The organism is Citrobacter europaeus (assembly GCF_037482245.1).
Lineage (GTDB): Bacteria > Pseudomonadota > Gammaproteobacteria > Enterobacterales > Enterobacteriaceae > Citrobacter > Citrobacter europaeus.
This window is the reverse complement of record NZ_CP148084.1, coordinates 2,646,750-3,569,495: the sequence shown is the minus strand read 5'-3', so window position 1 is coordinate 3,569,495 and position 922,746 is coordinate 2,646,750. Positions and strand designations below refer to the sequence as shown.

At 51.6% G+C, this 922,746-nt stretch carries 857 protein-coding genes, 20 tRNA genes, 3 other RNA genes, 16 pseudogenes, 2 riboswitches and 1 other annotated feature (2 of these 899 running past the window's edge); of the genes and pseudogenes, 468 read left to right on the top strand and 428 right to left on the bottom strand.

The window, feature by feature from the left end; all coding sequences use genetic code 11:
* On the bottom strand, positions 1-738 hold the 5' portion of the coding sequence (locus tag WHR59_RS16905) for a PhoH family protein (protein WP_003022776.1). It extends 309 nt beyond the left edge of the window; 738 of the gene's 1,047 nt are visible here — the first part of the coding sequence; it begins with the start codon at positions 736-738; the stop codon falls past the left edge of the window.
* Positions 739-944: 206 nt separating this feature from the next.
* The gene (gene miaB / locus WHR59_RS16900; protein WP_338843318.1) at positions 945-2,375 is read right to left on the bottom strand and encodes a tRNA (N6-isopentenyl adenosine(37)-C2)-methylthiotransferase MiaB; all 1,431 of its coding nucleotides are present in this window, start codon (positions 2,373-2,375) and stop codon (positions 945-947) included.
* A 145-nt stretch (positions 2,376-2,520) separates the two neighbouring features.
* Here miaB and ubiF point away from each other — a divergent pair, with 145 nt between their 5' ends.
* Entirely contained in the window at positions 2,521-3,696 is a 1,176-nt protein-coding gene (gene ubiF / locus WHR59_RS16895) for a 3-demethoxyubiquinol 3-hydroxylase (RefSeq protein ID WP_087051566.1), read from the top strand.
* A gap of 120 nt (positions 3,697-3,816) precedes the next feature.
* Here the strand turns inward: ubiF and WHR59_RS16890 are convergent.
* From WHR59_RS16890 to nagB, 12 genes are all read right to left on the bottom strand, one after another.
* Positions 3,817-3,891: transfer RNA gene (locus tag WHR59_RS16890), tRNA-Gln, on the bottom strand.
* 36 nt (positions 3,892-3,927) lie between these two features.
* Positions 3,928-4,002, bottom strand: a tRNA-Gln gene (locus WHR59_RS16885).
* 43 nt (positions 4,003-4,045) lie between these two features.
* Positions 4,046-4,122, bottom strand: a tRNA-Met gene (locus WHR59_RS16880).
* Between the two features lie 21 nt (positions 4,123-4,143).
* Positions 4,144-4,218, bottom strand: a tRNA-Gln gene (locus WHR59_RS16875).
* Between the two features lie 37 nt (positions 4,219-4,255).
* Positions 4,256-4,330: transfer RNA gene (locus WHR59_RS16870), tRNA-Gln, on the bottom strand.
* A gap of 23 nt (positions 4,331-4,353) precedes the next feature.
* A tRNA-Leu gene (locus tag WHR59_RS16865) sits at positions 4,354-4,438 on the bottom strand.
* An 8-nt stretch (positions 4,439-4,446) separates the two neighbouring features.
* A tRNA-Met gene (locus tag WHR59_RS16860) sits at positions 4,447-4,523 on the bottom strand.
* Positions 4,524-4,746: 223 nt separating this feature from the next.
* Positions 4,747-6,411 carry an asparagine synthase B gene (gene asnB, locus WHR59_RS16855; protein ID WP_003835552.1) on the bottom strand — a complete coding sequence of 555 codons (1,665 nt, stop codon included), beginning with the start codon at positions 6,409-6,411 and terminating at the stop codon, positions 4,747-4,749.
* 300 nt (positions 6,412-6,711) lie between these two features.
* Positions 6,712-7,464, bottom strand: a complete 753-nt coding sequence (gene nagD / locus WHR59_RS16850) for a ribonucleotide monophosphatase NagD (RefSeq protein WP_338843317.1) — start codon at positions 7,462-7,464, stop codon at positions 6,712-6,714.
* Between the two features lie 166 nt (positions 7,465-7,630).
* Positions 7,631-8,851 carry a DNA-binding transcriptional regulator NagC gene (gene nagC, locus WHR59_RS16845; RefSeq protein WP_043015581.1) on the bottom strand — a complete coding sequence of 407 codons (1,221 nt, stop codon included), beginning with the start codon at positions 8,849-8,851 and terminating at the stop codon, positions 7,631-7,633.
* Between the two features lie 8 nt (positions 8,852-8,859).
* Positions 8,860-10,008, bottom strand: a complete 1,149-nt coding sequence (nagA, locus tag WHR59_RS16840) for an N-acetylglucosamine-6-phosphate deacetylase (RefSeq protein WP_043015582.1) — start codon at positions 10,006-10,008, stop codon at positions 8,860-8,862.
* 60 nt (positions 10,009-10,068) lie between these two features.
* Entirely contained in the window at positions 10,069-10,869 is an 801-nt protein-coding gene (gene nagB, locus WHR59_RS16835; RefSeq protein WP_003022803.1) for a glucosamine-6-phosphate deaminase, read from the bottom strand.
* Between the two features lie 342 nt (positions 10,870-11,211).
* On the opposite strand from nagB, the gene nagE reads away from it, so the two are divergent.
* The 4 genes from nagE to chiQ all read left to right on the top strand — a co-directional run bounded on the left by nagE (position 11,212) and on the right by chiQ (position 17,365).
* Positions 11,212-13,161: a PTS N-acetyl glucosamine transporter subunit IIABC gene (gene nagE / locus WHR59_RS16830; protein WP_047412672.1), complete on the top strand. Its 1,950-nt coding sequence runs from the start codon at positions 11,212-11,214 to the stop codon at positions 13,159-13,161.
* Positions 13,162-13,348: 187 nt separating this feature from the next.
* Positions 13,349-15,016 carry a glutamine--tRNA ligase gene (gene glnS / locus WHR59_RS16825; protein ID WP_043015584.1) on the top strand — a complete coding sequence of 556 codons (1,668 nt, stop codon included), beginning with the start codon at positions 13,349-13,351 and terminating at the stop codon, positions 15,014-15,016.
* 560 nt (positions 15,017-15,576) lie between these two features.
* Positions 15,577-16,983 carry a chitoporin ChiP gene (gene chiP / locus WHR59_RS16820; protein WP_047412667.1) on the top strand — a complete coding sequence of 469 codons (1,407 nt, stop codon included), beginning with the start codon at positions 15,577-15,579 and terminating at the stop codon, positions 16,981-16,983.
* 49 nt (positions 16,984-17,032) lie between these two features.
* Positions 17,033-17,365, top strand: a complete 333-nt coding sequence (gene chiQ, locus WHR59_RS16815) for a ChiQ/YbfN family lipoprotein (protein WP_047412664.1) — start codon at positions 17,033-17,035, stop codon at positions 17,363-17,365.
* Positions 17,366-17,416: 51 nt separating this feature from the next.
* On the opposite strand, the gene WHR59_RS16810 is transcribed toward chiQ, so the two are convergent.
* The 9 genes from WHR59_RS16810 to ybfF all read right to left on the bottom strand — a co-directional run bounded on the left by WHR59_RS16810 (position 17,417) and on the right by ybfF (position 25,059).
* Positions 17,417-18,712: an MFS transporter gene (locus tag WHR59_RS16810; RefSeq protein WP_043015587.1), complete on the bottom strand. Its 1,296-nt coding sequence runs from the start codon at positions 18,710-18,712 to the stop codon at positions 17,417-17,419.
* A 53-nt stretch (positions 18,713-18,765) separates the two neighbouring features.
* The gene (tcuB, locus tag WHR59_RS16805; RefSeq protein ID WP_043015588.1) at positions 18,766-19,905 is read right to left on the bottom strand and encodes a tricarballylate utilization 4Fe-4S protein TcuB; all 1,140 of its coding nucleotides are present in this window, start codon (positions 19,903-19,905) and stop codon (positions 18,766-18,768) included.
* Positions 19,892-21,295, bottom strand: coding sequence for an FAD-dependent tricarballylate dehydrogenase TcuA (gene tcuA, locus WHR59_RS16800; RefSeq protein WP_075144990.1), 1,404 nt, complete (start codon positions 21,293-21,295; stop codon positions 19,892-19,894). The genes tcuB and tcuA overlap by 14 nt, the downstream gene beginning before the upstream one ends.
* A gap of 97 nt (positions 21,296-21,392) precedes the next feature.
* Positions 21,393-22,319 (bottom strand): tricarballylate utilization LysR family transcriptional regulator TcuR, encoded by a 927-nt coding sequence (tcuR, locus tag WHR59_RS16795; protein WP_043015590.1) that lies wholly within the window; start codon positions 22,317-22,319, stop codon positions 21,393-21,395.
* Positions 22,320-22,447: 128 nt separating this feature from the next.
* Positions 22,448-22,894 carry a ferric iron uptake transcriptional regulator gene (gene fur, locus WHR59_RS16790; protein ID WP_003022836.1) on the bottom strand — a complete coding sequence of 149 codons (447 nt, stop codon included), beginning with the start codon at positions 22,892-22,894 and terminating at the stop codon, positions 22,448-22,450.
* A complete protein-coding gene (locus tag WHR59_RS16785) occupies positions 22,887-22,973 on the bottom strand; it encodes a ryhB-regulated fur leader peptide (protein WP_049259739.1) in 87 nt (28 codons plus the stop codon). The genes fur and WHR59_RS16785 overlap by 8 nt, the downstream gene beginning before the upstream one ends.
* Before the next feature lie 210 nt (positions 22,974-23,183).
* Entirely contained in the window at positions 23,184-23,714 is a 531-nt protein-coding gene (fldA, locus tag WHR59_RS16780; protein ID WP_003022839.1) for a flavodoxin FldA, read from the bottom strand.
* Positions 23,715-23,869: 155 nt separating this feature from the next.
* Entirely contained in the window at positions 23,870-24,157 is a 288-nt protein-coding gene (ybfE, locus tag WHR59_RS16775; protein ID WP_043015591.1) for a LexA regulated protein, read from the bottom strand.
* A gap of 128 nt (positions 24,158-24,285) precedes the next feature.
* Positions 24,286-25,059, bottom strand: coding sequence for an esterase (gene ybfF / locus WHR59_RS16770; RefSeq protein WP_043017865.1), 774 nt, complete (start codon positions 25,057-25,059; stop codon positions 24,286-24,288).
* Positions 25,060-25,252: 193 nt separating this feature from the next.
* On the opposite strand from ybfF, the gene seqA reads away from it, so the two are divergent.
* On the top strand, positions 25,253-25,795 hold the full coding sequence (gene seqA / locus WHR59_RS16765; protein ID WP_016152261.1) for a replication initiation negative regulator SeqA: 543 nt from the start codon (positions 25,253-25,255) through the stop codon (positions 25,793-25,795).
* A 24-nt stretch (positions 25,796-25,819) separates the two neighbouring features.
* Positions 25,820-27,460, top strand: coding sequence for a phosphoglucomutase (alpha-D-glucose-1,6-bisphosphate-dependent) (gene pgm, locus WHR59_RS16760; protein WP_338843316.1), 1,641 nt, complete (start codon positions 25,820-25,822; stop codon positions 27,458-27,460).
* A 97-nt stretch (positions 27,461-27,557) separates the two neighbouring features.
* On the opposite strand, the gene potE is transcribed toward pgm, so the two are convergent.
* The 9 genes from potE to kdpF all read right to left on the bottom strand — a co-directional run bounded on the left by potE (position 27,558) and on the right by kdpF (position 39,616).
* Complete coding sequence (gene potE, locus WHR59_RS16755; RefSeq protein WP_043015592.1) at positions 27,558-28,877, bottom strand: putrescine-ornithine antiporter; 1,320 nt, start codon at positions 28,875-28,877, stop codon at positions 27,558-27,560.
* Positions 28,874-31,072, bottom strand: a complete 2,199-nt coding sequence (gene speF, locus WHR59_RS16750) for an ornithine decarboxylase SpeF (protein ID WP_338843315.1) — start codon at positions 31,070-31,072, stop codon at positions 28,874-28,876. Before speF ends, potE begins: the two co-directional genes overlap by 4 nt.
* Positions 31,073-31,452: 380 nt before the next feature.
* A complete protein-coding gene (gene speFL, locus WHR59_RS16745) occupies positions 31,453-31,557 on the bottom strand; it encodes a leader peptide SpeFL (RefSeq protein ID WP_114149115.1) in 105 nt (34 codons plus the stop codon).
* A gap of 277 nt (positions 31,558-31,834) precedes the next feature.
* Positions 31,835-32,512: a two-component system response regulator KdpE gene (gene kdpE, locus WHR59_RS16740; RefSeq protein WP_043015594.1), complete on the bottom strand. Its 678-nt coding sequence runs from the start codon at positions 32,510-32,512 to the stop codon at positions 31,835-31,837.
* Positions 32,509-35,193 (bottom strand): two-component system sensor histidine kinase KdpD, encoded by a 2,685-nt coding sequence (kdpD, locus tag WHR59_RS16735; protein ID WP_338843314.1) that lies wholly within the window; start codon positions 35,191-35,193, stop codon positions 32,509-32,511. The genes kdpE and kdpD overlap by 4 nt, the downstream gene beginning before the upstream one ends.
* Before the next feature lie 10 nt (positions 35,194-35,203).
* Positions 35,204-35,770 carry a potassium-transporting ATPase subunit KdpC gene (gene kdpC, locus WHR59_RS16730; RefSeq protein WP_043015596.1) on the bottom strand — a complete coding sequence of 189 codons (567 nt, stop codon included), beginning with the start codon at positions 35,768-35,770 and terminating at the stop codon, positions 35,204-35,206.
* An 8-nt stretch (positions 35,771-35,778) separates the two neighbouring features.
* Positions 35,779-37,827 (bottom strand): potassium-transporting ATPase subunit KdpB, encoded by a 2,049-nt coding sequence (gene kdpB / locus WHR59_RS16725; RefSeq protein WP_043015597.1) that lies wholly within the window; start codon positions 37,825-37,827, stop codon positions 35,779-35,781.
* Positions 37,828-37,847: 20 nt separating this feature from the next.
* On the bottom strand, positions 37,848-39,527 hold the full coding sequence (gene kdpA, locus WHR59_RS16720; protein ID WP_338843313.1) for a potassium-transporting ATPase subunit KdpA: 1,680 nt from the start codon (positions 39,525-39,527) through the stop codon (positions 37,848-37,850).
* Positions 39,527-39,616 (bottom strand): K(+)-transporting ATPase subunit F, encoded by a 90-nt coding sequence (gene kdpF / locus WHR59_RS16715; protein WP_072033319.1) that lies wholly within the window; start codon positions 39,614-39,616, stop codon positions 39,527-39,529. Before kdpF ends, kdpA begins: the two co-directional genes overlap by 1 nt.
* Before the next feature lie 308 nt (positions 39,617-39,924).
* On the opposite strand from kdpF, the gene WHR59_RS16710 reads away from it, so the two are divergent.
* Positions 39,925-40,131 carry a YbfA family protein gene (locus WHR59_RS16710; RefSeq protein WP_043015600.1) on the top strand — a complete coding sequence of 69 codons (207 nt, stop codon included), beginning with the start codon at positions 39,925-39,927 and terminating at the stop codon, positions 40,129-40,131.
* 55 nt (positions 40,132-40,186) lie between these two features.
* Here WHR59_RS16710 and WHR59_RS16705 read toward each other — a convergent pair whose 3' ends face one another.
* On the bottom strand, positions 40,187-40,849 hold the full coding sequence (locus WHR59_RS16705; RefSeq protein ID WP_338843312.1) for a LuxR C-terminal-related transcriptional regulator: 663 nt from the start codon (positions 40,847-40,849) through the stop codon (positions 40,187-40,189).
* A gap of 333 nt (positions 40,850-41,182) precedes the next feature.
* On the opposite strand from WHR59_RS16705, the gene WHR59_RS16700 reads away from it, so the two are divergent.
* The 8 genes and pseudogenes from WHR59_RS16700 to WHR59_RS16665 all read left to right on the top strand — a co-directional run bounded on the left by WHR59_RS16700 (position 41,183) and on the right by WHR59_RS16665 (position 52,113).
* Positions 41,183-43,783 carry a BapA/Bap/LapF family prefix-like domain-containing protein gene (locus tag WHR59_RS16700; protein WP_338843311.1) on the top strand — a complete coding sequence of 867 codons (2,601 nt, stop codon included), beginning with the start codon at positions 41,183-41,185 and terminating at the stop codon, positions 43,781-43,783.
* A gap of 83 nt (positions 43,784-43,866) precedes the next feature.
* Entirely contained in the window at positions 43,867-45,318 is a 1,452-nt protein-coding gene (locus WHR59_RS16695; protein WP_338843310.1) for a TolC family protein, read from the top strand.
* 13 nt (positions 45,319-45,331) lie between these two features.
* The gene (locus WHR59_RS16690) at positions 45,332-47,500 is read left to right on the top strand and encodes a type I secretion system permease/ATPase (protein WP_051642627.1); all 2,169 of its coding nucleotides are present in this window, start codon (positions 45,332-45,334) and stop codon (positions 47,498-47,500) included.
* Positions 47,497-48,783 carry an HlyD family efflux transporter periplasmic adaptor subunit gene (locus WHR59_RS16685; RefSeq protein WP_338843309.1) on the top strand — a complete coding sequence of 429 codons (1,287 nt, stop codon included), beginning with the start codon at positions 47,497-47,499 and terminating at the stop codon, positions 48,781-48,783. Before WHR59_RS16690 ends, WHR59_RS16685 begins: the two co-directional genes overlap by 4 nt.
* Before the next feature lie 34 nt (positions 48,784-48,817).
* A complete protein-coding gene (locus WHR59_RS16680) occupies positions 48,818-49,279 on the top strand; it encodes a phage tail assembly chaperone (RefSeq protein ID WP_087053017.1) in 462 nt (153 codons plus the stop codon).
* A gap of 205 nt (positions 49,280-49,484) precedes the next feature.
* Positions 49,485-49,610 (top strand): annotated as a pseudogene (locus WHR59_RS16675) (DUF1722 domain-containing protein); the annotation flags it as partial.
* A gap of 21 nt (positions 49,611-49,631) precedes the next feature.
* Positions 49,632-51,050: a deoxyribodipyrimidine photo-lyase gene (gene phrB / locus WHR59_RS16670; protein ID WP_087053016.1), complete on the top strand. Its 1,419-nt coding sequence runs from the start codon at positions 49,632-49,634 to the stop codon at positions 51,048-51,050.
* A 160-nt stretch (positions 51,051-51,210) separates the two neighbouring features.
* Positions 51,211-52,113, top strand: coding sequence for an Rpn family recombination-promoting nuclease/putative transposase (locus tag WHR59_RS16665; protein ID WP_075144981.1), 903 nt, complete (start codon positions 51,211-51,213; stop codon positions 52,111-52,113).
* Positions 52,114-52,163: 50 nt separating this feature from the next.
* Here the strand turns inward: WHR59_RS16665 and dtpD are convergent, their stop codons facing one another.
* Positions 52,164-53,645, bottom strand: a complete 1,482-nt coding sequence (gene dtpD / locus WHR59_RS16660; RefSeq protein ID WP_181633972.1) for a dipeptide permease DtpD — start codon at positions 53,643-53,645, stop codon at positions 52,164-52,166.
* 289 nt (positions 53,646-53,934) lie between these two features.
* Between dtpD and ybgI the strand changes: the two genes are divergently transcribed.
* The 8 genes from ybgI to nei are packed head-to-tail and all read left to right on the top strand — an operon-like array spanning position 53,935 to position 60,226.
* A complete protein-coding gene (ybgI, locus tag WHR59_RS16655) occupies positions 53,935-54,678 on the top strand; it encodes a radiation resistance protein YbgI (RefSeq protein ID WP_338844084.1) in 744 nt (247 codons plus the stop codon).
* Positions 54,679-54,693: 15 nt separating this feature from the next.
* Positions 54,694-55,350 (top strand): 5-oxoprolinase subunit PxpB, encoded by a 657-nt coding sequence (pxpB, locus tag WHR59_RS16650; protein WP_075144979.1) that lies wholly within the window; start codon positions 54,694-54,696, stop codon positions 55,348-55,350.
* The gene (pxpC, locus tag WHR59_RS16645; RefSeq protein WP_338843308.1) at positions 55,344-56,276 is read left to right on the top strand and encodes a 5-oxoprolinase subunit PxpC; all 933 of its coding nucleotides are present in this window, start codon (positions 55,344-55,346) and stop codon (positions 56,274-56,276) included. The genes pxpB and pxpC overlap by 7 nt, the downstream gene beginning before the upstream one ends.
* Entirely contained in the window at positions 56,266-57,000 is a 735-nt protein-coding gene (gene pxpA / locus WHR59_RS16640; protein WP_043015612.1) for a 5-oxoprolinase subunit PxpA, read from the top strand. The genes pxpC and pxpA overlap by 11 nt, the downstream gene beginning before the upstream one ends.
* A 51-nt stretch (positions 57,001-57,051) precedes the next feature.
* Positions 57,052-57,774 (top strand): DUF969 domain-containing protein, encoded by a 723-nt coding sequence (locus WHR59_RS16635; RefSeq protein ID WP_075144978.1) that lies wholly within the window; start codon positions 57,052-57,054, stop codon positions 57,772-57,774.
* A complete protein-coding gene (locus WHR59_RS16630) occupies positions 57,771-58,766 on the top strand; it encodes a DUF979 domain-containing protein (protein ID WP_043015614.1) in 996 nt (331 codons plus the stop codon). The genes WHR59_RS16635 and WHR59_RS16630 overlap by 4 nt, the downstream gene beginning before the upstream one ends.
* 9 nt (positions 58,767-58,775) lie before the next feature.
* Positions 58,776-59,420, top strand: coding sequence for a pyroglutamyl-peptidase I (gene pcp, locus WHR59_RS16625; protein WP_047412626.1), 645 nt, complete (start codon positions 58,776-58,778; stop codon positions 59,418-59,420).
* 14 nt (positions 59,421-59,434) lie between these two features.
* The gene (gene nei / locus WHR59_RS16620) at positions 59,435-60,226 is read left to right on the top strand and encodes an endonuclease VIII (RefSeq protein ID WP_193144664.1); all 792 of its coding nucleotides are present in this window, start codon (positions 59,435-59,437) and stop codon (positions 60,224-60,226) included.
* 2 nt (positions 60,227-60,228) lie between these two features.
* Here nei and WHR59_RS16615 read toward each other — a convergent pair whose 3' ends face one another.
* Positions 60,229-61,077, bottom strand: a complete 849-nt coding sequence (locus tag WHR59_RS16615; RefSeq protein ID WP_043015617.1) for an AraC family transcriptional regulator — start codon at positions 61,075-61,077, stop codon at positions 60,229-60,231.
* 191 nt (positions 61,078-61,268) lie between these two features.
* Here WHR59_RS16615 and WHR59_RS16610 point away from each other — a divergent pair, with 191 nt between their 5' ends.
* The 4 genes from WHR59_RS16610 to WHR59_RS16595 all read left to right on the top strand — a co-directional run bounded on the left by WHR59_RS16610 (position 61,269) and on the right by WHR59_RS16595 (position 66,421).
* Complete coding sequence (locus WHR59_RS16610) at positions 61,269-63,050, top strand: DUF2264 domain-containing protein (protein ID WP_075144976.1); 1,782 nt, start codon at positions 61,269-61,271, stop codon at positions 63,048-63,050.
* Positions 63,051-63,074: 24 nt separating this feature from the next.
* Positions 63,075-64,340 carry an oligosaccharide MFS transporter gene (locus WHR59_RS16605; protein ID WP_075144975.1) on the top strand — a complete coding sequence of 422 codons (1,266 nt, stop codon included), beginning with the start codon at positions 63,075-63,077 and terminating at the stop codon, positions 64,338-64,340.
* A gap of 21 nt (positions 64,341-64,361) precedes the next feature.
* Positions 64,362-65,552, top strand: a complete 1,191-nt coding sequence (locus WHR59_RS16600) for a glycoside hydrolase family 88 protein (RefSeq protein ID WP_043015619.1) — start codon at positions 64,362-64,364, stop codon at positions 65,550-65,552.
* A gap of 80 nt (positions 65,553-65,632) precedes the next feature.
* Complete coding sequence (locus WHR59_RS16595; protein ID WP_043015620.1) at positions 65,633-66,421, top strand: oligogalacturonate-specific porin KdgM family protein; 789 nt, start codon at positions 65,633-65,635, stop codon at positions 66,419-66,421.
* A gap of 7 nt (positions 66,422-66,428) precedes the next feature.
* On the opposite strand, the gene WHR59_RS16590 is transcribed toward WHR59_RS16595, so the two are convergent.
* From WHR59_RS16590 to WHR59_RS24510, 3 genes are all read right to left on the bottom strand, one after another.
* Complete coding sequence (locus WHR59_RS16590) at positions 66,429-67,478, bottom strand: AbrB family transcriptional regulator (protein WP_075144974.1); 1,050 nt, start codon at positions 67,476-67,478, stop codon at positions 66,429-66,431.
* 175 nt (positions 67,479-67,653) lie between these two features.
* Complete coding sequence (locus WHR59_RS16585; protein WP_087053009.1) at positions 67,654-68,937, bottom strand: citrate synthase; 1,284 nt, start codon at positions 68,935-68,937, stop codon at positions 67,654-67,656.
* A gap of 206 nt (positions 68,938-69,143) precedes the next feature.
* Positions 69,144-69,197, bottom strand: coding sequence for a hypothetical protein (locus WHR59_RS24510; protein WP_418135082.1), 54 nt, complete (start codon positions 69,195-69,197; stop codon positions 69,144-69,146).
* A 437-nt stretch (positions 69,198-69,634) separates the two neighbouring features.
* Here WHR59_RS24510 and sdhC point away from each other — a divergent pair, with 437 nt between their 5' ends.
* The 8 genes from sdhC (at position 69,635) to sucD (ending at position 79,432) form a co-directional block, all read left to right on the top strand.
* Positions 69,635-70,039 (top strand): succinate dehydrogenase cytochrome b556 subunit, encoded by a 405-nt coding sequence (gene sdhC, locus WHR59_RS16580; RefSeq protein ID WP_047412583.1) that lies wholly within the window; start codon positions 69,635-69,637, stop codon positions 70,037-70,039.
* Positions 70,033-70,380, top strand: coding sequence for a succinate dehydrogenase membrane anchor subunit (gene sdhD / locus WHR59_RS16575; RefSeq protein WP_005122550.1), 348 nt, complete (start codon positions 70,033-70,035; stop codon positions 70,378-70,380). The genes sdhC and sdhD overlap by 7 nt, the downstream gene beginning before the upstream one ends.
* On the top strand, positions 70,380-72,146 hold the full coding sequence (gene sdhA, locus WHR59_RS16570) for a succinate dehydrogenase flavoprotein subunit (RefSeq protein ID WP_003831409.1): 1,767 nt from the start codon (positions 70,380-70,382) through the stop codon (positions 72,144-72,146). Before sdhD ends, sdhA begins: the two co-directional genes overlap by 1 nt.
* A 15-nt stretch (positions 72,147-72,161) precedes the next feature.
* Complete coding sequence (sdhB, locus tag WHR59_RS16565; RefSeq protein WP_032948848.1) at positions 72,162-72,878, top strand: succinate dehydrogenase iron-sulfur subunit SdhB; 717 nt, start codon at positions 72,162-72,164, stop codon at positions 72,876-72,878.
* A gap of 388 nt (positions 72,879-73,266) precedes the next feature.
* Positions 73,267-76,068: a 2-oxoglutarate dehydrogenase E1 component gene (sucA, locus tag WHR59_RS16560; RefSeq protein ID WP_043015623.1), complete on the top strand. Its 2,802-nt coding sequence runs from the start codon at positions 73,267-73,269 to the stop codon at positions 76,066-76,068.
* A gap of 14 nt (positions 76,069-76,082) precedes the next feature.
* Positions 76,083-77,306, top strand: a complete 1,224-nt coding sequence (gene odhB / locus WHR59_RS16555; RefSeq protein WP_043015624.1) for a 2-oxoglutarate dehydrogenase complex dihydrolipoyllysine-residue succinyltransferase — start codon at positions 76,083-76,085, stop codon at positions 77,304-77,306.
* Between the two features lie 90 nt (positions 77,307-77,396).
* A complete protein-coding gene (gene sucC / locus WHR59_RS16550) occupies positions 77,397-78,563 on the top strand; it encodes an ADP-forming succinate--CoA ligase subunit beta (protein ID WP_003022927.1) in 1,167 nt (388 codons plus the stop codon).
* Positions 78,563-79,432 (top strand): succinate--CoA ligase subunit alpha, encoded by an 870-nt coding sequence (gene sucD, locus WHR59_RS16545; RefSeq protein ID WP_003022929.1) that lies wholly within the window; start codon positions 78,563-78,565, stop codon positions 79,430-79,432. The genes sucC and sucD overlap by 1 nt, the downstream gene beginning before the upstream one ends.
* Positions 79,433-79,530: 98 nt before the next feature.
* Here the strand turns inward: sucD and WHR59_RS16540 are convergent, their stop codons facing one another.
* Genes WHR59_RS16540 through otnK form a run of 8 tightly spaced genes read right to left on the bottom strand, consistent with a single transcriptional unit; the run spans position 79,531 to position 86,285 of the window.
* The gene (locus WHR59_RS16540; RefSeq protein ID WP_043015625.1) at positions 79,531-80,184 is read right to left on the bottom strand and encodes an aspartate/glutamate racemase family protein; all 654 of its coding nucleotides are present in this window, start codon (positions 80,182-80,184) and stop codon (positions 79,531-79,533) included.
* A complete protein-coding gene (locus WHR59_RS16535) occupies positions 80,181-80,600 on the bottom strand; it encodes a GlcG/HbpS family heme-binding protein (RefSeq protein ID WP_043015626.1) in 420 nt (139 codons plus the stop codon). The genes WHR59_RS16540 and WHR59_RS16535 overlap by 4 nt, the downstream gene beginning before the upstream one ends.
* A gap of 5 nt (positions 80,601-80,605) precedes the next feature.
* Complete coding sequence (locus WHR59_RS16530) at positions 80,606-81,952, bottom strand: bile acid:sodium symporter family protein (protein WP_087051545.1); 1,347 nt, start codon at positions 81,950-81,952, stop codon at positions 80,606-80,608.
* Between the two features lie 21 nt (positions 81,953-81,973).
* Positions 81,974-82,786, bottom strand: a complete 813-nt coding sequence (locus WHR59_RS16525; RefSeq protein ID WP_043015628.1) for a 3-keto-5-aminohexanoate cleavage protein — start codon at positions 82,784-82,786, stop codon at positions 81,974-81,976.
* Positions 82,787-82,814: 28 nt separating this feature from the next.
* Positions 82,815-83,591, bottom strand: a complete 777-nt coding sequence (locus WHR59_RS16520) for a hydroxypyruvate isomerase family protein (protein ID WP_199994122.1) — start codon at positions 83,589-83,591, stop codon at positions 82,815-82,817.
* The gene (locus tag WHR59_RS16515; RefSeq protein ID WP_338843307.1) at positions 83,572-84,381 is read right to left on the bottom strand and encodes a DeoR/GlpR family DNA-binding transcription regulator; all 810 of its coding nucleotides are present in this window, start codon (positions 84,379-84,381) and stop codon (positions 83,572-83,574) included. Before WHR59_RS16515 ends, WHR59_RS16520 begins: the two co-directional genes overlap by 20 nt.
* Positions 84,382-84,387: 6 nt before the next feature.
* A complete protein-coding gene (locus WHR59_RS16510; protein ID WP_047412567.1) occupies positions 84,388-85,032 on the bottom strand; it encodes an aldolase in 645 nt (214 codons plus the stop codon).
* On the bottom strand, positions 85,029-86,285 hold the full coding sequence (gene otnK, locus WHR59_RS16505) for a 3-oxo-tetronate kinase (RefSeq protein WP_338843306.1): 1,257 nt from the start codon (positions 86,283-86,285) through the stop codon (positions 85,029-85,031). The genes WHR59_RS16510 and otnK overlap by 4 nt, the downstream gene beginning before the upstream one ends.
* Positions 86,286-86,656: 371 nt before the next feature.
* Here otnK and WHR59_RS16500 point away from each other — a divergent pair, with 371 nt between their 5' ends.
* Positions 86,657-87,550 (top strand): PocR ligand-binding domain-containing protein, encoded by an 894-nt coding sequence (locus WHR59_RS16500; RefSeq protein ID WP_087053001.1) that lies wholly within the window; start codon positions 86,657-86,659, stop codon positions 87,548-87,550.
* Here WHR59_RS16500 and cobA read toward each other — a convergent pair.
* Positions 87,529-88,317, bottom strand: a complete 789-nt coding sequence (cobA, locus tag WHR59_RS16495; RefSeq protein WP_338843305.1) for a uroporphyrinogen-III C-methyltransferase — start codon at positions 88,315-88,317, stop codon at positions 87,529-87,531. The genes WHR59_RS16500 and cobA overlap by 22 nt on opposite strands.
* 405 nt (positions 88,318-88,722) lie before the next feature.
* Here cobA and WHR59_RS16490 point away from each other — a divergent pair, with 405 nt between their 5' ends.
* Positions 88,723-89,625, top strand: a complete 903-nt coding sequence (locus WHR59_RS16490) for a LysR family transcriptional regulator (protein WP_043015635.1) — start codon at positions 88,723-88,725, stop codon at positions 89,623-89,625.
* Positions 89,626-89,698: 73 nt separating this feature from the next.
* Here WHR59_RS16490 and cobO (WHR59_RS16485) read toward each other — a convergent pair whose 3' ends face one another.
* The 10 genes from cobO (WHR59_RS16485) to glmS all read right to left on the bottom strand — a co-directional run bounded on the left by cobO (WHR59_RS16485) (position 89,699) and on the right by glmS (position 100,887).
* Entirely contained in the window at positions 89,699-90,301 is a 603-nt protein-coding gene (gene cobO, locus WHR59_RS16485; RefSeq protein ID WP_043015636.1) for a cob(I)yrinic acid a,c-diamide adenosyltransferase, read from the bottom strand.
* Positions 90,302-90,310: 9 nt separating this feature from the next.
* Positions 90,311-91,963 carry a class I fumarate hydratase gene (locus WHR59_RS16480; RefSeq protein WP_043015637.1) on the bottom strand — a complete coding sequence of 551 codons (1,653 nt, stop codon included), beginning with the start codon at positions 91,961-91,963 and terminating at the stop codon, positions 90,311-90,313.
* A 93-nt stretch (positions 91,964-92,056) separates the two neighbouring features.
* A complete protein-coding gene (gene glsA / locus WHR59_RS16475; protein ID WP_075144968.1) occupies positions 92,057-93,058 on the bottom strand; it encodes a glutaminase A in 1,002 nt (333 codons plus the stop codon).
* Positions 93,059-93,183: 125 nt separating this feature from the next.
* Entirely contained in the window at positions 93,184-94,488 is a 1,305-nt protein-coding gene (locus tag WHR59_RS16470; RefSeq protein WP_016152302.1) for a dicarboxylate/amino acid:cation symporter, read from the bottom strand.
* A 168-nt stretch (positions 94,489-94,656) separates the two neighbouring features.
* On the bottom strand, positions 94,657-94,974 hold the full coding sequence (locus WHR59_RS16465; protein ID WP_043015639.1) for a DUF4387 domain-containing protein: 318 nt from the start codon (positions 94,972-94,974) through the stop codon (positions 94,657-94,659).
* A complete protein-coding gene (locus WHR59_RS16460) occupies positions 94,971-96,341 on the bottom strand; it encodes an acyclic terpene utilization AtuA family protein (protein ID WP_047412553.1) in 1,371 nt (456 codons plus the stop codon). The genes WHR59_RS16465 and WHR59_RS16460 overlap by 4 nt, the downstream gene beginning before the upstream one ends.
* Positions 96,342-96,344: 3 nt before the next feature.
* Positions 96,345-97,586, bottom strand: a complete 1,242-nt coding sequence (locus WHR59_RS16455) for a methylaspartate ammonia-lyase (RefSeq protein ID WP_043015641.1) — start codon at positions 97,584-97,586, stop codon at positions 96,345-96,347.
* Positions 97,586-99,031: a methylaspartate mutase subunit E gene (locus tag WHR59_RS16450; protein WP_003022957.1), complete on the bottom strand. Its 1,446-nt coding sequence runs from the start codon at positions 99,029-99,031 to the stop codon at positions 97,586-97,588. The genes WHR59_RS16455 and WHR59_RS16450 overlap by 1 nt, the downstream gene beginning before the upstream one ends.
* An 18-nt stretch (positions 99,032-99,049) precedes the next feature.
* A complete protein-coding gene (gene glmL / locus WHR59_RS16445; protein ID WP_286518487.1) occupies positions 99,050-100,438 on the bottom strand; it encodes a methylaspartate mutase accessory protein GlmL in 1,389 nt (462 codons plus the stop codon).
* Complete coding sequence (glmS, locus tag WHR59_RS16440; protein ID WP_003022963.1) at positions 100,438-100,887, bottom strand: methylaspartate mutase subunit S; 450 nt, start codon at positions 100,885-100,887, stop codon at positions 100,438-100,440. Before glmS ends, glmL begins: the two co-directional genes overlap by 1 nt.
* Positions 100,888-102,106: 1,219 nt before the next feature.
* Here glmS and cydA point away from each other — a divergent pair.
* From cydA to pnuC, 18 genes are all read left to right on the top strand, one after another.
* On the top strand, positions 102,107-103,675 hold the full coding sequence (gene cydA, locus WHR59_RS16435; protein WP_003022965.1) for a cytochrome ubiquinol oxidase subunit I: 1,569 nt from the start codon (positions 102,107-102,109) through the stop codon (positions 103,673-103,675).
* 15 nt (positions 103,676-103,690) lie between these two features.
* On the top strand, positions 103,691-104,830 hold the full coding sequence (gene cydB / locus WHR59_RS16430; RefSeq protein ID WP_043015643.1) for a cytochrome d ubiquinol oxidase subunit II: 1,140 nt from the start codon (positions 103,691-103,693) through the stop codon (positions 104,828-104,830).
* A gap of 14 nt (positions 104,831-104,844) precedes the next feature.
* Entirely contained in the window at positions 104,845-104,958 is a 114-nt protein-coding gene (cydX, locus tag WHR59_RS16425) for a cytochrome bd-I oxidase subunit CydX (RefSeq protein ID WP_003022970.1), read from the top strand.
* Positions 104,958-105,251, top strand: coding sequence for a cyd operon protein YbgE (gene ybgE, locus WHR59_RS16420; protein ID WP_043015644.1), 294 nt, complete (start codon positions 104,958-104,960; stop codon positions 105,249-105,251). Before cydX ends, ybgE begins: the two co-directional genes overlap by 1 nt.
* A gap of 275 nt (positions 105,252-105,526) precedes the next feature.
* On the top strand, positions 105,527-105,931 hold the full coding sequence (gene ybgC, locus WHR59_RS16415; protein ID WP_003831439.1) for a tol-pal system-associated acyl-CoA thioesterase: 405 nt from the start codon (positions 105,527-105,529) through the stop codon (positions 105,929-105,931).
* Positions 105,928-106,620: a Tol-Pal system protein TolQ gene (gene tolQ / locus WHR59_RS16410; protein ID WP_003022976.1), complete on the top strand. Its 693-nt coding sequence runs from the start codon at positions 105,928-105,930 to the stop codon at positions 106,618-106,620. Before ybgC ends, tolQ begins: the two co-directional genes overlap by 4 nt.
* Positions 106,621-106,623: 3 nt before the next feature.
* Positions 106,624-107,052 (top strand): colicin uptake protein TolR, encoded by a 429-nt coding sequence (tolR, locus tag WHR59_RS16405; protein WP_003022978.1) that lies wholly within the window; start codon positions 106,624-106,626, stop codon positions 107,050-107,052.
* A 64-nt stretch (positions 107,053-107,116) separates the two neighbouring features.
* The gene (gene tolA / locus WHR59_RS16400) at positions 107,117-108,373 is read left to right on the top strand and encodes a cell envelope integrity protein TolA (protein WP_043015645.1); all 1,257 of its coding nucleotides are present in this window, start codon (positions 107,117-107,119) and stop codon (positions 108,371-108,373) included.
* 128 nt (positions 108,374-108,501) lie between these two features.
* On the top strand, positions 108,502-109,794 hold the full coding sequence (tolB, locus tag WHR59_RS16395) for a Tol-Pal system beta propeller repeat protein TolB (protein ID WP_003022981.1): 1,293 nt from the start codon (positions 108,502-108,504) through the stop codon (positions 109,792-109,794).
* A 34-nt stretch (positions 109,795-109,828) separates the two neighbouring features.
* Positions 109,829-110,347: a peptidoglycan-associated lipoprotein Pal gene (gene pal, locus WHR59_RS16390; RefSeq protein ID WP_003022983.1), complete on the top strand. Its 519-nt coding sequence runs from the start codon at positions 109,829-109,831 to the stop codon at positions 110,345-110,347.
* A gap of 9 nt (positions 110,348-110,356) precedes the next feature.
* On the top strand, positions 110,357-111,145 hold the full coding sequence (gene cpoB / locus WHR59_RS16385; RefSeq protein ID WP_043015646.1) for a cell division protein CpoB: 789 nt from the start codon (positions 110,357-110,359) through the stop codon (positions 111,143-111,145).
* 165 nt (positions 111,146-111,310) lie between these two features.
* Positions 111,311-111,386: transfer RNA gene (locus tag WHR59_RS16380), tRNA-Lys, on the top strand.
* Between the two features lie 26 nt (positions 111,387-111,412).
* Positions 111,413-111,488: transfer RNA gene (locus tag WHR59_RS16375), tRNA-Val, on the top strand.
* Between the two features lie 3 nt (positions 111,489-111,491).
* Positions 111,492-111,567, top strand: a tRNA-Lys gene (locus tag WHR59_RS16370).
* Between the two features lie 147 nt (positions 111,568-111,714).
* A tRNA-Lys gene (locus WHR59_RS16365) sits at positions 111,715-111,790 on the top strand.
* Between the two features lie 132 nt (positions 111,791-111,922).
* Positions 111,923-111,998, top strand: a tRNA-Lys gene (locus WHR59_RS16360).
* Positions 111,999-112,274: 276 nt separating this feature from the next.
* Entirely contained in the window at positions 112,275-113,318 is a 1,044-nt protein-coding gene (gene nadA / locus WHR59_RS16355) for a quinolinate synthase NadA (protein ID WP_043015647.1), read from the top strand.
* A gap of 29 nt (positions 113,319-113,347) precedes the next feature.
* Positions 113,348-114,067: a nicotinamide riboside transporter PnuC gene (pnuC, locus tag WHR59_RS16350; protein ID WP_003831446.1), complete on the top strand. Its 720-nt coding sequence runs from the start codon at positions 113,348-113,350 to the stop codon at positions 114,065-114,067.
* On the opposite strand, the gene zitB is transcribed toward pnuC, so the two are convergent.
* Both zitB and WHR59_RS16340 read right to left on the bottom strand, forming a co-directional pair.
* A complete protein-coding gene (gene zitB / locus WHR59_RS16345; protein ID WP_338843304.1) occupies positions 114,064-115,005 on the bottom strand; it encodes a CDF family zinc transporter ZitB in 942 nt (313 codons plus the stop codon). The two genes, pnuC and zitB, sit on opposite strands and share 4 nt — an antisense overlap.
* Positions 115,006-115,118: 113 nt before the next feature.
* Positions 115,119-115,493 carry a YbgS-like family protein gene (locus WHR59_RS16340; protein ID WP_043015649.1) on the bottom strand — a complete coding sequence of 125 codons (375 nt, stop codon included), beginning with the start codon at positions 115,491-115,493 and terminating at the stop codon, positions 115,119-115,121.
* Positions 115,494-115,810: 317 nt separating this feature from the next.
* Between WHR59_RS16340 and aroG the strand changes: the two genes are divergently transcribed.
* Positions 115,811-116,863 carry a 3-deoxy-7-phosphoheptulonate synthase AroG gene (gene aroG, locus WHR59_RS16335; protein WP_047412543.1) on the top strand — a complete coding sequence of 351 codons (1,053 nt, stop codon included), beginning with the start codon at positions 115,811-115,813 and terminating at the stop codon, positions 116,861-116,863.
* 69 nt (positions 116,864-116,932) lie between these two features.
* On the opposite strand, the gene gpmA is transcribed toward aroG, so the two are convergent.
* From gpmA to modE, 7 genes are all read right to left on the bottom strand, one after another.
* Entirely contained in the window at positions 116,933-117,685 is a 753-nt protein-coding gene (gene gpmA / locus WHR59_RS16330) for a 2,3-diphosphoglycerate-dependent phosphoglycerate mutase (RefSeq protein WP_003022999.1), read from the bottom strand.
* Between the two features lie 232 nt (positions 117,686-117,917).
* Positions 117,918-118,958, bottom strand: a complete 1,041-nt coding sequence (gene galM, locus WHR59_RS16325) for a galactose-1-epimerase (protein WP_100194114.1) — start codon at positions 118,956-118,958, stop codon at positions 117,918-117,920.
* Positions 118,952-120,100 (bottom strand): galactokinase, encoded by a 1,149-nt coding sequence (gene galK / locus WHR59_RS16320; RefSeq protein WP_338843303.1) that lies wholly within the window; start codon positions 120,098-120,100, stop codon positions 118,952-118,954. Before galK ends, galM begins: the two co-directional genes overlap by 7 nt.
* Before the next feature lie 3 nt (positions 120,101-120,103).
* Positions 120,104-121,150 carry a galactose-1-phosphate uridylyltransferase gene (gene galT, locus WHR59_RS16315; RefSeq protein WP_047412540.1) on the bottom strand — a complete coding sequence of 349 codons (1,047 nt, stop codon included), beginning with the start codon at positions 121,148-121,150 and terminating at the stop codon, positions 120,104-120,106.
* 9 nt (positions 121,151-121,159) lie between these two features.
* The gene (gene galE, locus WHR59_RS16310; protein WP_047412537.1) at positions 121,160-122,176 is read right to left on the bottom strand and encodes a UDP-glucose 4-epimerase GalE; all 1,017 of its coding nucleotides are present in this window, start codon (positions 122,174-122,176) and stop codon (positions 121,160-121,162) included.
* A 217-nt stretch (positions 122,177-122,393) separates the two neighbouring features.
* Complete coding sequence (gene modF / locus WHR59_RS16305) at positions 122,394-123,866, bottom strand: molybdate ABC transporter ATP-binding protein ModF (protein ID WP_338843302.1); 1,473 nt, start codon at positions 123,864-123,866, stop codon at positions 122,394-122,396.
* 67 nt (positions 123,867-123,933) lie between these two features.
* Positions 123,934-124,722 carry a molybdenum-dependent transcriptional regulator gene (gene modE, locus WHR59_RS16300; RefSeq protein ID WP_043015656.1) on the bottom strand — a complete coding sequence of 263 codons (789 nt, stop codon included), beginning with the start codon at positions 124,720-124,722 and terminating at the stop codon, positions 123,934-123,936.
* Between the two features lie 130 nt (positions 124,723-124,852).
* Here modE and WHR59_RS16295 point away from each other — a divergent pair, with 130 nt between their 5' ends.
* The 4 genes from WHR59_RS16295 (at position 124,853) to modC (ending at position 127,725) form a co-directional block, all read left to right on the top strand.
* Positions 124,853-125,002: an AcrZ family multidrug efflux pump-associated protein gene (locus WHR59_RS16295; protein WP_003023026.1), complete on the top strand. Its 150-nt coding sequence runs from the start codon at positions 124,853-124,855 to the stop codon at positions 125,000-125,002.
* Between the two features lie 199 nt (positions 125,003-125,201).
* Positions 125,202-125,975 carry a molybdate ABC transporter substrate-binding protein gene (gene modA, locus WHR59_RS16290; protein WP_032942749.1) on the top strand — a complete coding sequence of 258 codons (774 nt, stop codon included), beginning with the start codon at positions 125,202-125,204 and terminating at the stop codon, positions 125,973-125,975.
* Positions 125,975-126,664, top strand: coding sequence for a molybdate ABC transporter permease subunit (modB, locus tag WHR59_RS16285; protein WP_032942750.1), 690 nt, complete (start codon positions 125,975-125,977; stop codon positions 126,662-126,664). The genes modA and modB overlap by 1 nt, the downstream gene beginning before the upstream one ends.
* A gap of 2 nt (positions 126,665-126,666) precedes the next feature.
* Positions 126,667-127,725 (top strand): molybdenum ABC transporter ATP-binding protein ModC, encoded by a 1,059-nt coding sequence (modC, locus tag WHR59_RS16280; RefSeq protein ID WP_043015657.1) that lies wholly within the window; start codon positions 126,667-126,669, stop codon positions 127,723-127,725.
* Here the strand turns inward: modC and WHR59_RS16275 are convergent, their stop codons facing one another.
* Positions 127,726-128,544, bottom strand: a complete 819-nt coding sequence (locus WHR59_RS16275; RefSeq protein ID WP_043015658.1) for a pyridoxal phosphatase — start codon at positions 128,542-128,544, stop codon at positions 127,726-127,728.
* Positions 128,545-128,709: 165 nt separating this feature from the next.
* Here WHR59_RS16275 and pgl point away from each other — a divergent pair, with 165 nt between their 5' ends.
* Positions 128,710-129,705 carry a 6-phosphogluconolactonase gene (pgl, locus tag WHR59_RS16270; RefSeq protein WP_043015659.1) on the top strand — a complete coding sequence of 332 codons (996 nt, stop codon included), beginning with the start codon at positions 128,710-128,712 and terminating at the stop codon, positions 129,703-129,705.
* An 82-nt stretch (positions 129,706-129,787) separates the two neighbouring features.
* Here pgl and WHR59_RS16265 read toward each other — a convergent pair whose 3' ends face one another.
* Positions 129,788-131,071 (bottom strand): putative acyl-CoA thioester hydrolase, encoded by a 1,284-nt coding sequence (locus tag WHR59_RS16265; protein ID WP_200000337.1) that lies wholly within the window; start codon positions 131,069-131,071, stop codon positions 129,788-129,790.
* A gap of 224 nt (positions 131,072-131,295) precedes the next feature.
* Between WHR59_RS16265 and hutI the strand changes: the two genes are divergently transcribed.
* From hutI to hutH, 5 genes are all read left to right on the top strand, one after another.
* Positions 131,296-132,519, top strand: a complete 1,224-nt coding sequence (gene hutI, locus WHR59_RS16260; protein WP_087051524.1) for an imidazolonepropionase — start codon at positions 131,296-131,298, stop codon at positions 132,517-132,519.
* Entirely contained in the window at positions 132,516-133,457 is a 942-nt protein-coding gene (gene hutG / locus WHR59_RS16255; protein WP_338843301.1) for a formimidoylglutamase, read from the top strand. Before hutI ends, hutG begins: the two co-directional genes overlap by 4 nt.
* Before the next feature lie 87 nt (positions 133,458-133,544).
* Positions 133,545-134,264 (top strand): histidine utilization repressor, encoded by a 720-nt coding sequence (locus WHR59_RS16250; protein ID WP_338843300.1) that lies wholly within the window; start codon positions 133,545-133,547, stop codon positions 134,262-134,264.
* 212 nt (positions 134,265-134,476) lie between these two features.
* A complete protein-coding gene (gene hutU / locus WHR59_RS16245) occupies positions 134,477-136,162 on the top strand; it encodes a urocanate hydratase (RefSeq protein ID WP_338843299.1) in 1,686 nt (561 codons plus the stop codon).
* A gap of 1 nt (position 136,163) precedes the next feature.
* Entirely contained in the window at positions 136,164-137,684 is a 1,521-nt protein-coding gene (gene hutH, locus WHR59_RS16240) for a histidine ammonia-lyase (protein ID WP_338843298.1), read from the top strand.
* 95 nt (positions 137,685-137,779) lie between these two features.
* On the opposite strand, the gene WHR59_RS16235 is transcribed toward hutH, so the two are convergent.
* Positions 137,780-138,256 carry a kinase inhibitor gene (locus WHR59_RS16235; RefSeq protein ID WP_043015665.1) on the bottom strand — a complete coding sequence of 159 codons (477 nt, stop codon included), beginning with the start codon at positions 138,254-138,256 and terminating at the stop codon, positions 137,780-137,782.
* Positions 138,257-138,313: 57 nt separating this feature from the next.
* Positions 138,314-139,603 (bottom strand): adenosylmethionine--8-amino-7-oxononanoate transaminase, encoded by a 1,290-nt coding sequence (gene bioA / locus WHR59_RS16230; protein ID WP_047412508.1) that lies wholly within the window; start codon positions 139,601-139,603, stop codon positions 138,314-138,316.
* Positions 139,604-139,679: 76 nt separating this feature from the next.
* Here bioA and bioB point away from each other — a divergent pair, with 76 nt between their 5' ends.
* Genes bioB through bioD form a run of 4 tightly spaced genes read left to right on the top strand, consistent with a single transcriptional unit; the run spans position 139,680 to position 143,304 of the window.
* Complete coding sequence (gene bioB / locus WHR59_RS16225; protein WP_043015667.1) at positions 139,680-140,720, top strand: biotin synthase BioB; 1,041 nt, start codon at positions 139,680-139,682, stop codon at positions 140,718-140,720.
* On the top strand, positions 140,717-141,874 hold the full coding sequence (bioF, locus tag WHR59_RS16220) for an 8-amino-7-oxononanoate synthase (protein ID WP_181633958.1): 1,158 nt from the start codon (positions 140,717-140,719) through the stop codon (positions 141,872-141,874). Before bioB ends, bioF begins: the two co-directional genes overlap by 4 nt.
* The gene (gene bioC / locus WHR59_RS16215; protein WP_338843297.1) at positions 141,858-142,613 is read left to right on the top strand and encodes a malonyl-ACP O-methyltransferase BioC; all 756 of its coding nucleotides are present in this window, start codon (positions 141,858-141,860) and stop codon (positions 142,611-142,613) included. The genes bioF and bioC overlap by 17 nt, the downstream gene beginning before the upstream one ends.
* The gene (bioD, locus tag WHR59_RS16210) at positions 142,606-143,304 is read left to right on the top strand and encodes a dethiobiotin synthase (protein ID WP_047412497.1); all 699 of its coding nucleotides are present in this window, start codon (positions 142,606-142,608) and stop codon (positions 143,302-143,304) included. Before bioC ends, bioD begins: the two co-directional genes overlap by 8 nt.
* Here bioD and WHR59_RS16205 read toward each other — a convergent pair.
* On the bottom strand, positions 143,270-143,992 hold the full coding sequence (locus WHR59_RS16205) for an ABC transporter ATP-binding protein (RefSeq protein WP_043015671.1): 723 nt from the start codon (positions 143,990-143,992) through the stop codon (positions 143,270-143,272). The genes bioD and WHR59_RS16205 overlap by 35 nt on opposite strands.
* A 769-nt stretch (positions 143,993-144,761) precedes the next feature.
* Between WHR59_RS16205 and uvrB the strand changes: the two genes are divergently transcribed.
* Positions 144,762-146,783, top strand: a complete 2,022-nt coding sequence (uvrB, locus tag WHR59_RS16200) for an excinuclease ABC subunit UvrB (protein WP_043015673.1) — start codon at positions 144,762-144,764, stop codon at positions 146,781-146,783.
* A gap of 154 nt (positions 146,784-146,937) precedes the next feature.
* On the opposite strand, the gene yvcK is transcribed toward uvrB, so the two are convergent.
* A complete protein-coding gene (yvcK, locus tag WHR59_RS16195) occupies positions 146,938-147,846 on the bottom strand; it encodes a uridine diphosphate-N-acetylglucosamine-binding protein YvcK (protein ID WP_043015674.1) in 909 nt (302 codons plus the stop codon).
* A 329-nt stretch (positions 147,847-148,175) separates the two neighbouring features.
* Positions 148,176-148,321: riboswitch (molybdenum cofactor riboswitch) on the top strand.
* On the opposite strand from yvcK, the gene moaA reads away from it, so the two are divergent.
* The 6 genes from moaA (at position 148,309) to WHR59_RS16165 (ending at position 151,756) form a co-directional block, all read left to right on the top strand.
* A complete protein-coding gene (gene moaA / locus WHR59_RS16190; RefSeq protein WP_043015675.1) occupies positions 148,309-149,298 on the top strand; it encodes a GTP 3',8-cyclase MoaA in 990 nt (329 codons plus the stop codon). It overlaps the preceding riboswitch by 13 nt.
* A gap of 19 nt (positions 149,299-149,317) precedes the next feature.
* On the top strand, positions 149,318-149,830 hold the full coding sequence (gene moaB / locus WHR59_RS16185) for a molybdenum cofactor biosynthesis protein B (protein WP_043015676.1): 513 nt from the start codon (positions 149,318-149,320) through the stop codon (positions 149,828-149,830).
* 2 nt (positions 149,831-149,832) lie between these two features.
* Positions 149,833-150,318, top strand: coding sequence for a cyclic pyranopterin monophosphate synthase MoaC (gene moaC, locus WHR59_RS16180; RefSeq protein WP_003035188.1), 486 nt, complete (start codon positions 149,833-149,835; stop codon positions 150,316-150,318).
* Positions 150,311-150,556 (top strand): molybdopterin synthase sulfur carrier subunit, encoded by a 246-nt coding sequence (moaD, locus tag WHR59_RS16175; protein WP_043015677.1) that lies wholly within the window; start codon positions 150,311-150,313, stop codon positions 150,554-150,556. The genes moaC and moaD overlap by 8 nt, the downstream gene beginning before the upstream one ends.
* A 1-nt stretch (position 150,557) precedes the next feature.
* A complete protein-coding gene (gene moaE, locus WHR59_RS16170) occupies positions 150,558-151,010 on the top strand; it encodes a molybdopterin synthase catalytic subunit MoaE (RefSeq protein WP_043015678.1) in 453 nt (150 codons plus the stop codon).
* 41 nt (positions 151,011-151,051) lie between these two features.
* Complete coding sequence (locus tag WHR59_RS16165; protein WP_003831536.1) at positions 151,052-151,756, top strand: Bax inhibitor-1/YccA family protein; 705 nt, start codon at positions 151,052-151,054, stop codon at positions 151,754-151,756.
* Positions 151,757-151,846: 90 nt separating this feature from the next.
* Here the strand turns inward: WHR59_RS16165 and WHR59_RS16160 are convergent, their stop codons facing one another.
* From WHR59_RS16160 to WHR59_RS16150, 3 genes are read right to left on the bottom strand one after another with little or no spacing between them, the layout of a single operon-like run.
* The gene (locus WHR59_RS16160) at positions 151,847-152,809 is read right to left on the bottom strand and encodes a lysylphosphatidylglycerol synthase domain-containing protein (protein ID WP_193144679.1); all 963 of its coding nucleotides are present in this window, start codon (positions 152,807-152,809) and stop codon (positions 151,847-151,849) included.
* A complete protein-coding gene (clsB, locus tag WHR59_RS16155) occupies positions 152,809-154,050 on the bottom strand; it encodes a cardiolipin synthase ClsB (RefSeq protein WP_043015680.1) in 1,242 nt (413 codons plus the stop codon). Before clsB ends, WHR59_RS16160 begins: the two co-directional genes overlap by 1 nt.
* Complete coding sequence (locus WHR59_RS16150) at positions 154,047-154,808, bottom strand: endonuclease/exonuclease/phosphatase family protein (protein WP_047412486.1); 762 nt, start codon at positions 154,806-154,808, stop codon at positions 154,047-154,049. The genes clsB and WHR59_RS16150 overlap by 4 nt, the downstream gene beginning before the upstream one ends.
* Before the next feature lie 131 nt (positions 154,809-154,939).
* On the opposite strand from WHR59_RS16150, the gene WHR59_RS16145 reads away from it, so the two are divergent.
* Entirely contained in the window at positions 154,940-155,350 is a 411-nt protein-coding gene (locus WHR59_RS16145; protein ID WP_016152353.1) for a YbhQ family protein, read from the top strand.
* Here WHR59_RS16145 and WHR59_RS16140 read toward each other — a convergent pair.
* The 5 genes from WHR59_RS16140 to cecR are packed head-to-tail and all read right to left on the bottom strand — an operon-like array spanning position 155,312 to position 160,953.
* The gene (locus WHR59_RS16140; protein ID WP_008784194.1) at positions 155,312-156,418 is read right to left on the bottom strand and encodes an ABC transporter permease; all 1,107 of its coding nucleotides are present in this window, start codon (positions 156,416-156,418) and stop codon (positions 155,312-155,314) included. The genes WHR59_RS16145 and WHR59_RS16140 overlap by 39 nt on opposite strands.
* Before the next feature lie 10 nt (positions 156,419-156,428).
* Entirely contained in the window at positions 156,429-157,562 is a 1,134-nt protein-coding gene (locus WHR59_RS16135) for an ABC transporter permease (protein WP_043015682.1), read from the bottom strand.
* Positions 157,555-159,291, bottom strand: a complete 1,737-nt coding sequence (locus tag WHR59_RS16130) for an ATP-binding cassette domain-containing protein (protein ID WP_338843296.1) — start codon at positions 159,289-159,291, stop codon at positions 157,555-157,557. Before WHR59_RS16130 ends, WHR59_RS16135 begins: the two co-directional genes overlap by 8 nt.
* Entirely contained in the window at positions 159,284-160,279 is a 996-nt protein-coding gene (hlyD, locus tag WHR59_RS16125) for a secretion protein HlyD (protein ID WP_193144681.1), read from the bottom strand. The genes WHR59_RS16130 and hlyD overlap by 8 nt, the downstream gene beginning before the upstream one ends.
* Positions 160,276-160,953, bottom strand: a complete 678-nt coding sequence (gene cecR, locus WHR59_RS16120; protein WP_003035216.1) for a transcriptional regulator CecR — start codon at positions 160,951-160,953, stop codon at positions 160,276-160,278. The genes hlyD and cecR overlap by 4 nt, the downstream gene beginning before the upstream one ends.
* A 221-nt stretch (positions 160,954-161,174) precedes the next feature.
* Between cecR and rhlE the strand changes: the two genes are divergently transcribed.
* Positions 161,175-162,518: an ATP-dependent RNA helicase RhlE gene (gene rhlE, locus WHR59_RS16115; protein WP_043015685.1), complete on the top strand. Its 1,344-nt coding sequence runs from the start codon at positions 161,175-161,177 to the stop codon at positions 162,516-162,518.
* Between the two features lie 67 nt (positions 162,519-162,585).
* Here the strand turns inward: rhlE and WHR59_RS16110 are convergent, their stop codons facing one another.
* Positions 162,586-163,320, bottom strand: a complete 735-nt coding sequence (locus WHR59_RS16110; protein WP_172862846.1) for a GntR family transcriptional regulator — start codon at positions 163,318-163,320, stop codon at positions 162,586-162,588.
* Positions 163,321-163,522: 202 nt separating this feature from the next.
* On the opposite strand from WHR59_RS16110, the gene WHR59_RS16105 reads away from it, so the two are divergent.
* The 5 genes from WHR59_RS16105 to WHR59_RS16085 all read left to right on the top strand — a co-directional run bounded on the left by WHR59_RS16105 (position 163,523) and on the right by WHR59_RS16085 (position 170,908).
* Positions 163,523-164,875 carry a class-II fumarase/aspartase family protein gene (locus tag WHR59_RS16105; protein ID WP_043015686.1) on the top strand — a complete coding sequence of 451 codons (1,353 nt, stop codon included), beginning with the start codon at positions 163,523-163,525 and terminating at the stop codon, positions 164,873-164,875.
* A 33-nt stretch (positions 164,876-164,908) separates the two neighbouring features.
* Positions 164,909-166,330, top strand: coding sequence for a DASS family sodium-coupled anion symporter (locus tag WHR59_RS16100; RefSeq protein ID WP_043015687.1), 1,422 nt, complete (start codon positions 164,909-164,911; stop codon positions 166,328-166,330).
* A 181-nt stretch (positions 166,331-166,511) separates the two neighbouring features.
* On the top strand, positions 166,512-168,662 hold the full coding sequence (gene dinG, locus WHR59_RS16095; protein ID WP_213733473.1) for an ATP-dependent DNA helicase DinG: 2,151 nt from the start codon (positions 166,512-166,514) through the stop codon (positions 168,660-168,662).
* Positions 168,663-168,691: 29 nt separating this feature from the next.
* Positions 168,692-169,660, top strand: a complete 969-nt coding sequence (gene ybiB / locus WHR59_RS16090) for a DNA-binding protein YbiB (RefSeq protein WP_043015689.1) — start codon at positions 168,692-168,694, stop codon at positions 169,658-169,660.
* A 162-nt stretch (positions 169,661-169,822) separates the two neighbouring features.
* Positions 169,823-170,908, top strand: coding sequence for a malate/lactate/ureidoglycolate dehydrogenase (locus WHR59_RS16085; protein ID WP_338843295.1), 1,086 nt, complete (start codon positions 169,823-169,825; stop codon positions 170,906-170,908).
* A gap of 97 nt (positions 170,909-171,005) precedes the next feature.
* Here the strand turns inward: WHR59_RS16085 and ybiJ are convergent, their stop codons facing one another.
* The 5 genes from ybiJ to mcbA all read right to left on the bottom strand — a co-directional run bounded on the left by ybiJ (position 171,006) and on the right by mcbA (position 175,470).
* Positions 171,006-171,266, bottom strand: a complete 261-nt coding sequence (ybiJ, locus tag WHR59_RS16080) for a DUF1471 family protein YbiJ (RefSeq protein ID WP_003831561.1) — start codon at positions 171,264-171,266, stop codon at positions 171,006-171,008.
* A gap of 300 nt (positions 171,267-171,566) precedes the next feature.
* Positions 171,567-171,833: a DksA/TraR family C4-type zinc finger protein gene (locus tag WHR59_RS16075; protein WP_003035233.1), complete on the bottom strand. Its 267-nt coding sequence runs from the start codon at positions 171,831-171,833 to the stop codon at positions 171,567-171,569.
* Positions 171,834-171,908: 75 nt separating this feature from the next.
* Positions 171,909-172,586 carry a PKHD-type hydroxylase YbiX gene (gene ybiX, locus WHR59_RS16070; RefSeq protein WP_338843294.1) on the bottom strand — a complete coding sequence of 226 codons (678 nt, stop codon included), beginning with the start codon at positions 172,584-172,586 and terminating at the stop codon, positions 171,909-171,911.
* A 43-nt stretch (positions 172,587-172,629) separates the two neighbouring features.
* Positions 172,630-174,915 (bottom strand): catecholate siderophore receptor Fiu, encoded by a 2,286-nt coding sequence (locus WHR59_RS16065; RefSeq protein WP_043017870.1) that lies wholly within the window; start codon positions 174,913-174,915, stop codon positions 172,630-172,632.
* A 294-nt stretch (positions 174,916-175,209) separates the two neighbouring features.
* On the bottom strand, positions 175,210-175,470 hold the full coding sequence (gene mcbA / locus WHR59_RS16060; RefSeq protein ID WP_043015692.1) for a DUF1471 family periplasmic protein McbA: 261 nt from the start codon (positions 175,468-175,470) through the stop codon (positions 175,210-175,212).
* A gap of 210 nt (positions 175,471-175,680) precedes the next feature.
* Between mcbA and rlmF the strand changes: the two genes are divergently transcribed.
* The gene (rlmF, locus tag WHR59_RS16055) at positions 175,681-176,607 is read left to right on the top strand and encodes a 23S rRNA (adenine(1618)-N(6))-methyltransferase RlmF (RefSeq protein WP_043015693.1); all 927 of its coding nucleotides are present in this window, start codon (positions 175,681-175,683) and stop codon (positions 176,605-176,607) included.
* Here rlmF and ybiO read toward each other — a convergent pair.
* From ybiO to rhtA, 6 genes are all read right to left on the bottom strand, one after another.
* On the bottom strand, positions 176,604-178,841 hold the full coding sequence (gene ybiO, locus WHR59_RS16050) for a mechanosensitive channel protein (RefSeq protein WP_043015694.1): 2,238 nt from the start codon (positions 178,839-178,841) through the stop codon (positions 176,604-176,606). The two genes, rlmF and ybiO, sit on opposite strands and share 4 nt — an antisense overlap.
* Before the next feature lie 116 nt (positions 178,842-178,957).
* A complete protein-coding gene (gene glnQ, locus WHR59_RS16045) occupies positions 178,958-179,680 on the bottom strand; it encodes a glutamine ABC transporter ATP-binding protein GlnQ (RefSeq protein ID WP_003035246.1) in 723 nt (240 codons plus the stop codon).
* On the bottom strand, positions 179,677-180,336 hold the full coding sequence (gene glnP / locus WHR59_RS16040; RefSeq protein ID WP_043015695.1) for a glutamine ABC transporter permease GlnP: 660 nt from the start codon (positions 180,334-180,336) through the stop codon (positions 179,677-179,679). The genes glnQ and glnP overlap by 4 nt, the downstream gene beginning before the upstream one ends.
* 139 nt (positions 180,337-180,475) lie before the next feature.
* A complete protein-coding gene (gene glnH, locus WHR59_RS16035) occupies positions 180,476-181,222 on the bottom strand; it encodes a glutamine ABC transporter substrate-binding protein GlnH (RefSeq protein WP_016152370.1) in 747 nt (248 codons plus the stop codon).
* Between the two features lie 365 nt (positions 181,223-181,587).
* Complete coding sequence (gene dps / locus WHR59_RS16030; RefSeq protein WP_043015696.1) at positions 181,588-182,091, bottom strand: DNA starvation/stationary phase protection protein Dps; 504 nt, start codon at positions 182,089-182,091, stop codon at positions 181,588-181,590.
* A gap of 303 nt (positions 182,092-182,394) precedes the next feature.
* Positions 182,395-183,282 (bottom strand): threonine/homoserine exporter RhtA, encoded by an 888-nt coding sequence (gene rhtA, locus WHR59_RS16025; RefSeq protein WP_003035255.1) that lies wholly within the window; start codon positions 183,280-183,282, stop codon positions 182,395-182,397.
* A gap of 410 nt (positions 183,283-183,692) precedes the next feature.
* Here rhtA and ompX point away from each other — a divergent pair, with 410 nt between their 5' ends.
* Positions 183,693-184,208 (top strand): outer membrane protein OmpX, encoded by a 516-nt coding sequence (gene ompX, locus WHR59_RS16020; RefSeq protein ID WP_003035257.1) that lies wholly within the window; start codon positions 183,693-183,695, stop codon positions 184,206-184,208.
* A gap of 63 nt (positions 184,209-184,271) precedes the next feature.
* Here ompX and WHR59_RS16015 read toward each other — a convergent pair whose 3' ends face one another.
* Together WHR59_RS16015 and mntS are read right to left on the bottom strand one after the other, a co-directional pair.
* Positions 184,272-185,858, bottom strand: a complete 1,587-nt coding sequence (locus WHR59_RS16015; RefSeq protein ID WP_338843293.1) for a phosphoethanolamine transferase — start codon at positions 185,856-185,858, stop codon at positions 184,272-184,274.
* A gap of 276 nt (positions 185,859-186,134) precedes the next feature.
* Complete coding sequence (gene mntS, locus WHR59_RS16010; protein ID WP_003831584.1) at positions 186,135-186,263, bottom strand: manganase accumulation protein MntS; 129 nt, start codon at positions 186,261-186,263, stop codon at positions 186,135-186,137.
* 186 nt (positions 186,264-186,449) lie between these two features.
* Here mntS and mntR point away from each other — a divergent pair, with 186 nt between their 5' ends.
* Positions 186,450-186,923 (top strand): manganese-binding transcriptional regulator MntR, encoded by a 474-nt coding sequence (gene mntR, locus WHR59_RS16005; RefSeq protein ID WP_003035264.1) that lies wholly within the window; start codon positions 186,450-186,452, stop codon positions 186,921-186,923.
* The gene (locus WHR59_RS16000) at positions 186,920-188,029 is read left to right on the top strand and encodes an anion transporter (RefSeq protein ID WP_181633954.1); all 1,110 of its coding nucleotides are present in this window, start codon (positions 186,920-186,922) and stop codon (positions 188,027-188,029) included. Before mntR ends, WHR59_RS16000 begins: the two co-directional genes overlap by 4 nt.
* Before the next feature lie 64 nt (positions 188,030-188,093).
* Here WHR59_RS16000 and ldtB read toward each other — a convergent pair whose 3' ends face one another.
* On the bottom strand, positions 188,094-189,014 hold the full coding sequence (gene ldtB / locus WHR59_RS15995) for a L,D-transpeptidase (protein WP_003035268.1): 921 nt from the start codon (positions 189,012-189,014) through the stop codon (positions 188,094-188,096).
* Positions 189,015-189,246: 232 nt separating this feature from the next.
* Here ldtB and WHR59_RS15990 point away from each other — a divergent pair, with 232 nt between their 5' ends.
* Both WHR59_RS15990 and WHR59_RS15985 read left to right on the top strand, forming a co-directional pair.
* Complete coding sequence (locus WHR59_RS15990; RefSeq protein ID WP_047412459.1) at positions 189,247-190,839, top strand: ABC-F family ATPase; 1,593 nt, start codon at positions 189,247-189,249, stop codon at positions 190,837-190,839.
* Between the two features lie 97 nt (positions 190,840-190,936).
* Positions 190,937-191,791 carry a hypothetical protein gene (locus tag WHR59_RS15985; protein ID WP_233614059.1) on the top strand — a complete coding sequence of 285 codons (855 nt, stop codon included), beginning with the start codon at positions 190,937-190,939 and terminating at the stop codon, positions 191,789-191,791.
* Positions 191,792-191,858: 67 nt separating this feature from the next.
* Here the strand turns inward: WHR59_RS15985 and WHR59_RS15980 are convergent, their stop codons facing one another.
* Positions 191,859-193,121, bottom strand: a complete 1,263-nt coding sequence (locus WHR59_RS15980) for a YbiU family protein (RefSeq protein WP_200007473.1) — start codon at positions 193,119-193,121, stop codon at positions 191,859-191,861.
* A 264-nt stretch (positions 193,122-193,385) separates the two neighbouring features.
* On the opposite strand from WHR59_RS15980, the gene WHR59_RS15975 reads away from it, so the two are divergent.
* Positions 193,386-195,317 carry a M48 family metallopeptidase gene (locus WHR59_RS15975; RefSeq protein ID WP_338843292.1) on the top strand — a complete coding sequence of 644 codons (1,932 nt, stop codon included), beginning with the start codon at positions 193,386-193,388 and terminating at the stop codon, positions 195,315-195,317.
* Between the two features lie 37 nt (positions 195,318-195,354).
* Here the strand turns inward: WHR59_RS15975 and WHR59_RS15970 are convergent, their stop codons facing one another.
* The 3 genes from WHR59_RS15970 to WHR59_RS15960 form a co-directional block, all read right to left on the bottom strand.
* On the bottom strand, positions 195,355-196,170 hold the full coding sequence (locus tag WHR59_RS15970) for a Cof-type HAD-IIB family hydrolase (protein ID WP_043015703.1): 816 nt from the start codon (positions 196,168-196,170) through the stop codon (positions 195,355-195,357).
* Between the two features lie 166 nt (positions 196,171-196,336).
* A complete protein-coding gene (locus WHR59_RS15965; RefSeq protein WP_172862854.1) occupies positions 196,337-198,769 on the bottom strand; it encodes a glycyl radical protein in 2,433 nt (810 codons plus the stop codon).
* A 5-nt stretch (positions 198,770-198,774) separates the two neighbouring features.
* On the bottom strand, positions 198,775-199,674 hold the full coding sequence (locus WHR59_RS15960; protein ID WP_043015705.1) for a glycyl-radical enzyme activating protein: 900 nt from the start codon (positions 199,672-199,674) through the stop codon (positions 198,775-198,777).
* Between the two features lie 131 nt (positions 199,675-199,805).
* Between WHR59_RS15960 and fsa the strand changes: the two genes are divergently transcribed.
* Entirely contained in the window at positions 199,806-200,468 is a 663-nt protein-coding gene (gene fsa / locus WHR59_RS15955) for a fructose-6-phosphate aldolase (protein ID WP_338843291.1), read from the top strand.
* 85 nt (positions 200,469-200,553) lie between these two features.
* Here the strand turns inward: fsa and moeB are convergent, their stop codons facing one another.
* Together moeB and moeA are read right to left on the bottom strand one after the other, a co-directional pair.
* Positions 200,554-201,303 (bottom strand): molybdopterin-synthase adenylyltransferase MoeB, encoded by a 750-nt coding sequence (gene moeB / locus WHR59_RS15950; RefSeq protein WP_338843290.1) that lies wholly within the window; start codon positions 201,301-201,303, stop codon positions 200,554-200,556.
* Positions 201,303-202,538 carry a molybdopterin molybdotransferase MoeA gene (gene moeA / locus WHR59_RS15945; protein ID WP_043015708.1) on the bottom strand — a complete coding sequence of 412 codons (1,236 nt, stop codon included), beginning with the start codon at positions 202,536-202,538 and terminating at the stop codon, positions 201,303-201,305. Before moeA ends, moeB begins: the two co-directional genes overlap by 1 nt.
* A 200-nt stretch (positions 202,539-202,738) precedes the next feature.
* Here moeA and iaaA point away from each other — a divergent pair, with 200 nt between their 5' ends.
* The 5 genes from iaaA to gsiD are packed head-to-tail and all read left to right on the top strand — an operon-like array spanning position 202,739 to position 209,010.
* The gene (gene iaaA, locus WHR59_RS15940) at positions 202,739-203,704 is read left to right on the top strand and encodes a beta-aspartyl-peptidase (RefSeq protein ID WP_080625514.1); all 966 of its coding nucleotides are present in this window, start codon (positions 202,739-202,741) and stop codon (positions 203,702-203,704) included.
* Entirely contained in the window at positions 203,691-205,562 is a 1,872-nt protein-coding gene (gene gsiA / locus WHR59_RS15935; RefSeq protein ID WP_220771714.1) for a glutathione ABC transporter ATP-binding protein GsiA, read from the top strand. The genes iaaA and gsiA overlap by 14 nt, the downstream gene beginning before the upstream one ends.
* 28 nt (positions 205,563-205,590) lie before the next feature.
* On the top strand, positions 205,591-207,129 hold the full coding sequence (gene gsiB / locus WHR59_RS15930; RefSeq protein ID WP_043015711.1) for a glutathione ABC transporter substrate-binding protein GsiB: 1,539 nt from the start codon (positions 205,591-205,593) through the stop codon (positions 207,127-207,129).
* 46 nt (positions 207,130-207,175) lie between these two features.
* The gene (gsiC, locus tag WHR59_RS15925) at positions 207,176-208,096 is read left to right on the top strand and encodes a glutathione ABC transporter permease GsiC (protein ID WP_032942797.1); all 921 of its coding nucleotides are present in this window, start codon (positions 207,176-207,178) and stop codon (positions 208,094-208,096) included.
* A 2-nt stretch (positions 208,097-208,098) separates the two neighbouring features.
* Positions 208,099-209,010, top strand: a complete 912-nt coding sequence (gene gsiD, locus WHR59_RS15920; protein WP_043015712.1) for a glutathione ABC transporter permease GsiD — start codon at positions 208,099-208,101, stop codon at positions 209,008-209,010.
* A gap of 93 nt (positions 209,011-209,103) precedes the next feature.
* Here the strand turns inward: gsiD and rimO are convergent, their stop codons facing one another.
* Positions 209,104-210,411: a 30S ribosomal protein S12 methylthiotransferase RimO gene (gene rimO, locus WHR59_RS15915; RefSeq protein ID WP_003831616.1), complete on the bottom strand. Its 1,308-nt coding sequence runs from the start codon at positions 210,409-210,411 to the stop codon at positions 209,104-209,106.
* Positions 210,412-210,642: 231 nt separating this feature from the next.
* Between rimO and WHR59_RS15910 the strand changes: the two genes are divergently transcribed.
* A complete protein-coding gene (locus WHR59_RS15910; protein ID WP_226791845.1) occupies positions 210,643-210,828 on the top strand; it encodes a glycine cleavage system protein T in 186 nt (61 codons plus the stop codon).
* A 52-nt stretch (positions 210,829-210,880) separates the two neighbouring features.
* The gene (gene glgP / locus WHR59_RS15905; RefSeq protein ID WP_338843289.1) at positions 210,881-213,331 is read left to right on the top strand and encodes a glycogen phosphorylase; all 2,451 of its coding nucleotides are present in this window, start codon (positions 210,881-210,883) and stop codon (positions 213,329-213,331) included.
* A gap of 31 nt (positions 213,332-213,362) precedes the next feature.
* On the opposite strand, the gene WHR59_RS15900 is transcribed toward glgP, so the two are convergent.
* Positions 213,363-214,289 carry a LysR family transcriptional regulator gene (locus WHR59_RS15900; RefSeq protein WP_047412423.1) on the bottom strand — a complete coding sequence of 309 codons (927 nt, stop codon included), beginning with the start codon at positions 214,287-214,289 and terminating at the stop codon, positions 213,363-213,365.
* Between the two features lie 220 nt (positions 214,290-214,509).
* Between WHR59_RS15900 and bssR the strand changes: the two genes are divergently transcribed.
* Both bssR and WHR59_RS15890 read left to right on the top strand, forming a co-directional pair.
* On the top strand, positions 214,510-214,893 hold the full coding sequence (gene bssR / locus WHR59_RS15895) for a biofilm formation regulator BssR (protein WP_006685335.1): 384 nt from the start codon (positions 214,510-214,512) through the stop codon (positions 214,891-214,893).
* Positions 214,894-214,995: 102 nt separating this feature from the next.
* Positions 214,996-216,093, top strand: a complete 1,098-nt coding sequence (locus WHR59_RS15890; RefSeq protein ID WP_181230597.1) for a PQQ-dependent sugar dehydrogenase — start codon at positions 214,996-214,998, stop codon at positions 216,091-216,093.
* A gap of 5 nt (positions 216,094-216,098) precedes the next feature.
* Here WHR59_RS15890 and WHR59_RS15885 read toward each other — a convergent pair whose 3' ends face one another.
* Positions 216,099-216,725 carry a glutathione S-transferase family protein gene (locus WHR59_RS15885; RefSeq protein WP_075144939.1) on the bottom strand — a complete coding sequence of 209 codons (627 nt, stop codon included), beginning with the start codon at positions 216,723-216,725 and terminating at the stop codon, positions 216,099-216,101.
* A 328-nt stretch (positions 216,726-217,053) separates the two neighbouring features.
* On the opposite strand from WHR59_RS15885, the gene dacC reads away from it, so the two are divergent.
* Positions 217,054-218,256 carry a serine-type D-Ala-D-Ala carboxypeptidase gene (gene dacC / locus WHR59_RS15880; RefSeq protein WP_032944358.1) on the top strand — a complete coding sequence of 401 codons (1,203 nt, stop codon included), beginning with the start codon at positions 217,054-217,056 and terminating at the stop codon, positions 218,254-218,256.
* A 45-nt stretch (positions 218,257-218,301) separates the two neighbouring features.
* Here the strand turns inward: dacC and deoR are convergent, their stop codons facing one another.
* Together deoR and ybjG are read right to left on the bottom strand one after the other, a co-directional pair.
* Positions 218,302-219,060, bottom strand: coding sequence for a DNA-binding transcriptional repressor DeoR (gene deoR / locus WHR59_RS15875; protein ID WP_047412413.1), 759 nt, complete (start codon positions 219,058-219,060; stop codon positions 218,302-218,304).
* A gap of 64 nt (positions 219,061-219,124) precedes the next feature.
* The gene (gene ybjG / locus WHR59_RS15870; RefSeq protein WP_043015719.1) at positions 219,125-219,733 is read right to left on the bottom strand and encodes an undecaprenyl-diphosphate phosphatase; all 609 of its coding nucleotides are present in this window, start codon (positions 219,731-219,733) and stop codon (positions 219,125-219,127) included.
* Between the two features lie 297 nt (positions 219,734-220,030).
* Between ybjG and WHR59_RS15865 the strand changes: the two genes are divergently transcribed.
* Positions 220,031-221,263, top strand: coding sequence for an MFS transporter (locus WHR59_RS15865; RefSeq protein WP_043015720.1), 1,233 nt, complete (start codon positions 220,031-220,033; stop codon positions 221,261-221,263).
* Between the two features lie 28 nt (positions 221,264-221,291).
* Here the strand turns inward: WHR59_RS15865 and WHR59_RS15860 are convergent, their stop codons facing one another.
* The 3 genes from WHR59_RS15860 to WHR59_RS15850 form a co-directional block, all read right to left on the bottom strand.
* Positions 221,292-221,573, bottom strand: coding sequence for a hypothetical protein (locus WHR59_RS15860; RefSeq protein ID WP_043015721.1), 282 nt, complete (start codon positions 221,571-221,573; stop codon positions 221,292-221,294).
* Positions 221,574-221,680: 107 nt separating this feature from the next.
* Positions 221,681-222,496 (bottom strand): Cof-type HAD-IIB family hydrolase, encoded by an 816-nt coding sequence (locus WHR59_RS15855; protein WP_043015722.1) that lies wholly within the window; start codon positions 222,494-222,496, stop codon positions 221,681-221,683.
* The gene (locus WHR59_RS15850; protein WP_047412405.1) at positions 222,496-223,704 is read right to left on the bottom strand and encodes an MFS transporter; all 1,209 of its coding nucleotides are present in this window, start codon (positions 223,702-223,704) and stop codon (positions 222,496-222,498) included. Before WHR59_RS15850 ends, WHR59_RS15855 begins: the two co-directional genes overlap by 1 nt.
* Positions 223,705-223,789: 85 nt before the next feature.
* On the opposite strand from WHR59_RS15850, the gene WHR59_RS15845 reads away from it, so the two are divergent.
* Positions 223,790-224,350: a TetR/AcrR family transcriptional regulator gene (locus WHR59_RS15845; RefSeq protein ID WP_043015724.1), complete on the top strand. Its 561-nt coding sequence runs from the start codon at positions 223,790-223,792 to the stop codon at positions 224,348-224,350.
* Here the strand turns inward: WHR59_RS15845 and WHR59_RS15840 are convergent.
* Positions 224,337-225,134, bottom strand: coding sequence for an SDR family NAD(P)-dependent oxidoreductase (locus WHR59_RS15840; protein ID WP_087051497.1), 798 nt, complete (start codon positions 225,132-225,134; stop codon positions 224,337-224,339). The genes WHR59_RS15845 and WHR59_RS15840 overlap by 14 nt on opposite strands.
* Positions 225,135-225,402: 268 nt before the next feature.
* Positions 225,403-227,088, bottom strand: coding sequence for an aspartate:alanine antiporter (locus tag WHR59_RS15835; RefSeq protein ID WP_043015726.1), 1,686 nt, complete (start codon positions 227,086-227,088; stop codon positions 225,403-225,405).
* Positions 227,089-227,358: 270 nt separating this feature from the next.
* On the opposite strand from WHR59_RS15835, the gene WHR59_RS15830 reads away from it, so the two are divergent.
* Positions 227,359-227,739: an inner membrane protein YbjM gene (locus WHR59_RS15830; protein WP_043015727.1), complete on the top strand. Its 381-nt coding sequence runs from the start codon at positions 227,359-227,361 to the stop codon at positions 227,737-227,739.
* Between the two features lie 34 nt (positions 227,740-227,773).
* Here WHR59_RS15830 and WHR59_RS15825 read toward each other — a convergent pair whose 3' ends face one another.
* The gene (locus WHR59_RS15825) at positions 227,774-228,037 is read right to left on the bottom strand and encodes a GrxA family glutaredoxin (protein WP_016152408.1); all 264 of its coding nucleotides are present in this window, start codon (positions 228,035-228,037) and stop codon (positions 227,774-227,776) included.
* A 172-nt stretch (positions 228,038-228,209) separates the two neighbouring features.
* On the opposite strand from WHR59_RS15825, the gene WHR59_RS15820 reads away from it, so the two are divergent.
* The 10 genes from WHR59_RS15820 (at position 228,210) to rlmC (ending at position 237,203) form a co-directional block, all read left to right on the top strand.
* Positions 228,210-228,500, top strand: a complete 291-nt coding sequence (locus WHR59_RS15820; protein ID WP_080625477.1) for a YbjC family protein — start codon at positions 228,210-228,212, stop codon at positions 228,498-228,500.
* Positions 228,484-229,206 (top strand): nitroreductase NfsA, encoded by a 723-nt coding sequence (nfsA, locus tag WHR59_RS15815; protein WP_043015729.1) that lies wholly within the window; start codon positions 228,484-228,486, stop codon positions 229,204-229,206. The genes WHR59_RS15820 and nfsA overlap by 17 nt, the downstream gene beginning before the upstream one ends.
* Positions 229,207-229,265: 59 nt before the next feature.
* Positions 229,266-230,168 (top strand): 30S ribosomal protein S6--L-glutamate ligase, encoded by a 903-nt coding sequence (rimK, locus tag WHR59_RS15810; RefSeq protein ID WP_043015730.1) that lies wholly within the window; start codon positions 229,266-229,268, stop codon positions 230,166-230,168.
* A gap of 90 nt (positions 230,169-230,258) precedes the next feature.
* On the top strand, positions 230,259-230,735 hold the full coding sequence (locus tag WHR59_RS15805; protein ID WP_047412390.1) for a YbjN domain-containing protein: 477 nt from the start codon (positions 230,259-230,261) through the stop codon (positions 230,733-230,735).
* A 433-nt stretch (positions 230,736-231,168) separates the two neighbouring features.
* On the top strand, positions 231,169-232,281 hold the full coding sequence (gene potF / locus WHR59_RS15800; RefSeq protein ID WP_043015732.1) for a spermidine/putrescine ABC transporter substrate-binding protein PotF: 1,113 nt from the start codon (positions 231,169-231,171) through the stop codon (positions 232,279-232,281).
* A 138-nt stretch (positions 232,282-232,419) separates the two neighbouring features.
* On the top strand, positions 232,420-233,553 hold the full coding sequence (gene potG / locus WHR59_RS15795) for a putrescine ABC transporter ATP-binding subunit PotG (protein ID WP_043015733.1): 1,134 nt from the start codon (positions 232,420-232,422) through the stop codon (positions 233,551-233,553).
* A gap of 9 nt (positions 233,554-233,562) precedes the next feature.
* Positions 233,563-234,516 carry a putrescine ABC transporter permease PotH gene (potH, locus tag WHR59_RS15790; protein ID WP_338843288.1) on the top strand — a complete coding sequence of 318 codons (954 nt, stop codon included), beginning with the start codon at positions 233,563-233,565 and terminating at the stop codon, positions 234,514-234,516.
* Positions 234,513-235,358 carry a putrescine ABC transporter permease PotI gene (gene potI, locus WHR59_RS15785; RefSeq protein WP_003831669.1) on the top strand — a complete coding sequence of 282 codons (846 nt, stop codon included), beginning with the start codon at positions 234,513-234,515 and terminating at the stop codon, positions 235,356-235,358. The genes potH and potI overlap by 4 nt, the downstream gene beginning before the upstream one ends.
* Before the next feature lie 59 nt (positions 235,359-235,417).
* Positions 235,418-235,906, top strand: a complete 489-nt coding sequence (locus tag WHR59_RS15780) for a YbjO family protein (RefSeq protein WP_043015735.1) — start codon at positions 235,418-235,420, stop codon at positions 235,904-235,906.
* A gap of 166 nt (positions 235,907-236,072) precedes the next feature.
* Complete coding sequence (gene rlmC, locus WHR59_RS15775; RefSeq protein WP_200007436.1) at positions 236,073-237,203, top strand: 23S rRNA (uracil(747)-C(5))-methyltransferase RlmC; 1,131 nt, start codon at positions 236,073-236,075, stop codon at positions 237,201-237,203.
* Between the two features lie 319 nt (positions 237,204-237,522).
* Here the strand turns inward: rlmC and WHR59_RS15770 are convergent.
* The 3 genes from WHR59_RS15770 to WHR59_RS15760 all read right to left on the bottom strand — a co-directional run bounded on the left by WHR59_RS15770 (position 237,523) and on the right by WHR59_RS15760 (position 239,314).
* Positions 237,523-237,610 (bottom strand) — tRNA-Ser (locus WHR59_RS15770).
* A gap of 149 nt (positions 237,611-237,759) precedes the next feature.
* Entirely contained in the window at positions 237,760-238,437 is a 678-nt protein-coding gene (locus WHR59_RS15765) for an isochorismatase family protein (protein ID WP_043015737.1), read from the bottom strand.
* A 16-nt stretch (positions 238,438-238,453) separates the two neighbouring features.
* Positions 238,454-239,314 carry a pirin family protein gene (locus WHR59_RS15760; RefSeq protein WP_047412377.1) on the bottom strand — a complete coding sequence of 287 codons (861 nt, stop codon included), beginning with the start codon at positions 239,312-239,314 and terminating at the stop codon, positions 238,454-238,456.
* A 108-nt stretch (positions 239,315-239,422) separates the two neighbouring features.
* Here WHR59_RS15760 and WHR59_RS15755 point away from each other — a divergent pair, with 108 nt between their 5' ends.
* Positions 239,423-240,334: a LysR family transcriptional regulator gene (locus WHR59_RS15755; protein ID WP_087051494.1), complete on the top strand. Its 912-nt coding sequence runs from the start codon at positions 239,423-239,425 to the stop codon at positions 240,332-240,334.
* A gap of 79 nt (positions 240,335-240,413) precedes the next feature.
* Here the strand turns inward: WHR59_RS15755 and infA are convergent, their stop codons facing one another.
* From infA to trxB, 5 genes are all read right to left on the bottom strand, one after another.
* The gene (gene infA / locus WHR59_RS15750) at positions 240,414-240,632 is read right to left on the bottom strand and encodes a translation initiation factor IF-1 (RefSeq protein ID WP_002211347.1); all 219 of its coding nucleotides are present in this window, start codon (positions 240,630-240,632) and stop codon (positions 240,414-240,416) included.
* 283 nt (positions 240,633-240,915) lie between these two features.
* The gene (aat, locus tag WHR59_RS15740; RefSeq protein ID WP_075144931.1) at positions 240,916-241,620 is read right to left on the bottom strand and encodes a leucyl/phenylalanyl-tRNA--protein transferase; all 705 of its coding nucleotides are present in this window, start codon (positions 241,618-241,620) and stop codon (positions 240,916-240,918) included.
* Between the two features lie 44 nt (positions 241,621-241,664).
* Complete coding sequence (cydC, locus tag WHR59_RS15735; protein WP_213733483.1) at positions 241,665-243,386, bottom strand: heme ABC transporter ATP-binding protein/permease CydC; 1,722 nt, start codon at positions 243,384-243,386, stop codon at positions 241,665-241,667.
* Positions 243,387-245,153 carry a heme ABC transporter permease/ATP-binding protein CydD gene (gene cydD / locus WHR59_RS15730; RefSeq protein ID WP_172862863.1) on the bottom strand — a complete coding sequence of 589 codons (1,767 nt, stop codon included), beginning with the start codon at positions 245,151-245,153 and terminating at the stop codon, positions 243,387-243,389.
* 114 nt (positions 245,154-245,267) lie between these two features.
* Positions 245,268-246,236: a thioredoxin-disulfide reductase gene (gene trxB / locus WHR59_RS15725; RefSeq protein WP_016152427.1), complete on the bottom strand. Its 969-nt coding sequence runs from the start codon at positions 246,234-246,236 to the stop codon at positions 245,268-245,270.
* 547 nt (positions 246,237-246,783) lie between these two features.
* Here trxB and lrp point away from each other — a divergent pair.
* The 8 genes from lrp to WHR59_RS15685 all read left to right on the top strand — a co-directional run bounded on the left by lrp (position 246,784) and on the right by WHR59_RS15685 (position 259,145).
* Positions 246,784-247,278 (top strand): leucine-responsive transcriptional regulator Lrp, encoded by a 495-nt coding sequence (gene lrp, locus WHR59_RS15720; RefSeq protein ID WP_002439523.1) that lies wholly within the window; start codon positions 246,784-246,786, stop codon positions 247,276-247,278.
* A 134-nt stretch (positions 247,279-247,412) separates the two neighbouring features.
* Positions 247,413-251,510: a DNA translocase FtsK gene (gene ftsK, locus WHR59_RS15715; RefSeq protein WP_338843287.1), complete on the top strand. Its 4,098-nt coding sequence runs from the start codon at positions 247,413-247,415 to the stop codon at positions 251,508-251,510.
* Between the two features lie 111 nt (positions 251,511-251,621).
* Positions 251,622-252,233 carry an outer membrane lipoprotein chaperone LolA gene (gene lolA, locus WHR59_RS15710; RefSeq protein ID WP_043015744.1) on the top strand — a complete coding sequence of 204 codons (612 nt, stop codon included), beginning with the start codon at positions 251,622-251,624 and terminating at the stop codon, positions 252,231-252,233.
* A 10-nt stretch (positions 252,234-252,243) separates the two neighbouring features.
* Positions 252,244-253,587, top strand: coding sequence for a replication-associated recombination protein RarA (gene rarA, locus WHR59_RS15705; RefSeq protein WP_048212145.1), 1,344 nt, complete (start codon positions 252,244-252,246; stop codon positions 253,585-253,587).
* A gap of 92 nt (positions 253,588-253,679) precedes the next feature.
* Entirely contained in the window at positions 253,680-254,972 is a 1,293-nt protein-coding gene (gene serS, locus WHR59_RS15700; RefSeq protein WP_003831902.1) for a serine--tRNA ligase, read from the top strand.
* Positions 254,973-255,207: 235 nt separating this feature from the next.
* Positions 255,208-257,652 carry a dimethylsulfoxide reductase subunit A gene (dmsA, locus tag WHR59_RS15695; RefSeq protein WP_080625462.1) on the top strand — a complete coding sequence of 815 codons (2,445 nt, stop codon included), beginning with the start codon at positions 255,208-255,210 and terminating at the stop codon, positions 257,650-257,652.
* 10 nt (positions 257,653-257,662) lie between these two features.
* Positions 257,663-258,280 (top strand): DMSO/selenate family reductase complex B subunit, encoded by a 618-nt coding sequence (locus tag WHR59_RS15690; RefSeq protein WP_003035741.1) that lies wholly within the window; start codon positions 257,663-257,665, stop codon positions 258,278-258,280.
* A 1-nt stretch (position 258,281) separates the two neighbouring features.
* Positions 258,282-259,145, top strand: coding sequence for a dimethyl sulfoxide reductase anchor subunit family protein (locus WHR59_RS15685; protein ID WP_043015747.1), 864 nt, complete (start codon positions 258,282-258,284; stop codon positions 259,143-259,145).
* 108 nt (positions 259,146-259,253) lie between these two features.
* Here WHR59_RS15685 and ycaC read toward each other — a convergent pair whose 3' ends face one another.
* Positions 259,254-259,880 (bottom strand): isochorismate family cysteine hydrolase YcaC, encoded by a 627-nt coding sequence (gene ycaC, locus WHR59_RS15680; RefSeq protein ID WP_043015748.1) that lies wholly within the window; start codon positions 259,878-259,880, stop codon positions 259,254-259,256.
* Between the two features lie 385 nt (positions 259,881-260,265).
* On the opposite strand from ycaC, the gene WHR59_RS15675 reads away from it, so the two are divergent.
* On the top strand, positions 260,266-261,414 hold the full coding sequence (locus WHR59_RS15675) for an MFS transporter (protein ID WP_043015749.1): 1,149 nt from the start codon (positions 260,266-260,268) through the stop codon (positions 261,412-261,414).
* Between the two features lie 252 nt (positions 261,415-261,666).
* Here the strand turns inward: WHR59_RS15675 and WHR59_RS15670 are convergent, their stop codons facing one another.
* From WHR59_RS15670 to WHR59_RS15650, 5 genes are read right to left on the bottom strand one after another with little or no spacing between them, the layout of a single operon-like run.
* Positions 261,667-262,104, bottom strand: a complete 438-nt coding sequence (locus WHR59_RS15670; RefSeq protein ID WP_338843286.1) for a PTS sugar transporter subunit IIA — start codon at positions 262,102-262,104, stop codon at positions 261,667-261,669.
* 51 nt (positions 262,105-262,155) lie between these two features.
* On the bottom strand, positions 262,156-263,067 hold the full coding sequence (locus WHR59_RS15665; protein WP_047412354.1) for a transketolase family protein: 912 nt from the start codon (positions 263,065-263,067) through the stop codon (positions 262,156-262,158).
* A complete protein-coding gene (locus tag WHR59_RS15660) occupies positions 263,064-263,864 on the bottom strand; it encodes a transketolase (RefSeq protein ID WP_047412351.1) in 801 nt (266 codons plus the stop codon). The genes WHR59_RS15665 and WHR59_RS15660 overlap by 4 nt, the downstream gene beginning before the upstream one ends.
* A gap of 12 nt (positions 263,865-263,876) precedes the next feature.
* The gene (locus WHR59_RS15655) at positions 263,877-265,142 is read right to left on the bottom strand and encodes a PTS ascorbate transporter subunit IIC (RefSeq protein WP_042309469.1); all 1,266 of its coding nucleotides are present in this window, start codon (positions 265,140-265,142) and stop codon (positions 263,877-263,879) included.
* 17 nt (positions 265,143-265,159) lie between these two features.
* Positions 265,160-265,435 carry a PTS sugar transporter subunit IIB gene (locus WHR59_RS15650; protein WP_042309466.1) on the bottom strand — a complete coding sequence of 92 codons (276 nt, stop codon included), beginning with the start codon at positions 265,433-265,435 and terminating at the stop codon, positions 265,160-265,162.
* Between the two features lie 121 nt (positions 265,436-265,556).
* Between WHR59_RS15650 and WHR59_RS15645 the strand changes: the two genes are divergently transcribed.
* Positions 265,557-266,405: a MurR/RpiR family transcriptional regulator gene (locus WHR59_RS15645; RefSeq protein ID WP_042309464.1), complete on the top strand. Its 849-nt coding sequence runs from the start codon at positions 265,557-265,559 to the stop codon at positions 266,403-266,405.
* Positions 266,406-266,410: 5 nt separating this feature from the next.
* On the opposite strand, the gene WHR59_RS15640 is transcribed toward WHR59_RS15645, so the two are convergent.
* From WHR59_RS15640 to ycaO, 6 genes are all read right to left on the bottom strand, one after another.
* The gene (locus WHR59_RS15640; protein ID WP_338843285.1) at positions 266,411-267,205 is read right to left on the bottom strand and encodes a hypothetical protein; all 795 of its coding nucleotides are present in this window, start codon (positions 267,203-267,205) and stop codon (positions 266,411-266,413) included.
* An 11-nt stretch (positions 267,206-267,216) separates the two neighbouring features.
* Positions 267,217-267,951, bottom strand: coding sequence for a hypothetical protein (locus WHR59_RS15635; RefSeq protein ID WP_043015753.1), 735 nt, complete (start codon positions 267,949-267,951; stop codon positions 267,217-267,219).
* 25 nt (positions 267,952-267,976) lie between these two features.
* Positions 267,977-268,717 (bottom strand): pyruvate formate lyase 1-activating protein, encoded by a 741-nt coding sequence (pflA, locus tag WHR59_RS15630; RefSeq protein WP_003035751.1) that lies wholly within the window; start codon positions 268,715-268,717, stop codon positions 267,977-267,979.
* A 185-nt stretch (positions 268,718-268,902) separates the two neighbouring features.
* Positions 268,903-271,185 (bottom strand): formate C-acetyltransferase, encoded by a 2,283-nt coding sequence (gene pflB / locus WHR59_RS15625; protein WP_043015754.1) that lies wholly within the window; start codon positions 271,183-271,185, stop codon positions 268,903-268,905.
* A gap of 59 nt (positions 271,186-271,244) precedes the next feature.
* Entirely contained in the window at positions 271,245-272,102 is an 858-nt protein-coding gene (gene focA / locus WHR59_RS15620; protein ID WP_140389852.1) for a formate transporter FocA, read from the bottom strand.
* A 404-nt stretch (positions 272,103-272,506) separates the two neighbouring features.
* Positions 272,507-274,267, bottom strand: coding sequence for a 30S ribosomal protein S12 methylthiotransferase accessory factor YcaO (gene ycaO / locus WHR59_RS15615; RefSeq protein WP_338843284.1), 1,761 nt, complete (start codon positions 274,265-274,267; stop codon positions 272,507-272,509).
* Between the two features lie 136 nt (positions 274,268-274,403).
* Between ycaO and WHR59_RS15610 the strand changes: the two genes are divergently transcribed.
* The 14 genes from WHR59_RS15610 to WHR59_RS15545 all read left to right on the top strand — a co-directional run bounded on the left by WHR59_RS15610 (position 274,404) and on the right by WHR59_RS15545 (position 290,276).
* Positions 274,404-275,096, top strand: a complete 693-nt coding sequence (locus WHR59_RS15610; RefSeq protein ID WP_172862867.1) for a DUF421 domain-containing protein — start codon at positions 274,404-274,406, stop codon at positions 275,094-275,096.
* A 212-nt stretch (positions 275,097-275,308) separates the two neighbouring features.
* The gene (gene serC, locus WHR59_RS15605; RefSeq protein ID WP_172862868.1) at positions 275,309-276,397 is read left to right on the top strand and encodes a 3-phosphoserine/phosphohydroxythreonine transaminase; all 1,089 of its coding nucleotides are present in this window, start codon (positions 275,309-275,311) and stop codon (positions 276,395-276,397) included.
* 69 nt (positions 276,398-276,466) lie between these two features.
* Positions 276,467-277,750, top strand: coding sequence for a 3-phosphoshikimate 1-carboxyvinyltransferase (gene aroA, locus WHR59_RS15600; protein WP_087052624.1), 1,284 nt, complete (start codon positions 276,467-276,469; stop codon positions 277,748-277,750).
* Between the two features lie 139 nt (positions 277,751-277,889).
* Positions 277,890-278,651 (top strand): M48 family metallopeptidase, encoded by a 762-nt coding sequence (locus WHR59_RS15595; RefSeq protein ID WP_338843283.1) that lies wholly within the window; start codon positions 277,890-277,892, stop codon positions 278,649-278,651.
* Positions 278,652-278,822: 171 nt separating this feature from the next.
* On the top strand, positions 278,823-279,506 hold the full coding sequence (gene cmk, locus WHR59_RS15590) for a (d)CMP kinase (RefSeq protein ID WP_005123561.1): 684 nt from the start codon (positions 278,823-278,825) through the stop codon (positions 279,504-279,506).
* Between the two features lie 113 nt (positions 279,507-279,619).
* Positions 279,620-281,293, top strand: coding sequence for a 30S ribosomal protein S1 (gene rpsA / locus WHR59_RS15585; RefSeq protein WP_003035776.1), 1,674 nt, complete (start codon positions 279,620-279,622; stop codon positions 281,291-281,293).
* Positions 281,294-281,453: 160 nt separating this feature from the next.
* On the top strand, positions 281,454-281,738 hold the full coding sequence (ihfB, locus tag WHR59_RS15580) for an integration host factor subunit beta (protein ID WP_003035780.1): 285 nt from the start codon (positions 281,454-281,456) through the stop codon (positions 281,736-281,738).
* Between the two features lie 206 nt (positions 281,739-281,944).
* Entirely contained in the window at positions 281,945-284,209 is a 2,265-nt protein-coding gene (locus WHR59_RS15575) for a ComEC family protein (RefSeq protein WP_172862870.1), read from the top strand.
* A 36-nt stretch (positions 284,210-284,245) separates the two neighbouring features.
* Positions 284,246-285,994 (top strand): lipid A ABC transporter ATP-binding protein/permease MsbA, encoded by a 1,749-nt coding sequence (msbA, locus tag WHR59_RS15570; protein WP_043015761.1) that lies wholly within the window; start codon positions 284,246-284,248, stop codon positions 285,992-285,994.
* The gene (lpxK, locus tag WHR59_RS15565; RefSeq protein WP_087051461.1) at positions 285,991-286,968 is read left to right on the top strand and encodes a tetraacyldisaccharide 4'-kinase; all 978 of its coding nucleotides are present in this window, start codon (positions 285,991-285,993) and stop codon (positions 286,966-286,968) included. Before msbA ends, lpxK begins: the two co-directional genes overlap by 4 nt.
* Before the next feature lie 41 nt (positions 286,969-287,009).
* On the top strand, positions 287,010-288,242 hold the full coding sequence (locus WHR59_RS15560; protein ID WP_338843282.1) for a winged helix-turn-helix domain-containing protein: 1,233 nt from the start codon (positions 287,010-287,012) through the stop codon (positions 288,240-288,242).
* 51 nt (positions 288,243-288,293) lie between these two features.
* Positions 288,294-288,476: a protein YcaR gene (gene ycaR / locus WHR59_RS15555; protein ID WP_003035793.1), complete on the top strand. Its 183-nt coding sequence runs from the start codon at positions 288,294-288,296 to the stop codon at positions 288,474-288,476.
* Positions 288,473-289,219 (top strand): 3-deoxy-manno-octulosonate cytidylyltransferase, encoded by a 747-nt coding sequence (kdsB, locus tag WHR59_RS15550; protein WP_043015764.1) that lies wholly within the window; start codon positions 288,473-288,475, stop codon positions 289,217-289,219. The genes ycaR and kdsB overlap by 4 nt, the downstream gene beginning before the upstream one ends.
* A 163-nt stretch (positions 289,220-289,382) precedes the next feature.
* Positions 289,383-290,276, top strand: a complete 894-nt coding sequence (locus WHR59_RS15545) for a YcbJ family phosphotransferase (protein ID WP_043015765.1) — start codon at positions 289,383-289,385, stop codon at positions 290,274-290,276.
* A 93-nt stretch (positions 290,277-290,369) separates the two neighbouring features.
* Here the strand turns inward: WHR59_RS15545 and elyC are convergent, their stop codons facing one another.
* The gene (gene elyC, locus WHR59_RS15540) at positions 290,370-291,134 is read right to left on the bottom strand and encodes an envelope biogenesis factor ElyC (protein WP_100194155.1); all 765 of its coding nucleotides are present in this window, start codon (positions 291,132-291,134) and stop codon (positions 290,370-290,372) included.
* A 135-nt stretch (positions 291,135-291,269) separates the two neighbouring features.
* Here elyC and cmoM point away from each other — a divergent pair, with 135 nt between their 5' ends.
* The 7 genes from cmoM (at position 291,270) to WHR59_RS15505 (ending at position 301,934) form a co-directional block, all read left to right on the top strand.
* A complete protein-coding gene (cmoM, locus tag WHR59_RS15535; RefSeq protein ID WP_047412311.1) occupies positions 291,270-292,049 on the top strand; it encodes a tRNA uridine 5-oxyacetic acid(34) methyltransferase CmoM in 780 nt (259 codons plus the stop codon).
* Between the two features lie 3 nt (positions 292,050-292,052).
* On the top strand, positions 292,053-293,375 hold the full coding sequence (mukF, locus tag WHR59_RS15530) for a chromosome partition protein MukF (protein WP_043015768.1): 1,323 nt from the start codon (positions 292,053-292,055) through the stop codon (positions 293,373-293,375).
* Positions 293,356-294,060 carry a chromosome partition protein MukE gene (mukE, locus tag WHR59_RS15525; protein ID WP_016152457.1) on the top strand — a complete coding sequence of 235 codons (705 nt, stop codon included), beginning with the start codon at positions 293,356-293,358 and terminating at the stop codon, positions 294,058-294,060. Before mukF ends, mukE begins: the two co-directional genes overlap by 20 nt.
* A complete protein-coding gene (mukB, locus tag WHR59_RS15520) occupies positions 294,060-298,520 on the top strand; it encodes a chromosome partition protein MukB (protein WP_338843281.1) in 4,461 nt (1,486 codons plus the stop codon). The genes mukE and mukB overlap by 1 nt, the downstream gene beginning before the upstream one ends.
* A 260-nt stretch (positions 298,521-298,780) precedes the next feature.
* Positions 298,781-300,532, top strand: a complete 1,752-nt coding sequence (gene ldtD, locus WHR59_RS15515) for a L,D-transpeptidase (protein WP_043015770.1) — start codon at positions 298,781-298,783, stop codon at positions 300,530-300,532.
* 177 nt (positions 300,533-300,709) lie between these two features.
* Positions 300,710-301,258, top strand: a complete 549-nt coding sequence (locus tag WHR59_RS15510) for a YcbK family protein (RefSeq protein ID WP_003831948.1) — start codon at positions 300,710-300,712, stop codon at positions 301,256-301,258.
* Positions 301,259-301,286: 28 nt separating this feature from the next.
* On the top strand, positions 301,287-301,934 hold the full coding sequence (locus WHR59_RS15505) for an MBL fold metallo-hydrolase (protein WP_003035823.1): 648 nt from the start codon (positions 301,287-301,289) through the stop codon (positions 301,932-301,934).
* 52 nt (positions 301,935-301,986) lie between these two features.
* Here the strand turns inward: WHR59_RS15505 and aspC are convergent, their stop codons facing one another.
* From aspC to pncB, 4 genes are all read right to left on the bottom strand, one after another.
* Positions 301,987-303,177 carry an aspartate transaminase gene (gene aspC / locus WHR59_RS15500; RefSeq protein ID WP_043015771.1) on the bottom strand — a complete coding sequence of 397 codons (1,191 nt, stop codon included), beginning with the start codon at positions 303,175-303,177 and terminating at the stop codon, positions 301,987-301,989.
* Between the two features lie 183 nt (positions 303,178-303,360).
* A complete protein-coding gene (gene ompF, locus WHR59_RS15495) occupies positions 303,361-304,437 on the bottom strand; it encodes a porin OmpF (RefSeq protein WP_075144922.1) in 1,077 nt (358 codons plus the stop codon).
* Positions 304,438-305,036: 599 nt separating this feature from the next.
* On the bottom strand, positions 305,037-306,437 hold the full coding sequence (gene asnS / locus WHR59_RS15490) for an asparagine--tRNA ligase (RefSeq protein WP_043015773.1): 1,401 nt from the start codon (positions 306,435-306,437) through the stop codon (positions 305,037-305,039).
* Between the two features lie 166 nt (positions 306,438-306,603).
* Positions 306,604-307,806, bottom strand: a complete 1,203-nt coding sequence (gene pncB / locus WHR59_RS15485; protein WP_043015774.1) for a nicotinate phosphoribosyltransferase — start codon at positions 307,804-307,806, stop codon at positions 306,604-306,606.
* 265 nt (positions 307,807-308,071) lie between these two features.
* On the opposite strand from pncB, the gene pepN reads away from it, so the two are divergent.
* Entirely contained in the window at positions 308,072-310,684 is a 2,613-nt protein-coding gene (gene pepN / locus WHR59_RS15480) for an aminopeptidase N (protein WP_338843274.1), read from the top strand.
* Positions 310,685-310,780: 96 nt separating this feature from the next.
* Here the strand turns inward: pepN and ssuB are convergent, their stop codons facing one another.
* From ssuB to ssuE, 5 genes are read right to left on the bottom strand one after another with little or no spacing between them, the layout of a single operon-like run.
* Positions 310,781-311,548 carry an aliphatic sulfonates ABC transporter ATP-binding protein gene (gene ssuB / locus WHR59_RS15475; RefSeq protein WP_043015776.1) on the bottom strand — a complete coding sequence of 256 codons (768 nt, stop codon included), beginning with the start codon at positions 311,546-311,548 and terminating at the stop codon, positions 310,781-310,783.
* On the bottom strand, positions 311,545-312,336 hold the full coding sequence (gene ssuC, locus WHR59_RS15470) for an aliphatic sulfonate ABC transporter permease SsuC (RefSeq protein ID WP_043015777.1): 792 nt from the start codon (positions 312,334-312,336) through the stop codon (positions 311,545-311,547). The genes ssuB and ssuC overlap by 4 nt, the downstream gene beginning before the upstream one ends.
* 10 nt (positions 312,337-312,346) lie before the next feature.
* Positions 312,347-313,492, bottom strand: coding sequence for an FMNH2-dependent alkanesulfonate monooxygenase (gene ssuD, locus WHR59_RS15465; RefSeq protein ID WP_043015778.1), 1,146 nt, complete (start codon positions 313,490-313,492; stop codon positions 312,347-312,349).
* A complete protein-coding gene (locus WHR59_RS15460) occupies positions 313,489-314,463 on the bottom strand; it encodes a sulfonate ABC transporter substrate-binding protein (protein ID WP_043015779.1) in 975 nt (324 codons plus the stop codon). The genes ssuD and WHR59_RS15460 overlap by 4 nt, the downstream gene beginning before the upstream one ends.
* The gene (gene ssuE, locus WHR59_RS15455; RefSeq protein ID WP_043015780.1) at positions 314,456-315,031 is read right to left on the bottom strand and encodes an NADPH-dependent FMN reductase; all 576 of its coding nucleotides are present in this window, start codon (positions 315,029-315,031) and stop codon (positions 314,456-314,458) included. The genes WHR59_RS15460 and ssuE overlap by 8 nt, the downstream gene beginning before the upstream one ends.
* A gap of 243 nt (positions 315,032-315,274) precedes the next feature.
* On the opposite strand from ssuE, the gene pyrD reads away from it, so the two are divergent.
* Positions 315,275-316,285: a quinone-dependent dihydroorotate dehydrogenase gene (gene pyrD / locus WHR59_RS15450; protein ID WP_043015781.1), complete on the top strand. Its 1,011-nt coding sequence runs from the start codon at positions 315,275-315,277 to the stop codon at positions 316,283-316,285.
* Between the two features lie 165 nt (positions 316,286-316,450).
* Positions 316,451-316,993, top strand: coding sequence for a cell division protein ZapC (gene zapC / locus WHR59_RS15445; RefSeq protein WP_016152473.1), 543 nt, complete (start codon positions 316,451-316,453; stop codon positions 316,991-316,993).
* Here zapC and WHR59_RS15440 read toward each other — a convergent pair.
* On the bottom strand, positions 316,990-318,096 hold the full coding sequence (locus WHR59_RS15440; protein WP_075144920.1) for a YcbX family protein: 1,107 nt from the start codon (positions 318,094-318,096) through the stop codon (positions 316,990-316,992). The genes zapC and WHR59_RS15440 overlap by 4 nt on opposite strands.
* A gap of 98 nt (positions 318,097-318,194) precedes the next feature.
* Between WHR59_RS15440 and rlmKL the strand changes: the two genes are divergently transcribed.
* From rlmKL to rmf, 6 genes are all read left to right on the top strand, one after another.
* Complete coding sequence (gene rlmKL, locus WHR59_RS15435) at positions 318,195-320,303, top strand: bifunctional 23S rRNA (guanine(2069)-N(7))-methyltransferase RlmK/23S rRNA (guanine(2445)-N(2))-methyltransferase RlmL (RefSeq protein ID WP_016152475.1); 2,109 nt, start codon at positions 318,195-318,197, stop codon at positions 320,301-320,303.
* 12 nt (positions 320,304-320,315) lie between these two features.
* Positions 320,316-322,223 carry an ABC transporter ATP-binding protein gene (locus WHR59_RS15430; protein ID WP_338843269.1) on the top strand — a complete coding sequence of 636 codons (1,908 nt, stop codon included), beginning with the start codon at positions 320,316-320,318 and terminating at the stop codon, positions 322,221-322,223.
* Positions 322,224-322,238: 15 nt separating this feature from the next.
* Positions 322,239-323,492: a membrane integrity-associated transporter subunit PqiA gene (gene pqiA / locus WHR59_RS15425; protein WP_043015785.1), complete on the top strand. Its 1,254-nt coding sequence runs from the start codon at positions 322,239-322,241 to the stop codon at positions 323,490-323,492.
* Between the two features lie 4 nt (positions 323,493-323,496).
* Positions 323,497-325,137: an intermembrane transport protein PqiB gene (gene pqiB / locus WHR59_RS15420; RefSeq protein WP_043015786.1), complete on the top strand. Its 1,641-nt coding sequence runs from the start codon at positions 323,497-323,499 to the stop codon at positions 325,135-325,137.
* Positions 325,134-325,697, top strand: a complete 564-nt coding sequence (gene pqiC / locus WHR59_RS15415) for a membrane integrity-associated transporter subunit PqiC (protein ID WP_043015787.1) — start codon at positions 325,134-325,136, stop codon at positions 325,695-325,697. Before pqiB ends, pqiC begins: the two co-directional genes overlap by 4 nt.
* Before the next feature lie 257 nt (positions 325,698-325,954).
* Complete coding sequence (gene rmf / locus WHR59_RS15410) at positions 325,955-326,122, top strand: ribosome modulation factor (RefSeq protein WP_003035871.1); 168 nt, start codon at positions 325,955-325,957, stop codon at positions 326,120-326,122.
* Between the two features lie 117 nt (positions 326,123-326,239).
* Here the strand turns inward: rmf and fabA are convergent, their stop codons facing one another.
* A complete protein-coding gene (gene fabA, locus WHR59_RS15405) occupies positions 326,240-326,758 on the bottom strand; it encodes a bifunctional 3-hydroxydecanoyl-ACP dehydratase/trans-2-decenoyl-ACP isomerase (protein WP_003035875.1) in 519 nt (172 codons plus the stop codon).
* 68 nt (positions 326,759-326,826) lie between these two features.
* Positions 326,827-328,587, bottom strand: a complete 1,761-nt coding sequence (locus tag WHR59_RS15400) for an AAA family ATPase (RefSeq protein ID WP_181230579.1) — start codon at positions 328,585-328,587, stop codon at positions 326,827-326,829.
* Between the two features lie 185 nt (positions 328,588-328,772).
* Between WHR59_RS15400 and matP the strand changes: the two genes are divergently transcribed.
* The gene (gene matP / locus WHR59_RS15395; protein WP_043015789.1) at positions 328,773-329,225 is read left to right on the top strand and encodes a macrodomain Ter protein MatP; all 453 of its coding nucleotides are present in this window, start codon (positions 328,773-328,775) and stop codon (positions 329,223-329,225) included.
* Positions 329,226-329,320: 95 nt separating this feature from the next.
* On the opposite strand, the gene ompA is transcribed toward matP, so the two are convergent.
* Both ompA and sulA read right to left on the bottom strand, forming a co-directional pair.
* Positions 329,321-330,379: a porin OmpA gene (gene ompA / locus WHR59_RS15390; protein WP_016156137.1), complete on the bottom strand. Its 1,059-nt coding sequence runs from the start codon at positions 330,377-330,379 to the stop codon at positions 329,321-329,323.
* Between the two features lie 357 nt (positions 330,380-330,736).
* Entirely contained in the window at positions 330,737-331,246 is a 510-nt protein-coding gene (gene sulA, locus WHR59_RS15385) for an SOS-induced cell division inhibitor SulA (RefSeq protein ID WP_043015790.1), read from the bottom strand.
* 216 nt (positions 331,247-331,462) lie between these two features.
* Between sulA and WHR59_RS15380 the strand changes: the two genes are divergently transcribed.
* Positions 331,463-332,077 (top strand): TfoX/Sxy family DNA transformation protein, encoded by a 615-nt coding sequence (locus tag WHR59_RS15380; RefSeq protein ID WP_043015791.1) that lies wholly within the window; start codon positions 331,463-331,465, stop codon positions 332,075-332,077.
* Here WHR59_RS15380 and yccS read toward each other — a convergent pair.
* A complete protein-coding gene (yccS, locus tag WHR59_RS15375; RefSeq protein WP_043017873.1) occupies positions 332,055-334,208 on the bottom strand; it encodes a YccS family putative transporter in 2,154 nt (717 codons plus the stop codon). The two genes, WHR59_RS15380 and yccS, sit on opposite strands and share 23 nt — an antisense overlap.
* A gap of 18 nt (positions 334,209-334,226) precedes the next feature.
* Positions 334,227-334,673: a YccF domain-containing protein gene (locus tag WHR59_RS15370; RefSeq protein WP_016152485.1), complete on the bottom strand. Its 447-nt coding sequence runs from the start codon at positions 334,671-334,673 to the stop codon at positions 334,227-334,229.
* A gap of 125 nt (positions 334,674-334,798) precedes the next feature.
* On the opposite strand from WHR59_RS15370, the gene helD reads away from it, so the two are divergent.
* On the top strand, positions 334,799-336,853 hold the full coding sequence (gene helD / locus WHR59_RS15365) for a DNA helicase IV (RefSeq protein WP_172862878.1): 2,055 nt from the start codon (positions 334,799-334,801) through the stop codon (positions 336,851-336,853).
* 32 nt (positions 336,854-336,885) lie between these two features.
* Here helD and mgsA read toward each other — a convergent pair whose 3' ends face one another.
* Positions 336,886-337,344 carry a methylglyoxal synthase gene (mgsA, locus tag WHR59_RS15360; RefSeq protein ID WP_016152487.1) on the bottom strand — a complete coding sequence of 153 codons (459 nt, stop codon included), beginning with the start codon at positions 337,342-337,344 and terminating at the stop codon, positions 336,886-336,888.
* A gap of 93 nt (positions 337,345-337,437) precedes the next feature.
* Positions 337,438-338,100 carry a curli synthesis inhibitor gene (csgI, locus tag WHR59_RS15355; RefSeq protein WP_043015793.1) on the bottom strand — a complete coding sequence of 221 codons (663 nt, stop codon included), beginning with the start codon at positions 338,098-338,100 and terminating at the stop codon, positions 337,438-337,440.
* Positions 338,101-338,271: 171 nt separating this feature from the next.
* Here csgI and WHR59_RS15350 point away from each other — a divergent pair, with 171 nt between their 5' ends.
* The gene (locus tag WHR59_RS15350; protein WP_006685217.1) at positions 338,272-338,685 is read left to right on the top strand and encodes a CoA-binding protein; all 414 of its coding nucleotides are present in this window, start codon (positions 338,272-338,274) and stop codon (positions 338,683-338,685) included.
* A 67-nt stretch (positions 338,686-338,752) separates the two neighbouring features.
* Here the strand turns inward: WHR59_RS15350 and hspQ are convergent, their stop codons facing one another.
* Positions 338,753-339,070, bottom strand: a complete 318-nt coding sequence (gene hspQ, locus WHR59_RS15345; RefSeq protein ID WP_043015794.1) for a heat shock protein HspQ — start codon at positions 339,068-339,070, stop codon at positions 338,753-338,755.
* A 57-nt stretch (positions 339,071-339,127) separates the two neighbouring features.
* Positions 339,128-340,339, bottom strand: coding sequence for a 23S rRNA (cytosine(1962)-C(5))-methyltransferase RlmI (rlmI, locus tag WHR59_RS15340; protein WP_075144916.1), 1,212 nt, complete (start codon positions 340,337-340,339; stop codon positions 339,128-339,130).
* A gap of 214 nt (positions 340,340-340,553) precedes the next feature.
* Between rlmI and WHR59_RS15335 the strand changes: the two genes are divergently transcribed.
* The 3 genes from WHR59_RS15335 to yccX are packed head-to-tail and all read left to right on the top strand — an operon-like array spanning position 340,554 to position 342,235.
* Positions 340,554-341,105, top strand: a complete 552-nt coding sequence (locus WHR59_RS15335) for a YbhB/YbcL family Raf kinase inhibitor-like protein (protein WP_075144915.1) — start codon at positions 340,554-340,556, stop codon at positions 341,103-341,105.
* Positions 341,106-341,118: 13 nt separating this feature from the next.
* Positions 341,119-341,907 carry an AraC family transcriptional regulator gene (locus WHR59_RS15330; RefSeq protein ID WP_043015797.1) on the top strand — a complete coding sequence of 263 codons (789 nt, stop codon included), beginning with the start codon at positions 341,119-341,121 and terminating at the stop codon, positions 341,905-341,907.
* Between the two features lie 46 nt (positions 341,908-341,953).
* A complete protein-coding gene (gene yccX, locus WHR59_RS15325) occupies positions 341,954-342,235 on the top strand; it encodes an acylphosphatase (protein ID WP_020996508.1) in 282 nt (93 codons plus the stop codon).
* Here the strand turns inward: yccX and tusE are convergent.
* The 6 genes from tusE to WHR59_RS15295 all read right to left on the bottom strand — a co-directional run bounded on the left by tusE (position 342,232) and on the right by WHR59_RS15295 (position 348,467).
* Entirely contained in the window at positions 342,232-342,561 is a 330-nt protein-coding gene (gene tusE / locus WHR59_RS15320; protein ID WP_043015798.1) for a sulfurtransferase TusE, read from the bottom strand. The genes yccX and tusE overlap by 4 nt on opposite strands.
* Before the next feature lie 69 nt (positions 342,562-342,630).
* Positions 342,631-343,182, bottom strand: a complete 552-nt coding sequence (locus tag WHR59_RS15315) for a LuxR C-terminal-related transcriptional regulator (protein WP_338843265.1) — start codon at positions 343,180-343,182, stop codon at positions 342,631-342,633.
* Between the two features lie 10 nt (positions 343,183-343,192).
* Positions 343,193-344,350 (bottom strand): CfaE/CblD family pilus tip adhesin, encoded by a 1,158-nt coding sequence (locus tag WHR59_RS15310; RefSeq protein ID WP_172862879.1) that lies wholly within the window; start codon positions 344,348-344,350, stop codon positions 343,193-343,195.
* Between the two features lies 1 nt (position 344,351).
* Positions 344,352-347,069: a TcfC E-set like domain-containing protein gene (locus tag WHR59_RS15305; RefSeq protein WP_172862880.1), complete on the bottom strand. Its 2,718-nt coding sequence runs from the start codon at positions 347,067-347,069 to the stop codon at positions 344,352-344,354.
* Between the two features lie 72 nt (positions 347,070-347,141).
* Complete coding sequence (locus WHR59_RS15300) at positions 347,142-347,648, bottom strand: CS1 type fimbrial major subunit (RefSeq protein WP_338843263.1); 507 nt, start codon at positions 347,646-347,648, stop codon at positions 347,142-347,144.
* Positions 347,649-347,723: 75 nt separating this feature from the next.
* Entirely contained in the window at positions 347,724-348,467 is a 744-nt protein-coding gene (locus tag WHR59_RS15295; protein ID WP_075144912.1) for a fimbrial protein, read from the bottom strand.
* A gap of 308 nt (positions 348,468-348,775) precedes the next feature.
* Here WHR59_RS15295 and WHR59_RS15290 point away from each other — a divergent pair, with 308 nt between their 5' ends.
* Positions 348,776-349,531 carry a winged helix-turn-helix domain-containing protein gene (locus tag WHR59_RS15290; protein ID WP_338843259.1) on the top strand — a complete coding sequence of 252 codons (756 nt, stop codon included), beginning with the start codon at positions 348,776-348,778 and terminating at the stop codon, positions 349,529-349,531.
* Positions 349,528-350,004: a hypothetical protein gene (locus tag WHR59_RS15285; RefSeq protein ID WP_043015805.1), complete on the top strand. Its 477-nt coding sequence runs from the start codon at positions 349,528-349,530 to the stop codon at positions 350,002-350,004. The genes WHR59_RS15290 and WHR59_RS15285 overlap by 4 nt, the downstream gene beginning before the upstream one ends.
* Positions 350,005-350,061: 57 nt before the next feature.
* On the opposite strand, the gene yccA is transcribed toward WHR59_RS15285, so the two are convergent.
* Positions 350,062-350,721, bottom strand: coding sequence for an FtsH protease modulator YccA (gene yccA / locus WHR59_RS15280; protein WP_043015806.1), 660 nt, complete (start codon positions 350,719-350,721; stop codon positions 350,062-350,064).
* A 270-nt stretch (positions 350,722-350,991) separates the two neighbouring features.
* Between yccA and WHR59_RS15275 the strand changes: the two genes are divergently transcribed.
* The gene (locus WHR59_RS15275) at positions 350,992-352,620 is read left to right on the top strand and encodes an ABC transporter substrate-binding protein (RefSeq protein ID WP_087050460.1); all 1,629 of its coding nucleotides are present in this window, start codon (positions 350,992-350,994) and stop codon (positions 352,618-352,620) included.
* Positions 352,621-352,763: 143 nt separating this feature from the next.
* Positions 352,764-352,851, top strand: a tRNA-Ser gene (locus tag WHR59_RS15270).
* 95 nt (positions 352,852-352,946) lie between these two features.
* On the opposite strand, the pseudogene WHR59_RS15265 reads toward WHR59_RS15270, so the two are convergent.
* The 3 genes and pseudogenes from WHR59_RS15265 to ybtA form a co-directional block, all read right to left on the bottom strand.
* Positions 352,947-353,221: pseudogene (locus WHR59_RS15265) on the bottom strand (restriction endonuclease subunit M); the annotation flags it as partial.
* Between the two features lie 101 nt (positions 353,222-353,322).
* A complete protein-coding gene (gene fyuA, locus WHR59_RS15260; protein ID WP_338843254.1) occupies positions 353,323-355,344 on the bottom strand; it encodes a siderophore yersiniabactin receptor FyuA in 2,022 nt (673 codons plus the stop codon).
* A gap of 201 nt (positions 355,345-355,545) precedes the next feature.
* Positions 355,546-356,505 carry a yersiniabactin transcriptional regulator YbtA gene (gene ybtA, locus WHR59_RS15255; protein WP_338843253.1) on the bottom strand — a complete coding sequence of 320 codons (960 nt, stop codon included), beginning with the start codon at positions 356,503-356,505 and terminating at the stop codon, positions 355,546-355,548.
* Positions 356,506-356,761: 256 nt separating this feature from the next.
* Here ybtA and ybtP point away from each other — a divergent pair, with 256 nt between their 5' ends.
* The 4 genes and pseudogenes from ybtP to WHR59_RS15235 form a co-directional block, all read left to right on the top strand.
* Positions 356,762-358,474 (top strand): yersiniabactin ABC transporter ATP-binding/permease protein YbtP, encoded by a 1,713-nt coding sequence (gene ybtP, locus WHR59_RS15250; RefSeq protein WP_338844083.1) that lies wholly within the window; start codon positions 356,762-356,764, stop codon positions 358,472-358,474.
* The gene (ybtQ, locus tag WHR59_RS15245; RefSeq protein WP_338843251.1) at positions 358,461-360,263 is read left to right on the top strand and encodes a yersiniabactin ABC transporter ATP-binding/permease protein YbtQ; all 1,803 of its coding nucleotides are present in this window, start codon (positions 358,461-358,463) and stop codon (positions 360,261-360,263) included. The genes ybtP and ybtQ overlap by 14 nt, the downstream gene beginning before the upstream one ends.
* The gene (ybtX, locus tag WHR59_RS15240; protein WP_338843249.1) at positions 360,256-361,536 is read left to right on the top strand and encodes a yersiniabactin-associated zinc MFS transporter YbtX; all 1,281 of its coding nucleotides are present in this window, start codon (positions 360,256-360,258) and stop codon (positions 361,534-361,536) included. Before ybtQ ends, ybtX begins: the two co-directional genes overlap by 8 nt.
* Positions 361,537-361,569: 33 nt before the next feature.
* Positions 361,570-361,750, top strand: a pseudogene (locus tag WHR59_RS15235) (salicylate synthetase); the annotation flags it as partial.
* Here WHR59_RS15235 and WHR59_RS15230 read toward each other — a convergent pair.
* From WHR59_RS15230 to WHR59_RS15210, 6 genes and pseudogenes are all read right to left on the bottom strand, one after another.
* Positions 361,745-361,918 (bottom strand): annotated as a pseudogene (locus WHR59_RS15230) (IS66 family transposase); the annotation flags it as partial. The pseudogenes WHR59_RS15235 and WHR59_RS15230 overlap by 6 nt on opposite strands.
* A 48-nt stretch (positions 361,919-361,966) precedes the next feature.
* Positions 361,967-362,899: a VirK/YbjX family protein gene (locus WHR59_RS15225; RefSeq protein WP_075144880.1), complete on the bottom strand. Its 933-nt coding sequence runs from the start codon at positions 362,897-362,899 to the stop codon at positions 361,967-361,969.
* Positions 362,900-363,604: 705 nt separating this feature from the next.
* The gene (locus WHR59_RS24505) at positions 363,605-363,847 is read right to left on the bottom strand and encodes a DUF2442 domain-containing protein (protein WP_043015815.1); all 243 of its coding nucleotides are present in this window, start codon (positions 363,845-363,847) and stop codon (positions 363,605-363,607) included.
* 64 nt (positions 363,848-363,911) lie between these two features.
* A complete protein-coding gene (locus WHR59_RS15220; RefSeq protein WP_338843246.1) occupies positions 363,912-364,211 on the bottom strand; it encodes a hypothetical protein in 300 nt (99 codons plus the stop codon).
* Positions 364,212-364,434: 223 nt separating this feature from the next.
* Positions 364,435-365,595 (bottom strand): cyclopropane fatty acyl phospholipid synthase, encoded by a 1,161-nt coding sequence (gene cfa, locus WHR59_RS15215; RefSeq protein WP_338843245.1) that lies wholly within the window; start codon positions 365,593-365,595, stop codon positions 364,435-364,437.
* Between the two features lie 3 nt (positions 365,596-365,598).
* Positions 365,599-365,937: a hypothetical protein gene (locus tag WHR59_RS15210; protein ID WP_043015817.1), complete on the bottom strand. Its 339-nt coding sequence runs from the start codon at positions 365,935-365,937 to the stop codon at positions 365,599-365,601.
* A 488-nt stretch (positions 365,938-366,425) separates the two neighbouring features.
* Here WHR59_RS15210 and WHR59_RS15205 point away from each other — a divergent pair, with 488 nt between their 5' ends.
* Positions 366,426-366,833 (top strand): hypothetical protein, encoded by a 408-nt coding sequence (locus tag WHR59_RS15205; protein ID WP_047412240.1) that lies wholly within the window; start codon positions 366,426-366,428, stop codon positions 366,831-366,833.
* Positions 366,834-366,947: 114 nt separating this feature from the next.
* On the opposite strand, the gene WHR59_RS15200 is transcribed toward WHR59_RS15205, so the two are convergent.
* Positions 366,948-367,175 carry a cation transporter gene (locus WHR59_RS15200; RefSeq protein WP_231130593.1) on the bottom strand — a complete coding sequence of 76 codons (228 nt, stop codon included), beginning with the start codon at positions 367,173-367,175 and terminating at the stop codon, positions 366,948-366,950.
* A 121-nt stretch (positions 367,176-367,296) separates the two neighbouring features.
* Between WHR59_RS15200 and WHR59_RS15195 the strand changes: the two genes are divergently transcribed.
* Complete coding sequence (locus WHR59_RS15195; RefSeq protein ID WP_230586291.1) at positions 367,297-367,581, top strand: hypothetical protein; 285 nt, start codon at positions 367,297-367,299, stop codon at positions 367,579-367,581.
* A 222-nt stretch (positions 367,582-367,803) separates the two neighbouring features.
* Here the strand turns inward: WHR59_RS15195 and WHR59_RS15190 are convergent, their stop codons facing one another.
* The 3 genes from WHR59_RS15190 to WHR59_RS15180 all read right to left on the bottom strand — a co-directional run bounded on the left by WHR59_RS15190 (position 367,804) and on the right by WHR59_RS15180 (position 370,697).
* The gene (locus tag WHR59_RS15190; RefSeq protein WP_043015819.1) at positions 367,804-368,586 is read right to left on the bottom strand and encodes an ABC transporter ATP-binding protein; all 783 of its coding nucleotides are present in this window, start codon (positions 368,584-368,586) and stop codon (positions 367,804-367,806) included.
* Positions 368,587-368,615: 29 nt separating this feature from the next.
* Positions 368,616-370,334 carry an ABC transporter permease subunit gene (locus WHR59_RS15185; RefSeq protein WP_043015820.1) on the bottom strand — a complete coding sequence of 573 codons (1,719 nt, stop codon included), beginning with the start codon at positions 370,332-370,334 and terminating at the stop codon, positions 368,616-368,618.
* Between the two features lie 141 nt (positions 370,335-370,475).
* Positions 370,476-370,697 carry a hypothetical protein gene (locus WHR59_RS15180; RefSeq protein ID WP_043015821.1) on the bottom strand — a complete coding sequence of 74 codons (222 nt, stop codon included), beginning with the start codon at positions 370,695-370,697 and terminating at the stop codon, positions 370,476-370,478.
* Positions 370,698-371,950: 1,253 nt separating this feature from the next.
* Here WHR59_RS15180 and WHR59_RS15175 point away from each other — a divergent pair.
* Together WHR59_RS15175 and WHR59_RS15170 are read left to right on the top strand one after the other, a co-directional pair.
* Positions 371,951-372,376: a hypothetical protein gene (locus WHR59_RS15175; RefSeq protein WP_181230567.1), complete on the top strand. Its 426-nt coding sequence runs from the start codon at positions 371,951-371,953 to the stop codon at positions 372,374-372,376.
* A gap of 272 nt (positions 372,377-372,648) precedes the next feature.
* Positions 372,649-376,986, top strand: a complete 4,338-nt coding sequence (locus WHR59_RS15170; protein WP_338843239.1) for an Ig-like domain-containing protein — start codon at positions 372,649-372,651, stop codon at positions 376,984-376,986.
* A 298-nt stretch (positions 376,987-377,284) separates the two neighbouring features.
* On the opposite strand, the gene WHR59_RS15165 is transcribed toward WHR59_RS15170, so the two are convergent.
* From WHR59_RS15165 to WHR59_RS15125, 9 genes are all read right to left on the bottom strand, one after another.
* On the bottom strand, positions 377,285-378,088 hold the full coding sequence (locus WHR59_RS15165) for a cytochrome c1 (RefSeq protein WP_075144873.1): 804 nt from the start codon (positions 378,086-378,088) through the stop codon (positions 377,285-377,287).
* Between the two features lie 2 nt (positions 378,089-378,090).
* Complete coding sequence (locus WHR59_RS15160) at positions 378,091-379,251, bottom strand: cytochrome b (RefSeq protein ID WP_080625427.1); 1,161 nt, start codon at positions 379,249-379,251, stop codon at positions 378,091-378,093.
* 1 nt (position 379,252) lies between these two features.
* Positions 379,253-379,804: a ubiquinol-cytochrome c reductase iron-sulfur subunit gene (petA, locus tag WHR59_RS15155; protein ID WP_051642642.1), complete on the bottom strand. Its 552-nt coding sequence runs from the start codon at positions 379,802-379,804 to the stop codon at positions 379,253-379,255.
* A gap of 27 nt (positions 379,805-379,831) precedes the next feature.
* Positions 379,832-380,272, bottom strand: coding sequence for a pseudoazurin (locus WHR59_RS15150; RefSeq protein WP_043015827.1), 441 nt, complete (start codon positions 380,270-380,272; stop codon positions 379,832-379,834).
* Between the two features lie 10 nt (positions 380,273-380,282).
* The gene (locus tag WHR59_RS15145) at positions 380,283-381,098 is read right to left on the bottom strand and encodes an ABC transporter ATP-binding protein (RefSeq protein ID WP_338843237.1); all 816 of its coding nucleotides are present in this window, start codon (positions 381,096-381,098) and stop codon (positions 380,283-380,285) included.
* Entirely contained in the window at positions 381,095-382,162 is a 1,068-nt protein-coding gene (locus tag WHR59_RS15140; RefSeq protein ID WP_075144871.1) for a FecCD family ABC transporter permease, read from the bottom strand. The genes WHR59_RS15145 and WHR59_RS15140 overlap by 4 nt, the downstream gene beginning before the upstream one ends.
* Before the next feature lie 66 nt (positions 382,163-382,228).
* Positions 382,229-383,284 carry an ABC transporter substrate-binding protein gene (locus tag WHR59_RS15135; RefSeq protein WP_087052647.1) on the bottom strand — a complete coding sequence of 352 codons (1,056 nt, stop codon included), beginning with the start codon at positions 383,282-383,284 and terminating at the stop codon, positions 382,229-382,231.
* Positions 383,285-383,505: 221 nt separating this feature from the next.
* Positions 383,506-383,729, bottom strand: a riboswitch (cobalamin riboswitch).
* Positions 383,730-383,939: 210 nt separating this feature from the next.
* Entirely contained in the window at positions 383,940-384,479 is a 540-nt protein-coding gene (locus WHR59_RS15130) for a GNAT family N-acetyltransferase (protein ID WP_179947228.1), read from the bottom strand.
* Between the two features lie 198 nt (positions 384,480-384,677).
* On the bottom strand, positions 384,678-385,562 hold the full coding sequence (locus WHR59_RS15125; protein WP_043015831.1) for a LysR family transcriptional regulator: 885 nt from the start codon (positions 385,560-385,562) through the stop codon (positions 384,678-384,680).
* Between the two features lie 85 nt (positions 385,563-385,647).
* On the opposite strand from WHR59_RS15125, the pseudogene WHR59_RS15120 reads away from it, so the two are divergent.
* From WHR59_RS15120 to WHR59_RS15095, 6 genes and pseudogenes are all read left to right on the top strand, one after another.
* Positions 385,648-386,280, top strand: a pseudogene (locus WHR59_RS15120) (MFS transporter); the annotation flags it as partial.
* 405 nt (positions 386,281-386,685) lie between these two features.
* Entirely contained in the window at positions 386,686-387,495 is an 810-nt protein-coding gene (locus tag WHR59_RS15115; protein ID WP_338843234.1) for a CatB-related O-acetyltransferase, read from the top strand.
* 36 nt (positions 387,496-387,531) lie between these two features.
* Positions 387,532-387,846, top strand: coding sequence for a YcgJ family protein (locus tag WHR59_RS15110; protein ID WP_227093100.1), 315 nt, complete (start codon positions 387,532-387,534; stop codon positions 387,844-387,846).
* A 175-nt stretch (positions 387,847-388,021) separates the two neighbouring features.
* On the top strand, positions 388,022-388,729 hold the full coding sequence (gene deoD / locus WHR59_RS15105) for a purine-nucleoside phosphorylase (protein ID WP_172862898.1): 708 nt from the start codon (positions 388,022-388,024) through the stop codon (positions 388,727-388,729).
* Positions 388,730-388,767: 38 nt separating this feature from the next.
* On the top strand, positions 388,768-389,931 hold the full coding sequence (tsgA, locus tag WHR59_RS15100; protein WP_172862899.1) for an MFS transporter TsgA: 1,164 nt from the start codon (positions 388,768-388,770) through the stop codon (positions 389,929-389,931).
* An 86-nt stretch (positions 389,932-390,017) separates the two neighbouring features.
* On the top strand, positions 390,018-390,854 hold the full coding sequence (locus tag WHR59_RS15095; protein ID WP_047412218.1) for an outer membrane protein OmpK: 837 nt from the start codon (positions 390,018-390,020) through the stop codon (positions 390,852-390,854).
* A gap of 47 nt (positions 390,855-390,901) precedes the next feature.
* Here the strand turns inward: WHR59_RS15095 and WHR59_RS15090 are convergent, their stop codons facing one another.
* The 4 genes from WHR59_RS15090 to dsbA all read right to left on the bottom strand — a co-directional run bounded on the left by WHR59_RS15090 (position 390,902) and on the right by dsbA (position 393,751).
* Positions 390,902-391,588 (bottom strand): Crp/Fnr family transcriptional regulator, encoded by a 687-nt coding sequence (locus WHR59_RS15090; protein ID WP_043015838.1) that lies wholly within the window; start codon positions 391,586-391,588, stop codon positions 390,902-390,904.
* A gap of 121 nt (positions 391,589-391,709) precedes the next feature.
* Complete coding sequence (gene cbpM, locus WHR59_RS15085; RefSeq protein WP_043015839.1) at positions 391,710-392,003, bottom strand: chaperone modulator CbpM; 294 nt, start codon at positions 392,001-392,003, stop codon at positions 391,710-391,712.
* Positions 392,003-392,923 (bottom strand): curved DNA-binding protein, encoded by a 921-nt coding sequence (gene cbpA / locus WHR59_RS15080; RefSeq protein WP_003832035.1) that lies wholly within the window; start codon positions 392,921-392,923, stop codon positions 392,003-392,005. Before cbpA ends, cbpM begins: the two co-directional genes overlap by 1 nt.
* A gap of 204 nt (positions 392,924-393,127) precedes the next feature.
* The gene (gene dsbA, locus WHR59_RS15075; RefSeq protein WP_213732564.1) at positions 393,128-393,751 is read right to left on the bottom strand and encodes a thiol:disulfide interchange protein DsbA; all 624 of its coding nucleotides are present in this window, start codon (positions 393,749-393,751) and stop codon (positions 393,128-393,130) included.
* A gap of 375 nt (positions 393,752-394,126) precedes the next feature.
* Here dsbA and WHR59_RS15070 point away from each other — a divergent pair.
* The 17 genes and pseudogenes from WHR59_RS15070 to agp form a co-directional block, all read left to right on the top strand.
* Positions 394,127-394,231, top strand: a pseudogene (locus WHR59_RS15070) (VOC family protein); the annotation flags it as partial.
* A gap of 70 nt (positions 394,232-394,301) precedes the next feature.
* Positions 394,302-394,664, top strand: a complete 363-nt coding sequence (locus WHR59_RS15065; protein WP_075144867.1) for a copper resistance protein — start codon at positions 394,302-394,304, stop codon at positions 394,662-394,664.
* A gap of 48 nt (positions 394,665-394,712) precedes the next feature.
* Positions 394,713-396,593 carry a protein-disulfide reductase DsbD domain-containing protein gene (locus WHR59_RS15060; RefSeq protein ID WP_338843229.1) on the top strand — a complete coding sequence of 627 codons (1,881 nt, stop codon included), beginning with the start codon at positions 394,713-394,715 and terminating at the stop codon, positions 396,591-396,593.
* Entirely contained in the window at positions 396,590-397,213 is a 624-nt protein-coding gene (locus WHR59_RS15055) for a DsbA family protein (RefSeq protein WP_043015843.1), read from the top strand. The genes WHR59_RS15060 and WHR59_RS15055 overlap by 4 nt, the downstream gene beginning before the upstream one ends.
* Positions 397,203-397,709, top strand: coding sequence for a protein disulfide oxidoreductase (locus WHR59_RS15050; protein WP_043015844.1), 507 nt, complete (start codon positions 397,203-397,205; stop codon positions 397,707-397,709). Before WHR59_RS15055 ends, WHR59_RS15050 begins: the two co-directional genes overlap by 11 nt.
* Positions 397,710-397,903: 194 nt before the next feature.
* Positions 397,904-398,656: an NADH:ubiquinone reductase (Na(+)-transporting) subunit C gene (gene nqrC / locus WHR59_RS15045; RefSeq protein ID WP_075144864.1), complete on the top strand. Its 753-nt coding sequence runs from the start codon at positions 397,904-397,906 to the stop codon at positions 398,654-398,656.
* Between the two features lie 274 nt (positions 398,657-398,930).
* Positions 398,931-400,880, top strand: a complete 1,950-nt coding sequence (locus tag WHR59_RS15040; RefSeq protein ID WP_075144863.1) for an FTR1 family iron permease — start codon at positions 398,931-398,933, stop codon at positions 400,878-400,880.
* A 29-nt stretch (positions 400,881-400,909) separates the two neighbouring features.
* A complete protein-coding gene (locus WHR59_RS15035; RefSeq protein ID WP_003035987.1) occupies positions 400,910-401,437 on the top strand; it encodes an iron transporter in 528 nt (175 codons plus the stop codon).
* Between the two features lie 201 nt (positions 401,438-401,638).
* Positions 401,639-403,018 carry a Fe-S-containing protein gene (locus tag WHR59_RS15030; protein WP_075144862.1) on the top strand — a complete coding sequence of 460 codons (1,380 nt, stop codon included), beginning with the start codon at positions 401,639-401,641 and terminating at the stop codon, positions 403,016-403,018.
* 2 nt (positions 403,019-403,020) lie between these two features.
* Complete coding sequence (locus WHR59_RS15025; RefSeq protein WP_043015848.1) at positions 403,021-404,304, top strand: ABC transporter permease; 1,284 nt, start codon at positions 403,021-403,023, stop codon at positions 404,302-404,304.
* A complete protein-coding gene (locus tag WHR59_RS15020) occupies positions 404,294-405,424 on the top strand; it encodes an ABC transporter permease (protein ID WP_075144861.1) in 1,131 nt (376 codons plus the stop codon). The genes WHR59_RS15025 and WHR59_RS15020 overlap by 11 nt, the downstream gene beginning before the upstream one ends.
* Positions 405,425-405,428: 4 nt before the next feature.
* Positions 405,429-406,124 (top strand): ABC transporter ATP-binding protein, encoded by a 696-nt coding sequence (locus tag WHR59_RS15015; protein WP_075144860.1) that lies wholly within the window; start codon positions 405,429-405,431, stop codon positions 406,122-406,124.
* A complete protein-coding gene (locus tag WHR59_RS15010; protein ID WP_047412195.1) occupies positions 406,111-406,596 on the top strand; it encodes a TlpA family protein disulfide reductase in 486 nt (161 codons plus the stop codon). Before WHR59_RS15015 ends, WHR59_RS15010 begins: the two co-directional genes overlap by 14 nt.
* A 24-nt stretch (positions 406,597-406,620) precedes the next feature.
* Positions 406,621-407,109, top strand: a complete 489-nt coding sequence (locus tag WHR59_RS15005) for a hypothetical protein (protein WP_043015852.1) — start codon at positions 406,621-406,623, stop codon at positions 407,107-407,109.
* An 86-nt stretch (positions 407,110-407,195) separates the two neighbouring features.
* The gene (locus WHR59_RS15000) at positions 407,196-407,951 is read left to right on the top strand and encodes a sulfite exporter TauE/SafE family protein (RefSeq protein WP_047412191.1); all 756 of its coding nucleotides are present in this window, start codon (positions 407,196-407,198) and stop codon (positions 407,949-407,951) included.
* A gap of 69 nt (positions 407,952-408,020) precedes the next feature.
* On the top strand, positions 408,021-408,728 hold the full coding sequence (locus WHR59_RS14995) for an ArsR/SmtB family transcription factor (protein ID WP_047412189.1): 708 nt from the start codon (positions 408,021-408,023) through the stop codon (positions 408,726-408,728).
* Positions 408,729-408,815: 87 nt separating this feature from the next.
* Positions 408,816-410,057, top strand: coding sequence for a bifunctional glucose-1-phosphatase/inositol phosphatase (gene agp, locus WHR59_RS14990; RefSeq protein WP_043015855.1), 1,242 nt, complete (start codon positions 408,816-408,818; stop codon positions 410,055-410,057).
* Between the two features lie 38 nt (positions 410,058-410,095).
* On the opposite strand, the gene WHR59_RS14985 is transcribed toward agp, so the two are convergent.
* Both WHR59_RS14985 and wrbA read right to left on the bottom strand, forming a co-directional pair.
* On the bottom strand, positions 410,096-410,323 hold the full coding sequence (locus WHR59_RS14985; RefSeq protein ID WP_003036015.1) for a YccJ family protein: 228 nt from the start codon (positions 410,321-410,323) through the stop codon (positions 410,096-410,098).
* Positions 410,324-410,343: 20 nt separating this feature from the next.
* Complete coding sequence (gene wrbA, locus WHR59_RS14980; protein WP_003036019.1) at positions 410,344-410,940, bottom strand: NAD(P)H:quinone oxidoreductase; 597 nt, start codon at positions 410,938-410,940, stop codon at positions 410,344-410,346.
* 386 nt (positions 410,941-411,326) lie between these two features.
* On the opposite strand from wrbA, the gene WHR59_RS14975 reads away from it, so the two are divergent.
* The 3 genes from WHR59_RS14975 (at position 411,327) to rutR (ending at position 413,277) form a co-directional block, all read left to right on the top strand.
* Complete coding sequence (locus WHR59_RS14975; RefSeq protein WP_003036022.1) at positions 411,327-411,500, top strand: general stress protein; 174 nt, start codon at positions 411,327-411,329, stop codon at positions 411,498-411,500.
* Positions 411,501-411,665: 165 nt separating this feature from the next.
* Positions 411,666-412,580: a DMT family transporter gene (locus WHR59_RS14970; protein ID WP_047412186.1), complete on the top strand. Its 915-nt coding sequence runs from the start codon at positions 411,666-411,668 to the stop codon at positions 412,578-412,580.
* Positions 412,581-412,638: 58 nt separating this feature from the next.
* Positions 412,639-413,277 carry an HTH-type transcriptional regulator RutR gene (gene rutR, locus WHR59_RS14965; protein ID WP_043015857.1) on the top strand — a complete coding sequence of 213 codons (639 nt, stop codon included), beginning with the start codon at positions 412,639-412,641 and terminating at the stop codon, positions 413,275-413,277.
* Here rutR and WHR59_RS14960 read toward each other — a convergent pair.
* Positions 413,274-413,669 carry a lysozyme inhibitor LprI family protein gene (locus WHR59_RS14960; protein ID WP_075144857.1) on the bottom strand — a complete coding sequence of 132 codons (396 nt, stop codon included), beginning with the start codon at positions 413,667-413,669 and terminating at the stop codon, positions 413,274-413,276. The two genes, rutR and WHR59_RS14960, sit on opposite strands and share 4 nt — an antisense overlap.
* Before the next feature lie 59 nt (positions 413,670-413,728).
* Positions 413,729-417,691 (bottom strand): trifunctional transcriptional regulator/proline dehydrogenase/L-glutamate gamma-semialdehyde dehydrogenase, encoded by a 3,963-nt coding sequence (putA, locus tag WHR59_RS14955; protein ID WP_338843225.1) that lies wholly within the window; start codon positions 417,689-417,691, stop codon positions 413,729-413,731.
* A 422-nt stretch (positions 417,692-418,113) separates the two neighbouring features.
* Between putA and putP the strand changes: the two genes are divergently transcribed.
* The 5 genes from putP (at position 418,114) to phoH (ending at position 425,192) form a co-directional block, all read left to right on the top strand.
* Positions 418,114-419,622: a sodium/proline symporter PutP gene (gene putP, locus WHR59_RS14950; protein WP_032936247.1), complete on the top strand. Its 1,509-nt coding sequence runs from the start codon at positions 418,114-418,116 to the stop codon at positions 419,620-419,622.
* A 950-nt stretch (positions 419,623-420,572) separates the two neighbouring features.
* Positions 420,573-421,406 carry an iron uptake transporter permease EfeU gene (gene efeU, locus WHR59_RS14945; RefSeq protein ID WP_043015860.1) on the top strand — a complete coding sequence of 278 codons (834 nt, stop codon included), beginning with the start codon at positions 420,573-420,575 and terminating at the stop codon, positions 421,404-421,406.
* A 58-nt stretch (positions 421,407-421,464) separates the two neighbouring features.
* A complete protein-coding gene (efeO, locus tag WHR59_RS14940; RefSeq protein ID WP_087052680.1) occupies positions 421,465-422,592 on the top strand; it encodes an iron uptake system protein EfeO in 1,128 nt (375 codons plus the stop codon).
* Positions 422,593-422,597: 5 nt separating this feature from the next.
* Positions 422,598-423,881: an iron uptake transporter deferrochelatase/peroxidase subunit gene (gene efeB, locus WHR59_RS14935; protein ID WP_043015862.1), complete on the top strand. Its 1,284-nt coding sequence runs from the start codon at positions 422,598-422,600 to the stop codon at positions 423,879-423,881.
* 522 nt (positions 423,882-424,403) lie between these two features.
* Positions 424,404-425,192 carry a phosphate starvation-inducible protein PhoH gene (gene phoH, locus WHR59_RS14930; RefSeq protein WP_047412174.1) on the top strand — a complete coding sequence of 263 codons (789 nt, stop codon included), beginning with the start codon at positions 424,404-424,406 and terminating at the stop codon, positions 425,190-425,192.
* Between the two features lie 174 nt (positions 425,193-425,366).
* Here phoH and WHR59_RS14925 read toward each other — a convergent pair whose 3' ends face one another.
* The 6 genes from WHR59_RS14925 to WHR59_RS14900 are packed head-to-tail and all read right to left on the bottom strand — an operon-like array spanning position 425,367 to position 431,621.
* The gene (locus WHR59_RS14925; protein WP_043015863.1) at positions 425,367-426,584 is read right to left on the bottom strand and encodes an amino acid deaminase; all 1,218 of its coding nucleotides are present in this window, start codon (positions 426,582-426,584) and stop codon (positions 425,367-425,369) included.
* A complete protein-coding gene (locus tag WHR59_RS14920) occupies positions 426,581-428,065 on the bottom strand; it encodes a sodium:solute symporter family protein (protein ID WP_047412169.1) in 1,485 nt (494 codons plus the stop codon). The genes WHR59_RS14925 and WHR59_RS14920 overlap by 4 nt, the downstream gene beginning before the upstream one ends.
* Before the next feature lie 36 nt (positions 428,066-428,101).
* On the bottom strand, positions 428,102-428,494 hold the full coding sequence (locus tag WHR59_RS14915) for a RidA family protein (RefSeq protein WP_043015865.1): 393 nt from the start codon (positions 428,492-428,494) through the stop codon (positions 428,102-428,104).
* A gap of 12 nt (positions 428,495-428,506) precedes the next feature.
* Positions 428,507-429,946 (bottom strand): D-aminoacylase, encoded by a 1,440-nt coding sequence (locus WHR59_RS14910; protein ID WP_338843224.1) that lies wholly within the window; start codon positions 429,944-429,946, stop codon positions 428,507-428,509.
* A complete protein-coding gene (locus tag WHR59_RS14905; RefSeq protein WP_338843223.1) occupies positions 429,943-430,587 on the bottom strand; it encodes a 2-dehydro-3-deoxy-6-phosphogalactonate aldolase in 645 nt (214 codons plus the stop codon). Before WHR59_RS14905 ends, WHR59_RS14910 begins: the two co-directional genes overlap by 4 nt.
* Positions 430,584-431,621: a 2-dehydro-3-deoxygalactonokinase gene (locus WHR59_RS14900; protein WP_338843222.1), complete on the bottom strand. Its 1,038-nt coding sequence runs from the start codon at positions 431,619-431,621 to the stop codon at positions 430,584-430,586. The genes WHR59_RS14905 and WHR59_RS14900 overlap by 4 nt, the downstream gene beginning before the upstream one ends.
* Before the next feature lie 249 nt (positions 431,622-431,870).
* Here WHR59_RS14900 and WHR59_RS14895 point away from each other — a divergent pair, with 249 nt between their 5' ends.
* A complete protein-coding gene (locus WHR59_RS14895) occupies positions 431,871-432,641 on the top strand; it encodes an IclR family transcriptional regulator (protein WP_043015867.1) in 771 nt (256 codons plus the stop codon).
* A gap of 130 nt (positions 432,642-432,771) precedes the next feature.
* Here the strand turns inward: WHR59_RS14895 and WHR59_RS14890 are convergent.
* Positions 432,772-432,859, bottom strand: a tRNA-Ser gene (locus tag WHR59_RS14890).
* 235 nt (positions 432,860-433,094) lie between these two features.
* On the opposite strand from WHR59_RS14890, the gene ghrA reads away from it, so the two are divergent.
* The 4 genes from ghrA (at position 433,095) to WHR59_RS14870 (ending at position 436,143) form a co-directional block, all read left to right on the top strand.
* Positions 433,095-434,033: a glyoxylate/hydroxypyruvate reductase GhrA gene (ghrA, locus tag WHR59_RS14885; protein WP_047412167.1), complete on the top strand. Its 939-nt coding sequence runs from the start codon at positions 433,095-433,097 to the stop codon at positions 434,031-434,033.
* A 211-nt stretch (positions 434,034-434,244) separates the two neighbouring features.
* On the top strand, positions 434,245-434,982 hold the full coding sequence (locus tag WHR59_RS14880) for a phosphatase (protein WP_043015869.1): 738 nt from the start codon (positions 434,245-434,247) through the stop codon (positions 434,980-434,982).
* A 23-nt stretch (positions 434,983-435,005) separates the two neighbouring features.
* On the top strand, positions 435,006-435,560 hold the full coding sequence (locus tag WHR59_RS14875) for a TorD/DmsD family molecular chaperone (protein ID WP_047412164.1): 555 nt from the start codon (positions 435,006-435,008) through the stop codon (positions 435,558-435,560).
* Positions 435,561-435,660: 100 nt separating this feature from the next.
* Entirely contained in the window at positions 435,661-436,143 is a 483-nt protein-coding gene (locus tag WHR59_RS14870; RefSeq protein ID WP_047412162.1) for a DUF1097 domain-containing protein, read from the top strand.
* A 45-nt stretch (positions 436,144-436,188) separates the two neighbouring features.
* Here the strand turns inward: WHR59_RS14870 and csgG are convergent, their stop codons facing one another.
* The 4 genes from csgG to csgD are packed head-to-tail and all read right to left on the bottom strand — an operon-like array spanning position 436,189 to position 438,534.
* Positions 436,189-437,022 (bottom strand): curli production assembly/transport protein CsgG, encoded by an 834-nt coding sequence (gene csgG / locus WHR59_RS14865; RefSeq protein WP_003036082.1) that lies wholly within the window; start codon positions 437,020-437,022, stop codon positions 436,189-436,191.
* Between the two features lie 25 nt (positions 437,023-437,047).
* Positions 437,048-437,461: a curli production assembly/transport protein CsgF gene (csgF, locus tag WHR59_RS14860; RefSeq protein ID WP_043015872.1), complete on the bottom strand. Its 414-nt coding sequence runs from the start codon at positions 437,459-437,461 to the stop codon at positions 437,048-437,050.
* A 25-nt stretch (positions 437,462-437,486) separates the two neighbouring features.
* A complete protein-coding gene (gene csgE, locus WHR59_RS14855; protein ID WP_043015873.1) occupies positions 437,487-437,879 on the bottom strand; it encodes a curli production assembly/transport protein CsgE in 393 nt (130 codons plus the stop codon).
* A gap of 4 nt (positions 437,880-437,883) precedes the next feature.
* Complete coding sequence (gene csgD, locus WHR59_RS14850; protein ID WP_003036091.1) at positions 437,884-438,534, bottom strand: biofilm master transcriptional regulator CsgD; 651 nt, start codon at positions 438,532-438,534, stop codon at positions 437,884-437,886.
* A 758-nt stretch (positions 438,535-439,292) separates the two neighbouring features.
* Here csgD and csgB point away from each other — a divergent pair.
* From csgB to WHR59_RS14820, 6 genes are all read left to right on the top strand, one after another.
* A complete protein-coding gene (csgB, locus tag WHR59_RS14845; protein ID WP_043015874.1) occupies positions 439,293-439,748 on the top strand; it encodes a curli minor subunit CsgB in 456 nt (151 codons plus the stop codon).
* A gap of 40 nt (positions 439,749-439,788) precedes the next feature.
* The gene (gene csgA / locus WHR59_RS14840) at positions 439,789-440,238 is read left to right on the top strand and encodes a curli major subunit CsgA (protein WP_043015875.1); all 450 of its coding nucleotides are present in this window, start codon (positions 439,789-439,791) and stop codon (positions 440,236-440,238) included.
* A 61-nt stretch (positions 440,239-440,299) separates the two neighbouring features.
* Positions 440,300-440,632, top strand: a complete 333-nt coding sequence (csgC, locus tag WHR59_RS14835; protein WP_043015876.1) for a curli assembly chaperone CsgC — start codon at positions 440,300-440,302, stop codon at positions 440,630-440,632.
* A 151-nt stretch (positions 440,633-440,783) separates the two neighbouring features.
* The gene (locus tag WHR59_RS14830; protein WP_043015877.1) at positions 440,784-441,104 is read left to right on the top strand and encodes a type 1 fimbrial protein; all 321 of its coding nucleotides are present in this window, start codon (positions 440,784-440,786) and stop codon (positions 441,102-441,104) included.
* A 100-nt stretch (positions 441,105-441,204) separates the two neighbouring features.
* Positions 441,205-441,747 carry an O-acetyl-ADP-ribose deacetylase gene (gene ymdB, locus WHR59_RS14825; protein WP_047412151.1) on the top strand — a complete coding sequence of 181 codons (543 nt, stop codon included), beginning with the start codon at positions 441,205-441,207 and terminating at the stop codon, positions 441,745-441,747.
* Entirely contained in the window at positions 441,731-443,170 is a 1,440-nt protein-coding gene (locus tag WHR59_RS14820) for a phospholipase D family protein (RefSeq protein WP_087050875.1), read from the top strand. Before ymdB ends, WHR59_RS14820 begins: the two co-directional genes overlap by 17 nt.
* A 24-nt stretch (positions 443,171-443,194) precedes the next feature.
* Here WHR59_RS14820 and mdoC read toward each other — a convergent pair whose 3' ends face one another.
* Positions 443,195-444,355 (bottom strand): glucans biosynthesis protein MdoC, encoded by a 1,161-nt coding sequence (gene mdoC, locus WHR59_RS14815; RefSeq protein WP_199994865.1) that lies wholly within the window; start codon positions 444,353-444,355, stop codon positions 443,195-443,197.
* 271 nt (positions 444,356-444,626) lie between these two features.
* Here mdoC and mdoG point away from each other — a divergent pair, with 271 nt between their 5' ends.
* From mdoG to WHR59_RS14800, 3 genes are all read left to right on the top strand, one after another.
* A complete protein-coding gene (gene mdoG, locus WHR59_RS14810; protein WP_087050897.1) occupies positions 444,627-446,162 on the top strand; it encodes a glucans biosynthesis protein MdoG in 1,536 nt (511 codons plus the stop codon).
* Entirely contained in the window at positions 446,155-448,683 is a 2,529-nt protein-coding gene (gene mdoH, locus WHR59_RS14805) for a glucans biosynthesis glucosyltransferase MdoH (protein ID WP_087050873.1), read from the top strand. The genes mdoG and mdoH overlap by 8 nt, the downstream gene beginning before the upstream one ends.
* Before the next feature lie 99 nt (positions 448,684-448,782).
* Positions 448,783-448,986 (top strand): YceK/YidQ family lipoprotein, encoded by a 204-nt coding sequence (locus WHR59_RS14800; RefSeq protein ID WP_233592435.1) that lies wholly within the window; start codon positions 448,783-448,785, stop codon positions 448,984-448,986.
* Here WHR59_RS14800 and WHR59_RS14795 read toward each other — a convergent pair whose 3' ends face one another.
* Positions 448,987-449,364: a MysB family protein gene (locus tag WHR59_RS14795; protein WP_043017882.1), complete on the bottom strand. Its 378-nt coding sequence runs from the start codon at positions 449,362-449,364 to the stop codon at positions 448,987-448,989.
* 692 nt (positions 449,365-450,056) lie between these two features.
* Between WHR59_RS14795 and WHR59_RS14790 the strand changes: the two genes are divergently transcribed.
* Positions 450,057-451,388 (top strand): sensor domain-containing diguanylate cyclase, encoded by a 1,332-nt coding sequence (locus WHR59_RS14790; RefSeq protein ID WP_080625402.1) that lies wholly within the window; start codon positions 450,057-450,059, stop codon positions 451,386-451,388.
* A gap of 61 nt (positions 451,389-451,449) precedes the next feature.
* Here WHR59_RS14790 and mdtG read toward each other — a convergent pair whose 3' ends face one another.
* Both mdtG and WHR59_RS14780 read right to left on the bottom strand, forming a co-directional pair.
* Positions 451,450-452,670 (bottom strand): multidrug efflux MFS transporter MdtG, encoded by a 1,221-nt coding sequence (mdtG, locus tag WHR59_RS14785; RefSeq protein ID WP_043015885.1) that lies wholly within the window; start codon positions 452,668-452,670, stop codon positions 451,450-451,452.
* 155 nt (positions 452,671-452,825) lie between these two features.
* Entirely contained in the window at positions 452,826-453,746 is a 921-nt protein-coding gene (locus tag WHR59_RS14780) for a Kdo(2)-lipid IV(A) acyltransferase (protein WP_043015886.1), read from the bottom strand.
* Between the two features lie 220 nt (positions 453,747-453,966).
* On the opposite strand from WHR59_RS14780, the gene WHR59_RS14775 reads away from it, so the two are divergent.
* Positions 453,967-455,019, top strand: coding sequence for a rhodanese-related sulfurtransferase (locus tag WHR59_RS14775; RefSeq protein ID WP_043015887.1), 1,053 nt, complete (start codon positions 453,967-453,969; stop codon positions 455,017-455,019).
* 45 nt (positions 455,020-455,064) lie between these two features.
* Here the strand turns inward: WHR59_RS14775 and WHR59_RS14770 are convergent, their stop codons facing one another.
* The 7 genes from WHR59_RS14770 to pyrC form a co-directional block, all read right to left on the bottom strand.
* A complete protein-coding gene (locus tag WHR59_RS14770; RefSeq protein ID WP_043015888.1) occupies positions 455,065-455,640 on the bottom strand; it encodes a YceI family protein in 576 nt (191 codons plus the stop codon).
* A 1-nt stretch (position 455,641) separates the two neighbouring features.
* Positions 455,642-456,208 (bottom strand): cytochrome b, encoded by a 567-nt coding sequence (locus WHR59_RS14765; RefSeq protein WP_338843218.1) that lies wholly within the window; start codon positions 456,206-456,208, stop codon positions 455,642-455,644.
* A gap of 261 nt (positions 456,209-456,469) precedes the next feature.
* The gene (locus WHR59_RS14760; protein WP_003846814.1) at positions 456,470-456,583 is read right to left on the bottom strand and encodes a YceO family protein; all 114 of its coding nucleotides are present in this window, start codon (positions 456,581-456,583) and stop codon (positions 456,470-456,472) included.
* 51 nt (positions 456,584-456,634) lie between these two features.
* Positions 456,635-457,753: an N-methyl-L-tryptophan oxidase gene (solA, locus tag WHR59_RS14755; RefSeq protein WP_338843217.1), complete on the bottom strand. Its 1,119-nt coding sequence runs from the start codon at positions 457,751-457,753 to the stop codon at positions 456,635-456,637.
* A gap of 114 nt (positions 457,754-457,867) precedes the next feature.
* Entirely contained in the window at positions 457,868-458,122 is a 255-nt protein-coding gene (gene bssS, locus WHR59_RS14750) for a biofilm formation regulator BssS (protein WP_003036154.1), read from the bottom strand.
* Between the two features lie 340 nt (positions 458,123-458,462).
* Positions 458,463-458,708, bottom strand: coding sequence for a DNA damage-inducible protein I (gene dinI / locus WHR59_RS14745; RefSeq protein ID WP_043015891.1), 246 nt, complete (start codon positions 458,706-458,708; stop codon positions 458,463-458,465).
* A gap of 65 nt (positions 458,709-458,773) precedes the next feature.
* A complete protein-coding gene (pyrC, locus tag WHR59_RS14740; RefSeq protein WP_100194191.1) occupies positions 458,774-459,820 on the bottom strand; it encodes a dihydroorotase in 1,047 nt (348 codons plus the stop codon).
* A 275-nt stretch (positions 459,821-460,095) separates the two neighbouring features.
* Here pyrC and tssK point away from each other — a divergent pair, with 275 nt between their 5' ends.
* The 6 genes and pseudogenes from tssK (at position 460,096) to tssJ (ending at position 465,505) form a co-directional block, all read left to right on the top strand.
* Positions 460,096-460,761, top strand: coding sequence for a type VI secretion system baseplate subunit TssK (gene tssK / locus WHR59_RS14735; RefSeq protein ID WP_338843214.1), 666 nt, complete (start codon positions 460,096-460,098; stop codon positions 460,759-460,761).
* Positions 460,762-460,802: 41 nt separating this feature from the next.
* Positions 460,803-461,774, top strand: a complete 972-nt coding sequence (locus WHR59_RS14730) for a type VI secretion IcmF C-terminal domain-containing protein (RefSeq protein WP_338843213.1) — start codon at positions 460,803-460,805, stop codon at positions 461,772-461,774.
* Positions 461,775-461,900: 126 nt separating this feature from the next.
* A pseudogene (locus tag WHR59_RS14725) lies at positions 461,901-462,167 on the top strand (PAAR domain-containing protein); the annotation flags it as partial.
* 23 nt (positions 462,168-462,190) lie between these two features.
* Positions 462,191-463,954, top strand: coding sequence for a type VI secretion system baseplate subunit TssF (gene tssF, locus WHR59_RS14720; RefSeq protein WP_338843212.1), 1,764 nt, complete (start codon positions 462,191-462,193; stop codon positions 463,952-463,954).
* Complete coding sequence (tssG, locus tag WHR59_RS14715) at positions 463,918-464,988, top strand: type VI secretion system baseplate subunit TssG (RefSeq protein WP_043015903.1); 1,071 nt, start codon at positions 463,918-463,920, stop codon at positions 464,986-464,988. Before tssF ends, tssG begins: the two co-directional genes overlap by 37 nt.
* A 1-nt stretch (position 464,989) precedes the next feature.
* Positions 464,990-465,505, top strand: a complete 516-nt coding sequence (tssJ, locus tag WHR59_RS14710; RefSeq protein ID WP_181634733.1) for a type VI secretion system lipoprotein TssJ — start codon at positions 464,990-464,992, stop codon at positions 465,503-465,505.
* Between the two features lie 39 nt (positions 465,506-465,544).
* Here tssJ and WHR59_RS14705 read toward each other — a convergent pair whose 3' ends face one another.
* Positions 465,545-466,105: a lipoprotein gene (locus WHR59_RS14705; protein ID WP_043015904.1), complete on the bottom strand. Its 561-nt coding sequence runs from the start codon at positions 466,103-466,105 to the stop codon at positions 465,545-465,547.
* 114 nt (positions 466,106-466,219) lie between these two features.
* Positions 466,220-467,428 (bottom strand): multidrug efflux MFS transporter MdtH, encoded by a 1,209-nt coding sequence (gene mdtH / locus WHR59_RS14700; protein WP_003036166.1) that lies wholly within the window; start codon positions 467,426-467,428, stop codon positions 466,220-466,222.
* A 259-nt stretch (positions 467,429-467,687) separates the two neighbouring features.
* Between mdtH and rimJ the strand changes: the two genes are divergently transcribed.
* The 4 genes from rimJ to murJ all read left to right on the top strand — a co-directional run bounded on the left by rimJ (position 467,688) and on the right by murJ (position 471,638).
* A complete protein-coding gene (gene rimJ, locus WHR59_RS14695) occupies positions 467,688-468,272 on the top strand; it encodes a ribosomal protein S5-alanine N-acetyltransferase (RefSeq protein WP_006685101.1) in 585 nt (194 codons plus the stop codon).
* 34 nt (positions 468,273-468,306) lie between these two features.
* Complete coding sequence (locus WHR59_RS14690; protein ID WP_043015906.1) at positions 468,307-468,954, top strand: YceH family protein; 648 nt, start codon at positions 468,307-468,309, stop codon at positions 468,952-468,954.
* Position 468,955: 1 nt separating this feature from the next.
* Entirely contained in the window at positions 468,956-469,879 is a 924-nt protein-coding gene (locus WHR59_RS14685) for a Gfo/Idh/MocA family protein (RefSeq protein ID WP_087052663.1), read from the top strand.
* Positions 469,880-470,102: 223 nt separating this feature from the next.
* A complete protein-coding gene (gene murJ, locus WHR59_RS14680) occupies positions 470,103-471,638 on the top strand; it encodes a murein biosynthesis integral membrane protein MurJ (RefSeq protein WP_200007293.1) in 1,536 nt (511 codons plus the stop codon).
* 85 nt (positions 471,639-471,723) lie between these two features.
* Here murJ and flgN read toward each other — a convergent pair whose 3' ends face one another.
* The 3 genes from flgN to flgA form a co-directional block, all read right to left on the bottom strand.
* Entirely contained in the window at positions 471,724-472,146 is a 423-nt protein-coding gene (flgN, locus tag WHR59_RS14675) for a flagella biosynthesis chaperone FlgN (protein WP_043015909.1), read from the bottom strand.
* Positions 472,147-472,149: 3 nt separating this feature from the next.
* Positions 472,150-472,443 carry a flagellar biosynthesis anti-sigma factor FlgM gene (gene flgM, locus WHR59_RS14670; RefSeq protein WP_003832153.1) on the bottom strand — a complete coding sequence of 98 codons (294 nt, stop codon included), beginning with the start codon at positions 472,441-472,443 and terminating at the stop codon, positions 472,150-472,152.
* 93 nt (positions 472,444-472,536) lie between these two features.
* Positions 472,537-473,196 carry a flagellar basal body P-ring formation chaperone FlgA gene (flgA, locus tag WHR59_RS14665; RefSeq protein ID WP_043017885.1) on the bottom strand — a complete coding sequence of 220 codons (660 nt, stop codon included), beginning with the start codon at positions 473,194-473,196 and terminating at the stop codon, positions 472,537-472,539.
* Between the two features lie 157 nt (positions 473,197-473,353).
* On the opposite strand from flgA, the gene flgB reads away from it, so the two are divergent.
* From flgB to flgL, 11 genes are all read left to right on the top strand, one after another.
* Positions 473,354-473,770: a flagellar basal body rod protein FlgB gene (gene flgB, locus WHR59_RS14660; protein ID WP_338843206.1), complete on the top strand. Its 417-nt coding sequence runs from the start codon at positions 473,354-473,356 to the stop codon at positions 473,768-473,770.
* Positions 473,771-473,773: 3 nt separating this feature from the next.
* Positions 473,774-474,178 (top strand): flagellar basal body rod protein FlgC, encoded by a 405-nt coding sequence (gene flgC, locus WHR59_RS14655; RefSeq protein ID WP_006685091.1) that lies wholly within the window; start codon positions 473,774-473,776, stop codon positions 474,176-474,178.
* 11 nt (positions 474,179-474,189) lie between these two features.
* Complete coding sequence (flgD, locus tag WHR59_RS14650; RefSeq protein WP_043015910.1) at positions 474,190-474,888, top strand: flagellar hook assembly protein FlgD; 699 nt, start codon at positions 474,190-474,192, stop codon at positions 474,886-474,888.
* A 26-nt stretch (positions 474,889-474,914) separates the two neighbouring features.
* The gene (gene flgE, locus WHR59_RS14645) at positions 474,915-476,192 is read left to right on the top strand and encodes a flagellar hook protein FlgE (RefSeq protein ID WP_043015911.1); all 1,278 of its coding nucleotides are present in this window, start codon (positions 474,915-474,917) and stop codon (positions 476,190-476,192) included.
* 20 nt (positions 476,193-476,212) lie between these two features.
* Positions 476,213-476,968, top strand: coding sequence for a flagellar basal body rod protein FlgF (locus WHR59_RS14640; RefSeq protein ID WP_016156188.1), 756 nt, complete (start codon positions 476,213-476,215; stop codon positions 476,966-476,968).
* A 13-nt stretch (positions 476,969-476,981) separates the two neighbouring features.
* Positions 476,982-477,764 carry a flagellar basal-body rod protein FlgG gene (flgG, locus tag WHR59_RS14635; protein ID WP_003036202.1) on the top strand — a complete coding sequence of 261 codons (783 nt, stop codon included), beginning with the start codon at positions 476,982-476,984 and terminating at the stop codon, positions 477,762-477,764.
* Positions 477,765-477,821: 57 nt separating this feature from the next.
* Positions 477,822-478,520 carry a flagellar basal body L-ring protein FlgH gene (gene flgH, locus WHR59_RS14630; RefSeq protein ID WP_043015912.1) on the top strand — a complete coding sequence of 233 codons (699 nt, stop codon included), beginning with the start codon at positions 477,822-477,824 and terminating at the stop codon, positions 478,518-478,520.
* A 33-nt stretch (positions 478,521-478,553) separates the two neighbouring features.
* A complete protein-coding gene (locus tag WHR59_RS14625) occupies positions 478,554-479,630 on the top strand; it encodes a flagellar basal body P-ring protein FlgI (RefSeq protein WP_338844082.1) in 1,077 nt (358 codons plus the stop codon).
* Positions 479,630-480,580, top strand: coding sequence for a flagellar assembly peptidoglycan hydrolase FlgJ (flgJ, locus tag WHR59_RS14620; protein ID WP_043015914.1), 951 nt, complete (start codon positions 479,630-479,632; stop codon positions 480,578-480,580). The genes WHR59_RS14625 and flgJ overlap by 1 nt, the downstream gene beginning before the upstream one ends.
* A gap of 64 nt (positions 480,581-480,644) precedes the next feature.
* Positions 480,645-482,303, top strand: a complete 1,659-nt coding sequence (gene flgK / locus WHR59_RS14615) for a flagellar hook-associated protein FlgK (RefSeq protein ID WP_087050399.1) — start codon at positions 480,645-480,647, stop codon at positions 482,301-482,303.
* Positions 482,304-482,317: 14 nt separating this feature from the next.
* Entirely contained in the window at positions 482,318-483,271 is a 954-nt protein-coding gene (flgL, locus tag WHR59_RS14610; RefSeq protein ID WP_080625389.1) for a flagellar hook-associated protein FlgL, read from the top strand.
* Between the two features lie 77 nt (positions 483,272-483,348).
* Here flgL and WHR59_RS14605 read toward each other — a convergent pair whose 3' ends face one another.
* Positions 483,349-484,548 carry an MFS transporter gene (locus WHR59_RS14605; protein ID WP_338843204.1) on the bottom strand — a complete coding sequence of 400 codons (1,200 nt, stop codon included), beginning with the start codon at positions 484,546-484,548 and terminating at the stop codon, positions 483,349-483,351.
* 96 nt (positions 484,549-484,644) lie between these two features.
* On the opposite strand from WHR59_RS14605, the gene WHR59_RS14600 reads away from it, so the two are divergent.
* Entirely contained in the window at positions 484,645-485,589 is a 945-nt protein-coding gene (locus WHR59_RS14600) for a LysR family transcriptional regulator (protein WP_338843203.1), read from the top strand.
* Positions 485,590-485,635: 46 nt separating this feature from the next.
* On the opposite strand, the gene rne is transcribed toward WHR59_RS14600, so the two are convergent.
* Positions 485,636-488,914: a ribonuclease E gene (gene rne, locus WHR59_RS14595; RefSeq protein ID WP_338843202.1), complete on the bottom strand. Its 3,279-nt coding sequence runs from the start codon at positions 488,912-488,914 to the stop codon at positions 485,636-485,638.
* A 574-nt stretch (positions 488,915-489,488) separates the two neighbouring features.
* Here rne and rluC point away from each other — a divergent pair.
* Positions 489,489-490,442 carry a 23S rRNA pseudouridine(955/2504/2580) synthase RluC gene (rluC, locus tag WHR59_RS14590; RefSeq protein WP_167394270.1) on the top strand — a complete coding sequence of 318 codons (954 nt, stop codon included), beginning with the start codon at positions 489,489-489,491 and terminating at the stop codon, positions 490,440-490,442.
* Positions 490,443-490,524: 82 nt separating this feature from the next.
* On the opposite strand, the gene WHR59_RS14585 is transcribed toward rluC, so the two are convergent.
* Complete coding sequence (locus WHR59_RS14585; RefSeq protein WP_043015921.1) at positions 490,525-491,109, bottom strand: Maf family protein; 585 nt, start codon at positions 491,107-491,109, stop codon at positions 490,525-490,527.
* A 197-nt stretch (positions 491,110-491,306) separates the two neighbouring features.
* Between WHR59_RS14585 and yceD the strand changes: the two genes are divergently transcribed.
* The 8 genes from yceD to fabF all read left to right on the top strand — a co-directional run bounded on the left by yceD (position 491,307) and on the right by fabF (position 497,661).
* The gene (gene yceD, locus WHR59_RS14580) at positions 491,307-491,828 is read left to right on the top strand and encodes a 23S rRNA accumulation protein YceD (RefSeq protein ID WP_003036239.1); all 522 of its coding nucleotides are present in this window, start codon (positions 491,307-491,309) and stop codon (positions 491,826-491,828) included.
* 16 nt (positions 491,829-491,844) lie between these two features.
* The gene (gene rpmF, locus WHR59_RS14575; protein ID WP_003036242.1) at positions 491,845-492,018 is read left to right on the top strand and encodes a 50S ribosomal protein L32; all 174 of its coding nucleotides are present in this window, start codon (positions 491,845-491,847) and stop codon (positions 492,016-492,018) included.
* A gap of 122 nt (positions 492,019-492,140) precedes the next feature.
* Positions 492,141-493,220 (top strand): phosphate acyltransferase PlsX, encoded by a 1,080-nt coding sequence (gene plsX, locus WHR59_RS14570; RefSeq protein ID WP_072033327.1) that lies wholly within the window; start codon positions 492,141-492,143, stop codon positions 493,218-493,220.
* A gap of 77 nt (positions 493,221-493,297) precedes the next feature.
* On the top strand, positions 493,298-494,251 hold the full coding sequence (fabH, locus tag WHR59_RS14565) for a beta-ketoacyl-ACP synthase III (protein WP_016152639.1): 954 nt from the start codon (positions 493,298-493,300) through the stop codon (positions 494,249-494,251).
* Positions 494,252-494,266: 15 nt separating this feature from the next.
* Entirely contained in the window at positions 494,267-495,196 is a 930-nt protein-coding gene (gene fabD / locus WHR59_RS14560; protein ID WP_043015923.1) for an ACP S-malonyltransferase, read from the top strand.
* Positions 495,197-495,208: 12 nt separating this feature from the next.
* Entirely contained in the window at positions 495,209-495,943 is a 735-nt protein-coding gene (fabG, locus tag WHR59_RS14555; RefSeq protein WP_016149936.1) for a 3-oxoacyl-ACP reductase FabG, read from the top strand.
* A gap of 154 nt (positions 495,944-496,097) precedes the next feature.
* Complete coding sequence (acpP, locus tag WHR59_RS14550; RefSeq protein WP_000103754.1) at positions 496,098-496,334, top strand: acyl carrier protein; 237 nt, start codon at positions 496,098-496,100, stop codon at positions 496,332-496,334.
* An 85-nt stretch (positions 496,335-496,419) separates the two neighbouring features.
* Positions 496,420-497,661, top strand: a complete 1,242-nt coding sequence (gene fabF / locus WHR59_RS14545; protein WP_087052656.1) for a beta-ketoacyl-ACP synthase II — start codon at positions 496,420-496,422, stop codon at positions 497,659-497,661.
* 62 nt (positions 497,662-497,723) lie between these two features.
* Here the strand turns inward: fabF and WHR59_RS14540 are convergent, their stop codons facing one another.
* The 6 genes from WHR59_RS14540 to WHR59_RS14515 all read right to left on the bottom strand — a co-directional run bounded on the left by WHR59_RS14540 (position 497,724) and on the right by WHR59_RS14515 (position 503,667).
* Positions 497,724-498,248 carry a fimbrial protein gene (locus WHR59_RS14540; protein ID WP_100194200.1) on the bottom strand — a complete coding sequence of 175 codons (525 nt, stop codon included), beginning with the start codon at positions 498,246-498,248 and terminating at the stop codon, positions 497,724-497,726.
* Positions 498,249-498,262: 14 nt separating this feature from the next.
* Positions 498,263-498,784 (bottom strand): fimbrial protein, encoded by a 522-nt coding sequence (locus WHR59_RS14535; RefSeq protein WP_047412086.1) that lies wholly within the window; start codon positions 498,782-498,784, stop codon positions 498,263-498,265.
* 12 nt (positions 498,785-498,796) lie between these two features.
* The gene (locus tag WHR59_RS14530; protein WP_200007281.1) at positions 498,797-499,792 is read right to left on the bottom strand and encodes a fimbrial protein; all 996 of its coding nucleotides are present in this window, start codon (positions 499,790-499,792) and stop codon (positions 498,797-498,799) included.
* A gap of 13 nt (positions 499,793-499,805) precedes the next feature.
* Entirely contained in the window at positions 499,806-502,346 is a 2,541-nt protein-coding gene (locus WHR59_RS14525) for a fimbria/pilus outer membrane usher protein (protein ID WP_338843198.1), read from the bottom strand.
* Between the two features lie 24 nt (positions 502,347-502,370).
* Positions 502,371-503,039 carry a fimbrial biogenesis chaperone gene (locus WHR59_RS14520; RefSeq protein ID WP_220771822.1) on the bottom strand — a complete coding sequence of 223 codons (669 nt, stop codon included), beginning with the start codon at positions 503,037-503,039 and terminating at the stop codon, positions 502,371-502,373.
* Between the two features lie 79 nt (positions 503,040-503,118).
* Positions 503,119-503,667, bottom strand: a complete 549-nt coding sequence (locus WHR59_RS14515) for a fimbrial protein (protein WP_100194203.1) — start codon at positions 503,665-503,667, stop codon at positions 503,119-503,121.
* Positions 503,668-504,224: 557 nt separating this feature from the next.
* On the opposite strand from WHR59_RS14515, the gene pabC reads away from it, so the two are divergent.
* The 6 genes from pabC to ptsG all read left to right on the top strand — a co-directional run bounded on the left by pabC (position 504,225) and on the right by ptsG (position 510,349).
* On the top strand, positions 504,225-505,034 hold the full coding sequence (gene pabC / locus WHR59_RS14510) for an aminodeoxychorismate lyase (RefSeq protein WP_220771821.1): 810 nt from the start codon (positions 504,225-504,227) through the stop codon (positions 505,032-505,034).
* A 2-nt stretch (positions 505,035-505,036) separates the two neighbouring features.
* Positions 505,037-506,059, top strand: coding sequence for a cell division protein YceG (gene yceG / locus WHR59_RS14505; RefSeq protein ID WP_075146320.1), 1,023 nt, complete (start codon positions 505,037-505,039; stop codon positions 506,057-506,059).
* Positions 506,049-506,690, top strand: a complete 642-nt coding sequence (gene tmk, locus WHR59_RS14500) for a dTMP kinase (RefSeq protein ID WP_043015927.1) — start codon at positions 506,049-506,051, stop codon at positions 506,688-506,690. Before yceG ends, tmk begins: the two co-directional genes overlap by 11 nt.
* A complete protein-coding gene (holB, locus tag WHR59_RS14495) occupies positions 506,687-507,691 on the top strand; it encodes a DNA polymerase III subunit delta' (RefSeq protein WP_338843197.1) in 1,005 nt (334 codons plus the stop codon). Before tmk ends, holB begins: the two co-directional genes overlap by 4 nt.
* Before the next feature lie 10 nt (positions 507,692-507,701).
* Positions 507,702-508,499, top strand: a complete 798-nt coding sequence (locus WHR59_RS14490) for a metal-dependent hydrolase (RefSeq protein WP_003036276.1) — start codon at positions 507,702-507,704, stop codon at positions 508,497-508,499.
* A 416-nt stretch (positions 508,500-508,915) separates the two neighbouring features.
* Positions 508,916-510,349 carry a PTS glucose transporter subunit IIBC gene (gene ptsG, locus WHR59_RS14485; RefSeq protein WP_003036277.1) on the top strand — a complete coding sequence of 478 codons (1,434 nt, stop codon included), beginning with the start codon at positions 508,916-508,918 and terminating at the stop codon, positions 510,347-510,349.
* A gap of 55 nt (positions 510,350-510,404) precedes the next feature.
* Here the strand turns inward: ptsG and WHR59_RS14480 are convergent, their stop codons facing one another.
* The 4 genes from WHR59_RS14480 to WHR59_RS14465 all read right to left on the bottom strand — a co-directional run bounded on the left by WHR59_RS14480 (position 510,405) and on the right by WHR59_RS14465 (position 515,380).
* Positions 510,405-512,183 (bottom strand): aminopeptidase P family protein, encoded by a 1,779-nt coding sequence (locus tag WHR59_RS14480; RefSeq protein ID WP_087050404.1) that lies wholly within the window; start codon positions 512,181-512,183, stop codon positions 510,405-510,407.
* 15 nt (positions 512,184-512,198) lie between these two features.
* On the bottom strand, positions 512,199-513,653 hold the full coding sequence (locus WHR59_RS14475; RefSeq protein ID WP_043015931.1) for an AMP nucleosidase: 1,455 nt from the start codon (positions 513,651-513,653) through the stop codon (positions 512,199-512,201).
* 118 nt (positions 513,654-513,771) lie between these two features.
* Positions 513,772-515,088: a shikimate transporter gene (gene shiA / locus WHR59_RS14470; RefSeq protein ID WP_043015932.1), complete on the bottom strand. Its 1,317-nt coding sequence runs from the start codon at positions 515,086-515,088 to the stop codon at positions 513,772-513,774.
* 216 nt (positions 515,089-515,304) lie between these two features.
* Positions 515,305-515,380, bottom strand: a tRNA-Asn gene (locus WHR59_RS14465).
* Positions 515,381-515,706: 326 nt separating this feature from the next.
* Between WHR59_RS14465 and nac the strand changes: the two genes are divergently transcribed.
* Both nac and cbl read left to right on the top strand, forming a co-directional pair.
* Positions 515,707-516,624, top strand: coding sequence for a nitrogen assimilation transcriptional regulator NAC (nac, locus tag WHR59_RS14460; protein WP_087051065.1), 918 nt, complete (start codon positions 515,707-515,709; stop codon positions 516,622-516,624).
* A 101-nt stretch (positions 516,625-516,725) separates the two neighbouring features.
* Positions 516,726-517,676 carry an HTH-type transcriptional regulator Cbl gene (gene cbl, locus WHR59_RS14455; RefSeq protein ID WP_043015934.1) on the top strand — a complete coding sequence of 317 codons (951 nt, stop codon included), beginning with the start codon at positions 516,726-516,728 and terminating at the stop codon, positions 517,674-517,676.
* A gap of 144 nt (positions 517,677-517,820) precedes the next feature.
* Here cbl and WHR59_RS14450 read toward each other — a convergent pair whose 3' ends face one another.
* The 6 genes from WHR59_RS14450 to WHR59_RS14425 form a co-directional block, all read right to left on the bottom strand.
* A complete protein-coding gene (locus WHR59_RS14450; RefSeq protein ID WP_075146317.1) occupies positions 517,821-518,504 on the bottom strand; it encodes a helix-turn-helix domain-containing protein in 684 nt (227 codons plus the stop codon).
* A 416-nt stretch (positions 518,505-518,920) separates the two neighbouring features.
* Complete coding sequence (locus WHR59_RS14445; protein ID WP_338844081.1) at positions 518,921-520,045, bottom strand: radical SAM/SPASM domain-containing protein; 1,125 nt, start codon at positions 520,043-520,045, stop codon at positions 518,921-518,923.
* 118 nt (positions 520,046-520,163) lie between these two features.
* Complete coding sequence (locus tag WHR59_RS14440; protein ID WP_338843194.1) at positions 520,164-521,777, bottom strand: bifunctional UDP-sugar hydrolase/5'-nucleotidase; 1,614 nt, start codon at positions 521,775-521,777, stop codon at positions 520,164-520,166.
* Positions 521,778-521,798: 21 nt separating this feature from the next.
* Entirely contained in the window at positions 521,799-522,680 is an 882-nt protein-coding gene (locus WHR59_RS14435) for a nucleoside-specific channel-forming protein Tsx (RefSeq protein ID WP_075146314.1), read from the bottom strand.
* 70 nt (positions 522,681-522,750) lie between these two features.
* Entirely contained in the window at positions 522,751-524,313 is a 1,563-nt protein-coding gene (locus WHR59_RS14430) for a bifunctional metallophosphatase/5'-nucleotidase (protein WP_172862922.1), read from the bottom strand.
* Positions 524,314-524,497: 184 nt separating this feature from the next.
* Positions 524,498-526,054 (bottom strand): bifunctional metallophosphatase/5'-nucleotidase, encoded by a 1,557-nt coding sequence (locus WHR59_RS14425; RefSeq protein ID WP_075146312.1) that lies wholly within the window; start codon positions 526,052-526,054, stop codon positions 524,498-524,500.
* 131 nt (positions 526,055-526,185) lie between these two features.
* Between WHR59_RS14425 and WHR59_RS14420 the strand changes: the two genes are divergently transcribed.
* Positions 526,186-527,301 (top strand): cytoplasmic protein, encoded by a 1,116-nt coding sequence (locus WHR59_RS14420; protein WP_075146311.1) that lies wholly within the window; start codon positions 526,186-526,188, stop codon positions 527,299-527,301.
* A 160-nt stretch (positions 527,302-527,461) separates the two neighbouring features.
* Here the strand turns inward: WHR59_RS14420 and WHR59_RS14415 are convergent, their stop codons facing one another.
* The 3 genes from WHR59_RS14415 to WHR59_RS14405 all read right to left on the bottom strand — a co-directional run bounded on the left by WHR59_RS14415 (position 527,462) and on the right by WHR59_RS14405 (position 529,748).
* A complete protein-coding gene (locus WHR59_RS14415; protein WP_123914909.1) occupies positions 527,462-527,659 on the bottom strand; it encodes a hypothetical protein in 198 nt (65 codons plus the stop codon).
* Between the two features lie 426 nt (positions 527,660-528,085).
* Positions 528,086-528,161 (bottom strand) — tRNA-Asn (locus tag WHR59_RS14410).
* A 99-nt stretch (positions 528,162-528,260) separates the two neighbouring features.
* Positions 528,261-529,748 carry an EmmdR/YeeO family multidrug/toxin efflux MATE transporter gene (locus WHR59_RS14405; RefSeq protein WP_226791866.1) on the bottom strand — a complete coding sequence of 496 codons (1,488 nt, stop codon included), beginning with the start codon at positions 529,746-529,748 and terminating at the stop codon, positions 528,261-528,263.
* A gap of 160 nt (positions 529,749-529,908) precedes the next feature.
* Between WHR59_RS14405 and WHR59_RS14400 the strand changes: the two genes are divergently transcribed.
* A tRNA-Asn gene (locus WHR59_RS14400) sits at positions 529,909-529,984 on the top strand.
* A 97-nt stretch (positions 529,985-530,081) separates the two neighbouring features.
* Here WHR59_RS14400 and WHR59_RS14395 read toward each other — a convergent pair.
* The 5 genes from WHR59_RS14395 to WHR59_RS14375 are packed head-to-tail and all read right to left on the bottom strand — an operon-like array spanning position 530,082 to position 535,931.
* Positions 530,082-531,230: an MFS transporter gene (locus WHR59_RS14395; RefSeq protein WP_075146310.1), complete on the bottom strand. Its 1,149-nt coding sequence runs from the start codon at positions 531,228-531,230 to the stop codon at positions 530,082-530,084.
* 17 nt (positions 531,231-531,247) lie between these two features.
* Positions 531,248-531,967 (bottom strand): HAD family hydrolase, encoded by a 720-nt coding sequence (locus WHR59_RS14390; RefSeq protein WP_043015969.1) that lies wholly within the window; start codon positions 531,965-531,967, stop codon positions 531,248-531,250.
* A gap of 31 nt (positions 531,968-531,998) precedes the next feature.
* Entirely contained in the window at positions 531,999-534,323 is a 2,325-nt protein-coding gene (gene hypF, locus WHR59_RS14385; protein WP_196770169.1) for a carbamoyltransferase HypF, read from the bottom strand.
* The gene (gene hypE / locus WHR59_RS14380; RefSeq protein WP_100194254.1) at positions 534,298-535,335 is read right to left on the bottom strand and encodes a hydrogenase expression/formation protein HypE; all 1,038 of its coding nucleotides are present in this window, start codon (positions 535,333-535,335) and stop codon (positions 534,298-534,300) included. Before hypE ends, hypF begins: the two co-directional genes overlap by 26 nt.
* On the bottom strand, positions 535,332-535,931 hold the full coding sequence (locus tag WHR59_RS14375; protein WP_075146309.1) for a cysteine hydrolase: 600 nt from the start codon (positions 535,929-535,931) through the stop codon (positions 535,332-535,334). Before WHR59_RS14375 ends, hypE begins: the two co-directional genes overlap by 4 nt.
* Before the next feature lie 147 nt (positions 535,932-536,078).
* Here WHR59_RS14375 and WHR59_RS14370 point away from each other — a divergent pair, with 147 nt between their 5' ends.
* Positions 536,079-536,969: a LysR family transcriptional regulator gene (locus WHR59_RS14370; RefSeq protein WP_075146308.1), complete on the top strand. Its 891-nt coding sequence runs from the start codon at positions 536,079-536,081 to the stop codon at positions 536,967-536,969.
* Between the two features lie 74 nt (positions 536,970-537,043).
* On the opposite strand, the gene fhuE is transcribed toward WHR59_RS14370, so the two are convergent.
* Entirely contained in the window at positions 537,044-539,230 is a 2,187-nt protein-coding gene (gene fhuE / locus WHR59_RS14365) for a ferric-rhodotorulic acid/ferric-coprogen receptor FhuE (RefSeq protein WP_075146307.1), read from the bottom strand.
* Between the two features lie 348 nt (positions 539,231-539,578).
* Between fhuE and hinT the strand changes: the two genes are divergently transcribed.
* The 8 genes from hinT to WHR59_RS14325 all read left to right on the top strand — a co-directional run bounded on the left by hinT (position 539,579) and on the right by WHR59_RS14325 (position 546,365).
* On the top strand, positions 539,579-539,938 hold the full coding sequence (gene hinT, locus WHR59_RS14360) for a purine nucleoside phosphoramidase (protein WP_016156204.1): 360 nt from the start codon (positions 539,579-539,581) through the stop codon (positions 539,936-539,938).
* Between the two features lie 2 nt (positions 539,939-539,940).
* Positions 539,941-540,315 carry a YcfL family protein gene (locus WHR59_RS14355; RefSeq protein WP_043015973.1) on the top strand — a complete coding sequence of 125 codons (375 nt, stop codon included), beginning with the start codon at positions 539,941-539,943 and terminating at the stop codon, positions 540,313-540,315.
* Positions 540,316-540,328: 13 nt separating this feature from the next.
* Positions 540,329-540,970 (top strand): penicillin-binding protein activator LpoB, encoded by a 642-nt coding sequence (gene lpoB / locus WHR59_RS14350; RefSeq protein ID WP_047412030.1) that lies wholly within the window; start codon positions 540,329-540,331, stop codon positions 540,968-540,970.
* Positions 540,951-541,775: a thiamine kinase gene (thiK, locus tag WHR59_RS14345; RefSeq protein WP_047412027.1), complete on the top strand. Its 825-nt coding sequence runs from the start codon at positions 540,951-540,953 to the stop codon at positions 541,773-541,775. Before lpoB ends, thiK begins: the two co-directional genes overlap by 20 nt.
* Before the next feature lie 10 nt (positions 541,776-541,785).
* The gene (gene nagZ / locus WHR59_RS14340) at positions 541,786-542,811 is read left to right on the top strand and encodes a beta-N-acetylhexosaminidase (protein WP_043015976.1); all 1,026 of its coding nucleotides are present in this window, start codon (positions 541,786-541,788) and stop codon (positions 542,809-542,811) included.
* Positions 542,812-542,832: 21 nt separating this feature from the next.
* On the top strand, positions 542,833-543,375 hold the full coding sequence (gene ycfP, locus WHR59_RS14335; protein ID WP_043015977.1) for an alpha/beta hydrolase YcfP: 543 nt from the start codon (positions 542,833-542,835) through the stop codon (positions 543,373-543,375).
* A gap of 978 nt (positions 543,376-544,353) precedes the next feature.
* Positions 544,354-545,658 carry an NADH-quinone dehydrogenase gene (gene ndh / locus WHR59_RS14330; RefSeq protein ID WP_047412019.1) on the top strand — a complete coding sequence of 435 codons (1,305 nt, stop codon included), beginning with the start codon at positions 544,354-544,356 and terminating at the stop codon, positions 545,656-545,658.
* 167 nt (positions 545,659-545,825) lie between these two features.
* Positions 545,826-546,365 carry a glycine zipper 2TM domain-containing protein gene (locus WHR59_RS14325; RefSeq protein WP_003030814.1) on the top strand — a complete coding sequence of 180 codons (540 nt, stop codon included), beginning with the start codon at positions 545,826-545,828 and terminating at the stop codon, positions 546,363-546,365.
* A gap of 57 nt (positions 546,366-546,422) precedes the next feature.
* On the opposite strand, the gene WHR59_RS14320 is transcribed toward WHR59_RS14325, so the two are convergent.
* Together WHR59_RS14320 and comR are read right to left on the bottom strand one after the other, a co-directional pair.
* Complete coding sequence (locus WHR59_RS14320) at positions 546,423-548,603, bottom strand: TonB-dependent siderophore receptor (RefSeq protein ID WP_338843189.1); 2,181 nt, start codon at positions 548,601-548,603, stop codon at positions 546,423-546,425.
* A 254-nt stretch (positions 548,604-548,857) separates the two neighbouring features.
* Entirely contained in the window at positions 548,858-549,493 is a 636-nt protein-coding gene (gene comR / locus WHR59_RS14315) for a TetR family copper-responsive transcriptional repressor ComR (protein ID WP_043015980.1), read from the bottom strand.
* Positions 549,494-549,736: 243 nt separating this feature from the next.
* Between comR and bhsA the strand changes: the two genes are divergently transcribed.
* Positions 549,737-549,994, top strand: coding sequence for a multiple stress resistance protein BhsA (bhsA, locus tag WHR59_RS14310; RefSeq protein ID WP_338843187.1), 258 nt, complete (start codon positions 549,737-549,739; stop codon positions 549,992-549,994).
* Positions 549,995-550,080: 86 nt separating this feature from the next.
* Here bhsA and ldtC read toward each other — a convergent pair whose 3' ends face one another.
* The 3 genes from ldtC to WHR59_RS14295 all read right to left on the bottom strand — a co-directional run bounded on the left by ldtC (position 550,081) and on the right by WHR59_RS14295 (position 555,822).
* Entirely contained in the window at positions 550,081-551,046 is a 966-nt protein-coding gene (gene ldtC, locus WHR59_RS14305) for a L,D-transpeptidase LdtC (RefSeq protein ID WP_043015981.1), read from the bottom strand.
* Positions 551,047-551,192: 146 nt separating this feature from the next.
* A complete protein-coding gene (gene mfd, locus WHR59_RS14300; RefSeq protein WP_213732961.1) occupies positions 551,193-554,639 on the bottom strand; it encodes a transcription-repair coupling factor in 3,447 nt (1,148 codons plus the stop codon).
* Between the two features lie 118 nt (positions 554,640-554,757).
* Complete coding sequence (locus tag WHR59_RS14295) at positions 554,758-555,822, bottom strand: acyltransferase family protein (RefSeq protein ID WP_043015983.1); 1,065 nt, start codon at positions 555,820-555,822, stop codon at positions 554,758-554,760.
* A 261-nt stretch (positions 555,823-556,083) separates the two neighbouring features.
* Between WHR59_RS14295 and lolC the strand changes: the two genes are divergently transcribed.
* From lolC to cobB, 5 genes are all read left to right on the top strand, one after another.
* Complete coding sequence (lolC, locus tag WHR59_RS14290; protein WP_003030806.1) at positions 556,084-557,283, top strand: lipoprotein-releasing ABC transporter permease subunit LolC; 1,200 nt, start codon at positions 556,084-556,086, stop codon at positions 557,281-557,283.
* Positions 557,276-557,977 carry a lipoprotein-releasing ABC transporter ATP-binding protein LolD gene (gene lolD / locus WHR59_RS14285; protein ID WP_003832278.1) on the top strand — a complete coding sequence of 234 codons (702 nt, stop codon included), beginning with the start codon at positions 557,276-557,278 and terminating at the stop codon, positions 557,975-557,977. The genes lolC and lolD overlap by 8 nt, the downstream gene beginning before the upstream one ends.
* The gene (gene lolE, locus WHR59_RS14280; RefSeq protein ID WP_043015984.1) at positions 557,977-559,221 is read left to right on the top strand and encodes a lipoprotein-releasing ABC transporter permease subunit LolE; all 1,245 of its coding nucleotides are present in this window, start codon (positions 557,977-557,979) and stop codon (positions 559,219-559,221) included. The genes lolD and lolE overlap by 1 nt, the downstream gene beginning before the upstream one ends.
* Before the next feature lie 89 nt (positions 559,222-559,310).
* Entirely contained in the window at positions 559,311-560,222 is a 912-nt protein-coding gene (gene nagK, locus WHR59_RS14275; protein ID WP_043015985.1) for an N-acetylglucosamine kinase, read from the top strand.
* A 15-nt stretch (positions 560,223-560,237) separates the two neighbouring features.
* Positions 560,238-561,059, top strand: a complete 822-nt coding sequence (gene cobB, locus WHR59_RS14270) for a Sir2 family NAD+-dependent deacetylase (RefSeq protein WP_003832281.1) — start codon at positions 560,238-560,240, stop codon at positions 561,057-561,059.
* Between the two features lie 21 nt (positions 561,060-561,080).
* On the opposite strand, the gene WHR59_RS14265 is transcribed toward cobB, so the two are convergent.
* The 5 genes from WHR59_RS14265 to potA form a co-directional block, all read right to left on the bottom strand.
* The gene (locus tag WHR59_RS14265) at positions 561,081-561,587 is read right to left on the bottom strand and encodes a methyltransferase family protein (RefSeq protein WP_047412000.1); all 507 of its coding nucleotides are present in this window, start codon (positions 561,585-561,587) and stop codon (positions 561,081-561,083) included.
* A gap of 135 nt (positions 561,588-561,722) precedes the next feature.
* Positions 561,723-562,769 (bottom strand): spermidine/putrescine ABC transporter substrate-binding protein PotD, encoded by a 1,047-nt coding sequence (gene potD, locus WHR59_RS14260; protein WP_003030797.1) that lies wholly within the window; start codon positions 562,767-562,769, stop codon positions 561,723-561,725.
* A gap of 27 nt (positions 562,770-562,796) precedes the next feature.
* Positions 562,797-563,576: a spermidine/putrescine ABC transporter permease PotC gene (gene potC, locus WHR59_RS14255; protein WP_003030794.1), complete on the bottom strand. Its 780-nt coding sequence runs from the start codon at positions 563,574-563,576 to the stop codon at positions 562,797-562,799.
* The gene (gene potB / locus WHR59_RS14250) at positions 563,573-564,430 is read right to left on the bottom strand and encodes a spermidine/putrescine ABC transporter permease PotB (protein WP_043015988.1); all 858 of its coding nucleotides are present in this window, start codon (positions 564,428-564,430) and stop codon (positions 563,573-563,575) included. The genes potC and potB overlap by 4 nt, the downstream gene beginning before the upstream one ends.
* Complete coding sequence (potA, locus tag WHR59_RS14245; protein ID WP_043015989.1) at positions 564,414-565,550, bottom strand: spermidine/putrescine ABC transporter ATP-binding protein PotA; 1,137 nt, start codon at positions 565,548-565,550, stop codon at positions 564,414-564,416. The genes potB and potA overlap by 17 nt, the downstream gene beginning before the upstream one ends.
* Positions 565,551-565,800: 250 nt before the next feature.
* On the opposite strand from potA, the gene pepT reads away from it, so the two are divergent.
* A complete protein-coding gene (gene pepT, locus WHR59_RS14240) occupies positions 565,801-567,027 on the top strand; it encodes a peptidase T (RefSeq protein ID WP_338843185.1) in 1,227 nt (408 codons plus the stop codon).
* Positions 567,028-567,129: 102 nt separating this feature from the next.
* On the opposite strand, the gene roxA is transcribed toward pepT, so the two are convergent.
* The 8 genes from roxA to rluE form a co-directional block, all read right to left on the bottom strand.
* On the bottom strand, positions 567,130-568,251 hold the full coding sequence (gene roxA / locus WHR59_RS14235) for a [50S ribosomal protein L16]-arginine 3-hydroxylase (protein WP_003030786.1): 1,122 nt from the start codon (positions 568,249-568,251) through the stop codon (positions 567,130-567,132).
* A 92-nt stretch (positions 568,252-568,343) separates the two neighbouring features.
* Entirely contained in the window at positions 568,344-569,807 is a 1,464-nt protein-coding gene (phoQ, locus tag WHR59_RS14230; protein ID WP_043015991.1) for a two-component system sensor histidine kinase PhoQ, read from the bottom strand.
* Positions 569,807-570,478, bottom strand: coding sequence for a two-component system response regulator PhoP (gene phoP, locus WHR59_RS14225; protein WP_003846709.1), 672 nt, complete (start codon positions 570,476-570,478; stop codon positions 569,807-569,809). The genes phoQ and phoP overlap by 1 nt, the downstream gene beginning before the upstream one ends.
* A gap of 196 nt (positions 570,479-570,674) precedes the next feature.
* The gene (purB, locus tag WHR59_RS14220; protein ID WP_016153410.1) at positions 570,675-572,045 is read right to left on the bottom strand and encodes an adenylosuccinate lyase; all 1,371 of its coding nucleotides are present in this window, start codon (positions 572,043-572,045) and stop codon (positions 570,675-570,677) included.
* A gap of 3 nt (positions 572,046-572,048) precedes the next feature.
* Positions 572,049-572,690, bottom strand: coding sequence for a high frequency lysogenization protein HflD (hflD, locus tag WHR59_RS14215; protein ID WP_016153409.1), 642 nt, complete (start codon positions 572,688-572,690; stop codon positions 572,049-572,051).
* Between the two features lie 34 nt (positions 572,691-572,724).
* Positions 572,725-573,831, bottom strand: a complete 1,107-nt coding sequence (gene mnmA, locus WHR59_RS14210) for a tRNA 2-thiouridine(34) synthase MnmA (RefSeq protein ID WP_100194261.1) — start codon at positions 573,829-573,831, stop codon at positions 572,725-572,727.
* 53 nt (positions 573,832-573,884) lie between these two features.
* Positions 573,885-574,346, bottom strand: a complete 462-nt coding sequence (locus tag WHR59_RS14205; protein WP_338843184.1) for an NUDIX hydrolase — start codon at positions 574,344-574,346, stop codon at positions 573,885-573,887.
* Positions 574,347-574,359: 13 nt separating this feature from the next.
* Entirely contained in the window at positions 574,360-574,983 is a 624-nt protein-coding gene (rluE, locus tag WHR59_RS14200; protein WP_043015994.1) for a 23S rRNA pseudouridine(2457) synthase RluE, read from the bottom strand.
* A gap of 202 nt (positions 574,984-575,185) precedes the next feature.
* On the opposite strand from rluE, the gene icd reads away from it, so the two are divergent.
* Entirely contained in the window at positions 575,186-576,436 is a 1,251-nt protein-coding gene (icd, locus tag WHR59_RS14195) for an NADP-dependent isocitrate dehydrogenase (RefSeq protein ID WP_003030769.1), read from the top strand.
* Between the two features lie 50 nt (positions 576,437-576,486).
* Here icd and WHR59_RS14190 read toward each other — a convergent pair whose 3' ends face one another.
* Entirely contained in the window at positions 576,487-577,860 is a 1,374-nt protein-coding gene (locus WHR59_RS14190) for an MFS transporter (RefSeq protein ID WP_338843183.1), read from the bottom strand.
* A 174-nt stretch (positions 577,861-578,034) separates the two neighbouring features.
* Between WHR59_RS14190 and kdgR the strand changes: the two genes are divergently transcribed.
* Positions 578,035-578,826, top strand: coding sequence for a DNA-binding transcriptional regulator KdgR (gene kdgR / locus WHR59_RS14185; RefSeq protein WP_003833778.1), 792 nt, complete (start codon positions 578,035-578,037; stop codon positions 578,824-578,826).
* A gap of 112 nt (positions 578,827-578,938) precedes the next feature.
* Here kdgR and WHR59_RS14180 read toward each other — a convergent pair whose 3' ends face one another.
* Positions 578,939-579,178, bottom strand: coding sequence for a YobH family protein (locus WHR59_RS14180; protein ID WP_221922386.1), 240 nt, complete (start codon positions 579,176-579,178; stop codon positions 578,939-578,941).
* 164 nt (positions 579,179-579,342) lie between these two features.
* Here WHR59_RS14180 and mgrB point away from each other — a divergent pair, with 164 nt between their 5' ends.
* From mgrB to rlmA, 6 genes are all read left to right on the top strand, one after another.
* Complete coding sequence (gene mgrB / locus WHR59_RS14175) at positions 579,343-579,486, top strand: PhoP/PhoQ regulator MgrB (RefSeq protein WP_003034977.1); 144 nt, start codon at positions 579,343-579,345, stop codon at positions 579,484-579,486.
* A 74-nt stretch (positions 579,487-579,560) separates the two neighbouring features.
* Entirely contained in the window at positions 579,561-579,845 is a 285-nt protein-coding gene (locus WHR59_RS14170; RefSeq protein ID WP_043016039.1) for a YebO family protein, read from the top strand.
* Between the two features lie 635 nt (positions 579,846-580,480).
* Positions 580,481-580,624, top strand: a complete 144-nt coding sequence (locus WHR59_RS14165; RefSeq protein WP_006684179.1) for a DUF2627 domain-containing protein — start codon at positions 580,481-580,483, stop codon at positions 580,622-580,624.
* Positions 580,625-580,636: 12 nt separating this feature from the next.
* Entirely contained in the window at positions 580,637-580,846 is a 210-nt protein-coding gene (cspE, locus tag WHR59_RS14160; protein WP_001062678.1) for a transcription antiterminator/RNA stability regulator CspE, read from the top strand.
* Positions 580,847-581,065: 219 nt separating this feature from the next.
* Complete coding sequence (gene ftsI, locus WHR59_RS14155; protein ID WP_043016040.1) at positions 581,066-582,811, top strand: peptidoglycan glycosyltransferase FtsI; 1,746 nt, start codon at positions 581,066-581,068, stop codon at positions 582,809-582,811.
* Between the two features lie 63 nt (positions 582,812-582,874).
* Positions 582,875-583,684 (top strand): 23S rRNA (guanine(745)-N(1))-methyltransferase, encoded by an 810-nt coding sequence (gene rlmA / locus WHR59_RS14150; RefSeq protein WP_338843181.1) that lies wholly within the window; start codon positions 582,875-582,877, stop codon positions 583,682-583,684.
* Here the strand turns inward: rlmA and mntP are convergent.
* The 5 genes from mntP to manX form a co-directional block, all read right to left on the bottom strand.
* Positions 583,681-584,247 carry a manganese efflux pump MntP gene (gene mntP, locus WHR59_RS14145; RefSeq protein WP_043016042.1) on the bottom strand — a complete coding sequence of 189 codons (567 nt, stop codon included), beginning with the start codon at positions 584,245-584,247 and terminating at the stop codon, positions 583,681-583,683. The genes rlmA and mntP overlap by 4 nt on opposite strands.
* A gap of 432 nt (positions 584,248-584,679) precedes the next feature.
* A complete protein-coding gene (locus tag WHR59_RS14140; protein WP_338843180.1) occupies positions 584,680-585,138 on the bottom strand; it encodes a DUF986 family protein in 459 nt (152 codons plus the stop codon).
* 60 nt (positions 585,139-585,198) lie between these two features.
* A complete protein-coding gene (locus WHR59_RS14135) occupies positions 585,199-586,050 on the bottom strand; it encodes a PTS mannose transporter subunit IID (RefSeq protein ID WP_003833769.1) in 852 nt (283 codons plus the stop codon).
* A gap of 12 nt (positions 586,051-586,062) precedes the next feature.
* Positions 586,063-586,863 (bottom strand): PTS mannose/fructose/sorbose transporter subunit IIC, encoded by an 801-nt coding sequence (locus WHR59_RS14130; RefSeq protein WP_003021004.1) that lies wholly within the window; start codon positions 586,861-586,863, stop codon positions 586,063-586,065.
* Positions 586,864-586,921: 58 nt separating this feature from the next.
* The gene (manX, locus tag WHR59_RS14125) at positions 586,922-587,884 is read right to left on the bottom strand and encodes a PTS mannose transporter subunit IIAB (RefSeq protein WP_005122176.1); all 963 of its coding nucleotides are present in this window, start codon (positions 587,882-587,884) and stop codon (positions 586,922-586,924) included.
* Between the two features lie 262 nt (positions 587,885-588,146).
* Here manX and WHR59_RS24500 point away from each other — a divergent pair, with 262 nt between their 5' ends.
* Complete coding sequence (locus tag WHR59_RS24500; RefSeq protein WP_008785027.1) at positions 588,147-588,356, top strand: protein YoaL; 210 nt, start codon at positions 588,147-588,149, stop codon at positions 588,354-588,356.
* Positions 588,344-589,903 (top strand): CNNM family cation transport protein YoaE, encoded by a 1,560-nt coding sequence (gene yoaE, locus WHR59_RS14120; RefSeq protein WP_043016044.1) that lies wholly within the window; start codon positions 588,344-588,346, stop codon positions 589,901-589,903. The genes WHR59_RS24500 and yoaE overlap by 13 nt, the downstream gene beginning before the upstream one ends.
* Before the next feature lie 6 nt (positions 589,904-589,909).
* Here yoaE and WHR59_RS14115 read toward each other — a convergent pair whose 3' ends face one another.
* The 4 genes from WHR59_RS14115 to pabB all read right to left on the bottom strand — a co-directional run bounded on the left by WHR59_RS14115 (position 589,910) and on the right by pabB (position 595,133).
* Entirely contained in the window at positions 589,910-591,511 is a 1,602-nt protein-coding gene (locus tag WHR59_RS14115; RefSeq protein ID WP_043016045.1) for an EAL domain-containing protein, read from the bottom strand.
* A 130-nt stretch (positions 591,512-591,641) separates the two neighbouring features.
* A complete protein-coding gene (gene sdaA, locus WHR59_RS14110) occupies positions 591,642-593,006 on the bottom strand; it encodes an L-serine ammonia-lyase (protein WP_338843178.1) in 1,365 nt (454 codons plus the stop codon).
* 183 nt (positions 593,007-593,189) lie between these two features.
* Positions 593,190-593,768 carry a CoA pyrophosphatase gene (locus WHR59_RS14105; RefSeq protein WP_005122183.1) on the bottom strand — a complete coding sequence of 193 codons (579 nt, stop codon included), beginning with the start codon at positions 593,766-593,768 and terminating at the stop codon, positions 593,190-593,192.
* A gap of 3 nt (positions 593,769-593,771) precedes the next feature.
* Entirely contained in the window at positions 593,772-595,133 is a 1,362-nt protein-coding gene (gene pabB, locus WHR59_RS14100; protein WP_100194264.1) for an aminodeoxychorismate synthase component 1, read from the bottom strand.
* Between the two features lie 83 nt (positions 595,134-595,216).
* Here pabB and WHR59_RS14095 point away from each other — a divergent pair, with 83 nt between their 5' ends.
* The gene (locus WHR59_RS14095) at positions 595,217-595,396 is read left to right on the top strand and encodes a YoaH family protein (RefSeq protein WP_003020986.1); all 180 of its coding nucleotides are present in this window, start codon (positions 595,217-595,219) and stop codon (positions 595,394-595,396) included.
* A 6-nt stretch (positions 595,397-595,402) separates the two neighbouring features.
* Here WHR59_RS14095 and WHR59_RS14090 read toward each other — a convergent pair whose 3' ends face one another.
* Entirely contained in the window at positions 595,403-595,747 is a 345-nt protein-coding gene (locus WHR59_RS14090; protein ID WP_042307863.1) for a RidA family protein, read from the bottom strand.
* A 140-nt stretch (positions 595,748-595,887) separates the two neighbouring features.
* On the opposite strand from WHR59_RS14090, the gene WHR59_RS14085 reads away from it, so the two are divergent.
* The 5 genes from WHR59_RS14085 to rnd all read left to right on the top strand — a co-directional run bounded on the left by WHR59_RS14085 (position 595,888) and on the right by rnd (position 602,322).
* A complete protein-coding gene (locus WHR59_RS14085; RefSeq protein ID WP_043016048.1) occupies positions 595,888-597,798 on the top strand; it encodes an ATP-dependent DNA helicase in 1,911 nt (636 codons plus the stop codon).
* A 59-nt stretch (positions 597,799-597,857) separates the two neighbouring features.
* On the top strand, positions 597,858-598,553 hold the full coding sequence (gene tsaB / locus WHR59_RS14080; RefSeq protein WP_043016049.1) for a tRNA (adenosine(37)-N6)-threonylcarbamoyltransferase complex dimerization subunit type 1 TsaB: 696 nt from the start codon (positions 597,858-597,860) through the stop codon (positions 598,551-598,553).
* A gap of 94 nt (positions 598,554-598,647) precedes the next feature.
* A complete protein-coding gene (locus WHR59_RS14075; RefSeq protein ID WP_043016050.1) occupies positions 598,648-599,232 on the top strand; it encodes a Slp family lipoprotein in 585 nt (194 codons plus the stop codon).
* 204 nt (positions 599,233-599,436) lie between these two features.
* A complete protein-coding gene (fadD, locus tag WHR59_RS14070; protein WP_123915245.1) occupies positions 599,437-601,122 on the top strand; it encodes a long-chain-fatty-acid--CoA ligase FadD in 1,686 nt (561 codons plus the stop codon).
* Positions 601,123-601,206: 84 nt separating this feature from the next.
* Positions 601,207-602,322: a ribonuclease D gene (rnd, locus tag WHR59_RS14065; RefSeq protein WP_193145529.1), complete on the top strand. Its 1,116-nt coding sequence runs from the start codon at positions 601,207-601,209 to the stop codon at positions 602,320-602,322.
* Between the two features lie 48 nt (positions 602,323-602,370).
* On the opposite strand, the gene WHR59_RS14060 is transcribed toward rnd, so the two are convergent.
* From WHR59_RS14060 to WHR59_RS14045, 4 genes are all read right to left on the bottom strand, one after another.
* Positions 602,371-603,336: a PDR/VanB family oxidoreductase gene (locus tag WHR59_RS14060; protein WP_338843174.1), complete on the bottom strand. Its 966-nt coding sequence runs from the start codon at positions 603,334-603,336 to the stop codon at positions 602,371-602,373.
* A 71-nt stretch (positions 603,337-603,407) separates the two neighbouring features.
* A complete protein-coding gene (gene yeaW, locus WHR59_RS14055; RefSeq protein WP_043016054.1) occupies positions 603,408-604,532 on the bottom strand; it encodes a carnitine monooxygenase, oxygenase subunit YeaW in 1,125 nt (374 codons plus the stop codon).
* A gap of 45 nt (positions 604,533-604,577) precedes the next feature.
* Positions 604,578-606,179: a BCCT family transporter gene (locus WHR59_RS14050; RefSeq protein ID WP_043016055.1), complete on the bottom strand. Its 1,602-nt coding sequence runs from the start codon at positions 606,177-606,179 to the stop codon at positions 604,578-604,580.
* A 251-nt stretch (positions 606,180-606,430) separates the two neighbouring features.
* Positions 606,431-607,513: a tartrate dehydrogenase gene (locus WHR59_RS14045; protein ID WP_338843172.1), complete on the bottom strand. Its 1,083-nt coding sequence runs from the start codon at positions 607,511-607,513 to the stop codon at positions 606,431-606,433.
* Between the two features lie 103 nt (positions 607,514-607,616).
* On the opposite strand from WHR59_RS14045, the gene WHR59_RS14040 reads away from it, so the two are divergent.
* Positions 607,617-608,534 carry a LysR family transcriptional regulator gene (locus tag WHR59_RS14040; RefSeq protein WP_338843171.1) on the top strand — a complete coding sequence of 306 codons (918 nt, stop codon included), beginning with the start codon at positions 607,617-607,619 and terminating at the stop codon, positions 608,532-608,534.
* An 86-nt stretch (positions 608,535-608,620) separates the two neighbouring features.
* Here WHR59_RS14040 and minE read toward each other — a convergent pair whose 3' ends face one another.
* From minE to minC, 3 genes are read right to left on the bottom strand one after another with little or no spacing between them, the layout of a single operon-like run.
* Positions 608,621-608,887: a cell division topological specificity factor MinE gene (gene minE, locus WHR59_RS14035; RefSeq protein ID WP_001185666.1), complete on the bottom strand. Its 267-nt coding sequence runs from the start codon at positions 608,885-608,887 to the stop codon at positions 608,621-608,623.
* A gap of 3 nt (positions 608,888-608,890) precedes the next feature.
* Entirely contained in the window at positions 608,891-609,703 is an 813-nt protein-coding gene (gene minD / locus WHR59_RS14030; RefSeq protein WP_003020956.1) for a septum site-determining protein MinD, read from the bottom strand.
* Positions 609,704-609,726: 23 nt separating this feature from the next.
* Positions 609,727-610,434, bottom strand: coding sequence for a septum site-determining protein MinC (gene minC / locus WHR59_RS14025; RefSeq protein WP_043016058.1), 708 nt, complete (start codon positions 610,432-610,434; stop codon positions 609,727-609,729).
* 126 nt (positions 610,435-610,560) lie between these two features.
* Between minC and WHR59_RS14020 the strand changes: the two genes are divergently transcribed.
* From WHR59_RS14020 to WHR59_RS14010, 3 genes are all read left to right on the top strand, one after another.
* Positions 610,561-610,854 (top strand): YcgL domain-containing protein, encoded by a 294-nt coding sequence (locus tag WHR59_RS14020; RefSeq protein WP_043016059.1) that lies wholly within the window; start codon positions 610,561-610,563, stop codon positions 610,852-610,854.
* A 69-nt stretch (positions 610,855-610,923) separates the two neighbouring features.
* Positions 610,924-611,583: a fumarylacetoacetate hydrolase family protein gene (locus WHR59_RS14015; protein ID WP_043016060.1), complete on the top strand. Its 660-nt coding sequence runs from the start codon at positions 610,924-610,926 to the stop codon at positions 611,581-611,583.
* A gap of 92 nt (positions 611,584-611,675) precedes the next feature.
* The gene (locus WHR59_RS14010) at positions 611,676-612,122 is read left to right on the top strand and encodes a YcgN family cysteine cluster protein (protein ID WP_003020944.1); all 447 of its coding nucleotides are present in this window, start codon (positions 611,676-611,678) and stop codon (positions 612,120-612,122) included.
* Between the two features lie 29 nt (positions 612,123-612,151).
* Here the strand turns inward: WHR59_RS14010 and WHR59_RS14005 are convergent, their stop codons facing one another.
* The 3 genes from WHR59_RS14005 to nhaB all read right to left on the bottom strand — a co-directional run bounded on the left by WHR59_RS14005 (position 612,152) and on the right by nhaB (position 614,820).
* Entirely contained in the window at positions 612,152-612,493 is a 342-nt protein-coding gene (locus tag WHR59_RS14005) for a DUF1971 domain-containing protein (protein WP_016153372.1), read from the bottom strand.
* Positions 612,494-612,603: 110 nt separating this feature from the next.
* Entirely contained in the window at positions 612,604-613,134 is a 531-nt protein-coding gene (gene dsbB, locus WHR59_RS14000) for a disulfide bond formation protein DsbB (protein ID WP_338843169.1), read from the bottom strand.
* Positions 613,135-613,275: 141 nt separating this feature from the next.
* Positions 613,276-614,820, bottom strand: coding sequence for a Na(+)/H(+) antiporter NhaB (nhaB, locus tag WHR59_RS13995; protein WP_043016062.1), 1,545 nt, complete (start codon positions 614,818-614,820; stop codon positions 613,276-613,278).
* 236 nt (positions 614,821-615,056) lie between these two features.
* Here nhaB and fadR point away from each other — a divergent pair, with 236 nt between their 5' ends.
* Positions 615,057-615,776: a fatty acid metabolism transcriptional regulator FadR gene (fadR, locus tag WHR59_RS13990; protein WP_043016063.1), complete on the top strand. Its 720-nt coding sequence runs from the start codon at positions 615,057-615,059 to the stop codon at positions 615,774-615,776.
* A 31-nt stretch (positions 615,777-615,807) separates the two neighbouring features.
* Here the strand turns inward: fadR and WHR59_RS13985 are convergent, their stop codons facing one another.
* A complete protein-coding gene (locus WHR59_RS13985; protein WP_043016064.1) occupies positions 615,808-617,340 on the bottom strand; it encodes a SpoVR family protein in 1,533 nt (510 codons plus the stop codon).
* Between the two features lie 322 nt (positions 617,341-617,662).
* Here WHR59_RS13985 and WHR59_RS13980 point away from each other — a divergent pair, with 322 nt between their 5' ends.
* The 3 genes and pseudogenes from WHR59_RS13980 to WHR59_RS24495 all read left to right on the top strand — a co-directional run.
* Positions 617,663-618,961, top strand: a complete 1,299-nt coding sequence (locus WHR59_RS13980) for a D-amino acid dehydrogenase (protein ID WP_338843168.1) — start codon at positions 617,663-617,665, stop codon at positions 618,959-618,961.
* Positions 618,962-618,973: 12 nt separating this feature from the next.
* Positions 618,974-620,044: a catabolic alanine racemase DadX gene (gene dadX, locus WHR59_RS13975; RefSeq protein ID WP_338843167.1), complete on the top strand. Its 1,071-nt coding sequence runs from the start codon at positions 618,974-618,976 to the stop codon at positions 620,042-620,044.
* Positions 620,045-620,128: 84 nt separating this feature from the next.
* Positions 620,129-620,203, top strand: a pseudogene (locus WHR59_RS24495) (hypothetical protein); the annotation flags it as partial.
* On the opposite strand, the pseudogene WHR59_RS13970 reads toward WHR59_RS24495, so the two are convergent.
* Both WHR59_RS13970 and ldcA read right to left on the bottom strand, forming a co-directional pair.
* A pseudogene (locus WHR59_RS13970) lies at positions 620,204-621,838 on the bottom strand (potassium/proton antiporter); the annotation flags it as partial.
* A gap of 130 nt (positions 621,839-621,968) precedes the next feature.
* A complete protein-coding gene (gene ldcA / locus WHR59_RS13965) occupies positions 621,969-622,883 on the bottom strand; it encodes a muramoyltetrapeptide carboxypeptidase (protein ID WP_087052770.1) in 915 nt (304 codons plus the stop codon).
* A 98-nt stretch (positions 622,884-622,981) separates the two neighbouring features.
* Here ldcA and emtA point away from each other — a divergent pair, with 98 nt between their 5' ends.
* Positions 622,982-623,593 carry a membrane-bound lytic murein transglycosylase EmtA gene (emtA, locus tag WHR59_RS13960; protein ID WP_338843166.1) on the top strand — a complete coding sequence of 204 codons (612 nt, stop codon included), beginning with the start codon at positions 622,982-622,984 and terminating at the stop codon, positions 623,591-623,593.
* An 11-nt stretch (positions 623,594-623,604) separates the two neighbouring features.
* Here emtA and ycgR read toward each other — a convergent pair whose 3' ends face one another.
* Positions 623,605-624,339 carry a flagellar brake protein YcgR gene (gene ycgR / locus WHR59_RS13955; RefSeq protein WP_043016069.1) on the bottom strand — a complete coding sequence of 245 codons (735 nt, stop codon included), beginning with the start codon at positions 624,337-624,339 and terminating at the stop codon, positions 623,605-623,607.
* Between the two features lie 201 nt (positions 624,340-624,540).
* Between ycgR and WHR59_RS13950 the strand changes: the two genes are divergently transcribed.
* The gene (locus tag WHR59_RS13950; RefSeq protein WP_003020908.1) at positions 624,541-624,795 is read left to right on the top strand and encodes a GlsB/YeaQ/YmgE family stress response membrane protein; all 255 of its coding nucleotides are present in this window, start codon (positions 624,541-624,543) and stop codon (positions 624,793-624,795) included.
* Between the two features lie 780 nt (positions 624,796-625,575).
* Here WHR59_RS13950 and WHR59_RS13945 read toward each other — a convergent pair.
* The 17 genes from WHR59_RS13945 to WHR59_RS13865 all read right to left on the bottom strand — a co-directional run bounded on the left by WHR59_RS13945 (position 625,576) and on the right by WHR59_RS13865 (position 646,265).
* On the bottom strand, positions 625,576-627,546 hold the full coding sequence (locus tag WHR59_RS13945; protein ID WP_043016070.1) for a TonB-dependent receptor plug domain-containing protein: 1,971 nt from the start codon (positions 627,544-627,546) through the stop codon (positions 625,576-625,578).
* A gap of 22 nt (positions 627,547-627,568) precedes the next feature.
* Complete coding sequence (gene modD, locus WHR59_RS13940; protein ID WP_043016071.1) at positions 627,569-628,426, bottom strand: ModD protein; 858 nt, start codon at positions 628,424-628,426, stop codon at positions 627,569-627,571.
* Positions 628,423-629,235, bottom strand: coding sequence for a class I SAM-dependent methyltransferase (locus WHR59_RS13935; RefSeq protein ID WP_172862945.1), 813 nt, complete (start codon positions 629,233-629,235; stop codon positions 628,423-628,425). The genes modD and WHR59_RS13935 overlap by 4 nt, the downstream gene beginning before the upstream one ends.
* A 9-nt stretch (positions 629,236-629,244) precedes the next feature.
* Positions 629,245-630,006 (bottom strand): ABC transporter ATP-binding protein, encoded by a 762-nt coding sequence (locus WHR59_RS13930; protein WP_338843165.1) that lies wholly within the window; start codon positions 630,004-630,006, stop codon positions 629,245-629,247.
* The gene (locus WHR59_RS13925) at positions 630,003-630,962 is read right to left on the bottom strand and encodes a FecCD family ABC transporter permease (protein WP_370638285.1); all 960 of its coding nucleotides are present in this window, start codon (positions 630,960-630,962) and stop codon (positions 630,003-630,005) included. The genes WHR59_RS13930 and WHR59_RS13925 overlap by 4 nt, the downstream gene beginning before the upstream one ends.
* A gap of 26 nt (positions 630,963-630,988) precedes the next feature.
* Entirely contained in the window at positions 630,989-632,011 is a 1,023-nt protein-coding gene (locus WHR59_RS13920; protein ID WP_172862946.1) for an ABC transporter substrate-binding protein, read from the bottom strand.
* Between the two features lie 208 nt (positions 632,012-632,219).
* The gene (locus tag WHR59_RS13915) at positions 632,220-633,938 is read right to left on the bottom strand and encodes an alpha,alpha-trehalase (protein WP_338843164.1); all 1,719 of its coding nucleotides are present in this window, start codon (positions 633,936-633,938) and stop codon (positions 632,220-632,222) included.
* Between the two features lie 172 nt (positions 633,939-634,110).
* On the bottom strand, positions 634,111-635,541 hold the full coding sequence (gene dhaM / locus WHR59_RS13910) for a dihydroxyacetone kinase phosphoryl donor subunit DhaM (RefSeq protein WP_043016077.1): 1,431 nt from the start codon (positions 635,539-635,541) through the stop codon (positions 634,111-634,113).
* A 10-nt stretch (positions 635,542-635,551) separates the two neighbouring features.
* On the bottom strand, positions 635,552-636,184 hold the full coding sequence (gene dhaL, locus WHR59_RS13905) for a dihydroxyacetone kinase subunit DhaL (protein WP_043016078.1): 633 nt from the start codon (positions 636,182-636,184) through the stop codon (positions 635,552-635,554).
* Positions 636,185-636,195: 11 nt separating this feature from the next.
* Positions 636,196-637,266, bottom strand: a complete 1,071-nt coding sequence (gene dhaK / locus WHR59_RS13900) for a dihydroxyacetone kinase subunit DhaK (protein WP_043016079.1) — start codon at positions 637,264-637,266, stop codon at positions 636,196-636,198.
* A gap of 327 nt (positions 637,267-637,593) precedes the next feature.
* Positions 637,594-638,868, bottom strand: coding sequence for a Glu/Leu/Phe/Val family dehydrogenase (locus tag WHR59_RS13895; protein ID WP_043016080.1), 1,275 nt, complete (start codon positions 638,866-638,868; stop codon positions 637,594-637,596).
* A 322-nt stretch (positions 638,869-639,190) separates the two neighbouring features.
* Complete coding sequence (locus tag WHR59_RS13890; RefSeq protein WP_043016081.1) at positions 639,191-640,159, bottom strand: Csu type fimbrial protein; 969 nt, start codon at positions 640,157-640,159, stop codon at positions 639,191-639,193.
* A gap of 13 nt (positions 640,160-640,172) precedes the next feature.
* Positions 640,173-642,458 (bottom strand): fimbria/pilus outer membrane usher protein, encoded by a 2,286-nt coding sequence (locus WHR59_RS13885; protein ID WP_338843163.1) that lies wholly within the window; start codon positions 642,456-642,458, stop codon positions 640,173-640,175.
* 55 nt (positions 642,459-642,513) lie between these two features.
* On the bottom strand, positions 642,514-643,236 hold the full coding sequence (locus WHR59_RS13880) for a fimbrial biogenesis chaperone (RefSeq protein ID WP_043016083.1): 723 nt from the start codon (positions 643,234-643,236) through the stop codon (positions 642,514-642,516).
* Between the two features lie 14 nt (positions 643,237-643,250).
* A complete protein-coding gene (locus tag WHR59_RS13875) occupies positions 643,251-643,781 on the bottom strand; it encodes a Csu type fimbrial protein (RefSeq protein WP_003833507.1) in 531 nt (176 codons plus the stop codon).
* 319 nt (positions 643,782-644,100) lie between these two features.
* Complete coding sequence (locus tag WHR59_RS13870; protein ID WP_338843162.1) at positions 644,101-644,832, bottom strand: MerR family transcriptional regulator; 732 nt, start codon at positions 644,830-644,832, stop codon at positions 644,101-644,103.
* A 221-nt stretch (positions 644,833-645,053) separates the two neighbouring features.
* Positions 645,054-646,265 carry a diguanylate phosphodiesterase gene (locus WHR59_RS13865; RefSeq protein ID WP_043016085.1) on the bottom strand — a complete coding sequence of 404 codons (1,212 nt, stop codon included), beginning with the start codon at positions 646,263-646,265 and terminating at the stop codon, positions 645,054-645,056.
* Between the two features lie 316 nt (positions 646,266-646,581).
* On the opposite strand from WHR59_RS13865, the gene ycgZ reads away from it, so the two are divergent.
* The 5 genes from ycgZ to WHR59_RS13840 all read left to right on the top strand — a co-directional run bounded on the left by ycgZ (position 646,582) and on the right by WHR59_RS13840 (position 648,363).
* Entirely contained in the window at positions 646,582-646,818 is a 237-nt protein-coding gene (gene ycgZ / locus WHR59_RS13860) for a regulatory protein YcgZ (protein ID WP_043016086.1), read from the top strand.
* 44 nt (positions 646,819-646,862) lie between these two features.
* The gene (locus tag WHR59_RS13855) at positions 646,863-647,135 is read left to right on the top strand and encodes a hypothetical protein (RefSeq protein WP_043016087.1); all 273 of its coding nucleotides are present in this window, start codon (positions 646,863-646,865) and stop codon (positions 647,133-647,135) included.
* A 34-nt stretch (positions 647,136-647,169) separates the two neighbouring features.
* The gene (locus tag WHR59_RS13850; protein WP_043016088.1) at positions 647,170-647,436 is read left to right on the top strand and encodes a biofilm development regulator YmgB/AriR family protein; all 267 of its coding nucleotides are present in this window, start codon (positions 647,170-647,172) and stop codon (positions 647,434-647,436) included.
* A 130-nt stretch (positions 647,437-647,566) separates the two neighbouring features.
* Positions 647,567-647,782: a hypothetical protein gene (locus WHR59_RS13845; protein WP_043016089.1), complete on the top strand. Its 216-nt coding sequence runs from the start codon at positions 647,567-647,569 to the stop codon at positions 647,780-647,782.
* A 29-nt stretch (positions 647,783-647,811) separates the two neighbouring features.
* Positions 647,812-648,363: a LuxR C-terminal-related transcriptional regulator gene (locus WHR59_RS13840; RefSeq protein WP_043016090.1), complete on the top strand. Its 552-nt coding sequence runs from the start codon at positions 647,812-647,814 to the stop codon at positions 648,361-648,363.
* A gap of 37 nt (positions 648,364-648,400) precedes the next feature.
* Here the strand turns inward: WHR59_RS13840 and WHR59_RS13835 are convergent, their stop codons facing one another.
* On the bottom strand, positions 648,401-649,168 hold the full coding sequence (locus tag WHR59_RS13835; RefSeq protein ID WP_338843160.1) for an SDR family oxidoreductase: 768 nt from the start codon (positions 649,166-649,168) through the stop codon (positions 648,401-648,403).
* Between the two features lie 147 nt (positions 649,169-649,315).
* On the opposite strand from WHR59_RS13835, the gene WHR59_RS13830 reads away from it, so the two are divergent.
* Positions 649,316-650,209, top strand: a complete 894-nt coding sequence (locus WHR59_RS13830) for a LysR family transcriptional regulator (protein ID WP_043016092.1) — start codon at positions 649,316-649,318, stop codon at positions 650,207-650,209.
* Between the two features lie 24 nt (positions 650,210-650,233).
* On the opposite strand, the gene WHR59_RS13825 is transcribed toward WHR59_RS13830, so the two are convergent.
* From WHR59_RS13825 to WHR59_RS13805, 5 genes are all read right to left on the bottom strand, one after another.
* Positions 650,234-651,223, bottom strand: a complete 990-nt coding sequence (locus WHR59_RS13825) for an aldo/keto reductase (protein ID WP_338843159.1) — start codon at positions 651,221-651,223, stop codon at positions 650,234-650,236.
* A gap of 26 nt (positions 651,224-651,249) precedes the next feature.
* Positions 651,250-652,101: an aldo/keto reductase gene (locus WHR59_RS13820; protein WP_043016094.1), complete on the bottom strand. Its 852-nt coding sequence runs from the start codon at positions 652,099-652,101 to the stop codon at positions 651,250-651,252.
* A gap of 278 nt (positions 652,102-652,379) precedes the next feature.
* Positions 652,380-652,886 carry a hypothetical protein gene (locus WHR59_RS13815; RefSeq protein ID WP_063411115.1) on the bottom strand — a complete coding sequence of 169 codons (507 nt, stop codon included), beginning with the start codon at positions 652,884-652,886 and terminating at the stop codon, positions 652,380-652,382.
* A gap of 133 nt (positions 652,887-653,019) precedes the next feature.
* Positions 653,020-653,928, bottom strand: a complete 909-nt coding sequence (locus WHR59_RS13810) for a LysR family transcriptional regulator (RefSeq protein ID WP_043016096.1) — start codon at positions 653,926-653,928, stop codon at positions 653,020-653,022.
* Between the two features lie 226 nt (positions 653,929-654,154).
* The gene (locus WHR59_RS13805; RefSeq protein ID WP_043016097.1) at positions 654,155-655,039 is read right to left on the bottom strand and encodes a LysR family transcriptional regulator; all 885 of its coding nucleotides are present in this window, start codon (positions 655,037-655,039) and stop codon (positions 654,155-654,157) included.
* A gap of 264 nt (positions 655,040-655,303) precedes the next feature.
* Between WHR59_RS13805 and WHR59_RS13800 the strand changes: the two genes are divergently transcribed.
* Entirely contained in the window at positions 655,304-656,362 is a 1,059-nt protein-coding gene (locus tag WHR59_RS13800) for an alpha/beta hydrolase (protein WP_155762300.1), read from the top strand.
* A gap of 141 nt (positions 656,363-656,503) precedes the next feature.
* Entirely contained in the window at positions 656,504-657,631 is a 1,128-nt protein-coding gene (locus WHR59_RS13795; RefSeq protein WP_043017892.1) for an MFS transporter, read from the top strand.
* Here the strand turns inward: WHR59_RS13795 and WHR59_RS13790 are convergent.
* Positions 657,628-658,128 (bottom strand): Lrp/AsnC family transcriptional regulator, encoded by a 501-nt coding sequence (locus WHR59_RS13790; protein ID WP_087050470.1) that lies wholly within the window; start codon positions 658,126-658,128, stop codon positions 657,628-657,630. The genes WHR59_RS13795 and WHR59_RS13790 overlap by 4 nt on opposite strands.
* An 84-nt stretch (positions 658,129-658,212) precedes the next feature.
* Between WHR59_RS13790 and WHR59_RS13785 the strand changes: the two genes are divergently transcribed.
* Complete coding sequence (locus WHR59_RS13785; RefSeq protein ID WP_043016100.1) at positions 658,213-659,385, top strand: MFS transporter; 1,173 nt, start codon at positions 658,213-658,215, stop codon at positions 659,383-659,385.
* Positions 659,386-659,458: 73 nt separating this feature from the next.
* Here WHR59_RS13785 and WHR59_RS13780 read toward each other — a convergent pair whose 3' ends face one another.
* From WHR59_RS13780 to WHR59_RS13755, 6 genes are all read right to left on the bottom strand, one after another.
* Positions 659,459-660,523, bottom strand: coding sequence for an alpha/beta hydrolase (locus tag WHR59_RS13780; RefSeq protein ID WP_043016101.1), 1,065 nt, complete (start codon positions 660,521-660,523; stop codon positions 659,459-659,461).
* A gap of 107 nt (positions 660,524-660,630) precedes the next feature.
* Entirely contained in the window at positions 660,631-661,215 is a 585-nt protein-coding gene (locus WHR59_RS13775) for a flavodoxin (RefSeq protein ID WP_043016102.1), read from the bottom strand.
* 9 nt (positions 661,216-661,224) lie between these two features.
* On the bottom strand, positions 661,225-661,986 hold the full coding sequence (locus WHR59_RS13770; protein ID WP_338843156.1) for a carboxymuconolactone decarboxylase family protein: 762 nt from the start codon (positions 661,984-661,986) through the stop codon (positions 661,225-661,227).
* The gene (locus tag WHR59_RS13765) at positions 661,964-662,440 is read right to left on the bottom strand and encodes a (R)-mandelonitrile lyase (protein WP_338843155.1); all 477 of its coding nucleotides are present in this window, start codon (positions 662,438-662,440) and stop codon (positions 661,964-661,966) included. Before WHR59_RS13765 ends, WHR59_RS13770 begins: the two co-directional genes overlap by 23 nt.
* Positions 662,441-662,504: 64 nt before the next feature.
* On the bottom strand, positions 662,505-663,962 hold the full coding sequence (locus tag WHR59_RS13760) for a heavy metal sensor histidine kinase (protein WP_338843154.1): 1,458 nt from the start codon (positions 663,960-663,962) through the stop codon (positions 662,505-662,507).
* A gap of 15 nt (positions 663,963-663,977) precedes the next feature.
* Entirely contained in the window at positions 663,978-664,658 is a 681-nt protein-coding gene (locus tag WHR59_RS13755; protein ID WP_199994768.1) for a heavy metal response regulator transcription factor, read from the bottom strand.
* 257 nt (positions 664,659-664,915) lie between these two features.
* Between WHR59_RS13755 and WHR59_RS13750 the strand changes: the two genes are divergently transcribed.
* On the top strand, positions 664,916-665,926 hold the full coding sequence (locus WHR59_RS13750) for an alpha/beta hydrolase (protein WP_373870754.1): 1,011 nt from the start codon (positions 664,916-664,918) through the stop codon (positions 665,924-665,926).
* Between the two features lie 255 nt (positions 665,927-666,181).
* On the opposite strand, the gene ychF is transcribed toward WHR59_RS13750, so the two are convergent.
* Both ychF and pth read right to left on the bottom strand, forming a co-directional pair.
* Entirely contained in the window at positions 666,182-667,276 is a 1,095-nt protein-coding gene (gene ychF, locus WHR59_RS13745; protein ID WP_043016108.1) for a redox-regulated ATPase YchF, read from the bottom strand.
* Between the two features lie 115 nt (positions 667,277-667,391).
* Positions 667,392-667,976 carry an aminoacyl-tRNA hydrolase gene (gene pth, locus WHR59_RS13740; RefSeq protein WP_003020814.1) on the bottom strand — a complete coding sequence of 195 codons (585 nt, stop codon included), beginning with the start codon at positions 667,974-667,976 and terminating at the stop codon, positions 667,392-667,394.
* A gap of 274 nt (positions 667,977-668,250) precedes the next feature.
* Between pth and ychH the strand changes: the two genes are divergently transcribed.
* Positions 668,251-668,532 carry a stress-induced protein YchH gene (ychH, locus tag WHR59_RS13735; protein ID WP_003833480.1) on the top strand — a complete coding sequence of 94 codons (282 nt, stop codon included), beginning with the start codon at positions 668,251-668,253 and terminating at the stop codon, positions 668,530-668,532.
* A gap of 108 nt (positions 668,533-668,640) precedes the next feature.
* Here ychH and lysC read toward each other — a convergent pair whose 3' ends face one another.
* Entirely contained in the window at positions 668,641-670,002 is a 1,362-nt protein-coding gene (gene lysC, locus WHR59_RS13730) for a lysine-sensitive aspartokinase 3 (protein ID WP_043016109.1), read from the bottom strand.
* A 608-nt stretch (positions 670,003-670,610) separates the two neighbouring features.
* On the opposite strand from lysC, the gene WHR59_RS13725 reads away from it, so the two are divergent.
* On the top strand, positions 670,611-671,996 hold the full coding sequence (locus WHR59_RS13725) for a diaminobutyrate--2-oxoglutarate transaminase (RefSeq protein WP_087050475.1): 1,386 nt from the start codon (positions 670,611-670,613) through the stop codon (positions 671,994-671,996).
* Positions 671,997-672,011: 15 nt separating this feature from the next.
* Positions 672,012-673,475 carry a pyridoxal phosphate-dependent decarboxylase family protein gene (locus WHR59_RS13720; RefSeq protein WP_043016112.1) on the top strand — a complete coding sequence of 488 codons (1,464 nt, stop codon included), beginning with the start codon at positions 672,012-672,014 and terminating at the stop codon, positions 673,473-673,475.
* A gap of 97 nt (positions 673,476-673,572) precedes the next feature.
* Here WHR59_RS13720 and dauA read toward each other — a convergent pair whose 3' ends face one another.
* The 4 genes from dauA to lolB form a co-directional block, all read right to left on the bottom strand.
* A complete protein-coding gene (dauA, locus tag WHR59_RS13715; protein ID WP_047410715.1) occupies positions 673,573-675,228 on the bottom strand; it encodes a C4-dicarboxylic acid transporter DauA in 1,656 nt (551 codons plus the stop codon).
* 151 nt (positions 675,229-675,379) lie between these two features.
* A complete protein-coding gene (gene prs / locus WHR59_RS13710; protein WP_001518537.1) occupies positions 675,380-676,327 on the bottom strand; it encodes a ribose-phosphate diphosphokinase in 948 nt (315 codons plus the stop codon).
* A gap of 266 nt (positions 676,328-676,593) precedes the next feature.
* Positions 676,594-677,445: a 4-(cytidine 5'-diphospho)-2-C-methyl-D-erythritol kinase gene (gene ispE / locus WHR59_RS13705; protein WP_286524650.1), complete on the bottom strand. Its 852-nt coding sequence runs from the start codon at positions 677,443-677,445 to the stop codon at positions 676,594-676,596.
* Positions 677,442-678,065 carry a lipoprotein insertase outer membrane protein LolB gene (gene lolB, locus WHR59_RS13700; protein WP_286524652.1) on the bottom strand — a complete coding sequence of 208 codons (624 nt, stop codon included), beginning with the start codon at positions 678,063-678,065 and terminating at the stop codon, positions 677,442-677,444. The genes ispE and lolB overlap by 4 nt, the downstream gene beginning before the upstream one ends.
* Before the next feature lie 211 nt (positions 678,066-678,276).
* On the opposite strand from lolB, the gene hemA reads away from it, so the two are divergent.
* The 6 genes from hemA to kdsA are packed head-to-tail and all read left to right on the top strand — an operon-like array spanning position 678,277 to position 683,581.
* Positions 678,277-679,533, top strand: coding sequence for a glutamyl-tRNA reductase (hemA, locus tag WHR59_RS13695; protein WP_003833420.1), 1,257 nt, complete (start codon positions 678,277-678,279; stop codon positions 679,531-679,533).
* A gap of 41 nt (positions 679,534-679,574) precedes the next feature.
* On the top strand, positions 679,575-680,657 hold the full coding sequence (gene prfA / locus WHR59_RS13690; RefSeq protein WP_003020786.1) for a peptide chain release factor 1: 1,083 nt from the start codon (positions 679,575-679,577) through the stop codon (positions 680,655-680,657).
* Positions 680,657-681,490, top strand: coding sequence for a peptide chain release factor N(5)-glutamine methyltransferase (gene prmC, locus WHR59_RS13685; RefSeq protein WP_075146267.1), 834 nt, complete (start codon positions 680,657-680,659; stop codon positions 681,488-681,490). The genes prfA and prmC overlap by 1 nt, the downstream gene beginning before the upstream one ends.
* Positions 681,487-681,879, top strand: coding sequence for an invasion regulator SirB2 (sirB2, locus tag WHR59_RS13680; RefSeq protein WP_043016117.1), 393 nt, complete (start codon positions 681,487-681,489; stop codon positions 681,877-681,879). The genes prmC and sirB2 overlap by 4 nt, the downstream gene beginning before the upstream one ends.
* A 2-nt stretch (positions 681,880-681,881) precedes the next feature.
* Positions 681,882-682,691, top strand: a complete 810-nt coding sequence (gene sirB1, locus WHR59_RS13675; protein WP_003020775.1) for an invasion regulator SirB1 — start codon at positions 681,882-681,884, stop codon at positions 682,689-682,691.
* Between the two features lie 35 nt (positions 682,692-682,726).
* The gene (gene kdsA, locus WHR59_RS13670; protein ID WP_003020772.1) at positions 682,727-683,581 is read left to right on the top strand and encodes a 3-deoxy-8-phosphooctulonate synthase; all 855 of its coding nucleotides are present in this window, start codon (positions 682,727-682,729) and stop codon (positions 683,579-683,581) included.
* 115 nt (positions 683,582-683,696) lie between these two features.
* Here the strand turns inward: kdsA and chaA are convergent, their stop codons facing one another.
* Positions 683,697-684,797, bottom strand: coding sequence for a sodium-potassium/proton antiporter ChaA (chaA, locus tag WHR59_RS13665; protein ID WP_003020769.1), 1,101 nt, complete (start codon positions 684,795-684,797; stop codon positions 683,697-683,699).
* A 276-nt stretch (positions 684,798-685,073) separates the two neighbouring features.
* Here chaA and chaB point away from each other — a divergent pair, with 276 nt between their 5' ends.
* Entirely contained in the window at positions 685,074-685,304 is a 231-nt protein-coding gene (gene chaB, locus WHR59_RS13660) for a putative cation transport regulator ChaB (protein WP_043016118.1), read from the top strand.
* Positions 685,305-685,500: 196 nt separating this feature from the next.
* Entirely contained in the window at positions 685,501-686,196 is a 696-nt protein-coding gene (locus WHR59_RS13655) for a gamma-glutamylcyclotransferase (RefSeq protein WP_016156738.1), read from the top strand.
* Between the two features lie 54 nt (positions 686,197-686,250).
* Here the strand turns inward: WHR59_RS13655 and WHR59_RS13650 are convergent, their stop codons facing one another.
* Both WHR59_RS13650 and WHR59_RS13645 read right to left on the bottom strand, forming a co-directional pair.
* Positions 686,251-686,496 (bottom strand): DUF1883 domain-containing protein, encoded by a 246-nt coding sequence (locus tag WHR59_RS13650; RefSeq protein ID WP_003020763.1) that lies wholly within the window; start codon positions 686,494-686,496, stop codon positions 686,251-686,253.
* Between the two features lie 262 nt (positions 686,497-686,758).
* Positions 686,759-687,112: a DsrE/DsrF/TusD sulfur relay family protein gene (locus WHR59_RS13645; protein WP_047410733.1), complete on the bottom strand. Its 354-nt coding sequence runs from the start codon at positions 687,110-687,112 to the stop codon at positions 686,759-686,761.
* 73 nt (positions 687,113-687,185) lie between these two features.
* On the opposite strand from WHR59_RS13645, the gene nasR reads away from it, so the two are divergent.
* From nasR to WHR59_RS13610, 7 genes are all read left to right on the top strand, one after another.
* Complete coding sequence (nasR, locus tag WHR59_RS13640) at positions 687,186-688,367, top strand: nitrate regulatory protein NasR (RefSeq protein WP_338843152.1); 1,182 nt, start codon at positions 687,186-687,188, stop codon at positions 688,365-688,367.
* Positions 688,368-688,590: 223 nt separating this feature from the next.
* On the top strand, positions 688,591-689,850 hold the full coding sequence (locus WHR59_RS13635; protein WP_338843151.1) for a CmpA/NrtA family ABC transporter substrate-binding protein: 1,260 nt from the start codon (positions 688,591-688,593) through the stop codon (positions 689,848-689,850).
* A gap of 1 nt (position 689,851) precedes the next feature.
* Positions 689,852-690,727 carry a nitrate ABC transporter permease gene (gene ntrB, locus WHR59_RS13630; RefSeq protein WP_080625295.1) on the top strand — a complete coding sequence of 292 codons (876 nt, stop codon included), beginning with the start codon at positions 689,852-689,854 and terminating at the stop codon, positions 690,725-690,727.
* Between the two features lie 9 nt (positions 690,728-690,736).
* A complete protein-coding gene (locus tag WHR59_RS13625) occupies positions 690,737-691,525 on the top strand; it encodes an ABC transporter ATP-binding protein (RefSeq protein WP_043016122.1) in 789 nt (262 codons plus the stop codon).
* Between the two features lie 10 nt (positions 691,526-691,535).
* A complete protein-coding gene (nirB, locus tag WHR59_RS13620) occupies positions 691,536-695,600 on the top strand; it encodes a nitrite reductase large subunit NirB (protein ID WP_338843150.1) in 4,065 nt (1,354 codons plus the stop codon).
* The gene (locus WHR59_RS13615) at positions 695,597-698,197 is read left to right on the top strand and encodes a nitrate reductase (RefSeq protein WP_338843149.1); all 2,601 of its coding nucleotides are present in this window, start codon (positions 695,597-695,599) and stop codon (positions 698,195-698,197) included. Before nirB ends, WHR59_RS13615 begins: the two co-directional genes overlap by 4 nt.
* 84 nt (positions 698,198-698,281) lie before the next feature.
* Positions 698,282-699,685 (top strand): YchO/YchP family invasin, encoded by a 1,404-nt coding sequence (locus WHR59_RS13610; protein WP_087050676.1) that lies wholly within the window; start codon positions 698,282-698,284, stop codon positions 699,683-699,685.
* Between the two features lie 21 nt (positions 699,686-699,706).
* Here WHR59_RS13610 and narL read toward each other — a convergent pair whose 3' ends face one another.
* Both narL and narX read right to left on the bottom strand, forming a co-directional pair.
* On the bottom strand, positions 699,707-700,357 hold the full coding sequence (narL, locus tag WHR59_RS13605) for a two-component system response regulator NarL (RefSeq protein ID WP_003020756.1): 651 nt from the start codon (positions 700,355-700,357) through the stop codon (positions 699,707-699,709).
* Positions 700,350-702,146, bottom strand: a complete 1,797-nt coding sequence (narX, locus tag WHR59_RS13600) for a nitrate/nitrite two-component system sensor histidine kinase NarX (protein WP_043016124.1) — start codon at positions 702,144-702,146, stop codon at positions 700,350-700,352. Before narX ends, narL begins: the two co-directional genes overlap by 8 nt.
* A 340-nt stretch (positions 702,147-702,486) precedes the next feature.
* Here narX and WHR59_RS13595 point away from each other — a divergent pair, with 340 nt between their 5' ends.
* The 5 genes from WHR59_RS13595 to narI all read left to right on the top strand — a co-directional run bounded on the left by WHR59_RS13595 (position 702,487) and on the right by narI (position 710,936).
* The gene (locus WHR59_RS13595; RefSeq protein ID WP_003833390.1) at positions 702,487-703,878 is read left to right on the top strand and encodes a NarK family nitrate/nitrite MFS transporter; all 1,392 of its coding nucleotides are present in this window, start codon (positions 702,487-702,489) and stop codon (positions 703,876-703,878) included.
* 395 nt (positions 703,879-704,273) lie between these two features.
* On the top strand, positions 704,274-708,017 hold the full coding sequence (locus WHR59_RS13590; protein ID WP_080625293.1) for a nitrate reductase subunit alpha: 3,744 nt from the start codon (positions 704,274-704,276) through the stop codon (positions 708,015-708,017).
* Positions 708,014-709,552 (top strand): nitrate reductase subunit beta, encoded by a 1,539-nt coding sequence (narH, locus tag WHR59_RS13585; RefSeq protein ID WP_003833388.1) that lies wholly within the window; start codon positions 708,014-708,016, stop codon positions 709,550-709,552. The genes WHR59_RS13590 and narH overlap by 4 nt, the downstream gene beginning before the upstream one ends.
* Complete coding sequence (narJ, locus tag WHR59_RS13580; RefSeq protein WP_008784959.1) at positions 709,549-710,259, top strand: nitrate reductase molybdenum cofactor assembly chaperone; 711 nt, start codon at positions 709,549-709,551, stop codon at positions 710,257-710,259. The genes narH and narJ overlap by 4 nt, the downstream gene beginning before the upstream one ends.
* Positions 710,259-710,936 carry a respiratory nitrate reductase subunit gamma gene (narI, locus tag WHR59_RS13575; protein ID WP_003833386.1) on the top strand — a complete coding sequence of 226 codons (678 nt, stop codon included), beginning with the start codon at positions 710,259-710,261 and terminating at the stop codon, positions 710,934-710,936. The genes narJ and narI overlap by 1 nt, the downstream gene beginning before the upstream one ends.
* 186 nt (positions 710,937-711,122) lie before the next feature.
* Here narI and WHR59_RS13570 read toward each other — a convergent pair.
* The 7 genes from WHR59_RS13570 to WHR59_RS13540 all read right to left on the bottom strand — a co-directional run bounded on the left by WHR59_RS13570 (position 711,123) and on the right by WHR59_RS13540 (position 713,359).
* Positions 711,123-711,253, bottom strand: a non-coding RNA gene (locus WHR59_RS13570) — RtT sRNA.
* Between the two features lie 43 nt (positions 711,254-711,296).
* Positions 711,297-711,427, bottom strand: a non-coding RNA gene (locus WHR59_RS13565) — RtT sRNA.
* 43 nt (positions 711,428-711,470) lie between these two features.
* Positions 711,471-711,555: transfer RNA gene (locus WHR59_RS13560), tRNA-Tyr, on the bottom strand.
* Positions 711,556-711,590: 35 nt separating this feature from the next.
* Positions 711,591-711,722: non-coding RNA, RtT sRNA (locus WHR59_RS13555), on the bottom strand.
* A gap of 43 nt (positions 711,723-711,765) precedes the next feature.
* Positions 711,766-711,850, bottom strand: a tRNA-Tyr gene (locus WHR59_RS13550).
* 155 nt (positions 711,851-712,005) lie between these two features.
* Positions 712,006-712,848: a formyltetrahydrofolate deformylase gene (gene purU, locus WHR59_RS13545; RefSeq protein ID WP_006684274.1), complete on the bottom strand. Its 843-nt coding sequence runs from the start codon at positions 712,846-712,848 to the stop codon at positions 712,006-712,008.
* A gap of 55 nt (positions 712,849-712,903) precedes the next feature.
* The gene (locus tag WHR59_RS13540) at positions 712,904-713,359 is read right to left on the bottom strand and encodes a YchJ family protein (protein WP_043016127.1); all 456 of its coding nucleotides are present in this window, start codon (positions 713,357-713,359) and stop codon (positions 712,904-712,906) included.
* Positions 713,360-713,470: 111 nt separating this feature from the next.
* Between WHR59_RS13540 and rssA the strand changes: the two genes are divergently transcribed.
* The 3 genes from rssA (at position 713,471) to galU (ending at position 716,600) form a co-directional block, all read left to right on the top strand.
* Positions 713,471-714,382 carry a patatin-like phospholipase RssA gene (rssA, locus tag WHR59_RS13535; protein WP_043016128.1) on the top strand — a complete coding sequence of 304 codons (912 nt, stop codon included), beginning with the start codon at positions 713,471-713,473 and terminating at the stop codon, positions 714,380-714,382.
* 91 nt (positions 714,383-714,473) lie between these two features.
* Entirely contained in the window at positions 714,474-715,487 is a 1,014-nt protein-coding gene (rssB, locus tag WHR59_RS13530; protein ID WP_043016129.1) for a two-component system response regulator RssB, read from the top strand.
* A 204-nt stretch (positions 715,488-715,691) separates the two neighbouring features.
* Complete coding sequence (gene galU / locus WHR59_RS13525; protein ID WP_016153274.1) at positions 715,692-716,600, top strand: UTP--glucose-1-phosphate uridylyltransferase GalU; 909 nt, start codon at positions 715,692-715,694, stop codon at positions 716,598-716,600.
* A 137-nt stretch (positions 716,601-716,737) separates the two neighbouring features.
* On the opposite strand, the gene hns is transcribed toward galU, so the two are convergent.
* The gene (gene hns, locus WHR59_RS13520; protein ID WP_003020723.1) at positions 716,738-717,151 is read right to left on the bottom strand and encodes a histone-like nucleoid-structuring protein H-NS; all 414 of its coding nucleotides are present in this window, start codon (positions 717,149-717,151) and stop codon (positions 716,738-716,740) included.
* Between the two features lie 622 nt (positions 717,152-717,773).
* On the opposite strand from hns, the gene tdk reads away from it, so the two are divergent.
* Positions 717,774-718,391, top strand: a complete 618-nt coding sequence (gene tdk / locus WHR59_RS13515; RefSeq protein WP_043016130.1) for a thymidine kinase — start codon at positions 717,774-717,776, stop codon at positions 718,389-718,391.
* Positions 718,392-718,616: 225 nt separating this feature from the next.
* On the opposite strand, the gene adhE is transcribed toward tdk, so the two are convergent.
* A complete protein-coding gene (adhE, locus tag WHR59_RS13510; protein ID WP_043016131.1) occupies positions 718,617-721,295 on the bottom strand; it encodes a bifunctional acetaldehyde-CoA/alcohol dehydrogenase in 2,679 nt (892 codons plus the stop codon).
* A gap of 487 nt (positions 721,296-721,782) precedes the next feature.
* Here adhE and ychE point away from each other — a divergent pair, with 487 nt between their 5' ends.
* The 7 genes from ychE to WHR59_RS13475 all read left to right on the top strand — a co-directional run bounded on the left by ychE (position 721,783) and on the right by WHR59_RS13475 (position 729,707).
* Positions 721,783-722,430 carry an NAAT family transporter YchE gene (gene ychE, locus WHR59_RS13505; RefSeq protein ID WP_047413468.1) on the top strand — a complete coding sequence of 216 codons (648 nt, stop codon included), beginning with the start codon at positions 721,783-721,785 and terminating at the stop codon, positions 722,428-722,430.
* Positions 722,431-723,202: 772 nt separating this feature from the next.
* Positions 723,203-724,834 (top strand): oligopeptide ABC transporter substrate-binding protein OppA, encoded by a 1,632-nt coding sequence (oppA, locus tag WHR59_RS13500; RefSeq protein WP_047410770.1) that lies wholly within the window; start codon positions 723,203-723,205, stop codon positions 724,832-724,834.
* 121 nt (positions 724,835-724,955) lie between these two features.
* Positions 724,956-725,876, top strand: a complete 921-nt coding sequence (oppB, locus tag WHR59_RS13495; protein WP_003020708.1) for an oligopeptide ABC transporter permease OppB — start codon at positions 724,956-724,958, stop codon at positions 725,874-725,876.
* 14 nt (positions 725,877-725,890) lie between these two features.
* The gene (oppC, locus tag WHR59_RS13490; RefSeq protein WP_003020701.1) at positions 725,891-726,799 is read left to right on the top strand and encodes an oligopeptide ABC transporter permease OppC; all 909 of its coding nucleotides are present in this window, start codon (positions 725,891-725,893) and stop codon (positions 726,797-726,799) included.
* An 11-nt stretch (positions 726,800-726,810) separates the two neighbouring features.
* Positions 726,811-727,824 carry a murein tripeptide/oligopeptide ABC transporter ATP-binding protein OppD gene (oppD, locus tag WHR59_RS13485; RefSeq protein WP_043016133.1) on the top strand — a complete coding sequence of 338 codons (1,014 nt, stop codon included), beginning with the start codon at positions 726,811-726,813 and terminating at the stop codon, positions 727,822-727,824.
* Positions 727,821-728,825, top strand: a complete 1,005-nt coding sequence (oppF, locus tag WHR59_RS13480; protein ID WP_003020696.1) for a murein tripeptide/oligopeptide ABC transporter ATP-binding protein OppF — start codon at positions 727,821-727,823, stop codon at positions 728,823-728,825. Before oppD ends, oppF begins: the two co-directional genes overlap by 4 nt.
* A 45-nt stretch (positions 728,826-728,870) precedes the next feature.
* The gene (locus tag WHR59_RS13475; protein ID WP_043016134.1) at positions 728,871-729,707 is read left to right on the top strand and encodes an ion transporter; all 837 of its coding nucleotides are present in this window, start codon (positions 728,871-728,873) and stop codon (positions 729,705-729,707) included.
* A 37-nt stretch (positions 729,708-729,744) separates the two neighbouring features.
* Here WHR59_RS13475 and WHR59_RS13470 read toward each other — a convergent pair whose 3' ends face one another.
* The gene (locus WHR59_RS13470) at positions 729,745-730,074 is read right to left on the bottom strand and encodes an HI1450 family dsDNA-mimic protein (RefSeq protein WP_043016135.1); all 330 of its coding nucleotides are present in this window, start codon (positions 730,072-730,074) and stop codon (positions 729,745-729,747) included.
* 34 nt (positions 730,075-730,108) lie between these two features.
* A complete protein-coding gene (gene cls / locus WHR59_RS13465; RefSeq protein ID WP_003020687.1) occupies positions 730,109-731,569 on the bottom strand; it encodes a cardiolipin synthase in 1,461 nt (486 codons plus the stop codon).
* Positions 731,570-731,711: 142 nt separating this feature from the next.
* Here cls and WHR59_RS13460 point away from each other — a divergent pair, with 142 nt between their 5' ends.
* Positions 731,712-731,885 (top strand): YciY family protein, encoded by a 174-nt coding sequence (locus WHR59_RS13460; protein ID WP_003020684.1) that lies wholly within the window; start codon positions 731,712-731,714, stop codon positions 731,883-731,885.
* 50 nt (positions 731,886-731,935) lie between these two features.
* Here the strand turns inward: WHR59_RS13460 and WHR59_RS13455 are convergent, their stop codons facing one another.
* Positions 731,936-732,232, bottom strand: coding sequence for a YciI family protein (locus WHR59_RS13455; protein ID WP_003020675.1), 297 nt, complete (start codon positions 732,230-732,232; stop codon positions 731,936-731,938).
* Between the two features lie 224 nt (positions 732,233-732,456).
* Here WHR59_RS13455 and tonB point away from each other — a divergent pair, with 224 nt between their 5' ends.
* Positions 732,457-733,173 (top strand): TonB system transport protein TonB, encoded by a 717-nt coding sequence (tonB, locus tag WHR59_RS13450; RefSeq protein ID WP_043017896.1) that lies wholly within the window; start codon positions 732,457-732,459, stop codon positions 733,171-733,173.
* An 83-nt stretch (positions 733,174-733,256) separates the two neighbouring features.
* Here the strand turns inward: tonB and yciA are convergent, their stop codons facing one another.
* The 4 genes and pseudogenes from yciA to WHR59_RS13430 form a co-directional block, all read right to left on the bottom strand.
* Positions 733,257-733,658: an acyl-CoA thioester hydrolase YciA gene (gene yciA / locus WHR59_RS13445; protein ID WP_003020670.1), complete on the bottom strand. Its 402-nt coding sequence runs from the start codon at positions 733,656-733,658 to the stop codon at positions 733,257-733,259.
* A 164-nt stretch (positions 733,659-733,822) separates the two neighbouring features.
* Complete coding sequence (locus WHR59_RS13440; protein WP_043016136.1) at positions 733,823-734,362, bottom strand: septation protein A; 540 nt, start codon at positions 734,360-734,362, stop codon at positions 733,823-733,825.
* Between the two features lie 53 nt (positions 734,363-734,415).
* Positions 734,416-735,159 (bottom strand): YciC family protein, encoded by a 744-nt coding sequence (locus WHR59_RS13435; RefSeq protein WP_003020663.1) that lies wholly within the window; start codon positions 735,157-735,159, stop codon positions 734,416-734,418.
* 28 nt (positions 735,160-735,187) lie between these two features.
* Positions 735,188-735,274, bottom strand: a pseudogene (locus tag WHR59_RS13430) (YkgJ family cysteine cluster protein); the annotation flags it as partial.
* 283 nt (positions 735,275-735,557) lie between these two features.
* On the opposite strand from WHR59_RS13430, the gene ompW reads away from it, so the two are divergent.
* Positions 735,558-736,196, top strand: coding sequence for an outer membrane protein OmpW (gene ompW, locus WHR59_RS13425; RefSeq protein WP_087053395.1), 639 nt, complete (start codon positions 735,558-735,560; stop codon positions 736,194-736,196).
* A gap of 45 nt (positions 736,197-736,241) precedes the next feature.
* On the opposite strand, the gene WHR59_RS13420 is transcribed toward ompW, so the two are convergent.
* The 6 genes and pseudogenes from WHR59_RS13420 to WHR59_RS13400 all read right to left on the bottom strand — a co-directional run bounded on the left by WHR59_RS13420 (position 736,242) and on the right by WHR59_RS13400 (position 739,220).
* Positions 736,242-737,369, bottom strand: coding sequence for a phage integrase Arm DNA-binding domain-containing protein (locus tag WHR59_RS13420; RefSeq protein WP_338843145.1), 1,128 nt, complete (start codon positions 737,367-737,369; stop codon positions 736,242-736,244).
* On the bottom strand, positions 737,362-737,595 hold the full coding sequence (locus WHR59_RS13415) for an excisionase (protein WP_172862973.1): 234 nt from the start codon (positions 737,593-737,595) through the stop codon (positions 737,362-737,364). Before WHR59_RS13415 ends, WHR59_RS13420 begins: the two co-directional genes overlap by 8 nt.
* 51 nt (positions 737,596-737,646) lie before the next feature.
* On the bottom strand, positions 737,647-738,153 hold the full coding sequence (locus WHR59_RS13410; RefSeq protein WP_338844080.1) for a 3'-5' exonuclease: 507 nt from the start codon (positions 738,151-738,153) through the stop codon (positions 737,647-737,649).
* A pseudogene (locus WHR59_RS13405) lies at positions 738,143-738,340 on the bottom strand (Rrf2 family transcriptional regulator); the annotation flags it as partial. The pseudogene WHR59_RS13405 and the gene WHR59_RS13410, both read right to left, overlap by 11 nt.
* A 45-nt stretch (positions 738,341-738,385) precedes the next feature.
* A pseudogene (locus WHR59_RS24490) lies at positions 738,386-738,526 on the bottom strand (hypothetical protein); the annotation flags it as partial.
* Between the two features lie 304 nt (positions 738,527-738,830).
* Positions 738,831-739,220, bottom strand: coding sequence for a helix-turn-helix domain-containing protein (locus tag WHR59_RS13400; protein WP_057068814.1), 390 nt, complete (start codon positions 739,218-739,220; stop codon positions 738,831-738,833).
* Between the two features lie 168 nt (positions 739,221-739,388).
* Between WHR59_RS13400 and WHR59_RS13395 the strand changes: the two genes are divergently transcribed.
* From WHR59_RS13395 to WHR59_RS13365, 7 genes are all read left to right on the top strand, one after another.
* Complete coding sequence (locus WHR59_RS13395) at positions 739,389-739,577, top strand: PerC family transcriptional regulator (protein ID WP_338844079.1); 189 nt, start codon at positions 739,389-739,391, stop codon at positions 739,575-739,577.
* Positions 739,553-739,885, top strand: a complete 333-nt coding sequence (locus tag WHR59_RS13390) for a DUF977 family protein (protein WP_338843143.1) — start codon at positions 739,553-739,555, stop codon at positions 739,883-739,885. The genes WHR59_RS13395 and WHR59_RS13390 overlap by 25 nt, the downstream gene beginning before the upstream one ends.
* Before the next feature lie 344 nt (positions 739,886-740,229).
* Positions 740,230-740,661, top strand: coding sequence for a hypothetical protein (locus tag WHR59_RS13385; protein WP_338843142.1), 432 nt, complete (start codon positions 740,230-740,232; stop codon positions 740,659-740,661).
* 169 nt (positions 740,662-740,830) lie between these two features.
* Entirely contained in the window at positions 740,831-741,109 is a 279-nt protein-coding gene (locus WHR59_RS13380; RefSeq protein ID WP_003832349.1) for a phage holin, read from the top strand.
* Positions 741,081-741,620 carry a lysozyme gene (locus WHR59_RS13375; protein WP_071684701.1) on the top strand — a complete coding sequence of 180 codons (540 nt, stop codon included), beginning with the start codon at positions 741,081-741,083 and terminating at the stop codon, positions 741,618-741,620. Before WHR59_RS13380 ends, WHR59_RS13375 begins: the two co-directional genes overlap by 29 nt.
* The gene (locus WHR59_RS13370) at positions 741,617-742,132 is read left to right on the top strand and encodes a DUF2514 family protein (protein ID WP_198432231.1); all 516 of its coding nucleotides are present in this window, start codon (positions 741,617-741,619) and stop codon (positions 742,130-742,132) included. The genes WHR59_RS13375 and WHR59_RS13370 overlap by 4 nt, the downstream gene beginning before the upstream one ends.
* Positions 742,129-742,359, top strand: a complete 231-nt coding sequence (locus WHR59_RS13365; RefSeq protein WP_000990801.1) for a hypothetical protein — start codon at positions 742,129-742,131, stop codon at positions 742,357-742,359. Before WHR59_RS13370 ends, WHR59_RS13365 begins: the two co-directional genes overlap by 4 nt.
* A gap of 75 nt (positions 742,360-742,434) precedes the next feature.
* Here the strand turns inward: WHR59_RS13365 and WHR59_RS13360 are convergent, their stop codons facing one another.
* On the bottom strand, positions 742,435-742,584 hold the full coding sequence (locus WHR59_RS13360) for a YnfU family zinc-binding protein (RefSeq protein ID WP_230133456.1): 150 nt from the start codon (positions 742,582-742,584) through the stop codon (positions 742,435-742,437).
* 165 nt (positions 742,585-742,749) lie between these two features.
* Here WHR59_RS13360 and WHR59_RS13355 point away from each other — a divergent pair, with 165 nt between their 5' ends.
* The 6 genes from WHR59_RS13355 to WHR59_RS13330 all read left to right on the top strand — a co-directional run bounded on the left by WHR59_RS13355 (position 742,750) and on the right by WHR59_RS13330 (position 744,613).
* The gene (locus WHR59_RS13355; protein ID WP_338844078.1) at positions 742,750-742,947 is read left to right on the top strand and encodes a hypothetical protein; all 198 of its coding nucleotides are present in this window, start codon (positions 742,750-742,752) and stop codon (positions 742,945-742,947) included.
* Positions 742,948-742,984: 37 nt separating this feature from the next.
* Positions 742,985-743,140 carry a DUF2514 family protein gene (locus tag WHR59_RS13350; protein ID WP_100194312.1) on the top strand — a complete coding sequence of 52 codons (156 nt, stop codon included), beginning with the start codon at positions 742,985-742,987 and terminating at the stop codon, positions 743,138-743,140.
* 379 nt (positions 743,141-743,519) lie between these two features.
* Positions 743,520-743,732, top strand: coding sequence for a transcription antiterminator/RNA stability regulator CspE (gene cspE, locus WHR59_RS13345; protein WP_100194313.1), 213 nt, complete (start codon positions 743,520-743,522; stop codon positions 743,730-743,732).
* 10 nt (positions 743,733-743,742) lie between these two features.
* Positions 743,743-743,931: a hypothetical protein gene (locus tag WHR59_RS13340; protein ID WP_057069020.1), complete on the top strand. Its 189-nt coding sequence runs from the start codon at positions 743,743-743,745 to the stop codon at positions 743,929-743,931.
* Positions 743,932-744,004: 73 nt separating this feature from the next.
* Positions 744,005-744,235, top strand: coding sequence for a hypothetical protein (locus WHR59_RS13335; RefSeq protein WP_338843140.1), 231 nt, complete (start codon positions 744,005-744,007; stop codon positions 744,233-744,235).
* A 204-nt stretch (positions 744,236-744,439) separates the two neighbouring features.
* Positions 744,440-744,613 carry a GnsA/GnsB family addiction module toxin gene (locus WHR59_RS13330; protein ID WP_001100119.1) on the top strand — a complete coding sequence of 58 codons (174 nt, stop codon included), beginning with the start codon at positions 744,440-744,442 and terminating at the stop codon, positions 744,611-744,613.
* Positions 744,614-744,984: 371 nt separating this feature from the next.
* Here WHR59_RS13330 and WHR59_RS13325 read toward each other — a convergent pair whose 3' ends face one another.
* Positions 744,985-745,524 carry a cytochrome b gene (locus tag WHR59_RS13325; protein ID WP_338843139.1) on the bottom strand — a complete coding sequence of 180 codons (540 nt, stop codon included), beginning with the start codon at positions 745,522-745,524 and terminating at the stop codon, positions 744,985-744,987.
* Between the two features lie 276 nt (positions 745,525-745,800).
* Between WHR59_RS13325 and WHR59_RS13320 the strand changes: the two genes are divergently transcribed.
* The 6 genes from WHR59_RS13320 to WHR59_RS13295 all read left to right on the top strand — a co-directional run bounded on the left by WHR59_RS13320 (position 745,801) and on the right by WHR59_RS13295 (position 751,363).
* Positions 745,801-746,163 (top strand): HNH endonuclease signature motif containing protein, encoded by a 363-nt coding sequence (locus tag WHR59_RS13320; protein ID WP_338843137.1) that lies wholly within the window; start codon positions 745,801-745,803, stop codon positions 746,161-746,163.
* A gap of 335 nt (positions 746,164-746,498) precedes the next feature.
* On the top strand, positions 746,499-746,933 hold the full coding sequence (locus tag WHR59_RS13315) for a phage terminase small subunit P27 family (RefSeq protein WP_080625271.1): 435 nt from the start codon (positions 746,499-746,501) through the stop codon (positions 746,931-746,933).
* Complete coding sequence (locus WHR59_RS13310) at positions 746,933-748,666, top strand: terminase large subunit (protein ID WP_338843136.1); 1,734 nt, start codon at positions 746,933-746,935, stop codon at positions 748,664-748,666. The genes WHR59_RS13315 and WHR59_RS13310 overlap by 1 nt, the downstream gene beginning before the upstream one ends.
* A 9-nt stretch (positions 748,667-748,675) precedes the next feature.
* Positions 748,676-749,920, top strand: a complete 1,245-nt coding sequence (locus WHR59_RS13305) for a tail fiber domain-containing protein (protein ID WP_338843135.1) — start codon at positions 748,676-748,678, stop codon at positions 749,918-749,920.
* Between the two features lie 351 nt (positions 749,921-750,271).
* Positions 750,272-750,718: a DUF3290 domain-containing protein gene (locus WHR59_RS13300; protein WP_172862995.1), complete on the top strand. Its 447-nt coding sequence runs from the start codon at positions 750,272-750,274 to the stop codon at positions 750,716-750,718.
* Between the two features lie 9 nt (positions 750,719-750,727).
* Positions 750,728-751,363, top strand: a complete 636-nt coding sequence (locus WHR59_RS13295) for a DUF421 domain-containing protein (protein WP_080625255.1) — start codon at positions 750,728-750,730, stop codon at positions 751,361-751,363.
* A gap of 186 nt (positions 751,364-751,549) precedes the next feature.
* Here WHR59_RS13295 and arsC read toward each other — a convergent pair whose 3' ends face one another.
* From arsC to WHR59_RS13280, 3 genes are read right to left on the bottom strand one after another with little or no spacing between them, the layout of a single operon-like run.
* Positions 751,550-751,975: a glutaredoxin-dependent arsenate reductase gene (gene arsC / locus WHR59_RS13290; RefSeq protein WP_075146259.1), complete on the bottom strand. Its 426-nt coding sequence runs from the start codon at positions 751,973-751,975 to the stop codon at positions 751,550-751,552.
* 12 nt (positions 751,976-751,987) lie between these two features.
* Positions 751,988-753,277: an arsenic transporter gene (locus WHR59_RS13285; protein ID WP_338843133.1), complete on the bottom strand. Its 1,290-nt coding sequence runs from the start codon at positions 753,275-753,277 to the stop codon at positions 751,988-751,990.
* A 44-nt stretch (positions 753,278-753,321) separates the two neighbouring features.
* Positions 753,322-753,642 (bottom strand): transcriptional regulator, encoded by a 321-nt coding sequence (locus tag WHR59_RS13280; protein ID WP_047052019.1) that lies wholly within the window; start codon positions 753,640-753,642, stop codon positions 753,322-753,324.
* A gap of 85 nt (positions 753,643-753,727) precedes the next feature.
* Here WHR59_RS13280 and arsH point away from each other — a divergent pair, with 85 nt between their 5' ends.
* Entirely contained in the window at positions 753,728-754,426 is a 699-nt protein-coding gene (arsH, locus tag WHR59_RS13275) for an arsenical resistance protein ArsH (RefSeq protein ID WP_075146256.1), read from the top strand.
* A gap of 146 nt (positions 754,427-754,572) precedes the next feature.
* Here arsH and WHR59_RS13270 read toward each other — a convergent pair whose 3' ends face one another.
* From WHR59_RS13270 to WHR59_RS13255, 4 genes and pseudogenes are all read right to left on the bottom strand, one after another.
* Positions 754,573-754,836, bottom strand: a complete 264-nt coding sequence (locus WHR59_RS13270; RefSeq protein ID WP_373870755.1) for a DinI family protein — start codon at positions 754,834-754,836, stop codon at positions 754,573-754,575.
* Positions 754,837-754,870: 34 nt separating this feature from the next.
* Entirely contained in the window at positions 754,871-756,001 is a 1,131-nt protein-coding gene (locus WHR59_RS13265; RefSeq protein ID WP_338843132.1) for an acyltransferase, read from the bottom strand.
* 241 nt (positions 756,002-756,242) lie between these two features.
* Positions 756,243-756,485: a DinI family protein gene (locus WHR59_RS13260; protein ID WP_075146253.1), complete on the bottom strand. Its 243-nt coding sequence runs from the start codon at positions 756,483-756,485 to the stop codon at positions 756,243-756,245.
* A gap of 95 nt (positions 756,486-756,580) precedes the next feature.
* Positions 756,581-756,682 (bottom strand): annotated as a pseudogene (locus WHR59_RS13255) (hypothetical protein); the annotation flags it as partial.
* Positions 756,683-756,688: 6 nt separating this feature from the next.
* On the opposite strand from WHR59_RS13255, the pseudogene WHR59_RS13250 reads away from it, so the two are divergent.
* The 3 genes and pseudogenes from WHR59_RS13250 to WHR59_RS13240 all read left to right on the top strand — a co-directional run bounded on the left by WHR59_RS13250 (position 756,689) and on the right by WHR59_RS13240 (position 759,603).
* Positions 756,689-757,186: pseudogene (locus WHR59_RS13250) on the top strand (S24 family peptidase).
* Positions 757,187-757,555: 369 nt separating this feature from the next.
* Positions 757,556-758,368: a hypothetical protein gene (locus tag WHR59_RS13245; protein ID WP_286523538.1), complete on the top strand. Its 813-nt coding sequence runs from the start codon at positions 757,556-757,558 to the stop codon at positions 758,366-758,368.
* Positions 758,369-758,946: 578 nt separating this feature from the next.
* Positions 758,947-759,603 carry a hypothetical protein gene (locus WHR59_RS13240; protein ID WP_286523536.1) on the top strand — a complete coding sequence of 219 codons (657 nt, stop codon included), beginning with the start codon at positions 758,947-758,949 and terminating at the stop codon, positions 759,601-759,603.
* 200 nt (positions 759,604-759,803) lie between these two features.
* On the opposite strand, the gene WHR59_RS13235 is transcribed toward WHR59_RS13240, so the two are convergent.
* Complete coding sequence (locus tag WHR59_RS13235; protein ID WP_338843131.1) at positions 759,804-760,475, bottom strand: SOS response-associated peptidase; 672 nt, start codon at positions 760,473-760,475, stop codon at positions 759,804-759,806.
* A gap of 186 nt (positions 760,476-760,661) precedes the next feature.
* Here WHR59_RS13235 and WHR59_RS13230 point away from each other — a divergent pair.
* The 3 genes and pseudogenes from WHR59_RS13230 to WHR59_RS13220 form a co-directional block, all read left to right on the top strand.
* Positions 760,662-760,784 (top strand): annotated as a pseudogene (locus WHR59_RS13230) (OmpW family outer membrane protein); the annotation flags it as partial.
* Between the two features lie 133 nt (positions 760,785-760,917).
* Positions 760,918-761,193 (top strand): hypothetical protein, encoded by a 276-nt coding sequence (locus WHR59_RS13225; RefSeq protein ID WP_047410825.1) that lies wholly within the window; start codon positions 760,918-760,920, stop codon positions 761,191-761,193.
* A 185-nt stretch (positions 761,194-761,378) separates the two neighbouring features.
* Positions 761,379-762,851 carry a GGDEF domain-containing protein gene (locus tag WHR59_RS13220; protein WP_075146247.1) on the top strand — a complete coding sequence of 491 codons (1,473 nt, stop codon included), beginning with the start codon at positions 761,379-761,381 and terminating at the stop codon, positions 762,849-762,851.
* Between the two features lie 32 nt (positions 762,852-762,883).
* On the opposite strand, the gene trpA is transcribed toward WHR59_RS13220, so the two are convergent.
* From trpA to trpL, 6 genes are all read right to left on the bottom strand, one after another.
* Positions 762,884-763,690 (bottom strand): tryptophan synthase subunit alpha, encoded by an 807-nt coding sequence (gene trpA / locus WHR59_RS13215; protein ID WP_080625251.1) that lies wholly within the window; start codon positions 763,688-763,690, stop codon positions 762,884-762,886.
* Positions 763,690-764,883 (bottom strand): tryptophan synthase subunit beta, encoded by a 1,194-nt coding sequence (gene trpB / locus WHR59_RS13210; RefSeq protein ID WP_043016140.1) that lies wholly within the window; start codon positions 764,881-764,883, stop codon positions 763,690-763,692. Before trpB ends, trpA begins: the two co-directional genes overlap by 1 nt.
* A gap of 10 nt (positions 764,884-764,893) precedes the next feature.
* Positions 764,894-766,252, bottom strand: coding sequence for a bifunctional indole-3-glycerol-phosphate synthase TrpC/phosphoribosylanthranilate isomerase TrpF (gene trpCF / locus WHR59_RS13205; protein WP_100194939.1), 1,359 nt, complete (start codon positions 766,250-766,252; stop codon positions 764,894-764,896).
* Positions 766,253-766,255: 3 nt separating this feature from the next.
* The gene (trpD, locus tag WHR59_RS13200; protein ID WP_043016141.1) at positions 766,256-767,851 is read right to left on the bottom strand and encodes a bifunctional anthranilate synthase glutamate amidotransferase component TrpG/anthranilate phosphoribosyltransferase TrpD; all 1,596 of its coding nucleotides are present in this window, start codon (positions 767,849-767,851) and stop codon (positions 766,256-766,258) included.
* Positions 767,851-769,413: an anthranilate synthase component 1 gene (locus tag WHR59_RS13195; protein WP_047410834.1), complete on the bottom strand. Its 1,563-nt coding sequence runs from the start codon at positions 769,411-769,413 to the stop codon at positions 767,851-767,853. Before WHR59_RS13195 ends, trpD begins: the two co-directional genes overlap by 1 nt.
* Before the next feature lie 23 nt (positions 769,414-769,436).
* Positions 769,437-769,531: a sequence feature (Trp leader region), on the bottom strand.
* On the bottom strand, positions 769,508-769,552 hold the full coding sequence (gene trpL / locus WHR59_RS13190; RefSeq protein ID WP_191229385.1) for a trp operon leader peptide: 45 nt from the start codon (positions 769,550-769,552) through the stop codon (positions 769,508-769,510). Its footprint overlaps the feature before it by 24 nt.
* A 135-nt stretch (positions 769,553-769,687) precedes the next feature.
* Here trpL and rnm point away from each other — a divergent pair, with 135 nt between their 5' ends.
* The 3 genes from rnm (at position 769,688) to rluB (ending at position 772,159) form a co-directional block, all read left to right on the top strand.
* Positions 769,688-770,566, top strand: a complete 879-nt coding sequence (gene rnm / locus WHR59_RS13185; protein WP_047410842.1) for an RNase RNM — start codon at positions 769,688-769,690, stop codon at positions 770,564-770,566.
* Positions 770,563-771,183, top strand: a complete 621-nt coding sequence (locus tag WHR59_RS13180; protein ID WP_003020628.1) for an L-threonylcarbamoyladenylate synthase — start codon at positions 770,563-770,565, stop codon at positions 771,181-771,183. The genes rnm and WHR59_RS13180 overlap by 4 nt, the downstream gene beginning before the upstream one ends.
* 100 nt (positions 771,184-771,283) lie before the next feature.
* On the top strand, positions 771,284-772,159 hold the full coding sequence (gene rluB / locus WHR59_RS13175; RefSeq protein WP_003020625.1) for a 23S rRNA pseudouridine(2605) synthase RluB: 876 nt from the start codon (positions 771,284-771,286) through the stop codon (positions 772,157-772,159).
* A gap of 82 nt (positions 772,160-772,241) precedes the next feature.
* Here the strand turns inward: rluB and cobO (WHR59_RS13170) are convergent, their stop codons facing one another.
* Positions 772,242-772,832, bottom strand: coding sequence for a cob(I)yrinic acid a,c-diamide adenosyltransferase (cobO, locus tag WHR59_RS13170; protein WP_043016144.1), 591 nt, complete (start codon positions 772,830-772,832; stop codon positions 772,242-772,244).
* A complete protein-coding gene (locus WHR59_RS13165; protein WP_043016145.1) occupies positions 772,829-773,590 on the bottom strand; it encodes a YciK family oxidoreductase in 762 nt (253 codons plus the stop codon). The genes cobO (WHR59_RS13170) and WHR59_RS13165 overlap by 4 nt, the downstream gene beginning before the upstream one ends.
* A gap of 220 nt (positions 773,591-773,810) precedes the next feature.
* Between WHR59_RS13165 and sohB the strand changes: the two genes are divergently transcribed.
* Complete coding sequence (sohB, locus tag WHR59_RS13160; protein WP_286523394.1) at positions 773,811-774,857, top strand: protease SohB; 1,047 nt, start codon at positions 773,811-773,813, stop codon at positions 774,855-774,857.
* A 53-nt stretch (positions 774,858-774,910) separates the two neighbouring features.
* Here sohB and WHR59_RS13155 read toward each other — a convergent pair whose 3' ends face one another.
* A complete protein-coding gene (locus WHR59_RS13155; RefSeq protein WP_043016147.1) occupies positions 774,911-775,162 on the bottom strand; it encodes a YciN family protein in 252 nt (83 codons plus the stop codon).
* A 398-nt stretch (positions 775,163-775,560) separates the two neighbouring features.
* Between WHR59_RS13155 and topA the strand changes: the two genes are divergently transcribed.
* From topA to acnA, 5 genes are all read left to right on the top strand, one after another.
* Positions 775,561-778,158, top strand: coding sequence for a type I DNA topoisomerase (topA, locus tag WHR59_RS13150; RefSeq protein ID WP_338843128.1), 2,598 nt, complete (start codon positions 775,561-775,563; stop codon positions 778,156-778,158).
* Positions 778,159-778,366: 208 nt separating this feature from the next.
* On the top strand, positions 778,367-779,341 hold the full coding sequence (gene cysB / locus WHR59_RS13145; RefSeq protein WP_043016149.1) for an HTH-type transcriptional regulator CysB: 975 nt from the start codon (positions 778,367-778,369) through the stop codon (positions 779,339-779,341).
* Positions 779,342-779,654: 313 nt separating this feature from the next.
* On the top strand, positions 779,655-779,795 hold the full coding sequence (locus tag WHR59_RS13140) for a YmiA family putative membrane protein (RefSeq protein ID WP_213732144.1): 141 nt from the start codon (positions 779,655-779,657) through the stop codon (positions 779,793-779,795).
* Between the two features lie 3 nt (positions 779,796-779,798).
* Positions 779,799-779,975, top strand: a complete 177-nt coding sequence (locus WHR59_RS13135) for a hypothetical protein (RefSeq protein ID WP_167394267.1) — start codon at positions 779,799-779,801, stop codon at positions 779,973-779,975.
* 288 nt (positions 779,976-780,263) lie between these two features.
* Positions 780,264-782,939 carry an aconitate hydratase AcnA gene (gene acnA / locus WHR59_RS13130; RefSeq protein ID WP_043016150.1) on the top strand — a complete coding sequence of 892 codons (2,676 nt, stop codon included), beginning with the start codon at positions 780,264-780,266 and terminating at the stop codon, positions 782,937-782,939.
* A 49-nt stretch (positions 782,940-782,988) separates the two neighbouring features.
* Here acnA and ribA read toward each other — a convergent pair whose 3' ends face one another.
* A complete protein-coding gene (ribA, locus tag WHR59_RS13125; protein ID WP_043016151.1) occupies positions 782,989-783,579 on the bottom strand; it encodes a GTP cyclohydrolase II in 591 nt (196 codons plus the stop codon).
* Positions 783,580-783,781: 202 nt separating this feature from the next.
* On the opposite strand from ribA, the gene pgpB reads away from it, so the two are divergent.
* From pgpB to yciH, 5 genes are all read left to right on the top strand, one after another.
* Positions 783,782-784,546, top strand: coding sequence for a phosphatidylglycerophosphatase B (gene pgpB, locus WHR59_RS13120; protein ID WP_043016152.1), 765 nt, complete (start codon positions 783,782-783,784; stop codon positions 784,544-784,546).
* 149 nt (positions 784,547-784,695) lie between these two features.
* Positions 784,696-785,004, top strand: coding sequence for a LapA family protein (locus WHR59_RS13115; RefSeq protein WP_006684318.1), 309 nt, complete (start codon positions 784,696-784,698; stop codon positions 785,002-785,004).
* A 6-nt stretch (positions 785,005-785,010) separates the two neighbouring features.
* Positions 785,011-786,180, top strand: a complete 1,170-nt coding sequence (gene lapB / locus WHR59_RS13110; protein ID WP_043016153.1) for a lipopolysaccharide assembly protein LapB — start codon at positions 785,011-785,013, stop codon at positions 786,178-786,180.
* A gap of 190 nt (positions 786,181-786,370) precedes the next feature.
* Positions 786,371-787,108 carry an orotidine-5'-phosphate decarboxylase gene (gene pyrF / locus WHR59_RS13105; protein WP_105179604.1) on the top strand — a complete coding sequence of 246 codons (738 nt, stop codon included), beginning with the start codon at positions 786,371-786,373 and terminating at the stop codon, positions 787,106-787,108.
* The gene (gene yciH, locus WHR59_RS13100) at positions 787,109-787,435 is read left to right on the top strand and encodes a stress response translation initiation inhibitor YciH (RefSeq protein WP_043016155.1); all 327 of its coding nucleotides are present in this window, start codon (positions 787,109-787,111) and stop codon (positions 787,433-787,435) included.
* A gap of 91 nt (positions 787,436-787,526) precedes the next feature.
* Here the strand turns inward: yciH and osmB are convergent, their stop codons facing one another.
* The 7 genes from osmB to fabI form a co-directional block, all read right to left on the bottom strand.
* Complete coding sequence (gene osmB, locus WHR59_RS13095) at positions 787,527-787,745, bottom strand: osmotically-inducible lipoprotein OsmB (protein WP_043016156.1); 219 nt, start codon at positions 787,743-787,745, stop codon at positions 787,527-787,529.
* 268 nt (positions 787,746-788,013) lie between these two features.
* Complete coding sequence (locus tag WHR59_RS13090) at positions 788,014-788,766, bottom strand: DNA-binding transcriptional regulator YciT (protein ID WP_043016157.1); 753 nt, start codon at positions 788,764-788,766, stop codon at positions 788,014-788,016.
* Between the two features lie 95 nt (positions 788,767-788,861).
* Positions 788,862-789,044, bottom strand: coding sequence for a hypothetical protein (locus WHR59_RS13085; RefSeq protein WP_047410865.1), 183 nt, complete (start codon positions 789,042-789,044; stop codon positions 788,862-788,864).
* Positions 789,045-789,226: 182 nt separating this feature from the next.
* Positions 789,227-791,218 carry a cyclic di-GMP phosphodiesterase gene (gene pdeR, locus WHR59_RS13080; RefSeq protein WP_043016159.1) on the bottom strand — a complete coding sequence of 664 codons (1,992 nt, stop codon included), beginning with the start codon at positions 791,216-791,218 and terminating at the stop codon, positions 789,227-789,229.
* Between the two features lie 265 nt (positions 791,219-791,483).
* Positions 791,484-793,418: an exoribonuclease II gene (locus WHR59_RS13075; protein WP_047410868.1), complete on the bottom strand. Its 1,935-nt coding sequence runs from the start codon at positions 793,416-793,418 to the stop codon at positions 791,484-791,486.
* A gap of 89 nt (positions 793,419-793,507) precedes the next feature.
* Positions 793,508-794,653, bottom strand: a complete 1,146-nt coding sequence (locus WHR59_RS13070; RefSeq protein ID WP_338843125.1) for a CMD domain-containing protein — start codon at positions 794,651-794,653, stop codon at positions 793,508-793,510.
* A gap of 200 nt (positions 794,654-794,853) precedes the next feature.
* On the bottom strand, positions 794,854-795,642 hold the full coding sequence (fabI, locus tag WHR59_RS13065) for an enoyl-ACP reductase FabI (RefSeq protein ID WP_043016162.1): 789 nt from the start codon (positions 795,640-795,642) through the stop codon (positions 794,854-794,856).
* 407 nt (positions 795,643-796,049) lie between these two features.
* On the opposite strand from fabI, the gene WHR59_RS13060 reads away from it, so the two are divergent.
* On the top strand, positions 796,050-796,739 hold the full coding sequence (locus WHR59_RS13060; protein ID WP_043016163.1) for an EAL domain-containing protein: 690 nt from the start codon (positions 796,050-796,052) through the stop codon (positions 796,737-796,739).
* A gap of 38 nt (positions 796,740-796,777) precedes the next feature.
* Here the strand turns inward: WHR59_RS13060 and sapF are convergent, their stop codons facing one another.
* The 6 genes from sapF to WHR59_RS13030 all read right to left on the bottom strand — a co-directional run bounded on the left by sapF (position 796,778) and on the right by WHR59_RS13030 (position 802,793).
* On the bottom strand, positions 796,778-797,584 hold the full coding sequence (sapF, locus tag WHR59_RS13055) for a peptide ABC transporter ATP-binding protein SapF (protein ID WP_043016164.1): 807 nt from the start codon (positions 797,582-797,584) through the stop codon (positions 796,778-796,780).
* 1 nt (position 797,585) lies between these two features.
* The gene (gene sapD / locus WHR59_RS13050) at positions 797,586-798,578 is read right to left on the bottom strand and encodes a peptide ABC transporter ATP-binding protein SapD (protein WP_043016165.1); all 993 of its coding nucleotides are present in this window, start codon (positions 798,576-798,578) and stop codon (positions 797,586-797,588) included.
* Positions 798,578-799,468: a peptide ABC transporter permease SapC gene (gene sapC / locus WHR59_RS13045; protein ID WP_043016166.1), complete on the bottom strand. Its 891-nt coding sequence runs from the start codon at positions 799,466-799,468 to the stop codon at positions 798,578-798,580. Before sapC ends, sapD begins: the two co-directional genes overlap by 1 nt.
* The gene (gene sapB, locus WHR59_RS13040) at positions 799,455-800,420 is read right to left on the bottom strand and encodes a peptide ABC transporter permease SapB (RefSeq protein ID WP_043016167.1); all 966 of its coding nucleotides are present in this window, start codon (positions 800,418-800,420) and stop codon (positions 799,455-799,457) included. The genes sapC and sapB overlap by 14 nt, the downstream gene beginning before the upstream one ends.
* The gene (sapA, locus tag WHR59_RS13035; protein WP_047410878.1) at positions 800,417-802,060 is read right to left on the bottom strand and encodes an ABC transporter substrate-binding protein SapA; all 1,644 of its coding nucleotides are present in this window, start codon (positions 802,058-802,060) and stop codon (positions 800,417-800,419) included. Before sapA ends, sapB begins: the two co-directional genes overlap by 4 nt.
* A gap of 340 nt (positions 802,061-802,400) precedes the next feature.
* On the bottom strand, positions 802,401-802,793 hold the full coding sequence (locus WHR59_RS13030; RefSeq protein ID WP_043016169.1) for a YdeI family stress tolerance OB fold protein: 393 nt from the start codon (positions 802,791-802,793) through the stop codon (positions 802,401-802,403).
* A gap of 249 nt (positions 802,794-803,042) precedes the next feature.
* On the opposite strand from WHR59_RS13030, the gene WHR59_RS13025 reads away from it, so the two are divergent.
* A complete protein-coding gene (locus WHR59_RS13025; RefSeq protein WP_043016170.1) occupies positions 803,043-803,951 on the top strand; it encodes an SDR family oxidoreductase in 909 nt (302 codons plus the stop codon).
* 91 nt (positions 803,952-804,042) lie between these two features.
* Here the strand turns inward: WHR59_RS13025 and WHR59_RS13020 are convergent, their stop codons facing one another.
* Positions 804,043-804,687 (bottom strand): QnrB family quinolone resistance pentapeptide repeat protein, encoded by a 645-nt coding sequence (locus WHR59_RS13020; RefSeq protein ID WP_338843123.1) that lies wholly within the window; start codon positions 804,685-804,687, stop codon positions 804,043-804,045.
* Positions 804,688-804,783: 96 nt separating this feature from the next.
* Entirely contained in the window at positions 804,784-805,773 is a 990-nt protein-coding gene (pspF, locus tag WHR59_RS13015; RefSeq protein WP_167373448.1) for a phage shock protein operon transcriptional activator, read from the bottom strand.
* Between the two features lie 155 nt (positions 805,774-805,928).
* On the opposite strand from pspF, the gene pspA reads away from it, so the two are divergent.
* From pspA to WHR59_RS12940, 15 genes are all read left to right on the top strand, one after another.
* Positions 805,929-806,597 (top strand): phage shock protein PspA, encoded by a 669-nt coding sequence (gene pspA, locus WHR59_RS13010; protein WP_043016172.1) that lies wholly within the window; start codon positions 805,929-805,931, stop codon positions 806,595-806,597.
* A gap of 54 nt (positions 806,598-806,651) precedes the next feature.
* On the top strand, positions 806,652-806,876 hold the full coding sequence (gene pspB / locus WHR59_RS13005; protein WP_003020509.1) for an envelope stress response membrane protein PspB: 225 nt from the start codon (positions 806,652-806,654) through the stop codon (positions 806,874-806,876).
* Positions 806,876-807,235: an envelope stress response membrane protein PspC gene (gene pspC / locus WHR59_RS13000; protein WP_087053389.1), complete on the top strand. Its 360-nt coding sequence runs from the start codon at positions 806,876-806,878 to the stop codon at positions 807,233-807,235. The genes pspB and pspC overlap by 1 nt, the downstream gene beginning before the upstream one ends.
* Before the next feature lie 8 nt (positions 807,236-807,243).
* Positions 807,244-807,474 carry a phage shock protein PspD gene (gene pspD, locus WHR59_RS12995; protein ID WP_043016174.1) on the top strand — a complete coding sequence of 77 codons (231 nt, stop codon included), beginning with the start codon at positions 807,244-807,246 and terminating at the stop codon, positions 807,472-807,474.
* A gap of 164 nt (positions 807,475-807,638) precedes the next feature.
* Positions 807,639-809,345, top strand: coding sequence for a sugar phosphorylase (locus WHR59_RS12990; protein ID WP_051642659.1), 1,707 nt, complete (start codon positions 807,639-807,641; stop codon positions 809,343-809,345).
* A gap of 16 nt (positions 809,346-809,361) precedes the next feature.
* Positions 809,362-810,654 carry an ABC transporter substrate-binding protein gene (locus tag WHR59_RS12985; RefSeq protein WP_047410938.1) on the top strand — a complete coding sequence of 431 codons (1,293 nt, stop codon included), beginning with the start codon at positions 809,362-809,364 and terminating at the stop codon, positions 810,652-810,654.
* A gap of 20 nt (positions 810,655-810,674) precedes the next feature.
* Positions 810,675-811,556, top strand: coding sequence for a carbohydrate ABC transporter permease (locus WHR59_RS12980; protein WP_003840754.1), 882 nt, complete (start codon positions 810,675-810,677; stop codon positions 811,554-811,556).
* Complete coding sequence (locus tag WHR59_RS12975) at positions 811,543-812,385, top strand: carbohydrate ABC transporter permease (RefSeq protein WP_003020474.1); 843 nt, start codon at positions 811,543-811,545, stop codon at positions 812,383-812,385. The genes WHR59_RS12980 and WHR59_RS12975 overlap by 14 nt, the downstream gene beginning before the upstream one ends.
* A gap of 27 nt (positions 812,386-812,412) precedes the next feature.
* Complete coding sequence (locus WHR59_RS12970; RefSeq protein ID WP_075146238.1) at positions 812,413-813,465, top strand: zinc-dependent alcohol dehydrogenase; 1,053 nt, start codon at positions 812,413-812,415, stop codon at positions 813,463-813,465.
* Positions 813,466-813,481: 16 nt separating this feature from the next.
* Entirely contained in the window at positions 813,482-814,270 is a 789-nt protein-coding gene (locus tag WHR59_RS12965; RefSeq protein WP_075146237.1) for a sugar phosphate isomerase/epimerase family protein, read from the top strand.
* Between the two features lie 10 nt (positions 814,271-814,280).
* Complete coding sequence (locus WHR59_RS12960; protein WP_043016179.1) at positions 814,281-815,336, top strand: Gfo/Idh/MocA family protein; 1,056 nt, start codon at positions 814,281-814,283, stop codon at positions 815,334-815,336.
* The gene (locus WHR59_RS12955) at positions 815,333-817,609 is read left to right on the top strand and encodes a glycoside hydrolase family 65 protein (RefSeq protein ID WP_338843119.1); all 2,277 of its coding nucleotides are present in this window, start codon (positions 815,333-815,335) and stop codon (positions 817,607-817,609) included. Before WHR59_RS12960 ends, WHR59_RS12955 begins: the two co-directional genes overlap by 4 nt.
* The gene (gene pgmB, locus WHR59_RS12950) at positions 817,606-818,274 is read left to right on the top strand and encodes a beta-phosphoglucomutase (protein WP_338843118.1); all 669 of its coding nucleotides are present in this window, start codon (positions 817,606-817,608) and stop codon (positions 818,272-818,274) included. Before WHR59_RS12955 ends, pgmB begins: the two co-directional genes overlap by 4 nt.
* Before the next feature lie 10 nt (positions 818,275-818,284).
* Positions 818,285-819,367 carry an ABC transporter ATP-binding protein gene (locus tag WHR59_RS12945; protein ID WP_338843116.1) on the top strand — a complete coding sequence of 361 codons (1,083 nt, stop codon included), beginning with the start codon at positions 818,285-818,287 and terminating at the stop codon, positions 819,365-819,367.
* 67 nt (positions 819,368-819,434) lie between these two features.
* Positions 819,435-820,340: an OmpG family monomeric porin gene (locus WHR59_RS12940; protein WP_047410968.1), complete on the top strand. Its 906-nt coding sequence runs from the start codon at positions 819,435-819,437 to the stop codon at positions 820,338-820,340.
* Positions 820,341-820,369: 29 nt separating this feature from the next.
* Here WHR59_RS12940 and WHR59_RS12935 read toward each other — a convergent pair whose 3' ends face one another.
* Entirely contained in the window at positions 820,370-821,380 is a 1,011-nt protein-coding gene (locus WHR59_RS12935) for a LacI family DNA-binding transcriptional regulator (protein WP_043016184.1), read from the bottom strand.
* 228 nt (positions 821,381-821,608) lie between these two features.
* On the opposite strand from WHR59_RS12935, the gene pspE reads away from it, so the two are divergent.
* From pspE to tyrR, 4 genes are all read left to right on the top strand, one after another.
* On the top strand, positions 821,609-821,926 hold the full coding sequence (gene pspE / locus WHR59_RS12930) for a thiosulfate sulfurtransferase PspE (RefSeq protein ID WP_075146235.1): 318 nt from the start codon (positions 821,609-821,611) through the stop codon (positions 821,924-821,926).
* A 142-nt stretch (positions 821,927-822,068) separates the two neighbouring features.
* A complete protein-coding gene (locus WHR59_RS12925; protein ID WP_338843114.1) occupies positions 822,069-823,466 on the top strand; it encodes a YcjX family protein in 1,398 nt (465 codons plus the stop codon).
* A complete protein-coding gene (locus WHR59_RS12920) occupies positions 823,463-824,524 on the top strand; it encodes a YcjF family protein (RefSeq protein WP_087050502.1) in 1,062 nt (353 codons plus the stop codon). Before WHR59_RS12925 ends, WHR59_RS12920 begins: the two co-directional genes overlap by 4 nt.
* Before the next feature lie 146 nt (positions 824,525-824,670).
* Positions 824,671-826,215 carry a transcriptional regulator TyrR gene (gene tyrR, locus WHR59_RS12915; RefSeq protein ID WP_043016187.1) on the top strand — a complete coding sequence of 515 codons (1,545 nt, stop codon included), beginning with the start codon at positions 824,671-824,673 and terminating at the stop codon, positions 826,213-826,215.
* A 53-nt stretch (positions 826,216-826,268) separates the two neighbouring features.
* Here the strand turns inward: tyrR and tpx are convergent, their stop codons facing one another.
* Positions 826,269-826,775, bottom strand: a complete 507-nt coding sequence (gene tpx / locus WHR59_RS12910; protein ID WP_003020437.1) for a thiol peroxidase — start codon at positions 826,773-826,775, stop codon at positions 826,269-826,271.
* Between the two features lie 115 nt (positions 826,776-826,890).
* On the opposite strand from tpx, the gene ycjG reads away from it, so the two are divergent.
* Positions 826,891-827,856: an L-Ala-D/L-Glu epimerase gene (gene ycjG, locus WHR59_RS12905; RefSeq protein WP_200000629.1), complete on the top strand. Its 966-nt coding sequence runs from the start codon at positions 826,891-826,893 to the stop codon at positions 827,854-827,856.
* On the opposite strand, the gene mpaA is transcribed toward ycjG, so the two are convergent.
* On the bottom strand, positions 827,831-828,559 hold the full coding sequence (mpaA, locus tag WHR59_RS12900) for a murein tripeptide amidase MpaA (RefSeq protein WP_043016189.1): 729 nt from the start codon (positions 828,557-828,559) through the stop codon (positions 827,831-827,833). The two genes, ycjG and mpaA, sit on opposite strands and share 26 nt — an antisense overlap.
* Positions 828,560-828,743: 184 nt before the next feature.
* Between mpaA and mppA the strand changes: the two genes are divergently transcribed.
* Together mppA and WHR59_RS12890 are read left to right on the top strand one after the other, a co-directional pair.
* Positions 828,744-830,357: a murein tripeptide ABC transporter substrate-binding protein MppA gene (mppA, locus tag WHR59_RS12895; RefSeq protein WP_043016190.1), complete on the top strand. Its 1,614-nt coding sequence runs from the start codon at positions 828,744-828,746 to the stop codon at positions 830,355-830,357.
* 564 nt (positions 830,358-830,921) lie between these two features.
* Positions 830,922-831,494, top strand: coding sequence for a GNAT family N-acetyltransferase (locus tag WHR59_RS12890; protein WP_199994746.1), 573 nt, complete (start codon positions 830,922-830,924; stop codon positions 831,492-831,494).
* A 52-nt stretch (positions 831,495-831,546) separates the two neighbouring features.
* Here WHR59_RS12890 and WHR59_RS12885 read toward each other — a convergent pair whose 3' ends face one another.
* Together WHR59_RS12885 and WHR59_RS12880 are read right to left on the bottom strand one after the other, a co-directional pair.
* Complete coding sequence (locus tag WHR59_RS12885) at positions 831,547-831,924, bottom strand: hypothetical protein (protein WP_338843112.1); 378 nt, start codon at positions 831,922-831,924, stop codon at positions 831,547-831,549.
* A gap of 53 nt (positions 831,925-831,977) precedes the next feature.
* On the bottom strand, positions 831,978-832,559 hold the full coding sequence (locus WHR59_RS12880; protein ID WP_199994744.1) for a nuclear transport factor 2 family protein: 582 nt from the start codon (positions 832,557-832,559) through the stop codon (positions 831,978-831,980).
* Positions 832,560-832,670: 111 nt separating this feature from the next.
* On the opposite strand from WHR59_RS12880, the gene WHR59_RS12875 reads away from it, so the two are divergent.
* The gene (locus WHR59_RS12875) at positions 832,671-833,576 is read left to right on the top strand and encodes a LysR substrate-binding domain-containing protein (protein ID WP_338843110.1); all 906 of its coding nucleotides are present in this window, start codon (positions 832,671-832,673) and stop codon (positions 833,574-833,576) included.
* 23 nt (positions 833,577-833,599) lie between these two features.
* Positions 833,600-833,869 carry a Rho-binding antiterminator gene (locus tag WHR59_RS12870; RefSeq protein WP_075146233.1) on the top strand — a complete coding sequence of 90 codons (270 nt, stop codon included), beginning with the start codon at positions 833,600-833,602 and terminating at the stop codon, positions 833,867-833,869.
* Positions 833,870-833,906: 37 nt separating this feature from the next.
* Here WHR59_RS12870 and WHR59_RS12865 read toward each other — a convergent pair whose 3' ends face one another.
* Entirely contained in the window at positions 833,907-834,677 is a 771-nt protein-coding gene (locus tag WHR59_RS12865; RefSeq protein ID WP_043016192.1) for a DeoR/GlpR family DNA-binding transcription regulator, read from the bottom strand.
* A gap of 119 nt (positions 834,678-834,796) precedes the next feature.
* Here WHR59_RS12865 and WHR59_RS12860 point away from each other — a divergent pair, with 119 nt between their 5' ends.
* The 3 genes from WHR59_RS12860 (at position 834,797) to WHR59_RS12850 (ending at position 836,895) form a co-directional block, all read left to right on the top strand.
* Positions 834,797-835,180 carry a VOC family protein gene (locus WHR59_RS12860; RefSeq protein WP_043016193.1) on the top strand — a complete coding sequence of 128 codons (384 nt, stop codon included), beginning with the start codon at positions 834,797-834,799 and terminating at the stop codon, positions 835,178-835,180.
* A 211-nt stretch (positions 835,181-835,391) separates the two neighbouring features.
* Positions 835,392-835,799, top strand: a complete 408-nt coding sequence (locus WHR59_RS12855; RefSeq protein WP_172626132.1) for a cupin domain-containing protein — start codon at positions 835,392-835,394, stop codon at positions 835,797-835,799.
* A 43-nt stretch (positions 835,800-835,842) separates the two neighbouring features.
* Positions 835,843-836,895, top strand: coding sequence for an NAD(P)-dependent alcohol dehydrogenase (locus WHR59_RS12850; RefSeq protein WP_100194339.1), 1,053 nt, complete (start codon positions 835,843-835,845; stop codon positions 836,893-836,895).
* 39 nt (positions 836,896-836,934) lie between these two features.
* On the opposite strand, the gene WHR59_RS12845 is transcribed toward WHR59_RS12850, so the two are convergent.
* On the bottom strand, positions 836,935-837,966 hold the full coding sequence (locus tag WHR59_RS12845; RefSeq protein ID WP_043016196.1) for a mechanosensitive ion channel family protein: 1,032 nt from the start codon (positions 837,964-837,966) through the stop codon (positions 836,935-836,937).
* A 244-nt stretch (positions 837,967-838,210) separates the two neighbouring features.
* On the opposite strand from WHR59_RS12845, the gene WHR59_RS12840 reads away from it, so the two are divergent.
* A complete protein-coding gene (locus WHR59_RS12840) occupies positions 838,211-838,471 on the top strand; it encodes a DUF2534 family protein (protein ID WP_003020403.1) in 261 nt (86 codons plus the stop codon).
* Between the two features lie 48 nt (positions 838,472-838,519).
* On the opposite strand, the gene uspE is transcribed toward WHR59_RS12840, so the two are convergent.
* The 3 genes from uspE to ogt form a co-directional block, all read right to left on the bottom strand.
* Positions 838,520-839,470 carry a universal stress protein UspE gene (gene uspE, locus WHR59_RS12835; protein ID WP_100194340.1) on the bottom strand — a complete coding sequence of 317 codons (951 nt, stop codon included), beginning with the start codon at positions 839,468-839,470 and terminating at the stop codon, positions 838,520-838,522.
* Between the two features lie 151 nt (positions 839,471-839,621).
* Complete coding sequence (fnr, locus tag WHR59_RS12830) at positions 839,622-840,374, bottom strand: fumarate/nitrate reduction transcriptional regulator Fnr (RefSeq protein WP_003020397.1); 753 nt, start codon at positions 840,372-840,374, stop codon at positions 839,622-839,624.
* Positions 840,375-840,568: 194 nt separating this feature from the next.
* Positions 840,569-841,084 carry a methylated-DNA--[protein]-cysteine S-methyltransferase gene (gene ogt / locus WHR59_RS12825; RefSeq protein ID WP_043016198.1) on the bottom strand — a complete coding sequence of 172 codons (516 nt, stop codon included), beginning with the start codon at positions 841,082-841,084 and terminating at the stop codon, positions 840,569-840,571.
* A 213-nt stretch (positions 841,085-841,297) separates the two neighbouring features.
* Between ogt and smrA the strand changes: the two genes are divergently transcribed.
* A complete protein-coding gene (gene smrA, locus WHR59_RS12820; RefSeq protein ID WP_043016199.1) occupies positions 841,298-841,861 on the top strand; it encodes a DNA endonuclease SmrA in 564 nt (187 codons plus the stop codon).
* A gap of 13 nt (positions 841,862-841,874) precedes the next feature.
* On the opposite strand, the gene WHR59_RS12815 is transcribed toward smrA, so the two are convergent.
* Together WHR59_RS12815 and WHR59_RS12810 are read right to left on the bottom strand one after the other, a co-directional pair.
* Complete coding sequence (locus WHR59_RS12815) at positions 841,875-843,107, bottom strand: GGDEF domain-containing protein (protein ID WP_047411008.1); 1,233 nt, start codon at positions 843,105-843,107, stop codon at positions 841,875-841,877.
* Positions 843,108-843,174: 67 nt separating this feature from the next.
* Complete coding sequence (locus tag WHR59_RS12810) at positions 843,175-845,289, bottom strand: putative bifunctional diguanylate cyclase/phosphodiesterase (protein ID WP_080625236.1); 2,115 nt, start codon at positions 845,287-845,289, stop codon at positions 843,175-843,177.
* 410 nt (positions 845,290-845,699) lie between these two features.
* Between WHR59_RS12810 and WHR59_RS12805 the strand changes: the two genes are divergently transcribed.
* The 4 genes from WHR59_RS12805 to dbpA all read left to right on the top strand — a co-directional run bounded on the left by WHR59_RS12805 (position 845,700) and on the right by dbpA (position 849,794).
* Complete coding sequence (locus tag WHR59_RS12805) at positions 845,700-846,809, top strand: methyl-accepting chemotaxis protein (RefSeq protein ID WP_075146228.1); 1,110 nt, start codon at positions 845,700-845,702, stop codon at positions 846,807-846,809.
* Between the two features lie 155 nt (positions 846,810-846,964).
* Complete coding sequence (zntB, locus tag WHR59_RS12800) at positions 846,965-847,948, top strand: zinc transporter ZntB (protein ID WP_043016203.1); 984 nt, start codon at positions 846,965-846,967, stop codon at positions 847,946-847,948.
* Between the two features lie 276 nt (positions 847,949-848,224).
* Positions 848,225-848,392, top strand: coding sequence for a hypothetical protein (locus WHR59_RS12795; RefSeq protein ID WP_087050510.1), 168 nt, complete (start codon positions 848,225-848,227; stop codon positions 848,390-848,392).
* A 28-nt stretch (positions 848,393-848,420) separates the two neighbouring features.
* Entirely contained in the window at positions 848,421-849,794 is a 1,374-nt protein-coding gene (gene dbpA, locus WHR59_RS12790; RefSeq protein WP_338843107.1) for an ATP-dependent RNA helicase DbpA, read from the top strand.
* A 78-nt stretch (positions 849,795-849,872) separates the two neighbouring features.
* On the opposite strand, the gene ttcA is transcribed toward dbpA, so the two are convergent.
* The 7 genes and pseudogenes from ttcA to nifJ form a co-directional block, all read right to left on the bottom strand.
* Positions 849,873-850,808 carry a tRNA 2-thiocytidine(32) synthetase TtcA gene (gene ttcA, locus WHR59_RS12785; protein WP_075146227.1) on the bottom strand — a complete coding sequence of 312 codons (936 nt, stop codon included), beginning with the start codon at positions 850,806-850,808 and terminating at the stop codon, positions 849,873-849,875.
* Positions 850,809-850,857: 49 nt separating this feature from the next.
* Positions 850,858-851,127 (bottom strand): annotated as a pseudogene (locus WHR59_RS12780) (tyrosine-type recombinase/integrase); the annotation flags it as partial.
* A 314-nt stretch (positions 851,128-851,441) separates the two neighbouring features.
* Complete coding sequence (locus tag WHR59_RS12775) at positions 851,442-851,684, bottom strand: DinI family protein (RefSeq protein ID WP_003840850.1); 243 nt, start codon at positions 851,682-851,684, stop codon at positions 851,442-851,444.
* Positions 851,685-851,870: 186 nt separating this feature from the next.
* Positions 851,871-852,305 (bottom strand): universal stress protein UspF, encoded by a 435-nt coding sequence (uspF, locus tag WHR59_RS12770; protein ID WP_338843105.1) that lies wholly within the window; start codon positions 852,303-852,305, stop codon positions 851,871-851,873.
* An 81-nt stretch (positions 852,306-852,386) separates the two neighbouring features.
* Positions 852,387-852,599 (bottom strand): KTSC domain-containing protein, encoded by a 213-nt coding sequence (locus WHR59_RS12765; protein ID WP_043016208.1) that lies wholly within the window; start codon positions 852,597-852,599, stop codon positions 852,387-852,389.
* Between the two features lie 145 nt (positions 852,600-852,744).
* Positions 852,745-853,860 carry a porin OmpC gene (gene ompC, locus WHR59_RS12760; RefSeq protein ID WP_043016209.1) on the bottom strand — a complete coding sequence of 372 codons (1,116 nt, stop codon included), beginning with the start codon at positions 853,858-853,860 and terminating at the stop codon, positions 852,745-852,747.
* 366 nt (positions 853,861-854,226) lie between these two features.
* Positions 854,227-857,751, bottom strand: a complete 3,525-nt coding sequence (gene nifJ / locus WHR59_RS12755; RefSeq protein WP_043016210.1) for a pyruvate:ferredoxin (flavodoxin) oxidoreductase — start codon at positions 857,749-857,751, stop codon at positions 854,227-854,229.
* A gap of 274 nt (positions 857,752-858,025) precedes the next feature.
* Here nifJ and WHR59_RS12750 point away from each other — a divergent pair, with 274 nt between their 5' ends.
* On the top strand, positions 858,026-858,292 hold the full coding sequence (locus WHR59_RS12750) for a DUF333 domain-containing protein (RefSeq protein WP_045442854.1): 267 nt from the start codon (positions 858,026-858,028) through the stop codon (positions 858,290-858,292).
* A gap of 13 nt (positions 858,293-858,305) precedes the next feature.
* Here the strand turns inward: WHR59_RS12750 and hslJ are convergent, their stop codons facing one another.
* Positions 858,306-858,725 carry a heat shock protein HslJ gene (hslJ, locus tag WHR59_RS12745; RefSeq protein ID WP_047411022.1) on the bottom strand — a complete coding sequence of 140 codons (420 nt, stop codon included), beginning with the start codon at positions 858,723-858,725 and terminating at the stop codon, positions 858,306-858,308.
* Positions 858,726-858,836: 111 nt separating this feature from the next.
* Positions 858,837-859,826: a 2-hydroxyacid dehydrogenase gene (locus WHR59_RS12740; protein ID WP_003833196.1), complete on the bottom strand. Its 990-nt coding sequence runs from the start codon at positions 859,824-859,826 to the stop codon at positions 858,837-858,839.
* A 255-nt stretch (positions 859,827-860,081) separates the two neighbouring features.
* Here WHR59_RS12740 and WHR59_RS12735 point away from each other — a divergent pair, with 255 nt between their 5' ends.
* The 11 genes from WHR59_RS12735 to WHR59_RS12685 all read left to right on the top strand — a co-directional run bounded on the left by WHR59_RS12735 (position 860,082) and on the right by WHR59_RS12685 (position 869,666).
* Positions 860,082-860,294 carry a hypothetical protein gene (locus WHR59_RS12735; protein ID WP_003833193.1) on the top strand — a complete coding sequence of 71 codons (213 nt, stop codon included), beginning with the start codon at positions 860,082-860,084 and terminating at the stop codon, positions 860,292-860,294.
* Positions 860,295-860,516: 222 nt separating this feature from the next.
* The gene (locus WHR59_RS12730) at positions 860,517-863,156 is read left to right on the top strand and encodes a YdbH family protein (RefSeq protein WP_100194342.1); all 2,640 of its coding nucleotides are present in this window, start codon (positions 860,517-860,519) and stop codon (positions 863,154-863,156) included.
* Positions 863,153-863,344 carry a YnbE family lipoprotein gene (locus tag WHR59_RS12725; protein WP_003020350.1) on the top strand — a complete coding sequence of 64 codons (192 nt, stop codon included), beginning with the start codon at positions 863,153-863,155 and terminating at the stop codon, positions 863,342-863,344. The genes WHR59_RS12730 and WHR59_RS12725 overlap by 4 nt, the downstream gene beginning before the upstream one ends.
* 7 nt (positions 863,345-863,351) lie before the next feature.
* On the top strand, positions 863,352-863,675 hold the full coding sequence (locus WHR59_RS12720; RefSeq protein WP_043016213.1) for a YdbL family protein: 324 nt from the start codon (positions 863,352-863,354) through the stop codon (positions 863,673-863,675).
* A gap of 112 nt (positions 863,676-863,787) precedes the next feature.
* Positions 863,788-864,393: a CDP-alcohol phosphatidyltransferase family protein gene (locus WHR59_RS12715; RefSeq protein WP_100194343.1), complete on the top strand. Its 606-nt coding sequence runs from the start codon at positions 863,788-863,790 to the stop codon at positions 864,391-864,393.
* Positions 864,390-865,307 (top strand): phosphatidate cytidylyltransferase, encoded by a 918-nt coding sequence (locus tag WHR59_RS12710; RefSeq protein ID WP_043016215.1) that lies wholly within the window; start codon positions 864,390-864,392, stop codon positions 865,305-865,307. The genes WHR59_RS12715 and WHR59_RS12710 overlap by 4 nt, the downstream gene beginning before the upstream one ends.
* A 6-nt stretch (positions 865,308-865,313) precedes the next feature.
* On the top strand, positions 865,314-865,952 hold the full coding sequence (locus WHR59_RS12705; RefSeq protein WP_422388593.1) for a lysophospholipid acyltransferase family protein: 639 nt from the start codon (positions 865,314-865,316) through the stop codon (positions 865,950-865,952).
* Positions 865,945-867,705 (top strand): bifunctional alpha/beta hydrolase/class I SAM-dependent methyltransferase, encoded by a 1,761-nt coding sequence (locus tag WHR59_RS12700; protein WP_100194345.1) that lies wholly within the window; start codon positions 865,945-865,947, stop codon positions 867,703-867,705. Before WHR59_RS12705 ends, WHR59_RS12700 begins: the two co-directional genes overlap by 8 nt.
* Complete coding sequence (locus WHR59_RS12695) at positions 867,695-868,999, top strand: phosphatase PAP2/dual specificity phosphatase family protein (RefSeq protein ID WP_232620987.1); 1,305 nt, start codon at positions 867,695-867,697, stop codon at positions 868,997-868,999. The genes WHR59_RS12700 and WHR59_RS12695 overlap by 11 nt, the downstream gene beginning before the upstream one ends.
* Entirely contained in the window at positions 868,975-869,376 is a 402-nt protein-coding gene (locus WHR59_RS12690) for a hypothetical protein (RefSeq protein WP_100194346.1), read from the top strand. Before WHR59_RS12695 ends, WHR59_RS12690 begins: the two co-directional genes overlap by 25 nt.
* Positions 869,377-869,474: 98 nt before the next feature.
* A complete protein-coding gene (locus tag WHR59_RS12685) occupies positions 869,475-869,666 on the top strand; it encodes a hypothetical protein (protein ID WP_043016219.1) in 192 nt (63 codons plus the stop codon).
* Between the two features lie 43 nt (positions 869,667-869,709).
* Here the strand turns inward: WHR59_RS12685 and azoR are convergent, their stop codons facing one another.
* Positions 869,710-870,315, bottom strand: a complete 606-nt coding sequence (azoR, locus tag WHR59_RS12680; RefSeq protein ID WP_043016220.1) for an FMN-dependent NADH-azoreductase — start codon at positions 870,313-870,315, stop codon at positions 869,710-869,712.
* 201 nt (positions 870,316-870,516) lie between these two features.
* Here azoR and hrpA point away from each other — a divergent pair, with 201 nt between their 5' ends.
* The 3 genes from hrpA to aldA all read left to right on the top strand — a co-directional run bounded on the left by hrpA (position 870,517) and on the right by aldA (position 876,937).
* Complete coding sequence (gene hrpA, locus WHR59_RS12675) at positions 870,517-874,419, top strand: ATP-dependent RNA helicase HrpA (RefSeq protein WP_100194347.1); 3,903 nt, start codon at positions 870,517-870,519, stop codon at positions 874,417-874,419.
* A gap of 80 nt (positions 874,420-874,499) precedes the next feature.
* Positions 874,500-875,297, top strand: coding sequence for a YdcF family protein (locus WHR59_RS12670; protein ID WP_338844077.1), 798 nt, complete (start codon positions 874,500-874,502; stop codon positions 875,295-875,297).
* Positions 875,298-875,497: 200 nt separating this feature from the next.
* Complete coding sequence (aldA, locus tag WHR59_RS12665) at positions 875,498-876,937, top strand: aldehyde dehydrogenase (protein ID WP_338843103.1); 1,440 nt, start codon at positions 875,498-875,500, stop codon at positions 876,935-876,937.
* A 41-nt stretch (positions 876,938-876,978) separates the two neighbouring features.
* On the opposite strand, the gene WHR59_RS12660 is transcribed toward aldA, so the two are convergent.
* The 7 genes from WHR59_RS12660 to gap all read right to left on the bottom strand — a co-directional run bounded on the left by WHR59_RS12660 (position 876,979) and on the right by gap (position 884,573).
* Positions 876,979-877,902: an alpha/beta hydrolase gene (locus tag WHR59_RS12660; protein ID WP_043016224.1), complete on the bottom strand. Its 924-nt coding sequence runs from the start codon at positions 877,900-877,902 to the stop codon at positions 876,979-876,981.
* A gap of 98 nt (positions 877,903-878,000) precedes the next feature.
* Positions 878,001-878,585: a hypothetical protein gene (locus WHR59_RS12655; protein ID WP_087050523.1), complete on the bottom strand. Its 585-nt coding sequence runs from the start codon at positions 878,583-878,585 to the stop codon at positions 878,001-878,003.
* Positions 878,585-880,957, bottom strand: a complete 2,373-nt coding sequence (locus WHR59_RS12650) for a fimbrial biogenesis usher protein (RefSeq protein ID WP_338844076.1) — start codon at positions 880,955-880,957, stop codon at positions 878,585-878,587. The genes WHR59_RS12655 and WHR59_RS12650 overlap by 1 nt, the downstream gene beginning before the upstream one ends.
* Positions 880,958-881,014: 57 nt before the next feature.
* Complete coding sequence (locus WHR59_RS12645) at positions 881,015-881,719, bottom strand: fimbria/pilus chaperone family protein (protein ID WP_338843102.1); 705 nt, start codon at positions 881,717-881,719, stop codon at positions 881,015-881,017.
* A 102-nt stretch (positions 881,720-881,821) separates the two neighbouring features.
* The gene (locus WHR59_RS12640) at positions 881,822-882,499 is read right to left on the bottom strand and encodes a DUF1120 domain-containing protein (RefSeq protein ID WP_338843101.1); all 678 of its coding nucleotides are present in this window, start codon (positions 882,497-882,499) and stop codon (positions 881,822-881,824) included.
* 73 nt (positions 882,500-882,572) lie between these two features.
* Entirely contained in the window at positions 882,573-883,268 is a 696-nt protein-coding gene (locus tag WHR59_RS12635; protein WP_338843100.1) for a DUF1120 domain-containing protein, read from the bottom strand.
* A 303-nt stretch (positions 883,269-883,571) separates the two neighbouring features.
* Positions 883,572-884,573 (bottom strand): type I glyceraldehyde-3-phosphate dehydrogenase, encoded by a 1,002-nt coding sequence (gap, locus tag WHR59_RS12630; protein WP_043016230.1) that lies wholly within the window; start codon positions 884,571-884,573, stop codon positions 883,572-883,574.
* A gap of 189 nt (positions 884,574-884,762) precedes the next feature.
* Between gap and cybB the strand changes: the two genes are divergently transcribed.
* From cybB to WHR59_RS12615, 3 genes are all read left to right on the top strand, one after another.
* Positions 884,763-885,293: a cytochrome b561 gene (gene cybB, locus WHR59_RS12625; RefSeq protein ID WP_003020322.1), complete on the top strand. Its 531-nt coding sequence runs from the start codon at positions 884,763-884,765 to the stop codon at positions 885,291-885,293.
* 871 nt (positions 885,294-886,164) lie between these two features.
* The gene (locus WHR59_RS12620) at positions 886,165-886,584 is read left to right on the top strand and encodes a translesion error-prone DNA polymerase V autoproteolytic subunit (RefSeq protein ID WP_043016231.1); all 420 of its coding nucleotides are present in this window, start codon (positions 886,165-886,167) and stop codon (positions 886,582-886,584) included.
* A gap of 2 nt (positions 886,585-886,586) precedes the next feature.
* Positions 886,587-887,855 carry a Y-family DNA polymerase gene (locus WHR59_RS12615; protein WP_043016232.1) on the top strand — a complete coding sequence of 423 codons (1,269 nt, stop codon included), beginning with the start codon at positions 886,587-886,589 and terminating at the stop codon, positions 887,853-887,855.
* A gap of 99 nt (positions 887,856-887,954) precedes the next feature.
* Here the strand turns inward: WHR59_RS12615 and fdnI are convergent, their stop codons facing one another.
* The 3 genes from fdnI to fdnG are packed head-to-tail and all read right to left on the bottom strand — an operon-like array spanning position 887,955 to position 892,551.
* Entirely contained in the window at positions 887,955-888,608 is a 654-nt protein-coding gene (fdnI, locus tag WHR59_RS12610; protein ID WP_338843098.1) for a formate dehydrogenase-N subunit gamma, read from the bottom strand.
* Entirely contained in the window at positions 888,601-889,488 is an 888-nt protein-coding gene (gene fdxH, locus WHR59_RS12605; protein WP_043016234.1) for a formate dehydrogenase subunit beta, read from the bottom strand. The genes fdnI and fdxH overlap by 8 nt, the downstream gene beginning before the upstream one ends.
* A 12-nt stretch (positions 889,489-889,500) precedes the next feature.
* The gene (gene fdnG / locus WHR59_RS12600) at positions 889,501-892,551 is read right to left on the bottom strand and encodes a formate dehydrogenase-N subunit alpha (protein WP_072033335.1); all 3,051 of its coding nucleotides are present in this window, start codon (positions 892,549-892,551) and stop codon (positions 889,501-889,503) included.
* A gap of 354 nt (positions 892,552-892,905) precedes the next feature.
* Between fdnG and WHR59_RS12595 the strand changes: the two genes are divergently transcribed.
* The 3 genes from WHR59_RS12595 to WHR59_RS12585 all read left to right on the top strand — a co-directional run bounded on the left by WHR59_RS12595 (position 892,906) and on the right by WHR59_RS12585 (position 896,190).
* Positions 892,906-893,181, top strand: a complete 276-nt coding sequence (locus tag WHR59_RS12595; protein WP_003833178.1) for a metal/formaldehyde-sensitive transcriptional repressor — start codon at positions 892,906-892,908, stop codon at positions 893,179-893,181.
* A 32-nt stretch (positions 893,182-893,213) separates the two neighbouring features.
* Positions 893,214-894,332 carry an S-(hydroxymethyl)glutathione dehydrogenase/class III alcohol dehydrogenase gene (locus tag WHR59_RS12590; protein ID WP_338843096.1) on the top strand — a complete coding sequence of 373 codons (1,119 nt, stop codon included), beginning with the start codon at positions 893,214-893,216 and terminating at the stop codon, positions 894,330-894,332.
* 169 nt (positions 894,333-894,501) lie between these two features.
* Positions 894,502-896,190, top strand: coding sequence for a methyl-accepting chemotaxis protein (locus tag WHR59_RS12585; protein WP_043016236.1), 1,689 nt, complete (start codon positions 894,502-894,504; stop codon positions 896,188-896,190).
* 40 nt (positions 896,191-896,230) lie between these two features.
* Here the strand turns inward: WHR59_RS12585 and pcaQ are convergent, their stop codons facing one another.
* Entirely contained in the window at positions 896,231-897,154 is a 924-nt protein-coding gene (gene pcaQ / locus WHR59_RS12580) for a pca operon transcription factor PcaQ (RefSeq protein ID WP_043017902.1), read from the bottom strand.
* A 230-nt stretch (positions 897,155-897,384) separates the two neighbouring features.
* Between pcaQ and WHR59_RS12575 the strand changes: the two genes are divergently transcribed.
* The 5 genes from WHR59_RS12575 to rimL all read left to right on the top strand — a co-directional run bounded on the left by WHR59_RS12575 (position 897,385) and on the right by rimL (position 902,629).
* Positions 897,385-898,287 carry a manganese-dependent inorganic pyrophosphatase gene (locus WHR59_RS12575; protein ID WP_043016237.1) on the top strand — a complete coding sequence of 301 codons (903 nt, stop codon included), beginning with the start codon at positions 897,385-897,387 and terminating at the stop codon, positions 898,285-898,287.
* Positions 898,288-898,407: 120 nt separating this feature from the next.
* Positions 898,408-899,751: a 2-oxoadipate dioxygenase/decarboxylase HglS gene (locus WHR59_RS12570; protein ID WP_338843094.1), complete on the top strand. Its 1,344-nt coding sequence runs from the start codon at positions 898,408-898,410 to the stop codon at positions 899,749-899,751.
* 193 nt (positions 899,752-899,944) lie between these two features.
* Positions 899,945-901,600, top strand: a complete 1,656-nt coding sequence (locus WHR59_RS12565) for a glucan biosynthesis protein D (protein ID WP_047411098.1) — start codon at positions 899,945-899,947, stop codon at positions 901,598-901,600.
* Between the two features lie 167 nt (positions 901,601-901,767).
* A complete protein-coding gene (locus WHR59_RS12560) occupies positions 901,768-901,992 on the top strand; it encodes a YdcH family protein (RefSeq protein ID WP_043016240.1) in 225 nt (74 codons plus the stop codon).
* A 91-nt stretch (positions 901,993-902,083) separates the two neighbouring features.
* The gene (gene rimL, locus WHR59_RS12555) at positions 902,084-902,629 is read left to right on the top strand and encodes a 50S ribosomal protein L7/L12-serine acetyltransferase (RefSeq protein ID WP_043016241.1); all 546 of its coding nucleotides are present in this window, start codon (positions 902,084-902,086) and stop codon (positions 902,627-902,629) included.
* Here the strand turns inward: rimL and ydcK are convergent.
* Positions 902,621-903,601 carry a YdcK family protein gene (gene ydcK, locus WHR59_RS12550; protein ID WP_200007059.1) on the bottom strand — a complete coding sequence of 327 codons (981 nt, stop codon included), beginning with the start codon at positions 903,599-903,601 and terminating at the stop codon, positions 902,621-902,623. The two genes, rimL and ydcK, sit on opposite strands and share 9 nt — an antisense overlap.
* Before the next feature lie 113 nt (positions 903,602-903,714).
* Between ydcK and tehA the strand changes: the two genes are divergently transcribed.
* The 3 genes from tehA to WHR59_RS12535 all read left to right on the top strand — a co-directional run bounded on the left by tehA (position 903,715) and on the right by WHR59_RS12535 (position 906,139).
* A complete protein-coding gene (tehA, locus tag WHR59_RS12545) occupies positions 903,715-904,716 on the top strand; it encodes a dicarboxylate transporter/tellurite-resistance protein TehA (RefSeq protein WP_047411105.1) in 1,002 nt (333 codons plus the stop codon).
* Entirely contained in the window at positions 904,716-905,312 is a 597-nt protein-coding gene (gene tehB, locus WHR59_RS12540) for a tellurite resistance methyltransferase TehB (protein ID WP_043016244.1), read from the top strand. The genes tehA and tehB overlap by 1 nt, the downstream gene beginning before the upstream one ends.
* Before the next feature lie 155 nt (positions 905,313-905,467).
* Positions 905,468-906,139 (top strand): DUF3313 domain-containing protein, encoded by a 672-nt coding sequence (locus WHR59_RS12535; protein WP_043016245.1) that lies wholly within the window; start codon positions 905,468-905,470, stop codon positions 906,137-906,139.
* A gap of 40 nt (positions 906,140-906,179) precedes the next feature.
* On the opposite strand, the gene WHR59_RS12530 is transcribed toward WHR59_RS12535, so the two are convergent.
* Positions 906,180-907,088: a DMT family transporter gene (locus WHR59_RS12530; RefSeq protein WP_338843091.1), complete on the bottom strand. Its 909-nt coding sequence runs from the start codon at positions 907,086-907,088 to the stop codon at positions 906,180-906,182.
* 183 nt (positions 907,089-907,271) lie between these two features.
* Here WHR59_RS12530 and WHR59_RS12525 point away from each other — a divergent pair, with 183 nt between their 5' ends.
* Entirely contained in the window at positions 907,272-908,141 is an 870-nt protein-coding gene (locus tag WHR59_RS12525; protein WP_338843090.1) for an AraC family transcriptional regulator, read from the top strand.
* On the opposite strand, the gene WHR59_RS12520 is transcribed toward WHR59_RS12525, so the two are convergent.
* Positions 908,124-909,290 carry a benzoate/H(+) symporter BenE family transporter gene (locus WHR59_RS12520; RefSeq protein ID WP_338843089.1) on the bottom strand — a complete coding sequence of 389 codons (1,167 nt, stop codon included), beginning with the start codon at positions 909,288-909,290 and terminating at the stop codon, positions 908,124-908,126. The genes WHR59_RS12525 and WHR59_RS12520 overlap by 18 nt on opposite strands.
* A gap of 105 nt (positions 909,291-909,395) precedes the next feature.
* Here WHR59_RS12520 and WHR59_RS12515 point away from each other — a divergent pair, with 105 nt between their 5' ends.
* Both WHR59_RS12515 and WHR59_RS12510 read left to right on the top strand, forming a co-directional pair.
* Positions 909,396-909,932, top strand: coding sequence for a helix-turn-helix domain-containing protein (locus tag WHR59_RS12515; protein ID WP_043016249.1), 537 nt, complete (start codon positions 909,396-909,398; stop codon positions 909,930-909,932).
* A gap of 79 nt (positions 909,933-910,011) precedes the next feature.
* Positions 910,012-911,973 carry a peptidase U32 family protein gene (locus WHR59_RS12510; protein ID WP_047411114.1) on the top strand — a complete coding sequence of 654 codons (1,962 nt, stop codon included), beginning with the start codon at positions 910,012-910,014 and terminating at the stop codon, positions 911,971-911,973.
* 3 nt (positions 911,974-911,976) lie between these two features.
* Here WHR59_RS12510 and WHR59_RS12505 read toward each other — a convergent pair whose 3' ends face one another.
* From WHR59_RS12505 to WHR59_RS12490, 4 genes are all read right to left on the bottom strand, one after another.
* The gene (locus WHR59_RS12505) at positions 911,977-912,207 is read right to left on the bottom strand and encodes a DUF2554 family protein (protein WP_043016251.1); all 231 of its coding nucleotides are present in this window, start codon (positions 912,205-912,207) and stop codon (positions 911,977-911,979) included.
* 189 nt (positions 912,208-912,396) lie between these two features.
* Positions 912,397-912,522 (bottom strand): DUF2474 domain-containing protein, encoded by a 126-nt coding sequence (locus tag WHR59_RS12500; RefSeq protein WP_003020230.1) that lies wholly within the window; start codon positions 912,520-912,522, stop codon positions 912,397-912,399.
* Positions 912,522-913,532 carry a cytochrome d ubiquinol oxidase subunit II gene (cydB, locus tag WHR59_RS12495; protein WP_043016252.1) on the bottom strand — a complete coding sequence of 337 codons (1,011 nt, stop codon included), beginning with the start codon at positions 913,530-913,532 and terminating at the stop codon, positions 912,522-912,524. Before cydB (WHR59_RS12495) ends, WHR59_RS12500 begins: the two co-directional genes overlap by 1 nt.
* Positions 913,532-914,935, bottom strand: a complete 1,404-nt coding sequence (locus WHR59_RS12490) for a cytochrome ubiquinol oxidase subunit I (RefSeq protein WP_043016253.1) — start codon at positions 914,933-914,935, stop codon at positions 913,532-913,534. Before WHR59_RS12490 ends, cydB (WHR59_RS12495) begins: the two co-directional genes overlap by 1 nt.
* Positions 914,936-915,198: 263 nt before the next feature.
* Between WHR59_RS12490 and WHR59_RS12485 the strand changes: the two genes are divergently transcribed.
* From WHR59_RS12485 to patD, 8 genes are all read left to right on the top strand, one after another.
* A complete protein-coding gene (locus WHR59_RS12485; RefSeq protein WP_043016254.1) occupies positions 915,199-915,375 on the top strand; it encodes a type II toxin-antitoxin system HicA family toxin in 177 nt (58 codons plus the stop codon).
* 46 nt (positions 915,376-915,421) lie between these two features.
* Positions 915,422-915,838, top strand: coding sequence for a type II toxin-antitoxin system HicB family antitoxin (locus tag WHR59_RS12480; protein WP_123915356.1), 417 nt, complete (start codon positions 915,422-915,424; stop codon positions 915,836-915,838).
* 92 nt (positions 915,839-915,930) lie between these two features.
* Positions 915,931-917,340 (top strand): PLP-dependent aminotransferase family protein, encoded by a 1,410-nt coding sequence (locus tag WHR59_RS12475; RefSeq protein WP_200000658.1) that lies wholly within the window; start codon positions 915,931-915,933, stop codon positions 917,338-917,340.
* 329 nt (positions 917,341-917,669) lie between these two features.
* Positions 917,670-918,815 carry a putative ABC transporter substrate-binding protein YdcS gene (ydcS, locus tag WHR59_RS12470; protein ID WP_043016257.1) on the top strand — a complete coding sequence of 382 codons (1,146 nt, stop codon included), beginning with the start codon at positions 917,670-917,672 and terminating at the stop codon, positions 918,813-918,815.
* A gap of 16 nt (positions 918,816-918,831) precedes the next feature.
* Entirely contained in the window at positions 918,832-919,848 is a 1,017-nt protein-coding gene (locus tag WHR59_RS12465) for an ABC transporter ATP-binding protein (RefSeq protein ID WP_003833135.1), read from the top strand.
* Positions 919,849-920,793, top strand: coding sequence for an ABC transporter permease (locus WHR59_RS12460; protein WP_043016259.1), 945 nt, complete (start codon positions 919,849-919,851; stop codon positions 920,791-920,793).
* A complete protein-coding gene (locus tag WHR59_RS12455) occupies positions 920,783-921,589 on the top strand; it encodes an ABC transporter permease (protein ID WP_043016260.1) in 807 nt (268 codons plus the stop codon). Before WHR59_RS12460 ends, WHR59_RS12455 begins: the two co-directional genes overlap by 11 nt.
* A 21-nt stretch (positions 921,590-921,610) precedes the next feature.
* Positions 921,611-922,746, top strand: the 5' portion of a protein-coding gene (gene patD, locus WHR59_RS12450) for an aminobutyraldehyde dehydrogenase (RefSeq protein WP_043016261.1). It continues 292 nt past the right edge of the window; 1,136 of the gene's 1,428 nt are visible here — the first part of the coding sequence; its start codon is at positions 921,611-921,613; its stop codon lies off the right edge, out of view.

Below are 922,746 nucleotides of genomic sequence, written 5' to 3'. Positions count from 1 at the left end.
GTTCTGGCTTTCATCAAGAATGATGAACGCATCATTTAACGTACGACCGCGCATATAGGCCAGCGGCGCAACCTCAATGACGTTACGCTCAATCAGTTTTTCGACCTTCTCAAAACCGAGCATTTCGAACAGCGCGTCATACAGCGGTCGTAAATACGGATCGACTTTCTGGCTGAGATCCCCCGGCAGGAAACCGAGTTTTTCACCCGCTTCAACTGCCGGACGGGTCAGCAGAATTCGACGGATCTCCTGACGCTCAAGCGCATCGACCGCAGCGGCAACCGCGAGATACGTTTTACCCGTACCCGCAGGGCCAACGCCAAAGGTGATGTCGTGGTCGAGGATATTCGCAATGTACTGTGCCTGGTTTGGCGTACGCGGCTTGATTACCCCGCGCTTGGTTTTGATATTCACCGCTTTGCCAAATTCCGGCACGCTGTCAGCGCTTTGCTCAAGCACACGCGCTTCTTTAATTGCCAGATGAATTTGTTCAGGCTCAATGTCCTGCGTCTGACCGCGCATTGGGGCGGTATCGACATACAGGCTGCGTAAAATATCTGCCGCTGCGGTGACGCAAATTGGGCGACCGGTCAGCTTAAAGTGGTTATCACGACGGTTAATTTCGATGCCGAGACGACGTTCCAGCTGTTTGATGTTGTCATCAAAGGGGCCGCAAAGGCTCAACAGGCGGGCGTTGTCTGCGGGTTCAAGGGTGATTTCGCGAGTGTCTATGTTCAAACTGTTCCTCTTATGCATGTCTCGCCGGACGCTGAACATTTACCGGCATCTAAGGAAATTATTCACGCCATGGGGGAAAGGCGCAAGCATTGCAATAAATATGGGGATGACAGGGCTGATTACAAGGCCCGCTGGAGCAGCGAGCCTGGGAGTGTTGGCCCGATAAGCATAGCGCCATCGGGCCTTGTTTACGTTTTTCAGCAGGATTAAGGCTGATAAATACCGACGCCCAGATCGTTTTCTTTGCGGGTACGCGCAATAACCGACTCAGGGGATTCTGCGATGCGCAGGCCCATTTCGTCCTCGGTGCGCACCACTTTACCGCGCAGGGAGTTAGTCCAGACATCGGTAATTTCTACATCAACAAACTTACCGACCATCTCCGGAGTGCCTTCAAAGTTCACCACACGGTTATTTTCGGTACGGCCTGACAGTTCCATGATGCTCTTACGCGATGTGCCTTCAACCAGAATGCGCTGGGTCGTGCCGACCATACGACGGCTCCAGGCCATGGCTTGCTGGTTAATACGCTCCTGCAGAATATACAGACGCTGTTTTTTCTCTTCTTCCGGCACGTCGTCAACCATATCGGCAGCAGGGGTGCCAGGACGCGCAGAGAAGATAAAGCTGTAGCTCATGTCAAAGTTGACGTCAGCGATAAGCTTCATGGTCTGCTCGAAATCCTGCGTGGTTTCACCCGGGAAACCAACAATGAAGTCAGAACTAATCTGGATATCCGGACGCGCTGCGCGCAGTTTGCGGATGATCGCTTTATATTCCAACGCGGTATGGGTGCGCCCCATCAGATTCAGCACGCGATCTGAACCGCTCTGTACCGGCAGGTGCAGGAAGCTCACCAGTTCCGGCGTATCACGATAAACTTCAACGATATCATCGGTGAATTCGATCGGATGGCTGGTGGTGAAGCGGATACGGTCAATGCCGTCGATCGCCGCGACCAGACGCAGCAGATTGGCAAACGATCCTGTCGTGCCGTCGTAGTTCTCACCACGCCAGGCGTTCACGTTTTGCCCCAGCAGGTTCACTTCACGCACGCCTTGCGCCGCAAGCTGGGCAATTTCAAACAGGATATCATCCGCCGGACGGCTGACTTCCTCACCGCGGGTGTATGGCACCACGCAGTAAGTACAATATTTATTACAACCTTCCATGATGGACACAAACGCGCTTGGGCCTTCAGCACGCGGCTCCGGCAGACGGTCGAACTTTTCGATCTCCGGGAAACTGATATCAACCACCGGGCTACGGGTGGTGCTTCCACGCACTTTGTTGATCATTTCCGGCAGACGGTGCAGGGTTTGCGGGCCAAAAATAATATCGACATAGTGGGCGCGCTGGCGAATGTGGTCGCCTTCCTGAGACGCAACACAACCACCGACACCGATGATGAGCTTGGGATTCTTCTCTTTTAACAGCTTCCAGCGACCCAACTGATGGAAGACTTTTTCCTGAGCCTTCTCACGGATAGAGCAGGTATTCAGCAGCAGCACATCCGCTTCTTCGGCCACGTCGGTCAGTTGATACCCATGAGTGGCATCCAGCAGATCGGCCATCTTCGATGAATCGTATTCGTTCATCTGACAGCCCCAGGTTTTAATATGGAGTTTTTTGGTCATCGACTTGCTCTTGCGAAATTGTGGCTGAAATGCAGGGCGCATAGTGTACTGCTTTGGCGCGGTTGTGACCAGTATGACGGATGTCAGCCTCAAGGGGTAAAAAATCCTGTAAACTTACGCAATACATGTAACAGGATAATTGACCATGACAAATCAACCAACGGAAATTGCCATTGTCGGCGGGGGGATGGTCGGCGGCGCGCTGGCGCTGGGACTGGCGCAGCATGGATTTGCGGTAACGGTCATTGAACATGCCGTTCCTGCGCCGTTTGTGGCAGACGGACAGCCTGATGTCAGAATTTCGGCCATCAGTTCCGCCTCCGTGTCGCTGCTGAAGGGGCTGGGCGTCTGGGATACGGTTCAAGGGATGCGCAGCCATCCTTATCGTCGTCTGGAAACGTGGGAATGGGAAAATGCCCATGTGATGTTTGATGCCGCCGAGCTTAAGCTACCCTTGCTGGGTTATATGGTGGAAAACACGGTTCTGCAACAGGCACTCTGGCAGGCGCTGGAAGCCCACCCTAAAGTCACGTTGCGCGTGCCTGCGTCGCTTCTCTCTTTGCATCAACATAACGATCGACATGAGCTTGAACTGGCAGGCGGTGAAAAGATCAGCGCCAGGCTGGTCATCGGTGCGGATGGCGCAAATTCTCAGGTGCGGAAAATGGCAGGGATTGGTATCCATGCCTGGCAATACGCGCAGTCCTGTATGTTGATTACCGTGCAATGCGAGAATTCACCGGGAGACAGCACCTGGCAGCAATTTACCCCAGACGGTCCGCGCGCGTTTTTACCGCTGTTCGATAACTGGGCCTCGCTGGTGTGGTATGACTCACCGGCGCGAATCCGTCAGTTGCAGGGGTTAAGCATGTCGCAACTGCAGGCGGAGATCGCCAAACATTTCCCTACACGACTCGGTAACGTAACGCCTGTGGCTGCGGGGGCATTCCCGCTTACGCGCCGTCACGCGCTGCAATATGTGCAGCCAGGCCTTGCGCTGGTAGGTGATGCCGCGCATACCATTCACCCGCTGGCGGGGCAGGGCGTTAATCTGGGGTTCCGTGATGTGGATGCGCTGATTGATGTGCTGGTGAATGCGCGCAGCTATGGCGAGTCCTGGGCTAGTCAGCCGGTGCTGAAGCGTTATCAGAACCGTCGTATGACTGACAATTTCATCATGCAAAGCGGCATGGATCTGTTTTACGCCGGATTTAGCAACAACCTGCAGCCGCTACGTATCATGCGTAATCTCGGGTTAATGGCCGCAGAGCGCGCAGGCGTGCTGAAGCGTCAGGCGCTGAAGTATGCGTTAGGATTGTAGCTCGAGTGGTGCCTGATGGCGCTACGCTTATCAGGCCTACGAGTCATGTAGGTCGGGTAAGGCTTGCCGTCACCCGGTGTTAGAAAAGCAAAAAGCTCGCCGAAGCGAGCTTTTTTAATATGGCTGGGGTACGAGGATTCGAACCTCGGAATGCTGGTATCAGAAACCAGAGCCTTACCGCTTGGCGATACCCCAACGGGCGCACCCACTGAGTGGATGACTTTTTGAAATTGGCTGGGGTACGAGGATTCGAACCTCGGAATGCTGGTATCAGAAACCAGAGCCTTACCGCTTGGCGATACCCCAACAATTTTTTGGATTTACCGAACGAGTCGATACGTCCTTAATATGGTGGCTACGACGGGATTCGAACCTGTGACCCCATCATTATGAGTGATGTGCTCTAACCAGCTGAGCTACGTAGCCAAATACTAACATATTCTTCGATGGCTGGGGTACCTGGATTCGAACCAGGGAATGCCGGTATCAAAAACCGGTGCCTTACCGCTTGGCGATACCCCAATGACCGTTGCGGTGAACCGCTATATCGAAGAAAAAATGGCTGGGGTACCTGGATTCGAACCAGGGAATGCCGGTATCAAAAACCGGTGCCTTACCGCTTGGCGATACCCCATCCGTGCAACGCTTACGGGTGAATGGTGCGGGAGGCGAGACTTGAACTCGCACACCTTGCGGCGCCAGAACCTAAATCTGGTGCGTCTACCAATTTCGCCACTCCCGCAAAAAAGATGGTGGCTACGACGGGATTCGAACCTGTGACCCCATCATTATGAGTGATGTGCTCTAACCAGCTGAGCTACGTAGCCATCTTTTTTTCGCGTAACCTTATCGGCGTTGCGGGGCGCATTATGCGTATTGAGCCTTGAAGCGTCAACCCCTTTTTCATTGAAAATAGCTGTAATGTGACTGTTTGGTTAGGTTGCGAACAGCATGGCGCAATATTCGGCAATTATTAGTTATTAATTGTTTTTTTGCACATAAAACAGACATAAAAAAAGAGCCCCGCAGGGCCCTTTTCTAAGGATTGACTTATTTATACGCGGACTGATGCACGCCAACCGCACGACCAGATGGATCGTTCATGGTTTTAAACGCCTCATCCCATTCGATCGCTTTGGCAGAAGAACAGGCAACCGACGGCCCGCCCGGTACGCATTCCGCAGCGCTCGCAACCGGGAACAGCTCTTCGAAAATCTCACGGTACAAATACGCTTCTTTCGACGATGGCGTGTTGTAAGGGAAGCGGAAGCTGGCGGTTTCCAGTTGTTGGTCAGAAACTTGCTCAGCAGCCACCTCTTTCAAGGTATCAATCCAGCTGTAACCGACACCATCAGAGAACTGCTCTTTCTGACGCCATGCGACGCTTGCCGGCAGGTAGGACTCAAAACATTCGCGCAGAACGTGTTTTTCCATTTTACCGTTGCCGCACATTTTATCCTGTGGGTTGATGCGCATCGCCACATCAAGGAATTTCTTATCCAGGAAAGGCACGCGAGCTTCAACCCCCCAGGCTGACATCGCTTTGTTGGCTCGGGCGCAGTCGAACATATGCAGCGCCTGCAGCTTGCGCACGGTTTCTTCGTGCAGTTCTTTTGCATCTGGCGCTTTGTGGAAATAGAGATAGCCGCCAAATACTTCGTCAGAGCCTTCACCCGACAGCACCATTTTAATGCCCATCGCTTTAATTTTACGCGACATTAAGTACATTGGCGTCGAGGCGCGAATCGTCGTGACATCGTAAGTTTCGATGTGATAAATCACGTCGCGGATAGCATCCAGGCCTTCCTGCACGGTGAAGTGGATCTCATGGTGCACGGTACCCAGATGGTTCGCTACTTCCTGTGCGGCTTTCAGATCCGGTGCGCCTTCCAGGCCGACTGCGAAGGAGTGCAACTGTGGCCACCAGGCTTCGCTACGTTCCTGATCTTCAACACGGCGCGCCGCGTATTTTTTAGTGATCGCGGAAATGACGGAGGAATCCAGACCGCCGGACAGCAGTACTCCATAAGGAACATCTGACATCAGGTGGCTTTTCACCGCATCTTCCAGCGCCTGACGCAGCTCGTTTTTATCGGTAACGTTGTCTTTTACCGCATCATATTCAAACCAGTCGCGCTGGTAGTACTGACGAATTTCGCCGTCTTTACTCCATAAATAGCTACCGGCCGGGAATTCTTTGATTGTGCGGCACACGGGAACCAGGGCTTTCATTTCAGACGCGACGTAGAAGTTACCGTGCTCGTCGTAACCCATATACAGTGGGATGATCCCGATATGATCGCGACCGATCAGATAAGCGTCTTGCTCGCTGTCATACAGGGCAAAAGCAAACATGCCTTGCAGGTCATCCAGAAACTCTGGGCCTTTTTCCTGATATAGCGCGAGGATAACTTCGCAGTCGGAACCCGTCTGGAACTGATAGCGATCGCCGTACTCAGCGCGCAGCGCCTGGTGGTTATAAATTTCGCCGTTAACCGCCAGGATATGCGTTTTCTTCACGTTGTACAGCGGCTGAGCACCGGCGTTGACGTCGACGATGGACAGACGTTCGTGTGCCAGAATGGCGTTATCACTGGCGTAAATACCCGACCAGTCCGGGCCGCGATGGCGCATCAGACGAGACAATTCCAGGGCTTTTTTACGCAGTTCAACTGCGTCAGTTTTAATATCGAATACGCCAAAAATAGAACACATAACCTTCTCCGTTAACCTGTTGCGTGATGCTTTTTATGTTTGCTTGATAAAGAAAATGCCGCAAAGCTGGAGAGGGCGCAAGCGAATTACGGGTCAGAAAATAAAAAACGCAATGGTCATTGTGGATTGGTGAAAAAAGATTACATAATAGACGTGTTTATTAACGAATCGGTATTTTTATGGCTGTTTTATTAAATGGAAGGGTTTCCGTATGCCGGATAAGGTGTTGATACTGCCTACCGGCAATAACGCCGCAAATTTGCCGAACAAGACGAACTCATGTCTTATCCGGCCTGCGAATCAAATCACATCAATTTCAGCGACGGACGGGTAAATCCAGCTTGGTCTGAACGGCATGTTGTCAATGTCGTCGAGCGTCGAAACGCCAGACAATACCAGGATGGTTTCCAGACCGGCCTGGAAGCCCGCCAGAATGTCGGTACGCAGGTTGTCGCCAACGATAACGGTCTCTTCCGAGTGCGCCTGCATTTTATTGAGCGCCGCGCGAATAATCCACGGGCTGGGCTTGCCGACATAAAACGGCTTGCGGCCAGATATTTTTTCGATACCCGCGCACAGTGCACCGCAGGCGGGATAAAAGCCGCGACCGTGAGTATCCGGGTTTGTGGCAATGAAACGCGCGCCGTTGGCCACAAAATATGCCGCTTTATGCATCATGTCCCAGTTATAGGAACGCGTCTCGCCAACAATCACAAAATCGGGGTTCACGTCGGTAATGGTAAATCCGGCTTTATACAGTTCGTGAATTAACGCGCCTTCACCTACCACATAGGCTTTTTTCCCTTCCTGGCGGCGTAGAAAGTCAGCGGTAGCCATGGCGGAAGTATAAAAGACGCTATCAGGGACATTTACACCCGCGGTGGCGAAGCGGTTCGCCAGATCTTGCCCGGTCTGTGAAGGGTAATTGGTCAGCAGAACTAACGGCAGGCCTTTTTCCAGGATCCCAGTCAGAAATTCTGCCGCACCTGGTACGGCAACATTGTCGTGCATCAGCACGCCGTCGATATCACAAATTACATTCTTAATGGCCATGGACAATCCGACATTAAAAAAAGAAGGCATTACTATACACAAAATACACTACATCATTCGAGTTGCATCAAGGCGGCAAGTCTGCGAACCCCTGGAGCTTACTGAAGTAAGTGACCGGGGTGAGCAGATGCAGCTAACGCAGAGTCAGCTCGAAGGATGACGTGTATTAGTTTTCCAGCAAACGTTGCAGCAGTGTACCGTTGAGCATCGCACGCTTCACCAACGCAAAGGCGCCAATGGCAGAGCGGTGATCCAGCGTGGAACGAACCACCGGTAAATTGTGGCGAAACGCTTTCAACGCCTGCGTGTTGATACAGCTTTCTATTGCAGGCAGCAGCACTTTATCAGCCTCGGTAATTTCGCCCGCAATGACGATTTTTTGTGGGTTAAACAGGTTGATAGCGATGGCGATGGTTTTACCCAGGTGGCGACCAACGTGCTCAATGACTTCTGCTGCCAGATTATCGCCTTTATTTGCCGCCTTACAGATAGCTTTAATGCTGCAATCATCCAGCGTGAGCCGGCTTGGATAACCCTGTTTCAATAAGTTCTGCACGCGGTGTTCGATGGAGGCATTGGCGGCAATGGTTTCCAGACAGCCGAAGTTACCGCAGTGACAGCGCTCACCCAGTGGTTCAACCTGAATGTGACCAATCTCGCCCACGTTGCCATTGCGACCGATGAAAATTCGGCCATTGGAAATAATTCCCGCCCCGGTTCCGCGGTGAACTCGCACCAAAATGGAGTCTTCGCAATCCTGGCTTGCCCCGAAATAGTGCTCAGCCAGCGCCAGACTGCGGATATCGTGACCGACAAAGCAGGTAACCTTGAAGCGTTTTTCGAGCGCTTCGACCAGCCCCCAGTTTTCGACCTGAATGTGCGGCATATAGCGGATGACGCCGCTTTCAGGATCAACCAGGCCAGGCAGAATGACGGAAATCGCAATCAGCTCACGGATTTTCCGCTGGCAGCTCTCAATAAACGTTGCAATGGTGTTGAGCAGGGCATACTCCAGCGTTTCCTGGGTGCGCTCCGGGAGAGGGTAATGCTCTTCGGCGACCACTTTACTGCTCATATCATAGAGCGTGAGCGTCGTGTCGTGACGGCCCAGGCGTACGCCGATGGCGTGGAAGTTGCGGGTTTCGGTGACGATAGAGATAGCGCGGCGGCCTCCGGTGGAGGCCTGCTGATCGACTTCTTTGATCAGCCCGCGTTCGATCAACTGACGCGTAATTTTGGTTACGCTGGCGGGGGCAAGCTGGCTTTGCTCGGCAATTTGAATTCGCGAGATTGGCCCATGCTGGTCAATCAGGCGATAAACCGCCGCGCTGTTAAGCTGTTTTACGAGATCAACATTACCTATTTGAGCTTGTCCGCCTGGTGTCATTCTTTCTCTTACTCAGTAACGACCTCGTTGCCATTAACGATGGTCTTGATGATTTTAAAGTCGTGCGTGAACGCAGTCAGGTTGGCTACTTTGCCTGGCGCGATGCTGCCGAGTTGTTTGTCGACGCCAATGGCGCGAGCAGGGTAGAGCGTTGCCATGCGTAAGACTTCGTCGAGAGCGATATTCGCATGTTCGACCAGATTGCGTACGCCTTCAATCATGGTTAATGATGAACCGCTCAACGTACCGTTCTCATCAACGCACAATCCATTCCGGTAGTATATTGTTTTACCAGCGAAAATGAACTGTTCAATGTTTGCACCTGCCGGCGCGGTCGCATCGGTGACCAGGCACAGCTTGTCGCCTTTCAGGCGTTTGGCATTACGAATGTTAACGTAGTCAACGTGCAGGCCATCGGCGATGATACCGCAATAGATATCGGCTTCATCAAGAATCGCACCCGCCAGACCGGGCTCACGGCCGGTAATATACGGCATCGCGTTGAACAGATGTGTCGCAAAGGTGATGCCTGCGCGGAAGCCGATTTTTGCTTCTTTTACCGTCGCATTTGAGTGACCTGCAGAAACAACAATACCTGCATTTACCAGTTTGGTGATGACCTCGACCGGGACCATTTCTGGCGCCAGCGTCACTTTGGTGATCACATCGGCATTATCGCACAGGAAATCGACCAGCGCAGCGTCCGGCTGACGGACAAATCCCGGATTATGAGTACCTTTTTTCACCAGATTCAGCCACGGACCTTCAAGATGAAGCCCTAATGCCTGATTTGGGTGTTTCGCCAGGTATTCACGCATGACGCGAACGCCTTGTTTCATCAGGTCATCGCTGGTGGTAATAAGCGTTGGCAGGTAGCTGGTGCAGCCGGATTTTTCATTGGCTTTCTGCATGATTTCCAGCGTTTCAACGGTCACGGCCTCTGCCGTATCGTTAAACTGTACGCCGCCGCAGCCGTTTAGCTGTACATCAATAAAACCGGGGGAAACAATGGCCCCATTCAGTGAGCGCTGTTCAATTCCTGACGGTAACTCAGCCAGTGGGCAAACGCTGTCAATCAGGCCATTGGCGACAACAATCGCATGGTCATCAAGAATTTCGTGACCGGTAAAGATCCGGCCCTGGGTTAAAGCATACATTCCGACCCCCGATTTCAAAAAATGCCGCCCTGCAACTTATCGACAGGGCGGAGACATCAATTACAGACCTTTAATATTTTCCGCTTCTAACTCGTTAAAGTATTTCAGCGTTTTCACTTTCAGTTCCATGGTGGAAGGCTCATCGCACACCACAACGGCTTTCGGATGCAGCTGCAGACAGCTGATGGTCCACATGTGGTTAACGTTGCCTTCAACGGCAGCTTGCAGCGCCTGCGCCTTCTGGTGACCCAGTACCAGGATCATCACTTCTTCGGCATCCAGCAGGGTGCCCACGCCAACGGTCAGGGCGTATTTAGGCACCTGGCTTACGTCGCCGTCAAAGAAGCGTGAGTTAGCAACACGCGTGTCGTGAGTCAGCGTTTTGATGCGAGTACGGGAAGCCAAAGAGGAGGCCGGTTCGTTGAACGCGATGTGACCATCGTTGCCTACACCGCCCATAAACAGGTGGATTTTACCGTAAGAACGAATTTTTTCTTCATACTGGCGGCATTCTGCATCAATATCGGGCGCGTTACCATTGAGGAGGTTGATGTTTTCTGCTGGAATATCAACGTGATCAAAGAAGTTGCGATGCATGAAGCTATGGTAGCTTTCCGGATGTTCTTTCGGCAGGCCAACATATTCATCCATATTGAAAGTTACAACATGTTTGAAGCTCACCTGGCCCGCTTTGTGCATTTCAACCAATGCTTTATAAGCTGTCAGCGGAGTACCGCCAGTCGGCAGGCCCAGAACGAACGGACGATCTGCCGTTGGTTTGAACGCGTTAATACGGTTAACGATATGGCGAGCAGCCCATTTGCCGACTTGTTCAGCGGTATTCAGGGGGATCAGTCTCATTCTTCACCTCAAAAGTAAATGTAAGCAGTTGGCGGATTGAGTCTCTGTGCAGTATTAAGCGTAACCTGGTTTTGCATCGGTAAGGATCAATCCGTTTCGATTTTTTGAATGATAAAATAAGTTTTCGTAGTTAGCCAGTAGAAGGGAGGCTTAATAACGATATTTGGTGACTGAAATCACAAAAAACACGCGTTTAATTTGCGATACGAATTAAATTTTCACACACTCTGAATGTAGATGAATGGTTAATATCGTTGCTCCAGAATCTTGCTGTCAGGAATGGTCGCACAATAAAAATATGGCTTCAAAGAAGCCTAATCGGGGTCTCGTAGGGGGAATAAAATGAATATTTTAGGTTTTTTCCAGCGGCTGGGTAGGGCGTTACAGCTCCCCATCGCTGTGCTGCCAGTCGCGGCACTGCTGCTGCGATTCGGCCAACCAGATTTACTTAACGTACCCTTCATCGCGCAAGCGGGTGGGGCCATCTTTGATAACCTCGCGTTAATTTTCGCTATCGGTGTGGCTTCCAGCTGGTCAAAAGACAGCGCGGGCGCGGCAGCGTTGGCGGGTGCGGTCGGTTATTTCATATTGACCAAAGCAATGGTTACCATTAACCCGGCCATCAATATGGGTGTGCTGGCGGGTATCATCACCGGTCTGGTCGGCGGTGCGGTGTATAACCGTTGGTCTGGTATCAAACTGCCTGACTTCCTGAGCTTCTTTGGCGGCAAACGCTTTGTGCCGATCGCCACTGGCTTCTTCTGTCTGGTGCTGGCTGCTATCTTCGGCTACGTGTGGCCACCGGTGCAGAACGCCATCCATGCGGGTGGTGAGTGGATTGTGGGCGCAGGCGCACTGGGTTCCGGTATCTTTGGTTTCATCAACCGTCTGTTGATCCCAACCGGTCTGCATCAGGTTCTGAACACCATCGCCTGGTTCCAGATTGGCGAATTTACTAACGCCGCTGGTACCGTATTCCACGGTGACATCAACCGCTTCTACGCGGGTGACGGCACTGCGGGTATGTTCATGTCTGGTTTCTTCCCGATCATGATGTTTGGTCTGCCGGGTGCGGCGCTGGCGATGTACTTCGCGGCTCCGAAAGCACGTCGTCCGATGGTTGGCGGTATGCTGCTGTCCGTTGCGATCACTGCATTCCTGACCGGTGTTACCGAGCCGCTGGAATTCCTGTTCATGTTCCTGGCTCCACTGCTGTACCTCCTGCACGCACTGTTAACAGGTATCAGCCTGTTCGTTGCAACACTGCTGGGTATCCACGCAGGCTTCTCCTTCTCCGCAGGTGCTATCGACTACGTGTTGATGTACAACCTGCCGGCAGCAAGCCAGAACGTCTGGATGCTGGTGGTGATGGGTCTGGTGTTCTTCGTTATCTACTTTGTGTTGTTCAGCGCGGTTATCCGTATGTTTAACCTGAAAACGCCGGGCCGCGAAGATAAAGAAGACGACATCGTTACTGAAGAAGCCAACAGCAACACTGAAGAAGGTTTGGCTCAACTGGCAACCAGCTACATTGCAGCGGTTGGCGGTACCGATAACCTGAAAGCAATTGATGCCTGTATCACTCGTCTGCGTCTGACCGTTGCCGACTCCGGTCGCGTAAACGATGCGATGTGTAAACGTTTAGGTGCTTCTGGAGTGGTTAAGCTGAACAAGCAAACTATCCAGGTCATTGTGGGTGCGAAAGCTGAATCCATCGGCGACGAAATGAAAAAAGTTGTCGCGCGTGGTCCGGTGGCGGCAGCGTCTGGCGAAACTGCGCCAGCAGCAGCGACTCCGGTTGCAAAACCGCAGGCTGTAGCAAACGCAGCAACCGTTGAAGCGCTGGTTTCTCCGATTACCGGTGACGTCGTTGCGCTGGAGCAGGTTCCTGATGAAGCCTTCGCCAGCAAAGCGGTAGGCGACGGCGTGGCGGTAAAACCAACGGATAAAATCGTGGTTGCTCCGGCTGCGGGCACCATCGTGAAAATCTTCAACACTAACCATGCGTTCTGTCTGGAAACCGTGAAAGGCGCGGAAATCGTGGTCCATATGGGTATCGATACCGTCGCGCTGGAAGGTAAAGGCTTTAAGCGTCTGGTTGAAGAAGGCGCGGAAGTGACTGCAGGCCAACCGATTCTGGAAATGGACCTGGAGTACCTGAACGCCAACGCACGTTCCATGATTAGCCCGGTTGTGTGCAGCAACAGCGATGATTTCGGCGCTCTGGTCATTAAAGCCGAAGGTCATGTGGTTGCTGGTCAAACACCACTGTATGAGATTAAAGGTAAATAACTGCTCCTGAGTAAAGTGAGTTAAGTGCCTTAAGCGGCGGGGGATCTTCCTCCGCCGCTTTTTTTTGCAGCAAATACCCTCATATATCCTGTTGAAACACCTTTTTTGTGCAACTAATAGTTGTCTCCTGACGTCGCTTATAAGATCATGTTCCGTTATACGTTGTTTACGCTTTGAGGAATCCACGATGAGTGAGGCTGAAGCCCGCCCGAGTAACTTTATTCGTCAGATCATCGATGAAGATCTGGCCAGTGGTAAGCACACCACTATCCATACACGTTTTCCGCCGGAGCCAAATGGCTATCTGCACATTGGCCACGCGAAATCCATTTGTCTGAACTTTGGCATTGCGCAAGATTACCAGGGCCAGTGCAACCTGCGTTTTGATGATACGAACCCGGTTAAAGAAGATATCGAGTACGTTGAGTCGATTAAAAACGACGTTGAATGGTTAGGTTTCCACTGGACTGGCGATATTCGCTACTCTTCGGATTACTTCGATCAGCTTCACGCCTATGCGGTAGAGCTTATTAATAAAGGTCTGGCATACGTTGACGAACTGTCAGCGGACGAAATCCGCGAATACCGTGGCACGTTGACTCAGCCTGGCAAAAACAGCCCGTACCGCGATCGTAGCGTCGAAGAGAACCTGGCGCTGTTCGAAAAAATGCGTACCGGGGGTTTTGAAGAAGGTAAAGCCTGCCTGCGCGCGAAAATCGATATGGCTTCGCCGTTTATCGTAATGCGCGATCCGGTGCTGTATCGTATTAAATTCGCCGAACACCACCAGACCGGCAACAAGTGGTGCATCTACCCGATGTACGACTTTACCCACTGCATCAGCGATGCGCTGGAAGGCATTACGCATTCACTGTGTACGCTGGAGTTCCAGGATAACCGTCGTCTGTACGACTGGGTGCTGGACAACATCACTATTCCGGTTCATCCGCGCCAGTACGAATTCTCGCGCCTGAATCTGGAATACACCGTGATGTCCAAGCGCAAGCTGAATCTGCTGGTGACTGACAAGCACGTTGAAGGCTGGGACGATCCGCGTATGCCAACGATCTCTGGTCTGCGTCGTCGTGGTTACACCGCCGCCGCTATCCGTGAGTTTTGCAAACGTATTGGCGTGACCAAGCAGGACAACACCATTGAGATCGCTTCTCTGGAATCCTGTATTCGCGAAGATCTGAATGAAAACGCCCCGCGCGCGATGGCGGTTATCGATCCGGTGAAACTGGTTATCGAAAACTACCCGCAGGGCGAGAGCGAACTGGTCACCATGCCTAACCATCCGAATAAACCGGAAATGGGCAGCCGTGAAGTGCCGTTCAGCGGTGAAATTTGGATCGATCGCGCAGACTTCCGTGAAGAAGCCAACAAGCAGTACAAGCGTCTGGTGATGGGCAAAGAAGTACGTCTGCGTAACGCTTACGTGATCAAGGCCGAGCGTGTAGAGAAAGATGCGGAAGGGAATATCACCACCATTTTCTGCACTTACGATGCGGACACTCTGAGCAAAGATCCAGCCGATGGTCGTAAAGTAAAAGGCGTTATTCATTGGGTAAGCGCGTCCCATGCGCTGCCGATTGAAATCCGTCTGTACGACCGCCTGTTTAGCGTACCAAATCCAGGTGCGGCGGAAGATTTCCTGTCCGTCATCAACCCGGAGTCGCTGGTCATTAAACACGGCTACGGCGAGCCATCACTGCAGGCCGCGGTTGCAGGCAAGGCGTTCCAGTTTGAACGTGAAGGCTACTTCTGCCTCGACAGCCGCTATGCAACGGCTGACAAGCTGGTGTTTAACCGCACCGTTGGTCTGCGTGATACGTGGGCTAAAGTGGGCGAATAAGCTGCCTCATATCCTGTCTAAACGCCGCTTCATGCGGCGTTTTTTTTCGCAAAAAAACCGTGCGCCAGGCTCCGTTTGCGGAGCGAATTAATTACATGCCTGTAATAATGGATTGGCTGAATGTTTTTGCGTTTAAATAACTTACCTCAATATGAAATGGGCTGAAACCGATTTCATCTCCATGGAAAACAAGCCTTTTTTTCATTTTCTCAACGCTTTTTTATCTCCCAATGAAAATGTAACAGAAAGCAATGAAATATGTGCGGTTGCTCATACTATTACATACTCGTTACAGAAAGAGATTGATAATTCGCGTCGCGAAAAATAGTCTATTCATTGTAGTCACTGAGGTTTTCTTAGCGCTACTTTTTTAATTTTTGTTTTTTCGCTGACCGCTTTTATCGGCAGCATTTAATACCCAATGGATTTCGAGTTGCATCAAGGCGGCGACGCAGCGAATTCCCGGGAGCGTACATCAGTACGTGACTGGGATGAGCGAGGAAAGCCAACGCAGATGCGGCTTGAAAGACGAAGGGTTATACGTCAAAGAGGATTAACATATGCGTACGTTTAGTGGCAAACGTAGTACGCTGGCGCTGGCTATCGCCGGTATCACAGCAATGTCGGGTTTTGTTGTTGCTCCCCAGGTACACGCCGAAGGTTTCATTGATGATTCCACTTTAACCGGCGGCATCTATTACTGGCAGCGTGAGCGTGACCGTAAAGATGTGACCGATCATGACAAATACAAAACCAACCTTTCTCACTCCACCTGGAACGCTAACCTCGACTTCCAATCCGGTTATGCGGCCGATATGTTTGGTATTGATATCGCAGCATTCACCGCTATTGAAATGAACGAAAGTAGCGAAAGCGGCCATCCAAACGAAATCGCATTCTCTTCAAAAAATAAAGGCTATGACGAAGATTACTCCGGCGATAAAAGCGGAATTAGTCTTTATAAAGCAGCAGCCAAATTTAAATACGGCCCAACCTGGGCGCGTGCCGGTTACATTCAACCAACCGGACAGACTCTGTTGGCTCCGCACTGGAGCTTTATGCCAGGGACCTATCAGGGTGCTGAAGCCGGCGCCAACTTCGACTATGGTGATGCGGGTGCACTGAGCTTCTCCTATATGTGGGCCAACGAATATAAAGCACCGTGGCACACCGAAGTCGATAAATTCTATCAGGCTGATAAAAAGACCAGCGTAGATTACCTGCACTCAATCGGCGCGAAATATGACTTCAAAAATAACCTGTTGCTGGAAGCGGCATTTGGTCAGTCTGAAGGCTACGTCGATCAGTACTTCGCAAAAGCCAGCTACAAATTCGATTTAGGCGGTAACCCGTTTACCACCAGCTACCAGTTCTACGGCGCGCGTGACAAAGTTGATGACCGCACCGTGAACGATATTTATGACGGTACGGCCTGGCTGCAGGCGTTGACCTTCGGCTACAAAGTGGCGGAAGTGGTTGACCTGCGTCTGGAAGGGACCTGGGTTAAAGCGGACGGGCAGCAGGGTTACTTCCTGCAACGTATGACGCCGACCTACGCCTCATCCAACGGTCGCCTTGATGTCTGGTGGGATAACCGTTCCGACTTCAACGCCAACGGCGAAAAGGCAGTCTTCTTCGGCGCAATGTATGACCTGAAGAACTGGAACCTGCCGGGCTGGGCAGTGGGCGCGTCCTACGTTTACGCATGGGATGCCAAACCTTCTACCTGGCAGCTCAACCCGGATGCGTACTACGACAAAAACCGGACTATCGAAGAGTCTTCTTACAGCCTGGATGCGGTTTATACCCTGCAGGACGGTCGTGCGAAGGGCACCATGTTTAAACTGCACTTCACCCAGTACGACAACCATTCAGATATTCCGAGCTGGGGCGGTGGTTACGGCAACATCTTCCAGGATGAGCGTGACGTGAAATTCATCGTTATTGCTCCGTTCACCATCTTCTAATGCCAACAGCGGCAGGCCTGGCGCCTGCCGCATCGTTGAGGAAAGTGCTATGAAAAAACTGATACTCATCGCCGTTATGGCATCAGGGCTGGTGGCTTGTGCACAATCCCCTGCGCCGAAAGAAGACAGCCGTCTGAAAGAAGCCTACAGCGCGTGTATTAATACCGCGCAAGGATCGCCGGAGAAAATAGAAGCCTGCCAAAGCGTGTTGAATGTGCTGAAGAAAGAAAAGCAGCACCAGCAGTTTGCCAATGAAGAAAGCGTACGCGTACTGGATTATCAGCAGTGTATCCAGGCCACGCGCACGGGTAACGATCAGTCTGTTAATGCTGATTGCAACAAAGTCTGGCAGGAAATTCGTAGCAAGAATACTGCGCAGTAAATCGAAAAATGAAAATACAACGGGCGGAGAATTTTTCCGCCCGTTTGCTTTTCAGAGCTTATGTTCCACCGGTTGATAACCCCGACTAAGCCGCACAAACAGCATTGCCGTGGCGGCGAGTCCGCAAAGTGCCGCGCACATCAGCCACCATCCCGGTGAGCTTTTATCCCCGGTGAGCTGAACCAGCGCCGTGGATATGACCGGCGTTAGGCCGCCAAAAATCGCCGTGGCAAGACTGAATGCCAGTGAAAAGCCCACCGTACGCACATAGACCGGCATCACCTCGGTGAGTGCGGCTACCATTGCCCCGTTATACATCCCAAAAAAGAACGAGAACCAAAGCAGGACCAACGTCATGCGCGTAAAATCTGGCGCGGCGGTGAGCCAGTGCATTACCGGCCAGGTGGTGATCAGTGCGAGTACGGTAATCCCCATCAACACCGGACGACGACCAATTCGGTCAGAAATTGCCCCGCCAATCGGCAGCCAGATAAAGTTAGAAATACCGACCAGCATGGTGACTACCAGGCTATCGCGCGCGCTCAGGTGGAGTACAGCCCTGCCGTAGGTCGGGGTGTAGACGGTAATGAAATAGAACGTCGTAGTGGTCATCGCCACCAGCAGCGTACCCGCAGCAATGAGGCGCCAGTTTTTGATGATAGTGGTGAAAATTTCCCTGGTGTCGGGCCGATGTGTTCGTTGTAAAAATGCGTCGGTCTCCTGAAGCGAACGGCGCAGGACGAAGATCAAAGGAATAATCATGCAACCAATAAAGAAAGGAATGCGCCAACCCCATTCAGAGATCTCATCGTGCCCCAGCGTGGCGTTCAGGCCGTAACCAATCAATGCAGCTACCACAATCGCGACCTGTTGGCTGGCGGACTGCCAGCTTGTGTAAAAGCCTTTATTGCCAGGCGTGGCGATTTCAGACAGATAAACCGAGACGCCGCCCAGCTCCACGCCCGCAGAGAAGCCCTGTAATAATCGACCAACTAATACCAGCACAGGAGCCAGCAGGCCAATACTTTGATAACCGGGAACAAGGGCAATCAGCAGGGTACCGCAGCCCATAATCGCCAGCGTCACCATCAGTCCCTTACGGCGACCAATTCTGTCGATGTAAGCGCCCAGCACGATTGCCCCAACCGGTCGCATTAAGAAACCCGAGCCGAATACCGCGAAGGTCAACATGAGCCCGGCAAATTCACTCTCCGCAGGAAAGAAAGTCCTGGCGATATAGGTGGCGTAAAAACCGAACAGAAAAAAGTCGAACTGTTCGAGAAAATTACCGCTGGTTACCCGCAGTATTGCGCCGAAAGTTCCGGCGCGCGATGGTTGTTGTGTCATTGGGTTTGCTCCACTGTCCTATCATAATATTTATAGAGGTAAGAGTTTGCGGGTTAGTCGCCTGTGACCCCCGCCTGTTTGCCGCGCCGTTTCTCAATCGCCCACTTGAGTAAGGCTGCGCAGCGGTAAAATCCATGGGCAAATTTTCCGTAAGGAATGGTCAGAAAAAGCGCCATGACCACACCGAGATGAATGGCCAGTAAAATAGCCATCCATGAAGTGTCTCTTCCCGCCAGCAGCGCCAGACCGGTCAGACTGGTCAGCAGCAGCAGCAAAATAAAACCGCGATCCATCGGTTTCTGCCTTGCGTCGCCATGTAGCGGTGAGCGTTTGAGATTGAGCCATAGCAAGCCAGCCGGGCCGACAACCAGGCCAATGCCACCCAACGTGCCCAGCATCACCGGAACGCTGAAGAACGGATAGGGAGCTTCTATGCCTGCAAAGTAGTGATAGCCCGTTGCGACCACGGTGGCGGCAAAGCAGAGCATAAAACCGTAGAAGGTAAAGTGATGGAAGCGGCGGCGCATCAGGGTGAAGGCATCATCCGCTTCGTTACACCCTTTGCCGTGGCCACCATCGAGATATTTCAGCGTCAGTGCATCGTGTGAGGCTTCAGCAATCTCGGCGGAACGCGGCATACCCGGAGAGATCTCGCGCCAGAAGCGGATCACGCCCGCCATCAGCAAACCGATCGCCAGAATAAAGACCGAACCAAACATCCAGGCCAGCAGGTTATGCGGGAAAATTTGATAGAAATCCCCGGCCAGCGGAGGATGGAATAGTGAACCTTTCAAACCGATGGCGAGGAGTAAAAACAGGATCAGACCGAAAACCAGCGCCAGCGTCACGGTGACACCTGCGCGACGATAAAGCGCGCCAAAGGCGGCGGGTTGCGCGTAGTGCTGATAGGTTTCGAGCCGGACTTCCGCCATCGCTTTCGGTACGTTGATGGCAAATTCATGAGGTGGGGCGTACTGACACGCGTGCAGGCAAGCGCCGCAGTTATGGCACAAGTTTGCCAGATAATTGATATCCGCTTTACCGAATTCCAGGCGCTGCGTCATGGCCGGGAACACGGCGCAAAATCCTTCACAATAGCGACAGGCGTTGCAGACCTGCATCACGCGTTCAACTTCCGCTTCCGGTTCAGTGATAATTTGCGCTTCGATAATCAGTTTCTCAAGCTGCCTCATGACGAGTCTCCTTACGTGCGGCCAGCGCGGCTTCTTTTCCGGCAATACGGCCAAAGGTTGTGCCGATTGACATGCCCACACCTGCGGTGTAGCCCTTGCCCAGCACGTTGCCTGCCATCATCTCTCCGGCGACGAACAGGTTACGGCTTGGCTGCCCGGCAAAGTGAACGGCAGCGCGCTCGTTCACTTTTAACCCGAGATAGGTGAAGGTGATCCCTGGTCGCAGGGCATAGCCGTAGTATGGCGGTTGGTCCAGCGGTCGTGCCCAGTGCGTTTTCGCGGGTAGCAAATCTTTGGTGGCGCAGTTATCCAGAACGGTATGGTCGAACTGGCCGGGCTGGCAGGCGTTGTTGTACTCCGTCACGGTGTGGGTAAAGCGTTCACCATTCAGCCCCAACTGATGAGCCAGTTCTGCCAGCGTATTGGCCTGTGCGCCAGGAAAGACCGGAGGCATGAAGTGGCCGATGGCTTTACTGTCGATGATGGAGTAACCAATCTGCCCTGGCTGTTGAGCGACCAGACGTCCCCAGATGGCGTAGCGTTTCGGCCAGAAATCTTCGCCCTCATCATAAAAACGCTCAGCGTCACGGTTGACGACTATGCCGAGCGAAACGCAGTCCACGCGGGTGCAAATTCCGCCGTCATATAATGGCGCTCTGGCGTCAATGGCTACGCAGTGTGACTGGGAGGGTTCGCCGATAATGTCGGCTCCGGCATCCATCATAAATTTGAGCAGTACGCCCTGGTTAAAGCGCGTACCGCGAATCAGGAAGTTATCCGCAGGCCACTCGCCGCGCTCGTTCTCTCCCCACGCTTCTCGCAGCCATTCGCGGTTAGACTCAAACCCGCCCGCGGCAAGCACGCAGGATTTCGCTGTGATACGCTCGTTGCCTGACAGCGCCGCCACGAACTCGCCATTGTGCAGTTCAAGCGCCTGCACCGGTGTGTTATAGCGGATTTGTACGCCCAGCTTTTCTGCGCTGCGATAATAGGCATTCACGAGAGCTTTACCGCCCCCCATAAAAAAAGCGTTGGTTCGCGCCACGTGTAAAGCGCCAGAGAGTGGAGGCTGAAAATTGACGCCGTGCTGGCGCATCCAGTCGCGGCAATGTGATGAGGTACGGATCACCAGACGCGCCAGGGCTTCGTTGGTATTTCCTTCTGTTACGCGCTGCAGGTCTTGCCAGAACTCCTCTTCCGGATAGCTTTCTACCAGCACATCCTGCGGCGCATCATGCATACAGCGCAGATTACGCGTGTGTTGGGAATTTCCCCCACGCCATTCCCGGGGAGCCGCTTCGAGTAGTAAAACGGAAGCGCCTTGCTCCCGGGCGGTAAGGGCAGCGCATAAGGCAGCATTGCCACCGCCAATCACCAGAACATCAACCATCGTATACTCCATTACCATTTAACTAATTGTTAAATTTGTAATTGAAATGTATACGTGCGGCTTGTGCGGGCGCTATGACGTAGCGCTAAAGAGGGCTTTAGTTATTGTAAAGGATGGCACCTGGCCAGCTTCCTGCTTCTACCAGTTGATGCATCACTTTCGTCAGTACCACGCGGGCAGCGAGGCCCGCCGGGGTGAGCTCATCGTCAGATAGGCTCACCAGAAAATTGGGGCGGCTAAGTATCGGATTATGGACGCCGATCACTCTTAGCGTCTCTTTATCGAGATGGGAAATCGCCGCTCCGGGTTGAAGAGTGGCGCCAATGCCACTGCGCACGGCGCGCATCAGCAGCGCCAGACCATCAATTTCTGTAGCGATCTCAATGTTCAGCGCGTGTTCCTGACTAATTGCCTCCAGCCTGCCGCGCAGACCGTGGCCTGGGCTTGGCATTATCAATGGAATACTCGCCAGTTGGGCAGGCGCAATATTGTCATCGGCAATATCAGCCAGTAGGGCATGGGTCCCAATCAAAAACAGCCGTTCTTCGAGAATCGGTCTGGCACTCCAGCGCAGGATCTTTTCTTTTTGAAACACCACAGCCAGATCAATCTGGCGGGTATTAATCATCCGTTCCAGATTACCAGAGAGACTTTCCACCACGTGCAGGCGAACATCGCTATAGCTTTCCCGCATGGCGTGAATAAAAGGCATACCGAGAACGGAAGCGGTACTGGGAGCCATACCGACGCTGACGTGCCCGGAAAGCCGGGACTCTCGTGCGGCGAGGATCGCATCGTCTGCGTGACGGAGCGCCAGCTGCGCCTGGGAGTAAAAAGCCAGTCCGGCGCTGGTCGGCGTCACGCCTCGCGAGGTGCGCTGCAGCAGGCGAATAGCGAGTTCGTTTTCCAGACGCGACATTTGCTGGCTGAGTGCCGAAACCCCGATATTGAGATCGAGCGCCGCGCTACCCATGCTGCCGGTTTCTACAATGCGCACAAAATAGCGTAGCTGGCGAAGTTCCATTTCGACTCTCCGGAAGGGGCAATTGATTTTTACATTAAAGCAACACAGGAGCGGAGGGAAGGGGAAAAGGGCAGGTAACGCCCATAAAAAAAGCCAACCGGAGGGTTGGCTTTTCAGAAAGCATTACATTATTTGCCGTCGTGGGCGTGCTCATCTTCGCGGCAATCGCCTTCGGCGCAGTGACCGTAAAGATAGAGGCTATGGTTAGTTAAGCGAATGCCATGTTTAGCCGCAATCTCACGCTGGCGGGCTTCGATGGAATCATCGCTGAACTCGACCACTTTGCCGCAGTCAAGGCAGATGAGGTGATCGTGATGATGCTGTTGAGTCAGTTCGAAGACGGATTTACCACCTTCAAAATTATGGCGGGTCACGATACCGGCATCATCAAACTGGTTCAGCACGCGATACACGGTCGCCAGACCAATTTCTTCACCCATATCGATCAGGCGTTTGTATAAGTCTTCCGCACTGACGTGATGGTTATCCGGTTCCTGAAGAACTTCCAGAATTTTTAAACGAGGAAGCGTTACTTTCAGGCCAGCCTTCTTTAATGCGGTATTGTTGTCAGTCATGCGGAATCTGTCCTGTAGCTAAACGATTCACTTCATTAACAGAAGTGACAGAAATTGCACTTGAGATAATGCGATTCATTATAGAACTGCCATGGCTAAATGAAAACTGCAAGTCTCTGGCATATATTGTTAATCAAAACGTGGTATCGCCGACAAACACACTGTGCAACACCCGATTGGCATCCAGCCATTGTACAGGGTCAGACGAAAAAGTTACAAATTTGTAGCAATTATTTTGATTGGTTTTATCTATTGATGCGGCGCAGATGGAAATCTGCGCCGCACGAAATCAGGCATTGATGATTTCGTCGAGGTGCAGCTCTTCAGAGATCTGCTTAACCCATTTTTCTACGCGCTCAGCGGTCAGTTCAGGCTGGCGATCTTCATCGATAGCCAGACCGACAAAGTGGTCGTCGTCAGCCAGACCTTTGGACGCTTCAAAGTGATAACCCGCTGTCGGCCAGTGACCAACGATGGTTGCGCCGCGCGGTTCGATGATGTCGCGAATTGTGCCTAACGCATCGCAGAAATATTCTGCGTAATCTTCCTGGTCGCCGCAGCCGAACAATGCAACCAGTTTGCCGTTAAAATCAATGTCTTCGAGGGTTGGGAAGAAATCGTCCCAGTCACACTGCGCTTCACCGTAGTACCAGGTTGGGATGCCGAGTAGCAGAATGTCATACCCTTCGAGGTCTTCTTTGCTGCTTTTTGCAATGTCATGAACATCGGCAACGTCTTTACCAAGCTGTTTTTGAATCATTTTTGCGATGTTTTCGGTGTTACCGGTGTCGCTGCCGAAAAAGATGCCAGTGATTGCCATGAGTAAAATAACCTCTTGAAACTTATTGAAATGGTGGTGGCGCATTGCCCACGGATAAGGGCAATCATAGCAGAACAGTCAGGCATGCGGAAACAGCAAACACGCAGGACTGCACTCTGTGCTACACGATTTATGATTTAGAGCAGAAATTCAGACTAAGCCTGACCGCGCAATGCGCTGAGTTGGGCCATCAGCATCTCTTCGATGAGTTCACTGCGACTCATATTGCGCGCCTCGGCCAGCTCGTTCAGAGCGTCAACGGCATCAGCGTTCAGTTTCAGTTCGACACGCTTAAGCCCGCGAACTTTATCGCGTTTAAGCTGATTACGTTTGTTAATACGTAACTGTTCATCACGCGAGAGCGGATTAGTTTTGGGTCGTCCCGGGCGACGCTCCTGCGCGAACAGATCTAATGTCGTACGGTCCGTTTGTTCTTTGGCCATGATCTTGGTGACTTCGGGGAAACAATCAGCCAGGCGTCTGCCCGGATGGATAGCGCGCCATAATACATCAGCAGGGGGGACACGCCAACGCCCACGCGCGTAATCGCGCGCAGACGCTGAGTTTTTAATCAGTTAGCCTGCTCGTCCAGATAACGACGGATGGCGCGCAGCACCGCCTCCGGTTTTTCTGCATGCACCCAATGACCCGCGCCAGCAATAACGTGCGCCCGAGCCTGCGGGAATTGCGCCAGCAGCTGTTCGCGATACGCTTCGGTAACATACGGTGAGTTGCCGCCAGGGATAAACAGCGCCGGGTGCTCCCACGGCGGAATGGTCTCCCAACCGACGATATGGGGATATTGATCCCACAGCACGGGAACGTTAAAACGCCACTCGCCGTCGACAAATGATTTCAGCAGAAATTGGATAACGCCTTCTTCTTGCAGATGTTGACGCATGACGCTCGCCGCCTGCTGACGCGAAGTGGCCTGCGCATCGGTTACAGCATTGATTGCCGCAAAAATCTCATCGTGACGGCGCACATGATAGTCAACGGGGGCGATGTCGATGGCCACCAGCCGTTCGACACGCTCCGGGGCCAGTGCGGTCAACGCCATGACGGCTTTACCCCCCATCGAGTGACCAATAAAGATCGCTTTATCTATCTGCCGATCGTCCAGAGTATCCAGCAGATCTTGCGCCATGGCCGGATAATTCATCTCAGGCGAGCGAGGGGAGAGTCCATGGTTTCGCATATCAACCTGGATGATATCGTGATCGGCTACCAGGGAGCGCGCCAGGATCCCCAGGTTATCCAGACTGCCAAACAGGCCGTGAACCAGGACGATGGGAGAATTATTGTGCAGGTTTTGCGCAGATTGCGCTCGGATATTCAATTTCATGGCAAAGTTCTTTTTTTCACACTCACGGGTTAGGGTATCATGTTGACCATTCTGCCACATGGCTGCAACAACTACGGTTACTCCGAGTTTTGCCCGCCACCAGGCTTGACGCTATCCGCTGTTGGGATTTGTCTTTACACTACGCGTGTTGACCCAACAACTTGTATTCAGCTAAACACTGCACTGGATTAAGATGAAAACGATTGAAGTTGATGATGAACTCTATAGCTATATTGCCAGCCACACCAAGCATATCGGCGAGAGCGCATCCGACATTTTACGGCGTATGTTGAAATTTTCCGCCGCATCACAGCCTGTCACTCCGGTAGTTAAAGAAGTCCGCGCTGTGCAAGCCGTCGTGGAAGCGAAGCCGGTTAACCCCGTAAAAGATAAAGTGCGCGCCATGCGTGAACTGCTGCTGTCCGACGAATACGCGGAGCAGAAGAAAGCAGTAAATCGCTTTATGCTGGTGCTGTCTACACTCTATTCACTGGATCAAAACGCGTTCGCCGAAGCAACAGAATCGTTGCATGGTCGTACGCGCGTTTATTTTGCAGCGGATGAACAGACGCTGCTGAAAAATGGTAATCAAACCAAACCAAAACACGTGCCAGGCACGCCGTACTGGGTGATCACCAATACCAATACCGGCCGTAAATGCAGCATGGTTGAGCACATCATGCAGTCAATGCAATTCCCTGCGGAATTGATTGAAAAGGTTTGCGGAACAATTTAATCCTTGCATTAGAAGGACCAGGCAATGGCAATCCACAACCGTGCAGGTCAACCTGCGCAACAGAGTGATTTGATTAACGTCGCCCAACTGACGGCACAGTACTATGTACTGAAACCAACGGCAGGGAACGCTGAGCACGCCGTCAAGTTCGGTACGTCCGGACATCGCGGTAGTGCAGGTCGTCATAGTTTTAACGAGCCGCATATTCTGGCTATCGCTCAGGCGATTGCTGAAGAACGTGCGAAGAACGGGATTACTGGCCCGTGCTATGTGGGCAAGGATACCCACGCGCTGTCTGAACCGGCTTTTATCTCTGTACTGGAAGTGCTGGCGGCGAACGGCGTTGAAGTCATCGTGCAGGAAAATAACGGCTTTACGCCAACCCCTGCCGTGTCGAACGCTATCCTGGTCCACAACAAAAAAGGCGGCCCTCTGGCGGATGGCATTGTGATTACGCCGTCCCACAACCCACCGGAAGATGGCGGCATTAAATACAACCCGCCAAACGGTGGTCCGGCAGATACCAACGTCACCAAAGTGGTGGAAGACAGGGCTAACGCCCTGTTGGCTGACGGTCTGCAAGGTGTGAAGCGTATGTCGCTGGACGCTGCGCTGGCATCGGGTCATGTCAAAGAGCAGGACCTGGTTCAGCCGTTTGTTGAAGGACTGGCTGACATCGTCGACATGGCGGCAATCCAGAAAGCTGGCCTGACCTTGGGTGTCGATCCGCTGGGCGGTTCCGGTATCGAATACTGGAAACGTATTGCTAAGCACTACAACCTGAATCTGACTATCGTTAACGATCACGTTGATCAAACTTTCCGTTTCATGCATCTCGACAAAGATGGCGCAATCCGTATGGACTGCTCCTCCGAGTGCGCGATGGCGGGCCTGTTGGCGCTGCGCGACAAGTTCGATTTGGCTTTTGCTAACGATCCGGACTACGACCGTCACGGTATCGTCACCCCGGCAGGGCTGATGAACCCGAACCACTACCTGGCGGTGGCGATCAACTACCTGTTCCAGCACCGTCCGCAATGGGGCAAAGACGTTGCCGTCGGTAAGACGCTGGTGTCATCGGCGATGATTGACCGCGTGGTGAATGATTTAGGGCGTAAACTGGTCGAAGTTCCGGTTGGCTTTAAATGGTTCGTTGATGGTCTGTTTGACGGCAGCTTTGGCTTTGGTGGTGAAGAGAGCGCGGGGGCTTCTTTCCTGCGCTTCGACGGTACACCGTGGTCGACCGACAAAGACGGTATCATCATGTGCCTGCTGGCGGCAGAAATTACCGCTGTGACCGGTAAGAACCCGCAGGAGCACTACAATGAGCTGGCTGCTCGCTTTGGCGCGCCAAGCTACAACCGCCTGCAGGCGAGCGCGACCTCCGCGCAGAAAGCGGCGCTGTCTAAGCTGTCTCCGGAAATGGTGAGCGCCAGCACGCTGGCGGGCGACCCGATCACTGCGCGTCTGACGGCGGCACCGGGCAACGGTGCTTCTATCGGTGGTCTGAAAGTGATGACTGAAAACGGCTGGTTTGCCGCGCGTCCATCAGGTACGGAAGACGCTTATAAAATCTACTGCGAGAGCTTCCTGGGTGAAGAACACCGCAAGCAGATCGAAAAAGAAGCCGTTGAGATCGTCAGTGAAGTGTTGAAGAACGCATAAGTACAATTTGTGTGCCGGGCGGTGCTACGTTTGCCCGGCCTACAAAAGCGATCGTAGGCCCGGTAAGCGCTAGCGCTACCGGGCTTTTTATCGGGCTTTAACTGTGATTATTTTTCAGTTCAAAGCGCGGTGATACCAGGCCATACAGCGTCCAGCCGAGGAAGGTCACGATAGAACCGTAAAGCATTGCTTCTTCGCCGGAGGAGTAGAGCGCATAGAAGCTGTACAATGCGCCAATAAACGCCACAAAGTTTGCCGGTTTCGCTTTCGATGACGGAACATTCGCCATCTTCTGAATAATAACCAGTGCGGCCATCGACAGAATATACGGAATGATGTTCGTCACGACCGCCAGATTGACCAGCACGTTGAACTGACTGTTCAGCGACGGGCTGATAGTCATCAGCGATAAACCACTCTGGATTATTACGATTGCCAGCATCCCCTGAACCGGCGCGTCTACTTTGGTCACGCGGGAGAAGATTTTAGGGAAGTAACCACCATCAGCCGACGATTTGAATACCTGGGCGATAGTGAACTGCCAACCCAGCAGTGAACCGCAGCAGGACATCACCATCAGCGCCATGATCACTTTACCGACTTCCGGGGTGAACATTTGTGCAAAGGCTAAACCGAACGGCGCAGTAGAGTTAGCCAGAGCCATATTCGGCACAATCCCCGCTATCACGTTGGTTGAGACGATATAAATCACAGCAGCTCCTAGCGTACCGCCCAGTACTGCGATAGGCACGTTGCGTTCCGGGTTTTCGACCACTTCGGCGTTGGCGCAGGCTGATTCCAGACCCAGGAAAGCCCACAACGTCATCGCAATGGAAGAACCTACCGCCGTGAAGAATGGTACGTGATGCGGATTCCAGGAGTTAGCATACAGTGTCGGACTGAACCAGAACCAGCCGATGATACACAGACCGACAACCGGAATAATTACGCCCCAGACGGTGATGCTGCTGATTTGTCCGGTAATACGCGCACCGCCAAAGTTGGCGACGGTGCAGATCCACAGCACGCCGATGGTTGCCAGGCCAATCTGCACAGGTGTCAGTGTGGCGCCAAACAGTTCGGTACCGTAACCCACGGCAGAGATTGCGATGGCTACGTTGGCAATTAATAGTGAAACGCCATAGGTGTAGTTCGCCATAAAGTTACCGGATTTGCCAAAGGCGTATTCCGCGTAACCGCCCATACCGCCGGATTTGCGACTGAACATACCGCATTTTGCGAAGGCCCAGGCCAGCGCCATTGAACCGACAGCAGTAACCAGCCACGATATGATCGAGATGGTGCCGACTTCCGCAAGTTTGGTGGGCAGCATGATTATTCCCGATCCCATCATATTAACCATGGTCAGGATGGTGAGCTGGACGACGCCCATTTTATTGGATTTGGCTTTGCTCATAACATTTCCCCTTTCAACAGAGCGTGTTGCGCGCTTTGTTGCTTAATTACGTAGCACCACACCTGTTTACGACCATCGTGCTCTTCGATGTAGACCCCCTGGAGTTCAGGCGCAAAACCCGGTAGCAAATTGATCCCTTCTTCCAGCGCACTGAAGTAACGTAATACTGAACCTCCCCAGATTTCACCCGGAACTACACACAGCACACCCGGAGGATAAGGAAGCGCGCCTTCCGCTGCGATGCGACCTTCAGCGTCAGGTAGACGCACCAGTTCAACTTCACCACGCAGATATGCATAGTTGGCATCCTGGGGATTCATGCTGACGTGCGGGAAATGTGCCTTACGGAACATCTCTTTCTGTAACTGCTTCACGTTGTGGCGGGCGTACAAATCGTGCATTTCCTGACACAGTTGGCGCAGGCTGTAACCGGCGTAGCGGGCTTCGTGCTGTTTGTAGATAGAAGGCAGAACGTCGGCCAACGGAGCATCGGCTTCCAGCAGTTTTTCAAAACGCACCAACAGAGCGACAAGCTGCTGTAGCTTCGCCATATCTTCTGCTGGGGTCAGCAGGAACAGGATGGAGTTGAGGTCACATTTTTCGGGCACTACACCATTTTCTCGCAAGAAGTTAGCCAGAATAGTGGCCGGAACGCCGAAGGTGTCATACTCGCCATCACGTGCATTGATCCCTGGTGTGATAAGCAGCAATTTGCATGGATCCACAAAATACTGGTGTTCGGCATAACCTTCAAAGGCATGCCAGTGTTCTCCAGGGACAAAGTGGAAGAAACGGAGGTCGCTGGCGATTTCAGTCGTGGGATAAGCTTGCCACGGTTTGCCCGAGACCATTTCAGGTACAAATGGGCGGATATGGTGGCAGTTTTCCAGGATCAGTTTACGAGTATCAATCCCGTTGACGACGCAATCCATCCACATGTTGCGTCCGCTGACGCCTTCATGCATTTTGGCGTTAATGTCCAGCGCGGCAAACAGCGGATAAAACGGGCTGGTGGAGGCGTGCATCATGAACGCATTATTCATTCGTTTATGGGGCACATAGCGAGACTGGCCTTTGATGTGGCTGTCTTTTTTGTGGATTTGCGAAGTCTGAGAGAAACCCGCCTGTTGTTTGTGCACCGACTGGGTGACCAGAATGCCGGGGTCGTTTTCGTTGAGATCCAGCAACAGCGGAGAGCAATCGGCCATCATTGGGATAAACTGCTCGTAGCCAACCCACGCGGAGTCGAACAGGATGTAGTCGCACAGATGACCTATCTTATCGACCACCTGACGGGCGTTATAGATCGTGCCATCGTAGGTACCTAACTGAATCACGGCCAGACGGAATGGACGCACATCTTTCGAACGTTGAGGCGCAACTTCGCTCACCAGTTCACGTAGATAGCTTTCTTCAAAGCAGTGTGCGTCAATCCCGCCGATAAACCCGTACGGGTTGCGTGCAGTTTCCAGATATATCGGCGTAGCCCCAGCCTGTAACAACGCGCCGTGGTGGTTTGACTTGTGGTTGTTGCGATCGAATAACACCAAATCGCCAGGGGTGAGCAGCGCGTTAAGTACGACTTTATTTGATGAGGAAGTTCCGTTTAGTACGAAGTAGGTCTTATCTGCGTTGAAGACTTTGGCAGCATGCTGTTGTGCAATGCAGGGGGCACCTTCATGGATCAGTAGGTCACCCATTGCGACATCGGCGTTACACAAATCGGAGCGGAAAAGCGCTTCGCCGAAATATTCGACAAACTGATTACCCGCGGGATGGCGACGGAAAAACTCGCCACCCTGATGACCAGGGCAATCAAAGGCGCTGTTACCTTGATTTACGTAGTCGACAAGTGCACGAAAGAATGGCGGACGTAACTGCGTTTCATAATGGCTGGCGGCGGTTTCTAACTGCCGACCATAAAAGGCGGTACGGGCTTCATTACATTCGAATACCCCGGAGATGCGCGGCAGATGTTCAGGTGGAACACGTTCTTCATTTTCGGTGGCGATAAAAACAGGAATGCCGTAGCCGGTGGCGTCAATTTCATCGAGTTTTCCACGTTCAACATCATTGATGGATAACACGATGGCAGCAACATCAATAAAATTACTTTCATCGATATTTACGCAGGAACGTTGCGTGTAAAAACAATCAGGACAGGAACGGCTTACGGCAATTTTTAATTCTGACATTTTCATCTCTTTATTTTTAGGTAATAGCAGGTCCTCAATTTCTCAAATGAGAAATTGATAACTCCGGAAAAAAAGCAAAGTCATACCGCTGATAAATAAATCAGTAAATTGCTTTTTTGAAGATGCAATAAACCCTAACCGGTCCGGTCACAGGTAATACAGGGTTATGCAGGGAGAGCACTGTCGATACAGGCGTTATACCCGTCGTCTTTCAAGCTGCATCTGTGTTGGCTTTACTCGCTTATCCCAGTCACGTACTGATGTACGCTCACGGGCTTTGCTGCGTCGCCGCCTTGATGCAACTCGAAATCCATTGGGTATATATCTGCGATACAGAGAGTCAGGAAGACCTGTATGCTGGAGTGCCCTTAGTCGAGTGACTAACGGGCATTAAAGAAGTGAAAGTCAAAGCTATTACGGTGGGCAAACATCATAATATGCGTTGTTCGCCTTATGTGGGGCATTGTTCGACTATTATTTTCCATTTTAGTTACCTTTACTGGATTAGTGGAAGGTGCGGGTATTTTATCCAGGAAATGGCTGTAAACCGTGAAGATGATCAATAAAAAATGATCATTTCCAAAATATTTAGTCGTCAATTATGCATATCATGAGATAAGATGCTTTTTTGTTTATTAAATGTTGCGTGTTTGTATTTTGTTATTTTTGGCAATATTTGATTGGCTGCATAATAAGTATTATGCAGCAGAGAGAGTTATGAAAATTATAATTGTTAGTTAATCAAAAAAAATGAATAATCATTCATGGCATAAACCGATAACCGATCCCAGTTTCGGTCAGAAAATGACGCGGGCGGGCCGGATCCAGTTCCAGCTTCTGGCGCAAGTGTCCCATGTAAATTCGCAGATAATGACTGTGTTCGACGGCGTTTGGCCCCCAAACCTGATTTAACAACTGGCGTTGTGTTAGTACCTTCCCGGCATTATTCAGCAGTACCGCTAACAGACGAAATTCAATCGGCGTCAAATGAATTTCCTCGTCATCTCGGTGTACGAGGCGGGCGGCGAGATCCACTTTTACATTGGCAAAATGCACCACCGGTTCGGGAGATGCGCCGCTGGCGTGACGACGCAATGCCACGCGTAATCGTGCCTGTAGCTCGCCAATACCAAAGGGTTTACTGAGATAGTCATCGGCACCGGCATCCAGGGCGGCGATTTTATCGCTCTCTTCGCTGCGGGCAGAGAGCACAATTACCGGGATTGCGCTCCATTGTCGCAGGTCGCGAATAAAATCAATACCGTCGCCGTCCGGCAGGCCGAGATCGAGAATGATGAGATCGGGTTTTCGCGTGGCAGCTTCCAGCAGACCACGTTGCAGCGTTTCCGCTTCATATACACGCAGGCCATCAGCTTCCAGCGCGGTGCGCAGAAAACGGCGGATGGCCTGTTCATCTTCAACAATCAGTACGTTCGTCACATATCCTCATGAAAATCTTCAAGTTCAGGGGGAATTTCCTGGGGCAGTGTAACACGAAAACTCGCTCCTCCCTGGGCACGATTATGGGCGGAAATCGTACCGCCGTGCACGTCCACAATCGCCTGGCAAATTGCCAGTCCCAGTCCAACGCCCGGTACCGATGACTCTTTGTTTCCCCGGGAAAACTTGTCAAAAACTTGTTGTTCCATACCCGACGGAATACCCGGCCCATTATCCCAGACGTCCAGCTGCAGGTGTTCACCATCGACGCTGGCATCAATACCGATTTGCGCCTGTGGACCCGCATATTTGACGGCGTTTTCCAACAGGTTAATCAGCACCCGTTCAAAGAGCGGGCCATCGACGTGGATAAGCGTCAGCGGTTCAGGTAACGACAGATTAATCGGGGCAGAAAGTCCAGGCTCCAGCATCTGCAGGGCGCTGCCGACCACTTCTTCCAGCGTTAACCACTCTTTCTTAAGATTAAAGCCGCCAGACTGAATTCGCGCCATATCGAGCAGGTTATTAACCAGTCGGGTTGTATTCAGGACGTGCTGGCGAATCTCACTGGCCTGGCGTGCGTGCGGCGATCCATCGCTGGCCAGATCCAGCGTTAAGATCTCTGCCTGACCGAACAGCACCGTCAGCGGCGTGCGTAAATCGTGGGAGAGGGCAGCGAGCAAGGCATTGCGAATACTTTCGCGCTCGCTGGCAAACCGGGCCTGCTCTTCGCTGGCGGTTAGCGTCAGGCGCTCCAGCGCGCTGGCAACAAGCAAGGTGAAAGTTTCCAGCAGGCGTTGCTGTTCGGGAATCATTAGCTGGCGTAAATTTCCCGGTTCCACCACCAGCAGCCCATGCGTTTTATCAGCACTTTTTAGCGGTAAAATTTGATAGGGCACGCCCGGTAAGGTGTCAGTACCTGCGCCAGCCGGTTGCCCTTTATCAAAGCTCCATTGGGCAATGGCATCATCCCACGGCGTCATGCCCTGTTGGTGGGTGAGAGGGGCCAGCTTTCCATTCTCGTCGGGCAGTAAAACCTGGCTGCGGGCCTGAAACGTTGACGCAATAAACTGTTCGCTGGTGGCGGCGATATCTGTTTGACTCCGCCCGACTGCCAGCGCTTTCGACATCTCATATAAATGACGCGTACGCTGTTCACGATAACGCGCCACCCGTGCCTGATAACGCACTCCGGCGGTGAGATTACCGATAACCAGCCCTACCGTGAGCATCACGGCAAAAGTGAGCAGATACTGAACGTCGGAAACGGCCAGCGTTCCGCGTGGCGCTATAAAGAAGAGATCGAAGCTGGCGACGTTAATAAAGGTTGCCAGCACTGACGGCCAGCGTCCGTAAAAGAGGGCGATAACCACCACGCCCATTAAGTAGAGCATCACCAGGTTGGCGGCGTCAAAGGCCATCAGCCATTGCATGGCAATCACTGTAATAATGGCGCACAGCGCGACGGCAACCACGCAACCCTGAATTTGTACCCGCCATTTATCCTTAAATGTACGGCTATCTGCAGTTTGCGGCACAGAGCGCGAAGGTGGCTCATCGAGCGCAACAATCATCAGGTCGAGATCCGGTGCGCGATGGGCCAGTTTGTCGGCAAAAGAGTCGCTGCGCCACCAGCGACGCGTAGTTGGACGTCCGAGGACAATTTTTCCCAGATTATGCTCACGGGCGTAGCGGATCACTGCTTTGTCTTCGGCGGGGTCGGAAAGGGTGGCGGTTTCTGCGCCTAACTCCTGAGCCAGCCGCAGGGCGCTTAAAATTGCGCGGCGCTGTTTTTCCGGCAACCGGTGCAGCGCGGGCGTTTCGACATACACCGCATGCCATACGCTGCCAAGACGCGCCGCCAGACGTGCGGCGGCACGTACCAGTTTTTCGCTGCCGGTATTGTGTCCTATGCACAGTAAAATGGCGTCGCGGGTATGCCAGACTTTCTCCTCTCCCGGACGTCCACGCCAGGCGCGCATCTGATCGTCTACCCGATCGGCCGTGCGGCGCAAGGCCAGTTCACGGAGCGCGATCAGATTACCTTTGCGAAAGAAATGCTCGATGGCTCTTTCTGCCTGACCGGCGATATAGACCTTGCCTTCATTCAAGCGCTGGCGCAAATCATCGGGGGGAAGATCGACCAGCACGACATCGTCGGCGGCATCGAAAAAAGGATCGGGGACGGTTTCGCGCACCTGAATACCGGTAACGCCGCTGACCACATCATTGAGACTTTCCAGATGCTGCACGTTGACGGTAGTAAAAACGTCAATACCGGCTTCCAGCAGCTCTTCAATGTCCTGCCAGCGTTTTGGATGACGCGAGCCTGGCGCATTACTGTGCGCCAGTTCATCCATTAAAATGAGCGCCGGACGGCGGGCCAGCGCCGCGTCGAGACCGAACTCGCTGATATGACGACCATGGCGCGCCTGTCGCTTTAGCGGCAGGATGCTGAGACCGTCCAGTAGCGCGGCGGTCTCTTTACGTCCGTGGGTTTCCACCACGCCAATCAGCACATCTAACCCCTGCGCCCGCAGCCGCTGGGCCTCTGCCAGCATGGCCCAGGTTTTGCCGACGCCCGCGCAGGCGCCGAAGAAAATTTTCAGTTTTCCGCGGTGCGGGGCGGTAGTCTGCTCCAGCAGGCGATCGGGATCGGGGCGTAAGGGTTCGCTATGCATGTCCTTTTTCTCAGTGCTTATCCAGCGCTAAATTAAGTTCCACCAGGTTCACCACCGGCTGGCCGATAAAACTGACCAACGGCTTTTGCGTATATTGTGCAACCAGGCGCGTGACCTCTTCAACGCTGAGGTTGCGAGCCTGCGCCACGCGGGGGATTTGCCAGGCTACCGCGGCTGGCGTCAGGTTGTTGTCCAGCCCGCTGGAAGATGCCGTTACCAGCTCTACCGGAACGGCAGGATTTGCCTGCGGGTTGGCGGCACGCAGCGCGGCTATCCGGCTTTGCAGCTGTTTATCCAGTTCCGGGTTGCTGGCTGCCAGGTTACTGCCGCCTGAAGCCATTGGATTATAGGGCATTTCTGCCGTGGCAGACGGGCGTCCCTGAAAATAACCGGCCGCGGTAAAATGTTGCCCAATGAGCGCAGAGCCGCGGACTGTCTGACCTTCACGCAGAAGCGAACCGTTAGCCTGGTGGGGAAACCACCATTGCCCCAGCGCGGTGGTCAACAGCGGGTATGCCCCGCCGGTGATAAGCATCAGGAAAATCAAAGTTGATAATGCAGGACGTAATCCACTCATCAGAAACCTCACACCAGACCCAGCAGGGTCAGCAGTAAATCAATTGCTTTGATACCGATAAACGGCACAACCAGACCACCCAGACCATAGATCCACAAATTGCGGCGCAGCATCGCCGAGGCGGATAATGGTTTGTAGCTCACGCCCTTAAGCGCCAGTGGGATCAGAAAGACGATAACCAGTGCGTTAAAGATAACCGCGCTGAGGATCGCCGAGTCCGGCGAATGCAGACTCATCACGTTAAGCGCATTGAGCTGCGGGTAGGTGGCGGCGAACGCGGCCGGGATAATGGCGAAATACTTCGCCACGTCGTTGGCGATACTGAAGGTGGTCAGCGAACCGCGCGTCATCAGCATCTGTTTACCAATGTGCACCACTTCAATCAGTTTGGTGGGATTGGAGTCAAGATCCACCATGTTGCCTGCTTCTTTCGCCGCCTGGGTTCCTGAGTTCATGGCGACTGCCACGTCGGCTTGCGCCAGCGCCGGGGCGTCATTGGTTCCATCGCCGGTCATCGCTACCAGACGACCTTCCGACTGATACTGACGAATCAGCGCCAGCTTGGCTTCCGGCGTGGCTTCAGCTAAGAAGTCATCCACCCCGGCTTCTGCGGCAATTGCCGCGGCGGTCAGGCGGTTGTCGCCGGTGATCATCACCGTTTTAATCCCCATTTTGCGCAGTTGGGCAAAACGTTCTTTAATGCCGCCTTTAACGATATCTTTCAGGGCAATCACGCCCAGTACACGGGAGCCTTCGGCCACCACCAGCGGCGTAGCGCCAAGGCGGGCAACGTTCTCGACCTTCTGCTCCACGTCGGCGGGGAAATGGCCGCCGTTGGCTTCGACGTGACGACGGATGGCATCAACCGACCCTTTGCGGATCATTCGGTTGTCGATGTTGATCCCGCTCATCCGGCTTTGGGCGGTAAATGGAACAAAGGTAGCGTGCAGCGATTGCACGTCGCGGATACGCAGATTGAAGCGCTGTTTAGCCAGGATAACGATGCTGCGGCCTTCCGGCGTTTCATCGGCCAGCGATGAAAGCTGAGCGGCGTCGGCCAGCGTTTTTTCATCCACGCCGTGGGCAGGCAGAAAATCCGAAGCCTGGCGATTACCCAGCGTAATGGTGCCGGTTTTATCCAGCAGCAGTACGTCCACGTCACCCGCGGCCTCTACTGCGCGTCCGCTGGTGGCGATAACGTTCGCACCCAGCATGCGGCTCATCCCGGCGACACCAATCGCAGAGAGCAGCCCGCCTATCGTGGTGGGAATCAAACACACTAACAGGGCAACCAGCACCGTGACGCTGACCGCGCTCCCGCCCCAGGCGGAGAACGGCCACAGGGTGGCGGTCGCCAGTAAAAAGATAATGGTCAGGGCAATCAGCAGGATCGTCAGGGCGATCTCATTGGGCGTTTTACGCCGCTGCGCGCCTTCAACCATGGCGATCATCCGGTCGAGGAACGTTTCGCCGGGGTTTACGCTGCATTCGATTACCAGCCAGTCGGAGAGGATGCGGGTCCCGCCGGTGACGGAGGCGAAATCGCCACCGGATTCACGAATCACCGGCGCGGACTCACCGGTAATGGCGCTTTCATCTACCGACGCGCCACCTTCGATCACCTCGCCGTCACACGGGATAATATCGCCCGCTTCCACCAGCACGATATCGCCTTTACGTAAATCATCGGCAGGAACGTGATCCATGGCCGAGCCGTATTTAGGTTCGCGAAGTTTGCGGGCAAAGGCGGTTTTTTTAACACCTTTCAGACTGTTAGCCTGCGCCTTACTGCGTCCTTCCGCCAGCGCCTCAGCAAAGTTGGCGAACAGAACGGTAATCCACAGCCACAGACTTATCGCCCCGGTAAACCACGGATTGCCCTGCATATGGCCCGTTGCCATCGCCACTGTTAACAAGGTCGTTAACAGACTGCCCAGCCAGACGATAAACATCACCGGGTTACGCCATTGGGTATGGGGGCTTAATTTTTTTACGGCGTCCATCAGCGCCTGTGCGACCAGAGAGGGTTCGAACAGCGCCAGTTGCTTGCGACTCATAGTAATGTGCTCCGCATCACTCAGTGTAATGACAGGTATTCTGCGACCGGGCCAAGCGCCAGGGCAGGAACAAAGGTGAGAGCGCCAACCAGTAACACCGTACCGATTAACAACCCGACAAACAGTGCGCCGTGGGTAGGTAGCGTGCCCGGGCTTGCTGGCTGGATCTTTTTACTGACCAGCGACCCGGCGATAGCCATCACGGGAACGATCACGCCAAAGCGACCGAAGAACATGCACAGAGCCAGCAGGCAGTTCCAGAACGGGCTATTGGCGCTTAATCCGGCAAAGGCGCTACCGTTGTTGTTGGAAGCAGACGACACGGCATACAACACTTCACTAAAGCCGTGTGGACCTGGGTTAAGCATGGCGCTGCGCCCGACATCGCTCATCATGGCGATCGCCGTACCGAGCAGTACCAGCGCAGGGGTGACCAGAATCGCCAGCGCGGTCATTTTCATTTCGCGCACATCAATTTTCTTACCCAGATACTCCGGCGTACGACCAATCATCAGCCCGGCGATAAATACCGCCAGTAGCACAAACAGCAGCATGCCGTACAGACCTGAGCCGACTCCGCCGAAGACGACTTCGCCAATCTGCATTAGCCACATCGGCACCATCCCGCCCAGCGCGGTAAAGGAGTCATGCATCGCATCGACAGCGCCGCAGGAGGCGGCTGTCGTGACGACGGCAAACAGACTCGTGGCCAGCACGCCAAAGCGGCTCTCTTTGCCTTCCATGTTGATATTGCTGTCTGCACCGAATGTCATCAGGTGCGGGTTGCCCTGAACTTCAGCCCACATTACTACGGCCACACAGACCACAAATATCAGCGACATGGCCCACAGCAGGGTCCGGCCCTGGCGACGATCGCCCACCACATCACCAAAGGCAAAACACAGCGCGGTGGGAATTAAGAAAATAGCCAGCATCTGCACCAGGTTGGTCAATGCGGAAGGGTTTTCAAACGGATGCGATGAGTTGGCATTAAAGAAACCGCCCCCGTTAGTGCCAAGCATCTTAATAGCTTCCTGGGAAGCGACAGGCCCCATCGGCAGCAGTTGTTTTACCCCTTCGAGAGTGGTGATGGGCTGATAGGGCAATACGTTTTGCAACGTGCCTTGCTGAATGAAGAACAGCGCAATGAGTAACGCAACAGGGACCAGGATCCACAGCGTAATGCGAACCAGATCGACCCAGGCGTTGCCCAGCGTGTTGATACTCTGACGCGAAAAGGCGCGGGTCAGGGCAAAAATCACCGCTATCCCGGTCGCCGCTGACAGGAAGTTCTGCACGGTCAACCCGGCCATCTGGCTGAAATAGCTTAAGGTGGTTTCGCCAGCGTAGGATTGCCAGTTGGTATTAGTGACAAAACTCACCGCCGTGTTGAGCGCCAGATCCCATGAAAGCCCCGGTAGCTGCTGAGGGTTGAGCGGCAGCAGATTTTGCGCCATCAGCATCGAAAACAGGACCAGCAGACCCAGCACATTGAGCGCGAGGATTGCCAGCAGATACTGCCGCCAGTTCATCTCCTGCTGCGAGATGCCCAGACCACGCCAGAGCCAACTCTCCACGCCAGCGAGGCCCGGCAGGGACGTATTATTGATGAGTCGAGCCAGCCCAAACCCCAGCGGTCTGGCAATGACAAACAGCACCAGCAAGAAACTGGCAATGAGTAAAAATCCTTGTGCCGCCATCAGAACGCCTCCGCATTAATCAGGGCATACACCAGGTAACCTAATAAGAAAATGACCAGCACAATGCCGGTTATCACGCCTGCACTCACAGTGCACCTCCAGTGGCATAAATGTGATAACCAGAGCGTAGATTTTTGCTTGCAAAGATTTCGCAAAAATCAGCGGGCGGGGTGTAAAAAAAGTATAAAAATGGCAAAGACCATTATTTAACTAATGGTTAGTATTAATTTAACTTTTATGTAACTTAATTACGATTTTAAGCTAAACGGAGCATCAATAGACAAAAATAAGTGGTCGGATGAGTAGCAAAATTACACACAAGGCGGTATTATTTTCATCAGTTAACCAAGTTTATTTTTCCGGTGCCATTCACCGAACAGATATATGGGAGAGGATTATGGACCTTTATAAAGAGTATCCAGCACACATTGTTTTCTTACGCCGTACCTTTGCCGTTGTGGCGGGCGTGCTGGCGCTACCGGTCATGCTGTTCTGGAAAGACCGCGCCCGTTTTTACAGCTATCTGCACCGCGTCTGGTCCAAAACCAGTGATAAACCGGTGTGGATGGAACAGGCTGAAAAAGTTAGCTGCGATTTCTACTGACAGTTTGCTAAGCCCAAAAAGCCGCTGATATCAGCGGCTTTTTTGTGCACTGAAACTAGAGATAGTTGCTGCGGCGTTCTCTGAGCAAGAGGGGAGAAGCCGTTGGTTGTCTGCTGTCCGGCATGCGGATGGACTTCAGATACAGTGAAAGTACCGAGACGGACTTTGGGGTATTAGGCATTCCCATTTTCTTCATCAGGTTACATTTGTGACTACTGATGGTTTTGCAGTTTTTATTTTTAATTTTCGAGATTTCTGAAACCGTAAAGCCCTCGGAAAGCATCATCAGAATTTGCGACTCGAGTCCGGTTAGCTGAGGTTTCAACCCATAGCTTTCTTCATCATTATTGTGCAGTAACGTGTTTACGATTACCGGATGAAGTTCCTTTAAAGTTATATTTCGTGGCAAGTATAAGCATGAGATGTTAAACACAGAATAAAGGACATTCATCATTATCAGATCGCTGAGGATGATTAAGTTTTTAGCGCCACTTTTCAACATTCTATTCTTCAGATAAAAAATGTCATCATAGATGATATCTTTCTCATCTATCGCAGCAATCGTGAGTAACTCATTGCTGTTTTCTTTGATTTCACTGAAACGTCGATAAAAAACAATTTTACTGTAAAAGAAACAGTCAAGAAGAGAGGCAATGCCCAGCGATGTATACTGGCATGTTCCAACTATTATAATTGTGTTTGTAGTCTTTTTATTCATAAATTACCCCATCCATAGATAAATTTTATCAGCATTTGCAGATTACAATAAACCTACTAAATTATTCCAGTGATAAGCATGTTGAGATAATCCAGGCGTAGACTTTTGGTGCTTGATTTTGCAGTGAATCCAGGATTAGTCTTAAAAGGATGTTTATGTAACTCTTTGAAAGATAATGGTGCCTGTTGAGATTTGTTTCGTATTTTGAATGATTTCTTATTTAATAATTCACGTATATTATTTATCGATTTATTACGTTACCATTTTTATCGGTCTTTAATCGGGCCATTTTTGCTTTTTACGAAATTAAAAATGGATAAAGGGAGGCTGCATATGCAGAAAATGGCAATCATTACCGCATCTGGGAAAAGTTCGTCTGTGCCTGCTGGGAGGAATCACGTTAAAATTATTCAACCAGGAACGACGGTTAAAATTACTGTGGCAAAGGAGATGATTAGCGGGTCACAGAAAGAGGGTAACAATCTTGTTTTGGTGGAGAAAAACGGGTCGAAGATAACAATTGAAGATTTCTTTAAAACGGACGGCACTTTAAAAAATAAGCTGATTCTTGAGGATGGTGGCAAAGCGTATGAAGCAAAATACAATGCCGAAAATTTTGCCGGGCTGGCTTTCTTCCCGGTAAAACAAGCAACAGATGAAAATACTGATAGTGGGGAAATGAATACAGCCGTCTGGCTGGTGCCACTGCTGGTCGCCGCCGCCGCAGGTATTGGTATCGCCATTTATAATAACAAGGATGATGGTAATTCGCACGATAACAAATCCAGTGACAGCAAAGAAAAGCAGGCATTAAGCGATGCGCAAAAAGATGTTGTGAATAAAGACAGCACGTTTATCAATGCGCAAAAGACGCTTGCTGAAGCGGTGAAAGCGATGCAGGCTAATCCATCAACTGCAACCATCAAACCGGTTGAGGAGGCAAGCGCGGCGGTGAAAACCGCGATGGATGCAATGAATAAGGCGAATACAACGCTGAAAACGGCGGTTGATGCGGCAAAAGCCAAAGGGATTGATACTACTGCGGCAGAAAAAATCCAAAAACAGGCGGCAGAGGATGCGATCAGTGCGAAAAACGCCATCGACAAAGCGGCTGAACTGGTCAAAACGGCGATCGCCTTAATCGATGAAAGTGCGCAAGCTATTGCCGGACAGGTCAAACTTGACTATCAATCTGCCAGTGATGCAGCCACGATTGCCAACAAACAGCCAGCTCAGAGCGCCATAGAAGTATCGAAAGCTAAGTTGACCGCTGCCGATGCCATGCTGGGTAAACTGTATACACAGATTGAGCAATTATCGCAGCTAATTGCGAACGCGAAAGAGCAAGGGTTTAACGTTGATAATGCCGCTGCGCGTCTGAAGGATTTACAGGAACAATACGCTTCGTTCAGGAAGGAGAGTACAGCGCTGGCTGACTCTGTTGCTCAGGCGGAGCAAAGTCTGCTGGATCTGAATGCGGCGCGTATGACCGTTGACGCGGCAAACGAAGCGCTGAAACAGGCGGTAGCGCAGAAGTCGCAGGCCGCAGAGAAACTGGCCTCTGCCCTGGCGTTGAAAGAAGAAGTCCTGAAAAACAATCAGCTTGATCGCGTTGATGAAGTGAATAAGGCTATCGCTGCGGCAAATAAAAGCCTGGAGGTGGCGCGTCAGGCTACAGAAGCAGCTAATGCCGCAGCGACAAAGGCGAATGCTGATATTAATAAGCTCAATCCTGCGATTGATCCTGCGATAAAACCGCAGAACGTTACGCCGCTTGATATGCCTGATGTGAAACCGATTGATAAAGGCCTGCAGGTTGATGATAACAAAACGTTTGTTGAGTCCGTACAGGCCTTTATCAAGAGCCTGGTTGATTCGGTTAACAGCGTCTGGACGACAATTGCGAATTCAAAATCACTGGCATTTCTCAGTAATGTCATTTCTGAGATTACCGCCGGATTTAAAACCGTTAGTGAAGTCCTGGGTGAAAAAGTTGTCTCTGCCGTAAAAGCGATCAAAACAATAGAAAAAGCTTTAGTCGAAATCTTCATCAATAAACCAATTGAATTTATTAAAGATATACTGAAAGTTACCGGGCAGAAGATTGCTGAGGCTATCGGTGAAACGGTCTCGGCGATTAAAACAGGGTTCGAGAACCTCGTTTCGAATGTGGGTAAAAATATCGCCGATGCTTTAAAAGGTATGAGCCTGACTGATTGGGTCAATCCGCTCAAATGGAACGCTCTGGTTGGTGAAGTGATTTCTAAGACCGCAGGCAATATCGTAAAAAGCATAGCCGATTTGGTGATGTCGTTACCGACAAAAATTATTGATTTCTTTACTGATGCCATCACTAAATATGCCGGGATCATTAGTGATAAAATTAAGAGTGAACTCAGTATCGCTAAAGAAGCGATAACTAATGTTCTGAAAACGTTATTTGATGGATTTATTAAAAATCCAATCGATAAACTGCTCACGCCAGTCCTTGATAAAATTAAGGAATTCATCAGTCATCCCGTTGAGTCGATTCAAAAATTGCTGTCAACGATTACCGATCTGGCGAAGGATGCTTTTAATATTATCAAAGATATCATTAAATTACCTGGTGAGTGGCTTAAGGATTCCTTCCAGTTGATTAAGGATATCTATAACTCATTTAAAGGCGATAGCGTTAAAAATGGCGATGGCAGTGAATTGTATAAATTAATGGACAAGATACTTCACGATCAACAATCTGACGCTGCAAAGGTTGTCAGCGCATTACTGAAATCTGACGCCAGCAGCGGCGACATTAACTTAAGCAAACTGCTCCCGGAATCTTTAACGAATAAGATCCAGTCCGCACCAGAGTCCAGTTCGTCTTCAGTAACCCATTATCACACAGCCTCAGCAATGGATGACATGCACTCGTCACTTCCTGTCGCTGCGTAATAAAAGGTATGCGTGTTTCAACTAATGTAACACGCAATACCTTGCGGTTACTCAATTCGTACTGAATAAGGGAAACAACATTCATGGAAACTCGCCATTTACCGCGAGCGGCATTGCTGTTGGCGATCGTCACGTCATGTGTATTCAAAAGCCATAGTGCGCAGGTGGCGACATGGCCCGTTATATTTGAGGATGCTGCAGAACCCAATACGTCAGAAACCCAACCTGAGCCTCTGTCTCGCCCTGCGGTAGGGGTCGTGGAAAAACGTAGTGGTGAAAGACAAAAAAACGCAGTGGCTTCTTCCGGTGTACCGGTTAAAGGGCATGACATAACGCTTGCCGAGGCGGTGCAACTGGCAATGGGCTGGCATCCGGTGATTAAACGTGCAGAGCGCGAATATGTGCAGAGTAAAGAGTCAGTCAATGAAGCAAAGGCCGGGTGGTATCCCTCTCTTAGCGCCAGAGTTAAATCCGGCCGCGAGCAGGATAATTACAGGCGAGAAGATAGCAAATCGAATACGTTAGCGCTGAACGCCAGCCAGACGCTGTTTGATTTTGGGAAAATCGCCAGCAAAGTCGATCTCGCGGATGCGACGACACAGCATTCGGGGTCTAACCTTGAGAAAAGTATTAATGATATTGCTTATGAGACGGCGACCAGTTTTACCCAGGCAATTCGTTATCAGCAGTTAACTGAAATTGCCCAGGGACAGGTTGCAGGTCTCCAGCTTATTAACCGTCTGGCTGAAAAAAGAGCCTCATTAGGGGCTAGCGCGGAATCTGACTATTCCCAGTCGAAGGTCCGGCTGGCAGCCGCTATTGCCCTGCAACATGATTATGAGGCGCAAGCCCGGCGTTGGAATGCGAACCTGGATATCGTCACCAACGCTTCTGTTTCTACTGCCCTGAATATGCACATGCCGCAGACGATGGACACAGCTTGCCATCGTGTTGATATCGAAGAGTTAACCTCGCCTGCTATCGAACTGGCGCAGGCGCAAATTAAGATGGCGAAACAGCAGGTTAATACCTTTAAAGCGGAATATTATCCGACGATTTCACTTAACCCAGTCTGGGAATATGAGCTGGAAAACCAGAACGATAATCGTGGGAATCGGGCTAAAAAGGGCGAGTGGGGGATCTTTGTTAACGTGAGTGCGCCATTGTATGAAGGCGGGGCACGTATATCGCGTACTCAACAGGCGGAACAGGCGTTGCTCGCGTCACAATTTAATCTGGATACCGAAAAGACGGAGGCCCGGCGTAAAATTGTCGAGTCGACCAGCCAGATTTCCAGCCTGTATGAAAGTATGAAGGCTAAGCAAGTACGGGAGAAAGAGGCTATCCGCACGCGTGACCTCTATAAATTACAATATCTGGAACTGGGTAATCGTTCATTTTCCGATTTACTTAGCGCCGAATCTGAAATTCATCAAACCAGAATGGATATATTAAACAGCCAATTTACCGTGTCGTCGCTGTCAATTGAATGTCTCTATTATTCCGGAAATCTGGTGCGTTATTTTTCTCAATAAGAGGCTCAATGGAATGACATCATCCAGTACCGTTGATATGTCTTGTACAAGTAAAGACAAAGACGTTGAATATTATTATTTCCAGTTGTGGCAAGAAGCCATTGTACAGATTGCCCATCATTATCGTCTTGATATTTCAGAACAGAATATTTTAGTTGCCTCGCAGTGGTACCAGGAGTGTAAGAAAGAAGATGTATTAAAAACGATGGCCAGACAAGCTGGACTGATGATGAAGTGCACGCCAGTGACGCAATTCCAGTTCAGCACCTGGCTGTTGCCTGTGGTTATCGAAATGCGTGATGGACGCTTTGCGTTGGTTAAAAATATTGAAGATAACCAAAACGTTACTTGCGCATACGTTGACGAACAAGGGTTGTTGACGACCTTCACCCGTGAGGAGTTTCTCGAGGCCGGCCTGCGTGTGATATTGCTGCGACCGTTAACTAATTCGGCCGATCCGCGCGTCGATGACTATATCCGCCCTGTGGAAAAACATTGGGCGTGGCAGATTATTTTTCAGGACATGCGTCCCTATTATTACGTTATTCTGGGGTCACTTTTTATAAATATTCTAGGTCTGGCTGGGATTACCTACTCAATGCAGACCTATGACCGTATTATTCCAGCGCAGTCCTGGCCTACGCTGTGGGTGCTTTTTTCTGGCGTTATATTAGCGTTTGTTTTTGATCTGATATTACGCCTGATGCGCTATAGCATTATTGATATCGTGGGTAAACGAGCAGACCTGCGTATTGCCGATCGAGTATTTGGTCGCGTATTGCGTATTCATTCCGCCCATCGTCCGCAGTCTACCGGAACATTTATTTCGCAGGTGCGTGAATTGGATCAGATCCGGGAGATGATTACCTCCACGACCGTGGTTGCGATGGCCGATCTACCCTTTTTCTTTCTGTTCTTAGTGGTGATCTATCTGTTGGGAGGCATTCTGTTTCTGGTCCCGTTGGCTGGAATGATCCTGATGGTGCTGCCGGGTTTTTTATGTCAGAAAAAACTCGCATTGCTGGCGCGTAGTGCAATGCGTGAATCAAACCTGCGTAGCGCGATGCTAGTCGAAAGCATTCAAGGGCTGGATGATGTGAAATCCCTGCAGGCGGAATATCGTTTTCAGCAGCAATGGTTGAATTATACCGCAACCACGGCCAGCAGCAGTCTGGAACTCAAACACCTGACGCACAAACTTACCTCGTGGTCTTATCTGATTCAAAACGCTGTGTTTGTTTGTGTTGTTGCTGTGGGGACGCCTTTGGCGATGAATGGTGAATTGTCTACCGGTGCGCTGGTTGCCGCGTCAATCCTCAGTTCACGGATGATGGCGCCTGTCGCACAGGTCGCCAATATCCTGACGCGCTGGCAGCAAACAAAGGTCGCTATTGTCGGATTAGACAGTATCATGAAATTACCAACGGATGACGCCCGTGGCGGCAGGCGGGTACACAAACCCTATTTACGTGGCCATTTTGTGCTAAAGGATACGGCGTTTCGTCATCACACCACTAGTCGTCAGAACGCGATCGCTATTGACGATCTGGAGATTAAGGCTGGCGAGAAGATTGCTCTGTTGGGACGAAATGGTTCCGGAAAATCTTCACTATTGAATGCGCTGGCAGGAAATATGTTGTGTGTTAACGGCGTAACGACGCTGGACAACATTCGGCTTGATAACCTCGATCCCGGAGATTTACACCGTGACATCGGTATGTTGTCCCAACGCTCACGCTTGTTTCACGGTTCAATTCGGGAAAATCTGGCGCTCGGAATGCCGCTTGCCAGCGATGAAGAGCTTGAAGCGGCGCTGGAGAAAACAGGGGCGCTCGCTTTTATCAATCAGCTTGCGGATGGGCTGGATCATCTGATAGCCGAAGGCGGAATAGGTTTGTCCGGAGGACAGCAGCAGGCGCTGTTGCTCAGTCGTCTGATTCTCCGCGATCCGCAGATCGTATTATTGGATGAACCCACAGCCGCAATGGATGAAGAGACCGAAGCCGAGTTTATCCGTCGAATGAAACCGTGGATGGCCGGGAAGACGGTTATCATCGCCACCCATCGAAAAAGAGTGCTTGAACTGATCGAGCGCACCATCGTTATGTCGCAAGGAAGCATAGTAATAGACGCCCCTCGCGAGCAGTTTTTTGGTGAGTATTCCCAGGAGGCTGAAGCATGAACAAGGGTAACAAAAGGGGGATCCGTGGTTTGTGGCGACAGGTTGCTGACGGTGTTGTCTTCACCCGGCGCATTCTTCTGCAACATAAATCAGATCCTTCGGATGCTGTAATTGACAATGCTCTCTCGCTGGATCATGAGAACGAACTGACGCTCAGTGGCGCGAAATGGATAGTATTTTGCGTAGTATTTTTTTTGCTGCTTTTTGCATTGTGGGCCTCATTTTTCAGCATTGAAGAAGTCACCAAAGGCAATGGAAAAGTTATTCCCAGTTCACGAGAGCAGATTATTCAGTCGCTGGATGGCGGTATTCTGCAACGCATTCATGTTAAAGAGGGGCAAATTATCCAGGCGGGGGAAGTATTGGCGCAACTGGATAGCGTGCGGACCGCCTCCAGCCTGAAAGAATTTGAAGCTAAATACCGCGCAATGCTGGCCCAGCAGGCGCGACTGAATGCGGAAGTGAATGACAATGAACTGGTATTTTCTGACGAGCTGGATCTGTATCCTGAGTTAATGACGGCGGAAACTCGCTTGTATACCTCACGTAAAACACAGTTTGCTGATGCGATTAAAAATATTCAGGATGCGCGTCGATTAATTAACAATGAGTTGTCGATTAATTCCCGCCTGGCTCAGGAAGGCGCTTCCAGCACCGTTGATGTTATTCGTTTGAAACGTCAATTGGTGGATTTGAATATGAAAGAGGAAGAGCTGCGCGGTAACTATTATTTGCGGTCACGCGAAGAACTGGCAAAAGTGTCAGCGGAGATTGCCTCGCTAAAGCATGCTCTGCGTGGTCGCTCCGACTTAGTGGCTAAATCAACGCTGCGTTCACCCGTTCGTGGCATCGTGAAAGATATTCAAAATAATACTGTTGGTGGTGTTATTCCGCCTAACGGTGTTTTGATGCATATCGTTCCACTGGATGACACGTTACTGATTGAGGCGCAAATATTGCCGCATGACATTGCGTTTATTCATCCAGACCAGAAGGCGAAAGTTAAAATCACCGCTTATGACTATGCCATTTATGGTGGTCTGGATGGCAAGGTAGTGACTATTTCTCCCGATACTATTAAGGATGAACGCAAGCCGGATTTAGTTTACTACCGGGTTTTAATTAGAACCGACCGCGATCATCTTCTTAATAAACGTCAGCAGAAATTGTTTATTTCTCCAGGTATGGTGGCTTCCGTTGACATTGTTACCGGTAGTAAAACGGTCGCCCGCTATTTAATTAAACCATTCAATAAAGTAAATGAAGCTTTGCGGGAAAGATAATTGACCTGCAGATACTAATATAAGGATGACTAAAATGACGACAACAGCAAAAGAGGTGATGGTTGGTGATAAGACGCTTACCGTTGTGCAACTGGAGCCCTGGCAGCGTCTGGCGTTTATTGCTGATTTACAGAAAGATTTCCTGGCACCTCTGCTTAAAAATGCAGAAACAAACGATCTGAATATGCTTTTTTCTGGGGGTAAAAATGGCGATTTTGACGTGATGGCATTGATTTCAGCGTTTTCTGGTTCTCTTGACGGTCAGCGTATTGAGAAATGGACCCGCCGTGTGCTGACGGAGGGCATGGTCATCTATACGCGCCCTGACGGTCAGCGGGCAAAGCTCAGCTTTGGCGAACTGAATAAGTTTTTCACCCACCCCAGCCAAATTATTCTGCTACTAAAAGAGGTTATCGTCTGGAATCTGGCCGATTTCAACCAATTGATGGGCACCTTCACGCCGAAAGCGACCACGGTGGTGAAAGAGAGGGAATAACCGTTAAAAACCCTTTTTGCTCATGATAGCTACACTTAACTCAGTAATGAGAGAAGGGTTGTCATGAGCGAGACAATCCCTGTTGGCATCAGGGATTGTTTGTCGTGGGGTGATTTTGAACCTGCATTGCCTGAAATGGGAAGAGGGTGACAGATACCCCCCCGACAAGAGGAGTGACTTTCAGTCTGCGACAGTAACTGTGGTCCAACCGCTGCTTGCACCATTAACATTACTCAAACACTATATGGCGCAATAGCCGGGTGCTTATCTTTCAGGACTGCGCTATTTCAATCCCTGGCCAGAGGTAATGGGTCTGCGCTACGGGCGTTAAGTCTTTTTCTTCAGGAGTATTATGACCACGCATCTGGTCTGGTTTCGACGTGATTTACGTCTGCATGACAACCTCGCGCTGGCGGCGGCTTGTCGGGATCGTTCTGCACAGGTTTTGGCGCTATATATCTCGACGCCTGAACAGTGGAAGGCACACGAAATGGCCCCACGTCAGGCGGCATTTATCAGCGCCCAGCTAAATGCGTTGCAAACGGCGCTGGCAGAAAAAGGCATTCCGCTTTTGTTTCATGAAGTCGCCGATTTTGCGGGCAGCGTGGAAATCGTCAAAAACGTCTGCGCAGAGCATGGCGTTAGCCGATTATTTTATAACTATCAGTACGAAATTAACGAACGCCAGCGTGATGCTGCCGTCGAGAAGTCATTACCTCATGCGGTGTGTGAAGGGTTTGACGACAGCGTGATCCTGCCTCCGGGGGCGGTCATGACCGGCAATCACGAGATGTATAAAGTTTTTACGCCGTTTAAAAATGCCTGGCTGAAGCGGATTAAAGACGGTGTTCCAGAATGCGTTAGCGCGCCGACGGTGAGAGAAAAAGGCGCTCTTGATGCTCCGTTAACACCTATAACACTGGGCTACCCGCAGCAAGATTTTGATGCGCAGCTGTTTGCGGCGGAAGAAAAATTGGCTATCGCGCAATTACGCCAGTTTTGCCTGCAGGCTGCGGGAGAATATGAGCAGTTGCGTGATTTCCCGGCGGTTGAGGGCACCAGTCGATTATCTGCGAGCCTGGCGACGGGAGGATTGTCGCCGCGCCAGTGTCTGAATCGACTGCTTACAGAGCAACCTCAGGCGCTTGAGGGCGGGGCTGGCAGCGTCTGGCTGAACGAGCTTATCTGGCGTGAATTTTATCGTCATCTGATGACTTACCATCCGGCGCTGTGTCGGCATCAACCCTTTATCCGCTGGACCGAACGCGTGCAATGGCAAAATAACCCTGCGCATTTGCAGGCCTGGCAAACGGGAAAAACGGGGTATCCGATTGTGGATGCGGCGATGCGCCAGCTCAACGCCACGGGCTGGATGCATAATCGTTTACGCATGATTGCGGCCAGTTTTTTGGTGAAAGACCTGCTGATCGACTGGCGTAAAGGCGAACAGTATTTTATGTCGCAACTGATAGATGGCGACCTGGCGGCCAATAACGGCGGCTGGCAGTGGGCTGCCTCAACCGGAACCGACGCTGCGCCGTATTTCCGTATCTTTAACCCCACAACTCAGGGCGAAAAATTTGATCGTGACGGTGAGTTTATCCGCCAGTGGCTGCCGGAACTGCGCGACGTGCCGGGTAAAGCTATTCATGACCCGTGGACGTGGGCTGAAAAAACGCAGGTGACGCTTAACTATCCTCGTCAGATTGTCGATCATAAACAAGCCAGACTGGCGACGCTGGCGGCATATGAGACGGCGCGTAAAGAGTAAAGGCATGGTGGATTTTGCGTAATGCCTTCCAGCAGAATGAATGTGTTGCGGTCTGGGGCTTTTAGCGCTGAAGCGTGCGCGCAAGGTTGATAATGCCCTGATGCAGATGCTTTTATCTGGCAGTAAAGTTCCGTCATCTTCATTCAGGTGATGGAACTTGATGACAATGCCAACAACCTCCACGCCGCACGATGCGGTGTTTAAAACGTTTTTACATCATCCCGAAACCGCGCGGGATTTTCTCGACATTCACCTGCCAGCTGAACTGCGGACGCTTTGCGATTTGAATTCGCTGAAGCTGGAGTCAGAAAGCTTTATTGAAGCGGATTTACGTTCGCGCTACTCCGACGTGCTCTGGTCTTTGCACACACGCAACGGCGACGGTTATGTCTATGTGGTGATAGAGCATCAAAGTTCAGCCGAGCCGCATATGGCTTTTCGTCTGTTGCGTTATGCGATGGCGGCGATGCAGCGCCATCTGGACGCAGGGCATAAGGAACTGCCACTAGTGATACCGATGCTCTTTTATCATGGCTGCCGAAGCCCCTATCCGTACTCATTGTGCTGGCTGGATGCCTTTGCCGACCCCGTGGCGGCAAGACAGCTTTATTCCAGCGCATTTCCGTTGGTAGACATAACGGTGGTACCCGATGATGAGATCATGGCTCACAGACGAATGGCGCTGCTGGAATTAATGCAAAAACATATCCGTCAGCGGAATTTGCTGGGGCTGGTAGAGCAACTGGCCACGCTGCTCCTTACTGGATGCGCTAATGACACGCAATTACAGTCGATGTTTAATTACATCCTACAATCTGGCGACGAATCTCGTTTTAATGAATTTATGCAGGAGATAGCGCAACGGATCCCCCAACATAAGGAGAGGCTGATGACTATTGCAGAGCGGTTACGGTTAGATGGATTACAGGAAGGGTTACAGCAGGGTAAACAAGAAGCCGCATTACGTATAGCGCAAACCATGCTGGAACAAGGTATAGATCGCACAATGGTGCTACTGGTTACAGGTCTTACTGAAGAGGAACTCGCAGCCATTCATGCATAATTACCTGAAAAAACAGGCCCGAATCTTATCACATCATCGGGCCTGTAAACTCAGGACTCTACCGCTAACGCACGGTTTCTGAATTTCAGCGACTGGTACAGCCAAATCAGCAGCACCAGTACCACACAGGCCAGTGCGCCCCAGGTAATTTCGCTAAAGACGTCAATATAGGCATTGATGGAATAGTTGATAGCGCCCGCAGCGTCAAACGAACCTTGCGAGGTCTGATCGGCGATAACGCCTGCCAGGTAGTTGGCGATGGCGCCGGAAAGCAGCATATAAATGCCGGTTAACACGCCGGTTACACCAGGGATCTCAATACGCGTAATTTGCGACATTGCCACCGGGTCAATAAACAGTTCGGCAAAGCCCATGACCGCCAGTCCCAGTACCATCAACGGCATGGAAGAGTGGCCGTAAGCCGCGGACCAGCGAGCGCTCAAGGTCAGAATACAGAAGCCTGCGCTCATTAAACCGAGGCCGAGAGCAAATTTACCCCAGATACGTACGGTACGATTGCCGCCAACGCTTTCTTTGACCACCCAGGCCAGCACGATACCGCAGAGCATCACGGCAAAAGCGTTAACCGACTGGAACATCGCGGTAGGGACGGAATACCCCAGAATATCGCGGTTAACGAAGCGGTCGATATACAGGCTGATCGAGCTGCCGCCCTGTTGAGCAAAGGCCCAGAACAACAGGCTGAAGAAGGTCAGTGTGACGATAAGCCCCAGCTCTTTGCGCTGCTTCTGAGTCTGCGCCTGGCGATAAATCTTTGCCAGAACAGCGAGGCCAATAACAGTGGCAACGATCAGTGCGTAAACGGACCACTCTTTCCAGAACAGGACAGTAATCAGCAGCGGTGCTGCAACCAACAGAACTAACAGCCAGGCCCAGTTTGGCAGCATATATTTTTTCGCACACAGGACGGCCTTGTTGACACCGGTAGTATGGGCGAAATGGCGATTACCGCATAAGAAAATCACCAGGCCCGCCAGCATACCAATCGCGGCCAGCGCAAAACCCATCGCCCAACTGTACTCTTCCTGCACGTAGCCGCAGGCAATGGGCGCGATGATTGAACCAATATTCCCGGCAGCGTAGAGCAGAGAGAATCCACCGTCGCGGCGCGGATCTTCAGGTTGATACAATTCGCCCAGCAGGCAACTGATGTTGGATTTAAACAGACCATAGCCGCAGACAATTATCGCCAGAGACAAATAGAGGAACGCCGGAGCCATTTCGCTGGCGCCCAATACCAGATGCCCCACCGCCATTAAAAATGCGCCTATCATTACCGCCATCCGGTTGCCGAGCACTTTATCGGCCAGGTATCCCCCAAGAATCGGCGTGACGTAGACCAGCGAGCAGTAGGCGCTGAACAGTTCATAAGCGTGATTATCGTCGTACTTAAGCTGGTTAGTGAGATACAGGATCAGTAGCGCACGCATACCGTAAAAACTGAAGTATTCCCAAATTTGTAGCGCGACGACGTAATAAATCGCCCGTGGTTGAGATGCTTGTTTATTCATTATTTTCTCGAAGTAAATGCCTCACGACAGGCTGAACGTGCTGCGCGAGTGTGTTTCCTTAAAGTTGTAACTTTGATACAGATCTGATTATTTTTGCAATATGCTGTCTGATTGCATAAATATACATGAATTAGATCGCGTAGTGGTAAGCAAATCACGTTCAAAGCAGGTGTGATTGTTTCTTGATGTGTCAGTGAAATGGCTATCGACGAACGCAGGCGAGGACGCTATTTTAACCTAAGCTGTGTAGCTGTTTGAGCAAGCAGAATTTATGACTACGAGGACGATGATGAAAAACACCGAACTGGAACAACTGATCAACGACAAACTGAACAGCGCCGCCATTAGCGACTACGCGCCGAATGGTTTGCAGGTTGAGGGCAAAGAGACGGTGCATAAAATCGTGACCGGCGTGACCGCAAGTCAGGCGTTGCTGGACGAGGCAGTGCGCCTTGAGGCGGATGCGGTCATCGTTCATCACGGTTATTTCTGGAAAGGCGAATCTCCGGTAATTCGCGGCATGAAGCGGCATCGTCTGAAAACGCTGTTGGAAAATGATATCAACCTGTATGGCTGGCACCTGCCGCTGGATGCCCACCCGGAACTGGGGAATAACGCGCAGTTGGCCGCGCTGTTGGGGATTACCGTAATGGGTGAAATCGAGCCGTTGGTGCCATGGGGGGAACTCTCCATGCCGGTTCCGGGACTGGAACTGGCATCGTGGATTGAAGCGCGTTTAGGCCGTAAACCGTTATGGTGTGGTGATACCGGGCCGGAAAAAGTTCAGCGCGTCGCCTGGTGTACAGGCGGCGGTCAAAGTTTTATTGATAGCGCAGCCCGATTTGGCGCCGATGCCTTTATCACCGGTGAAGTCTCAGAGCAAACCATTCACTCAGCCCGCGAGCAGGGGCTGCATTTTTATGCTGCCGGTCACCATGCGACCGAACGCGGCGGCATTCGCGCTTTAAGCGAGTGGCTGAATGAAAACACCGATCTGGACGTAACCTTTATCGATATTCCTAATCCAGCCTAATAAAGAGGGACGAAAGTGCAGCGAGCGCGTTGTTATCTGTTAGGTGAAACGGCGGTGGTTCTTGAGCTGGAACCGCCCATTACGCTGGCGACTCAGAAACGCATCTGGCGTCTGGCCCAGCGTCTGGTTGATGCCCCGAATGTGCTTGAAGCTATTCCGGGCATGAACAATATCACGGTGACCTTGCGCGACCCGCAAACGCTGGCGCTGGATGCGATTGAACGCCTGCAGCGCTGGTGGGAAGAGAGTGAGGCGTTGGAACCGGATTCGCGCTTTATAGAAATTCCCGTGACCTATGGCGGTGAGTTTGGCCCCGATCTGGCTGAGGTCGCCCGGCACAGCGGATTAAGCGACAAGCAGGTTGTGGAACTTCATGCATCGGTTGATTACGTGGTGTGGTTTATCGGCTTTCAGCCGGGATTTCCCTATCTTGGGAGCTTACCTGAACAACTCCATACCCCAAGGCGTGCGGAACCTCGCCTGATTGTTCCGGCAGGTTCAGTGGGTATTGGCGGATCCCAAACGGGCGTTTATCCGCTTTCCACGCCAGGCGGATGGCAACTGATTGGTCGTACCCCCGTTGCGTTATTTGATCCAAAACGAGAGGAACCAATTCTGTTACGGGCTGGCGATACCGTGCGTTTTGTCCCGCAGAAGGAGGGGATATGTTAAACATTATTCGCGCGGGCATGTATACCTCAGTACAGGACGGGGGACGCCATAGTTTTCGTCAATCCGGAATCAGTCACTGTGGCGCACTGGATAAACCGGCGCTGAACGTCGCTAACCTGCTGGTGGGTAATGAAGCGAATGCTGCAGCGCTGGAAATTACGCTGGGGCAACTGGTGGTGGAATTTGAAACCGATGGCTGGTTTGCCCTGACCGGTGCGGGATGCGAAGCGCATCTGGATCATACTCCCGTGTGGAGCGGATGGCGGCTACCGATGAAAGCCGGCCAGCGCCTGACGCTAAAACGGCCGCATCACGGTATGCGCAGCTACCTGGCGGTTGCGGGCGGCTTTGATGTCCCCGAAGTCATGGGCTCGCGCAGTACCGATCTTAAAGTTGGCATTGGCGGGCTGGAAGGGCGTTTGCTGCGCGATGGCGATCGGCTGGCAATTGGCGTATCTACCCGGCAATTCAGCGGACCGCAGGGTGTAAAACAGCTGATGTGGGGCAACCATATTCGTGCGCTTCCCGGACCTGAATATCAGGAGTTTGACGAGGTATCACAGGCTTCTTTCTGGCGCTCGCCGTGGCAGCTTAGCCCACAAAGTAACCGTATGGGGTACCGCCTGCAGGGGCAGCCGCTGACGCGCATGACCGATCGCGAACTGCTGTCACATGGTTTGCTCCCCGGCGTGGTACAGGTTCCGCACAATGGTCAGCCGATCGTGCTGATGAATGATGCTCAGACGACGGGCGGCTATCCGCGCATCGCCTGTATCATTGAGGCGGATATGTATCATCTGGCGCAGATCCCGCTCGGCCAGCCGATTCATTTTGTGCAGTGTTCGCTGGAGGAAGCGCTTAAGGCGCGACATGAACGGCAGCGTTACCTGGAACAATTAACATGGCGACTTAACAATGAAAATTGATCTCAACGCGGACCTCGGTGAGGGATGCGCTAACGATGCGGCGCTGCTGCAACTGGTGTCTTCAGCCAATATTGCCTGTGGGTTTCACGCCGGAGATGCGCAAACCATGCTCTTAAGCGTGCGCGAGGCGCTAAAAAATGGCGTGGCGATAGGCGCGCATCCGAGCTTTCCGGATCGGGAAAATTTTGGCCGTAGCGCCATGACCCTGCCCGCACAAACGGTGTATGCGCAGACGCTGTATCAAATTGGCGCGCTGGCTGCCATCACGCAGGCGGAGGGCGGCGTAATGCGTCATGTCAAACCGCACGGTATGCTTTATAACCAGGCGGCGAAAGATCCTCAGTTGGCTGATGCGATTGCGAAAGCGGTTCATGCCTGCGATCCATCGCTGGTTCTGGTAGGGCTGGCAGGAAGCGAACTGATTCGTGCCGCAGAACACTATGGCCTGGTAACGCGTCAGGAAGTTTTTGCCGATCGGGGTTATCAGGCCGATGGCAGTCTGGTGCCGCGTAACCAGCCGGGCGCACTGATTGAGGATGAAGAGCAGGCGCTGGCGCAAACGTTAGAAATGGTGCAATCCGGCAGAGTAAAAAGCCAGAGTGGAACATGGGCGAGCGTGACGGCCCAGACGGTATGCATTCATGGGGATGGCGAGCACGCACTCGCTTTTGCCCGTCGCTTGCGTAGCGCCTTTAATGCATGCAATATTCAAATTAGCGCATAAATTTTTATATAAAACAATAATATATTACACAACAACATAAGGGATTTAATTATGGGAGAGGCTATTTCTCTCTGGCCATTGACGGGTATCGCCGTCATTGTGGTCGGATTTCTTTTACGTTTTAACCCGGTATTGGTGGTCATTATTGCCGGGATCGTCACGGGACTGGCGGCGCATATGCCGGTAGCCACCATCCTTGAGAAACTGGGTGAAGGTTTTCTTAACACCCGCAACCTGCCGTTTATCCTGCTGATCCCGCTGGCGGTTATTGGCCTGCTGGAACGTCACGGACTCAAAGAGCGCGCTCAGGCGTGGATTGCAAAAATCCGCAGCGCCACCAGTGGCCGTCTGCTTATTGTCTACCTGTTCATACGCGAAGCGACCGCCGCGTTAGGACTGACCAGTTTGGGGGGGCATCCACAGATGGTGCGTCCGCTGCTGGCGCCGATGGCGGAAGGGGCCGCTGAAAAAAATCATGGTGAGATACCGGGCGCGGTACGCTATCGCCTGCGCGCAATGTCAGCTGCGACCGATAACGTTGGGCTGTTTTTTGGGGAAGATATCTTTGTTGCCTTCGGTGCCATCATATTCATGCACAACTTTATGCTGGAGTCTGGTGGGATCCAGACCGAACCGTTGCATATCGCCTTGTGGGGGATCCCAACGGCAATTTGTGCCTTCCTGATCCACGGCACGCGTCTGTGGCGTCTGGATAGCTATTTGCAACGTGAGGTGGCGAAAGCGAATGCCGCAGCGAAAGGAGAAGCGAAATGAATTTTCAACAAAGCTATCTCTATTGGCTGGCGGGAGCGGTATTACTGATTGTGGCGCTGATGTCGTGGCAGGACAAGGCGAACCCTCGCCGCTTCACGACAGGCCTGTTTTGGGGCATATACGGTGTATTGTTTTTGCTTGGCGACTGGACATACTCGCTGTTTGGCGACAAACGCGCGGTGCATATTGCCGTTGGTGTTGCGGTGGTCGTTCTGGCCCTGATCGCCGGTTTTGGCGGCGTGAAGCTGGGAAGCTACCATCAACGGACGCCACAACAGCGCGAAGAAAGCGCCAGTCGCCTGGGCAACCGCCTGTTTTTCCCGGCGCTGGCGATTCCGGTAGTAACGGTGATCGGCGTACTGATGTTCAACCATATTCCGGGCTTACAGGATGCGCTGTTTGGGCCGGGTAATCACGCCACGCTGGTGACGCTTTTTTCCATGACAGCGGGCTCGTTGATTGGTCTGGCGATGGCGATAAAAATGACCCATGAGCGGGTGCATCAGCCGATTCAGGAGGCGCGCCGTCTGCTGGATTCCATCGGCTGGGCGTTCATCCTGCCGCAAATCCTCGCCACGCTCGGGCTGTTGTTTACGGCGGCTGGCGTAGGCAGCGGCATTTCATATCTGACGCAGGAATATCTGGCGGTAGACAGTCGCTTTATCGCGGTGGCGGTCTACACCATCGGCATGGCATTGCTGACCATGGTGATGGGCAATGCATTTGCTGCTTTCCCTATTGTGACCGCTGGGATTGGTATTCCGATCCTCGTACTGCAACACGGCGGCAATCCAGCGGTAATGGCGGCGATTGGTATGTTCTCCGGCTATTGCGGGACACTGATGACGCCGATGGCGGCGAACTTTAACATTGTCCCTGCTGCGCTGCTGGAGCTGCCGGATAAAAACGCGGTGATTAAAGCGCAGGTGCCAACCGGCATACTGCTGCTGTTGGTCAACGTGTTCCTGATGTATTTCCTGATGTTCTTGTAAGGTGACAGGATGAAAACAGTACTCATCACGGGATTTGAACCCTTTGGCGGCGAGTCAGTTAACCCTTCCTGGGAAGTGGTCTCGGGACTCGACAATGCTATTATCGGTGGATGCCGCGTCGTTGCCCGCCAGCTGCCGTGCGTCTTTGGCGAATCTCTTGCCGTACTCAATGGCGCGATTGATGCGCTGTCGCCATCGTTGGTGCTGGCTGTGGGGCAGGCGGGCGGGCGCTCGGATATCACCGTGGAGCGCGTGGCGATCAACGTTGATGATGCACGTATTGCGGATAACCAGGGACAACAGCCGGTAGATGTGCCGATTGTCGTCGATGGTCCTGCGGCATGGTTTAGTACGTTGCCGATCAAAGCGATGGTTGTGGCTATGCGCAACGCGGGAATTCCGGCCTCGGTTTCCCAGACCGCAGGTACCTTTGTGTGTAACCACGTAATGTATGGTCTGCTGCATAAATTACGCGACGTGCCGGCGGTGAAGGGCGGTTTTATTCATATCCCTTATCTGCCGCAACAAGCTGCACAGCATCCCGGAGCGCCAAGTATGGCGGCTGAAACCGTTCGCCGGGCGCTGGAAGTCGCCATTGCCACCGCCTTGCAGGTGGAAAGCGATATCACAGTGACGGGCGGCGCAACACATTAACAAAGGACAGTATTATGCCTGAAGGCCCGGAGATCCGCCGCGCGGCGGATAACCTGGAGGCGGCAGTCAAAGGCAAACCCCTGACGGATGTCTGGTTTGCCTTTGAGCAGTTAAAACCGTATCAATCTCAACTAATTGGGCAGAGTGTTACTCAGCTTGAAACGCGAGGGAAAGCACTGCTGACTCATTTTTCTAATGGTCTGACGCTGTACAGTCACAATCAGCTCTACGGCGTGTGGCGAGTCGTGGATACTGGCAACATTCCGCAGACTTCACGGGTTCTGCGTGTCAGGCTGCAAACAGCCGATAAAACCATCCTGCTCTATAGCGCGTCTGATATCGAAATGCTGACGCCAGAGCAGCTTACCACCCATCCGTTCCTGCAACGAGTTGGGCCGGATGTGCTGGATTTACGTTTAACGCCCGATGAGGTTAAAGCGCGTCTGTTATCTCCGCGTTTTCGTAATCGCCAGTTTTCTGGCCTGCTACTGGACCAGGCGTTTCTGGCGGGATTAGGTAACTACCTGCGGGTAGAGATCCTTTGGCAGGTAGGGTTGACCGGGCAGCATAAAGCGTCTCAGCTTAGTGACGAACAGTTGGATACGCTGGCGCGAGCGCTGCTTGATATTCCTCGTCTGTCCTATAATACCCGTGGGCTGGTGGATGAGAACAAACACCACGGTGCGTTGTTTCGCTTTAAGGTCTTTCACCGGGACGGTGAAGCCTGCGAGCGCTGTGGTGGAATCATCGAAAAAACGACGCTCTCTTCGCGCCCTTTTTACTGGTGTCCGGGATGTCAGAAGTAGATCTATACCGAAGCATACGTTTTGCGATATTGCAGCGGGGTTTTACCCATGTTTTTGCGAAAACAGGTAATAAACCAGGCGTATTCGGAGAAACCAACCTGAGCAGCAATATCGCGTACCGAGCTATTGGTATGTAACAGCAGTTCGCAGGCCTGACGAATGCGGCGCATCATCAGGTATTCCTGAATCGTACCGCCGGTTTCTTCGTGAAAACGGCGGGAGGCATGGCCCCGCGAGCACCCCATCTCGCTGGCGATATCTTCCAGCGAGCAGCGCTGGTGAAAGTGTGTTTCGATCCAGCGGATAATGCTGACCGAAAATGTATTTTGTCCCGTGGCCTGCGCCTGATGTGGCAGCAGGCTAATGAGCTGCATCACCAGAAATGCGCTGTCGCTGATGCTGAAGGTCTGACTTTTGAGCTGTTCTTCAAAACGGCTCAGCAACGTTTCAATCACCGGTTGAACGTCACCGACGTCAAACACCCGTGCTTTCTCTCCCCTGGCGCACAGCTGACGCAGTAGCATTTGCTGCCGAGGAAAATCCCGCAGGTACTGCTCAATTTGTGGAGCATTAAAGTGCAGCGTTGTGCGGTGATAAATATTACGTGCATCCTGTTCGACAAACACTTTATGCAACTTTCCCGGCGGGAAAATAAAAATACGCCCGGGTTTGACGGTGTACTGTTGGTGCTCCATAAGCGCGATGCCTACTCCCTGAGAAACCGACAATATCTCCACACACTGGTGCCAGTGATAGTAGTTGGCTGGCATATCCTTCATACGATTAAAGTAAATCGACTTGTCGTTGAGGTTTATATGCTCAAGATAACTACTGTCTTCCGTCCGCTGCATTTATGTCTCGCCTGTTCATGTGAACATACTTAAGTTTTTATCACTGTAATCGAATTTTCTCCGCAAAATGCAGATGAATGTTGTACTTCATCACCAGCGTTGTGTGGAAATACGACGATTATCACATTTGTATGTCAGCTCAAATCCTTATTATGCGCCCAATACTTCATCAAATGAAACGAGGTTTCATTATGCGAGCAAGGCAAGAGTATGCAGAAAAGGCGCGGCAATGGTTGGCATCAGCCATTCCTCATCTCTCATGCGATAACACGCGTTTGGACGTGGGCGAAACGTCCGCACAATATCCAATGGACATCGCCGGTATGGAGGGGTTTGCACGTCTATTATGGATCCTTTCACCGCTGTTAAGCGCAGGAGACGCGGGTGAGTATCGTGAGGCTTTTATTCGCGGTATTCGCCATGGCTGTGACCCCGAAAATCCAAACTATTGGGGTAATCTGGTCGATAACGATCAGCGCTGCGTGGAAATGGCTGCCTTTGGCGTAGCGCTGGCGCTGCCGAATACCGGATTATGGGATGCGTTAACCGCCGATGAGCAGGATAATCTGGAGCGCTGGTTACGACAAAGTGCTGATATCCAAATCCCGGATAATAACTGGCACTTCTTCCCGGTATTGGTGCAGGTCGGTCTTAAATGTGTCGGACGCCACTATGACATGATGGTCATTGATAAGCATCTGAACGCGATTGAGCCATTCTGGCTTGGTAACGGCTGGTATTCCGACGGTGCAGGTAAACCGCGCGATTACTATATCTCCAGCGGGTTTCATTTTTACAGTTTGCTGTACAGCCATCTTATGCAGGACGCTGATCCTGAACGTTGCCTGCGCTATCGCCAGCGCGCGCGTCAATTTGCCAGGGATTACATCTATTACTTTACCTGTGACGGGGATGCAATTCCGTTTGGCCGCAGCCTGACTTACCGTTTTGTTCAGGTTGCGTTCTGGAGCGCCGTCGTCTGGACAGGATTGGATGTCTTTACGATCCCTGTCGTCAAAGGCGTGATTTTACGCCACCTCGACTGGTGGTTAGCGCAGCCTTTCATTGGCCCGGATGGTTTATTCACGCTGGGATATACCTACCCGAATCTGGTGATGACCGAAGACTACAACAGCCCATGCTCACCCTGGTGGGCATGTAAGGCGTTGCTGATTCTGGCGCTGCCGGAACAGAGCGCATTCTGGCAAGCCGAGTCAGCCCCGTTGCCTGAACCTGAGCCGATTCATCCGATAAAGGAAGCCGGACAATTTATCGTTCATGATGATGCAAACCGACACGCCTGGATGCTGATGTCCGGGCAGTACGACCGCAATAACTTTGTCAATTTCGATGCCAAATACGGCAAATTTGCTTACTCCAGCCACTTCGGTTTTACCCTGGAGCGCGGTCATTATGGTCTGAACCATGCTGCCTGTGATTCGATGCTGGTGTTCAGCGAACAGGATAACTACTGGCGTGGACGTCGTGAGTGCGACGCTGTTGAAATGACGGATGCGTTAATCCGAAGCCGTTGGCACCCGTGGTCAAACGTCGTCGTCACGACCTGGCTAATCCCGTTTCAGCAAGGACATATTCGCATTCATCGCGTTGAAACTGCGCGCCAGCTTGACTGTGTCGAGGGGGGATTCGCGCTTAACCGGCATCAACTCATCGATACCAAAACTGCACCGCACGGGGTCACGCTTCGTGCCAGCTCCGGCGTATGCCAGATAACCGATCTGTTGGCAGAGCGTCAACCGGAGATCGTCACAACGCCACCCAACAGCAACATTCTGTATGCATCACCGGGGGAGATCCCCTGTCTTCGTAGCACGCTTACGCCGGGCACGCACTGGCTGGCCTGCGTCGTCAACGCCACATCGTTTTCCTCGCTGTCACCTGCGGCAGCAATGGCGTTCGACCGTGAGAATCAGGTGCTAACGCTGGGTGTGAAAACGCTGGAAATCATATAACTGACGCATGTGCGGAGAAAAATAATGACTAACCCTGTTCAGTCGACGCGCTCGGCTTACATCAAACTGAGTCTGTTTGTATTTCTGTTTACCTTTACCTGGGCGGCCAGTTTTGGCCTGTATGCTATCTGGCTGGGAGATAAAGCCGGGTTGGATGGTGTGGAGATCGGCACGGTATTTGCCGTGAACGGCGTTTTTGCGGTAGTTATCAAACCTGTTTACGGTTACATCATGGACAAAATGGGCATGAAAAAACATCTGCTCTATTTTGTCTGCCTCGTTTCGGCCCTGATGGCGCCATTTTTCATCTGGTGTTACCTGCCGCTATTACAAACGCATTTTATCAGCGGGATGATCGTCGGTGCGCTTTTTTTCAGCCTCGGCTGGTATGCGGGGGTGGCGGCGGAAGAGTCCTATGTTGACCGTTTCAGCCGTTTGTACGCGATGGAGTTTGGCCGGATCCGCATGTGGGCCGCGCTGGGATGGGCAACGGCGTCTTCATTCTCTGGGTATCTCTACAATATTTCGCCCAAAATCAACTTTGTAATCAGTAGCGTTTCCGCGCTGTGCATGTTTGCGGTTCTGCTGACGCTGAAAGTTGATCACTTTGGCCAGGAAGAGAATGACGTCCTGTCGAAAGAGAAGATTGTCATTGGCGATGTGTTCGAGTTGCTGCGCAATAAGAAATTCTGGACCTTTGCGCTGTATATCGCGGGAGTGGCATGGATGATGTTTATTGCCGAACAGCAGTTCTCTCGCTATTTCGTCACCTTCTTTAGCACTAAAGAAGAAGGCAACGCCATGTTTGGCTACATGAGTACCGCGCAGTCAGCCGCAGAGTTTTTCGGCATGATGCTGGTGCCTGCCATTATTAACCGCATTGGCGCTAAGCAGGGGATGATCCTGACCGGTCTTGTGATCAGTCTGCGTTTGATTATTTCCGGATTAACTAACGATCCGCTGATCATCTGCCTGGTGAAGCCTTTGTATGGGATTGAAATCGCCCTGATTCTGGTGTCGGTTTTCAAATACATTGCCGAACATTTCGACAAACGCGTTAACGCCACGATGTACCTGCTGGGCTATCAGGCCATGATTTACGTCGGTTCTATTGTCGTGGCACCGCCTGCCGGCTATGCCTACCAAAAAATTGGTTTTGAGCATACCTATCTGATTATGGGAGTGGTTGCTCTGGTATTTACCGGAATCTCCGCCATCACGCTTTCTACTTGCTATCAGCACAAAAAAAACACTGCAGCCCCTGTCCATGGGCAAGAAGCCACCCATTAAAGTGAAGAAAACGAGAGAATTATGTCTGTGACTATCCGTAAAGAACCGATCGTTCCTGTTGTCCTGCGAAGCGGCGAGCGCGCTGCTATTGCGCAGAAGATTCGCCGCGCTTTACCGGTCATTTTATCTGCTATCGATCGTAACAGCGATTATTTTGGCACGCGTTTTCCGGATGCGGCATGTGAAAATGGTCGCTACCCAATTATCGATAATCAGGAATGGACCACCAGTTTCTGGACTGGCCAGCTGTGGCTGGCGTGGGAATGGACGCGTAATGATGCGTATCGTACGTTGGCCGAACAACATGTCCGTTCTTTTGGCGAACGTATTGCCAGTAGGGATCATACCAATCACCACGATCTGGGTTTTCTGTACAGCCTTTCATGTATAGCGGCCAATAAACTAACCGGCAATCGCGAGGCGACTTATATCGCGCAGCAGGCGGCAGAAGTGCTGATGGAACGCTATCACGAGAAATGCGGCATTATTCAGGCGTGGGGCGAACTGGATAATCCGGAGCAGCAGGGCAGGATGATTATAGACTGCAATATGAATCTGCCCTTGCTGTATCAGGCAAGCGCCAGCACCGGCGATCCACGCTATGCTGAAGCGGCGAAAAATCATATAGAGCAGGCGCGACGTTATATTGTGCGCGAGGACGGCTCAACGTTTCATACGTACTATATGGATGTGCGCACCGGGGAACCGCGGTTTGGCAATACGCATCAGGGTTTTTCCGATGATTCCTGCTGGTCGCGCGGGCAGGCATGGGGTGTTTATGGCTTTCTGCTGAATTATCTCTATACCGGAGATGAGCGGCTTCTGGAACTGAGCCAGACGCTGGCAAATTACTTTATTAATCGTTTGCCGGAAGATCTTATCTGTTATTGGGATTTGGCGCTTACCGATCCCAACAGTGAAAGGGATAGCTCTGCCAGCGCGATTCTCGCCTGCGCGCTGCTGGAGCTGGTAAAACAGCTACCGGCAACCCATCCGGAACGTGAAAGTTATGAAGCGTTGGCATTAAGGATGATTGCGCGAATGCTTGATGATTATCTAAATGCTGCGCATGAAGCAGGCGAAGGATTATTAAAACACTCTGTTTATTATTTTAAAGGTAACGTCGGTGTGGATGAGTGCTGCGCGTGGGGGGATTATTTCCTGATGGAAGCGATGACCCGTGCAATATCCTGCTGGAAAAGTTACTGGTAATATTCCGCTCCCTCGGTTAAATATTCAGGCTATTGATTTAGCAGGGGGGGATTTTATCTCTGTACGGCGAGGAAAATATAATGAAAAGCAATAATATTAATGCAGCCATATTAATGGCTGCACTGGTCATGCCTGTAACTGGCGCTATGGCCACGGAAAATAATACGACTACTGCCCCTCAGGCGAAATCGACACCCTTTACTACCGTGTATTTTGCACCGCGTACGCAGTACCGTACGGCCAGCAAAGGTTTTTTGCAGCGATTAATGTTAACCGGGGTGGTACAGGACTCAGACAGTATATTTAAAAGCATGTACTGGAGTTTTGAAACCGATGCCGATCTTGGTAAAAATATGGACCAGTGGAAAAGCAGCTATCAGGAAGCCGAGTTTAACAAGCCTTTTGCTCTGGGTGATAGTGACTTCTGGCTTGAGCCCGGCGTGGTGTTTCACTGGGAGTCTGCAGGTTCACGTGTCGACCCTTATATTGGTATTGGCTATCATTTTGACCCAACGCTGGGGGCTGTACTACGCTACCGATATAACCATCAAAACCATGACAGCGAAACGTTGCAAGGCGACTGGGATGACTCTTCAGAGCACCGCGTTGATATTTATTTAACCAAGTATTTTACGCCAAACTTCTGGGTGCAATATAATCCAACGTATTACAGTAAAACCCATGGCGATAAATTTGAGTATGCTAACGGCAAGAATCATACTCTGCAGCATAACTTTGTATTTAATTTCCATGCCACACCGCGGTTTTATCCATTTTTTGAATTAGGCTATCTTGATAAATACAAAGATGGTGATGATACAAAAAATGAATATCAAATCAGGGTAGGGTTTAAATATAACTTAAACTAATTCCGGCTTACGATGATAATTGCTTTGGCGCGTGCACTGAAATAAACCGCGCCACCGCCGGGCCGGTTAATAAAATGCTGAACAGCCGCAGGGTTTGCATCGCCATGATCAACGCCATATCGGCGTGACTCCCTGCGGCAATCACCGCAACAGAATCCACCCCACCGGGACTGGTCGCCAGATAGGCGGTGAGAAAATCTATCTGCATGTAATGCGCCAGCCCCCAGGCCATAGCGGCGCAGATCGCCATCAGTGAAAAAATGGACAACAGGATCTGCGGTAAGGGGCGCAACGCCGTTAAGAAAATCTGCTTGTCAAAGCCAAGGCCGATTTGCCAGCCGATGGCCATATAAGCTATTGCCAGCAGCCATTCCGGCAGTTCAATCACCATTACGCCACTGGCATTCAGCAGTGCGCCTGCCAGCATAGGCAGCAACATCGCGCCTGAGGGGATGCGCAGTAAGCGCCCGGCTATACCGGCAACGGCGGCCAGCGCCAGGGTACTGAACAGATTACCGCTCAGTGGCGGAAACCAGACGATTTGTTCACTGACCGCCTGCGCCTGATCGCCCATCATCAATCGGGTGACCAGCGCTGCTGCCCCGACCACCAATAGCACGCGCAGATACTGCATAAACGCCACCAGCCGGATGTCGGCGCCAAATTCCTGGGCCATCGCGACCATCGCCGCCGCGCCGCCAGGTGAAGAACCCCACGCGCCGGTGTTCCCCGGTAGATTACTGTAGCGCACCAGCAGCCAGCCGATTACCGCGCTGCTGATAAGGGTCGCCAGCAGGACAACAATCACCATCGGCCAGTGGGCCGCAAGGGTTGTGAAGATTGAACCGGTCAGATTTTGGGCAATCATGCAGCCGAGAATCGCCTGCGCGCCAAGAAATGTGCAGCGGGGAGGGTGCAGCGAAATGCCGCGCATACTGAAGATGATGCCGACGATCATCGAACCGAGCAGCAATGGTCCTGGAAGATGGATAAACAGAAAGAGCAGGGAAAGAAGGAGCGATAGCAGAAACAACAGGCTCCACTGCAAAACAGGCATCCCATGCTCCTGAGTGAAATGACGGAAATCTCAGTAAATCATAGAGAAAGCGCGATGAGAATAAAATAATGTGGATCAAGAAAAAACAGGTCGGATTCTGGCGTTACTGCCTTATCCGACCCGGGAGAATTAATAGCTGAAAGCCGGACAGGCGTTGGTGCCGTCCGGCAGACAATTAACGCTTAATTGCAGATTTAAAATCGCGCTTGTCGTAGCCGGTGTACAGCTGACGAGGACGGGCGATTTTCATGCCGTCGGTGTGCATTTCGTTCCAGTGCGCAATCCAGCCAACGGTACGCGCCATGGCGAAGATAACGGTGAACATGGAGGACGGAATACCCATCGCTTTCAGGATGATGCCGGAGTAGAAGTCTACGTTCGGGTAGAGTTTCTTCTCGATGAAGTACGGGTCGTTGAGCGCAATGTGCTCAAGTTCCATCGCCACTTCCAGCAGATCGTCTTTGGTGCCCAATTCTTTCAGCACTTCGTGGCAGGTTTCACGCATGACGGTAGCGCGCGGGTCATAGTTTTTGTAAACACGGTGACCAAAGCCCATCAGGCGGAAGGAATCATTCTTGTCTTTCGCGCGGCGAACAAATTCCGGAATGTGTTTAACAGAGCTGATTTCTTCCAGCATTTTCAGTGCAGCTTCGTTTGCGCCGCCGTGTGCCGGTCCCCACAGGGAAGCAATACCGGCCGCGATACAGGCAAACGGGTTAGCGCCAGAAGAACCCGCGGTACGTACGGTAGAGGTTGAGGCGTTCTGTTCGTGGTCAGCGTGCAGGATTAAGATACGGTCCATTGCGCGTTCCAGAATCGGATTGACTTCGTATTTTTCGCACGGCGTGGAGAACATCATGTTCAGGAAGTTACCGGCGTAAGAGAGGTCATTACGCGGGTACACGAACGGCTGTCCAATGGAATATTTATAACACATTGCTGCCATGGTTGGCATTTTGGACAGCAGACGGAAAGCGGCGATTTCACGGTGACGTGGATTATTCACATCCAGCGAGTCGTGGTAGAACGCAGCCAGCGCCCCGGTAACACCGCACATAACGGCCATCGGGTGAGAGTCGCGGCGGAAACCGTGGAACAGACGGGTGATCTGCTCGTGGATCATGGTATGGCGAGTGACTGTGGTTTTGAACTCGTCGTACTCTTCCTGCGTCGGTTTTTCACCGTACAGCAGGATGTAACACACTTCCAGATAGTTAGACTCGGTCGCCAACTGATCAATCGGGAAGCCGCGATGCAGCAAAATACCTTCGTCACCATCAATGAAAGTAATTTTGGATTCGCAGGATGCGGTAGAGGTGAAACCTGGGTCAAAAGTAAACATCCCTTTTGAGCCAAGGCTACGAATATCAATAACATCTTGACCGAGCGTACCTTTCAGCACATCCAGTTCAATAGCAGCGTCACCATTTAGAGTGAGTTTTGCTTTAGTATCAGCCATTTACGGTCTCCTTAGCGCCTTATTGCTTAAGACTGCCGGAACTTAAATCTGCCTTCGTACATCAATAAACCGTTACCAGTTTGTTATTTGGCTCGCCGCTCTGCGAAAGAGGGGATGACCTGGGTACAGAGCTATGGGCGCTTGCAGGTAAAACGGTCTTTTCATGGCGAATAAACTGCAAATCAAGAACTTAGCAATCCGAATTATTAAACCTGTCTATCACTAATAACTGTCCTGACGGTATTGGTCAATACTTCCACACTGTTACATAACTAAATCTCCGGTGAAAGAGTGACCCCATAACTTTTACGCATTATATGCTTTTTCTGGTGTCGTTTGTAACAACTTTGTTTAATGATTGTCAAATCAGATGATTAAAAATTAAAATAATGTTGTTATCGTGACCTATGTCACTGTTCGGGATAAAACCCGACAAACTATATGTAGGTTAATTGTAATGATTTTGTGAACGTCCTATACTGCCGCCAGGTCTCCGGAATACCCTGCAATCCCGAGCCAACCAGCGTTGTATCGTGTCGTTTTAGCATCTGGAAGCAGTGTTTTATATGACGCGTAGTTATAGTAAGGACGCTGTCTGACCCGCACGCAGACCGGAGGAAGGAAATCCCGTCGTCTTTCAGGCTACAGGTGTCTTCATCTTCTGTACCCGAAGTCCAAAGGGAATAATAAGAACAGCATGTGGGCGTTATTCATGATAAGAAATGTGAAAAAACAAAGACCTGTCAATCTGGATCTGCAAACGATCCGGTTCCCAATCACGGCGATAGCGTCCATTCTCCATCGCGTATCCGGAGTGATCACCTTCGTGGCGGTCGGGATTCTGTTGTGGTTATTGGGTACCAGCCTTTCCTCCCCTGAAGGTTTCCTCATCGCGTCATCCATTATGAATAACTTCTTTGTGGAGTTAATTCTGTGGGGGATCCTGATTGCGCTGGCATATCACGCCGTAATGGGCATTCGCCATCTGTTGATGGATTTTGGCTATATCGAAGAAACCCTCGAAGCAGGGACACGCTCCGCCAAAATTTGTTTCGTTATCATTGTCGTGCTTTCACTTCTCGCAGGAGTCCTCGTATGGTAAGCAACGCCTCCGCATTAGGACGCAACGGCGTACATGACTTCATTCTGGTCCGTGCTACCGCTATCGTTCTGACGTTATACATCATCTATATGGTCGGCTTCTTCGCCACCAGCGGCGAGCTGACGTTTGAAGTCTGGACCGGTTTCTTCTCATCGGCATTCACCAAAGTCTTCACCCTGCTGGCACTTTTCTCCATCTTGATTCATGCCTGGATCGGCATGTGGCAGGTGTTGACCGACTACGTTAAACCTCTGGCTGTGCGCCTGATTCTGCAACTGGCTATCGTCGTTGCGCTGGTGGTTTACGTCATTTATGGATTTGTTGTGGTGTGGGGTGTGTAATGAAACTGCCAGTCAGAGAATTTGATGCTGTTGTGATTGGTGCCGGCGGAGCAGGTATGCGCGCGGCGCTGCAAATTTCCCAGAGCGGTCAGACCTGTGCGCTGCTCTCCAAAGTGTTCCCAACCCGTTCCCATACCGTATCCGCACAAGGTGGCATCACCGTTGCGCTCGGTAATACCCATGAAGATAACTGGGAATGGCACATGTACGACACCGTTAAAGGGTCGGACTACATTGGTGACCAGGACGCTATTGAATATATGTGTAAAACCGGTCCGGAAGCGATTCTGGAGCTGGACCACATGGGGCTGCCGTTCTCTCGCCTCGACAATGGCACAATTTATCAACGTCCGTTTGGCGGCCAGTCGAAGAACTTCGGCGGCGAGCAGGCGGCACGTACCGCGGCAGCGGCAGACCGTACCGGTCATGCGCTGTTGCACACGCTGTATCAGCAGAACCTGAAAAACCACACCACAATTTTCTCCGAGTGGTATGCGCTGGACCTGGTGAAAAACGCCGATGGCGCCGTTGTCGGTTGTACCGCGCTGTGTATCGAAACCGGTGAAGTGGTTTACTTCAAAGCCCGCGCAACCGTGCTGGCGACCGGCGGTGCTGGCCGTATTTATCAGTCCACCACCAATGCCCACATCAACACCGGTGACGGCGTGGGTATGGCTATCCGCGCTGGCGTGCCGGTGCAGGATATGGAGATGTGGCAGTTTCACCCAACCGGCATCGCCGGCGCAGGCGTTCTGGTAACAGAAGGCTGCCGTGGTGAAGGTGGCTACCTGCTGAACAAACACGGCGAGCGCTTTATGGAGCGTTATGCCCCGAACGCGAAAGACCTGGCGGGTCGTGACGTGGTGGCGCGTTCCATCATGATCGAAATCCGTGAAGGTCGCGGCTGCGACGGCCCGTGGGGTCCGCATGCCAAATTGAAACTCGACCACCTGGGTAAAGAAGTGCTGGAATCCCGTCTGCCGGGCATTCTCGAACTGTCTCGTACCTTTGCTCACGTTGACCCGGTCAAAGAGCCGATTCCGGTTATCCCAACCTGCCACTATATGATGGGCGGTATTCCGACCAAAGTGACTGGCCAGGCGCTGACTGTAAACGAACAGGGCGAAGATGTGGTGATCCCGGGGCTGTTTGCTGTCGGCGAAATCGCGTGCGTGTCGGTTCACGGCGCCAACCGTCTGGGCGGCAACTCGCTGCTGGACCTGGTGGTATTTGGTCGTGCGGTGGGGCTGCATCTGCAGGAATCTATCGCTGAGCAGGGTGACCTGCTGGATGCGACCGAAGATGAAATCGATGCTTCTCTGGCGCGTCTGAATCGCTGGAACGGTAACCGCAACGGTGAAGACCCGGTGGCAATTCGCAAAGCGCTGCAGGAATGTATGCAGCACAACTTCTCGGTATTCCGCGAAGGCGATGCGATGGCGAAAGGTCTGGAAGAGCTGAAAGCGATCCGCGAACGTCTGAAAAATGCCCGCCTGGACGATACCTCCAGCGAGTTCAACACCCAGCGCGTTGAGTGTCTGGAGCTGGATAACCTGATGGAGACCGCGTACGCCACTGCAGTATCTGCAAACTTCCGTACCGAAAGCCGTGGCGCGCATAGCCGCTTCGACTTCCCGGAACGTGATGATGAAAACTGGCTGTGCCATTCCCTGTACCTGCCAGAGTCGGAATCCATGACGCGACGTCAAGTCAATATGGAACCGAAGCTGCGCCCGGCATTCCCGCCGAAGATTCGTACTTATTAATGCGGAGACAGGACAATGAAACTCGAGTTTTCAGTTTATCGCTATAACCCGGATGTTGACGACGCTCCGCACATGCAGGATTACACCCTGGAGGCAGAAGAAGGGCGCGACATGATGCTGCTGGATGCATTGATGCAGCTGAAAGAAAAAGATCCGTCGCTGTCGTTTCGTCGCTCCTGCCGTGAAGGGGTTTGTGGCTCCGACGGTCTGAACATGAACGGCAAAAATGGACTGGCCTGTATCACACCTATTTCTGCGCTGAATCAGCCGGGCAAGAAAATTGTCATTCGCCCGCTGCCAGGTTTACCGGTTGTGCGCGATTTGGTGGTAGACATGGGGCAATTCTACGCACAGTATGAGAAGATTAAGCCTTACTTGTTGAATAATGGGAAAAATCCGCCGGCTCGTGAGCATTTACAAATGCCTGAGCAGCGTGAGAAGCTCGATGGGCTGTATGAATGTATTTTGTGTGCATGCTGCTCAACGTCCTGCCCATCATTCTGGTGGAACCCGGACAAGTTTATTGGCCCGGCAGGGCTGCTGGCAGCGTATCGCTTCTTAATTGATAGCCGCGATACCGAGACCGACAGCCGCCTGGAAGGTTTAAGTGACGCTTTCAGCGTATTCCGCTGCCATAGCATCATGAACTGCGTCAGCGTATGTCCGAAAGGGCTGAACCCGACGCGCGCCATCGGCCATATTAAGTCGATGCTGCTCAAACGTAGTGCGTAAGTTGTTGTAGTGGTTGCCGGATGGCGACGTAGCGTCTTATCCGGCCTACAGGTGAAATCCCGTAGGCCTGATAAGCTAAGCGCCATCAGGCAATATAAGTGCAGGAAACCTCTAAAAACTGCCTCTTATCTCTGACAGTTTTTAAAGGTTCCTTCGCGAGCCAAATAAAAAGAGCTCGCAAGTGAACCCCGGCACGCACATCGGTGTGCGTGGTAGTATCCACGGCGAAATACTCGTCATAGATCACGTTGCATGTGCGTTGGCTGCACTTGCTCACCCCGGTCACTTACTGGATGTAAGCTCCCGGGGATTCGCAAGCTTGCCGCCTTCCTGAAACGTGATCTATTTAGAGTATTAAATAAGCAGAAAAGATGCTTAAGGGATCACGATGCAGAACAGCGCTTTGAAAGCCTGGTTGGACTCTTCTTACCTCTCTGGTTCTAACCAGAGCTGGATAGAACAGCTCTATGAAGACTTCTTAACCGACCCTGACTCGGTAGATGCTAACTGGCGTTCGACGTTCCAGCAGTTACCTGGTACCGGAGTCAAACCGGATCAACTCCACTCAAAAACACGTGATTATTTCCGTCGACAGGCGTTGATTACCCCACGTTACTCTTCTTCTATTTCCGACCCTGATGCCAATGTGAAGCAGGTTAAAGTCCTGCAGCTCATTAACGCCTATCGTTTCCGCGGTCATCAGCATGCGAATCTCGATCCGCTGGGACTGTGGCAACAAGAAAATGTGGCCGATCTGGACCCGTCTTTCCACGATCTGACCGATGCGGATTTCCAGGAAAGCTTTAACGTAGGTTCTTTTGCCGGCGGCAAAGACACGATGAAGCTGAGCGACCTGGTTGTCGCGCTGAAACAAACCTACTGCGGCCCGATTGGCGCCGAGTATATGCACATCACCAGCACCGAAGAAAAACGCTGGCTTCAGCAGCGTATCGAGTCTGGCCGTGCCGCGTTCAGTAGTGAAGAGAAAAAACGCTTCCTTAGCGAATTGACCGCAGCAGAAGGTCTGGAACGCTACCTGGGCGCTAAGTTCCCGGGCGCAAAACGCTTCTCGCTGGAAGGCGGTGATGCGTTAATCCCAATGCTCAAAGAGATGATCCGCCACGCTGGTAACAGCGGTACCCGTGAAGTGGTGCTGGGCATGGCGCACCGTGGTCGTCTGAACGTGCTGGTTAACGTACTGGGCAAACGCCCGCAGGAACTGTTCGACGAATTTGCGGGCAAACATAAAGAACACCTCGGCACTGGCGACGTGAAGTACCACATGGGCTTCTCATCGGATATCGAAACCGAAGGCGGTCTGGTGCATCTGGCGCTGGCGTTTAACCCATCGCACCTGGAAATCGTTAGCCCGGTGGTTATCGGTTCCGTACGCGCACGTCTGGACAGGCTGGACGAGCCGAGCAGCAATAAAGTCCTGCCAATCACCATTCACGGTGACGCGGCAGTTACCGGGCAGGGCGTAGTTCAGGAAACCCTGAACATGTCGAAAGCGCGTGGTTACGAAGTGGGCGGTACCGTTCGCATCGTCATCAACAACCAGGTGGGCTTTACTACCTCTAACCCGCTGGATGCGCGTTCCACACCATACTGCACCGACATCGGTAAGATGGTTCAGGCGCCTATTTTCCACGTCAACGCAGATGACCCGGAAGCGGTCGCTTTCGTGACGCGTCTGGCGCTGGATTTCCGTAATACCTTTAAACGCGATGTCTTCATCGATCTGGTGTGCTACCGCCGTCACGGCCACAACGAAGCTGACGAGCCGAGCGCAACCCAGCCGCTGATGTATCAGAAAATCAAAAAGCATCCGACCCCGCGTAAAATCTACGCTGACAAGCTGGAAGCGGACAACGTCGCCACACTGGAAGATGCGACCGAAATGGTCAATCTGTATCGTGACGCGCTGGATGCTGGTGAATGCGTGGTGAAAGAGTGGCGTCCAATGAATATGCACTCCTTCACCTGGTCGCCGTACCTCAACCATGAGTGGGATGAAAACTACCCGAACAAAGTTGAGATGAAGCGTCTGCAGGAGCTGGCAAAACGCATCAGCACCGTGCCTGAAGCGGTTGAAATGCAGTCGCGTGTTGCCAAAATTTACGGCGACCGTCAGGCCATGGCCGCAGGCGAGAAGCTGTTCGACTGGGGCGGCGCAGAGAATCTGGCCTACGCCACGCTGGTCGACGAAGGCATTCCGGTTCGTCTGTCGGGTGAAGATTCCGGTCGCGGAACCTTCTTCCACCGTCACGCGGTGATTCACAACCAGGCGAACGGTTCAACCTACACGCCGCTGCAGCATGTGCATAACGGACAGGGCACGTTCCGCGTATGGGACTCAGTACTGTCTGAAGAAGCCGTGTTAGCGTTCGAGTACGGTTATGCCACCGCAGAACCGCGTACGCTGACCATCTGGGAAGCGCAGTTTGGCGACTTCGCCAACGGTGCGCAGGTGGTTATCGACCAGTTCATCTCTTCCGGCGAGCAGAAATGGGGCCGTATGTGTGGTCTGGTTATGCTGCTGCCGCACGGCTATGAAGGTCAGGGTCCGGAGCACTCCTCCGCGCGTCTGGAACGTTATCTGCAACTTTGCGCTGAGCAAAACATGCAGGTTTGCGTCCCGTCTACCCCGGCACAGGTTTACCACATGTTGCGTCGTCAGGCGCTGCGCGGTATGCGCCGTCCGCTGGTGGTGATGTCACCGAAGTCGCTGCTGCGTCATCCGCTGGCGGTGTCTACGCTGGACGAACTGGCAAATGGCGCCTTCCTGCCAGCCATTGGCGAAGTCGATGAACTTGATCCTAAAGGCGTGAAGCGTGTCGTGATGTGTTCTGGTAAGGTTTATTACGACCTGCTGGAGCAACGCCGCAAAAACGACCAAAAAGATGTCGCCATTGTGCGCATCGAACAGCTCTATCCGTTCCCGCATAAAGCGGTGCAGGAAGCGCTGAAACCGTTTGCTCATGTACATGATTTTGTCTGGTGCCAGGAAGAGCCGCTCAACCAGGGCGCATGGTACTGCAGCCAGCATCATTTCCGTGAAGTAATTCCATTTGGGTCAGCTCTGCGTTATGCAGGTCGCCCGGCCTCTGCCTCTCCGGCAGTAGGATATATGTCTGTTCACCAGAAGCAGCAGCAAGATCTGGTTAATGACGCGCTGAACGTCGATTAAATAAAGGATAAATAATGAGTAGCGTAGATATTCTTGTTCCCGACCTGCCTGAATCCGTAGCGGATGCAACGGTTGCAACCTGGCACAAAAAACCGGGCGATGCAGTACGTCGTGATGAAGTACTGGTAGAAATCGAAACTGACAAAGTGGTACTGGAAGTACCGGCATCAGCGGACGGTATTCTTGATGCGGTTCTGGAAGATGAAGGGACGACCGTCACTTCTCGCCAGATCCTCGGTCGCCTGCGTGAAGGCAACAGCACCGGTAAAGAGACCAGTGCCAAGTCTGAAGAAAAAGATTCTACCCCGGCGCAGCGCCAGCAGGCATCTCTTGCTGAGCAGAATAACGATGCCCTGAGCCCGGCGATCCGTCGCCTGCTGGGTGAGCATAACCTCGAAGCCAGCGCTATCAACGGCACCGGCGTTGGCGGTCGTATCACCCGTGAAGATGTTGAAAAACATCTGGCCAAAGCTCCGGCTGCGAAAGCAGAAGCAAAAGCACCGGCAGCCGCACCAGCCGCACAGCCTGCGCTGGGCGCTCGTGGTGAAAAACGTGTTCCGATGACCCGTCTGCGCAAACGCGTAGCCGAGCGTCTGCTGGAAGCGAAAAACTCCACCGCCATGCTGACCACGTTCAACGAAGTCAACATGAAGCCAATCATGGATCTGCGTAAGCAGTACGGCGACGCGTTCGAAAAACGCCACGGTATCCGTCTGGGCTTTATGTCTTTCTACGTGAAAGCGGTCGTTGAAGCGCTGAAACGCTATCCGGAAGTGAACGCGTCCATCGACGGCGATGACGTGGTTTACCACAACTACTTTGATGTCAGCATGGCGGTTTCCACGCCGCGTGGCCTGGTCACGCCGGTCCTGCGTGATGTGGATCTGCTGGGTATGGCTGATATCGAGAAAAATATCAAAGAACTGGCAGTTAAAGGTCGCGACGGCAAGCTGACGGTCGAAGATCTGACGGGCGGTAACTTCACCATCACTAACGGTGGCGTGTTCGGTTCCCTGATGTCTACGCCGATCATCAACCCACCGCAGAGCGCCATCCTGGGTATGCATGCCATCAAAGATCGTCCGATGGCCGTAGACGGCAAGGTTGAAATCCTGCCGATGATGTATCTGGCGCTGTCTTATGACCACCGTCTGATCGATGGTCGTGAGTCAGTGGGCTTCCTGGTAACCATTAAAGAGTTGCTGGAAGATCCAACGCGTCTGCTGCTGGACGTGTAGTTAATAAGAGTATCACCTGCCCCGTAGGTCTGGACGCTTATCAGGCCTACGGGTAAAAGATAACGATTACCTGAAGGATGGACAGAACACATGAACTTACATGAATATCAGGCAAAACAACTTTTTGCCCGCTATGGCTTACCGGCACCGGTGGGTTATGCCTGTACTACTCCGCGTGAAGCCGAAGAAGCTGCATCAAAAATTGGCGCAGGCCCGTGGGTAGTGAAATGTCAGGTTCACGCTGGTGGCCGTGGTAAAGCGGGCGGTGTGAAGGTGGTAAACAGCAAAGAAGACATTCGCGCTTTTGCTGAGCACTGGCTGGGTAAACGTCTGGTTACTTACCAGACAGACGCCCATGGTCAACCGGTAAATCAGATTCTGGTTGAAGCCGCGACCGACATTGGTAAAGAACTCTACCTCGGCGCAGTTGTTGACCGTAGCTCCCGTCGCGTGGTCTTCATGGCCTCCACCGAAGGCGGCGTGGAAATCGAAAAAGTGGCGGAAGAAACCCCGCACCTGATCCACAAAGTGGCGCTCGATCCGCTGGCAGGTCCGATGCCTTACCAGGGCCGTGAGCTGGCGTTCAAACTGGGCCTGGAAGGTAAGCAGGTTCAACAGTTCACCAAGATCTTCATGGGTCTGGCGACTATCTTCCTGGAGCGCGACCTGGCGCTGATCGAAATTAACCCGCTGGTGGTGACCAAACAGGGTGACCTGATCTGCCTCGACGGCAAACTGGGCGCTGACGGCAACGCGCTGTTCCGCCAGGCTGATCTGCGTGAAATGCGCGACCAGTCTCAGGAAGATCCGCGTGAAGCGCAGGCTGCACAGTGGGAACTGAACTACGTCGCACTGGACGGCAACATCGGTTGTATGGTTAACGGCGCGGGCCTGGCAATGGGCACCATGGACATCGTTAAGCTGCACGGCGGCGAACCGGCTAACTTCCTCGACGTGGGCGGCGGCGCGACCAAAGAGCGTGTAACCGAAGCGTTCAAAATTATTCTCTCTGACGACAATGTTAAAGCCGTACTGGTTAACATCTTCGGCGGTATCGTACGTTGCGACCTGATCGCTGACGGTATCATCGGCGCGGTAGCAGAAGTGGGCGTTAACGTTCCGGTCGTGGTCCGTCTGGAAGGTAACAACGCTGAACTCGGCGCGAAAAAACTGGCTGATAGCGGCCTGAATATTATTGCAGCGAAAAGTCTGACGGATGCAGCTCAGCAGGTTGTTGCCGCAGTGGAGGGGAAATAATGTCAGTTTTAATTAATAAAGATACCAAGGTTATCTGCCAGGGCTTCACCGGTAGCCAGGGGACATTCCACTCTGAACAAGCGATTGCTTACGGTACACAAATGGTCGGCGGTGTAACGCCTGGCAAAGGCGGCACCACGCACCTGGGGCTGCCGGTGTTTAACACCGTACGTGAAGCGGTAGAAGCGACCGGTGCCACCGCCACCGTTATCTACGTTCCGGCACCGTTCTGCAAAGACTCCATTCTGGAAGCGATTGATGCGGGCATTAAGTTGATTATCACCATCACCGAAGGCATCCCGACGCTGGATATGCTGACCGTGAAAGTGAAGCTCGATGAAGCCGGCGTGCGCATGATCGGCCCGAACTGCCCAGGCGTTATCACCCCGGGCGAATGCAAAATCGGCATCATGCCGGGCCACATTCATAAGCCGGGTAAAGTGGGCATCGTTTCCCGTTCCGGTACGCTGACCTATGAAGCGGTTAAGCAGACCACCGACTACGGTTTCGGCCAGTCTACCTGTGTGGGCATCGGCGGCGACCCGATCCCTGGCTCTAACTTCATCGACATCCTGAAGCTGTTCCAGGAAGATCCGCAGACTGAAGCGATCGTCATGATCGGTGAGATCGGCGGCAGCGCGGAAGAAGAAGCGGCGGCTTATATCAAAGATCACGTGACCAAGCCGGTTGTGGGCTACATCGCTGGCGTTACCGCGCCGAAAGGCAAACGTATGGGCCACGCGGGGGCAATCATCGCAGGTGGTAAAGGTACGGCGGATGAGAAATTTGCTGCGCTGGAAGCCGCAGGCGTGAAAACTGTTCGTAGCCTGGCCGATATCGGCGAAGCGCTGAAAACCGTTATTAAGTAAGAACTAAAAAAAACAGCCCTGACTTTCTGCATAGTCAAGGGCTGGTCCCGTTTCGACATGGTTGGCCATCTGATGATGGCCTTTTTTTTGCCCGTAACTCAGCTTTCCGCCAGCGCCTTCAGCCAGCGAATGCCGCTTTCCGGTGAGGTCATTACCGGTACCGGCGGGGCAGGGAGCTGCCGTAACACCCGCGCCATCGAGGCCTGCGCCAGCATCACGACATCTGCCTGGCTAAAGGCGCTCTGTAATCCTTCACTGACGATACGGTCATGGGTGTCCATATCTCCCGCTAACAGCGCATGGAAGGCGTCTTCCATTAATATCGGCGTGATAGTGCGCTGCTGACCGCTCTGTTGGACTTTGCGCTGCACGTAATCCAGCGTCGGCTTCAGCGTGGTGGCGACGGTAGCCAGCACGGCGATCCGCTCGCCTTTTTCAATCGCCTCTTCCACCATCGCGCAGTCAATGCGCGCGAGCTGGAGTGGGGTCATAAACTGGCATTGTTCCACCGCAGTACCAATTGAGGAACAGGCGGTAATAAAGATATCGCAGTCCGCCTTTTCAGCAATATGCACATAGTCGGCGATACGAGCGGCAATATCTGGCGTCACGCCCTGGGCCTTCATTACCTGCTTGATCATGGATTCTTCAACCAGGTGCATAACTTCCACGTCCGGCATAATGTCGGCGATCAGTTGTTGCATCATCGCAAGCGTGGCTGCACTGGTATGCAGCATGGCGACTTTTTTCATTGGGCAATCTCCTTGAGTAACGTTTCCGCGACGGCCAGCGCCGCATCATGATCTTCCTGTGCGGATAAACCGCCTACCGCGACGGCTCCGAGGCATTTCCCCTGGTGCAGAATCGGGATCCCGCCCGGCAGCGCTGTAAAACGCGGGTCGGCAAAATAGCCAATATCCAGTTGCTCTTTCTGCAGACGCTGTAAAAATGCCTGCGTGGTGCAGCCCAGGCGGCTACTGGTGCGCGCTTTACGCTGGGTTAACTCGATGGTTAACAGTTTGGCGTTATCCATCCGCGCAAAGCTAAGCAGTTCTCCATTGGTATCGCATACGGCGACGCTTAATGGGCGATTTGCGTAACATGTTTCGGCGAGCTCTAGCGCACAGGTTACGGCGCGCAGGGCGTGTCCCAGAGTGAGAGTTTTCATCGTGATTATCCTTTCGACAGATTTTCGCAAGCGGGTTGAACGGGATCTTTGGCTGCAGCTGCCTGCGCCTGTCTGGCGTCTTTTTTGCGCCAGTAGTTGGCGAGCAGCGAGCCGCTAACGTTGCCCAGCGGTGTCATCACCGCTGATGCGAGGCCAACGGTTGCCAGTTTGCCCATCGCCGCGGCAAGCCCGGACGCCATACCACCGTTTTGCAGTCCGACTTCAAAGGCCACGGTACGGGCAGACTGCACGTCCATGCGGAAGATCCAGCGACTCATCAGATAGCCAATCAGGAAACCACCGAGGTTGTGCATCAACATGGCGAAGCAGAGCAGGAAGCCGACCTGTACCAGGTTGTCGCGTCCGGCTGCGGCTGCGGTGGTGGTAAAGAAAATGATCCCCATCATTGAGATGGTTGGCATGACCTTCTTCACGCCCGCCACGCGGCCATACAGCCAGTTGTAGAACAATGCCCAGACGAGACCGCCTGCCATGAAGTTGAGGACTACCGCGTACATCTGCGCTTCGGCGCTGGCGTGACCAAACAGCGCGTCCCAGCCGCCGGCAATCATATACAGCAGCCAAAGTGCGCCGATCCCGGCAAGCACCTGCACAACACGGCGACCGCGTACGCCTGCATAGGTTTTCAGATAGTCATGCAAAATTGCCGCGCCGATGGGAATTAATACGATTTTCACCACGTCCATCACCATCGCGGTGAGCTGGATATCGATCATCGAACCCGCCAGCAGATTAACCCACAGCGGCGTCATCACCGTTGCCGCCAGCGTTGAGACGGCGGCGATTGACACCGCCAGCGCGAGGTTGGCGTTGGCGATGTAAACCATCACCGTCGACGAGAGACCGCTGGGGCAAGCGCCAATCAATAAAATGCCTACCGCGACTTCAGGCGGAAAATTGAATACCAGAGTGATGGTCAGGCCGAGCAGGGGCATGATCACGAAATGGCAGAAGGTACCGATAAACACGGCCCACGGCATTTTGGCGACATCAATAAAATCCTGGATCGTTAGCTTAGTGCCCATGCTGAACATGGTGGCCTGAATCACGAGGAACACGATCCATTTATGGGTGATATTGAAACCGCCCCAGACGATCAGATCCGTAGACCAGGTCATGGCGGCAACAAAACCGGCGATAATCCACAGCGTAAACTGATAGCTGCGTAAACCAGGCCAGTAGCCTGCACCGGCGGCGAATCCGGCGGTGAACATCACCAGCCCCGGCTGCCACAGGGCCGCGGACTGGATGAGTGCGCCGATAATCGCCAGCGCCGCGCCCGCAACGCTGACGCCGAGTCCGGTTTTGTGAATAACAGTGGTCATAGTCATGTTGAAATGTCCTTGCTGTTGTTATTGCTGCCGGGGAGGAATAGATAACATGCGCCGCGCAATTTCCGGTGTTGCGACTTTTTTATCCATACTCTGAATGAGCGTAGCGAGTTTGGCGACCTGCTGATAATTATGCTGCGCTTTTTCTTCGGTGCTTAAATAATAACTATCTTCAAAGCCGATTCGCACTTCACTGGCCCCCATAGCGACGGCAGCAGCGATAATATCGAAATTTTTTCTGCCAAAATGGGTAATTCCCCATAAGGCGTCTCGTGGGATCATGCTACGCAGAGCAATTAATGCGTCAACGGTAGCAGGCGTACTGCCGCGGTGACCGAGAACGATATTAAAGAGCATGGGTTTTTGAAATTTAATTTTATCTTCAAGCGTCAGGATGTTATTAATCATGCCGATTTCAAAAACTTCAAACTCTGGAATAATATGGCGTTCGGTTATTTGCTGGGAACAATATTCCACATCCGGAGCGGGATTAAAGTACACCGCATCACCAAGGTTGACGGAACCGACGTTCAGCGAAGCCATTTCCACGCCGGGGCAGTCCAGTGGCGCGCAGCGTTCGGCGATGGACATTGAAGAGACGCCGCCGGTAGAAGCCTGAATAATCAGGTCCGAATGGCGCATTACGCGGTCGATGGTTGCCTGAAAGTCGGTAGTATCTGGTGTCAGGCGTCCTTGTTTATCGCGAACGTGTAAATGCACGATGGACGCGCCATGTTCTACGCTGGCGAGTATTTCCTGCGCCAGTTCTTCGGGTATAACTCTGGGGCAATCCGCGGCAACAGGTGCCAGCGAAATAATAACAGTATCCGACATTTTTTCCTCCGGTACAGAGATATTAAAATTATAGGTAAGGCGTCATCCAGTTTAATGAGTCGGGCCCTGATGTTGACGGTTGATATTCACAGCCAATCCAGTCCTGGTAATTCATTTTTCTTATAAAATCAAATAACCATGTTTCATTTAATTCTCCGGTTCCCGGTTCATGACGATAAGGAACAGAAGCGATTTGAAAATGTTTAATAAGGGTAAAATAGCGTTCGATATTTTTCGCCACGTTGCCATGAATTTTCTGACAGTGGTAAATATCAAACTGTAAGCCGATATTTTTCCTGGCAACTTCGTGAATAATTGACTCGACCAGCGGAAAGCTGTCAATAAAATAACCGGGCATATCCTGCGAATTTAATGGTTCAATCAGTACATCGATTTCCGCGTCTGCCATCACATCGCAGGCGATGCGCAGCCGGTTCGTCAGGAGATCGCGCTGGGCGTGTAGCGTCAGGTCGTCGCAGCGCAAGCCGGCCATAACGTGAACCCGGCGACAGCCCAGCGCCGTGGCATAATCGCGCGCTACGTTCAGGCTATGGCGAAATTCTTTGTCTCGATCGGGCTGTGCGGCCAGCCCTCGTTCACCTTGCGCCCAGTTGCCAGCCGGGGCGTTCATCAGCACCACCGGCAGGGATGTTTCCCGCTGAGCGGCTCGCAAATGCTCCAGCGGGTGCTGCCAGAGAAACAGCCCTTCTACGCCGCGAAAACCGGCCGCCTGCGCCGCCGCAAATCGCGCCGCTATCGGTAAATCTGTAAACAACCAGTCTAGATTAGCCGCTAACTTCAGCATGGCGCGCACCCTCCCGGCCATCAACCAGATGCAGCTTAACGCCCTGACTGGCAATAGTTTGCTGAGCGTTTTCCGGTAACCGGTTATCAGAAATAATGTCGGTCAACTGCTGCAGACCGCAGATGTGAAACATGCCGTATTTGCCAAACTTACTGCTGTCGCAGACCAACACCCGACGCCGGGAGACGGTGAGCACCGCTTCTTTGACCGAGGCTTTCCCTTCACTCGGTGTCGACATACCGCGTTCGGTATCCCATGACGAGGAGCTCAGAAACGCCACGTCAATATTAATGGTACGCAGAAAACTGGCGGCGCTTTTTCCAAGACATGAGCGGTTACGTTGATCCACCAGACCGCCGGTGTGATAGAGCGTAATGTGCGACATATCCATCAAATAGTGGCTGATGGAAAAATCGTTGGTGACTACCGTCAGATTGAAACAGTGGCTGGCGGCGACCGCTTTCGCCACTTCAAACAACGACGTTCCGGCATCCAGATACAGCGTTTGTCCGGGCTCAATGAGCATTGCGGCAAGCTGGCCCATTTTGCGCTTCACGTCATGATTCAACTCGGCTTTTTCCCGCCATGGCAGTTCCGATTTCAACAGGTTGTTGAGCTTCACACCGCCGTTAATGGCGATAACTTTGCCTTCTTCTTCCAGCAATTGAATGTCGCGGCGCACGGTCATATGCGACACGCTCATCAAATCTGCCAGTTCATTAAATGAGGCGGCATTTTTTTCGTGCACGTAGCGGTAGATAAAATCACGTCGTTGCTCGGGGATCATCATCTCACCTCACGCTTGTCGGGAATGTTCAAGTTCGGCCACCGCCTCTTCTGAGAGCGGAACATAGCCGAGCGGTTTTAACGTCAGCCAGATGCGGGCGCTGTCTTCCAGCTCCTCGGCGTTAAACACTGCCTCACGCAGCGAGCGACCGCTTACTACCGGCCCGTGATTGGCCAGCAGCGCTGCCGTATGGTCTGCTGCAATTTCACTCAGTGCGCTGGCAATACCTTCATGGCCTGGCTTGAAATAAGGCAGCAGCGGCAACTGCCCGACGCGCATCACGTAGTACGGCGTTAATGGCGGCAGACAGTTTTTCGGCGTGGTGCACGGCAGACAGGAGAGCGCGGTCAGCCATGGAGAATGCAGGTGCACGACCGCGCCGCAGGATGGGCGATGCCGATACCACGCCAGATGCATGGGCACCTCTTTTGAGGGTTTGTCACCGCTTAGATGAACGCCGTTGGCATCAAGCCGACTTAGCGTGGCCGGATTAAGCTCGCCCAGACAGGAGTTGGTCGGGGTCACCAGATAGCCGCCATCCGGCAGTTTGGCGCTGAGATTGCCGGAACCGCCGCTACTGTAGCCGCGCATAAACAGGGAACGGCCATAATGGACGAGTAGTTCGCGCAGTTGGTGTTCACTCACCGGATTCATAATGCGTACTCCTGGGCAGTAAAAAAGAAATCTTCGTCACCAAAGTTGCCTGACTTCAGCGCCAGCGCCAGACCGGAAGAAAAGACCCACGGCACGCCTGGCGCGATGGCTTTGCCAACGGAAAGACGCTTCACCTGCAAGGCTTCCACCACGGTGCCGGATGTTTCTCCGCCTGCGACAATAAAGGTGTTTACACCTGCAGCCTGTAGCCTGGCGCTCAGTCGGGCAAAAGCGTGTTCGATTGCCTGGCTGGCAGCCTGTTCGCCGTACTCCTGTTGAATGCGTGTGAGTACGTCTGGCGGTTGGGTGGCGTATATCATCGGCGCGAATGGGTCGTTGATATGCGTCATCGTCCAGGCACACAGTTCATCGGTGTAGCGTTCTGCATCAGACAGGCAGCGAGCGACATCGAGTACTCGAGATGCTGCCGCGGCCTTATAACGAGTAACCTGACGATTGCTCATCGCCGAGCAACTACCGGAGAACACCACCGTTTTGGCAGGCAGTGGAAAAGCGTCCGACGGCTGGGGTTGCTGACCTTTGGCGCAGGCGGCCAGCGCGCCGCCAAGCCCGGAGCCCCCGGCTAACAGAGGACTGGCATGGAGTGCTTGCGCCAGCGTGTTGAGATCTGCTTCATCCAGCGTATCGACGATAACGTGACGCATACCTTCAGCCTGAAGTTGGGCCAGAGCGTTAGTGACCGCTTCCACACCTTGATGCAGCGTCCTGAGGTTGATGCAGCCAACCATGCCTGGCGTTTGCGCGCTCAGCAGGCGCGGCAGGCTGGCATCGGTCATGGGATTGAGCGGATGCTTTTCCATTCCGGACTCGTTAAGCAGTACGCCGTTTACAAAAAGATGGCCGTGCACCACCGTGCGCCCGTTTTGCGGCAGGGCGGGGCAGTGGACGATCACAGGAGTCTGCAGGTCGTTCATCAACGCATCGCTGACTGGTCCAATGTTGCCTGTTGGCGTGGAGTCAAACGTTGAACAATATTTAAAATAGATCTGGCGGACACCTGCCTTTTGTTTCAGCCAGCGGGCACAGGACAGAGACTGTGCGACGGCCTGTTCTGCGGGTAAAGAGCGGCTTTTTAGCGAGATGACGATAGCGTCAACCTCTTCATTCCAGCATTGAGCGGGATCAGGCATTCCGGGCAATAGCGCAACGCGCCACCCCTGCTGCGCCATAAAGCTTGCAATGTCCGTTGCGCCGGTGAAATCGTCGGCGATAACGCCTGTGGTGACGGCCATGGATCAACTCCGTTCAGATTGTTTGCTAATTGAACATATTATTCAGGAGGGCCTTTCACATTCACATGATGATTATCACAAATAAGCACATCATTGATTCACAGTAAAAATGAGTAATCTATTGAAAATAATAGAGATAGATGTTGAGTGTTGCGAAAAGAGTCTCACAAGAGAGTGTGAAGATTCGTTAATCTTTGAGAAAGTGAAGTCAGCGGTGTGCAACGGAGTATTATCGTGGTCGCATAATTCTCTTGCCAATTGATCATAATCATCTGCATAAATGAGATTATTTTTTGCGGTGAGCATCATTCTTTCTTGAGACTAAATTTTGCATATTAGCGGCTTAAATATTGTTAATGCCGGAGGATAACGTGCCGCTGAAAATCCAGGATGACTATTTACAACGTTTTTTCTCTATCGCAGAACTCTTCTCCCGTGCAACCGGGTTGGCTACGGTCGTCGTTGATATTAATGGTAAGGCGGTGTCTAAGTGTCATAATTTTAATTCGTTTTGCTCATTAATGCGTGCGGATGAACGCTATCGAGCGGGTTGCCAAAAATGCGACAAGTATTGTGCTTTTGAGGCGTTAAAACAGCTTAAACCCAGAATACTCACCTGTCATGCGGGACTAAGCCTGTTCTCGATGCCATTAATTCGAGAGGGGCATCTTTACGGTTTTATTATCTGCGGGCAGGTGCGGGTAAAGTTTCAGGAATATAAAGCTATCGTTATTGATAATAAATTCTCATGGGTTGATAACCCCATGCTTAAAGCTGAGTGGGGCCAGTCTGCGGTAGTAGATAATAATGCGCTGGCGGCAGCAGCAAATTTGTTAAGTTTTATTGTTGATAATTTTGAGAAACAACAGTTGATTACTGAGGAGATTTCAGTTCCGCCAACCCGTTACGCTCGTCATTATTTTACTGAACCTTCGCGTCACGAGAAAAAACTTATGGCGGCGCTACGTTACATTGATGAAAATCTGTATGGTGAATTGTCTTTGGAAGCCGTCGCTGCTCATGTTTGTTTAAGCGCAAACTATTTCAGCCGGTTTTTCAAGAAACGCCAGGGCGTTAATTTTAAAACCTGGGTAAGTCAGAAAAGAATGCAAAAAGCGGGGGAGTTATTACACGATCCGGTTCATTCTATAGACAGTATTGCGCGGAAACTGCAATACGCACAAACCAGCTACTTTTGCCGCGTTTTTCGGGCGGCGCATCAAACGTCGCCCCAGTCTTTTCGTCACGCCAGACTTTCGCAGTAAAGGTTTTCTGGCAGTGTGATGGCTTCAGGTATAAAAGAGAGCCGATCGCTCAGGGTCACTACATCACCGATGACAATCAGCGCCGGTGGAAGGATGTTCGCTTCCTGAGCTTTACTCAGTAATGAACCGAGCGTACAGGTCAGGCGGCGTTGATTTTCTCGGGTCGCGGACATAATTAGCGCGGCGGGCGTGTCTGCTGATTTCCCACCCATCAACAGCTCTTCACAGATAAACGCCAGATTGGCGATACCCATGACGATGACCAACGTACAGTTAAGCTTCGCCAGTTGACGCCAGTCCTGCTGCTGATTGCCTTCCCGTGTATGACCCGTTACCACGTGAAAGCCGGAGGCAAAATCGCGATGTGTCACTGGGATCCCGGCATAGGTCAGGCCACCAATAGTAGAACTAATACCCGGTACGACTTCGAAAGGGATGCCAGTCTCAACCAGGTCCTCTGCCTCTTCAGCCCCACGGCCAAAAACATAGGGATCACCACCTTTGAGGCGCACGATGTTGTGATGCGTGTGGGCATACTGGACCAGCAGGGCATTGATTTCATCCTGGGGAACACAATGGAAGCCTGGGTTTTTGCCGACATTCACGAGCAGGCAATCAGGTAATGCCCATTCCAAAATTTTAGGATTGACCAGCCGATCGTAAATAATGACGTCAGCCTGTTTAATGCACATCATCGCTTTGAGAGTCAGTAATGAAATATCACCGGGACCTGCTCCAACGAGCCAGACCTTTCCGAAAGTTTTCACAGTGTGTCCTTTATCACGTCTATCAAAAAGTGGCAGAAACTACATCAAGGAATGATTAAAAGCAGTCGTTTGCCCGTAAGTTATAACGTGAAATTATCCAGAATTATCGCATGGATAATATTGATTAATCTCGCAAAGTTTTTTCTGCAATAAACAAGATGACTTGAAAAATTATTAAGAACTTATTGGCACTATTTACTTAGGTTTAACCTTATTTAAATTGTGTTTATTGTTGTGCTTGAGTATTATTGGTTAATATTTATCCGCCATCAGTGTGAGTAAATCATGGATTGGATCAATGACATCAATGGATAAAATAAAATATAACTCTCGATGCTTATCTGGGTGTCTTGAATTATTTTTTATTTATTAAACTATTTTTGTACGCTGCATATGGAAGAGGTTATGAGAGGAAAAATACCCAAGACGGAGTTGCTGGTAACTTTTGAAGTGGTTGCGCGTCACGAAAGTTATACCCGGGCAGCCGAAGAGTTGGCTTTAACACAAAGTGCTGTTTTCCGCCAGGTGAATGCGCTGGAGGATTTTCTTAATACCGCGCTATTTAATCATGCGAAAAAACGTATTTTTTTAAATGCGGCCGGCAAACATTATTTAAATATCGTTAAGGAAACGTTAAATAAGCTCGAGCGCGATACGACCACAATAATGACCTGGCAGCCGACCGTACAGGTTATTGAGCTGGCGGTGAATCCGACGTTCAGTACGCACTGGCTGATCCCAAACCTGCGCGAGTTTAACAAACTCAATCCAGATATTATCGTAAACATCCATTCGCTGGCGAATAAGGGTGATTTTCTCAATCGTGAGTATGACGCGGCAATTATGCGCGAAGACTTCTACTCGCCGTGGTCAGGGGTTGAGTATCTGTTTGAAGAGGAAATTCTGCCGGTATGCAGCCGCTGTCTGCTGGCCGAACCGGAACGGAAACTGGCTGTTGAAGAGCTGCTGAACGAATACCCGCTCTTGCACCAGAGCACACGAATCAAAGGCTGGCAGGAATGGTTTGCGCTGTCCGACGTCAGCAGCCCGCTGGTCAATAAAGGCCCGAGATTTGATCTGTTGTCGATGCTGATTGCGGCGGTCCGTTCTAATCTTGGGGTTGCGCTGCTTCCCCGTTTTGCCATTCAGCACGATCTGGATAGTGGTGATATGGTCATTCCTTGCGATGTTCCGATGCGCACCGGGAACCGTTTCATCATGACGTGGCGTGAAGAGAAATCGGAGTCCGCGCATTTACAGATCTTCCGCGACTGGCTGTTGAATAAATCCGTGGTATCGGCTGCCTGATGGTGGCTTATCAGGCCTACAAGATTGGTAGGCCGGATAAGATGCCTTAGCATCGTCTCCGGCAAAAGAACAACTACCAGTCGATCCCAACCTGTGCCTGAATTCCACTGTCAAACGCGTGCTTGACCGGGCGAATTTCACTGACCGTATCGGCCAGCTCCAGCAACAGCGCATGGCATCCGCGCCCGGTAACGATAACGCTTTGCTCCGCAGGGCGATTTTCGATAGCGCTGATGACCTCCTGGGTATCCAGATAGTGGTAAGCCAGCATGTAGGTGAGCTCATCCAGCACCACCAGATCGTACTGCGCATCAGCCAGCATGCGCTTACTTTCCTGCCAGACTACCGTCGCCGCCTCAATATCCGCTTGCCGATTTTGGGTTTCCCAGGTAAATCCGGTGCCCATAATATGAAATTCGACGCCGAGAGGTTGCAGCGTGTTGTACTCGCCATTATCCCACTGGCCCTTAATAAACTGCGCGATGCCAACGGTTTTTCCGTGACCAACCGCGCGTGTTGCTGTGCCAAAGGCTGCGGTGGATTTGCCTTTACCGTTGCCAGTGAAGACAATCAGGATCCCTTTTTTCTCCGTTGCCGCCGCCACGCGGGTATCAACTTGTTCTTTCAGTTTCTGCTGACGCTGGCGGTGCCTGTCATTATTGGCTCGCGCTTCCATGATGACTCCTTAATGTCCTGCCGGACAGGTTGCGCAGCGATGCTGCTGTTCAAACTGGCTAAAGAAATTATTGCCTTTGTCATCCACCAATACGAAGGCAGGCATATTTTTAACTTCCATCATCCACACCGCTTCCATTCCCAGCTCGGGATACTCAAGGCACTGCAGGCTTTTCACGTACTGCTGAGCCAGCAGGGCTGCGGCACCGCCAATGCTGCCGAGGCTAAATCCACCGTGTTTGTGGCAGGCATCAGTGACCTGCTGGCTGCGGTTACCCTTGGTGAGCATAATGAGGCTGCCGCCTTGCGCCTGGAAAGCATCGACATACCCATCCATACGCCCGCCGGTGGTGGGACCCATTGAGCCACAGGCCTGATTTTCCGGGGTTTTGGCGGGACCTGCGTAATAAACGATATGCTTTTTCATGTATTCCGGCATCGGTTCGCCGTTATCCAGTCGCGCTTTGATGTTAGCGTGGGCGATATCGCGAGCGACAACAATCGGGCCGCTTAACGACAAACGCGTGCCTATTGGCAGGGTGGAGAGATCATGCAGGATCTCGCGCAGCGGACGATTCAGATCCAGTTGTACGGTCTGGGCACCGTTTTCTACTCGCTGTGAATCAGGAATGAATTTGCCCGGATTATGCTCGAGTTTCTCCAGCCAGATTCCGTGTTTGTTAATTTTGGCCTTGATGTTGCGGTCGGCTGAGCAGGAGAGGGCCATCGCGATAGGGCAGGATCCGCCGTGACGTGGCAGGCGAATAACGCGGATATCGTGGGCAAAGTATTTGCCGCCAAACTGCGCGCCGATGCCAAATTCACGGCTGGCATTGAGCAGCTCGGCTTCCAGTGCTGTATCGCGGAATGCCTGACCCAGTTCGTTGCCGCTGGTGGGCAGGTTATCGTAATATTTGGTTGAAGCCAGTTTGGCAACCTTGAGCGCCTGGTCGGCGGACAAGCCGCCAACGACGAAAGCGATGTGATACGGCGGGCAGGCGGCTGTGCCCAGTGATTTCATTTTTTCGATCAGAAACGCGGTGAGTTTTTCCGGCTGCAGAATGGATTTTGTTTCCTGGTACAGCGCCGCTTTGTTGGCAGAGCCACCGCCTTTGTTGACGAACAGGAAACGGTATTCGTTGCCCGGCGTGGCGCTAATGTCGATTTGTGCCGGCAGGTTAGTCTGGGTATTGACCTCGGTATACATGTCCAGCGGGGCATTTTGCGAATAACGCAGGTTGTTTTCGATGAAGGTGGTGTACACGCCTTTGCTTAATGCTTCTGCGTCATCGCCGCCAGTCCAGACATGTTGTCCTTTGCAGGCCACAATGGTTGCTGTCCCGGTATCCTGACAGTTGGGCAGGACGCCTTTGGCCGAAACTTCAGCATTGCGGAGCAGTTGTAATGCGACGTACTTATCGTTACTGCTGGCCTGAGGGTCGTGCAGAATGCTGGCAATCTGTTTTAAATGTCCGGCGCGCAGGAAAAATGAAGCCTCATAAAACGCCTGCTGTGCTAATAAGGTTAACGCTTCTGGCGCAACCTTAATCACTTCCTCTCCGTCTAACTCCGAGACCGTTACGTGCTGGTTACTCAGTAATTCATATTCTGTATTATCTTTACTCTGAACAAAGAGTTCCTGCCAGACAAATGGTTTAGACATGTTTACTTCTCACCTCTTCATTTTTGCCGCATCACGGCGTAAATAAATGCGCTACTCGTAGGCCGGATAAGCGAAGCGTCATCCGGCATCAAGTTATTTTGCTAAAAAGACATTGGCCTGCGTCGCTTCAGCGACGTATTCAATTGTTTTCTGGGCGCGAACGCTGTTACCGGCTTCATCCAGCGGCGGAGAATAGACGGCAATCGCATATTCCCCCGGGACAATGGCCACCATTCCGCCGCCGACGCCGCTTTTCGCCGGGATGCCAACGGTGTACAGCCATTTACCGCTGCCGTCGTACAGTCCGGCAATCGCCATTTCTGCCAGCACCTGTGGAACATATTTTTCATTCAACAACTGCTTGCCGTTGAATGGAGATTTGCCTTTGTTCGCCAGTACAGCACCCATTTTGGCCAGTTGCTCAACGGTGATATCTACCGAGCACTGGCGGGTATAAATTTCGACGGCTTCGTCAGTGTTGCCATAGAAGCTGTTATAGGATTCCATCAGCTTCGCCAGCGCCTGATTGTGCTGGTTGGTTTCCATCTCGGATTGGAAAACCGGCTCGTTAACCGTGAGTTTGGCATCGGCCCAGACGTTCAGGTTGTCGAGGATTTTGTTCCAGCGATCGGTTTTGTCTTTGGCTTCAATCAGGCTTACGGCGCTCATCGCCCCGGCGTTAACCAGCGGGTTCTCTGGCGCGCCTTTGGTTAGCTCAACCGCTAAACCGGAGTTGAAAGGCATGCCGGTGGCATTGGCCCCGAGTTTATCCAGCACGACCTGAGGACCGTGCTGTTCCATGGCGAGCGCCATGGTGAAGACTTTACTCAGGGATTCCATTGGGAAGGGTTTGTTAACATCGCCAACCTGATAGATCTTGCCGTCCACCGTGGCAATGGTGATGGCAAAATTATTCGGGCTGTAGGTCGCCAGGGCAGGGATGTAGTCGGCGACTTTACCATCGTTGTTACTTTTATATTTTTGATGCGCCTGGTCGATAAGCTTTGCGTAATCCGGCGTGGTTTGCGCGAGAGTCGTTGCGCTAAACAAAACGCTGAAGGAAAAAATACTCACGCCGAGAAGAGTTTTAGTCATGGTGCTTTCCTGTTGGTGTGCTCATCTTGGTGCCGGATGGCGGCGTACCGTCTTATCCGGCCTACGGATAGTTAAACGTTATGTAGGCCGGATAAGCGCAAGCGCCATCCGGCATTAACGTAGTATCAGGACAAAGCGACTTCTGTTTCGGTAACCGGGCGTTCCTGCTCCGGGGTCTTCACTGGCGCTGTTCCACGGCAACCCTGGCCGAAGTGTTCACCTTCCCAACGGCCCACGATGGCAGCACCCATTGCGTTACTCATGACGTTGGTGGCGGAACGACCCATATCGAGGAACGGATCGACGCCCATCAGCAGGATCAGACCGGCTTCCGGGATATTGAACTGATTCAGGGTTGCGGCGATAACCACCATGGATGCACGCGGTACGCCCGCCATCCCTTTAGAGGTCAGCATCAGGATTAACAGCATGGTAATTTGCTCGCCCATGCTCAGTTCGATGTTGCACGCCTGGGCAATAAAGACGGTAGCAAAGGAGCAGTACGCCATGGATCCGACCAGGTTAAAGGAGTAACCGATAGGCAGAACGAAGCTGGCGATTTTTGAAGAAACACCGAATTTTTCCAGCTTGTCCAGCGTGCCCGGGAAGGCGGCTTCAGAACTGGAGGTCGTAAAGGCCAGCAGCGCCGGCTCGAGGATTGATTTCGTTAAACGTGCGATGCAAGGCCCGACTATCATAGTTGACAGGCCAATCAGGATCGCCCACAGCATACCCAGCGTCAGGTAGAACTCACCCATAAAGATCCCGGCGCTGACCATCACGCCCAGACCACGTTCGGCAATCAGACCTGAAATAGCGGCAAAAACGGTCAGTGGCGCAAACAGCATGACGTAGCCAGTCAGTTTCAGCATGACGTGCACCAGTGAATCCAGAACCTTCACAATCGGTTCGGCTTTTTCACCAATTGCGGCCAGGCTGCAACCGAGGAAAATTGAGAACACCACGATCTGCAGAATTTCGTTACGCGCCATTGCGTCGACAATACTGGTCGGCACTGCGTGCGAGATGAACACTTTCAGCGTAAACGGCTCTGATTTAACGGCGGCAACAGCTCCGACGTCATGCGGAACAAAGTTGATGCCAGCGCCTGGCTGGAAAATATTAACGATAACCAGACCCAGTGCAATTGACACCAGAGAGGCGCAAATAAACAGGAAGAAGGTTTTCGAAAATATACGTCCCAGCGTTTTGGCATCGCCCATTTTGGCAATACCAACAACCAGAGTTGAAATAACCAATGGCGCGATAATCATTTTCACCATGCGTAAAAATATAGTGGTGAAAATGGAAATATCTGCTGCATAGGATTTTGCTGTTTCAGCCGCGGCCATATTATTTATGGCCACCCCGGCAATCATGCCGAGTATCAGGCCTAATATGATCATCTTCGTTAAACTTATTTTCTTCATGTGTACTCCATCGGATAAAGGCTGGTAATTGGAATTGTGTAGGGTGGTGCGCGCCTGAGCCTGGACAGCAGCTCAGACGCACGCCTGTTGTGACCAACCGCATGAATAATTCGAAGCACTGTGATACCGCTGAATTCTGTGCTCCAATGGTTGTTATTGTGTTTTTTGTTACAAGTCGAACTCAATACTTAATAATGGGGCGTGTTGCTGCGCACCATAAACATCATTGTCACCAACGTTGCCGGAAATAATATCGCGCGGCATGACTATTTTTACGGCATTCGCCGGATCGAACCACACAATATTATGAATAAAGTCTGGTTCAACGTTATATAAACCGGCAATCAGCTGCGGCGTTAATTGCTCGCAGGCTTTTACCCGCTGATAGTCTTCCCTGGTTTTAAATAAAATATCTAAAACCAGTTCGTACGGTCCGGCGTTTTTGGAGCGAATAACCTGCGCCAGTGAACAAATTGAGTGTTTCATGCCTGAACTCCTTCTGGCGTCACCTGTTCAATGTGGAAATCAAAACGCAGCGCATCGCTCGCTTCAATCAGGTGATAGATCGAGAACTCATACACCGGTCCACTTTGAATATCAGATGGCGAGAACGGGAAGGCGAGGTTGCCCGCAGTCGCAATACGATTTTCATAGCCGTAATGCAGCAGGGTAGAGCGCACCAGCGAGCAAACGCTGTTGGCGATATCCTGCGTCGGCGCAACGACATCCAGTAAAATCCCCAGTTCATGACCGGCGGTTTTCATTGGTTCATGGTTGCCCATCACGCCGTTCTTACCATACAGGTGGAACGTCATGCGGATACTGTCGTCATTCAGTGAGAGGTTACGCGCAACGCTTGCCTGTACCTCTTCGAGAATGGTGTCAATCCCGGCAATCATAATCGGGTCGCGCGTTCCGGCGATGGTCAGGCAGCGGAAGCCAACCTGACGCGCGCCTTCCAGTTTCAATGCATACGGTGTTTCTTCATGACGTGAACCGCTGACATACACCTCACCCTCGTTAACCTGGGTAAAGGTGCACGCTTTCAGGTTTAGTACGCCGCCTGGTCCTGGCAGGAAGTACGGATCGGACTTCTCATACAGCGTGTGCGCCGCCGCGGACGTTTCTGTGAACTTACGCTTGGGATTGAACGCCTTCAGCGTAAAGCCGTTGTCGTCAATGATCCCCATCGCACAATCTGAGCCAGAGCCTGGGGTGGCAGCAATGGCAGCACACTCAAGGATCTTACCGCAATGAAGCGCCAGACCTTCATCAAAGCCCTGCATTATCGGCAGCGCGGCGAAGCAGGCGGGATCGTAGGCGCGTCCGCCCAGGACCACCTGCGCGCCAGCTTCTAGCGCACGCTGAAAAGGCTCGACGCCCATCTGCGCGACAATGTAGGTGCTCTCTTCAATTGCCTCGTGAGTTAATTCAGGCACAAAATCGAGCGCAGTAATCTTGCCGTTATCCAGTGCCTGATGGACGATTTCTTTGTCGACATCAGACGGGATCAGCGCCATTGAGAAGGTCAGTTTTTCTTCCTGTGCGATCTCATGGATTATCTGGCGACACCACTCCAGATGCGGAGCTGCGCCAGAACCACCGGCGGTGCCGATCACGACAGGGATGTTGTTCTTAACGCCCGCCACAATCATATAGCGCAGATCGCGTTTCACGCCGGCCCGGTCGGTAAAGGGTTTACCTGCCCCCAGGTAGTGGGGGCCTGGATCGGAGGAACCTGCGTCAACAGCAATAAGATCCGGTGACTCTTCCATGGCTTTACGAAAACTTTCTTCCGGGAAGCCATAACCCAGGATAGCCGTAGGCGATAAGATCTTAAATGTGCGTGCCATCTCTTAATCCTTAGTTTGCAACAACGCGATGGTGCGATTCATCTCGTTAAACACGATGTTGAGACCTTCATCGAAACCCATACCCGGTTTAACCAGCATGCGCATTGGACGCGCGGCAAGTGCCACGTGTACGCAGGTGCGGGCACTGATTTCCGTTTCGTTACAGGTACCGCCCTGATAGGCTTCCATGGCGTGTTTGTTGCAGTACAGCACTGCATCAACAATGTTATGAATGCCGCCAAGATCTGGAGTCTTGATCTGTACCATGTGGCAGCTGCCCGCATCGGTAAAGTCCACGATATCCTGATAGGTGTTACACCATTCGTCGGCGACAATTTTCACGCCGGAACCCAGACGAGTCAGCTCTTTGGTGATGGCGGTCAACATGCGGATCTGATCCGGCTTGTTACCGGCATCAACCGGACCTTCGATATACAGCGGCAGACCCTGGGCTTCGACTTCCAGGCTGGCGATGTATTCAGCGCAGCGCACCGGATCCATATCGAAGATCAGACCGATCGTGCCGTACACATCAATGTGCAGCGTCGGGTGATAACGTTCGCTGGTGCGCAGGCTTAAGATGCGGTCGGATAACCAACGTACATACTCACGCAGTTTTTCGCCTTTAAAGCCCAGCTTCTCTTCCACGTTGTTGATCAGCGCATGCGGCAGGACGTCCACACCTTTAAGGATCATCTTATCAACGGCGATATAACGGTCGTCGCCGCTCTGACCAAATAATGGAATGGCTTCCGGCACGCACGGCAGTTGCCATTCATCGCAAACCACTTCAGTTTTCAGACGACCGGTAGCCAGCGCCGCAGCGTCGAGCAGCGCCTGAGACAAACCATAGCGGACGGCGGTATGCAGCAGATGACCGTCAATACGCAGTTGGTCAAAGAAACGGGCGTTTGGCAGGAACGCATCAACGTCACGGCCTTCCAGCAGCGGTTTGATGTGATCGTTGAGGAACGGAATAAAGTTTTCAGCCAGGAACAGCGGGTCACGACCGCCTGCGCCTGAATATTGCACCGCTGCGCAATCGCCCACCGCTACCGCGCCATTTTCCAGAATCAGCTGCACGGAAACGCATTCACCCGCCTGACGAACAGAGGTAAATCCAGGCGTTACCGGATCGCCGGTATAGATAAACCCGTCATGACCGGCGCCATTTTTGATGGCCTGCTGATCGTCAAAATAAAATGAGGAGTAGCCAGCGGTGAAAAGGGCCTTTTTGATTTTCATTATGGTCTTCCTATTAATTTACTGTGGGATACGGCGTTGATGTCATCAATGACCATCTGGAAAGAAGGCTTGCGGCCTTCAAAATGTGCGCGCTCTGCGACATAGTCGTGGTGCAGGGCGAGAATATCTTTCGGCAGCGGAACGGCACCGGCTTCAAGAATACGGATTGCGCCTGTGTTATCGCGAACAGGCAGGATCTTACCGGCGTTACAGGCGGCAGGAGCGAAAGGTACATCCAGCACGCCAGCTTCAAAGGCCAGCACCGTGCCGCGCGCAATGTCGCCATTGCCCAGCTCGAAGACTTTTTTCAGTACCGCGCGGACTTCGCTCTTAATCAGATCTACTTCCTGTTCCACGGCAGCGCACTGCGGGAATTTCTGGTCGCTGACCATGTTGAGCATCTGGCGTGACGCTTTCAGGCCCTGAGCGTTAGCTGCTGCCGTTGGGATACCGAACGCTTCGTGCGGGCTTTTGGTGATCACTTTTGTAGCGCCCGACATACCTGCAACCGCTGCGCCCCAGGCGATAACGGAGAAGGCTTTCGCTTCATCTTCCGGGAATCCGCCCATCCACTGGTGGAAAACGGTGCTCAGTTCGTAATCGTCGAAGCCGTGGTTATGGAAGTATTCGTGAGACAGTTCGCGCAGCGCCTGAATAGCGGCGATATCCTGCGTCAGGCTGCCGACCTGGCCGTAGCCGACGGTAATTGACTTCACGCCTTGTTCCAGCGCCAGAAGACCTTCGATAATGGCCACCGAATGGGACATAAACGGCGGGATCAGAGTGCCGGTCAGCGGGCCAAACGGTTCACGGTTGATGCGAATGCCGTTCTCTTCATACAGGCCCATCAGGCGGTCGCAGTACTGCCAGTCGCGGATGGATTTTTCCAGGGTGACGCGTTTAGCGTAAGGGATGTTGTAGGAGATACCGCCGCCTTCGTAGCTGGTAAAGCCACTGGCCATTGCGATTTCTGCCAGCAGGCGCGCATCCGGCGTACCGTGGCGAACCTGGATCGGTTTTTCCAGCGATTCAGTCATCCGGCGGCAGGCAGCAACCCCGTGATTGACGACCGGTAAACCATTCAGTTTGGAAGTACCTGCTTCGATAGATTTCTGGATCCCGACAGCGGCTTCTTCATAGCGGTTCAGACGGGTATAGGCATCGATTGTGCTCGGCAGGAGGTCGCACTCTTCCTGCAGTGTTTTGAGCAGCGCAATATGCTCATCCATTAATGCTACGCCTGCGCGCGGCTGGCTCAGGGTTTTTCCTTCCTGATCGGCCTTCAGCAAGGCAAGGGAAAAGCGCTTTTTATCTGGAATTGATTGCTGGTACTTCACGCCATCTTCGAAGTTCTCAACGTCTTTGCCGGTTTCCCAGGTTTGCAACACCTGATGCCTTTCGGTCATGAATTCGTCATGGGTCAATTTTTTATTTCGAAGTTCCATTCGTAGCTGCCTTAAGTTTTATAGGGTTAAACACTGAATGCTGGTGCGAGCAGCGGCTTGCGGGTACAGCCTGGCGACGTTTGCCAGTAGCGGGAGCAGGCCATTTGAATCGCGGTAATACTCAAACTGATTCGGTAACAGAATTCTTTTACCCTGGTCGTCCAGCTCCCGGTATTTGAGCCAGTTATGGATATCGAACTGGCTGGCGCGAGAGAGCCATCCCCCTGAACCGACGACTTTGCGTACGGTGGTGAGATCGCGACCCATCTGTAAATCCACGTTACCCACGCAGGTGCAAACCTGCTTTTTAGTGCCCGCGTGGCGCTCAGCGGCATAGCCCACGCACAAACCTGCCAGCAGGGTGTCGAAATATTTCTCCTCCTCGCTGAGTGGCAGGTAATCCGGTTGCCCAACCAGGTGACGCAGGTAGCGGTAAAACGATTCCTCGCGCTGCGGTTGTTGGGCGAAGATGACTTTCACCATTTCCTGCGTGCTTTCTCCCACCACGACGGCGGAAACGCGCATTCCCAGGTCGCCTTCAACGGTACGTTTAACGAACGGTTCAGGAACACCATGCAGGACGGTATCGGGGGAGAGGGTATTCGCGCTGGCCGAATAGACATCCGTGGTGGCTCCGCCCATATCAATCAGCATGAATTCCTTCCATGCGCTGTCGTAATCGCTAATGGCTTTAACTAACTCATATACCGTCCATGGCGTCGGCATTGGCTCTTCGCCTGTTTCGCCGACAATGACGTCCAGGCCTTTGCCTTTGACAATGCGTGACAAGAACACATCGCAAATCGCCTGGCGCGCGGCAAACGGATTCGGGTGATCGAGGTCTGGCAGAATGTTGTCTACCGTGGTCAGATCCTTATGTCCGAGAATCGTTTGTATTTCGTCCTGAATGTCCCGGTTTCCGGCGTAGATAATGGCGCAATCAAGCTTTGAGCCTGCCAGCGCGTGCGCATTCGCCAGGCCATAGCTTTCTTCGCCACCGTCTGTACCGCCGGTAAATAGCAGAATGTCTGGGGGGGAAGATTCCAGCTCCTGAATGTCATGACGGTTCAGCTTGTACGAATAATATTGCGCGATTTTCGCTCCTGCCGAATGGGCGGTAACTTTGGCCGATTCCAGCGTAATGGAAGGCACCAGCCCCATTGCTGCAACGGCGAGTCCACCTTTGGCCGAAGAAGAGTATTTCAACTGCACTTCACCACTTTTCAGTAACGGGCGAGCATCGGCAACGTTCAGCACCTGATTCAGGCTGGCAAAAAAACCGTCTGCCAGATGATGTGTGGTGGTTGGGGTCAGGACATGGTTTACCAGGGTTAATTCTTCGCCTTCATGGGCGAAGAGGGCAGCCTTGGTCCATGTCGAGCCGATATCGACAGAAACTGTTTGCATCAGATAGCCTCTTCCAGGCAACGCTGCTCAAGGCCATTGTGTTGGTGAATATCATTAGTGATAAGCGCGCAGACATCTTCCAGGTCATGGCTTGGTGCGAAGACGCGGTTAAATCCCATCTCTTTAAACTTCACTTCCACATCAGCGAAGTCATGTTTACCGACGACCAGGTTGCCGCCGACGTACAGCAGAATGTCGCCGAGGCCACGTTCTATGCAGCGCTCACGTAACCCGAGGCAGTCAATGTCGCCGTGACCGTAGATAGAGGACACCACGATGGCATCGGCGCCTGTTTCAATCGCGGCATCAATATATTCATCCTGGCTCACCATCACCCCGAGGTTGATTACGTGAAAATCATGAGCTGTAAAAACGCGATCCAGAACTTTATTACCTACTGCATGGCAGTCAGCACCGATGACGCCAATAACAAGTGTAGATTTCTTCATGGGTAATCCTCTGTAGGGCTGATGGTCAATAAGTGAAAATTGTTTTCTAATATTTAGAACATGGATTGTGGCAACCTCTTAATAGGGTTGGAGTTTCTGTGGAAGCGGAAAAGGAAGCAATTGATCTATTTTCAAAATATCCTGCGCAAAATGATTGTTATATTATTTTTTTATAAAATCACTTTACTATCAGTGTCTTATGATTTGTTTTTTGCGATGATTTTTAATTTGTTAGGAAATTGGGTAATAAATAACTTGCCATGTTTGTGATCGAAATCTTATTTTGTTGCGCGCCTCGTTTATGCACCATTTTTAATAATTTAAAAAATCACATTTACTAAATAACTTGTGAACGGGATAACGGTTTTTTATTTTTTAATCTTATATGTCATAATTATTTTTTGTTAAATTTAGGATAAAAATGATAATGAATTGTTTGTGGCATATTTAAACATTGCCATATAAGAGAAGAAGAGAGGTGAATGATAACTTTAAGTGATGATTTAAGCGGAACGGCTGCGCTCTGCGGGAGAAGGCCAAACGCAATGCGTCTGTCAATGAGCGACGCTTTCGCTTCAATTTGAGATAGTTACATCTTGGTGTTAATTATAAGTAAAATTTAAATGAACAATTTGTATGAAATAACAAATCCATGACTTGCTAAACAAAAAACTGTGAGCTACCCAGCAATAGTGACTCTTTATCTGCGGACAATTTTGTCAGCCAGGCGAGTTAAAAGATCGTGTAGATTTAAATAAATAACCTATCATTTGTAGTAACGGCAATTACTCATTGAAAAACATGTTGTTAACATGATGTTCACTAGTCATCTTACTGCTAAACACTATTAACATTAAATTTGAAAATTGATTTAAATCAATGTTTAAAACTTGGTAAACGGCATCAAAAGAGGTTAAATTGCTGCAGATCAAATTGGTCTGAAGGTGGTAAATTAGCTATAAATTGATCACTATCGAAAAATGCAAATTTACCTCGATAAAAACCTGTTTATTGTAAGGATTTTACGGCGTAATATAATTGCGGGATCAATTTGAGTGTTTTATTAACATGTTTGTAACCTTTCATCATTGTCCTTTCTTCAAATGAGAGGAAAGGGCAGCGGCGGGGGGAAGCAGATAAATTTGTATTGGGGCATGCGTGTGACCCTTTCTAACGGGGTTCACTCTCGGAGTCTTCATGCGATGAGCAAGGAGTCATGATGTTAGATATAGTCGAACTGTCGCGCTTACAGTTTGCCTTGACCGCGATGTACCACTTCCTGTTTGTGCCACTGACGCTCGGTATGGCGTTCTTGCTGGCCATCATGGAAACGGTCTACGTCCTTTCCGGCAAACAGATTTATAAAGATATGACCAAGTTCTGGGGCAAGTTGTTTGGTATCAACTTCGCTCTGGGTGTGGCAACCGGTCTGACCATGGAGTTCCAGTTCGGGACTAACTGGTCCTACTACTCCCACTATGTAGGGGATATTTTCGGTGCGCCGCTGGCGATCGAAGGTTTGATGGCCTTCTTCCTCGAATCCACCTTTGTAGGTCTGTTCTTCTTCGGCTGGGACCGTTTGGGTAAAGTCCAGCATATGTGCGTCACCTGGCTGGTAGCTCTGGGTTCTAACCTGTCCGCGCTGTGGATTCTGGTTGCGAACGGCTGGATGCAAAACCCAATCGCCGCGGATTTCAATTTCGAAACCATGCGTATGGAGATGCTGAGTTTCTCTGAACTGGTGCTCAACCCGGTTGCACAGGTGAAATTTGTTCACACTGTGGCATCTGGTTATGTCTGTGGCGCGATGTTCGTTCTGGGGATCAGCTCCTACTATATGCTGCGCGGTCGTGACTTCGCGTTCGCTAAACGTTCTTTTGCCATCGCCGCCAGCTTTGGTATGGCTGCAATTCTGTCTGTTATCGTTCTGGGTGATGAATCCGGTTACGAAATGGGCGACGTGCAGAAAACCAAACTCGCTGCGATTGAAGCAGAATGGGAAACTCAGCCTGCACCGGCTTCCTTTACGCTGTTCGGTATTCCGGACCAGGATGCGCAGGAAAACCATTTTGCGATTCAAATTCCTTATGCGCTGGGCATCATTGCCACCCGCTCTGTTGATACACCGGTCATTGGTCTGAAAGATCTGATGGTGCAGCACGAAGAGCGCATCCGTAACGGGATGAAAGCGTATCAACTGCTGGAAGAGCTGCGTGCTGGTACGACCGATCAGGCCGTTCGCGATCAGTTCAACAGCATGAAGAAAGACCTGGGTTATGGTCTGCTGCTGAAACGCTATACGGATAACGTCACCGACGCGACCGAAGCGCAAATTCAGCAGGCAACGAAAGATTCTATTCCTCGCGTTGCGCCGCTGTACTTCGCATTCCGTATCATGGTGGCATGCGGCATTCTGATGCTGGCAATCATCGCTGTGTCCTTCTGGACCGTACTTCGTAACCGTATCGGTGAGAAAAAATGGCTGCTGCGCACTGCGCTGTATGCGATTCCTCTGCCGTGGATTGCGATCGAATCCGGTTGGTTTGTCGCAGAGTACGGTCGTCAACCGTGGGCGATTGGTGAAGTATTACCAACAGCCGTAGCGAACTCTTCGCTGACCGCTGGCGACCTCATCTTCTCGATGCTGTTGATTTGCGGCCTGTATACCCTGTTCCTGGTGGCTGAACTGTATCTGATGTTCAAGTTCGCACGCCTTGGGCCGAGTAGCCTGAAAACCGGTCGTTATCACTACGAGCAGTCCACTGTGACTTCTCAGCCGGCACGCTAAGACAGGAGTCGTCAAATGATCGATTATGAAGTATTGCGTTTTATCTGGTGGCTGCTGGTTGGCATTCTGCTGATTGGTTTCGCGGTCACTGATGGCTTCGACATGGGGGTGGGCATGCTCACCCGTTTCCTCGGTCGTAATGATACCGAGCGTCGAATTATGATTAACTCCATCGCCCCACACTGGGACGGTAACCAGGTTTGGCTCATCACCGCAGGCGGCGCACTGTTCGCAGCCTGGCCGATGGTGTATGCCGCTGCGTTCTCCGGCTTCTATGTGGCGATGATTCTGGTACTGGCGTCGTTGTTCTTCCGTCCGGTCGGTTTTGATTACCGCTCCAAGATTGAAGACATGCGCTGGCGCAACATGTGGGACTGGGGCATCTTCATTGGTAGCTTCGTTCCACCGCTGGTTATTGGCGTGGCATTCGGCAACCTGCTGCAAGGGGTTCCGTTCCACGTAGACGACTACATGCGTCTGTACTACACCGGTAACTTCTTCCAGTTGCTGAATCCGTTTGGTCTGCTGGCGGGTGTCGTGAGCGTTGGGATGATCATCACCCAGGGCGCGACCTATCTGCAGATGCGTACGGTAGGTGAGCTGCATCTGCGTGCACGTGCAACTTCGCAGGTTGCGGCGCTGGTGACTCTGGTCTGCTTCGCGCTGGCCGGTGTATGGGTGATTTACGGTATTGACGGTTATGTTGTGACCTCCGCACTGGATCACCATGCCGCCTCAAACCCGCTGACCAAAGAAGTGGCTCGCGAGGCTGGCGCATGGATGGTGAACTTTAACAATGCACCTATTCTGTGGTTGGTTCCTGCACTGGGCGTCGTTCTGCCGCTGTTGACCATCCTGACTTCTCGTATGGAGAAAGGGGCATGGGCGTTCGTCTTCTCCTCACTGACGTTAGCCTGCATCATCCTGACTGCCGGTATCGCAATGTTCCCGTTTGTGATGCCATCCAGCACCATGATGAACGCAAGCCTGACTATGTGGGATGCCACCTCCAGCCAGCTTACATTGAACCTGATGACCTGGGTCGCGGCGGTGTTTGTACCGATCATTCTGTTGTACACCGGCTGGTGCTACTGGAAGATGTTCGGTCGCATCACTAAAGAAGATATTGAAAGCAACACCCACTCTCTGTACTAAGTAAGGAGCTTAAAATGTGGTATTTCGCATGGATTTTGGGAACGCTTCTTGCCTGTGCATTTGGGATAATCACAGCGCTGGCGCTTGAGCACGTTGAATCAGGCAAAGCCGGACAAGAAGATAGCTGATGACCAACATTATCGCGATGGTATACAACGCGATGGACAAGCGCCCCCTGCGGGCGCTTTCCTTTGTGCTGGCAATCGTGTTGGCTGGCTGCATATTCTGGGATCCGTCACGTTTTGCGGCCAAAACCAGTGAGCTTGAAATCTGGCATGGTTTCCTGCTGATGTGGGCGGTCTGCGCAGGCATTATTCACGGCGTTGGCTTCCGTCCTCGTGCCGTACACTGGCAGGGTATCTTCTGCCCGCTGATCGCGGATATCGTCCTCATTGTTGGACTGTTTTTCTTCTTCTTTTGAATAAGAAACATCCTTAAATATTTATGGGCTTGCATAAGCCCATAATTTTTTACTCTCCGTTTACTTTCCCCCATTCCAAAGCACCATTCCCGCGCGTATAGTAGCGAAGTTTGAAAGCACTAACCTTTTGTTGCATTACCGGGATGTACAGTGAAGACAGCGCGATATACAACGACATTCTTGATGCATCGCGGCGGCAAGAACGCGAGTCACCAGGCGCTTACCAGGGTAAGCAACTGGTGTGAGTGGGCGAAGCCAACAAAGAGGCAGTAGGAATGAATAAGTATATGTTTCGATGGCCGGTTCGTGTCTACTATGAAGATACCGATGCCGGTGGGGTGGTTTACCACGCCAGCTACGTCGCTTTTTATGAAAGAGCTCGTACAGAGATGCTGCGTCATCATCACTTCAGTCAGCAGGTCCTGTTGGCCGAACGTGTAGCCTTTGTGGTGCGCAAGATGACCCTCGAGTATTTTGCGCCTGCCCGGCTCGACGATATGCTCGAAGTTCAAACCGAAATTACGTCAATGCGTGGCACCTCATTGGTTTTCACGCAACGCATTGTCAACGCAGAGAACACCGTGCTGAATGAAGCCGAAGTTCTGATCGTTTGCGTTGATCCACTCAAAATGAAGCCTCGTGCGCTTCCCAAGTCTATTGTCGCGGAGTTTAAGCAGTGACTGACATGAATATCCTTGATTTGTTCCTGAAGGCAAGCCTTCTGGTTAAACTTATCATGTTGATTTTGATTGGTTTCTCAATCGCATCCTGGGCCATTATTATCCAGCGGACCCGTATTCTTAATGCTGCTTCACGTGAAGCCGAAGCATTTGAAGACAAGTTCTGGTCTGGCATTGAATTGTCGCGTCTGTATCAGGAAAGCCAGGGGCGTCGTGATAATCTGGCGGGCTCAGAGCAAATTTTCTATAGCGGATTCAAAGAGTTTGCGCGTCTGCATCGGGCGAATAGCCATGCGCCGGAAGCGGTCGTTGAAGGAGCATCCCGTGCGATGCGTATCTCGATGAACCGTGAACTGGAAACGCTGGAAACGCATATTCCATTCCTCGGCACCGTCGGCTCCATCAGCCCGTATATCGGTCTGTTCGGTACCGTTTGGGGGATCATGCACGCATTTATCGCGCTGGGCGCGGTAAAACAGGCCACGCTGCAAATGGTCGCGCCGGGTATCGCGGAAGCGTTGATCGCCACGGCTATCGGTCTGTTTGCGGCAATCCCGGCGGTTATGGCTTACAACCGACTGAATCAGCGCGTGAACAAGCTGGAACTGAATTACGACAACTTTATGGAAGAGTTCACCGCGATTCTGCACCGCCAGGCGTTTACCGTTAGCGAGAGCAACAAGGGGTAAGCCATGGCCAGAACGCGTGGACGAGGTCGTCGCGAACTCAAGTCCGAAATCAATATTGTACCGCTGCTCGACGTACTGCTGGTGCTGTTGCTGATCTTTATGGCAACCGCGCCGATCATTACGCAGAGTGTGGAAGTCGACCTGCCGGATGCGACCGAATCGCAAGCCGTCAGCAGTAACGACGAACCGCCGGTCATTATTGAGGTTTCCGGTATTGGGCAATACAGCGTGGTCGTTGAGAAAGACAGGATGGATCAACTGCCGCCGGAGCAGGTTATCGCGGAAGCGAAAAGCCGCCTGCAAACCAATCCGAAAACGGTCTTTTTAATCGGTGGTGCGAAAGACGTGCCTTATGATGAAATAATTAAAGCGCTGAACTTGTTACACAGTGCAGGCGTAAAATCGGTTGGCTTGATGACGCAGCCAATCTGATGACCGCGTTTTGCTGGCTTGAAAGATAGCGCGTAACAGGCGAACAGTTTTTTGGGAACCGAGAGTGTCAAAGGCAACCGAACAAAACGACAAGCTCAAAAGGGCGATAATTATTTCAGCGGTGCTGCATGTCATTTTATTTGCAGTACTGATCTGGAGTTCGTTCGATGAGCACATTGATGCTTCAGCTGGCGGCGGTGGCGGTTCGTCCATCGACGCCGTTATGGTCGATCCTGGCGCCGTTGTGCAACAGTACGACAGGCAGCAGCAGCAGCAGGCAAGTGCGAAACGTGCAGAAGAACAGCGTGAAAAACAGGCGCAGCAGCAAGCTGAGGAACTTCGCGAGAAGCAGGCGGCTGAGCAAGAGCGACTGAAGCAGCTGGAAAAAGAACGTTTAGCCGCGCAGGAAAAAGTGCGCGAACAGGCGGAACAGCAAAAGCAGGCCGAAGCCGCCGCCGCGAAAGCGCAAGAGCAACAGAAACAGGCTGAAGAAGCTGCGGCGAAGGCTGCTGCAGATGCGAAGGCCAAAGCTGATGCTCAGGCGAAACAAGCGGCAGATGCTGCGAAGAAAGCCGCTGCGGACGCACAGAAAAAAGCTGAGGCTGAAGCCGCTAAAGCCGCCGCTGATGCGAAGAAAGCTGCAGAAGCACAAGCTGCTAAGGCAGCAGCAGACGCTGCGAAGAAAGCGCAGGCTGAGGCCGCTAAGCAAGCTGCAGCCGAGAAAGCTGCCGCTGAGAAAGCAGAAAAAGCCGCCGCCGCGAAAGCTGCCGCTGCTGAAAAAGCGGCGGCTGATAAGAAAGCCGCGGCTGAAAAAGCAGCTGCAGATAAAAAAGCTGCAGCCGAGAAAGCCGCTGCCGATAAGAAAGCTGCGGCTGATAAAGCGGCTGCTGCGAAAAAGGCTGCGGCCGAAAAAGCCGCAGCAGCCTCTGGCGTTGACGACTTGTTAGGTGACCTAAGCTCCGGTAAGAATGCACCGAAATCGGGTGGTGGAGCGAAAGGAAGCGGTCAACCGGCGAAAGATAGTGGTACAAGTGGTGCTAATGGCGGTGCATCTGGCGCTGATATCAGTGCTTACGCATCTCAAATTCGTAATGCGATCCAGAGTCGTCTGTATGGTGCCGATTTGTATGCAGGTAAATCTTGCGTATTACATATCAAGTTAGCACCCGATGGTCTGTTACTGGATGTGACCGAAGAGGGCGGAGATCCGGCATTGTGCCAGGCTGCGCTGACGGCTGCGAAAACAGCCAGAATTCCTAAACCGCCTAGCCAGGCTGTTTATGAAAAAGTAAAAGATGCCAAACTGGACTTTAAACTGTAATAACGCCCCCTGAGAATTCAGGGGAAACGGTCTAAGGTTGAGACAGAGTTCTGGTAGTTTTGTGTATTTGAGTTTGTTAACATTCTGCTAAATTATCGTGGGCTTTCCGTCCAGATAAGGGAGATATGATGAAGCAGGCATTACGAGTAGCATTTGGTTTTCTGATGCTGTGGGCAGCGGTGCTGCACGCAGAAGTACGTATCGAGATCACCCAGGGGGTGGACTCGGCACGCCCGATTGGTGTTGTCCCCTTCCAGTGGGCAGGGCCGGGTGCTGCACCTGAAGATATCGGTGGCATCGTAGGCGCTGACCTGCGTAACAGCGGTAAATTTAATCCGTTAGACCGCTCTCGTCTGCCTCAGCAGCCGGGTACCGCGCAGGAAGTTCAACCTGCCGCATGGTCTGCGCTGGGTATTGATGCCGTGGTCGTCGGTCAGGTTACACCGAATCCGGATGGTTCCTACAGCGTCGCTTATCAACTGGTAGATACCGGTGGCGCGCCGGGTACCGTACTGGCGCAGAATACTTATAAAGTGAACAAGCAGTGGCTGCGTTATGCGGGCCATACTGCCAGTGACGAAGTGTTTGAAAAACTGACCGGTATTAAAGGTGCATTCCGTACCCGTATCGCTTATGTTGTTCAGACTAACGGCGGTCAGTTCCCGTACGAATTACGTGTGTCTGACTACGATGGTTACAACCAGTTCGTGGTACACCGTTCTCCGCAGCCGCTGATGTCACCGGCGTGGTCTCCGGACGGTTCAAAACTGGCATACGTCACTTTCGAAAGCGGTCGTTCTGCACTGGTTATTCAGACGTTGTCTAATGGCGCGGTTCGTCAGGTAGCGTCGTTCCCACGTCACAACGGTGCACCTGCGTTTTCACCGGATGGCAGCAAACTGGCGTTTGCCCTGTCTAAAACCGGTAGCCTGAACCTGTATGTTATGGACATTGGTTCCGGTCAGATCCGTCAGGTTACGGATGGTCGTAGTAACAACACGGAACCTACCTGGTTCCCGGACAGCCAAAACCTGGCCTTTACCTCTGACCAGGCCGGTCGTCCGCAGGTATATAAAGTTAACGTCAACGGCGGTGCTCCGCAGCGTATTACCTGGGAAGGTTCGCAAAACCAGGATGCAGATGTGAGCAGCGACGGTAAGTTTATGGTAATGGTAAGCTCTGCCAATGGTCAGCAGCACATTGCCAAACAAGATCTGGTAGCGGGTGGCGTACAAGTCCTGTCGTCAACGTTCCTGGATGAAACGCCAAGTCTGGCACCTAACGGCACTATGGTAATCTACAGCTCTTCTCAGGGGATGGGATCCGTGCTGAATTTGGTTTCTACAGATGGGCGTTTCAAAGCGCGTCTTCCGGCAACTGATGGTCAGGTTAAATTCCCTGCCTGGTCGCCGTATCTGTGATAATAAATAATTGATTAATAAAGGAATCATTGAAATGCAACTGAACAAAGTGCTGAAAGGGCTGATGATTGCTCTGCCTGTTATGGCTATTGCAGCGTGTTCTTCTAACAAGAACGCCAGCAATGACGGCAGCGAAGGCATGCTGGGTGCCGGCACTGGTATGGATGCAAACGGCAGCGGCAACATGTCTTCTGAAGAGCAAGCGCGTCTTCAGATGCAACAGCTGCAGCAGAACAACATCGTTTACTTCGATCTGGACAAGTACGATATCCGTTCTGACTTCGCTGCAATGCTGGATGCTCACGCTAACTTCCTGCGTAGCAACCCGTCTTACAAAGTCACCGTAGAAGGTCATGCGGACGAACGTGGTACGCCTGAGTACAACATCTCCCTGGGTGAGCGTCGTGCGAACGCCGTTAAGATGTACCTGCAGGGTAAAGGCGTTTCTGCTGACCAGATCTCCATCGTTTCTTACGGTAAAGAAAAACCTGCAGTACTGGGTCATGACGAAGCGGCTTACGCCAAAAACCGTCGCGCCGTACTGGTTTACTAAGAGAATTGCATGAGCAGTAACTTCAGACATCATCTGTTGAGTCTGTCGTTACTGGTTGGCATAGCGGCCCCCTGGGCCGCTTTTGCACAGGCGCCAATCAGTAGTGTCGGCTCTGGCTCGGTCGAAGACCGTGTCACTCAACTCGAGCGTATTTCTAACGCTCACAGTCAGCTTTTAACCCAACTCCAGCAACAACTCTCCGATAATCAGTCCGATATTGATTCCCTGCGTGGTCAAATTCAGGAAAATCAGTATCAACTGAATCAGGTTGTTGAGCGCCAGAAGCAAATATTGCTGCAGATGAATAATCTTGGCAGCGGTAGTGCGCCTGCGGCACAGTCTACGAGTGGCGATCAGAGTGGGGCGGTAACTCCTACACCTGATGCGGGAGCTGCGGCAACGTCAGGGGCTCCCGTGCAAACTGGCGATGCGAATACCGATTACAATGCAGCAATTGCCCTGGTACAGGATAAATCCCGCCAGGATGACGCGATTGAAGCATTCCAGAACTTCATCAAAAAGTACCCAGACTCTACTTACCTGCCAAATGCGAATTACTGGCTGGGTCAGTTGAATTACAACAAGGGTAAAAAGGATGATGCTGCGTTCTATTTTGCTTCGGTAGTTAAAAACTTCCCAAAATCACCTAAGGCTGCAGACGCGATGTATAAAGTCGGCGTTATCATGCAGGACAAAGGTGACACAGCAAAAGCTAAAGCGGTTTATCAGCAGGTTATCACTAAATATCCTGGCACTGATGGCGCGAAACAAGCGCAAAAACGCCTTGGCGCGATGTAATGACCACCATGCGACCAGAAATCGTGTTATTTCTGGTCGTGTCGTGTGATTCCTAAGCAGTTGAGTTATTTACATCGAAATTTTTGTTGCGCTAAAATCTGAAATCAGTAATATATGCCGCCGTTGCCAAGGGATATCAAACAGCCCGAAAGCGGCGAAAAAAGTGGGTCGTTAGCTCAGTTGGTAGAGCAGTTGACTTTTAATCAATTGGTCGCAGGTTCGAATCCTGCACGACCCACCACTTAATGCAGTATCCAGCGTAGTATCGGGTGATTAGCTCAGCTGGGAGAGCACCTCCCTTACAAGGAGGGGGTCGGCGGTTCGATCCCGTCATCACCCACCACTCGGGGCGTTAGCTCAGTTGGTAGAGCAGTTGACTTTTAATCAATTGGTCGCAGGTTCGAATCCTGCACGCCCCACCAACTTTAACATCGCACTCAGATGTTAAACGTGAAGGATAACGTTGCTTTAGCAACGGCCCGTTAGGGCGAGACGAAGTCGAGTCATCCTGCACGCCCCACCACTATTTTGGTGGTTCCGAGTAAAAATTTTTCAGGTTGCATCCGAGCGGGTCGTTAGCTCAGTTGGTAGAGCAGTTGACTTTTAATCAATTGGTCGCAGGTTCGAATCCTGCACGACCCACCAATGTTTCTGGTGAAAGCAATAGTAAACCGTGAAGGATAACGTTGCGTAAGCAACGGCCCGTAGGGCGAGGCGAAGCCGAGTAATCCTGCACGACCCACCATCCTGAATAATTGAAGTAGTACACCCCATATGGGGGCGTTAGCTCAGTTGGTAGAGCAGTTGACTTTTAATCAATTGGTCGCAGGTTCGAATCCTGCACGCCCCACCAGTGTAAAAAGGCGCCCTAAAGGCGCCTTTTTGCTATCTGCGATTTATAAGATTCGAACCTGCTTGCCTGATGCGCTTCGCTTATCAGGCCTACGGGTGCCAAATGTAGGCCGGATAAGACGTCAGTCGCCATCCGGCATTCCTCATACGCAATTATTGTGACTTTTCTGCGCCAATCCGCTATCTTGTTTAGCATATAAAACAAATCAAACCGAATATGGCGTGCGTCACGCTTTTAATCGGTTATTTCGTTAAGCCAGTAAAACGAGAAAGCAAGATGAGCGTGATGTTTGATCCAGAAGCAGCAATTTATCCGTTTCCGCCGAAACCAGCGCCGCTGAGTGTGGATGAAAAGCAATTTTATCGTGAAAAAATTAAGCGCCTGCTGAAAGAGCGTGATGCCGTTATGGTCGCGCACTATTACACCGATCCTGAAATTCAGCAGTTGGCAGAAGAGACCGGCGGCTGTATCTCCGATTCTCTGGAGATGGCGCGGTTTGGTGCAAAACATTCTGCCTCTACGCTGCTGGTTGCCGGCGTGAGGTTTATGGGAGAAACCGCCAAAATTCTCAGCCCAGAAAAGACTATCCTGATGCCGACCTTACAGGCGGAATGTTCATTAGATCTGGGCTGTCCGATTGACGCGTTCAGCGCATTTTGCGACGCGCATCCGGATCGTACCGTGGTGGTTTACGCTAATACCTCAGCCGCCGTTAAAGCACGTGCGGACTGGGTTGTCACTTCCAGTATCGCAGTAGAACTTATTGAGCATCTTGATAGTTTAGGTCAAAAAATCATCTGGGCCCCGGACAGGCATCTGGGCAACTACGTGCAAAAACAGACCGGTGCAGACGTTCTTTGTTGGCAGGGAGCTTGTATCGTCCACGATGAGTTTAAAACCCAGGCTTTAACACGCATGAAAGGGCTTTACCCTGATGCCGCTGTGCTGGTGCACCCGGAGTCTCCTCAGTCTATCGTAGATATGGCTGATGCGGTTGGCTCAACCAGCCAGCTAATTAATGCAGCAAAATCGTTACCGCACAAGCAGCTGATTGTGGCGACTGACCGGGGCATTTTTTACAAAATGCAGCAAGCCGTTCCGGATAAAGAGCTACTTGAAGCTCCGACGGCCGGTGAGGGGGCAACTTGTCGCAGCTGCGCGCATTGTCCGTGGATGGCGATGAACGGCCTCAAGGCGATTGCTGAGGGCCTGGAGGAGGGTGGTGCGGCTCATGAGATACATGTTGATGCCGCACTGCGAGAAGGGGCGTTGTTGCCGTTAAACCGTATGTTGGAATTTGCGGCTACACTTCGAGCTTAATTATTTATTTTTTTGCTCTGGGGGAAAAGATGGACTTTTTTAGCACGCAGAACATTCTGGTACATATTCCGATTGGCGCGGGCGGTTACGATCTGTCATGGATCGAAGCCGTGGGGACTATCGCCGGGTTGCTGTGTATTGGCCTGGCGAGTCTTGAGAAAATCAGCAATTACTTCTTTGGTCTGATAAACGTCACGTTGTTTGCGATTATCTTCTTTCAGATCCAACTCTATGCCAGCCTGTTGCTGCAAGTTTTCTTCTTTGCCGCCAACATCTACGGCTGGTATGCCTGGTCCCGGCAAACCAACCAGCATGAAGCGGAACTGAAAATTCGCTGGCTGCCGTTACCAAAAGCGATCGGCTGGCTGGCGGCTTGCGTGGTGGCGATTGGCCTGATGTCGGTCTATATCGATCCGGTCTTTGCGTTCCTGACCCGTATCGCGGTGAACATCATGCAGGCATTGGGATTGCAGGTTGTTGTGCCTGAACTGCAACCCGATGCATTCCCGTTCTGGGACTCCTGCATGATGGTGCTGTCGATTGCGGCGATGATCCTGATGACGCGTAAATACGTTGAAAACTGGCTGCTGTGGGTGATCATTAACGTCATCAGCGTGGTGATATTTGCCCTGCAAGGCGTATATGCCATGTCGCTGGAATATGTGATCCTGACGGTTATCGCCCTGAACGGTAGCAGGATGTGGATTAATAGCGCGCGTGAGCGGGGTTCCCACGCGCTGTCCCATTAATGGTGGTGATGTGAATGGCCGGACACGCCCTGATACAGGTGGCAGTCCGGCCCATTGCACGGCTGATACTCCATCTGGATCGTCGCATGCTCAATCTGGTAGTGATGGATAAGGAAATGTTGAATACGCTCCAGCAGCGCATCGTGATCGTGCGGCGGGATCACCTGCACATGCAGCGTCATCACCGGTTTTTCACCCACCATCCAGACATGGACATGGTGTACGTTGCGCACTTCAGGGATGTCCCGGCTGAGATGGCGCTGTAGTGCGGCGATATCCAGCGCCAGCGGGGCGCCTTCCAGTAATTCATTAACACTATCTTTTAATAATCGCCAGGCACTGCGCAGCACCAGCACGGAAACCAGGATCGACAGGATCGGATCCGCAGGCGTCCAGCCCGTCCAGATGATAATCAGTGCCGCGATAATTGCCCCAACAGAACCGAGTAAATCGCCCATCACATGCAGCGCTGCGGCGCGGACGTTCAGGTTTTTCTCTTCACTGCCGCGATGTAAAATCCAAAAAGCGAGCACGTTGGCCAGTAGGCCTGCGACAGCTATAACCATCATCATGCCGCCAGCCACGGGGCGAGGCGTCTGGAAGCGTTCAACCGCCTCCCAGACGATTAAAATGGTGATAACGACCAATGCGATGGCATTAACAAATGCAGCCAGCGTCGTGAGCCTCAGCCAACCGAAGGTGTGGCGGATTGTGGGTGGGCGGCGGGAAAACTGGACCGCCAGCAACGCGAAAAGGAGCGCCGCGGCATCCGTGAGCATATGCCCGGCGTCGGCCAGCAAGGCCAGCGAGCCGGAGAGTATTCCCCCCACCACTTCAACCAACATAAATCCGGCTGTAATGCAAAATGCGAACATCAGTCGGCGGGCATTATTGTCCTTCGGTTGCTCAGAGGAAGTATGAGTATGTGCGTGCGCCATTATGCCATCCCTTTGTTATTCTCATCTTTACTGTATGCCATCATACCGTTTTTGGGATGATAAAATTAAAAAGGAGAGCTATTGCTCTCCCGTTATTAGCTTTATTTTCAGCGTTACTGGGTGGTGCCGTCAGTTTTGGTATCAACATCATTATTGATGCCGTTTCCGGTCTCAACCTTCTTATTCACATCGGGGCAGCGGCCGTCTTTACACATGGTATTTTTGTGCACCTCGTCTTTGGTCATCCCCTCATGGTTCATTGACGAACCGTCCGGGTGAAGCATTGTGCCACCTGAATTCACGTTACTGTTGTCGACATTATTTGGCGCTACGTTTTCGCGGGCGTCAGGGGCGACTTGTCCGGCGTCAGCCGAGGAATTTGCCTGGCCGTTATTGGACTGAGCGTTGGTGTCCGCAGCCAGCGCCGCGCCGCTGGCGAGGCTGAGTGTAGCGGTAAGAAAGAGTGAAGCGAGCTTTGTCATATGCATAATATGCTCCTGTTAAGGTCGATATGTCGGATAACGTCTTCCAACAGTGCATGTGGCAGATACATCATCAATATGTGGTTAATAGTTTTGCTGTTGAAATTAAAACCAGCATAGAATCTTGAAAATTATGAAAATTAAAGCTGTTACAGTTATAAATTGTAGATTGGATCTCGTTTTTCGCTACTTTATTGCGTTTTTTTGGCCAATTCCAGGATTAATCCGTCCAAAGTGTAAAACCCCGTTTACACTTTATGACTGAAGATATAGATTGGAGGGATTGCATTCATTTATATAAGTATGGCAACGCTGGAATAATCATGAATTATCAGAACGACGATTTACGCATCAAAGAGATCAACGAGTTATTACCGCCAGTCGCACTGCTGGAAAAATTCCCCGCTACTGAAAATGCCGCAAATACGGTGGCTCATGCCCGTAAGGCGATTCATAAAATTCTGAAAGGAAGCGACGATCGCCTGCTTGTGGTGATTGGACCGTGTTCAATTCATGATCCGGCCGCTGCCAAAGAGTATGCCGCTCGCCTGCTGGCGCTGCGCGAAGAGTTAAAAGGCGAGCTTGAAATTGTCATGCGCGTCTATTTTGAAAAGCCACGTACTACCGTTGGCTGGAAAGGGCTTATCAACGATCCGCACATGGACAACAGCTTCCAGATCAACGATGGGCTGCGCATTGCGCGTAAACTGCTGCTGGATATCAACGACAGCGGATTGCCGGCTGCGGGTGAATTCCTCGATATGATCACCCCGCAATATCTCGCCGACCTGATGAGCTGGGGCGCGATTGGGGCACGAACTACTGAATCTCAGGTGCACCGTGAACTGGCATCTGGTCTGTCTTGCCCGGTTGGTTTTAAAAACGGTACCGATGGCACCATCAAAGTGGCGATTGATGCAATCAACGCCGCAGGAGCGCCACACTGCTTCCTGTCGGTGACCAAATGGGGTCATTCGGCGATCGTGAATACCAGTGGCAATGGCGATTGCCATATCATTCTGCGCGGCGGCAAAGAGCCGAACTACAGCGCTCAGCATGTTGCCGAGGTGAAAGAAGGTCTGATCAAGGCAGGACTCTCAGCGCAAGTGATGATCGACTTTAGCCATGCCAACTCCAGCAAGCAGTTCAAAAAGCAGATGGATGTTGCGAAAGATGTTTGCGGGCAAGTCGCCGGTGGCGAAAAAGCGATTATCGGCGTGATGATCGAAAGCCATCTGGTAGAAGGCAACCAGAACCCGGATAGCGGCGAACCGCTGACCTACGGTAAGAGCATCACCGACGCCTGCATTGGCTGGGAAGACACCGATGCGGTGTTGCGCCAACTGGCGGATGCGGTAAAAGCGCGCCGCGGTTAAGTTTTAATGCCTCTCTCATAGGCAAAAAAAAGCGCGGATAATCCGCGCTTTTTGTATTCTGCGAAGAAATTACTTCGCTTTACCCTGGTTCGCCACGGCGGCGGCTTTTGCTGCGATCTCGTCAGCGTTACCCAGATAGTAGTGTTTGATCGGCTTGAAGTTTTCGTCGAACTCATACACCAGCGGTACGCCGGTCGGGATGTTCAGTTCAAGGATCTCATCTTCACCCATGTTATCCAGATATTTCACCAGCGCACGCAGAGAGTTGCCGTGAGCGGCAATAATCACACGCTCACCGCTTTTCATGCGCGGCAGAATGGTTTCATTCCAGTAAGGGATAACGCGATCGATGGTCAGCGCCAGGCTTTCGGTAACCGGTAACTCTTTGTCGGTCAGCTTCGCATAACGCGGATCGTGACCCGGATAACGCTCGTCGTCTTTGGTCAGTTCTGGCGGGGTAACCGCAAAGCCGCGACGCCATTGCTTAACCTGCTCATCACCGTATTTTTCTGCGGTTTCCGCTTTGTTCAGACCCTGCAGCGCGCCGTAATGACGTTCATTCAGTTTCCAGGATTTCTCAACCGGCAGCCACGCCTGATCCAGTTCGTCCAGTACGTTCCACAGGGTGTGGATGGCACGTTTCAGCACAGAGGTATAAGCAAAATCGAAGCTGTAGCCTTCCTCTTTCAGCAGTTTACCTGCCGCTTTTGCTTCGCCTACACCTTTCTCGGACAGATCAACGTCATACCAACCGGTAAAACGGTTCTCGTTGTTCCACTGACTTTCACCGTGACGTACCAGAACCAGCTTAGTTACAGCCATACACTCACTCCTATAAATCATATTGAATGATAATAATTCTCATTATATTGCCGTAATTCGTCAGCGGCAATGCTTACGCATAACCATAGCGAAAATAGCGCCACAGTGTAAGGTTCTTGTGAATTCAAGGTTGCGATTTTGTCTTTGAGTGGTGGGGATTTGAGCGGGTCTGTTGTGATAAACAGGCAACAGGCCCGATACGTTACGTCATCGGGCCTGTGACGGGGAAGGCTCAGACGGGAATAAACTGATATTCCGTTACGCTGGCATACTCGTCCCCCGGACGCAGGAAGCAGTCCGGCTGCGGCCACTCTGGATGGTTCGGGCTGTCAGGCAGAAACTCACTTTCCAGCGCCAGACCTTGCCAGTCTTCGTAGGCGTCTGGCCCACGAGATGGCGTACCGCCGAGGAAGTTGCCGGAGTAAAACTGCAATGCCGGGGCCGAGGTGTAGACCACCATTTGCAGTTTTTCATCCTGTGACCATAACTGAGCCACCGGTGTACGTGCATTACCCTGAGCCTGAAGCAGGAAGGCATGATCGTAACCTTTCACCTTGCGCTGATCGTCATCGGCCAGAAATTCACTGCTGATGATTTTAGGCGTGCGAAAATCGAAAGTGCTACCGGCGACGGATTTCAGTCCATCATGCGGGATGCCCATTTCGTCCACCGGTAAGTACTCGTCCGCCAGAATTTGCAACTTATGCTGGCGCACATCCGTTTTATCGCCGTCGAGATTAAAGTAGACGTGATTTGTCAGATTTACCGGGCAGGGCTTATCGACCGTGGCGCGGTAGGTTATCGAAATACGATTATCGTCAGTCAGGCGATACTGCGCGGTAGCGCATAGATGGCCAGGGAAGCCCTGATCGCCATCTTCAGACGTTAAGGCGAACAGTACCTGACGGTCATTCTGATTGACTATCTGCCAGCGGCGTTTGTCGAAACCATCCGGCCCGCCGTGCAGTTGGTTGTCGCCCTGACTTGGTATTAATTCGACGGTTTCGCCGGCAAAGGTATAACGACTGTTGGCGATACGGTTAGCGTAGCGACCAATCGAGGCCCCCAAAAATGCAGCCTGTTCCGGGTATTGTTCCGGGCTGGCGCACCCGAGTATGGCTTCGCGCACGCTACCATCGCTAAGCGGAATACGCGCAGAGAGCAGGGTTGCGCCCCAGTCCATGAGCGTGACCACCATCCCTGCGTCATTGCGCAGGGTGAGCAGGCGAAACGGCTGACCGTCCGGAGCCTGCACAGGGATTTCGTTTAACATTGTCCAGCTCCTTGAGAAGGTTTGCAGACGTAGAATGTTTCTTTGATACCGGTTTTTGCTTCGTACTGCTCGGCGACAGCCTGCTGAACGGCAGGTACCAAATCTTGCGGGATCAGCGCCACGATGCAGCCGCCGAAGCCGCCGCCAGTCATACGTACACCGCCTTTATCGCCGATGGTCGCTTTGACAATCTCTACCAGAGTATCAATTTGCGGCACGGTAATTTCAAAGTCATCGCGCATTGAGGCGTGAGATTCCGCCATCAGTTGGCCCATACGCAGCAGGTCGCCTTTTTCCAGCGCCTGCGCGGCTTCAACGGTACGCGCATTTTCTGTGATGACGTGGCGGACGCGTTTGGCGACAATCGGATCCAGTTCGTGGGCGACGGCGTTAAACGCTTCAAGGCTGACATCACGCAGCGCTGGTTGCTGGAAGAAACGCGCGCCGGTTTCACACTGTTCGCGACGAGTGTTGTATTCGCTGCCGACCAATGTGCGTTTAAAGTTGCTGTTGATGATTACCACCGCGACACCCTCAGGCATCGAAACGGCTTTAGTGCCCAGCGTACGACAGTCGATCAGCAACGCATGATCTTTCTTGCCAAGCGCAGAGATCAACTGATCCATAATGCCGCAGTTACAACCGACAAACTGGTTTTCAGCTTCCTGACCATTCAGGGCAATCTGCGCGCCGTCGAGCGGCAGATGATAGAGCTGCTGGAATACCGTACCAACAGCGACTTCCAGCGAGGCGGAAGAGCTTAAACCCGCACCCTGCGGGACGTTACCGCTAATCACCAGATCCGCGCCGCCAAAAGCATTATTGCGCTTTTGTAGATGTTTCACCACGCCACGCACGTAGTTTGACCACTGCTGGGTGTCATGGGCGATAATCGGCGCATCGAGAGAGAACTCATCAATCTGATTGTCGTAATCAGCGGCGACTACGCGGACTTTTCGATCGTCGCGCACCGCACAGCTGATGACGGTCTGATAGTCGATGGCGCAGGGCAGAACGAAGCCGTCGTTATAATCGGTATGTTCGCCGATCAGGTTTACGCGACCCGGCGCCTGAATAATATGGGTGGCAGGGTAGCCAAACGTTTCTGCAAACAGAGATTGTGTTTTATCTTTCAGACTCATTATTTAAACTCCGGATTCGCGAAAATGGATGTCGCTGACTGCACGCAGTCGCTCAGCCGCTTGTTCTGCCGTCAGGTCACGCTGGGTCTCCGCCAGCATTTCATAACCGACCATAAATTTACGCACGGTCGCGGAACGCAGCAGCGGCGGGTAAAAGTGTGCGTGCAACTGCCAGTGTTCGTTTTCTTCACCGTTAAACGGTGCGCCGTGCCAGCCCATAGAATAGGGGAATGAGCACTGGAACAGGTTGTCGTAACGACTGGTCAGTTTTTTCAACGCCAGCGCCAGGTCAGTACGCTGTTCATCGGTCAAATCAGTAATACGCAGCACGTGCGCTTTCGGCAGCAGCAGCGTTTCGAACGGCCACGCGGCCCAGTAAGGTACAACTGCCAGCCAGTGCTCGGTTTCTACGACCGTACGGCTGCCGTCCGCCAGTTCACGCTGGACGTAATCAACGAGCATCGGCGCGCCTTGTTCGGCGAAGTACGCTTTCTGCAGGCGATCTTCACGTTCGGCTTCATTAGGCAAAAAGCTGTTGGCCCAAATTTGTCCGTGTGGGTGCGGGTTCGAGCACCCCATCGCTGCGCCTTTATTCTCAAAGACCTGCACCCAGGGATAGGTTTTGCCTAAGTCTTCAGTCTGCTCCTGCCACGTTTTTACGATTTCTGTCAGCGCAGGGACGCTGAGTTCCGGCAGCGTTTTGCTGTGATCGGGTGAGAAGCAAATCACGCGGCTGGTACCGCGCGCGCTCTGGCAGCGCATCAACGGATCGTGACTGTCCGGCGCGTCCGGGGTATCGGACATCAGCGCCGCAAAGTCATTGGTAAAGACATAGGTCCCGGTGTAATCCGGGTTTTTGTCACCGGTAACGCGCGTATTACCAGCGCACAGGAAGCAGTCCGGGTCATGCGCAGGCAGTACCTGCTTAGACGGGGTTTCCTGCGCCCCTTGCCAGGGGCGTTTGGCGCGATGCGGTGATACGAGGATCCACTGCCCGGTGAGTGGGTTAAAACGACGATGTGGATGATCGACAGGATTGAATTGCGTCATGATTGGTCCTTAATCCGAATATCCTTGTGGGTGGCGCGACTGCCAGTGCCAGGTGTCTTGTGCCATTTCATCCAGAGTGCGGGTCACGCGCCAGTTGAGCTCGCGATCGGCTTTGCTGGCATCAGCCCAGTAGGCCGGAAGATCGCCATCACGGCGCGGAGCGAAATGGTAATTAATGGGTTTACCGCAGGCTTTGCTGAAGGCGTTGACCACGTCCAGCACGCTGCTGCCGATGCCTGCCCCAAGGTTGTAAATATGTACACCCTGTCTGCCAGCCAGCTTTTCCATGGCGGCAACGTGGCCGTCGGCGAGATCCATCACGTGAATGTAGTCGCGAACGCCGGTGCCATCTTCAGTGGGGTAGTCGTTGCCAAATATGGCAAGGGATTCGCGGCGACCTACGGCAACCTGTGCGATGTATGGCATCAGGTTGTTTGGAATACCTTGCGGATCTTCCCCCATATCTCCCGACGGATGAGCGCCAACCGGGTTGAAGTAGCGCAGCAAGGCGATGCTCCAGTCGGGCTGTGCTTTTTGCAGGTCGGTGAGGATCTGTTCCACCATCAGCTTACTTTTGCCGTACGGACTTTGCGGCGTGCCGGTGGGGAAGCTTTCAACATAAGGAATTTGCGGTTGATCGCCATAGACGGTCGCGGAGGAGCTGAAAATGAAGTTTTTCACGTTGGCGGCGCGCATTGCATTCACCAGACGCAGAGTGCCGTTGACGTTGTTGTCATAATACTCCAGCGGCTTGGCAACGGATTCTCCCACGGCTTTTAAACCAGCAAAGTGGATGACCGTGTCAATGGCATGATCGTGCAGAATTTCGGTTATCAGCGCCTCGTTACGGATATCTCCTTCCACGAAAGTTGGATGCTTGCCGCCTAAACGCTCGATGACGGGCAGAACGCTACGCTTGCTGTTGCAGAGATTATCCAGAATCACTACTTCGTGACCGTTTTTCAGCAACTGCACGCAAGTGTGGCTTCCAATGTAACCGCTACCACCTGTAACCAATACTCTCATAATTCGCTCCGTTAAGCCTATGGTATGCAATAACCATAGCATAACAAAGATGCGAAAAGTGTGACATGGAATAAATTAGTGGAATCGTTTACACACTGGCATTTTCAGGTGTACGTAGTGGTTATTATATTTTAAATCATTACGTTAGATTGTTTTCTCAGCGTTTGTCTGAAAAAAAGGCCAGAAAAAGGGCGTATTCAACGCCCTGGTATGAAAATTAACGCAGAGAGGTTTGTCGATAGGCGTAGATATCGCCCTCGGGGACAAACTCCAGTCGATGGGTAATACAGGCTGGGGCATCTTCGGCATGATGAGAGACGAACAGCAGTTGAGTTTCACCTTCACCGATTAGCACATCCACAAACCGACGAATCAGTTGGCGATTGAGAGGATCTAATCCTTGCAAGGGCTCATCAAGAATCAACAACGTAGGGTGTTTAACTAATGCGCGAACAATCAATGCCAGCCGCTGCTGTCCCCAGGAAAGACTATGAAACGGCGCATCCGCGGTACGCTTATCAATTCCCAGGATTTCCAGCCACTGTTGTACCAGCTTGTGCTGCCTGTCGGAGACGGCCTGATAAATGCCGATTGAATCAAAATAACCAGAGAGAATAACGTTGCGTACCGTCGTACTTACCCGGTAATCCAGATGCAGGCTGCTGCTGACGTAGCCGATGTGTTTTTTGATATCCCAGATAGTTTCACCGCTGCCCCGACGGCGGCCAAACAGGGTCAGGTCGTTGCTGTAACCCTGGGGATGATCGCCGGTGATTAAACTGAGCAAGGTTGATTTTCCCGCACCGTTGGGGCCGACAATTTGCCAGTGTTCCCGCGGATTTACCCGCCAGCTCAGATGATGAAGGATAGGGCGATCGTTATACGAGACGGTGCCATCGTTAAGCACAATTCGCGGCTCGTTTTCTGACAATGTGCGCCGCACCGAAGGCTCATCCGGCTCGGGTAACTGAATGCCTTCCAGCCGCTCGCTATGGGCAAGCTGAGCGATTAATGCTTGTTGCAGAAGGTCGGTTTTTGCGCCGGTGTCCGTCAGCGTGCAATCGGCAAGTACGCCAGCAAACTGCACGAATTCGGGAATTTCATCAAAACGATTAAGCACCATCACCAGCGTTAAACCGGCCTGGTGCAGTTCAGCGAGCAGTTCTGCTAACTGCCGACGGGACGCCACGTCCAGCCCGTCAAAGGGTTCATCCAGGATCAGTAAATCTGGCGAGGACATTAACGCCTGGCAGAGCAGGGTTTTGCGTGTTTCACCGGTCGAAAGGTATTTGAAACGTCTGTTAAGCAAAGCTGAAATGCCAAACTGCTGCGCCAGCGCAGCGCAGCGGGCGGGATCGTTGACCTCATCCTGAATGATTTCAGCGGTGGTGCGCCCGGTGTCATCTTCACCGGGGCTGAGAAGGTCGGTGTTGTTTCGCTGCCATTCGTCGCTGACCAGCTTTTGGAGTTGCTCAAAAGAGAGTCGGGTAATACGCGCGAACTGACAGTGGCGCTCGCCTTTCAGGAGCGGCAATTCTCCTGCCAGCGCGCGGGCCAGGGCGGATTTCCCGCTACCGTTAGAGCCAACAAACGCCCAGCTATCACCTGCGTTTAACGTTAAGGCATCTAACTGGAGCGTTTTTGTGTCGCTAAGACGAAACGTGCCTTGCGAAATTTGCAATGATGACATTTTGTATCCCATTATTTGCAGCGATTAATAACAGGGATACGTGTTCTGCAGGCTGATGTCAATTAACTCAGCACAGTGTGGCGATAATCACCCGGTCAGCATTAAACCATGCGGTGACGTTAGCGCCTTCTTGCAGCGTTGTGGCGTCCTGGGCCGGGACAGTGGCGCACAGCGTCTGGCCGTCTGGTAACGTCATCAGCACTTCACACTGTTCCGCTCCGCGTTCTATATGGCTGATCGTACCCTGCAACTGGTTATCGGCGGCCTGGGCAATGGCGTCGTCCTGAGTAATTCCTACCCATGGTGCTTTCAGCAGAATCAACACTTCTTTGCCTTCCTCCAGGCCCAGACGCTCGCCGCTTTGCGCAGTGATCGCGACTTTCAGGCGCGTTTCGCCATCGGCCAACAGCACGTCGACATGCTGTTGAACCTGATCGTGGTCGCGGGCGGTTATTGTGCCAAACCACTGGTTACGGGCGCTGGTTTGCAGTGAAAAACGAGAGATAGCCGCCAGCAGGCTATTGAGCGGCAGCGCATCGTCATCGCTCAAAACATCAAAGGCTTTTTGTTGGATTTGCGCCAGTAAATCGTACAGCTGGATTAAGCGTTGGCCGTAGCGTGTTAACACCGCGCCGCCGCCGCCTTTGCCGCCTGTGGCGCGCTCAACCAGCGTCTGCTCGCTGAGCTGGTTCATTTCATTAATCGCATCCCAGGCGCTCTTGTAGCTAATACCTGCATCCTTCGCGCCCTGACTGATGGAGCCGGAAAGCGCAATGTGCTTAAGCAGAGAAATGCGACGGGGATCGGCAAACAGTTTTTGCTGAAGTTTCAGCGTAAGAAGGATTTCGGCCTGCATCACAAGCTCCTGGCAAAAAAGGGTATTGTGACGGAAAACCGCGCCTGAGCAAAGCCGACCGCACAAAAGGGGAGTGCTTTTCTGTGTTATGTGGTTAGAATACAACTAAGGACTATATCTGGAGTTGACCATGTTAGAGTTATTGAAAAGTCTGGTATTCGCCGTAATCATGGTACCTGTGGTAATGGCCATCATTCTGGGTCTGATTTACGGACTGGGTGAAGTGTTCAACATTTTCTCCGGTATCGGTCAGAAAGACCAGTCCAGACAGAATCATTGATTCCCCAAACGCCCGCTCAGTCGGGCGTTTATATTTTTCGCCTGCCAATCCGTTTTCGCTGACTACAGTTTCTCAAGATCCTGCTTTCCCTGCCGATATTTTCTTTGTCTAACCTCTAATTGGTATCAATAACCTCTGGGAAAATCCTGATTTACTCGTTATATTTGCGCCTACATAACGAAACGCAAAGGAGTTACAGATGGCACGTACATGGTTACGCTTGTTTGCAGGGGCAACACTTTCTCTTACCGTTGCCGGGCATGCGCTGGCGGATGAAGGCAAAATTACGGTGTTTGCCGCGGCTTCACTGACCAACGCGATGCAGGACATTGCGACGCAATACAAAAAAGAGAAGAACGTTGATGTTGTCTCCTCTTTTGCCTCTTCATCCACACTGGCGCGTCAGATTGAAGCAGGCGCACCGGCCGATCTGTTTATTTCTGCCGATCAGAAATGGATGGATTACGCGGTAGACAAAAAGTCGATTGATACCGCAACGCGTGCAACGCTGTTAGGTAACAGCCTGGTGGTGGTCGCGCCGAAAGCCAGTGCACAGAAAGACTTCACTATTGACAGCAAAACCAACTGGACCAGCCTGTTGAACGGTGGACGTCTGGCCGTTGGCGATCCGGAACATGTTCCGGCGGGCATTTATGCCAAAGAAGCGCTGCAAAAACTGGGTGCATGGGATACCCTGGCCCCGAAACTGGCACCTGCTGAAGATGTGCGCGGTGCGCTGGCGCTGGTAGAGCGTAACGAAGCGCCGCTGGGTATCGTCTATGGTTCCGATGCCGTCGCCAGCAAGGGCGTAAAAGTCGTTGCGACTTTCCCGGAAGATTCGCACAAAAAAGTGGAATACCCTATCGCGATTGTTGATGGGCACAAAAACGCAACGGTTAGCGCGTTCTATGATTACCTGAAAGGACCGCAGGCTGCTGAAATCTTTAAACGTTATGGATTTACGACCAAGTAATGATACTGACCGATCCTGAATGGCAGGCCGTCATACTGAGCCTGAAAGTTTCTTCCCTGGCCGTCTTGTTTAGCCTGCCGTTTGGGATCTTCTTTGCCTGGCTGCTTGTGCGATGCAAGTTCCCGGGCAAAGCACTGCTCGACAGCGTTCTGCATTTGCCGCTGGTTCTGCCGCCGGTGGTGGTGGGCTATCTGCTGTTGATTGCTATGGGGCGGCGCGGATTCATTGGCGAATGGCTGTACGACTGGTTTGGCATCACCTTTGCCTTTAGCTGGCGCGGTGCGGTGCTGGCCGCAGCGGTGATGTCTTTCCCTCTGATGGTAAGGGCTATTCGTCTGGCGTTGGAAGGTGTTGACGTCAAGCTGGAGCAGGCGGCCCGCACGCTGGGAGCCGGACGCTGGCGCGTATTTATGACCATTACGCTACCGCTGATGCTACCCGGCATTATTGTCGGTACGGTGCTGGCGTTTGCGCGTTCCCTCGGGGAATTCGGCGCAACAATTACCTTTGTCTCCAATATTCCTGGCGAAACCCGCACTATCCCTTCGGCGATGTATACCTTGATCCAGACCCCCGGCGGCGAAAGCGCGGCGGCAAGGTTATGTATTATTTCTATTGTGTTAGCGCTGATTTCACTGCTGATCTCTGAATGGCTGGCGCGTATTAGCCGTGAACGGACGGGGCGATAACCATGCTGGAACTTAATTTCTCTCAGACGCTGGGAACGCATTGCCTGACGCTCAACGAAACGCTGCCAGCCAGCGGGATCACCGCTATTTTCGGTGTTTCCGGCGCGGGAAAAACCTCACTGATTAACGCCATCAGCGGTCTGACCCAGCCGCAGTCCGGGCGTATCGTGCTCAACGGTCGGGTCTTAAACGACGTCGAGAACGGTGTCTGTTTAACGCCTGAAAAACGCCGGGTGGGCTATGTTTTCCAGGATGCGCGCCTGTTCCCGCATTATAAAGTACGCGGTAACCTGCGTTATGGAATGGCGAAAAGCATGGCCGGACAGTTTGACAAGCTGGTGGCGCTGTTGGGCATTGAGCCGCTGCTTGACCGTCTGCCCGGCGGTCTTTCTGGTGGCGAAAAGCAGCGCGTCGCGATCGGCCGGGCGTTGCTTACCGCGCCGGAACTGTTGCTGCTTGATGAGCCCTTAGCCTCGCTGGATATTCCGCGTAAGCGCGAACTGCTGCCTTATCTGCAACGCCTGGCGCGAGAAATCAATATTCCGATGCTGTACGTCAGCCACTCGCTCGATGAAATCTTGCACCTGGCGGACAAAGTGATGGTACTGGAAAACGGGCAGGTCAAAGCGTTTGGTTCGCTGGAAGATGTCTGGGGCAGCAGCGTGATGCACCCCTGGCTGCCTAAGGAACAGCAAAGCAGCATTCTGAAAGTCAGCGTGCTGGAACATCATCCACACTACGCGATGACCGCGTTGGCGCTTGGCGATCAGCATTTGTGGGTCAATAAGCTGGATCAACCGCTGCAAACCGCGCTGCGTATTCGTATTCAGGCATCTGATGTTTCACTGGTGCTCCAACCGCCGCAGCAGACCAGTATTCGTAACGTTCTCCGGGCGAAAGTCGCGCAGTGCTATGACGATAACGGCCAGGTGGAAGTTCAGCTTGAAGTGGGCGGCAGGACGCTGTGGGCGAGGATTAGCCCATGGGCCAGGGATGAACTGGGTATCAAACCTGGCCTGTGGCTGTACGCGCAAATTAAGAGCGTGTCGATTACCGCCTGATTACAGCAGGTGCGAGTAAATAAATTTCGCGATGCTGTCGGTGGTGTTGTCACCAATCACGATGTTGGCGCGGGCTTTTACCGCGTCATCCGCATTGCCCATCGCCACGCCAGTGCCTGCGGCTTCCAGCATGCTGATATCGTTGAAGTTATCACCAAAGGCAATCACGTTTTCCATTGATCCGCCCTGTGCTTCAATCCATTGGGTCAGGCGTCGTCCTTTGCTGTTGCCTTTACGGGCAATGTCGACCTGATCGTGCCAGGACCATTCACACTCCAGCCCCAACTGTTGCTCGACGTACTGACCAAACTGCTGCAGTTTCGGAATATCTTCGTCGGTCAGCGCAAATTTCCAGACGGCGTTAACGTCATGTGCGGCCTGTGCCAGCGAAGGCACCTGGGTGAAGGTTGGGCGCTGTTCCGGCGGCAGAGTTTGCGCCCAGTTAGCGGTACGTACTACATGCCCGGTCGGGCGCTCATACAGCATGGCCTCATCGACATACATCAGCCCGTGGATCTGATGTTCATCCAGCATTTCGATCAGCTGTAATGCCTGGTCTACCGGAAGAGGATCGGAATCCAGTACCTTTTTTGCCTGATAATCATACAAGTAGGTGCCGTTACAGCAAATTGCAGGTGTATCCAGCGCCAGTGCCTGATAAAAAGGATGAATAGCAACGTGATGGCGACCTGTGACAATGATAAGTTGGTATCCTGCTTCTCTGGCGCGCGAGAGCGCTTCCAGAGAGGATGGCAGCAAGGTTTTTTTCGGGGTCAACAGGGTACCGTCTAAATCCAGGGCAATCACGCGTGCGGTCATAGTTTTTTCCAGATTAAGGTTGAGAATTTCGTCTGCTGGAATGGTACACCGAGACGGGAGCCGGACAAAATTCTGAGCCTTAATTAAGCATTCACCGTTAAAAGCGTCTACCTTAGGCGTGTGTCAGGCAATTGCAGCCACCTGCCAAAAAGCAAAGGAGTATTCATGAAGCAAACCGTTTATACCGCCAGCCCTGAAAGTCAGCAAATCCACGTCTGGAGCCTGAATCACGATGGTTCTCTGACGCTGACGCAGGTGGTTGATGTGCCGGGTCAGGTACAGCCGATGGTCGTCAGCCCGGATAAGCGCTACCTGTATGTAGGCGTGCGCCCGGAGTTTCGCGTGTTGGCTTACCGTATTGCGCCTGATGACGGTGCGCTGACTTTCGCGGCGGAGTCTGCGCTGCCGGGCAGCCCGACGCATATTTCTACCGATCATCAGGGACGTTTCGTGTTCGTTGGCTCTTATAACGCTGGCAGCGTGAGCGTCACGCGTCTGGAAGATGGTCTGCCGGTGGAACTGGTTGACGTGGTTGAAGGTCTGGATGGCTGTCACTCGGCCAACATCTCTCCGGATAACCGTATTCTGTGGGTTCCTGCGTTGAAGCAGGATCGTATCTGCCTGTTTGAGGTAAGCGATGATGGTCATCTGGTCGCGCAGGAACCGGCTGAAGTAAACACCGTTGAAGGTGCGGGCCCACGTCATATGGCGTTCCATCCGAATAAACAATATGCCTACTGTGTGAATGAACTGAACAGCTCCGTTGACGTCTGGGAGCTGAAAGATCCGTACGGTAAGATCGAGTGCGTGCAGACGCTGGATATGATGCCTGCTGATTTCGCTGATACCCGTTGGGCCGCAGATATTCACATCACGCCGGATGGGCGTCATCTGTATGCCTGCGATCGCACCGCCAGCCTGATTACGGTCTTTAGCGTGTCTGAAGATGGCAGCGTGCTGACCAAAGAGGGTTTCCAGCCTACCGAAACTCAGCCGCGCGGTTTTAATGTCGACCACAGTGGTAAATACCTGATTGCCGCCGGGCAAAAATCGCACCATATCGCGGTGTACGAGATTGCAGGCGAGCAAGGGCTGCTGACAGAGAAAGGACGTTATGCGGTAGGTCAGGGCCCAATGTGGGTCGTGGTTAACGCGTATTAATTCTGCGTCGAATGCCGGATGAGCATCCGGCATACTGCCCGGCAGAGCATGATTCTGCCGGGTTTACATAAGAGAATGACGTTTACTTCTTAGGTTCAGCAACCACTTTACTACCGATACCGCGGTTGTTGTATTCCCACATGCGGTTGAAGTTGGTGTCGTTCAGGTTACGCTGGATTTCACCTTTATCATCTTTTGCACCCGTGTTTCCGGCAAACGGGTGTTTTGCGATAACGCTGTCAGCCCATGGTTTTGCCATGTTAAAGCCTTCGTTAATTACGCTGTCACGAATCACGACCTGACCGTTAGTGTTGGAATCGACATCCAGCGAACGGCCCAGTTGCGCCACGCCATCACCACTTGCCGTGAAGCGGCTATTGATAGCCAGGAAACCGTAGTAGATGTTTGACAAGGTAGCCGGTGCGAACACATAGGCTTCCTGCTGGGTACGGGAATTCACTACACGGAATTCGGTGTTATCGAACACCACTGCACCGCGACCGGACACAATATCCACATCGCCTTCAATGTAGCTGTTGGTAACCAGCGTACGCGGCTGACGATCGTTTTCCAGACGGTTTTGCACGCCGCTGTTGGTCACGAAGAAGGTATTCTGGCGGCCCAGGATGTTAACCTTGTTAATCTGCACTTTATCGCCATCGGTACGCAGCGCAACGGCCGGGTGGTTGCCCGCATCAACGCTGTCACCGAGGTTGTTCTCGATGGTCAGGTTTTGCAATTGCAGACCGTTATTTTGCGACCAGACGACGGCGGAACACATCACGCCAATATTTGCGCCACGTTTGTTCTGGCAATTATCAAACATATACCACGCAGGTTTACCCGGCATGTATTTACCGCCCGGGTTCACCGTACGACGCCAGTCTGCGGTGCTCATGTCACCGTCAATGGCCTGGCCGATTTTTACATCCAGCGGTTTTTCGCCCATACCGTACAGCGTCAGGCTACCCGTTGCTGCCGGAATGTATACCGTACCCTGATACTCGCCCGGCATAATCGCGATGTACTGACGTTTGTTAGTACGTTTGATGATTGCCGCATCAACCGCAGCCTGAATGCTGGTATGGGTGACGCCCTGAGTGCCTGCCGGGCCAACGACGAAGTCAGGCTGCGCAGGCAAAGAAATAGCAGAAGGGCTCCACGGCGCGGTGTTTGGCGTCAGTGCGGAAAAATAGTGCGCAGCAACGAAGTTTTTCGCTTCATTGGCCGACAGGATCGGGCGCGAAGAGGTGCCTGGCGCGGTCTGATCGGAAGGAATTTGATCGGGCGGCGTAGAGCTACAGGCGGTCAGCGTCACGCCAAAAGCCATAGCCAGCGCCAGACGGGAAACTGATGATATGTTCACAGGTTGCTCCGGGCTTTGAAAAGTTATCCATTGAAGCCTGCTTTTTTATACTAAGTTGAGCGAAACGGGAAGGTTAAAAGGTAAAAAGTTGTTTTTATCACCACAAAGCCCGGCGCGGAGAGTCCTTATATCACAAATACATAACAATTACGGTCCTTCAGGTTGACAACATCCCTATAATCAAAAATAAATGTCTATACAACCTATGACAAGTGGTGAGTCGAATGCAGCAATTCTTCCCTGATGATGTTATCTGGCGCAATGTTCGTCTGGCGACTATGGATCCTGAACGAGGCACCCCGTATGGGCTGGTGGATGGTCATGCGCTGATCGTCCGCCAGGGTAAGATTCGCGATATCGTCCCGGAGTCATCGTTATATCTGACTCATGATAATACCTTTGATATGCAGGGCAGATTGATTACGCCTGGCCTGATTGACTGCCATACGCATCTGGTTTTTGGCGGAAACCGCGCAGGTGAATGGGAGCAACGGCTAAACGGTGTCTCCTACCAGCAGATAAGCGCCGAGGGCGGGGGGATTAATGCCACCGTGTCGGCGACCCGCAGCGCCACGGATGAACAACTCTTACACGTAGCCCATCAGCGGATGGAACAGTTGATCAAAGAAGGCGTTACGCTGCTGGAAATAAAATCGGGTTACGGCCTGGATTTACAGACAGAAGAGAAAATATTGCGCGTGGCGGCGGCGCTGGCGGCAGAGAATATCGTTGAAATCAGCCCGACGCTGTTGGCTGCGCATGCGACTCCAGCGGAATACCGTGATGACCCTGACGGCTATATTACGCTGGTTTGCGAGACCATTTTGCCGCAGTTGTGGGAACAAGGGCTTTTCGAGACCGTCGACCTGTTCTGTGAAAGCGTTGGTTTTTCGTTGGCGCAGAGTGAGCGGGTGTTTCAGGCTGCGCAGGCGCTGGGCATCCCGATTAAAGGTCATGTCGAACAACTGTCATTGCTTGGTGGTGCGCAATTGGTAAGCCGCTACCACGGGCTATCCGCCGATCATATTGAATACCTCGATGAAGCGGGCGTGGCGGCGATGAGCCAAAGCGGTACGGTCGGCGTGCTGCTGCCCGGCGCGTTCTATTTCCTCAAAGAGCAGCAGCGCCCACCGGTAGCGTTGCTGCGACAATATCAGGTACCGATGGCGGTAGCGACAGATTTTAACCCCGGTACCAGTCCGTTTATCAGCCTGCACTGGGCGATGAATATGGCCTGTGTTCAGTTTGGCCTAACGCCGGAAGAAGCATGGGCGGGCGTAACCCGTCATGCGGCCCGGGCACTGGGGCGTCATGCCACTCACGGTCAATTGAAGGCCGGGTTTGTGGCCGATTTTGTGGTGTGGGACGCAACTCTCCCGGTCGAGATCTTGTATGAACCCGGACGCAACCCGCTCTACCAACGCATATTCAAAGGACAAATAGCATGACTAACTGGCAACCTGCTTCACCTGCGCTGTGGCAGGGACGTGATGACCGCGCCGAATCGCCGAATGCGCTGCGCCTGTTTCAGACTATCACCCTGAGCCCGACGTTTAGCCCGGAAATGTATCGCGAGCAGATAGCGTTGCTCGGGTTTGCCTGCGACGAAGGCGTGAAACGTAATCAGGGGCGCACGGGAGCCGCCGGTGCGCCCGATGTGCTGCGCAAGGCGCTGGCAAATTTAGCCAGCCACGATGGGCATCATCGGCTGGTGGATCTGGGAAATATTGTGGCGCAGGCTCCCGATCTTGAGGGCGCGCAGCAGGCGTTACGCAATGCGGTACAGCGCTGTCAGCAGGAGAACATGCGTACCTTCATTCTGGGTGGAGGACACGAAACCGCCTTTGCGCACGGCGCTGGCGTACTGGATGCGTTCCCGCAGGCGAAAGTGGGGATAGTCAACTTCGATGCGCATCTCGATTTGCGCCATGCCGGGCAGGCCACGTCCGGTACGCCGTTTCGCCAACTGGCGCAACTGTGCGACGAACAGCAGCGTGAATTTCACTATGCCTGTATCGGCGTCAGCCGGGCGGCAAATACCCAGGCGCTATGGGATGAAGCCCAGCGACTCGGTGTGACCGTAGTGGAGGATCTGCATTGTGATACGGCGCAGGCTCAGCTGGCGCAGTTTGCCGCCAACCTGGATGTCGTCTATCTGACTATCGACCTCGACGTGATGCCAGTGTGGGAAATGCCCGGCGTGTCGGCCCCCGCCGCGCTTGGCGTACCGTTGGCGACGCTGCTGAGACTGATTGAGCCCCTGTGCCGTAGCGGTAAACTACAGGCGGTGGATATGGTTGAATTTAATCCACGCTTTGACGATGATGGCAGGGCGGCGCGGGTTTCGGCGCGATTAGGCTGGCAAATCGCACACTGGTGGCACTGACATACCTGATGGCGTTGCGCTTATCAGGTTCGGGTAATGCCTGTAAACTGTACCCACTCACATTCTCAGCTTAAGGAAGGCTCACGCATGCTCCCATCCCATTCTGCTCCGGCTCCTTTTTACGAAAAGGTCAAACAGGAGATCAGCGAAAAAATTGCCGGTGGTATCTGGCAACCTCACGATCGCATTCCGTCTGAGGCTGAGCTGGTGGCGCAGTATGGTTTCAGCCGCATGACCATCAACCGGGCGCTGCGTGAGTTAACGGATGAAGGTCTACTGGTGCGTTTACAGGGCGTGGGGACGTTTGTCGCCGAACCAAAAGGCCAGTCCGCGCTGTTTGAAATCCGCAGCATCGCGGATGAAATCAACGCCCGTCAGCATCAGCACCGGTGCGAAGTGCTGACGCTGGAAAGAACCCAGGCAAACGCGCAGCAGGCTTTGGTGTTAAACGTCAAAGAAGGCACCTCCATTTTTCACTCTGTCATGGTGCACTTCGAGAACGATTTGCCGGTGCAGATTGAGGATCGCTGCGTGAATGCCGAAATTGTGCCGGAGTATCTGGCGCAGGATTACAGCCAGACCACGCCGCACGCTTACCTGTCGCTGATAGCCCCTTTAACGGAAGGTGAACATATTGTTGAAGCGGTGCGTGCCAGCGCCGAAGAATGTGTACTGCTGAATATCAAAGAACACGATCCCTGCCTGCTGATCCGTCGTAAAACCTGGTCTGCGTCATCCATTGTATCTCATGCCCGTTTGCTGTTCCCGGGTTCCCGCTATCGTCTGCAAGGGCGCTTCATGTCCTGAAAATCGTGATTGCTGCCGCAGTATGGCAAAAATGTAGCTCAGTTGTTAACTGCGATCTTGCGTTTAATTGTATAGACAAGTATATACTTTTAGCTAATGTGACCGTTAATCGTAGGCCTGATAAGACGCGTTAGCGTCGCCATCAGGCGCTGTGCCGGATGGCGGCGTACACGCCTGATCCGGCCTACATTCAGCCTGAGGAGTTTTCTGTCATGTCCCATAGCAAATATCGTCAGCAGGATATTCGTGCCCCACGTGGCACTGCCTTAACGGCCAAAAGCTGGCTGACCGAAGCGCCATTGCGCATGTTAATGAACAATCTCGATCCCGACGTGGCGGAAAATCCCCATGAGTTGGTGGTTTACGGCGGGATCGGTCGTGCGGCGCGGGACTGGGAGTGCTATGACGCCATCGTCAACGCGCTGACCAAACTGGAGAGCGATGAGACCCTGCTGGTCCAGTCCGGTAAACCGGTTGGCGTGTTCAAAACTCATGACAATGCGCCGCGCGTGCTGATTGCTAACTCCAACCTGGTGCCGCATTGGGCTACCTGGGAACACTTCAACGAACTGGACGCCAAAGGGCTGGCGATGTACGGCCAGATGACCGCCGGAAGCTGGATCTACATCGGCAGCCAGGGCATCGTGCAGGGGACGTATGAAACCTTCGTTGAGGCCGGGCGTCAGCATTATCAGGGGAATCTGAGCGGACGCTGGGTACTGACCGCCGGACTGGGCGGTATGGGCGGGGCGCAGCCGTTAGCCGCTACGCTGGCAGGCGCTTGTTCGCTGAACATTGAATGCCAGCAAAGCCGAATCGATTTCCGTCTGCGTACCCGCTACGTGGACGAGCAGGCGACATCGCTTGACGACGCGCTGGCGCGTATCGACAAGTATACCCGTGAGGGTAAAGCGGTCTCTATTGCGCTGTGCGCTAACGCCGCCGACGTTGTACCGGAAATGGTGAAACGCGGTGTGCGCCCGGATATGGTCACCGACCAGACCAGCGCCCACGATCCGCTGCATGGTTATCTGCCGTCCGGCTGGAGCTGGGAAGAATACCAGGCGAAAGCGGTGTCCGATCCTCAGGGCACGGTACTGGCGGCGAAACGTTCAATGGCAACGCACGTCGAGGCGATGCTGGCTTTCAGCAAAATGGGCGTGCCGACGTTTGATTACGGCAACAACATTCGCCAGATGGCCAAAGAGATGGGCGTGGAAAACGCCTTTGATTTCCCCGGCTTCGTACCTGCTTATATTCGCCCCCTGTTCTGTCGCGGCATAGGGCCATTCCGTTGGGTGGCGCTGTCCGGCGATCCGCAGGATATTTATAAGACAGATGCCAAAGTGAAAGAGATCGTGGCTGATGATAAGCATCTTCATCACTGGCTGGATATGGCGCGTGAACGGATTAACTTCCAGGGCTTACCGGCGCGTATCTGCTGGGTCGGCCTGGAGTGGCGTCAGAAACTGGGGCTGGCGTTTAATGAAATGGTGCGCAGTGGTGAAGTATCTGCGCCGATTGTTATTGGTCGCGATCATCTGGACTCCGGCTCTGTTGCCAGCCCAAACCGCGAAACCGAAGCTATGCGCGACGGGTCAGACGCCGTATCCGACTGGCCGCTGCTGAACGCGCTGCTTAACACCGCCAGCGGTGCGACCTGGGTATCGCTGCATCATGGCGGCGGGGTCGGCATGGGCTTCTCCCAGCATGCCGGGATGGTCATTGTTTGCGATGGCACCGATGAAGCCGCCGCGCGTATCGCCCGGGTATTGCATAACGATCCGGCCACTGGAGTAATGCGTCACGCTGACGCCGGGTATGATATTGCGGTTGAGTGCGCCGTCGAAGAAGGGCTGAATTTGCCGATGGTTGCTGCGACGCAGGAGAAACGCTGATATGAACGCCATGACACTCACGCCGGGCCATCTGAGTTTTACCCAGCTACGCGACATCTGGCAGCAGCCGGTTAAACTGAGCCTGGATGCCGGAGCGATTGATGCTATCAACGCCAGCGTCGCCTGCGTCAATAATATTGTCGCTGAAGGCCGTACGGCATATGGCATTAATACCGGCTTTGGCCTGCTGGCCCAAACCCGTATCGCCACGGAAGATTTACAGAATTTACAGCGTTCGCTGGTGCTTTCCCATGCGGCAGGCGTTGGCGAGGCGCTGGACGACGCGATGGTTCGCCTGATTATGGTGCTGAAAATCAACAGCCTGGCGCGTGGTTTTTCCGGTATTCGCTTGAGCGTGATTGAGGCGCTGATTGCGCTGGTAAATGCTGAGGTGTATCCGCTGATCCCGGCGAAAGGATCGGTGGGCGCTTCAGGCGATTTGGCCCCGCTGGCGCATATGTCTCTGACGTTGCTGGGTGAAGGTAAAGCGCGCTGGCAGGGGGAATGGCTCCCGGCGACCGAAGCGCTGAAAAAGGCCGGGCTGGAGCCGATAACGCTGGAAGCGAAAGAAGGGCTGGCACTGCTCAACGGAACTCAGGCGTCCACCGCCTTTGCCCTGCGCGGGTTATTTGAAGCTCAGGAGCTGTTCGCGTCTGCGACGGTGTGTGGGGCGTTAACCACCGAAGCTGTGCTCGGTTCCCGCCGCCCGTTTGATGCCCGCATTCATGCGGCGCGAGGACAGCGTGGACAGATTGATGCCGCAGCACTTTATCGCCATGTGTTGACCGACACCAGCGCGCTTTCCCAGTCGCATCATAACTGTGAAAAAGTGCAGGATCCGTATTCTCTGCGCTGTCAGCCGCAGGTGATGGGGGCGTGTCTGACGCAAATGCGCCAGGTATTGGATGTCCTGCTGGTGGAAGCTAACGCGGTTTCCGACAACCCGCTGGTGTTTGCCGAAGAGGGCGATGTGATTTCAGGCGGCAACTTCCATGCCGAACCGGTGGCGATGGCGGCAGATAACCTGGCGCTGGCGATTGCGGAAATCGGCGCGTTATCAGAGCGGCGCATTGCGCTGATGATGGACAAACATATGTCGCAGTTGCCGCCGTTCCTGGTGAAAAACGGTGGGGTTAACTCCGGCTTTATGATTGCTCAGGTAACCGCCGCCGCGTTGGCGAGCGAGAACAAAGCGCTGGCGCATCCGCACAGCGTGGACAGCTTGCCGACCTCCGCCAACCAGGAAGATCACGTATCTATGGCGCCTGCGGCGGGTCGCAGATTGTGGGAGATGGCGGCGAATACGCGCGGCGTGATTGCCGTGGAGTGGCTGGCGGCGTGCCAGGGGATCGACCTGCGCGAAGGGTTAACCTCAAGTCCGCTGCTGGAGCAGGCGCGTCAGGCATTACGTGAACAAGTTGCCCACTATACCCAGGACCGTTTTTTCGCCCCGGATATTGAGTGCGCGACCGAACTGTTAGCGCAAGGAAAGTTGTTGAAATTGTTGCCTGAATTTCTGTAGAAAATTGCCTGATGGCGACGCTGACGCATCTTATCAGGCCTACTGTCTGCTTTGTAGGCCGGATGAGGCGAAGCCGACATCCGGCACAACAAAGCTTAGCTAAACATCGCCGTAATCGAGGCGCTGGCGAGCGAATGGAAGTGAACGTTAAATCCGACCATCGCGCCGCTGGCGTCTTCATCGACATCAATACGCTCCACATCCAGCGCGTGAACCGTGAAGATATAGCGATGGGTTTCCCCCTTCGGCGGGGCAGCTCCACCATAACCGGCTTTACCAAAATCCGTACGGGTCTGAATCACGCCATCCGGCACTGCAACCAGCCCGGAGCCGAATCCTTGCGTCAGTACGCGGGTATCAGCCGGCAGATTTACCACCACCCAATGCCACCAGCCGGAGCCAGTTGGCGCATCAGGATCAAAGCAGGTCACGACAAAGCTTTTGGTTCCTGCGGGCACGTCATCCCACGCCAGATGTGGGGAAATATTATCCCCGTCATACCCCATGCCGTTAAAGACGTGGCGATGTCCAAGCTTATCGCCATCGCGCAGATCGTTACTGATTAGTTTCATGCTGACTCCTCTCGTTAGCCAAAAAGTGTAGCCAGAAACCGTGGAGCTTACCGCTGATTAATCGCTAAAAAATGTTGCACTGCGCACAGCATCGTTCACGGCCAGGGTCAGGCGACGCAACTGATCGGGCTTGATAATGTACGGCGGCATCAGATAAATCAGTTTACCAAATGGTCGTACCCAGACGCCCTGTTCGACAAAGAACTTCTGTAACGCCGCCATATTCACCGGATGGGTGGTTTCGATGACGCCGATGGCGCCGAGTACGCGTACGTCCGCTACCCAACTGGAATCCGCCGCCGGGGCAAGTTCTGCCCGCAGCTGCGCTTCAATGGCCGCGACCTGCGAGCGCCACTCGCCGGTTTCGAGTAATGACAGGCTGGCGGAGGCGACGGCGCAGGCCAGCGGATTGCCCATAAAGGTTGGGCCGTGCATGAAGCAGCCCGCTTCGCCGTTGCTGATGGTTTCTGCGACCTGACGCGTGGTCAGGGTTGCTGAAAGAGTCATTGTCCCACCGGTTAACGCTTTACCCAGGCACAAAATGTCCGGAGTGATGTCGGCGTGCTCGCAGGCAAACAGCTTACCTGTACGGCCAAATCCGGTGGCGATTTCATCAGCAATCAGCAGGATCCCTTCACGGTCGCACATTTTACGAATGCGCTTTAACCATTCGGGATGATACATCCGCATACCGCCAGCGCCCTGTACGATTGGCTCAAGGATCACCGCCGCAATCTCGTGGCGATGCGCGGCCATCAGGCGGGCAAAAGGCACCATATCCAGTTCGTCCCACTCGCCGCCCATGCGGCTTTGCGGGGCGGGTGCAAACAGGTTTTCCGGCAGATATCCCTTCCACAGACTGTGCATCGAGTTGTCGGGATCGCAGACCGACATCGCGCCGAAGGTATCGCCATGGTAGCCGTTACGAAACGTCAGGAAACGCTGACGGGATTCGCCTTTAGCCTGCCAGTATTGCAGCGCCATTTTCATTGCGACTTCTACGGCGACCGACCCTGAATCCGCGAGAAAAACACACTCCAGCGCCTCTGGCGTCATCGCCACCAACTGACGGCACAGCGCAATGGCCGGGGCATGGGTAATGCCGCCAAACATCACATGCGACATGGCATCAATCTGCGTTTTCATCGCGGCGTTCAGCTGTGGGTGATTGTAACCGTGGATAGCCGCCCACCAGGACGACATGCCGTCAATCAGCTTCTCACCGCTGGCTAAAATCAATTCACAGCCTTCGGCACGCGCCACCGGATAAACCGGCAGCGGGGAGGTCATGGAGGTATAAGGGTGCCAGATATGGCGTTGGTCAAACGCAAGATCGTCCGTTGTCATAATCGACTTGTAAACCAAATTAAAAAGATTTAGGTTTACGAGTCTACACCAAACTAACAACGAAACGTATACCAATATGGCTCATTCTTCTCGCTGGACAATGTCGCAAGTCACCGAATTATTTCAAAAACCGCTGCTGGATCTGCTATTTGAAGCGCAGCAGGTTCATCGCCAGCACTTCGATCCGCAGCAGGTTCAGGTCAGTACGCTGCTGTCGATTAAGACCGGCGCTTGCCCGGAGGACTGCAAATACTGCCCGCAAAGTTCCCGCTATAAAACCGGTCTGGAAACGGAGCGTTTGATGGAGGTTGAACAGGTACTGGACTCGGCGCGTAAGGCGAAACAGGCCGGTTCAACGCGGTTTTGCATGGGCGCGGCGTGGAAGAACCCTCACGAACGCGATATGCCTTACCTGGAACAGATGGTTCAGGGCGTGAAAGCGTTGGGGCTGGAAGCCTGTATGACGCTGGGCACGCTGGACGAAACTCAGGCCCAGCGCCTGGCCAATGCGGGTCTGGACTACTACAACCACAACCTCGACACCTCGCCGGAATTCTACGGCAATATTATCACCACCCGTTCGTACCAGGAGCGCCTGGATACGCTGGATAAAGTGCGTGAGGCGGGCATTAAAGTCTGTTCCGGCGGAATTGTGGGGCTGGGGGAAACGGTGACCGATCGCGCGGGTTTACTGCTGCAATTAGCTAATCTGCCGACGCCGCCGGAAAGCGTGCCGATCAATATGCTGGTAAAAGTGAAGGGCACGCCGCTCGCCGATAATGACGACGTAGATGCCTTTGATTTCATTCGTACTATTGCCGTGGCGCGCATCATGATGCCGACCTCGTACGTGCGTCTTTCTGCCGGGCGCGAGCAAATGAACGAACAAACCCAGGCAATGTGCTTTATGGCCGGGGCCAACTCGATTTTCTACGGCTGCAAACTGCTTACTACACCCAATCCGAACGAAGACAAAGATTTACTGTTGTTTCGCAAGCTGGGCCTTAATCCGCAGCAAACGGCGGTACTGGCGGGCGATAACGAACAGCAGCAACGCCTGGAGCAGGCGCTGCGTACTCCGGATACTGACGATTACTACAACGCGGCAACCGTATGACCTGGCAGCAAAAAATAGACGATGCGCTAACGGCGCGTCGTCGTGCTGATGCGTGGCGTCAGCGCTATGCGGTGACGCAGGGCGCCGGTCGCTGGCTGCAGGCTGATGGTCGCCAGTATCTGAATTTCTCCAGCAACGACTACCTTGGCTTGAGCCACCATCCGCAGATTATCTGCGCGTGGCAGCAGGGTGCTGAGCGTTTTGGCGTCGGTAGCGGCGGCTCGGGCCATGTCAGCGGTTATTCCGTTGCTCATCAGGCACTGGAAGAAGAGCTGGCGCAGTGGCTCGGCTACTCCCGGGCGCTGCTGTTTATCTCCGGTTTTGCCGCTAATCAGGCGGTCATTGCCGCATTGATGGGAAAAGAGGATCGGATTGTTGCAGACCGGCTCAGCCATGCTTCGCTGCTGGAAGCTGCCAGCCTTAGCCCCGCCGTGTTACGTCGCTTTACCCATAACGACTCGCAACATCTGGAGCGTCTGCTGACTACTCCCTGTCCGGGGCAGCAGCTCGTGGTGACTGAAGGCGTGTTCAGCATGGACGGCGACAGCGCGCCGCTGGCTGAAATTCACGCGGTGGCGAAACGACATAACGCGTGGCTGCTGGTGGATGACGCACACGGAATCGGCGTGTGCGGCGAGGAAGGGCGCGGCTCCTGCTCTCGACAGCAGGTAAAACCTGAGCTGTTAGTGGTGACGTTTGGCAAAGGGTTTGGCGTTAGCGGCGCAGCAATCCTGTGTTCCGATAGCGTAGCCGATTATCTGCTGCAGTTTGCCCGGCATCTGATCTACAGCACCAGTATGCCCCCGGCACAGGTTCAGGCCTTGCGCGCCGCGCTGGCGGTGATCCGCAGCCGCGAAGGCGATGAGCGCAGAGAAAAGCTGGCGATGCTGATCCAGCGTTTTCGTGCTGGGATTAATACGCCGGACTTAACGCTGGCGCATTCAGACAGCGCTATTCAGCCGCTGATCGTTGGCGATAACCATAAGGCCTTGCAACTGGCACAGACGTTACGGCAACAGGGATGCTGGGTGACGGCGATTCGTCCACCGACGGTGCCGGCGGGTACGGCCAGGCTGCGGCTTACGCTGACCCAGGCGCATGAAGCCCAGGATATCGACAACTTACTGGAGGTGCTGCATGGCGCAGGTCAATAAGCAGGCGATTGCCGCGGCGTTTGGTCGTGCGGCCACGCACTATGAGCAACACGCTGAGCTTCAGCGTCAGAGCGCCGATGCGTTACTGGCGCGACTCGATGGTCGGGTGTTCTCTCAGGTACTGGATGCGGGCTGTGGGCCAGGCCGTATGAGTCGTTACTGGCGGGAGCAGGGGAGTGAGGTCTGCGCGCTGGATCTGTCGGCGCAAATGCTGACGCAAGCGCAGCGTCATGATGTCGCCCACCGCTATCTGCTGGCGGATATTGAAGCCATTCCGCAGGCCGCCGGTTCTTTCGACCTGGCCTGGAGCAATCTGGCCGTACAGTGGTGCAGCGACTTTCGAGGCGCATTAAGCGAGCTTTACCGTGTGGTGCGCCCTTGCGGGGTGGTGGCGTTTAGTACTCTGGCGCAGGGTTCAATGCCGGAGCTTCGTCAGGCCTGGCAGGCGGTTGACGATCGGGAGCATGCCAACCGTTTTTTGCCCGTGGAACAACTGGAAAACGCGCTGCATGGCTGGGATGCGGAATACCAGTCTCATGCCGTCACGCTGTGGTTTGATGATGCGCTGAGCGCCATGCGCTCGCTAAAAGGCATCGGCGCGACGCATTTGCATGATGGACGCGAGCAGCGCGTGCTTACCCGTTCGCAGCTTCGTCAGCTACAGCTAGCCTGGCCCTGTCAGCAGGGGAAATATCCGCTGACTTATCAACTATTTTTGGGAGTGATTCAACGTGACTAACACCTATTTTGTCACCGGGACGGATACTGAGGTGGGTAAAACTATCGCCAGCTGTGCGCTGCTTCAGGCGGCGGGACAGCTGGGGTTACGAACCGTTGGTTATAAACCCGTGGCGTCAGGCAGTGAAATGACGACTGAAGGTCTGCGTAATAGCGATGCCCTGGCATTACAGCGCAACAGCGTTGTGCCGGTGGATTATGCGGCTATCAACCCCTATACCTTCGCAGAACCTACCTCACCGCATATCATCAGCGCTGACGAAGGCCGCCCGATTCAGGCCTCAGTGATGTCTGCAGGTTTACGCGCGCTGGAAGAGCAGGCTGAGTGGGTGCTGGTGGAGGGCGCTGGCGGGTGGTTTACGCCGCTTTCGCCAACGCTGAGTTTTGCTGACTGGGTAACAGCAGAGCAACTGCCGGTGATTCTGGTGGTTGGCGTTAAGCTCGGGTGCATCAACCACGCTATGCTGACCGCCCAGGCGGTGCAGCAGGCCGGACTGAAACTTGCCGGATGGGTTGCCAATGATGTGACGCCACCCGGCAAGCGTCATGCTGAATATATGGCAACGCTCAGACGTGTACTTGCGGCTCCAATGCTGGGGGAAATTCCCTGGCTGGCAGAAGAGCCGGAGCAGGCATCGACAGGGCGTTATATCGATCTTAGCGTTTTATCTCTGGCGTCCCCCAGTCATTGATTAACGGGTCGCCGAACGGTGTTATTTCCCCCTGAGCCACGTTGCGCCCCCGGTGTAACAAGCAGTAGCAGTCGGCGACCCGACGAATAAACGGCAGGCTCTGCTCCGCGAGCATAATGGCGATGCCAAGCTCCTGGCTTAGCCTCACAATCAGGTTTCCCAACTTGTGGATATACGCCTGGCCACTGCCTCGCGTGGGCTCATCGAGGATCAGCAGGCGCGGGCGAGTGACCAGCGCGCTGGCGAGCGCAAGCTGGTGCTGATTATCCTCTGATAATGCCGCTCCTTTGGCCTGACGTAGTACAAACAGCTGTGGAAACAGGCGGTAAATGTCGCTACTGTTCATCGTTTCGCTTTCTTCAACAGCCTGGCGGGCAATATGCAGATTTTCCTCGACCGTCAGTTGCGAAAAAATCCGTCTTTCTTGTGAAACGGAGTTAATACCCAGCGCAATGCGATTTGCCGCCGGGATCGGACTCAGATCGCGTGGCGGCGCGCCTGCCTGATGCCAGAACATGGTGCCGCTTTCGATCGGTAGGTTGCCGATGATGCAATTGGCCAGCGTAGTCTTTCCCATCCCCGGAAGCCCCAGCACGCCGGTACATTTGCCGGGCAGCAGGTCGAGATCCACATCCCACAATGAGTGCTGATTGCCGTAATAGTGATTCACTGCGCGAAGACTCAACATAGATTTCTCCATCATGATGTTATCCGGCACACGGACAGGTCGTCGGAAGAAAACTGCAATTCTCTTGCCAGAAGAGGGCTTCGGGACAAAAACAGTGGGATAACATGCTAAGTGGGTCGAAATATCTGGTTTGTCAGAAGGAGAGCGCTGTTTTGTGCACATTACCAGTGCCTGGCGGTGCCGTGATGGTGCAGGCAGGAAAATGATGAAAATGCGAGCAAGATCCCGGCCATTCCAGGCCGCTTCGTTAGCTGATAAATATCAAAAAATAGCGATAATTTTTTTTTATGCCACCGGAAAAGGGAGTAAGGGCGTTTTTGCCAGGCTACAGTCCATACGGGCTGGAGGCAGTTATCCACTATTCCTGTGGATAACCTTGTGTATTAGAGTTAGAAAACACAATGTAAGCGAGAGAAGACGCGGCCTGCGACTAAATTGGTGCGAAAGACGGCTCGGGATAATAGTCATTAAATTACAGGATGTTAGATAAAATCAATGGCTGTCGCAGAAGTGTCATGCGTTGCCACAAAACTTTCATCGAGTGGCTTGACAAATGTTAAAAAAGTCATTGCTTTGGGGATAACGCATTTTTACTGGTGTTTTATCTCGCCTGAGGCCAAATTTTAGTCGCCCGTCACGGCCGTTCTGATGGCGTATCAGAAATATTATGGCGCGTTACTGTTTTTTCATCCAGTATATTTTACTGGCAAAATATACCACTGCGAGTAAAATTACACACCTGCCCGCCCATTGCTTCAGGTAGCTGCTCATGAGTAAACCGTTCAAACTAAATTCCGCTTTTAAACCCTCTGGCGATCAGCCTGAGGCAATTCGTCGTCTGGAAGAAGGGCTGGAGGATGGTCTGGCGCATCAGACGCTGCTGGGGGTGACAGGGTCGGGGAAGACATTCACCATCGCTAACGTGATTGCGGACTTGCAACGTCCTACCATGGTGCTGGCGCCCAATAAGACGCTTGCCGCGCAGCTGTATGGAGAGATGAAAGAATTCTTCCCGGATAACGCGGTTGAGTATTTCGTCTCCTACTACGACTATTATCAGCCGGAAGCCTACGTGCCAAGTTCTGACACCTTCATCGAGAAGGATGCCTCGGTCAACGAACACATTGAGCAGATGCGTCTGTCGGCGACCAAAGCGCTGCTGGAACGTCGTGACGTCGTTGTTGTGGCGTCGGTTTCCGCTATCTATGGTCTGGGTGACCCGGATCTGTATCTGAAAATGATGCTGCATCTGACGGTGGGGATGATTATCGACCAGCGCGCGATCCTGCGCCGCCTGGCGGAACTGCAGTATACCCGCAACGATCAGGCATTCCAGCGCGGAACCTTCCGCGTGCGCGGTGAAGTGATCGACATTTTCCCGGCAGAATCCGACGACATCGCGCTGCGTGTGGAACTGTTTGATGAAGAGGTCGAACGTTTATCGCTGTTTGACCCGCTAACCGGGCAGGTCGAATCCACTATTTCGCGCTACACCATTTATCCTAAAACGCACTATGTGACGCCGCGTGAACGTATCGTGCAGGCGATGGAAGAAATCAAAGTTGAACTGGCAGAGCGGCGTAAAATTCTGCTGGCAAATAACAAACTGCTCGAAGAGCAGCGGCTCAGCCAGCGTACGCAGTTCGATCTGGAAATGATGAACGAGCTGGGTTACTGCTCGGGGATTGAAAACTATTCCCGCTATCTCTCCGGGCGTGGCCCCGGCGAGCCGCCGCCGACGCTGTTTGATTACCTGCCTGCCGATGGTCTGCTGGTGGTGGATGAATCCCACGTCACTATTCCGCAAATTGGCGGCATGTACCGCGGTGACCGGGCGCGTAAAGAGACTCTGGTCGAGTACGGTTTCCGTCTGCCGTCGGCGCTGGATAACCGTCCACTTAAATTTGAAGAGTTCGAGGCGTTGGCACCGCAGACCATCTACGTCTCAGCGACACCGGGCAACTATGAGCTGGAGAAATCCGGTGATGAAGTGGTCGATCAGGTCGTACGACCGACCGGCCTGCTGGATCCGGTTATTGAGGTGCGTCCGGTGGCGACGCAGGTCGACGATCTGCTGTCTGAGATCCGCATTCGTGCGGCGATTAACGAACGTGTGCTGGTCACCACGCTCACCAAACGGATGGCGGAGGATCTCACCGAGTACCTCGAAGAGCACGGTGAACGGGTGCGCTATTTGCACTCTGACATCGATACCGTGGAACGTATGGAAATCATTCGTGACCTGCGTCTGGGTGAGTTTGACGTGCTGGTGGGTATCAACCTGTTACGTGAGGGTCTGGACATGCCTGAGGTCTCACTGGTGGCGATTCTGGACGCAGACAAAGAAGGGTTCCTGCGTTCTGAACGTTCGCTTATCCAGACCATCGGTCGTGCGGCGCGTAATATCAACGGTAAGGCGATTCTCTACGGCGATAAAATTACCGCCTCAATGGCCAAAGCGATTGGTGAAACCGAACGTCGTCGTGAGAAACAGCAACTCTACAACGAAGAACATGGTATTACGCCGCAGGGCCTGAACAAGAAAGTGGTCGATATTCTGGCGTTGGGTCAGAATATCGCGAAGACCAAAGCGAAAGGCAAAGGGAAGTCACGCGCAGGCGCGAAGCCTGAAGTTGTCGAGCTGGATATGACGCCAAAAGCGCTGCAGCAGAAGATTCACGAGCTGGAAGGGCAGATGATGCAGCACGCGCAGAATCTCGAATTTGAAGAGGCAGCGACGATCCGCGACCAGTTGCATCAACTGCGCGAGTTGTTTATTGCGGCATCGTAAGGCGGTGTCGGATGCGGGGTGGATAGCATTCGTAGGCCGGATGCCGGAGCAAATCGTTTTGTAGGCCTGATAAGCAAAGCGCATCAGGCATTGTTTGATGCCGGAGCAATTCGTTTTGTAGGCCTGATAAGCGCAACGCATCAGGCAAATACGTTCAACCTAACGCCTGTACCGCTTTCTCCAGCGCGTTGTGCAATAGCTGGCGGTCATGGCGGTAGGGAATATCGCTGGCTTCCAGCACCTCCTGAATAACCACGCGGTCGGAAACGGTGGATACATCTACTTTCGGGCCCACAACCACCGCATCAATCACTTTTCTGCCAACATACTGTTCAATGATTGCCAGCTTATCGTTAAGTGTCAGGCCGGCTGCTGGCAGGCTTAACTCGCGGCCCAGATTGCCGATGTACACCATCGGAGCGGGAGTGCGACGTAATGCCTGCGCCAGTTCGTCGAGCAGCAGGAGCGGCATCAGGCTGGTGTAAAAACTGCCGGGACCTATCAGAATCAAATCCGCTTCAGCGATAGCTTCTACCGCCTCCCGCGTGGTGGGAACTTTTGGCGACAGCATCAGTTCCTGAGGTGGGATGGTAAGCTGATCGATATTCACTTCGCCATAAACTTCATGCCCCTGATCGTCGATAGCCATCAGATCTACCGGCAGCTCCGACATCGGAATTAAATGCGCGTCAACTTTCAACAGACTACGAATTAAATTGATAGCCTCCAGAGGCCGCACGCTGAGGTGATCGAGCGCCTTTAACATCAGGTTTCCGAGGTTATGCCCGGAAAGTTCGCCATTACCGCCAAAACGATACTCAAACATGGCGGATGCAACGCTGGGTTGAGTGATTAACTGGTTCAGACAGTTACGCATGTCTCCCCAGGCAATCCCGCCTTCAGAGCGGCGAATACGACCTGTCGACCCGCCGTTATCGGTCGTGGTGACGATACCCGTCAGGCGCGAACCTAAAGGGGAAAGAGAGGAGAGAACGCGTCCCAGTCCATGCCCTCCGCCGAGAGCGACAACGCGGTCCAGATCTGCCAGCGTGCGAGTGCGCATAAATTTTCCTGATATCAATTAATCGGCGCTACAGTAACGTAAATAGCGTGTTTTCAGCAATTATCCAGTCGACATCTGCCGTAATTTTTTTCTGCCATCTACTCCTTTCTGACGAGATCCACCTGACGGCAAGATGATGTATATCAATGCAAAACTGTGGTTTTTGCTTATTCTGTAGCGAAATTGCACGATCATGTCGTTATGCATGTATTTATATAGCGAAAGTGTACATGGCAAAAACGTCATTTACACGCTAGTATCGGCATAACCACTAAGTACTCTAAATAATTTGAGTTGCCGAAAGCCAACGCATCTGCAACACGAAGTATGACGAGTATAAACACTCTAGCCTCTGCACCTGGGTCAAATGATACGGTGCTTTGGCCGTGACAATACTTGAAAAAGTTTGTCACCAGGGCGCAGGAAGAAATGACTACGTCTCCCGTATTTGGAAAGGTGTACATGGGCTCTCAACTTACCGATGCTTTCGCACGTAAGTTTTACTACTTACGTTTGTCGATTACCGATGTGTGTAACTTTCGTTGCACCTACTGCCTGCCGGATGGCTATAAGCCCGGTGGGGTCACCAATAACGGCTTTCTGACCGTTGATGAAATTCGCCGCGTTACGCGCGCATTCGCCAGCCTGGGAACGGAAAAAGTGCGTCTGACGGGGGGCGAACCGTCTCTTCGTCGCGACTTCACTGACATTATCGCCGCCGTGCGCGAAAACGACGCCATCCGTCAGATTGCGGTAACCACCAATGGTTATCGTCTGGCGCGCGATGCTGCTGCCTGGCGCGATGCCGGACTGACCGCGCTTAACGTCAGCGTCGACAGCCTCGATGCCCGCCAGTTTCACGCCATTACCGGGCAGGACAAATTTCAGCAGGTGATGGCGGGCATTGACGCCGCCTTTGAAGCCGGTTTTGAAAAAGTGAAAGTCAACACCGTGCTGATGCGCGACGTGAATCATCATCAACTGGACACCTTCCTGGCGTGGGTTCAGCCCCGTCCTATCCAACTGCGCTTTATTGAACTGATGGAAACGGGCGAGGGCAGTTCTCTCTTCCGTAAACACCATATTTCAGGCCAGGTACTGCGCGATGAGCTGCTGCGTCGCGGCTGGATCCACCAGATTCGACAGCGCAGCGACGGCCCGGCTCAGGTTTTCTGTCATCCTGACTATGCCGGCGAAATTGGTCTGATCATGCCTTATGAGAAAGACTTCTGCGCCACCTGCAACCGTCTGCGCGTTTCATCTGTCGGCAAGCTTCATCTGTGTTTATTCGGTGAAGGCGGCGTAAGCCTGCGAGATTTGCTGGAAAACGACGCTCAGCAGCCAGCGCTGGAAGAACGCATTTCAGCCGCGCTGCTGGAGAAAAAGCAGACCCATTTCCTGCATCAGAACAATACCGGTATTACGCAAAACTTATCTTACATTGGCGGCTGATCGCTAAAAGGAGTTTTTCATGAGTCAGGTAAGCGCTGAATTTATCCCGACACGCATTGCTATTCTTACCGTTTCAAGCCGTCGCGGCGAAGAGGATGATACCTCCGGCCATTATCTGCGTGACTCGGCGCAAGAAGCGGGTCATCAGATTGTCGACAAGGCGATTGTCAAAGAGAACCGCTACGCCATCCGTGCCCAGGTTTCTGCCTGGATTGCCAGTGACGATGTTCAGGTGGTGCTTATTACCGGCGGCACCGGGTTAACCGAAGGGGACCAGGCGCCAGAAGCGCTGCAGCCGCTGTTCGACAGAGAAGTCGAAGGGTTTGGTGAAGTATTCCGTATGCTGTCGTTTGAAGAGATTGGCACCGCGACGCTGCAATCCCGGGCGATTGCCGGAGTAGCCAATAAAACGCTGATTTTCGCCATGCCAGGGTCGACGAAAGCGTGTCGTACCGCCTGGGAAAATATCATTGCGCCGCAGCTCGATGCCCGTACGCGTCCGTGTAATTTCCACCCACATTTGAAGAAATAAGTATGTCGCAACTGACTCATATTAACGCCGCTGGCGAAGCGCATATGGTGGATGTCTCCGCCAAGGCGGAAACCGTACGCGAGGCGCGTGCAGAAGCATTCGTGACCATGCGTAGCGAAACGCTGGCGATGATTATCGACGGCAGCCACCATAAGGGCGACGTTTTCGCCACGGCGCGTATTGCCGGTATCCAGGCTGCCAAACGCACCTGGGATCTTATCCCGTTGTGTCATCCGCTGATGCTGAGCAAGGTTGAAGTCAATCTGCACGCTGAACCGGAACATAACCGCGTACGCATTGAAACGCTGTGTCGCCTGACCGGTAAAACCGGCGTTGAAATGGAAGCGTTAACGGCGGCCTCCGTGGCGGCGTTGACCATCTACGATATGTGCAAAGCGGTGCAAAAGGATATGGTGATTGGACCGGTGCGTCTGCTGGCAAAAAGCGGCGGAAAATCGGGCGATTTTAAGGTGGATGCGCATGATTAAGGTTCTTTTCTTTGCTCAGGTACGGGAACTGGTGAACACGGATGCGTTAGAGGTTGCTGCCGGGTTTGCAACGGTAGAAGCCCTGCGCCAGCATCTGGCAGCGCAAAGCGATCGCTGGGCGCTGGCCCTGGAAGACGGTAAGCTGCTGGCGGCGGTAAACCAGACGCTGGTCAGTTTTGACCATCCCCTTAACGCGGGTGACGAAGTGGCTTTCTTCCCGCCGGTAACCGGAGGCTAAGATGGCTGAAACGCGAATTGTTGTTGGCCCTGCGCCGTTCAGCGTTGGGGATGAGTATCCCTGGCTGGCCGAGCGTGATGAAGACGGCGCGGTCGTCACTTTCACCGGTAAAGTGCGCAATCACAATCTCGGTGATAGCGTGCGGGCGTTAACGCTGGAACACTATCCGGGAATGACTGAAAAAGCGCTGGCGGAGATTGTCGACGAGGCGCGTTCGCGCTGGCCGCTGGGTCGGGTGACGGTAATTCATCGCATTGGCGAACTGTGGCCGGGTGACGAAATCGTTTTTGTTGGCGTGACCAGTGCGCATCGCAGCAGCGCGTTTGATGCCGGGCAGTTCATTATGGATTACCTGAAAACTCGCGCGCCGTTCTGGAAGCGCGAGGCTACGCCGGAAGGTGAGCGCTGGGTTGATGCCCGCGACAGTGATAAGCTAGCAGCAAAACGCTGGTAGAGTACAATTGTTGTAGGCTCATACTGATTCAGGAGATTGTCATGGACCGATTCCCACGATCCGATTCTATTGTACAGGCCCGTTCCGGCCTGCAAACGTATATGGCGCAGGTGTACGGCTGGATGACCTGCGGACTGTTGCTGACGGCGTTTATCGCCTGGTATGCGGCAAATACGCCCGCGGTGATGATGTTTGTCTTCTCCAGCAAAATCACCTTCTTTGGCCTGATCATCGCTCAACTGGCGCTGGTGTTTGTCCTGTCCGGCATGGTGCAAAGGCTCAGCGCAGGTATGGCGACAACGCTGTTTATGCTCTATTCGGCATTAACTGGTTTGACGCTATCAAGCATTTTTATCGTCTATACCTACTCGTCTATCGCCAGCACCTTCGTGGTCACCGGCGGGATGTTCGGGATCATGAGTCTGTATGGCTACACCACCAAACGCGATTTGAGCGGCTTCGGCAATATGCTGTTCATGGCGCTGATCGGTATTGTGCTGGCCTCGCTGGTTAACTTCTGGCTCAAGAGCGAAGCGCTGATGTGGGCGGTAACCTATATCGGGGTGATTGTATTTGTTGGTTTGACCGCCTATGACACGCAGAAGCTGAAAAATATCGGTGAGCAGATCGACCTGCGCGACAGCTCCAATCTGCGTAAATACGCGATTCTTGGAGCCCTAACGCTGTATCTGGACTTCATCAACCTGTTCCTGATGCTGCTGCGTATTTTCGGCAATCGTCGTTAATCGTCTGTTGCCGGATGGCGCTGCGCTTATCCGGCCTACAGTTGTGTATCGAAAGTAGGCCGGATAAGGCGTTAAGCCGCATCCGGCAAATCATTTCGCCATCGCCTTCTCGTTTTTTACCCGCAGCTTTTTCGCCCGACTCTCCAGCAGCAAATAACACACCAGCGCTAGCAGTAGCGGAATAAAATAGTACAGTACGCGATACGCGAGCAGTGCGGCAATGATCGTGCCCTGAGACGTGTCCTCTCCTGCCAGCAGCGCCATAAACACCGCCTCCAGCACGCCAATTCCCGCCGGAATATGTACGATAACGCCGGCAATACTGCTCACCAGTAGCACGCCCAGCACGAAGAAATAGTTAATATTCTGACCCAGCAACAACCAGATAATCGCCCCCATTACCATCCAGTTAGCCCCGGATATCGCCATTTGTGCGAGGGCAAATTTCCAGGAGGGTAGCACCAGTTTTTGGCCCTTGATGGTGATGTGGCGATGTTTAGCGAAGGCGCAAAACCACAGATAAACGCCAATTATCAACAGCAGCGCAATGCCTAAGATACGCAGCGTACCTTCATCGATATACCAGTGCGCGGGCAGTTCGACGACGCCGAAAGTAAAAATAAAACCGCCCAGCAGAATATAGCCCAGCCAGTTGGTGGTAATGCTCAGTGAAAAAATTCGGGTAATTGTGCTCCCCGGCAACCCGAGACGCGAGTAGAGCCGATAGCGCATCCCAATACCGCCCACCCAGGTGCTTAACGTCAGGTTGAAGGCGTAACAGATAAACGACACCAGCATGACCTGGCGTTTTGCCAGCTTGTGCCCACAGTAGTAGCGCCCGAGCAGGTCATAACAGCCGTAAAGTAAATAACTGACGATCACCAGCCCCACGGCACTGAGCAGGGCAATCCGATTATAATCGCGGATTACCGTCCACACTTCCTGCCAGTTGACCTTGCTGGCATAAACGACCAGCAACACGATCACCGCAATAAAAAAAAGCCATGTGAGGATCTTTTTCGCTAACCGCCAGCGTCGGTGGTTTTTTGTCATCAGGTTTTCCCTCCTGCATCCTCAGTTTGTATACGGTCCTGGGTTTCCAGAGCGGGCTGTGCGGGCGGCTCTACCTCGGCCAGAAGCGGGGTATGCGCCGGCAGCCAGCCGACCAGCGCCGGGAAGTGGCGTAAGAAGTGGAAGGCCAGTACGCTCTTGGTCAGGTTCCACCAGGTGCGTTTTGGCAGCATAGATTCGTCAACCCGCTTGCAGTCCTTGGCAATAATGGGATTCAGGTTGTCACGCAGGGTCTGGTTAAATGTGCGGTCATGAATAATCAGATTTGCTTCCAGATTCAGCGACAGGCTCAGCGGATCGAGATTGCTGGAGCCCACCGTCGCCCAGTGATCGTCCATCAGCGCTACTTTGCCATGCAGAGGTTTACGACGGTATTCATAGACATGGACGCCGCCCTTGACCAGATAGTTATACAACAGGCGGGCGCCCACTTTTACAATCGGCATGTCCGGTTCGCCCTGCACGATGAGTTTTACCCGAACGCCGCGCCGCGCTGCTTTACGCAGGGCATGCAGCAGGCGATATCCGGGAAAGAAATAGGCATTGGCGATAATCACTTCCCGCCGGGCCTGGGTCAGCATTTTCAGATAATGGCGTTCAATATCATCGCGATGCTCTTCGTTGTCGCGCCAGACAAACAGCGCCTGCGCTTCGCCGGGACGATGATTGTCGATTGCCCGGTGATGACGTCGCCACCAGCGGCGTACGGCGCTTTGCCCGGGCAGGTTTTCCAGTGCAAAATTCAGAATGTCAGCAACGACTGGACCTTCAACACGCACGGCGTAATCCTGCTTGGCCTCAGGGCCGTAATCAGACATATGTTCAGCGGAGTAATTGATGCCGCCGACAAAGGCAACACGATCATCAATGACCACAATTTTGCGATGCATACGGCGAAAGAGATTGGTGCGCATTCCAAACAAACGTGGACGCGGATCGTAGTAGCGGAAAACAACGCCGGCTACGGTGAGCTCTTCGACAAAACTGTCGCTAAGATCCGGAGAGCCGTAGCCATCCAGCAGCACCTCTGCTTTGATTCCTCGCTGGGCGGCCCCGAGTAGCGCGGCATGCAGCTGTTTTCCGACCGCATCCTCAAACCAGATAAAGGTTTCGAGGATAATTTTTTGCTGCGCCTGCTCAATGGCCTCAAAGACGGCGGGATAAAATTGATCGCCGTTTTCCAGCAGTTGTATTTGATTGCCTTCACGCCAGCCATATTTCATAAATGAATCTCCGCACTCAGGGGGGCATGATCGGACAAATGTCGCCAGTGGCGCAGCGCCAGCGTCGTTGGGGTACTGGCATTGGCGTTTTTCACATAGATCCTGTCCAGACGCAGCAGGGGAAACTGCACCGGAAAGGTTCGCGCCGGGCGACCGTGGGCGCGGGTAAAAATCTCATCAAGGCCGGCCCTGGCTTTCAACGGGCGATTGGCCGTTTGCCGCCAGTCATTAAAATCTCCGGCGATCACCACGGGCTCCGTGTCGGGCAGGGCGTTGACCCAGTCTGCCAGCATAGCGAGCTGGGCCTGGCGGTGAGCTTCACGCAAACCGAGATGCACGCACATCACATGGATGGGGTGGGAGAGCATTGGCGGTACGATTCGGCAGTAAAGGACCCCGCGCTTTTCACTCGCGCCGACGGAAACATCACGATTTTCATAATGCTCAATTGGATACCGCGACAGCACCGCATTACCGTGATGTCCCTGCGGGTATACGGCGTTACGCCCGTAGGCGAAGTCGCTCCACATCGTGTCCGCCAGAAATTCGTAGTGGCTGGTATCCGGCCAGTTCTCAATATGCAACGAATGAGCTTCGTGCGCGCCCATGACTTCCTGCAGACACACAATGTCTGCACCAACCGTTCTGACAGCCTCCCGTAGCTCAGGCAAAATAAAACGCCGGTTGAAGGCGGTGAACCCTTTGTGAGTATTAATGGTGAGCACATTGAATGAAAATTGAACTCCCGATCCGCTCATGAGCCTCCCGATGGCGTCACTTCCTAAATAAAATAGTGTAGTCGTCGTCACAAAAAGATGCGGTGTTGCGGAATTTTCCGTAAAGTCCGGTACTCTGAACAATTAGTCGAAAATCCTTCAGGAGAATAGCCATGAGGTGGCAACAACGTGTTCGTGTCGCAACGGGTCTAAGTTGCTGGCAGATAGTGTTGCATTTACTGGTAGTGGCGTTGCTGGTAATGGGCTGGATGAGCGGCACGCTGGTGCGCGTCGGCCTGGGATTATGCGTCGTTTACGGCGTAACGGTTTTATTAATGCTGGCCTTGCAACGTCACCATGAACAGCGCTGGCGCGACGTCGCTGACGTGCTGGAAGAGCTGACTACCACGTGGTATTTCGGTGCCGCAATGATCGTACTGTGGCTGCTGTCGCGTGTGTTGCAAAATAACGTCTTGCTGGCACTGGCGGGGCTGGTGATCCTTGCCGGACCCGCCGTGGTCTCGCTGCTGGCGAAAGACAAAAAGCTACATCACCTTGCGTCTAAACATCGCATACGCCGCTGAGCCGGTCGTGGCCGCTATCACTAATAGCGGCCACAAACTTCCCCAGACAATCTGCAGACTCGCATCCTTCAGGTAAATTTGTTTGGTGATGTCCGTAAAATGACGGATTGGGTTTATCCACGTCAGATTCTGCAACCAGACCGGCATGTTTTCGACCGGTGAAACATAGCCTGAGAGTAAAATCGCTGGCATCATAAACACAAACACCCCGATAAATGCCTGCTGCTGGGTGGCGCACAGCGATGAAATCAGCAGACCAAAGCCGACCAGCGACAGCCCGTAAATTACCATCGTGAAATAGAACAACCCCAGTGAACCGGCAAATGGGATGTGATAAGCCCAGATGCCGATCGCCAGCACAATGGTGGCCTGAAAAGTTGCCACAATTAACGCAGGCACCGCTTTGCCGATGAAAATCTGCCAGGTGGTAAGCGGGGAAACCAGCAGTTGATCCAGCGTGCCTTGCTCGCGCTCGCGGGCAACCGAGAGCGAGGTGACGATCATTACGCCGATAGTGGTGATCATGGCGATCAGCGACGGAACCACAAACCATTTATAATCCAGATTCGGGTTATACCAGTTACGCACTACCAGCTCGCTGTTGTTCGGCTTCGGCTTGCCGTCCATCAGCTCCTGCTGATACTCCTTAACGATTTGCTGCAGGTAATTCGCGGCAATTTGCGCGCTGTTGGAGTTACGTCCGTCGAGGATAATTTGCATGGGAGCCTGCTGGAAGGTATCCAGATTACGCGAAAAGTTAGCCGGGAAACGCACCAACAGCAGGGCTTTTTGCGTGTCGATGGTGGGCTGGATCTCCTGCGGACTTTTCAGCAGCAGAACATGCGTAAAGGCGCTGGCGCGGGCGAAGCGCTGGGTGAGCTCCACCGAATGTTTACCGTTATCTTCGTTATAGATAGCGATAGTCGCGTTGGTGACTTCCAGCGTTGCCGCGAACGGGAACAGGATAACCTGAATCAGCACCGGTAAAATCAGAATGGCTCGCGTCTGCGGTTCGCGTAACAGCGATTGCAGCTCTTTGCGAATTAATGTCCATAATCGATGAAACATGCCCGTCCCCTTAATCCAGCCGACGTTTGGTTTTAAGCCACGTCAGGCCGATAAACATTACTGCCGAAGCGATTAAAAACAGCACGTTGACAATCAGCACTACCGGAATATTTCCCGCCAGAAACAGGCTTTGCAGGGTGCTGACGAAATAACGAGCCGGAATAATGTAGGTCACCGCCCGAATAATCGCGGGCATGCTGTCTATCTGGAAGATAAAACCCGACAGCATAATCGAGGGCAGGAAGGCGGCATTCAGCGCGACCTGCGCGGCGTTAAACTGGTTGCGAGTGATGGTGGAAATAAGCAACCCCATGCCGAGCGTACTGAGCAGAAACAGGCTGGTAATAAAAAACAGGATCAGCAACGAGCCACGATAGGGCACGCCAAGAATAAACACCGATACCAGCATACACAGCAGCATCGCCAGCATGCCCAGAAAGTAATAGGGGATCAGTTTGCACAGTAGGAGTTCGACGCGGGTGACTTCGGTAGACAGCAGCGCTTCCATGGTTCCGCGCTCCCATTCGCGTGCCACCACTAATGAGGTGAGGATGGCGCCAATGACCGTCATTATGATGGTTACTGCCCCAGGAATAATAAAGTGCTGGCTGATGGCCGCCGGGTTAAACCAGTAGCGGGTCTGCACATCGATCAATGGCTTGAACGATTCTCCACGATCTTCCGCCCGCTGTTGCTGCCAGATTTGCCAGATGCCTTCGACATAACCCTGCACAAAGTTGGCGGTATTCGGCTCACTGCCGTCGGTAATCACCTGGATCGGCGCCACGTCGTTGGGCCGCGCCATCTGCTGGGCGAAATCCACCGGGATCACCACCAGCCCGCGAATGCGCCCGGCCTGCATTTTCTCAATCAGTTCCTGACGGTTATCGCTGATGGTGGCGTCAATATAGGGCGAACCGGTCATAGTATGGGTAAAATCCAGCGCCTCTTCGCTTTGCTGTTCGAGCAAAATCCCTACCCGCAGCTTGCTGGAGTCGAGGTTGATCCCGTAGCCGAAGATAAACAGCAGCAGCAGCGGGATCACCACCGCAATCAGCCAACTGCTGGGATCGCGGACGATCTGGCGCGTCTCTTTTACGCACAGCGCACGTACGCGACGCCAGGAGAGAGCGGAGTTACTCATGCGTATGCTCCTTATCCCAGTCATTGATTAGCGTAATAAACGCCTGCTCCATGGTCGGATCCGGCGTGTCGCTGTCGGCAGCCTGAGCTTTCAGGTCGTCCGGCGTACCGCTGGCAATCAGTTTGCCGCGATACACCAACCCGATGCGATCGCAGTATTCCGCCTCATCCATAAAGTGGGTGGTCACCATCACCGTGACGCCTTTTTCCACCATGCTGTTGATATGCAACCAGAACTCGCGGCGGGTGAGGGGATCGACCCCGGAAGTGGGTTCATCAAGGAACAGAATGTCGGGTTCATGCATCAGTGAGCAGGCCAGCGCCAGACGCTGCTTAAAGCCCAGCGGCAATTCGTCGGTGGCGTGGGAGGCGATGCTTTTCAGGCCGAATGCCTCGCTCATACGGTCAATTTTCTCTTTCTGCGCCCGACCGCGCAGGCCGTAGACACCGGAGAAAAAGCGCAGATTCTGTTCAACCGTCAGGTTGCCATACAGGGAGAATTTCTGCGCCATATAGCCCAGATGCTGACGCGCTTTGCCGGAGCTGACTTTCAGATCCATATCCAGCACCAGCGCTTTGCCGGAAGTGGGGACCAGCAGGCCGCACATCATTTTAAACGTGGTAGACTTACCGGCGCCGTTGGGTCCTAACAGACCAAAAATCTCGCCGCGCTGCACGGCAAAGTCTACGTGGTCGGTAGCGGCAAAATCGCCAAATTTCTTGGTCAGCGCTTTGGCCTCGATCACCGTTTCGCCAGGCGTGCCTTCCACGGTATGCAGGATAGCCCCCAGCGGGGACTCTGATGTTCCGGCCCCACCGAGTAAATCGATAAAAGCATCTTCGAAGCGCGGCGCAGTTTCGTTGATGGTTATCTCCGGCATGCCGTCAGCGCGTTGAATCTGCTGAGCTGTAGCCTCTTTTTTCAGGATTAAACGGACTGATTTCCCCTGAATCATCCCATCGCTGACCTGCGGCAGTTTTAATGTGCGTTGCAGCAGCCGGCGGTTGTTTTCCTGCGGGCTGCTCATCAGGAAGCTGCGACCTGCCATGGTTTGCGTAAGCTGAGTGGGATCGCCCTGGTATAATAATTCCCCTTCGTTCATCAACAGCACATCACGGCTTTGTTCAGCCTCATCCAGATAGGATGTACTCCAGAGGATCAGCATGCCGTCCCCGGCCAGTTCGTGGACCATTTGCCACAGTTCGCGACGGGAAATAGGGTCGACGCCGACGCCTGGCTCATCCAGCAGCAACACTTTGGGTTCGCCGACCAGCGTACAGGCAAGCCCTAGCTTCTGTTTCATGCCACCGGAAAGCTTGCCAGCCAGTCGTCCGGTAAACGGCCCCAGCGAGGTGAATTCCAGTAGCCGGGCAAAGGTTTTTTCTCGCGTTTCACCGGTGACGCTGCGCAAATCAGCATAGAGATTGAGGTTCTCCATGACCGTCAAATCTTCATACAGACCAAATTTCTGCGGCATATAGCCGAGCACTGCATGCAGCGCGCTGTCGTCTCTGATGGGATCAAAACCAATCACCGCAGCACTTCCGGCATCGGGTTTTAACAACCCTGCCAGCATTCGCATCAGCGTAGTTTTGCCCGCGCCGTCGGGTCCGACAAGTCCGGTCACGTAGCCCGCATGGACGGTGCAGTCGAGTGGGGCGACGGCCGGTTTTTCCATTCCGGCAAAGTTTTTCGTCAGCCCTTTAAGCGTAATGACGGCGTCATTCATGCCGTGCCTCATCGGCAAACTTAATTGTTACCGGCATTCCCTGGCGTAGCGCATCGTCCGCGTCGGTGACGACAATTCGCAGTCGATAAACCAGGTCGGTGCGCAGGTCAGGGGTCTCAACCGTTTTCGGCGTAAACTCGGCGGTAGGGGATACGAAGCCGATTTTACCGTGATACGGTTTGTCCGGGCGACCATCGGTATAGAGCTGGATTTCTCGTCCTGGCTGCGCCTGGCTCAGATTTCGTTCGTCAACGTAGGCGCGAACCCATACCGGACGCGTGAGCGACAGCGTCAGTACCGTGCCCCCTTCGTTCAGCATGCTGCCGGGTTCAACCGCACGGGTGAGAAGCGTGCCATCTGACGGCGAGGTCAGCGTGGTGTCATGCAAATTAAGCGCTGCCTGCGCCAGCTCGGCCTGGGCCTGTTCGAGCGCGGCTTTTGCCTGTTCGATGTCCTGTACACGATTACCGCTGCGATATTGCGTGAGCTTATCCTGCGCGGATTTCAGTGAGGCCAGCGCCTGATCCCGTGATGAACGGGCGTTTTCCAGATCGTTGGCGGAAATGGTGCGGCTTTTCCACAATCCTACCTGCCGATTGTAAAAGTTCTGCGCGTAATCATAGGCCGCCTGCGCCTGTTTGACAGCCGCCGCGGTTTGCGCGATCTCTTCTTCGCGATATCCTGCCAGCATCAGATCGTATTGCGCCTGCGCAGCGGCAACATTGGCTTTTGCCTGCATTAATGCGTTTTCATACGGCGCGCGATCCAGTTCGCCCAGCACCTGACCGGCGGTAATCGCATCGCCTTCGTCAACAGCCAGCGAGGCCAGCCTGCCGCCGACGCGAAAACTCAGGTTGACGCTACGGATGTCGACATTGCCGTACAGCGTCAGGCCGTTATCTTGCCGGCTTTGATACCACCACGTTCCACCGGCAATCACGGCAACGAGGGCCGCGATGACCAGCCCGAGAACGACAGGTTTTTTCATGACTCCAGACTCCTTTGCGTTAAACCTTGCAGAATAAGATCGATGTGACAGGTGATCGTTTGGTCAATCAGCGCGGTTTTATCCTCATCAAATTGTGACCAGCCCGTACGCAACAGAATGGTTTCTTTCCCCAGACGAAAAGCCAGCACTTCGCCGAGTATGGCGTGGGTGTGCAGAATCATTTGGGTATCGTTGGCATCGCCGCCGGTATAGGCGGCAATCAGGCGTGTCAGGTGTGTATGCAGCGGATTGATAACCTGGTCGTGCACCAGTTGATAAGCCGCGGTGGGGGAAAGCTGTTCACGCGAGATAAATTTGCTCAGGTTAACGGTGTCGTCCTGAGTTAACAGCATGATCATATTTTTGCAGGCGCGCAGGATCAGTTCGCGCATCGCGCCGCGATCAGGCTCCGGCTGCGCAAACAGACGCTCGGCTTCTTCAGCGTGCGGGCGAAACTGTGAGCCGATAAAATCTGCAATCCACTGGGCGCAGGCGAGATATAAATCCTCTTTTGATCCAAAATAGTAGGTGATGGCCGCAATATTTTGCCCGGCCTGCGCGGCGATATCGCGCGTGGTGGCATGCAGACCATACTCGCCAAACTGCGCCAGCGCGGCGGCAATGAGCTGATTTTTCGCCTGTTCACCTTTGGTTGTCATGGTGGGTGTATTCATGGCCCAACTCTAATCTTAATCAATCGATTGATTAAGATTATGACTGATGTGCAACCTTGTCCAGCCCAGACCGTTATTTTCCTGCACAGGGATAATTTATGCGGCACATCACAAAAACTGCTACACTCCGCCCCTTCATGACATTGTGGTTTTTGTCATCTCTATTATATGTATCTCCCTGAAAACGACACCGGTAACGGTCAGGGTGGTTCGGAGTTGTTATGTCTTTTGATTCCCTTGGTTTAAACCCTGATATTTTACGTGCCGTTGCCGAGCAGGGTTACCGTGAACCTACCCCTATTCAGCAGCAGGCGATCCCTGCCGTGCTGGAGGGCCGCGATCTGATGGCCAGCGCCCAGACTGGCACGGGGAAAACGGCAGGTTTTACCCTGCCGCTGTTGCAGCACCTGATTACTCATCAGCCGCATGGTAAAAGCCGTCGTCCGGTTCGTGCGCTGATCCTTACGCCAACCCGCGAACTGGCAGCCCAGATTGGCGAAAACGTCCGTGATTACAGTAAGTATCTGAATATTCGCTCGCTGGTGGTCTTCGGCGGCGTCAGTATTAACCCGCAGATGATGAAGCTGCGTGGCGGCGTGGATGTGCTGATTGCCACTCCGGGTCGTTTGCTCGATCTGGAGCACCAGAATGCGGTGAAACTGGATCAGGTTGAAATCCTGGTGCTGGATGAAGCTGACCGCATGCTGGATATGGGCTTTATTCACGACATTCGTCGCGTTCTGGCGAAATTGCCGGCAAAACGTCAGAACCTGCTGTTCTCAGCAACGTTCTCTGACGATATCAAGTCGCTGGCCGAAAAGCTGCTGCACAATCCGCTGGAAATCGAAGTGGCGCGTCGTAATACCGCGTCCGAGCAGGTGACTCAGCACGTTCATTTCGTAGATAAGAAGCGTAAACGCGAACTGTTGTCGCAGATGATAGGTCAGGGCAACTGGCAGCAGGTGCTGGTGTTTACCCGTACCAAACACGGTGCGAACCATCTGGCGGAACAGCTGAATAAAGACGGTATCCGCAGCGCGGCGATCCACGGTAACAAATCTCAGGGAGCGCGTACGCGTGCGCTGGCTGATTTTAAATCCGGTGATATTCGCGTGCTGGTGGCGACCGACATTGCCGCGCGCGGCCTGGACATTGAAGAATTGCCGCATGTGGTGAACTACGAGTTGCCAAACGTCCCGGAAGATTACGTGCACCGTATTGGTCGTACCGGTCGTGCGGCCGCTACTGGCGAAGCGTTGTCTCTGGTGTGCGTCGATGAACATAAGCTGTTGCGCGACATCGAGAAGCTGCTGAAAAAAGAGATCCCGCGTATTGCAACGCCAGGCTATGAGCCAGACCCGTCCATCAAAGCCGAGCCGATCCAGAATGGTCGCCAGCAGCGTGGCGGCGGCGGCCGTGGTCAGGGTGGAGCAGGGCGTGGCCAACAGCCGCGTCGTCAGGATGGCGGTGCGCCAAAAGCGAAACCGCGTAGCGGCGAAGGCAAACCGGCAGGCGACAAGCCTCGTCCACCGCGCCGTCCGCGCAAACCGTCTACAGCGCAGTAATTCCCTTACTGTATGGCTGTATAAACACGCTATCCGGTCTACACACTGTGTAGGCCGGATAGGTCAATCACTCCCCCGAACTTTGCGATTTCAGCACGATCGAGCAGGTATATCGTCCTGCCGGGTGAATCGAAATCGTCGTCTCAAATACTTTCCCGTCCCTGTCCAGATAACGACGCACAATTCTCATCGCTGGCGAATCAGGCGCTACATTGAGAATCTTTGCCACCTTTTTGGGCACTCCGACAGCCGTAATGGTCTGATGCACCTCATGACTTTTGATACCGTAATGCGTTTCGATCAAATCGCTGATTAATGAGTGTGGATCGTCACGGATGTACGTGCGCAACTTGGCGTAATCCGTGCTGGCATAGCTGTCCGTCCAGCAGATTGGCGCGTCGGGGTTGTGCGCATCTTCGCGAGTGCTGGCAATGTGCAGCCATCGAGAACCTGGCGGGCAGCCAATCATCTGGGACAACTCTATGTCCGCCACAATCTCATCGATTTTCTTGATGACGCGCAGATTGTTTTTGGCCAGCAGCAACAGATCCTCAAGATGCGATAGCGGGTGATTGACGCCGTTCGCCTTAGGTTCGCAAACGCGAGTACCCGCACCTTTACGCCGTGAAATCAGACCTTGCTCTGATAATTCCCTTAACGCCTCACGCATGGTGTGGCGGCTGACCTGCCATGTTTCGCACAGTTCCATTTCCGTAGGAAACAGCGAGCCGGGGGCGAAGCTTCCCACCGCAATTTGCTGCGCCAGTTCACGTGCTATTCGCTTGTACAGAGATTCTTTCATCGCAGTTTCATCAAAATATTAGTGATCTTTATCACGAAAATTTGTACGGACTATTCCCTACATTTCTTATGAATACTATAAATGTCCGTACATTTAAATGTACGGACATTTTGTTATGTCTGGACATTGTGGCGGCGTTTGGGCATTCAACAAACTGCCGTAAACACGCATCTTATCATTATCAGATTTTCCAGGGGGATTTATGGCTTCGAATGTACTTGATTCTGTTCTGTTCAGGGATTCTTTCGGTACACCGGCGATGCGCGCGGTGTTTGACGATCGCGAACTGGTGCGCAAATACGTGGAAGTGGAAGTGGCATTAGCCAAAGCCCAGGCACGCTGCGGTGTGATACCCGAGGCTGCTGCGGTGGAAATTGCTGAAAAATGTAATGCCGACACGCTCGATTTTGATTTATTGCGCCATGAAACCGAAATTGTGGGTTATCCGATCCTACCGCTGGTCCACCAGATTTCTAAACAGGCTGGCGAGTCCGGCGGTTATGTGCACTGGGGGGCAACCACTCAGGACATTATGGACACCGCAGTGGTCCTGCAAATTCGTGATGCTTTTGCGCTCATTGAATCCGATATGGACAAACTCCGCGCCACGCTGGCCGATCTTTCACGCCGCTACCGTGATACGCCGATGGCCGGGAGAACCCATTTACAACAGGCTTTGCCGGTGACATTCGGTTACAAAGCGGCCATCTGGCTGGATATGTTTGAACGCCACGCGGAACGTCTTACCCAGGCGCGTCCTCGTGTATTGGTTGGCGAATTTGCGGGGGCGGCCGGTACGCTGGCATCGCTGGGGGATAAAGGGTTGGCGGTACAAAAAGCGATGATGGAAGAGCTTGGTCTGAATGTTCCAACCTCCACCTGGCACGTCGCGCGTGATGGTTTTGCCGAAGCGGTGAACCTGTTAGCGGTGATTACCGGGTCGCTGGGTAAGATTGCCTACGACGTAATGCTGCTGGCAGCTAACGAGTTTGGTGAGCTGTATGAGCCGTTTGTTAAAGGGCGTGGCGCCAGCAGTACCATGCCGCAGAAACGCAACCCTATTTCCAGCGAGCTGATGCTGGCGTGTGCCAAAGGTGTTCGCCAACAGGCAGGGTTGATGCTTGATGCGATGGTACAAGATCTGGAGCGTGCAACCGGGCCGTGGCATGCCGAATGGATTGCTATCCCGGAAAGTTTCGTTCTCAGCGCGGGGGCGTTGCATCAGGCCAATTTTATGCTGGCGGGGCTGGTGGTCGATGAAGCGGCGATGAAACGTAACCTCGGTATGACCAACGGATTGATTGTGGCTGAGGCAGTCATGATGGGATTGGCCCCGTACATTGGTCGTCAGGATGCACATGACGTGGTGTACGACGCCTGCCGTATCGTCAACGAACAGGGTGGGCGATTGGCTGATGTGCTGAATGCGATGCCCTCTGTCTCTGAACGACTGGACCCACAGTTGATTGAAAAACTGACCGACCCGGCAAATTACCTTGGAATGGCACCGGCGATGGTGGATCAGGTATTAGCAAGATATATGTCGCGGAAATGAACTTTCTCGGGCTAACGGAATAAGGATATTTTTATGTCAACGAATTCTGTCACGGGAAAATCCATTCTGTCGTTCCTGATACCGCTGGCGATAGGCGCGATCGTTTGGTTTTATCCCGTACCTGATGGTCTGACGCCTCAGGCCTGGCATATGTTCGCGATATTTGCCGCGACCATTGCCGCCATTCTTACTCAGCCGCTCCCTTCGGGGGCGGTGATGTTGGTTGCACTTTGTGTGGTTATTTTCACCAAAACATTACCAGAGGCAAAGGCGCTGTCAGGGTTTGCGTCCGGTACGGTATGGCTCATTTTCTGTGCTTACGTCTTGTCTCTGGGGTTTGTAACGTCAGGACTGGGGAAACGTATCGCGTATAAAATGTTATCGCTCTTTGGTGGTAGCAGCCTGGGTATCGCTTACTCACTGGGGGTTTCCGATCTGATTATGGCCCCGGCAATGCCGTCAGTAACCGCGCGGTCCGGGGGCATTATTTTTCCCATCACTCGTTCCATCAATGATGTATTGGGTTCCGCACCAGGGGTTACTGGCAAGCGCATTGGCGATTTCTTAACCATGGTGTGCTTCCAGTTTACGCCGATTACCGGGGCGATTTTCCTCACCGGGATGGCGGCGAATCCGCTGGTAGCCAGTCTGGCTAAATCGTCATTGGGTATAGAGATAACCTGGGGCGGATGGTTTATTTCCGCAGTGGTCCCTGCGATGGTCTGTTTCTGCCTGATGCCACTTCTGGTTTACAAGTTATTGGATCCCGAGCTTAAGCGTACGCCAGAGGCAAAAGCGATGGGTAAACAGGCGCTCGGTGAACTCGGTTCGATGAGCAGCAATGAGAAAAAGGTTGCATTTGGGTTTGTGCTGGCGCTGGTTGGCTGGGGCACTAGCTTGATTACTGGATTGTCTGCCACATCTGTCGGACTGGGGCTGGCTGCTTATCTGTTCGCCTCGGGTGCCGTTAGCTGGAAAAGCCTGCTTAATGACCATGCGGCATGGGATACGGTAATCTGGTTTAGCGTCATAATTAGTCTGGCGACCGGACTTGCCGATCTGGGCTTTATTAAATGGATGACCGTAAAGCTAGGCAGCGGTATTCAAGGGTTTGGCGCGATCGAGTCCTTTATTGTCCTGGGGATCCTTTACATTTACGTCCATTATCTCTTTGCTACGGCTACCGGGCACGTGGCTGCGCTGTATGCCCCTTTCGCGGCCACGGCGATCGCTGCAGGTGCGCCGCCGATGATGGTCGCTATTTGCTTCGGTATCTTTAGTAACCTGATGTGGGGGAATACCGAGTATGGCGGCGGACCTGGCCCTATTTATTTTGCCCAGGGCTATTTTGAACGACCGCGCTTTTACAAGATTAACCTCTGCGTGGTGACGGCAAATGTGATCATCATTTTTGCCGTGGGCATGCTGTGGTGGAAGCTGCTGGGGTACTATTAATTAATCGACACGTTTATTCGGCCTGCAATGAACCTGGCTGTAGGCCGGATAGCATGTAAGCCGCCATCCGGAAATTTAAGTCAAAGCTGCGAAGCGCTTTCCAGAATGGGGGAAAAAGGTACATTCAACGACTGAAATGTGCCACAATAGTGGCTGTTTATACAGTACTTCAGGTTTTCTCATGGCACTAACGGCTGCGTTAAAAGCGCAAATCGCCGCCTGGTATAAGGCGCTTCAGGAACAGATCCCCGACTTTATCCCCCGTGCGCCGCAGCGGCAGATGATTGCTGACGTTGCGAAAACACTCTCCGGGGAAGAAGGGCGACATCTGGCGATTGAAGCGCCGACCGGGGTGGGGAAAACTCTGTCTTATCTGATTCCCGGTATTGCCATAGCGCGTGAAGAACAAAAAACGCTGGTGGTTAGTACCGCCAACGTCGCTTTGCAGGATCAGATCTACAGCAAAGATTTACCGCTGCTACGCAAAATTATCCCTGACCTGCGTTTTACCGCCGCGTTTGGTCGCGGACGCTATGTCTGTCCGCGTAACTTAGCGGCGCTGGCCAGTACCGAACCCAATCAGCAGGATCTACTGGCCTTTCTCGACGACGACCTGACGCCCAATAACCAGGAAGAACAAAAGCGCTGCGCCAGGCTAAAAGGCGATCTCGACAGCTACAAGTGGGACGGGCTGCGCGATCACACCGATATCGCTATCGACGACGGACTCTGGCAACGCCTGAGCACTGATAAAGCCAGCTGCCTGAACCGTAACTGTCACTACTATCGTGAATGCCCTTTTTTTGTTGCCCGCAGGGAGATTCAGGAAGCCGAAGTGGTGGTTGCCAACCACGCGCTGGTGATGGCGGCCATGGAAAGCGAAGCCGTTTTGCCGGAGCCGAAAAACCTGCTATTGGTGCTTGATGAAGGCCACCATTTGCCCGACGTCGCGCGCGATGCGCTGGAGATGAGCGCAGAAATCAGCGCCCCCTGGTACCGACTGCAGTTGGATCTGTTTTGCAAATTAGTGGCTACCTGCCTGGAGCAGTTTCGGCCAAAAACCACGCCTCCGTTGGCGAATGCCGAGCGTCTGAATGGTCACTGTGAGGAACTGTATGAGCTGATTTCCTCGCTCAATAACATTCTTAATCTGTACATGCCGGCTACCCAGGAAGCGGAACACCGCTTCGCGATGGGGGAGCTACCTGCGGAAGTGATGGAGATTTGTCAGCGTCTGGCAAAACTAACGGAAATGCTGCGCGGTCTGGCCGAACTGTTCCTCAACGATCTCAGCGAAAAAACCGGCACTCACGATGTTGTGCGTCTGCATCGGGTTATTTTGCAGATGAATCGGGCGCTGGGCATGTTTGAGGCACAAAGCAAATTGTGGCGGCTGGCATCGCTCGCGCAATCATCGGGCGCGCCGGTGAGTAAATGGGCGACGCGCGAGGTGCGTGACGGGCAGATCCACGTCTGGTTTCACTGCGTGGGGATCCGCGTGAGCGATCAGCTCGAACGACTGCTGTGGCGCAGCGTACCGCATATTATTGTCACTTCCGCCACGCTACGCTCGCTCAACAGCTTCTCGCGTCTGCAGGAAATGAGCGGCCTGAAGGAAAAAGCAGGGGACCGGTTTGTTGCGCTGGATTCACCGTTTAATCACGTTGAACAGGGCAGAATCGTCATTCCGCAGATGCGCTACGAACCGCTAATTGAAAACGAAGAGCAGCATATCGCGGAAATGGCCGCCTATTTCCGCGAACAGCTGGAAAGCAAGAAGCATCAGGGGATGTTGGTACTCTTTGCCAGCGGCCGGGCGATGCAGCGTTTTCTGGAGCACGTTACCGATCTGCGCCTACTGTTGCTGGTTCAGGGCGACCAGCCGCGCTATCGTCTGGTGGAGCTGCACCGCAAGCGGGTGACCAACGGCGAGCGTAGCGTGCTGGTTGGGCTGCAATCTTTTGCCGAAGGTCTGGACTTGAAAGGCGACCTGCTGACTCAGGTGCATATTCACAAAATTGCTTTTCCGCCTATCGACAGCCCGGTGGTGATCACCGAGGGCGAGTGGTTGAAAAGCCTGAACCGCTACCCCTTCGAGGTGCAGAGCCTGCCCGCGGCGTCGTTCAATTTGATCCAGCAGGTAGGGCGACTCATCCGTAGCCATAGTTGCTGGGGAGAAGTGGTTATTTATGATAAGCGTTTATTGACCAAAAACTATGGCAAGCGTTTACTGAATGCGTTACCCATATTTCCGATAGAGCAACCTGCTGTGCCAGACGTTATAGTAAAACCAAAAGAAAAAGCGAAACCCACACGCCGCCGTCGGCGTTAACGACGCGAGCAACAGGCAAGGAGTTAACGATGGATTACCGCAAAATCATTAAAGAGATTGGGCGAGGAAAAAATCACGCGCGTGACCTGGATAAGGATACTGCTCGCGGATTGTATACCCATATGATGAACGGCGACGTACCTGACCTTGAAATGGGCGGGGTACTGATTGCGCTACGTATTAAAGGCGAAGGCGAAGCGGAGATGCTGGGCTTTTACGAAGCGATGCAAAACCACACCATTCGCCTGACTCCGCCGGTAGCGAAACCCATGCCGATTGTCATTCCCAGCTATAATGGCGCGCGCAAGCAGGCGAATTTGACTCCGCTGCTGGCAATTTTACTGCATAAGCTCGGCTTTCCGGTGGTGGTTCACGGCGTCAGCGAGGATCCAACCCGCGTGCTGACAGAAACCATTTTCGAGCTGATGGGAATTGCGCCGACGCTGCATGCCGGGCAGGCGCAGGCAAAGCTGGATGGTCATGAGCCGGTGTTTATCCCGGTGAGCGCGCTGTGTCCTCCGCTGGAGAAACAGCTGGCGATGCGCTGGCGAATGGGCGTGCGTAACAGTGCGCACACGCTGGCTAAATTAGCCACGCCGTTTGCTGAAGATGCCGCGCTGCGTCTTTCCAGCGTGTCCCACCCGGAATACGTTTCGCGCGTGGCGAAGTTCTTCGGCGATATCGGTGGGCGTGGCCTGTTGATGCACGGTACCGAGGGCGAAGTGTATGCCAACCCGCAGCGCTGCCCGCAGATAAGTCTGATAGATTCATCCGGTGTGCGAGTGTTACAGGACCGACAGAGCGAGATGCCTGATGAGCCGGTACCGCTACCGGTAGCAAAAGACCCGGAAACCACCGCGCGCTGGATTGAGCGTTGTCTGGCGGGCAGTGAGCCTGTTCCGGCATCGTTGAAAATCCAGATGGCCTGTTGCCTGGTGGCAACCGGTGAATCCGCCTCACTGGCTGAAGGACTTGCCCGCGTCGAGCAAAGTTTCTAATTAATTTGTTATCCCGACGGGCCATTTACCTGGCCTGTCGGTTCTCTCATTTTAACAACGTGAAATTTCTGCACGTTTATTGACCTCCTGAGCGCCGTGGCGCAGCATAGTTTGTTGAAAAATAAGAAACACAACAAACACGCGACACAACAGGAGATAACAATGAACAGTGGACATCGCTTCCATGTGCCAACGTTGCACGCCTTTATCCAGGCCGTTTTTCATCAGATGGGAAGCAATGAGCAGGAGGCGCGGCTGGTGGCAGATCATCTGATAGCCTCTAACCTTGCTGGTCACGACTCCCACGGCATTGGCATGATCCCAAGCTATATTCGCTCATTCTCACAAGGGCACCTGCAGATCAACCGTCATGCCAAAGTGGTCAAAGATGCGGGAGCGGTGATAACGTTTGACGGCGACTGTGCGTTTGGTCAGGTGGCGGCGCACGAGGCAATCACGCATGGAATCGAAAAAGCGCGCCAGTACGGTATCGCCGCCGTGGCATTACATAATTCGCACCATATTGGACGCATTGGCTACTGGGCGGAACAATGTGCGGCGGCAGGTTTTGTTTCGGTGCACTTTGTGAATGTGGTAGGTATCCCGATGGTCGCACCGTTTCATGGCCGCGATAGCCGTTTTGGCACCAATCCCTTCTGCGTTGTGTTCCCGCGTAAAAATACTTTCCCGTTGTTGTTGGACTATGCGACCAGCGCCATCGCGTTTGGCAAAACCCGTGTGGCATGGCATAAGGGCGAACCGGTGGCACCTGGATGCCTGATTGACGCAAATGGAGTGCCTACGACCGCTCCTGCCGTAATGCAGGTTTCTCCGCTGGGGTCGTTACTGACATTCGCCCAACATAAGGGTTATGCGCTGGCGGCGATGTGCGAAATTATGGGCGGGGCGCTTTCTGGCGGTAAAACAACACATGAAGAAAGCCTGCAGACCAGCGCGGATGCCATCATTAACTGCATGACGACCATCATTATAAATCCTCAACTGTTCGGCGCGCCGGACTGTGATAACCAGGTTGCGGCATTTGCTGAGTGGGTGAAAGCGTCTCCGCATGCTGAAGGTGCCCCGATCCTGTTACCAGGGGAGTGGGAGGTGAATACGCGTGAGGAACGGCTGGAGCAAGGTATTCCGCTGGATGCCGGGAGCTGGAAAGCGATTTGCGAGGCGGCGCTGCAAATAGGGATGCCAGACGTCGTGTTACAGGAGTTCCGTCAACGACTGGAACACTAAGCAAAAAAAAGCCCGTCCAGTGGCGGACGGGCAAACAAAGGGTAACAAACAGGGTCAATGAGGGTTGGAGCATTGGGTCGTACAGGTAATTTCTCGGTTATTTATAGATAACCGCGGTGCCGCTCATTTTATCTTTGCCGATAGCGGAAGTTATGCTGTATCCCGTTGCGCCAGCAGCATTTGCTTTCTCAGCGAGTTTGGCTTCCAGGCCGTCCAGCGTAGTGGCGCCGTCAGCAGATACCACACCAATTTTGTTCATGTTTTGTGCCTGAGTAGAGGAAACCGGCTCGGCAGCGAAAACGCCAAATGACAGGGTAGACAGAGCGATGGCGGCAACAGCAAATTTGATATTTTTCATGATTAATTTCTCGCAGGGTTGTTCTGTTAGTCAGTATTCTTTAAGAAGACGTTGTTTCGTCGATGTGAGAAGTATCACGTTTTTTTATGCGAGATAAAATCGAATAGAATTGACGACATCAATCAAAAAAATTGAATGACAAATAACTTATTGAATATTAATAAATTCGAAAGAGGGATTTACAGTTCTTGTCATTGCGCTTTACAGAGACACCGACAACGGCACATTTTGCTACACAGAGTGCAAAAAAGCGTGCTCGTAAAGGAAATTGTATACGCTAAAGCTTTTGGTAAAGATAAGTCAACGTAGCTGGCTGTCTTTTGAACCTCTGCGATTATATCCTGAAAATGCCGCGCTATGTGAATCTTTATCCTGTTGGCATGTGATGCACAAGCGTACGCCTGGCACGGCCTCACGTCTGGCCTGAGGGATAGGGTTGCCACATTCTTCGCATTCATACAGACTTTCCCCCGTCGGTAATTCACCGCGGGCGCGGGCTACAGCATCTTCAATAGTATTGTTGATCTGTTCGTTAACCGCGTCGTCATTTGCCCATCCGGATGCCATGCTTACCTCCTGCTGATGTCTACAGAATAAGTATAGCGAATGTGATGGCTGAAAAACGACCACGCGTTACCACTATCAGATTTCAGACCATTCGCGCAGCAGGTTATGGTAGAGATTGAGAAGCGAGAGGATCTCGCTACTCTCCCCATGACGTGTTTTCAGGGACTGGATGTTTTTATCCAGTTCAAAAAGCATGGCGCGATTTTTGTCGTCACGGATCATCGACTGGATCCACATAAATGACGCCACACGAACGCCTTGGGTCACCGGCGTGACGCAGTGCAGGCTGCTGGAAGGGTAAAGCACCAGATCGCCCGCCGGCAGCTTTACCGCATGCTGGCCGTAGGTATCATTGACCAGCAGCTCTCCTCCTTCATAATCATCAGGATTACTCAGGAATAAGGTGGCGGAAAGATCTGTGCGCATCCAGCCGTTTTGCGGATGGCTACGCACCGCGCCGTCAACGTGAAAACCGTAAGTCTCGTTGTCCTGGTAGCGATTAAACAGAGGTGTGGAGAGTGTTTTCGGTAATGCTGCGGCGAAGAATAGTGCGCTGCTATTCACCGCAGTTTGTACCGCCTGTTGTAAAACGCCATAACGCGCACTTTGCGTATCCACCTGCTGGTTGTTTTTAACCTGTGCGCCCTGAGCGCCGGTGGTTGCACGGCCATCAACCCAGTCGGCAGCGTCCAACTGTTCGCGAAACCAGGCAACATCCTGCGCTGTCAGAACGCCGGGAATGTGGTACATCATCAGTGTTTCTCCTGAAAGTGGGGCTGACGCCCCACGTAAAAGATCAGAAATGCATATTTGCAGTGAGCAGGAAGGTTCTTGGCTCGCCCGGATGGTAACGGTATCCGCTCTTGTTAATGGAGGATACGTAATCGGTGTCGAACAGGTTATAGACGTTTAGCTGGAAATCGAGATTGCGATTCACGCGATAGCCCAGTTTGGCGTCGGCGACCCAGTAACCTTCAGTGTAGGATGGCGTACCGACCGCACCGTCGGAACCGCGATGCATGCTGCCCACGTAACGAGCGCCCGCGCCAACAGAGATATCATCGGTAGCCTGATACTGGTTCCACAGCGTGAACGCATGTTCAGGCGTATACGGCAGGGATGAAGACCCATCCTGAGCAACGTTTTTACCATTGTGGATGGTAGCGCGTTGCTGGGTGTAGCCACCAATAACCTGCCATGCGGGGGTGATGTTGCCTGCTACCGAGAGCTCGTAGCCTTCAACGCGTTTCTCTCCGTACTGGGAATATGTTCCGTCGTCGTTCTGCTCAACTTCGTTTTCAATATCCGTGCGGAAAATCGCGGCGGTTAACAGCAGGCGCTTATCCAGCACCTCCCATTTGGTGCCGATCTCGCTGGTTTTCGCTTTCTGCGGTTTGAAATCGGTACGGTTCGCACTGTTACCGCTGCCGCCCTGGGCAAGAGCAAAGTTGCTGCCGCCTGGCGGTTGCTGAGAAACGGCATAGTTGATGTACACGTTACCATTATCGGTCAGGTGATACAGCGCACCCGCTTTCCAGTTAACCAGATTGCCTGATTTGGCTGTATCCACAGTGGTGACCGGGGAACCTTTGACCACACCTGTCGGGCACGCGACAGCGCCACGCCCGGAGGCGCCGCAAGCGGTGGCGCTGTCATATTCAGTGCGGTAATTGTCGAGGCGAATACCACCGTTTAGCTCAAACTCACGGGTAACTTGTAGCGTATCAAAAGCGTATATACCGAAGGTATCGGTTTGTCCGTTAGCGTTGGCGCCGTTACGCGACAATCCGCCGATATTCACATTGCTGTCGGGATGATAGATATTCACCGGTGGTGGGGTGATCGGCGCCACGCCATAATTGGTTTGCGTTTCGCGCGTTAGCTCCACGCCGGTACTGATGTCGTGACCGATGGATCCCGTGTAAAACTTTGAGGTCAGATTAGTCTGGTTGGTGAGGATTTTATTGCTGACATCTTTGGTATTTGCCAGGCGTGACCAGGTCCAGGTATCGACACTACTGGTTGGTTGAGTGATGTTAGACGCGCCGCCCATCACCGCCGTCATCAGATAATCTTGTTTAATACGCGACCAACGGGTGGTGTTGCGAATAGTGGTGCTGTCGTTCAGGTCATGTTCAAAACGCATCGTTGCGGTATCGGTCGTCGAATCGTCGTAATCCGAGTTGGTGCCGTAGAAGTTATGCGTATCTACTTTTCCTGAATGATTCAGTGCAGAAGTCCCCGCGGATGGTGCGGAATACCCCGGCAGGCCAATGGTAGGGATACCGCCATCCGGCGTGTTGTGCTGGGTGACATGAAGATAGTTCAGGTACAGTCGGTTCTCAGTCCCTAAGCCAAAAGCGAGAGAGGGGGCCACACCATAACGTTCATTCTTAACATTATCGCGACCCGCATCATGGGTTTTTTCACCCATCAGGTTTAAACGTGCGGCGGTGGTCTCGCCGATGACCTGGTTAATGTCCAGCGTACCACGACGGAACCAGGCGCTACCGACGCTGGCTGACGCATCGATCCCGGAATCGGTGCGCGGCTGTTTGCTGATCATATTGATGGAACCCGTCGGCGCGCTACGTCCATAGTCGGTACCGGAAGGACCTTTGATCACTTCCACCTGTTCTGTATTGAAGGTGTCGCGCGTGACGCTGCCAATATCACGAACACCGTCGATATAAATACTGTTCGAGGTATCCGCACCACGCATGTAAACCGCGTCGCCTGTGCTGGAGTTTCCGTTCTCACCGGCAAAAAATGCGCCAACGCCCGGTACGTTTTTCAGCGCATCGGTCAGATTTGTTGCGCCTTGATCCTTAATCACCTGTTCAGAAATCACCGTCATGGTGCGGGTGGTATCCGCCACCGGGCGGGAGAATTTAGGATCGGCAGACTGCGTTGGGGCGTACAGCGAAGGTTTGGCCGCTTCAACAACCAGAGTGTCTTCTTGTTTTTTATCCTGATTGCCCGCGGCGACAGCCTGAGCTACCGGGGACAGACCAATGCACAGACCGGCAAAAAAAGTCAGTGAGTGAAAACTACTGGACGGCAAGTTGCGATTTTTATCCATGTTAATGAGTGACTTATTATTGTTTGAGTAAACGGTTTCACTCGCGCGAAGGGACATCTCTATGGATGTTATACCCTGCAGGCCTCGCGGAAGTGGACTTGTAATTGATAATGATTTTGATAAGCATTACTAATCAGTGCGACGTTTTAGCATTCATTACTTCAAAAATAAATACATTTGTTTACATTGGATTCAAAATTACTACACGGTGATTACAATTCGCACCGGGAATGACGTAAATTGCGGACAGCAAACTGCATTCGGGATGAATGCAGTTGGGCTAAGGTGAGGGGGTTACTTATAGATAGTTGCGGTGCCGTACATCTGGTTTTTACCACCCGCAGAATTGACGACAAAGCCTTTGGCGCCTTGCTCTTTCGCTTTCTCAGCCAGCTTGTCTTCGAGATCGCTCAGGTTAGAGGCGCCGGTAGCGAAAACTGTGCCGGAAGCCTGTAGCTGACCGGTAGCAGGGCTGGTGTAGGGCTGTGCAGCAAAGGACGCAAATGTCATGCCGGTCAGGACGGTAGCGGCAAGTAATGTGAGGCATTTCTTCATAGTGATATCCTCTGAAAAACAACAGGTGTGCCTGATAAGTTTAGGTCGTCAGCACAGGACATTTACCGCAAAAAACTGGTGAAGACCTGTCTGTTTTTTGAACAAATGGCAAGGCATTAAACAGGCGTGAAAAATCAAATTTCCTTGTTGCATGTGTTTACCGCGTGGCGTTATGCGGGTATCTTACGCCGCTGTTAAAAGGAGAATGCTATGTCCGCCCAGAAACCGGGATTACACCCACGCAACCGCCACAACGGCCGTTATGATCTTGCGACTTTATGCCAGGTTACGCCCGAGCTGACGCAATTTCTCACCCTCACGCCCGGCGGCGAGCAGAGTGTTGATTTCGCGAATCCGCAGGCAGTGAAGGCGCTCAATAAAGCACTGCTGGCGCATTTTTATGCGGTGAAACACTGGGATATTCCAGACGGTTTTCTGTGCCCGCCGGTTCCTGGTCGTGCAGACTATATCCACCATTTGGCCGATCTGTTAGGTGAAACCAATGGAACCATTCCGGCAAATGCGAGCGTACTGGACGTGGGAGTAGGGGCCAACTGTATTTATCCGCTGATCGGCGTGCATGAATACGGCTGGCGATTCACCGGGAGTGAGACCAGCAACGAAGCGTTTAACAGCGCTCAGGCGATCGTAAATGCCAATCCGGGGTTAACCCGTGCTATTCGCCTGCGTCGCCAGAAAGATGTTACGGCAATCTTCAACGGTATCATTCACAAAAATGAGCAGTATGAAGCCACATTGTGTAACCCGCCATTCCATGATTCTGCGGCCTCAGCCCGCGCCGGAAGCGAGCGCAAGCGCCGTAACCTGGGCCAGGATAAAGATGATGCGCTGAACTTTGGTGGACAGCAGCAGGAGCTGTGGTGTGAAGGCGGCGAAGTGGCGTTCATCAAAAAAATGATCGCCGAAAGCCAGGCCTTTGGACGTCAGGTGATGTGGTTCACCACGCTGGTTTCGCGCGGTGAGAATTTGCCGCCGTTGTACCATGCATTAACGGATGCGGGCGCGGTGAAAGTCGTCAAGAAAGAGATGGCCCAGGGGCAAAAGCAGAGCCGCTTTATTGCCTGGACCTTTATGGATAACGATCAGCGCCGACGTTTTATGGCGCGTAAACGCTAAAGCGTGGGCTCGGTTGGCGGCAGCGGTTCGCTTGCCGTCGATACAGGGCCATTCACCGGTGCAGGCAAGACCTGATACGTTTGTACCGGGGCGCGTATGTTGGCCAAATCGAAGTATTTCTTCACCTGGCTGTCAAGGGCAAAACGTACCGTCCACTGCTTCAGCGGTAAAGTAGTAAACGAGACCCTGAGCGTGAAAGCCGTATTGGTTAATCCCACGATCCCGGCAAACGACGGTTCGCCGATAATAAGCCCGCGGATATCTTCTTTTTCCATCACCGCAGCAACCGCGTCTTTCAACGCCTGATTCGCTTTATCCGCATCCTCATGACGGTCTACGTCGTAATTGGCGACGACCGATCCAATTCCACGCACAAAGTTGGCGAAGGTCGTTATCGATGACCAGGGAATGATATGGTACGCCCCGGTGTCCTGACGCACGCCCACAGAGCGGATGGACATTCGTTCAACCGTACCGGTGAGTGGGCCGATGGTCACCAGGTCGCCGGTGTTCATACCATTTTCGAACTGAATAAAGATCCCGGTAATAATATCTTTTACCAGCGTTTGCGAGCCGAAAGAGATAGCCAGCCCCAACGCCCCGGCCCCGGCCAGTAAGGGGGCGATATTGACGCCAATTTCGGACAGCACAATCATGATGGTGATCGTGCTGATTATTACCGCCAGCGCATTGCGAAACAGCGTCAGCAAAGTGCGGGTTCTGGCGCTGGGTAGCGGGCGGCCATGAATATCGGAAGCCAGACGATTTTCAATCAGGCTGGCAAGGATCGTCCAGCCGATGGCGGAGAAGAATAAAATCAGCGCGATACGGATCAGAATATCCACCGTTTTTTCTCCTGCGCCGTAATGCAGCCAGTTCCAGAAGTCGAACAGTCCCCAGGCATTCAATAGCAGCATCACCGCAACGCACACCGTCAGGATCCTGGCCACGCTTAACGCCGTCGACAGCCAGCCATTCAGTCGTTTTTGTAATTCCGGATAGCTGCGCTGGGTGTGTGGCGAAAGGGTAATAGTCTTGGCTATCCAGCGGGAAAACATGCCGGACACAAAGGCAGCAATCCCGATAATCACGAGGCTGCGCAGCGTAGCGCCCATCATGAATTTCAGGCTGTTGCCAGGATCAAATAGCGAGAAGAAAAACAGCACAATGAAGTAGGCGCTGGCCAGCCAATGCCACACCAGCGCAAAAGCGCGGATAAACAGGCTGAAGAAAGCTAATGATCTTTCCGCCAGATTCTGTAAATGCTGTGTTATCTCTTTCTTGTTTCTGAAAATCAGGTACAGCGCCCATAGCGTAATACACAGCATGATGATGACGTTTGCCATCGCGCCGACCTGCACGTTGACCTGATTGGAGATAATGGGAACGGCAACGATCAGTCCGTAACCAATCAGACTGCTCAACGAACTCAAACGGCGATTCCAGTAGCGAGCACCAGCATCCTGAATGTTAAACGGGCGCAGTTCGGCCACCGTTGGGCAAAATATCAGACGTAGAATGGCTTTGAAGAATTCAATCAGGGCAAAGGCATTGAGAAACAGGCTTTGCTGAAAGGCGATCGTGCGACTGCCGGCGTTCATTCGGTCACTCAGTATTTGCCCGACAAACAATGTCAGCGCCAGCAGAAGCAAATCGATAATGAATGCGCCGATTATCATCGCCGGAAGCTGGAGCCAGTTGCTGCGTTCACGGTTTTTCCGTCGTGCCCATTGCCCCATTTTGCGATACAGCGGAAGCGCGCACAGGCGAATCAACCAGAAAAAACCGAACACTGACGCCGCCAGCATTAAAAAATGGGTCAGGGCATTGGTGAAAGTTTGTGGGTTAAAACTCTTATGCGGTGCGTCGGTAATATTACGGTAAAGTTGGGCAAAGCGGCTGGAGAGCGCCTCACCGTAGTGCCGTGTGACATCCGTGACGTTTTCCAGCACCGTTTTTTCTTCTGTTAATGTGGGTGGAACAATGGTTGGCACAGGCTCGGCAGGGGGCGCTGTCGCCACTTTGCGTAACTGATCGATCAGTTCCTGACGTGAGGCGTCATTTTCCAGCACATCCGCCAGTGCGCCGTAGGCCGCTTTCTTCTGTTCAACATCCGGCTCTTTCGTTGGCGCGGTTTGTGCGTTGGTTGACGTTGGCGAGGTGACGCCAGGTATCGTCACCGCCTGAGCCGGAATACTCAGCAGACAAACAAAGATGAACAGGATCCAGCGCATGACTCCTCCCATGAGAAAATAAATTCAAAAGGATAAGTATAGATGTCAGGGCGGGGGAGAAATGAAATGAGAGGATTCTGGTGAAAAACCTCCCTTCGGGCGAAGGGAGGCTGATATCAGGAAACGTGCTGCAAAAATTCCTGTAAGCGTTGGCTGGGCGGATTTTCAATCAGGGCCTGCGGATTACCGTCTTCGGCAATACGTCCCTTATCAATGAAAATCAGGCGTGAAGCCACTTTTTCGGCAAAGCCGATTTCGTGGGTTACAATCACCATGGTCATCCCTTCTTCCGCCAGATCCTGCATAACTTTCAGAACTTCATGACGCAGTTCCGGGTCCAGCGCTGAGGTTGGCTCATCAAACAGCATCATTTTCGGCTTCACCGCCAGCGCACGGGCGATAGCCACACGCTGTTGTTGACCACCGGACAGTTCAGAAGGGTAGTGATGCGCACGCTCAGCCAGACCCACTTTCGCCAGCAGCTCTTTAGCCAGTTTCTCAGCCTGCTCTTTATTCGCCCCGCGTACGCGCTGCGGTCCGAACATGACGTTTTCCAGCGCCGTCAGATGCGGGAACAGATAGAACTGCTGAAACACCATCCCGGCTTCCTGGCGGATTAACCGCTCGTCTACCTTCGGATCGTTTACTTTCAGACCATCGACGATCAAATCGCCGGAGGTGATTTCTTCCAGTTTGTTAATACAGCGCAGCAGGGTAGATTTACCGGACCCGGACGGACCGATAATCACCACCACTTCGCCCTGCTGAATGTTCAGGTCAATATTGTGCAGCACCTGAGTTGGACCAAAGTGCTTAGAAACGTTTTTAAATTCAATCACAGGATTTTCATCCTTCTTTCCAGACGACGCAGAATGAAGCTCAGCACCAGCGTAATGATCAGATAGAACACCGCAACGGCGCTCCAGATTTCCAGTGCGCGGAAGTTACCGGCAATGATTTCCTGGCCCTGACGGGTCAGTTCAGCGACGCCAATGACAATAAACAGCGAGGTATCTTTTATGCTGATTATCCACTGGTTACCCAGCGGTGGCAGCATACGACGCAGCGCGAGAGGCAAAATTACGTGGCGGATAGTCTCTGTGCGTGAAAGTCCAAGCGCCAGTCCGGCTTCGCTGAATCCTTTATGGATTGAGAGCACCGCACCGCGGGTGATTTCCGCAATATAGGCCCCGGAGTTGATCATGATGGTGACAACGGCGGCGCTAAAGGGATCAATGCGTAAATCGTTAAATGCCATTGGCAGGGCGAAGTAAATAAACATCACCTGCACAACGATTGGCGTACCGCGAATGACTTCGATAAACACCAGCGCTACGTGGTTGGCTATCCAACCGCCGAAAGTACGTGCAAACCCCGCTGCAAGCCCGATTACCAGACCGCCAGCCAGACCGAGGACCGAAATCCACAGGGTCATTTTGGCGCCTTCAATCAAAAGCGGGATGGCGGGCCAGATGGCACTCCAGTCAAACTGCATATGTCGTTCCTGTTACCGTGGTGTAAATATACAAATGCCTGTTTTACCGGATTCACCGTGTGGTTATTCGGCCTACAGGTCTCAAAAATCCCGGCGTAAGCCCGGTAAGCATCGCGCTACCGGGCAACGCTGCCGGTTATTATTTAGGTTCAGTACCGAACCATTTTTTGTAGATTTCGTTATACGTGCCGTTCTCTTTCAGCGTTTTCAGCGCGCCGTTCACTTTCTCGCGCAGTTCATCGCTGCCTTTCGGGAAGGCGATACCGTACTGCTGGGCTTCCAGGGATTCACCTACGGCTTTGAACTGGCCGTTACCCGCAGTTTTGATGAAGTAAAGAATGTTTGGCGTGTCGTGCAGCACGGCGTCTGCGCGGTTGGTGCCCAGTTCCATATACGCGTTATCGATATTCGGGAACTGACGCAGGTCTTTGGTTTTGATGTTAGCTTTTGCGTAATCAACGGAACCGGTGCCGCTCTTCACAGCGACGACTTTACCATCCAGATCTTTCACGCTTTTCACGTCGTTATTATTCGCTTTGACCATCACTAACAGACCGCTTTTGTAGTAGCCGTCAGAGAAGTCGATCGCTTTTTTACGCTCATCAGTGATGGTGATACCCGCCAGTGCCAGGTCGATATTTTTGGTTTGCAGAGCCGGGATGATGCCGCTGAAATCCATTGGTTTCAGTTCATAATCCAGCTTCAGTTCTTTGGCCACGGCAGCCCACAGATCCACATCAAAACCAACGTATTTGTCACCCTGTTTGAATTCGAACGGTACAAACGCGGTGTCGGTTGCGACAACCAGTTTCTTATCTGCGGCATGGGAGGACACCGCAAAAGCCAGGGTAAGTGCAGCCAGTGAAACTTTTAATACAGACTTCATAGGATTTCCTTTTATATCCACGGGGCGATCCCCTGCGAGAACATATGGCTTAATGAAAAAATCGTGCCAATTTTGCAACTCATTGTTTTAACAAGAGGGTGTCTTGTTTCTCTGCACAATAAGTAGGGCAAAGCGGGCGATCTGCACTATTTTGGGGCACTCATTTGGTGCGTACCTGACACGGTGCAAACGGTATGACTATTTAGCGTAAAAATTGTTGATAAAACAATCTTTCGTTAACGATTGTGTGAGGTGATTATTACAATTAATTTACTTTGGAGTGACGAATGATCAAAGTTATGCACCATAGAAGTGCAAAACCCCCGCCAGGGCGAGGGTTATATAGGTAATTCTTATGTCTGCTGTTATTCAATATTGGCTTCGATAAACCACAGGAATTTGTCGAGATCGCGTGACGCGGCGGTGAAGATATCTGCAGTATCTTCGTCTTTAGCTTCGCTAATGGCTTTACGTACGCTATTCGCGACGACGGCATAACGATCGGCCAGCTCTTTTAAGTGGTCCTGCACGCTATGGATATCCAGCGGGTAGCTTTTCAGAGGCGTTTTGCTGTTAATCACCTGGGTTGTACCCAGTGCGACTCCGCCCAACTGTACGGCGCGCTCGGCCATGGTGTCGAGGTGATCGGTCAGGGCTGTGCGGAAGCCATCCAGCATTTCATGTACGGCAATAAAGTTGGTGCCGCGCATGTTCCAGTGAGCCTGTTTGGTGATCAACGACAGGTCGATGAACTGGATCACTTGCTGATTCAGCAGCTCTACGGTCGCTTTCTTTTCGCTATCTGTCACATCGTTGCGGGTATATAGGAGGGCAGATGCTTTTGTTTTTACCAATTTTGCGGTACTCATATTTTCATATCCTCTTGATATTTATGTCCCAGCTCTTCAACGGGATTAAGTATAGCGCTAAATTTGGATTTGTTTTTCCGATCTTGCCTATCACTTTAATAGCGAAGAGAGAGGTTGGTATAAAATAATTAATGAAATCATAGTGATATGATGGTTGTTGCCGGGGTGATGTTATTTTTATGTTAATGTAAAAAGTAAAAGAAATATGTGGATGAGAAAAATATATTTATTAGAATAATTATCACGCAGATTTACAATTGGATATTCTGCATGATTATGCAAACCATGCAGAATATTAAGTGGTTAATTCACGTCAACTTGCTTAATTTGCGGTTCTTTGCGAATAGTGAGCGTAGACCCCATTGATGCGACGATAATGGCGCCCAAAGCGAGCGTCTGGATAAGCGTCAGCGTTTCACCGAGGAAGATCATTCCGGAAACCGCTGCCAGTGCGGGCTCCATGCTCATCAGCGTCCCAAAAGTACGGGTTGGCAGCCGCGTCAATGCAATCATCTCCAGCGAGTAGGGAAGCGCAGTGGAGAGGACCGCAATGGCGAGGCCTAACGGCAGAATGGACCAGTGCCACAGGGCATCTCCAGCCTGGATCGCGCCGATGGGGACAAAAACCAGCGCCGCAATTAATGACCCAACCGCAACGGTCGCCGGACCATGTTCCGCGCCTGCACGCTGCCCGGTAAGAATATAGATTGCCCAACAGGCGCCAGCCCCCAGCGCCAGCGCGGCGCCGGTTAAATCCACGTGAGAAACGTCCTGACCTAACGGCAGCAGGAACCACAGCCCGAGAACAGCCAGTGCAACCCAGATGAAATCCACCGGACGCCGGGATGAAAACAGCGCTACCGCGAGCGGACCGGTAAACTCCAGCGCCACGGCAATTCCCAATGGCACGGTCTGGATTGACAGGTAGAAGAGATAGTTCATCCCGCCCAGAGACAGGCCATAAAACAGCAGGGGCAGGCGCTGTTCTTTGGCGAATCGCAAACGCCAGGGTTTAAAGAAGGCGATAAGGATGAGGGTGCCCAACGCAAGGCGCAACGCGGTAACGCCCGGCGCGCCAACGAGCGGGAACAGCGATTTCGCCAGAGATGCTCCGCTTTGAATGGATGACATAGCAATGAGCAAAACCAAAATAGGCAACCAGACTGGCGCTTTACGTGACGACCCCGGCATCCTTTCTCCTGTCAATGATGATTACACGCCTTCATCTGCGCGACGTTGCAGTTTTGCTACGACACGGATGACTTTATGTATAGAAAAGTAAAACAGCGAGTGTAATGGAAATACACATCGCTGGTTGACTATTCGTTGAAAAAAAAATTGCTCAGTTCCGTACAATGGCATGAAAATGATGGATTAATAATCTGTGTGATTAGGATTAATCTGGATGAATGTGCCATATTGTGCGCGCAATAATGGCATTTTACGTTAGAAAAGTGATGTTAATTGAAAGAGATAGCGGGTTTCTGAAATGTTCTGTTACATGAAAGACCCCGTTAGACATCGCGAATCGCAAAGAGTTTCCCATCAATTTTTGGTATATTTAAAACTTAAGATTTACTTGAAGCACATTTGAGGTGGTTATGAAAAAAATTGCATGTCTTTCAGCACTGGCCGCTGTTCTGGCTTTCTCCGCAGGTACTGCAGTAGCTGCTACTTCTACCGTTACCGGTGGTTACGCTCAGAGCGATGCTCAGGGCGCAGCGAACAAAATGAACGGTTTCAACCTGAAGTATCGCTACGAGCAGGACAACAACCCGCTGGGTGTTATCGGTTCCTTCACTTACACTGAAAAAGATCGTACCGATGCTTCTGGCGACTACAACAAAACCCAGTACTACGGCATCACTGCTGGTCCGGCTTACCGTCTGAACGACTGGGCAAGCATCTACGGTGTAGTGGGTGTTGGTTACGGTAAATTCCAGAACGCAGCATCCCCGGCTGACAACCACACCACCAGCGACTACGGTTTCTCTTACGGTGCTGGTCTGCAGTTCAACCCGATCGAAAACGTTGCTCTGGACTTCTCCTACGAGCAGAGCCGTATTCGTAGCGTTGACGTTGGCACCTGGATCGCTGGCGTGGGTTACCGCTTCTAATCACTCCGGTGATATGAAAAATCCGCCTTTTAGGGCGGATTTTTTTTGCGTGTAATTTAGAGATTAACGAGATTTGGTCTCAAAGATATCGGTACCAAGATGGTTGTAATCCACCTTCTGCAGTTTGAAGTTGGTGATGTACACCGGGCCGGCCTTTTTCTCTGAAATAAAGCGGTAGCTGTTGGTAATTTCCTTTGCGCTTATCCCTGTCCACTGTGAGAAAAAGCTGAGGAAATCATTCGCAGAGCGACGGGCTTTAATCACCCGATGCGCTTTATCATCGCTCGACAGCACCATGAAAGGCACCTGGAAATTCTGCTGGAACTGATCGTCATGCGCCAGGTACTGCACCTCTTTTCCTCGCTCTTTAAACGCGAGGCCATGATCGGAAAAATAGACCATCGAGAAGCTGGTACCGCTGTTACGTAGCTGATCGTATAGCTGACGCAGCAGGTCATCCGTCTGAGTCATGGTGTACAGGTAGCAGGATGTCTCTTTTGACTGGACGAAGGTCTCGTATTTACCCTGCGTACGGTCGCAGGCCTGTGGATGTGAGCCCATTAAATGCAGCACGATGAGCTGTGGCTGGGTGCGCTCGGTTGCCAGCACCTGGGCGGTCATCTTCAACAGCGCTTCGTCACGGGTGTTTTTATCCGCTTCGAAATCACCGCTTTTGAGAAACTGAACTTCATCAGCGCGTTTCGCGATGCTGGCGATGGCCGTATCGTATTCACCAATCTGTCCCTGATTGGAAAACCACCACGTCTGGAATCCCGCTCGGTTGGCCAGGGTGACAAAGTTATCCTGGAACTGGGGCTTATTGTCGACCACCCGATTCAGCGTCAGGCCGAGTGATTTTTGCGTCGAACCGCTTGCCGCAATGTAATCCGCGAAGATGTAGCCGTTAACGGAGCTGGCAAACGGGGTGTTATCCCAGTGGCCGCCAAACGCGCCTAACGCATCGCGGCGGGCGCTTTCGCCGATCACCACGACGTAGGTGTGATACTTCGGCTTGACGGCGGTTACCGTCCAGCTGTCTTTTACGCTCGACAGTTTCGCCATACGCTCTTGTTCATCGAGCACTTCGTTGTTATTGACGATAACGTCCTTGGCAAAGCGGAAAACCGGATAGCCAGTGTCTTTCAGCTTGAACACGCCGCCCCAGGCCAGGTTTTGCACTGGGGTAACAAAGAACGCGACAACGCTGAACAGCAAACAAACGCTGTCGAACTTGTTCCAGCCACGTTGCTGTACATCTTTTTTACGGCGTATGGCGATAACGCCGAGGGCGAAAATAAATACCCCAACCAGATAACTGTACCAGGGGAAGATGGTCAGGATTTCAGTAGACTCTTCCATATTGGTTGAGTGCAGCGCCAGCAAGGTATTGAAGTTCGGCGCACCATAAGCCTGGCCGAACGGAAAGTACATTGCCGCAATGAATGAACAAATGCCAATCAGTGCTTTCTGCACGCGCGGCGCGCTACGCCACAGCAGCATCAATATACAGGTGAAAGCAACGCTATAGAGCAGGCTAAGTGGATAGCCCAGCGCAAGGTTGATCAGCAGAGACTGTAAGAAATAGAGGCCAGTCCACGGACTAATTGCCCGGCTACGAGCAATGATTGAATCTTTGAGGGTTAAATTCATATGCCACTGTTACAAAAACGCCATGTGCTTACCCTGGCGCTAAGGGTCATTGCCTGCCTGAGAGAGCGAGAAGAGGGATAGGGTCCGCATCCGCGAGCCGCAATATACGCAGGGCTGCGAAAAGATAGAGTGTGCGCAGGAGAAGGTCAACTACTACAAAGAAATTGTTTTGCGAGGGACGTGGCAAAACTGACAAAAAGAAGGGTTATTGGCAGGAAAACGATCGCCGTATCCGTGTTACGGCAGGAAAAAGAAGCGGCGTACCGCGACGCCGCATTATTTTTCTGAAGGTTTATCCTGCTCTGGTTTGCTGTTAATCATGTCGCACAGCATAGAGATAAGCATTAACCGTACTTTAAAGGGAGAGTGGCTAAACACGCGTATACACCTCTTAAATTCATTCATATAAACCTCCTGACTTCACGATCCCATCAGTCCTTGAGGGATGTCTTTATTATATACAGATATAGCACAGGCTATATTATATAGCTATTGCTAAAACGTTAATTTTTTGTGCCCACGCAACTCTGGTTTACAATGAGCGCTCTCTAATCAGATGCCGTTAACGCGTCACAGGAACGAGGAAGCATAATGAGTCGTCGCGCAGGTACGCCAACAACAAAAAAAGTGACGCAATTGGTGAATGTCGAAGAACACGTTGAAGGATTTCGTCAGGTCCGGGAGGCACATCGCCGTGAGCTGATTGATGACTACGTAGAGCTGATTTCCGATCTCATTATTGAGGTTGGTGAAGCGCGCCAGGTAGATATGGCCGCGCGGCTTGGGGTTTCCCAGCCGACGGTTGCTAAAATGCTTAAGCGTCTTGCTTCAGTCGGATTGATTGAAATGATCCCCTGGCGAGGCGTGTTTTTAACCGCAGAAGGTGAGCGACTGGCTCAGGAGAGTCGGGAGCGTCATCAGATTGTAGAGAATTTCCTGTTGATGTTAGGTATCAGCCCGGAAATTGCCCGTCGCGACGCTGAGGGAATGGAGCACCACGTCAGTAAGGAAACGCTGGAAGCTTTTAGCCGGTTTACGCAACAGCAAGGAACAGGCTCTGAATGAGTTTTCCTTTATTACGCGCCCTACAGCGCGATCGTTTTTTTCAGTTGTTAATCATCGTCGGGATTGTACTAAGCCTGTTTACGCCATTTGCGCCCCGGTCGTGGCCGGGGGCGATTGACTGGCACACGATTATCACGCTTAGCGGGCTGATGTTACTGACCAAAGGGGTGGAGCTAAGCGGTTACTTCGATGTGTTAGGGCGCAAGATGACCCGCCGCTTCAATACTGAACGCCAATTGGCGATATTTATGGTGCTGGCGGCGGCGCTGCTGTCGACGTTTCTGACCAACGATGTTGCGCTGTTTATTGTGGTTCCGCTGACCATCACCCTGAAAAAATTGTGCGCCATTCCGGTGAATCGCCTGATTATCTTTGAGGCGCTGGCGGTAAACGCCGGATCGTTACTCACGCCAATAGGCAATCCACAAAACATTCTGATGTGGGGACGCTCAGGCTTATCGTTTAGCGCGTTTATCTGGCAAATGGCACCGCTTGCGGGGGCCATGATGCTGACGCTGGTGGTGCTGTGCTGGTTCAGTTTCCCACACAAAGCCTTGCACTATCATACCGGTACGTGCGCGCCTGACTGGCAACCGCGCCTGGTGTGGGGCTGTCTTGCGTTGTATATCATCTTCCTGACGGCACTGGAGTTAAAACATGGGCTGTGGGGCCTGGCGGTTGTGGCGGCAGGTTTCATGGTGCTGGCTCGCCGCGTGATCCTCAGCGTGGACTGGACGTTGCTGTTGGTGTTTATGGCGATGTTCATTGATGTGCATTTGCTGACGCAGCTCCCGGCCTTACAGGGGATGACCCATCAGATTGGCACCCTCTCAGCGCCGGGGCTTTGGTTGACCGCCATTGGCCTGTCGCAGTTTATCAGTAATGTTCCCAGTACGATTTTGCTGCTGAACTACGTCCCGCCAACGCTGCTGTTAGCCTGGGCGGTCAATGTGGGCGGCTTTGGGCTGTTGCCGGGGTCGCTGGCGAATCTTATTGCTTTACGGATGGCAAACGACCGACGGATCTGGTGGCGTTTTCATTGGTATTCGGTGCCGATGCTGATATGGGCGGCGCTGGTGGGATATGGTTTGTTGTTACTAATGTAATAGCGGCATTGAGGCAATAAAAAAGGCGGATGAATTATCCGCCTTTTTCGTGTCAGGTATGTGCTTAGTTCAGACGAACCGGCATACCTGAACGGTTCTGAACCGCCTGCTCAACGACGGCCTGATCGACGTCAGACTGACCGGTGATGCTGGTAATGCTCTTGTTCAGCGTAATCGGTACGATTTCCCCGCCCTCAAACTGTGCTTCAGTAGTAGACAGTGGGTTATGTACCTCGATGTAACGGCTGCCGTCTGGTTCGGTAGTGGCTTTTACCGGCTCATCGATAAACTGTACGCGGGTGCCGACTGGTACATTTTCAAACAGGAATTTGATGTCATCGTTACGCAGACGCACGCAACCGTGGCTGACGCGTAAGCCGACGCCGAAGTTAGCATTGGTGCCGTGGATGGCATACAGACGACCAATATACAGCGCGTACAGACCCATCGGGTTATCCGGACCTGCTGGAACAACGGCTGGCAGCGGTTCACCCGCAGCGCGGTATTCCGCATGCATTTTCGCCGTTGGCGTCCAGGTTGGACCCGCTTTTTTACGTTCTACTTTAGTAGTCCAGTTGATTGGCGTGTCTTTGCCCAACTGGCCGATACCAATCGGCAGAACAATAACGGTGTTGGTGCCTTTCGGGTAATAGTACAGGCGCATTTCAGCGCTGTTGATAACAATACCTTCATGCACGGTATCCGGCAGGATCAACTGCTGAGGAATGTTCAGCACCGTGCCGCCTTTCGGCAGGAAGGTATCCACGCCCGGGTTGGCTTCCAGCATGTTAGACAGACCCATCTGATACTCCGCCGCAAAATATTCCAGCGGTTGGGTGTTGCCTTCAGGAATCGTGATGACCTGGTTTTGCCCAATTAAACGGCTGCCATCGGTAGGCAGCGGGTACGTGACGGCAGAAGCTGTGTTACAAAAACCAACTATTGCGAGTGCCGCCGCGAAAAGCGTTGTTAATTTCATATTCATGTTCATGTGTGCGAGATTCAGTGCCAGGCAGGCTAGTGGGTTGAGATTTATGTAGTGTTGGGCACGCATTATATGTGCAATCTGAGCAACAAGGAATTCGGATGTGTACTAAATCACATTTTTTTCCTTTTACTCTCATTTTAGCCCTTCAGCATCAGGGGGCGATCTTATTGCGGACTTATGGCATAATAAGCGGTTTGTCACATATTTCTTTCTCTTTCAGGATACGCCAGTGTTAGTTTCCAGCAACGTCACCATGCAGTTCGGCAGTAAGCCGCTGTTTGAAAATATTTCCGTCAAATTTGGCGGCGGCAACCGTTACGGCCTGATTGGCGCGAACGGTAGCGGTAAATCTACTTTTATGAAAATTCTCGGCGGCGACCTCGAACCGACGCTGGGCAACGTTTCCCTCGATCCGAACGAGCGCATCGGTAAGCTGCGTCAGGATCAGTTCGCCTTTGAAGAGTTCACCGTGCTTGATACCGTGATCATGGGTCACGGCGAACTGTGGGAAGTGAAGCAGGAGCGCGATCGCATTTACGCCCTGGCTGAGATGAGCGAAGAAGATGGCTACAAAGTTGCTGACCTTGAAGTTCAGTACGGCGAAATGGACGGCTACTCTGCGGAAGCGCGTGCGGGTGAACTGCTGCTGGGCGTCGGTATTCCGGTAGAACAGCATTACGGCCCGATGAGCGAAGTCGCGCCCGGCTGGAAGCTGCGTGTGCTTCTGGCGCAGGCGCTGTTCTCTAACCCGGACATTCTGCTGCTCGACGAACCAACGAACAACCTGGATATCGACACCATCCGCTGGCTGGAGCAGACGCTGAACGAGCGTGACAGCACCATGATCATCATTTCGCACGACCGTCACTTCCTGAACATGGTCTGCACGCACATGGCGGATCTGGACTACGGTGAACTGCGCGTTTATCCGGGTAACTACGACGAATACATGACGGCGGCAACCCAGGCGCGTGAACGTCTGCTGGCTGATAACGCCAAGAAGAAAGCACAGATTGCCGATCTGCAATCCTTCGTCAGCCGCTTTAGCGCCAACGCGTCTAAATCTCGACAGGCGACTTCTCGTGCGCGTCAGATTGATAAGATTAAGCTCGACGAAGTGAAAGCGTCCAGCCGTCAGAACCCGTTCATTCGCTTCGAACAGGATAAGAAACTGTTCCGTAACGCGCTGGAAGTGGAAGCGCTGGCGAAAGGTTTTGATGAAGGCCCGCTGTTTAAAAACTTCAATCTGCTGCTGGAAGTGGGGGAGAAGGTTGCCATCATTGGCGCCAACGGCGTGGGTAAATCCACCATGCTGAAAACGTTAGTTGGCGATTTGCAGCCGGACAACGGTACCGTTAAGTGGTCTGAAAACGCCCAGGTCGGTTACTACGCGCAGGATCATGAATACGAGTTCGAAAACGATCTGACCGTTTTCGAATGGATGAGCCAGTGGAAACAAGAAGGCGATGATGAGCAGGTTGTGCGCAGCTTCCTTGGCCGTCTGCTGTTCAGCCAGGACGATATCAAGAAACCTGCGAAAGTGCTCTCCGGTGGTGAAAAAGGCCGCATGCTGTTCGGTAAACTGATGATGCAGAAACCGAATATCCTGGTCATGGATGAACCAACCAACCACCTGGATATGGAATCTATCGAGTCGCTGAATATGGCGCTGGAAATGTACCAGGGCACGCTGATCTTCGTTTCTCACGACCGTGAGTTTGTCAGCTCGCTGGCCACCCGCGTGATTGAAATTACGCCGGAACGCGTGATCGACTTCACCGGTAACTACGAAGATTATCTGCGTAGTAAAGGCGTCGAATAAGTCTCTTCCCCCCGCACTTTTCTGAAAAAAAGTTCTGCTGATTAATCTTAGCCACAATTGTGGCTAAGATACTTTCCATAACGACCTACATAAGGAAATGAGTCAGATGGAACCGCTTTCTTTAGCTAATCTTAAATTAAAATTACTGAGTTTAAACAGCAGCAACGAGCATCCTTTCATTTTACGTGAAGATGGTGATGATATTGTTGCATCCTGGAATATCGTTGATGCTAAGTGGATAGATTATTTCAGTCAACACGGATTGCAGCAACAATATGAGCTAAGACTGTTTTTCAATGAAAGTAAAAAGCAGATTAGCTATCGGGAAAAAAAGACCGATGTGGAGTGGGATGCAGATTTGGGTGGGTTCAAAATGAGCAAATCTGTCCAGGTCGGGAAGAGTCTTGAGTTTTCTGCAGGGGGCTCCTGGGGTAAAAAAGAAGATGGTAGCTTCGGTAAAATTGATGGCTATAAATTTATATCAACGGAAATTACTGACCCTATTTTTGATATGGCTCGTGAAGCGGGTTGGCAGATTCGTGGTTTGTTAGCAGACAAGAAGAAAAGGAAATTTGTTATAGCGGGGGCGGTGATTGCCGCACTGATTGTTTTTATTGGCCTGGGCTCTTTCCTTTTTTCTACAATGGGTGATTTGAAGGATGCTGCGCGAACAGAGATAGACTTGCTCCGTAATGGACAATATGTTCAGGCTTATCAGGCAAGCTCCTCTTCTCTGCAAAGAAAAATGAACAACGAGGACTTTAAGCTTGTAACTGAGTCTATTCATTTTGATGATATTAGTGATTACAGTTTCGATAGCTTCAACGTAGAAAATAATGTTGGTTCTTTGTCTGGAAGCGTTGAGTTTAAAAACGGGGAGTCTGGTGAAATTAACGTTACTATGCTCAAAGAAAATGATAAATGGAAACTGGCGGCAGTTTCAGTAGAATAAAAAATATCCGGTTTTTATCATTTAGTGAAGAAAACCGGACTGTTTAAAAGTGATGCAAGGGGAAGGGTTATTCCATCCCCAACGCGCGTTTACCGTGGATATTCAAATCCTCCAGCGTGAAGCGTCCTTCCCAGTTAGTTTCATAATCCTCACGCGGGAAATCACCCGGCGACGCGCCTTTTTCCAGTGCGGCTTTCACTTTGTGGGCATAAGCCAGATTCTTTTCGCACATTGGTGCGGCAGGAATGTACATCACGTTGCCCCAGCCCTGCTGATTTTCCACCGGGGCGACGGAGTGAATCACGTCGCAATGCCACCAGACGGAGTCTCCGGCGTCCAGTTGCGGAATGCTGGTCAACGCCTCAATCAGTAGCGGATGCCATTGTGTGGAAATCGGCAGGACTCTGCCGGGCGCGACGCCGCAAAGTTCATCTTCCGGCACATCATCAAGCAATGGGCGTAACAGCACATATGCCATCGCTTCAGGAATAGGGACCACGTGCAGCAATCCCTGACCCGGCAGCATATCGGACAGTGCAGTCCAGCCCTGGAAGGTACGGAAGACCGAACATTTGGTGGTGTTATCCACCGTGTACTCTTCTACCTCGGTGCGATGCGCCGCCTGCCATGGATCATAATCTTCCAGCTTACCATTGAAAACATTAGCAAAGACCTGCTGATACGCCGGAAGAAGCCAGCGCTCCAGCGCGCCGGAATCCGTATGAGCGCCCAGCCCTTTAGACGTGGTTCCCGGCGGGCGACGGCGTATCCGGTCAGGGTAGATAACGCTGACATCCGGGTTAAACCATTGCTTACCTGCGCTTGAAAATGTCCAAAGACGATTAAGGAAAGACTGTGCATTGGCCATTTCTTCACTCTGACGGGCCTGCATCTGCGCCTGGGACCAGTAGATGGGGTAGATTTCAGGCCGCGATGCGCTCAGGGTACCAAAGAAATTATCGCCCGGTCCTTTATAGACATCGTCAAAATGGTTGCGGTCCAGATAGTCCAGCATTGACCGATCCCAATCGAGGGCCTGTTCTCGAGGGAAATGGCCTTTAATCACCGCGCATCCGCGACGCTTAATTTCTTCACGCTGCTCTGCACTTACGCGACCCGCGTTGATATCTGCATAAGACACCACGGGCCAAACCGGGGAGCCTTGCGCTTTGAGGGCGTTGATTTCCGCCACGCGATTGGCAATGGCATCGCTCAACTGATTGAAAATCAACTGAACATCTCCAAGCTGTTCACGCAGTTGCTGTTTCATCTGCCGGATTGTCGCTTTGTGATCGGCGGGCAACGTGTCGCTGGTAAAAGTAAAAGTCATATCCACCTCACATTAACTTTCATTCGAAACTAATTTAACTTACAGATGATAATATAAGTTAAAATTTAGTTAACGCAAGTTTAATTAATGGTGCTCTGACCGGCTGGGACGATGCTGCATTGTCCGAATTGCAGGGAGTTATGAGTATTACGCGTAAAAACGTTAGCCTGGCGTAAGTGGGGTTCTTTATAATTTGATTCGCAACTGATTCGACCGCTAAAAAATAGGGCGCAAGGACACAGCACGATTTCAAGGAAAATTGCTATGGAAAGAAAAGGAATTCTTTACCTCTTTACCGTCCCGGTGAGCCTCTTTTTTTATGCGCTTTGGCTGTGTTGGCGCGTGGGGGATGCTCCCATTAGTGATAACGTGGAGATGTTTCGCTGGGCGTTGGCCTGGTCGGCAATATTACTTACGGGTGGTGCGCTGCTGGTTGTTGGCACCGCAATTTGCGTATGCACAACCAGTGCACGCGCTTCGCATCATTCTCAGACCATCCTGATTAACAAATTTACGCTCTGTCGACGCCTGCTGCCTGTCTTGATGGTGGGGGAAATAGTGGCTTGCGGTCTGGCGACCATATGTTTGGTGTTATCGGAAGTTATCTGGACTCTCTCGCATATTGGCGGAGCCGGGGGCTTCAAGCTTGTGGTGATACTCCTGCTCGCCGTCGGCGTCATTTTCTGGATGTTAATAAAAAGCCTGGCCTCCATCAAAAGATGCTTTGCAATTTTTAAGCAAGAAGATACGGATAGCTACGGGATAAATATCACAGAGGCCTGCAATCCGATGTTATGGCGTTGGGTTCGCGATCTCACCGAGCGTGGTCGACTCACCGTACCCGATAACATTGTGGTGGGTTTTTTTGAATGCTTTTACGTCACGGCCAATGCCGTAAACACTGTCGATGGTGAACGTCTGACGGGGAATACCCTCTATTTGCCGCTAACCTATATGGCGCTACTGGATGAAAACGAAGTCGCCGCCGTGATTGGTCATGAACTGGGGCATTTTACCGGGGAAGATACCCAGTACAGCCTACGTTTTGCTCCACTGTATGCTGGTATAGAAAATAGCCTTGAGCATATGGCAAATAGTTCACAGGGTTTTTCCTGGCTGGACCGCATAGTACTGCGTCCCTCTTTGGATATGGGCGTCTGGTTTTTACAGTCGTTTCACGAGACGGTGAGTTACTGGAGCCGAGTTCGTGAACATGCGGCTGATAGTATGGGCGCTGAGGTCTCTTCTCCTATGGCAATGGCTTCGGCGTTATTGCGTATGTCGGTACTTGATGAACCGGTTTCCCGGTTTCTCGACGACATGATTCGCAAACAGATTGTTAGCGATTGCTGGCTTGCCAGTCTGGTGACTGCATTGCAAAGCGTTAACCCATTTGAGTTGCATAACGCTATCGACAGTGAAATTGCGCATCCAATGGATAGCCATCCTACGACGCGAGCTCGCATTGCTCTACTGGCAGTAGAACTGGATGATCAGCTTCAGACACGAGCTGTGCGGCCGGTTACGGCAAGTGACGGTGATTTTATTCGTAAATTGTTCAGCGATGTGGATGCTTTATGTTCGTCACTTACGCAAAAGCTATTGGGCCACATTGTTCCACAACGTGAGGCGTATCGTCAGGCGCTTGAAACTGAGGCCGTTCTGGCAACGGAGTCGGTTGCACTGTGGACCAGCAAAAAAGAACCATGGTATATGATTGTGCTGGGTTTTTTGATGTTGCTGGGGGGAGGGTATTTAGTTCTGTTCTGCACCGTCAGTGCATGGTTCTGGATGCTTCCCTTCGCAGGTACTGCCTCAGGGATACTGGGGGTCATCACATTACGACGAACGCGGCAGCCGCTGTTAGTGTTCACGTCGGACAGCATTACCAGCTCCTGGCTACCTCAACCATTACCGCTAAAATACGTTTCTAATGGTGAATTGACGATCGTCTCCAGTTCATTGACCATCAAGCTCTTCCTGAATGAAGAGTATCAACCCAACGTCACCACAAAGCGGTTTATGCAGGCGATTCGTTTTAATCCTCGGCAGCATGCGATTATAATTGTGGTGTCCGGCAGCCTGCTACGCCAGCAGGAAATGAAAAAGGTTAAGCTGGATGCGCAAGCCTTGATGACGCTTATCGGCCAATACATTGGCTCAGCCCACGCGCGGGCTGAGTTAGCGGATTTCTGAGCATAGTAAAAACCGGAGCCAGCACTCCGGTTATCTGTCAGACGTTAAAAGGCGAAGTGTTATCCAGCACCGCCTGAATCACGTTCAGCGCGCCCTGATGGTTGTTGTCGTCGGTCTGATAGCGAGCAATCGCTTTGATACTCTCTGCAGCGTTGGCCATAGCGAAAGAGTAGCGTGCCATTTTCAGCATTTCCGCGTCATTACCGCTATCGCCAATCGCGACCACGTTTTGCGGTGACAGGTTCCAGCGCTTTAGCAGACGGCTGATCCCGTTGGCTTTATGTAAACCAGGAATGATCAGGTCGATAAACCCAAAGCCGCTGGTAACGGGCTTCATAATACCGTCAAGGGCTGAATGAAGGTGATCGATAACTAATGGGATCTGTTGGTCAGGTAGATTTAGCGAGAACTTGAACAGTACATCGTCGATGTCCTGATAATCCTTCACGGGTTTCAGGCGATGATAGTGTTTTGACATCAACGCGACAAAGGACTCTGGGGCATTTTCGCTAACGTAGGCGCTTTGCAGGCCGCAAGCCACAAAATTGAGATGCTTATCTTTTAGCAGTTCGCCAATGACAATGCGGGATTCGTGGCGGGTTAGCTCACCGTGAAACAGCTGTTTGCCATGTTCAAAGACTAACGCCCCGTTCTCGGCGACAAAAGAAATCTCATCTTTGAGCTCCGGGAAAAAAGAGATCAACTGGTAATACTGGTTGCCGCTGGCCACGACAAATTCGATATCTCGTTTTTTTAGTTCCTGATACTGCGCCATAAAACGTGCACGATCGTATTGCTTGGCATCGTCGAGAAAAGTTCCGTCCATATCGGTGACGATAACTTTGATGGTCATATTTGCTCCTGGCTTATAACTGCAACCAGAAACATTCTAATAACAATGTGACCTGTGGCACAAATTTAATTTCGAATGAAAGTAAAAGGCCGGGTGACAGCTTCGCCTTACCCGGCTAAGGGGAGAGATGAAGGCCCGGTAAGCGCAGCGTCACCGGGCGGGGGTTTTACAACATGTGTTCAGTACGGGCGATGATATCGTCCTGCGCATCCGGAGACAGCGCGGTGAAGAAGGCGGAATAACCTGCTACACGGACCACCAGGTCGCGGTACTGATCCGGGTGTTTTTTGGCTTCCAGCAGCGTTTCACGCGAGACAATGTTGTACTGAATATGCCAGCCTTTGTGCTCTTCAAAGAAGGTACGCAGCAGGATCATCAGCTTTTGCTTATCGGATTCATTCTCCAGCGTGGCCGGGTTCAGTTTCTGATTTAACAACACGCCGCCGAGGATTGAACCGGTCGGCAGTTTTCCCACCGAGCCAATTACCGCCGTTGGGCCGAGATGGTCCGTCCCGGAGGCCGGACTTGCGCCTTCCGCCAGCGGGGTGTGCGCCTTACGGCCATCCGGCGTTGCCATGGTTGCCGCGCCAAACGGCACGTTTGCGGAGATAGACGAGGTGCCGGCGTAGTAATTGCCGCCAACCGGACCGCGACCATAACGTGGATTATGATACTGTTTCAGTTCACTGATATAGGTCTGATAAGCGCGGGCCAGCAGCGTATCAACGCTATCGTCATCGTTGCCGTATTTCGGCGCGCCGTTGATCAGTCGCTGGCGTAATTGCTCATGGGTCAGACCGTCAAAATCGTCGGCCAGCGCGGCGGCCAGCTGTTGCTGACCGATAGCACCTTGTTCAAAGACCAGTTTCTTCACAGCCGCCAGACTGTTGCCGAGGTTGGCGATACCCACTTGCAAACCTGATACCCAGTCATACTTAGCACCGCCTTGCTTAATGCTTTTCGCGCGCTCGATGCAGTCGTCTACCAGCGCGGAGCAGAGAATATCATGTACATTCTCTTCCAGCATGGTGTCGACGACATACTCGATTTCGATAGATTTACGCGTGTAGTAGCGAATCTGCGCATCCCAGGCGTCCATCACTTCGTCGAAATTGTTGAAGTTACCGGCTGAGAGCGCTTTTTCCTGTGGCAGGAAGACTTTGCCGCTGGTGGCATCACGACCACCTTCCAGCGCCGCCAGCATTACGCGGGCAAAGTTAATAAAGCTCATGCCGGTGCAGCGGTAGCCCCATTTGCCGCCAACGGCGGTTTCGATGCAACCAATAGCTGCATAGTCATAGGCGTCCTGCGGTTCAATGCCAAGCTTAATGAATTCCGGGATGACGATTTCATCGTTGTTAAAGGCTGGCATCCCGAAGCCGCAGCGGATCACCTGCACGCAGGCATCCAGGAAGTCATTACTCATCCCTGCGTGATAACGCACGCTCAGGTTGGGCTGCGTAGAACGCAGTCGGCCGCAGGATTCCAGAATCGCGTAGGAGAGCGGGTTGACGGCATCCATCGCCTGACCGTTAACCAGATTCTGTCCACCAATGGTCACGTTCTGATACAGCGGGCTGCCCGCCGATGCTTTGGAGTGGGAACCGGAGCGGATTTTGTTCACTTCCAGCAGCTTCAGCCAGCAGCTGTGCAGCAGCTCAATAGCGTGCTCGCGATCGAGGCTCAGGTTCAGTTCTACGTCACGACGATAGAACGGATAGAGATACTGATCCATACGACCAAACGACACCGAGTGACCGTTAGATTCAATTTGCAGGATCAACTGAATGAAATAGCACAACTGCAGCGCCTGCCAGAACGTTTTTGGCGGCTCATGGGCGATCACATCGCAGTTTTCCGCAATGGTCAGCAGTTCATCACGACGGCTGGCGCGAGTTTCTGTGGACGCCATTTTACGTGCCAGCATGGCAAAGCGCTCAATGTGCAGGCTGACGGCCTCCAGCACGATATCTATCGCTTTCAGGAACTGATCGCCATGGAGGTCTTCCAGACATGTCAGATTGATGCGGGAACGACGTTCATCGACTTTGTGGCGTAGGCCGTCGAGACCTTTTTCCAGCAGCAGCGGGAAGTTTACCGCCAGGTGTGCGTCGCCGGAGGTCATGTTACCTTCGGCTTTGATAATACCGGTTTCCAGCAGCCCTTTCTGTTCGTCGGTAAACATCCCGTAGCAGCGATCCTGCACGGTCTGACCACGCCACCACGGACACACCTCGTGCAACACACGTTTATTCTCCTCGCTTACCGAGAAGCCTGCGCCCGGCCTATCGGCGAGGTCGTCGATCTCTTTTTCAATCCAGGAGACGGTGTATTCCGGGAAGATAGGCGCAGCACGTACTTCACTCGCCTGGTTGCCAACGATCAGCTCGTCATGCTTAATCCAGATGGTACGTTCCGCCAGATGATGGGCCAGCGCCAGCGCGCGGCGAACCGGGATGGGTTTATCCAGATGCTGTTGGTACATCTCGGTATAGTGCTGGGCGCGCTCGGTACAAACCGGCGGCTTTACGATGTGGATCAGGGCCGTTTTATGCGCTTTGATACGGTCGCTGAGTGTGTCCAGTTTCAGTGTGGTCATGGCGATTATCCTCGTAGGGTCGCGGTTAAACCTTTAAGGCTGGCGTACTGCTGGGCAAATTCGAGCAGTGCAGGCGCATCAAGCGGTTTATCCGGTGCGTTGTAGGGTTGACTGAGTAAGTGGTATTTGTTGATGCCCAGGGTGTGGTAGGGCAAAAAATGGATCTCACCGACGTGAAGCTCGTCGGCGGCAAAATCGGTAATGGCTTGAATAGCGGCTTCGTTAGCGTTGAATCCCTGAATCAGCGGTACGCGGATGATCATTTTTTTACCAGCGGCGGCCAGTTTTTTTAGATTTTCCAGTACGCGAGAGGCACGCCCATCGGTCCACTGTTTAAACGGGGCGTCGGCCACATGTTTTAAATCGGCCAGGAACAGATCGACGTCAGGTAATGACGGTTCAATATACTTCCACGGAACATGCAGACACGTTTCTACCGCCGTATGAATGCCGGCATCGTGGCTGGCTTTGAGCAACGCTGCCGCCAGTTCTGGCTGCATAAACGGTTCACCGCCGGATAAGGTGAGGCCCCCTCCGCTGCGGTCGTAAAACGGTTTGTCACGCATTACGGTCGCCATGATCTCGTCCACACTTTTTATCTCTCCGCAGACGGTCAGTGCCTGCGTCGGACAGCAGTGGGTCAACGCGGTAAGCGCGTCATCGGTCAGTTTTTCGCGATGAATCAGCAATCCGCTTAGCGCCCGTTCAATCACCTCCGGTGCTGCCTGAGCACAAAGATCGCAACCCTCGAGGCACAAACGCGCGTCATAGAGCAGATCCTGCGTGCGGGCGCGGCTTTCCGGATTCTGGCACCACCGACAGCCCAGGGAGCATCCCTTAAGGAACACCACGGTACGGATCCCGGGACCATCATGCGTGGAATAGCGCTGGATATTGAAAATCATAAGCGGCCTCTTTTCTTTCGTATAAAGATTAAATTACTTTCGAATGAAAGTTATATTGACGTGCGTCAACTAACTGTGAGGTTTCGCCGTGCTACCTTTTATCCATGCAATTATTCGTTTGAGGAAAGGTTATGGAACTCTATTTAGATACGTCTGACGTTGCCGCGGTAAAAGCGCTGGCGCGTGTTTTTCCGCTGGCAGGGGTGACCACTAACCCAAGCATTGTGGCGGCAGGTAAGCAGACGCTGGAGGTGTTACTGCCGCAACTGCAGGAGGCGATGGGAGGGCAAGGACGACTGTTTGCTCAGGTAATGGCGACCACCGCCGAAGGTATGGTCAGCGATGCGCGTAAACTGCGGGCAATCATCGCGGATATCGTAGTTAAAGTGCCGGTGACGGCAGAAGGTCTGACGGCCATTAAATTGCTGAAAGAAGAGGGCATCCCGACGCTGGGTACCGCCGTATACGGCGCCGCTCAAGGGCTATTCGCTGCGCTGGCGGGGGCGGAATACGTGGCGCCCTACGTTAACCGCGTGGATGCGCAGGGGGGAGACGGCATTCAGACGGTGAACGATCTGCAGGCCTTATTGAAAATGCATGCCCCACACGCCAAAGTCCTGGCAGCCAGTTTCAAAACACCGCGTCAGGCGCTGGATTGCCTACTGGCGGGTTGCGAGTCCATCACGCTGCCGCTGGATGTCGCTCAGCAGATGATTAGCTCTCCGGCCGTTGATGCTGCCGTAGCGAAGTTCGAGCACGACTGGCAGAATGCATTCGGTCGTACATCGATCTGATGCTGTTGCCGGGTGGCGCTAACGCTTACCTGGCCTACGTTCGAGCCGTTGTAGGTCGGGTAAGCGTTAGCGCCACCCGACTTTATTACCGACTACAAACCTCACACCCCGGGTTACGCATCAGCTTCATTTCGCGAAACTGGCAGGTCATGGCGTCGTACATGACGATTTTTCCCGACGCCGGTTTACCGTAGTTTGCCAGCAGCTTAATGGCCTCCATCGCTTGTAATGAGCCGATCACGCCGATCAGCGGGGCCATCACTCCGGCCTCGACGCAGGTCAGGGCATTTTCACCGAACAGACGGCTCAGGCAGCGGTAGCAGGGCTCCCCTTCCTGATACGTAAATACGGTAATTTGTCCTTCCATGCGTATTGCCGCCCCGGAAACCAGCGGAACCTTTGCGCTAAAGCATCCGACATTCAGCTGATTGCGGATACTGACGTTATCCGTACAGTCCAGCACCAAATCGTGCCCGGCAATAAGCGCGTGAATCTCGCTATCTTCCAGCAGCGCATTCACCGGCGTAATGGCGATGTATGGATTAATCCGCGTCAGTGCGTCGCGGGCGGAGAGCACCTTTGGCTGTCCAACGGTCGCATCGCTGTGCAGTGTCTGGCGCTGGAGGTTCGACACGGAGACCGTGTCAAAGTCGAGCAGGGTTAAATGCCCGACGCCAGCGCCCGCAAGGTACTGGGTTGCTGCACATCCCAGTCCCCCCAGACCAACGACCAGTACCCGCGCCTCCTTGAGCGCTTCCTGACCTTCGAAATCGAAGCCGCGCAAAATGATTTGCCGGTTATAGCGCATCATCTCCTGGTCGCTGAGTTCCGCCATTACAGGCCTCCAAACAGTGCGTTAAACGGCTCGACCTCAACCCATTCTCCGGCTTCGACGTTACCGCGATCGCGCTCCAGTACGATAAAGCAGTTGCCCATGCTAAAGGAGCTAAAAATATGCGAGCCCTGATGTCCGGTGGTGGTGACTTCCAGTTCGCCTTCTGCGGTGCGCTGCAACACACCGCGCTGAAAATCCAGACGGCCAGGCGTTTTCTTCAGGCGTGATGCGGTACGTACGCGCTGGCGCGCAGGCAGCCCGCAGGCGGTGTTGCCGCTGAGTTTTGCCAGCAGCGGTTGTACCAGTTGATAAAAGGTGAGGGCCGCAGACACCGGGTTACCCGGCAGGCCGCAAAACCAACTGTTGCTCAGTTTGCCAAAGGCGAACGGTTTGCCCGGTTTGATGGCCAGCTTCCAGAAGGCAATTTCTCCCAGCTCTTCCAGAATGGTTTTGGTGTAATCCGCTTCGCCTACGGAAACGCCGCCGGAGCTGATGACGACATCGGCCTGGCTGTCGGCTTCGATAAACGCGGCGCGTAGCGCGTTGGGATCGTCGCGAATGATCCCCAGGTTGATCACTTCACAGCCCAACTGCTGCAGCATCAGGTGAACGGTCAGACGGTTGGTGTCATAAATCTGTCCGTCTCCCAGCGGCTGACCCGGCAACTGCAGCTCATCGCCTGTAGAGAACAACGCCACGCGGACTTTACGCACAACGGGGACTTCGGCAATACCGAGCGAAGCCAGCACGGGAAGCTCGGCGGTGGTCAGGCGCGTCCCGGAGGGAAACACCACAGCGCCATTGGCAATATCTTCGCCGCGCAAACGAATATTTTGTCCGCTGCGGACCTCGGCGGTAAAACGCACACCGTCGTCGGTTTGTTCCGTTTGCTCCTGCATCACCACCGCGTCACAACCGACAGGCACCGGGGCGCCAGTCATAATGCGGATGCAGGTTCCCGCAGGCCACTCGCCATGGAAAGGCTGACCGGCAAAAGCTTTGCCTGCCACAGCCAGAGGCTGGTCAGACTGTAAATCGGCTAATCGCACCGCATAGCCATCCATTGCCGAGTTATCGAATCCCGGCACATCGATCGGGGAGACGACATCGGTGGCCAGAATGCGGCCAAAGCATTGAACCAGCGGCAGCGTTTCAACAGCGGTAAGCGGGGTAATACGCGACAGCATCTGAGAGAGAGCCGTTTCAAGCGGCATCAGTCCGGCGGTAAATTCCATGAGAAGACTCCTGCGGGGCAAAATCGAATCCGCTCATTATGTCAGAAAATGGACGCGGACAGTATGCCACCTCAGTCTTAGGTGCTGGCCTTTACCTTTACATGACGTCTGCATCTTTCTATATTCAAAAATCGAATCAATAAGTCACAGAAATTCTGATATTTATAACCCCGGTATCTGCCACCTGATGGACGAAAAAAATGGGTAAAGCAGTCATTGCAATTCACGGCGGCGCAGGGGCTATCACCCGTTCGCAACTGAGCCAGGAGCAAGAGTTGCGTTATATACAGGCGCTGTCGGATATCGTTGAAACCGGCCAGCGGATGCTTGAGGACGGTCGTAACGCACTGGATGTAGTGACCGAAGCCGTGCGCTTGCTGGAAGAGTGTCCGTTGTTTAATGCCGGAATTGGCGCGGTATATACCCGTGATGAAACCCATGAACTGGACGCCTGCGTGATGGACGGTAATACGCTGAATGCGGGAGCCGTCGCCGGGGTCAGTCATCTGAGAAATCCGATTCTCGCGGCGCGCCTGGTGATGGAACACAGCCCGCACGTCATGATGATCGGTGAAGGGGCTGAAAAATTTGCCATTGCGCACGGTATGGAGCACGTATCGGCGGATATTTTCTCGACGCCAGAACGCTATGCTCAACTGCTGGCGGCGCAAGCGGCAGGTGAAACGCTACTGGATCATAGCGCGAGCCCACTGGATGAAAACACCAAAATGGGTACCGTGGGGGCGGTCGCGCTGGATATGTATGGCAATCTGGCGGCGGCAACATCGACCGGCGGAATGACCAACAAATTACCCGGTCGGGTGGGGGACAGTCCACTGGTCGGCGCAGGCTGTTATGCCAATAATGCAAGTGTGGCTGTCTCCTGCACCGGAACTGGGGAAGTCTTTATTCGTGCGCTGGCGGCCTATGATATTGCGGCGTTGATGGACTACGGCGGCCTGAGTTTATCGGAGGCGTGTGAACGCGTAGTAATGGAAAAATTACCGGCGCTCGGCGGCAGCGGCGGTTTAATTGCCATCGACCACGAGGGCAACGTCGCCCTGCCATTTAACAGCGAAGGCATGTACCGCGCCTGGGGATACGCAGGCGATACGCCAACCACCGGTATTTATCGGGAAAAAGGAGATACCGTTGCCACACAGTGATGAGCTTGACGCCAGCGACGTGCTGGCAGTCAACAATCTGAATATTGCCTTTGAACAGGAGCAGCAGCGCGTCAGTGCGGTGCGCAATCTGTCATTTCGCCTGAAGCGTGGCGAAACGCTGGCGATCGTGGGCGAATCCGGTTCAGGAAAATCGGTAACAGCCTTGTCGCTGATGCGTCTGATTGAACAGGCAGGCGGCGAGGTGAGTTGCGATGAAATGCTGCTACGACGCCGTAACCGACAGGTTATTGAGCTGGGTGAGCAGAGCGCGTCGCAGATGCGTCACGTACGCGGCGCGGATATCGCCATGATCTTCCAGGAGCCGATGACATCGCTCAATCCGGTATTCACCGTGGGTGAGCAGATTGCCGAGTCAATCCGTTTGCATCAGGGGGCCAGTCACGAAGAGGCGATGGTGGAAGCTAAACGGATGCTCGATCAGGTCCGTATCCCTGAGGCGAAGGCGATTTTATCGCGTTATCCGCACCAGCTTTCCGGCGGCATGCGTCAGCGGGTGATGATCGCCATGGCGCTGTCTTGTCGCCCTGCGGTTTTAATTGCCGATGAGCCGACCACCGCGCTGGATGTCACTATCCAGGCGCAGATCCTGCAACTGATAAAAGTGTTGCAGCAGGATATGTCGATGGGCGTGATTTTTATTACTCACGATATGGGCGTCGTGGCGGATATTGCCGATCGCGTGCTGGTGATGTATCAGGGTGAGGCGGTAGAAACCGGCAGCGTTGAGCAGATTTTTCATTCTCCCCAGCACCCCTATACCAAAGCGCTGTTGGCCGCGGTGCCGCAGCTTGGCGCGATGTGTGGACAAGAGTATCCGCGCCGTTTCCCACTTATATCATTACACGATCCCAGTCATGTAGAACCGCAGACCGAGCAGGACACCGTGGTTGAAGGCGAGCCTATTCTGCAGGTACGTAATCTGGTAACGCGTTTTCCTTTGCGCAGCGGCATTCTTAATCGGGTGACTCGCGAGGTGCATGCGGTTGAAAACGTCAGCTTCGACCTGTGGCCAGGAGAAACGCTCTCGCTGGTGGGGGAGTCGGGTTGCGGGAAATCCACCACCGGGCGGGCGCTACTGCGTCTGGTAGAGTCTCAGCGTGGAGAAATCATCTTCAACGGCCAGCGTATCGATACCCTGGCCGCCAGTAAGCTACAGCCGCTGCGTCGGGATATTCAGTTTATCTTCCAGGACCCCTATGCTTCGCTCGATCCGCGTCAGACCGTAGGATATTCCATTTTAGAGCCGTTGCGCGTGCATGGATTACTGCAAGGGGATGCGGCGGCAAAACGAGTTGCCTGGCTGCTGGAGCGCGTAGGATTGCTCCCTGAGCATGCCTGGCGCTATCCGCACGAGTTTTCCGGTGGTCAGCGTCAGCGTATCTGCATTGCCCGGGCGCTGGCGCTCAATCCCAAGGTGATCATTGCCGATGAATCCGTTTCGGCGCTGGATGTCTCGATTCGCGGGCAAATTATCAACCTGTTGCTCGACCTCCAGCGTGAGCTGGGGATTGCATACCTGTTTATTTCCCACGATATGGCGGTGGTGGAGCGGATCAGTCACCGTGTGGCGGTAATGTACCTTGGGCAGATTGTCGAGATCGGCTCCCGGCGCGCGGTGTTTGAAAATCCGCAGCACCCATACACCCGCAAACTGATGGCGGCGGTCCCGGTTGCCGATCCATCGCATCACCGGCCCCAGCGCGTGCTGTTGTCGGATGATATCCCCAGTAATATCCGCAAACGCGGCGAAGAGATTCCCCCCGTTTCACTACAGTTAGTTGGCCCGGGGCATTATGTCGCGCGTGGGCAACCAGAAAATGCGCTTTCGCGTTTATAACAGGCAGGCAGGGTTTAAGGAGAATAACATGACAAAAATTGTTGCTCGAAAATGGCTGGTTGCTGTGGGTGTGGCCTCTGCGCTGGCCGCAACACCTGGCTGGGCCGCCAAGGATGTGGTGGTGGCGGTAGGATCTAATTTCACCACGCTCGACCCCTACGACGCGAACGACACGCTGTCGCAGGCGGTAGCGAAGTCGTTTTATCAGGGGCTGTTTGGCCTTGATAAAGAGATGAAGCTGAAAAACGTGCTGGCGGAGAGCTATACGGTTTCTGATGATGGCCTGACTTACACCCTTAAGCTGCGTCAGGGCGTGAAGTTTCAGGATGGCACTGACTTCAACGCCGATGCGGTTAAAGCTAACCTCGACCGGGCCAGTAATCCGGAAAACCATCTGAAACGTTACAATCTGTATAAGAATATCGATAAAACCGAAGTCGTCGATCCGTCGACGGTGAAGATTACGCTCAAACAGCCGTTCTCTGCCTTTATCAATATTCTGGCGCATCCGGCAACGGCGATGATTTCTCCCGCCGCGCTGGAGAAATACGGTAAGGAGATAGGTTTCCACCCAGTGGGGACCGGGCCGTACCAGCTTGATACCTGGAATCAGACGGATTTTGTGAAGGTTAAGAAGTTCGTGGGCTACTGGCAGCAAGGGCTGCCAAAGCTGGATACGATTACATGGCGTCCAGTGACCGACAACAACACGCGTGCGGCCATGCTGCAGACCGGGGAAGCGCAGTTTGCTTTCCCGATCCCTTACGAGCAGGCGGCGTTACTGGCGAAGAACAAAAACCTGGAACTGGTGGCCAGTCCGTCTATCATGCAGCGTTATATCAGCATGAACGTCACGCAAAAACCGTTCGATAACCCGAAGGTACGTGAGGCGCTGAATTATGCCATCAACCGTCAGGCGCTGGTTAAAGTCGCTTTTGCCGGGTACGCGACGCCTGCCACCGGTGTTCTCCCGCCATCGATTGCCTATGCGCAAAGCTATACGCCATGGCCATACGACCCGGCGAAAGCGCGGGAACTGCTGAAAGAAGCTGGTTATCCGAACGGTTTTACCACCACGTTATGGTCTTCGCATAACCACAGTACGGCGCAGAAAGTGCTGCAATTTACCCAGCAGCAGCTGGCGCAGGTGGGTATTAAGGCTCAGGTAACAGCGATGGATGCCGGACAACGCGCCGCGGAAGTTGAAGGAAAAGCGCAGAAAGAGAGCGGAGTACGGATGTTCTACACCGGCTGGTCTGCGTCTACAGGTGAAGCTGACTGGGCGTTGTCACCGCTGTTTGCATCACAAAACTGGCCGCCGACTCTGTTTAATACGGCGTTCTACAGCAACAAGCAGGTGGACAGTGATTTAGCGGCAGCGTTGCAAACCAACGATCCTGCGCAGAAAGCGAAGCTGTACAAGGATGCGCAGGATACTATCTGGAAAGAGTCGCCGTGGATCCCGCTGGTAGTGGAAAAACTGATTTCGGCGCACAGCACCAGGTTGACCGGGTTCTGGATTATGCCGGATACCGGATTTAGCTTTGATGATGCGGATTTAAAATAAGCTATTCATTCGGCCCCGCAGCCCAGGGGCCGACGAAGGGAGTGTGATGCTTAACTATGTTTTCAAGCGCCTGCTGGGGTTGATTCCAACTCTGTTGATTGTTGCGGTGCTGGTGTTTTTATTTGTTCACCTGCTACCCGGCGATCCGGCCCGGCTGATTGCCGGACCGGAAGCTGACGCCGAGGTGATTGAACTGGTGCGCAAGCAACTGGGTCTGGACCAGCCGCTGCATGTTCAGTTCTGGCATTACATGACCAATGTATTGCAAGGCGATTTTGGGACCTCGATGGTTTCTCGTCGCCCTGTTTCAGAAGAGATAGCCAGTCGTTTTATGCCATCGCTATGGCTGACTATTGCCAGTATGGCGTGGGCGGTGTTATTTGGCATGACGGCAGGGATTATTGCCGCGGTATGGCGCAATCGCTGGCCGGACAGATTGAGTATGACGCTGGCGGTCACCGGGATCTCGTTCCCGGCATTTGCGCTTGGCATGCTGCTCATGCAGATATTCTCCGTTGAGCTCGGTTGGTTACCCACCGTTGGTGCTGACACCTGGCTGCACTATATCCTCCCGTCTATTACGCTGGGCGCGGCGGTGGCTGCGGTGCTGGCCCGGTTTACCCGCGCGTCGTTTGTCGATGTGCTCAGTGAAGATTATATGCGGACCGCGCGGGCTAAAGGAGTGAGTGAAACCTGGGTGGTGTTAAAACATGGTCTGCGTAATGCGATGATCCCGGTGGTCACCATGATGGGGCTACAGTTTGGCTTTTTGCTCGGCGGATCTATTGTGGTTGAGAAGGTATTCAACTGGCCAGGGCTTGGGCGGCTGTTGGTGGACTCAGTTGAAATGCGCGACTACCCGGTGATTCAAGCCGAGGTGCTGTTGTTTTCTCTGGAGTTTATTCTTATTAACTTAGTGGTGGATGTGCTCTACGCCGCCATTAATCCGGCTATCAGGTACAAGTAAGGATGCGATTTTTTAACTGGCGCCGACAGGCGATTTTAAATGCGATGCCCCTTGTTAAGCCTGAGCAGATCCGCACGCCGTGGCATGAATTCTGGCGTCGTTTCCGCCGTCAGCGCATGGCGATGTTTGCGGGACTGTTTGTCCTGTTGCTGATAGCGGTGGCGATTTTTGCGCGCTGGCTGACGCCATTTGATGCCGAGAACTACTTCGATTATGACCGTCTGAATGACGGACCGTCGATGCTGCACTGGTTTGGGGTTGACTCACTGGGACGGGATATCTTTAGCCGCGTGCTGGTTGGCGCGCAAATCTCGCTGGCGGCAGGGGTCTTTGCCGTGTTTATTGGTGCGGCGATTGGCACGGTGTTGGGTCTGCTGGCAGGATACTATGAAGGCTGGTGGGACAGACTGATTATGCGTATCTGCGACGTGCTGTTCGCTTTTCCGGGGATTTTGCTGGCGATAGCCGTCGTCGCCGTGTTGGGCAGCGGCATTGCGAACGTGATCATTGCCGTGGCCGTTTTCTCCATTCCTGCCTTCGCACGCCTGGTGCGCGGAAATACGCTGGTGCTGAAGCAGCAGACCTTTATTGAGTCTGCGCGCAGTATTGGCGCCAGCGATGCGACCATCATTTTTAACCATATCCTGCCGGGTACGGTTTCATCGATCGTGGTCTTTTTTACCATGCGAATTGGCACGTCGATTATCTCTGCCGCGAGCTTGTCATTTCTGGGATTGGGCGCGCAGCCGCCGACCCCGGAGTGGGGGGCCATGCTCAATGAAGCACGCGCTGATATGGTGATCGCGCCGCACGTGGCGATTTTCCCCGCAGTGGCGATATTCCTGACAGTGCTGGCGTTTAACCTGCTGGGAGATGGTCTGCGCGACGCGCTGGACCCGAAAATTAAAGGGTAAATCACAGGCCTGATAAGACGCATTAGCATCGTCATCAGGCCTTACCGGATGCGGCGAAACGCCTAATCCGGTCTGCAGTTGGCTTACGCTTATTTAAACGCGGGTGCCCCACAGATCGTATTCATCTGCGTTTTCGACTTTCACGCGGATGATATCGCCAGGTTTCACCTTAGTTTCGCCATTCAGGTATACCGCGCCGTCGATTTCCGGGGCGTCAGCCATACTGCGACCAATCGCGCCTTCTTCGTCAACTTCATCAACGATAACCAGAATTTCGCGGCCCACTTTCTCCTGCAAGCGTTCAGCAGAGATCTGCTGTTGCAACTGCATAAAGCGGTTCCAGCGTTCTTCTTTCACCTCTTCCGGGATTTGGTCCGGAAGATCATTGGCGCCAGCGCCTTCTACCGGGCTGTATTTAAAGCAGCCCACGCGATCCAGACGTGCTTCCTTCAGGAAGTCGAGCAGCATCTGGAAGTCTTCTTCCGTTTCACCCGGGAAACCGACAATGAAGGTGGAGCGCAGCGTCAGTTCAGGGCAGATTTCACGCCACTGCTTGATGCGCGCCAGCTGTCTGTCCACGGAACCTGGGCGTTTCATCAGTTTAAGAATACGCGGGCTGGCATGCTGCAGCGGGATGTCCAGATACGGCAGAATTTTCCCTTCCGCCATCAGTGGGATCACGTCATCAACGTGCGGGTAGGGATAGACGTAATGCAAACGCGTCCAGATCCCCAGTTTTGATAACTGCTCGCACAGATCAACCATGCTGGTTTTGACCGGCTCGCCGTTATGGAAACCGGTGCGATGCTTCACATCCACGCCGTAGGCGGAGGTATCCTGAGAAATGACCAGGATCTCTTTTACGCCTGCATCCACCAGACGTTTGGCTTCGCTGAGGACGTCGCCAATCGGGCGGCTCACCAGATCGCCACGCATCGACGGAATAATGCAGAACGTGCAGCGGTGGTTGCAGCCTTCAGAAATTTTCAGATAGGCATAATGGCGCGGAGTCAGCTTGACCCCCTGCTCAGGAACCAGACTCTGGAACGGGTTGTGCTTAGGTTTTGGCACATAGTGGTGAACGTGCTCCAGAACCTGTTCGTAGCTGTGCGGCCCGGTGATTTCCAGCACCTTTGGGTGAACTTCACGGATCTGATCGACTTTCGCGCCCAGACAGCCGGTGACGATCACCTTGCCGTTTTCGTTCAGCGCTTCGCCGATTGCTTCCAGAGACTCCTGAACCGCGCTGTCGATAAAACCGCAGGTGTTAACGATAACCATATCCGCGTCGTCGTAGCTTGGCACAACATCATAGCCTTCGGTACGAAGTTCGGTCAGGATGCGCTCAGAATCGACGAGGTTTTTCGGACAACCTAGTGATATAAAACCAATTTTTGCCATTTTCTTATACTGTACATTGCTCGTAATCGGGCGATTATACAGATGCCTTCACGGTACATCTATATCTGATCAGCATAAGGCCGGGAGAATAAGGACCAATACCCAGAAATAGTGGATCGGTTAGCGGAAGGTGTTTAGCGAGTCTAATTTCGGCTTTAAGTGCCACTTCTTGGCTGTAGAAATTAATTATCGTAAATTTTATCTCGTCGAGCGTTATTAATGAGGTTAAATTTGAAAGATATTGTTTTGCAGTCGAAACTTGAAATGGCGAAAACTCTTTATGCTAATGGTGTGAGTTTATATTATATCTCACTTGCCACGGGCTTAAGTTGGCGCGTATTAATGGCAGAATTAACGTTTATCGCCAGTCATGAAATTATTCGACAAAAAACTGACGCTCGCAAACCCAGAGTTTAAATAATTCATCTGTCTATTACCCATCCTGCAAAATTTGAAAGGTAACGTTAATATGTATATTTCGCCACTGCCGCTTGCGACGGACTCTGATGTTGATAAACTGAGAGACGATATTGCTAATAAGCTCTTATTTACTATTGGCAAAGATCCCGCCATCGCGACGAAGCGGGAGTGGCTTAACGCGACGTTATATGCGGTTCGCGATCGAATGGTCGAGCGTTGGCACCGTTCTAATCGGGCTCAATTCTCTCAGGATGCACGCCAGGTTTATTATCTGTCGATGGAGTTTTTAATTGGCCGTACGCTGTCGAATGCGCTGCTGTCGTTAGGTATTTACGATGAAATCAGAAGCGCGCTGGAGGCAATGGGACTTGAACTGGAAGAGTTGATTGACGAAGAAAACGATCCCGGACTTGGGAATGGCGGTCTTGGTCGTCTGGCGGCTTGTTTCCTTGATTCTCTGGCAACGCTTGGCCTGCCGGGATGTGGATACGGCATTCGCTATAACTACGGTATGTTTAAACAAAATATCGTCAACGGCGTACAAAAAGAGTCGCTGGACTATTGGTTAGAATACGGTAATCCGTGGGAATTCAAACGTCATAATACACATTATAAAGTGCGTTTTGGTGGGCGACTGCAACAAGAAGGGAATAAAACCCGCTGGCTTGAAACTGAAGATATTCTGGCGGTGGCCCATGACCAAATTATTCCCGGCTATGCGACGGATACCACCAACACATTACGGTTGTGGAACGTTCAGGTAAATAGTGAGGTTAATGCAGGCAAACTAAATCAGCAGGAAGACTTTGCTACGGAAGTGGAAAACAAATACCACTTTGATCGGATCTCGCGAGTACTGTACCCGGATGATTCGACCGATGCAGGACGTGAGCTGCGTTTACGCCAGGCCTATTTCCTGGCATCGGCTACGATTCAGGACATCCTGAGCCGTCATTATCAGTTGCACCGCACATACGATAATCTGTGCGATAAAATCGCGATTCACCTCAATGATACGCATCCAGTGCTGGCGATCCCTGAGCTGATGCGTTTGCTGATTGATCATCACCAGTTTAGTTGGGATAACGCGTTTGACGTGACCTGTCAGATTTTTTCTTATACCAACCATACATTGATGAGTGAGGCGCTGGAAACCTGGCCGGTAGAAATGTTAAGTCGAATTTTGCCGCGTCATTTGCAGATTATTTTTGAGATAAACGATCGCTTCCTGAAGACGTTACAGGAGCGCTATCGCGATGACAGCGAACTGTTGCAGCGCGTATCGCTGATTGATGAATCTAATGGGCGCGTGGTGCGCATGGCCTGGCTGGCGGTGGTTGTCAGTCATAAGGTAAATGGCGTGTCGGCGTTGCATTCAAAGCTGATGACCGACTCCCTGTTTGCTGACTTTGCGCGTATCTTTCCTTTGCGTTTCACCAACGTAACCAACGGTGTTACGGCGCGGCGTTGGTTGGTGCTGGCAAACCCTGCGCTAGCCAATGTACTGGATGATAATATTGGTGAAAGCTGGCGGACCCAATTAATGCAATTAGGCGAGTTGAAGCAGTATATAGACTATCCGACGGTGAATGAGGCGGTACGCCGGGCGAAGCATGAAAATAAGCAGCGACTGGCGCAACATATTGCCAGCCATTACGGCGTGGTGGTGGATCCAAATGCGCTGTTTGATGTGCAGGTGAAACGTATTCACGAATACAAGCGGCAGCTTATGAATGTGCTTCACGTGATCACGCGCTATAACCGGATTAAAGCCGCGCCGGATGCCAATTGGGTTCCACGTGTCAATATTTTTGCCGGAAAAGCCGCCTCGTCTTACTATATGGCGAAGCAAATTATTCGCTTAATCAACGATGTGGCGCAGCTAGTTAATAATGACCCGCAAACAGGCGGCAAACTGAAGGTAGTCTTTATTCCGGATTACAGCGTTAGTCTTGCTCAGCTAATTATTCCGGCAGCCGATCTGTCAGAACAAATTTCCCTGGCTGGGACGGAAGCCTCCGGGACCAGCAATATGAAATTTGGTATGAATGGCGCGTTGACCATTGGCACGCTCGACGGTGCGAATATTGAAATGCGCGAATATGTTGGGGAAGATAATATCTTCATCTTTGGTAACACGGCTAATCAGGTTGAAGCCTTACGATGTGATGGCTATGACCCGCGACGGATCTTTGAAAGTGATGAAGAACTGCACCAGGCGCTGACGCAAATCGGTACAGGTATGTTCAGCCCGCAGGAGCCTGGACGTTACAGAGACGTGCTGGATTCATTGATCAACTTTGGTGACACCTACCAGGTGTTGGCGGATTACCGCAGCTATGTGAACTGCCAGGATGCGGTGGATGAGTTGTATCGAACTCCTCGCGAGTGGACGACAAAGACGATGCATAATATTGCCAACATGGGGTATTTCTCATCGGACAGAACGGTGCAGGAATATGCCGACCATATCTGGCGCATAGCTAAAATTCGCGTATAGCAATTTCCCTAACGCTGGGCCTCCCTGGATTTTATAACAGGGAGGCAGTTTGCAAATCGGCGAGAATGGGGGAGAGGATCTTATGGGTATTGCTGTCTTTGCGCGATGAAGCAAACACACTAAATTGCGGCAGGGGAAACGGCGTGTTTATTTTTTTCAGCCCATACAGATGAGCATGTGTTGCAAATACCTTTTCCGGGATCACCCCTATACAATGGGTATTGGAGACAATCGTCAGTATCGCCGTAAATGATGAGGTAAGCAGGCAGCGCTCCCCGGTTCTGAATTTTTTATCCACAATGCTGCGATGGTAAATGATTTTTTCATTCTTGGTATTATAACCCACCAGGTTCGCGTTTCTGAATTGCGCTTCACTAATGGTGCTGCCGTATAAAGCGTTATTTTTTGATGCCGCCAGTACCAGCCGCATATCGCATATTTTCTGGCATGAAAGGCTTGCTGACTCAACGGAAAAAGTTGAAAAAACGGCATCTGCCTGGCGCATATTCAATAACTCAATAATGCTCTGTTCATTCAGGTCGGCGGTGAGGTGCAGGAGACTGATATCGGCGTCGGTATCGATTATCCTGGCGGTAACTTCGGGAATGACGATAGGGGAAATAAAAGATTCCGTGTAGAGCGTTAGCCTTTTTTTGGCGGCAGGCGTGGAAAGCGGCATCAGCGACGACAGTTTGTCGATAATTGGGATTGTATTATCATAAAGCTCATCAGAGTAGACCGTCGGTAACAGCGCATTTCCGCTGCGGACGAACAGATTATCCCCCATCATTTCTCGCAGTTTTCTCAGGGACTGGCTGACGGCAGAGGGCGAAATGTTCAACATGTCCGCGACCCTGGAAATGCTGCCGACGCTATAGATCAAGCAGAAAATCGTCAGTAGATTGAGATCAATTTTTGATAGCGTGCGAATTTTCTCTGCATCATTTGCTTTCGACATACACCCCTCATAATCAGCGCCACGGCAGTAATCACATCAGGTATAGCAAAAAATGTCAGGCCAGTCAGACACTGACCATTTTCGCTGAGCACACCGTCTGGAGTTGTAACATTGTAAATTATGTTAATCAATTGAGCTTTGTTGATGTAGGACATCTATTTGTTCAAAAAACAACCATACTATTAAGTTGCACCATGGTTGGAAAGAGGAGGAACAAAGTATGGTTGTTGACAGACTGAGAACCGATCTTCTCAACAAATTGATAAACGCCCGTATCGAACTTGCCGCTTATCTGCTGTTGAGAAAAGCGAAAGGCTACATGTCAGTTAGCGAGAGCGATCGTCTGCGTGATAATTTTTTTGTGCTGAATCGCGAATTGCACGAACAATCACAGCTTCACGGTATGCATCTTGATCAGGAAGAGTGGAATGCCCTTCATCGTGCTGAAGGGGCGTTAGCCGCCGCCGCTGTTTGTCTTATGAGTGGACATCACGATTGTCCAACCTTCATCGCCGTTAACGCAGAGAAACTGGAAAACTGCCTGACAACGCTGACGCTGAGTATCCAGTGTTTGCAATCTTATCCAACGCTGGAACACGTCTGAATCAGGGGGAGGGCGCTCCCCCTTTTCGTTAAGATTATGTAAATATGGCAGGATAATTCCCCTTGCTGGCTACGCTTTATGCAGAGCTATTCAGGAGGTGTTATGCGTCGACTCTTTCTCTGTGCTATTCCACTTGCGCTATTTTCCACTTATGCCGCCGCGGTAAAAGTGGAAGTGCTGCAAACCAAACTCGATCACCCGTGGTCGCTGGCTTTTTTACCCGACAATCGCGGTATGCTCATTACGCTCAAAGGCGGCCAGCTTCGACTCTGGCAGCCAGAGAAGGGGGTTTCCGACCCACTGACCGGCGTGCCCAAAGTCTGGGCAAATGGTCAGGGAGGACTACTTGATGTGGCGTTAGCACCGGATTTTGCACAATCTCGCCGGGTATGGCTGAGCTTTGCTGAAGCTGATAGTGAAGGTAAAGCCGGCACGGCGGTAGGTTACGGGCGGCTGAGCGACGATCTCAAACATCTGCAAGGATTCCAGACCGTTTTTCGCCAACAGCCGAAGCTCTCTACCGGAAACCATTTTGGCGGACGTATGGTATTTGATGGTAACGGCTATCTGTTTATTGGCCTCGGTGAGAATAACCAACGAGCCAGCGCACAGGATCTGGATAAGCTGCAGGGTAAGGTGGTACGACTGACCGACGAGGGGAAAATTCCGCCGGATAATCCGTTTGTGGGCAAGACAGGGGAGCGGGCAGAGATCTGGTCATATGGTATCCGCAATCCGCAGGGGATGGCGATGAATCCCTGGAGCGATACCCTGTGGCTCAATGAGCATGGTCCACGCGGGGGCGATGAAATCAATATCCCGGAGAAAGGGAAAAACTACGGCTGGCCGATCGCGACCTGGGGTGTTAACTACAGCGGTCTTAAAATTCCGGAAGCAAAAGGTCAAATTGTTGCTGGCACTGAGCAACCCATCTTTTACTGGGAAAAGTCACCGGCAGTCAGCGGAATGGCTTTTTATAACAGCGACGCCTTCCCTCAGTGGCGGCAGAAGTTGTTCATCGGCGCGTTGAAAGATAAAGAACTGATTGTGCTGAGCGTCAAAGGGAATACGGTCACCGAAGACGGTCGTCTGTTACAGGAACGGGGGCAGCGGATCCGTGATGTCCGCGTCGGACCAGACGGTTATTTATATGTATTAACCGACGAGTCCGACGGGGAATTACTAAAAGTGAGTCCCTGACCTGGTTAGCTGACCGGGATCATCACGACTTTTTGAAACGCCGGACGCTCGGTCAGTTGTTGATACCAGCGCTCCAGATGTGGGCGCGGGGTCCAGCTCAGGCCAACATTGAACAGGTTGTAGATGAACGGCGCAACGGCGATATCTGCGGTACCAAATTCAGCTCCGGAGAACCATGACTGGTCCGCCAGCGCGTTATCCAGAATGGCAAACAGGTTATCGCAAACCTGAGCGCCCGCCTCGATGGCCGCCGTGTCGCGCTGATCGGCAGGTGTTCTGACCAGACCAAATAAGATAACCCGATGCGCAGGGCTTAGCGTCTGGTTCGCCCAGTCCATCCATTTTTCACCGACAGCGCGCGCAGCCGGAGCATCAATCCACAAACGCTTTTGTCCGTACTGAGCGGCCAGATAGCGGACAATGGTATTGGATTCCCACAGAACAACGCCCGTTTCATCATCGCGTAGCAGCGGGACAAGTCCGTTGGGGTTCAGTGCCAGATAGTCGGCATCGCGGTTACCGCCATGCTGTCCGCCCGCCAGAATTTGGTTATACGGCAGTTCCAGTTCTTCGAGTGTCCACAATACTTTTTTTACGTTGGTCGAGTTATTGCGACCCCACAGTGTAATCATAGTAACCCCGCAAATTAATTGAGCAGCTTTATGGCTGCAGATGCCATCTGACGAGCTCACATGGTGGGGTAAACCTAATATTTACGCAACAAAGTCTAAAAAAATCGTGCCAGGAGCAGCGCAGCGTGGCGTTATTGCATAAACTTTAAAAACTTTACCAACTTACGGTTTCTTTAAGCTCGTTAGTGCGTTATTACTCACCGCACTTATTTTACACGTCATCCATCAGACCTTTTCTGCATGGGTTGGCCGAGGTCGTTTGGCCGGTTTTGTGTAAACACGGTGTGGTATGACGTGGTTTTTTGGAATGGATACTCGGGTGGCATTTATGACGCAATACTTCTCTTCACTTCGCAGCTTTGCTGCAGGTTCTGCACTCTTAATCCTCTTGGCGCCGACCGTACAGGCGGCGGAGCAACCGACGGCCCCACCGAGCGTGGACGCGCGCGCGTGGATCCTGATGGATTACGCCAGCGGCAAAGTACTGGCGGAAGGTAATGCTGATGAGAAACTGGATCCTGCCAGTCTGACCAAAATCATGACCAGCTATGTGGTCGGTCAGGCGCTAAAGGCCGGGAAAATTAACCTCAACGACATGGTCACGGTGGGCAAAGACGCCTGGGCGACCGGTAACCCGGCCCTGCGCGGTTCGTCGGTCATGTTCCTCAAACCTGGCGATCAGGTTGCGGTGTCCGATCTGAACAAAGGCGTTATTATTCAGTCCGGGAACGATGCCTGTATCGCACTTGCTGATTACGTTGCCGGTAGTCAGGAATCCTTCATTGGCCTGATGAACGGCTACGCAAAAAAACTGGGGCTGACCAACACCACTTTCCAGACGGTGCATGGCCTGGATGCCGCAGGACAGTTCAGTACCGCACGTGATATGGCGCTGCTCGGGAAAGCACTCATCCACGATGTACCGGAAGAGTATGCAATCCACAAAGAGAAAGAATTTACCTTTAATAAAATCCGCCAGCCGAACCGCAACCGTCTGTTGTGGAGCACCAACCTGAACGTAGACGGTATGAAAACCGGGACCACTGCCGGGGCGGGATACAACCTGGTGGCTTCCGCAACTCAGGGCGATATGCGCCTGATCTCCGTGGTGCTGGGAGCGAAAACCGACCGCATTCGTTTTAATGAGTCAGAAAAGTTGCTGACCTGGGGCTTCCGCTTCTTTGAAACCGTTACGCCGATCAAGCCGGATGCGACTTTCGTGACCCAGCGCGTCTGGTTTGGCGATAAGAGCGAAGTTAATTTGGGCGCTGGAGAAGCGGGTTCGGTGACCATCCCGCGTGGTCAGCTCAAAAACCTGAAGGCCAGCTTTACCCTCACCGAGCCACAGTTAACCGCGCCGCTGAAGAAAGGTCAGGTTGTGGGCACTATCGACTTCCAGTTGAACGGGAAATCCATCGAGCAGCGTCCGCTGATGGTGATGGAAGACGTTGAAGAGGGCGGATTCTTTAGCCGCATGTGGGACTTTGTGATGATGAAATTCCACCAGTGGTTTGGTGGCTGGTTCTCTTAATCTTCGCGTTTGCCGGGTGACGCTATCGCCATCCGGCAGCATCTCTTAATAAATCAGCTTTATACGTTGCGCTTTCGCGTACTCAACAAATGCCTCGTCAGGACGGCTGTCGCTGATGATGGTATCAAAGCATTTTACTTCACCCATCCTCGCAGGGCGCACCTTACCAAATTTGCTGTGATCGACCACCAGCACGTGATGCTGCGCCATCGACATCGCCCAGTGTTTCACCGGCAGCTCTTCCAGGTTAAAACAGGTCGCGCCTTTCTCAATATGAACGCCTGCCGCGGAATAAAAGGCGATATCCGGACACAGATTGTTCAGCGTTTCCTGGAAATCGAGCGGTTTGAAAATCGCGTTGCTGGCATGGAATTCGCCACCACACAGAATAACGCGGCACTGCGGTTTTTCCTGCAACACCAGAAACGTATTTAACGAGTAGCAGATTGCGGTGAAAGGCAATTCATTGTCGATGGCTTCAATGATCCACGGCGTAGTGGTGCCACAGTCGAAAAAGATGGTCTGGTGCGCCTGAACGAGGCTTGCCGCCTGTTGGGCGGCGCGGCGTTTTTCATCAACCAGCCGGGATTTTTGATCGCTGATTAAATAGTGATTTGCGCTGCGGGGTTCCAGAACAATATAGCCCCCGAGCAGGACGACGGGAGCATCGTTATTATTCAGGTCGCGACGAATGGTCATCTCGGATACACCCAGCAGCGTCGCGGCTTCTTTGAGGTGTAATTTATCGCTGCGTTTCAGCGCCTGCAGTAATTGACCAATACGCTCATCGCGTCGAGTTTCCATAGTTCCCCTGGAGAGTAGAATAAGTGCTCTGTGCCGCGCTTAATATTACTCTTTTTACCGTGGGTTAGTCACGCACCCAGCCTTTACGGATGGGCAGAGCGAAGCAGGCGCGATAGCAATTTTGCAAGCCGAGATACAGGGTTGCGCCAAAGCGCTGCCAGATCATCTGGGCACTCAGACAGCCAATCAGTCCGGCGAGTAATCCTCCCAGCATATCCAGCGGCCAGTGTACGCCAAGGTAGACCCGCGACCAGGCAATTGCTACGGCAACGCCCATCAGCAGAGCGCCCGTCCAAAGGCGATGCCAGAACAGGAAAGCGAGGGCAAAGGTAAAGATAACCGTACCGTGATCGCTCGGGAAAGAGTCATCCGCTGCATGATGCAGGAAGTTGTAACCGATGTGGTTAACAAACGGACGATCGTGGGGGAACAGATGTCCCATCAGCCATGAAATCGTCAGCCCGACGATGAGCGCAATCGCCATTTTGATGACCAACTGACGCTGGAGCATAACCTGGTCGCGTGGCCCCCAAAGCCAAAGTACAACGGCTAACAATGGCACGATGCTAATCAGGTCTTTGGCAATAAAAATCGCCAGCGATATCATCCATTGCGCAGAGTCCGGCGTGGCATTGATGAGATAAAAAAGTGAGTTGTTCAGATTTTCCAGCATAACGTCCAGACTCAGTGTAATCGTTTAAAGGCCCATAGGGGGGAGAGCATAAAATTGCTTTCACGGAATAAAAAGCGGTCTTGTCTTATTTGTCTGCTAAATGACTATTTTTAAGACAGTTAATGAGACTTATTGAGCATGATAGCGGCCTCAACTTAAATTAACCTTAAAGCCAAATCTTCGTGAGCAAATGAGTGTAAAAATGTGCGCATTTTGCTTTCAAATCACATAATTCACTATCACCAGTACGGCGCATTTATTACACTTTGCGCGATTTTTCTATAGTTAAGAGATTGCATGCAGAACCGTTTATCTTCAGGCGCCCGTTTGGGGCGTCAGGCATTACTTTTCCCTCTCTGTCTGGTGCTTTACGAATTCTCTACTTATATCGGCAACGATATGATCCAGCCCGGAATGTTGGCGGTGGTGGAGCAATATAACGCCGGATTAGATTGGGTACCCACATCGATGACCGCCTATCTGGCTGGCGGCATGTTTTTGCAGTGGTTGTTAGGACCGCTGTCGGATCGTATTGGACGTCGCCCGGTGATGTTAACCGGTGTGCTGTGGTTCATTGTGACCTGCCTTGCGACCCTGCTTGCGCAGAATATTGAGCAGTTTACCTTCCTGCGTTTTTTACAAGGGATAAGCCTGTGCTTTATTGGCGCGGTGGGTTACGCCGCAATTCAGGAATCCTTTGAAGAAGCGGTGTGCATAAAAATAACCGCGTTGATGGCAAACGTAGCGCTGATTGCGCCACTTCTGGGTCCGTTGGTCGGCGCAGCCTGGGTACATATTCTGCCGTGGGAAGGGATGTTTATCCTGTTTGCCGCTCTTGCCGCCATCTCCTTTTTTGGTCTGCAACGGGCGATGCCGGAAACGGCAACCCGACTTGGCGAAAAGTTATCCATTAAAGAGCTGGGCAAAGATTATAAGTTGGTGCTGAGGAATGTGCGCTTCGTGGCTGGCGCGTTGGCATTGGGGTTTGTCAGCCTGCCGTTACTGGCGTGGATTGCGCAGTCGCCGATTATCATCATTAGCGGTGAACATCTCAGCAGCTACGAATATGGCCTGTTGCAGGTGCCGATTTTTGGCGCGCTGATTGCCGGTAACCTGGTTCTGGCGCGCCTGACTTCGCGCAAAACCGTACGTTCGCTGATTATCATGGGCGGCTGGCCAATCGCCGTCGGGCTGGTGATTGCCGCAGCGGCCACGGTGGTATCATCCCATGCATATCTATGGATGACGGCAGGTTTGAGCATCTATGCGTTTGGCATTGGCGTGGCGAATGCGGGACTGGTACGTCTGACGCTGTTCGCCAGTGAAATGAGTAAAGGTACGGTTTCCGCCGCCATGGGGATGTTGCAGATGCTGATTTTTACCGTTGGTATCGAGCTGAGTAAACACGCTTATCTGCTGGGAGGGAACGGTTTGTTCAGCCTGTTCAATCTGGCAAGCGGCGTACTGTGGCTGATTCTGATGGTTATCTTCCTGAAAGATAAACGGGTAGGGGATTCACGGGAAGGTTAAAGCCCGGTTGCCCGGGCCTGGCGACAACTTAGTGGTGATCGTCAATCTGATGTTCGATAACCATCCCTTCACCAACGCTTGCAACATGTCGCGCATAAGGATGTGCGCGATAAACAGGAGCCGGGGCAGGTGCCGGAGCAACATACACCGTTTGCGGCGCGGAAGTCACGCTGACCGCCTGCGGAACGCTGACGGAAGAGGGTACAACCACCACCTTGTAACCGCTGGGAACATCAACAGTAACGCTTTGCGCAAATGCTGTTCCCGCAAAACCCAGCAACAATGTCGCCATCAGTATACTTTTCTTCATAATCCGCTCGCCTGAAATATTCACCGGAAGTAATAATCCAGTGGGTTAATTTGAGGCGGATTATGAATAGATCATGCCATTATTTTGTTGCCGTCTGTGCTGAGGCATTAATGCGTAAACGGTGCTTCATTCTTTAACACGCGGTCGATAATATCCAGCACAGCCTCTTCGTTGTTCGACCCCGCGCGATATTTAGCCGCCTGGATAACCGGCTCATGGGCGTTGGCCATTGCAAAACTAAATCCTGCCTGACGCAGCATCTCAATATCATTTCCGCCATCGCCAAACACAACAACCTCATCGTCGTTAATATTCCAGCGGTGTTGCAGCAGGCGCAGACCATTTGCCTTATGCACGCCGGGAATAATTAAATCGATACTGCCGTAGCCGGTATGCACCGGCACCATAATGTCGCCAATGGCTTCATGCAGATCAGCCTGCACCTGCGGGATACGGTCGTCGGAAATATTCAACCCGAACTTGAAGAAAACGTCGTTAAGATCGTCAAAATTATCTACAAATTCAAGACGATGATAATACATGGCGGAAACAGTTTTATGCTCGTCGCTGTACTGCTTCAGCGTATAGGCGCTGCTTTTACCACAGGCGATAATGTCGATGTCCGTGCGGGTCAGCAGATGTTGCACGATGGCATGAAAATCGTCTTTCGCCAGCTCGCCGTTAAAAACATCTTCGCCTTCACTGACCACCCAACCGCCATTTTCGGCAACAAAAGAGATTTCACTGGCCAGTTCAGGGAAAAAGGAGATGAGCTGGTAATACTGGTTGCCGCTGGCGACCACGAAGCGGATCCCTTGTTCTTTCATCTGACGATATTGCGCCATAAAGCGCTCACGGTTATAGGTTTTTTGGTCGCTTAAAAATGTGCCGTCCATGTCGACCGCAATTAATTTGATACTCATTAGCTGTTCTCCATCACAGTGGTATTTTTGAGATCTGGTTTCGCCACCGCTTTTGCGACGATGGCGGCGACAAGCACCAGCGCCAGCACCACCAGCATAGCGCTGCGCAGGCCGTAGTGTTCACCCAGGTAGCCCAGCAGTGGCGGTCCTACCAGGAACGCCAGATAGCCGGTCGTTGCGACAACGCTGACGCGGGTTGGCGCATCGGGGCCGGTGTCGCTGGCAGCCGAAATGGTCAACGGGAAGCCCAGTGATGCGCCGAGTCCCCACAGAATAACGGAAACACCTGCCACCCAGGAGCTGTCGACAAAAATAATCAGGCTAATTCCGAGTGCGCCCATCAGCGCACTGGCACGCACCACCGCGACGCGGCTATAGCGGTCGATGAACCAGCCGCCGGTAAATCGTCCAACGGTCATACCCAACGTAAAGCCGGCATAAATCAGCGAGCCTGATGTCGGGCTAAATCCATGTCCGTCCACCATTAGCAGCGGAAGCCAGTCGTTGGCGGAACCCTCAGCAAATGCCATCGCCAGCACCACGACGCCAATCAGCAATAGCTGGATATCGCGATAAAAAGGCAACCCTTTTTCGCCGGAGTGAGTTCCGTCAGCGGCATTTTTACCCGTGCCGTCAGGAATCGCTTTGATAGCGATGAAGATAGGGGTGATTGCAACCATCGCCGCCAGCAGAATATGCGCGGTCGCCGGGACGCTGAAGGCGGTAAGCATCATTCCGACCCCTGCCCCTGCCAGCGTTCCCAGGCTGTAAAAACCGTGCATCATCGGCAGCACGGTTTTATTCATTTCGCGCTCAACTGCCGCACCTTCGACGTTGATGGCGACTTCTGCCGCGCCAAAACTGGCACCAAATACGCCCAGGCCAAACGCGAAAAGCCAGGCGGAATGCAGCCAGAGCGCCCCGCTGAGGATTGCCATTCCGAGAACTGCGCAAGACATGGTGGTGCGGATCACTTTACGCGTGCCAAATCGTTTCACCAGCCAGGCCGAACAAAGAATGCCACTCATCGAACCGATAGAGAGTCCAAATAGCACCGCGCCCATTTCGGCGGTGGAGATGGAGAGAATATCTCTGATGGCAGGGGTACGCGTTGCCCAGGAGGCCATTAATAATCCTGGTAAAAAGAAGAACGTGAACAGCGCCCAGGTACGACGTCTTAAGGCTTTGCGTGATGAGATGCCAGTCATGAATTCGAGCCAAAGAAAAGAGGAAAGAAGACAACATTAGCAAGGTTGTGTACATTTGTACACAAATGCAAGAAGAGGTAATGCAGTGCGACGTGCGAACGATCCGCAGCGGCGGGAAAAAATAGTTCAGGCAACTCTGGATGCGGTAATAGCCCATGGTATTCATGCGGTTACACATCGCAAGATTGCGACAATTGCTCAGGTGCCCCTAGGGTCTATGACCTATTACTTTTCGGGTATCGATGAGCTTTTGATGGAGGCGTTTGGCCGTTTTACTGACAGGATGCTGCTGCAGTATCAGGCCTTTTTTGCCGACGTTAAGGATGCGTCGCAGGCTTGCCAGGCTATTACCGATATGATTTACAGCTCTCAGGTCACCACGCCTGACAACATGGAGCTCATGTATCAGTTATATGCCTTCGCCAGCCGTAAACCGGCGCTAAAAACGGTGATGCAAAACTGGATGCTACGCAGCCAACAAACGCTGGAGCAGTGGTTTGACCCGGTGACGGCGCGGGCGCTGGATGCGTTTATTGAAGGGATGACGCTGCATTTTGTCACGGACAAAAAACCGCTGCAGCGAGAAGATATTTTGCTGATGGTGGAGCGTATAGCGGGCTTGTCCGCGACAGTCAGCTCTGGGTAGCGCCCCCGGTAATATTCACCACCGTGGCGGTGATTGCTGCTGCATGGTCTGAAGCCAGAAAGGTCATTACCTCAGCAATTTGAGCAAGCGTAGGCAGGCGCCCGAGCATGGTGCTTTGCGCCGCGCCCGCTAACCATTGATCGACGGTTATACCCATTGATTGCGCTTTTGCGGAGAAAATCTCTCCGGTATACGAGCCGGCCGCTACCGCGTCCACAATCGCATGTGATCGCACGCCGACGACCCGAACATTTGCCGGCCCCAGTTCGCTGGCGAGCGCTTTAATAAATGCCTCTGTTCCCGCACAGCCGACGATGTGACCCAGATGTCCAGGCATCGCCATCGGGGCCGCGGGCGCGACAACGGTGAGAATGACACCCGCTCGATCGCCGCCCATGTGCGGCGTTACAGATTTTGCGATATTGAACTGCGCCGAGAGGAAAGGGGTGATACCGCCCATAAACTCAGGGAGGGATAATGCCTCAATGCGCTTACCCTGCTCATGCATAAAGCCGGTCGCGTTAACTACCACATCTATTCCACCGGTTTGCTGCGCAAGTTGAGTAATTTGTTTTGATGCGTCGTGTTCGTCGAGTACTTCGGTGATAAAGGTATCGACGGTACCGCCTGCTGTTCGAAGGCGACTGGCCGTCCAATCCAGCTTTTCCTGACTGCGCGCGCCCAGGTACACATGGGCACCTTCGCGCGCCATGGCCTGCGCAACCGCACTACCAATAGCCCCGCTGCCACCGAAGATCACCGCGACTTTGCCTGCGAGCAACATAGCTTACTCCCGTCACCATTAAGCACCGAGTAAAAGTATGTGCCATAACCGGCGTGCTGCAAATATAGGGCGACATTTCCGGGGTGGAAGGAGGGAGGCAAAATACAGGCAACAAAAAACCCATCAACCTTGAACCAAAACGGCGGGGTTGATGGGCTCCACAAATTGGGGACATCAAAGAAAAGCAGTGGCAATAGTTATGACTGACGCCTTGAAGAAAAGTTCTGCTTACCTGCAAAAAATTTTCGTTAAAGGGTAAATCTCAGCGCTAACCAAGGCCAGGCCAGACAATGACGATGAGTGTCCCCGCTAATGTCAGCAGAACGTTGGCAATCGCGTAGGTCCCGGCATAGCCTAATGCGGGGATGTTACTGCGAGCCGTGTCGCTGATGATTTCCATTGCCGGAGCGCAGGTACGCGCGCCCATCATGGCGCCAAACAGCAGGGCGCGGTTCATACGTAATACGTAAGCACCGAACAAGAAACAGATGACAACCGGCACCAGGCTGACCACCAGACCGGCAATCAGCATTTGACCACCGACAACGCCAAGGCCATTGCCAATGCCGCTGCCCGCGCTTAAACCGACGCCTGCCATAAATACCATCAGGCCAAACTCTTTGACCATGTTCAACGCCCCCTGCGGGATATAGCCAAACGTTGGGTGGTTGGCACGCAGGAAGCCCAGCATGATCCCGGCGAACAGCAGTCCAGCCGCATTCCCGATGCCGAAGCTGAAATTACTGAACTGGAAGGTGATCATCCCGATCATCAGACCGATGATAAAGAAGGCGCAGAAGGCCAGGAGATCGGTCACCTGACTGTGAATGGAAATGAAGCCGATACGGTCGGCAATGGTTTTCACGCGGCGGGCATCCCCACTGACCTGTAGCACATCACCTTTATTAAGCACGACGTTGTCATCGATAGGCATTTCAATCTGGCTACGGATCACGCGGTTGAGGAAACAGCCGTGGTCGGTCAATTTCAACTGGGCCAGGCGACGGCCAACGGCATTGTGGTTTTTCACCACAATTTCTTCAGTGACGATGCGCATATCGAGCAGATCGCGATCGAACACCTCTTTCCCATTACGGAAGCTGGGGTCGAGGCGGGCATGTGCGTCCGGATAACCCACCAGGGCTATTTCATCGCCCATTTGCAGTACCGCGTCGCCATCCGGGTTGGCCAGGATGCCGTTGCGACGGATGCGTTCAATATAACAACCGGTCTGGCGATAGATACCCAGTTCGCGCAGATTTTTGCCATCGGCCCATGCCACCAGCTCCGGACCAACGCGATAGGCGCGGATCACCGGCAGATACACTTTGCGGTTGGCGTCTGTGTCCAGACCCCGTTCACGTGCGATTTGTTGGGCGCTGGTTTGCAGGTCCTGATGCTGAAGTTTTGGCAAGTAACGCGCACCAACAATCAGACTGACCAGACCAATCAAATAGGTGAGGGCGTAGCCGAGGCTCAGGTTATCAAGGGCAGTTGAAAGCGATGTTCCCGACATTCCCGAATGGCGCAAGGTGTCACCTGCGCCGACCAGCACCGGCGTGGAGGTCATCGAGCCAGCCAGCATACCCGCCGTCAGGCCGATGTCCCAGCCAAACAGCTTACCCAGCCCCAGGGCGATCAGCATTGCGCTACCGACCATCACCAGAGCAAGCATTAGATAATTTTTCCCATCGCGAAAAAAAATCGAAAAAAAGTTGGGGCCGGCTTCGACGCCGACACAAAAAATAAACAGCATAAAGCCGAGATTTAATGCGTCAGTGTTAATACTAAAGTGCTGCTGACCTAATAATAGGGACACCACTAAAACGCCAATGGAATTACCGAGTTGGACTGAACCCAGGCGTAATTTACCCAGACACAGGCCCAGTGCCAGGACCACAAATAATAACAGGATGTAATTCCCATTTAACAAATCTGCGACGTTTATATTCACGGAGACTAACTTCTTGTTTACTAGTAAGCTATTGAAAGAAATGGCAATTTACGCTAATGTTTTTGCCAGAAATTAAGGGGGCGACAGCTTCGTACACAGCCCCGAATAATGCAGCGTAACAATATATGCGGCTAGTTTAATCTCATTACGTATCAACGGCTATAAGAATCGTGTGAGTGTGTTTTTGGCATGGAATGCCAGGTTACTTTATCTGACTGGACGCCTGCGGGCGAAAAGAGTGTTCGATAGAGAATGTGTCAGGAGGAACGATTGAAACATAAGCAAAGTTGGGCGGGTGCGGTCTGCTGCTTTGTGCTCTTTATTGTGGTGTGTCTTTCATTAACGCTGAACGTGAAAGGGGCATTCAGGGCGGCAGGGCATCCTGAGGTCGGATTGTTGTTTTTTATCCTGCCTGGTGCTGCAGCAAGTTTTTTCTCCCATCGTCGGGAGGTGCTCAAACCCCTTCTTGGTGCCATGTTGGCGGCGCCGTGCTGTCTGTTACTGATGCGGTTCGTTTTTATGCCGACGCGTTCATTGTGGCAAGAGCTGGCGTGGTTGTTTAGTGCGGTGTTTTGGTGCGCGCTTGGCGCATTATGTTTTTTGTTTATCAGTAGCCTGTTCAATCAGCATCAACGACGGAAAAAGAACTGATGACGCCCTCCAGCGGAGGGCGTAGAAACAGCTATCAGGCGAACAGATTCATGTTCTCTTTTGCCCACGCTTCAAAATCCGTGCAGCCGCCGATGTGTTTTTGATCAACAAAAATCTGCGGAACGGTTTCGACTGGCTTACCTACCGTCTTTTCCAGATCGGCTTTCGTAATACCTTCGGCATGGATATCAATGTAGCGGAAGTTAAAATCGTCATGCTCATTGCTTAATTTTTCTGCTAATTCTTTTGCGCGCACGCAATACGGGCACCCTGGACGACCAAAAATAACGGCAAACATCTCTCTCTCCTCGAACTTATCAGGCCGGATGGCAATACTGTTTATGATGCCGCGATTTGTGACGGATGAAAAGCAGGTTCAGCCTGTTGCTTTGATATCCTCAAGCTATAACTGTTAAACACGACAAGCCGGAACGTTTTATAATGAAAGCCATTTTGCCGGGAGGCCGCTTATGCGCACAATTGGTACATTACCCAAAAGCGTATTGATGCTGGAAATCATAGGGATGGTTTTGTTATCGCTGGCGTTGCTATCGCTTAACGATTACCTCTCTTTACCCGCGCCGCTTAGCAGTCCGTTAGCCTGCGTGGTGATGATATTTCTGGGTGTGCTGCTGATGCTCCCCGCTGCGGTGGTATTAACGTGGCGTATTGCTCAACGGCTTGCGCCGCAGCTGATGTCACGAGCCCCCGGCGATTCTTCCCGTTCAGACAGAGAAAAAAGAGATGACGCCAACCATTGATCTACTTCGTAGCCATCGTTCCATTCGCCATTTCACCGATGATACCATTTCGGATGCGCAGCGAGAGGCGATAATTGCCGCCGCTCAGGGTACATCAAGTTCCAGTTTTTTACAGTGCACGACGATTGTTCGCATAACGGATAAAGCCCTGCGTGAATCACTGGCTACTTTATCCGGTGGACAAAAACATGTGGCGCAGGCCGCTGAATTCTGGGTATTTTGCGCTGATTTTAATCGCCATTTGCAGATTTGCCCTGACGCGCAACTCGGGTTGGCGGAACAACTGCTGCTGGGCGTGGTTGATACCGCGATGATGGCGCAAAACGCGCTAACAGCTGCAGAGTCTTTGGGGCTTGGCGGCGTGTTTATTGGCGGCCTGCGTAACAACATTGAGCCAGTCACCGAACTGCTGAAGCTTCCGCAACACGTTCTGCCGCTGTTTGGGCTGTGTCTCGGCTGGCCTGCCGATAACCCGGATATCAAGCCGCGTCTGCCCGCATCGCTTGTGGTGCACGAAAACCAGTATCAGCCGCTCAATAAAGAGGCTTTGTCGCAATATGATGAGCAGCTCGCGCAGTACTACCTGACCCGAGGCAGTAATACGCGCCGTGACACCTGGAGCGACCATATTCGCCGTACCATCATTAAAGAAAGTCGCCCCTTTATCCTGGAATATTTGCATAAACAGGGATGGGCCACGCGCTAAAGATTTTAACCCAGTGTATGATACGCCAGCTTTTACCAGGTCATTCAGAGAGGTGCAGGGTGAAAATTGCCATTTTATCCCGGGACGGAACGCTCTATTCTTGTAAACGCCTGCGTGAAGCGGCGATGCATCGCGGTCACCTGGTAGAAATTATCGATCCCCTTTCTTGCTATATGAACATTAGCCCGGCGGCGTCCTCTATTCATTACAAGGGCCGGCAGCTTCCCCATTTCGACGCGGTGATCCCAAGGATTGGTTCAGCGATTACCTTTTACGGTACGGCGGCGTTGCGCCAGTTTGAGATGCTGGGTAGCTATCCGCTGAATGAATCAGTAGCGATTACGCGGGCGCGCGACAAGCTGCGTTCGCTGCAGTTGCTGGCGCGTCAGGGCATCGATTTACCCATCACCGGGATCGCCCACTCTCCGGACGATACCAGCGATATGATTGATATGGTTGGCGGCGCGCCGCTGGTGGTGAAGCTGGTTGAAGGCACGCAGGGGATTGGCGTGGTACTGGCGGAAACGCGCCAGGCCGCAGAAAGCGTGGTGGATGCCTTTCGTGGGTTGAATGCCCATATTCTGGTTCAGGAATATATCAAAGAAGCGAAAGGGCGAGATATTCGCTGTTTCGTGGTAGGTGACGAGGTGGTGGCGGCCATTGAGCGCCGGGCGAAAGAGGGCGATTTTCGTTCTAATCTCCATCGCGGCGGGGTTGCCACGATTGCGAACATTACGCCGCGCGAAAGAGAAATTGCGCTCAAAGCCGCTCAGACAATGGGCCTGGACGTTGCAGGCGTTGATATTCTGCGCGCTGAACGTGGGCCGCTGGTTATGGAAGTCAACGCGTCTCCCGGACTTGAAGGGGTGGAGAAAACCACCGGAATAGATATTGCCGGCAAGATGATCCAGTGGATCGAGCGTCACGCTACGCCTGAATTTTGCCTTAAAATCGGCGGCTAAGCACAATATCGATTTCGATCGTGGTATGACACGATCTTTTTGCGTAAGCTGTGCCGGTATTTTTTTCATCAATAGAGGTCGCACATTATTATGACATCACTGGTCGTTCCCACTCTGGATACGTTGCGTCAATGGCTCGACGACCTGGGCATGAGTTTTTTTGAATGCGATACCTGTCAGGCGCTGCATTTGCCGCATATGCAGAATTTTGACGGCATCTTTGATGCAAAAGTTGATTTGGTCGATAACGTCATTCTGTTTTCCGCGATGGCGGAAGTCAGACCTTCTGCACTGCTGCCACTGGCCGCCGACCTGTCTGCGATTAATGCCAGTTCACTGACGGTGAAAGCCTTTCTGGATATGCAGGATGATAATCTGCCAAAGCTAGTGGTTTGCCAGTCTTTATCCGTTACGCCAGGCGTGACGTTTGAGCAGTTTGAATATTTTGTTCGCCAGAGTGAAGAGCAAATATCGATGGTGATCCTCGAAGCCGGTGCGCATCAGCTGTTATTTAACGCTGAAGAAGATGCGCAAAACAGCAGCGCTGAAGTTCATTTCCTCCATTAATTCTTCCTGAATCTGGACATATATTGCGCAGCCGCTGCCAGAGCGGTTGCGTATTGCCCGTTTTTATTCTGCGTTTAACCTTTCATTAAAGAATTATTCACCTCGATTCAGCGCGTTCCGCTTTATGTCATAGACAATTCTTGCATAAAAAATTGATAAAAGACGTTTTTTAATCTGGGCTATATCCACAATTCCTGGCTAAAGTTATTCTTGCGAAGCTTACCAACGCCATCATTTAAACAGCCCCTTGTGACCTGAGCTGCGGCCACAATGTATGTTGAATGCATAGGCGGATGCCAGCGAGCAATAGCGGCGTGAGGAGAGGCCTCTCTTTTCATTGGTGCCGCATGAAAGAATATGCACGTTTCTTGCATATGATTAGAGTGTGACATTTTTGTTCGTTTGTTAACGAACTTTCAGAAGGAAAGAGATTATGACCGCCTTAAATAAAAAATGGTTATCAGGCCTGGTTGCGGGCGCTCTGATGGCTATCTCTGCCGGTACGCTCGCTGCTGAACAAAAAACGCTGCATATTTATAACTGGTCTGATTATATTGCCCCGGATACGGTGGCTAATTTTGAAAAAGAGACCGGAATTAAGGTTATCTATGACGTATTTGATTCCAATGAAGTGCTGGAAGGTAAGCTCATGGCTGGCAGTACCGGCTTTGACCTTGTTGTTCCATCCGCCAGTTTCCTTGAGCGTCAACTGACTGCAGGCGTCTTTCAGCCGCTGGATAAGAGCAAATTGCCGGGCTGGAAAAACCTCGATCCTGAACTGCTAAAGCTGGTGGGTAAACACGATCCGGACAACAAGTTTGCGATGCCGTACATGTGGGCCACGACCGGCATTGGCTATAACGTGGATAAAGTCAAAGCGGTGCTGGGGCCGGATGCGCCGGTTGATAGCTGGGATTTGATCCTCAAGCCAGAAAATCTGGAAAAACTCAAAAGCTGCGGCGTCTCTTTCCTTGATGCTCCCGAAGAGGTGTTCGCCACGGTGCTGAACTATTTGGGTAAAGACCCAAACAGTACCAAAGCGGATGATTACACCGGGCCGGCAACGGATCTGCTGCTAAAACTGCGTCCGAATATTCGCTATTTCCACTCCTCGCAGTACATCAACGACCTGGCAAACGGTGATACCTGCGTCGCGATCGGCTGGGCCGGGGACGTATGGCAGGCAGCAAACCGTGCGAAAGAAGCGAAAAATGGCGTCAATATCTCATTCTCCATTCCTAAAGAAGGTGCAATGGCGTTCTTTGACGTGTTCGCGATGCCAGCCGATGCGAAAAACAAAGATGAAGCCTATCAGTTCCTTAACTACCTGCTGCGCCCTGATGTGATTGCGCATATTTCCGACCACGTGTTCTATGCCAATGCCAACAAAGAAGCGACAGCACTGGTCAGCCAGGAAGTTCGTGACAACCCGGGCATTTACCCGCCTGCGGATGTTCGCGCCAAGCTGTTCACGCTGAAAGTTCAGGATCCGAAGATCGATCGTGTCCGTACTCGCGCCTGGACGAAGGTAAAAAGCGGAAAATAACCTGATGTACGGGACGTGACCCGGCAGGATTTACGCCTGCCGGGCAGTATCGATCCCGGACACACAAAACCCGGCAATACGCACCACCGTGGTGCGTTATTTGCACCGTTTCTTTGTTTTATGCCGGAGAGCACCTGAGTGAATGATGCAACCCCACGCCCACAAGCGAAAATCCGCAAGGCGCTGACCCCGCTGCTTGAAATTCGCAATCTGACCAAGTCATTTGACGGTCAGCACGCCGTTGATGACGTCAATCTTACTATCTACAAAGGTGAAATATTTGCTCTGCTCGGCGCGTCCGGATGTGGCAAATCGACCCTGCTGCGGATGCTGGCGGGATTTGAACAGCCGACAACCGGGCAAATTATGCTTGATGGCGTCGATTTAGCGCACGTTCCGCCTTATCTACGTCCGATTAATATGATGTTTCAATCCTATGCCTTGTTTCCGCATATGACGGTAGAGCAAAACATTGCCTTTGGCCTCAAGCAGGACAAACTGCCGAAGGCTGAAATCGCCAGCCGGGTGAATGAGATGCTGGGCCTGGTGCATATGCAGGAGTTTGCCAAACGTAAACCGCATCAGCTTTCTGGCGGTCAACGCCAGCGTGTGGCGTTGGCGCGTAGCCTGGCGAAAAGGCCGAAGCTGCTGCTGTTGGATGAACCGATGGGAGCGCTGGATAAAAAGCTCCGTGACCGCATGCAACTGGAAGTGGTGGATATTCTTGAACGCGTCGGCGTGACCTGCGTGATGGTGACGCACGATCAGGAAGAAGCCATGACGATGGCGGGGCGCATTGCGATCATGAACCGTGGCAAATTTGTCCAGATCGGCGAACCGGAAGAGATCTACGAGCATCCGACCACGCGTTACAGCGCAGAGTTTATCGGTTCGGTTAACGTCTTTGAGGGGCTGCTGAAAGAACGGCAGGAAGATGGTCTGGTTATTGAGTCTCCAGGTCTGGTGCATCCACTGAAAGTTGACGCCGATGCTTCTGTTGTCGATAACGTCCCGGTGTATGTTGCGCTGCGCCCGGAAAAAATTATGCTCTGCGAAGCTCCTCCGCCAGAGGGATATAACTTCGCGGTAGGCGAAGTGGTGCACATTGCCTACCTGGGTGATTTGTCGGTGTACCACGTACGTTTGAAAAGTGGCCAAATGCTGAGCGCTCAGCTACAAAATGAACATCGTTATCGCAAAGGATTACCAACCTGGGGTGACGAAGTCCGTTTATGTTGGGATGCGGACAGTTGTGTGGTGTTGACGGTTTAAGGAGCGAAGATGAGTACACTTGAACCTCCGGCACGCGTAGATAAAGCGGGGCGATTCACGCTGTTTATGTCGCGGCTGCAAATGAAGCACGGGCGCAAGCTGGTGATCGCGCTGCCGTATGTGTGGCTATTGCTCCTGTTCCTGCTGCCGTTTCTGATCGTCTTCAAAATCAGTTTGGCTGAAATGGCGCGCGCTATTCCACCGTATACCGACCTCGTTTCATGGGCTGATGGTCAGCTCTCCATCACGCTCAACTTAGGCAATTTCCTGCAACTGACGGACGATCCGCTCTATTTTGATGCGTACCTGCAATCGTTGCAGGTGGCGGGAGTTTCGACTGTCTGTTGCCTGCTGCTGGGGTATCTGCTGGCATGGGCGGTCGCGCACAGCAAGCCCTCGACGCGCAATATTCTGTTGCTGCTGGTGATCCTGCCGTCCTGGACGTCGTTTTTGATTCGTGTTTACGCCTGGATGGGGATCCTGAAAAATAACGGCGTGTTGAACAACTTCCTGATGTGGCTGGGTGTTATCGACCAGCCGTTGACGATCCTGCATACCAATCTGGCGGTTTATATCGGTATTGTTTACGCCTATTTGCCCTTTATGGTGCTGCCGATTTATACCGCGCTGACGCGTATTGATTACTCGCTGGTGGAAGCGGCGCTTGATTTAGGCGCCCGACCGTTGAAAACCTTCTTTAGCGTGATCGTGCCGTTGACCAAGGGCGGGATTATCGCAGGGTCAATGCTGGTGTTTATTCCGGCTGTTGGGGAGTTTGTGATCCCGGAACTGCTGGGTGGCCCGGACAGCATTATGATTGGCCGTGTACTTTGGCAGGAGTTTTTCAATAACCGCGACTGGCCGGTGGCTTCTGCCGTCGCCATTATTATGTTGTTGCTACTGATTGTGCCGATCATGTGGTTCCACAAATATCAGCAAAAAAGCGTGGGGGAACACGGATGAATAACTTACCGGTCGTTCGCTCGCCGTGGCGTATTTTTATCCTGGTGCTGGGCTTTACCTTCCTGTACGCGCCGATGCTGATGTTGGTCATCTATTCGTTTAACAGCTCGAAGCTGGTGACGGTATGGGCGGGTTGGTCAACCCGTTGGTATGGTGAGCTTTTCCACGATAGCGCGATGATAAGCGCCGTCGGCATGAGCTTAACGATTGCCGCGGGCGCTGCAACGATGGCGGCAATCCTCGGTACCATAGCCGCCGTGGTCATGGTGCGCTTTGGTCGTTTTCGTGGTTCGAATGGTTTCGCCTTTATGATCACCGCGCCGCTGGTTATGCCAGATGTCATTACCGGTTTGTCGCTGCTGCTGCTGTTTGTGGCACTGGCGCACGCCATCGGCTGGCCTGCGGATCGCGGTATGTTGACCATCTGGCTGGCGCACGTCACCTTCTGCACGGCCTATGTCGCGGTGGTCATCTCTTCACGTTTGCGCGAACTGGATCACTCCATTGAAGAAGCGGCAATGGACCTTGGTGCCACGCCGCTGAAGGTCTTTTTCGTCATCACGCTGCCGATGATTATGCCGGCGGTGATCTCCGGGTGGCTGCTGGCCTTTACGCTGTCGCTCGATGACCTGGTTATTGCCAGCTTTGTCTCTGGTCCTGGCGCCACAACGTTACCGATGCTGGTGTTCTCCAGCGTACGTATGGGGGTTAATCCGGAGATCAACGCGCTGGCGACGCTGATACTTGGCGTGGTAGGAATTATCGGATTTATCGCGTGGTATCTGATGGCGCGAACAGAAAAACAACGGATTCGCGATATCCAACGTGCAAGACGTGGCTGAAAAAACTAAAATCTGCCAACCTGTCTATACGGCGCAGCTGTGGTGGCTGCGCCGTTTTCATGGAAGACGACGCGTTGGGATTTTTTAAGAAATCATCCACATCACATGCCCGCTTAAACGTCCCTGCTTTGGTGCAGGTGGCGGCGCTGGCTATTATTATGATCCGCTGTCTCGATCTGTTGATGATTTTTAATACGCTCGGGTTTCGCGGAACCAGCGAATTTATTCATCGCAGCGTACAGACCTGGAATTTGACGCTGGTGTTTCTGGGTAGCCTGGTGCTGCTGTTTGTCGAAATTTACTGCGCATTTTCGCTGGTCAAAGGACGAAACTGGGCGCGCTGGATCTATCTGCTGACCCAGATTATCGCTAGCGTCTATCTGTGGGCGGCTTCGTTGGGCTACGGATACCCGGAACTGTTCAGTATTGCGGGGGAGTCCAGGCGTGAAATCCTGCATACGCTGGTGATGCAAAAATTGCCGGATATGCTGGTGTTACTACTGCTGTTTGTTCCTGCGTCCAGCAGACGGTTCTTCCGTTTGCAATAACGTTAATACCCTAAATAATTCGAGTTACAGGAAGGCGGCAAGAGAATGAATCCCCAGGAGCTTACATAAGTAAGTGACTGGGGTGAGTGAGCACAGCCAACGCACCTGTAACTTGAAGTATGACGGGTATATAATCTTGGCCCCCTGTTAATTTGTAGGTTTTTGTATGCAGTGCGCACTTTATGACGCCGAACGCTGTCGCTCCTGTCAGTGGATAACACAGCCAGTCGTCGATCAACTCCTCTCAAAAACAGCCGATCTGCAGAATCTACTGGCTGATTATCCGGTCGGAGAATGGTGCGCGCCGGTCAGCGGCCCGGAAAGCGCTTTTCGTAATAAAGCCAAAATGGTGGTCAGCGGCAGCGTGGAAAAACCGCTGCTGGGGATGCTGCATCGTGACGGTACGCCGGAGGATTTGTGCGACTGTCCGCTCTATCCTGCGTCTTTTGCGCCCGTATTTGCCGCGCTCAAACCGTTTATCGCCCGTGCGGGGTTAACGCCCTATAACGTGGCGCGTAAACGCGGGGAGCTGAAGTATCTGCTGTTAACGGAAAGCCGGTTCGATGGCGGCATGATGCTGCGTTTTGTCCTGCGTTCCGAGGCAAAACTGGCCCAACTGCGCGCGGCGCTGCCATGGTTACAGGCACAGCTGCCGCAGTTAAAAGTGATCACCGCCAATATTCAGCCTGTGCATATGGCGATTATGGAAGGGGAGAGTGAAATCTTCCTGACGGAACAACAGGCGCTGGCGGAACGCTTTAACGATGTGCCGTTGTGGATCCGCCCGCAGAGCTTTTTCCAGACCAACCCGGTGGTGGCGGGGCATTTATACGCCACGGCGCGCGATTGGGTGCGTCAGCTTCCGGTTAATCATATGTGGGATCTGTTTTGCGGCGTCGGGGGCTTTGGTCTGCACTGCGCCACACCGCAGATGAAACTGACGGGGATTGAAATTGCACCAGAGGCGATTGCCTGTGCGAAACAGTCTGCGCAGGAGCTTGGGTTGCAGAATCTGCATTTTCAGGCGCTGGATTCGACCCAGTTTGCTACCGCCCAGGGCGAAGTGCCTGACCTGGTGCTGGTGAATCCGCCGCGTCGGGGGGTTGGAAAGCCGCTGTGTGATTTTCTTTCCCGCATGGCGCCGCGTTTTATCGTTTATTCCAGCTGTAATGCCCAAACCATGGCGAAGGATATTCGCGAGTTGTCTGGATATCGCATTGAACGTGTCCAGCTTTTCGATATGTTTCCACACACCGCGCACTACGAAGTATTAACGCTTCTCAGCCGACAAAACTAACTTGCCTGATGGCGCTTCGCTTATCAGGCCTACAGGCTGTTCGTCATTTGTAGGTTTGTTAAGCGAAGCGCCGAATCCGGCAAATGCAACATGCGAAAAAAAAGCCCGTACTTGCGTACGAGCTCTTCTTAATATATGGCGGTGAGGCGGGGATTGACTCGCTTCGCTCGCCCCTTTGGGGCAGCCCGTTCGCTGCGCTCCCGGTCTGTCCAACTGGCTACGCCAGTAGTCGAACCCCGGTCGGGGTTTCTCATCCCCCCGCAGATGTGCAACATGCGAAAAAAAAGCCCGTACTTGCGTACGAGCTCTTCTTAAAATATGGCGGTGAGGCGGGGATTCGAACCCCGGATACGTTGCCGTATACACACTTTCCAGGCGTGCTCCTTCAGCCACTCGGACACCTCACCATATTGTATTGCTGCCTGACCGCTTGGGGGGCAACGGGGCGCTACTATAGGGAGTTGCGCTAAAACGGTCAAGCAGAATTTACGTGTTCACTCTCGTTTGGTTACGCAATGTACATATTCCTCCGCCCGGGCTGGCGCGGAGGAGAGGATTAGCGCTGAGAGTCCAGTTTTTCGCCGTTAGTCACGACTTCCTGAGCTTTGCCGTAGCTCTCGATCAGCAACTGATAAGCCGGGAAGACTTTGGTATACACTTCCGCCCATTCGGCGGCGTCTTCACGGTTCCATGTGCCCTGAATTTCAGAAGCGACGGCGGCAGTATCCATTGGCACGACACCAGCCTGAACAACGCGAGCCAGGGTGATTTCCTGCGCCATTTTGCTGTAAGTACCGGAAGCGTCTATCACAGCGAAAACCTTGTAGCCTTCCGCAACCGCGCTGATGGCCGGGAAAGCCATGCACACGCTGGTAATCGTACCGGCGATAATCAGCGTTTTACGCCCCGTCGCTTTGACCGCTTTCACGAAGTCCTCGTTATCCCAGGCGTTGATTTCACCTTTACGCGCCACGTATTGGGCATGCGGCGCATTGGCGTGGATCTCTGGAATCAACGGACCGTTAGGCCCCTGTGGTACGGATGCCGTGGTAATCACCGGCATCTTTGCCAGGGTCGCCATTTTAGCCAGCGCGGCGGCACGCGCACGCAGTTCTGGCATTGGCATATCGCCGACGGTCTGGAACAGCCCGCTCTGATGATCGATAAGCAGCATGACGGAATCATTCACATCGATGACCGGACGTGAGCCATTAAAGTTTGCAGGACTGGACATATTCTTCTCCTTCGATTCAGATTTGGCCAAAGCGGCCGGAGTTAAAATCGCGTACGGCTTCAGCGATTTCTTGTTTCGTGTTCATCACAAACGGACCGTAACCCACAATCGGCTCGTTCAACGGCTCGCCAGACAGCAGCAGCACGCTGGCGTCGCTGGTGGCTTCAATGTGTAGCGTCTTGCCCTGCTGGCTTAGCACCACCAGTTGCGCTTCGCTGGCAGACGTGGTGCCGTTTACGGTGATATTGCCTTTTAATACCACCAGGGCGGTGCTCCATCCTTCAGGCTGGGACAACGTAAGCTGATGATTACGTTGCAGGCGCATATCCCAGACGTTCAGCGGCGAAAAGGTATGTGCCGGGCCTTTCGTATCCTGATAGCTGCCTGCAATCACACGAACGCTGCCTGCTTCATTGGGCAGGGCGACGGTCGGAATAACATCGCTGCTGATGCCCTGATAACCCGGTACGGCCATTTTGTCTTTTGCCGGTAGATTGACCCACAGTTGCACCATTTCCAGTTCGCCACCCTGACGGGTAAATTCAGGTGAATGGAACTCTTCGTGTAATATTCCTGCACCGGCAGTCATCCACTGCACGTCGCCGGGGCCGATAATGCCGCCGCGACCGGTTGAATCACGGTGTTCAACTTCGCCGCTGTAAACGATGGTCACCGTCTCAAAACCACGGTGCGGGTGTTCGCCTACGCCGCGTTTTTCGTTACCCGGAGTGAATGTATGCGGACCGGCGTAATCCAGCAGCAGGAACGGGCTTAGCTGCTCAGCATGAGACTGGTAAGAGAACATCGAGCGGACCGGAAATCCATCGCCAACCCAGTGTGGGCGAGGTGCGGTGTAGACGCCTGTTACTTGTTTCATATGTGTCTCCTCTATGGCGTTGTCATGATGTGAATAAGCTTATATTCATGACAGCGAGCTGAGTAGTAGCTAAAATAATCCTCACTGTCTCATTAATAGGACAATAAAATGACGAAGCCGGATCTCAATGATTTTGCATGGTTTGTGCATGTTGTAGAGGAAGGGGGATTTGCAGCGGCGGGTAGGGCGCTTGATGAACCAAAATCAAAACTGAGCCGACGTATAGCGCAACTGGAAGAGAGGCTGGGAGTCCGACTGATTCAGCGAACCACCCGCCAGTTTAACGTGACGGAAGTTGGGCAAACCTTTTACGAACACTGTAAGGCGATGTTGGTTGAAGCGCAGGCGGCGCAGGATGCCATCGCCGCGTTACAGGTTGAACCGCGTGGGATTGTGAAGCTGACTTGTCCTGTTACGTTGCTGCATGTGCATATCGGGCCAATGCTTGCCCGTTTTATGGCGCGTTATCCTGACGTATCCGTACAACTGGAGGCCACTAACCGCCGCGTGGACGTTGTTGGAGAAGGCCTGGACGTGGCGATCCGCGTCAGGCCCCGGCCATTTGAGGATAGCGATCTGGTGATGCGCGTGCTGGCGGACAGGGGACATCGTTTATATGCCAGTCCGCAGTTAATTGAGCAAATGGGGGCGCTACACTCTCCGGCGGAGCTGACACGCTGGCCGGGCCTGAGTCTGGCCTCGGGTAAACATGTGCATCGGTGGGAGTTATTTGGCCCGCAGGGTGCGCGGGCAGAGGTACATTTCACGCCGCGAATGATTACCACCGATATGCTGGCGTTACGTGAAGCCGCAGTCGCTGGCGTAGGTGTTGTGCAACTTCCGCAGTTGATGGTAAAAGATCAATTAGCCGAGGGTGAACTGGTCGCGTTGCTTGATGGCTGGGAACCTAAGCGAGAAATTATTCACGCCGTCTTCCCATCACGCAGGGGATTATTACCTTCAGTGCGCGCATTAGTGGATTTCTTAACGGAAGAATATGCGCGGATGATTGAGGATTAAATACCTGACCTCAGCCCACAAAAAAGGCCGGTTAAACCGACCTTTTATAATCTGGACGCCATTCGGGCGTTAAAAACAATCAGCGACTACGGAAGACAATGCGGCCTTTGCTCAGGTCGTACGGGGTCAGCTCAACAGTCACTTTGTCGCCCGTCAGGATGCGGATATAGTTTTTACGCATTTTACCGGAGATGTGTGCAGTAACCACGTGACCGTTTTCTAACTCTACGCGGAACATGGTATTAGGTAACGTATCGAGAACGGTACCCTGCATTTCAATATTGTCTTCTTTGGCCATCTAATCCTCTGGGGTATCACTACCGTAATTTGAACCGGCAAGATAATGCCGAAGTTCTTTTAATAAGTAAAGATTTGTGCGTTTAAAACACAGCAAATCGGGTTTGGCGCATTACTCTAACCACACAGCAAAGCTGCACTTAAAGCGCAACGTGTAAGGGAACGAGGAGATAAACGATAGGCGTTGCCTGACGCGAACTGTTCCTTAACGGCGGCGGGGTAATGGGCTAAACCAACTCTGCGCGACAATTATAACACCCCGACAAAAAATGTGCCGAAAACATTCACCTCTGAGGTAAAAATAACGTCCTGGGAACCCAGAAATGGCTCGGTAGCCGCTGCTGACGCAGTCTGCTCAGGTGCTCAAGGTACTCCCGACGCGGTGTTTCGACCGCCCCCAGCGAAGCTGTGTGGCTATTTAATACCTGGCAGTCGATTAATTTTCCGCCCTGACGGATAAATTCAGCGCAAAAAACAAGCAGTGCGGTTTTGGACGCATTTTCCTGACGGCTGAACATCGATTCGCCACAAAACAACGTGCCTTGCGCCACACCATACATACCGCCCACTAATTCATTGTGTCGCCACACTTCAATAGAGTGCGCATGCCCCAGTTCGTGCAGGCGATGGTATGCGTCCACCACATCATGCGTTATCCAGGTGCCTTCCTCCCGGTCATTCGCGCAGCCTTCAATCACCTGACCAAACGCGTAATTGAGCGTCACGCGATAAGGCGAATTTTTATGAAAGCGTTTCATGCTGCGGCTGAGGTGAAATTTCTCGGGCCAAAGAATAGCGCGCGGATCGGGCGACCACCAGAGGATGGGGTCGCCGGGTGAAAACCATGGGAAAATACCGCGCTGGTAGGCCATCAGCAGGCGGGCGGGACTGAGATCGCCGCCAAGCGCCAACAAACCGTTAGGCTCGCGTAAAGCGCCTTCCGGTGACGGGAAGGCTATAGAATGGCGGGACAGTTGCACCAGGCGCATGACAGCGAAACTCCACTACGCGAGTTTGATCGTTCAATAATAGCTTACAGACGTTGCTTAAACTGGTAATAACGCCCCTGCCTGGCTAACAGATCTGCGTGATTACCTTGCTCAATAATTTGTCCGTTGTCCATTACTATTATTTGATCAAAACGCGACAACCCGCGCAGGCGGTGTGTCACCATCATTACGGTTTTATTGCGCATGACATCGCTAATTAATTCAAGCATTTGGCTTTCCGTTGTGGCATCAAGCCCTTCGGTAGGTTCATCCAGCAGCATTAGCGGAGCATCGTGCAATAAGGCGCGGGCGATAGCCAGACGACGGAGCTCACCGCCAGAAAGCTGACGACCGCCTTCACCCAGCCAGGCGTTGAGTCCATCATCCTCAAGCAGTTTGTCCAGACCGACGCGGCACAACATCGCGGCTAATGCGTCATCCTCGGCGTGCGGTGCCGCCAGCAGCAGGTTATCGCGAAGCGTTGCGCTGAACAGGTGTACGCGCTGCGGCACGACGCTGATGCACTGGCGCAGCGTGGCTTCACTAAAGGTAGCAATCGGCTGCTCGTTAATCAGGATTTCGCCACCCTGCGGATCCCATGCGCGGGTCAACAATTGCAGCAGCGTTGATTTGCCGCAGCCGGTACGACCAAGAATCGCAATGTGTTCACCGGGTGAGGCCTGCAGGGAAAGGGTATCGAGCGCTTTTTGTGCCTGACCCGGGTAGCTGAATGACACATCGCGTAGCGTAAGGGTGACCTGCTCAGGAACCGGAGAGCCGGCATCCGGGAAGGTAACTTCTGGCTGCTGTTCGGTTAACTCGGTGATGCGCAGCGCGGAGGCAATGACCTGACCGAGATGCTGAAACGCACCGGTGACTGGCGCCAACGCTTCGAACGCCGCCAGCGCACAGAAAACAAACAGCGCGATCAGTGCGCCTGGCTGGGTGTTGCCGCCCACGCCGCCTGAGGCCATCCATAACATCATTATTACCGCCAGCGCGCCAACTAACAGCATGACCGCCTGTGACAGCGCGGTTAATTCAGACTGACGTCGCTGGGCTTCGTGCCACTGTAACTCGGTGGCTTCCATTTGAGCGCGGTAGCGTTCACTGGCGCCAAAAATGGTCAATTCAGCCTGGCCTTGCAGCCAGGACGTTAACTGCTGACGATATTGTCCACGCAGATGCGTCAGACTTTGTCCGGTGCTCTTGCCTGCCTGATAAAAGAGCGGGGGCAGGATAAATAAGGTCAGCAGCATAATACCGCCGAGAGTGATAGCCAGCGTGAAATCGAGAACGCTTAGCCCCAGTGTAACCACCATAATGACGACAAAAGCGCCCACTAGCGGAGAGAGTACGCGTAAGTACAGATGATCGAGCGTGTCGACATCTGCTACGATGCGGTTGAGCAATTCCCCCTGTCCATAACGAGACAGGCCAGCAGGCGAGAGCGGCAAGAGTTTGCTGAAGGTATAAATACGCAAATGTTGCAGCACGCGGAACGTGGCGTCGTGGCTGACCAGGCGCTCGAAATAACGCCCCGCGGTACGGGTGATTGCTGCACCACGTACGCCTGCGGCAGGAAGCATATAGTTAAAGCTGTAAATCCCGGTGACACCAACCACCGCAGAAGCCGACAGGAACCAACCTGAAAGCGTCAGCAAACCAATACTTGCCAGCAGCGTGACGATCGCCAGAACGATCCCCAGCGTTAACATCCATTTGTGACGTTTATACAGCGTCAGATAAGGTAGCAAAGCGCGCATTCAGATATCCTCCTGACGATGAGCCAGTAATGTCGCAAAAGCCCCGTTGGCTGAGCTAAGTTCGGTCCAGGTGCCTTGTTCAACGATCTGCCCGTCCTGCATCACCCAGATAGCGTCCCAGTCGGTAAGATCTTCCAACTGGTGTGTCACCATCAGCGTGGTCTGGCGGCGTGATGCCGCGTTCAACGCCTGCATCACGCGTTGTTCGCTGTGCGCATCAAGGCTGGCGGCGGGTTCGTCCAGCAGCAGTAACTGACAGGGATTGAGTAAGGCGCGAGCCACGGCAACGCGTTGCGCTTGTCCGACGGAAAGTCGAGCCGCCTGATCGCCTACTGGCGTATCCACGCCCTGCGAAAGCAGGGGTAAAAACTCGCTGACCCAGGCGCTGTCGAGTGCGGCCTGTAGCTGCTCCTCGCTGGCATCGGGGCGAGCCAGCAGCACGTTTTCACGTAACGTGGCGGCTGGAAGCTGCGGGTTTTGCCCGACCCATGACAGTTGTTTACGCCAGCAATCAGGCGACAAATCACGCAGCTCAAAGCCGTTAATTCGCAGCGATCCCTGATAAGAGAGGAAACCAGACAGGACATTGAGCAGCGAACTTTTGCCGGAACCGCTGCGTCCAACCAGCACAGCGCGTTGACCGGCTGCCAGGGTAAAGTTGAGCGGCCCGGCCAACACTTTGCCTTCCGGAGAGGTGATGACCAGATCTTGCGCTTCAATTGAAACGGCGTCTTTCGTCGCCAGCTCAATGTCGCCACGCTCTGGATGAGCCAGCGGGGTTTCCATAAAGGTTTTCAGGCTGTCTGCTGCACCAACGGCTTGCGCTTTGGCGTGATAAAAGGTGCCCAGATCGCGCAGTGGCTGGAAAAATTCCGGCGCAAGAATGAGCGCGAGGAAGCCAGCAGCCAACGTGACGCCCGTCCCGTAGTGGCCGAAATCGAGCTCTCCGAGGTAGGAAAAACCGAAGTAAACCGCGACCAACGCAATAGAAAGCGATGTAAAGAACTCAAGGACACCGGATGACAGGAATGCCAGGCGCAGGACTTCCATGGTGCGCTGGCGGAAATCCTGTGACGCAGCGCGGATGCTTTCCGTTTCGGCTTCACCACGACCAAATATTCTTAGCGTCTCCATGCCCCGCAGACGATCAAGGAAATGGCCGCTGAGACGAGCAAGAGCCTGAAAATTGCGGCGGTTAGCATCGGCTGCGCCCATACCGACCATTGCCATAAACAATGGGATCAGCGGAGCTGTTCCGAGCAGTATAAGAGCGGCCACCCAGTTTGACGGGAACACCGCAGCCACAATCAATAACGGGACGCATACGGCCAGCGCCATTTGCGGCAGATAACGCGCATAGTAGTCATGCATATCGTCAATCTGCTCCAGGATAAGCGTAGCCCAGCTCCCGGCTGGTTTACCCTGTATCCAGGCAGGACCTGCCTGTTGCAGACGGTCAAGCACCTGGCGGCGAATTTCAAAGCGAATATGCTGCCCTGCGTGAAACCCGACCCGCTCGCGTAACCAGACGACCCATGCCCGCAGGATGAAAATCAATACCAGCACGATGAAAGGAAGCAGAAGCGCCTCTCGGGGAATATTGGCCATTATCATATGGTCCAGAATTCGGGCCATGAGCCAGGCCTGAGCGACGATTAACAGACCGCTCACGAATCCCAACAGGCGTGAAATGTTCAGCCATCGTTGGGAAATTACACTTTGCTGTTTTAACCAGCGGGTCAGCTCTTTTTGACGGGTTTTATTCATTGCACGCTTAGCAGGTGAGTTATTGGAATTTTTGGGCAGGGCAATGTTACAACGAGGCAAAAATAAAGGCGACTTATAGTCGCCTTTTTTACTTTTGTTACTGATTTGTAAAACTTATTTGCAAGCGTCCGCCAGACCGTCGAGATAACGTTCGGCATCAAGCGCGGCCATACAGCCCGTGCCCGCAGAGGTGATCGCCTGGCGATAAATATGGTCCATCACGTCACCGGCTGCGAAGACACCCGGAATGCTGGTTTGTGTGGCATTACCGTGAATACCGGACTGAACTTTGATGTAGCCATTTTCCAGCTCAAGCTGACCGTCGAAAATGGCGGTATTCGGGCTGTGACCGATAGCGACAAACAAACCGGCAACGTCCAGTGACTCCACGTTGTCAGTGTTTTGCGTATCGCGCAGACGCAGTCCGGTAACGCCCATTTGATCGCCGGTCACTTCTTCCAGCGTGCGGTGGGTGTGCAGCACGATGTTGCCGTTTTCAACTTTATCCATCAAACGCTTGATGAGAATTTTTTCGGCGCGGAAGCTGTCGCGGCGGTGAATCAAATGCACTTCAGATGCGATATTCGCAAGATACAGCGCTTCTTCAACAGCGGTGTTGCCGCCGCCGATCACCGCAACTTTTTGGTTACGGTAGAAGAAACCGTCGCAGGTCGCGCAGGCGGAAACGCCACGGCCTTTGAATGCTTCTTCCGAGGGTAGACCCAGATAACGCGCTGAAGCGCCGGTAGCGATGATCAACGCGTCACAGGTGTATTCACCGCTGTCGCCGGTCAGACGAAAAGGACGATTTTGCAGATCAACTTTGCTGATGTGATCGAAAATGATTTCAGTATCAAATTTGGTCGCATGTTCGTGCATACGCTCCATCAGCAGGGGGCCCGTGAGATCGTGCGGATCGCCAGGCCAGTTTTCCACTTCTGTCGTTGTGGTCAACTGACCACCTTTTTCCATACCGGTAATCAGTACCGGTTGCAGGTTAGCGCGAGCAGCGTAGACCGCAGCGGTATATCCTGCAGGGCCAGAGCCCAGAATAAGAAGTTTACTGTGTTTGGTTGCGCCCATGAGATCCCCATAGTTGTTGGCAGGCAATGAGCAGGATTGTAGGGAATTTGCAGGCGTAAAAAAAGAGTATGGCGATTTTGTTAACAATATGTGTAATAGCAGAAACCGATGAGCGGGTTAATTAGGCGTAATACTATAACGATTTCTACTTAAAATCGGTCAGTTATAAGGTGATAAAATGACGATTTTCCATCACTGCGAATGAATAACTGGCATGTTGTACTAAAAATCGATGTTTTGCTTTGACAATCACCTGCTGTTTTGCGAAAACATTCAAGGAAGAAAAAAACTGTGTCATGTATATGCTGCATAATCATGCATGTAGATACCATGTTTACCGTGTTAGCGAAATCTACGCATGGTGTGGACAGATGCCATTCGTGATGTCGATAGCCGCCGACAGGCAACGGTCTTCTCACCATAAGCCCAGGCATTGCGAACCGAAAATCCCTCTGGGTTGCGGTTTATTTTGATGGGTAGCGGCTCTGAACAGTGATGTTGGTAGAGTCAGGCAGGAGTAGGGAAGGAATACAGAGAGACAATAATAATGGTAGATAGTAAGAAGCGCCCTGGCAAAGATCTCGACCGTATCGATCGTAACATTCTTAATGAGCTGCAAAAGGATGGGCGTATTTCTAACGTCGAGCTTTCTAAACGTGTGGGACTTTCACCAACGCCCTGCCTTGAGCGTGTGCGTCGGTTGGAAAGACAGGGTTTCATTCAGGGCTATACAGCGCTGTTAAACCCACATTATCTGGATGCATCACTTCTGGTTTTTGTTGAGATTACTCTGAATCGTGGCGCCCCGGATGTGTTTGAACAATTTAACTCTGCGGTACAAAAACTTGAAGAAATTCAAGAGTGTCATTTGGTTTCCGGTGATTTCGACTATTTGCTGAAAACACGCGTACCGGATATGTCGGCATATCGTAAGCTGTTGGGGGAAACCCTGCTGCGTCTGCCTGGCGTGAATGACACACGTACCTATGTAGTAATGGAAGAAGTCAAACAGAGCAATCGTCTGGTAATTAAGACGCGCTAACACGGAACAGGTGCAAAATCGACGCAGTTTGATTACACTCCTGTTAATCCATACAGCAACAGTGCCGGGGTGACCCGGTGCTGTTGTCCGTTTTAGCATCGGGCAGGAAAAGCCTGAAACCTGGAGAGCCGTTTTTGAGCCAGGAATACACTGAAGACAAAGACGTCACATTGACGAAGTTAAGCAGCGGGCGCCGACTTCTGGAAGCGCTACTGATTCTTATTGCCCTTTTTGCCGTCTGGTTGATGGCTGCCTTACTCAGCTTTAACCCTTCGGATCCCAGTTGGTCGCAAACCGCGTGGCACGAACCTATCCATAATCTGGGCGGAATACCCGGAGCATGGCTGGCGGACACGCTGTTCTTTATTTTCGGCGTCATGGCCTACACCATTCCCGTCATCATTGTCGGCGGCTGCTGGTTTGCATGGCGACACCAGGCCAGCGACGAATACATCGATTATTTTGCCGTTTCGCTGCGCATTATTGGCGTTTTGGCACTGATTCTCACCTCCTGCGGGCTTGCCGCAATCAATGCCGATGACATCTGGTATTTCGCCTCTGGCGGCGTGATCGGCAGTCTGCTCAGTACGACGCTGCAACCCTTACTGCACAGCAGCGGCGGTACGCTGACGCTATTGTGCATTTGGGCTGCGGGATTAACGCTGTTTACCGGCTGGTCGTGGGTGAGTATTGCGGAAAAACTGGGCGGTTGGTTACTCAATATCCTGACCTTTGCCAGCAACCGTACCCGCCGCGACGATACCTGGGTCGATGACGAAGAATATGAAGATGAAGACGAGTCTGTCGATGCCGCTGATGGCAAACCCCATGAATCGCGCCGGGCTCGTATTCTGCGCGGTGCGTTAGCGCGTCGTAAGCGTCTGGCGGAGAAATTTACCAACCCGCTTGGCCGTCATACCGATGCGGCGCTGTTCTCCGGCAAACGCATGGATGATGAAGACGAAATTGAATACAGCGCCCGTGGCGTTGTTGCCGATCCTAACGATGTGCTGTTTTCTGGTAATCGCGCGACGCTGCCTGAATATGACGAACTCGATCCACTGCTGAATGGTCATTCGGTGACAGAGCCAGTAGCCGCCGCCGCGGCAGCTACAACGGCCGCGCAGGCCTGGAGCGCGCCGGTTGATCCGCTGCTGCAAACATCGCCCGTGACCAGCACTGTTCTGGAACAACAGGCCCCAGCCGTAGCCTGGCAAACCGCGCCTGGCCCGCAAACCGGTGATGCGGTGATTGCACCAGCGCCAGAAGGTTATCCGCAGCCATCCCAGTACGCGCAGCCACCGGTACAACAGCAGTATGAGCCATGGCAGCAGCCGGTTGTGGAGCAGAATCCGCAGCCGCAATATTACGCGCCACAGACCGCTGAACCCGCTTATGCGCAACCCGTTGCGCCGCAACCGCAGGCGTTCACCACGGAGCAAAACTGGCAACCTGAATCCACTTTTCAGCCGGAACCTGTGCAACAACCTGTGTATCAGCAGGAAGCAACCTTTCAACAAAATTCCACGCTCCAGCAGCCTGTTTATCAGCCGGAGCCCGTGCCGCAACCTGTGTATCAGCAGGAATCAACTCTTCAACAGAACAATACGTTCCAGCAGCCTGTAGTTGAACAACCACCTGTGGTGGAATCTGAACCGCTGGTAGAAGAGGTTAAACCGACTCGTCCGCCGCTCTACTATTTTGAAGAAGTGGAAGAGAAACGTGCGCGCGAGCGCGAGCAACTGGCTGCCTGGTATCAACCGATACCAGAGCCTGTTCAGGAGCCTGAACGTATTAAGCCGTCTATGCCATCTATGCCGACGGCTGCATCCATTCCGCCCGTTGAGTCTGTTGCTGCCGTTGCGCCGCTGGCTGCCGGTGTAAAAAACGCCGCATTAGGAGCGGGGGCCGCTGCCGCAGCACCTGTCTTTAGCCTTGCGGGTAGCGGTGCGCCGCGTCCACAGGTGAAAGAGGGTATTGGTCCGCAGTTACCGCGTCCGAATCGTGTGCGCGTACCTACTCGTCGGGAATTGGCGTCGTATGGCATCAAATTGCCGTCACAGCGTATGGCTGAAGAGAAAGCGCGCGAAGAGCAGCTTGATACAGATGCGTACAGTGACGATGAAATTGATGCGATGCAGCAAGATGAGCTGGCGCGTCAGTTTGCCCAATCGCAGCAGCACCGCTATGGCGAAGAGTATCAGGATGATACCAATCACACTGATGACGAAGATTCAGCCGCAGAAGCGGAACTGGCTCGCCAGTTTGCCTCTTCCCAACAGCAACGCTATTCCGGTGAACAGCCTGCCGGGGCAAATCCGTTCTCGCTCGATGACTTTGAATTTTCGCCGATGAAAACGCTGGTGGATGAGGGCCCGCATGAGCCGTTGTTTACGCCAGGCGTAATGCCGGAGTCTGCGCCACAGTACCAGGAACCTGTCGCACCGCAGCAGCATTATCAGCAACCGACGCAGCCAGTCGCACCACAGCAGCATTATCAGCAACCGGCGCAGCCAGTCGCACCGCAGCAGCAATATCAGCAACCGGCGCAGCCAGTCGCGCCGCAGCAGCATTATCAGCAACCGGCGCAGCCAGTCGCACCGCAGCAGCATTATCAGCAACCGGCGCAGCCAGTCGCAGCGCAGCAGCATTATCAGCAGCCAGCACAGCCGGCTACACCGCCAACGCAGGATAGTCTGATCCATCCGCTCCTGATGCGTAATGGCGACAGTCGTCCGGCGCACCGTCCAAGTACGCCGCTGCCATCGTTAGATTTGCTCACACCGCCGCCGAGCGAAGTTGAGCCGATAGATACTTTCGCGCTGGAGCAAATGGCACGTCTGGTGGAAGCGCGTCTGGCGGATTTCCGCATTAAAGCCGATGTGGTGAACTACTCTCCAGGCCCGGTGATTACCCGCTTTGAGCTTAATCTGGCTCCTGGGGTTAAAGCGGCGCGTATTTCTAACCTGTCGCGAGATCTGGCGCGTTCGTTGTCCACCGCGGCGGTACGTGTGGTTGAGGTTATACCAGGCAAACCGTATGTCGGACTGGAGTTACCGAATAAAAAACGTCAAACCGTTTATCTGCGTGAAGTGCTGGATAACGCTAAATTCCGTGATAACTCATCTCCGCTGACCGTGGTGCTGGGTAAAGATATTGCGGGCGAACCGGTGGTGGCCGATCTGGCAAAAATGCCGCACCTGCTGGTAGCAGGGACAACCGGATCCGGTAAGTCTGTTGGGGTGAACGCCATGATCCTCAGCATGCTGTACAAGGCGCAGCCGGAAGACGTTCGCTTTATCATGATTGACCCGAAAATGCTGGAACTGTCGGTTTATGAAGGCATTCCGCATCTGCTGACCGAAGTCGTGACCGACATGAAAGATGCTGCTAACGCCTTGCGCTGGAGCGTCAATGAAATGGAACGTCGCTACAAGCTGATGTCAGCGCTTGGCGTGCGTAACCTTGCTGGTTATAACGAGAAAATCGCCGAAGCCGCCCGCATGGGACGTCCGATTCCGGACCCGTACTGGAAGCCGGGCGACAGCATGGATGTTCAGCATCCGGTGTTGGAAAAACTGCCGTATATCGTTGTGCTGGTGGATGAATTCGCCGACCTGATGATGACAGTTGGCAAAAAGGTGGAAGAACTGATTGCTCGTCTGGCGCAAAAAGCGCGTGCGGCGGGGATCCACCTGGTGCTGGCAACCCAGCGGCCGTCGGTTGACGTTATCACCGGTCTGATTAAAGCAAACATCCCGACGCGTATCGCTTTTACCGTGTCGAGCAAAATTGACTCGCGTACCATCCTTGACCAGGGCGGAGCGGAATCGCTGTTGGGTATGGGTGACATGCTTTATTCCGCACCGAACTCGACGATCCCAGTGCGTGTTCACGGCGCCTTTGTCCGCGATGAAGAAGTTCACGCAGTGGTTCAGGACTGGAAAGCGCGCGGTCGTCCACAGTACGTCGACGGCATTACTTCTGACAGCGAAAGCGAAGGCGGCGGTGGCGGCTTTGATGGTGGCGAAGAGTTGGATCCGCTGTTCGATCAGGCGGTAAACTTTGTGACCCAGAAACGCAAAGCCTCAATCTCCGGCGTCCAGCGTCAGTTCCGTATCGGATACAACCGAGCGGCGCGCATCATCGAGCAGATGGAAGCGCAGGGTATTGTCAGCGAACAAGGGCATAATGGTAATCGTGAAGTGCTGGCTCCGCCGCCCTTCGAATGATTGCAAAGTTAAGTAATTCAGTATTTTCTACTTTCCTCATGCTGATTTTTGGCCTGAAATGGATAGCGGAGGGATCTCCCCGTTGGGAGTGACGTATTTTGAGGAATAACGATGAAAAGAATCGCAATCACCTGTGCATTACTGTCGAGTTTTATGGTGAGCAGCGTCTGGGCTGACGCTGCCAGCGACCTGAAAAGTCGCCTGGATAAAGTCAGTAGCTTCCATGCCAGCTTTACTCAGAAGGTCACGGACGGTAGCGGCGCGGCGGTGCAGGAAGGTCAGGGTGACTTATGGGTTAAACGTCCTAATCTGTTTAACTGGCATATGACGCAACCTGATGAGAGCATCCTGGTTTCCGATGGTAAAACGCTGTGGTTCTTCAACCCGTTTGTTGAGCAGGCGACTGCGACCTGGCTGAAAGACGCTACGGGCAATACGCCATTTATGCTGATTGCGCGTAACCAGGCAAGTGACTGGCAGCAGTACAACATTAAGCAAAACGGCGATGATTTCGTGCTGACGCCAAAAACCAGCAGCGGCAACCTGAAGCAGTTTACTATCAATGTTGGGCGTGACGGGACTATCCACCAGTTTAGCGCCGTTGAACAAGACGATCAGCGCAGCAGCTATCAGCTGAAATCTCAGCAGAATGGTGCGATTGAACCCTCTAAATTCACCTTTACCCCGCCGCAAGGTGTAACGGTTGACGATCAACGTAAGTAGAGGCGTGTGAGTGAGCAATCTGTCGCTCGACTTTTCTGATAATACTTTTCAGCCACTGGCCGCGCGTATGCGGCCAGAAAATTTAGCGCAGTATATCGGCCAGCAGCATCTGCTGGCTGCGGGTAAGCCCTTGCCGCGCGCTATCGAGGCCGGACATCTGCACTCCATGATTTTATGGGGGCCGCCGGGGACGGGGAAAACCACGCTTGCCGAAGTTATTGCCCGTTACGCTAACGCCGATGTCGAACGAATTTCGGCAGTGACCTCTGGTGTAAAAGAAATTCGTGAAGCGATTGAGCGTGCGCGTCAGAATCGTAACGCGGGCCGGCGTACGATCCTGTTTGTGGATGAAGTTCACCGTTTTAATAAAAGCCAACAGGATGCGTTTTTACCGCATATTGAAGACGGTACCATCACGTTTATTGGCGCAACCACTGAAAACCCCTCGTTTGAGCTGAACTCGGCGCTGCTGTCGCGTGCGCGCGTTTACTTACTGAAATCGTTAACCACCGACGATATTGAACAAGTGCTTGACCAGGCGATGTCAGACAAAGCGCGGGGTTACGGCGGCCAGGATATCGTACTGCCTCCAGAGACGCGTCGGGCGATTGCTGAACTGGTCAATGGTGACGCGCGTCGGGCGCTGAATACGCTGGAAATGATGGCCGATATGGCCGAAGTTGATGATTCTGGCAAGCGCGTATTGAAGGCCGAGTTGCTCACTGAAATTGCCGGTGAACGCAGCGCGCGTTTCGACAACAAAGGCGATCGCTTTTACGATCTCATCTCCGCATTACACAAGTCAGTACGCGGCAGCGCCCCGGATGCGGCGCTTTATTGGTATGCGCGAATCATCACCGCTGGCGGCGATCCGCTGTACGTTGCCCGTCGCTGTCTGGCGATTGCCTCTGAAGATGTCGGCAACGCAGATCCGCGCGCCATGCAGGTGGCGATTTCCGCATGGGATTGCTTTACCCGTGTGGGACCCGCAGAAGGTGAACGGGCCATCGCTCAGGCGATTGTTTATCTGGCCTGCGCGCCGAAAAGTAATGCGGTTTACACCGCCTTCAAAGCTGCGCTGGCTGATGCCCGTGAACGTCCGGATTACGACGTGCCGGTTCACCTGCGCAACGCGCCAACGAAGCTGATGAAAGAGATGGGCTACGGTCAGGAGTATCGTTATGCCCATGATGAGCCTAATGCCTATGCCGCCGGAGAAGAGTACTTCCCGCAGGAAATGGCACAAACGCGCTATTATCACCCCACAAACAGAGGTCTTGAAGGCAAGATTGGCGAAAAGCTCGCCTGGCTCGCCGGACAGGATCAAAATAGCCCTATAAAACGCTACCGTTAGTGTTATCGTTGCGGTAATGTTGTTTCTGTATCCCTGTGACCGCAGGCTGTGGTCACTTTCTCCTATTTTAATTCGATAAGCACAGGATAAGCATGCTCGATCCCAATCTGCTGCGTAATGAGCCAGACGCAGTCGCAGAAAAACTGGCAAGCCGGGGCTTTAAGCTGGATGTAGATAAGCTGCGCGCTCTTGAAGAGCGTCGTAAAGTTCTGCAGGTACAAACTGAAAACCTGCAGGCAGAGCGTAACTCTCGATCGAAATCCATCGGCCAGGCAAAAGCGCGCGGGGAAGATATCGAGTCTTTACGTCTGGAAGTGAACAAACTGGGCGAAGAGCTGGATGCCGCGAAAGCTGAACTTGATACCTTACAGGCCGAGATCCGCGACATTGCGCTGACCATTCCTAACCTGCCAGCGGACGACGTTCCGGTGGGTAAAGATGAAAATGACAACGTCGAAGTCAGCCGTTGGGGTACGCCGCGTGAGTTTGATTTTGAAGTGCGCGATCACGTTACCCTGGGTGAAATGCACACGGGTCTTGATTTCGCTGCAGCAGTTAAGCTGACCGGCTCTCGTTTCGTCGTCATGAAAGGGCAGATCGCGCGTATGCACCGTGCGCTGTCTCAGTTCATGCTGGATCTGCACACCGAACAGCATGGCTACAGCGAAAACTACGTTCCGTATCTGGTTAACCATGACACGCTGTACGGTACAGGCCAACTGCCGAAATTCGCGGGCGATCTGTTCCACACGCGTCCGCTGGATGAAGAAGCGGACAGCAGCAACTATGCGCTAATCCCAACGGCGGAAGTGCCGCTGACCAACCTGGTACGTGACGAAATCATTGACGAAGATGCGTTGCCGATCAAAATGACCGCGCATACGCCGTGCTTCCGTTCTGAAGCCGGTTCTTACGGTCGTGACACTCGTGGTCTGATCCGTATGCACCAGTTCGATAAAGTTGAGATGGTGCAGATCGTTCGCCCGGAAGACTCGATGGATGCGCTGGAAGAGATGACCGGTCATGCCGAGAAAGTCCTGCAATTGTTGGGTCTGCCATACCGTAAGATCATCCTGTGCACAGGTGACATGGGCTTCGGCGCATGCAAAACTTACGATCTGGAAGTGTGGATCCCGGCGCAGAACACCTATCGCGAAATTTCTTCTTGCTCCAACGTGTGGGATTTCCAGGCTCGTCGCATGCAGGCGCGTTGCCGTAGCAAATCCGACAAAAAGACCCGTTTAGTGCATACGCTGAACGGTTCCGGTCTGGCGGTTGGGCGTACGCTGGTTGCGGTGATGGAAAACTATCAGCAGGCTGATGGCCGTATTCAGGTTCCTGAAGTGTTACGTCCGTACATGAATGGCCTGGAATTCATCGGCTAAGCTACCTTTCTCTGCTAAAAAAGCGCCTCAGGGCGCTTTTTTTATGCCCGTTTGACGTCGGACAATAACGACTACTCCCATAGGAGTAATACTGCCTTCGAATGAAAGTCAGTATTTATCTCTGTCTTTTAGCAAATTCAGTATTTAACAGCCTGTATATCGATATTAACGTTATATAAAAAACTATACAGCGAGTGTTTGTATTTTTTTATTGTGAGCAGCAGAGTGAGCCACTATGAAAACTAAAATCCCCGATGCCGTGCTGGCAGCTGAGGTTAGTCGCCGCGGTTTGGTGAAAACGACGGCAATAGGCGGACTGGCGGTGGCCAGTAGCGCGTTTACCCTGCCATTTACCCGTATTGCAAATGCCGCAGAAGCCCTTAATCCGTCACAGATTAATGAGAAGGTGATCTGGAGCGCATGTACGGTGAACTGCGGTAGCCGCTGCCCGCTGCGTATGCATGTGGTCGATGGTGAAATAAAGTATGTCGAAACCGACAACACCGGCGATGACAACTATGACGGTCTGCACCAGGTGCGCGCTTGTCTGCGTGGTCGCTCCATGCGTCGTCGCGTCTATAATCCCGATCGGCTGAAATATCCGATGAAACGCGTCGGCAAACGTGGAGAAGGCAAATTTGAGCGCATCAGTTGGGATGAAGCCTACGACATCATTGCCAGCAATATGCAGCGTCTTATTAAAGACTACGGCAACGAGTCTATCTACCTGAACTACGGCACCGGTACGCTGGGCGGCACCATGACGCGCTCGTGGCCGCCGGGTAAAACGCTGGTGGCACGGCTGATGAACTGCTGCGGCGGCTACCTTAACCACTACGGTGACTACTCTTCAGCGCAAATCGCTGCCGGGTTGAACTACACCTACGGCGGCTGGGCTGACGGTAACAGCCCGTCAGACATTGAAAACAGCAAGCTGGTGGTTCTGTTCGGGAATAACCCTGGTGAAACCCGTATGAGCGGGGGTGGGGTAACCTATTACCTTGAACAGGCGCGACAAAAATCCAATGCCCGCATGATCATTATCGATCCCCGCTACACGGATACCGGCGCTGGTCGTGAGGATGAATGGATCCCGATCCGTCCAGGAACCGATGCGGCGCTGGTCAATGGTCTGGCGTATGTCTTGATCACCGAAAACATGGTTGACCAACCGTTCCTCGATAAGTACTGCGTAGGTTACGACGAGAAAACCTTACCGGCCGATGCGCCGAAGAACGGTCACTACAAGGCGTATATTCTAGGGCAGGGCAAGGACGGTATTGCCAAGACTCCGGAGTGGGCGGCGCAGATTACTGGTATTCCCGCTGATCGAATCGTCAAACTGGCGCGTGAAATCGGTAGCGCTAAACCAGCATACATCAGCCAGGGATGGGGACCGCAGCGTCACGCCAACGGTGAAATAGCGACCCGCGCCATTTCTATGCTGGCTATCCTGACCGGTAACGTAGGGATCAACGGCGGCAACAGCGGGGCGCGTGAGGGCTCATACAGTTTGCCATTTGAACGTATGCCTACGCTGGAAAACCCTGTTGAAACCAGCATTTCGATGTTCATGTGGACGGACGCGATTGAGCGAGGCCCGGAGATGACGGCCCTGCGTGACGGGGTACGCGGTAAAGACAAGCTTGATGTTCCTATTAAGATGATCTGGAACTATGCCGGTAACTGCCTGATTAACCAGCATTCTGATATCAACCGTACGCATGAAATCCTGCAGGATGAGAACAAATGCGAGATGATCGTCGTCATCGACTGCCATATGACTTCCTCGGCGAAATACGCGGACATTTTGCTGCCGGACTGCACCGCATCTGAGCAGATGGACTTCGCGCTGGATGCCTCCTGCGGCAACATGTCCTATGTGATTTTCACCGATCAGGCGATCAAGCCGCGATTCGAATGCAAGACTATTTACCAGATGACCAGCGAGCTGGCGAAGCGCCTTGGCGTCGAGCAGCAGTTTACAGAAGGTCGTACTCAGGAAGAGTGGATGCGCCATCTCTACGAGCAGTCGCGCAAAGCGATTCCTGAACTGCCAACGTTTGAAGAATTCCGTAAACAAGGGATCTTTAAACAGCGCGATCCGCAAGGGCATCACGTGGCGTATAAGGCATTCCGTGAAGATCCTAAAGCTAATCCGCTGACCACGCCGTCAGGTAAGATCGAAATTTATTCGCAGCAGCTTGCTGAGATCGCGGCAACCTGGGAGCTTCCTGAAGGTGATGTGATCGATCCCCTGCCGATTTACACCCCTGGCTTTGAGAGCTTAAACGATCCGCTGGTGGAGAAATTCCCTCTGCAGTTGACCGGCTTCCACTATAAGTCTCGCGTCCACTCGACCTATGGCAACGTAGATGTTCTGAAAGCATCCTGCCGCCAGGAAATGTGGATCAACCCGATGGATGCGCAGCGACGCGGCATTAACAACGGCGACAAGGTGCGCATCTATAACGACCGCGGTGAAGTGCATATCGAGGCGAAGGTCACACCACGTATGATGCCCGGCGTGGTGGCATTAGGAGAAGGCGCCTGGTATGACCCGGATGCAAAACGCGTGGATCAGGGCGGGTGCATTAACGTTCTGACGACCCAGCGCCCGTCTCCTCTCGCGAAGGGGAACCCGTCACACACGAACCTTGTTCAGGTTGAAAAGGTGTAAGGAGTAGCCGATGACAACCCAGTATGGATTTTTTATTGATTCCAGTCGTTGCACCGGTTGCAAAACCTGCGAACTGGCCTGCAAAGATTTCAAAAATTTAACCCCTGAAGTCAGCTTCCGCCGCATTTATGAGTACGCAGGCGGTGACTGGCAGGAGGACAACGGCGTCTGGCATCAGAACGTCTTTGCCTATTACCTCTCCATTGCCTGTAACCACTGTGAAGATCCGGCCTGTACCAAGGTATGTCCGAGCGGTGCGATGCACAAACGTGAAGATGGCTTTGTCGTAGTCGATGAAGATGTGTGCATTGGCTGTCGGTATTGCCACATGGCCTGTCCTTACGGCGCACCGCAGTACAACGCTGAAAAAGGGCACATGACTAAATGTGACGGCTGCCATGAGCGCGTCGCTGAAGGCAAAAAACCTATCTGCGTGGAGTCCTGCCCACTGCGTGCGCTGGATTTTGGTCCGATTGAAGAGTTGCGCAAAAAACACGGTACTTTAGCAGCGGTCGCGCCACTGCCGGGCGCGCACTTTACCAAACCGAGTATTGTCATCAAACCTAACGCCAATAGCCGCCCGACCGGGGATACAACAGGTTATCTGGCTAATCCGAAGGAGGTGTAAGATGGGAAGTGGATGGCATGAATGGCCGCTGATGATCTTCACGGTCTTCGGACAGTGTGTGGTTGGCGGCTTTATCGTTCTGGCGCTGGCATTGATGAAAGGCGACTTACGCCCAGAATCGCAGCAGCGCGTGATTGCCTGCATGTTCGGGCTGTGGGTATTAATGGGCATTGGCTTTATTGCTTCCATGCTCCATCTGGGCTCGCCGATGCGCGCTTTTAACTCACTCAATCGCGTAGGATCTTCTGCATTAAGTAATGAGATTGCCAGTGGCTCAATTTTCTTTGCTGTTGGCGGTATCGGCTGGTTGCTGGCTACGTTGAAAAAAATGTCGCCCGCATTACGTAATCTGTGGTTAGTTGTCACCATGGTGCTGGGCGTGGTTTTTGTCTGGATGATGGTACGCGTGTATAACACCATCGATACCGTGCCGACCTGGTACAGCGTCTGGACGCCGCTGGGCTTCTTCCTGACGATGTTTATGGGCGGGCCGCTGCTGGGATATCTGTTACTCAGAATTGCTGGCGTGGATGGTTGGGCAATGCGCCTGCTGCCGGCTATCTCAGTGCTTGCTCTGGTCGTGAGCGCCATCATGTCTGTCATGCAGGGGGCTGAACTGGCGACGATCCACAGTTCGATTCAACAGGCTTCTGCGCTGGTTCCGGATTACGGATCGCTGATGGCGTGGCGGATTGTGGCGCTGGCATTAGCGCTGTGCTGCTGGATTGTGCCGCAGGTGAAGGGCTACCAGCCTGCCGTTCCGCTGCTTTCCGTGGCGTTTATTTTGCTTCTGGTCGGTGAGCTGATTGGTCGTGGCGTGTTTTACGGTTTGCATATGACCGTTGGTATGGCGGTGGCGGGTTAATTTATAGTATCCCGGATTAACTCAAGTCTTATCAGGCCTGCACGATCTGTAGGCCTGATAAGTGAAGCGCCATTAACAATACATCAGGCCAGGGGGGTCGCCCTGGTTTTACTTCTGCTTGGTCAACGTGTCGTAGCTGGTCATCAGATTGCGATAATCCGGAATGTGATTCGAGAACAACGTCGCCAGACCTTCGACATCGTTACGCCAGTCGCGGTGCAGCTCACATGCGACGCCGAACCATGTCATCAATTGAGCACCGGCCTGCGACATCCGATCCCATGCTGAATGGCGGGTAATTTCATTAAATGTGCCTGAAGCATCGGTGACAACAAAGACGTCAAAACCTTCTTCAATCGCCGAGAGCGCAGGGAAGGCAACGCAAACTTCCGTCACGACACCGGCGATAATCAGCTGCTTTTTGCCGGTCGCTTTTACTGCTTTCACGAAATCTTCGTTATCCCACGCGTTAATGTTTCCGGGGCGAGCAATATAAGGCGCATCGGGAAATTGAGCTTTTAGTTCCGGCACCAGCGGCCCATTTGGTCCAGTCTCAAAACTGGTTGTCAGAATCGTCGGGAGTTTGAAGTATTTTGCTAAGTCACCGAGAGCAAGCACGTTGTTTTTAAATTTATCGGGATCGATATCCCGAACCAGAGAGAGCAGGCCAGCCTGATGGTCGACCAGCAGTACTGCCGCATTATCTTTATCAAGTCTTACGTAAGGTTTAGTCATGGTATTTCTCCTGTTCTGCATCGGTGGGGGAAATTTGATGAGTTTAAGTCTACGAAAAGAACGATATTTGGATTAGATAGATAAATAAGAACTCACTGTTCTATTTTGAAGACAATGCAGCTCTGTATCCCGCATAGAGTTTAGTAAGAAATAAAAGTAAGGGGAGTCCATGAAATTTTTCGACTGAACGCAACGCGAGATTTTTGTTTTAGATCAATAAAAACAAGAAGATGTGTTTTTGTGCTTTTTATCTATTCACATTAAGAATCAGTAATGCAAATCGATCGTCCAGAAAGCGCCTCAGCCCTCTGATTACGCCGATTGACAATGTTTTTGGCAGTGGCATGATGCGCATGAAATTTGAACTTGCTCACGGTTTTTATTCATGTCCACCTATACCCGTCCCGTCATGCTATTGCTATGCGGGCTGCTTCTGTTGACCCTGGCGATCGCCGTGTTAAACACGCTCGTCCCGCTTTGGCTCGCCCATGAAAATCTGCCCACATGGCAGGTAGGCGTGGTGAGCTCGTCCTATTTTACCGGTAATCTGGTAGGGACGTTGCTGACCGGGTATTTAATAAAACACCTTGGTTTTAATCGCAGCTATTACATCGCCTCGCTTATTTTTGCCGTAGGTTGTGTCGGGCTGGGGATTATGGTGGGATTCTGGAGCTGGATGACATGGCGCTTTATTGCCGGTGTTGGCTGCGCCATGATTTGGGTGGTAGTGGAAAGTGCGCTGATGTGCAGTGGGACTTCGCGTAATCGCGGACGTTTGCTTGCCGCTTATATGATGATCTATTACGTGGGGACGTTTTTAGGCCAGTTGCTGGTTAGTAAAGTATCAACTGAATTGATGAACGTTCTGCCGTGGGTGACGGGTACAATCCTGGCTGGCGTTTTGCCACTGCTCTTTACGCGCATTGCCAATCAGCAGGGTGATGAACAGCAGTCTACGCCTATTGTCTCCATGCTGAAGCTGCGACAGGCGCGTCTGGGCGTTAACGGCTGTATTATTTCCGGGATTGTATTGGGGTCCTTGTATGGCCTGATGCCGCTGTATCTCAACCATCAGGGGGTGAGCAACGCCAGCATTGGTTTCTGGATGGCGGTTCTGGTTAGCGCCGGTATCCTGGGGCAATGGCCGATTGGCCGTCTGGCGGATAAGCTGGGACGCCTGCTGGTTTTACGCGTTCAGGTTTTCGTGGTAATCGTCGGGAGTATTGCCATGCTGAATCAGGCGGCGATGGCGCCCGCGTTGTTTATGTTGGGGGCGGCAGGTTTTACTCTCTACCCGGTAGCGATGGCCTGGGCCTGTGAAAAGGTGGAACACCATCAACTGGTCGCCATGAATCAGGCATTGTTATTAAGCTATACCGTGGGCAGCCTGCTTGGTCCCTCATTTACCGCGATGCTGATGCAGAATTATTCAGATAGCTTGCTGTTTATCATGATCGCCAGCGTATCGTTTATTTATTTACTGATGCTGTTGCGTAAGACGGGCCATACGCCCAATTCTATTGCGCATATTTGACCTGATTTAACAGAATACGAACAGGTTCCCATACATACTGTTTATGTATGCTTTATGGGAACCTGCATTATTTAATCACACGCTTTTGCTCTGAAAATAAAGTGTGCAGAAGATTATAGTTTTACACCCTGCCGTTTCCGCTCGCTCATTTTACCGCGCATAATCCCACGCCTGATTTTATCGTGACGCCGTTTGTGCTGGTAGGATAGGGGCTGATTTTCCCGCTTCTGGCGCGCAGGAAACAGTAATGCGTTAACTCACTTCAAGAATAGAGAGAAGCTGCGCCAGGCTGGTGGTATGGGATAACTGGTGTAAGCGCTCCGCTTCATCCAGCCAGCACACCAACTGTTGGATCATTTCGATATGTTGAGTGCTGTTGGCTGCGGCAAGAACAATGATTAACCGCACATCCGGGTGTCCGGGAAACAGGACTGCTTCTTTCAGGCTCAATAGCGACAGATGTGTTTTACTGCCAATCACGCCTTCATCCGGTCGAGCATGAGGCAGGGCAAATTCTGGACTTAATATATACCATGGGCCATGTTTTTCTGTTTCATGGATGATTGCCTGAGTATAACTATGTGTAATTACGCCTTGCTCTTCGAGAGGGTGACAGGCCAACTGCACGGCTTCCTGCCAGGTGCCGCATTGTTCGCGAAACTGCCAGGCTGAAAATAGCGTAGATAGCATTGTTTTATCCCTATTGTAGTTGGCAGACCGTGTAACGGTCTGCCAACCAGATTATTTGAGTGCTTCACAGATTGCAGAGGCTGAAATTCCGTATTTCTCTTTCAACTGCCGGCTGTTGCCCGATTCGGTGAATGTGTCCTGAGTACCAAGCCGACACAATCGTGAGTTGATTCCTTCTTCAGCCAGCACTTCAGCAATCAGGCCACCCAGTCCGCCATTAATCGTATGATTTTCAATCGTGACGATACGTGGGCAATTGGCAATGAGGTGCAGGAAACGCTGACGATTGAACGGTTTTAGCGTTGCCACATGAATCAGTTTGCCCCTTTTCCCCTGCGCACTGAGCTGGGCGTAACCCGTACTCGCTTGTTCAAGAACTGTTCCTTCATAAACAATGGCGAAGTCGTTGCCTGAACTCTCCACGGCCTCGATATCGGATACTCGGGGGACGACTGATTTATCGCGTACGGGCATCGGTTCCCGGGCAACACGAATGTAGACAGGGCCGGGGATGTTTACTGCCTGCTCAAATGCAGCCTCAACTTCTTCGGCATCTGCCGGAGTCAGAATCGTGATTCCTGGCAATACACGAGTCAGGGCTAGATCTTCCAGCGCATGGTGCGAAGCGCCATCTGGGCCGTCATCCATACCTGGATGGCTACCGACCAGCTTAATGTTGGCCTTTGCGTAACAAGCCTGACGAAGCTGTGTCCATGCTGTACCAGTCACGAACATCGCGAAGTTAACGTAAAAAGGAATGTTACCTTCCAATGCCTGACCTGTGGCGAAACTCATCGCGGAGCCTTCGGCAATTCCCATTTCAAAGAATGCTTCAGGCCAGATCTTCTGAAACTGATCGGTGCGGGTGGAGCTCGCCAAATCGCTGTCGATAACGACAACTGGATAGCCTTTCTCCCTCAAAGCGAGCAGGGCATTACCAATCTCATCGCGTGGTGCTCTCATGACTGTAATTCCTCCATAGCTTGCTGGTATTGTTCCGCACTGGGTGTTTTAGAATGCCATTCGCCGTTATTTTCCATATAGCTCACGCCGCTGCCTTTGGTGGTGCGGGCGATAATAGCTACCGGCTTGCCTTTCAGATAACGAGATAGCTGCAAAGTGTCGGCAACCTGGCGCATGTTGTTACCATCCTGTAGCTCAAGTACGTGCCAGCCAAAATTACGGATTTTGTCGGCCAGTGGCTCGAGATTGATGACGTCATTGACCGGATCGTGTGAGGAAAAACCGTTGTAGTCGATGATGGCGACCAGATTGTCCATCCGCATATGAGCGGCCTGTTGCAGTGACTCCCATATTTGGCCTTCGTGCATCTCACCATCGCCGATGATTGCGAAAACGCGGTTGGGATCCCCCGCGCGATTTTTGGCAGCAGCCATCCCCAAGGCAATTGACAGACCCTGGCCAAGCAGTCCAGTCGTTGCATCCACATCGGGAAGTGATTTCACGCTCGGATGTCCCTGCAGACGCGAGTTAATCTGACGAAAGGTGCTAAATTCGCTGCGGGATATTTTCCCCAATTGATACAGCATGGCGTACTGTGCCGCGACGGCGTGGCCTTTACTCATCACCACCCGGGCACGAGGTGTTTCATTCAGACGAACTTCTTCATGATAAATCCAGGTCAGAATATCAATAATGGAGAGTGCGCCGCCGGGATGACCAATACCGGATTCGTAAATAATGGTGACAATATCGCGGCGGGCAACTCGCGCATGAGATTTCAATTCATCAATATTCATGTTTACTCCTTATCAGGGCAGCATTTTGCCGATGTAATACACCACCAGACCAAGCGCGACGAAATCGGTTTCCGGGAAGCTGGTACCGGAAAGTCCTACCGATTCCATAATTGGGTAGATAAGTGCGGGACCAATGCCGATGAGAATGCCTGTAATAAAGCTTCCCACCACTGCGCCTTTCCAGCCTCCTGAAGCGTTGCCAAAGACGGCAGCCGTTGCCCCAATGAAGAAATAGGGGATCGCGACGGGGATGATTACCGTCTGACCAATCAGCGCAAGTATCCCCATCACCACCAGTCCGCCGACGAACGAAGAGATAAAACCAAGTACGGTAGCGGTTGGCGCGTAAGGGAATACAACCGGGCAGTCGAGCGCCGGTTTGGCATTAGGAATGAATTTTTCCGAGATCCCGAGAAATGCCGGAACGATCTCTGAAAGCAGTAAGCGAACACCGGTAATAATGATGTAAAGCGAGGCGGTAAAGGTCAGTGACTGAAAAAGCGGGTAGACCAACCAGTGCATGCCACCTGCTACCGCGGTAACCGCTGTTTTCCCTGCTGCCAGTGCGGCGATGTAATAGAAAATACTGACCGAAATAGAGACTGAGACAATGTAGTCTTTAAAAATCCCCAGCCATCCGGGGAGATTCAGTTTCTCCGTCGACTCTTTGGGATCGCCGACCTTCGAGCCAATCCAGCCTGAGGCCGCGTAAGCCAGTGTGACGTAATGACCCATGGCGATTTCATCATTGCCGGTGATCTTACGCATCCACGGTTGGGCAATGGCCGGGTAGATGCAGGCAGCAAGGCCTAACAATACAGAACCAACCATAATCGTAACGCCATCGCTGTAACCGAGCGCTTTCAGCGTGACGGTGAGCAATGCCGAGAGATACAGATTATGTTGGCCGGTCAAAAAAATGTATTTAAACGGTGTAATACGGGCAAAAAGTAAGTTCCAGCCAAAGCCGATAACCATGATGAGTGATACGCACATGGCAAATTTGGTTTGGGCCAGGCCGGTTAGCGCCTCCGCCAACGGCATCACTCCTTTGAGTCCAAATCCATCGCTAAACAATGTCTGGAAATTACCCAGAGATGTCACTGCCAGCCCCGCGCCACCTGCAAAGACCAGAAATCCAACGATGGTTTTGAAGGTGCCGGATAATACTTTTTCAATCGGCTTGCGTTGAATGAGCAGACCGATTAATGCAATAAATCCAACTAAAAGTGGGGTTACACCCAAAATGTCGAATACAATAAACCTGAGGAGATCCATATTGCCTCCGGGAGAGGTTAGTTGCCCTGAATTACGCTGGTGAGCGCAGTTTCCATTTCTTCGCTATTCATCAAGTCGGTTATACCGATGGCTCTGAATCCAGCAGCTTCGATTTCATCGGTGAGGTCGCGCATGGTGATAACAAAATCAATCCCTTGCCAGGTGGCAAGACCGGACAATACGTCATGTTCGAGTTCAATATCCCAGCCATGCTTGTCGATGATTTTTTGCGCTTTGATTTTGAGCATTAAGGAACTGCCCATACCGGTACGACAGACAATGAGACCTTTCATTTATTTTTCTCCTGTTTTGTAAAAATAATTATTTTCATTGCTCTTGTTGTAAAAAAAATTATTATCTTAACGTGGGCAGAAAGATGTGACTGTGTTTGCATTTTGAGCAAAAAGGCGAAAAATGAGTCAGATTGACACTAACTTACTGATAAACATCAGAAATGAGGCTGGCGGGTTAAGCCCAATTCTGGAAAAAGTGGGCCGTTTTGTGACGGAGAACCCTGATTTTGTGATGAGACATACGATCACGGAGTTAGCGGATTCTATTGAAACCAGTGAAGGGAGTATTACCCGTTTTTGCCGCGCATTTGGTTTTAAAGGTTTTTCTGATTTCAGAACTGCGCTTGCGCTGGAGCAGGGAGCTGCGCGTCCTGAAGAGCAGGAAAATGATGAGGTCTCTGCCGTAGTGGCGAGTATTCGTGACAGCCATGCCATCATTAATACGCAAGAATTACAGGCTGCTGCGGCGTGGATCAACCAGGTTAATTCTGTCGCGATATACGCTGTTGGTACGGCGGTGCCCGTCGCGCTGTTCTTACAAATGAACCTGATTAAAATGGGTAAGGCGGCAAGTTTTGTCGATCGTTTTTACCTCACAACCTCATCCATGATGGTTGAACCGCAGAGCCAGGGAATCATTGTGGTGCACACTGAGCAGGCATCGGCTGATATGATGCAAGCGCTGGCGTTGGCGAAGCAGCATGGCGCGCGGATCCTTTCGCTGACCCGCGGCACCTTTGCGCCGCTTAGCCGTCTTTCGGACTGGAATCTACAGGCCGCCGTAGCCCTGAAGGGTGAGGGGGAGTATGGTTTCGCAGAAATCGCCGGTGCAATGATGGTGGCGGACAAATTACTCAATGCGCTGGAGGAGCAAGATGAGCGCTATGCGGAGTGCCGTAAAGCGCATCAGAAGAGCATTTTCTCAATTGAAAGCGTGGCGAATAAGCTCTCGGAATATTTTATGTCCTGAACCGTTTACTCAAGCGGCGCCAGATTTTTGGGGACGACATACTGTTTTCCATTATAAAGCAGGGTCCAGCTCGTCTTGCTGGACTTATCTTTTGAGGTACACTCAGCATCAGCCTGAAGATTGGCGTTGGATGCTACACTTTTCTCGCTTACACGAATATCAACGTATCCATTATGCGAGTCAGGCGTAAGTGAGAGGGTACGAGTAATATCGTTGAATGTTCCGTCACAGTTCCCGTCCCATTCCCCGGTACTGTTTTCAAGGACGATACCGTTTAATATCGTTCGTAGTTGGTTATTTTCAATAACAAACAGCGATAGCACATCTTCACTAAACGGATTTACACGGGAACTGCCGGTGCGGGCTATCCGCAAGCCAAATGCGGTTTGGTTAGTGGCGACTTTCCAGCGAGCGGTATCCAGCATCAGACCGGAAATTCGAATAGCGTCGTCACTCATCCTTTCGGGCAGGCGTAATCGTTGTTTAACGTTGAGGCTCGCGGAGTCCAGTACCAAAAGTTCCAGATCGCCAGTATGATCGTAATCGTTATCCTGTTGTGCCATCAGCGGAATCGCCGCCAATGTCAGTTCCGGGTGAGCGGGCCAGACGCGGCAAATTACGCTTTGCGCTGAGTTGCCCGTGATATCGATAACCTGATTGCTTTTGGTGAGCATCTGACCTTCCGCTGCTGGTTTTGCCTCCGGCCACGCATGCTGCACAATGGCGTTGATATCACAGGTGCCGGCGGCATTCGTACTCTGAGCGAACAGCAAAAAAAATGCTGAAACAAGTACTCTCATCGTGAAATCCTTTAGTGGCCTGAGAGGTAGAAGTGGGCAGCAACCAGCTCACTGTCGGTTAAATCAATGATTATTGGTACATGACCAGGGCGGTATAACAAGGAATCAATGGGCAAGCCATCGTTACCTTTTTGCATATCTACCGTGATTTTCAGCCCATTATCAAGGGGAAAAACCAGGTAACGTTTTTCGGTATCAACAATCTGGAGCTTATATTTTTCAAGAGATTCCATGGTTTGCGCGACGTAGTAAGCGTGGTCGGCGCTGGTTTCATTACCGTCTTCTTCACTGACTGACGGATCTAATTGGAACCTGGCGGTTATCAAACTGGCTTGTGTAATTTCCTGTTTTTGCGCTGCGGGTAATTTATTGTTATCTAACTGATAGTCAGGTGTGTCAGCAACCCAACGATAATCAATTATCTTCCAGGGGGACTCTTTTGGAATCTTTAATGGGAGAGGGAAACACTCTGCTGCGTTGATGCAGATTTTGTTATCAGCGACTTTATAAATATTGCCCATTCGGGTATCGAACGGCGTTGAGCGTAGCGCATCAATATCACTTTGACTGTACGGATTGCATTCGGCACAGCGAGCAAAGGAGTTATCGTAGAAGAAAGCGACTGTTTCTTCGGTAGTGTCATCGTTATACAGATAACGAATCTTCGGTCCGGAATCTGACCGGACCGAAGCTGTATGGAATATAAAGAGCAGTGCGAATATTCCGTATCGCAAAAATCTATCCATGATTTACTTCCTTAATGCATAAACATTAATACATCACTTTATGTCCATATTGCTCGAGAATGCCTTTCACGCGCTCCATGGTCTCTTTCTTTGGTGGCTTGACGCCATCCAGTTTGTACTCTTCGCCCATTGCCACCCATTTGTGTTTGCCCAGCTCGTGATATGGCAGCAGCTCGATTTTTTCAACGTTGCCCATATCGCGGGTAAACTCACCCAGGCGGTGCGCAGAGTCGTCATCGTCAGACCAGCCAGGCACGACAACGTAGCGGATCCACACTTTGATGTCTTTATTGGACAGGTAACGCGCGAACTCCAGCGTACGATGGTTCGATACGCCGACCAGATTTTGATGGATTTCATCGTTCATCTGTTTGAGATCGAGCATGACCAGGTCGGTGACTTCCAGCAATTCATCGATAACCGGATCGTAGCGGCGAACAAAGCCGTTGGTATCCAGACAGGTATGAATACCTTCTTTTTTACAGGCCCGAAACCAGTCACGTACGAATTCAGCTTGCAGAATAGCTTCGCCGCCGGACGCCGTCACACCGCCACCGGATGCGTTCATAAAGTGGCGGTAGGTCACGACTTCTTTCATTAACTCGTCGACGGTGACTTCTTTGCCGCCGTGCGTATCCCATGTGTCACGGTTATGGCAATACAGGCAGCGCATCAGGCAGCCCTGGAAGAAGGTAATAAAACGGATGCCCGGGCCATCAACAGTGCCACAGGATTCAAAGGAGTGAATGCGACCAATAACTGACATTGCGGTGTATCTCCAGGTGTGGCCCATCCGGGGCCTGTGTTAGTGCACAGTTATTAACTGTGTCGAGTCTGTTTTGGCTGCTATCCATAAGTATAGATAGCAGCCAAAGCAGGCTATTAAAAAGGCCCCACTTACGTGGAGCCTTTATTGTACGCTTTTTAAAGTACGATTTCAGTCAAAACCAATTACATGGTCTGAGTGAAGGTACGAGTAATAACGTCCTGCTGCTGTTCTTTAGTCAGGGAGTTAAAACGTACAGCGTAGCCAGAAACACGAATGGTCAGCTGCGGATATTTTTCCGGATGTTCCATCGCATCCAGCAGCATTTCACGGTTCATGACGTTCACGTTCAGGTGCTGACCACCTTCGATGGACGCTTCATGGTGGAAGTAACCATCCATCAGACCAGCCAGGTTGGTCTTACGAACTTCGTCGTCTTTACCCAGTGCGTTCGGAACGATAGAGAAGGTGTAAGAGATACCATCTTTAGCGTAAGCAAACGGCAGTTTAGCAACGGAGGTCAGAGAGGCAACAGCACCTTTCTGGTCACGACCGTGCATTGGGTTAGCACCCGGTCCGAACGGCGCGCCAGCACGACGACCATCTGGGGTGTTACCGGTTTTCTTACCATAAACCACGTTAGAGGTGATGGTCAGAACAGACTGAGTCGGGATAGCGTTACGATAAGTAGTCAGTTTCTGAATTTTCTTCATGAAACGTTCTACCAGGTCAACCGCCATATCATCAACGCGAGGGTCGTTGTTACCAAACTGCGGGTATTCGCCTTCGATTTCGAAGTCTACAGCCAGACCGTCTTCATCACGAATCGGTTTAACTTTCGCATATTTGATTGCAGACAGGGAGTCAGCAGCAACGGACAGACCAGCGATACCACACGCCATGGTGCGGATAACGTCACGGTCATGCAGCGCCATCAGAGAGGCTTCGTAGCTGTACTTGTCGTGCATGTAGTGGATAACGTTCAGCGCGGTGACATACTGTTTAGCCAGCCAGTCCATGAAGTGATCCATGCGGTCCATAACTTCGTCGAAGTTCAGAACGTCGCCTTTGATCGGTTCAGATTTAGGACCAACCTGCATTTTCAGTTTTTCATCAACGCCGCCGTTGATTGCGTACAGCATGGTTTTCGCCAGGTTTGCACGCGCACCGAAGAACTGCATTTGTTTACCAACAACCATCGGGCTTACGCAGCAAGCGATAGCGTAATCGTCGTTGTTGAAGTCCGGACGCATCAGGTCATCGTTCTCGTACTGCAGAGAAGAGGTGTCGATGGACACTTTAGCGGCGAATTTCTTGAAGTTCAGAGGCAGTTTTTCAGACCACAGAACGGTGATGTTCGGCTCCGGAGAAGGACCCATGGTGTACAGGGTGTTCAGGAAGCGGAAGCTGTTTTTGGTAACCAGAGTACGGCCATCAACGCCCATACCACCGATAGATTCAGTTGCCCAAATCGGGTCACCGGAGAACAGTTCATCATATTCAGGAGTACGCAGGAAACGAACCATACGCAATTTCATGACCAGGTGGTCAATCATTTCCTGAGCGTCTTGCTCGGTGATTTTGCCTGCTTTGATATCACGTTCGATGTAAGCATCCAGGAAGGTGGATACGCGACCGAAGGACATTGCTGCGCCGTTCTGAGATTTAACAGCGGCCAGGTAGCCGAAGTAAGTCCACTGGATAGCTTCCTGAGCGTTGGTAGCCGGACCAGAGATATCGCAGCCATATTTAGCAGCCATTTCTTTGATCTGACCCAGTGCGCGGTGCTGTTCAGCAATTTCTTCACGCAGACGGATAGTTGCTTCCAGGTTTACGCCGTTTTCCAGATCGGACTGCAGAGAGACGAACTGAGCGTATTTGTCTTTCATCAGGTAGTCGATACCGTACAGCGCAACGCGACGGTAGTCACCGATGATACGGCCACGGCCATACGCATCTGGCAGACCAGTCAGAACACCGGATTTACGGCAGTTCAGAATGTCTTTGGTGTAAACATCGAATACGCCCTGGTTGTGGGTTTTACGGTATTCGGTGAAGATTTTTTTCAGCATCGGGTCCAGTTCGCGATTGTACGCTTTGCAGGAACCTTCAACCATTTTGATGCCGCCAAACGGAATGATTGCACGTTTCAGCGGAGCTTCAGTCTGCAGACCAACGATTTTCTCGAGCGCTTTGTTGATGTAGCCAGCGTCGTGAGAAGTGATGGTAGAAGCAACGGAGGTGTCAAAGTCAACAGGCGCGTGAGTGCGGTTTTCCTGTTTAACGCCTTCCATCACGCTGTCCCACAGTGCAGTGGTCGCATCAGTTGCGCCAGCCAGGAAGGACTCGTCACCCTCATACGGAGTGTAGTTTTTCTGAATGAAGTCACGGACGTTTACTTCATTCTGCCAGTCACCTTTGGTAAAACCTTCCCAGGCTGTGGCTAACTTTTCATTAAGCTCGGACATGTAACACCTACCTTCTTAAGTGGATTTTTTATTTACTGCGTGTAATGGGCATCATCAGATTAATGATGATCGTTACCACGCAGATAAATGACCCAGTATGTCAACCCGACCAACAAACCGCCGCCGATAATGTTACCGATCGTAACCGGAATCAGGTTATCGGTGATGAAGTTCATCACGGTCAGGTGAGAAAAATTCTCCGGAGAAGACCCAACAGCGGCCCAGAATTCCGGGGTGGCGAAATCGCGTATTACAATACCCATAGGGATCATAAACATGTTTGCGATACTGTGCTCAAAACCGCTGGCAACAAACATTGCGACCGGTAATACCATGATAAACGCTTTGTCCATCAGGCTGCGGCCCGAGTAGCTCATCCATACCGCCAGGCACACCATCAGGTTAGCCAGGATGCCAAGACTTACCGCCTCAACAAAAGTATGGTGCACTTTGTGGTCGGCTGTCTGCAGGACGTTGAGCCCCCACGCGCCGTTGGCGGTCATGTATTCGCCGGAAAGCCACATCAGTAGTACGAAGAGCAAGCAACCAACCAGGTTACCGACATAAACGTTAAGCCAGTTTTTAGCCAATTGGCCCCAGGTAATACGACCACTGGCTTTTGCTACGACAATCAATACGGTTGAGGTAAAGAGGTCTGCGCCGCAGACAACACAAAGAATCAGCCCCAGGGAAAAGCAGATACCACCTACTAATTTTGCCATGCCGAAAGGCATAGCTCCGGTACCGGTTGTGGCGGTGATATAGAAAACAAAGGCAATTGAAATGAATACACCGGCAGTAATTGCCAGATAGAACGTCTTAAGCGGATGTTTCGTTGCTTTATAGACGCCTGCTTCTTCGGCAACTTTGGCCATTGCAGCAGGAAGAATAAGATCAAAAGGGTTGTCAGCTTTCACACTAACTCTCTCTTTATTAAGTCGGCGACGAGATACTAACAAAGCATTATAGATGAGAATTTGATATAGATCATATCTCGCCTGGCTTATAGGCCCGTAAGACGCATGGTTTTTATGCGATTACGGAGTAACTTGTTGATTATCCATATAAAAATAAATTTTAAAAATTATAAAGTGAGTTGAATTTTTTCTTTTTGTCTCCTGTCAGATGGTTAATTAAAATGGAGTAATTGAGATAAAAAACCACATTAATAAGCTAATTTTTTTAATATCAACTACTAATATTTAACCTTGTTTTTACATTTATTTTTTGATTTGACCAAAATAAAAAACAGGGCGCATAAAGCGCCCCGTAATATAGCCCAGACAATACCTTTAGCCTACTCAGCGCAGGTTGATTGTCACTATTTTGACCAGTGTGCAGCTTTCGCGCGCTGCAGTTTTTCGTAGGCTTTCAGCAGAGACTGATGCGCCGGGAAAGCCTGCAGATCGCTATCAACGGGTTGCAGCCCGTAGAACGGCGCTTCGCCACTTAATGCCGCACTTGCCGCTTCAACCGCATCGGCTCCGTACATGCGAACGAATGCGTTCAGATATTGCAGCGGTTGGCGATCTTCTTCCTGAGATAGCAGTAGCAGCGTTTGCAGGCAGCGGTAGTAGTTGGCTCGTTCAGCGCTAAAGACAGATGCGTTGAATTCCATCGTCCATTCAGTCCAGATCAGCGCCTGTTCCAGGTCGCCACCAGCCAGCGCCAGCATCACTTTAAGCTCGCCAATGCGCAGGGTATACCAACCGTTATCCGCGCCGGTCGCCAGACCAAGCAGTTCACGTACACGGGTGAAGTCGTCAAAGCCTTCTTCGTCCAACTGTTCGATCAGATTGAGATAGTCTTCTTTATCCCATTCACTGCCTGGCAGAGAGAGGATGGTGTCACGCAGATGGGCACCCATGGCGTTGTTGGCTAACCACAGATCTTCTGCCGGATAGATGTCAGACATTCCCGGAACAATAATACGGCAGGCGTAAACGCTCAGATGCTCATAGTCGGCGATATACACTTCTTTATCTTCAGCATTGAAGATAGCCATCAGGGTGGTGAACTCTTCTTCCGTAGTGCCGGAGAAATTCCAGTCAACGAACGGATAGTCGGCATCCTGCTTGAACAGATCCCAGGAGATCAGGCCGCTGGAATCAATGAAGTGGGTTTCAAGGTTAGTGTGTTCCGCCACTTCTTCATCGTCGAACGTCGGCGGGGTGAAGACATCAAGATCTTTCAGACCACGGCCCTGCAACAGTTCAGTGACGGTACGCTCCAGCGCAACACCGAAATCTGGGTGCGCGCCGAAGGAAGCAAAGCAGGTACCGTTGGCCGGGTTGAACAAGACAACGCAAATCACCGGGTACTTGCCGCCCAGCGAGCCATCGTAGGCGAAAATTGGGAAACCTTCCGCTTCCAGTTTGGCAATGGACTCCACCACTGCTGGATAGCGCGCCATCACTTCAGCCGGGATTTCCGGCAGGCTGATGCTTTCCGCGATAATGCGGTTCTTCACATGACGTTCAAAGACTTCAGACAGGCCCTGAACACGCGCTTCGTTACGCGTATTACCCGCAGACATGCCGTTAGAAACATACAGATTGCCGATAATGTTCATCGGAATATAGACAGTCTGGTTATCCGACTGGCGGGTAAACGGCAGACCGCAGACGCCACGTTCTTCATTACCAGACTGTAGATCGATAAGCATGCTGCCGGTCAATTCGTTATCTGGATCGTAAAACGCACGCAGACGTGTATCCAGCAGACCTTCTGGTACGTCGTCATTTTCAGTCAGCGGGAACCATTTTTCGTTCGGGTAATGTACGAACGGGCCGTTGGCGATAGTTTCACCCAGCCAGAAATCCGCAAAGAAATAGTTAGTCGACAGACGCTCAAAATATTCGCCCAGCGCGGAAGCCAGCGCCGCTTTTTTCGTCGCACCTTTACCGTTGGTGAAGCACAGCGCGCATTCTTTGTCGCGAATATGTACCGACCAGACGTTAGGAACGGGATTCAACCACGAGGCTTCTTCAATTTGAAAACCGAGGTCGAGCAATTTTTGCTGGAAGCGAGCGATGGAGTCTTCCAGAGCGGCATCTTTGCCGGGGATAAATGTTTGCGTCATGAAAATCACTTTTGTCGTACGGAAAGCGCGCAATGATACGGGTTTTCAATGGACGGCGCTATCGTCGCCGGAGTTCAGGCGTAAATAAAAGTATTAGCTATGCTTTCCTACAGCCAACCACGTTTAGAGCATAATAATGAAAGCTTTCGATTTACACCGTATGGCGCTTGATAAGGTGCCCATGGATTTTCTGGGAGAAGTCGCGCTACGCAGCCTCTATACCTTTATATTGGTTTTTCTGTTTTTAAAAATCACCGGACGTCGCGGCGTACGCCAGATGTCGCTTTTTGAAGTCTTGATAATCCTTACGCTGGGTTCTGCGGCGGGAGACGTGGCATTTTATGACGATGTTCCAATGTTGCCGGTGCTGGTGGTCTTTATTACTCTTGCCGTGCTGTATCGGCTGGTGATGTGGCTGATGGCGCATAGCGAAAAAATGGAGGATTTGCTGGAGGGTAAACCCGTCGTGATCATTGAGGACGGAGAGCTGGCATGGTCAAAGCTCAGTAGCGCCAATATGACGGAATTCGAATTCTTTATGGAACTGCGTTTGAACGGTGTGGAGCAACTGGGGCAGGTGAAACTGGCTATTCTGGAGACGAACGGGCAAATCAGCGTCTACTTCTTTGCCGATGAAGACGTAAAGCCGGGGCTCAGTATTCTGCCTAAACGCTGTACGCAACGATTTAAAGTCATACCTGAAGCAGGGGACTATGCCTGCATACGTTGTAGCGAAGTGGTGTATATGAACGCTGGAGATCACCAATTATGTCCGCGCTGTGCAAATCCAGAATGGTCGAAGGCCAGTCGGGCAAAACGGGTCACCTGACAGCGAAAATCTCGGTTTTTACCCGTCAATCCGATAGATTCTGTTGTGTGACGGATGACACATTTTTACCCTGGTCAGTTTTACCCATTGCGGCGCGTGTCACTGAATGATAAAACCGATATCCACAGGAATAACTTATACCAATGTCTGTCACCGGATTATCGTCAATGACAGGATGTTGATTGGACAACAACACAACGTGGTGAGGGGAAATGGCTCAGGTCTTCAATTTTAGTTCAGGTCCGGCAATGTTACCGGCAGAAGTTCTTAAACTGGCTCAACAGGATCTTCGCGACTGGAACGGTCTTGGCACGTCGGTGATGGAAATTAGCCATCGTGGCAAAGAATTCATCCAGGTCGCTGAAGAAGCGGAGCAGGATTTTCGCGATCTTCTCAGCATCCCCTCCAACTATAAAGTGTTATTCTGCCATGGCGGTGGTCGCGGACAATTCGCCGGTATCCCGTTAAATATTCTCGGTGATAAAACAACTGCGGATTACGTCGATGCCGGTTACTGGGCCGCCAGCGCAATTAAAGAAGCGAAAAAGTACTGCACGCCAAACGTTATCGATGCCAAAGTTACCGTTGACGGACTGCGCGCTGTTAAGCCAATGAGCGAATGGCTGCTTTCTGACAACGCGGCGTATCTGCACTATTGTCCGAATGAAACCATCGATGGTATTGCGATCGAAGAAACGCCGAATTTTGCCAGCAATGTGGTGGTCACGGCGGATCTGTCCTCTACCATTCTTTCCGCACCGCTTGACGTTAGCCGCTATGGCGTAATTTACGCCGGGGCGCAGAAAAACATCGGCCCGGCCGGGCTGACAATTGTTATCGTACGCGAAGATTTGCTGGGTAAAGCCCATGTGTCCTGCCCGTCAATCCTCGACTATACCGTGCTGAACGACAACGACTCCATGTTCAATACGCCGCCAACCTTTGCCTGGTATTTATCTGGCCTGGTCTTTAAATGGCTGAAAGAGCAGGGCGGTGTTAACGCGATGGATAAAATTAACCAGCAAAAAGCAGAACTGCTGTACGGCGTCATTGATAACAGTGATTTCTATCGTAACGATGTGGCGAAATCCAACCGTTCACGCATGAACGTCCCGTTCCAGTTGGCTGACAGCGCACTGGATAAACTCTTCCTGGAAGAGTCATTTGCTGCGGGTCTGCACGCGTTGAAAGGGCACCGTGTGGTCGGCGGTATGCGCGCGTCCATCTACAATGCAATGCCGCTTGAAGGTGTAAAAGCGTTGACTGATTTCATGGTCGATTTCGAGCGTCGCCGCGGTTAATCTGCTGTATTTTTCATCCCCACAGCCTGTCTGTGGGGTTTTTATGTCTGTTTTTGAGAGTCGAGTTTCATGGAATCCCTGACGTTACAACCCATTGCGCGGGTGGATGGCACCATCAATCTGCCTGGATCCAAAAGTGTTTCTAACCGCGCTTTGCTGCTGGCTGCATTAGCAAATGGCACCACTGTCCTGACCAACCTGCTGGACAGCGATGATGTCCGCCATATGCTTAATGCTCTGAATGCGTTAGGGATCAGCTATACCCTTTCCGCCGATCGCACGCGTTGCGAGATAATCGGTAATGGCGGTGCGCTGCACGCAGAAGGTGCAGTAGAGCTGTTCCTTGGCAATGCCGGAACCGCAATGCGCCCGCTGGCCGCAGCGTTATGTCTGGGCGCCAATGACATCGTGTTGACGGGTGAACCGCGCATGAAGGAGCGCCCGATTGGTCATCTGGTTGATGCGCTGCGCCAGGGCGGAGCGAATATTGAATACCTGGAGCAGGAAAACTATCCGCCTTTACGTTTGCGCGGTGGCTTCGCCGGGGGACAGGTTGAGGTAGACGGTAGCGTATCCAGCCAATTCCTGACTGCGCTGTTGATGACTGCGCCGCTGGCGCCGCAGGATACGACGATCGCAATCAAAGGCGAACTGGTATCCAAACCTTACATTGATATCACACTGAACCTGATGAAAACGTTTGGTGTTGAAATTGAGAATCAGAACTACCAGCGCTTTGTCGTACAAGGGCAGCAGCAGTATCAGTCTCCTGGGGCATATCTGGTCGAAGGCGATGCTTCTTCCGCTTCCTATTTCCTCGCGGCGGGGGCCATTAAAGGCGGTACGGTAAAAGTAACCGGGATTGGTCGCAACAGTATGCAGGGCGATATTCGCTTCGCTGATGTACTGGAAAAAATGGGGGCGACTATTACCTGGGGCGATGACTTTATTGCCTGTACCCACGGTGAACTCAATGCGGTAGATATGGATATGAACCATATTCCTGATGCGGCGATGACTATTGCCACGGCTGCGCTATTCGCAAAAGGGACGACCACACTGCGTAACATCTACAACTGGCGCGTCAAAGAGACCGACCGCCTGTTCGCGATGGCGACTGAGCTGCGTAAAGTAGGCGCGACCGTTGAAGAGGGCGAAGACTATATTCGCGTCACGCCGCCAGTGACGTTACAGTTTGCAGATATCGCGACCTACAACGATCACCGCATGGCGATGTGTTTCTCGCTGGTGGCGCTCTCTGACACGCCGGTGACCATTCTGGATCCGAAATGTACGGCCAAAACCTTCCCGGATTATTTCGAACAGCTGGCGCGTATTAGTACTCCTGCCTGATTCTCCCGGAACGCCGGTCCTCCAGACTGGCGTTCCGAGGTCCGTAACCGCACTGTTTTTATGCTTTCAACTAATGCTAATTTGTTGATGATTTAACTTATTTATTTGTTTTTACTATAAATATCAACGGAAGATTAGCATGAAGCATAAATCACTCTTTTTGGCGTTAGCAGTTTCCGCCACGTTGCTGGCTGGTTGTAAAAATGGTGTGAATGGCGACCTTGTTGCCAGTTCCGGTATGGCTGCTTATAAAGCAGCGACACTTTCTGATGCTGATGTCAAAGCCCTCTCTAACAGTTCATGTAAGCAGATGGATAGCGAAAATCAGCTGGCGGGTGCGAAAAGCAAGTACACTAAGCGCCTGAATAAAATTGCGAAAGCGTTGGGTAATAACATTGATGGAACGCCGGTTAACTATAAAGTTTATATGACCAGTGATATCAATGCCTGGGCAATGGCGAATGGATGCGTACGTGTTTATTCGGGCTTGATGGACCTGATGACCGACAATGAAATAGAAGGCGTGCTGGGTCATGAGTTGGGCCATGTTTCTTTAGGACACTCGCGTAAAGCAATGCAGACCGCGTATGCCACTCTGGCTGCGCGTGATGCTATTTCTGCGACCAGCGGCGTCGCTTCTCAGCTTTCCCAGTCTCAGTTGGGCGATTTGGCAGAAGGCGTGATTAATTCAGCGTTCTCCCGTAGTCAGGAATCAGATGCGGATGACTTTTCCTATGACTTGCTGAAAAAACGCGGTATTGACCGTCAGGGCTTAGTGACTGCGTTTGATAAGTTTACCACGATGGACGCAGGCCATGCCAAATCGCTGATGGATTCTCACCCAGCATCTGACGATCGCGCTCAGCATATGCGTGAACGCATCGCTGCAGATAAAAAGTAAATCAGTGTCATCTTCCGGGCTGGTTTCTCACCAGCCCGCTATAATTGCGCAATTCTTCCTCATATCGTTACAGACTAATCGGGTTTTTACACTCTGTGTTAACGATTATTTGCGTTGGCGCGTATAATGCGCGGCGTTCACGTTAACGTATGCCCGTTTAAGGAGAAAAAGATGACGGCAATTGCCCCGGTTATTACCATTGATGGCCCAAGCGGTGCAGGTAAAGGCACCTTGTGCAAGGCAATGGCGGAAGCATTGCAGTGGCATCTGTTAGATTCAGGCGCGATCTACCGCGTACTGGCGCTCGCAGCGTTGCATCACCATGTTGATGTCACATCTGAAGATGCCCTGGTACCGCTTGCCTCACACCTGGATGTGCGTTTTATCTCAACGGACGGCAACCTGGAAGTCATTCTGGAAGGTGAAGATGTCAGCGGCGAAATCCGCACCCAGGAAGTGGCGAATGCCGCCTCTCAGGTCGCTGCGTTTCCTCGCGTACGTGAAGCGCTGTTACGCCGTCAACGCGCGTTTCGTGAAGCGCCTGGTCTGATCGCCGACGGACGTGACATGGGAACCGTGGTGTTCCCGGATGCGCCAGTGAAAATTTTTCTGGACGCCTCCTCGCAAGAACGTGCGCACAGACGTATGCTACAGTTGCAGGAAAAGGGCTTTAGTGTTAACTTTGAACGCCTTTTGGCCGAGATCGAAGAACGCGATTATCGCGATCGTAACCGTGCTGTAGCGCCGCTGGTTCCCGCTGCTGATGCTTTAGTTTTGGATTCAACCCGATTAAGCATTGAGCAAGTGATTGAAAAAGCGTTACAATACGCGCGCCAAAAACTGGCACTCGCTTAAGTGCGACCGAATTTGCAGTACCCCCGTTGCAATGGATTGACAGCGGGTATGTTAAACAACCCCATCCGGCATGGAGCCAGGTGGACGTTAAATATGAAACCTGAAGATTAAACATGACTGAATCTTTTGCTCAACTGTTTGAAGAATCCTTAAAAGAAATCGAAACCCGTCCGGGTTCCATCGTTCGTGGTGTTGTTGTTGCTATCGACAAAGACGTAGTACTGGTTGACGCTGGTCTGAAATCTGAGTCCGCCATTCCGGCAGAGCAGTTCAAAAACGCCCAGGGCGAGCTGGAAATCCAGGTTGGTGACGAAGTTGACGTTGCTCTGGATGCAGTAGAAGACGGCTTCGGTGAAACCCTGCTGTCCCGTGAAAAAGCTAAACGTCACGAAGCTTGGATCACGCTGGAAAAAGCTTACGAAGAAGCTGCAACCGTTACTGGTGTTATCAATGGCAAAGTCAAGGGTGGCTTCACTGTTGAGCTGAATGGTATTCGCGCGTTCCTGCCGGGTTCCCTGGTAGACGTTCGTCCGGTCCGCGACACGCTGCACCTGGAAGGCAAAGAGCTTGAATTCAAAGTAATCAAGCTGGATCAGAAGCGTAACAACGTTGTTGTTTCCCGTCGTGCCGTTATCGAATCCGAAAACAGCGCAGAACGCGATCAGCTGCTGGAAAACCTGCAGGAAGGCATGGAAGTTAAAGGTATCGTTAAGAACCTCACTGACTACGGTGCATTCGTTGATCTGGGTGGCGTTGACGGCCTGCTGCACATCACCGACATGGCATGGAAACGCGTTAAGCATCCGAGCGAAATCGTAAACGTTGGCGACGAAATCACTGTTAAAGTGCTGAAGTTCGACCGCGAGCGTACTCGTGTATCTCTGGGCCTGAAACAGCTGGGCGAAGATCCATGGGTAGCTATCGCTAAGCGTTATCCAGAAGGTACCAAACTGACTGGTCGCGTGACCAACCTGACCGACTACGGCTGCTTCGTTGAAATCGAAGAAGGCGTTGAAGGCCTGGTTCACGTTTCCGAAATGGATTGGACCAACAAAAACATCCACCCGTCCAAAGTTGTTAACGTTGGCGATGTAGTGGAAGTTATGGTTCTGGATATCGACGAAGAACGTCGTCGTATCTCCCTGGGTCTGAAGCAGTGCAAAAACAACCCATGGCAGCAGTTCGCGGAAACCCACAACAAGGGCGACCGTGTTGAAGGTAAAATCAAGTCTATCACTGACTTCGGTATCTTCATCGGCCTGGACGGCGGCATCGACGGCCTGGTTCACCTGTCTGACATCTCCTGGAACGTTGCAGGCGAAGAAGCAGTTCGTGAATACAAAAAAGGCGACGAAATCGCAGCAGTTGTTCTGCAGGTTGACGCAGAGCGTGAGCGTATCTCTCTGGGCGTTAAACAGCTCGCAGAAGATCCGTTCAACAACTGGGTTGCACTGAACAAAAAAGGCGCAATCGTAAACGGTAAAGTCACTGCAGTTGACGCTAAAGGCGCAACCGTAGAACTGGCTGACGGCGTTGAAGGTTACCTGCGCGCTTCTGAAGCTTCCCGCGACCGTGTTGAAGATGCAACTCTGGTTCTGAGCGTTGGCGACGACGTTGAAGCTAAATTCACCGGCGTTGATCGTAAGAACCGCGCAATCAGCCTGTCTGTTCGTGCTAAAGACGAAGCTGATGAGAAAGATGCAATCGCAACTGTTAACAAACAGGAAGATGCTAATTTCTCTAACAACGCAATGGCTGAAGCTTTCAAAGCAGCTAAAGGCGAGTAATATCGAGTGCTCCTAAATCCTTTGTGCTGTTAACAGCACAAAGGGTGACGAGTAGCTTGACAGATTACAGGATTCGTCCTGTAATCAATGACAAAGGGCGGCTAAGGCCGCCCTTAATCAATGCAGCAGCTAATTATGCCTTTAAGGAACCGGAGGAATCATGACCAAGTCAGAATTGATTGAAAGACTTGCAACCCAGCAACCTCATATTCCCGCGAAAGCGGTTGAAGATGCAGTGAAAGAAATGCTGGAACATATGGCCTCGACTCTTGCGCAGGGCGAGCGTATTGAAATCCGCGGTTTCGGCAGCTTCTCTTTGCATTACCGCGCACCGCGCACCGGACGTAATCCGAAGACCGGTGATAAAGTGGATCTGGAAGGAAAATACGTTCCGCACTTTAAACCAGGTAAAGAACTGCGCGATCGCGCCAATATTTACGGTTAAGTTTTTAGCGAGACTTAACGCCGAGAAAAGCACCCGCATGGGTGCTTTTTTCATTTCTGCCTGCCCATCCTGGAATCCTCCTCCCAGTTAATTTGTACGTTACATGCGCTGTTAAATACCAGCGGAACACACGCCGTATAACGCTAAATTGGCACCAGACAACCGGCGCATATTACCGCACACTTCCTGTTACAGGGAGGTGACTGATGAAAATAACAACGGTTGGTACGTGTGCATTATTCGGCATTCTCCCGCTTATGCTCTTACCTGGGCTACCTGACATGCTGTGCATCAGCGTCGTATTTTGCCTGTCATGCTTGCTCTGTCTTATTTCTCGCAGGCCTGTACGTTTCGCCGGTGTAATCCTGCTGTTTTTTCTTTGGGGCGTTCTCGCTGCGAAAGATACGCTGTGGGCCGGTAATACGCTGCCTGCGAAAACCCAGCAGGCTATCGTGCGGATAACCGCAACCGATAACATGACAACGCACTACGGCCAGATCACGCATCTGCAGGGGAAGCGGATATTTCCCGCCATCGGAATTATTCTGTATGGACAGTACTTACCCGACGACGTTTGCGCGGGTCAGACATGGGCGATGACGCTGAAGGTTCGTGCTGTACATGGCCAATTGAACGAGGGCGGGTTTGATAGCCAGCGTTACGCGTTGGCGCAGCACCTGCCGCTGACGGGAAGATTTTTGCAGGCTTCGGTTATCTCACCACAATGCAGTTTGCGTTCGCGGTATCTCTCCTCGTTGAAAACTGCGCTCGCCGATTATCCCTGGCAGCAAGTCATATTGGGTCTGGGAATGGGGGAGCGTTTATCGGTGTCACAAGAGGTGAAAACCATTATGCGTGATACCGGTACGACCCATTTGATGGCGATTTCCGGGCTGCATATTGCGTTTGCCGCACTTCTGGCTGCAGGGTTAGTTCGCGCGGGTCAATTTTTTATGCCAGCCAGTTGGATTTGCTGGCCGGTTCCTTTAGTGGGTGGGGTTGTCTGTGCAATATTCTATGCCTGGCTAACGGGACTACAGCCCCCGGCATTACGGACGGTTGTTGCGCTGCTGGTCTGGGGGGCGCTAAAACTCAGTGGCAGGCAGTGGAATGGATGGTCGGTTTGGGTCTGCTGTCTGGCAGCCATTCTGGTGGTGGATCCTGTCGCCGTTCTTTCACAGAGTCTGTGGTTGTCTGCTTTTGCCGTTGCGGCACTGCTGTTCTGGTATCAATGGGTTCCAATGCCAGATTGGCCGCTATCGCGCGTTGGACGCCAATTTCTGGCGCTTGCTCATTTGCAATTGGGAATTACGCTTCTGCTTCTGCCAGTGCAAATCGCGATGTTTCATGGTTTCAGCCTGACCTCATTTCTGGCGAATTTATTTGCCGTACCTCTGGTCACCTTTGTTTCCGTACCGTTGATATTAGCAGGTATGATCGTGCATTTAACCGGGCTGGCGATGATTGAATCGGGCTTGTGGTATTTAGCAGATCGCTCGCTGGCGCTGTTATTTTGGGGGCTCAGGAGCCTGCCTGAAGGGTGGATCAATATTGATGCACGTTGGCAATGGCTTGCATTTTTACCCGCACTCCTGCTCGTCTTATATCGATTGAACGTCTGGCGAACGCTACCGGTAGTTTGTGTCACAGTGCCCCTTTTATTGAGCAGCCCATTCTGGCGAACGTCACGCACTGACGTGTGGCAAGTGCATATGCTGGATGTCGGGCAGGGGCTGGCGATGGTGATTGCGCGTAATGGGAAAGCGCTGCTTTACGATACTGGTCTGGCATGGCCTGAAGGCGATAGCGCGCAACAGCTGATTATTCCCTGGCTACGCTGGCACAATCTGGAGCCGCAAGGGGTAATTTTAAGCCATGAGCATATGGATCATCGGGGCGGGTTGCGCTCGCTGCAGCAAGCCTGGCCGTCGTTATGGATAAGAAGTCCGTTAGGTTGGGAAGGGCATCTTCCGTGCTTTCGTGGGGAGCGCTGGCAGTGGCAAGGGTTAACCTTCACTGCGCACTGGCCGGTACGTGGAAGCACAGATGCGGGGAATAACCACTCCTGCGTGGTAAAGGTCGATGATGGGAATCAGAGTATTCTGCTGACCGGCGATATTGAGTCTCCCGCTGAACAAAAAATGCTAAGTCACTATTGGCAGCATCTGCAGTCTACGGTGGTGCAGGTTCCGCATCATGGCAGCAATACCTCATCATCACTGGCGCTGATTCAGCGGGTGGGCGGACAGGCCGCGTTAGCCTCTGCATCCCGTTATAATGCCTGGCGTCTACCGTCCTGGAAAGTGGAGCAACGTTATCGACAACAAAATTATCAATGGCTGGATACACCACATCAGGGGCAGATTACGCTGGATTTTTATCCAAAAAACTGGCGAGTACGTAGCTTGCGGGATCAGATTTTACCTCGTTGGTATCATCAGTGGTTTGGCGTGTCGGATGATAACGGGTAGAATATGCGGCTATTCTAACAAATGCTGGTTTTTTGAATGCATAACGATAAAGATCTCTCTACGTGGCAGACGTTTCGCCGACTATGGCCAACCATAGCGCCTTTTAAATCGGGTCTGATCGTGGCGGGTATAGCGTTAATACTTAACGCGGCCAGCGATACCTTCATGCTATCGCTCCTTAAGCCATTACTGGATGATGGTTTTGGTAAAACGGATCGCTCGGTGCTGCTGTGGATGCCGCTGGTGGTCATTGGACTAATGGTTCTCCGCGGCTTTACCAGCTATGTTTCTAGTTACTGCATCTCATGGGTGTCAGGCAAAGTGGTCATGACCATGCGTCGCCGCTTGTTTGGTCATATGATGGGTATGCCGGTCTCCTTTTTTGATAAGCAGTCTACAGGTACGCTGCTGTCACGTATTACCTATGATTCAGAGCAGGTAGCGTCCTCGTCTTCCGGCGCGCTGATCACCGTGGTACGTGAAGGGGCTTCAATTATTGGCCTGTTTATCATGATGTTTTATTACAGCTGGCAACTGTCGTTGATCCTGATTGTACTGGCGCCAATTGTTTCAGTGGCTATTCGTATAGTTTCTAAGCGCTTTCGTAGCATCAGTAAAAACATGCAAAACACCATGGGGCAGGTTACGACCAGTGCGGAGCAGATGCTAAAAGGGCACAAAGAAGTTCTGATTTTTGGTGGTCAGGAAGTCGAAACCAAGCGCTTCGATAAAGTCAGCAACAAGATGCGCTTGCAGGGCATGAAGATGGTTTCTGCCTCTTCTATCTCCGATCCTATCATCCAGCTGATCGCGTCTCTGGCGCTGGCCTTCGTGTTGTATGCAGCCAGCTTCCCAAGCGTGATGGAAAACCTGACAGCAGGGACAATTACGGTTGTCTTCTCGTCAATGATCGCGCTGATGCGTCCATTGAAATCGCTGACCAACGTCAACGCGCAGTTCCAGCGCGGTATGGCGGCATGCCAGACCTTATTTACGATTCTGGATAGCGAGCAGGAAAAAGACGAAGGTACACGCGTAATCGAACGTGCTACCGGTAATCTTGAGTTCCGCAACGTGACTTTCACCTATCCAGGACGTGAAGTGCCTGCGCTGCGCAATATCAACCTGAACATTCCAGCGGGCAAAACCGTTGCTTTGGTTGGGCGTTCGGGTTCAGGGAAATCCACCATCGCCAGCCTGATTACGCGCTTCTACGATATTGATGAAGGGCAGATCCTGATGGACGGACACGATCTACGCGAATATACCCTGGCATCCCTGCGCGATCAGGTTGCATTGGTTTCGCAGAATGTGCACCTGTTTAACGATACGGTTGCCAATAACATCGCCTATGCGCGTACCGATTTGTACAGCCGCGAGCAGATCGAAAAAGCGGCGCAAATGGCCTACGCCATGGATTTCATCAACAAGATGGACAATGGCCTCGATACGGTGATTGGCGAAAACGGCGTCCTGCTTTCCGGTGGTCAGCGCCAGCGTATCGCTATCGCACGCGCCTTGTTGCGTGACAGTCCGATTCTGATCCTTGATGAAGCAACGTCGGCACTCGATACCGAATCTGAACGCGCGATTCAGGCTGCTCTGGATGAGTTACAGAAAAACCGTACTTCTCTGGTGATTGCCCACCGCCTTTCTACCATCGAACAGGCGGATGAAATCATCGTGGTGGAAGACGGTATTATTGTTGAGCGCGGAACCCATAGCGAGCTGATTGAGCAGCGTGGGGTGTATGCGCAATTACACAAAATGCAATTCGGTCAATGATCGCACGAATCTGGTCTGGTGAGTCGCCGCTGTGGCGACTGTTACTCCCACTCTCCTGGTTGTATGGCCTGGTGAGTGGCGGGATCCGTTTATGCTACAAGCTTGGGATTAAACGCGCATGGCGTGCGCCAGTGCCGGTTGTGGTGGTCGGAAACCTAACCGCCGGCGGCAATGGCAAAACACCGGTGGTGATTTGGCTGGTTGAACAACTACGGCAACGTGGGATCCGCGTGGGCGTGGTGTCGCGTGGTTATGGCGGGAAAGCGCCTGCTTATCCGCTGTTGCTGACCGCTGATACTACTACCGCAGAAGCGGGCGATGAACCGGTGCTGATCGCCCAACGTACCGGCGTGCCGGTGGCGGTATCCCCGGTAAGATCGGATGCGGTAAAAGCCATTTTGGCCCAACATGACGTGCAGATTATTGTGACAGACGATGGTCTACAGCACTATCGTCTGGCGCGAGATGTTGAAATCGTGGTTATTGATGGCGAACGTCGGTTTGGCAATGGCTGGTGGCTTCCCGCTGGTCCTATGCGGGAGCGCGCAGGTCGGCTTAAATCGGTTGATGCGACTATCGTTAACGGTGGCGTTGCGCAGCCAGGGGAAATCCCTATGCGACTTGAACCGGGGCTGGCCGTTAATTTACGCACGGGTGAACGCCGCGATGTGGCGCAGTTGACCAATATTGTCGCCATGGCGGGCATTGGCCACCCACCGCGTTTTTTTGCCACGCTGCAAGCGTGTGGTGCCAGCATACAAAAAAGCATTGCGCTGGCAGACCATCAGTCTCTGACCTACAGTGACGTCAGTGCGTTTGTAGACGCCGGACAAACGCTGGTAATGACGGAAAAAGATGCGGTTAAGTGCCGGGCATTTGCCGATGAAAACTGGTGGTATTTACCTGTTGACGCTCATTTGTCAGGCGATCGGCCTGATGTGTTGTTGGATAACTTAATCTCGCTGACTCGCTAACTGATTCACGCTGCGGCAGCGAATCATTTATGAGGCCATAAATGTCGTTGCCGCGTCTTTCTTTGACGGATGCCCGTCATCTTCACCTTGCCGCTCAAGGGCTGCTGAAAAAAATACGCCGTCGGGCAACCCCAGCAGATATTCTTACCACCATTTCTCGCATGTCGTTACTGCAAATCGATACCATCAATATTGTGGCGCGCAGCCCTTACCTGGTGCTGTTTAGTCGTTTGGGCGATTATTCCCCCCAGTGGCTGGATGACGCATTGCAGCAGGGCGCATTGATGGAATACTGGGCGCACGAGGCCTGCTTTTTGCCGCGCAGCGACTTTATGCTGATACGCCACCGCATGCTGGCCCCGGAGAAAATGGGCTGGAAATATAAAGCGGAATGGATGAAAGAACATGCGCATGAAATTGAGCAACTGCTCCAGCACATCCAACATAACGGACCAGTACGCTCTGCCGATTTTGAGCATCCGCGCAAGGGGGCCAGCGGCTGGTGGGAATGGAAGCCGCATAAGCGTCATCTTGAAGGGCTGTTCACTGCCGGGAAAGTCATGGTGGTGGAAAGGCGTAATTTCCAGCGAGTGTATGATCTAACCCATCGCGTCATGCCGCACTGGGATGATGAACGCGACCTGCTTTCGCAGGAGGATGCTGAAAGCGCCATGCTGGATAACAGCGCCCGTAGCCTGGGGATTTTTCGCGAACAGTGGCTGGCAGACTACTACCGTCTCAAGCGCCCGGCGCTAAAAAACTGGTGTAACGTGCGCGCGCAGCAGCAACAAATTATTCCTGTCGACGTCGAAGGGCTGGGAACCCTGTGGCTGCACAGTCACTTTCAGCCGCTGCTGGAGCAGGCGCTGGCGGGTAAATTAACGGCGACCCATAGCGCAGTATTATCGCCCTTTGATCCGGTGGTTTGGGATCGTAAACGGGCAGAACAGCTATTCGATTTTAGCTACCGGCTGGAATGTTATACACCGGCGCCGAAACGTCAGTATGGTTATTTCGTCTTGCCGTTGCTGCATCGCGGGCAATTAGTTGGGCGGATGGATGCCAAAATGCACCGCAAAACGGGCGTGCTGGATGTGATTTCATTGTGGTTACAGGATGGCGTCAAACCTGGGGTTACTCTGCAAAAAGGATTGTTTCAGGCGATTGATGATTTTGCCCGCTGGCAGCAGGCAACACGCGTGACGCTGGGACGCTATCCTGAAGGTTTATTTGCTGATGTACGCCATGGTTGGGAAATAGACCCAGCCCTTTAAGCGATTATGTTAATATTTACGGATTCACAATCCGGTCCATCTGGAGGAACTATGGATCATCGTCTGCTTGAAATCATTGCCTGCCCGGTATGCAATGGCAAACTCTGGTTTAACCAGGAAAAACAGGAACTGATTTGTAAACTGGATAACCTTGCTTTCCCACTGCGTGATGGTATTCCCGTTTTACTGGAAACCGAAGCCCGCGTTCTGACTGCTGATGAGAGTAAATCATGAGTTTTGTGGTCATTATTCCTGCGCGATATGCGTCCACACGTTTGCCGGGCAAGCCGCTGTTGGATATCAACGGCAAGCCGATGATCGTGCATGTTCTGGAGCGTGCGCGTGAATCTGGCGCTGAACGTATTATCGTTGCGACCGATCACGAAGATGTCGCTCGCGCGGTAGAAGCGGTGGGTGGCGAAGTATGCATGACTCGCGCCGATCACCAGTCCGGTACGGAGCGTCTGGCGGAAGTCGTCGAGAAATGTGGTTTTAGCGACGATACCGTTATTGTGAATGTACAGGGTGATGAGCCGATGATCCCGGCGGTCATTATTCGCCAGGTCGCAGAGAATCTGGCGCAGCGCCAGGTCGGTATGGCGACACTTGCGGCTCCGATTCACAGTGCGGAAGAGGCATTTAACCCGAATGCGGTAAAAGTCGTTCTGGACGCCGAAGGGTATGCGCTCTATTTTTCACGCGCGACCATCCCGTGGGATCGCGATCGTTTTGCCAGGAGCCTGGAAACGGTGGGTGACACCTTCCTGCGCCATCTGGGTATTTACGGCTATCGCGCCGGTTTTATCCGCCGCTATGTTAACTGGCAGCCCAGCCCGCTTGAGCATATTGAAATGCTGGAGCAGCTACGTGTGCTGTGGTACGGCGAAAAAATTCACGTTGCCGTCGCCAAAGAAGTACCCGGTACCGGCGTAGACACTGCCGAAGATCTTGAGCGCGTTCGCGCCGAAATGCGTTAGTTTTTCTCACGACACTCCCCCTGGTAACGCGAATTTTTGGGAGGAGTGTCGTATCGTTACGCTTTCCCCCCACTTTTCTTTTCATCAATTGATCTCATCCGGGTGACATCTGTCTGCACGACGCTCATTATGAAAGCAGTAGCATTTATGAGGGCAATCTGAAATGGAACAGTTGCGTGCCGAACTCAGCCATCTGTTGGGTGAAAAACTCAGTCGTATAGAATGCGTGAATGAAAAAGCGGATACGGCCCTGTGGTCGCTGTATGACAGCCAGGGAAATCCGATGCCGCTGATGGCGAGGAGTTTCACCACGCCGGGTATGGCGCAGCAGCTGGCATGGAAAACCTCCATGCTGGCGCGCAGTGGTACGGTTCGAATGCCAGTCATTTATGGGGTCTTAACGCACGAGGAGCATCCCGGTCCTGATGTGTTGCTGCTTGAGCGTCTACGCGGCGTACCAGTGGAAGCGCCAGCCCGAACGCCTGAACGCTGGGAACATTTGAAAGATCAGATAGTAGAAGGTCTGCTGTCATGGCATCGGCAGGATAGCCGTGGCTGCGTGGGAATGGTGGATAACACGCAAGAGAATATCTGGCCATCCTGGTATCGTCAGCGCGTTGAGGTGCTGTGGACTACGCTAAATCAGTTCAACAATACCGGGCTGACGATGCAGGATAAGCGGATCCTGTTTCGCACCCGTGAGTGTTTGCCCGCCTTATTTGAAGGGTTCAATGATAACTGCGTGCTGATCCACGGTAATTTCAGTTTACGTAGCATGCTCAAAGATGCCCGCAGCGATCAGCTTCTGGCGATGGTGGGACCGGGGTTGATGCTGTGGGCGCCAAGAGAATATGAACTGTTTCGCCTGATGGATAATGCGCTGGCCGAAAGCCTGCTTTGGCAGTACCTGCAACGCGCGCCAGTGGCGGAGTCATTTATCTGGCGGCGCTGGTTGTACGTGTTATGGGATGAGGTCGCGCAACTGGTCAACACCGGGCGTTTTAATCGCTCCAACTTTGACCTGGCGACAAAATCATTGCTGCCGTGGCTGGCCTGATGAACACGTGAACATCTTATCAGGCCAGCCATTCTGCATTGAACCCGAAGGCCTGATTAGACGCGTCAGCGTCCCCATCAGGCAAAAATGCTATCAATGTTCCGATCCTTTTAGCCACTGCCAGATGCGTCCCAGGGTTTCATAACCCACACGATCGCTATGCATTAGCCAGACAGGTGAAGGAATTGCGCGCTCCCACGGATTAAGCGGTGAATCAATCGCTAACTGATTGGCCGGTGCTGGCAGCGGATGTAGCCCGGCCTGCTGGAAGAAAATCATGGCACGCGGCAAGTGCGAGGCAGAGGTTACCAGCAGGAACGGCGCGTTGCCGATGGCCTGCTTTACCGCTGCGGCTTCTTCTTCGGTATCTTTGGGTTGATCCAGGGTGATGATGTCATCGACTGGTACCCCCAGCGACTGCGCCACGTGGGCACCAACTTCTGCCGCACTTACGGTGTTGGTCTTTGCAACGCCTCCAGTGAAAATCATTTTCGACCCAGGATTGGCTCGCCACAAACGCAGCCCTTCATTCAGACGCGGAAGGCTGTTGTTGATCAGGTTAGAACTTGGCGCCCACTGAGGATTCCAGGTATACCCTCCGCCCAGCACTACAATGTATTCCACTTTTTGCGTATCCTGCCAGGTTGGATAACTGTCCTCAATTGGTTTCAGCAGACTGTCGGCGACGGGTTGTAAGCTAAGAAGTAACAGCGCCAGCCAACTCAGGCTAATACACACTTTCCCCGTTTTCTGAAAGCGGCTGAACCAGACCAGCGCCAGGCCGATGCCCATCACAAGCAGCATCAACGGAAGCGGCAGCATCATACCGCCAATCACTTTCTTCAGCGTAAAAAGCATTCTTTTTGGTTCCTTTTTTAACCATACAGCAGGGGATCTGCAGGGATATTACACCAGGAAGGTTCATTCTCGGCGTGGGTGTGACAAAATAGCGGTTTTACTCAGTCACCCTAAAGCCAGTATGTGGAGAGCCCGATGCGGGACCGCAATTTTGATGACATTGCAGAGAAGTTTTCCCGTAACATTTACGGCACCACCAAAGGTCAGCTTCGTCAGACGATCCTCTGGCAGGATCTGGACAAACTTCTTGCCGGCTACGCGGGTCAAACATTGCGTGTGCTTGATGCGGGTGGCGGAGAAGGGCAGACAGCTATTCTGATGGCGCAGCGGGGCCATCACGTTACCTTGTGCGATCTTTCTGCTGAGATGGTGGCGCGAGCGCAACGGGCGGCAGAAGAGCAAGGTGTGAGCGACAACATGCATTTTATACATTGTGCCGCTCAGGACATCCCACAGCATTTGGATTCTCAGGTTGATCTGATATTGTTTCATGCTGTGCTGGAATGGGTGGCCGACCCGCAAGCCGTCTTAAAAACACTGTGGTCGATGTTACGCCCGGGCGGTGCTTTATCGCTGATGTTCTACAATGCAAACGGTCTGTTGATGCGTAATGTGTTGGTCGGTAATTTCGGCTATGTACAGCAGGGAATGTATAAAAAGAAACGGCGCACGTTGTCTCCCGATTTTCCGCGCGACCCTCAGCAGGTCTATGGCTGGCTGGAGGAGATTGGCTGGGAGATAACCGGTAAAACGGGCGTGAGGGTGTTTCATGATTATCTGCGTGATAAACAAAAACAGCATGACTGTTTTGACGCTTTAACAGAAATAGAAACGCGCTATTGTCGCCAGGAGCCGTTTATCAGCCTTGGACGTTATATTCATGTCACCGCGCGCAAACCGCAGATGCAAGGATAATTTATGAGTGAATTTTCCCAGACAGTCCCCGAACTGGTTGCCTGGGCCAGAAAAAATGACTTCTCCATCTCTCTGCCGGTAGACAGACTTTCGTTCCTGCTGGCGGTTGCCACACTAAACGGTGAGCGACTCGACGGCGAGATGAGTGAAGGTGAACTGGTGGATGCGTTCCGCCATGTGAGTGATGCGTTTGAGCAAACCAGCGAAACCATCGGCGTACGCGCCAACAACGCGATCAACGATATGGTACGTCAACGTCTGCTGAACCGCTTTACCAGCGAGCAGGCGGAAGGCAACGCCATTTACCGTTTAACGCCATTGGGAATTGGCATCACGGATTACTATATTCGTCAGCGTGAATTCTCTACGCTACGTCTTTCGATGCAGTTGTCGATTGTTGCAGGTGAACTGAAACGCGCGGCGGATGCGGCAGCGGAAGGCGGCGATGAGTTCCACTGGCATCGCAACGTCTATGCGCCATTGAAATACTCAGTGGCGGAGATTTTCGACAGTATTGATCTCACCCAGCGCATCATGGATGAACAGCAGCAGCAGGTAAAAGACGATATTGCGCAACTGCTGAATAAAGACTGGCGGGCGGCTATTTCCAGCTGTGAACTGCTGCTTTCTGAAACGTCTGGTACGCTGCGCGAACTGCAGGATACGCTGGAAGCGGCGGGGGATAAGCTGCAGGCTAACCTGTTACGCATCCAGGACGCTACGATGACACATGACGATTTACATTTCGTCGATCGGCTGGTATTTGACTTACAAAGCAAGCTTGACCGTATTATCAGTTGGGGTCAGCAGTCTATTGATTTGTGGATCGGCTACGATCGTCACGTGCATAAGTTTATCCGTACCGCGATCGATATGGATAAAAACCGTGTCTTTGCCCAGCGTCTGCGTCAGTCCGTGCAGACCTATTTTGACGAACCGTGGGCGCTGACCTATGCCAACGCCGATCGTCTGCTGGATATGCGTGACGAGGAGATGGTGTTGCGTGACGAAGAGGTCACCGGTGAGCTTCCGGCAGATCTGGAATATGAAGAATTTAACGAGATCCGTGAACAACTGGCGGCGATCATCGAAGAACAGTTGGCTATCTACAAATCCAGACAAACACCACTGGATCTCGGTTTGGTAGTGCGCGAGTATCTGGCGCAATACCCACGTGCGCGTCATTTCGACGTCGCGCGTATTGTTATCGATCAGGCGGTACGCCTTGGCGTAGCGCAAGCAGATTTCACCGGACTGCCAGCCAAATGGCAGCCGATTAATGATTACGGAGCCAAGGTACAGGCGCATGTCATTGACAAATATTGAACAAGTGATGCCGGTAAAGCTGGCGCAGGCGCTGGCGAATCCGTTATTTCCGGCGCTGGATAGCGCCTTACGTTCGGGCCGTCATATCGGTCTGGATGAACTGGATAATCATGCCTTCCTGATGGATTTTCAGGAATATTTTGAAGAGTTTTACAGCCGCTATAACGTGGAATTGATCCGTGCGCCGGAAGGGTTCTTCTACCTTCGCCCGCGTTCAACGACGCTCATTCCCCGTTCGGTCCTGTCTGAACTGGACATGATGGTCGGTAAAATTCTTTGCTATCTCTATCTCAGCCCGGAACGTCTGGCGAACGAAGGGATTTTTACTCAGCAAGAGCTGTATGACGAACTGCTAACGCTGGCTGATGAAGCGAAGCTGCTGAAGCTGGTGAACAACCGTTCAACCGGTTCAGACGTTGACCGTCAGAAGCTCCAGGAAAAGGTTCGTTCTTCGTTAAACCGCCTGCGCCGTTTAGGCATGGTGTGGTTTATGGGCCACGACAGCAGCAAATTCCGGATTACGGAATCCGTCTTCCGCTTTGGCGCGGACGTGCGCAGCGGTGACGATCCGCGCGAAGCGCAGCGTCGCTTAATTCGTGATGGCGAAGCGATGCCGGTCGAGAACCGCCTGCAGCTCAACGATGAGCCTGAAGAGAATCAGCCGGACAGTGGAGAAGAAGAATAATGATTGAACGCGGTAAATTTCGCTCACTTACGCTGATTAACTGGAATGGTTTTTTTGCTCGTACGTTCGACCTTGACGAACTGGTTACCACGCTGTCCGGTGGTAACGGTGCGGGTAAATCCACCACCATGGCGGCATTTGTTACGGCACTCATCCCGGACTTAACGCTGCTGCATTTCCGTAACACCACCGAAGCCGGGGCAACCAGCGGTTCACGTGATAAGGGCCTGCACGGTAAGCTAAAGGCGGGTGTCTGTTACTCAATGCTCGATGTCCTCAACTCGCGCCATCAGCGCGTGGTCGTGGGTGTGCGTCTGCAACAGGTTGCCGGTCGCGATCGCAAAGTGGATATCAAACCGTTTGCCATTCAGGGACTGCCGATGTCGGTGCAGCCAACCCAACTGGTGACAGAAACGCTGAATGAACGCCAGGCGCGCGTGCTGTCCCTCTCTGAGCTGAAAGAGAAGCTTGATGAGATGGAAGGCGTGCAGTTTAAGCAGTTCAACTCAATAACTGATTATCACTCGCTGATGTTCGATCTGGGCATCATTGCCCGCCGCCTGCGCTCCGCGTCTGACCGTAGTAAATTCTATCGTCTGATTGAAGCCTCGCTGTACGGCGGGATCTCCAGCGCCATTACCCGTTCACTGCGTGACTACCTGCTACCAGAAAATAGCGGCGTACGTAAAGCGTTCCAGGATATGGAAGCCGCGCTGCGTGAAAACCGTATGACGCTGGAAGCGATTCGTGTAACCCAGTCTGACCGCGACCTGTTTAAGCATTTGATCAGCGAAGCGACCAACTATGTGGCCGCGGATTATATGCGCCACGCCAACGAACGTCGTATTCATCTCGATAAAGCGCTGGAATACCGTCGTGAGCTGCATACTTCACGCAAGCAGTTGGCGGCAGAGCAGTATAAGCACGTGGATATGGCGCGCGAGCTGGGTGAGCACAACGGGGCGGAAGGCGATCTGGAAGCGGATTACCAGGCCGCGAGCGATCACCTTAATCTGGTGCAAACCGCGCTGCGTCAGCAGGAAAAAATTGAACGCTATGAAGCGGATCTCGAAGAACTGCAGATCCGGCTCGAAGAACAAAATGAGGTGGTTGCGGAAGCCGTTGACCGCCAGGAAGAAAACGAAGCCCGCGCAGAAGCCGCTGAACTGGAAGTGGATGAGCTGAAAAGCCAGCTTGCTGATTACCAGCAGGCGCTGGACGTCCAGCAAACGCGAGCCATCCAGTATACCCAGGCGATCCAGGCGCTGAATCGGGCGAAAGAGCTTTGCCACTTACCGGATCTGACCGCCGACAGCGCTGCCGAATGGCTGGAAACTTTCCAGGCCAAAGAGCAGGAAGCTACTGAAAAACTGCTGACGCTGGAACAAAAAATGAGCGTGGCGCAAACCGCGCACAGTCAGTTCGAACAGGCTTATCAGCTGGTGGCGGCGATCAATGGCCCACTGGCGCGTGGTGAGGCCTGGAGTGTGGCGCGTGAACTGCTACGGGAAGGTGTTGAACAGCGCCATCTGGCGGAACAGGTTCAGCCGTTGCGTATGCGACTCAGCGAGCTGGAGCAGCGTCTGCGTGAACAACAAGACGCCGAGCGTCTACTGGCTGAATTCTGCAAACGTCAGGGTAAACAGTTCGATATCGATGAGCTGGAAGCCCTGCACCAGGAGCTGGAAGCGCGTATCGCCGCCTTGTCGGACAGCGTTTCTTCTGCCAGTGAACAGCGTATGACGTTGCGCCAGGAGCAGGAGCAACTTCAGTCTCGTATCCAGCATCTGATGAAACGCGCGCCTGTCTGGCTGGCCGCGCAAAATAGCCTGAACCAGCTTAGCGAGCAGTGTGGCGAAGAGTTTACCTCAAGCCAGGACGTAACCGAGTATCTGCAACAACTGCTGGAGCGCGAGCGTGAAGCCATTGTTGAGCGTGATGAAGTCGGCGCGCGCAAAAATGCGGTTGATGAAGAGATAGAACGTTTAAGTCAGCCCGGCGGGGCGGAAGATCAGCGCCTGAACGCGCTCGCGGAACGCTTCGGCGGCGTGCTGCTGTCAGAAATCTATGACGACGTTAGCCTTGAAGATGCGCCGTACTTCTCAGCGCTGTACGGACCTTCGCGTCATGCTATCGTGGTGCCGGATCTGTCTCTGATTACCGAACAGCTTGAAGGGCTGACGGATTGCCCGGAAGATCTCTATTTTATTGAAGGGGATCCGCAGTCGTTTGATGACAGCGTGTTCAGCGTCGATGAGCTGGAAAAAGCGGTAGTGGTGAAAACCGCCGAGCGTCAGTGGCGTTATTCCCGCTTCCCGACGGTGCCGATTTTTGGTCGTGCAGCGCGCGAAAGCCGTATCGAAACTCTGCATGCCGAGCGTGAAGGGCTGTCTGAACGTTTCGCCACGCTCTCCTTTGACGTCCAGAAAACCCAGCGTCTGCATCAGGCGTTCAGTCGCTTTATTGGCAGTCATCTGTCGGTGGCGTTTGAAGACGATCCTGAAGCGGAAATTCGCCAACTGAATGGCCGTCGCGTTGAACTGGAACGTGCGCTGACCAATCATGAAAATGATAACCAGCAAAGCCGTATGCAGTTTGAACAGGCGAAAGAGGGAGTATCAGCGCTTAACCGCCTGCTGCCGCGTTTGAATCTGCTGGCGGATGACACGCTGGCCGATCGCGTGGACGAAATTCGCGAGCGTCTGGATGAAGCTCAGGAAGCGGCGCGTTTTGTGCAGCAGCACGGCAATCAGTTAGCCAAACTGGAACCTATCGTTTCTGTTCTGCAAAATGACCCTGAGCAGTTTGAACAGCTGAAGGAAGACTACGCGTATTCCCAGCAAATGCAGCGCGATGCGCGTCAGCAGGCTTTTGCCCTGACCGAAGTGGTGCAGCGTCGGGCGCATTTCAGCTATTCCGACTCTGCCGAAATGCTTAGCGGCAACAGCGATCTGAACGAAAAACTGCGTGAGCGCCTGGAACAGGCGGAAGCGGAACGTACTCGCGCCCGTGAAGCGCTACGCAGCCACGCCGCACAGTTAAGCCAGTACAACCAGGTCATGGCGTCGCTGAAAAGCTCCTATGACACCAAAAAAGAGCTGCTTAACGATTTACAACGTGAACTGCAGGATATCGGTGTTCGTGCGGACAGTGGTGCCGAAGAGCGCGCGCGTATTCGTCGTGATGAACTACATGCGCAGCTCAGCAATAACCGTGCACGCCGTAACCAACTGGAAAAAGCTCTGACCTTCTGCGAAGCGGAGATGGACAACCTGACCCGCAGGCTGCGCAAGCTGGAACGTGATTATTTTGAGATGCGCGAGCAGGTGGTTACCGCAAAAGCTGGATGGTGTGCGGTGATGCGGATGGTGAAAGATAACGGCGTTGAACGCCGCCTGCACCGTCGTGAGCTGGCGTACCTTTCCGGTGATGAACTGCGTTCGATGTCGGATAAGGCGCTCGGTGCGCTGCGTCTGGCGGTTGCAGATAACGAACACCTGCGCGATGTGCTGCGCATGTCTGAAGATCCAAAACGCCCAGAGCGTAAAATTCAGTTCTTTGTCGCGGTTTACCAGCATCTGCGTGAACGTATTCGCCAGGATATTATCCGTACCGACGATCCGGTTGAAGCCATCGAACAGATGGAGATTGAGCTGAGCCGTCTGACGGAAGAATTGACTTCCCGCGAACAGAAGCTGGCGATCAGCTCTCGCAGCGTGGCAAATATCATCCGTAAGACCATTCAGCGCGAACAGAACCGTATTCGCATGCTGAACCAGGGACTGCAAAGCGTGTCGTTTGGTCAGGTAAACAGCGTTCGTCTGAACGTCAACGTACGTGAGACGCATGCTACCTTGCTGGACGTACTTTCCGAACAGCATGAACAGCACCAGGATCTGTTTAACAGTAATCGCCTGACCTTCTCTGAAGCGCTGGCGAAGCTGTATCAGCGTCTGAATCCGCAAATTGATATGGGGCAACGTACGCCGCAAACCATTGGTGAAGAGCTGCTGGATTACCGTAACTATCTGGAAATGGAAGTTGAGGTTAACCGTGGCTCTGACGGCTGGCTGCGAGCTGAATCTGGCGCGCTGTCAACGGGTGAAGCGATCGGGACCGGGATGTCTATTCTGGTGATGGTTGTACAAAGCTGGGAAGACGAAGGGCGTAGATTACGCGGGAAAGATATTTCTCCTTGCCGTCTGCTGTTCCTTGATGAAGCTGCGCGACTCGATGCGCGCTCTATCGCGACCCTGTTTGAACTGTGCGAGCGTCTGCAAATGCAACTGATTATCGCCGCGCCGGAAAACATCAGCCCAGAGAAAGGCACTACCTATAAACTGGTGCGTAAAGTCTTCCAGAACACCGAACACGTTCATGTGGTGGGTCTGCGCGGGTTTGCGCCTCAGTTACCTGAGCCGTTACCTGGCACCGAAGATGCTTCCTCGCAGGCAAGCTAAACAAAAAGGCGGCTAAATGGCCGCCTTCTTTTTTTCCGAAAATTCTCAATACCTGGTGTAATTTCTTTAGACTTCTTTACATTAGGTTAGGCAAAAACTTTTTCATGTTTATATACTAAAGGTAAGCCTAACGCGTCACAGGCTTGCTCGTCATACTTCAGCTTGTATTGGCGTTTTACAGGTCCGACCCCGTTAAAATAAAAGGGGAATACATACGGCCTGGCTACTCAAAGTATGATAAAGAAAACAGGGGGCAAGGGATGTTGCTTAATAAAATGTGTGGTCGTCGGCTGTCGGCAATCAGTTTGTGCCTGGCCGTAACATTCGCTCCACTGTTCAATGCGCAGGCCGATGAGCCTGAAATGATCCCTGGCGATAGCTCAGCGACCGTCAGTGAACAGCCAACAGCGTTATCACAGCCGCAGGTTCAATCTTCCGCGACGGCTATCATGGCGGGTATTCAACCGCTGCCTGAGGGGGTGTCAGTTGATAACGCCCGCGCTGAACTGCAATCTCAACTTCCAGCGGGCTATACGCCGGTTTATATGAGCCAGCTGGAACTGCTGTATGCCGCACGCGAAATGAAACCGATGTGGGAAAATCGTGATGCGGTAAAAGCCTTTCAGCAACAGTTAGCCGAGGTGGCGATTGCCGGTTTTCAGCCGCAGTTTACTACCTGGGTCGCACTTCTGACTGACCCGGCAGTTACGGGCCAGGCGCGGGACATCGTCCTCTCTGATGCGATGATGGGCTATCTGCACTTTATCGCCAACATCCCCGTCAAAGGTAATCGCTGGCTCTATAGTAATAAGCCCTATGCGCTGACGACCCCACCAATTTCCGTGATCAATCAGTGGCAGGTGGCGCTGGATAATGGTCAACTGACTTCGTTTATTGCCAACCTGGCGCCTCAGCATCCACAGTATGCGGCAATGCATGAATCATTGCTCAAGCTGGTGGGCGATACCCGCCCCTGGCCGCAGTTAACCAGTACCGCAACGCTGCGCCCGGGAGAGTGGAGTAACGACATCCCTGCGCTGCGTGAAATTTTGCGCCGCACCGGGATGCTGGAATCCGTTGTCAGTCCGGCTGCCAAAGAAGGTCGTAGCGCTTACGATCGTGAACTTGTTGACGCGGTAAAGCGTTTTCAGACGTGGCAGGGGCTTGGAGCCGATGGCGCGATTGGCCCTGCGACGCGTGACTGGTTGAACGTGACGCCGGCTCAGCGTGCGGGGGTGCTGGCATTAAATATTCAGCGCTTGCGCCTGCTGCCTGGTGAGTTGTCTACCGGTATCATGGTGAACATTCCTGCCTACTCGCTGGTTTATTATCAGAACGGCAATCAGGTGCTGGCCTCGCGCGTGATCGTCGGGCGTCCCGATCGTAAAACGCCAATGATGAGCAGCGCGCTGAATAACGTAGTCGTTAACCCGCCGTGGAACGTGCCGCCAACGCTGGCCCGAAAAGATATCCTGCCTAAGGTCTGGAATGATCCGGGGTATCTTGAGCGTCACGGTTATACCGTGATGCGCGGCTGGAACAGCAAAGAGACGATAGATCCGTGGCAGGTAGACTGGGCTACCATCACTGCCTCCAATCTGCCGTTCCGCTTCCAGCAGGCTCCGGGAGCGCGTAACTCGCTCGGACGCTATAAATTCAACATGCCGAGTTCGGACGCTATTTATCTGCACGACACGCCGAACCACAATCTGTTCCAGAAGGATACGCGGGCATTAAGCTCCGGCTGCGTGCGGGTGAATAAGGCCTCTGAGCTGGCAAATATGCTGCTACAGGATGCGGGCTGGAATGATACACGCATCTCGGATGCCCTGAAGCAAGGGGATACGCGGTACGTGAATATTCGCCAGAATATCCCGGTCAACCTCTACTATCTGACCGCATTTGTTGGCCCGGATGGTCGTACGCAGTATCGTACAGATATTTACAATTACGATCTGACAGCGCGATCCAGTGCACAAATTGTGTCAAAAGCCGAACAATTAATCAGATAAATGAAGCAGTTCGAGGAAAATGATTGTCGTAAGTTATGTTGGAAACGGGGCGAAATGGCTGCAAGCCCCGTATTTCCTGGGGTTGGGAGCCTTGACGTGGACTACTTAGCCAGATAAGGTTTCCTGCGTGCGCTAGAGCATACATACGATAACATTGACCTTGTAGACCTTAATACCATGGACAAATTTGACGCTAATCGCCGCAAACTGCTGGCGCTTGGTGGCATTGCCCTCGGCGCTGCCATCCTGCCTACGCCTGCGTTTGCCACACTCTCTACCCCACGTCCGCGTATATTGACTCTGAATAACCTGCATACCGGTGAGTCAATAAAAGCAGAGTTTTTTGATGGCAGGGGCTATATTCAGGACGAATTAGCAAAACTTAACCACTTTTTCCGTGATTTTCGGGCCAATAAAGTGAAATCCATTGACCCGGGACTGTTTGATCAACTCTTCCGTCTGCAGGGCCTGCTGGGCACGCGTAAACCCGTACAGCTTATCTCAGGCTATCGCTCTATCGATACCAATAACGAACTCCGTGCGCGCAGCCGCGGTGTGGCAAAGAAAAGCTACCACACTAAAGGCCAGGCCATGGATTTCCATATCGAAGGCATCGCATTAAGCAATATTCGCAAAGCTGCGTTATCTATGCGCGCAGGTGGTGTAGGATACTACCCCAGCAGTAACTTTGTGCATATCGACACCGGGCCTGCACGGCACTGGTGATCCATAAGCTTAATGAAACAGGAGCTGTATGAACTATCGTATTATTCCGGTCACTGCATTCGCCCAGAACTGCTCGTTGATCTGGTGTGAGCAGACTCGTCTGGCCGCGCTGGTCGATCCTGGCGGAGATGCCGAGAAAATCAAACAGGAAGTGGATGCCAGCGGTCTGACGCTTATGCAGATCCTGCTTACCCATGGTCATCTTGATCACGTAGGCGCGGCGGCTGAACTGGCACAGCATTATGGTGTGCCAGTTATTGGCCCGGAAAAAGAAGATGAGTTCTGGCTACAAGGACTCCCTGCTCAGAGTCGCATGTTTGGCCTGGGCGATTGTGAGCCGCTGACGCCGGATCGCTGGTTGAATGAAGGCGACCGGGTAAGCGTGGGCAATGTAACGTTACAGGTGCTGCATTGTCCGGGGCATACGCCAGGACATGTGGTCTTCTTTGATGAACAATCAAAGTTACTGATTTCAGGTGATGTGATTTTCAAAGGTGGCGTAGGGCGCAGCGATTTTCCTCGCGGGGATCACAGCCAATTGATTGATTCGATTAAACGTAAACTGTTGCCGTTGGGTGATGACGTGACGTTTATTCCGGGTCACGGCCCTCTTTCTACGCTGGGTAACGAACGGCTACATAACCCGTTCCTGCAGGATGAAATGCCCGTCTGGTAACACTCTGATTAATAAAAAGGCCGCTATTGCGGCCTTTTTTGTGCGCGATAGATTACAGTACTGCGACAATCGCTTCGCACAGCGGCGCCATATTGTCTGGCGTCATCCCTGCCACGTTTACGCGTCCGGAAGCGACGGCATAGACACCAAACTCTTCACGCAGGCGCAGAACCTGCTCTTTGGTCAGGCCGCTGAATGAGAACATGCCGTTCTGTTTGATGATAAAGCTGAAGTCGCGGTTTGCACCTTTCTCCTGCAGCGTATTCACGAACAGTAAACGCATGCGCTGAATGCGTTGGCGCATATCAGTCAGCTCTTGTTCCCAGATGGCGCGCAGTGCGTCGTTGCTCAGAATCGTGGCGACTACGGATGCGCCGTGTGCTGGTGGGTTGGAATAGTTAGCACGAATGGCGGATTTCATCTGGCTAAATGCACGGTCGACGGTTTCAGCATCGGCAGCCACCAGCGTACAAGCACCTACGCGCTCATTGTACAGACCAAAATTCTTGGAATAGGAGCTTGCGACGATCAGCTCTTTGTGCAGCGCTGCAAATGCGCGCAGACCTTCTGCATCTTCTTCCAGACCGCGGGCAAAGCCCTGGTATGCGAAGTCAAACAGCGGCAACCAACCTTTTTCGACAGAAAGCTGAGCCAGCGTTTGCCACTGCTCCAGCGTAGGATCGATACCGGTTGGGTTATGGCAGCAGCCGTGGAATAACACCACGTCGCCAGCCTGCGCTTCGCTGAGGCTTGCCAGCAGCGCATCAAAATCTAATGAGTGATTCGCCGCATCGTAATAGTTGTATTCACGAACCTCCAGACCGGCAGAGTTAAAGACACTCTTATGGTTTGGCCAGCTAGGATTGCTCACCCATACGCGTTTAGCTGAGGTGTTTTTAGCCAGGAAATCAGCTGCCACACGCAATGCGCCAGTGCCGCCAGGGGTCTGAGCTGTACGTGCGCGTTTGTCGTTGATAAGCGAACTCTCTTTACCAAACAGTAATTCCTGAGTGCAGCGACCAAACTCTGGAATACCGTCGATGCCAAGGTAATTTTTGGTGGTTTCATTTTCCAGTATATATTGCTCGGCTTTTTTAACGCTGGTCAGTACCGGCGTTTTGCCTGTCTCATCTTTATATACACCGATCCCCAGGTTTATTTTTCCAGGGCGGTCATCGGCACGAAACAAATCAGCCAGACCCAAAATGGGGTCGGCAGGAGCGGCAGTAATGTTCTCAAACATGACGAGGTTCCATAGTGATAACAGAAGGGAAGTCCGCTATCAGGTTAACGGTAGATTTACAAAATGCCAACCGTTACTGACGAAAAGCTGAGGTGTTTTTTTAAGACGCAAGAATCCGCTAGCAGAGATAAAAAAACAGGACCGAAGTCCTGTTTTTTAGGCATTTAACAAAGAGGTCTGCTATTAGAACTGGTAAACGATACCCACTGCAACGGTGTCGTCAGAGCCTACGCCCAGTTTGTTGTCAGAATCGATCTGGTTGATGATGTAATCAACATAGGTGGACATGTTTTTGTTGAAGTAGTAAGTCGCACCCACTTCGAAGTAGTTCACCAGATCTACGTCGCCGATTCCTTCGATGTCCTTACCTTTAGATTTGGTATAGGCGAGGGACGGACGCAGGCCGAAGTCGAACTGGTACTGAGCAACCAACAGCACGTCTTCAGTTTTGTTAGCATAACCGTTAGAGATACGGGTTGCGTTACGGGTTTCGCTGTAGTTCGCTGCCAGGTAAATGTTGTTCGCATCGTACTTAACACCGGTCGCCCACTGCTCAGCTTTCGCGCCGCGGCCATAGGCCAGCTGCTCTTGCGCGTTGGTACGGTCAGCTGCACCGTAAGCACCGACGATACCGAAACCATCCATTTCGTAGCTTACGGAACCGCCAACGCCGTCGCCGTTAGAACGGGTTGGGCTGCTAGAGCGTTCGTTTTTACCCAGGTACTGTACAGCGAAGTTCAGGCCTTCAACCAGACCGAAGAAGTTAGAGTTACGGTAGGTTGCGAGACCGCCGTTACGCTGGGAGAAGAACTGGTCAGAAGCAGCGGTATCACCACCGAATTCTGGCAGCATATCGGTGTAACCCAGAGCATCGTATACAACGCCGTAGTTACGACCGTAATCGAAGGAGCCTGCGTCACCAAATTTCAAACCAGCAAACGCCAGACGGGTTTTGTTGCCTTTCTGGGCATCGTCACCGCCTTCTGCGTTATTGCCGCTGAACTGGTATTCCCACTGGCCGTAACCGGTCAGTTGGTCGTTAATCTGAGTTTCCCCTTTGAAACCAAGACGGGCATAGGTCTGATCGCCGTTAGGCGCGTAGGCGTTATCACCGTTGTGCTTGGAAAAATAGTGCAGACCCACAGCTTTACCGTAGATGTCTACTTTGTTGCCATCTTTGTTATAAACTTCTGCAGCGTTAGCTGCCCCGGCTACCAGCAGAGCAGGGATAACCACTGCCAGAATATTGCGCTTCATCATTATTTATTACCCTCATCGGTTTTTATATGACACCTGCCACTGCCGCCAATAAATTCCGTCAATAAAAATTTACGGAACTATTGATGAGAGTTTGGTGTCTTTATGTGTCTGACAGGCATCTTTCCATTCAAACTAACGTTTCGCTACCGTCAAAGTGCTACAAAGATAAAGATTTAGTTTCAAAAAGAAAAAATGTGTAACTAAATGTTATTTTTGTGCAACTTTGTGAACAACTTCAAACTTCAGATGTCTCTGCGCTAAAAATCACCGCTTCTATTTCTATTTATATGATTTTCTTATGTTTAATTTAGATAACCCCCATTTTTCTCTGATCTGACAGGAAGTTTCTGTTTTACAGATGGCTATTTTTGGACGTCCGGAGCGCCGTGCAAATGGTTAGAAAATGTACTATTTAGTCAGAAAATGCTAATCCACAATAAAAATACTGATTATTTTTTGTTCAAATGTGTTGCGGTGAAATATTACGTAACAGGAAGGGAGAAGAGGAAGGGTTGTGTTTAACGCGGGAGGGGGATCCCAAAATGTGATGTGGCTATAAAAAAGGCCAGCAATGCTGGCCTTTGTTTCTAAATGCAGGTTTAGAACGTAGCGTTACGCGGGGTGCGCGGGAACGGAATAACATCACGGACGTTCTGTACGCCGGTAACGTAAGCGATCAGACGCTCGAAGCCCAAACCGAAGCCGGAATGTGGCACGGTACCGTAGCGACGCAGGTCGCGATACCACCAGTAATCTTCTTTGTTCAGACCCATCTCCAGCATACGGGCATCCAGTACGTCCAGACGCTCTTCACGCTGAGAACCACCGATGATTTCACCGATTCCCGGAGCCAGTACGTCCATTGCTGCAACGGTTTTACCGTCTTCGTTAAGGCGCATATAAAACGCTTTGATATCTTTCGGGTAGTTTTTAACCACCACCGGCGCTTTAAAATGCTCTTCAGCAAGGTAACGTTCGTGTTCAGAAGACAAGTCCACACCCCAGTAAACTGGGTTTTCAAACTGTTTGCCGCATTTTTCCAGGATGCTAACCGCGTCGGTGTAATCCACCTGAGCGAAGTCTGCGTCAATGAAACGTTCCAGGCGCGAAATCGCGTCTTTGTCGACACGTTCAGCGAAGAATTTCATGTCATCTGCACGCTCTGCCAGTACGGCTTTAAACGCGTACTTCAGCATCGCTTCAGCCAGAGCTGCAACATCGTTCAGGTCGGCGAAAGCCACTTCTGGCTCCAGCATCCAGAACTCTGCCAGGTGACGGCTGGTGTTAGAGTTTTCTGCACGGAACGTCGGACCAAAGGTATAAATTTTGGACAGGGCGCAGGCATAGGTTTCGCCGTTTAACTGACCGGAAACGGTCAGGAAGGCTTCTTTACCAAAGAAGTCTTTATCGAAGTCGACTTTGCCCTGATCGTTACGCGGCAGGTTTTCCAGATCCAGCGTAGACACTCGGAACATTTCACCGGCACCTTCCGTATCGGAAGCGGTGATCAACGGAGTCGATACCCAAAAGAAACCCTGCTCGTGGAAGAAACGATGCAGAGCTTGCGCCAGCGTATGGCGTACACGCGCGACTGCACCAATCATGTTGGTACGCGGACGCATGTGCGCCACTTCACGCAGATACTCAATGCTGTGACGCTTAGCTGCCATTGGGTAGGTGTCAGGATCTTCAACCCAGCCCGTTACTTCAACCTCAGTGGCCTGAATTTCAAAGCTCTGTCCTTGTCCAGGTGATGCAACGACTTTACCCGTTACGATAACTGAACAACCCGTCGTCAGGCGCAGTACGTCCTGATTGTAATTGGGCAGAGAATTATTGATGACGGCCTGTACAGGATCAAAGCAGGAACCGTCATAAACGGCGAGGAAGGAGATGCCAGCTTTTGAATCTCGGCGGGTACGCACCCATCCGCGCACGGTGACTTCGCTGTCAACGGCTACGCGGCCCTGGAGTACGTCGGCTACAGGCACAACGCTCATAATATTCTCTCTGTTAATAGTCGGATATATAAACACATGTCCACCCGTAATGGGGGGATACCTATGTTACCTGGCATCTGCAATCAGACAAGCAGAATTCGTAGCTGGAGTGAAAGATTTCGGAAATAAACGCGAATAAGGGAGCCAAAATGGCTCCCTGGAAGGCTTAACTGGCTTTTTTGATATGCGGGAGATCGAAGGCTTTGCGCAGTGCGCGAACAAACGCTTTATCATGGCAGATGGTTTTACCCGGGCTGTCAGATAACTTCGCTACTGGTTTGCCGTTACACTCCACCAGTTTGATAACGATATTGAGCGGCTTAACCTGGGGAATATCGCAGGTTAGTCGTGTCCCAATGCCAAAACTCAACTGCACGCGAGAAGAGAAGTGGCGGTATAGCTCAATCGCTTTTTTCAGATCGAGATTATCTGAAAACACCAGCGTTTTGCTCAGCGGATCAATACCCAGTTTTTCATAATGGGCGATGGCTTTTTCACCCCATTCCACCGGGTCGCCAGAGTCATGGCGTAAACCCTGATAGCGGGTAGCGAACTCAACGCCAAAGTCGCGTAAAAACGCGTCCATGGTGATGCAGTCGGTCAATGCAATGCCGAGTTGGTCAGGATATTCATTTAACCATGCGGCCAGCGCAACGCGCTGGCTGGTGGCAAGCTCAGGGCTGATTTGCTGATGAGCCTGGAACCACTCATGCGCCTGCGTACCCATTGGGGTTAATGACAGGCGGCGGGCCAGATCGTAGTTACTGGTGCCGACAAACCAGGACTCTTGCTGCAGGCGTTTAACGATAGCTTGCTGCACTTCGCGCGAAAAACGACGGCGCGTACCGAAATCCATCAGATGGAAGCGAGACATATCGACATCTTTCGTTAAAGCAGAGAATTCTACTAGTTTGCTTTCCAGCTCATCGAGTGCCTGCGGGACGCCTGATTCAGGTGAACGGTAACGGTGTACCAGCTCACTAATCACCGCCAACAGCGGGACTTCCCACATGATCACTTCACGCCACGGACCGGTTAAGCGGATGTTTAGCTTACCGTTATCATTAGTGACGCAAACCTGTTCCGGGTTATAGCGGAAATCACGTAACCAGGTGAGGTAATCAGCTTTAAAGAAAGGCAGGCCGGAGAGCCACTGGTACTCGTCCTCCTGCAGTCGCAGGTGTTGCATAGCATTCACCTGCTCACGAATAGAATCGGCATAAATACCGAGCAGGTCATCGCCACGGCAACGAAATTCAGCCGCTACTTGTACATCATAGTAGTGGTGAAAAACGGCTTGCTGCATATGCAACTTATAAGCGTCTGTATCCAGCAGCGAGTGCAGAACAGGAGAAGCGAATTGTGTCATAGGTGCGCAGTAGCATCCTCTCACGGGAGCGTTTAGTACAATAAACAACTAAGAAAACCGCTGGAGTATACCCTGTTTAGCGATTTATTGAACCCCGATCACACCATAAGCTGTCTTTCTGGTCGAGGGCATTTCGTGCCGCGTGTTATAAAAATGTAGCAAAAAGGGTGTTTGTGCCTGAAAAGATGAACATTCTGCGTAGCGCGATTTACGCAACAGGAATAGACTGAAGCCGAGACTCTACCAAAGATGCTAAAGGTTTTTTATGACACAACAGCCACAAGCCAAATACCGTCACGACTATCGTGCGCCGGATTACCAGATTACTGATATTGACTTGACCTTTGACCTGGATGCTGAAAAAACCGTGGTCACCGCAGTGAGCCAGGCTGTCCGTCATGGCGCGCCTGATGCGCCTCTGCGCCTGAATGGCGAAGATCTGACTCTGGTGTCGATCCACGTGAACGACGAGCCGTGGACAGAGTATAAAGAAGAAGAGGGCGCTCTGGTCATCAGTCAACTGCCGGAACGTTTTACGCTGCGTATCGTGAATGAAATTAGCCCAGCGGCCAATACCGCGCTGGAAGGACTGTACAAGTCCGGCGACGCGCTGTGCACCCAGTGTGAAGCGGAAGGTTTCCGTCATATTACCTGGTATCTCGACAGGCCTGATGTCCTGGCGCGTTTTACCACCAAAATTATCGCCGATAAAACCCAATATCCGTTCCTGCTCTCCAACGGTAACCGCGTGGCGCAGGGGGAACTGGAAAATGGTCGTCACTGGGTACAGTGGCAGGATCCGTTCCCGAAACCGTGCTATCTGTTTGCGCTGGTAGCCGGCGATTTCGACGTTCTTCGCGACACCTTTACTACCCGTTCTGGGCGTGAAGTAGCGCTGGAACTGTACGTCGATCGCGGCAACCTTGACCGCGCGCCGTGGGCGATGACCTCGCTGAAAAACTCCATGAAATGGGATGAAGAGCGCTTTGGCCTCGAGTATGACCTCGATATCTATATGATTGTCGCCGTGGATTTCTTCAACATGGGCGCGATGGAGAATAAAGGTCTGAACATCTTTAACTCCAAATATGTGCTGGCACGTACCGATACCGCCACCGACAAAGACTACCTCGATATTGAGCGCGTCATCGGTCATGAGTATTTCCACAACTGGACCGGCAACCGCGTGACCTGTCGCGACTGGTTCCAGTTGAGCCTGAAAGAAGGGTTAACCGTGTTCCGCGATCAGGAGTTCAGTTCCGATCTCGGCTCACGTGCGGTAAACCGGATCAGCAATGTGCGTACCATGCGTGGCCTGCAGTTTGCCGAGGATGCCAGCCCAATGGCGCATCCTATCCGTCCGGATATGGTCATCGAAATGAACAACTTCTATACCCTGACCGTGTACGAAAAGGGCGCTGAAGTGATTCGTATGATCCACACCCTGCTGGGTGAGGCTAATTTCCAGAAAGGGATGCAACTGTACTTTGAGCGTCACGACGGCAGTGCTGCCACCTGTGATGATTTCGTGCAGGCGATGGAAGATGCGTCCAACGTCGATCTCTCGCATTTCCGCCGCTGGTACAGTCAGTCCGGTACGCCGATTCTGACCGTGCGTGATGACTACAATCCGTCAACTGAGCAGTACACGCTGACTATCAGCCAGCGCACGCCGGCCACGCCGGATCAGGCCGAAAAACAGCCGCTGCATATTCCTTTCGCCCTTGAGTTGTATGACAACGAAGGGAAAGTGATCCCGCTACAAAAAGGCGGGCATCCGGTGAATTCCGTACTCAACGTCACTCAGGCAGAGCAGACGTTTGTCTTTGATAACGTCTACTTTCAGCCGGTTCCGGCGCTGCTGTGCGAATTCTCCGCGCCGGTCAAACTGGAATACAAATGGAGCGATCAGCAACTGACCTTCCTGATGCGTCATGCGCGTAACGATTTCTCTCGTTGGGACGCGGCGCAAAGCCTGCTGGCGACCTATATTAAGCTTAACGTTGCCCGGCATCAGCAGGGCCAGCCGCTGTCGCTGCCGGTACACGTGGCCGATGCATTCCGCTCAATTCTGCTGGATGAGAAAATCGATCCGGCGCTGGCGGCAGAGATCCTGACGCTGCCTTCAGTAAATGAAATTGCAGAACTGTTCGACATCATCGATCCGGTGGCGATAACCGAAGTACGCGAAGCGTTAACCCGCACGCTGGCAGCCGAGCTGGCGGATGAATTCCTCGCCATCTATAACGCTAATCATCTTGATGAGTACCGCGTTGAGCATGCCGATATTGGCAAGCGTACGCTGCGTAACGCCTGCCTGCGTTTCCTGGCCTTTGGCGAAACCCATCTGGCTGACACGCTGGTAAGCAAGCAGTACCGCGAAGCCAACAACATGACCGATGCGCTGGCGGCGCTGTCGGCGGCAGTGGCGGCACAACTGCCTTGTCGCGACGCGCTAATGCAGGAGTATGACGATAAGTGGCACCATGACGGCCTGGTGATGGACAAATGGTTTATCCTGCAATCCACAAGCCCGGCGAGAAACGTGCTGGAAACGGTTCGTGGCCTGCTGAAGCATCGCTCTTTCAGTATGAGTAACCCGAACCGAATCCGTTCTCTGATCGGTGCCTTTGCGGGTAGCAACCCGGCGGCATTCCATGCGGAAGATGGTAGCGGCTATCAGTTCCTGGTCGACATGCTGACTGAACTCAATAGCCGTAACCCTCAGGTGGCATCACGTCTGATTGAGCCGCTGATTCGCTTAAAACGTTATGATGCAAAACGTCAGGCGAAGATGCGTGCGGCGCTGGAACAACTGAAAGGTCTGGAGAATCTCTCCGGCGATCTGTATGAGAAGATTGACAAAGCGTTAGCCTGAAACGTTGACCTGTAGTTTAGTAGGCCGGATAAGGCGGTAACGCCGCCATCCGGCAAAAGGCCCGGTAAGCGCTACCGGGCCTTGTTTTCTGAGTGTTTATCCATGTCGACGGATCGGTTGTTCCGTCTCGCCGCGTTTCATGACCCGGTTCAACACTTCCGCTTCCAGCTCGGCTAACCGCACCGATCCCAAACGGCGGGGGCGCTGAATATCCACCGTCAGATCCAGCCCGATTTTTCCATCCTCAATCAGCAATACGCGATCGGCCATTGCCACCGCTTCGCTGACGTCATGAGTGACCAACAGAACGGTAAAGCCGTGCTCTTGCCATAAAGAAACAATCAGATCCTGCATTTCAAGGCGGGTTAGGGCATCCAGAGCGCCGAGGGGTTCGTCCAGCAGCAGCAAACCGGGGCGATGAATTAATGCCCGCGCCAGGGCCACACGCTGTTTTTGTCCACCGGACAGCGCAGCCGGCCATTCGCGAGCACGACTCTCCAACCCAACTGCGGCCAGCGCATCTCGGGCCGCATCGCGCCACTGACCTTTCAGACCCAGGCCCACATTATCGATAACCGTCTTCCATGGCAGCAGGCGCGCATCCTGAAACATCATTCGCGTATCATCCTGAATATCCGCCAGTGGGGTGGTTCCGGCAAGTAATGCGCCTGAGGAGGGGGACTCCAGTCCAGCCAGCAGACGCAGCAACGTGCTTTTACCACCGCCGCTGCGGCCAACCACGGCAACGAATTGCCCGGCCGGAATGTGCAAATTTAACTGATTGAGCACCGTATTGGCGGCGTATTGTTTCGTCACGGCGCTCAGCAACAGCGGCGTGCCCTGGTTCAAGCGAGCGGTATTCATACGGTAACCTCCTTCACATGGTAAGCCGGGTTCCAGCGCAGCCAGATTCGCTCCAGCAATTGGGCGCTGACGTCGGCCAATTTGCCGAGCAGGGCGTAGAGAATAATGGCCACCACGACCACATCGGTTTGCAGAAATTCGCGGGCGTTCATCGCCAGGTAACCGATACCGGCATTGGCTGAAATGGTTTCTGCGACGATAAGCGTCAGCCACATCAGTCCGAGAGCAAAACGTACGCCGACCATAATTGAGGGCAGGGCTCCTGGGAGGATCACATGAAGGAACAGTGAAAAGCCGGACAACCCATAGCTGCGCGCCATTTCTACCAGCCCACGATCGATATTACGGATCCCATGCCAGGTGTTAATGTAAATCGGGAACAGCGTGCCCAGGGCGACGAGAAAGATCTTGGCGGATTCATCAATACCGAACCACAAAATTACCAGCGGGATCAGCGCCAGATGCGGTACGTTACGTAGCATCTGCACCGAAGTATCCAGCAGACGTTCTCCCCAACGCGAAAGACCGCTGATCAGTCCCAGCGTCAGGCCAATCGATCCACCGATGGAGAATCCGATCAGCGCGCGCCATGAGCTGATTGCCAGATGCTGCCAAAGCTCGCCGCTGGCGGAAAGCGTCCAGAAGGCTTCGACAACGCCCTCCGGTGAGGGCAGGATGCGGGTGGACAGCCAGCCCATTGATGATGCGAGCTGCCAGAGCGCCACCATACCTACCGGTAAAAACCAGGGCGCGAGGCGCAATAACCACCTGTTTTTCGGCGTTGTCATTCGCAGCTCCTTAGCTTTGCGCGACTTTGCGCGGGATAAATTCGTTTGCCACCGCTTCGCCTTGTTGTTGCAGGCGTTGTGGCTGCGGAAGTTCTGGTATAGCGACATCCAGGTGAGGGAACAGCAGCTCGCCAACCTTGTATGCCTCTTCCAGATGCGGATACCCGGACAACACAAAGCTGTCGATTCCCAGTGCGGCATACTCGTTGATACGCGCCGCGACGGTAGGACCATCTCCGACCAGCGCGGTACCCGCGCCACCGCGAACCAGTCCAACACCTGCCCACAGATTCGGGCTAATTTCCAGTTTGTCGCGTTTACCGTTGTGCAGTGCCGCCATTCGCTGCTGACCAACTGAATCCGTTCTTGAGAAGGCGGCCTGGGCTTTGGCAATGGTGTCGTCATCCAGATGGGCTATCAGACGATCCGCTGCCTGCCATGCCTCTTGCGTTGTCTCCCGTACGATCACATGCAGACGAATACCAAAGCGGATCTTGCGCCCGAGCGCCCCCGCTTTGGCTCGCACCTGTTCAATCTTCGCTTTCACCTGCTCAGGGGGCTCGCCCCAGGTCAGATAGAGATCAACCTGCTCGGCAGCAAGGTCTTGTGCGACATCAGACGAGCCGCCGAAATAAAGCGGTGGCCGGGGTTGTTGTACGGGAGGGAAAAACAGCTTCGCGCCGCGAACATGAATATGTTTGCCGTTGAAATCCACCGTTTCACCTTGCAGCAGTCGCCGCCAGACCTTAGTAAATTCAGCAGAGGCTTCATAGCGCTCGGTGTGATCGAGGAACACACCGTCACCAGCCAGTTCCTGTGGATCGCTACCGGTCACCAGGTTAAATAACGCCCGGCCGTTTGAAAGTCTGTCGAGCGTAGCAGCCTGACGCGCGGCGACCGTCGGCGAGGTTACGCTTGGACGCAACGCGACCAGGAACTTTAATCGCTGGGTGACCGGGATCATCGAGGCGGCGACCAGCCAGGCATCTTCGCAGGAGCGACCGGTTGGGATGAGAACACCGGTAAATCCCAGGCGATCGGCCGTTTGTGCAATTTGTTGCAGATATCCGTAATCGACCGGGCGCGAACCTTCTTCTGTCCCCAGATAATGGCCGTCACCGTGGGTGGGTAAAAACCAGAACATGTTCAGACTCATAATTTTTCTCCTGCCTGTTGAGTGGGTTGCCAGATACGCTGGCGAATATCGATTTTTTTCGGCAGCAACCGGTTGTCATAAAACAGATCGGCGGTTTGTTGTTGCAGAGCGGCAACAGAAGCGCTGACGGGCGTGATAGTGGTTGGCGGGCGGTGATCCAGATAAGACGCAATGACCGGCTCGGGCAGGCCCATGGTTTTAGCCAGCAGGGAAATGCTTTGTTGGCGCTGGCTGAGGGTTAACGCATCGGCCTGGCTAAAGGTATCCAGCACGCCAAGTACAAAAGCACCATTTTTCTCGGCATAAGGACGTGCTGCGAGATAAAACGAACCGGTCTGTTTGAGGTCTGAACCGTCTTTTAGCACGCGTACATCGCCTTGCAGTAATGCGGCGGAATAGTAGGGATCCCAGATAGCCCACGCATCCACGTTTCCTTGCTGGAAGGCCGCTCGCGCATCTGCAGGAGTCAGATAAGTCGGCTGAATATCGGTAAATTTCAACCCGGCTTGTTGCAGCGCACGGAGCAGTAAATTGTGGGCGCTGGAACCTTTCTGAAAGGCGACTTTATGTCCTTTAAGCTGCTCGACGCTCTGGATCGGGCTATTTTTCGGCACCAGAATTACTTCGGCTTTTGGTTTAGGCGGTTCAACGCCCACGTAAACCAGATCGGCTCCGGCGGCCTGGGCGAAAATCGGCGGAATGTCACCGGTACTGCCGAGATCGATACTGCCGATATTGAGTGCTTCCAGCATTTGCGGCCCAGCCGGGAATTCAACCCACGAGATTTTGGTCTGCGGGTAGCGTTTCTCCAGTAGCTGATGGCTTTTAGCCAGCACCATACTGACGCTTCCTTTTTGATAACCAATGCGCAGGGCATCGGGGGCCGATTCTGCGGCATGCCCCAGGGTTGACAGTGACAACAGCCCGGTCAGCGCCAGCCAGGACGTGTGACGCTTGAGAAGATCAAGCATGGGCGGCACCTCGCAGGGTGTTCAGTTGAGGGAGTTGGATATCGCGACGATGCAACGCCAGCCAGAAGGTGTCGAGCGCACTGTCCAGACGCTGCTGCAGGTTGGGCGTAAACTGCGGTTTATGTTGATAATCGATGACCTGCGAATCATCGGCAAACACGCCGTGCAGGATCTCCTGAGCTTTTAACGCGCTCAGGACCGGTTTCAGGGCGTAATCGACGGCCAGTAAATGCGCTACGCTGCCGCCGGTCGCCAGCGGCAAAACCACTTTTCCTTCCAGCGCCCGCTCGGGGAGCAAATCGAGCAGCGTTTTCAGTGCGCCAGAGTAAGCGGCTTTATAGACCGGGGTTGCGACAATCAGCCCGTCAGCATCCTGCAGTTGTTCGATAAATGTCTTTAACGCCGGACTGTCGAAACGGGCATAGATCAGGTCTTCCGGGGTAAAGTTGTGCAGATTCCAGTGAAAGATTTCGACATCCTGATCGTTTAGTTTTTCTCGGGCATATTCCAGTAACGCACTGGAGCGAGAAGGAAAGCGAGGGCTCCCCGCCAGAGTGATGACGCGCATAATTTCATTCTCCCCTTATAACCAATTGTTTGCTTTTAATTAACATTGATAACAATTTATGCAGTCTGGCAGAGAGGCTTTGTTTATCGAAATGATTTATACGGGATAGAAAAGTTGGAAATTGAATAAAAAGGCAGGGGCGAGGAAAACGATTGCTATTTATTGCCGCAGGTCAATTCCCTTTTTGCTCGCGATCGCACATAATACGCCCCCGGTTTGCACACCGGGAATCCAGGAGAGTTCATGTACTACCCCTTCGTTCGTAAAGCCCTTTTTCAGCTCGATCCAGAGCGCGCCCATGAATTGACATTCCAGCAATTACGTCGCATTACCGGCACGCCGCTCGAAGCGCTTGTCCGCCAGAAAGTACCCGCAAAACCGGTTACCTGTATGGGGCTGACGTTTAAAAATCCACTCGGGCTTGCTGCCGGACTGGATAAAGACGGGGAGTGCATTGACGCACTCGGCGCGATGGGATTTGGCTCCATTGAGATTGGTACCGTGACGCCGCGGCCTCAGCCGGGTAACGATAAACCGCGTCTGTTCCGTCTGGTCGATGCGGAAGGTTTGATCAACCGCATGGGGTTTAATAACCTGGGGGTTGATAACCTGGTTGAGAACGTTAAAAAATCGCATTTTGACGGTATTCTGGGGATTAATATTGGTAAGAATAAAGATACTCCGGTAGAGAATGGCAAAGATGACTATCTGATTTGTATGGAAAAAGTCTATGCTTACGCCGGTTATATCGCGATTAATATCTCTTCACCAAATACGCCGGGATTACGTACACTGCAATACGGCGAGGCGCTGGACGATCTCCTGACGGCAATTAAAAATAAGCAAAATGATCTGCAAGCGATCCACCATAAATATGTTCCGGTGGCGGTAAAGATCGCGCCGGATCTTTCTCTGGAAGAACTGATCCAGGTTGCTGACAGTTTAGTTCGTCATAATATTGATGGCGTAATTGCAACTAACACTACTCTCGATCGTTCTCTCGTTCAGGGAATGAAAAATTGCGATCAAATGGGGGGCCTGAGCGGTCGACCATTGCAATTAAAAAGTACAGAAATTATTCGCCAGCTGTCTCAGGAATTAAAAGGTCAACTGCCGATTATTGGTGTTGGCGGTATCGACTCGGTGATTGCCGCGCGTGAGAAAATAGCTGCCGGTGCAACCCTCGTTCAGATTTATTCAGGCTTTATTTTTAAAGGCCCACCGTTGATTAAAGAAATCGTCGCCAATATCTGAATGCTACCTTAATCACAATCCAGGGCTTTATTTCTGGCCCTGGTTGTTTTATATTCCTTTACTGTTGCTTATTTAAACATTCTGAGCTTTTATTATTAGGGCAATAAACGAAGCGGCAAAAGGATACTGTCGTAACGGCGATGATTAAGGAAAGGAGAGAAACTGATGCGAATTAAACCCGACGATAACTGGCGCTGGTATTATGATGAAGAGCACGATCGTATGATGCTCGATTTAGCCAATGGCATGTTATTCCGTTCGCGTTTTGCTCGTAAAATGCTCACTCCTGATGCATTTTCTCCGTCGGGTTTTTGTGTCGATGACGCCGCGCTTTATTTTTCCTTTGAAGAAAAATGTCGCTACCTTGATTTAGCCAAAGAGCAAAAAGCGGAACTGGTGCTTAATGCGCTGGTGGCGATTCGTTACCTTAAACCGCAAATGCCAAAAAGCTGGCACTTTGTCGCACACGGTATTAACTGGTCGCCGGTCGTGGGTGACGCTGCCTGTGTTGATTTAAGCGATACCGATGAACAGGTAAACCTGTTAGTGGTTGAGCCGGGGGAAAACGCCGCGCTTTGTCTGCTTGCACAACCTGGTGTGGTTATTGCCGGGCGTACAATGCAACTTGGCGACGCGATTAAAATAATGAATGACAGACTGAAACCGCAGGTTATTGCCGACAGTTTCAGCCTTGAACAGGCGGTTTAACTCTCCAGCCTGATTGTCGTTTTGGGAACGCAACTGCAGCACAGAATCGTCCCGTCATCACCAATAGCTGATTTTTTCAGTGGACTAACTTCGCCTTCCAGCAGTCGAATTCGACAGCATCCGCAAATTCCAGCCCGGCATGAATAGGGAACCCGGATACCCTGGTTTTCAAGCTGTTCAAGCAATACCTGCTGATTATTTCCGCGAAAAGTCTGTCCCTGCCAGTCAATAAGCACGGTGGCATCAGGCTGTTGTTGCTTTACAGTATCGTCTGATTCAGCCGCGCCATACGCTTTCGCAGGACCAGTAGCCAAAATTTCTACTTCATCGCCTACGCGAATAACACCACTGTTGCGCGCGATAAGATTCTGGCCGAAATCAACGTCGCCGTTATCTACCGCAGTTCGGAAGGTTTGCAGCGTGGCGAGCGGTTCACCGGACGGATGTTTCAGGCCTTTTTCTGGGCTAACTGTCGTGAAAATGCAGCGGCTACAGGGTTTTGCCACATCAAAAATGACCTCGCCAATGCGAATCACTTTCCAGGTATCTTCTTCCCAGGCGTCAGCCCCCGAAACTACCAGATTGGGGCGAAATTGTTCCATTTTGACGCTTGCCGGACATCGCTGTTGCAGATCGCGCAGAGATGCTTCGTTGGCCAGCAGGTAGGGATAGCCATCGGCGAAGGACAAAGGAATATCCGCGTGACGCTTCACCCGGCGCGTCAGCTGCTGACCGACCCAGCGTAGTTGTACGTCACGGGAGAAAAAGCCGCTAAGCCACTGGTTGATAGCCGCTGGCGCAATACGCGCGGTAAAATGGTTTCCCCATACTTCTGTCGGCGCATCCTGGGTCGCGAAGTCGGCAAATCGCACGAGCGCGCTACTGCCGTCTGGGGCCGTAAGATGCAACCCATCGTGGAAAGGGGAAGGCGTAAAGCGGACCATTTGTGGGAACTGTCGGGCGGTAATGAACGTCCCGTCAGTCTCGGTAATCATAAATATACGATCAAAGGCAAGACCGCTAACGTCTGCCAGGGCGTGCGTGAGTCCAATTCCACGCATTGATTTAACCGGATGAATAAAAAGTCGGGTCAACGTTACCACTGCACAGCCCCTTGAACGAAAATAAGCCTTCAACTTTATGACATACAGCCCATATTAGCTATAATGCGCAGCAATTTTCCAGGAGTAAAAGTGACATTATGAATTCTCTGTTTGCCAGTACGGCCCGTGGGCTGGAAGAGCTGTTAAAAACTGAACTTGAAAACCTCGGCGCGCTGGAGTGTCAGGTCGTTCAGGGTGGGGTCCATTTTAAGGGCGACACGCGGCTTGTTTACCAGAGCCTGATGTGGAGCCGCCTGGCCTCGCGCATTATCCTGCCGATGGGAGAGTGCAAGGTCTACAGCGATCTTGATCTGTACCTCGGCGTTCAGGCAATCGACTGGACAGAGATATTTAATCCCGGTGCTACCTTTGCCGTTCATTTTAGCGGCCTGAACGAAACCATTCGTAACAGCCAGTACGGCGCGCTGAAGGTCAAGGATGCGATTGTCGATGCCTTTACCCGTAAAAATCTGCCGCGTCCGAATGTGGATCGTGAATCTCCGGATCTGCGCATCAACGTCTGGTTGAACAAAGATACCGCCAGCATTGCGCTCGATTTGAGCGGTGATGGTTTGCATCAGCGCGGTTATCGCGATCGCGCGGGTCAGGCGCCGATTAAAGAGACGCTGGCCGCCGCTATTGTTATGCGTTCTGGCTGGCAGCCGGGCACACCGTTACTCGACCCGATGTGCGGCTCCGGCACGCTGCTGATTGAAGCGGCGATGTGGGCAACCGATCGCGCGCCGGGCCTGCACCGTGGGTACTGGGGCTTCAGCGGTTGGGCGCAGCACGACGAAGCTGTCTGGCAAGAAGTTAAAGCCGAAGCGCAGGTGCGTGCGCGTAAGGGACTGGCTGACTATACCTCGCATTTCTACGGCTCTGACAGCGATGCGCGCGTGATTGAAAAAGCGCGTAGTAACGCTCGCCGCGCCGGGATTGCCGATCTGATGACGTTTGACGTGAAAGATGTCGCCAAATTGAGTAATCCGCTGCCAAAAGGACCGTACGGGACGGTTATCAGTAACCCGCCATACGGCGAACGTCTGGATAGCGAACCGGCGCTGATTGCCCTGCACAGCCTGCTGGGCCGTACGATGAAAAACCAGTTTGGCGGCTGGAATTTGTCGCTGTTCAGCGCTTCTCCGGATCTGCTCAGCAGTTTGCAATTACGTGCCGACAAGCAGTTCAAAGCGAAAAACGGCCCGCTGGATTGTGTCCAGAAGAACTATCACGTTGCAGAGACCACCGCGGACAGCAAGCCTGCCACGGTAGCGGAAGATTATGCCAACCGCCTGCGCAAGAATATTAAGAAGCTGGAAAAATGGGCGCGTCAGGAAGGGATTGAATGCTATCGCCTGTATGACGCTGACCTGCCGGAATACAACGTTGCAGTGGACCGTTACGGTGAGTGGGTCGTGGTTCAGGAATATGCCCCACCGAAGACGGTTGATGCGCAAAAAGCGCGTCAACGCCTGTTCGACATCATTGCCGCAACGCTGTCGGTACTGGAAATCGCGCCAAATAAACTGGTGCTGAAAACCCGTGAACGCCAGAAAGGGAAAAATCAGTATCAGAAGATGAATGAGAAGGGTGAATTCATTGAGGTAAGCGAGTACAACGCGCGCCTGTGGGTTAACCTGACAGACTATCTTGATACGGGCTTATTCCTCGATCACCGTATTGCGCGCCGCATGCTGGGACAGATGAGTAAAGGTAAGGATTTCCTTAATCTGTTCTCCTACACCGGCAGCGCCAGCGTACATGCCGGACTGGGTGGTGCGCGTAGCACCACGACGGTTGATATGTCGCGTACCTACCTGGAATGGGCGGAACGCAACCTGCGTCTGAATGGCCTGAGCGGTCGCGCTCACCGTTTAATTCAGGCCGATTGCCTGGGCTGGCTGCGCGATGCCAATGAACAGTTTGATCTGATTTTCATTGACCCGCCGACGTTCTCTAACTCAAAACGTATGGAAGACTCGTTTGATGTGCAGCGCGACCATCTGGCGCTGATGAAAGATCTGAAACGTCTGCTGCGTAAAGACGGCACGATAATGTTCTCTAACAACAAACGTGGGTTCCGTATGGATCTCGACGGTCTGGCTGAACTGGGATTGAAAGCACAAGAAATTACCCAAAAAACGCTTTCCCAGGACTTTGCCCGTAACCGACAGATCCACAATTGCTGGCTGATTACCGCAGCCTGAAAGGATAAATAGATGTCATTGATCAGTATGCATGGTGCATGGCTGTCGTTCAGCGATGCCCCGCTTCTTGATAATGCAGAACTGCATATCGAAGATAACGAACGCGTCTGTCTGGTAGGCCGTAATGGCGCAGGCAAGTCGACGTTGATGAAGATCCTGAACCGTGAACAGGGTCTTGACGACGGACGTATTATTTATGAGCAGGACCTGGTTGTAGCGCGTCTGCAACAGGATCCGCCGCGTAATGTCGAGGGCAGCGTCTATGACTTCGTTGCCGAAGGTATTGAGGAACAGGCCGAGTATCTGAAGCGTTATCACGATATTTCGCGTCTGGTGATGACCGACCCGAGTGACAGAAACCTGAATGAGATGGCGCGGGTTCAGGAAATGCTCGATCACCACAATCTGTGGCAGCTCGAAAGTCGCATTAATGAAGTGCTGGCGCAACTGGGCCTGGATCCTAACGCCGCGCTTTCTTCGCTTTCGGGCGGCTGGCTGCGTAAGGCGGCGCTGGGCCGCGCGTTAGTGAGCAACCCGCGCGTATTGCTGCTGGATGAACCCACGAACCACCTGGATATTGAAACCATCGACTGGCTGGAAGGGTTCCTGAAAACGTTCAATGGGACGATTATTTTTATTTCCCACGACCGTTCATTTATTCGCAATATGGCGACACGCATTGTCGATCTCGACCGTGGCAAGCTGGTGACCTATCCGGGGAATTACGATCAATATCTGCTGGATAAAGAGGAAGCGCTGCGGGTAGAAGATCTCCAAAACGCGGAATTTGATCGCAAGTTGGCGCAGGAGGAAGTCTGGATCCGTCAGGGCATCAAGGCGCGTCGTACCCGTAACGAAGGCCGAGTGCGTGCGCTGAAAGCCATGCGTCGCGAGCGTGGCGAACGTCGCGAAGTGATGGGCACGGCGAAGATGCAGGTCGAAGAGGCGAGCCGTTCTGGCAAGATTGTCTTCGAAATGGAAAATGTTGATTACCAGGTTGACGGAAAGCAACTGGTGAAAGATTTCTCCGCGCAGGTGCAGCGTAGCGACAAGATTGCGCTAATCGGACCTAACGGCTGCGGCAAAACGACGCTGCTGAAGCTGATGCTAGGTCAGCTTCAGGCTGACAGCGGACGCATTCATGTCGGAACCAAGCTGGAAGTCGCTTATTTCGATCAGCACCGCGCCGAGCTGGATCCGGACAAAACCGTGATGGACAACCTGGCTGAAGGTAAGCAAGAGGTGATGGTTAACGGCAAACCTCGCCACGTGCTGGGTTACCTGCAGGACTTCCTGTTCCATCCGAAACGCGCGATGACACCAGTGCGTGCGCTCTCTGGCGGAGAACGAAACCGCCTGTTGTTGGCGCGTTTGTTCCTGAAACCCAGTAATCTTTTGATTCTCGATGAACCAACCAACGATCTGGACGTCGAAACGCTGGAACTGCTTGAAGAGCTGATTGATAGCTACCAGGGCACCGTGCTGTTGGTGAGCCACGACCGTCAGTTTGTGGATAATACCGTTACTGAATGCTGGATCTTCGAAGGCGGCGGCAAAATTGGTCGTTATGTCGGCGGTTACCATGACGCGCGTAGCCAGCAATCTCAGTATGTGGCGTTTAAACAACCGATCGCTAAAAAAACAGAGGAAGCTGTTGCTCCTAAAGCAGAAATTGTCAAACGTGGCACGAGCAAACTAAGCTATAAACTGCAGCGCGAACTGGAGCAGTTCCCCGCGCTGCTTGAAGAACTGGAAGCTAAACTGGAAGCATTACAAGCTCAGGTCGCTGACGCCGCTTTTTTCAGTCAGCCGCACGAGCAAACGCAACAGGTATTAGCTAACCTGAACGAAGCAGAACAAGAACTTGAGCAAGCCTTTGAGCGCTGGGAGTATCTTGAGTCTTTGAAGAGTGGCGCATAATTTAAAGGAGCACATATGTGCGAACATCACCATGCCGCGAAGCATATTCTGTGCTCGCAGTGTGACATGCTGGTGGCGTTACCTCGCCTTGAGCATGGTCAGAAAGCGGCATGTCCACGATGTGGCACTACATTAACGGTTGAGTGGGACGCGCCACGGCAGCGTCCTACCGCCTATGTGTTAGCAGCATTGTTCATGCTGCTTTTATCAAACCTCTTTCCCTTTGTGAATATGAATGTCGCAGGGGTGAGCAGCGAAGTCACGTTGCTGGAGATCCCAAGCGTTCTCTTTTCGGAAGACTACGCCAGTCTGGGCACCTTCTTTTTATTATTTGTGCAATTGGTTCCCGCGTTTTGTCTGCTGACTATTCTGCTGCTGGTGAATCGGGTGCAGATGCCCGGCAGACTTAAAGCGGGTCTTGCGCGCGTTCTGTTTCAGTTAAAAAGCTGGGGGATGGCGGAAATCTTCCTCGCTGGCGTGCTGGTCAGCTTCGTTAAGCTGATGGCCTACGGCGATATCGGCGTGGGCAGCAGTTTTATTCCGTGGTGCTTCTTTTGCGTTCTGCAACTGCGCGCATTCCAGTGCGTTGACCGCCGCTGGCTGTGGGATGATATTGCGCCAATGCCGGTGATTAAGCAGGTCTTGAAACCTGGCGTACCCGGCATTCGACAGGGGCTGCGTTCCTGCTCCTGCTGCACTGCTATTCTTCCCGCTGACGAACGGGTATGCCCGCGCTGTCAGACGAAAGGTTATGTGCGGCGTAAAAACAGTCTGCAATGGACATTGGCATTACTGTTTACGTCGATCATGCTTTATCTTCCGGCCAATATTCTGCCAATCATGATTACCGATCTGCTCGGGTCAAAGCTGCCGTCAACAATACTCGAGGGCGTGGTTTTAATCTGGAGCGAAGGCTCTTATCCGGTGGCTGCGGTTATTTTTATCGCCAGTATTATGGTGCCGACGTTGAAAATGATCGCCATTGCCTGGCTATGCTGGGACGCCAAAGGGCATGGCAAACGCGACAGTGAACGTATGCACCTGATTTATGAAGTTGTGGAATTTGTCGGTCGCTGGTCAATGATTGACGTTTTTGTGATTGCGGTACTCTCTGCGCTGGTGCGCATGGGAGGGTTAATGAATATTTATCCTGCGATGGGTGCTTTGATGTTTGCTTTAGTCGTCATTATGACAATGTTTTCTGCGATGACATTTGATCCGCGTCTGTCGTGGGATCGTGAACCAGAACCAGGCCATGAGGAGTCCTGACAGCATGGAATCTAAAAGTGGGGAAGCCAAAGTGCAAAAGGTAAAAAACTGGTCGCCCGTGTGGATATTTCCTATCGTCACTGCGCTTATTGGCGCCTGGGTTCTGTTTTATCACTACAGCCATCAGGGGCCACAAGTCACGCTGATTACCACCAATGCCGAAGGTATTGAAGGGGGTAAAACGACGATTAAGAGCCGCAGCGTTGATGTCGGTATCGTCGAGAGCGCAACCCTGACGGATGATTTGACCCATGTGGAGATTAAAGCGCGTCTTAACTCCGGTATGGAAAAACTGCTGCATAAAGATTCGGTCTTTTGGGTGGTGAAGCCGCAGGTTGGACGTGAAGGTATCAGTGGGCTCGGCACGCTATTGTCCGGGGCTTATATTGAACTGCAGCCTGGCAATAAAGGAAGCAAGCTGGAAAATTACCAACTGCTGGATTCACCGCCGCTTGCGCCGCCAGATGCGAAAGGGATCCGTGTGATTCTGGACAGCAAAAAAGCCGGTCAGTTGAGCCCTGGTGATCCCGTCCTGTTCCGTGGCTATCGTGTGGGTTCGGTTGAAACCAGCACATTTGATGCGCAAAAGCGTACGATCAGCTACCAGCTTTTCATCAATGCGCCTAACGACCGTCTGGTGACCAGCAATGTACGTTTCTGGAAAGACAGCGGGATCGCCGTGGATCTTACTTCGGCAGGTATGCGTGTGGAAATGGGATCGCTCTCCACGCTGTTTGGCGGTGGCGTAAGTTTTGATGTGCCGGAAGGCTTAGAGCAGGGCGAACCGGTCGCGCAACAGTCCGCGTTTAATCTTTATGACGATCAAAAAAGTATTCAGGACTCCCTGTATACCGATCATATTGATTACCTGATGTTCTTTAAAGATTCGATTCGTGGCCTGCAGCCTGGCGCGCCGCTGGAATTCAGAGGCATCCGTTTGGGTACGGTAAGTAAAGTACCTTTCTTCTCACCGAATATGCGCCAGGTATTCAACAATGATTACCGTATTCCGGTGCTGGTTCGTATTGAACCAGAACGTCTGAAGGCGCAACTGGGAGAGGACACTGATGTTGGCGCTCATCTGGAGCAACTGCTTAAACGCGGATTACGGGCATCGCTGAAAACCGGGAACCTGGTGACCGGCGCGCTGTATGTTGATCTCGACTTCTACCCGAAAGAACCGCCAATTACCGGCGTGCGCGAATTTAATGGCTATCAAATCATTCCGACCGTGAGCGGCGGTCTGGCGCAGATCCAGCAACGTCTGATGGAAGCGCTGGATAAGATTAACAATCTGCCGTTGAATCCGATGATTGAGCAGGCGACCAATACGTTGTCCGAAAGTCAGCGCACGATGAAGCATCTGCAGACCACACTGGACAACATGAATAAGATCACGTCCAGCCAGTCGATGCAGGATCTGCCAGCGGATATGCAGAACACGCTGCGTGAACTGAATCGTAGCATGCAGGGCTTCCAGCCGGGGTCCGCCGCCTACAACAAGATGGTAGCGGATATGCAGCGTCTGGATCAGGTGCTGCGTGAACTGCAGCCGGTACTGAAAACGCTGAACGATAAGAGCAACGCGCTGGTATTTGAAGCGAAGGACAAAAAAGATCCAGAGCCGAAGAGGGCGAAACAATGAAAAAGTGGCTAGTGGTGATGATGGCGGTCTGGCTGACGTCATGCAGCTCCAGCGGAGAAAATAAAAGCTATTACCAGCTTCCTATCACGCAAGGGGGCGTACAAAGCTCTGCCAACCAGGGTAATCGTCTGCTGTGGGTTGAGCAGATTGCTGTCCCGGACTATCTGGCGGGCAATGGGGTGGTTTACCAGACCAGCGATGTGCAATATGTGATAGCGAATAATAATCTCTGGGCCAGTCCATTAGATCAGCAACTGCGTAATACGCTGGTGGCGAACCTCAGTATGCAGTTGCCTGGTTGGGTGGTCGCTTCGCAGCCGCTGGGAAGCACTCAGGACACGCTGAACGTTACCGTAACCGGGTTCCACGGTCGGTACGATGGTAAGGTTATCGTCAGCGGTGAATGGCTACTGAATCACCAGGGACAGTTGATCAAACGTCCATTCCACATCGAAGCTGTGCAGACCAAAGACGGCTACGATGAGATGGTGAAGGTTCTTGCCAACGCCTGGAGTCAGGAAGCGACGGCTATTGCTCAAGAGCTGAAACGCATCCCTTAAGCTTAAATAATTGTAAATTATGCCGCCCCTGGTTCATTGCCCGGGGCGGTTTTTTTTATTTTTTTAGCCGTGGAGATAGCTGTTCTGACTGATTATTTTTGTACAAATGATTTTGCGGGTAGCTCACAAATATGACACTGGCGTGAATTTTGCGCATTGACGAGCCTGATGTTTAGGGGTATTCGTTTTAGTGTGATTGCACACTTAGTAATCACTGTTTTCTTTTCCACCAGACCCAAAGATGAGGGAAACGAGGCATGAAGAGACAAAAACGAGATCGCCTGGAACGGGCACATCAACGTGGATATCAGGCCGGCATTGCCGGACGCTCAAAAGAAATGTGTCCCTATCAGACGCTGAATCAGAGGTCATACTGGCTGGGAGGCTGGCGAGAAGCCATGGGGGATAGGGTTTTAATGGCCTGATTCTGTCTCTTTAGATAAAAGAAACCTCCGCAGAGCGGAGGTTTCGCCTTTTACAGACCTGATTAGTATCTTAGGCCGACGCCAGGCGTCTTGTCAGGCCTATAGCCAGTCTGCAAATTAGAACGCGGAAGTGTCCTGGAACAGACCCACTTTCAGATCGTTAGCGGTGTAGATCAGACGACCATCAACCAGCACTTCACCATCAGCCAGGCCCATGATCAGTCGACGGTTGACGATGCGTTTGAAGTGAATGCGGTAAGTGACTTTCTTCGCGGTCGGCAGAACCTGGCCGGTGAATTTAACTTCGCCTACGCCCAGCGCGCGGCCTTTACCTTCGCCGCCCAGCCAGCCGAGATAGAATCCAACCAGCTGCCACATGGCATCCAGACCCAGGCAGCCTGGCATCACAGGATCGCCGATAAAGTGGCATCCGAAGAACCACAGGTCCGGGTTGATATCCAGTTCAGCTTCAACATAACCTTTGTCAAAGTTGCCGCCGGTTTCGGTCATTTTGATGACACGGTCCATCATCAGCATGCTTGGTGCAGGCAGTTGTGGCCCTTTTGCGCCAAACAGCTCACCGCGACCAGAGGCAAGAAGGTCTTCTTTTGTATAGGATTCGCGTTTATCTACCATGTTCTCTGTAAGCCTTATTTTATTGAAGCACGCAGGATAGCTAACACGTGTACGCTGAACAAGTCCGATCAGTTCGGAATAATCCAGTTCAGCCAGCGTAGCGGCCAGGGAAAACGGTGACGACCTTCCTGTTGCGTTGCCGTAGCAATACGCTCCTGGATAGTTTGCATCAGCGTTGTCTGGCCTTCGCCATCCCACACCAGATTTAATAACAGTGGCAGCGCATCGGTTACGTCGTCCACCGCCCAGATAGTGAATTTTTCTTCTTCTATGGCCTGTAGCAGTGCGGGCTGCAGGCTCAGATGTCTGACGTTCGCTGAAGGAATGATAACGCCCTGCGTCCCTGTTAGCTCACGCTGTTGGCAGATGGTGAAGAAACCTTCAATTTTCTCGTTCAGACCGCCAACAGGTTGCGCCCGACCAAACTGATCGACAGAACCGGTAATGGCGATGCTTTGATTAACAGGAACGTCGGCGAGGGCGCTAATTAATGCGCACAGTTCGGCCATGGACGCACTGTCGCCATCCACTTCGCTGTAGGATTGCTCAAAGGTCAGCGAGGCGGAGAAGGGGATTTGCTGCTCAAGCTGGAGTTCCGACATCAGGAACGCCTGCATAATCATCATCCCCTTCGCGTGAATATTTCCGCCGAGCTCGGCTTTGCGCTCAATATCCGTAAATTCGCCATCGCCAATGTGAACCACACAACTGATGCGTGAAGGTTCTCCAAATGCGCGTGGGTGGCCAGGAAATTCAATCACCGACAGGGCGTTGATTTGGCCGATACGCTCGCCTTCCGTCTCGATCAGGATCTGTTCCTGCAAGATCTCATCCTGCATACGTTCGGCGAGGAAACCTTCTCGCCATTCGCGCTGGGCCAGCATCAGGCTGAACTGCTCAGCATTGCAGGTTTCGCTCTTGCATAACGGTGCTACTTCTTTGAACTGCCGGGTTATCCACAGCGGATTAAGCGGCAATGTATCCTGTTCACCGGTATAGCGAACAGCTTCACGGATTAGCACTTGCCAGGCATCAGGGGCTGGGTAGGGTAAATTATTGCGCGTCGCGGTATGCGTTACCCACTGACACCACTGCGTCATGGTTTCGGCATCCACAATCTGCAGATTATCTTCAAACTCGCTATAAATAGCCTGCTCAGCCAGCTCAGGTTCCATGTCCTGGAAATCTGCCAGTGATTCACGCTCACCGACTAATACCACTTTCAGTTTAAGGGGCATAGATGGAACGGAGACGGGCAGTGGGCGAGACTCATCAAAAGCTACCCAGTCAAAACGCTCGTGGCTGACAATGGCTTTCAGGCGCATCCACAGCAATGGTTGGGCCAGCAGGGTGCGCAATGAAATAACCAGCACACCACCGTTGGCCTGGTGCACAAGACCTGGCTGCAGGGTAACTTCGCCGTTGAACTGGCGCAGACAGCCAAACAGTTGTTCGGCTTCAACCCAGTCAGCGCTGACTACCTGAGTTAACGTGGCAAAATTGTCTTCTGCTCTCTCAGCCGCACGATAGCGGATAGTGTGACCGGAGATATCATAATGCCCCCCGGTGAGACTTCCTGCATCTGAATGCAGAGGCCGTGCAGCCTTTGCGATAAGGTCGATATACTCAAGCTCTTCCGGCGCTTTTACCAGCATAAACGAGGACGTCGTCCAGTGCTGTAGAAGCTGCTCTAGCGCAAATTGTAAACGTGGCTGAGTCTCACTAAGTAAGGTATCGGTGTCGTCAGTGACGTGCGGCTGTGCAAATACTTCCTGATAACTATCGGTATCAGGAACCAGATCACGCCATGCAAGTTTCGTAATGGTCAAAGTTGATGTTTTTTAGTCTGTTGTAAAAAACGAGATTATACCGTAACCATCATCACTGCACACGTGGAAAGCGCCGTGAAACGGATGTGATGGCACGCGACAGTTCACAGGCTGGATATTCTTTTCTTCAGATGCCGAAAAAGCTGATATTCTGATAAGAGTTACACGGTAACATTGAGATCGCAATGAAATATCAACAACTTGAAAACCTTGAAAGCGGCTGGAAATGGAAGTATCTGGTGAAGAAGCATCGTGAGGGGGAATTAATCACCCGTTACGTAGAGGCCAGCGCTGCCGAAGAAGCCGTTGATTTGTTGCTAACCCTCGAAAATGAACCGGTTCGGGTTAACTCCTGGATTGAAGAACACATGAACTCTGCGCTGCTAAATCGTATGAAACAAACCATACGAGCGCGGCGTAAGCGGCACTTTAACGCTGAGCATCAGCATACGCGAAAGAAATCAATCGATCTGGAATTTATGGTCTGGCAGCGCTTAGCAGGACTTGCGCAGCGGCGTGGAAAAACGCTTTCTGAAACCATTGTGCAATTGATTGAAGATGCGGAGCATAAAGAAAAGTACGCGAACAAAATGTCGACATTGAAGCAGGATTTGCAGGCGCTGCTGGGAAAAGAATAACGACAGAATGGCAATATGTTTGTTTACAGTGATGCTTTGACTGATAAAAGGTGAAAAAAAACCCCGCAAAGCGGGGTTTTTTATAAGACGATAACTTAAGCCTGAGGCTGAGTTACAACGTCTTTGATACCTTTAACTTCGATCTCAACACGGCGATCCGGAGCCAGGCAGTCGATCAGTGCAGCGCGAGCTTTCACGTTGTCACAGGTGTTGCCAGTAACCGGGTTGGATTCGCCCATGCCACGTGCAGAGATTTTGTCAGAAGGAATACCTTTAGAGATCAGGTAATCAACAACGGACTGAGCACGTTTCTCGGACAGACCCTGGTTGTAAGCGTCAGAACCGATGCGGTCAGTGAAGCCCAGAACAACTACGGAACCGTCTTTCGGATCCAGGTTGCTCAGCTGGCTGTACATCTGATCCAGAGCCTGCTGGCCTTCTGGTTTCAGAGTAGCTTTGTTGAAGTTGAACAGAACGTCAGACTTCAGAGTGAAGTGCTTGGTCTGTACTTCTGGAGCCGGAGCCGGAGCAACAACTACTGGAGCTGCTTCTTCCTGCTGACCGAAACGGTAAGAAACACCAACGCTCAACAGACCGTTATCCGGACGACCACCAACGGTGTTCGCGTCACCGATGTTGTTGGTCCACTGGTATTCCAGACGGGTAGCGATTTCAGGAGTAATTGCATACTCTACGCCACCAGCGAATACTGGGGATACACCAGTGTCGTGGTCTTTGAAGCCTTCGTTGTTTTTAGCGTCTGCACGCCAAACCATACCACCCAGACGGGTATAAACGTCCAGATCGTCAGTGATTGGGTAACCCAGTTTAGCGGTCAGCTGAACGCCCTGAGCTTTGAAAGCGCCGTTATTGTGGGTAGCATCAGTAGCGCCTTTGTACGGCATACGACCTAACCAGTCGTAACCCATTTCGAAACCAACATACGGGTTAACCTGGTAACCACCGAACGCACCAGCACCAAGTTGACTTTCGTGGGTAGGACCGGAGTTGTTGATCTGGTTGTTGCCAATATCATGGTACTGAGACCAGCCCAGTTTAGCACCAGTGTACCAGGTGTTATCTTTCGGAGCGGCCTGCGCCACGGTAGCGAAACCAGCCAGTGCCACTGCAATTGCGATAGCTGTCTTTTTCATTTTTTGCGCCTCGTTATCATCCAAAATTCGCCATGAATATCTCCGAAGAGAGATAACACGGTTAAATCCTTCACCCGGGGACCAGTTCAATAGTTACTCTACCGATATCTGCGGCTTACGCCGAGCACCCCTGGCGATGTAAAGTCTACAACGTAGTTGAAAACTTACAAGTGTGAAGTCCGTCAGGCATATGAAAAAAAAAGGCTTGTATACACAATATTTAACATTTATAGATGAATAAATGTACTGAGGATTTCCTGAAAACCGCTTCAGACAGGCCTTCAGCCGGAAAACACGTTATAGCTCAACGGCAATTTAAAACATGAAAAAAAATTCCAGGATAAATCCTAATTTTACTCAATGATACAAATTCGAGTGAATTTTTAGCCCGGAATGCTGTCTCCCCGCAAGTGTCTGAGCGCGAACAGGACGCATGATAAACCCCATCGCATTACCTTCATCTGCCGCTTTTACCAGCTCGGCATGTTCATCTTCGGTTAATTCTTCCGTCAGCCAGCCGATGACAACGCTGTAGTTACCTGTGCGCAGCGCTCGAACCATCGATTCCAGCGTATTGCAGGGGGAGAGCTGGCTGATTTGCATGACTTTGGTCAATGGAAGCCCAGCCGACTGTACCCACTCACGGCTTAATTTTTGCTGAGGGGTCAGCCACAGCTGCCAGCGTGATTGCTGCCCTAACTGTTGCAGCAGGGGCAGCAGCAGAAGCTGCGTCATCATGGGCTGGTCTTCGCGATAGACCACTTCACTGATAAGCCCAGCGGTAGCATTCTCTGATGAAACGCGCGCAATACTGCTTGATGCGGAAGAGAACGACGAAGAACGATTTGCATAGCCTGAAGTGTACATAATCAATCCAGCCCTGTGAGTTACTGTATGGATATACAGTAACCCTGCCATCAATAAAGATCAACCTTATTTTCGGAAACAGGTTCGCAATTTTTAGTCGTCGTCACGGGAAACATTAAATTCATCTTGCCCCATACGCATAAGTTGCCTATTTTCGTCATTAACGGATCAGTTACTGCAAATTATTTGCTTACGTTATGATTTAAAAGGATTTTTATGAAAGAGCTTTCTTATGCAAGGATCTATAAATCACAAGAATATCTGGCTTCTCTGGGAACAATTCACTATCGCTCACTGTTTGGTGGCTACAGTCTGACGGTTGGCGATACGGTCTTTGCCATGGTCGCCAGCGGTGAGTTATATCTGCGCGCCTGTGAGCAGAGCGCACAGTACTGTGTGAAAAATTCTCCTGTCTGGCTGACATTTATTAAGCGCGGACGTCCGGTTGTGCTCAATTATTACCAGGTGAACGATGCCCTGTGGCAAAACCAGCAGCAGTTGGTATCGCTATCACGATATTCACTGGATGCAGCCGTTAAGGAAAAACAGAGCCGCTTTGCACAACATCGTCTGCGGGAATTACCGAATATGACGTTTCATCTGGAGACCTTGCTAAACGAAGCAGGTATTAAGGACGAGGGGACATTGCGATCGCTGGGAGCCCAGATGTGCTGGTTGAAACTGCGGCAGAATAACCCGGCGTTGACGGTAAAAATTCTCTATGCCCTTGAAGGGGCGGTCGGCGGAGTGCATGAAGCCGCGCTCCCGGCGACGCGTCGCCAGGAGCTGGTTGAGTGGGTGAGTTCTCTTACGCCGGAACCGGGGTATTAGATGGCAGCACGGCAATTTGTTGCTGTAAACGCCGAATTTCCGGGAGCAGGGCAATCAGTAACCCAACTTGCTGTACGACCAGTGGCTCCTTACTGTCCGGACGTGGCTCGAGATGCTGAATTCGCTGCTTCAGACCGTCCAACGCCTGGTATACGCGCTGTTCGTCGGCAGGTTGATGGTGAAGCGCATCATCTACATAACAGACGGCATCATCCAGCAACGCCAGAACGTCCGGATTAGTTAACTGCTCACGGTGTGCGCCCAAAGCGGAAATGTAGCTGGTAAACGTATGGTTAAGACACAGCAAGCGAAACGCCGTTTCGCGCGTCTGGGCCGTGACATCCGGTTCACTCGACATATTCGACACCACCGAAGCAAGTTCCGCATCACGATTGTGCGCGTCACGACGGGCGATACGGTATGCCAGACGATTGTCACGCCCCTGATGGTATTGCTCGAGAATAGCATCAAGATAACGACAGTTAGCGTCGGTAGCCCGTTCAATCACCCGCGGCAGATTACGAAAACGCCAGTCTGGCCAGATAAAACTAACAGCAGCCCACGCGATGGCACAGCCGATCAGCGTATCTATCACGCGCGGTAGCGCAACCTCGAAACCTTCACCGAGCAGGTTAAAACACAGCAGTACCAGCAGCGTGATAAACATGGTGGCATGCGCGTACTGAACGTTACGAAAGGCAAAAAACAACACGCCGGTGATCACCAGGAGTATCAGTTGCCCTTCGAGAGAAGGTACAAACCACAGGATCGGTAAACCAATGGCGATCCCGACTAATGTGCCGATAATCCTGAGTGCCAGGCGATGCCGGGTGGCGTTGTAGTTTGGCTGGCAGACAAACAGGCTGGTTAACAGGATCCAGTACCCGTGGTTCATGCCGGTTATCTGGATAATGGCATAGCCGACGCAAAGTACCAGCGACATGCGGACAGCATGGCGAAACAGGGCCGACTCAGGCGTGAAATTACGGCTCAGCCGTAACCAGATATCGCTGAATCCATGCGGACTGTCATCGGCAAGCTGGTTTTCAGACTCATTACGAGAAAGGACCTGGGCCTGTTCGGACTCAATGGTTGCCAACTGGGCATCGATGGCCCGTAGGTTTGACAGCAAAAATCCCAACGTGTTGAGCAGGTCGGCAGGCTCACCACTCGCGCGCATGCGCTCAAGCGCAGCATCTATATGGGTGAAGACGCGCTCAAAGTGTGGATCGTGCTGATAAGGCGTACGTAATAAAATACAACGAGACAGTTGTGCACACGCCTGTCCCTGCATCGACATCAGGCGCTGGAAGCGAAACATCACGTCGCTGTGGCGGAAATGGTCGCGCAGCGTTTGATACTGAATATGCGAGGAACTTGCGCGTTCGTGAATATCCTGCGCCACAAAATAGTAATGTAGCGTGCGACGTGTTCCGCGCTGTCCGCGATCGCCACGCAGGCGAGTCAGCAAAGATACCTTCGTCTGGTTTAACGTCGCCATCAGTTGCCCATTCGCAAGGGCCAAATCATACAACGGCGCCTGGCTTTCATCTTCTATATCGGGATCAAACAGACGCGATTTCAGTTCCAGGTAGTGCGCTAACTGTTCGTAGCTACGCGCCAGATTGTCCTGCAAGGGGCGGATGGGAAACAGAAGATGGCCGGTCAGGGTTAACAGGTTGTACCAAATGGCGCCAGCCAGCAGCAGGATCGGCTGCTGATACCACTGATCGTAAAGCGAGGTGCCCAGCATCGTGTAAATGGCAATCAGCAACGCGCCAAAGGCGATGGTTGCATAGCGCTGGCCTAAACCCCCGAGCAGTATAAAGCCGCTGGTGGAAAGCGTTAACCCAATAGCAAACAGCCATGGCCATGGGAAGAGCAATTCGACCGAGGCCGAGGCAATGAAAAAGCACACCAGCGTGATGATTAAATTGCGCAGGCGGCCTGCAAGACGATCGTCCAGGTCGGTAAGCGCGGCAGCGACCATGCCCAGCGTGAGCGGAATGGTCAGCTTAACGTCGCCCAGCCACCAGGGCAGCGCCGTTGTGCCGCAAAGTGCGATAAAAATTCGCACGTAGTACAGCCAGGTGCTGTTCCAGGTATAGCGTTTGAGCAGAGGACTTAACATAAAGGCCATCGGTCCTGATTATTCGAAGCGACGACGCGCATTAGCTTCACGCGCTGCGCGAGCTACTTCTACGGATACCACCCGGCGACCAACTGGCCACAGTGCAATCGCCGCGATTTTGAAATTCGCAATGCCTACCGGGATACCAATAATCGTAATGCACTGGGCAATACCGGAGACTATGTGCATCAGGCACAACCACCAGCCGAAAAAAATCAGCCAGAAAATATTGAGCACCGTGCCGCCAGTATTCAACAGGACGTTTTTGCCCGCTGGATTAAGCTCATCGACATGAATCGCTTCGTTGCCATAAGGAAACAGCGAGAGCCGGGTTATTTCCCAGCAGGAGCGGGTCAGGGGGAGAGTAAAAATAAGCACGATACTGACCAGCGTAGCCAGTAGCCAGGCTAAGGTGGTGGCGAATCCACCGAGCACAAAATTTAAAATATTCAGAACAGTACGCATAAACCCTCGGTTAACTCTGGTTTTCTGTGAATTCGGCAATTGTAACGTTTTTTTGGGCTGGAGCACGTTTTCTCTGGCGGTTACACTGATAAGCAAATCTCTTCGTGTGGATCCGCTTGAGTCTTATGGAACTGAAAGCAACTTCTCTTGGAAAACGTCTGGCACAACACCCTTACGATCGGGCCGTTATTCTTAATGCCGGGATTAAGGTTTCCGGCGATCGTCACGAGTATCTTATTCCCTTCAATCAGTTACTGGCTATCCATTGTAAACGCGGTCTGGTATGGGGCGAGCTGGAGTTTGTACTCCCGGACGATAAAGTGGTACGTCTTCACGGTACGGAATGGGCGGAAACCCAGCGCTTTCATCACCATTTGAATTCGCTCTGGCAGCAGTGGAGCCAGGAAATGAGCGACGTCGCTGCGGGAGTTTTACACCAACAACTCGAGGCGATTGCGGCGCGTACCAGTGAAAATAAATGGCTGACGCGCGAGCAGACGTCAGGACTACAGCAGCAGATCCGTCGTGCTTTTGCCGCACTGCCGCTCCCGCTCAATCGGTTGGAAGAATTTGAAAATTGCCGTGAAGCGTTACGCCAATGCCAGGCATGGTTGAAGGACATTGAAGCTTGTCGCTTACAGCACAACCAGGCGTACACCGATGCCATGCTGGAAGAGCATGGCGAATTTTTCCAGCAAATTGAATCCTCGCCGTTGAATCCGGCCCAGGCGCGGGCGGTGGTGAATGGTGAACAATCATTATTGGTTCTTGCGGGTGCCGGAAGCGGAAAAACATCCGTCCTGGTCGCCCGTGCGGGCTGGTTACTTGCGCGAGGGGAAGCGGCAGCTGAACAAATCCTGCTGTTAGCGTTCGGACGTAAAGCGGCCCAGGAGATGGACGATCGCATCCGTGAACGTCTGCATACGGAAGAGATAACCGCACGGACGTTTCATTCACTGGCGCTACACATCATTTCGCAGGGGAGCAAAAAAGTCCCGACGGTCAGCAAGCTGGAAAATGATGCCTCTGCTCGCAGCAAACTTTTTATAACGACATGGCGTCAACAGTGTAGTGAGAAAAAGGCGCAGGCCAAGGGCTGGCGGCAATGGTTAGAAGAAGAGATGCAGTGGTCTGTACCTGAAGGTAACTTCTGGGATGACGAAAAATTGCAACGCCGGCTGGCTTCCCGGCTGGATCGCTGGGTCAGCCTGATGCGTATGCATGGCGGAGCGCAGGCGGAGATGATCGCCAATGCTCCGGAGGAGATCCGCGATCTGTTCAGTAAACGCATAAAACTGATGTCACCACTGCTCAAGGCCTGGAAGGGCGCACTGAAAGATGAGAATGCCGTCGATTTTTCCGGATTGATCCATCAGGCAATTGTCATTCTGGAAAAAGGCCGATTTATCAGTCCGTGGAAGCACATTCTGGTTGATGAATTTCAGGATATTTCTCCTCAGCGTGCCGCTTTGTTAGCCGCACTGCGCAAACAAAACTCACAGACTACGCTGTTCGCCGTAGGGGATGACTGGCAGGCAATATATCGATTCAGCGGGGCTCAGCTTTCGTTGACCACCGCATTCCAGCAAAACTTCGGCGAGGGTGATCGTTGTAATCTGGATACCACTTACCGTTTTAATAGCCGTATTGGCGAAGTTGCAAACCAGTTTATCCAGCAAAACCCCCATCAGCTTACGAAACCGCTCAACAGTCTGGTGACTGGCGATAAAAAAGCCGTCACGTTGCTCGATGAAAGCCAACTGGATCTGCTGCTGGATAAGCTGTCGGGATTTGTAAAGGCAGACGAGAGAATTTTGGTGCTGGCGCGATACCATCATCTCAAACCGGCCAGTCTGGAGAAAGCAGCCACTCGTTGGCCCAAGCTACAGCTGGAATTTATGACTATCCATGCCAGTAAAGGACAGCAGGCGGATTATGTTATTGTTGTGGGGCTTCATGAAGGGAATGACGGTTTTCCAGCCCCGGCCCGCGAGTCGATTATGGAAGAGGCATTGCTCCCGGCGGTGGAAGATTTCCCGGATGCCGAAGAGAGACGCTTGCTGTATGTGGCGCTAACGCGCGCGCGTCATCGGGTATGGCTACTGTTTAACAAAGACGCGCCATCATGCTTTGTTGATGAGCTTAAGCAATTAGACGTTCCGGTGACCCGGAAACCCTGAAAAGCAGGCGGTAATTACCGCCTGCTTAGCGTTTATTTGAGGCGTTCTGCCAGATAACGGGCGTAATCCGGGATCAGGATGTCCGTTGCATCGTTGAAGTTTGGCGACTGGATAATAAAATCAGCAGTCGACACGTTGGTGGCAACGGGAATGTTCCATACCGTCGCCAGACGCAACAGGGCTTTGACATCAGGATCGTGGGGTACGGCGTTAAGCGGGTCCCAGAAGAAGATCAGCACATCAATTTTCCCTTCTGAAATCAGCGCACCTACCTGCTGGTCACCGCCCATCGGGCCGCTCAGCATGGCGTTGACGTCCATTCCTGTCGCGCGTTGGATCAAGTTTCCTGTTGTTCCTGTGGCGTACAGAACGTGCTTTTCCAGCAACGGCTGGTGGCGTTCTACCCAGCTCATCAGCATCTTTTTACAGTGATCGTGTGCAACCAACGCAATGTGTTTACGCGCTGGCAATGTGCGAGTCGTTAATTCCATAGTACAGCTCCCAAGTTAACCTGGTTACAGAGTACTGGAAGCTCTTGACGCTGCAAGAGAAAGACCAAAAAAATGCGTATGCGAACATAAATGTCATGAAGGCGGCTGTTTCTGAGCCCATTGCAAAAAGTTACTTCGCGTTTGTGCGTCGGCCTGCTGGAACCAATATTTTAAACGCTGCTCGGTCAGCGTTTGCGACTGGGGCGGCACGCGATCCAGTTCAGATACCCCGGAAAGTAGCGAACTGTCATCGGCCATCATCGTAGCAAACTGCGGTAATGAAGCATGTTTAGCCGCTTTGTTATAGCGTTCAGTCTCCATTTCATAATCCACGATTTTTGCCGTGGAGGTGATAGACAAAATATCCAGCTTGACGGGGATAGGCATGGCATCCCCATCCAGCAGTTCCACGCGTGGAGCGTCATCGAAATGCGTTGCGTCCCGCTCATTGTTCAGCCGCGGAAGGTGGAAATTAACCTGGCTGACGAGTTGGGTATCAAAGCTGATGACCAGCGGAGGCGAAATGTACAGACGTTCTTCGTGACTCGATAAACGAATGGTTTTTTCTACACGAAATACAAGCTGGTGCCGACCATTTTCCAGCTCAATACTTTCGGCACCACGCAGTAATGAGCTGGAGACTTTTTTTCCGTCCAGCACCAGAAGGTCAATATCATTAGACAGGCGTAAAGAGGTAGCAAAAACGGTTACCGGCAAACACAGGGCAATTAAGGCTGTCACAATGCCGGCTTTCATAGGTTTCTCCTGTCCAAAAAATATCTGCAAACATGTATCTAAATTTTTCGATAATCATGTTTACTAACATATAGACATATTTTTGAGTTTAGCTCTCATGCGCCAGTATGGGATGAATGGTTGCAGGGGCAGGTTTGTCGTACACTTTGCTAAACAGCCTGGAGGAAAATGATGAAAGAGACCGATATTGCTGGCATTTTGACATCTACCCGTACGATTGCACTGGTTGGCGCAAGCGATAAACCCGATCGCCCAAGCTATCGCGTGATGAAATATTTACTCGATCAGGGCTATCACGTTATTCCCGTTTCACCGAAGGTTGCCGGGAAAACGCTGCTGGGGCAGCAGGGCTATGCAACGCTGGCGGATGTGCCAGAGAAAGTGGATATGGTCGATGTCTTCCGTAATTCTGAAGCGGCCTGGGGCGTTGCTCAGGAGGCTATCGCCATTGGTGCTAAGACGCTGTGGATGCAGCTTGGCGTCATTAACGAGCAGGCGGCCGTGCTGGCGCGTGATGCGGGGCTGGCGGTAGTGATGGACCGCTGCCCGGCGATCGAGATCCCGCGACTGGGGCTGGCGAAGTAGGATTGGGCTGTAGCCGTATGAAATGCACAGGCCCGATAAGCAAAGCGCCATCGGGCCTGTGTTAGGATCAATTACGCAGGCGCGGAGCCTGAAGCTGTTTACGGATTGTTCGCGCCAGTTCATCCATCGACGGTTGCTCCGGATGTTCTTCCTGCAGTTCGCTACTCAACTGTGCTTCGGCCAGATACGTATGCACTGGCAGACCATTATCGTCTTCCATCACCACGTGATACCAGGGAGCGGCGCGAAGTTCGTCGTTAACCGCCAACTCATCGGCTGACGGCTCATCAAGCGAATATTCCGGGTCGATATCCACGACCACTCCGAGGTAACCTAACAGGGAATGGCGGACCTGCTGGCCGATACCGAATTTGCTGGCAATCATAGTCACCTCCCGGGAAATAGATACCCTCTATGTAAGGGTAATATTCCACTTTTCAAGTTACATGATGCGACAGGCAAACCCTTTCAGATACAGCCCTTCCGGGTAGGTAGCGATCACCGGATGATCGGCGGCCTGACGGAACTGCTCTATAAATTGTACATCACGACCAGCATCTATTGCGGCATCGGCGATGATTTTCTGAAATAAATCGGTGGTCATCAGCCCAGAGCAGGAAAATGTCAGCAGTACGCCGCCAGGGTTGAGCAACTGAATTGCCAGCATATTGATGTCTTTATAACCGCGGCAAGCGCCCATCAACTGGCTTTTGTTTTCGACAAATTTCGGCGGATCCATCACGATGACATCAAATTTCTCACCGCGATCGCGATAGGCGCGCAGCAGTTTGAACACATCATCACGCACAAATTCGGCTTTACTCAGATCCAGCTTATTGAGTTCAACGTTCTGGCGGGCAATATCGAGCGCTTCCTGAGAGGTGTCCACGCTGACCACCTGACGGCATCCGCCCATTAATGCTGAGACCGCAAAACCGCCGGTATAAGAGAAACAGTTCAGCACACGCTGGTTCTCCACATAACGGCGCGTGGCCAGGCGGCTGTCGCGTTGATCGAGGTAATAGCCAGTTTTGTGACCATGCTGAATATCAACCAGCAGCTTCATTCCGTGCTCTTCGATAGGCAGCAGGGCAGGCGGCAGTTCGCCCGTTACTGGCCCTTGGGTCAGCTCCATACCTTCTTTTTTACGCACGGCCACATCGCTACGGTCATAAATGGCACAGTCAGGGAAAACAATTTGCAGGGCGCTAATTAGCGCGGCGCGTTGATATTCAGCACCGGCGCTGAGCAACTGCAACACCAGGAAGTTGCCGAAGCGGTCAATAGTGACACCCGGCAGACCATCGGATTCTCCGGCGATCAGACGATAGCTGTCCAGACCGTCCTTTTTCGCCAGCCAGTCACGCCATGTCTGAGCCTGCTGCAGACGACGGGTAAAGAAATCAATATCGATGGATTCAGACTTGTCGAAGGTCCAGACGCGTGCACGGATCTGTGACGCCGGTGAGAAGGCACCGCGTGCTAGCCATTTACCCTGGTGGTCAACAATATCAACGGTTTCACCAAGGTTGGCTTTACCTTCCATACGGGCGACAGCACCGGAAAATACCCACGGATGGCGGCGAAGTAATGATTTTTCGCGCCCCTTGGCTAACACTAAACGAGGATAATGTGGAATTGTAGATTCAGTCATGCGGAGCAACCTCTCACAAACAGTGACGCGGGCTGGAGTAAAGTACCAACCTGAAACCATTAAAATAAAATGGCGCGTAGAGTAGCACAGATGGTGAGGTCAATCATCAGCGTATGGCGTTGAGCGTTTCGGCACAAAACGCTATCACAGAGGCACAGTTTCTTTTATGCCCACCGTTTACATTGCTATTTCTTAATCAGAAAAAGGAAATGCAATGAAAGCTGTCTACTCATTGGCTACCGCTGCCATTGTCGCGTTGAGTTTTAATGCCTCTGCCGCCTCGACGTTTCGCCTCAACAGCACCGACATACCCGCTAACCTGCAGTTAACGCAAAAACAGGTGTTTAAGGGATTTGGCTGCAGTGGCGACAATATCTCCCCGCAACTGAGCTGGCAAAATCCCCCAACTGATGCCAAAAGTTTTGCCATTACGCTGTTTGATCCTGATGCGCCAACGGGAAGCGGCTGGTGGCACTGGACCGTCGTAAATATTCCTGCTCAGATCCACACTCTTCCTGGCGGGGCCAGCATGGATAAGTTACCCGCAGGAGCAGTTCAGGGACGCAATGATTTCGGTTATGCTGGATTCGGTGGTGCCTGTCCACCGCCGGGCGATAAACCTCATCGCTATCAGTTTACCGTGTGGGCGTTAAATACAGACGCGTTGCCGATTGACAGTAACGCCAGCGGTGCCCTGGTCGGTTTTATGCTGAACAGCCACGTGATTGCCAAAGCTGAATTAACCGCCACTTACGCAAGAAAATAAAGAGGATAATCTGGTGCAGGATGTACATTTTCGCCATAACAACCTTACCACCGCTGAGGTGCGTTCCGGCCACCTGCACCGCTTGCATCGGGTTAAACTGTTTTCTGCTGCTATTTGCCATATTACGCAGGGAAGTAAGGTCATTATTCAGGATGAAAATCGTCTGGTTGCAGGTCCGGGTGAGCTGATTATCATCCCGGCGAATACGCCTCTGGAGATTATTAATCAGCCGGAACAGGGAGCATTTCGCTCGGATTTGCTGTTGCTATCGACGAGCATCATTACCGCGTTTAAAAATAACTGGGTCGAGGATTTCCCTCCGGCAAAATTGACGTCGCTATGTACGCCAATGAGCAACGGACTGGCATTTATGTGGGAAAGCCTGCTGGATGCAGTACGCCAGGACTTACCTGCAAAATTGCAGGAGCATCAGGCGATGGGATTATTGCTGGCGCTACTGCATGATGGTGTGGCAGGGCCTCTGCTTATCGAGCGACGGTTTAATCTTACTGAACAGGTGCGACAACTTATTATGTTATCCCCTGCTAAGCTATGGACAGCTCAGGAGATTGCCGGTCACCTGTCTATCGGTACCTCGACGTTACGCAGACGATTACAGATGGAATCGCAGAGTTACCGGCAGATAGTCGAGGAGGTGCGCATGTCCTGTGCGCTCTCTCAACTACAGTCGACCACGCTGCCGATTGGCGAAATTGCGTTACGCTGTGGCTATCTGTCAGGTTCACGATTTACTGCAAGATTTCGCCAGCATTACGGATGTCTGCCGAAACAGGTGCGATGAGGCCTCGGTACCTGTTCCTTCATTTACGTTGATAAGGAGAACCGCAATGTCGAAAGTTTGCATCATCGCCTGGGTCTATGGCCGGGTTCAGGGGGTAGGATTTCGCTACACCACCCAACATGAAGCGCAACGGCTGGGGTTGACCGGTTACGCGAAGAATATGGATGACGGCAGCGTAGAGGTTGTCGCCTGCGGTGAAAGCGACCGGGTGGAACAACTGATGAAGTGGTTGAAAGCTGGGGGACCGAGCAGCGCCAGGGTTGATCGGGTTCTCAGTGAACCGCACCGCCCTGGCGACGAGCTAAAGGGATTTAGTATCCGCTATTAAATACATTTCACCGGTTTCGGCAGGCCGGCAATTTTAGTCGCCTGCTTAGCCGGACCTTTCGGAAACAGGCGGTAGAGATAACGACTGTTGCCTTTCTCTTCGCCAAACTTGTTGGCCATCGCCTTTACCAGCATGCGGATAGCAGGGGAGGTATTAAACTCGAGATAAAACTCGCGTACGAAACGCACCACTTCCCAGTGCTCGGGGGAGAGGACGATACCTTCGTTTTCAGCGATTTTCTCCGCCAGCGGCTCGTTCCACAGCGTGGTATCTTTCAGATAGCCTTCGCTATCGGTTTCAATTTCATGGCCTGCAAAAATGAACATAGTGCTCTGTCGATAAAGTAAAATCCGCCCCTAGTTTAGCAAATAAGGGGCGGCGTGAGAAACCTCGACCTATAGAAGAAGCTGTAGCAGATTGTTGGCATTAAGCTTTTTCAGTGCGTTGCATTTATACGTGGATACCTGTTTTTCGCTAATCTGCGTCATATGCGCAACATGCTTTACCGATTGACCGTTAACCAGCCTGTCGAGAACATTGAACTCCATGCCAGTCAGGCAGCAATTCAGGCTGTGTACCCGACGGGGCTCTTTAGCAAACAGATACGCTGCATCCACGACGGCAATTCGGTCATCAATGATATATAAGGTCAGCGTAGAAAAACGCTTACGTAAATGCGTGGCCAGTGCCCACCCTTTTTCATTGCACACCAGATAAACTGTCCCCTCCCAGCGCCTGGCCTCCAGTTGAAGAAGAATGTCGACCAGCGCCAGATGTGTCCTCGCGACGGAAAAACGGCAGCGCACAACGAGGGTGTCACAGGCCAACAGAGAACGGCGCCACTTTAACGCGCCGTTCTCCACCTGAGTTTGAGCGTTACGGCGCAGAAGGGCGTAGCGCAACCCTTCCGCATAAAAACGATTATTATCAAGAATGACGTAATTCACTGCGGCCTCTTTATAACGTACTGGGTGTGTAGATAATGCGTAGCGTGCCGGTGTAATCCCCGGCATTTTTACTGCTGGCAGCAAACGCTGGGGTTTTCAGGACTATCGGGGCCGGTACGCACAGTACGCTCTCACGCCCACCGGGCAGGACGACCTGACGCAGATGCTGCGGATCGTTGGTGCCCTGCCAGACCAGCGTTTTTCCGTTAGCGACGGTTTCGGTTACGCCGGTGACGGGATTGGTGACGTAGACCTGATAGTCGAGACGATCCCGCGTACCGATCTGACTTCCGCCGCGTCGCCGGATCGAAAATGCGCCTTCTGTACGATCTGTTGAAGAGAGTCCATCGTCCTCAAACCGTAAATAGGTGCGAGTACTGGTACTGTTCTTGCCGTCGTACAGACACATATCCAGCGTGTTTTCCCCCTGGATTTCACTGCCACCCGGCCGCCCCGGGAAGTTGGTCAGGTTGAGGTTAACGATAGGCGTTGAGTGCGGAAATGCCGGCAGATAAATCTGCTGATTACCCGGATCGACCACCTCAATGCGTATTGTGGCTTGCCAGTTAGCGATGCTGAGATAGCCAGGACATCCGACATTGACGTCATTGAAGTTCCCGCCGCAATCAGCGCTCCCCCATTGGCGCAAGTTTTGCTTCAGTGTGGCGGTCCAGATACCAGGCAGAGCGAGCCTTTCCAGTTCGCTTTTCACGATATAGAAATCAAAGTAGGGTTCTCTGTTCCAGGCTGTAACATCGGCTGTCCCCCCCGTGACAAAACTGGCAAAGGTAAAGACTTTGTTATTGATAAACATGTAGTGGTCGCCATAGACCTTAATGTCCACCGTTTTGCTGGTAAGGGCATGTTTGAAACGTAAATTGATAGCATAAGGCGCAGCCGGGTTCGCTGAGAACCAGACCGGTGCGTTCATGCAGGCGCCATTGGTTGTGTCGGTACGAGACAGACAAGTCAGGGTGTTTCGCCCCCACTTTTGCGGATCGGCGGCATCGTAGCCGCCGGTTTCATGAAGCCAGATATCGAAACGTGCAGGCGGTGCCATGCGATCGAAGCTGATCCCAACGCTGGAGTTTCGTCCCGCAGGGGCGCCAGCCTGGGTCTGGCCAGCCCACAGGCTGAAGAAAAGCATAATAATAAAGCACTTGTTCACATCATTTCCCTATTGTGAAATTGTCTGCATTCATGGCCGTTGGACTCGTTGCTACCGATCGTCCGGCGAGCATCAACTGGGCCTGCTGCCGGACCGCATCCGGCAGGGCAGAGAAGGTTAATTCTCGGCAAGGGATCGACCCGACGTAACGCACGACGTCGCGCATACTTTTTACGTTCAGCTCGCACTGATAAAACTGCTGCTGACGTACCAGGTAGAGGTTATGCAGCAGAGCGTCGCTCTGAGCGCTAAACCCACCGTTGCCTAAGTCGCTCCAGCCATTAACGTTCAGTGGCACACCGCCGATAAACGGCGAATGTTGTTCGTCAGTTAACTGGCCGAGCCATGTGTAGCTTGCCGTGGTTTGCACGTCCCGACGGAGCAGTTTGCCCGGCACCATAAACAGCGTTCTGCTGCCTGAGCCTTGTGTTATTTCACTGCTGACACCCCTTGAGACATCCAGAGATTCGTTAATCGTCAACGTAGTCTGCTGATAACCCGGCACTGCGAAGAGCGCGCGGCTATTGCCTGGAATGTCTGCACTGCCGCCGTTATCCAGTGACACGGTGACGTTCGGATCCTGGGAATCTCCAGGTGTGGCAACGTTAACTGCGATGGCTGAGGCAGGACGTCCGTCACTCCAACGGCCTAGCCACAGGCCGGAGCGCGACAGTGCAAGCGTTGAACTGTAATTGCCGCTGCTGCTCAGAGTATGGCGCCTATCCTGACGATCCCAGGCATCGCTGACTGTCAGGCTCCCGTTGCCATATCGTCCACCCTGGCGCGTATAAGCAGAGGAATTGAGCGAATCGCTGTTAATGCCTGACGCGCTCAGTCCATACTCATTTTCACCACGTGTATCGGCATACCAGTTGTGCGCCACGTTGTAGCTCAACTGGTTTTTTTCATGCTGTTGGTGCTGCCATGTCGCGCCCAGAGAGGTATAACTTGTCGCATCGCCCTGACGGTTATGCGCCATTGACAGGCTCACGCTCAGGTAACCGCCTTTATCCTTGCCTTCGCGGGAGTCATCGTTACGCATGAAAAGGTTAATGCTGCTGTTGATGTTCAGGCCGCGCGTGCTGAAGGTCGTACTCAAGCCACTCTGCCAGGCCCGCGTTCGTGAGCGTGTCATATAAACTGGCTCCCACGGCAAGCCAACATCGTGGCGATCGTCGCTTTCCGGGAGTTCCCGACGTGAAACGTACCGGCCTTCGTTGCGGTTATCCGAATACCCCAGGCTGGCATACCAGGCGCTAACAGGGACGGAAAACATTACCGACATGCTTCGGTAACAGCCATTCACGGCGTCATATCCTGCGCTTTGGGTATTGCAGTTTTCCGCTGATAACGCGTTGCGATAGAAGCTCAACGAAAAACCGTCGTTATAGCTAATTTGCTGAATATTGCCGCGTTGTCCTTCGCTGCCGTACAGATAGCTAAAGCGGGTGCTTAGCACGCCATCGATTGGACCCGTATTAAAACCCCGACTCCAGTCGACAGCATTTTCCAGAAAATGCTGGTTTTTCTTAATCGTTACGCCGCTGGTCAGTGCCAGGGTTGGGGTAACAGGCAGGCGGACTCCCGCCTGCGCGACCGCGCTGCGTTGATCGTTTTGATCGTTATTGTCGGTTTCGCCCGCCTGCAGGAACCACTCGACGCGGTCGAACGGTGTAATGCCGGTTCGGATAAACGGTACCTGCTCGGTGCGCGTCAGTCGGTTATTTTCATAGACGGACAGCGTCACGGTATAGCTTCCGTCCGGGAACGATCGCGTGTCCAGGGTCTGAGCCCCGGCATTCAAATAAAAACTGGCCAGCAACTGATTGCCCCGGCGGGCGTCAATACGCGCGTCGTGGGAAAGCAGCACGGTGATGGGGGTACCCTTTGACTGCTGAACCGGATTAATCCATGCTCTTGTCGAGCCTGTACGCAGGCCGCGAATTTTGCCCAGCGGTAGTTGGCTGAGGTTAATATTCCCGCCGGCATTACTGAACAGATCGCGGGTATCCATCTCGCCTAACTGAATATAGTACTGACGCCAGATATCCTGGCGAAACCAGGCATTATTGACGGTTATCTCTTGCTGCTGCTGGCGCTTTGAACGCTGCCCCTGCCAGATCCAGTCGAGGTTAAAGTAACCGTCCTGCGTCATGGCCAGTGCGCCATTGCCCTGAACGGTGGCTGACTGATAATCCCTGTCAGCAACAAAATTGATATTCTGTTGATGGATCAACGCATTCTCGCTGCCCTGTGTGGGCTGATACCACTGGTTGTCTGTGGTCTGTTTAGGCAGAAATTTCTTGTCCAAAAACAGGCTAATGCGCGCGTTATTCTCGTCATAGATAATGGCCGTGCGATGGGTGTCAATGTAATCACATCCCGTTGCGGAGCCATTGCTGCTGCACGCCAGGTTGCCGTTACGAGCAAGTGGAACGGCCAGCGCAGCAGACACGTTGGCAACAAGGGTAGGATCGTCATTAAACTGACGTTTGATGGTCGCTACCAGGGCTTCTGGCGCGACAAAACTTACCGTTTCAAGCGTGATATCCGTTTCAAAAAGGCCAAGCGATTCGCCATAGAGGTTTACCTCTGTCCACAGACGCTGCGTTTTTACCAGATCTTCAAAACCTGCCGGCACGGCCATCTCGGCGCAGGCGAGTTGGATGGATGCAGGTAATAAAGCAACTAAGAGGAGAGTATTTGTGTGAAACGCCATGACCGAGCCTCGACATCATCCTGACATCAGAGGGCGAGCACCCTCTGATGTTATTCCTTAGATACTGCGGTGTTACGCCCCGCCTTCCGTGGTCGTCGCCTGAGTCAGCATCAGACTGACAACTCCGCTGTATTGACCGGTTTTCAGAATGCCTTTGGTGGTCTGAGAAATGGTCAGTGGCAGTACCGCTGAACCGTTTTCAATGCTGCCCGGGAACAGTTCAGTTCCGGTAAACTCGGCATCGGCGGTGGTCAGGGTTTTATCACCCAGCTTCACGGTCATCGGGACGGACTGATCGCCTTCCGTATTGCTCAGTTGCGCTGCGCTTACCAAACGCACTTTCACGTTGTTGGTGGCCGAGTTTGACCAGACTTTGGTATTTACACGATAACTTTCCAGCCCGCGGCCCGGCAGGTACTGCATATCGATGCTGGCTGGCAGCGGCGTATTGTCGGCCTGAGTCAGATCGAGCTGTGAATCGACGCTGGCGTTGACGGTAATATCTTTTTGGATCGCCAGAACGCTAACGGACGTGGTCATCGCGGCAGCAATCATCAGAGGCTTAATTAATTTACGCATTGATATCTCCATTTTATAAATGAGCACCTGGGCTCTTTAAACAAACCACACGTGGTTTTTTACAGTGATGCCGTGTTATTGCACGACGGGTAAATCAGCTTCTTCAGTGTTTTTATTCATCCAGTTGAAGTAGCGAAATTTATATTTCTGACCGTGGTTCATTGTGAGCATTTTTAATTTCCGTTCAGTGTCCGGATAAATCGTTGCATCTTCTTTTATCCATTTACATGATGAATTTGCATCACAAATACCAATCTCTCTGAGCGGCACACGAAGCGTGCCGCTGTTTTTTAACGTCCCCCGGCGAGGGTCGACCGACAGTGAAACTACGCTTTCTTCTGGCGCAATATGGACCAGTGCGCCCCAAATCACATTGACGCCCAATGTCGCCATCGCCGCAGGTGTTTCTGCTTTGCCCGGAATAATACTGTCAGGTTGTTTTACTCCTTCAAAATAGATGCGCCAGGTGGTCTCTTTTTTCGGCGGAATAAGCGATACCAGACGAACAACGCGCATTGCGCCTGCAGCAAGAGCAAATTTTTCTGGCGTAACCACCACGCCACCTTCTTTCCACGAAGCGACGTCGATTTCTTTTTCCTGAAGCGTTCCGGGATTAAGAATTTTCTTTTGCCTCACCCGAATGAACTGAATATCATCCGTTTTGGAAGCCACCTTAATTTGCGCCGCACCGGATCTGTCTACATTCAGTTCCATGGGATATACGCTCATATTGGCCATTGTCATTTCTGAGAAAAATGGCAATGACAGCGCGGCGACATAAAAGGCGGTTGTCATGCTCACTCTTTTTTTCTGTTTCACAATCAGTCTGCCTGCTCTGAGTTTAAAGGCGGCGCGTTAACACCAGGACACCGTCTGCTTTCGTATGGCTTCAGGGCAGGGAAACTTTAACCAGAACAGCGGTTTGTGAAAATTTGTATTAGTTAACTCTTTATATACAGTTTTTTATCCTGCTTTTCTGGCTTTAAGGTTGTATAGTTAAGCGAAAATACCGTGACCAGGGATGTAATGAAAATTCCTTCTGATGAAAAAACAAGCAGTTCAGGGGGCGGTTTTCATGTCGATGTACCAGGGAATAAAAAGCATGCGGTAACAGCCGAGAATAAAAGATGTTTTTTATATGCAATAATTCGTTGTTATTTGATCCTGAAGCACATGTAATAAGTCTTGTTGGACAACCCGAGTCTGTATTAACACTTTCGGCGCCAGCCGTTCGTCTTTTGCAGGAATTTATTAAACACAGAGGACGCGACCTGAGCCGGGAGGAATTGATCGCTCGCGTGTGGGAAGAGTTTGGCTTTACGCCATCGGGGAATAATCTCAATAAGGCGGTAAGCGAACTGCGTAAAAGCTTCCAGTCTCTGGGAGAGGGGCACGAATTTATCGTCACTGTCCCGCGTTATGGCTTCCGTTTTGATGCCGATGTAATTTTTCAGCCTGGAGAGAACATTCAGGCTGCTGATCCGCAACCCCCTTTCGGGCAACAAGCCGTACGGCCCTGGCGCATGTTCCTGAAAAGGTGGTTGATTATAGCGGCATTGATCGTTGCGGCGTTGGGGGCGAGCATCTATTTTAGCCGCCCGCTGGAGATAACCGTTCCGGCGAAATTAAAGCCGGTCGAGGAAAAAATCGCGCGTTGCAGTATCTGGATTATCAACGATCATGGACGACCGTTAGTGCTATCGAAATTAGCGGAGCGACTGGAAGCCAATAACGTGGCTTGCGAGCGCGAGGAGTACGATATTTATTATTTCAGTGCCCGTTTTTCGCTTGCCGCTGCTGATGAAGTATTCATTGGCGCTTGTCCGGTCAGTGAAACCAGCCTGTGTAAAACCATTCGCTACAAAAACGGGGCGGAAGAATGAAAATCAAACTTTTGTTTGGGCTGGGTGGTGCATTAATTGGAGGAGCGGTTGCGCTCTTTATCTACACGGGCGGAGCCTATAAACGCGATGCGTTGGCCTGCAGCACTGAGTTTAATTTTACGCGCTATGAAGGAAAGGTGAATGAAGTGAAGGTCAATGCCGTTGCTCAGTTCTATTTTCATCGTAATGGTACCGGCCTGACCACGTACAAAGGTGCTGCAAAGGCTGAAGGTCGGAGCCTTATCGTTGACAGGGACGTAGATTTTACGTGGGAGCGACGGGAAGATGATAAGGTTATTGTCTTGAGCTACGCCAAAACCTGGCGTCGACACAATGACAACACCCCCGATGCTCAATGGGGCAGCTTTGCCTCGCCGGGCTCCCGCTATTATCTCACCATCTCTGAGCTATCGCCCTCGGTGTGGCTGATTCAGGACCGGCGTTATCCTACTTATATCTGCAAGGGTGAATAAGGTATAAAAAAAAGAGAATGCCACTGGCATTCTCTTTTTTCGTATCAGTGATGCTGCTTAATCGCGGCTCGCAAAGCCCAGAATGCTCAGCAGGCTGACGAAGATGTTGTACAGCGAAACGTACAGGCTGACGGTGGCACGGATGTAGTTGGTTTCACCGCCACGGATGATATTGCTGGTTTCAAACAGGATTGCGCCTGAAGAAATCAGAATAAATACCGCGCTGATCGCCAAATGTAACGCCGGCAGTTGCAGGAAAATATTTGCAACCATACCAATCAGCACCACCACGATACCTGCCATCAGCATACCGCCGAGGAAGGACATATCCTTACGTGTGGTCAGTACATAGGCCGAGCAACTGAAGAAGACCAGCGCCGTACCGCCCAAAGCCATGGCGATAACATCACCCATGCCCGCAGACAGGTATGTGTTCAGTATCGGTCCCAGAATGTAGCCCAGGAAGCCGGTGAAAGCGAAAGCTGACAGAATACCAACCGGTTTATCAGCCGTTTTATAAGTCAGGAACATAAGACCATACATACCCACCAGCGTCAGGATAAGTCCCGGAGAAGGCAACATCAGTACGGTACTGGCAGTCGCAGTGATCGCCGAAAACGCCAGCGTCAGGCTGAGCAGGAAATAGGTATTGCGCAGCACCTTATGCGTGCTGAGTAGCGATGTACGATCGCGCGAAGAACTAATAATACGATCCATGAGTCACTCTCTTATGACAGATGTAATTAATGATGGAGGATAATGAAATCAAGGGGAATGACACAGCGGTTTTACCCATCTTTACGCATTTTAACCCGCCGGGCTTAAGCATATTATTTCAACAAAAGCTCCCGAATCAGATGTTAGCACTGTATGTGCAAAAATGTCAGATCCACATCTGCCAGGTAACTGAAAAATATTGCGTTATTCCCGAATCTCTCTGACAGTGACAACGGTGTCTACCTAAAACAGAGCAATAAGGTAAAGGGAATGATTCAACATAAATCGAAGATATTGACGTTTACGCTGTTAGCTGTCTGTTTGATGTCTATTAACGGCGCGGCGAGAGCGGCTAATGTTCCCGCAGGAACACTACTTGCAGAAAAACAGGAACTGGTCAGAAATAACGGCAGCGAGCCAGCGTCGCTGGATCCGCATAAAGTTGAAAGCAACGTTGAGTTTAATTTAATCAGCGATATGTTCGACGGACTGGTGGCAGTTAAGTCCGATGGGTCTATTGAACCCCGTCTTGCCGCGTCATGGGAGAACAAAGACAATACCGTCTGGACCTTTCATTTACGCCCGGGCATAACCTGGTCAGATGGTTCTGCTATTACCGCGCAGGATGTTGTCTGGAGCTGGCAGCGCCTGGTCTCGCCGCAAACGGCTTCACCTTATTCTTCGTATTTGGGCAATATGCATGTTGCAAACGCCCTCGATATTGCTCAAGGGAAAAAAGATCCCGCCACGCTGGGGGTAAAAGCCCTCGATGACAACACGCTGGAGATTATCCTGACGCAGCCGACGGCGGCGTTTCTGGCGATGCTGGCGCACCCGTCGCTGGTCCCGCTGGATAAAGTGCTAATAGGCCGCTTTGGCGATAAGTGGACCCGACCAGAACATTTTGTCAGTAGCGGACCGTACAAATTATCGCAGTGGGTGGTCAATGAGCGCATTGTTGCCGAGCGTAACCCACATTATTGGGACGATCGGCACACGATTATTAATAAGGTCACCTATTTGCCCATCAGTTCCGAGTCCGCTGACGTTAACCGCTATAAGGCTGGTGAAATCGACATTGTGTATAGCGTACCGGTTAATCAGTTCGCGCAGTTGAAGAAGACGATGGGCGATGAACTCCATGTTTCACCTCAGCTTTCGACTTATTACTATCAGTTCAATACGACCCGAGCGCCGTTTAATGACCCGCGCGTGCGTCGGGCGCTAAATATGGCGTTAGATAAAGACATCATTGCACAAAAGGTGATGGGGCAGGGGCAACGCGCGGCGTGGGTTATCAGCCAGCCGGAAATAGGGGGAGTTCAACTGCATGCGCCGGAATATGCGTCGTGGCCGCTCGAAAAACGTATTGCCGAAGCGAAGAAACTGCTGGCTGAAGCCGGTTTTGGCCCTGAACATCCGCTTAACGTAAATCTGCTCTACAACACCTTCGAAACGCACCAGCGTATTGCCATTGCCGCATCGTCAATGTGGAAGAAAAATCTTGGCGTAGAGGCGAAACTGCAAAATCAGGAATGGAAAACCATGCTGGATACTATGCATACCGGTAATTTTGACGTCGTGCGCTATGCGTGGATAGCCGATTATGATGATGCCTCAAGCTTCCTCAATATTTTCCGTACCGGTGATAGTGAAAATACAACGAAGTACAGTAATCCCGCCTTTGACGAAGCGATGCGAAATGCAGCGAAAGCAACTTCGCTCCAGGAGCGAGGCAAATACTACCAGCAGGCTGAAGACCTTTTAGGCGAGGATGTGCCAGCGATTCCGGTTTACCACTATGTCCGTACACATCTCGTGAAGCCGTGGGTGGGGGGATTTGCGCCGGATAACCGGGGGAACTACTACACCAAAGATATGTTCATCAAAAAACATTGAGTGCTGCAGCCCTGCATTTGTGCTGAATAAACGGTCAATTTGTTGTTATTTCAGTCGATTAATAACATTTTGGCTGTTTTTCAGGCAAACGAACACATTGGTGCTTTACAGGTCCGTTCGGGATGTTTATAGTGCGCCTCATTGGAAGCGTGGCCGAGCGGTTGAAGGCACCGGTCTTGAAAACCGGCGACCCGAAAGGGTTCTAGAGTTCGAATCTCTACGCTTCCGCCAAACATGAAACCCAAGTCGTTATGCGACTTGGGTTTTTTCTTTTTTATTGGTTTCCAGTATGCCATTGCCGTCTGGTTCGCACTGCCGATCATGACCCGCCATATACCGCGATCGAGGTTGCGGGTGATGACTTTCATAGCAGTTTCAGTTTTTTCCAGTAACCAGCCGCCGCAGCGAAAATCCTGCTTCATAGCCCAGTCCAGAGCCGTTTTGCCACCGATACTTCGGTGATATCGTTAAGCTGGCGTATCTGTGTCTCAATCTGTGTCAGTGCAGCATTACGCCCTGTCACAATGGGCTCAACGCTGGTGGAGTAAATGACATCAGTATGATCGGTTAAGATTTCGGCGTCAGTAGGGGCTTGTTCAATATGGGGCAGCAGTACTGTAGAGTCGGTCGTATCTTCGTCGTTGTTGAATATACCAATTCAGTTGTAATAGGGATGCGGTTGCTGCATCCCTTTATAAACTATTAGAAGAAATCAATACGCGTATTGATTCCGATGGTGCGCCCCATATTGACCTGCGCGACGGCGCTGCTGCCGTTCATGTAACCATAGGTACGGTAACGACGGTCGAACAGATTATCGACATAGACGGAAATGTTCAGCCGTTCAGTCGCCTGCCAGCCCAGGCTGCTGTCCAGGGTGGCATAGGTGCCCTGCCGCAACTGGTTATCGCCATCGAAATAATGCGGCCCGACCAGATTAACCGCCAGTCGGGGCATCAGTGCGCCATAGCGCGTATCAATTACGCCGTTCACACTGCTACCTGCGCCATAACGTGGTACGAACGGTACCCGGTTGCCGTGATACAACTCACTGTCATTGGTGAATTCGGAACTGATCACGTTGCCATTGATATCCCACGACCAGCCTGGCGCAAACCGCCATTTCGCTTCAAGCTCAACGCCGGTAGCGTCGGCTTTCCCCGCATTGCTTAATGTCTGCATCCCAACCGGGCCAGAGTAGAGCTGCATGTCTTTGGTGTGGGTATAAAACGTCGCGGCTTGCAGCGTGACGTCAGCGGTTTCGTAGCGAGTGCCAAGTTCATAGTTGATGGATTTTTCTGCGACGAACGGTTTGGCATCAAGACCGGCAGTAGGCACGATGTTGTACCCGGAAGGTTTATATCCCTGGGCTACACGGGTATACACTCTCCAGTCGTCGGTCAGCATATAGCCTGCGGATAGCTGTCCGAGCACCTGATCGTCATTGCTCTTGCCCTGGTCGCCAAACGGGTTGCCGAGCATGCTGCCGTGATATTGTGTACTGGCCTTATCATGCGAGAAGCGCACGCCACCGCCGATATCAAATCGCTCGGTCAAATGCCAGGTCAGGTCACTGTATGCGGCCAGGGTTTCAGCGGTGGTATAGCCGGTACTGCTTAAATAAGGCATTGTCGGCATATCGTAGGCTGAATTTAACTTCTCGCGGGTGTTCTGCCGGTACAGCCCAAACACCATATCAACGGTACGCGCATCGCCCAGGGTAGCGGCGCGTAGCTCCTGTACATCCTGATTCCAGCGCTGAGGCATATTGACGATTAACGAACCGGAAGGGAAGGTGCGCGAATAATGCTGCTGCTGCCAGGCGCTGATCAGATTGAAAACCCACTCATCGGTGGTGTATTTTCCACTCAGGGTCTGGCTGTCAGTGCAGCGCCGCATGTACGGGTCTGGTGAACCATCGCTAAGTGAGAGCTTACGGCCCTTAATATCATTCCATCCCACATAGGCGTCCTGGGTAGCGCGGGTACATTCGCGTGAGGTGGCAAAGCCCATTTCCCAGGGCTGGTCGTCTGGGGCGAGACGCAGTTTCACATTCCCTATGCTGGCGCGGGTGCCGCCTAAGTCATCGCTTCCCGTCGCGGGGTTAATCATGTCGCCGTCATCAACCTGGCGTAACAGGGTGACGCTGCCGTACAGCAGGCCATCCTGAATAGGGCCACTCAGATTGAACTTACTTCGATAACTGTCGCGGCTGCTGACGCCGCCTTCAATATAGCCGCGCGGCGTGCTGTCCGGCTGCTGGGTGACGATGTTGATGATTCCGCCCTGAGCGCTTTTGCCATATAACGTTCCCTGTGGGCCACGCAGCAACTCCACGCTTTGTACATCGGTAAGCGCCTGGATGGTGTTGGTGGAAAGCTGAGGAACGCCATCGACATACAGGGTGACGGCGGGGTTATAGAAGTCCTGCGCCGAAGAGATGCCGCGTAGCGAGATCGTCGAAAAAAGCATGTTGCCGCTGTTTTCTATATTAAGCCCAGGCAAAACTCTGGGGAGTTTGTCGCTGGCGGTAACGCCGGCGTCGCTTAACTGCGGCGCGCTGACAACGGTAGACGAGACATTGTTGGCTGATGCCGAGCGGGAAGATTGTTTACTGGCGGTAACCACCAGCGTGCTTTCGTCTTGCTGTGAAGTCTGGGCATTAGCAATGGCGGGGAGCAATAATCCCCCCAAGGCCAGAGGATAAAGCCGTGTCATTTTCATTGTTGTGAGTCCCTGTAAGACGGCGAAACGCCAAAAATACCGACAATAGTGAATTGAAAATGATAACTATTTCTAATAGAGGTGCTACCCGAAACGGGTTTATTTATGCCCGTTTCGGGTTGGTGACTGGTGGAAAGAGCAGAGGCCCGGATGGGGTATCCAGGCCTCCGTCAGGGAGCAATTTATGGGGCGGGACTCTGGTTAAATCAAGCGTTTAAAGGTCGAGGGGGTTACGCCGAACTGTTTCTGGAAGGCGGCAGAGAAATGGCTGGCGTTGGCATAGCCCAGATCGGCCGCCACCGTCATGACTGAGGTATTGCCGTTAGCCAGTCGTTTTCTGGCTTCCTGCATTCGTTCAGCCTGAAACAGGCCATAGACGCTGTTGTTGAACAGAACGCGGAAGCCTCGCTTAATTTTGAGAACGCTCAGACCGGATTCTCTGGCCAGTTCCGCGACGCCCGGTGCTTGCGTTAGATCAGCCAGCAGCAGATCCTTCGCCCGCAGTAGTTTCTGGCGTTCCATCGGGTTGAAGTGGCAGGAGAGGCAACTGGCGTCTTCACGATGTTCATCCAGCACCAGACTGAGCATGACCAGACTTTGCCCCTGCAACCATAGCGTCGACGGCTTTTGTTCATGGCTGAAGCCGTCGTGCATGCGCATCAGCGCGTGACGCAAGGCCTGAGCCGTTAAGTGGGTTTCAGCATTACAACGCTGCTGCTGGCAACAGCAGTGGGAATCGATATTATTCTTAATGGGCGCGCTAATATCCGGTACCCACTGCGCGAGAGTTTCAGGACTGAAGGAGAGGGTAATGCTCTCGAATCGGCCACAATAGGAGGCGCTGCCGCGGCAGTCTGGCGTATGGGTAATGTAATGGCGATTGCGCGTAAGCTCCCATTCGGTGCGGCGCCTGAGTCCCGGAATCGCAAATCGCGATGTGCCTTCCAGGATGCACGAGAAGTTAATCCTGCCAAGATCATCGTGTAGCTGCAACGTCTCAGGCCGCGCAAAATGGCCCCTCCAGAGCAAAATATCCATACCTTCCTGCAACGAATAGCGCAGCAGTTCACACTGAGCGGGAATATTGCCATCGTTTGCAGGTTTCCCGACCACCAACTGGTGAATAGAGATTTCAGATTGCGTTTGCGGTGACTCCGTCATGACCGGGTTATCTCCCTGTGGCTTAGACCAATGCGGGTAAAAAAAGAACTGAATGGGGTAGATGAGTTATTGATAATGGTTATTATTCACATTAATTATCAGAACGCCACCATGAATTGCCGTTTTTGGTGTCTGTAAAAATTCATCAGGAAATTCAGTTACTCCCATGTCATCTCAATCATCCAATACTGAATCACCGTCCCGATTTCCTCTCTGGCAGGTGATTACCCCGGTTCGCAGGAAGGTTATTTTAGCTATGGCGCTGGCAGGACTGGCGGCATTAACCAGCCTGGGGGCTCTTCTTTTTCTGGCGTGGAGTTTGCGCGATATTCGTGCGACGCCAGACGATCTTCCGGTCTGGACGCTGGGCGGCTTGATCGGCTGCGTGGTCTTAACTTTTGTTCTGCGCCTACTGGCGTTTAACACTTCTCATTATGCGGCTTTTCATCTGGAGAATATTCTGCGCAGCAGGCTAGCCCGTAAAGCATTGCAGCTTCCGCCTGGTGTGTTACAGCAAATGGGTAGCGGGGCAGTGGCGAAAGTGATGCTGGATGACGTGAAGTCGTTACATATCTTTGTCGCCGACAGTACGCCGCTCTATGCCCGCGCGATCATCATGCCGCTGGCGACAATCGTTATCTTGTTCTGGCTGGACTGGCGGCTTGCAATCGCGACGTTGGGGGTACTGGCATTTGGCTTAATTGTTCTCGTGCTGACCCGCCAGCGTTCGGAAGATATGGCTCAGCGTTATCATAAGGCGCGTGAGCAAGTCAGCGCGGCGGTTATTGAGTTCGTACAGGCCATGCCCGTAGTGAGAATGTTTGATAGCGGCAGCACCAGTTTTTTGCGTTATCAACGCGCTCTTGAAGAGTGGGCCGATGTGCTCAAAACCTGGTATCGCAAAGCCGGTTTTTCAGCGCGTTTCTCATTCTCAATTCTGAATCCTCTCCCGACCCTGTTTGTCCTGATTTGGTCGGGGTACGGCCTGTTGCATTATGGCAGTCTCGATTTTATCGCGTGGGTAGCCGTTTTACTGCTGGGCAGCGGAATGGCCGAAGCTGTGATGCCAATGATGATGCTCAATAATCTAGTCGCACAAACACGTTTAAGCATTCAACGTATTTATCAGGTTCTCGCGATGCCGGAGTTATCGCTGTCGCTGTTTGACCAGCAACCGAAAGAGGCGAGCATTACCTTCGATCAGGTGAGCTTTCATTATCCGCAAGCGCGTACTGGCGCCGCGTTGCAGAAGGTAAGCTTTCATGTGCCCGCCGGGAAAATTGTGGCGCTGGTTGGGCCAAGCGGTGCCGGAAAAAGCACAGTGGCGCGCTTGCTGCTGCGTTACGCCGATCCAGACAAAGGCCATATCCGTATTGGCGGTGTGGATCTGCGCGATATGCAGACGGACACCTTAATGAAGCAACTCTCGTTTGTGTTTCAGGACAACTTCCTTTTTGCCGACACGATAGCCAATAACATTCGTCTGGGTGCACCGGATACGCCGCTGGAGGCGGTAATCGCCGCGGCCAGAGTGGCGCAGGCCCATGATTTTATTAGCGCGCTGCCAGAAAGTTACAACACGCGAGTTGGGGAACGCGGCGTATTTCTCTCAGGTGGCCAGCGGCAGCGCATCACCATCGCCCGGGCGCTTTTACAAGATCGCCCCATTCTGGTACTCGATGAGGCGACGGCGTTTGCTGACCCGGAAAACGAGGCGGCGCTTATCAAGGCGCTCGCGGCAGCCATGCGCGGCAGGACGGTCATCATGGTCGCGCATCGACTCTCAATGGTGACTCAGGCCGATGTGATATTGCTGTTTTCCGACGGACAGCTCAGGGAAATGGGGAGCCATACGCAACTGTTGGCGCAGGGGGGGCTGTATCAACAGCTCTGGCAACACTATCAGCAGGCGCAGCATTGGCTGCCGGGTGGAACACAGGAAGAGGTGGCGGAAAATGAAAGACAATAATCCTGCGGATAACCTCGCCTGGCGCGTCATCTGGCGCCAGCTTATCTCCAGCGTTGGCAGCCAGGCCAGGATGCTGCGACGCTGTATGCTAGCCTTGTTGCTGGCGGCATTTATGCAGGGGATCGCCTTTGCCTGTCTTTATCCGATCATTGATGCGCTGTTACGGGGAGACGCGCCGCAACTTCTCAACTGGGCTGTGGCCTTCAGCGTTGCTGCATTTGTGACGCTGGCGCTACGCTGGTATGGCCTGGGCTTTGAATACCGTGGTCATCTGGCGCAGGCCACCCATGAGTTACGCCTGCGAATAGGGGAGCAGTTACGTCGCGTGCCGCTGGAAAAGCTCCAGCGCGGCAGGGCGGGCGAAATGAACGCCTTACTGCTGGGCAGCGTGGATGAAAACCTCAATTATGTTATTGCGATAGCCAATATTTTGCTGCTCACCATCGTCACGCCGCTGACGGCGTCACTGGCGACTTTGTGGATAGACTGGCGGCTGGGGCTGGTGATGTTGCTAATTTTCCCTCTGCTGGTGCCGTTTTATTACTGGCGCCGCCCGGCGATGCGGCGACAAATGCAGACGCTGGGGGAAGCGCACCAGCAGCTGAGCGGAGATATCGTTGAGTTTGCTCAGGGGATGATGGTATTGCGTACCTGCGGCAGCGATGCTGAAAAAAGCCGGGCGCTGCTGGCGCATTTCAATGCGTTGGAAAACTTACAGACCCGCACCCATCGTCAGGGCGCAGGCGCGACGATGCTGATCGCCAGCGTCGTGGAGTTGGGCCTGCAGGTGGTGGTGTTATCCGGGATCGTCTGGGTGGGGACGGGTACTTTGAACCTCGCCTTTCTGATTGCCGCCGTCGCGATGATTATGCGCTTTTCAGAACCGATGGCGATGTTTATCAGCTACACCTCAGTTGTGGAACTGATCGCCAGCGCCCTGCAACGGATTGAGCAGTTTATGGCGGTAGCGCCGCTTCCCGTTGCAGAGCAAAGCGAGATGCCGGAACGTTACGATATCCGCTTTGACAACGTCAGCTATCGCTACGAAGAAGGCGACGGCCACGCGCTTAATCATGTTTCTTTGACGTTCCCGGCAGCCAGTATGAGCGCGCTGGTGGGTGCCTCCGGCGCAGGCAAAACCACAGTCACTAAATTGTTAATGCGCTATGCCGATCCACAGCAAGGGCAGATTTCTATTGGCGGCGTCGATATTCGTCGCCTGACTCCGGAACAGCTCAATAGTCTGATTTCTGTTGTTTTCCAGGATGTCTGGCTGTTCGATGACACACTGCTGGCGAATATCCGTATCGCGCGCCCGCAGGCGACGCAACAGGAGGTGGAAGAGGCCGCCCGCGCGGCACAGTGCCTTGAGTTTATTTCCCGTCTTCCGCAAGGCTGGCTGACACCAATGGGGGAGATGGGCGGTCAGCTTTCGGGCGGCGAACGCCAGCGAATTTCTATTGCCAGGGCGTTATTGAAAAACGCGCCGGTCGTCATTCTCGATGAACCGACCGCAGCGCTGGATATTGAAAGTGAGCTGGCGGTGCAAAAAGCGATCGATAATTTGGTTCACAACCGAACGGTGATTATCATTGCTCACCGTTTATCCACCATCGCCGGGGCCGGAAACATTCTGGTGATGAAAGAAGGGCAGGTGGGTGAGCAGGGTACCCATGCGCAATTGCTCTCTCAACATGGACGTTATCAGGCAATGTGGCAGGCGCAATTGGCCGCGCGCGCGTGGCGCGACGTAGGGGTTTCCGCGCCTGGAGTATGGGAACATGAGTGATGTTCAGTCGAATGTGAAACCACTGACGTTGACGGCCGGACGGGTGATTTTTGCTATTGCCGGCGTCTATGTGACACAAAGCCTGGTATCGGCGCTGTCTATGCAGTCATTACCCGCGCTGGTGCGAGCTGCAGGCGGTTCGCTGGCGCTGGCCGGTGCGACAACCCTGTTCATGCTGCCCTGGGCGCTGAAGTTTATTTGGGCGCCGTGGATCGAACGCTGGCGGCTTCCGCCCGGCAGCCAGGAACGCCGTTCCCGCATGTTAATTCTGCGTGGTCAGGTTGTGTTAGCGGCGATCCTGACGATTGCCGCAGCGATTGGATGGTTCGGGCGAGAAGGGGGATTTCCCGATACGCAAATCGTCGCGTTATTTGTTCTGTTTATGGTGGCAGGCACGGTTGCCTCCACCATTGATATCGCCAGCGACGGCTTTTGCGTCGATCAACTTACCCGTGCGGGTTACGGCTGGGGAAACAGCGTGCAGGTCGGCGGTAGCTATCTGGGAATGATGTGCGGAGGCGGGGTGTTCCTGATGCTGTCGGCATCATCCGGCTGGCCTATCGCCATGCTAATGATGGCGGTGTTGATTATGGCACTGTCATTCCCGTTGTGGCGTATTAAAGAGCCGAAGCGAACAGCGACTATCCCGCATGTTCCGGCCTTAGGTTATGCGCTAAGCAGGGAACAGACGCGCCTGGGCTTACTGCTGGTATTAATGCTGAATTCAGGCATGCGATTTGTGCTGCCCCTTCTGGCTCCGCTGTTGTTGGATCATGGGTTAAGCATGTCAGCGTTGGGCGCGCTGTTCAGCGGCGGCAATATTGCAGCGGGAATAGCAGGAACGCTGGCCGGCGGATTACTGATGCAATACACCTCACCCGGCAGAGCGCTGTTGACGGCTTATGGCATCCAGGGGATCGCGCTGCTGGCGGTGGTGATGACGCTCCTGATAACGCCGGGTCATCTGCTGCTGTCGATTCTCCAGTGTCTGGTTATTGTCCAGTCCATTTCGCTGGCCTGCGCGCTGGTCTGTCTTTACGCCACGCTGATGTCGCTTTCATCGCCTTTGCAGGCCGGGGTCGACTTCACCCTCTTTCAATGTACTGACGCGGCAATCGCCATTCTGGCAGGCGTTATCGGCGGCGTTGTTGCTCAACATTTTGGCTATGTTGTCTGCTTCCTGTTTGCCGGGGGATTAACGTTGCTGGCGGCGTGGATTGCTTATATCCGGCTGCATTCGGCAAAAGAATTGATGACAAGCGCAATTGATTGATCCGGGAATAACACAGAGAGTTAAGGGTTAAAAATCAGTGAATTTTTACACCTGACGTTACCAGAGGAACAATGGCTGCCGACGAATTTCTGGTGTCTTACGCCAGTTTGCAGAAGAAGAGTGTTATGTCTATGAGAGTCAGCCTTGTGGGTATTTAGGCAAAGGCTGCCAGGCTCGGTTGCACATAAATGCCGACGGAACGCAGCTATTTTTCGGGTTCCACATTGTTCTGAGGGTAGGTGTCGACCGGCGAGCACAACCCCGCCGCGTTTCCACAACCACTGTCGGAATCCGGGAACAGCCAGTTTATTTAGCCCACAACCACGCACCTTAAAGCGTTTTCGGCGATGTTATTGATTTCCATCTAGCCAGTACTGCAGTATGCGTACATGACATTAATGTTGAAGATGATTAATCTGCCCGGATAGCTTTAGCCAGCGCTCTGGACTTTTGGCCTGCCTTGTAGGCGATCCCTAATTTCCTCATGAATATAATCCAGCAAAGCATATCTTTTCCTGTATTCTGAGCGTTTTTTACTGGGAAGCGCATTAAATGACTTACGCTCGACATTCACCGGTAACTGATACCAGTTACTATATGGACGGCCAGCAATCGATTCCCAAAAATCACTGTATGTGGCAACAAAGGACTTACGTTTCTTATACCGGTATCTCAGTTGCCTGAAAACATGACTTTGTTCGCTGACTGCTAAAACATCAGAAATATCACAGCAACTCATTAATGAGCACAGAGCCTCATAAACGATCCGCTTAGGGAATAGTCCATAGCAGGCCTTAGTTGCATCCCTAATAACGTCAGGTCCAATATTTTTTGGAGCACCCTGTAAACCACCAATAAACGCACAATGCCCTTTTGGCGTTGGGATAATAGAGAATGACAAACGAGCGACTGGGATCGTGTTATAATAGAGCGACAACATCAGTTCTCCCTCGCGATCAAAACCGCCAGAAGAGCAATAAATATTAAGCTCCTCACCATTTTTCCCATTAAACTGAGTCAATAATACATCACTGTCCGGAAATAAAAATTCCTGATATTTTACTGGCAGACTCTGGATAAAACGGTAATGTCCAATGATATTTTTACGTCGAGTCTTGGTTAGTCCACCTTTATGTAAATAAGGGCGATGAATTTTGGCCGGCAACGTAGGTTGTATTTCCAGGATCTTATTCGCTTCACTAAGTGAACATAACTCATAAAAATAAAGAATACTGGAGGCAGGATTGATTATGCACCGTAAAAGATACATGAATCGAAATTTCTTGTTCTTCCATTTGCCATGCAGAGAACCACGAGCCAGTACGATGTTTGTCAGAAATTTTAAAAATGATACATTTTTCATAAATATCGCGTGTTAATCTGTTATTTAGTGTTAAAATTTGTTCGCTCGTAAATCATAACCCTTGATTGGCACATTCAGAATGAATAATAGCTTCATTTCTGGGCGCAACACTTTTCCATTTGGACAGGAGAGAGTTATAAAACCCAAATCTCTGACGGAAATGGACAGGCATTAACTAATTTTTAATTATACAGGGTGAAACCTATATATTTATTAAACAAAGTGCTTTTACAGGCATTGCTATATTCTATGAGATGATGAGTGTATTCTTAAGATAGAGATGGGGACATTAAACTTCAGTTTAAACAAGGTATTACAGCCTCTACCGTAAGCTGCTTAACAGAACCGTATAGATATTTATTTTTCATTTAGATCAACTGCTTAGTTTGGAATGTTTGGCGATCCATGATGGAAAGTCGCTGAAAGGCGAGGATGTGGTCGGTGTGATGGAGGGGGGTGGGTGCTGGGCAAGCGCCTGCCGGTATGTATTCATTCTCAAATGACATGGCTCCGGCTAAATTCATCCAAAGTCTCTGGAAAGACAAAGATCTCTGATTTAGCACTGCAATGATTTAGGTCAGGGTCAATTTGGCCAAGATCTCAAAAAATGCTTGGAACTAAAACGGGTCTATTAACAGAATCAACAAGTCAACTAAGATTAGCTTAACTGACTTGTTACTCGTCCCATCCTTTTTTAAAATGGTTCTAGCTATCCATACTCTCCGGATACGGATAGCCAGCACTATTTAAAATTTCGGTAAGAGTGAATGCTTCACCAATGTTAGGCCACTCAATACTGTTTTTTGTTATTCTATAGTTTTTTAAATCTTTTATATTTGCCTGCTTAAGCAATGGGAACCAAATGAAAGGGACCGATATAATGAGTCCATTTTGTAACTCAAGACAAATATGATGGGCGGAATACCGTATTTTTTTAACTTGTAACATAAGAGACCTTAAGGTAAGTTAATGTATGGAACACGCTTCATTGAATTGTTGTCAGATAATTTGATTATTTTCCATAAATATCTTTCGATAGTATCCAGTATTGGTAACGTCGATTCCCTTGGGCGGTGATACGTATCGAATGAAGATTAACATGCCATCCTCCGTCACTGTCAGGTGATTCATCAAAGATAACAGTACCAGTAAGAAAACCTTCATCGATTAAAAGAGCCATATACGCATAGGTTTCTTTTGTACTACCAATTGATTTAACTAATTTATTCCACTCGTGATGATTTATTCTTGAGGGAAGTGCTGTTTTGAAAGCATTTAAAATATGCATTTGTTTATTTTCATCTATAATCATTATGGCTACTCCTGTTGATTATTAATGTAATTACTTATTGAGTCTTAGATGGATTTTACCAAAACCAATAAAAATCAAAACAATAAAAAATAAATGCTGCAATTAATATCACCCAGCATAATGCTAACATGATATTTTGTGTTTTTTTATTTCTCTCTAGCGGTTGCATATTTCTTGCCTTTTCATTGATAAGTGTACTTACACCTTGTAGTATCTAGCCTTCCTAAATACCCTTAGTAAAAATGAACTGCAAAAGTTGAATTTTCCTTGCACGAACAGCACCTGCACAAGAGTTAAGGTAGTAATCGAACGTTCTTCTAAATATAGGGGGATAATCATCTTCCAAAAGATGCCATGAAGAGTTAAAGCGTTGCTCCCATGCTATTAAAGTCTTGTCATAATCTGTACCGAAATTGTGTAAGTCTTCTGTAACAAACCAAGTTTCACTCGCACTCGATATTTGAGAAATTGACGATAAACTGTCATGTTGGAAAATATACTTGTTTATCCATGGATCTACATTATGGTCAGTTTTGTTGGAACAGATAGTATGGAGTAAAAATAAGCCATTTTTTTTTAAAAGCTGATTAATAATATTAAAATAAGTCAGATGGTTTTTAGCTCCAACATGTTCAAACATACCTATCGAGACAATGCGATCAAAGGTTTGTGTAAGTGTTGGGAGATCTTGATAATCAATTAACTTAAAATCTATATCTAATGAGCTACAACGGATACTGGCCATTCTTATTTGCTCGGCTGAGACGGTTACTCCCGTTACTCTAACTCCATAATTTTCAGCCGCATACGCAGCAAGCCCCCCCCAGCCACAACCGATATCTAATAACGTCATTCCTTTTTTAAGCTGCAATTTTTCACAAATAAGTTTTAACTTATTCTGTTGCGCTGTATGTAAATTTTCCGCATTACGCCAATAACCACAAGAGTATTGCATATAAGGATCGAGTATTAAACAGAACAGGCGATTACCAAGATCATAATGATCTGTACCTGCTATCCAGGCCCACTTATTTGATTGCATGTTGAGCAATTTTTCTCCAGCAAGCCTGACCATGTTCTTCATGTTCCTTTTTATTATCCCGTCCAGGTCAGCGCGGAGAGTTTTGGTAACCATTTCATCCAGCTTTTCACAATCCCACCAGCCATCCATATAGCTTTCACCGAGGCCAAGAGCGCCTTGCTGTAAAACTCGCTTGAAAAAACGGTTATCATGTACCTGAATGTCGAATGGTCGAGAACCATTAATTTTGATATCAGCTTCATAAAACAGTCGCTGAGCCAGATCATACCATTGATCATGTTGGCCTTTTCGTACTGTGTTCAATGGATATTTATTCCTGGAATAATAATTATTATTATTCATGAACTAACTCTCTTGTAACTTTTTTTTACAGCTGTAAATAAAAGAAGTCGACCTCCACGTTAACATCTCAATTTCTCGCGGAGTCTTACCATTTTTAAGATGTTGAAGGATTGTTTCACGGTCTTCGTTGATGTTTTTACGACAGTTATACTGGTTTCTTTCTGCATCTTTCAGTCGACTACTAAGGAGTGTGGTCAGTTTTCTTTGTTTCATTATAGCAGTTGACTTCATATCCCCATCACTAATTGACTGAATTTCTCGCCAGACCGATATCGCACGGCGTAACAATCCCATGGATTCAAGTTCATTGGCTTTATTCATCAGTTCCAACGTTTTCTTCATAGTAGGAAGATACCTTTTTATATTCTGTCATTTGTAATACAAATCTGCTTGATGTTTATTTGAAAATATAATGAATTATACGAATAATGATCATTGATGAATGGAATGAGTTTTTTAAGTAGTTGTTTTATAATTGATTGTCGTTGTTTTTTATATGGTGTGATTGCTATGATTTATCAATTTTGAAGACGGCAAATATGTTTCAATATATTAATCTGAACTACGCCTGAGAAAATTTTTATTACTTGTTGTTCGTATATGTTTTGTTTAGTTTTTCAATGCTAATTTTGGATTGTGAATCACTGCGTTAATGTAATAACTAACGTTATATTTTCCAGGTTGTATTGTTCATGCCAGCAGTGGATTGCTTTTTTTTACGATAACCAATCGCAACCTGTAAGGTTTGCCTTTGATATGTCAGAAGTATATGCTTCTTCATAGATATATAGACATCAAGATAATTATTTTTTAAATATAGGTTTGTTAAAATGAAATCAAAAGAAATTCTGGCTGGAATAATGATGGCCTCAACGATGCTGATGTCAGGTTGTTCAACTTATGATTCGGTGCAGGTGAAACCGAAAAAGCTTGAGAATAATTACTCTTATTACCTTCTCAATCCGCCACTGTACGAAGGTGATGTTGTACAGTACAAATTAAAAGATGGTAGCCATGATACTGTTACTGTTCAGACAACCACACCGCGGGCGCTGCTTACAAGTACCGGGCAGGCGGTTTCCTTTGATGATATGGTTTCGCTTGATAAAAAAGACATATCGAAAGGAAAAACAGCAGCAGCAATAGGGGCTGGCGCTGGAGTAACCGCAGTTGTCATCGTTGCTGTATTTGCTGTAGCACTCGGTGCGGGCTTTGCAGCAATAGCTGCCGGAGGTTAAAACTATTCAAGTCACGTCGTGACTCAGCCGCTCCCATTTAACAATATGTATGTAACCTATGGCCTGAGCTCACATTGCTATCGAATTCATGAAGCCTAAGCACACAGTTGGTTGTCAGCAGGCAATTTTGTGTAGCGAGTCCGTCTGAGCATCGACAGAGCGACCCATCAAGTCATGCAGGGCATCTGAGGCGAACTGATATCCCATTCGGGTAATGAATTTAGCGACAATAAATACGACCAGTAAATCCATAAAGTGCAGCCCCAGCAAATTCCCGGTGATACCGAACGCCACCACTACGGATGATGCAGCATCGGAGCGCGCGTGCCAGGCATTCGCAATAAGTAGTGAAGAGTTATGCCTCGGCCGGTCGCAAGCAGATATCTAAAGAGAGTCTCCTTAATCGCTAGAGCCAGTAAAGCAATCCATAATGCGATCGTTTTACTTCCTGATGAGACTGTCCGTGAAAGAGCTTATTACCGGCAGACCACAGCATCCCTGGACCAACAAAAAACAGAATGTCCCCGATAATAAATTTCGCACCATTCTCGAAACGCAGATTTCCGTAATGGTGGTCATCATCAGAGTCTCGCTGGATTTATTATTTTCTACCATGAAAACAAAGTCAGAAATAAGTCTAAAAATGAGCGAAGGCCATCAGAAATCAACCCTTGAGAACCAAGGGGCATGCCAGCAACGAATTGAACAATTTAAAGAAAAAGCTCTAATCATTACACTTGTACGATAGTGAGGTAGCAGAGGCTCTGGTCAGTGTTTTTGGGTTGAACAGAATGACTGAGGCAGGCATGTCAGAAAACATGCTTATTGCCTGAAAATGGACTTTCTTTTGCCAGCAGGCTTGAAGTGAACCCGATGTATTCAACAAAGCCCATTGTTATTAAAAGGAATAAATATGCATAACAACTGTAATGATTAGCTCGTCCATGAGGTAATCATTATCCCCCTTAAATTACGCGCTGGCGGCAATCAGCCCATTGAGAGTGTCGCTTATCTTCTCAACCATCGTAGAAATACTTTCCTTGGTTCTCTGATTGCGTTCGATGTTAATGCTGAAAATATCTGTTATTGTGCTGGGATGCCCGCCAAGAAGACAAACCCGGTCTGAAAGCATTACCGCTTCTTCAACGCTGTGGGTTACCAGGAGCATCGAGCGTGTTTTAATAACCCTATTTTCCCACATTTCGATGAGATCCTGGCGTAGCTTGTTGCCGGTGAATATATCCAACGCGGAGAAAGGTTCATCCATCAGTAAAAGATCCGGCTCAACCGCCAGTGCGCGGGCAAACCCGACACGCTGGCGCATCCCCCCCGAGAGCTCCCGTGGATAAGATTTTTCATAGCCGATGAGGCCAATCAAATCCAACATGTCCATCGTCCTTTTACCGACTTCATCAGACGAAAGTCCCAGTGCTTGCAGCCCAAGAGCCACACTATCGAACACATTTAACCATGGGAATAGCGCAAATGATTGAAAGACCATACTGGTATTTTTTCCCGGCCCATTAACTGGCTGATCGCAGCACACGATGGAACCAAAATCAGGTTCGACAAGACCGGCCACCATTCGCAGCAGCGTGGATTTACCCGAACCAGAACGCCCAAGTAATGCAACAATCTCATTCTCCTTAACCTCAAGATTAATATGTTCTAGCACAACAACTTTTTGTTCCCGGTCTTTTTTGAAAGATTTAGAGATGTTTTTAACTTCTAATACAGCTTTTGAATGCTTCATAACATGTCCTGATGGCTGATTATTAATCATTAGTCGAATTTGAAACGGTTTTCTGCATAGCGATACATGGGTTGCCAGATGAAAATAATGCACAGTAGAACCATGAAACACATTGCCAGGCATCCCAGTGCTTCTTGCTGATTTAGGCCGGCATCGCTGGCGAGAGAGATAAAGGCACCGAGCCCATGAGTTTGTAATGTAATTTTTCCCCAGTTCAGTACTTCAGCGGCAATTGCGGTATTCCATGCCCCCCCAGCTGCTGAAATAACTCCAGTGACGATATATGGGAAAATTGCCGGAAGTGTGAATTTACTCCACCACAGCCATCCACGAAGATGACAAACTTTACTCGCTTCAACCATTTGGCTGGGGATCATCGATGTGCCCGCGATGACGTTAAAAAGCACATACCATTGTGTACCCAGCATAATCATCGGGATGGTCCAGCTCCCCAGGTCCTGGTGCCATACCACAATCATAAAAGCAATCAACGGGTAAAAGACGTTGGCAGGAACCGCGGCTAAAACCTGGATAATCGGCTGGAAAAAACGTACCAGTTTAGGCCGTAGACCGATCCAGACGCCAAGCGGCGTAAAAATAATGACGCTGAGCACCATGGCCGCAATGACCCTCGCAGCAGTCAACCCCATCCAGCCGGGAAGTGAAGCCAGATATTCCTTAGGAATGAATAACCACAGCTGGTGGCCGTAATAAATGCATCCAACAACGATAGCCAGATACCATAGATTTGACCAAAGCCAGTTCATTTGTCCCAGGAAAGCAAACAAGCGATGAAGTCGTAACCCGTACCATGCTTTTGGTAATACAAATAACCAGAATAGGGAGAACCGTTTGCAGGCGAGCCCCAGTCCTCGCCCTGTCATTGAATTGCTCAGGCATTGATAGAACCATGAACTTGGTACCTTTCTGTCACTTACATCCTCGTACTTAAACTGATGGGCATAGCGGACCAGCGGACGGAACAGTAATTGGTCAAAGATGATGATATTAACGATTAGCGCTAATACTCCCCGGACGACGCCAGAAGGACTACCTTCCTGAAGCGCAATACCAATATAAGAGCCAACACCCGGTAAATTTGTACTGCCTCCTCCTACTGTCAGCATCTCTGAGGCAATCAACGCAAACCAGGCGGCAGACTGCGATACCATCGTATTCCACAGTAACCCCGGGAACGAATAGATGAATCCCAGACGCCAGAATTTCTGCCAAGGGTTATAGCGGAATACTTCCGTCGCTTCTGCCAGCTCGTTGGGTACCACTCTGAGTGTCTGGTACAGCGTCAGCATCATATTCCATGCTTGTGCGGTAAAGACTGCGAATATCGCTAAACCTTCAAGCCCCATAACGCTGTGCGGATAAAGACCGAGGAAAAAGGCGGTGGTGAAAGTCAGGAATCCAACTAACGGGACAGATTCCATAAAGTTGACTAAGGGCAAAATGACGCGTCTCATAGGCGCAAATTTTGCTGCCAGCACCGCAAAGACGATTGAAAATAGCATTGAATAAAATAGCCCGATTACCAGGCGCATGGTGGTACGAAGCGTGTAATAAGGAAGAACATGATAATCGAGGCTTAGTGCGGGTAAGTCGTGCCCATTGAATGCGCTATGCATCCCCCGCCAACCGTAGATAAAGAGGACAATACTTGCCACAAGAATAAAACAGACAACCATATCGTTAAGCACAGAAGTCGTCTTGCTTCTATGTTTTGTCAAAGCATGCATAATAAGAATCTCCGCTCATTATTCACGCTCAGGGGATGACCTTCACTGAACATGAGTGAATAATGCAGGATGAAATTTATAAACCCAAAATGGCCATAGAGGCGCGTCAGCTTAACTCAAGCCTCTATGGTACATTACGAATTAAGGCAGTAACGTGTTGATATAATCCTCAACAGCACGCTGTCTTTTATTTGCAAGTTTTTGCAGGAACCCACTGACGAAAGACTTTCCGCTAGCGAGCTTTTTATTGATGGCGAGTGGTGATGAATTCCGGACGGGCAGACAGGCATCCGCCAGAGTTGAAAAATGAATGGTGCTATTAGCATCAACATAAAAAATATAACGTTTGGTTGTGAGCAACATGCTACACCTCACCTAAGTGCATTAAATGAAAGGCCATTAACCGACAGTTTCAAGGCAACTGTCATGACCACCTCCATTGCATACACCTGATTTCAATGCAGATAGTCAGCCTGTGCTTAGCCCTCTCGATGGAGGTTCATCAGAAATGTTATGCGTCATAGCGCTTCTCCTCTTGAAGATACGGGGTTAATTTAGTTATGGCGGGATGATTTTCGATAAGAACATCACGCTAATTAGTAGTTATTTTGAGGCGCAATCACATGTTAGGTGAAATTACTGCCCACCGGGACCGGCAAGCAGCGACAGGAACATTTTTGCTAGCTTGCCTTGTTATTTAATTTAGGGTAACTGTCCAACGAATAACTCCTGTTTGAAAGATGCCTTATTATAGCTATGTGGCTTGAACGGTAAATTAAAAAATCACTTCTGGTTATGAATTGTTTAGCTATGACAAGGTAAGAGTTAATGTTTCAAAATAATACGGATTGAATCGCTATGGATAATCCAGACACTCCCTGCCGTTAATGGACTGACCCCACCATCACAGCCGGGTAAACGAGGATACAACAAACCCATACATTGTCGAAAATATCGTTACATCGATGATCTGCAACAGTCATGATTCGTTTCATTGTGATTAGAGGGGCCATCATTAATGATTTTTAGACTATTGAAGTGTCTATCTGGTTCTGTTGACTTAAAAACTGAAGTTCAGGATAAACTGTGATGCCGGTTTTTCAGATAGCCAGCAGGAATATACACCGGTCTAATAAACTCAGACCGTGTTGATTGCGCGTTACAAATAATCCTTAGTCAGCAAATGATTAGAATTGTATATTGATTTTGATCAATTTTACGGCGATTTAGTTCAATGTAAATATCGATCGATTACGCCTTTCGTGATAGTTAATGACTATCAATAATAATTAATTGATCGTTTTTGTTGATCAATATGTCTGCGCATACTATCCTCGGCTTGTTTTCTGCACAAGTTTGGTTCTTTTTTTGTTCAATTGGGCCGAGGTCTTTATGAAGTAACTTGAGCTCCGTGAATCGACGCACAAACAGCGGCCGATGATGCGTGCTCTTATCGAACAGGGTAGGAGCATCTACCGCCTCAGGTTAAGTTGGCTGAATAAGCTGGGTCTGCGAATACGGATACGACTCGATGGAACGCTGATCCCGGCATTTCCTTGAGGATGGTGAACCTGCATGTTGGATAATTCATTCTCTTAATTAAACGAGGTTTTTACATGATATTAAAACTGATTCCGATTGCTTCGCTAGTTTTTCTGGCGGCCTGTTCATCCTCTGGCGCGGCTCATTCCCCGGACAATAAGGCAGTCAGTAAAAATATGACTCCGTCAGTAAAGTACGCCAGCGGAAGAAACTCCCTGACTCCGGTTTATGCTATTACTTCCAGTAACAACAGTTGTGTGGATAACTTTAATTTTCTGCGGCGGGTCGGAAGTGATCAGTATCAAAAATATTCACAGGACTATATAAAAATTGGCAACGGGTATACGTTTCTGAACACCAATAAAAATATTATGGGGGACGATGCGAAAGCAGTATATACCATGAAGCTTGATATGAAGCTGGATACCTTATGTAACCGCGTTAATTATGCTGGATATCAGGTTGTTAAAGCAAAAATAAAAGAACTATACGGAATTTAAGCTATTTCCTTGGCTGTCTTTCCGGAAATAAATGGTGCCGGGTGCATACTACATGAGGCACTAATGCCGGGTTGTGGAGATAATCATAAAAATACTGAAAGGGTAAGAGAGGCTTGTGATGGAAATGGCACTGACTCTTTTTCTTACGCTGTTATGCATCCTGTTTTATATTGGATGCCTGACCGGTTTTTATTTGTAATCTGCAGAATGATATTATATATCTCTTGTCCGTTTTTTAATCTGTGTTTATTATTCTAATGATGGAATAGTCCATGTCCCCTGACATCAGACGTAATGCTATTATTGCATGGCTGCTTATTATTATACAGTTTATTACACCCGTACTGACGCTGCTTCCGGCACCGGTTCGTGCGGATGTGGATATGTCTGCTGATATGCAGGGGACAATTCATGGACTGAACTCACTTATATTTGGAGAACCGGCGGGGCATCACGACTCCCCGCCAGTAGTTTCTGGCGAAGGGCAAACTGTAGCGCCTGTGGTCCCACTCTCTGCCGGCCCGCAAGGTCAGCGGGCAGTCCCCGATGCCAGACTGATTCCGGAGCCCAGGGTATCACCCGGTCTGCCAGATCTGACCCGGCCGGTACTGGGGCAGGGGAGGCCGCTGAAGGTTCCGTCAGAAAACATGTTGGAGAGGCATGTTGCGGAACGGTCGTCTGAACCTGAAGGGACGCTGGCCTCCGGTGCCATGCAGATGGGGTCCATGTTCTCCAGCGAGAACAGAACGGATGCTGCCATTAATTATGCCCGGGGAGTTGGCGAAGGACTGATTAACCAGAGAGTAAACGACTGGCTCAATCAGTTCGGTAACGCTAAGGTCTCGCTGGGGAGCGGCGGGCAGTTTTCCGGTGATATGCTCATTCCTCTTCACGACACCGACCAGAATCTTATTTTTACCCAACTGGGCGTTCGCCGGGGCCAGGAGAGAAATACAGTTAACCTCGGTGCCGGTTACCGGACGTATATGGACGACTGGATGTTGGGTGGAAACGTTTTCTATGACTATGACTATACGGGTAAAAACCGGCGTCTTGGTGGCGGTGCAGAGCTGTGGCGTGATTACCTGAAGCTGGGGGTTAACGGTTATATTCGGCTGACGAACTGGCACCAGTCGGTACTTTCAGAGATGGAGGACTACGATGAGCGTCCGGCAAACGGTTTCGACATACGTGCTGAGGGATATCTGCCCGCCTGGCCCTATCTCGGCGGTAGCCTGAAATACGAGCAGTATTTCGGCAGGGGCGTCTCCGTCAGTGACAGCACCAGTCCTGACACCCTGAAGGACAATCCTGCCGTGCTGACTGCGGGCCTGAGTTACACCCCTTTCCCCCTGATGACCCTTTCTGCCAGCCGCTCGGTTGGTGACTCAAATGATACCCGAATGGCCCTGGATATTAACTATCGGCTGGGAGTGCCGTGGTATCAGCAGGTCAGCCCCGATAACGTGGATTTAATGCGCAGTCTGGCCGGTAACAAATACGATTTTGTTGACCGCAATTACAACATTGTTATGCAGTACCGTAAGCAGGAGTTGCTGCGCATAGGGCTGCCGGAGCGGCGTAGGGCACAGGCGATGGAAACCATCACCATTCCGCTGACGATCGCAAAGGTCAAGTACGGCCTGAAGGGGGTTGACTGGTCGGTTTCTCCGGAGCTGGTGGCCCGCGGTGGACGCTACAGAATACTGACTCCCACGGAAATTGAGGTGATGCTGCCGGCCTATATATTCAGCGGTGATCAGAAAACGCCGCAGACGTATCAGATCAGCGCGATGGCGACGGACAACCATGACAACCAGTCCAATACGGCAACGATGCAGATTGACGTTGTGCCATCCGATAACGGGGTGACTATCAAGTCGGACAAGAATAATGCGAAGGCGGACGGTCAGGGTACGGACAGCGTGCTGGTGCAGGTGACGGACAAAAAGGCGGGTCAGGTGGTGGCGCTGACGGCGGACAACGGGGCGGTCATCGCGAAGACGGTGACCACGGACGAGAAAGGCCAGGCGACGGCATCACTGACCAGTATGGTGGCAGGCGCCAGCACGGTGACGGCGACGATGCTTAACGGTAACTACGATACAACTGAGGTTCACTTCGTAGCAGACAGCTCGACGGCGCAGGTGAAGTCGGTTCTGCTGCAGGGGGATGAGGTCAGCAGGGTTGCCGACGGCAGCAGCAGCTTCCGCTACGCGGTGACGGTGACGGACGCGAACGGCAACCCGGTGGCGGACCAGACGGTGACGGCGCAGGCGGACAAGCCTGACCATGTGACGGTGGCGGCGGACGGCGCCACCAACGCCGCTGGTCAGACAACGGTGACGCTGACGAGCACCACGACGGCGGTGTCGGACATTCAGGTGAGCGTGAGGGCAGGCAGCACCGGCAGGATGGTGGACGCGGATAAAAAGGTCAGCTTCGTGGCAGGGGCCGTGTCGCCGGACAAGTCGGACTTTGTTGCCGCCGCCGATCACATTGTGGCGGACGGTCAGGCGGTCTCGACGCTGACGCTGACGCTGCGGGACAGCAACGGCAATGCGGTGTCGGGCCAGGCCGCGACGCTGAGCGCGAAGGTGGCGGGCGCGGGTGACACGCAGGTGACGGGGTTCACGGAGGGGACGGCGGGAAGCTATACGGCCGGGCTGACGGGGACGGAAGCGGGGCAGGCGACGGTGCAGGCGATGCAGGGGGCGCGTCCGGCGAGCAACGATAAGCCGGCGGTGACCCTGACGGCGGACGCGGGCACGGCGCAGGTGAGCGCCCTGGCGGTGACGCAGGACGGCGCGAAGGCGGACGGTGAGGACGCGGACAGCGTACAGGTGCAGGTGACGGACGCACATGACAACCCGGTGGCGGATCAGGCGGTGGCGCTGACGGCGGACAACGGGGCGGTCATCGCGAAGACGGTGACCACGGACGAGAAAGGCCGGGCGACGGCGCCGCTGACCAGTAAGGTGGCGGGCCTCAGCACGGTGACGGCAACGCTGGGTGACAGCAGCCAGACCGCGACGGCGCACTTTGTGGCAGACGGCGCGACGGCGCAGGTGAAGTCGGTTCTGCTGCAGGGGGATGAGGTCAGCAGGGTTGCCGACGGCAGCAGCAGCTTCCGCTACGCGGTGACGGTGACGGATGCGAACGGAAACCCGGTGGCGGACCAGACGGTGACGGCGCAGGCGGACAAGCCTGACCATGTGACGGTGGCGGCGGACGGCGCCACCAACGCCGCTGGTCAGACAACGGTGACGCTGACGAGCACCACGACGGCGGTGTCGGACATTCAGGTGAGCGTGAGGGCGGGCAGCACCGGCACGATGGTGCCTGCGGATAAAAAGGTCAGCTTCGTGGCAGGGGCCGTGTCGCCGGACAAGTCGGACTTTGTTGCCGCCCCCGATCACATTGTGGCGGACGGTCAGGCGGTCTCGACGCTGACGCTGACGCTGCGGGACAGCAACGGCAATGCGGTGTCGGGCCAGGCCGCGACGCTGAGCGCGAAGGTGGCGGGCGCGGGTGACACGCAGGTGACGGGGTTCACGGAGGGGACGGCGGGAAGCTATACGGCCGGGCTGACGGGGACGGAAGCGGGGCAGGTGACGGTGCAGGCGATGCAGGGGGCGCGTCCGGCGAGCAACGATAAGCCGGCGGTGACCCTGACGGCGGACGCGGGCACGGCGCAGGTGAAGTCGGTTCTGCTGCAGGGGGATGAGGTCAGCAGGGTTGCCGACGGCAGCAGCAGCTTCCGCTACGCGGTGACGGTGACGGACGCGAACGGCAACCCGGTGGCGGACCAGACGGTGACGGCGCAGGCGGACAAGCCTGACCATGTGACGGTGGCGGCGGACGGCGCCACCAACGCCGCTGGTCAGACAACGGTGACGCTGACGAGCACCACGACGGCGGTGTCGGACATTCAGGTGAGCGTGAGGGCAGGCAGCACCGGCACGATGGTGGACGCGGATAAAAAGGTCAGCTTCGTGGCGGATGTTTCAACAAAAGACATTGCAGTCAATGGTTATATCTTTGGAAAGGATGAAGGCTTCCCAACGACAGGTTTTAAAGGGGCGATGTTCACCATTGAGCTGAAAAACGGTAACGCTTCAGACTTTAACTGGAAAGCCGATGCTCCTTGGGTGACAGTAAAGGATGGAGTGGTTTCATTTAACGATACAGGAACCGGAAGTAAAGTTACTATTACCGGCACACCAATTAGTGGTGAGGGTAAAATTATCAGTTGGGATTTTACGCTGAAAAATTGGTTCATCAATAATGGTACAACTACCGGGACCGACATGGATGAAGCTAGTTTTTGCGGTTCGAATTTTTCTAAAGTACCGACAATACAACAACTTAATGGGAGTGAAAGAAGTGATGGTAAACGTGGAACTCTCGGTGGGCTTTGGAGTGAGTGGGGTAATCTGACTGCTTTCAACGGATCAGGTTTTGTGTCGACGAATCCTATCACAGATTATACTGGTTACTGGACATCTCAATATGCCGCTGCCACATACATTGTCAGTCTAAGTAATGGAAAACTCGGTACTATTATTGGTAACTTTAGTGAATTTATGGTGTGTCGAAAGTCGATGTAGTGATAGAAACCTGTAAGTTATTCTGTGTAACTGCCACTACGCCGAAGGTGATCGTGTAAGTATTCTGCATAATCGTGCCATTCATCTTTAGAGATCCTCCGGCATAATCAAATTAGTTTTAGCGGAAGCGGGCTACGCTTCCGCTAAATATGGACTCCAGGCTATTTAATAGCTTGGGGTTTTTCGTTTAGCTCGGTTTATATTTTGTCTTCCTTTACTTGTCTTAGTCGCGCAAGGCAACAGCGCGGCTGCCCGGTTGAATGCTGGTGAACTGAGTAATCGCCCCACCTCGCGAGACCTACATTAGCGAACGCCTCTTCATTCGTCGTAATAGCCATAGCAAGCCCAACATAATAGCCAGATAGCCCATAACGTAATTTCCCTGTTGCTTTCGTTCAGAGAGCGCCGGGTCGGCAGCCCATGCCAGAAAGGCGGTAACATCCCTGGCGTATTGCTCCTCAGTTTCAGCTTTTTTCGATGCCGGGCTCCATTGGATCTCTCCACTCGTCAGTGGTTTTGGCATGTTAATCACGCCGCCTGGAAAATAACGATTAGCCTTCAGTTCAGGATCGGCAGGCAGATAGCCGGTTAGCAGTGCGTAAACGTAATCTGCCCCCTGGTCCGTGTAGGGCAGAAAAGCATCTAACAAAAATTGTGGGAAACCGCGATCGTATGAGCGGGCACGGACGATATAGCTCAGGTCAACGGGTTCAGCGCCATTGTTAAGGTATCGTGCTTCACGTTCATTAAGATATGGCGATATAAAGCTGTCATTTAGCGTACCGTCCCGCTCACCAATCTGGCCGTCATCCTGAATCTCAGGAAACTGATAGCCGCTGGCGATACTTCTTGCTTCTTCAGCCGTGAGTTCTGGACCGCCGGGTCTGGTCAGCGTCCGAAAGGTTAGGTGTTTCATGCCGTGACAAGCGCGACACTTCTCTTCATAAACCTGCAGGCCACGTCTAAGCTGCTCTTTATCATATTGGCCAGTAATGCCGCTAAAGCTCCATTCCTGGCGTTCAGGCCTGGCTTCCTGCGCATATGAGGAACTCAGCCCCAACAGAGAAAAGGACAAGACGCTGAATTTCAATAGTTGTTTCATCATCAGTCCTGTTTTTCAAGAAAACGACGGCAAGGTAAGACGATTAAAAACCAGGCAAACCAAATCAGCGTCGAAAGCTGGGATGCGGCACGGATCCAGCCCTCATCATTACGAAAACCGTCAAGAAGATCCGGGCCAACCAGCGCTTTCGACCCTAACCAGCCTAAAAAGCAGGCATTAATAACCCATAGCCAGAATCCGCACTTAACCAGTTTGCTGTAATGGCGAAAACGAGCCCGGGAAGTATCAAGCCAGGGTAGAAAATAGAAAATCAGTATTGAGCCGCACATCGCGGCTAGCCCCACGAATTCATTCGGGAAGCAGCGCAAGATGGAGAAAAAGGGAAGGAAATACCATTCTGGCGCAACAATCGCGGGTGTAATCGTTGGGTCAGCAGCAATAAAGTTGTCGGCGCTGCTCAGATAGTGCGGCGCGAAGAATAAAAACCAGGCGAAAACCATCAAAAAAAGAGTGATTTTTATAGCATCGAGATCGGTGATTTTGTAATCGAACAACAGGCTCCTGGACTCTTTCTCGCTAAACCTCTTTTTCATCGCCTGGGCAAAAGCCGACTGTACTGTACGTATATGGAAAACCGTGGCGACGACAATCACGAAGGGAAGAATAAAGTGGATAACAAAAAAGCGGCCCAGCATCGGTGTCCCCGGAGTATGGCTGCCGACTAAATATGCGTAAATTGAATCACCCACCAGCGGGATGGCCTGGGCAAATCGGGTAATCACCGTTGCCGCCCAGTAGCTTTTTTGCCCCCAGATCAGGCTATAACCAAGAAACGCGGTCATCATCAGCAGGATATACAGCGTGACGCTAACCATCCACATTGTCGTCCAGGGCTTACGGTAAACGTTGTAGTACATGCCACGAAAAATATGCATGTAGCAGGCAAAGAAAAAGAGCGACGCGCCAATAGCATGCATGTTACGTAACAGCTCTCCATGGCGAACCGCGCGCATAATATGAATAATGGAGTCAAATGCCAGCTCAGCCGTCGGTACGTAAAACATCGCCAGCACGATACCCGTAAAGATCTGCACGCCGAGCATAACCAGCAGGATAGCGCCGATCGCAAATACCCAGAGTCCGGCAATTGAGCGAGGGAAAGGAATACGCCAGCGAAGCGAATAGACGCTTTCATTCTTCATTTCAGACTTCCTTCGCGCCGATACGCACGACCTGACCATCGGAATGAATAACGTAGTCTGGGATTGCCAGGTTGGTCGTTGCGGGCCCGCGCGTCACGCGCCCGGAGGTATCAAACTCTGAGCCGTGGCACGGGCAAATCCAACCCAGCCCACCCGGTCGGGCGTTAGGTACACACCCGGCATGTGGGCAATAACCTTGAACCACCAGCCATTGAGGATGGGCTGCAGAGACCCTGGCGCTGTCTGGCTGTGGGTCGATAAGCGTATCCAGGTCGGCACTTCTGGCAGTAATAATTTCATCCGGGGTGCGATGGTGAATAAGAATCAGCTTTCCCTGCCATACACGTCTGACGGTTTGTCCAGCAGCGACCGCTGCAAGAGAGACATCAATCGGTTCATTTTCCCCAAGCGTTTTTTCATCCGGGCCCAAGGCCGAAACCAGCGGCCAGACAGCAGCAGCGACGCCTGCCGCACCGACAAATTTTGTCAGTTTACACAGGCATTCCCGACGCTGTTCCTGGATTTCGCCATCTGGACGTTTATTATCTGCCACCTCGTATACCTCCTTAAGTGTCGCGGATTAATGTTTGTCGATACGCGCGTAAATTTCCTGAAAGCGCTTGTCAGCAATACCCGGCGCTTTGAACGCACGGTAGCTTTCTGGTAACGAGGCATCTCCAACCTTAATCAGCATCACCATGCCCTGAGCGTAATGCGGTGTACATTTGATGCCGTAAAACCCGGCATTGTCATAAGTAACTTCGATCTCTTCATCTATTTTGCCCATAAATCCAGGATAGCCAGCCGGAGACAACTCAGCGATTGAGGCCGCGTTGTGGCTTTTATGTTTACGGATAAACTTCACCGTATCCCCAGGCTGGATCTCCAGATAATCCGGCTCATAGACCATTGGCCCCGCAGACCCACGATTCTTCATCAACACTTCGTGAGTTTGTGCGAAGGCTGAAGAGGCGAAAGCGAGTAAACACAAAATTTGCAGACTCTGTTTGAGGTATTTCATTGATTCTTCCTTAAAATTCATCAGGCCGTTGATAACGAATAAAACAGTTTGCACCACTTGCATCCCTTTCAATGATGGCGTCGATTCCAAACCAGGTGTGGAGGTTTTCGCGGGTAAAAACAGCGCATGGTTTCCCTTGCATCGCCATATGTCCGGACGTCATTACGATGATGCGATCGCAGAACATCGCGGCATGATTGAGGTCGTGCAGAGCAGCAATCACCGTGAGCTTTTCACGTTTCACGAGACTCAGCAGGCCAATCTGATGTTGAATGTCGAGATGGTTGGTGGGTTCATCCATCAGCAACAACTGTGGCTGCTGCGCCAGCGCCCGGGCGATATGCAGGCGCTGTTTTTCTCCACCAGAAAAGGTATGCCAGCAGCGGTGTTGTAATTCACTGAGATCAACCTTTTCCAGCATAGTCTGCACGATAACGTCATCTTTGGCGGACCAGGGGGAGAGCAGGCTAAGCCAGGGGGTCCGCCCCAGAGATACGGCTTGTAAAGCAGTAAGACGCTCGCTGGTTTCAGCCTGTTGTTCGACCAGCGCCACCTGTTGAGCAAGATGACGCCGCGAATAATGCTGGAGCGCTTTTCGCTGCAGAGTGATTCGTCCTGAAGTCGGCTTCAGCAAACCAGCCAGGAGTGAAATCAGTGACGTTTTGCCCGAGCCATTGGGGCCGATGATGCCGACAAACTCGCCAGGCGTTACGCTGAGTGAAATATCATCAACAATCGTCTTACCTTTTACCTTCCAGCGCAGATTACAGGCTTCAATAACGGCTTGTGCAGAGGTAATAAAAGGGTTTACGAGGTTCACCGTCATTTGTTCTGGTTTCCTCTAATCAGAATGATTGAAAACGCAGGGGCGCCAACCAGAGCGGTGATCACGCCTATTGGTAGAACCTGGCCGGGGAGTAACGTGCGGGAAATAACATCAGCGATAATGAGGAAGATCGCGCCGGTAAGCGCACTCACTGGCAGCAGTCGATGATGCTGGTTGCCGACCAGTAGACGAGCGGCATGCGGGATAACCAGACCGACAAAGCCGATCGCACCAACAATGGAGACCATAATTGCCGTCATGCCGGTGACGGCGGCAATCAGTACTGCACGGGTACGTTTTACCGGAATACCCAACGATGCCGCAGACTCAGCGCCAAAGGAGAACGCGTCGAGATGGCGGGCATAACAGAAGCACAGCACGATACCGACCAGAGCGGTTGGAATGGCTAAGACAACATCGGGCCAGCGTACACCGCTCAAATTGCCTAACAACCAGAACATAATACCGCGCGCTTGCTCGGCGTTTGCTGAGCGGGTAATGATAAGCGACGTAATCGCATTGAAAAGCTGTGAGCTGGCGATCCCGGCAAGGATGATTTGGGTTGTTACACCTCCGCCTTGTCTACCGCCAGCAGCCATTGCTAATAGCGCAACGAACATAAATGCTGTCAGCGCACCAATAAAAGCTCCCAATGACATACTGATGATCCCTGCCCCAAGCCCGGTGAGAGCAATCAGCACCGCTCCGGTGGATGCTCCGGCAGAAATCCCCAATAGATAAGGTTCAGCGAGCGCATTGCGTAGCAACGACTGCAGCACTACGCCGGAAACAGCCAGGCAGGCACCGCAGCTGGCGGAGACCAGCGCTCGGGTCAGGCGATAGTTCCAGACGATCCCTGCATCCAGCGCATCGACAGGGTAGTGTGAATCAAAAAGATGATTTGCCAGCGTGCTGAGTACGTGCTGCCAGGGAATAAGCGTTTCGCCGATGGAAATACCCGCCAGCAGTACGCAGCACATTAGCGCACTGACCCAAACGGCATGTCCACCTATTCTCATCGCAAGTTGACCAACGGCACGACGCATCCTGCGTGAATCACTCATGATTATCTGCGTTCCTGAGTAACGGAGATGCGCTATACCGTCCGAGGATATAGCGCAAAACGTAGATTAATGAGCAGCCTGCGGATGCGCTAAGCCATATTCAACAAGGGCATCCGCCAGTTTTTCCACCCCATCAATAGTTCTGATCCCGGCATTCATTGTCTGTACGTCAATGACCGGCAGATGGTTTTCCTTGACGGCAGGAACCAGTTTGGTGACAGGGTCGGACTTGAGGTATTCCATCTTGACCTTCCAGTCATCTGCCGGGAAACGCCGACGGCTCATCTCTCCGAGCACAATGACCGAAGGATTAGCTTTAGCGATGGTTTCCCAGCCCACTGTTGGCCATTCTTCGGCAGAATCAATCACATTCTTCACACCCAGCGTTTGGGCTATCCATGCAGCTGGGCCAAACTTCCCGGCAACGTAAGGATCGAGCTGCAAATCGGCGCTTGAGAACCAGAACACCGCGGAAACATTCTTATCCATTCCGGTAATTTTATTTTTCGCTGCGGCTTCACGTGCTTTAAGGCTGGCAATCAACGCTTCGCCTTTATCCTGAACATCGAAGATTTTCGCCAAATCGGCGACTTCCTGATACACCATGGCAATATCAAACATACCCTTACGGACACCATCACCACCATCTTCGTTATCTTTCGCACAGTCAGCCGGCGCGGTATAAACGGGAACCTTCAGTTCACTAAACTGTTCATAAGAGGCAACCGTGCCTGCTGGGCCGATTTGCCATTCAAACTGGCTGGCGACCAGATCCGGTTTTTTAGCCACAATCCCTTCAAAGCTGGGAATATTTTGCGCAATAACGGCAACTTTTTCATTAGCTGTTTTATAAGTATCCAGTACCGGGCCAAACCACAGTGAAGTGCCCACGACGCGATCGGCCAGCCCTAATGAATAAAGAATCTCGGTACTATTCTGTCCCACCGTTGCCACGCGCGTTGGTGCCTGGTTGAAGGTAATATCGCGGCCACAGTTTTTAATCGTCAGAGGATATTCGGTTTTTGCCGCGGCAGAAAAACCGGAAGTAAGCAGCAGAGCAGTCGTGCCCAAAATAGCCAGAAGCGTTTTTTTAGAGGAGTAAAAGGTAGAATTAGCGTGCATTATCATCGTCCCGTTGATGCCAGAATCTGAAGATCTGGTCATGGCTCATTTCATTCCATATATCGGGAGGAGACATGAAGATAGATGACATTCAATCGTGAAATTTAAGAATGAAGATATGCAAAAAATGCAAATAAGCGTTACTTAGCCGAAATCTTATTCATAAATACACTACTGCATTTGTCAAATAATTCATCCCATGGACCATCCCGTCCACTCAATGGTATACACCTTTGACAGCAGGTCTCCTGACTCACGGTAACCAGAATATCAGCCTTCCCATAAAGATAAACTTTACAGTGACCTGTGGCTTATTAACCACACAAGGATATTCTGCATCCGCCTACAGTTGCGGGGGCAGTTATGGAATTGAATTAAATAATTCTTACCATATTCCTATTCATATACAAAAATGTAATGAAATGCTGTCGAAAGCGACTCTAACGGCAATTGTTAACAAGGTCAACCATAGGGGGTAAGAGGCAAAAGAGAGTGGGAAACTAAAAATAATCAATAAATACAAATGGTTGTGTGTTTGTTTCTTTGCGTGATGCTGTAAATGAAAATAACAACGGGAAGCTAAATGATAATTGGTTGATGTTGATCAAATTACGAACATAATTCAATCTCCGCGTATGAAACATATTGATCACCATCAAAAATGCTGCGTATTAGCAGTTGAATCTTTTTTTTGTGAACTCTCCATGTGTACCAACTGCCATTCATCCTGCATATCCATAATCACGTTAAAATTGTTACGCAACCAGAAATGATAACCGCCGGGTAAAAAATGATGTGTGTGAAGATACAAAACTTTATATTGATGTTGCTGACAAAATACCTCAGCTAAGGAAAACAATTGACTGCCGATCCCCTGTCTGCGATAGCGTTCATCCACGTAGCAACGACAAATTTCCGCTGTTTCAGACAAGTTATAGCGTCCGCGCAGTTCAGCAATCCGATCATTATATTGACATACCGCCAGTGTAGCGATTAATTCTTGTTTTTCGCTCCATGCGCAAAGTAATGAATTCCTTTCCTGTAACAGATACTGTCGTTCGAGATCAAAGAGATCTTCTTCGCCAGAAGGCATGGATCTACCAGCATTGAAGAACAGATTAAGATGTTCAATAAGGAACGACTGAACAGCAGGAATATCGGCGTGAGTCATCTCACTAAACCTAAATGGGATCATGGCATGCATAACTCAATCTTAGAATGGAAAACGATAATAACAATAAGACTACTTTAAAAACAATATTGAGCGACCTGAGACAGACATGCAATTGTCAATGTTGCTATTCTGCCCACAGATTATAAATGGGAAAAATTGAGTTCAGGCAGGAATACTTCCTACCATTCTGCACAATGAAGACCACGCCAAGGCGTACGCTTAAATTTTCAGCGTCTCAATGACCATTCGCAGGGCAGGGGAGACATTGCGATGAGGATAATAAAGAAATAATCCTTCCATTCGCAGGCTGTAACGCTGCAACACCCTGATAAGGTTACCGTGTTCTAAATCATCCGCGACCAGTTCGACAGGGACATAGGCCAGCCCAAGACCCAGCCGGGCGGCTTCTGCTTCCATATAGCTGTCGGATAAAGCCCATTGCCCTTCAGGCTGATGGGTGATTTTTTTATCATTCTGAATGAGTTCCCACTGATATACGCTGCCATCGGCAAACTGATAGGCGATGCAGGGATGCGCCTTTAAATCCGCCGGGGTTTGTGGAAAACCGAAGCGGTGAAAATGTTCAGGCGTACCCACAACCGCCATCTCCATATCCGGCGTAATGCGCACCGCGACCATGCCCTGGCCGACTTCAGGCCCCAGACGAACGCCGGCATCGAATCTTTCCTCGATGATATCGACGAACCTGCTCTCATTCATCAGTTCTAGCCTGATATCAGGGTAGCGCTGTTTAAATACCGCCAGCTTAGGCAGCAGGCATTTATCAATGGCGTGCTGGCTGGCATTGATACGCACCGTACCGGAGGGCGTCTCTCGATAATGCGCCAGCGTGGCAAGCCCACGATCTAACGTATCAAATCCAGATGCCGTCTTCTGATAGAGCTGCTCGCCTGCTTGCGTCAGCGACAGTTTACGCGTGGTACGCACCAGCAGCTGGACGCCCAGCCTTTCTTCAAGCTCACGAACAGAACGACTGACTCCTGATTGAGCAAGCCCCAGCCGCTGAGCAGCCGCGGTGAAACTGCCTTCCCGTACAACCTGCATAAACAAGTACAGCTCGTTGTAATTCTCCCTTTTCGCCATTGAATAATCCCTCTGAATGACAGCAGTCTTAATATTAATTTATAACATTATGGTATTAATCTTAGCACTAATCGCCCTCTAATTCTGGCAGTGCGTCAGCCTGCCCAGTATGGATGCTCATAAAATCCGCACGCCACGTGGCGCTGTATTCCATTTACTTAGTCTCCGCAGAGTTGCGGTTGGCATGCTGGCTTGTGGCCTGTTCTTTATGGGCCAGTTTGCGTTATTTACCTATGTACGCCCGTTCCTGGAGTCGGTGACGCGGGTTGACTCTTCAGGTTTGTCGTTGATTTTACTGGTTATCGGCGTGGCCGGTTTTATTGGCACGCTGGCTGTCTCGACGTTTCTTAACCGAAAATTCTATCCCACGCTGATGACCATACCCGGACTGATGGCCGTTATTGCCATCAGTCTGATGCTTACCGGGCATCACGTCTGGACGGTTTCTCTGCTGTTAGGCCTCTGGGGCATGCTGGCAACCGCCGCGCCAACCGGGTGGTGGGCATGGATTGCGCGTACGCTGCCCGACAACGCCGAAGCCGGAGGCGGGCTAATGGTCGCGGTGATTCAGCTCTCAATCGCCCTTGGGTCAACGGCAGGAGGCATCGTGTTTGACCACCTCGGCTGGCAGAGCGCGTTTGCCATGAGCAGCGTACTGCTCTTTTGCGCCGGAATACTGACCTTTTTCACCGCACGCCAGAAGGCCGGTGTGCTTTAGTCCGGTGAAGGTCCGCGCTCCAGAAACGTGGAAAGTGCGATATCGCCGCAGACGGATCGTACGCCTTCAAGGCTCTGAAAATATGGGCGCTTTTTTTGCGGCATAACGCTTTCCCTGCGCTATTTAAAAATATAACTCGCAGAATTCTCATATATCATACATCTGGCTCTTATTGGAAACCTCTTACATTTTCTTCTGAAAGCGACTTTTCAGTGCATGTCTATATTAAAATTCTAAATAAAATACTACAGAACATATATTAACAACTATGTGCTAACAATAAAATATCCTTGCAAGCGAATTTATAATGTTAACTATTTCATGTTGTTATAGTTGATTAAGGTTAGGGTTTAGAGTATCTTTAATCTAATCTTACATTCTTAAGTAAAAGCAGATAATGACAATATGAAAGCCAGACTCTATAATTTTTCAGAAGATGCAAATGATACTTTTGTTTTTAGATGGACCAGAAAACATTATGAGTTTTGCATGGATAACAATATCTTTTTAAATCACAGGGGGAAGAAAGTTTATAAAGAAAGGAATTTGCTACTATTATCTAAAGGTGACAAAATTAGAATTGAAGCTGATGTTATTGTTGAGCAATATTCAACAATGCCAGTAAAAAGTTTTTCCAGCGTAGGCGCATTTTCATTTCCAACCTGTCAATTGCCGGGTAATGTACGAATCGGCAGATTTTGTAGCATTGCATCAAATGTAAAAATCATGGGTGGGAACCATCCAATGAATCGTTTTACTACTCATATGCTTACTTATAATGGCGAGTTTGATAAATATGCTGCCAGCGAGTTTGGACAAAACTGGACGTTGAAACCATTTATCACTAAACCTAAGGATTTAACGATTGGCAATGATGTCTGGATTGGTAATGATGTTGTTTTAAAGGGGGGGATTTCAATTGGCGATGGCGCTGTTGTTGCTGCAAATTCTGTGGTTACTAAAGATGTGCCTCCATATGCTATTGTCGCAGGGGTTCCAGCAAAAATTATCAAATACAGATTTGAGTCAGGTATTATCGAAGAGTTGTTAAAAATAAAATGGTGGAACTATAATTACACCGATTTGCCTGATAACAGCAAGTGCGACGATATCATAAATTTCGTCACTGAAATGAATAAGTTGATATCAAATGGTAGTATTCAACAAAAGATATATAAAAAATTCAATCTTACCGAAATATTCACAACTCTTTAGTTTACTATGCGATTGTTGGCGTTGAGCGTCTTACCATTGACAGCATACGCAGCAACGATCGGACCAGGCAGCCCGGCACCGGGTGTGCTATGCGACAAAACTCTCTGTGCCGACGAGCACGGGCTGTCGCTGGCGTTAACCACAAAGTATCCTGGGAAGAGGCAAGGGGGCAGGCAGGCTGCTGCCGGAGAGTTTGACTCCACTGCCTTTACCTTTCGTGGCGACTCGTTTGGCGACACCACCGAGCGCCAGTATCGGAACGATCGCTATTTCGCACCAGATGGTAAGCGTAGCGGCAAAGTGAATACGCGTTACACCGTACTGTTGTTCGGGCAGAAGGATAACTTCTGACAGCCCCGGCGTTTTCCCTGTCTGCGCGGCGGGGATGCCGTTTTCCTCTTACCTGCACCACTAACTCTCAAAATTGAGAGGCCGATCCTTTGAGCAGGACTTTTGTCCTCAATCCTCTGCAAACGTCTGGTTACAATTCCTGCATATCTTCAATACCCATAATTCAGGAATTGTTATGACTGCACATATTAATGCCAAAGCGGGTGATTTTGCACCAACCGTGATTATGCCGGGCGATCCGCTCCGTGCTAAGTTTATTGCCGAAAATTATCTAATTGATTACCGCGAAGTTACCAATGTACGCAATATGTTAGGCTATACCGGTTTATATTTTGGGCAACCTGTTTCGGTGATGGGGCATGGAATGGGCATTCCTTCAATGACGCTTTATGCCCATGAGCTGGTACATGATTTTGGTGTGCAGAGAATTATTCGTGTTGGTAGCCTGGGGGCAACACAACATCATGTCAAAATGCGAGATATTATTCTTGCCGTCGCCGCTGGAACCGATTCTGTCACGAATTTAAAACGTAGCGCGGGCTACGCAATGGCGGCATCTGCTCATTTTCCATTATTGCAGCAGGCGTGGACATTGGCACAGAAGGCTGGCATCGATATTAAAGTCGGCAATGTCTTCAGTGGTGATCTTTATTACGATCCTGACGAAAGTTTAATACCGGCACTGGAAAAGTTTGGTGTGCTGGGTGTGGATATGGAAGTGGCAGGGTTATACGCTTTAGCGCATCAGTTTAATATTGAAGCGTTGGCTATATTAACCGTATCCGATCATTGCCTGACAGGAGAAGAAACGACGGCAGAAGAACGGCAGTTAACGTTTAAAAATATGATAGAGTTGGCGCTAAATACAGCTGTTACGGCTTAGCATCAGCATTTAGATGAACCAATCAGAGATGGCATTATATGAAGAATAAAATAGCACTTACGCTGATTAGTTTTCTGGCAAATTTTATTATGGCGGGGTTTGCCAGTCAGTTTGGCATGCTGATTGAACCGATTGCACTACGCTACAGTGCCGATGTGAATACCGTTGCTTCGATATTTTCGTTGCTTAACGGTGGAGCATTAGCCGGAACCGTCGCCGCCTTTTTCTTGATTGAGAAAATCGGTGTTAAGCGTATGACGTTCATTATCTATTCGATAGTGTTCCTCTGCGCTCTGGCAATGCACTTAAGCCCTGGATTATGGCCGGTGATGGTCGCCATGACCCTGGTGGGTTTCTGCGGCGGGATTGGTCTGTGCGTAGCGGGAACGATCGTGGTATCAGTTTGGCAGGATCGCATTCAAAGTACGATGCTGGTGGTGCAGGACGCCACCTTTAACGTTGCGGGCGTAGTTTTTCCGTTGATCACTACCTTCGCCCTGACGCACAATATGTCGTGGAGTTATAGCTATCTGAGCGTAGGTATGGTGGCTCTACTCACGCTGGGCGTTGTGGCTCTCACCCGTTTTTCCGCCTGTGAAACGGCTCCTGCAGCGGATAGCGCGGACGTGGCGAAATCGGAGTGGAACCCAGGGATTATCAGCGGCGGTATAGGTCTGTTTTTAGGCATGCTGGCGCTGTATACCTTCCTGACCTGGGCACCATTGTTTGTGAAGAACAAATTTGGTATTCCCTTTGAAGAAGCAGGAAATATTATTACGCAATATTGGGGGGCTGCGCTGGTCGGCGCGTTAGTCTCAACCGTTATTGTTTCCCGAGTGAAAATACATTATTTCCTGCTAAGTATTATTCTGCTGGCTTGCGTAATTACAACCATTATTGTCACGAAGGAAAAAATCTCCGGGCTTGATTATCTGGCCTACAGTTACGGATTTGTCTGCGCAGCATTGTATAACTCCTTTATTGCCTACGGTGTTTCTTTCGTGAAGCGCGCGAGTAGCCAGAACGTATCTTATATTTTAATTAGCGGCAGTGCCGGGGCGATGTTTAGTCCGGCGATCAGTGCGCTAATGGAAAAAACTATGGGATTACAGAAAATTATGTACGCAATACCGGTGTTGTATTTAATCATCTTTATCATGTTGATGGGTACATTGAAACTTAAACGTAATCAAACACAGTAATAACGCTTACCTTTTTAATTAGATAGCCAGTCGTCACGCCATTTATTTGGTGGGGCGACACTCAACCTTGCTCAAAGGAATTGAAAATGCTGAAGAAAAATAAATCAATGATGAAAAAAACAGTTCTGGGTGCGGTAATTGCGATGTGCTGTACGCAAGCGCTTGCGGCTGATTATACCGATGGCAACATCCGCAAAAATGATTTTAACTGGATGCAGATGAACTTAATGCAAAGTGTGGATGCAAAAGTGCCTTATGGCATTCGTAATGACACCTATCTGGAACTGGAGTTTGGCGCGCGTTCCGGAATTATCGATCTGTACGGTTATGTGGATTTCTTTGATATTTTGGATCGCGAGCAGGACGATCGTCATGGTGGTGATAACTTTTTTGCCAAGATATCTCCGCGTTTTTCCCTGGACGCCATTTTTAATAAAGATTTATCCGTTGGTCCGTTTAATGAATTCTATATCGCAACGGTAAATAACATTGGTGACCGGGAATTATTTGAGCATTACGTCGGTCTGGGCACGGATGTTAAGGTGCCGTGGTTTGGTCTGGTGGGAATGAACATCTATGCGCACTATGTTCGTGAAAACTACGGTGCGGATAACGAAGGCAAGTGGGATGGCTACATGTTCTCGACCAACTGGTCGACGCCGTTCTATACCTTTTCCAACGGCAGTTACTTGAACTATCAGGGTTACTTTGACTACCAGTTCGCCGCTAATAAGATTGCTAATCAACCGTTATACAGCAATAACGCGATTGAATGGTATAACGGCATCTACTGGCATTCAGAGCATTATGCGGTAGGTTATGGCTTGAAGTACTTCCGCAACATGGCACTGATGGAAAACCACGGCGGAGCAGGGCGTACCACCGGGCTAGGCCACTATTTCAACCTCACCTACAAGTTCTGATTGCACCGAAATGACACACCAATGCTCTGTTTGCGAGAGTTGGTGTGTCAGTCAATGATGTCGTTGCCGAGAAATTTACGCAGCCCATCCAGATCCTTAATTTCCAGTCCTTGCTTCGTACGCGTTACCAGCCCGGCATCCGTCAGCGCTTTAACTGCCCGACGATAAACCCGGTCAGTGGTGCCGAATCGCTCAGCTTCCTGGTATTTTTTATCAAAACCATCCATTGGCTGCTTGTTCTGATGCTGGCGATACAGGTCATACGCCACGTTATGAACGATAGGGTAGAGCATCCGGTGCAGGAAGATTTCTAGCATATCCTGATAATCAACGGCCATTGCGCTGGCGAAAAATATCGCCAGCCTGGGATGCTGGTTCAGCGCTTCTTCCAGACGATCACAGGTGCACACCGCCACGGTAAGCGGTTCTTCAGCTACGATGTCAAGCTGGCAGCGATACCCGGTAAAAAACTCCATTTCACCAAACAATTGCTCATCACATTCCATTGCGCCCAACTGAAAACGGCGACCATTCTCCGCGCTATACCGTAGAGAAATTCGCCCTGATTGCACCATAATCAGTCGATCGACTACCTGTCCCTGACGGTATAGATACTCATCTTCCTGGATAATCTGCGTTTCAGAGAGTAGCTCCTGAAATATCTTCTCAATTAAGGCATCATCCTGTTGCCAGATATTGTGAAAACGACCTTTAGTGAGGGGCTTAAGCTGCATGGCTCAACGTCTTATTGTTTGAGAAAATTCCTATCGCTGACTGTATGCCATCTGCTGAGCAATGTCATTAAGAGCGGGTTGGAGATAATAAAAGGACCAGCACGCTGCTGGCCCTGACACACTAAGGATGGCTGATAAAGCGAGACAGCCGCTGGCGCAGCAGGCGGTTTTCCTGTCGTAACTGTGCATTCTCTTCCAGCAACGTTAGCGCAACGGCAATTCCCGGCCAGTCAAGTTCCAGCTCCTGACGCAGGCGCACCGCGCGACGCATTACGGTCAGCGCATGGTCGTCAAACGTCTTGTCTTCATGAGGCTCAATTACCCCTAAGCCGACAATCTCATGGAGCTCCTCTTCTGATACACCGGTGTACAGACAAAATTCGGTAATGGTAAAGGTGACGGTGACGTTAGCCATTATGCTTTCCCCCACTCTTTGCGCGGATCAAAGGTCTTTTGTGCATCCGCCAGCTGTTGCCACAGGGCGGCGCTGGCATCGTCAGGTTTCGGCGGCATGACTATTTTGATCACCGCATACAAATCGCCGGTATGTTTTTTACTTACCAGACCCTTGCCCTTAATACGTAGTCGCTGTCCGGCCTGGCTTCCCGCGGGAATGGTCAGCAGGATGCTCTCTTTTAGCGTCGGAACGGTGACTTTCGCCCCTAACGCGGCTTCCCATGGTGCCAGGGGAACGACCACTTCCAGATCCTGATTAACGATATCGAACAGTGGATGCGGCGCAATATGAATCACCAGCCACAAATCACCGTTCGGCCCACCGTTTTCGCCGGGGGTGCCCTGGCCTTTCAGACGGATACGCTGACCGTTACCGACGCCAGCCGGAATTTTCACATTCAGTGTTTTGGGAATTTCACGTTCAACCATGCCGAATGCATTGTAGACCGGCAGGTTGTAACTGATCGTGCGGCTATGCTCAGTAAGCGTTTCTTCGAGGAATACGGCAACTTCAATTTCGATGTCGTGCCCGCGGCTGGCAGGGCGCTGGCGCGACTGGTGCGCACGCTGACCAAAAATGGAAGAGAAGATATCGTCGAAATCTTCGGCGCTGTAGCTTTGATTCTCTCCTTGCTGGAATTGACGGCTGAACTGTGGATCGTTGCGGTGCTGCCACAACTGGTCGTACTCGGCGCGTCGCTGCTCATCACTCAGTACCTCCCAGGCTTCAGCAACCTCTTTAAACCGGGCCTCCGCGTCAGTCTCTTTACTGACATCAGGATGGTATTTACGGGCGAGTCGACGATAGGCGGTCTTGATTGTCTTGAGATCGTCTGTCGGTTTCACGCCCATAATGGCGTAATAATCCTTTAATTCCATAGCGTTCTCTCGTGTAAATCAACACTTGCAGAAGGTGAACCGTGACAACAGGTATCACCGCTTAGTTTAGGGTAATCCTGATAACGGCGAATGCCAACCGTGAAGGAGGGATATTGCTATAAACGATGCGGATGCGCACCACCAACAGCGCTTTTGACGTTATGGCGTCTGTTGTGTGGTGCGAATAGTGAGATTAGCTGAACATCAGGATTTGGTTATCAGGAAGCGGACCGTATCAGCATAGTTTTGCACGAACGCGTTAAGATCATCAGATTTCAGTCCTTTCGGATTGATCATATATTTACCGTTGATAAAAATGGCGGGTACGCCGGTTAAATCTACCGCTTTAGCCATTTCTTGCTGTTTGGCAGTCAATGATTTCACAGCAAAACTATTCCATGCGGCATCATAATCACTGGCGCTGACGCCTGCGCTGATAAATACATTACGAATATCGTCCGCTGTTTTAATGGTTTGTTTTTTCTGAACAGCATCAAAAAGCATCGGTTTAACTTTATCTTGTACGTTCAACAGCATGGCGACGGACCAGGCGTGCGTCATGTCCTGCCCCAGAGGGCCTAAAAAGTCGACGTGGTATTCCGTGAGTTTGACATCAGCAGGCAAGGCTTTTTTTACGTTATCAGTGATTTCAAAAACTTCATCGTACTGATAACAGGAAGGGCAATAGAATGAGAAAAACTTCAGCGCCGCCGGGGCTGAAACGACGGGTTTTTCCAGCGAGATATACTCTTTGCCGTCGGTAAATGATGCTGCCTGAGCGCTAACTGTAAAAAGTAACCCAATCAGGGGTAATAAATATTTTTTCATTTCCATATACTCTAAATAACATTTAATAAACAAATTAACTGCTAATGAATACGCCATGCACTGCGTCAGTCTATAATACGATAATCCCATTAAAATGCGCTGACACTTACTTTCATTTACGCAGTAATACGTGTCGGGACGTTATTTATGTAGTGTCACGGAAATATCTTTTGGCACTCTTCGTAAATAGCGAATGATAACTTCCGTGATATTTTCTCGTTTATTTCGGCAATGTTATATTGTAATAACCAAACATAAAAATATGATTAATTCTCATTTCGTTTATAAAGGTGAGCTGCAAGACGATGTGCTATGTTCTGCCAACGTCCTCTAAAATTTTCTTTCTCTTGTCGCGCGTGAACGAATAGGGCAACTGTCAGACAAAACGGTGCGACGGGACCCATTCGCTCGGTTTATGTCAGGGAGCCCGACCTCAATCTGATTAAAATCGCGGTATACCCAGCAGATAGCAGGACATAACTTTACAGCGGAAAGGTTGCCAAAACCTGGCGAGTGGTTAAGATAACTCGCATCAATTAGCGAGGGTGTAATGGCGAAACGTCAACGGATGGGATGGTGGTTCCTCTGTCTGGCATGTGTTGTGGTGCTGGTTTGTACCGCACAACGCATGGCGGGCCTGCACGCGTTGCAAATGGACACCGTTGCCACAAGCGTTGTTGTCAGCGCACAAGCGCAGACCGACGAGACTTCACCCGTTACCCCTTGTGAACTGAGCGCAAAGTCATTACTGGCCGCGCCTCCTGTACTGTTTGAAGGCGCTATTCTGGTTCTGTGTCTGCTGCTGTCGTTGTTGGCGCCAGTGCGGGCGTTTCGTTTGCCTTTTTTCCCTCCGCGAGCCATCTCGCCGCCCACTCTCAGGGTACATCTGCGATTTTGCGTCTTCCGTGAATGACAGAACAGCCGTTGCTGACTGTTAAATAATTATTCACGGAGAAAAACTATGATGACTGTTTTCAGACAGGCGCTGCTCTGTCTGTTATTGCTATGGCTGCCCGTATCCTGGGCGGTTGAACCCGGCTGGCTACGTTCACCCGATAACGATCACGCCAGCGTGCGGCTACGCGCAGATACGTCCGCAGGCGGTGAAACGCGTCTGTTACTGGATGTCAAACTGGAGGACGGCTGGAAAACCTACTGGCGTTCGCCGGGCGAGGGCGGCGTCGCGCCTGCTATCGCCTGGAAAGACGAAATGCCAACGGTCGACTGGTTTTGGCCAACCCCTGCGCGCTTTGAGGTCGCCAATATCACTACCCAGGGTTATCACGATAAGGTGACGTTCCCGATGGTTGTGCGCGGTAGATCGCCGGCCACGCTTAGTGGCGTTTTGACGCTATCCACCTGTAGCAACGTTTGCCTGTTGACGGATTTTCCTTTTTCCGTGACGCCCACAGCTCAGGATCCGACTTTTGCCCATGACTATGCTCAGGCGATGGGGCAGATCCCGCTTGCCAGCGGTCTGACCGATACTCTGCACGCCGGAGCGAGGGCCGGAGAGTTGGTCGTCGAGGCTCACCGCGCGGGAGGCTGGAATGCACCAGGGCTATATCTGGACGCCGTTAATGATGCGGACTTTGGCATGCCGCAAATTCACGTTGCAGGAGAGACGTTACGCGCCACGGTACCTGTTCATGATGGTTGGGGGGAAGGCGCGCCGGATTTACGCGGGAAGTCGGTCACGCTGGTGCTGGCAGATAACGGCGTTGCCCAGGAAAGTCGTCTTGTGATTGGCGAAGCCCCGGTTATTGAAAACGCCTCGCTCCCGTTGTGGCAGGTGGTGCTAATGGCGCTGTTGGGCGGCTTAATCCTCAATCTGATGCCCTGTGTGTTACCGGTTCTGGGTATGAAGCTGGGCTCTATTTTGCTGGTCGAGGAAAAAAAACGTCACCAGATCCGCCGTCAGTTCCTCGCATCGGTAGCCGGAATTCTGGTCTCGTTTATGGCCCTGGCGCTATTGATGACGGTGCTGCGTTTAACTAATCAGGCACTTGGCTGGGGGATTCAGTTTCAGAATCCGTGGTTTATTGGCGTCATGGTGTTGGTGATGCTGACGTTCAGCGCCAGCTTGTTCGGGTGGTTCGAATTCCGTCTGCCGTCGGCGATGACCACCACGCTGGCGACTCACGGCGGCAATGATTTGTCGGGACATTTCTGGCAAGGCGCATTTGCGACTTTGCTTGCTACGCCGTGCAGCGCCCCGTTTCTGGGCACGGCGGTGGCGGTGGCATTGACCGCTTCGCTGCCGACATTGTGGGGGCTGTTTTTCGCCCTTGGGCTGGGGATGAGCTTGCCGTGGCTGCTGGTGGCTCTGCGTCCCGGTCTGGCGCTGCGTTTGCCGCGTCCAGGACGCTGGATGAATATTTTGCGGCGTCTTCTCGGCATGATGATGCTGGGGTCGGCTATCTGGCTTGCGACATTGCTGCTCCCACATATAGGGCTTGGTGGACAAGGTAGCGCGAAAGAAAGCGTGAACTGGCAACCGCTCAGCGAGCAGGCGATTGAGAATGCGCTGGCGCAACATAAGCGTGTATTCATTGACGTCACTGCTGACTGGTGCATCACCTGTAAAGTAAATAAATACAACGTATTGCATAAAGATGACGTCCAGGCCGCTTTGCAACAGCCGGACGTGGTGGCGTTACGCGGCGACTGGACGCTGCCATCTGAAGCTATCATCGAATTTCTGAAAAAACGCGGCCAGGTTGCTGTGCCGTATAACCAAATTTATGGCCCCGGTCTGCCGGAAGGTCAGGCGTTGCCCACGTTGTTAACCCGCGATGCGGTACTGCAAATGTTGAACGATGCCAAAGGAGTCACCCCATGAAGATGATGATTGTTCTGCTGTTAACCCTGTTTTCAGCCGTCAGCGTAGCGAAAGAGCCTGCACCGTTTACCCCGGAACAGGAAAAGCAAATTGAAGCATTAATTCAGGAAGCCCTGTTTAACGATCCCAATAGCCCGCGGATTGGCGCCAGGCAGGCGAAACTGACCCTGATAAACTTCACTGATTACAACTGTCCATACTGTAAACAGTTAGATCCCATGCTGGAAAAAATAGTGCAGAAATATCCTGATGTGGCGGTGGTGATTAAACCGCTGCCGTTTAAAGGGGAAAGTTCGGAACTGGCGGCGCGGACCGTGCTGACCACCTGGCATCAGCATCCGCAGCAGTTTCTGGCGCTACATGAAAAACTGATGCAGAAGAAGGGGTATCATACCGACGTCAGTATTAAACAGGCGCAGGAAAAATCGGGGGCCAGTCCGGTTACGCTGGACGCCCAAAGTGCTGAAACGCTGAGCACTAACCTGCAACTGGCGCGACTGGTGGGAGTGCAGGGAACCCCCGCAACGATTATTGGTGATGAACTTATTCCTGGTGCGGTGCCGTGGGAAACCCTTGAGGAAGTGGTAAAAGAAAAACTGGCGGCGGCCAATGCTCAGTAAATTGCGCCGCTGGCTGCGCGAAGGACTGATCTTACTGGCGCTGTTAGCGGGGGTGATGCTGCTGATGGATGCCTGGCGCGCGCCGCAGCTACCTGCCTCTTTTGACAGCACGCCTTTACAAACGCTGGATGGTGAAACCGTCACGCTGGCGGCACTTAGCAAAGACGAGCCGGTGCTGCTTTATTTCTGGGCGAGCTGGTGCGGCGTATGCCGCTTCACGACGCCGGAAGTCGCCAGGCTGCGCTCGGAAGGGAAAAACGTGATGACCATTGCGCTACGCTCCGGGAGTGAAGCGGAAGTCTCGCACTGGCTGTCGCGTAAAGGCGTGGACTTTCCGGTCATCAATGATGCTAACGGGGCCATCTCTCGTAGTTGGGCGATCAGCGTTACGCCCACGTTGGTGGTGATGTCCCAGGGCCGGGTGGTATCAACAACCAGCGGCTGGACCAGCTACTGGGGCATGAAACTTCGGCTGTGGTGGGCAACAACGTTCTGATATTTATGCCGGGGGAACCCGGCATTTTCTTACGATAAAAATGTAATAAAAACAGGTTGTTCTGATATTAATTCCCTAAAACATATACTAATGGCTATATATTTTTGATTTTTTCTGTAGTTGCAAATCTACAAAGGTAATGGCATATCTGATGGTGTTTTAAATATCTTATTTCTTACAGGGATTATAGAATAATGGGCAAGGGTAAAATTATTGTTGCATCAATGATGGTGTTTTGTGTCCTTATTTTTATTGCTGCTATTGCCTTTTTTATGATGTATCAGGGGGAACTAACTGAACCAACCAGTGAAGAGAAACATGCTGCTATTCTGCATGCCGCGGGTCTGCTGAAATCAGACGTGCAGGATGAAAAAACAATAAAAAATTTATTTCAACGTTATATTTTGTCGCGTAAGGTAAATCTGGATTCTGGTGAATGGGTGGCAGACGATGCCGTGACGCAGGAATGTAAAAAGCTCGCTCCGGAACATGATCCCGCGAAGATTTATCAGCGCTGTGCAATTGCAGATGTTTATCTGGTCAAGAATAAAAACAATAAAATTCAACAAATTATACTACCCATTTTCGGTAAGGGCGCGAAGTCGATGATGCATGCCTTTCTGGTCCTTGACCCAGACGGACGTACGGTTAAAAACCTGTATTACTACCAACAGCGGGAAACTCCATTTTTGGGTGCCAGAGTGGAAGATGAGAGCTGGCGTAAGCAGTGGCCGGGTAAAAAAGTGGTTGATAATAACGGGAAGCCAGTGCTGAGAATAACTCAGGAAAAACCGGGAAATATCGATGAATATACGGTAGATGGTATTTCTGGTGCAACTCTGACATCGATGGGGGTAGAGAACAGTATCAACTACTGGACAGGCGAGCAGGGCTATGGCCGTTTTCTGCAACGGATTACTCGTGATCCTGATATAATAGCGCCCTAATTATTTTTTGTATTAAATAATATTTGTCCTCATGCTCGCTGTCGACTTCATTTGCGTCAGCGAGTATTGGGCGAGTTCTATTCCTTAGAGTCTGTAAATACTCCTGTCTTAACGTCTGCATCAATAAATACAGACTGTCTCAATTCTGTATTCATCACATTTTCATGAAATAAATTTACATAACTTGTCACCTGTTGACATTTTTATGATCCAGGTCATGTACAGCACAATCAAAAATCGGTAATGATAATAATTATCATTTGTATTTTACGGGATGCGTGCCGTGCGTAAGTTCAGTTTTTTCCTGCTGACCACTTTCTGTAGCTTGTTTGTAAGCCTTCACGTATGGGCTGCTACAAACTATGCGCCGTTTATTGAGGATATTGAGCAACGTCTTGATAAAACGGCAGAACTTTACTCTCAACAGCAAACAGATGAGGCGCGACGCACGGTGCAAATGGCCTACTTTGAGGTATTTGAAAACCTTGAAGGTCCTATTCGAATCAACATTTCCGCCAGCAAAAGTTATGAGATGGAAAGCGCTTTTGGTGAGATCCGACGCATGATTGGCGAAAAAAAATCTTTCTCAGACGTGCAGGCCAAAATTGACTGGCTTAAAGCTTCGTTGCGTGAAGTTGAACCCGTGTTAGATGGCGGGCATCGTCTGGTTGCCGAAGAGCAGCACAATGCGTTTTCCAGAACGGATATCGCCGTACACTGGCAAGAGAGTTTTCGCATTATCGACGATTTGCTGGCCCAGGCGGTAAATAACTATCAGGCTGGGAATTTAAGCGTAGCCAGCCAGAACGTCCAGCAAGCGCACTATCAGGGTTTCAAAAACTCAGAGATGGAAATGTCGGTCAGACAGAATCGATCGGCAAAAGACGCAGCTGCGATCAATCAGCAATTTTCTGCGCTGATTGCGCTCACCGCGCAGCCGGATCGCCTGAATGATGTTTCATATCAGGTCACTACTTTGGTACAGGATATTGAGGATCTTTTGCCAGGTCTGCCCACTACCCGTGACGAACAGCAGGTTACAGCGGAACAAAATACGGGAAGTGCTCCAGTGGCTGAGGATGACAAAGCTCGCGCAGACTGGACTGCCGTGTCTTTAGGTATCCATCAAAGTATTCAGGACGCGATTGCCCGCTATCAGCAGGGCGATGCGAAGAATGCCATTCTGGATGTTCAAGATAGTTATTTTGACCGCTTTGAAGCCAGCGGTATGGAAAACAAGATTGGTTCTCGCGATTCGGCGTTTAAGACCTCGCTGGAGGCTTACTTTACGCGTCTGGTTAGTCTGATGAAAGCTGGTCAGCCAGTGGAAAGACTCAACGCCGAAGCCAGCGCGCTGGAGCAGGACTTACAAAAAGCGGTGGCGATGTTGGGGGAAGGAGAAGAGACCCAGTGGAGTCTGCTGCTCTATAGCCTGATGATCATTGTCCGCGAAGGTCTGGAGGCACTGCTTATCGTGGCGGCCATCGTAGCTTATATGGTGAAAAACAATCACCAGGATAAGTTGCCGCTGATTCGCCAGTCGGTGGTTGTCGCGCTAATCGCAAGCGTCATTACCGCTGCGATATTCCAGCTCCTGTTCACTAATTCCGGTGCCAGTCGTGAATTGCTGGAAGGCGTAACGATGCTGATTGCCGTCGTTATGCTGTTCTTTATGAGCTACTGGTTACTGTCAAAAGTCGAGGCACGCCATTGGAAAGCCTGGCTGGAAGGAAAGCTGTCTCACTCACTTTCCCGCGGTTCACTGGTTGGACTCTGGCTGACAAGCTTCCTGGCTGTTTACCGTGAAGGGGCGGAGACGGTGCTGTTTTACTATGCCCTGGTCGGGGACGCGAATGATATTTCTGGCCATATGGCGATTGCAGCAGGTTTTGTTATCGGCTGTGTTGTCCTGCTGGCCGCCTGGCTCCTCATGCGCTACTCGGTCGTACGTCTGCCGTTGAAGCCATTCTTTATGTTTACCGGCAGTTTTATGTACCTGATGGCTTTTGTATTTGCGGGCAAAGGGGTTCTGGAACTGGTGGAAGGCAAACTGTTCCAGCCAACGTTGATTAACGGCATGCCTGAAATCAGCTGGTTGGGAATTTATCCCTACGTGGAAACGTTATTACCGCAGATTGTATTACTGCTTGCGGCGCTGGTGGCGCTGTGGGTGATGCGGCGGAAAAGCTCTGTTCCAGGGGAAACGATAAAAAATAATCTATAGCTGTTATTTAAGACGAGAGGATATGTCTGATGACCATGAAGAAAACCCTGATTGCCAGTGCAGTGATGGCGGGTATTTTCACTGCTCCGGCCGCGTTTGCCTTTAAGGAGTATCCGGCGGGTGAGCCTGTCACCATGAATGAGATGGAACTGGCCGCTGTGTATCTGCAGCCAATCGATATGGAACCGCGCGGCATGGGGTTACCGGCAGCAAAAGCCGATATTCACCTTGAGGCGGATATTCATGCAGTAGAAGGCAGTAAAAATGGTTTTGGCGCAGGCGAGTGGATCCCTTATCTGACCATCAGTTACACCTTAATTAACAGTGATACAGGTGAAAAACAAGAAGGTACTTTCATGCCGATGGTCGCCAGCGATGGTCCTCATTACGGCGCTAACATCAAGATGATGGGTGTGGGTAACTATAAAGTGACCTACCACATCGAGCCGCCGTCAAAAGCGGGAATGCATCGTCATACAGACAGTGAAACAGGCGTTGGCCGCTGGTGGAAACCATTTGATGTGAGCTATGAATTTAAATACGTCGGCCTGAACTAAGCGCTTTTCCCATCAGGCTGCTTTATTTGCCATGTTGGGCCGGGCAGTGCTCCCAATCCTATGTACGAGGTGTACCTATGATTTGTTTTGCGCTGCCCACATCCCACCTGACTGCAAACTATTCCCTCTGATGGGCAGGCTCTGAATTATCGATATATCTGGATAGTTACATCATTCAATCCGCCGTACAGAGTCGATGTTATGAGTTATTTTTTTGTCACGACACTACAGGTTTTTTTCTGCGTTGCGTTGCTCTCCGGGGTTCTCTGGAGTCGCAACGATCCCCCTTCTTTGCGCCCACTTGTCTGGACCTTACTCACAGGCTTAATCGTTGGTGTGTTGGTGGGGCTCACCCTCCGAGGTTCGCAGCCAGTGCAATTACTGCTGGTCGGTACAGAAGTGATGATTACGCTGTTGTTTGTGTTGAGCTTCTGGTGGGTATCAAACCGCATTCGCTACCTGTGGCAGGGGATTCTGGTGTTTGGCGCTGCCCGACACTGGGCACTGGATCCTAATCTCGGCGGATTAACCAGCACCCATGTACTCAATACCGATCTGCTGTTGAATTTGACGGCAATGCTATTGGCATTTGCGATTCTCTGCCTGGCGGGAGTGCTTTGCGCCATGCTATTGCGTCGGATTCGTGGACTTTACTGGCCGTTAACCCTGATTCTGATGGTAATGATTTGGCTGCCCTTAAGCGGCAATCTGTTGCTGTTATTAATGAAACTGCAGGTACTGCCGCTGGCGAAATCGCTATTGAGCTTCGTGGCCAAAGTGACAAACAACGCGGCGATGTATAACTGGTTGGGGGCCGCTCTGTTACTTGTTCTGGCGCTGTGTTGGATACCGGCGTTGCTTCGCGCTATCCGACAGACGCGTGAAGCCGATGAGCCGATAGCACATCGACTGGCGTTGGCGCATCGTCGAAATGCGTTTCGTCTTTGGCTGGTGACGTTAGGGTGTGCGGGGGTCGTGATCGCCGGACAGCTTTGGTGGGAAAAAGTCGCCTCTCAGCCTCCGCAATTGTCAGAGGCAATTCCGGTACAACTTGCCAGTGATGGCATGGTTCATCTGCCAATAGAACAACTCCGTGATGGCAAATTGCACCGCTTTGTCTGGGTAGCAGATGATGGTAAAGCTGTACGTTTTTTCGTGATTAACCGTTATCCCGACAAGTTGCGTTTGGGTGTGGTTTTTGATGCCTGTTTGCTGTGTGGCGATCAGGGCTACGTGATGGAAGGGAATCAGGTTATTTGCGTGGCCTGCGGGGTACACATTTTCATTCCTTCGATTGGTAAACCAGGTGGTTGCAATCCGGTGCCGATTGAAAACTGGCGTAATGATGAGAAAGAGCTGGTGATCCCGGGTAAAGAACTGGCTGCTGGCGTGAATTATTTCTCGACGGTAATGACCATCAAGGTGACCGACCCGGTTGACGGCTCCACGTTGACAAATACCTCTGCTGACTACAAATACAGCTATGGCGGCAAAACCTGGTTCTTCTCATCTGAGGCAAATTACGACCGCTTCCGTAAAACACCGGAACAGTTCGTTCCTGCCGAATTGAGGGAGGAGTAACAATGTTGTGGCGAATGTTACGACAATCCTGGGGGCGCAATCTCCGGCGCAAGGGGCTGGCTATTGTAACCGTCTTTCTTGCTTCCAGCCTGATCTCCGCACTGCTGGCGGTGTCGATTGATATTGGCGATAAAATGTCCAGAGAGCTGAAGTCTTATGGTGCCAATATTTTGATTGAACCAGCCGGGCAGGCGGCACTGCCTGCGCTTTTCAGTGAAAACAGTAATCCACTCTCAGAACAGGATTTCCTGGATGAAGTGGAACTACCAAACATCAAGGATATTTTCTGGCGTAACAACATTGTCGGCTTTGCTCCTATGCTCGGCGGTGATATCGACATCGACGGCAAAAAAATACGTATTCTTGGCACCTTCTTCAGTCAGCCGGTGGATATTCCAGATGAAGAAGGGTTTGAAACGGGGCAGAAAACGGTAAGCCCGTTCTGGCAGGTTACTGGCCAATGGCCACAGGAGCCTGTTGGTGATGTCCCTCAAACATTGGTTGGCCATGCGTTGGCACGACAAACGGGCTGGAAGCCAGGCGATCAACTGGTAATTCGTACCAGTAAAACAGCGTTGAACGTGACCGTCAGCGGAATCCTCTCTAGCGGCGGGGATGAGGATAACCAACTGGTTATGCCGTTGCGCACGGCGCAAGCGCTGCTTGGTTTACCCGGTAAAGTGCAGGCTATTCGTGTCTCGGCGCTGACGGTACCGGAAAATGAGCTGTCGCGCCGGGCGCGTGAAAATCTTGACGCATTGAATGCTGAAGAATACGACCTTTGGTACTGCACGGCCTATGTCTCGTCCATTGCACATCAACTGGAGGAGGCTATTTCTGGTGCAGAAGTCCGTCCAGTGTGGCAGGTTGCTGCATCCGAAGGGGTCGTTATCGATAAAATTCAGTTGCTGATGGCGGTCGTGACCGTCGCAGCACTGGCGGCTTCGGCGATGGGAATTGCGTCCCTGATGACCAGCACCATTATGGAACGCGCTAAAGAGATCGGCCTGATGAAGGCGCTTGGCGCGCATCAATGGCAAATCATGCTGCTGTTCTATCTTGAAGCCGCTTCCAGTGGACTGGCCGGAGGAGCATTGGGATGTATAGCTGGTTGGGGAATGGCGAAAGCGATTGGTTTGATGCTATTTGCTGCACCACTGAATTTTGCCTGGATTGTGGTGCCATGTGTACTGGTGATTGCGGTCCTGATTGCCCTGATTGGCACCTGGTTCCCGGCTCGGCGTATTGCCCGCTTGTATCCTGTGGAGGTGCTGTATGGCCGCTAAACGGACAATGCTCTGGTTACTGGTATGGCGGGCGCTGCGTCTGCGCTTTCAGCGGGTTAGCGTGGTATTTGCCGCATTGATGGTGGGGGCGACCATTGTGACCGCGCTGTCAGCGGTGTGGTTCGACATCAATACCAAAATGAGTGAGGAATTACGAACTTTTGGCGCAAATTTCTATATCGGGCCAAGCCATGGCTCCAGTATGCCGCAGCAAGAGCTGCAGACCATTTTAGATCAGGCGCCACAAGGCCTGGTTCATGGAGCCAGCCCATGGCTATACGGTATGGCGCGCACCGAGCTGGAAAAGGTGGTGATTGTCGGCGTGTGGTTTGAATCCTTACAAAAGCTGGTGCCGTACTGGCAGGTTCAAGGGAGTTGGATTGGTGTCAGTTTCGACGATCGCAATGCGATGATAGGCGTCAAACTGGCAGAGCGTCTTAATGTCCAGCCGGGCGATAGCATTATTCTGGTGGATCACAATCAGCGTAAAAACTTACAGATTAAAGGCATTGTTGAAGCCGGTGATGCGACAGATAACATGTTGATTGTGAGTCTTGATGTGGCGCAGGCGTGGCTGCATCAGCCCGATAAAATCAGCCATGGACTCATGAGTGTCAGTAATGATGTCGGCCAGGTGGAAAACTTTGCCAGCCGTTTACAGGTTCAATACCCGGACCTGGAAATACGCCCAATCCGGAAAGTCTCTGCTTCAGAAGGACAGGTGCTGGATAAGATAAAAGGCTTAATGGGGCTGGTTTCGGTCGTGATCCTTGCACTGTCATCTTTGTGTGTGAATACCACGTTGATGGCCATTGTTGGTGAGCGAGCCCGGGAGTTTGCGCTGCAAAAAGCGTTGGGAGCCAGCAACGGCGATATTGTCCGGCAAATCCTTCTGGAAACCTGCATTATCGCGCTGGCAGCAGTGATTTGTGGGTGGTTATTAGGGTACGTGTTAGCCCAATTGCTTGGGCTGACCGTATTTAATGCCGCTATTTCACTACGCTGGCCAGTGCTGCCGGTCACCCTGACATTATCTTTACTGGTCGCCATTCTGGCGGCGATTGTCCCGGTCCGTCGTGCGGTCAGCGTCGAACCCGCAAAAGTATTGAAAGGAGAGTAACGCCATGTCCGTTATGCAGACCCCGTCAATGGCAATAGAAACCCGCCATTTATATAAACGGTTCGGCGATGTTACCGCCTTAGATAATATCAACCTGCAAATAGTGCAGGGCGAGTTTGTCGCTATTATGGGCGCCTCAGGTTCAGGGAAAACGACACTGATGAATATTCTGACTTGCCTGGATACTGCAACAGAAGGTCAGGTATTTTTAGATGGGATAGATGCTGCCGCACTGGATGAAGAGGGGCGCCGCCGTTTTCGCGCAGAAAAAATAGGGCTGGTGTTCCAGCAGTTTCATCTGATCCCGTTTTTAACCGCGCTGGAGAATATCATGTTGGCACAGCACTACCACAGCGTTGTGGATGAAGCTGCTGCCAGAAAGGTTCTGGAACAGGTGGGGCTTGGACACCGGGTAACGCACCTGCCGAGTCAACTTTCCGGAGGGGAACAGCAACGGGTGTGCATTGCCCGGGCTCTGGTCAATGAACCGCCGGTAATTTTTGCCGATGAACCCACGGGTAACCTTGATGAAGAGAATGAACAGCGGGTGCTCGATCTACTCACAGATCTGCATCGTCAGGGGCGTACGATTGTGATGGTGACACATAACCCGGCGCTTGGGTTGTTTGCCGATCGTATTATCCGTCTGCAACATGGCAAATATCTGGGTGAGGAGGCTAATCAACATGCGCTGGATTAACATATTAACTCTCGCCACTTTGGTTTTGATTAGTGGATGTAAGGAAGAGAAGTTGGCGGTTGGGCAGCAAGCCCCGGCGCTGGCAACATTCGACTTGCAGGGCGGAGAGGCCGGGCTTGAACGCTGGCGTGGAAAGGCTGTTTATCTAAACTTTTGGTCGGCGAGTTGCGGTGGCTGTCTTGCCGAAATGGACGCGCTGGAAGCGCTAAGTAAAAAGTGGGGTGATAAGGTTGTGGTGGTGGCAGTGAATACCGATCCGGCGACGGTTAAAATAGATGGCTTACTGGCGAAACATCAGGTTTCTTACCCGGTACTTCGCGATCAGCTTAAGATTTCCCAGGAGCGCTATCAGGTCATCGGTACGCCAACCTCTGTGTTGATTGACAGGGAAGGTCGCGTGCTGGAATTACACCAGGGGATGCGGAAATCATCTGAGTTAGATGCGACGTTTGCGCGCATGGCCGCCCGATGAACGCGATACAGAGAGAAACGCTATATGGCATTCCGGTGGAATAAAGAAAGTCTGGCCGTCCTGCATGAAAATGCAGGTGTTCTTACGACGGAGCAGATTGCACTGATGCTTCGCACCAATATTACGGTTGTGCGCAATATGGCGTATCGACTGAAACTCAGCCTGCGGGTATCCGCCTACAATCAAAAACGTATTGAGCAAGTACAAACTCTCTATACGTCTTCTGAACCATTAAATCTGAAAGAGATTGCAGCAAAAACCGGACTGACATTCAGTACGGTGCAGTACATTGTATATGTGAAATTAAAAAGTAAACCGTATACCAAACGGGAATACGTTTCCTTTGAAACTGACGATGCGGTTCATTATCGGATACAACGGGAGTTCATTGATACTGAACGTTCCCTTCTGCACAACATTCCAGATAATACACGCTTTCATCAATTGTACCTGACAGACGGAACTTTATATTCTGCACGTAATATTCGCAGCGAAGTGATTATCTCCGATTAATCGGATGGCATATTTCGTTACCCGACGAAGCAAGTATTCATATTAGCGTTTAACCTGGCTTATCTTTTTTTGTGGGAAAATAAAGAATGGCCAATGTATACGCGTATGAATCCGCTCTGGTGATGATGATTACCGCCACGTTTGTCCTCGCCGGGATGGTGAAAGGCGTTACGGGTATGGGATTGCCCACCGTGGCTATGGGGATCCTGGGGTCGCTTATTTCGCCGGTTGCCGCGGCAGCCATGCTGCTGTTGCCTTCACTGATTAGCAATCTTTTTCAGTTTGGCGGTGGCGGAAATACGCGTCAATTACTCAGACGACTATGGCCAATGCTGTTGACGGTGGTGGTAGCGACACTGCTTGCCAGCGCGTGGATTACCGGTGGCGACACCACCCGTACCCAGTTTGCGCTCGGCGTGGCGTTGGTGGCTTACGCTATCTGGACGCTGGCTGGAAAGAAAATCGCGGTGGCTCCGCAGCATGAAAAATCGTTTTCCCTCGTCATTGGATTTGTGACCGGCTTATTGACTGGCGGAACCGGCGTGTTTGTAATGCCCGCCGTACCCTGGATCCAGTCATTGGGGTTTGAGAAAGATGAACTGGTACAGGCGCTCGGGATCTCTTTTACGTTTTCGACCCTGGCATTGGCGCTTGGTTTGTGGTGGCACAATGCGCTGCCCGTACAGTCGCTAAGCTTATCGGCGTTGGCCATTGTTCCTGCGCTGATTGGTCAGTGGTTAGGAACCCGTGTGCGACGGGTTATTTCTCCTGTTGTGTTTAAACGCTGTTTTCTGTTTTGTCTGGTTGGGTTGGGTATGGAGATGATGTTGCGTACGGCGTGACCGGTGCGGTGACTTTAGGGCGCTATCATGGCATCGTTACTTCAGGCATTCAGGGGCAAAGAGGTCGCTATGGCATCAGAGATGTTAAGTGAAGAAGAGGGCGCTCTGGAGTCGCGAATGGCGCTCACTGCGGCTGCTATGGCCGATAAATCGCGCTCGCGTATGCTGTGCGCCTTGATGGATGGCCGCGCCTGGACCGCAACCGAACTTAGCGCTGTGGCGGATGTATCAGCGTCGACTGCCAGCGCGCATCTGGCGCGTCTGTGCGAACAACGCTTTGTTGTGGCGCTTGCGCAGGGCAGGCATCGTTATTTTCGCCTTGCAGGTTCCGATATTGCTGAACTGCTGGAGCGTTTGATGGGGGTGGCGTGGGCGACATCAACGCCCCGCAAAATCACGACGCCGCCAGGCTTACGGCATGCACGAACCTGCTACGATCATCTCGCCGGGGAGGTGGCGGTGAGGCTGTTCGACACGCTGGTTTCCCGTCAGTGGTTAACGCCGGATGGTGAAACGCTAACGCCGCTTGGGCAGGAAAAGCTGGCCCAGATGGGGATTGTCCTGGCGACGGGTTCATCCCGGCGGAAGCTAACCTGCGGTTGTCTGGACTGGAGCGAACGACGTTACCATCCCGGCGGCGAGCTTGGCGCATCGCTGCTACGCTGGATGACTGACCAGCGTTGGATAAAAACGGAACTCAATAGCCGACGCGTCACCTTCACTCCGCTTGGCATTCGCAAACTCGAAAGCGAGTTCGGTGTTAAAACGACACGGTAGATGGTTCGTTTTGCGAAAGCGTTCCCGGAAATATGTCATATTTCTGTCACACTCTGTTGTGATTGATAACAACAAGAGGTCGTAGGGATGAATAAATCGTTAATCGCCACAGCCGTGGCAGGCGCTGTATTATTGTCAGCCGCCGCGCAGGCGCAGACCGCGCCGGAAGGCTATCAGCTTATGCAAGTATTGATGATGAGTCGGCATAACTTACGCGCACCTTTAGCCAACAATGGCAGCGTCCTTGAGCAGTCGACCCCAAAACAATGGCCAGAATGGGATGTCCCCGGAGGACAACTCACCACCAAAGGCGGTGTGCTGGAAATCTATATGGGCCACTACATGCGAGAGTGGCTGGCAGAACAGGGGATGGTGAAATCGGGAGAATGTCCGGCACCGGATACGGTTTATACCTATGCTAACAGCCTGCAGCGTACGGTTGCTACGGCGCAGTTTTTTGTCACCGGTGCTTTCCCGGGGTGCGATGTTCCGGTCCATCATCAGGACAAAATGGGCACCATGGATCCCACATTTAACCCAGTGATCACTGATGATTCCGCCGCTTTCAGCCAGCAGGCCGTGCAGGCAATGGAGAAAGAGCGCAGCAAAATGCAGCTCAACGACAGCTATCAGTTGCTGGAGCAAATGACTGACTACAAAGACTCACCGTCCTGCAAAGAAAAACAGCAGTGTTCCCTGACCGATGCCAAAGATACATTTAGCGCGAAATACCAACAAGAGCCTGGGGTTTCGGGGCCGCTGAAGGTAGGGAACTCTCTGGTTGATGCCTTCACGCTGCAATATTACGAAGGCTTCCCGATGGACCAGGTTGCCTGGGGGGAGATTAAATCCGATCAGCAGTGGAAGGTTCTGTCGAAGCTGAAAAACGGCTATCAGGACAGCCTGTTCACCTCCCCGGAAGTGGCGCAGAACGTGGCTAAACCGCTGGTGAAATATATTGATAATGCGCTGGTTACTGAACGCGCGAAAGCGCCGAAAATAACGGTGCTGGTGGGGCATGACTCCAACATCGCATCGCTGCTCACCGCGCTGGATTTCAAACCATACCAGCTTCATGACCAGAACGAGCGTACGCCGATTGGCGGAAAGATTGTCTTCCAGCGCTGGCATGACAGCAACGCAAATCGTGATCTGATGAAAATCGAGTACGTGTATCAGAGCTCGCAGCAGTTGCGTAATGCAGACGTTCTGACGCTGAAATCCCCGGCGCAGCGCGTAACGCTGGAGCTGAAAGGGTGTCCGATAGATGCGGATGGTTTTTGCCCGATAGATAAGTTCGACAGCGTGCTGAATGAGGCGGCAAAGTAAAAGAAAAACTCCCCCGTGTTCGCGGGGGAGTCTGAGCGCTAAACGTTTTTACGTTCGATAGTCTGTTCACCCCAAAAGAGCGAATCTTTGTCTGTTTTCTCAAAGGCTTTGATGAGTACCTCGTCGCTACCTTCTTCCCAAATTTTTTCCGCCAGCTTCTCGTCATAATGCGCGACTTCAAAAATGGCTTCGGCTATTTCCGGCGATGTATTGCGCAGACTTGCCCATTCGCCGACGCGATGGGCTTTCGCTTCTTGAGTTGGCATTCGAATCCTCCTGTTGAAGATTAGCCGTTGAGTTTTACTGCCAGACCAGCGACATATTCACCCTGATAGCGGGCGATAGATAACTCTTCCTGACTTGGCTGGCGAGAGCCGTCGCCTCCGGCGATAGTGGTTGCGCCGTAAGGTGTACCGCCGCGAACTTGAGAGACATCAAACAGCTCTTGCGCTGCGTAACCGATAGGCACGATTACCATCCCATGGTGGGCAAGCGTAGTCCAGGTTGATGTAATGGTTTGTTCCTGACCGCCGCCGGTCCCTGTCGAGCTGAATACGCTGGCGAGCTTGCCGTACAGCGCGCCGGAAGCCCACAGCCCGCCAGTCTGATCGAGGAAGGTGCGCATCTGACCGGACATATTGCCAAAGCGTGTAGGGGTACCAAAAATAATAGCGTCGTAATCAGCCAGTTCTTGCGGGGTTGCGACTGGTGCGTTTTGTGTTTTGCCACCAGCCTTAAGGAAAATCTCAGGCTGCATGGTCTCTGGTACGCGCTTAATAATCACTTCCGCGCCATCTACCTTATTTGCGCCTTCTGCGACTGCATGGGCCATAGTTTCAATGTGTCCGTACATGGAATAATAAAGCACCAGAACTTTTGCCATTTTACACTACTCCTCGAGTTAACCGTGTCCGTAGCGACTCGCTACCTACCTTTAAAGATATGACGTACTGTCAGGAGTGCAAATTTCACAATCACTTCTTTGATTTATAACAATTTTTATAACAACCTCTCTTGTCGCAAAATGATACATATTTAACCGGGTAAAATTTGGTAGTCATAAGAAAGACTTATTGATTTCTTAGTGTGACTATTTCTTGAACATCATCAATCCTGTTGCAGGATATTACAGTTAGCGGCCGCCCAGGCCACGCTTCACTATGCTTAATCCCACGCAGTTATTTTCAGGGCATAGCCCATAACGCTGCGTGAGGTATCACTCCTCAGTACCTATGCAATATGATGTCTAATCAATGACGGAGGTCAGTAATGGCAAACCATCGGGGCGGTTCCGGTAATTTTGCGGAAGACCGCGAAAGAGCATCAGAAGCAGGTCGAAAAGGTGGCCAGCACAGCGGGGGCAACTTTAAGAATGACCCGCAACGCGCTTCAGAGGCAGGTAAAAAAGGGGGCAAAAATAGCCACGGCAACAACAAGTCGTAATTGTCGGGCTATCTGTCAGATATGACGTGACGGCTGAAGGTCAGAGCCAGACGTTACGTAGCCACCTACCGCCGCCGGTTTGTTCCGGCGGTTTTTTTTGTCTGCAAGGTTGAACTGTAACAAAACGCAACGCAGACTAATGACATTCAGTTACTCGGGTGTCTCATGTCATTACTATCTCGTTATTCCTTCTCTGTTAAACCTCAGGAAGCGATCCTCATTGTGATCACCATGTTCTGGGGTGGCACGTTTCTGGCGGTGCAATATGCCGTTACCCTGAGCGGGCCTTTTTTCTTTGTTGGTGTCCGTTTTGCCACCGCCGCGCTGGCGGTCGCGCTTTTGTCTTTACGCACATTGCATAAGCTGACGTGGCTGGAAGTTAAAGCAGGCGTTGCGATCGGTATCGCAATTGCGCTGGGCTATAGTTTGCAAACCTGGGGGCTACAGTTTATTCCCAGTAGCAAATCGGCTTTTATTACCGCGATGTACGTGCCGTTGGTACCGCTTTTACAATGGCTGTGTCTGGGACGTATCCCCGGACTGATGCCGTGTGTCGGCATTGTGCTGGCCTTTATCGGGTTGATTTTTCTCGCCGGACCGGGAGGCAATTTGCTGGCTTTAGGCGAAGGCGAGTGGATAACACTTGCTGGCGCGGTGGCGATTGCGGCAGAAATTATCCTGATTAGCGCGTGGGCGGGAAAAGTGGATGTACGTCGGGTAACGGTAGTGCAACTGGCGACCGCTTCGGTAGTGGCGTTTATTGCGATGGGCCCGGCCAAAGAGACCGTACCGCCAATGTCTACCGGATTGCTGGTTGTGGCGCTGGGGCTCGGAATTTTCAGCGCGATTATTCAGGTCACCATGAACTGGGCGCAGCGCAGCGTTTCGCCGACGCGAGCGACGGTTATTTATACCGGTGAGCCGGTGTGGGCCGGGATTTTTGGTCGTCTGGCGGGTGAACGCTTACCTTTACTTGCCTTGCTTGGCGCGGCATTCATTATTGTTGGTGTGCTGGTCAGTGAGCTGAAGTTCAAAAAGAAAAAAGCGCAGCCGCAAGAGGCGCCGCCGGAATCGCTTTAATTTAACCATACACCGCGTGATTTGGTATGCTGACGCCCTCACAAGAAGGAGAGGGCGAATGGTCCAACGCGCAGAGAAAAAAACAGGTAAGCGCTCGCAGGCCGTCAGTGCAAAACGCCAGGCCATATTAACCGCGGCATTAAATATCTTCTCCCAATATGGGATCCACGGCACGCGTCTTGAACAGGTTGCTGAGCAGGCGGGCGTATCAAAAACCAATCTGCTTTATTACTACCCGTCAAAAGAGGTGCTTTATATCGCTGTTTTACGGCAAATCCTCGACATCTGGCTGGCTCCGTTGAAGGCTTTTCGCGAAGACTTTGCGCCGCTGGTGGCCATTAAAGAATACATTCGCCTTAAGCTGGAAGTATCGCGCGATTACCCGCAAGCCTCACGGCTGTTTTGTATGGAGATGCTGGCCGGGGCGCCTTTATTGATGGCCGAACTGGAGGGGGATCTTAAAACGCTGATTGACGAGAAATCCGCGCTGATTGCCGGTTGGATAAAAAGCGGAAAACTGGCTCCGGTCGATCCGCATCATCTGATTTTTATGATTTGGGCTTCAACCCAACACTACGCCGACTTTGCCCCGCAGGTAGAGGCGGTGACGGGCGCAACGCTGCGTGATGAAGCCTTTTTTAACCAAACGGTGGAGAACGTACAGCGGATGATTATTGAAGGGATCCGCGTACGTTAACTGGCTGGCGGCAACGGGCAGCTTAAATCACCCTCTTCACACTGTAACAGTGAGGCGAGAAACGCTTCGCGCTCGTTGGTTTTATCGGTCAGGCACTGGCTGGATATCATCGCCTGGGCGCTACCGCCTTCGGTGCCAGAACTGATTAACGCGCAGTCTGCATCGCGCAGGGTTATCCATGAGGTTTGCGCTTTTTTCAGTAAATCTCGCTGGGTTGGGGCGGCGCGCTTCAGCGCATTCTGATACGTTTCATTAAGTTTAGCGTCGGCCGCCTTATATTGCTCTGCTGCACAGGTGTTCATCTCAATCTGCGTGTTCGCGTTGGCGCAGTCATCCGCCAGCGCCTGGCCGCTCAGCAGCAGCGCTGCACATGTCAGTACGATTCGTTTCATGCTTCCCTCTGACTTCATAAAAAAAGGCCCCGTTACCGGAGCCTTAATTAACCACAACCTTAGCCGATTGTCATCAGGCTGGCGTTACCCCCAGCCGCGGCGGTATTAACACTCAGGGAGCGTTCAATGTACAGCCTCTCTAGCAGAATATTGCTTTCGCCGCGGGCAAAGCCCTGGACCGACACGATCGCCCCTTCGCGGGCCGCCACGGCTTCGCACAGTGCGCGAAGCTGATCGGAATCGCCGTGGAAAATAACCGCATCAAACGGCTGGGTAGTGATGTTGTCCGCTTTGGCAAACTGAATGCGCCCGGAAACCGCGGCTGGCAAACGTTTTGCCAGGTCACGATGGAACGCATCATCTGGCCACAGGATTAAGCTCCCTACGGAAGCCACCGCAGCAAGCTGTACCAGCGCGTCCTGTTCATCATCAGCGATACACAGCACGCGTTCGCGCGGCAACAGTGTCCAGGTATTGCGTTCACCGGTTGGCCCTGGCAGCAGACGTTGGGTTCCGGCCTGCGACAGTTCGCCATACTGCTGGCAGAGAGCACGCAGCGATGGACGGTCGGTTGCCCATTCGCTGAGCGCTTCCAGCGGCTGAACAAGTGCAGCCTTAAGCTGCGCATCGACCGGATAGTCAGCATCCTGACGGGCAAGCGTAATGCCTAACGCATTTTCCGGACGGTTTGCCAGCAGGCGGTACAGATACAGCGGTCCACCCGCTTTTGGTCCGGTTCCTGACAAGCCTTCGCCACCGAATGGCTGCACCCCGACGACGGCGCCAACCATATTGCGGTTAACATACAGGTTCCCCACGTGTGCCGAGCCTGTGACCTGGGCGATGGTTTCATCGATTCGGGTGTGTACGCCCAGCGTCAGGCCGTAGCCGGAGGCATTGATTTGTTCAATCAGGTTGCCCAGATTGTTACGGGTGTAACGCACAACGTGCAGTACCGGACCGAACACCTCTTTTTGTAATTCGTCGAAGCTTTCCAGCTCGATAAGCGTCGGCGCGATAAAGGTACCGGTTTGCCATTCACGCGCATCGTCGCTGTTTTCGCGCGCGGCCTGGAACACCGGGCGTCCTTTGGCGCGCATGGCCTGAATATGGCGCTCAATATTGGCTTTGGCTTCTTCATCGATAACCGGCCCAATATCGGTGGTCAGGCGACCCGGGTTGCCCATACGGCATTCCGCCATCGCACCGCGCAGCATTTTCAGCGTATGATCGGCTATATCATCCTGCAGACACAGGACGCGTAGTGCGGAACAGCGCTGCCCGGCGCTGTCAAAAGCAGAAGCCAGAACGTCGACCACGACCTGTTCCGTCAATGCGGAAGAGTCGACAATCATGGCGTTCATCCCACCGGTTTCGGCGATAAGCGGGATTGGACGCCCCTGCGCATCAAGGCGGGTCGCGATATTGCGTTGCAACAGCGTGGCGACTTCCGTTGAGCCGGTAAACATGACGCCGCGTACGCGCTCATCGGAAGTGAGCTGCGCCCCGACGGTTTCACCCTGACCTGGCAGCAGTTGTACCACGCCCGGCGGTACACCCGCTTCGAGTAAAATAGCGATACCCTGGGCGGCAATCAGCGGAGTTTGTTCCGCAGGTTTTGCCAGCACGCTATTACCTGCCGCCAATGCGGCGGCAATCTGCCCGGTGAAAATAGCCAGCGGGAAGTTCCATGGGCTGATACAGACCACCGGCCCTAACGGACGATGGGTTTCATTATCGAAGTCATCGCGGACCTGACCAGCATAATAGTGCAGGAAGTCGACCGCTTCGCGCACTTCCGCAATGGCGTTGCTGAAGGTTTTACCGGCTTCGCGCACCAGGATGCCAATCAACTGCTGCATCTGACCTTCCATCACAACGGCGGCGCGATGCAAAATAGCGGCGCGCTCTTGTGGCGGGGTGGCGAACCAGATCGGCGCGTTATTTACCGCGTTCTGCAGCGCCTGTTCCACTTCGCTGTGAGTTGCTTCTCGCACGTAACCGACAATGTCTTTCGGCTCAGCCGGGTTAACCACTGGCGTCATTTCACCGTCAGCAACCGGATGTTCGAGCATCGGTTTAGCGTGCCATTTTTGCAGCGCGCTGTTGAGCAGGGCAGAAGACAGCGAGGCCAGACGATGTTCGTTAGCTAAATCCAGCCCGCCTGAGTTTTCGCGGCCTTTACCGTACAGGTCACGCGGCAGGGCAATCTTCGGATGCGGTAGACCGGCCTGGCCTTCCTGCTGCGCCAGTTTTTCAACGGCTTCGACCGGATCGGCCACCAGTTCATCCAGCGGCAGGGTAGTGTCTGCAATGCGGTTGACGAACGAGGTGTTGGCGCCGTTTTCCAGCAGACGACGCACCAGGTATGCCAGCAGCGTTTCGTGCGTGCCGACCGGTGCATAAATGCGGCATGGACGGTTCAGCTTGCCATCGGCAACTTTGCCGGTGACCTGCTCATACAGCGGTTCGCCCATGCCGTGCAGGCACTGGAACTCGTACTGACCCGGATAGTAGTTCTGACCGGCTAACTGATAAATTGCCGCCAGCGTATGGGCGTTGTGGGTGGCGAACTGCGGGTAGATCAGATTCGGTACCGCAAGCAGTTTTTTCGCACAGGCCAGATAGGAAACATCGGTGTACACCTTACGGGTGTAGACCGGATAGCCTTCCAGACCGTCCATTTGCGCACGTTTGATTTCGCTGTCCCAGTAGGCGCCCTTAACCAGACGGATCATCAGGCGACGGCGGCTGCGCGTGGCGAGGTCAATCAGGTAGTCGATAACATACGGGCAGCGCTTCTGATAGGCCTGGATAACAAAGCCGATACCGTTCCAGCCCGCCAGTTCAGGTTCAAAGCACAATTTTTCCAGCAGATCGAGGGAGATCTCCAGTCGGTCGGCCTCTTCGGCGTCAATGTTGATGCCGATGTCGTACTGGCGCGCCAGCAGTGTAAGCGACTTCAGACGAGGATAGAGTTCATCCATTACGCGATCGTACTGCGCACGACTGTAACGCGGATGCAGCGCCGACAGCTTGATAGAAATGCCAGGCCCTTCATAGATACCGCGGCCATTAGAGGCTTTACCAATGGCGTGGATCGCCTGCTGGTACGAAACCATATAAGCCTGGGCATCGGCGGCGGTCAGAGCCGCTTCGCCCAGCATGTCGTAAGAGTAGCGGAAACCTTTTTCTTCCAGTTTACGCGCGTTAGCCAGCGCTTCGGCGATAGTCTCTCCGGTGACGAACTGCTCGCCCATCAGGCGCATTGCCATGTCGACGCCTTTACGCACCAGTGGTTCACCGCTCTTGCCGATAATACGGTTGAGTGAGCGTGAGAGGCTGGCTTCGTTATGCGTAGAAACCAGACGACCGGTAAACAACAGCCCCCAGGTCGCCGCGTTGACGAACAGGGAGGGGCTGCGTCCAATGTGCGACTGCCAGTTGCCGTTGCTAATTTTGTCGCGGATTAACGCATCGCGGGTTGCCTTATCGGGAATACGCAGCAGGGCTTCCGCCAGACACATCAGCGCGACGCCTTCCTGTGAAGAAAGGGAGAATTCCTGCAATAAACCTTGTACCATCCCGGCGCGGCCGCTGGCGGTCTTCTGGTTACGCAGTTTGTCGGCCAGATCGTACGCCAGTTTATGCGCTTGCTCGGCGATGGGTTGCGGCAGACGTGCCTGCTCCATCAGCATCGGCACTGCGTCGGTTTCGGCGCGGCGGTACGCGGCGGTAATTGCCGCGCGCGAAACTGACTGCGGCAGGATCTGTTCGGCAAATTCCAGGAAAGGCTGATGCGCTTCATTCTGCGGCGTGGTTGACTCCTCACCCTCATTCGCGGCACCCGCCAGCAGGGCTGGCAGCTCAGGAAGCGCGTCGTCATTTTCCAGTCTTTCGAGATAATTAAAGATGGCTTGTTTGATCAGCCAATGTGGCGTGCGATCGATTCGTGATGCTGCTGTTTTAATACGCTCGCGAGTGGCGTCATCCAGCTTAACCCCCATCGTGGTGGTTCCCATGCCGTTTACTCCTGTTGTACTTAAATACGGGGCTGATAGTTACCGAGAAATATCTACTATGTTGCAACTTTGTGCAACCATGTTAAATGTGACTTGGTTTGCAAGCTTGGAAATGAATGAAATGTTAATAAATATGAGCGTTATGAAAGAGGCTGTAATAATTGCCGAATCTTTTTCTCTGCGGTAGTTAACACTTTTAAAAGGTGCAACCGTAAAAAGTGTGAGAGAGTGCAACCTACAGAAAAATGCTATCTACTCTGGATCAAATTTGATGTAAATGATGTGTTAAATCGATTGTGAATAACCATCGCTTCCGGCAGGATACGGTCGCCCTGGTAAACATAGATATCTTTGCCACGTTCCGGCAGGGTAATAAAACGGCAAGCCACGGCATTGCTGATACATAATTTTGGAGAGTTTTGATGGCTATTAGCACACCGATGTTAGTGACATTCTGTGTCTATATTTTCGGCATGATATTGATAGGGTTTATTGCATGGCGTTCGACCAAAAACTTTGACGATTACATTCTTGGTGGACGCAGTCTGGGTCCATTCGTGACCGCGTTATCCGCCGGGGCATCTGACATGAGCGGCTGGTTGCTGATGGGTTTGCCTGGCGCGATTTTCCTGTCGGGCATTTCAGAAAGCTGGATCGCCATCGGCCTTATTTTGGGCGCATGGATCAACTGGAAGTTGGTGGCCGGACGTTTACGCGTACATACCGAATACAATAACAATGCGCTGACGTTACCGGATTACTTTACCGGTCGCTTTGAAGATAAAAGCCGAATTCTGCGTATTATCTCCGCGTTGGTTATTCTGCTGTTTTTCACCATCTATTGTGCTTCAGGGATTGTGGCAGGGGCGCGTCTGTTTGAAAGCACCTTTGGCATGAGCTACGAAACAGCGCTGTGGGCGGGCGCGGCCGCGACGATCATTTATACCTTTATTGGTGGTTTCCTGGCGGTAAGCTGGACAGATACCGTCCAGGCCAGCCTGATGATCTTTGCTCTCATCCTGACGCCGGTAATGGTCATTATTGGGGTAGGTGGATTTGAAGATTCGCTGGAAGTGATTAAACAAAAGAGCATTGAGAACGTGGACATGTTCAAAGGGCTGAATTTTGTTGCCATCATTTCCCTGATGGGCTGGGGTCTGGGTTACTTTGGCCAGCCGCATATTCTGGCGCGCTTTATGGCGGCAGATTCCCACCATAGCATCGTTCATGCTCGCCGTATCAGTATGACCTGGATGATCCTGTGTCTGGCAGGTGCCGTGGCCGTAGGCTTCTTTGGTATTGCTTACTTTAACAACAACCCACAGCTTGCCGGTGCCGTTAACCAGAACGCCGAGCGTGTGTTTATTGAACTGGCGCAAATACTGTTTAACCCATGGATTGCCGGTATTCTGCTGTCTGCGATCCTCGCTGCGGTTATGTCGACTCTGAGCTGCCAGTTGCTGGTGTGTTCCAGCGCAATCACCGAAGATTTGTACAAAGCGTTCCTGCGTAAAAATGCCAGCCAGAAAGAGCTGGTATGGATTGGCCGCATCATGGTGCTGGTCGTGGCGTTGGTGTCCATCGCGCTGGCGGCGAATCCGGAGAACCGCGTACTTGGTCTGGTAAGCTATGCCTGGGCCGGCTTCGGCGCGGCGTTTGGTCCGGTAGTCCTGTTCTCCGTAATGTGGTCGCGTATGACCCGCAACGGCGCGCTGGCGGGGATGATCATTGGTGCGGTGACGGTGATCGTCTGGAAGCAGTTTGCCTGGTTGGGTCTGTATGAAATCATCCCGGGCTTTGTTTTCGGCAGCATCGGTATTGTGGTCTTCAGCCTGCTGGGTAAAGCGCCATCAACGGCTATGCAGCAACGTTTTGCCGAGGCTGATGCGCATTATCACTCAGCTCCGCCATCGCGTTTACAGGCAGAATAATCTGCCTTTGTCCTCAGGCTCGCTGTGTGCGCAATACCGTTCGGTTAAGCATGTATGGAGAACGTTTTACCCTGAATTAGTTTCCGTTCACCTTATGTGCATTGCTTCTCTGATATCGCTATACCTGTGAAAGTGCAAGGGAGGCTCACCGCCGCCTCCCTTGCATCCCAGGCTCCCGGCGGGAAAATCGTCGCTGCGCGAGCTATTCGTCTTATGCCGTCTGCCTGTCGGGTCGGGGCCGAGCCTGCGTCCCTGCAGGCCGTCCCCTCTGTCCGCATCCCTGCGGACAGACCCGGTCAGCCGTCAACGCCTCATCGATTTTCAGCCGGACCGGGGTCATCGCTTCAACGCTCTGACTTTCAGCTAAATCTTTTTTGCTGTTCAAATATATTCAAATAAAAGTGCAGGAGGTCAGGTGTGGCTGGTCCGGCTGAAAATTGCCGACGTGTTTCCGTAAGGCCGGGAGAGCCAGCATGGATGCTGGCTCAGGGCGCGCTTTGCAGGGACGCTACCTCGCGCCCGACCCGGTCGCCTGGAGGAATAAACGGAGGGGACCGCGGAGCGGCAATTTTCCCGCCGGGAGCCGGGATTGTAAAGGGCGTGGCGGAGAACGCCCTTTACACGTTCACAGGAATCGGTGCTTCAGAGAAACGATGTACATGAGGTGAACGGAATCCTTTCTCTGAAATAGCATGTTCATTACCTTCGCGAATACAGGTTGATGCTTTCTGATACACAGGCGTTAACTTAATGACATTGCCGCATGTGGGGGCTTTTATTACCTACGCTGCAAGCTCGCTATAACCGTTACCCGCCTAACTGTTTACATTAAGTCATCATTCTCAAAACATTCTGCTTGAGTTTTTCTTTACTGTAATGATAATCACTATCACTGTAATTTACTTTTCTTTTCATCAATTGACCGAGAATAACGTTTAAGGGTTCTTCGCATGTTTGTTCCATTTCTAATTATGTTGCGCGAAGGGTTAGAGGCCGCGCTGATTGTCAGCCTGATTGCCAGCTACCTGAAACGGACTCAGCGTGGTCGATGGATTGGTGTGATGTGGATTGGTGTTCTGCTGGCGGCGGCATTATGCCTGGCGTTAGGAGTTTTCATCAACGAAACCACCGGTGAATTTCCGCAAAAAGAACAGGAGCTGTTTGAAGGCATCGTGGCGGTCATTGCCGTGGTGATCCTCACCTGGATGGTGTTCTGGATGCGTAAAGTTTCGCGCAACGTCAAAGTCCAGCTTGAACAGGCTGTCGATAACGCGTTGCAGCGTGGCAACCATCACGGCTGGGCGCTGGTGATGATGGTCTTTTTTGCCGTTGCCCGTGAAGGGCTGGAGTCGGTGTTCTTCCTGCTGGCCGCATTCCAGCAGGATGTAGGTATCTGGCCGCCGTTAGGCGCGATGCTGGGACTGGCTACCGCAGTGGTACTGGGATACCTGATTTACCTCGGCGGCATTCGCCTCAACCTCGGGGCATTCTTTAAATGGACCAGCCTGTTCATTTTGCTGGTGGCTGCCGGTCTTGCCGCTGGGGCGATCCGCGCTTTCCACGAAGCCGGTTTGTGGAATCATTTTCAGGATGTGGCGTTTGACCTGAGCAGTGTGCTGTCGACGCATTCGCTGTTTGGCACATTGATGGAAGGCATTTTCGGCTATCAGGAAGCGCCAAGCGTGAGTGAAGTCGCTGTCTGGTTTATCTACCTGATTCCGGCGTTGATTATGTTTGCGCTACCGCCGCGTTCAGGCACTACGGCATCGCGTACCGCACCTTGATCAAAAAGCGATGCAGAATATCTTTTAGTTACAACATACTTATTTATAGGGCCAGGTTATGACGTTTAATTTTCGCCGTAGTGCGCTGCAGTTGGGTATTGCCGCGCTGTTTGCCTCCGCTTTTACTGCACAAGCCGCCGATATTCCGCAGGTGAAGGTCACGGTTAACGACAAACAATGTGAACCGATGACGATCACGGTAAACGCCGGGAAAACGCAGTTCATCATCCAGAACCACAGCCAGAAAGCGCTGGAGTGGGAAATTCTTAAAGGCGTTATGGTGGTTGAAGAACGCGAAAACATTGCGCCAGGCTTTAGCCAGAAAATGACGGCTAACCTGCAGCCCGGTGAATATGATATGACCTGCGGTCTGTTGACTAACCCGAAAGGTAAACTGATCGTAAAAGGCAGTGCAACAGCGGATGCCGCACAAAGCGATGCTCTGCTGAGTCTGAGCGGCGCGATTACCGAATACAAAACCTATGTGACAGCCGAAACCGCGCAATTGGTTGCGGGGACCAAAGCCTTCACCGATGCGATTAAAGCCGGCGATCTGGAAAAAGCGAAATCGCTGTACGCGCCAACCCGTCAGCATTATGAACGTATTGAACCGATTGCTGAACTGTTCTCCGATCTCGACGGCAGCATCGATGCGCGTGAAGATGATTATGAGCAAAAATCCGCCGATCCCAAATTCACCGGCTTCCACCGCCTGGAGAAAGCGCTGTTTGGCGACAATACCACTCAAGGTATGGACAAGTATGCCGACCAATTAAACAGCGATGTTCTTGACCTGCAAACGCGTATTAGCGAGCTGGCTTTCCCACCGTCTAAAGTGGTTGGTGGGGCAGCAGGGCTGATTGAAGAAGTTGCTGCCAGCAAAATCAGCGGGGAAGAAGATCGCTACAGCCATACCGATTTGTGGGATTTCCAGGCCAACGTCGATGGTGCGCAGAAAATTGTCGATCTCCTGCGTCCTCAGTTACAAAAATCCAATGCTGAGCTGCTGGCGAAGGTGGATGCGAACTTCAAAAAAGTCGATACCATTCTGAGCAAATATCGTACCAAAGACGGCTTTGAAACCTATGACAAACTGACCGAAGCCGATCGAAATGCGCTGAAAGGGCCAATCACGACGCTGGCGGAAGACTTGTCGCAATTACGCGGTGTTTTGGGGCTGGATTAAGCACTATGCAGCAAGATAATGAAAACGGCGTGAGCGAACCGTCACGCCGACGTTTACTGAAAGGGATGGGCGCCCTGGGTGGCGCGCTTGCGCTTGCCGGGGGATGTCCGGTTGCCCACGCGCAAAAACCGCAAAGTGCACCGGGAACGCTGTCCCCTGATGCACGTAGTGAAGCGCAACCGTTTTATGGCCAGCATCAGGCGGGCATCCTGACGCCGCAGCAGGCATCGATGATGCTGGTGGCGTTTGATGTTCTCGCCAGCGATAAGGCCGATCTCGAACGTTTGTTTCGGTTGTTGACCAGCCGGTTTGCGTTTCTGACCACCGGCGGACCGGCTCCGGATACGCCGAATCCACGTCTTCCCCCTATGGATTCAGGTATCCTCGGCGCATATATTGCGCCAGACAACCTGACGATGACGTTGTCAGTCGGCTCCTCGCTGTTCGATGAACGCTATGGCCTGAAATCGCAGATGCCAAAAAAGCTGCAAAAAATGACCCGCTTCCCGAATGATTCACTGGACGCGGCGCTGTGCCATGGCGATATGCTGCTGCAGATTTGTGCCAACACGCAAGACACTGTCATCCACGCGCTGCGCGATATCATTAAACATACGCCCGATCTCCTCAGCGTGCGCTGGAAACGTGAAGGGTTTATTTCCGATCATGCCGCGCGTAGCAAAGGTAAAGAGACCCCGGTTAATTTGCTTGGCTTTAAAGACGGCACCGCGAATCCGGACGCTACGGATGCGAAGTTGATGCAAGACGTGGTGTGGGTTACGGATGGGCAGGGCGAACCTGCCTGGGCGCAAGGCGGAAGCTATCAGGCCGTCAGGCTCATTCAGTTCCGCGTTGAGTTCTGGGATCGTACGCCGCTGAAAGAGCAGCAAACGATTTTTGGTCGCGATAAACACACCGGCGCGCCGCTGGGTATGCAGCATGAGCACGATGTACCTGACTATGCCAGCGATCCCGAGGGTGAGGTGATTGCGCTCGACAGTCATATCCGCCTGGCGAATCCGCGCACGAAAGAGACCGACTCCAGCCTGATGATGCGCCGTGGCTACAGCTATTCGCTCGGTGTGACCAATTCCGGTCAACTGGATATGGGACTGTTGTTTGTCTGCTATCAACACGATCTGGAAAAAGGCTTTTTGACGGTGCAGAAACGCCTGAACGGCGAAGCGCTGGAAGAGTATGTCAAACCGATTGGTGGGGGATACTTCTTTGCTTTGCCGGGTGTCAAAACTGCAGATCGCTATCTGGGACAGTCTTTGCTCGAAGCCTGATAATTATGCCCCGTTGTACAGCGGGGCTTTTCCTGACATCTTGATGAATCAACAAATTATTTTTTATGATCGGTATGGAACTGAAATAATTCTGTCATCTCTGGGCAAGAAACTGTCTCTGGTGATAAGATAGAATTTAAGTTAACAACAAGTAAAAATATTGTTGCATTAACGAAAGGTTATGATGTAATTATAAGTAATAGCGGTAGTTCCCGGCGGTGATAGTCGTTCACTATGGAGATCGCGAATGGAAAAGTCCTGTATTGGACACGTTTTTCACAGTAGTCGCAGTACTTTACGCGGACGTTTCTCTTCCGGTAGCCTCCTCGTCACCGCTAAATCTCTCTCTCATTCACTTCTTATCCTTGTTACTGACGCCCTGTACGGTGCGCGTAGCTGTGCGTGGCGTCTTATCCGAAAGCAAGCAATGGCTTACAAGGAAGCCAACCCTCAGATGTTCGTGCGCATAATCGTGCCGCCAACGGCGCGTGTGATGTATACCTACAACTCAAGGTGCTATCCATGGGAAGACAAAAAGCAGTGATCAAAGCTCGTCGTGAAGCAAAACGTGTGCTGAGGCGGGATTCGCGTAGCCATAAGCAACGTGAAGATGAATCGGTCACCTCGCTTGTGCAGATGGGCGGCGTAGAAGCGATTGGTATGGCGCGTGACAGTCGTGACGCCACGCCAATCACGGCGCGAAATGAAGCTCAGGCGCACTACCTGAATGCTATTGAGAGTAAACAGCTGATCTTCGCCACCGGTGAAGCCGGGTGTGGTAAAACCTGGATCAGCGCGGCAAAAGCAGCAGAGGCTCTGATCCACAAAGACGTGGACAGGATCATTGTAACCCGTCCAGTTCTGCAAGCTGATGAAGACCTTGGCTTCTTACCTGGGGATGTTTCCGAGAAGTTTGCTCCCTATTTTCGTCCAGTGTATGACGTGCTGGTGAAACGTCTGGGAGCCTCCTTCATGCAATATTGCCTGCGACCTGAGATTGGTAAGGTGGAAATCGCGCCGTTCGCCTATATGCGTGGACGTACATTTGAAAATGCAGTGGTTATTCTTGACGAGGCTCAGAACGTCACTGCTGCGCAAATGAAGATGTTTTTAACCCGCCTCGGGGAGAATGTGACGGTGATTGTGAATGGGGATGTGACCCAGTGCGATCTACCAGCCCACGTTCGCTCAGGGCTTAGCGATGCGCTGGCCCGTTTCGAAGAAGATGATATGGTTGGGATTGTTCGTTTCAATAAAGACGATTGCGTCCGCTCTGCGCTCTGTCAGCGGACGCTTAACGCTTACAGCTGATAAGTACGCCGTCTTCAAGGCCCGGGAAACCGGGCTTTGTTGTTTGACGTCAGCACATTACTTTTTTTGCTACTCCAGTCGTTGGCACAGGCCTGGTAAAACAACTACTGTTTAGGCCGAATAAGGCTCTTGCCATTCGCTACTTGCGCTCTTTATTACCAGAATTGAGAGTATTTAAAATGCTGTGCGCAGTTCCTCCAACACATTGTATTCCTCATCAACTAAATACAGGGCTTTCCATTTATCAAAGGTCAGGCAGGGGTGGGATGTGCCAAAAACAATAATGTCACCAACCTGGATGTTGCAGCCTGGCGCCAGAGATAGCATACAGTGTTGATCCATTATTCCTGTACTGGTGATTGCACCGGATTGAAATGGCAGCGCTTTGCCATTGCGATACAGGGCTACCGGTTGGGGTAATCCTGCATCAAAAGCTGCATCACGTTTGCCAAAATTGACCACGGCAAGTGAAGGTTCCGGTACCGACTGCACCATAGCCATCAGTTCCAGGGCGGGGGCTAAATCGCCGCCCAGATGGCTGGCAATGCTGTCGCGTGCCATTAATTCCTTTTGCGCCTGCTGGTAAATACCATTGTCATGCGTAATGTAACAACCCGGACGAATAACTATCCGGCAATGGGAGGGGGTTTTTGCTGCCAGCCAGATGTTACATACCACGTCATACCAGACGGTACCTGCGCCAGTGAGAACAAACTCGCCGTCGACATATTTTTCCATCTGACACGCCAGCAGCGCGGCGTCGCAAAGCAGCGTTTCAATTTGCGGCTGGGGATCGTGGCTGTGCAGCACGCCTTCATATAGTTCCAGTCCACGCAGGCGCAAACCTGACATCTGTGAAATTTCGGCGGTAAGCGCGAGCGCTTCTGCGGTCGTGCGGCATCCGCTGCGCCCGCCAGAAACACCCAACTCGACCAACACATCAAGCGTTTGCTGACGCTCGTTAAAGAATCTGGCCAGCGTTCTGGCATTGTCCAGGCTGTCGACCAGACAGAGATAATCAGCGTCCGGATATGTGTTTTTTAACTGTGAGACCAACAGCATGTTGGCTTTGCCCACCAGTTGGTTGGCCATCAGCACCCGCTGGATACCACATGCCATGGCCGCCTGCGCCTGCCAGGCGCTCCCTACGCCAATTGCCCATGCGCCCGCTTGCTGCTGCTGACGGAATATCCATGGAGTCATGGATGTTTTCCCGTGGGGAGCCAACGATACGCCTCGGGTATCTGCGTAACGCTGCATCCACAAAATATTGTTCTCCAGCGCCTGGGCCTTTATCACCGCGGCGGGCAAACAAACATCCTCATTCAGCACGCAGGCCCGGGCGGAAGAGGGGGTCAGCATAATGGCTGATTTATGTGCGGCAACTGTCATTCTGCGCTCCTTACGGGCGTTGCGTTCGAACGTGGCGTATGGCTGGTATTTTCACGTTCATCAGTGATCATTTTTAGCACCTCTTCACGGGAGAGCTTATTCTGCGGCGTCAGCAACGTTACCACCACGGCGGCAACCAGGCTGACAGACAGCGCAGGAATCACCGGATTACCTAATGCTTTTGACCATACCGGTGAAAGGATCACCGCCAGCGAGGTCAGGCTTCCTCCCAGCAACGCGGCAATGCAGCCCTGCCAGTTAAAACGCAGCCAGAATTTGCCCAGTAATACGGTGACGCACATACCGGACATGATCATCGAGATCATTTTGGTGATGTAGCCAATGATATCGTTCGAGGTCAGGGCAAAAACCAGTGCCAGCGCGATGACGCACAGCAGGAAAATGCGTGACAGGTTAATTGCTTTTTCCGGCGGCGGCATTTTGCCTGTCACCATGGTGTATATATCACGCAGAATAATGGAAACCCCGGCGATGGCATCCGAGCTGCCGGATGACAGGTTAGCGGACATCCCTGCTATTAACACCACCATGGCCAGAACATACGGGAGCGAGTTTGTCGCGTAGAGGAATGCAAAACTCGGATTTTCAAGACCAGGATCCATCACATGGGTAGCCATACCGATAATCGCGGGAAGGAAAGAGAATCCCATGTAAAGCAGACCCGTTATCACAAACGATTGACGAATCGCGCGGGTCGAGGCCGCAGAGTATATGCGCTGGCGGTATGATGGCGTTGCCAGCACGCCAATGCCAATAACGATCGACAGCGAAATGGCGGGGAGAAGTCCCAGTTTGCCGATCCCAAACAGCGTGAATGCCTGTGGATCGGTCTTTGCGACCACGACATCCCAACCGCCGACGTAGCTGACGGACATTGCTGCTAACATGATAAACCCAAGGAACAGAACAATGGATTGCAGCGTGTCGATCCACGAGACGGCTTTGTATCCGCCAATTCCGACGTAGAAAATAAAACCCACGGCGATAATAATTTTTGCTGTGGTGATATCGATGTTCGCTGCCCATGCTAAATACAGGCCGCCGCCGAGGATATGCGCGCCCAACCAGCCAATCGATGCGAGAAAAATCAACAGTGCCACCAGATTTTTGACGATTCGGCTACCACCTGTGTAATAGCAGATCTCCTCGCTCATGGTCATGAAGCGCATTTTGCGAACGGGCGCAAATAGCCAGGCTGTCAGCAGGATCCCCGTCGCGCCGCCAATACCGTACAACATTCCCGCCCAGCCGTTACTGTAGCCAAAGCTGACAGCGCCGATGCTGGAACCTGTGCCAACCATTGTACCGACGGTCGAACCCAGGGTTAACAGCATGGGTAACTTTCGCCCGCCGAGAATAAAATCCTCCCCGGTTTTTTGATGGCGAGTCACGTACCAGCCAACAAACATCATGGCGAAGGCGTAGATCAAAAACCACATCAGGAAATTTTCGTGTAGCATAATAGATCCTTGTTACTGAAGAGTGATCGTCAACAGTCAGCTTTTGAATTTTGAGTTGAAGCAGGTGATGTCTACTTCGACCATACAGTCGACGACCAGGTCGGCAACGCAGCACACGCGAGCCGGTGGATGTTCGGCAAAGAAGCTTTTAAAGACCTTGTTGAACGACTGGAAGTAACGGGCATCGGTAAGAAACACCTTCATATGCACAATATCTTCTTTGCCGAACCCGGCTTCAGTCATGATGTCGAGGCAGTTCTGAATGGCCTGCGTTGACTGCGCAACGATGCCGCCATCGATGATTTCACCATCGACCATTGGCGTTTGGCCTGAGACATACAACCAGCCGTCGGCAGCAACCGCTCTGGAAAAGGGTAATGCTTGTCCGCCAGTCCCTTCAGAGCCTTCAGTTCCGTATCGTTTAATCATTTTTATCTCCCGTTATTGTTCTTTTCTGCTTAAGAATTTGCCTGCGCGCAGGCCTGTCATTTGCTTATGGCTCCAGGTAAGGACGCCGTTAACGAACACGTGTTCAATCCCGTCGGCTGTCTGCTTAGGGTTCTGGAAGGTGCCGGTTTCGTTGATTTTCTGCGGATCAAAAATGACAAGGTCAGCGAAATTACCTTCCCGGACCAGTCCACGTCCCGTCAGGCCAAAACGCCAGGCGGACATGCCTGTCATCTTGTGAATGGCCGTGGTGAGTGGAAAGAGCTTCTCGTCGCGACTGTAGTGGCCGAGAACGCGTGGAAAGGTTCCCCATAAACGTGGATGTGGGTTGGGGTCGCACGGCAGACCGTCTGAGCCCACCATTGATGAGGGGTGTTGTAAAACCCGGCGAACATCGTCCTCGTGCATCTGAAAATAGATTGCGCCAGCAGGCTGCAACCGGGCTGCTGCGTGGTGAATATCTGTCTCCCACTGTTGCGCTATCTGTTGCAGTGTTTTACCGGACATCTCCGGATACGGTGTGGACCACGTGATCAGGATGTCGTAGTCCTCAGTGACTTGTTTCAGGTCGAGGTTGGAAGAGCCAGCTCGGTAAGGATAGACATCGCAATTGATCTCCTGGCGTTGCTGATATTTCTCGATCAACGCAAGCGTTTCAGTGGTTCGTCCCCAGTTCTTGGCACCTGCACATTTATGATGGGAGATCTGAACGGGAACCTGGCCATGACGACCGACCTGGAATGCTTCCAGCATGGCATCGATAATACCGTCGTATTCTGTGCGCATATGGGTGGTATAAAGGCCCTGATGTTCAGCGAGTAGTTCGGCGAGCGCGCAGCTCTCTTCTGTAGAAGCATTAACGGCATTGCCATACGAAAGACCTGTACTCAAACCCAAGGCACCCTGCTGCAGGGCCTGATTAAGCGTCTCGCGCATACTGTTGATATTGTTTTCGTTGGCGGGTTCAAGCAGTGATTCCACGCAGTTATTGCGCAGCGTGGTATGACCAATCAGCGTGGCAACATTCACTGAAGGAGTTACAGCATTGATGCGCTCACGATAACGGGCAACGTCCGGGTAGTGAAACTCGTCCAGTTCACCCAGCAAATTGATTGGGTCTGGCACCTCATCTTTTAGGGTTGCGCAGGCGGCGCTGATACCGCAATTTCCGACAATAATGCTGGTGACGCCCTGGGACGTCTTCTCGATATAGTCTGGTTTTCTGATGACAACCAGATCGTCATGGGTATGGACATCAATGAACCCTGGGGACAGCACTAACCCGCGACAATCAATAATATTCTCTGCAGCGGTGGTGATGGATGGCGCGATAAGGACAATCCGATCCCCTTCAACCGCGACATCAGCCTGGTATTCCGTATTTCCTGAACCATCAACGACGGTGGCGTTTTTGAACAACCAGTTAATCTTCATATGTGCTCCATAGTTCGGGAGGATTGGGTAATAAAATGCTGATAGGCGGCGATAAAAGACTGCGCCTGTTGCTGGGTTCGAGTGGGGGATTGTCCGGCACGATAGAGATCGCTGCCGAGCCCGGCTCCAGCACAGCCTGCGTCAAGATAGAGTTGAATGTTGTCTGGCGTGATCCCGCCAACCGCATACAGCGCGGTATGTGAGGGCAGGACAGATTTCAGTGCCCGTACATAATCCGGTCCAAACTGGCTGGTGGGGAAAAGCTTGATTTGCTGAGCGCCGGCATCAATGGCACTGAATGCTTCCGTTGGCGTCGCGCAGCCCGGCAGAACCTGCATCCGATGTTCCAGTGCCCGGCGAATCACATCGGGTCTGGTATTCGGGGTGACAATCAGCTGGCAACCTAATTGCGCCAGGCGGTCCACATTTTCTACGTTGAGGACAGTACCCGCCCCGATTGTGGCCTGCTCGCTATATGTATGAACGGCCTGCGCGATGCTGACTTCCCATTGTGGAGAATTCAGCGGAATTTCAATCGCGCGGAAACCAGCCGCAATCAGTAAAGGAATATGGGTATCAATTTCTTCAGGCCGTATGCCGCGCAAAATAGCGACAAGGGGGGCGATGTTATGGTTATTCATGTTGGAATTCCCTGATGTAGGACACTGGAAAATGGCGGCTGGCTAACGGTGTGGCGACAGAGAATTGTTTCCATAAGGGCGAGGGCGCCAACGCCAGATAGAGGGCGCTGAGGATCGTCATCTGCCTGTACAATGCTGCCGGTAAAAAAAGAATCGGTAGAAATCAGCGATGCCAGCGCTTCTTTAAGCACCTGTTTACCGCTGATGATGATGTTGGTTTCAGCTGAGAGATTCAGGGCCATACTCTGCTTTATCGCCTGCAGGTCAGAGTAAAGTGTTGCCCCCAATAAATAGCTGGCTCTCTGGTTATGCGTGGACTGAGTGAACAGATCGAGCAGTCGCACGGTGAAGCAACTGCGCGCCAGCCCTACCCGGCGGCAGGATGCAGCCCCTTTTAGCAGGTAGTCGTTGTCCAGTTTGGTGACAAACTGGCCGTCGAGTGAATTCGCCAAAATGGTCTGATGAGTGAGGACATCCAAAAGTTCTCCTGCCATTGTGGTAACGCAACTGACGATCTGCTTTTTTTCATCCGTCAGAATAAACTTGGAATGGGAACCGGGAAGCACGATCAGTGCCGGCCCTTTGACGTTGTGTTGCATCAGCAGACCAAATGTTTCAACTTCTTCGCCACGCATAACGTCCATGGCATCAATGTTTTCGACATCTACCGTAGCCACCGCATTTTTAACGCCAGGAATAAACCAGATGGGGTGTGCTGAAACTTCTGGGATTGTATGCGCAACGGTTCCCTCAACCAGGTCGTTGAATGAGACCGGTACGCTGAGGTGCGGGACGCAATAGAGTCCAACGTCTGACGTGATCATCCCTGACGCCACAATCTCATAAGGTTCGCTGATACCTGCCAAAGCGCGATCCAGGGCTTTTTTTACACCGTTAATCAGCTTGTTGCGATTTCCGGTTATCGCCGTATCACGCACTCCGACGGACTCACTGGTATCTGAAATTACCCGGCTATCCTTCCAGACACGGACTCGTGTGTTGGTCGTACCGGCGTCGATAGTGACAATAAGCATGCCGTTTCCCCTGCGTGAATTTTGTTTGGAATGATGTTCCGTTTATTTGAGGTTATTGATCAATTAACGGAATGTCATTCCGTATTTTTTGATTTGGTGATAGGATTCACAGAATACGAGGACGGTTAACTGCGTCGTAGATCGCAAATTACATGGTTAAAAAAGAGGTAACTGTCTAAAAATGAATGTGTTTTGCGGGTTATGGCATTACAGTTACAATAACGGAACTTTTTTATTGGGGATGAATGAATGTCAAACGGTGAAAATGCAAATTCCTCCGGTGTTGACAAGGTTCTGACGATCCTGGAAGAGATTAGCGAGCATTCCGACGGTATATCTCTGGCGGAGTTAGTCAAACGAACCGGGATCGCAAAGACCACAGTATTTCGTACGCTGGAGACGCTCAAGGAACGACAGTACGTTATGCAGGATAACGGAACTGAGCGTTATCATTTGGATCTGAAAAGTCTTGAGTTGGGAATCAAAGGATTGATGAACGTGAATCTGGTAGAGGTATCTATTCCTTACCTGAAAACGCTCTCAGCAAAAACCGCAGAAACCTGTTTTCTGGGGGTCTATAACAGCGGTCATGTTGTGTATTTGTATAAGAGTGAGGGAACGCTTTCTATACAGACTAATGCCCGTCTTGGTGCCAGATTGCCTGCATACTGTACAGGGATTGGCAAAGCGTTATTGGCTTTTCAGCCGTTGGAAGAGATTGATCGGGTGCTGAGTGAGCCGCTTATCCCATTTACTGAGAAGACGGTTGTTGATCGTGTTTCGTTGTATGAAACTCTGGCCGATATTCGGTTGAAGGGGTTCTCGCTGGATAATGAGGAAAATGAAGAAGGGTTAACGTGTGTCGCCCGGCCTGTGTTTAATTATACCGGTACCGTCATTGGCGCACTCAGCGTGGCAGGCCCCACGCACCGAATGCAGCGTAAAATTGATGATGTTAATGATGAACTGGAGCTGGTCTGTTCACTCATTTCTCGACGGTTGGGTTTTATTAACCGCTAACACAACACGCTTTTATGTAAAAGCCTGCTGTTATGTAACATACAGGCCGGATAAGGCGCTAATGCCGCATCCGGCAAATGAAATACGCGAAAAAAAAGCCCGTACTTTCGTACGAGCTCTTCTTAAAATATGGCGGTGAGGCGGGGATTCGAACCCCGGATACGTTGCCGTATACACACTTTCCAGGCGTGCTCCTTCAGCCACTCGGACACCTCACCATATTGTTGTTCCTGTGCTACCGGAACGGGCGCTAATTTAGGGAAATACCGCACCGGCGTCAATCAACTTTTTGAAAAAAACGTGCATTTACACAAACTTCAATCAATATGCAGCTTAAATAAGCGGGAATTGTTTTTTTTGCCAGCATCCTAAAATTTGTTACTCTGATGTTCCCTCGGAAAATGATGATAATAAGTGCGAGAAAGTTCCGCATAACAATGTTCAGGAGACTCTATGGATATAATTTTCTATCACCCAACATTCGATACGAGCTGGTGGCTTAATGCGCTGACAAAGGCCATACCTGGCGCGAACGTCCGTGAGTGGAAAACGGGTGATAATGCGCATGCTGACTACGCGCTGGTCTGGCATCCTCCGGTTGAAATGCTCGCCGGAAGAAAATTAAAAGCCGTATTCGCGCTGGGGGCGGGCGTTGATTCTATTCTTAGTAAACTGAACGCTCATCCGGAAATGTTGGATGCTTCGATCCCACTTTTCCGTCTGGAAGATACGGGTATGGGCCTGCAAATGCAGGAATATGCGGTCAGTCAGGTACTGCACTGGTTTCGCCGCTTTGATGATTATCAGGCATTAAAAAACCAGGCGAAATGGCAGCCGTTGCCAGAATATTCCCGCAATGAGTTTAGCGTCGGGATCATGGGGGCAGGGGTATTGGGCGCAAAAGTTGCAGAAAGTCTGCAAGCATGGGGGTTCCCGCTACGCTGCTGGAGCCGCACGCGTAAATCCTGGTCTGGTGTGGAAAGCTTTGCCGGTACCGAGGAACTGGGCGCGTTTTTGAGCCAAACTCGGGTGCTTATCAACCTCCTGCCCAATACAGCAGAAACCGTAGGCATTATTAACGCGAGTTTACTCAACCAATTGCAGGACGGAGCCTATGTGCTGAACCTGGCGCGTGGTGTTCATCTCAATGAAGACGATCTTCTGGCATCACTGGACAGCGGCAAAGTGAAAGGCGCTATGCTGGATGTCTACAGCCGCGAACCGCTGCCGGAAACCAGCCCGCTATGGAAACATCCGCGTGTGGCAATGACGCCGCATATTGCCGCGGTAACGCGCCCGGCAGAGGCGGTGGACTATATCTCCCGTACGATTATGGGTCTGGAAAGTGGCAAATCCGTCACCGGTCAGGTCGATCGCGTGCGGGGATACTGATGGTAACCCGGCAAGTGCCGGGTTTCAGCTAAAATACCCGTCATACTTCAAGCTGCATGTGCGTTGGCTACGTTTGTTCCCCCGCATCACTTACTGCAGTAAGTGATGTGGGTGTCACTCCCTTGCCGCCTGCCTGCAACTCGCATTATTTAGGGTATTAATGCCGGCGATACCTGCTATCCTTGACGGAAAATGACTACAGGAGAGAGTTATGTATCCCGTTGACCTGCATATGCATACCGTCGCCAGCACCCACGCCTACAGCACCTTAAGCGATTACATCGCTGAAGCCCGTCGCAAAGGTATCAAGCTGTTTGCCATTACCGATCATGGACCGGACATGGCGGATGCGCCTCATCACTGGCACTTTATTAATATGCGCATTTGGCCTCGTATTGTGGACGGCGTAGGGATCCTGCGCGGCATTGAGGCGAATATTAAGAATATTGAAGGCGAAATTGACTGCTCAGGTCCTATGTTTACCTCCCTGGATCTGATCATTGCGGGCTTCCATGAGCCGGTTTTTGCACCTCACGATAAAGACACTAATACCCAGGCGATGATCGCCACGATGGCCAGTGGTCATGTGCACATCATCAGCCATCCGGGAAATCCAAAGTATCCCGTTGATATCACGGCGATTGCGCAGGCGGCGGCAAAATATCAGGTCGCGTTGGAAATCAATAACTCCTCGTTTTTGCATTCACGTAAAGGCAGTGAAGACAATTGCCGCGCGGTCGCTGCAGCTGTGCGTGATGCCGGGGGCTGGGTGGCGTTAGGATCGGATTCACATACCGCTTTCACATTGGGAGAATTTGGCGAATGCCGTAAAATTCTCGATGATGTGAATTTCCCGGAAGACAGAATTTTAAACGTCACACCCAAACGCCTGCTGGCGTTTCTGGAATCGCGAGGCATGGAGCCGATCGCGGAATTTGCTGAACTGTAATTGTTACTAACTGGAATAAATGAATGAACGAGTTTTCTATCCTGTGTCGTGTACTGGGCTCGCTGTTTTACCGCCAGCCTCAGGATCCTTTACTGGTTCCCCTGTTTACCCTGATTAGCGAAGGTAAACTCTCCGCCAACTGGCCGCTGGAACAGGACGAACTACTTACTCGCCTGCAGAAAAACTGCGATATGCCTCAGTTGGCTGCGGATTACAACGCGCTTTTTGTCGGCGACGAGTGTGCGGTGCCGCCTTATCGTAGCGCCTGGGTAGAAGGGGCGAAAGAATCTGATGTTCGTGCATTTCTTTCTACCCGCGGCATGCCGCTGGCAGATACGCCTGCAGATCATATTGGTACGCTGTTGCTGGCGGCTTCATGGCTTGAAGACCAGTCTGCGGAAGATGAAAGTGAAGCACTAGAAACCTTGTTTGTGGAGTACCTGTTGCCCTGGTGTGGTTCGTTCCTTGGCAAAGTTGAAGCGCACGCAAACACGCCATTCTGGCGTACCATGGCACCGTTAACGCGTGATGCTATTGGCGCGATGTGGGATGAATTGCAGGAAGATACGGAAGAATAAATGTGATGTAAGTCACTTTAAACTGCAACGCAATTCATCACTTGCATAAATTGTGTGCACGATCTCATTCCTATGCCGTTTTTCTGCTAAGATACGCGGCATGAACATACTTCTCTCAATTGCAATCACAACGGGCATTCTCTCTGGGATCTGGGGATGGGTGGCCGTTTCTCTTGGCTTACTCAGTTGGGCTGGCTTTCTGGGCTGCACGGCCTATTTCGCCTGTCCGCAGGGTGGGCTGAAAGGGCTGTGGATCTCGGCGTGTACGCTGCTAAGCGGTGTGGTCTGGGCGTTGGTGATTATTAACGGTAGCGCGCTTGCCCCACATATGGACGTTATTGGTTATGTCATAACGGGAATCGTCGCGTTTCTGATGTGTATCCAGGCAAAGCAATGGTTGCTTTCATTTGTGCCAGGCACGTTTATTGGCGCATGTGCAACGTTTGCAGGGCAGGGGGACTGGCAGTTGGTCGTGCCGTCTCTGGCGCTAGGTCTGGTATTCGGCTATGCGATGAAAAACAGCGGGCTGTGGCTGGCGTCTCGCCGTGAAAATCGACTATCGTCTACGCTGACCAGTAAATAAAAAAGCGTGAGGGGTTCCTCACGCTTTTTATGCCAGAGAGAGCACTCAGGATTCCGGAGGTACCGACATATGGCGGTATTTAACCAGAATGTCATTATCAACCTGTTTCTTGTCCTGCAAATCCCACAATCCGCGATCAATCCCATCATTAATCAGGAAGATAACACCGGTTTCGATTGCTGACATCAGACACAGCATGACCGGTTCGTTAGAGGTGTAACCAATTTCACCTTCCAACAGTCGCTGGTAGTCAATGAAACGGAATACCCCAGCCTGTACTTCATAAGATAAAATAGTTTTGCTGGTATTCACCGATGAGAGAATTTCGCCGGTGCTGACGTTAACCACGCGCAGGTTCACCGCTATCTGGTCGAGCTGGTATTGCGTATCGGCGCCAATACCGAAATAGCGTGCACCAACACCTCCCGATTTAACGTTGCTTTCATAACCAATAATTGACCCTTCCACCATGACGTTTGCTGCGGTCAAAGATTGCAAAGGGATGCGGTTATTAATGGCAACAGTGCCGTTTTCCTGAGCCGCACGAATGATTTTTCGTTCGTTAAGCAGGTTCTGTAACCCCTGACGTTCAAGTGGGACGAACCAACGAGAATCCTTCAACGCGGTGACTAGCATAGCCGTTGCGCTTTGCGGGACGGCGGTTGAGAAGTTACTCGCAGGGTAAGGTTTAAACTGACCCGTTTCATCCTGGATATTGTAAACCGACACAAAGATCTTACCTGTAGGCATGGGCAGATGCGTCAAGTCTTTATAGCTTTGGGCTCGGGGCATTAATGTCGGCTTAGCGGCTTCTTGCGGCGGGGCTGTTAGACATCCGCTGAGTAAAATTACTGCCACCATGATAAGTAAGCGCTGCATGATTTTTTCCTTTCGTGGCTATAATTTAGAAATCGGTCGACTGATTTTGTAAACCCGACACTTCGATAGTCGACGTTCTCCCCGTTTTCCTGTCCGTGACATTAAGTTGCAGTTGCCCATCCCGGTTGGCGATATCAATGATAAAATCATTGGTTACCATCCTCCCCGGCTTACCGGTATTGATATTGGTGAGTAAGCCACCGAGTATTTGCGACTGTATCGCCTGGGTAAAGTTATCCAGCGCAGATGGCGTTTCAATCCCGAAATCATCGCCACTCGGATCTTTATACGAGTTTTGTGCCTGGGCGCTGTTGAGTAAAAAAGAACCGTTGTTTGGGTTGCCACCAAAGTTAGGGTTGCGGAACTGGAACGTCATATTTCCGGCCCAACTTAATGGTGAAATCAGCATGAGCAAAACCACTGCATGTTTGACACGCATGAAAGCCTCCGGACAAAATCATGTTTTAGAATTCATCGCGCGCTAAATCGCTCGTGCTTAATAGTGTTTGATCTATTTGCCGACGATTTAATGCTTCCTCAGTTTCTGCCAATGCAAAGACCACAATTTTGTCGAAGTCTCTTTTCGTCGGGAATAAAAAAGTCTGGAAGATAACGTCCTGATTGACCGTTATGGTGATCCAACTTCCCCAACGTGCACTGGGTCTTTCATTAATGGTTAAGTTTCCTGTGTACTCGCTTTCCCACTTGTCACTAAAGGCCCGGTAGAAATCATGGCCAATGGAAGAGACCGTGTGGTCAGTTAACAGTCCGGGAACCTCCACCTCTACAGCCGCGTGTAGATTCCCGGCAGCAAAGAGCAAATTTGCTGCCACAATCCAGGTCAAATAGCGTTTCATGGCTTTATCGCCTGAGGTTATCATTGGCCCACGAGACCGCCTGCGTACGATTTTTGACAGCTATCTTTTTGAAAAGATTATAAAGATGTGTTTTCACCGTATTTTCACTAATAAATAGTGAACGTGCGATTTCAATATTTGAGGCACCGATACGCAGTTTATTAAGGATCTCTTTTTCACGGTGAGTAAGTAATGCCGACTCCGTGCTGTTATAGCGGTAGTTCCCGGAATGCGTGATTAGGTAGCTGGCTAGCTTTTGCGAGAAGTAGCATTCGCCACGCAACACCCCTTGCAATCCGCTGACTACACGCTGTTCATCTTCAGTTGCGTAGAATACGCCATTGATGTGCGGCCAGTTTTCAATATCCCGGTAAGGATAATCATCTGGGGTATTCAACAATAAAGTCTTTATATTGTTGTTTTTTCTGCTCAAATTATCTTGCCAGTAATGGATCAGTTTTTTATCTGCCTCCATCATATCCAGTAAAACAATGCAGCTGGAGGAAATATCATCCAGAGAACGTTGAATATTATGTAGTTTTCCGGTTAACGCCAGCGACTGCTTTAAATGCTGTAATAACGCAGTTGCCTGCAGGGATGGTTTAGTGATCAACAATAATGTATGACCATGAATACTATGGACTTCATTAAACATGATGAAACTCCACTTTTTAGTCGCACACCTGACAGCTGTCTCTACTAAAATAGAGGCACCAGAAGTACTGACAGATGTTGCACTGCTGTGTAGAAATAAAATATCGACCCAATGGGGTGAAAATATTAAAACAAATGGACTTCAACTGATTTCAATCTAGCTATTACAAATCTTAAAGCAAGTGTTAAACATGTAACTGGATGTAAATTTATATATTAAATTGTGATTTTTGGGTTTTTGTGTAGTTTAGATTTGATAGTAAAGTTGTACATTTTAGCGTTATTGCATAGATTTAAAAAATCATACAAATTATAATATGTTGTTGATTTTTAATGGTTAAAACTATAATTAGATGGTTTTAGATTTCTAATGAATTCTGATCTTTTTGTCTCACTTTAAGTTGAACAATTTTAGATAGAAAAAAATGATGCTTGTCACGACTTGTACCGAGCACTATCCCGGAACCATCTGCAAGGCCCAGAAAACGCGGGAGAGGCGTTTTTTTGTTACTGCATAGAAATTCAATCTTCAGGTTACAGAAGAAATAAAAAACAGCGCAGTAACGGTGTTCTCTGCTGTTAATTAGTACTTTGGTGTGAATCTGGATATAAAAATACAACTGGCGGGTGAGTTATTTAAAATGTTTCAACGGACATACTCTTCATCGTAACGTGGCGTTAACAAATGTAAGTCACGTTAACAACAATTTGAGTGGTAAATAATTTAACCTTATGTACGACCAGGTCCAGGGTGACAACATGAAAAACAAGTTGTTATTTATGATGTTTACAATGCTGGGTGTGCCTGGGATTGCATCCGCAACAAGTTATGACTTGGCTAATTCAGAATATAACTTTGCGGTAAATGAATTAAGTAAGTCTTCATTTAATCAGGCAGCCATTATTGGTCAGGTTGGCACTGCGAACAGTGCAAATATTCGCCAGGGGGGCTCGAAGTTATTGTCGGTTATTTCGCAAGAAGGTTCTGGTAACCGAGCGAAAACAGACCAGACTGGATCATATAACTTTGCATATATTGATCAAACGGGTAGTTCCAATGATGCGAGTATTAAACAAGGGTCATACGGTAATACGGCGGTGATTATCCAGAAAGGCTCTGGTAATAAAGCCAATATTACTCAGTACGGTACACAAAAAACAGCAGTTGTGGTGCAGAGACAGTCGCAAATGGCAATTCGCGTTACTCAACGCTAATCCATTAACGACGTTTAAATCAATCCGATGGGGGTTTACCATGAAACTTTTAAAAGTGGCAGCATTCGCAGCAATCGTAGTTTCTGGCAGTGCTCTGGCTGGTGTTGTTCCGCAATGGGGCGGCAATCATCATGGTGGCGGTAGTAACTATGGCCCGGACTCTTCAATGAGTATCTACCAATATGGGACTGGCAACGTAGCGAATGCTCTGCAAAGTGATGCTCGTAAATCAGATGTCACCATCACACAAAACGGGCGTGGCAACGGGGCTGTAGTGGGTCAGGGCGCTGATGACAGTACCATTAACCTGAAACAGACTGGCTTCCAGAACAGCGCTACTATCGATCAGTGGAATGCTAAAAATGCTGATATTAGTGTAACCCAGTTCGGTGGCCGTAACGGTGCGCTGGTTAATCAGACTGCATCTGACTCCAACGTTCTGATCCGCCAGGTTGGATTTGGCAACAACGCCACAGCTAACCAACACTAATTCAGTTTTATGACTGATAATAAACAGGGCGTGAGCCCTGTTTTTTTTTCGGGAGAATAAGATGCATACGTTATTACTCATTGCCGCGCTGGCAAATCAAATAACATTTAATACAACTCAGCAAGGTGATATGTACACCATTATTCCTCAGGTGACGTTAACTCAACCTTGCGTATGTGAGGTACAAGTCCTTGCCGTACGCAAAGGGCAGGGGGGACAAAGCCAATCGCAGCAGAAAACAAGCCTTTCGGTCCCTGCTAATCGGCCGATTGAATTAACCAAACTGAGCTTTAATATTTCACCTGAGGATTCGGTCAAAATTATCGTTACCGTTTCAGATGGGCAGTCTCTGCATCTATCACAACAATGGCCTGACTCAAACAGTCATCCATAATTTTTTGCTTTATTTGCATTAAGGGTGTGGCTGGGAATGCGGTGCTGTTCTATGAATATAGAAACGTGTGAACGTTTGTATTTGATCGTTAATCGCAGCGGTGAAGGATCATTTCGATCCCTCAAGGATGGCTAATCATTGAGGAACCCTTATGTGTACATTATTAAAGCGTATTTTAAGTGCCAGTTTGTGTACTTTTTCTCTTTTGACTCTCCCCACAATGGCGCAGCAAATCACAACCGGCGGGGTTATTCATTTTCGCGGTGCAATCGTTGAATCGCCTTGCGACGTGAACACCCAGCAGCAGCAAATTGAATTATCATGTATGCGTGACGGCACTACCCGGAATAGCCTCTACAATCAACAACAGCTCGCGACAACCTCTCAGAACGTGCAACAAATTGCCACAGTCAAAATGCACTACCTCAATGAACAAAAAAACATGGCAATTCTTAATATTGAATATAAATGAGTCGCTGTGGCGTAGATATGCACACTTGCGGTTAAAAAGTGAGATTTCAAGGAAAACCCTGCTGTACACTTAACGAATAGTGTTTTGTCAGGGGGTACTTATGCAATCGCGTGTTCATGTGTTACATGGCGATATTACGACGGTCGCTGTTGATGTGATTGTCAACGCGGCCAATTCATCACTACTGGGCGGCGGTGGCGTTGATGGCGCGATCCATCGCGCTGCCGGACCCGCATTATTGGCGGCCTGCAAACAGGTAATCCAGCAACAAGGAGAATGTCCGACGGGGCATGCGGTTATCACTCTGGCGGGGGACCTTCCGGCAAAAGCGGTCATCCACACCGTAGGACCTGTCTGGCAAGGTGGAGGTCATCATGAGGCCGAACGACTCGAGGAAGCTTACTTAAACACGCTGCAACTGGCCCTGGCTAATGGGTATCAATCCATTGCTTTTCCGGCGATCAGCACCGGGGCTTATGGCTATCCCCGCGCCGCAGCGGCAGAAATAGCGGTAAAAACGGTGTTGAAATTTATTACCCGCCGCGCACTTCCTGATCAGATATACTTCGTGTGCTTTGATGAAGAAAACGCTCAACTTTATAAGAGGTTGCTAACACAACAAGGCGATGATAACACGGACTGATATGACCCGACTTGAGCGCGCCATTACGCCACTTTGCGAAAACCACCCGGGAGAATGCGGCATTCTTGCGTTGGATGATAGCCTCGATGCGTTTGCAGCTCGCTATCGGTTAACGGAAATGGCGGAACGTACCCTTGATGTGCAGTATTACATCTGGGAAAACGACATGTCCGGGCTATTGCTATTTTCCGTTTTGCTGGCTGCGGCGAAGCGGGGCGTCCGGGTGCGTTTGTTGCTGGATGATAACAACACGCCAGGTCTGGATGACACGCTGCGTCTGCTGGACAATCACCCTAATATTGAAGTTCGCCTGTTTAATCCCTTTTCCTTTCGCATTCTGCGCGCGCTGGGCTATTTAACCGATTTTGCCCGGCTTAATCGTCGCATGCACAATAAAAGTTTTACCGCTGACGGTGTAGTGACTCTCGTTGGTGGGCGTAATATTGGCGATGCCTATTTTGGTGCGGGTGAACAACCGCTGTTTTCCGACCTGGATGTCATGGCTATCGGACCGGTTGTCAAAGATGTTGCGGATGATTTCGAGCGTTATTGGCGCTGCCGCTCGGTTTCAACGTTGCAAAACGTGCTTGAGATGTCTGAGTCAGATTCTGTGCAACGTATCGAGCTACCCGAATCCTGGTATAACGATGATATTACCCGTCGCTATCTGCATAAGCTGGAAACCAGCCAGTTTATGTCCAGTGTCGATCAACGTTCGCTGCCGCTGATTTGGGCGAAAACACGTTTGCTGAGCGATGATCCTGCAAAAGGAGAAGGGAAAGCGCCGCGCCACTCGCTATTACCGCAGCGTTTGTTTGACGTGATGGGCTCGCCAACCGAACGTATTGATATTATTTCTGCCTACTTTGTGCCGACTCGCGCCGGCGTGGCGCAGCTCCTGAGACTGGTAAGAAAAGGCGTCAAGATTGCTATTTTAACCAATTCACTGGCGGCGAATGATGTGGCGATCGTCCATGCTGGCTATGCGCGCTGGCGAAAAAAACTGCTGCGCTACGGTGTAGAATTGTACGAACTTAAACCGACCCGCGATCGCGTTTCGGTCGTTCACGATCGTGGATTAACAGGTAATTCAGGCTCCAGCCTGCATGCGAAAACGTTCAGTATTGACGATCGCAAAGTGTTTATCGGCTCGCTTAATTTTGATCCCCGTTCGACGCTACTCAATACGGAAATGGGATTTGTGATTGAAAGTGAAGTGCTGGCCGGATTGATTCATAAACGGTTTATGCAAAGCCAGCGTGATATGGCCTGGCAGCTGCGCCTTGATCGTTGGGGAAGAATTAATTGGGTCGACCGACTTGCCGGCAGTGAACAGGTATTAAAAAAAGAACCCGCCACAGGATTCTGGAAGCGGGTTCTGGTAAAGCTGGCATCCGTGTTACCCATTGAGTGGCTGCTTTGAGCCACACGATGAATGCGAGAAAATCTAGCCTGCCACGGCCTTGTTTTTATCCTGCTTCACGGGCGGTTTACCCGAGAAGAGAAACTTCAGCAGCGGTATACGTAAATGGATTTCGTACAGTATGACCGCAATCCCAACCACAAACAGCAAACCGCAAAGAAAACCCAGCAGATTCGACGAGATATGCGGTGTGATGTAAGCGCCAAAAAACAGCGTTAACGGGTGGTGCACCAGATAGATAAACAGCGACGCGTTGACAAAATAGGTCACGCGGGCCGACTGGAAATTAAGCAAACGGTGACCCAACGAAAAGACGACGTTCACCATCCACAGTCCCATGACCATGGTAATGACATATTCGGTTTCATACATCCAGGCATCACCATTGCCGTAACGCTGATTGAGCAGGTATGCAACAAATGCGAATGCAGCGCCCAGGGTGCAACCGCGCGACGGCGTGGTAAACAACGCCTTCAGATTCGGGTTGATAAACGCCAGTGCGCCGAGCATAAAGAAAGGCACATAGAACAGCGTTTGCATAACGATAAAATTGAACATGCCATCGCTGAGAATCGAAGGGTAAAGGATGAAAATCGTCCTTCTGACGGCGGCATAGCCGACACCCAACAAGATAAAAATCAGCGTTAATTTAGTCATTGACACCGCAGGCGCGCTGGCGGAATCGCTTTGCGTAAGCCTGTTTTTCATCAGGGTGAACACCCACATGCTCACGGTTGTTAACACCACCAGAACCAGTAAAAACCACAGATGGGAAATCAGCTCCCAGGCCAGCGCATTGTACTTATCGTAACCGCTGAGAGTATGCCAACTGTCTGCTTTTCCCTTTACATATTGCAGCATGATAAATTGCGGCAGCGTAAGCAATGGAATCGCAGTGAGCATTGGGATCCCCACGCGTTCTACACGCACCTTCCACCAGCGCTTTAAGGGATAGCGCAAAAACAGCATGTAGGAAAAATAACCTGAAATGACAAAGAAGACCTGCATGCGAAAAGCGTGGATAAAGTCGTTAAACAGAGTCAACCACCACGACGGTTCCGCGCTGTTCACGTGCCAGGTGTGGGTCGAGTAAATCAATGAAATATGGAATGGGATCCCTAACAACATTAGCCAGGCACGGATGGAATCAAGAAAATATTCGCGTGGTGGTGATACAGAGCTCATAGACAGTTATGTATTCTCAGACTTTTCGTCTTATCCCTAAGACGAATAATGGTTACATTCGAGGGCAACCCTACACGAAGTCCAACAACCTGTCTCCAGGATAAGCACGCAAAGTGAAAACAGGTAGTTGAACCTGATTAAACCATGAGCCAGCGCGCGAACAATACAGGGATTCAGTTGTCGGAATACCCGATTATCCATTAAAATGGATCGGATCAATATAAGCACACAAAGGGGGAAGTGCTTACTAATTATGAAACATAAACTACAAATGATGAAAATGCGTTGGTTGGGTGCAGCAGTTATGTTAACGCTGTACACATCATCGAGCTGGGCGTTCAGCATTGATGATGTTGCAAAACAAGCTCAATCCTTAGCCGGTAAAGGCTATGAGGCGCCAAAAAGTAACTTGCCCTCCGTTTTCCGCGACATGAAATATGCGGATTATCAGCAGATCCAGTTTAACCGCGATAAAGCTTACTGGAGCAATCTCAAGACCCCATTTAAGCTCGAGTTCTACCACCAGGGTATGTACTTCGACACACCGGTCAAAATCAACGAAGTTACCGCCACCGCGGTGAAAAGAATCAAATACAGCCCGGATTATTTTAATTTTGGCGATGTTCAGCATGATAAAGACACGGTAAAAGATCTCGGTTTCGCCGGGTTCAAAGTGCTGTATCCGATCAACAGCAAAGATAAAAACGACGAAATCGTCAGCATGCTCGGTGCCAGCTATTTCCGTGTTCTGGGTGCCGGCCAGGTCTACGGTCTGTCTGCGCGCGGTCTCGCGATTGATACCGCTCTGCCTTCTGGCGAAGAGTTTCCCCGCTTCCGTGAGTTTTGGATCGAGCGTCCGAAACCAACTGATAAACGTTTGACCATTTATGCCTTGCTGGATTCTCCGCGTGCAACCGGAGCGTATCGCTTTGTCATCATTCCTGGCCGTGACACGGTAGTTGATGTTCAGTCCAAAGTTTATCTGCGCGATAAAGTAGGCAAGTTGGGCGTAGCACCGTTAACCAGTATGTTCCTGTACGGACCAAACCAGCCTTCTCCGGCGACTAACTATCGTCCGGAACTGCATGATTCTAACGGTTTGTCTATCCACGCTGGCAACGGCGAGTGGATTTGGCGCCCGCTGAATAACCCGAAACATCTGGCGGTCAGCAGCTTCGCCATGGAAAACCCGCAAGGTTTCGGCCTGCTGCAGCGTGGCCGTCAGTTCTCTCGTTTTGAAGATATCGACGATCGATACGATCTGCGCCCAAGCGCCTGGATCACGCCAAAAGGTGACTGGGGTAAAGGTAAGATTGAGTTAGTTGAAATCCCAACTAACGATGAAACTAACGATAACATCGTTGCGTACTGGACGCCGGATCAACTGCCAGAAGCCGGCAAAGAGATGAACTTCAAGTACACACTGACGTTCACGCGTGATGAAGACAAGCTTCATGCGCCTGATAGCGCCTGGGTACAGCAGACTCGTCGTTCTACCGGTGATGTAAAACAGTCCAACCTGATTCGTCAGCCTGACGGTACCATCGCGTTTGTGGTGGACTTTACCGGCACAGATATGAAAAAGCTGCCGCAGGATACCCCGGTTACCGCACAAACCAGTATTGGCGACAACGGCGAAATCGTTGAAAGCACCGTGCGCTACAATCCGGTATCTAAAGGTTGGCGTTTGATGCTGCGCGTGAAAGTGAAAGACGTGAAGAAAACCACTGAAATGCGTGCTGCCTTGGTCAATGCCGATCAGACGCTGAGTGAAACCTGGAGCTACCAGTTACCTGCCAATGAATAAGACAACTGAGTATATTGACGCAATGCCGCTTTCGGATATCGAAAAAGCGGCACTGCCGAAAACTGACATCCGCGCCGTTCATCAGGCGCTGGATGCCGAGCATCGTACTTACTCGCGCGAAGATGATTCACCGCAGGGTTCTGTAAAAGCTCGCCTTGAGCAAGCGTGGCCGGATTCTCTGGCTAAAGAGCAGTTGGTTAAGGATGATGAGGGCCGCGATCAACTGCAGGCGATGCCAAAAGCAACGCGTACCTCTATGTTCCCCGATCCCTGGCGTACCAACCCGGTTGGCCGTTTTTGGGACCGTCTGCGTGGGCGCGATGTGACTCCGCGTTATCTTTCTCGGTTGACGAAAGAAGAACAAGAGAGTGAGCAAAAATGGCGTACCGTAGGCACCATTCGCCGCTATACGCTGTTGATCTTAACTCTGGCGCAAACGGTCGTAGCAACCTGGTATATGAAGACGATCCTTCCGTATCAGGGGTGGGCATTCATTAATCCTGTAGACATGATGGGGCAGGATTTGTGGGTCTCCTTTATGCAACTGCTGCCCTACATGCTCCAGACCGGCATTCTGATTTTGTTCGCCGTGCTTTTCTGTTGGGTATCAGCGGGATTCTGGACCGCGCTGATGGGCTTCCTACAACTGCTGATTGGGCGAGATAAGTACAGCATCTCGGCCTCAACGGTTGGTGACGAACCGCTGAATCCCGAACATCGTACGGCATTGATTATGCCTATCTGTAACGAGGACGTAGACCGCGTATTTGCGGGACTTCGCGCCACGTGGGAATCGGTCAAAGCAACGGGCAACGCTGAGCATTTCGATGTTTATATCCTGAGCGACAGCTACAATCCTGATATCTGCGTGGCAGAACAAAAAGCATGGATGGAGCTGATTGCCGAAGTGCAGGGCGAAGGGCAGATTTTCTATCGCCGTCGTCGTCGTCGTGTGAAGCGTAAAAGCGGCAACATTGATGACTTCTGCCGCCGCTGGGGAAATCAGTACAGCTACATGGTCGTGCTGGACGCGGACTCCGTGATGAGCGGCGACTGTCTGAGCGGGCTGGTGCGCCTGATGGAAGCGAATCCAAATGCCGGGATTATTCAGTCTTCACCGAAGGCTTCCGGTATGGATACACTGTATGCACGCTGCCAGCAGTTTGCGACCCGTGTTTATGGACCGCTGTTTACCGCCGGGCTTCACTTCTGGCAATTGGGTGAATCGCACTACTGGGGTCATAACGCGATTATTCGCGTGAAGCCGTTTATCGAGCACTGCGCACTCGCGCCGTTACCGGGCGAAGGCTCATTTGCGGGCTCGATCCTCTCCCATGACTTCGTGGAAGCGGCATTGATGCGTCGTGCTGGTTGGGGCGTGTGGATTGCCTACGATCTGCCGGGCTCTTATGAAGAGCTGCCGCCGAACCTGCTGGATGAACTCAAGCGTGACCGTCGCTGGTGTCATGGCAACCTGATGAACTTCCGTCTGTTCCTGGTGAAGGGGATGCACCCGGTTCACCGCGCGGTGTTCCTGACTGGCGTTATGTCCTATCTGTCGGCACCACTCTGGTTTATGTTCCTCGCGTTGTCGACCGCATTGCAGGTGGTGCATGCGTTGACTGAACCGCAGTACTTCCTGCAACCGCGTCAGCTATTCCCAGTATGGCCGCAATGGCGACCTGAACTGGCAATCGCGCTGTTTGCCTCAACGATGGTCCTATTGTTCCTGCCGAAGTTGCTGAGTATTTTGCTCATCTGGTGTAAAGGAACGAAAGAGTACGGTGGGTTTATCCGCGTTACGCTGTCGCTGCTGCTGGAGGTTTTGTTCTCCGTCCTGCTGGCGCCGGTGCGTATGCTGTTCCATACCGTCTTCGTCGTGAGTGCTTTCCTCGGTTGGGAAGTGGTGTGGAATTCGCCGCAGCGTGATGACGATTCGACCCCGTGGGGTGAAGCGTTTATGCGTCACGGGTCTCAGTTGCTGCTGGGGCTGGTGTGGGCGGTGGGTATGGCCTGGCTGGATCTGCGTTTCCTGTTCTGGCTGGCGCCGATTGTCTTCTCGCTGATCCTGTCGCCGTTTGTGTCCGTTATTTCCAGCCGCTCTACGGTTGGGTTACGTACCAAGCGCTGGAAGCTGTTCCTGATCCCGGAAGAGTATTCTCCGCCGCAGGTGCTGGTGGATACGGATACCTATCTGGGGATGAACCGCAAGCGTACGCTGGACGACGGCTTTATGCATGCGGTGTTTAACCCGTCATTTAACGCACTGGCAACGGCAATGGCGACTGCGCGTCACCGTGCGAGTAACGTACTTGAGATTGCCCGCGACCGCCATGTGGAGCAGGCGCTGAATGAAACGCCGGAGAAACTAAACCGTGACCGCCGCCTGGTGCTGTTGAGCGATCCGGTGACGATGGCGCGTTTGCACTATCGCGTCTGGAATTCACCTGATAAGTATTCTTCATGGGTGAATTACTATCAGGGGCTGACCCTGAATCCGCTGGCGCTCAGGAAAAAATAAGCGTTATATAATGTGAAAATACCGGCCTGGTGCCGGTATTTTTTTATACTGAATAAAAGAGGCGGGAGATATCAGGTGCGAATAGTAGCAGTAGGGATTATGGTGATCTTCCTGAGCGGATGCGGCAGCATTATTAGCCGAACTATCCCAGGACAAGGGCACGGAAACCAATACTATCCTGGTGTGCAATGGGATGTACGTGACTCCGCGTGGCGTTACGTCACCATCCTCGACCTGCCATTTTCGCTGGTATTTGATACGCTGCTGCTACCGCTCGACATTCACCATGGACCTTACGAATAACTATCGCTCGTCCCATTCATCGGCTGCGGTCTGACCTTCTTCGGTATCCAGGGGAGGCTCCAGCTGGAATTCACCTTCATCCCATTCGTGAAGCGTGTTTTCTTCCTGCCACTCCTGACGAATCTCAATTTCATCGTAGTCACCATCAAAAACACTTTGCGCGGCTTCGCCACTCAACATTGGCAGGCATTCACCATCTACATCATCCTCGTCAGCAAAGAATTCCGCCTGCCACATAATGTCACCATCCTGTAGCACGTATTTTTGGACGCTTAGCTGTTGAACGCTGGCGTCGTCTGACTCAAGGTCAGGGTTATCAGCCAGAAACACTTCCCGAGCCGCATCAATAGCCTCTTCCAGCGTGGCATAAAAATTCATGTCATTCTTTGCCATATTCCTTCTCCTAAGGCGAACAATAAAGGGTGATGATTCAATCTATAGACGGCGATTCGCAGAGCGTCAAACCCGTTGGCAGCGTGGCTAACTCAATCAGATGATCACCGCCTGCAATGTCTATGAAGCTGGATAAAAGTAATCTCGGTAGTTTATGCAAAAATTTACATTGGCAGATACTGAAGTCGACGTAATATCAGGAAAAAAAATCAAGAAAAAATAGTAATGTATGTGGTTTGCAATGTAGTAATGAAAATCAAAAAAATAAAAGCGGACGTCATATAAGAAAACCTTTATCACCAACAGGCTTTTGCTAAGGTTTTGTGTGGATTCCTGCAGGCAGTCATGCACTGAATTTTTTATAACACTCTTAAATCAAAGGAGAAAATTAATTTTACGGTCGGGAGTATTGCATATGCAATTATTGAAAAACAATAAACCAGCAAGCATCAATGGTAATGCTAAGGTATCCTTAGTGTATGGACTTTGTTAACGCTTTGATGAGCGTTTCAAAAGCATACATAATAATAGATGATTAATACCAGATGTTATAAATCTATATAAAATCATTAATTTGGGAATGAATCAATATCATTGAACTTGTGCTGTTATAATGTTTGCAAAAATTAATGCTTTAATATATAAAATGCAAAATTAAGAATTCTCCTAAGGTTGTTATGGATAACAGTAATTCAAATAATGGAAGGTTGATGGCTTTCTATGTAATCTGTTTGGCTGGTTATATTCTTGGGGGGGTGTGTCTTACACAATTTAAATTAACAATACAGAGTGTACCGCAAACAGTATATTTAATTATAATTGTAGGGCTATTCTTTTTATACGGAATAATTTTCCTGTTTATGTTGTTCCAGTATCTTTGTAGAAAAGATCTCACCTGCTTAATGATACTAGGAATGGCATTTCTTGGGAATGATGTTTTTTTTGCTGAGACTATCTACATCGTTCAGAATTTGATTAATGACAATGTTTCGATCGAAAAAAGAACAAACGATATTGCTATATTCTATTATTTTCGACAGGTCAGTTTTATAGCATTGTTATTCATATCTTTAAAGTCTTACAAAGAAACTTCGACAGTTATTGAAACCAACGAAAGAGAACCTTGCTATATCGTTCTGGCTTTTTTAATCATGCTGGTAATCGCTGTTGTGGCGCACATTCTGGCCAGTTACAACCCTAATTTTACAATCGAGATCACAAGCCTGAAACCTGATAATGTCACGGTGCACTGGCATATTGGGTATATTTATTCACTTATTGTGTCCTGGAGTCTGGTTCTGTTGTATTTAATCATTAAAACCAGAATGAAAAATATATTGTGGAAAAGCATAGGGTTGCTGTGTTGCTCGGGAATATTAACCAACGTACTACTTCTGAGTCTGGATGAATACAGCATGTATATTTGGTATGTCAGCAGGGGCATTGAGGTAATAAGTACCCTGTGTATAATATCAATACTTATGTACAACACCTTCATCATCCTGAAAAAAGAAACGGATTCAGCTATTAAAGACGCAATGACGAAAATATATAACCGCAAACTGTTCTACAGGTCATTAAAATCAGCGTTAGCAAAAGGCGTAGTGAGTGTAATGGTGTTGGATATTGATAAATTTAAACGGATTAACGATACCTACGGTCATCAGGAAGGTGACAGAGTAATAATCAGTGTTGTCAATATTATCAATAAATCAATTAGGGATACGGATATTTTTGCAAGGGTAGGTGGCGAAGAATTTGCGATCCTGCTTAAGTGTAACGATAAAGATGAAGCTATTGTGATAGCGGAACGAATTAGACGGAATATTGAGAATGGTACGGCAATACCAAATGCGTATGAGTTGAAAGAAAAAATGACGATAAGTATTGGCGTATATTGTAGCAAAACTGATGATGAATCAGCGGACAAAGTCGTTTCATATGCAGATGCTGCGCTGTATGAGGCCAAAAATACTGGCAGGAATAAGGTATGTTACTATTACAATTAAGACTTAAATGAGTGTCGGGTGAAAAATATCATTCGATTCTGAGATGATAAATACACTCAAATCATCCTGCGGCCTCAGGACTCCGGCGACGGCGCAGGCTATTCCATGAGTAGAGGGCGTTAAATAGTACGACGCCCGCGGTCACACAGAAGACGGCGCGAAAACCATAGTTGGCAGATATCGCCGCCCCCATTAATGGTCCTGTTACGTTGCCGATGTCGCGAAATGACTGGTTATAACTGAAAATCCGCCCGGCGATCTGATTCGTTGAGTTATAGACCAGCAGCGTTTGTACCGCCGGGAGCAAAGCCCCATCGGCGGCACCCAATAAAAAGCGCAGAACCCCCAATTGCCAGGGCGTCTGTACGAATGACATTGGAATAAGCAACAGCACGGAGATGACCAGAGCCACAATCAGGATCTTCTCGGGGCCAATTCGATCACCGAGTTTGCCAAGCCTTGGGGCGCTTATTAACGCAGCCACACCCGGAACGGAGGCAATCATCCCGCTGATAAAAGCGATGTTACTGACGTTACCAGCCAGCTCGCGAACGTATAGCGTCAGAATGGGCGCAATAGAGCCGGTTGCTACCTGAATGATAAGCGTAGTGACAAACAGGCTCAGCACCAGTTTTGGGTTCTTTAAAGAGGTTACCACTTCGCGAATGTGCAGCATCTCTTTCTTGCTTACCGCCTGGAAACGCTCGCGGATAAAAAATAGCGTCAGGATAAAACAAACCAGCAGCACGCTGGCAGTGATGAAAAATACCGGGCGTAAACCGTACTGATCCGCGAGCAGCCCGCCGGCTAACGGTCCGAGCAGCGCGCCGCTGACGCCTCCGGTTGAGAGCGTACCCAGCGCCCAGCCGCTTTTGTTGCGCGGAACCTGGGTAGCGATCAGCGCATTAGCGTTGGGAATGAAACCGCCGAGCAGACCCAACAGGGCGCGCAGGATCAAGAACTGCCAGATATTTTGCGCCAGGCCCATCAGCAGCATCACAATAGCCATGCCCAACGCGGAACGCAGCAGCATGATTTTTCGCCCTTTGCGATCGGCAAGGCCACCCCAGAAAGGAGAGGCGATGGCGGAAAAGAGAAACGTGATGCTGAAGACCAGGCCTGACCACATGTTCAGGGCGCTATGACCCGTGACGCCCAGACTCTCGACATAGAGCGGCAAAAAGGGCATAACCAGGCTAAATGCTGCGCCGGTTAAAAAACAACCCAGCCAGGCAACGGTGAGGTTGCGTTTCCAGTTTATGGGAGCATCTGAGGGTGACATAGCGTTCCGCAGTGTGACGCGCTGTTTGCGCTATCGATTGAATATAAGTAAGCAGACTAATTATGCGCCTGGTTGATAGTTGCTGCAATGCGGATAGCAGTTAAACCTAAAGCGGGCAGGGAAAGTGTTGCAGCCCTCAGGGCTGCAACAGCGATTTAATACAGGGAAGGGGAGCCTTCGGGGCGCGTCTTGAAGCGACGGTGCAGCCACATGTACTGCTCAGGAGCCATCATGATGCATTGCTCAACAATCTTATTCATCCACGCAGCCGTAGTTTCCGCGTCGTCTAACGGCGGAGAACACTCCGGAGGCAGCATAATCAATTGATACCCTTTACCGTCAGGCTTGCGGCGAGGAACAAACGGGACCAGACAGGCATTGGACATACGCGAAAGCATCCAGGTCCCGGAGGTCGTTGCGGCTTGTTCAACAGCAAAAAGCGGTACGAACACGCTGGCGCGAGGACCGTAGTCATGATCCGGCGCATACCAGACCACTTCGCCTTTTTTCAACGCTTTAATCATTCCTTTCAGGTCTTTACGGTCGAGCATTGATTTATTCGAACGCATACGGCCCCAGGTTTGTAGCCAGTCGAGCAGCGGGTTGTCGTTAGGGCGATACACACCAATACCTGGCTCCTGCAAACCAAACTGACGCGCACCCAGTTCAAGGGTCAAAAAGTGCAGACCCACCAACAAAATTCCCCGCTTTTGTGCCTGAACGTCGCGGATATGCTCCATCCCGATAACTTCCGTCCAGCGTGAAATACGCTTGTCGGACCAAAACCAGGCCATTCCGGTTTCCATCACGCCCATGCCAACGGACTCAAAGTTTTTGACGATCATCTGCTGGCGTTCCTGCTCGCTCATCTGCGGAAAGCACAGTTCCAGATTGCGGGATACAATTTTTACCCGACGTTTCATCAAACGTAACGCCAGGCGACCTAATGCGCAGCCCAACTTATAAAGAATCGGGTAGGGTAACTGCACGATTAACCAAAGGATGCCAATGCCCAGCCAGGTTAACCAATAACGTGGATGCAGTAACGCAGCCGAAAACTTGGGTAAATTCGTCATGTCTATCCTGTCTTCAAACGACCAATTCCCTGTATTGTCGCATTTTTTCGTGCATTTCAAAAATTTGTGACGGGAGAACGGTGATTAAACCAACAATTGTTGTCGCGCGTTTATATTGAAGTAAGAAATGTAGCGCAAAATGTGTGGATGTAAATTGGCGATGTTTGCTTTATGATGCCGCCGATTTCCATTTACTTCCAATTTGCAGGATACGTACACCATGCCAGTGTTACACAACCGCATTTCGAACGACGCCCTCAAAGCCAAAATGCTGGCCGAGACTGAGCCGCGCACGACGATCTCATTCTATAAATATTTCACTATTACCCACCCTCAGCACACGCGTGATGCACTGTACCAGATGTTCACCGCATTGAACGTCTTCGGGCGCGTCTATCTTGCTCATGAAGGAATCAACGCACAAATCAGCGTACCGCAAAGCAACGTCGAGACATTTCGCCAGCAGCTTTATGCGTTTGATCCCGCATTAAACGGATTGCGTCTGAATATCGCGCTGGATGATGACGGTAAATCGTTCTGGGTGCTGCGTATGAAAGTACGTGAACGCATCGTGGCGGATGGGATTGACGATCCGCAATTTGACGCCAGCAACGTGGGGGATTACCTGAAGGCGGCAGAAGTAAACGCCATGCTGGACGATCCTGACGCGGTATTCATTGATATGCGCAACCACTATGAATATGAAGTGGGCCATTTCGAGAATGCGCTGGAAATCCCGGCAGACACGTTCCGCGATCAGTTACCGAAAGCGGTTGAAATGATGCAGGCGCATAAAGATAAAAAAATCGTTATGTATTGCACGGGCGGGATCCGTTGTGAGAAAGCCAGCGCATGGATGAAACACAACGGATTTAGCAAAGTCTGGCACATCGAAGGCGGTATTATTGAATATGCCCGCAAGGCGCGTGAACAGGGACTTCCGGTGCGTTTTGTCGGTAAAAACTTCGTTTTTGACGAGCGTATGGGTGAAAGAATTTCTGAAGATGTCATTGCGCATTGCCATCAATGCGGAACGGCGTGCGACAGCCATACCAATTGCAAAAATGATGGCTGCCATCTGTTGTTTATCCAGTGCCCGGCCTGTGCGCAAAAATATAACGGCTGCTGTAGCGAGTTGTGCAGCGAAGAGAGTGAGTTGCCGGAAGAAGAGCAACGACGTCGTCGCGCTGGCCGCGAAAATGGCAACAAAATCTTTAATAAATCACGCGGTCGCCTGAATACCAAGCTGGGCATTCCGGATCCCACGCAATAAAATGATGCCGGCTGAGGGGTAAGACCTCATCCGGCAACTCATGTTTTACTTCTGCTGGACACCTTCCACTGAGATTATCAGATCCACTTCCTGTGACGCCGGACCGAGATCGGTGGTGATGTTGAAGTCCTTCAGTTTAATTTTCCCTTGTGCTTCAAAACCAGCGCGCGTACCGCCCCACGGATCGCCGCCCTGACCTATCAGCTTCGCGTCCAGCGTAACCGGCTTAGTGACGCCGTTCAGGGTCAGATTACCGGTGATATCCAGATCGTTCCCTTCTTTTTTCACGCTGGTGGAGCTAAACGTCGCCTGTGGGAATTTGGCCACGTTAAGGAAATCTGCGCTGCGCAGGTGCTTGTCGCGTTCAGCGTGATTGGTGTCAACGCTGTTGGTGTTGATGGTCACGTTGACCTTATCGGCTGCGGGATTTTTCTCATCAAAGGTAAATGTACCGTCGAAATCTTTAAAGGTGCCGTACAGCCAGCTGTAACCCAGATGCTGGATACGGAAATTAACAAAGGCATGCTGTCCTTCCTTGTCAATCTTGTAATCTGCCGCCACGGCCGAGCCAGCGGTGAATAACAAAGCGGCGAGTGTCAGTCCAGGCAGGTTTTTTTTCATTTTAAGCTCCATTGTCAGATGACGATTTTCCCAACATGCGATTGAGGGTATCGTCGTGATCGATAAAGTGATGTTTCAGGGCCATCAGTCCGTGCAGAAGCGATAAAACCACCACGGACCATGCAAGCCACAGGTGCAGGCTACCTGCGAGGTCGGCCTGAGCGCCCGCATTGGCAAGGGTCGCTGGGATGTCAAACCAACCAAATACGCTTATCGCTTTGCCATCAGCGGTGGAAATCAAATATCCACTGATGACAATAGAAAAGAGCAATGTGTATAGCGCGAGGTGACCCACTGCCGCAGCGATGCGGGTTAAACGGGAATAATTTGCCAGCGCAGGAGGTGGAGGGGAGAGCAATCGCCAGACGACGCGGATGACTAATCCCATCATAAGCAGAACGCCGATGTTTTTATGCAGTTCAGGGGCCTGGTGATACCAGCCGTCGTAGTAGCTGAGCGTGACCATCCATAAACCCAGCGCGAACATGCCATATACAACAATCGCAGTCAGCCAGTGTAATACGGCAGACACTATGCCATAGCGTTGTGGACTATTATTGAATTGCATAAGCACACCGTTAGATATTTCAGAAGTGAATGAAAATGGCGCGGAAAAGACATTAATGCAACTAATAAATAACAATGGCGCTGATATTTATTGTTAACTCAAAATAATTGATTGACTTGTGAAGTTATCATCAGGCATTTAGAGAGGAATGCGAGTATCAAGGCCTGCTTTCGGGGTTTGTAGGTTTTTTTCTTATTCAATTTAATGCAATGAAAATTCAACTAACATCAGTTTATGTCAATTAATGTCAGCGTAATGAGATCAAAAAAACATAATATATATAACATCCATAATTGCCAGTAGCGACCATAAAATAATGTAGAGCATAAAATGCTCGCGAATATTATTAACCAGATAGTGAAAGATGCGGCGCATCGATGTTATTCCTGTCATTAAAAATGGCCTCACCAACGAGGCCATCATTTATTATCGCTTAAAACGGCTTAGCCTGAAGGGGGTCAGGTCAAAGTCAGACTGTTTGTCCTGGGCGAAGTTTGCCGCAATCTCTCCCAGCACGGAGGCAAACTTAAAGCCATGTCCGCTCAACCCGGTTATGATTAGCGTGTTGTCATGCTCCGGCAGAGTATCAATAATAAAGTCTTCATCCGGTGAGTTATCATAGGTGCAGGACGCACCGTGCAGACAGCAACCAACGCCTGGCAGAATTGTGCGCAGGAATGGGAAGGCTTCAGATCCATCGCTGGCAACAGCGGCAAACGGCTTACGCTCTTCTGTAGAATGAATTACCTGTCCACCATTGTGCTTGCCAATTTTTAGCTCATCGTTTTCTGCCGGGAAACCGTAATACTGATCGCCATTTGGCAGCTCTCCGGTGAAGGCAGGGAAGTTATTCTTGACGCTGTAACGTCCATCGGCCTGATACCATGCGAACACCTTGCGCACGGGCTGTATAGGGAGTTCAGGAACTAATGCCTGCACCCAGGTACCGGCGCTGATCACCACTTTTCGCGCGTGATAGTCACCGTCGGCGGTTTCTACCGTGACGCCATCATCACCGTGACGAATTGCGCTGACCGGGCATTTAAATAGCTGCGCGCAGCCTGCTTCTTCCGCCAGACGGATCCAGGTTTTAATCGCTAACTCACTGCGTAAAAAACCTGACTCGGCTTCAAACAGGCCGATATAGTTTTCAGGTACGCGAATCTCCGGCCAGCGCGCCATGATGGCTGCAGCATCCAGTTGTTCAACGTTGAGTTGCCACTGTTTTGCGCTTTGTGCCGCGGTCGCTAAGAAGGTTGAATCTGCCGGGCCGAGGTTGATTACACCAGAGCGAACAAAAATCGGTTCTTCATTTTGGGTGGACAGTTCATCCCACAATGCCTGCGCCCGCAGTACCAGAGGAACGTATTTTTCGCCTTCGCCATAAGCATGACGAATTAATCGAGTGTCGCCGTGGTGGCTGCCCTGCTGATGCGGGGGCATATGCGCATCGATCATCAGAACCTTCAGACCGGCGCGAGTGGCATAGTATCCGGCTGCGGCGCCTACCGAACCGCTGCCAATAATGATTAAGTCGTATTTCATCCGCTTCTCTCTGCAATCGCGATAGTAGCAGGGTAAATAACTGACCCGGAATATTCAACCTGGAAATAAGAAAGGCACCGATAAGGTGCCTTTTGATGGTTGGAGGTATCAGATTTAATGTCGCTGATACTCATTTACCTGGTAATCGCCGGATTCAATTTTGGCGATTCCTGCTTCTAATATCGAAATAAATTGCCTGGCAACATCAGTGGTTAACCAGAGCGTTTGCCCAACTTCAGTCCCATCCGGATCTGGACGATTCGGGGTCTGGTAATGCAAACGCAGCATCAGCGCATCGTAGCTATCAACGGTGCTGATGTCCCATCCTACAAGCGGATGAGTCTGAATGACTTCATTATTCTTTTCCATCATGCCCCCTAATTCGTGTTACTAGACAACGGTTTTCGAGGTTCAATGCGTTTTTTTCTGAAGCAACTTCAGTATATCAATAAATAAGGGTATTCATTGGAAATTTAAAGAGGGGAGCGCATAAATTTTTTGTTTTCAGCGTTATCTGAGTAAGAAACCAACATGTTATTCATTTTTTTTTAGCATGTTGCACAATTATTTTGGTGTTGTGGTTAAAAGATAACCAGGGATTGATTATTAAAATATAAGTTCGCCAGCAGGAATGCGCTATTGATTTAAAGATGGCGTGTATAAAAAAGCCGGGGCGACCCGGCAAACAAACATCACTGCATATCATTATTTATTCATTGATGAACCAGTCATCCGCGCTTTCCCACGTCTCCTGGAGGATCTCGCTGATACGTTCTTTGTCTTCTTTGCTCGCACCAATAACCGACAGATTGTTTGCGCCAGCATAACGCACGGATACGTTACCTTCGTTATCCGGAAAATGGTGCTGAATACGGCGGGAGAGTTCACCTGCCAGCGCGTCAATTGCGCCGGCGGGTAGTGGTGAAGTTTTAGCAATAGTGACTTCAATACGCATAGTAGCCCCCTGTGGAATATACTGTTTATTTATACAGTTAATCACCTCAGTTGGCTACACTTATTTTAATTTTTTACTGACCAGCGTACCGTTTCGCCACCCAGGAAAGGCACCAGCGTATCATCGTCCAGTGCAATGCTCTCCGGGACCTGATGCTCCACGCGCTCCAGCTCAATAAAGGTCTCATTCACTGGCAAACCATAGAACCGTGGGCCATTGAGTGAGCTGAAGGCTTCGAAATGCGCCAACGCATTCATCTCTTCAAACACGGTGGCATAGCTGCCCAGCGCGGTCGGCGCATTAAAGCAGCCCGCACAGCCACAGCTAGACTCCTTACGATGACGCGCATGCGGCGCAGAGTCGGTACCAAGGAAGGCGCGGTTAAACCCGCTGGCAACCAGCTCTCGCAGCGCCTGTTGATGGACGTTACGTTTGAGGATCGGCAGGCAGTACAGGTGAGGGCGAATCCCACCGACCAGCATGTGGTTGCGGTTAAACATCAGGTGCTGTGGCGTAATGGTCGCAGCCAAAAGCTCGTTACCGTCGCGCACGTAGTCGGCAGCATCTTTAGTCGTAATATGCTCGAACACCACCTTCAGCGCAGTTAAACGCTGACGCAGTGGTTCCATCACCGTTTCAATAAAGCGTGCTTCACGATCGAAAATATCAATATCCGCATGCGTCACTTCTCCGTGCACCAGCAGCGGCATACCCAATTTTTCCATCCTTTCCAGTACCGGCATGATGGCGTCAATCGAGGTTACGCCATGCGTCGAGTTGGTGGTGGCATTGGCCGGATAGAGTTTTGCAGCGGTGAAAACGCCTTCGTTAAATCCATGTTCCAGTTCGTTGGGATCCAGCGTATCCGTTAAGTAGCAGGTCATTAATGGCGTGAAGTCGTGTCCGGCAGGTACTGCATCAAGAATTCGCTGGCGATAAGCGATAGCCGCGTCAACCGTGGTGACGGGCGGAGCCAGATTCGGCATGACAATGGCGCGGCCATACACTTCACTGGTATAGGGCACGACAGTTTTTAACATGTCGCCATCGCGAAAGTGAAGATGCCAGTCGTCTGGGCGGCGGATCTTTAAAACCTGGGATGGTGCAGTCATCAATATGCTCCGGCTGAGGATAGTCTTTTTTGCCGGAAACAAAGGATAAGCGGAAACGTTTTCGTTTGCACGAAAAAAAGCGCGCTGTCTGTAAGCGTCACCAGCAGTATCACACTGCCAACGCGCCAAATGTTTAATCGTTAATTAAGACTTAATTTTTTTATTTCAGTGTGTAATTATATATATTGATATAATTAATCATAAAACAAATGATTTTTATTAATCTATTTTATTTCTGGATGTTTGAATAAAAATGTTATGGCACAGGAGGTGCAATGAAGATTTTTCGTCCGCTATGGACAAAAGGGATCCTCCTTTCTCCCCAGTATTTTCAACAGCAAACGTTGCTTAATTCCCGTGATGACCAGGGTATAGCCCAAATGAGCGTTATGCATCCGTGGGGGGTATGGCGTGCAGAATTTGATTCACAAGTACTGACACAAGGGCAACTGAAACCCCTTTGCCTGAACTTACGATTTCAGGACGGTACTCAGATAGATACTGAGCAGATGGATGCCCTACCTCCAACGTTAACGTTGACGGGGGAGACAAACGAAGCCACAGTGCTGTTGGCCCTTCCTCAGTTTTATTCGAATGACCGTAATTGCCTGCAACCGGAAGACATTGCTGAATATCCGGTGCGTTACCGCCAGGTGTGGCGCGATGTACGCAACCAGTTTGATGATGACATAAAGCCGATGGCGGTGATGCAACATGAACTCACGCTACGGCTTTCAACTCAGGATAATGCCAATTACCTCACCTGCCCGGTGGCTCGGATATTAAAAGACGTACAGGGTAACTATGTCCTTGATGGGACGTTCATCCCTCCGCTGCTGGCGATGCACGGTAATCACGGGTTGTGCGACAAGACAGAGGTTTTATTGACGCAACTGCGTGCTCGCATTATCCGTTTGAGGGTGATACGCCGAATAACCTAACGACTGAAACCTCATTAAGTTTTCAAACATTTCTCACTCGCGTGACCCGAGTCCGCCTGAAGCTGCTCCAGGTCACTCATTCAGCCGATCCGCAGGTCATGATGCAGCAACTGGCACAGACGGTGTTTCAGGGCAAAAATATTGATCTTACCGATACGCGGGAATATGGCAGTTTGTTAGCAGCGGGGTTAGGAGAGGAGTGGAGTGGTTTTGGTGAGGCGCTTTTTGTGCAACCCTTGACGCAGGCATGGGAGCAGGTCCTGCAACCATCGGCTGCGGGAATAAATGAGAGCTGGCAACGTACGGTTGTTTCTGACTGGCAGGAAGCAACAGATGGCCGATATCCGGTGAGTGAGGGGCGCAGTGATATTCCACTGCCGGTTCTGGCTGAGTTTATTCGACGTGATTCCGGAAAGATCGACCAATTTCTTCATGAGAATCTCGCGGGCCTAATGCACCGTGAGGGGCGTCGCTGGGAAGTAGACGAAATGAATACCCAGGGATTAATTATTAATCCGGAATTTATCCAAGCCGTTAACCGTCTTGGTGAGGTTCGCGACGCCTTATTTGCTGATGGTAGTCAGGGGATGCGTTTTGAGCTGCGCGCGCGCCCAGTACCGGACGTTGTGGAAACGATACTTTCCATTGACGGACAGCGACTGCACTACTTTAACCAGATGGAAAGCTGGCAGAGTTTCCGTTGGCCGGGAGAAAGCCAGAGACCCGGCGCCATGCTGACCTGGACAACCACGCAGGGAGGGGCAAATCTTTACGGGGACTATCCGGGAGAATTAGGCTTAATTCGTTGGCTGGAACAAGGACGAGCGGAGAAACGTGATGATGGAATGTGGCAACTCACCCTCAGTGTGCCAGACGGTAAAAAACTGTGTTGGTTAATGCGCACTGGGCCAGGCGGTGGGCCGCTGGCATTATTAAAATTGCGAGGTTTTGTCCTGCCGAAGGATATTTTTTTGGTGAGTCGCCAACGAAATTCAGACGCCGGAATAAACTAGCCCAGCCTTCAGATGCTCAAATACGTTCCTGACGAATGTGTCCCTCTTATGTCACTTCAACGCAACTCGAAATCTATCGGTATATAAAAATAATATGCTGACGATAAAGAGCAGTAAGGAGAATATATGGCTGGATGTTATTTGGTTGTAGGCGATAAAACCACCTGTGGAGGGGTAATTATTGAAGGTGATCCCACGCATACTATTATGGGGATACCTGTAGCAAGAGAATTTGACCGGGTTACCTGTGGGCGTTTTATTGGCATATTCAGCATTGTTGGCGGAATTGTGCCCGATACTATCAACGGTCGAATGCCTGCCGGCTCGCAGGAAAGTCAAAGTACCTGTCCATGTCAGTCTTTGTTTATTCCTTCCATGATAACTGACACCTACACTATTTAATAAATGAGTATTCCATGGATGATTTAACCCTGCGTTACTTTGACGCCGAAATGCGCTACCTGCGCGAAGCGGGCGAGGAGTTTGCCCGCGCCCATCCTGACCGGGCGGCGATGTTGAATCTGGATCGCCCTGGTGCTCGCGATCCTTATGTCGAGCGGTTGTTTGAAGGCTTCGCTTTTCTTATGGGGCGGCTGCGGGAAAAACTGGATGACGACCTACCGGAACTGACCGAAGGGTTGGTGAGTTTACTATGGCCGCATTATCTGCGGACGATCCCTTCGTTAGCGATTGTGGAGTTGACGCCACAATGGCGCGAGATGAAAGAGCGGATGGTTGTAGAGAAAGGATTTGAGGTGCTCTCTGGCCCGGTAGGTGATAAGCGCACCCGCTGTCGTTACACCACTACTCGGGATGTCACATTGCTGCCGTTGTTGCTGGAGATGGCGCGACTGGACACCGATCCGGACGGACGTTCCGTGATCAAACTGCGTTTTTCCTGCAGTGAGCTGGCCGACTGGCAGCAGGTAGATCTGAGTCGACTTGCATTTTATCTCAATGCCGATGCGCCGCTGGCCTGTGCATTACATGAAGCGTTGTCGCTAAATGTGGCGACTATACGTTTGCGATTGCCAGGACAGACAGATGATCAAGCGCTGGAAGCCTGGTTCACGCCAGGGGGATTTGGCAATGAGGATAACCTCTGGCCGAAGGATAGCGGTGCGTTTGGCGGTTATCAGCTGTTGTTGGAGTACTTCACTTTTCGGGAAAAATTTATGGCGCTGGCGCTCTGCGGACTTGAACAGGTTGTTCTCCCGCAAAGGCTCCCCTGGTTCGAACTTGATGTCGTTTTGAAACGCCGCTGGGATTATGACTTCACCTTCAGTGAAAAACATATCCGCCTGCACTGTGTGCCAGTGATAAACCTTTTTCCTCTGGAGTCTGACCCGCTGACCCCTGATGCCTTGCAGACCGAATATTTGTTACGTCCGATGCGTATTCAGGATGGCCACACTGAAATTTACTCTGTAGATTCCGTTATTTCGTCAAAGCACTCCGGGCATCAGGTTTTTGTGCCATTCACCAGTTTTCGCCACAAAGGGGGAATGTTACGCCATGACGCACCAGAATATTATTATCACACCCGAGTAAAACGTGGCCCTTCCGGTCTACATGATACCTGGCTAATCCTCGGTGGTGAGGCTTTTGATAACTACAGCGTACCTGAAGGCGAAAGCCTGTCATTAAGTCTTACCGGTACGAACGGTCAACTACCTCGTCGGGTATTACGCAGTACGTTGCTCGACACCGTTGTAAAGTCTACCGCGGCGAATGTCCGAGTCCGTAATCTGACGGCGCCAACGCTTCCCTGTTATCCACCAAACCGTGACCGTTTTCACTGGCGTGTATTAAGCCATCTGGGGAGCAGTTTTCTGTGGATGATGGATAACCCGGAAGTATTGCGTGGAACTCTGGCGCTTTATGACTGGACGGACGATGAAATGAATCGACGCCGTCTGGCCGCTATTGTTGACGTTAAGCACAGCGAAACGGAGCGTTTCGAGCGCGGGCATCTGCTACGCGGTGTGCAGATAGAGGTCACCCTTGATAGCAATGGTTTTGCCGGCCGCGGAGACATCTGCCTGTTTGGTGAAATGCTCAATCACTTTTTTGCACTCTATACCGACATCCACCTGTTTAATCGGTTGATTCTGATCTTACAACCTACGGGGGAGCAGCTAGCATGGGACGAAAATCCGCGCAACCCAGGGATGCGCTAACATCACGTCTGAAAGAAGATATTAGTCGTATTAATTTTTATCGATTTTGCCAGCTTCTGGAAAACCACGGCGCTCACCGACTGGGGGAAAGTGATAACCCGCATGATGATATGGTGCGTTTTCGTCCCCATCCTGGTGTAGGGTTTCCCGCTAGCGAACTGAAAGCTATTGAGTGCGATCCTGAGCATCCGGATGCCCCTCTTACGGTCCGCTCAACCTTCATGGGGCTTTACGGTGTGGATTCACCGCTGCCGACAACATACATAGATGACATCACGCAAAGGCGCGATGGTCACGAGGTACTGGAAACCTTCCTCGATATTTTCAACCATCGTATTTTGACGCAGTTTTACCGCATCTGGCGAAAATACAGTTACCCAGCCACTTTTGAAGCGGGGGGGCGCGATAGTACTTCGCGCTGCTTATTGGGACTCATTGGCTTAGGGATCGCCGGTACACAGGAGCATATTGCCACACCGTCATCGCGTTTCCTCGCCCTGTTGGGGATTATGCGCCAGCCCGGGAGAACGGCAGAAGGTATTGCCCGGTTGGTCAACTTACTGGCGCCGAACACGCGTACTGACGTCATAGCACACGATCTGCGTACGGTGGCGATTCGACAACCTGCAGGACTGTTTGATGAACAACCATTAAGGCTGGATGGCCATACGATACTGGGGGATGAGGCAACCGATGCAGCCAGTCAGTTATTAATTTCACTCGTGACTGATGATGCAACAGAAACGGAGGGCTGGTTACCCGATGGGGGGCTTTTGACCGACTTGCTGGTATTACTGCGTGTTTATCTGGGGTGGCGCTATCGGGCGCGGATTATGTTGACTCTTCCCACCCGTCTGCTTCCTGAGCCTGTGCTGGGTGAGTCACCTGTGCGACTGGGTCTTACCTGTGTTAATGGTCTGCAAAAAGGAGACAGGGACTTACCGGACGACTTCACGGTAGAACTTGAACATTACCGTGGTCTGACACCCGCTATGATAAATAAGGACATAAAGCGTGTTCATTACCGTTTTTAAAATGAAAAATATTCTTCCCGTACTGGCATTAATACTCAGTGGCTGCGGCTTCTTTCAGTCAGTAAGTGACGGTACCCGCTCCGCTGCAAGCTCTCTTTTTTATAAACAGATTAAGATATTACATCTTGATATCTCTGGCCGGGCCGCGCTCAATACTGACAGCCGCGAGCAAAACAGCGCGCCACAGTCGGTTATAGTGCGTATTTACCAGTTAAAAGATGAGAAGCGTTTTAATCAGACTCAGTACGAACAACTGGTCGGTTACGGGGCTAACCTGTTAAAAGAGGATTTACTGGCTGAGCAATTTGTGGTGGTTAAGCCCAATAGCGCCGTGACGCTGGATATGCCGATGGAAGAGGGAACACAATTTGTGGCGATTGTGGCTCTGTTTCGCGATCCTGATATGGCCAAGGGCAACTGGCGGTTGGTGGTCAAACGCAACGATCTTGACCCCGATGAGGCACGTAAAATCGTGCTTGATGGCCATAGTATGACGATGCTGCCAGAGGAAAAGTAATCCCTTATAGAAAAGGGCGCATCGGCGCCCTCTGTTTTATTAGTCAGTGAACGGGATGATGATTTCGCCCGGTTTCACCTCAATACCTTTCGCCAGTTTTTTCGCCAGCGCTTCACCCTGGCTACTGTCATCCTGCAGAATATACGCTGGCTGCTGATTGAAATAGTTTCGCAGCGACTGATTCAAATAAGGCATCAGCGTTTGCAGCACCGACTGCATTTTTTCCGGTGTGACGGTGGCATCCACAACTTCCATCTCTTGCAGATAAATCGCGCCTTTTTCTTTATTGAAGACCGGTAAGGCTTTGAGTTTCAGCTTCATGGTCGCTTTTTGAGTGCCAAACAGCGAGTTCATGTCCAGGTTGGCATCACCGGTCAGCGTCACTTTATTGGGTTCTTCACGGCCTATCTGGCTGGCGAGATTGTTTAGTACGATATGCGCTTCAGCGACGCCAGGCAATCCGATATCTTTAGAAAAGTTATTATGTTTCGCCAGGGCCTGATTAATCTCTTGCTCGCTAACCGTGTATTGCGTGAGTTGATTACAACCAACCAACAGGCCGCTGACAATGAGCGCAGCGGCAAAAAGAAGCTTTTTCATGGGGTTCCTCAACATGATGCTTGTGGTGTAATCGTGACACAAAGCATCATCGAGTACCAGCGCCGCGGCTACCAGCAGAAAAAACTGAAAAATGCGCGTACGCCGGATTGGCTATCAGGCGTCAGGCTCCAGCATACCCCTCGTTGGGCGTTTGAGGCTGAATTGCCAGCCCAGCGCCAGGAAAGTGATGAAGCCGATGATACCGAGCATCATCCAGGGCAGTTCAGGCTGCGCCAGGGCTTTACCCATGTCAAACAGCCAGCCGCCGCCGACATAACCAATTGCACCACCGATAGCGAGCCCCAGTCGACTGAATCCCATATAGCTTCCTCGGGCACGTGCATTCGCCAGCGAGGCGCTCAGGGTTTCACGCGCCGGTTCGGCGATGATCGAGCCAATATAGAAGGTGCAGATCAGGGTAAACAACTGCTGCAAATTCCCGACCAGACCGATGGGCATCATGCTCAGAGACATCACCAGCAGCCCGGCCATCAGGCGATGCTCAAGGCGAAAGCGTTTTTCACTCCAGCGGGCAATCGGGTAGAGCAACGTTAAAGAGAGGCACGCCTCGATGGCGTACATCCATTTTACAGCAGCCGGTGAGCCAGCGATGTCGTTCACCATGATTGGCAGCATCAGCATCACCTGCACTGCCAGCATGTAATAGCCTGCCAGCGTCAGCACATAGGTGACAAAGCGCTTGTCATGCATGACATGGCTCATCCCTTCGCGCACCGGTATTTTTACCGTCGACAGCTTCCATGCCGGGAGCAGCCAGGCGTTAAACGCCGCGCACAGAACGAATAAAATTGCGCCGGTGGCACATACCAGACGAAAATCGTATTGCAATAACCAACTGCCGAGCAACGCGCCGACCACGGCCCCGGCGCTATCCTGCATCATCAGAATAGAGAAAAAACGCCCGCGCTTTTCCGGGCGGATCAGTTTGACCACCAGCGCCGAGCGGGGAGGGTCGAACAGCGTACCGCCCAGCCCGGAAAGAAAGCAGGAAAACCACAGCAGCCACGGCTCATGGGCAATGCCCATGGTAGCAAATCCGGCAGCGCGCATCAGCATGCCGGTGACGATCATTGGTTTGGCGCCGAAACGGTCCGCAATAGCGCCGCCGAAAATACCCAACCCCTGCTGGATAAATTGACGTAATCCAAGTGCGATACCGACCATCACGGCAGCCCAGCCCATTTGGTCGACGAAACGAATTGAGATCAGCGGGAAAACGACGAAGAAACCCAGCACGACCAGCATATTATCGATGAGAAGGAAGTATTTACCCAGGTTCCTTGCCTGCGAGACTTGCGACATTTCCCCTCCAGGGAAAAACTCGTCACTCTGGATAGAGTTTAAAAGATAAGCACCTCCTATTCTGCGGTGTCGTCATCGCTTTTCCCACCCTTCGCGGGACAATATTTTTTTATCAAAAGTCCGTCTTGATAGAGAGTTTTCATCAAAATGTGTGAATAATTCAAAAAATGGCATTTTGCTCTTTTCACAGGGTGTATTCGCACAGGTATAGTAATGCGAATAGCGTATTGAAGACGTTACGGGAAGGAGTAGGTATAGAATGTTTGGCTATCGCAGTAACGTGCCAAAAGTGCGCTTAACCACGGACCGCCTGGTCGTGCGTTTGGTGCATGAGCGTGATGCCTGGCGTCTGGCAGATTATTACGCAGAAAATCGTCATTTCTTAAAACCCTGGGAACCCATTCGCGATGAAAGCCACTGTTATCCGTCCGGCTGGCAGGCGCGTCTGAGTATGATCTCTGAGTTTCATAAACAAGGCACCGCTTATTACTTTGCGCTGCTTGATCCGGAAGAAAAAGAAATTATCGGCGTTGCTAACTTCTCGAACGTGGTGCGGGGATCCTTCCACGCCTGCTATCTCGGTTACTCCATTGCGCAGAAGTGGCAGGGACAGGGGCTGATGTATGAAGCCTTAACGTCGGCCATCCGTTATATGCAGCGTACGCAGCACATTCACCGCATTATGGCTAACTACATGCCACATAATAAACGCAGCGGTGACCTGCTGGCGCGACTGGGTTTTGAAAAAGAAGGATATGCTAAAGACTACCTGCTGATTGACGGGCAGTGGCGCGATCACGTGCTGACGGCGTTGACGACATCAGAATGGACCCCCGGCCGCTAAGTTTCAGATGCAGCCATGATTAATGGAGAAGACGATGAAATACGAATTAACCGCCACCGAAGCACGAGTGATTGGCTGTTTATTAGAAAAACAAGTGACTACGCCTGAACAGTATCCGCTCTCCGTAAACGGAGTGGTAACCGCCTGCAACCAAAAAACGAATCGTGAGCCGGTGATGAACCTGTCGGAATCGGAAGTACAGGATCAGCTTGATAACCTCGTGAAACGGCATTTCCTGCGCACGGTAAGCGGTTTCGGCAATCGCGTCACGAAATATGAGCAGCGGTTCTGCAATTCGGAGTTTGGCAATCTTAAACTCAGCGCGGGGGAAGTGGCGCTCATCACCACGCTGTTGCTGCGCGGCGCCCAAACGCCGGGTGAACTGCGTAGCCGCGCATCCCGTATGTACGAATTCAGTGACATGGCCGAAGTGGAGTCGACGCTGGAGAAGTTGGCGACCCGGGAAGATGGTCCTTATGTCATTCGCCTGGCGCGCGAGCCGGGCAAACGGGAAAGCCGTTATATGCACCTGTTTTGTGGTGACGTTGATGAAGCAATTGCCGCGGCAGATGAACCTCCGGTAGCAACGGGGGATCTGCAGGCGCGCGTTGAGGCACTGGAGTCAGAAGTTGCGGAGCTCAAGCAGCGGCTTGATTCCTTACTGGCGCATTTGGGAGACTAACGTGAATAAATTACGCATCGGCGTTGTCGGCCTCGGTGGGATTGCACAAAAGGCCTGGCTACCCGTGCTGGGCGCTAGTGCCGACTGGACGCTGCAAGGGGCATTTTCACCTTCGCGGGAAAAAGCGCTGCGTATCTGTGATACCTGGCGGATCCCCTACGTTGATTCTCTGGTGAATCTGGCGCAAACCTGCGATGCGGTTTTCGTTCATTCCAGTACCGCGACGCACTATGCGGTAGTAAGTGAACTGCTAAACGCCGGGGTGCATGTGTGTGTGGATAAACCGCTGGCGGAAAATTTGCGCGAGGCAGAGCAATTAGTGGAGCTGGCCGCGCGGAAAAAGCTGACGCTGATGGTCGGGTTTAACCGACGATTTGCGCCGCTTTATCAGGATCTCAAAGCTCAGTTGGCTAATGCGGCGTCTGTCCGTATGGATAAGCACCGTACGAACAGCGTCGGGCCGCACGATCTGCGCTTCACTCTGCTGGACGATTATCTGCACGTAGTCGATACCGCATTGTGGCTGGCGGGAGGAAAGGCGCAGTTAAACAACGGCACGCTGTTAACCAATGAATCCGGTGCGATGCTTTATGCGGAACACCATTTTTCTGCCGGTCAAATGCAGATAACGACCAGTATGCATCGCCGAGCTGGTAGTCAGCGTGAGTGTGTGCAGGCGGTGACGGACGGCGGCCTGATAGATGTAACTGATATGCGGGAATGGCAGGAAGAGCGTGGGCAAGGCGTGGTGCACAAACCGATAGCAGGCTGGCAAACCACTCTGGAACAGCGGGGTTTTGCCGGATGCGCACGTCATTTTATTGAGTGCGTGCAAAATCAGACGGTTCCCCAGACGGCAGGCGAGCAGGCGCTACTGGCCCAGCGCGTTGTCGAAACGCTGTGGCGGGAGGCGATGGCTGAATAACCCCCTGTAACATCTGGCGGTAGTAATTCATTGTAATCCAGGTACTATATGCCAACTCAAAAATAACACCTCTTTTCAACCATAGGCTGGTTTGTAGGCCTGGTAAGATGCTGCGGCGTCGCCATCAGGCACAGCAAAAGTGTCGGATGGCGGCGAGCATGCCTTATCTGACCTACGGGCAGGTTTGTCGGGGTTTTGCCTCAGAGTCTGGAATACAACATAGATGAATTTATTAAAGTCGCTGGCAGCCGTCAGCTCGATGACGATGTTTTCACGTGTGCTGGGTTTTGCGCGTGATGCAATTGTCGCCAGAATCTTTGGCGCAGGGATGGCGACAGATGCCTTTTTTGTGGCATTCAAACTTCCTAACCTGCTGCGCCGAATCTTTGCTGAGGGCGCTTTTTCGCAGGCGTTTGTGCCTATCCTGGCTGAGTACAAAAGTAAGCAAGGTGAAGATGCGACCCGCGTGTTTGTCGCTTACGTTTCCGGGCTGTTGACCCTGGCGCTGGCCGTGGTGACGGTCGCCGGGATGCTGGCTGCCCCGTGGGTGATTTTAGTAACCGCGCCTGGGTTTGCCGACACCGCCGACAAATTTGCGCTGACTACTCAACTGCTGCGCATAACCTTTCCGTATATTCTGCTGATCTCACTGGCTTCGCTGGTTGGTGCGATCCTTAACACCTGGAACCGCTTTTCTATTCCGGCGTTTGCGCCGACTTTTCTGAATATCAGCATGATCGGTTTCGCGCTGTTTGCAGCACCTTATTTTCATCCTCCGGTGCTGGCGCTGGCGTGGGCCGTTACGGTTGGCGGCGTGCTACAACTGATTTACCAGCTGCCGCATCTGAAAAAAATTGGCATGCTGGTGCTGCCGCGGGTGAACTTCCACGATGCGGGTGCGATGCGCGTCGTCAAGCAAATGGGCCCGGCGATCCTTGGGGTTTCCGTCAGCCAGATTTCACTGATCATCAATACGATTTTTGCCTCGTTTCTGGCCTCTGGCTCGGTTTCATGGATGTACTATGCCGACCGTCTGATGGAGTTTCCGTCCGGCGTACTTGGCGTAGCGCTGGGGACTATCCTGCTGCCATCGCTGTCCAAAAGCTTTTCCAGCGGGAATCATGATGAGTACTGCCGGCTGATGGACTGGGGGCTGCGTTTATGTTTTCTGCTGGCATTACCGAGTGCCGTAGCATTAGGGATTCTGGCCAAACCGTTGACGGTGTCTCTGTTCCAGTACGGGAAATTTACTGCCTTTGACGCCGCCATGACTCAACGCGCGCTGGTGGCGTACTCGGTCGGTTTGATTGGCTTGATCGTGGTGAAAGTGTTGGCCCCAGGTTTTTATTCGCGCCAGGATATTAAAACGCCGGTCAAGATTGCCATTGTCACGCTGATTATGACCCAGGTAATGAACCTGGCGTTTATCGGACCGCTGAAACATGCCGGGTTGTCGCTATCGATTGGTCTGGCGGCGTGTCTGAACGCTTCACTACTGTACTGGCAGTTGCGTAAGCAGAAAATCTTCACCCCGCAACCGGGCTGGGCCTGGTTCCTGACGCGACTGGTGATTTCTGTACTGGTGATGTCGGCGGCGCTGGTCGGGATGCTATACATTATGCCGGACTGGTCGCAGGGAACGATGTTGTGGCGCCTGCTGCGTCTGATGGCTGTCGTAGTGGTAGGTATTGCCGCTTACTTTGCCGCGCTCGCCGTTCTGGGCTTTAAAGTGAAAGAGTTTGTGCGCCGGACGGCGTAACAGATCAATGCCGGATGGCGGCTTAACGCCGTATCCGGCCTACAAAACGCGTAGGACTGATAAGCAAAGTGTTATCAGGCTTGCATCAGATAGAGAATTTTTTCCCGCCGCGGTGCGCAGCAGAGGTTTGACCGTTTGCGCCATACAGCGCCGGTTCCTGGTGCGGTTTCAGCACTTGTATTGCTTGTTGATTGCGCTCGATCTGTCCTTCCAGCAGCCAGCCATTGTGCTGATTGAGGTCGCGTAGGTGCTGTGTTTTCATGGTGATGGTTTGCCAACGCTCGGCAATTTCATCATTAGCGCTGCGCGTGGCATCATGCTCCAGACGGCGCTGCTGCTCCAGATAATCAAGGGTTGCCAGCAAAGAGCTTTTTTCTTCTGTAATACGCTGAAGCAGGCTGCCGTTGATATATCCTGCGGAAAGTTGCTGCTGTTCAGCATCCATTACCGTTTTCAGGTCATTGAGGACGGTCGTCATCTGGTCAAGTATTTCTGACAAACGAGTCATACTTTATTTACTCTGTAAGTAGCTCTGCGCCTCGCGGATCAGCGAGTCGGCAATTTTTCCAGTGTCCATCTTCAGCTCACCGTTACGGATCGCGGTTTTCAGTGCTTCGACGCGTTCCATATTGATGTCATTGGTGCCGGGCTGCATCAGTTTAGCCTGGGCGTCGCTCAGCATGACGCTGGTGCTGGTGGTGGCGGTGGTTTTTTCCTTCCGCGCTTTTTGTACCGGCGCATCGCTGGTTTCACGTGGCTGAACGGTACTTACTGGTTTCAATGGTGAGGTACGATCAATGCTCATTTTGTTTTTCCTCATCGAGGGGTTACGCTATAGCGGCCCGCTGTAATCATTGGTTGTTTATCTATCGGCACACGCTAAAAAATCTTTAACCTATTATAGGTTAATCAGAATATTCCCATCAGAATCGACGATGCCGCTCACCACCTGGCCTGAAACCATCCGCACTCGCGCATTCTGTGCAACGGCGGCATTGTTCAGCGCTTTGCCTTCGGCATTCACCCGAAAACCCTCTCCGTTGGCGATAACCAGTACGCGCTGACCGGCCTTGATCCGCCAGGCCTGGCGCAACATTGAAAGCTGTATCGGTTGACCTGGCACCAGATCGCGCAGGCTTACGGCATCCTGTACTTGACTCATATCCAGCACCGCGCGCGGTGGTAGTTGGTCCAGTCGACCTCGTTTTAACGTTACGCTGGCCTGAGTCAGGGCGCTACCCCGGGCTACGGGCGCGGCGGCTACCACGTAGTTTCCTGTGGCCTGCACGTTCACCTGCAGATAACGTTTTTCGTTGGCGCATCGCGCCAGCACGTTCACATTGCCCCACAGTTTTGCACTGCCGGACACGCTTAATGCGGGTTGCTCGCAGCTCGGCAGTAAGTTTGGTGACGTTCGGATAGTGACCATCACCTCATCGCTAAATCCGGCCAGACGCTGGGAGAACCATGCTGTTAGCTGAGAATTCAGGTCTTGCGCCAGCGTCATAGGGCTGAACAGCAGTGCTGCAACGACTATTCCACGTTTAAACGTTTGCATCAAAACCTCGTGCTTTTTCAGGTAGTGGCAGGATTTTACCTGTGTGACGCAGTCATCAACGCAACAAATAGCGACGCATTTTGCGTTTATTCCGGCGATAACGCGCGCGTAATGGGATTTAAGCTGTCGGCTGAATTTTGTCATTTGCGGAGGAGATATGCTCGATAAGCTCGACGCCGCCTTACGTTTTCAACAGGAAGCGCTGAATTTGCGCGCCCAACGCCAGGAAGTATTGGCGGCCAACATAGCCAATGCCGACACGCCGGGGTATCAGGCGCGTGACCTGGATTTCGCCAGTGAATTGAAAAAAGTCATGGTGCGAGGACGGGAAGAAACCGGCGGTGTCTCGTTGACGCTGACCTCTGCACAACACATTCCGGCCCAGTCCGTTTCCGCGCCTTCTACGGAGCTGCTCTACCGTATTCCTGACCAGCCGTCTCTCGATGGTAACACGGTGGATATGGACCGGGAGCGTACGCAATTTGCCGACAACAGCCTCAAATATCAAATGGGGCTAACCGCGCTGGGTGGACAAATCAAAGGCATGATGAACGTGCTGCAAGGAGGGAACTAATTCGTGGCGCTGTTAAATATTTTTGATATCGCAGGCTCTGCGCTGACGGCTCAGTCTAAGCGTCTGAACGTAGCTGCCAGCAACATGGCGAATGCGGATAGCGTCACCGGACCCGACGGTCAACCGTATCGTGCGAAGCAGGTTGTTTTTCAGGTTGATGCCGCGCCAGGCGCAGCAACCGGTGGCGTGAAAGTTGCTGATGTCATTGAAAGCCAGGCGCCGGATAAGCTGGTTTATGAACCGGGTAATCCGCTGGCCGATGCGAATGGTTACGTAAAAATGCCGAATGTGGACGTCGTCGGCGAAATGGTCAACACCATGTCAGCCTCGCGTAGCTACCAGGCAAACGTCGAAGTGCTCAACACCGTGAAAAGCTTGATGCTCAAAACGCTGACGCTAGGCCAGTAAAGGAGGCGCACATGTCTATTGCTGTAAAAATGAATGACCCAGGCACCACTGGCGTTAATGACGCCACGGGGAAGAATTCGCTGACGGGCAGCAACGCTGCTGATCTGCAAAGCAGCTTTCTGACGCTGCTGGTTGCACAGCTGAAAAACCAGGATCCAACTAACCCGCTGCAAAACAACGAACTGACCACCCAACTGGCGCAAATCAGTACCGTGAGCGGAATAGAAAAACTGAACACCACGTTGGGGTCGATCTCCGGACAGATCGACAACAGCCAGTCGCTGCAGGCCAGTACCCTGATTGGCCACGGCGTCATGATCCCGGGCACTACCATCCTGACCGGTAAAGGTACGGAAGAGGGCGCCAAAACCACCACCACGCCGTTTGGCGTTGAGCTGCAGCAACCAGCAGATAAGGTTACCGCAACCATTACCGATAAAGACGGCAAGGTGGTACGCACCATTGATATTGGCGGTTTGAAAGCGGGCGTTCATACCTTTACCTGGGACGGCACCATGACCGATGGCACGGATGCGCCAAGCGGTTCTTACAACGTGTCAATTGCTGCCAGTAATGGCGGGACGCAACTGGTGGCGCAGCCGCTTCAGTTTGCGCTGGTGCAGGGAGTTATTCGCAGTAACGGCGGTAATACGCTGGACCTGGGCACCTATGGAACCACCACCCTCGACGAAGTACGGCAGATCATTTAAGCCTTCACACTTATCAGGAGTAAGTCATGGCCTTTTCACAAGCGGTCAGCGGTCTGAACGCTGCAGCGACCAACCTCGATGTCATTGGTAACAACATCGCCAACTCCGCCACCTACGGTTTTAAGTCCGGTACGGCATCCTTTGCCGATATGTTTGCCGGTTCTAAAGTGGGTCTGGGCGTTAAAGTTGCGGGTATTACCCAGGACTTTACCGACGGCACTACGACCAACACCGGTCGCGGGCTGGATGTTGCTATTAGCCAGAACGGTTTTTTCCGCATGGTAGACAGCAACGGTTCCGTATTCTTTAGTCGTAATGGTCAGTTTAAGCTCGATGAAAACCGAACGCTGGTTAACATGCAGGGGCTGCAATTAACGGGATACCCGGCTGCCGGTACGCCGCCAACTATTCAGCAGGGCGCAAATCCAGGCCCAATCACTATCCCGAATACGCTGATGGGGGGAAAATCCACCGAAACGGCGACGATGCAGATCAACCTGAACTCATCAGCAAAAGTTCCGACGAATAAGTTTTCGCCGTCTGATGCTGACAGCTATAACAAACGTGCGCCGCTGACGGTATTTGACAGCCAGGGAAACCAGCACGACGTTAACCTTTATTACGTTAAAACCGGTGATAACACCTGGGATATCTGGACTCAGGATTCCAGCGTAGCAAACTCGCCGCTGGTGAAATCAAGCCAGATGACCTTCGACACCAATGGCTCTCTGGAGGCCGTTAAAGGTTATACCGAAGTGAAGCCGACGCCTCCTGCGACTGAATCAACCTGGACGCTGGGCGCGGCAAATGCAACACCTTCGTTTTCGATCACTACCGGCACGATAAACGGCGCAGTCCCTGCGACATTCACTCTTAGCCTGCAGAACTCTATGCAGCAAAACACGGGTACAAACAGTGTGATTGCCGCTACGCAGAATGGCTACAAGCCGGGCGATTTGGTTAGCTACCAGATTAATAATGACGGTACCGTGGTTGGTAACTACTCCAACGAGCAAACGCAGGTTTTAGGACAGATCGTGCTGGCAAACTTCGCCAACAACGAAGGTCTGGCTTCTCAGGGCGACAACGTCTGGGCTGCGACTCAGGCTTCCGGCGTGGCGTTGTTGGGTACGGCAGGCTCAGGTAACTTCGGCAAGCTGACCAACGGCGCGCTGGAAGCGTCAAACGTGGATTTGAGTAAAGAACTGGTGAATATGATTGTCGCTCAGCGTAACTATCAGTCGAACGCGCAGACCATCAAAACCCAGGATCAGATCCTCAACACGCTGGTCAACCTGCGCTAAGCGCCTGACGGGATGGCTTAATGGATCACGCAATTTATACCGCCATGGGCGCGGCCAGTCAGACGCTGAATCAACAGGCGGTGACGGCCAGCAACCTGGCAAACGCTTCAACGCCGGGTTTTCGTGCGCAGCTCAATGCCCTGCGTGCGGTTCCCGTTGAGGGATTGTCTTTACCGACGCGTACGCTGGTGGTGGCCTCCACGCCGGGGGCCGATATGACGCCGGGTCAGATGGACTATACCTCGCGTCCACTGGACGTGGCGCTGCAACAGGATGGCTGGTTAGCTGTGCAGACCGCGGACGGTAGCGAAGGATATACCCGAAATGGCGCCATTCAGGTAAGCCCTACGGGTGAACTGACTATTCAGGGTCACCCGGTGATTGGCGAAGCCGGACCAATAGCCGTACCGGAAGGTTCAGAAGTCACCATTGCGGCAGACGGTACGATCTCGGCGCTTAATCCTGGCGATCCGGCCAATACGGTCGCGCCAGTCGGGCGACTGAAGCTGGTGAAGGCGACGGGGAGTGAAGTACAACGTGGTGATGACGGCATGTTCCGTCTGACTCAGGCCGCGCAGGCTACTCGTGGTGCGACGTTACAGGCCGACCCCAGCATTCGCGTCATGTCGGGCGTGCTGGAAGGCAGTAACGTCAAACCGGTTGCTGCGATGAGTGACATGATCGCCAACGCCCGCCGCTTTGAAATGCAAATGAAGATTATCAGTAGCGTGGATGATAACGCGGGCCGCGCCAACCAACTGCTGTCGATGAGTTAACACAGGACATTTTATGATCAGTTCATTATGGATCGCCAAAACCGGCCTGGATGCGCAGCAAACCAACATGGATGTGATTGCCAACAACCTGGCAAACGTCAGCACCAACGGATTTAAACGCCAGCGTGCGGTGTTTGAAGATCTGTTGTACCAGACGATTCGCCAGCCTGGCGCCCAGTCTTCTGAACAAACCACACTGCCGTCTGGCTTGCAGATAGGTACCGGTGTGCGTCCGGTCGCGACCGAGCGTTTACACAGCCAGGGGAACCTGTCGCAGACCAACAACAGTAAAGATGTGGCGATTAAAGGGCAGGGATTTTTCCAGGTTATGCTGCCTGATGGCACGTCTGCTTATACCCGTGACGGTTCATTCCAAGTGGATCAGAACGGTCAGTTGGTGACGGCGGGTGGTTTTCAGGTTCAGCCAGCCATCACCATTCCGGCTAACTCGCTCAGTATCACCATTGGCCGCGACGGTATTGTCAGCGTGACCCAGCAGGGCCAGGCTGCGCCGGTTCAGGTAGGCCAGCTTAACCTGACAACCTTCATGAACGATACCGGTCTGGAAAGTATTGGTGAGAATCTGTACACCGAAACGCAGTCATCCGGTGCGCCGAATGAGAGCACGCCGGGTCTGAACGGCGCGGGTCTGCTGTACCAGGGCTATGTTGAAACCTCTAACGTCAACGTGGCGGAAGAGCTGGTAAACATGATCCAGGTTCAGCGCGCTTACGAAATCAACAGTAAAGCGGTGTCGACCACCGATCAGATGCTGCAAAAACTGACGCAACTCTAAAGTGTGGTCCGGTGGGGTGAAAGCCTCACCGGCACACTGATTTTGAAGATGACCGCAATGCGAAAATACGCGCTTCACCCATACCCAATTTTAGCCCTGCTGGTGGTTTCACTGACAGGATGCGCCTGGATCCCGTCCACACCCCTCGTGCAGGGCGCGACGTCTGCCCAGCCTGTTCCCGGTCCGACGCCGGTGGCGAATGGCTCAATCTTCCAGTCGGCGCAGCCGATTAACTACGGTTATCAGCCGCTATTCGAAGACCGCCGTCCACGCAATATTGGCGATACGTTAACCATCGTATTGCAGGAAAACGTCAGCGCGAGCAAAAGTTCTTCGGCTAACGCCAGCCGTGACGGCAAGACTAACTTTGGTTTTGATACCGTCCCGCGCTATCTGCAAGGTCTGTTCGGTAACGAACGTGCTGACGTAGAAGCGTCAGGGGGTAACTCCTTTAACGGTAAAGGCGGCGCGAACGCCAGCAATACCTTCAGCGGTACGCTGACCGTAACGGTCGATCAGGTACTGGTGAATGGCAACTTACATGTCGTGGGTGAAAAACAGATTGCCATTAATCAGGGCACTGAATTCATTCGCTTCTCCGGGGTCGTTAACCCGCGCACCATCAGTGGCAGCAACTCCGTACCGTCAACTCAGGTTGCGGACGCGCGGATTGAGTATGTCGGCAACGGCTACATCAATGAAGCGCAGAATATGGGCTGGTTGCAGCGTTTCTTCCTTAACTTGTCGCCGATGTAAGCGAGGTACCCAGTGTTTAAATCTTTAGTTGGAATGGTACTGGTGCTGATAGCCACCATTGCGCACGCTGACCGTATTCGTGACCTGACCAGCGTTCAGGGGGTGCGGGAAAACTCGTTGATAGGTTATGGGCTGGTAGTCGGTCTGGATGGTACGGGTGACCAGACCACCCAGACGCCGTTTACTACGCAAACGCTCAACAACATGCTTTCGCAGTTGGGGATAACCGTGCCAACCGGCACCAATATGCAGTTGAAAAACGTGGCGGCGGTGATGGTTACCGCGCAGTTTCCAGCTTTTGGTCGCCAGGGGCAAACGATTGACGTGGTGGTTTCTTCCATGGGGAACGCCAAAAGCTTGCGCGGCGGCACGCTGCTGATGACTCCACTGAAAGGGGTCGACAGCCAGGTTTATGCGCTGGCGCAAGGGAATATTTTAGTTGGCGGTGCGGGCGCAGCTGCGGGTGGCAGTAGCGTACAGGTTAACCAGCTCAATGGCGGACGTATTACTAACGGCGCAATTATTGAACGTGAATTACCCAGCCAGTTCGGCGGCGGTAACACCATTAATCTGCAGCTCAATAATGAAGATTTCACGATGGCGCAGCAGATTACCGACACCATTAACCGCTCGCGTGGCTTTGGTAGCGCAACAGCGTTGGATGCCCGAACCATTCAGGTGCGCGTGCCAAGCGGCAACAGTTCGCAGGTCCGTTTCCTTGCTGACATCCAGAATATGGAGGTCAACGTCACGCCGCAGGATGCGAAAGTGATTATCAACTCGCGTACCGGATCCGTCGTAATGAACCGCGAAGTCACGCTGGATAGTTGTGCCGTGGCGCAAGGCAACTTGTCGATTACGGTAAACCGTCAGGCGAATGTCAGCCAGCCGGATACACCGTTTGGTGGTGGACAGACAGTGGTAACGCCACAAACCCAGATCGATCTGCGCCAGAGCGGTGGTTCGCTGCAAAGCGTGCGTTCCAGCGCCAACCTGAATAACGTCGTACGTGCGCTTAATGCGCTGGGGGCAACGCCGATGGATCTGATGTCCATTCTGCAATCGATGCAGAGCGCGGGATGCTTACGCGCCAAACTGGAAATCATCTAATGATTGGTGACAGCAAACTGCTGACCAGCGCCGCCTGGGATGCGCAATCACTGAACGAACTGAAAGCGAAAGCGGGTCAGGACCCGGCGGCGAATATCCGCCCGGTCGCCCGTCAGGTTGAAGGGATGTTCGTGCAGATGATGCTGAAAAGCATGCGTGAAGCGCTGCCGAAAGATGGTGTGTTTAGCAGCGATTCGACACGTTTGTATACCAGCATGTATGACCAACAAATTGCGCAGCAGATGACCGCAGGTAAAGGTCTGGGGCTGGCGGAAATGATGGTTAAGCAGATGACCGAAGGGCAGGCGCAACCCGCAGACGACGCGCCGCAGGTGCCAATGAAGTTCTCGCTTGAAACGGTGACCAGCTATCAAAACCAGGCGCTGACGCAACTGGTGCGTAAAGCCATTCCCCGGGCGACGGAAAGCATTGATGAGCCGCTGTCAGGTGACAGTAAAGACTTCCTCGCCCAGCTATCGCTGCCAGCTAAGCTGGCCAGCCAGCAAAGCGGGGTTCCGCATCATCTTATTCTGGCACAGGCGGCGCTGGAGTCCGGATGGGGGCAGCGACAAATCCGTCGTGAAAATGGCGAACCAAGCTTTAACATTTTTGGCGTGAAGGCTTCGGGAAGCTGGAAAGGCCCAACCACCGAAATCACCACTACCGAATATGAAAACGGTGAGGCGAAAAAGGTGAAAGCCAGATTCCGCGTGTATAGCTCTTACCTGGAGGCGCTGTCGGATTATGTCGGTCTGATATCGCGTAACCCGCGCTATGCGGCGGTGACCGCTGCCGCGACAGCCGAGCAAGGCGCACAGGCATTGCAAAATGCCGGTTACGCAACTGACCCTAACTATGCGCGTAAATTAACCAACATGATCCAGCAGTTGAAATCGATGAGCGAAAAAGTGAGCAAAACCTACAGCACGAACATCGATAATCTCTTTTAAATAGCTCAAGTCTACCGACCTGCTGCCGATAATAACGAGTATTGAAGGATTACAAGGAACCTCCATGTCCAGCTTGATTAATAACGCGATGAGTGGACTCAGCGCAGCGCAGGCCGCGTTGAATACCGCCAGTAATAACATCTCCAGCTATAACGTTGCCGGGTACACCCGCCAAACGACAATTATGGCGCAGGCGAACAGCACGCTGGGTGCGGGGGGCTGGGTTGGCAATGGCGTCTATGTTTCTGGCGTACAGCGCGAATATGATTCTTTTATCACGAATCAGTTGCGTGCAGCGCAGAACCAGAGCAGCGGCCTGACAACGCGCTATGAGCAAATGTCGAAAATCGACAATTTGCTTTCCAGTAAAACCAGTTCAATTTCCACCTCAATGCAGGGTTTTTTTACCAGCCTGCAGACGCTGGTCAGTAATGCAGAAGACCCGGCTGCGCGTCAGGCACTGATTGGTAAAGCTGATGGTTTAGTGAATCAGTTCAGAACAACCGATCAGTATCTGCGCGATCAGGATAAGCAGGTCAATACTGCGATCAAAGCCAGCGTAGATCAGATCAACAACTACTCAAAGCAGATTGCCAGCCTCAACGATCAGATTTCCCGTCTGACCGGCGTTGGCGCGGGCGCATCGCCTAACGATCTACTCGATCAGCGTGACCAACTGGTTAGCGATCTGAACAAACTTGTCGGCGTTGAAGTCAGTGTCCAGGATGGCGGCACCTATAACGTAACGATGGCGAACGGCTATTCACTGGTACAGGGCAGCAACGCCCGCCAACTGGCCGCAGTACCGTCCAGTGCCGATCCAACACGCACTACGGTTGCCTATGTTGATGGCGTTGCCGGAAATGTTGAAATTCCTGAAAAACTCATTGATACCGGTTCATTGGGCGGTTTGATGACGTTCCGTTCTCAAGAGCTGGACCAGACGCGTAACACGCTGGGGCAACTGGCACTGGCGTTTGCCGATGCATTTAATACGCAGCATAAAGAAGGTTTTGATGCCAATGGTGATGCTGGTAAAGACTTCTTTGCTATCGGCGGTCCATCTGTGCTCAGTAATACCAAAAATACTGGGACAGGGTCGTTAACTGCAAAAGTTACTGATAGCTCAGCAGTGCAGGCTACTGATTACAATATTACTTTTGATGGTACTGACTGGCAGGTAACTCGCCTTGCAGATAATACCAGCTTTAAGGCGACCGTCACTGGTGGAAAAATGTCCTTTGATGGGCTGGAGATAACCGTAGGGGCGGGAGCGAAAGCGAATGATAGCTTTACGGTGAAGCCAGTGGGTAATGTCATTGTTGATATGAAAGTGGCTGTGACTGATGAGTCGAAAATCGCCATGGCCGAAGTATCCAAAAATGATATCGATCCAGATAAGGATAAAGGGAAAAGCGATAACCGTAACGGCCAAAAATTGTTGGATCTGCAAACCAAAGCGACTGTCGGAAATAAAACCTTCAATGACGCGTACGCGACGCTGGTGAGCGATGTCGGGAATAAAACCGCTACCCTGAAAACCAGCGCCACCACCCAGAACAACGTAGTTACGCAGCTTTCTAATCAGCAACAGTCGATTTCCGGGGTTAACCTCGATGAAGAGTACGGCAATTTGCAGCGTTATCAACAGTATTACCTGGCCAACGCACAAGTGCTGCAAACAGCAAATTCGCTCTTTGATGCGCTTCTGAATATTCGCTAAGGGAGAGGGACTCAATGCGTATTAGTACTCAGATGATGTACCAGCAGAACATGCGTGGCATTACCAACTCTCAGGCCGAATGGATAAAATTTGGTGAGCAGATGTCAACGGGCAAACGCGTGATCAACCCGTCTGACGATCCGATTGCCGCCTCGCAGGCTGTAGTGCTTTCTCAGGCTCAGGCGCAAAACAGCCAATATACGCTGGCGCGTACTTTCGCGACGCAAAAAGTGTCACTGGAAGAGAACGTTTTAAGCCGGGCGACGACCGCGATTACCGCGGCGCAGGAAAAAATTGTCAACGCCGGCAACGGTACATTGAGTGATGACAACAGAGCATCGTTAGCGACTGATTTGCAAGGGCTCCGCGATCAACTGATGAATTTGGCTAACAGTACCGACGGTAATGGTCGCTATATCTTTGGCGGCTACAAAACCGAAGTTCCACCATTTGCCCAGACTGATGGTACTTATAGCGGTGGAACTGAAAATATCACCCAACAGGTTGATGCCGCTCGGTCAATGGTGATTGGTCATACCGGAGATAAAATTTTTAACTCGGTGACCAGCAACGCGGTTCCGGAGCCAGATGGTAGCAAGTCTGAAACGAACTTATTCGTAATGCTGGATACAGCTATTGCAGCCCTGAATACGCCGATTGAAGGCGATGATGTGGCGAAAGCAAAGGCCGCTGAGGCGATTGATAAAACCAACCGTGGTTTAAAGAATTCACTCAATAATGTGTTGAGCGTCCGTGCGGAATTAGGCACGCAGCTTAGCGAATTAAGCTCGCTGGATTCACTGGGAGCCGATCGTGCACTGGGTCAAACTCAGCAGATGAGCAATCTGGTGGATGTTGACTGGAACGCAGCGATTTCGTCCTACGTGATGCAGCAGGCTGCACTGCAGGCATCGTACAAAACGTTTACCGATATGCAGGGCATGTCGCTGTTCCAGCTTAACCGGTAACGACCTTTTTTGAACATATCATGAAACTGGATATGTTTGTCTGCCCGCTCCTTTAACACCCCGGAGCGGGCATTTTTTTAGGCCACGGTTGTTTTTCTCAGTGACAGATTCCCCGTTAATCTTATTACCAGCGCAATCGCACCGCTAAACGTTGCCAGCGTAACCACACCTTCCCAGTCTGCCTGCGCGTAGACCTGACTTCCGAGAACCGAACCCAACGCCATACCGATAAATACCATTGTAAACAGTAGCGCGTTCAGGCGTCCACGTGCCTGGGGCTCGAGGCCATAGACCAGGTTCTGGTGGGCAACCAGGCTGGATTGCAATCCGAGATCAAAACCTACCGCCGAAAGGGCAATAAGCAGCCACTGCCCCTGTACTGGCAGGGCGGGTAACAGGAACATCAGGGCGAAAGATACTGTTACCAGCAAAGCACCTAACTGCGTCACTTTCGCTGCGCCCACTTTGTCGGCAAGATGGCCTGCCAGCGGCGCGGCAAGCGCACCAGCCGCGCCCGCGATACCAAACGCGCCAGCCATAGCGCTACCCATGTGATAATGCTCAGATAACATCACTGCCAACGTGGACCAGAAGGCGCTAAAGGCAACAGACAGAAAGCCTTGTGCCAGCGCCGCGCGGCGCAATGCGGGATACCGCTGCCACAGTTGCGCCATTGAGAGCAGTAATGACGGGTAGCTCAGCGTGGAATGGACAGCAAAACGAGGGAGCACTTTCCACATGATGGTGGAAATCACAGCAATGCTGAAGGCTGCGAGTTGATACATTTCGCGCCAGCCAAACGCCTCACCTATTAGCCCGCTAACGGTACGTGAAAGTAAAATTCCCAGCAGCAGGCCCGTCATCACGGTACCTACCGTTTTTCCCTGCTTGCCTTCAGGGGCCAGAATTGCCGCAGCGGGAACGATGTCCTGCGCCATGGTTGCCGCCATTCCCATCAACAGGCTGACCAGTAAAAGCGAATGCAATTGGCCGGTAAAGCTGCAGGCCAGAAGCAGTACGGCGAGCGCGAGGCTTTTCAACAGGATTAGCGTCCGACGGTCATAGCGGTCGCCTAATGGTAATAAAAAGAAAATCCCCAACGCGTAACCCGCCTGGGTTAGCGTCGGAACCAGCCCCATGCCGGTGATGCTTAGGGCCAGATCCTGACCCATTAAGGGCAGAAGCGGCTGGGCATAATAAATGGATGCCACGCTGAATCCGGCGCCTGATGCCAGTACAAAAATAACCCAACGGGTAAGGGCGGTATGTGTGTTCACAGTTGATTCCTCAATCACAGGATGTGCGGCTATTTTTAACCTTCAGCGGGTGGCGCGGTAGCGAGCGCGGTGGTAAAACAGTTATACGTCAGACGTATGAAGAAACTTGGAATGGTAAAAACTGAGCGTATAGACAGAGTGGAGCTGATGCGCACGTTTGTGCGTATCGTCGAGGCGGGGTCGCTTTCAGCAGCGGCAAAGCAGATGGGGACAACGCAGGCGACCGTCAGTCGACGGTTACAATCCCTGGAAGCGCTGCTGGGTGTAAAACTGATCATGCGCACCACGCATGCGATGAAACTGACCGACGACGGCGAACGCGGCTACCAGCATGCCAAGAATATTATTGATGCCTGGCTGGCGCTGGAAGATGGACTCAATGTTACGGAGGATGAACCGGTGGGAACGCTGCGAGTACGTGCTCCGCATGCGTTCGGGCAGCAACAGCTTCTTGAACCGCTTTTGCAGTTTCTTTCGCGCTATCCGCAGTTGTCGGTAGAGTGGATGCTCAATGATAAAACCGTTGATTTCCTGAGCGATAATATTGATTGCGCCATCAGGGTTGGGGCAGAGGTTGATCCAGCGACGGTCTCGGTTTTACTGGCTGAGGTTCCTCGTAGCATGGTAGTGAATCCTGCTTTGCTTGAGCAATATAGCGAGCTTTCGCATCCGGAGCAGTTATCAACGCTGCCATGGATTGCAGTGAACACATTTTACCAGCACAGCGTTTCGTTGCTGCATCGACCACGTAATGAACCTGTTACGCTGAATATTACACCCAGATTAAGCACCGACAGCATTTATGTCGCAAGAAATGCCGCCCTGGCAGGGTTGGGTGTGGCCATTGTTTCAAGCTGGATGGTCGAGGAGGATATTGCTCGTGGACGACTGGTTACGCTGCTACCCGAGTGGCATGCGGCGTCGTTGCCTGTACATTTGGTTTATCCCTGGGCGCGTTACTATCCCACCCGATTACGCAAGTTTCTGGCGTTAATGAAAGATGTCATGCCGCAGCTAACGGGGATGAAACGCGTAGAGTAGGTATAAAAAAGCCGACCCGAAGGTCGGCTTTGATGTTGATTACGTCTTACTCAACGGGCTGTGGGCGTGTTGCTGGCGCAGTCGCCTGGTGTGTGGCGCTGTGTCCACCTGCGGCACCTTTCCCTTCAAAGGCGAATGCCGGGCGCTGCCACTCGCTATGACGCGGCGCTTCAGGCACATACTCTGGTGCCGGTGCGCGCGTCATCGGCGCGGTTGCATGGCTGTGAAGATGTTCCGTGTCAACGCTGGTTGCGACAACTTCAGCCTTAACGACTGCGGCTTCGACGACAGGTGCTGCAACAACTTCTTTCGGTGCTGCAACTTCTTCAACAACCGGTGCGGTTTCCACAACTGGCGCTGTTTCCACAACCTCAGCGATCTCTTCAACCACTTCAGGCTGAGAAATAACAACTTCCGCAGGCGCATCGACAACCGGCGCAGTCACGACTTCAGCGACAGGTTCGGCTTTCGCAACGGTTTCCTCGGCAACAGGTGCGTCGGATTCAGCGATAATTTGCGGTTGTTCCTCGACCGGAGTAGCAATGACTTCCGGATGCGTGGTTTCAACCTGTGCGGTTTCAACAGCGGCGGCCTGAGGTTCGGCATTAACCACCTCTGGCTGTACGGTTTCAACCGACGCCGGGGCGTCCACAATGTGCTCAACGGCAGCTGCAACCTGAGGCTCTACGGCCACAGTCGCAGTTTGCTCCTGAACCATTTCCTGTTCGCGCTGCTCTTCAACCTGCTGATCCTGAGGACGAGCGACAGGGTAGCGGATCCATACTTTGCCGGACGCTAATTCTGGAGATGCGCAGGCGACCGTTAATGGCATCGGCGACTGAACCGGATAACGCTCGTCACGATAACGACGACGACGCTGACCACTTACGCGCAGATGGCGAGGAGAACGACGGGAACGACGCGGCATACCATTTGAGTCGCGCGCTTCGCTGTTGTCATCCTGCTCAGTCGCAACGACGGCTGGCAGATCAACTTTCGCCAGTTCGGTACGCTGTGCCGGTGCTGGCTGTTCAGTTGGTTGAACGACTGCCGTTTCAGCGATCGCAGCGGCAGTTACCACTTCAGCTTCAACAGCCGGGCTATCTGTAAAACGAACTTTCTGATTCAACTGACGCTGTTTACGGCGAGTCTGAGGCTGACGTACGCGCTCATCCTGCTCGGTATCCTGCGCCGGTTGTTCAGCCTGGTTCAGCTCTTTAACTTCTTGCTGCGCCTGACGTTTGTCATCGTTACGACGGCGGTTGCGCTCGCGACGCGGAGCCTGCTGCTCATCACCGGATTTCGCTTTGTCGGCGACATCAACGGACTGCTGGCGGTTATCGCGCGCTTCCGCATTTTGCTGCTGAGACTGACGGCGGTTACGGCGGTTATCTTCACGGTTTTCGCCGCTTTCTGAACGCTCGTTACGGTTATCACGATCGCCACGGTTGTCGCGATTATCACGACGGTCGTTACGGTCGCGACGATTGTTCTGCCGCGGTTTACGACGATCCTGCTGGCGTTCGGTTTTCTCTTCAGCTTTTGGTGCAGGTTGTTCAACCGGTTTCACTTCTTCGCTGCCACCGAAGATGGACTTCAGTGCGCCAAAGAAACGGCTAATCAAACCCGGTTGTGCGGCGACGGCTGCGGTCGCTGCTGCGGCTTTAGGCGCGGCGGCTTTCGCTGCAGGCTCCTGCGGTGCAGGGGCTGGCGGCACGTCTGGCATAGCAAAGGTAGCTAATGCCGGCTGTTCTGGCTGTTTACGCTCGACGTATTCTTCTTCCGTCGGCAATGCCATTGCTTCTTCATGCAGTTTTGGCAGCAGGTAGCTCAGGGTTGGTGTTTCTTCCCCTTTGCGTACACGCAGTACGGAGTAATGCGGGGTTTCCATCTGATCGTTTGGCACAATCACACAGCGCACGCCATTCTGACGCGTTTCGATGGCATTTACCGCGGTACGTTTTTCGTTGAGCAGGTAGGATGCGATCGGCACAGGAACAATAGCATGAACTTCCTGGGTATTTTCTTTCAGCGCTTCTTCTTCGATCAGACGCAGAATAGACAGCGACAGTGATTCGTTGTCACGTACGGTACCCGTACCGGAACAGCGTGGGCATACGTGATGGCTGGATTCACCCAGAGACGGGCTCAGACGCTGACGGGACATCTCCAGCAGGCCGAAGCGTGAAATATGACTGATCTGAATACGCGCTCGGTCCTGACGCACGGCTTCGCGTAGACGGTTTTCAACCGCGCGCTGGTGGCGAACCGGAGTCATATCGATGAAGTCGATGACAATCAGGCCACCGAGGTCGCGCAGACGCAGCTGACGAGCAATTTCATCGGCAGCTTCAAGGTTGGTGTTGAACGCTGTTTCTTCGATGTCGCCGCCGCGGGTAGCGCGTGCGGAGTTGATATCGATAGCGGTCAGCGCTTCGGTGCTGTCGATAACGATTGAGCCGCCTGACGGCAGGCGCACTTCACGCTGGAACGCAGACTCAATCTGAGACTCGATTTGATAGTGGCTGAACAGCGGAATTTCACCGGTGTACAGTTTGATTTTGCTGCTGAAATCCGGACGACCCAGCGCGGCGATGTGCTGACGCGCCATCTCCATCACTTTCGGGTTGTCGATGAGGATTTCGCCGATGTCCTGACGTAAGTAGTCACGGAATGCGCGAACGATAACGTTGCTTTCCTGATGGATCAGAAACGGAGCAGGGCGGCTGTCAGCGGCTTTTTGAATCGCTTCCCAGTGCTTAAGGCGGAAACTCAGGTCCCACTGCAGCGCTTCGGCGGATTTGCCGACCCCTGCGGTACGCACGATAAGCCCCATGCCATCAGGCAGTTCCAGACTTGCCAACGCTTCTTTTAATTCGGTACGGTCGTCGCCTTCAATGCGACGGGAGATGCCGCCCGCGCGCGGGTTGTTCGGCATCAGAACCAGATAACTCCCTGCCAGGCTGATAAAGGTAGTCAGCGCAGCGCCTTTATTGCCGCGTTCTTCTTTATCGATCTGAACGATGACTTCCTGACCTTCGCGCAACACATCTTTAATGTTGGGACGACCATGGGAGTTGTAATTAGCGGGGAAGTATTCGCGGGCAATTTCTTTTAACGGGAGGAAACCGTGACGTTCAGCGCCGTAATCAACGAAAGCCGCTTCCAGACTCGGTTCAATACGGGTAATTTTGCCTTTATAGATGTTGGCTTTTTTCTGTTCGTGTCCAGGACTTTCGATATCCAGATCGTACAGACGCTGCCCATCTACAAGGGCGACACGCAACTCTTCCTGCTGAGTCGCGTTAATTAACATTCTTTTCATCGTAACTTACTCATTATTCTTACATTGACGACTAAGCTGCGGGCAGAGTAATGCCTTTCCGGGTGTGAACCGATGGCCTCGTGTCTATTCGCGTCGCCAACCTCACGGTTATCGTCAGCTCAAAGAGGCGCAGAGTGTCGGTTGCCTGTATTTCATACGGAAACACAGCGCAATTATCAGGGGAACAGTCTGGGTGTTACTCTCCAGAAAAGCTTCCTTATTACCGGTAAGGACTGCAACCCGCAGCCCGCTAACTGCCTGAAAGATCAATACGTCTTACGCCATTGCTGCGTTGATGATCGGTCGGGCAAAATTGGGTCATTCCGGAAAAGTTCTTGTTTTAACAAGATTCAACACGGAAACAACCTCATTATTCCACTGCTAACCTTGTTATAGCAAGATGACTTTTGCCATTTATCACCCGGTTACTCACAGTTTTTTCACTTCCGCGTAGTGATTGCTTTAATAACCACCAAATCGGCTATGTCAAACTTAAGTAATAAGGTATAGCAGTTAATATAAGCATAGAAAAATGTGTGGCGCGAATCTTGATGGCTATTTAAAATCGGCCCCCATGAAAACAGAGACTCCAGCCGTAAAAACAGTTGCCATTACTGCCGACGAAGCAGGGCAACGCATCGACAACTTTTTGCGCACCCAACTCAAGGGTGTGCCAAAAAGTATGATTTATCGCATTTTGCGTAAAGGCGAAGTGCGGGTGAACAAAAAACGCATTAAACCCGAGTACAAACTCGAAGATGGGGACATTGTGCGTATTCCACCTGTACGTGTCGCTGAACGTGAAGAAGAGGCCATTTCACCGAATTTGCAGAAGGTCGCGGCGCTGACCGATGTCATTTTATATGAAGATGACCACATTCTGGTGCTTAACAAACCCTCAGGTACGGCCGTGCATGGCGGGAGCGGGTTAAGCTTTGGCGTCATTGAAGGTTTACGTGCGCTGCGACCGGAAGCGCGCTTCCTTGAACTGGTACATCGTCTCGATCGGGATACCTCCGGCGTGTTGCTGGTGGCTAAAAAGCGCTCAGCCTTACGTTCATTGCATGAACAACTGCGTGAAAAAGGGATGCAGAAAGACTACCTCGCGTTGGTACGAGGCCAGTGGCAGTCACATGTGAAAAACGTGCAGGCACCGTTGTTAAAGAACATCCTGCAAAGCGGCGAGCGTATCGTGCGGGTGAATCAGGAAGGCAAACCATCGGAAACGCGTTTTAAAGTGGAAGAGCGCTACGCGTTTGCTACGCTTGTGCGCTGTAGCCCCGTGACCGGACGCACGCACCAGATTCGCGTGCATACCCAATATGCCGGACATCCGATTGCCTTTGATGACCGCTACGGCGACCGCGAGTTCGATAAGCAACTGGCGGATACTGGGCTGAGCAGGCTCTTTTTGCACGCCGCAGCGTTGAAATTTACGCATCCGGGTACCGGTGAAGTGATGCGTATTGAAGCGCCGATGGATAAACAGTTGAAGCGCTGCCTCGAGGTATTACGCCGCAAAGCCTGACGCGCGTTGCTTATCAGGCCTGCAATCGTGTTATGCATCGTAGGCCTGATAAGACGCATCGCGTCGCCATCAGGCAGATTAATCAGGCGTTCAGCGGGTTCATCTCTTCCCGGCGCAGCATTTGACACAGCGCGATCAGCGGCAAACCGATCAAGGTATTTGGGTCACGACCTTCCAGGCGCTCAAAGAGTGCAATGCCCAACCCTTCGCTTTTAAAACTACCGGCACAATGCAGCGGACGCTCTTTGCGCACGTAATCTTCAATTTCCGTTTCGCTTAAATGACGGAAATGAACGTCAAACGGTTCAACTTCAGTTTGTAAATGTCCGGTCGCAGAATTATACAGCGCCAGTCCGGTATAAAACGTCACAATATTGCCCCGGGCTTTGAGTAGCTGCTGGCGCGCATTTTCTTCTGTTAACGGTTTGCCGGTTATTTCACCATCAAGAACACAAATTTGATCGGAGCCGATAATAAGGTGCGATGGATAGCGGTGGGCGAGAGATTGCGCTTTTTTCTGCGCCAGTCGCAAGACTAAGTGTCGCGGAGCTTCACCCGGTAACGGCGTTTCGTCAACCTCTGGTGCGGCGCATTCGAACGGGATTGCCAGTTTTTCCAGTAAAGCGCGACGCCAGGGAGAGGTCGAAGCAAGAATAAGTTGAGGCATATTTTTTCCCTCGCATATAGCGTATTGATGAGAGCCATTTTAAACTATGGACTTCGTCCTACAAGCTGGCTGTAATGGCTTGTGTTGAGCGATTTTAAGTCGATGACCCGCAATGTGTGCGAATTATTGGCAAAAGGCAACCACAGGCTGCCTTTTTCTTTGACTATATGACGTTACAAAGTTAATATGCGCGCCCTATGCAAAAGGTAAAATTACCCCTGACTCTTGATCCGGTTCGTACGGCTCAAAAACGCCTCGATTATGAAGGTATCTATACTTCTGATCTGGTTGAGCGCGTCGCCGATTCTGTAGTCAGTGTGGACAGTGATGTGGAATGCTCCATGTCGTTCGCGATCGATAACCAGCGCCTTGCCGTCATAACCGGTGATGCAAAAGTATCGGTTACGCTCGAATGTCAGCGTTGCGGGAAACCGTTCCCACTTCATGTTCACACAACATATTGTTTTAGTCCTGTCCGTTCTGACGAGCAGGCTGAAGCACTCCCGGAAGCGTATGAGCCGATTGAGGTTAACGAATTCGGTGAAATCGATCTGCTTGCAATGGTTGAAGATGAGATTATCCTCTCCTTGCCGGTAGTTCCGGTGCATGATTCTGAACACTGTGAAGTGTCCGAGGCGGACATGGTCTTTGGCGAATTGCCTGATGAAGCGCAAAAACCAAACCCATTTGCCGTATTAGCCAGCTTAAAGCGTAAGTAATTGAGGAGTAAGGTCCATGGCCGTACAACAGAATAAACCAACCCGTTCCAAACGTGGCATGCGTCGTTCTCATGACGCTCTGACCGCAGTCACCAGCCTGTCTGTAGACAAAACTTCTGGTGAACAACACCTGCGTCACCACATCACTGCCGACGGTTTCTACCGTGGCCGTAAGGTAATCGCTAAGTAATCACGCATGACTCGATGGCTTTCCCGCTACGGTGAGAAAGACAAAGAGTACACGCGTGATGAAGCTTAGTGAGGCTTTCCCCGGGTAACTGGGGAAACACCTAACCGGGCAGCGACGATACCTTGACACGTCTAACCCTGGCGTTAGATGTCATGGGGGGAGATTTTGGCCCTACCGTGACAGTGCCTGCAGCATTGCAGGCACTGAATTCTAATTCGCAACTCACACTTCTTTTAGTCGGGGATCCCGATACAATCACGCCATTACTTGCCAAAGCTGACTTCGAACAACGTTCACGTCTGCAGATTATCCCTGCTCAGTCAGTTATTGCCAGTGATGCCCGGCCCTCGCAAGCTATTCGCGCCAGTCGTGGAAGCTCAATGCGTGTTGCCCTGGAGCTCGTGAAAGAAGGTCGAGCGCAAGCCTGTGTGAGCGCCGGTAATACGGGCGCGCTAATGGGACTTGCGAAGTTATTACTCAAACCTCTTGAGGGGATTGAGCGTCCTGCGTTGGTGACGGTTTTACCCCATCAGCAAAAGGGCAAAACGGTGGTGTTGGATTTGGGCGCCAACGTGGATTGTGATAGCACGATGTTGGTGCAATTTGCCGTCATGGGTTCCGTGCTGGCAGAAGAGGTGGTTGGCATTGCCAATCCCCGAGTTGCGTTGCTCAACATCGGCGAAGAAGAAACCAAGGGTCTCGACAGTATTCGGGATGCTTCTGCAGTGCTAAAAACAATCCCTTCTATTAATTATATCGGCTATCTTGAAGCCAATGAGTTACTGACTGGCAAAACCGATGTGTTGGTCTGTGACGGCTTTACAGGTAATGTCACATTAAAGACGATGGAAGGTGTTGTCAGAATGTTCCTTTCACTGCTGAAGTCTCAGGGTGAGGGCAAAAAACGGTCGTGGTGGCTGCTGTTATTAAAACGTTGGTTACAAAAAAGCCTGACAAGGCGATTTAGTCACCTCAACCCCGACCAGTATAATGGCGCCTGTCTGTTAGGATTGCGCGGCACGGTGATTAAGAGTCATGGTGCAGCCAATCAGCGAGCATTTGAAGTCGCGATTGAACAGGCAGTGCAGGCGGTGCAGCGACAAGTTCCTCAGCGAATTGCCGCTCGCCTGGAATCTGTATACCCAGCTGGATTCGAACTGCTGGACGGTGGCGAAAGCGCAACCTCACGAGCACACAGGTAACGATGTGTTTGTGAATGCTGCCAACGTATCAGCGATTTGCTCGTGGCGGTATATAACCAAAAAGTGACTGAGCGTACATGTATACGAAGATTATTGGTACTGGCAGCTATCTGCCTGAACAAGTGCGTACTAACGCCGATTTGGAAAAAATGGTTGAGACATCTGATGAGTGGATCGTTACTCGTACAGGTATCCGTGAACGCCATATTGCAGCGCCAAATGAAACAGTTGCGACGATGGGCTTTGCCGCCGCAAACCGCGCAATTGAAATGGCGGGCATCGACAAAGAACAAATTGGTCTGATTGTGGTTGCCACCACGTCATCCACTCACGCATTTCCAAGCGCGGCATGCCAGATCCAAAGTATGCTGGGGATCAAAGGCTGTCCGGCGTTTGATGTTGCGGCCGCTTGTGCCGGTTTCACTTACGCGCTGAGCGTTGCCGACCAGTACGTTAAGTCTGGCGCAGTGAAGCATGCTCTGGTGGTTGGCTCAGATGTTCTGGCCCGTACCTGTGATCCAACCGATCGCGGAACGATCATTATTTTCGGAGATGGCGCGGGTGCGGTTGTACTGAGCGCATCTGAAGAGCCTGGCATTCTCTCCACGCATCTGCACGCGGATGGTCGCTATGGCGAACTGTTAACGCTGCCCAATGCCGATCGCGTTAACCCGGAAAACCCGATCCACCTGACGATGGCGGGTAACGAAGTCTTTAAAGTCGCGGTGACCGAGCTTGCACACATCGTTGATGAAACGCTGGAAGCGAATAATCTGGACCGTTCTGCGCTGGACTGGCTGGTGCCGCATCAGGCAAACCTGCGTATTATCAGCGCAACAGCGAAAAAGCTGGGTATGTCGATGGATAATGTTGTCGTGACGCTCGACAGACATGGCAATACCTCCGCGGCCTCCGTACCGTGCGCGCTGGATGAAGCCGTCCGCGACGGGCGTATTAAAGCTGGGCAGTTGATATTGCTTGAAGCCTTTGGGGGTGGATTCACCTGGGGCTCTGCGCTGATTCGTTTCTAGTATAAGGATTTAACCATGACGCAATTTGCATTTGTGTTCCCGGGGCAGGGTTCCCAGACCGTTGGGATGTTGTCTGAAATGGCGGCAAACTACCCAATTGTTGAAGAAACTTTTGCTGAAGCATCAGCTGCGCTGGGCTATGATCTGTGGGCGTTGACTCAGCAGGGTCCGGCCGAAGAACTGAATAAAACCTGGCAGACGCAGCCAGCGCTGTTGACCGCCTCGGTCGCGCTTTATCGCGTATGGCAGCAGCAGGGTGGCAAAACACCTGCGCTGATGGCGGGTCACAGCCTGGGCGAATACTCTGCGCTGGTATGTGCGGGTGTTATCGGTTTTGCCGATGCCGTACGTCTGGTTGAACTGCGTGGTAAATTCATGCAGGAAGCCGTGCCGGAAGGCACTGGCGGCATGTCTGCTATTATCGGTCTGGATGACGCAGCTATCGCTAAAGCGTGTGAAGAGTCTGCCGAAGGCCAGGTGGTTTCACCGGTTAACTTTAACTCACCGGGTCAGGTGGTTATTGCCGGGCACAAAGAAGCCGTAGAACGTGCTGGCGCTGCCTGTAAAGCTGCTGGCGCTAAACGTGCTTTGCCGCTGCCGGTCAGCGTTCCTTCTCACTGCGCGCTGATGAAGCCTGCTGCTGAGAAACTGGCTGTTGAATTGCAAAAAATCACGTTTAACGCGCCGACCGTTGCGGTTGTCAACAACGTCGACGTGAAGTGCGAAACCGACGCTGACGCTATTCGCGATGCGCTGGTTCGTCAGCTGTACAGCCCGGTTCAGTGGACTAAAACCGTTGAATTTATGGCATCCCAGGGCGTAGAGCACCTGTATGAAGTTGGTCCGGGTAAAGTTCTGACCGGTTTGACGAAACGTATTGTTGACACCCTGACTGCTTCGGCACTGAATGAGCCGGCGGCACTGTCTGCGGCGCTAGAGCAATAAAAGAGGAAGACCATGAGTTTTGAAGGAAAAATCGCGCTGGTTACCGGTGCAAGCCGTGGCATTGGCCGCGCAATTGCTGAGACACTCGTTGCCCGTGGCGCGAAAGTTATCGGTACTGCCACCAGCGAAAGCGGCGCGCAGGCCATTAGTGATTACTTAGGTGCAAATGGTAAAGGTCTGATGTTGAATGTGACCGATCCGGCATCTATCGAATCTGTTCTGGAAAATATTCGCGCAGAATTTGGTGAAGTCGATATCCTGGTCAATAATGCCGGGATTACTCGTGATAACCTGTTAATGCGCATGAAAGATGACGAGTGGAACGATATCATCGAAACCAACCTGTCATCTGTTTTCCGTCTGTCAAAAGCGGTAATGCGAGCTATGATGAAAAAGCGTCATGGGCGTATTATCACTATCGGTTCTGTGGTTGGTACCATGGGAAATGCGGGTCAGGCTAACTACGCTGCGGCGAAAGCGGGTCTGATCGGCTTCAGTAAATCACTGGCGCGCGAAGTTGCGTCTCGTGGCATTACTGTAAACGTTGTTGCTCCGGGCTTTATTGAAACGGACATGACGCGTGCGCTGTCTGATGATCAGCGTGCGGGTACGCTGGCGGCAGTACCTGCGGGTCGTCTTGGCGAACCGAAAGAAATCGCCAGTGCGGTTGCATTTTTAGCTTCTGACGAAGCAAGTTACATCACAGGTGAGACTTTGCACGTCAACGGCGGGATGTACATGGTTTAACCACGATGAAAAATATTTGCGTTATTGTAGGTCTTGGCCTCAAAATAACGTAAAATCGTGGTAAGACCTGCCGGGATTTAGTTGCAAATTTTTCAACATTTTATACACTACGAAAACCATCGCGAAAGCGAGTTTTGATAGGAAATTTAAGAGTATGAGCACTATCGAAGAACGCGTTAAGAAAATTATCGGCGAACAGCTGGGCGTTAAGCAGGAAGAAGTAACCAACAATGCTTCCTTCGTTGAAGACCTGGGCGCAGATTCTCTTGACACCGTTGAGCTGGTAATGGCTCTGGAAGAAGAGTTTGATACTGAGATTCCGGACGAAGAAGCTGAGAAAATCACTACCGTTCAGGCTGCCATTGATTACATCAACGGCCACCAGGCGTAAGTGAACATCTCCAGGCGGTCATTCGACCGCCTGAGTTTTATCTTTTTATCCCACTTGAATTATTTTCCCTCCCTGGAGGACAACCGTGTCTAAGCGTCGTGTAGTTGTGACCGGACTGGGCATGTTGTCTCCTGTCGGCAATACCGTAGAGTCTACCTGGAAAGCTCTCCTTGCCGGTCAGAGTGGCATCAGCCTGATCGACCATTTCGATACTAGCGCCTATGCAACGAAATTTGCTGGCTTAGTAAAGGATTTTAACTGTGAAGACATTATCTCGCGCAAAGAACAGCGCAAGATGGATGCTTTCATTCAATATGGAATTGTCGCTGGCGTTCAGGCCATGCAGGATTCTGGCCTCGAAATTACGGAAGAGAACGCTCACCGTATTGGCGCCGCTATTGGCTCTGGTATTGGCGGTCTCGGTCTTATCGAAGAAAACCATACCTCTCTGGTAAACGGTGGACCGCGTAAGATCAGCCCGTTCTTCGTTCCGTCGACGATTGTTAACATGGTGGCAGGTCACCTGACCATCATGTACGGCCTGCAGGGGCCAAGCATCTCCATCGCGACGGCCTGTACTTCAGGCGTACATAACATCGGTCATGCCGCACGTATCATTGCATACGGCGATGCAGACGCGATGGTTGCGGGTGGTGCAGAAAAAGCCAGTACGCCGCTGGGCGTGGGTGGTTTTGGCGCAGCACGTGCGTTGTCTACGCGTAATGATAACCCGCAAGCGGCAAGCCGCCCGTGGGACAAAGATCGTGATGGCTTCGTGTTGGGCGACGGCGCAGGCATGGTGGTACTGGAAGAGTACGAGCATGCAAAAGCGCGCGGTGCAAAAATTTATGCTGAAGTCGTTGGTTTTGGCATGAGCAGCGATGCTTACCACATGACGTCACCACCGGAAAACGGTGCAGGCGCTGCGCTGGCAATGGTCAACGCATTGCGCGATGCGGCTATCGAAGCAGGTCAGATCGGCTATGTTAACGCGCATGGTACGTCTACTCCTGCAGGTGATAAAGCTGAAACCCAGGCAGTGAAATCTGTCTTTGGCGATGCGGCAAGCCGTGTGATGGTCAGCTCCACTAAATCCATGACCGGACACCTGTTGGGTGCGGCGGGCGCGGTAGAGTCTATTTTCTCTATCCTGGCGCTGCGCGATCAGGCTATTCCACCAACCATCAACCTGGATAACCCGGATGAAGGTTGTGACCTGGACTTCGTACCTCACGAAGCGCGTCAGGTTAGTGGTCTGGAGTTCGCCCTGTGTAACTCCTTCGGCTTCGGTGGTACCAACGGCTCGCTGATTTTCAAACGCGTGTAGTTGGCCGCAAAGCAATATAAACGGAGCGCTTAGCGCTCCGTTTTTTTATACCTTGAACACGGCTACTGGTAGGTAAAGGTAAGCTGAACGGTGGTTATAAATTCTCCGGCGGTGACCGCCCCTGTCGGGGTATACATCCGCGCCGATAGCGGAAAGACCGCCCGGCGGCTGGTGCTATCCACTGAGGTTGCCAGTTCATCTGCCGGTGATATCTCGCTGAGATGGTCGCGGGTCATGATTTGCAGCGCTATGCCGCTGGCGCTGCCTTGGGCGTTGGCGAATTTGGTGATGTCATCGGTATCCGCATCGCCGCTGAACAATGCCGTGACCTGCGTGGTTGACGGCGGGCAAGCGGACAGCGTCAGAGTGAAATCCTGCCATTCGCTGGTATCGCCAACGTTTGGGTAGTCAACGGCGCGCGCCTGTTCGAAGGTGACCGTCTGTTCTTTGGTACCCGTGTCTACCGTACAGGCCGAGGCCACGACGGTGCCGCTCAGATTAATGTCGGTAGCCTGTACGGCATGAAAGCCGCTTACCGCCCACAGGCAGGTCAGGGCAGGGAGCAGTTTGCTTATTCGTTGCGCCATTGTCCCGTCCTGGATTACTGATAGGTGAAGGTGGCCTGCACTTGGCCGACAATGGTCCCCGGCATGACACTGCCGTTCGATACCGCGCGGGCGCGCATCACCAGGTCATAGGCGTGCGATGCGCTGGGAATGGTGACATTTTCCAGCTTTGCGCCGTTCTTATAAGCTTTTTCGCTGCTGCCGTCCGTCAGTTCCAGCTTCAGGTTGGTCGCGGTACCGGTATTTTTATAGTATGCCGTATCCGTATCAGCGGTCCCGGCAAACGCCACGCTAAATGAGGTCGTAGAAGCCGGGCAACTGGTAAGCCTGAGCGTCACGTCAGTCCATGTGGTAGCACTGCCGCTGGCGGATAGCGAATCTGCCTGAATGTTATCGCCTAAGTTAACCGCCAGAGATTCATTATTGCCGTTGACCACGCAGGGGGAGGCGACAACCTTGCCGGTGATATCAATATTGACCGCCTGGCTGGCCGTCGAAAACAGCCCACCGCACGCCAGCAGGCACAGCGCCATTTTGTTTCCGTTGATGATGTGCATAAATAATCCTTATTAGTTGTAGGTCACATTGAGTTCAATGGCTGATTTGACGTTGCCTGCTCTGACGCTATCGGCATCGTCAACGAAGTAGGCCACTTTAAAATCGGGCAGGGGGTAGTCGCCGGAACCGTCGTAGTTGCTGAGCGGAATCGCGGCATTAATCGTATGGGGCGTGCCGTCGGCGTTTTGCACCTGGATATAGACGTTTTGCGCGTAGCCCTCACCGGTAGCGGTATTCAGCACGCCGTTGGCGGCGTCGCGGGGGCCATACACGGCGGTAAAATTGTAGGAGATGCCATTGATGGCGCCCGGGCAATTGGTCAATGTTATCGTTGGCGCTGCGGTAACGTTCAGCGCGCCGTTTTGTACCGTATTGCCGTACAAGGTTGGCAGCTTGATTTCTGTTGGCGCATCAATGCCGCAGGAGGTGCTTCGCGGTTGAACCGACACACCGGAGAGCGCCAGAAAGGAAAGATCTCCGTAGCTGCCGCCGGCGGGATTATGGTAGTTCAGGGTCACGTCCGGCACCTGGGTGATCCGCCCGGCGGGCACCTTATCGGTCAGGCGTACCAGCTGATACTTGATATGAATATAACCATTCAAACCGGTATTATTAATCAGCGTAATGGTGTTAGGTGCCACCAGGCCATACTGAGGTGAGAACCAACTGGGCGTCGAGTGATTAAGCTGGTAGGCAATGCCGACGCCTGGATTATTGGTTCTATAGACGGTTGCGCCATCCGGGCTGAGTGTGCCCGTCGGCGTGCCGTTGACGGTGATATCCGCATACCCCCAGCCGCTGGTCGCTACGATATCAACCTTGTACAGCCCATGATCATCAAACCACGTCGCGCCGCCCGTAGTCGATGGAATCGCCCATAAGCTGAAATCATGCGGATAAGTGACCCGTTGGGCCGTGTTGGTGTTAAACGATGAAGACCAGGCGTTGATCGATACCAGCCATGTCACCAGGCCGGCGGATAAATTAATAAGAAATCGATTAATCATTAATGGCTCTTTATTATTGGCAGACGGTTTGCATTTCCACCACGCCGCTCGTGGCTTCGGCGTCTGGAAGTCGATAATGAATCTGGCACTGTTGGTTCGGCCCCTGGCCCCATTTCGCCAGCGCCGTTCCGCTATCAGCCATCCCCGTCAGATAAACCTGCCCGCCGTCGCCGACGATGCTGCCGGAAGGGTTGTCCGCGTCGGTCACCAGCGCGCCAAACGGCACCACCTCACCGTTGCTGCGGGTTAATGTCATCAATACGCGCTTCCCTACGCGGGTTGCAAAATGCGCGCGCACCATCGCCCCGCGGGTTGGGGTAATGATTCTGCTGGTCAGCTCAACGTCGGCGTTATCCGGCAGGGTGGCGGTATCCAGCGATACCGTTGATTCGCGGTAAGGCGTGACGTACGGCACCACGGTGTAGCCGCGAAAATCGGTTCTGACCCCGGTCTGATTACTGATGGTCACGCCGTCAGCGCCGGGGGCTTCCACCAGCGCCGAGGTTTCGCCCAGCGCCTGGCTCAACGTCACGCCGTTGGCGTGGGCCACAATGCCGCCTTCAATACCGTAGTTGACACGCTTCTGATCGTGGTCATAGCTGTAGGCGGTATTCACACGGGCGTAAGTGCCCTGATAATCGAGGCTGGCGTAGCCGCCGTTACCTTCGCCGTGGTTGGTTTCGCTCTGCTGCACATTCCAGTTGAGGTTGCGGTCTTCCAGCAGCGAACCATTGAGGCCCACGTTATGGCTGGTGTCGCCGCGTTTACTGGCGTTCAGGCTGTAGGTGGCGTAGCTGTTGCTGAGCCAGCGGTCGAGAGGCACGCTGATGCTTAACGAGAAGATCTGATCCTCATCGTAAACTTTGTCGCTTTCAGTATCGGTAGTATTGCGGTTATAGCTGTAGTTCAGGTTGTAGGTCACGCCCGCCCAGCTATTGCTGTAGCCCACGCCGATAGAGCGCATCTTGCGGTCGCTGTTCCAGTAGTCTTCGCTCATGACGGTTAACGACAGCGAGCCAAGCTGCTCGCCGATATTCTGGTTAAGCTGAAACTCGGCGCGGTTGCGGCGGCGGTCGTCGTTGGTGCGCCACTCATCCTCGCGCCAGGTATCCAGCACCTCTGATAAGGTGTAGTAGCCGGAGGTGGAGTAGCGATAGCCTGCGATAGAGACGTTCGTCCCGGTTTCAAGGATGTTTTTGCTATAGCGCACGCGCCAGGACTGGCCGCCTTCTTTATCTTTGTCTTTCTGCGTCGACCACGCCTGGGTGCCATCAACAGACACCGCGCCCAGCGTGCCGAAGTTTTTCCCCACGCCGCTGAGTAGCGACTGATAATGTTGGGAGAATTGTCCGCCGCCGTAGACGGTGAAACCCGCAGGCAGGCCGTAAATGGCAGTGGCCTGGGTAAACATCTCTTTATCGATATCGCCGTCATAGGGGCGATACTGGCCGCTGGTCAGGCTGTATTTGAAACGGCCTTCACGCTGCAGTACGGGCAGGGAGGCGAAGGCTATCGTCTGATGCTGCTCGCTGCCGTCGGCCTCTTTAATGGTGACGTCAAGATCGCCACTGCTGCCGGTCGGGTACATGTCGGTGATTTCAAAGGCGCCCGGCGAGACGTAGCTCTGGTATATGGTGTAGCCGTTTTGTTTGATGATCACCTGCGCGTTGGTTCGGGCGATGCCGCGCACTACCGGGGCATAGCCGCGCAGGCTGTCCGGCAGCATATCGTCGTCGGAGGCCAGCTGAGCGCCGCGAAACGGCACGCTGTCGAACATATCCGACGGCGCGGTGCTGTCGCCGACCGTCAACTGGCTCTTTAGCGCAAGAATATTGCGCTGTGCGTAGGTGTAGATCGAATCCCAGCTCTCCTGAGCATTGCCGCCGTTGTCGCTGCGGTTCCAGGTGCTGTAGTTACGAATGCGCCACGGGCCTACGTTTAGCCCAGGGCGCAGGTTCAGGTAGTAACTATCGGAGTCTGACATGCCGCTATGGCGGCCTTCTGTGTTATCGCCGCTGAAGCTGTAGTTGAGCAGCAGAGCGTTGATGCCCTCATCCAGCCGTTCCGGCGCGACGTAGCCGCGCGCGTGGTTGCTGACGGCGGCCTGCGGCACCGAGAGCTGCAGTAACTGGCGCTCAAAGAGAAGCGTCGCGCTGGCCTGGGGAATGGCCGTCAGATCGGCGCAGTTGCCTGCCAGGCGTGGAAACTGGTCAGTACGGACGCCAAATTCCCTCAGCGTGGCGACGCTCAGACACGGCTGCAGGGTGGTGTTTCCGGCGGTATCTTTTTGCGTGACAAACTCAACGTCATGCACGCCGACGGCGGTTTTGTTGAGCATGACGTTAACCCGATAGGTGCCGGGCATCTGGCCGACGCCTTCTTCAAAGGCGGTAAGGTCGGTGAGATCTTTCCCCGGCCCATCGATACCCAGTAGCGCCGGGTTAAAATATTCACGGGCCAGCGCGCTGCTGCACAGCGGTAAGGCGCACTGTAAGGCAATAAAGCAGGCGATCTGACTCAGCGTTATTCTTTTTCTGTATGCGTCTGCATTCATCCCGATATCCTTTTGGTGCTGGTGTTAGAGGCGGGCGCGGTGCTCGTCGCCGATAGAGCCAAAGTCGTTAATCAGCGTCCAGCTCACATCGCCGTTGGCGCCGTCAGGGATGGTGAAACTGGCGTCGCTCATAGGTGCCACGTAGGTGGCGTCCCTCACCGTGCTGGTGCCAACCTTCAGGGTGCTGAAGTTCATGTAATAGGCGCTGGGGTTGGTGACGGTAAGCCTGCTGCCGCTGCGCTGCCAGCTGAGTTTGCCGGTGAGGTCTTCCGGCTGCTGGGTGAGCGACTGCGGGCGATAAATTAATTTGATGCGCGTCTTCACCGCAATTTGCAGGGTGTTGGCGTGGTCCTGCTTTTCGGTTGCCGGAATAGATTTAATATTCATCCAGTAGAGTGATTCGCGGTCCTCGGCAAGATTACTGCCGGTGCGAATAATACGCAGGGTATTTTCTTGTCCGGCGCCCAGACGAAATAGTGGTGGAGTGATCATAAACGGTGATTTATCGGTACTGGTTTCTCCTGCGTCGCTCCATGACTGAATTAAGTAGGATGACTTGTCGGGGTTTTTAACGCTAATGGATGTTTCTTTATTCTCACCGTTATAAATAATGCGGGTCCCACCGACAATAACGCCTGCTTGTACAGAAGCCGAGAGCAGCGATGCGATAACAGTTAGGATATATTTATTCATAGATTACACCTCGGGAAATAAAGCCGGAGCGATCCGGCTTTATTTATTGTCAATGGCGGGTAACGCCGTATTCAGGTGATTAGTTATAGGTCAGCGTAAAGTTAACGGAACCGTTAGCATCCCCGCCGCTTACCGCTGCCTCTGTAGCAATATAACGAGCAAAGAAGTCGAGTTTTGTATCTGCTGGTGTGTCAGCTGTGCCTTCGATGGTTGTCTCTTTAGAGGCACTGCCCAGCGGTAATTCAGAGGTGTCTGCGTTCAGTAACTGGATGGCCACGCCTTTTGCAACGCCCGCGGTACCATAACCGGTCAACTGCAGATAGTCGTTGTTAAGAGTGTCAGGCGTACCGTCGTACTTAACGGATACGGGTTTTCCCAACAGGTCAGCGGGGCAGCCGCTTAATACTAGCGTGAATTTAGTGGTTGCAGCGGTGTCGCCTGCGCCTGCAAAAGCGGTTTTAGCCACTTCACCCAATTCTACGGTTTGCGGGCTGGCAACTGTGCTATCAACCTGGCAACCCGCTTCAATAATTTTACCAACAAAATTTACCTTTCCATCCTGAGCCATTGCAGACGAGGTAATTCCTATAGTGGTAAATAATGCGATGGTAGCCAATTTTCCTTTCATTAAATAATCCCTATCATAGTCTATGAATTGTTTTCCTTAATATATTATTAAGGGTTTTGGTGGTGAGGTGTGAATGGAAATATATTCTATGTGGTGAAATATATTAATTCGCAGAGGATTTTTGCTGAATATTAAGGGTGTAACAATGTATAAAATCTAAATACACCCGTAATTAAAGCTTAATAAATTGACACTGAGAATATTATTGATGGAGGTTTTATATTGGTGAGATAACCTCGACAGGTTAACTTTATGATATTTTGTGATAATAAAAGCTGTGGCTGGAAAATAAATTTATTTTTCTTGATTCTGATTCATTATTGGATGTTTGTCTATAAACAAATACTAAAAAATGAATTCATAAATTGTAAGTTTGTTTGTTATTTGATGGTTATCATTTTATGGCTCGTTATGGGAGCAAGCACATAACAGACGATGAAGTCTCTTTGGGCTGCTGTGCCTCGCCGTGGTGGTGTGCGGACACATCGGGAAGATTCAGGTTCTCTGTAATTCAGGAGACTCAACTGATACTCTGTTGTTAAAAATCAGGAGAGTAAATGTACTTAATTAACGGAAACCCCTCTGAGATGGTGCTCGCAGGCGATCGCGGTCTGCAATTTGGCGACGGCTGTTTCACTACGGCAAGGATTATCGATGGCGCGTTACAATTACATGACGCGCATATTGCCCGTCTACAACAAGCATGCCATCGGTTAGCGATCCCATTTACGCTGTGGCAGACATTGGCCCAGGAGATGGGGCAGATGGCTGGCGCTCAGCAGGACGGTGTTCTTAAGGTTCTCATTAGTAGAGGCATTGGTGGCCGTGGCTACAGTAGCTCATCATGCACTTCGCCAACGCGCATTCTCTCTACCTCAGCATCTCCCTCGCAGTACGATCGTTGGCGGCAAGAGGGGATTACGCTGGCGCTAAGCCCAGTGCGACTGGGGCGTAATCCGCTACTTGCCGGACTAAAGCATCTGAATCGACTGGAGCAGGTGTTGATTCGCTCTCATCTTGAGCAGACGGACGCAGATGAAGCGCTGGTCCTTGACAGTGAGGGATGGGTTACGGAATGCTGTGCGGCTAATTTGTTCTGGCGTAAGGGCGATGTGGTATACACTCCCCGGCTGGATCAGGCAGGCGTGAACGGCATTATGCGACAATTCTGTATCCGGATGCTGGCACAATCGCCGTTCAGTATTGTCGAAAAGTATGCCGGGTTGGAAGAGGTTATGCAGGCCGATGAAATTGTCGTCTGTAACGCGTTAATGCCTGTTATTCCCGTGCGTGCTTGTGGCGACACATTGTTGTCTTCACGTTTGTTATTCGATTTTTTAGCCCCACTTTGTGAGCACCCGAATTAGTCATGAAAAAACTGTTACTCGTTGTCCTGTTATTGCTGGTTGTGCTGGGCATTGCCGCGGGAGTGGGAATGTGGAAAGTTCGCCATCTGGCGGACAGTAAATTATTGATTAAAGAAGAGACGATTTTTACGCTGAAAGCGGGTACGGGCCGTCTGGCTCTCGGCGAACAGCTGTATGCCGACAAGGTTCTCAATCGTCCGCGCGTGTTCCAGTGGTTGCTGCGAGTGGAACCCGAACTGTCGCATTTTAAAGCCGGAACCTACCGTTTTACGCCCGATATGACGGTGCGGGACATGCTGCAACTGCTGGAAAGCGGTAAAGAGGCGCAGTTTCCGTTACGTCTGGTTGAAGGGATGCGCCTGAGCGATTACCTCAAACAGCTGCGTGATGCCCCGTATATCAAACATACGCTGAGCGATGATAGCTACGAGACCGTTGCCGAGGCGCTGAAGCTGGAAAATCCGCAATGGGTGGAAGGCTGGTTCTGGCCAGATACCTGGATGTATACCGCCAATACAACCGACGTGGCGTTGCTAAAACGTGCGCATCAGAAGATGGTTAAAGCGGTGGATACCGTCTGGGAAGGGCGCGCTGAAGGCCTGCCTTATCAGGACAAAAATCAGCTGGTAACCATGGCCTCCATTATCGAAAAAGAGACAGCGGTAGCCAGCGAGCGCGATCAGGTGGCTTCAGTCTTTATTAACCGCTTACGTATGGGTATGCGTTTACAAACCGATCCGACGGTGATTTACGGGATGGGGACACGGTATAATGGCAAATTGTCGCGTGTGGATTTAGATACCCCAACCGCCTATAACACCTACACCATTACGGGGCTACCGCCTGGCCCGATTGCCATGCCGGGAGAGGCCTCGTTGCAGGCCGCGGCGCATCCGGCAAAAACGCCGTACCTCTATTTCGTGGCTGACGGTAAAGGTGGCCATACGTTTAATACCAATCTTGCCAGCCATAACCGGTCCGTGCAGGATTACCTGAAAGTGCTTAAGGAAAAAAATGGGCAGTAACTATATCGTCATCGAGGGCCTGGAAGGCGCCGGAAAAACCACCGCGCGTAACGTGGTTGTAGAGACACTTGAGCAACTCGGTATTCGTGACATGGTTTTCACCCGTGAACCTGGTGGAACGCAGCTCGCTGAGAAACTAAGAAGTCTGGTGCTGGACATTAAGTCGGTGGGTGACGAGGTCATCACCGATAAAGCCGAAGTTCTGATGTTTTACGCCGCACGCGTACAACTGGTCGAAACCGTTATTAAACCTGCGCTGGCAAAAGGCGCATGGGTAATTGGCGACCGCCACGATTTGTCGACTCAGGCGTATCAGGGGGGCGGGCGCGGCATCGACCAAAACATGCTGGCGACCCTGCGCGATGCGGTGCTCGGTGATTTTCGCCCGGACCTGACGCTCTATCTGGACGTGACTCCGGAAGTTGGATTGAAGCGCGCGCGCGCGCGCGGCGAGCTGGATCGTATTGAGCAGGAATCTTTCGATTTCTTTAATCGCACCCGCGCGCGTTATCTTGAGCTGGCGGCCAAAGATGCCAGCATTCGTACTATCGACGCGACGCAGCCGCTGGAGTCTGTGATGGCAGATATCCGCAATACCATCACCCAGTGGGTGAAGGAGCAGCGCGCATGAAATGGTATCCATGGTTACGACCGGATTTTGAAAAACTGGTAGCCAGCTATCAGGCGGGTCGTGGTCACCATGCGTTACTGATTCAGGCGTTACCCGGCATGGGCGACGATGCGCTGATTTACGCGCTCAGCCGCTATTTAATGTGCCAGCAGCCCGAAGGACATAAAAGCTGCGGACAGTGCCGGGGCTGTCAGCTGATGCAGGCGGGGACGCATCCTGACTACTACTCGCTGCTGCCGGAAAAAGGCAAAAGCACGCTGGGGGTTGATGCGGTACGCGAAGTCAGTGAGAAATTGTACGAGCATTCACGCCTGGGGGGGGCGAAAGTGGTGTGGATCCCGGATGCCGCCCAGCTAACTGACGCCGCCGCCAATGCCTTGTTAAAAACGCTGGAAGAGCCTCCGGCGCAGACCTGGTTCTTCCTCGCCAGTCGAGAGCCTGCACGTTTATTGGCCACGCTACGTAGCCGCTGTCGGTTATATCACCTTGCGCCACCGGCTGAGTCGTACTCTATTTCCTGGCTTGCCCGAGAAGTGACCGCGTCTCCAGAAGCGCTGCTTAGCGCATTACGCCTGAGCGCAGGTTCGCCTGGCGCAGCAATTACGCTGTTACAGGCTGAAAGCTGGGCGCATCGCACAGATTTTTGTGCGGCACTGGGGAACACATTAAACGCAGGCGACTGGTATATCTTGCTCGCGGCGTTAAACCACGATCAGGCTGCCGCCCGTTTACACTGGCTGGCAACGTTGTTGACGGATGCGTTGAAACGTCCATATGGGGTTTCCCATTTAACGAATCCTGATGCGCTGGACCTGATATCTTCTATCGCAGAACGGTTATCCATCGCCCAGATACAGGCGATACTCGGTGACGTTTGTCATTGCCGTCAGCAGTTGCTGAACATTACAGGCATAAACCGTGAACTGATACTAACCGACCTTATCCTGCGTATTGAGCATTACCTGCAACCGGGCACCGTACTGCCTGTTCCCCATCTTTGAGAGAGACATTATGTTTTTAGTCGACTCACACTGCCATCTTGATGGCCTGGATTATCAATCTCTGCATAAGGACGTGGATGACGTGCTGGCGAAAGCGGCCGCACGTGATGTGAAATTCTGTCTTGCCGTTGCGACCACTCTGCCAGGATATCGCAGTATGCGCGAACTGGTCGGTGAGCGTGACAATGTGGTTTTCTCCTGCGGCGTGCATCCGTTAAATCAGGATGAAACCTATGATGTTGAAGAGCTGCGCCGCTTTGCTGCCGAAGAGGGGGTGGTGGCGATGGGAGAAACTGGTCTGGACTATTTTTATACGCCGGAAACAAAGGTGCGCCAGCAGGAATCTTTTATCCACCATATTCAGATTGGCCGCGAATTACAAAAGCCGGTCATCGTGCACACCCGCGATGCGCGAGCCGATACGCTGTCTATTCTGCGCGAAGAAAAAGTGACGGATTGTGGCGGCGTACTACACTGTTTTACAGAGGACAGAGAAACGGCGGGGAAATTGCTGGACCTCGGTTTTTATATCTCGTTTTCCGGCATCGTCACGTTCCGCAACGCAGAACAGCTCCGTGATGCCGCCCGCTATGTTCCTCTGGACCGGTTATTGGTTGAGACGGATTCTCCCTACCTTGCGCCTGTACCGCATCGTGGGAAAGAGAACCAGCCCGCCATGACTCGTGACGTTGCGGAGTACATGGCCGTAGTGAAAGGTGTTGCCGTTGAAGAACTGGCGCAGGCAACCACTGATAACTTTGCCCGCCTGTTTCACATCGACGCTTCTCGCCTACAATCAGTTCGTTAACTGACTTTTTTTAAAGCTCGTAATTAATCACCAATGCGAGTAAAGTTCACCGCCTCAAAATGGGCGGTGAATAACCAGTTTGACACATTCAGAAACTCATTTTATCGGAATGTGCGGATTTTGCGGCCATCCACGACTGAATTGTGATAGCCGTCAAACAAAAACAAACTGAATTATTTTACTCTGTGTAATAAATAAAGGGTACTTAGATGCCCTGTACACGGCGAGGTTCTCCCCCCTCGCCAATGCGTGAGAACGTAGAATACACAAAGTCATTCAGGCTGCATCAAGGCGGCAAGTGAGTGAATTGCAGGAGCTTACTTGAGTAAGTGACTGGGATGATCGAGCGCAGCCAACGCTGAGGCGGTTTGAAGGATGAAGTGTATAAGCACAAATACTCAGGAGCACTCCTAATTATGTTTAAGAATGCATTTGCTAACCTGCAAAAGGTCGGTAAATCGCTGATGCTGCCGGTATCCGTACTCCCGATTGCAGGTATTCTGCTGGGCGTCGGTTCCGCTAACTTCAGCTGGCTGCCAGCCGTTGTATCGCACGTAATGGCAGAAGCAGGCGGTTCTGTTTTTGCAAACATGCCGCTGATTTTTGCTATCGGTGTTGCGTTAGGCTTCACCAACAACGACGGCGTATCTGCACTGGCATCCGTTGTTGCTTACGGCATCATGGTCAAAACCATGGCTGTTGTTGCGCCGCTGGTTCTGCATTTACCTGCTGAAGAGATCGCCGCTAAACACCTTGCTGATACGGGTGTTCTCGGGGGGATTATCTCCGGTGCGATTGCAGCGTATATGTTCAACCGCTTCTACCGTATCAAATTGCCTGAGTATCTGGGCTTCTTTGCGGGTAAGCGCTTCGTTCCTATTATTTCTGGTCTGGCCGCCATCTTCACGGGTGTGGTTCTGTCCTTCATTTGGCCACCAATCGGTACTGCTATTCAGACGTTCTCCCAGTGGGCTGCATACCAGAACCCGGTCGTGGCGTTCGGTATCTATGGCTTCATTGAACGCTGCCTGGTGCCGTTTGGTCTGCACCATATCTGGAACGTTCCATTCCAGATGCAGATCGGTGAATACACCAACGCTGCAGGTCAGGTTTTCCACGGCGACATCCCTCGCTATATGGCGGGTGACCCGACTGCAGGCAAACTGTCCGGTGGCTTCCTGTTCAAAATGTACGGTCTGCCGGCTGCCGCTATTGCTATCTGGCACTCTGCTAAACCTGAAAACCGCGCGAAAGTGGGCGGTATCATGATCTCCGCAGCGCTGACCTCGTTCCTGACCGGTATTACCGAGCCGATCGAGTTCTCCTTCATGTTCGTGGCGCCGATCCTGTACATCATCCACGCGATTCTGGCTGGTCTGGCATTCCCGATCTGTATCCTGCTGGGTATGCGTGACGGTACGTCGTTCTCTCACGGTCTGATCGACTTTATCGTTCTGTCCGGCAACAGCAGCAAACTGTGGCTGTTCCCGATTGTCGGTATCGGTTATGCGATCGTGTACTACACCATCTTCCGTGTGCTGATCAAAGCGCTGGACCTGAAAACGCCGGGTCGTGAAGATGCTACCGAAGACAGCAAAGCAGGCGCATCCGGTGAAATGGCTCCGGCTCTGGTTGCAGCATTCGGCGGTAAAGAAAACATCACTAACCTCGACGCGTGCATCACTCGTCTGCGCGTCAGCGTGGCTGACGTTGCCAAAGTGGATCAGGCTGGCCTGAAGAAACTGGGTGCGGCGGGCGTTGTGGTAGCTGGTTCCGGTGTTCAGGCTATCTTCGGGACGAAGTCCGATAACCTGAAAACTGAAATGGATGAGTACATCCGTAACAGCTAAGCAGTAAGAAGTTGGGGAGAACTAAGGCAGCCTGCGGGCTGCCTTTTTTATTGTATTAATTAGCCTGAACGCGAATCGGCGCGGTAGCGGCGAACAGCCACGGACGTGCCTCTGCGTTCACGCGAGGGGATAACGACTCTCTGACCTGCTGGTGATAATCATCAATCCACTGCTTCTCTGCATCGCTGAGCAGATGCCGTTCAACCAGATTCAAATCAATCGGCACCAGCGTCAACGTTGAGAAACGACAGAAACCAGGACGACTGTTGATAATCTCCACCTGATTCTCAATACGGATCCCATATTGCCCGGCAAGATAATAACCCGGTTCGATGGTAATGATATTGCCTGCTACCAAAGGCCAGGGGTTTACTTTTTTGGCGATGCGATGGGGCTGCTCATGAATAAGTAGCTGATGGCCGACCCCGTGTCCTGTTCCATGATCAAAATCCAGACCTAAATCCCACAACGCCCGACGACTAAAGGCATCCAGTTGATGTCCCTGAGTACCGCTGGGGAACTGCAGCGAGATAAGCGACAAAAAGCCTTTCAACACGGCGGTGTAATGCAGACGACGCTGCGGATCCTGTGGACCAAACGCGAGGGTGCGCGTCGTATCCGTCGTACCATTATGGTACTGGCCGCCGGAATCATTCAGGTACATGGCCTGAGAGGTAATTGGCGTATTGGTTTTTTCACTGGAGTGGTAATGGCACATTGCGGCATTGCTGGCAGAGGCTGAAATCGTACTGAAACTTTGCTCGATAAATCCCGGCTGCTGCTGGCGAAATTCCAGTTGCTTTGCCTGCGCTTCCAGTTCGGTGACCGGATTGCCTGCAGCTTCGCGCAAGGGGACTTCATGCGTAAGCCAGGCGAGGAAGTTAACCCAGGCAGCGCCATCCTGCTCATGGCATTCCCGATAGCCTGCCAGTTCCACGTCATTTTTGTGCGCTTTCATCAGGGTGATAGGGTCAGGAGCCCACAAGACGTTGCCGCCGTGTTCTTCAATGGCAAAACGCAACGCAACCGGGGCGTAGTCTCTATCGACCAGAAAGCGCTTACCCTTAGCCAACTGCTGGCAGCGCGCCAGGAAACTCTCTTGCGGGGCCAGCGTAAGCGTATTCAGCAGCGATGCGGGGAGCTGTTGCGTTTTGTTGCTATCCACAAACCATTCCAGCTCACCGCTGCGATGGAGCAGGGCAAACGAAAACGGCACTGGCACCATGGCCAGATCCGAACCGCGTACATTCAACAGCCAGGCAATGTTATCCGGCAGGGTGATCGCCAGGACGTCGGCCTGGTGCTGAATGAGTTGCTCCACGACGCGGGCACGCTTTTGCGTACTGCTTTCCCCGCTGATTTCAATGGGCATTTCACGAATGATTCCACAGGGTGCCGCCGGGCGGTCGAGCCACACCTGGTCAAAAGGATCCTGTGCAAGAGGCACCAACTCGCAATGCGTTGCTGAAAGCGCTTCAAACTGGCTGTTGACCATCAGCAGCGGTTCAAAGCCGATACGCGCGCCCGCTGTAACGTGAGACTGCAAATAGTCAGCCAGCGGTTCATCGTGTAAGTGATGAATTTCAAAATCATCCAGCGAGACTTCATTGCGCACCTGGACCTGATAACGTCCATCGACAAACATTAATGCGCGGTCTTGCAGGACCAGCGCGAGTCCCGCAGAGCCGCTAAAACCGGTCAGCCAGGCCAGCTTATTGTCATGCGGCGTACAATCTTCGCTTTGATGAGCGTCGGCGCGCGGGACAATCATGCCATCCAGCCCCTGCGCTATCAGCAGGTTACGCAGGGCGGAAAGAGGAGTTGAGTTGTGCATAGTTACCTTCAGGCCTTAACGGAACGGCGGTTCGTTGAACGTACGTAATTTACGGGAGTGCAGTCGGTCGCCTTCAGCACGCAGACGATCGATAGCCCGGATACCTATTTGCAGGTGCTCGGAAATGGCGCCTTCATAAAAACGGTTGGCCTGACCAGGCAGTTTGATCTCGCCATGGAGCGGTTTATCGGAAACGCACAGCAGCGTGCCGTAAGGAACGCGGAAGCGGTAGCCCTGGGCGGCGATGGTGGCGCTTTCCATATCGATAGCCACCGCGCGGCTGAGGTTGAAACGCAGCGCAGAAGCGGAATAGCGTAGCTCCCAGTTACGATCGTCAGTGGTGACGACGGTACCGGTACGCAGGCGCTGTTTAACCTCTTCGCCAGGCATGCCGCTGACTTCTTTGGTGGCGTCATACAGTGCGCGCTGTACTTCCGCAATGCTCGGAATTGGGATATCCGGCGGTAGAACTGCATCCAGCACGTGATCGTCACGCAGATAAGCGTGGGCCAGAACATAGTCGCCAATCGCCTGGCTTTCACGCAGCCCGCCACAGTGCCCAATCATCAGCCAGACGTCAGGGCGCAGTACGGCCAGATGATCGCAAATGGTTTTGGCGTTAGACGGGCCAACGCCAATATTGACCAGCGTGATCCCCTGACCGTCGGCGGTGATTAAATGCCAGGCAGGCATCTGGTGTTTCTTCCAGGCGAGGTCGGAGATGGCTTCTTCCGGAGCTTCAGTTTCTGCGGTGATCCAGATCCCGCCCGCGCATGACAGCGCGATATACGGACTGTCCGGGTCGAGGATCTGGCTGCAGCCCCAGCGCACGAACTCATCGACGTAGCGGGTGTAGTTGGTGAACAGCACAAAAGGCTGAAAATGTTCAACCGGTGTTCCTGTGTAGTGACGCAGTCGTGCCAGCGAAAAATCTACGCGTCGGGCGTCGAAGTGCGACAACGGGGAGAATTCCGCCGGATGAAAAATCCCATCTGCCGTTTCGTCACCAATCTGGGACAATTCTGTAGTGGGAAAATGGCGCGTTAATCCGGCGCTCATCGAGCGGTCAAGCGTCAGTTCAGAACCGTCAATGACGTATGGATAGGGAATTTCATGCAGCGATGGCTCGACGGAGATATGCGCATCATAATCCTGATACAGCAGCGTGAGCTGTTCCTCAAGATACGGACGAAAAAGCGACGGACGGGTAATCGTCGTGGTGTAGCTGCCCGCGTGGGTAAAACGGCCATAGGCGCGGGTTTTCGGGGGATTTGTGGCGCTGCCGTCCCAGGTGACACAAAGCGACGGGTAAACAAAAAGACCATTATGGCGGGCTGTTACGTCAGGGAGTATCCCTGTTTCAATATACTTACCAATGGCGCTTCGCAGTGCTTTAACCGACTGCTCGTACAGCGCGTCCAGTTTATCCAGTGCCTGAGCCGGTGTCAGGCTGGAGCCCTTATTGATCATGTCTGTCTCCTTGTTCCACAGATGTACTGCACTCCCGATAGTATGTCACAGGAATATGAAACAAAAGTCAGACGTTGAGGAAGATTGTGCGAAGGCCGGACGACCTTCGCACCATGGCTTAACCGTGCTGCTTATCCCGCATCAGCAATGCGGTGGCGGCAGAAATAAGACAACCAGCCATCAGATAAATGGCCACGCTATGCCAGTCTCCGCCGGAAAATGTCACCAGTGCCGCAGCAATGAAGGGCGTAAAACCGCCGCCAACCACGCTTGCTACCTGATAGCCAACGCCTGCGCCGCTGTAGCGGTAGCTTGCGCCAAACAAACCGGTAAACATAGGCTGCTGCACGCAGACCACCATATCGTGCGCGATGTTGGCTAACATAATCGCGAAGAACACGATCCAGAAAATAGACTGTGCTTCCAGCGCCATAAAGAACGGGAAGGCGCTGAGCGTACCGACCAGTGCGCCGGTAATGTAGACGCGCCGACGACCAAAGCGGTCCGCGAGCCAGGCAAAGCAGGGGATAGTCAGACAGCTCAGTCCACCCACTAACAAGCCAATATTCAGAAACAGCTCGCGGGGCAGACCCAGGTTCTGCGTGGAGTAATTAAGTGCAAACGCGGTGACGATATACATCGTCAGCAATTCACATAAGCGCAGAGCGATAATTTTTAAAAATGCGCCCGGATGACGGATTAACGCCTCGACTACCGGTAGCCGCTTTTTCTCTGGCTGCGGTGCCTGCTGCTGCTGTTCAAATTCGGCAGATTCATCCATACGGTTACGCATCCACAATGCCCCCAAAACCAGCACAATGCTGAACAGGAACGGAATACGCCAGCCCCAGCTCAGGAACTGCTCATCGGTGGTTTGCGAGCTAATCAGCGAGACCAGACCGGTAGAGAGCAGCAGTCCGACGCCGTAACCTACCTGAACGCCACTGCTGTAGAAGGCTTTTTTGTTTTTCGGCGCGCTTTCGACCGAGAGTAACGCCGCGCCGCCCCATTCACCGCCAACGGCGAATCCCTGAATAGCACGCAGCGTTACCAGCAGCACAGGGGCCCACCAGCCAATGGTGTCAAAGGAAGGAATAATCCCTATCAGCGCAGTAGCAATCCCCATCATCCAGACGGTGAGCATCAGCATACGTTTACGGCCCAGGCGATCGCCGAAGTGGCCGAAGATCACCCCGCCTAGTGGGCGGAACAAAAATCCGACGCCAAAGGTGGCGAATGCGGCAAGCGTTCCCATCGCTGGGCTGACCTGCGGGAAGAACTCGCGATTAAAGACCAGCGCGGCGGTGATGCCATAAAGCAGAAAATCATACCAGTCGACCACGGCGCCAGCGAAGCTACCAAGCGCAGCGCGTCGGGCACGATGAAGCGAAGAGGCGTCCTGTTGGGGACCCGTGGAGGTGAGGGTGGAATCCATAGTTATCCTGTCTGTACTGTCTTTTAGTTATTAGTATTTAGGTTGGGTTACACACATTGCAGTCGATATATTAACGACCGTTATGAGATTACCGCGACAGATGCGATGAGAAAACGATTATCTCTCTCAACATGGGACAAGATGAAAAATAAGACGAATGAAAAACAGTAATGCAGAAAAGCAAAAAGCCCGCTAAAAAGCGGGCTTTTCTAAATATGGCTCCTCTGACTGGACTCGAACCAGTGACATACGGATTAACAGTCCGCCGTTCTACCGACTGAACTACAGAGGAATCGTTTGAACGAGGCGCATATTAGCGAGGGTGATGAGGCTTGTCAAAGGGGGAAATACATTTGTGCGTTCGTTTGCTGACAAAATCAGCAAAGCGGCGATCTTTCCATCTTTTTAAGCTTTTGCCCCATTCTGGTGCGCGCCTACCTCTTCCAGGGCAATCAAAGTAAGCCATACAGATGTAAATAATGTTTTTTGCGCACCTTTGCTCCAGACTTTACGCGGTTTTAGCCGTAAAACACGGCATATGACGAAACTGGCAAGCATCTTGCAATCCTGAATTCAATGACTGCCAGCACGGGTTCTGGTATTCCGACAGGAGGCAAAATGAACTTCAGACGACTGAAATATTTCGTGAAAATCGTCGATATTGGTAGCCTGACCCAGGCAGCGGAAGTGTTGCACATTGCGCAACCTGCGCTAAGCCAGCAGGTCGCCACGCTGGAAGGCGAGCTGGATCAGCAATTGCTGATTCGCACCAAGCGTGGCGTCACGCCGACGGAAGCGGGGAAAGTGTTGTATACCCATGCCCGGACCATTTTGCGTCAGTGCGAACAGGCGCAGCTTGCGGTTAATAATGTGGGCCAGACTCTTGGGGGACAGGTCTCTATTGGCCTTGCGCCAGGTACGGCGGCGTCATCCATCACTATGCCGTTATTACAGACAGTACGTGCAGAACTGCCAGATGTACTGGTCTATTTGCATGAAAACAGTGGGGCGGTGCTGAATGACAAGCTGCTCAGCGGGCAATTAGATATGGCGGTACTCTATGAGCGTTCACCCGTGGCGGGTATCAGCAGCCAGCCGTTGCTAAAAGAGGATCTTTACCTGGTCGGCACGCGTGAGTGTCCGGGGCAAAGCGTCGATCTGGCCACTGTGGCGCAGATGAATCTGTTTTTACCACGGGATTACAGCGCAGTTCGTCTGCGTGTGGATGAAGCTTTCTCGTTACGTCGCTTAACCGCTAAAGTCATTGGCGAAATTGAGTCTATTGCCACCTTAACGGCTGCTATTGCCAGCGGTATGGGCGTTACGGTATTGCCTGAGTCGGCGGCTCGTTCATTGTGCAATGCTGCAAACGGCTGGATGGCGCGGATAACAACCCCATCGATGAATCTGCCATTATCATTGAACGTCTCGGCCAGAGGGAGCTTATCGCCTCAGGCACAGGCCGTGAAGGAGATTCTGTTGTCGCTGGTTAGCCGTCCTGCGCTGGAAAACCGTGAGCTGCAGCTTGTCAGCTAAACCTTATTCCCGCGAGGAATAAGATGCAGGTTTTTATTATTTGTTATGCCGGGCGTCAGACTTTAACAATAGCGTAATGTCTGATGTGCCCGGAGCGAAAAGTGAATTTCCAGCAACTTAAAATAATCCGCGAGGCGGCCCGTCAGGATTACAACCTGACGGAGGTCGCGAATATACTGTACACCTCCCAGTCTGGCGTCAGCCGACACATTCGTGAACTTGAAGATGAACTGGGTATCGAGATATTTATCCGTCGCGGTAAACGCCTGCTGGGCATGACCGAACCGGGTAAAGCCTTGCTGGTTATTGCTGAACGTATTTTGAATGAGGCCAGCAACGTTCGCCGACTGGCGGATCTGTTTACCAATGACACGTCCGGTGTACTGACGATCGCTACCACGCATACCCAGGCGCGTTATAGCCTGCCAGCAGTAATTAAAGCCTTTCGTGAGCTGTTCCCTGAGGTGCGACTCGAACTGATCCAGGGCACGCCGCAGGAAATCGACGTGCTGCTGCAAAATGGCGGGGCAGATATCGGGATCGCCAGTGAGCGACTCAGCAGCGATCCACTGCTGGTGGCTTTTCCCTGGTTTCGTTGGCATCACAGCCTGCTCGTGCCATATGATCATCCCTTAGCGAAGACTTCTCCACTTACGCTGGAATCCATCTCACACTGGCCGTTGATTACCTATCGTCAGGGGATCACGGGACGTTCCCGTATCGATGAGGCGTTTGCGCGTAAAGGGTTAGTGCCGGATATTATCCTCAGTGCCCAGGATTCGGATGTGATTAAAACCTATGTGTCGCTGGGTTTGGGGATTGGACTGGTGGCAGAACAATCCAGTGGCGAGCAGGAGGAGGGGAGCTTGACCCGTCTGGATACCCGGCACTTATTTGATGCAAATACGGTCTGGCTGGGCCTGAAACGCGGGCAACTGCAGCGCAACTACGTCTGGCGATTTATCGAGCTATGCAACGCAGGGTTATCCGTCGATGAAATCAAACGCCAGGCGATGGAACCGGATGACACCGTGATTGACTATCAAATTTAAGGATAACGTTATATCTATCTCATGAATTGATAAACCAATGGCTCAGGTTATAAGTGCGGTTTTGTTATGGCGATTTTCGGCTGTAACATGTCGCGCTTTAACAAGACTCTAACGGATTGTTTAACCTGAGCCCCGGTCTGATTGTCATTCAGTTTTTGATTTGGAATATAACAGACTGAGCTGTTCGGGAAGGCTGATGACTTCTGTTAAAATACCACGTGAAAGATGGATGTAGCCTTCGGTTTTGAGTATTGCCAGGATCCGCATTATCCCGCTGCGCGAGAGAAATGAGTGATTCATGATATAATTGGCAGCGGTAATATTGTTCCTGATGGACTCAGGCTCATCTATTAACTCAAGAAGGTGAATGCGTATAATCTCATAGGAAGATAGTTGTGATACTGCCAGACAATGAGAGTAGACTTTAGCCGCAGAATAATCTTGCAGTGCAGCAAATGACTTCCAGAGGTTTAATCTGTCGACTATTTCGTATAATTCAGTCTGTGGAATAAGCAGCAGTGTCGATGTTTCTTTTGCTTTGGCATAAAGATGGCGTGAATAGGATAACTGAATGTTAGCGCCAAAGATAAATGGTGCATTTTCTGAGTTGAGCACCATTCCGTCACTGATTCTACAAAGAGATATACTGCCCTTAAGTAAAATTACGCAATACCGCTCATTGTTTTGAGTCAGGCTAATGTGTCGTCTTTTAATGATACTAATTGTGTTACCACGGTGACCAATTGCTTGAAGTAAAATCTCTATATCTTTCGTGGGTTTAACTAATTTTATTAATACGTCATCCTTGACGTGATTTCTGCTGTTCATTGGATTTCCCTTTTTAAAATAATGCTGTGACGTAGTGTTGTATTAAATGTATGAAACGTGATTTTAAAAATAAGTCCAAAGATAGACAAATTTAATCTTGCAAGATTTTTTTCGATATACTAAATTTCATCCGGGTAATGCACGTGGTTTAAATAGGATGAGTTAATGTAACGCGTTATTTGATTGTTGGCAATTATATTTAAATATATCTGGTGATGGTTTCTAATTGATCGAGAGAATAAATTACATAGCAAAGCCCATTCATTGGGTGAATGAATGGGCTTTGCTATATAATTAAATTCAATTTTTTATTGAGCAAAAGTGAGTGTTCTATGAACAGAGTATAGAATGCCAGATTATCCCAGTATCTCCAGCCTGAGTTCCTGTTCATCCATCAGCCCGTACTGAGAGGTTTGTCAGGTCAAATATTGACGAATATCGGAAGGCGCATAGTTTTGTTCCCATAACGCCCTCATCATCAACATATAGGGTTCAACATAAGTAAAAAAGGCCTGATAACTTTCACAAAAATAATTAAGTTGCGGAACACCGCATCGGGAAAGTGCTACGCGATCTTTTGCACAACCACCGTGGCAGGCGAATTCTACTTTGCAACTCGCACATTCTTCTACCAGTGTCGGTTTGGATGATTCTACTCTCTGATTCATCGAGTTTTGCTGCATCGCGGTTGCAATAGGTTGATTGCGGTCACGCATAAAATATTTCGAATTAACAACGCGATCGCAATGATAATTATCATCGTTTATTTTCAGCGCTAACGCGCTATCATCACATGAAGCATAAACACATGTTGGCACAGATAACCCGCACCACGCAGCAAACGCATGCTCAAAGATGGGGATTTTAATCGTACCGATATCCAGACGTACCCAGGTATAAAAAATCGTTTTCAAAAAAATTCCCAGTGCGGCTGGCCCAAGGCTTTGCGCATCTACACCGCCTTGTACAAGCGGTCTAAGTAAGGGAATAAACTGCATATGGCGGCTACCCAGACTTTTTAAATAATGGTAGATGCGCAGCGGATGGTGGCTATTTTCGGTGTTAACGACCGTCAGTGTGCTAAATTCAATATCATATTTTTGCAATAATCTCGCAGCATTTTCAACCTGATAGTTTGTTGATTTACCAGAAATCGTATCGCAGGTATTGTCATGTAATGCAACATCGCTATCCACTGAAATGCAAATCATAAACTGGTTTTTCTTGAAGAACTCACACCATTCATCATCTAAAAGAATTCCGTTGGTTTGAAATGTATTAATAATATTTTTACTTTGCGGATATTGCTGTTGTAGCTCTATGACTCGTTCAAAGAAATGAAGTCCGCCAGGCATTGATTCTCCGTCCTGCCAGGTAAAAACCACATCACTCGCTTCCTCAGTATCAATTTTTCGACGAATAAATAGCTGAAGTGTCGTATCGTCCATACAGTACGTATTGCATGCTGGGGAATGTTCCGTGTTATTGATGCAAAAGCAACTCTTACAGTGTAAATGACATAATGGACTTGAGTTTTTCATCATCACATGGCAACTTTTCATTATCGATTACCCTCATAAAAATATTATGCTATTTGCTTTGTAATATGTGAGGAACAGGTGATGCCATCTATAAAATAAACAGCATCACCTGGGTTATTTATTTTTTACTCACTTCAACACGCATTTCGTTAACTTCGTGGGGAACGATTTTGTGCCCCGATTTCAGATAATCAATCACGACATCAGACATATTATTCCCGGCGCGGACTTGTACATTTTTCCCTTCTTTAAATGCCAGAAAACCATCGCCTCCTAAAGCAAGGAAGGTCGTGGTGGCAACATGGTAAGTCTGCGTATCTTCAATCGCTTTGCCATTGATTGTGAACGATACTATGCGCTGCCCGACCGGATTCTGCGGCATGTAACGCACTTCAGCACCTTTTGACATTTGCAGTATGCCATTGGTGAGAGATGCCCCATGTTCCATGAGATTGCGCAGCTCCTTACCGCTAAGATCCATCTCAGTAAGCTCATTCTTAAAGGGGAAAGTACTGGTAATGTCACCAAAGGTAATGGGACCCGCGTTGAGATCAGCACGTAAACTACCGGAGTTAATCAGTGCGATCTGTGCATCCGGTGCAGCGACGAGCATTGCATCTGTAAGTAAGTTGCCTAGTTGCGATGATTCGCCATAGGCACGGGTTAACATGATCGGGGATTCACCGACTGGCTGACGCACAATATCCGCGAGTTTTTTATTCCAGCCATCGATAACTTTTTGTGTTGTTGGATCAGGTTTCCACTCATCAGCAAAAATTGTTTTCAGCTCGAAGCTTTTAACTTTTTTTGTATTCGCCCCTGGTTCAACATCAAGTATCAATTTACCTACATCGATACCACCACTGTCAGTAGAAAGGATTAGCGTATCCCCCACTTTGATAGGTTCCGGTGTTCCAACATGAGCGTGTCCGGTGATGAGAATATCAAGCCCTTTAACCTGACTAGCGGTCTGAATATCTTTATCCAGTGCACGTCTAACGTCCGTACTACCGATACTGGACTGACGAGCCGGAACGCCTTCGTGAACGAGCGCAACGGTGACGTCAACTTTACCCCGCAACTCATCCAGATAATGCTGCAGATATTTCACCTCATCGCGAGCTTCGATTCCCTGGTTCTTGAGGGCCGCAGCTGATTTATCAAAGCGGTTACTTTTATCATTATCGAGCCCCTGGATCGAGAGTTCTGAAATGGTGTCATTGAATGCATACACACCGTGCAGCCCAATAACGCCAATTTTCACGCCATCCTTTTCCAGGATGGTATACGGTTTGTTCCAGAATGGTATCTCGCTGTCCTTGTGGAATACATTCCCCAACAGAACAGGGAATTTTGCTTTGCTCAACTGCCGCAAGAGATTATCCCAGCCATGGTCGAATTCATGATTACCTATTGATACTGCATCAAAGGGCATAGTATTCATGATGTCAATGATGGCCTGACCCTTAGTCAGGCTGCTGATATACGGCCCGGTAAAATAGTCACCGGCGTCAAAATAAAATGTGGCTTTATTTTTGGATTTTTCCTGCTTGACTAAAGTGCTTATATTAGCGAATCCACCAATTTCACGTTTACCGTCTGCTACATAGGGGACTTTATAAGTATCAACATGAGCATGGAGATCATTGGTATAAATAATGGTGACATCTTTGGCGCAGGCCCAAAATGGCAATGTCAACAGAATACCTGCTGTAATCGTTTTTACCTTCATAGCTAATTCCTTGCAGATTGTTTAAAAAGCGTAACCAACAGTTAAATAGTATGCCCACCCCGTTGAGTCTATAGAGGTGATGTCTCCGTCGCTGTTAAATGCTTTACTACCTTCTTCAAATTGTCCACCATGATAGAAATAACGCAGGGTGGCGCCAAAGTTCCAGTGAGGATAAACCAGACTGAGTACATTTGTGGAAACTATCGAGCTATTTGTTCGGGAGTAAAATTGCTGCTCGCCACCTGATTTTTCTTTTAGGTCTGAACCAAAGTCAAAATTGGTAAAGCCGACGTAATTTAGGTTTCCACCAAATATTGTGGTAATAGGAATGACATATTTTACTTTAAAGCGATAACCATCCCATTCGTTTTCGTTGGCTGCATTGTAATTGTTTCCTTGATATTTGGCATAGATATTTGCAGATAACGTCATCGGTAGTCCCGTTTCAATATCTGTCCCTATCCCCATATACCATGTGCTCTGACGTTGTCCCTCATTGGTTCCTGCATCATAGATATAGTTGTGGGCAAAATACCATTCTTTAAATGGACCAAAGCTTAGGTCGACCCCCGTTAATTTGTCGATGCTAAAGCGTGGTTCTATCTCCATAAAAAACGGAGAACCGTTGTCCCAAATACCGATATCATTATCATTGCCTATACCAAAAAACTTAGGTAAGTCAGCGTAGCCATAGAAATCAAACCAATCCGCATGTGCCCATGCACGATACTCGGGATATAAGTCGGCTCTTTTTAGTGGCCCAAAACGAGTGGAGTTGCTCCCAACTATATTAATACTTTGATGCCACCAGTCTGATACGTATTCATTATTCGCTGAGGCTGCCATTGTTAGCGTAGGGAAAAGCATAAATGCGCCGGATAATATTTGTGTTATTTTTTGCATACGTAGGGGTACCTTCCGCAGATATTTTTTAATAAAGATGGTTCATGTAATGGAAAATATATTCGTGAACCTATTTTGCCGTGCTTACATCGACTACTCTCATTTCAAGATCGGGTTTCAAAGGATTATGAGTCTTGACATAATCAATGATTGACTCAGCAGAGGTAGTACTATTGATAGTTTTGATATTGGTTCCTTTTAAGAACGCTTCAAATCCATCTCCACCCGTCGCGCAAAATGAGTGTGTAACAACCCGATATGTTTTGGTTGGATCCACAGGTTTATTATTAATAGTGAAACTTATGATTCGCTCACCCAAAGGTTTTTTACTGTCATACTCAACATGAATGCTTTTTGAAACTTGCAAAACCCCATTAGTAAGATTAGTTGCGTGGATCATTAAATTGATAAGATCCTTACCGGTGAGATCCATTTCAACAAGTTCGTTATTAAATGGGAAGGTAGTAATTACATCACCATATCGTAAATTTCCTTGTGGTAAATCAGCACGCAATCCTCCACTATTCTGTAATCCCACGACAGCGTCCGGCGCCTTGGCCATCATGGCGTCAATAACTAAATTACCAACAGGTGATGATTCACCATAAGAGCGGGTGAAGGGGGCGGTTGTTGACCCAATGATTTGATCGGTGATATTTTTCAGCTTAGCATTCCATTCATCAATCTTGGCTTGAACTATAGGGTCTGGTTTATATTCGTCTGCAAATACAGTGATTAATTTACCGTCATAACCGTCAATTTTTTTAGTCTGCGTGTTAAAATCCAATACTAATTTACCGATATCAGTACCATACGCATCTGTGGAAACAATGAGTGTGTCATTGACTTTAATTGGCTCAGGTGTGCCCACATGAGCATGTCCTGTAATTAACACATCAATACCCTCAAATTTCTTTGCGGTATCGATATCGGCTTGCAACATTCTGGCTACGTCTTTATTGCCATAACTTGATTGACGCGCTGGCGTACCTTCATGGATAAGCAACACAGTGATATCAACTTTACCTTTTAATGCATCAAGCCCTTTTTGAATATAAGGTGCTTCATCACGGGCCTCTGAACCCGCATAAGCCTTAGCGGCAACGGTGTCATAAAACGCAAATTTTTGATGTATACCAATTACGCCAATTTTTATGCCATCTTTTTCGATAATCGTCCAGGGTTTGTTCCAGACGGGTTTGTCACTGTTAGTATAAAAAACGTTACCCAGCAAAACCGGAAATTTTGCTTTTGATAACTGCTTAACCATATTATCAACGCCATGGTCAAATTCGTGGTTCCCCACGGATACAGCATCAAACGGCATGGTATTCATGATGTCGATAATTGCTTCACCTTTCGTCAAGGTGCTTATATAGGGGCCGGTGAAATAATCTCCGGCGTCGAAGAAAAATACATCTTTGTTTCTTTTCTTCGCATCATTAACGATGGTGGCTATATTCGCAAAACCTCCTACCAGACGTTCTTTATCGACGGCCGGAATTTTCCCTGGAGATACATGAGCATGTAAATCGTTAGTGTAATAGATCGTCACATCCTTTGCGTTAACTGATGCGGCTAACGTTGCGGACAGGCACAATGTAATAAAATTAAGCTTTGTTCTTATCTTCATAGCCAAACCCTTTCAGCTTTATGAGTAATTATTATATTTCAATCAAGATCTCATGCAGATGTTTGCATGTTTTTATTACTTTTCAGTAATGCTTCCATATTCGACTTTAAAGATAAGAAATAGCCAATAAAGCCGAATATTTTCAACTAATGACACCGATTAGAACTTATTAAGGCAATAATACTTATTTTTTCACGTCAGCAACGCGCATACCGTTAAGTTGTTCATCGGTGATGGTGTTACCTGTTTTAAAGTAATCGATCACTGCGTTGTAAACGTAATACCCACCTGTTGTGTTACGCGCTTTACCCTCGGTAAATGTGGTGAAGCCGTCACCACCATCAGCAAGGAAGTTTTGGGTAGCAATGTGATAAACCGTCGCATCTTCAATTGCCTTACCATTAAGTGTAAGTTCCAGGACCCGTTGTCCTACGGGTTTACTGCTGTCGTATTTCATTTCCAGGCCTTTTGATACCTGCAACACGCCATTACTTAAACTTGCGCCATGTTCCATCAGACTACGTAATTGTTTACCGGTAAGATCCATCGTGACCAGTTCGTTAGGGAATGGGAATGTACTAATGACACCGCCCATCGTAATCGCGCCAGACGGGATCTCACTGCGGATACCGCCAGAGTTGGTTAAGGCCAACTGTGCGTTTTTACCCGCAGCGGCCAGCAAAGCATCCGCAGCCAGGTTGCCCAGCGAAGCTGATTCACCATATGCACGTGTTAATTCAACCGGCGACTGCGCCACCGTCTGTCCTACCACTTCGTCAAGTTTCTTATTCCAGCGGTCAATCACCTGCTTTGTTTGCGGATCGGGCTTCCACTCATCTGCGTAAATGGTTTTAAGTTCGAAATTTTTCATCGTAAAACTATGTGGCTTATCTTTGTAGTCCAGTACCAGTTTCCCTACATCGATACCACCGCTGTCTGTCGAGAGGATCAGCGTATTGCCTACTTTAATGGGTTCCGGCGTACCGACATGCGCATGTCCGGTAATCAGAATATCCAGACCTTTCACCTGGCTTGCCGTCTGAATATCCTTATCCAGCGCACGACGTACATCGGTACTTCCTATACTGGACTGACGGGCAGGCGTGCCTTCATGAACCAGTAATACGGTCAAATCCACTTTATCCTTAAGTTCATCAATATAACGCTGTAACCATTTAATCTCATCCCGTGCTTCAATACCTTCGCGCATTGCAGCAGAAACGGTATCATTAAAGGCAAATACGCCGTGCAAACCTATAACGCCAATTTTCACGCCATCTTTTTCAATAATGGTATATGGCTTATCCCAAAACGCTTTATCACTGTTCTGATAAAAAATATTGCCCTGCACAATAGGGAATTTCGCCTGGCTTAGCTGGAGTAACGTATTATCCCAGCCATCATCAAATTCATGATTGCCCATGGTGACAGCATCAAACGGCATGGTATTCATAATATCAATGATCGCCTTGCCCTTCGTTAAGCTGCTGATATAAGGACCGGTAAAATAGTCACCTGCATCAAAAAACCATGTGGCTTTGTTTTTGCTTTTCTCTTTTTTTACCAAAGTGGTGATATTCGCCCAGCCGCCGATATCACGCTTACCATCAGCAATCCACGGCACTTTATAAGGTTCCACATGTGCATGGAGATCGTTGGTATAAATAATGGTGACATCCTTGGCACAGGCCCAGAATGGTAATGTCAACAAAATACCCGCAGCAATCACTTTTAATTTCATAAACTGTTCCTCTATTCACATTTATTCGGGGTATTTTACATTCCGAAAGACATTGATATGTGCGTCTGTTCACACAATCAAATCGAGGTTATAGTTCAAAATCAGCGACCTTTGGAAATCATTGGTGGCTCATGTCGACTTTATTTACAATTAATACCTGCAAGACGTTTGGGTGTCGCAATTTAGGGTTAGCTACATCTGAAGATTACAGCTGGCCGAACTATAGGTTGGGTTATCCGGCATTGCACTGTCGGGCATGTGGGAGTTATCCCCCACTATTTGAAGCACAACAATTTAATGAATGGGTGACTGTTTACTTAAGCGCATACGCCTCTGAAAGTGGCCATTTTTGTCCCGTATGTTATGGCAAGAAAACTATTTGTTATGGTTATAATCCGCAAAGAACACAGCGCGTTCAGTGCTGCGCCTGCAAAAAAGTCTGGACACCTAAGCGGCAATTACCAAGAGAAGTAATATCACCAGAACGGATTGAAACGGTTCCTTTAATTGTACCGTTCCAGGGGGCGGAAGCAGATCAGAAACTCTATGTCCTGCTCAGTTTCGATGCTATCCGAGGTAATATTCTTCATCTATCTACTAATTTTACTCAGCACCCGGTCGGGGAAACCTTACGTTATCTCTGGAGAGGCAATATCGAGCCTGATTTGGATCGCAGTGATATCGTAAAACACGTTGATATGCGTGAGATGCAGTTTTTACAACGCAGTCAGTTCGATGAGATTCAGTATGGAAGTGCGGTACTCAAACGTAACGCCAATGGTTCTATTCTGCGTCCGGTTATATCAGCTCATGGGCATTTTCGGCTGTTGAAGACCCTCTTTCCTGAGATAAAGACACATGTTATTTCTCACGAATGTTTTCTTCGCGGAGCGGTTATTACTGTTTGGGCAGAACTGTTTCGCCAACAACAAGCTGAGCTTTGGTTTATAGAGGAGGATATAAGTGACAGTGATACAAATACTCCCTGGTATTTTCAGGGCAAAACGCGGCATGGCTGGTGGCAAAGTCAGTGGTCGCTTTGGATACAGGAAAAAAACCGTAAGATGGTTTGCCCATTAACCGGCGGGGATGGCAAAAATGCCAGGACAATTTCTTTAACGGCCAGTCGGCGCTATATTCGCTGGCTATACAAACAAACTAATTTTACTCGCAGTACCCAATTATCCGCAGGAAGCGTAACGCAAATACTAATTTCCCTCGCGCATGAATATAACGGTAAACTTTAATAGCGGCTCCTGATGATGAGTCTCGGGTAAATCTTCCCTGTCATGATGTTATGACCTCCTTTTTTGATTGATATCATAAAGGGTTCATGTAGGTACATGAACCCTTGAAATATATGTAATTTAATCGATTACTCGTGCTTTTTAAAAATACATCTCTTTATTAATTTACAGTAATTGAGGCTGTAGTGATTAATGAAGACAGTTCTGTTTCGGCAAATAATCTTGCACGGTAACCCTCTCCAGGGTATTGAGGTGCACCATCAGAATCACTCATGTCGAATTCAAAAATGACATTACCGAGGATGTCAATTTTGAAAAAACGACGACCGTACCACGGTATATCTTCATTGCTACCCATATAGATGTAATCATTGTGAATTCTTAACAAAATAGCATTTATCGATCGATTCGTGAGTAATGATATCTGTGTGTTATTGATGTTGATAATTCTATTTATTAGTGGAATGCATAAGAGGAGCTAGCGGGAGAGGGCGTAATCCATTAGCAAAACGGCTACCGGGTTTCAGTGGGGAACGCAGATAATCTCGTACGCCACATTATCTGTGGCTGGATGAATACGGATACTCGTCTGGCGCAATTCGGGATTCTTGTTGATTACGCGATAGTTGAGATACTGAAGGCGTGCACCCAACTGGGCGACTGTAGTCCATGAAAATCAGGAAGATTTTTCACGCTAACTTATTGAAACCTGATGATATCAGTATTCATAAGTAAGTCTGAAAGCAAAAAGCCTGCTTAGTTTCCTAAGCAGGCTTCTTAAATTTGGCTCCTCTGACTGGACTCGAACCAGTGACATACGGATTAACAGTCCGCCGTTCTACCGACTGAACTACAGAGGAATCGTGTGAACGAGGCGAATATTAGCGATGCCACTCAGCGTTGTCAAAGCCTGAATCGCTAAATTCGATCGTTTGCCGAAATATTCCTCATTTCGCCGATTATTCAGGCGCAACAGGTTGTTTTATGCACTTTTCCCGTTCGGGACGCGGGTATTTCCACAGCCAACGGCCTGTGACCATACGCCAGTAAAATAACGCCGCGCGCACAGCCCAATCGAAGAACATCCCTAACCAGACACCGACTACGCCCCATCCTAAAACGATCCCCAGGGTGTAGCCCACTACGACGCGACAGCCCCACATGCCCAACATTGATACCCACATAGCAAAACGTGCATCGCGAGCACCTTTAAATCCAGCCGGTAATACCCAGGAAGCCGCCCATATCGGCATAAATGCCGCATTGAGCCAAATCAGAATGACAATGACCTCTTTTACATCCTGATCCTGGGTATAAAACGCGGCCATCACGCCAGCAAAAGGGGCGGTTAGCCAGGCGATGGCGGTTAAGCCTATCGTCGACAGCCAGAAAACATGGCGTAACTGGATTTCAGCCTGGGCAATCTGGCCATTTCCCAAACGCCTGCCGGTAATGATTGTCGACGCGGAACCTAAAGCATTCCCCGGGAGGTTGATGAGCGCAGCGATAGAAAATGCAATGAAGTTTCCGGCAATTACGCTGGTGCCCATGCCTGAAACAAACATCTGCGTTAACAGTTTACCGCCATTAAACAGTACCGACTCGATGCTTGCCGGAATACCGATCCCCATAACCTCCCAGATGATGGCGAGATTGAGGGGTTTAAAATAGCTTTTGAAGGGAATACGTAGCGCCGGATTAAAACCAATCATCAGTACCCAAATAATGGCGATTGCACCGATGTAGCGTGAAATGGTTAGCCCGAGTCCGGCCCCCACGAATCCCAACCCTTGCCAGGAAAAGATCCCGTAGATCAGGATGCTGCTGATGATGATATTCAGAATGTTCATGCCGCCGTTAATCAACAGCGGTATTTTGGTATTTCCGGCTCCGCGTAGTGCACCGCTACCGATCAACGCAATGGCTGCCGCCGGGTAGCTGAGCACAGTTAGCTCCAGATAGGTAAGCGCCAAAGCCTTAACGTCTGGCGTTGCTTCACCTGCGACAACGTCAATAATCTGTTGACCAAAATAATGAATGACCGCGGCCAGCACGGTAGCAAAAATCGTCATGATCACCAGCGATTGTCTGGCCGCGGCTCTGGCCCGTCGACGATCCCGTTTTCCCAGACTAAATGCTACAACCACCGTGGTACCCAGATCGATGGCGGCGAAAAATGCCATGATGACCATGTTGAAACTGTCGGCGAGGCCGACCCCAGCCATTGCTTCTTTTCCCAACCAGCTCACCAGGAAGGTACTCAAGACCCCCATCAACAGCACACAGGTGTTTTCCAGAAAAATAGGGACAGCAAGCGGGGTGATTTCGCGCCAAAAGAGAACCTTATAACTCTTGCGTTTGGCATACCAGGGCGTACGGGAAGCGACCTGGCGTAAGGCAGCGGAGACGTTCAAAGTGGACCTTAAAGAAGAAAGTTGAAACCTCATTTCAAATGATGAGGGAGAATCCAAAAAGCTGCAAAGTTTTTTCCATTTAAAATGTCTGTAAATGCAACAAACTGTCGAGAGAAGCATCAATTGATACGCATTCATAGAAATGGGGTTTGACAAAAAAATTTTCGCCGCTAAGATAAGCCTCCACAACGATTCCTCTGTAGTTCAGTCGGTAGAACGGCGGACTGTTAATCCGTATGTCACTGGTTCGAGTCCAGTCAGAGGAGCCATATTTAAGAAGCCCGCTTAAGGAAACTTAAGCGGGCTTTTTGTTATCAATGCATTAGGCGATATCAGGCTTGCCGATGGCTTCCCATCCAGCTTGCCTCAGGTTTCGCAGGACTTTACCCGAACCAGAGGGGCAAGCAGCGTAATCCCCCCCAGCATGGCGGCCATCCCAGCATATACGGCAGGAAAACCCGTCAGTTCAGCAACCAAACCGACAGGAGCAGGTGCCAGCAGCGTACCCAGATAGCCAATGGTAGTAACGATACTCATTCCTGTATTGGTTGATATATCAGGCTGGTTTCCGGCCGCGGAAAAAGCAATTGGTACCAGATTGGCGATGCCGATACCGGCAATAGCGAAACCAACGGTAGCCTGCCAGGGATGATTTGCCACCGCTGCTGCCAGCAGTCCGATTCCAGCCAGCAGACTGGATGTGCGCATCACGAGAATGGCATCGAAACGATTGCGAATGGAATCTCCCAAAAAGCGAAAAATTGCCATGGTTCCCGCGAAGCAGGCAAAGGCAAGACTTGCCGTTTCAGTAGTTGCATTAAGGTTTTTCAGTAAATAACGTGACGACCAGTCAACGACCGCACATTCCGGGATCATGGCCAGCAGAGCAACAACACCGATAACGTAGATAATGTACGAATGATGCGGCTGTTTTTCTTTAATTGAACGCTTAATTCTTATTGATTCGTCTTTGATGACATGTGGGCATACAGACAATGTTATCGCTAACGAAATCGTGCTAATCAAAAACAGGTGCGTCAGAAAACCAAACTGCTTAACCAGATAGCCTCCTATCAGACCAGAAGTGAAAAGCCCAATGCTCCAGAAGCAGTGACAAGAAGATAACACTGTGCGTGACAAGGCTTTCTCGACGGCTACTGCATTCGAATTCATCGCAACGTTCATTGCCCCAATCATGGCACCAAGAAAAAAGAGTATCGGTGTTAACAGGTAGATATCAGGTGCGAATCCCACAGGAATAAGAGCAACTGAGGCTGCGATGGAAAAAATACGCACTATGCGTCGTGAGCCGTATTTTTCCATTGCCATGCCGGATAGCGGCATCATAAATAATGCACCCAGTCCGAAAATAAGTATCAAATGGCCTATTACTTTATCCGTAATGTTAAAACGTGAAACCAGTTGGGCAATTTGCACTGCCCAGGCTCCGGTAACAAATCCATTAACAGAAAATAATGTTGTAACAGCCCAGCGTCCTTTTTGCGCGACTTTCATTAATGGCCCTTTGAACTCTATTCTGTTTCCTGAGATGCGTCTTTTTTATCGATGATCAAAACATGCCCCGGGCAAAATGAAATCGCGATATTTCCATCCAGTCGCGATATGACCTCAACACCGGTAAAGTCTGAAATAACAAGCCGGGCTCCACAGGAAATCAGTTCAGCGCTACCGATCCCGACGCAAAAAGCTCCTGCGGCAACAGCGGAGGTGACGCCACTCTTGGAATCCTCAAAGACGATTGTTTTCTCTGCGGGAATAGCAAGACGTTCGGCTGCAAGAAGATAAGGGTCAGGAAAAGGTTTCCCTTGGGTGACGTCATCACGCTCAACAATAACGGAAATGCAAGACTGAACATGCAGCATCGCTGTCACTCGGTCGATTTTCTCACGCCAACCGCTGGTTACAATGCCAACCTGAATACCTGCGGCATCCAGTACGGTAATAAGTTCTGCGACACCGGGGATAGGATTGTAAGACGCAGTATTTTCAACATGAATAATATGAGCCTGAACTTTTTGCTGGTCAACGAGCGGCAGGTCACTAAAAAGCGCACGAATAGTGTGCGGGCCAGGCTGTCCGTGAATATGTTTGATAATTTCCTGTTCCGATATTGTCTTACCATACATTGCAGCCGCTTCACGCCAGCCTCTTTCAATCACTTCATTTGAATCAATAAGCACACCGTCCATATCAAATAATACGGCAGTAGCTCTCGGGAGGGTATTACACATATTCTATTTCCTAATTATAAATAAGATGCGATTAGCTTAGGCTGGATGCAACGACAATTTGACCTAAAGAGATGCCACCATCATTAGTGGGGACGAGTTGATGACAGTAAACTTTGAGTCCAGCTGCTTGCAGTCGGTCTAGGGTATTGTTGAGTAGAAACTCATTACAAAAGACTCCTCCGCTCAGTACAACTTGCTGTGTCCTGGCAAGTGCAGATAAACGGATAGAGACTGCGGTAATAATCTCCACGATAGTTGAATGAAAGCGCCGGCTTAATTCAGATAAATCGAGGGAGTGTGCTGTTAATTCTGTAATCAGCTCATGAATCATCGGGCGATAATCCACCTCGAGATGGTCTTCTGACTCCACAATCGAGAAGGCGAAAGGATGCGACATATGAAAATCGCTATATAATAACGCTTCTAATTCAATGGCGGCCTGCGCTTCGTATTCAATATGCGTACAAATGCTCAGTAATGCGGAGATGCCATCGAAGAGCCGGCCGATACTGCTGGTTACTGGTGTATTAATCTTTCGGATAGCCATTTTTGCGAAAACGTTTCGCTGGTCTGCAGACAATGTCAGCAGACCAGGAATTGAAAGCTCAGGAATGTGTTCCCCGTAAATTTCCGTTAATAACGAAATGGCTATTCGGATGGGCTCTTTAACCGCGCTATCACCGCCTGGTAGGCCGATATGACGAAGGTGTGCGGCACGTTTAACGCTTCTGGTATCTCCTACAAGAAATTCGCCACCCCAGATAGTGCCATCAACGCCGTACCCTGTACCGTCGAATACAACGCCAATCGTTTTTCCACTGAGTCCGTTTTCAGCCATGCACGAGGCCATGTGTGCATGGTGATGCTGCACCTGAATAACCCGCAGTTGCGATTGCTCCAGTGCACGACGCGTCGAGCGAAATGCCGGATGGAGATCACAGGCCACAACCTTTGGCTCAATATCAAGAAGCTTTTGCAGATGATTAACGCACGAAAGGTGTGATGCAAACGTAAGATCATTTTTGAGATCGCCGATGTGCTGGCTCATAAACACCTTATTACCCTTCGCGATACTCACAGTTGTTTTTAGTTCTGCGCCAAGAGCGATGATCGGAGCAACCCTGGAAGAAAGGTGTACAGGATAGGGGGCATAACCTCGTGAGCGCCGAAGGAATGAAATATTATTACCATGAGCCATAACGCGGACAACGGAATCATCGACACGAGTGTGGATATCACGATCGTTAAGAATAAAATAGTCCGCGATTTCACCCAACTGCGCAATCGCGCTCGTGTTATCAAATACGATAGGATGGCCTGAGAGATTACCACTGGTCATCACCAGGGCTGGCATTGTGCTATCTTCTAGTAGTAAATACTGGAGTGGTGTTGATGGAAGCATGACCCCAATACTGGGGTTATGCGGAGCGATGATTTCCGGCAGTGTGTTTTTGCGTTTACACAGTAATACGATTGGGCGTTCACTGCTTTCCAGAAGTTTTTTTTCCTGCGAGCTGACACTGGCGATACGTGCGGCATGATTTGCATCTCTTACCATAATGGCAAAAGCTTTTGCATCTCTGCGCTTGCGCGTTCTCAGTTGCGAAACGGCATTTTCATTATTCGCATCCACAACCAGATGAAAACCGCCAAGGCTTTTCATCGCAATAATCGCGCCTTCTTTTAGCCTTGCCAGGACAAATTTGACGATATCGTTTGTGATTATCGTTTCGCCGTTGCGAGACCTTAGGTCTAGTTTGGGTCCGCATTCTGGACAAGCATTGGGTTGCGCGTGATAACGGCGATTATTGATGTCATCATACTCATGCTGACAGGCCGGACACATTGCAAAGGCTTGCATTGTTGTTTGAGAACGATCATAAGGCATCGCCTGGATAATTGAATATCGCGGCCCGCAGTTGGTGCAATTAATAAAAGCGTACCGATACCTCGGGTTTCGCGGGTCAGACATTTCATCAAGGCAATCCTGACAGACGTTTGAATCCGGTGGGATGATAGTATCCATTCGCGTCAACTGACGGCTTTTACGGATACTAAACTCTGCGTATTGTTGAACCGAATTTTCTCGCGGTACTTCCACAATACCATTAATACGGGCCATTGGTGGCGGATTAGATACCAGTTCATCAATGAGTTGTGCGATATGTATCGACGTGGCCTGAAGCTCCAGCAATACGCCTTCGGAATCATTAAGTATCCAGCCTGTGGCTTCAAAGCTGCGAGCCAGCCGATGGACTAAAGGACGGAATCCGACTCCCTGGACGATACCGCAAATGCGGTAACGCCGGGTTTCCACGGCGTCGCATTGCTTAGCAGAGTCGTGGCAATTCTGCACCGTAGAGCTCCTCTATTGTTGATACGGTTCCATCCTGTTCAAGCATGCTGACTTTGGCTTGTGGGAAAGTTAATACCTCGCCAATAATCGCGGCCTTTTGCCCAAGCGGGTGCGCCTGTAAGAGTCTGAGCACTTCTTCTGCGCTATCCGATTCTACAAACAAGCAAAGACACCCCTCGTTAGCAAGATTGATGACGTCAACGCCCAGCATGCTAGCCGCCATCGCCGTTTCTGGCTGGATCGGCAAAGATTGTCTCTCGCAACGCATTTCATGTTTTGCTGCGCGCGCATGTTCATGAAGCACCGCAGAGAGACCGCCGCGAGTGACATCCCTCATCGAGGTGATTTTCCCGGCAGGAACGGTATCGAGAAGTTGGCGAATCATCATGTTGAGTGGAGCGCAGTCACTAAGAATATTTCGTTCAAATCCCAGGCCTTCGCGCAGGGATAGCAGGTGAATAGAGTGATTCCCAATATAGCCACTCAGTATTATTTTTTGCCCGGGACGAACGTTTTTAATTGAAACTGGGGAATGTTCAAGAACGCCAACACCCGCTGTGTTAATGAACAGACGATCGGCCTCTCCCTTGCCAACAACTTTGGTGTCCCCGGCAACGATTTTGACGTCGGCCGCAATGGCCGTATCACGGACCGATTCGATAACAGTGACGAGTTCGGATATGGGCATGCCGTCCTCAATAATAAGACTCAGCGTTAGATACAGCGGACGTGCACCACTCACAGCAAGATCGTTGACGGTACCGCATACCGCAATTTTACCGATATCCCCATTACCAAAGATGAGCGGTGTGACAACGAAAGAGTCGGTAGTAAATGCAATTTGTCGCGACGGTAGGTCGAGCAAGGCACTGTCTTCCATGGTCCCCAGATAGGTATCGCCGAGAATTTCCGCAATTAGCTCGACCAGTTCCCGACTAAGGCGAGCGCCTGTGCCATGGTCCAGAACAACGGTATCTGTCTGTTCCAGTGCCTGTATTGATAGATTTTTCATGCGGATGTCCTTTCGTTGCGCTCAGGAAGATCGCCATGTTTTGCCAACAGCGATAAAATCTCAGTCGAAGGAGCAACGGTAGCGCAGTAGCTGGTAAGCCACTCTAAGGCGCGAGTGGTATCATCCGTAGAAGGAGCAAAAACGCAATCCTCTGGCACCCACACGTTGTATCCACGGAAAAAAGCATCTGCGGCTGTGGTTTGAACGCAGACATGCGTTTGCAAACCGGTCACGATAACCGTTTTGATGGCTAAATTTTGCAGCGTTTCATCGAGGTTATTGTTAAAGAAACCACTGTCTCTTCCTTTCACTACGATGAGGTCAGAAGGGTGGAAAATACTGTCGATTATTTGGTTTTCTGGCCGCCCGGCCAAAGCAGGAATTCCGGCAGCGCGATTTTTATAGCGGCGCTGTACTGCGGGGTCGTCAGGATCGTTTATTAACTGCAAATGGATGACAGCCTGGTTTTGATTTCTGACACCATCAAGAAATTGATTAAATGCCGTTAGTTTTTGTTCTAATTCCTGAGCCGAGCGGGTAATTTTATACGTAAACTCATATTGCAAATCATTTGTTAGCACGGCTACATTTGGCATACTTATATTCCATTATAATTAAATATTTATTAAGAGGGCTTTTTTACAGTTTCCTACTGGTCAGTTATGTTTCTTTATTGCCATACCTTGCTATCATGAGCCTGTTATAGGTATTTGTATAATTCCATTTTTTTCAGGGTTCAATAAATGAAAGGAATAGATATAAAACTACTTCGTGCATTTGTTACATTGGCGATGAAAGGAAGTTACAGCAATGCTGCAAAAGCTCTCTTCCTGACGCAACCAGCACTATCGAAGCAGATACAGACGCTGGAACATTTGACAGGTGGCGATCTTTTTTTGCGCGGACGGCATGGCGCAAGTTTAACTGTATTTGGGCAGCAGCTTTTTTCTAAAGCCAATGAGCTTTTACAATCTCATATTGAATTTCTGAACTATGCGAGAGATATTAATTCAAAAAATCGTGAAAAGTTATTTATGGGTTTTGGAATTTCGACATTTCAGCAAGTTCCTAAATGGATAAAACAATTTCATCAGCAAGTACCTGAGTGTGAAATTGTTATTAATCATCTTCCTTCCAGTGTCCAGATGAAAATGCTGTTGGAGGGACGACTGCATATAGGTTTTGTGCGGATGCCTGTAAGTAAAGGCCTGGCTTCATATATTCTTTATGAAGAAACGCTGGCGCTTGCTATGCCGAAGAATAGCGATTTAAATAAGATGAATATTCAGGCTGCACTATCGGCATATCCATTACTTCAACTCGATCCGTCTACCAACCCTTGCCTTGCTGAGCAAACTGCACACTATCTCCAAAGTAACCAACTGAAGGCTGTTCCGGTGTCCGCTACGGATGATATGACATCACTACTGGCATTAATTGCTGGTGGTAATGGCGTCGCCTTTTTACCCGCAAGTGTTCGTACTTTTTTGCCCGCCAATGTTAACTTATTAATGCCTGTGGAGAGGCAAATACGCTGGGATATTGGTGTGGTGTGGAACCCTAAAATAAAAAGTCATCGTCGGGATGAATTTTTGCGCCTGGTTGTGGCAGGTGATACCCCTGTCGTGGCGTAAAAAAGGGGCGTTTTAGCCGCAATGTCTATATGCCGCTCCACCTGATGGGCAGGTGGAGCGTGATGTGTTTAGAATCAGAACTGATAGCTGGCGGTAACGCTGACGTTGCGCGGCTCACCATAGACAATAGAACCGTCGACATTGGTGTCGTAGGTTTTATCGAACAGGTTATTGAGGTTACCCTGCACAGAGAAGTTTTTTGTTACCTGATAGCGGGTGAACAAATCTACCAGGGCATAGCTTCCTTGTTCCGCGCGGAGTGTGCCATAAGGCGTGACCGTATCGCTGTAAACGCGATTCTGCCAGTTAACTCCTCCGCCGACGGTCAGTTCCGGCATAGCTGGCAGGCGATAACGGGTGAACAGTTTGACCGTGGTACGCGGCAGGTTTGGGTTCACCGCATTGCCTTCGTTGTCTTCAGCAACATAGCGTGTCGCGCCAAACGTCATCTGCCAGTTATCGGTGATCGCACCGTTAACTTCGAATTCGACCCCTTTGCTGACTGTACCATCCATTGCTTTATAGGCCGTGTCGCCATTGCTACCGGCGATTGGCGCACCGGTTGATTGCGCCACGTTATCCTGTTCAATGCGGAACACCGCGAGGGTGGTGGTTAAACGGCTATTCATCCAGTCGGACTTCAGGCCAAGCTCATAGTTGTTGCCGGTAATCGGGGAGAGATATTTGCCGGAACTGTCGCGCTTGTTCTGCGGTTGGAAGATTGAGGTATAGCTGGCGTAGGTAGACCAGTTATCGTCAATATCATATACCAGGCCCGCATATGGCGTGGTGTGGTTTTGCTCCATGCTGTAGGTCAGGGTGTCGATACGCCAGTTGGTATAACGCGCGCCGACGATCAAATGCAGTGGGTCGGCCAGCGAAATACGCGTTGCGGCGTAGAGCGATTTCATGTGCGTGGTATCGTCCTGAGCCAATGACTGCGGGTTCCAGTTGGTTTCCGGGAAGTTACCATCGAAGGTATAGAAACTGCCGATTTCATTGGGGAAGACGTTCGCCCACGAGCTTTCATAACGGTTATTCTGTTTACTGTAGCTGCCGCCAAGCATCAGATTATGCTGACGACCAAACAGGTCGTAACCGCCGTCGGCGAACAGATCGACGGCATCCACTTTACGTTTACCGCTGTTCCAGCCGGTTCCACCGACGTAGTCATAGCCCGGGCCATAACTGCCATACGGGCCAACCAGGGTGCCGTCGGCCTTGTTGACATAGGCATCAACGTACATCATTTTACTGTCGAACTTGACCTCGGAGTGGGTGGCGTTCATGGTCGCCTGCCAGGTATCGGCAAAACGTTGTTTGACGGTGACAAACACTTTATTGAAGTCTTTATCGTTGTACGCCCAGTCCGGCGCAGTGCTGCGCGAGCGGTCGTAGCTGTTTTTACTGCCATCGGTATTCCAGCGCGGCAATCCACCCCAGGTTGGGCTGTTGATATCAATGCGCTGGTATTCATAACCTGCAGACAGACTGGTGGTGTCGCCCAGATCGGCATCGACAATCCCGGAGAAGAACATTTTTTCGCTGTTGTAGCGATCAAGCCAGGAATCGTTATTCTGGTAGCCCGCCACGATGCGACCGCGCACGTTGCCGTCTGCAGTGAGCGGGCTTTGCAGATCGGTCACATAGCGTTGTTTATTCCAACTGCCATATTCCGCAGAAACATTACCGGTGAACTCGCGGCTGGTGGCATGCTTTCGGATCATGTTAATGGAGGCGGAGGGGTTACCCGTTCCGGTCATCAGCCCGTTTGCGCCACGGACCACTTCGACACGCTCGAAGAGGGCCGTGTCGGAAAGAGCGTCACCGAGATTCCAGCGGGATTCGAAATAGGTCGGGATCCCATCCACCATGTAGTTATCAATCTGAAATCCGCGAGAGTAGTAGCTGCTGCGATCTGAATCTGCCTGGCTTTTACTTATCCCCAACGTGTTATCCATCACATCGCCCAGCGTTTGCAACTGCTGATCTTCCATGCGCTGTTGGCTGACGATGCTGACCGATTGCGGAATATCGCGCTGCGTCATCTGCATTTTGGTGCCAGCGGTCGTCGATTTAACGCTGTAATCCTGCTCTTCGCTGGATGCGGCTGGAGCAGAACCCTCCACGATCACGGTTTCTTCAGAAGGGGCTGCGAGGCTGGTGGAGGGCAATAGCGCTAACGTGATGCAGGCTGCCAGTAAAGAAGGGGCAACCCCCGGCTGGCGTTGAACATTCCCGTTGAGTGTTGTGAAAGACATCGAAAAGTCCTTGATAATTATTAATATTAAGTTCGAATCACCGGTAGTGTGATGAACCCTTTGGTTGTAAATTATTAAGTGCGCATGTAAATACAAATGCGAAATATACGCATTAACATTCAATGTGTAAACAGATGCTACGCGATAAATGAAATATTGTTTCAGTACTATGCTTAAGCGATAGCGATGGGAAATGGTTATAAGAACAGCAGCGGCAAAGGATTTTGCTTAAATAATCGAGGGTTAAAGTTGAAAGAGCGTGAGTAACTCGCTCATACTCTATACTCGCAGAGTTACCCGGCGTAGCATGGCATAACGCTTGGGCTGTTAATGAAAAAGGAAAACGTCGTGGCAGAAGAAACTATATTCAGCAAAATTATCCGTCGTGAAATTCCGTCGGATATCGTGTACCAGGATGAACTGGTCACCGCGTTTCGTGATATTTCCCCTCAGGCACCTACGCATATTCTGATCATTCCAAACGTCCTGATCCCGACCGTCAACGATGTGACGGCGGAACACGAGCAGGCGCTGGGGCGCATGATCACCGTTGCGGCGAAAATCGCCGAGCAGGAAGGTATTGCTGCAGATGGGTACCGTCTAATCATGAATACCAATCGTCATGGCGGTCAGGAGGTGTATCACATTCATATGCACCTGTTGGGTGGCCGTGCGCTCGGTCCAATGCTTGCGCATAAAGGTCTGTAAGCATGACCAGAGGATGCATTGCACTTTCACTGAGCTTGCTGCTACTGGCTGGCTGTCGGACACATCCTGAAATTCCGGTAAGTGATGAACAGTCGCTGGTGATGGAATCAACGATTCTGGCGGCGGGCATTACAGCAGAACAGCCGACGTTAACCACGTCTGATATTCAGGCCTCGGCATCCTCTCGACTCTATAACGAAAGACAAGAACCCGTTACCGTTCATTATCGGTTTTACTGGTATGACGCCAGAGGGCTGGAAATGCACCCTCTGGAAGCGCCACGCAGCATGACTATCCCGGCTCATTCGTCGGTGATGCTGTACGGCAGCGCCAATTTTCTGGGGGCGCACAAGGTTAGACTTTATCTTTATTTGTAAGGGGTGAATCTTGATGATCAAAATGAATCGCTACGCACTGATTGCCGCGCTGGCGATGTTTCTTTCTGGCTGTGTGGTGCAACGTGAACCCGCACCGGTAGAGGAAGTGAAGCCGGTGCCGGAACAACCCGCGCAGCCGCAACAGCCGGTACCGGTTGTACCAACGGTGCCAACCATACCGCAGCAGCCGGGTCCGATTGAGCATGAGGACCAAACGGCGCAGCCGACGCCACGTCAACGCCACTATGACTGGAACGGGGCTATGCAGCCGATGGTCGGCAAAATGCTGCAGGCTGACGGCGTCAAAGCGGGAGGCGTTCTGCTGGTTGATAGCGTCAATAACCGCACCAACGGCTCGTTGAATAGCGGTGAAGCCACCGAGACCTTGCGTAACGCGCTGGCGAATAACGGTAAGTTTACTCTGGTTTCTGCCCAGCAACTGGCTGTCGCCAAGCAGCAGTTAGGTTTGTCGCCGAACGATAGCCTGGGAACGCGCAGCAAAGCGATTGGGATCGCCCGCAACGTTGGCGCACAGTATGTGCTCTATTCCAGCGCTTCCGGCAACGTCAATTCGCCTGCGCTGCAAATGCAATTAATGCTGGTACAAACTGGCGAGATAATCTGGTCAGGTAAAGGTGCCGTTCAGCAACAATAACCGATTGACGCGCGACGAAGTCTTGTCGCGCTATTTCCCACAGTATCATCCCGTCGCAGCCAGCCAGAGCGGCCTGAGCGGCGGGAGCTGCATAATCGAACATCATACTCACCGCTTAGTGCTGCGTCGTCATCACGACCCTGATTCGCCGGAATCGCATTTCTTACGCCATTATCATGCGTTAAAACATCTGCCAGAAAGTCTTGCGCCGCGCCCTCGCTTTTATACGCGTGGGTGGATGGCGGTCGACTTTTTACACGGCCAGGTAGAATCCAGATTACCGGACGCCGACGAACTCGCTGGCTTATTGTATCATCTGCACCAGCAACCCCGATTGGGCTGGCGAATCAGTCTGCTGCCGTTACTTGAGCAGTACTGGCAGTGTGGCGATCCGGCGCGTCGTACGTCATGTTGGTTACGTGCGCTGAAGCGGCTACGGAAACGCGGTGAGCCTCGACCTTTGCGTCTGGGGCCGCTGCATATGGATGTCCACGGTGACAACATCGTACGTACATCCTCAGGGCTGCGGCTGATTGACTGGGAATATGCTGGTGACGGTGATATCGCCCTGGAGCTGGCGGCGGTATGGGTCAGTGATGAATCCCAGCACCAGCGGCTGGTTAACGCCTACGCTCAGCGATCGCACATTGAGCAAAACGCGCTGTGGCGACAGGTCAGACGATGGCGGCCCTGGGTAATGATGCTAAAGGCGGGGTGGTTTGAGTATCGCTGGCGACAAACCGGCGATCGACAATTTATCAGGCTGGCCGATGAAATCTGGCGGCAGCTAACAATGAAAGGATAAGGAGAGCAGTGTGGGCCCAGTAATGTTGGATGTCGAAGGGTATGAGCTGGACGCTGAAGAGCGTGAGATTCTGGCGCATCCGCTGGTAGGTGGGTTGATTCTCTTTACCCGAAATTATCATGACCCGGAACAGTTACGTGAGTTAGTGCGCCAGATCCGCGCGTCATCGCGCAATCATCTGGTCGTGGCGGTAGATCAGGAAGGCGGACGCGTACAGCGTTTTCGTGAAGGATTTACGCGTTTGCCAGCGGCCCAATCCTTTGCCGCGCTGCACGGTCTGGAAGAGGGCGGCAAACTGGCTCAGGACGCCGGATGGTTAATGGCCAGCGAAATGATCGCCATGGACATCGATATCAGCTTTGCGCCGGTACTGGATGTGGGGCATATCAGCGCGGCAATTGGCGAGCGCTCTTACCATGCCGATCCGCTGAAAGCGCTGGCTATGGCGACCCGCTTCATTGACGGTATGCACGCTGCTGGCATGAAAACCACCGGTAAACATTTCCCCGGACATGGGGCGGTGACGGCGGATTCACACAAAGAAACGCCAACCGATCCACGCTCAGAAGCTGACATTCGGGCGAAAGATATGTCCGTGTTCCAGACGTTGATTACTGAAAACAAACTCGATGCCATTATGCCTGCGCACGTCATCTACAGTGACGTGGATCCACGTCCGGCGAGCGGCTCGCCGCACTGGCTGAAAACGGTATTACGTCAGGAGCTTGGCTTCGATGGCGTCATTTTCTCCGACGATTTGTCGATGGAAGGGGCGGCGATTATGGGAAGCTACGCGGAGCGCGGTCAGGCATCGCTGGATGCCGGTTGCGATATGATCCTGGTCTGCAATAATCGTAAGGGAGCGGTCAGTGTGTTAGATAATCTGTCGCCGATCAATGCAGAACGTGTTACACGTTTGTATCATAAAGGTTCATTTTCACGTCAGGAACTGATGGACTCTGCACGCTGGAAGACGGTAAGCGCCCAGCTCAACCAGCTTCATGAGCGCTGGCAGGAAGAGAAAGCAGGTCATTAACGCAAGTTTGGCGAGGATGCGATGATTATCTATTTACACGGTTTTGACTCTAACAGCCCGGGCAACCATGAAAAGGTGTTGCAACTGCAGTTCATCGACCCGGATGTCAGGCTGATTAGCTATAGTACGCGGCATCCTAAACATGATATGCAGCATCTGCTGAAAGAAGTGGACAAAATGCTGCAGCTTAATGTGGACGACCGTCCGCTGATTTGTGGCGTGGGGCTCGGGGGATATTGGGCTGAACGCATTGGTTTTCTGTGTGATATTCGTCAGGTCGTGTTTAATCCTAACCTGTTCCCGTATGAGAACATGGAAGGAAAAATTGACCGGCCTGAAGAGTATGCAGATATCGCGACAAAATGCGTGACCAATTTCCGCGAAAAGAATCGCGATCGCTGCCTGGTGATCCTGTCACGTCATGATGAAGCGCTCAATAGTCAGCGTGCGTCAGAAGAGCTGCATCATTTTTATGAGATAGTCTGGGATGAAGAACAGACGCACAAGTTTAAGAATATCTCGCCGCATTTGCAGCGAATCAAAGCGTTCAAGACGTTAGGTTAATCCTTATTGAGCTTTTAAAAAAAACAGCCGCTAGGCTAATGTTCGTCAGTTACGAACGTATGGTGAACATGTGATTCCGGCTGAGGGTTCCGTTCACCTCAGCGGTGTCATTTCTCTGAAGCGCAGATACCTGTGAACGTGCAAGGGAGGCTCACCGCCGCCTCCCTTGCAACCCAGGCTCCCGGCGGGAAAATCGTCGCTGCGCGAGTTATTCGTCTTATGCCGTCTGCCTGTTGGGTCGGGGTCGAGCCTGCGTCCCTGCAGGCCGTCCCCTCTGTCCGCATCCCTGCGGACAGCCCCGGTCAGCCGTCAACGCCTCATCGATTTTCAGCCGGACCGGGGTCATCGCTTCAACGCACTGACTTCCAGTTAAATCTTTTTTGCTGTTCAAATATATTCAAATAAAAGTGCAGGAGGTCAGGTGTGGCTGGTCCGGCTGAAAATTGCCGATGTGTTTCCGTAAGGCCGGGAGAGCCAGCATGGATGCTGGCTCAGGGCGCGCTTTGCAAGGACGCTTCCTCGCGCCCGGCCCGGTAGCCTGGAGGAATAAGCGGAGGGTATTGCGCAGCAACAATTTTCCTGCCGGGAGCCGGGATTGTAAAGGGCGTGGCGGAGAACGCCCTTTACACGTTCACAGGAATCGGTGCTTCAGAGAAATGATGAGCATGAGGTGAACGGAACTTTTCCTCCGAGATAGCATGTTCTTTACCTCGGTCAGCACAGGTTGAAGCTTTCTGAAACTGAGGCGCTAACTGACTGGCATTACAGCCATCGGGCTGGTTTTTTTGTTCTTAAAGTTCCGGTTGTCTATCTTTTCAGCATCAAAACTTGATACATATCAATTTTGGTATGACCAATGCACCGTTCGTGTTATTCTCACTCTCGAAGAACATTTTCATTATCGTAACTTGTTGTTAATTAAAGGCTATGCTCATAACTTTTAATTAACAATTGGTTAATAAATTTGAGGGGGTCACGTTGACTACACCATTGAAAAGGATCGTGATTGTCGGCGGCGGTGCTGGCGGACTGGAAATGGCGACACAGCTGGGTAAAAAGCTGGGACGCAAGAAAAAGGCCAAAATCACGCTGGTGGACAGAAACCACAGCCACTTATGGAAACCGTTGCTGCATGAAGTGGCGACAGGTTCCCTGGACGAAGGTGTGGATGCGCTGAGCTATCTGGCGCATGCCCGTAACCACGGTTTCCAGTTCCAGTTGGGGTCGGTGGTGGATATCGATCGTGACGCGAAAACCATTACTCTCGCCGAGCTGCGCGATGAGAAGGGCGATCTACTGGTTCCTGAGCGTAAAGTCCCGTATGACACGCTGGTGATGGCGTTGGGCAGTACTTCCAACGATTTCAACACCCCAGGCGTCAAAGAAAACTGCATTTTCCTGGATAATCCACATCAGGCGCGTCGTTTCCACCAGGAGATGCTGAATCTGTTCCTGAAGTATTCCGCGAATCTGGGCGCTAACGGCAAAGTGAATATTGCTATTGTGGGCGGCGGTGCGACGGGGGTTGAACTCTCCGCCGAGCTGCATAATGCGGTAAAACAGCTGCACAGCTATGGTTACAAAGGGCTGACCAACGACGCTCTGAACGTTACTCTGGTCGAAGCTGGTGAGCGTATTCTGCCTGCGCTGCCGCCGCGTATTTCCAGCGCAGCACATAATGAATTAACCAAACTGGGCGTACGCGTACTGACCCAGACGATGGTTACCAGCGCAGATCAAGGCGGACTGCACACCAAAGATGGCGAATACATTAAAGCCGATCTGATGGTGTGGGCGGCAGGTATCAAAGCGCCAGACTTTATGAAAGACATTGGCGGTCTGGAAACGAACCGTATTAACCAACTGGTGGTTGAACCCACTCTGCAGACCACGCGCGATCCTGATGTCTACGCGATTGGTGACTGCGCCTCCTGCGCTCGCCCGGAAGGGGGTTTTGTGCCGCCGCGCGCTCAGGCTGCGCACCAGATGGCAAGCTGCGCAATGAGCAACATACTGGCGCAGATGAACGGCAAGCCACTGAAAGCGTATCAGTACAAAGATCACGGCTCTCTGGTCTCGCTCTCTAACTTCTCTACCGTGGGTAGCCTGATGGGTAACCTGACCCGTGGTTCGATGATGGTGGAAGGGCGTATTGCGCGCTTTGTGTACATCTCACTGTATCGCATGCACCAGATAGCTCTGCATGGCTACTTCAAGACCGGTCTGATGATGCTGGTCGGCAGCATTAACCGGGTGATTCGCCCGCGTCTGAAACTGCATTAATATCGACTTGTGGCGCCGGATGATTTATGCATCCTGCGCCTTCCTTCAGAGTTCTCCGAATCATCCTGCGTTCGTGCCTCCTCCTGCTATTTTCATCCGTAATCTGATTGGCATTCCTTACCTTCTGTTGCAAAGTTGTTGCTAATAGCAAAAAAGGAGGAACTCCCGTGAATAAATCAATGTTGGCGGGTATAGGGATTGGCGTAGCTGCTGCGCTGGGTGTTGCAGCGGTGGCCAGTCTGAACGTTTTCGAGCGTGGCCCACAGTATGCGCAAGTTGTCTCTGCAACACCGATTAAAGAGTCGGTGAAAACACCGCGTCAGGAGTGCCGGAACGTGACGGTCACGCACCGTAAGCCGGTACAGGATGAAAACCGTATCGCGGGTTCCGTACTGGGTGCCGTTGCGGGTGGCGTTATTGGCCATCAGTTTGGCGGCGGACGTGGTAAAGATATTGCCACCGTGGCCGGTGCTTTAGGCGGCGGCTATGCCGGTAACCAGATTCAGGGTTCGATGCAGGAAAATGATACTTACACCACTACGCAACAGCGCTGTAAAACGGTGTATGACAAATCTGAAAAAATGCTGGGCTACGACGTGACGTACAAAATTGGCGATCAGCAGGGGAAAATCCGCATGGATAAGGACCCCGGCGCGCAAATTCCGTTGGATAACAACGGACAGTTGGTACTGAATAACAAAGCGTAAAATAGCATTATTCTGAACATTAGCCCCCCATTCGCTCAGGCTGGGGGGCTTTTTTTATCAGAAGGTTAAGGCATAGTTCAGACCAAAGGTGCGGCCCCGGCCCTTGTATTCATACAGTGAGGGGCTACCGTAGGTTGGGCTGTACAGCAGTGGCGCACGTTGTCCCCACAGCGTGGTGTACTCTTCATTCAGCAGGTTTTCCACGCTGAAGGTCAGCTTACCCAACGGGAGCTGATAGCTGCCGATAAAGTCCATGGTGTTATAGCCATCCAGCTTGTTACCGCTGGCATCGGTCAGATCAAATGTTTGCTGGCTCTGTATGCGTAATGCCCACGGTTCAGGCGCCCAGCCGACCCATGCGGTTGCTTTGGACGGAGAGGCCAGAGTGACATCCCATTTCTGCCATTTACCGTTCTGTTTCACTTCCGATTTAATGACATTAAAGTTGCCGCCCAGACTCCAGTCCGTATCCGCAATGAAATAATCCACCGCACCTTCCAGACCATAAATCCGGCGATCGTCGGGCTGAACGTTAATGGTCATATCACTGCGATTGATAACGATCGATTTATCCGAAGTTGAGTAATAAGCGGCCAGTTGCGTGCGCAGACTATCGCCGGTGTAACGCCATCCCAGTTCGTACGAGTTTACTTTAATCCCTTCCAGGCGTGAATCCGCCACGTTGACGCTGCGCTGAAGCTGATAATGATCGCCAACCAGCGAATAGGTGCCGTTCCCGTAATATTTCCCTGGATCCGGAAGCTCCACGCCCTGAGAGAAGTTAAACCACGTTTGCTGACGGTCGGTCAGGTGGGCGAGGATACCGGCGTTGAACAGGAAATTATCGTAATCGGTTTTGCCGCCCGGAATGGTATCGGCAGAGTTCGCAAGCCCGGTCGCGATTCCCTGCTGTTGAGCATAGCCCACGAAATCATCAACCCTGTTTTCGGTCCATTGATAGCGTACGCCGCCGCTGAGGGTAAAGATGTCGTTAATGTCATAGCTGTTTTGCAGGAAAGGCGCGAAGTTGGTGATGCTATAACCGGGATAACGCCCGGTGGTATAAGCGGTGCGGTTATCCATGCCGCCGGAGGGCAAGGACCAGGCCAGATCGAAGAATTTCTGATTAGAATCGAAGGTCTCGTGATCGGCATCGATACCCCACGTCAGCTCCCAGTTATCCATCAACTGGCTGTTGAGGGTAATTTGGGCGCCAAACTGGTCTGTGTCCTGCTGTGATGCGGAGAAGCTGGTAACCTTACCTTTGCTGAGCGTCGGGAAAGGATAGAATTTCAGGGATTCGTCGCGGTAATAGATTTGGCTGACCAGGTTCTGGCCGAAAAAATCCGCATCTGAATATTGCAGGCTGATCAGATGACGTTCGGTGCCGGGAATACGATCGGAATTCAGTCCGCTGCTGGTATACGCTTTACCGTTTCCGGTCACGGCTGACATATTCTCGCCGAGATCCAGCCCGTAATCGTCATCCCCCTGGCTCTTATAATATTGCGTAACCAGTTGCAACTGACGGTTGTCGTCAAGTTCAATCGTTCCGGTACCCATCACGTCCAGACGATCGGAGTGCTGCAGGCCGGTTTGGGTGTTATCCAGCATCAGAGCATCGTGATTACCGTCATACCAGCCACCAAACCGTTGATACGCGACGGACATGCGCCCGGAAGCACGATCGGTTCCTCCGCTCACCGCCGCGGCAACGCGTTCATCATGATCGTTACTGTTGTTGAAGCCGCTTTTACTCGCAAGTTCGAGTTCTACTTCACGCTCCGGCTGACCTTTTTTGGTGACGATGTTGATTAATCCACCGGTACTGCCGCCACCATAAAGTGAGGTTGCGCCAGAGATGACTTCAATATGCGCAATGTTAAATGGGTCAATGGAGTCAAGCTGACGACTGTCGGTTCGCGAGGAGTTCAGACGAACGCCGTCAATGAGTACGACGATGGCGCGACCGCGCATATTCATGCCGTAGTTTGTGCGTCCCTGGCTACTGACATCGATTCCTGGGATTAACTGAGCAAGAACATCCTTGAACTCTTTACCACCCTGAACCTGTTGTTCAATCTCGCTTCCTTCAATAACCCAGGTGGTTTGTGCCATTTCTGCCACGGTACGTTGGCTACGGTTGGCGCTGACAATGAGGTTATCTTCCTCAGCCGCAATGGCCGGGAGGGTTAAAGATAACAGGAGAGGATTGAGCACCCAGAGACGGTTATGCATTTGTATTCCTTTTAAAAAAGAGTCGATCTGTTTTTGTTATGGCGGTAAAGAAACCGATGGTTACATTGTGAAACAGGCGTTAAAACAAATGCGAATATTGCTGATAATAATTGTTGTTATCAATATGTTTTACAAAAAATGATCAGATAAGATGATGAAAACAATAGGGAATGTAGGGGTAATGCGCGGAGTTTTAACCGGGGGCTGTATCAGCTCCCGGTCATGTCAATACAGCGGGGAAAAGCGGGAAAGGCTTAGGCTTTGATGAGCTCGGGCCAAAGCCGCAGGGTTGTATGTGAGATCTGCATCAGTTTTTCAAATGTTGCACCTTCACGGGCGCTGATCGACATACCCTGTAAAATACAGTTCAGGTATTCGGCCAGTTTTTGCACGTCGCAATGGACCGGGATTTCGCCTCGCTGCTGGCGCTGGTGAAGAAACTGGGTAAGCGTCTGTTCTTGCATTGCATGGCGGGATTTCACCGTGTGCGCAATATCGCGGGAAGAGGCTGCCAGCGTCGCAGAAGTGTTAATCATGAAACATCCCGCCGGGGTGTCCTTGCTGGTGAAACAGGTCGCTATGGCGGTGAAATAGTCTTCCAGTGCGGACTCCAGACTTTTTTCTTCGCAAAACAGCTGGGCTTCGTGTTTCGCCGCAAAGCGGGTGATGTAGCGGTCCAGCACGGCACGAAACAACCCTTCTTTATTGGTGAACTCTGCATACAGCGTGGGCGCTTTTGCGCCGGTAGCTTCCACGAGATCGGCGAGCGAGGTCGCTTCATATCCGTGCTGCCAGAAGAGTGTCATGGCCTTATCAAGCGCGGCTTCCCTGTCGAACACTTTTGGTCGGCCACGGCTTTTTTTAGCACAACCTGTCGTTTCAGTTGTCATGGCGCCGATGTACCTTTGTTAGGTTTATTGAATAGCCATTATAAAAATATTCGACTGCACACTCCAGCGGATTAACGATAAAAATAATATATAGCTATTAGTATGAAAAATAAGGCCTTTGTGTTTTATTTAACGATCATTATAAAAAAATGTTGACGTGTGACCTGGATCACATCTATGATTTACCTATCGATCGTTAAGTTAATCTTTTCGACACCCATTCATCTGCAAAAGGTCACTATCATGAAAAACGTAAAAACTCTGTTTGTTGCTGCTGTTTTTAGCTCACTGTCATTTGCAAGCTTTGCCGCCGTTGAAGTTCAGGCCACACCTGCTGGTCAAGAGAAAGTCGGTACTATTTCTGCGAATGCGGGGACTAACTTAGGTTCTCTGGAAGATCAGCTGGCGCAGAAAGCGGATGAGATGGGAGCGAAGTCTTTCCGTATAACTTCCGTTACCGGTCCTAACACCCTTCACGGGACTGCAGTTATCTACAAATAAGATTTAACCCATCGCAATGCCACTGCGAGTTAAATAAAAAACCCCCGCGGAATAAAATCCAGCGGGGGTTTTTTTATGCGCAGAGTTTACATCGGTTGTTGGGCAACGTCGTGATGACGGGTCACATCGACCGGCATTCCTGAGCGAATTTCCATTGCATGTTCCATGACCGCAGGATCCGTTTGCGCCGCATTTTTAAACGTCTGCATGGATGCGTTCAGCACGATCGGCAGCAACTGCGGGTCGTCATTGATTTTTTCGGACAGCGGTTGGTGTACTTCCACCAGGCGCGCGCCGTTAGGTTCAACAGATGCTTTGATCGGCGTATTGATAATATTGACCCTGGTTCCTGGCTTCACCTGACGGAACAGGGTTTCGATATCACCGTCGCGTAAACGAATACAGCCGGAACTGACGCGCATTCCAATGCCAAAATCAGCATTGGTTCCGTGCAGCAGGTATACACCGCCGTATGCCGCTAAACGAATCGCATGATGGCCCATCGGGTTATCCGGGCCTGCAGGTACAACGGCAGGTAGGTCGATCCCGTTTGCTTTGTATCGCGCGCGGATGTTTGCCGTAGGCGTCCAGGTGGGGTTGGCGCGTTTATCTGAAATGGTGGTTACCATTGTTGGCGTTAACGTGTCACCACCTAACTGGCCAATACCAATAGGATACACGGTCACCGAATTGGTCCCCGGCTGGTAATAATAAAGACGCAGTTCGGCGAGGTTGATAACAATGCCTTCGCGCGGCGCATCCGGCAGCAAAGTTTGTAACGGGATAGTCAGCACGCTGCCCGGGCGTGGTACGTAAGGGTCAACGCCAGGGTTGGCCTGCAGCAGCGCCAGAAAGCCGACATTGTACTTTTTAGCAATCGCTTCCAGAGAACCGCCATTGTCTTCAACAACATGAACGGCATTCTGACCCACCACGCGGCTTCCCGGTGGCGGCAGCGGCCAGGTGTTTGCCTGAGCCGGAAGTGCTAACGCGAAGGTCGCGGCAAGCGTAAAAAACGCTAACCAGCGAGAGAGTCGTTTATTGTTTAACATCACCATAAATCCATTGTTTTTACGTGGTTTTTATTATGTAAAAGTAAACAAGAATTATGGCGGTTTGCTGTGTCGGGAAGTGCAGGGAAGTGCAAAGAGTTTGTAAATTCATCAGGCCGGGTGAGGGGGCTCACCCGGCCTGTTCACTATGCTACGGCGTTTTCTTCAAGCTGGCGCATAAACTGGCGTACCCAGTCAATTCGGGTTTTACGTTCGCTTAGGTCCTGCATAAATTTCAGCCGGGTTGGACCGTCGAGGCGGAAGTGCTGCGGCTGTTTTTGCAGTAACCCAATCAGCCAGACCGGGTTAACGTGGTTTTTCTCTGCAAATTCAATAGTACCGCCTTTTTCATTACCTTCGAGCTTTCTGATCCCCAGTTTCTGCGCCTGCTGGCGTAAACGGGCGATATCCAGCAGCGTACGAGCCGGGTCGGGCAGCAGGCCGAAACGGTCAATCAGCTCGACCTTAATTTCTTCCAGCTCGTTTTCACCTTTGGCACTGGCAATCCGCTTATAGAACGACAGTCGGGTGTTAACATCCGGGATATAGTCGTCCGGCAGCAGAGACGGCATGCGTAGTTCGACTTCGGTTTGCTGGCTGGTGAGATCTTCCAGCGAAGGCTCACGCCCCTCTTTGAGCGCATCGACGGCATTTTCCAGCAGCTCCATATACAGCGAGAAGCCGATGCTTTCCATGGAACCACTCTGATCTTCACCCAGCAATTCCCCGGCGCCGCGAATTTCGAGGTCGTGGGTCGCCAGCGCAAAACCTGCGCCCAAATCTTCCAGCGAGGCGATGGCCTCCAGGCGTTTTTGCGCGTCGGTGGTCATCGCTTTTGGATGCGGCGTCAGCAGCCAGGCGTATGCCTGATGGTGTGAGCGCCCCACACGACCGCGCAGCTGGTGCAATTGCGCCAAACCGAAGTGATCGGCTCGTTCGATGATGATGGTGTTAGCGGTGGGAATGTCGATCCCGGTTTCGATAATGGTGGTACACACCAGCACGTTAAAACGCTGATGGTGGAAATCGTTCATCACGCGTTCCAGTTCGCGCTCGCGCATTTGTCCGTGGCCGATACCAATCCGCGCTTCAGGCACCAGTTCCGCTAGTCTGTCAGCAGTTTTCTGGATATTTTCGACATCGTTAAACAGATAATAAACTTGTCCCCCGCGCAGAACTTCACGCAGGATTGCCTCGCGCACGACCAGGTTGTCATATTCGCGCACGAAGGTTTTGACTGCCAGACGACGGGCAGGCGGTGTTGCGATGATCGACAGATCGCGCATGCCGCTCATTGCCATATTAAGCGTACGCGGAATTGGCGTTGCCGTCAGGGTCAGAATATCGACATCTGCGCGCATCGCCTTGATGCGTTCTTTGTGGCGAACGCCGAAACGATGCTCTTCATCGACAATCAGCAGACCCAGATCTTTTAACTTCACATCCGCTTGCAGCAGTTTGTGCGTGCCAATGAGAATATCGATTTTACCTTCGGCAACCTGCTCCAGAATCTGCGTTTGCTCTTTGGCGCTACGGAAACGGGACAACATCTCGATGCGTACCGGCCAGTTGGCAAAGCGATCGCGGAAGTTGTCGAAGTGCTGCTGCGCGAGCAGGGTGGTCGGCACCAGCACGGCAACCTGCTTGTGGTTCTCTACGGCAAGAAAGGCAGCGCGCATCGCGACTTCGGTTTTACCAAAGCCGACGTCACCACATACCAGGCGGTCCATGGCCAGCGGTTGGCACATATCGCTGAGTACTGCGTTAATCGCCTGCGCCTGGTCAGGCGTGGTTTCAAACGGGAAGCTGTCGCAAAACAGCTGGTACTGCTCACGGTCATGCTTAAAGGCGAAGCCTTCTTTCGCCGCGCGCTGGGCATAAATATCCAGCAGCTCTGCTGCGACATCGCGTACCTTCTCAGCGGCTTTCTGTCGGGCGCGGGACCAGGCATCGCCGCCAAGTTTATGCAGCGGCGCATTCTCTTCTGCACCGCCGGCATAGCGGCTGATCAGATGCAGTGACGACACCGGCACGTACAGTTTGGCGTCGTTGGCATAGGTGAGCATCAGATATTCACCGGTGATACCGCCCGCTTCCAGCGTGGTCATCCCGGCATAACGGCCCACGCCGTGCTCCAGATGCACCACCGGTTGACCGGGATGCAGCTCTGCGAGGTTACGAATTAACGTATCCGGATTGATGGTGCGACGAGAATCCTGGCGACGGCGCGCTACGCGTTCCCCGAGCAGATCGCTTTCACAAATCAGCGCCAGATTGCGTTTGCTATCGATGAAGCCGTGCTCAGCTGCGCCAATCATCAGATAACGACCGTTATCTACGGCCTCATCGAGTCGCAATATCCGCTTCGGCGCCACTTTGATACGGGCGAGCAGTTCGCCTAACGCTTCCCGGCGGCCTTCACTTTCCACCGAGAAGATCACCGGACCGGTAAAGCCCTCAAGGAATTTACGTAACGCATCTAGCGGCGATTTTTGCTGCGCCTGAACGGCGATGTCCGGCAGCTTCTGGAACCCGAGGTTGGTATTCGCAGCTTTGTTCGCCAGGCTCTCGGTTTTCAGTTGAACGCGTGGCCAGCGTTTAAGTTCAGAAAACAGCTCATCAACCCGTAGCCACAGGGATTCCGGCGGCAGAAGCGGACGCATTGGATCAACGCCGCGATTTTCAAAGCGTGACAGAGTATCGGCCTGGAAGCGTTCTGCGCTGGTCTCAATATCACCGGTATTCACCAATAGCGTATTGGCGGGGAAGTAGCTGAATAACGGCGGCAACGTCTCGCTGAAAAACAGCGGTTGCCAGTATTCAATACCCGCAGGTAACGTGCCTTTACTGACCTGCTGGTAAATATGCTCGGCGTCGCGTTTCACCTCAAAGGTGTCCCGCCACTGGCTACGGAATAGCTCAATGGCCGTTTTGTCAGTCGGGAATTCGTGTGCGGGTAGCAAATTAATGGCATCGACTTCTTCCAGCGTGCGCTGGGTGTCGGTATCAAACAGACGCAGACTGTCGATTTCGTCATCAAAGAAATCCAGGCGATAAGGCAACTCGCTGCCCATCGGGAACAGATCCAACAGTGCGCCGCGCGTGGCGTATTCGCCGTGTTCCATGACCTGATCAACATGGCGATAGCCAGCGCTGTCCAGCTGTTCGCGCAGGGCGTCGCGCGAAAGCCTCTGACCTTTTTCCATGACCAGCGCATGGCCGTGCAGATAGCTGTGCGGACAAACACGCTGCATCAGGGTATTTACCGGAACGATCAGCACGCCGCGCTGCATGGCAGGCAGCTGATACAGCGTGGAGAGACGCGAGGAGATTATCTCCTGATGAGGAGAAAAGCTGTCGTAGGGAAGCGTTTCCCAGTCGGCCAGGTTCATTACCATCTGGTCGGTAAACTGACGAATTTCATCATGCAGACGTAAAGCATTTTGCATGTCCGGCGCGATCAGTACCACTGGACCGGCGTGATGTTCGGCGATTTCGGCAACCAGCGTTGCGCAGGCCGCGCCGGTAAGCTCACCCAACTGGCGCTGATCGCCTGCTTTCGCTGGGAGCGTGTAACGATGTTGTTCAGGCATTCGGTTGTCAGGATCTCGTTTAGATATACATCTGATAAGCAATGTTCTTTATTATCCGTGATCGTTTCTCATAAGCAAATTGATTCGCCCCCGAATGGGGGCAAAAAGCGCGTTGGGGTTAGCGCGAGGCGGTCGATAAAGAGGGTGGGGAAAAGAGCAGATCGGCCACGGTTTTCTGTGAGATTTTACGCACCAACAGGCCAAACAGGGTGCACAGCAGCAGGCAGGCGAACGGATACACCAGCAGCAGGGCCAGCTCCGTGTATGCAGGCCAGACGGCATGATTAATTTTGGGGATTAGCGTTAAGCTGAACAGTTCAACCAGAATACGGTGAGTGGTGTAGATGGCGATGGTATTGGCGCCAATCACGCTTAGCGGACTGGATGCGCGCATGCCAAAGCGGCGTTCAAATTGATAAAACAGCTTCATGATTAGCACAATGGAAAGAAGAGAAAGCAATAGTGACACATTTGCCAGCCACGCGATGACGGCGGCGATTGCGCTAACCAGAAAAATGATTGCATGGCGGCGCAGGGGCACCTCCTTGATCCACACCAACAGCGTTGCGCCAAACCACGCGCCGAGGCTATACCAGGGCAAATTGCGAATCACGCTGTTCATTCCCCACCACGGCGTTGGGACAAAATTGATAGCCACGCTCAGCACCACAAATAACGCCAACAGCGGCACCGCCCAACGGCTGAAAATTTTACACAGTACAAAATAGACAATCAGTGCATACAGATACCACAGGCTGGTGCTGGCGGTCAGCATCCCGTGGGTGAAACCCGCTATCGAACCGGCATAGGCAGCGTTGGCTGCATGGCTCAGATCGCGCTGTGGGGCCAACCAGTTATTGAGAGTCACTAACGCCAGCCATTGCATTACCCCCCAGATCACCAGCACCCAGGCAATACTCCAGATCCGTTTATCCACGCAGGTTGTCCATGGGACGCTATCGATGTAGCGACGGATCAGATACCCCGAAATAAAGAAAAACACCGGCATGCGAAACGGCGCCAGGTACAAATTGAGGTAAATCCAGCATTTGCTCAGCATCTCTGAAAGCGGATGCTGAAAGGTGATGAGGTGCGGGTAAAACGTGATTACCGAGTGGTAAATCACCACCAGACAAATACATAACCCTTTGATCTGATTAATCCAAAGTTCTTTTTTACTCATTGAGACGGCGTATCCATATTGATTGCTGTAGTCTGCCATCCTGCGCAACCCGCTGCGCGCTGTAATGCGTAACTGTCTGCTTTTTGTTTTTTTAAGATAAAGATCAGGGACCCGGACTGAAGGGCGGAGGGACAACTTTAGCGGATTGATTTATTTATACTTTTAGGAATAGTGCTGACGAACACTTACGGTTCAGTCATTTACCCATTCCGCTTTCGCTTATATACTCGTGACTTTGCTAACAGCAACCAGACGGATTTCATGTACCAACCTGTGGCTCTATTCATCGGCCTGCGTTATATGCGTGGGCGTGCAGCAGATCGCTTCGGTCGCTTCGTTTCCTGGCTCTCCACCATTGGCATTACTCTCGGGGTAATGGCGCTGGTCACGGTGTTGTCGGTGATGAACGGTTTTGAGCGCGAGCTGCAAAACAATATTCTTGGCCTGATGCCTCAGGCCGTTCTCTCGTCTGAACAGGGTTCGCTCAACCCGCAGCAACTGCCAGAAAAAGCGGTGGTGTTGAACGGCGTCAACCGCGTTGCGCCTATAACTACGGGAGATGTGGTGCTGCAAAGTGCGCGTAGCGTGGCGGTCGGTGTGATGCTGGGTATCGATCCGGCGCAAAAAGATCCGTTAACGCCGTATCTGGTCAATGTGAAGCAAACAGATCTGCAGCCGGGTAAGTATAATGTCATCCTCGGAGAGCAGCTTGCCGGACAGTTGGGCGTTAATCGTGGCGATCAAATTCGCGTGATGGTGCCCTCGGCCAGTCAGTTTACGCCAATGGGGCGTCTGCCGAGCCAGCGTCTGTTTACGGTAATTGGCACCTTCGCCGCCAACAGCGAAGTCGATGGCTACCAGATGCTAACCAACATTCAGGATGCCTCACGGCTGATGCGCTATCCGGTGGGTAATATTACCGGCTGGCGTCTGTGGCTGAACGAGCCGCTGAAGGTTGACACGCTGAGCCAGCAAACGCTGCCGCAAGGTACTAAATGGCAGGACTGGCGCGAGCGCAAAGGGGAATTGTTCCAGGCCGTGCGCATGGAAAAGAACATGATGGGGCTGCTGCTTAGCCTGATCGTGGCGGTGGCGGCTTTTAATATTATTACCTCACTGGGTCTGATGGTAATGGAGAAGCAAGGGGAAGTGGCGATTCTACAAACGCAGGGGCTGACGCCGCGGCAGATAATGATGGTGTTTATGGTTCAGGGGGCCAGTGCCGGGATTATTGGCGCGCTGTTGGGCGCTGTGCTGGGCGCATTGCTTGCCAGCCAACTGAACAACCTGATGCCTATTATCGGCGTGCTTCTGGATGGCGCTGCGCTGCCGGTCGCCATCGAGCCGCTGCAGGTTATCGTTATTGCGCTGGTGGCGATGGCCATCGCGTTGCTGTCTACGCTTTATCCTTCCTGGCGCGCTGCCGCCACTCAACCCGCTGAGGCTTTACGTTATGAATAAGATCCTGTTGCAATGCGACAACCTGTGCAAACGCTATCAGGAAGGCACTGTGCAGACCGATGTACTGCACGATGTCAGTTTTTGCGTCGGCGAAGGTGAGATGATGGCGATTGTCGGCAGCTCCGGCTCCGGTAAGAGTACGCTGCTGCATCTGTTGGGCGGGCTGGATACGCCGACTTCCGGCGACGTCATTTTTAGCGGTCAGCCAATGAGCAAGCTCTCGTCGGCGGCGAAAGCGGAACTGCGCAATCAGAAGCTGGGCTTTATTTACCAGTTCCACCATTTGCTGCCGGACTTTACCGCGCTGGAAAACGTGGCGATGCCGCTGTTGATCGGCAAGAAAAAACCGGCTGAAATCACCGAGCGCGCGCGGGATATGTTGAAAGCGGTAGGGCTGGACCATCGTGCCAGCCATCGCCCATCCGAACTGTCTGGCGGGGAACGCCAGCGCGTGGCCATCGCCCGTGCGTTGGTAAATAACCCGCGCCTGGTTCTGGCAGATGAACCAACGGGTAACCTTGATGCGCGTAACGCGGACAGCATTTTCGAACTTCTGGGTGAGCTGAACCGCTCTCAGGGTACGGCATTCCTGGTGGTGACGCACGATCTGCAGTTGGCGAAGCGGATGAGCCGTCAGCTTGAGATGCGCGATGGTCGCCTGACGGCTGAACTGAGCCTGATGGGAGCTGAGTAATGGCTTCGCCTTTATCATTATTGATTGGTCTGCGCTTTAGTCGTGGTCGGCGGCGTGGCGGTATGGTTTCGTTGATTTCCGTGATATCCACCGTTGGTATCGCGTTGGGCGTGGCGGTGTTGATCGTCGGTTTAAGCGCCATGAACGGATTTGAACGTGAGCTTAACAACCGTATTCTGGCCGTAGTCCCTCACGGAGAGATTGAAGCTGTAAATCAACCGTGGAATAACTGGCAGGAAGCGCTCGACAAGGTACAAAAAGTGCCGGGTATTGTCGCTGCGGCACCTTATATCAACTTTACCGGACTGGTGGAGAGTGGGGCGAACCTACGCGCGGTGCAGGTGAAGGGCGTTGACCCAAAACAGGAACAGCATTTAAGCGCGCTGCCATCCTTCGTGCAAAACCACGCCTGGGATAATTTCAAAGCCGGTGAGCAACAAATCATCATTGGTAAGGGTATTGCCGATGCGCTGAAGGTGAAGCAGGGCGACTGGGTGTCGATTATGATCCCTAACGCCAGTGCGGATCATAAGTTACAGCAGCCTAAACGCGTGCGTTTGCACGTTATGGGGATCCTGCAACTGAGCGGTCAGCTCGATCACAGCTTTGCCATGATCCCAATGGAAGATGCGCAGCAATACCTGGACATGGGAACCAGTGTTTCCGGGATCGCGCTGAAAGTTAACGACGTGTTTAACGCCAATAAATTGGTGCGAGACGCGGGTGAAGTCACCAATAACTATGTTTATATTAAGAGCTGGATCGGTACTTACGGTTATATGTATCGTGATATCCAGATGATCCGCGCCATTATGTATCTGGCGATGGTGCTGGTGATTGGCGTGGCCTGTTTTAATATCGTTTCCACGTTAGTGATGGCGGTAAAAGACAAAAGCGGCGATATTGCGGTATTAAGAACCCTCGGGGCGAAAGATGGGTTGATCCGTGCCATTTTTGTCTGGTACGGCCTGCTGGCGGGGCTTTTCGGTAGCCTGATAGGCGTCGTTATTGGGGTGATTGTCTCGTTGCAACTGACGCCGATAATAAACGGGATTGAAGCGCTTATCGGGCATCAGTTCCTGTCCGGTGATATCTATTTCATTGACTTCCTGCCATCGGAATTACACTGGCTGGATGTGATTTACGTGCTGGTGACAGCACTCGTGCTGAGTCTTTTGGCAAGTTGGTATCCGGCGCGTCGCGCCAGCAATATTGATCCTGCGAGAGTGCTTAGCGGCCAATAACAACAATAATACACTAAAGCATTCATGCTGCATCAAGGCGTAGCCAACGCAGAGGCATCTTGAAGGATGACGTGTATCAAGGAGCGGTGATGTATTACGGATTTGACATCGGCGGGACCAAAATTGCGCTGGGCGTGTTTGATAAGCAACGTCGTCTGCAGTGGGAGACTCGCGTGCCTACACCTCGTGACAGCTACGATGCTTTCCTTGATGCGGTCTGCAATCTGGTAACGGAAGCGGACCAGCGATTTGGTGTCAAAGGTTCGGTTGGCATTGGCATTCCTGGCATGCCGGAAACGGAAGACGGCACGCTGTACGCGGCCAACGTTCCTGCCGCCAGTGGTAAACCGCTCCGCGCCGATCTCAGCGCTCGCCTTGACCGCGATGTGCGTCTGGACAACGATGCGAACTGTTTTGCCCTCTCCGAAGCCTGGGATGACGAGTTTACCCAATATCCGCTCGTGATGGGGTTGATCCTCGGCACGGGCGTCGGCGGCGGTCTGGTGCTTAACGGGAAATCCATTACCGGACGCAGCTATATCACCGGCGAGTTTGGTCATATTCGTTTGCCAGTCGATGCGCTGACGCTGATGGGCTTTGATTTCCCGCTGCGCCGCTGTGGATGCGGTCAACTGGGATGCATCGAAAGCTATCTTTCCGGCGGTGGATTTGCGTGGTTGTACCAGCATTACTACCATCAACCGCTGGATGCCCGTGAAATTATCGCACTGTGGGAGCAGGGTGATGAACAAGCGCGTGCCCACGTTGAACGCTATCTGGATTTGCTGGCGGTGTGTCTTGGCAATATCCTGACTATCGTCGATCCCGATTTGGTGGTGATTGGCGGAGGCTTGTCGAATTTTACCGCTATTACGACGCAACTGGCGGACCGACTGCCACGTCATCTGCTGCCGGTTGCCCGGGTGCCGCGTATTGAGCAGGCACGGCACGGTGATGCGGGCGGGATGCGCGGGGCCGCTTTCCTACATCTTACCGATTAATACAAAGAGGTTGTTATGCTGTCGCGTCGGGGTCATCGGTTAAGCCGCTTTCGTAAAAATAAACGCCATTTGCGCGATCGCCTGCGTCAACGAATCTTTTTCAGAGACAGAGTGGTGCCTGAATTGATGGAAAAACCAAGAGTGCTGGTACTGACGGGGGCGGGAATCTCCGCTGAGTCAGGAATTCGAACATTCCGCGCGGCGGATGGTCTCTGGGAAGAACATCGGGTCGAGGACGTTGCGACTCCGGAAGGATTTAGTCGAAACCCGGAACTGGTTCAGTCGTTTTATAACGCCCGTCGCCATCAGTTGCAGCAGCCAGAAATCCAGCCTAATGCGGCGCATATCGCGCTGGCAAAACTCGAAGCCGAGCTGGGCGACCGTTTTTTACTGGTGACGCAGAACATTGATAACCTGCATGAACGTGCAGGCAGCCAGAACGTTATCCATATGCACGGCGAACTGCTGAAGGTTCGCTGTTCGCAAAGCGGGCAGATTCTGGAGTGGACGGGCGATGTGACCCCGGAAGATAAATGTCATTGCTGCCAGTTTCCTGCGCCGCTAAGACCGCACGTGGTGTGGTTTGGTGAAATGCCACTGGGCATGGATGAAATTTATATGGCGCTGGCAATGGCGGATGTGTTTATTGCCATTGGCACATCGGGTCATGTTTATCCGGCAGCGGGTTTTGTGCATGAGGCAAGACTGCACGGGGCGCATACGGTAGAGCTCAATCTCGAGCCGAGCCAGGTGGGAAGCGAATTTGAAGAGAAGTATTACGGTCCGGCAAGCCAGGTGGTGCCTGAGTTTGTTGAGAAGTTATTGAAAGGACTGTAACGGCTATCCGGGCAATATTGCTTAAGTTTGTACAAGCTGGCGGTCCTCACGCAGGGCCGCCATAATCAAAAATCCTGCGATGTAAAAACAACAGATCAGCGCCAACGCGCTCAGCCACACGGGCAGCCGGGTAATGTAGACGAGGCTGCACGAGATAATCACCAGAATAATTCCGGTATACATGGGGTGCGCAATCCAGGCAAAAATACCGCGCGTAACCCGTTTGGCGCTGGGTAAATAGTAGCCTGTCCACGTGTGGCTTTCACCTAAATCCCATTTTCCTTTGATGACCAGCGCGTTACCGACGATCGCCAGAATGAGACATCCCCACTCCACCGGGCCAATCTGATGATTGAAAAACAGGCTGTAGCCAAAAACCAGGATCGGTATTAAAAAAGTGAGTCGTAGCAGGCGGGTTGCGGTGATGGGCAGCAAAGGACGAGCGTTTACCGGCTGTTTACGAGGGAGGATCACCAGCGTAAATACGATCAGATTAGCCAATTCAAGTATCAGCCAGAGCGTTGCCATTGGAAGCCTCAGAAGCCGACCTGGAATACTGTAAGCATAGCCAGAAACTGGAGAGCGGGAGTCAGTCGAAAGACGTAAAAGTCGGGTTGGCAGGTAGCAACCCGGCGCATCGAGGCCTGCCGGGTTGCACGAGTATTAGCGTCCTGCTTTCAGCTTCTGATAATACTCTTCATAGATAGCGCTGGCGGAACCCACATCGTTCTGCCATTCCCCTTTGTTGATGGTTTCTGCGTCAGGGTAGAGCGTTTTATCATTCGCGACTTCAGGACTTAACAGCTTACGCGCTGCCAGGTTTGGCGTCGGATAACCAATAGTTTCCGCAACTTCTTTCGCCACGTCCGGGCGCAGCAGGAAGTTAATCAGCTTCAGCGCACCTTCTTTGTTTTTGGCGTTAGCCGGTATAGAAAGGCTGTCCATCCAGAAAATGCCACCTTCTTTTGGCCATACCACTTCCAGTGGAGTACCCGCCTGGCGCGCCACATACGCGGAGCCGTTCCACACCATTCCCAGATTAACTTCGCCTTCCATATACGGGTTGGCCGGGTTGTCAGAGTTAAACGCCGCGACGTTAGGCATCAGCTTCTTCAACTCGTTATAGGCGGCTTCAATCTCTTTAGGGTCGGTGGTATTGCCGGAATATCCCAGTTTGCGCAGCGCCATCTGGAACACTTCACGCGCATCATCCGTTAACAACAGGCTGCCTTTGTACTCCGGTTTCCACAGATCGGCCCAACTGGTTACGGTTTTCGGGTCGATGGCATCGCTGTTAACACCAATGGCCGTCGCACCCCAGATATACGGGATGGAGTAGTCATTGTTCGGGTCAAACGGCTTATTGAGCATTTCCGGGTCGAGGTTGTGGAAGTTGGTTAACGTCGACTTGTCGATCTTCTGGATCATGCCTTCTTTGCGCATTTTGTCGACATAATAGGTGGACGGTACCACCAGATCGTATGCGCCGTCTTTATAGGTTTTGAGCTTGGCGTACATGGTTTCATTCGACTCGTAGGTCGAATAGATAACCTTAATGCCGGTCTCTTTGGTGAACTGCTCCAGCAGCCCAGGCGGGACATACTCGGTCCAGTTATAGAAATAGAGCGTGTTGTTGTCATTCGCGTGAGCGGCGCTCATGCCCAGTGCCAGAGCACCCGCCGCGAGCAGGTGGCGTGACCATTTTTTCATCATTTAACGTCCCCTGAATTAAGGGCCTTAGCGGCCCTTGGTTTTATCACGTGCAATAAGCTGGCTGGCGATCACCATAACCAGCGACAGAACCAACAAAATGGTCGCCAGCGCGTTCACCTCTGGTGATACGCCGACCTTAACCATCGAGTAGATTTTTAATGGCAGAATTTCATAACCCGGCCCGGTAACGAAGGACGAAACGACGACATCATCCATCGACAACGTAAAGCTCAGTAGCCAGCCTGCAGCTACGGCAGGCATAGCCAGTGGTAGTATGATCTTGCGCAGAATAGTCACTTCACTGGCGCCGAGATCTTTGGCTGCCTCAAGCATGCGTACATCAAAACCTTTCAGGCGTGAGTAAACCGTCACCACCACAAAAGGCAGACAAAAAGTGATATGCGAGAACAGCAGCGACCAGAAACCGAGCTGAATACCGATCAGCATAAACAGCACCAGTAAAGAAATCGCCATCACGATATCCGGCGACATCATCACCACGAACAGCATGCCGCTGACAAACGGTTTGCCACGAAAGCGGTAGCGGTACAGTGCGACCGCTGTAAGTGAGCCGATCAGCGTGGCGAACGTGGCGGAGAGCACCGCCATCGTCAGCGAGTGCTGCGCCGCCTGCAGCAGGCTGTCGTTATTCATCAGCAGGCCGTACCATTTGGTGGTGAAACCCTGCCAGTTGATACCAAAGCGCGAGCTGTTAAAGGAGTTCACAATCAAGATAATGATTGGAATATACAGATACGCGTAGATAGCGGTCATAAAACCGCCGCGAAGCAGTCGACCGATCATTCGAGTTCCACCTTCTTGTTCAGCAAGCGGGAGGCGCGCCAGTAGATCAGCAGCATCAGACCCATCACGATGGTCAGGGTAATACTGGTGGCGGCACCGAACGGCCAGTCGCGAATGTTCAGGAACTGAACTTTAATCACGTTGCCAATCAGCAAGTTTTTTGCTCCGCCCATTAGGTCGGAAACGTAAAACAGGCCCATTGCGGGCAGCATAACCAGCAGGCATCCGGCGATAATCCCCGGCATCGTCAACGGAATAATGATGCGGGTAAAAGTCTGAAGTTTACTGGCGCCTAAATCGCGTGCGGCTTCCAGCAGCGGTTTATCGAGCTTTTCAATGCTGGAATAGAGCGGCATCACCATAAACGGCAGCAGAATGTACACCAGCCCGATAATCACTGCGCTGGGGGTAAACATGATGCGAATGGGAGTATCAATAACGCCAAGCCACAACAGAAACTCGTTGAGATAGCCTTTGGTGCTGAGAAAAATTTTGAGTCCGTAGATGCGAATAAGCGAGTTGGTCCAGAACGGAACAATCAGCAGGAACAGCAGCAACGGGCGCACTTTTTCCGGCAGTTTCACCAAAAACCAGGCAAACGGATAACCGAGAACCAGACAGGCGAACGTGGCAATCAGCGCCATATTGAGGGAGTGAACCAGCACCTCAAAATAGAGCGGATCGAGCAGGCGAGTATAGTTTTCCAGCGTAAAGACCATTTTGACGAAATTAGCGTCGTCACGGGTCAAAAAGCTGGTGCCGATGATCATCAGGTTGGGCAGAAAGACAAATAACACAAGCCAACCGACAATGGTGACAATCACCACACTCTGGAATTTACTTGTGTTCTTCATCAGCCAGTACGACCTCCCAGCTTTCTACCCAGTTAATCGCCATTTTCTGGTCGAGAGAGTGGTCAAAGTCAGGGTCGTCTTCGTTGAAGAATTCACTGACCATCACCATCTTGCCATTTTCCAGTTCCACAACCGACTCCAGCGTCATGCCTTTGTAGTTGCGTTCACGCACGTAGCCGATCAAGCCTTCGATATGATTATCATCGTTGATTTCATCAACGCGCAAGTCTTCAGGTCGTAACAGAACGTGCAGCTTCTGCCCGGGAATCACCGCAAAGTTAACATAAATATTGCACTCGCGGCCTTCAACGTTAGCACGAACACGCTGTTCGTCCAGACGTTCTATCACCGTGGCGTTAAACATATTGATCTCGCCGATAAATCCGGCGACGAACAGATTTTTCGGCTCTTCGTAGATTTCGCGCGGCGTACCGTCCTGCTCAATCTTACCATCGCGCATCACCACGATGCGATCTGACATGGTCAGCGCTTCTTCCTGATCGTGTGTGACAAAGACAAAAGTGATACCCAGCTTACGCTGCAGCGCTTTTAGTTCGTTCTGCATCTGCTTACGCAGTTTGTAGTCCAGCGCAGAGAGGGATTCATCTAACAGGAGTAAGCGGGGTTTGTTGACCACAGCTCGGGCTATCGCTACGCGCTGCTGCTGTCCACCGGAGAGTTGATGCGGTTTTCGCTGGGCGAACTCTTCCAGTTGCACCATGCGTAGAGCTTCGGTAACGCGGGGAGAAATGTCGGCTGCGGGCGTTTTTTGCATGCGTAAGCCAAAAGCCACATTCTCAAACACGGTCATGTGGGGAAATAAGGCATAGCTTTGGAAGACGGTGTTCACGTAGCGGTTTTCCGCAGGAACGTGAGTGATGTCCTGGTTGTCCAACATAATATGACCGGAATCAACTGTTTCCAGGCCGGCTATCAGGCGAAGAACGGTTGTTTTACCGCAGCCAGAGGGGCCGAGCAGCGTGAGAAACTCGCCATTATTGATGGTCAAATCCAGGCTGGAAATCACCTCTTTGCCATCGAAACTTTTGCGAATTCCCGCTAATTGCACCAGTGGAGAAAGCGAACGCGGTTGTTTATTCAATTTTTTACTCTGTCCCATGTAAACGCAACGGATGGCTGACCGATGCGGGGTTTGTGGTTAACCACCTTGATGACTCTTAATGAGGGCCGTTATTCTACGGCAAACCATGGTAATCGCCAATCCTTGTTGCTAATTACTGACTTAGCCCTATAGTCAGAGGGGATGTCAGGGCGAAATATTCTCATTTGCGGGGATAAAAGTGACCTGACGCAATATTTGTCTTTTGTTGCTTATTGATAATGTTGTCACAAAAAGTGAGGGTGACTGCATGGATAAACTACTTGAGCGTTTTTTACACTACGTGTCGCTGGACACCCAATCAAAATCGGGCGTGCGGCAGGTACCCAGCACCGAAGGACAGTGGAAGTTATTACAACTGCTCAAACAACAGCTCGAAGAGATGGGGCTGGTTAATATTTCACTGAGCGAAAAGGGGACGCTGATGGCGACGCTGCCCGCTAACGTTGCTGGCAATATTCCCGCGATCGGCTTTATTTCCCATGTGGATACCTCACCGGATTTCAGCGGTAAAAACGTTAATCCGCAAATCGTTGAAAACTATCGCGGCGGCGATATTGCGTTAGGCATTGGTGATGAAGTTTTGTCGCCGGTGATGTTTCCGGTACTGCATCAACTTCTGGGCCAGACGCTGATCACCACAGACGGTAAAACCCTGCTGGGCGCAGATGATAAAGCAGGCGTGGCGGAAATCATGACCGCGTTGGCTGTGCTTATACAAAAAGATATTCCGCACGGTGATATCCGCGTGGCCTTTACGCCAGACGAAGAGGTCGGCAAAGGGGCGAAGCATTTTGACGTTGCGGCATTCGATGCGCAGTGGGCCTACACCGTTGATGGCGGTGGCGTAGGGGAGCTGGAGTTTGAAAACTTCAACGCCGCGTCGGTTAATATAAAAATTGTCGGCAACAATGTGCATCCCGGTACCGCAAAAGGGGTGATGGTGAATGCGCTGTCGCTGGCGGCGCGTATTCATGCGGAAGTTCCGGCAGACGAAAGCCCGGAGACGACGGAAGGCTACGAAGGCTTCTATCACCTGGCGAGCATGAAAGGGACGGTTGATCGGGCGGATATGCACTACATCATCCGTGATTTTGACCGCAAGCAGTTTGAAGCGCGTAAACGCAAGATCATGGATATTGCCAAAAAGGTCGGCAAAGGATTACACCCGGACTGCTATATCGAACTGGTGATTGAAGACAGCTACTACAATATGCGCGAAAAAGTGATTGAGCATCCACACGTTCTGGATATCGCCCAAAAGGCGATGCGCGATTGCGATATTGAACCGGTGCTGAAACCCATTCGTGGCGGCACTGACGGCGCGCAGCTGTCGTTCATGGGTTTACCGTGTCCGAATCTGTTCACCGGCGGCTACAACTATCATGGTAAGCATGAGTTTGTAACCCTGGAAGGAATGGAAAAGGCGGTGCAGGTGATTGTGCGTATTGCGCAGCTCACCGGGAAGCAGCAGTAAATTTCTCGGTAGATGCCGGATGGCGCTTGGCCATCCGGCACGGAATATTTCATTCGGGTAGGCCTGATAAGACGCGTAGCGTCGCATCAGGCACTGTCCGCATTATCCTTCGAAGAACCAGTACCCGCTGTTGACCAGCGCGGCAAGCATGGCAAGGAAAGACGGATCTTCCAGCGCATCCTCAAAATTCTCAGCTGTCAGCACAATATGGCTGGCCAGCGCTTCCAGGGCAGGACGATGCGGCGAATCAATTTTCTCACCGTTGGCGTAGACGTCGTCGCCAATACGCAATACGCGCAACCCACCCAGACGCACTAATACATCCCCTTGCTTCAGGGCATCGTAAATTTCGTCTGGCTGATAGGGTGGCTCCGGCGGAGCAATATCCAGCTCATGACGAGACTGAGAGATAAACTCGCCAAACCACTGCTGGAAATGTTCCGGCTGATTAATCAGACCGAGCATCATTTCGCGCAGCTTGTCCATCTCCTGCGGCAGAACGTCAGCCGGGTGATCGCGCGGCGGCAGGTCAGGATCGCTGTAATACGTGCTGCCCAATTCACGTTGCAAAACGTAATCGGCGAATCCGCTGATCAGCTCGCGAGTGTTTGGCGCGCGAAAACCGACCGAATAGTTCATCGCATTTTCCAGCGCATAGCCTTCGTGCGGGAATCCTGGTGGAATATACAGGATATCGCCGGGTTCCAGCTCTTCATCAATGATGGCTTCAAACGGGTCGACCTGCAGCAGGTCCGGATGAGGGCAGTGCTGCTTCAACTGCAGTTTTTCGCCCACGCGCCAGCGACGACGTCCGGTTCCCTGAATGATAAACACATCGTACTGATCCAGGTGTGGGCCAACGCCGCCGCCGGGTACGGAGAAGGAGATCATCAGATCGTCGATGCGCCAGTCCGGCAGTTCGCGAAACGGGCGCATCAGCGCGGCGGTTGGCTCATGCCAGTGATTGACCGCCTGCACTAATAATGACCAGTTGTTCTCGCCGAGATGATCATAGCTTTCGAACGGACCGTGGCTCACCTGCCATTTACCGTCCTGGTGGCTGACGAGTCGGCTGTCGACTTCGCTTTCCATTGCCAGTCCAGCCAGTTCGTCAGGAGAGAGTGGATCAATAAAGTTGTTAAACCCGCGTTTTAAGACCACCGGGCGTTTCTGCCAGTGACGTTCAAGAAAATCGGGCCAGTTAAGTGTGAGTTGGTATTCCATAATGAGCATCCCGCAGGCTGGTATCTGCAACCGATTATAACGGATACTTAACCTCAAGCGTGAAGTCAGTACATATTTATTACATGCGACGATTACTCGTCTTTCTGACCCGGCTGCTGACGGCCAAAAATAACTTCCATACGCGCGCCACCCAGCAGGCTGTCGCCAGCAATAATCTGTCCGTCATACTGCTCGGTGATTTCTCTCGCCACCGCCAGGCCGACGCCTTGTCCGGGACGTAGCGTATCTACGCGTTGTCCACGGTCAAACACCACTTCCCGTTTGCTTTGCGGAATACCGGGGCCATCATCTTCAACCAGAATATGCAGTTGATCCTCGGACAGTTGCGCTGAAATCTCGACAAACTCCAGACAGTATTTACAGGCGTTATCCAGCACGTTACCCATTACTTCGACAAAGTCGTTCTGCTCGCCCACAAAACTGATTTCGGGTGAGATATCGAGATTAATGTTAACGCCTTTACGCTGATACACTTTATTCAGTGCCGAGGTGAGTTTATCCAGTAACGGCGCGACCGGATGCAGTTCGCGGCTGAGCAGGGCGCTGCTGCCACGCATACTGGCGCGATGCAGGTAATAGCCTATCTGCTGCGAAATACGGCTGATTTGTTCCAGCATAATGGGTTCTGCATCGCTCACGTTCATTTTTTCATTACGCATTGAGCGGAGCGTGCTTTGCAAAACTGCCAGCGGTGTTTTCAGGCTGTGGGTGAGGTCCGTTAACGTGGTGCGGTATTTGTCGTAGCGCTCGCGTTCGCTTTTTAAAAGCCGATTAAGATTGCGGACCAGGCTGGTCAGTTCGCGTGTCGTGGCGGGGTTTAGCATCTCACGATGATGTTCCTCAAGTTCACGGACTTCACGCGCCAGCGATTCAATAGGTCGTAGGCTCCACCAGGCGGCCACCCATAACAGCGGAATGACCAGCAACAGATTGGCGACCAGCACATAAATAAACCAGCTCCAGACCATATACGAGCGTTTTAGCTCAATAGGAATGGTGTCGACAACCACAATAGTCAGTTGCGGCATTCTGGCGGTGGCGGGATAGACGTTCACTGCTACCGAGTGGGTCATTTCGGCATCGTCGTCATCTTCTCTGACTTCTTTTAACTGCTGCTGAGCAGAGTGATCTTCGCCCAGTAAGGTGCTGGTGGCGTCTACATTGGCTTCAATTTCATGAAAGCCGTTCGTTTTTAGCCAGTCCGGTTGGATACTTTGCGTCAGCCAGGGAACATTGCGCTGCGCCCACAACAACTCACCACTTTCGTTATAGATCAGTGACATTGTTGGGCTTTGCATATCGAGATTCTCAGGCAGCTCGATGTTTATCTTGCCGTTCTCCCACTTTGCCAGGGTATAGAACAGATTACTTTCTCCCCGTAGCAGGCGGAATGTAGTCTTATCAAAGCTGACGCTATAGCCCACAAGGGCAACCATGCCGTAGGCCAGCGAAAGCACCAACACCACGCCTGCGGTTGCCAGTAAAAAGCGCAACCGCAGCGATAATGGAAAAAAATGACGCAATAATTTATTCATTAGCGCAGTTCAAAAAGATATCCCTGGCCACGCACGGTGGTGATGACATCATCCGGGTATTGCGCCTGAATTTTTTTACGCAAACGGCCCATCAAAACATCAATGGTGTGACTTTCACGCAGCTCGGCATCCGGATAAAGCTGCAGCATGAGCGAATCTTTACTCACCACTTTGCCATTATTACGGATGAGCGTTTCCATAATGGTGTATTCAAACGCCGTGAGCTTGATAACTTCATCATTGACGGATAACTCGCGGCGAGAGAGGTCCACCTGAAAAGGCGGAAGGGAGATAATTTGCGATGCCAGGCCGCTGTTGCGACGCATCAGTGCCTGCATGCGCGCAGCCACTTCTTCAATGTGAAACGGTTTGGTGACGTAATCATCAGCGCCGGCGCTGAGTACTTCCACCTTGTCCTGCCAGCCCTCACGCGCGGTTAACACCAGAATCGGCAGCGAAACTTCATTACTGCGCCAGCGGCGGATCAAGGATAAACCGTCTTCATCGGGGAGTCCTAAATCAACGATCGCGATATCCGGCAAATGTTCATTCAGATAATAGTCCGCTTCCTTCGCATCTTCTGCATCATCCACCTGATGCCCTAAATCCTGTAACTGAACCTTGAGGTGGTGGCGTAATAAAGCATTATCCTCGACGACCAATACGCGCATCATCTTTTCTCCCTAAAATAACGGTATGAATAGTGTAACGCTGATTATGTGGCTGTGGGGATAAACATTTAATAAACCGCGGGAAGGGATAATGTTCCGGGCCATAAAAAGCCGGAGGCGCTGACGCTTTTCCGGCTTGCATACGACATAAACTGATGGCCGGAACAGGCGCAATTGCCCTCCGGCGTATTACAGATTACTTAAGTTCATCAACCATTGTGACGGCGCGACCAATGTAATTGGCTGGCGTCATTGCTTTCAGGCGCGTTTTCTCGTCTTCCGGCAAAGCCAGACCGTCGATAAACTGCTTCATACCTTCGGCGTCAACGCGTTTGCCGCGGGTCAGTTCTTTCAGTTTCTCGTATGGCTTTTCAATACCATAGCGACGCATCACGGTCTGGATTGGCTCAGCCAGAACTTCCCAGTTATGGTCCAGTTCATCCAGCAGATGATCGCGGTTCACTTCCAGTTTGCTCACACCCTTCAGCGTGGACTGATAGGCGATCAGCGCATAGCCAATACCGACGCCCAGGTTGCGCAAAACGGTAGAGTCCGTCAGGTCACGCTGCCAGCGGGAAACCGGCAGTTTGCTCGCCAGATGCTGCAGTACCGCGTTAGACAGCCCCAGATTTCCTTCGGAGTTTTCGAAATCGATTGGGTTCACCTTGTGCGGCATAGTGGAGGAACCAATTTCACCCGCGATGGTTTTCTGTTTGAAATGGTTCAGCGCCACGTAACCCCAGACATCGCGGTCGAAGTCGATCAGGATAGTGTTGAAACGGGCGATGCAATCAAACAGCTCGGCAATGTAGTCGTGCGGCTCGATCTGAGTCGTGTATGGGTTCCACTGGATACCCAGCGAGGTGACAAACTCCTCGCTGAACTGATGCCAGTCTACTTCCGGGTAAGCGGCAATGTGGGCGTTATAGTTACCCACGGCACCGTTGATTTTACCAAGAATTTCAACCTGGTTGAGCTGGCGATACTGGCGCTCCATACGGTAAGCCACGTTAGCCATTTCTTTGCCCAGCGTTGACGGGGTGGCTGGCTGACCATGGGTACGGGAGAGCAGGGGAATATCGCGATATTGTACGGACAGATCTTTCACCGCGTCGATAAGCTTACGCCAGTACGGCAGAACCACTTCGTCACGGGCAGTTTTCAGCATCAGCGCGTGAGACAGGTTGTTGATGTCTTCTGAGGTACACGCGAAGTGGATGAACTCGGAAACGGCGTGCAGTTCCGGGATATCCGCCACTTTCTCTTTCAGGAAATACTCAACTGCCTTCACGTCATGGTTAGTCGTACGCTCAATGGTTTTGATGCGCGCTGCATCTTCTTCATTGAAGTTAGCGACGATCGCATCAAGGAAACCGATTGCGTCGGCAGCAAAAGCAGGAACTTCCTTGATCGCTGCGTGCGCGGCCAGTTTTTGCAGCCAGCGTACTTCAACCTGTACACGGAATTTCAGCAAACCGTATTCGCTGAAAATCCCGCGCAGCGCGCTGACTTTATCGCCGTAGCGTCCATCGACAGGGGAAACGGCGGTCAGTGAGGATAATTCCATAGATCACAACTCCGGGGTTAAATGAGCAAGAATTTGTTTTGCCTGAGTCGTCAGGCGATTACGAGAAAACATGAGTTGCAGACGGCCTCCACCAACCTGATGCCAGAGCACGGCAGCACGGATACCAGCCAGCAGCGAAGCGCGTACTTTAGCCTGAACCTGTGGGCTCTGAAGGATTGCCGGGGAGCCCGTAACCTGAATACGCGGGCCGAGTGGGCTGATGACGTCAACATAAATGCCTGCCATCGCACTCATCAACGTTTCAGACTGCAAGTCAAAATGGTCCAGCTGGCGCTGCAAACCGTTGATACGGTCTCCCAGCGTGTCCATAGCGCCTTTAGCGGCTGAGAGCTTACGCTCCAGCACCATCAGGCTTAACGTGTAGCGGGTGAGTTCCGCGTTCAGCCCCTGACGACTACTGGCATTGAGCACGCCGAGCATCGTTTCCAGACCTAAACGCAGGTTGGCCTCGCTACCGCCAAACACGCCCAGCGTAGAGCTGGGATTCATGTCGATGACACTGTTCAGTGAAACGTGTAATGCATCGGCATCACAATGCCCCTGGTGCGCCAGTTCTTGTACCAGGCGTGCCGACTGGCAAATACCTGCCAGGGCGAGGGTGATGTCATAATAATTCTTTGCCACGTTCACTGCTTCCTTGTATCAGATGTGTAAGTAATTATACCGGCAGAGGCAATCGTTGTTCGATAATGCCGCCGCCGAGGCACACTTCACCATTGTAAAAGACAGCCGACTGACCCGGCGTTACCGCCGCGACTGGCTCGTCGAAAATGACTTCAATACGCTCAGCATCCAGCGCTTTAACGGTGCACGGAATATCGGTCTGACGATAGCGGGTTTTCACCGTGCAGCGCATTGTGCCGGTGAACGCTTCGCGATCAACCCAATGCAGCTGTTGTGCCACCAGGCCAACGGACATCAGGCGCGGGTGTTCATGACCCTGAGCGACAACCAGAATGTTGTTCTCAACGTCTTTATCCACCACATACCATGGATCTTCTGTCCCTTCTTTCGTTCCGCCAATACCCAGACCTTTACGCTGACCCAAAGTGTGGTACATCAGCCCCTGATGCTGGCCAATCTCTTCGCCATCAACGGTGATGATTTTGCCTGGCTGAGCCGGCAGGTAACGACCAAGAAACTCGCGGAACTTACGTTCGCCAATGAAGCAGATGCCGGTGGAGTCTTTTTTCTTGGCCGTAATCAGACCGAGGTCTTCGGCAATTTTACGCACCTGTGGTTTTTCCAGTTCACCTACCGGGAACAGGCTTTGCGCGATTTGCTCATGGCCGAGCGTGTAGAGGAAATAGCTCTGGTCCTTGTTGCCATCCAGCCCACGCAGCAGGCGGCTTTTGCCGTCGACGTCGGCGCGGCGCACGTAGTGACCGGTGGCGATGTAATCGGCACCTAAATCTTCGGCGGCAAACTCGAGGAAGGCTTTAAACTTGATTTCTTTATTGCACAGAATATCCGGGTTCGGCGTACGGCCCGCTTTGTACTCTTCAAGGAACAGTTCAAAGACGTTGTCCCAGTATTCTGCGGCAAAGTTAACGGTATGCAGTTCAATGCCGAGTTTGTCACAGACCGCCTGCGCATCCGCAAGATCGGCAGCCGCTGTGCAATATTCCTCGCCATCGTCCTCTTCCCAGTTCTTCATGAACAGGCCTTCTACCTGATAACCCTGTTGTTGCAACAGCCAGGCAGAAACGGAGGAATCGACACCGCCGGACATGCCGACGATCACTTTTTTTGGGCTTTCAGACATAGGAATACTCACGACATTGAACTTCAAGGCGGCATATTCTAGCACGCAGCCCTTTACTTGACACCCTCTGTAAACGGCCAGTTAAATTCGCCAATCATCGCCAGTGGATAGCGCTGTCCGCTCTGATAACAGAGAATGCTCTCGGCAACCAGCGGCGAGCGCAGGTTTGGTGCTGAAAGAATCTCTTCCGCGCTGACCCAGCGACAGCAATCTATATCGCTGTCATGAGGTTCAGTAGCGCACATATTGGCAAGCTCGATAGAAAACAGAAAACGTAAAAAGGGCGTTTTGTCTGGCGCAATCCATTGATGCATTCGAATGAAATGTTGTGGCTGTGCTTTGATACCTGTCTCTTCCCACAGCTCGCGAGCGGCGGCTTGCACTAAAGTTTCATCCGCTTCCAGGTGCCCAGCAGGTTGATTCCACAGGGCTTTGCCATTGATTGTTTCCTCAACGACTAAAAATTTGTCTTCTGCATGCACAATTAAGGCGACCGTAACGTGTGGTTTGAACATACCTGTTCCTTATTCAGTTAGTTGCATCCCGCCACTCGCCATTGGCGAGATTGTCCAGCGTGTAATCTCCCATGGCATAGCGGATAAGGCGCAGCGTAGGAAATCCAACATGTGCTGTCATACGACGTACCTGGCGATTGCGGCCTTCATATAAAGTCACTTTCAGCCAACGGGTGGGGATATTTTTCCTCTCCCGAATAGGCGGGTTTCTCGGCCATAGCCATGTGGGTTCTTCTACCACCTCAATGCCAGCAGGCAGCGTGGGGCCATCATTGAGCGTCACGCCAGTGCGCAGGGCTTCCAGCGCTTCGGGCGTAGGTTCTCCCTCAACCTGAACGTAATAAATCTTCCCCGTGCGCTTGCCGGGTTGCGTTAACCGCGCCTGCAGCGCGCCGTCATTGGTCAGCACCAAAAGACCTTCACTGTCTCGATCGAGTCGGCCAGCGGCATAGATTCCTGGTACGGGAATGAAATCTTTTAACGTGCTTCTGCCTGCCTCGTCAGTAAATTGTGGCAAAACATCGTAGGGTTTATTGAACAAAACCACGCGTTTTGGCTGGTTTTCTTTACGCTGCTTAGTGACTTGTCGTGAGCTGAATCGCTCAACCCGGTGATTTCTAAAAGAAGTTTTTTGCATGGTATTTTCAGATTATATCAATTGCCGCATTATAGCCTAAGAACGAGTGTCTTTCATGGCGGCGAACAATAGGGTAGTATTGACACGCTCATTACAAATCATTAACAAAAAGTTGCTCTAACGCATCCGTGTAGCAGGACGCAAACGCACATGCAGCGTGATGACAGACGAGCAGAACCAGAAGCGCTCGAAGGAGAGGTGAATGGAAAGCAAAGTAGTTGTTCCGGCGGAAGGTAAGAAGATCACCCTGCAAAACGGCAAACTCAACGTTCCTGAAAATCCGATTATCCCGTTCATTGAAGGCGACGGTATCGGCGTTGATGTAACCCCACCGATGATCAAAGTTGTCGATGCTGCTGTCGAGAAAGCCTATAAAGGCGAGCGTAAAATCTCCTGGATGGAAATCTACACCGGCGAGAAATCCACTCAGGTTTATGGCCAGGACGTCTGGCTGCCTGCTGAAACCCTTGATCTGATTCGTGAATATCGTGTTGCCATCAAAGGCCCTCTGACCACACCAGTTGGCGGCGGTATTCGCTCTCTGAACGTTGCCCTGCGTCAGGAACTTGACCTGTATGTCTGCCTGCGCCCGGTGCGTTATTACCAGGGTACGCCTAGCCCGGTTAAACACCCTGAACTGACCGACATGGTCATCTTCCGTGAAAACTCCGAAGATATCTACGCGGGTATCGAGTGGAAAGCGGACTCTGCCGATGCCGAGAAAGTGATTAAATTCCTGCGCGAAGAGATGGGCGTGAAGAAAATCCGCTTCCCGGAACACTGCGGTATCGGTATTAAACCGTGTTCTGAAGAAGGGACTAAACGTCTGGTTCGTGCAGCGATCGAATACGCCATCGCTAACGATCGTGATTCTGTTACCCTGGTACACAAAGGTAACATTATGAAGTTCACCGAAGGCGCGTTCAAAGACTGGGGTTACCAGTTAGCGCGTGAAGAATTCGGTGGTGAACTGATCGACGGCGGTCCATGGGTGAAAATCAAGAACCCGAAAACCGGTAAAGAGATCGTGGTGAAGGACGTTATCGCAGATGCGTTCCTGCAACAGATCCTGCTGCGTCCGGCTGAATATGACGTGATTGCCTGTATGAACCTGAACGGCGACTACATCTCCGATGCGCTGGCCGCACAGGTTGGTGGTATTGGTATCGCACCGGGTGCGAACATCGGTGACGAATGTGCGCTGTTCGAAGCAACCCACGGTACTGCACCGAAGTATGCAGGTCAGGATAAAGTGAACCCAGGTTCCATCATTCTGTCCGCTGAAATGATGCTGCGCCACATGGGTTGGGTTGAAGCGGCTGACCTGATCGTTAAAGGTATGGAAGGCGCAATCAACGCCAAGACCGTAACCTATGACTTCGAACGTCTGATGGACGGCGCTAAGCTACTGAAATGTTCAGAGTTTGGTGACGCGATCATCGAAAACATGTAATCCAGATCCTGGGTTGTATGAGAACGGGAACCGAGTGGTTCCCGTTTTTTTTATGCCTTAACTCGCGGTTGCGTAATACGTAAGCCGCTCACGATTGCTGCCAGCGAGGCCAGAATGCCAGCGGTTATCAGCGAGACGTGGGTGCCACTGTCGCCAAACTGGTTTAGCATCAGCGCGACCAGTGCGGCTCCGGTACTCTGACCCAGCAAGCGCGCCGTCCCCAGCATACCGCTCGCACCACCGCTGCGTTCACGCGGCGCGGAGGTGATAATGGTGTGGTTATTCGGTGACTGAAACAAGCCAAAACCCGCGCCGCACAGTATCATCGGCCAGATGATATTAACATCCGAGGGAGAAGCGGGCAGCAGCACCAGCGAAAACAGCCCGCTTGCCATTACCGCCATGCCCAACGCGCCCAACAGTCCGGCGTGAACGCGTTCAATCAGATATCCCGCCAGCGGAGCCATCACCATGGTTGCCAGTGGCCATGGCGTCAGTAGCAGCCCCGTTTCAACCTCGCTGCGGCCAAGTACCGTTTGCATAAAGAAGGGCAGGGAAACCAATGCCAGCATTTGTGCGCTGAAGGAACATATCGAGGTACAGATCGAGAGTGAAAACAGTGGAATGCGTAGCAGGTCGACCGGCAATAACGGAACCGGCAGCGCAAGCTGACGGCGGATGAAGAAATAACCCACCACGATAAGCGCCACAAGCTCGGTGCCAATCAGTTTTAGCGACTGCCCTTGTGCAAACCCGCTGAGCGCGGTAATTAGTAAGCCAAACGTCAAGGCATTCATGGCCGCACTTGGCAGATCAAAGCGTGGTTTATTACCGCGGGACGCATTGGGTGGCAAAAAACGCATAGCCAGAAGCAGGGCTATTATTCCCAGCGGGACGTTGATCAGAAACAGCCATTTCCACGAGCCAACAGAGAGAATTGCTGCGGCAATGGTCGGACCCGCTGCCGAAGAGACCGCGACAATAAAGGAGTTGATCCCCATTCCTCGTCCAAGCTGACGCTGAGGATAAATGAGTCGGATCAATGCCGTATTGACGCTCATCAGCGCCGCGCCGCCAAAACCCTGAGCGACGCGCGCCAGTGTCAGCATGTGCAGCGAATCTGACAAAGCACAGAATAGCGATGCCAGCAGGAACACGACCAGGCCGCACTTATAAATGCGCCGGTAACCGAACATATCACCTAAAAAAGAGAACGACAGGAGCGAAACCACGATCGCGATTTGATAGGCGTTCACGATCCAGATTGAGCTGGCTGGTGAGGCCTGAAGATCGGCTGCGATAGTTGGCAGGGCTACGTTCGCGATTGCGCCGTCGAGCACTGCCATAGAGATGCCAATAATAATGGTTAAAATTGCTCCATATCGCTGGGGCAATGGCAGACCATCGGTCTGAGTTTTTTCCATAGGAAGTCAATATTGTCGGAATTTATGATGAGAATAATAATTTTAGCATTGATATTCAGGCGTTAGGTCGCAGATTTGTAACTAAGTAAGCAAAGAGCGATTGCGAGGGGGGATACGTGAAATTATAATAAAAACCGGTTCTGATTTTTATAAAACACTCGAAAGGGGTGATAAATGGCAATCGCAGATCTGGATAAGCAACCCGATTCTGTATCTTCCGTGCTGAAAGTTTTTGGCATTCTGCAGGCGCTGGGTGAAGAGCGCGAAATTGGTATTACCGAATTGTCGCAACGCGTCATGATGTCGAAAAGCACCGTTTATCGCTTTTTGCAGACCATGAAAACGCTGGGTTATGTGGCACAAGAAGGTGAGTCTGAGAAATACTCGCTGACCCTGAAATTATTCGAGTTGGGCGCGCGCGCGTTGCAAAACGTCGATCTTATCCGTAGTGCTGATATCCAGATGCGCGAACTTTCGCGTCTGACGAAAGAAACAGTACACCTCGGTGCGCTGGATGAAGACAGCATTGTCTACATCCACAAAATCGACTCCATGTACAATCTGCGCATGTATTCCCGCGTTGGTCGTCGTAATCCGCTGTACAGTACGGCTATCGGTAAAGTTCTGCTGGCATGGCGTGACCGCGATGAAGTGAAGCAGATTCTGGATGGCATTGAGTACAAACGTAGTACCGATCGTACCATTACGAATACTGATGAATTGCTGGTATTGCTGGATAAAGTGCGTGAGCAGGGCTACGGCGAAGATAACGAAGAACAGGAAGAAGGCCTGCGCTGCATCGGCGTACCGGTGTTTGACCGTTTCGGCGTGGTGATTGCGGGTCTGAGTATTTCATTCCCAACGCTGCGTTTCTCAGAAGAGCGTTTACACGAGTATGTGGCGATGCTGCATACGGCGGCGCGTAAGATTTCAGAACAAATGGGCTATAACGACTATCCGTTCTAATCTGACGTAATCGCGAATGCTAAAAACCCCAGGTATTTTGTACCCGGGGTTTTTTGTGAACAGTCATAACGTTACCAAGCGTAAATAACGTATCGAATGTATTGCTGCGATATTAACCGTTATCGATTATGACCGTGCTTTTCCTGAGCAGGGGACAATCCGACAGGCCAATGATACCACTATTGGTGTGGACGTATTGTGCGGTGCTGGTTCCGCGGGCGGTCAGATATTGGCATTGCAGGCCCAGACCGGCAGCATTCTCTTTACTTCCAATTAAAATTCCATAGCCGCTCAGTAATAAACCGATCCAAACCACAGCTAACAACACAATAGCGCGGATAATCAGACGCATTTCAACCTCTTATCTTTTCTCGTTATTCTTAGATTAGCCTGTACACGGGATGAAACAAGTCAATCATTCCTAAAAAGATTGAATGCCGATACAGTTAACGCTGGGTTTAGGTAACGCATGATAATTTATAGACATAAGATGTAGGGTTGAAGAGTGGAGCTGGAGTGAAAAAAATTCGCTGGGTAGTGCTGATTGTTGTTGTGCTGGTATGCATACTGATGTGGGCGCAGGTGTTCAACATCATGTGCGATCAGGACGTACAATTTTTCAGTGGTATTTGTGCCATCAATAAATTTATTCCCTGGTAAGCGCATTTTCGCAACAGTTGATTACCTTCTTGTGCGGCAGTGGTAAACTACACTGTCTACATTGAGGTGGTGAAATGAACGAAGTTTTGAATTCTGGCGCGTTAAGTTTTGCGTCTTTAGCGGTATCGGTGGTGGTTCTGATTGTCGGGCTTGTTCTTTGGTTTTTCATCAATCGGGCAAGTTCGCGTACTAACGAGCAGATTGAGCTGCTTGAGGCATTGTTAGATCAGCAAAAAAGACAGAATGCTTTACTCCGTCGCCTTTGCGAAGCTAATGAACCCGAGAAAGCTGCAGAACCTACCGCAGAGCCCGCCAGGGATGAAGACGATGACATCATTCGCCTGGTAGCTGAGCGGTAAAAAAGTCTGGCAGGATGAGGTACTGCTGATGTTGTTCTCAGTTGCTTCATCCTGTCATCAGTGCGTCAGACTATTTTCTTCTACCCTCGTCCTGCAATTAGCGGTCGGACCGGTATGTATTCTCAGTATTTTCAGATGCTCCGACTAATTAATATCTTATCCCCGGTCTGATATAAATATAATCTCCCATACGTTAAAAATATGATTATGTCATTTTTGTGATAACGATCGTCTTATTAACAGCGAAACGTTTCTCTTACTTTTTTTGTGCCTTGTCATCATTCTTTCATTATTTTGGTGCAAAACCAGAAGGCGGATCTCATTTTTACGCTTGTGACATTTTATGCATTACTAAGCATAAAAAATGATATCTGGCAGAACCCGTAACAGATAACCTGGAACAACCGAAGCTATTGAGCTATGGTAGAAATGTCCCAGTGTTGGCGCAAGCCAGGCGGGGGAAGAGGGGAGGCGCGTGAATATATCTCTTCTCGAGATGGCGCATAACTGTGCAGTTGCTGTTTGATGAACGACGGGATTTGTGCGACCGATCGAGACACGTTTAAAAATGGCTTGCCATTATTTACGTTGTATGTGATAACACGTTTTGGGTTAAACGAGGTACAGTTCTGTTTATGTGTGGCATTTTCAGTAAAGAAGTCCTGAGTAAACACGTTGACGTTGAATACCGCTTCTCTGCCGAACCTTATATTAGTGCCTCAAGCAGTAATGTCTCAGTTTTATCTATGTTATGCCCGCGGGCGAAGAAAATACTCTAAGGAATTTTGCAAATGGCAAAGATTAAAGGTCAAGTTAAGTGGTTCAACGAGTCTAAAGGTTTTGGCTTCATTACTCCGGCTGATGGCAGCAAAGACGTGTTCGTACACTTCTCCGCTATCCAGGGTAACGGCTTCAAAACTCTGGCTGAAGGCCAGAACGTTGAGTTCGAAATTCAGGACGGCCAGAAAGGTCCGGCTGCTGTTAACGTAACAGCTATCTGATCGATACCACTGATTTGAAGCGCTCAGGCGCAACCAATTCAGATATAAAGCCTCGCTTATGCGGGGCTTTTTAATTCAAATTACGTCAAAATATTACTGAATGACCATCCATTAGCGCTTTGTTGCAAAGGCGTGATGTTCGTAGCATAGTTTTCCCCGCTTTCTTACGGCATTTCCCGTTAAATCAGTCACCTGAAAAACTATCATGCGGGAGTCCAGGTGAAAAAGAAAAACGACATAGATGCGCGCAATTTTACTCCCGTCCGTTTTGCCCTGCTTTGCGTGGCAATATTATTGAGTCTTGGATTGCTGCTGGGTCGGGTTGCGTGGCTGCAAATTGTTACGCCGACGAATCTGGTCAAACAGGAAGACATGCGTTCCTTACGTGAGGTGTCCATCGCTTCGCCGCGCGGAATGATTACCGACAGAGAAGGGCGACCGCTGGCGGTTAGCGTTCCGGTTAACGCCGTCTGGGCCGATCCGAAGACGATCGTTAGCAAGGGTGGTGTTGGCTATAACGAACGCTGGCAAGCGTTAGCAAAGACGCTGCATATTTCGCTCACCACGCTGGCTGAACGCGTTAACAGCAATCCGGCCGGGCGGTTTATCTACCTGGCGCGTCAAATCTCTCCTCAGCAGGCTGAATGGGTCGATAAACTGGATCTACCGGGGATCAATCTGCGTGAAGAGTCCCGTCGCTTTTATCCCGCCGGACATGTTGCAGCTAATCTGATTGGTTTCACCAACATTGACGGGCAGGGTATTGAAGGGCTGGAGAAAAGCTTCAATAGCCAACTGATGGGCAAACCCGGCTCCCGCCTGGTACGGAAAGACAAATTTGGCCATGTCATCGAAAATATCACCGAAGTGATGCCGGTACCGGCGCATGAATTACAGCTCAGCATTGATGAGCGTTTGCAGACGGTTACTGAAGACGCGCTGGATAATGCCGTAACGTGGAATAAGGCGGAATCCGGGGCCGCTGTTCTGGTCAATATTGCCACCGGCGAAATACTTTCCATGGCAAGCTTTCCCGACTTCAATCCCAATAATCGTGATGGTGCGGTCCTGGATGATTTTCGTAACCGTGCAATTAGCGACACCTTTGAACCCGGCTCAACCGTTAAGCCTCTGGTGATCATGACCGCTCTACAGCAGGGGATTGTGCAACCGGACAGCGTGATCGATACCCATCCTTTTAACGTTGATGGACATCGCATCCGCGACGTCGGGTTTTACCCGGAGTTATCCCTGACCGGAATTTTGCAGAAATCCAGCGATACCGGCGTATCACACCTTTCGCTGGCAATGCCGGTACAGAAACTCCTCGATACCTATAAAAGCTTTGGCTTTGGCGATCCAACCGGATTGGGGTTAACCGGGGAAAGTAGCGGTTTAATGCCTCAACGTCGCTACTGGAGCGATCTGGACCGGGCAACTTTCGCATTTGGTTATGGGTTAATGGTGACGCCGCTCCAGCTGGCGCATGTGTATGCCACCATCGGCAGCTTCGGTATTTACCGCCCGCTTTCTATTACGCGTATCGATCCGCCGGTAATAGGTACACGGGTGATGCCGGAGGCGCTGGTTCACCAGGTTGAACATATGATGGAAAGCGTCGCGCTACCTGGTGGCGGGGGAACCAAGGCTGCAGTCAGAGATTATCGCGTAGCGGTTAAGACCGGAACGGCAAAGAAAATTGGCGATGATGGCAAATATGTCGATAAATACGTGGCCTATACGGCGGGCGTCGCGCCAGCGAGCGACCCGAAATTCGCGCTGGTCGTGGTGATTAATAACCCGCAAAACGGTGCATATTATGGGGGGGCAGTCTCCGCGCCTGTTTTCAGCCAGATTATGGGCGATGTCCTGCGTCTGGAAAACGTCAAACCGGACGGCATGCCTGCCGACTCCGATCATCTGCTGGTGATGCACGGCAGTAGCGTATCCTCGCCGTCGATGTAAGTTATTTTCCAGGGGCGCGATTCGCGTTACACTTGCGCCCTTAAATCATCAGCCGGAGTTGTCATGTCGTTTTCCTGTCCTCTTTGCCACCAGCCTCTTACACAAGTGAATAACAGTTTTGTCTGCCCGGAGCGGCATCAGTTTGACGTGGCGAAAGAAGGGTATGTCAACTTACTGCCGGTTCAGCATAAGCGATCGCGCGATCCGGGTGACAGCGCTGAGATGATGCAGGCGCGACGGGCATTTCTTGATGCCGGACACTATCAGCCGCTGCGTGATGCTATTGTGGATGCGCTCACACAGAGGCAGATTACAGAAGATGCGGCGATCCTGGATATTGGTTGTGGGGAAGGGTATTACACCCATGCGCTTGCTGATGCGCTGGCGGGCTGTAAAACTTTTGGTCTTGATGTCGCCAAAGTAGCAATTAAAGCCGCGGCCCGACGCTATCCGCAGGTGACCTTTTGCGTTGCCTCCAGCCATCGTCTGCCGTTTGCAGATGAGTCAATGGATGCCATCATCAGGATCTACGCGCCCTGTAAAGCGCAAGAGTTGGCCCGCGTGGTAAAACCAGGTGGATGGGTAATCACCGCCACGCCGGGTCCGCGTCATTTGATGGAGCTGAAAGGGCTGATTTATGATGAGGTGCGGTTGCATGCGCCACACGCAGAGCAACTGGACGGTTTTGTGCTGCAACAGAGTATTGCGCTGGGGTATCAGATGCAGCTTCAGGGCAGCGAGGCCGTTGCGTTATTGCAAATGACGCCGTTCGCCTGGCGGGCAAAGCCGGAAGTGTGGGAAACGCTAGCGGGTAAAACGAAGTTTGACTGCCAGACTGACTTTAGTATTCATATCTGGCAGCGCCTGAATTAACCGTGGAAGTGTGCCCAGAGGATCTGGGCGCCGATACCAATCAGTACCACCCCGCCTAAAATTTCAGCACGCTTACCCAGCATCGGGCCTATGAAACGACCGATCATCATGCCAAGCGTGGACATAATCAACGTGGCGCAGCCGATGGCCAGCGCAGTGGCAATAATGTTGACCTGCAGAAAAGCCAGGCCCACCCCGACTGCCATCGCGTCGAGACTGGTCGCAATGGCAGTGGTGACCAGCAGCCAGAAACCGTGACGGCGCTGCGGCTCTTCATCTTCATCATCGTTGTCACGAAAGCCTTCGATTATCATTCGCCCGCCTAAAAAGATCAGCAGAATGAAGGCGATCCAGTGGTTCCACTCCAGCACGAATTTGCTGGCCAGCATCCCCATGCCCCAGCCAATCAGCGGCGTAAGCGTTTCAACTGCGCCGAATATAAGGCCAGTCCGCAGTGCTTCAGAAAATTTAGGTTTATGCAGGGTGGCGCCTTTGCCAATTGATGCGGCGAAAGCATCCATCGACATGCCGAAAGCGAGAAGAACGGTAGCGGTGAGATTCATAACAGCGTCCTGACCGGGGTATCCATAAAACACATCACTGCCCCCAGTAACCATGCATACAGGCTGGAATCACTGTGAATACAGCGCCATTCAGATATGCAATGCAGTTGATGTGCCTATGGTCTCGCCTGACGGAACCTGTAAGTTCAGTCCGTACGCGCCACGTTTTTCAACGAGTATGTTGACACGTACATTTCCGGAGTCTGGAAATCGGCTACTCCCCAACGACGGGCGCAACCTTAACATATATTGAGAATATAAAACAAGAAATGGAGAAATAATATTTGACTTCTAATTGAAAACGATTTTCATTTAGATTTATTGATCAATAAAACGTTAAAACAAATAACATTATGAGCGGTGTAATATAGCCTTGGCTATGTTTGTTTTTAAGTTGATATATAAAAACATAGTTCAGGCTATATTTGTAACTTACTGATTTGAAATTAAAAGTTTATATATTCTCTCGAGATCGTCTATATTTCGTACGCGAATCAGCAATCGTCTATGTTCTAATTGCATCACTAATACACCGTCTTCAGATAAATTCATCTCTTTAATGCGGTTATATTCAATCCAGACGTTGGCGAAGAAAAAGCCTTTCTGCTTGAAGATGATTTTGGGTGTACGGATCCAGAACAGATATAACCCCATCAATACCAGAGCACATAATAACCATGTGGTAAATTGCGCGCCATGGCTGGTGACGTTGTTGTAGATAAGAATAGCTACCAAGCCAAGGAAGATAACGCTGTCGACTCTGCTGCGGGGAAGCAGGGCGACAGTCAGCAGAGTGGGGCCATTAAGGCGGGGCATGATGAACTGATCGTAAATGGCATACGCCAGCAGCGAAAAGATAAATAGAACCAGCACCAGGTCCGTGATAGTCATGAATCCTCAACCCTCTAAATAGAAAAACCGGGGGCAAGCCCCCGGCGATGTACAACAGTCTTACAGGCCGAGCAGTCCGACAGCGTAGCCCGCGATACCGATGACGAAGAAGCCAACGATGATCCACAGCGGGTTCACTTTCTTACGCAGCAGCCACATACAGGCGAATGTCAGCAGCAGAGGAACCAGACCCGGCATCAACTGGTCAAGGATAGTCTGCACGGTGGTGACGCGAGTCTGACCATCCTGGCCGGTAATAGTGGAAACCACCAGCGGGATGTTTACGTGCGTCCACTTGTTAACCAATGCCCCCATGACAAACAGGCCGAGGATTGACGCCCCCTCAGTCAGTTTCTGCAGGAAGCCGCCGCCCATATCTTTTACGATATCGACACCTTTACGGTAGCCATATGCCACACCGTAATAACGGGTTGCCAGACGTACCAGGTTAAACAGGATGAAGAACAGCAAAGGCCCAAGCAGACTGCCGCTCATCGCGATCCCTGCGCCGAGTGCGGCGAATACCGGACGAACGGTACCCCAGAAGATCGGGTCACCCACGCCTGCCAGCGGCCCCATCAGACCAACTTTGATACCGTTGATGGCACCATCGTCAATCTCTGCGCCGTTTGCACGCTGTTCTTCCATCGCCAGCGTAACGCCCAGTACTGGAGCGGCTACGTACGGATGGGTGTTAAAGAATTCCAGGTGACGCTTAATAGCCTGCTTACGTGCGTCGTTGTTTTCCGGGTACAAGCGGCGGATAGCCGGCACCATGGAGAAACAGAAACCCAGCGCCTGCATACGTTCGAAGTTCCATGAACCCTGAAACAGGTTAGAACGAATGAACACGCCACGAATGTCACTCGGAGTGAGTTTTTTCTCGGTGGTAGTTTTAGTCATATCAACCATTTCGCTCACCTGCTAGTCCAGTTCGTTATCGAGATCGTTATTGCCAGCCGCAGCAGCAGGTGCACCGGCTACACGGTTATATTTCGGGCTCAGCTGAATGTAGAGGATCGCCATTACTGCGCCAATCACACCCAGAGCAACCAGGTTGAAGTTAGTAAATGCCGCGGTGACGAAGCCAAGGTAGAAGAATGGCATCAGGTAGCCTGCGCGCATCATGTTGATGACCATCGCATAACCGACCACGACGATCATACCGCCTGCGATGTTCAGGCCACCGGTCACAACTTCCGGAATGGCGTTAAGCATGCTTTGAACTTCACTGGTACCAACAGAAATCGCCACGATTACCGCCGGAATAGCGATACGCATAGCCTGCAGGAACAGGGAGGACACGTGCAGCCAGGAGAGCGCCGTCAGGTTACCGTTTTCCGCCGCCTTATCCGCCGCGTGCTGGAATGCTACGGTGATAGTACGAACGATGATGGTCAGTACCTGGCCTGCTGCTGCCAGCGGGATAGCCAGCGCGATACCGGCACCGATACTTTGGTGACCCGCGATAACCAGAACGGTAGAGATAATTGAGGCCAGTGCGGCATCAGGCGCAACCGCAGCACCGATGTTCATCCAGCCCAGGGCGATCATTTCCAGGGTACCACCGATGATGATACCGGTTTTCATATCCCCGAGAACGGCGCCAATCAGCGTACAGGCCACCAACGGACGGTGGAACTGAAATTCATCGAGTACCGACTCCATACCCGCGATACATGCGACGATGAACACCAGCACAATCTGAAGAGTGGTAATCTCCATTGTACTTCTCCTATTGCTATACAGACTTAAGTGTGAAAACTAAGTAAATGCCAGGGAGTTATTTCGCCTTGGCAATCAAATCCATCATTTTCAGTTTCTGATCGGTAGAAACTTTACGCGCTTCGAGCTCAATACCGCGTTCATTGAGTTTCTTGAAGGCTTCGATGTCTTTTTCATCGACAGAAATTGCGTTGTTTACCTGCGTTTTACCCTGACGGAAAGCCATACCGCCAATGTTTACAGAGGTAATTTTCACACCACCTTCCACGATACGTTCTACGTCGGTAGGGTTGGTGAACAACAGCATCACACGCTCACCTGCATATTTCGGGTTGTTGTAGACGCGGATCATTTTCGCGACATCAACCACATGCGCCGTCACACCCGGAGGTGCTACCTGAGTCAGCAGCGTTTTACGCACGGTATCGGCGGCAACTTCATCACTGACGACGATAATGCGTGTTACGTTGGTTTCTTTGGTCCAGCGAGTTGCCACCTGACCATGGATTAATCGGTCATCAATACGCGCCAGGCCGATCTGCATATAATCGTTCGGACCCATCGGTTTCGCGGGGGCTGCTGCTTTAGGTGCTGCGACTGGGGCAGGAGCGGCTTTTTCCACCGGTTTCGCTTTCAGCGCTTTCACGCCTTCGCTACCGGTTTCAACGGCCAGTGCCACTAATTCATCGAAGCTCGGGTTGTCATCACGCGCCATGAAGGTTTCAACCAGCATGGGAATGTTCACACCGGCGATAACTTCGTAATGCTCTTTATCGACGACAATGCGGCTCGCAGCGTTAAACGGGCTGCCTCCCCATGTGTCAACGAGAAACAGCACGCCTTTACTGGTATCGAGTTTTGCTAACTGAGCGTTGTACTTTTCAATCAGCGTTTCGGCATTTTCGCCTGGAACGAAATCGATCCAGCCGACGTTTTCCTGCTCGCCTAACAGCATTTCTGCCGTCTTAAGTAACTGCTCTGCAGCCCAACCATGTGTGCCTATTACAATAGCAATGGTCACTTGCTACCTCCTTTATTATCGTTAACACATCAACGTGAAGATGTATTTGAATCGTCGTCCGCAATCGAATCGATTCAGATAAGGGTTACAAAGAAAAACCTATGATTTTCGTGAATTATTTTAGATATCGAAAAAAATATTTTATGTGATGAAGATCCGTAATTTAACTTCCGATGAAAAGAAATTTCGAAGGGTAAAATATCTCCGAAACAACTTATTGCAAAGGAAGGTAAATCTTTGCTAAAAACCGGTTGTCTCTGTTATGTTTAGCATCTGTTTAATTACTCAGGAGTATAGGGCAGTAGCCCACCATATGGATCGTCACCGACGTCATTTCACCTTCAGGCCGTATCAAGCCTGTCAGATTGGCACTTTTTGCCACAAATTTTCTCTGCATATCGCTTTAACGCCTGAGATCCTCAGCGCGCAGTTTGGTCATTCCTTAAGCAGGAGCTTGTCATGGAATTATTAATGGACCCGCAGATTTGGGTGGGTTTGCTCACGCTTGTCGTTCTCGAAATTGTTCTGGGTATTGATAACCTGGTCTTCATTGCGATCCTGGCTGATAAGCTGCCGCCGAAACAGCGAGATAAAGCGCGTTTAATCGGTTTGTCACTGGCACTGATTATGCGTCTGGGCTTGTTGTCCGTGATTTCGTGGATGGTGACGCTGACAAAGCCGCTGTTTACGGTAATGGATTATGCGTTCTCGGGGCGCGATCTGATTATGCTGCTGGGGGGTATCTTCCTCTTGTTCAAGGCTACGACAGAGCTGCATGAGCGGCTGGAAAACCGTGAACATGATACCGGGCAGACGAAAGGGTATGCGAGCTTTTGGGTTGTCGTCACGCAGATTGTCATCCTCGATGCCGTGTTCTCGCTGGATGCGGTGATTACGGCGGTCGGTATGGTCAACCATCTGCCAGTGATGATGGCGGCAGTAGTGATTGCCATGGCCGTGATGCTGTTGGCCTCTAAGCCGCTGACCCGATTTGTGAACCAACACCCGACGGTGGTGGTGCTGTGTTTGAGCTTCCTGTTGATGATCGGTCTGAGCCTGGTTGCCGAAGGGTTTGGCTTCCACATTCCGAAAGGCTATCTGTACGCGGCGATTGGTTTCTCGATCATCATTGAGCTGTTTAACCAGATTGCCCGTCGTAACTTTATTCGTCACCAGTCAACGCTGCCATTGCGTGCGCGTACTGCCGATGCCATCCTGCGTCTGATGGGCGGTAAACGCCAGGCCAGCGCGCAGATGGAATCCGACAACCCGGTGCCGGTTCCCGTTCCGGAAGGCGCATTTGTGGAAGAAGAACGCTATATGATCAACGGCGTTCTCTCTCTGGCGTCGCGTTCATTACGTGGCATTATGACGCCGCGGGGTGAAATTAGCTGGGTTGATGCCGACCTGAGCGTGGCGGAAATACGCGAGCAGTTGCTTTCTTCACCTCACAGCCTGTTCCCGGTATGTCGCGGCGAACTGGACGAAATCATCGGTATTGTGCGTGCTAAAGAGCTGCTGGTGGCGCTGGAAGACGGTGTAGATGTGGCGGCGATTGCCTCTGCGTCTCCGGCTATCGTTGTCCCGGAAACGCTGGATCCAATCAATCTGTTAGGCGTTCTGCGCCGTGCCCGCGGCAGCTTTGTCATCGTCACTAATGAGTTTGGCGTAGTACAGGGTCTGGTCACTCCGCTGGACGTATTAGAAGCCATCGCCGGTGAATTCCCGGACGCCGATGAAACCCCTGAAATTATTGCTGATGCAGGTGGTTGGTTGGTAAAAGGCGGTACCGATCTGCATGCGTTGCAGCAGGCGCTGGACGTAGATACGTTAGTGAATGAAGATGAAGACATCGCCACGGTGGCAGGTTTAGTCATTGCGGCTAACGGCCATATTCCACGCGTAGGTGATGTTATCGACGTTCCGCCGTTAAGCATTACGATTGTCGAAGCGAATGACTATCGTGTGGATTTGGTTCGCATTGTTAAAGAACAACCCGCTCACGACGAAGACGAGTAATCGGGTTTAGCGAAACGGCATGACGGGCATACTGTGCCGCCCGTTATGCCGGGTGGGCGGCGGCGTGCTGCCCGCCAGCCATTTTGGAAAATCGCGCAGCGGCATCGGCTTCGCATACAAAAAACCTTGCAATAAATGTACGCCGTGTCGGCGCAAATGCTGTGCCTGCGCCTGTGTCTCAACGCCTTCCGCCACCAGTTCAATATTCAGTTTTTTACCCAACGCGATAATGATGTCTGTGACGGTTGAATTCACGGCGTCTGTTCCAATCGCAGAAGTAAATGATTTATCAATCTTCAGCACATCCGGGCGGAGCTTTTCCAGCCAGGAGAGCGAGCTGTTGCCGGTGCCGAAATCATCAATTGCCAGCTTTACGCCCAGCCGATTTAACTCGCGCACGACCCGATAATCCACATCCAGTAACGCATCGCGTTCGGTGAGTTCGATAACCAACTGCTGAATAGGGTGCTGGCTGAACCAGTACTGGTTGAGATCTTTTAGCAGCGTACCGTTACGAAAATGGCTGGCGGCAACATTAATTCCAATATGAAACTGGCTGCTCATCGGGAAAACGTGCCGCTGCTGAATGGTTTCTGCGATGACATGACGGGTAAGTGGCACTATCAGGTTGTGTTCCTCAGCGATGGGAATAAATACTTCGGGAGAGATCCAACCCTGGCGCGGGTTATTCCAGCGTAAAAGGATTTCCACGCCCATGCATTGCTGGGTTTGCGCGTTGAGCAGCGGCTGGCAAAACAGCTCAAATTCCCGTGCCGCAAGGGCCAGATTGATCTCCCAGGAGAAGCTCATTCTGCTGGCAGTTGCCAGCCATGCCAGGTAGCCGACTAATAAACTCAGGATCACTGCCAGCGGAAGCTGTGTTGGCAGATGTTTAATCGCCAGTTCGCTGGCGCCAGGACCGGTGACGCTGATGGTAAAGGGAAAATGCTGCGATGAGAGCTGGTAGCGTTTTTCATTATTCAGTTCAGGGAGCGTATCGACAACACCTTGTCCGTATAGCAAATGGCGATTACCGACGGTTAAGCTGGCATTGGTGATTTGCGGCGGCTGGGGTTCAAGCAGCATCGACGATAATAAATCAATATTAACGATTTCCAGTACGCCATCTTCGCCATCGGCAGAGGATGGATACCATTGCGTCAGAATCGGACTGCCTTTAATCAGCGAGTGGTCGGTAGACAGCAGCAGCTGCGGCTCCCGGCTGGGTAATTCAGGCTCCAGTTGACGAACAGGCACATTGCGATAACCAAAAATGCTGGAGCAATAAAGGATCCCGCTTTGAATCAGGCTGATAGAGCGTACCGTTTGTAGCCTGGCAGCATGTTTGCTCAGGGGTAAACGTGCAACTGAGCAGGGGAGACCAATCAACGGCAACAGCATATCGCGTCCGGTCTGTAGGGGTAAAAGTATGTCATCCAACTCTTCAACGGCGTGGTTGGCAAAGGTGACGGTATTGTGATGATTTAAATTACGCTCCGAAATAAATCGGACAGCTAATGTGAGGATGAGCGTCAGTAGTGCACATAATGTGCAGACGATTAAGCGATTCCGGCGATAGTTTTTGATGATCCGTTGTGCTGTTTGCATGCGGGCCGCCCGATAAGCCGTTGGTCACAGAAGCCAACAGCAACAGAGCAAGTGTAGTGGGGAAAATTACAGTAGACGAAGGCGAGGGGGCAAAATCGCCCATCCGTCGCAGATGGGCGAAAATTAAGTATTAGTCACACTGAACTTTGATTGCCAGGCCACCGCGTGACGTTTCGCGGTATTTGGCATTCATGTCTTTACCTGTTTCGTACATGGTCTCAATGACTTTATCCAGCGAGACGCGCGGAGCGCTGGTACGGCGCATTGCCATACGCGCAGCGTTGATGGCCTTCACAGAAGCAATGGCATTACGTTCAATGCACGGAACCTGTACCTGGCCGGCAACCGGATCGCAGGTTAAGCCGAGGTTATGTTCCATACCGATTTCGGCAGCAACACACACTTGCTCAGGGCTCGCGCCTAACAGTTCAGCCAGACCTGCGGCAGCCATGGAGCAGGCTACGCCCACTTCACCCTGACAACCGACTTCTGCACCGGAGATAGACGCGTTCATTTTGTACAACGCGCCAATCGCGCCGGCAGCCAGGAAATAACGGGTGTAGATATCCGGGCTGACGGACTCGATGAAATGATCGTAATAGGCCAGTACCGCAGGCACGATTCCGCAGGCACCGTTGGTTGGCGCAGTCACTACGCGACCACCCGCGGCGTTTTCTTCGTTAACAGCCAGCGCAAACATGTTCACCCAGTCGATTACGTTCATCGGATCGTTGGAGAGCTTGTCGCTGGAGACCAACATACGACGCAGGGCAGAGGCACGACGCGGAACGCGTAGCGGACCTGGTAGAACGCCTTCGGTGTTCATACCGCGATCGATACAGGCCTGCATGGTCTGCCAGACGTTGCCAAAGTACTCTTCGATCTCTTTTTTACTGTGCAGAGCAAGTTCGTTCTGCATCGCCATACCAGAGAGAGACAGGCCGGTGGTGTTGCAGTATTCCAGCATTTCAGTGGCGGATTTGAACGGATAAGGCACGCTGACCTCGCCCGTGGCATCCTGACCAAAATGTTCTTCATCAACGATGAATCCACCGCCGATGGAGTAGTAAGTTTTGCTGTAAATGACGGTTTCGCCATTGTAAGCATGGATCTGCATCCCGTTTTCATGCAGCGGCAGGTTGCCATTGTGAAAACGCATCCCGTCATTCTGCGGGAAATCCACTTCGTGCTGCCCCTGCGCAAGCAGCAGGCGTCCACGCGTTTCTACGTCGCGGATAAATCCGGGGATGCTGTCAATATCCACGGTAGCAGGTTCATTGCCTGCCAGACCCATAATAATGGCGATATCGGTGTGGTGACCTTTACCCGTGAGCGACAATGAACCATACACGTCGACGGCGACACGAGTAACGCTGTCCAGTAATCCTTTTTCGACCAGGTCATCGACGAACTGTTTACCCGCCTTCATAGGCCCTACGGTATGGGAAGATGAGGGACCAATCCCCACCTTAAACATGTCGAATAGACTAATCACGATAATACTCCTACAGGGCGACTGGGGTTTCCAGTAACGATGTTATAACTGCGCATAGTGTAAGAGGGAACGCGGCGATCGGCTTAACTATTCACATGAATTAAACTAATAGATAACCGCGGTTTTACTAATGTTGTGACCTGAGTTTCAAGTTGTCTATGGAGCGCGTAAAGATAAGTATAGTCAGGGCTTGACGCCAATTTGCAGCGCCAGCTCACGAATTATTCCGGCGGTCATTCCCCAGACGAAATATTGCTCATACCAGGAAAGCCATACACGATGTGAATCGCCGCGGCGGTAGATATCCAACGGGTGATAACGACCTAAATGCAGGGCCTGCGCCAGCGGCATTTCGAACACGGCGGAAACTTCGTCTTCACTTGCGCGATACGGCAAATTTGGCGGGATAATCCCTACCACCGGTGTGACCTGGAAGCCGGTCACGCTGTCGACCGGTGGCAGAACGCCAATCACCTCAACGCAAGAAGGGGGGATCGCCACTTCTTCCTGCGCTTCGCGAAGGGCGGCGGCAATCAACGAGGCGTCGCTGCTATCCACCGCGCCGCCGGGAAAGGCGACCTGTCCGGCGTGCTTGCGCAGATGAACGGATCGCTGGGTTAACAGCAACCCAGGCTGCGCACGACGTACGACAGGGATCAGTACGGCGGCCTGGCGCTGGTTTAACGCGGCATGGTTGACCTGCGGGCGCAGGAGTTGGAAGCGCGATAAAAAATCATCAAGCGTCAGGCTGCTGTATTCCACGTCTCAGTTCTCCAGTTGGTGCAAAATACGATTCACTTTATCAAACGTTTCCTGATACTCCGCGTCTTCCTGACTGTCCGCCACAATGCCACCGCCAGCGGAACAATAAATTTGTCCGTCTGTGGCCGTCAGCGTGCGAATGGTGATGCTGGTATCCATATTGCCGCAAAAGCTCAGATAACCAATGCTGCCGCACCAGGCGTTGCGTCTTTGCGGCTCCAGTTCGTCAATAATTTCCATCGCCCGCACTTTCGGCGCACCGGTAATAGAGCCGCCAGGGAAGGCGGCGCGCAGCAGGTCGGTGGCGTGTAATGACTCTGGCAGACGCGCGGTAATGGTGCTGACCAAATGATGAACAGCAGGGAACGGTTCGACCACAAACAGCTCCGGAACCTGTACCGAACCCGGTTCAGCAACGCGGCCAATATCATTACGCATCAAATCGACGATCATCAGGTTCTCCGCACGATCTTTCGGCGAGTTCGCCAGCCTCCGGGCCTGCTCTCGATCGGCATCGGTATCTTCAAGCCTCGGTAGCGTGCCTTTAATCGGACGCGTCTGGATGTGCTGGTTTTCCAGCAGAATAAATCGTTCCGGCGAAAGGCTGAGGATTGCGCCTTCCTCAAGACGAATAAACGCGCTAAACGGGGCGCGGTTGGCGCGATTGAGTCTGACAAATGCCTGCCACTCATCGCCCTGATAATGCGCCTGAAAACGTTGAGCAAGGTTGACCTGATAGCAGTCGCCGCTGTGCAGATAGCGCTGTACCTGGCGGAATTTTACGCCGTACTGGGCACGGCTCATATTGGACTGCCACGCCGAGGTTAATGTAAATGGCTCACCTATTGATGATTGTTGCGCGTTGAGCCATTGCAGCCGCGCTTCAACATCGGTATGGCTGAGCAGGGATACGGTCTGCAACTGATGATCGACAATCAGCGCCCAGTCGTAAATGCCTATCGCCATATCCGCAAGTGCAATATCGCGCCCGGCAATAGCGGGCAGAGATTCAAAGCGTCGGCCAAGATCGTAGCCAAACAGGCCTAACGCGCCGCCCTGAAACGGCAGGTCCGGGTGATAATCAGGGGTGATCTTGCGTGCGCTAAGAACTGACTGCAATACCGTCATCGGATCATCAAGCGTGCGTACGGTGGCGTGTCCGTCATCCACAACGGTCTCTTCAGCCTGCGTAACCAACGTGGCGATTGGGTCAGCCACCAGAATATCAAAGCGGCTATGCGGATGGTCGGCGTGACCAGAATGCAACAGCATCGCCCAGGGCAGATGGCTTAAGGTCGAAAAATAGCGTTCAGCGGCGTCCTGACGCCAGGGTAATGTGATTACTGCGGGAGATAACGTCTTCATCAGTCCTGACTCGTTGCTACGCTACTGGCTAACTGCGCGGTAGCATGAAATAATTAGCGCAGACAATTTAGCAGGAGTTAACAATGTTTGCAGGTTTACCTTCACTCAGTCATGAGCAGCAGCAAAAAGCGGTAGAGCGTATTCAGGAGCTGATGTCGCAGGGGATGAGCAGCGGACAAGCCATTGCTCTGGTTGCTGAAGAGTTACGCGCCAGCCATACCGGCGAGCGGATTGTGGCGCGTTTTGAAGATGAAGACGAGTAACGCCGCTTATACCGCAGCGATAATCTTGATCTCAACTTTATATTTCGGGTTCATTAACCCGGCCTGAACGGTACAACGTACCGGAGCGTGACCCGCAACAACCCACGCGTCCCAGGCTTTGTTCATGGCGGCAAAGTCACTTTTGTCTGCCAGAAAAAGGGTGGCATCAAGAATACGTGACTTGTTGCTGCCCTGTTTTTCCAGCACCGCATCAATTTGCGCCAGCGTATTTGCCGTTTGTTCAAAGGCGTCTGCATCCAGATTTTCCGGCACTCCGGTGTAATACAGCGTGTTGTTGTGGATTACCACGTCGGACCAACGCGCTTCGGCATCAATGCGCACAATCGTCATAAATCATTCCTCATTTACGGGTTTTCAAATAGCTTTGGGTTGCGCCAAGACTGCCATAATGTTGTGCCCACGTCACCTCTTCAACTGGCGAAAGAACCGCTGGCCTGACATAATCCCTGTTCAAATGAACAGGGGGCAGTGTGACGGACGATTTTGCAGCAGACGGTCAGTTGGCTAAAGCGATACCCGGTTTTAAACCGCGTGAACCACAGCGGCAGATGGCTTTCGCAGTCAGTCATGCCATCGAAAAATCACAGCCGCTTGTTGTAGAAGCCGGAACCGGAACGGGTAAAACCTACGCTTATCTTGCCCCTGCGCTGCGTGCCGGAAAGAAGGTGATTGTCTCCACGGGCTCGAAGGCGTTACAGGATCAGCTTTACAGCCGGGATTTACCCACCGTGGCGAAAGCGCTGGAGTTCACCGGTAAACTGGCGCTGCTGAAAGGGCGTTCAAATTATCTGTGCCTTGAGCGTCTCGAACAACAGGCGCTGGCGGGCGGCGACCTGCCGGTGCAAACTTTGAGCGACGTCATCCTTCTGCGCTCATGGTCAAATCAAACCCTTGATGGCGACATCAGCACCTGCGTTAGCGTGGCCGAAGACTCTCAGGCCTGGCCGCTGGTGACCAGCACTAACGACAATTGTCTTGGCAGCGACTGCCCGCTGTATAAAGAGTGCTTTGTCGTTAAAGCGCGCAAAAAAGCAATGGATGCAGATGTGGTTGTGGTAAACCACCATCTGTTTCTCGCTGACATGGTGGTGAAGGAGAGTGGGTTTGGCGAGCTGATCCCTGAAGCGGAGGTGATGATCTTCGATGAAGCGCACCAGTTACCGGATATTGCCAGCCAGTACTTTGGTCAATCGCTCTCCAGTCGCCAACTGCTGGATCTGGCGAAAGATATCACCATTGCCTATCGCACCGAGCTGAAAGACACTCAGCAACTGCAAAAATGCGCCGACCGCCTGGCGCAAAGCGCTCAGGACTTCCGCCTACAGCTTGGCGAGCCGGGCTATCGCGGAAACCTGCGGGAACTGTTGGCTGACCAGCGTGTACAACGCGCGTTTTTGTTGCTCGATGACACGCTGGAGCTGTGTTACGACGTGGCGAAACTGTCCCTCGGACGTTCGGCCTTGCTGGATGCCGCGTTTGAACGCGCCACGCTTTACCGCGCTCGTCTGAAGCGCCTGAAAGAGATCAACCAGCCGGGCTTCAGCTACTGGTATGAATGCACCTCCCGCCATTTCACCCTTGCGCTGACGCCGCTCACGGTGGCGGATAAATTTAAAGAAGTGATGGAACAAAAGCCGGGCTGCTGGATTTTTACCTCCGCGACGCTGTCGGTAAACGATGATCTTCACCACTTCACCGCGCGGCTGGGTATTGAAGATGCCGAGTCGATGCTGCTGCCAAGTCCATTTGATTACACCCGCCAGGCGCTGCTGTGCGTGCCGCGTAATCTCCCGCAAACCAATCAGCCGGGGGCTGCGCGTCAGTTGGCATCCATGCTTCGTCCCATTATCGAAGCGAATAACGGTCGCTGCTTTATGCTGTGTACCTCACACGCGATGATGCGCGATCTGGCTGAACAATTCCGCGCCACCATGACGCTCCCTGTACTGCTGCAGGGCGAAACCAGCAAAGGACAACTGCTACAGCAATTTGTCAGCGCAGGTAATGCGTTACTGGTTGCCACCAGCAGCTTCTGGGAAGGCGTGGACGTGCGCGGCGATACGCTGTCGCTGGTAATTATCGATAAACTACCGTTCACCTCGCCGGACGACCCGCTGTTAAAAGCACGGATGGAAGACTGTCGTTTGCGCGGCGGCGATCCGTTTGAAGACGTTCAGTTGCCGGATGCGGTCATCACCCTGAAACAGGGGGTGGGCCGTTTGATTCGTGACGCCGACGATCGCGGGGTACTGGTGATTTGCGACAATCGTCTGGTGATGCGGCCTTACGGCGCCACCTTCCTGGCGAGCCTTCCTCCTGCGCCGCGTACGCGTGACATTGCTCGCGCTGTTCGCTTTCTTGCCATACCAACGACTGAGTAATTTGTAACGGAGTGTGGTAAGATGCGCGCCAAATTTATTTGACCTGATCACAAACACCCATGCGAATTCTGGCTATCGATACCGCCACAGAGGCGTGCTCTGTTGCCCTGTGGAATGACGGTACTGTCAAGGCTCATTTCGAGCTTTGCCCACGAGAACACACCCAACGAATTTTACCGATGGTCCAGGAAATCCTGGCCGCTGGCGATCTTACGTTAACCGATATCGACGCCCTGGCGTTTGGTCGCGGTCCCGGCAGTTTCACCGGCGTACGTATTGGGATTGGCATTGCTCAGGGGCTGGCGTTAGGCGCGAATTTACCCATGATCGGCGTCTCCACCCTCGCGACAATGGCGCAGGGAGCCTGGCGTAAGTCGGGTTCGACCCGCGTACTGGCTGCAATTGACGCGCGAATGGGCGAAGTCTACTGGGCTGAATACCAGCGTGATGACAACGGAAACTGGCGCGGAGAAGAAACCGAAGCGGTGTTAACCCCCGAACAGGTGCATGAGCGTTTACTGCAGCTGTCTGGCGAGTGGGTAACGGTCGGCACGGGCTGGCCTGCGTGGCCTGAACTTGGCAAAGATAGCGGTCTGATGCTCCGCGATGGCGACGTTTTGCTTCCAGCGGCTGAAGATATGCTGCCTGTTGCCACGCAAATGCTGGCTGCCGGTAACACCGTGGCGGTTGAACATGCTGAACCGGTTTATTTACGTAACACCGTCGCGTGGAAGAAACTTCCCGGTAAAGAATGAATCTTAGTAGTACATCCCCGGTTAATTCGCGCAGGCGTCAGTACGCAACATGGTGAACAGGCCGGGGCAGAAGCTAAGAAAAGGGAGTCGCAATATGGCGGTGCAAAAGCAGTTCTTGAAAGGTGTGTTGGCGGGAGCATTAGCGTTAATGCTTAGCGGCTGCGTCACCATCCCGGACGCAATTAAAGGTTCGAGCCCAACGCCGCAGCAGGATCTGGTGCGGGTAATGAATGCGCCGCAGCTGTATGTCGGTCAGGAGGCGCGTTTCGGCGGCAAAGTGGTGGATATTCAGAACCAGCAGGGGAAATCTCGTCTGGAAATAGCCACCGTTCCTCTTGATAGCGGGGCGCGACCCGTGCTGGGCGAAGCCTCCCGCGGGCGGATATATGCTGATGTAAATGGCTTCCTCGACCCGGTGGACTTTCGCGGGCAACTGGTTACCGTCGTCGGTCCGATTAGCGGTACGGTGGACGGAAAAATCGGTAATACGCCGTATAAATTCATGCTGATGCAGGTAACCGGTTATAAACGCTGGCATATTACTCAGCAAATTGTTATGCCGCCTCAGCCTATCGACCCCTGGTTCTACGGTGCGCGTGGCTGGCCTTACGGTGGCTACGGCGGATGGGGATGGTACAATCCCGGCCCGGCACAGGTTCAGACCATAGTAACTGAGTAACTCTTTGTATTATTGGTAAAAGAAACAGCGGCTCGTCCGCTGTTTCTGCATTAACGTGGATATAAGAAAAATAAATAGTGACGTGCTTCGCAACCTTGTCGTTGTGTAATAAACAAACTGGTACGCTGAGTTAATATTATGTTAACAGTTTGTTTATTGCCTGGGGTTGTGATGACGACGAATACGCATTTTAGAGGTGATGTATTGAAAAAGGTTTGGCTTAACCGTTATCCCGCTGGTGTTCCTGCGGAGATCAATCCTGACCGTTATCAATCCCTGGTGGAACTCTTTGAACACTCAGTAAGACGGTATGCCGATCAACCCGCGTTCGTAAACATGGGGGAGGTGATGACCTTCCGCAAGCTTGAAGAGCGGAGCCGGGCATTTGCGGCCTATTTACAACAAGGCCTGGGGCTGAAAAAGGGCGATCGCGTCGCGCTGATGATGCCGAACCTGCTGCAATATCCGGTCGCACTGTTTGGGATTTTACGTGCCGGCATGATCGTCGTGAACGTTAACCCGCTTTACACGCCTCGCGAGCTGGAACATCAGCTTAATGACAGCGGCGCGTCGGCGATTGTCATCGTGTCCAACTTTGCTCACACGTTGGAAAAAGTGGTCGACAAAACGTCGGTACAACACGTGATCCTGACGCGTATGGGCGATCAGCTGTCGACCGCAAAAGGGACGCTGGTCAACTTTGTCGTCAAGTATATCAAACGGCTGGTGCCGAAATATAACCTGCCGGATGCCATCTCGTTTCGCAGTGCGCTGCAAAACGGTTATCGCATGCAGTATGTGAAACCCGAAGTTGTGTCGGAAGATCTGGCGTTCCTGCAATATACCGGCGGGACAACCGGCGTGGCGAAAGGCGCGATGCTCACGCACCGCAACATGCTGGCTAACCTGGAGCAGGTTAACGCCACCTACGGCCCGTTGCTGCATCCGGGCAAAGAACTGGTGGTAACGGCTCTACCGCTGTATCACATTTTTGCGCTGACGATGAATTGCCTGCTGTTTATTGAGCTGGGTGGTCAAAACCTGCTGATTACTAACCCGCGTGATATCCCAGGACTGGTCAAAGAGCTGGCGAAGTATCCGTTTACCGCGATGACCGGCGTCAATACGCTGTTTAACGCGCTGCTGAATAACAAAGAGTTTCAGCAACTGGATTTCTCGTCACTGCACCTTTCAGCAGGCGGCGGCATGCCGGTTCAACAAGCGGTAGCTGAACGTTGGGTGAAGCTGACGGGGCAGTATCTGCTGGAAGGCTATGGTCTGACGGAGTGCGCCCCGCTGGTGAGCGTCAACCCTCACGATATCGACTACCATAGCGGCAGTATCGGGTTACCGGTTCCTTCCACCGAGGTCAAACTGGTGGATGACGACGACAACGAAGTGCCGCCGGGAGAACCGGGCGAACTGTGCGTGAAAGGTCCGCAGGTGATGCTGGGCTACTGGCAGCGACCAGACGCCACTGACGAAATCGTCAAAGATGGCTGGCTGCACACTGGCGATATTGCGGTGATGGATGACGAAGGCTTCCTGCGTATTGTCGATCGTAAGAAAGATATGATCCTGGTCTCCGGCTTTAACGTTTATCCGAACGAAATTGAAGACGTGGTTATGCAACATCCTGGCGTGCAGGAAGTAGCTGCAGTTGGCGTTCCGTCCGGCAGCAGCGGTGAAGCGGTGAAAATTTTCGTGGTGAAGAAAGACGCCTCGTTAACCGATGAAGCGCTGGTTACTTTCTGTCGTCGTCACCTGACGGGCTATAAAGTACCGAAGCTGGTTGAGTTTCGCGATGAGTTGCCGAAATCTAACGTCGGTAAAATTTTGCGACGAGAATTACGTGACGAAGCGCGCGCCAAAGTGGACAATAAAGGCTGAGCGTTAAGTCAGCCAGCAGAAAACGCCGGGTAATCCGGCGTTTTTTTTGGCGTAAACCTAAGAGAGCACGATTTGAATTATCAAATGATCACCACGGACGACGCGTTGGCCACGCTGTGCGAAGCCGTCCGTGAATTTCCGGCGATAGCCCTGGATACCGAATTTGTTCGCACACGTACCTATTATCCGCAGTTGGGGCTGATCCAGCTGTTTGATGGCAAACACGTTGCTCTGATTGATCCGCAGGGGATCACCGACTGGTCGCCGTTGCGCGATATTCTGCGTGATACCGCCATCACCAAATTCCTGCATGCGGGCAGTGAAGACCTGGAAGTGTTCCTCAACGCTTTTGGCGAACTTCCGCAGCCGTTAATTGATACACAAATTCTGGCCGCTTTTTGCGGTCGTCCGCTGTCGTGGGGCTTTGCCGCGATGGTGGAAGAGTTTACGGGCGTGGCGCTCGACAAAAGCGAGTCGCGTACCGACTGGCTGGCCAGACCGCTGACCGAACGTCAGTGCGAATATGCGGCGGCTGACGTCTGGTATCTGTTACCGATCACCTCAAAGCTGATGGCTGAAACTGAAACCAGCGGTTGGCTGCCAGCCGCGCTGGACGAATGCCGCTTGATGCAACAGCGTCGCCAGGAGATTCTGGCACCTGAAGATGCCTGGCGCGACATCACCAACGCCTGGCAACTTCGTACCCGTCAGTTAGCCTGCCTGCAACTGCTTGCCGACTGGCGGCTGCGTAAAGCGCGCGAGCGCGATCTGGCGGTAAACTTCGTGGTGCGTGAAGAACATCTGTGGGCGGTGGCACGTTATATGCCGGGCAGCCTGGGTGAACTGGATAGCCTGGGTCTTTCCGGAAGCGAAATTCGCTTCCACGGCAAAACGCTAATCTCGCTGGTAGAAAAGGCCCAGGCTTTACCGGAAGAGTCGCTGCCGCAGCCGCTACTGAATTTGATGGATATGCCAGGATATCGCAAGGCGTTCAAAGCCATCAAGACGCTGGTTGCCGAAGTGAGTGCGGAACAAAATCTTAGCGTCGAACTGTTGGCTTCCCGCCGTCAGATCAACCAGTTGCTCAACTGGCACTGGAAATTAAAGCCGCAGCAGACCCTGCCGGAGCTGGTTTCCGGCTGGCGTGGCGAACTGATGTCCGATCGTCTCAACGCGCTGCTGCAGGAATATCCGCAGTAAGTCACCAGACTCGCCGGGTCGCGCCATTGCTGACCCGGCCTGCGAACGCTACAAATCAAGTACCAGGCGCTTACCTTTGGCGCGAGAGCAGCAAATGAGCATGCTCTGCTGGCTGGCTTTTTCGTCGTCGCTAAAGTATTGATCGCGGTGATCCGCTTCCCCTTCAAGAATCGCTGTTTCGCAGGTGCCGCACACGCCTTCCCGGCACAGACACTCAACGCGTGCAGCTTTGTTATTTTCGATAACCTGCAAAATGGTCATCTCTTCCGGAACCACAAACTCGCGCCCGGAACGCGCCAGCACCAGGGTGAAGGCGTCGCCGCTTTTATCTTCCAGCGCAAATTGTTCGAAATGTAGCGTATTGCTATCCAGCCCATGGCGGGAAGCCGCTTCTCTGACGGCATCGTTGAGCACCGCTGGGCCACAGGTATAAATATGCGTGCCGGGTTCAACATCGGCCAGCAGGCGTGCTAAATCAAGGCGGGTGCCTGCGCTTGAGAGGTGCAGATGAATGCGACCGGCGCTGGGGTACTGCAGGAGTTCGTCATGAAATGCACAGTTGTCCAGGCTGGGAGAGCAATAATGTAGCTGCCATTCTGCCTGAGAGTGTTCCAGCTCCGGGATCTGCGATAAAAACGGTGTGATGCCGATACCTCCGGCAATCAACAGATGTTGTTGTGCCTGAGGGGCGAGGGCGAACAGATTGTTTGGCGTGGAGATCGTGAGCGTGTCGCCGGGTTTCACCTTTTGATGCAGATATCGCGAGCCGCCTTTGGACGCCTCCTCCAGTCGTACGGCGATTTGCCAGGCGCTGGTATCGAAGGGTGAACTCATCAGCGAGTACGCATTGCTGTATAGGTTCTTGCCATCGCGCATCTGCACGATGATATGGCTGCCACCCTGAAACGCAGGCAACGGCTGGCCTGAGGTTGGCATTAGGGTGAAGCGTTTTACCTGCGCGGTAATGGTCTCAATCCGACTGACCCGGACTTCTTGCATTTGATAATCAGACATTGCGGCACTCCCTAAAAAATCTGTCCGGCGCGGTTCAACGACGCGCCGGTGTCTGTCGTTACAGCCCCGGGTTATTCCTGAAACACCTGCGCGACCAGATTATGGAAATGGGCAATGCCATGCTCGGAGATGCCGCTGCCGCTGGTGTCCGCCATAATGCGGCCCTGACCGCGATACCCGCGCGATTTCAGCCCCTTTTGCACGCTTTCAACCAGACGTAAATCTTCAGGACGAAAGACGTTGCGATACCATTCGATCAGTTGTTTCTGCTCTTCGGTCAGCTCTTCGTTGGTGAAGTAAATGTCATAGTTTTGCAGCGTGGTTTCCGCATCCACCGGGAATTCGTAGATAACGGTCATCATGCCTTTGATTGGCGTGACGTTGAGCATGGTGCATGGCCACAGCCAGAAACCGTGGAAGGCGGCATCAACACCTTCTTCGAACTTAAATGACTGCTCTGACGGTTTGGCGAAACCGTGTTGCAGCGTCCAGTTGCCGTGCATGGTGTGCCAGTAACGGTCAACCTGAACCGAGTCGGAAAAACCTGGGTGGGCCGGGCCGCAGTGGTAGCACTCCAGATAGTTGTCGACAATATTCTTCCAGTTTGCCGGGGTACGGGTCGTAAAGCGCGCCGCCAGTTTCAGATCATGCACGTCAGGGCAGGCTTCGATAACTTTGTCTGCAAGACCAGGGAGTTGTTCTTCTACGCTGCCTGCGTTCGGATCCATGTTGATAAACACGAATCCGGCATACTCTTCCAGACGTACAGGGGTAAGGTGCGCTTTTTCGCTGTCGAAGTTGGCGACATTTTCGCAGTTACGCGCATGCGCCAGATTGCCGTCAAGTTTGAACGCCCATGCGTGGTAAGGGCAGGTAATTACATTTTTCGCTTTCCCTTCGCCGCTCAACAGCTGATGACCGCGATGCGGACAAACGTTGTAGAACGCGCGCAGCACGTTATCGCGACCCCGTACCAGCACGATGTTCTCGCCAATCACTTCACGGGTAACATAATCATTGGGCTTTGCCAGCTCGCTACTGTGGGCGACGCAAATCCAGCTTTTAGCAAACACTTTCTCTTGTTCGTGCTCGAAGGCCTGATGGTCGGTATAAAACCGGGCAGGGATAGTCCAGGCGTCCTGCGGGTTGGCACAGAAATTTTGCGGCAGAATAAACTCAGGGCTTAGATTGCTCATTGGAATACCTTTTAATTTGTGAGTAAGAGGGTTTTATACTGGCGCTTAATTGTCGCCTTTGAGTAATGTCCCGGCCGGTGGCGCAACGGGGGCGTTAACTGGCGTTTCGGGAAGATGACTTTCAATTTGATGCGCAGGAACGTGGGCATAGTCCTGCCGTACCCAGCGAAGAAAACCGCCGACTTTCACCAACAGAATGGCGAGGAAGGGAAGTGCGGTCAGAACCACCGTGGTCTTCATGGTTTCCAGGGATGCGCCGGTGAATAAAATCGATAAGGGGATCAGGGTGATGACCACGCACCAGAACAGTCGTAAGCTACGCTGCGGATCTTCCCCTTCCTGCAGGTTACGCGTGCTGGTGGCGGCCATGGTATAGGCGACGGCATCCATGTGCGAGGCAAGGAAAATAATCATGATCGCCAGATACGCCACCAGGAATAGTTTCCCGGCTGGCAACGACATCAACACTTGCTGTACGGCCGTTTCACCGCCCAGTGTCGCCATAACCTGCGGTACGTCGATCACACCGTTCACAAACTGGTGGATTGAGTAGCTTTCCATCACGCCGAAGAAGAACCAGCAGCCAACGGTACTACCGAGGATTAACGCCCAGATAACCTCTTTGATTTTGCGACCACGGGATACGCGAGTGACAAACATTGCCACGCCTGGGGTGTAGGAGATCCACCACAGCCAGTAGAACACCGTCCAGTTGCGGGTGAACTCACCGTTGCCAAGTGGATCGGTGAACAGGCTCATCTGCAAAAAGTTTTGTGTCGTCAGGCCAATGGCGTTGATGATGTTATTGGTGATAAATTCGGTCGGGCCGACGATCAGCACCAGCAGCGGCAGTAAGAATGCCCCCCAGCCGACCATTTTGCTCAGACGTTGCAAACCGTTATTGATGCCAATCCAGGAGCTCATGCAGAAAATGCCGCCAGAGAACAGGATCACAAACGCCTGCATGGTGAAGTTATCCGGCAAACCCGTGAGGGCAGATAAACCGCGGGTAAAGGTGGCGGCGGTGACAACCAGAGAGATGGTTAACGCGCCAACTGTTGCGATCAGGAACATCAAATCAACCAGGCGACCCCACACGCCCTGCGGATGGACGCCGGTGATAGCGGCAATAATTCCGGACAGGCTCAGCCCTTTGTTTTTACGCACATGAAAGTGGTAGGCCATTGTTAGTGAGGCCAGGGTATAAGTCGCCCAGGCGCTGATCCCCCAATGGAAAAAGGAGTAGGGTAAGCTATATTCCAGCGCTTTTTGCGAATGCGGCGCGATATTCAGCCCCGGAGTCTGGTAATAATAGGCCCACTCAGCAACACCCCAATAGAGTGTTGAGGAGCCTAATCCGGCACATATAAACATAAACAGCCAGGACAGCGTGCTGTATTCCGCTTTCCCTTCACCCAGACGAATGTTGCCGTATTTGCTGGTAGCCAGCCAGACGACCAGACCCATCGCCATCAGAACGAGGATCTGCACGGCGGAACCCAGCATCCGGGTAACGCCGTTAAAAAGGGTATTTGCGACTTGTGCAGACTGCTGAGGGAAGAGACTAAGCGTGGCGGCGATGAAAAGAATAGCCACCAGGCTGATGGCTATCAGCGGCATGTCTTTTTTCTTTACGTTGCTCAACATGGGATCTCCTGGGCACAGTTGCCCGCGTATGGCATTAGCCTGTCGTTGTTATCATGCTGTAGGGAATCAGTGATTTTGTATTTAACAATTTTATTATTTGTTCTTTACATGAATTAAACAATTGCCCGATGCGTGAAGCAATAAAACACGGAACGGAAATAATAAAAGGTGAATTGGCGCAGGTTATTGACGGCATAAAACGCATAAAAAAGCCGCGTCAGTGACGCGGCTCATATTTCGTGGTTTGACCTCTAACGCAGTGCCTGAGCGATGGCTTCACCTACCTGTTGGGTTGTGGCGTTGCCTTTCATATCCGGCGTTTTCGGGCCGCTGGCAATGACCTGCTCAATTGCCGCCAGAATACCGTCGTGGGCGGCTTTGTAGCTGGCATCACCGTTGCCAAGGAAGTCGAGCATCATGGCGCCAGCCCAGATAGTCGCAATAGGGTTGGCGATATTCTTGCCGTAGATATCGGGGGCCGAACCGTGTACCGGCTCGAACAGCGACGGGAAGGTGCGCTCCGGATTTAAGTTGGCAGAAGGTGCAATGCCAATCGTTCCGGTACAGGCCGGGCCAAGATCGGAGAGGATGTCGCCAAACAGGTTGGAGGCAACCACGACGTCAAAACGCTCCGGCTGCATCACAAAGCGGGCGCACAATATATCGATATGCTGTTTATCCCAGCGGATCTCGGGATAGTTAGCCGCCATTGCTTCCACGCGTTCGTCCCAGTAAGGCATGCTGATGGCCAGGCCGTTGGATTTGGTTGCTGAGGTCAGGGTTTTGCGCGGGCGGTTTTGCGCCAACTCGAAAGCGTAACGCAAGATACGATCAACGCCACGACGGGTGAAGACCGATTCCTGGATAACCACTTCGTGTTCGGTACCTTCGCTCACGCGTCCGCCGAGGGCAGAGTATTCTCCCTCGGTGTTTTCGCGTACGACGTAGAAATCAATGTCGCCTGGCTGCTTGCCAGCCAGTGGGCAAGGGACGCCCGGAAACAGGCGCACCGGGCGCAGGTTGACGTACTGGTCGAATTCGCGGCGAAACTTAAGCAGCGAACCCCATAATGAGATGTGGTCAGGCACGGTGTCCGGCCAGCCAACCGCGCCAAAATAGATAGCATCAAAGGATTGCAGCTGCTCATGCCAGTCATCCGGCATCATCTTGCCGTGATGGGCGTAGTATTCGCAGCTGGCCCATTCTATTTGCTCAAAGCTGAGCGACAACCCCCAACGCTCGGCGGCTGCCTGCAACACATGAATGCCCTCAGGCAGAACTTCTTTACCAATGCCATCTCCGGGGATAGCGGCGATACGCCAGGTTTTCTTCATAGCAGCTCTCACTTGTACGCCATCAAAATTGACTTTCCCCTTATCCTATAATTGACTGATTAATAGTTAATCCCCCTAACTGGTGAAACATAAAACACAGATCATGAATAATCTGCCGCTGCTAAATGATTTACGCGTCTTTATGCTGGTTGCCCGTCGTGCTGGATTTGCCGCCGTTGCCGAAGAGCTGGGCGTCTCACCGGCTTTTATCAGTAAGCGCGTTGCCCTGCTGGAGCAAACGCTGAATGTAGTGCTGCTGCACCGGACAACGCGGCGCGTAACCATCACGGAAGAGGGGGAGCGGATCTACGAATGGGCGCAGCGGATCCTGCAGGATGTCGATCAGATGATGGACGAGCTATCAGATGCCAGGCAGATCCCGCAGGGGATGCTACGTATTATTAGTAGCTTTGGTTTTGGCCGCCGGGTGGTGGCTCCGGCGCTGTCTGCGCTGGCAAAAGAGTATCCGCAATTAGAACTGCGGTTCGATGTTGAAGACCGCCTGGTGGATATGGTGAATGAGGGCGTCGATCTTGATATTCGTATCGGGGATGATATCGCGCCGAACCTGATTGCCCGCAAGCTGGCGACTAACTACCGTATTCTGTGCGCCTCGCCGGAATTTGTGACGCAGCATGGGACGCCGAAGCAACTCAACGATCTCTCCACTTTTCCTTGTCTGGTCATCAAAGAGCGCGACCATCCGTTTGGTATCTGGCAAATGCGCAATAAAGAGGGCGCGCATTCGATTAAAGTTACGGGGCCTTTGTCGTCTAATCATGGCGAAGTGGTACATCAGTGGTGCCTTGATGGGCAGGGAATAGCTCTGCGGTCATGGTGGGACGTTTGCGACAACATTGCCAGCGGCAACCTGATACACATATTGCCCGAGTATTATCAACCAGCAAATATTTGGGCGGTTTATGTTTCCCGGCTGGCGACGTCGGCAAAAATCCGTATTACGGTTGAGTATTTGCGCCGCTATTTTACCGAAAACTATCCAAAGTTTACTTTGGAATAAAGGTGTAGCAGCCTGGCAAGAAACAGAAAATAAAAAAGGCAGAATAATCTGCCTTTTTTGTAACGATGACTCTCTGAGCAAAGCCGTTATTTAGATTCTTCGGCTTCAGGTAATGTCACGTTAAGTTCGAGGATAGAAATATCGCCGTCTTTTTGCTCAAGCTGTACGGTGACCATTTCAGGATCAATTTGTACATACTTGCAGATAACCTCGAGAATATCTTTCCTCAACTGCGGTAAATAATGTGGCTCGGCGTCACTACGACGGCGTTCCGCAACAATAATCTGCAGTCGCTCTTTAGCGATGTTCGCTGTGCTCTTTTTCCGCGAGAGAAAAAAATCCAGTAATGCCATAACTTATCCTCCGAACAGGCGTTTGAGGAAACCTTTCTTCTCTTCTTCAATGAAGCGGAAAGGACGTTCTTCTCCCAACAGACGGTCTACGGTATCAGCATAGGCTTTACCGGCATCGGCATTGATGTCGAGAATAACCGGCTCACCCTGGTTAGACGCGCGCAGGACTGACTGATCTTCAGGAATCACGCCAACCAGCTTGATTCGCAGAATTTCCAGTACGTCTTCCATGCTCAGCATGTCACCTTTATTTACGCGGCCAGGGTTGTAGCGCGTCAGCAACAAATGCTCTTTAATCGGATCTTCACCGTTTTCCGCACGACGAGATTTCGACGCCAGAATACCCAGAATACGGTCAGAGTCACGTACAGAGGAAACTTCCGGGTTAGTGGTGATAATCGCTTCATCGGCAAAATACAGGGCCATCAGCGCACCGGTTTCAATACCCGCCGGGGAGTCGCAGACGATGAAGTCGAATTCCATCGTTTTCAGGTCGTCCAGAACTTTCGCGACGCCTTCACGCGTCAGCGCGTCTTTATCGCGAGTCTGTGAGGCCGGAAGAATAAAGAGATTTTCGGTACGCTTATCTTTGATTAACGCCTGATTTAACGACGCATCGCCCTGAATAACGTTGACGAAGTCATAAACGACGCGGCGTTCACAACCCATAATCAGATCAAGGTTACGCAGGCCGATATCAAAATCAATAACGACAGTTTTCTTTCCCTTCTGGGCCAAACCTGTAGCGATGGCCGCGCTGGAGGTGGTTTTGCCAACGCCCCCTTTACCCGAAGTAACAACAATAATGCGTGCCATAGAAATTCCTTGTTAAAAAGGGATCAATTCAACGGTTGAACTGTCAAAGCGTTCTCTGCTAATTGCAGACGGGCCGCTTTGCCATAAAATTCTGCTGGGATTTTATCACTCAGCCAATAAACACCTGCGATAGACACCAGTTCTGCCGTCAGATGGGTACAAAAAATTTGCGCTTCCCGATCGCCGCTTGCGCCTGCCAGCGCACGGCCTCTCATCATGCCATAAACATGAATATTACCATCAGCGATAAGCTCTGCGCCTGCACTGACGTGGCTTGTAACAATCAGATCACATTGTGGAGCATAAATGCGCTGACCGGAACGAACCGGCACATTTATTAATCGTGTTTTTGTGATGGGAGTAACGTTTTGCGGCGGAGCAACGGGAGCCGGGGTCTCAACAGGCGCAGAACGAATAGCTTTTTCTTTACCTTCAGTCAGTAAAGGAAGGCCCATTTCGTCGATTTCAGCCTTGAGTCTGGCGTCTTTGCATCCGCTAACGCCAATAATGCGCAATCCGGTAGACGTAACAACTTTCTGCAGCGCTGACCAGTTGACCGGGCTTTCAAGACCACTCACGTTAACCACCACGGGAGCGTGTTTTAAAAAAGCCGGCGCCTGCGCGATTTTGTCTTCCAACGCCTGACGAATAACCTCGGGTTCTGCTTCATGTAAATGAACCACTGATAAGGTGAAGCTACTGCCTTTAAGCTCGATTGGCGTGTTTGACATCCTGGCCTTACTCAATTTGCTATTTATCATCCCCAGCGCGGGGTGATATTCCGAAGACTATAAGGCATGTTATAGTCAGTATTATATTGAGGCAAGCCACCATTCCGTGAATTCAGAGTAAAAGATATGTTTTGTGTGATCTACCGAAGCAGCAAACGTGACCAGACCTATTTATATGTCGAAAAAAAAGACGATTTCTCACGCGTTCCTGAAGAACTGATGAAAGGATTTGGTCAGCCGACGCTGGCAATGATGTTACCGCTTGATGGTCGAAAAAAATTGGTTAATGCCGATCTTGAAAAAGTAAAACAGGCCCTGGCCGAGCAGGGCTATTATTTACAAATACCACCGCCGCCAGAAGATTTACTTAAACAGCATCTGGCTGCGACAAAACAAAATACACCAGACGCTAAACGTTAAACTGCATCCGCCAGCAGCACGTTCCATCGATGCAGTACCTGAAATCTATGACTACGTTAGGGGAAAGTAATGTATCAACATCACAACTGGCATGGTGCTCTGCTGGATTATCCGGTGAGTAAGGTGGTTTGCGTAGGAAGTAACTATGCCAACCATATTAAAGAGATGGGCGGAACCCCCCCCGAAGAGCCGGTGCTGTTTATTAAACCGGAAACCGCACTGTGCGATTTACGCCAGCCGCTGGTGATCCCATCTGATATGGGGTCGGTTCACCATGAAGTTGAGCTGGCTGTGCTGATTGGCGCGACCCTGCGACAGGCGACGGAAGATCATGTGCGCAAAGCCATCGCGGGTTATGGCGTCGCACTGGATCTGACCCTGCGCGATATCCAGGGCAAAATGAAGAAAGCGGGGCAGCCATGGGAAAAAGCGAAGGGTTTTGATAACTCTTGCCCGCTGTCAGGATTTATTCCCGTAGCGGAATTTAACGGCGATCCACAGGATACGATGCTCGGGTTGACGGTCAACGGTGAACAGCGTCAGCACGGCTCCACGGCGGATATGATCCATCAAATCGTTCCTTTGATTGCCTATATGAGTCGTTTCTTTACCCTCAAAGCGGGTGATGTTGTGCTGACGGGCACGCCAGCAGGCGTGGGGCCATTAAGCAGCGGTGATGAACTGGCGATCAGTTTTAACGGTCAAACGCTGACGACCCGCGTACTGTAATCTCTGCTTGCCGCCTTTTCGGGCGGCAAAACTTGCATCAGCGTGCCAGACTGGTTATAAGGTGCAGCTTTAATGCAATAGCGGAAACCCTGATGAGCGACATACCTTTCTGGCAAAGTAAAACCCTTGATGAAATGACCGATGCCGAGTGGGAGTCATTATGTGACGGATGTGGTCAATGCTGCCTGCATAAGCTGATGGATGAAGACACCGACGAAATCTACTTTACCAACGTCGCGTGTAAGCAACTCAATATCAAAACCTGTCAGTGCCGTAATTACGAACGTCGATTCGAGTACGAGCCTGACTGCATCAAACTGACGCGCGATAATTTGCCGACTTTTGAATGGTTGCCAATGACCTGCGCGTATCGTCTGCTCGCGGAAGGTAAAGGGCTGCCGGAGTGGCATCCGTTGCTGACGGGGTCTAAAGCGGCGATGCACGGTGAACGTATCTCAGTTCGTCATATTGCGGTAAAAGAATCGGAAGTACGTGACTGGCAGGATCATATCCTGAACAAACCTTCATGGGCGGACTGAGCCGCCCATCGATTAGCAGGCGTTAAGGTTTAAGACTTTTTCGCCTGATACATCTCATCGGAGTGGTTGTCATCTTCCACCCAGAAGTTAATGTTGAATTGTGCGTCGTCGCTTAATTCAACACGATGCCAGTACTGCGGTGGGCTGGTCGCGAACTGACCGGCATTAATCACTACCTTCACTTCGGGCTCTTTTGCGTCTTCATTGGCAAAGCCATAATACGTTACCGTACCTTCCATTACACAGAGCTGACCAAACACGCCTGCTGCGGTGTTATGGTGAGAAAGAAGTGCTGCCGGGACGTTGTCTTTGGTAAAGAAGGGAGTAGAGCGTTTCACTTTCCAGTTTGCCGGGATGCGTAAATGGGACATAAGACATCTCCTTCGTGTGGCATCTATAAGATGTATTTAATATACATCTTATAGATGCCAGCAGGCAATGGATTTAAGGCAAAAAAAACGCTCCCGAAGGAGCGTCTCTGTTAGCGACCGAAGAGGTCACGTTTTTTCGGTTTAAACGGCTGTGCTATGAATACCAGCACGGCGACCACCAGGTAAGCGGCGAAGATCCCCAACAGCCACTGTGGCATTTCCAGGGTTAAAAAAGACCACTGGCGTTCAGCACAGTCACCGGATGCTAAAAACACCTGCGGCAGCCATTTGTCCAGCGGCAGCCAGCTCGGGAAGCGTGCGGCAAAATCACAGGTCATGAACGGTGATGGGTGCAACTGAATTATGGTGTGCTCATACGCTAACTGAAGCCCACGCCAGGCACTGTAAATCCAGATTATCATCGCCACATAGCGCAGCGGTGTCTTTGGCGCGATAGCCCCCACCAGCCCCGCACCCATCACGCCGAATAATGCGCTACGTTCGTAAATACACAACACGCAAGGTTTTAGCAGCATGACGTGCTGGAACCACAGCGCAACGAGTTCCAGCGCAAAGGCGGTTAACGCCAACAATAACCATGCTCCACGACCTCGGGAGCATTGGTTTAAAAATCGCAACATAATAATTTCCCTGCAACATGCGTAGAGACCGCAGTTTAAACCAATTCAATTTATGCGCCACTAGCGGGAATTGAAAATTTGCGTAATCGGATAATTATCATGCAAAAAGTCAAACCGGGCAGTGATTTGCCCGGTTAATTGTTATGAAAGTGTAGCTAACCAGCCCGTTTGAGTCATCCACTCGGTCACCGGTACCAGCGTGAACTCGACGCAAAGCAGACCAACGAGCGTCAGGACGAGAGTATACGGCAGAGCCATCCACACCATGCGGCCATAAGAGAGGCGAATCAATGGTGCCAGCGCGGAGGTCAGCAGGAACAGGAATGCCGCCTGACCGTTTGGTGTAGCCACGGAAGGCAGGTTGGTCCCGGTATTAATCGCTACCGCTAACAGTTCGTACTGGTTGAGGCTGATGGTCCCTTGTTCCAGCGCTGCTTTGGCTTCGTTAATATAGATGGTGCCGACAAAAACGTTATCAGAGATTGAAGACAGCAGGCCGTTAAAGAGATAGAACAGCGTCAACTGAGCATGCTCAGAGGACTGCAATACGAACTGAATGATCGGCGAGAAGAGCTGTTGATCGATAATAACCGCAACAATAGAGAAGAACACGGTCAGCAGGGCGGTGAACGGCAGCGACTCGGTAAACGCTTTGCCAATAGCATGTTCGTCTGTAACGCCGGTCAAGGACGTTGCCAGAATGATGACGGACAGGCCAATTAATCCAACCTCTGCCAGATGCAGGGCCAGAGCAACCACCAGCCAGACGCCGATAATAGCCTGAACAATCAGTTTGATTTTATCCTGACGAGTACGTTGCTGACGGCTTTGATCGTCAAATTGTTGCAGGACATCGCGGACGGTCTCCGGCAGCGTTTCGCCATAGCCAAACCAGCGTAATTTCTCGACCAGCACACAGGTTAACAGGCCGCAAATCAGCACCGGTACGGTGACCGGCGACATGCGCAGGAAGAAGTCACCAAAATGCCAGCCCGCCGCTTTGGCGATAATCAGGTTTTGCGGTTCGCCGACCATCGTCATTACGCCGCCTAACGCCGTACCGACGCCCGCGTGCATCATCAGGCTACGCAGAAAACCACGAAACTGCTCCAGTACGACCTTATTGTGCTGATCGATATGGCTGTCATCAAGCATGTTGTTGTCTTCCGCGCGGGAAGAGGCGACGCGATGGTAAATACCATAGAAACCGACCGCGACGCTGATCACCACGGCAACGACGGTCAGCGCATCAAGAAACGCAGAAAGGAAGGCGGCAGCAACGCAAAAAGCCAGCGACAGCAGCGTTTTGGAGCGAATCGTAAGCAGCAGGCGGGTGAAAATAAACAGCAGCAGCTGTTTCATAAAGTAGATGCCAGCCACCATAAACATCAGCAGCAATAACACCTCAAGGTTAGCGGCAACCTCTTCACGCACATGCGTGGCGCTGGTCATACCGATGATGACTGCTTCGATAGCTAACAGCCCACCTGGTAGCAGCGGATAACATTTTAACGCCATCGCCAGCGTAAAGATGAACTCGGCCACCAACAGCCAGCCCGCAATAAAAGGATTAATAAAAAATATAATCGGGTTAACGACTAAGAAGACGAGCAGTGCAAGTTTGTACCAGTCAGGTGATTGACCTAAAAAATTGCGCCACATAGCGCGACCCCATGATAGCTCCATGGTGATTTCCCTACCTTTAAAAATGAAATCATATTTTTATGTTTGACCGCAAAGCTTAGCGGGAGGAGGGAATACAGGCAAGCTATTCACGCGACGGGCAAGGCTGGCTGCGCTTTAGCGTTATCTGGAAAATGAAGCCTTGATCTACTTTTTCTTCATTGCGTCAGCTATCAGCTATGTAACCCGTCTGGTATGATAACTGTAACTATGTTTTGCTGTGTAATGGAATTATTACTATGGTCATTAAGGCGCAAAGCCCGGCTGGGTTCGCGGAAGAGTACATCATTGAAAGTATCTGGAATAACCGCTTCCCACCTGGCACTATTTTGCCTGCTGAACGTGAACTCTCTGAACTGATCGGAGTGACACGTACCACGTTACGCGAGGTATTACAGCGTCTGGCGCGTGACGGTTGGTTGACCATTCAACACGGCAAACCGACGAAGGTGAATAACTTCTGGGAAACCTCCGGGCTGAATATCCTTGAAACGCTGGCGCGTCTCGATCACGAGAGCGTTCCGCAGCTTATCGATAATCTGCTGTCCGTGCGTACCAACATCTCGACGATCTTTATTCGTACCGCGTTTCGCCAGCATCCTGATAAAGCGCAGGAGGTTCTGGCGACGGCAAATCAGGTGGCCGACCATGCTGATGCGTTCGCCGATCTGGACTATAACATTTTCCGCGGTCTGGCATTTGCCTCCGGTAATCCGATTTACGGTTTGATCCTTAATGGTATGAAAGGATTATATACCCGCATTGGCCGCCATTATTTTGCCAATCCGGAAGCGCGCGCGCTGGCGCTGAGCTTCTACCATAAGCTGTCAGAACTGTGCGAGCATGGCGCTCATGAGCAGGTTTATGAAACGGTGCGTCGCTATGGTCACGACAGCGGCGAGATTTGGCATCGTATGCAGAAGAACCTGCCGGGCGATTTAGCTATTCAGGGACGCTAATTAAAAACCCCTCATTCGAGGGGTTTTGTTTTTACAGACCGTTCATCCTCGGCGGGCAACGCTCCAGCAACTCCACGCTGCCATCTTCATTCTGCTGCTCCAGCATCACGTCAAAACCCCATAGCCGGTGCACATGCTTAAGCACCTCTTTGCGTCCTTTATCCAGCGGAGCGCGGTTATGCGGAATATAGCGCAAGGTGAGCGAGCGATCGCCGCGCAGGTCGACGTTCCAGATTTGAATATTCGGCTCCAGGTTGCTCAGGTTATATTGCGACGACAGCCTGTTGCGGATTTCGCGATATCCTTCCTCATTGTGGATCGCTGAAATCTCCAGATAATTATGACGATCGTCATCCAGTACGGTAAACAAGCGGAAATCACGCATAACCTTCGGTGACAGGAACTGGCTAATGAAGCTCTCATCTTTGAAATCACGCATCGCGAAGTGCAGAGTTTCCAGCCAGTCTGAGCCCGCTATATCCGGGAACCAGTATTTGTCCTCTTCGGTCGGCGACTGACAAATACGTTTGATATCCTGGAACATCGCAAAACCCAGGGCATACGGGTTTATCCCGCTATACCACGGGCTGTTGTACGGCGGCTGGAACACCACGTTGGTATGGCTATGCAAAAACTCCAGCATAAACCGTTCGGTGACTTTACCTTCATCATAAAGGTGGTTCAGGATGGTGTAATGCCAGAAAGTAGCCCAACCTTCGTTCATCACCTGCGTCTGTTTCTGCGGGTAAAAATACTGGCTGACCTTACGCACAATACGCAGGACTTCGCGTTGCCAGGATTCCAGCAGTGGGGCGTTCTTTTCCATGAAGTACAGCAGGTTCTCCTGTGGCTCAGAAGGATAACGCCGGGCTTGTGAAACGGTTTTCTCTTCTTCTTTCTTCGGCAGCGTGCGCCATAACATATTCACCTGACTTTGCAGATACTCTTCACGACTTTTCTGCCGGGCTTTCTCTTCCTGTAGCGAGATTTTTTGTGGACGCTTGTAGCGGTCCACGCCGTAGTTCATCAGCGCGTGACAGGAGTCGAGAAGCTTTTCGACTTCATCCACGCCATAACGCTCTTCACACTGGGTAATATAGTTTCGCGCGAAGATCAGGTAATCGACAATGGAACTGGCATCCGTCCAGCTACGGAACAGGTAGTTGTTTTTGAAGAAGGAGTTATGTCCGTAGCAGGCATGCGCCATCACCAGCGCCTGCATGGTGATGGTGTTCTCCTCCATCAGATACGCGATACACGGATTGGAGTTGATAACGATTTCATAGGCCAGCCCCTGCTGACCATGCTTATACAAGCGCTCGGTTTCGATAAACTTTTTACCAAACGACCAGTGTGGATAGTTGATTGGCATCCCGACGCTGGAGTAAGCGTCCATCATCTGTTCGGAGGTGATTACCTCGATTTGGTGCGGGTAGGTATCCAGTTTGTAGAGTTTCGCCACGCGGTCTATTTCCGCCAGATAGACATCCAGCAGATCAAACGTCCAGTCGGGTCCATCGCTTAACCGTGTGCTGTCCTTGTTCATGGAATCAATCGTAGCCATTCGCGCACCCTCATTGTTGGCGGCACTCTCTGTCTGGAGTACCTCATTTCAAGCATAGATCATGGTGTTAAAAAACGTGCTGCGGCTGAAATTTTTTCTTTGCGATTTCTCGTTAGCGAGGCGTCGAAAAACGGTATGGTCGCAAAATTTTATGCTGGATAAAAATAACGCACAGCAGGAGATGCCAAAGCAGAGAGTACCCCGCTGTCACCGCTATATGTGAGATAAGTCACCATAAAAAAGCCATATGTTGAATAATATTTTCAACTGAGTTATCAAGATGTAATTAGATGATTGTTCTTTTACTGTTAACGGAGTGGCTATGCGAGTTGTCATACTGGGAAGTGGTGTCGTTGGCGTGACCAGCGCCTGGTATTTAAGTCAGGCTGGACACGATGTCACCGTCATTGATCGTGAGCCCGGTCCGGCACTGGAAACCAGTGCGGCGAACGCGGGGCAAATCTCTCCAGGTTATGCAGCACCATGGGCGGCGCCAGGTGTACCGCTGAAGGCAATTAAATGGATGTTTCAGCGCCATGCTCCGCTGGCCGTGCGCCTCGACGGGACCCAGTTCCAGTTGAAATGGATGTGGCAAATGCTGCGCAACTGCGACACCAGCCATTACATGGAAAACAAAGGACGCATGGTGCGTCTGGCGGAATACAGCCGTGATTGCCTGAAAGCGCTGCGCGCTTCTACCGGTATTGAGTACGAAGGGCGCCAGGGCGGAACCCTGCAACTTTTCCGTACCGCTCAACAGTATGAGAACGCCACCCGCGACATCGCCGTGCTCGAAGACGCTGGCGTACCCTATCAGTTGCTGGAAGCAAGCCGCCTGGCTGAAGTCGAGCCGGCGCTGGCGGAAGTGGCGCACAAGCTGACCGGCGGTCTGCGTTTACCGAATGATGAAACGGGTGACTGTCAGCTGTTTACCCAGCGTCTGGCGCTGATGGCTGAGCAGGCTGGCGTTAAGTTTCGTTTTAATACGCCGGTCGATAAGCTGCTGAGCGATGGTGAGCAGATTTACGGCGTTCAGTGCGGCGAAGAGATAGTCAAAGCAGATGCCTATGTAATGGCGTTTGGCTCGTACTCTACGGCGATGCTGAAAGGCATCGTTGATATTCCGGTCTATCCGCTCAAAGGCTATTCGTTGACCATTCCGGTGGCGCAAGATGACGGCGCGCCGGTTTCTACTATCCTTGATGAGACTTACAAAATCGCCATTACCCGTTTTGATAACCGTATTCGTGTGGGCGGCATGGCGGAAATTGTCGGCTTCAATACGGAATTGCTACAACCTCGTCGTGAAACGCTGGAGATGGTTGTACGCGATCTCTTCCCGCGTGGTGGTCATGTGGAACAGGCAACTTTCTGGACCGGGCTTCGTCCGATGACTCCGGACGGTACACCGGTGGTTGGGCGAACCCGCTTTAAGAATCTACTACTCAACACCGGCCACGGTACGCTGGGCTGGACTATGGCCTGCGGCTCGGGTCAGTTGCTGAGCGACATTCTTTCTGGCCGCACACCAGCCATTCCTTACGACGATCTGAGCGTGGCGCGCTACAGCCCGGGGTTTACTCCATCTCGCCCACGGTATTTACATGGCGCACATAACTGATAAGGACGTGAGATGACTCGCCCGATACTGGCCAGCATTGACCTGCAGGCGTTGAAACAAAACCTGAGCATCACCCGCCAAGCCGCGCCGGACGCTCGCGTCTGGTCGGTGGTGAAAGCCAATGCGTACGGACACGGCATTGAACGCGTCTGGAATGCGCTGGGCACAACCGACGGTTTTGCCATGCTCAATCTTGAAGAAGCGATAACCCTGCGCGAGCGCGGATGGAAAGGCCCGATACTCATGCTGGAGGGTTTTTTCCACGCCGAAGATTTAACGGTGTATGACAAATATCGTCTGACCACCTGTGTACACAGTAACTGGCAGCTAAAAGCGTTGCAGAATGCGCGCCTCAACGCGCCGCTGGATGTTTACCTGAAGGTGAACAGCGGCATGAACCGGCTGGGTTTCTTACCGGACAGAGTTTCTACGGTCTGGCAACAGCTGCGGGCGATGCCCAACGTTGGTGAAATGACGCTGATGTCACACTTTGCCGATGCGGAGCACCCGGAAGGTATCCGGGAGGCCATGGCGCGTATTGCGCAGGCGACAGAAGGACTGGAGTGCAGACGCTCGCTGTCCAATTCGGCCGCCACGTTGTGGCACCCTGAAGCACATTATGACTGGGTTCGTCCGGGTATTATCTTGTATGGCGCATCGCCGTCGGGACAATGGCAGGACATCGCCAATACCGGCCTCAAACCGGTGATGACCCTGAGCAGCGAGATAATCGGCGTACAAACGCTGAAAGCCGGAGACCGGGTGGGTTACGGAGGACGCTACACCGCCAGCGGCGAGCAGCGTATTGGCATTGTAGCGACCGGCTATGCAGACGGTTATCCGCGCCATGCGCCAGGCGGAACACCGGTGCTGGTGGATGGCATACGTACCACTACGGTGGGAACAGTCTCAATGGATATGCTGGCGGTAGACCTGACGCCGTGTCCGCAGGCGGGGATAGGGACGCCGGTAGAGCTGTGGGGCAAAGAGATTAAAATTGACGATGTAGCCAGCGCCGCGGGTACGGTGGGTTACGAATTGATGTGTTCTCTGGCGCTGCGCGTGCCGGTGGTGACAGTGTAACTTTTGTAGGACTGCCTGATAGCGATGCGCTTATCAGGCCTCATTTTGTAGGCCGGGTACGGCGCAGCCGCTACCCGGCAAAAAATATCCGCGTTACTCATCCTCATCTTCAGCAACGCGAACACCGACCTTCAGTACCGCATTATCTTCTTTCTCGGCAACCGTCCAGATCATGCCAGCGAATTCAACCTGGTCACCGACGACCGGCGCGGCGCCAAGCAGATGTTGGACAATATCCCCCAGCGTTTGCTGCTTATCACGATACTCTGTGCCATCATCCAGGCCATAAATCAGCGCCACATCGGCATATTTTGCGCTGGCTTCAAGAATAAAGTCACCGAAGAAGCGCTGGTCCAACGACACCGGCGGGGACTGGCTGAACAGCTTGCCGAGAGCAGGGAGATCGCGCTCGCGGCCAATAACACACAATACATCGCCTTCGCGCAGGCGCGTACTGCCGGAGGGGTGAAATAGCACGTTGTCACGAAACAGGGCGGCAATTCGCGTTTCTTCCGGCATATGCAGGTCGCGCAGCGCGGCGCCCACACACCACTTATCCGCGCTGAGCTGATAAACAAACTGCTCCCAGGGGTTATCCGGATGAATATCCAGACCAATGCGCGACACGGGCCAGCCGACCGGAGGGACCACCACTTTGGCTTTTTTAGCGGCCCACGAAAGCGACGTACCCTGAAACAGCAGCGAGATCAGAACCACGAAGAATGCGACGTTAAAGAACAGGCGCGCGTTTTCCAGACCTGCCATCATTGGGAAGACGGCGAGGATGATCGGAACTGCGCCGCGCAGACCCACCCAACTGATGAAAATGCGCTCGCGCAGATTGAAGCCTCGAAATGGCAGCAGTCCGGCGAACACCGAAAGCGGGCGGGCAACAAATATCATCCACGCAGACAAAATTAACGCAGGGATTGCGATAGGCAGCAGGTCAGACGGTGTAACCAGCAGTCCGAGCACCAGGAACATGGCGATTTGCGCCAGCCAGGCCAGACCGTCGAAGTTTTGCAAAATACCAAACCGGTTGCGGATGGGGCGATTACCCAGCAGGAAACCACACAGATAAACGGCCAGAATACCGCTGCCTTCCAGCGCAGTGGTCAGGGCAAAGATCAGGATCCCTCCGCTTAACGCCAGTAACGGATAAAGTCCGGCAGGCAGCGAAATACGGTTAATCATTTGTTGGAGCAGATAGCCGCCGCCGAGTCCCAGCATGATGCCTAAGCCAAACTGCTGGATAATATGCACCGCAAACATCCAGCTTAAACCGGTCTCGTGATTTTGGATCATGGCGATAAGCGTGATGGTCAAAAAAACCGCCATCGGATCATTACTACCGGATTCAATTTCCAGCGTAGATCCAACACGTTCGTTAAGACCCTTACCGCCAAGCAGGGAAAAGACCGCCGCGGCGTCGGTTGAACCCACAATCGCGCCAATCAGCAGCCCTTCGATAAGATCCAGATGGAACAGCCACGCGGCCATCATGCCAGTGAGTCCGGAGGTAATCAGCACCCCGACGGTTGCCAACGATAGCGCCGGGCCTAAAGCGACGCGAAAAGAGCTGGCCTGGGTGCGCATCCCGCCGTCGAGGAGGATAACCGCCAGCGCCAGGTTACTCACCATGTAGGCAAAAGGGTAATTATCGAAAGGAATACCGCCCACGCCGTCGACGCCCGCTAACATACCGATAGCGAGAAATATCACCAGAATAGGGATACCAAGACGTGATGAAAATGAACTGAGTAAGATACTGCAGGTGACGAGAACGGAACCCAAAATAAAAAGGCTGATAATTGCTGCGGCATCCAACGTTCGGTTACTCCTGAATTACGCTGTTTCGTATTAATAAACCCTAACATATTAACGACAGAAACAGCGTTTTACTTAGCCCTCTTAACCGCTTTTTTTACGATTTTAATACCGGATGCCCACTAATAGTGAGCTGAGTGCCATTTTTATCGTTTTTCAGCATCGCTCTGGCTCCCAAAGGCAGGGTGACAGTGCGTTGTTCATGGCCAAAATCAAGGCCGTCGATCAACGGAACCGACAGCCTGGCGCGCAGAAAATCACAAACTGAATCAAGATTGTAACCTGCGTCGTAATCATTAGGCGCGCTGCCGCTAAAACTGCCGAGGATAATGGCGTTTTGCTGGGCCAGTATTCCCGCGTGATACAGTTGCAGCAGCATGCGCTCAATGCGAAACGGATGCTCGTTAATATCTTCCAGCACCAAAACGCCGTTTTTGATAGCCGGCATCCACGGCGTACCCATCAGCGAAATAAGCATCGCCAGGTTTCCGCCCCATAGCGTCCCTTCTGTCGCACACGCCGGGCCGTTACCCTGCCATTCGAGGGTGAATTGGGCATTGCGCAGAGCCTGCCAGAAATGGTGCTCGGTGAATGCGTTCATCTCCTCGGCGCCGAAGTTAGCCGCCAGCATCGGGCCGCTGAAGCTAATCACATTCCCCTGCGCCAGCAGACCACACTGGATCGCCGTAAAATCGCTGTGCCCGCACAACAGCAGCGGGTTGTGTTGCTGGCGGTCCGCCAGCGCCTGCCAGTCAATATCTTCCAGTAAACGGCTCGCGCCATAGCCGCCGCGTACCGCCATCACAATGGTATCGGGCGTTTTCAGATTTACCAGCGAGTTCACATCAGCCAGACGCTCTGCTTCTGTACCCGCAAAACGCTGGCTGCGGCGCGCAATAACCGCTGAATTGTCGACCTGATGACCGGCCTCAGTAAGACGCGCAAGCCCGCGTAAGGCGGCCTGCTGGTTGATACAGTAGCCCGACGGGGCAATTAAGTGAAACCGGGACATGGCATTTCCTTGCTACAACTAAAACCAAATGTATATCATGCCGCGTAGGTATGTCGTTGTCACCTCAGCGACAGGTTCCGGCTATAAGGATAGATGACGTGAAATTGAGATGGTTTGCTTTTTTGGTTGTATTACTTGCGGGCTGTAGTTCAAAACAGGATTACAAAAATCCGCCGTGGAATGCTGAAGTTCCGGTTAAACGCGCAATGCAATGGATGCCGATTAGCGAAAAAGCCGGTGCGGCCTGGGGTGTCAGTCCACAATTGATTACCGCCATCATCGCTATTGAATCAGGCGGTAACCCGAATGCGGTCAGTAAGTCTAATGCGATCGGCCTGATGCAGTTAAAAGCCTCTACTTCAGGACGCGATGTTTATCGTCGTATGGGATGGAGCGGAGAACCGTCGACCAGCGAATTGAAAAATCCTGAGCGCAATATCTCGATGGGGGCCGCCTACCTGAACATTCTGGAGACCGGGCCGCTGGCCGGGATCGAAGATCCGCAGGTGATGCAATATGCGCTGGTGGTATCGTACGCCAACGGCGCGGGGGCACTGCTGCGAACGTTCTCTTCCGACAGGAAGAAAGCCATCAATAAGATCAACGATCTCAGTCCGGATGAATTTATTGAACATGTTGCGGACAATCATCCGGCGCCGCAGGCTCCGCGCTATATCTGGAAGCTTCAGCAAGCGCTGGATGTAATGTAATTCAGGTGATGTTAATCGCGCACTTTGTTCGATTTTTCCCGGGCTTCGCGCTCAAGGGAAAAAATAATCCGCTGTAAGTTCCGCTCCACCGCCGGGCCGACGTTGAGAAAACGAAAGCTCAGGCGGGGAGTGGTAATGGTTTCGTTTTTACTGTCGATAACTTTGCGTTCGCTAATGGAAATAAGCTGAGCGTCAACGTTATACACCCCCCATTGCTCCATGTTCAGTTCAACCTGCGAGAAGCGCATGCCTTCTACCAGCCCCTCTGGTTTCGGCGTTTCTAACAGCCCGCCCATACCGCCAAGCGACAAATCGAATAAGCGAAAACAGAGTGTGCTGTTGTCCGGCATTTTTACCGTACAACGATAGGGAGGATGCAGCGGAGCGCCGATGCGGAAATATTCCCGACGCTGGACGAACCACAGGGAAGGCGGTAACGATGAGATAAATGCGGGTAGTCGCTGGTACTCGCCTTTTTTCAGCTGTGGCAGGGTGAACTCCACTTTGGCTCCCTGCGTTTCGGCGATAATTGTTATCTGGCTGGCACGTTGCACGGCCTGGTTTTCGTATTCCTGACTGCCAAAATCCATGATCAGTTCGTCTGGGTTGACCGCCAATATTTTGCTGATGAACTGGCCACCCGCCCAGGAGATACGCAGCGGAACCTGCTGCGAATTTAAGTCCCGGAGTACGCCTAACACCGCTAACGGATTTTGCTTCAGGAACTGCTCATTGTAGTTACTCACACCTAATGACTCCTGGATGCCTGGTTTATCGTTGGATTATCGGCATCAATCAACGGAACTTAATACAAATGGATGAAATTTTTTACCAACGCCAATGAATTAAGTCTGCGTGAAAACAGCATATAGCGATGGTTTGCCTATACTTTAAAGGCTGGCGCAGGAATGTCTTGCGCGTGCGTTCACTGGAAAGAGGGCCTGAAAATGGGAATTATTGCCTGGATTATTTTTGGTCTGATTGCGGGGGTTATCGCCAAACTGATTATGCCGGGGCGCGATGGCGGTGGATTTATCCTGACCTGTATTCTGGGTGTTGTCGGTGCTGTGGTCGGTGGATGGCTGGCAACGATGTTTGGTATCGGCGGCGATGTCAGCGGGTTTAATCTCCACAGCTTCCTGGTGGCCGTGGTCGGCGCGATTGTCGTGCTGGGTGTCTTCCGGCTTGTACGACGAGATTAATCGAACGGCCCCCGAGCGGTAATGCCGTTCAGTTAAGCATGTAAGGTGAACATGTGATTCTTGCTCAGGGTTCCGTTCACCTCAACGGTGTCATTTCTCTGAACCGCAGACACCCGTGAACGTGCAAGGGAGGCTCGCCGCCACCTCCCTTGCATCCCAGGCTCCCGGCGGGAAAATCGTCGCTGCGCGAGCTATTCGTCTTATTCCGTCTGCCTGTTGGGTCGGGGCCGAGCCTACGTCCCTGCAGGCCGTCCCCTCTGTCCGCATCCCTGCGGACAGACCCGGTCAGCCGTCAACGCCTCATCGATTTTCAGCCGGATACGGGTCATCGCTTCAACTCTCTGACTTTCAGTTAAATCTCTTTTGCTGTTCAGACATAATCAGATAAAAATACAGGTGGTCAGGTGTGGTTGGTCCGGCTGAAAATTGCCGACGTGTTTCCGTAAGGCCGGGAGAACCCGCATGGATGCGGGTTCAGGGCGCGCTTTGCATGGATGCTACCTCGCGCCCGGCCCGGTAGCCTGAAGGAATAAGCGGAGGGAACCACGAATTGGCAATTTTCCCGCCGGGAGCCGGGATTGTAAAGGGCGTGGCGAAGAACGCCCTTTACACGTTCACAGGAATCGGCGTTTCAGAGAAACTATGGATATGAGGTGAACGGAACCCTTTATCTGAGAGTGCATATTCATAACTTCTACCCACACAGGCGATACTTTCTGAAACTAAGGCGTTAACTGAACAGCATTACTCCGAGTGGGGCCGTTTCTCTGCATCGCTATATCAGAATTGATACTCAATCCCCGCCCAGTAATTGCGACCTTCTTCAATAAATCCTTCACTATAAACGTACTGCGTATCGAACAGATTATTGACCGAAGCGTTAACGCTGAACCCGTGACCGATGGCGTAGTCAGCGCGTAAATGGGTAATGGCGAAACCCGCGGCTTTCTGCGAGCCGTCGCTATTGCTATAGCTCGACGAACGGGCTTCTTCAGACAGCGTAATGCTCAGCGGATCCCACGGTTTCAGCGTCATCCAGGCGGTCAGGGTTTGCGTCGGCAAATCGGTTATTTTGCCGATGTCGCTGCGTTTGACGTCTGCATGGATAAGGCCATAGCTCAGCCCGACGTCCAGCATATCAAAGACCTTACCTTTAACACCGGCATCAAGGCCGGTGTAATCCACCCGACCACTGTTCTGATTCTGGATAGTGTCGGCATCAATGTTGTGCGACAGAATCGCGTCGCTGATGCGGTTGTAATAGACGCTGGCTTCAAAGCCCCAGTTCTGGCTAAGTGAACCATTCCAGGTCAGGTCTACGCTGCGGGCGCGTTCCGGTTTCAGCTGCGGATTGACCAGAGCCACCTGGTTATAAGCCGGTTTTGAGGTCGTGTAGCGCTCTTTCAACGTTGGGAAGCGCGTTCTGTCAGAGTAGGACAGCGCCAGTGTGTCTGAATTTTCAAAGTGGTATTTGGTCATCACCTGCCAGTTAAAGGCCGACTGATTGTTGTCATCGTAGTGAGTGACGCTGCCGTTTTTCTCGTGTTTCATACCTTCCAGACTGTCGCGCCAGTCATAGCTTATTCCCGCCACCACATCGACATTGTCCGCGGCTGCCCACTGGTATTCACTGGCAACAGACCAGGTACGGTCTTCGTAACGGTCGTAAGCCGCATTCGGCGCCCCTTTCTCGCGGTGAACATCATCCTTCCAGTTTACGGCGAAAGAGAGCAGATCGTTTTCACGCATATCCGCAGCGAGCTGCAGGCCAGCCCCATCGCTGTAGTCCGAATAATGGCTATAGCTGCCTTTCTTATTTTTCAGATCGGCAAGCGAGTTATACATCATCAGCGTATTTTCAAAAGTATCGCGATACAGACGGCTTTTCAGGGTAAAACGGTCGCCCAGATGGGTAGTTCCCTGATAGTAATAGCTCTCTTTATCGTACTGCGGCCATTGCCAGTAGCGTGATTTCTGACTGCTGGTTCCGGCGTACGGTGGGTTATCTTTTTCACCGTCCTGATTAATATAGGTCAGCACATACTCATCCTCGCCGCGAGGGGTAAAGCCCAGCTTCACGATGCCGCGTTTATCATCGGCGGAGGAGTTGGCAATCTTGCCGTGACTGCCCGCAACCGGATTGTCCACGCCGTGCGGTAAGCCAAGGAAATCCTGCTTCAGCTGGCTGCCGCTGAGCTGGATGTAACCCAGATCGTTACTGGCGCCAAATGAAGCGTGCATATCGTGGGCGTTGTCTTTGCTACGACTCCAGCCCTGACGATAACCAATACTGCCTTCAATTGGTTTAGTGGGCTTTTTGGTGGTGATATTAATGGCGCCGCCCATCTGGTTAGGCCCTTGTAGCAGAGACGAGTAGCCTTTGGAGACTTCAACCGAAGCGATATCGGATGTCAGGAAACGGCCTAAATCGAGGTTGCCGTCATAGGGGATGTACACCGGCACACCGTCAAAAAAGACGGGAACCTGACGGCTGTCAAACCCGCGCACCTTTACCTGCTGCTCATTACGGTTGCCTGATTTTTGCAGCACTACGCCGGGGACGACGCTCAGCGCCTGCGCCACGTTTTGTTTATCCAGCTGTTGGATCGTTTCCTGGCCGAGAACCGTAGTGGTTGCCGCGGAGGCCGGGCTTGACCAGACGGTCATGGTTTCGCTTTCCTGCCCAGCAAAAGCACTATGCGCGAAAGCAAACGACAGGGCTGTGTAAAGACAACTTTTGTTGAAATTCATTCTTTTAGTCCATTTATAAATGTTATATGCCACGTGTGTCCGGGCTCAGGCTAACTTTGATATCCGCAGGCGGAGCGTAGTAAGGCGCGGAAGTGATGAAAAGTCTGATGCCACAGTCGAGATAACTCGCCAGCGAGGCGAGGGTAATGCCGCCAGTCAGCGCCAGCGTGCAATGGGGGGCCAGAGAAGGGGCCAGACGGACAATTTCTGTTGCCTGCTCAGGGGTAAATTTGTCGAGTTGCAGAACATCGGGGGCGGCACGTAGCGCGGCTAATGCTTCAGCTGGCGTATCCGCTTCGACGACGATCTTTTTTTCTGGCGCATGGCTGCGTAAGCGCGCAATCGCGCCTGTCCAGTCGTTTGAGTTGGTAAGAAAACGGCGGTGATTAGCGAACAGCAGTACCGTCTCGGCGCATCCTCCGCGATGGATAATGCCCCCGGCGGCGAGTATTGCCTGAGTCGCCAACAAACGCGTGCCGGGAATGGCTTTGCGGGTGCAGGCAATCTGCCCATCAGGATAGCGTTGGCGTAGTTGGCTCAACATACTCTCAAGATAGCCCGAAACCCCGCAGCTCCACTCCAGGACATTTTGTACCGCTTTCCAACCCTGGTGCAGCGCCGCCGCATTTCCGTGCGCGCGAATCAATTGCTGTCCGGCGCTGACCTGTTCACCATCGGCCACCCCGTCGCTGACGGTTAAACCTAATGAGGTGAGCATTTGTCTGGCAACGGCGGTGCCGCTAACGCATCCGCCCTGGCGATGGTAAAACGCCATAACGCCAGGTTGCGCGCCGATACCCAGCGCGCGGGTGGTCAGATCCCCGCCCTGAATATCTTCCAGCAGCAGCGCGTCGGTTTGCGCCTGCGAAAAGTAGATCATCTCAGCGCCTCCTGCGGAACGCTGTCCCACCAGATAAGCGCCCAGTCACGACTGGCGGGGGCAATCGCGCGAGGATCCTGCTGCTGATACCAGGCTTCCAGACGTTCGATCTCGTCGGCGCTCAGCTCCCCCATACTCCAGCGCACGTTTTCGAGAAAACGTGTCCAGGTGCTGTTGTCCTGCTGGCAGTTGGGTCCGCGGATAAAATCAACGTGCGCGTGGATCCCCATCTGATACAGGACATTAAGCGCATAGATATAGTTGGGAAGCTCAATCACTTCGCGGCCCAGCGCACGTTGAATGGTGGGAGAAACGAAAGATGAACTGACGAGATGAGTGGTATAAACCCGCAGCCGGGCCTGATTATTCAGTTTGGTCATCGCCTGGCGCATATCGGCAACCAGCGTGGAGCGCGAGGCGACGGCGATATCGCACTGGGGTAAATCATCCCAGTGTTCTTCCCAGGCCCGCTGCACCCACTGTACGTGATGGGCATTCATTTGTACGGCGCGGCGGGCAGCTACGCTCAGCATTCCCTGACTGTAATCTACGCCGTAAATTATTGGCATCTTTTTAGCCAGCGCCAGCGAGACCGTACCGGGCCCGCAGCCCATATCAAAAAGCGACTCTGCGCCTTTCAGGTCGATCTTCCCCAACAGCTGCAGCAGATAGCTGTCGGTTAATGAGGCGCAATTCTCCGCCATTTTTTCCGCACGTTTATCCCAGTGCTCCGGCTTTTTCTCGGTTCTGTTCGCCAGTTGTAACTGTTTACGGTAAAGATCGGCAAAATCAATGTCGTCAATGAGCATTCTTATCCCTTAATTATGTGAGCCAAAGAGGTGGTGAGCAATTTGTGACGGTGTAACGCGATACAATTCAGCCAGACGATCTGCGGCGAGCTGGTGTTCAGGACGTCCCTGCGACACTTCACCGTCTGGCTCGACGCGTACCACGCTGTCGGCGATTGCCCGGGCATGCAGCGGGTGATGGGTCGACATCAGCAGGGCCATACCCGAATTTTTCAGCGTCACCAACGTGTCGAGCAGGCGGATTTGATGCCCAAAATCCAGGCTGGAAGCAGGTTCATCCAGCAATAAAAGGCGCGGACGTTGCGCCAACGCGCGGGCAATTAACACCAACTGCCGCTCTCCGCCGCTCAGTGTGTTCCAGCGTCGAGACGCCAGGTGAGAGATCCCCATCATCGCCAGCTGTTGATGGGCAATTTCATGTTCTTTAGCCCCGGGAACCGCAAATGCCGCCAGTTGCGGGGCCAGTCCCATCATCACCATGTCCAGCGCGCTGAAGGCAAATGCGCCGTCATGCGCCTGAGGAACCCAGGCGATGGCCGCGGCGCGTTGCCGATCGTTGAGATGATTCACCGCGATGCCATCAAGAAGAATGTCACCGTGAAGCGGCGGAAGAACCCCGAGAATGGTGCGCATCAGGGTCGTTTTTCCACTGCCGTTGGCGCCAATCAGACAACAGACGGAGCCGGGCGAAACCTGAAATGAGACATCGCGTAACACGGGCTGTTGACTGTGGTACCCCAGCGACGCGTGGCGCACGATTAATAGCGTCATGACCGGTTTCCCCGCAGCAAAAGCAGCAAAAAGAACGGCGCCCCAATCAATGCAGTCAGGATCCCCAGCGGAATTTCCGTGCTGCTCAGCGTACGGGCGAGGGTATCGGTAAGCAGCAGCAAAATGGCGCCGATCCCCATGGACACGGGGAGCAACTGCTGATGGTTATTGCCACTGATGAGTCTGCCAATGTGCGGCACAACCAGTCCAATCCAGCCGATGATGCCCGCGATGGCGACGGTACAGGCGGTAATTAACGTTGCGCAGACGATCAGTCCCAGTCGCAATCGGGAGACGTTGATCCCAAGCGATCGTGCTTCATCATCCGACAGGGTGAGCAGGTTCATGCGCCAGCGCAGCAGCAATAGCGGGACCAGTCCTGCGAAGATCAGCGGTGCCGAGAACCACAGATCGTGCGAAGTGATAGTCGATAAACCGCCAAGCAGCCAGAAGGTGATAGACGGGAGTTGGGTATACGGGTCGGCCAGCGTTTTGATGAGTGAAATCCCCGCGCCACATACCGTACCCAGCGCAATCCCGACCAGAACCAGCGTTAAAACCGGGTCGTGGCGCTTGACTCGCCGGGTAATCAACCAGACACCGGCGACCACGAATAAACCGCCCGTGAACGCATACAGTTGAATAAACAGGATCGGTAATCCGAACAGGATTGCCGTACAGGCACCTAAACCTGCACCCGCCGCCACGCCGAGGATATCCGGCGAGACTAGCGGGTTGCGGAACATGCCCTGATAGGTGGTTCCTGCGCCTGCCAGCGCCGCGCCAAGCAGCAATGCAGCCAGAATGCGCGGCAGACGGATTTGCCAGAAGACGATTTTGTCCTGCATCGGGACGCTATCTGTACCGGCAATAAGATTCACGACCTGCTGTGCATCCAGGCGATAAGCACCAGAGACCGCGGCGACGCTCGCGCAAAGCACCACCGCAGCAATCATCAGAAAACCGAGGGTAGATGTTTTCATCAGACAGCCACCAGACGTTGATACTGTGCATCGCTTAGCGTGGTATGCCAGAAGAGTTCGCTGTAGCGCTGCATATCGGCTTTAAAGCTCGCGTTAACCTGAGGATCAAGCCAGGCGTGCAGGCGGCGTAATCCCAGTAAACGGTTGATGCCAGGAGGCGCATCCAGCCAGCCAAACGGTAGACCGCTGAGAAACAGAATGCGTTGGTTGGCAACCGCTTTAACCCCTTGCCAGACCGGATCTTCCCTCAGGTACTGCGCCGTCACCGCATCCTGCACCAGAATAATATCGGGCTGCCAGCTCAGCAGATTTTCCATTGAAACCTGCGTGAGTCCCTGTCGCCCAGGGATTTGCGCCACATTGTGTAAGCCCAGCAGTTCTGACGCTTCGGTATGCAGTGAACCTTGTAACCCTGTCTCAAGCCCTCTGGCGCCGCGCGCAGCATAAAAACGCAGCTTTGCTCCGGAAGAGTGGGAAAACGCGAGTGCTTCATCAATAAACCGACGAGCCAGTCTGGCCTGAGCTCTGGCCCGCGAGTCGACTCCCAGTGCTTCACCGGCGGCGAGTAACTGTTCCGGGGTACGTCGCAGTTCACCGTTAATCAACAGCCAGGGAATTTGCGTTTGCGCGCTCACCTGTCTGGCCTGAGAAAGCCAGGTTTCATCGGCATTGCCGCAGTCAACAACCAGGTCGGGTTTAAGCGCTAGTAACGCTTCAAGTGAGAGGGTACTGGCGCGCCCTGCCAGCCTGCCCAGTTTCGGCAATGCCCGAATATCATCATGGAACGGGATGGCGGTCTGGCGAGATAAATCAAAGGAGGAAAGCCCTACCAGTTTTTCCGGCGCAACGGCCAGCAGCAGCATGTCGGCGGGCGCCCCCGCGCTGACCACGCGTTGGATTATATTCGGCCCTGGCGTGCCTCCAACGGCAACGGTTAGCGGCGTTTGCGCCAATGCGGGAAGATGGCGTAGCAGCAGTGCAGATGCCACAAGCTGGGCAAACATCCGTCTTGTCAGTGCCATTATCGGTATCCTGAAGGTTACAAATTCGCTATATATTTACATATACAGCGAATAAAAACATGTTCAGAATCAAATTCTCACGGATGAAAACCCCGGATACCCCATAAGGGCTAGAGGGCATTGAGACAGCTTAAATGGCGAAAAATAAGACAGAAAAAATCCGCGGCATAGCGCGGATTCAGGGCGTAAAACGGCTCAGGTAATGACCTTAAGGCGTCGGTTGAGTCTGTTTTTTAGGTTCGGCTGGGGGAGTACTGGCACTTGCTGGGGTTGGTCGTGATGCGGGTACGCTGTCACAGGGTTTATCTTTGGCGCAAATCAGGTCGAGCATTTTCAGCGTTACGCCGTTGGTCCAGCCGAAACCATCCTGCAACGGATATTCACCGCCACCACCTCCTGTGCCTGTGGTGCTCACGTCATACTTCTCAACCAGCTTTTTCTCGCGATCGTAGGTGTGCTGAACATTGGTGAGGAATCGCCAGGTTACGTCCATGGCGACGTTATCCTGACCGTAATTCTGTAACCCGGATGCTGCGACCCACTGGAGCGGGGCCCAGCCGTTGGGTGCATCCCACTGCTGGCCGCTTTTCACCGATGTAGTAGCCAGACCGCCAGGTTGCAACAGGTGCGCCTGGGTTGCCGTGGCGACTTTACCGGCGCGATCTTTAGCCGCCGCATTAACATACAGCGGGAACAGGGCGGCGGCAGTCAGTTGGTTGCGTACTTTGTGGCTCTTCAGATCGTAATCGGCATACCAGCCTTCTTTGTCGTTCCACAGGTGTTTTTCGATCCCTTTTTGTCGGGCATTGGCCAAATCTTCATATTGAGCAGCTTTGGCGTCATCACCGGCGGCTTTGCTGGCGAGGGCGATCATCTTTTCCATTTTGAACATCAGCGCATTGAGATCGACTGGAACGATGCTGGTGGTGCGCAGGGTGCCAAGCTGATTGGGGTTATCCATCCAGCGGGAACTAAAGTCCCAACCAGACGCGGCGGCAGAGCGCAGATCGCGGTAGATTTCGGTGGCCGGTCGGTTCGGGTTGCTTTTGGCAGTGGCGATATCTTCCACCCAGGACTCTGGCCTTGGCGTATCGCGGTCATCCCAGTAGCGGTTCAAAATGGTGCCGTCATCCAGTTTAACCACGCGCTTATTTTGCTGACCGGGCTGGAGCGTTTCGACGCCTTCCATCCAGTAGCTGTACTCTTTGAGCATCTGCGGGAGGTATTTTTTCAACGCGTCATTCCCGTCGTGCTGCGCCAGCAGTTCAACCATAAAGGCAAAGAACGGCGGCTGAGAACGGCTCAGATAATAGGTACGGTTACCGTTAGGAATATGTCCCCAGGAATCAATCTCGTAAGCGAAGTTTGCCACCATGTCGGAGACCTTATCCCAGTGATTGCTCTCGGCAAGCCCCAGCATGGTGAAATAGCTGTCCCAATAATAGATTTCGCGAAAACGCCCGCCCGGTACCACATACGGCTCCGGGAGCGGCAACAGCGAGTCCCATTTTTCTGCGTCGGTTGTCGAACGAGTGAGTACCGGCCACAGTCCGTCAATATGTTCGCGTAATGATTGCCCTGCCGGGGGGACGTATTTCTCGCCTTCTTTCGGCAAGGTGAAATTTACTTGCACAAAATGGCGTAGGTCGAATCCGGACTGATTTTTCTGCATCCGGTAATCGGCAAGGATCATTAATGGATCGCTGTTGGGCACCGCGTCTGCAAAGGTTTTCTGGTCAGGAAACAGTTTGGCCGTTTGTACATCGTTAAACAGAGGGCCAAGCAGAATATCAGGCGGCGAAGGCGTAGCGGCTGGCGCGTCCTCGGCGTTGGCGGCAAAAGAGGAAAGGGCAAAAAAGGTGCTTGCGAGCGTCAGTTTTATCGCAACAGAGAGCAGGCCAGGATGGCGAGTTGCTGGCGTTATCATCGGTTAATCTCCTTAGCGGTGTGCCGAAGTAGCGGCATTTACCATGAGAAAACCTTAGTTCAGGATCGGCCGTTGCGCGTGATCGGCTCCCCATTTTGCGAATAAACAGACATTTCCCGACGCGATTAGAAACGATGCACACCCTTTATCGGGAAAGGGCGTGCAAATGGCCTCAGCCCGCGAGGCTTATCCGCTTCGCCACGCCGTCAAGGGTCAGAGTGTCACCCATCTTGATGCTATCGACAGCATCACCCTGCTGGCACAGCCAGCACAGACCCATTGCGCGGGCGATAATCGCCGGGTGGGATGCTTCGCTGCCGTCCCGCAGGCAGACGCCCCTGATGGCCTTCGGATCCAGTTGCAGCACCGTAGACGGATAAATGACATCAGCGACCAGAATAGTGGGGCGGATGAACGCGGGAATTTGCTCGGTCTCTCCCGTCAAATGCTGAAGAGAACGAGATAATAAATCTTCAATATCGATGTACCGCGCCTGCAGGTAGGGATCGTCGAGCTGTAAATACTGCTGGCTGAGTTCGCTTAACACCTGATGCCATGCCCAGGCGGCGCTGCACTGCTTTTCGCGCATGACATCACAGGCCATATCAAACAGTTCAGGATCGTCTAACAACGTGTGATGACCGGAGAAAATCGCGGCGATATCGGCGGAATATTTCTCTTCGGCAAGTGCGGTTAACGCATTTAAGTCATTCAGCGTGCTTTGAATGGCGGCCCGTAATTGCTGCTGCTCAGTCTGCAATGATGCTGCAGGCTGCAGGCTTACCTGTGGTGAGTACGGCGTGTAACAAAATGCCGTCCCCGTTGCCAGTGAGGGGACGTGAGTCGCTACGTTATCAGCATGTACGGGCTCAAGCGATTCACCGAAATTCTCAGCCGCCAGCTGTTTAAATGCGGCCAACGCATCCTCAGCCTGTTCACCCTTGGCAATCAGGCGCAGCGTGTCGTTACAACGCACCTGCAGCAGAGCTATTTGGTTCAGGCTATCTGGGACCACGCACTTGCCATTTTTCTCCAGCCACATGTCGGCGTTAAAGCCAGACAGTGTGGAAACCAGCCGTGAAGCGGGACGAACGTGGATGCCGTTGGGGTTTTTCACCACAATGGCAACTGAATGAGCATTTGCATCCGGCGCAAATTCAGCCGATGTCGGTTTTGCGGTGGATGACGAAGGTAAACCCAGTTGCTCACATTTGGCGTCAAGGGCGTTCATGGCGTCACGGATGACCCGCTCGACGTCAGCGCCCGCGGCGGCGCTAACCGTCGCGGCTAACGTGCCTTCAACCAGCGGCGCGGCACACAGCCGCACTCTGGCGGCAATGTCAGGGGCGAGCAGTTCCAGCGCGGTTTCCGCACTCAGTAACGCACTACCGATATCCATCATCACCAGCACGTGATCCGTATCGGCCACGGACTCGATGGCTTCCATCACCTTAATCGGATCGGTGCCAATCGGATTTTCAGGATCGTCAATGCCTGCGGCAATGGCGATTTTGCAACCATCACCCATTAACATCTGCCGGGCCAGCGCGCCGACGCCTTCGCCCAGTTGGGCGCTGTGAGAAACAATAACCAGGTTTACCATCGCTTTATCCTTACTCTCTGGACGCCTGAGCCAGCATTTGCATCATAAACATTACGGACGTTGCGCCAGGATCCTGATGCCCAATGCTGCGCTCACCAAGATAGCTGGCACGGCCTTTACGGGCCTGCATGGTGATGGTGCTTTGCGCTGCGGCTTCCGCTTGCTGGCTTGCCGCTTCCAGCGCCGCCTGTACGCTCAGTTTCTGTTCGCAGGACTGGCGTAAAGATTCCACAACCGGCAGCCAGACATCGCACATGGTTTTGTCGCCAGGTTCAGCCTTCCCACGGCTAACTACACCTTCTGCGCCATCACGAATCATTTGATACAGCTCTTCAAGCGTCAGGCTTTGATGAGCCTGAGTCACCTGGGCGGCGCGGATAAAAAAGGTGCCAAACAGCGGGCCACTGGCTCCGCCGACGCTTGAGAGCAGCACCATACCGGTGTTTTTCAAAATAAAACCGATGTCTTTATCGGCGATGGACGGCAGCTTTTCGACTACTTTGCTAAATCCGCGGTGCATGTTCAGACCGTGGTCGGCATCGCCTATCTCCCGGTCAAGTCCGGTGAGAAAATCACTTTCGGTGGTGAAGATCTCACCGCAACGATAGAGCCAGTTAACAATTTGCGTTCTGTTGAGGGACATCATGAATCTCCTTATTTACCCCAGTTGAGAGCAGGGGTGTGAACCGGCGCATCCCATAAGCTCAGCGTTTCGTCATCCACCTGTAACAGGGTGATTGAGAAGCCGGTCATATCCAAAGAGGTACAGTAAGAGCCGATCAGGTTGCGCTCAATGATGATGCCTGCATCCTGGCAACGGCTTTCGAGGCGGTTATACACGCCGAACAGTTCTGACAGCGGCGTCGCGCCGAGATTATTAACCAGCGCAATGACGCGATCGCCGCTTTGCAACGCTCGTTTGCTTTCTTTACCTTCCTGCCACGCGCCCTGGACGTTGTCCCAGTGGCGCAGCGTACGGCTGTAGTTGCCGTTTTCAAGTAGAGTATCGAACATTTCATCAACGGTCTGATCGAGAGAGGAGAAGGCGCGGCGGTCTATGCCTGGTTCCCCGTGGATACCTACGCCAAACTCCATTTCGTTATCCTGCAACGTGAACGAAGGTTGTCCGGCGGCCGGAACGGTACAGGCGCCAATGGCTATGCCAATGGAGTGGCCCAGATTGTTCAGCTTACGACCCAGCGCCGCACAGGCTTCCAGTGAGTCACCGCGTTCGGCGGCCGCGCCGACCAGTTTTTCGATCAATACGGTATTGGCCACACCACGTCGACCAGCGGTATACAGACTGTCTTTCACCGCTACGTCGTCATCTACCACCATGGTGGTGACTTTGACACCGCTTTCGTGCAGCAGCTCGGTAGCGGTTTCGAAATTAAGAATGTCGCCGGTGTAATTTTTGATTATCAGCAGCACGCCTTCGCCGCCATCAATTTGCATAGCGCATTCGAACATTTTATCCGGCGTGGGTGAGGTAAAAATCTCACCCGGACAGGCGCCAGAGAGCATGCCCTGACCAATGAAGCCGCAATGCATAGGCTCGTGTCCGCTGCCGCCGCCGGAAAGAAGCGCCACTTTGCCCATCACCGGCGCATCTGCGCGGGTGACATACACGGGGTCCTGATGCAGTGCCAGGGAGGGGTAAGCTTTCGCCAGTCCGGCGAGTTGTTCATTCAGTACGTCTTCAACACGGTTGATCAATTTTTTCATTATTTATGCTCCGCAGACAGTCCTGGATGGCTGCCAGCTTCGGGCAGGCATCTGATGTAGGGTATCGGTTTGTACAACGTCACGGCGACCGCTCGCTGCCGATAAGGTAATTTTGCACATGGGTTTATAAAAGAAAATTGTTGCGCGAAGCGTTTCATTACGAAACGTCACCACCAACTATTGTTCCATATTGAAACGTCATGATGCGAAAATCAGCGAAAATGAGATGTTGGGCAGTGTTAGGTGGAAGAACAGTTACACGCCAGATTTTGCTGAAAAAAAACCACCTGCGAGGCAGGTGGTTTATGCACAGGAATTTATCCAGCCTTAGCCCGGATAAATTCCGCGATCTTTTCGTGCCAGCAGAATGCGTTCACAGGCAACAATGTAGGCAGCGGTACGCAGGGAGCAGGATTTCTCTGCTGCTTTTTCCCACACATGCACCATCGCATCGGTCATGATTTTGTCCATGCGATTGTTAATCTCTTCTTCGCTCCAGAAGAAGCTTGCCATGTCCTGAACCCATTCGAAGTAGCTGACGGTTACGCCGCCGGCGTTACAAACAACGTCAGGAACAACGACGATACCGCGGCTGGCCAGAACGTCGTCGGCGTCCGGATAGGTCGGTCCGTTGGCACCTTCGAGTACCAGTTTACAGGTCAGCGTTTCCGCACGGTGACGGGTGATCTGGCCTTCGAGTGCGGCCGGGATCAGAATATCCATCTCCAGGCTCCAGAAGGCTTCGCTGGCGATGGTCTCAGCGCCCGGGAAACCGGCAATCTGCTTGTGCTCTAACTGCCAGGCAGACAACGCGGCCATATCAATACCCGTTGAGTTAAACAGCGTTGCGGTGTGATCCTGAATCGCGACTACACGCGCACCCGCTGCGGCGAACAGGCGGGCGGCTTCGCTGCCGACGTTACCAAAACCTTGTACCGCCACGCGAGCGCCTTCAACTTCAATGTTCGCACGACGAGCGACTTCCAGACCGCTGACGAAAACGCCGCGACCGGTGGCTTTATCACGGCCTAACGAGCCGCCGAGGTGAATAGGTTTACCGGTGACCACGCTGGTCACGGTGGTGCCGTGGTTCATGGAGTAGGTATCCATCATCCAGGCCATGACCTTTCCGTTAGTACCTACATCCGGCGCAGGAATGTCTTTCTGCGGCCCAATGATAATACCAATTTCACTGGTATAACGGCGGGTTAAACGCTCCAGTTCCCCTTCGGACAGCGAGAACGGATCGACGCGCACGCCACCTTTAGCGCCGCCGTACGGCAGGTTTAACGCCGCGCATTTGATGGTCATCCATGCGGACAGGGCCATCACTTCATTAAGATCAACATCAGGATGATAACGCACACCGCCTTTGCCCGGACCGCGGGAGAGGTTATGTTGCACGCGATACCCTTCAAAATGACGGATAGAGCCGTCATCCATCTGCACCGGGATATCGACAATCAGCGCGCGTTTTGGGTGGCGCAGGGTATCCACCCAATGGGAAAGTTCGCCCAGGTAAGGGGCCACACGCTCGATTTGTTGCAGGTAGGTATTCCAGGCAGATGTGCTGCTATCTGAAGCGTAAGATAACTTATCCATGATAAACCTTAGTTATAAAAGTAATATGTTCTTAATTTGGCCGTGGTATACAGTGAATCTCACCATATAAACTTAAATTTAACATTTTTTTCATGGAGCGGCCTGCCCGGCTAACACGACTTATCGGCATGAATAGTGTGGGCTTTGGCTTGGGCGTGAATAGTTATTCTTCGGTTATGGCGATATCGCGGTTATTTTGCGTTTTGTATGACTTAATATGCGTGAATTGTAAAAATTGTAATTTGTCAGATTTATGACGCACCTCTAAAAGTAAATAATATGATAATAAAATGTATTTGCTTTATTGCCATTAAGCTGCGCGTCAGTAGGTCACTGCGATGGTGACAGTATCGGCATAGTTGTCTGGTGTGTAGTTCGCGCTGGGAACGGTGGCATAAACCGGGTAGGTTGTGGTTGTCCCGGTACCGTTGCCCGCGACGGTATTGAGTGATGTATTGCCCCAGATCGTGCCGGACGGTCCCGGAGTCGAACTAAGTTGATAGGGGACTTTATCCGTATTTGACCCCGTGCCCGCCATCACGCCGCTGCCTGCCGTATTGCCGTTGGAGGGCTGAAGGCCGATTGTGTAAGGCGTGTTATTGGAACATGCTACGCCCACGGTATTTGACGCCGTAAGGTTACGCCCGGTCGCTCTGGTTGGTGCAAAGCTAATATCGGTTGCAGAGGTGATATTGCACTGCTTGCTGACAGTCGCCGATACGGTGAAAGGAAGCCTGGCGGCAACGGTATCGCCACAGGTGGTCGGCGGGAAAAGTAATCCGGGATTGAGGGTGACGAGGGCTGTCGCCGTCGTATAGCTATCCTGATAGTTTCCGGGGACGGCTGAAGTTTGTGGCGTGACGATCTGCGCTGATACCGTCAGTGAACCCGTTACCGGCGTCAGATTCAGCAGGCTAAGCTGTACCATGGGAAAAGTTGTTCCCGACTGATACTGGCTCCCCCATACCCTGGTGCGCCCGGCATCCTGGTAAAGCTGGTATGCCAGTGTTCTGGCAGGCGTACCGCTTAACGACATATTTCGCGGGGTAACCTGGCCACTGACAGCTGAGGCGCCAATATTAAAACAGAGATTGATCCCAGCCAGCGTGTCGCCAAGTTCTTTGGCGCAGGTGTAATTGAACGTCATTGATGACGTTGCGCCTGTCGCAGACAACGGATTGACTGAACCCAAATTTATGGGCTGCACGTTGCTCACCGAGCAGGTTACCGCGTGACCGATCGCCGGGAAAAAGAGAACGGCAGCGATGAGTAACAGATGTCTTAACCTCATGAGCGCACTCCTGTTAGTATGATCGGCAAACCAGTGGGCCTATTTGCACAATCCCTTTTGCTGACGCGGGATAGTCAAATTGCACGCGACAACTGCCGGTGTCCGTATCAACGCGCAGCGTATTGTGCTGCTCCAGCGTGTCGAACCAGGTCATCCCATCAAAACCAACGACAGACGACTGGCCCGTTGTGCTGACGGCGTATGCCATGCTGCCTTCGGGAATTGGTTTACCCTGATTGTCGACGAGGACGACCTGCGCAGCGCGTACGGGAGTGATGCCAAAGCTAACCAGAGTACCGGAACGATCGGCAGGCGTTGCATTCGTCTCAACGCGTGCAATCCGCATATTGGCGGGGAGATCCATTGGGTCAATACTAATCAGGTTTTTTTGATAGCTGTTGAGGGGCGTGACCAGCAGTAGCCCCTGGTCGTCGCTGCGACCAATCAGGTTATTTTGCAATTTGACCGGAACATCAGGCACACCGTCAGTTGATACGACGGCAAAACCATTATTGATTTCTCTAGCTGCAAACAAGCCGCCTCCCATGGTCACCAGCGATCCGGTTGCGCCTGCATAACCATAATGGTTATCGGGTAAACGGCTAAATCCTGCGTACGCTTTACCATAACGCCCCAGATATCCCACTTCGCCCTGGCCACTTTGCCGGGAAGCCTGCTGACTGGCGGCCAGATTCCAGCCCCAGCCGCCGTCGGCAGGAGGCGTCAGGCTGGCGTTGAGCTGGTAGCCGGTTTCATCGTTGGTACGTTGTAGGGTGCTGCTGGCGCTCAGATTGTTGTCGGTAGCGATCGTCACCATCAAATAGAGACTGCGATCGCGGTTATCGTCAATGTTCTGATTGAATCCGGCATTCAGTGAGATGTTGTCTGTAACAGATTTAAACCAGCTGGCGTTGGCGTAGCGCACCGCATTTTCGTGTGGATAACGAAACTGCAGGTAGCTCAGGCTGACATTACCGGCAGCTTCCAGCGAATAGCCAATGACTGTGTTGCTGTTAAGCGTCGGTGGCGGCTCACCGTAATGGGTGGCGACATCGCGATAATCGCCGGAAGTTGCTGTGGTACTGGTACTGAAATTAAACCGTTCACCGGACCAACGGTAACCAAAACTGTACAAAAACCCGTTCTTTCCTGAGTCGGTACTTGCGGCAAGTGAGGTCGAAAACGTGCCGCTGCGGGTTCCTGGGATCCAGTCGTTACTGAAGCCCGCGTTAATCAGTCCATCGCTGGTTTCCGTATGAGTCCCGGCGGTGAACGTATTGCTAAACCCGCGGCGCCACGTAGCGCTCAATACCGGTGCGCTGGCATAATCAAAAGAGGAGTAACCATAATTTTCGCGTACCGTGCCCAATTCAGCCGACCAGGCAGTTAATCCTTCCCGCAGGAGTTGCTGATCGTTGTAGAACGAGAAATTTTGTACGCTCGTTCTGCCCAGTGCGTCCGTCATCATTACCTGACCCGTTCCCGCGCCGCTGATGTTAGGCATGGTGTTAATCTGAAAACTACCTGCGGGGACTTCTCCGTTGTAGTACCTGACGCCGTCCACGTACAGCTCAACGTTTGACGGCAACGTCGCGGATCCCAGATATGCAGGGAGCGGGGTGGTTGGCTTATAGGGCTGCAAACCAAAATCGGTTCCTATCTGAATACCGCCGATACGCGTCGGTCGGGACCAGATGAGTGAACTTGTCAGGGTATCGCCAACGGTGAGCGCCAACATCGAATCAGGAAATGACGTACGCCAACTGGTGTCGAGGCGCTCAAAGCTGTTATCGGCATATTCCTCGGTGGAGTACTGCGTCAACTGGGTGGTGCTGAGCACGCCGGCAGCATTGAAGGCGCGAAGTTCACTGAAAGTGTTGATTGCACTTTCATCCCCCTGTTGGGTATAGATATCATAATTGAGCAGCGCCCCGCGTGATGTTGTCGCCGTTGGCGCGGTTTCGGTGGGCGAGTTAAGCTGCGTGGTCGCAAGATCGAGTGAACTGAGTGGCACAGTAAGCGAGAGCGTTTGCAATTGAACGTTGTAGTCAATGGTTAGCTGGGGGATATCATTCAGGCAGACGGCGTTAGTGGCATCTGGAGCAAAGCGGAACCCCATTTTACGCAGGGTATCTGCTCCCGCATAAAGCTTTCCATTATCGTAGCCAAAATGTACCAGCCCAACGGGATTCCCATTTAAGGTGACGTCGAGATACAAATCGACCCCCATAATCTGCGAAGTGCTATTAATAACACTATTTTCGTTCTGGTTATTATTCAGCGTTTGTGCGCAAACCATTCCCGAAATTAATACTCCATTGAGAAAGCAATATTTCACCAGAAGCCAGGATCTGTTACAGATCTTGTACTGTTTTTTGGCCATTGATTGTGACTTCAACTTTCCCGCCATAATGATTATTACTGGCCGACGGGGAGACTATCCAGCGCATTGTTGAGCCGGGTAAAACGTAGCCTAATAGTCCGGGTGTTATGACTTTTTTAGCACCGTCAGGGCTTATAAATGTTGCAGCGGATAATTGCGCATGCCCATTTCCCTGATTGCTGACTTCAATAAATTTTTTGCCATTCAGTTGTTGTAATTTCCATTGCAGTTTTGCCTGCGTTTGTGCCGCTGATGTCGGTTGAATGAAAACGGGAACGGAATAATGCAGCACAAACTGAAGCTTATTTTTTTCTACTTTTGCAGGCGGCAACTCATCTATCGACAAACGATAAGCGTCTTCGGCATGCGCCGAGGGAGGGCTTGTGCGAATAACACGAATCAACTGACGTTCTCCAGGGGCTAATGCCAGCATCGGCGGGCTAATGACCAGCCCCTGAGAGGGAGAAAGTTTGTCGTCATAAGCGCTCTGGCTCCAGCGAAAAACCCGAACCTGGGCGTTGAGCACATTTTCACCTGCGTTACTCAGCCAGATACCATCGGCATTTTGCGTTGCTTGCAACGTTAATGTAACCGGGGCTATTTGCAGCCCGCTGGCGGCGGCGGGGTTAACGCTCGCCACCATCCCTAACAGGCATGCGCAGGCACACTGCTTAACAGGCAGTTTTACTTTCATGTGGCTTCCTGAAGTTAGTAGTTAACGTTAACCGTTACCGTGTCGGCATAGTCGTCAGGAGTGAAGTTGGCGCTCGGTGCGGTGGCATAAACAGTATAGGTTTGCGCCAGACCGGTCCCCGTCGCCGCTACGCCATTTCCAGGCGCGGTGTCGGTGGCGGTATTTCCCCACACCGGACCTGTTGCTGACGTGCGATTTAGCTGATAGGGCACTTTGTCGGTATTGGTGGCCGCGTTAGCCACAGAGGACATGGCGCCTGAGCCCGTCGTCGTCCCTCCATTGGCAGCCGACGGTGCCAGGCCGATAAAATAGGGCGTGGTTTTTGAGCAATTAATTGAAATAGTGTTGCTTGCACTGGTATTTGTCGCTGTGGTATTCACCGGACCAAGCGTGATATTTGAAGCCGAACCAGCAGTTACGGTACAGGCCTTCTGAATCGTCATCAGCACCTGAAATGTTCCGTTAACGGTTGCTGCATTTGCCACTGATATAATGGAAAAGGCGCAGCAACAAAGAATTAAGCGTTTGTCTAAGACTAGAGCCATATCCTTTACCTTTTTCAAATAACCACATTTATTACTTTAGAAAAACAATAATGTGGCACAAGAAGACATAATTTAACCCTAGAATAAGTATTAGGCGTACGCCAGTTGATCTAATGAATTTTACTTAGGAAAAAGGTGATGGCGTCTACAAAAAAATAATACCAACGGGTGAGTATGTTGTTTGGTTTTTATGCTATGCCGGGTGTTTAGTCAAAAGGCCAGGGGGCAGCATATTCAGTGGATGGTACTCAAATGACCACCCAAAATATGAGAATCGTAGGTTTTATCTTCCTTAATTCAGTACCGTATTACCTGTTGGTTATGGGCTGTGGAAAACGACTTTATAACCTTGCTCATTCCAGTGTTGTAGCAGCTCATTTTGTCTGCGGGTTGGCGTAATACCGGTCCAGACAAAAAGCGTCTGCCCTGGGAAAAGTTCTGGTCTTGGCGATTCAATGGGTTCAGCAAGAACGGCAATATGCCAGCCAGATTGCGATAAGCGCCAGGCTTCGAGCCACAGACGGGTTCTGTCTTCAACATCCCAGGCCATCAGGATGGCATCTTTCCCTGACTTGCGCCGCGTTTCAGACAGCAGTGTGGCAACATATTCAATCAACGCGCCATCAAGCATACTGATCATAATGCGGGATGTATTATGATCAAGCATTAACCGTTGACGTACGGGAAGATAAACGTGATCAATCAGTGCATCTACGGGATGGACGCGACCAAGTGCGATAATTTTGGCTCGCAGCTTCGGTGGATGCGCCATGCGAAGCATGCTCATCATCTCTTCTTGCAATTGATTCCAGTCATCGTCAGTTTGACGGGTACTGGTTTCCAGTAATGCTTTTACTTTGCCAACGGGTGTGCCACTGTTAATCCAACGTTTTATTTCTTCAATACGTTGAATATCTTCTTCATCAAAGAGACGGTGGCCACCTTCGCTGCGTTGAGGTTTGAGTAAACCGTAACGTCGTTGCCATGCCCGGAGGGTGACAGGATTTATCCCGCAACGTTCTGCGACATCTCCAATGCTGTAATAAGCCATAGTTCCCCCAGACACTCCTGATTCTCCGTCACCGATATGCGGTTCCTGTTACTTTGTACAAGATGCATCAAATTGTACAAAACATACAGAGAATTCTAGCAAAATTAAGATTTACTTTACTATCACGCAGGGTGAAATGCTGAATTTTTAAGTTCAGCATGAGAGAGGGGGTGAGAATTATTGTTTGCTAACAATGTCTTAGGTGTTCTTATGCTGAGAAATCATTTTTTCTCTGGCCATGCAACAGACGGCGTACCATTCAGGCAGGCTTGTGCAAAAAGGTTACCCTGGAAGATTTCAATACCTGCGGACTCAAGCCACATCCACTCTTCAGGTTTTTCAACGCCGACTGCGGAAATCATGATTTCCAGCGAAGTGCAGCATTTGATAATTGCCTGAATGATGGCCTGTCTTGGTCCACTTTTATGCACATCCGTGATGAGCTCGCGGCTTATCTTAATTCGGTCGGGTTGAAAACGAGACAGAAGCTGAAGCCCGGCAAAACCTGCCCCAAAATGATCTATCGCCACACAGATCCCCGCAGCCTTGAGTGACTTCACAGCCTGCGCGAACGTATCAAAACGAGAAATAACTTCGCTTTCGGTAAACTCTACAATGATTTGTTCAGGCACCAGTCCGTGCGCCGCGATTTCGTTTATCAGAAAGCTGACTGCATCGGGTTTATTTACCAGGGTCATGGGGAGCAGATTGACTGAAAGCATTTTGTCGTTAAGTCCCAGCGCGCTTGCCATTGCAAAAGCAGTCTTTTTGCTCTGCAGATCCGCGGTATACAGTTCCTCAGGATTTAAGTTGTCAAAATAAGTTGCGGGCGTTTCACCATCTCTACCACGAATAAGTGCTTCAAGGGCAATGACGCGTTGCGACATAGGATCGATAATGGGTTGAAAAGCAAAGCTGAAATCGATATCGGACGGGAGTGTGCTTTCATCCAGGAGAGTACAAGAGTCGTCGGCAACAAAACTCCAGTAATCAGGCGCAGGTATTTCAAAATAGCTCGATTTTTCCGTCGCAAGGACAAATGTGCGGAAAAACTGTAATGCCCTGTCATCATACGTGAGCTGAAATTTAGATGTTCCCTTGTTAAGTACCGCTTGCAGGACGTCATTGCGTTCATGTTTCTGTAAATCAAATAACTCCATCCCCACCTTTCCGAATCTTCTTGCAGGCGCGTAATCACACATCAGCTCAACGATATTGTGGTGCCGTGGATCGTTACATATACAACGATAAATCTCCTTTACCTGCTCCTCAGGGCCTTCAAGCAGTTGGAAAAAGTGGCGACCGTTAAAGAGTAAAATCCCCGTAACATCAGATCGCCTGTTTTTGAGGTTTGCGGCTGCCACCATATCCTCAAGCGCTCTGAGGGGGGCGTCATCACGTAGATGGCTACGGTAAATAATGGTCGTGAGCATGGACAGTCCGGGATCATGGGGGGAAGAGGTATGGACAGTATCAGACAAACCAGCTTATGTCCTGATTTTAATACATTGTTCTAACTTTATTTTTACAAACAAAGACCCCTAAAATGATCAAATTCATTCGTTAAACGATGTGTGTTGTACAATTGAATTTGATTTCATGTAGAATGAAACTTATACAACTCATTGATTATATTGACTTAGCACTTATTGCTAAAAATTAACGAGCTGCGTTGTACACATTTTTGGTACAACTTTGCTACTGTTATAAAACTTAATATTCACCAGCATTTTGTTACAGGAGCATGACATGCAGCAGCATACCGTTCGTACTGATTCTGCAAGCGCGATTTCTCGTTACTTTGCAAAGGCGCATCTGCCAACCCAACAGGAAACATTGGGAGAAATCGTCACTGAGATACTCAAAGATGGGCGAAATCTGAACCGCAAATCACTTTGCACCAAGCTTCTGAGCCGTCTTGAAAAAGCATCAGGGGAGAACGAACAGAAACATTACAATGCGTTAATTGGCTTGCTTTTTGAATAAAAGGAAGTCTGACATACAGAATCGGAGTAAATACTGACGTCGTTATGAATAAAACTGACAGTGAACGCTTGAAACATGAAATTACAGGTTTGGCTGTGCTAGAAATTTTGCGAATGCATACAGACGTTTCGTTAGCTGCAGTGATTAAGCAACTGCGACTTATGCAGGCCAGTGAAATGGATAGCGCACGCAAGCAATTAATTGACAGCGTTATCAATGATTTCACAAACATTAATCCGGGAAAGATAAGCAGAAAACCGGATAAAACCAGAGATGAGAGTGCTTTCAGTGCCAGCAAAAACCCTAAATTACATTAAAGATAATCTTCCAGACTATACAAGCGAGGTTACCATGCTTCATGAAATTAATGTCCACAGTGTAATGACGGATAAAGCTTTATCAAGTTACTTCCATAATGCAGGTGAGCTATTAGCAGATGAGTCTGTGGTATTGGGGCAGGCGGTAACAAATGTAATTCTGGCTGGTGATAATGTTAATAATAAAAATATCATTTTAAGCCTGATTGGTTCTCTGGAGTCAACAGTTGACGTTGTCCAGGCAGATGTTATCAGAAAAACCCTGGAAATAGTGTTGCGTTACACAGCTGACGATGTCTAATAAGTTTCATATTAATATAATATGTACAGTACCTTTGTTATATGCTTAAAGCATTCATGCTGAGCATTTTTTTGATTAAGACTATACATAGCACCCTCTCATTTTTATGACTACATTTTATGGGGTTGATATGGCCAATTCTATTCCGGAAAGCTTTATTTTTTGCTGTGCGTTGTATAAAGATATAGAGCGTAAGGTAATGTTAAAACAAGGTTATATCAATAATGATGTTCTTGTTCAGGCTTTTAGTATTCAGTTGAAGAATGAGAAGAATGCGATTTTAACCGATCTCTATACACAGATTTTGGCTCATCTTCAACCCGACAAAGTAGTACAACACGGTTAGGTTTATTGTGATTTTTCATTGAGGCCATAATGATGAACATCGTTCAGGAACAAGTTGGAAACGCAGAGTTATGGCTTGATGATATTTTTATCAGGCAAGGGTTAAAGAATATTCTTGCCGATATAGTTTTCGAAGATGACCAGACGCGTCTTGTTTTCTTCACTGCCAATCACTTTGATGCGGTAAAAAAGCAAAAATATGATCTGAATACGCATCGTTTGGTACTGTTGATTGATGGTCATCAGTATCAGTATCTCAATGATATTTCACTTTACAGACTTCCAGTGGATATTGGCGTTGGCTCAATTAAACAATTTATTATTGATATCACTCGTGCTGGTGGTGAGCACGAGAATCAATCGGAAGCATGTATCTCTTTGACCGCACGAGATAAATTTATTTTAACGCAGTTAGGAGAAGGTCGAACTATTTTTGAGATATCCGCCTTGTTAAATCTACACTTAAAAACGATTTACCAGGCCAGGCAGAATCTGATCAAGAAACTTGGCTGTTCTGGGCTGATTGATTTTCAGGGAATACTGCGAGCGCAGGTATTCCGCAACTGGCTGGAACATGCCTGAGCATCGATAATCTTAACAAGCTGAGCGGTATTTTCTTTTACCTGTACAGGTTCAGCTCGTTAATAATGCACTCAGGTTCTTCACTGAGAGGCATATTGTCTATGTCCAAAACACCATCATTTATTTGTGGATCATCAGCCCGCAGGCCTGCAAACAGTGGGGTAAGATCCTGCTGTGCTTCACCTCGTTCAGCCATCAGCTCGAACGTTTTATTTTTTGCCTCGTCGTGGGTCAGGGCACTGACCAGAACCTCGGCGATTTGCTCCCGGGATATCACACCATCTTCCGGTGTTCCTGCATTGCGATGATCTCCCTGAAGCATAACGATTCGGTGTTCATCATCATTGTTGTAATCAAACCAGCCGGGCCTGACGATGGTATAGGGGTGACCAGTGGCCCTGACCAGACGCTCGGCACGTCTTTTCCAGTCATGAACCTCAGTGCGTTGATTCCAGGTGCTGAGCCGTTCAGTCACGCCAATCGTGGTCATCAGGCCGATACGAACAGGCGTATCCTTAAATATGCGTAAAATATTACGTACTCCGCCGTAGTCTATCGCTCTGGCACCTATACGCCCCTGGCCATCGGAACCGAGCGTAAAGATGATGGCATCAATATCTTTCGGTAATTCGGTGAGTGTTTCCGGCATTGAAACATCGCCGTAAAAAATATCTGTTCCCCGAGGAAGCGATTTCACTTTGCGCTTATTTCGGATTAGCGCTAAAGGCTGATGGCCCATTTTGATAGCGGTATTGACGACATGAAGGCCAATACTTCCTGTCGCCCCAGCAACGAGAATTCTCATGATAAACCTTCTGATAATTCGGACTTATTTTCGATACAGTCAGAATATCAATTATCATTATGGTCAGTAATAGGGCTAAAATGATTGTGTCTATGAACACCCTTCATGAGTGTGCGATGAAGGGAATGCGCCATAAGGAAATCGCCCATGCTGAAAGAAAACTTCAATGAACTGCAAATCTTTCTTGTGGTGGCAAGGGAGCGAAGTTTTACCAAAGCAGCGGGTAAACTGGGCGTTTCTCAGTCTGCACTCAGCCACGCGATGAAGGCCCTGGAGGAAAGGCTGAATATCCGCCTTCTGACCCGTACGACACGAAGCGTTGCCCCTACGGAAGCCGGTGAGAGAATCATTGCCTGCCTTGAACCGCGTATTGCCGATCTTGAGCAGGAGCTGGAATCACTGGTTCAACTGAACGGCACCGCCTCCGGCAATATCCGTTTATCTGCCGGGGAGCATGCCGCGCGAAGTCTGGTATGGCCGAAGCTAAAACCCTTCCTCAGGGAATACCCGGAAATCAATCTCGAACTGGTGGTGGATAACGGCTTTGTTGATATTGTTGAGGGGCGTTTTGATGCCGGGATCCGCTTGGGCGAAAGTGTGGATAAGGACATGATTGCGGTAAGGATTGGCCCTGACATGAGAATGGCTGTTGTAGGAGCGCCGTCTTATTTCGCTGCAAATCCTGCCCCTGAAACGCCGCACGAGCTACAAAATCACCGGTGCATCAATATGCGCCTGCCGACGGCCGGTGGGCTTTACCACTGGGAGTTTGAGAAGGATGGGAAACCGTTACGGGTCAGAGTGGAAGGGCAGGTCACGTTTAATCTGCAGGCGGAAAGGATTGATGCGGCGTTATCCGGTTTTGGTATCGCCTGCATACCTGAAGACAGGGTGCAGGATTATATAAAGTCAGGAGAGCTTATTCAGGTTCTGCAGGACTGGTCTCCATCTTTCCCCGGATATTATCTTTATTACCCGAGCCGTAAGCAGCATCCGCCCGCTTTTGCGCTGATGATCGATGCACTTCGCTACTCGGAATAACGGGTCCGTAGACCCGTCCGGGTATTAACGGCCTACGCGAGCCTGATGCTCAGGAGAGTAACGTTCGCCGACGATTTTAATCGTTTCAAGCGCCTGGGTTATCTGCCGTGAGTCATTCTGCGAAAGGATGATGTCGGCAACCCCCAGGTTTTCCTCCAGCCGGTGCAGTTTGGTGGTACCAGGAATAGGAGCAATCCACGGCTTTTGTGCCAGCAGCCATGCCAGCGCGATTTGTGTAGACGTCACGCCTTTCTCTGCCGCCAGTTCCCCCAGCAATGAGACCAGCTTTTCATTGGCTTCAATCGCCTGCTCGGCGAAACGCGGCACTTGGCTTCTGTAATCATCTTTCCCAAAAGTGGTTCCTGGCTTAATTGATCCCGTCAGGAAGCCTTTGCCTAATGGGCTGAAGGGCACAAAACCAATACCCAGTTCCTCCAGTAACGGCAGAATCTCCTTCTCAGGCTCACGCCACCACATCGAGTATTCGCTTTGCAGCGCAGTGACCGGTTGTACGGCATGCGCGCGGCGAATGGTTTGCGCACCCGCTTCGGACAGACCGAAATGTTTAACTTTGCCTTCAGCGATCAGGTCTTTTACCGTACCCGCAACATCTTCAATGGGGACATCCGGATCGACACGGTGTTGATACAGCAGGTCAATGACATCAGTCTTAAGACGGCGTAATGATCCTTCAACGGCTTCACGGATATGCTCCGGACGGCTGTTTAAAATCTGCTGCTTATTGTCGTCGCCAAAAGTAAAACCAAACTTAGTGGCGATAACCACACGGTCACGAAACGGTTTTAAGGCAACGCCTACCACCTCTTCATTAAGGAAGGGGCCATACACTTCAGCGGTATCGAAGAAGGTGACGCCACGTTCAACCGCAGCGCGAATGAGCTCGATAGCCTGCCGGGTATCGGTCGCCGGGCCATAGCCGTGGCTTAAACCCATGCAGCCGAGCCCAAGCGCGGAGACTTCGAGTCGGGATTGACCCAGATAACGTTTTTGCATTGTATGAATACCTCTTTTATCGCGACTTAAACATCAAGCTTACGGCCAGCCAGCCATTCAACTCTGGCAGGATCGCGATGGGAAAAGAATGCACTCGTTGCGGTGTCGATAGCGGTAATCTGCAGCATATCTTCAGCGCTGAGTTCAAAATCGAGAATGTTAATGTTCTCTGCCATGCGTTCTTTGCGCACAGATTTTGCCAGTGAAACGATGCCTCGCTGGAAGATCCAGCGCAGCACAACCTGGCCTACGCTTTTGCCGTACTTCTGGCCAATTGCCGTCAACACCGGGTGCTGGAACAGGCCGTTTTTACCTTCTGCAAACGGTGCCCAGGCTTCCGGCTGAATGCCGCGGCTTTGATTCCATGGAACCGCATGCAACTGTTGGTTGAAGGGGTTAACTTCAATCTGGTTCACCGCAGGGGCCACTTTGTTGAAGGCGATAAGATCGGCCAGTCGGTCAGGATGGAAATTGCTAACGCCAATGGCGCGGATTTTGCCAGCCTGCTGCAGTTCTTCCATCGCACGCCATGCCTCATGGACATCGCCGTAAGGCTGGTGAATCAGATACAGGTCAACGTAATCAAGCTGCAGTCGGTTCAGAGAGCGTTCGAACTGGGCTTTCGCGCCTTCATAATTAGTATCCTGAAGCCACAGTTTGGTGGTGACAAACAGTTCATCACGGGCGATGCCGGTCTGTTTCAGCGCGTTCCCGACCTGGGTTTCATTCTGGTAAGACGCGGCGGTATCGATCAGACGGTATCCAGTATCGATGGCATCAATAACGGCTCTTTCGCATTCAGCGGCATCCGTCATCTGAAAGACACCGAAGCCCAGCAGGGGCATTTCAATCCCGTTGTTCAGTTTTACAGTTTGCACGACGTTATCCTTCAGTTGTTGTGTTGGAAAAGCATAACGCAAACTGATTTATTCGATTAGATGGGGTAATTAGCTAGGGTTTATTAGGTGGGCTCATTAATTTGGAGGGGCTCAAGGTCGGCTTTGTGCCAGGAGGGGGCATTACAGATATGGCCGCGCGGTGTCACTTGCGGGGGTTACATGATTTACCTGTAATCAAGTGCAATAGCAAACGGGCAAATATTCTTGAGGCTGCGGGGAAGTGCAGCCTCAGTGATATGACTGTGGAAAGCGGTTTATTATTTCTTTGCTGCTCGAATCAGGCCGTCAAGCCATTCCTGATGACCATTAAGCATTGGGTTCGGGCGGGTATTTGCCAGATCTTTTGCCGGGACTCCGTTCTGTGTTTCCTGCGTTAGGATACGGACCCTGTGACCGGAAAGATCCTCCAGTAGCCACGCATGATGGACATCGAGTCGTTGAGCGGTATCTTTTTCACCGGCCCATCCGTGCCATGCCAGACGAGCAGGTTTACCTTTAGCAGGTGGAACAAACTCCACAACCTGAGCTTCAACTGGGAAACCAAACGTGCTGAAGTAGAAGCGAACCCCATTTTCCAATTCTGGACCTTTGTTGTCATAAAAGCGCACATCGGCGGAATTTTTATAGTATTCCGGCCATAGCAATGGCTGACTCAGGAGCGGCCAGACATCATTGACGTTCAGACCTGAGATGATCATTTCATTAGAAACAAAGTTATCGGTAAAACCCGGAACAAAGCCTTCTGGCCAGTTAATCGCGTTCATAAATTTCTCCAATTGCTATAGTTGAGTGCACTGCGTGTGTCATTACGGCAGTAACGTGATGACAGTGATTATTGGTGCAATGGAGTTATAAGGCGAATTGTCATTACTTATATTCTTAATAAGATAAATTATATCAGGACGCGGGATGTTGGCTTACTTCTGCGCATAAAGCACGAATCCACTGATGACTTGGGTCACGATGGGTTCGCTCATGCCAGGCCATGCTCTTGGTAAAGCCGGGTACTTTCAGGGGCAAAGGGAGAATGATGAGATCGTTGTTAGTCAGGACCATGCGGTGAGGTACAACTGCAATCATATCAGTCACTTGTAATATATCAGGTATCACCTGAAAACTATTAACTGACATGCCTACTCGTCGTGTCAGACTGAGCTTAGCCAGTGCTTCATCTGTAACACCGGTGAAGTTACCTTCTGAAGACACCAGAATATGTTCCTGTTTGCAAAATTGTTCGAGCGTCATTTCTGAACTCGCTGCCAGAGGATGATGACGTCGTGCTACGCAGACATAATCTTCTTCATAGAGCGCTCTTCCATGCAGGTCTTCGGGGGTTGTTTGCGGTGTTATCAAAGCCAGATCAACTTCACCCCGAGATAACTGCTGATACATTCGCTCATTGTCCACGGGCCGCACGGCGATTTTAATATACGGTGCACGTTGTTTTAGCTCAGCCATCAACGGAACGACAACAGCCTTAAGTGCATAGTCCGTTGCGACGATGGTATAAGTCAGTTCCACCGTCACGGGATCAAATTTCTTTGGTTTCAGCAGGATAGCGATATCGGTGAGGATTTGTTTTACCGGCGTAGAAAGTTCGTTGGCCCGCATTGTGGGGACCATACCGTGGCTGGTGCGAACAAAGAGTGGATCGTCAAAGTAATCACGCAAGCGAATAAGCATACCACTGACGGCAGGCTGCGTCAGTGAGAGGCGCTGTGCAGCCCGAGTCACGCTTCCCTCATCCAGTAATGCATCAAGGGCCTTAAGAAGGTTAAGGTCGAGGGTTCTGATATCATTTTTCATAATGAACTAGCCTGACAGATATTAAAATTTTAATTCAGGCTAAATGCTCGGGAAAAGGTTGTCTAGAAGGTTTGCGAGTGTTTTCCTTTTGGGGGAACTTCCATTTCTGGATGGTAGGCCTTGTACGGATAAGTCCGCTCTTCAGCTCAAAGCAGACCTTGGAATTGAAAGCAGAGGGACTACCTGACACAATTTTGCACAGTGAAGAGTCGGGCGTTGTTAACGTTCAGATTTTCAATGTATCAATGACCATCCGCAGGGCGGGAGAGACGTTGCGATGGGGATAATAGAGAAACAATCCTTCCATTCGCAGGCTGTAACGCTGCAACACCCTGATAAGCTTACCGCTTTCTAAATCATGCGCGACCAGTTCAACAGGAACATAGGCCAATCCGAGGCCCAGTCGGGCGGCCTCTGCTTCCATATAGCTGTCGGATAAGGCCCATTGCCCTTCAGGTTGATGGGTGATTTTTTTATCATTCTGAATGAGTTCCCACTGATATACGCTGCCATCGGCAAACTGATAGGCGATGCAGGGATGCGCCTTTAAATCCGCCGGGGTTTGTGGAAAACCGAAGCGGTGAAAATGTTCAGGCGTACCCACAATCGCCATCTCCATATCGGGCGTGATGCGCACCGCGACCATGCCCTGGCCGACTTCAGGCCCCAGACGGACACCAGCATCGAATCGCTCTTCGATGATATCGACGAACCGGCTCTCATTCATCAGTTCCAGTCTGATATCAGGATAGCGCTGTTTAAATACCGCCAGCTTTGGCAGCAGGCATTTATCAATGGCGTGCTGGCTGGCATTGATACGTACCGTACCGGAGGGCGTCTCTCGATATTGCGCCAGCGTGGCAAGCCCACGATCTAACGTATCAAATCCAGATGCCGTCTTCTGATAGAGCTGCTCGCCTGCTTGCGTCAGCGACAGTTTACGCGTGGTACGCACCAGCAGCTGGACGCCCAGCCTTTCTTCAAGCTCACGAACAGAACGACTGACCCCTGATTGAGCAAGCCCCAGCCGCTGAGCCGCTGCGGTAAAGCTGCCTTCTCGCACCACCTGCATAAACAGGTACAGCTCGTTGTAGTTCTCCCTTTTCGCCATTGAAAAATCCCCCCGGAATGACAGCAAATTCAGTATTGATTTATAACAATATGGTATCAATCTTAGCAGTAATCGCCCCCTAATCAGCACTAATTCTGCTCACTATAATGACCCCATCAAAGCAAAGCACCGCAGCGTTGTCCGTCGGAAACCTGTATCTCTCTGTTGTTTTTTATGGGGATTTTTATGAAAGCCTTCACCCTAACGCTAAAAACCGCGATGCCGGCCATGCTGTTATTCGCATCATTAAGTGGAGTCACGACAATGAGTTATGCTGATTCAACCAATCCTAATGCCCCTGTGTCCATGACAGATAAATGGGATAAAACGTTCGCCGAGAGCCAGAAAGTCGAACATCGTAAAGTCTCGTTCCCGAACCGATATGGCATCACCTTAGTGGGCGATCTTTACCTGCCTAAAGACCGTGGCGATCGCAAGCTGGCGGCGATTGCGGTCAGTGGGCCATTTGGCGCGGTGAAAGAGCAATCCAGCGGCCTGTATGCGCAGACGCTGGCGGAACAAGGGTTTGTTACCCTGGCGTTCGATCCTTCTTACACCGGGGAAAGCGGCGGCTATCCGCGAAACGTCGCCTCACCGGATATCAACACTGAAGATTTCAGCGCGGCGGTGGATTTCTTAGGGCTGCAAAAAGAGGTGGATCGCAACCGTATCGGGCTGCTCGGTATTTGTGGCTGGGGCGGCATGGCGCTGAACGATGCCGCGATGGATACCCGCGTTAAAGCGGTGGCTACCAGCGTGATGTACGACATGAGCCGGGCGATGGGCCATGGTGTGGGGGATGGCAAAGACCGTTATTCCACCGCCGACCGTCGTGCTGTTCTGCAATATCTGAATGAACAGCGCTGGAAGGATGCGCAGAGCGGCACGTTCGCACACGGTGCTCATGATATTAACGTCGACAGCAACGGCAAGGCCAGCGCGGGCGAGCGCGTTCTGCCAGAAACGCTGCCGGCAAATCCGCATCCGATACTGAAAGAGTTCTTCGATTACTATCGCATGCCGCGCGGCTTCCACGAGCGTTCCGTTAACTCGACCGGGGCGTGGACGGCAACGATGCCACTGTCGTTTATGAATATGCCGCTGCTGAGCTACGCCAGTGAAATCACCATCCCAACGCTTATTGTGACCGGTGAGAAAGCGCATTCACGCTATTTTGCTGAAGATGCTTTCAAGGCGATTGGCAGTAAAGACAAAGAACTGGTCGTGGTGCCAGGGGCAAATCATGTGGACCTCTACGATAACGTGGCCGGAAAAATACCTTTCGCGAAGTTCGAACAATTTTTCCAGACCAAACTGAAATAAACCCTCTCCTGAATTGATGCAAAGCCACCGGCCTCTGGCGGGTGGCTTTTATCCTGATCTTCGTGAAATTTCACTATGTCGACGCTAAACCAAACACCATCACCTCATCATCAGCGCGCATACTGGGGCGGTATTTTTGCCATGACCCTGTGCGTGTTTGTGCTGATTGCTTCTGAATTTATGCCCGTCAGCCTGCTCACGCCGATTGCCCGCGATTTAGGCGTGACGGAGGGGCTGGCAGGCCAGGGGATTGCCATCTCCGGCGCACTGGCGGTTCTGACCAGCCTGACGCTTTCAACGCTAGCAGGAAAGATGAATCGTAAATTCCTGCTGCTGGGAATGACGGTTCTGATGGCCGTATCGGGGCTTATTATTGCGCTGGCTTCCAGTTATCTGATGTATATGATCGGTCGCGCGATGATCGGTATGGCGATTGGCGGATTCTGGTCGATGTCTGCGGCAACGGCGATTCGTCTGGTGCCGCAGCAACAGGTCACGCGTGCGCTGGCGATTTTCAATGCCGGTAATGCGCTGGCGACGGTCGTGGCCGCGCCGCTGGGAAGCTATCTGGGTGCCACGGTCGGATGGCGAGGCGCTTTCTTGTGCCTGGTGCCCATCGCGGTGGTCGCCTTTATCTGGCAGTGCATCAGCCTGCCCAGTATGGATGCGAATAAAAGCCGCACGTCACCTGGCGATGTATTCCGCATACTTAGCCGCCGCGTGGTTGCGGTTGGCATGCTGGCCTGCGGCCTGTTTTTCATGGGCCAGTTTACGCTATTTACCTATGTGCGCCCGTTCCTGGAGACCGTGACGCGGGTTGATTCCTCAGGCTTGTCGTTGATTTTGCTGATTATCGGCGTAGCCGGTTTTATCGGCACGCTGGTTGTTTCGACATTCCTCAACAGAAAATTCTATCCCACGCTGATGGTCATACCCGGACTGATGGCCGTCATTGCCATCGGCCTGATGCTGACCGGGCATCTGGTCTGGACGGTTTCGTTGCTGTTAGGGCTCTGGGGCATGCTGGCCACCGCTGCGCCAACCGGATGGTGGACATGGATTGCGCGTACGTTGCCTGATAACGCAGAAGCCGGAGGCGGGCTCATGGTCGCGGTGATTCAGCTCTCCATCGCCCTTGGATCAACGGCAGGAGGCATCGTGTTTGACCACCTCGGTTGGCAGAGCACGTTTGCCATGAGTAGCGTGCTGCTCCTTTGCGCGGGCGTACTGACCTTTTTTACCGCACGCCAGAAGGCCGGTGCGCGTTAATCCGGCGAGGGCCCGCGCTCCAGAAAAGTGGAAAGCGCAATATAGCTGCGTACGGAACGTACGCCCTCAAGGCTCTGAATCTCCATCAGGAAATTTTCCAGCGATTCGGTATCGGCGGCGCGTACTTTGATAAAGACGCAGCCGTCGCCGGCAACGGTATGCAATTCTTCCACCTCCTTGCGGCTGGTGAACTGCAAAAGGGCGCGCGTCGCCTGATAGCTACTGGTGTCGATAACCAGAAACGTTAACAGCGTCCGTCCCAGCTTGCAGCCATCCAGGACCGCCACGGTACCCTTGATCACCCCATCGCGCTTCAGTCGTTTTACGCGATCGTGAACCGCCGGGGCTGATAAGTTCACAATCTCACTCAATTCCGTGTAGCTGCGTCCTGCATCCTCTGCCAGGGCACTTAATATTTTTCGGTCAATGGCATCCAATTCCGCCGGTTTATGTCTTGTCTGCCGAATACCATCTTTTTCTTTATCAAATGCGCTCATAGGGCTTCTCAATCTGAATGAAAATATGAATATACTTAATTCTACCTAATATTATTAAGCCATAAAACGAATAATGGAGTTGCAATGCCTATCGCACTTTTCGCCCTCGCCGTGGGCGCATTTGGTATCGGCCTGACGGAATTTGTCATCGCCGGGATCCTGCCACAAATCGCAGCAGAATTTAGCGTCAGTATCCCGAAGGCGGGAATGATGGCGACGTCATACGCGCTGGGCGTATTTATTGGTGCACCGCTGTTAACGATTATTGGCGCGAGGATCCCCCGCAAGGCCATGCTGATTACGCTGGCGGGTATTTTTACGGTCGGTAATATCATTACGGCCATCGCGCCGACGATGGCGATAGCCATTGTCGGTCGTATTATTACCTCTTTTAATCACGGTGCCTTTTTTGGTATCGGCTCGATTATTGCCGCATCGCTGGTGGCACCCGGACGCCAGGCAAGCGCCATTGCCTTTATGTTTTCGGGGCTGACGTTAGCCAATCTGCTTGGCGTTCCGGTGGGTACGTGGCTTGCGCAAACCTTTAGCTGGCGGCTGGTATTCTGGATCATTGCTGGTATCGGGGTGCTGACGATGGCAAGCATAGCCGTGCTGGTTCCGCATATTGCGAAAGGCAAAGCTATTGCTTTACGCAACGAACTGAGAGCCTTTGTTGACCCGCAGGTGCTGCTGGTCATGGGGATCACGATTTTCGGTCCGGCCGCCTTTTTCACCTCGATTACCTATATTGCGCCAATGATGGTGCAGGAGGCCGGTTTCTCCTCAGGCGGCGTGGCAGGGTTAATGGTGCTGTTTGGTCTGGGACTTGCTGTCGGTAACTGGATTGGTGGACGCTTCGCTGACCGCTCTCTGTTTGGCACGCTGTTCGTTACCCTCGCGGCTCAGGGGTTGGTGCTGCTGGTCTTCTGGGCGGGTGTTGAAAGCCAGTGGGTTGCCGGCATCTCAGTCTTCCTGATGGCGGCCTTCGGCTTCGCGACGGTCTCACCGATTCAGAAACTGGTTATGGAGCGCGCCAGCCATGCGGGAGCCCCGACAATGGCGGCCTCGGTCAATATCGGCATGTTTAATCTGGGAAATGCGCTGGGGGCATGGGCCGGTGGGGTAACCATTGCTGCGGGTTTTGGACTGGCTTCTCCGAACTGGGCGGGCGCAATTCTGTCCTTCATTGCGTTGGGCCTCGCTGTTCTTGCATGGCAAAGTGCGCGTAAAGGTTATATTTTGCCGGTACTTGAATAAGTTACACAAGGCGATGAGCGCCCACTATGTGTTGGGCGCTCTTTTAAATGATTTAGGTGATTTTCTAAAACGGCTACTGCAAATTTTTCTCTTTCAAGAATTTACTCACCAAATCAGCAATCTGCACATTATTTAAATCAGAGAACGGGAAGTGGGTATTCCCTTTGATTCCCACTTCTGGCAGATGCGTCACAGTGACATCCCCGCCATGCTTGTTCACCACATCACGCCATTCGCGAGCCATCGCCAGACGTACGCGCCAGCTGTCCTGCGCGGGCATGGCGACAGGTTTATCCGGTATGTTATCGCCGTAAATAATCAGAATCGGGATTTTGGTCAGAGCCATAAACTGCTCCATCGGCACCGGCTCACCCTTCAGCGTGTCGAACGCGCTTGGCATAGGGGCTGGGAGTTCTTTTTCCGGGAAGATAAAGCTGCTGCCGGGCTCAAAGGCGACAATGGCTTTGACCTTGTTGTTTTTCATCGCCGTGTACCAGCCTGGTCCACCGCCCTGAGAGTGGGTGAAGAGGATAGCGGGGCCGGATTTATCCACGACGGCGGACATCGCATCAGAGATGACATTGATATCAAACGGCCCGGTGTTCGGGGTCATCTGACGGAAATACTGATTCAGTGCTTCTTTGTCGTGAGAGAACTGAACGTCCTTAAAATACTCTGGCCACACGCCAACGCGGAACTGGTTGAACCACATTTGTTCATCCGGTTTAGGCGTAACCGTACCTTCTACCGTCGTGCGCCCGGCGCTGCCACGGCGTGGCTGATCGACAAGATAGGTTGAGAACCCGCGACGCAGGAATATGTTCTGGAAACCTTCACGACCATCCGGGGTACTTTCCCAGGTACGGGAGAACTGACCTGCGCCGTGCAGCATGACAATAGGGTATTTATGCGGATTCTCCGGGATCTGGTAGAACACAGACGCATGATCGCCATGCCAGGTTTGGCCAGCTGAATCCAGCGGCTTTTTCGCATCAAATGTTCCTGGGGCGGTAATGATGGTGCCACCAGCAGAAAAGCTTCCTTGTTCCTGAATGACCAGCGGCTCGGCATAGACCGACTGAGCCACCAGGCCACCCGCCATTACGCAGATGGCCAGTGTTTTTAAGATTGTCTTCAAGATTACATCCTCTGTTATGTTTGCCGTTCAATCATATCTGAGTTGTCCGCGTTAATTATTTAGCACCCCTGATTGCCCTTATTTGGCAGACTCATGAATGCGGACGATTAACTGCGTATTGTCTCTAACCAGCTGGTGACCGTTTCAGTGGTTCTTCGCTCCTGGTCGCATTCAATGACCAGCGGTTTTTCCCGACGCGCAGTTGGGGCGAGACGGGCAAGGATGTCGTCGCTGTCTCCTTTACCGTAGCCACCGTGAGTAATGAAGGGGATGAGTAATTTGCCCCCAAGGTTGTGGCTGCTGAGAAATGCTTGCACGACAGGCGGCACGCTGGTCCCCCAGATCGGAAAGCCTAAATACACGGTCTCGTAGCGTGAGATATCTGCAACGCTATTTTTTAATGCGGGTGTTACTCCCCGCTCACGCTCATTTTTCGCCTGTTCAACGGTCTGAAAATAGTCTTCCGGATAAGGCGTAGCCGGTTCGATTTCAAACAGATTGGTATTCAGGCTGCGGTGAATGACGCCCGCAATGACGCGTGTATTTCCGCTGCGGGAAAAGTACGCCACCAGAACACGGCTTTTACCCTGCACGTTTGTGGTTTCGGTCGCAGCTGATGCCAAAGAAACGTTCGCCAGCGTCAGCCCGGCAAGTGCGGTGATTAACATTCTGCGGTTGGGATCATGCTCCATAACCCACTCCTAATTGTTTGCGAGCGCCTGTTGCAGCGCCTTTTCTGCTCGCGTTGCTGCATCATTTTCGCCATGTTCACGCAGAACCTGTGCGAGCTGGCGCAGCTGCGTTGCTGTCAGGCCGACCCGCATGCTTGCTCGGGTATGCGACAGCAGCTGGGCTTCAACGCCTGGCGTGGCCGCTAATGCACCCACCGTTGCCAGCTCGCGGCTTTGCCAGTCGAGGTTATCGCGGGCGAAAATGTCACCGAAAAGATGCGTTTGCAGGAACTGGTTAATCACTGGGGCAAAATCAAACAGCGGACCCTGGACGGGAGCGCCTGAGATTTTCGTCTGGTTTGCGGTACCGACACGGCGAAGCTCATCCCCGACAGGGATGGTGGCGACCGGTTCTTGGCCCTCAGCATCTTTGATGCCACGTTGTTTACGTGCTTCGACGACCTTCATCAGTTCACTAAGTGCATTCAGGCTACGGGGGAAGCCCGTATAGGCATAAAGCTGGACGAGAATCTCTTTGGTTTCGTTTATCGTGAGTCCTGCGTCTAGACCCTGATTCAAGGCTGCATTCAGCTTATCCATCTGGCTGCTGGCCATCGATGCGGCAATCAGCGGGATGGCCTGTTGGCGGGCTGACAGCGTATCTGAAACCGTTTGTTCGTGGTTCATTTCTGAGGCTCCTTTATTGACGGGCGCAGCATGTGCCGCGAGACCAAAACCAAAGGTCAGCAGTACCGCTGCCGCTAATGCCTTAATGGGCGTGGTATTGTTCATCTGTCACTAACTCCTTCCAGTTAACGCTTTTGCCATCCACAATCCCGGTTATCGCCAGATGCGTCATCGCGCTGCCGGGGGCCGCCCCGTGCCAGTGTTTGACGCCCGCCGGGCAAGAGACAACGTCACCGGCGCGGATAACCTGCACCGGCTGGCCTTCTTGTTGGGTGAGCCCCACACCCGAGGTTACAATCAGCCGCTGACCTGCCGGATGCGTATGCCAGGCGGAACGAGCGCCGGGTTCAAACGTGACATAAGCCCCGGAAACAGGGATGTTGTTATCCGGTCTGAAGAGAGGATCAACCCGGACGCGACCGGTAAAGTTCTCGGCGGGCCCATATACCGCGTTCTGACTTCCTGCGGGGGTGATATGGACAGCGGGATTTTGCTCCGCTGCCCAGGATGAAAATGTAATCGGCAGTAACAGCCCGAGGTAACGTAAATGTCCGATCATGCAAAGCGTCCTTATCAATGAAGAGGGGATTGCCTGCGATGATTTTATCGAGAGGGTGATGACGTCAGGCTGACGCCCCCCTGACAATTCTGTCAGTTAACCCAGGTCCCGGCTCAGTGCCGGATTGAGCATTGCCCGCCGCTTTATCCGCTTGTATCGCAAAGGTGAGGCCAAATGTATTGATGCCACCTTCACTACGGGCAAAGACATCTCCCTTGTGCATAATGGCGACGGCACGCACGATCGACAGGCCCAGTCCATGGTGGGTATCACTCCTCGCCCGGGAGGTGTCAACGCGATAGAACCGCTCGAAAAGCCGGTGTAAGTGCTCTGGTGCTATCGGATCGCCCAGGTTTGACACTTCAACACAGGCTTGATGACCGGTTTCGCTTAACTGCACCGTAACCGTGCTATTGGACGGCGAATGCCTTGCGCTGTTTTCCAGTAAATTAGCCAATGAGCGATGGAACAGACGTCGGTCGATGTGCGCGATCACGTCGCCCTGAACATCCAGAGAGAGCTGTTTTTCAGCAAAAGAAGGTTCAACGTACTCCGCTGTTTTCAGGGTTTCTTCTCGCAGCGACACTTGGGTCAACTGGGACGCATGTTCACCCGCGTGGGCATGGGACAGGAACAGCATGTCGTTAACGATAGACGCCATGCGTTCCAGTTCTTCCAGATTGGAGCCCAATAATTCTTCCAGTTCATCATGCGAGCGTCGGCGCGAGAGCCCCAGTTGCGTCTGGCCGATCAGATTCGTAAGCGGAGTCCGGAGTTCATGCGCAACATCGGCATTAAAGCTGTCGAGCTGTCGCCAGGCGACCTCTTGCCGTTCCAGCACGCCATTAAAAGATGATGCTAACTGCTGTAATTCGTCAGGTAATGCTTCGGTATTCAGGCGCTGGCCATGGTCTCCCGGTGCAAGATGCCGGGCCTGTTTACTGAGCGCCCCAACGGGACGAAGACCGATCCTTGAAACGATGTATCCCAGTAAAGCGACAATCACGACGCCCAGCGCGGTAATGATTAACAGCGTCCGGGTGAAGGCATTCAGTGTGCCCATATACGGCGTGGAGTCGATGGCAACGATATAGCGCAGCTCAGGCCTTTCACCGTTGGCGGGGATCGTTTTCACTAACAGAAACAGCGAGCAGGCACCTTCCGATGCGCCGGGCACTTTATTAAAGCCTTCCTGTAAAGAAGACCACTCAACACCCACCGGTGGTGTTCCCCCCATGCTAAAGCGTGGGTTATCGCTCACTATCCAGTAGCGAACGCGTTCACCTTCAGAATTGGTTAACACGGTGAATTTATTGGCAAGCAGTGACCAGCCGTCAGCCGAGGTTCGTGCGGTGATCCACGGACTCATTAATGATTCCCGGAACAGCAGTTCGTTGTGCATCTGCTTTTGCAAAGAGTCATGCAAAGAGCTTCTGAGCAGAATACCGATAACGGACACAATCAGCAGCGCGGATAAGGCAAACATCAGCGCCAGGTGAACGGAGATGGAACGCTCAGGCAAGCATATCCCCTTCATTTATTCGGACCGGACTTCGAGGACATAACCCATGCCACGAACGGTATGCAGCAGTTTGACATCGAACGGGGCATCCACTTTGGCTCGCAGGCGTTTAATGGCCACTTCAACCACGTTGGCATCACTATCAAAGTTCATATCCCATATCTGCTCAGCAATCATCATCTTTGACAGGATCTCTCCCTGATGTCGGGCCAGAAGGCTCAACAGGGAAAACTCTTTCGCGGTCAGTTCCAGCCGTGTTCCGCCACGAAATACCCGACGAGCCAGCAGGTCGAGCTGCAGATCGTGAATTTGCAGTTGAGTGATGTCCACGCCATCCGTAGAACGACGACGCACCAGGGCCTGAATACGCGCCACCAGCTCAATAAGCGAAAAGGGCTTAGGCAGATAATCATCCGCGCCAAGACGCAGCCCTTTAACACGTTCATCGACTGAGCCGCGAGCCGAAAGCATCAGCACCGGCGTCTGTTTGGCTGCTCGCACACTCTCAAGTACCCGGTAACCATCCATCCCCGGCAGCATCACATCCAGTATTATCGCGTCGTAGTCGAACTCCAGCGCGTAATGAAGACCTTCAGCGCCGTCTGCAGAAACATCTACCGTAAATCCGGACTCGCTCAACGCACGGTTAAGGTATGTTGACGTTTTTTCTTCATCTTCGACTAACAACAGGCGCATAACGGGACTTCCTCTTAGCTTTTCATCGGTGCTTCAATACCTGAACAACCCTGTTACTGAGACCATTTTGCCTTCTGATTGCCAACATAAAGCTGACGGTTACCTGACAAAAATGTTATTTCCGCGTCAGGATGCTGACAGCGCTCGCACCCTAATCTGAGCCTGCAAATTTAATCCGCGAGCCTGAATAACCAGGCTGACACTCATCGGGAGAGACCATGAAATTCACGCTTATCAGCGCAATATTGCTCACGGCAATGGTTGGAGTGACCTCAGCCAATGCGGCCGATTACAAAAAAAATCCATTCACGCTGGCCTATGACGGCGCCATCACTGAGAACGTCAAAGGCAAGGTCAACATTCACCCCGTGAAATACGATCTGCATGGCATCCAGATTGCTGCGAATGTCTATACCCCTGCTAACTACGATCCCGCCAAAAAATATCCTGCCGTGGTGGTGGCACATCCTAATGGCGGCGTAAAAGAGCAGGTCGCCGGGTTGTATGCCCAGCGTCTCGCCGAACAGGGCTACATCACGATTACCGCCGACGCGGCTTATCAGGGGGCTAGCGGTGGGATGCCTCGCAGCGTGGATAAACCCGCTAATCGCATTGAGGATATCCACGGTATGGCTGATTACATCAGCCAGTACCCCGGCGTAGATACCGCCCGCCTTGGTCTGCTGGGTATTTGCGGAGGCGGCGGGTATTCACTGGTAGCCGCCGAAACTGACAAGCGGTTCAAATCGATAGCGACCATCAGTATGTTTAATTCAGGCCTGGTGCGACGTAACGGTATGCAGGATTCACAGCTGGATACTATCCAGCAGCGTCTTCAGCAGGCTTCTGACGCACGCGCTCAGGAAGCTGCCGGAGGCGAAGTGCTTTACTCCGGCGATGCCAATCTGACTGATGAACAGATTGCTAAATTACCCTTTGCCTTATATCGCCAGGGATACGAGTATTACTGGAAAACTCACGCCCACCCGAACTCTACGTTTAAATACACCACCAGCAGTCTGCTGGATTTGATGAGTTTTGACGTCACGGACCATATCAATCTCATCAATCAACCGCTGCTGATGATTGCCGGTACAAAAGCGGATACGCTCTATATGACTGAAGATGCGTTCGCGAAAGCCACCGGTACGAAGGACAAAGAACTCTTATTGATCGATGGCGCTACTCACATCGAGACTTATTGGGTTCCTGAGTACGTTGACCAGGCGATGCAAAAGTTAGATGTCTTTTTTGATAAAAATATTTAATCCGTATCTGTCGATACCCCGAGGGGTATCGACTTATTCAGTATTTATTGTTCAGCTTAACGAAACTGGGCAGAAAGATAATTACGCACATTAAATAGCCGCTATGAATTAAATTCATAAAACAATTGGGCATGTGATGGCTATGTTTACCTGAATAAGTCTGTGAAATGAAAAATCCACGCAATTGCGTGGATTTTATAGGTTTTTGTGATTCTTATGAGATGTATTGAGATCTCATGAGACAGCAGATTTTATTTAGACGTTGAACAGGAAGTTCATCACGTCGCCATCTTTAACGATGTAGTCTTTACCTTCTGCACGCATCTTACCGGCTTCTTTCGCGCCTTGCTCACCCTTGTAGGTGATGAAGTCTTCAAACGCGATGGTTTGCGCACGGATAAAGCCTTTCTCGAAGTCGGTGTGGATCTTACCGGCAGCCTGCGGAGCGGTCGCACCGACTGGGATGGTCCACGCGCGGACTTCTTTCACGCCAGCGGTGAAGTAGGTCTGCAGGTTCAGCAGCTCGTAACCAGCGCGGATAACGCGGTTCAGGCCCGGCTCTTCCAGACCCATTTCAGCCATGAATTCTTCACGGTCAGCATCATCGAGTTCTGCGATGTCAGCTTCAACGGCAGCGCAAACGGCAACAACAACAGACCCTTCTGCCGCCGCGATTTCGCGCACTTTATCGAGGTATGGGTTGTTTTCAAAACCATCTTCGTTGACGTTGGCGATATACATCGTTGGCTTCAGCGTCAGGAAGCTCAGGTATTTGATGGCTGCTTTGTCTTCTTCGGTCAGCGTTTTCAAAGCGCGCAACATGCCGGCGTTTTCCAGCTGTGGCAGGCATTTTTCCAGCGCAGCCAGTTCCGCTTTAGCGTCTTTATCGCCGCCCTTGGCCTTCTTCTGTACGCGATGGATAGCGCGCTCACAGGTATCCAGGTCAGACAGTGCCAGTTCGGTATTGATAACTTCAATGTCGTCAGCCGGATCCACTTTGTTATTAACGTGGATGATGTTGTCGTTTTCAAAGCAGCGAACCACATGGCCGATAGCTTCGGTTTCACGGATGTTGGTCAGGAACTGGTTACCCAGGCCTTCACCTTTGGATGCGCCTTTTACCAGACCGGCAATGTCGACGAATTCCATCGTGGTTGGCAGGATACGCTGCGGTTTGACGATTTCGGCCAACTGATCCAGACGCGGATCGGGCATCGGGACAACACCCGTGTTCGGCTCGATAGTACAGAACGGGAAGTTTGCCGCTTCAATACCCGCTTTTGTGAGCGCGTTGAACAGGGTAGATTTGCCTACGTTTGGCAAACCGACGATACCGCATTTGAATCCCATGTTTAAATCACCTTAATCTTTTGATATTCAATCTGTTATAGAAAACAGATTGTAGAAAAGTAAATAACTTTGCCTATTATACACAGCACGCGAGAAAAATGCCGCACATCGCTGCTTATTGCGCTTTAAAGGTGTGTAACCGGCTCGTTGCCTTGGTTAGGCCATCTTTGAATAAAATCTCGGTACAACGTGCCGCTTCGTCAATCGCTTCATCAATTAACTTCTGTTCTGAAACAGGCGGTTTGCCTAAAACAAATCCGACAACTTTGTTTTTATCGCCCGGATGCCCAATTCCGACGCGTAAACGATGAAAGTTAGGGTTATTGCCCAACTTACTGATGATGTCTTTCAGGCCATTGTGTCCGCCATGACCGCCGCCAAGCTTAAATTTGGCTACACCAGGCGGCAGGTCTAACTCGTCGTGTGCGACCAAAATTTCATCGGGATTAATTCGATAAAAACTGGCCATCGCGCCGACAGCCTTGCCGCTCAGATTCATAAATGTGGTCGGCACCAGCAAACGAACATCTTCCCCTTCGAGCGTTACTCTGGAGGTATAGCCGAAGAATTTCGGCTCATCGCGCAGGGGAGCGCGTAATCTCTCTGCCAGAAGATCGACATACCATGCGCCTGCGTTGTGTCGCGTTGCCGCATACTCTGCGCCGGGGTTCGCCAGGCCGACAATCAATTTAATCGCCACGTGTTTTGTCCTGAGTGTTTCCATAAACGACGTGTAGTTTACTGTCTGAGGCTGCTGTTGACAAAAAACTGCGTGCTACTCGCCAAAAGCTGAATAATTGCACAAGTGGACTATTAGAAATTGAGTGTGTTCAGTAGCTTATTTGTAAAGTTTTGTTGCGTGAGTGTTTGTAATTGTGATCGCTCCCGCACTTGCGAACGGCAGTGTTGTCTATACTTTACACATAAGGATTAGGGGTATTCCCTGTAACAACCCAAAGTTCCGGAGGTGACACATGAAACGCAAAAACGCTTCGTTACTCGGTAACGTGCTCATGGCTTTAGGGTTGGTGGTGATGGTAGGTGGTGTCGGTTACTCTATTTTAAACCAACTGCCGCAATTTAATCTGCCACAGTTTTTCGCACATGGTGCCGTGCTCAGTATTTTTGTTGGTGGTGTTCTCTGGTTGGCAGGTGCCAGAGTGGGTGGGCATGAACAAATCAGTGACCGTTACTGGTGGGTGCGCCATTATGACAAACGCTGCCGTCGCGGTGATACCAATCATCGTCATAACTAAATAAGTGCTGCGTTAAGAACACAAAGTCCTGGTCGAAAAACCAGGGCTCTGTTTGTTCATTACACTTGCATTAAACGCTCTTCTGTTCACTACCGAATATAAGAAACGTTATTCGAATAATCGATAATGTAACGCCTTAACCGCGCTATCCGCAGCTTCAGCCGGTAACAGAATGCTCAGGTTATCGTTTGACGCACCGTGGCAAATCATTCGCACCGTATGCTCTTCGAGCCAGGCAAAAACGTCTTTGCAAACCCCCGCAGCCTGAGTCAGTTGATTCCCCACCAAAGTGACTAATGCCAGTCCGGTTTCCACTTCCACACGACAGTGGGAGGACAATGCGGTAAACAATGCCGTGGTCAGCACATGGTCTTCACCTGAGGTTGCATGAGTGGCGTCCAGCGCCAACGCAATACTATTCTCTGAGGTTGTAACCAAATCCACCGTGACCGCGTGGCGAGCTAAAATGGCGAAGGACTGTGCCAGGAAAGAACAGAACGGCTGTGTCTCCAGACGATGTAATCGCAACAACGTCTGTTTACGGCGCACGGCAAGCGCACGGTAGCGCGGTGGATTATCGGTGGTATTGTGTACCAGCGTACCTCCGGCGGCAGTATCCTTACTGGAGCCTACAAAGACCGGAATGCTTTTACGCATTGCCGGGAGCAGCGTAGCCGGGTGGAGGACCTTCGCCCCGTAGGCGGCCATATCGCTGGCCTCGGAAAATGAGATGTGGTCGATGCGTTTGGCCCGCGGCGCAATGCGCGGATCGGTGGTGTAGATCCCTGCAACGTCGGTCCAGATGTCCACGCGTGTGGCGTGAAGCGCCTCACCGAGAAGCGTTGCCGTGTAATCACTACCGCCGCGTCCAAGCGTTGTGGTATGCCCAGCGGCATCACGGCCAATAAATCCCTGAGTCACCATAATCGCTTGCTCAAGACGAGGGCGCAAGTGTGTCTCCACCTGGTGGTGCAGGGTGCTAAGTTCGGGTTCCGCGCAGCCGAAGTTCGAATTGGTACGCATTACGCTGCGGGCGTCAAACCACCCGGCCTCAGCATGTCGTTCACGTAACACTTCAGTAAACAGCAAAGAGGACATCAGCTCGCCGTGACTAACCAAATCATCGCTTAGCGCATCGGACGGTGAAACCGTCGCCGTTTGCGCAAGATGACGAATATTGTTGAGAAGATTATCGATTTCCGTACTGATAACGGACGGCTGCTTCAGGCGGGAAATAATGTTGTATTGGATGGCGCGTAAGGTCTCAAGCTTATCTAATTGTTGATGCGTTTCCAGACCTTCAGAAAGCTCGACCAGTAAGTTTGTGACGCCTGCGGAAGCAGACAGTACGACTAAACGGACATCGTGATCAGCAAGGACAATGCTGGCGCTGCGGTTCATCGCATCAAAATCAGCGACGCTGGTGCCGCCAAATTTGGCAACGACGGATGGTGGATAAATGCGAGTCATAACAATCTCATATCAGGGCGCCATAAAAGTATGGCTAGAAAATTTTCATTCTCGGCATAAGGGAACGACGTTCACCTTACGAAATGTCCGCCCGCGAACATTTCTGCTGACAACCCAGGGAATACCTGTTGTCGATAACGCGTGTCGCCTGTACGCGTTATCGGGTGCTGCGCATTAATTTTATCTACATAGCCTGTAAATAAGCGCGCCATACTAAGTGATTTATATTTAGGGATCGACTTTTTTATTCGATTTATCGATAAATAAGTGAAAAATCATGTCGTAACAAGAAAACGCGTACATTATTAATGGTAAAAACGTGTAAAAAAATAATAAAAACATGAAAATTCCATGGTTTTTATTACATCACAGGCGTTGCAACTGGGTACGGTTTTGTAAAATAAATAGCTATATTACTTTATGATTTCGTAATGTTGAATGAGTGTTACGTTTTGAATTTTAAGGTGAAAATGCTTATTTAAGCGACGGGAAAATAAATGATTGAGTCCTGTGCTAAAACAACATATATTAGCCGCGCTTTTTTACAGGTAATCCTTATAACCATTTATTCAATCAGGCGTTAATCTACACCTGGTTGTAGGAGTGATATGATGACGGATAAAGTCCGTATTGATACTTTAAGTGCTAATTCATTACCACAGAGCAATGATACCTTTTTAGCAAGACAGGCTGAGTTTGAATCTAATGTCCGCAGCTATCCGCGTAAACTGCCATTGGCAATTGCCAAAGCACAGGGCGTCTGGATTACTGATGTAGAAAATAATCAATATCTTGATTGTCTGGCAGGCGCCGGAACTCTGGCGCTTGGTCATAACCATCCTGAAGTGCTGCAAAGCATTCAAAGTGTCATCACAAGCGGCTTACCGTTACATACGCTTGACCTTACCACGCCGTTAAAAGATGAATTCTCATCTTATTTACTTTCTTTATTACCGGGCCAGGGCAAAGAATATTGCCTGCAGTTCACCGGGCCGTCCGGCGCTGATGCCGTTGAAGCGGCGCTGAAGCTGGCGAAGAAAGTCACCGGCCGTTCCAGCATCATTAGCTTCTCTGGTGGCTACCACGGGATGACGCACGGTGCGCTGTCCGTGACCGGCAACCTGTCGCCGAAAGAAGCGGTCAGTAACATGATGGCGGAAGTGCAGTTTATGCCGTATCCGCATCAGTACCGCTGCCCGCTGGGTATTGGCGGTGAGGCTGGCGTGAAAGCATTAACCTACTACTTTGAAAACCTGATCAACGACGTTGAAAGCGGCGTGCGTAAACCGGCAGCCGTGATCCTCGAAGCGGTGCAGGGCGAAGGCGGCGTGAACCCGGCGCCGGTCGAGTGGCTGCAGCGCATTCGTAAAGTGACGCAGGAACACGGCATTCTGCTGATTATCGATGAAGTTCAGGCTGGCTTCGCGCGTACCGGTAAACTGTTCGCCTTCGAACACGCCGGTATTGAGCCAGACATCATCGTGATGTCCAAAGCGGTTGGCGGCGGTCTGCCGTTGGCGGTGCTGGGTATTAAGAAGCAGTTCGACGCGTGGTCTCCGGGCCACCACACTGGCACCTTCCGCGGTAACCAACTGGCGATGGCGACCGGTCTGACAACGCTGAAGATCCTCAAAGACGACAAGATTGCCGATAAAGTTGCCGCCCAGGGCGAGTGGCTGAAAGGCAAACTGGCTGACCTGCAGAAACGCTACCCGGTTATCGGCCAGGTGCGTGGCCTCGGTCTGATGATCGGTCTGGAAATCGTGAAGCCGGGCGAAGCGCAGGATCACATGGGCTGCTACCCGGCCGATGGCGAACTGGCCGCGCTGCTGCAAAAAAAATGCTTCGAAAACGGCCTGATTCTGGAGCGCGGTGGTCGTAATGGCTGCGTCCTGCGTCTGCTGCCGTCTCTGCTGATCACCAACGCTGAGCTGGAAATTTTCCTCGATAAATTCGAAAACGCCCTGCTGGGCGCTGGCGTGAAGCCGGTTTAAACGGAGTTGGATCGAATGTCAGACGTAAACCCGATTCTGTCCGGGTCGGCGCAAAGTATCGCTGCCTATCAGGACGCTATCGAGCAGAGTACGCAAGCCGTCGTTGAATGGTTGAAGCAGCCTGAGATGTATCAGGGCAAAACCGTTGAACAGCTGCGTGAACGTATCAACCTGAATTTTACGTCTCAGGGCCTGGGCAACCAGGCCGCTATTGAGCGTGCGGTTGAATACTTTCTGAAAGACAGCTTGTTGGTTCACCATGCGCAGTGCGTCGCGCACCTGCACTGTCCAAGCCTGGTGATTAGCCAGGCGGCGGAAGTGCTGATCAATGCCACCAACCAGAGCATGGACTCCTGGGACCAGAGCCCGTCGGCCACCATCATTGAGATCAAACTGATCGAATGGCTGCGTGAGCAGGTAGGCTACGGCGCAGGCGACGCGGGCGTATTCACCAGCGGCGGCACCCAGAGCAACCTAATGGGCCTGATGCTGGCGCGTGATGCCTTCTTCGCACGCCAGGGGCACTCCATTCAGCAGAATGGTCTGACCGGCGATCTGAGCAAAATCAAAGTGTTCTGCTCTGAAAGTGCGCATTTTTCCGTACAGAAGAACATGGCGCTGATGGGGCTGGGCTACCGTTCCGTCACCCAGGTGAAGACCGATGCCTTCTCACGTATGGATCTGGCAGACCTGAAAGACAAGCTGGCCCAGGCGAAAGCCAACGGCGAGCAGGTGATGGCGATTGTTGCCACGGCCGGAACGACCGATGCGGGCGCAATTGATCCGTTAGCGGACATTGCGGCGCTGGCGGCAGAGCATCAGATCTGGATGCACGTGGATGCGGCATGGGGCGGGGCGCTACTGCTTTCTGAGAAGTATCGTCACTTCCTGAATGGCCTGGAGCTGGCGGATTCCGTCACCCTGGACTTCCACAAGCAGTTCTTCCAGACCATCAGCTGCGGCGCGTTCCTGTTAAAAGACGCGCGTCACTATGAGCTGATGCGCTATCAGGCGGCATACCTGAACTCTGATTTCGATGAAGAGGCTGGTGTGCCAAACCTGGTGTCGAAGTCGCTGCAGACCACGCGTCGTTTCGACGCGCTGAAGCTGTGGATGGGCCTCGAAGCGCTGGGCAAAAAGCAGTATGCCGAAATCATTGATAACGGCGTAACGCTGGCGCGTGATGTGGCTGAGTTTGTGAAAACCCAGCCGCATCTGGAACTGGTGATGGAGCCGCAGCTGGCAAGCGTACTGTTCCGCTTCCGCCCGCAAAGTGACGACATGGCCTTCGTTGCGCTGCTGAACCAGCGTATTGGTGACGTTCTGCTGGCTTCCGGTAGCGCCAACGTCGGCGTGACCGAAGCCGATGGCGTCACCTGCCTGAAGCTGACGCTGCTGAATCCTACCGTGTGTCTGGAGGACGTTAAAGTTCTGCTGGCAAGCGTGAAGGCAACGGCTGAGCAACTGCTGAAAGCCTAAGCAATAAGCTTGTTATAAAAATGGCTCCCACATGTGGGAGCCATTTTTTTTTCTGTCATTTGTCGCCCCGGCGGCGCTTCGCCTGGCCGGGCTACGGTTAGATGATGTCTGCCAGCGCGGCGTCTTTATTCGGGAAGAAAGTCAGGCGCCCGGCAATCGGCTGAATGCCTGCGCGCGCCATGGTACGTAGCGGCTGGAATTCCAGATTACTGATGCGTAATTCACAACCTTCCGGCAGCCGTTTGACAAAACGCTGGAAAGCATCCAGACCACCGGCATCCAGTACCGGGACCGCGTCCCACTTCAGGACCACGATGCGTTTACCTGCAATACGTGACTCGAGGTCGGTAAATAATCCTTCCGCAGCGGCAAAGAATAGTGGGCCAATGACGCGCAATACCAGCACATCGTCCGGTACGTCAACGTTGACCGGCGCCAGACGCGTCATGCGTGCAATACGACGCATAAACAGCAGAGAGGCGAGAACGATACCGACGCTGATAGCGATAACCATGTCGAACAGCACCGTCAGCGACATACACATCAGCATGACGATGATGTCGTCTTTCGGCGCATGACGCAGCAGATCCACCACTTTATGCGCTTCACTCATGTTCCATGCCACCATCAGCAGCAGAGCGGCCATGGCGGAAAGCGGCAACCAGGAAAGTAGCGGCGCAAGCACCAGCAGGGCAAGGATCACCAGAATCGCGTGGATAACCGCAGAGATCGGCGAGGTCGCCCCGGCGCGGACGTTTGCCGCAGAACGGGCAATTGCCGCTGTGGCGGTGATACCACCGAAGAACGGCGCGACGATGTTACCCAGTCCCTGACCAATCAGCTCGCTGTTAGCTTTATGTTTGGTGCCGGTCATCCCATCGAGTACGACGGCGCACAGCAGAGATTCGATCGCCCCGAGCATCGCCATCGAGAAGGCCGCCGGTAACAGCGCCTGTAACGAACTCCAGCTCAGGGTAAAGTTTGACTCCGGCATATTCCACGGTAATACCAACTGCGGTAGCAGCTGTGGGATACCATTGCCCTGTGAGCCATCAGCCAGAATGTAGTGGAACTGAGAGCCGATGGTGGCAACATGCCCGCCGGTGAGGTTCACGATCCCCATTACCGCACAGCCAGCCAGCAGTGCAGGAAGGTGACCCGGCAGTCGAATCCCCAGACGCGGCCAGAAAATCAGGATCCCCAGCGTCACTACGCCAATAGCGGCATCGCCAACGTTGATGGTCGGCAGGGCCATAAACAGCGCGCCGACCTTCTGCAGGTAGTGCTCCGGGACATGAGCCATCTGCAGGCCAAGAAAATCCTTAATCTGCATGGTACCGATGGTGATACCAATACCCGAGGTAAAACCTAACGTAACGGACACCGGGATATATTCGATCAGGCGACCAAAGCGGGCGAGGCCGAAAAGGATCAGGAATATCCCGGACATCAGCGTGGCAACCAGCAGGCCTGCCAGCCCAAACTGTTGCGACACCGGATACAGAATCACCACGAAGGCGGCGGTTGGACCTGATACGCTAAAGCGCGATCCCCCGGTAAGGGCGATGACAATCCCAGCGACGGCTGAGGTATACAGGCCGTACTGCGGCGCAACGCCACTGCCTATTGCCAGGGCCATCGCCAGCGGAATGGCAATGATCCCAACGGTAATCCCGGCGATCAGGTCGCGGGTAAAGCGAGAAGCGGTATATTTTTCTTTCCAACAAGCGTCGATGAGGGCGCGGAAAGGCATCACATGTGAGGAAAATAATCTGTTCACAATAATGTTTCATCCATGAGCGCATCATCTATCTAAAAAACGATAGTTGAAGTTGGCATAAATCATACAAATAAATAAAAAGGATAAAAAAACCCGCCGCAGCGGGTTTTTGAGCCGGGCTCGATTAATGCTCGAACATGGCAGAGATGGATTCTTCGTTGCTGATACGACGAATCGCTTCGGCCAGCATACCCGACAGGGTCAATGTACGCACGTTTGGCAGTGCTTTGATTTCGTCAGTCAGTGGAATAGTGTCACAGACAACGACTTCGTCAATCACTGAGTTGCGCAGGTTGTTTGCCGCATTACCTGAGAAGATCGGGTGGGTTGCGTAAGCAAATACGCGTTTTGCACCACGTTCTTTCAGTGCTTCTGCTGCTTTACACAGAGTACCACCAGTATCGATCATGTCATCAACCAGCACGCAGTCACGACCTGCTACGTCACCAATAATGTGCATCACCTGAGAAACGTTTGCACGCGGGCGACGTTTGTCGATGATAGCCATGTCGGTATCGTTCAGCAGTTTAGCGATAGCGCGGGCACGCACGACGCCACCGATATCCGGAGAAACCACAATCGGGTTATCCAGGTTCAGCTGCAGCATGTCTTCTAACAGGATCGGGCTACCGAATACGTTATCAACCGGTACGTCGAAGAAGCCCTGGATCTGTTCAGCATGCAGGTCAACGGTGAGGACGCGGTCAACGCCAACGCTGGACAGGAAATCAGCGACGACTTTAGCGGTAATCGGTACACGAGCGGAACGTACGCGACGATCCTGACGTGCATAGCCGAAGTAAGGAATAACGGCGGTGATACGGCCTGCGGAAGCACGGCGCAGCGCATCAACCATAACGACCAATTCCATCAGGTTGTCGTTAGTAGGGGCACAAGTGGACTGGATGATGAAAATATCACCACCGCGTACATTTTCATTAATTTGTACGCTGACTTCGCCGTCGCTAAAGCGACCTACAGCGGCGTCGCCGAGTGAAGTGTACAGGCGGTTGGCAATACGTTGTGCTAGTTCCGGGGTGGCGTTACCAGCAAAAAGCTTCATATCAGGCACGAGAAGAACCTCAGGCATGCGTCCATTGGTGGAAAGAATCTGCCGAAAACTGTGCGGGCCAGGCAGTATCCTCTCCATGCGGTGTATTAAAGAGCGCGATGCAACGTCTGGAACAGGGTGACGTTGTCACCGCAACTCAGCTTGCCCGGCTTACTCGTTATCCTTCGTGTTTCATGTGCGTTGGCATCAATTTCTCGCACCAGTCACATACTTTTGTATGCTCCTGGCGATTTGTCATCTCGCCATCTTCCTGAAACCCGAATGATTTAGAGTAACGCTCTATGCAATGGGGAGAGGTTGACACCTTTCGCCACAAAGCCTTTGAGCCATTCCGGGGCTTGCTCAAGCACCTGGCGAGCACGAGACTCAGTGTCAAATTCAGCAAAGACACAAGCCCCTGTACCAGTCAGGCGCGACGGCGCGTATTCTAACAGCCAGGAAAGCGCCGCATCAACCTCGCGAAAACGTTTTCTTGCGATAACCTCGCAATCATTGCCGAATTCACATTTTAGTAACGTTTTTATTGACCTTTTTGGCGTGTTACGCGGGAGGTCGGGATCTTTAAAAATCACCGGTGTCGGAATACTGACTCCCGGGTGTGCAACCAGATACCATTTTTCCTCTGGCTCGACCGGTGTCAGAATTTCTCCTACGCCTTCGGCAAAGGCCGCATGGCCACGCACGAACACGGGAACGTCTGCCCCCAGCGTTAAGCCGAGTGCCGCCAGTTCATCAACCGAGAGTCCGCATTGCCAGAGATGATTCAGCGCCACCAGAACGGTCGCCGCATTAGACGAGCCTCCGCCAAGACCGCCGCCCATCGGCAGGCGTTTTTCGATACTGATGTCGGCGCCGCTCCCTTGAGGAAGACGATTGCTTTCAGATGCCACCTTCATCAGCAAACGTGCCGCACGGACGATCAGGTTGTCTTCATGCGCAACGCCTTCCACCGGGGTTAACAGGCGAATTTCGCCGTCGCCGCGCGGCGCAATATCTATCGTGTCGCCATAATCAAGAAACTGAAATAACGTCTGCAGCGTGTGGTAACCGTCCGCACGCTGCCCGGTGATGTATAAAAACAGATTCAGTTTTGCCGGAGAGGGCCAATGGGTCATCATTTCACAATCCAGTTATCCATCTTCAGCTTAATACGCTGGGAGCCGTCGGACAGTTCCATGTTTGCCGGCATCGCGGGCTGGGTTTTGCTGTCGTAGGCGCTATAGACCACTTTCCAGCTTTTACCGTCTTTGCTGTAGTTCACCTCACTCAGACGATATTGGTTATCGAGCTTGTAATCGGTGGCGTCACCTGGCAGACCAAGGATCCACTGGCGCAGGCTGTTCAATGGAATAGGCATGCCGGTCAGTTTGCCAATCATCTCTTCGGCGTCGTCGGCGGTGTAATGCTTGCCTTTGTTATCGACAAGTTCGACGCTGCCCGGCTGCGCATTGAGTTCCAGTTCAGTGCTACCCAGCGGGTTGGTCAGCAGGAGACGATAGCGATCCTGTCCGGTTTGTTGCCAGAAAAAGCGGGCATACACTTTCTGTTGATCGGAGATATAGGCAAACGCACCGCGCGTCTGATATTGGTTCAGGGCGCGTACTTCCTGCTGGTGCTGGCGCCACTGTGGCGAGTCGGGGCTTTTGCCGGGACCTTTCGGCGCGTTGATCGTACAAGCGGTAAGAACCAGGGCCGCCAGCGGCAGCAGGCGAATCAGGCGAAAATCGGGCAGGGTCATAATGATGACAAATCCTTGAGATACGTTGCAGTTATAATTCTTAATGCTAGCGCCGCCATCAGACATCGTCTACGTTCAAGTTATCTTAAATCGCTTAAATTTGTGCACTAAGCCATTACTCCAAAAGGGGTCAGTCTCTTTTATTGACCGCACGCATCCTGTATGATGCACCCAGTCTAACCTTATCAACGCTGGTACTATTCCCGCACACATGACCCTTTTAGCGCTTGGTATTAACCATAAAACGGCACCTGTATCGCTGCGAGAACGCGTAACGTTTTCGCCGGATACGCTCGATCAGGCGCTGGACAGCCTGCTCGCGCAGCCAATGGTGCAGGGCGGGGTGGTGTTGTCGACGTGTAACCGCACGGAGCTGTATCTCAGCGTTGAAGAGCAGGATAACCTGCAAGAAGCGCTGGTTCGCTGGCTGTGCGAATACCACAACCTCAATGAAGAAGACCTGCGCAACAGCTTGTACTGGCACCAGGACAACGACGCCGTTAGTCATTTGATGCGTGTTGCCAGCGGTCTGGATTCACTGGTGCTCGGTGAACCACAAATTTTGGGGCAGGTGAAAAAAGCGTTTGCGGATTCGCAAAAAGGCCACCTGAACGCCAGTGCGCTGGAACGCATGTTCCAGAAATCATTCTCTGTCGCTAAACGTGTACGTACAGAAACTGACATCGGCGCCAGCGCCGTGTCGGTGGCGTTTGCCGCCTGTACCCTGGCGCGACAGATATTTGAATCGCTCTCCACGGTAACCGTGCTGTTAGTGGGCGCAGGCGAAACTATCGAATTGGTGGCGCGACACCTGCGTGAGCACAAAGTGAAGAAGATGATCATCGCCAACCGTACGCGTGAGCGTGCGCAGGTGCTGGCGGATGAAGTCGGCGCTGAGGTGATTTCACTGAGTGATATCGACGCGCGTTTGCAGGATGCTGATATTATTATCAGTTCTACCGCCAGCCCGTTGCCGATTATCGGCAAAGGAATGGTAGAACGCGCGCTTAAAAATCGTCGTAATCAACCTATGCTGCTGGTGGATATCGCCGTACCGCGTGACGTCGAGCCGGAAGTGGGTAAATTGTCTAACGCCTATCTGTACAGCGTAGACGACCTGCAAAGCATCATTTCGCATAACCTGGCCCAGCGCAAAGCGGCGGCCGTGGAAGCCGAAACGATTGTGGAGCAGGAAGCCAGCGAGTTTATGGCCTGGTTACGTGCCCAGGGCGCAAGCGACACTATCCGCGAGTATCGCAGTCAATCAGAACAAATTCGTGATGAACTGACCGCCAAAGCGTTGGCTGCTCTTCAACAGGGTGGTGATGCGCAAGCCATTATGCAGGATCTGGCCTGGAAACTGACCAACCGCCTGATCCATGCACCAACCAAATCACTTCAACAGGCTGCCCGTGACGGGGATAGTGAACGCCTGAATATTCTGCGCGACAGCCTCGGGCTGGAGTAGCAGCACACCAATCTTATTTTTTACAGGGTGCATTTACGCCTATGAAGCCTTCTATCGTTGCCAAACTGGAAGCCCTGCATGAACGCCATGAAGAAGTTCAGGCGCTGCTCGGTGATGCGGGTACTATCGCAGACCAGGACCGCTTTCGTGCACTGTCGCGTGAATATGCGCAATTAAGCGATGTATCTCGCTGTTTTACGGACTGGCAACAGGTTCAGGAAGATATCGAAACGGCTCAGATGATGCTCGACGATCCTGAAATGCGTGAAATGGCGCAGGATGAACTGCGTGAAGCAAAAGAGAAATGCGAGCAGTTGGAGCAACATCTGCAGGTTCTGCTGTTACCTAAAGATCCCGATGACGAACGTAACGCCTTCCTCGAAGTTCGTGCGGGAACTGGTGGTGATGAAGCCGCACTGTTTGCCGGCGATCTGTTCCGCATGTACAGCCGTTATGCTGAGTCCCGTCGCTGGCGGGTTGAGATCATGAGCGCCAGCGAAGGCGAACATGGCGGGTTTAAAGAGGTCATTGCCAAGATTAGCGGTGAAGGCGTTTACGGGCGACTGAAATTTGAGTCCGGCGGCCATCGCGTTCAGCGCGTACCTGCGACGGAATCACAGGGCCGTATTCACACCTCTGCCTGTACGGTCGCGGTTATGCCGGAATTACCGGATGCCGAACTGCCGGACATCAACCCGGCCGATCTGCGTATTGATACCTTCCGCTCATCAGGCGCAGGCGGTCAGCACGTTAACACCACCGACTCCGCAATCCGTATTACCCACTTACCGACCGGTATCGTAGTGGAATGCCAGGACGAACGTTCGCAGCACAAGAACAAAGCGAAAGCGATGTCGGTGCTGGGGGCGCGAATTCGTGCCGCCGAAGTGGCAAGACGTCAACAGGCGGAAGCCTCTGAACGACGCAATCTGTTGGGTAGCGGCGACCGTAGCGATCGTAACCGTACCTATAACTTCCCGCAGGGTCGCGTGACCGATCACCGCATTAACCTGACGCTCTACCGTCTGGATGAAGCGATGGAAGGTAAACTGGATATGCTCATTGAGCCGATTGTCCAGGAATACCAGGCCGACCAACTGGCGGCGTTGTCCGAGCAGGATTAATGGATTATCAGCACTGGCTGCGTGAAGCGATAAGCCAATTACAGGCAAGCGAAAGCCCGCGCCGTGACGCCGAGATTTTACTCGAGTCTGTTACCGGTAAGGGTCGCACCTTTATTCTGGCTTTCGGCGAAACGGTGTTAACCGAGGCGCAGCGTCAGCAACTCGACACATTACTGGAACGCCGTCAGCGGGGTGAGCCGGTGGCACATCTTACCGGCGTGCGCGAGTTTTGGTCGCTGCCGCTGTTTGTGTCTGCGGCGACGCTTATCCCTCGTCCGGATACCGAGTGTCTGGTGGAGCAGGCGCTGGCTCGCCTGCCGGTCTCAGCGAGTCGTATTCTTGATTTGGGAACCGGTACGGGCGCCATTGCGCTGGCGCTGGCAAGCGAGCGTCCGGATTGTGCGGTGACGGCGGTCGATCGTATGCCGGATGCCGTGGCGCTGGCCATTCGCAACAAACAGCATCTGGGCATCGACAATGTTTGCGTGCTGCAAAGCAACTGGTTCAGTGCATTGCAGGGACAGCGGTTTGATATGATTGTCAGCAATCCGCCGTATATCGACGAGCAGGATCCTCACCTGGCGCAAGGCGACGTTCGCTTTGAACCGCTGTCGGCACTGGTGGCAGGCGATCAGGGACTGGCGGATATCGTACACATCATTGACCAGTCTCAGCATGTGTTAACGCCCGGGGGCTATCTGATGCTGGAGCATGGCTGGCAGCAGGGACAGGCAGTCCGCGACGCCTTTACTCGGGCGGGTTATCAGGCGGTTGAAACCTGCCGTGACTATGGCGGCAACGAGCGAATTACGCTTGGACGCATCCCATCATGAATACTTTCAGTGTGTTACTCAACGTCCATCTCATCAGCATTGCGCTTTCTGTTGGTCTGCTGACGCTGCGTTTTTGGTGGCGTTACACCGACTCGCGTCTTGCCTGCGCGCGCTGGACGCGCGTTGTGCCGCCGGTTGTGGATACCGTTTTATTACTCAGCGGCGTGGCGTTAATGGTTAAAGCGCACATCCTGCCATTCACTGAGCACGGGACATGGCTGACTGAAAAGCTGTTTGGGGTTATCATTTACATCGTTTTGGGTTTTATTGCGCTCGATTATCGTCGGGCGCGCAGTCAGCAGGCGCGATTAATCGCATTTCCGCTGGCGCTGGTGGTGCTGTACATCATCATTAAACTCGCCACCACAAAAATACCGTTACTGGGGTAAGCATGAGGTCGTTAGCTGATTTCGAATTTAATAAAGCGCCATTGTGTGATGGGATGATCCTGGCGTCGGAGTCTATCCGTCTGGATTTTCCAACACAAACTGTCTATGACGAACTGGAACGTCTGGTCAGTCTGGCGCAAGAAGAAATTAGCCAGCTCCTGTCTCAGGATGAGCAACTGGAAAAACTGCTGGCACTTTTTTATGGCGAATGGGGGTTTACGGATACCCACGGCGTCTATCGTCTTTCTGATGCATTATGGCTTGATCAGGTACTGAAAAATCGTCAGGGCAGCGCCGTGTCGTTGGGGGCGATCTTATTGTGGATTGCCAACCGGCTGGAACTGCCGCTGGTGCCGGTGATTTTCCCGACACAACTTATCCTGCGTATCGAATCGCTCGATGGCGAAATGTGGCTAATCAATCCGTTCAATGGCGAAACGTTGAATGAGCACACGCTGGAAGTATGGCTGAAGGGGAATATCAGCCCGGTCGCGGAGTTGTTTAACGAAGACCTGGATGAGGCGGATAATGCAGAAGTCATCCGCAAGCTGCTCGACACGCTGAAATCATCGCTGATGGAAGAGCGGCAAATGGAGCTGGCGCTGCGTGCCAGCGAAGCACTATTACAGTTTAATCCCGAAGATCCGTATGAAATACGCGATCGCGGATTGATATACGCGCAGCTCGAGTGTGAACATGTTGCGCTGACCGACTTAAGTTATTTCGTTGAACAGTGTCCGGAAGACCCGATCAGCGAAATGATTCGTGCGCAGATTAATACTATTTCGCACAAGCAAATTGTATTGCATTGATTAATGACACTTTACCTACCGTTTAAGGCGATCCTATGAAACAAAAAGTGGTTAGCATTGGCGACATCAACGTGGCAAATGACCTGCCGTTCGTGCTGTTTGGCGGAATGAACGTGCTGGAATCCCGCGATCTGGCGATGCGCATTTGTGAGCACTACGTAACCGTTACTCAAAAGCTGGGTATCCCTTACGTGTTCAAAGCCTCCTTTGATAAAGCCAACCGTTCTTCCATCCACTCTTACCGTGGACCGGGCCTTGAAGAAGGGATGAAAATCTTCCAGGAACTGAAGCAGACTTTTGGCGTAAAAGTGATCACCGACGTTCACGAAGCCAGCCAGGCACAGCCTGTTGCTGACGTGGTGGATGTGATTCAGCTGCCGGCATTCCTCGCTCGTCAAACCGATCTGGTGGAAGCGATGGCGAAAACCGGTGCCGTTATCAACGTGAAGAAACCGCAGTTCGTAAGCCCGGGCCAGATGGGTAATATCGTGGATAAATTCCATGAGGGCGGTAACGATAAAGTTATTCTGTGCGACCGTGGTGCGAACTTTGGTTATGACAATCTGGTTGTGGACATGCTTGGCTTCAGCGTGATGAAGAAAGTCTCCGGCAATTCACCGGTGATTTTTGACGTCACCCATGCGCTGCAGTGCCGCGACCCGTTTGGCGCAGCAAGCGGTGGTCGTCGCGCGCAGGTTACCGAACTGGCGCGTGCCGGTATGGCGGTAGGCCTGGCAGGTCTGTTTATTGAAGCGCATCCGGATCCAGCCAATGCGAAATGCGATGGCCCATCCGCACTGCCGCTGGCGAAGCTGGAACAGTTCCTGACGCAGATTAAAGCGATTGATGACCTGGTGAAAAGCTTCGACGAGCTGGATACCGAGAACTAAGTCTGGTTTGACCGCCCGATAGCGCCAACGCTTATCGGGCCGACAAAACCGTAAGAAATGAAGTGAAACATACTCCAGGCCGGATAAGACGCATTGCGTCGTATCCGGCTTTTTTTCAGGCAAATATCGTCATCAGATAGGCGATAAACAGCGCCAGATGCGCCGCGCCGTTAAGCACGTTGGTGCGTCCGGTAGAGAAAGAGATATGGCACAGTACCAGCGATGAAACCATCACAATCATCTCTGGCGCGCCCAGCGCAAAGACCAAATCATTCCCGGTTGCCCATGCGATCAGCGTTACGACCGGAACGGTCAGTGAAATGGTGGCTAACACCGAACCGAAGAACAAATTCATCGCCCGCTGAACCTGATTACTCAGAACCGCTTTCAGCGCGCCCAGACCCTCAGGAGAGAGGATCAGCAATGCGACCAGGAAACCGGTAAATGCCACTGGGGCATTCAGTTCAGTCAGCAATGTCTCCAGCGGGCTGGCGTTCATCTTGGTCACGGCGATTACAGCGATCAGATGAATGATAAGCCAGGCGGCGTGCCACATATTGCTGTGGGCTGACGGTTTACCGTGATGCGGGTCATCGTCGTCACCCTCGTCTTCATGCTCGTAAATGAACAGGCTCTGGTGGGTTTTAGTTTGTATCAGCAAAAACACGCCGTACATCGCCGCAGAAATTAATGCCACCAGCAGCGCCTGCGCGGTAGTGAAATTCGCTCCCGGTAAAGCCATTGGGAACACCAGTACAATAATGGCCAGCGGGAACAGGGCGATTAAATACTGCTTAATACCAAACAGGTTCATATACTGAGTGGCAAATTTACGACCACCTAACAGTAAAGAAAAACCGACCAGACCGCCGGTTACGATCATTATGATTGAATATAGCGTATCGCGCATGAGCGTAGGCGCAGCATCGCCAGTCGCCATTAATGCGGAGATTAAGCTGACTTCAAGAATAACAACGGACAGGCTGAGGATCAGCGACCCGTAGGGTTCGCCAAGTCGATGCGCTAATACATCCGCATGACGGACAACGCTAAATGCGCTGCTTAATATACCAATAAGGGCCAGCGCATTGATACCGATGACCACTGGTAGTGACTGACTGCTCCCCCAGAAGAACAGTACTACCAGCGCCAAAATCGGGAAGACGAGAGAGGTCTCCTTGTGGCGGGTTTTTACCGCCTCATGTACTTGTGTCATTGAACTAATTTCTCCATCTCTGCAGGTATTTATAATTATAAAAAGTATTAAAGAATGTAAAAAATAACAGAAAACCTGGTTTTGTAGGTGACATTTTACGAAATTTTACTACATCGCTGATTTTTCCTCTCAAAGCGGTCAAAAACAAATTCTTTGTTTATAGACTGTTTAATTAACAGAAGGTTAGATGAAGAAAGTTTCTAAAAATGTCTTTTGTTGGCGTATCGCCGCATTGTTAACCACACTTAAGGTTTAGCCTAAAAAGAGGAGTTCACAATGCCGTATAAATCTAAAAGCGATCTGCCTGACAGCGTGCAGCATGTTCTGCCAGCCCATGCTCAGGACATCTACAAAGAAGCTTTCAACAGCGCCTGGGAACAGTATAAAGATAAATCTGACCGTCGTGATGATGCCACCCGCGAAGAGACGGCGCACAAGGTGGCGTGGGCCGCGGTCAAAAATGATTATCAAAAAGGTGATGATGATAAATGGCATAAAAAGACGTAACAGTATCAATTATAATGCCTTTATGAACTAGCCAGCATCAGGCGTTAGCGAATCGTGCTACGCCGCGCCGTTGCTGGCTTGCAAGCGAGCGGTGAATTGCCTATTGTCCAGCTATTGGTTTCAAAATGAGCAGTAAAAAAGCCCGGAAGGCGTCAAAAAAGTTGTCGCAGGGAAGCTGCAGTGGCGGAGGTGTAAGGTGTTAACGCGTGATTTTTTATTGAATGCCGACTGTAAGACGGCATTTGGTGCTATTGAAGAATCACTACTCTGGTCAGCGGAACAACGTGCAGCCTCACTGGCCGCCACGCTCGCTTGCCGACCAGATGATGGACCGGTGTGGATCTTTGGTTATGGATCGTTGATGTGGAACCCGGCCTTAGAGTTTGAAGAGTCCTGTACCGGGACGTTAGTCGGCTGGCACCGTGCTTTCTGTCTGCGCCTGACGGCGGGGCGAGGAACGGCGTGTCAGCCAGGACGTATGCTGGCCCTGAAAGAAGGGGGACGCACCACCGGTGTGGCCTACCGCTTGCCGGACGCATCCCTGGAACAAGAGCTTTCGCTGCTGTGGAAGCGAGAAATGATCACCGGCTGTTATCTGCCGACCTGGTGTCAGTTGGCGCTGGATGATGGCAGGACGGTGAACGCGCTGGTCTTTATTATGGATCCGCGTCACCCGCTGTTTGAGTCAGACACGCGTGCGCAGGTGATCGCGCCGCTGATTGCCGCCGCCAGTGGACCTTTAGGCACTAACGCCCAGTATCTGTTCTCGCTGGAACAAGAGCTGGTTAAGTTAGGGATGCAGGATGATTGTCTTAACGATTTGGTGATCACGGTCAAACGATTGTTGGGAGAGAACCTGCCAGAAGGCGTTATGCGACCAGGGTTTGCCTGACTCCAGCCTGGAACTGTATGCCCGAAAGCCAGACGCTCTTCGGGCATTTAACGCTTAGGCTGCAATATAACTTATCGAATGCTCGAGCGACTGGCTGTGGCTGTCGATCAGCACATTCCAGATGCCGGTATAGGGCACGGTCAACCATGCGTTATCACGATCCTGCACGCTTAAAATATCGGACTGCGTGTCTTTGACGTGATTTTTCTCGCTCATCAGATGGATATGACAGCGCTCAGAACAGCGCACCACCACTGTATCGCCACCAAATAACTTTAAACTCGCCTTCACTAATGCCATTTTTCACCCCGTTCTTGAAAACAACGTACTTTCTGTCGAAAGTGCTGCGTGATGTTGTTCACATTTCACTCATGGCATAACACCAAAGGGTGAGCCACAGGATGCTGATTTTGATCAAAAAATGGCATAACGATTAAACAAAAGTGACAAAATCCCTCAAAAGGGTTGAAAGGGCGTGCTAACGTTCAACGAAACCGCGCCCATCTACGATTAAATCCGGAAATTATCGACACTTTCAGTGTGCTGGCCTGAAAGCGGTGTATCAGAAGGTCAGCACTTTATCTGCAGCCAGAGTCCATTGAGCCAGTTCAACCAGCGTGCCGACAGCTACTCCGTCGATTAACGGCAGCTCCGTTATGCCTCGGCCATCGGTGCAGGTTTTACACAGTTTTACTGGCACATTTTGCGCCGTCAGAATCTCCAGCATTTGCTGAATATTGTATCCTTCCGCTGGTTTCTGTCCTCGTAATCCCGCGGTTACCGCGTCCGACATTAAAAACAGGCGCAGGTCGAGATCCGCTTCTTGTTCGCGCAGGGCGATAGCCAGTCGCAGGCTGTTAAATAAGGATTCACTTCCATAGGCCGCACCGTTCGCGACGATCACTATCTTTTGCATTATTACTCCTGTTGTCAGGGGGGCATGGATATTGCTTGTCCTCAGGGATAACCCGTTATCGGTGAGGGCAGAGATGATGACAAATGCACAAAATTTCGGCGCGACGCAATGGTTTCGCCATGCCCGCCAGCTTGAGAACACCCAGCTTCGCCAACTGGCGCAGTCCGGTAAGCTGGTGATACGCATCAGCCATCTGGTGCATATGCTACAGTGCGAACGCGGTGCATCCAATATCTGGTTGTGTTCTCAAGGTACGCTTTATGATCGGGAGGTCCGTGCCAGTCGGGCGCTGGTGGATGAGGAGTGTCGGCAACTGCATATCCTTTTCCAGCACATTATGCCGGTGGCGGGCAGTGCGTTGTGTCACCGCATTGCTGGCACCGTCTGGTGTCTCGATCAGCTAACGACGCTGCGTGAGTCTGTCAGCGGACAGATTGTCGATGCGCAGCAGGCGATGGAGCATTATAGCCGGATGTTACGCCATCTGCTGGGTATTGTACCGCAGCTTAACGACAGCATCGATTATCCCCATGTCGCAGGTGGACTGGTAGCGCTGTACAGTTTTATGCAGGGTAAAGAACTGGTGGGGCAAGAGCGGGCATTAGGGGCCATTGGCTTTACCCAGGGCGAGTTTAATCCTCCGATGCGCCAGGAGCTGGTGGACAGAATCGACGGGCAGCAGCCGTGCTTTGACACCTTTATCTCCCTGGCTTCACCTTTGCTGGTGCAGCATTTTCGTCAGCAGTGCGAGGCATCGGGCGAGATCGAACAACTGCGACGCCAGGCCTGTACGCGACAACCCCAACTCGATAACGGTGAAAGCGCGCTACGCTGGTTTACCCTACAGACGCAGCGCCTTGAACAATTACGCCATCTCGAAGAGATGCTGATTACCGAGTTGCTGAACGCCGTGGCGCGGCGGCTGGCAGAAGAAACCTCTGCCTTGCCGCTCGACAACTGGCTTGATGACCGTGCTGAGGAACCCCTTTCGTTACGTCGGGATAAACAATTATTGTGGGTTGTTCGCCAGCAGGCTCGCCAGTTGGAACAGATGAGCGCCCAGTTGGCCTCATTGCAGGACGCCTTAGAGGAGCGCAAGGTGATTGATAAAGCAAAAAGCATCCTGATGAATCACCAGCAGGTCAGCGAAGAACAGGCGTGGCAGCTATTGCGAAAAATGGCGATGGATAAAAACCAACGGATGGTGGATATCGCCCGGGCACTGCTTACCGTCAAATCCCTGATGCAGGGATAGCGGCTGCACAACGGGCGGGCAGCGGCTGCCATATTTGGGTGCACCACGGCGTCTGCTACGCGTTGAACCCGCTAAAACTGTCAGTGTAATTCTGGCATCTGAATTGCATTCACTCATACAGACAATTTAGCAGCAGGCCAACGGCGGTCTGACTGTTTTTGAGGATAAAGGCGTCCTGCAATGCTTTGGCATTGTTGGACGCCTTTTTTTATGGGGAGCATGTATGGGTGACAGAACAGTTTCGTTAACGCGGCGGCGGTTTTTGCAGGCAAGTGCCGTGATGGGGGCTAGTTCCCTGATTCCAGGACTGATGTCCTCGGTCTGGGCGGCAGGCTCTGATGCGCCGGAGATCACTACCGTTCGGGTCGGTTTTATTCCGCTAACCGACTGCGCGCCGCTGGTTATCGCCGCGTTGAAAGGTTTTGATAAAAAATACGGCATTACGCTGGTGCCGACCAAAGAGGCAAGCTGGGCCGCAGTGCGTGACAAACTGGTCTCTGGAGAGCTGGATGCGGCGCATGTTCTGTACGGCCTGTTGTATGGACTGGAACTGGGGATTGCCAGTAAAGCGCAGCCAATGGCCAATCTGATGACGCTCAATCAGAACGGGCAGGCGATCACGCTCTCCGCAACGCTGCTGGAGCAGGGGATTACCGATGCGTCTGCGCTGAAGAAACTGATCGTCTCGCAGGCGCCTGGAACCTATACCTTCGCGCATACCTTTCCCACCGGCACACATGCCATGTGGCTCTATTACTGGCTGGCCAGCGCTGACATCAATCCTTTCACCGATGTTCGCACCGTCGTGGTACCGCCTCCGCAAATGGTGATGAACATGCGCATTGGCAATATGAGCGGATTCTGCGTCGGCGAGCCGTGGAATGCGCGGGCGATCAACGACCGCATCGGTTTTACCGCGGCGACGTCTCAGGAAATCTGGCCCGACCATCCGGAAAAAGTACTCGGTACGCGCCGGGAGTGGGTAGAAAAATATCCACATACTGCCCGGGCGCTGGTTAGCGCGCTGCTTGAAGCGTCGCGCTGGATAGATGCCAGTGACGCCAACAAACGCGAAACAGCACAAATTCTGGCGCGCCGGGCCTGGCTCAATACCAAAGAAAGCTATCTGACGGGAAGAATGCTGGGTGAGTACGACAACGGGGCAGGTCGTCGCTGGCAGGATCCGCATGCCATACGCTTTTTTCGCGACGGCGAGGTGAGTTTTCCATGGCATTCCGATGGCATGTGGTTTCTGACCCAGTTCCGCCGTTGGGGATTGTTAAAGCAACAACCTGATTATGCAGCCATTGCCGCGCGCATCAACCGGACCGATATCTGGCGCGATGCGGCAACTGCGGTTGGTGGGATAACACCGCCTGCGCAACTGTTACGTACCAGTACGCTGATGGACGGTTCCGTATGGGATGGCCGCAATCCAGAAGCCTATGCCAACAGTTTTACCCTCCACCGTACAGGAGCCTGAGATGAAACAAAATACGCAGCTTAAATCCCCTGAACCGGCAGTTGGTGAAGTCATAACGCTATCAACGATGAAGGTCAGAAAGCGCAAAATGCCGTGGTCATTATGGTTAAACGCATGGCTCAGGCGAGCCGTACCCGCTCTGCTGGGGATTGCCTTGCTGGTGGTGTGCTGGCAACTGGCCGCTATCAACAGCAAAGGATTTCCTACACCGCTGAGCACTCTGGATTCAGCCCTGACGCTGTTTGCCGATCCGTTCTATAACGGCGGGCCGAATGATATGGGGATCGGCTGGAACGTGCTGGCGTCGTTGCAACGGGTTGCTGTCGGTTTCGGATTAGCGGCGCTGGTGGGGATCCCGCTGGGATTTCTGATTGGGCGTTATACCTTCTTCTCGCACATGTTTTCGCCGCTGATTGCGCTGTTGCGCCCGGTCAGCCCGCTGGCCTGGCTGCCGATTGGACTGCTGTTGTTTCAAAAAGCGGAACCCGCATCGAGCTGGACCATCTTTATCTGTTCTATATGGCCGATGGTGATCAACACCGCCGAAGGGGTGCGGAGAATTCCTGACGATTATCTCAACGTTGCTCGCGTACTGCAGCTCTCAGAGTGGACGGTGATGCGACGGATACTTTTCCCCGCCGTGCTGCCGGCGATCCTCACTGGCATACGCCTGTCTATCGGCATCGCCTGGTTGGTGATTGTGGCAGCCGAAATGCTCACCGGCGGGTTGGGGATTGGTTTTTGGATCTGGAATGAGTGGAACAACCTTAACGTCGAAAACATTCTCATCGCTATCGTCATCATCGGCGTTGTAGGCCTGCTGCTTGAGCAGGGGCTAATGCTGGTGGCACGTCGGTTTAGCTGGCAGGAAAAATAAGGAGACAACATGAAACCCATTATTCAGATCCAGGCGGTCAGCCAGCGTTTCTCGACCGCCAGCGGTGAGTTCCTCGCGCTCCACAATGTCTCTTTTGATATCCATGAAGGGGAGACCGTCAGTTTGATTGGACACTCCGGTTGCGGCAAGTCGACGCTTTTGAATCTGATTGCCGGCATTACGCTGCCTACGGAAGGAGGCCTGATTTGTGATAATCGCGAAATTGCCGGGCCTGGGCCTGAGCGGGCGGTCGTTTTCCAGAATCATTCGCTGCTGCCGTGGCTGACCTGCTTCGACAATGTAGCCCTGGCCGTCGATCAGGTTTTCCGCCACACCATGAGCAAAGCCGAACGACGCGAGTGGATCGAGCACAACCTGCATCGCGTCCAGATGGGCCACGCGATGCATAAACACCCCGGTGAAGTCTCTGGTGGGATGAAGCAGCGCGTGGGTATTGCCCGGGCGCTGGCGATGAAACCCAAAGTCCTGCTCATGGATGAACCGTTTGGCGCACTGGATGCGCTCACCAGGGCGCATCTGCAGGATACGGTGATGCACATTCAACAGTCGCTGAACACCACCATTGTGCTGATCACTCACGACGTTGATGAAGCCGTGCTGCTTTCCGACCGGGTTCTGATGATGACCAACGGGCCGGCGGCGACGGTAGGCGAGATCCTGACGGTTGATTTGCCGCGCCCACGCAATCGGGTCCAGCTCGCCGATGACAGCCGATACCATCAACTACGACAACGCATTCTCCATTTTCTGTATGAGAAACAGCCGAAGGCGGCGTAAGGAGGGTGATATGACGCGACTGGTCATTGTAGGTCATGGCATGGCGGCAACTCGCCTGATTGAGGCGCTTATTACGTACAGGGATTGCAACATTGCCATCACCGTTATCGGTGAAGAGCCGCAGCTTGCTTACAACCGGATCCAACTTTCACCGGTACTGGGGGGAGAAAAGGCCTTTGCGCAAACCTTACTTCACCCGGCGCAGTGGTATCTCGACCACGGCGTGACGGTGCTAAGCGGTGAAACCGTGCTGACTGTTGATGCCGCCAGCCACAGCCTGACCACGACAAAACGGCTTATGTTCTGGGATGAGCTGGTATTTGCCACCGGGTCGTATCCGTTTATTCCGCCCATTCCCGGCGGTAAACAGCCACATGTTCATGCTTTTCGCTCGATGCAGGATGTTGAGGCGATTCTCCAGCGGTCTGGTCCAAAGGTGGTGCTGGGCGGTGGCGTTCTTGGCATAGAGGCGGCGGCAGCATTACACCTTAATGGTGACAACGTCACGTTAATTCATCGCACGGGTAGGCTGATGGAACAACAGCTTGATCAACTGGCCAGCGACCTGTTGCAGGCTCAACTGACGAGTCGTGGCATTCGCTGTGAACTTGGTTCAGGCATCACCAGTATCGAAGCCGACAGCGTCACGTTGCTGGATGGCCAGCGGATTGCGGCGAATGGCGTGGTGATTGCCACGGGGGTAAAACCCAATATCCGCCTGGCGCAGGCGTGCGGCGTAGTTTGTCAGCAGGGGATCGTGGTGGATGATCAACTTCGCACCTCAACGCCCAACATTAGCGCTGTCGGGGAATGCTGCGAGATTAACGGCCAGACGTGGGGGCTGGTCGCGCCGTGTCTGAAGCAGGCAGAGGTGTTGGCTGCGCGACTGGCGGGTTTTACCGGTGCCGGATTTGGCTGGCAGTCGAGCGGAACGCGTCTCAAGGTGACGGGCATTGATCTGTTTAGTGCAGGTGTAACAGACGCGACGGCGACGGATGCCATCCTGAGTACATACGATCCGCTTAGTGGGCACTACCGCCGCTTGCTGACGTGTGACGGAAAACTCCATGGCGTGCTGCTGATGGGCGATTGCCGCAGCGCCGCGCCGTTAACCGATTTGCTGGCCCAGGGGGCGACAGCACAATCAGACTGGCTCTTCGACCGCTTTGATACGCAGCCATCGGCTGCAGGACAGATGACGATGACAAAACCGACGCTGGCTGTTGTGGGACACGGTATGGTTGGCCACCATTTTCTCGAGCAATGCGTAAGCCGTAATCTGCATTTGCATTATCACATCGTGGTGTTTGGCGAGGAACGTTATGCCGCCTATGACCGGGTGCATCTGTCTGAGTATTTCGCCGGGCGCAGCGCGCAATCACTTTCGCTTGTCGCAGATGATTTCTTTGCCCGCAATGGCATCGAGCTACGTTTGGGGCAATGCGTGACCGGGATCGATCGTGAAACGCGCGTCATCCGTAACGCCGACGGACATGAAACCCACTGGGATGCGCTGGTGCTTGCCACCGGATCGTATCCGTTTGTCCCTCCCGTGAAAGGTGGGGATTCTCCATCCTGCTTTGTTTATCGTACGTTGGACGATCTGGATGCCATTGCAGCGAAAGCGAAAAGTGCGCGCCGCGGGGTGGTTATCGGCGGAGGCCTGCTTGGTCTGGAGGCGGCGAACGCGCTGCGTCAGCTTGGGCTGGAAACGCATGTCGTTGAATTTGCGGCTAATCTGATGGCGGTACAACTGGATAACGCCGGTGCTGCGATGCTGCGAGAAAAGATAGAAGCGCTGGGCGTTGGCGTCCACACCGCGAAATCGACCACGGAAATTGAAAGCACTTCTGACGGGCTGGTACTGCACTTTGCCGATGGCGAAAAGCTGGAAACTGAAATGGTGGTCTTTTCTGCGGGGATTCGTCCGCAGGATGCGCTGGCGCGTCGTAGCGGATTAAATATTGGCGAACGCGGTGGGATTTGTATCGATAACCACTGTCGCACGTCAGATGACGCCATTTTTGCAATCGGCGAATGTGCGCTGTGGGAAGGGCGAGTCTTTGGCCTTGTCGCGCCGGGGTATCAAATGGCGCGGGTGGTCGCCGCACAGCTGGCCGGAGACGATGTCAGCTTTAGCGGCGCGGATATGAGTACCAAACTCAAGCTGCTGGGCGTCGATGTCGCTTCTTTTGGCGATGCGCATGCCCGTACGCCGGGCGCGAAAAGTTACCAATGGACGCATGGTCCCGAGCAGATCTACAAAAAAATCGTCGTCAGCGCGGAGGGCAAAACGCTGTTGGGTGGGGTGTTGGTTGGCGATGCTGGCGATTACGCCACGCTACTTCAAATGATGCTCAATGGGATGCCGCTTCCCGGTCAGCCGGAATCGCTGATCCTGCCCTCGCTGGCGGGCGGTGCGTCGAAAGCGCTTGGGGTTGCGGCATTGCCCGATACTGCGCAAATCTGCTCTTGTCATAACGTCAGTAAGGCCGATATATGTCAGGCGGTGAGCGCTGGCGCGACGGACATGGGCGCCATCAAGCAGTGCACGAAGGCTGCGACTGGATGTGGCGGATGCAGCGCGCTGGTTAAACAGGTGATGGAGCACCAACTTGCGGCCCAGGGCGTTGAGGTTAAAAAGGATATCTGTGAACACTTTCCCTGGTCGCGCCAGGAGATTTATCACCTGGTACGGGTGAACCATATTCATACTTTCGAACAGTTGATTAGCCGTTACGGTCATGGTCACGGCTGCGAAATCTGCAAACCTCTGGTGGGGTCAGTGCTGGCGTCCTGCTGGAATGAGTATCTGCTTAAACCTGCGCACTTACCGTTGCAGGACACTAACGATCGCTATTTTGCCAATATTCAAAAAGACGGTTCCTATTCCGTGGTTCCACGTATGCCTGCGGGAGAGGTCACACCAGACGGCCTGATCGCTATAGGCCAGATTGCGAAACGTTTCCAGCTGTACAGCAAAATCACCGGCGGGCAGCGGGTGGATCTTTTCGGTGCGCGTCTGGAGCAGTTACCAGATATCTGGCGCGAGCTGGTGGCGGCGGGGTTTGAAACAGGGCATGCGTACGGGAAGTCGTTGCGTACAGTGAAGTCCTGCGTGGGCTCAACCTGGTGTCGCTACGGCGTACAGGACTCAACGGCAATGGCGGTGATACTCGAAAATCGCTACAAAGGGCTGCGCGCGCCACACAAAATTAAAATGGCGGTTTCCGGTTGTACCCGGGAATGCGCCGAGGCGCAGGGCAAAGATGTCGGCGTCATTGCGACGGATAAAGGCTGGAATCTCTATCTGTGCGGCAACGGAGGAATGAAACCGCGCCATGCCTGTCTGTTTGCCAGTGATTTGGATGATGCCGCGCTGCTGAGTACCATCGACCGTTTCTTGATGTTCTACATTCGCACCGCCGATCGTCTGCAACGTACCAGCACCTGGATGGATAACCTGGAAGGCGGTATTGAATATTTACGTGAGGTGATCCTTGACGACAGTTTAGGTATTGCCAGCGAACTGGAACAAGAGATGGCGCGGGTTGTGGAAAGTTATCAGTGTGAATGGCAAACCACGCTCAGCAGCCCGCAGCGCCTGGCGCTGTTTCGTTCTTACATCAATAGTGATGAGCCGGATGAGACGATTGCACGCGCGCCTTTGCGCGGGCAGCCGCAGTTGGCGGCATCTGCATCCAGAGGTCGGGAGTTATTACCGACAAAACCCTGGCAGGAGATATGCGCCCTTGATGCGATCCCTGAGCAGGCGGGTATTGGTGCACGCCTGGGAGACGTACAAATCGCGTTATTTCGCTTTGGGCAGACGATTTATGCCCTTGATAACCTTGAACCCGGTAGTTCTGCTCAGGTGTTATCACGCGGTATTCTGGGGGACGTGCAGGGTGAGCCGATTGTTATCTCGCCGCTGTATAAACAACGTATTCGTCTGCGCGATGGCCGCCAGTATGACAGCGGAGAACAGGCGGTACGCGCCTGGCCGGTGAAAGTGGAGGCTGGAAAAGTGTGGGTGGGAACTCAGGCGCTGATCCTGCGGGCGGAGGCATCATGAGTGAGACTCGTACAACGTGCCCGTACTGTGGCGTTGGCTGCGGCGTAATTGCGCAGGTGGACAACAATGGTGTCACCGTCAGAGGCGACCCCGAACATCCGGCAAACTTTGGCCGCTTGTGCGTCAAAGGCGCGGCGCTGGCTGAAACCACAGGACTCAGCGGCAGGTTGTTGCAGCCAATGGTGGATGGCGCAACGGCAAGCTGGTCGCAGGCGCTGGATACCGCCGGTGAACGCCTGCGCGCTATCATTGCTCAGCATGGTCCGCATGCCGTGGCCTTTTATGCCTCCGGGCAACTGCTGACGGAGGATTACTATGCGGCGAATAAGCTGATGAAAGGTTTCATTGGCGCGGCCAACATTGATACCAATTCGCGGCTTTGTATGTCGTCTGCGGTGACCGGGTACAAGCGGGCGTTGGGGGCGGATGTGGTGCCCTGCAGCTATGAGGATATCGAATGCAGCGATTTGGTGGTGTTGGTGGGATCGAATGCGGCATGGACGCATCCGGTGCTGTATCAGCGTCTGGTACAGGCGCGTAGTGCCAATCCGTCGATGAAGGTTGTGGTTATCGATCCTCGTCGCACCGCCACCTGTGATATCGCCGATCTGCATCTTTCCCTGCTGCCCGGTAGCGATGCCGGACTGTTTGTTGGCTTACTGAACCGGATTGTGGCTGAGGGTGATGCGCGGGGTGAATTTGATGACGCTGCAGAAACGTTTGCTATCGCCCGCGACTGGAATCTGGAGCGTGTCGCGCAATTTTGCGGGCTGGATGTTGCTGATGTTGTCACCTTCTATGACTGGTTTACGCGCGCGTCAACAGCCATCACGCTTTACACCATGGGCATTAACCAGTCCGCCAGCGGTAGCGACAAATGCAATGCGATTATCAATGTACATCTGGCCAGCGGTAAATTTGGACGGGAGGGGTGCGGCCCATTTTCGCTGACCGGACAACCCAATGCGATGGGCGGACGGGAGGTTGGCGGGCTGGCGACCCAACTGGCGGCGCATATGAATTTTGAACCTCAGGATCTTGCCCGCCTGGCCCGTTTCTGGGGCACCGAAAGGCTGGCGCAGACGCCAGGGTTGATGGCGGTTGATCTGTTTGAGGCGATCGGTAAAGGCGATGTCAAAGCGGTATGGATCATGGGGACTAACCCGGCGGTGTCACTACCGGACAGCCATGCAGTGTGCCAGGCGCTGGCCGCCTGTCCACTGGTGATTGTCTCCGAAGTCGTGGCTGACACGGATACCAGCCGCTATGCGCATATCCGGTTTCCGGCGCAGGCCTGGGGGGAGAAAAACGGTACGGTGACCAACTCAGAACGTCGGATCTCGCGCCAGCGTGCATTTTTAACTGCGCCGGGTGAGACGCGGCCAGACTGGTGGATTGTCGCGCAAATGGCGAAACAGTTGGGATTTGCCCAGGCGTTTGGCTGGCAAAGCGCCTGGGAGGTATTTTGTGAACATGCGGCGCTTTCTGGTTATGAAAACAGAGGTGAACGTGCATTTGATATTGGCGCGTTAGCTGAGCTGACGCACCAACAGTGGGATGAGATGACGCCGGTTCGCTGGCCGGTGAGCACAGGCTCATCAACGCTTAATCTTTGGCAGGGGTGGCGTGGTAACCAACGTTTACGCCTGGTCGCTGTTGCGCCGCAGGGGATGAAAACCACCTGCGATGCCCTCTATCCATTGGTGTTAAATAGTGGTCGCATTCGCGATCAGTGGCACACCATGACGCGCACGGGGACAATTTCACGCCTGATGCAGCATATCAATGAGCCGCTTGTAGAAATTGCACCTGAAGATGCTGGTCGCTTCAAACTTAATGAAGGTGCGCTATGCCGGGTGAATTCCCCGCGCGGCGTGATGGTCGGTAGAGTAACCATCCACCCTGGACAGAGGCCGGGGTGCGTCTTCACCTCAATGCATTGGAATAACCGTTTTGCCCGTCAGGGGCGAGTAAATGCATTGGTTTCCCCGGTTTGCGATCCTGACTCTGGACAGCCGGAAAGCAAACAGACTGCGGTGCGCATTATGGCGTGGCAGCCCCGGTGGCAGGGAGAGCTGTTTTGCCGCTCTACGCTGACGTTGCCGGGATTCGTCCACTGGTGGCGTAAAAGTGCTGACAATGCGTTGCGCTATACCCTTGCGGGTGACAGCGATATTTTCGTCTGGCTACAACAATATTGTGTGGCGCAGGGCTGGCAACTTCAACTGGCGCAATGGGAACGGGGGCTGAATCTGCTGGCCTGGCATGATGGCAACCTGATGCTCGGGTTCTGGTCAGCAGCAACGCCGCCGCAGATTGATGATGCGGCGATCCTCAGCGCATTCATGCAAAGGCCGGAAAATGCTCAGGCTCGTCATGCGCTGTTGGGCGGGAAACCCGGAGGAATTCCGGCTGATAAGGGAGTGACTATTTGCAGTTGTTTTAACGTAGGAGAAAAAGCCATTACCCAGGCTATCGCTAACGGTTGTGATACGGTTCAGGCACTGGGACAGGCATTACGTTGTGGAAGCAATTGCGGCTCATGTATTCCGGAACTGAAGGCATTACTGGCACAAAAAATCACACTCAATGATTAAGGATATTCCTGAAAATTTGAGAAAAGGCTGCAAAGGGGAGCGCGGGCAGGTAGGATTTAAGCTGTGATCCCCAAATTCAATGATATTAAAGCCAGTAACGATTTGAGCCGTATTTTGAGTTGTAGATTTTCTCTTCTCCTACTCTTGCCTTTGGCAGGCGGTACTGCCAGCGCGCAGTCGTCTTTTATTCACCAGGCTGAAAACCCTTTCGACAACAATAGCGATGGCTTGCCCGATCTCGGTATGGCGCCTGAATCGCGGGCAGGTGAAAAGCACTTTGCCGAAATGGTTAAAGCGTTTGGTGAAGCCAGCATGATCGATAACGGGCTTGATACCGGTGAACAGGCGAAGCAGTTCGCCTTTGGCCAGGTGCGTGACACGGTCAGCGAACAGGTGAATCAGCAGTTGGAATCCTGGCTCTCTGTGCGGGGAAACGCCAGCGTCGGGTTGCAGGTTGATAACGAAGGCAGTTTTACCGGAAGTCGGGGAAGTTGGTTTATTCCGTGGCAGGACAATCAACGATTTCTGACCTGGAGCCAGTTGGGTTTGACGCAACAGGATGAAGGCTTAGTCAGTAATGCGGGGATTGGGCAGCGTTGGGTGCGTGACGGTTGGTTAGTGGGTTATAACACCTTTTATGACAACCTGCTGGATGAAAATCTGCCCCGGGGCGGCCTCGGCGCAGAGGCGTGGGGTGAATATTTGCGCTTATCCGCAAACTATTATCAACCGTTGTCCTCCTGGCAGGAGCGTTCAATAACCCAGCAACAAAGGATGGCCCGCGGCTACGATCTGACCGCGCAAATGCGTATGCCGTTTTATCAACACCTCAATACCAGCGTCAGCGTGGAACAGTATTTTGGCGACCAGGTGGATCTGTTTCATTCGGGAACCGGATATCACAATCCGGTGGCGGTGAACCTCGGACTGAGCTATACGCCGGTGCCGTTGATCACAGTGACAGCACAACACAAACAGGGTGAAAGCGGCATCAGCCAGAATAACCTCGGCTTCACGCTTAATTACCGTTTTGGCGTGCCGCTAAAAAAACAGCTGATGGTCAGCGAGGTGGCAAACAGCCGTTCGCTGCGCGGCAGTCGCTATGATGCTCCGCAGCGTAACAATTTGCCGACGCTGGAATATCGCCAGCGTAAAACGCTGTCGGTATTGTTGGCCACGCCGCCCTGGGATCTCAAACCGGGAGAGACGGTGGCGCTGACGCTGCAGGTCCGTAGTCTGCATGGGATCCGCCATCTGGCGTGGCAGGGCGATACTCAGGCGTTGAGCTTAACGGCTGGCAGCAATAGCCGAAGCGCGCAGGGCTGGACGATTATTATGCCGAAGTGGGACAACAGAGAAGGTGCGATGAACCGCTGGCGGTTGTCTGTGGTGGTAGAAGATGAGCAGGGCCAGCGTGTCTCTTCCAATGAGATCACGCTATCACTGACCGAACCGTTTTTTACGGTTTCGGAAAATGATCCTCGTTAACAATGACGCATGAATGCGTTATCAGAAAATGCGTTCCTGGTGCACCCATACCGCGGCTTCAACGCGTGATTTGAGCTTCATTTTCTTCAGCATATGCTTCACGTGAACTTTTACCGTGCTTTCGGTGATGTCCAGGCGGCGGGCGATCATCTTGTTAGGCAAACCCTGGGCGATGAGCTTAAGAATATCGCGTTCGCGCGGGGTCAGTTGGGTGACATCACGGTCGGACGTTGCGCGATTTGCGCGCAGGCTGGCGGCCAGAACCGGGGTCAGGGCTTCGCTCAGCACCATTTCACCAGCGGCAGCCTGTTGCAATGCTTTCAGTAAATCTTCCGGCTCCATATCTTTCAGCAGATAACCGTCGGCGCCACGCTTCAGTGCGGTAACCACGTCTTCTTCATGATTGGATACGCTAAACACAACGATACGACCCGACAGGGATTTCTCACGCAGTTTGTCGAGCGTTTCCAGACCGTTCATGCCAGGCATGTTCAAATCAAGAAGGATCAGATCGGGATCAAGGGATTCTGCCAGCTCGATACCCTGCTCACCATTGCTGGCTTCGCCGACAACGGTGATATCGGGCGCCATGCTGACAAGCTGTTTCACACCGGTTCGCAGCATCGGATGATCGTCGATCAACAGGATGGTTGCCGGTTCCAGATTACTCATGGGTATCTCCTTGGACTTCTGTGAAGTTTGTTTCGGGAATAAAAGTGACAGCAACTTCAGTACCGCCTGTCTCGCGACGGCGTACACGGCAATCGCCGCGTAAGCTTTGCGCACGGTCGCGCATGATTATCATGCCATAATGGTTACTGCGTTCGGCGTTTTCCGGTACGCCGCAGCCGTTATCTTGCACTGTCAGTTTGACCTGCTTGCCATTTTGCACCACCGTCACGACCACTTCGTCGGCCTGAGAGTGTTTGAGGGCGTTGCTCAGGGCTTCGCGCGCAATTTGTAGCAGGTGTATAGCCTGATGTGAAGGTACCAGGCGCGGCGGCAGCTGATAATCCAGCTTCACCGTAAATCCAAAACGGGCGCTGTATTCCTGACAGCTGGCTTCCAGCGCCGGTCGCAATCCCGGTTCCGTCAGTTGTAAACGGAAAGTGGTTAACAGCTCACGCAATTGCGCCCACGAAGCATTCAGCTCGTTACGAATCTGACTGAGCAGCTCGCGGCAGTTGTCAGAAAGCGCATCGCCCTGCATCTGCAAACAGCTAACCTGCATCTTCATACAGGAGAGCGATTGTGCAATAGAATCATGAAGTTCGCGCGCAATGGTGGCACGCTCTTCCATCACGATCAACTGCTGTTGACGCTCCTGATGCCTGTCGAGCGCAAGCGTGGCGGTCAGTTGCTCCACCAGGGTATCAACCAGTTGCTGCTGATCGTGGCTGAGATGGCGTCCCTTCGGCAAAGTAGCGAGCAGGATACCATACTGGGTATGCGCATCGGTCAGTCGCCATTTCAACGTGATACCGCCGTCAATGGCGGGCAGCGTGCCGCGCGGACACAAATGGCAGCCTTTCTCATCACAGCTGGCATTGGACTGGCAGGTAAATTCCTGATGATTGTCTTCATCTTCCAGGTCATAAACCCGAAGTTCAATATCATGCAGCAGGGTCAAATTTTGCAGGCCGTTCAGTACCGGCGAGAGGCGTTCGCACAACGGTACCTGAGAGTGCAGGCGGCGGTTGGCTTGCCACAGGAAAGAGAGGATCTGGTTTTTGTGCTCCAGGCCCGCCGTTTTCTCCTGTACCCGCTGTTCCAGCACCGCGTAACTTTCGGCCAGTTCCTTCGACATATTATTTAGCGCCGAGCCCAGCGCCGCCATCTCATTGCGCCCGCTGATATTCGCGCGTTGGGTAAAATCACGCTGGCTGACTGCTCGCGCCATCGCCAGCAGCTGTTTCCACGGCTCTAACAGGCGCACGCGCAGCCAGATAATGGTGAAAACCAGCAGTAATGCCATAAATACGGCCATCAGGCGATGCAGCAGGACGACGCGTTCAATGCGTAATTCGGTAGTATGGTCAAAGGCAGTGACCAGCTTATCCAGCCCGTCCACAAAGCGCGTCACATCTTGCGCTACCGCATCAGGCGTTTGCGCATGCGCAAGCCCCGGCGCCAGTTCGGTATGCCAGTAATCCTGTAATGCTTTTAACTGCGCCTGTTGTCCATCACGCTGCGCAGCGCGCGTCAATTCCGGGCTAAACGCCGTTTGCTCCATTTCATCCAGCAGCGATTGATCGCTCGCGTCAAGCGGTACGGCTGCCAGCAGGCGATAGCTTTGCATACGCAGCGAACCCGCTTTGTTGATCGCATGAGCGCTACCTTGAACACCCTGAACCAGCCAGCCAGAGACAGCCATACCCGCCACGCCGATGGCAGTAGACAATAAAACAATCAGCGCCACCTGGTTGACCAGCGTGAGCGGGGAGAGACAACGTTTAAACATGGTGACTAGTTCCTTCGGGTTTTCGCTGTTCAGAAAACCTTATTGAATGACGATTCTGCTGCAGGCAGTGGCGTTATTCTCGGCGATACACTGGAGTATACCCATACCTCAAACGGGCTACCTCTTAATTGCCAGTAGAGGGAGAGTTCCAGGACGAGGGGGAGTAGGGGACGACAGAAGCGTGAAAAACCACATCTTTTTTACCGAAGTTATGTACTCATTAAGGGTAATGATAAATTTTAGGCATGAATAATGACACCTTTTCCTTTGATTTATATCAACTTACCTCCAGCTGTAAACCCTAATGTTGCAGGCATCGAAACAAGTATCAGAGGTGTCTATGAGTCACTCATCTGCCCCGGAAAGGGCATCTGGAGCTGTAATTACCGAATGGCGGCCGGAAGATCCCGCCTTCTGGCAGCAGCGTGGTCAACGAATCGCCAGTCGTAACCTGTGGATTTCCGTCCCTTGCTTGCTGCTGGCGTTTTGCGTGTGGATGTTATTTAGCGCCGTGGCGGTGAACTTACCGAAAGTCGGATTTGATTTCACCACTGAACAGCTGTTCATGCTGACGGCATTACCTTCGGTGTCCGGCGCGCTGCTGCGTGTTCCGTACTCCTTTATGGTTCCCCTGTTTGGTGGACGTCGCTGGACGGCGTTTAGCACCGGTATCCTGATCATTCCTTGCGTATGGTTAGGTTTTGCGGTGCAGGATACCTCCACGCCGTTTAGTACCTTTATTATTATCTCCCTGTTGTGCGGCTTCGCTGGTGCGAACTTTGCGTCCAGCATGGCAAACATCAGCTTCTTCTTTCCAAAACAGAAACAGGGCGGCGCGCTGGGTCTGAACGGTGGTCTGGGTAACATGGGCGTCAGCGTGATGCAGTTGGTCGCGCCGCTGGTGGTTTCACTGTCAATCTTTGCCGCATTTGGTAGCCACGGGGTTGAACAACCGGATGGTACGCAGCTGTATCTGGCAAACGCCGCATGGATTTGGGTACCGTTCCTGGCGGTATTAACGCTGGCCGCGTGGTTTGGTATGAATGAGCTGGCTACGTCTAAAGCATCGCTGAAAGAGCAATTGCCGGTGCTGAAACGCGGGCATTTGTGGATTATGAGCCTGCTGTATCTGGCTACCTTCGGTTCATTTATCGGTTTCTCTGCCGGTTTTGCCATGCTGTCAAAAACGCAGTTCCCTGAGGTGCAGATCCTGCATTACGCCTTCTTTGGACCGTTGATTGGCGCGCTGGCTCGTTCAGCGGGCGGGGCTATCTCTGACCGTCTGGGGGGAACCCGCGTTACGCTGGTGAACTTCGTACTGATGGCTATTTTCAGTGCCTTGCTGTTCCTGACGTTGCCATCTAACGGTGTCGGCGGCAACTTTATCGCCTTCTTTGCGGTGTTCCTGGCGTTGTTCCTGACGGCTGGTCTGGGAAGTGGTTCAACCTTCCAGATGATCTCCGTTATCTTCCGTAAGCTGACGATGGACAGAGTGAAAGCTGAAGGGGGTTCTGAAGAGAAAGCAATGCGTGAGGCGGCAACCGACACTGCGGCGGCGCTGGGCTTTATCTCAGCTATTGGTGCGATCGGCGGCTTCTTTATCCCGAAAGCATTTGGTACGTCCCTGGCATTAACCGGATCTCCGGTCGATGCGATGAAAGTATTTCTGATTTTCTATGTCGCTTGTGTGGTTATCACCTGGGCGGTATACGGACGTCATTCTAAAAAGTAAAAAAGTAGTAGCAGTTGATTATCCATTGCGCGGCGTTAGACCGCGCTTTTTTTTGCTCTAAATTAGTTACAACATACTTATATATGAGCCCATGACGTAAGTCTGCGAAAACGGTGCGGGTGATATGCCTGGCAGGGGGGATACCCCTTAATACCCACTTATAAAGAATTTAACATTTGTATGATAAGTGATTTTAATAAAATCATTTAAATTCAATATGTTGACTGATTTATTAATATCCCACTAAGGGGGTATGTGAAAATCGACCCTCTGTTTTCATCCCTGCCTGCCTTGATCGTTATCAATTCTCACGCCCTTTCAGAGCGTTACCTTCGCACTCAATCAAGCAATGTCGATTTATCAGAGAGCCGTCAGGCTCCTACAGGAGAAAACCGATGAGTAAATTCCTGGACCGGTTTCGCTACTTCAAGCAGAAGGGCGAAACCTTTGCCGATGGGCATGGCCAGCTTCTCAATACCAACAGGGACTGGGAGGACGGATACCGCCAGCGTTGGCAGCATGACAAAGTCGTACGTTCAACCCACGGGGTAAACTGCACAGGCTCATGCAGCTGGAAAATCTATGTGAAAAATGGTCTGGTGACCTGGGAAACCCAGCAAACTGACTACCCACGCACGCGTCCAGATATGCCTAACCACGAGCCTCGCGGCTGTCCACGTGGTGCAAGCTATTCCTGGTATCTCTACAGCGCTAACCGTCTGAAATACCCACTGATGCGCAAACGTCTGATGAAGATGTGGCGTGAAGCCAAAAAGCTGCACAGCGATCCGGTAGAGGCATGGGCATCCATTATCGAAGACGCCGATAAAGCAAAAAGCTTCAAACAAGCGCGTGGTCGTGGTGGGTTTGTTCGCTCTTCATGGCAGGAAGTGAATGAACTGATTGCCGCATCTAACGTATACACCATCAAAACCTATGGTCCTGACCGTGTCGCAGGCTTCTCACCGATCCCGGCGATGTCGATGGTTTCTTATGCTTCCGGCGCACGCTATATGTCGCTGATTGGCGGTACCTGCCTGAGCTTTTATGACTGGTACTGTGACCTGCCGCCGGCTTCCCCACAGACCTGGGGCGAGCAGACTGACGTACCGGAATCTGCTGACTGGTATAACTCCAGCTATATTCTTGCATGGGGCTCTAACGTCCCGCAGACCCGTACTCCGGATGCACACTTCTTTACCGAAGTTCGCTACAAAGGGACCAAAACGGTAGCAATTACCCCGGACTACGCAGAAATCGCCAAACTCTGCGACCTGTGGCTGGCACCGAAGCAGGGAACCGATGCGGCAATGGCAATGGCGATGGGCCACGTCATGCTGCGCGAGTTCCACCTCGATAACCCGAGCCAGTACTTCACCGACTACGTTCGTCGTTATACCGACATGCCAATGCTGGTGATGCTCGAAGAGCGCGACGGCTACTATGCTGCTGGTCGTATGCTGCGTGCAGCGGATCTGGTTGACTCCCTGGGCCAGGAAAATAATCCGGAATGGAAAACCGTCGCTATCAACAGCAACGGCGATATGGTTGCGCCAAACGGTTCAATTGGCTTCCGTTGGGGTGAAAAAGGCAAATGGAACCTCGAGCAGCGCGACGGCACGTCTGGTGATGAAACCGAACTGCAGCTCAGCCTGCTGGGTAGCCAGGATGATATCGCCGAAGTGGGCTTCCCGTACTTTGGCGGCGAAGGCACCGAGCACTTCAGCAAAGTAGAACTGGAAAACATTCTGCTGCATAAATTGCCGGTTAAACGCCTGCAACTCGCCGATGGCTCCACCGCGCTGGTGACCACCGTTTACGATCTGACTATGGCCAACTACGGCCTGGAACGTGGTCTGAACGATGAAAACTGCGCAACCAGCTACGATGACGTGAAAGCGTACACACCGGCCTGGGCAGAAAAAATCACTGGCGTATCACGCTCTCAGATCGTACGCATCGCCCGCGAATTTGCGGATAACGCCGATAAAACGCACGGTCGTTCGATGATTATCGTCGGTGCGGGTCTGAACCACTGGTATCACCTCGATATGAACTATCGTGGCCTGATCAATATGCTGGTGTTCTGCGGCTGTATCGGCCAGAGCGGCGGCGGTTGGGCCCACTATGTCGGCCAGGAAAAACTGCGCCCGCAAACCGGCTGGCAGCCGCTGGCGTTTGCGCTTGACTGGCAGCGTCCGCCTCGTCATATGAACAGCACCTCCTACTTCTATAACCACTCCAGCCAATGGCGCTATGAGACGGTTACTGCGCAGGAACTGCTGTCCCCGATGGCAGACAAATCCCGCTACAGCGGTCATTTGATTGACTTTAACGTTCGCGCTGAACGTATGGGCTGGTTGCCATCTGCGCCGCAGTTAGGGACTAACCCGCTGCGTATCGCCGAAGAAGCGCAGAAAGCAGGCATGACGCCGGTGGACTACACCGTTAAATCCCTGAAAGATGGTTCTATTCGCTTTGCGGCAGAGCAGCCGGAAAACGGTAAAAACCATCCGCGTAATCTGTTTATCTGGCGTTCTAACCTACTCGGTTCTTCCGGTAAAGGCCACGAGTACATGCTGAAGTATCTGCTGGGTACTGAACATGGTATTCAGGGCAAAGATCTCGGCCAGCAGAGCGGCGTGAAGCCGGAAGAAGTGGAATGGCAGGATAACGGACTGGACGGCAAACTGGATCTGGTCGTTACGCTGGACTTCCGCCTGTCGAGTACTTGTCTGTATTCCGATATCGTGCTGCCGACCGCAACCTGGTATGAAAAAGACGATATGAATACCTCGGATATGCATCCGTTTATTCATCCTCTGTCTGCAGCCGTTGACCCGGCCTGGGAATCGAAGAGCGACTGGGAAATCTATAAAGCTATCGCCAAAAAGTTCTCTGAAGTTTGCGTGGGCCACCTCGGTAAAGAAACCGATGTCGTCACGCTGCCAATTCAGCACGACTCCGCTGCCGAACTGGCGCAGCCGTTAGACGTGAAGGACTGGAAAAAAGGTGAATGTGACCTGATTCCTGGTGTTACCGCGCCGCATATCATGACCGTTGAACGTGATTATCCGGCTACCTACGAGCGTTTCACCTCCATCGGCCCGCTGATGGAAAAAATCGGTAATGGCGGTAAAGGGATTGCCTGGAACACCCAGAGCGAAATGGATCTGCTGCGTAAGCTCAACTACACCAAGGCTGAAGGTCCGGCGAAAGGCCAGCCGATGCTGGATACAGCGATTGATGCCGCAGAGATGATCCTCACCCTGGCGCCGGAAACTAACGGTCAGGTAGCCGTTAAAGCCTGGGCGGCGCTGAGTGAATTTACCGGCCGTGACCATACGCATCTGGCGCTGAATAAAGAAGACGAAAAAATTCGTTTCCGCGATATTCAGGCGCAGCCGCGCAAAATTATCTCCAGCCCGACCTGGTCAGGCCTGGAAGATGAACATGTGTCTTATAACGCCGGTTATACCAACGTTCATGAGCTGATCCCATGGCGTACGCTGTCTGGTCGCCAACAGTTGTATCAGGATCATCAGTGGATGCGTGACTTCGGTGAAAGCCTGCTGGTTTATCGTCCGCCAATCGACACCCGTTCCGTGAAAGCGGTAATCGGCGAGAAATCTAACGGTAACCCGGAAAAAGCGCTCAACTTCCTGACGCCGCACCAGAAATGGGGTATCCACTCCACCTACAGCGATAACCTGTTGATGCTGACGCTGTCACGCGGCGGCCCGATTGTATGGATGAGCGAAGTCGATGCGAAGGATCTGGGTATTGAGGATAACGACTGGATCGAAGTCTTCAACAGCAACGGCGCACTGACGGCGCGTGCAGTTGTCAGCCAGCGTGTGCCGGCTGGGATGACCATGATGTACCACGCGCAGGAACGTATCGTTAACCTGCCGGGTTCAGAAATCACCCAGCAGCGCGGTGGGATCCACAACTCGGTGACCCGTATTACGCCGAAACCGACCCATATGATCGGCGGCTATGCGCAACTGGCCTACGGCTTTAACTACTACGGTACCGTCGGTTCAAACCGCGATGAGTTCGTAGTTGTACGTAAGATGAAGAACATTAACTGGTTGGATGGCGAAGGCAATGACCAGGTACAGGAGAGCGTAAAATGAAAATTCGTTCACAAGTCGGCATGGTGCTGAATCTCGATAAGTGCATCGGCTGCCACACCTGTTCAGTGACCTGTAAGAACGTCTGGACCAGCCGTGAAGGTATGGAGTACGCCTGGTTCAACAACGTCGAAAGTAAGCCCGGCGTTGGCTTTCCGAATGACTGGGAAAACCAAGAAAAATGGAAGGGCGGTTGGATCCGTAAAATTAATGGCAAACTGCAGCCGCGCATGGGTAACAAAGCGCTGCTGCTGGGTAAAATCTTTGCTAACCCGCATCTGCCGGGTATGGATGATTACTACGAGCCGTTTGATTTTGACTACCAGACGTTGCACAACGCCCCGGCAGACAGTAAGGCGCAGCCGATTGCTCGTCCACGCTCGCTGATCACCGGTCAGCGGATGGACAAAATCACCAGCGGTCCAAACTGGGAAGAAATTCTGGGCGGCGAGTTCGAAAAACGCGCCAAAGACCAGAACTTCGAAAACATGCAGAAGGCGATGTACGGTCAGTTTGAAAACACCTTCATGATGTACCTGCCGCGTCTGTGTGAGCACTGCCTTAACCCGGCGTGCGTGGCGACCTGCCCAAGCGGCGCTATCTACAAGCGTGAAGAAGATGGCATCGTGCTGATCGACCAGGATAAGTGCCGCGGCTGGCGTATGTGTATCACCGGCTGCCCGTACAAGAAGATCTACTTCAACTGGAAGAGCGGGAAGTCTGAGAAGTGCATCTTCTGCTACCCGCGTATTGAAGCCGGTCAACCGACCGTGTGCTCCGAAACCTGCGTCGGTCGTATCCGTTACCTCGGCGTACTGCTGTATGACGCGGATGCGATCGAGAGTGCGGCAAGCACCGAGCACGAGAAAGATCTGTACCAGCGTCAACTGGACGTGTTCCTCGATCCGAACGATCCGGCTGTTATTGAACAGGCGCTGAAGGATGGCATTCCGCTGAGCGTCATTGATGCCGCACAGCAGTCTCCTGTTTACAAAATGGCGATGGACTGGAAGCTGGCGCTACCGCTGCATCCGGAATATCGCACGCTGCCGATGGTATGGTACGTGCCGCCATTGTCACCGATTCAGTCTGCCGCCGATGCGGGTGAGCTTGGCAGCAACGGTATTCTGCCGGACGTTGACAGTCTGCGTATCCCGGTTCAGTACCTGGCGAATCTTCTGACCGCAGGCGACACTCAGCCGGTACTGTTAGCGCTGAAACGTATGCTGGCGATGCGTCACTACAAACGCGCGGAAACCGTTGACGGTAAAGTTGATACTCGTGCGCTGGAAGAGGTGGGTTTAAGCGAAGCGCAGGCACAGGAAATGTATCGTTACCTGGCGATTGCCAACTACGAAGATCGTTTCGTGGTACCGAGCAGCCATCGCGAACTGGCGCGTGACGCGTTCCCGGAGAAAAGCGGTTGTGGCTTTACCTTCGGCGACGGTTGCCATGGTTCTGATACTAAATTCAATCTGTTCAACAGCCGCCGCATTGACGCTGTTGATGTGACCAGCAAAACGGAGCCGCACCAATGATTGAACTCGTCATTGTTTCGCGTCTGCTCGAGTACCCGGATGCTGCCCTGTGGCAGCATCAGCAGGAACTTTTCGATGCACTCGCGTCATCTGAGAACCTGGATAAAGAGGATGCCCAGACCCTGGGCGTTTTCCTGCGCGATCTGACCGCGCAGGACATGCTGGATGTACAGGCCGCCTACAGCGAACTGTTTGACCGTGGCCGCGCCACATCGCTGCTGCTGTTTGAACATGTTCACGGTGAGTCCCGCGACCGCGGTCAGGCGATGGTTGATCTGATGGCGCAGTATGAGCAGCACGGTTTGCAGCTCGACAGCCGCGAACTTCCCGATCATCTGCCGCTGTATCTGGAATACCTTGCGCAGTTGCCGAAAAGCGAAGCGTTAGGTGGTTTGCAGGATATCGCGCCGATTCTGGCTTTGCTCAGCGCTCGTTTGCAACAGCGTGAAAGCCGTTATGCTGTGCTGTTCGACCTGCTGTTAAAACTGGCGAATACCGTTATCGACAGCGACAAAGTGGCTGAAAAAATTGCGGATGAAGCACGTGATGATACCCCACAAGCGCTGGATGCGGTCTGGGAAGAAGAGCAGGTAAAATTCTTCGCCGATCAGGGGTGTGGCGAGTCGGAAATCTCCGCTCACCAGCGTCGTTTTGCCGGGGCCGTTGCGCCGCAGTATCTGAATATCACCACCGGAGGACAGCAATAATGCACTTCCTGAATACGTTCTTCTTTGACATCTATCCGTACATTGCGGGTTCTGTCTTTCTGATCGGCAGTTGGCTGCGTTATGACTATGGGCAATATACCTGGCGTGCGGCCTCCAGCCAGATGCTGGATCGCAAAGGGATGAACCTGGCGTCAAACCTGTTCCATATCGGGATCCTGGGGATTTTTGCCGGGCACTTCCTTGGCATGCTGACGCCACACTGGATGTATGAAGCGTGGTTGCCGCTTGAAGTGAAACAAAAGATGGCAATGTTCGCGGGCGGTGCCAGTGGTTTGATGTGTCTGATTGGTGGCGTACTGCTGCTAAAACGTCGTCTGTTCAGCCCACGCGTGCGGGCCACCACCACCGGAGCGGATATTCTGATCCTCTCGCTGCTGGTGATTCAGTGTGCGCTGGGCCTGCTGACCATTCCGTTCTCCGCCCAGCATATGGACGGTAGCGAGATGATGAAGCTGGTGAACTGGGCGCAGACAGTGGTGACTTTCCAGGGCGGAGCGTCTCAATATCTGGATGGTGTTGCGTTCATTTTCCGTATGCACCTGGTGCTGGGTATGACGCTGTTCCTGTTGTTCCCGTTCTCGCGTCTGGTACACATCTGGAGCGTTCCGGTCGAATATCTGACACGCAAATACCAGATTGTTCGCGCGCGTCACTAATCGGTTATCTGTTCAAGACAAAACCCTGCTCCGGCGGGGTTTTTTTATGCCTGTTTGCCGGATGGCGACGTTAACACCTTATCCGGCCTACACAGGTGTCAGTGAGCTTTGTAGGTCTGATAAGCGCAGCGCATCAGGCAAATTAGGGCATTGCAGATGAATGAGGTGTGTTGCTTTATGAAGTGATGGTGGTGGGGGAAGGATTACTCAGCGCTGCGCGCTTCGCCCTTCGGGTCGTTGCCTTTGGCAACGCTTTCTCGCTACGCTCGAATCGAACCTTAGCCGAAGTTTCTCATCCTTCCCGCATGGGCAGAATATAGGGCATTGCAGATGAATGAGGTGTGTTGCTTTATGAAGTGATGGTGGTGGGGGAAGGATTACTCAGCGCAGCGCGCTTCGCCCTTCGGGTCGTTGCCTTTGGCAACGCTTTCTCGCTACGCTCGAATCGAACCTTAGTCGAAGTTTCTCATCCTTCCCGCATGGACAGAATATAGGGCATTGCAGATGAATGAGGTGTGTTGCTTTATGAAGTGATGGTGGTGGGGGAAGGATTCGAACCTTCGAAGTCGATGACGGCAGATTTACAGTCTGCTCCCTTTGGCCGCTCGGGAACCCCACCAGGGGTATACTAATTTGTGAATCTAACGTAATGAATGGTGGTGGGGGAAGGATTATTCGTCGCTTCGCTCTTCACCCTTCGGGCCGTTGCCGTTGGCAACGTTCTCTCGCTTTCGCTCGAGTCGAACCTTAATCGAAGGCTCTCACCCTTCCCAGTAAGTGCAAACTTCAGCATAGCTTATTGGGGTTACTACATCGCTGTAGTGAATAATGGTGGTGGGGGAAGGATTCGAACCTTCGAAGTCGATGACGGCAGATTTACAGTCTGCTCCCTTTGGCCACTCGGGAACCCCACCAGGGGTAATGCTAGTTACTGGCCTACTTCCGTTGGAAGCGGGGCGCATCATATCAAATGATGCGCCCCTGTAAAGTATTGCGTTGATAAAAAAGAACTGGTTGCCTGATTTTTACGCGTAAAGATGTAAAGGTAACCAATTAAATTATCAATCGATTACAGAATAATCGTTCGGTTGCCGTAAACAAACACGCGTTGAGCCAGCACTTGATACAGCGCGCGGCTTAATACATTTTTCTCAACGTCACGACCCGCACGCATCATGTCTTCTGCGGTGTAGGTGTGATCAACGTGAATCACGTCCTGCATAATGATTGGACCTTCATCGAGGTTATCATTCACGTAGTGAGCCGTTGCGCCGATGATCTTCACACCGCGCTCATAAGCCTGATGGTAAGGACGAGCACCAATAAACGCCGGCAGGAATGAATGGTGGATATTGATAATCTTATTCGGGAAGCGTGAAACAAACGTTGGCGTCAAAACGCGCATGTATTTTGCCAGCACGACATAGTCTGGTTGGTGCGCGTCGATAGCGTCGGCCATTTTCTGGTCGTGTTCGTCACGCGTTAAACCTTCGTGGCTGACCAGCTCAAACGGAATATCAAACCGTTCAACCAAAGGGCGCAGCGTTTCGTGGTTGCCGATAACTGCCGCGATTTCAACATCCAGACCGCCATAATTGGCCTTCATTAACAGGTCGCCCAGACAATGTGCTTCCTTGGTGACCAAAATGACGATACGGCGGCGTCCTGCTGGCGTTAATTCACGAATGGAGCCATCGGGTAGGGCACTATCCAGATCGGCAAGCAGCGTGACGTCGTTAAAAATACCCTCCAGTTCGGTACGCATAAAAAAGCGCCCGGTACGGTGGTCCACGAACTCATTGTTTTGCACGATGTTCAGTTCATGCTTGTAACAGATATTCGTAATGCGTGCGATCAGACCTTTTTGGTCGGGGCAAATAGTACGCAGCACTTTTCGTTGTAATGAATGCATTTGCAGCGGTGATCCTGTTGAGAATGTTTGCAAAATTGATACTGTCGGGCGTTGATTAGCCGCAGCACTTTTTAAATTTTTTACCGGAGCCACAAGGGCAGGTATCGTTTCGTCCAATTTGAGGGCGTGTACCGTCTATATAGTACCACTGACCGTTTTCTTTTAAAAAACGAGAGCGCTCGATAATTGCGCCTGTTTTACCTTGTTCAGAAAACCGTGCAACAAAGCTGACATAGCCGACATTATCTGTGTCTGCCGTGTCTTGTTCAAAAACGTTCAGCCCGAGCCATTCGGTGTGGGCAAATCCTGCGATAATGTCGTCGCGAAACGCGGCGGCATGACAGTCCGGATGCCAGGTTCTGATAAGGTAATCTGCGTCTTTCATCACAAAAGCGCAGTAACGAGAACGCATGAGATGTGACGGCGTAGGTGCTACTTGCGCGCCGGACACATAACGGTAGCAACATAGGCTATACTCGACAGCGCTACCACAGGGACAAAGCTGAGACACAAAGTACTCCCTGGAATAAAAAAACGGCGTAAAAACGCCAGAGTGGCACTATGTTAACTGAGCGGTAGCGATGTTGCTACGTCTGCAAGCCAGGGGAAGTTTGTACGTACAATGAGAAAAATAAAAATTGGGCTGGCGCTAGGTTCCGGCGCGGCGCGAGGTTGGTCGCATATTGGCGTTATTAAAGCCCTAAAGCATATGGGCATTGATGTTGATATCGTGGCAGGGTGCTCCATTGGTTCGCTGGTTGGTGCAGCCTACGCATGCAATAAGTTACCTGCTCTAGAACAGTGGGTTTGTTCTTTCAGCTATTGGGACGTTTTACGTCTGATGGACCTCTCGTGGCGCAGGGGCGGTTTACTGCGTGGTGAACGGGTTTTTAATCAGTACCGTAATGTCATGCCGGTAGAAGCGATTGAGCAATGCACCCGACGTTTCGCCACAGTGGCAACTAATCTGAGTACGGGTCGGGAGCTATGGTTCACCGAAGGTGATTTGCACCTGGCTGTCCGGGCCTCATGCAGTATTCCTGGTTTGATGTCTCCCGTGGCGCATAATGGTTACTGGCTGGTCGATGGCGCGGTGGTGAATCCCGTTCCTGTGTCTCTAACCCGTGCGCTGGGCGCCGACATCGTTATTGCCGTTGATCTGCAACACGATGCGCATCTCATGCAGCAAGATTTACTCTCCTTCAACGTCAGCAGTGATACCGAAACGGGTGAGGATGCTGACGAACTCTCATGGCGTGCCCGCCTGAAAGAGCGCTTGAGCAATATAACGGCCAGGCGTACGGTGACCGCGCCGACGGCGATGGAGATCATGACGACGTCTATTCAGGTTCTGGAAAACCGTCTGAAACGTAACCGTATGGCCGGTGACCCGCCAGATATCCTGATTCAGCCGTTCTGTCCGCAAATATCCACGCTGGATTTTCACCGTGCCAGCGCAGCAATTGCTGCCGGACAACTGGCGGTCGAGAAGAAAATGGATGAGCTTCTACCCCTGGTGAAAACCAACGTCTAACGCATTTTTTTATCAACACTTAAGCAAATTCTGACAGGCGTGAGTAGCAATAGCATGCCACTATTTACTAAAGCCAGTCAGGGGGGAGAATATGACGCAGCCATTGGTCGGAAAACAGATTCTTATCGTTGAGGATGAGCCGGTATTTCGCTCACTCATGGACTCATGGTTTTCCTCTTTGGGAGCGACAACGGCGGTAGCTGGCGACGGACTTGAAGCACTGGATTTACTCGGGCATTTTAAACCCGACCTGATGATCTGCGACCTGGCTATGCCACGCATGAATGGTCTCAAGCTGGTGGAGTATCTGCGTAATCGTGGCGATCAGACCCCAATCCTGGTGATATCAGCGACGGAAAATATGTCTGACATAGCCAAAGCGCTACGATTGGGTGTCGATGATGTTCTGTTAAAGCCGGTGAAAGATCTTAATCGCCTGCGAGAAACGGTCTTTGCCTGCCTGTATCCCAATATGTTTAATTCACGCGTGGAAGAAGAAGAGCGGCTATTTCGCGACTGGGATGCGATGGTTGGTGATCCTGCTGCTGCAGCGAAGCTGTTGCAAGAATTACAGCCTCCGGTGTCGCAAGTGATTTCGCAATGTCGGATCAACTATCGCCAGCTGGTGGCCGCCGATCAGCCGGGGCTGGTACTGGATATTGCGCCGCTATCGGACCATGACCTTGCGTTTTATTGTCTGGATGTGACGCGGGCAGGGGATAATGGCGTTCTGGCGGCATTATTACTGCGTGCGCTATTTAACGGTTTGCTGCAGGAACAACTGGCGCATCAAAACCAACGATTGCCAGAGCTGGGTGCGTTATTGAAACAGGTAAACCATTTATTGCGTCAGGCTAATTTGCCCGGACAATTTCCTCTGCTGGTTGGCTATTACCACAGCGGATTAAAAAACCTGATTTTGGTATCAGCGGGGCTGAATGCGACATTAAATACAGGTTCCCACAATGTACAAATCAGCAATGGTGTTCCGTTAGGAACCTTAGGGAATGCATATCTTAATCAACTGAGCCAACGTTGCGAGTCCTGGCAGTGCCAAATTTGGGGGGCAGGTGGTCGCCTGCGCCTGATGTTGTCTGCGGAATGAACAACCGATAGGAGTGGGAATGAAATTGGCTCACCCCCCTCATGTTGTGAGTGCTACTATCAGCGCCAGATTTATTCGTATTTATCTTAATTATACCGATGCGCGTCCTTTTCAGACCAGAAGCTTGTCGCGGTACTGATATACTTGGATGCGATACAGATTGATGAACACGTTCAATACATGAACAGTCCAGGAGAGTTTTAAATGGCTGCCCTTAATTCAAAAGTCAAAAAGGCCGTTATCCCGGTTGCGGGATTAGGAACCAGGATGTTACCGGCTACGAAAGCAATCCCGAAAGAGATGCTACCGTTGGTTGATAAGCCATTAATTCAGTACGTCGTAAACGAATGTATTGCTGCGGGCATCACTGAAATTGTACTTGTAACTCACTCGTCTAAAAATTCTATTGAAAACCACTTCGATACCAGTTTTGAACTTGAAGCTATGCTGGAAAAACGTGTAAAACGCCAGCTTCTGGAAGAAGTGCAATCTATTTGTCCGCCGCATGTCACTATTATGCAGGTGCGTCAGGGGCTGGCCAAAGGTCTGGGCCACGCGGTATTGTGCGCGCACCCGGTTGTTGGTGATGAGCCGGTTGCCGTTATCCTGCCGGACGTGATTCTCGACGAATACGAATCTGATTTATCACGCGACAACCTTGCCGAAATGATTCATCGTTTTGATGAAACAGGCAGCAGCCAGATTATGGTTGAGCCGGTAGAAGATGTTACCGCTTATGGTGTTGTTGATTGTAAAGGCGTGGAATTAGCGCCAGGCGAAAGCGTACCGATGGTTGGCGTTGTTGAAAAACCGAAAGCGAATGTTGCGCCATCTAATCTGGCCGTGGTGGGACGCTACGTCCTTAGTGCGGATATCTGGCCTCTGCTGGCAAAAACGCCTCCGGGAGCGGGTGACGAAATTCAGCTGACCGATGCTATCGATATGCTGATTGAAAAAGAAACGGTTGAAGCTTATCACATGAAGGGCAAAAGCCATGACTGTGGTAATAAGCTGGGCTATATGCAGGCGTTCGTTGAATATGGTATTCGCCATAATACTCTCGGCGCTGAATTTAAAGCCTGGCTGGAAGATGAGATGGGTATTAAGAAGTAACCTCCTGGTATTATCAGGTCTGAACGGTGCTGCTAATCCAGCACCGTTTTTTTATACCTAATCCGGGTAGGGACTGTGTGAAGTACAGGTAAAAAAAATCCCGCCAGTGGCGGGATTTTAAGCAAACTATTTCTGAATTATTCCTTGATCAGGAAATCGTCCAGTTGTTTACCTTGTTCTTCCATCGCTTTTTTGATCACAGCCGGTGTACGACCCTGGCCAGTCCAGGTTTTAGTTTCACCGTTTTCGTCAACGTAGCTATATTTAGCCGGACGCGCAGCGCGTTTAGCTTTGGTGCCAGATTTAACAGCAGCCATGCTATTCAGCAGTTCGTTCGGATCAATGCCGTCAGCGATCAGCATTTCACGATATTGTTGCAGTTTACGAGTACGTTCTTCAACTTCAGCAGCTGCAGCGCTTTCTTCTTCACGGCGCTCGCTAACAACAACTTCTAATTTTTCCAGCATTTCTTCAAGCGTTTCCAGAGTACATTCTCTTGCCTGCGCACGAAGAGTACGGATGTTGTTCAGAATTTTAAGTGCTTCGCTCATTGTAGTAATCTCAAACTTATATTGGGGGTGGTTTGTTGAGCTAATAATAGAGCGATAAATTCAGTTGTGCAATAGCCAGGAATGTAAGGAATTCAAAATTGCGCTTTATTTAGTATCAGAATTAATTCATCTGTCTTAAATTCACCACGATGTTGGGCATAAAAAAGGCTTATTGGTGAGGGGGCTTCTCCGTGGCTGAGAGTAAAAATTCAAGATTCAGGTCACATTTTATGGTGTACAAATAGTATCTCTTTGCAGTGATTTCAACCTTTTGTATTAGTTTTGCTTACATGAATTCACTAATACATGGTGACAGTGGGTAGATTCAATAACAATAAGGAAAGGGTTTCTTTATTGCCGCAAGAAGATAAGTGGCATGGATAAATTTCATGAGCACTATTTGTGAAAGAGTGTGTATATACCCGTCCAGTTTCAGGCTGCCTGAGCTATGTCTGAGTGTACTCACGCTCCCTTGTAGCTTAAAGGGCCGGTTATTTAGGCGTCACTGAGCGAGTATGCACGTGCATTTATACGCCTTTGCGGACAACGCTACACCGACACTTTCGTGAAATATGCTACAATCCCGCCCATATTTATTTCCCCGGGTGAGGGCCTACGCTCAATGGCACAGCTATATTTTTACTATTCTGCAATGAATGCCGGTAAGTCGACTGCATTGCTGCAATCTTCGTACAATTATCAGGAACGTGGGATGCGTGCCGTTGTATATACAGCGGAAATTGATGACCGCTTTGGCGCTGGAAAAGTAAGTTCACGTATAGGTCTGTCGTCACCTGCAAAATTGTTTAACCAAAATTCATCATTGTTCGAAGAGATTCGCGCTGAGAATGAACAGCAAAGAATTCACTGCGTACTGGTGGATGAGTCGCAGTTTCTGACTCGACAGCAGGTTTATGAATTATCTGAAGTGGTCGATCGGCTGGATATTCCCGTGCTGTGCTATGGGTTGCGCACAGATTTCCGCGGTGAGTTATTTGGCGGTAGCGAATACCTGCTGGCATGGTCAGATAAACTGGTTGAATTAAAAACCATTTGTTTCTGTGGGCGTAAGGCCAGCATGGTGTTACGACTTGATCAGTCTGGAAGACCTTATAATGAGGGCGAGCAGGTGGTGATCGGTGGGAATGAACGCTATGTATCGGTATGTCGTAAGCATTATAAACAGGCACAGTCTGAGGGCTCTCTGACGGCGATACAAGAACGGCATTGCCACGACTAACTCTACGCGCTTCTGGGCGCTTATTAGCACAGGGTAGGCTTACGACCATTCGCTAATGTTCGCTACCCTGTCAGACTCTCTCCTGACGCTATTCTCATATCCTCCTGGTCACACTTCTCTACACGCTGCTGAATGGGTCATACGCCGATTTTAAAAAGCAAGACGTAAAAAAAAACGGTCCCATCAGGGACCGTTTATGGTGAAACTAAAACTTATCTGGACGAATTAAGCGGATTTCTTCGCTTTCTTCTCAGCTTTCGGTGCTGCTACTGCTTCAGTCTTAGCGGCGGCTTGGCCTTCGCTGTATTCGCGACCGTAGTAGGTATCCAGCAGGATCTGTTTCAGTTCAGCAATCAGCGGATAACGTGGGTTAGCACCAGTACACTGGTCATCAAACGCATCTTCAGACAGTTTGTCCACGTGTGCCAGGAAGTCAGCTTCCTGAACGCCAGCTTCACGGATAGACTTAGGAATACCCAGTTCAGCTTTGATTTCTTCCAGCCAGGCCAGCAGTTTCTGGATTTTTGCAGCAGTACGGTCACCCGGTGCGCTCAGACCCAGATGGTCTGCGATTTCAGCGTAGCGACGACGAGCCTGCGGACGGTCGTACTGGCTGAATGCAGTCTGTTTAGTCGGGTTGTCGTTGGCGTTATAACGAATAACGTTGCTGATCAGCAGGGCGTTCGCCAGACCGTGAGGAATGTGGAACTGAGAACCCAGCTTGTGCGCCATTGAGTGACATACACCCAGGAAGGCGTTAGCAAACGCGATACCGGCGATGGTTGCTGCACTGTGTACACGCTCACGCGCTACCGGGTTTTTAGAACCTTCATGGTAAGACGCTGGCAGGTTTTCTTTCAGCAGTTTCAGCGCTTGCAGAGCCTGACCGTCAGAGAACTCAGAAGCCAGTACGGAAACGTAAGCTTCCAGAGCGTGAGTTACTGCATCCAGACCACCGAACGCACACAGTGACTTCGGCATATCCATAACCAGGTTGGCGTCAACAATCGCCATATCCGGAGTCAGCGCATAGTCAGCCAGCGGATATTTCTGACCCGTTGCATCGTCAGTAACGACCGCAAACGGAGTTACTTCAGAGCCGGTACCGGAAGTGGTGGTGACGGCAACCATCTTCGCTTTCACGCCCATTTTCGGGAACTTGTAGATACGTTTACGGATGTCCATAAAGCGCAGCGCCAGTTCTTCGAAGTGGGTTTCTGGATGTTCGTACATAACCCACATGATTTTCGCGGCGTCCATCGGGGAACCACCACCCAGCGCGATGATCACGTCTGGTTTGAAGGAGTTAGCCAGCTCAGCACCTTTACGTACAACGCTCAGAGTTGGGTCAGCTTCAACTTCAAAGAACACTTCGGTTTCAACGCCAGCAGCTTTCAGAACAGAAGTGATCTGGTCAGCGTAGCCATTGTTAAACAGGAAGCGGTCGGTCACGATCAGCGCACGTTTGTGACCATCGGTAATCACTTCATCCAGTGCGATTGGCAGAGAGCCACGACGGAAGTAGATAGATTTCGGAAGTTTGTGCCACAACATGTTTTCAGCTCGCTTAGCAACGGTTTTCTTGTTGATCAGGTGCTTAGGACCAACGTTTTCAGAGATGGAGTTACCACCCCAGGAACCACAACCCAGAGTCAGGGAAGGCGCGAGTTTGAAGTTGTACAGGTCACCGATACCACCCTGAGATGCTGGGGTGTTAATCAGGATACGTGCGGTTTTCATCATCTGACCGAAGTAAGCAACACGTTCTGGCTGATTGTCCTGGTCGGTGTACAGGCAAGAGGTATGACCGATACCGCCCATCGCAACCAGTTTTTCAGCTTTAATAACGGCGTCTTCGAAATCTTTCGCACGGTACATTGCCAGCGTTGGAGACAGTTTCTCGTGAGCAAACGGTTCGCTTTCGTCAACAACTTTAACTTCACCGATCAGAATCTTAGTGGTTTCTGGTACGGAGAAGCCCGCCAGTTCAGCAATTTTGTATGCCGGCTGACCAACGATAGCCGCGTTCAGCGCGCCATTCTTCAGGATAACGTCCTGGACTGCTTTCAGCTCTTTGCCTTGCAGCATGTAGCCGCCGTGAGTCGCGAAACGCTCACGCACTGCGTCGTAGACGGAGTCAACAACGACAACAGACTGTTCAGAGGCACAAATTACGCCGTTATCGAAGGTTTTAGACATCAGAACAGATGCAACAGCACGTTTGATATCAGCGGTTTCGTCGATAACAACCGGGGTGTTACCTGCGCCTACGCCGATTGCCGGTTTACCAGAGCTGTATGCTGCTTTAACCATGCCTGGGCCACCTGTCGCAAGGATCAGGTTGATGTCCGGGTGGTGCATCAGCGCGTTAGACAGTTCTACTGAAGGTTGATCGATCCAGCCGATCAGATCTTTCGGGGCGCCAGCAGCGATGGCTGCCTGCAGAACGATGTCAGCTGCTTTGTTGGTTGCATCTTTAGCACGTGGGTGCGGAGAGAAGATGATGGCGTTACGCGTCTTCAGGCTGATCAGAGATTTGAAGATTGCAGTAGAAGTCGGGTTGGTGGTTGGAACGATACCGCAGATGATACCGATCGGTTCAGCAATGGTAATGGTACCGAAAGTGTCGTCTTCAGACAGCACGCCACAGGTTTTTTCGTCTTTATATGCGTTATAAATGTATTCGGAAGCGAAGTGGTTTTTAATCACTTTATCTTCGACGATGCCCATGCCAGATTCGGCAACGGCCATTTTCGCGAGAGGGATTCGAGCGTCTGCGGCTGCCAGAGCGGCGGCACGGAAGATTTTGTCAACCTGTTCTTGAGTGAAACTGGCATATTCACGCTGGGCTTTTTTTACGCGCTCTACAAGTGCGTTAAGTTCAGCGACATTAGTAACAGCCATAATGCTCTCCTGATAATGTTAAACTTTTTTAGTAAATCATCTGCTCGATACGAGAGTATAGACAGACCGACGAAAATTTGTGTAACGTTTTGAAAATCAAACGGTTAATTAACGTCCACTTTACCTTGATTTACTAAAAGAGCTTATGCACTAGCGCCAGTTAACTCTAACGCGTTATCTCCAGGTGGCGTAAGCAAGATTACTCACTTCTGAGTAGTAATTGCGTGATCTGGATCAAGATTTAGCAAAGCTGACACCTTTCAGCAGGCCCTTTTAGCGTTTATCGGTAAGTGTTAACAAATTGATGGGGGGAATGCTAATAACATTAGCATATTCAATACATATTAATAACACTAACTATTGGTAGCGTATTTACGTAGATATACGCAGATAGGAGGTGAAGTATGCTGACAAAAGGCGTATCTTCAGCGCGGATTTTATCAATTTTTATGACTCATTTTATCCGGCTAACGCTTCGGAGCTAACCGTGACCCAAACGCTATTTGATTTTCCTGTCTATTTTAAATTTTTCATTGGGTTATTTGCATTGGTCAACCCGGTAGGGATCATCCCTGTCTTTATCAGTATGACCAGCTATCAAACGGCTGCTGCGCGAAACAAAACCAACCTCACTGCAAACCTGTCAGTTGCTATCATCCTGTGGACTTCACTGTTCCTTGGCGACGGTATTTTGCAACTCTTCGGTATCTCGATCGATTCGTTCAGGATTGCCGGCGGCATTCTGGTAGTGACTATCGCGATGTCGATGATTAGCGGAAAACTTGGCGAAGATAAGCAAAATAAACAGGAAAAATCAGAAACAGCAATTCGTGAAAGTATTGGTGTAGTGCCACTGGCGTTGCCGCTGATGGCGGGGCCTGGGGCGATAAGCTCAACTATCGTTTGGGGTACGCGCTATCACAGTGCAATTAACCTGTTTGGCTTTTTCGTCGCGATTGCGTTGTTTGCCCTGTGCTGTTGGGGACTGTTTCGCATGGCGCCATGGCTGGTACGACTGTTAGGCCAGACCGGCATCAACGTCATTACGCGTATTATGGGGTTGTTGTTGATGGCTCTGGGGATCGAATTCATCGTGACTGGAATCAAGTCCATTTTCCCCGGTTTGCTTGCCTGATATCCCTCTGCGGGATAAACGGAGCCGCTTGCGGCTCCGTTTCTTTTCATTATTAGTAAAACTTCTCACTAAAGTTGAAAATCAGCATAGTAATAATAAAAAATGCTGATGGTTATTCATTTGTTTATTCATTGATTTTATGAATGTAACACTCATCCGTCCGCCAGAGAGAGTCTGATATCGCTGTTATTTAATTAACATCATACTCTGGGGCTTGCTGAAGGATTATCGAAATGTTATTAGTTATTTCAGCGTTTTTTTCAGTTGAATGTGCTAATTAATAACCAATTGTTAAATTTATGTGCATTTTGGCATGATGTTGACTCCGGACAGGGTAGTTAACACCGTGCTTGATGTAGTGCATTGATTTTTATAGATTTATTATAACAGGCCTTCATTCGTAAGACTTTCTTAGTGAGATTTATTTCCAATAAAAGAGAATTGGTTAACAAATTTGTAAAATGTATTGGCGGTTAAGAAACGCATTTGATACTTTCCGGCCAGGTATTATGCAGAAGAATTCACGTTGATGAGAATCATTTGCAGTTAGTTTCTCTCAACAGGGTAATAGTGTGTTTCCGGCAGGGGAGGCACGTAGATAATCGACGTAAGGCGGTCATACGAATCGCCAGAATAAATAAAGTCGGTGATAGCAAGCAGTAAAACAAAAAACGACCTGACGGCAGAAAATCTCCGATGCCGTACAGTGATCCTGACAGGATTAACAGTCTGGTTAAAAAACCAGCCATAATAATGAGGGAGTACAAACACAATGACTAACATCACCAAAAAAAGTTTAGTAGCTGCGGGGATCTTAACTGCGCTAGTCGCTGGAAATGTTGCCACGGCGGCAGTTGTGCCAGCGGGAGTACAGCTTGCTGAAAAGCAGACTCTGGTGCGTAATAATGGTTCGGAAGTTCAGTCGCTCGATCCGCATAAAATCGAAGGTGTACCTGAATCCAACATTAGCCGCGATCTGTTTGAAGGTTTATTAATCAGTGATGTCGATGGCAAACCATCGCCTGGCGTGGCTGAAAAATGGGAAAATAAAGATTTTAAAGTCTGGACATTCCATCTGCGTAAAGATGCTAAGTGGTCTGACGGCACGCCTGTCACCGCGCAAGATTTCGTGTATAGCTGGCAACGACTGGCTAACCCAAATACCGCGTCACCGTACGCCAGTTATTTGCAGTACGGTCACATCGTCAATATTGATGATATTATCGCCGGCAAAAAGCCGGTCACCGATCTCGGTGTTAAAGCTCTTGATGACCATACCTTTGAAGTCACACTGAGCGAGCCTGTTCCTTATTTCTACAAACTGCTTGTGCACTCATCTGTTTCACCGGTTCCTAAAGCCGCGGTTGAAAAATACGGTGAGAAATGGACCCAGCCCGCTAATATCGTCACCAATGGCGCATACAAACTGAAAGATTGGGTGGTCAACGAGCGCATTGTACTTGAACGTAATGCCAATTACTGGGACAACGCTAAAACGGTGATTAACCAGGTGACCTACCTGCCAATTGCTTCTGAAGTGACTGACGTTAACCGCTATCGCAGCGGCGAAATCGACATGACCTATAACAACATGCCGATCGAGTTATTCCAGAAACTGAAAAAAGAAATCCCGAACGAAGTTCACGTTGACCCGTATCTGTGCACCTATTATTACGAAATCAACAACCAGAAAGCGCCGTTCAACGATGTTCGTGTCCGTACTGCCCTGAAACTGGCGATGGATCGTGACATTATCGTCAACAAAGTGAAAAATCAGGGCGACCTGCCTGCGTATAGCTTTACCCCTCCTTACACAGATGGCGCGAAACTGGTTGAGCCAGAGTGGTTCAAATGGTCTCAGGAAAAACGTAACGAAGAAGCGAAAAAACTGTTGGCTGAAGCCGGTTATACCGCTGAAAAACCGTTAACCTTTAACCTGCTGTATAACACCTCAGACCTGCATAAGAAGCTGGCTATCGCCGCGGCATCTATCTGGAAGAAAAATCTGGGCGCCAACGTGAAGCTGGAAAACCAGGAGTGGAAAACATTCCTCGATACGCGCCATCAGGGTAACTATGATGTTTCGCGTGCTGGCTGGTGTGCGGATTACAACGAACCAACCTCCTTCCTGAACATGGTGCTTTCCGACAGTTCTAACAACACCGTCCATTATAAGAGCCCGGCTTTTGATAAGCTGATTGCGGATACGCTGAAAGTGACCGATGAAGCACAGCGTAGCGAACTGTATTCAAAAGCAGAGCAGCAGTTGGATAAAGATTCTGCGATTGTACCGGTTTATTACTATGTGAACGCCCGCCTGGTGAAACCATGGGTTGGCGGATACTCCGGTAAAGACCCGATGGATAATATCCACGTTAAAGACTTGTATATTATCAAGCATTAATGGCAAGACGTGGGGCGATCAAGGTTGCCCCACAGTGTCTTTTTCTTCGAACTATAAATACCGCTTTACCTGAACGTCGGGGCAGAAGGGGTATAAAGGCACACGCCAGAAGGTACGGGCAATGTTAAAATTCATATTACGTCGCTGTCTGGAAGCGATTCCGACGCTATTTATTCTTATTACAATTTCATTCTTTATGATGCGCCTTGCGCCGGGAAGCCCATTTACCGGAGAACGCGCGTTACCGCCAGAGGTACTGGCAAATATTGAAGCGAAATATCATCTGAATGATCCTATCTCGACGCAGTACTTCAGCTATCTGAAGCAGCTGGCACATGGCGATTTTGGGCCATCCTTTAAATATAAAGACTATACGGTAAACGACCTCGTTGCCTCGAGCTTTCCGGTTTCTGCGAAGCTTGGCGCTGCCGCCTTTATTCTGGCCGTCCTCGTGGGCGTTAGCGCCGGGGTGATAGCCGCGCTGAAGCAAAATACGCGCTGGGACTACACGGTGATGGGGGTGGCAATGACCGGGGTCGTTATCCCCAGTTTCGTGGTCGCTCCCTTATTGGTCATGATATTTGCCATAACCTTGAAATGGCTACCCGGCGGGGGCTGGAACGGCGGGGCGCTGAAATTTATGATCCTGCCGATGGTGGCCTTGTCACTGGCCTATATCGCCAGTATCGCCCGTATTACTCGCGGCTCGATGATTGAAGTACTGCACTCTAACTTTATTCGTACTGCACGCGCTAAAGGGCTGCCGATGCGGCGGATTATTTTCCGCCATGCGTTAAAACCTGCGCTGTTGCCCGTGCTGTCCTATATGGGGCCAGCATTTGTCGGCATTATCACCGGTTCGATGGTTATTGAAACCATCTATGGTTTGCCGGGCATTGGCCAACTGTTCGTCAATGGCGCGTTAAACCGCGACTATTCGCTGGTTCTGAGCCTGACCATTCTGGTGGGTACGCTGACCATCGTGTTTAACGCGATTGTCGATGTGCTGTATGCCGTTATCGACCCGAAAATTCGTTACTGATACTGGAGCTCGCTATGATGTTAAGTAAGAAAAACAGCGAAGCGCTGGAGAATTTCAGTGAAAAGCTGGAGGTCGAAGGCCGCAGCCTGTGGCAAGACGCGCGTCGACGCTTTATGCATAACCGCGCGGCGGTAGCAAGCCTGGTGGTGCTGGTGATCATTGCGTTGTTTGTGACGCTGGCGCCGATGCTGTCGCAGTTTACCTACTTCGATACCGACTGGGGCATGATGTCCAGCGCGCCGGATACGGAGTCCGGACACTATTTCGGCACCGACTCGTCGGGTCGTGACCTGCTGGTTCGTGTGGCGATTGGCGGGCGTATCTCGCTGATGGTCGGCATTGCCGCGGCGCTGGTGGCGGTAGTCGTCGGTACGCTGTACGGCTCTCTGTCGGGCTATCTCGGCGGTAAAATCGACTCGGTGATGATGCGTCTGCTGGAAATCCTCAACTCCTTCCCTTTCATGTTCTTTGTGATCCTGCTGGTTACCTTCTTTGGACAAAATATCCTGCTGATTTTTGTTGCTATCGGAATGGTCTCCTGGCTCGATATGGCGCGTATCGTGCGTGGACAAACGCTGAGTCTCAAGCGCAAAGAGTTCATTGAAGCAGCACAAGTGGGTGGAGTGTCTACCGTACGCATCGTTATCCGTCATATTGTGCCGAACGTGCTGGGCGTAGTGGTGGTATACGCTTCATTGCTGGTGCCGAGCATGATTCTGTTTGAATCCTTCCTGAGCTTTTTGGGATTAGGTACGCAAGAACCGTTAAGTAGTTGGGGCGCGCTGCTCAGTGATGGTGCCAACTCGATGGAAGTCTCACCATGGCTGCTGCTGTTCCCGGCAGGTTTCCTGGTGGTCACTTTGTTCTGTTTTAACTTTATTGGCGATGGCCTGCGTGATGCCCTCGACCCGAAAGACCGTTAAGGAGTGCAGCCATGAGCGTAATTGAAACCTCAACCGCGCCGCTCGCGCAACAACAGGCTAACGCACTGCTGAACGTAAAAGATCTGCGCGTGACGTTTGCCACCCCCGATGGCGATGTTACCGCAGTAAACGATTTAAATTTTTCTCTGCGAGCCGGAGAAACGCTGGGGATTGTCGGGGAATCCGGTTCGGGCAAATCGCAAACGGCGTTTGCTCTGATGGGCCTGCTGGCCGCAAATGGCCGTATCGGGGGTTCTGCAACCTTCAATGGGCGTGAAATTCTGAACTTACCGGAACGTGAGCTGAACAAACTGCGCGCCGAGCAAATCTCGATGATTTTCCAGGACCCGATGACTTCTCTCAATCCGTACATGCGGGTCGGCGAGCAGTTGATGGAAGTTCTGATGCTGCATAAAGGCATGAGCAAAGCGGAAGCTTTTGAAGAGTCTGTCAGAATGCTGGATGCGGTGAAAATGCCGGAAGCGCGTAAGCGCATGAAAATGTATCCGCATGAATTCTCCGGCGGCATGCGTCAGCGCGTAATGATCGCCATGGCGCTATTGTGCAGGCCTAAATTACTGATAGCCGATGAGCCGACCACCGCACTCGATGTGACGGTACAGGCGCAAATCATGACGCTGCTGAATGAACTGAAAAGTGAATTCAACACCGCGATTATCATGATCACCCACGACCTGGGGGTTGTTGCCGGTATTTGCGATAAAGTTCTGGTGATGTACGCCGGACGTACTATGGAATACGGTAGCGCGCGGGATGTCTTTTATAAACCCGTTCATCCGTATTCAATTGGTTTGCTGAATGCCGTACCTCGTCTGGATGCCGAAGGGGAAGAGATGCTGACTATCCCTGGCAACCCTCCGAACCTGCTGCGCCTGCCAAAAGGCTGTCCATTCCAACCGCGTTGCCCGCATGCGATGGACATCTGTAGCAGCGCTCCGCCACTGGAGGAATTTAGTCCGGGCCGTCTGCGCGCCTGCTTTAAACCGGTGGAGGAACTGGTATGAATGCGGTCACCGAACAACGAAAAGTGCTCCTGGAGATTGCCGATCTTAAAGTCCATTTCGACATTAAAGATGGCAAACAGTGGTTCTGGCAACCGTCTAAAACCCTGAAGGCGGTTGATGGCGTAACCCTGCGACTGTATGAAGGTGAAACCCTGGGCGTGGTAGGCGAATCAGGCTGCGGAAAATCGACCTTTGCCCGTGCGATCATCGGCTTGGTGAAAGCCACCGATGGAAAGGTCGCCTGGCTGGGTAAAGATTTACTGGGCATGAAACCCGATGAGTGGCGCGAGGTGCGCAGCGATATCCAGATGATTTTCCAGGATCCGCTGGCATCGTTAAACCCGCGTATGACCATTGGTGAAATCATTGCCGAACCGCTGCGGACTTATCATCCGAACCTGCCGGGTCAGGAAGTCCGCGACCGTGTGAAGGCGATGATGATGAAGGTTGGATTACTGCCCAACCTGATTAACCGCTACCCGCATGAGTTTTCTGGTGGTCAGTGTCAGCGTATTGGTATTGCCCGCGCGTTGATCCTCGAACCGAAGCTGATTATTTGCGATGAACCCGTTTCGGCGCTGGACGTATCCATTCAGGCCCAGGTGGTGAACCTGCTGCAACAGCTTCAACGTGAAATGGGATTATCGTTAATCTTTATTGCCCACGACCTGGCGGTGGTTAAACACATCTCCGACCGCGTGCTGGTTATGTATCTCGGCCATGCCGTGGAATTGGGGACCTATGACGAGGTGTACCATAACCCGCTGCATCCATATACCAAAGCGCTGATGTCTGCGGTGCCGATCCCCGATCCGGATCAGGAAAGGAACAAGGTTATCCAGTTGCTGGAAGGCGAATTACCGTCGCCGATAAACCCTCCTTCCGGCTGCGTGTTCCGTACGCGCTGCCCGATTGCCGGACCGGAATGCGCAAAAACGCGTCCGGTTCTCGAAGGAAGTTTCCGACACGCCGTTTCCTGCCTGAAAGTAGACCCGCTATAATCGTGAGGGCTGACAAAGGTCAGCCCTTTTTTTGGTGAGGTATCTGTGCCAGGTTTAGTCTCTTCCGTCCGCCGCGCGCTCTATCGCAAGTTATTCGATTTAAATACCCGTTCCGGGCGTCGCTTTGAAGGTCTGTGCGCGCTGTTCGCCTTGCTCAGCGTTATTGTTATCTTCATTGAGTCCGGAGTAGGGACGCAATACCATTTAACTTACGATGAATGGCATATTTTTGTCTGGCTGGAGATCTTTATCACTCTGGTCTTTACTCTCGAATATCTTCTGCGCTTATGCTGCTGGGCCAACCCTGCTAAATATGTGTTTAGCTTCTGGGGGATAATCGACCTGGCCACTATTCTGCCACTGTATGTGATGTGGCTATGGCCTGAAATAAGTCTGAGTTATGTCTTCGCCTGGCGGGCGATGCGCGTCCTGCGCGTCCTGCGCATTCTCAAGTTGCTGCGCTTTATGCCTTCCCTGCGTGTGTTCTGGAATGCGTTAAAAAGCGCCCGGCATCAGTTGATGCTGTTCTATTCTTTTATTGCCATTCTGATGGTGGTTTTTGGCGCGATGATGTATCTGATAGAAGGGCCAAAATATGGCTTTACTACGCTGAATGCGTCGGTGTATTGGGCCATTGTAACGGTCACTACCGTCGGCTATGGCGATATCACTCCTCACACGCCGTTGGGACGTATGGTCGCGTCTGTGCTTATCCTGATTGGTTACTCGGTGATTGCGATACCGACGGGATTGATTACCACACACATGAGCAGTGCTTTCCAGCATCGACAGAATGAACGTAAATGTCCCCAGTGCCAGCAGGCGCAGCACGAACATAGCGCGCAGTTTTGTAACCGCTGCGGAAGTAAACTACCGGGCTAAAAATGAAAAAAGCTGCGAGAGCAGCTTTTTTGTTTGATTATTCACGCCAGAGAATATGGCAGAGTTTGTGATCTTTTTCGCGACATAATAAAACGCGCGCAAAAATATCGTTAATCTCGCCATCTTCTGTATCTGCCAGACCAATCACCACTTCGGCAAAGAAATCAGGGTTCAGGTCAAAATCAACATGCTCCTGCCAGTCTTCTGCCGGATCGAATAACTCGGCACCGCCGCGCTCTTCAAACTGCAAATTGAACAGAATGATATCTGCCGGATCGAGGTTGTCCACAGCCAGTTCGAGAAAAATATCGTAAGCCTGCTCAAGCGTTTCGTCTTCAGTCAGACGATTGTTCAAATCCATATCCATAATGACTACCTGTTTACTGTCTGATGGGCACGTTTTACAGCAACGGGCTAAAGAAGTAAAACAGTCGCTCGGCGATCCGCTGCCAGAGAGGTCGTTTTACCCACAAACGGGCATCAAGCAGGCGGGAACGCGAAATATAATCATCCTGCACGGCGGCGAGATCGCCGCCGAATCCGGCATCGTCAATGACCAGCGTGATTTCAAAATTGAGCCACAGACTGCGCATATCCAGGTTAACGGTACCGACCAGGCTCAGCTCGCCATCAACCAGTACGCTCTTGGTGTGCAACAGGCCGCCTTCGAACTGATAGATTTTGACGCCTGCCGCCAGCAGTTCAGTGAAAAAGGCCCGGCTTGCCCAGCCAACCAACAGGGAATCATTCTTACGCGGAAGAATGATACTGACGTCGACCCCACGCTGCGCCGCCGTACAGATGGCGTGCAGCAAATCGTCGCTGGGAACAAAGTAGGGCGTGGTCATAATTAAATATTCACGTGCTGAATAAGCAGCAGTCAATAACGCCTGATGAATCAAATCTTCAGGGAAACCAGGACCCGAGGCGATAGTGTGAATGGTATGGCCGCTGGCCTGCTCAAACGGCATGATATTGACGTCCGGCGGCGGGGGTAAAATGCGCTTTCCGGTCTCAATTTCCCAGTCGCAGGAATAGACGATGCCCATAGCGGTGGCTACCGGGCCTTCCATTCTTGCCATCAAATCAACCCATTGCCCAACGCCTGCATCTTGTTTGAAGAAGCGCGGATCGACCATGTTCATGCTGCCGGTATACGCAATGTAGTTGTCGATCATGATCATTTTGCGGTGCTGGCGCAGGTCCATCCGGCGTAAAAACACACGCATCAGGTTCACTTTCAGCGCTTCAACAACCTCGATCCCTGCGTTACGCATCATCGCCGCCCATGGGCTACGGAAGAACGCCACGCTGCCCGCCGAGTCCAGCATCAGGCGGCAGTGAATCCCGCGTCTGGCGGCGGCCATTAATGATTCGGCGACCTGATCGGCCATACCGCCCGGCTGCCAGATGTAGAACACCATCTCTATGTTGTGGCGCGCGAGTTGAATATCACGGATTAATGCCTGCATCACGTCATCTGAACTGGTGAGCAGCTGCAGCTGATTTCCCTTAACGCCGGCAATTCCTTGACGCCGCTCGCACAGTTTAAATAAGGATGAGGCGACGCTGCTGTTTTCCTGCGCAAAAATATGCTTACAGGCTTTAAGGTCGTTCAGCCACTTGGCCGTTGACGGCCACATTGCCCGGGCACGCTCCGCGCGACGTTTACCCAGGTGGAGCTCACCGAAGGACAGATAAGCAATGATCCCTACCAATGGCAGAATATAGATGATCAAAAGCCAGGCCATTGCGGAGGGCACTGCGCGTCGTTTCATTAGAATGCGTAATGTTACGCCAGCAATGAGTACCCAGTAACCCAGAATGACCAGCCAACTCACCACGGTGTAGAAGGTTGTCATAAATTTAAAAATCCTTTTGAAAGCGTATTGTTAAGAGTTTACGCATCAGGATTAATCTGGCAAATAAAAACACGGGAAAACCGCTGGTCTGCATTCGGTGTGGCGTTATAATGGCCACTCAGTGACTGAAAGAGTAGTAAACATGAAGCGTAGTAGAACGGAAGTGGGACGCTGGCGGATGCTGCGTCAGGCTAGCCGCCGTAAAGCACGTTGGCTTGAAGGACAATCGCGTCGTAATATGCGTATCCACACTATCAGAAAGTGCATTCTCAACCATCAACGCAACTCGTTGCTGTTTGCGATCCACAGTATCTGATCTAAAAGGGCACCGCTGGCGGTGCCCAATGTCTGCTTTTCGTTCTGTTTTTAAAAAACCTTTTTGTACGGTTTTACTGAAACCTGCGCATAAACGCCTGCCGCCACATACGGATCGGCTTCAGCCCACGCCTGCGCGGCTTCTAAAGATTCAAATTCTGCAATCACCGTTGAGCCGGTAAACCCTGCTGCACCCGGATCGTTACTGTCAACCGCTGGCATGGGGCCTGCAGTCAGCAAGCGGCCTTCGTCATGCAGGAGTTGCAGACGAGCCAGATGGGCAGGGCGTACAGAAAGACGTTTTTCGAGAGAGTCTGCAATATCTTGAGCGTAAATAACGTACAGCACGGGTAGAGCTCCTTGAAGGGTAAAAGGTCATATTTACGTTATTGGAAAGGCCTGATAACTGCAACGGAAAGATAGCTGATATGTTAAGGCCATACTATGGAAATGGTTTTTTATCATAAAATCGCGTTTTAAATGCCAGTTAGCTTCACGGTCTTATTGAATATGATTGCTATTTGCATTTAAAATCAGGGCCTGGTTTTTTTACTGAAACGATTATGACTTCAATGACCCTTGATTTACCTCGTCGCTTTCCCTGGCCTACGTTACTTTCAGTCGGCATTCATGGTGCTGTAGTGGCAGGTTTGCTGTATACCTCGGTACATCAGGTTATTGAACTGCCTGCGCCAGCGCAGCCGATCTCCGTTACGATGGTTGCGCCTGCCGATCTTGAACCGCCTCAGGCCGTTCAGCCGCCGCCGGAACCTGTCGTCGAGCCTGAACCGGAACCAGAGCCGATCCCGGAACCGCCAAAAGAAGCGCCGGTAGTGATTGAGAAACCGAAGCCCAAGCCTAAACCGAAGCCAAAACCGGTGAAAAAGGTGGAAGAGCAGCCGAAGCGTGATGTTAAGCCAGCCGAGCCGCGTCAGTCGTCTCCGTTTGAAAATACTGCGCCTGCGCGTCCAACGACCAGTAGCGCCCCGGCAACGACTAAACCGGCGGTGAGCGCACCTTCTGGTCCGCGAGCCTTAAGCCGTAATCAGCCGCAGTATCCGGCGCGTGCCCAGGCGCTGCGCATTGAAGGCCGTGTGAAGGTCAAATTTGACGTAACCTCGGATGGCCGGGTTGAAAATGTAGAAGTTCTGTCCGCACAGCCTGCGAATATGTTTGAGCGTGAAGTGAAAAATGCAATGCGCAGATGGCGCTATGAGGCCGGTAAGCCAGGTTCCGGGCTGGTAGTGAATATTGTCTTCCGCCTGAACGGCACAACGCAAATCGAGTAAACGTCAGGCCGAATTTGGCGGTCCGCCGCCTGCCGGTAATGATCAAAAGTATGATTTCCGGCAGGCGGTGCTGGCGCGAGCTATCAGGCCAGGGTAGGGATTGGACGAGGTTTACCGTCTTTATCAACGGCAACATAGATAAACAGGGCTTCGGTGGCTTTATAGCGCTGGCCGATAGGTTCTGAAGCAACTTTCTTTACCCAAACTTCAATATTAATGCTGATTGAAGTCGTCCCGCGCTTCACGCAGCGCGCATAGCAACAAACCACATCGCCTACGGCGACCGGGCGCAAAAAGCTCATTCCTTCAACCCGCACTGTTACCACACGACCATGTGCGATCTCTTTGGCCTGAATAGCGCCGCCTATATCCATTTGTGACATCAGCCAGCCGCCAAAAATATCACCGTTCGCGTTGGTATCGGCAGGCATAGCCAGAGTGCGTAAAACCAGTTCGCCCTGGGGAGTGTTATTCGTTGTTGTCATTGTAGAACCGACTATAGAGAAAGATTACAGGCGCGATGCTACTAGAATTTACGCGCTGAGAACAGAGGGATGGAGCGTGTGGAGCGGAAGTCAGTCGGGTTAAAGGAGATAAGGAACGCGAGGGGATAAAAATTCGCCAGATCCGTAGATCTGGCGAGCATGTATTACGATTTATCTTCCTGCGGAAGATGGCGGTAAATATAGACTCCGCTTAGTAACGTAAAGAGTAGAGTCAGGGCGGTCAGGCCGAATACTTTAAAGTTGACCCAAATATTCTGCGGTAGCCAAAACGCAATATAGATATTCGCCAGACCGCACAGGATGAAGAAGACGGCCCAGGCTAAATTAAGTTTTGACCATACCGGCTGAGGCAGGGTCAGCTCTTTGCCTAACATGCGCTGGATCAGCGGCTTTTTCATCACCCACTGGCTAACCAGCAGTGCACCGGCAAACAGTCCATAAATCACCGTTACTTTCCACTTAATGAATTCATCATTGTGGAAGAAGATGGTCAGGCCACCGAACACGGCTACCAGAACAAAGGTGATTAATGCCATCTTTTCGACCTTGCGATAGCGAACCCAGCTGTAAATTAAAACAACAGCCGTCGCGACAATCAGCGCCGAGGTCGCCGCATAGATGTCGTAGAGCTTATAAAAAGCAAAAAAGACAACCAGCGGTAAAAAATCAAGAAACTGCTTCATTCTTCGATTCCGTCATCAAAAGCACCGGGTACAAGCCCGGAAGCGTTCAGGGTTTATTGGCGAATCAGCATGTACAGGCGGAACAAATAGATCAGCAACACGGCGGAGATCATATTGCTCAGCGTATTCGCCAATACCGCGCCTACATTTGGCGTAAGTACCGCAAAACTTGGCGCAAAAAGCAACAGCAGAGTTTTTGCCAGCAGCCAACCGATCACTGCTGGCGCAACCAGGCGCATATTCGACCATGCCAGGCGCATACTGTTGCGCATAGCGGCAAAGACACCCATTTTGTCCTGTACCAACATCACCGGTGCGAGCGCCAGCAGGATGGCCAGCAGAATACCCGGCACCACAACCAGCATAATACCGATTTGCACCAGCAGAGTAGTCAGAAAAATCAGAATAAACAGCTTAGGCAGAACCGGCGCGCTGGCACCGATGGCGCGTAATGCGCTGACCCGATGACCGGCTGAAATCAGTTGAATCATCAGGATGACACCCCCGGCGAGGATGGCATTACCAATCAAGCCGGAAAACGTCGACGCCGCGGAGGCGCGTAGCAAAATTTGCTGTTGCTCCGGGGTCATGTTCTGTACCAGATCGAACAAGCCCACGCTGCTGGTTAACTGATCGCCTTCACTGAGTTGCGCAATTTGTGCGTCGGTGGGAGAAAAGGCATGCCCTAACACCACTGTGATAAACGCGCACAACAACGATACCAGCAAGATGGTAATGAATTGATTACGGAAAAAGTTTCCCGTGTCACGGTAAACGGATTTCGCCGTGATAGACATGCACTCTCCTTGAGTTTTGCAGGTGTTCATTTGCGGGCAATTGTACCCTGGATAACTCCACAGTGGCAGCATCGCGCGATGTATGGAAAAGCATATCTTTGTAAAGCCCCGGTAATTTTTGGCTATGACTTCAGCGTCATGCAAGAACGTTGGTTGTTCTCTGCGCATCACGGACAAATAACCATCGCTATTCGGCAACGCAGGTCAGTTACTTGCGTGGCGAAAATATATCAAAATTGATCTGAATTAAGTTAACCAGGATTTTGAATGCAAGTTCTAACTTAATCTGGATCAATAAATGTTAAATTATCAAAGTCAATGTGATCCAGGTTAGATCACTTATTACTCCAATGTGGGTATATTCGATCCGCTTTTATAACCATAACGATGGAGCGGACATGAAAAAATTAACAGTTGCAGCATTGGCTTTAACAACTCTTCTCTCTGGCAACGCATTTGCGCATGAGGCCGGAGAATTCTTTATTCGTGCAGGTTCTGCCACCGTCAGACCGACGGAAGGCGCGGGTGGTACGCTGGGAAGCCTGGGTGGCTTTAATGTCAGCAATAACACGCAGTTGGGTCTGACATTCACCTATATGGCAACCGACAATATCGGTGTTGAATTACTGGCAGCCACGCCGTTCCGCCATAAAATTGGCACTGCCGCAACGGGTGACATTGCTACCGTCCACCATTTGCCGCCGACCTTAATGGCACAGTGGTATTTCGGTGATTCCAGCAGCAAACTGCGTCCTTACGTGGGTGTCGGTGTGAACTACACGACCTTCTTTGACGAAGGTTTTAACGATAACGGCAAACAGACCGGGTTATCTGACCTGAGCCTGAAAGATTCCTGGGGCGCGGCAGGGCAAGTGGGTATGGACTACCTGATTAACCGCGACTGGTTGATTAACATGTCGGTCTGGTACATGGATATCGATACCACCGCGAGCTACAAACTGGCTGGCGCGCAGCAGCATGACAGCGTACGCCTCGATCCGTGGGTGTTTATGTTCTCTGCGGGTTATCGTTTTTAAGTTCTTCTGCAAAACCCCTGCAAAACTCTTCTGCAAAACTGGTCATCAAATGACCAGTTTTTTCCATTCTTTTCCACGCGTGTCGTTGTAGTGATCGGTCATTACTTTACTGCTATGGCCCAACAAAATTTGTGTGTCGATACCTTGCTCCCTGAATATTCTTTCAGCCAAAGAACGTTGCTCATGGAAAGAAGGGGGAGCACCTTTGCTTGACCAGTCGTAGTCAACTGAGTCGCGTGCTTTTCTGAACGCACCAGTTAGAGATGCTGGTTTTACCATTCCTCCTTTTTTGCCTTTCCCTTTATCGTGGTGATGATGTAATAAATACGGGCTAAGTATCCTGTCGCGGCATTGAGCGATTACATCTTCAAGAGAAATGTTTATCTTGTTACAACGTAACTTTAAAGGTATCGCGATTTTGGCACCTGTTTTACTTTGTTCAACGAAGAGGTGACCATCTCTGACATCTGAAAATCTCATATTACAAATATCGGCCAACCGCTGCCCTGTGATGATGGCCAGCAGCATTCCTTTCTGCAGAAAGTAATTATCTTTTTCGGCTGCCTGATAGATCATTAGCCATTCTTCGAACGTCAGTCGTTGTCTGGATACACGGACCTGCGGTTTTTTTGTAGCGTCTGCTGGATTAAATCCTGCCGGTACTTCTCCTACCTGCTGTGCTTCTTTAAAAACATCCGATAGCACCTTGCGTACAATTTGTGCCATCCGTAGTTGGCCTCTATTCTTGTAGTCCTCGAGGATCCCAACTATATCCTTAACTGTTATGCTGTCGATTGATCGCATGCCAAGATGACTTTCGAAAACGTTAAGTGGGGCGTTTTTCTGCTTGAGCGTATTGAGTTTTATCTCTCCAGTTTCGTAACGCTGGTCCTGCAACTTTCGGTACCGAACAATCCAATCGCTTACCGTTGTAGAAAGCCCACACCGTTTATTAATTTCTTCTCTGATTTTAAAAGTGTGCCGCATTTGTCTTTCTGCGAGTCGGCTATTTGCTTCTATAGCTATTTCTTTAGCAACTTGCTCATCTGTTCCTAATCCATGAAATTTACCAGTTACAGGGTGCTTATACCTCCAGTACACCCTGTTGGTCCTCGAATCCAGGAAACATGACAATCCGGGAATGGTCACGTTGTGTTTTCGAGGTCTAGCCATCTTCTAAAATCCTTCTGAGTAATGGGTGATCTTGATTTTTAATTACTGGTTCTGTTGTGAGCCCAGTAAATCGCGCACTAGCCTCAACGCGCCAGCTTTTCCCAACACGGCAAGGTAAAGGAAAGATCATCCCGTTTTTAGCGTATTTGTTGAGTGTGGACTTGCTCGGAATCGGGTCACCGAACTCTGATCTCGCCCATTCAGAGAGTAAAATCAGTCTGGACATTTTTCCCCCAGAGTATGGCCCAGTGATGGGCCACTTAGTGAATATATGAAATCAGTTTGCGGTCAGACGTTGCCAGATTGCAGAAACGTATTTGACCTGATGTCGGGCGTCAGAAAGCGCATTGTGCATGTCGCCTTCAAACGGGATATCGAAGCGTGGATTGATACCGACAGATTTACCCAGTTCGACCATGGTCCTTACGTCCCTGTCATTCCAGAACGGAACAGCGAAGGGGGTATCTGTTAACGCGTATGCGCGGCGAAGAATGACGTTATCAAACGAACATCCATTACCCCATAATTGAACAGTGTGGCTACCGTTAGCAGCATTTTCAGCAATAAAGTCAGCCAGAAGTTCAAGGGATTCACGCAGCCCCACAGCTTCATCAACAAGAATGGCAGAGCGGGCTTCAGATGATTGTTTTAACCACCATTGAATTGTCGACGCATCTGGTTTCATGCCAAACGACATCGATGACTCTAGACTGACAACCTGGTAAAACTCGGTGCCAGTGTTACTAGTTGAAGGATCAAAAAATACAGCGCCGATACCCGCCACCGGCGCCACGCTGACTGGTAACAATTTCACTGCTGCGCAGCTTCGAGAAAATCTGCTCGAGGTAAGACACAGACAGCTTTGATTCCTTACTGATAGATGCGATGGAAACAGGGCTGCCGTTGTAAATCCTGTTGAGGATGGCAACGACCTGAACAGATGCCACCACACGTTTCATTCCAAACTCCATAGTCACTTCCTTACTGATGCTGGCAACAGCCATTGGTCAAACTCGTTATGAACGAACTGCAGTCTGTTGGTCGGCAGACGGGTCGCCCTTCTGTGCGAGCATGTAGCAAATTAGTCGAATGATTACTTCAATGCGATTTAGATGTACGGCCTGACACCGCACTGGTTTACGTGCGAAATCGATCATGGATTTATCCTCTTGCGTTGCCCTTGTCGCCAGGCTGGCGGAACGTTGAACCTGCTGCGTGTTAATGCCTGTCATCTCATCCGGTGATTCGTATGCCGCCGGCAGCTACTTCGTGGGCGTCCTGCCTCGATGACGTTTTCGATAAATTAATTAAAGCATTGGTTTATTCATAATGTCAATCATCAATTGACATCAAGGATAAACATTTGCTTTATCGGTCGTGGAAAATTAAAGGGAAGGATGTTCTGACTAAAGGGCGAAAAAAAACCGGCAAACGCCGGTTTCAATGGATGGGAAAAAACTCTTAGTTCACATCGTTAGCCTTAAAACGGCCACGAAGATATTTTTCAACGTAATCATCAATTTCCTTTAACCGCAGTGCAAAGGTGTCAATCATTCGCTCTTGTTCTGCCTCTGGTAGCTGCCTAAACAAGTTAAGCATTTTGCTCTCGTTAGGCTTGAGGCCTGAATCTTCTGATACTTTCTCACCTAACAACCAAGTAACGGACACGTTGGCGGCTTCCGCAATCGCTATGGCGGACTTCTTACTGATAACTCCCTTCTTAAACCACCCATTCACAGCTTGAGGTGTAACTCCTGCAATGCGAGCCATATCAGCTTTGCTGATCCCTCTTTGAGTAATTTCTTCTAAGCGGGCTACCAGTTGGTTATTGAGATCTTCGGTGTTTTTCATACACCCATTGTAAATGTTTGGTTTATAGTCACAATAAATTTAAAGTTTGCATTGAATGTAAACCTATGCTTTATTACTCCCAACTTAAAAAGGAGATAGTCATGACAGCCCTTGATAACGCAATTCGAATATCCGGATGCAGAATTACCTGACGTAAAGCTGCCCTTCATGGAAGAGAAATGCGATCCGGCTGAAACGCAATTAGCGGAGAAAATGGCGAAAGACCTTAAGTCACGGGGACTCTGGCGGCGCGCGGCAAAGGTATATACCGACATGTTAGACATTGCCCGTAGTTCAGCTGAAGTGTCACGTATAGCGCAGCAACGTAATGAATGTCTACGTATGGCCCGGAGATGACCAGCATGCCAAGACCAAATACACCAGAAGAGCAGGCGGCACTTATCCGGGTGATCATCGAAGAGGTGAAAATCCGTGGACGCTTAACCGTTAGCGAGGCATCACAGATGTTGTCGCTGCACCGTCAGACTGCTGAGAAGTATTTCCGCGTAGCAGCCGAACGCGGCGAACTCATTCGTTACGGTCGTCTTGGTTTGTTCAGGGACCAGAAGGCGGTGATTGATTTCGATCTCCAGCGATTCTCATACGGTTCGAGTAAGTCTGCGATTGTGCGCGGGGTTACCAGGAGGCCCCCGGCACCACAATAACTATGAACTATCCACTTTTTACCTGTTCGTCCGAGCTGTTTTTTTTACCAAAAAAAGCCCACATCAAAGAACCGGCTAACATAGGGAACGTGCATCACACGAAATAGGGAGCTCAGGCATCTTTAATTTGCCTGAATGAGGAAGGTAATCATTATCATCAAAGAGTAACTCACTGGTTATTATCAGGTTTTAAGGCTACGCATTTGCGTGGCCTTTTTCGTATTTAGGCTCATGGGAATCACTGACTACATCTTTGTTGAAAATATAGCCCGTGAAGCCTGACTTCATTAACTAACAAAACCCCTAAAGGAGTCTTTTACGAAAGTAAAATTTGGGCCGGTAATATGTCACGTACAAGTGCCTTGGGTGACAATTCAGAAATTGAACTCAATTACGTGACTGAACCTTCCACCCCTAATTTCGAACTGAGTGAGGCTAGAGCTTACGTTGCTGGTTATGCTTCCCGAATTTTTGCTCGCAATTACGTCAAAAGTAGTGTGCTGATTGCATCTGGTGAAAAAAGCCTGCTTCATGATGAAGGTATCGATAACACCCTCGTCTGTACCGGAAATGAAGGGGATATCACTGCAGGTGAAAACTCGATGGTTGTTGTCACCAGTAACAAATGTAATTTCAGTTTTGGTCCCGGCTCGACAGCAGTTTTTTTCTGGAAAGACGGTAATGAAAGGAAAGTAACGATTGTGCGCGAGGGTGAGAATGGCATTTCTGCAGATACACCGTACTTTTTTGAAAATGGTAATGTCCAGATAGGTTAATAACCTTTAGCAAAAGGCATCAGACTGATGCCTTTGACTAAGTGTTTTCTTCCCTCAAATTTCAACTCCTTTTTTCACAAACAATTAATGACATCGAATTCTTCAATCCAGACATACCTGATGTTTTTATTATTTTAACAATCTACTCCGTTTAACCGGAGGTGAGGCTATGACCAGAATGAGCACCATTTACAGCAGACTTTCATATGGAACAGGAACCACGCTGACCGGCTGCGGTGTATCAGCGAAGGCATATGCCGAAACAGCCAAAACAGCAAAAGAGGTGTCCTGGATGTTGGCCGACAGAATTGCAGGGTTAAGCCTGAGCGACTGGGCAATTATTGTCGGTATCGCATGCACTGTTATCACCTGCGCAGTGAACTGGTATTACAGGAAAAAGGAAAGGGAGGACCGGCTTAATGGCAATGTCACCAAAGCTGAAGAATAAACTGAGCGCAGCGGTCGTTGGGTTAATTCTTGCCGGGGCTTCGGCACCCGTGATTCTCGATCAGTTTCTGGATGAGAAAGAGGGTAACAGCCTGACGGCGTATCGCGACGGTGGCGGACTCTGGACCATTTGCCGTGGCGCCACGATGGTTGATGGTAAGCCAGTAGTTCAGGGCATGAAGCTGTCTGCTGAGAAATGCGCCCGGGTGAACGCCATAGAACGCGACAAGGCGCTGGCGTGGGTTGAGCGAAACATTAAAGTTCCGTTGAGTGAGCCGCAGAAAGCGGGGATTGCATCTTTTTGTCCGTATAACATCGGCCCCGGAAAATGTTTTCCGTCCACGTTCTACAAGCGAATAAACGCAGGTGACCGTAAAGGAGCCTGTGAAGCTATTCGCTGGTGGATTAAAGACGGTGGCCGCGATTGCCGTATCCGTTCCAACAACTGCTACGGGCAGGTATCCCGTCGTGACCAGGAAAGCGCATTGACGTGCTGGGGGATAGACCAGTGAGCATACGCTATCAGTTTATTGCCATTTCGATGCTGGTGGCCGTTGCGTTCATTGCAGGGAATGAATGGAGTAACCGTGGTTGGGAAAAGAAGTGGGCGGAACGTGACAGCGCGGAATCATCGCAAACAGCGAACGCGCAGACCGCCGCCCGCATGATTGAACAAGGGCGCATAATTGCCCGCGATGAGGCTGTAAAAGATGCACAAGCACAAGCCGCTAAATCTGCTGCCACTGCTGCTGGCCTGTCTGTCACTGTTAACCAGCTGCGTACCGAAGCAACAAAGCTTGCCACCCGCCTGGACGCCGCAAAGCACACCGCAGATCTTGCCACTGCCGTCAGAAGCAAAACAGCCGGAGCCGACGCCGCAGTGCTCGCCGACATGCTCGGACGCCTTGCAGAAGAAGCTCGATATTATGCTGAGCGATCTGACGAACGCTACCGGGCAGGAATGACGTGTGAGCGCATTTACGACTCAGTGAGGCAGTCAAACAACAACAAGGTTAGAAGATGAACGCAGAAAACCTAAGTGAAGCGTATTACCTCAATAACGATATAAAAGAACTACAACTTCAGAAAAGCATACTGGAAAGTGGTGCCGGACTTGGTGTGACAATCCAGTCTACCTATCAGGATAACGCCTTTCTTGATGCCATACGCCCGCATGCAGTGGCTGAACTTGATCGCCGTATTGTGGAGAAGAAAAAAAACCTCTCCACTCTGGGTGTTACATTCTCTTAAATGAGAACAACAATAAAAGGTTATGTCTGCTTTGCCACATTCTGAGAGTATGAGTTTTATTTGGTAGTCAATCAGTTACTTTATTGGTTTGCTTTCCGATGGAAGATAGATGTTTCCACAGAAGGGGCAAATTAACGTTATATTGTTTTTTATTCTCGACAGACTGTGCTTTGACTGGCGGGAGCAATGAGGACAAGTACTTTTCACATGGCGTAAAGTACGCATCTTGATATCTTTGAGTATCGACATGTTGATTGTCCTGGTGGGCGGTTAACAACCATACACCACATGTTGGCTAATAGCTTCTTTTATAACCGTTACGATGTAGTCGTTAGCCATAATCAATCAAGCCTCGCAATAGCGGGGCTTTTTAACAACTGAGGAATGAGCATTACAGTAGTTCTTACAGCTAAGCAGATTGAAGACCTGGCTGCCTTCGCAAAAAAAGATGGCCAGCCACAATACACCATCACTACCGGAACAATCCCTGAGTTCGAAGCGGATGATGGCGAGGTTATCCCTGAGTACACCGGGCTGATTGCCTATTCCAAGTCGCTAGAGCATAGCGTTCTACAGCTCGATAACTAACGAATCAACAAAACTTTCCATCCGCCATGACACCACAATGCTCGTAGACATGCCAGGAGGCCTGACAGAAGAAGCTCGATACCATGCTGAACGCGCTGATGAAAACTACCGGGCAGGAATGACATGTGAGCGGAATTATGATTCCGTAAAAATACTAACAATGAACCGTAGAGGAAAAATAATAGCTCTATAAATTAAGATGTTGACGGTTTTCGTGGATAAATTTGTGAATTTTTACTATGAAGGAAATACGACTCTTCCTTGAGTCAAAATCCCTGACAACTTAGGGTGATAGATAAAGGTCTTACGCAGCATGACATAATTTTCGATTTAAGCTATTTAAATTAATTTTTATGATCAAAACCCACTGAGATTTACTTACAAAACTAAACCTTGCTATGTTTGGTTAATCATGCGTTAATGAATGTCTGGTTTGTAACGAATTTATCTGAAGCAGTCGCTGTAATAATTTTATTCCTTGTTCCTGTTGAGATTTCCTTGTTGGCTTTTCTCTCTGATAATTTTTTTTCGGACCATTCTGCCCAAGGGCTTACTCAATAAAGGTAATGTTTATGTCTAATAAAATGACTGGTTTAGTTAAATGGTTTAATCCTGAAAAAGGTTTTGGTTTTATCACTCCAAAAGATGGTAGTAAAGATGTGTTTGTTCACTTCTCTGCTATCCAGAGTAATGATTTCAAGACGCTGAATGAGAGTCAGGAAGTTGAATTTAGTGTTGAACAGGGACCTAAAGGCCCCACGGCAGTTAATGTCGTGGCTGTATAAGGTAACTGTTATTACTAATAATATTCACTTCAGATGTCCGTGTTGCCATGGATCTCAGTACCGAACGTCAAACTTTGATGTTACGGAAAAAAATCCTTTCGGAGCAAAATGTATTTTTTGCAAATCAACAATGATTACATTTGATAATATTGCACTGTACATTCGTTCTGGTCAGTCTTCGTTAGAATTCAGAAAATAAATTTCAGGCTCCTTATGGAGCTTTTTTTGTATGCTGAACCGACAATCTCTGTAAGAGACATCACGGTAAAATTATGAAAAAAGTCATTGTTTTTTTTAATGCAGAACCTGCAGTTGTTGTAACCGTAATGAAAGGTATTACTACGATAATGCGTGAGTTTCCCAATGGAGAAAAAGCACACCTACCCGTGATGTCAGCGGGATTTCCATCTCTGACAGGAGACAATAAAATAGTTTATGTAGCCTCTGATCGTGATGTCAGTTCAGAAGAGATCCTCGAGGCAGCCTCGAAGCTTTTGAAATGAGATCTGGTTGTTTCGTGACCGACCCGGATTTTAGTACAGTGGTTTGTGTGGTCGCGAGCTCTTTTGCATGAAGATTGTACTGCAAACTATTGATAATTGAGTCTTTCTATTCTATCTTTTAAACATATCAGCGCTTATACAAGTGCTCTACGGGGAATGTAACATTCTTGGCGTTGATACGTTAGAGATCAAGAGAGGTAAACAATGAACGTCGAAGATTTAAAAAGAAAAACTGAAGCGGATATTTCTGAATTCATCACAAAAAAAATTATTGAACTCAAAAAAAAGACAGGAAAAGAAGTTTCCGATATCCAGTTTAATGCTCGTGAAAAGATGACTGGGCTTGAAAGCTATGATATTAAAATCACATTAATCTAATTGTTATAAGACTCAGTTCGAGTGAAAAAGCATTATCTTGAAAGGTAATGCTTTTTATTTCTGTCATAAAATTTAGAACGTTGTCAAAGTCTTCACTTCTAACCATAGATTTTCTGCTTACCTTTTAACGGGTCCTCCTTGATGATTCTGACCATCGAGGGGCAGCAGTGGCGCGGGATTTGGAGCATTTTTGATTCTTCACGCAACCATTTCAGCATTTGATGCTGATGACGGAACACTATCCCCGAATACACTGGGTTGGTTGCATTCTCTGATTCAAAAGAACACGGTGTGCTTCAACTTGACTGAGCAGGCATTACAGCAGACATTCACTGAGTGCCTGCTGTAATGTTAAACATTAAAATTTGTATTTATTTCTTATCGTTACAATCAGGGATCATCCTCAAAAGAGTGTTATCTTTCTGGACGTAGTGATGGAATAACGCTGCACCAGCATGCGCTGCGATTAAAAAATATCCGATGTTTGCCAGTGTTTCGTGAGTATCTTTGATAAGTGATTTTGTTTCCCCGTCAGGAGTAACGAACGATGCAACGTTAAAACCTAAGAAACTCCAGTCCTTTCCACCGTAAGCCATAATTGCAATACCTAATAATGGTAGAGCCAAAAAAGAAATGTACAGCAGGATATGCATTATTTTAGCAGCCATCATCTGCCAGGCTGGTTGGGGGGGAGTGATAGCTGGATCATGATACTTATGTTTAATAATTAATCGTATTATCATTAAAAACCAGACAAACACCCCAACATTGTAATGTGTTTCTTTCATGAGAAGGTAGGTGTTACTGCCTTTGGGAAACCAGCCACGAAGCTCCATAGCTGCATAGGTTATCGCTATTAATATCAGGGTTAGCCAGTGTAAGCGAATCTGAAGTTTTGAGAATTTGACCATTATTCTTGCCTCAAACGGTGTGTTACATCGACCATAAATCATGAAGCTTAACAAATCCTTATTTTTGTTGAGAGATTAAGAGTTTGTTATTCCAGCGATCTCACTTGAATGTTATTGGTAATAATTCTCATTTTTATTTCTTTCTGATAATCCTTGATGTTACGGGGCAAGAACCGCGCAGATTCTCGCTATTTATGAGAACTTTCAGTCAGCTACTGGTTCATTTTTACTTTCCGCCTATTACACAATTTGTATCCAACAAACAGGACTATGCCGATGCCAGCACGTGCTAAACGCCCATGCCGACACAAAGGGTGTGCGGCAATTACCAACGATGTCAGCGGATATTGTGACCAACACCGAAAGCAGCATGCTGGTGACGGCTGGCGGAATTATCATTCAGGAAAGAGCAGACAAGAACGTGGATATGGGCGGCTCTGGGAAATTAAACGAGCGCGTATCCTTCAGCGTGATAAATACCTGTGTCAGAACCATCGCCGACAGAAGATAGCGAAGAAAGCGACCAGTGTTGACCACATCATTCCAAAAGCTCATGGCGGCACTGATGACGATTCCAATCTTGAGTCGTTGTGCTGGGAATGCCACAGAGCGAAGACGGCAAGAGAGCGTATCCGATGAGTTATACCCATTGCACATACTGTGGTTCACGGCTCAACACAAGAGCTAACTGCCCAAAAACATGGGGTGGTTCATCGCGCCGCGCCAACCTGCGCTGCGGCTATTGTGGGCTGTCAGGGCATAACTCTAATGCCTGTCCACACAATTCGAGCAGCGGTTGTCGGCGCAGCCTGAATGATGATTTCCATCTGGATTGATGCCGGCACAGGCCAGGGGGTAGGGGGATCAAATCCCTGACCCCTTTCGCGCTTCAGGACTGCCGCCTGAAGGCCATTTTTGCACGTCATAAATAAGGATCTTTTTTCCGGTAGGTTTCACCTATTAAAAGAGGAGTTATGGCTGGTGGAATTCGATCGTCTGGAGGGGGGAGAAAACCCATCTTACCCGCCGGACAAAAAAGTAAATTAACCCGAATTGCACCTCCTACAGAGTTAATGGGGGAGGCTGCTATCAGAATGTGGAAGACTCAAAGCAAAATCCTGATCGAAAGAGGCGTATTTGAACTTGAAGATGCCCCCTTACTTTTAGCCTACTGCAATGCCTTCCATCTTATGCTTGAAGCTGAAAAATTACTGGCTTCAGGGCTGACAACTGAAAGTGAAATGGGAGGATTAAAAAAACATCCTGCAGTTAACGTCCGAAATGATTCAGTTTCCCAGATTGCCCGTCTGGGCTCACTTCTGGGGTTAGATCCGCTCAGCCGTATCAGAATGACCAGTGGCAGAAATGCTCCTGACGATGACGGGAATGAATTTGATGAGTTTGACTGATGGCTACATATCCGAACGTCAATGCAGCGAACCAGTATGCAAGAGATGTTGTTGGCGGGAAGATCCTTGCTTGTCAGTTAACTGTGCTTGCCTGTCAACGACACCTTGATGATTTGGAACGTGCGAAGGATCCTGACTGGCCTTACCGGTTTGATAAAAACAAGGCCGAGCGATTTTTGCGCTTTGCTCAGAAGATGCCTCATACGGCCGGTGAATGGGCCAGGAATAAACTACGCATAGAATTTGAGCCCTGGCAAAAGTTTGCTCTTGGTGTGCCATTTGGTTGGGTTAATAGGAAGTCCGGATTCCGCCGTTTTTCTGAAATATATATTGAGGTTCCCAGGAAAAATGGGAAGTCCGCAATTGCAGCTGCCGTTGGTAATTATATGTTTTGCGCTGATGGGGAACATGGTGCAGAAGTGTACTGTGGCGCCACTACAGAAAAACAGGCCTGGAAAGTCTTCTCTCCCGCTCTACAAATGGTAAAAAAACTCCCTGCATTGCGACAAAAATACTCAGTCAAACCCTGGGCGAAGAAAATGACCCGTCCGGATGGCGCTGTTTTTGCGCCAGTCATCGGCGATCCTGGTGACGGCGATTCCCCTTCATGTGCAATTATTGATGAATACCACGAGCACCAAACAGATGCTCTTTATACGACTATGACAACAGGAATGGGGGCAAGGGAACAACCTATCACTCTGATCATTACAACTGCGGGTTATGACATTACTTCTCCGTGTTATGAGAAACGTGCGCAGGTGGTGGAAATTCTACGCCGGAATCGGGTGGGAGAAGAAAATGAAACGATTTTCGGTATTATTTACGGTCTTGATGATGATGACGACTGGACAAAACATGAAGCATTAATCAAAGCAAATCCAAACTTTGGCATTTCCGTAAAAGAACACTTCCTGCGCGCCAAACAATTGCTTGGAATATCTAACCCCAGCCAGACGAACAAAATTCTTACCAAGCATTTTAACCGGTGGGTAAGTGCCAAGACGGTTTTCTATGATCTGCAAAAATGGATGGCTGCAGCGGACAATAGTCTCAAGTTGTCTGATTTCGCCGATGAAGATTGCTGGTTGGGGATAGACCTTGCGTCTAAGGTTGACCTGAATGCGGTCGTACCAGTATTCAGACGGGAAGTGGATGGTATTACGCATTTCTACTGTGTCAGTCCGATGTTCTGGGTGCCTGAAGATACGGTTTACTCACCAGATCCCACATTGAAAACCACTTCTGACCGCTATCAGTCATTTGTTAAACAAGAGGTTCTGATACCGACAGAAGGTGCGGAAGTGGACTATCGGCTTATTTTTGAGTCAATCCTTCAATTACGTCAGCGTGTAAAAATCATTCAGTGTCCTATTGATCCTTACGGTGCAACATCATTACGACACATGCTTGAAGAGGAGGGGCTGGAGCCAGTTGAGATCAGGCAAAACTTCACCAATATGAGTGACCCAATGCGTGAAATCGAGGCCGCGCTGGCATCAGGACGTTTTCATCATGACGGTAACCCTATCATGAACTGGTGCATCCAGAATGTCATCGGGCGTTATTTGCCTGGAAGCGATGATATTGTCCGCCCCGGCAAGGAGGGTAAGCAAAATAAAATTGATGGTGCTGTAGGATTACTTATGGGGATCGGACGGGCCATGCTGAACAGTACAGTAAGTAACAGAAATATCACCATGCCCATTCTCATTATTCCGAACATGTACTGAGGAAACCCCATGTCAGCAGGAACCTTAACCCTTAACAATAACTCAGCCTCGGTTGCCGGAACTGACACCACTTTCACCACTGAGTTAGCTGCAGGTGATTTTATTGTGGTTGTCGTGGGTGGTGTGCCTTTCACACTTCCCGTACTGGAAGTTAACAGCAATACACGGCTGACGCTGGTCAGTAATTACACCGGGCCGCGAGCGACAGGAGCCGCCTGGTCTGCCGTTCCCCGCGTGGCGCTGAATATGGTCACTGCCGCAATGGTCGTTCAGAATACCCAGGCGCTTCTCGGTCTGAACTACGACAAGCAGAACTGGCAGCAGTTTTTTACAGCCGAAGGTGATGTAACTATTAAATTACCGGATACCAGTCAGACCACAGGACCGTCAGCAAAGAAACTCATCAATAGCGTTGCCGGCAAGGCTGACCTGGTCAACGGCGTGGTGTCAAAAGCGCAGGGTGGGACAGGGTTATCCAGTCCCTTCGGTGCAGTGGCAGGTTCTTTCTGTGAGGGTAATGATAACCGCCTTAACACCATCGGCGGCAAATCCGGAGGCCAGATAACCAGCCCGTTTGGAAAGGTCAACGCATTGCCGGGAAGCTTTGACTCCCTCTATGCCGGAAACCGCAACTACGGTCTCTACCAGGAACAGATGAATGTACTCGGTGCAGGATATCTGTATCCGCATATGAGTTTCAAGATGTACTGGCCAGGTCATTACGGCGGGGTGTTTACATGGTCTGCATGGGCAAACGACATGAACCCCGAGTACGTCCTCTCCTGGACAACGGAGGTGGGAACCACGCCGCACATGTGGCGGTTTAATGGCGCTAATGGTAACGCCACTGCTTCTGGCAACTGGATTAACGGTGGTTCGACTGCTGAAATTAAAGAGAAAGTCGAAGACATCCAGAATCCGCGCGAAACGATGCGGATAATCCGCGCATGTACCTGGCGACTGAAAACAAAAAATGCTGACGGGCGTTTCGGTATCGGTGTTCTGGCTGAAGGGCTGTATGAGGCGTACCCGGAGGCGAAAGTTACTGCCGGTGATATCGAACTACGGGACGGTACTGTTGTTAAGGATGCCTTATCTGTACAGGCTGGCGATTCCGGCGTACTGGCCGCGGTTCACCACGCAACCCTTATTTCTCTGATGGATGAAAACGAAGCGCAGCAGAAAGAAATCAATCAACTGAAAGCAGACATGGAGGCGCTGAAGAAAATTGTTGAACAGTTCGCCGCCAGATAATTCTGCTCTGGACCATCAAAGTGCAATGTCATAAAGCGAAATAACAGGGTGGGATCTGCCGCAACCATACCGTATGCAGGAGTATGGCTGCGGCCGACTGGCGGACGTCCGATAGTGCGAGTATTGAATGGTTGAAAGCCCGTTTTGAACGAAGAGTAGAAGTTCAGAATGTTTACTTACATCGAGGTACCTTGAGTCATAGTAAGCAGGTCACTGTAGTTGACTTAAATGATAATGACAAATCTCAGCTGATAACTGATAATTATTAGCTGTTAAGTAAACCAGAACGGATAATGACAATGTGTTACTATAATAAAAATGGGGTCTTGAGGGGTTGGGGATTATACATATATGAGATTTTATAGCATAGATTACCTACAAATGCAGTCTAACATCAATGATTATTTAAAATACATCGTTATATTTAGTACTTTATTTATTCTAATCGTTGTTTTTAGTCTGTATATGCGCCATCGTTTGCAAACTAAATATCGTGACTTAACAATCATAGCCTTCTTATTTTTGCTCTTCATTTGTGGTGTTCAGTATGCTGATTATACTGATAGTCAAAATATACATTCCCAATCATCACAAATGGTTAATTTTGTTAGATTCTTATCACAAAAAAAAGATGTGAATGTGAATGCTATATCTTCCAGTTCAGTACAACTCACTGATGGCATTATCGTTAAAATTAATGATCTTTTTTATCGCGTCAACTTAGGCTCGGATCAGAAAACATACAATTTAGTAGAGGTTTCGTTAATAAACCCAGAAGTAGAAATCATAAATAAATGAGGTGTAGAAATGATGATTTATTTACCTATCATTATAAAGTTGGGTCTGGGGATACTGTGTTTAATTGTTCAAATAAATCTTATGGGGAAAGGAAATCTGGCTCCTTCATCCGCAATGGACCAAGTTCAAAACTATGTGCTGGGGGGGATTATAGGAGGTGTGATTTACAACGAATCTATAACAGTTCTCCAATTTGTCCTAGTCCTAATTATATGGACTTTTTTGGTCTTTGTTCTTAAGTTTTTGAAGGAAAATAGTCGGTTAGTAAAAAGGGTGATCGATGGAAAACCTATTACTTTAGTACACAATGGTAGCATTAATGTTAAGGAGTGTTTACGGAATGGTGTTTCTGCAAATGATTTAATGTTCAAATTAAGAGCAAATGGTATTTATGAAATAGAACAACTAAAACGCGTGGTTCTCGAACAAAATGGGCAATTAACTATTATACAAAGTGGCGATGAAAATATACGCTACCCAATTATAGTGGACGGTTTAGCCAACCATGATCTGCTAGAAATCCTTAATAAAGACAATGAATGGTTAGATAATGAAGTTACAAAGAAAGGCTTCAATAAAATCAGTGAGGTATATTTAGGTGAGTACTTATCAGGTAGGATTAATTTATACGGATATGAAAAATAACATCTAAAATTAACGCCCTTTTATCAGGAGGTAGCCAGTTCAGGTGTGCCTCCGCCTGAGAACACTGACACCAACGTTCGATCCCGGCACAGAGCGAACGAACTGGCTGAGTTAAAGCTCCGTTGAGAGCGAAAAGCGGACGCCCGCATAGCGTGAATAGGCGTCCGATATTTTTATGTGGGCAGTTTACTTAACCCGCTTCCCCGTTTCGTCAATGACCTTCTCGCCATCCTCTTTGGTAAACGCTCCTTTCTGACCTTCCGGTAGAATATCCAACACTATTTCTGAAGGGCGGCAAAGACGAGTGCCAAGCGGCGTAATGACTACCGGCCGATTAATCAGGATCGGATGTTGAAGCATAAAATCAATCAACTGCTCATCACTAAATTTCTCTTCATCAAGACCCAGATGTTCATAAGGCTCAACATTCTTACGCAGTAATTCACGCACCGTAATTCCCATATCTGAAATAAGTTTAATCAGCTCATCACGGGTCGGTGGCGTATCGAGATAATAAATTATCGTTGGTTCGTTGCCGCTGTTACGGATCATCTCCAGCGTGTTGCGAGAAGTACCGCAGGCAGGGTTGTGATAGATGGTAATGTTGCTCATATCTGTATCTCATTACAAAGTGATGGAGAGCCGCAACGCCAGCGCGGCCAAAGTGACAAACAGCACCGGCAGAGTCATGATAATGCCGGTGCGGAAGTAATACCCCCAGGTAATCGTTATATTTTTCTGAGCAAGTACATGCAGCCAAAGCAGGGTTGCCAGACTGCCAATCGGGGTGATTTTCGGGCCTAAATCGCTGCCGATCACGTTGGCATAAATCATTGCCTCTTTGACAACGCCAGTCGCCGTACTCCCATCAATCGACAGCGCGCCAATCAGCACTGTCGGCATATTGTTCATCGCCGACGACAGGAGAGCGGTCATGAAGCCGGTGCCAAACGTTGCTGCCCATAATCCCTTTTCTGCCAGCAGGTTTAGCACGCCAGACAGATACTCCGTTAACCCTGCATTGCGGAGGCCATAGACCACCAGGTACATGCCCAGCGAAAAAATAACGATCTGCCATGGCGCACCGCGCAGGACTTTACCGGTGTTGATGGCATGACCTCTTTTCGCCACTATAAACAGTACTGCTGCGCCAGTAGCCGCTATCGCGCTGACCGGGATCCCCACAGGCTCCAAAACAAAGAAACCGACAAGCAGCAATAACAGGACAATCCAGCCCACCCTGAACGTTGCCGGATCTTTTATCACACTGGCAGGAGTCTTCAGCAGCGAAACGTCATACGTCGCCGGAATGTCCCTGCGGAAGAAGAGATGCAGCATGACTAGCGTGGCCGCAATCGCTGCCACATCTACGGGGATCATAACGGAGGCATACTGCGTGAAACCCAGACTGAAAAAGTCCGCCGAGACGATATTCACCAGGTTAGAAACAATGAGCGGTAGGCTGGCCGTATCTGCTATAAATCCTGCGGCCATCACAAAGGCCAGTGTTGTGCCCTTGCTGAATCCCATTGCAAGCAGCATCGCAATCACAATTGGTGTCAGGATCAGCGCGGCGCCGTCATTGGCGAACAAAGCAGCAACAGCGGCTCCGAGCAACACTATCCAGGTAAACAGCAGGCGACCACGCCCGTTACCCCAGCGGGAGACGTGCAGTGCGGTCCACTCAAAGAAGCCGGCTTCATCGAGCAGCAGGCTGATGATAATGACCGCAATAAATGCCGCTGTCGCGTTCCAGACGATATTCCAGACAACGGGTATATCAGTGATATGGATGACACCGGTTACCAGCGCCAGCACAGCCCCGATACTCGCACTCCAGCCAATGCTCAAGCCTCTGGGTTGCCAGATCACCAGTATCAGCGTCAGTAAAAATATACTCCCTGCCAAAAGCATCTCAGACTCCATTATATATGATTATGTAAATGTGTTTTCTTTTCTCAACAGGAGGTGCAGGCTGATTTATCCAGCCATTCACGCACATCCTCTCGCATACACTGCCAGGACGTTGTGATTGTCTCAGCTGCCCATGCCGGTATGTGGGGTGACAGACGATAGTGGATCCATTTGCCTTCACGACGATCCAGAACCAACCCAGCCTCGCGAAGGATAGCCATATGTCGCGAGACTTTGGGCTGCGATTCGGAAATTGTTGCGCAGATATCACAGACGCACAGTTCTCCTGACTCCCGGAGAATCATGATGATGGCGAGCCGGGTTTCATCCGACAGAATTTTGAAAAGTTGAACAGGTTGTAGCATTTTTCACTCCGTTCCCTTTAGAATATACATATGTTAAATCATATGTATTAAATTTGAAATAATCTGATCTCTCCGGAGTAGAAAAATGGAACAATTTCCAGCCCTGAATAGTGAATGCTTTGATCAACACATCGCCGAGCGCCTGCACCTGCACGAGCCGCCGCGGATTCTGATCCTATATGGCTCAGTTAGAGAGCGCTCCTACAGCCGCTTTGCTGCGGAAGAAGCTGGTCGCCTGCTGACAGCGATGGGCGCGGAAGTAAAACTCTTTAACCCCTCAGGTTTACCCCTGCCGGATGATGCGCCAGATACGCATCCTAAAGTCACCGAGCTGCGCGGTCTGGTCAGATGGTGTGACGGGATGGTGTGGAGTTCTCCGGAACGGCACGGTGCTATGAGCGCAGTTATGAAGGCGCAGATTGATTGGATACCCTTAAGTGAAGGCGCGGTTCGTCCTTCGCAGGGCAAAACACTTGCGGTAATGCAGGTCTGCGGTGGTTCACAGTCCTTCAATGCCGTGAACCAGATGCGTATTCTGGGTCGCTGGATGCGGATGTTTACGATCCCAAACCAGTCCTCTGTAGCCAAGGCATGGCAAGAGTTCGACGAAAACGGACGAATGAAACCCTCTTCATGGTATGACCGCATCGTCGATGTAGCGGAGGAGTTGTTTAAAGTCACGCTGCTGCTTAAGGGACAAACCGGTTATCTTGCAGATCGTTACAGCGAGCGAAAAGAAAGCCATCAGGAGCTTTCATCCCGTGTAAATCAGGACAAAATATAACGTATTTTTTTCGTGAATCCATACTGAATGAGCTTAACAACGTCCGCTTTGGCACTGAGTGGACTGTCAGCTTAGGTTTCGCTCTGTGCCTTAAGAGTGCCAGGTCAGAGCTAATACAACTTAAGCAATATGACGGTTCAAGGAGTTTAATCTGAAACCAGCCACATATCAGCCTCTTCAAATATTTCCTGCACCGTTCTGCTTATCTGTTCTTTCTCATGCTTGCTGGCGTCAATGTTGATCGACGGCAGTGTCATCATCGGTTTAACCCGAACATCAGCATCGGGGAAAATCCGGTGAACTCTCTTACTCAATTCTCCCGGAATGATATCTTTTGCACCGGGTAGGGTCGACACCTCAAATCCTGACTGGCCGGAGAAACCAGAGTTATGATTCTTAGAAACAGGCAGAGAAGAGAATCCGCCTGTTATGTCATTTCATGAATTAGTTAGCTAAGTTATACGGTTTTTGCCTTAATGAACTTACTGGAAGCATTCTCTTTTTTAGTTTTCTGGTTAATCTAATCTCAATATATTTATGCGTTAAATGAGAAATGAATATAGATAGGGAAATAGCTATAACAACTGTCACGATTCCTTTGTAATTGGATAATTCAAACAGCTCCATTCTTTTCATGACAGCGGAACCTATAGCACCATGAAGTAAATAGAGTGAGAAAGATATATCACCAAGGTATGTTAATATGTGGGGGATGTATTTCTTTAATAAAGGATCGGCTAGAGTGATAAAAAGAATAAACACACCTAAAATAATAGCGCTTTCTGTATTAAACGCTCTCAAGCTTTCATTATATATTCCATAAATTACATACATGAACAAAGATAATGATATAAAGCTGGCGATAGCTTGAATCTTAGTTGACGATGTAATATTCTTGAGCTTTAAATATAAACAACCAACTATTGCCCCTATAATAAACTCAAGGAAAACAGGATTTGTTAACAAACCAAGAGTCGGGGAGTGGAAGGGATAGCCTTGTATACTTGTTGTTGGTTGGAATCCCGCAATGGCAGGAATGAGGCATATCATAAGTGCACTAAAACCAATTAGAGCTAATAAACGATGTTTAACAAGCAGACAAACGGAAAAAGCTATATAAAAATAGACTTCATAATTAAGTGTCCAGCGTATATTATACATACCACCATCATCAATATAATGAGGTGTTATGTCCGTCTTATAGACAGTGAATGTAAGAGCACTTAGCAAATTTTGCACTTTCTCAGGATAATGGAAAGTACTCATTGCTCCACTCAAAAGAAATGTTATCAAAAGGCCAACGTAATACATTGGAAATATTCTTATAGCACGATTAATCAGGAATCGTTTTGTTGAGAACAGACTCTGAGTATAATTTTGAGTGGTGTATACCATTATAAATCCACTAATGATGAAAAAAATATCAACGCCGATAATTCCCCATCCGAATAATGCGTCCCAAATGGTTGTGCCGTTTTCAACCTGACTTCTTAGGTAAAAGCGGTAGTGAAACAACATAACCAAAATTGCGGCTAATCCACGTAGAGCCTGCAAAGATTCTATTCTTTTGTTCATAAAATACTCCCTGAAATTCCTGAATAACTATAACTAAGTTACTTTGAAATAGCATCCGTAATTTATGTTTAACTATACGCGATCCGGGTTTTTTAACGAGGGTCTTGTGTGATGGGGTAACCGCTGCCACTTTGCATGGAAGCATAGACTACGGCCGACTGGCGAATGTTCGATAGTGCGAGTACTGAATGATTGCCAGTCGCAGCGGATTGTACTTAAGCAATATGACGGTTCAAGGCGTTTAATCTGAAACCAGCCACATATCAGCCTCTTCAAACATTTCCTGCACCGTTCGGCTTATCTGTTCTTTCTCATGCTTGCTGGCGTCAGTGTTGATCGCCGGCAGTGTCATCATCGGTTTAACCCGAACATCAGCATCCGGGAAAATCCGGTGAACTCTCTTACTCAATTCTCCCGGAATGATATCTTTTGCACCGGGTAGACCATCAAAATTCCTTTTGTCATAAACGAGTTCCACGAACATTGCTTATTGCCTCTTTACTGGGTGGATACACAGTGTTTATGCTGTGTTTTTATCCTGTATTCAAGAGGGGCTAAATGATGCCACGACGTAGCGATATTGAAATGGCCTGGCATGCTTCGATACAGCAAGAACCAAATGGGCGTAAGACCGTCACCACACAGCGGTTTGTCCAGGAACTGAGCAAGGTTAACTGGAATTGGACGATGAAGCAGGCCAACGAATGGATCGAGTGGTATGTGACAACATTCCGCGATGTATCAACGCAGGAAGGCGAGAACCGTACCTTTCAGCTGTTCAATCCAAACGGAGGACTATAGCCATGGGCTTCCCTTCACCTGTGGCAGATTACGTTGAAACAAGGATCTCCCTCGATCAGCAGCTAATCAGCCAGCCCGCAGCGACTTATTTCATGCGGGCATCGCGTTCACATTTCAGAGAAGGGATAATCCAGGGGGCGCTACTTGTTGTGGACGCGTCGCTTTCAGCCTGTGATGGCTCGCTGCTGATATGCGCGATAGACGGGGAATTCAGGATCAAGCGATACCGAACTCACCCTCAGCCCCACCTGATAAATCTGGAGAACGGGAGCGCTGCCAGAAGATGGTGATGGCTACAATTCCTCACACGCAATATTTGGAGTTATCACGTACATCATTAATGATGCCAGGAACGCGGAGTTTGATGACTGCCTGGTGATGTGAATAGTTGAAACTTTACGGTAAAGTCGATGTTTTGTGTCGGGTTTTTTCCCCGATTATTCCCCGTTCAGAAAACAGGCATAAAAAACCAGCCGTAACAGGCTGGTTCTTAGAGGATTTTTGGTCAGAACGAGAGGATTTGAACCTTCGACCCCCGACACCCCATGATGGCGAGTTACCGTCTGAAGGGCAGCTATGTGCCAATAGAGGACATTGTTATCATCTATCTGCATCAATCAGTGGGGGCAAGTCATATCAACTTCCAAAACATTCAAATTCTTTACGCAAAAAAATGTTGATTTCTTGTCAATTAATTCCATAATGAAATTAATATATGAAAATCATTAGAAATCTTAACGTTAGGTGGTTAATATGGCATCAGATAACTGGAATAAAATAGATGATTTCACATTGGACAGTGAGCTTTACTACTGCGCGTTTTTAGATGTTCTAGGATATAAAAATAAATCTGATGAATTCTTTGATGGGCGATTTAATCTGCGTGGAAGGTATGAAAGAGCTCTGACTTCATCTTTGGAATTATTGGAAAATGTTACCGTTCGTGGCTTTACAGATACAAGCAGACTAGAAGTGAGGTTTTTCTCTGATAGTATCATCATAACGCACCCTAAAAATACAAATAAAGAAACTTCTTTTTTTAATATATTATTTTTATGCCAAGTATTGTCTGCACATCTAAGCTTTGAAGGTTTGTTCATTCGAGGCGGGATTTCCCAAGGTCAACACATTGAAAAAACTAATAAAAAACACAATTTCTCATTTTTATCCTCTAAGGCGCTCGAGAAAGCTTACATGCTTGAATCTACTAAGTCAGTTTATCCTAGAATATTAATTGACGATGATATTATTCCAGATGTGAGCGGACACAACCTCACTATGATTGTTAAAAACGCTTCTAGCTACATAGTGCATTTTTCTCCTCATATTATAAATAGAGAAGGGAATAATCAGTCAGACGTGAAACTTGAAATGGAGGATATATATAAGATTTATGAATCAGTAACTACCCAAAGAGTTAAAGATAAATACAAGTGGTTGCTCTGTTATTACTATTGGTCGTTATCAACAATACCAGGGGTAAATATGGATGAATTTGAAAAATTTAAAGTCGGTAATGTTTGTGATTTTGAAATGATGTCATCTGGTTATTTTTCCCATCAATAAGTATGTCGAAGATAATCCGGCTTCTTTGAGAAAGCCTCTTTGAGAAAGTAAGTCGCATTGAACCTCGAGAAATAGCATCATATGGAAATAGTCAGAATAATTTGAAAAGCACTATGTTGTTTGGCAAACCCTCATGACAGCACTCAACAATGCACCGGGCATGTCCGCTCACAGCCAAAAGCAGAAGTTGGAATGCCGGAGACTCTCTTATAGTGGATCGGTAGTTTTGTAGGGATGATAACGCTGACATTAAGATGTTAATGGGATACGCTCAATTTGCACCGGGTCGTCTCAACGAAGCCATCCACTTTACCCCTCTTAACAATATGGATTGAATGACGTTATGGAAAATAAATACAAGCATGACAAAGCGTCGCTGGCAGACTGATATAGAGGGGTTAGTCTTGAAGTTATACGCAAGTTAAGGCTAAACTGGAAGAACAAGTTTTGGTTACTGCGCTCCTCATAAGTCAGTTAACTTTGTTCACACAGTGCCAACTTTATGAACTTTCGAAGAGAAGAAATTAATCTCTAATCTCAAAAATCACAAGGTTCTTAATAACAAGAATGGTATAAATATGGAATTACTAAATTCGATTGATTGGTATCTAACGAAAATAAATAATGCGCAGACAGCATTACTTGAAACCCCACCGCCCGCAAATATTGAACACCTAAGATTTAATCATGGCGTTTACATTGAGTCTATATTTTCACTAATAGATTACATGAAAGATAATAATAATTGTATACAGGAAGATATCAAAATAACAATAGGCAGTAACCTTTTTTATTTTAGGACGCTAAGGAATTCAATTGTACACCGTGGATTTGATCTTAGCACTAGAGGCACCGTCGTTAATGGAAATACACGAGTATTAACGCCAGACAATGTTGTCGACAAGGGAGTGTTACTCCCAACACCTGTAGAGCCGTTGCTATTAAAAGCAACAATGCAACTGGATATCGTAATGAGATCAATGCTAATCCTAAAGTTGAACAGTCTTGGAGCTTTAGATGAAAAAGAAATAGATGAGGATGTTGAATTTAAAAAGCATTGTTCATTGATAGAAAATGATAATTACATACCTTTATTCGTAAAAGAGATGTATATGAAAAACATTGAAGAAATAAAGAGAAGTTTGAATTTTACAGAAATAAATAGAGATAGAATCAATAAGTTAAAAGATAAATTATCACCAGTCAATACATTAATGTCGTTTTCAAAAATATAAAGTGTCATATAAATAATATTAAAAACACGCATATGGCGGCTGCTTGGAGATTAACTGATAATATGCGAACATCTTCTTCTCAATCAATTAGTAAGTACTCCTAATCGAGTGTGGGCAGCCCAATTGTTAAACCAGTGGCGATTTAACTGCGAACTTCCGTTTTTCGCTCAAAGCAGACGTTTCCCCTGTCGCATCGTACATTAACGCATAGTTTGGATTAACTCTGGTCCTTGATTCTTAACATTCCCGACGGCACGCGTCACGGCGTGCCAAAAAAATTTATCAGCGGACACGGAACCGTCAGCTACAATCTCCTCCGCTTCTTTCCCTCCAATATTCTGCCTCATCCATCCGCGAGCAGCTTCTGGTGACAGTACCAGTGGCCGCCTGTCGTGAATATCTACCAGTCCTTTATCGGCAGCAGCTGTTACTATCAGGAATCCTTCAGCTTCATCTCCACGTTCGAATGGTGTGCTGCCGATCGCCGCCATGAAAATCGGCTGGCCATCGGCTCGATGAATAAAGTAGGGCTGCTTTATGTCACCTTCCTTTTTCCATTCGTACCAGCCATCAGCAAAGCAAATTGCGCGACCATGTTGCCAGAGTGGTTTAAACATTCTGCTGGTGGCCGCAGTTTCAGACCGTGCGTTAATGAGTGGCGGTTTATCCCACCAACCGGGGGCGTATCCCCAGATAACTGGATCAAGATGCAACTGCTCATCACGTTCGCTGAGTAGCAGAACTTTTGTGCCTGGCGCAACGTTAAAACGACCGATTGGTTCGGGATCGTATGGTATGTAGAGTTCGGCCTCATCAGCGAGCAGAACGAGATAATCTTCACGCGTCATTGATTGAACGAAACGTCCACACATAGACACCTCCAGTCTCCAGACTGAAAGTATAGGTACTCAAGGAATATCTTATAAAATACGTTCTGCAAAACAATTTAAATCTATCGGCGAATCATAAGCTTACAACACCTTCAAAATGTTGATTTAGAGATGGCAAAATATCAATAAAACGCTTTTAATTCATGCTGATAGTGTAAAATCAGATGTATATCGGTCTGGTACATGGATATCGATACCACCGCGAGCTACAAACTGGCTGGTGCGCAGCAGCATGACAGCGTACGCCTCGATCCGTGGGTGTTTATGTTCTCTGCGGGTTATCGCTTCTAAGTCCGTGATTAAAATGCTGAAAGGCTGATCGCTCCACGGTCAGCTTTTTTTATTGCCCATTTATTTCTTCCAGCCACTCTCCCCGTCGATGTAATGCTACTCTTTAAGCAAACTGGCTTTGAGGGCATTCACAATGATGTTGACTCGCCACCTGCTACAACAAAAAATCACGCTTCTGGAACCATTCACCGAAGATCAAACGGCAGCGTTTGCCGTGAGTGCCGCGCGTGAATTGCTGATTTATATGGATAAAATTGAGACGCTGGAAAAACGTATTGCGACTCCGGTTACACTACCTTTTTGCAGCGCCAGTCCGGTTTGTGAGATTGAAGCGGGCTACGCCGCAGGCGTGAGCGATTGTCGTGAGGCCATTCGTCGGGCAGGATATCCGATTGAGGGTGATGATTAGTTTGCATTTATGTTAACAAAAATGCGCTTTTATTGTATAAGTCTGTAACTTTAGCTCGCATAACAACGGGCTTCTAACTCATCAGCTTAGGGAAGGTTGATATTCTCAATCAACGTACAGCGCAGTTATGCAACAACAGAAACGGGTAACCGGTTTGGCAATATGTTAACTATCAGGGTGGACTCGTGAAGATTGTGCAGGACAAGCTCAGAAACAGGCAGGCACTGCTGGTATCAGGGCTCATTACGTTGATATTTACCTCGTTGTTTTTGTTTATTATTTATGAGCAGCGTATGGCTGCAGCCAGCGAAGGCGTTAACCGCCTGCAAGCGCGCATGATGGACATTTTTAACGATAACGAGCTGATCGCCGATGCGATTGGTGAGCGCTATCACCATATCAAAACGGGTGAACAATGCGGCGATATTTCACAATTTGTTCCCCGATATGAGAATGAATGGGGAATTAACGCCGACCCAAAGCGGCTGCATTCGGCGACGGGGACAATGGTTGCCCAGCAAATCGGTCACAACGCGCTGTGTATGTATACGGCGGCGGAGTTTATTCGCGGCATGGTCAATGAGCTGAACCCAGGCAGCTTCGATGCACATCGTTATATTATTGCCAAAAATTCAGATTATTTTTACTGGTTTATGGCTTCTGATTCGCGCAATTTCAGTTTCTCTAATTCTGAAATGGCGCGGGATATTACCCAATTTTTCTATCCGCCGGTCGATTTCTATACCCGACTGTTGCAGAAAAATGTCAAAAATAAAGCCCTTAGTTCCACGAACTTTTATACCGATAAAATTACCGGTGAAAAAGCTTATAGCGTGGTGAGCTATATCTACGATCTGTCTGGTAAAGAGATATCAGACCAAATTGTGGCCTATCTGGTCTATGACCATTCAAAGCCAGAATTACAGGAAGCGTTGGCTCAGGCCTTTGACGACCAAATTCCACCGGAGCTGAATGTGGAGTTGGTGAATTTAACCAATAATGAGAGTCTCTGCTTATCCGGTAAATGTAACGGTCAATCCCGCTTTATGGTGCGCAATTTTTCGGAGAAATATGCACTGCACTATTCACTTTCATTAGGCCGTTTTATGGCGCGCGACCCGCATGCAGGAATCGTTATGCTGCTGGCGCCGTTCTTTTTCATCATCATTAGTTTCTCGTTAAAATCATGGCTGAACGAAAGCGATCTTAAAGTTTATATTGATACGCTGACCGGCTGTTTTAATCGTCGAATTCTCGACATCATTAAGCGCCGTGATTTATCGCACTGTTCGGTGGTGCTACTGGACTGCAATAAGTTTAAGGCCGTCAATGATACCTGGGGCCATGCGGCGGGCGATCGTGCGCTGCAAATTATTGCCAACAGGATGTTGTCAAACACCCGCACCAGTCACGATATTGTGATCCGTACCGGCGGGGATGAATTTATGATCCTGCTGTTTCGATCGCAGGCAACTGACGCCATAGCAATCGCGCAACGTATTAGCGGGCAGGTGACCAGCCATGTGTTTGTGGTGGATGGCCATACCGTGCCATTGTCAGTATCGTGGGGAATTGCAGAGGTGAATGGTGAACTGGATGTGGCGATTCAGAATGCGGATAACGCCATGTATAAAATGAAGCACAAGAAAGAGGGATAAAACCGCCAGAAGTTTCTGGCGGTTGATGTAGCTTACTGGCGGGTGGCGGCTTTCATCGCGCTGACAAAAGCGTTCAGCTCAGCCAGCATTTGTTCTGGTGCCGCAACATTCTTCTCAATGATTTTCACAATCGCCGAGCCGGAAATTGCGCCAGCAGCGCCGGCTTCAATAGCACCGGCGACCTGTTCAGGCGCAGAGATACCGAAGCCCTGTAATGACGGCGGCGCATCATATGCTTTCAACTTTTCGACCAGATGATGCAGCGGTAACGCCGCACGATTTTCTGCACCGGTAACACCTGCACGCGAAAGCAGGTAGGTATAGCCGCGACCGTAAGAGGCAATCTGGCGCAGCAGTTCTTCATCAGCATTCGGCGGACAGATAAAAATAGGCGCAATGTTGTGGCGCAGTGCCGCAGCTCTGAATGGTGCGGATTCCTCAACGGGAACATCAGCCACTAACACAGAATCCACGCCTACTTTTTCGCACTGGGCGTAAAACTCATCAATGCCCTTACTGAACACCAGGTTGGCATACATCAGCAACCCAATGGGAATAGTTGGGTGCTTCTGGCGGATCAGCGCCAGCATTTCAAAGCATTGCGACGGCGTAACGCCGGCGGCAAACGCACGCAGGGTGGCTTCCTGAATCGTTGGACCGTCAGCCAGCGGATCGGAGAACGGAATACCGAGCTCGAGGGCATCGGCACCGGCTTCAATCAGCGTATCAATGATTTTCAGTGACTGCTCAACGGACGGATCGCCCAGGGTTACGAAGGGGACAAAAGCACCTTCTTTGCGGTCCTTCAGCTGTGCAAACAGGTTTTCGTAACGTTCCATCAGATTTCCCCTCGCGCTTTCAGAATATCGTGTACGGTGAAAATGTCTTTGTCGCCGCGACCGGAGAGATTAACCACCAGTAGCTGCTCTTTTTCCGGGTTTTCACGCATCATTTTCAATGCGTGCGCCAGGGCATGGGAGGACTCCAGTGCCGGAATAATCCCCTCGTGCAGACACAGCGTTTTGAAGGCTTCCAGCGCTTCATCGTCGGTGATCGAAACATAATCGGCGCGACCAATGCTGTTCAGATACGCATGCTGTGGTCCGACTGACGGGAAGTCCAGCCCCGCAGATACAGAGTAAGACTCTTCAATCTGTCCTTCTTCGGTCTGCATCATGGGGGACTTCATGCCGAAGTAAATCCCGACACGGCCATGTTTCAATGGCGCGCCATGTTCCCCGGACTCAATCCCGTGACCGCCTGGCTCTACACCAATCAGACCGACGCTGGCTTCATTAATAAAGTCGGCGAACATACCGATAGCGTTAGAACCGCCGCCCACGCAGGCGATAACGGCGTCCGGCAGGCGCCCCTCTTTTTCGAGGATCTGTGCTTTGGTTTCTTCACCGATCATGCGCTGGAATTCACGAACAATGGTCGGGAAGGGGTGCGGACCTGCCGCCGTACCGAGCATATAGTGCGCGGTATCGTAGCTGCCAGACCAGTCGCGCAGCGCTTCGTTACAGGCATCTTTCAGCGTTGCGGAACCGCTGTGAACCGGGATGACTTCAGCACCCATAAGACGCATACGGAAAACGTTAGGCGACTGGCGTTCAACGTCTTTCGCACCCATATAAATACGGCATTTCAACCCCAGCAGTGCGCTGGCGAGAGCTGATGCAACACCGTGCTGACCCGCGCCGGTTTCGGCGATGATCTCTGTTTTACCCATACGCTTCGCCAGCAACGCCTGGCCCAGCACCTGGTTGGTTTTGTGCGCGCCGCCGTGCAGTAAATCTTCACGTTTGAGATACAGCGTCGTGTTGGTGCCTTGAGTAATGTTCTGGCACTTGGTCAGTGCGGTTGGGCGACCAGCATAGTTTTTCAGCAGGTCTGTAAACTGCGCCTGAAATTCAGGATCTTTTTGCGCGCTGACAAAAGCTTCTTCCAGTTGGCGCAGGGCAGGCATCAGAATCTGTGGCACATACATACCGCCAAATTCACCAAAATATGGATTGAGTAATGTTGTCATGTCCTTTTCCTTAATATGCGCGCAGCGTCTGAAAGACCGAAGCCAAAAGACGTGCATCCTTGATGCCCGGCAGTGACTCTACGCCAGAATTGAAATCGAGACCGGCACAGCCGGCTTTTGCCGCGTCAACGCAGTTATCTGCGCCGAGTCCGCCAGCCAGTAAAACGTTATCCAGCGATTGTCCGCCTAAAAGTGACCAGTCGAAGCGTTGACCGCTGCCACCCTGACCATTGTCGAATACGTATTTATCGACATGCTGATAATCACGGGCTGGCAAGGTCTCGCTGACGCTCAGCGCCTTCCAGATTTGTACCTGCGCGGGTAGCGCATCGCGTAGCGCGTCAATATAGGCCTGGTCTTCACTACCATGCAGTTGCACGGCAGTGAGTCCCAAAGCAGCCGCTATTTCACGCACGTCGCTAATCTCTGTGTTGCGAAACACCCCGACGTATTGCAGCGGCGCGCCGGTCATGACCTCTCGCGCCTGTTCAACGCCGATTGCGCGCGGCGATGTGGGCACAAAAATCAAGCCACCGTAAATGGCGCCCGCTTCGTATGCCGCGTTTGCATCCTGAGCCCGGGTTAAACCGCAGACTTTATTCTCGCCAAGGAGTACGCGACGTACGGCGGCATGCAGATCATCGTGCGACATCAGCGCGGAGCCAATCAGAAAACCGTTGGCGAAGTGGCTGAGCTCGCGCACCTGACCATAGGTATTGATGCCGGACTCGCTGATGACGGTTACGCCATGACCCAGTCGCGGCGCCAACTGGCGGGTGCGATTCAGGTCAATCGACAGATCGCGTAAATCACGGTTATTGATACCAACGACTTTGGCGCCCAGAGCGATAGCACGCTCCAGCTCTTCTTCGTTACTGACTTCGGTCAGTACGCCCATTTTCAAACTGTGGGCGACGGCGGCGAGTTGACGGTATTGCTCATCATCAAGCACCGACAGCATCAGCAGACAGGCGTCCGCCTGGTAGAAACGTGCCAGGTAAATCTGATATGGATCGATAATAAAATCCTTACACAGAATCGGCTGCGGTGCGATCCGGCTGACGATGGGCAGGAAATCAAAGCTCCCCTGGAAATATTTCTCATCGGTCAGGACGGAAATTGCGGAAGCATAATGTTTATATATCCCCGCAATCTGTTCCGGGTCAAAGTCATCGCGGATCACGCCTTTTGACGGAGACGCTTTTTTGCACTCCAGAATAAAGGCGGTGCGCGCACCCTGCAGCGCATCGTAGAAATCGCGAGAGCTGGGTTGAACATCATTCTGAAAGCTGGCCAGCGGTTGTTGCTGTTTGCGGGCTTCTACCCAAATCGCCTTGTCTGCGACAATTTTCGCTAAAACGGTTTGCATCATTTACCCTCTTGCTGCCAGTGCAGTGACGCGGTCATAGGCCGCACCGCTGCGCAGTACATTAATCACGGTTTGCGCATTGGCTTTTAAATCTTCTTCACCGTGCAGGCGCATTAACATGGCGACATTTGCGGCAACAGCAGCTTCATGAGCGGCTTCACCTTTACCTTGTAACAAGCGACTAAGAATGTCACGGTTTTCTTCCGGCGTGCCGCCCGCCAGCTGTTCCTGATGGTACGGCTTCAGGCCAAAGTCTTCTGCCGTCAGTTGATAACTCTTGATTTCGCCATCGTGCAGCTCTGCCACAATGGTCGGCGCATGCAATGAAACCTCATCCATGCCGCCACTGTGCACTACGGCTGCCCGCTGATATCCCAATACGCGCAGCGTTTCGGCAATCGGCAGCACCAGTTCCGGGCTGTATACGCCGATCAGCGCCAGCGGCGGATGCGCCGGGTTAATCAGTGGGCCGAGCACGTTAAAGAGCGTGCGGGTTTTCAACTGTTGGCGTACCGGCATGGCATGGCGAAATCCGGTGTGATATTTCGGCGCAAACAGGAAGCACACCCCGAGGTCGTCAAGCGCCTGACGGGATTTATCGGCGTTCATATCCAGATTGATACCAAATGCCGCTAACAGATCCGAAGAACCCGATTTGCTGGATACGCTACGGTTGCCGTGTTTGGCGACTTTCAATCCGCAAGCCGCCGCAACAAACGCGCTGGCGGTAGAAATATTGATACTGTTGCTGCCGTCGCCGCCGGTACCGACAATATCGGCAAACAGATAATCAGGACGCGGGAACGGAGCGGCGTTTTCCAGTAGCGCGGTTGCCGCACCGGCAATTTCATTCGGGTGTTCACCACGGATTTTCATGCTCACCAGTGCTGCAGCCAGTTGTTCCGGCTTCAGTTCACCGCGTACCACAGCAGAAAACAGCTGGTGGCTTTCCTGCTGAGACAACGTCTGAGCCTGATACAGTTTCTCCAGAATGGGTTGCAGCGTATTGGTCTGTTCGAGCTTCTGTTGCGCCCAGGCCAGCGTTTGCTCCAGCAGACGCGCGCCCTGGGTAGTCAGAATGGATTCCGGATGGAACTGGAAGCCGCAGACGCGATCGGTGTCGTGACGCACCGCCATCACCATGCCGTTAAAGTGGGCGTTGATGGTCAATCCGGCGGGCACATTACTGCCAACCAGCGAATGGTAGCGCGCCACCGGCAGCGGATTTGCCAGACCGGCGAACATTGCCTGGCCGTCGTGTTCAATGCTGGACGCTTTGCCGTGCAGGATTTCGCCAGCCTGACCGACATAACCACCATAGGCTTCAACAATCGCCTGATGCCCCAGACAAATGCCGATAATTGGCAGTTTGCCGCGCAGGCGGGTTAACAGCTCCGGCATGCAGCCGGCTTCGCTTGGCGCACCAGGACCCGGAGAGAGCATCAGCACCGGGTTTTTCATGGTTGCTAAGCGGTCAATTAACGTCTGGGCCGGAATATGGTTGCGGTAAATCACCACGTTGTGACCGTTAGTGCGCAGCTGATCTGCCAGGTTATAAGTAAAAGAGTCGATATTATCGAGCAGCAGAATGTCAGCCATTAGAAAGTCTCCTGTGCGTGGTGCGCGGTGGCGATAGCACGCAGAACCGCTCGTGCTTTATTACGGGTCTCATCGGCTTCAGACTGTGGAACAGAATCCAGCACAATCCCGGCGCCGGCCTGCACGGTGGCAATACCGTCTTCCACGAGAGCAGAACGAATCACAATACAGGTGTCCAGATCGCCATGGGCCGTGAAGTAACCTACCGCGCCGCCATAGCTGCCGCGGCGGCGACCTTCGGCTTCGGCGATAAGCTGCATGGCGCGAACCTTCGGCGCGCCGCTAAGCGTGCCCATGTTCATGCAGGCACGGTAAGCATGCAGCACATCCAGATCGCTACGCAGCTCGCCTACTACCCGGGAAACCAGGTGCATCACGAAGGAGTACCGATCCACTTTGGTCAGATCAGCAACGTAGCGGCTGCCCGGCGTACAAATGCGCGCCAGGTCGTTACGCGCAAGGTCAACCAGCATCAGGTGCTCGGAAAGCTCTTTATGGTCTGTACGCATCTCCAGCTCAATACGGCTGTCGAGATCGCGGTCAAGCGAACCGTCTGCACGACGACCGCGTGGGCGGGTTCCGGCAATCGGGTAGATTTCAATCTGGCGACTGGTGGCATCGTATTTCAGTGAGCTTTCCGGGGAGGCGCCAAACAGCGTGAAATCGTTGTCCTGCATGAAAAACATGTACGGGCTGGGGTTACTTTTCTTCAGGACATAGTAGGCTGCCAGCGGTGACGGGCAGGGCAGCGAGAAACGGCGGGACGGAACAACCTGGAAAATTTCGCCCGCGCGAATGGCTTTTTGCATCCCACGCACCACGGCGCCAAATTCTTCATCGCTCTGATTGCATTCACAGCGCATCTGCGGGACTTCAGTGACGGGCAGCGGCGGCGCAGGCTCGGTAAGCTGCTGGCTCAACTGCGCCAGTCGGGCGTTGAGTCGCTGTTTTTCTACATCGTCAGGGGTAAATACGCTGGCCTGAATGCGGGTACTTTTCTTCTGGTGGTCGATCACCATCAGCGTTTCAGCCAGATAGAAGCAGTAGTCAGGGCAACGGTTGCCCGCTTCAAGTTGTGGTAACTCTTCAAAACCGGCAACCAGGTCGTAGGAAAACAGACCGCCGAAGAACATGGCTTCACGTTCTTGCGCAGGAACATTAACCAGCTCCTGCAATAAACGGAAAGCATCAAATACGGAAAGGGAGCATAAGCGAGCGTCTTCATCAAGCAGCGGGCTGACGGCAGGGAATCGCAGATGACGGCCATTTGGTTGTTGTTCGTTCTCAACGCCAGCTGGCAGAGCGGCATCCAGCAGGGGCAGCAGCGATGCGCCGTTTGCGGATAATGCCTGAATAGTGACAGCGTCACCGAGGGCGGTAATGCGTAATGCGCTGTCGACCAGCAGCAGGCTTTTCAGATCGTCTTTGCTGTCGATATCGGCAGATTCCAGCAGCAGCGTGGCCGGGCGTGCGCCACACACCTGGTGAAACAGCGCCGTTGGATTTTCACGGTAGGCGGCATCGCAGGCTAGCAGTTCGAGTGTCGGTTTTTGAGTTTGCATCGTTATTCTCATTAATTTTGTTCAAAAAAAAGCCCGCTCATTTGGCGGGCCGGGTATCTGGTTGCATATTGCAGACGTAAGACACTGCCCGAAATCAGGAAGTGCGCCACCAACCGTGCAGAAAAAATGTTGCTTTCATCTCAGATACCTTCTTCATGTGAACTTGCGTACTAGTTAACTAGTTCGATGGAATAAAGTCAACACCTGATTTCAGTATATTTGTCGAAACCGCTATGATGAGCGTGTTAAGACATTTATTGAAACGGGAGCCGCCTTGAGCGACACGAATTACGCAGTGATTTATGACCTGCACAGTCATACTACAGCCTCCGATGGACGATTAACGCCAGAAGCCTTAGTACACCGTGCGGTAGAGATGCGAGTCGGTACACTGGCGATCACCGATCATGACACCACGGCGGGTATTGCGGCGGCAAGAGAAGAAATTTCACGTTCGGGTTTAGCGTTAAATTTGATCCCCGGCGTCGAAATATCAACGGTCTGGGAAAATCATGAGATCCATATAGTGGGTCTGAACATTGATACCGCCCATCCAATGATGCGCGATTTTCTGGCGCAACAAACGGAACGTCGTCAGCAGCGCGCACGCCTGATTGCCGAACGGCTCGATAAAGCGCATATTCCCGGGGCGTGGGAAGGGGCGTTACGTCTTGCTGATGGCGGGGCGGTTACCCGGGGCCATTTTGCGCGTTTTCTGGTGGAATGCGGAAAAGCCACAACCATGGCGGATGTCTTTAAAAAATATCTTGCCCGTGGGAAAACCGGTTACGTTCCGCCACAGTGGTGTACAATAGAACAAGCTATTGATGTCATTCATCATTCTGGCGGTAAGGCAGTTCTGGCTCATCCTGGGCGGTACGATCTTAGCGCTAAGTGGCTGAAAAGACTGGTTGCGCATTTTGCTGAACATCGCGGCGACGCGATGGAAGTGGCACAGTGCCAGCAGTCTCCCAATGAACGCACCCATCTGGCGACGCTTGCGCGTTCGCATCAACTGTGGGCATCGCAAGGGTCTGATTTTCATCTACCCTGTCCATGGATTGAGCTGGGGCGTAAACTCTGGTTGCCCGCAGGCGTAGAAGGCGTCTGGCAACTCTGGGAACAGCCCGAGACCACAGAGAGGAAAGTATGAGCCAGTTTTTTTATATTCATCCCGAAAACCCACAACAGCGACTGATCAATCAGGCCGTTGAAATCGTGCGTAAAGGTGGGGTGATCGTCTATCCAACCGATTCCGGCTATGCGTTGGGCTGCAAAATTGAAGATAAAGGCGCGATGGAGCGCATTTGTCGCATTCGTCACCTGCCGGACGGGCACAACTTTACGCTGATGTGCCGTGACTTGTCTGAACTGTCGACCTATTCGTTTGTCGACAACGTGGCCTTTCGTTTAATTAAAAACAACACGCCGGGCAACTACACCTTCATCCTGAAAGGGACGAAAGAAGTGCCACGTCGACTGTTGCAGGAAAAACGTAAGACCATCGGCCTGCGTGTACCCTCGAATCCCATTGCGCTGGCGTTGCTGGAAGCGCTGGGCGAGCCGATGCTCTCTACGTCGCTGATGCTGCCGGGCAGCGAATTTACCGAGTCAGATCCGGAAGAAATTAAAGATCGCCTGGAGAAACAGGTGGATTTAATTATCCACGGCGGATATCTCGGCCAGCAGCCGACCACGGTCATCGATTTAACCGACGATTCTCCGGTCGTGTTGCGTGAAGGCGTCGGCGACGTTAAACCTTTCTTATAAGGACGCGAACCGCTATACTACGCGGCCTTAAAATGGCGCTGACTGGCGCCGTTGATTCTCCTGTTCGACGCCTGTGAAGGCGACATCTAAAGGAAGCTCTATGAGCGAAAAGTTACAAAAAGTGCTGGCGCGCGCTGGCCACGGTTCTCGCCGTGAAATTGAATCCATAATTGCCGCGGGTCGCGTGAGCGTTGATGGCAAAATTGCCACGCTCGGCGATCGCGTTGAAGTCACTCCGGGTCTGAAAATCCGTATCGACGGTCATCTGATTTCGGTTAAAGAGTCTGCGGAGCAAATCTGCCGCGTTTTGGCCTATTACAAGCCCGAAGGTGAACTGTGTACCCGTAACGACCCGGAAGGTCGTCCAACCGTGTTTGATCGTCTGCCAAAACTGCGCGATGCGCGCTGGATTGCCGTAGGGCGTCTGGACGTGAATACCTGTGGTTTACTGCTCTTTACCACCGATGGTGAACTGGCTAACCGTCTGATGCACCCAAGCCGCGAAGTTGAACGTGAATATGCGGTACGTGTGTTTGGTCAGGTTGATGATGCAAAACTGCGCGATCTGAGCCGTGGCGTGCAGCTGGAAGATGGTCCTGCGGCATTTAAAACGATCAAGTTCAGCGGTGGTGAAGGGATCAACCAGTGGTACAACGTTACGTTGACCGAAGGGCGTAACCGTGAGGTCCGTCGCCTGTGGGAAGCCGTGGGTGTGCAGGTAAGTCGTCTTATCCGTGTCCGTTACGGTGATATCCCGCTGCCGAAAGGCCTGCCGCGTGGCGGCTGGACGGAGCTTGATCTTGCCCAGACCAACTATCTGCGTGAGCTGGTAGAACTGAAGCCGGAAACGACCTCTAAAGTTGCCGTCGAGAAAGATCGTCGCCGTATGAAGGCGAATCAGATCCGTCGTGCGGTGAAGCGCCATTCACAGGTCGGCAGCAGCCGTCGTCCGGGCGGTCGTAGCAACAACGGTTAATCATGACCAGGCCTGATAAGCAAAGCGCCATCAGGCGTTAGCGTGGAGCCGGATGTGGTGCAAATCCTTATCCGGCCTACACTCAATAATCTATTCCTATTTGGGCTTTCACACCCGCTTCAAACGCGTGCTTGACCGGGCGTAGTTCGCTGACCGTATCCGCTAACTCCAGAATATCGCGATGGCATCCACGACCGGTGATAATGACCGTTTGATGGGCAGGGCGCGCGTTTAGGGCATTGATGACCTCTTCAAGCGGCAGGTAGTCGTATGCCACCATATAGGTCAGCTCGTCCAGTATCACCATATCCAGTTCAGCGTCGGCCAGCATCCGCTTGCCGTGTTCCCACACGGCCATACAGGCTGCGGTGTCGGACTCGCGATTTTGCGTTTCCCAGGTAAATCCTGTCGCCATAACCTGAAACTCTACGCCGTGGGGTTCGAGTAAGTTTCGTTCGCCGTTTGGCCACGTACCCTTAATAAATTGCACCACACCGACTTTTTTACCGTGGCCTACCGCACGCGTGGCGGTACCAAACGCAGCGGTGGTTTTACCCTTACCATTTCCGGTGAACACAATAATAATCCCGCGCTCATCCTTCGCTGCGGCAACACGGGCGTCAACCCGGTCTTTTACGCGCTGCTGGCGCTGCTGATAGCGTTCTTCACTCATTGGGCAATTCCTGGTTTACGGCCCGGTTGGGCATCGAAAGTCATACCGGTTTTACGGCGGCTGTCATCGCCCATCAGCCACAGGTAGAGCGGCATAATATCGGCGGGGGTTTTCAATTTGTTCGGATCTTCCGTCGGGAACGCGCTGGCTCGCATACCAGTACGTGTACCGCCTGGATTGATACAGTTTACGCGCAGGTGACGGTTCTGATATTCATCTGCCAGAACCTGCATCATTCCTTCGGTAGCAAATTTGGAGGTAGCATACGCTCCCCAGTTGGCGCGCCCCTGGCGGCCAACGCTTGAAGAAGTAAAGACCAGCGATCCGGCATCGGATTTGAGCAACAACGGCAACAATGCCTGGGTCAGCATAAAGGTGGCGTTGACGTTTACCTGCATCACGTCCTGCCAGACCTGCGGGTTTTGCTCACTCATCGGGCAAATATCGCCGAGCAGACCAGCATTATGCAGTACGCCATCCAGACGCGGGAAATGCGCGGCAATACGCTGTGCGAGCTGGTGGCATTCATCAGAAGTACAGGTGAGCAGATCCAGCGTGAACCAGTGTGGTTGCGTACCGTTTTCATCGGCAATGGTGCGGGCAACCTGACGCAGCTTTTCTTCATTACGCCCTAGCAGAATAACGGTCGCGCCGTAACGCGCATAAGTTTGTGCGGCCTCACGTCCGATGCCGTCGCTGGCACCGGTGACCAGAATAATACGGTCCTGTAGAAGGTCTTGTTTAGGTTGATAATGCACGGCTACTCCTCGGCGACGCCTGGCCATCTCGTTCGCGATAACTTTTGGGCTTTATGCCTTAAACCCTGTTCTTTTTCAATCAGCCAAAGGCAATAACACCGCAAAATGAACGCTTTGTCATGCTTTTTGCTGATTCCTTGCGGGGTGGATGAAACAAGACGGGTTAACAAGGCTGTTGTACACTGAGCGAAAGTAGTGTTGTTTAACCAAGGTGGGTCTCGTGGAATTGTTGTCTGAATATGGGCTGTTTTTGGCAAAAATTGTCACTGTCGTGGTGGCTATTGCGGTGATAGTTATGCTGATCGTCAACGCGACACAACGCAAACGTCAGCGTGGGGAATTGCGGGTTATTAATCTCAGCGATCAATATAAAGAGATGAAAGAAGACCTGTCGCTGGCCCTATTGGATGGGCATCAACAAAAGTTCTGGCATAAGGCGCAGAAAAAGAAACATAAGCAAGAGGCTAAGGCTGCCAAAGCTAAAGCAAAACAGGGAGACAGCACGTCATCTGATAAACCGCGTGTATGGGTACTTGATTTTAAAGGCAGTATGGATGCCCATGAGGTTAGCGCATTACGCGAAGAGGTGACGGCGGTGCTGGCGGTCGTTAAACCTCAGGATCAGGTAGTGGTTCGTCTGGAAAGCCCGGGCGGTGTGGTACACGGCTATGGCCTGGCCGCGTCGCAGTTACAACGCCTGCGCGATAAGCAGATCCCACTGACCGTCACGGTGGATAAAGTCGCTGCGAGCGGCGGATATATGATGGCCTGCGTGGCGGATAAAATTGTCTCTGCGCCGTTTGCCATCGTCGGCTCTATTGGCGTCGTGGCACAGATCCCGAACTTTAACCGCTTCCTGAAAGGGAAAGACATTGATATCGAACTGCACACGGCCGGACAGTATAAGCGTACGCTGACGCTGCTTGGCGAGAACACGGAAGAAGGGCGGCAGAAATTCCGCGAAGACCTGAACGAAACGCATCACCTGTTTAAAGATTTTGTGCAGCGCATGCGTCCGACTCTGGACATTGAGCAGGTAGCCACCGGGGAGCACTGGTTTGGGCAACAGGCGCTGGCAAACGGGCTGGTGGATGAGATTAATACCAGCGATGAGGTGATTCTCAGCCTGATGAAAGGTCGCGAAGTGTTTAACGTACGTTATCTGCAGCGTAAAAAACTGATGGACCGTTTTACCGGCAGTGCGGCCGAGAGCGCCGATCGTTTACTGCTGCGCTGGTGGCAGCGGGGGCAAAAGCCGCTGATGTAAATTGTCATTGCCGGATGGCGCGAACATCGTCATCCGGCAAATCATTTCTCGCGTTAATCGATCAAGTGATACTTTTCAGAAAGTACATGCGCCAGGTGTTTAAACATATTAAACACCGCCGTACTTTTGGCCGTTGGTAGCCCTTGCTCGTCTAAAAAGTAATCTCCGCTGAAAACCAGCACGCCATTTCGCTGCGTAACGCCGGTGGCGACAATCCCCGCCAGCGTGTCCTCATGCTCACGAATGATTTTGTTGGCTTCAATCAGCAGTGTTTCGCGATCGATGGGTTGAGTGTCTTTATGCATTATTTACTCCTTAAACAAGGACATTAGTCTACGCCGAGCCCGGCTTGTGGGCAAATATTCCCTGACTTAAATGAAGGCTTTAGGAGGGGATTGCAACTGGCGAGATTTGTTTTTGCATGCTAATAAAGTTGCGTAACGCATTTTATCAGGTACAGTGTGACGCTTTCGTCAATCTGGCAACAGATTTGCTTGACATTCGACCAATACTCCGTCGTGCTATAGCGTTTGTGAGCAAAAAATCCTGTTAACTCAGTAACATGAGAGCTACATTACAAGCGCGAATCAGTTTAAGGGGTTGATATCCGCCGACGCAGAGACCATATCGATGTCTCGTCGCCAGTGGAAGGTGAATCAACGTGCGACGCATTCTGGAAGAATCAAATTAGGTAAAGGTGAATATGGGTAAAGCTCTTGTCATCGTTGAGTCCCCGGCAAAAGCCAAAACGATCAACAAGTATCTGGGTAATGACTACGTGGTGAAATCCAGCGTCGGTCATATCCGTGATTTGCCGACCAGTGGCTCAGCAACTAAAAAGAGCGCCGACTCAACCTCCACCAAAACGGCTAAAAAGCCCAAAAAGGATGAACGTGGCGCTCTCGTCAACCGTATGGGTGTTGACCCGTGGCACAACTGGGACGCGCGCTATGAAGTGCTGCCCGGTAAAGAAAAAGTTGTTTCTGAACTGAAGCAACTGGCTGAAAAAGCAGACCACATCTATCTCGCAACCGACCTTGACCGCGAAGGGGAAGCCATTGCGTGGCACCTGCGGGAAGTGATCGGCGGCGATGACACCCGTTACAGCCGCGTGGTGTTTAACGAAATTACCAAAAACGCTATTCGTCAGGCGTTTGAAAAACCCGGCGAACTGAATATCGACCGTGTGAATGCGCAACAGGCGCGCCGCTTTATGGACCGTGTTGTGGGCTATATGGTGTCGCCGTTGCTGTGGAAAAAAATTGCGCGCGGTCTTTCCGCTGGCCGCGTACAGTCGGTTGCTGTGCGTCTGGTGGTTGAGCGTGAACGCGAAATCAAAGCATTCGTTCCAGAAGAGTTCTGGGAGATTGATGCCAGAACGACTACGCCAGGCGGCGACGCGTTACCGCTTCAGGTAACGCATCAGAATGACAAACCGTTCCGCCCGGTCAACCGGGAACAAACGCTTGCCGCCGTTAGCTTGTTGGAAAAAGCGCGCTACAGCGTCCTGGAACGTGAAGATAAGCCGACCAGCAGCAAGCCGGGCGCGCCGTTCATCACCTCCACGCTACAGCAGGCTGCCAGCACGCGTCTGGGCTTCGGCGTGAAGAAAACTATGATGATGGCGCAGCGCTTGTATGAAGCGGGCTACATCACGTATATGCGTACTGACTCAACCAACCTGAGCCAGGATGCGGTGAACATGGTTCGCGAGTACATCGGCGATAATTTTGGCAACAAGTATCTGCCGGAGAGCGCGAACCAGTACGCCAGCAAAGAGAATTCGCAGGAAGCGCACGAAGCTATCCGTCCTTCTGATGTCGCCGTACAGGCGGAATCGCTGAAAGATATGGAAGCCGATGCGCAGAAACTGTATCAGCTGATCTGGCGCCAGTTTGTTGCCTGTCAGATGACGCCAGCCAAATATGACTCCACCACGCTGACCGTGGGCGCGGGTGATTTCCGTCTGAAGGCGCGTGGCCGTATTCTGCGCTTCGATGGCTGGACCAAAGTAATGCCTGCGCTGCGTAAGGGCGATGAAGATCGCATTTTACCGGCGGTAGATAAAGGCGATACGTTGACGCTTATCGAACTGACGCCAGCGCAACACTTTACCAAACCGCCTGCGCGCTTCAGCGAAGCTTCGCTGGTTAAAGAGCTGGAAAAACGTGGCATTGGTCGCCCATCCACGTATGCGTCGATCATCTCTACGATTCAGGATCGGGGTTATGTTCGCGTTGAGAACCGTCGTTTCTATGCTGAAAAAATGGGTGAAATCGTCACCGATCGTCTGGAAGAAAACTTCCGCGAACTGATGAACTACGATTTTACCGCGCAGATGGAAGACAGTCTCGACCAGGTGGCAAATCACGAAGCCGAATGGAAGGGCGTACTCGACAACTTCTTCACTGATTTTACTCAGCAACTGGATAAAGCTGAGAAAGACCCTGAAGAAGGCGGTATGCGTCCGAACCAGATGGTGCTGACCAGTATTGATTGCCCAACCTGCGGACGCAAGATGGGTATTCGTACCGCCAGTACCGGCGTTTTCCTTGGTTGTTCCGGCTACGCGCTTTCCCCAAAAGAGCGTTGCAAAACCACCATTAACCTGGTGCCGGAAAACGAAGTGCTGAACGTGCTGGAAGGCGACGATGCGGAAACGAACGCGCTGCGCGCCAAACGACGCTGCCAGAAGTGCGGCACGGCGATGGACAGCTACCTTATCGATCCTAAGCGCAAGCTGCATGTATGTGGTAATAACCCTACCTGCGACGGCTATGAGATCGAAGAGGGTGAATTCCGTATCAAGGGTTATGACGGTCCTATCGTTGAGTGCGAGAAATGTGGCTCTGAAATGCACCTGAAAATGGGACGTTTCGGTAAGTACATGGCGTGTACCAACGACGAGTGCAAAAATACCCGTAAGATCCTGCGTAACGGTGAAGTCGCTCCGCCGAAAGAGGATCCGGTTCCGTTGCCAGAACTGCCGTGTGAAAAATCTGACGCGTATTTCGTGTTACGTGATGGTGCTGCGGGTATCTTCCTGGCGGCAAATACGTTCCCGAAATCACGTGAGACCCGTGCGCCGTTAGTGGAAGAGTTGTACCGTTTCCGCGATCGTCTGCCGGAAAAACTGCGCTATCTGGCAGATGCGCCGCAGACCGATCCGGACGGCAACAAGTCCATGGTTCGTTTCAGCCGTAAAACTAAGCAGCAATATGTTGCCGCTGAGAAAGACGGTAAGGCTACCGGCTGGTCCGCGTTCTTCGTTGATGGCAAATGGGTAGAAGGAAAGAAATAACAGCATTCTGGCTGAATTTCTCCTCAAAGGGTCGCGTAAGCGGCCCTTTTTGTTTCTGGCGTATTATTTTTTTTCATCACTATACAGCTCACATAGAAATGATATAGTGGTTATAGTTAACACACTTTTTATTATTAAATCGTATTAGCAGCGCCAACGAGCCTGCTCTGAAACGATGATTTGATGGCGCAAATCGGGATGGCTTAACATGAAATTACAGCAGCTTCGCTACATTGTTGAGGTGGTGAACCACAACCTTAATGTCTCCTCAACCGCGGAAGGGCTTTATACCTCCCAGCCAGGTATCAGTAAGCAAGTTCGCATGCTGGAAGATGAGCTTGGCATCCAGATTTTTGCCCGTAGCGGTAAGCACCTGACCCAGGTTACGCCAGCGGGACAGGAAGTTATTCGTATTGCGCGCGAAGTTTTGTCCAAGGTCGAGGCCATTAAGTCCGTAGCTGGCGAACATACCTGGCCGGACAAGGGCTCATTGTATATCGCTACTACCCACACTCAGGCGCGTTACGCGCTGCCAAACGTGATTAAAGGCTTTATTGAACGTTATCCTCGCGTCTCATTGCATATGCATCAAGGATCGCCGACGCAAATCGCCGAAGCCGTCTCGAAAGGGAATGCAGATTTTGCTATCGCGACGGAAGCTTTGCACCTGTATGACGACCTGGTGATGCTGCCTTGCTACCACTGGAACCGTTCGATTGTCGTTACGCCGGACCATCCGTTGGCGGGCAAATCTTCCGTATCTATTGAGGAACTGGCGCAGTATCCACTGGTGACCTACACCTTTGGATTTACCGGGCGTTCGGAGCTGGACACCGCGTTCAATCGTGCCGGACTGGAGCCGCGCATTGTTTTTACCGCGACCGATGCCGATGTCATCAAGACCTATGTCCGTTTGGGTCTCGGCGTGGGGGTCATTGCCAGTATGGCGGTTGATCCTGTGTCCGACCCTGACCTGGTTCGCGTTGATGCGCATGACATTTTCAGCCATAGCACCACCAAAATTGGTTTTCGTCGCAGCACCTTTTTACGCAGTTACATGTATGATTTTATTCAACGTTTCGCACCGCATCTGACGCGTGATGTGGTGGATACGGCGGTGGCGCTGCGTTCCAACGACGATATTGAAGCCATGTTTAAAGATATTAAATTACCTGAGAAATAATAACGACTGTAACCTCGTCGGTATCCTTAAACATAAAGCGATACCGACGACAGAATCTGAACTATTCATTATTTTTCATCTCTATATTAACCGTATATTGTTTATGGTGAAGTTTCACTAAAGTAGTTTCAAATTACTAAGCGCGCCAAAAATCCTTCACAAATATTTATAACCGATCAAACTATTAATTTATTTATCAGGTCGAGCACGAAAATTATCTGGCTTTTTTTCACCTTTTTTATTAGGATTCCTCCTATCTGATGATTAATTGTACCAATTGTTTGGTGCCTAAATGATAAGTGATTTCGATAGTATGAGGTTAGCGATGCCTTCAGGAAACCAGCCAGCACGCCGGGATCCCGCAATGAAACGTAAAGCCTGGTTCGCTGTGTTTCTTGGCTCTGCGATATTCTGGATCATCGTCGCGCTCGTGGCCTGGAATGTGTGGGGGTAGGTGATGTCCACACCGGAACAACGCTCCACCGCAACGCCATCTCCTGACTCTCGTGAACATGAGAGTCAACGCGACGCAGAGAATAAGCCGAATATTCCTCTGACCTGGAAACTCTCTCCTGAACAGCGGGCCTTTATCGATCTGTTTGCTGATGCTGATGATGATGAACAGAAACAATAATTAATATGTTTTTTATTACTATTATTAGCCCACCGTCTTGTATCTCTACTAATTAATTCCGAACAAGCGCCATCAGCCACGCTAATCCGCGTATTATCGAGTGGCCGTTGTCTGTTACACATTCACCGTTTAAATTTTCATTGCTTTAACCTTTCTCTCGCCATTGACTTCACCTGCCACTTTTATCAATTTGAGTTGTTATCAAAGCGTTACATTTTGTTTGTGTTATCTTTAATACTAACCCTGAAGAAAATCAGGGGATCCAACCCTGTCATTTAAGGAGGAGCTATGTCGTCGACCCTACGAGAAGCCAGTAAGGACACATTGCAGGTTAAAGATAAAACCTACCGTTACTACAGTCTGCCGCTGGCCGCGAAATCACTGGGTGATATCACCCGCCTACCTAAGTCGCTAAAAGTTTTGCTGGAAAACCTGCTTCGTTGGCAGGACGGAAATTCTGTTACTGAAGAAGATATTCATGCGCTCGCGCATTGGCTGAAAACCGCCCATGCCGATCGTGAAATTGCCTATCGACCTGCTCGCGTTTTGATGCAGGATTTTACCGGCGTGCCGGCGGTGGTCGATCTGGCCGCCATGCGCGAAGCGGTGAAACGTCTGGGTGGGGATACGGCAAAAGTGAATCCGCTTTCGCCAGTGGATCTGGTCATTGACCACTCGGTAACGGTGGATCGTTTCGGTGATGATGATGCTTTCGAAGAAAACGTTCGTCTGGAAATGGAACGCAACCATGAGCGTTATGTGTTCCTGAAATGGGGACAGCAGGCATTTAGTCGCTTCAGCGTTGTGCCGCCGGGGACGGGGATTTGCCATCAGGTTAACCTTGAATACCTGGGCAAAGCCGTCTGGAGCGAGTTACAGGACGGTGAGTGGGTGGCTTATCCCGATACGCTGGTCGGTACCGATTCTCATACGACGATGATTAATGGTCTCGGTGTACTGGGCTGGGGCGTTGGAGGCATTGAAGCCGAAGCGGCAATGCTGGGTCAACCCGTCTCAATGCTTATCCCCGATGTTGTGGGCTTTAAACTGGTGGGCAAGCTGCGGGAAGGTATCACCGCGACTGACCTGGTTCTGACCGTCACCCAGATGCTGCGTAAGCACGGCGTGGTCGGTAAATTTGTTGAATTCTACGGTGATGGGCTGGACACCTTACCGCTGGCCGACCGGGCAACCATTGCGAATATGTCGCCGGAATACGGCGCAACCTGCGGTTTCTTCCCGATCGATGACATCACCCTCGAATACATGCGTCTGAGTGGGCGAAGTGAGGAGCAGGTTGAGCTGGTCAGCGCCTACGCCAAAGCGCAGGGCATGTGGCGTAACGCCGGCGATGAACCCGTATTTACCAGTTCGCTGGAGCTGGATATGGGCAGCGTGGAGGCAAGTCTTGCCGGACCAAAGCGCCCGCAGGATCGGGTGGCGCTGGCTGATGTACCGAAAGCTTTTTCGGCCAGTAATGAACTTGAGGTGAATAGCTCGCTGAAAGACCGTCAGCCCGTGGACTACACCATGAGCGGCCAGCAGTATAAGCTGCCGGACGGTGCGGTGGTGATAGCCGCTATCACTTCCTGTACCAACACCTCCAACCCAAGCGTACTGATGGCGGCGGGGCTACTGGCGAAAAAAGCAGTGACGCTGGGTCTGAAACGTCAGCCGTGGGTAAAAGCCTCGCTGGCGCCTGGATCGAAGGTGGTCTCTGATTATCTGGCACAGGCCGGGTTCACACCATACCTTGATGAGCTGGGATTCAATCTTGTAGGTTATGGCTGTACCACCTGTATAGGTAACTCTGGGCCTTTACCCGATCCTATCGAGACCGCCATCAAAAAAGGCGATCTGACGGTAGGGGCGGTACTTTCCGGCAACCGTAACTTCGAAGGTCGTATCCATCCGCTGGTGAAAACTAACTGGTTGGCGTCTCCGCCGCTGGTGGTGGCTTACGCGCTGGCGGGAAATATGAATATCAACCTGACGAAAGATCCGTTAGGCCATGACAGGAAAGGCGATCCCGTTTATCTGAAAGATATCTGGCCGACAGCCCAGGAAATAGCCCGTGCCGTAGAGCAGGTCTCTACCGCCATGTTCCATAAAGAGTATGCTGAAGTGTTTGAAGGCACGCCAGAATGGAAAGCAATCCAGGTTGATCGGGCTGATACCTATGGCTGGCAGTCTGACTCGACCTATATCCGCTTGTCGCCATTCTTCGATGGTATGCAGGCTACGCCGGATCCGGTTCAGGACATTCACGGCGCGCGTATTCTGGCAATGCTCGGGGATTCCGTCACCACCGACCACATTTCTCCTGCCGGCAGTATTAAACCGGACAGCCCGGCCGGGCGTTATCTGCAAAGTCACGGCGTTGAACGTAAAGATTTTAACTCCTACGGTTCACGACGCGGGAATCATGAAGTGATGATGCGTGGTACCTTTGCCAATATTCGTATTCGCAATGAGATGGTACCCGGCGTGGAAGGCGGCATGACGCGTCATTTGCCGGGAACTGAAGTGGTGGCTATCTATGATGCGGCCATGCAATATCAGCAGGAGAACGTACCTCTGGCAGTTATTGCCGGGAAAGAGTATGGCTCCGGCTCCAGCCGCGACTGGGCGGCGAAAGGCCCGCGCTTGCTAGGGGTTCGCGTAGTTATCGCTGAGTCTTTTGAGCGTATTCACCGCTCTAACCTGATTGGTATGGGGATTTTACCGCTGGAATTCCCGCAGGGCGTCACGCGTAAAACGCTGGGATTAACCGGTGAGGAAGCGATCGATATCACGGACTTACAAAACATTAAGCCGGGGGCGACAGTCCCGGTGAGTATGGTACGCCCGGATGGGCGTAAAGAGGTGATACTATGCCGCTGTCGTATTGATACCGCAACGGAGCTAACGTACTATCAAAACGATGGTATTCTGCATTACGTGATTCGTAATATGTTGAATTAAAATGCAAAAAGCCTGCGAGGGCAGGCTTTTTTACCAGTGCTGGCAATGCTTATTTGCTCAGCAAATGTCCCATCTTGGCGGCTTTGGTGTCCAGGTAATGTTCATTGTTTGGGTTACGGCCCACAATCAACGGCACACGTTCAACAATATTGATTCCCGCTTCGGTCAGGATTTCTACTTTCTTCGGATTATTGGTCAGCAAACGAACTTCATCCACACCCAGCAGCTTGAACATATCCGCACACAGCGTGAAATCGCGCTCGTCTGCCGCAAATCCCAATTGATGATTAGCTTCAACGGTATCATAACCCTGGTCCTGCAACGCGTAAGCGCGGATTTTGTTGAGCAGGCCGATGTTACGTCCTTCCTGACGGTGATAAAGCAGTATCCCTCGCCCTTCTTCAGCAATATGGGTGAGGGCCGCTTCGAGCTGGAAACCGCAATCGCAACGCAGGCTAAACAGTGCATCGCCAGTCAGACATTCCGAGTGGACGCGCGCCAGGACAGGCGTTTGGCCTGTAATATCGCCAAAAACCAATGCGACATGATCGTGTCCGGTTGCCAGTTCTTCAAATCCCACCATCAGGAAATCACCCCAGGGGGTTGGCAGTTTGGCTTCTGCCACACGTTTAAGCTGCATGTAATTCTCCAGATTATGCTGGCACTCGTCGTGCCTTCGCCTGTCGGCTTCTGTTCTGTATTACACTATTTTGCCATAAGGCAACGACGTTCACCTAATCGCGACCAAGGATTCGCTTTTGGAATGGCACAAAATTGTCAATTTTCCCGGCATGCGCAATTTTCAGTTATGATTGTGAGACTTATCGACGAAAGGAGAGGCAATGCTTTCTATTGCAAAGCGCACCGCAGTTGGGGCTGGACTACTACTTATCATGCCGGTTGCCGTATGGGTATCTGGCTGGAGCTGGCAGCCGGGACACAATGTCTGGTGGTTAAAGTCCTTGTACTGGGTAACGGAAACGGTGACGCAGCCGTGGGGAATTATCACTCATGTTGTTCTCTGCGCATGGTTTCTGTGGTGCCTGCGCTTTCGTCTGAAAGCCGCAGTGATGTTGTTTGCTATTCTGGCGGCAGCGATTTTAGTCGGGCAGGGCGTGAAGTCCTGGGTCAAAGACAGGGTGCAAGAGCCGCGACCTTTTGTCATGTGGCTGGAAAAAACGCACCATATTCCGGTTGATGAGTTCTACACTTTAAAACGTAAAGATCGTGGGCACTTAGTCAAAGAACAATTGGCAGAACAGCAGGATATTCCAACGTTTTTACGCAAGCACTGGCAAAAAGAAACGGGGTTCGCTTTTCCATCCGGGCATACGATGTTTGCCGCCAGTTGGGCTTTACTGGCAGTAGGATTGTTATGGCCGCGCAGACGTACGCTGACAATTGTGTTTTTGCTGACCTGGGCCACCGGCGTTATGGGTAGCCGCTTGCTGTTAGGCATGCACTGGCCCCGTGATTTGGTGGTGGCAACGCTGATTTCGTGGCTGCTGGTGACGTTGGCGACGTGGCTTGCGCAGCGGGTATGCGGGCCATTAACACCGCCAGTACAGGAGAAAAAAGAAATTGCGCAGCGAGAACAAGAAAGCTAGCGATGATTGATTTTTCAAATTTTGCCCTTAAATCAGAAAGTGGAAAGCGCTTTTCCGTTTCGCACTCGTTGTGAAAATGGTAATTTAAAGGGCTCAATGCGGTAAGTTGGACACGATTTATTCGCTCAAACCACATAACGGGAAGTAATGTGAAATATTTACTCATTTTCTTACTGGTGTTGGCGATTTTTGTTATTTCGGTGACATTAGGCGCGCAAAACGATCAACAGGTTACGTTTAATTACCTGCTGGCTCAGGGTGAGTATCGTATCTCTACGCTGCTTGCTGTATTGTTTGCCGCAGGTTTTGCGATTGGTTGGTTAATTTGCGGCCTTTTCTGGCTGAAGGTTCGTGTGTCTCTTGCGCGCGCCGAACGTAAAATCAAACGACTGGAAAACCAGCTTGCGCCTGCGACCGACGTTGCGGTTTCTGCCGATTCGTCGGTTGTGAAGGAATAATTATTTATGTTGGAGTTGTTGTTTCTGCTTTTACCTGTAGCCGCTGCCTATGGGTGGTATATGGGTCGCAGAAGTGCGCAACAAAACAAGCAGGATGAAGCTAACCGTCTTTCCCGTGACTATGTCGCCGGGGTTAACTTCCTCCTGAGCAACCAACAAGACAAAGCGGTGGATCTGTTCCTTGATATGCTAAAAGAGGACACAGGCACCGTTGAGGCTCATCTCACCCTCGGAAACCTGTTTCGCTCTCGCGGTGAAGTCGATCGCGCAATCCGCATCCATCAAACGCTAATGGAAAGTGCCTCGCTGACCTACGAGCAGCGTTTACTGGCCGTGCAACAACTGGGACGCGACTACATGGCCGCGGGTTTGTATGACCGCGCTGAAGACATGTTCAATCAGCTGACCGATGAAACTGATTTTCGCGTCGGCGCATTACAGCAGCTGTTGCAAATTTATCAGGCCACCAGCGAATGGCAAAAAGCCATTGATGTCGCGGAGCGTCTGGTGAAGCTTGGTAAAGACAAGCAGCGTAATGAGATAGCCCACTTCTATTGCGAACTGGCCCTACAGCAAATGGGTAGCGACGATTTGGATCGCGCCATGACGCTGTTGAAAAAAGGCGCAGCGGCAGATAAAAACAGTGCGCGGGTATCCATCATGATGGGGCGCGTGTATATGGAGAAAGGTGATTACGCAAAGGCAGTTGAAAGCCTACAGCGGGTGATTTCCCAGGATAAAGAACTGGTCAGTGAAACGCTGGAAATGCTGCAAAGCTGCTACCAGCATCTGGGGAAAAACGATGAGTGGGTGGAGTTTTTGCGTCGGGCCGTTGAGGAGAATACTGGCGCCGCCGCCGAACTGATGCTGGCTGATATTCTTGAAGCGCGTGAGGGTGCTGAGACAGCTCAGGTTTATATCACTCGGCAGTTGCAACGCCATCCTACGATGCGCGTGTTCCACAAACTGATGGATTACCATCTCAACGAAGCAGAAGAAGGGCGTGCCAAAGAAAGCCTGATGGTTCTGCGCGATATGGTCGGGGAGCAGGTACGCAGCAAGCCGCGCTACCGCTGCCAGAAGTGTGGTTTTACCGCGTATACGCTGTACTGGCATTGCCCATCTTGCCGTTCATGGTCAAGCATTAAGCCCATTCGCGGACTTGATGGGCTGTAATTTTTAAAAAAACCTCACTTTAGTTACAACATACTAGTTATATTTAATAGATCCATCCTTCACCTCCGCTGCCAGTTTCGCCTGGCAGAAATGTAATCGCGCCTGTTAATTTTCTATTACCGCAGGTAGAATGCACGCCGTTTACCCATTTCGCGCCGCCGGAGGCGCCCATCCTCAAGAAGGTCTGGTCATGACGTTTACTGCTTCATCTTCTTCTCGTGCTGTTACTGATTCTCCTGTCGTTGTCGCTCTCGATTATTCCAATCGTGATAAAGCATTAGCTTTTGTCGACAGAATTGATCCTCGTGATTGCCGTTTGAAAGTGGGCAAAGAGATGTTCACGCTTTTTGGACCTCAGATGGTTCGCGATTTACAACAGCGTGGCTTTGATGTCTTTCTTGATTTGAAATTTCATGATATTCCCAATACCACCGCGCATGCCGTTGCAGCCGCAGCCGATCTTGGTGTGTGGATGGTTAACGTTCATGCCTCTGGCGGGGCACGTATGATGACCGCAGCCCGTGAAGCCTTACTCCCTTTTGGCAAGGACGCGCCGCTGCTGATTGCGGTAACGGTTCTGACCAGTATGGAAGCCAGCGACCTCGCCGATCTTGGCGTGACGTTGTCACCTGCAGAGCATGCTGAGAGACTGGCGCGCTTAACTCAAAATTGTGGTCTGGACGGGGTTGTGTGTTCAGCGCAGGAAGCGGTGCGATTCAAGCAGGCGTTTGGTCAGGCATTTAAGCTGGTGACGCCAGGGATTCGTCCGGAAGGTAGCGAGGCGGGCGATCAGCGTCGTATTATGACGCCGGAGCAGGCGCAGTTAGCCGGTGTGGATTACATGGTGATTGGTCGTCCGGTCACGCAGTCTGCGGATCCCGCGCAGACGCTGAAGATGATCAACGCCTCCCTGAAACGAGGTGCGTAAATGAACGACTCAAACTCTCGTCTGGTCTATTCAACCGACTCCGGGCGTATTGATGAACCGAAAACGGCGCCTGAGCGTCCAAAAGGCGATGGCATTGTGCGTATCCAGCGCCAGACCAGTGGCCGCAAAGGTAAGGGCGTGTGTCTGATTACCGGTCTTGATCAAGACGATGCCGAACTGACCAAATTAGCCGCTGAACTGAAGAAAAAGTGTGGGTGCGGTGGGGCGGTAAAAGACGGTGTGATTGAAATACAGGGTGATAAACGCGACCTGATTAAATCGTTGCTGGAAGCCAAAGGAATGAAGGTTAAACTGGCAGGCGGTTAATAAAAAAAGCCACGGAAAAAATCCGTGGCTTTTTAATAATGCAGACCTGAAAAAGTAAACGTATTATTATATCGAGCCGTTCAGCCGTAGATTATTTACCCACCTGGTGGCCAATTATACCACCTACTGCAGCACCACCCAGCGTACCCAGCGCACTGCCATCAGTCAGGACTGCGCCACCCACTGCACCCGCACCAGCGCCGATAGCGGTGTTACGGTCTCGTTTGGACCAGTTAGAGCAGGCACTCAGAGACATTGCCAGAGTAATTGCCAGAATGGCGGCGGTCATTTTTTTGCTCGTTACTAACATAATACTTTCTCCTGAATTATTGATTCACGGAATCCAGTGTTCTTTAAGAATAGCGCTAAATTAAGACTATAGAAGATATTTCCGTGAAACCGTGTAGCGAAGGCATTACAAACACTATCCTGAAGTTGGATGTTCGTTCCTGTTATATCGCTAACATTAATTTTACGACTTTATCCTGTTAACGACAGGTAAAAAGTCTTAATTGGACTGTCAGATAACTCTCAGAGAGGAGATGATTTGCCTGCTGACAAATCATCTGCTGAAGATTTTATGCGTGGGCATCAATGATATTGACGGTCAATCCTGAATGCTCGAGCTGCATTTGCACGCTGGCACTGAGTCTGGAGTCCGTCACTACACGGCTGAATCGCTCTAACGGACCCAACGTGTAAGGGTGGATGGCTTCGAATTTTGAGCTGTCGGTTAGCACAATGACTTCTGCGCCTTTTTCCAGCACTGCGTTAACCACGTCAGAACGCATCATGTCGCGTCCGGTAAAGCCGGTGTCTGCTTGCCAGCCATCAATGCCGATAAAGGCCTTGCTGAAGTGTACCTGCTGGATAAACTGGCGAGTTAAAGGGCCGACCATACTCTCGCTTTTTTTCTGGTAAATTCCACCGAGAAGAATTACCTCGCAGGAGGTTTCTTTCAGCAGATGGGCAATGTAGCTGCTCACAGTGATAATGGTGACATCCTTTTGCTCAGCCAATGTTCTGGCCAGAAGCGCATTGCTGCTGCCGTTTTCAATGAACACGGACTCGCCTGGGCTTACCAGCGATGCGGCGAATTCAGCCAGCTCACGCTTCAGGGTGAAATTGGTCATCATGCGTGTTTCAACATCATCGCTGTTCAATGAAACAGCAAAGCCGTGCGCTCGGCGTAAATAACTCTGTTTTTCCAGCGTGTTCAGATCCTGTCGGATCGTCACTTCTGATACGCCGGTGAGTTTTGCCAGATCGGCGACGCTCATCTGACCTTTGTCGGTCACCATCTGCAAAATAGATTGTTGTCGGGAATTCATAGTATTAATTTTATAGCGATATCGTATCGGAAATTAAACGGAAACTGCATTATCCGCAGTTTGCTGATAGCAGCGACATCAAAAGTGCGATGTCATCAGATCTCCCACGGAGCCTTAGGCTTTTTCGCCAAAGATTCGGTATCTTCTTTGACAGTGTTTAACAGTTCAGCCTTCAGAATTTCAAGGTTATGGATGGCTGAGTGGTAATCACCTGCAACGAGGATATCCAGCACGGTATCAATACGTTCGGCCAGACGCTGAGCGTCGATATCAGACATGGTCATCATCCTAATGGCAATAGAGTTTGAATTTCATGATGCAGAATTTCATGGCAAAAGAGAAGGGAAAAATAGTATTAACCTGAACGATTGGAGAATATTATATATTCTGTGATTACATGCAGATAAGATCTCCATGTAATGTCCATTTATGGCTATTCACTACGTATAATTTCTCTACATTAACGCAATTTTTTACTCAGATGTCGGCGATACCAACGTTCAAATGCGGCTGCTGGCATTGGTTTAGCGAATAAAAACCCCTGACGCTCATTGACGCCATTTTTGGTCAGAAACGCATCCTCTTTCGCGCTTTCCACGCCTTCAGCAATCACCTGCAGGTTGAGCGCCTGTGCTACTGCAACAATGGCTCGCACCAGCGACTGTGAAATGGATTGCTTGTGTACATCTCGGACAAAGGTCTGATCCAGTTTAATTGCATCCAGCGGGAAGCGGGCCAGTTGCGACAGCGACGAATAACCGGTACCAAAATCATCCAAATGGATTTGCGCTCCCAACTGGCTAAATTGCTGAATAACGGACAACGCCAGTTGTTCATTTTCAATCAGGCTGCTTTCCGTTAATTCAACATCGATGGGGCAATACTCAAAGTTGAGTTCCTGAAGTACCTGCTTCAGTGCGGTAAAAAGCGTCTGGTCGGCGAGCTGGCGGGCAGAAACGTTTACCGCCACGCGCAGGTTTATGCCCTTGGCGCGCCATTTCGCGACCTGGCGCACTACGTCGAGAATAACCCAACGACCCAGCGGGACGATGAGCCCCGATTCCTCGGCGTAGGAGATAAACTCCAGTGGGGGAATGAGGCCACGTTCCGGGGACTGCCAGCGTACCAGCGCCTCCAGACTACGCACTTCACCGCGCCAGGTTATCTTTGGCTGATAATGGATAACCAACTGATCGTTTTCCAGCGCCTTACGCAGATTGGTATCCAGCCACAGATATTCAAATACGCGCTGATTCATTTCCGGAGAGAAAACACAAAACTGTCCGCGACCGCCTTCTTTTGCGGTGTACATGGCTGTATCCGCATTACGAATGACGCTCTCGCAGTCCTGACCATGCTGAGGGGCGAGGGAAATACCAATAGAGCATCCGGTATAGATTTCAATCAGGCCGATGCGAAATGGCTGGCGCAGGCGCGTCAGAATGCGTGATGCGGTAGCTTCCAGTGTGCCCTGGGATGTTTCGGTGGCCAGGACAATGAATTCATCGCCGCCAAACCGCGCCAGTATCTGGTTGTCGTCGAGACAACTGAGGATTGCCAGCGATACGCTTTGTAATAATTGATCGCCAAACATATGCCCGTAGGCATCGTTTACCTTTTTGAAGTTATCCAGATCGAGGTACACAATCCCGACCTGCGTATCGCCTGCGTTCTCAATCGCATTGCCGATCAGTTCATGAATTGCGTTGCGGTTAGGTAAGCCTGTGATGGAGTCGGTATTTGCCAACACCCGCAGTCGCTCCTGCGCGCGGCGTTCTTCAGTGATATCGGTCCCGGAACAGATCAGAAATATTTCGTTCTTGCCGCTACCGTTATGCACAAATTTATTGCGAAACAGAAACAGACGCTGGCCTTTGCAGGTTTTCACCCAGCGCTCAACCTCATACGAATTACCTTCGCGGAAAAAGACCTCGATATTGCGCCGTGAAGCCGCAGCCTCACGTCGACTCATAAATAATGTGAATACACTTTGGCCAATAACTTCACGTTCTTTGAGGCCAGTGTACTCTTCACACAGGCGATTAAACCGCTGAATGTTGCCCATCCGGTCAAGAATGACAATAACGGAATTGGCTTCAGAAACGACCTGTTCGGCAAAAGAGAGCCCGTGAGCCAGGTCGCGGGCGACGGAAGGGGTGTCATCCCAGGCGGATGCGCTTCCGGCCCATTCGCGTTTATTGATTTTTCGACCGACCAGATGCACTGGTATGTCATCATCTTCAATGGGCAACGTCATTAACAGACTTGACGTAATCACCGTCATCTCGCGAATGCGATCGGCTTGTTCAGGTGATAACTCGATGGTCTGATCGGCGCCTGACGTTTCGTCGATAGAGAAATGCAGGATGTTGCAATCCTCTGACAAACGCCAGTAGGGGTTATGAGTGCCCACATAGCTATACAACGTAACCAGCTCCCGGACGTCTTTCATGATGTGTACTATCCCGTTTAAAGCGCATAGAGCCTCAAAAGTAAGGGTAGCCATGATTCATTCAGGGTGATTATGGCTGAACGTATTGTTTTTTTTATATATTTATGTGTAATCCAGAATCCGTAAAAAGCAAAGCAAACGGAACTGAAAATAGTAAAAAAATAATTTTGACCGATTGAAAGAAGTGTAGTGCCTGGTGGGAATTTGGGCGGAAAAAAGAAAACGACCTTTCACAAAATGAGAAAGGTCGCTGGATTACGACATTTTACATGGCGGGACGTGCGATAACGCTGCGGGTTTCCATCCGCACTTCGGCGATAGTTACGTCAATCACATCCGTGACTTTGTAAACCACTTCACCTTTAATTTGTACAGTGCCGCTTTCCTGGCTGCATACCAGTTCGTCACGAACGGCGTGCAGGAACGGGGCAGGAATAAATGCAACAGCGCCATTATCAATTAAACGCACACGCATGCCGCCACGGCTGACGTCAATGATCTCGGCGGCAAAGCGGGTATCGGTCCCGGCTTTGTCGCTCAGGAAACGGGCGTATAACCAGTCACCAACATCACGCTCAGCCATCCGGTTCAGGCGACGACGTTCCGCCATTTGCACGGTGGTATCATCCTGAGGGCGGGCGATGTTTTCACCTTTGATGACGGCCTTAAGCAGGCGGTGGTTGATCATATCGCCATACTTACGAATAGGAGATGTCCAGGTGGCATAAGCCTCCAGACCCAGCCCAAAGTGCGGACCTGGCTCGATACTTATTTCAGCGTAAGACTGGAAGCGGCGAATTCGACTGTCGAGGAAACCAGAAGGCTGCGCATCCAGTTCGCGGCGCAGTTTGCAGAAACCTTCCAGCGTCAGGACCTCTTCGGCATCCACGTGCATACCATGGGTTTTCAACAGCGCGGCCAGAGCGTCGGCGTTAGCGGGGTCAAATCCCATATGGACGTTATAAATACCGAAGCCCAGCTTGTCGCGAAGCACGCGGGCGGCACAAATGTTCGCCGCAATCATGGATTCTTCCACGATACGGTTTGCGATGCGGCGTGGCTCTGCGACGATGTCCAGCACTTCGCCTTTTTCACCCAGAACGAAACGGTAATCCGGGCGATCTTTAAACACCAGTGCATGATTATGACGCCACTCACCACGACTCAGGCAAATACGGTGCAGCAGGCGGATTTGTTCAGCAATCGCGTCGTTTTCAGGCTGCCAGTCGCCTGCGCCTTCCAGCCAGTCGGAGACGTTGTCGTAGACCAACTTCGCTTTCGACTCAATCGTTGCTGCGAAGAACGTGATGTTGTCTTCAATCGCGCCATCCGCGGTGATGGTCATCCGACATGCCAGAACCGGACGCTCAACGTTTGCACGCAGAGAGCACAAATCGTCAGACAGTTCACGTGGCAGCATCGGGATATTGAATCCCGGCAGATAGTTAGTAAACGCGCGAATTTTTGCCGTTTTATCCAGTTTGCTGCCTTCTGCAATCCAGGCGGTAGGATCGGCAATGGCGACAGTTAATTGCAGTTTGCCGTCGGCCAGTTCTTCAGCATACAGCGCATCGTCCATATCTTCGGTGCTGGCGCTGTCGATAGTGACAAAGTTGAGGGCGGTTAAGTCCTCACGAACCAGACCTTCATCCAGCATCTCAGTTGCCACACCGTCCGGTGCTTCTTTTTCGAGATTATGGCGTGCCAGCGTGACCCACCACGGAACAAAGTGGTCATCAGCAAACGTGATAAATTGGGTTAACTCGGCATAGAAGGTGCGATCGCCTTTCAGCGGGTGGCGGCGCATTTCAGCTACGGCCCAATCACCTTCTTTAAATTCATGCTCGACGCCGCGGGCGGCACGGCAAGGGATAGCATCTTTCAGTAACGGATGATCTGGCACAATCGCCAGGCGGTCATTTTTGCCCTGAACTTTACCCACGAAGCGCGTCAGGAAGGGTTCGATCAGTTCTTCCGGCTCGGCAGATTCACGATCTTTTTCTGTATGGATAACCGCTACTATACGGTCGCCATGCATGACTTTTTTCATCTGCGGGGGCGGAATGAAATAGCTTTTTTGTGCATCGACTTCCAGGAAGCCAAAGCCTTTTTCCGTGGCTTTTACCACCCCTTCAGCACGTGGCGTCTGGGAATGCAGTTGCTGTTTAAGCTGCGCTAGCAGCGGGTTGTCCTGAAGCATAATTGTCTATTTTCGTGGCTAAAAGAGCGGCTGACAGTTTTACGCGATTCTATCAGTTGCGGCAAGCGCTCTTTCAGTAAGTGGATCGGTTAACAAGTCTCGCCCAGCGCGATTTTCAAGCGATTCAACCATCCGCACAATCCGCTCCAGGCCAGCAGGTTAATCGCTTGTTCAGAGGAGGTGTCCTGATCGAACAAGGGAGTTAACAGCGCGGCGCTAAAGCGGTCAGGCGCTCGGGTTAGCCATTGTACCGCCTGCAGGGTGACGCGCTCAACCGGATGTCGTTGTTCCCAACGCTGTAATTCACGCTCATCCAGGCGAAGCAGGGCGATGACCTCGGCTAATTCATTTGCTGTGTGAGTATGTTCATTAAAGCAGGCCACGCTGCCGTTAATCCGTGACGTCATTAGCGCCGTCAGAGAAAATGCCCGCGCCGGTACAGCGCTGCGCCGGGTACTGGAAATAAGCGTCGCAAGTAAATCCAAAATGACCGGTGAATGAATCAGTAATGGCGCCAGAGCTTGCAGTTCATTGGGATAACGTCTGGTCGCCGCCTCATCAAGACCAGGATGTTTTTCTATCGGGAATGGTGCAGCGTGCCAGGTTGTGTTTGTTGCATTAAATGGCGCAGCGTGAGCGAATTGCTGTATATCCAGTCCCGGAATTCGGCGTACCGGATGTCCGGACCAGGCCTGAAACAGGGCTACGATACGGGCCTGAAAACCGACGAATCCGATAATTTGATTCATCAAAATGGTATCGCTGGTGGTCAGCCCGACAGCATCCAGGTGCTGGCGATCGCGTGCACCTATCACGGCAGGAGAGCTGGCAAGTTGACGCGCATATTGGGTGATTTGCGCCAGTCGATGGTTACTCTCCCGTGAGGAGTCCGGCCCAGGAAGCGGTGTTAAACGTGCGGCATAGTGATTACATAATCGCTGGACGCCATACACCTGAGCGACAGTTAAGGCTGTACTCATCCGTTCATAGGCACTGAATGTGTGCATCTGATCCTGGTTTACATGAGCCGGGAAGAGGATCTGGGCAAGTTTACGGGCAGGAGTTAACCAGGATTGAAAAGGCAAAAGGGCGTCATCAGGTATCGCCAGATCCAGTAAAAAGCTGTCGTCGACATGAGCGGCTTCCGGCACCAGCGGTAAAACATCTTGCGGATACGTGCTGGATTGCGTCTCATGATACCAGTGGCTTTTGCCTTCAATTCGGCGTTGTTCCATGGGCGGTCCTTGGTCTAAAAAGTGGCGACCCGGACACGTCGTCATACCACTACGCCGGATCGTTTGCGCTGCAATATCCTGACGTAAGCAGAAGAGGGGATGAAAGATTGTTACGTGATAATAAATATCAGAAAAGCATATATAGCGGCGGGTTGAGAAGAGTCATGGGCGGCTTAATTCCGCCCATTGAGGACTTACGATTATTTCAGTTCCAGCTCGTTCATAGCCGCGATGCTGAAGCCACCATCGACGTGAACGACTTCACCAGAGATGCCGGCAGCGAGATCGGAGCACAGGAATGCCGCGGAGTTACCCACATCTTCAATGGTCACAGTGCGGCGAATCGGCGTAACCGCTTCACAATGCGCCAGCATTTTACGGAAATCTTTAATGCCGGAAGCGGCAAGTGTCCGGATAGGACCTGCGGAAATAGCGTTCACACGCACGCCTTCAGGACCCATCGCATTAGCCATGTAGCGAACGTTCGCTTCCAGAGAGGCTTTCGCCAGGCCCATCACATTGTAATTAGGGATGGCGCGCTCAGCGCCTAAATAGGATAGCGTCAGCAGCGCAGAGCCTGGATTCAGCATGGAACGGCAGGCCTTTGCCATCGCTACAAAGCTGTAAGCGCTAATGTCATGAGCAATTTTGAAGCCTTCGCGGGTGACTGCATTCACGTAGTCGCCATCCAGTTGGTCAGCGGGCGCGAATCCAATTGAGTGAACGAAACCATCGAATTTCGGCCAGGCTTTGCTTAGTTCCGAAAACATTGCATCAATGCTGGCGTCTTCCGCCACATCACACTGCAGTACGATGCTGGAACCCAGTTGAGCTGCAAATTCTTCCACGCGGACTTTTAGTTTGTCGTTCTGGTATGTGAAAGCCAGTTCAGCGCCTTCGCGATGCATTGCCTGAGCGATACCCCAGGCGATAGAAAGTTTGCTGGCAAGACCCGTTACCAGAATACGCTTACCGGAAAGGAAACCCATAGTTTTAATCCTTATGGTCATTGCTTATTTTTAGCAATCAATGAGTTATGATCACAATTTCAAGCTTGCCCGAAATGGGCTGCAATTATATCCCACTCTTTGTTCCTTGTAGAAGAGTAATCAGCCCGCAGTGACAATCACTACCCATGACATATGAGGATCATACAAGCGCGGAAGGATGGAGAAAATACAAGGCTTTAAAGGCATCTCAATGGTATTATTAACTGCTAGCTTATGTTTATAAACATAGCAAGGTAGGAACTTTCTTAAAACAAAAAATATGACCAGATTCAGTTCTTTATGATATATTGTTTTTATCGATCGATATTGATACATTGATCGATATTATTGATTGATTGTGATTAAAAGTGCATTATCAGGAAGTTATGATCAATTGGAGTGGTCTTATGCACTATCATTTCATCGCGGAACCGATGAGAGACACAACTGATACGTTACTGGGAGTTGAGATGAGCGCCCGGTTTGCTTCAGATACGGTTTCTCCGTTACATCCGGAGTTCATCATTTCAGCGTGGAATAGCGAACAAAAACGTCATTTCATGCTCGAGCAAATTCGATTAATTGCCGAAAAACGTGACTGGTTTGAAAGCCACAACCTTTTCTGTACTCTGAACCTTATTGATGAAATGGCGCTACTGGCGATTGGAGACCCGATCGTCAAATCGGCATTACATGCAATGCCATTTGTGGCACTGGAACTTTCAGAACGTTTTCTGACGAATACCGTGTGTCTGAATAATCTACTGATTAATTCACTTCGCGACGGCCCAAACGCATTATGGCTGGGCGATCTGGGTTCCGGTAGCATTGGTGCCAGTCCGCTGGTGTGCGGTCGTTTTGACGTTGTGAAGCTGGATCGTGGTTTCTTCCTGGAGCAGGTTGAAAAACCAATGTTCCCGGTGCTAATGAAAAACATTCGTGAATATTGCGACCGTATTGCAGTGGAGGGCGTGGAAACAGCACGGCTTATCGACGAGGCAGGCGCTGCTGGTGTTTGGGTGATGCAGGGAACCCTTTTCCCTTCGGTTGCTTTTAGCGAGGTAGATACACTGCTCTTACCCAGCGTTTGCCACTGAGTGCAAAATGGCCCTCCGCTGAAGGAGGGCTGCATCTGCTAGCGATCTTTACGCCACGCGTCAGCGGTAAGCGCTTCGCCGAAATGGCCTGCAATCAGGCGACGGGTAAGCTCATGCAGCGGCGAGGCCAGAACATCTGCTGTGCTGCCGCGTTCAACTACTTCCCCCTGGTGCATGACTAATACCTGATCGCTGATATGCTTCATCATGCCAATGTGTTGGGTCACATAAATATATGAAATACCCTGTTTTTCCTGCAATTCCAGCATCAGATTGATGAGCTGCGAACGCATCGACATGTCGAGAGAGGCCAGAGCCTCGTCGGCGATAATTACTTTGGGTCGTAAAATGAGCGCTCGAGCAAGGCCCAGACGCTGTTTTTGTCCCGGGGCCAGCATATGCGGGTAATAACTCACATGGTCAGGCAGCAGACCGACCATACGCATGGTCTCGACGATCTGTTTGCGACGCTGTTCCGGCTCGAGGTCGGTGTTAAGACGTAGCGGGAAATCGAGGATCTGTGAGATACGCTGCCGCGGGTTAAGTGACGTTGACGGATCCTGGAAAATCATCCTGATACGCTGACTACGGAATGAGTAATCGCCATATTTTAACGGGTGATCGTCAATCAGTACCTCACCGCTGGTGGGCTCAATCATACCGGCCAGCATCTTCGCCAGAGTAGACTTACCAGAACCATTTTCGCCTATCACGGCGAGCGTCTGACGCTCGCGCAGGGTAAAGCTCAGGGGCTTAACGGCTTCAACGGTCTGACGGCGAAATAAGCCCGTCCGGTAGCGAAAGGTTTTGCTCAGATTACGAACTTCGAGCAGGGTTTCTACCATCTCACTCTCTCTCCATATTCAGCGGGAAATGACAGGCGTAGAGATGATTCTTTGCTCCGGTCAGTCTTGGGGTTTCGATACATTCGCGCTGAGCATAAGGGCAGCGCGGCCCCAGACGACAGCCGATAGGTAATTGTTCCAGCAATGGAATTGCTCCTGGCATGGTATTCAGGCGGCTTTTGTGCGGCATTGCGCTACCAAAATCAGGAATGGCGCGAATCAACGCCTGAGTGTAAGGATGATGCGGAATCGTCACCAGGTCCTTACTGGGCGCAGTTTCCACCGTTTGCCCGCAGTACATCACGTTAACTTTGTCTGCCCACTGGCTGAGCATTTGCAGGTCATGGCTTATCAGCAAAATGGTGGTGTTGCTGTTTTGATTTAGCCGGGTCAGCAGGCGGAAAATTTGCGCCTGAGTGGTGGGTTCCATCGCGTTCGTCGGTTCGTCGGCAATCAGCAAGCGTGGCTGATTAGCCAGGGCGATAGCGATCATCACCTTCTGGCATTCGCCGTCGGTGAGTTCGTACGGGAAGCTGCGCATGGCATCTTTATGATCTTTTATCCCGACGCGGTGCAGGAGTTCAATCGCGCGGCGTTTGCGCCAGCCAATGCGCTGCCACCAGCGGCCCTTGTAGGTCCATGCCGGAATATTTTGCATTAGCTGACGTCCGATGCGCTCGGAGGGGTCGAGACACGATTGCGGTTCCTGAAAGATCATAGAAACGTTATGACCGACCAGCTTGCGTCGTTCACGAGCTGAAAGGCGCAGCAGATCGATATCATCAAAGCGCATACGGTCTGCGGTTACGCGCCAGTTATCTTTAGCAACGCCGCAAATGGCCTTGGCGATCAGGCTTTTTCCGGACCCGGACTCGCCGACCAACCCGCGGATTTCACCTTCATTGAGGGTCATGCTGACGCGGTCAACCGCCTTTACCCACTCGTCGCCGGTCCTGAATTCAATGGTCAGGTTACGGATATCCAGTAATGGCATTATTCCACCCCCGCAATAATTGCGCGGCGCACGCCATCACCCAGCAGGTTAACCAGCAGCACGCTTATCATAATCGCTGCACCTGGCAGCATCACCGTCCACGGCGCGACATAAATCAGCTCCAGCGCGTCGCCCAGCATGGCTCCCCATTCTGGTGACGGCAACTGTGCGCCAAGGTCGAGAAAACCCAGCGCGGCGATGTCCAGAATCGCCATCGACAGCGCACGGGTAATTTCGGTGATAAGCCCGGCGGTAATATTGGGCAGAACGGCGAACCACAGAATATTGAGTGTGGTTGCGCCGTCCAGACGAGCGGCAATAACGTACTCTTTTTCTAGCTCGTCATGCACCATGCTGTAGACGGAGCGTACCATGCGCGGCAGCAGCGCCAGCCAGACGGCAAACATCGCGTGGGTCAGATGCGGCCCCGCAAAGGCCACCACAATAATCGCCAGCAGCAGCGAAGGGATCGAGAGCAGAGTGTCCAGAATGTGGTTCAGTACCGCGGAGCGCAAACCGTGCGTCGCACCGGCAACCACGCCCAGCAACAGACCACACAGGGTAGCGGCGAGGGTGACGACAAACGCGCCGCCAACGGTCGGGGCCGCACCGCTGAGCAGGCGGCTTAACACGTCACGCCCCAGATCGTCAGTTCCGAGGAAAAATGAGACTTCGCCATAGCGCGACCATGACGGCGGTAAAAGCTGATAACCGAGAAACTGCTGGTCGATGCCATAAGGGGCAAACCAACCGCCAAAAACACACAGAATCGCTAATCCCGCGCAACCATACAGGCCAATCATCGCCGTCGCATCGCCGTAAAAATTACGCCATGCGGTGCGTAGCGTACCCGGTGGGCGCTTTTCGCTGTAGACGCTATCGTAAGGCATACCATTCCTTATGTTTCAGAGGGTTAGCCATAGCACCCAAAATATCAGAGATGACGTTGACGATGATAACCAGTGAGCCAATCACCATAACGCCCGCCGAAATCGCCGCGTAATCCTGCTGGCGAATCGCGTTAATCAGCCAACGGCCAAGGCCAGGCCAGCTAAAGACCATCTCGGTGATCATCGCCAGCGTCAGCATGGTGGAAAACTGTAAACCCAGGCGCGGGATCACCGGCGGGAGGGCGTTGTGCAGGACGTGACGGCGCAGAATTGTTAAGCGTGACAGACCACGCGTGGCGGCCGCTTTGATGTAGTTTTGATCAAAGACCTCGATGGTGCTGATACGCATCAGGCGAATAACTTCGGTGGTAGGGGCGACGGAAAGCGTCAACACCGGGAGCACCATGTGCCGGATTGCGCTGACCAGCATTTCATCGCGCCAGGGCGAGTCGGAGATCCACGCATCAATAATGGCAAAACCGGTAACGGGTTTTACTTCGTAGAGCAGATCAAAACGGCCCGACACGGGAAGCCAGCCGAGGGTCAGTGAGAAGAGCAATGTCAGCAACAGCGCCAGCCAAAAAACCGGAATCGAAAAACCCATTAGCGCTAATGCGCTGATGCAGCGGTCCTGCCATTTGTTCCGCGTGATGCCTGCCAACATACCAACGGGGATCCCGACCATCAGCGCAAAACCAAAGGCCAGAATGCACAGTTCCATCGTCGCCGGGAACACCTCCTTCAACTGTTCTGAAATCAATTGGCCATTAATACTGGAGACGCCGAAATCCCAGTGGATGAGGCCATTGAACCAGAATACCCAGGCGTTCCACAGTGATGCGCCCTGTAACGGCGCATGAGGTGTGAAGTAGCTCAGACTGAATCCAATAAAGGTCAGAAAGAACAGGGTGATCAGCAGCAATAAAAAACGGCGCAAGGTGAAGATAATCATGGTTTTTTCACCTCATCTTTCTTTTCCCTGGAAACCCCGGCAAAAGAGGCATTACCGAACGGACTGAGCACCAGCCCTTTAATATCGTAGCGGTAAGCCTGCAGACGCAGTGAAGAGGCCAGCGGCAGGATTGGTAACTCTTTCGCGAGAATATTTTGCGCTTCGTCATAGGCATCAATTCGCGATGAGAGCTGCTGCGACGAGAGGGCTTTGCGCAGAACGCTGTCAAATTCCGGATTACACCAGTGGGCGAAGTTGGTTTGCGAGTTGATGGCGGCACAGCTTAGCAACGGTCGGAAAAAACTGTCAGGATCGTTACTGTCCGTCGCCCAGCCGGATAACGTCAGATCATGGTTCATATCCATTAATCGCGCCTCCTGAAATCGACCTTCTACCGGAATGATTTTCACTTTCACACCCACCTGAGCCATATCTGCCTGAATCAGCTCGGCGGTTTTCAGCGGACTTGGGTTCCAGGCCTGTGAGCTGGTGGGAACCCAAAGTTGCAAGGTCAGGTTCTCCAGCCCCAGCGCTTTTAACTGTTCGCGCGATTTTGCCGGGTTGTATTCTGTAATTTTAGCTTCGTTGTCATATGCCCACGAGGCGCGAGGCAAAATAGATGCTGCTGTTTCCGCCGTCCCGTAGTAGATGGACTGCATCAGCCGTTGGTTATTAATGGCCAGCGCCAGCGCATGCCGCACGGCAGGGTTATCCAGCGGCGGTTTATTGGTGTTGAATGCCAGATACGCGATGTTCATCCCCGGACGCAGCGTCAGACGCAGGCGCGGGTCATCACGCAAAATGCTGAGCTGGCTGGCGGCAGGCCAGGCCAGAACGTCGCACTCGCCGGTCAGGAGTTTCGATAAGCGTCCGGTGCCGCCGGAGCCAAGGTCCACAACCACCTGCGGCATCAGCGGAGTACCACGCCAGAATTTTTCATGACGCTGCAGTCGAATATATTGGCCGGCGCGATTCTCCGAAAGCTGGTATGGGCCCGTGCCGACGGGTTGTCTGTCGAGCAGTTCCTGGCGATCCTGTTTTGCAAGGTTAGCCGCATATTCCGCTGACATCACCGAAGCATAGTGCGTGGCAAGGTGCCACATAAAGGAGGCATCGGGCTGGGTTAAGCGAAATTCAACGGTGTTATTGTCCAGCTTGCGTACGCTTTGGACGTTATCGGCGAACTGTAAACTGTCGAAGTAGGGGAAACTACTGCCGTTCACATTATGCCACGGATGCTGGCGATCAAAGATGCGCTCGAAGGTAAACACCACGTCGTCCGCATTCAGTTTACGGGTGGGGGTAAACCAGGCAGTCTTCTGAAACTGGACGTCACGACGCAGGTGGAAGCGGTAGGTTGCGCCGTTATCCAGCACCTCCCAGCTTTCGGCCAGCTCAGGCACCAGTCGATAGGTGTACGGGTCGACATCAAGCAGTCGGTCATACAATTGGGCCGCCAGCGTGTCGACGATGAGGCCGCTGCTCGCTTTTTGCGGATTGAACGTATTGACCTGCCCGCTGACGCAATAGACAAAGCCGCTGTCACGAATATCGGCGTGCGAAGCCTGTTCAGGCGCGGCAGCAGCCTGACCACTCAGAAATCCAGCCATCACGATCAGAGATGATAAAACCAGGCGCATAATTTTAAAGGATTATAAATAAAGAGGCTATCTTACTAATACTTAATGACATTTGCCATTACCGTTTGTGTTTGGGGGCAGCAAGGGTGATAACCGCGAATTCAACATCGCGACATGTTCAACATTCATACCCGCTATCCACTTTGAATCTACTCTGTTAACTATCTTAGCATTTTCATGACCCATCTGACTCGCTTAAACGCGTGATTCGCTGGCAGACAGAAAAACGTGAGGGAAAAGAGGGGAGGAAATGACCATGACGGGCAGAAGTGAGCATTAGCAAAATCGTAGGAATAAAGAAAATCGACCGGGAAGAGTGGCTTCCTTCCCGGTTATTGCGTTACTTCTGTATCTTATTTACGCGAACCACTGGTGGTTGCATTTTCGCATCGAGGCTACCGTTAATACTGATCATGTGATCGGGTTTAACCGTTCGGCCATCGAAAACCGCGTGTGGAATTAAAGTCTGGATACTGCCGGTTTTATCACGAAAGATAAATTTGTCTCCGCCTTGATCCTCGATGAGATTACCTCGTAGAGAAATGGTCGCACCGTCATGCATCGTTTTGGCCTGTTCGACAGTCATGATTCTTGCATCTTCGGTCCCACGATAACCTTCATCCAGAGCGTGGGCTGGCGGTGGAGCTGTATCATTTTTCAACCCGCCGTTATCATCAGCAAGCGCTGGCGACAATAAAAAACAACATAATAATGGCGTTATGGATAATTTCATACGTTCTCCCTTTTGCCTGGGGTGAGATGTAAATTGTGGTTGCTATTTATTAATACTGCGAACTGGATAAGTCTCAAATGATATTGTTCAAATTAAGTCTAACGTTGGTGGGGATATAAGCGTAACGGTAGGGGGAAGTAGGGAGGGGAATATTCCGAGAAAATTAAGTACTGCTGGGGAATATCGGTCATGCCATTCATTTTGGTCTACGCTTATTAGTCTTTGTGATAAATAAAGAGAGGTAATTGCATGGCTGGCTTAAACAAGGAAAAAAAGACCATCAATAAAACCAATTCTGCGCGTTTTCCGGCGCCGCCTTTTCAACAGCAGCAGCAGCCCTTTCCAGGGCTCGCGGGGAAAATGCAACCGCGTCCCGACCATGGAGAAGACAGCTATCAGGGAAGCGGTCGCCTGAATGGGCGCAAGGTATTAATTACCGGTGGGGATTCAGGGATTGGTCGTGCTGTTGCTATTGCCTATGCTCGTGAAGGCGCTGATGTTGCGATCAACTATTTACCTGAAGAAGAAGACGATGCGTGTGAAGTGGTCGACCTGATAAATAAAGCAGGCAGAAATGTTTTGGCCATCCCCGGAGATATTCGTGATGAGGCTTTTTGCGGTCATTTGGTAACACAGGCGGTTAAAGGACTGGGAGGGTTGGATATCCTCGTCAATAATGCGGGTCGTCAGCAATTTTGTGAGTCAATTGAGGAACTCACCACAGAAGATTTCGACGCAACATTTAAGACCAATGTCTACGCTATGTTTTGGATCACCAAAGCGGCCATCCCCCATCTTTCACCAGACAGCGTGATAATTAATACCTCCTCGGTACAGGCTTATGAGCCAAGTGAAATCTTGCTTGATTATGCTCAGACTAAAGCAGCTATCGTGGCATTTACTAAATCGCTGGCGAAACAGCTGGCCCCGAAAGGGATCCGTGTTAATGCCGTCGCGCCGGGTCCATACTGGACGGTGCTGCAGTGTTGTGGCGGTCAACCGCAGGAAAAGGTGGAGAAATTTGGGGCAAATGCGCCGCTGGGACGTCCTGGACAACCGGTGGAAATCGCGCCGCTTTATGTCACCCTGGCCGCTCAGGAGAACAGCTATACGTCTGGTCAGGTCTGGTGTTCTGATGGGGGGACCGGAACCCTCTAACGTTTATGCTCTGTACGTCGAAAGTGACTTTTAAGGCAAAGACGGACACTATTGTATAAGGGTGGGAGCGGTACTTACCGCTCCGAGAATGCTAACCAACCACCGCGATGCCAAGCCGCTCCATCAGCAACGCTGCCTGATAGCTATCCAATTTGACGCCTTGTAAATCTACACCCCGAATATCTAAATCACCCAGTTCTGAATTGGTCAAATCACAGTGCGTGAAATTTGCGGCCCGCCAGTCGAACGCTGAAAATTCACCGCCCGAGAGATCTGATCCACTGAACGTTGCACCCGCTACCTGAGTTCCCATCCAGCGGTTTTCCCACAGCTCGCACTTTTCCAGGACAACCTTCGAAAAGTTGGCGTAGCTTAGATTGGTATTCGTGATGTATGCGCTGCAAAACCAGGTCCGCGTGGTGATCATGTTCATAAAACTCGCGCCGCGAAAATCTGAACCCTGCGCGCGGCAGTGGCGAATTTCAATTCCCAGAGCACTGGCGTTGCGAAAATCCGCCATGGATAAATCGCAACTTTTAAAAATGGCATCTTTCAGCATTGCGCGACTAAAATTACACCCTTTCTGGCTTTCGCGATCATAAAACTGACAGCCGATAAATTCAGTGCCGCTAAGATCGGCCCCTGAAAAATCACAGTTAAAAAAAGTACTGTTTTCAACTTTTTCCCCGGTGAAGCGGTTTCTGTCAATTTTTTCGCTAACTAATGCCAGAGTCATAATGATATACCTGTTTTTTTATACAGTGATTTCATCATGGTAATCTGTTTTAACGCTATGCGTCAAATCCTCCAGTATAACGTCGGCGAAAGTGTCCTAAATCTGGTGTTTCTTCAGCAAGGCACGAAGCTGATGGTAAGTCAGACCCAGTAGTTCAGCGGCCTTTTTCTGATTAAATTTCGCTTGCTGCAAGCTGGTTTGTAAAAAGTCTTTCTCTTGTTGCTGCTGGAATTCACGCAAATCCAGCGGTAATGCTGCAGATGCCAGCGTTGTTTCCTCTACCTGCGGCTGCGCAACGTGGCGACGGAAGGGGTCGATGATTATCTCATCCAGCGGGTAATCGCTGGTACCGTGCCGGTATACGGAACGCTCCACGACGTTTTTTAGTTCACGAATATTGCCCGGCCAACGGTAGTGGAGGAGGGTCTCCCTGGCCTCGGCGGTAAACCCCGGGAACAGCGGTAACCCGATCTCGCGACACATCTGAATGGCAAAGTGTTCGGCCATTAACATGATGTCGCTTTGACGCTCGCGTAACGGGGGAAGTTGCACCACGTCAAAGGCCAGACGATCCAGCAGGTCTGCGCGGAAAGTGCCTTCGCTGACCATACGTGGCAGGTCGGCATTGGTCGCACAAACCAGGCGTACGTTAACCTGCAACGGCTGGCTGCCGCCAACGCGCTCCAGCTCGCCATACTCAATGACGCGCAACAGTTTTTCCTGCACCAGCATGGGGGCAGTCGCCAGCTCGTCAAGAAACAGCGTGCCGCCATCGGCGCGCTCGAAACGTCCAGGGTGGCGTTTTTGCGCGCCGGTAAAGGCACCCGCTTCGTGACCAAACAGTTCGGAATCGAGTAAGTTCTCGTTGAGCGCCGCGCAGTTAAGTGAAATAAACGGACCTTGCCAACGCGTAGAAAGGTAGTGCAGGCGGTTGGCAATAAGCTCTTTCCCTGTACCTCGCTCACCGATAACCAGCACAGGTTTATCCAGTGGCGCCAGATGAGAAACCTGCTCCAGCACTTCAATAAAGCTGTTTGCTTCACCCAGAAGATTATCTTTGTATTCTGCCATGATGAAATTCACCATTTGTTAGTGTTATTCACCAATTTACCCTAATTATCTCGACAGGTAAAATTAGATATAATTATTAAAATCAATGGGATAAAAAGTTGGCACGCCAAGTGCATTACGAAATCAGCAGGGCATAGCCCGATATCAGAACAGTAAGTGAGGATTACATTATGGGTATTTTTTCTCGTTTTGCCGACATCGTGAACGCCAACATTAATGCGTTGCTGGAAAAGGCTGAAGATCCGCAGAAGCTGGTGCGGTTAATGATCCAGGAAATGGAAGATACGCTGGTTGAGGTGCGTTCAAATTCCGCACGCGCTCTGGCAGAAAAGAAACAATTATCTCGCCGTATTGAACAGGCCAGCGCGCAACAGGCAGAGTGGCAAGAAAAAGCCGAGCTGGCGCTGCGTAAAGAGAAAGAAGATTTGGCGCGTTCTGCGTTAATCGAAAAACAGAAACTGACTGACCTGATTGCTTCTCTGGAGCATGAGGTGACGCTGGTTGACGATACGCTGGCGCGTATGAAAAAAGAGATTGGTGAGCTGGAAAATAAACTCAGTGAAACCCGGGCTCGTCAGCAGGCGCTGATGCTGCGTCATCAGGCAGCGAGTTCTTCGCGTGATGTCCGTCGTCAACTGGACAGCGGTAAACTGGATGAAGCGATGGCGCGCTTTGAATCTTTCGAGCGTCGTATCGATCATATGGAAGCTGAGGCTGAAAGCCATAACTTCGGTAAACAAAAGTCTCTGGATCAGCAATTTGCTGACCTGAAAGCAGATGATGAAATCAGCGAGCAGCTGGCGCAACTTAAAGCCAAAATGCAGCAAGACAAGCAATAATAACATCTGGCGGCGCCCGAACGCGCCGCCGCTCATCACCTGTAAGGAGTACTCATGAGCGCGCTATTTCTGGCTATCCCGTTAACCATCTTTGTGTTGTTCGTTTTACCGATTTGGCTCTGGCTGCATTACAGCAACCGTTCCAGTCGTGGCGAACTGTCGCAAAGTGAACAGCAACGTCTGGTCGAACTCAACGATGACGCACAGCGGATGCGCGAGCGCATTCAGGCGCTGGAAGACATCCTTGATGCTGAACATCCAAACTGGAGGGACCGCTAATGGGAGGCGTTAACCTGAACAAAAAACTGTGGCGTATTCCGCAGCAGGGCATTGTGAAGGGGGTTTGCGCAGGTATTGCGCATTATCTCGATGTACCTGTGAAGCTGGTACGGATCCTGGTGGTGTTGTCAGTCTTTTTTGGCCTGGCCTTTTTCACCTTCGTCGCCTACATCGTGCTGACGTTTGTGTTAGACCCGATGCCGGACAATGTGGTCTGTGGCGAGCAACAGCCATCTAGCGGCGAGCTGTTGGATGCTGTCGATCGCGAACTGGCAGCAGGTGAAAAGCGTTTGCGTGAAATGGAACGTTATGTGACGTCTGATACTTTTTCATTACGTAGTCGTTTCCGCCAATTGTGAGGTTAGACATGAACAATCGCTGGCAACGTGCCGGGCAAAGGGTTAAGCCGGGCTTTAAAATAGCAGGTAAGCTGGTGCTTTTGACGGCGCTTCGTTACGGCCCGGCAGGGGTAGCAGGGTGGGCGGTGAAATCCGTCGCCCGACGCCCGCTAAAAATGCTGCTGGCGTTGGTTCTGGAGCCGGTGTTGAGTCGGGCTGCAGCAAAATTGTCGAAACGCTATTCTGATAATCAAACCTGATATCTGAATCAGCAAAAGCAAGCAACAATTAATCAACATTCCATCAGTTAATTTGCGGCAGCTCACAAATACGATTTTTTGGCTGCCAAAATTCTTTTTTTACCCCCCTCCAGACCACCTCAGCTGATTGACAGCTTATTTTCCGCAGAGTAGTCTCTTGATTCATGGGACCGCTACCACGAGAATTGAAGGTGAACCAAAAAATCCAAAAATGTCTGACAGAAGTTTATGGTGATACATTTACTTCATGCCACTATGAAACGCTGCTTGCACGTTTAGAGAAGTCACAGGGATTAATTAAAAAGATCCGTAAAGCGCATTGGGATGAGGGCGATGTCGTTCTTATTACCTACGCCGATCAATTCCACGGGGCTGGTAAAAAACCGCTGCCTACATTTAATCAATTTTATAATGAATGGCTTAAGACGACATTTTCTCATGTGCATCTGCTGCCGTTTTATCCGTGGTCATCGGATGATGGGTTTTCCGTGATTAATTACCATCAGGTTGCCGAAGAAACGGGTGACTGGAATGATATTAAGGAATTAGGTGAATCCAGTCGACTGATGTTTGATTTTGTTTGTAACCATATGTCAGCTAAAAGCGAGTGGTTTAATAATTATTTACAACAGCTTGACGGTTATGAAAATTTCTTTATTGCAATGGATCCTGATACGGACCTGAGCAACGTCACACGTCCACGCGCATTACCGTTACTGACGCCGTTTACGCTAAAAGATAACACCGTACGCCATTTATGGACGACGTTCAGCGACGACCAGGTCGATCTCAATTATGCCAACCCGGTAGTACTACTGGCGATGGTCGATGTGCTATTGAGCTATCTTGAGCAGGGCGCAGATTATGTCCGCCTGGATGCAGTTGGCTTTATGTGGAAAGAGCCAGGAACGAGCTGTATTCATCTGGAAAAAACGCATCAGCTTATCAAACTATTCCGTGCTATTGCTGACTGTGCGGCGCCTGGCACAGCGATTATTACCGAAACGAACGTCCCACATAAGGATAACGTGTCTTACTATGGTAATGGCCGTGATGAAGCGCATATGGTGTACCAGTTCTCGCTGCCGCCGCTGGTGCTGCATGCGGTACAACGCCAGGACACGTCGACATTGTGCCAGTGGGCGCAATCACTGGAACTGCCGTCTGGCGAGACCACCTGGTTTAATTTTCTCGCATCGCATGACGGTATTGGTCTCAATCCATTGCGCGGTTTGTTGCCTGAAGACGAGATCATGCGTCTGGTGACAGAATTACAACAGGAAGGCGCGCTGGTTAACTGGAAAAATAATCCTGATGGTACTCGCAGTCCGTATGAAATTAACGTGACATATATGGATGCGCTAACGCCAGGAAATTGTAGCGATGCTGAGCGGTTTTCTCGCTTTATTCTCGCACATGCCATTTTGCTGAGTTTTCCTGGTGTGCCGGCGGTTTACATTCAAAGCATCCTTGGATCACGCAATGACTATAAAGGTGTTGAGACGTTAGGTTATAACCGTGCGATCAACCGCAAAAAATATCAGATAAGACAAATAGAAACGGAGCTGGCAGATGAAACCAGTTTGCGTAACGCTATTTATCATGAGTTATCCCGACTCATTGTAATACGTCGTAATAATAAAGCATTCCACCCTGATAGTAATTTTCAAATTTGCAATGTTACACCAGCTGTCATGCAAATTAAACGTACGGCGGAAACAGGCGAGGAAATTACTGGGCTATTTAATGTCAGCGGTCATACGCAAACCATTTGCATTGATATTGAAAATGGATTTGATTTGATTAGCGGTGAAACTATTTCAGGTAAAGAATTAACGTTGTACGCCTGGCAGGTCATGTGGGTTAAGTAATAAAAAGGAACATTTCATGCTTAAAGCTAAAATTGTGCTGATTTCAGCACTGGTTTCCTGCGCCCTGGTTTCTGGGTGTAAGGATGATAAAAAATCCTCTGTCGCGATTGAATTTATGCACTCTTCTGTCGAGCAGGAGCGGCAAGCAGTTATTGCAAAACTGATTGAGCGTTTTGAAAAAGAAAATCCGGGCATCAGCGTCAAACAGGTTCCTGTGGAAGAAGATGCTTACAACACCAAGGTCATTACCCTGGCGCGCAGCGGTTCACTGCCTGAAGTCATTGAAACCAGCCATGACTACGCGAAAGTTATGGATAAAGAATCCCTTATCGATCGTAAAGCGGTGGCGCAGGTCATCAACGGCGTCGGTGAAGGGACTTTTTATGATGGCGTCCTGCGTATTGTGCGCACTGAAGATGGTAGTGCATGGACCGGGGTTCCGGTCAGCGCCTGGATTGGTGGGATCTGGTATCGCAAAGATGTGCTGGCAAAAGCTGGACTGGAAGAACCAAAAGACTGGCAGCAATTGCTGAACGTGGCCCAGAAGCTCAACAATCCTGGCAGTAAGAAATACGGTATTGCGCTGCCCACGGCAGAAAGCGTTTTGACCGAACAGTCATTCTCTCAGTTCGCGCTCTCTAACCAGGCCAACGTTTTTGATGCGCAGGGAAAGATTACGCTCGACACACCTGAGATGGCGCAGGCGCTGCAGTATTACCGCCAACTTGCCATGAACACCATGCCGGGCTCTAACGACATCATGGAAGTCAAAGACGCTTTCATGAACGGCACGGCGCCAATGGCGATTTATTCCACCTATATCCTCCCGGCGGTGATCAAAGAGGGCGATCCTAAAAATGTTGGCTTTATGGTACCGACGGAAAAAAATTCCGCGGTTTACGGCATGCTGACGTCGCTAACCATTACTGCTGGTCAAAAAACCGAAGAGACAGAAGCAGCAGAGAAATTTGTCACCTTCATGGAGCAGGCCGACAACATTGCGGATTGGGTCATGATGTCGCCAGGGGCTGCGCTGCCGGTCAACAAAGCGGTGGTGAATACGCCGACGTGGAAAGATAACGCCGTTATCAAAGCGCTGGGTGAATTACCCGATCAACTGATTGCCGAACTGCCGAATATTCAGGTCTTTGGCGCTGTAGGTGATAAGAACTTTACCCGCATGGGCGACGTAACCGGATCGGGTGTTGTGAGTACCATGGTGCACAACGTCACGGTAGGGAAAGCTGACCTTTCATCGACTATCAAGGCCAGCCAGACAAAACTGGATGACCTCGTTGAACAGCGCTAATGGGGAAATGGAAAGCCGTGATGAATAAGTTCTTTTCAGGTCGATCTGATATGCCATTTGCCATGCTCCTGCTGGCGCCCAGCTTACTGTTATTGGGCGGTTTAGTGGCGTGGCCGATGATATCTAATATCGAAATCAGCTTTATGCGTCTGCCGCTTAATCCGCAAATTGAGTCTACGTTTGTCGGGCTGAGCAACTATATCCGGATCTTATCCGATCCTGGATTCTGGCATTCGCTATGGATGACGGTCTGGTATACCGCGCTGGTTGTGGCAGGGAGCACGGTACTGGGGCTGGGAGTAGCGATGTTTTTTAACCGTGAGTTTCGTCTGCGGAAAACGGCGCGCTCACTGGTCATCCTCTCTTACGTAACGCCATCAATTTCGCTGGTGTTTGCCTGGAAATACATGTTCAACAACGGCTACGGCATTGTGAACTACCTCGGCGTGGATCTGTTGCATCTCTACGATCAGGCGCCGCTGTGGTTCGACAATCCCGGCAGCAGCTTCGCGCTGGTCGTGCTGTTCGCCATCTGGCGCTATTTCCCATACGCCTTTATCTCGTTTCTGGCGATTTTACAGACTATTGATAAATCGTTGTATGAGGCGGCAGAAATGGACGGCGCGAATGCCTGGCAACGGTTTCGTATCGTCACGCTGCCGGCGATTATGCCCGTGCTGGCGACCGTGGTCACGCTACGTACGATCTGGATGTTCTACATGTTCGCCGATGTTTATCTATTGACCACTAAAGTCGATATTCTCGGGGTCTATCTCTATAAAACGGCGTTTGCATTTAATGACTTAGGCAAAGCGGCCGCGATCTCTGTCGTCCTCTTCGTCATCATTTTCGCTGTAATCTTGCTGACCAGAAAACGGGTGAACCTCAATGGCAACAAATAAGCGCACGCTTGGCCGCATTGGCTTTTACTGTGGATTAATTGTCTTTCTGGGCATCACGCTATTTCCATTTTTTGTGATGCTGATGACCTCATTCAAAAGCGCAAAAGAGGCGATCTCGCTGCATCCGACGCTGTTACCGCAGCAATGGACGCTGGAACATTACATCGACATCTTCAACCCGATGATTTTCCCGTTTGTTGACTACTTCCGTAATAGCCTGGTGGTATCGGTCACGTCATCGGTGGTGGCGGTATTTCTGGGCGTGCTCGGGGCATATGCGCTTTCCCGCCTGCGTTTTAAGGGACGAATGACCATCAATGCCAGCTTTTATACGGTGTACATGTTTTCAGGGATCCTGCTGGTGGTGCCGCTTTTCAAAATCATCACGGCGCTCGGTATTTATGACACCGAAATGGCGTTGATTATCACCATGGTCACCCAGACGCTGCCGACCGCGGTGTTCATGCTGAAAAGTTACTTCGACACTATTCCGGATGAGATAGAAGAAGCCGCGATGATGGATGGGTTGAATCGTCTGCAGATCATCTTTCGCATTACCGTGCCTTTGGCGATGTCTGGGCTGGTTTCGGTCTTTGTGTACTGCTTTATGGTGGCGTGGAATGACTATCTGTTTGCCTCGATTTTCCTTTCCAGCGCCAGCAATTTTACCTTACCGGTCGGTCTGAACGCGCTGTTCAGTACGCCTGACTATATCTGGGGACGCATGATGGCTGCATCGTTAGTCACTGCATTGCCGGTTGTCATTATGTATGCGCTTTCCGAACGTTTTATTAAAAGTGGTTTGACCGCAGGCGGCGTGAAAGGCTAAGCGGCCAGTTTAATTAAGGAGTTGTAAATGAAGAAGTTAGTTGCCACAGAACCGCGCGTTGCGGCGTTGGTGGAATATGAAGACAGAGCGGTATCCGCCAATGAAGTTAAAGTTCGCGTTCGCTTTGGTGCGCCGAAACATGGCACGGAAGTCGTCGATTTTCGCGCGGCCAGCCCGTTTATTGACGAAGATTTTAACAGCGAATGGCAAATGTTCATGCCGCGTCCGGAAGGGGCGCCGCGCGGGATTGAATTCGGCAAATTCCAGCTTGGCAACATGGTGGTAGGCGATGTTGTTGAGTGTGGCAGCGATGTGACCGAATACGCCGTTGGCGATTCAGTTTGCGGCTACGGTCCTCTGGCTGAAACGGTTATTTTTAATGCGGTGAACAACTATAAATTGCGCAAAATGCCGGAAGGCAGTTCGTGGAAAAATGCCGTTTGCTATGACCCGGCACAATTTGCCATGAGCGGGGTGCGCGACGCCAATGTGCGTGTCGGCGACTTCGTAGTCATCGTGGGTTTAGGTGCGATTGGTCAGATTGCCGTCCAGTTAGCTAAGAAAGCGGGAGCCTCGGTGGTTATTGGCGTGGATCCGATTGCTCATCGCTGCGATATCGCACGTCGCCACGGCGCGGATTTCTGTCTGAATCCTCTGGGCACCGATGTGGGAATGGAAATTAAGAAGCTGACCGGCAAGCAGGGCGCGGATGTGATCATCGAAACCAGCGGCTATGCGGATGCGTTGCAATCGGCGCTACGCGGTCTGGCCTATGGTGGAACCATCTCCTATGTCGCTTTCGCGAAACCTTTTGCAGAAGGGTTCAACCTTGGGCGTGAAGCGCACTTCAACAACGCCAAAATTGTCTTCTCCCGCGCCTGCAGTGAACCAAATCCAGATTATCCGCGCTGGAGCCGCAAGCGTATTGAGGAGACCTGCTGGGAGCTGTTGATGAACGGTTATCTGAACTGTGAAGAACTTATTGACCCGGTAGTAACTTTTGCCAGCAGCCCGGAAAGCTATATGCAGTATGTGGACCGACATCCGGAAAAGAGCATCAAAATGGGCGTGACGTTTTAATTAAGGAATGCAGAAAATGAAAATCGGAACACAGAACCAGGCTTTTTTCCCGGAAAACATTCTTGAAAAATTCCGTTATATCAAAGAAATGGGGTTTGATGGTTTTGAAATTGACGGCAAATTGCTGGTCAATAATCTTGCAGAAGTAAAAGCGGCAATCAAAGAAACGGGGCTGCCCGTCACGACCGCCTGCGGCGGATATGACGGCTGGATCGGTGATTTTATCGAAGAGCGTCGTTTGAACGGTTTACAGCAGATTACCCGCATTCTCGAAGCGCTGGCCGAAGTCGGTGGGCAAGGCATCATTGTACCCGCGGCATGGGGCATGTTTACCTTCCGCTTACCGCCGATGACGTCCCCACGTAGCCTGGAAGGCGATCGTAAAGCCGTCAGTGATTCATTGATTTATCTTGATAAAGTTGCCGAGCGTACGGGGACGGTGGTGTATCTGGAGCCGCTCAATCGCTATCAGGATCATATGATCAACACCCTGGCGGATGCCCGTCGATATATCGTGGAAAACAACCTGAAGCATGTGCAAATCATTGGTGATTTTTACCATATGAATATTGAAGAAGACGATATGGCACAGGCGCTGCACGACAACCGCGATCTGCTGGGTCACGTCCATATTGCGGATAATCATCGTTATCAGCCGGGGAGCGGTACGCTGGATTTCGCTGCGCTGTTTGACCAGTTGCGTGAAGATAATTATCAGGGTTACGTCGTGTACGAAGGGCGCGTGCGGGCAGAGAATCTGCCGGAAGCGTACCGTCAGTCACTGGCCTGGCTGCGTACCTGCTAAGAGGATTTCCGTGAAAAGTGCACTGACAAGCTCTCCGCTACGCGTCGCCATTATCGGCGCCGGGCAGGTGGCGGATAAAGTTCATGCTTCGTACTACTGCACCCGTAACGATCTGGAACTGGTGGCTGTCTGCGACAGCCGCCTGTCACAGGCGCGGCTGTTTGCAGAAAAATACGGTAATCCGCAGGTTTGGGACGATCCTCAAACGATGTTACGTGAGGCTAAGCCAGATATCGTCAGTATTTGCTCGCCCAATCGTTTTCATTATGAACACACCATGTTGGCATTGAACGCTGGGTGCCATGTGATGTGCGAGAAACCTCCGGCGATGACGCCAGACGAGGCGCTGGAAATGTGTCAAACGGCGCGTCGGATGGGAAAAGTACTGGCTTATGATTTTCATCATCGTTTCGCACTGGATACGCAACTGCTTCGTGAGCAGGTGATGGCCGGTGTGCTGGGTGAAATTTATGTCACCAATGTCCGTGCTTTGCGCCGCTGCGGCGTGCCCGGCTGGGGGGTTTTTACCAACAAAGAACTGCAGGGCGGCGGGCCGTTAATTGATCTTGGTATTCATATGCTGGATGCCGCCATGTATGTGTTGGGGTTCCCGGCGGTAAAGCGCGTTAACGCGCACAGCTATCAACGCATTGGCACGCGTAAAAACAGCGGCCAGTTTGGGAAATGGGATCCCGCGACGTATACCGTGGAGGATTCCCTGTTCGGCACGATTGAATTTCATAACGGCGGTATCCTGCGCCTGGAAACCTCTTTCGCGCTGAATATCCCGGAACAATCGATTATGAACGTTAATTTCTGCGGCGATTTGGCGGGGGCAACGTTATTCCCGGCCCAGGTCTACACCGACCGCGATGGTGCGCTTGACGTGCTGCTTGCGCGCGAAATGGCTGATGACAACCGTCATTATCGCAGCATGGACGCTTTCGTGAATCATGTCCAGGGTGAGCCTGTCACTATTGCTGACGCAGAACAAGGCGTCGTTATTCAACAATTGGTTGCCGCACTGTATCAATCGGCTGAAACAGGGACCTACGTAGACTTATGACGAAGCCAGTAATGCTAACTGAACCGGCTTTTTGCCCACACAGCCTGAATAAATATGCGTCACTCATGACGACCGGCAACGGTTATATGGGCATTCGCGCCAGCCACGAGGAAGCCTACACCTTACAAACTCGCGGCATGTACCTTGCAGGACTGTATCACCGGGCAGGGAAAGGCGAAATTAATGAACTGGTTAATCTGCCTGATGTGGTGGGCGTCGAGATTTCACTCAATGGCGAGATTTTCACACTCAACAGCGGCGTTATTGAAAGCTGGCATCGTGAACTGGATTTTGCCAGCGGAGAATTACGCCGTACGCTTACCTGGCGTGCGTCTGACGGGGCGCGTTTTGCCATTGAGAGCAGGCGATTTGTCTCGGCACATAAACTGCCGCTGTTTGCTATGGAAGTTGTCGTAACACCACTGGATGCCGATGCCAACATTGGTATCTCGACCGGTATTGATGCCACGATCACTAATCATGGTCGCCAGCATCTGGACGAAACGCAGGTCCGGGTCTTTGGCCAGCATCTTATGCAAGGGATTTACACCACCCAGGACAATCGTAATGACATCGCTATCACGACATATTGTGATGTAGATGGCGCGGCGCAGCGTTGTTTCACCGCGAAAGAGCGCCGGTTGTTACAACACAACAGCGTGCATGCGCAAGCCGGGCAGCGCGTCACGCTGACGAAAATGAGCTGGGTAGACTGGGCGAGCGAACGCAACCTGTCGCTGGAGACCTGGGGACGCCAGTCACTGCGTAACCTGGAATCATGCGCCCAGCAGGGATATGACGCACTGCTGGCTGAGTCGAGCGCCAACTGGCAAGCCTGGTGGCAAACTCGTCGCGTTCAGGTTACCAGCACGGATATCAGCGATCAGCGGGCGCTGGACTATGCGCTCTATCATCTGCGTGTGATGACCCCAGACCACGATGAGCGCAGCAGTATTGCGGCCAAAGGTCTGACGGGCGAAGGGTATAAAGGGCACATCTTCTGGGATACTGAAGTCTTTTTGTTACCGTTTCACCTGTTTACCGAACCGAAAACCGCGAGAAGTCTACTGCGTTATCGCTGGCATAATTTGCCGGGCGCGCGTGAGAAAGCCCGCCGTAACGGTTGGCAGGGCGCGCTTTTCCCGTGGGAAAGCGCTCGCAGCGGTGATGAGGAAACGCCTGAATTCGCGGCGATCAACATCCGTACCGGGCTGCGGCAAAAAGTGGCCTCCGCGCAGGCTGAACATCACCTCGTGGCGGATGTTGCCTGGGCGGTAATCAATTACTGGCATGCCACCGGGGATATGAACTTTATGTCCCGTGAAGGTATAACGCTGCTGCTGGAAACGGCAAAGTTCTGGATAAGCAGAGCGGTCATGGTCAACGGTCGTTTAGAGATCCACGATGTGATTGGCCCGGATGAATACACTGAGCACGTGAACAACAATGCGTTCACCAACTACATGGCCTGGCACAACGTAGAGCAGGCGCTGGGTTTTGCCCGTCGGTTGGGCTGCGGCGATGACACGTTTATTCATCGCGCAGAGCATTTTTTACAGCATCTCTGGCGACCGGAAGTTCAGCCCGATGGCGTGCTTCCTCAGGATGATACCTTCCTGAACAAACCGGTTATCGATCTGTCGCAGTACAAAGCCAAAGCGGGCAAGCAGACCGTTTTGCTCGATTACTCCCGTGCAGAAGTCAATGAGATGCAAATTCTCAAACAGGCCGATGTAGTGATGCTGACTTACATGTTGCCGGAGCAATTTAGCCCGCAAACCTGTCTGGCTAACCTGCGTTTCTACGAGCCGCGCACAATACACGACTCGTCTTTGAGTAAGGCGATCCATGGGATTGTGGCTGCGCGTTGCGGTGATTCGGCTCAGGGGTATCGGTTCTGGCGCGAAGGATCGCTTATCGATCTTGGGGATGATCCACATAGTTGTGATGACGGAATTCATGCCGCGGCGACGGGGGCCATCTGGCTGGGCGCAATTCAGGGATTTGCTGGTGTGAACGTTCGCCACGGAGAGTTACATCTTGCGCCTGCATTACCTGCTCACTGGCAAATGCTGTCTTTTCCGCTGCGCTGGCAGGGTTCCGCTATGCAGATAACTATCAACGCTGCCGAAATCCGTATTCGCAGTGCTGAGCAAATTTTCCTTTGGGTTAATGGCGAAAAAATCTCCGTGCAGGGGGAGGCCGTAATCAGTAATGACGCCATTATTTCGCCCAGCCATGGGACCGCTACCAAAAAAAGGGGCGATGAATGATACTCAAACCACAGGCCATCATTTTTGATTTAGATGGCGTGATTACCGACACTGCGCATCTGCATTTTCTCGCCTGGCGGCAGGTAGCCGCTGAAATCGGGGTTGCGATTGACGAAGCATTTAATGACAGCCTGAAAGGGATTAGTCGCAGCGAATCACTACAGCGTATTTTGCGCCATGGTGGGAAGGCGGGAGCGTTTTCTGCTGAGGCCTGCGTACAATTGGCCGAGAGAAAAAACAGACTGTATGTCCATTCTTTGCGCCAGTTGACGGTGAACTCAGTATTGCCGGGAATACGTGGGCTGCTGATGACGCTGCGGGAAGAGCGAATTCCGGTGGGGCTGGCCTCTGTGTCGCTCAATGCCCCTGCGATTTTACAAGCGCTTGATCTTAGCTCTTATTTTGATTTCTGTGCAGATGCGGCGCTGATTTCCCGCTCGAAACCAGATCCCGAAATATTCCTGGCCGCATGTTCGGGCCTTGGCGTTGACCCGCAGCAGTGTATTGGCATAGAAGATGCACAAGCGGGAATTGATGCAATCAACGCCTGCGGCATGCTTTCTGTCGGCATCGGTACAGGGCTGAATGGAGCAGGCTTGCAGCTTCCTGCAACCGAATTTCTGACGTGGCCGTGCTTATCGGCTTTCTGGCAACACGACAAGTAAAGGATTCAACATGGCACAGCTTTCGTTGCAACACATTCAAAAAATTTACGACAACCAGGTACACGTCGTTAAAGACTTCAATCTGGAAATCGAAGACAAAGAGTTTATTGTTTTTGTTGGACCTTCCGGCTGCGGGAAGTCTACTACGTTGCGCATGATCGCCGGTCTGGAGGAGATCAGTGGCGGCGATCTGCTGATTGACGGTAAACGGATGAACGATGTGCCGGCGAAATCGCGCAACATTGCGATGGTTTTTCAGAACTACGCGTTGTACCCGCACATGACAGTCTATGACAACATGGCGTTTGGCCTGAAAATGCAGAAAATTGCCCCTGCCGTGATTGAAGAGCGTGTCAACTGGGCGGCGCAAATCCTTGGCCTGCGCGATTATCTGCAGCGTAAACCTGGCGCGTTATCCGGTGGACAGCGTCAACGTGTGGCGCTGGGGCGTGCGATTGTTCGTGAGGCAGGGGTCTTCCTGATGGATGAACCCTTATCGAATCTCGATGCCAAACTTCGCGTACAGATGCGGGCAGAAATCAGCAAACTGCATCAGAAACTCAATACCACCATGATATATGTTACCCACGATCAAACCGAAGCCATGACGATGGCGACGCGTATTGTGATTATGAAGGATGGCATTGTTCAGCAAGTTGGTGCACCGAAAACGGTTTATAACCACCCGGCAAATATGTTTGTCGCCGGATTTATTGGCTCACCGGCTATGAACTTTATTCGTGGCGCGATTGACGGTGATAAGTTTGTCACAGAAACACTGAAATTAACGATTCCAGAAAATAAATTAGCACAATTAAAAGCGCAGGGTTATGAACATCAGGCGGTCACGCTGGGAATTCGTCCTGAAGATATACATCCGCAGCTTAATAATGAAAATAGTGTATCGGCAAAAATTAGCGTTGCAGAATTAACCGGCGCTGAATTTATGCTTTATACCATTGTTGGGGGGCATGAGTTAGTGGTCCGTGCTGGGGCAGTGAATGATTATCACGCAGGAGAGAACATCACTATTCATTTTGATATGGCGAAATGCCATTTCTTTGATGCTGAAGCTGAAGTGGCTATTCAATAAAATTCCGGGGGATAATCATCCCCCAAGCCTTGGGGCATTTTTGCGAGTATTTTAACAAGGAATAATAATGAAAACCCTACTGTCCGCTACTGCGCTGATTATGAGCGCAGGAATGGCCTGCGCGCAGGCTGCTGAAAAGAATGACTGGCACTTTAATATTGGTGCTATGTACGAAATAGAAAATGTTGAAGGTCAGGGCGAAGATATGGATGGACTGGCTGAGCCGTCCGTCTATTTTAATGCGTCTAATGGGCCGTGGAAAATATCGCTGGCCTATTATCAGGAAGGACCGGTTGATTACAGCGAGGGGAAACGTGGAACCTGGTTTGATCGCCCAGAACTGGAAGTCCGCTATCAATTTCTGGAAAGCGAGGATGTTAATTTCGGCCTGACCGGTGGTTTCCGTAATTACGGTTATCACTATGTCAATGAACCCGGAAAAGACACCGCCAATATGCAGCGCTGGAAAGTTCAGCCGGACTGGGATGTTAAACTGACCGACGATCTGCGCTTTAGCGGTTGGCTGGCGATGTATCAGTTCGTTAATGATTTGAGCACCACCGGCTACTCTGATAGCCGCGTTGAAAGTGAGACCGGTCTGAATTATACGTTTAACGAAACGGTGGGTTTAACGGTTAACTATTACCTCGAACGCGGTTTTAATCTGGCTGATTCGCGCAATAATGGTGAATTCTCAACCCAGGAAATTCGTGCATATTTGCCGCTGTCTTTCGGCAATACCACCCTGACGCCGTATACCCGTCTGGGGCTTGATCGCTGGTCAAACTGGGACTGGCAGGATGACCCTGCACGTGAAGGCCATGACTTCAATCGTCTCGGTTTACTGTATGCATATGATTTCCAGAACGGTTTATCAATGTCGCTGGAGTATGCCTATGAGTGGGAAGATCACGACGAAGGCGAAAGTGACAGATTCCATTATGCTGGTATAGGCGTGAACTACGCATTCTAAAAGATACTGGGGCATTAATGCCCCAGTTTTTACACCAGTGAGTCGGCCAGCGATATGTGTGTGCTCACCGTGATATTCTTTAATCCTTTCTCGCCTGCGATCAGGTTAAACAATAAATTACAGCTTTGCTCGCCCAACTGCTGGGTAGGTACATCAATTCCGCCTGGAACCGGTGTCAGCATAAACGATAACAGCTCATTACTGTAGCCTACGACGGCAAGCTGTTGCGGAATAGTAATATTCTTCTCAGCCGCCACGCGATATAAGCTCATTAATTTCAAACTATCGGTAGCAAATACAGCGTCGGGTAACGGTTGTTGACTCAGTAATTTTCGTGAAGCGAGCAGGGCTGTTTCATGAGTATAGCCACCGTCAATAATCCATTCATCGCGCATATTAATGTTATGCGCCTGAAGACTGGCTTTATAACCGTTCACGCGATCGATAGAAACATGAACGTCAAGCGGCGCATGCAAACAGGCTATATTACGGTGCCCACTTTCAATCAGCGCATTTGTCAGAGTAATACTGTCGCGATAGTTATCTGTGTCTACAGAATAGACATTGGCGTAGTCACCTTCAACTTTCCCAATAACCACAACCGGGACATTGTATTTATCCAGACGTGCAAAAAATGATTCATCAGCAGGAGAGCTCAGCATAATGATCCCTTTGATCAATTTCTGCTTAATCTTGCTCTCACATTTTTGTAAATCATCTTCGGTGCTTCGCGACGTCTGCAATATGACATCAAAACCGACCTCTTCGGCCTTGGCCGTAATGGCATGCAGTACTTCAGAGAAAAACGGATTACCGGCGGTAGTTTTTGCTGAACGGGTAGATATCACCATTATTGCATCAAACCCGGAAGAGGTGAGCGCGCGAGCAAGTTTATTAGGCTGATACTGTAACTCATCAATAGCGCGCAGCACCTTTTCAAGCGCTTCCGGCGAGATGTTGGTTTGCTTATTCAGCACGCGCGACACCGTGGATTTTGATACGCCAGCGGCTCGTGCAATATCATAAATGGTAGGAGACATAGATCCCAAGCTCCGTCCGAGAGTCAATGGCGGACATATTATGGAGTTAATTGGCGAATGACAACAATCTCGGAATGCGGGTAGAAAAATCAAAAGGCTAACTGCAGTATGTATCACCTGAGGAACAATCGTCCGCACCTGCAGACGGTGATAATGTGGTCGCAATATTTTCTTAAGAACAAGCGTATAGTGTGGTGGTTAAATCCAACAATCAGTCGGGAAGATATTATGTTGAAAAAAGGCGTATTAGTGTTGGCACTGGTCATTGGCATGCCGGTTTTTGCAGCCGAACACTGGATTGATGTTCGTATTCCTGAACAGTACCAACAGCAGCATATTCAGGGGGCCGTCAACATACCGTTGAAAGAGATGAAGACGCGTATCGCAGCTGAAGTTCCTGATAAGAACGACACAGTGAAGCTGTACTGCAACTCCGGGCGTCAATCGGGGCAGGCCAGGGATATGTTGACTGAAATGGGCTACACGCAGGTGACCAACGAAGGTGGCATCAATCAGATAGCGCTTCCTAAAGTAGAGAATAAATAAACCGCCCGCATTCATTCTGCAGCAGGCGGTAAGAATAATGCCGCCTGATACAGCTCAGGTAGTTGATAAGTAAGAATTGACCCCTATCTTTACTTCCTGTTTGTTATAATTTCTTCGGTTCCTTCAGCAAAACGGGATGGCGATGAAGCGACTTAAAAATGAACTCAATTCGCTGGTTAATCGCGGCGTAGACCGGCATTTGCGCCTGGCTGTCACCGGACTTAGCCGCAGCGGTAAGACGGCGTTTATCACCGCGATGGTAAACCAGTTACTCAATATTCATGCCGGTGCGCGTCTGCCGTTGCTCAGTTGCGTGCGCGAAGAGCGTTTGCTCGGCGTTAAACGGGTTCCACAACGCGATTTTGGCATTCCGCGCTTTACCTATGATGAGGGACTGGCGCAGTTGTATGGCTCACCGCCGACCTGGCCGACGCCTACGCGCGGTGTGAGTGAAATACGCCTCGCGCTGCGCTACAAATCCAATGACTCTTTATTGCGCCATTTTAAAGACACCTCCACGCTGTACCTGGAGATCGTCGATTATCCGGGAGAGTGGCTGCTCGATTTACCGATGCTGGCCCAGGATTATCTGAGCTGGTCGCGGCAAATGACCGGGTTATTGCAAGGGCAGCGGGGCGAATGGTCGGCAAGATGGCGTCAGTTATGCAAGGGGCTGGATCCGCTGGCGCCTGCTGATGAAAACCGTCTGGCGGAAATCGCTGCCGCCTGGACGGAGTATCTGCATCAGTGCAAGCAGCAGGGGCTGCATTTTATTCAGCCGGGCCGTTTTGTCCTGCCCGGGGATATGGCGGGCGCGCCTGCGTTACAGTTCTTCCCGTGGCCGGACGTTGATGCTTATGGTGAATCGAAGCTGGCCCAGGCAGACAAACACACCAACGCGGGCATGCTGCGCGACAGGTTTAACTATTACTGTGAAAAAGTCGTCAAGGGATTTTATAAGAATCACTTCCTGCGCTTTGACCGCCAGATTGTGCTGGTCGACTGCCTGCAACCGCTCAACAGCGGGCCACAGGCGTTTAACGACATGCGTCTGGCGCTCACCCAACTGATGCAGAGCTTTCATTACGGACAGCGCACGCTGTTTCGTCGGCTGTTTTCTCCAGTGATCGACAAGCTGCTGTTTGCCGCTACCAAAGCCGATCACGTCACGGTGGATCAGCACGCCAATATGGTGTCGTTATTGCAGCAGCTGATCCAGGACGCCTGGCAAAACGCCGCGTTCGAAGGTATCAGCATGGATTGTCTGGGACTGGCATCGGTACAGGCAACCACCAGCGGTTTGATCGATGTGAAGGGCGAGAAGATCCCGGCGCTGCGTGGTAATCGACTGAGCGATGGCGAACCGCTAACCGTTTATCCGGGGGAAGTACCCGCGCGTTTACCCGGACAGGCATTCTGGGACAGCCAGGGCTTCCAGTTTGAGGCGTTTCGCCCGCAGGTTATGGATGTCGATAAACCCTTACCGCATATTCGTCTTGATGCCGCGCTGGAGTTTTTAATAGGAGATAAATTGCGATGAGCGAGCCGTTAAAACCGCGTATCGATTTCTCAGGTCCGCTGGAGGTGGAGCAAAACGCGGCGTTTAAAGCGCAGCAGATGTTCAATGAGACGGAGGCACAGACTTTTTCTCCGGCGAAAGTGGATGAACCACTGGAAGACGAAGGTCAGGCTGAGGCCGTCATTGATGCGGCCTTACGCCCTAAGCGCAGTCTGTGGCGTAAGATGGTGATGGGGGGCCTGGCGCTGTTTGGCGTGAGCGTCGTCGCGCAGGGCGTGCAGTGGACCATGAACGCCTGGCAGACTCAGGACTGGGTCGCGCTGGGAGGATGTGCCGCTGGCGCATTGATTATTGGTGCCGGTGTTGGATCGGTTGCGACCGAGTGGCGTCGGTTATGGCGCTTGCGCCAGCGCGCGCACGAGCGTGACGAAGCACGAGATCTGCTCCACAGCCATGGAACCGGAAAAGGTCGTGCATTTTGTGAAAAGCTGGCGCAGCAGGCGGGTATCGATCAGTCCCATCCGGCGCTACAGCGCTGGTATGCCTCAATTCATGAAACGCAGAACGATCGCGAAGTGGTCAGCCTGTATGCCCATCTTGTGCAGCCAGTGCTGGATGCGCAGGCCCGACGTGAGATTAGCCGTTCAGCGGCAGAGTCCACACTGATGATTGCCGTCAGCCCGCTGGCACTGGTGGATATGGCGTTTATCGCCTGGCGCAATCTGCGGCTGATCAATCGTATTGCATCGCTTTATGGCATTGAACTTGGTTATTACAGCCGCCTGCGCTTGTTCCGACTGGTGCTGCTGAATATCGCTTTTGCCGGGGCCAGTGAGCTGGTGCGGGAAGTGGGAATGGACTGGATGTCGCAGGATTTAGCCGCCCGCTTGTCAACGCGTGCCGCACAGGGCATTGGCGCGGGGTTATTAACGGCGCGACTGGGCATTAAAGCCATGGAACTGTGCCGACCGCTGCCGTGGATCGATGACGATAAGCCACGACTGGGCGATTTTCGCCGTCAATTGATTGGTCAGGTGAAAGAGACCTTACAAAAGAACAAATCTCCACGCGAAAGTTAACTAAAATTGGGCGCCAGTTGTTTAAGTTTACGCCCCGGCGCCCAATTTTCCAACGAGCTGTCAATATTTGTTGACAGAGTTCTTCCTGCAAACGAAATACTGTCTTATCATTTAACACATAATCCCTTGTCCAGGTGAAGGTTCCTATGCGTTTGGAAGTCTTTTGTGAAGACCGACTTGGTCTGACCCGCGAATTGCTCGATTTATTGGTACTCAGAAGCATTGATTTACGCGGTATCGAGATTGACCCCATCGGGCGAATTTACCTCAATTTTGCGGAACTGGAGTTCACTAACTTCAGCAGCCTGATGGCTGAAATCCGCCGTATCTCAGGGGTTACGGATGTGCGTACCGTGCCCTGGATGCCCTCCGAGCGTGAACATCTTGCGCTGAGCGCGCTGCTTGAGGCATTGCCAGAACCGGTCCTTTCTCTGGACATGAAAAGCAAAATCGAGATGGCGAACCCTGCGAGTTGTCAGCTTTTCGCGCACACTCAGGATCGGATGCGCAATCATACCGCCGCCCAGTTAATCAACGGGTTTAACTTCCAGCGCTGGCTCGAAAGCAATCCACAGGATTCTCATAGCGAGCATGTCGTTATTAACGGCCAGAACTTCCTGATGGAAATTACGCCTGTCCATTTGCAGGGTGAAAATCAGGAGCAGATGCTGACCGGTGCAGTTGTCATGCTACGTTCCACCCTGCGGATGGGACGTCAGCTGCAAAATATGACGACCCAGGATCTGAGCGCGTTTAGCCAGATTATTGCCGTCAGCGCCAAAATGAAACACGTGGTGGAACAGGCGCGAAAGCTGGCGACGCTGAGCGCGCCGCTGCTGATTACCGGTAATACCGGCACCGGCAAAGATCTCTTTGCTCATGCATGCCACCTGGCCAGTCCGCGTGCGTCGAAACCGTATCTGGCGCTCAACTGCGCGTCAATTCCTGAAGATGCGGTCGAAAGTGAACTGTTTGGCCATGCACCGGAAGGCAAAAAAGGCTTCTTTGAGCAGGCGAATGGCGGTTCGGTTCTGTTAGATGAAATTGGCGAAATGTCGCCGCGAATGCAGACCAAATTGCTGCGTTTTCTCAATGACGGCACGTTCCGTCGGGTGGGAGAAGATCACGAGGTTAACGTTGATGTCCGCGTGATTTGCGCGACGCAAAAGAATCTTGTTGAGCTGGTACAAAAAGGACTTTTCCGTGAAGACCTCTATTATCGTCTGAATGTACTGACGTTAAACCTGCCGCCGCTGCGCGATTGCCCGCAGGATATTATGCCGCTTACCGAACTGTTTGTGGCGCGCTTCGCCGATGAGCAGGGCGTGCCACGTCCGAAGCTGTCCGCTGACCTCAGCACGGTGTTAACCCGTTACGGCTGGCCGGGTAACGTGCGTCAGCTTAAAAATGCCATCTACCGGGCACTGACCCAGCTTGAAGGTTATGAGCTGCGGCCGCAGGATATCTTACTGCCAGATTACGATGCGGCAACGGTTGCGGTCGGAGAAGAGGTGATGGAAGGGTCGTTGGATGAAATTACCAGCCGCTTTGAACGATCAGTGCTGACGCAGCTTTATATGAATTATCCCAGTACGCGCAAACTGGCCAAGCGCCTCGGCGTTTCGCATACCGCGATTGCCAACAAATTGCGAGAGTATGGTTTGAGCCAACAGAAAAAAAGCGAAGAGTAATGCCGTAAATTAAAATGCCTCCATTCGGAGGCATTTTTGTATGCAGACGCAGCTTACGCTTTCAGTACGTCCAGCGCCGCTGTGTAGTCTGGTTCGTTGGTGATTTCATTGACCAGTTGGCTGAAAACAACGTTGTCATTTTCATCGATAACGACCACGGCACGTGCGGCCAGGCCTTTCAGCGGGCCTTCAGCGATTTCAACACCGTAGTTTTTCAGGAATTCTGCGTTGCGCAGGGTGGACAGCGTTATAACGTTGCTCAGACCTTCCGCGCCGCAAAAACGAGAGTGGGCGAATGGCAGGTCGGCCGAAATGCACAGTACGACGGTATTGTCGATTTCTGTCGCCAGTTGGTTAAACTTACGTACCGATGCCGCGCAAACGCCGGTATCGATGCTTGGGAAAATATTCAGCACTTTGCGCTTGCCTGCGAACTGGCCCAGCGTAACGTCAGACAGGTCTTTAGCCACAAGGGTAAAAGCCTGAGCTTTGCTTCCAGCCTGAGGAATAGAGCCGGCAACGGCTACCGGGTTGCCCTGGAAATGAACGGTTTGTGACATGGTTATCTTCCTGTTTACATATAGTTAACGTCAGGGCTAGTTTATGCCATCAGTAGTTAACACGGCAAACGCTATTTGCGGATATCCGCTTCAGGTACTGCATTAAGGAAAACAGATGAGAACAGTTAAGGTGTATGAGGAAGCCTGGCCGCTGCACACTCCCTTTGTTATCGCCCGTGGGAGCAGAACCGAAGCGCACGTGGTTGTCGTCGAATTGACAGAAAATGGCGTCACAGGCGTTGGAGAGTGCACACCGTACCCGCGCTACGGTGAAAGCGATGCTTCTGTGCTGGCGCAAATTATGAGCATTGCGCCACAACTGGAAAACGGACTGACCCGTGAAGAGCTGCAAAAGCTGCTGCCAGCGGGGGCTGCGCGTAATGCCGTGGACTGCGCGTTGTGGGATCTGAGTGCGCGCCAACAGCAGCAGCCGTTGGCGGAATTGGTGGGAAGTGAACTGGCGGAAGTGGTAACGACGGCGCAAACCGTGGTGATTGGCTCGCCGGAACAAATGGCGGCGAGCGCGGCTGCGTTGTGGGAAAATGGCGCGAAACTATTAAAGGTTAAACTGGATGCGCGATTAATCAGCGAACGGATGGTCGCTATCCGTGCCGCGGTCCCTGATGCCACGATTATTGTCGACGCCAATGAATCCTGGCGGGCAGAAGGCCTGGCGGCACGCTGTCAGCTCCTGGCTGATTTAGGTGTGGCGATGCTGGAGCAGCCGCTGCCGGCGCAGGACGATGCCGCGCTGGAGAATTTTGTGCATCCGCTGCCGATCTGCGCGGATGAAAGCTGTCATACCCGCAGCAGCCTGAAAGCGCTGCACGGGCGCTATGAAATGGTGAATATCAAACTGGATAAAACAGGCGGCCTGACGGAAGCGCTGGCGCTGGCAAACGAAGCTCGCGAGCAGGGATTTGCGCTCATGCTGGGCTGTATGCTGTGCACCTCCCGGGCGATCGGCGCGGCGTTACCCCTTACGCCGCAGGTTAGCTTTGCCGATCTTGATGGTCCTACCTGGCTTGCCAGCGACGCGGAGCCGGCACTGCATTTTACGACCGGACACCTTCATCTCTAGGGTGCCAGCGCAGGAGATTGGACATGGCCAGCAGGTATTTCTCGCTCGCTTCATCTGATGAAATGGGGGGGAATTCGGCGGTTATGCAGTGTAAGTTCAGATCTGCGCACCAGCTTCCAAAAGAGCCGGGCGTTTCATAACCTACGCTGGTAACGAGGGGCAATTCAAACGACTGCGCCAGCCACGCGCCTAATTCGCTGCGCCTGGGATCTTCAATACAGGCCAGCGGATCGTGAAAAGAGACTACCCACGCCGGATGAATTCGGTGAATAAGTTGGCATAGCGCCTGGGTTTCCGGTTCTGAGCCCGGACTTTCGCCGGTCAGCAACACCACATCGCGTTCTTCTGCGCTGCTGTTCCAGCGATACACCGTTTCGCCCGCTTTCCAGTTTGCGGCGGGAAAGTTACGGTTTAGATCCACGCCGTTGGCATTTGCGCGTAGTCCGAGCTGGCAACCGTCAGGGTTAACGGCCAGCACCACATGGTGACGACGCAAGGAAGGGTTAAGCGTACGCAATGCGCAGGAGAGAGTGACGACCGATGCGTTTTCGTCGCCGTGCGTTCCTGCCAGTATCAGGCCGCTTTCACGATCGGCTGCCAATGCGGGAAACCAGATTAACGGCGCGCCTAACAATGAACGTCCGTAATGTTCGGTCCCAGGTGGAAATGCGCCGCGCTCGGCACGGGGGCGGGTAACGGTCATAGTCATCTCTGAATGCATGGGTTATTACTCGCAGTGTTGTGCAAAATGTATGGATAATCAAATCGTTTTCACACACTTATCTTTTCAGGTGTAATATCACTTTCTTGTCGGAAGTTAATTGCATTTCCTGCTGGCGATACAAATAATTACACATTCACTTAGTAGCCGGAATTGAGGGTATTTTATGCAGCATTCTGTTTCAGTAACCTGTTGTGCGCTGTTGGTAAGCAGCATTTCATTATCCTGGGCTGCTGATGTTCCCAGCGGAACGGTACTGGCAGAAAAGCAAGAACTGGTGCGTCATATCAAAGACGAACCTGCGTCGCTGGATCCGGCAAAGGCCGTCGGGCTTCCTGAAATTCAGGTTATTCGTGATTTATTTGAAGGGCTGGTCAACCAGAATGAGAAGGGCGAGATTGTGCCCGGCGTCGCCACCCAATGGAAAAGCAACGATAACCGTATCTGGACCTTTACGCTGCGTGACAATGCGCAATGGGCCGATGGTACGCCGGTAACGGCCCAGGATTTTGTCTATAGCTGGCAGCGTCTGGTTGATCCGAAAACGCTGTCGCCGTTTGCCTGGTTTGCTGCGCTGGCGGGAATTAGCAACGCGCAGGCGATCATCGATGGGAAAGCCTCTCCGGATAAGCTCGGCGTTAGCGCGGTTGATGCGCGTACATTAAAAGTCCAACTGGATAAACCGCTGCCCTGGTTTGCCAATCTGACGGCGAGTTTCGCGTTTTATCCGGTACAAAAAGCTAACGTTGAGAGCGGTAAAGAGTGGACCAAACCGGGCAACCTGATCGGTAACGGCGCCTATGTGCTCAAAGATCGCGTCGTCAACGAAAAACTGGAAGTTGTGCCGAATACGCATTATTGGGACAACGCCAAAACGGTGCTGCAAAAAGTGACCTTCCTGCCAATTAACCAGGAATCGGCAGCAACCAAGCGCTACCTTGCTGGTGATATCGATATTACCGAGTCCTTCCCGAAAAACATGTATCAGAAATTGTTGAAGGATATCCCGGGCCAGGTTTACACCCCGCCGCAGCTTGGTACTTACTATTATGCCTTCAATACCCAGAAGGGACCGACGGCAGATTCACGCGTGCGTCTGGCGCTTAGCATGACTATCGATCGTCGTCTGATGGCGGAGAAAGTTCTGGGAACCGGTGAAAAGCCCGCATGGCATTTTACGCCGGATGTCACGGCAGGATTTGTGCCGGAACCTTCACCGTTTGAGCAAATGAGTCAGGAAGAACTGAATGCGCAGGCGAAAACGCTGCTGCGTGCGGCGGGCTATGGTCCACAGAAACCGCTTAAACTGACGCTGCTGTACAACACCTCTGAAAACCATCAGAAGATCGCTATTGCTGTCGCGTCGATGTGGAAGAAAAATCTCGGCGTTGACGTAAAACTGCAAAACCAGGAGTGGAAAACCTACATCGATAGCCGTAATACCGGTAATTTTGATGTGATCCGCGCTTCCTGGGTAGGTGATTACAATGAGCCATCTACATTCCTGTCGCTATTAACCTCGACCCATACGGGTAATATCTCCCGCTTTAATAATCCTGCTTACGACAAAGTGTTGACCCAGGCTACTCTGGAGAATACGCAGAAAGCGCGCAATGTCGATTATAATGCCGCGGAGAAAATTCTGATGGAACAGGCACCTATTGCGCCGATTTATCAGTATACCAACGGGCGTTTAATTAAACCGTGGTTGAAAGGATATCCGATTACTAACCCTGAAGATGTCGCATACAGTCGCACAATGTATATTGTGAAGCACTAATCGGTACTGGCCTCCTGTTAACGCAAGGTAACCACGGATAAACCCAGAGCTGGCGCGGCTTACCGCGCCAGTCTCTCTTTCTGACCATCACACGCCACTTTTCTGATGGTATTGCTGACGTATACCAGGCTAAAGCGTGGGAAAAACTGAGGGAGGCCAAAAACTCATCGGCACTGGTATTTCTCCAGCGATTAAAAAGCAGCAGACACTGCAGGAGATAAGAAAGGTGCTAAGTTTCAGGGAATATGAGAAGCACTGGCGTAAAACCTGGAATGTTGCTGAAAGCACCAGAGCCCTCAGATTATCCATTATGGATAAAGAAGTGCCGCCTTACTTTGGTAGGCGAGGGGACTGTACACTAATTTGTATAATTGCCTGATTTTGAAAGATTCAACCCAGCATCAAATGAAGGTATATTCATAAACGAAAAACAGTTAAGGGCACTGGCTAATGAACTGGCTAAAAATTTCAAAGCATCTGACGAGTTCAGCCAGTTTAAGCGCCTCTCAAAAAAATTAACGTATAAGCAGTTCTCGACGCTGAAAATGACTCATCAACTGAATTATGAATATACAGCCTAAAAGCGGGACGAACTCACGCAATGGCGACTCCGCCAAAATCGTCACCGAGCGATTCATTTTGCGTCCTCAGACCATCACGGATTTCGCGGTATGGTATCCCATGTATGCCGATCCTGAGATATTCCATCTCACAAACTCTCCCGGCTTTACGCCAGAAGAGGGGTGGAATCGTTTATTACGAAATATTGGGCACTGGTCGGCGTTTGGCTATGGCATATTTGCCATTTTTCAAAAGTCTGATGGTGCATTTGTTGGGGAAACAGGGCTGGCTAATTTTCATCGCGGTGTCGATGAAAGCTTTGATCAGTGTCCGGAGGCTTCCTGGGTTATTTCCCGTCATGCGCAGGGCAATGGCATAGCGAAGGAGGCCGCTGAAGCCGCACATCGCTGGTTTGTGGAGGCCTTTGCGCCGGCCAAAACGGTTTGCCTTATTGTGCGGCATAATACGGCGTCAATTCGCGTTGCGGAACGTCTGGGCTATCGGATTTATGAGGAGTGCGTCTACAAAGGCGTCGAGTGCTTTAAGCTCGTACGCCCGGTGCATGAGCAGCTTTAAGATTGATTTTTTTTTGTAATTATATCGTTTCAGATGTAAATCGACAGGCTGCTTATTCGTTGTGGCGTGCGTTTTTCTGCATGGTCTCATCCATGATGGCGTTAACCTCTTTCATCACGGTACCTGCATCGTTGACGCCTTTTGCTTCCTGTTCTTTGACCCACTTCGCCTGCGCATCCCGGTAGCGGGTGGTGGTTTGCCATTGCGCAACTTCTTGCGGTTTCAGGATGCGCACCGTGGCGCCGACGTTACGCAAATCGTCTATCTGGGTGTTAAAGCTTTGGTCCATCACCGCACCCAGGGACTGATACGCAGTTTGCGCTGCGCGCAGGATCGCCGCCTGGTCTTCCGGGGATAGCTTGCCCCAGGCTTTTCCGTTTATCGCCAGAATATAGAGATGTCCCAGCCACAGTTTTTTGGAAATCAGCACGTTGGGCGCGTACTGATACGCTTTCAGATCGTAACCGCTGTCGATGTTTAGTTTCAGGCCGCCAGCCAGCGCTGACCCGCTTCCTTCATTTGCTTCTCAAGGTCGCTACCGCGGGTTGCGAAGACGCGGTTAACCGGGAAGCCGCTTTTATCCAGCAGATAAGCCAGCGCGGCGTATTCGCGCGGATACTTTGCTACCGTCTCTTGATCGATATCGACCACGCCGAGCGGGAAAGTGAAGCCACCCATGTCGTAAATGCTCTGACGGTGGAACAGTTTCCAGACGCCGTTGCGTTTTTCCGCCATGTCGTAAAAGCGGTTGTGGGTGTTGCAGCCGACATTCAGCTTCACGTTTTCAGCGATGATCATCGCGTTCGTTTCGACAATCGCTTTGGTTCCGTCGGTATTGAAGGTGACGACAGGCGTGCCGATCAGATGTTTGGTACGCGCGTCTGATGCGCCCATGCGCATTGAGCCGTCGACAAAGTCGCTGGCCAAACCTTCAAACCAGGTGATCTCAATGGTGCCATCCGAGTGGAACAGATCGCGGAGTTGCTCCCACTCGCCGAGATCGCGGTGGATCCATCCCGTAATCAGGTCGGTAATTTGTTGACGATCGTCGTGATAAGTATGCATAGCGTGTCAGCTCATGATTAAAGAGGAACTTCAGTTTGATCGCGATTAAAGATAAAATCCAGTATATCAAACTGACCAATTATTCAGTTTAAATGAATGATGAGGGTGTGTATGGAGCTGCGTCACCTGCGCTATTTTCTCGCCGTCGCGGAGGAGGGCCATTTTGGTCGCGCCGCCGAGCGGTTAAATATTGTACCGCCTGCACTCAGTATGCAGATCAAGGCGCTGGAAGAGGAACTTGGCGGTCCACTGTTTATGCGCACCAGCCGGAAAGTGGTACTGACTGAAGCCGGGCGACTGTTGCAGGTGGAGGCACAACGTACGCTGGATCAGGCGGATAACGCCCGACTGGTGGTGCAGCGCTCGATACGCGGCGAAAGCGGTCGGGTGCGCGTCGGTTTTGCCGGAAATGCCGTTTTCAGCGGTAAATTGACAAAAGATATGCGGGCGTTTCGCAAAGCCTACCCGGATGTTGAACTGGTAGCGCGTGAAGTGGCGCCGTTGTTGCAGGCGGACGCTATCCTCTCCGGTCAGCTCGATATTGGTTATACGCCGGAACACAGTCTCCTCCACGCCCCGGGACTGTTATCTGAGACGGTCGGTGTCTGGAAGCGTCTGGTGGCTATCTCCGATGATCATCCGCTGGCCGAACGGCCTTATCTGACGGTGGATATGCTGGCGGATGAGCCGATCATTTTTTACGATAGCCACAGCGCGGATGAACCGCTTTATACTGCGCTCACCCGAATACTGGGCCGCGCGCCCCAGACCGCGCATCGTACCTCCAGCACCCTGAGCGTCCTCACCCTAGCGGCAGCAGGTCAAGGGTTGGCGCTGGTGCCGGAGCCGCTACTGAATATTTCTATTCCGGGCCTGGTGTATCTTCCGCTGGATGCCCCGGAACTGTCGGCCAATCTGATGCTGATCAGCCGAAAGATCGAGAATAGCGGCGCTGTGCAGGCTTTTCGGGCCATCGCACGCCAAAATGCGCATTCTGCTCACTTCTCCTCTCAATAACTGCCTGTGACGAAGGTGGGGTTATGAAAGCAATGGAAAAGTATCATCCGATAGATTGCGATCTTCATGATTATCTGGAAATCGCCTGTATGTACCACTATTTGTTGCGCATTGAGTTAACGGATAGCACATGTTTTGATGCCAAAGCGCTGACAACCTGTACCACCGCCGATAAAGAAGAATTTCTGCTGGTGGAGCTGCATGAAAATGAGCAAAAAATTCGTCTGGATTGTCTGTCATCAATCACCGCGCTGACGCCAGGGGCGTCGTTCAGCACAGTGAGATTTCGATGAGCCATACGGCCATATTGAAAGGGACGTAGCGCCGCCGCTACACGGTATAAATCCGGATGTCGTGCGCCTGGAAAGCCGTGGCATACTCTTTGCTGATATTTTCCTCGACGACAATTACATCAATATTGCTGCTTTCAGTGACGACATAACGGGCAACTGCCGGGATTTTCTCCGCCGTCAGCGCGACGATAGTTTCATTACACTGCTTGATCACCGCTTTTTTGAACTCACAATCCGCGTAATCAAATCCCGTTAATCCGGACTCGGGCGACATCGCGCAGCCGCCAATAAATCCCTGATCGAATAAAATACCCTGCACCTGTGAGATGGCCGGGGCGCCCACACACCCTCCCGAAGATCGCTGTACCGCGCCGCCCAGCATAATGACCTCAAACAACGGCTTTTTTAGCAAAGCGGCAGCAATCTCCGGTGAGTTTGTCACTACGGTTAACGCCAGCTCGGCGGGCAGGGCTTCTGCCATCGCCAGGTTGGTACTGCCGGTGTCAATAAAAATGCAGCTTCCCGATTTGACCAACCGGGCACATCTCTGCGCGATGTTGCTCTTTTTCGCCACATTAATATTCTTGCGCACGGTGATGTCTTCGGACTCAGGGAGTGCAATGACCGCGCCGCCATAGACCTTTTTGCACACGCCATCTTTACTCAGTTCATGCAGATCACGGCGGATTGTATGTTCAGAAACACCTAACCTGCTGGCAAGTTCGGAACAGATGACTCTGCCGTTTTCCTGCAGGATCTGATAGATAAGCGCCTGGCGTTGTTCCGGGAACGCTGCGTAATCGAGCATAAACACTCCAGAGAAAATAAAAATCGAGCAACAACAAGCATGATCGTGCATTATGGTTCGCGATGTCAACATCCCTGTGGGGAACCTATTTTTTTGGTTACAGCAAGTAGAGGTCAGCTATGAAGGTTGCGCATATCGCGTTATGGACATTGGATCTCGAGCAGCAAGCTCAGTTCTGGGTTACGTTTTTTGACGCAAGGATCAACGAAAAATACTGCAGTAAAACCAATCCTGGATTTGAATCCTATTTTGTCAGAATGGGTGAAGATATCGCGATTGAGTTAATGACTAAGCCCGGGCTGACAAAACATACTCCGGACAATAACACCTCAGGGTGGGTGCATCTCGCCATTTCCGTTGGCGGTAGCGAAAATGTTGATGCTATGGCGATGCGTGCAAAAGAACAGGGTGTATTAGTTTCTGGCCCACGCACCACAGGTGATGGCTATTACGAAGCGGTGATACGCGATCCGGACGGTAACCTGATTGAAATTGTGGCGTAGAGCTTAACGCAAGCGCCAGGAGATAAATCGTACGCTTATTATTAATGAGTATGATTCATAAGTTTGTCCTTCTTTCCACCTCTAATCACCAGCCTGTCGAGTCTCTATAATTTTTATAGTTTTCAGCATCCGGTGGCGCATGCCGCCACCGTTTTGGAGAGTCGAAATGCAAAATCAACTGAATACCGTATCCAGCGTTGATGCGGAGATTATGAATCACCAATTTGATGGCAACAGCGTCTTTCCGCGAGGGGAGAAAAATGAAGCGTATGCGAAGTATTTCACTGGCGACAGCTATCTGACCATGCTCTCCAAGGAAGGTGTGGTAATTGGCAACGTAGCATTTGAGCCGGGTTGCCGTAACTTCTGGCATATCCATCATCAAGGGGGACAAATATTGCTGGTGACTGGTGGAAGAGGCTGGTATCAGGCATGGAATCAACCGGCGCGTGAGCTGAAAACCGGTGACGTCGTACACATCCCGGCAGGCATGAAACATTGGCACGGCGCCGCGCGTGACAGCTGGTTTGCCCATATCGCGGTTGAAATCCCGGCGCCTGGCGCATCGAATGAGTGGCTGGAACCGGTGAGCGACGCTGAGTACAACCTGTTGCCCTGAACTATGCTGGTTCTGGTAATACCCAATCCCTGAGGAAATCTACATGGTCATGAACGTGAAGGGTTATGCCGCGCTGGCGGCGAAAGAAGATTTAGTCCCACACAGTTTTGTTCGTCGCGATCCGCGTGAAGATGATGTGGTTATCGACATCTTATACAGCGGTGTTTGCCACTCGGATATCCATAACGCCTACAACGATTGGGGTGGCGCTAAATATCCGATGGTACCAGGCCATGAAATCATTGGCCGCGTGATACATGTTGGTAAGTCGGTAACGAAATTTAAAGTGGGCGATCTCGCCGGGGTCGGCTGTATGGTCGATTCATGTCAACATTGTAGCGCCTGTGAACAGGGATTAGAGCAGTATTGCGAAGAAGGCAACACGCTGACGTATAACGATACCGATCGTCACGACGGTTTACCCACTTTCGGCGGTTATTCTGACAAGATTGTCGTGACTGAAAAGTTTGTTGTGAAGGTTCCTGAAGGGATCGATTTACGCGGTGCCGCACCGCTGCTATGTGCCGGGATCACCACCTGGTCGCCGCTGCGTCACTGGCAGGTTGGGGAGGGGAGTAAAGTCGCGGTTGTCGGGCTGGGAGGCCTTGGGCATATGGCGATCAAACTGGCTAATGCGCTGGGTGCTGAAGTCACGCTGTTTACGCGCTCGCCGGGTAAAGAAGCCGATGCCCGGCGTCTGGGGGCCCGCCATGTTGTACTTTCGACTGACAGCGAGCAGATGAAAGCCTCAGCGAATCAGTTTGATCTGATTATTGATACTGTCCCGTATGTACATGACCTGAATCCGTATATTCCAACGCTGGCGCTAAGCGGTACGCTGGTGCTGGTGGGTTATCTGGGGGCATTGGATCCCTTCGTGAACTCGGTACCGTTAATCCTCGGACGACGGTCTGTAGCGGGATCGGTTATCGGCGGTATTGCTGAAACCCAGGAGATGCTGGATTTCTGCGGCCAGCACGGTATTACAGCCGATGTTGAAGTGATCAATATTCAAGATATTAACCATGCCTGGCAACGGATGTTGAAAAGCGATGTCAAATACCGCTTTGTAATTGATATTGCTTCATTGAAATAAATACAAATAAAGACGCGGATTTCCGCGTCTTTTCTTTTGTTAGTGTGTCGAGGACGATGCTTCAGGATTATCCATATACAGTGTCTGGCTGGGGAAAGCAAAGTCGGCGCCGTTTGACTGGACAATCGAAATAATTTTCAAATAAACGTCTTGCTGTACCGCGAGCCATTCCTTCCAGACGGTGGTTTTCGTGAAGCAATACACCATGATATTCAGCGATGAATCGGCAAATTCATTGAAATAAACCAGCAGGGTTTGTTTCTGGTCTATTCCCGGATGATTTTGCAGCATTTGTCTGACCGATTCGACAACAGCAGCGACTTTATCGGCATCTTCATATCGTAACCCGATCACCGTTTTGATGCGGCGGTTCGTCATCCTGCCTGGATTTTCTACGCTGATGGAGGAGAAAATCGAGTTTGGGACATACAACGGACGATGATCGAAGGTGTTTATTTTGGTCATTCGCCAGCCGATTTCCGTAACCGTGCCTTCAATATTGCGGTCTGGAGAACGGATCCAGTCGCCGATGCTAAACGGTCTGTCAAAATAGAGCATAATTCCTGAGAAAAAGTTGCTCAGAATGTCTTTGCCCGCCATACCGACAGCGATACCGCCGATGCCGCCAAAGGTTAACAGGCCGGATAAGCTCATGCCGAAATGCTCGCCATACAGCAAAATGATGGCAACGATGATGGTGATCTTGATAATTCGCGACAGGATCCTCGCGCTGGTGATATCTCTGCCTTTATTGATCTGCGTCTTTTCAAACTGATTAATCACCAGAAAAAGTTTGATAGTCAGGATTAGCGCAATCAACGAGGTGCAGATAAAGTCGACCACGCTGGGGGAAATAAATTTCAGGCTGTAGCTTTCGATAACGTTATTAGCAATACTGCCAAACGTCCCGATGATAATGGCATAGACAAAAAATTGCGCTGCGTGAAATATGAATCCTTTACAGCGCCGCTCTCCACGATGATACCAGACGCTCATCAGGACCAGCGCTGCGCAGCTGCTGAGAATTACCGTCAAATTAAACGCATTATTTATAAACAGTTCAGCGATCATGATTCTTCCAGGTAGCTCCGTGGTAGTTAAATATCATCTGACATCCTCATCATCGAATATTTTACTCAGTTCAGGCGGTCAGATCATTAATCATCAGGAGAGATATATAATGCAATTAGCGCTATTTTCCGGGAAATAGCGCAGGCATCACCTTTGTGAGCAGTTTATGTAGCAGACAGTCAGTTGATGTCATGGTATTGTTAGCGCAAAGTAACAAGGTTTTCATCTGCAAAAGGACAGTACTATGATCATGGCTAAGCTGAAGACAGCGAAGGGACGGAAGTTTCTGTTGTGCTTGCTTGGGGTGTTTATTATCGCAGCGTCGGTCGTGACGCGAGCGACGATCGGTGGCGTTATTGAACAGTATGACATTCCGCTATCCGACTGGACCGCTTCAATGTACGCCATTCAATCTGCGATGATTTGTGTCTACAGTATGGTATTTACGATTCTGTTGGCTATCCCGCTGGGTATCTATTTCCTCGGCGGCGAGGAACAGCACTAAACGTTTGTTATGCCGGATGAGGTCGCCATCCGGCATTGAGTTGAGCGGTTAATCGTCTTCTTCGTCGTCCAGTTCAACGGGCGTCTGATATTCATCCGGCTTGATGACCAGCAGGTCGCAGCGTAGATGATCGATAACCTGTTCCGCGGTGTTACCGAGAAACGCGGCAGAAATCCCGGTACGACCAACGGTCCCCAGTACCACAATACCCGCCTGCAAGTGCTCGGCTAAATCGGGAATGACCTCTTCAGGCAATCCTTTTTCAACGTGCGTCACTTTCTCATCGATACTGAATTTCTGGCGTAACGCCTTCATGGCCAGCAGATGCTGTCCACGGATCGCATCGTTATAAACGCTGGGGTCAAATTCAGGCAGTTCAATTGCGATGTTGATTGGCGTAACAGGATAGGCGCCAACTAAATGCACTTCAGTATGGTTAACCTGTTCTGCCAGTTGGAGCGTTTCTTTGACCAGTTTTTCATTAAGCGCATTGTGATAAGGCTCTTCACTGGCGAGGTTAACCGCAACCAGCGCTTTGCCACCTTCAGGCCACGGCTGGTCTTTGACCATCCATACCGGACTTGGGCATTTCCGCAATAAATGCCAGTCGGTGGGGGTGAAAATTACGGCTTCGAGGCGGTCGTGTTGGTGCGCCATCTTGAGGACCAGGTCATGCTGAGCGCTAATGACTTCCTGGATGATGGCTTCAAAGGGACGGTTGTGCCATACCACTTTAATTTCAAGGGGGATCCCTGCTTCGATATAGTATTTCGCTTGTTCACGGATCCATGCTGTTCGCTGACTGATGACCCCCTGACGCATTGCCGTACGCTCATCGGGCGACAGCAGGGTAGTCATCTCGTAGGAAAAGTCATAGATCGGCAAAAAGGCTTTAATTTTGCCACCAATCCGTTGATGCAAATAAACAGCTCGCCGTAATGCTGGTTGATCGTCCTGGTTCGGGTCGATGACGACCAGCATATTTTTATACATAGCCATACAGGGTCTCCTTACAACTGTCACTGCAGTTTGTAATTAAAAGAGTAACCCAATAATGTGGATTGAAACAGGGGATAACCTCCTGCCAGATCAATAAATCGGGAAAATTTAGCGATTTGACAGAAGGATAACAGAGATGCTTGCGGAAAGATTACGCAACGTTACGCGTGTGGCCAGCAAGAACTGCCAACGCGTCGCTATTCTCAATAGTGATGTATTTACCTTTCACTGCCAGCATACCGCTTTTCTGGAAACGACCCAGCAGGCGGCTGATGGTTTCGACCGTCAGACCGAGGTAGTTACCGATGTCGCCACGGGTCATGGTCAGGCGGAATTCACGAGGCGAGAATCCACGCTGGGCAAAGCGACGAGACAAATTGTAGATAAAGGCCGCCAGGCGCTCTTCTGCATTTTTCTTCGACAACAGCAGGATCATGTCCTGGTCGCCTTTGATTTCGCCACTCATCAGACGCATCATCTGCTGACGCAGATTTGGCATTTTGCCGGACAGGTCATCAAGGGTTTCGAAAGGAATTTCGCATACCATTGAGGTTTCCAGCGCCTGGGCAAAGCTCGGGTGATGTCCGCTGCCAATCGCGTCAAAACCGACCAGATCGCCCGCCAGATGGAAGCCAGTAATCTGCTCATCGCCTTGTTCGGTAATGGTATAGCTTTTAATCGTTCCGGAGCGGATAGCATAGAGTGATTTAAGCTCATCACCTGCTTTAAAGAGCGTCTGCCCCTTTTGGATAGGCTTTTTGCGCTCGATGATGTTATCGAGCTGGTCAAGCTCATGCTCGTTAAGTGTGAACGGGATGCAAAGCTGGCTGATGCTGCAATCCTGGCAATGGATAGCACAACCGCCAGACTGAATGCGCCGTATAATTCGCTTTTCCGGGATCATAGGTCTGCTCAAGCCGTAATTGATATTTGTCAATTTTAACATCTTTTTGGTGAGCACGTAAGCCTGAGCTACTCCCAATAGAGAATAATTCAGGCATAACTGGAGTGAATGTTTGTATCTGCTTGATTAACCACACTTAATTTGGGGTCGCATTATGCGGAAGTGTGATGAATAAGGCATTAATTGCCTGGAATCTAGAGTAGCAAATAACCTTCGTGGCGCAATAACCACTCTTTTCGTTGTACGCCACCGGCATATCCGGTCATGGTGCCGTTACGTCCGATGACACGATGACAGGGGACCACAATGCTTACTGGATTGGAGCCATTAGCTGCACCGACGGCTCTTGCAGCGCCGGGGCGTCCCAACTGTTCGGCCAACTGACCATAGTGCATGACCTGCCCACAGGGGATAGTGCGTAATGCTTGCCAGACTTCACGCTGGAAAGGCGTGCCAGCGGTTGCCGTTTCCAGCGTGTCAATAATGCTGAGGTTCCCGGCAAAATACTCCGAAAGCTTATCGCTTAATCCGCCGGGGTTTTTGTTTGCAATGCGCTGATAACCTTGCGCGCGGTAATGAATATCCAGCAATTGTTCCATACGATCGCGGTGCTGATCCCATTCCACCGCGCGCAGGCGAAATTGCTCATCACAAATAACCCACAGCGGGCCCAGCGGCGTGTCGATGGTGTCTTCCAGTAAGTTAAGCATCCATATATCTCATTACAGCGTTCAGGCGAGGTTACACATTATCACGCCAGTGACCGTCGCAGCTATACCCCTAAAAACGGAGATCGGCATGTCGTGAGTAGGTCTTCTCAGCGGAGTGAAGCGAATGAATTACTGGAAATAATCGTAAACCGTTGTCGGTATAATAGTGCGCGGTTATGATAACGTTCGTCGTAATTCGCTGGAGGATGAAACATGAACCTTGATGATGCTTCGCTGTTTCTTGATGCTATGGGGGATGTTCAACCGCTGAAGGGCTGCGCCGATGTACACTGGCAGCCAACGCGCAATATCCGCACTCCAGCGCGTATAGATATGTTGCAACTGGATAACTTTCTCTCGACGGGGTTTCTCGATATTGTCCCGTTGAGCGAACCGCTGGAGTTTCGTCGCGAAGGTTTGCAGCACGGCGTGACTGACAAACTGCGAAGCGGAAAATACCCGCAGCAGGCGAGCCTTAATCTCATCCGTCAGCCTGTAGAAACATGCCGTCAGATGTTATTCAGTTTTATACTGCAGGCGCAGCAAGATGGGTTACGTAACGTGCTGGTGATACACGGCAAGGGGCGTGATGATAACTCCCATGCCAATATTGTGCGCAGCTATGTGGCGCGTTGGCTGACGGAATTTGATGACGTACAGGCCTACTGCACCGCTTTGCCGCATCACGGCGGCAGCGGGGCATGTTATGTCGCATTACGTAAAACCGCGCAGGCAAAACAGGAAAACTGGGAGCGTCACGCTAAACGCAGTCGCTGAGCAACCTGGTTCATCAGGCGGCCAGCACTCTGTTCCTGCCTTCGTTCTTGGCTTTGTACAACGCGTCGTCCACGCGTTTGAATAATTCATCAATACTTTCGTTTGTTTCGTGCCGCGCAACGCCAATACTGACGGTAAAGCGGGGAAGACCAGGGAGCGTCACCCTGGCGACCGTTGCGCGGATCACCTCTGCAAGATTGAGTGCGGCCTCCAGCGAGGTTCGCGGCAGAAGCAGCACAAATTCTTCACCACCCCAGCGAAAAATAAGATCGTCTTTTCGCGCACACGATTCCAGAGTGCGTGCCAGAGCGCAAAGCACCTCATCGCCTTTTAAATGACCGAAGAGATCGTTAATGCTTTTAAAACGATCGGTGTCGATCAATAACAGGCTGTAGTCCTGCGTCAATGAGATCGCATGCGTCGGCTCGGGCTCTGTTACCTGATAAAAATGTCGGCGGTTCAGTAATCCCGTTAAGGCGTCACGCAGTGCTGCTCGCTCAAGCTCCTGCTCCAGTCGTTTTTGTTCGGTAATGTCATGAATGATGCACAACATGAGTTTATTACCGTAGATTTCAATCGGTCCGGCGTAGGTTTGTACATGACGCGAGCTGCCGTCTGCCAGTTTATGAACAAAATGCAAAGGTTTATGGCCGCCGGGCAGGTGGGCGATTTCATGCATTACCGGCAGTATGTGGCGCCCCAGCATGTTGATTTCCCAGGTATGTTTCTGACACATCACGTCATGGCTGTATCCATAAAAATTGAGGGCACTGAGGTTCGCATCAACGATTAGGCCATCGCGGGACGGATCGATAAGTAACATTGGCGCGGAGTTGGTCTGGAAAAAACGCGCATAAAATCCCTGCTTTTTTCGTTGATAAGTTGCTGAACGGCTCGCTTTCAAACCCTGCGCTGCAGGCGTCTCAATGCCTTCAAAAAGGATGACGTCACCCACATCCGGCAACGTCCTGATCGACAGGCGACAGGCCATTGCGATTTTTTCGCCGTCGCGATAAACCGTGAGAATTTCTACAATGCCGTGATGATTTCTCAAGTCACTGAGATACATAGTTAAATCATTTTGCGCATGTGTTGAAAATAGGCCGTTACGCAGTGGGGAAAAACAGAGATCCTGCATTAGCTCCCGTGCAGCGTTATTAGCGAAGACCAGCTCTTCGGTATGCGGCGAAACAATCCACACCGGAAAGGTTAATAAATCCAGTGAATTCAGCTCGGTTGTGCTCATCGATAATCCCGTTATCTTTATCTGCTGTGCTGCCCATTTAATGGCGAATATTTTAGATATCGCAGTCTCACAAGGTTATTGATTGTCGGTGAGACAAGGGTTGTACGACTGGCTTTTGTTTGATGCTGTTTTCTGGTTGTAGCAGTTCATGAATCTTATGCGCTGGCAGCGGTTTTGCAAACAGGAATCCTTGCAGCATGCTACACCCCATTTGGGTAAGAAGTATTTCCTGCTCCTGGGTTTCTATTCCTTCAGCTACTACGCGCATATTCATGGAGTGAGCTATATCAATAATGGTAGACACAATTTTTGTATTTTTGCTGTTCTCGCTAATATCTTTGACAAATATCCTGTCGATTTTTAATTCCCGCGCCGGGAGAGACTTCAACATCAATATATTTGAATAACCAGTGCCGAAATCATCAATAGAAACGGTGATCCCCAAAGCAGAAAAAGCATTCAGTATTTCAATACTGCGTTTTAAATTTTTTAGCGCAGTGCTTTCAGTGAGTTCCAGCGTAAGGCTGGCCGGTGAAAGTTGATATTGCGCAAGGGCATTACACACAACATCAATAATATCATGCTGTTCAAACTGGGCGGGAGAGAGGTTAACGGCAAGCGTCCATTCTGTATTTCCTTGTAATTTCCAGTGATGCAACTGCATGCACGCCTGCTGGATAACCCATTTGCCGACGGGAATAATCAGGCCCGTTTCTTCCAATGCAGGAAGAAATTCAGCTGGGAGCAGCATGCCGCGATCCGGATGATGCCAGCGTAATAGCGCTTCAAAGCCGGTCAGAGAATGATCTCCGGCAGTATATTTAGGCTGATACCATAGCTCAAACTGGTCGCGTTCAAGCGCTTGTGACAGTTCCTGAAGAAATGTCGGCGGCGTATCCGCGATAGCTTCCATCTCGGGACTATAAATAGCCCAGCCGTTTCTGCCCGCCTGTTTGACATGATACATCGCCATATCGGCCTTCACTTTTAGCTCATGCAGTGTTGAACCATGTTCTGGATAAATACTGCTCCCCGCACTTAACGAAACCCGAATGGTATGTCCGAACAAGGTAAAAGGGTCGCCGATCGCATCGGCAATCCGCGCCAGCAGGGCAGAGATAGCCTGCTGATTGCAGTCCGGAACCAGCAGGATAAATTCATCTCCTCCCAGTCTTGCCAACGTCATTGAGTCATCAAGGCAACTATAGATTCTTTGTGTACTGGCAATCAGCAACTGATCGCCGATGTGATGTCCCCAGGTATCGTTAACGACTTTGAAGCGATCGAGGTCGATGAACACCAACGCGAAATGCTGTTGATGCAGTTTGGAATGCCGCAGGCAGGCCTGTAAGCAGGTGTCTATATGCGTTCGATTGGCAAGTCCGGTCAGCGCGTCGAAGTGGACCTGGTGTTCAAGCTGGCAATTCAACTGATGCAGATTGTCGGCCAGTCGGGAGGTGCGCAGTTGCGAATCCACCATCGAAACCACCAGCATGATCCCCAAAATAATCAGCGTGACAGCGCAGACCCAGACAGAGAGTTCGAGGGTACTGAGCCCATCGTGTGCAGTATGTCCAAAATGGGTGAAGGATGCCGCTCCCATACCGGTGTAATGCATCGAGGCTATTGCCAGCGCCATAATAAGGGCGGCAATAAGCCGGTTAATCAGCGCGCGACGGGTGTTTTGGCGTAAATGGAAAGCCAGCCATAAGCCGACGCCAGACGCAACGATGGCAATGATCACCGAGAGCAAAATCAGTGAGCGATCCCATGCGATAGCCACATGTTCGATTATGGCGTACATGCCGACGTAGTGCATCGTGACAACGCCAGCGCTCAATATACCAGTGGCAATGACCAGCCGTTTTGTTGATAGCGTATGACCTGAAATAGCGATATTGATAGCGAGAGTCGCGGATATGAGCGCAATAAAGAACGAAAAAGCCGTGAGTGCTAAGTGGTAATTGATCGGCATACTCATTTTCATGGCCAGCATACCGATAAAATGCATCGACCAGATCCCCATGCCCAGCGTAGCGCCGCCAGAGAGTCGCCAGAAGGTAGATTCACGTCTGCTGGAGATTGCTACTTTACCCGCACTGTCGAGGGCTATAAAGGAGGCAATAAACGCGACAACAAAGGAAATCCCAATCAATACTGGGTCCCACGACACGTGCAACATCTTGCTACCTATCGAAAAAAAGCCGTGATGGTAAATCTAGCAGGTTTTGTCCAGTTAACCTGATAAAATCAGGTATGTTCTTGTGTTTTTACAATGAGTATTAGAAGTAAGGGCCAGATATTGAAAATAACAGGCCATTACTAATATATATATTCATAAAAATTATAATTCTGTGTGTTTTATGCTCGTCACGTGCTCGCCATCACAAAAATCTGATAGCGGGTATCATCGTCTCTGTTTGCGGGATAAGGTACTGAGTTATTCTAAATAAACAGTGCAATTTATCGTCTTAAGTAAAAGGATCTCTGGCTCTCATTGAAAGTTAAGCTTTCATCACCGAGCTATGGAAATCTGTATTGCAGATGCTATAAAAATAACATCCACGTTATTTCTTGGTGTACAGGACTAAAATGTTAAATGATATTAGCGTCAGAACCTTTATTATTTTATTTCTGATCATTACGGCGGTTGCGCTCAATCTTGTTGAAATGATTTTCTCCGCCACCCCAGAAATCATTATTGGCACTAATGCGGTAAGTATTATTTCTATATTGTGTTTATGGTGGTACATGACGAAATATCTGGTCATGCCGATTAATACGGTTAAAAGAAGCATTGAAGAAGTGACGTCCGGAAATCTGGCAATCAGTATTCCAGAGTTTGGCAATAACTGTGCGGGTAGACTAATTCCTGGTATCAATAGTTTATCAAGTAATATCTCAACACTCGTTAATGAGATCAGAACATCCTCGCAAACGGCGATGGCGCTCTCTGAACAGCTTGCAGAACGCAGCGCTGAGCTCTCTGTGAAAACAGAACAGCAATCCGGAGCATTGATGCAGACAGCTGCCAACATGGATGAAATAGCGGTTAATACGCGAAATAATGCTGATAACACGCAAATAGCCAGCGCCCAGGCAACAATTGCCACGCAATGCGCCCGTCAGGGTGGCGAATTAATGGTGCAGGTAGCGACAAATATGCGATCAATCACCGAATGCGCACAACAGATGACAGAAATTATTACGCTAATAGATGGTATTGCATTCCAGACAAATATTCTGGCCCTGAATGCTGCTGTAGAAGCGGCGAGGGCTGGTGAACATGGTAAAGGTTTTTCCGTGGTTGCCGGTGAGGTAAGAATGCTTGCGCACCGCAGCGCAGATGCAGCGAAGAATATTAAGCAACTGATTGCCCAAACCCATCAAAATGTTCAGCAAGGCGCAGCTGTTGTGCGTGAAGCTGAAAAAAATATGCATGATATTGTCGGAGGGGCCGGGCAATTAAACCAACTGATGGGCGAGATATTAACCACCACGCAGGAGCAGGAGAAAGGGATTATCAGAATCACCCATGCTCTGGCCGAACTGGAAAACGTAACCCAAAGTAATGCCATCATGGTTGATGAGCTTTCTGACTCCTCAGGTATCCTGAAAAATCAGGTGATTGACCTTCAATCGCGAACGCATAAATTCCGCTTAAGTCATGCCCTTGAGTCAGAAAGACGCCAGCAGGCTTAACTGGGGAATCTCGTAACCAGCGCCGCATTCGTCGGCGCTTTGCTTGTTATCAGATACTTTTATGAATCATTTCAGCACAATGGGACAATGAGATATTGCTTAACATATTCTGACGGCTAGACTAACGAAAAAAGCTGAATGTTTGTGGAGGCGCTGTGGAAGCCATTAAGGGAACGGATGTTAATGTGCCGGATGCCGTGTTTGCCTGGCTGTTGGATGGTCGGGGTGGGGTGAAACCACTGGAAGATAACGATGTTATCGACAGTCAGCATCCCTGTTGGCTACATCTTAATTATACTCATCCTGAAAGCGCGCAATGGCTGGCGACAACACCTTTACTTCCCAATAATGTGCGTGATGCGCTGGCAGGCGAAAGCACGCGCCCACGCGTCAGCAGAGTTGGGGAAGGTACGTTGATTACACTGCGCTGTATCAATGGCAGCACCGATGAGCGACCTGACCAACTGGTGGCGATGCGTTTATATATGGATGAACGTCTGATTGTCTCAACACGCCAGCGTAAAGTGCTGGCGCTGGATGATGTTGTCAGCGATCTCCAGGAAGGTACGGGACCGGCTGACTGTGGTGGTTGGCTGGTGGATGTTTGTGATGCGCTAACCGATCATGCCAGCGAATTTATCGAACAGCTGCACGACAAAATTATCGATCTGGAAGATAACCTGCTGGATCAGCAGATCCCCCCGCGTGGTTTCCTGGCATTACTGCGTAAACAGCTCATTGTGATGCGCCGTTATATGGCGCCGCAGCGCGATGTCTATGCTCGTCTGGCGAGCGAACGGTTGTCCTGGATGACTGACGACCATCGGCGGCGAATGCAGGATATCGCTGACAGGCTGGGGAGAGGGCTGGATGAAATAGACGCCTGTATTGCCCGGACCGGTATTATGGCGGATGAAATTGCACAGGTGATGCAGGAGTCTCTGGCTCGCCGAACGTATACGATGTCATTGATGGCAATGGTTTTTCTTCCCAGTACATTTTTAACCGGACTGTTTGGCGTTAACCTCGGCGGTATCCCCGGCGGTGGCTGGCCGTTTGGTTTCTCACTTTTTTGTATTCTGTTAGTGGTCCTGATTGGTGGTGTTACTTTATGGTTGCATCGTAGTAAATGGTTGTAACAACTACGTTTTTTAGTGACTTTCTGGCATGAAAACGTCCTGGTTTTTGAGCGAGGTCAATAAACCATCTACCTATTCGGGGCAATATCTCTCTCGCAGGTGAATGCAACGTCAAGCGATGGGCGTTGCGCTCCATATTGTCTTACTTCCTTTTTTGAATTACTGCATAGCACAATTGATTCGTACGACGCCGACTTAGATTAGTCGGCTTTTTTTTTGCCTGCATGAAATCAGCGTCTACCCTAAAAGAGTCAACCTGAATGACTGGAGGGGTATATGACCTGTCTGATTGCAACGTCGCACACTGATTCGCTACCGACTGACCCGGTTCCCATTCCCGATCCCATTCCTCGTCCGCAGCCCATGCCGGATCCGCCGCCGGATGAAGAGCCGATTAAATTGTCGCATCGCGGGCGCAGATCTGCGAGGATACGCGCCTGCTGAATGTGAGTTTTTACCGCGAGATTAAATTGTGACCGCTTTTTCAACCCTGAATGTTTTACCTGCTGCCCAACTCGAGAATCTTAACGAGCTGGGATATCTTGAAATGACGCCTGTTCAGGCTGCTGCGTTACCGGCAATCCTGGCGGGGAAAGATGTTCGCGTGCAGGCTAAAACCGGCAGTGGCAAAACGGCGGCTTTTGGTCTTGGATTGCTACAGCACATCGATGCCGCGCTATTTCAAACGCAGTCGCTGGTACTGTGCCCAACGCGCGAGCTTGCCGACCAGGTTGCGGGTGAGCTGCGTCGCTTAGCGCGTTTTCTGCCAAACACCAAGATCTTAACGTTGTGCGGTGGGCAACCCTTTGGCGCACAGCGCGACTCCCTGCAGCATGCGCCACATATTATTGTCGCCACGCCGGGGCGTTTACTCGACCACCTGCAAAAAGGCACGGTTTCTTTAGACGCCCTGAATACGCTGGTTATGGATGAAGCCGACCGCATGCTGGATATGGGCTTTAGCGATGCGATTGATGATGTTATTCGCTTTGCGCCAGCATCTCGTAAGACCCTACTGTTTTCGGCAACCTGGCCGGAAGCTATTGCCGCCATTAGCGGCCGGGTGCAGAGAAATCCATTAACGATCGAAATTGATACGGTTGATGCGCTGCCGGCGATTGAACAGCAGTTTTTCGAAACCTCCAGCCACGGAAAAATTCCACTACTGCAAAAATTACTCAGTCAGCATCAGCCTGCCTCTTGCGTAGTTTTTTGTAATACCAAAAAAGATTGTCAGGCCGTGTGTGACGCACTGAATGCGGCGGGGCAAAGCGCACTTTCACTGCATGGCGATCTTGAGCAGCGCGATCGCGATCAGACTCTGGTACGTTTTGCCAACGGCAGTGCGCGCGTACTGGTTGCCACCGATGTGGCCGCGCGTGGTCTGGATATTAAATCACTTGAGCTGGTGGTGAACTTCGAACTGGCATGGGATCCGGAAGTCCACGTCCATCGTATCGGACGTACTGCGCGTGCCGGCAACAGCGGTCTGGCGATTAGCTTCTGTGCTCCGGAAGAAGCGCAGCGGGCCAACATTCTTTCTGAAATGCTGCAACTGAAGCTGAACTGGCTGCCTGCGCCGGCTAACGGCTCAATCCTGCCGCTGGAAGCCGAGATGGCGACGTTATGCATTGATGGCGGTAAAAAGGCCAAAATGCGTCCCGGTGATGTTCTCGGTGCGCTGACCGGCGATATTGGTCTGGATGGCGCCGACATCGGCAAAATTGCCATTCATCCGGCGCACGTCTATGTCGCCGTTCGCCAGACTGTAGCGCATAAGGCGTGGAAGCAATTGCAAAACGGTAAGATTAAAGGCAAGACTTGCCGGGTTCGGTTATTGAAATAACTGCCCGTTGGGGCGCCTGATGGCGCTCCGCTTATCAGGCCTACAAGCGCTTGTACGCATTGTAGGCCTGACAGACGCTTACTTCACTTCCACCACGTTCAGACGCAGCTCATCCAGTTGAGCATCTTCTTCTTCTGGCTGCCAGCCCGCAGGCTGCAGCGGGATCTCTTCACGATCGAACGCTAAGTCACCACCGTCAACAACCTCTGAACCGTGCTTAATACCTTTAAAGTCGAACAGATTGATATCGCTCAGATGTGAAGGCACAACGTTCTGCATCGCGCTGAACATGGTTTCAATCCGGCCAGGATAGCGTTTATCCCAGTCGCGCAGCATATCGGCGATGACCTGACGCTGCAGGTTAGGCTGTGAGCCGCACAGGTTACACGGAATAATCGGGAAACCCTTTGCTTCAGAGAAACGCTCGATATCTTTCTCACGGCAGTAAGCCAGCGGACGGATGACGATATGTTTGCCGTCATCGCTCATCAACTTCGGCGGCATGCCTTTCATTTTCCCGCCGTAGAACATGTTTAAGAACAGCGTTTGCAGGATGTCGTCGCGATGGTGGCCGAGCGCAATTTTGGTGGCGCCTAATTCAGTTGCCGTGCGATACAGAATGCCGCGACGCAGGCGAGAGCAGAGTGAGCAGGTCGTTTTACCTTCAGGGATTTTATCTTTGACGATCCCGTAGGTGTTTTCTTCGACAATCTTATATTCAACGCCCAGATTTTCCAGATACTCCGGCAGAATGTGCTCCGGGAAGCCGGGTTGTTTCTGATCGAGGTTAACCGCAACTAAGGAAAAACTGATCGGGGCGCTTTGCTGCAAATTACGCAGTATCTCCAGCATTGTATAGCTGTCTTTCCCGCCGGAAAGACACACCATAATGCGATCGCCGTCTTCGATCATATTGAAGTCGGCAATGGCTTCCCCGACGTTACGACGCAGACGTTTTTGTAATTTGTTCAGGTTGTATTGTTCTTTCTTTGTAGCTTGTTGATTATCTTGCATTCTTACCGTTCTCAAAAACCAAAGGGGCATAATAAGGGGCAAACTTCCATCACAGGGCTGGTTTGTTATTCAACATTGCAACCCGATCGCCATTCATTTCTTTAATCCATGTACTGTAGACTTCGGACACTATTTGCGCGTTTTCATGCCCCATCTGATTAGCTATAAATGATGGGTTTGCTCCGGCCATTAGCAGCCAGCAGGCAAAAGCATGTCGCGTATGGTACGGATTACGGCGACGAATACCAGCACGTTTTACAGCTGCGTTCCATCTGGCACTGATGCTACTCATAGAGTAGTAAGGTTTTTGCTCTCCGTGACCAGACCAGAATGAACAGGGAACCGCATAATTGAATAAAGGTGCGTGGCCCCGGGCGGGAAGTAATTAATCAACCGAAGGCGGATATTGAAGCGCTGAAGATATTCGTGGAACCGCTCACTGCCAGATAATTCATTTCTGAACCATCAACGTGTAGTGTCTGGAAGCAAAACCACAAGGTGTGGTGAACTGCCGCAACCATACCGTATGCAAGAGCATGGCTGCGGCCAACTGGCAAACATCCGATAGTGCGAGTATTGAATGATTGCCAGTCACAGCGGATTGTACTTAAGCAATATGACGGTTCAAGGCGTTTAATCTGAAACCAGCCACATATCAGCCTCTTCAAACATTTCCTGCACCGTTCGGCTTATCTGTTCTTTCTCATGCTTGCTGGCGTCAGTATTGATCGCCGGCAGTGTCATCATCGGTTTAACCCGAACATCAGCATCGGGGAAGATCCGGTGAACCCTCTTAGTTAACTCGCCCAGAATGATATCTTTTGCACCGGGCAGACCATCAAAATTCCTTTTGTCATAAACGAGTTCCACGAACATTGCTTATCGCTCTTTTTGCTGGATGTATATACAGTATTTATACTCTGTTTTTATCCGGGTTTCAAGAGAGGGCGTAATGATGTCACGACATAGCCATATTGAAATGGCCTTGTATGCTTCGATCAGGAATCGTGGGGAAAATGAGGGCGAAACAAAAAGCCCGCAGCGATGTGCGGGCCAGACAGATTAGCGAACTACCAGTACCGAACACTCCGCATGACGCACTACGGCTGCGGCGTTAGAACCCAGCAGGTAGGTGGTGATGTCGGGTCGGTGTGAGGCAATAATGACCATATCAGCCGGTAATTTTTTAGCGATCTCCAGAATCTTGTCTTTCGGTGCACCTTCTGCAACATGAACGTGCATTCTGTCCGTTGGGATATTGAACTTCTTGATAATCTCTTCCAGTTGAGATTTCGCTTCGGCTTTCAGATCCTCCATGGCCGGTAACTCTGCCGAGTAGGCCAGTCCCAGAGAAGCATAATAGGGCAGTGACGGAATGACGGTCAAAAAATGGACCTGTGCATCGTCAATTTTTGCCTCTGCTTCAACATGGGCGATAACGCGTAGAGTTAATTCTGAGTCTGAAATATCGATGGGTACAAGAATCGTTCTGTTCATAAAACCTCCTGTTTAAGCATCCTCCTAAAGCTTACCGCGTAATGGCACTTTATGTACAATGACAACGATCACATTTTGGCATCACTTTATTTTAATTTCAGGAAACTTTCCTTTTATTACTCCATCGTAAAATCGACCTTTAGAAACGACGCTGAGGAAATCACGAAAAATACGGGCAGGCACATGCTGATATTGCAGGGTCGCCAATTGGTGAAAGCGAATTTCTAGCGTACGGGAGGATTCGTCATAGCCGACGGATGCAATACGGGATGATTTTACAGGATGATGATTCATTGCAGGTATCCTCTACTACAGGTCTTAATGCAAGATATCATCTATCAAAGAAGTGTTTTAGCGCAACAGATATAATGTTTTGATCTGAATAAAACAGAATTGTTAGAACAGAAAGAGAGCCCGCTGTTGCCAGCGGGCTGAGGAATTAGAACTGGTAAACCAGGCCTAATGCTACAACGTCATCGGTAGAGATGTCATTGCGAGTGTAGAAGCTGTCGTCTTCGTCCAGCAGGTTGATTTTGTAATCAACATAGGTGGACATGTTTTTGTTGAAGTAGTAGGTAGCGCCGATATCAGCATATTTAACCAGATCTTTGTCGCCGTCGGTGCTGTTCAGATCTTTACCTTTAGACATCAGGAAAGACACTGCTGGACGCAGACCGAAGTCGAACTGGTATTGTGCAGTCACTTCAAAGTTCTGAGTTTTGTTTGCGATACCGTCATTACCGTAAGGGGTCATGTTACGGGTTTCAGAATACATAGTGGCCAGATAGATGTTGTTCGCATCATATTTCAGACCGGTAGTCCATGCGTCAGCTTTGTCGCCGCCTGCATTAAAGGAATTGATCTGCTCGTTAGTACGGTCAGAAGAGGTATAGGCAGCACCGAAGCTCACGCCCATACCCAGATCGTAGGTAGAAGAGATACCGAAACCGTCCCCATTGTCATAACGTGCATCGCCGCCATTACGGTTATTAGTACCTACGTTATCATCGTTAAGGCTTTGATTTTCGTTTTTACCCTGATACTGCAACGCAAAGTTCAGGCCGTTCACCATACCGAAGAAATCGCTATTACGGTAAGTTGCCACACCGTTAGCACGACCGGTCATGAAGTTATCTGCCTGAGTGTAAGAGTCGCCACCGAATTCTGGCAGCATGTCGGTCCAGCCTTCAACGTCGTACAGTACGCCGTAGTTACGACCGTAGTCGAATGAGCCGTAGTCGCCGAATTTCAGACCAGCGAAAGCCAGACGCGTAAAGCTATTACCTTTATCACTTTCGGTAGTGTTAGCGTTTACCTGATATTCCCACTGACCGAAACCAACCAACTGATCGTTGATCTGGGTTTCACCTTTGAAGCCCATACGCATATAAGTCTGATCGCCATCTTTAGAAGAGTCATCAGAGAAATAGTGCAGGCCGTCTACTTTGCCATAGAGATCTAATTTGTTGCCGTCTTTATTATAAACTTCAGCCGCGTGAGCAGCGCCTGCAGCCAGCAGGGCAGGAATTACGAGAGCCAGTACTTTTCTGTTCATTGAAATAATCCTTTAGTTTTTTTATTAACCTGTGACTACCCATGTAGGGAGTAAAAGCATGCTAAAGGAGAAGTTCCGTAAAGAGATAAATATGAATTGTTACGCCTTAAGTAAAACCTTAAATAAATAATTCTACGGAAATGATGATAATTGCGATGAATGTGTTGTATGGAAATATATAAAATAAAAATTATACAAGTGAATTGTGTTGGGCTATTCTGCGCGTGTTATATGCCTTTATTGTCACGTTTTATTTTTCGTTGACCTATTGATAGCTATTATTAATTAGCCAGCGAATAAATTGACAAGCCCGAACGACTGTTCGGGCTTTTTTTTTGGTTCCAGGTTAATACTGAGATAAACGTATTACTCAGTACCGCTCTTTTCCGCTTTTCCTGCCAGTTGGGCCAGGAAGTCGTAACGCTTCTGCAGATCGGCGGCGGCGTCTTTCCACAGCTGTTCAGCCACTTCTGGCTGTTGAGCATTCAGACGACGGAAGCGCTGCTCGTTAAGCAATGTCTCGGCCAGGGCGTCTGACGGTGGGCGAGAGTCCAACGCCAGCGGCAGTTTGCCTTCGTCTGCGCGACGTGGATCGAAGCGGTACAGCGGCCAGAATCCGGTCGCCGTGAGCTGACGCATCTGATCGTGGCTTAGTGCGAGATCGTAACCGTGCTCCTCGCATGGGCTATAGGCGATAATCAGTGACGGCCCGGGATAGGCTTCCGCTTCCTGAATAGCTTTCACCGTCTGGTTCAACTGAGCGCCCAGAGAAATCTGTGCAACATACACGTGACCGTACATCATCATGCTGACGCCAAGATCTTTGCGAGCCTTGCGTTTGCCATGCTCACCAAATTTAGTGACGGCTCCGAGCGGTGTGGCTTTCGACGCTTGCCCACCTGTGTTGGAGTAACACTGAGTATCCAGCACCAGAATATTGACGTTCTCGGTCAGGCTCAGGACGTGATCCAGGCCGCCAAAACCAATATCGTAAGCCCAGCCATCACCGCCAATCAACCAGATAGATTTCTCGACCAGCGCGTCGGCGTCGGTTAACAACTGCTGTGCGCCTTCAACATCCTTCAGGTGCTGGCGCAGTGCTGCAACTTGCTCACGACGTACCTCTGGCGTGGCTTCAGCGTGCAGGGCGTCATTCAGTTCAGCCGGAATGCTATCGGCAAACTGTTCCAGCAAACGCATGACGCGCACACGATGCTGATCCACCGTCAGGCGGAAGCCCAGACCAAACTCGGCGTTATCCTCAAACAGTGAGTTTGCCCATGCAGGTCCGCGACCATTGGCGTCGGTGGTATACGGCGTTGAGGGCAGGTTACCGCCATAAATTGATGAACACCCGGTCGCATTGGCGATCAGCATGCGGTCGCCGTACAACTGCGTGAGCAGTTTGATATACGGCGTTTCACCGCAGCCAGAGCAGGCGCCAGAATATTCAAACAGTGGAGTGATCAACTGCGAGGTACGAATATCAATACGCTCCAGCTTCGTGCGATCGATTTCCGGCAGATTGAGGAAGTAGTCATAGTTAACTTTTTCCTCTTCAACATGCTCAAGGCGCGACATCATATTGATGGCCTTGATCTCCGGGTTCTGGCGATCTTTCGCCGGGCACACTTCAACGCACAGGTTACAGCCGGTGCAATCCTCTGGCGCAACCTGCAGGACATATTTCTGACCGCGCATATCGCGTGATTTCACATCCAGAGAATGCAGGCTGGCAGGGGCGTTTTCCATCGCTTCTGGTGAAACCACTTTGGCGCGGATAGCCGAGTGCGGGCAGGCGGCAACGCAGTGGTTACACTGAGTACACAGCTCTTCTTTCCAGATGGGGATCTCTTCTGCAATATTGCGTTTTTCCCAACGCGTGGTGCCCATCGGCCAGGTGCCGTCTGGCGGCAGTGCTGAAACGGGGAGGGCATCGCCGAGACCGGCGAGCATCGCCGCGGTGACGGTTTTCACGAAATCAGGTGCGGCATCAGAAACCACCGGTGGGCGGTTGGCGCTATGCGGATCAACGGGCTGGAGCGCCACTTCGGCGACGGATTCACGCGCCAGGGCCAGCGCCTGCCAGTTACGTTCCACCAGATCCTGTCCTTTACTGCTGTAGCTTTTCGCAATCGCACCCTGCAATTCGATCAACGCGCTGTCGCCGGGTAAGATTTGCGTCAGATGGAAGAACGCCATCTGCATAACGGTGTTAATACGCGCAGCCAGGCCGCACTCGCGGGCAATTTTGGCGGCATTAATGACGTAGAAACGGGCTTTCTTTTGATTCAGTACAGCCTGAACTTCCTGCGGCAAACGCGACCAGACTTCATCCACGTTATACGGGGTATTAAGCAGGAAGATACCGCCTGGTTTCAGGCGCTCGGCCATTTGATACTTATCGATAAATTGCAACTGGTGACAGCCAACAAAATCGGCTTGCGACACCAGATATGCTGAGCGAATAGGTTGCTCACTGACGCGCAGGTGAGAAACCGTCAGGCCGCCTGCTTTTTTCGAATCATAGACGAAATAACCCTGCGCATACCACGGCGTAGAGTTACCGATAATCTTGATGTTGTTTTTGGTAGCCGACACGCTACCGTCGCTGCCCAGCCCGTAAAATAGCGCTTCGAGTTTAGCGCTACCGGGTAGCGTGTTTTCTGGCAGCGGTAGCGACAGGTTAGTGACATCATCATAGATCCCGACCGTAAAGCGAGGCTTCGGCCTGGCGTTACTCAGCTCATTAAAGACCGCCATGACGCAGTCCGGGCCAAACTCTTTGGAGGAAAGGCCATAACGCCCGCCAATCACGCGCGGTAGCGTTTCTCGCTCGCCGCAGTTAAAGGCTTCCGCCAGCGCGGTCATCACATCCAGATACAACGGTTCAGCCTGCGCGCCAGGCTCTTTGGTGCGATCCAGGACGGCAATACTCCGTACCGTTTCCGGCAGGGCGCGTAGCAAATGTCTGGCAGAGAATGGGCGGAACAAACGCACTTTCAGAACGCCCACTTTCTCGCCGCGCGCCAGCAGCTCTTCAACGACTTCTTCACTGGTGCCAATTGCCGAGCCCATCAGAATAATGACGCGTTCTGCCTGCGGATGGCCGTAATATTCAAATGGCTGGTACTGGCGACCCGTCGCAGCGGCGAAGTCGTTCATTGCCTGCTCGACGTGATCGTAAACCGCGTTGTACCACGGGTTAGTTGCTTCGCGTGACTGGAAGTAGGTGTCAGGGTTCGCAGACGTACCGCGAATAACCGGATGCTCAGGATTAAGTGCGCGGGCACGGTGAGCATCGATTTCCGCCTGCGGCATCAGTCCGAGGATCGTGTCATCGGCCAGCGGCACTATTTTATTAATTTCATGCGAAGTACGGAAACCATCAAAGAAATGAATAAACGGGACCCGGCTTTTGAGGGTGGCCATTTGCGAAATTAGCGCAAAGTCCTGTGCTTCCTGGACGCTGCTGGCACACAGCATTGCGCATCCCGTCTGGCGAACCGCCATCACGTCAGAATGATCGCCAAAGATCGATAATGCGTGAGTGGCTATCGTACGTGCCGCAACGTGCAGTACAAACGGGGTCAATTGACCGGCCAGTTTGTACAGCGTCGGGATCATCAGCAGCAGGCCCTGCGATGAGGTGAACGACGTAGAGAGCGCACCGGTCTGCAATGCGCCATGAACGGTCGCTATCGCACCGCCTTCCGACTGCATTTCCACGACGCGAGGAGTATCCCCCCACACGTTTTTAAGCCCGTTCCCGGCCCAGGCATCTGCCTGTTCAGCCATAGTCGAACTTGGCGTAATTGGGTAGATGGCGATAACCTCGCTAGTACGAAATGCGACTGAAGCAACCGCACCATTACCGTCAATTGTGATCATACTGACACCCTTACATTGCGCAAAAAGAGGGACACGCGTAACAGCGGCGAGTCCTGTAATTATCTTTCTATTTTAGCAAAAGCCGTTCAGACAGATTTTCGCTTTTGTGTCCCTGGAATTAACAGAATGAATGGTTTGATCAAAGGAGCAGGCAAAAAATTGCCAGAAAATGTAAACAACGCGCATAAATGCGCATATTGCCTCTCGACGGCGGTGTTTCCGCTGCCTATTATTTATGGCTGTGTCGTTTGGTTAATATTCAGAGGGGAGTAAGATGCGCGCAGCGTTTTGGGTAGGGTGTGCCGCGTTATTATTATCGGCTTGTAGCAGTGAACCTGTTCAGCAGGCAACCGCCGCGCATGTCGCACCGGGGATGAGGGCTGCAATGTCCAGTTCTGGAGAAGCTAATTGCGCCATGATTGGTGGTTCGCTCTCCGTTGCCCGTCAACTGGATGGTTCAGCTATCGGAATGTGCGCGTTACCCAACGGCAAACGCTGTAGTGAGCAGTCGCTTGCCGCCGGAAGCTGTGGCAACTATTAAGCCAGCGCGTTTCTTACATTAAGTCCGCGAGTTTATACGTCAGCGTTTGTTCTGCTGTCGCCAGCGTTAACTGGTCAGCAGTCAGATCAACCTGTGCGCCTTGCTTAAACATTTCGCTGACGATCCCGTCGAGCGCGTTAAGCTGTGGATCGGCGCACATCATGCGGGTCATCGCCATATCTTTTACCTTCAACTCGCCGTCGGACAGTTTGCCCTGACCGTGGAATTGATTACACATCTTTCCCGACACCGTCATGTTTTCACCAAAACTCAATTCGGGCGGGTTATTAGCGACGGTGACGGCCTTACCATTCACGCTCTGTAAAACGAAGCGGTGATGCTGCAACTGATCGCGATTGACGGAAACTTTTCCATTGCTCACACAGCCAGCCATCAGCATGCTGAGCGCAATCAACGTGACAACTTTCTTCATTAAATCTCTCTACGTTTGTGGCGGGATACATTCAATATAATAATGATACTGAATGTTTTATCATCGGTGATTGTCTGAAAATGCCCCCCTGAAGTCAGGGGAGCACTGGGATTAAAAGAGGGCGTTTGGACAGGTTTCGCCTTTGGAGATTTGCGCCAGATTTTGCAGCGTAGTCTCAGAAATACTGGTCAATGCTTCGGCGGTCAGGAAGGCCTGATGACCGGTAAACAGCACGTTATGACAGGCCGACAGACGACGGAACACATCATCCTGAATCACGTCATTGGATTTATCTTCAAAGAACAGATCGCGTTCGTTTTCATACACGTCCATACCCAGAGAACCAATTTTCTGGTTTTTCAGCGCATCGATAGCGGCTTGCGAATCGATCAACGCGCCGCGGCTGGTGTTAATCACCATCACGCCATTTTTCATTTGCTCAAAGGCTTCGTGATTGAGCAGATGATAATTCTCCGGCGTTAACGGACAGTGCAGGGAGATGACATCGGACTCTGCGAACAGAGTTTTAAGATCGACATATTCAACGCCTAACTCCAGCGCAGCAGCGCTCGGGTAAGGATCGAACGCCAGCAGACGCATACCAAAACCTTTCAGGATACGCAGCGCAGCAATCCCGATTTTACCGGTACCGATCACCCCGGCTGTTTTGCCATACATGGTAAAGCCGGTCAGGCCCTCAAGAGAGAAGTTGGCATCACGGGTACGCTGATAAGCGCGGTGAATACGGCGATTCAGCGTCATCATCATGCCAATCGCATGCTCAGCGACGGCTTCAGGTGAATAGGCCGGTACACGTACGACCTGCAGACCCAGCTCTTTTGCCGCGTCGAGATCGACGTTATTAAACCCGGCGCAACGCAGCGCGATATATTTCACGCCATGCTTTTTCAGCTCTTCCAGAACAGGGCGACTGCCATCGTCGTTGACGAAAATGCATACGGCTTCACAGCCATGGGCAGTCTTCGCTGTTTTTTCCGTCAACAGAAAGTCAAAGAATTCAAGTTCAAAACCAAAAGCCTCGTTAACCTGCTGCAGATACTTCTTGTCGTACTGTTTTGTACTATAGATGGCGAGTTTCATAAGACTTTCTCCAGTGATTTTGAGGTCACATTAATCCAATTCAAATTATTTTACAAAATCTAAAAAGTTATTGATAGTCATAGGCGTAATGAATAATTTCAGCGCATCTGTTGTTAGTGTGGGCAGGTTACTCAATTTCAACAACCGGATATTTTTCCATCCAACTCAACCCCCAGATATCGCCGCAGATAAAAAGCCAGCCGAATCACATCCGGAAGGCTACGCTTATACAGGTAGCAAATATCGGGAGGGGTCATGTTAACTCACTCTGAAGCAAAACGATGGGCCACCTTAATGCTCAAGGCGGCATTATGCGATGGTATGAAACCTGATGAGATTTCCCGGCAGGTACATCTGGTCTGCGATCATCACGGTAGGGAGTGCCTCGAAGAACTTATCGAGGAAATTCTGATCGAAGCAGGTCGTATAGGACCTAAACATAGCGATGGACAACTGAGGCCTCATTGAGTCTGAATCTTACTATTCCCGACGGCACGTGTAACAGCGTGCCATATAATATAATAATTTATCTCATTGAATTAAATAATGTTTTTTTGGTTCTCTTTCATTCATTAACTCTGCGTATACTTCATGGGAATTTATTCTTAATGTGGGCATATCCTGTTAAACATGCCACAATACTGGCCTAAACCGGCTTAAATTTTCGCTAAATCAGGATATTAACTACCCATGAAGGGTAAATATAAAGCCGTTCTGGCACTCCTCTTATTATTTATTCTCGTGCCGCTGACGCTGGTAATGACGCTTGGCCTGTGGGTTCCTACGCTGGTCGGCATCTGGTTACCGGTTGGCACGCGCATCGCGCTGGATGAGAGTCCACGGCTGACACGGCATGGGCTGCATATTCCGGAACTCCGCTATCTGGTCGATGATTGCCCGCTAGCGCGCATTACTCAGGCGGATCTTTCCCATCCCAGTCGTTGGTTGCTCAATGTCGGGGCTGTGGAGCTGGATTCAGCTTGCCTGGCCAGGTTGCCGCAGACAGAATCATCCCCGGTAGCGCCCAAAACGTTGGCAGAATGGCAATCTATGCTGCCCAATACCTGGATTAACATCGACAAAGTCATTCTCTCTCCCTGGCAGGAATGGCAGGGAAAACTGTCGCTCTCGCTAACTCCCTCTAGCCAGCAACTGCGCTACCAGGGTGAAAAGGTTAAATTCCAGGGGAGCCTGCATGGGCAAAATCTCACGGTAAATGAGCTGGATATCGCCGCATTTGAAGGGCAGCCGCCGATAAAACTGGTCGGTGAATTTACCATGCCGCTGGTTCCCGATGGATTACCGGTGAGCGGTCATGCGGTTGCTACTCTGAGCTTGCCGCAGGAGCCAACGCTTGTGGATGCCGAACTTGAATGGCAAGAAAACAGCGGACAACTGATCGTCATGGCGCGAAATAATGCCGATCCGCTGCTTGATCTTCCGTGGGAAATAACCCGTCAGCAATTAACCATTAGCGACGGTCGCTGGAACTGGCCTTATCAGGGATTTCCGCTAAGCGGACGGCTGGGCATGAAAGTTGAAAACTGGCAGGCCGGGCTGGAAAATGCCGTGGTGAGCGGACGTCTGAACATACTTACTCAAGGCGATGCGGGTAAAGGAAACGCCGTATTAACGCTGGGGCCGGGCAAGTTGGGTGTGGATAGTAGCGATATGCCGTTGCAGTTGATCGGCGAGGCGAAACAGGGCGATCTCATCTTCTACGCCAGGTTACCCGCCAGACTGACTGGCAGCCTGAACGACCCGCAACTTGTTTTTGAGCCAGGGGCGCTGCTGCGTTCACGCGGACGGGTGATCGACTCGCTGGATATTGACGAAATTCGCTGGCCTTTGGCGGGCGTAAAGGTAACGCAACGCGGCGTGGATGGCCGTCTGCAGGCTATATTGCGCGCGCATGAAAACCAGATGGGCGGTTTTGAATTGCATCTGGATGGTCTGGCAAATGATTTTCTCCCCGACGCGGGTCGCTGGCAGTGGCGATATTGGGGCAAAGGCAGCTTTACGCCGATGCATGCGCGTTGGGACGTGGCGGGTAAGGGGGAATGGCATGACAATACCCTGAAGCTTTTTGATCTCTCCACCGGGTTTGATCATCTGCAATACGGCACCATGCAGGTGGATAACCCGCGCCTGGTGATGGACGAACCCATTGTCTGGGTGCGGGATGCCAACAAACCGACGTTTAGCGGTGCGCTGTCGCTGGACGCAGGGAACACCACTTTCACCGGGGGAAGTGTGTTACCACCGTCAACCCTGAAGTTCAGTGTGGAAGGCACCGACCCGACGATTTTCCAGTATAAAGGCCAGCTTCACGCGGGGGCGATTGGCCCTGTACAGCTAAATGGTCGTTGGGACGGGATCCGACTGCGCGGACAGGCCTGGTGGCCAAAACAATCGCTCACCGTCTTTCAACCGCTCATCCCACCTGACTGGAAAATGAAGCTACGTGAAGGGGAACTGTATGCGCAGGTAGCGTTTTCAGCTGCCCCGGAACAGGGCTTTGAAGCCGGTGGTCATGGGGTATTAAAAGGCGGTAGCGCCTGGATGCCCGATAACCAAATTAATGGCGTCGATTTTGTGCTGCCTTTCCGGTTTAGCGAAGGCGCATGGCAGTTGGGTACGCGTGGGCCTGTTTCACTGCGTATTGCGGAAGTGGTTAATCAGGTGACGGTGAAAAATATCGCCGCCGATCTGCAGGGGGCGTATCCCTGGAGCGAAGCTAATCCGTTACTGTTAAGCGATGTCAGCGCCGAACTGTTGGGGGGCAAAGTCATCATGCAGCAACTGCGGATGCCGCAACACGATCCTGCATTATTGCGGGTGCAGAATATCTCCTCGAGTGAGCTTATCAGCGCGGTTAACCCCAAGCAATTCGCCATGTCTGGCCCGGTCAGCGGCGCGTTGCCGTTATGGCTGGATAACGAGAAGTGGATCATTAAAGACGGATGGTTAACCAACCCGGGGCCGATGACGCTGCGTATTGATAAGGATACCGCAGATGCCGTCGTCAAAGATAATATGGCGGCGGGTGCGGCCATTAACTGGCTGCGCTATATGGAAATAAGCCATTCCTGGACGAAAATAAATCTGGATAACCTCGGCGTTTTAACCATGCAGGCAAACGTGACTGGTAATAGCCGGGTGGATGGCAAAGTGGGGACGGTAAATTTGAATTACACCCACGAGGAAAACGTCTTTACGCTCTGGCGTAGTTTGCGTTTTGGCGACAATTTACAGGCATGGCTTGAACAAAATGCAGCGCTGCCGGAACCCCATTGCCTGGAAGGCAAGGAATGTGAGGAACAACAATGAAAACGATAGCTGCCATGCTGGGTCTGCTGGCTTCATCTCTGCTGGTCGGGTGTACCCCAAGAATCGAAGTGGCTGCGCCAAAAGAGCCGATCACGATTAATATGAACGTCAAAATTGAGCATGAGATCCATATCAAAGTCGATAAAGACGTTGAGAGCTTATTAAAATCGCGCAGCGATCTGTTCTGAGGTCACAATGAAAAAAAAGCTTGTAGCGATCCTTTTGGCGTTGAGTTTTTTGAGCGGCAACGTGTGGGCATTGACCCTGAGTGAAGCCAGAACCGAGGGGCGGGTGGGCGAAACGCTTAATGGTTATCTGGTGGCATTGCAAACCGACGCAGAAACGCAGGCGCTGGTGAATGAGATTAACAAAGCGCGCAGCGCCAGCTATCAGCAACTGGCCAGGAGCAACAACATTCCGCCTGATGAAGTGGCGAAAATGGCCGGGCAAAAGCTGGTTGCTCGCGCGAAACCGGGAGAGTATGTGCAGGGTATTAATGGCAAGTGGCTGAGAAAATAATCAACGGAGTTGTAGATAGAATCTGATTTCTGTTTAATCCAAAGAAAAGTAATAGGCGGGTACTGTTAATTAATCCACTATAGTCAACACCGTAAATTATCAAGGAGTGATGATGACGCTTTATCAGATCAAGCCCGCCTTCCAGGCACTTCTGCGCCCATTAATGTTCTGCTTACATAAAAAAGGCGTCACAGCGAATCACGTTACCTTTGCCGCAATGGCGCTCTCTTTTGTGACCGGCGGCGTACTGGTGATTTTCCCCCAGCCTGAATACTTTGTTCTCCTGCCCATCGTGCTGTTTATTCGAATGGCGCTCAATGCCCTCGACGGTATGCTGGCGCGTGAATGTCACCAGCAGTCACGCCTTGGGGCCATTCTGAACGAGAGCGGGGATATTCTTTCAGATGTAGCGCTTTATCTGCCGTTTATGCTGCTTCCTGACAGTAATGGATTGCTGGTTATGGTGATGCTGTTCTGTGCGGTAATGACGGAGTTTTGCGGCGTTCTGGCACAAACGATTAATGGCGTTCGCAGCTATGCCGGGCCGCTGGGGAAAAGTGACCGGGCGCTGGTATTTGGCGCATGGGGTCTGGCGCTGACTCTGTGGCCGCAGCTTGTACAGTGGAACAATGTGCTTTGGAGTGTTGCTATTCTCCTGCTGCTATGGACAGTGATTAACCGCTGTAGAAGCGCATTACGCGAAGAGGTGGCGCAATGATGATGCTGGAGAAGTCACTCGCGGTCATTTTTGCACTGCTGCTGGTTGCAACAGTGGTGAATGGATTACTGGTGTGGCGACGACCGGATAAAGACTGGCGGGAACTGACATTACGTATACGCACCTGGTGGATAATCATCGTCCTGTTTTCTCTGGCGATTTTAAGTCCGCACTGGTTGGCGCTGACCTTTTTCGCGCTGGTCAGCTTCATGGCGTTAAAGGAATTTTTAACGCTGGCGCCGTCGCGTCAGACCGATCGCATGCCGCTGCTGTGGATGTTCATTGCTATTCCAGTCAACTATTGGCTGATCGGTATTAACTGGTACGGCATGTTTGTGGTGTTTATCCCGGTCTACGCTTTTTTATTCTTACCCGTGCGTATGGTGATTGCGGGCGATACGCAGGGCTTCTTGCGCTACGCCTCGCAGCATCACTGGAGCCTGATGACCACCGTTTTTGCCTTCAGCCATGTCGCGTTTTTGCTGGTTCTGCCTGATGATGGCCAACAAACCGGCGCATTGCTGGTGCTGTTCCTGGTTGGCTTAACGGAATTCAATGATATTGCGCAGTACCTGTGGGGCAAATCGATTGGGCGCATCAAAGTGATCCCCAGAGTCAGCCCTAATAAGACGCTGGCGGGACTGGTCGGCGGCGTAGCGACCACCACGCTGATGGCGGCGCTGCTTGGGCCGCTGATGACGCCGTTAAGCATTCCGTTGTCGCTGCTGGCGGGCTTTATTATCGGCATCAGTGGTTTTTGTGGCGATGTGGTGATGTCGGCAATCAAGCGCGATATCGGCGTGAAGGACAGCGGAACATTGCTGCCAGGTCATGGCGGGATCCTTGACCGACTGGATTCTCTGATCTTTACCGCACCGGTGTTTTTCCATTTCATTCGCTACTTTTGCTATTAACTTATGCTGAACTCAATTCTGCGAACCCTGTTTACGCTGTGCATCGTCTGGCCGGTGATTTGGCTGTGGCTGGGGCTGCGTATCAGGCACCGGGAGCGTTTGCCTACCTGCGGCCCGGCAATTATTGTCGCCAATCACAATAGCCATATGGATGTTTTTGCGCTGCTTTCGCTCTTTCCGCTGCGCCGTCAGGCGTCGGTTCATCCGGTGGCTGCCGCTGACTATTTCCTGCGTAATAAAGCCATGGCCTGGTTTGCGCTAAATATTCTCAACATTATTCCCATTTCGCGAAAGGGCGGAGAAGCCAATCCGCTGGCGCAGTGCGAACAGGCATTACGCGACGGCAAGATCCTGATCCTCTTTCCGGAAGGCACGCGGGGCGAGCCGGGGAAACTGTCGTCGCTGAAATCCGGATTGTGGCATCTGAGCCAGCGCGTACCGGAGGTACCGATTATTCCCGTCTGGCTGCGTGGTACCGAATCTGTCATGGCGAAAGGGAATCGTATCCCGCTGCCGCTGTTTATTGATGTCAACATAGGCAGTGCATTGTATTTTCACGGGGATAAACCCCTCTTCATGGACGGACTCAGACAGCAACTGTTGCTGTTGGAGCAACAAACTAAAGGATTACATTCGCATGAGTGATACACGCGTACCTGACGAACGTCATTTTGTGACCAGTGACAATACCGAACTGTTTTATCGCTACTGGCCGGCAATTGCCCCTGGCGCAGCGCCTAAAGTGATCGTCATGTTCCATCGCGGACACGAACATTCCGGGCGGTTACAGCATATTGTGGACGAGCTGGCGATGCCGGATACCGCATTTTATGCCTGGGATGCGCGTGGTCATGGCCACTCTCCGGGCCAGCGCGGCTATAGCCCTTCTCTGGCGCGCTCAGTACAGGATGTCGAAGAATTTGTGCGTTTCGCCGCTGCAGACAGTCATGCCGCCATGGAAGATGTGGTGGTGGTGGCGCAAAGCGTTGGCGCGGTACTGGCCGCGACCTGGGTACATGACTATGCTCCCGCTATTCGCGGATTAGTACTGGCATCACCGGCCTTTAAAGTGAAATTGTATGTACCGTTTGCTCGTCAGGGGTTGGCGTTAATGCACAGACTGCGCGGCCTGTTTTTCGTTAACTCTTATGTTAAGGGCAAATATCTGACACACGATGTCGATCGTGTGGCGAGCTTTAACCTCGATACTCAGATAACCCGGGCTATTGCGGTTAATATCTTGCTGGATCTCTACAAAACGGCAGAACGCATCGTCAGCGATGCCGCCGCTATTACGATGCCTGTGCAGTTGCTGGTGTCCGGCGATGATTTCGTTGTGCATCGCCAGCCGCAAATTGATTTTTATCAGCGTCTGCGAAATCCCCTCAAAGAGCTGCACGTGCTGCCGGGTTTTTACCACGACACGCTGGGCGAAAAAGACCGGCACCTGGCGTTCGATAAAATGCGTGATTTCATTTCTACGCTTTACGCTATGCCTCCACAGCGTTTTGATTACAGCAACGAAGATCGCTGGAGCCCTGGCGCCGATACCTGGCGGATGCTCAACGGGGGACCCGCGCCGTATTCCCTCGACGACATTGCGTACCGTGGCCTGCGCTACGGAATGAAGCTTCTGGGCACACAATCAACAGGCGTGCGTCTTGGATTTGAAACCGGTTTTGATTCCGGTAGCACACTGGATTATGTCTATCGCAACCAGCCGCAGGGCAACGGTGCGCTGGGGCGTTTAATAGACAAGAACTACCTGAACAATGTCGGCTGGCAGGGGATCCGCCAGCGTAAGATTCATTTGCAAATGCTGATTAGTAAGGCTGTCGCACAGTTGAATGAGCAGAGCACGCCGGTACATGTGGTGGATATTGCTGCCGGACATGGACGCTATGTGCTTGATGCGCTGGAAGGCGAAAAGGCGGTACGTTCAATTTTATTGCGTGATTACAGTGAATTGAATGTGAATAAAGGTCGGGAAATGATCGCCAGCAGAGGCATGGCTGACATTGCGCGTTTTGAGCAAGGCGATGCCTTCAACCGCGAACAGCTGGCGGCGCTGGAGCCTCGTCCTGGTCTGGGGATTGTCTCTGGTTTGTACGAGCTTTTTCCTGAAAATGCGCTGGTCAAAAACTCTCTGGCCGGGCTGGCAGAGGCGATAGCGCCGGGGGGCGTATTGATTTACACCGGGCAGCCGTGGCATCCGCAACTTAAAACGATAGCCTGGTCGCTGACCAGTCATAAAGACGGCAAAGCATGGGTTATGCGCGTGCGTACACAGGGTGAAATGGACGCGCTGGTCCGCGAGGCAGGCTTTGAGAAGTGTACCCAACTGATTGATGAGTGGGGTATTTTCACCGTTTCTATGGCGGTACGTCGTGCATCCTGAACAGCGTAAAGTTATGGTGCAGGCGGTAGGCTGGTTACTGCTGCTGGCGCCATTTTTTTTCCTTACCTACGGCAAGGTGAATCAATATACCGCCTGGCAGGATGCTCATTATCAGAACGTTGGCAGCATCGTTTTTGCCTGGGAATCTGCCATTCCTTTTATTCCGTGGACCATCATCCCGTACTGGAGTCTGGATCTGTTTTACGGGTTATCTCTGTTTGTTTGCACTACACGTTTCGAGCAGCGTCGGTTGGTGCTCAGACTGGTACTGGCATCGTTGATTGCTTGCGCCGGTTTTTTACTGTTCCCGTTACAGTTTACCTTTACCCGCCCCGAAGTGACGGGCGCGGCGGGTTGGCTGTTTGCTCAGCTCGAACAGTTCGATCTGCCCTATAACCAGTCGCCGTCGCTGCATATCATTCTTTGTTGGCTGCTGTGGCGGCATTTCAGTCGCCATCTGTCCGGCGGCTGGCGCAGACTGTGCTATGGCTGGTCTTTACTGATCGCGGTATCGGTGCTGACCACCTGGCAGCATCACTTTATCGATATTATTACCGGGCTGGCGGCAGGAATGTTGATTGACTGGATGGTACCGGAACAATGCCGCTGGCGCTGGTGCAGACCGGATGCAGCCCGTCAGAGGCTGATGCGCCGTTACCTGCTGGGCTCGGCATTATGTTTTATTACTGTAGCGTTGCTGACGCCATGGCTGCTATGGCCAGCGATGGCCTTGTTGATGGTCGGCTGCGGTTACGCGGGATTCGGCGCGGCGGTGACGGCGAAAGATTCGCAGGGGCGACTGTCTCCCGCGGTTTACTGGCTATCATTGCCGTGGCGTGCAGGGATGTGGCTGTCGATGCGCGGGTTTACCCGCCGTATACCGGCAGTAAGTCCGGTTGTGGCTGGCGTATATCTCGGCAGTTTTCCGCGCTCGGTACCTGCGCAAAAGGCGGTGCTTGACTTAACCTTTGAGTTTTCACGTGGGCGGGCGACGTCCTCGCGTACTTATCATTGCGTACCGATGCTGGATTTAGTGATCCCGCATGAAGCCGAACTGCAGCAGGCGGTTAGCACTCTGGAGACTCTGCGTGAGGAACAGGGAACGGTGCTGGTGCACTGTGCCTTAGGGCTGTCGCGCAGCGCAATGGTGGTTGCAGCGTGGCTGTTGCGTTATGGCCATGCGGCGACGGTAGAGCACGCCGTGGCGCAGATTCGGGCGAGTCGGCCACAGGTGGTACTGACAGATAAACATCTGGAGATGCTGCGACAATGGCAACGGAAAGTGACAATGTAACGAATGGTGATGTGCTTCAGCATGCTCTGCTGCGGCATACGCTGGCAAGCTGGCGCTTTATGCTGCTTTTTTCCCTCCCGCCGATGGCATGGGTGCTGTTTGTTGCTTCGTCAGGGGTACCGCGCGCCGTCATGGCATTGCTGTGCGCAGCGGTCTGGTTTGGCTGTTGGCGACTGTGGCTCGACGAACGCTATTTTTCGCTGATTAATCCGCAAAACAACGAGCAGGCCGGAAGTGCGCTGTGTTTTATCTGGCGACGTGAACGGTTGAAAACGTTAACGCTGGCTGAACGGCAGTCCGGCGCATTGAAACAGTTTCGTCATACGCTCTGCATGATTGCGGTTCTGTGGGCTTTCTGGCTGGTGCTGTTGATGTAGCATTCATCTGGATTATTCATCAACATCGCAATAGTTGCTACACGGCATCAAATTCAGGCTGATATAGTTCTATATCGGTCGCGATGCGGAGTGAGATCATGTGGCTTCTCAAGTGGTATGTCTGGAATCGTTGGGTATTTAAGCTATTAAGCCGGGATGTCGCCGAGCCAGAACAATTTTTGCTGCATTGCTGGGAAGAGAATCTGGCGAAATGCAGGGATTATGCAACCATCTGGCGTGATATTAATCGCATTCACGGCAAACAGGTTCGGGTGCAGGTAAAGAAGTAAATACAGAAGAAACCCTCCCACCGGATGGTGAGAGGGTGAATTATCAGGCAGCGACGACGCTGTCGATAGCGGCTTTCGCATCGGACTGCGCTTTGGTCGCCACTTCCGGACCGTACGCAATGCCTTCCGCAAAGACGACGTTCACGTCGGTGATGCCGATAAAGCCCAGGAATACGTTCAGATACGGTGTGATCAGGTCGGTCGGCGTATCTTTATGGATACCACCACGGCTGGTCAGTACTACTGCGCGTTTCCCTGTTACCAGACCTTCCGGACCTTTCTCGGTATAACGGAAGGTTACGCCAGCACGAGCAATCAGGTCGAAATAGTTTTTCAGCTGCGTTGGGATGTTGAAGTTATACATCGGCGCGGCGATAACAATCACATCATGCGCTTTCAGCTCAGCAATCAGTTCGTCGGACAACGCCAGCGCTTCTTGTTGACGCGGGGTCAGCGGCGCATCGCTCGGGCGCAGGGCACCCACCAGCTCGCCATCCAGTACCGGAACAGGATTTGCAGCCAGGTCGCGGACGGTGATTTCATCAGCGGAGTGCTTTTCACGCCACTGTTCAACAAAATAATCAGACAACTGACCAGACTGAGAGTACCCTGCCAGAATACTGGATTTCAGAACTAATACCTTGCTCATGGGTGTTTCCTTATATGTGTTTGAAGGGGTTATGCCCCGTTGCTTGTTGACACTTTATTCACAATCCTGTCGCAGTGATAGCGCAATATATCGAATCCTATGTTCGAAATTATTGAACAACACATGAAAAGCGCCGATGTGGTACTCTATACCTATCATCTAAAAGAGATTTAACCCGGCAGAGCACTGCCTTTTAACGCTATGACAGAACAACAAAAATTAACCTTCAACATGTTGCAGCAACAGCTGGATTCACTGATGCTGCGTGACAGACAGCGTTTTGCCCGCCGCCTGCACGGTGTTAAGAAGGTTAAAAATCCTGATGCACAACAGGCCATTTACCAGGAGATGGCAAAAGAGATTGATCACGCAGCCGGTAAAGTTGTGCTGCGTGAAGCGGCGCGTCCGGTCATCAGCTATCCGGAAAACCTGCCAGTCAGCCAGAAAAAACAGGATATTCTGGAAGCGATTCGCGACCATCAGGTGGTGATTGTTGCCGGTGAGACCGGGTCAGGTAAAACCACCCAGTTACCCAAAATCTGTATGGAGCTCGGACGCGGGATAAAAGGGCTGATCGGCCATACCCAACCGCGTCGTCTGGCGGCGCGTACGGTAGCGAACCGTATTGCGGAAGAACTGCAAACCGAGCCGGGCGGCTGTATCGGCTATAAGGTCCGTTTTAGCGATCATGTCAGCGACAACACGATGGTGAAGCTGATGACGGACGGTATCTTGCTGGCGGAAATCCAGCAGGATCGGCTGTTGATGCAGTACGACACTATCATCATCGATGAAGCGCATGAACGCAGCCTGAATATCGACTTTCTGCTCGGCTATCTGAAAGAGCTTCTGCCGCGTCGTCCGGATCTAAAAATTATCATCACTTCGGCGACTATCGACCCGGAGCGTTTTTCAAAGCATTTCAATAATGCGCCGATTATCGAAGTCTCCGGTCGAACGTATCCGGTGGAAGTTCGCTATCGTCCGATTGTTGAAGACGCAGATGACACCGAGCGTGACCAACTGCAGGCTATTTTTGATGCTGTAGAGGAATTAGGCCGTGAAAGTCAGGGCGACATTCTGATCTTCATGAGCGGCGAGCGCGAAATCCGCGACACCGCCGATGCCCTGAATAAGCTGGATTTACGCCACACCGAAGTGCTGCCGTTGTATGCGCGTCTCTCCAATAGCGAGCAGAACCGCGTGTTCCAGTCGCACAGCGGTCGTCGTATTGTGCTGGCCACCAACGTGGCGGAAACGTCGCTGACCGTACCGGGCATCAAGTATGTGATTGACCCGGGCACCGCGCGTATTAGTCGTTACAGTTACCGCACCAAAGTCCAGCGCTTACCGATAGAACCGGTGTCACAGGCTTCCGCTAACCAGCGTAAAGGCCGCTGCGGTCGTGTTTCGGAAGGGATCTGTATTCGTCTGTATTCCGAAGATGATTTCCTGTCGCGCCCGGAGTTTACCGATCCGGAGATCCTGCGTACTAACCTGGCGTCCGTTATTTTGCAGATGACGGCGTTGGGGTTGGGCGATATCGCGGCGTTTCCGTTTGTTGAGGCACCGGATAAACGCAATATTCAGGACGGCGTACGCCTGCTCGAAGAGCTGGGGGCGATAACCACCGACGAACAGGCAACCGCTTATAAGTTAACGCCGTTGGGCCGTCAGCTGTCGCAACTGCCGGTGGATCCGCGTCTGGCGCGCATGGTGCTGGAAGCGCAAAAACATGGCTGTGTGCGTGAGGCGATGATCATTACCTCGGCGCTGTCTATTCAGGATCCGCGCGAGCGTCCGATGGACAAGCAGCAGGCTTCCGACGAGAAGCATCGCCGTTTCCATGACAAAGAGTCTGATTTCCTCGCATTTGTGAATCTGTGGAACTATCTCGGCGAGCAGCAAAAAGCGCTGTCGTCAAACCAGTTCCGTCGCCAGTGCAAACTTGATTTTCTGAACTACCTGCGCGTGCGTGAATGGCAGGATATTTACACCCAGCTGCGTCAGGTAGTGAAAGAGTTAGGGATCCCGGTTAACAGCGAACCAGCTGAATACCGGGAAATCCACGTCGCGCTGCTGACCGGTTTACTGTCGCATATCGGGATGAAAGATACCGATAAACAGGAGTTTACCGGTGCGCGTAACGCCCGCTTCTCGATCTTTCCGGGCTCCGGTCTATTTAAAAAACCGCCGAAGTGGACGATGGTAGCGGAGCTGGTGGAAACCAGTCGCCTGTGGGGACGTATTGCCGCACGCATCGATCCTGAGTGGGTTGAACCGGTTGCCCAGCATCTGATCAAACGTTCATACAGTGAACCGCACTGGGAACGTGCGCAGGGCGCGGTGATGGCAACAGAAAAGGTCACCGTCTACGGTTTACCGATTGTGGCCGCCCGTAAGGTGAACTACAGCCAGATCGATCCCGCACTGTCGCGTGAGTTGTTCATCCGCCATGCGCTGGTGGAAGGTGACTGGCAAACGCGCCATGCGTTTTTCCGCGATAACCTGAAGCTACGGGCGGAGGTGGAAGAGTTAGAGCACAAATCGCGCCGTCGCGACATTCTGGTCGATGATGAGGCGCTATTTGAGTTTTACGACCAGCGCATCAGTCATGATGTGGTCTCCGCGCGTCACTTTGACAGCTGGTGGAAAAAGGTCAGCCGTGAAACGCCGGATCTGCTCAACTTTGAAAAGAGCATGCTTATCAAAGAGGGCGCGGAAAAAATCAGTAAGCTGGATTACCCGAACTTCTGGCATCAGGGTAACCTCAAACTTCGCCTGAGCTATCAGTTCGAACCGGGAGCTGATGCGGACGGTGTGACTGTGCATATTCCGCTGCCGCTGCTCAATCAGATCGACGAGAGCGGTTTTGAATGGCAAATTCCGGGGCTACGCCGCGAACTGGTGATCGCCCTGATTAAGTCGCTGCCGAAACCGGTACGACGCAACTTTGTGCCTGCGCCGAACTATGCCGAAGCGTTTTTAGGTCGCGTCACGCCGCTGGAACTGCCGCTGCTGGACTCGCTGGAGCGTGAACTGCGCCGCATGACCGGCGTTACCGTTGACCGTGAAGACTGGCACTGGGATCAGGTGCCCGATCACCTGAAAATCACCTTCCGGGTCGTGGATGATAAAAATAAGAAGCTGCAGGAAGGGCGTTCGCTGCAGGATTTGAAGGATGCGCTGAAGGGTAAAGTTCAGGAAACATTGTCTGCGGTGGCGGATGACGGTATCGAACAAAGCGGGTTGCACATTTGGAGCTTCGGTCAGCTTCCGGAAAGTTACGAACAAAAACGCGGTAACTATAAGGTCAAAGCGTGGCCAGCGCTGGTGGATGAGCGTGACAGCGTCGCCATCAAACTGTTTGATAACCCACTGGAGCAACAGCAGGCGATGTGGTGTGGTTTACGCCGCCTGTTGTTGCTGAATATTCCATCACCGATCAAATATTTGCATGAAAAACTGCCCAACAAAGCCAAGCTGGGATTGTACTTTAACCCGTACGGTAAAGTGCTGGATTTGATTGACGACTGTATCTCCTGCGGTGTGGATCAGTTAATTGACGCCAACGGCGGTCCGGTGTGGACCGAAGAAGGCTTCACCGCGCTGCATGAGAAAGTGCGGGCTGAACTGAACGATACGGTGGTGGATATTGCTAAGCAGGTCGAGCAGATCCTGACCGCGGTATTTAATATCAACAAACGTCTGAAAGGGCGCGTGGATATGACCATGGCGCTGGGGCTTGCGGATATCAAAGCGCAGATGGGCGGGCTGGTGTACCGTGGATTTGTTACCGGCAATGGTTTCAAACGTCTCGGCGATACGTTGCGCTATTTGCAGGCTATCGAAAAACGCCTGGAGAAACTGGCTATCGACCCACATCGTGACCGTGCGCAAATGCTGAAAGTAGATAGCGTGCAGCAGGCCTGGCAGCAGTGGTTCAATAAACTGCCTCCCGCGCGGCGTGAAGATGACGATGTCAAAGAGATCCGCTGGATGATAGAAGAGCTGCGCGTCAGCTATTTTGCCCAGCAGCTTGGTACGCCGTATCCCATCTCCGATAAACGTATTTTGCAGGCGATGGAGCAGATTACAGGGTAATACGGTGCTGGACTGTAGGCCGGATAAGGCGTAGCCGCCATCCGGCATCTGTATCCGGTAAAGAATAAACGCCAGGAGTTATAAGTATGAGTCAGTTTCCGATACTTGCCGCAACCACCCTCGCGGCTATAAATACCGTTGGGCGATGGTTGGCGCAGAATGATTTTACGGGGAATATCACCGTTCAGTCAGATTGCGTGATTCTGGCAGGGAACGCGGTTATTCCGACTATCGACGCCGCCTGCCGGATCGCCAAAGAGCAACAGGTTCCCTTGTTGATTAGCGGTGGTATCGGCCACTCCACACGATTTCTGTATGACGCGATTGCAGAGCATCCTCGTTACAACATCATTCGTACCACCGGACGTGCGGAAGCGGCGATCCTTGCTGATATCGCTCATCAGTTCTGGCAAATCCCGGGAGAGAGGATTTGGGTGGAAGACCAGTCAACAAACTGCGGCGAGAATGCCCGATTTAGCTGTGCATTACTGAATCAGGCGACAGAAAGTATTCATACCGTCATTGTGGTGCAGGATCCCACTATGCAACGTCGCACGATGGCAACGTTTCAGCGCGTGACCCGCGATGAGCCGCATGCGCCGCGCTGGCTGAGTTTCCCTGGATTCATCCCCGAGTTGGCCCAACGGCAAGACGGCGTGGATTTTGTGCCAGCAGCAGAAGGTTTGTGGTCGGTAGATCGCTATCTTTCTCTCATTACCGGTGAGCTTCCGCGCTTGCGTGATGATGCCACCGGCTACGGGCCTTGCGGCCGCGATTTTATTGCCCATGTTGATATTCCTCAGAACGTTGAGCAAGCCTGGCAGCAGTTGCAAAATGATACCGCGCTGACTGACTTACTGGAAAGCCGTTCTCTGTAATTCCTGCTGCCCGTTTGTAAGCGTTTTGCTGCAAACGGGCAGAAATCCCACCTGGTTTTTCTCTTTATTCTTACTTTGCCAGACGCTTTTATGAAGCCGCTCACAGAACAGCCACTCCAGCCCATAATGTGACAGGCATGATTGATATTAATTAACAATAGCTTTACTTGTTAAAAACAATTCAATCACAGGAGAGCCGCATGTCAGTACCCGTACAACATCCTATGTATATCGATGGGCAGTTTGTGACCTGGCACGATGACGCCTGGATTGATGTCGTCAATCCGGCCACGGAAGAGGTGATCTCGCGTATTCCCGATGGCCGCGCCGAAGATGCGCGTAAAGCTATCGATGCGGCGGAACGCGCCCAGCCGCAATGGGAAGCGCTGCCCGCCATTGAACGGGCGAACTGGTTACGCAAAATTTCTGCGGGTATTCGCCAGCGAGCCAGTGAAATCAGCGCGCTGATTGTGGCGGAGGGCGGAAAAATACAGCAACTGGCAGACGTCGAAGTCTCGTTTACCGCTGACTATATCGATTACATGGCGGAGTGGGCGCGTCGCTATGAAGGCGAGATCCTGCAAAGCGATCGTCCGGGCGAGAATATCTTGCTGTTTAAACGTTCTTTGGGCGTGACTACGGGCATTCTGCCGTGGAACTTCCCATTTTTCCTGATTGCCCGCAAACTGGCTCCCGCATTACTGACGGGGAATACCATTGTCATTAAACCGAGTGAATTCACCCCGAATAACGCCATCGCTTTTGCCAAAATTGTTGATGACATTGGCTTACCGCGCGGCGTCTTTAATCTGGTGCTGGGACGCGGTGAAACGGTCGGTCAGGAGCTGGCCGGAAACCCGAAGGTCGCCATGGTGAGCATGACCGGTAGCGTCGGCGCGGGGGAGAAAATTATGGCCGCAGCGGCGAAAAATATCACTAAAGTGTGTCTGGAACTTGGCGGTAAAGCTCCGGCGATTGTGATGGATGATGCGGATCTCGAGCTGGCGGTGAAGGCCATTGTCGACTCCCGTGTGATTAACACCGGGCAGGTGTGCAACTGTGCCGAGCGCGTGTACGTTCAGAAAGGTATTTATGATCAGTTCGTCAATCGTCTGGGCGAGGCGATGAAAGCCGTACAGTTCGGCAATCCGGCGGAACGCAACGACATCGCGATGGGACCGCTGATCAATGCCGCTGCGCTGGAGCGTGTCGAGCAGAAAGTCGCACGGGCGGTGCAGGAAGGCGCCCGTGTGGTGTTGGGCGGTAAGGCCGTTGCCGGCAAAGGTTATTACTACCCGCCGACGTTGCTGTTAGACGTGCGCCAGGAGATGGCGATTATGCACGAGGAGACGTTTGGTCCGGTGCTGCCGGTGGTGGCGTTTGATACGCTGGATCAGGCGCTGACGATGGCTAATGACAGCGACTACGGTCTGACCTCATCGATCTATACGCAGAATCTGAATACGGCGATGAAAGCCATTAAAGGGCTGAAGTTTGGCGAAACCTATATTAACCGTGAAAACTTCGAGGCGATGCAAGGCTTTCACGCTGGCTGGCGCAAGTCCGGGATTGGCGGGGCCGACGGTAAACACGGTCTGAACGAATACCTGCAAACGCAGGTGGTGTATTTGCAGTCCTAAGTTTCTCGCCGGGTGAGCCTGTACGCCACCCGGCGCAATTCTCACACTTTGGTGGCGATCCAGTTCATCATCATTTCCGGCCAGATGGCCAGCGGTAACCCCTGCGCATCGCGAATACCAAATCCGTGCTTACCGCGTTCAAACAGATGCATTTCGACCGAAACCCCCAGCTCACGTAGCGCATTAAAGAAGACCAGGCTGTTTTCCACCTTCACCGCTGGATCGTCAATGGCGTGTAGCAGGAACGTCGGCGGCGTTGTGTTATCCGCTCGTTCTTCAAGAGAATAGCGCTGCAGGTCTTCCTTTGCGGGCGTAGCGCCAACCAGCTCCAGACGAGATCCAGGGTGACCGATGTCTTCGCGCAGGGTGACAACCGGGTACACCAGCGCCATGAAGGCAGGGCGCGCAGGTTGCTCGTCTACGTCATCCATTGGCGTATAAACCGACTCGGCAAACCGGGTTCCCAGACTGGCGGCTACGTGACCACCGGAGGAGAAGCCCAGCACCCCGATACGGTCAGGGTTAATTTTCCATTCATGGGCGTTGGCGCGAATGTAGCGCATGGCGCGTTGGGCATCGGCCAGCGGTGCATTGGCGCCTTCTTCGTGCCCATCGCCCGGCATGCGGTAGGTCATCACAAACAGGGTATAACCGCGGGCGTTAAAGAATGGTGCCAGTGCGCTGCCTTCTTTATCCATCACCACGCGACGATAAGAGCCGCCAGGAGTAACAAGGATCCCTGTGCCGTTAGGTTTGGCAGGGGCGTAAACGGTAATTTCCGGGGCGCGAATGCCGGTGACCGCGCGATCGTAATCAGACGTTCCGGTATGTCGGGGTTCAGGCGTAAATACCGCATCGCTGTTTTTTGCTCCGGGGGCTTCACCCTGTGGCCAGAGGGTAAACGTGGAAGAAAGGCTAACGGCGTGCGCCATCATTTGAGTCAATTCTGAATGGGGCAGATTCATGCTATGTGTTCCTTACAACCGCAAAGGAACATCATAAAAGATGGCAGGGCGTAAAGCAGTGATACGACAGGCGGTCACGACTGCTTTACGCATTTGCTTTATGATTTTGTGAGTAAACGCCAGGTTATGTCCGATTCCAGCGTCGTTTGATCGGATATGTTGCTAAAGGCGCTGTCCTTCAGTACAGGAAATAAGGTTACCGTAAAGCTGACCTGCTGACCCAGAGGCACCTCGTTATTTTCAACGGCGATGACGGCCTCGTTATTGTGAATATAAAGAGGATTTGTCGTACCGCTTGCAGGTGAGAAATTCACCTGATCGGTTGTTTTGCCAACCGTGTAGCTTTTGCCATCCACGATCATATTACCGACTTTTACGCCTACGCCTCCCTGATCGCCAAATTTGAAACGACCTTTCTCACCTGCAGAGCCGTTTAACAGTACGGCCACGCGCTGTTTCTCTGGGCAGTAGATATTCACGTTTACTTCACGCTCTTCCAGCTTATGCCAGTTTTGCTGTGAACTTACGATGCTCTCACGCTGGATCCGGGCGTAGTTAACTTCAGTACTTGAAAGTGTAATCTGACATTCATCCTCACCGGCATAGGCAAGTGATGACGCCAACAATGTTATCAAAGTTAAAGCGGTTAATCGTACTGACGCGCTAAAGGCGGTTTGAATCATCACTGGCACACTCCGTTGGCTTCTTCATAAAATGCCTGTTCATCTCGTGTTGGATTCAGAGTGAAATCAATCTTGCATAGTTTGCGATCGTTGTTATCCATGGCATACAGTGCGTCAAGCTGATCTGCATCCGTCAGAAATACATGTCCATCATCCACGCTGGTTACGATGTAATTTTCTTTTCCATCAACAATAGAGAGGCCCTTAGCCAGCGGTGTACCGTCCGGGTTTTTAACGCGCAGCATCACGCGACGGCTGTTCAGCACTTTGAAACTGACCTCACTCACCGAAGCATGTGCAGCGGCAATGTATTTGGTTCCATTTGCCAGTGTCATACTTTGCGGCAGTTTGTTGGCATTAATCTCCAGGCGCGAATTACGCCATTCGGTCAGGCCGGGCACCACGGCTTGTCCCCAGAAATCAGTCCAAATCGTGCCTTGCGGTGTTTCAATTTCAACGCCGCTTGTATGCTCATTTAGCCGGGCAATGGCAAAGGTATCCCGGATGGAATAGGGAGAGAACGTCACCCCATTTTTATGCGCGACGATGCCGCCTGATAATGTAGCGTTGTAGTTGCGCTGATGGTCGCTGCTGTTACCCACACCAAGTCCCAGTTGGGTATAATGCAGGTTAGAGTTCAGATTGCCATTGAAGCTGTTAGTCCGGTCCTCATCGTCCCGATCGGCGGAGATCGAGTAATTCGTATTTTCCGTTAACTGACCGGCGTTTTGTACGCCGTAGGTTGTGCGGTCATCTTCTTTACGCATGTAAGTGCTGATGCTTTGTCCGCTACCGAGTGGAATGCTGAGGTTAACGTACAGCAATTCGTTGTCCTGATCGTCATCGACATTCCCGACAGCGCTCTGCCAGTTGACGGTAACGGAAGCGTATTTAAAGGTTTTCCCCCAGGAGAGCAGCAAATAGCGGCTGTCTTCAGCGTCGCCAGCCCTCTGGTTATAGTTAAAACCTGCGCTAAAAGCGCCAGCCAGGGAAGAGCCCCAACTTAGTGTTCCCGAGTACGTATTATCATATGGCTGATAATCTTCATTCAACGCATCGGATAACTCCCGATACCCGTTGTTGTAATGGGCGGCACTCACCGACAAGCCAACGCTTTCCGTCAGCCTGAGGTCGCTTTGCAGCTCGCTTTTAATCCCGTGGCTGTCCTCACCAAATTGCTCCTGGCTCGCGGCGGCGCTGGCGGAGACGCTGACGCTCTCATTGAGCATATATTCTGAGCGGACACCCGCGGCCTGGTAATCTTCAGCCAGCATACCGGAGGCGAGTAAGTTGGCGTTTTGCATTATTCGCCACCCGTCGGACAGGCTGACAACCCACGGGTTATCATAATCACCGTCAATATCCCGGACGCGACCGGCAGATACCGTCAGTCCCTGTGGTCGCGACAGCTGCTGCGTTCTTACGGCAGACGCCGGAACAATAAAACGGCTGCTGGAGCCATCGGTTTCGAACACGGTCACGTCCAGCGCGACGTTGTTACGCGCGATGGGAACATCTTCAAGAGTGAAGGGACCTGCGTTTACCAGCGTGTTGTAAATCAGCTGACCGCTCTGGCGGACTTCAACGCGCGCCTGGGCGCTTCTGGCAATACCGGAGACATTCACCCCAGAACGGCTTCCCAGCAGACCGTTGGTTGGCATTAACTGCACGCCGGTAACGGAGACACCGCTCAGCACATCGGAGTTGGCGTTGATTTCACCGACCTGGAGGGTCTGTTTTTGTTCGGTAAACACATGCTCGGCAAAAGTATAAATACTGTCAGTGCTTTTTGTGCCGTCATCATCGGCAAGAATATAGCGACTACGCAATGCCCAGCCGGCAACGTTAAAGCCGCCTTCCAGGCTTGCCTGGGAATACTGGCGGCTGTCGCCCCCCTGAAATTCATTTCGGGTGCTGAATAATGAATAGTTCAGTAAACCGGCCGTGCCGCCATGCTGAAAGTTTTTACTGTCAGCCGCAAAATTATCCAGCGCCGTTTCTGGCAGATAAAGCGCTACCGTATTTTCACCGGGCAGGGCATTAACAATGGCCTGGGGATAATCATCACGAATATCATGACATTGTTCATCTGCCTTGAGTGGAACAGGCATCAGCCCGGCAAAGTCCAGAAAATCTTTATCAATACAGAGTGTGCCGTCTTCCCCAAAACGTACGGCAGCGGTGCCGCGCGTTTTATTATTTATTTTTACCTGAACGGAATGTGTTCCCGGTAAAAAACGTGGGGATTTGGCGAAGTAACGATTAAGATCCTGGCTCAGGCCACGATTTTTAATTATGTCCGTGTCAAAAGTGACCTCGCGGGCGCAGAGGTCGGCTGAACTAAACAGCAGCAGAGGAAATGCGCCAGCCATAATTATATGAATAGAAAGCGCCAGACGGCTTTTATTATACAAAGTCGTACTCTCTTATTATTTATGGTTTAATTCAGCAATAAAGCTTGGAACTTCTACTCCATAGCGACTGGCAGGGAAGAATTTGACTTGTTTATCACCACCAGTGTCTTTACTTAGCGTCAGAGTGATGGACTCGCCGGGCAGAATATGTGTTTTGCCAATGTCAATCGTCGTTTTTGATGGTAAGAAAACGGCATTTTGCGCCAGTCTGACTACATATTTACTGGGGTTGGATAAAGTGACTGTTTTACCAGACTGACTCCATTCCAGATATTTCCACGCATCGGTAACAACCGCAAGCCTGGCCGGGCGAATCAACACAGGAATATCCTGGCGAATATTGATGCCAATTTTAATCCGGTTATCATCGCTTTTCGGCGGTATTCCTTCAAATGTGACGCGCTTATAATGTTCAACATCCAGCGGTTCATTGCTTTGTAAAATAAAACGCAGTTGCTGTGTTTGTTGTGGTTCAAGACGAACAACAGGTTGCGTCACAATAAGTTTTAACCCCTGATCGTCCTTTATATCTATCACATTGGTATACAGCAGTGACGGATGGTCGTCCGTGTTCTTGATATTTATGGTTCCGCTGTGGGTGGCTTCGTCGATCACCAGCAGGCTGGTTTCGGGGACCATGCCAGCCGCGAAGGCCGGTGCCTGCGATATCAATAAAGCACTCGCCAGAACAGCGTTGAGCGTGGTGTTTTTGAATAACATAAATCGTATCTCCTTGATAAAAACAACATTCCATGTTTAGCGTGATGCCTGAAAAAAGAGTAAACGGGATCCGTTTACTCTTGGTGCGATCGCCAGGCTAAATTACAGATAACGCAGGCTGATGGTTACCTGACCATTGAGGTTGGTATCGTCAGTAATTGCGAGGGTCGCGGTATCCTGAATCGCCAGAGATGTGACCAGCGGGAATGTTGCGCTCAGGAACGCCAGCGGCTCGGTGGTACCCGCAGTTGCAACGGTGATGTCACGTACGCTGCTACCCTGGGTCGCGCCATCAGCGCTTTTCGTCCAGTCACCGGTTTTATTTTGCTGATAAATCGTATCAACCGTGTTGGTATCAGCAACGACGCCGCTGGTTTTAACAAACAGGGTGTAAGCGCCAATTTTAACGTTGCCGCCGGTTAGCCCTACGCCGTAGCTCTGCGCACTGCCGAGATAGGTGCCGCCGGTAAAGGTAGCGTCATTCACCGTGATATCCGCACGCGTGTCCGCGCGGTCATCGACCATATTCCAGGACACTTTGGTGGCGGAGGCGCAAGTAATGGTCAGATCAATGTCTTTCTGACCTAACTGATTGACATCCGATGCAGACAGAGATCCCAGGCGAATAGTGCCATAGTTAACGACACCGCTATTGCTCAGTGTGGGTGTGCAGGCTGCGTTGGTCAGTAAACCCTTGACCTTCAGTACGGCAGTCGGGTCTGCTGCAAAAGCGGAAGTCACGCACAGGGAAAGTGCCGTCGCAAGAAGCAGTTTTTTCATTTGTTAATCCTTAACATTAAAATACAGACGTTATTTAAGATTTATGCTCAGATGAATTAGTTAAATAACGTGATTACAGATAAATCATAGTAAACGTCGCCTGACCATCCATATTGGTATCGTCAGTAATTGCCAGCGTTGTTGTATTTTGAATTGCCAGCGTGGTAACCAGCGGTATAGTCACCGTGGTGAATGCCAGCGGTTCTTCGGTACCAGACTTGCCAATGGTGTAACTATATTCGTTATGAGCGAAAACGGTGCTGTAGCTGGCCTCGCTCGCCATGTCATGCCATGGATAAGAAGAGCCGCCAGGTCCAAAGCGTACGAGCAGTGATGCGGAATTACCGTCGGCAGTGACCGTACCGGATGCCGCTCGGATGTTATAGTTGCCAATATTGACGTCGTTGGCCGTTTTACCTACGCCAAACAGGAGTTTTGAGTTACCTATTCCTCCACCACTAGCTCCCGCGTTGTCAATACTAATGCCAGCCGCGCTATCAGCTCGGTCATCGGCAACCTGAAAACCCAGTTGCGTTGGTACCGGGCAGTTAATGACCAGGTTGGTTTCTTTGGCGCCCAGCTGATTATTGCTAGTTGCTGAAAGCGCACTCAAGTGAATTGTGCCGTAGTCGATAGTTGCGCCACCGCCAATTTCTGGCGTGCAGGCAGAGTTTGTTAACACGCCCTGGACTTGCAATACGGTCTGATCTGCGGCAAATGCAGATGCTGTGCACAGTGATAGCGCAGTAAAAAGAAGTGTCTTTTTCAATTGTTAATCCTTAACAAATGTTATCGCTGAGATAATCTCTGGATATCTTAATAGTTTATGTATGAACTCAATGTATAAACCGAATTCATAATATATTGAGGAGGGCGATACTGGCAATTAAGTAAAATTAAATATCAAATTTACATATTTTAACATTTTGTATGTGAATACATTTATGGTGTGGATTTTTTTACTTATGTAGCGAAACACAATAATGACAGAGAAAAGGTGAACCGTCATGATGCTAATGACTACATAACGGTTACTCAACGCAGAATTGAGTAACCGGATGTAATTAATCAGCTAGATCTTGATAAACTTATCCAGCGTACGAATAAGTTGGGTGACAAAACCGTATTCGTTATCATACCAGGCGACGGTTTTTACCAGTTGCAGATCGCCCACTTCGGTAATTTCGGTTTGCGTTGCATCAAATACCGAACCGAAATGCGAGCCAATGACATCTGACGAGACAATTTCTTCGTCGGTATAGCCAAATGATTCATTATTTTGCGTGGCTTTTTTCAGCGCGTTGTTAACCTCTTCAGCGGTGACTTTTTTACCCAACACGGATACCAGTTCGGTGACGGATCCGGTTTTCACCGGCACACGCTGGGCGTGGCCTTTTAATTTTCCGCTCAATGCCGGAATGACCAGACCAATGGCTTTGGCGGCTCCGGTGGTATGGGGAATGATATTCTCCGCCGCCGCGCGTGAGGCGCGTAGATCTTTCCCGCGTGGGCCATCAACCAGCGACTGTGTCCCCGTGTAGGCGTGAATGGTGGTCATGGTGCCAAGCTGAATACCGAAGCTGTCGTGCAGCGCTTTCGCCATCGGCGCCAGGCAGTTGGTGGTGCACGACGCCACTGAAATAATCCGATCGTTCGCCTCCATAGTGTCGTCGTTGACGTTAAAGACGATGGTCTTCATATCGCCGGCAGGGGCGGATATCAGGACTTTTTTGGCCCCTGCATCAATATGCGCCTGTGATTTCTCGGTTGAGGTATAAAAACCGGTGCATTCGATGATTATCTCAGCGCCAGTGGTTTTCCACGGAATGTTTTTGGCCTCTTTCTCCGCGTAAACGGCGATCTTTTTACCGTCGACAATCAGCGCGTCTTCGGTAAAGTCGACGCTCCAGGGAAACGGCCCGTAGTTTGAATCGTGTTTTAACAGATAGGCGAGAATTTTGGGCGAGGTGAGGTCATTAATGGCGACAACCTCCACGCTGCTTTTGACTTCCAGTAGCCGACGCAATACCAGACGACCGATACGACCAAAACCGTTAATACCAATTTTACTCATGGTTTTCTCCTGTCAGGATGGGGCGGTACGACATATTTTCCCTTCCAGGCTTAGTTCAGACAGGCATTCAGGGCAATAGCTGTTTTTGCGGTTAAGCGTAAGCGACTGAAAATGGGTGAACAAAAGTTAATGAATTTTTAACAAAAGCCCGTTATGTTGACGCATTATTGTTTTTATTCAGGAAGTGTTATGGGGAATAAGTATTCTGGCCTGCAAATTGGTATTCACTGGCTGGTCTTTTTGTTGGTTATCGTGGCGTACAGCGCCATGGAGTTTCGCGGATTTTTCCCGCGCAGCTATCGCCCCTTGTTCAACATGGTGCACGTCTCCTGCGGTATCACTATTTTAACGCTGATGGTGGCGCGTCTGCTGGTCAGGCTGAAATACCCGGCTCCGCCGATTGTGCCAAAACCGAAGCCGATGATGACCGGAATGGCGCATCTGGGGCATCTGGTTATCTATCTGTTGTTTATTGTTCTGCCGATTATTGGGCTGGTGATGATGTACAACCGGGGTAACCCGTGGATTGCATTCGGCATCGTTATGCCGCATGCGGCAGAGGCCAACTTTGATTTAGTGGACATGCTGAAGTCCTGGCACGTGACGCTGGCAAATCTGGGCTATTTTGTTATTGCTCTGCATGCCGCCGCGGCCCTGATGCACCACTATTTCTGGAAGGACAATACGCTGTTGCGCATGATGCCGCGCAAACGCTCCTGAGGTCACGCCCCGCAAGCGCGCAATGTCGTTCAGGTTGAACATGTGATTCTTGATCAGGGTTCCGTTCACCTCAGCCGTATCACTTTTCTAAAGCACAGATACCCGTGAACGTGCAAGGGAGGCTCACCGCCGCCTCCCTTGCATCCCAGGCTCCCGGCGGGAAAATCGTCGCTGCGCGAGTTATTCGTCTTATGCCGTCTGCCTGTCGGGTCGGGGCCGAGCCTGCGTCCCTGCAGGCCGTCCCCTCTGCCCGCATCCCTGCGGGCAGACCCGGTCAGCCGTCAACGACTCATCGATTTTCAGCCGGAACGAAGTCATTGCTTCAACGCTCTGACTTCCAGTTAAATCTGTTTTGCTGTTCAGACCAAAAACGCAGATGGTGAGGTGTGGGCTGGCCCGGCTGAAAATTGCCGACGTGTTTCCGTAAGGCCGGGAGAACCCGCAGGGATGCGGGTTCAGGGCGCGCTTTGCAAGGACGCTTCATCGCGCCCGGCCCGGAAGCCTGAAGGAATAAGCGGAGGGAACCACGAAGTGGCAATTTTCCCGCCGGGAGCCGGGATTGTTAAGGGTGCGGCGATAGCACCCTTAACACGTTCACTGGCGTTCAGTGTACAGAGAAGCGATACGGCTGAGGTGAACGGAAGCCTTTCCCTGAAATAGCATGTTTATTACCTACGCCAATACCGTCCTTATCGTTCCGGCTAAATGAACGTCTTCCTTTGCCGAATAAAACAGAAATTATTTTTCCAGATGCGATAAAAGCTTACCGACGAGATGGCTAAACAACGCTCAGTTCGCCACTCACGTCACTTGATTGCTGCGCTTATTAAAACTACTGTATATAAATACAGTGAATAAGAGGCAGATTATTATGTTGTTTTTCCAGCCTGCGCAACACCGCGAAATCAAATGCTTACCGCTATTCAGAGACGTTGTACCCTGTGGCTTTCCTTCTCCGGCGCAGGACTACGTTGAGAAACGAATCGATCTCAATGACCTGCTGGTGCGCCATCCCAGCGCAACCTATTTTGTAAAATCATCTGGTGAATCCATGACAGGAGCAGGGATTGGTGAGGGCGATCTGCTGATTGTCGACAGTGCCAGAAAGCCTACTCACGGAGACATCGTTATTGCCGCTATTGAGGGCGAGTTCACCGTTAAACGCCTGCAATTACATCCGGTGGTGATGCTGAAACCAGAGAACAGCGCCTACGCGCCGATCATGATCGGCAGCGAGGACTCGCTGGATATATTTGGCGTGGTGACATTTATCGTTAAAGCGGCTGGCTGATTATGTTTGCTCTGGTGGATGTTAATTCATTTTATGCTAGCTGTGAGTCGGCATTCCGACCCGATCTGAAGGGCAAACCCGTTGTCGTTCTTTCAAATAACGATGGTTGCGTCATTGCCAGCAGCGCGGAAGCGAAGGTTCTTGGCGTTAATATGGGCGCTCCGTACTTCAAACAGAAAGATCTGTTCAGGCGCTACGGCGTGTTCTGCTTTAGCTCGAACTACGAGCTGTATGCGGATATGAGCAGCAGGGTGATGTCGATTCTGGAGGAGTTGTCTCCACGCGTGGAGATATACAGTATTGATGAAGCCTTTTGTGACTTAACGGGCGTGCGAAACTGTCGGGATCTTACGGATTTTGGTCGGGAAATCAGAGCAACCATTTTACAGAAAACACGTCTCACGGTTGGGGTCGGCATCGCCCAGACCAAAACGCTGGCCAAACTGGCAAACCATGCTGCCAAAAAGTGGCAGGAACAAACCGGCGGAGTCGTGGATCTCTCCAATATTGAACGTCAGCGTAAGCTGATGGCTGCACTCCCGGTTGATGAAGTCTGGGGTGTTGGACGCCGTATCAGTAAGAAACTGGACGCCATGGGCATTAAAACGGTCCTCGATCTGGCGGATACCGACATTCGCTTTATTCGCAAACATTTCAACGTCGTGCTCGAGCGCACCGTACGGGAATTACGCGGTGAGTCTTGTCTGGCGCTGGAAGAGTTTGCGCCGGTTAAACAGGAAATTATCTGCTCAAGATCGTTCGGTGAAAAACTTACCGAGTACAACGCCATGAGAGAGGCAATTTGCACTTATGCTTCACGAGCGGCGGAAAAGCTGCGCAGAGAACACCAGTATTGTCGGTTTATCTCTGCGTTTATCAAAACCAGTCCGTTTGTCCTGAATGAACCTTATTACGGTAACAGCGCGTCGATAAAACTGCTGACGCCAACTCAGGACAGTCGGGAAATTATTGCTGCCGCCACGCGCAGCCTGGACGCAATATGGCGAGAGGGGCGGCGTTATCAAAAAGCCGGGGTCATGCTGGGAGACTTTTTTAGCTCTGGCGTTGCGCAGCTTAATCTTTTTGATGACAACGCGCCGCGGCGTAACAGCGATAAACTGATGGACGTACTGGATACGCTTAATGCGGAAAAAGGTAAAGGAACGCTCTATTTTGCCGGGCAAGGTATACAGCAACCGTGGGCGATGAAGCGGGATATGCTTTCGCCGCGTTATACCACGAGATACAGTGATTTATTGCGCGTGGGGTAGGGTTTGTTATCAGCTCCATACTCAGGTCACGCAGCGCCGTAGCATATCATTGGGCAATTAAGAGAATAAGACCGCTAAATAATAGCGGTCTTATTGATTTTATTTAGGCCCTAATTCCTGCGTTTCTTTTTCATTAAGTTCAACCTCTCGATACCAGCGAGGATGGTGTTTCTTCGCCCAACGTCGACTCACTTTCCCTTCGATCATGCCTTTAATTGAACCTTTCACCCAGAACGCCATGTACATATGAATCAGTATGGCGTGGATTAGCACAATTGCTGCTGTCGCATGGATTAACAAACTCCAGCGAACTATGGTAATTGAGAAGTAATGGGCAAAGTAGGGCCGCCAGATAATAACGCCGGTAACCAGCAATGCCAGAATCAGGCTCATGATACTCCAGAACATCATTTTCTGACCTGCGTTATACTTTCCAACATCAGCAACTTTGTGCTCATTGCCTTTAAGTACCTCAACGATCCCTTTAATCCAGGGGAGATCCTGTTTATCGGGAATATTGTGATGTACGAAACGGACGAACATAAACATCAGCACGACGAAAATCATCACCCCGAAAAACGGATGTAAAATTCGCCCCATTTGCGGCGTACCGAAGGTTTCGGTGAGCCATTGCAGCGTCGGGAAGAACAGCGCAATACCGGAAAGCGACACAAGGAAGAAGCTTATCACCACCGTCCAGTGACAGGCCCGGTCGATGAATTTGGTGCGCAGAATCATTTTGCGTTTACTCATGACCGTTCTCCTCTTCATCATCATCCGTCTCTTTGTTTGGCCCGACGCCCACGTAGTGGTAAATCAACCCGGCAAAGGTGGCGATAAATCCAGCGGCGGAGAGCGGTTTTAGGATCCCCTTCCACAGATTCACCGGCGCGGCGATCGTTGGATCGTCCGGTAGGTTGTGGTACAGCGACGGCTGGTCCGCGTGATGAAGCACATACATCACGTGAGTGCCGCCGACCCCTTGCGGGTTGTAGACGCCCGCATTGGCATAGCCGCGTTTTTTCAGCTGCATAACGCGAGTATCCGCCGCGTTCAGCATCTCTTTTTTAGTCCCAAACTGGATGGCGCCGGTCGGACAGGTTTTCACACAGGCAGGTTCCTGACCTACGCTGACCCGGTCGACGCACAGCGTACATTTGTAGACCCGGTTATCTTCAGGATTAAGCCGTGGAATATTGAACGGGCAGCCAGCAATGCAGTAGCCGCAGCCAATGCAGTGCTCTGACTGAAAGTCGACAATCCCGTTGGCGTACTGAATGATTGCTCCGGCGGATGGACAGGCTTTCAGGCATCCCGGGTCGGCACAGTGCATGCAGCCGTCTTTGCGGATAAGCCATTCCAGCTTGTCGTTCTGGGTGGTTTCGCTAAAGCGCATTACCGTCCAGGACTTAGCACTGAGATCGGTCGGATTGTCGTAGACGCCGTTGCAGTAGCCTACTTCATCGCGAATATCGTTCCACTCTGAGCAGGCCACCTGACAGCCTTTACAGCCAATACAGGTGGTGACATCAATCAGTTTCGCCACTTCAGCACGGTAATCCCGCGCCTGGGGCGGTGGCGTGATACTGTTCGTCGCCGAGCGTTTAATAATATCTTGTGATTGCATTGTCATGAGTTCCCTTCCTTACGCTCGCTCGATGTTGACCAGAAACGCTTTATATTCCGGTGTTTGCGAGTTGGCATCACCCACCGATGGCGTTAAGGTATTAGCGAGGAACCCTTTGCGCGTAGCACCTTCAAAGCCCCAGTGACAAGGGATACCGATAGTATCGACCTGCTTACCATCTATCATCAGCGTTTGTAGACGTTTAGTGACTACCGCCTTTGCTTTGATAAAGCCGCGTTTCGACGTCACTTTCACTGTATCACCTGCCGCAATGCCTTTTTCGCTCGCTAGCGCCTCACCGATTTCGATGAATTGATCGGGTTGAGCGATGGCGTTGAGCAGTGCATGTTTGGTCCAGTGGCGGAACAGTTCGGTAATAGAGTAAGTTGTGGCGACGTACGGGAAGGCATCCGCTTTACCCATATTGGCGATATCGTCATGGTAAATACGTGCAACCGGGCTGGATACAACATCCGGGTGTAGCGGGTTGGTACCAATAGGCGACTCAATGGGTTCGTAATGTTCCGGGAATGGCCCGTCGTTCATTTTGTCGATGGAGAACAGACGCGCTACGCCTTCCGGGTTCATGATAAACGGACCAACGTTGCTGCCCGGTGCGGCCTGGCCGTAGTCGGCTACGTCCATACCGGCCCATTTTTTGCCATCCCAGTGCAGCAGGGCGCGTTTTGGATCCCATGGTTTTCCTGATGGATCGGCCGAAGCGCGGTTGTAGAGAATACGGCGGTTGGCAGGCCAGGACCACGCCCAGCCTGGTGTGCAGCCCAGACCATACGGATCGCTGTTGTCGCGATTGGCCATCTGGTTACCCTGCTCTGTCCAGCTTCCGCAGTAAACCCAGCAGAAACTGCTGGTCGAACCGTCATCGCGCAGCTGTGCAAAACTGCTGAGCTGCTGGCCTTTTTTGGCAATAAGCTGGCCTTTGTCATCATAAAGGTCTTCAAGTGCCTGGCCATTTGCTTCACGCGCAATCTCTTCCGGGTGCGGGTCGTAGGGATCTTTATAATTCCAGGCAATATTCAACAAGGGCTGTGGATTCGCGCCGCCTTCTTGCTGATATAGCTCGCGCAGCCGCATAAACAGGCGGCCAAGGATCTTCCCGTCATGTAAGGCTTCCCCAGGTGGTTCTGCTGCCGCCCAGTGCCACTGTAACCAACGCCCGGAGTTAGCAATTGAGCCGTTTTCCTCAGCAAAGCAGGAAGAGGGCAGACGGAAAACTTCGGTCTGAATATCTGCCGGTTTCACATCATTCATTTCGCCATGATTCTGCCAAAAATTGGAAGACTCAGTGACCAGGGGATCGATAACCACCATATATTTCAGTTTTGAAAGCGAGCGGGATGATTTGTTTTTATCGGGAAACGCCGCCAGCGGATTAAATCCCTGAACGATGTAACCATTAATTTTCCCTTCAAGCATCAATTCGGCCTGAGTCATTACGTCATACAGGCGATCCCATTTAGGCAGCCAGTCGTAACCCCAGTTATTTTTCGCGGTTGCGCGATCGCCCCAGAAACTTTTCATCATGCTAACAAAGAACTTCGGCGTATTTTGCCAGTAGTTGACCTCATTCACGCCTAGCGCAGGCGGCGTGATTTGAGAAATATAGGTCTGGTAGTCTGGCTGTTTTTCCGATGGTAGCGGCATATAACCCGGCAGGTTCGTCGATAACAGGCCAAGATCGGTATAGCCCTGAATATTGGAGTGGCCACGTAGGGCGTTAACGCCACCGCCCGCCATGCCTATGTTGCCCAGCAGTAATTGGAGCATACCGGCGGCGCGAATAATTTGCGCTCCGGCGGAGTGGTGAGTCCAACCCAAAGCGTAAAGGATAGTTGCAGTGCGGTCAGGCACACTGGTGCTGGCGAGAATTTCGCAGATACGATTGAAGTCTGCCAATGAGGTCCCACACAAGCGGTTAACCATTTCGGGCGTATAGCGTTCGACATGGGCTTTCAACAGATTCAACACGCAAAGTGGGTGGTTTAGCGAGTCATCACGCAGGGCGTAACCCTGCTCATCAAGCTGATAAAACCAGCTCGACTTATCATATTGACGTTTCTTATCGTCGTAGCCGCTAAACAAGCCGTCATGGAACTGATAGTCATCACGGATAATCAGACTGGCGTTAGTGTAATGACGAACATAGTCGTGCTGTACTCGGTCGTTTTTCAGCAGATAGCGGATCACGCCTAGCAGGAATGCGGTGTCGGAACCAGCGCGAATTGGTGCGTACAAATCAGCGACTGCGGCGCTACGGTTAAAGCGCGGGTCGACCACCACCACGGTGGCGTCGTTTTTAGTTTGCGCTTCGACCACCCATTTAAAACCTACCGGGTGCGCCTCAGCGGCATTGCCACCCATAATAAGCACTACGTTGGCGTTTTTGATATCGACCCAGTTGTTGGTCATTGCGCCACGCCCAAAAGTTGGTGCAAGAGCAGCAACGGTGGGGCCATGACATAATCGTGCCTGACAGTCGATAGCGACCATCCCTAATCCCCGAGTAAATTTACCGTCGAGGATCCCGGTTTCATTGCTTGCCGCTGAAGAACATAGCATGCCTGTAGTGGGCCAGCGGTTGACGGTAACGCCCTGGGCGTTTTTCTCAATAAAGTTGGCATCGCGGTCATCTTTCATGAGTCGGGCAATACGGTTAATCGCATCGTCCCAACTAATACGTTGCCATTTATCCGAACCCGGTGCGCGATATTCGGGATACTGCAGACGCGTTTCACTATGAATATAATCCAGCACACCAGCGCCTTTCGGGCACAACGATCCACGGCTCACCGGATGATCCGGATCGCCCTCAATATGGTAGATACTTTCTTTGACGTTTTTGGCTGTATCGCCAAGGCTGTACATCAGCATGCCGCAGCCTACTGAGCAGTACGTACAGTTATTACGCGTCTCTTTTGCTTTTAAGAGTTTATATTGACGGGTTTCCGCGTGAACGGAAAAAGATGATAAGAATCCGAGAGATGCAACAGTTGTTCCTGCCATACCGCCCGCACAGATTCGAAAGAACTGCCTCCGGCTGAGCTCCATTTTTTCTCCTGCTTAAACTTAAGACATGAAAAAGGATGGTTATTGTAAGGTTAAATTGTTTTATAAACCATTAACTTTTAGTGGTTATTGACGTGAGAGAGTATTAGTGCTGTTAGCCTGGAATATAGATTAGTAAAAAATTGATCATGTCAGGTTGGTTGCCGATACGTTCGATGAATGGTGTATTCAGGACCTGACAATATCAAATGCCTTCGAATCCACTTATGACAAAACTGGAGAGTGGAAGAGGGTTACTAAACGTTTAAACTAACTCATTGATATTTAATAAATCATATATTTTACAGCTAAATAACAAATCTGATAGTATACCCCCCTATAGTATTAGGAGGGCGTATGCCGCATTCACCTGAAGATAAAAAGCGCATTCTCACCCGTGTACGCCGTATTCGCGGTCAGGTTGATGCGCTTGAGCGCGCGCTGGAGTCCGGCGAACCGTGCCTGGCTATCCTGCAGCAAATTGCCGCCGTGCGCGGCGCATCCAATGGCCTGATGGGCGAAATGGTTGAGATCCACCTGAAAGACGAACTGGTCAGCGGGGAAACGACGCCAGACCAGCGTGCCGTGCGTATGGCTGAAATCGGCCATCTTCTGCGTGCTTATCTAAAATAACACCATCACCTCGCAATAATGGGAAGAGACAAATGAAATCACGTGCAGCAGTTGCATTCGGCCCCGGCCAACCGTTAAAAATTGTCGAAATCGACGTCGCACCACCAAAGAAAGGTGAAGTGCTGGTTAAAATTACCCACACCGGCGTGTGTCATACTGACTCTTTCACGCTCTCCGGCGACGATCCGGAAGGTGTGTTCCCGGCGGTACTTGGCCACGAAGGTGGCGGTATTGTGGTTGAAGTGGGAGAAGGCGTCACCAGCCTGAAACCGGGCGATCATGTGATCCCGCTGTACACCGCTGAATGTGGCGAGTGTAAGTTCTGTAAATCGGGTAAAACTAACCTGTGTCAGGCCGTACGCGCGACCCAGGGCAAAGGTTTGATGCCGGATGGCACAACGCGCTTCTCGTACAACGGTGAGCCGATTTATCACTATATGGGCACCAGTACCTTCAGCGAATACACCGTTTGTGCGGAGATCTCTCTGGCGAAGGTTAACCCGCAGGCTCCGCTGGACAAAGTGTGTCTGCTGGGTTGTGGTGTGACCACCGGTATTGGAGCGGTCCATAACACCGCAAAAGTAAAAGAAGGCGATACCGTAGCCGTATTCGGTCTGGGCGGTATTGGTCTGGCGGTCATTCAGGGCGCGGTGCAGGCGAAAGCCGGGCGTATTCTGGCCGTTGATACCAATCCAGAAAAATTTAAGCTGGCAGGTGAAATGGGCGCGACCGATTTCATCAACCCGAAGGATTACGACAAACCGATTCAGGATGTGATTGTCGAGCTTACCGACGGCGGCGTGGACTTTAGCTTTGAATGCATCGGTAACGTTAACGTGATGCGCGCGGCGCTGGAATGCTGCCATAAAGGATGGGGCGAAAGCATCATCATTGGCGTGGCGGGAGCAGGGCAAGAGATCAAAACGCGTCCGTTCCAGTTGGTAACCGGGCGCGTCTGGCGCGGTTCTGCGTTTGGCGGCGTGAAAGGCCGTACCCAGCTCCCAGGCATGGTTGAAGAAGCAATGAGCGGGAAAATTCAGTTGGATCCCTTTATTACCCACCGTTTACCGCTGGAGCAGATTAACGAAGCGTTTGATTTAATGCGTCAGGGTAAGTCCATCCGTACCGTTATCCACTTTGACGATAACTGATTCATTGGCCAGCGGATTTCACCGCTGGCACTTTCCTGAATTTTTTAGAATTATGTTGTGAAAGTGTGACGAATCCGGCGCTTTTCACGGTAAGTAAACTTCCCGGATTGCCGATGACTATCTAACGGGCGTGTTTTCACGCATAAACCCTACAAGAGAGTCGACGGTCATGGACAACACTACATCGATGCAAGCCCAGAATAAACTGGGCTTTCTGCATCAAATCCGGCTGGTTCCGCTGTTTTCCTCCATTCTCGGTGGCATCCTTCTGCTGTTCGCCTTAAGTTCCGGACTGGCAAGCTATTTTCTTATGCAGGCCGATCGCGATCAGCGCGACGTGACCGATGAGATTCAGGTCAGGATGGGGTTATCTAACAGCTCTAACCATTTACGTACCGCACGTATCAACATGATCCACGCCGGCGCGGCGAGCCGTATTGCCGAAATGGATGACATGAAGGCCAATATTGCCGAGGCAGAAAAACGGATTAAGCAGTCGCAGGACGGTTTCAATGCTTATATGTCACGCGCGGTAAAAACGTCTGCCGATGAAGCGTTAGATGCTGAACTGAGCGCCAGCTTCAAAGCCTATACCGACGGCTTACAGCCTATGTTGAAGTACGCTAAAAACGGCATGTTTGAAGCGATCATCAACCATGAAAATGAACAGGCCAGACCGCTGGACTCTGCTTACAACAAGGTGTTGTTAAAAGCGATCGACATTCGTACCGCAAGGGCGAACCAGTTAAGCGAACAGGCGCACCAACGTACACAGCTCGGCATGGCTTTTATGCTGGGTGCATTCGTTCTTGCGCTGGCGCTGACCGTAATGACGTTCATTGTTCTGCGTCGTACCGTCATTCATCCTCTGCTGCGTGCAGCCCTGCGTATTGAGCAAATTTCCGCAGGGGATTTGACCATGCAGGAGGAACCGACCGGGCGCAGCGAAATTGGTCGCCTGAGCCGCCATTTGCAGACAATGCAAAGATCGCTTGGGAAAACGGTGGGCACTGTACGTCAGGGGGCGGAAGAAATTTATCGCGGTACCAGTGAGATTTCGGCAGGGAACACTGATCTGTCTTCACGTACCGAACAACAGGCCGCGGCGATTGAACAAACGGCGGCCAGCATGGAAGAGCTGACGGCCACGGTGAAGCAAAACGCCGACAACGCGCATCATGCGAGCAAGCTGGCGGAAGATGCTTCCGGCAAGGCCAGCCGGGGTGGTCAGATGGTCTCTGGTGTGGTGAAAACCATGGGCAATATCTCAACGAGTTCGAAGAAAATCTCCGAAATCACCGCCGTGATTAACAGCATTGCTTTCCAGACCAATATTCTGGCGCTGAACGCAGCGGTCGAAGCGGCGCGGGCAGGAGAGCAGGGGCGCGGGTTTGCCGTCGTTGCCAGTGAAGTACGTACGCTGGCAAGCCGCAGCGCTCAGGCGGCAAAAGAGATTGAAGGATTGATCAGCGAATCGGTCCGACTGATTGACCAGGGCTCCGGAGAAGTCGTCGCGGCGGGCAATACGATGACGGATATTGTCGATGCAGTAAAACGCGTCACCGACATCATGCTGGAAATTGCGGCAGCCTCTGATGAGCAGAGCCGGGGTATCGTACAGGTGAGCCAGGCGATATCAGAAATGGATAAGGTTACGCAGCAAAATGCCTCGCTGGTTGAAGAAGCATCGGCTGCGGCAGCCTCTCTTGAAGAGCAGGCGGCACGCTTAACACAAGCCGTTGGCACATTCCGGTTAACCGGGACAAGCGCAATTAAACGCGCTCCGGTGACCACTACTGCGGATCATTCTCGTCCGCAGGCGGCAACGGCCAGCGGCGATAACTGGGAAACGTTTTAACAATAAATAAAGGGACCATCTGGTCCCTTTATTTTTGGCATCAAAACGGTACGGTTTTACGTATTGCGGCGATAAGGATCTGCGCGGCCTGAGAGAGTTGCACATCGACCCGGGTAAGAATCCCGATGGGTTCACCCGCACCGTGGGTGGGAATCGGTAATGACACCAGCGTCGCCTGGCGTAAATCTTCTCTAACCGCGCCTGAAGGGACAAACCATACATAGTCGTAATCAACTGTCAGTTGGCGGGAGAGCGATGCTGACAGCGTTTCAATACAGCCAGGCGGCATTTTACAGCCCTGACTTTGCAACAATGCCTCTGCGTGCTGGCGAGGCGCGGTTCCTTTTGGTGAAACCACCACCGGCCACTCCATGACCCGGCTCAGCGTAATGGTTTCTTGCAACAACGGGTGGTTAGGGCGGACAACCAGTTTGAGCGATTCCAGAAACAATAATTCGTAGTTCAGACCGACCATCAATTCCGGATCGGCCATACGGCCAATGCCGAGGTCAATTTCCCCTGACTTTAAACCCGCCAGGATCATGGGATTACTCATGGTGGCAACCTGCAGCGTGGTTTCCATTTGCTGCTTATGAAACGGACCAATGACCGCCGGCAGAATGCCCAGTGCTGCGGTGGGTAAGGCGCCAACCCGTACGACATCAGTCTGCGACTCTTCACGCTGGTTTAACGCTTGCCCGGCGGTGTTAAGCGCATCCAGCACTCTTACTGCGTGGGTAAGAAACTGCTCTCCGGGCAGCGTTAACTGTGCGCCGAGGCGGCCACGCTCAAAGAGCCGGGTACCGGTCAGTTGCTCCAGTTCATTTAGCGTTTTGGAGAGGGCCGGTTGGCTCAGGTTAAGGGTCTCAGCCGCGCGCCCCAACGTTCCCTGCTGTGCAACGGCGACAAAAGTATGAAGGTGGCGCAAGCGAATGCGCTGATTGAACAGAACATTTTTTTCCATAAGCGATGTTAAAAACAGAGCCGTATCGGTGACAAGTGAAGTTGTTCGTTTTTGATAACCTGATAGCAAAATATTATTAACATTTATCATGTTTTACTTACAACTAATTTATTTTGCTTATGTTTTGTACAGCATTGCTGGGGGATGGGATCATGGAAGGGAATGGGCCAGGTCGATATACTGTAGTTATTGTTTGCTTTTGAACCATTCTCTTCACAAGGCACTGATTAATGATACATGTAATAGGGCACCTTAACCCCGACAGCGATGCCATTTGTACTGCTGCCATGACGGCGCGTTGGCTTACTTTACGTGGCCAACAGGCGACGGCATGGCGTCTGGGCGAACCGAACCGCGAAACGCAATTTATTTTTGAGCATGCGGGGCTGGAAATGCCTGAACGGCTGACGTTCGAACTGACCGATAGTGATGTCTGGCTGGTCGATTTTACCGAGCCGGCCCAGGGGCCGGAATCGCTGGCAGAAAGTAACGTGGTGGGAATTATCGATCATCACCGACTCGGTGGATTAGTGACTCGCCTGCCGCCAGAAGTGTGGGTGAAGCCCGTCGGCAGCAGCGCGACGCTGTTATGGCAACTGATGACGGAAGATGAGCGTAACCAGCTGTCTGCCGCTGAGGCCGTTTTACTGCTGGGCGCCGCGTTGAGTGACACTGTCACGCTTCGTTCGCCAACGACCACCTCCGACGATCGCCTGGCCGTGGATGAGCTGGCCCAAAAAACCGGTGTGGACCTTGACGCTTTTAGTCGCGACCTGCTGTCTGCCAAAACCAGCGTGGATGGGATGAGCGCCCGCGAACTTCTGCACAAAGACATTAAAACTTTCACCATCCATGGACATTCGGTCTGTGTGGCGCAGCTTGAACTGTATGCGCTGCAACAGGTGGATGCCGTGCTGGCCGATCTTCGTCTGGAAATGGCGCGCTATGCAGAGGAAAAGAATGCTGCGCTGGTGGTACTGATGCTCACCGATATTAATCTGGGCGACACCAGCCTGTGGTTCGCCGGTTCTGAGCTCGCAGACATCCCGCAGCCCTGCAAAGTTGAAGGTATGCTCAGCCGTAAAAAACAGATGCTGCCCTGGCTGGAAAGTCATTTAAAACCACGCCAGTAGGTTTTGTTCGCCGTCTGTATAGGTGGGAAGTTTACGCGGGGTCACACTTTGTAAATTCTTCCCACCGGAGTCAGCGGCGTTCTCTACACTCCAGGTAATATTCACTGGAGACATGACATTATGGCGAACACCATCACGGCAGATGAGATTCGGGAACAATTTTCGCAGGCAATGTCAGCAATGTACCAGCAGGAAGTCCCGCAATATGGCACGTTGCTGGAACTTGTCGCTGATGTGAATCTGGCGGTACTGGAAAATAATCCCACGCTGCATGAAAAACTGGCCAATGCAGATGAGCTGGCCCGACTCAACGTTGAGCGCCACGGCGCTATTCGGGTGGGGACTGCGCAAGAACTTTCTACGCTGCGCCGGATGTTTGCCATTATGGGCATGTATCCGGTGAGTTATTATGATCTCTCCCAGGCCGGCGTGCCTGTACATTCCACCGCTTTTCGTCCCATCGACGATGCGTCGCTTTCGCGCAACCCGTTTCGGGTATTCACCTCGTTATTACGACTCGAATTAATCGAAAACGCCGCGCTGCGCCAGAAGGCCGCGGAGATCCTCGCAAAACGCGACATTTTCACCCGGCGTTGTCATGCACTGCTGGATGAGTTTGATGCGCAGGGCAGTTTTACGCCTGAGCAGGCGCAGGAGTTTGTGCATGAGGCGCTGGAAACTTTTCGCTGGCATCAGCATGCCACGGTCGATGAAGCGACCTATCACGCATTACACAACGAACACCGGCTGATTGCCGATGTGGTGTGTTTCCCCGGTTGTCATATCAACCATCTGACGCCGCGTACGCTGGATATTGACCGGGTACAGTCAATGATGCCGGAATGCGGCATTGAGCCGAAAATATTGATTGAAGGGCCGCCGCGCCGCGAGGTGCCGATTTTATTACGTCAGACCAGTTTCAAAGCGCTGGAAGAACCGGTGTTGTTTGCCGGAGAAATGCGCGGCACTCACACGGCGCGTTTTGGCGAGATCGAACAGCGCGGCGTGGCCCTGACGCCGAAAGGCAGAGCGTTGTACGACGAGTTGCTGAATAACGCGGGAACGGGAAAAGACAACCTGACACACCAGCTACACCTTCAGGAGGTGTTCAAAGCCTTCCCGGACAGCGAATTCCTGCTGCGCCAGCAGGGACTCGCCTGGTTCCGCTATCGTCTGACGCCATCAGGCGAAGCGCATCGGCAGGCGATTCGCCCGGATGACGACCCGCAGCCGCTCATTGAACGGGGCTGGCTGGTTGCGCAACCCATCACCTACGAAGATTTTTTACCGGTGAGCGCCGCGGGAATTTTCCAGTCGAATCTGGGGAATGAAACTCAGGCTCGCCGCCACGGGAATTCCAGCCGCGACGCGTTTGAACAGGCATTGGGGTGCGCGGTTTATGATGAGTTCGCGCTGTATCAGGAGGCGCAAGATCGAAGTAAACGTCGGTGTGGTTTACTTTAATGGAATTTACATGGGATTCGGTCTGTTCCCATCGACATAAAATATTTTCGATTTTGTACAGATAATCGGCGACCAACAATTGGATTATTAATGAATTTTGTCTAGAGTGAGCGGTCAGAAATGTGCACTCTCTTGCCGCTGATTTTGACCGGCGCGGGACCATTTACACGACCAGAAGGACTCACTTTCAGGCATGAATCGCAGACGATTTATTAAAGGTTCAATGGCAATGGCCGCCGTGTGCGGAACCAGTGGTATTGCATCACTCTTTTCCCGCGCCGCCTTTGCGGCAGAGTCTGACATTGCAGACGGAAAAACCGTACGTTTTGATTTTTCCGTTCTGCAATCGATGGCCCATGACTTAGCACAGAAGCCCTGGGGCGGCGCTCCGCGCGCGTTACCGGACACGCTGGCGAAACTGACGCCGCAGGCCTACAACAGCATTCAATATGACGCAGAGCAGTCTCTGTGGAACAACGTTGAAAATCGTCAGCTTGATGCACAGTTCTTCCATGTGGGAATGGGCTTCCGTCGCCGTGTACGCATGTTCTCGGTTGATGGCAGTACGCATATGGCGCGTGAAATTCACTTCCGTCCGGAACTGTTTAAATACAACGATGCGGGTGTGGATACCAAACAGCTGGAAGGGCAGACTGACCTCGGATTCGCCGGATTCCGCGTGTTTAAAGCGCCAGAACTGGCTCGCCGCGATGTCGTTTCTTTCCTGGGCGCCAGCTATTTCCGCGCCGTGGATGACACCTACCAGTACGGTTTATCGGCCCGCGGTCTGGCGGTAGATACCTACACCGACAGCAAAGAAGAGTTTCCTGATTTCACCTCTTTCTGGTTCGAAACGGTTAAACCGGGCGCAACCTCCTTTACCGTGTATGCGCTTCTCGACAGCCCTAGCGTAACGGGCGCATTCAAGTTTGTGATCCACTGCGAGAAAACGCAGGTGATCATGGATGTACAAAACCATATTTACGCGCGTAAAGACATCAAGCAGCTCGGCATTGCGCCGATGACCAGCATGTTCAGCTGCGGCAATAATGAACGTCGGATGTGCGACACTATTCACCCGCAAATTCATGACTCCGATCGTCTGGCGATGTGGCGGGGCAACGGCGAGTGGATCTGCCGCCCGCTGAATAACCCGCAAAAACTGCAGTTCAACGCCTATACCGATAACAACCCGAAAGGGTTTGGCTTGCTGCAGCTCGATCGCGACTTCTCCCATTACCAGGACATTATGGGCTGGTATAACAAACGCCCAAGCCTGTGGGTCGAACCGCGTAACCAGTGGGGCAAAGGGACCATCGGCCTGATGGAGATCCCAACGACCGGTGAAACGCTGGATAACGTCGTCTGCTTCTGGCAGCCGGATAAGAAGATCAAAGCCGGCGATGAGCTGGAATTCAAATATCGCCTGTACTGGAGCGCTCAGCCGCCGGTGCGTTCGCCGTTGGCTCGCGTGATGGCGACCCGGACTGGCATGGGCGGTTTCCCGGAAGGATGGGCGCCGGGCGAGCACTACCCGGAAAAATGGGCGCGTCGTTTTGCCGTTGATTTCGTCGGCGGCGACCTGAAAGCGGCTGCGCCGAAGGGTATTGAACCGGTAATTACGCTCTCCAGCGGTGAAGCGAAACAGATTGAGATCCTCTACGTGGAACCTATCGACGGTTATCGCATTCAGTTTGACTGGTATCCTACCTCTGACTCAACCGATCCGGTAGATATGCGTATGTTCCTGCGTTGTCAGGGCGACGCCATCAGCGAAACCTGGCTGTATCAGTACTTCCCGCCAGCGCCGGATAAACGTCAGTACGTTGACGACCGCGAGATGCGTTAATCACTTCCTTTACGGCTCTCCAGATGGGGAGCCGTATCTGCAATCCTCCTCATAACGACTCTGTACACTATTTACTCGATCCTGTTCGCATTTTTCTGTATGCCAAATGGGTACTCTGTGGGTGTGTATTTCTTATACACATTCTTGTCCACTAACAGGGAGAAAGTATGTTTCCAGAATACAGAGACCTTATTTCCCGACTGAAAACCGAGAACCCTCGCTTTCTGTCCTTATTCGAAAAACACAACAGCCTTGATCATGAGATCTCCAGACTGGAAGGTTCGGATGGTCGGGGGTATAGTTTGGACATTGTTCGCCTTAAGAAACAGAAACTCCACCTGAAGGAAGATCTGCTCAAAATATTGCAAAAAGAGAGTGTCAGCGAGAGCTAAGCAAAACGGCACTTGCTGTGTAAAAGGGCTTCCAAAAGGGAAGCCCTTCCTGTTTTTATTTAATGAGATTAACCAGCATAACGGAATGAAAATGTCAGAAGTGATTACCATCAATGACACGTTAGAACTGCGTGCCGTAGAAGAGCAACACGTCACACCTCTGCATCAGTTGGTGCTTAAAAATAAAACCTGGCTCCAGCAGTCGCTGAACTGGCCGCAGTTTGTTGCCTCTGAGGAAGACACCCGCAAGAACGTGCAGGGCAATATGATGCTGCACCAGCGCGGTTACGCCAAAATGTTCCTTATTTTTGCGCAACAAACTGTGGTGGGCGTCATCTCGTTTAACCAGATAGAACCGCTGAACAAAGCGGCTTATATTGGCTACTGGCTGGATAAGGAGCAGCAGGGAAAAGGCATCATGACCCTGGCGTTACAGGCATTGATTCATCATTTTGCACAGCGTCAGGAGATCCGCCGCTTTGTGATTAAATGTCGTGTGGAGAACGTTGAGAGCAACCAGGTGGCGCTGCGCAATGGCTTCCAACTGGAAGGGTGTATGCAACAGGCGGAGTTCCTTAACGGTGATTACCATGATGTGAATCTGTATGCCCGCATCATTGATGGTCCCTCAGAATAAGCCTGCGATAGGTGTGCGCGTAATGCGCTGCTCACCGTTGATCACCTTCGGCCCGCGCAGATGAATAGCATCGCCATCAAACGCTTCAATGTGCGCCTGGCCGGTTATTTCAATATGATGCTCGATCAGCACTTCGCCCTGCACGCAGGCGTGACCTTCAATCAGGATATGACCATCAAGCTGGAGCGGCCCACCGCGTAAATGCGCGTGACCGCCGACCAGCACATGGTGTTTCAGCACGCAGTTACCTTCAACCACCGCGTGCTCCGCCACCTGCGAGCTGTAGCGCAGGGTAGGAATAGCGTCTTCTCCGGTTCCGGCGACGACGCGCGCATGGCCGTAGACTTTGGCGCAATCGCAAATCCAGACATTGTTCTCTTCATTACCTTCCACTTGGGCGAACTCAAAAACTTCCACCCGATGTTCGATAAACGCATAGTTGATTTGCGCATCGCCATAGATCTGCGCCTGATGAACCACCCGAGAATGACTGACGGTGGCCCGTTCGTAAATTTGCAGAAGCTGGTCGCGTTCACGGGTTAGCCCCCTGGCGGCGATGATTTCAGAGCCACACATAACGCGCGCATCACCGAAGAGAAGGCACTCACCGCGAACCACCGAATCCTGAATGGTGACGTTGTCACGTATTTGCGCGTTGTGGCTGATTTCAGCCCGGTCAATCCACACGGCATCGCTAATCTGCGCGCCATCTCTGATTACGCTTGACTGGGTAATGCGGGCGTTTCCTGTAATCGTCGCCCCGGCAAACGCGAGCGCGTTTTCATCGTAAATCCAGCAGTCGCCGCTTTGCGACAATACGCATTCGTCATCAATCCAGCCGCCCGGTGTACCGGCCAGGACATCACTAAAATCAGTGAGCGCAATGATTTGGCGTAGTAATACGCTTTTTTTATTGCCATTATCCTGGTAACTAAAGGAACGAGGCTCATCGCCCAGACGATATTTGGTCATAGCTCATTTCCGTGTGGCGCACCTTAGTTAAACGTAGCAAAGTTTTCCGCACTGGCTAAATCAGCGGAAATTCCATAAAATGCATTTCAAATATACTTTAAAAAATAAACAAAATGAGTAAGAACAAACAGAGTGAGCGGGTCCTCAATCTTCCGGCCGGTTATTTTGGCATGGTACTGGGCATCATCGGGATGGGATTCGCGTGGCGTTATGCCAGTCAGGTGTGGCCAGTGAGCCACCGGATTGGCGACGGTTTAGTGATTCTCGCCATGGTCATTTGGGGGCTGCTGACGCTAGCATTTCTGAGCCGTTTACTGCGTTTTCCGCATAGCGTATTGGCGGAAATTCGTCACCCAGTGATGAGTAGCTTTGTCAGTCTGTTTCCGGCCACCACGATGTTGGTAGCGATTGGTTTTGTCCCATGGTATCGACCGCTGGCAATTGGATTGTTCAGCATTGGGGTGGTGATACAGCTGGCATACGCGGCCTGGCAAACGGCAGGGTTATGGCGCGGTGCGCATCCAGAGGAAGCCACCACGCCGGGTCTGTATCTGCCAACCGTCGCCAATAACTTTATCAGCGCAATGGCCTGTGGAGCGCTTGGTTTCAATGATGCAGGATTGGTGTTTTTGGGCGCAGGGGTATTTTCCTGGCTCAGCCTGGAGCCAGTGATTCTGCAACGTTTACGTAGCTGCGGCGAGCTGCCTGCGGTTTTACGAACCTCACTTGGCATTCAACTGGCGCCTGCGCTGGTCGCCTGCAGCGCCTGGCTTAGCGTCAACGGCGGCGAGGGCGATACGTTAGCTAAAATGCTGTTCGGCTATGGTTTGCTGCAACTTCTGTTCATGCTACGCCTTATGCCGTGGTATTTGTCACAGCCATTTAATGCGTCTTTCTGGAGCTTCTCGTTTGGTGTGTCGGCTTTGGCGACAACAGGGCTGCACCTGGGGCACGGAAGCGATTCGGGATTTTTTCATACGCTGTCGATCCCACTGTTTATTTTTACCAATTTTATCATTGCATTATTACTGGTACGTACGTTTGCATTGCTGATGCAGGGAAAACTGCTCATCCGCACGGAGCGTACTGCATTACTGAAATCTGAGGATAAATAATGACCCTTTGCGACGAAAACTACTTTACTGAGAAATACGATTTAACCCGTACACATTCCGATGTCGTTGAAGCGGCAAAAATTGTAAAACCGGGAAAAACGTTGGATCTGGGCTGCGGTAACGGTCGTAACAGCCTGTACCTTGCGGCAAACGGTTATGACGTGACAGCATGGGATAAAAACCCCATGAGCATCGCTAATCTTGAAAGGATCAAAGCCGCTGAAGGGCTGACTAATCTGCAGGCGAATGTTGCGGACCTCAACGCATTACGCTTTGATGGCGAATATGATTTTATTCTGTCTACCGTTGTGCTGATGTTCCTTGAAGCCAAAACTATCCCTGGCCTTATTGAAAATATGCAACGTTGCACGAAACCGGGTGGATATAACTTAATCGTTGCGGCGATGGATACCGATGATTTCCCGTGCACCGTTGGTTTTCCGTTCGCATTTAAAGCCGGAGAATTACGCAACTATTACAACGGGTGGGATCTGCTGAAATATAACGAAGACGTGGGCGAACTTCATCGTACGGATGAAAACGGTAATCGAATTAAACTGCGCTTTGCCACAATGCTGGCACGTAAAACTGCCTGAGTCTCCCGTCTGGGTTAACTCTTTCTGCGTTCAGCATTTTTTGTGCTGAGCGCAGAGATAAAATTGTGCGGTGCTTACCATTTTTAGTACATCTAAAATGAAACTGTTTTGCTATCCTTTTTAGGCATCATTGCGAAAACTAAAGGGATCGTTTCATGCGTACTCAAACTTTATTTAAAGTTGCAGTGCTTACTGGCTTGTTGGCATTATCCGGCTGTGCGTCAAAAGTAACCGAGCCGGAAAAATATTCTGGGTTTTTAAAAAATTACTCTGATCTGAAGGAAACAAAATCAGCATCGGGACAAACGGTACTCCGTTGGGTTGATCCGAGCTACAACGAATCCAAATATGACAACATTGTTTATAACCCGGTAACGTATTATCCGGTTCCTAAGCCTACTACGCAGGTAGGGCAGCAGGTTCTTGATCAACTGCTGACCTATACCAATACACAGTTGAAATCCGCTATCAGCAAGCGTAAACCGCTGGTGGCTACCCCTGGACCACGTAGCCTGATTTTCCGCGGAGCGATTACCGGTGTTGCGACCAGCAAAGAAGGGCTGCAGTTCTATGAAGTGGTTCCGGTTGCCCTGCTCGTTGCAGGAACGCAAATGGCGACGGGTCACCGTACCATGGATACCAACCTCTATTTCGAGGGTGAGTTGATTGATGCGGCGACCAATAAACCAGTGATTAAAGTTGTACGTAAGGGTGAAGGCAAGGACCTGAACAACGAAAGCACGCCGATGGCGTTCGAGACGTTGAAGAAAGTTGTTGATGACATGGCGACTGATGCCACCATGTTTGACGTGAATAAAAAACCATAATAATAATGAAGAACGCACCATCCCTGGATGGTGCGTTTTTTTATGCCGTCCGGCGTCGATATAATAGTTTACCCATCAGCGCTTCTGGTCGGGCAAACATCACCATATTCCCCAGTAATATCAATACGAGTCCGGCAATCGCATTAACCTGCCAGACGTATCCTTCATACAATGTTGATAGCGTCAGCGCGACCAACGGGAAAAGCAGCGTACTGTATGCCGCCTTACTGGGGCCAATGCGACCTACCAGTGTGAAATACGCGCCGAAGGCAATCACTGAGCCAAAAATAGCCAGATACAACAGCGCGCTAAGATAGCTAAATGTCCACTGCGGCGTGAAGTTGTCACCGCGCACCAGCGCAATGGCGGCGATCAGCAGCGTACCGTACAGCATGGCCCAACTGTTGGTTGTTAACACTTCCAGCCCTTTTTTCTGGTGACGCAGGCTGATCATATTACCTAATGAGAAGCCGAAGGTTCCCAAAGCGCTTAAACCGATGCCCAGCAGCAGTGAATGATTGAACCCGCTGTTGAGCAAATCCTGCCAGAATAGGGTAACAATGCCCGTCAGTCCCAGACCGGCTGCAATATAAAAGCGCAGCGGTGGTTTTTGCCCAAAAAAGATGAAGCTATTGATCGCATTGAACAGGACTGCCATTGAGAAAATCACCGACTCCAGGCCGGTATTAATCCACGCTGCAGCGGTATAAAAGCACCAGAAATTGAAGCAAAAAACGCATCCGCCCTGTAACAGGCAAAACAGATGATCGCGGCCAGACAGTTTGCGTAATTTACCGCTAACCAGCAGGATAACTATCATCACCGAACTGGCAACGGCAAAGCGCCAAAAAATAGAAACCGGCGCAGAAACCGGGCCTTGCTGCAAATAAATCGCAATCCATGTCGTTCCCCAAATGACCACCACCAGGCAGTACAACAGTGCGTTCATACAACTCTCTCTTTTTGTCGTCAGGCTCACACTGTGTCATGTCTGGTGGCAGGAGGCTTTCATCGGCTTGCGGCGGACTTGCAAAATCTTGCGCTTTTTTAGCGTAAAAGCGAAAAGGCAGCTGTTAACAATATGTGGCTGTTATAGACTGAAAGCCTGCTAACTTATTTTGAATGTGATGGTATGCCTCAGCCCTACGATGCCTTTGAAAACTTACGCAAACATAATGCCGTGCTGCATGAATCGGTTGCGTTACATTCAGGGATCCAACTGGCGGCCTGGTCAAATAAGCGTGATACCATCACTCAGTATTGCGATCACCATACGCTCAGTTTATACATCGCGGATGGCTACGAGAGTTACCACAAAACGGCGGGAGGCTGGAAGAATGGCGGGGGACCTGACCGTTTTTGCCTGATGCCGAAAGAAAGCGAGTCAAGTTGGGATATCCGCGACGATCTCTCCTTTGTTCACCTGTATTGTACCGACGCTCATCTGCGCGAGGTGGGTGAAAAAGTCTGGGACAAAAGCCCCTATAGCTTTACGCTGGACGAGCATACATTTGGCAGTGACCCGGGGATCACGGCGGTTTACCGTCAGTTTTTGCTTGGTAACGACTGGCAGCAACCGGCCAATCATCTCACGCTCAGCGCTGCCTCTTCGCTGCTGTTAACGCATCTGATCCAGCATTACAGTAACGTTCAATGGCGACTGCCTACCGTCACTGGAGGACTGGCGCCGGCCACCTTACGCAACGTGCTGGCCTATATTGACGCGCATCTGGCGCACCCAATAACCCTGAGCTTGCTCGCAAGCGAGGCGGCGCTTAGTGAATTCCACTTTGCCAGAATGTTTCGCCAGTCGATGAAAACGGCACCGCATCAGTACGTGATGCAACGCCGTATGGCGCTGGCGCAGCATCTGGTCTGTTACTCTTCACGCAGTTTGTCGGACATTGCGATGGCCTGCGGATTCAGTTCTGCGAGCCATTTTAGTAATCGGTTTAAACAGGTAACGGGTAAAACGCCAACGCAGTTACGTGCGGCGAAATAACGTCAACACTGCGTAGCAGATACCGCCGACCACTAATCCCCAGAATGCAGAGCCAACACCAAGTAACGTCAGGCCGCTGGCCGTGACCAGAAACGTAACGATAGCTGCATCGCGCTCTGCTTCATTATGCAATGCCTGATATAAACTACCGCTAATCGTCCCGAGCAAAGCAAGACCGGCCAGCATCTGGATCCAGCTTACGGGTAGGGCCGCCATCAGTCCTGTGACCGAACCGCCAAACACCCCAGCCAGAAGATAGAAAACACCCGCGGCTGCGGCGGCGAGCCAGCGCCGTTTAGCATCAGGATGCGCTTCGGGGCTTTGGCAAATTGCGGCGGTGATAGCGGCAATGCAAATGGAATAGACGCCAAACGGTGAAAACAACAGGGCCAGCAGGCCGGTAAAGACAATGAGTGGTGAAACGGGTAACGAATAACCCGACGCATTCATAGTGGCAATACCTGGAGCATTTTGCGAAGCCATAGTGACCAGAAACAGCGGTAGTGCAATGCTGATACTGTGGGCCAAAGAAAAGTGGGGGGCAATAAACGCTGGCATCACCGGCGACAGATCCACTCCGCTAGTGACAACGTCACCTTTCATCAGTGCGATAGCAATACCCGCCAGCATCGCGGCGATCGTTGCATACCGTGGGGCTGTGACTTTAAATACCAGCCATGCCACCAGCATACTACCGCACAAAATAAGCTCACTGTTGAGGCTATTAAACGCCTGCAGACCAAAACGCAGCAGGATCCCAGCCAGCATGGCTGATGCCAGTGAATGGGGGATTATTTTCATCAGACGGGCAAACAGCCCGGTTACGCCGCACAACACAATCAACGCATTAGCTACGATAAAAACGCCGATGGCATCCTGAATTGTGACGCCTTGCAGGCCCGTCACCAGCAGCGCAGCGCCGGGCGTTGACCAGGCTGTGAGCACAGGGGCGCGATACCATAATGTCAGCGCCAGCGTACTGACACCCATTGCTATTCCCAGCGCGGTCATCCAGCCCGCGATTTGTTCAGTCGTCGCACCTGCGGCCAGAGCCGCTTGCCAGATAATGGCAGCCGAGCTGGCGTAGCCGACCAGGACAGCCACGAAGCCCGATAGTACGGTGGGCAGAGGGATGGAAAATGCACGCATAGTGACTCCGTGTGCGTTATAACGGTCAATCACTGTAGCACTGTGCGTTATAGCGTACAAGTGTTAAGCTGTAGCCCTGAGAAGGGAGAGTTAGGAAGGAGAAAAATGGATAACTTAACCCACTATCTGGCCACAACGCTCAAGACGCTACGTCACCAGCGGGAATGGAGTCTGTCGCGTCTGGCGGAGGAAACCGGCGTGTCAAAAGCCATGCTGGGGCAAATTGAGCGCAACGAATCCAGCCCAACGGTGGCGACATTGTGGAAAATTGCCACCGGGCTGAACGTCCCGTTTTCGACCTTCATTTCACCACCGGAGTCAGACAGTGCGCCAATATTTGATCCCCAGCAGCAGGCGATGGTCGTCACACCACTTTTTCCGTGGGATCCGCAGTTGTGCTTCGATCATTTTTCGATACTGCTGGCACCCGGCGCGCTCAGTGAATCGACTCCGCATGAAACCGGCGTGATAGAACACGTGGTGGTGATAAATGGGCTGCTGGATATGTGTATTGAGGGACAATGGCGCACCATTAAACCCGGCGAGGGGGTGCGTTTTGCCGGAGACAGGGCGCATAGCTACCGTAACGGTCACGAACAAACAGCGCACTTTCATTCGCTGATCCATTACCCGCGTAGTTAATCGGGAAAACTATTCCGAAAAGCCGCGCTTGTGACTACAATAGCCGCCATTTTTATCGCTTGTGGATGATAACAACTGTATGCGCCAGCAGCCTCATCACCTTGAATTGTTAAGCCCGGCCCGGGATACCGCCATTGCGCGTGAAGCCATATTACACGGCGCAGACGCTGTGTACATTGGCGGACCAGGTTTTGGCGCGCGTCATAATGCCAGTAACAGCCTGAAAGATATCGCCGAACTGGTGCCTTTCGCTCATCGTTACGGGGCGAAAATCTTTGTGACGCTAAATACGATCTTGCATGATGATGAGCTGGAGCCCGCGCAGCGGTTAATTACCGATCTGTATCAGACCGGCGTTGATGCTCTGATTGTGCAGGACATGGGAATTCTGGAGCTGGATATTCCGCCCATTGAGCTGCATGCCAGCACTCAATGTGATATTCGCAGCGTCGAGAAGGCGAAGTTTCTTGCTGATGTCGGATTCACCCAGATTGTCCTGGCGCGCGAACTGAGCCTTGAGCAGATCAAGGCCATCCATCAGGCTACGGAGGCGACTATTGAATTTTTCATTCACGGGGCGCTGTGCGTCGCTTATTCAGGCCAGTGTTATATTTCACATGCGCAAACCGGACGCAGCGCTAACCGCGGCGACTGCTCTCAGGCTTGTCGCTTGCCGTATACCCTGAAAGACGATCAGGGGCGCGTGGTGTCCTATGAAAAACACCTGCTGTCGATGAAAGATAACGATCAGACCGCCAACCTCGGCGCATTGATTGATGCTGGTGTGCGTTCCTTCAAAATTGAAGGGCGCTACAAAGACATGAGCTATGTGAAGAATATTACCGCGCATTATCGTCAGATGCTGGACGCAATCATTGAAGAGCGCGGCGATCTGGCCCGTTCTTCAGCCGGGCGTACCGAACATTTCTTTACGCCATCCACGGAAAAAACCTTCCATCGCGGCAGTACCGATTACTTTGTGAATACTCGTAAAGGTGATATCGGCGCATTCGACTCACCAAAGTTTATCGGTTTGCCGGTCGGCGAAGTCCTGAAGGTGGCAAAAGATCATCTCGATGTTGAGGTGACAGAACCGCTGGCTAACGGGGATGGCCTGAACGTGTTAATCAAACGCGAAGTGGTCGGATTTCGCGCCAACACCGTAGAAAAAACGGGGCACAATCGTTATCGGGTATGGCCGAATGAAATGCCCGCCGATCTGCACAAAGTACGTGCCAATCACCCGCTGAACCGCAACCTCGATCATAACTGGCAGCAGGCATTGACCAAAACCTCCAGCGAGCGGCGCGTCGCGGTCGATATTGAGTTGGGTGGCTGGCAGGAGCAGTTGATCCTGACGCTTACCAGTGAGGAGGGGGTGAGTATCACCCATACGCTGGATGGCCAGTTCGAGGAAGCGAACAATGCGGAAAAAGCGTTGAGCAACCTGCAGGATGGTCTGGCAAAGCTTGGACAAACGCTTTATTACGCCCGCAGCATTCAGGTGAATCTGCCGGGAGCGCTGTTTGTGCCGAACGGTCAACTGAATCAGTTGCGACGTGAAGCGGTCGACATGCTGGATGCTGCACGTTTGCAAAACTATCAGCGTGGCCGCCGTAAACCGGTTGTACAGCCGCCGCCGGTTTATCCGCAAACGCATCTGAGCTTCCTGGCTAACGTCTATAACCATAAAGCGCGTGAGTTTTATCACCGTTATGGCGTTCAGCTGATTGATGCCGCTTATGAAGCACATGAAGAAAAGGGCGATGTGCCGGTGATGATCACTAAACATTGCCTGCGTTTTGCGTTTAACCTGTGTCCGAAACAGGCGAAAGGGAATATCAAAAGCTGGAAAGCCACGCCGATGCAACTGGTTAACGGCGATGAGGTCCTGACGCTGAAATTTGATTGCCGACCATGCGAAATGCACGTGATCGGCAAGATGAAACATCACATTCTGAAGATGCCGTTGCCGGGCAGCGTGGTGGCTTCCGTCAGCCCCGAAGAACTGCTGAAAACGTTGCCAAAGCGTAAAAACTAAAGGTCAGCTCAGATGAGTATCGGGCTTGCGTGATTTTTGCCAGTAATGGTGTTCGCGAAGATCGGCGGCGGATTCTTCCGCCGTCACTCGCAGTTCATCGCTGTCGGCGGTATGTCGTAGTAAATGATCGGCATCCTGCACCTGAAGATACTCATGTCCCTGATTAGTAGCGAAAAGCTGACCGGAAAAAAGCGCGCTGGCCAGCAATAACACCGTTAACCCTTTCTTAAACATCATGCACCCTCTGGTACGTTAGCTGCGGAATTGGCGATAATTTCGCCTGGTGACTATTCAATATTTTAATCGGCATAATGACAATCTCTGTTTTGTCATTTCGATGTTTTTTACATTTTTGTTTAGCCAACGTTGGGATTTGTCACAACCGGGTAGCGCGACGCTGCCCGGTTGTTATCAGGGAGAGATTCAGGACTTAAATCCGGCGGCCGTCATCAGGAGACGAAAGAACATACCAACGGCGGCGAGAGCCAGCACGCTGCCGCCCCAGAGGATCACCAGCCACATCAGGCGTTTCCAGATTGTTTGTTGCATCAATGATACCCCTCACCATGTTGAACTTTGCCGCGAAAAACGTAGTAACTCCAGAAGGTGTACACCAGGATTATCGGGATAATCAGCAGTGCGCCAACCAACATAAAGCCCTGACTTTGCGCCGGAGCCGCCGCCTGCCAGAGCGTAATGGACGGCGGAATGATATGTGGCCAGATACTGATCCCCAGCCCGCTGAACCCAAGAAAAATCAACCCCAGCGTCAATGCAAAAGGCAGCGTATGGCAGTGATGCTGCCCCAGTGAACGCCACAGCCAGATGCTGATAAGCGCAACCAGCAGCGGAACCGGCATCAGGAACCACAGGTTGGGCAGGCTAAACCAACGCTCGGCAATCGCACTGTGCGCCAGCGGCGTCCACAGGCTGATAATGGCAATGACAACCAGCATCGCCAGCAGCAGTTTTTTTGCCACACGGCGCATTTTTTCCTGCAACGGATTTTCGCTTTTCATCACCAGCCACGTCGCTCCCAGCAGAGCGTAGGCTACAACCAGGCCAACGCCGCAGAACAGCGTAAACGGGGTCAGCCAGTCGAAAGGACCGCCGCTGTAGCTGCGTCCGGTGACGGAAAATCCGTTGAGGACGGCACCCACCACGACACCCTGGGTGAATGTGGCGAGGATTGAACCGCCGAGAAAAGCTTTATCCCAGAATGGTCGATGCGCCGGCGTGGCTTTAAAACGAAACTCGAAGGCGACGCCGCGAAAAATCAGGCCGATTAGCATCAGTGTCAGCGGGATCGTCAGCGCATCGACAATCACCGCATAGGCCAGGGGGAAAGCGCCGAATAATCCGGCTCCGCCCAGCACCAGCCAGGTTTCATTGCCGTCCCATACCGGGGCGACGCTGTTGACCATCACATCGCGGTCATCAGAGTCCTGAATCGCCGGGAATAAGATACCGATCCCAAGATCAAAACCGTCCATCACGATATACATCAACGTGGCGAACACGATAATTACAAACCAGATAACTGATAAATCGATACCCATTAGCGGTGTGCCTCCGGTTGAGAGTCGAGGACGGCAGCAGAAAGCGGCCGGGCAGGCGTGCCGGTGGGCGGAACGGTCGGGTCATCTTCCTGCGGCCCTTTGCGGATCAGGCGGATCATGTAGCTGTAACCCACGCCAAACACCGAGCTGTACACCACAAAGAAGGACAGCAGGCTGATGCTCATATGTAAATCGCCATGGGCGGAAACCGCATCCTCCGTACGTTGCAACCCGTAAACCACCCACGGCTGACGGCCAACTTCAGTAGTCACCCAGCCAGCAAGGATGGCAATCAGACCGGAGGGACCCATCCACAAGGCAAAGCGCAGGAAAGGGCGCGAGGTGTATAAACGTTGCTTATAGCGCAGCCACAGAGCAAATGCGCCCAACAGGATCATCAGCATGCCCAGTCCGGCCATTATGCGAAACGACCAGAACACCATGGTAGAGTTGGGCCTGTCTTCTTTAGGAAACTCTTTAAGGGCCGGAACCTGCTTATCCAGACTATGGGTCAGAATCAGACTGCCCAGCGCGGGGATTTCCAGCCCATAGCGGGTGCGCTCCTGCTCCATATCCGGCCATCCGAACAGCAGCAGCGGAGTCGGTTCACCAGGGCGATTTTCCCAGTGTCCTTCAATCGCGGCAATTTTTGCAGGCTGATGCTTCAGGGTATTCAAACCGTGCATATCGCCAATCAAAGCCTGCAGTGGGGCGACGATTAACGTCATCCATAGCGCCATTGAGAACATGGCGCGAATAGCCGGAGAGTTATTCCCGCGCAATAAATGCCATGCGCCCGACGCTGCGACAAACAGCGCGCTGCTCAGGAAAGCGGCAACGGACATATGCAGCAAACGATAAGGGAATGAAGGATTGAAAATAACGGCGAACCAGTCGACGGGAACGACCTGGCCGTTAACTATTTCGTAACCCTGCGGCGTTTGCATCCAACTGTTGGAGGCGAGGATCCAGAAGGTAGAAATAATAGTACCCAGCGCAACCATACAGGTCGCGAAGAAGTGAAGCCCCGGGCCAACCCGGTTCCAGCCAAACAGCATTACCCCGAGGAAACCTGCTTCAAGGAAGAAGGCGGTGAGCACTTCATAGGTCAGAAGCGGCCCGGTGATGCTACCGGCGAACTCGGAAAAACCGCTCCAGTTGGTGCCGAACTGATAGGCCATCACCAGCCCGGAAACTACGCCCATCCCAAAGTTTACGGCGAATATTTTCGACCAGAAATGGTATAGCGAGCGCCAGACGGGATTTTTCGTTTTTAGCCATAACCCTTCGAGCACCGCCAGATAACTGGCGAGGCCAATGGTAATGGCCGGAAAGATGATGTGAAAGGATACCGTAAACGCGAACTGGATCCTTGCCAGGTGAAACGCGTCAAGACCGAACATGCTTAACTCCGCAGGCAAAATTGATTTAGCGCAATTCTAAGGCTGCGAAGCACTGGAAGGCAGAAACAGAACAGTTCTTTTTAACCATAACAGTTGTCGCGCTGTTATAGATTGGCCCGGCTGATATGAAATCTGGAAGCTGGGTTCCCGTTATTGAATAGCGTCCTCCCCACGCTAGTAATTTTGCGATGTTACTAGCAAGGTAATTAAAGAGTAATCATAAATGTTTACTTTGTGTGTATAATAGACGACAGGGAGGCGCAGTGAAGCAAAGTGAGTTCAGACGCTGGCTTGAATCTCAGGGAGTTGAAGTTACAAACGGCTCAAATCATCTGAAGTTGAGGTATCAGGGAAGGCGTAGCGTTATGCCCAGGCATCCTGGTGATGAGATAAAAGAGGCTCTGCGAAAAGCGATCCAAAAGCAGCCAGGCTTACAGTAATCATCATCAATATAAGGCTGATTATATGAGAAATTTTGAGAAAATCATGCGTTATCCCGTTAATCTAGTACCCGCCGTGGAAGGTGGGTTTGTGGTGTCTTTTCCGGATATTCCTGAAGCATTAACTCAGGGAGAAACCCGTCATGATGCTTTGCAGGCTGCGCAAGCCGCATTGGTCACCGCTTTTGAATTCTATTTCGACGATAACGAACCGATTCCTTTGCCTTCGGCGGTTGTCGCTGGCGCTGACTATGTGGAAATACCACTGAGCGTTGCGTCTAAAGTTCTGTTGTTAAATGCCTTCCTTGAATCGAATATTACCCAGCAGGAACTGGCAAACAGGATCGGCAGGCCTAAGCAGGAAATCACTCGCTTATTCGATTTAAAGCACGCGACAAAAATTGATGCTGTGCAGATAGCTGCCCGCGCCTTAGGCAAAGAACTGTCATTAGCGATGTTGTAAAACTGTTAACTATAACAGTTATATAAAATACCTTGATTATGTAAACTGATATATACAGTGGTTGTCACCGACACCGGTAATCAGGACAAAAAATGAAAAAATACCAGCGACTGGCTGAGCAAATTCGCGATCAAATTGCGTCTGGCGTATGGCAGCCCGGCGATCGCTTGCCATCATTGCGTGAACAGGTGGTCAGCAGCGGCATGAGTTTTATGACCGTCGGACACGCCTACCAGTTGCTGGAGAGTCAGGGGCGAATTATCGCCCGACCACAGTCGGGTTACTACGTTGCTGCGCGCCCTGAACGTGAACTGGCCACGCCGCAGGCGCAGGTCATGCGCGATGAAGCGGTGGATATCAACACCTATATTTTTGATATGTTGCAGGCCAGCCGGGATGCGTCAGTGATGCCATTTGCCTCTGCATTCCCCGATCCGCGTCTGTTTCCCCTCCAGCAGTTGAACCGCTCGCTGGCGCAGGTGAGTAAAACCGCCACCGCCATGAGCGTGATCGAAAACCTGCCGCCGGGAAATGCTGAACTGCGCCATGCCATTGCCCGTCGCTATGCTCAACAGGGGATGACCATTTCACCTGATGAAATAGTCATCACTACCGGTGCGCTGGAAGCCCTCAACCTGAGCCTGCAGGCAGTTACTGAACCGGGGGACTGGGTGATTGTCGAAAACCCCTGTTTTTACGGGGCGTTGCAGGCCCTTGAACGATTACGCCTGAAGGCGCTTTCGATCGCCACCGACGTAAAAGAGGGGATCGATCTTACCGCGCTGGAGCAGGCGTTGCAGGAGTATCCGGTCAAAGCCTGCTGGCTGATGACCAATAGCCAAAATCCGCTTGGTTTTACGCTCAGCCCAGAGAAGAAGGCGCATCTGGTCGCATTGCTGGAGAAATACCATGTAATGCTGATAGAGGATGATGTCTACAGCGAGCTGTATTTTGGCCGTGAAAAACCACTGCCCGCCAAAGCCTGGGATCGCGCCGACAGCGTTTTGCATTGTTCGTCTTTCTCGAAGTGCCTGGTGCCCGGATTTCGCGTTGGCTGGGTAGCGGCCGGGAAGCATGCCCGGCGTATTCAGCGACTCCAGCTAATGAGCACCTTATCCACCAGTTCCCCCATGCAGCTTGCACTGGTGGATTACCTGTCTACCCGACGCTATGACGCACATCTGCGTCGCTTACGCCGACAGCTGGCGGAGCGCAAACAGCAAGCCTGGCAAACGCTGCTGCGTCATCTTCCGGCGGAAGTCAAAATTCACCACAACGACAGCGGCTATTTCCTGTGGCTGGAACTGCCAGAGCCGCTTGATGCAGGCGTGCTCAGCACCCAGGCGCTGGCGCACCATATCAGTATTGCGCCGGGAAAAATGTTCTCGACCTCGGGGAGCTGGACACGTTTCTTCCGTTTTAATACCGCATGGCACTGGGGGGAACGTGAGGAACAGGCTGTAAAACAGTTGGGAAAATTAATTCGCGAGATGATGAAATAAAACATAACGCGCTATTTAATATAAAAGAATGGCGCGTTCATATTTCAGAAATATAGGATACCTCGCCCTGATGTTATTTATATCGGGCGCTACCATACAAAAAATCAATAGTTATTACTATTGCCACCATTGCATCTAACTCCTTGTCTATACTCCAGAAGATAAAAATCCCCGGTCAGCGTCAGTAGCGTAATGAGCGTTAGCTCACAACCTGATTAAATTTCCTTGCACCAACAGGAACGCTTACCACACCCCGACTATTTTTAGGAAAGGACATATATTTACGGCAAGGCTGCCGCTCAATATTTTTTAGACAGGAGTAAGACGTTATGAGCAAGCAGTTTGCCCTCAGTAGCCTGTGCGCACTCAGTATGACGCTGATGACTGCACAGGCAGCCGAACCCCCGACATCATTAGATAAACCGGAAGGCCGTCTGGATATTATTGCCTGGCCGGGCTACATCGAACGTGGACAGACCGATAAACAATATGATTGGGTCTCGCAGTTTGAGAAAGATACTGGCTGCGCGGTCAATGTCAAAACGGCGGCCACATCTGATGAGATGGTCAGCCTGATGGCAAAAGGCGGCTACGACCTGGTTACCGCTTCCGGTGACGCCTCATTGCGTCTGATTATGGGTAAACGCGTTCAGCCGATTAATACCGCGCTGATCCCAAACTGGAAAAGCATCGATCCACGCGTGGTAAAAGGCGAGTGGTTCAACGTTGGCGGAAAAGTTTACGGCACGCCGTACCAGTGGGGACCAAACCTGCTGATGTATAACACAAAAATCTTCCCAACGCCGCCAGATAGCTGGAGCGTGGTTTTTGTTGAACAAAAACTTGCGGACGGGAAAAGCAATAAAGGGCGCGTTCAGGCCTACGATGGGCCGATCTATATTGCCGATGCCGCGTTATTCGTTAAAGCAACTCAGCCGCAGCTGGGCATTACCGATCCCTATCAGCTCACCGAACAGCAGTATCAGGCGGTTATCAAAGTTCTGAGCGATCAGCACGCGCTAATCCATCGCTATTGGCATGATACCACCGTGCAAATGAGCGACTTTAAAAACGAAGGTGTGGTGGCGTCAAGCGCATGGCCTTATCAGGCTAACGCTCTGAAAGGGGAAGGCCAGCCTATTGCCACGGTTTTCCCAAAAGAAGGGGTTACCGGATGGGCTGATACCACCATGCTGCACAGCGAAGCGAAACACCCGGTATGTGCTTACAAATGGATGAACTGGTCATTAACCCCGAAAGTTCAAGGCGACGTTGCGGCCTGGTTTGGTTCTCTGCCAGTAGTGCCTGAAGGCTGTAAAGCCAGCCCGCTGCTGGGTGAAAAGGGCTGTGAAACCAACGGCTATAGTTACTTTGACAAAATTGCCTTCTGGAAAACGCCGATCGCAGAAGGTGGCAAATTCGTTCCTTACAGTCGCTGGACGCAGGATTACATCGCCATTATGGGCGGTCGTTAATTCCGCTGGGGGTTTTATGACGTACGCAGTGGAGTTTCATAACGTCTCGCGTCTGTACGGGGATGTTCGTGCAGTTGATGGCGTTAGTATTGCGATTAATGACGGTGAGTTTTTCTCTATGCTGGGGCCATCCGGCTCCGGCAAGACCACCTGTCTGCGCCTGATTGCAGGGTTTGAGCAGCTGTCAGGCGGCGCAATCACCATTTTTGGTAAGCAGGCCAGCGAATTGCCGCCCTGGGAACGGGACGTCAATACGGTATTTCAGGATTACGCGTTGTTCCCGCATATGTCGATTCTCGACAACGTCGCCTACGGGCTGATGGTCAAAGGCATTGATAAAAAACAGCGCCACGCCAAAGCGCGAGAGGCGCTGGATAAAGTTGCGCTCGGTTTTGTTTATGAACGCAAACCGTCGCAACTTTCCGGTGGTCAGCGGCAACGCGTGGCGATTGCCCGGGCGCTGGTCAATGAGCCGCGCGTCCTGCTGTTGGATGAACCGCTCGGGGCATTGGATCTCAAGCTGCGTGAACAGATGCAGTTGGAGCTGAAAAAATTACAGCAATCTCTTGGTATCACCTTCATTTTTGTCACTCACGATCAGGGGGAAGCCCTGTCGATGTCCGATCGTGTGGCGGTGTTTAATAACGGTCGCATCGAACAGGTGGATTCTCCGCGCGAACTGTACATGCGTCCGCGGACACCGTTTGTGGCAAGTTTCGTCGGGACGTCCAATGTCTTTGATGCCACGATGTCAGCGAACGTTTGCGGGTTACAGGGGATGTTCTCCCTGCGCCCGGAACATATTCGTTTGAATGATGCCGGGGGAGAAGTCCAGGCTACGGGAGTTATCCAGGCGGTGCAGTACCAGGGCGCGGCGACACGATTTGAACTGAAACTGGCCGGTGGTGAAAAGTTGCTGGTTAGCCAGGCGAATCTGACGGGCGAAATGCTGCCCTCAACGTTGTCGCCAGGTCAGCAGGTGATGGCGTCGTGGTCACGCGACGTGATGGTACCGCTGGTTGAGGAGAGGTGAATGGCTATGAATGTCTTACATTCGCCTCCACAGTCGACAGGTCTGAACCGGATTTCAGGTTTCTTCTGGCGTAATCCGGGGCTGGGACTGTTTTTGCTGCTCCTCGGACCGCTGATGTGGTTTGGCATTGTCTACTTCGGCTCATTGCTGACGCTGTTGTGGCAAGGTTTTTATACCTTCGACGATTTCACCATGTCGGTCACGCCGGACCTGACGCTGGCGAATTTGCAGGCGCTGTTTAATCCGGCCAACTACGACATCATTTTGCGTACCCTGACGATGGCGGTGGCGGTCACCATTGCCAGCGCGATTCTGGCGTTTCCGATGGCGTGGTATATGGCGCGCTATACCAGCGGCAAAATGAAAGCCTTTTTTTACATTGCGGTGATGTTGCCGATGTGGGCCAGCTACATCGTTAAAGCCTACGCATGGACGTTACTGTTGGCTAAAGACGGCGTGGCGCAATGGTTTTTAACCCATCTGGGGCTGGAGCCGCTGCTGCTCTCGTTTCTGACGCTGCCTGCCGTCGGCGGCAATACGCTGTCGACTTCAGGGTTAGGGCGCTTTCTGGTGTTCGTCTACATCTGGCTGCCGTTTATGATCCTGCCGGTACAGGCCGCGCTGGAGAGACTCCCGCCGTCGCTATTACAGGCCTCCGCTGATTTAGGCGCACGTCCGCGTCAAACTTTCCGCTATGTGGTCCTCCCACTGGCGATACCCGGTATTGCGGCAGGCTCGATTTTTACCTTCTCTCTGACGTTGGGCGATTTTATCGTGCCGCAACTGGTGGGGCCGCCGGGCTATTTCATCGGCAACATGGTGTATTCGCAGCAAGGGGCGATTGGCAATATGCCGATGGCGGCGGCATTTACTCTGGTGCCGATTGTATTAATCGCACTGTATCTGGCGTTCGTGAAGCGTCTGGGAGCTTTTGATGCACTCTGAACGCGCACCCTGGTTACTCAAACTGGCGGCATGGGGTGGGGTTATTTTCCTGCACTTTCCCATCCTCATCATCGCCACCTATGCTTTTAATACTGAGGAGGCTGCTTTTAGTTTTCCACCGCAGGGGTTAACGCTGAAGTGGTTTAGCGTTGCAGCGCAGCGTGGCGATATTCTGGAATCGGTGACGTTGTCACTTAAAATCGCTGCGTTGTCGACAGCTATCGCCCTCGTTCTGGGGACGCTGGCCGCTGCAGCACTGTGGCGCAGGGACTTTTTTGGTAAAAGCGCAATATCGCTGTTGCTGCTGTTGCCGATCGCGCTGCCGGGGATTATTACCGGCCTGGCGCTGTTGACGGCGTTTAAAACCATCAACCTGGAACCCGGTTTTCTTACGATCGTCGTGGGCCATGCGACGTTTTGCGTGGTGGTGGTATTTAACAACGTCGTGGCGCGTTTTCGCCGTACCTCATGGAGTCTGGTTGAAGCGTCTATGGATCTTGGCGCCAATGGCTGGCAAACCTTTCGTTATGTCGTGCTGCCAAACCTGGCATCGGCGCTGCTGGCGGGGGGGATGCTGGCGTTTGCCTTGTCGTTTGATGAAATCATCGTGACAACGTTCACCGCCGGACATGAAAGAACACTTCCTTTGTGGCTGCTCAATCAGTTGGGTCGACCACGAGATGTGCCTGTCACCAACGTTGTGGCATTGCTGGTAATGCTGGTGACGACACTGCCAATTTTAGGGGCCTGGTGGCTAACGCGTGAAGGCGACACTCTCGCTGGAAACGGTAAATAAACGACGATATGGGAAATTGCTATGCAACATCAATTACTGATTAATGGCGAGCTGGTCAACGGTGAAGGTGAAAAGCAGCCAGTCTATAACCCTGCCACTGGTGAACTCATTCTGGAGATTGCCGAAGCGTCAGCCGCGCAGGTTGATGCCGCGGTACGCGCAGCCGACAGCGCGTTTGCCGCCTGGGGGCAAACCACGCCAAAAGTGCGTTCAGAACTGCTGCTGAAACTGGCTGACGCAATCGCCGATAACGCGCAAACCTTCGCAGAGCTGGAATCACTCAATTGTGGTAAGCCGTTGCACTGCGTCCTCAACGATGAAATTCCGGCAATTGTCGATGTTTTCCGCTTCTTTGCCGGGGCGGCTCGTACCCTGCAAGGACAGGCGGCCGGAGAGTATCTGGAAGGGCATACGTCGATGATCCGTCGTGATCCGCTGGGCGTGGTGGCCTCTATTGCACCGTGGAACTATCCGCTGATGATGGCGGCGTGGAAGCTGGCGCCGGCACTGGCGGCGGGTAACTGTGTGGTGATTAAACCGTCAGAAATTACCCCGCTGACGGCGCTTAAGCTGGCTGATTTTGCCAAAGATATTTATCCGGCTGGCGTTATCAACGTGCTGTTTGGCCGTGGCAAAACGGTAGGCGATCCGCTGACCGGTCATGAAAAAGTCCGGATGGTTTCTCTGACAGGCTCCATTGCGACCGGTGAACACATTATCCAGCATACCGCGCCTTCGATTAAGCGCACGCATATGGAACTGGGCGGCAAAGCTCCGGTCATCATTTTTGATGATGCCGATCTGGATGCTGTGGTGAGCGGCGTGCGAACTTTTGGCTATTACAACGCTGGACAAGATTGTACCGCGGCTTGTCGAATTTATGCCCAGAAAGGCATTTATGACGCGCTGGTCGAGAAACTTGGCGCTGCGGTAGCAAGCCTGAAAATCGGCGCACCGAATGACGAATCGACCGAGCTGGGACCGGTAAGCTCGCAGGCGCATCTCGATCGCGTGACGAAAGCGGTCGATGAAGCCAAAGCGCTGGGGCATATCAAAGTCATCACCGGTGGTAAAAAAGTGGATGGCGCAGGCTACTACTTTGCTCCGACGCTGCTGGCCGGGGCAAAGCAGGATGATGCCATCGTGCAGCGGGAAGT

What these genes read in the sequence shown, in the direction of transcription:
- pyrD (WP_043015781.1), top strand. Translation starts at nt 315,275, where the DNA reads ATGTACTACCCCTTCGTTCGTAAAGCCCTTTTTCAGCTCGATCCAGAG.
- WHR59_RS15645 (WP_042309464.1), top strand. Translation starts at nt 265,557, where the DNA reads ATGAGTCAGATTGACACTAACTTACTGATAAACATCAGAAATGAGGCT.
- WHR59_RS15165 (WP_075144873.1), bottom strand. Translation starts at nt 378,088, where the DNA reads ATGAAACAACTATTGAAATTCAGCGTCTTGTCCTTTTCTCTGTTGGGG.
- WHR59_RS16595 (WP_043015620.1), top strand. Translation starts at nt 65,633, where the DNA reads ATGAAAAGCAATAATATTAATGCAGCCATATTAATGGCTGCACTGGTC.
- fabA (WP_003035875.1), bottom strand. Translation starts at nt 326,758, where the DNA reads ATGGTAGATAAACGCGAATCCTATACAAAAGAAGACCTTCTTGCCTCT.
- galM (WP_100194114.1), bottom strand. Translation starts at nt 118,958, where the DNA reads ATGTTAAACGAAATCCCTGTGCAGGCTCCGGACGGTCAGCCGTTTCGC.
- WHR59_RS12855 (WP_172626132.1), top strand. Translation starts at nt 835,392, where the DNA reads ATGAATCACCAATTTGATGGCAACAGCGTCTTTCCGCGAGGGGAGAAA.
- WHR59_RS15350 (WP_006685217.1), top strand. Translation starts at nt 338,272, where the DNA reads ATGAAAGAGACCGATATTGCTGGCATTTTGACATCTACCCGTACGATT.
- WHR59_RS14875 (WP_047412164.1), top strand. Translation starts at nt 435,006, where the DNA reads ATGAACGAGTTTTCTATCCTGTGTCGTGTACTGGGCTCGCTGTTTTAC.
- WHR59_RS13225 (WP_047410825.1), top strand. Translation starts at nt 760,918, where the DNA reads ATGATGTTGACTCGCCACCTGCTACAACAAAAAATCACGCTTCTGGAA.
- dmsA (WP_080625462.1), top strand. Translation starts at nt 255,208, where the DNA reads ATGAAAACTAAAATCCCCGATGCCGTGCTGGCAGCTGAGGTTAGTCGC.
- lrp (WP_002439523.1), top strand. Translation starts at nt 246,784, where the DNA reads ATGGTAGATAGTAAGAAGCGCCCTGGCAAAGATCTCGACCGTATCGAT.
- ybfE (WP_043015591.1), bottom strand. Translation starts at nt 24,157, where the DNA reads ATGGCCAAAGAACAAACGGACCGTACGACATTAGATCTGTTCGCGCAG.
- WHR59_RS14915 (WP_043015865.1), bottom strand. Translation starts at nt 428,494, where the DNA reads ATGATTAAACGATACGGAACTGAAGGCTCTGAAGGGACTGGCGGACAA.
- sucC (WP_003022927.1), top strand. Translation starts at nt 77,397, where the DNA reads ATGAACTTACATGAATATCAGGCAAAACAACTTTTTGCCCGCTATGGC.
- galU (WP_016153274.1), top strand. Translation starts at nt 715,692, where the DNA reads ATGGCTGCCCTTAATTCAAAAGTCAAAAAGGCCGTTATCCCGGTTGCG.
- mntP (WP_043016042.1), bottom strand. Translation starts at nt 584,247, where the DNA reads ATGAATCTCACCGCTACCGTTCTTCTCGCTTTCGGCATGTCGATGGAT.
- WHR59_RS13335 (WP_338843140.1), top strand. Translation starts at nt 744,005, where the DNA reads ATGAAAAAAGTCATTGTTTTTTTTAATGCAGAACCTGCAGTTGTTGTA.
- nasR (WP_338843152.1), top strand. Translation starts at nt 687,186, where the DNA reads ATGATGACAAATGCACAAAATTTCGGCGCGACGCAATGGTTTCGCCAT.
- WHR59_RS13785 (WP_043016100.1), top strand. Translation starts at nt 658,213, where the DNA reads ATGCCTATCGCACTTTTCGCCCTCGCCGTGGGCGCATTTGGTATCGGC.
- pcp (WP_047412626.1), top strand. Translation starts at nt 58,776, where the DNA reads ATGAAAACAGTACTCATCACGGGATTTGAACCCTTTGGCGGCGAGTCA.
- ybgE (WP_043015644.1), top strand. Translation starts at nt 104,958, where the DNA reads ATGACCAACATTATCGCGATGGTATACAACGCGATGGACAAGCGCCCC.
- WHR59_RS12965 (WP_075146237.1), top strand. Translation starts at nt 813,482, where the DNA reads ATGAAAATCGGAACACAGAACCAGGCTTTTTTCCCGGAAAACATTCTT.
- kdpC (WP_043015596.1), bottom strand. Translation starts at nt 35,770, where the DNA reads ATGAGTGGATTACGTCCTGCATTATCAACTTTGATTTTCCTGATGCTT.
- csgI (WP_043015793.1), bottom strand. Translation starts at nt 338,100, where the DNA reads ATGAAAGCCGGCATTGTGACAGCCTTAATTGCCCTGTGTTTGCCGGTA.
- WHR59_RS14040 (WP_338843171.1), top strand. Translation starts at nt 607,617, where the DNA reads ATGAATAATCTGCCGCTGCTAAATGATTTACGCGTCTTTATGCTGGTT.
- ycfP (WP_043015977.1), top strand. Translation starts at nt 542,833, where the DNA reads ATGATTATCTATTTACACGGTTTTGACTCTAACAGCCCGGGCAACCAT.
- ompA (WP_016156137.1), bottom strand. Translation starts at nt 330,379, where the DNA reads ATGAAAAAGACAGCTATCGCAATTGCAGTGGCACTGGCTGGTTTCGCT.
- WHR59_RS13235 (WP_338843131.1), bottom strand. Translation starts at nt 760,475, where the DNA reads ATGTGTGGACGTTTCGTTCAATCAATGACGCGTGAAGATTATCTCGTT.
- csgF (WP_043015872.1), bottom strand. Translation starts at nt 437,461, where the DNA reads ATGCGTGTCAAACATGCAGTGGTTTTGCTCATGCTGATTTCACCATTA.
- WHR59_RS12990 (WP_051642659.1), top strand. Translation starts at nt 807,639, where the DNA reads ATGGGACCGCTACCACGAGAATTGAAGGTGAACCAAAAAATCCAAAAA.
- WHR59_RS12980 (WP_003840754.1), top strand. Translation starts at nt 810,675, where the DNA reads ATGAATAAGTTCTTTTCAGGTCGATCTGATATGCCATTTGCCATGCTC.
- WHR59_RS15840 (WP_087051497.1), bottom strand. Translation starts at nt 225,134, where the DNA reads ATGTTGCTCGCAGGCAAAGTCGCGGTGATCTTCGGTGGCAGCGGGGCT.
- WHR59_RS15145 (WP_338843237.1), bottom strand. Translation starts at nt 381,098, where the DNA reads ATGACGGTGAACCTCGTAAACCCTTTTATTACCTCTGCACAAGCCGTT.
- WHR59_RS16235 (WP_043015665.1), bottom strand. Translation starts at nt 138,256, where the DNA reads ATGAAACTAATCAGTAACGATCTGCGCGATGGCGATAAGCTTGGACAT.
- WHR59_RS13815 (WP_063411115.1), bottom strand. Translation starts at nt 652,886, where the DNA reads ATGAACGCGATTAACTGGCCAGAAGGCTTTGTTCCGGGTTTTACCGAT.
- rluC (WP_167394270.1), top strand. Translation starts at nt 489,489, where the DNA reads ATGAAAACAGAGACTCCAGCCGTAAAAACAGTTGCCATTACTGCCGAC.
- WHR59_RS16690 (WP_051642627.1), top strand. Translation starts at nt 45,332, where the DNA reads ATGACATCATCCAGTACCGTTGATATGTCTTGTACAAGTAAAGACAAA.
- WHR59_RS15300 (WP_338843263.1), bottom strand. Translation starts at nt 347,648, where the DNA reads ATGCGTAAATTAATTAAGCCTCTGATGATTGCTGCCGCGATGACCACG.
- cspE (WP_001062678.1), top strand. Translation starts at nt 580,637, where the DNA reads ATGGCAAAGATTAAAGGTCAAGTTAAGTGGTTCAACGAGTCTAAAGGT.
- WHR59_RS13885 (WP_338843163.1), bottom strand. Translation starts at nt 642,458, where the DNA reads ATGGTTTGCGCACAAACGCTGAATAATAACCAGAACGAAAATAGTGTT.
- modA (WP_032942749.1), top strand. Translation starts at nt 125,202, where the DNA reads ATGGCACGTACATGGTTACGCTTGTTTGCAGGGGCAACACTTTCTCTT.
- yciA (WP_003020670.1), bottom strand. Translation starts at nt 733,658, where the DNA reads ATGACAACAACGAATAACACTCCCCAGGGCGAACTGGTTTTACGCACT.
- aroA (WP_087052624.1), top strand. Translation starts at nt 276,467, where the DNA reads ATGGAATCCCTGACGTTACAACCCATTGCGCGGGTGGATGGCACCATC.
- prfA (WP_003020786.1), top strand. Translation starts at nt 679,575, where the DNA reads ATGAAGCCTTCTATCGTTGCCAAACTGGAAGCCCTGCATGAACGCCAT.
- WHR59_RS14760 (WP_003846814.1), bottom strand. Translation starts at nt 456,583, where the DNA reads ATGCGCCGCATCTTTCACTATCTGGTTAATAATATTCGCGAGCATTTT.
- sdhB (WP_032948848.1), top strand. Translation starts at nt 72,162, where the DNA reads ATGAAACTCGAGTTTTCAGTTTATCGCTATAACCCGGATGTTGACGAC.
- tssJ (WP_181634733.1), top strand. Translation starts at nt 464,990, where the DNA reads ATGAAAAATATTCTTCCCGTACTGGCATTAATACTCAGTGGCTGCGGC.
- rssA (WP_043016128.1), top strand. Translation starts at nt 713,471, where the DNA reads ATGAGAAAAATAAAAATTGGGCTGGCGCTAGGTTCCGGCGCGGCGCGA.
- WHR59_RS15275 (WP_087050460.1), top strand. Translation starts at nt 350,992, where the DNA reads ATGATTCAACATAAATCGAAGATATTGACGTTTACGCTGTTAGCTGTC.
- WHR59_RS15510 (WP_003831948.1), top strand. Translation starts at nt 300,710, where the DNA reads ATGGACAAATTTGACGCTAATCGCCGCAAACTGCTGGCGCTTGGTGGC.
- WHR59_RS15040 (WP_075144863.1), top strand. Translation starts at nt 398,931, where the DNA reads ATGCGTGCCGTGCGTAAGTTCAGTTTTTTCCTGCTGACCACTTTCTGT.
- pxpA (WP_043015612.1), top strand. Translation starts at nt 56,266, where the DNA reads ATGAAAATTGATCTCAACGCGGACCTCGGTGAGGGATGCGCTAACGAT.
- WHR59_RS14765 (WP_338843218.1), bottom strand. Translation starts at nt 456,208, where the DNA reads ATGCAATTCAATAATAGTCCACAACGCTATGGCATAGTGTCTGCCGTA.
- WHR59_RS14870 (WP_047412162.1), top strand. Translation starts at nt 435,661, where the DNA reads ATGAACATACTTCTCTCAATTGCAATCACAACGGGCATTCTCTCTGGG.
- WHR59_RS12500 (WP_003020230.1), bottom strand. Translation starts at nt 912,522, where the DNA reads ATGCAACAAACAATCTGGAAACGCCTGATGTGGCTGGTGATCCTCTGG.
- fdxH (WP_043016234.1), bottom strand. Translation starts at nt 889,488, where the DNA reads ATGACAATGCAATCACAAGATATTATTAAACGCTCGGCGACGAACAGT.
- ompF (WP_075144922.1), bottom strand. Translation starts at nt 304,437, where the DNA reads ATGATGAAGCGCAATATTCTGGCAGTGGTTATCCCTGCTCTGCTGGTA.
- kdsA (WP_003020772.1), top strand. Translation starts at nt 682,727, where the DNA reads ATGAAACAAAAAGTGGTTAGCATTGGCGACATCAACGTGGCAAATGAC.
- WHR59_RS14540 (WP_100194200.1), bottom strand. Translation starts at nt 498,248, where the DNA reads ATGGCGCAACGAATAAGCAAACTGCTCCCTGCCCTGACCTGCCTGTGG.
- WHR59_RS15635 (WP_043015753.1), bottom strand. Translation starts at nt 267,951, where the DNA reads ATGGATAGATTTTTGCGATACGGAATATTCGCACTGCTCTTTATATTC.
- narH (WP_003833388.1), top strand. Translation starts at nt 708,014, where the DNA reads ATGAAAATTCGTTCACAAGTCGGCATGGTGCTGAATCTCGATAAGTGC.
- WHR59_RS15640 (WP_338843285.1), bottom strand. Translation starts at nt 267,205, where the DNA reads ATGAGAGTACTTGTTTCAGCATTTTTTTTGCTGTTCGCTCAGAGTACG.
- lapB (WP_043016153.1), top strand. Translation starts at nt 785,011, where the DNA reads ATGTTGGAGTTGTTGTTTCTGCTTTTACCTGTAGCCGCTGCCTATGGG.
- flgJ (WP_043015914.1), top strand. Translation starts at nt 479,630, where the DNA reads ATGATTGGTGACAGCAAACTGCTGACCAGCGCCGCCTGGGATGCGCAA.
- hypE (WP_100194254.1), bottom strand. Translation starts at nt 535,335, where the DNA reads ATGAAAAATCTATCAATACAGGCACTGGAACAGACAGATACCGTTGTT.
- cmk (WP_005123561.1), top strand. Translation starts at nt 278,823, where the DNA reads ATGACGGCAATTGCCCCGGTTATTACCATTGATGGCCCAAGCGGTGCA.
- WHR59_RS16065 (WP_043017870.1), bottom strand. Translation starts at nt 174,915, where the DNA reads ATGGATAAAAATCGCAACTTGCCGTCCAGTAGTTTTCACTCACTGACT.
- dsbA (WP_213732564.1), bottom strand. Translation starts at nt 393,751, where the DNA reads ATGAAAAAATATTTATTACCCCTGATTGGGTTACTTTTTACAGTTAGC.
- tcuB (WP_043015588.1), bottom strand. Translation starts at nt 19,905, where the DNA reads ATGAGGCAGCTTGAGAAACTGATTATCGAAGCGCAAATTATCACTGAA.
- WHR59_RS14585 (WP_043015921.1), bottom strand. Translation starts at nt 491,109, where the DNA reads ATGCCTCAACTTATTCTTGCTTCGACCTCTCCCTGGCGTCGCGCTTTA.
- efeO (WP_087052680.1), top strand. Translation starts at nt 421,465, where the DNA reads ATGACGTTTAATTTTCGCCGTAGTGCGCTGCAGTTGGGTATTGCCGCG.
- WHR59_RS12565 (WP_047411098.1), top strand. Translation starts at nt 899,945, where the DNA reads ATGAATCGCAGACGATTTATTAAAGGTTCAATGGCAATGGCCGCCGTG.
- WHR59_RS12490 (WP_043016253.1), bottom strand. Translation starts at nt 914,935, where the DNA reads ATGTTCGGTCTTGACGCGTTTCACCTGGCAAGGATCCAGTTCGCGTTT.
- mntR (WP_003035264.1), top strand. Translation starts at nt 186,450, where the DNA reads ATGAGTCGTCGCGCAGGTACGCCAACAACAAAAAAAGTGACGCAATTG.
- WHR59_RS16685 (WP_338843309.1), top strand. Translation starts at nt 47,497, where the DNA reads ATGAACAAGGGTAACAAAAGGGGGATCCGTGGTTTGTGGCGACAGGTT.
- ldtB (WP_003035268.1), bottom strand. Translation starts at nt 189,014, where the DNA reads ATGAATATGAAATTAACAACGCTTTTCGCGGCGGCACTCGCAATAGTT.
- odhB (WP_043015624.1), top strand. Translation starts at nt 76,083, where the DNA reads ATGAGTAGCGTAGATATTCTTGTTCCCGACCTGCCTGAATCCGTAGCG.
- WHR59_RS14115 (WP_043016045.1), bottom strand. Translation starts at nt 591,511, where the DNA reads ATGCAAACAGCACAACGGATCATCAAAAACTATCGCCGGAATCGCTTA.
- hutU (WP_338843299.1), top strand. Translation starts at nt 134,477, where the DNA reads ATGTCCCATAGCAAATATCGTCAGCAGGATATTCGTGCCCCACGTGGC.
- WHR59_RS13590 (WP_080625293.1), top strand. Translation starts at nt 704,274, where the DNA reads ATGAGTAAATTCCTGGACCGGTTTCGCTACTTCAAGCAGAAGGGCGAA.
- WHR59_RS13880 (WP_043016083.1), bottom strand. Translation starts at nt 643,236, where the DNA reads ATGAAAGTAAAACTGCCTGTTAAGCAGTGTGCCTGCGCATGCCTGTTA.
- WHR59_RS13315 (WP_080625271.1), top strand. Translation starts at nt 746,499, where the DNA reads ATGGCTGGTGGAATTCGATCGTCTGGAGGGGGGAGAAAACCCATCTTA.
- dadX (WP_338843167.1), top strand. Translation starts at nt 618,974, where the DNA reads ATGACTCGCCCGATACTGGCCAGCATTGACCTGCAGGCGTTGAAACAA.
- tssK (WP_338843214.1), top strand. Translation starts at nt 460,096, where the DNA reads ATGAAGATTTTTCGTCCGCTATGGACAAAAGGGATCCTCCTTTCTCCC.
- WHR59_RS12975 (WP_003020474.1), top strand. Translation starts at nt 811,543, where the DNA reads ATGGCAACAAATAAGCGCACGCTTGGCCGCATTGGCTTTTACTGTGGA.
- WHR59_RS15185 (WP_043015820.1), bottom strand. Translation starts at nt 370,334, where the DNA reads ATGCATGCTTTGACAAAACATAGAAGCAAGACGACTTCTGTGCTTAAC.
- miaB (WP_338843318.1), bottom strand. Translation starts at nt 2,375, where the DNA reads ATGACCAAAAAACTCCATATTAAAACCTGGGGCTGTCAGATGAACGAA.
- WHR59_RS13070 (WP_338843125.1), bottom strand. Translation starts at nt 794,653, where the DNA reads ATGGAACAACGCCGAATTGAAGGCAAAAGCCACTGGTATCATGAGACG.
- phrB (WP_087053016.1), top strand. Translation starts at nt 49,632, where the DNA reads ATGACCACGCATCTGGTCTGGTTTCGACGTGATTTACGTCTGCATGAC.
- WHR59_RS15765 (WP_043015737.1), bottom strand. Translation starts at nt 238,437, where the DNA reads ATGTCCAGTCCTGCAAACTTTAATGGCTCACGTCCGGTCATCGATGTG.
- WHR59_RS16810 (WP_043015587.1), bottom strand. Translation starts at nt 18,712, where the DNA reads ATGACACAACAACCATCGCGCGCCGGAACTTTCGGCGCAATACTGCGG.
- WHR59_RS14705 (WP_043015904.1), bottom strand. Translation starts at nt 466,105, where the DNA reads ATGAAAAAGCTTCTTTTTGCCGCTGCGCTCATTGTCAGCGGCCTGTTG.
- WHR59_RS14910 (WP_338843224.1), bottom strand. Translation starts at nt 429,946, where the DNA reads ATGAAGATTAACTGGTTGTTCAAAAACGCCACCGTCGTTGATGGTTCA.
- WHR59_RS12860 (WP_043016193.1), top strand. Translation starts at nt 834,797, where the DNA reads ATGAAGGTTGCGCATATCGCGTTATGGACATTGGATCTCGAGCAGCAA.
- pyrF (WP_105179604.1), top strand. Translation starts at nt 786,371, where the DNA reads ATGACGTTTACTGCTTCATCTTCTTCTCGTGCTGTTACTGATTCTCCT.
- nagA (WP_043015582.1), bottom strand. Translation starts at nt 10,008, where the DNA reads ATGTATGCTTTAACCCAGGGCCGGATCTTTACCGGTCACGAAATTCTT.
- flgB (WP_338843206.1), top strand. Translation starts at nt 473,354, where the DNA reads ATGCTCGATAAGCTCGACGCCGCCTTACGTTTTCAACAGGAAGCGCTG.
- nfsA (WP_043015729.1), top strand. Translation starts at nt 228,484, where the DNA reads ATGACGCCAACCATTGATCTACTTCGTAGCCATCGTTCCATTCGCCAT.
- WHR59_RS16710 (WP_043015600.1), top strand. Translation starts at nt 39,925, where the DNA reads ATGGACCTTTATAAAGAGTATCCAGCACACATTGTTTTCTTACGCCGT.
- WHR59_RS13595 (WP_003833390.1), top strand. Translation starts at nt 702,487, where the DNA reads ATGAGTCACTCATCTGCCCCGGAAAGGGCATCTGGAGCTGTAATTACC.
- trpD (WP_043016141.1), bottom strand. Translation starts at nt 767,851, where the DNA reads ATGGCTGACATTCTGCTGCTCGATAATATCGACTCTTTTACTTATAAC.
- WHR59_RS15805 (WP_047412390.1), top strand. Translation starts at nt 230,259, where the DNA reads ATGACATCACTGGTCGTTCCCACTCTGGATACGTTGCGTCAATGGCTC.
- WHR59_RS16295 (WP_003023026.1), top strand. Translation starts at nt 124,853, where the DNA reads ATGTTAGAGTTATTGAAAAGTCTGGTATTCGCCGTAATCATGGTACCT.
- WHR59_RS16695 (WP_338843310.1), top strand. Translation starts at nt 43,867, where the DNA reads ATGGAAACTCGCCATTTACCGCGAGCGGCATTGCTGTTGGCGATCGTC.
- dhaK (WP_043016079.1), bottom strand. Translation starts at nt 637,266, where the DNA reads ATGAAAAAATTGATCAACCGTGTTGAAGACGTACTGAATGAACAACTC.
- WHR59_RS13840 (WP_043016090.1), top strand. Translation starts at nt 647,812, where the DNA reads ATGATGAACATCGTTCAGGAACAAGTTGGAAACGCAGAGTTATGGCTT.
- rimJ (WP_006685101.1), top strand. Translation starts at nt 467,688, where the DNA reads ATGTTTGGCTATCGCAGTAACGTGCCAAAAGTGCGCTTAACCACGGAC.
- WHR59_RS13180 (WP_003020628.1), top strand. Translation starts at nt 770,563, where the DNA reads ATGAGCCAGTTTTTTTATATTCATCCCGAAAACCCACAACAGCGACTG.
- WHR59_RS16340 (WP_043015649.1), bottom strand. Translation starts at nt 115,493, where the DNA reads ATGCATATGACAAAGCTCGCTTCACTCTTTCTTACCGCTACACTCAGC.
- fhuE (WP_075146307.1), bottom strand. Translation starts at nt 539,230, where the DNA reads ATGTCTTTCACAACACTCAACGGGAATGTTCAACGCCAGCCGGGGGTT.
- bioF (WP_181633958.1), top strand. Translation starts at nt 140,717, where the DNA reads ATGACCTGGCAGCAAAAAATAGACGATGCGCTAACGGCGCGTCGTCGT.
- WHR59_RS14045 (WP_338843172.1), bottom strand. Translation starts at nt 607,513, where the DNA reads ATGAAGAAAACCTGGCGTATCGCCGCTATCCCCGGAGATGGCATTGGT.
- WHR59_RS13915 (WP_338843164.1), bottom strand. Translation starts at nt 633,938, where the DNA reads ATGATAACGCCAGCAACTCGCCATCCTGGCCTGCTCTCTGTTGCGATA.
- ybtP (WP_338844083.1), top strand. Translation starts at nt 356,762, where the DNA reads ATGGCGCTGGCAGGACTGGCGGCATTAACCAGCCTGGGGGCTCTTCTT.
- ompX (WP_003035257.1), top strand. Translation starts at nt 183,693, where the DNA reads ATGAAAAAAATTGCATGTCTTTCAGCACTGGCCGCTGTTCTGGCTTTC.
- icd (WP_003030769.1), top strand. Translation starts at nt 575,186, where the DNA reads ATGGAAAGCAAAGTAGTTGTTCCGGCGGAAGGTAAGAAGATCACCCTG.
- roxA (WP_003030786.1), bottom strand. Translation starts at nt 568,251, where the DNA reads ATGGAATACCAACTCACACTTAACTGGCCCGATTTTCTTGAACGTCAC.
- glnP (WP_043015695.1), bottom strand. Translation starts at nt 180,336, where the DNA reads ATGCAGTTTGACTGGAGTGCCATCTGGCCCGCCATCCCGCTTTTGATT.
- pflB (WP_043015754.1), bottom strand. Translation starts at nt 271,185, where the DNA reads ATGTCCGAGCTTAATGAAAAGTTAGCCACAGCCTGGGAAGGTTTTACC.
- WHR59_RS13890 (WP_043016081.1), bottom strand. Translation starts at nt 640,159, where the DNA reads ATGAGGTTAAGACATCTGTTACTCATCGCTGCCGTTCTCTTTTTCCCG.
- nirB (WP_338843150.1), top strand. Translation starts at nt 691,536, where the DNA reads ATGACGCGACTGGTCATTGTAGGTCATGGCATGGCGGCAACTCGCCTG.
- WHR59_RS12510 (WP_047411114.1), top strand. Translation starts at nt 910,012, where the DNA reads ATGCGCCAGCAGCCTCATCACCTTGAATTGTTAAGCCCGGCCCGGGAT.
- WHR59_RS14490 (WP_003036276.1), top strand. Translation starts at nt 507,702, where the DNA reads ATGTTTTTAGTCGACTCACACTGCCATCTTGATGGCCTGGATTATCAA.
- WHR59_RS16540 (WP_043015625.1), bottom strand. Translation starts at nt 80,184, where the DNA reads ATGAAAAAAGTCGCCATGCTGCATACCAGTGCAGCCACGCTTGCGATG.
- deoD (WP_172862898.1), top strand. Translation starts at nt 388,022, where the DNA reads ATGACTGCACATATTAATGCCAAAGCGGGTGATTTTGCACCAACCGTG.
- tssG (WP_043015903.1), top strand. Translation starts at nt 463,918, where the DNA reads ATGGGACGAAAATCCGCGCAACCCAGGGATGCGCTAACATCACGTCTG.
- nac (WP_087051065.1), top strand. Translation starts at nt 515,707, where the DNA reads ATGAACTTCAGACGACTGAAATATTTCGTGAAAATCGTCGATATTGGT.
- nagK (WP_043015985.1), top strand. Translation starts at nt 559,311, where the DNA reads ATGTATTACGGATTTGACATCGGCGGGACCAAAATTGCGCTGGGCGTG.
- WHR59_RS14790 (WP_080625402.1), top strand. Translation starts at nt 450,057, where the DNA reads ATGGATAACAGTAATTCAAATAATGGAAGGTTGATGGCTTTCTATGTA.
- nqrC (WP_075144864.1), top strand. Translation starts at nt 397,904, where the DNA reads ATGGGCAAGGGTAAAATTATTGTTGCATCAATGATGGTGTTTTGTGTC.
- WHR59_RS16525 (WP_043015628.1), bottom strand. Translation starts at nt 82,786, where the DNA reads ATGTCGGATACTGTTATTATTTCGCTGGCACCTGTTGCCGCGGATTGC.
- WHR59_RS14905 (WP_338843223.1), bottom strand. Translation starts at nt 430,587, where the DNA reads ATGAATAACCATAACATCGCCCCCCTTGTCGCTATTTTGCGCGGCATA.
- dhaM (WP_043016077.1), bottom strand. Translation starts at nt 635,541, where the DNA reads ATGGTAAACCTGGTTATTGTTTCTCACAGCGCCCAACTGGGCGAAGGC.
- gsiC (WP_032942797.1), top strand. Translation starts at nt 207,176, where the DNA reads ATGCTTAACTATGTTTTCAAGCGCCTGCTGGGGTTGATTCCAACTCTG.
- sapF (WP_043016164.1), bottom strand. Translation starts at nt 797,584, where the DNA reads ATGGTAGAAACCCTGCTCGAAGTTCGTAATCTGAGCAAAACCTTTCGC.
- WHR59_RS13935 (WP_172862945.1), bottom strand. Translation starts at nt 629,235, where the DNA reads ATGCTCATTGACGACATTGATTTTGCCGATCTTTACCGTAAACAGTTA.
- clsB (WP_043015680.1), bottom strand. Translation starts at nt 154,050, where the DNA reads ATGAAATATGGCTGGCGTGAAGGCAATCAAATACAACTGCTGGAAAAC.
- WHR59_RS13415 (WP_172862973.1), bottom strand. Translation starts at nt 737,595, where the DNA reads ATGTCCAGACTGATTTTACTCTCTGAATGGGCGAGATCAGAGTTCGGT.
- WHR59_RS16635 (WP_075144978.1), top strand. Translation starts at nt 57,052, where the DNA reads ATGGGAGAGGCTATTTCTCTCTGGCCATTGACGGGTATCGCCGTCATT.
- WHR59_RS12750 (WP_045442854.1), top strand. Translation starts at nt 858,026, where the DNA reads ATGCGCGCAGCGTTTTGGGTAGGGTGTGCCGCGTTATTATTATCGGCT.
- WHR59_RS13025 (WP_043016170.1), top strand. Translation starts at nt 803,043, where the DNA reads ATGGCTGGCTTAAACAAGGAAAAAAAGACCATCAATAAAACCAATTCT.
- pqiB (WP_043015786.1), top strand. Translation starts at nt 323,497, where the DNA reads ATGGAATCTAAAAGTGGGGAAGCCAAAGTGCAAAAGGTAAAAAACTGG.
- cydC (WP_213733483.1), bottom strand. Translation starts at nt 243,386, where the DNA reads ATGCGCGCTTTGCTACCTTATCTGACGCTGTATAAACGTCACAAATGG.
- adhE (WP_043016131.1), bottom strand. Translation starts at nt 721,295, where the DNA reads ATGGCTGTTACTAATGTCGCTGAACTTAACGCACTTGTAGAGCGCGTA.
- WHR59_RS16515 (WP_338843307.1), bottom strand. Translation starts at nt 84,381, where the DNA reads ATGATGATCCCCGAGCAACGACGTGATTTTATCTACCGCTACGTGCAC.
- WHR59_RS13985 (WP_043016064.1), bottom strand. Translation starts at nt 617,340, where the DNA reads ATGGCTACGATTGATTCCATGAACAAGGACAGCACACGGTTAAGCGAT.
- moaE (WP_043015678.1), top strand. Translation starts at nt 150,558, where the DNA reads ATGGCTGAAACGCGAATTGTTGTTGGCCCTGCGCCGTTCAGCGTTGGG.
- chaB (WP_043016118.1), top strand. Translation starts at nt 685,074, where the DNA reads ATGCCGTATAAATCTAAAAGCGATCTGCCTGACAGCGTGCAGCATGTT.
- nagC (WP_043015581.1), bottom strand. Translation starts at nt 8,851, where the DNA reads ATGACACCAGGCGGACAAGCTCAAATAGGTAATGTTGATCTCGTAAAA.
- mnmA (WP_100194261.1), bottom strand. Translation starts at nt 573,831, where the DNA reads ATGTCTGAAAGCCCAAAAAAAGTGATCGTCGGCATGTCCGGCGGTGTC.
- WHR59_RS12525 (WP_338843090.1), top strand. Translation starts at nt 907,272, where the DNA reads ATGCCTCAGCCCTACGATGCCTTTGAAAACTTACGCAAACATAATGCC.
- flgA (WP_043017885.1), bottom strand. Translation starts at nt 473,196, where the DNA reads ATGCAAACGTTTAAACGTGGAATAGTCGTTGCAGCACTGCTGTTCAGC.
- WHR59_RS15205 (WP_047412240.1), top strand. Translation starts at nt 366,426, where the DNA reads ATGAAATCAAAAGAAATTCTGGCTGGAATAATGATGGCCTCAACGATG.
- gsiD (WP_043015712.1), top strand. Translation starts at nt 208,099, where the DNA reads ATGCGATTTTTTAACTGGCGCCGACAGGCGATTTTAAATGCGATGCCC.
- ymdB (WP_047412151.1), top strand. Translation starts at nt 441,205, where the DNA reads ATGCAATCGCGTGTTCATGTGTTACATGGCGATATTACGACGGTCGCT.
- yceG (WP_075146320.1), top strand. Translation starts at nt 505,037, where the DNA reads ATGAAAAAACTGTTACTCGTTGTCCTGTTATTGCTGGTTGTGCTGGGC.
- WHR59_RS13875 (WP_003833507.1), bottom strand. Translation starts at nt 643,781, where the DNA reads ATGGCTCTAGTCTTAGACAAACGCTTAATTCTTTGTTGCTGCGCCTTT.
- csgB (WP_043015874.1), top strand. Translation starts at nt 439,293, where the DNA reads ATGAAAAACAAGTTGTTATTTATGATGTTTACAATGCTGGGTGTGCCT.
- pgpB (WP_043016152.1), top strand. Translation starts at nt 783,782, where the DNA reads ATGCTTTCTATTGCAAAGCGCACCGCAGTTGGGGCTGGACTACTACTT.
- WHR59_RS14690 (WP_043015906.1), top strand. Translation starts at nt 468,307, where the DNA reads ATGAAATACGAATTAACCGCCACCGAAGCACGAGTGATTGGCTGTTTA.
- WHR59_RS16000 (WP_181633954.1), top strand. Translation starts at nt 186,920, where the DNA reads ATGAGTTTTCCTTTATTACGCGCCCTACAGCGCGATCGTTTTTTTCAG.
- modE (WP_043015656.1), bottom strand. Translation starts at nt 124,722, where the DNA reads ATGCAGGCCGAAATCCTTCTTACGCTGAAACTTCAGCAAAAACTGTTT.
- cydX (WP_003022970.1), top strand. Translation starts at nt 104,845, where the DNA reads ATGTGGTATTTCGCATGGATTTTGGGAACGCTTCTTGCCTGTGCATTT.
- dauA (WP_047410715.1), bottom strand. Translation starts at nt 675,228, where the DNA reads ATGCCTTTCCGCGCCCTCATCGACGCTTGTTGGAAAGAAAAATATACC.
- WHR59_RS16530 (WP_087051545.1), bottom strand. Translation starts at nt 81,952, where the DNA reads ATGACTATGACCACTGTTATTCACAAAACCGGACTCGGCGTCAGCGTT.
- WHR59_RS13460 (WP_003020684.1), top strand. Translation starts at nt 731,712, where the DNA reads ATGAAGCGTAGTAGAACGGAAGTGGGACGCTGGCGGATGCTGCGTCAG.
- WHR59_RS12870 (WP_075146233.1), top strand. Translation starts at nt 833,600, where the DNA reads ATGAAAGCAATGGAAAAGTATCATCCGATAGATTGCGATCTTCATGAT.
- ychH (WP_003833480.1), top strand. Translation starts at nt 668,251, where the DNA reads ATGAAACGCAAAAACGCTTCGTTACTCGGTAACGTGCTCATGGCTTTA.
- WHR59_RS14975 (WP_003036022.1), top strand. Translation starts at nt 411,327, where the DNA reads ATGGCAAACCATCGGGGCGGTTCCGGTAATTTTGCGGAAGACCGCGAA.
- sirB1 (WP_003020775.1), top strand. Translation starts at nt 681,882, where the DNA reads ATGAGGTCGTTAGCTGATTTCGAATTTAATAAAGCGCCATTGTGTGAT.
- WHR59_RS12590 (WP_338843096.1), top strand. Translation starts at nt 893,214, where the DNA reads ATGAAATCACGTGCAGCAGTTGCATTCGGCCCCGGCCAACCGTTAAAA.
- WHR59_RS15030 (WP_075144862.1), top strand. Translation starts at nt 401,639, where the DNA reads ATGAGTTATTTTTTTGTCACGACACTACAGGTTTTTTTCTGCGTTGCG.
- moaD (WP_043015677.1), top strand. Translation starts at nt 150,311, where the DNA reads ATGATTAAGGTTCTTTTCTTTGCTCAGGTACGGGAACTGGTGAACACG.
- WHR59_RS13790 (WP_087050470.1), bottom strand. Translation starts at nt 658,128, where the DNA reads ATGAGCGCATTTGATAAAGAAAAAGATGGTATTCGGCAGACAAGACAT.
- WHR59_RS15430 (WP_338843269.1), top strand. Translation starts at nt 320,316, where the DNA reads ATGTCATTGATCAGTATGCATGGTGCATGGCTGTCGTTCAGCGATGCC.
- lpoB (WP_047412030.1), top strand. Translation starts at nt 540,329, where the DNA reads ATGATCAAAATGAATCGCTACGCACTGATTGCCGCGCTGGCGATGTTT.
- WHR59_RS14395 (WP_075146310.1), bottom strand. Translation starts at nt 531,230, where the DNA reads ATGAAAGTCGCGCAAAAAGGACGCTGGGCTGTTACAACATTATTTTCT.
- WHR59_RS14130 (WP_003021004.1), bottom strand. Translation starts at nt 586,863, where the DNA reads ATGGAGATTACCACTCTTCAGATTGTGCTGGTGTTCATCGTCGCATGT.
- pgm (WP_338843316.1), top strand. Translation starts at nt 25,820, where the DNA reads ATGGCAATCCACAACCGTGCAGGTCAACCTGCGCAACAGAGTGATTTG.
- WHR59_RS24500 (WP_008785027.1), top strand. Translation starts at nt 588,147, where the DNA reads ATGTTTAGCATCTGTTTAATTACTCAGGAGTATAGGGCAGTAGCCCAC.
- ybtA (WP_338843253.1), bottom strand. Translation starts at nt 356,505, where the DNA reads ATGACGGAGTCACCGCAAACGCAATCTGAAATCTCTATTCACCAGTTG.
- WHR59_RS12645 (WP_338843102.1), bottom strand. Translation starts at nt 881,719, where the DNA reads ATGTTATTCAAAAACACCACGCTCAACGCTGTTCTGGCGAGTGCTTTA.
- WHR59_RS12530 (WP_338843091.1), bottom strand. Translation starts at nt 907,088, where the DNA reads ATGAACGCACTGTTGTACTGCCTGGTGGTGGTCATTTGGGGAACGACA.
- efeU (WP_043015860.1), top strand. Translation starts at nt 420,573, where the DNA reads ATGTTTGTTCCATTTCTAATTATGTTGCGCGAAGGGTTAGAGGCCGCG.
- csgG (WP_003036082.1), bottom strand. Translation starts at nt 437,022, where the DNA reads ATGCAGCGCTTACTTATCATGGTGGCAGTAATTTTACTCAGCGGATGT.
- dsbB (WP_338843169.1), bottom strand. Translation starts at nt 613,134, where the DNA reads ATGTTGCGATTTTTAAACCAATGCTCCCGAGGTCGTGGAGCATGGTTA.
- cydB (WP_043015643.1), top strand. Translation starts at nt 103,691, where the DNA reads ATGATCGATTATGAAGTATTGCGTTTTATCTGGTGGCTGCTGGTTGGC.
- WHR59_RS15095 (WP_047412218.1), top strand. Translation starts at nt 390,018, where the DNA reads ATGCTGAAGAAAAATAAATCAATGATGAAAAAAACAGTTCTGGGTGCG.
- WHR59_RS13090 (WP_043016157.1), bottom strand. Translation starts at nt 788,766, where the DNA reads ATGAATTCCCGACAACAATCTATTTTGCAGATGGTGACCGACAAAGGT.
- hns (WP_003020723.1), bottom strand. Translation starts at nt 717,151, where the DNA reads ATGAGCGAAGCACTTAAAATTCTGAACAACATCCGTACTCTTCGTGCG.
- rluB (WP_003020625.1), top strand. Translation starts at nt 771,284, where the DNA reads ATGAGCGAAAAGTTACAAAAAGTGCTGGCGCGCGCTGGCCACGGTTCT.
- WHR59_RS14430 (WP_172862922.1), bottom strand. Translation starts at nt 524,313, where the DNA reads ATGAAGATAAGAACAAAGCTTAATTTTATTACATTGTGCCTGTCCGCA.
- serS (WP_003831902.1), top strand. Translation starts at nt 253,680, where the DNA reads ATGCTCGATCCCAATCTGCTGCGTAATGAGCCAGACGCAGTCGCAGAA.
- WHR59_RS14190 (WP_338843183.1), bottom strand. Translation starts at nt 577,860, where the DNA reads ATGGAAAAAACTCAGACCGATGGTCTGCCATTGCCCCAGCGATATGGA.
- bioA (WP_047412508.1), bottom strand. Translation starts at nt 139,603, where the DNA reads ATGACAACGGACGATCTTGCGTTTGACCAACGCCATATCTGGCACCCT.
- flgK (WP_087050399.1), top strand. Translation starts at nt 480,645, where the DNA reads ATGTCCAGCTTGATTAATAACGCGATGAGTGGACTCAGCGCAGCGCAG.
- wrbA (WP_003036019.1), bottom strand. Translation starts at nt 410,940, where the DNA reads ATGGCAAAAGTTCTGGTGCTTTATTATTCCATGTACGGACACATTGAA.
- ompC (WP_043016209.1), bottom strand. Translation starts at nt 853,860, where the DNA reads ATGAACAGAAAAGTACTGGCTCTCGTAATTCCTGCCCTGCTGGCTGCA.
- tusE (WP_043015798.1), bottom strand. Translation starts at nt 342,561, where the DNA reads ATGTTCATTTTTGCAGGCCATGAAATTGAAACCGATAGCGAAGGCTAT.
- WHR59_RS14480 (WP_087050404.1), bottom strand. Translation starts at nt 512,183, where the DNA reads ATGCACAACTCAACTCCTCTTTCCGCCCTGCGTAACCTGCTGATAGCG.
- WHR59_RS15855 (WP_043015722.1), bottom strand. Translation starts at nt 222,496, where the DNA reads ATGAGTATCAAATTAATTGCGGTCGACATGGACGGCACATTTTTAAGC.
- cbpM (WP_043015839.1), bottom strand. Translation starts at nt 392,003, where the DNA reads ATGGCTAACGTCACCGTCACCTTTACCATTACCGAATTTTGTCTGTAC.
- ybtQ (WP_338843251.1), top strand. Translation starts at nt 358,461, where the DNA reads ATGAAAGACAATAATCCTGCGGATAACCTCGCCTGGCGCGTCATCTGG.
- WHR59_RS13625 (WP_043016122.1), top strand. Translation starts at nt 690,737, where the DNA reads ATGAAACCCATTATTCAGATCCAGGCGGTCAGCCAGCGTTTCTCGACC.
- WHR59_RS13380 (WP_003832349.1), top strand. Translation starts at nt 740,831, where the DNA reads ATGACCAGAATGAGCACCATTTACAGCAGACTTTCATATGGAACAGGA.
- tehA (WP_047411105.1), top strand. Translation starts at nt 903,715, where the DNA reads ATGAGTAAGAACAAACAGAGTGAGCGGGTCCTCAATCTTCCGGCCGGT.
- modD (WP_043016071.1), bottom strand. Translation starts at nt 628,426, where the DNA reads ATGATCTACTTTTCGCAGGCGCAAACCGACGCGCTGCTGCTGGAAGAT.
- hutI (WP_087051524.1), top strand. Translation starts at nt 131,296, where the DNA reads ATGCAGCAATTCTTCCCTGATGATGTTATCTGGCGCAATGTTCGTCTG.
- trpB (WP_043016140.1), bottom strand. Translation starts at nt 764,883, where the DNA reads ATGACAACATTACTCAATCCATATTTTGGTGAATTTGGCGGTATGTAT.
- tsgA (WP_172862899.1), top strand. Translation starts at nt 388,768, where the DNA reads ATGAAGAATAAAATAGCACTTACGCTGATTAGTTTTCTGGCAAATTTT.
- WHR59_RS15005 (WP_043015852.1), top strand. Translation starts at nt 406,621, where the DNA reads ATGGCATTCCGGTGGAATAAAGAAAGTCTGGCCGTCCTGCATGAAAAT.
- WHR59_RS13470 (WP_043016135.1), bottom strand. Translation starts at nt 730,074, where the DNA reads ATGGATATGGATTTGAACAATCGTCTGACTGAAGACGAAACGCTTGAG.
- kdsB (WP_043015764.1), top strand. Translation starts at nt 288,473, where the DNA reads ATGAGTTTTGTGGTCATTATTCCTGCGCGATATGCGTCCACACGTTTG.
- pxpC (WP_338843308.1), top strand. Translation starts at nt 55,344, where the DNA reads ATGTTAAACATTATTCGCGCGGGCATGTATACCTCAGTACAGGACGGG.
- lysC (WP_043016109.1), bottom strand. Translation starts at nt 670,002, where the DNA reads ATGACTCGCATTTATCCACCATCCGTCGTTGCCAAATTTGGCGGCACC.
- WHR59_RS15675 (WP_043015749.1), top strand. Translation starts at nt 260,266, where the DNA reads ATGTCCACCTATACCCGTCCCGTCATGCTATTGCTATGCGGGCTGCTT.
- chiP (WP_047412667.1), top strand. Translation starts at nt 15,577, where the DNA reads ATGCGTACGTTTAGTGGCAAACGTAGTACGCTGGCGCTGGCTATCGCC.
- WHR59_RS16015 (WP_338843293.1), bottom strand. Translation starts at nt 185,858, where the DNA reads ATGAATTTAACCCTCAAAGATTCAATCATTGCTCGTAGCCGGGCAATT.
- dacC (WP_032944358.1), top strand. Translation starts at nt 217,054, where the DNA reads ATGACGCAATACTTCTCTTCACTTCGCAGCTTTGCTGCAGGTTCTGCA.
- glnH (WP_016152370.1), bottom strand. Translation starts at nt 181,222, where the DNA reads ATGAAGTCTGTATTAAAAGTTTCACTGGCTGCACTTACCCTGGCTTTT.
- hutH (WP_338843298.1), top strand. Translation starts at nt 136,164, where the DNA reads ATGAACGCCATGACACTCACGCCGGGCCATCTGAGTTTTACCCAGCTA.
- WHR59_RS13775 (WP_043016102.1), bottom strand. Translation starts at nt 661,215, where the DNA reads ATGGAGCATGATCCCAACCGCAGAATGTTAATCACCGCACTTGCCGGG.
- cobO (WP_043015636.1), bottom strand. Translation starts at nt 90,301, where the DNA reads ATGGAAGCGCGAGCCAATAATGACAGGCACCGCCAGCGTCAGCAGAAA.
- yccS (WP_043017873.1), bottom strand. Translation starts at nt 334,208, where the DNA reads ATGTTAAGTCCTCTGCTCAAACGCTATACCTGGAACAGCACCTGGCTG.
- sucA (WP_043015623.1), top strand. Translation starts at nt 73,267, where the DNA reads ATGCAGAACAGCGCTTTGAAAGCCTGGTTGGACTCTTCTTACCTCTCT.
- tpx (WP_003020437.1), bottom strand. Translation starts at nt 826,775, where the DNA reads ATGTCACAAACCGTTCATTTCCAGGGCAACCCGGTAGCCGTTGCCGGC.
- WHR59_RS13375 (WP_071684701.1), top strand. Translation starts at nt 741,081, where the DNA reads ATGGCAATGTCACCAAAGCTGAAGAATAAACTGAGCGCAGCGGTCGTT.
- yoaE (WP_043016044.1), top strand. Translation starts at nt 588,344, where the DNA reads ATGGAATTATTAATGGACCCGCAGATTTGGGTGGGTTTGCTCACGCTT.
- WHR59_RS15760 (WP_047412377.1), bottom strand. Translation starts at nt 239,314, where the DNA reads ATGAAACAAGTAACAGGCGTCTACACCGCACCTCGCCCACACTGGGTT.
- flgG (WP_003036202.1), top strand. Translation starts at nt 476,982, where the DNA reads ATGATCAGTTCATTATGGATCGCCAAAACCGGCCTGGATGCGCAGCAA.
- WHR59_RS14170 (WP_043016039.1), top strand. Translation starts at nt 579,561, where the DNA reads ATGAACGAAGTTTTGAATTCTGGCGCGTTAAGTTTTGCGTCTTTAGCG.
- WHR59_RS13895 (WP_043016080.1), bottom strand. Translation starts at nt 638,868, where the DNA reads ATGGATAAGTTATCTTACGCTTCAGATAGCAGCACATCTGCCTGGAAT.
- pspC (WP_087053389.1), top strand. Translation starts at nt 806,876, where the DNA reads ATGGGAGGCGTTAACCTGAACAAAAAACTGTGGCGTATTCCGCAGCAG.
- WHR59_RS12795 (WP_087050510.1), top strand. Translation starts at nt 848,225, where the DNA reads ATGACCTGTCTGATTGCAACGTCGCACACTGATTCGCTACCGACTGAC.
- WHR59_RS16460 (WP_047412553.1), bottom strand. Translation starts at nt 96,341, where the DNA reads ATGGCACGCACATTTAAGATCTTATCGCCTACGGCTATCCTGGGTTAT.
- mntS (WP_003831584.1), bottom strand. Translation starts at nt 186,263, where the DNA reads ATGAATGAATTTAAGAGGTGTATACGCGTGTTTAGCCACTCTCCCTTT.
- ldcA (WP_087052770.1), bottom strand. Translation starts at nt 622,883, where the DNA reads ATGTCCCGGTTTCACTTAATTGCCCCGTCGGGCTACTGTATCAACCAG.
- WHR59_RS15975 (WP_338843292.1), top strand. Translation starts at nt 193,386, where the DNA reads ATGGAAAGAAAAGGAATTCTTTACCTCTTTACCGTCCCGGTGAGCCTC.
- WHR59_RS16490 (WP_043015635.1), top strand. Translation starts at nt 88,723, where the DNA reads ATGAGAGGAAAAATACCCAAGACGGAGTTGCTGGTAACTTTTGAAGTG.
- gap (WP_043016230.1), bottom strand. Translation starts at nt 884,573, where the DNA reads ATGAGTAAAATTGGTATTAACGGTTTTGGTCGTATCGGTCGTCTGGTA.
- WHR59_RS15170 (WP_338843239.1), top strand. Translation starts at nt 372,649, where the DNA reads ATGTCCCCTGACATCAGACGTAATGCTATTATTGCATGGCTGCTTATT.
- tcuA (WP_075144990.1), bottom strand. Translation starts at nt 21,295, where the DNA reads ATGGTTGATGTTCTGGTGATTGGCGGTGGCAATGCTGCCTTATGCGCT.
- asnB (WP_003835552.1), bottom strand. Translation starts at nt 6,411, where the DNA reads ATGTGTTCTATTTTTGGCGTATTCGATATTAAAACTGACGCAGTTGAA.
- WHR59_RS13360 (WP_230133456.1), bottom strand. Translation starts at nt 742,584, where the DNA reads ATGCGTACTTTACGCCATGTGAAAAGTACTTGTCCTCATTGCTCCCGC.
- chiQ (WP_047412664.1), top strand. Translation starts at nt 17,033, where the DNA reads ATGAAAAAACTGATACTCATCGCCGTTATGGCATCAGGGCTGGTGGCT.
- lolB (WP_286524652.1), bottom strand. Translation starts at nt 678,065, where the DNA reads ATGACCCTGCCCGATTTTCGCCTGATTCGCCTGCTGCCGCTGGCGGCC.
- WHR59_RS13615 (WP_338843149.1), top strand. Translation starts at nt 695,597, where the DNA reads ATGAGTGAGACTCGTACAACGTGCCCGTACTGTGGCGTTGGCTGCGGC.
- WHR59_RS13245 (WP_286523538.1), top strand. Translation starts at nt 757,556, where the DNA reads ATGGCATCAGATAACTGGAATAAAATAGATGATTTCACATTGGACAGT.
- WHR59_RS15900 (WP_047412423.1), bottom strand. Translation starts at nt 214,289, where the DNA reads ATGTCGAAAGCAAATGATGCAGAGAAAATTCGCACGCTATCAAAAATT.
- WHR59_RS15065 (WP_075144867.1), top strand. Translation starts at nt 394,302, where the DNA reads ATGGCGAAACGTCAACGGATGGGATGGTGGTTCCTCTGTCTGGCATGT.
- moeB (WP_338843290.1), bottom strand. Translation starts at nt 201,303, where the DNA reads ATGGCGGAACTCAGCGACCAGGAGATGATGCGCTATAACCGGCAAATC.
- WHR59_RS15000 (WP_047412191.1), top strand. Translation starts at nt 407,196, where the DNA reads ATGGCCAATGTATACGCGTATGAATCCGCTCTGGTGATGATGATTACC.
- rpsA (WP_003035776.1), top strand. Translation starts at nt 279,620, where the DNA reads ATGACTGAATCTTTTGCTCAACTGTTTGAAGAATCCTTAAAAGAAATC.
- kdpA (WP_338843313.1), bottom strand. Translation starts at nt 39,527, where the DNA reads ATGGCGGCACAAGGATTTTTACTCATTGCCAGTTTCTTGCTGGTGCTG.
- sirB2 (WP_043016117.1), top strand. Translation starts at nt 681,487, where the DNA reads ATGAATACTTTCAGTGTGTTACTCAACGTCCATCTCATCAGCATTGCG.
- glsA (WP_075144968.1), bottom strand. Translation starts at nt 93,058, where the DNA reads ATGACTAAAACTCTTCTCGGCGTGAGTATTTTTTCCTTCAGCGTTTTG.
- pgl (WP_043015659.1), top strand. Translation starts at nt 128,710, where the DNA reads ATGAAGCAAACCGTTTATACCGCCAGCCCTGAAAGTCAGCAAATCCAC.
- WHR59_RS14985 (WP_003036015.1), bottom strand. Translation starts at nt 410,323, where the DNA reads ATGCCAACTCAAGAAGCGAAAGCCCATCGCGTCGGCGAATGGGCAAGT.
- WHR59_RS16510 (WP_047412567.1), bottom strand. Translation starts at nt 85,032, where the DNA reads ATGAATCCGGTGAGTGAACACCAACTGCGCGAACTACTCGTCCATTAT.
- WHR59_RS13795 (WP_043017892.1), top strand. Translation starts at nt 656,504, where the DNA reads ATGACCCTGTGCGTGTTTGTGCTGATTGCTTCTGAATTTATGCCCGTC.
- WHR59_RS16535 (WP_043015626.1), bottom strand. Translation starts at nt 80,600, where the DNA reads ATGAAAACTCTCACTCTGGGACACGCCCTGCGCGCCGTAACCTGTGCG.
- prmC (WP_075146267.1), top strand. Translation starts at nt 680,657, where the DNA reads ATGGATTATCAGCACTGGCTGCGTGAAGCGATAAGCCAATTACAGGCA.
- WHR59_RS12700 (WP_100194345.1), top strand. Translation starts at nt 865,945, where the DNA reads ATGAGTGATACACGCGTACCTGACGAACGTCATTTTGTGACCAGTGAC.
- WHR59_RS12840 (WP_003020403.1), top strand. Translation starts at nt 838,211, where the DNA reads ATGATCATGGCTAAGCTGAAGACAGCGAAGGGACGGAAGTTTCTGTTG.
- mdtH (WP_003036166.1), bottom strand. Translation starts at nt 467,428, where the DNA reads ATGTCGCAAGTCTCGCAGGCAAGGAACCTGGGTAAATACTTCCTTCTC.
- ogt (WP_043016198.1), bottom strand. Translation starts at nt 841,084, where the DNA reads ATGCTTAACTTACTGGAAGACACCATCGACACGCCGCTGGGCCCGCTG.
- WHR59_RS15850 (WP_047412405.1), bottom strand. Translation starts at nt 223,704, where the DNA reads ATGACTGGCATCTCATCACGCAAAGCCTTAAGACGTCGTACCTGGGCG.
- WHR59_RS12935 (WP_043016184.1), bottom strand. Translation starts at nt 821,380, where the DNA reads ATGTCTCCTACCATTTATGATATTGCACGAGCCGCTGGCGTATCAAAA.
- potA (WP_043015989.1), bottom strand. Translation starts at nt 565,550, where the DNA reads ATGGGACAGAGTAAAAAATTGAATAAACAACCGCGTTCGCTTTCTCCA.
- WHR59_RS15060 (WP_338843229.1), top strand. Translation starts at nt 394,713, where the DNA reads ATGATGACTGTTTTCAGACAGGCGCTGCTCTGTCTGTTATTGCTATGG.
- WHR59_RS13390 (WP_338843143.1), top strand. Translation starts at nt 739,553, where the DNA reads ATGTCTACGTATGGCCCGGAGATGACCAGCATGCCAAGACCAAATACA.
- WHR59_RS16150 (WP_047412486.1), bottom strand. Translation starts at nt 154,808, where the DNA reads ATGAGCGGATCGGGAGTTCAATTTTCATTCAATGTGCTCACCATTAAT.
- WHR59_RS15210 (WP_043015817.1), bottom strand. Translation starts at nt 365,937, where the DNA reads ATGAAGAAAACGTTGGAACTGATGAATAAAGCCAATGAACTTGAATCC.
- WHR59_RS12570 (WP_338843094.1), top strand. Translation starts at nt 898,408, where the DNA reads ATGGCGAACACCATCACGGCAGATGAGATTCGGGAACAATTTTCGCAG.
- WHR59_RS15685 (WP_043015747.1), top strand. Translation starts at nt 258,282, where the DNA reads ATGGGAAGTGGATGGCATGAATGGCCGCTGATGATCTTCACGGTCTTC.
- cobB (WP_003832281.1), top strand. Translation starts at nt 560,238, where the DNA reads ATGCTGTCGCGTCGGGGTCATCGGTTAAGCCGCTTTCGTAAAAATAAA.
- WHR59_RS16520 (WP_199994122.1), bottom strand. Translation starts at nt 83,591, where the DNA reads ATGCTGAAGTTAGCGGCTAATCTAGACTGGTTGTTTACAGATTTACCG.
- ybiX (WP_338843294.1), bottom strand. Translation starts at nt 172,586, where the DNA reads ATGATGTACCACATTCCCGGCGTTCTGACAGCGCAGGATGTTGCCTGG.
- WHR59_RS16465 (WP_043015639.1), bottom strand. Translation starts at nt 94,974, where the DNA reads ATGAAACACTCAATTTGTTCACTGGCGCAGGTTATTCGCTCCAAAAAC.
- WHR59_RS14535 (WP_047412086.1), bottom strand. Translation starts at nt 498,784, where the DNA reads ATGCACATCATCAACGGAAACAAAATGGCGCTGTGCCTGCTGGCGTGC.
- WHR59_RS16275 (WP_043015658.1), bottom strand. Translation starts at nt 128,544, where the DNA reads ATGACCGCACGCGTGATTGCCCTGGATTTAGACGGTACCCTGTTGACC.
- WHR59_RS16100 (WP_043015687.1), top strand. Translation starts at nt 164,909, where the DNA reads ATGTCAACGAATTCTGTCACGGGAAAATCCATTCTGTCGTTCCTGATA.
- WHR59_RS12685 (WP_043016219.1), top strand. Translation starts at nt 869,475, where the DNA reads ATGTGGCTTCTCAAGTGGTATGTCTGGAATCGTTGGGTATTTAAGCTA.
- WHR59_RS14390 (WP_043015969.1), bottom strand. Translation starts at nt 531,967, where the DNA reads ATGTGTAATACCCTCCCGAGAGCTACTGCCGTATTATTTGATATGGAC.
- WHR59_RS14960 (WP_075144857.1), bottom strand. Translation starts at nt 413,669, where the DNA reads ATGAAACGAATCGTACTGACATGTGCAGCGCTGCTGCTGAGCGGCCAG.
- fnr (WP_003020397.1), bottom strand. Translation starts at nt 840,374, where the DNA reads ATGATCCCGGAAAAGCGAATTATACGGCGCATTCAGTCTGGCGGTTGT.
- ydcS (WP_043016257.1), top strand. Translation starts at nt 917,670, where the DNA reads ATGAGCAAGCAGTTTGCCCTCAGTAGCCTGTGCGCACTCAGTATGACG.
- WHR59_RS14420 (WP_075146311.1), top strand. Translation starts at nt 526,186, where the DNA reads ATGTCGACTTTATTTACAATTAATACCTGCAAGACGTTTGGGTGTCGC.
- nadA (WP_043015647.1), top strand. Translation starts at nt 112,275, where the DNA reads ATGAGCGTGATGTTTGATCCAGAAGCAGCAATTTATCCGTTTCCGCCG.
- WHR59_RS15160 (WP_080625427.1), bottom strand. Translation starts at nt 379,251, where the DNA reads ATGAAGAATGAAAGCGTCTATTCGCTTCGCTGGCGTATTCCTTTCCCT.
- rhlE (WP_043015685.1), top strand. Translation starts at nt 161,175, where the DNA reads ATGTCTTTTGATTCCCTTGGTTTAAACCCTGATATTTTACGTGCCGTT.
- ldtD (WP_043015770.1), top strand. Translation starts at nt 298,781, where the DNA reads ATGTTGCTTAATAAAATGTGTGGTCGTCGGCTGTCGGCAATCAGTTTG.
- WHR59_RS16705 (WP_338843312.1), bottom strand. Translation starts at nt 40,849, where the DNA reads ATGAATAAAAAGACTACAAACACAATTATAATAGTTGGAACATGCCAG.
- mukE (WP_016152457.1), top strand. Translation starts at nt 293,356, where the DNA reads ATGTCATTGACAAATATTGAACAAGTGATGCCGGTAAAGCTGGCGCAG.
- WHR59_RS15780 (WP_043015735.1), top strand. Translation starts at nt 235,418, where the DNA reads ATGGAAGACGACGCGTTGGGATTTTTTAAGAAATCATCCACATCACAT.
- infA (WP_002211347.1), bottom strand. Translation starts at nt 240,632, where the DNA reads ATGGCCAAAGAAGACAATATTGAAATGCAGGGTACCGTTCTCGATACG.
- rne (WP_338843202.1), bottom strand. Translation starts at nt 488,914, where the DNA reads ATGAAAAGAATGTTAATTAACGCGACTCAGCAGGAAGAGTTGCGTGTC.
- WHR59_RS13635 (WP_338843151.1), top strand. Translation starts at nt 688,591, where the DNA reads ATGGGTGACAGAACAGTTTCGTTAACGCGGCGGCGGTTTTTGCAGGCA.
- WHR59_RS12810 (WP_080625236.1), bottom strand. Translation starts at nt 845,289, where the DNA reads ATGTTGCACGTGTCGTGGGACCCAGTATTGATTGGGATTTCCTTTGTT.
- nagD (WP_338843317.1), bottom strand. Translation starts at nt 7,464, where the DNA reads ATGGCCATTAAGAATGTAATTTGTGATATCGACGGCGTGCTGATGCAC.
- elyC (WP_100194155.1), bottom strand. Translation starts at nt 291,134, where the DNA reads ATGCTTTTTACGCTGAAGAAAGTGATTGGCGGTATGATGCTGCCGCTT.
- WHR59_RS14925 (WP_043015863.1), bottom strand. Translation starts at nt 426,584, where the DNA reads ATGACAGTTGCCGCACATAAATCAGCCATTATGCTGACCCCCTCTTCC.
- WHR59_RS12940 (WP_047410968.1), top strand. Translation starts at nt 819,435, where the DNA reads ATGAAAACCCTACTGTCCGCTACTGCGCTGATTATGAGCGCAGGAATG.
- WHR59_RS16160 (WP_193144679.1), bottom strand. Translation starts at nt 152,809, where the DNA reads ATGACAAAAAACCACCGACGCTGGCGGTTAGCGAAAAAGATCCTCACA.
- WHR59_RS13030 (WP_043016169.1), bottom strand. Translation starts at nt 802,793, where the DNA reads ATGAAATTATCCATAACGCCATTATTATGTTGTTTTTTATTGTCGCCA.
- WHR59_RS14050 (WP_043016055.1), bottom strand. Translation starts at nt 606,179, where the DNA reads ATGTTGAGCAACGTAAAGAAAAAAGACATGCCGCTGATAGCCATCAGC.
- oppD (WP_043016133.1), top strand. Translation starts at nt 726,811, where the DNA reads ATGAGCGTAATTGAAACCTCAACCGCGCCGCTCGCGCAACAACAGGCT.
- WHR59_RS14370 (WP_075146308.1), top strand. Translation starts at nt 536,079, where the DNA reads ATGAAAGGAATAGATATAAAACTACTTCGTGCATTTGTTACATTGGCG.
- WHR59_RS13310 (WP_338843136.1), top strand. Translation starts at nt 746,933, where the DNA reads ATGGCTACATATCCGAACGTCAATGCAGCGAACCAGTATGCAAGAGAT.
- lolC (WP_003030806.1), top strand. Translation starts at nt 556,084, where the DNA reads ATGTACCAACCTGTGGCTCTATTCATCGGCCTGCGTTATATGCGTGGG.
- mdoH (WP_087050873.1), top strand. Translation starts at nt 446,155, where the DNA reads ATGAATAAGACAACTGAGTATATTGACGCAATGCCGCTTTCGGATATC.
- yccX (WP_020996508.1), top strand. Translation starts at nt 341,954, where the DNA reads ATGTCGAAAGTTTGCATCATCGCCTGGGTCTATGGCCGGGTTCAGGGG.
- tonB (WP_043017896.1), top strand. Translation starts at nt 732,457, where the DNA reads ATGACCCTTGATTTACCTCGTCGCTTTCCCTGGCCTACGTTACTTTCA.
- potE (WP_043015592.1), bottom strand. Translation starts at nt 28,877, where the DNA reads ATGAGCAAAGCCAAATCCAATAAAATGGGCGTCGTCCAGCTCACCATC.
- WHR59_RS14135 (WP_003833769.1), bottom strand. Translation starts at nt 586,050, where the DNA reads ATGGTTGATATGACTAAAACTACCACCGAGAAAAAACTCACTCCGAGT.
- ybiO (WP_043015694.1), bottom strand. Translation starts at nt 178,841, where the DNA reads ATGCGCTGGATCCTGTTCATCTTTGTTTGTCTGCTGAGTATTCCGGCT.
- WHR59_RS16205 (WP_043015671.1), bottom strand. Translation starts at nt 143,992, where the DNA reads ATGTTGAGTCTTCGCGCAGTGAATCACTATTACGGCAATCAGCACTCA.
- WHR59_RS15305 (WP_172862880.1), bottom strand. Translation starts at nt 347,069, where the DNA reads ATGGCGTTTCACACAAATACTCTCCTCTTAGTTGCTTTATTACCTGCA.
- potC (WP_003030794.1), bottom strand. Translation starts at nt 563,576, where the DNA reads ATGATCGGTCGACTGCTTCGCGGCGGTTTTATGACCGCTATCTACGCG.
- yeaW (WP_043016054.1), bottom strand. Translation starts at nt 604,532, where the DNA reads ATGAGCAATCTAAGCCCTGAGTTTATTCTGCCGCAAAATTTCTGTGCC.
- WHR59_RS14425 (WP_075146312.1), bottom strand. Translation starts at nt 526,054, where the DNA reads ATGAAATTAAAAGTGATTGCTGCGGGTATTTTGTTGACATTACCATTC.
- WHR59_RS12620 (WP_043016231.1), top strand. Translation starts at nt 886,165, where the DNA reads ATGTTGTTTTTCCAGCCTGCGCAACACCGCGAAATCAAATGCTTACCG.
- WHR59_RS13285 (WP_338843133.1), bottom strand. Translation starts at nt 753,277, where the DNA reads ATGCTTTTGGCAGGGAGTATATTTTTACTGACGCTGATACTGGTGATC.
- WHR59_RS14995 (WP_047412189.1), top strand. Translation starts at nt 408,021, where the DNA reads ATGGCATCAGAGATGTTAAGTGAAGAAGAGGGCGCTCTGGAGTCGCGA.
- WHR59_RS13260 (WP_075146253.1), bottom strand. Translation starts at nt 756,485, where the DNA reads ATGTTCGTGGAACTCGTTTATGACAAAAGGAATTTTGATGGTCTACCC.
- WHR59_RS16075 (WP_003035233.1), bottom strand. Translation starts at nt 171,833, where the DNA reads ATGGCATCCGGATGGGCAAATGACGACGCGGTTAACGAACAGATCAAC.
- WHR59_RS14880 (WP_043015869.1), top strand. Translation starts at nt 434,245, where the DNA reads ATGTATCCCGTTGACCTGCATATGCATACCGTCGCCAGCACCCACGCC.
- WHR59_RS15460 (WP_043015779.1), bottom strand. Translation starts at nt 314,463, where the DNA reads ATGCTTGATCTTCTCAAGCGTCACACGTCCTGGCTGGCGCTGACCGGG.
- WHR59_RS15825 (WP_016152408.1), bottom strand. Translation starts at nt 228,037, where the DNA reads ATGTTTGCCGTTATTTTTGGTCGTCCAGGGTGCCCGTATTGCGTGCGC.
- phoH (WP_047412174.1), top strand. Translation starts at nt 424,404, where the DNA reads ATGGGAAGACAAAAAGCAGTGATCAAAGCTCGTCGTGAAGCAAAACGT.
- WHR59_RS14015 (WP_043016060.1), top strand. Translation starts at nt 610,924, where the DNA reads ATGTATCAACATCACAACTGGCATGGTGCTCTGCTGGATTATCCGGTG.
- pqiC (WP_043015787.1), top strand. Translation starts at nt 325,134, where the DNA reads ATGAAAAAGTGGCTAGTGGTGATGATGGCGGTCTGGCTGACGTCATGC.
- WHR59_RS15595 (WP_338843283.1), top strand. Translation starts at nt 277,890, where the DNA reads ATGAAGCATAAATCACTCTTTTTGGCGTTAGCAGTTTCCGCCACGTTG.
- putA (WP_338843225.1), bottom strand. Translation starts at nt 417,691, where the DNA reads ATGGGAACCACCACGATGGGGGTTAAGCTGGATGACGCCACTCGCGAG.
- yvcK (WP_043015674.1), bottom strand. Translation starts at nt 147,846, where the DNA reads ATGCGCACTCGCACGCTGGCAGATCTGGACCGCGTTGTCGCTCTCGGC.
- mukF (WP_043015768.1), top strand. Translation starts at nt 292,053, where the DNA reads ATGAGTGAATTTTCCCAGACAGTCCCCGAACTGGTTGCCTGGGCCAGA.
- murJ (WP_200007293.1), top strand. Translation starts at nt 470,103, where the DNA reads ATGAATTTATTAAAGTCGCTGGCAGCCGTCAGCTCGATGACGATGTTT.
- oppC (WP_003020701.1), top strand. Translation starts at nt 725,891, where the DNA reads ATGATGTTAAGTAAGAAAAACAGCGAAGCGCTGGAGAATTTCAGTGAA.
- sdhA (WP_003831409.1), top strand. Translation starts at nt 70,380, where the DNA reads ATGAAACTGCCAGTCAGAGAATTTGATGCTGTTGTGATTGGTGCCGGC.
- WHR59_RS14445 (WP_338844081.1), bottom strand. Translation starts at nt 520,045, where the DNA reads ATGAAAAACTCAAGTCCATTATGTCATTTACACTGTAAGAGTTGCTTT.
- WHR59_RS12575 (WP_043016237.1), top strand. Translation starts at nt 897,385, where the DNA reads ATGATACATGTAATAGGGCACCTTAACCCCGACAGCGATGCCATTTGT.
- potB (WP_043015988.1), bottom strand. Translation starts at nt 564,430, where the DNA reads ATGAAGAACACAAGTAAATTCCAGAGTGTGGTGATTGTCACCATTGTC.
- mdtG (WP_043015885.1), bottom strand. Translation starts at nt 452,670, where the DNA reads ATGTCACCCTCAGATGCTCCCATAAACTGGAAACGCAACCTCACCGTT.
- WHR59_RS12970 (WP_075146238.1), top strand. Translation starts at nt 812,413, where the DNA reads ATGAAGAAGTTAGTTGCCACAGAACCGCGCGTTGCGGCGTTGGTGGAA.
- pspF (WP_167373448.1), bottom strand. Translation starts at nt 805,773, where the DNA reads ATGGTGAATTTCATCATGGCAGAATACAAAGATAATCTTCTGGGTGAA.
- speFL (WP_114149115.1), bottom strand. Translation starts at nt 31,557, where the DNA reads ATGGAAAATAATAGTCGAACAATGCCCCACATAAGGCGAACAACGCAT.
- mukB (WP_338843281.1), top strand. Translation starts at nt 294,060, where the DNA reads ATGATTGAACGCGGTAAATTTCGCTCACTTACGCTGATTAACTGGAAT.
- WHR59_RS15125 (WP_043015831.1), bottom strand. Translation starts at nt 385,562, where the DNA reads ATGGCGAAAAGGGAGAATTACAACGAGCTGTACTTGTTTATGCAGGTT.
- dinI (WP_043015891.1), bottom strand. Translation starts at nt 458,708, where the DNA reads ATGCGTATTGAAGTCACTATTGCTAAAACTTCACCACTACCCGCCGGC.
- uspE (WP_100194340.1), bottom strand. Translation starts at nt 839,470, where the DNA reads ATGGCTATGTATAAAAATATGCTGGTCGTCATCGACCCGAACCAGGAC.
- helD (WP_172862878.1), top strand. Translation starts at nt 334,799, where the DNA reads ATGGAACTGAAAGCAACTTCTCTTGGAAAACGTCTGGCACAACACCCT.
- WHR59_RS12560 (WP_043016240.1), top strand. Translation starts at nt 901,768, where the DNA reads ATGTTTCCAGAATACAGAGACCTTATTTCCCGACTGAAAACCGAGAAC.
- rpmF (WP_003036242.1), top strand. Translation starts at nt 491,845, where the DNA reads ATGGCCGTACAACAGAATAAACCAACCCGTTCCAAACGTGGCATGCGT.
- WHR59_RS12715 (WP_100194343.1), top strand. Translation starts at nt 863,788, where the DNA reads ATGACGCTTTATCAGATCAAGCCCGCCTTCCAGGCACTTCTGCGCCCA.
- WHR59_RS15545 (WP_043015765.1), top strand. Translation starts at nt 289,383, where the DNA reads ATGGAACAGTTGCGTGCCGAACTCAGCCATCTGTTGGGTGAAAAACTC.
- agp (WP_043015855.1), top strand. Translation starts at nt 408,816, where the DNA reads ATGAATAAATCGTTAATCGCCACAGCCGTGGCAGGCGCTGTATTATTG.
- matP (WP_043015789.1), top strand. Translation starts at nt 328,773, where the DNA reads ATGAAATATCAACAACTTGAAAACCTTGAAAGCGGCTGGAAATGGAAG.
- WHR59_RS12520 (WP_338843089.1), bottom strand. Translation starts at nt 909,290, where the DNA reads ATGCGTGCATTTTCCATCCCTCTGCCCACCGTACTATCGGGCTTCGTG.
- tmk (WP_043015927.1), top strand. Translation starts at nt 506,049, where the DNA reads ATGGGCAGTAACTATATCGTCATCGAGGGCCTGGAAGGCGCCGGAAAA.
- WHR59_RS16250 (WP_338843300.1), top strand. Translation starts at nt 133,545, where the DNA reads ATGCTCCCATCCCATTCTGCTCCGGCTCCTTTTTACGAAAAGGTCAAA.
- ybgC (WP_003831439.1), top strand. Translation starts at nt 105,527, where the DNA reads ATGAATAAGTATATGTTTCGATGGCCGGTTCGTGTCTACTATGAAGAT.
- WHR59_RS14830 (WP_043015877.1), top strand. Translation starts at nt 440,784, where the DNA reads ATGTGTACATTATTAAAGCGTATTTTAAGTGCCAGTTTGTGTACTTTT.
- WHR59_RS13930 (WP_338843165.1), bottom strand. Translation starts at nt 630,006, where the DNA reads ATGACGCTATTAATCGTGCGCCACGCGTCGCTGGGGTACCACAGTCAA.
- ybiJ (WP_003831561.1), bottom strand. Translation starts at nt 171,266, where the DNA reads ATGAAAAATATCAAATTTGCTGTTGCCGCCATCGCTCTGTCTACCCTG.
- WHR59_RS13435 (WP_003020663.1), bottom strand. Translation starts at nt 735,159, where the DNA reads ATGTCTATCACGGCGAAATCCGTTTACCGTGACACGGGAAACTTTTTC.
- WHR59_RS14640 (WP_016156188.1), top strand. Translation starts at nt 476,213, where the DNA reads ATGGATCACGCAATTTATACCGCCATGGGCGCGGCCAGTCAGACGCTG.
- WHR59_RS15130 (WP_179947228.1), bottom strand. Translation starts at nt 384,479, where the DNA reads ATGATCCCATTTAGGTTTAGTGAGATGACTCACGCCGATATTCCTGCT.
- WHR59_RS13865 (WP_043016085.1), bottom strand. Translation starts at nt 646,265, where the DNA reads ATGCTCACGACCATTATTTACCGTAGCCATCTACGTGATGACGCCCCC.
- cspE (WP_100194313.1), top strand. Translation starts at nt 743,520, where the DNA reads ATGTCTAATAAAATGACTGGTTTAGTTAAATGGTTTAATCCTGAAAAA.
- WHR59_RS13085 (WP_047410865.1), bottom strand. Translation starts at nt 789,044, where the DNA reads ATGTCTGATATCGACGCTCAGCGTCTGGCCGAACGTATTGATACCGTG.
- WHR59_RS15560 (WP_338843282.1), top strand. Translation starts at nt 287,010, where the DNA reads ATGTCGTTGCCGCGTCTTTCTTTGACGGATGCCCGTCATCTTCACCTT.
- sdhC (WP_047412583.1), top strand. Translation starts at nt 69,635, where the DNA reads ATGTGGGCGTTATTCATGATAAGAAATGTGAAAAAACAAAGACCTGTC.
- fur (WP_003022836.1), bottom strand. Translation starts at nt 22,894, where the DNA reads ATGACTGACAACAATACCGCATTAAAGAAGGCTGGCCTGAAAGTAACG.
- WHR59_RS15660 (WP_047412351.1), bottom strand. Translation starts at nt 263,864, where the DNA reads ATGAATATTGATGAATTGAAATCTCATGCGCGAGTTGCCCGCCGCGAT.
- narL (WP_003020756.1), bottom strand. Translation starts at nt 700,357, where the DNA reads ATGAGTAATCTGGAACCGGCAACCATCCTGTTGATCGACGATCATCCG.
- WHR59_RS14075 (WP_043016050.1), top strand. Translation starts at nt 598,648, where the DNA reads ATGGCGGTGCAAAAGCAGTTCTTGAAAGGTGTGTTGGCGGGAGCATTA.
- cecR (WP_003035216.1), bottom strand. Translation starts at nt 160,953, where the DNA reads ATGAATACACCCACCATGACAACCAAAGGTGAACAGGCGAAAAATCAG.
- rssB (WP_043016129.1), top strand. Translation starts at nt 714,474, where the DNA reads ATGACGCAGCCATTGGTCGGAAAACAGATTCTTATCGTTGAGGATGAG.
- WHR59_RS16665 (WP_075144981.1), top strand. Translation starts at nt 51,211, where the DNA reads ATGACAATGCCAACAACCTCCACGCCGCACGATGCGGTGTTTAAAACG.
- pspD (WP_043016174.1), top strand. Translation starts at nt 807,244, where the DNA reads ATGAACAATCGCTGGCAACGTGCCGGGCAAAGGGTTAAGCCGGGCTTT.
- ssuB (WP_043015776.1), bottom strand. Translation starts at nt 311,548, where the DNA reads ATGAATACCGCTCGCTTGAACCAGGGCACGCCGCTGTTGCTGAGCGCC.
- purB (WP_016153410.1), bottom strand. Translation starts at nt 572,045, where the DNA reads ATGGAATTATCCTCACTGACCGCCGTTTCCCCTGTCGATGGACGCTAC.
- WHR59_RS15965 (WP_172862854.1), bottom strand. Translation starts at nt 198,769, where the DNA reads ATGACCACACTGAAACTGGACACACTCAGCGACCGTATCAAAGCGCAT.
- pncB (WP_043015774.1), bottom strand. Translation starts at nt 307,806, where the DNA reads ATGACACAATTCGCTTCTCCTGTTCTGCACTCGCTGCTGGATACAGAC.
- nifJ (WP_043016210.1), bottom strand. Translation starts at nt 857,751, where the DNA reads ATGATCACAATTGACGGTAATGGTGCGGTTGCTTCAGTCGCATTTCGT.
- ybiB (WP_043015689.1), top strand. Translation starts at nt 168,692, where the DNA reads ATGGATTACCGCAAAATCATTAAAGAGATTGGGCGAGGAAAAAATCAC.
- WHR59_RS15370 (WP_016152485.1), bottom strand. Translation starts at nt 334,673, where the DNA reads ATGCGTACTGTTCTGAATATTTTAAATTTTGTGCTCGGTGGATTCGCC.
- WHR59_RS15755 (WP_087051494.1), top strand. Translation starts at nt 239,423, where the DNA reads ATGACGAAGCCGGATCTCAATGATTTTGCATGGTTTGTGCATGTTGTA.
- WHR59_RS24505 (WP_043015815.1), bottom strand. Translation starts at nt 363,847, where the DNA reads ATGTTACAAGTTAAAAAAATACGGTATTCCGCCCATCATATTTGTCTT.
- pyrC (WP_100194191.1), bottom strand. Translation starts at nt 459,820, where the DNA reads ATGACTGCACCATCCCAGGTTTTAAAGATCCGCCGCCCAGACGACTGG.
- WHR59_RS15025 (WP_043015848.1), top strand. Translation starts at nt 403,021, where the DNA reads ATGTTGTGGCGAATGTTACGACAATCCTGGGGGCGCAATCTCCGGCGC.
- WHR59_RS14060 (WP_338843174.1), bottom strand. Translation starts at nt 603,336, where the DNA reads ATGTCTGATTATCAAATGCAAGAAGTCCGGGTCAGTCGGATTGAGACC.
- fdnG (WP_072033335.1), bottom strand. Translation starts at nt 892,551, where the DNA reads ATGGAGCTCAGCCGGAGGCAGTTCTTTCGAATCTGTGCGGGCGGTATG.
- aldA (WP_338843103.1), top strand. Translation starts at nt 875,498, where the DNA reads ATGTCAGTACCCGTACAACATCCTATGTATATCGATGGGCAGTTTGTG.
- WHR59_RS14415 (WP_123914909.1), bottom strand. Translation starts at nt 527,659, where the DNA reads ATGGGTAGCAATGAAGATATACCGTGGTACGGTCGTCGTTTTTTCAAA.
- dinG (WP_213733473.1), top strand. Translation starts at nt 166,512, where the DNA reads ATGGCACTAACGGCTGCGTTAAAAGCGCAAATCGCCGCCTGGTATAAG.
- sapA (WP_047410878.1), bottom strand. Translation starts at nt 802,060, where the DNA reads ATGCGCCTGGTTTTATCATCTCTGATCGTGATGGCTGGATTTCTGAGT.
- flgE (WP_043015911.1), top strand. Translation starts at nt 474,915, where the DNA reads ATGGCCTTTTCACAAGCGGTCAGCGGTCTGAACGCTGCAGCGACCAAC.
- modF (WP_338843302.1), bottom strand. Translation starts at nt 123,866, where the DNA reads ATGTCATCATTGCAAATTTCGCAAGGCACGTTTCGTCTTAGCGACACA.
- WHR59_RS12730 (WP_100194342.1), top strand. Translation starts at nt 860,517, where the DNA reads ATGAAGGGTAAATATAAAGCCGTTCTGGCACTCCTCTTATTATTTATT.
- mpaA (WP_043016189.1), bottom strand. Translation starts at nt 828,559, where the DNA reads ATGACCGTTACCCGCCCCCGTGCCGAGCGCGGCGCATTTCCACCTGGG.
- pepN (WP_338843274.1), top strand. Translation starts at nt 308,072, where the DNA reads ATGACACAACAGCCACAAGCCAAATACCGTCACGACTATCGTGCGCCG.
- WHR59_RS13825 (WP_338843159.1), bottom strand. Translation starts at nt 651,223, where the DNA reads ATGCAAAAACGTTATCTGGGTCAATCCCGACTCGAAGTCTCCGCGCTT.
- hspQ (WP_043015794.1), bottom strand. Translation starts at nt 339,070, where the DNA reads ATGATTGCCAGCAAATTCGGTATCGGCCAGCAGGTCCGCCATTCCCTG.
- WHR59_RS14090 (WP_042307863.1), bottom strand. Translation starts at nt 595,747, where the DNA reads ATGACGATTGTGCGCATTGATGCCGAAGCGCGTTGGTCCGACGTGGTA.
- pdeR (WP_043016159.1), bottom strand. Translation starts at nt 791,218, where the DNA reads ATGAAAGACGTCCGGGAGCTGGTTACGTTGTATAGCTATGTGGGCACT.
- WHR59_RS15115 (WP_338843234.1), top strand. Translation starts at nt 386,686, where the DNA reads ATGAAAGCCAGACTCTATAATTTTTCAGAAGATGCAAATGATACTTTT.
- phoQ (WP_043015991.1), bottom strand. Translation starts at nt 569,807, where the DNA reads ATGAATAAATTATTGCGTCATTTTTTTCCATTATCGCTGCGGTTGCGC.
- WHR59_RS14920 (WP_047412169.1), bottom strand. Translation starts at nt 428,065, where the DNA reads ATGCTACACGAAAATTTCCTGATGTGGTTTTTGATCTACGCCTTCGCC.
- WHR59_RS15890 (WP_181230597.1), top strand. Translation starts at nt 214,996, where the DNA reads ATGCGTCGACTCTTTCTCTGTGCTATTCCACTTGCGCTATTTTCCACT.
- rlmC (WP_200007436.1), top strand. Translation starts at nt 236,073, where the DNA reads ATGCAGTGCGCACTTTATGACGCCGAACGCTGTCGCTCCTGTCAGTGG.
- nei (WP_193144664.1), top strand. Translation starts at nt 59,435, where the DNA reads ATGCCTGAAGGCCCGGAGATCCGCCGCGCGGCGGATAACCTGGAGGCG.
- ydcK (WP_200007059.1), bottom strand. Translation starts at nt 903,601, where the DNA reads ATGACCAAATATCGTCTGGGCGATGAGCCTCGTTCCTTTAGTTACCAG.
- WHR59_RS16700 (WP_338843311.1), top strand. Translation starts at nt 41,183, where the DNA reads ATGCAGAAAATGGCAATCATTACCGCATCTGGGAAAAGTTCGTCTGTG.
- WHR59_RS12865 (WP_043016192.1), bottom strand. Translation starts at nt 834,677, where the DNA reads ATGCTCGATTACGCAGCGTTCCCGGAACAACGCCAGGCGCTTATCTAT.
- ycaO (WP_338843284.1), bottom strand. Translation starts at nt 274,267, where the DNA reads ATGACGCAAACATTTATCCCCGGCAAAGATGCCGCTCTGGAAGACTCC.
- efeB (WP_043015862.1), top strand. Translation starts at nt 422,598, where the DNA reads ATGCAGCAAGATAATGAAAACGGCGTGAGCGAACCGTCACGCCGACGT.
- narJ (WP_008784959.1), top strand. Translation starts at nt 709,549, where the DNA reads ATGATTGAACTCGTCATTGTTTCGCGTCTGCTCGAGTACCCGGATGCT.
- WHR59_RS16450 (WP_003022957.1), bottom strand. Translation starts at nt 99,031, where the DNA reads ATGGAACTTCGAAATAAAAAATTGACCCATGACGAATTCATGACCGAA.
- WHR59_RS12735 (WP_003833193.1), top strand. Translation starts at nt 860,082, where the DNA reads ATGTTAACTCACTCTGAAGCAAAACGATGGGCCACCTTAATGCTCAAG.
- WHR59_RS13725 (WP_087050475.1), top strand. Translation starts at nt 670,611, where the DNA reads ATGATGACGGATAAAGTCCGTATTGATACTTTAAGTGCTAATTCATTA.
- hutG (WP_338843301.1), top strand. Translation starts at nt 132,516, where the DNA reads ATGACTAACTGGCAACCTGCTTCACCTGCGCTGTGGCAGGGACGTGAT.
- dps (WP_043015696.1), bottom strand. Translation starts at nt 182,091, where the DNA reads ATGAGTACCGCAAAATTGGTAAAAACAAAAGCATCTGCCCTCCTATAT.
- ldtC (WP_043015981.1), bottom strand. Translation starts at nt 551,046, where the DNA reads ATGTTAAACAATAAACGACTCTCTCGCTGGTTAGCGTTTTTTACGCTT.
- fabI (WP_043016162.1), bottom strand. Translation starts at nt 795,642, where the DNA reads ATGGGTTTCCTTTCCGGTAAGCGTATTCTGGTAACGGGTCTTGCCAGC.
- WHR59_RS14795 (WP_043017882.1), bottom strand. Translation starts at nt 449,364, where the DNA reads ATGAATTTTTATGCCACGCTGGAAGAGGCTATTGATGCGGCTCGGGAA.
- WHR59_RS12535 (WP_043016245.1), top strand. Translation starts at nt 905,468, where the DNA reads ATGCGTACTCAAACTTTATTTAAAGTTGCAGTGCTTACTGGCTTGTTG.
- WHR59_RS16130 (WP_338843296.1), bottom strand. Translation starts at nt 159,291, where the DNA reads ATGAATGACGCCGTCATTACGCTTAAAGGGCTGACGAAAAACTTTGCC.
- WHR59_RS13060 (WP_043016163.1), top strand. Translation starts at nt 796,050, where the DNA reads ATGCACTATCATTTCATCGCGGAACCGATGAGAGACACAACTGATACG.
- WHR59_RS12465 (WP_003833135.1), top strand. Translation starts at nt 918,832, where the DNA reads ATGACGTACGCAGTGGAGTTTCATAACGTCTCGCGTCTGTACGGGGAT.
- mfd (WP_213732961.1), bottom strand. Translation starts at nt 554,639, where the DNA reads ATGCCTGAACAACATCGTTACACGCTCCCAGCGAAAGCAGGCGATCAG.
- WHR59_RS13365 (WP_000990801.1), top strand. Translation starts at nt 742,129, where the DNA reads ATGAACGCAGAAAACCTAAGTGAAGCGTATTACCTCAATAACGATATA.
- arsC (WP_075146259.1), bottom strand. Translation starts at nt 751,975, where the DNA reads ATGAGCAACATTACCATCTATCACAACCCTGCCTGCGGTACTTCTCGC.
- flgM (WP_003832153.1), bottom strand. Translation starts at nt 472,443, where the DNA reads ATGAGCATTGATCGTACCTCACCATTGAAACCAGTAAGTACCGTTCAG.
- bioB (WP_043015667.1), top strand. Translation starts at nt 139,680, where the DNA reads ATGGCTCATTCTTCTCGCTGGACAATGTCGCAAGTCACCGAATTATTT.
- WHR59_RS15670 (WP_338843286.1), bottom strand. Translation starts at nt 262,104, where the DNA reads ATGCTATCTACGCTATTTTCAGCCTGGCAGTTTCGCGAACAATGCGGC.
- WHR59_RS15885 (WP_075144939.1), bottom strand. Translation starts at nt 216,725, where the DNA reads ATGATTACACTGTGGGGTCGCAATAACTCGACCAACGTAAAAAAAGTA.
- flgD (WP_043015910.1), top strand. Translation starts at nt 474,190, where the DNA reads ATGTCTATTGCTGTAAAAATGAATGACCCAGGCACCACTGGCGTTAAT.
- mdoG (WP_087050897.1), top strand. Translation starts at nt 444,627, where the DNA reads ATGATGAAAATGCGTTGGTTGGGTGCAGCAGTTATGTTAACGCTGTAC.
- WHR59_RS16165 (WP_003831536.1), top strand. Translation starts at nt 151,052, where the DNA reads ATGGACCGATTCCCACGATCCGATTCTATTGTACAGGCCCGTTCCGGC.
- WHR59_RS15135 (WP_087052647.1), bottom strand. Translation starts at nt 383,284, where the DNA reads ATGCACGCTAATTCTACCTTTTACTCCTCTAAAAAAACGCTTCTGGCT.
- WHR59_RS15035 (WP_003035987.1), top strand. Translation starts at nt 400,910, where the DNA reads ATGACCATGAAGAAAACCCTGATTGCCAGTGCAGTGATGGCGGGTATT.
- iaaA (WP_080625514.1), top strand. Translation starts at nt 202,739, where the DNA reads ATGGGTAAAGCAGTCATTGCAATTCACGGCGGCGCAGGGGCTATCACC.
- WHR59_RS14020 (WP_043016059.1), top strand. Translation starts at nt 610,561, where the DNA reads ATGTTTTGTGTGATCTACCGAAGCAGCAAACGTGACCAGACCTATTTA.
- WHR59_RS12585 (WP_043016236.1), top strand. Translation starts at nt 894,502, where the DNA reads ATGGACAACACTACATCGATGCAAGCCCAGAATAAACTGGGCTTTCTG.
- lpxK (WP_087051461.1), top strand. Translation starts at nt 285,991, where the DNA reads ATGATCGCACGAATCTGGTCTGGTGAGTCGCCGCTGTGGCGACTGTTA.
- tolB (WP_003022981.1), top strand. Translation starts at nt 108,502, where the DNA reads ATGAAGCAGGCATTACGAGTAGCATTTGGTTTTCTGATGCTGTGGGCA.
- cybB (WP_003020322.1), top strand. Translation starts at nt 884,763, where the DNA reads ATGGGGAATAAGTATTCTGGCCTGCAAATTGGTATTCACTGGCTGGTC.
- cbpA (WP_003832035.1), bottom strand. Translation starts at nt 392,923, where the DNA reads ATGGAATTAAAGGATTATTACGCCATTATGGGCGTGAAACCGACAGAC.
- WHR59_RS15690 (WP_003035741.1), top strand. Translation starts at nt 257,663, where the DNA reads ATGACAACCCAGTATGGATTTTTTATTGATTCCAGTCGTTGCACCGGT.
- WHR59_RS12880 (WP_199994744.1), bottom strand. Translation starts at nt 832,559, where the DNA reads ATGCATACTTATCACGACGATCGTCAACAAATTACCGACCTGATTACG.
- minC (WP_043016058.1), bottom strand. Translation starts at nt 610,434, where the DNA reads ATGTCAAACACGCCAATCGAGCTTAAAGGCAGTAGCTTCACCTTATCA.
- WHR59_RS12640 (WP_338843101.1), bottom strand. Translation starts at nt 882,499, where the DNA reads ATGAAAAAACTGCTTCTTGCGACGGCACTTTCCCTGTGCGTGACTTCC.
- WHR59_RS13650 (WP_003020763.1), bottom strand. Translation starts at nt 686,496, where the DNA reads ATGGCATTAGTGAAGGCGAGTTTAAAGTTATTTGGTGGCGATACAGTG.
- WHR59_RS16605 (WP_075144975.1), top strand. Translation starts at nt 63,075, where the DNA reads ATGACTAACCCTGTTCAGTCGACGCGCTCGGCTTACATCAAACTGAGT.
- WHR59_RS12725 (WP_003020350.1), top strand. Translation starts at nt 863,153, where the DNA reads ATGAAAACGATAGCTGCCATGCTGGGTCTGCTGGCTTCATCTCTGCTG.
- WHR59_RS13850 (WP_043016088.1), top strand. Translation starts at nt 647,170, where the DNA reads ATGCTTCATGAAATTAATGTCCACAGTGTAATGACGGATAAAGCTTTA.
- rnd (WP_193145529.1), top strand. Translation starts at nt 601,207, where the DNA reads ATGATCACCACGGACGACGCGTTGGCCACGCTGTGCGAAGCCGTCCGT.
- WHR59_RS15050 (WP_043015844.1), top strand. Translation starts at nt 397,203, where the DNA reads ATGCTCAGTAAATTGCGCCGCTGGCTGCGCGAAGGACTGATCTTACTG.
- fabD (WP_043015923.1), top strand. Translation starts at nt 494,267, where the DNA reads ATGACGCAATTTGCATTTGTGTTCCCGGGGCAGGGTTCCCAGACCGTT.
- WHR59_RS14180 (WP_221922386.1), bottom strand. Translation starts at nt 579,178, where the DNA reads ATGCGTCTGATTATCCGCGCTATTGTGTTGTTAGCTGTGGTTTGGATC.
- serC (WP_172862868.1), top strand. Translation starts at nt 275,309, where the DNA reads ATGGCTCAGGTCTTCAATTTTAGTTCAGGTCCGGCAATGTTACCGGCA.
- cmoM (WP_047412311.1), top strand. Translation starts at nt 291,270, where the DNA reads ATGCGGGACCGCAATTTTGATGACATTGCAGAGAAGTTTTCCCGTAAC.
- chaA (WP_003020769.1), bottom strand. Translation starts at nt 684,797, where the DNA reads ATGACACAAGTACATGAGGCGGTAAAAACCCGCCACAAGGAGACCTCT.
- shiA (WP_043015932.1), bottom strand. Translation starts at nt 515,088, where the DNA reads ATGGATTCCACCCTCACCTCCACGGGTCCCCAACAGGACGCCTCTTCG.
- nagE (WP_047412672.1), top strand. Translation starts at nt 11,212, where the DNA reads ATGAATATTTTAGGTTTTTTCCAGCGGCTGGGTAGGGCGTTACAGCTC.
- lolA (WP_043015744.1), top strand. Translation starts at nt 251,622, where the DNA reads ATGAAAAGAATCGCAATCACCTGTGCATTACTGTCGAGTTTTATGGTG.
- pspA (WP_043016172.1), top strand. Translation starts at nt 805,929, where the DNA reads ATGGGTATTTTTTCTCGTTTTGCCGACATCGTGAACGCCAACATTAAT.
- WHR59_RS12595 (WP_003833178.1), top strand. Translation starts at nt 892,906, where the DNA reads ATGCCGCATTCACCTGAAGATAAAAAGCGCATTCTCACCCGTGTACGC.
- WHR59_RS12655 (WP_087050523.1), bottom strand. Translation starts at nt 878,585, where the DNA reads ATGATTCAAACCGCCTTTAGCGCGTCAGTACGATTAACCGCTTTAACT.
- WHR59_RS16110 (WP_172862846.1), bottom strand. Translation starts at nt 163,320, where the DNA reads ATGAAAGAATCTCTGTACAAGCGAATAGCACGTGAACTGGCGCAGCAA.
- ybgI (WP_338844084.1), top strand. Translation starts at nt 53,935, where the DNA reads ATGAAAAACACCGAACTGGAACAACTGATCAACGACAAACTGAACAGC.
- WHR59_RS15090 (WP_043015838.1), bottom strand. Translation starts at nt 391,588, where the DNA reads ATGCAGCTTAAGCCCCTCACTAAAGGTCGTTTTCACAATATCTGGCAA.
- ychF (WP_043016108.1), bottom strand. Translation starts at nt 667,276, where the DNA reads ATGGGATTCAAATGCGGTATCGTCGGTTTGCCAAACGTAGGCAAATCT.
- WHR59_RS15980 (WP_200007473.1), bottom strand. Translation starts at nt 193,121, where the DNA reads ATGACTTTTACTTTTACCAGCGACACGTTGCCCGCCGATCACAAAGCG.
- WHR59_RS13870 (WP_338843162.1), bottom strand. Translation starts at nt 644,832, where the DNA reads ATGGCTTATTACAGCATTGGAGATGTCGCAGAACGTTGCGGGATAAAT.
- WHR59_RS12955 (WP_338843119.1), top strand. Translation starts at nt 815,333, where the DNA reads ATGACGAAGCCAGTAATGCTAACTGAACCGGCTTTTTGCCCACACAGC.
- comR (WP_043015980.1), bottom strand. Translation starts at nt 549,493, where the DNA reads ATGACAACTGAAACGACAGGTTGTGCTAAAAAAAGCCGTGGCCGACCA.
- WHR59_RS13755 (WP_199994768.1), bottom strand. Translation starts at nt 664,658, where the DNA reads ATGCGCCTGTTGTTAGTCGAAGATGAAGAAAAAACGTCAACATACCTT.
- osmB (WP_043016156.1), bottom strand. Translation starts at nt 787,745, where the DNA reads ATGTTAGTAACGAGCAAAAAAATGACCGCCGCCATTCTGGCAATTACT.
- WHR59_RS14520 (WP_220771822.1), bottom strand. Translation starts at nt 503,039, where the DNA reads ATGAATAAATATATCCTAACTGTTATCGCATCGCTGCTCTCGGCTTCT.
- minD (WP_003020956.1), bottom strand. Translation starts at nt 609,703, where the DNA reads ATGGCACGCATTATTGTTGTTACTTCGGGTAAAGGGGGCGTTGGCAAA.
- WHR59_RS14320 (WP_338843189.1), bottom strand. Translation starts at nt 548,603, where the DNA reads ATGCATAACCGTCTCTGGGTGCTCAATCCTCTCCTGTTATCTTTAACC.
- WHR59_RS14900 (WP_338843222.1), bottom strand. Translation starts at nt 431,621, where the DNA reads ATGCTTATTGTCACTATCGACGCCGGTACGACCAACACACGAGTCCGT.
- WHR59_RS13305 (WP_338843135.1), top strand. Translation starts at nt 748,676, where the DNA reads ATGTCAGCAGGAACCTTAACCCTTAACAATAACTCAGCCTCGGTTGCC.
- glnS (WP_043015584.1), top strand. Translation starts at nt 13,349, where the DNA reads ATGAGTGAGGCTGAAGCCCGCCCGAGTAACTTTATTCGTCAGATCATC.
- pal (WP_003022983.1), top strand. Translation starts at nt 109,829, where the DNA reads ATGCAACTGAACAAAGTGCTGAAAGGGCTGATGATTGCTCTGCCTGTT.
- potH (WP_338843288.1), top strand. Translation starts at nt 233,563, where the DNA reads ATGAGTACACTTGAACCTCCGGCACGCGTAGATAAAGCGGGGCGATTC.
- cysB (WP_043016149.1), top strand. Translation starts at nt 778,367, where the DNA reads ATGAAATTACAGCAGCTTCGCTACATTGTTGAGGTGGTGAACCACAAC.
- tssF (WP_338843212.1), top strand. Translation starts at nt 462,191, where the DNA reads ATGGATGATTTAACCCTGCGTTACTTTGACGCCGAAATGCGCTACCTG.
- WHR59_RS13720 (WP_043016112.1), top strand. Translation starts at nt 672,012, where the DNA reads ATGTCAGACGTAAACCCGATTCTGTCCGGGTCGGCGCAAAGTATCGCT.
- WHR59_RS13265 (WP_338843132.1), bottom strand. Translation starts at nt 756,001, where the DNA reads ATGAACAAAAGAATAGAATCTTTGCAGGCTCTACGTGGATTAGCCGCA.
- WHR59_RS13845 (WP_043016089.1), top strand. Translation starts at nt 647,567, where the DNA reads ATGGCCAATTCTATTCCGGAAAGCTTTATTTTTTGCTGTGCGTTGTAT.
- moaA (WP_043015675.1), top strand. Translation starts at nt 148,309, where the DNA reads ATGGGCTCTCAACTTACCGATGCTTTCGCACGTAAGTTTTACTACTTA.
- sdhD (WP_005122550.1), top strand. Translation starts at nt 70,033, where the DNA reads ATGGTAAGCAACGCCTCCGCATTAGGACGCAACGGCGTACATGACTTC.
- WHR59_RS13195 (WP_047410834.1), bottom strand. Translation starts at nt 769,413, where the DNA reads ATGCAAACTCAAAAACCGACACTCGAACTGCTAGCCTGCGATGCCGCC.
- WHR59_RS13440 (WP_043016136.1), bottom strand. Translation starts at nt 734,362, where the DNA reads ATGAAGCAGTTTCTTGATTTTTTACCGCTGGTTGTCTTTTTTGCTTTT.
- WHR59_RS12505 (WP_043016251.1), bottom strand. Translation starts at nt 912,207, where the DNA reads ATGTTTAAGAAAGGGTTAACGGTGTTATTGCTGGCCAGCGCGCTTTTT.
- deoR (WP_047412413.1), bottom strand. Translation starts at nt 219,060, where the DNA reads ATGGAAACTCGACGCGATGAGCGTATTGGTCAATTACTGCAGGCGCTG.
- ybfF (WP_043017865.1), bottom strand. Translation starts at nt 25,059, where the DNA reads ATGAAATTGAATATCCGAGCGCAATCTGCGCAAAACCTGCACAATAAT.
- tehB (WP_043016244.1), top strand. Translation starts at nt 904,716, where the DNA reads ATGACCCTTTGCGACGAAAACTACTTTACTGAGAAATACGATTTAACC.
- WHR59_RS12475 (WP_200000658.1), top strand. Translation starts at nt 915,931, where the DNA reads ATGAAAAAATACCAGCGACTGGCTGAGCAAATTCGCGATCAAATTGCG.
- galT (WP_047412540.1), bottom strand. Translation starts at nt 121,150, where the DNA reads ATGACGCAATTCAATCCTGTCGATCATCCACATCGTCGTTTTAACCCA.
- WHR59_RS12690 (WP_100194346.1), top strand. Translation starts at nt 868,975, where the DNA reads ATGGCAACGGAAAGTGACAATGTAACGAATGGTGATGTGCTTCAGCAT.
- narX (WP_043016124.1), bottom strand. Translation starts at nt 702,146, where the DNA reads ATGTTTAAACGTTGTCTCTCCCCGCTCACGCTGGTCAACCAGGTGGCG.
- asnS (WP_043015773.1), bottom strand. Translation starts at nt 306,437, where the DNA reads ATGAGCGTTGTGCCTGTAGCCGACGTACTCCAGGGCCGCGTAGCCGTT.
- flgN (WP_043015909.1), bottom strand. Translation starts at nt 472,146, where the DNA reads ATGACTCGTTTGTCAGAAATACTTGACCAGATGACGACCGTCCTCAAT.
- hrpA (WP_100194347.1), top strand. Translation starts at nt 870,517, where the DNA reads ATGACAGAACAACAAAAATTAACCTTCAACATGTTGCAGCAACAGCTG.
- WHR59_RS14205 (WP_338843184.1), bottom strand. Translation starts at nt 574,346, where the DNA reads ATGTTCAAACCACACGTTACGGTCGCCTTAATTGTGCATGCAGAAGAC.
- WHR59_RS13835 (WP_338843160.1), bottom strand. Translation starts at nt 649,168, where the DNA reads ATGAGAATTCTCGTTGCTGGGGCGACAGGAAGTATTGGCCTTCATGTC.
- arsH (WP_075146256.1), top strand. Translation starts at nt 753,728, where the DNA reads ATGGAACAATTTCCAGCCCTGAATAGTGAATGCTTTGATCAACACATC.
- lolE (WP_043015984.1), top strand. Translation starts at nt 557,977, where the DNA reads ATGGCTTCGCCTTTATCATTATTGATTGGTCTGCGCTTTAGTCGTGGT.
- WHR59_RS14375 (WP_075146309.1), bottom strand. Translation starts at nt 535,931, where the DNA reads ATGCCAAATGTAGCCGTGCTAACAAATGATTTGCAATATGAGTTTACG.
- WHR59_RS14780 (WP_043015886.1), bottom strand. Translation starts at nt 453,746, where the DNA reads ATGACGAATTTACCCAAGTTTTCGGCTGCGTTACTGCATCCACGTTAT.
- pgmB (WP_338843118.1), top strand. Translation starts at nt 817,606, where the DNA reads ATGATACTCAAACCACAGGCCATCATTTTTGATTTAGATGGCGTGATT.
- WHR59_RS15150 (WP_043015827.1), bottom strand. Translation starts at nt 380,272, where the DNA reads ATGAAATACCTCAAACAGAGTCTGCAAATTTTGTGTTTACTCGCTTTC.
- aat (WP_075144931.1), bottom strand. Translation starts at nt 241,620, where the DNA reads ATGCGCCTGGTGCAACTGTCCCGCCATTCTATAGCCTTCCCGTCACCG.
- bssS (WP_003036154.1), bottom strand. Translation starts at nt 458,122, where the DNA reads ATGGAAAAGAATAATGAAGTCATTCAGACTCATCCGCTTGTAGGATGG.
- WHR59_RS15960 (WP_043015705.1), bottom strand. Translation starts at nt 199,674, where the DNA reads ATGATTTTCAATATCCAGCGCTATTCCACGCATGATGGTCCCGGGATC.
- WHR59_RS13810 (WP_043016096.1), bottom strand. Translation starts at nt 653,928, where the DNA reads ATGAAAAATGATATCAGAACCCTCGACCTTAACCTTCTTAAGGCCCTT.
- mppA (WP_043016190.1), top strand. Translation starts at nt 828,744, where the DNA reads ATGCAGCATTCTGTTTCAGTAACCTGTTGTGCGCTGTTGGTAAGCAGC.
- WHR59_RS14775 (WP_043015887.1), top strand. Translation starts at nt 453,967, where the DNA reads ATGCCAGTGTTACACAACCGCATTTCGAACGACGCCCTCAAAGCCAAA.
- WHR59_RS15860 (WP_043015721.1), bottom strand. Translation starts at nt 221,573, where the DNA reads ATGAAGAAAAGTATACTGATGGCGACATTGTTGCTGGGTTTTGCGGGA.
- pabC (WP_220771821.1), top strand. Translation starts at nt 504,225, where the DNA reads ATGTACTTAATTAACGGAAACCCCTCTGAGATGGTGCTCGCAGGCGAT.
- WHR59_RS14295 (WP_043015983.1), bottom strand. Translation starts at nt 555,822, where the DNA reads ATGAGTAAAAAAGAACTTTGGATTAATCAGATCAAAGGGTTATGTATT.
- cfa (WP_338843245.1), bottom strand. Translation starts at nt 365,595, where the DNA reads ATGAATAATAATAATTATTATTCCAGGAATAAATATCCATTGAACACA.
- WHR59_RS15220 (WP_338843246.1), bottom strand. Translation starts at nt 364,211, where the DNA reads ATGATTATAGATGAAAATAAACAAATGCATATTTTAAATGCTTTCAAA.
- WHR59_RS15225 (WP_075144880.1), bottom strand. Translation starts at nt 362,899, where the DNA reads ATGAAAAATGTATCATTTTTAAAATTTCTGACAAACATCGTACTGGCT.
- holB (WP_338843197.1), top strand. Translation starts at nt 506,687, where the DNA reads ATGAAATGGTATCCATGGTTACGACCGGATTTTGAAAAACTGGTAGCC.
- csgD (WP_003036091.1), bottom strand. Translation starts at nt 438,534, where the DNA reads ATGTTTAATGAAGTCCATAGTATTCATGGTCATACATTATTGTTGATC.
- WHR59_RS13420 (WP_338843145.1), bottom strand. Translation starts at nt 737,369, where the DNA reads ATGGCTAGACCTCGAAAACACAACGTGACCATTCCCGGATTGTCATGT.
- fabH (WP_016152639.1), top strand. Translation starts at nt 493,298, where the DNA reads ATGTATACGAAGATTATTGGTACTGGCAGCTATCTGCCTGAACAAGTG.
- WHR59_RS12775 (WP_003840850.1), bottom strand. Translation starts at nt 851,684, where the DNA reads ATGTTCGTGGAACTCGTTTATGACAAAAGGAATTTTGATGGTCTGCCC.
- dhaL (WP_043016078.1), bottom strand. Translation starts at nt 636,184, where the DNA reads ATGTCCCTCAACAGAACGCAAATTGTTAACTGGCTCTATCGTTGCGGT.
- modB (WP_032942750.1), top strand. Translation starts at nt 125,975, where the DNA reads ATGATACTGACCGATCCTGAATGGCAGGCCGTCATACTGAGCCTGAAA.
- nagB (WP_003022803.1), bottom strand. Translation starts at nt 10,869, where the DNA reads ATGAGACTGATCCCCCTGAATACCGCTGAACAAGTCGGCAAATGGGCT.
- WHR59_RS12710 (WP_043016215.1), top strand. Translation starts at nt 864,390, where the DNA reads ATGATGATGCTGGAGAAGTCACTCGCGGTCATTTTTGCACTGCTGCTG.
- pabB (WP_100194264.1), bottom strand. Translation starts at nt 595,133, where the DNA reads ATGAAGACGTTATCTCCCGCAGTAATCACATTACCCTGGCGTCAGGAC.
- acnA (WP_043016150.1), top strand. Translation starts at nt 780,264, where the DNA reads ATGTCGTCGACCCTACGAGAAGCCAGTAAGGACACATTGCAGGTTAAA.
- pspB (WP_003020509.1), top strand. Translation starts at nt 806,652, where the DNA reads ATGAGCGCGCTATTTCTGGCTATCCCGTTAACCATCTTTGTGTTGTTC.
- cpoB (WP_043015646.1), top strand. Translation starts at nt 110,357, where the DNA reads ATGAGCAGTAACTTCAGACATCATCTGTTGAGTCTGTCGTTACTGGTT.
- WHR59_RS14625 (WP_338844082.1), top strand. Translation starts at nt 478,554, where the DNA reads ATGGTACTGGTGCTGATAGCCACCATTGCGCACGCTGACCGTATTCGT.
- glmS (WP_003022963.1), bottom strand. Translation starts at nt 100,887, where the DNA reads ATGAAGAAATCTACACTTGTTATTGGCGTCATCGGTGCTGACTGCCAT.
- WHR59_RS12455 (WP_043016260.1), top strand. Translation starts at nt 920,783, where the DNA reads ATGCACTCTGAACGCGCACCCTGGTTACTCAAACTGGCGGCATGGGGT.
- WHR59_RS12460 (WP_043016259.1), top strand. Translation starts at nt 919,849, where the DNA reads ATGGCTATGAATGTCTTACATTCGCCTCCACAGTCGACAGGTCTGAAC.
- WHR59_RS14265 (WP_047412000.1), bottom strand. Translation starts at nt 561,587, where the DNA reads ATGGCAACGCTCTGGCTGATACTTGAATTGGCTAATCTGATCGTATTT.
- aspC (WP_043015771.1), bottom strand. Translation starts at nt 303,177, where the DNA reads ATGTTTGAGAACATTACTGCCGCTCCTGCCGACCCCATTTTGGGTCTG.
- WHR59_RS15290 (WP_338843259.1), top strand. Translation starts at nt 348,776, where the DNA reads ATGTTTTTTATATGCAATAATTCGTTGTTATTTGATCCTGAAGCACAT.
- WHR59_RS16140 (WP_008784194.1), bottom strand. Translation starts at nt 156,418, where the DNA reads ATGTTTCATCGATTATGGACATTAATTCGCAAAGAGCTGCAATCGCTG.
- ntrB (WP_080625295.1), top strand. Translation starts at nt 689,852, where the DNA reads ATGAAACAAAATACGCAGCTTAAATCCCCTGAACCGGCAGTTGGTGAA.
- WHR59_RS12660 (WP_043016224.1), bottom strand. Translation starts at nt 877,902, where the DNA reads ATGAATCTGCCCCATTCAGAATTGACTCAAATGATGGCGCACGCCGTT.
- WHR59_RS15985 (WP_233614059.1), top strand. Translation starts at nt 190,937, where the DNA reads ATGAGTCAGATGGAACCGCTTTCTTTAGCTAATCTTAAATTAAAATTA.
- yceD (WP_003036239.1), top strand. Translation starts at nt 491,307, where the DNA reads ATGCAAAAGGTAAAATTACCCCTGACTCTTGATCCGGTTCGTACGGCT.
- ispE (WP_286524650.1), bottom strand. Translation starts at nt 677,445, where the DNA reads ATGATGACCCATTGGCCCTCTCCGGCAAAACTGAATCTGTTTTTATAC.
- WHR59_RS13020 (WP_338843123.1), bottom strand. Translation starts at nt 804,687, where the DNA reads ATGACTCTGGCATTAGTTAGCGAAAAAATTGACAGAAACCGCTTCACC.
- WHR59_RS13330 (WP_001100119.1), top strand. Translation starts at nt 744,440, where the DNA reads ATGAACGTCGAAGATTTAAAAAGAAAAACTGAAGCGGATATTTCTGAA.
- WHR59_RS16145 (WP_016152353.1), top strand. Translation starts at nt 154,940, where the DNA reads ATGAGGTGGCAACAACGTGTTCGTGTCGCAACGGGTCTAAGTTGCTGG.
- WHR59_RS14165 (WP_006684179.1), top strand. Translation starts at nt 580,481, where the DNA reads ATGTGTGGCATTTTCAGTAAAGAAGTCCTGAGTAAACACGTTGACGTT.
- WHR59_RS13830 (WP_043016092.1), top strand. Translation starts at nt 649,316, where the DNA reads ATGCTGAAAGAAAACTTCAATGAACTGCAAATCTTTCTTGTGGTGGCA.
- rutR (WP_043015857.1), top strand. Translation starts at nt 412,639, where the DNA reads ATGGTCCAACGCGCAGAGAAAAAAACAGGTAAGCGCTCGCAGGCCGTC.
- WHR59_RS14530 (WP_200007281.1), bottom strand. Translation starts at nt 499,792, where the DNA reads ATGATTAATCGATTTCTTATTAATTTATCCGCCGGCCTGGTGACATGG.
- WHR59_RS12740 (WP_003833196.1), bottom strand. Translation starts at nt 859,826, where the DNA reads ATGAAACTCGCCATCTATAGTACAAAACAGTACGACAAGAAGTATCTG.
- WHR59_RS13325 (WP_338843139.1), bottom strand. Translation starts at nt 745,524, where the DNA reads ATGGTCAAATTCTCAAAACTTCAGATTCGCTTACACTGGCTAACCCTG.
- kdgR (WP_003833778.1), top strand. Translation starts at nt 578,035, where the DNA reads ATGGCAATCGCAGATCTGGATAAGCAACCCGATTCTGTATCTTCCGTG.
- WHR59_RS16610 (WP_075144976.1), top strand. Translation starts at nt 61,269, where the DNA reads ATGCGAGCAAGGCAAGAGTATGCAGAAAAGGCGCGGCAATGGTTGGCA.
- WHR59_RS15575 (WP_172862870.1), top strand. Translation starts at nt 281,945, where the DNA reads ATGAAAATAACAACGGTTGGTACGTGTGCATTATTCGGCATTCTCCCG.
- WHR59_RS14140 (WP_338843180.1), bottom strand. Translation starts at nt 585,138, where the DNA reads ATGACTATCACGGACCTGGTGCTGGTTCTATTTATCTTTTCGCTGCTG.
- glgP (WP_338843289.1), top strand. Translation starts at nt 210,881, where the DNA reads ATGTATATTTCGCCACTGCCGCTTGCGACGGACTCTGATGTTGATAAA.
- ssuC (WP_043015777.1), bottom strand. Translation starts at nt 312,336, where the DNA reads ATGACAACGCCGAAAAACAGGTGGTTATTGCGCCTCGCGCCCTGGTTT.
- WHR59_RS16680 (WP_087053017.1), top strand. Translation starts at nt 48,818, where the DNA reads ATGACGACAACAGCAAAAGAGGTGATGGTTGGTGATAAGACGCTTACC.
- pepT (WP_338843185.1), top strand. Translation starts at nt 565,801, where the DNA reads ATGGATAAACTACTTGAGCGTTTTTTACACTACGTGTCGCTGGACACC.
- WHR59_RS16455 (WP_043015641.1), bottom strand. Translation starts at nt 97,586, where the DNA reads ATGAAAATCAAAAAGGCCCTTTTCACCGCTGGCTACTCCTCATTTTAT.
- zitB (WP_338843304.1), bottom strand. Translation starts at nt 115,005, where the DNA reads ATGGCGCACGCACATACTCATACTTCCTCTGAGCAACCGAAGGACAAT.
- WHR59_RS12845 (WP_043016196.1), bottom strand. Translation starts at nt 837,966, where the DNA reads ATGATCGCTGAACTGTTTATAAATAATGCGTTTAATTTGACGGTAATT.
- rimO (WP_003831616.1), bottom strand. Translation starts at nt 210,411, where the DNA reads ATGGCAAAAATTGGTTTTATATCACTAGGTTGTCCGAAAAACCTCGTC.
- WHR59_RS14800 (WP_233592435.1), top strand. Translation starts at nt 448,783, where the DNA reads ATGGTGATCTTCCTGAGCGGATGCGGCAGCATTATTAGCCGAACTATC.
- WHR59_RS15015 (WP_075144860.1), top strand. Translation starts at nt 405,429, where the DNA reads ATGTCCGTTATGCAGACCCCGTCAATGGCAATAGAAACCCGCCATTTA.
- WHR59_RS13750 (WP_373870754.1), top strand. Translation starts at nt 664,916, where the DNA reads ATGGTTGGAGTGACCTCAGCCAATGCGGCCGATTACAAAAAAAATCCA.
- otnK (WP_338843306.1), bottom strand. Translation starts at nt 86,285, where the DNA reads ATGGCCGTCACCACAGGCGTTATCGCCGACGATTTCACCGGCGCAACG.
- ssuD (WP_043015778.1), bottom strand. Translation starts at nt 313,492, where the DNA reads ATGAGTCTGAACATGTTCTGGTTTTTACCCACCCACGGTGACGGCCAT.
- hemA (WP_003833420.1), top strand. Translation starts at nt 678,277, where the DNA reads ATGACCCTTTTAGCGCTTGGTATTAACCATAAAACGGCACCTGTATCG.
- galK (WP_338843303.1), bottom strand. Translation starts at nt 120,100, where the DNA reads ATGAGTCTGAAAGATAAAACACAATCTCTGTTTGCAGAAACGTTTGGC.
- galE (WP_047412537.1), bottom strand. Translation starts at nt 122,176, where the DNA reads ATGAGAGTATTGGTTACAGGTGGTAGCGGTTACATTGGAAGCCACACT.
- ybjG (WP_043015719.1), bottom strand. Translation starts at nt 219,733, where the DNA reads ATGCTGGAAAATCTGAACAACTCACTTTTTTATCTCATCAATGCCACG.
- ttcA (WP_075146227.1), bottom strand. Translation starts at nt 850,808, where the DNA reads ATGCAAGATAATCAACAAGCTACAAAGAAAGAACAATACAACCTGAAC.
- WHR59_RS16105 (WP_043015686.1), top strand. Translation starts at nt 163,523, where the DNA reads ATGGCTTCGAATGTACTTGATTCTGTTCTGTTCAGGGATTCTTTCGGT.
- WHR59_RS12765 (WP_043016208.1), bottom strand. Translation starts at nt 852,599, where the DNA reads ATGAATCATCATCCTGTAAAATCATCCCGTATTGCATCCGTCGGCTAT.
- pqiA (WP_043015785.1), top strand. Translation starts at nt 322,239, where the DNA reads ATGTGCGAACATCACCATGCCGCGAAGCATATTCTGTGCTCGCAGTGT.
- nhaB (WP_043016062.1), bottom strand. Translation starts at nt 614,820, where the DNA reads ATGGAGCTATCATGGGGTCGCGCTATGTGGCGCAATTTTTTAGGTCAA.
- WHR59_RS15820 (WP_080625477.1), top strand. Translation starts at nt 228,210, where the DNA reads ATGCGCACAATTGGTACATTACCCAAAAGCGTATTGATGCTGGAAATC.
- smrA (WP_043016199.1), top strand. Translation starts at nt 841,298, where the DNA reads ATGAACCTTGATGATGCTTCGCTGTTTCTTGATGCTATGGGGGATGTT.
- WHR59_RS13950 (WP_003020908.1), top strand. Translation starts at nt 624,541, where the DNA reads ATGGGAATTATTGCCTGGATTATTTTTGGTCTGATTGCGGGGGTTATC.
- WHR59_RS12615 (WP_043016232.1), top strand. Translation starts at nt 886,587, where the DNA reads ATGTTTGCTCTGGTGGATGTTAATTCATTTTATGCTAGCTGTGAGTCG.
- hlyD (WP_193144681.1), bottom strand. Translation starts at nt 160,279, where the DNA reads ATGAAAAAACCTGTCGTTCTCGGGCTGGTCATCGCGGCCCTCGTTGCC.
- WHR59_RS13135 (WP_167394267.1), top strand. Translation starts at nt 779,799, where the DNA reads ATGTCCACACCGGAACAACGCTCCACCGCAACGCCATCTCCTGACTCT.
- mcbA (WP_043015692.1), bottom strand. Translation starts at nt 175,470, where the DNA reads ATGAAGAAATGCCTCACATTACTTGCCGCTACCGTCCTGACCGGCATG.
- WHR59_RS12720 (WP_043016213.1), top strand. Translation starts at nt 863,352, where the DNA reads ATGAAAAAAAAGCTTGTAGCGATCCTTTTGGCGTTGAGTTTTTTGAGC.
- uspF (WP_338843105.1), bottom strand. Translation starts at nt 852,305, where the DNA reads ATGAACAGAACGATTCTTGTACCCATCGATATTTCAGACTCAGAATTA.
- ghrA (WP_047412167.1), top strand. Translation starts at nt 433,095, where the DNA reads ATGGATATAATTTTCTATCACCCAACATTCGATACGAGCTGGTGGCTT.
- rluE (WP_043015994.1), bottom strand. Translation starts at nt 574,983, where the DNA reads ATGCAAAAAACTTCTTTTAGAAATCACCGGGTTGAGCGATTCAGCTCA.
- WHR59_RS15180 (WP_043015821.1), bottom strand. Translation starts at nt 370,697, where the DNA reads ATGTTGCTCACAACCAAACGTTATATTTTTTATGTTGATGCTAATAGC.
- WHR59_RS15055 (WP_043015843.1), top strand. Translation starts at nt 396,590, where the DNA reads ATGAAGATGATGATTGTTCTGCTGTTAACCCTGTTTTCAGCCGTCAGC.
- WHR59_RS12805 (WP_075146228.1), top strand. Translation starts at nt 845,700, where the DNA reads ATGTTAAATGATATTAGCGTCAGAACCTTTATTATTTTATTTCTGATC.
- sapB (WP_043016167.1), bottom strand. Translation starts at nt 800,420, where the DNA reads ATGATTATCTTCACCTTGCGCCGTTTTTTATTGCTGCTGATCACCCTG.
- WHR59_RS16615 (WP_043015617.1), bottom strand. Translation starts at nt 61,077, where the DNA reads ATGCAGCGGACGGAAGACAGTAGTTATCTTGAGCATATAAACCTCAAC.
- WHR59_RS15970 (WP_043015703.1), bottom strand. Translation starts at nt 196,170, where the DNA reads ATGACCATCAAAGTTATCGTCACCGATATGGACGGAACTTTTCTCGAC.
- WHR59_RS15190 (WP_043015819.1), bottom strand. Translation starts at nt 368,586, where the DNA reads ATGAAGCATTCAAAAGCTGTATTAGAAGTTAAAAACATCTCTAAATCT.
- pflA (WP_003035751.1), bottom strand. Translation starts at nt 268,717, where the DNA reads ATGTCAGTTATTGGTCGCATTCACTCCTTTGAATCCTGTGGCACTGTT.
- cydB (WP_043016252.1), bottom strand. Translation starts at nt 913,532, where the DNA reads ATGGGTATCGATTTATCAGTTATCTGGTTTGTAATTATCGTGTTCGCC.
- seqA (WP_016152261.1), top strand. Translation starts at nt 25,253, where the DNA reads ATGAAAACGATTGAAGTTGATGATGAACTCTATAGCTATATTGCCAGC.
- potF (WP_043015732.1), top strand. Translation starts at nt 231,169, where the DNA reads ATGACCGCCTTAAATAAAAAATGGTTATCAGGCCTGGTTGCGGGCGCT.
- fdnI (WP_338843098.1), bottom strand. Translation starts at nt 888,608, where the DNA reads ATGAGTAAACGCAAAATGATTCTGCGCACCAAATTCATCGACCGGGCC.
- WHR59_RS13645 (WP_047410733.1), bottom strand. Translation starts at nt 687,112, where the DNA reads ATGCAAAAGATAGTGATCGTCGCGAACGGTGCGGCCTATGGAAGTGAA.
- ssuE (WP_043015780.1), bottom strand. Translation starts at nt 315,031, where the DNA reads ATGCGCGTCATCACTCTGGCGGGGAGCCCTCGCTTTCCTTCTCGCTCC.
- ihfB (WP_003035780.1), top strand. Translation starts at nt 281,454, where the DNA reads ATGACCAAGTCAGAATTGATTGAAAGACTTGCAACCCAGCAACCTCAT.
- WHR59_RS12985 (WP_047410938.1), top strand. Translation starts at nt 809,362, where the DNA reads ATGCTTAAAGCTAAAATTGTGCTGATTTCAGCACTGGTTTCCTGCGCC.
- sucD (WP_003022929.1), top strand. Translation starts at nt 78,563, where the DNA reads ATGTCAGTTTTAATTAATAAAGATACCAAGGTTATCTGCCAGGGCTTC.
- WHR59_RS15865 (WP_043015720.1), top strand. Translation starts at nt 220,031, where the DNA reads ATGCAGAACCGTTTATCTTCAGGCGCCCGTTTGGGGCGTCAGGCATTA.
- purU (WP_006684274.1), bottom strand. Translation starts at nt 712,848, where the DNA reads ATGCATTCATTACAACGAAAAGTGCTGCGTACTATTTGCCCCGACCAA.
- WHR59_RS12650 (WP_338844076.1), bottom strand. Translation starts at nt 880,957, where the DNA reads ATGGCTGGCGCATTTCCTCTGCTGCTGTTTAGTTCAGCCGACCTCTGC.
- ycaR (WP_003035793.1), top strand. Translation starts at nt 288,294, where the DNA reads ATGGATCATCGTCTGCTTGAAATCATTGCCTGCCCGGTATGCAATGGC.
- oppA (WP_047410770.1), top strand. Translation starts at nt 723,203, where the DNA reads ATGACTAACATCACCAAAAAAAGTTTAGTAGCTGCGGGGATCTTAACT.
- WHR59_RS14600 (WP_338843203.1), top strand. Translation starts at nt 484,645, where the DNA reads ATGAAGAAACTTGGAATGGTAAAAACTGAGCGTATAGACAGAGTGGAG.
- WHR59_RS14970 (WP_047412186.1), top strand. Translation starts at nt 411,666, where the DNA reads ATGTCATTACTATCTCGTTATTCCTTCTCTGTTAAACCTCAGGAAGCG.
- pnuC (WP_003831446.1), top strand. Translation starts at nt 113,348, where the DNA reads ATGGACTTTTTTAGCACGCAGAACATTCTGGTACATATTCCGATTGGC.
- WHR59_RS14450 (WP_075146317.1), bottom strand. Translation starts at nt 518,504, where the DNA reads ATGAACAGCAGAAATCACGTCAAGGATGACGTATTAATAAAATTAGTT.
- WHR59_RS16630 (WP_043015614.1), top strand. Translation starts at nt 57,771, where the DNA reads ATGAATTTTCAACAAAGCTATCTCTATTGGCTGGCGGGAGCGGTATTA.
- WHR59_RS13855 (WP_043016087.1), top strand. Translation starts at nt 646,863, where the DNA reads ATGAATAAAACTGACAGTGAACGCTTGAAACATGAAATTACAGGTTTG.
- yciH (WP_043016155.1), top strand. Translation starts at nt 787,109, where the DNA reads ATGAACGACTCAAACTCTCGTCTGGTCTATTCAACCGACTCCGGGCGT.
- phoP (WP_003846709.1), bottom strand. Translation starts at nt 570,478, where the DNA reads ATGCGCGTATTGGTCGTCGAGGATAATGCTTTATTACGCCACCACCTC.
- WHR59_RS16480 (WP_043015637.1), bottom strand. Translation starts at nt 91,963, where the DNA reads ATGTCTAAACCATTTGTCTGGCAGGAACTCTTTGTTCAGAGTAAAGAT.
- rlmF (WP_043015693.1), top strand. Translation starts at nt 175,681, where the DNA reads ATGTCCGCCCAGAAACCGGGATTACACCCACGCAACCGCCACAACGGC.
- dtpD (WP_181633972.1), bottom strand. Translation starts at nt 53,645, where the DNA reads ATGAATAAACAAGCATCTCAACCACGGGCGATTTATTACGTCGTCGCG.
- WHR59_RS12515 (WP_043016249.1), top strand. Translation starts at nt 909,396, where the DNA reads ATGGATAACTTAACCCACTATCTGGCCACAACGCTCAAGACGCTACGT.
- glmL (WP_286518487.1), bottom strand. Translation starts at nt 100,438, where the DNA reads ATGCAAACAGTTTCTGTCGATATCGGCTCGACATGGACCAAGGCTGCC.
- bssR (WP_006685335.1), top strand. Translation starts at nt 214,510, where the DNA reads ATGGTTGTTGACAGACTGAGAACCGATCTTCTCAACAAATTGATAAAC.
- ycgZ (WP_043016086.1), top strand. Translation starts at nt 646,582, where the DNA reads ATGCAGCAGCATACCGTTCGTACTGATTCTGCAAGCGCGATTTCTCGT.
- WHR59_RS16585 (WP_087053009.1), bottom strand. Translation starts at nt 68,937, where the DNA reads ATGGCTGATACTAAAGCAAAACTCACTCTAAATGGTGACGCTGCTATT.
- WHR59_RS16470 (WP_016152302.1), bottom strand. Translation starts at nt 94,488, where the DNA reads ATGAAGAAAATAAGTTTAACGAAGATGATCATATTAGGCCTGATACTC.
- azoR (WP_043016220.1), bottom strand. Translation starts at nt 870,315, where the DNA reads ATGAGCAAGGTATTAGTTCTGAAATCCAGTATTCTGGCAGGGTACTCT.
- csgE (WP_043015873.1), bottom strand. Translation starts at nt 437,879, where the DNA reads ATGAAACGCTATTTGACCTGGATTGTGGCAGCAAATTTGCTCTTTGCT.
- flgH (WP_043015912.1), top strand. Translation starts at nt 477,822, where the DNA reads ATGCGAAAATACGCGCTTCACCCATACCCAATTTTAGCCCTGCTGGTG.
- fyuA (WP_338843254.1), bottom strand. Translation starts at nt 355,344, where the DNA reads ATGAAAATGACACGGCTTTATCCTCTGGCCTTGGGGGGATTATTGCTC.
- WHR59_RS13140 (WP_213732144.1), top strand. Translation starts at nt 779,655, where the DNA reads ATGAGGTTAGCGATGCCTTCAGGAAACCAGCCAGCACGCCGGGATCCC.
- WHR59_RS14355 (WP_043015973.1), top strand. Translation starts at nt 539,941, where the DNA reads ATGACCAGAGGATGCATTGCACTTTCACTGAGCTTGCTGCTACTGGCT.
- moeA (WP_043015708.1), bottom strand. Translation starts at nt 202,538, where the DNA reads ATGGAATTTACCGCCGGACTGATGCCGCTTGAAACGGCTCTCTCTCAG.
- gpmA (WP_003022999.1), bottom strand. Translation starts at nt 117,685, where the DNA reads ATGGCTGTAACTAAGCTGGTTCTGGTACGTCACGGTGAAAGTCAGTGG.
- WHR59_RS13300 (WP_172862995.1), top strand. Translation starts at nt 750,272, where the DNA reads ATGAGATTTTATAGCATAGATTACCTACAAATGCAGTCTAACATCAAT.
- WHR59_RS12815 (WP_047411008.1), bottom strand. Translation starts at nt 843,107, where the DNA reads ATGAGCACAACCGAGCTGAATTCACTGGATTTATTAACCTTTCCGGTG.
- fldA (WP_003022839.1), bottom strand. Translation starts at nt 23,714, where the DNA reads ATGGCAATCACTGGCATCTTTTTCGGCAGCGACACCGGTAACACCGAA.
- WHR59_RS12480 (WP_123915356.1), top strand. Translation starts at nt 915,422, where the DNA reads ATGCGTTATCCCGTTAATCTAGTACCCGCCGTGGAAGGTGGGTTTGTG.
- msbA (WP_043015761.1), top strand. Translation starts at nt 284,246, where the DNA reads ATGCATAACGATAAAGATCTCTCTACGTGGCAGACGTTTCGCCGACTA.
- WHR59_RS13320 (WP_338843137.1), top strand. Translation starts at nt 745,801, where the DNA reads ATGCCAGCACGTGCTAAACGCCCATGCCGACACAAAGGGTGTGCGGCA.
- WHR59_RS13920 (WP_172862946.1), bottom strand. Translation starts at nt 632,011, where the DNA reads ATGGCACTGACAAGACGGATGTTTGCCCAGCTTGTGGCATCTGCACTG.
- rhtA (WP_003035255.1), bottom strand. Translation starts at nt 183,282, where the DNA reads ATGCCGGGGTCGTCACGTAAAGCGCCAGTCTGGTTGCCTATTTTGGTT.
- moaB (WP_043015676.1), top strand. Translation starts at nt 149,318, where the DNA reads ATGAGTCAGGTAAGCGCTGAATTTATCCCGACACGCATTGCTATTCTT.
- WHR59_RS15380 (WP_043015791.1), top strand. Translation starts at nt 331,463, where the DNA reads ATGAAAGAGCTTTCTTATGCAAGGATCTATAAATCACAAGAATATCTG.
- aroG (WP_047412543.1), top strand. Translation starts at nt 115,811, where the DNA reads ATGAATTATCAGAACGACGATTTACGCATCAAAGAGATCAACGAGTTA.
- WHR59_RS13945 (WP_043016070.1), bottom strand. Translation starts at nt 627,546, where the DNA reads ATGAATTTCAACAAAAGTTGTCTTTACACAGCCCTGTCGTTTGCTTTC.
- WHR59_RS16085 (WP_338843295.1), top strand. Translation starts at nt 169,823, where the DNA reads ATGAACAGTGGACATCGCTTCCATGTGCCAACGTTGCACGCCTTTATC.
- acpP (WP_000103754.1), top strand. Translation starts at nt 496,098, where the DNA reads ATGAGCACTATCGAAGAACGCGTTAAGAAAATTATCGGCGAACAGCTG.
- WHR59_RS14515 (WP_100194203.1), bottom strand. Translation starts at nt 503,667, where the DNA reads ATGAAAGGAAAATTGGCTACCATCGCATTATTTACCACTATAGGAATT.
- ubiF (WP_087051566.1), top strand. Translation starts at nt 2,521, where the DNA reads ATGACAAATCAACCAACGGAAATTGCCATTGTCGGCGGGGGGATGGTC.
- WHR59_RS13395 (WP_338844079.1), top strand. Translation starts at nt 739,389, where the DNA reads ATGGAAGAGAAATGCGATCCGGCTGAAACGCAATTAGCGGAGAAAATG.
- trpA (WP_080625251.1), bottom strand. Translation starts at nt 763,690, where the DNA reads ATGGAACGTTACGAAAACCTGTTTGCACAGCTGAAGGACCGCAAAGAA.
- WHR59_RS12850 (WP_100194339.1), top strand. Translation starts at nt 835,843, where the DNA reads ATGGTCATGAACGTGAAGGGTTATGCCGCGCTGGCGGCGAAAGAAGAT.
- mdoC (WP_199994865.1), bottom strand. Translation starts at nt 444,355, where the DNA reads ATGAGCTCTGTATCACCACCACGCGAATATTTTCTTGATTCCATCCGT.
- WHR59_RS13280 (WP_047052019.1), bottom strand. Translation starts at nt 753,642, where the DNA reads ATGCTACAACCTGTTCAACTTTTCAAAATTCTGTCGGATGAAACCCGG.
- yccA (WP_043015806.1), bottom strand. Translation starts at nt 350,721, where the DNA reads ATGGATCGTATTATTAGTTCTTCGCGCGATCGTACATCGCTACTCAGC.
- kdpD (WP_338843314.1), bottom strand. Translation starts at nt 35,193, where the DNA reads ATGCATAGCGAACCCTTACGCCCCGATCCCGATCGCCTGCTGGAGCAG.
- WHR59_RS16590 (WP_075144974.1), bottom strand. Translation starts at nt 67,478, where the DNA reads ATGCCTGTTTTGCAGTGGAGCCTGTTGTTTCTGCTATCGCTCCTTCTT.
- WHR59_RS14475 (WP_043015931.1), bottom strand. Translation starts at nt 513,653, where the DNA reads ATGATCAATAAGGGCTCCAGCCTGACACCGGCTCAGGCACTGGATAAA.
- tyrR (WP_043016187.1), top strand. Translation starts at nt 824,671, where the DNA reads ATGCGTTTGGAAGTCTTTTGTGAAGACCGACTTGGTCTGACCCGCGAA.
- rimL (WP_043016241.1), top strand. Translation starts at nt 902,084, where the DNA reads ATGTCAGAAGTGATTACCATCAATGACACGTTAGAACTGCGTGCCGTA.
- WHR59_RS13155 (WP_043016147.1), bottom strand. Translation starts at nt 775,162, where the DNA reads ATGCATAAAGACACTCAACCCATCGATCGCGAAACACTGCTGATTGAA.
- zapC (WP_016152473.1), top strand. Translation starts at nt 316,451, where the DNA reads ATGCGAATTAAACCCGACGATAACTGGCGCTGGTATTATGATGAAGAG.
- narI (WP_003833386.1), top strand. Translation starts at nt 710,259, where the DNA reads ATGCACTTCCTGAATACGTTCTTCTTTGACATCTATCCGTACATTGCG.
- WHR59_RS13980 (WP_338843168.1), top strand. Translation starts at nt 617,663, where the DNA reads ATGCGAGTTGTCATACTGGGAAGTGGTGTCGTTGGCGTGACCAGCGCC.
- minE (WP_001185666.1), bottom strand. Translation starts at nt 608,887, where the DNA reads ATGGCATTACTGGATTTTTTTCTCTCGCGGAAAAAGAGCACAGCGAAC.
- WHR59_RS15140 (WP_075144871.1), bottom strand. Translation starts at nt 382,162, where the DNA reads ATGAGTGATTCACGCAGGATGCGTCGTGCCGTTGGTCAACTTGCGATG.
- ribA (WP_043016151.1), bottom strand. Translation starts at nt 783,579, where the DNA reads ATGCAGCTTAAACGTGTGGCAGAAGCCAAACTGCCAACCCCCTGGGGT.
- csgA (WP_043015875.1), top strand. Translation starts at nt 439,789, where the DNA reads ATGAAACTTTTAAAAGTGGCAGCATTCGCAGCAATCGTAGTTTCTGGC.
- speF (WP_338843315.1), bottom strand. Translation starts at nt 31,072, where the DNA reads ATGTCAGAATTAAAAATTGCCGTAAGCCGTTCCTGTCCTGATTGTTTT.
- fabG (WP_016149936.1), top strand. Translation starts at nt 495,209, where the DNA reads ATGAGTTTTGAAGGAAAAATCGCGCTGGTTACCGGTGCAAGCCGTGGC.
- WHR59_RS12925 (WP_338843114.1), top strand. Translation starts at nt 822,069, where the DNA reads ATGAAGCGACTTAAAAATGAACTCAATTCGCTGGTTAATCGCGGCGTA.
- WHR59_RS16135 (WP_043015682.1), bottom strand. Translation starts at nt 157,562, where the DNA reads ATGAGTAACTCCGCTCTCTCCTGGCGTCGCGTACGTGCGCTGTGCGTA.
- lolD (WP_003832278.1), top strand. Translation starts at nt 557,276, where the DNA reads ATGAATAAGATCCTGTTGCAATGCGACAACCTGTGCAAACGCTATCAG.
- rlmA (WP_338843181.1), top strand. Translation starts at nt 582,875, where the DNA reads ATGTCGTTTTCCTGTCCTCTTTGCCACCAGCCTCTTACACAAGTGAAT.
- potI (WP_003831669.1), top strand. Translation starts at nt 234,513, where the DNA reads ATGAATAACTTACCGGTCGTTCGCTCGCCGTGGCGTATTTTTATCCTG.
- oppF (WP_003020696.1), top strand. Translation starts at nt 727,821, where the DNA reads ATGAATGCGGTCACCGAACAACGAAAAGTGCTCCTGGAGATTGCCGAT.
- WHR59_RS16600 (WP_043015619.1), top strand. Translation starts at nt 64,362, where the DNA reads ATGTCTGTGACTATCCGTAAAGAACCGATCGTTCCTGTTGTCCTGCGA.
- putP (WP_032936247.1), top strand. Translation starts at nt 418,114, where the DNA reads ATGGCTATTAGCACACCGATGTTAGTGACATTCTGTGTCTATATTTTC.
- WHR59_RS14010 (WP_003020944.1), top strand. Translation starts at nt 611,676, where the DNA reads ATGAGCGACATACCTTTCTGGCAAAGTAAAACCCTTGATGAAATGACC.
- WHR59_RS15175 (WP_181230567.1), top strand. Translation starts at nt 371,951, where the DNA reads ATGATATTAAAACTGATTCCGATTGCTTCGCTAGTTTTTCTGGCGGCC.
- WHR59_RS15505 (WP_003035823.1), top strand. Translation starts at nt 301,287, where the DNA reads ATGAACTATCGTATTATTCCGGTCACTGCATTCGCCCAGAACTGCTCG.
- WHR59_RS15655 (WP_042309469.1), bottom strand. Translation starts at nt 265,142, where the DNA reads ATGGATCTCCTCAGGTTTATTGTATTCGACATTTTGGGTGTAACCCCA.
- WHR59_RS15610 (WP_172862867.1), top strand. Translation starts at nt 274,404, where the DNA reads ATGAAAGCTTTCGATTTACACCGTATGGCGCTTGATAAGGTGCCCATG.
- cls (WP_003020687.1), bottom strand. Translation starts at nt 731,569, where the DNA reads ATGACAACCTTCTACACCGTGGTGAGTTGGCTGGTCATTCTGGGTTAC.
- tsaB (WP_043016049.1), top strand. Translation starts at nt 597,858, where the DNA reads ATGCGAATTCTGGCTATCGATACCGCCACAGAGGCGTGCTCTGTTGCC.
- WHR59_RS15285 (WP_043015805.1), top strand. Translation starts at nt 349,528, where the DNA reads ATGAAAATCAAACTTTTGTTTGGGCTGGGTGGTGCATTAATTGGAGGA.
- mgsA (WP_016152487.1), bottom strand. Translation starts at nt 337,344, where the DNA reads ATGGAATTAACGACTCGCACATTGCCAGCGCGTAAACACATTGCGTTG.
- WHR59_RS13075 (WP_047410868.1), bottom strand. Translation starts at nt 793,418, where the DNA reads ATGCTTCAGGACAACCCGCTGCTAGCGCAGCTTAAACAGCAACTGCAT.
- sapD (WP_043016165.1), bottom strand. Translation starts at nt 798,578, where the DNA reads ATGCCATTACTGGATATCCGTAACCTGACCATTGAATTCAGGACCGGC.
- WHR59_RS15020 (WP_075144861.1), top strand. Translation starts at nt 404,294, where the DNA reads ATGGCCGCTAAACGGACAATGCTCTGGTTACTGGTATGGCGGGCGCTG.
- modC (WP_043015657.1), top strand. Translation starts at nt 126,667, where the DNA reads ATGCTGGAACTTAATTTCTCTCAGACGCTGGGAACGCATTGCCTGACG.
- rlmI (WP_075144916.1), bottom strand. Translation starts at nt 340,339, where the DNA reads ATGACTGAATCTACAATTCCACATTATCCTCGTTTAGTGTTAGCCAAG.
- WHR59_RS15665 (WP_047412354.1), bottom strand. Translation starts at nt 263,067, where the DNA reads ATGAGAGCACCACGCGATGAGATTGGTAATGCCCTGCTCGCTTTGAGG.
- cobO (WP_043016144.1), bottom strand. Translation starts at nt 772,832, where the DNA reads ATGAGTGAAGAACGCTATCAGCAGCGCCAGCAGCGCGTAAAAGACCGG.
- tolR (WP_003022978.1), top strand. Translation starts at nt 106,624, where the DNA reads ATGGCCAGAACGCGTGGACGAGGTCGTCGCGAACTCAAGTCCGAAATC.
- WHR59_RS13350 (WP_100194312.1), top strand. Translation starts at nt 742,985, where the DNA reads ATGCTCGTAGACATGCCAGGAGGCCTGACAGAAGAAGCTCGATACCAT.
- WHR59_RS14895 (WP_043015867.1), top strand. Translation starts at nt 431,871, where the DNA reads ATGTCAAACGGTGAAAATGCAAATTCCTCCGGTGTTGACAAGGTTCTG.
- WHR59_RS13385 (WP_338843142.1), top strand. Translation starts at nt 740,230, where the DNA reads ATGTCACGTACAAGTGCCTTGGGTGACAATTCAGAAATTGAACTCAAT.
- ompW (WP_087053395.1), top strand. Translation starts at nt 735,558, where the DNA reads ATGAAAAAATTAACAGTTGCAGCATTGGCTTTAACAACTCTTCTCTCT.
- WHR59_RS13765 (WP_338843155.1), bottom strand. Translation starts at nt 662,440, where the DNA reads ATGATCGGACATTTACGTTACCTCGGGCTGTTACTGCCGATTACATTT.
- trxB (WP_016152427.1), bottom strand. Translation starts at nt 246,236, where the DNA reads ATGGGCGCAACCAAACACAGTAAACTTCTTATTCTGGGCTCTGGCCCT.
- sapC (WP_043016166.1), bottom strand. Translation starts at nt 799,468, where the DNA reads ATGCCTTACGATAGCGTCTACAGCGAAAAGCGCCCACCGGGTACGCTA.
- WHR59_RS14095 (WP_003020986.1), top strand. Translation starts at nt 595,217, where the DNA reads ATGTTTGCAGGTTTACCTTCACTCAGTCATGAGCAGCAGCAAAAAGCG.
- WHR59_RS14770 (WP_043015888.1), bottom strand. Translation starts at nt 455,640, where the DNA reads ATGAAAAAAAACCTGCCTGGACTGACACTCGCCGCTTTGTTATTCACC.
- WHR59_RS12875 (WP_338843110.1), top strand. Translation starts at nt 832,671, where the DNA reads ATGGAGCTGCGTCACCTGCGCTATTTTCTCGCCGTCGCGGAGGAGGGC.
- WHR59_RS13925 (WP_370638285.1), bottom strand. Translation starts at nt 630,962, where the DNA reads ATGATTGCTGCGGTGGTGCTTTGCGCGAGCGTCGCCGCGGTCTCTGGT.
- uvrB (WP_043015673.1), top strand. Translation starts at nt 144,762, where the DNA reads ATGAGTAAACCGTTCAAACTAAATTCCGCTTTTAAACCCTCTGGCGAT.
- WHR59_RS15335 (WP_075144915.1), top strand. Translation starts at nt 340,554, where the DNA reads ATGAAAGCTGTCTACTCATTGGCTACCGCTGCCATTGTCGCGTTGAGT.
- gsiB (WP_043015711.1), top strand. Translation starts at nt 205,591, where the DNA reads ATGACAAAAATTGTTGCTCGAAAATGGCTGGTTGCTGTGGGTGTGGCC.
- WHR59_RS13295 (WP_080625255.1), top strand. Translation starts at nt 750,728, where the DNA reads ATGATGATTTATTTACCTATCATTATAAAGTTGGGTCTGGGGATACTG.
- ptsG (WP_003036277.1), top strand. Translation starts at nt 508,916, where the DNA reads ATGTTTAAGAATGCATTTGCTAACCTGCAAAAGGTCGGTAAATCGCTG.
- fsa (WP_338843291.1), top strand. Translation starts at nt 199,806, where the DNA reads ATGGAACTCTATTTAGATACGTCTGACGTTGCCGCGGTAAAAGCGCTG.
- WHR59_RS15650 (WP_042309466.1), bottom strand. Translation starts at nt 265,435, where the DNA reads ATGAAAGGTCTCATTGTCTGTCGTACCGGTATGGGCAGTTCCTTAATG.
- WHR59_RS15010 (WP_047412195.1), top strand. Translation starts at nt 406,111, where the DNA reads ATGCGCTGGATTAACATATTAACTCTCGCCACTTTGGTTTTGATTAGT.
- csgC (WP_043015876.1), top strand. Translation starts at nt 440,300, where the DNA reads ATGCATACGTTATTACTCATTGCCGCGCTGGCAAATCAAATAACATTT.
- WHR59_RS13805 (WP_043016097.1), bottom strand. Translation starts at nt 655,039, where the DNA reads ATGGCGAAAAGGGAGAACTACAACGAGCTGTACCTGTTTATGCAGGTG.
- WHR59_RS12945 (WP_338843116.1), top strand. Translation starts at nt 818,285, where the DNA reads ATGGCACAGCTTTCGTTGCAACACATTCAAAAAATTTACGACAACCAG.
- fadR (WP_043016063.1), top strand. Translation starts at nt 615,057, where the DNA reads ATGGTCATTAAGGCGCAAAGCCCGGCTGGGTTCGCGGAAGAGTACATC.
- tcuR (WP_043015590.1), bottom strand. Translation starts at nt 22,319, where the DNA reads ATGGAACTTCGCCAGCTACGCTATTTTGTGCGCATTGTAGAAACCGGC.
- WHR59_RS14820 (WP_087050875.1), top strand. Translation starts at nt 441,731, where the DNA reads ATGATAACACGGACTGATATGACCCGACTTGAGCGCGCCATTACGCCA.
- WHR59_RS14005 (WP_016153372.1), bottom strand. Translation starts at nt 612,493, where the DNA reads ATGTCCCATTTACGCATCCCGGCAAACTGGAAAGTGAAACGCTCTACT.
- WHR59_RS13240 (WP_286523536.1), top strand. Translation starts at nt 758,947, where the DNA reads ATGGAATTACTAAATTCGATTGATTGGTATCTAACGAAAATAAATAAT.
- WHR59_RS13770 (WP_338843156.1), bottom strand. Translation starts at nt 661,986, where the DNA reads ATGAACAATACCACGCCCATTAAGGCATTAGCGGCAGCGGTACTGCTG.
- solA (WP_338843217.1), bottom strand. Translation starts at nt 457,753, where the DNA reads ATGAAATACGACTTAATCATTATTGGCAGCGGTTCGGTAGGCGCCGCA.
- ycjG (WP_200000629.1), top strand. Translation starts at nt 826,891, where the DNA reads ATGAGAACAGTTAAGGTGTATGAGGAAGCCTGGCCGCTGCACACTCCC.
- bhsA (WP_338843187.1), top strand. Translation starts at nt 549,737, where the DNA reads ATGAAAAACGTAAAAACTCTGTTTGTTGCTGCTGTTTTTAGCTCACTG.
- cydD (WP_172862863.1), bottom strand. Translation starts at nt 245,153, where the DNA reads ATGAATAAAACCCGTCAAAAAGAGCTGACCCGCTGGTTAAAACAGCAA.
- WHR59_RS16785 (WP_049259739.1), bottom strand. Translation starts at nt 22,973, where the DNA reads ATGAATCGCATTATCTCAAGTGCAATTTCTGTCACTTCTGTTAATGAA.
- WHR59_RS14440 (WP_338843194.1), bottom strand. Translation starts at nt 521,777, where the DNA reads ATGAAGGTAAAAACGATTACAGCAGGTATTCTGTTGACATTGCCATTT.
- pcaQ (WP_043017902.1), bottom strand. Translation starts at nt 897,154, where the DNA reads ATGGAAAAAAATGTTCTGTTCAATCAGCGCATTCGCTTGCGCCACCTT.
- WHR59_RS13400 (WP_057068814.1), bottom strand. Translation starts at nt 739,220, where the DNA reads ATGAAAAACACCGAAGATCTCAATAACCAACTGGTAGCCCGCTTAGAA.
- potD (WP_003030797.1), bottom strand. Translation starts at nt 562,769, where the DNA reads ATGAAAAAATGGTCACGCCACCTGCTCGCGGCGGGTGCTCTGGCACTG.
- ybtX (WP_338843249.1), top strand. Translation starts at nt 360,256, where the DNA reads ATGAGTGATGTTCAGTCGAATGTGAAACCACTGACGTTGACGGCCGGA.
- sulA (WP_043015790.1), bottom strand. Translation starts at nt 331,246, where the DNA reads ATGTACACTTCAGGCTATGCAAATCGTTCTTCGTCGTTCTCTTCCGCA.
- moaC (WP_003035188.1), top strand. Translation starts at nt 149,833, where the DNA reads ATGTCGCAACTGACTCATATTAACGCCGCTGGCGAAGCGCATATGGTG.
- WHR59_RS12890 (WP_199994746.1), top strand. Translation starts at nt 830,922, where the DNA reads ATGAATATACAGCCTAAAAGCGGGACGAACTCACGCAATGGCGACTCC.
- ycaC (WP_043015748.1), bottom strand. Translation starts at nt 259,880, where the DNA reads ATGACTAAACCTTACGTAAGACTTGATAAAGATAATGCGGCAGTACTG.
- WHR59_RS13800 (WP_155762300.1), top strand. Translation starts at nt 655,304, where the DNA reads ATGAGTTATGCTGATTCAACCAATCCTAATGCCCCTGTGTCCATGACA.
- tdk (WP_043016130.1), top strand. Translation starts at nt 717,774, where the DNA reads ATGGCACAGCTATATTTTTACTATTCTGCAATGAATGCCGGTAAGTCG.
- WHR59_RS14435 (WP_075146314.1), bottom strand. Translation starts at nt 522,680, where the DNA reads ATGCAAAAAATAACACAAATATTATCCGGCGCATTTATGCTTTTCCCT.
- cydA (WP_003022965.1), top strand. Translation starts at nt 102,107, where the DNA reads ATGTTAGATATAGTCGAACTGTCGCGCTTACAGTTTGCCTTGACCGCG.
- hslJ (WP_047411022.1), bottom strand. Translation starts at nt 858,725, where the DNA reads ATGAAGAAAGTTGTCACGTTGATTGCGCTCAGCATGCTGATGGCTGGC.
- flgL (WP_080625389.1), top strand. Translation starts at nt 482,318, where the DNA reads ATGCGTATTAGTACTCAGATGATGTACCAGCAGAACATGCGTGGCATT.
- bioC (WP_338843297.1), top strand. Translation starts at nt 141,858, where the DNA reads ATGGCGCAGGTCAATAAGCAGGCGATTGCCGCGGCGTTTGGTCGTGCG.
- oppB (WP_003020708.1), top strand. Translation starts at nt 724,956, where the DNA reads ATGTTAAAATTCATATTACGTCGCTGTCTGGAAGCGATTCCGACGCTA.
- topA (WP_338843128.1), top strand. Translation starts at nt 775,561, where the DNA reads ATGGGTAAAGCTCTTGTCATCGTTGAGTCCCCGGCAAAAGCCAAAACG.
- trpCF (WP_100194939.1), bottom strand. Translation starts at nt 766,252, where the DNA reads ATGCAAACCGTTTTAGCGAAAATTGTCGCAGACAAGGCGATTTGGGTA.
- kdpB (WP_043015597.1), bottom strand. Translation starts at nt 37,827, where the DNA reads ATGAGTCGCAAGCAACTGGCGCTGTTCGAACCCTCTCTGGTCGCACAG.
- WHR59_RS14525 (WP_338843198.1), bottom strand. Translation starts at nt 502,346, where the DNA reads ATGAATGCAGACGCATACAGAAAAAGAATAACGCTGAGTCAGATCGCC.
- WHR59_RS14405 (WP_226791866.1), bottom strand. Translation starts at nt 529,748, where the DNA reads ATGAGGTTTCAACTTTCTTCTTTAAGGTCCACTTTGAACGTCTCCGCT.
- pspE (WP_075146235.1), top strand. Translation starts at nt 821,609, where the DNA reads ATGTTGAAAAAAGGCGTATTAGTGTTGGCACTGGTCATTGGCATGCCG.
- WHR59_RS12920 (WP_087050502.1), top strand. Translation starts at nt 823,463, where the DNA reads ATGAGCGAGCCGTTAAAACCGCGTATCGATTTCTCAGGTCCGCTGGAG.
- rmf (WP_003035871.1), top strand. Translation starts at nt 325,955, where the DNA reads ATGAAGAGACAAAAACGAGATCGCCTGGAACGGGCACATCAACGTGGA.
- rlmKL (WP_016152475.1), top strand. Translation starts at nt 318,195, where the DNA reads ATGAATTCTCTGTTTGCCAGTACGGCCCGTGGGCTGGAAGAGCTGTTA.